Annotated in this window: 812 protein-coding genes, 1 tRNA gene, 9 pseudogenes and 3 riboswitches (1 of these 825 only partly in view); of the genes and pseudogenes, 486 read left to right on the top strand and 336 right to left on the bottom strand. The window is 64.2% G+C overall.

All coding sequences use genetic code 11. The features are described from left to right. Window positions 1-32 precede the first annotated feature (32 nt). The 17 genes from hpaR to ACNJYD_RS26530 all read left to right on the top strand — a co-directional run bounded on the left by hpaR (window position 33) and on the right by ACNJYD_RS26530 (window position 23,236). On the top strand, window positions 33-551 hold the full coding sequence (gene hpaR / locus ACNJYD_RS26610) for a homoprotocatechuate degradation operon regulator HpaR (protein ID WP_172784100.1): 519 nt from the start codon (window positions 33-35) through the stop codon (window positions 549-551). A 115-nt stretch (window positions 552-666) separates the two neighbouring features. Further along, complete coding sequence (locus ACNJYD_RS26605) at window positions 667-1,443, top strand: HpcH/HpaI aldolase family protein (RefSeq protein ID WP_212259742.1); 777 nt, start codon at window positions 667-669, stop codon at window positions 1,441-1,443. A gap of 174 nt (window positions 1,444-1,617) precedes the next feature. Continuing rightward, window positions 1,618-3,141 (top strand): UxaA family hydrolase, encoded by a 1,524-nt coding sequence (locus tag ACNJYD_RS26600; RefSeq protein ID WP_439363787.1) that lies wholly within the window; start codon window positions 1,618-1,620, stop codon window positions 3,139-3,141. 170 nt (window positions 3,142-3,311) lie between these two features. Next, complete coding sequence (locus ACNJYD_RS26595; protein WP_212259738.1) at window positions 3,312-3,833, top strand: PAS domain-containing protein; 522 nt, start codon at window positions 3,312-3,314, stop codon at window positions 3,831-3,833. Then, the gene (locus ACNJYD_RS26590; protein WP_439363786.1) at window positions 3,811-5,115 is read left to right on the top strand and encodes a methyl-accepting chemotaxis protein; all 1,305 of its coding nucleotides are present in this window, start codon (window positions 3,811-3,813) and stop codon (window positions 5,113-5,115) included. Before ACNJYD_RS26595 ends, ACNJYD_RS26590 begins: the two co-directional genes overlap by 23 nt. Window positions 5,116-5,393: 278 nt before the next feature. Then, window positions 5,394-8,663, top strand: a complete 3,270-nt coding sequence (locus tag ACNJYD_RS26585; RefSeq protein WP_439363785.1) for a DUF2126 domain-containing protein — start codon at window positions 5,394-5,396, stop codon at window positions 8,661-8,663. A gap of 27 nt (window positions 8,664-8,690) precedes the next feature. Then, window positions 8,691-11,216: a circularly permuted type 2 ATP-grasp protein gene (locus tag ACNJYD_RS26580; RefSeq protein ID WP_439363784.1), complete on the top strand. Its 2,526-nt coding sequence runs from the start codon at window positions 8,691-8,693 to the stop codon at window positions 11,214-11,216. After that, window positions 11,213-12,091, top strand: a complete 879-nt coding sequence (locus ACNJYD_RS26575) for a transglutaminase family protein (RefSeq protein ID WP_439363783.1) — start codon at window positions 11,213-11,215, stop codon at window positions 12,089-12,091. Before ACNJYD_RS26580 ends, ACNJYD_RS26575 begins: the two co-directional genes overlap by 4 nt. Before the next feature lie 252 nt (window positions 12,092-12,343). Further along, complete coding sequence (locus ACNJYD_RS26570; protein ID WP_172784107.1) at window positions 12,344-13,171, top strand: HD domain-containing protein; 828 nt, start codon at window positions 12,344-12,346, stop codon at window positions 13,169-13,171. 106 nt (window positions 13,172-13,277) lie between these two features. Beyond that, entirely contained in the window at window positions 13,278-14,171 is an 894-nt protein-coding gene (locus ACNJYD_RS26565) for an alpha/beta fold hydrolase (protein WP_439363782.1), read from the top strand. A 169-nt stretch (window positions 14,172-14,340) separates the two neighbouring features. Beyond that, window positions 14,341-14,967 (top strand): GTP cyclohydrolase I FolE, encoded by a 627-nt coding sequence (gene folE / locus ACNJYD_RS26560; RefSeq protein WP_439363781.1) that lies wholly within the window; start codon window positions 14,341-14,343, stop codon window positions 14,965-14,967. Between the two features lie 27 nt (window positions 14,968-14,994). Next, window positions 14,995-16,518 carry an FAD-dependent oxidoreductase gene (locus tag ACNJYD_RS26555; RefSeq protein WP_439363780.1) on the top strand — a complete coding sequence of 508 codons (1,524 nt, stop codon included), beginning with the start codon at window positions 14,995-14,997 and terminating at the stop codon, window positions 16,516-16,518. 127 nt (window positions 16,519-16,645) lie between these two features. After that, entirely contained in the window at window positions 16,646-17,221 is a 576-nt protein-coding gene (locus ACNJYD_RS26550) for an HdeD family acid-resistance protein (protein ID WP_172784111.1), read from the top strand. Window positions 17,222-17,344: 123 nt separating this feature from the next. Beyond that, window positions 17,345-18,556: an ABC transporter substrate-binding protein gene (locus ACNJYD_RS26545; RefSeq protein ID WP_439363779.1), complete on the top strand. Its 1,212-nt coding sequence runs from the start codon at window positions 17,345-17,347 to the stop codon at window positions 18,554-18,556. Between the two features lie 465 nt (window positions 18,557-19,021). Further along, window positions 19,022-20,239 (top strand): acyl-CoA dehydrogenase family protein, encoded by a 1,218-nt coding sequence (locus ACNJYD_RS26540; protein WP_439363778.1) that lies wholly within the window; start codon window positions 19,022-19,024, stop codon window positions 20,237-20,239. A 214-nt stretch (window positions 20,240-20,453) separates the two neighbouring features. Then, window positions 20,454-21,425, top strand: a complete 972-nt coding sequence (locus ACNJYD_RS26535) for an ABC transporter substrate-binding protein (RefSeq protein ID WP_439363777.1) — start codon at window positions 20,454-20,456, stop codon at window positions 21,423-21,425. 353 nt (window positions 21,426-21,778) lie between these two features. Beyond that, complete coding sequence (locus tag ACNJYD_RS26530) at window positions 21,779-23,236, top strand: hypothetical protein (protein WP_439363776.1); 1,458 nt, start codon at window positions 21,779-21,781, stop codon at window positions 23,234-23,236. A 218-nt stretch (window positions 23,237-23,454) separates the two neighbouring features. Here the strand turns inward: ACNJYD_RS26530 and ACNJYD_RS26525 are convergent, their stop codons facing one another. Next, window positions 23,455-25,194, bottom strand: coding sequence for a methyl-accepting chemotaxis protein (locus ACNJYD_RS26525; RefSeq protein WP_212259717.1), 1,740 nt, complete (start codon window positions 25,192-25,194; stop codon window positions 23,455-23,457). Between the two features lie 237 nt (window positions 25,195-25,431). Between ACNJYD_RS26525 and ACNJYD_RS26520 the strand changes: the two genes are divergently transcribed. The 4 genes from ACNJYD_RS26520 to ACNJYD_RS26505 all read left to right on the top strand — a co-directional run bounded on the left by ACNJYD_RS26520 (window position 25,432) and on the right by ACNJYD_RS26505 (window position 31,922). Continuing rightward, a complete protein-coding gene (locus ACNJYD_RS26520; protein WP_212259715.1) occupies window positions 25,432-26,814 on the top strand; it encodes an ethanolamine ammonia-lyase subunit EutB in 1,383 nt (460 codons plus the stop codon). A gap of 154 nt (window positions 26,815-26,968) precedes the next feature. Next, on the top strand, window positions 26,969-28,555 hold the full coding sequence (locus tag ACNJYD_RS26515) for a B12-binding domain-containing radical SAM protein (RefSeq protein WP_212259713.1): 1,587 nt from the start codon (window positions 26,969-26,971) through the stop codon (window positions 28,553-28,555). Between the two features lie 6 nt (window positions 28,556-28,561). After that, window positions 28,562-29,347 carry an ethanolamine ammonia-lyase subunit EutC gene (gene eutC / locus ACNJYD_RS26510; RefSeq protein WP_172784120.1) on the top strand — a complete coding sequence of 262 codons (786 nt, stop codon included), beginning with the start codon at window positions 28,562-28,564 and terminating at the stop codon, window positions 29,345-29,347. Window positions 29,348-29,555: 208 nt separating this feature from the next. Beyond that, window positions 29,556-31,922, top strand: a complete 2,367-nt coding sequence (locus ACNJYD_RS26505; RefSeq protein ID WP_439363775.1) for an efflux RND transporter permease subunit — start codon at window positions 29,556-29,558, stop codon at window positions 31,920-31,922. A 28-nt stretch (window positions 31,923-31,950) separates the two neighbouring features. On the opposite strand, the gene ACNJYD_RS26500 is transcribed toward ACNJYD_RS26505, so the two are convergent. Continuing rightward, window positions 31,951-32,784, bottom strand: coding sequence for a hypothetical protein (locus tag ACNJYD_RS26500; protein WP_439363774.1), 834 nt, complete (start codon window positions 32,782-32,784; stop codon window positions 31,951-31,953). Window positions 32,785-32,874: 90 nt separating this feature from the next. Next, window positions 32,875-33,372: a hypothetical protein gene (locus ACNJYD_RS26495; RefSeq protein WP_172784123.1), complete on the bottom strand. Its 498-nt coding sequence runs from the start codon at window positions 33,370-33,372 to the stop codon at window positions 32,875-32,877. Between the two features lie 455 nt (window positions 33,373-33,827). On the opposite strand from ACNJYD_RS26495, the gene ACNJYD_RS26490 reads away from it, so the two are divergent. From ACNJYD_RS26490 to ACNJYD_RS26465, 6 genes are all read left to right on the top strand, one after another. Continuing rightward, window positions 33,828-34,061 (top strand): hypothetical protein, encoded by a 234-nt coding sequence (locus ACNJYD_RS26490; RefSeq protein ID WP_025035011.1) that lies wholly within the window; start codon window positions 33,828-33,830, stop codon window positions 34,059-34,061. Between the two features lie 193 nt (window positions 34,062-34,254). Then, the gene (gene hpnC, locus ACNJYD_RS26485; protein WP_439363773.1) at window positions 34,255-35,139 is read left to right on the top strand and encodes a squalene synthase HpnC; all 885 of its coding nucleotides are present in this window, start codon (window positions 34,255-34,257) and stop codon (window positions 35,137-35,139) included. Further along, window positions 35,129-35,968 (top strand): presqualene diphosphate synthase HpnD, encoded by an 840-nt coding sequence (gene hpnD / locus ACNJYD_RS26480; RefSeq protein ID WP_439363772.1) that lies wholly within the window; start codon window positions 35,129-35,131, stop codon window positions 35,966-35,968. Before hpnC ends, hpnD begins: the two co-directional genes overlap by 11 nt. Further along, window positions 35,968-37,224 carry a hydroxysqualene dehydroxylase HpnE gene (hpnE, locus tag ACNJYD_RS26475; RefSeq protein WP_172784126.1) on the top strand — a complete coding sequence of 419 codons (1,257 nt, stop codon included), beginning with the start codon at window positions 35,968-35,970 and terminating at the stop codon, window positions 37,222-37,224. Before hpnD ends, hpnE begins: the two co-directional genes overlap by 1 nt. A gap of 64 nt (window positions 37,225-37,288) precedes the next feature. After that, window positions 37,289-39,241 carry a squalene--hopene cyclase gene (shc, locus tag ACNJYD_RS26470; RefSeq protein ID WP_439363771.1) on the top strand — a complete coding sequence of 651 codons (1,953 nt, stop codon included), beginning with the start codon at window positions 37,289-37,291 and terminating at the stop codon, window positions 39,239-39,241. Continuing rightward, window positions 39,238-39,987 carry a phosphorylase gene (locus ACNJYD_RS26465; protein WP_212259700.1) on the top strand — a complete coding sequence of 250 codons (750 nt, stop codon included), beginning with the start codon at window positions 39,238-39,240 and terminating at the stop codon, window positions 39,985-39,987. The genes shc and ACNJYD_RS26465 overlap by 4 nt, the downstream gene beginning before the upstream one ends. Window positions 39,988-41,021: 1,034 nt before the next feature. On the opposite strand, the gene hpnH is transcribed toward ACNJYD_RS26465, so the two are convergent. Together hpnH and ispH are read right to left on the bottom strand one after the other, a co-directional pair. Next, window positions 41,022-42,182, bottom strand: coding sequence for an adenosyl-hopene transferase HpnH (gene hpnH / locus ACNJYD_RS26460; RefSeq protein WP_036006086.1), 1,161 nt, complete (start codon window positions 42,180-42,182; stop codon window positions 41,022-41,024). 36 nt (window positions 42,183-42,218) lie between these two features. Beyond that, on the bottom strand, window positions 42,219-43,145 hold the full coding sequence (gene ispH, locus ACNJYD_RS26455) for a 4-hydroxy-3-methylbut-2-enyl diphosphate reductase (RefSeq protein ID WP_172784129.1): 927 nt from the start codon (window positions 43,143-43,145) through the stop codon (window positions 42,219-42,221). Window positions 43,146-43,598: 453 nt separating this feature from the next. Here ispH and ACNJYD_RS26450 point away from each other — a divergent pair, with 453 nt between their 5' ends. Next, complete coding sequence (locus ACNJYD_RS26450) at window positions 43,599-46,187, top strand: MMPL family transporter (RefSeq protein WP_439363770.1); 2,589 nt, start codon at window positions 43,599-43,601, stop codon at window positions 46,185-46,187. Here the strand turns inward: ACNJYD_RS26450 and ACNJYD_RS26445 are convergent. Continuing rightward, window positions 46,155-46,805 carry a DUF2147 domain-containing protein gene (locus ACNJYD_RS26445; RefSeq protein WP_439363769.1) on the bottom strand — a complete coding sequence of 217 codons (651 nt, stop codon included), beginning with the start codon at window positions 46,803-46,805 and terminating at the stop codon, window positions 46,155-46,157. The genes ACNJYD_RS26450 and ACNJYD_RS26445 overlap by 33 nt on opposite strands. 141 nt (window positions 46,806-46,946) lie before the next feature. Here ACNJYD_RS26445 and hpnO point away from each other — a divergent pair, with 141 nt between their 5' ends. Continuing rightward, window positions 46,947-48,338, top strand: coding sequence for an aminobacteriohopanetriol synthase HpnO (gene hpnO, locus ACNJYD_RS26440; RefSeq protein ID WP_439363768.1), 1,392 nt, complete (start codon window positions 46,947-46,949; stop codon window positions 48,336-48,338). Window positions 48,339-48,461: 123 nt separating this feature from the next. Here hpnO and ACNJYD_RS26435 read toward each other — a convergent pair whose 3' ends face one another. The 5 genes from ACNJYD_RS26435 to ACNJYD_RS26415 form a co-directional block, all read right to left on the bottom strand. Beyond that, window positions 48,462-49,229, bottom strand: coding sequence for an anti-sigma factor family protein (locus ACNJYD_RS26435; protein WP_439363767.1), 768 nt, complete (start codon window positions 49,227-49,229; stop codon window positions 48,462-48,464). Further along, entirely contained in the window at window positions 49,226-49,771 is a 546-nt protein-coding gene (locus ACNJYD_RS26430; RefSeq protein WP_439363766.1) for a sigma-70 family RNA polymerase sigma factor, read from the bottom strand. Before ACNJYD_RS26430 ends, ACNJYD_RS26435 begins: the two co-directional genes overlap by 4 nt. A 109-nt stretch (window positions 49,772-49,880) precedes the next feature. Then, entirely contained in the window at window positions 49,881-50,216 is a 336-nt protein-coding gene (locus tag ACNJYD_RS26425; RefSeq protein ID WP_439363765.1) for a cupredoxin domain-containing protein, read from the bottom strand. A gap of 19 nt (window positions 50,217-50,235) precedes the next feature. Next, entirely contained in the window at window positions 50,236-51,180 is a 945-nt protein-coding gene (locus ACNJYD_RS26420; protein ID WP_439363764.1) for a metallophosphoesterase family protein, read from the bottom strand. A gap of 220 nt (window positions 51,181-51,400) precedes the next feature. After that, window positions 51,401-53,020, bottom strand: a complete 1,620-nt coding sequence (locus tag ACNJYD_RS26415) for a GMC family oxidoreductase (RefSeq protein WP_439363763.1) — start codon at window positions 53,018-53,020, stop codon at window positions 51,401-51,403. Window positions 53,021-53,193: 173 nt separating this feature from the next. Here ACNJYD_RS26415 and ACNJYD_RS26410 point away from each other — a divergent pair, with 173 nt between their 5' ends. Continuing rightward, window positions 53,194-54,366, top strand: coding sequence for a M20 aminoacylase family protein (locus tag ACNJYD_RS26410; protein WP_439363762.1), 1,173 nt, complete (start codon window positions 53,194-53,196; stop codon window positions 54,364-54,366). Between the two features lie 144 nt (window positions 54,367-54,510). On the opposite strand, the gene ACNJYD_RS26405 is transcribed toward ACNJYD_RS26410, so the two are convergent. The 3 genes from ACNJYD_RS26405 to ACNJYD_RS26395 form a co-directional block, all read right to left on the bottom strand. Next, complete coding sequence (locus ACNJYD_RS26405) at window positions 54,511-56,139, bottom strand: inorganic phosphate transporter (protein ID WP_439363761.1); 1,629 nt, start codon at window positions 56,137-56,139, stop codon at window positions 54,511-54,513. Window positions 56,140-56,256: 117 nt separating this feature from the next. Continuing rightward, the gene (locus ACNJYD_RS26400) at window positions 56,257-57,699 is read right to left on the bottom strand and encodes a UdgX family uracil-DNA binding protein (RefSeq protein WP_439363760.1); all 1,443 of its coding nucleotides are present in this window, start codon (window positions 57,697-57,699) and stop codon (window positions 56,257-56,259) included. Beyond that, a complete protein-coding gene (locus ACNJYD_RS26395) occupies window positions 57,699-58,934 on the bottom strand; it encodes a putative DNA modification/repair radical SAM protein (protein WP_439363759.1) in 1,236 nt (411 codons plus the stop codon). Before ACNJYD_RS26395 ends, ACNJYD_RS26400 begins: the two co-directional genes overlap by 1 nt. A gap of 162 nt (window positions 58,935-59,096) precedes the next feature. Between ACNJYD_RS26395 and ACNJYD_RS26390 the strand changes: the two genes are divergently transcribed. The 3 genes from ACNJYD_RS26390 to ACNJYD_RS26380 are packed head-to-tail and all read left to right on the top strand — an operon-like array spanning window position 59,097 to window position 64,853. Then, window positions 59,097-59,885 carry an ImuA family protein gene (locus ACNJYD_RS26390; RefSeq protein ID WP_439363758.1) on the top strand — a complete coding sequence of 263 codons (789 nt, stop codon included), beginning with the start codon at window positions 59,097-59,099 and terminating at the stop codon, window positions 59,883-59,885. Next, window positions 59,782-61,377: a Y-family DNA polymerase gene (locus ACNJYD_RS26385; RefSeq protein ID WP_439363757.1), complete on the top strand. Its 1,596-nt coding sequence runs from the start codon at window positions 59,782-59,784 to the stop codon at window positions 61,375-61,377. Before ACNJYD_RS26390 ends, ACNJYD_RS26385 begins: the two co-directional genes overlap by 104 nt. After that, window positions 61,374-64,853 carry an error-prone DNA polymerase gene (locus ACNJYD_RS26380; protein ID WP_439363756.1) on the top strand — a complete coding sequence of 1,160 codons (3,480 nt, stop codon included), beginning with the start codon at window positions 61,374-61,376 and terminating at the stop codon, window positions 64,851-64,853. The genes ACNJYD_RS26385 and ACNJYD_RS26380 overlap by 4 nt, the downstream gene beginning before the upstream one ends. 263 nt (window positions 64,854-65,116) lie before the next feature. Here ACNJYD_RS26380 and ACNJYD_RS26375 read toward each other — a convergent pair whose 3' ends face one another. After that, window positions 65,117-65,887: an SDR family NAD(P)-dependent oxidoreductase gene (locus tag ACNJYD_RS26375; RefSeq protein ID WP_439363755.1), complete on the bottom strand. Its 771-nt coding sequence runs from the start codon at window positions 65,885-65,887 to the stop codon at window positions 65,117-65,119. A 173-nt stretch (window positions 65,888-66,060) separates the two neighbouring features. Next, on the bottom strand, window positions 66,061-66,348 hold the full coding sequence (locus ACNJYD_RS26370) for a hypothetical protein (protein ID WP_057027154.1): 288 nt from the start codon (window positions 66,346-66,348) through the stop codon (window positions 66,061-66,063). Between the two features lie 137 nt (window positions 66,349-66,485). Between ACNJYD_RS26370 and ACNJYD_RS26365 the strand changes: the two genes are divergently transcribed. The 3 genes from ACNJYD_RS26365 (at window position 66,486) to ACNJYD_RS26355 (ending at window position 72,428) form a co-directional block, all read left to right on the top strand. Beyond that, a complete protein-coding gene (locus ACNJYD_RS26365) occupies window positions 66,486-67,886 on the top strand; it encodes a CoA transferase (protein ID WP_439363754.1) in 1,401 nt (466 codons plus the stop codon). A 145-nt stretch (window positions 67,887-68,031) separates the two neighbouring features. Continuing rightward, entirely contained in the window at window positions 68,032-69,282 is a 1,251-nt protein-coding gene (locus ACNJYD_RS26360) for an efflux RND transporter periplasmic adaptor subunit (RefSeq protein ID WP_212259666.1), read from the top strand. Between the two features lie 29 nt (window positions 69,283-69,311). Beyond that, a complete protein-coding gene (locus ACNJYD_RS26355) occupies window positions 69,312-72,428 on the top strand; it encodes an efflux RND transporter permease subunit (RefSeq protein ID WP_212259664.1) in 3,117 nt (1,038 codons plus the stop codon). 3 nt (window positions 72,429-72,431) lie between these two features. On the opposite strand, the gene ACNJYD_RS26350 is transcribed toward ACNJYD_RS26355, so the two are convergent. The 5 genes from ACNJYD_RS26350 to ACNJYD_RS26330 all read right to left on the bottom strand — a co-directional run bounded on the left by ACNJYD_RS26350 (window position 72,432) and on the right by ACNJYD_RS26330 (window position 77,191). Next, window positions 72,432-73,394: an amidohydrolase family protein gene (locus tag ACNJYD_RS26350; protein ID WP_172784151.1), complete on the bottom strand. Its 963-nt coding sequence runs from the start codon at window positions 73,392-73,394 to the stop codon at window positions 72,432-72,434. A 51-nt stretch (window positions 73,395-73,445) separates the two neighbouring features. After that, entirely contained in the window at window positions 73,446-74,003 is a 558-nt protein-coding gene (locus ACNJYD_RS26345; protein WP_439363753.1) for a hypothetical protein, read from the bottom strand. 26 nt (window positions 74,004-74,029) lie between these two features. Beyond that, window positions 74,030-75,460 (bottom strand): TolC family outer membrane protein, encoded by a 1,431-nt coding sequence (locus tag ACNJYD_RS26340; protein ID WP_439363752.1) that lies wholly within the window; start codon window positions 75,458-75,460, stop codon window positions 74,030-74,032. Between the two features lie 187 nt (window positions 75,461-75,647). After that, entirely contained in the window at window positions 75,648-76,427 is a 780-nt protein-coding gene (locus ACNJYD_RS26335) for an enoyl-CoA hydratase (protein WP_439363751.1), read from the bottom strand. A gap of 107 nt (window positions 76,428-76,534) precedes the next feature. Then, entirely contained in the window at window positions 76,535-77,191 is a 657-nt protein-coding gene (locus tag ACNJYD_RS26330) for a hypothetical protein (RefSeq protein ID WP_439363750.1), read from the bottom strand. A 291-nt stretch (window positions 77,192-77,482) separates the two neighbouring features. Here ACNJYD_RS26330 and ACNJYD_RS26325 point away from each other — a divergent pair, with 291 nt between their 5' ends. Beyond that, the gene (locus tag ACNJYD_RS26325; RefSeq protein ID WP_172784156.1) at window positions 77,483-78,028 is read left to right on the top strand and encodes a sigma-70 family RNA polymerase sigma factor; all 546 of its coding nucleotides are present in this window, start codon (window positions 77,483-77,485) and stop codon (window positions 78,026-78,028) included. A 2-nt stretch (window positions 78,029-78,030) separates the two neighbouring features. Further along, entirely contained in the window at window positions 78,031-78,669 is a 639-nt protein-coding gene (locus tag ACNJYD_RS26320; protein ID WP_172784157.1) for an NrsF family protein, read from the top strand. A gap of 11 nt (window positions 78,670-78,680) precedes the next feature. Here ACNJYD_RS26320 and ACNJYD_RS26315 read toward each other — a convergent pair whose 3' ends face one another. Then, window positions 78,681-79,781, bottom strand: coding sequence for a DUF2336 domain-containing protein (locus tag ACNJYD_RS26315; protein WP_172784158.1), 1,101 nt, complete (start codon window positions 79,779-79,781; stop codon window positions 78,681-78,683). Between the two features lie 63 nt (window positions 79,782-79,844). Beyond that, complete coding sequence (locus ACNJYD_RS26310) at window positions 79,845-81,002, bottom strand: GGDEF domain-containing protein (RefSeq protein ID WP_172784159.1); 1,158 nt, start codon at window positions 81,000-81,002, stop codon at window positions 79,845-79,847. A 437-nt stretch (window positions 81,003-81,439) separates the two neighbouring features. Here ACNJYD_RS26310 and ACNJYD_RS26305 point away from each other — a divergent pair, with 437 nt between their 5' ends. The 4 genes from ACNJYD_RS26305 to ACNJYD_RS26290 all read left to right on the top strand — a co-directional run bounded on the left by ACNJYD_RS26305 (window position 81,440) and on the right by ACNJYD_RS26290 (window position 85,753). Continuing rightward, window positions 81,440-82,009 carry a sigma-70 family RNA polymerase sigma factor gene (locus tag ACNJYD_RS26305; RefSeq protein WP_036006024.1) on the top strand — a complete coding sequence of 190 codons (570 nt, stop codon included), beginning with the start codon at window positions 81,440-81,442 and terminating at the stop codon, window positions 82,007-82,009. After that, a complete protein-coding gene (locus tag ACNJYD_RS26300; RefSeq protein ID WP_172784160.1) occupies window positions 82,006-82,701 on the top strand; it encodes a hypothetical protein in 696 nt (231 codons plus the stop codon). Before ACNJYD_RS26305 ends, ACNJYD_RS26300 begins: the two co-directional genes overlap by 4 nt. Before the next feature lie 16 nt (window positions 82,702-82,717). After that, on the top strand, window positions 82,718-84,433 hold the full coding sequence (locus tag ACNJYD_RS26295; RefSeq protein WP_439363749.1) for a S8 family serine peptidase: 1,716 nt from the start codon (window positions 82,718-82,720) through the stop codon (window positions 84,431-84,433). 546 nt (window positions 84,434-84,979) lie between these two features. Beyond that, window positions 84,980-85,753 (top strand): TIGR03809 family protein, encoded by a 774-nt coding sequence (locus ACNJYD_RS26290; protein ID WP_439363748.1) that lies wholly within the window; start codon window positions 84,980-84,982, stop codon window positions 85,751-85,753. A gap of 129 nt (window positions 85,754-85,882) precedes the next feature. On the opposite strand, the gene ACNJYD_RS26285 is transcribed toward ACNJYD_RS26290, so the two are convergent. The 8 genes from ACNJYD_RS26285 to ACNJYD_RS26250 all read right to left on the bottom strand — a co-directional run bounded on the left by ACNJYD_RS26285 (window position 85,883) and on the right by ACNJYD_RS26250 (window position 93,029). Beyond that, on the bottom strand, window positions 85,883-87,253 hold the full coding sequence (locus tag ACNJYD_RS26285) for a TIGR03808 family TAT-translocated repetitive protein (protein ID WP_439363747.1): 1,371 nt from the start codon (window positions 87,251-87,253) through the stop codon (window positions 85,883-85,885). Window positions 87,254-87,449: 196 nt separating this feature from the next. Continuing rightward, a complete protein-coding gene (locus tag ACNJYD_RS26280) occupies window positions 87,450-88,106 on the bottom strand; it encodes a pyroglutamyl-peptidase I family protein (RefSeq protein WP_439363746.1) in 657 nt (218 codons plus the stop codon). Then, on the bottom strand, window positions 88,103-89,089 hold the full coding sequence (meaB, locus tag ACNJYD_RS26275) for a methylmalonyl Co-A mutase-associated GTPase MeaB (protein WP_439363745.1): 987 nt from the start codon (window positions 89,087-89,089) through the stop codon (window positions 88,103-88,105). Before meaB ends, ACNJYD_RS26280 begins: the two co-directional genes overlap by 4 nt. A 21-nt stretch (window positions 89,090-89,110) precedes the next feature. Continuing rightward, complete coding sequence (locus tag ACNJYD_RS26270; protein WP_172784166.1) at window positions 89,111-89,455, bottom strand: HepT-like ribonuclease domain-containing protein; 345 nt, start codon at window positions 89,453-89,455, stop codon at window positions 89,111-89,113. Next, the gene (locus tag ACNJYD_RS26265) at window positions 89,456-89,770 is read right to left on the bottom strand and encodes a nucleotidyltransferase family protein (protein ID WP_172784167.1); all 315 of its coding nucleotides are present in this window, start codon (window positions 89,768-89,770) and stop codon (window positions 89,456-89,458) included. 97 nt (window positions 89,771-89,867) lie between these two features. Then, window positions 89,868-91,379, bottom strand: coding sequence for a tripartite tricarboxylate transporter permease (locus tag ACNJYD_RS26260; RefSeq protein ID WP_172784168.1), 1,512 nt, complete (start codon window positions 91,377-91,379; stop codon window positions 89,868-89,870). 4 nt (window positions 91,380-91,383) lie between these two features. Next, window positions 91,384-91,875 carry a tripartite tricarboxylate transporter TctB family protein gene (locus ACNJYD_RS26255; protein WP_172784169.1) on the bottom strand — a complete coding sequence of 164 codons (492 nt, stop codon included), beginning with the start codon at window positions 91,873-91,875 and terminating at the stop codon, window positions 91,384-91,386. A 161-nt stretch (window positions 91,876-92,036) separates the two neighbouring features. Then, a complete protein-coding gene (locus ACNJYD_RS26250) occupies window positions 92,037-93,029 on the bottom strand; it encodes a tripartite tricarboxylate transporter substrate binding protein (protein ID WP_439363744.1) in 993 nt (330 codons plus the stop codon). 218 nt (window positions 93,030-93,247) lie between these two features. Between ACNJYD_RS26250 and ACNJYD_RS26245 the strand changes: the two genes are divergently transcribed. Further along, window positions 93,248-93,727, top strand: a complete 480-nt coding sequence (locus ACNJYD_RS26245; protein WP_439363743.1) for an SRPBCC family protein — start codon at window positions 93,248-93,250, stop codon at window positions 93,725-93,727. Window positions 93,728-93,840: 113 nt separating this feature from the next. On the opposite strand, the gene scpA is transcribed toward ACNJYD_RS26245, so the two are convergent. The 8 genes from scpA to ACNJYD_RS26205 form a co-directional block, all read right to left on the bottom strand. After that, window positions 93,841-95,997: a methylmalonyl-CoA mutase gene (gene scpA, locus ACNJYD_RS26240; protein WP_172784620.1), complete on the bottom strand. Its 2,157-nt coding sequence runs from the start codon at window positions 95,995-95,997 to the stop codon at window positions 93,841-93,843. A gap of 21 nt (window positions 95,998-96,018) precedes the next feature. Then, complete coding sequence (locus ACNJYD_RS26235) at window positions 96,019-96,483, bottom strand: GFA family protein (protein ID WP_439363742.1); 465 nt, start codon at window positions 96,481-96,483, stop codon at window positions 96,019-96,021. Next, window positions 96,480-98,351 carry a methylmalonyl-CoA mutase family protein gene (locus ACNJYD_RS26230; RefSeq protein ID WP_439363741.1) on the bottom strand — a complete coding sequence of 624 codons (1,872 nt, stop codon included), beginning with the start codon at window positions 98,349-98,351 and terminating at the stop codon, window positions 96,480-96,482. Before ACNJYD_RS26230 ends, ACNJYD_RS26235 begins: the two co-directional genes overlap by 4 nt. An 81-nt stretch (window positions 98,352-98,432) precedes the next feature. Further along, entirely contained in the window at window positions 98,433-98,924 is a 492-nt protein-coding gene (folK, locus tag ACNJYD_RS26225) for a 2-amino-4-hydroxy-6-hydroxymethyldihydropteridine diphosphokinase (protein WP_439363740.1), read from the bottom strand. A 1-nt stretch (window position 98,925) separates the two neighbouring features. Beyond that, entirely contained in the window at window positions 98,926-99,294 is a 369-nt protein-coding gene (gene folB / locus ACNJYD_RS26220) for a dihydroneopterin aldolase (RefSeq protein WP_025035064.1), read from the bottom strand. Beyond that, the gene (gene folP / locus ACNJYD_RS26215; RefSeq protein WP_439363739.1) at window positions 99,291-100,151 is read right to left on the bottom strand and encodes a dihydropteroate synthase; all 861 of its coding nucleotides are present in this window, start codon (window positions 100,149-100,151) and stop codon (window positions 99,291-99,293) included. The genes folB and folP overlap by 4 nt, the downstream gene beginning before the upstream one ends. A 237-nt stretch (window positions 100,152-100,388) precedes the next feature. After that, a complete protein-coding gene (locus tag ACNJYD_RS26210) occupies window positions 100,389-100,796 on the bottom strand; it encodes a DUF4332 domain-containing protein (protein WP_025035066.1) in 408 nt (135 codons plus the stop codon). 24 nt (window positions 100,797-100,820) lie between these two features. After that, window positions 100,821-101,186 carry a DUF2267 domain-containing protein gene (locus ACNJYD_RS26205; RefSeq protein WP_212259623.1) on the bottom strand — a complete coding sequence of 122 codons (366 nt, stop codon included), beginning with the start codon at window positions 101,184-101,186 and terminating at the stop codon, window positions 100,821-100,823. A 338-nt stretch (window positions 101,187-101,524) separates the two neighbouring features. Here ACNJYD_RS26205 and ACNJYD_RS26200 point away from each other — a divergent pair, with 338 nt between their 5' ends. The 3 genes from ACNJYD_RS26200 (at window position 101,525) to ACNJYD_RS26190 (ending at window position 106,035) form a co-directional block, all read left to right on the top strand. Further along, window positions 101,525-103,147, top strand: coding sequence for a helicase HerA-like domain-containing protein (locus tag ACNJYD_RS26200; RefSeq protein WP_439363738.1), 1,623 nt, complete (start codon window positions 101,525-101,527; stop codon window positions 103,145-103,147). A 140-nt stretch (window positions 103,148-103,287) separates the two neighbouring features. Then, entirely contained in the window at window positions 103,288-104,616 is a 1,329-nt protein-coding gene (locus ACNJYD_RS26195; protein WP_212259619.1) for a glycosyltransferase family 87 protein, read from the top strand. Between the two features lie 24 nt (window positions 104,617-104,640). Then, the gene (locus ACNJYD_RS26190; RefSeq protein WP_212259617.1) at window positions 104,641-106,035 is read left to right on the top strand and encodes a M20/M25/M40 family metallo-hydrolase; all 1,395 of its coding nucleotides are present in this window, start codon (window positions 104,641-104,643) and stop codon (window positions 106,033-106,035) included. A 291-nt stretch (window positions 106,036-106,326) separates the two neighbouring features. Here ACNJYD_RS26190 and ACNJYD_RS26185 read toward each other — a convergent pair whose 3' ends face one another. Beyond that, a complete protein-coding gene (locus tag ACNJYD_RS26185; RefSeq protein WP_212256968.1) occupies window positions 106,327-107,106 on the bottom strand; it encodes a class II aldolase/adducin family protein in 780 nt (259 codons plus the stop codon). Window positions 107,107-107,299: 193 nt separating this feature from the next. After that, window positions 107,300-108,949, bottom strand: coding sequence for a glycosyltransferase family 39 protein (locus ACNJYD_RS26180; protein ID WP_212256967.1), 1,650 nt, complete (start codon window positions 108,947-108,949; stop codon window positions 107,300-107,302). 329 nt (window positions 108,950-109,278) lie between these two features. Between ACNJYD_RS26180 and ACNJYD_RS26175 the strand changes: the two genes are divergently transcribed. Both ACNJYD_RS26175 and ACNJYD_RS26170 read left to right on the top strand, forming a co-directional pair. Next, the gene (locus tag ACNJYD_RS26175; RefSeq protein WP_212256966.1) at window positions 109,279-110,151 is read left to right on the top strand and encodes a DUF308 domain-containing protein; all 873 of its coding nucleotides are present in this window, start codon (window positions 109,279-109,281) and stop codon (window positions 110,149-110,151) included. 145 nt (window positions 110,152-110,296) lie between these two features. Next, window positions 110,297-110,713, top strand: coding sequence for a MucR family transcriptional regulator (locus ACNJYD_RS26170; protein WP_172784182.1), 417 nt, complete (start codon window positions 110,297-110,299; stop codon window positions 110,711-110,713). Between the two features lie 131 nt (window positions 110,714-110,844). On the opposite strand, the gene ACNJYD_RS26165 is transcribed toward ACNJYD_RS26170, so the two are convergent. Next, window positions 110,845-111,273, bottom strand: coding sequence for a SufE family protein (locus tag ACNJYD_RS26165; RefSeq protein ID WP_212256964.1), 429 nt, complete (start codon window positions 111,271-111,273; stop codon window positions 110,845-110,847). A 68-nt stretch (window positions 111,274-111,341) separates the two neighbouring features. Then, complete coding sequence (locus tag ACNJYD_RS26160; protein WP_212256963.1) at window positions 111,342-111,785, bottom strand: DUF5330 domain-containing protein; 444 nt, start codon at window positions 111,783-111,785, stop codon at window positions 111,342-111,344. A 412-nt stretch (window positions 111,786-112,197) separates the two neighbouring features. On the opposite strand from ACNJYD_RS26160, the gene ACNJYD_RS26155 reads away from it, so the two are divergent. From ACNJYD_RS26155 to ACNJYD_RS26145, 3 genes are read left to right on the top strand one after another with little or no spacing between them, the layout of a single operon-like run. Then, complete coding sequence (locus ACNJYD_RS26155; RefSeq protein ID WP_212256962.1) at window positions 112,198-114,060, top strand: PAS domain-containing sensor histidine kinase; 1,863 nt, start codon at window positions 112,198-112,200, stop codon at window positions 114,058-114,060. Beyond that, window positions 114,053-114,784 carry a peptidoglycan-binding domain-containing protein gene (locus ACNJYD_RS26150; RefSeq protein WP_439363737.1) on the top strand — a complete coding sequence of 244 codons (732 nt, stop codon included), beginning with the start codon at window positions 114,053-114,055 and terminating at the stop codon, window positions 114,782-114,784. Before ACNJYD_RS26155 ends, ACNJYD_RS26150 begins: the two co-directional genes overlap by 8 nt. A 58-nt stretch (window positions 114,785-114,842) precedes the next feature. Then, window positions 114,843-115,187 (top strand): DUF1491 family protein, encoded by a 345-nt coding sequence (locus tag ACNJYD_RS26145; protein ID WP_172784189.1) that lies wholly within the window; start codon window positions 114,843-114,845, stop codon window positions 115,185-115,187. Window positions 115,188-115,338: 151 nt separating this feature from the next. Here ACNJYD_RS26145 and ACNJYD_RS26140 read toward each other — a convergent pair whose 3' ends face one another. After that, window positions 115,339-116,316: a DUF2336 domain-containing protein gene (locus tag ACNJYD_RS26140; RefSeq protein WP_439363736.1), complete on the bottom strand. Its 978-nt coding sequence runs from the start codon at window positions 116,314-116,316 to the stop codon at window positions 115,339-115,341. Window positions 116,317-116,567: 251 nt separating this feature from the next. Between ACNJYD_RS26140 and ACNJYD_RS26135 the strand changes: the two genes are divergently transcribed. The 6 genes from ACNJYD_RS26135 to ACNJYD_RS26110 all read left to right on the top strand — a co-directional run bounded on the left by ACNJYD_RS26135 (window position 116,568) and on the right by ACNJYD_RS26110 (window position 122,575). Continuing rightward, window positions 116,568-116,756, top strand: a complete 189-nt coding sequence (locus ACNJYD_RS26135) for a hypothetical protein (protein ID WP_172784191.1) — start codon at window positions 116,568-116,570, stop codon at window positions 116,754-116,756. A 16-nt stretch (window positions 116,757-116,772) separates the two neighbouring features. Further along, window positions 116,773-117,534 (top strand): hypothetical protein, encoded by a 762-nt coding sequence (locus ACNJYD_RS26130; RefSeq protein WP_212256960.1) that lies wholly within the window; start codon window positions 116,773-116,775, stop codon window positions 117,532-117,534. Window positions 117,535-117,710: 176 nt separating this feature from the next. After that, complete coding sequence (locus tag ACNJYD_RS26125) at window positions 117,711-121,130, top strand: CHAT domain-containing tetratricopeptide repeat protein (protein WP_349628402.1); 3,420 nt, start codon at window positions 117,711-117,713, stop codon at window positions 121,128-121,130. A gap of 25 nt (window positions 121,131-121,155) precedes the next feature. Beyond that, window positions 121,156-121,599 (top strand): hypothetical protein, encoded by a 444-nt coding sequence (locus tag ACNJYD_RS26120; RefSeq protein WP_212256959.1) that lies wholly within the window; start codon window positions 121,156-121,158, stop codon window positions 121,597-121,599. Then, window positions 121,596-121,808, top strand: a complete 213-nt coding sequence (locus ACNJYD_RS26115; RefSeq protein WP_246571179.1) for a hypothetical protein — start codon at window positions 121,596-121,598, stop codon at window positions 121,806-121,808. Before ACNJYD_RS26120 ends, ACNJYD_RS26115 begins: the two co-directional genes overlap by 4 nt. 2 nt (window positions 121,809-121,810) lie before the next feature. Beyond that, window positions 121,811-122,575: a hypothetical protein gene (locus ACNJYD_RS26110; protein ID WP_212256958.1), complete on the top strand. Its 765-nt coding sequence runs from the start codon at window positions 121,811-121,813 to the stop codon at window positions 122,573-122,575. Between the two features lie 27 nt (window positions 122,576-122,602). On the opposite strand, the gene arsC is transcribed toward ACNJYD_RS26110, so the two are convergent. From arsC to ACNJYD_RS26090, 4 genes are read right to left on the bottom strand one after another with little or no spacing between them, the layout of a single operon-like run. Continuing rightward, window positions 122,603-123,004, bottom strand: a complete 402-nt coding sequence (gene arsC, locus ACNJYD_RS26105; RefSeq protein WP_212256957.1) for an arsenate reductase (glutaredoxin) — start codon at window positions 123,002-123,004, stop codon at window positions 122,603-122,605. Further along, window positions 123,001-123,702, bottom strand: a complete 702-nt coding sequence (locus ACNJYD_RS26100) for an aquaporin (protein ID WP_212256956.1) — start codon at window positions 123,700-123,702, stop codon at window positions 123,001-123,003. Before ACNJYD_RS26100 ends, arsC begins: the two co-directional genes overlap by 4 nt. After that, window positions 123,702-124,229: an arsenate reductase ArsC gene (locus ACNJYD_RS26095; RefSeq protein WP_212256955.1), complete on the bottom strand. Its 528-nt coding sequence runs from the start codon at window positions 124,227-124,229 to the stop codon at window positions 123,702-123,704. The genes ACNJYD_RS26100 and ACNJYD_RS26095 overlap by 1 nt, the downstream gene beginning before the upstream one ends. Then, a complete protein-coding gene (locus tag ACNJYD_RS26090) occupies window positions 124,222-124,584 on the bottom strand; it encodes an ArsR/SmtB family transcription factor (RefSeq protein ID WP_212256954.1) in 363 nt (120 codons plus the stop codon). The genes ACNJYD_RS26095 and ACNJYD_RS26090 overlap by 8 nt, the downstream gene beginning before the upstream one ends. Window positions 124,585-124,703: 119 nt before the next feature. Between ACNJYD_RS26090 and ACNJYD_RS26085 the strand changes: the two genes are divergently transcribed. The 9 genes from ACNJYD_RS26085 to ACNJYD_RS26045 all read left to right on the top strand — a co-directional run bounded on the left by ACNJYD_RS26085 (window position 124,704) and on the right by ACNJYD_RS26045 (window position 135,084). Further along, window positions 124,704-125,021, top strand: a complete 318-nt coding sequence (locus ACNJYD_RS26085) for an ArsR/SmtB family transcription factor (RefSeq protein WP_212256953.1) — start codon at window positions 124,704-124,706, stop codon at window positions 125,019-125,021. A gap of 48 nt (window positions 125,022-125,069) precedes the next feature. Continuing rightward, window positions 125,070-126,431 carry an NAD(P)-binding protein gene (locus ACNJYD_RS26080; RefSeq protein ID WP_212256952.1) on the top strand — a complete coding sequence of 454 codons (1,362 nt, stop codon included), beginning with the start codon at window positions 125,070-125,072 and terminating at the stop codon, window positions 126,429-126,431. Beyond that, window positions 126,428-127,603: an MFS transporter gene (locus ACNJYD_RS26075; protein WP_433996067.1), complete on the top strand. Its 1,176-nt coding sequence runs from the start codon at window positions 126,428-126,430 to the stop codon at window positions 127,601-127,603. The genes ACNJYD_RS26080 and ACNJYD_RS26075 overlap by 4 nt, the downstream gene beginning before the upstream one ends. Window positions 127,604-127,663: 60 nt before the next feature. Further along, window positions 127,664-128,851 carry an MFS transporter gene (locus tag ACNJYD_RS26070; protein ID WP_212257001.1) on the top strand — a complete coding sequence of 396 codons (1,188 nt, stop codon included), beginning with the start codon at window positions 127,664-127,666 and terminating at the stop codon, window positions 128,849-128,851. 150 nt (window positions 128,852-129,001) lie between these two features. Next, entirely contained in the window at window positions 129,002-129,364 is a 363-nt protein-coding gene (locus ACNJYD_RS26065) for a hypothetical protein (protein WP_212256950.1), read from the top strand. 96 nt (window positions 129,365-129,460) lie between these two features. Further along, a complete protein-coding gene (locus ACNJYD_RS26060) occupies window positions 129,461-129,853 on the top strand; it encodes a FixH family protein (protein ID WP_212256949.1) in 393 nt (130 codons plus the stop codon). 79 nt (window positions 129,854-129,932) lie between these two features. After that, window positions 129,933-131,354 (top strand): efflux RND transporter periplasmic adaptor subunit, encoded by a 1,422-nt coding sequence (locus ACNJYD_RS26055; RefSeq protein WP_212256948.1) that lies wholly within the window; start codon window positions 129,933-129,935, stop codon window positions 131,352-131,354. Continuing rightward, complete coding sequence (locus tag ACNJYD_RS26050; RefSeq protein ID WP_439363735.1) at window positions 131,351-134,542, top strand: efflux RND transporter permease subunit; 3,192 nt, start codon at window positions 131,351-131,353, stop codon at window positions 134,540-134,542. Before ACNJYD_RS26055 ends, ACNJYD_RS26050 begins: the two co-directional genes overlap by 4 nt. A 62-nt stretch (window positions 134,543-134,604) precedes the next feature. Further along, the gene (locus tag ACNJYD_RS26045) at window positions 134,605-135,084 is read left to right on the top strand and encodes a DUF411 domain-containing protein (RefSeq protein WP_439363734.1); all 480 of its coding nucleotides are present in this window, start codon (window positions 134,605-134,607) and stop codon (window positions 135,082-135,084) included. A gap of 306 nt (window positions 135,085-135,390) precedes the next feature. On the opposite strand, the gene ACNJYD_RS26040 is transcribed toward ACNJYD_RS26045, so the two are convergent. Together ACNJYD_RS26040 and ACNJYD_RS26035 are read right to left on the bottom strand one after the other, a co-directional pair. After that, on the bottom strand, window positions 135,391-135,798 hold the full coding sequence (locus ACNJYD_RS26040; protein ID WP_439363733.1) for a GFA family protein: 408 nt from the start codon (window positions 135,796-135,798) through the stop codon (window positions 135,391-135,393). A 132-nt stretch (window positions 135,799-135,930) separates the two neighbouring features. Continuing rightward, on the bottom strand, window positions 135,931-137,013 hold the full coding sequence (locus tag ACNJYD_RS26035; protein ID WP_439363732.1) for a Cj0069 family protein: 1,083 nt from the start codon (window positions 137,011-137,013) through the stop codon (window positions 135,931-135,933). A 456-nt stretch (window positions 137,014-137,469) separates the two neighbouring features. Here ACNJYD_RS26035 and ACNJYD_RS26030 point away from each other — a divergent pair, with 456 nt between their 5' ends. From ACNJYD_RS26030 to ACNJYD_RS25985, 10 genes are all read left to right on the top strand, one after another. Further along, window positions 137,470-138,354 carry a DUF1259 domain-containing protein gene (locus tag ACNJYD_RS26030; protein WP_439363731.1) on the top strand — a complete coding sequence of 295 codons (885 nt, stop codon included), beginning with the start codon at window positions 137,470-137,472 and terminating at the stop codon, window positions 138,352-138,354. Between the two features lie 68 nt (window positions 138,355-138,422). Continuing rightward, on the top strand, window positions 138,423-138,824 hold the full coding sequence (locus tag ACNJYD_RS26025) for a hypothetical protein (RefSeq protein ID WP_439363730.1): 402 nt from the start codon (window positions 138,423-138,425) through the stop codon (window positions 138,822-138,824). An 11-nt stretch (window positions 138,825-138,835) separates the two neighbouring features. After that, the gene (locus ACNJYD_RS26020; RefSeq protein ID WP_439363729.1) at window positions 138,836-139,105 is read left to right on the top strand and encodes a hypothetical protein; all 270 of its coding nucleotides are present in this window, start codon (window positions 138,836-138,838) and stop codon (window positions 139,103-139,105) included. 28 nt (window positions 139,106-139,133) lie between these two features. Next, window positions 139,134-139,634 carry a GlcG/HbpS family heme-binding protein gene (locus tag ACNJYD_RS26015; protein ID WP_439363728.1) on the top strand — a complete coding sequence of 167 codons (501 nt, stop codon included), beginning with the start codon at window positions 139,134-139,136 and terminating at the stop codon, window positions 139,632-139,634. A gap of 210 nt (window positions 139,635-139,844) precedes the next feature. Next, window positions 139,845-140,315, top strand: coding sequence for a DUF2147 domain-containing protein (locus ACNJYD_RS26010; protein WP_439363727.1), 471 nt, complete (start codon window positions 139,845-139,847; stop codon window positions 140,313-140,315). Between the two features lie 187 nt (window positions 140,316-140,502). Further along, a complete protein-coding gene (locus ACNJYD_RS26005; protein WP_439363726.1) occupies window positions 140,503-141,333 on the top strand; it encodes an oxidoreductase in 831 nt (276 codons plus the stop codon). Between the two features lie 9 nt (window positions 141,334-141,342). After that, the gene (locus tag ACNJYD_RS26000) at window positions 141,343-142,359 is read left to right on the top strand and encodes an AraC family transcriptional regulator ligand-binding domain-containing protein (RefSeq protein ID WP_439363725.1); all 1,017 of its coding nucleotides are present in this window, start codon (window positions 141,343-141,345) and stop codon (window positions 142,357-142,359) included. Window positions 142,360-142,452: 93 nt separating this feature from the next. Beyond that, a complete protein-coding gene (locus ACNJYD_RS25995) occupies window positions 142,453-143,607 on the top strand; it encodes an L-dopachrome tautomerase-related protein (protein ID WP_172784213.1) in 1,155 nt (384 codons plus the stop codon). A 129-nt stretch (window positions 143,608-143,736) separates the two neighbouring features. After that, window positions 143,737-144,585 carry an SDR family NAD(P)-dependent oxidoreductase gene (locus ACNJYD_RS25990; protein ID WP_172784214.1) on the top strand — a complete coding sequence of 283 codons (849 nt, stop codon included), beginning with the start codon at window positions 143,737-143,739 and terminating at the stop codon, window positions 144,583-144,585. 62 nt (window positions 144,586-144,647) lie between these two features. Continuing rightward, a complete protein-coding gene (locus tag ACNJYD_RS25985; protein WP_439363724.1) occupies window positions 144,648-145,256 on the top strand; it encodes a class I SAM-dependent methyltransferase in 609 nt (202 codons plus the stop codon). 7 nt (window positions 145,257-145,263) lie between these two features. On the opposite strand, the gene ACNJYD_RS25980 is transcribed toward ACNJYD_RS25985, so the two are convergent. The 5 genes from ACNJYD_RS25980 to ACNJYD_RS25960 all read right to left on the bottom strand — a co-directional run bounded on the left by ACNJYD_RS25980 (window position 145,264) and on the right by ACNJYD_RS25960 (window position 150,668). Beyond that, window positions 145,264-146,046 carry a sulfite exporter TauE/SafE family protein gene (locus tag ACNJYD_RS25980; protein ID WP_212256936.1) on the bottom strand — a complete coding sequence of 261 codons (783 nt, stop codon included), beginning with the start codon at window positions 146,044-146,046 and terminating at the stop codon, window positions 145,264-145,266. 193 nt (window positions 146,047-146,239) lie between these two features. Then, on the bottom strand, window positions 146,240-146,878 hold the full coding sequence (locus ACNJYD_RS25975; protein ID WP_439363723.1) for a cation transporter: 639 nt from the start codon (window positions 146,876-146,878) through the stop codon (window positions 146,240-146,242). Between the two features lie 344 nt (window positions 146,879-147,222). After that, window positions 147,223-147,807 carry a DUF1254 domain-containing protein gene (locus ACNJYD_RS25970; protein WP_172784216.1) on the bottom strand — a complete coding sequence of 195 codons (585 nt, stop codon included), beginning with the start codon at window positions 147,805-147,807 and terminating at the stop codon, window positions 147,223-147,225. Further along, a complete protein-coding gene (locus tag ACNJYD_RS25965; RefSeq protein WP_172784217.1) occupies window positions 147,804-148,382 on the bottom strand; it encodes a DUF1214 domain-containing protein in 579 nt (192 codons plus the stop codon). The genes ACNJYD_RS25970 and ACNJYD_RS25965 overlap by 4 nt, the downstream gene beginning before the upstream one ends. Window positions 148,383-148,391: 9 nt before the next feature. Further along, window positions 148,392-150,668 carry a transglycosylase domain-containing protein gene (locus ACNJYD_RS25960; RefSeq protein ID WP_439363722.1) on the bottom strand — a complete coding sequence of 759 codons (2,277 nt, stop codon included), beginning with the start codon at window positions 150,666-150,668 and terminating at the stop codon, window positions 148,392-148,394. Between the two features lie 292 nt (window positions 150,669-150,960). Between ACNJYD_RS25960 and ACNJYD_RS25955 the strand changes: the two genes are divergently transcribed. From ACNJYD_RS25955 to ACNJYD_RS25935, 5 genes are all read left to right on the top strand, one after another. Further along, on the top strand, window positions 150,961-151,470 hold the full coding sequence (locus tag ACNJYD_RS25955; protein WP_172784219.1) for a YcgN family cysteine cluster protein: 510 nt from the start codon (window positions 150,961-150,963) through the stop codon (window positions 151,468-151,470). A 135-nt stretch (window positions 151,471-151,605) separates the two neighbouring features. Then, entirely contained in the window at window positions 151,606-152,739 is a 1,134-nt protein-coding gene (locus tag ACNJYD_RS25950; RefSeq protein ID WP_439363721.1) for a patatin-like phospholipase family protein, read from the top strand. Between the two features lie 11 nt (window positions 152,740-152,750). Further along, a complete protein-coding gene (locus tag ACNJYD_RS25945; RefSeq protein ID WP_439363720.1) occupies window positions 152,751-154,772 on the top strand; it encodes a S8 family peptidase in 2,022 nt (673 codons plus the stop codon). An 11-nt stretch (window positions 154,773-154,783) separates the two neighbouring features. Next, a complete protein-coding gene (locus tag ACNJYD_RS25940; RefSeq protein ID WP_439363719.1) occupies window positions 154,784-156,106 on the top strand; it encodes a hypothetical protein in 1,323 nt (440 codons plus the stop codon). Window positions 156,107-156,300: 194 nt separating this feature from the next. Next, window positions 156,301-157,884, top strand: coding sequence for an MDR family MFS transporter (locus ACNJYD_RS25935; RefSeq protein ID WP_260382931.1), 1,584 nt, complete (start codon window positions 156,301-156,303; stop codon window positions 157,882-157,884). 3 nt (window positions 157,885-157,887) lie between these two features. Here the strand turns inward: ACNJYD_RS25935 and ACNJYD_RS25930 are convergent, their stop codons facing one another. The 7 genes from ACNJYD_RS25930 to ACNJYD_RS25900 all read right to left on the bottom strand — a co-directional run bounded on the left by ACNJYD_RS25930 (window position 157,888) and on the right by ACNJYD_RS25900 (window position 168,541). Then, window positions 157,888-160,383, bottom strand: coding sequence for a GAF domain-containing protein (locus ACNJYD_RS25930; RefSeq protein WP_439363718.1), 2,496 nt, complete (start codon window positions 160,381-160,383; stop codon window positions 157,888-157,890). Between the two features lie 104 nt (window positions 160,384-160,487). Continuing rightward, the gene (locus tag ACNJYD_RS25925; protein ID WP_260382933.1) at window positions 160,488-162,122 is read right to left on the bottom strand and encodes a thiamine pyrophosphate-requiring protein; all 1,635 of its coding nucleotides are present in this window, start codon (window positions 162,120-162,122) and stop codon (window positions 160,488-160,490) included. 106 nt (window positions 162,123-162,228) lie between these two features. Beyond that, complete coding sequence (locus tag ACNJYD_RS25920; protein ID WP_439363717.1) at window positions 162,229-165,000, bottom strand: winged helix-turn-helix domain-containing protein; 2,772 nt, start codon at window positions 164,998-165,000, stop codon at window positions 162,229-162,231. A gap of 292 nt (window positions 165,001-165,292) precedes the next feature. Beyond that, window positions 165,293-165,715 (bottom strand): putative quinol monooxygenase, encoded by a 423-nt coding sequence (locus tag ACNJYD_RS25915; protein WP_172784227.1) that lies wholly within the window; start codon window positions 165,713-165,715, stop codon window positions 165,293-165,295. Between the two features lie 73 nt (window positions 165,716-165,788). Beyond that, window positions 165,789-166,622: a VOC family protein gene (locus ACNJYD_RS25910; protein ID WP_439363716.1), complete on the bottom strand. Its 834-nt coding sequence runs from the start codon at window positions 166,620-166,622 to the stop codon at window positions 165,789-165,791. Between the two features lie 94 nt (window positions 166,623-166,716). Then, window positions 166,717-167,730, bottom strand: coding sequence for an aldo/keto reductase (locus ACNJYD_RS25905; protein WP_439363715.1), 1,014 nt, complete (start codon window positions 167,728-167,730; stop codon window positions 166,717-166,719). Window positions 167,731-167,785: 55 nt separating this feature from the next. Then, window positions 167,786-168,541, bottom strand: coding sequence for an alpha/beta fold hydrolase (locus tag ACNJYD_RS25900; RefSeq protein WP_439363714.1), 756 nt, complete (start codon window positions 168,539-168,541; stop codon window positions 167,786-167,788). A 335-nt stretch (window positions 168,542-168,876) separates the two neighbouring features. Here ACNJYD_RS25900 and ACNJYD_RS25895 point away from each other — a divergent pair. From ACNJYD_RS25895 to ACNJYD_RS25865, 7 genes and pseudogenes are all read left to right on the top strand, one after another. Then, window positions 168,877-169,682, top strand: a pseudogene (locus ACNJYD_RS25895) (helix-turn-helix domain-containing protein); the annotation flags it as partial. Continuing rightward, window positions 169,659-169,811 carry a helix-turn-helix domain-containing protein gene (locus tag ACNJYD_RS25890; RefSeq protein WP_439367516.1) on the top strand — a complete coding sequence of 51 codons (153 nt, stop codon included), beginning with the start codon at window positions 169,659-169,661 and terminating at the stop codon, window positions 169,809-169,811. The pseudogene ACNJYD_RS25895 and the gene ACNJYD_RS25890, both read left to right, overlap by 24 nt. A gap of 81 nt (window positions 169,812-169,892) precedes the next feature. Continuing rightward, window positions 169,893-170,357, top strand: coding sequence for a (2Fe-2S)-binding protein (locus ACNJYD_RS25885; RefSeq protein WP_439363713.1), 465 nt, complete (start codon window positions 169,893-169,895; stop codon window positions 170,355-170,357). 1 nt (window position 170,358) lies between these two features. Beyond that, entirely contained in the window at window positions 170,359-172,614 is a 2,256-nt protein-coding gene (locus tag ACNJYD_RS25880) for a xanthine dehydrogenase family protein molybdopterin-binding subunit (RefSeq protein ID WP_439363712.1), read from the top strand. Between the two features lie 8 nt (window positions 172,615-172,622). Beyond that, entirely contained in the window at window positions 172,623-173,255 is a 633-nt protein-coding gene (locus ACNJYD_RS25875; RefSeq protein WP_439363711.1) for a hypothetical protein, read from the top strand. A 60-nt stretch (window positions 173,256-173,315) separates the two neighbouring features. Further along, window positions 173,316-174,005 carry a type 1 glutamine amidotransferase domain-containing protein gene (locus ACNJYD_RS25870; protein ID WP_439363710.1) on the top strand — a complete coding sequence of 230 codons (690 nt, stop codon included), beginning with the start codon at window positions 173,316-173,318 and terminating at the stop codon, window positions 174,003-174,005. A 78-nt stretch (window positions 174,006-174,083) separates the two neighbouring features. Continuing rightward, entirely contained in the window at window positions 174,084-174,389 is a 306-nt protein-coding gene (locus tag ACNJYD_RS25865; RefSeq protein WP_172784235.1) for a putative quinol monooxygenase, read from the top strand. 255 nt (window positions 174,390-174,644) lie between these two features. Here the strand turns inward: ACNJYD_RS25865 and ACNJYD_RS25860 are convergent, their stop codons facing one another. The 4 genes from ACNJYD_RS25860 to ACNJYD_RS25845 form a co-directional block, all read right to left on the bottom strand. Continuing rightward, window positions 174,645-175,061: a hypothetical protein gene (locus tag ACNJYD_RS25860; protein WP_439363709.1), complete on the bottom strand. Its 417-nt coding sequence runs from the start codon at window positions 175,059-175,061 to the stop codon at window positions 174,645-174,647. Between the two features lie 228 nt (window positions 175,062-175,289). After that, window positions 175,290-175,454, bottom strand: a complete 165-nt coding sequence (locus tag ACNJYD_RS25855; protein WP_172784237.1) for a Flp family type IVb pilin — start codon at window positions 175,452-175,454, stop codon at window positions 175,290-175,292. Window positions 175,455-175,725: 271 nt separating this feature from the next. After that, window positions 175,726-175,962 carry a hypothetical protein gene (locus ACNJYD_RS25850; protein WP_172784238.1) on the bottom strand — a complete coding sequence of 79 codons (237 nt, stop codon included), beginning with the start codon at window positions 175,960-175,962 and terminating at the stop codon, window positions 175,726-175,728. Between the two features lie 59 nt (window positions 175,963-176,021). After that, complete coding sequence (locus ACNJYD_RS25845; protein ID WP_439363708.1) at window positions 176,022-177,014, bottom strand: Ku protein; 993 nt, start codon at window positions 177,012-177,014, stop codon at window positions 176,022-176,024. 230 nt (window positions 177,015-177,244) lie between these two features. Between ACNJYD_RS25845 and ACNJYD_RS25840 the strand changes: the two genes are divergently transcribed. From ACNJYD_RS25840 to ACNJYD_RS25775, 14 genes are all read left to right on the top strand, one after another. Further along, a complete protein-coding gene (locus tag ACNJYD_RS25840) occupies window positions 177,245-177,400 on the top strand; it encodes a hypothetical protein (protein WP_162832009.1) in 156 nt (51 codons plus the stop codon). A 241-nt stretch (window positions 177,401-177,641) separates the two neighbouring features. Beyond that, window positions 177,642-178,316 (top strand): response regulator transcription factor, encoded by a 675-nt coding sequence (locus tag ACNJYD_RS25835; protein ID WP_036035233.1) that lies wholly within the window; start codon window positions 177,642-177,644, stop codon window positions 178,314-178,316. A 108-nt stretch (window positions 178,317-178,424) separates the two neighbouring features. Beyond that, window positions 178,425-179,801, top strand: coding sequence for a sensor histidine kinase (locus ACNJYD_RS25830; RefSeq protein ID WP_212256918.1), 1,377 nt, complete (start codon window positions 178,425-178,427; stop codon window positions 179,799-179,801). Window positions 179,802-179,961: 160 nt separating this feature from the next. Further along, window positions 179,962-181,362: a hypothetical protein gene (locus tag ACNJYD_RS25825; RefSeq protein WP_212256917.1), complete on the top strand. Its 1,401-nt coding sequence runs from the start codon at window positions 179,962-179,964 to the stop codon at window positions 181,360-181,362. Between the two features lie 100 nt (window positions 181,363-181,462). Beyond that, entirely contained in the window at window positions 181,463-181,732 is a 270-nt protein-coding gene (locus ACNJYD_RS25820) for a hypothetical protein (RefSeq protein WP_172784242.1), read from the top strand. A gap of 132 nt (window positions 181,733-181,864) precedes the next feature. Further along, a complete protein-coding gene (ccmI, locus tag ACNJYD_RS25815) occupies window positions 181,865-182,971 on the top strand; it encodes a c-type cytochrome biogenesis protein CcmI (RefSeq protein ID WP_439363707.1) in 1,107 nt (368 codons plus the stop codon). Window positions 182,972-183,008: 37 nt separating this feature from the next. Further along, window positions 183,009-183,542: a cytochrome c maturation protein CcmE gene (gene ccmE / locus ACNJYD_RS25810; protein WP_172784244.1), complete on the top strand. Its 534-nt coding sequence runs from the start codon at window positions 183,009-183,011 to the stop codon at window positions 183,540-183,542. After that, on the top strand, window positions 183,539-185,521 hold the full coding sequence (locus tag ACNJYD_RS25805; RefSeq protein WP_212256915.1) for a heme lyase CcmF/NrfE family subunit: 1,983 nt from the start codon (window positions 183,539-183,541) through the stop codon (window positions 185,519-185,521). The genes ccmE and ACNJYD_RS25805 overlap by 4 nt, the downstream gene beginning before the upstream one ends. Before the next feature lie 4 nt (window positions 185,522-185,525). Continuing rightward, entirely contained in the window at window positions 185,526-186,020 is a 495-nt protein-coding gene (locus tag ACNJYD_RS25800; RefSeq protein WP_212256914.1) for a cytochrome c-type biogenesis protein, read from the top strand. Between the two features lie 116 nt (window positions 186,021-186,136). After that, a complete protein-coding gene (locus ACNJYD_RS25795; protein ID WP_212256913.1) occupies window positions 186,137-187,480 on the top strand; it encodes a methyl-accepting chemotaxis protein in 1,344 nt (447 codons plus the stop codon). A gap of 221 nt (window positions 187,481-187,701) precedes the next feature. Next, window positions 187,702-189,282, top strand: coding sequence for a Do family serine endopeptidase (locus tag ACNJYD_RS25790; protein WP_212256912.1), 1,581 nt, complete (start codon window positions 187,702-187,704; stop codon window positions 189,280-189,282). A 275-nt stretch (window positions 189,283-189,557) separates the two neighbouring features. Then, a complete protein-coding gene (locus tag ACNJYD_RS25785) occupies window positions 189,558-190,238 on the top strand; it encodes a response regulator transcription factor (RefSeq protein ID WP_036035209.1) in 681 nt (226 codons plus the stop codon). Beyond that, window positions 190,222-191,682 (top strand): sensor histidine kinase, encoded by a 1,461-nt coding sequence (locus ACNJYD_RS25780; RefSeq protein WP_212256911.1) that lies wholly within the window; start codon window positions 190,222-190,224, stop codon window positions 191,680-191,682. Before ACNJYD_RS25785 ends, ACNJYD_RS25780 begins: the two co-directional genes overlap by 17 nt. Then, complete coding sequence (locus ACNJYD_RS25775; RefSeq protein ID WP_439363706.1) at window positions 191,679-194,648, top strand: bifunctional [glutamine synthetase] adenylyltransferase/[glutamine synthetase]-adenylyl-L-tyrosine phosphorylase; 2,970 nt, start codon at window positions 191,679-191,681, stop codon at window positions 194,646-194,648. The genes ACNJYD_RS25780 and ACNJYD_RS25775 overlap by 4 nt, the downstream gene beginning before the upstream one ends. Here ACNJYD_RS25775 and ACNJYD_RS25770 read toward each other — a convergent pair. From ACNJYD_RS25770 to ACNJYD_RS25750, 5 genes are read right to left on the bottom strand one after another with little or no spacing between them, the layout of a single operon-like run. Next, window positions 194,623-194,856, bottom strand: coding sequence for a formate dehydrogenase subunit delta (locus tag ACNJYD_RS25770; RefSeq protein ID WP_172784251.1), 234 nt, complete (start codon window positions 194,854-194,856; stop codon window positions 194,623-194,625). The two genes, ACNJYD_RS25775 and ACNJYD_RS25770, sit on opposite strands and share 26 nt — an antisense overlap. Beyond that, window positions 194,846-195,673, bottom strand: coding sequence for a formate dehydrogenase accessory sulfurtransferase FdhD (fdhD, locus tag ACNJYD_RS25765; RefSeq protein ID WP_212256909.1), 828 nt, complete (start codon window positions 195,671-195,673; stop codon window positions 194,846-194,848). Before fdhD ends, ACNJYD_RS25770 begins: the two co-directional genes overlap by 11 nt. A gap of 5 nt (window positions 195,674-195,678) precedes the next feature. Further along, window positions 195,679-198,564: a formate dehydrogenase subunit alpha gene (gene fdhF, locus ACNJYD_RS25760; RefSeq protein ID WP_212256908.1), complete on the bottom strand. Its 2,886-nt coding sequence runs from the start codon at window positions 198,562-198,564 to the stop codon at window positions 195,679-195,681. A gap of 10 nt (window positions 198,565-198,574) precedes the next feature. Beyond that, window positions 198,575-200,131 (bottom strand): formate dehydrogenase beta subunit, encoded by a 1,557-nt coding sequence (locus ACNJYD_RS25755; protein WP_439363705.1) that lies wholly within the window; start codon window positions 200,129-200,131, stop codon window positions 198,575-198,577. Then, a complete protein-coding gene (locus ACNJYD_RS25750; protein WP_212256906.1) occupies window positions 200,128-200,604 on the bottom strand; it encodes a formate dehydrogenase subunit gamma in 477 nt (158 codons plus the stop codon). Before ACNJYD_RS25750 ends, ACNJYD_RS25755 begins: the two co-directional genes overlap by 4 nt. 225 nt (window positions 200,605-200,829) lie before the next feature. Here ACNJYD_RS25750 and ACNJYD_RS25745 point away from each other — a divergent pair, with 225 nt between their 5' ends. Next, the gene (locus ACNJYD_RS25745; protein ID WP_172784256.1) at window positions 200,830-201,723 is read left to right on the top strand and encodes a LysR family transcriptional regulator; all 894 of its coding nucleotides are present in this window, start codon (window positions 200,830-200,832) and stop codon (window positions 201,721-201,723) included. A gap of 3 nt (window positions 201,724-201,726) precedes the next feature. On the opposite strand, the gene ACNJYD_RS25740 is transcribed toward ACNJYD_RS25745, so the two are convergent. The 16 genes from ACNJYD_RS25740 to ACNJYD_RS25665 form a co-directional block, all read right to left on the bottom strand. Beyond that, on the bottom strand, window positions 201,727-204,057 hold the full coding sequence (locus ACNJYD_RS25740) for a PAS domain-containing sensor histidine kinase (RefSeq protein WP_212256905.1): 2,331 nt from the start codon (window positions 204,055-204,057) through the stop codon (window positions 201,727-201,729). 226 nt (window positions 204,058-204,283) lie between these two features. Further along, window positions 204,284-205,657, bottom strand: a complete 1,374-nt coding sequence (locus ACNJYD_RS25735; RefSeq protein WP_439363704.1) for a cation-efflux pump — start codon at window positions 205,655-205,657, stop codon at window positions 204,284-204,286. Window positions 205,658-205,866: 209 nt separating this feature from the next. Then, complete coding sequence (locus tag ACNJYD_RS25730) at window positions 205,867-206,835, bottom strand: zinc-binding dehydrogenase (protein ID WP_212256903.1); 969 nt, start codon at window positions 206,833-206,835, stop codon at window positions 205,867-205,869. Window positions 206,836-206,860: 25 nt separating this feature from the next. Further along, a complete protein-coding gene (locus ACNJYD_RS25725; protein WP_212256902.1) occupies window positions 206,861-207,856 on the bottom strand; it encodes an NAD(P)H-dependent flavin oxidoreductase in 996 nt (331 codons plus the stop codon). A 313-nt stretch (window positions 207,857-208,169) separates the two neighbouring features. Next, a complete protein-coding gene (locus ACNJYD_RS25720) occupies window positions 208,170-208,820 on the bottom strand; it encodes a hypothetical protein (protein WP_439363703.1) in 651 nt (216 codons plus the stop codon). A 54-nt stretch (window positions 208,821-208,874) separates the two neighbouring features. Further along, entirely contained in the window at window positions 208,875-209,072 is a 198-nt protein-coding gene (locus ACNJYD_RS25715; protein ID WP_025035161.1) for a hypothetical protein, read from the bottom strand. Between the two features lie 191 nt (window positions 209,073-209,263). Continuing rightward, window positions 209,264-210,670 (bottom strand): hypothetical protein, encoded by a 1,407-nt coding sequence (locus tag ACNJYD_RS25710; RefSeq protein ID WP_212256900.1) that lies wholly within the window; start codon window positions 210,668-210,670, stop codon window positions 209,264-209,266. A gap of 539 nt (window positions 210,671-211,209) precedes the next feature. After that, on the bottom strand, window positions 211,210-211,992 hold the full coding sequence (locus ACNJYD_RS25705; protein ID WP_439363702.1) for a fumarylacetoacetate hydrolase family protein: 783 nt from the start codon (window positions 211,990-211,992) through the stop codon (window positions 211,210-211,212). Continuing rightward, the gene (locus tag ACNJYD_RS25700; protein WP_439363701.1) at window positions 211,992-213,011 is read right to left on the bottom strand and encodes a 2-dehydropantoate 2-reductase; all 1,020 of its coding nucleotides are present in this window, start codon (window positions 213,009-213,011) and stop codon (window positions 211,992-211,994) included. The genes ACNJYD_RS25705 and ACNJYD_RS25700 overlap by 1 nt, the downstream gene beginning before the upstream one ends. A 223-nt stretch (window positions 213,012-213,234) precedes the next feature. Continuing rightward, window positions 213,235-213,663, bottom strand: coding sequence for a CBS domain-containing protein (locus ACNJYD_RS25695; protein ID WP_172784265.1), 429 nt, complete (start codon window positions 213,661-213,663; stop codon window positions 213,235-213,237). Between the two features lie 174 nt (window positions 213,664-213,837). Continuing rightward, window positions 213,838-215,160 carry an oxalate/formate MFS antiporter gene (oxlT, locus tag ACNJYD_RS25690; RefSeq protein WP_439363700.1) on the bottom strand — a complete coding sequence of 441 codons (1,323 nt, stop codon included), beginning with the start codon at window positions 215,158-215,160 and terminating at the stop codon, window positions 213,838-213,840. 264 nt (window positions 215,161-215,424) lie between these two features. Further along, entirely contained in the window at window positions 215,425-216,714 is a 1,290-nt protein-coding gene (oxlT, locus tag ACNJYD_RS25685) for an oxalate/formate MFS antiporter (protein WP_172784267.1), read from the bottom strand. A gap of 411 nt (window positions 216,715-217,125) precedes the next feature. Next, window positions 217,126-218,625, bottom strand: a complete 1,500-nt coding sequence (locus ACNJYD_RS25680; RefSeq protein ID WP_172784268.1) for a tripartite tricarboxylate transporter permease — start codon at window positions 218,623-218,625, stop codon at window positions 217,126-217,128. Between the two features lie 41 nt (window positions 218,626-218,666). Further along, window positions 218,667-219,164 (bottom strand): tripartite tricarboxylate transporter TctB family protein, encoded by a 498-nt coding sequence (locus ACNJYD_RS25675; protein ID WP_212256896.1) that lies wholly within the window; start codon window positions 219,162-219,164, stop codon window positions 218,667-218,669. 95 nt (window positions 219,165-219,259) lie between these two features. Then, the gene (locus ACNJYD_RS25670; protein WP_172784270.1) at window positions 219,260-220,267 is read right to left on the bottom strand and encodes a Bug family tripartite tricarboxylate transporter substrate binding protein; all 1,008 of its coding nucleotides are present in this window, start codon (window positions 220,265-220,267) and stop codon (window positions 219,260-219,262) included. 459 nt (window positions 220,268-220,726) lie between these two features. Then, on the bottom strand, window positions 220,727-220,867 hold the full coding sequence (locus ACNJYD_RS25665; RefSeq protein ID WP_172784271.1) for a hypothetical protein: 141 nt from the start codon (window positions 220,865-220,867) through the stop codon (window positions 220,727-220,729). Between the two features lie 356 nt (window positions 220,868-221,223). Here ACNJYD_RS25665 and ACNJYD_RS25660 point away from each other — a divergent pair, with 356 nt between their 5' ends. After that, complete coding sequence (locus tag ACNJYD_RS25660) at window positions 221,224-222,555, top strand: Hsp70 family protein (protein ID WP_439363699.1); 1,332 nt, start codon at window positions 221,224-221,226, stop codon at window positions 222,553-222,555. A 235-nt stretch (window positions 222,556-222,790) separates the two neighbouring features. On the opposite strand, the gene ACNJYD_RS25655 is transcribed toward ACNJYD_RS25660, so the two are convergent. Further along, window positions 222,791-223,234 (bottom strand): SRPBCC family protein, encoded by a 444-nt coding sequence (locus ACNJYD_RS25655; RefSeq protein WP_172784273.1) that lies wholly within the window; start codon window positions 223,232-223,234, stop codon window positions 222,791-222,793. Window positions 223,235-223,355: 121 nt separating this feature from the next. Further along, a complete protein-coding gene (locus ACNJYD_RS25650; RefSeq protein WP_212256894.1) occupies window positions 223,356-224,045 on the bottom strand; it encodes a hypothetical protein in 690 nt (229 codons plus the stop codon). On the opposite strand from ACNJYD_RS25650, the gene ACNJYD_RS25645 reads away from it, so the two are divergent. Then, a complete protein-coding gene (locus ACNJYD_RS25645; RefSeq protein WP_212256893.1) occupies window positions 224,044-224,445 on the top strand; it encodes a hypothetical protein in 402 nt (133 codons plus the stop codon). The genes ACNJYD_RS25650 and ACNJYD_RS25645 overlap by 2 nt on opposite strands. Before the next feature lie 167 nt (window positions 224,446-224,612). On the opposite strand, the gene ACNJYD_RS25640 is transcribed toward ACNJYD_RS25645, so the two are convergent. Both ACNJYD_RS25640 and ACNJYD_RS25635 read right to left on the bottom strand, forming a co-directional pair. Further along, the gene (locus ACNJYD_RS25640) at window positions 224,613-225,866 is read right to left on the bottom strand and encodes an acyl-CoA dehydrogenase family protein (protein ID WP_212256892.1); all 1,254 of its coding nucleotides are present in this window, start codon (window positions 225,864-225,866) and stop codon (window positions 224,613-224,615) included. A 133-nt stretch (window positions 225,867-225,999) separates the two neighbouring features. Further along, window positions 226,000-226,956 carry a helix-turn-helix domain-containing protein gene (locus ACNJYD_RS25635; protein ID WP_212256891.1) on the bottom strand — a complete coding sequence of 319 codons (957 nt, stop codon included), beginning with the start codon at window positions 226,954-226,956 and terminating at the stop codon, window positions 226,000-226,002. Between the two features lie 1,326 nt (window positions 226,957-228,282). Here ACNJYD_RS25635 and ACNJYD_RS25630 point away from each other — a divergent pair. From ACNJYD_RS25630 to ACNJYD_RS25620, 3 genes are all read left to right on the top strand, one after another. Then, a complete protein-coding gene (locus tag ACNJYD_RS25630) occupies window positions 228,283-228,492 on the top strand; it encodes a cold-shock protein (RefSeq protein WP_172784278.1) in 210 nt (69 codons plus the stop codon). Window positions 228,493-228,605: 113 nt separating this feature from the next. After that, window positions 228,606-228,866 (top strand): transcriptional regulator, encoded by a 261-nt coding sequence (locus tag ACNJYD_RS25625; protein WP_212256890.1) that lies wholly within the window; start codon window positions 228,606-228,608, stop codon window positions 228,864-228,866. 46 nt (window positions 228,867-228,912) lie between these two features. Then, window positions 228,913-229,137, top strand: a complete 225-nt coding sequence (locus ACNJYD_RS25620) for a hypothetical protein (protein WP_172784280.1) — start codon at window positions 228,913-228,915, stop codon at window positions 229,135-229,137. Between the two features lie 80 nt (window positions 229,138-229,217). On the opposite strand, the gene ACNJYD_RS25615 is transcribed toward ACNJYD_RS25620, so the two are convergent. From ACNJYD_RS25615 to ACNJYD_RS25600, 4 genes are all read right to left on the bottom strand, one after another. Next, window positions 229,218-229,400 carry a hypothetical protein gene (locus ACNJYD_RS25615; protein WP_025035185.1) on the bottom strand — a complete coding sequence of 61 codons (183 nt, stop codon included), beginning with the start codon at window positions 229,398-229,400 and terminating at the stop codon, window positions 229,218-229,220. A gap of 422 nt (window positions 229,401-229,822) precedes the next feature. Next, window positions 229,823-231,100 carry a formyl-CoA transferase gene (gene frc, locus ACNJYD_RS25610; RefSeq protein ID WP_172784281.1) on the bottom strand — a complete coding sequence of 426 codons (1,278 nt, stop codon included), beginning with the start codon at window positions 231,098-231,100 and terminating at the stop codon, window positions 229,823-229,825. Between the two features lie 62 nt (window positions 231,101-231,162). After that, window positions 231,163-232,896 (bottom strand): oxalyl-CoA decarboxylase, encoded by a 1,734-nt coding sequence (oxc, locus tag ACNJYD_RS25605; RefSeq protein ID WP_212256889.1) that lies wholly within the window; start codon window positions 232,894-232,896, stop codon window positions 231,163-231,165. Between the two features lie 75 nt (window positions 232,897-232,971). Further along, window positions 232,972-233,667: a GntR family transcriptional regulator gene (locus tag ACNJYD_RS25600; RefSeq protein ID WP_157282741.1), complete on the bottom strand. Its 696-nt coding sequence runs from the start codon at window positions 233,665-233,667 to the stop codon at window positions 232,972-232,974. Between the two features lie 349 nt (window positions 233,668-234,016). On the opposite strand from ACNJYD_RS25600, the gene ACNJYD_RS25595 reads away from it, so the two are divergent. The 5 genes from ACNJYD_RS25595 (at window position 234,017) to ACNJYD_RS25575 (ending at window position 240,242) form a co-directional block, all read left to right on the top strand. Further along, window positions 234,017-236,146 carry an acetate--CoA ligase family protein gene (locus ACNJYD_RS25595; RefSeq protein WP_212256888.1) on the top strand — a complete coding sequence of 710 codons (2,130 nt, stop codon included), beginning with the start codon at window positions 234,017-234,019 and terminating at the stop codon, window positions 236,144-236,146. Window positions 236,147-236,343: 197 nt separating this feature from the next. Then, window positions 236,344-237,186, top strand: a complete 843-nt coding sequence (locus tag ACNJYD_RS25590) for an IclR family transcriptional regulator (RefSeq protein WP_439363698.1) — start codon at window positions 236,344-236,346, stop codon at window positions 237,184-237,186. Window positions 237,187-237,292: 106 nt separating this feature from the next. Further along, window positions 237,293-238,261 carry a Bug family tripartite tricarboxylate transporter substrate binding protein gene (locus ACNJYD_RS25585; protein WP_439363697.1) on the top strand — a complete coding sequence of 323 codons (969 nt, stop codon included), beginning with the start codon at window positions 237,293-237,295 and terminating at the stop codon, window positions 238,259-238,261. Continuing rightward, window positions 238,258-238,743 carry a tripartite tricarboxylate transporter TctB family protein gene (locus ACNJYD_RS25580; RefSeq protein ID WP_212256886.1) on the top strand — a complete coding sequence of 162 codons (486 nt, stop codon included), beginning with the start codon at window positions 238,258-238,260 and terminating at the stop codon, window positions 238,741-238,743. Before ACNJYD_RS25585 ends, ACNJYD_RS25580 begins: the two co-directional genes overlap by 4 nt. Next, window positions 238,743-240,242, top strand: a complete 1,500-nt coding sequence (locus ACNJYD_RS25575) for a tripartite tricarboxylate transporter permease (RefSeq protein ID WP_036023341.1) — start codon at window positions 238,743-238,745, stop codon at window positions 240,240-240,242. Before ACNJYD_RS25580 ends, ACNJYD_RS25575 begins: the two co-directional genes overlap by 1 nt. 147 nt (window positions 240,243-240,389) lie before the next feature. On the opposite strand, the gene ACNJYD_RS25570 is transcribed toward ACNJYD_RS25575, so the two are convergent. Then, window positions 240,390-241,898, bottom strand: a complete 1,509-nt coding sequence (locus ACNJYD_RS25570) for an amidohydrolase family protein (protein WP_439363696.1) — start codon at window positions 241,896-241,898, stop codon at window positions 240,390-240,392. 712 nt (window positions 241,899-242,610) lie between these two features. Continuing rightward, complete coding sequence (locus tag ACNJYD_RS25565; RefSeq protein ID WP_210268167.1) at window positions 242,611-243,351, bottom strand: Crp/Fnr family transcriptional regulator; 741 nt, start codon at window positions 243,349-243,351, stop codon at window positions 242,611-242,613. 775 nt (window positions 243,352-244,126) lie between these two features. On the opposite strand from ACNJYD_RS25565, the gene ACNJYD_RS25560 reads away from it, so the two are divergent. From ACNJYD_RS25560 to ACNJYD_RS25540, 5 genes are all read left to right on the top strand, one after another. Then, window positions 244,127-245,929, top strand: a complete 1,803-nt coding sequence (locus ACNJYD_RS25560) for an adenine deaminase (RefSeq protein ID WP_439363695.1) — start codon at window positions 244,127-244,129, stop codon at window positions 245,927-245,929. 153 nt (window positions 245,930-246,082) lie between these two features. Then, window positions 246,083-247,867, top strand: a complete 1,785-nt coding sequence (gene gcl, locus ACNJYD_RS25555) for a glyoxylate carboligase (RefSeq protein WP_439363694.1) — start codon at window positions 246,083-246,085, stop codon at window positions 247,865-247,867. A gap of 13 nt (window positions 247,868-247,880) precedes the next feature. Continuing rightward, entirely contained in the window at window positions 247,881-248,666 is a 786-nt protein-coding gene (gene hyi, locus ACNJYD_RS25550) for a hydroxypyruvate isomerase (RefSeq protein ID WP_439363693.1), read from the top strand. Between the two features lie 12 nt (window positions 248,667-248,678). Then, a complete protein-coding gene (locus ACNJYD_RS25545; RefSeq protein ID WP_172784291.1) occupies window positions 248,679-249,566 on the top strand; it encodes a 2-hydroxy-3-oxopropionate reductase in 888 nt (295 codons plus the stop codon). A 114-nt stretch (window positions 249,567-249,680) separates the two neighbouring features. Beyond that, window positions 249,681-250,064: a DUF1236 domain-containing protein gene (locus tag ACNJYD_RS25540; protein WP_172784292.1), complete on the top strand. Its 384-nt coding sequence runs from the start codon at window positions 249,681-249,683 to the stop codon at window positions 250,062-250,064. A gap of 40 nt (window positions 250,065-250,104) precedes the next feature. Here ACNJYD_RS25540 and ACNJYD_RS25535 read toward each other — a convergent pair whose 3' ends face one another. The 3 genes from ACNJYD_RS25535 to ACNJYD_RS25525 all read right to left on the bottom strand — a co-directional run bounded on the left by ACNJYD_RS25535 (window position 250,105) and on the right by ACNJYD_RS25525 (window position 251,715). After that, window positions 250,105-250,482, bottom strand: coding sequence for a VanZ family protein (locus ACNJYD_RS25535; protein ID WP_439363692.1), 378 nt, complete (start codon window positions 250,480-250,482; stop codon window positions 250,105-250,107). A gap of 76 nt (window positions 250,483-250,558) precedes the next feature. Further along, on the bottom strand, window positions 250,559-251,155 hold the full coding sequence (locus ACNJYD_RS25530) for a thiamine pyrophosphate-dependent enzyme (protein ID WP_212256880.1): 597 nt from the start codon (window positions 251,153-251,155) through the stop codon (window positions 250,559-250,561). An 8-nt stretch (window positions 251,156-251,163) separates the two neighbouring features. After that, window positions 251,164-251,715, bottom strand: coding sequence for a thiamine pyrophosphate-binding protein (locus tag ACNJYD_RS25525; RefSeq protein ID WP_212256879.1), 552 nt, complete (start codon window positions 251,713-251,715; stop codon window positions 251,164-251,166). Window positions 251,716-251,958: 243 nt separating this feature from the next. Here ACNJYD_RS25525 and ACNJYD_RS25520 point away from each other — a divergent pair, with 243 nt between their 5' ends. After that, complete coding sequence (locus ACNJYD_RS25520; RefSeq protein ID WP_172784296.1) at window positions 251,959-253,008, top strand: hydroxyacid dehydrogenase; 1,050 nt, start codon at window positions 251,959-251,961, stop codon at window positions 253,006-253,008. Window positions 253,009-253,132: 124 nt separating this feature from the next. Then, window positions 253,133-253,345: a hypothetical protein gene (locus ACNJYD_RS25515; RefSeq protein ID WP_212256877.1), complete on the top strand. Its 213-nt coding sequence runs from the start codon at window positions 253,133-253,135 to the stop codon at window positions 253,343-253,345. 3 nt (window positions 253,346-253,348) lie between these two features. On the opposite strand, the gene ACNJYD_RS25510 is transcribed toward ACNJYD_RS25515, so the two are convergent. The 6 genes from ACNJYD_RS25510 to ACNJYD_RS25485 form a co-directional block, all read right to left on the bottom strand. Next, window positions 253,349-253,924, bottom strand: a complete 576-nt coding sequence (locus ACNJYD_RS25510; RefSeq protein WP_439363691.1) for a GNAT family N-acetyltransferase — start codon at window positions 253,922-253,924, stop codon at window positions 253,349-253,351. A gap of 6 nt (window positions 253,925-253,930) precedes the next feature. Beyond that, window positions 253,931-256,288 carry an Orn/Lys/Arg decarboxylase N-terminal domain-containing protein gene (locus ACNJYD_RS25505; protein ID WP_439363690.1) on the bottom strand — a complete coding sequence of 786 codons (2,358 nt, stop codon included), beginning with the start codon at window positions 256,286-256,288 and terminating at the stop codon, window positions 253,931-253,933. 96 nt (window positions 256,289-256,384) lie between these two features. Then, window positions 256,385-258,589 carry a xanthine dehydrogenase family protein molybdopterin-binding subunit gene (locus tag ACNJYD_RS25500; RefSeq protein WP_439363689.1) on the bottom strand — a complete coding sequence of 735 codons (2,205 nt, stop codon included), beginning with the start codon at window positions 258,587-258,589 and terminating at the stop codon, window positions 256,385-256,387. Window positions 258,590-258,596: 7 nt separating this feature from the next. Then, the gene (locus ACNJYD_RS25495) at window positions 258,597-259,613 is read right to left on the bottom strand and encodes an FAD binding domain-containing protein (RefSeq protein WP_212256874.1); all 1,017 of its coding nucleotides are present in this window, start codon (window positions 259,611-259,613) and stop codon (window positions 258,597-258,599) included. Then, a complete protein-coding gene (locus tag ACNJYD_RS25490) occupies window positions 259,610-260,095 on the bottom strand; it encodes a (2Fe-2S)-binding protein (protein WP_212256994.1) in 486 nt (161 codons plus the stop codon). Before ACNJYD_RS25490 ends, ACNJYD_RS25495 begins: the two co-directional genes overlap by 4 nt. A gap of 141 nt (window positions 260,096-260,236) precedes the next feature. After that, window positions 260,237-260,716, bottom strand: coding sequence for an Lrp/AsnC family transcriptional regulator (locus tag ACNJYD_RS25485; protein ID WP_036035057.1), 480 nt, complete (start codon window positions 260,714-260,716; stop codon window positions 260,237-260,239). Between the two features lie 143 nt (window positions 260,717-260,859). Between ACNJYD_RS25485 and ald the strand changes: the two genes are divergently transcribed. From ald to ACNJYD_RS25470, 3 genes are all read left to right on the top strand, one after another. Then, window positions 260,860-261,975 carry an alanine dehydrogenase gene (gene ald / locus ACNJYD_RS25480; protein WP_172784302.1) on the top strand — a complete coding sequence of 372 codons (1,116 nt, stop codon included), beginning with the start codon at window positions 260,860-260,862 and terminating at the stop codon, window positions 261,973-261,975. Between the two features lie 263 nt (window positions 261,976-262,238). Next, on the top strand, window positions 262,239-262,457 hold the full coding sequence (locus tag ACNJYD_RS25475) for a hypothetical protein (RefSeq protein WP_027546306.1): 219 nt from the start codon (window positions 262,239-262,241) through the stop codon (window positions 262,455-262,457). 111 nt (window positions 262,458-262,568) lie between these two features. Continuing rightward, a complete protein-coding gene (locus ACNJYD_RS25470) occupies window positions 262,569-263,627 on the top strand; it encodes a YeiH family protein (RefSeq protein WP_172784303.1) in 1,059 nt (352 codons plus the stop codon). Between the two features lie 123 nt (window positions 263,628-263,750). On the opposite strand, the gene ACNJYD_RS25465 is transcribed toward ACNJYD_RS25470, so the two are convergent. The 5 genes from ACNJYD_RS25465 to ACNJYD_RS25445 all read right to left on the bottom strand — a co-directional run bounded on the left by ACNJYD_RS25465 (window position 263,751) and on the right by ACNJYD_RS25445 (window position 268,326). Continuing rightward, complete coding sequence (locus ACNJYD_RS25465) at window positions 263,751-264,623, bottom strand: ABC transporter ATP-binding protein (RefSeq protein WP_172784304.1); 873 nt, start codon at window positions 264,621-264,623, stop codon at window positions 263,751-263,753. Beyond that, window positions 264,620-265,531, bottom strand: coding sequence for an ABC transporter permease (locus ACNJYD_RS25460; protein WP_439363688.1), 912 nt, complete (start codon window positions 265,529-265,531; stop codon window positions 264,620-264,622). The genes ACNJYD_RS25465 and ACNJYD_RS25460 overlap by 4 nt, the downstream gene beginning before the upstream one ends. Continuing rightward, window positions 265,528-266,946 (bottom strand): ABC transporter substrate-binding protein, encoded by a 1,419-nt coding sequence (locus ACNJYD_RS25455; RefSeq protein WP_172784305.1) that lies wholly within the window; start codon window positions 266,944-266,946, stop codon window positions 265,528-265,530. Before ACNJYD_RS25455 ends, ACNJYD_RS25460 begins: the two co-directional genes overlap by 4 nt. Before the next feature lie 181 nt (window positions 266,947-267,127). Then, window positions 267,128-267,901: a Crp/Fnr family transcriptional regulator gene (locus ACNJYD_RS25450; RefSeq protein WP_212256872.1), complete on the bottom strand. Its 774-nt coding sequence runs from the start codon at window positions 267,899-267,901 to the stop codon at window positions 267,128-267,130. A 128-nt stretch (window positions 267,902-268,029) separates the two neighbouring features. Then, entirely contained in the window at window positions 268,030-268,326 is a 297-nt protein-coding gene (locus tag ACNJYD_RS25445) for a gamma-butyrobetaine hydroxylase-like domain-containing protein (RefSeq protein WP_172784631.1), read from the bottom strand. Window positions 268,327-268,525: 199 nt separating this feature from the next. Here ACNJYD_RS25445 and ACNJYD_RS25440 point away from each other — a divergent pair, with 199 nt between their 5' ends. From ACNJYD_RS25440 to mmsB, 16 genes are all read left to right on the top strand, one after another. Continuing rightward, the gene (locus ACNJYD_RS25440; RefSeq protein WP_212256871.1) at window positions 268,526-269,299 is read left to right on the top strand and encodes a ferredoxin--NADP reductase; all 774 of its coding nucleotides are present in this window, start codon (window positions 268,526-268,528) and stop codon (window positions 269,297-269,299) included. A gap of 101 nt (window positions 269,300-269,400) precedes the next feature. After that, complete coding sequence (locus ACNJYD_RS25435) at window positions 269,401-271,143, top strand: fumarate reductase/succinate dehydrogenase flavoprotein subunit (RefSeq protein WP_212256870.1); 1,743 nt, start codon at window positions 269,401-269,403, stop codon at window positions 271,141-271,143. Window positions 271,144-271,173: 30 nt separating this feature from the next. Then, window positions 271,174-271,407: a 4Fe-4S dicluster domain-containing protein gene (locus ACNJYD_RS25430; RefSeq protein WP_024339914.1), complete on the top strand. Its 234-nt coding sequence runs from the start codon at window positions 271,174-271,176 to the stop codon at window positions 271,405-271,407. Window positions 271,408-271,409: 2 nt separating this feature from the next. Further along, window positions 271,410-272,387: a HEAT repeat domain-containing protein gene (locus ACNJYD_RS25425; RefSeq protein ID WP_212256869.1), complete on the top strand. Its 978-nt coding sequence runs from the start codon at window positions 271,410-271,412 to the stop codon at window positions 272,385-272,387. A gap of 113 nt (window positions 272,388-272,500) precedes the next feature. Then, complete coding sequence (locus ACNJYD_RS25420) at window positions 272,501-273,673, top strand: fumarylacetoacetate hydrolase family protein (protein WP_260382988.1); 1,173 nt, start codon at window positions 272,501-272,503, stop codon at window positions 273,671-273,673. A 303-nt stretch (window positions 273,674-273,976) separates the two neighbouring features. After that, window positions 273,977-274,942, top strand: coding sequence for a galactofuranose ABC transporter, galactofuranose-binding protein YtfQ (ytfQ, locus tag ACNJYD_RS25415; protein WP_172784311.1), 966 nt, complete (start codon window positions 273,977-273,979; stop codon window positions 274,940-274,942). Between the two features lie 115 nt (window positions 274,943-275,057). Then, on the top strand, window positions 275,058-276,599 hold the full coding sequence (locus ACNJYD_RS25410) for a sugar ABC transporter ATP-binding protein (protein WP_439363687.1): 1,542 nt from the start codon (window positions 275,058-275,060) through the stop codon (window positions 276,597-276,599). Continuing rightward, the gene (locus ACNJYD_RS25405; RefSeq protein ID WP_172784313.1) at window positions 276,596-277,588 is read left to right on the top strand and encodes an ABC transporter permease; all 993 of its coding nucleotides are present in this window, start codon (window positions 276,596-276,598) and stop codon (window positions 277,586-277,588) included. The genes ACNJYD_RS25410 and ACNJYD_RS25405 overlap by 4 nt, the downstream gene beginning before the upstream one ends. After that, a complete protein-coding gene (gene yjfF / locus ACNJYD_RS25400; protein ID WP_439363686.1) occupies window positions 277,585-278,565 on the top strand; it encodes a galactofuranose ABC transporter, permease protein YjfF in 981 nt (326 codons plus the stop codon). The genes ACNJYD_RS25405 and yjfF overlap by 4 nt, the downstream gene beginning before the upstream one ends. After that, complete coding sequence (locus ACNJYD_RS25395; protein WP_260382991.1) at window positions 278,562-279,338, top strand: FadR/GntR family transcriptional regulator; 777 nt, start codon at window positions 278,562-278,564, stop codon at window positions 279,336-279,338. Before yjfF ends, ACNJYD_RS25395 begins: the two co-directional genes overlap by 4 nt. Beyond that, entirely contained in the window at window positions 279,335-280,261 is a 927-nt protein-coding gene (locus tag ACNJYD_RS25390; protein WP_439363685.1) for a Gfo/Idh/MocA family protein, read from the top strand. Before ACNJYD_RS25395 ends, ACNJYD_RS25390 begins: the two co-directional genes overlap by 4 nt. 2 nt (window positions 280,262-280,263) lie before the next feature. Continuing rightward, window positions 280,264-281,340, top strand: coding sequence for an aldose epimerase family protein (locus ACNJYD_RS25385; RefSeq protein ID WP_439363684.1), 1,077 nt, complete (start codon window positions 280,264-280,266; stop codon window positions 281,338-281,340). Further along, window positions 281,340-282,218 carry an SMP-30/gluconolactonase/LRE family protein gene (locus ACNJYD_RS25380; protein WP_439367515.1) on the top strand — a complete coding sequence of 293 codons (879 nt, stop codon included), beginning with the start codon at window positions 281,340-281,342 and terminating at the stop codon, window positions 282,216-282,218. Before ACNJYD_RS25385 ends, ACNJYD_RS25380 begins: the two co-directional genes overlap by 1 nt. Window positions 282,219-282,289: 71 nt before the next feature. Next, window positions 282,290-283,360, top strand: coding sequence for a multiple monosaccharide ABC transporter substrate-binding protein (chvE, locus tag ACNJYD_RS25375; protein ID WP_439363683.1), 1,071 nt, complete (start codon window positions 282,290-282,292; stop codon window positions 283,358-283,360). Between the two features lie 241 nt (window positions 283,361-283,601). After that, window positions 283,602-285,179 carry a multiple monosaccharide ABC transporter ATP-binding protein gene (gene mmsA / locus ACNJYD_RS25370; protein WP_212256864.1) on the top strand — a complete coding sequence of 526 codons (1,578 nt, stop codon included), beginning with the start codon at window positions 283,602-283,604 and terminating at the stop codon, window positions 285,177-285,179. Beyond that, the gene (gene mmsB, locus ACNJYD_RS25365; protein ID WP_172784320.1) at window positions 285,176-286,366 is read left to right on the top strand and encodes a multiple monosaccharide ABC transporter permease; all 1,191 of its coding nucleotides are present in this window, start codon (window positions 285,176-285,178) and stop codon (window positions 286,364-286,366) included. Before mmsA ends, mmsB begins: the two co-directional genes overlap by 4 nt. A 97-nt stretch (window positions 286,367-286,463) precedes the next feature. Here the strand turns inward: mmsB and ACNJYD_RS25360 are convergent, their stop codons facing one another. Both ACNJYD_RS25360 and ACNJYD_RS25355 read right to left on the bottom strand, forming a co-directional pair. Then, entirely contained in the window at window positions 286,464-286,889 is a 426-nt protein-coding gene (locus ACNJYD_RS25360; RefSeq protein ID WP_212256863.1) for a cupin domain-containing protein, read from the bottom strand. Window positions 286,890-287,041: 152 nt separating this feature from the next. Continuing rightward, window positions 287,042-287,197 carry a hypothetical protein gene (locus tag ACNJYD_RS25355; RefSeq protein ID WP_085965373.1) on the bottom strand — a complete coding sequence of 52 codons (156 nt, stop codon included), beginning with the start codon at window positions 287,195-287,197 and terminating at the stop codon, window positions 287,042-287,044. A 170-nt stretch (window positions 287,198-287,367) separates the two neighbouring features. On the opposite strand from ACNJYD_RS25355, the gene ACNJYD_RS25350 reads away from it, so the two are divergent. The 15 genes from ACNJYD_RS25350 to ACNJYD_RS25280 all read left to right on the top strand — a co-directional run bounded on the left by ACNJYD_RS25350 (window position 287,368) and on the right by ACNJYD_RS25280 (window position 302,512). Further along, on the top strand, window positions 287,368-287,943 hold the full coding sequence (locus ACNJYD_RS25350) for a cytochrome c oxidase subunit 3 family protein (RefSeq protein WP_439363682.1): 576 nt from the start codon (window positions 287,368-287,370) through the stop codon (window positions 287,941-287,943). A 2-nt stretch (window positions 287,944-287,945) separates the two neighbouring features. Beyond that, window positions 287,946-288,206 (top strand): cytochrome C oxidase subunit IV family protein, encoded by a 261-nt coding sequence (locus tag ACNJYD_RS25345; RefSeq protein ID WP_439363681.1) that lies wholly within the window; start codon window positions 287,946-287,948, stop codon window positions 288,204-288,206. A 95-nt stretch (window positions 288,207-288,301) separates the two neighbouring features. Continuing rightward, window positions 288,302-288,754, top strand: coding sequence for a c-type cytochrome (locus ACNJYD_RS25340; protein WP_439363680.1), 453 nt, complete (start codon window positions 288,302-288,304; stop codon window positions 288,752-288,754). Window positions 288,755-288,788: 34 nt separating this feature from the next. Then, on the top strand, window positions 288,789-290,135 hold the full coding sequence (locus tag ACNJYD_RS25335) for a cbb3-type cytochrome c oxidase subunit I (protein WP_439363679.1): 1,347 nt from the start codon (window positions 288,789-288,791) through the stop codon (window positions 290,133-290,135). Between the two features lie 71 nt (window positions 290,136-290,206). Beyond that, on the top strand, window positions 290,207-291,013 hold the full coding sequence (locus ACNJYD_RS25330; protein ID WP_439363678.1) for a CbbQ/NirQ/NorQ/GpvN family protein: 807 nt from the start codon (window positions 290,207-290,209) through the stop codon (window positions 291,011-291,013). Between the two features lie 9 nt (window positions 291,014-291,022). Further along, entirely contained in the window at window positions 291,023-292,936 is a 1,914-nt protein-coding gene (locus ACNJYD_RS25325) for a nitric oxide reductase activation protein NorD (protein WP_439363677.1), read from the top strand. Window positions 292,937-293,009: 73 nt separating this feature from the next. Further along, a complete protein-coding gene (locus tag ACNJYD_RS25320) occupies window positions 293,010-293,672 on the top strand; it encodes an HAD family hydrolase (protein WP_439363676.1) in 663 nt (220 codons plus the stop codon). A 6-nt stretch (window positions 293,673-293,678) separates the two neighbouring features. Next, a complete protein-coding gene (locus ACNJYD_RS25315) occupies window positions 293,679-294,629 on the top strand; it encodes a sugar-binding transcriptional regulator (RefSeq protein WP_260382998.1) in 951 nt (316 codons plus the stop codon). A 343-nt stretch (window positions 294,630-294,972) separates the two neighbouring features. Then, entirely contained in the window at window positions 294,973-296,283 is a 1,311-nt protein-coding gene (locus ACNJYD_RS25310; RefSeq protein ID WP_172784330.1) for an ABC transporter substrate-binding protein, read from the top strand. Window positions 296,284-296,367: 84 nt separating this feature from the next. Then, on the top strand, window positions 296,368-297,240 hold the full coding sequence (locus tag ACNJYD_RS25305; protein ID WP_172784331.1) for a carbohydrate ABC transporter permease: 873 nt from the start codon (window positions 296,368-296,370) through the stop codon (window positions 297,238-297,240). Between the two features lie 3 nt (window positions 297,241-297,243). Beyond that, window positions 297,244-298,074: a carbohydrate ABC transporter permease gene (locus tag ACNJYD_RS25300; RefSeq protein WP_439363675.1), complete on the top strand. Its 831-nt coding sequence runs from the start codon at window positions 297,244-297,246 to the stop codon at window positions 298,072-298,074. 9 nt (window positions 298,075-298,083) lie between these two features. Further along, window positions 298,084-299,091: an ABC transporter ATP-binding protein gene (locus ACNJYD_RS25295; protein WP_172784333.1), complete on the top strand. Its 1,008-nt coding sequence runs from the start codon at window positions 298,084-298,086 to the stop codon at window positions 299,089-299,091. A 20-nt stretch (window positions 299,092-299,111) separates the two neighbouring features. After that, window positions 299,112-299,885 carry an SDR family NAD(P)-dependent oxidoreductase gene (locus tag ACNJYD_RS25290; RefSeq protein ID WP_439363674.1) on the top strand — a complete coding sequence of 258 codons (774 nt, stop codon included), beginning with the start codon at window positions 299,112-299,114 and terminating at the stop codon, window positions 299,883-299,885. A gap of 39 nt (window positions 299,886-299,924) precedes the next feature. Beyond that, entirely contained in the window at window positions 299,925-301,571 is a 1,647-nt protein-coding gene (locus tag ACNJYD_RS25285) for an FGGY-family carbohydrate kinase (protein WP_439363673.1), read from the top strand. Window positions 301,572-301,576: 5 nt separating this feature from the next. Then, on the top strand, window positions 301,577-302,512 hold the full coding sequence (locus ACNJYD_RS25280) for a carbohydrate kinase family protein (protein ID WP_439363672.1): 936 nt from the start codon (window positions 301,577-301,579) through the stop codon (window positions 302,510-302,512). A gap of 6 nt (window positions 302,513-302,518) precedes the next feature. Here the strand turns inward: ACNJYD_RS25280 and ACNJYD_RS25275 are convergent, their stop codons facing one another. Beyond that, window positions 302,519-303,406 (bottom strand): LysR family transcriptional regulator, encoded by an 888-nt coding sequence (locus ACNJYD_RS25275; protein WP_260383001.1) that lies wholly within the window; start codon window positions 303,404-303,406, stop codon window positions 302,519-302,521. Window positions 303,407-303,530: 124 nt separating this feature from the next. Here ACNJYD_RS25275 and ACNJYD_RS25270 point away from each other — a divergent pair, with 124 nt between their 5' ends. From ACNJYD_RS25270 to ACNJYD_RS25230, 9 genes are all read left to right on the top strand, one after another. Then, window positions 303,531-304,952 (top strand): amidase, encoded by a 1,422-nt coding sequence (locus ACNJYD_RS25270; RefSeq protein ID WP_439363671.1) that lies wholly within the window; start codon window positions 303,531-303,533, stop codon window positions 304,950-304,952. Window positions 304,953-305,036: 84 nt separating this feature from the next. Beyond that, on the top strand, window positions 305,037-305,987 hold the full coding sequence (locus tag ACNJYD_RS25265; protein ID WP_172784338.1) for an ABC transporter permease: 951 nt from the start codon (window positions 305,037-305,039) through the stop codon (window positions 305,985-305,987). Then, window positions 305,984-306,871, top strand: a complete 888-nt coding sequence (locus ACNJYD_RS25260; protein ID WP_439363670.1) for an ABC transporter permease — start codon at window positions 305,984-305,986, stop codon at window positions 306,869-306,871. The genes ACNJYD_RS25265 and ACNJYD_RS25260 overlap by 4 nt, the downstream gene beginning before the upstream one ends. A 2-nt stretch (window positions 306,872-306,873) precedes the next feature. Then, window positions 306,874-307,887: an ABC transporter ATP-binding protein gene (locus ACNJYD_RS25255; protein WP_212256851.1), complete on the top strand. Its 1,014-nt coding sequence runs from the start codon at window positions 306,874-306,876 to the stop codon at window positions 307,885-307,887. Next, a complete protein-coding gene (locus ACNJYD_RS25250; RefSeq protein WP_172784341.1) occupies window positions 307,884-308,888 on the top strand; it encodes an ABC transporter ATP-binding protein in 1,005 nt (334 codons plus the stop codon). Before ACNJYD_RS25255 ends, ACNJYD_RS25250 begins: the two co-directional genes overlap by 4 nt. A 56-nt stretch (window positions 308,889-308,944) precedes the next feature. Continuing rightward, window positions 308,945-310,441: an ABC transporter substrate-binding protein gene (locus tag ACNJYD_RS25245; protein WP_439363669.1), complete on the top strand. Its 1,497-nt coding sequence runs from the start codon at window positions 308,945-308,947 to the stop codon at window positions 310,439-310,441. A gap of 230 nt (window positions 310,442-310,671) precedes the next feature. Beyond that, complete coding sequence (locus ACNJYD_RS25240; protein WP_212256849.1) at window positions 310,672-312,330, top strand: amidase family protein; 1,659 nt, start codon at window positions 310,672-310,674, stop codon at window positions 312,328-312,330. Between the two features lie 189 nt (window positions 312,331-312,519). After that, on the top strand, window positions 312,520-312,894 hold the full coding sequence (locus ACNJYD_RS25235; protein WP_439367514.1) for an NAD(P)H-dependent flavin oxidoreductase: 375 nt from the start codon (window positions 312,520-312,522) through the stop codon (window positions 312,892-312,894). After that, window positions 312,798-313,520, top strand: a complete 723-nt coding sequence (locus tag ACNJYD_RS25230) for an NAD(P)H-dependent flavin oxidoreductase (protein ID WP_439367513.1) — start codon at window positions 312,798-312,800, stop codon at window positions 313,518-313,520. Before ACNJYD_RS25235 ends, ACNJYD_RS25230 begins: the two co-directional genes overlap by 97 nt. Before the next feature lie 708 nt (window positions 313,521-314,228). On the opposite strand, the gene ACNJYD_RS25225 is transcribed toward ACNJYD_RS25230, so the two are convergent. Beyond that, complete coding sequence (locus ACNJYD_RS25225; protein WP_172784347.1) at window positions 314,229-314,417, bottom strand: hypothetical protein; 189 nt, start codon at window positions 314,415-314,417, stop codon at window positions 314,229-314,231. Window positions 314,418-314,705: 288 nt separating this feature from the next. On the opposite strand from ACNJYD_RS25225, the gene ACNJYD_RS25220 reads away from it, so the two are divergent. The 3 genes from ACNJYD_RS25220 (at window position 314,706) to ACNJYD_RS25210 (ending at window position 317,733) form a co-directional block, all read left to right on the top strand. Continuing rightward, window positions 314,706-315,236, top strand: a complete 531-nt coding sequence (locus tag ACNJYD_RS25220) for a hypothetical protein (protein WP_433996066.1) — start codon at window positions 314,706-314,708, stop codon at window positions 315,234-315,236. Between the two features lie 289 nt (window positions 315,237-315,525). Next, window positions 315,526-316,458, top strand: a complete 933-nt coding sequence (locus ACNJYD_RS25215) for an ABC transporter substrate-binding protein (protein WP_212256847.1) — start codon at window positions 315,526-315,528, stop codon at window positions 316,456-316,458. 300 nt (window positions 316,459-316,758) lie between these two features. Continuing rightward, the gene (locus tag ACNJYD_RS25210) at window positions 316,759-317,733 is read left to right on the top strand and encodes a magnesium transporter CorA family protein (RefSeq protein ID WP_172784355.1); all 975 of its coding nucleotides are present in this window, start codon (window positions 316,759-316,761) and stop codon (window positions 317,731-317,733) included. Between the two features lie 40 nt (window positions 317,734-317,773). On the opposite strand, the gene ACNJYD_RS25205 is transcribed toward ACNJYD_RS25210, so the two are convergent. Both ACNJYD_RS25205 and ACNJYD_RS25200 read right to left on the bottom strand, forming a co-directional pair. Continuing rightward, window positions 317,774-318,400, bottom strand: a complete 627-nt coding sequence (locus ACNJYD_RS25205; RefSeq protein ID WP_439363668.1) for an alpha/beta hydrolase — start codon at window positions 318,398-318,400, stop codon at window positions 317,774-317,776. Then, the gene (locus tag ACNJYD_RS25200) at window positions 318,397-319,335 is read right to left on the bottom strand and encodes a ring-cleaving dioxygenase (RefSeq protein WP_439363667.1); all 939 of its coding nucleotides are present in this window, start codon (window positions 319,333-319,335) and stop codon (window positions 318,397-318,399) included. Before ACNJYD_RS25200 ends, ACNJYD_RS25205 begins: the two co-directional genes overlap by 4 nt. A gap of 128 nt (window positions 319,336-319,463) precedes the next feature. On the opposite strand from ACNJYD_RS25200, the gene ACNJYD_RS25195 reads away from it, so the two are divergent. Continuing rightward, entirely contained in the window at window positions 319,464-320,387 is a 924-nt protein-coding gene (locus ACNJYD_RS25195; protein WP_212256833.1) for a LysR family transcriptional regulator, read from the top strand. Between the two features lie 355 nt (window positions 320,388-320,742). Then, entirely contained in the window at window positions 320,743-321,219 is a 477-nt protein-coding gene (locus tag ACNJYD_RS25190) for a hypothetical protein (RefSeq protein ID WP_172784359.1), read from the top strand. Window positions 321,220-321,411: 192 nt separating this feature from the next. On the opposite strand, the gene ACNJYD_RS25185 is transcribed toward ACNJYD_RS25190, so the two are convergent. The 3 genes from ACNJYD_RS25185 to ACNJYD_RS25175 all read right to left on the bottom strand — a co-directional run bounded on the left by ACNJYD_RS25185 (window position 321,412) and on the right by ACNJYD_RS25175 (window position 325,624). After that, window positions 321,412-321,582 (bottom strand): hypothetical protein, encoded by a 171-nt coding sequence (locus ACNJYD_RS25185; RefSeq protein WP_212256831.1) that lies wholly within the window; start codon window positions 321,580-321,582, stop codon window positions 321,412-321,414. A gap of 308 nt (window positions 321,583-321,890) precedes the next feature. Continuing rightward, window positions 321,891-324,584, bottom strand: coding sequence for an ATP-binding protein (locus ACNJYD_RS25180; RefSeq protein WP_439363666.1), 2,694 nt, complete (start codon window positions 324,582-324,584; stop codon window positions 321,891-321,893). Beyond that, on the bottom strand, window positions 324,581-325,624 hold the full coding sequence (locus ACNJYD_RS25175; RefSeq protein ID WP_439363665.1) for an ABC transporter substrate-binding protein: 1,044 nt from the start codon (window positions 325,622-325,624) through the stop codon (window positions 324,581-324,583). Before ACNJYD_RS25175 ends, ACNJYD_RS25180 begins: the two co-directional genes overlap by 4 nt. Before the next feature lie 288 nt (window positions 325,625-325,912). Here ACNJYD_RS25175 and ACNJYD_RS25170 point away from each other — a divergent pair, with 288 nt between their 5' ends. The 3 genes from ACNJYD_RS25170 (at window position 325,913) to ACNJYD_RS25160 (ending at window position 345,123) form a co-directional block, all read left to right on the top strand. Beyond that, a complete protein-coding gene (locus ACNJYD_RS25170) occupies window positions 325,913-326,650 on the top strand; it encodes a hypothetical protein (protein WP_172784363.1) in 738 nt (245 codons plus the stop codon). Between the two features lie 69 nt (window positions 326,651-326,719). Then, entirely contained in the window at window positions 326,720-343,423 is a 16,704-nt protein-coding gene (locus ACNJYD_RS25165; protein ID WP_439363664.1) for a leukotoxin LktA family filamentous adhesin, read from the top strand. Between the two features lie 11 nt (window positions 343,424-343,434). Further along, window positions 343,435-345,123 (top strand): ShlB/FhaC/HecB family hemolysin secretion/activation protein, encoded by a 1,689-nt coding sequence (locus tag ACNJYD_RS25160; RefSeq protein WP_439363663.1) that lies wholly within the window; start codon window positions 343,435-343,437, stop codon window positions 345,121-345,123. 181 nt (window positions 345,124-345,304) lie between these two features. On the opposite strand, the gene bluB is transcribed toward ACNJYD_RS25160, so the two are convergent. From bluB to cobU, 3 genes are read right to left on the bottom strand one after another with little or no spacing between them, the layout of a single operon-like run. Further along, on the bottom strand, window positions 345,305-345,937 hold the full coding sequence (gene bluB, locus ACNJYD_RS25155; RefSeq protein ID WP_212256820.1) for a 5,6-dimethylbenzimidazole synthase: 633 nt from the start codon (window positions 345,935-345,937) through the stop codon (window positions 345,305-345,307). 4 nt (window positions 345,938-345,941) lie between these two features. Further along, the gene (gene cobS, locus ACNJYD_RS25150; protein WP_439363662.1) at window positions 345,942-346,724 is read right to left on the bottom strand and encodes an adenosylcobinamide-GDP ribazoletransferase; all 783 of its coding nucleotides are present in this window, start codon (window positions 346,722-346,724) and stop codon (window positions 345,942-345,944) included. After that, window positions 346,721-347,224, bottom strand: a complete 504-nt coding sequence (gene cobU, locus ACNJYD_RS25145; RefSeq protein WP_439363661.1) for a bifunctional adenosylcobinamide kinase/adenosylcobinamide-phosphate guanylyltransferase — start codon at window positions 347,222-347,224, stop codon at window positions 346,721-346,723. The genes cobS and cobU overlap by 4 nt, the downstream gene beginning before the upstream one ends. Window positions 347,225-347,345: 121 nt before the next feature. Here cobU and cbiB point away from each other — a divergent pair, with 121 nt between their 5' ends. Both cbiB and cobD read left to right on the top strand, forming a co-directional pair. Then, window positions 347,346-348,287, top strand: a complete 942-nt coding sequence (cbiB, locus tag ACNJYD_RS25140) for an adenosylcobinamide-phosphate synthase CbiB (protein WP_349628400.1) — start codon at window positions 347,346-347,348, stop codon at window positions 348,285-348,287. Between the two features lie 11 nt (window positions 348,288-348,298). Continuing rightward, window positions 348,299-349,264 carry a threonine-phosphate decarboxylase CobD gene (cobD, locus tag ACNJYD_RS25135; RefSeq protein WP_439363660.1) on the top strand — a complete coding sequence of 322 codons (966 nt, stop codon included), beginning with the start codon at window positions 348,299-348,301 and terminating at the stop codon, window positions 349,262-349,264. Here the strand turns inward: cobD and ACNJYD_RS25130 are convergent. Then, the gene (locus tag ACNJYD_RS25130) at window positions 349,253-350,701 is read right to left on the bottom strand and encodes a cobyric acid synthase (protein ID WP_439363659.1); all 1,449 of its coding nucleotides are present in this window, start codon (window positions 350,699-350,701) and stop codon (window positions 349,253-349,255) included. The genes cobD and ACNJYD_RS25130 overlap by 12 nt on opposite strands. A 7-nt stretch (window positions 350,702-350,708) precedes the next feature. Continuing rightward, complete coding sequence (gene cobO, locus ACNJYD_RS25125) at window positions 350,709-351,344, bottom strand: cob(I)yrinic acid a,c-diamide adenosyltransferase (protein WP_439363658.1); 636 nt, start codon at window positions 351,342-351,344, stop codon at window positions 350,709-350,711. Window positions 351,345-351,384: 40 nt separating this feature from the next. Further along, window positions 351,385-351,605, top strand: a riboswitch (cobalamin riboswitch). A 94-nt stretch (window positions 351,606-351,699) separates the two neighbouring features. On the opposite strand from cobO, the gene ACNJYD_RS25120 reads away from it, so the two are divergent. From ACNJYD_RS25120 to cobJ, 7 genes are read left to right on the top strand one after another with little or no spacing between them, the layout of a single operon-like run. After that, window positions 351,700-352,074, top strand: a complete 375-nt coding sequence (locus ACNJYD_RS25120; RefSeq protein ID WP_025035271.1) for a DUF1636 family protein — start codon at window positions 351,700-351,702, stop codon at window positions 352,072-352,074. Continuing rightward, complete coding sequence (cobW, locus tag ACNJYD_RS25115) at window positions 352,071-353,120, top strand: cobalamin biosynthesis protein CobW (RefSeq protein ID WP_439363657.1); 1,050 nt, start codon at window positions 352,071-352,073, stop codon at window positions 353,118-353,120. Before ACNJYD_RS25120 ends, cobW begins: the two co-directional genes overlap by 4 nt. Continuing rightward, the gene (gene cobN, locus ACNJYD_RS25110) at window positions 353,120-356,368 is read left to right on the top strand and encodes a cobaltochelatase subunit CobN (protein ID WP_439363656.1); all 3,249 of its coding nucleotides are present in this window, start codon (window positions 353,120-353,122) and stop codon (window positions 356,366-356,368) included. The genes cobW and cobN overlap by 1 nt, the downstream gene beginning before the upstream one ends. Beyond that, window positions 356,365-357,528: a precorrin-3B synthase gene (gene cobG / locus ACNJYD_RS25105; RefSeq protein WP_439363655.1), complete on the top strand. Its 1,164-nt coding sequence runs from the start codon at window positions 356,365-356,367 to the stop codon at window positions 357,526-357,528. The genes cobN and cobG overlap by 4 nt, the downstream gene beginning before the upstream one ends. Next, window positions 357,528-358,157 carry a precorrin-8X methylmutase gene (locus tag ACNJYD_RS25100; RefSeq protein WP_439363654.1) on the top strand — a complete coding sequence of 210 codons (630 nt, stop codon included), beginning with the start codon at window positions 357,528-357,530 and terminating at the stop codon, window positions 358,155-358,157. The genes cobG and ACNJYD_RS25100 overlap by 1 nt, the downstream gene beginning before the upstream one ends. Window positions 358,158-358,159: 2 nt before the next feature. Beyond that, on the top strand, window positions 358,160-358,891 hold the full coding sequence (locus ACNJYD_RS25095) for a precorrin-2 C(20)-methyltransferase (RefSeq protein ID WP_439363653.1): 732 nt from the start codon (window positions 358,160-358,162) through the stop codon (window positions 358,889-358,891). Next, window positions 358,888-359,622, top strand: coding sequence for a precorrin-3B C(17)-methyltransferase (cobJ, locus tag ACNJYD_RS25090; RefSeq protein WP_260383030.1), 735 nt, complete (start codon window positions 358,888-358,890; stop codon window positions 359,620-359,622). The genes ACNJYD_RS25095 and cobJ overlap by 4 nt, the downstream gene beginning before the upstream one ends. Here the strand turns inward: cobJ and ACNJYD_RS25085 are convergent. After that, window positions 359,598-360,344 (bottom strand): cobalt-precorrin-6A reductase, encoded by a 747-nt coding sequence (locus ACNJYD_RS25085; protein WP_260383031.1) that lies wholly within the window; start codon window positions 360,342-360,344, stop codon window positions 359,598-359,600. The two genes, cobJ and ACNJYD_RS25085, sit on opposite strands and share 25 nt — an antisense overlap. On the opposite strand from ACNJYD_RS25085, the gene cbiE reads away from it, so the two are divergent. The 8 genes from cbiE to cobT all read left to right on the top strand — a co-directional run bounded on the left by cbiE (window position 360,343) and on the right by cobT (window position 367,537). Then, on the top strand, window positions 360,343-361,524 hold the full coding sequence (cbiE, locus tag ACNJYD_RS25080) for a precorrin-6y C5,15-methyltransferase (decarboxylating) subunit CbiE (RefSeq protein WP_439363652.1): 1,182 nt from the start codon (window positions 360,343-360,345) through the stop codon (window positions 361,522-361,524). The genes ACNJYD_RS25085 and cbiE overlap by 2 nt on opposite strands. Next, window positions 361,521-361,889, top strand: coding sequence for a cobalamin biosynthesis protein (locus tag ACNJYD_RS25075; protein WP_439363651.1), 369 nt, complete (start codon window positions 361,521-361,523; stop codon window positions 361,887-361,889). Before cbiE ends, ACNJYD_RS25075 begins: the two co-directional genes overlap by 4 nt. Continuing rightward, complete coding sequence (cobM, locus tag ACNJYD_RS25070; protein WP_439363650.1) at window positions 361,886-362,668, top strand: precorrin-4 C(11)-methyltransferase; 783 nt, start codon at window positions 361,886-361,888, stop codon at window positions 362,666-362,668. Before ACNJYD_RS25075 ends, cobM begins: the two co-directional genes overlap by 4 nt. Beyond that, window positions 362,668-363,978 carry a cobyrinate a,c-diamide synthase gene (locus ACNJYD_RS25065; RefSeq protein ID WP_439363649.1) on the top strand — a complete coding sequence of 437 codons (1,311 nt, stop codon included), beginning with the start codon at window positions 362,668-362,670 and terminating at the stop codon, window positions 363,976-363,978. The genes cobM and ACNJYD_RS25065 overlap by 1 nt, the downstream gene beginning before the upstream one ends. Next, window positions 363,975-364,706 carry a uroporphyrinogen-III C-methyltransferase gene (cobA, locus tag ACNJYD_RS25060; RefSeq protein WP_172784384.1) on the top strand — a complete coding sequence of 244 codons (732 nt, stop codon included), beginning with the start codon at window positions 363,975-363,977 and terminating at the stop codon, window positions 364,704-364,706. Before ACNJYD_RS25065 ends, cobA begins: the two co-directional genes overlap by 4 nt. A gap of 45 nt (window positions 364,707-364,751) precedes the next feature. Then, window positions 364,752-364,970, top strand: a riboswitch (cobalamin riboswitch). A 37-nt stretch (window positions 364,971-365,007) separates the two neighbouring features. Then, entirely contained in the window at window positions 365,008-365,685 is a 678-nt protein-coding gene (locus tag ACNJYD_RS25055; RefSeq protein WP_439363648.1) for an energy-coupling factor ABC transporter permease, read from the top strand. Between the two features lie 39 nt (window positions 365,686-365,724). Beyond that, a complete protein-coding gene (gene cobF / locus ACNJYD_RS25050) occupies window positions 365,725-366,474 on the top strand; it encodes a precorrin-6A synthase (deacetylating) (RefSeq protein WP_439363647.1) in 750 nt (249 codons plus the stop codon). 10 nt (window positions 366,475-366,484) lie between these two features. After that, window positions 366,485-367,537, top strand: coding sequence for a nicotinate-nucleotide--dimethylbenzimidazole phosphoribosyltransferase (gene cobT / locus ACNJYD_RS25045; RefSeq protein ID WP_439363646.1), 1,053 nt, complete (start codon window positions 366,485-366,487; stop codon window positions 367,535-367,537). On the opposite strand, the gene ACNJYD_RS25040 is transcribed toward cobT, so the two are convergent. Next, a complete protein-coding gene (locus tag ACNJYD_RS25040; RefSeq protein ID WP_439363645.1) occupies window positions 367,530-368,102 on the bottom strand; it encodes a histidine phosphatase family protein in 573 nt (190 codons plus the stop codon). The two genes, cobT and ACNJYD_RS25040, sit on opposite strands and share 8 nt — an antisense overlap. A gap of 71 nt (window positions 368,103-368,173) precedes the next feature. After that, window positions 368,174-368,376: riboswitch (cobalamin riboswitch) on the top strand. A gap of 115 nt (window positions 368,377-368,491) precedes the next feature. Between ACNJYD_RS25040 and ACNJYD_RS25035 the strand changes: the two genes are divergently transcribed. The 8 genes from ACNJYD_RS25035 to ACNJYD_RS25000 all read left to right on the top strand — a co-directional run bounded on the left by ACNJYD_RS25035 (window position 368,492) and on the right by ACNJYD_RS25000 (window position 381,027). After that, on the top strand, window positions 368,492-370,849 hold the full coding sequence (locus ACNJYD_RS25035) for a TonB-dependent receptor (RefSeq protein ID WP_439363644.1): 2,358 nt from the start codon (window positions 368,492-368,494) through the stop codon (window positions 370,847-370,849). A gap of 12 nt (window positions 370,850-370,861) precedes the next feature. Further along, on the top strand, window positions 370,862-372,295 hold the full coding sequence (locus ACNJYD_RS25030; RefSeq protein ID WP_439363643.1) for a PepSY domain-containing protein: 1,434 nt from the start codon (window positions 370,862-370,864) through the stop codon (window positions 372,293-372,295). A gap of 465 nt (window positions 372,296-372,760) precedes the next feature. Next, window positions 372,761-374,770 carry a hydantoinase/oxoprolinase family protein gene (locus tag ACNJYD_RS25025; RefSeq protein WP_439363642.1) on the top strand — a complete coding sequence of 670 codons (2,010 nt, stop codon included), beginning with the start codon at window positions 372,761-372,763 and terminating at the stop codon, window positions 374,768-374,770. Beyond that, entirely contained in the window at window positions 374,767-376,347 is a 1,581-nt protein-coding gene (locus ACNJYD_RS25020; RefSeq protein WP_212256777.1) for a hydantoinase B/oxoprolinase family protein, read from the top strand. The genes ACNJYD_RS25025 and ACNJYD_RS25020 overlap by 4 nt, the downstream gene beginning before the upstream one ends. Window positions 376,348-376,357: 10 nt before the next feature. After that, window positions 376,358-377,653 carry an aminotransferase class III-fold pyridoxal phosphate-dependent enzyme gene (locus ACNJYD_RS25015; RefSeq protein ID WP_212256776.1) on the top strand — a complete coding sequence of 432 codons (1,296 nt, stop codon included), beginning with the start codon at window positions 376,358-376,360 and terminating at the stop codon, window positions 377,651-377,653. Continuing rightward, the gene (locus ACNJYD_RS25010; RefSeq protein WP_439363641.1) at window positions 377,650-379,326 is read left to right on the top strand and encodes a long-chain-fatty-acid--CoA ligase; all 1,677 of its coding nucleotides are present in this window, start codon (window positions 377,650-377,652) and stop codon (window positions 379,324-379,326) included. Before ACNJYD_RS25015 ends, ACNJYD_RS25010 begins: the two co-directional genes overlap by 4 nt. A 103-nt stretch (window positions 379,327-379,429) precedes the next feature. Beyond that, window positions 379,430-380,362 (top strand): N-carbamoyl-D-amino-acid hydrolase, encoded by a 933-nt coding sequence (locus ACNJYD_RS25005; protein WP_439363640.1) that lies wholly within the window; start codon window positions 379,430-379,432, stop codon window positions 380,360-380,362. A 5-nt stretch (window positions 380,363-380,367) separates the two neighbouring features. After that, a complete protein-coding gene (locus tag ACNJYD_RS25000; protein WP_439363639.1) occupies window positions 380,368-381,027 on the top strand; it encodes a flavin reductase family protein in 660 nt (219 codons plus the stop codon). Here ACNJYD_RS25000 and ACNJYD_RS24995 read toward each other — a convergent pair. After that, on the bottom strand, window positions 381,024-381,686 hold the full coding sequence (locus ACNJYD_RS24995; protein WP_439363638.1) for an aspartate/glutamate racemase family protein: 663 nt from the start codon (window positions 381,684-381,686) through the stop codon (window positions 381,024-381,026). The genes ACNJYD_RS25000 and ACNJYD_RS24995 overlap by 4 nt on opposite strands. Window positions 381,687-381,742: 56 nt before the next feature. Between ACNJYD_RS24995 and hydA (ACNJYD_RS24990) the strand changes: the two genes are divergently transcribed. The 13 genes from hydA (ACNJYD_RS24990) (at window position 381,743) to ACNJYD_RS24930 (ending at window position 397,321) form a co-directional block, all read left to right on the top strand. Further along, window positions 381,743-383,212: a dihydropyrimidinase gene (hydA, locus tag ACNJYD_RS24990; RefSeq protein ID WP_439363637.1), complete on the top strand. Its 1,470-nt coding sequence runs from the start codon at window positions 381,743-381,745 to the stop codon at window positions 383,210-383,212. Window positions 383,213-383,228: 16 nt separating this feature from the next. Then, on the top strand, window positions 383,229-384,203 hold the full coding sequence (locus ACNJYD_RS24985; RefSeq protein WP_439363636.1) for an NAD-dependent epimerase/dehydratase family protein: 975 nt from the start codon (window positions 383,229-383,231) through the stop codon (window positions 384,201-384,203). Window position 384,204: 1 nt separating this feature from the next. Next, window positions 384,205-384,954, top strand: coding sequence for an SDR family oxidoreductase (locus ACNJYD_RS24980; RefSeq protein ID WP_439363635.1), 750 nt, complete (start codon window positions 384,205-384,207; stop codon window positions 384,952-384,954). Continuing rightward, the gene (locus tag ACNJYD_RS24975; RefSeq protein WP_439363634.1) at window positions 384,951-386,387 is read left to right on the top strand and encodes an NAD(P)-binding domain-containing protein; all 1,437 of its coding nucleotides are present in this window, start codon (window positions 384,951-384,953) and stop codon (window positions 386,385-386,387) included. Before ACNJYD_RS24980 ends, ACNJYD_RS24975 begins: the two co-directional genes overlap by 4 nt. Before the next feature lie 119 nt (window positions 386,388-386,506). Continuing rightward, window positions 386,507-388,126: an ABC transporter substrate-binding protein gene (locus ACNJYD_RS24970; RefSeq protein ID WP_260383053.1), complete on the top strand. Its 1,620-nt coding sequence runs from the start codon at window positions 386,507-386,509 to the stop codon at window positions 388,124-388,126. 28 nt (window positions 388,127-388,154) lie between these two features. Continuing rightward, entirely contained in the window at window positions 388,155-389,189 is a 1,035-nt protein-coding gene (locus ACNJYD_RS24965) for an ABC transporter permease (RefSeq protein WP_212256988.1), read from the top strand. After that, on the top strand, window positions 389,186-390,034 hold the full coding sequence (locus ACNJYD_RS24960) for an ABC transporter permease (protein WP_172784403.1): 849 nt from the start codon (window positions 389,186-389,188) through the stop codon (window positions 390,032-390,034). Before ACNJYD_RS24965 ends, ACNJYD_RS24960 begins: the two co-directional genes overlap by 4 nt. After that, window positions 390,031-391,701: a nickel ABC transporter ATP-binding protein NikE gene (gene nikE, locus ACNJYD_RS24955; RefSeq protein WP_439363633.1), complete on the top strand. Its 1,671-nt coding sequence runs from the start codon at window positions 390,031-390,033 to the stop codon at window positions 391,699-391,701. The genes ACNJYD_RS24960 and nikE overlap by 4 nt, the downstream gene beginning before the upstream one ends. A 141-nt stretch (window positions 391,702-391,842) precedes the next feature. Then, entirely contained in the window at window positions 391,843-393,447 is a 1,605-nt protein-coding gene (locus ACNJYD_RS24950) for an ABC transporter substrate-binding protein (protein WP_172784405.1), read from the top strand. A 17-nt stretch (window positions 393,448-393,464) separates the two neighbouring features. Next, the gene (locus ACNJYD_RS24945) at window positions 393,465-394,406 is read left to right on the top strand and encodes an ABC transporter permease (protein ID WP_172784406.1); all 942 of its coding nucleotides are present in this window, start codon (window positions 393,465-393,467) and stop codon (window positions 394,404-394,406) included. Continuing rightward, window positions 394,403-395,326 carry an ABC transporter permease gene (locus tag ACNJYD_RS24940; protein WP_172784407.1) on the top strand — a complete coding sequence of 308 codons (924 nt, stop codon included), beginning with the start codon at window positions 394,403-394,405 and terminating at the stop codon, window positions 395,324-395,326. The genes ACNJYD_RS24945 and ACNJYD_RS24940 overlap by 4 nt, the downstream gene beginning before the upstream one ends. Before the next feature lie 31 nt (window positions 395,327-395,357). Next, on the top strand, window positions 395,358-396,347 hold the full coding sequence (locus ACNJYD_RS24935) for an ABC transporter ATP-binding protein (protein WP_439363632.1): 990 nt from the start codon (window positions 395,358-395,360) through the stop codon (window positions 396,345-396,347). Further along, window positions 396,344-397,321, top strand: coding sequence for an ABC transporter ATP-binding protein (locus ACNJYD_RS24930; RefSeq protein ID WP_439363631.1), 978 nt, complete (start codon window positions 396,344-396,346; stop codon window positions 397,319-397,321). The genes ACNJYD_RS24935 and ACNJYD_RS24930 overlap by 4 nt, the downstream gene beginning before the upstream one ends. Before the next feature lie 4 nt (window positions 397,322-397,325). Here the strand turns inward: ACNJYD_RS24930 and ACNJYD_RS24925 are convergent, their stop codons facing one another. The 11 genes from ACNJYD_RS24925 to ACNJYD_RS24875 all read right to left on the bottom strand — a co-directional run bounded on the left by ACNJYD_RS24925 (window position 397,326) and on the right by ACNJYD_RS24875 (window position 408,175). Further along, on the bottom strand, window positions 397,326-397,613 hold the full coding sequence (locus tag ACNJYD_RS24925) for a YciI family protein (RefSeq protein ID WP_172784410.1): 288 nt from the start codon (window positions 397,611-397,613) through the stop codon (window positions 397,326-397,328). Between the two features lie 68 nt (window positions 397,614-397,681). Beyond that, window positions 397,682-398,656, bottom strand: coding sequence for a sugar ABC transporter substrate-binding protein (locus ACNJYD_RS24920; RefSeq protein WP_172784411.1), 975 nt, complete (start codon window positions 398,654-398,656; stop codon window positions 397,682-397,684). 41 nt (window positions 398,657-398,697) lie between these two features. Further along, window positions 398,698-399,675: an ABC transporter permease gene (locus ACNJYD_RS24915; RefSeq protein ID WP_439363630.1), complete on the bottom strand. Its 978-nt coding sequence runs from the start codon at window positions 399,673-399,675 to the stop codon at window positions 398,698-398,700. Further along, entirely contained in the window at window positions 399,672-400,622 is a 951-nt protein-coding gene (locus ACNJYD_RS24910) for an ABC transporter permease (RefSeq protein WP_439363629.1), read from the bottom strand. Before ACNJYD_RS24910 ends, ACNJYD_RS24915 begins: the two co-directional genes overlap by 4 nt. Then, a complete protein-coding gene (locus ACNJYD_RS24905; protein WP_439363628.1) occupies window positions 400,615-402,138 on the bottom strand; it encodes a sugar ABC transporter ATP-binding protein in 1,524 nt (507 codons plus the stop codon). The genes ACNJYD_RS24910 and ACNJYD_RS24905 overlap by 8 nt, the downstream gene beginning before the upstream one ends. Then, window positions 402,135-403,529, bottom strand: a complete 1,395-nt coding sequence (locus tag ACNJYD_RS24900; protein WP_172784415.1) for an FAD-linked oxidase C-terminal domain-containing protein — start codon at window positions 403,527-403,529, stop codon at window positions 402,135-402,137. Before ACNJYD_RS24900 ends, ACNJYD_RS24905 begins: the two co-directional genes overlap by 4 nt. A gap of 50 nt (window positions 403,530-403,579) precedes the next feature. Beyond that, complete coding sequence (locus ACNJYD_RS24895; protein ID WP_439363627.1) at window positions 403,580-404,464, bottom strand: intradiol ring-cleavage dioxygenase; 885 nt, start codon at window positions 404,462-404,464, stop codon at window positions 403,580-403,582. Between the two features lie 15 nt (window positions 404,465-404,479). After that, on the bottom strand, window positions 404,480-405,385 hold the full coding sequence (locus ACNJYD_RS24890) for an NAD(P)-dependent oxidoreductase (RefSeq protein ID WP_439363626.1): 906 nt from the start codon (window positions 405,383-405,385) through the stop codon (window positions 404,480-404,482). Window positions 405,386-405,406: 21 nt separating this feature from the next. Continuing rightward, complete coding sequence (locus ACNJYD_RS24885) at window positions 405,407-406,771, bottom strand: amidohydrolase family protein (protein WP_439363625.1); 1,365 nt, start codon at window positions 406,769-406,771, stop codon at window positions 405,407-405,409. A gap of 4 nt (window positions 406,772-406,775) precedes the next feature. Continuing rightward, complete coding sequence (locus ACNJYD_RS24880; RefSeq protein WP_439363624.1) at window positions 406,776-407,855, bottom strand: maleylacetate reductase; 1,080 nt, start codon at window positions 407,853-407,855, stop codon at window positions 406,776-406,778. Further along, window positions 407,852-408,175: a Dabb family protein gene (locus ACNJYD_RS24875; protein ID WP_036005173.1), complete on the bottom strand. Its 324-nt coding sequence runs from the start codon at window positions 408,173-408,175 to the stop codon at window positions 407,852-407,854. Before ACNJYD_RS24875 ends, ACNJYD_RS24880 begins: the two co-directional genes overlap by 4 nt. A 107-nt stretch (window positions 408,176-408,282) precedes the next feature. On the opposite strand from ACNJYD_RS24875, the gene ACNJYD_RS24870 reads away from it, so the two are divergent. The 7 genes from ACNJYD_RS24870 (at window position 408,283) to ACNJYD_RS24840 (ending at window position 416,799) form a co-directional block, all read left to right on the top strand. Further along, window positions 408,283-409,206, top strand: coding sequence for a LysR family transcriptional regulator (locus ACNJYD_RS24870; protein WP_439363623.1), 924 nt, complete (start codon window positions 408,283-408,285; stop codon window positions 409,204-409,206). 13 nt (window positions 409,207-409,219) lie between these two features. Continuing rightward, window positions 409,220-410,665 carry a xylulokinase gene (gene xylB / locus ACNJYD_RS24865; protein WP_439363622.1) on the top strand — a complete coding sequence of 482 codons (1,446 nt, stop codon included), beginning with the start codon at window positions 409,220-409,222 and terminating at the stop codon, window positions 410,663-410,665. Between the two features lie 137 nt (window positions 410,666-410,802). Further along, complete coding sequence (locus tag ACNJYD_RS24860; protein WP_439363621.1) at window positions 410,803-412,326, top strand: sugar ABC transporter ATP-binding protein; 1,524 nt, start codon at window positions 410,803-410,805, stop codon at window positions 412,324-412,326. Next, the gene (locus ACNJYD_RS24855) at window positions 412,319-413,359 is read left to right on the top strand and encodes an ABC transporter permease subunit (RefSeq protein ID WP_212256747.1); all 1,041 of its coding nucleotides are present in this window, start codon (window positions 412,319-412,321) and stop codon (window positions 413,357-413,359) included. Before ACNJYD_RS24860 ends, ACNJYD_RS24855 begins: the two co-directional genes overlap by 8 nt. A 101-nt stretch (window positions 413,360-413,460) precedes the next feature. Then, complete coding sequence (locus ACNJYD_RS24850; RefSeq protein ID WP_212256746.1) at window positions 413,461-414,408, top strand: ABC transporter substrate-binding protein; 948 nt, start codon at window positions 413,461-413,463, stop codon at window positions 414,406-414,408. Window positions 414,409-414,569: 161 nt separating this feature from the next. Beyond that, complete coding sequence (locus ACNJYD_RS24845) at window positions 414,570-415,037, top strand: MarR family winged helix-turn-helix transcriptional regulator (protein WP_212256745.1); 468 nt, start codon at window positions 414,570-414,572, stop codon at window positions 415,035-415,037. 46 nt (window positions 415,038-415,083) lie between these two features. Next, complete coding sequence (locus ACNJYD_RS24840; protein WP_439363620.1) at window positions 415,084-416,799, top strand: FAD-dependent oxidoreductase; 1,716 nt, start codon at window positions 415,084-415,086, stop codon at window positions 416,797-416,799. On the opposite strand, the gene ACNJYD_RS24835 is transcribed toward ACNJYD_RS24840, so the two are convergent. The 3 genes from ACNJYD_RS24835 to ACNJYD_RS24825 form a co-directional block, all read right to left on the bottom strand. Then, on the bottom strand, window positions 416,796-418,331 hold the full coding sequence (locus tag ACNJYD_RS24835; protein WP_439363619.1) for a glucosamine inositolphosphorylceramide transferase family protein: 1,536 nt from the start codon (window positions 418,329-418,331) through the stop codon (window positions 416,796-416,798). The genes ACNJYD_RS24840 and ACNJYD_RS24835 overlap by 4 nt on opposite strands. A gap of 29 nt (window positions 418,332-418,360) precedes the next feature. Beyond that, complete coding sequence (locus tag ACNJYD_RS24830) at window positions 418,361-419,536, bottom strand: glycosyltransferase family 4 protein (protein WP_439363618.1); 1,176 nt, start codon at window positions 419,534-419,536, stop codon at window positions 418,361-418,363. Between the two features lie 215 nt (window positions 419,537-419,751). After that, complete coding sequence (locus ACNJYD_RS24825; RefSeq protein WP_439363617.1) at window positions 419,752-421,098, bottom strand: lipopolysaccharide biosynthesis protein; 1,347 nt, start codon at window positions 421,096-421,098, stop codon at window positions 419,752-419,754. 419 nt (window positions 421,099-421,517) lie between these two features. On the opposite strand from ACNJYD_RS24825, the gene ACNJYD_RS24820 reads away from it, so the two are divergent. Then, window positions 421,518-422,735: an FAD-dependent oxidoreductase gene (locus tag ACNJYD_RS24820; RefSeq protein WP_439363616.1), complete on the top strand. Its 1,218-nt coding sequence runs from the start codon at window positions 421,518-421,520 to the stop codon at window positions 422,733-422,735. Between the two features lie 19 nt (window positions 422,736-422,754). Here the strand turns inward: ACNJYD_RS24820 and ACNJYD_RS24815 are convergent, their stop codons facing one another. Together ACNJYD_RS24815 and ACNJYD_RS24810 are read right to left on the bottom strand one after the other, a co-directional pair. Then, the gene (locus ACNJYD_RS24815; RefSeq protein WP_439363615.1) at window positions 422,755-423,891 is read right to left on the bottom strand and encodes a GNAT family N-acetyltransferase; all 1,137 of its coding nucleotides are present in this window, start codon (window positions 423,889-423,891) and stop codon (window positions 422,755-422,757) included. Between the two features lie 293 nt (window positions 423,892-424,184). Then, complete coding sequence (locus tag ACNJYD_RS24810; RefSeq protein WP_283813617.1) at window positions 424,185-424,307, bottom strand: hypothetical protein; 123 nt, start codon at window positions 424,305-424,307, stop codon at window positions 424,185-424,187. A 182-nt stretch (window positions 424,308-424,489) separates the two neighbouring features. Here ACNJYD_RS24810 and ACNJYD_RS24805 point away from each other — a divergent pair, with 182 nt between their 5' ends. Further along, the gene (locus ACNJYD_RS24805) at window positions 424,490-424,750 is read left to right on the top strand and encodes a hypothetical protein (RefSeq protein ID WP_212256734.1); all 261 of its coding nucleotides are present in this window, start codon (window positions 424,490-424,492) and stop codon (window positions 424,748-424,750) included. A gap of 74 nt (window positions 424,751-424,824) precedes the next feature. Next, complete coding sequence (locus ACNJYD_RS24800) at window positions 424,825-426,114, top strand: c-type cytochrome (protein WP_212256986.1); 1,290 nt, start codon at window positions 424,825-424,827, stop codon at window positions 426,112-426,114. 7 nt (window positions 426,115-426,121) lie between these two features. Here the strand turns inward: ACNJYD_RS24800 and ACNJYD_RS24795 are convergent, their stop codons facing one another. Continuing rightward, on the bottom strand, window positions 426,122-426,421 hold the full coding sequence (locus ACNJYD_RS24795) for a hypothetical protein (RefSeq protein ID WP_246571057.1): 300 nt from the start codon (window positions 426,419-426,421) through the stop codon (window positions 426,122-426,124). A 49-nt stretch (window positions 426,422-426,470) separates the two neighbouring features. Further along, a complete protein-coding gene (locus ACNJYD_RS24790; protein WP_439363614.1) occupies window positions 426,471-428,441 on the bottom strand; it encodes a 4Fe-4S binding protein in 1,971 nt (656 codons plus the stop codon). A gap of 165 nt (window positions 428,442-428,606) precedes the next feature. Between ACNJYD_RS24790 and ACNJYD_RS24785 the strand changes: the two genes are divergently transcribed. The 10 genes from ACNJYD_RS24785 (at window position 428,607) to ACNJYD_RS24740 (ending at window position 437,765) form a co-directional block, all read left to right on the top strand. After that, complete coding sequence (locus ACNJYD_RS24785) at window positions 428,607-429,347, top strand: biotin/lipoate--protein ligase family protein (RefSeq protein ID WP_439363613.1); 741 nt, start codon at window positions 428,607-428,609, stop codon at window positions 429,345-429,347. Next, a complete protein-coding gene (locus ACNJYD_RS24780) occupies window positions 429,344-429,883 on the top strand; it encodes a DUF6505 family protein (RefSeq protein ID WP_172784433.1) in 540 nt (179 codons plus the stop codon). Before ACNJYD_RS24785 ends, ACNJYD_RS24780 begins: the two co-directional genes overlap by 4 nt. Further along, complete coding sequence (locus ACNJYD_RS24775) at window positions 429,880-430,887, top strand: DUF6352 family protein (protein WP_172784434.1); 1,008 nt, start codon at window positions 429,880-429,882, stop codon at window positions 430,885-430,887. Before ACNJYD_RS24780 ends, ACNJYD_RS24775 begins: the two co-directional genes overlap by 4 nt. After that, window positions 430,884-431,399 (top strand): DUF3305 domain-containing protein, encoded by a 516-nt coding sequence (locus tag ACNJYD_RS24770; protein WP_260383076.1) that lies wholly within the window; start codon window positions 430,884-430,886, stop codon window positions 431,397-431,399. The genes ACNJYD_RS24775 and ACNJYD_RS24770 overlap by 4 nt, the downstream gene beginning before the upstream one ends. Continuing rightward, complete coding sequence (locus tag ACNJYD_RS24765; protein WP_439363612.1) at window positions 431,396-432,007, top strand: DUF3306 domain-containing protein; 612 nt, start codon at window positions 431,396-431,398, stop codon at window positions 432,005-432,007. The genes ACNJYD_RS24770 and ACNJYD_RS24765 overlap by 4 nt, the downstream gene beginning before the upstream one ends. A gap of 129 nt (window positions 432,008-432,136) precedes the next feature. Beyond that, entirely contained in the window at window positions 432,137-432,916 is a 780-nt protein-coding gene (locus ACNJYD_RS24760) for a molecular chaperone TorD family protein (RefSeq protein ID WP_439363611.1), read from the top strand. Window positions 432,917-432,945: 29 nt separating this feature from the next. After that, window positions 432,946-433,155, top strand: a complete 210-nt coding sequence (locus ACNJYD_RS24755; RefSeq protein ID WP_439363610.1) for a twin-arginine translocation signal domain-containing protein — start codon at window positions 432,946-432,948, stop codon at window positions 433,153-433,155. 15 nt (window positions 433,156-433,170) lie between these two features. After that, window positions 433,171-436,113 (top strand): formate dehydrogenase subunit alpha, encoded by a 2,943-nt coding sequence (locus ACNJYD_RS24750; RefSeq protein WP_439363609.1) that lies wholly within the window; start codon window positions 433,171-433,173, stop codon window positions 436,111-436,113. 13 nt (window positions 436,114-436,126) lie between these two features. Next, window positions 436,127-436,723, top strand: coding sequence for a formate dehydrogenase FDH3 subunit beta (fdh3B, locus tag ACNJYD_RS24745; protein ID WP_027571966.1), 597 nt, complete (start codon window positions 436,127-436,129; stop codon window positions 436,721-436,723). Between the two features lie 40 nt (window positions 436,724-436,763). Then, entirely contained in the window at window positions 436,764-437,765 is a 1,002-nt protein-coding gene (locus ACNJYD_RS24740; protein WP_212256719.1) for a formate dehydrogenase subunit gamma, read from the top strand. 27 nt (window positions 437,766-437,792) lie between these two features. Here ACNJYD_RS24740 and ACNJYD_RS24735 read toward each other — a convergent pair whose 3' ends face one another. After that, window positions 437,793-437,996, bottom strand: a complete 204-nt coding sequence (locus ACNJYD_RS24735) for a hypothetical protein (protein ID WP_439363608.1) — start codon at window positions 437,994-437,996, stop codon at window positions 437,793-437,795. Window positions 437,997-438,266: 270 nt separating this feature from the next. Here ACNJYD_RS24735 and ACNJYD_RS24730 point away from each other — a divergent pair, with 270 nt between their 5' ends. Beyond that, window positions 438,267-439,331 (top strand): HoxN/HupN/NixA family nickel/cobalt transporter, encoded by a 1,065-nt coding sequence (locus ACNJYD_RS24730; RefSeq protein WP_439363607.1) that lies wholly within the window; start codon window positions 438,267-438,269, stop codon window positions 439,329-439,331. Between the two features lie 34 nt (window positions 439,332-439,365). Here the strand turns inward: ACNJYD_RS24730 and ACNJYD_RS24725 are convergent, their stop codons facing one another. From ACNJYD_RS24725 to ACNJYD_RS24655, 15 genes and pseudogenes are all read right to left on the bottom strand, one after another. Then, complete coding sequence (locus ACNJYD_RS24725; RefSeq protein ID WP_439363606.1) at window positions 439,366-440,430, bottom strand: UDP-glucuronic acid decarboxylase family protein; 1,065 nt, start codon at window positions 440,428-440,430, stop codon at window positions 439,366-439,368. Between the two features lie 11 nt (window positions 440,431-440,441). Further along, window positions 440,442-441,566, bottom strand: coding sequence for a CgeB family protein (locus tag ACNJYD_RS24720; protein WP_439363605.1), 1,125 nt, complete (start codon window positions 441,564-441,566; stop codon window positions 440,442-440,444). Further along, window positions 441,563-442,651, bottom strand: a complete 1,089-nt coding sequence (locus ACNJYD_RS24715) for a CgeB family protein (protein ID WP_439363604.1) — start codon at window positions 442,649-442,651, stop codon at window positions 441,563-441,565. Before ACNJYD_RS24715 ends, ACNJYD_RS24720 begins: the two co-directional genes overlap by 4 nt. Next, window positions 442,648-443,778, bottom strand: coding sequence for a CgeB family protein (locus tag ACNJYD_RS24710; protein WP_439363603.1), 1,131 nt, complete (start codon window positions 443,776-443,778; stop codon window positions 442,648-442,650). The genes ACNJYD_RS24715 and ACNJYD_RS24710 overlap by 4 nt, the downstream gene beginning before the upstream one ends. Next, window positions 443,775-444,887 carry a glycosyltransferase family 4 protein gene (locus ACNJYD_RS24705; protein WP_439363602.1) on the bottom strand — a complete coding sequence of 371 codons (1,113 nt, stop codon included), beginning with the start codon at window positions 444,885-444,887 and terminating at the stop codon, window positions 443,775-443,777. The genes ACNJYD_RS24710 and ACNJYD_RS24705 overlap by 4 nt, the downstream gene beginning before the upstream one ends. After that, window positions 444,884-446,170 carry a TIGR04295 family B12-binding domain-containing radical SAM protein gene (locus ACNJYD_RS24700; protein ID WP_439363601.1) on the bottom strand — a complete coding sequence of 429 codons (1,287 nt, stop codon included), beginning with the start codon at window positions 446,168-446,170 and terminating at the stop codon, window positions 444,884-444,886. Before ACNJYD_RS24700 ends, ACNJYD_RS24705 begins: the two co-directional genes overlap by 4 nt. Beyond that, window positions 446,167-447,228, bottom strand: coding sequence for an NAD-dependent epimerase/dehydratase family protein (locus ACNJYD_RS24695; protein WP_439363600.1), 1,062 nt, complete (start codon window positions 447,226-447,228; stop codon window positions 446,167-446,169). The genes ACNJYD_RS24700 and ACNJYD_RS24695 overlap by 4 nt, the downstream gene beginning before the upstream one ends. Beyond that, window positions 447,228-448,340, bottom strand: a complete 1,113-nt coding sequence (locus tag ACNJYD_RS24690) for an NAD-dependent epimerase/dehydratase family protein (protein WP_439363599.1) — start codon at window positions 448,338-448,340, stop codon at window positions 447,228-447,230. The genes ACNJYD_RS24695 and ACNJYD_RS24690 overlap by 1 nt, the downstream gene beginning before the upstream one ends. Window positions 448,341-448,535: 195 nt before the next feature. Next, window positions 448,536-449,741, bottom strand: a complete 1,206-nt coding sequence (locus ACNJYD_RS24685; protein WP_439363598.1) for a phosphopentomutase — start codon at window positions 449,739-449,741, stop codon at window positions 448,536-448,538. Continuing rightward, window positions 449,729-450,678 (bottom strand): annotated as a pseudogene (locus ACNJYD_RS24680) (beta-xylosidase). Before ACNJYD_RS24680 ends, ACNJYD_RS24685 begins: the two are co-directional and overlap by 13 nt. Next, on the bottom strand, window positions 450,675-451,442 hold the full coding sequence (locus ACNJYD_RS24675) for a TIGR04290 family methyltransferase (protein ID WP_439363597.1): 768 nt from the start codon (window positions 451,440-451,442) through the stop codon (window positions 450,675-450,677). The pseudogene ACNJYD_RS24680 and the gene ACNJYD_RS24675 overlap by 4 nt, the downstream one beginning before the upstream one ends. Continuing rightward, window positions 451,439-452,239: a nucleotidyltransferase family protein gene (locus ACNJYD_RS24670; protein WP_439363596.1), complete on the bottom strand. Its 801-nt coding sequence runs from the start codon at window positions 452,237-452,239 to the stop codon at window positions 451,439-451,441. The genes ACNJYD_RS24675 and ACNJYD_RS24670 overlap by 4 nt, the downstream gene beginning before the upstream one ends. 2 nt (window positions 452,240-452,241) lie before the next feature. Next, on the bottom strand, window positions 452,242-453,345 hold the full coding sequence (locus ACNJYD_RS24665) for a CgeB family protein (protein WP_439363595.1): 1,104 nt from the start codon (window positions 453,343-453,345) through the stop codon (window positions 452,242-452,244). Then, the gene (locus ACNJYD_RS24660) at window positions 453,342-453,938 is read right to left on the bottom strand and encodes a histidine phosphatase family protein (RefSeq protein WP_439363594.1); all 597 of its coding nucleotides are present in this window, start codon (window positions 453,936-453,938) and stop codon (window positions 453,342-453,344) included. Before ACNJYD_RS24660 ends, ACNJYD_RS24665 begins: the two co-directional genes overlap by 4 nt. Further along, window positions 453,938-455,038, bottom strand: coding sequence for an inositol-3-phosphate synthase (locus ACNJYD_RS24655; protein WP_439363593.1), 1,101 nt, complete (start codon window positions 455,036-455,038; stop codon window positions 453,938-453,940). Before ACNJYD_RS24655 ends, ACNJYD_RS24660 begins: the two co-directional genes overlap by 1 nt. Before the next feature lie 206 nt (window positions 455,039-455,244). Between ACNJYD_RS24655 and ACNJYD_RS24650 the strand changes: the two genes are divergently transcribed. From ACNJYD_RS24650 to ACNJYD_RS24630, 5 genes are all read left to right on the top strand, one after another. Further along, complete coding sequence (locus ACNJYD_RS24650) at window positions 455,245-455,391, top strand: hypothetical protein (protein ID WP_172784459.1); 147 nt, start codon at window positions 455,245-455,247, stop codon at window positions 455,389-455,391. Between the two features lie 1,016 nt (window positions 455,392-456,407). Continuing rightward, window positions 456,408-458,177, top strand: coding sequence for an SDR family oxidoreductase (locus ACNJYD_RS24645; RefSeq protein WP_439367512.1), 1,770 nt, complete (start codon window positions 456,408-456,410; stop codon window positions 458,175-458,177). Between the two features lie 190 nt (window positions 458,178-458,367). Further along, a complete protein-coding gene (locus tag ACNJYD_RS24640; protein ID WP_172784462.1) occupies window positions 458,368-458,586 on the top strand; it encodes a DUF6894 family protein in 219 nt (72 codons plus the stop codon). A gap of 14 nt (window positions 458,587-458,600) precedes the next feature. Continuing rightward, entirely contained in the window at window positions 458,601-459,071 is a 471-nt protein-coding gene (locus tag ACNJYD_RS24635; RefSeq protein WP_439363592.1) for a metallophosphoesterase family protein, read from the top strand. 382 nt (window positions 459,072-459,453) lie between these two features. Further along, a complete protein-coding gene (locus tag ACNJYD_RS24630) occupies window positions 459,454-459,891 on the top strand; it encodes an NUDIX hydrolase (protein WP_439363591.1) in 438 nt (145 codons plus the stop codon). Window positions 459,892-460,308: 417 nt separating this feature from the next. On the opposite strand, the gene ACNJYD_RS24625 is transcribed toward ACNJYD_RS24630, so the two are convergent. The 3 genes from ACNJYD_RS24625 to ACNJYD_RS24615 all read right to left on the bottom strand — a co-directional run bounded on the left by ACNJYD_RS24625 (window position 460,309) and on the right by ACNJYD_RS24615 (window position 464,116). Beyond that, a complete protein-coding gene (locus ACNJYD_RS24625) occupies window positions 460,309-461,319 on the bottom strand; it encodes a patatin-like phospholipase family protein (protein WP_439363590.1) in 1,011 nt (336 codons plus the stop codon). Between the two features lie 290 nt (window positions 461,320-461,609). Next, window positions 461,610-463,847 carry a glycogen debranching protein GlgX gene (gene glgX, locus ACNJYD_RS24620; RefSeq protein ID WP_439363589.1) on the bottom strand — a complete coding sequence of 746 codons (2,238 nt, stop codon included), beginning with the start codon at window positions 463,845-463,847 and terminating at the stop codon, window positions 461,610-461,612. Window positions 463,848-463,882: 35 nt separating this feature from the next. Then, entirely contained in the window at window positions 463,883-464,116 is a 234-nt protein-coding gene (locus tag ACNJYD_RS24615; RefSeq protein WP_439363588.1) for a hypothetical protein, read from the bottom strand. Between the two features lie 178 nt (window positions 464,117-464,294). Between ACNJYD_RS24615 and treZ the strand changes: the two genes are divergently transcribed. After that, entirely contained in the window at window positions 464,295-466,124 is a 1,830-nt protein-coding gene (treZ, locus tag ACNJYD_RS24610) for a malto-oligosyltrehalose trehalohydrolase (RefSeq protein WP_439363587.1), read from the top strand. Between the two features lie 20 nt (window positions 466,125-466,144). Here treZ and ACNJYD_RS24605 read toward each other — a convergent pair whose 3' ends face one another. Beyond that, entirely contained in the window at window positions 466,145-467,563 is a 1,419-nt protein-coding gene (locus ACNJYD_RS24605) for a cytosine permease (RefSeq protein ID WP_439363586.1), read from the bottom strand. Between the two features lie 267 nt (window positions 467,564-467,830). Next, window positions 467,831-468,274 (bottom strand): MarR family winged helix-turn-helix transcriptional regulator, encoded by a 444-nt coding sequence (locus tag ACNJYD_RS24600; protein ID WP_439367511.1) that lies wholly within the window; start codon window positions 468,272-468,274, stop codon window positions 467,831-467,833. A 209-nt stretch (window positions 468,275-468,483) separates the two neighbouring features. Here ACNJYD_RS24600 and ACNJYD_RS24595 point away from each other — a divergent pair, with 209 nt between their 5' ends. From ACNJYD_RS24595 to ACNJYD_RS24550, 10 genes are all read left to right on the top strand, one after another. Next, window positions 468,484-469,761 carry an amidohydrolase/deacetylase family metallohydrolase gene (locus tag ACNJYD_RS24595; RefSeq protein WP_439363585.1) on the top strand — a complete coding sequence of 426 codons (1,278 nt, stop codon included), beginning with the start codon at window positions 468,484-468,486 and terminating at the stop codon, window positions 469,759-469,761. 9 nt (window positions 469,762-469,770) lie between these two features. Beyond that, entirely contained in the window at window positions 469,771-472,164 is a 2,394-nt protein-coding gene (locus ACNJYD_RS24590; protein ID WP_439363584.1) for a xanthine dehydrogenase family protein molybdopterin-binding subunit, read from the top strand. After that, complete coding sequence (locus ACNJYD_RS24585; RefSeq protein ID WP_439363583.1) at window positions 472,161-472,997, top strand: FAD binding domain-containing protein; 837 nt, start codon at window positions 472,161-472,163, stop codon at window positions 472,995-472,997. The genes ACNJYD_RS24590 and ACNJYD_RS24585 overlap by 4 nt, the downstream gene beginning before the upstream one ends. Then, entirely contained in the window at window positions 472,994-474,193 is a 1,200-nt protein-coding gene (locus ACNJYD_RS24580) for a xanthine dehydrogenase family Fe-S subunit (protein ID WP_439363582.1), read from the top strand. Before ACNJYD_RS24585 ends, ACNJYD_RS24580 begins: the two co-directional genes overlap by 4 nt. A 72-nt stretch (window positions 474,194-474,265) precedes the next feature. After that, the gene (locus ACNJYD_RS24575; RefSeq protein ID WP_260383108.1) at window positions 474,266-475,420 is read left to right on the top strand and encodes an ABC transporter substrate-binding protein; all 1,155 of its coding nucleotides are present in this window, start codon (window positions 474,266-474,268) and stop codon (window positions 475,418-475,420) included. Window positions 475,421-475,536: 116 nt separating this feature from the next. Then, window positions 475,537-476,409: a branched-chain amino acid ABC transporter permease gene (locus tag ACNJYD_RS24570; RefSeq protein WP_439363581.1), complete on the top strand. Its 873-nt coding sequence runs from the start codon at window positions 475,537-475,539 to the stop codon at window positions 476,407-476,409. Beyond that, complete coding sequence (locus ACNJYD_RS24565; RefSeq protein WP_439363580.1) at window positions 476,406-477,452, top strand: branched-chain amino acid ABC transporter permease; 1,047 nt, start codon at window positions 476,406-476,408, stop codon at window positions 477,450-477,452. The genes ACNJYD_RS24570 and ACNJYD_RS24565 overlap by 4 nt, the downstream gene beginning before the upstream one ends. Then, window positions 477,452-478,234: an ABC transporter ATP-binding protein gene (locus ACNJYD_RS24560; RefSeq protein ID WP_439363579.1), complete on the top strand. Its 783-nt coding sequence runs from the start codon at window positions 477,452-477,454 to the stop codon at window positions 478,232-478,234. Before ACNJYD_RS24565 ends, ACNJYD_RS24560 begins: the two co-directional genes overlap by 1 nt. Then, window positions 478,227-478,931 carry an ABC transporter ATP-binding protein gene (locus tag ACNJYD_RS24555; protein WP_439363578.1) on the top strand — a complete coding sequence of 235 codons (705 nt, stop codon included), beginning with the start codon at window positions 478,227-478,229 and terminating at the stop codon, window positions 478,929-478,931. Before ACNJYD_RS24560 ends, ACNJYD_RS24555 begins: the two co-directional genes overlap by 8 nt. Next, window positions 478,924-479,256, top strand: coding sequence for a Rieske (2Fe-2S) protein (locus ACNJYD_RS24550; protein WP_439363577.1), 333 nt, complete (start codon window positions 478,924-478,926; stop codon window positions 479,254-479,256). Before ACNJYD_RS24555 ends, ACNJYD_RS24550 begins: the two co-directional genes overlap by 8 nt. 124 nt (window positions 479,257-479,380) lie before the next feature. Here the strand turns inward: ACNJYD_RS24550 and ACNJYD_RS24545 are convergent, their stop codons facing one another. The 3 genes from ACNJYD_RS24545 to ACNJYD_RS24535 are packed head-to-tail and all read right to left on the bottom strand — an operon-like array spanning window position 479,381 to window position 482,822. Beyond that, complete coding sequence (locus tag ACNJYD_RS24545) at window positions 479,381-480,241, bottom strand: alpha/beta fold hydrolase (protein ID WP_439363576.1); 861 nt, start codon at window positions 480,239-480,241, stop codon at window positions 479,381-479,383. A 24-nt stretch (window positions 480,242-480,265) separates the two neighbouring features. Then, a complete protein-coding gene (locus ACNJYD_RS24540; RefSeq protein ID WP_439363575.1) occupies window positions 480,266-481,633 on the bottom strand; it encodes an amidase in 1,368 nt (455 codons plus the stop codon). Next, window positions 481,614-482,822 (bottom strand): MFS transporter, encoded by a 1,209-nt coding sequence (locus ACNJYD_RS24535; RefSeq protein WP_439363574.1) that lies wholly within the window; start codon window positions 482,820-482,822, stop codon window positions 481,614-481,616. Before ACNJYD_RS24535 ends, ACNJYD_RS24540 begins: the two co-directional genes overlap by 20 nt. A 26-nt stretch (window positions 482,823-482,848) precedes the next feature. On the opposite strand from ACNJYD_RS24535, the gene ACNJYD_RS24530 reads away from it, so the two are divergent. Further along, the gene (locus tag ACNJYD_RS24530; protein ID WP_439363573.1) at window positions 482,849-483,184 is read left to right on the top strand and encodes a hydroxyisourate hydrolase; all 336 of its coding nucleotides are present in this window, start codon (window positions 482,849-482,851) and stop codon (window positions 483,182-483,184) included. On the opposite strand, the gene ACNJYD_RS24525 is transcribed toward ACNJYD_RS24530, so the two are convergent. Genes ACNJYD_RS24525 through ACNJYD_RS24510 form a run of 4 tightly spaced genes read right to left on the bottom strand, consistent with a single transcriptional unit; the run spans window position 483,185 to window position 487,053 of the window. After that, the gene (locus ACNJYD_RS24525; RefSeq protein WP_212256647.1) at window positions 483,185-484,000 is read right to left on the bottom strand and encodes an ABC transporter permease; all 816 of its coding nucleotides are present in this window, start codon (window positions 483,998-484,000) and stop codon (window positions 483,185-483,187) included. Next, window positions 484,000-484,863, bottom strand: coding sequence for an ABC transporter permease (locus tag ACNJYD_RS24520; RefSeq protein ID WP_439363572.1), 864 nt, complete (start codon window positions 484,861-484,863; stop codon window positions 484,000-484,002). Before ACNJYD_RS24520 ends, ACNJYD_RS24525 begins: the two co-directional genes overlap by 1 nt. Before the next feature lie 3 nt (window positions 484,864-484,866). Next, window positions 484,867-485,913 carry an ABC transporter substrate-binding protein gene (locus ACNJYD_RS24515; RefSeq protein WP_439363571.1) on the bottom strand — a complete coding sequence of 349 codons (1,047 nt, stop codon included), beginning with the start codon at window positions 485,911-485,913 and terminating at the stop codon, window positions 484,867-484,869. 45 nt (window positions 485,914-485,958) lie between these two features. Next, the gene (locus ACNJYD_RS24510; protein WP_172784487.1) at window positions 485,959-487,053 is read right to left on the bottom strand and encodes an ABC transporter ATP-binding protein; all 1,095 of its coding nucleotides are present in this window, start codon (window positions 487,051-487,053) and stop codon (window positions 485,959-485,961) included. A gap of 88 nt (window positions 487,054-487,141) precedes the next feature. On the opposite strand from ACNJYD_RS24510, the gene ACNJYD_RS24505 reads away from it, so the two are divergent. Further along, a complete protein-coding gene (locus ACNJYD_RS24505; RefSeq protein ID WP_439363570.1) occupies window positions 487,142-488,530 on the top strand; it encodes an amidase in 1,389 nt (462 codons plus the stop codon). Here the strand turns inward: ACNJYD_RS24505 and ACNJYD_RS24500 are convergent, their stop codons facing one another. After that, entirely contained in the window at window positions 488,531-489,280 is a 750-nt protein-coding gene (locus tag ACNJYD_RS24500) for an aspartate/glutamate racemase family protein (RefSeq protein WP_439367510.1), read from the bottom strand. Continuing rightward, window positions 489,277-489,993 carry a GntR family transcriptional regulator gene (locus ACNJYD_RS24495; RefSeq protein ID WP_439363569.1) on the bottom strand — a complete coding sequence of 239 codons (717 nt, stop codon included), beginning with the start codon at window positions 489,991-489,993 and terminating at the stop codon, window positions 489,277-489,279. Before ACNJYD_RS24495 ends, ACNJYD_RS24500 begins: the two co-directional genes overlap by 4 nt. A gap of 231 nt (window positions 489,994-490,224) precedes the next feature. Here ACNJYD_RS24495 and ACNJYD_RS24490 point away from each other — a divergent pair, with 231 nt between their 5' ends. Beyond that, complete coding sequence (locus ACNJYD_RS24490) at window positions 490,225-490,938, top strand: maleate cis-trans isomerase family protein (RefSeq protein WP_439367509.1); 714 nt, start codon at window positions 490,225-490,227, stop codon at window positions 490,936-490,938. Beyond that, complete coding sequence (gene hydA / locus ACNJYD_RS24485) at window positions 490,899-492,359, top strand: dihydropyrimidinase (RefSeq protein WP_439363568.1); 1,461 nt, start codon at window positions 490,899-490,901, stop codon at window positions 492,357-492,359. The genes ACNJYD_RS24490 and hydA (ACNJYD_RS24485) overlap by 40 nt, the downstream gene beginning before the upstream one ends. A 228-nt stretch (window positions 492,360-492,587) precedes the next feature. On the opposite strand, the gene ACNJYD_RS24480 is transcribed toward hydA (ACNJYD_RS24485), so the two are convergent. The 22 genes from ACNJYD_RS24480 to ACNJYD_RS24375 all read right to left on the bottom strand — a co-directional run bounded on the left by ACNJYD_RS24480 (window position 492,588) and on the right by ACNJYD_RS24375 (window position 517,047). After that, the gene (locus ACNJYD_RS24480) at window positions 492,588-493,214 is read right to left on the bottom strand and encodes an FMN-dependent NADH-azoreductase (RefSeq protein WP_439363567.1); all 627 of its coding nucleotides are present in this window, start codon (window positions 493,212-493,214) and stop codon (window positions 492,588-492,590) included. A 3-nt stretch (window positions 493,215-493,217) separates the two neighbouring features. Beyond that, window positions 493,218-494,792: an isochorismatase family protein gene (locus ACNJYD_RS24475; protein WP_439363566.1), complete on the bottom strand. Its 1,575-nt coding sequence runs from the start codon at window positions 494,790-494,792 to the stop codon at window positions 493,218-493,220. 18 nt (window positions 494,793-494,810) lie between these two features. Next, window positions 494,811-495,659 carry an MBL fold metallo-hydrolase gene (locus ACNJYD_RS24470; protein WP_212256637.1) on the bottom strand — a complete coding sequence of 283 codons (849 nt, stop codon included), beginning with the start codon at window positions 495,657-495,659 and terminating at the stop codon, window positions 494,811-494,813. A gap of 30 nt (window positions 495,660-495,689) precedes the next feature. Beyond that, on the bottom strand, window positions 495,690-496,574 hold the full coding sequence (locus ACNJYD_RS24465) for an amidohydrolase family protein (protein WP_439363565.1): 885 nt from the start codon (window positions 496,572-496,574) through the stop codon (window positions 495,690-495,692). Further along, a complete protein-coding gene (locus ACNJYD_RS24460) occupies window positions 496,571-497,689 on the bottom strand; it encodes a vWA domain-containing protein (protein WP_439363564.1) in 1,119 nt (372 codons plus the stop codon). The genes ACNJYD_RS24465 and ACNJYD_RS24460 overlap by 4 nt, the downstream gene beginning before the upstream one ends. After that, complete coding sequence (locus ACNJYD_RS24455) at window positions 497,686-498,567, bottom strand: AAA family ATPase (protein ID WP_439363563.1); 882 nt, start codon at window positions 498,565-498,567, stop codon at window positions 497,686-497,688. The genes ACNJYD_RS24460 and ACNJYD_RS24455 overlap by 4 nt, the downstream gene beginning before the upstream one ends. 10 nt (window positions 498,568-498,577) lie before the next feature. Next, a complete protein-coding gene (locus ACNJYD_RS24450) occupies window positions 498,578-499,600 on the bottom strand; it encodes a xanthine dehydrogenase family protein molybdopterin-binding subunit (RefSeq protein WP_439363562.1) in 1,023 nt (340 codons plus the stop codon). Between the two features lies 1 nt (window position 499,601). Further along, window positions 499,602-501,182 (bottom strand): xanthine dehydrogenase family protein molybdopterin-binding subunit, encoded by a 1,581-nt coding sequence (locus ACNJYD_RS24445; protein WP_439363561.1) that lies wholly within the window; start codon window positions 501,180-501,182, stop codon window positions 499,602-499,604. Window positions 501,183-501,194: 12 nt separating this feature from the next. Continuing rightward, window positions 501,195-501,671 carry a (2Fe-2S)-binding protein gene (locus tag ACNJYD_RS24440; protein WP_439363560.1) on the bottom strand — a complete coding sequence of 159 codons (477 nt, stop codon included), beginning with the start codon at window positions 501,669-501,671 and terminating at the stop codon, window positions 501,195-501,197. 6 nt (window positions 501,672-501,677) lie between these two features. After that, complete coding sequence (locus ACNJYD_RS24435) at window positions 501,678-502,496, bottom strand: FAD binding domain-containing protein (RefSeq protein ID WP_439363559.1); 819 nt, start codon at window positions 502,494-502,496, stop codon at window positions 501,678-501,680. 3 nt (window positions 502,497-502,499) lie between these two features. Further along, complete coding sequence (locus ACNJYD_RS24430; protein ID WP_275501179.1) at window positions 502,500-502,943, bottom strand: SRPBCC family protein; 444 nt, start codon at window positions 502,941-502,943, stop codon at window positions 502,500-502,502. A 2-nt stretch (window positions 502,944-502,945) separates the two neighbouring features. Then, window positions 502,946-503,383, bottom strand: a complete 438-nt coding sequence (locus ACNJYD_RS24425; RefSeq protein WP_128939213.1) for an SRPBCC family protein — start codon at window positions 503,381-503,383, stop codon at window positions 502,946-502,948. A gap of 11 nt (window positions 503,384-503,394) precedes the next feature. Then, complete coding sequence (locus tag ACNJYD_RS24420; protein WP_439363558.1) at window positions 503,395-506,313, bottom strand: flotillin domain-containing protein; 2,919 nt, start codon at window positions 506,311-506,313, stop codon at window positions 503,395-503,397. A gap of 27 nt (window positions 506,314-506,340) precedes the next feature. Continuing rightward, window positions 506,341-507,174 (bottom strand): phosphoenolpyruvate hydrolase family protein, encoded by an 834-nt coding sequence (locus tag ACNJYD_RS24415; RefSeq protein ID WP_212256624.1) that lies wholly within the window; start codon window positions 507,172-507,174, stop codon window positions 506,341-506,343. A 3-nt stretch (window positions 507,175-507,177) separates the two neighbouring features. Further along, the gene (locus tag ACNJYD_RS24410; protein WP_439363557.1) at window positions 507,178-509,388 is read right to left on the bottom strand and encodes an ABC transporter permease; all 2,211 of its coding nucleotides are present in this window, start codon (window positions 509,386-509,388) and stop codon (window positions 507,178-507,180) included. After that, the gene (locus ACNJYD_RS24405) at window positions 509,381-510,163 is read right to left on the bottom strand and encodes an ABC transporter ATP-binding protein (protein ID WP_172784505.1); all 783 of its coding nucleotides are present in this window, start codon (window positions 510,161-510,163) and stop codon (window positions 509,381-509,383) included. Before ACNJYD_RS24405 ends, ACNJYD_RS24410 begins: the two co-directional genes overlap by 8 nt. Then, on the bottom strand, window positions 510,156-511,238 hold the full coding sequence (locus tag ACNJYD_RS24400) for a branched-chain amino acid ABC transporter permease (protein WP_439363556.1): 1,083 nt from the start codon (window positions 511,236-511,238) through the stop codon (window positions 510,156-510,158). The genes ACNJYD_RS24405 and ACNJYD_RS24400 overlap by 8 nt, the downstream gene beginning before the upstream one ends. 1 nt (window position 511,239) lies before the next feature. Continuing rightward, the gene (locus ACNJYD_RS24395; protein WP_172784507.1) at window positions 511,240-512,250 is read right to left on the bottom strand and encodes a branched-chain amino acid ABC transporter permease; all 1,011 of its coding nucleotides are present in this window, start codon (window positions 512,248-512,250) and stop codon (window positions 511,240-511,242) included. 455 nt (window positions 512,251-512,705) lie between these two features. Next, a complete protein-coding gene (locus ACNJYD_RS24390; RefSeq protein ID WP_172784508.1) occupies window positions 512,706-513,530 on the bottom strand; it encodes a helix-turn-helix domain-containing protein in 825 nt (274 codons plus the stop codon). Window positions 513,531-513,654: 124 nt separating this feature from the next. After that, window positions 513,655-514,905 (bottom strand): ABC transporter substrate-binding protein, encoded by a 1,251-nt coding sequence (locus ACNJYD_RS24385; RefSeq protein ID WP_212256612.1) that lies wholly within the window; start codon window positions 514,903-514,905, stop codon window positions 513,655-513,657. 197 nt (window positions 514,906-515,102) lie between these two features. Beyond that, window positions 515,103-516,098, bottom strand: coding sequence for an alpha/beta hydrolase (locus ACNJYD_RS24380; protein ID WP_439363555.1), 996 nt, complete (start codon window positions 516,096-516,098; stop codon window positions 515,103-515,105). A gap of 13 nt (window positions 516,099-516,111) precedes the next feature. Then, the gene (locus ACNJYD_RS24375) at window positions 516,112-517,047 is read right to left on the bottom strand and encodes an MBL fold metallo-hydrolase (RefSeq protein ID WP_212256983.1); all 936 of its coding nucleotides are present in this window, start codon (window positions 517,045-517,047) and stop codon (window positions 516,112-516,114) included. A gap of 231 nt (window positions 517,048-517,278) precedes the next feature. Between ACNJYD_RS24375 and ACNJYD_RS24370 the strand changes: the two genes are divergently transcribed. From ACNJYD_RS24370 to ACNJYD_RS24330, 9 genes are all read left to right on the top strand, one after another. After that, the gene (locus ACNJYD_RS24370) at window positions 517,279-518,223 is read left to right on the top strand and encodes a LysR family transcriptional regulator (RefSeq protein WP_212256608.1); all 945 of its coding nucleotides are present in this window, start codon (window positions 517,279-517,281) and stop codon (window positions 518,221-518,223) included. 956 nt (window positions 518,224-519,179) lie between these two features. Continuing rightward, entirely contained in the window at window positions 519,180-520,529 is a 1,350-nt protein-coding gene (locus tag ACNJYD_RS24365) for an ABC transporter substrate-binding protein (protein ID WP_212256606.1), read from the top strand. A 77-nt stretch (window positions 520,530-520,606) separates the two neighbouring features. Beyond that, entirely contained in the window at window positions 520,607-521,488 is an 882-nt protein-coding gene (locus ACNJYD_RS24360; RefSeq protein ID WP_212256600.1) for an ABC transporter permease, read from the top strand. Then, on the top strand, window positions 521,488-522,384 hold the full coding sequence (locus ACNJYD_RS24355; protein ID WP_439363554.1) for an ABC transporter permease: 897 nt from the start codon (window positions 521,488-521,490) through the stop codon (window positions 522,382-522,384). The genes ACNJYD_RS24360 and ACNJYD_RS24355 overlap by 1 nt, the downstream gene beginning before the upstream one ends. Next, on the top strand, window positions 522,381-523,487 hold the full coding sequence (locus ACNJYD_RS24350; RefSeq protein WP_212256598.1) for an ABC transporter ATP-binding protein: 1,107 nt from the start codon (window positions 522,381-522,383) through the stop codon (window positions 523,485-523,487). The genes ACNJYD_RS24355 and ACNJYD_RS24350 overlap by 4 nt, the downstream gene beginning before the upstream one ends. 21 nt (window positions 523,488-523,508) lie before the next feature. After that, window positions 523,509-524,000, top strand: coding sequence for a (2Fe-2S)-binding protein (locus ACNJYD_RS24345; RefSeq protein ID WP_212256597.1), 492 nt, complete (start codon window positions 523,509-523,511; stop codon window positions 523,998-524,000). Window positions 524,001-524,002: 2 nt separating this feature from the next. After that, window positions 524,003-526,390: a xanthine dehydrogenase family protein molybdopterin-binding subunit gene (locus tag ACNJYD_RS24340; RefSeq protein ID WP_212256596.1), complete on the top strand. Its 2,388-nt coding sequence runs from the start codon at window positions 524,003-524,005 to the stop codon at window positions 526,388-526,390. An 11-nt stretch (window positions 526,391-526,401) separates the two neighbouring features. Further along, window positions 526,402-527,199 (top strand): FAD binding domain-containing protein, encoded by a 798-nt coding sequence (locus ACNJYD_RS24335; protein ID WP_212256595.1) that lies wholly within the window; start codon window positions 526,402-526,404, stop codon window positions 527,197-527,199. Between the two features lie 17 nt (window positions 527,200-527,216). Further along, the gene (locus tag ACNJYD_RS24330) at window positions 527,217-528,683 is read left to right on the top strand and encodes an amidase (protein WP_212256593.1); all 1,467 of its coding nucleotides are present in this window, start codon (window positions 527,217-527,219) and stop codon (window positions 528,681-528,683) included. On the opposite strand, the gene ACNJYD_RS24325 is transcribed toward ACNJYD_RS24330, so the two are convergent. From ACNJYD_RS24325 to ACNJYD_RS24295, 7 genes are all read right to left on the bottom strand, one after another. Beyond that, window positions 528,680-529,579: a LysR substrate-binding domain-containing protein gene (locus ACNJYD_RS24325; RefSeq protein WP_025035437.1), complete on the bottom strand. Its 900-nt coding sequence runs from the start codon at window positions 529,577-529,579 to the stop codon at window positions 528,680-528,682. The genes ACNJYD_RS24330 and ACNJYD_RS24325 overlap by 4 nt on opposite strands. A 233-nt stretch (window positions 529,580-529,812) precedes the next feature. Then, window positions 529,813-530,649, bottom strand: a complete 837-nt coding sequence (locus tag ACNJYD_RS24320; protein WP_439363553.1) for an ABC transporter substrate-binding protein — start codon at window positions 530,647-530,649, stop codon at window positions 529,813-529,815. 71 nt (window positions 530,650-530,720) lie between these two features. Next, on the bottom strand, window positions 530,721-531,203 hold the full coding sequence (locus ACNJYD_RS24315; protein WP_271511798.1) for a MaoC family dehydratase: 483 nt from the start codon (window positions 531,201-531,203) through the stop codon (window positions 530,721-530,723). Between the two features lie 9 nt (window positions 531,204-531,212). Continuing rightward, a complete protein-coding gene (locus tag ACNJYD_RS24310) occupies window positions 531,213-532,796 on the bottom strand; it encodes an acyl CoA:acetate/3-ketoacid CoA transferase (protein ID WP_439363552.1) in 1,584 nt (527 codons plus the stop codon). A gap of 4 nt (window positions 532,797-532,800) precedes the next feature. Then, complete coding sequence (locus ACNJYD_RS24305; RefSeq protein WP_439363551.1) at window positions 532,801-533,943, bottom strand: acyl-CoA dehydrogenase family protein; 1,143 nt, start codon at window positions 533,941-533,943, stop codon at window positions 532,801-532,803. A 13-nt stretch (window positions 533,944-533,956) separates the two neighbouring features. After that, on the bottom strand, window positions 533,957-534,325 hold the full coding sequence (locus tag ACNJYD_RS24300) for a tautomerase family protein (protein ID WP_172784524.1): 369 nt from the start codon (window positions 534,323-534,325) through the stop codon (window positions 533,957-533,959). Window positions 534,326-534,328: 3 nt separating this feature from the next. Next, window positions 534,329-535,426: a LacI family DNA-binding transcriptional regulator gene (locus ACNJYD_RS24295; RefSeq protein ID WP_439363550.1), complete on the bottom strand. Its 1,098-nt coding sequence runs from the start codon at window positions 535,424-535,426 to the stop codon at window positions 534,329-534,331. Between the two features lie 187 nt (window positions 535,427-535,613). Here ACNJYD_RS24295 and dapA point away from each other — a divergent pair, with 187 nt between their 5' ends. From dapA to dhaK, 23 genes and pseudogenes are all read left to right on the top strand, one after another. Further along, entirely contained in the window at window positions 535,614-536,519 is a 906-nt protein-coding gene (dapA, locus tag ACNJYD_RS24290) for a 4-hydroxy-tetrahydrodipicolinate synthase (protein WP_439363549.1), read from the top strand. Window positions 536,520-536,530: 11 nt separating this feature from the next. Beyond that, a complete protein-coding gene (locus ACNJYD_RS24285; RefSeq protein ID WP_439363548.1) occupies window positions 536,531-537,721 on the top strand; it encodes a CaiB/BaiF CoA transferase family protein in 1,191 nt (396 codons plus the stop codon). Continuing rightward, window positions 537,718-538,881 (top strand): acyl-CoA dehydrogenase family protein, encoded by a 1,164-nt coding sequence (locus tag ACNJYD_RS24280; protein WP_212256578.1) that lies wholly within the window; start codon window positions 537,718-537,720, stop codon window positions 538,879-538,881. The genes ACNJYD_RS24285 and ACNJYD_RS24280 overlap by 4 nt, the downstream gene beginning before the upstream one ends. A gap of 11 nt (window positions 538,882-538,892) precedes the next feature. Continuing rightward, window positions 538,893-539,300 (top strand): MaoC/PaaZ C-terminal domain-containing protein, encoded by a 408-nt coding sequence (locus ACNJYD_RS24275; protein WP_212256571.1) that lies wholly within the window; start codon window positions 538,893-538,895, stop codon window positions 539,298-539,300. A 3-nt stretch (window positions 539,301-539,303) separates the two neighbouring features. Next, complete coding sequence (locus tag ACNJYD_RS24270) at window positions 539,304-539,735, top strand: MaoC family dehydratase (protein WP_172784530.1); 432 nt, start codon at window positions 539,304-539,306, stop codon at window positions 539,733-539,735. After that, window positions 539,732-540,682, top strand: coding sequence for a dihydrodipicolinate synthase family protein (locus ACNJYD_RS24265; protein ID WP_439363547.1), 951 nt, complete (start codon window positions 539,732-539,734; stop codon window positions 540,680-540,682). Before ACNJYD_RS24270 ends, ACNJYD_RS24265 begins: the two co-directional genes overlap by 4 nt. 16 nt (window positions 540,683-540,698) lie before the next feature. Continuing rightward, window positions 540,699-541,001: a DUF4286 family protein gene (locus ACNJYD_RS24260; RefSeq protein WP_172784532.1), complete on the top strand. Its 303-nt coding sequence runs from the start codon at window positions 540,699-540,701 to the stop codon at window positions 540,999-541,001. Window positions 541,002-541,122: 121 nt separating this feature from the next. After that, entirely contained in the window at window positions 541,123-541,959 is an 837-nt protein-coding gene (locus ACNJYD_RS24255) for an ABC transporter substrate-binding protein (protein WP_439363546.1), read from the top strand. A 19-nt stretch (window positions 541,960-541,978) separates the two neighbouring features. Beyond that, window positions 541,979-542,710, top strand: coding sequence for an amino acid ABC transporter permease (locus ACNJYD_RS24250; RefSeq protein ID WP_172784534.1), 732 nt, complete (start codon window positions 541,979-541,981; stop codon window positions 542,708-542,710). Then, on the top strand, window positions 542,707-543,498 hold the full coding sequence (locus ACNJYD_RS24245) for an amino acid ABC transporter ATP-binding protein (protein WP_373569489.1): 792 nt from the start codon (window positions 542,707-542,709) through the stop codon (window positions 543,496-543,498). Before ACNJYD_RS24250 ends, ACNJYD_RS24245 begins: the two co-directional genes overlap by 4 nt. 9 nt (window positions 543,499-543,507) lie before the next feature. Then, the gene (locus tag ACNJYD_RS24240) at window positions 543,508-544,437 is read left to right on the top strand and encodes a dihydrodipicolinate synthase family protein (RefSeq protein ID WP_439363545.1); all 930 of its coding nucleotides are present in this window, start codon (window positions 543,508-543,510) and stop codon (window positions 544,435-544,437) included. 498 nt (window positions 544,438-544,935) lie between these two features. After that, window positions 544,936-546,294 carry an ABC transporter substrate-binding protein gene (locus ACNJYD_RS24235; RefSeq protein ID WP_212256561.1) on the top strand — a complete coding sequence of 453 codons (1,359 nt, stop codon included), beginning with the start codon at window positions 544,936-544,938 and terminating at the stop codon, window positions 546,292-546,294. Between the two features lie 123 nt (window positions 546,295-546,417). After that, the gene (locus ACNJYD_RS24230) at window positions 546,418-547,341 is read left to right on the top strand and encodes a carbohydrate ABC transporter permease (protein ID WP_246571106.1); all 924 of its coding nucleotides are present in this window, start codon (window positions 546,418-546,420) and stop codon (window positions 547,339-547,341) included. Then, complete coding sequence (locus ACNJYD_RS24225; protein ID WP_212256559.1) at window positions 547,338-548,300, top strand: carbohydrate ABC transporter permease; 963 nt, start codon at window positions 547,338-547,340, stop codon at window positions 548,298-548,300. Before ACNJYD_RS24230 ends, ACNJYD_RS24225 begins: the two co-directional genes overlap by 4 nt. After that, window positions 548,297-548,500, top strand: coding sequence for a hypothetical protein (locus tag ACNJYD_RS24220; protein ID WP_439363544.1), 204 nt, complete (start codon window positions 548,297-548,299; stop codon window positions 548,498-548,500). Before ACNJYD_RS24225 ends, ACNJYD_RS24220 begins: the two co-directional genes overlap by 4 nt. A gap of 10 nt (window positions 548,501-548,510) precedes the next feature. Continuing rightward, a complete protein-coding gene (locus ACNJYD_RS24215; protein WP_439363543.1) occupies window positions 548,511-549,608 on the top strand; it encodes an ABC transporter ATP-binding protein in 1,098 nt (365 codons plus the stop codon). Further along, window positions 549,601-550,623 (top strand): ABC transporter ATP-binding protein, encoded by a 1,023-nt coding sequence (locus ACNJYD_RS24210; protein WP_172784541.1) that lies wholly within the window; start codon window positions 549,601-549,603, stop codon window positions 550,621-550,623. Before ACNJYD_RS24215 ends, ACNJYD_RS24210 begins: the two co-directional genes overlap by 8 nt. Next, window positions 550,541-551,176 (top strand): annotated as a pseudogene (gene dhaL, locus ACNJYD_RS24205) (dihydroxyacetone kinase subunit DhaL); the annotation flags it as partial. The gene ACNJYD_RS24210 and the pseudogene dhaL, both read left to right, overlap by 83 nt. 80 nt (window positions 551,177-551,256) lie before the next feature. Beyond that, entirely contained in the window at window positions 551,257-551,649 is a 393-nt protein-coding gene (gene dhaM, locus ACNJYD_RS24200) for a dihydroxyacetone kinase phosphoryl donor subunit DhaM (RefSeq protein ID WP_036041954.1), read from the top strand. 31 nt (window positions 551,650-551,680) lie between these two features. After that, window positions 551,681-551,983 (top strand): HPr family phosphocarrier protein, encoded by a 303-nt coding sequence (locus ACNJYD_RS24195; protein ID WP_172784543.1) that lies wholly within the window; start codon window positions 551,681-551,683, stop codon window positions 551,981-551,983. 1 nt (window position 551,984) lies between these two features. Further along, a complete protein-coding gene (ptsP, locus tag ACNJYD_RS24190) occupies window positions 551,985-553,604 on the top strand; it encodes a phosphoenolpyruvate--protein phosphotransferase (protein WP_212256553.1) in 1,620 nt (539 codons plus the stop codon). A 1-nt stretch (window position 553,605) separates the two neighbouring features. Further along, window positions 553,606-554,019 carry a hypothetical protein gene (locus ACNJYD_RS24185; RefSeq protein WP_172784643.1) on the top strand — a complete coding sequence of 138 codons (414 nt, stop codon included), beginning with the start codon at window positions 553,606-553,608 and terminating at the stop codon, window positions 554,017-554,019. A 36-nt stretch (window positions 554,020-554,055) separates the two neighbouring features. Then, window positions 554,056-555,039, top strand: coding sequence for a dihydroxyacetone kinase subunit DhaK (gene dhaK, locus ACNJYD_RS24180; protein ID WP_212256552.1), 984 nt, complete (start codon window positions 554,056-554,058; stop codon window positions 555,037-555,039). Between the two features lie 289 nt (window positions 555,040-555,328). Here dhaK and ACNJYD_RS24175 read toward each other — a convergent pair whose 3' ends face one another. Then, complete coding sequence (locus ACNJYD_RS24175) at window positions 555,329-555,739, bottom strand: hypothetical protein (RefSeq protein ID WP_212256550.1); 411 nt, start codon at window positions 555,737-555,739, stop codon at window positions 555,329-555,331. Between the two features lie 227 nt (window positions 555,740-555,966). Next, window positions 555,967-556,518 carry a TetR family transcriptional regulator gene (locus ACNJYD_RS24170; protein WP_246571041.1) on the bottom strand — a complete coding sequence of 184 codons (552 nt, stop codon included), beginning with the start codon at window positions 556,516-556,518 and terminating at the stop codon, window positions 555,967-555,969. 306 nt (window positions 556,519-556,824) lie between these two features. Here ACNJYD_RS24170 and ACNJYD_RS24165 point away from each other — a divergent pair, with 306 nt between their 5' ends. After that, complete coding sequence (locus ACNJYD_RS24165; RefSeq protein ID WP_212256546.1) at window positions 556,825-557,562, top strand: molybdopterin-dependent oxidoreductase; 738 nt, start codon at window positions 556,825-556,827, stop codon at window positions 557,560-557,562. A gap of 52 nt (window positions 557,563-557,614) precedes the next feature. Beyond that, complete coding sequence (locus ACNJYD_RS24160; protein ID WP_439363542.1) at window positions 557,615-558,859, top strand: glycosyltransferase; 1,245 nt, start codon at window positions 557,615-557,617, stop codon at window positions 558,857-558,859. A gap of 137 nt (window positions 558,860-558,996) precedes the next feature. Here the strand turns inward: ACNJYD_RS24160 and ACNJYD_RS24155 are convergent, their stop codons facing one another. Continuing rightward, window positions 558,997-559,512: a DinB family protein gene (locus ACNJYD_RS24155; protein ID WP_439363541.1), complete on the bottom strand. Its 516-nt coding sequence runs from the start codon at window positions 559,510-559,512 to the stop codon at window positions 558,997-558,999. Window positions 559,513-559,597: 85 nt separating this feature from the next. Between ACNJYD_RS24155 and ACNJYD_RS24150 the strand changes: the two genes are divergently transcribed. From ACNJYD_RS24150 to ACNJYD_RS24140, 3 genes are all read left to right on the top strand, one after another. Beyond that, window positions 559,598-560,506 carry a LysR family transcriptional regulator gene (locus tag ACNJYD_RS24150; protein WP_439363540.1) on the top strand — a complete coding sequence of 303 codons (909 nt, stop codon included), beginning with the start codon at window positions 559,598-559,600 and terminating at the stop codon, window positions 560,504-560,506. Window positions 560,507-560,627: 121 nt separating this feature from the next. Continuing rightward, entirely contained in the window at window positions 560,628-561,752 is a 1,125-nt protein-coding gene (locus ACNJYD_RS24145) for an AI-2E family transporter (protein WP_439363539.1), read from the top strand. A gap of 23 nt (window positions 561,753-561,775) precedes the next feature. Further along, window positions 561,776-562,228, top strand: a complete 453-nt coding sequence (locus ACNJYD_RS24140) for a potassium channel family protein (RefSeq protein WP_439363538.1) — start codon at window positions 561,776-561,778, stop codon at window positions 562,226-562,228. A gap of 55 nt (window positions 562,229-562,283) precedes the next feature. Here the strand turns inward: ACNJYD_RS24140 and ACNJYD_RS24135 are convergent, their stop codons facing one another. Further along, on the bottom strand, window positions 562,284-562,967 hold the full coding sequence (locus ACNJYD_RS24135) for a helix-turn-helix domain-containing protein (protein WP_439363537.1): 684 nt from the start codon (window positions 562,965-562,967) through the stop codon (window positions 562,284-562,286). Here ACNJYD_RS24135 and ACNJYD_RS24130 point away from each other — a divergent pair. The 3 genes from ACNJYD_RS24130 to ACNJYD_RS24120 all read left to right on the top strand — a co-directional run bounded on the left by ACNJYD_RS24130 (window position 562,954) and on the right by ACNJYD_RS24120 (window position 564,433). Next, window positions 562,954-563,226 carry a hypothetical protein gene (locus tag ACNJYD_RS24130; RefSeq protein WP_439363536.1) on the top strand — a complete coding sequence of 91 codons (273 nt, stop codon included), beginning with the start codon at window positions 562,954-562,956 and terminating at the stop codon, window positions 563,224-563,226. The two genes, ACNJYD_RS24135 and ACNJYD_RS24130, sit on opposite strands and share 14 nt — an antisense overlap. A 44-nt stretch (window positions 563,227-563,270) precedes the next feature. After that, window positions 563,271-563,894, top strand: coding sequence for a response regulator transcription factor (locus ACNJYD_RS24125; RefSeq protein ID WP_212256538.1), 624 nt, complete (start codon window positions 563,271-563,273; stop codon window positions 563,892-563,894). Between the two features lie 227 nt (window positions 563,895-564,121). Continuing rightward, entirely contained in the window at window positions 564,122-564,433 is a 312-nt protein-coding gene (locus tag ACNJYD_RS24120; RefSeq protein ID WP_439363535.1) for a response regulator, read from the top strand. A 14-nt stretch (window positions 564,434-564,447) separates the two neighbouring features. On the opposite strand, the gene ACNJYD_RS24115 is transcribed toward ACNJYD_RS24120, so the two are convergent. From ACNJYD_RS24115 to ACNJYD_RS24105, 3 genes are all read right to left on the bottom strand, one after another. Continuing rightward, a complete protein-coding gene (locus ACNJYD_RS24115) occupies window positions 564,448-565,032 on the bottom strand; it encodes an invasion associated locus B family protein (RefSeq protein ID WP_439363534.1) in 585 nt (194 codons plus the stop codon). A gap of 23 nt (window positions 565,033-565,055) precedes the next feature. Continuing rightward, entirely contained in the window at window positions 565,056-565,883 is an 828-nt protein-coding gene (locus tag ACNJYD_RS24110; protein ID WP_439367508.1) for an alpha/beta hydrolase family protein, read from the bottom strand. 68 nt (window positions 565,884-565,951) lie between these two features. Further along, on the bottom strand, window positions 565,952-567,640 hold the full coding sequence (locus ACNJYD_RS24105; protein WP_439363533.1) for an aspartate:alanine exchanger family transporter: 1,689 nt from the start codon (window positions 567,638-567,640) through the stop codon (window positions 565,952-565,954). A 131-nt stretch (window positions 567,641-567,771) separates the two neighbouring features. On the opposite strand from ACNJYD_RS24105, the gene ACNJYD_RS24100 reads away from it, so the two are divergent. From ACNJYD_RS24100 to ACNJYD_RS24075, 6 genes and pseudogenes are all read left to right on the top strand, one after another. Next, entirely contained in the window at window positions 567,772-568,452 is a 681-nt protein-coding gene (locus ACNJYD_RS24100) for a YoaK family protein (RefSeq protein ID WP_439367507.1), read from the top strand. A gap of 93 nt (window positions 568,453-568,545) precedes the next feature. After that, on the top strand, window positions 568,546-568,740 hold the full coding sequence (locus ACNJYD_RS24095) for a hypothetical protein (RefSeq protein WP_439363532.1): 195 nt from the start codon (window positions 568,546-568,548) through the stop codon (window positions 568,738-568,740). A gap of 93 nt (window positions 568,741-568,833) precedes the next feature. Then, the gene (locus ACNJYD_RS24090; RefSeq protein WP_439363531.1) at window positions 568,834-571,587 is read left to right on the top strand and encodes a decarboxylase; all 2,754 of its coding nucleotides are present in this window, start codon (window positions 568,834-568,836) and stop codon (window positions 571,585-571,587) included. 17 nt (window positions 571,588-571,604) lie between these two features. Further along, the gene (locus tag ACNJYD_RS24085) at window positions 571,605-573,305 is read left to right on the top strand and encodes an aspartate:alanine exchanger family transporter (RefSeq protein WP_439363530.1); all 1,701 of its coding nucleotides are present in this window, start codon (window positions 571,605-571,607) and stop codon (window positions 573,303-573,305) included. 14 nt (window positions 573,306-573,319) lie between these two features. Beyond that, window positions 573,320-573,759: pseudogene (locus ACNJYD_RS24080) on the top strand (hypothetical protein). Between the two features lie 188 nt (window positions 573,760-573,947). After that, window positions 573,948-574,400, top strand: a complete 453-nt coding sequence (locus tag ACNJYD_RS24075) for a hypothetical protein (protein WP_271511850.1) — start codon at window positions 573,948-573,950, stop codon at window positions 574,398-574,400. A 67-nt stretch (window positions 574,401-574,467) separates the two neighbouring features. On the opposite strand, the gene ppk2 is transcribed toward ACNJYD_RS24075, so the two are convergent. Together ppk2 and ACNJYD_RS24065 are read right to left on the bottom strand one after the other, a co-directional pair. Continuing rightward, the gene (gene ppk2, locus ACNJYD_RS24070; RefSeq protein ID WP_439363529.1) at window positions 574,468-575,268 is read right to left on the bottom strand and encodes a polyphosphate kinase 2; all 801 of its coding nucleotides are present in this window, start codon (window positions 575,266-575,268) and stop codon (window positions 574,468-574,470) included. 11 nt (window positions 575,269-575,279) lie between these two features. Further along, window positions 575,280-575,732: a hypothetical protein gene (locus tag ACNJYD_RS24065; RefSeq protein ID WP_439363528.1), complete on the bottom strand. Its 453-nt coding sequence runs from the start codon at window positions 575,730-575,732 to the stop codon at window positions 575,280-575,282. A 164-nt stretch (window positions 575,733-575,896) separates the two neighbouring features. Between ACNJYD_RS24065 and ACNJYD_RS24060 the strand changes: the two genes are divergently transcribed. The 6 genes from ACNJYD_RS24060 to ACNJYD_RS24035 all read left to right on the top strand — a co-directional run bounded on the left by ACNJYD_RS24060 (window position 575,897) and on the right by ACNJYD_RS24035 (window position 582,872). Further along, window positions 575,897-576,322: a hypothetical protein gene (locus ACNJYD_RS24060; protein ID WP_439367506.1), complete on the top strand. Its 426-nt coding sequence runs from the start codon at window positions 575,897-575,899 to the stop codon at window positions 576,320-576,322. Beyond that, window positions 576,315-577,550: an HlyD family secretion protein gene (locus ACNJYD_RS24055; protein ID WP_260383165.1), complete on the top strand. Its 1,236-nt coding sequence runs from the start codon at window positions 576,315-576,317 to the stop codon at window positions 577,548-577,550. Before ACNJYD_RS24060 ends, ACNJYD_RS24055 begins: the two co-directional genes overlap by 8 nt. Window positions 577,551-577,697: 147 nt before the next feature. Continuing rightward, window positions 577,698-579,578: a sensor histidine kinase gene (locus ACNJYD_RS24050; RefSeq protein WP_439363527.1), complete on the top strand. Its 1,881-nt coding sequence runs from the start codon at window positions 577,698-577,700 to the stop codon at window positions 579,576-579,578. A gap of 171 nt (window positions 579,579-579,749) precedes the next feature. After that, window positions 579,750-581,510, top strand: coding sequence for a DUF3300 domain-containing protein (locus tag ACNJYD_RS24045; RefSeq protein ID WP_439363526.1), 1,761 nt, complete (start codon window positions 579,750-579,752; stop codon window positions 581,508-581,510). After that, complete coding sequence (locus ACNJYD_RS24040; RefSeq protein WP_439363525.1) at window positions 581,507-582,424, top strand: DUF2950 domain-containing protein; 918 nt, start codon at window positions 581,507-581,509, stop codon at window positions 582,422-582,424. Before ACNJYD_RS24045 ends, ACNJYD_RS24040 begins: the two co-directional genes overlap by 4 nt. Continuing rightward, window positions 582,408-582,872: a hypothetical protein gene (locus tag ACNJYD_RS24035; protein WP_260383169.1), complete on the top strand. Its 465-nt coding sequence runs from the start codon at window positions 582,408-582,410 to the stop codon at window positions 582,870-582,872. The genes ACNJYD_RS24040 and ACNJYD_RS24035 overlap by 17 nt, the downstream gene beginning before the upstream one ends. A 4-nt stretch (window positions 582,873-582,876) precedes the next feature. Here ACNJYD_RS24035 and ACNJYD_RS24030 read toward each other — a convergent pair whose 3' ends face one another. Then, complete coding sequence (locus ACNJYD_RS24030; protein ID WP_439363524.1) at window positions 582,877-583,428, bottom strand: GNAT family N-acetyltransferase; 552 nt, start codon at window positions 583,426-583,428, stop codon at window positions 582,877-582,879. Between the two features lie 143 nt (window positions 583,429-583,571). Between ACNJYD_RS24030 and ACNJYD_RS24025 the strand changes: the two genes are divergently transcribed. The 4 genes from ACNJYD_RS24025 to fabI are packed head-to-tail and all read left to right on the top strand — an operon-like array spanning window position 583,572 to window position 588,788. Further along, window positions 583,572-585,794 (top strand): DUF3141 domain-containing protein, encoded by a 2,223-nt coding sequence (locus tag ACNJYD_RS24025; protein WP_439363523.1) that lies wholly within the window; start codon window positions 583,572-583,574, stop codon window positions 585,792-585,794. Window positions 585,795-585,823: 29 nt separating this feature from the next. After that, window positions 585,824-586,786 carry a phosphate acetyltransferase gene (locus ACNJYD_RS24020; RefSeq protein WP_212256502.1) on the top strand — a complete coding sequence of 321 codons (963 nt, stop codon included), beginning with the start codon at window positions 585,824-585,826 and terminating at the stop codon, window positions 586,784-586,786. A gap of 5 nt (window positions 586,787-586,791) precedes the next feature. After that, window positions 586,792-588,003, top strand: coding sequence for an acetate/propionate family kinase (locus ACNJYD_RS24015; protein ID WP_439363522.1), 1,212 nt, complete (start codon window positions 586,792-586,794; stop codon window positions 588,001-588,003). Beyond that, entirely contained in the window at window positions 588,000-588,788 is a 789-nt protein-coding gene (gene fabI / locus ACNJYD_RS24010; RefSeq protein WP_439363521.1) for an enoyl-ACP reductase FabI, read from the top strand. The genes ACNJYD_RS24015 and fabI overlap by 4 nt, the downstream gene beginning before the upstream one ends. Window positions 588,789-588,964: 176 nt before the next feature. On the opposite strand, the gene ACNJYD_RS24005 is transcribed toward fabI, so the two are convergent. Genes ACNJYD_RS24005 through ACNJYD_RS23995 form a run of 3 tightly spaced genes read right to left on the bottom strand, consistent with a single transcriptional unit; the run spans window position 588,965 to window position 590,738 of the window. Continuing rightward, on the bottom strand, window positions 588,965-589,423 hold the full coding sequence (locus ACNJYD_RS24005) for a MaoC family dehydratase (RefSeq protein ID WP_172784577.1): 459 nt from the start codon (window positions 589,421-589,423) through the stop codon (window positions 588,965-588,967). Between the two features lie 12 nt (window positions 589,424-589,435). After that, window positions 589,436-590,086, bottom strand: a complete 651-nt coding sequence (locus ACNJYD_RS24000; RefSeq protein ID WP_439363520.1) for a 3-oxoacid CoA-transferase subunit B — start codon at window positions 590,084-590,086, stop codon at window positions 589,436-589,438. Window positions 590,087-590,090: 4 nt separating this feature from the next. Continuing rightward, entirely contained in the window at window positions 590,091-590,738 is a 648-nt protein-coding gene (locus tag ACNJYD_RS23995; RefSeq protein WP_439363519.1) for a CoA transferase subunit A, read from the bottom strand. 300 nt (window positions 590,739-591,038) lie between these two features. On the opposite strand from ACNJYD_RS23995, the pseudogene ACNJYD_RS23990 reads away from it, so the two are divergent. Beyond that, a pseudogene (locus tag ACNJYD_RS23990) lies at window positions 591,039-591,499 on the top strand (SDR family NAD(P)-dependent oxidoreductase); the annotation flags it as partial. A 609-nt stretch (window positions 591,500-592,108) separates the two neighbouring features. Here ACNJYD_RS23990 and ACNJYD_RS23985 read toward each other — a convergent pair. After that, window positions 592,109-592,324 carry a hypothetical protein gene (locus ACNJYD_RS23985; RefSeq protein ID WP_172784579.1) on the bottom strand — a complete coding sequence of 72 codons (216 nt, stop codon included), beginning with the start codon at window positions 592,322-592,324 and terminating at the stop codon, window positions 592,109-592,111. Window positions 592,325-593,014: 690 nt separating this feature from the next. On the opposite strand from ACNJYD_RS23985, the gene ACNJYD_RS23980 reads away from it, so the two are divergent. From ACNJYD_RS23980 to ACNJYD_RS23970, 3 genes are all read left to right on the top strand, one after another. Then, on the top strand, window positions 593,015-593,260 hold the full coding sequence (locus ACNJYD_RS23980; protein WP_212256494.1) for a hypothetical protein: 246 nt from the start codon (window positions 593,015-593,017) through the stop codon (window positions 593,258-593,260). A gap of 290 nt (window positions 593,261-593,550) precedes the next feature. Next, window positions 593,551-594,591 (top strand): serine/threonine protein kinase, encoded by a 1,041-nt coding sequence (locus ACNJYD_RS23975; RefSeq protein WP_246571038.1) that lies wholly within the window; start codon window positions 593,551-593,553, stop codon window positions 594,589-594,591. Beyond that, window positions 594,578-595,654 (top strand): nucleotidyltransferase family protein, encoded by a 1,077-nt coding sequence (locus ACNJYD_RS23970; protein ID WP_439363518.1) that lies wholly within the window; start codon window positions 594,578-594,580, stop codon window positions 595,652-595,654. The genes ACNJYD_RS23975 and ACNJYD_RS23970 overlap by 14 nt, the downstream gene beginning before the upstream one ends. 33 nt (window positions 595,655-595,687) lie before the next feature. Here ACNJYD_RS23970 and ACNJYD_RS23965 read toward each other — a convergent pair whose 3' ends face one another. Continuing rightward, entirely contained in the window at window positions 595,688-596,071 is a 384-nt protein-coding gene (locus ACNJYD_RS23965) for an H-NS histone family protein (RefSeq protein WP_172784582.1), read from the bottom strand. Between the two features lie 612 nt (window positions 596,072-596,683). Between ACNJYD_RS23965 and ACNJYD_RS23960 the strand changes: the two genes are divergently transcribed. Then, entirely contained in the window at window positions 596,684-597,052 is a 369-nt protein-coding gene (locus ACNJYD_RS23960) for an H-NS histone family protein (protein WP_172784583.1), read from the top strand. 54 nt (window positions 597,053-597,106) lie between these two features. Here the strand turns inward: ACNJYD_RS23960 and ACNJYD_RS23955 are convergent, their stop codons facing one another. The 3 genes from ACNJYD_RS23955 to ACNJYD_RS23945 form a co-directional block, all read right to left on the bottom strand. After that, a complete protein-coding gene (locus ACNJYD_RS23955) occupies window positions 597,107-598,576 on the bottom strand; it encodes an exopolysaccharide biosynthesis polyprenyl glycosylphosphotransferase (RefSeq protein ID WP_172784584.1) in 1,470 nt (489 codons plus the stop codon). A 146-nt stretch (window positions 598,577-598,722) separates the two neighbouring features. Beyond that, complete coding sequence (locus tag ACNJYD_RS23950; RefSeq protein ID WP_439363517.1) at window positions 598,723-600,762, bottom strand: hypothetical protein; 2,040 nt, start codon at window positions 600,760-600,762, stop codon at window positions 598,723-598,725. A 49-nt stretch (window positions 600,763-600,811) separates the two neighbouring features. Beyond that, a complete protein-coding gene (locus ACNJYD_RS23945; protein WP_439363516.1) occupies window positions 600,812-603,148 on the bottom strand; it encodes an AAA family ATPase in 2,337 nt (778 codons plus the stop codon). 351 nt (window positions 603,149-603,499) lie between these two features. Between ACNJYD_RS23945 and rfbC the strand changes: the two genes are divergently transcribed. The 9 genes from rfbC (at window position 603,500) to ACNJYD_RS23900 (ending at window position 619,074) form a co-directional block, all read left to right on the top strand. Continuing rightward, complete coding sequence (gene rfbC / locus ACNJYD_RS23940; protein WP_172784586.1) at window positions 603,500-604,057, top strand: dTDP-4-dehydrorhamnose 3,5-epimerase; 558 nt, start codon at window positions 603,500-603,502, stop codon at window positions 604,055-604,057. Between the two features lie 13 nt (window positions 604,058-604,070). After that, entirely contained in the window at window positions 604,071-605,129 is a 1,059-nt protein-coding gene (gene rfbB, locus ACNJYD_RS23935) for a dTDP-glucose 4,6-dehydratase (RefSeq protein WP_172784587.1), read from the top strand. A gap of 7 nt (window positions 605,130-605,136) precedes the next feature. Next, window positions 605,137-606,126 carry a dTDP-4-dehydrorhamnose reductase gene (gene rfbD, locus ACNJYD_RS23930; RefSeq protein ID WP_172784588.1) on the top strand — a complete coding sequence of 330 codons (990 nt, stop codon included), beginning with the start codon at window positions 605,137-605,139 and terminating at the stop codon, window positions 606,124-606,126. Next, window positions 606,035-606,922, top strand: a complete 888-nt coding sequence (gene rfbA / locus ACNJYD_RS23925) for a glucose-1-phosphate thymidylyltransferase RfbA (RefSeq protein ID WP_212256479.1) — start codon at window positions 606,035-606,037, stop codon at window positions 606,920-606,922. The genes rfbD and rfbA overlap by 92 nt, the downstream gene beginning before the upstream one ends. Window positions 606,923-607,795: 873 nt before the next feature. Then, on the top strand, window positions 607,796-613,927 hold the full coding sequence (locus ACNJYD_RS23920) for a DUF4082 domain-containing protein (RefSeq protein WP_439367505.1): 6,132 nt from the start codon (window positions 607,796-607,798) through the stop codon (window positions 613,925-613,927). A gap of 11 nt (window positions 613,928-613,938) precedes the next feature. Next, on the top strand, window positions 613,939-614,259 hold the full coding sequence (locus ACNJYD_RS23915; protein WP_172784590.1) for a hypothetical protein: 321 nt from the start codon (window positions 613,939-613,941) through the stop codon (window positions 614,257-614,259). Beyond that, window positions 614,237-616,456, top strand: a complete 2,220-nt coding sequence (locus ACNJYD_RS23910) for a peptidase domain-containing ABC transporter (RefSeq protein WP_439363515.1) — start codon at window positions 614,237-614,239, stop codon at window positions 616,454-616,456. The genes ACNJYD_RS23915 and ACNJYD_RS23910 overlap by 23 nt, the downstream gene beginning before the upstream one ends. 23 nt (window positions 616,457-616,479) lie before the next feature. Further along, complete coding sequence (locus ACNJYD_RS23905; RefSeq protein ID WP_439363514.1) at window positions 616,480-617,877, top strand: HlyD family type I secretion periplasmic adaptor subunit; 1,398 nt, start codon at window positions 616,480-616,482, stop codon at window positions 617,875-617,877. A gap of 24 nt (window positions 617,878-617,901) precedes the next feature. Then, window positions 617,902-619,074, top strand: a complete 1,173-nt coding sequence (locus ACNJYD_RS23900; protein ID WP_439363513.1) for a hypothetical protein — start codon at window positions 617,902-617,904, stop codon at window positions 619,072-619,074. A gap of 16 nt (window positions 619,075-619,090) precedes the next feature. On the opposite strand, the gene ACNJYD_RS23895 is transcribed toward ACNJYD_RS23900, so the two are convergent. Continuing rightward, window positions 619,091-619,978 carry a glycosyltransferase gene (locus ACNJYD_RS23895; RefSeq protein WP_172784591.1) on the bottom strand — a complete coding sequence of 296 codons (888 nt, stop codon included), beginning with the start codon at window positions 619,976-619,978 and terminating at the stop codon, window positions 619,091-619,093. 191 nt (window positions 619,979-620,169) lie between these two features. On the opposite strand from ACNJYD_RS23895, the gene ACNJYD_RS23890 reads away from it, so the two are divergent. The 11 genes from ACNJYD_RS23890 (at window position 620,170) to ACNJYD_RS23840 (ending at window position 632,179) form a co-directional block, all read left to right on the top strand. Then, window positions 620,170-620,964: a WecB/TagA/CpsF family glycosyltransferase gene (locus ACNJYD_RS23890; RefSeq protein WP_172784592.1), complete on the top strand. Its 795-nt coding sequence runs from the start codon at window positions 620,170-620,172 to the stop codon at window positions 620,962-620,964. 3 nt (window positions 620,965-620,967) lie between these two features. After that, window positions 620,968-622,092: a non-hydrolyzing UDP-N-acetylglucosamine 2-epimerase gene (wecB, locus tag ACNJYD_RS23885; protein ID WP_172784593.1), complete on the top strand. Its 1,125-nt coding sequence runs from the start codon at window positions 620,968-620,970 to the stop codon at window positions 622,090-622,092. Further along, the gene (gene wecC / locus ACNJYD_RS23880; protein ID WP_212256476.1) at window positions 622,085-623,347 is read left to right on the top strand and encodes a UDP-N-acetyl-D-mannosamine dehydrogenase; all 1,263 of its coding nucleotides are present in this window, start codon (window positions 622,085-622,087) and stop codon (window positions 623,345-623,347) included. Before wecB ends, wecC begins: the two co-directional genes overlap by 8 nt. A 39-nt stretch (window positions 623,348-623,386) precedes the next feature. After that, window positions 623,387-624,451 carry a Gfo/Idh/MocA family protein gene (locus tag ACNJYD_RS23875; protein ID WP_172784595.1) on the top strand — a complete coding sequence of 355 codons (1,065 nt, stop codon included), beginning with the start codon at window positions 623,387-623,389 and terminating at the stop codon, window positions 624,449-624,451. Window positions 624,452-624,503: 52 nt separating this feature from the next. Next, the gene (locus ACNJYD_RS23870) at window positions 624,504-625,979 is read left to right on the top strand and encodes an oligosaccharide flippase family protein (protein WP_439363512.1); all 1,476 of its coding nucleotides are present in this window, start codon (window positions 624,504-624,506) and stop codon (window positions 625,977-625,979) included. Window positions 625,980-626,014: 35 nt separating this feature from the next. Then, on the top strand, window positions 626,015-626,536 hold the full coding sequence (locus tag ACNJYD_RS23865) for an acyltransferase (RefSeq protein WP_439363511.1): 522 nt from the start codon (window positions 626,015-626,017) through the stop codon (window positions 626,534-626,536). Between the two features lie 91 nt (window positions 626,537-626,627). Next, window positions 626,628-627,806 (top strand): DegT/DnrJ/EryC1/StrS family aminotransferase, encoded by a 1,179-nt coding sequence (locus ACNJYD_RS23860; protein WP_439363510.1) that lies wholly within the window; start codon window positions 626,628-626,630, stop codon window positions 627,804-627,806. After that, window positions 627,803-628,804: an NAD-dependent epimerase/dehydratase family protein gene (locus tag ACNJYD_RS23855; protein WP_439363509.1), complete on the top strand. Its 1,002-nt coding sequence runs from the start codon at window positions 627,803-627,805 to the stop codon at window positions 628,802-628,804. Before ACNJYD_RS23860 ends, ACNJYD_RS23855 begins: the two co-directional genes overlap by 4 nt. Next, a complete protein-coding gene (locus ACNJYD_RS23850; RefSeq protein WP_210268173.1) occupies window positions 628,744-629,940 on the top strand; it encodes a DegT/DnrJ/EryC1/StrS family aminotransferase in 1,197 nt (398 codons plus the stop codon). The genes ACNJYD_RS23855 and ACNJYD_RS23850 overlap by 61 nt, the downstream gene beginning before the upstream one ends. Next, window positions 629,937-631,427, top strand: a complete 1,491-nt coding sequence (locus tag ACNJYD_RS23845; protein ID WP_439363508.1) for a class I SAM-dependent methyltransferase — start codon at window positions 629,937-629,939, stop codon at window positions 631,425-631,427. The genes ACNJYD_RS23850 and ACNJYD_RS23845 overlap by 4 nt, the downstream gene beginning before the upstream one ends. Continuing rightward, window positions 631,424-632,179 (top strand): class I SAM-dependent methyltransferase, encoded by a 756-nt coding sequence (locus ACNJYD_RS23840; protein WP_246708754.1) that lies wholly within the window; start codon window positions 631,424-631,426, stop codon window positions 632,177-632,179. Before ACNJYD_RS23845 ends, ACNJYD_RS23840 begins: the two co-directional genes overlap by 4 nt. Window positions 632,180-632,246: 67 nt before the next feature. Here the strand turns inward: ACNJYD_RS23840 and ACNJYD_RS23835 are convergent, their stop codons facing one another. Then, window positions 632,247-633,626: a glycosyltransferase family 4 protein gene (locus ACNJYD_RS23835; RefSeq protein ID WP_257187339.1), complete on the bottom strand. Its 1,380-nt coding sequence runs from the start codon at window positions 633,624-633,626 to the stop codon at window positions 632,247-632,249. 326 nt (window positions 633,627-633,952) lie between these two features. On the opposite strand from ACNJYD_RS23835, the gene ACNJYD_RS23830 reads away from it, so the two are divergent. After that, window positions 633,953-634,930 (top strand): glycosyltransferase family 2 protein, encoded by a 978-nt coding sequence (locus tag ACNJYD_RS23830; RefSeq protein ID WP_212256465.1) that lies wholly within the window; start codon window positions 633,953-633,955, stop codon window positions 634,928-634,930. A gap of 102 nt (window positions 634,931-635,032) precedes the next feature. Here the strand turns inward: ACNJYD_RS23830 and ACNJYD_RS23825 are convergent, their stop codons facing one another. Together ACNJYD_RS23825 and ACNJYD_RS23820 are read right to left on the bottom strand one after the other, a co-directional pair. Continuing rightward, window positions 635,033-636,304: a hypothetical protein gene (locus ACNJYD_RS23825; protein WP_260383187.1), complete on the bottom strand. Its 1,272-nt coding sequence runs from the start codon at window positions 636,302-636,304 to the stop codon at window positions 635,033-635,035. Continuing rightward, window positions 636,301-637,092: an FkbM family methyltransferase gene (locus ACNJYD_RS23820; RefSeq protein ID WP_260383188.1), complete on the bottom strand. Its 792-nt coding sequence runs from the start codon at window positions 637,090-637,092 to the stop codon at window positions 636,301-636,303. Before ACNJYD_RS23820 ends, ACNJYD_RS23825 begins: the two co-directional genes overlap by 4 nt. A 131-nt stretch (window positions 637,093-637,223) precedes the next feature. On the opposite strand from ACNJYD_RS23820, the gene ACNJYD_RS23815 reads away from it, so the two are divergent. Beyond that, on the top strand, window positions 637,224-638,309 hold the full coding sequence (locus ACNJYD_RS23815) for a glycosyltransferase family 2 protein (RefSeq protein WP_439363507.1): 1,086 nt from the start codon (window positions 637,224-637,226) through the stop codon (window positions 638,307-638,309). A 21-nt stretch (window positions 638,310-638,330) separates the two neighbouring features. Next, window positions 638,331-639,167: a right-handed parallel beta-helix repeat-containing protein gene (locus ACNJYD_RS23810; protein ID WP_172784607.1), complete on the top strand. Its 837-nt coding sequence runs from the start codon at window positions 638,331-638,333 to the stop codon at window positions 639,165-639,167. 22 nt (window positions 639,168-639,189) lie between these two features. On the opposite strand, the gene ACNJYD_RS23805 is transcribed toward ACNJYD_RS23810, so the two are convergent. After that, window positions 639,190-640,155 carry a class I SAM-dependent methyltransferase gene (locus ACNJYD_RS23805; RefSeq protein ID WP_439363506.1) on the bottom strand — a complete coding sequence of 322 codons (966 nt, stop codon included), beginning with the start codon at window positions 640,153-640,155 and terminating at the stop codon, window positions 639,190-639,192. 737 nt (window positions 640,156-640,892) lie between these two features. Here ACNJYD_RS23805 and ACNJYD_RS23800 point away from each other — a divergent pair. From ACNJYD_RS23800 to ACNJYD_RS23785, 4 genes are all read left to right on the top strand, one after another. Continuing rightward, window positions 640,893-643,520, top strand: coding sequence for an Ig-like domain-containing protein (locus ACNJYD_RS23800; RefSeq protein ID WP_439363505.1), 2,628 nt, complete (start codon window positions 640,893-640,895; stop codon window positions 643,518-643,520). A gap of 92 nt (window positions 643,521-643,612) precedes the next feature. Then, window positions 643,613-645,547 (top strand): type I secretion system permease/ATPase, encoded by a 1,935-nt coding sequence (locus tag ACNJYD_RS23795; RefSeq protein WP_271500833.1) that lies wholly within the window; start codon window positions 643,613-643,615, stop codon window positions 645,545-645,547. Further along, a complete protein-coding gene (locus tag ACNJYD_RS23790; protein ID WP_172784609.1) occupies window positions 645,544-646,857 on the top strand; it encodes an HlyD family type I secretion periplasmic adaptor subunit in 1,314 nt (437 codons plus the stop codon). The genes ACNJYD_RS23795 and ACNJYD_RS23790 overlap by 4 nt, the downstream gene beginning before the upstream one ends. 824 nt (window positions 646,858-647,681) lie before the next feature. Further along, window positions 647,682-648,296 (top strand): transglutaminase-like cysteine peptidase, encoded by a 615-nt coding sequence (locus tag ACNJYD_RS23785; protein WP_439363504.1) that lies wholly within the window; start codon window positions 647,682-647,684, stop codon window positions 648,294-648,296. A gap of 153 nt (window positions 648,297-648,449) precedes the next feature. Here the strand turns inward: ACNJYD_RS23785 and ACNJYD_RS23780 are convergent, their stop codons facing one another. The 3 genes from ACNJYD_RS23780 to ACNJYD_RS23770 form a co-directional block, all read right to left on the bottom strand. Next, window positions 648,450-653,087, bottom strand: coding sequence for a DUF4082 domain-containing protein (locus ACNJYD_RS23780; protein WP_439363503.1), 4,638 nt, complete (start codon window positions 653,085-653,087; stop codon window positions 648,450-648,452). 338 nt (window positions 653,088-653,425) lie between these two features. After that, window positions 653,426-653,668, bottom strand: coding sequence for an acyl carrier protein (locus tag ACNJYD_RS23775; protein ID WP_172789646.1), 243 nt, complete (start codon window positions 653,666-653,668; stop codon window positions 653,426-653,428). After that, window positions 653,655-655,529, bottom strand: a complete 1,875-nt coding sequence (locus ACNJYD_RS23770) for an HAD-IIIC family phosphatase (RefSeq protein ID WP_439363502.1) — start codon at window positions 655,527-655,529, stop codon at window positions 653,655-653,657. The genes ACNJYD_RS23775 and ACNJYD_RS23770 overlap by 14 nt, the downstream gene beginning before the upstream one ends. 132 nt (window positions 655,530-655,661) lie before the next feature. Between ACNJYD_RS23770 and ACNJYD_RS23765 the strand changes: the two genes are divergently transcribed. Beyond that, on the top strand, window positions 655,662-656,285 hold the full coding sequence (locus ACNJYD_RS23765) for a GNAT family N-acetyltransferase (RefSeq protein WP_439363501.1): 624 nt from the start codon (window positions 655,662-655,664) through the stop codon (window positions 656,283-656,285). Between the two features lie 75 nt (window positions 656,286-656,360). Further along, complete coding sequence (locus tag ACNJYD_RS23760; protein WP_172789649.1) at window positions 656,361-656,759, top strand: VOC family protein; 399 nt, start codon at window positions 656,361-656,363, stop codon at window positions 656,757-656,759. Here the strand turns inward: ACNJYD_RS23760 and ACNJYD_RS23755 are convergent. Next, the gene (locus ACNJYD_RS23755; RefSeq protein WP_439363500.1) at window positions 656,756-657,838 is read right to left on the bottom strand and encodes a hypothetical protein; all 1,083 of its coding nucleotides are present in this window, start codon (window positions 657,836-657,838) and stop codon (window positions 656,756-656,758) included. The two genes, ACNJYD_RS23760 and ACNJYD_RS23755, sit on opposite strands and share 4 nt — an antisense overlap. A gap of 362 nt (window positions 657,839-658,200) precedes the next feature. On the opposite strand from ACNJYD_RS23755, the gene ACNJYD_RS23750 reads away from it, so the two are divergent. Beyond that, complete coding sequence (locus tag ACNJYD_RS23750) at window positions 658,201-658,422, top strand: hypothetical protein (RefSeq protein WP_172789650.1); 222 nt, start codon at window positions 658,201-658,203, stop codon at window positions 658,420-658,422. A 55-nt stretch (window positions 658,423-658,477) separates the two neighbouring features. Here ACNJYD_RS23750 and ACNJYD_RS23745 read toward each other — a convergent pair whose 3' ends face one another. Beyond that, window positions 658,478-658,822 (bottom strand): H-NS histone family protein, encoded by a 345-nt coding sequence (locus ACNJYD_RS23745; RefSeq protein WP_172789651.1) that lies wholly within the window; start codon window positions 658,820-658,822, stop codon window positions 658,478-658,480. A gap of 923 nt (window positions 658,823-659,745) precedes the next feature. On the opposite strand from ACNJYD_RS23745, the gene ACNJYD_RS23740 reads away from it, so the two are divergent. Then, window positions 659,746-660,435 (top strand): LuxR C-terminal-related transcriptional regulator, encoded by a 690-nt coding sequence (locus ACNJYD_RS23740; protein ID WP_439363499.1) that lies wholly within the window; start codon window positions 659,746-659,748, stop codon window positions 660,433-660,435. Here ACNJYD_RS23740 and ACNJYD_RS23735 read toward each other — a convergent pair. Beyond that, entirely contained in the window at window positions 660,411-660,848 is a 438-nt protein-coding gene (locus ACNJYD_RS23735; RefSeq protein WP_439363498.1) for a hypothetical protein, read from the bottom strand. The genes ACNJYD_RS23740 and ACNJYD_RS23735 overlap by 25 nt on opposite strands. A 1,313-nt stretch (window positions 660,849-662,161) precedes the next feature. Beyond that, window positions 662,162-662,953, bottom strand: coding sequence for a Crp/Fnr family transcriptional regulator (locus ACNJYD_RS23730; RefSeq protein WP_439363497.1), 792 nt, complete (start codon window positions 662,951-662,953; stop codon window positions 662,162-662,164). Between the two features lie 635 nt (window positions 662,954-663,588). Here ACNJYD_RS23730 and ACNJYD_RS23725 point away from each other — a divergent pair. Continuing rightward, window positions 663,589-667,818, top strand: coding sequence for a LuxR C-terminal-related transcriptional regulator (locus tag ACNJYD_RS23725; RefSeq protein WP_439363496.1), 4,230 nt, complete (start codon window positions 663,589-663,591; stop codon window positions 667,816-667,818). 153 nt (window positions 667,819-667,971) lie between these two features. Here the strand turns inward: ACNJYD_RS23725 and ACNJYD_RS23720 are convergent, their stop codons facing one another. Genes ACNJYD_RS23720 through ACNJYD_RS23710 form a run of 3 tightly spaced genes read right to left on the bottom strand, consistent with a single transcriptional unit; the run spans window position 667,972 to window position 669,648 of the window. Beyond that, window positions 667,972-668,112 (bottom strand): hypothetical protein, encoded by a 141-nt coding sequence (locus ACNJYD_RS23720; RefSeq protein WP_439363495.1) that lies wholly within the window; start codon window positions 668,110-668,112, stop codon window positions 667,972-667,974. A 10-nt stretch (window positions 668,113-668,122) separates the two neighbouring features. Further along, on the bottom strand, window positions 668,123-668,725 hold the full coding sequence (locus ACNJYD_RS23715; protein ID WP_439363494.1) for a hypothetical protein: 603 nt from the start codon (window positions 668,723-668,725) through the stop codon (window positions 668,123-668,125). Next, window positions 668,722-669,648 (bottom strand): alpha/beta fold hydrolase, encoded by a 927-nt coding sequence (locus ACNJYD_RS23710; protein ID WP_439363493.1) that lies wholly within the window; start codon window positions 669,646-669,648, stop codon window positions 668,722-668,724. Before ACNJYD_RS23710 ends, ACNJYD_RS23715 begins: the two co-directional genes overlap by 4 nt. A gap of 132 nt (window positions 669,649-669,780) precedes the next feature. Here ACNJYD_RS23710 and ACNJYD_RS23705 point away from each other — a divergent pair, with 132 nt between their 5' ends. Both ACNJYD_RS23705 and ACNJYD_RS23700 read left to right on the top strand, forming a co-directional pair. Beyond that, window positions 669,781-672,288, top strand: a complete 2,508-nt coding sequence (locus ACNJYD_RS23705) for an alpha/beta hydrolase (protein WP_439363491.1) — start codon at window positions 669,781-669,783, stop codon at window positions 672,286-672,288. Between the two features lie 9 nt (window positions 672,289-672,297). Next, a complete protein-coding gene (locus ACNJYD_RS23700; protein ID WP_212256436.1) occupies window positions 672,298-673,161 on the top strand; it encodes an alpha/beta fold hydrolase in 864 nt (287 codons plus the stop codon). Window positions 673,162-674,632: 1,471 nt separating this feature from the next. Here ACNJYD_RS23700 and ACNJYD_RS23695 read toward each other — a convergent pair. The 9 genes from ACNJYD_RS23695 to ACNJYD_RS23655 all read right to left on the bottom strand — a co-directional run bounded on the left by ACNJYD_RS23695 (window position 674,633) and on the right by ACNJYD_RS23655 (window position 683,355). Then, a complete protein-coding gene (locus ACNJYD_RS23695) occupies window positions 674,633-675,148 on the bottom strand; it encodes an MgtC/SapB family protein (protein WP_439367504.1) in 516 nt (171 codons plus the stop codon). Between the two features lie 920 nt (window positions 675,149-676,068). Next, window positions 676,069-676,518, bottom strand: a complete 450-nt coding sequence (locus ACNJYD_RS23690) for a GNAT family N-acetyltransferase (RefSeq protein WP_212256434.1) — start codon at window positions 676,516-676,518, stop codon at window positions 676,069-676,071. Window positions 676,519-676,563: 45 nt separating this feature from the next. Next, on the bottom strand, window positions 676,564-677,364 hold the full coding sequence (hisN, locus tag ACNJYD_RS23685; protein ID WP_172789452.1) for a histidinol-phosphatase: 801 nt from the start codon (window positions 677,362-677,364) through the stop codon (window positions 676,564-676,566). A gap of 198 nt (window positions 677,365-677,562) precedes the next feature. Then, window positions 677,563-678,669 carry a HupE/UreJ family protein gene (locus tag ACNJYD_RS23680; protein WP_439363488.1) on the bottom strand — a complete coding sequence of 369 codons (1,107 nt, stop codon included), beginning with the start codon at window positions 678,667-678,669 and terminating at the stop codon, window positions 677,563-677,565. Further along, the gene (locus ACNJYD_RS23675) at window positions 678,666-679,208 is read right to left on the bottom strand and encodes a hypothetical protein (protein ID WP_172789454.1); all 543 of its coding nucleotides are present in this window, start codon (window positions 679,206-679,208) and stop codon (window positions 678,666-678,668) included. Before ACNJYD_RS23675 ends, ACNJYD_RS23680 begins: the two co-directional genes overlap by 4 nt. Further along, window positions 679,205-680,740 carry a GldG family protein gene (locus tag ACNJYD_RS23670; protein WP_439363486.1) on the bottom strand — a complete coding sequence of 512 codons (1,536 nt, stop codon included), beginning with the start codon at window positions 680,738-680,740 and terminating at the stop codon, window positions 679,205-679,207. The genes ACNJYD_RS23675 and ACNJYD_RS23670 overlap by 4 nt, the downstream gene beginning before the upstream one ends. A gap of 4 nt (window positions 680,741-680,744) precedes the next feature. Beyond that, a complete protein-coding gene (locus ACNJYD_RS23665; RefSeq protein ID WP_439363484.1) occupies window positions 680,745-681,446 on the bottom strand; it encodes an ABC transporter permease in 702 nt (233 codons plus the stop codon). Then, entirely contained in the window at window positions 681,443-682,480 is a 1,038-nt protein-coding gene (locus ACNJYD_RS23660) for an ABC transporter ATP-binding protein (RefSeq protein ID WP_439363481.1), read from the bottom strand. Before ACNJYD_RS23660 ends, ACNJYD_RS23665 begins: the two co-directional genes overlap by 4 nt. Then, on the bottom strand, window positions 682,477-683,355 hold the full coding sequence (locus ACNJYD_RS23655; protein ID WP_172789458.1) for an N-acyl homoserine lactonase family protein: 879 nt from the start codon (window positions 683,353-683,355) through the stop codon (window positions 682,477-682,479). Before ACNJYD_RS23655 ends, ACNJYD_RS23660 begins: the two co-directional genes overlap by 4 nt. 756 nt (window positions 683,356-684,111) lie before the next feature. Between ACNJYD_RS23655 and ACNJYD_RS23650 the strand changes: the two genes are divergently transcribed. The 20 genes from ACNJYD_RS23650 to ACNJYD_RS23555 all read left to right on the top strand — a co-directional run bounded on the left by ACNJYD_RS23650 (window position 684,112) and on the right by ACNJYD_RS23555 (window position 705,083). After that, entirely contained in the window at window positions 684,112-685,416 is a 1,305-nt protein-coding gene (locus ACNJYD_RS23650) for an ABC transporter substrate-binding protein (RefSeq protein WP_212256427.1), read from the top strand. Window positions 685,417-685,486: 70 nt separating this feature from the next. Beyond that, window positions 685,487-686,386, top strand: coding sequence for a branched-chain amino acid ABC transporter permease (locus ACNJYD_RS23645; RefSeq protein WP_172789460.1), 900 nt, complete (start codon window positions 685,487-685,489; stop codon window positions 686,384-686,386). Next, window positions 686,386-687,342, top strand: a complete 957-nt coding sequence (locus tag ACNJYD_RS23640) for a branched-chain amino acid ABC transporter permease (protein WP_246571009.1) — start codon at window positions 686,386-686,388, stop codon at window positions 687,340-687,342. The genes ACNJYD_RS23645 and ACNJYD_RS23640 overlap by 1 nt, the downstream gene beginning before the upstream one ends. After that, window positions 687,342-688,085, top strand: a complete 744-nt coding sequence (locus tag ACNJYD_RS23635) for an ABC transporter ATP-binding protein (RefSeq protein WP_212256425.1) — start codon at window positions 687,342-687,344, stop codon at window positions 688,083-688,085. The genes ACNJYD_RS23640 and ACNJYD_RS23635 overlap by 1 nt, the downstream gene beginning before the upstream one ends. After that, the gene (locus tag ACNJYD_RS23630; protein ID WP_210268574.1) at window positions 688,082-688,753 is read left to right on the top strand and encodes an ABC transporter ATP-binding protein; all 672 of its coding nucleotides are present in this window, start codon (window positions 688,082-688,084) and stop codon (window positions 688,751-688,753) included. The genes ACNJYD_RS23635 and ACNJYD_RS23630 overlap by 4 nt, the downstream gene beginning before the upstream one ends. A gap of 778 nt (window positions 688,754-689,531) precedes the next feature. After that, complete coding sequence (locus ACNJYD_RS23625; RefSeq protein WP_172789463.1) at window positions 689,532-690,416, top strand: helix-turn-helix domain-containing protein; 885 nt, start codon at window positions 689,532-689,534, stop codon at window positions 690,414-690,416. 214 nt (window positions 690,417-690,630) lie between these two features. Beyond that, window positions 690,631-691,701 carry an ABC transporter substrate-binding protein gene (locus tag ACNJYD_RS23620; protein WP_212256424.1) on the top strand — a complete coding sequence of 357 codons (1,071 nt, stop codon included), beginning with the start codon at window positions 690,631-690,633 and terminating at the stop codon, window positions 691,699-691,701. Window positions 691,702-691,761: 60 nt separating this feature from the next. Beyond that, the gene (locus tag ACNJYD_RS23615; RefSeq protein ID WP_172789465.1) at window positions 691,762-692,586 is read left to right on the top strand and encodes an ATP-binding cassette domain-containing protein; all 825 of its coding nucleotides are present in this window, start codon (window positions 691,762-691,764) and stop codon (window positions 692,584-692,586) included. Continuing rightward, complete coding sequence (locus tag ACNJYD_RS23610; protein WP_212256423.1) at window positions 692,583-693,839, top strand: sugar ABC transporter permease; 1,257 nt, start codon at window positions 692,583-692,585, stop codon at window positions 693,837-693,839. Before ACNJYD_RS23615 ends, ACNJYD_RS23610 begins: the two co-directional genes overlap by 4 nt. Window positions 693,840-693,864: 25 nt before the next feature. After that, window positions 693,865-694,593, top strand: coding sequence for an SDR family oxidoreductase (locus ACNJYD_RS23605; protein WP_212256421.1), 729 nt, complete (start codon window positions 693,865-693,867; stop codon window positions 694,591-694,593). 21 nt (window positions 694,594-694,614) lie between these two features. Continuing rightward, the gene (locus ACNJYD_RS23600; protein ID WP_212256418.1) at window positions 694,615-696,240 is read left to right on the top strand and encodes an FGGY-family carbohydrate kinase; all 1,626 of its coding nucleotides are present in this window, start codon (window positions 694,615-694,617) and stop codon (window positions 696,238-696,240) included. Between the two features lie 203 nt (window positions 696,241-696,443). Next, a complete protein-coding gene (locus tag ACNJYD_RS23595) occupies window positions 696,444-697,775 on the top strand; it encodes an extracellular solute-binding protein (RefSeq protein ID WP_439363475.1) in 1,332 nt (443 codons plus the stop codon). 110 nt (window positions 697,776-697,885) lie between these two features. Further along, window positions 697,886-698,809: an ABC transporter permease subunit gene (locus tag ACNJYD_RS23590; protein ID WP_257187345.1), complete on the top strand. Its 924-nt coding sequence runs from the start codon at window positions 697,886-697,888 to the stop codon at window positions 698,807-698,809. A 4-nt stretch (window positions 698,810-698,813) separates the two neighbouring features. After that, entirely contained in the window at window positions 698,814-699,734 is a 921-nt protein-coding gene (locus tag ACNJYD_RS23585; RefSeq protein WP_439363473.1) for an ABC transporter permease subunit, read from the top strand. Between the two features lie 9 nt (window positions 699,735-699,743). Then, entirely contained in the window at window positions 699,744-700,505 is a 762-nt protein-coding gene (locus tag ACNJYD_RS23580) for a glycerophosphodiester phosphodiesterase family protein (protein ID WP_439363471.1), read from the top strand. Beyond that, window positions 700,502-702,031 carry an alkaline phosphatase D family protein gene (locus ACNJYD_RS23575; RefSeq protein WP_439363469.1) on the top strand — a complete coding sequence of 510 codons (1,530 nt, stop codon included), beginning with the start codon at window positions 700,502-700,504 and terminating at the stop codon, window positions 702,029-702,031. The genes ACNJYD_RS23580 and ACNJYD_RS23575 overlap by 4 nt, the downstream gene beginning before the upstream one ends. 97 nt (window positions 702,032-702,128) lie before the next feature. Continuing rightward, window positions 702,129-703,076, top strand: coding sequence for a sugar-binding transcriptional regulator (locus tag ACNJYD_RS23570; protein WP_439363467.1), 948 nt, complete (start codon window positions 702,129-702,131; stop codon window positions 703,074-703,076). A gap of 152 nt (window positions 703,077-703,228) precedes the next feature. Continuing rightward, complete coding sequence (locus ACNJYD_RS23565) at window positions 703,229-704,248, top strand: zinc-dependent alcohol dehydrogenase (protein WP_172788019.1); 1,020 nt, start codon at window positions 703,229-703,231, stop codon at window positions 704,246-704,248. Between the two features lie 65 nt (window positions 704,249-704,313). Beyond that, window positions 704,314-704,703, top strand: a complete 390-nt coding sequence (locus ACNJYD_RS23560) for an NUDIX hydrolase (protein WP_172788020.1) — start codon at window positions 704,314-704,316, stop codon at window positions 704,701-704,703. A 68-nt stretch (window positions 704,704-704,771) separates the two neighbouring features. Continuing rightward, window positions 704,772-705,083 (top strand): hypothetical protein, encoded by a 312-nt coding sequence (locus tag ACNJYD_RS23555; RefSeq protein ID WP_246571007.1) that lies wholly within the window; start codon window positions 704,772-704,774, stop codon window positions 705,081-705,083. A gap of 108 nt (window positions 705,084-705,191) precedes the next feature. Here the strand turns inward: ACNJYD_RS23555 and ACNJYD_RS23550 are convergent, their stop codons facing one another. From ACNJYD_RS23550 to ACNJYD_RS23505, 10 genes are all read right to left on the bottom strand, one after another. Beyond that, window positions 705,192-705,938 (bottom strand): poly-gamma-glutamate hydrolase family protein, encoded by a 747-nt coding sequence (locus tag ACNJYD_RS23550; RefSeq protein ID WP_212256408.1) that lies wholly within the window; start codon window positions 705,936-705,938, stop codon window positions 705,192-705,194. Between the two features lie 151 nt (window positions 705,939-706,089). After that, window positions 706,090-710,886 carry a peptidoglycan-binding protein gene (locus tag ACNJYD_RS23545; protein ID WP_439363464.1) on the bottom strand — a complete coding sequence of 1,599 codons (4,797 nt, stop codon included), beginning with the start codon at window positions 710,884-710,886 and terminating at the stop codon, window positions 706,090-706,092. 21 nt (window positions 710,887-710,907) lie between these two features. Beyond that, window positions 710,908-712,074, bottom strand: a complete 1,167-nt coding sequence (locus ACNJYD_RS23540) for a hypothetical protein (protein ID WP_212256404.1) — start codon at window positions 712,072-712,074, stop codon at window positions 710,908-710,910. 2 nt (window positions 712,075-712,076) lie between these two features. Then, complete coding sequence (locus ACNJYD_RS23535) at window positions 712,077-712,517, bottom strand: hypothetical protein (protein ID WP_439363462.1); 441 nt, start codon at window positions 712,515-712,517, stop codon at window positions 712,077-712,079. 19 nt (window positions 712,518-712,536) lie between these two features. After that, window positions 712,537-713,796 carry a hypothetical protein gene (locus tag ACNJYD_RS23530; protein ID WP_212256401.1) on the bottom strand — a complete coding sequence of 420 codons (1,260 nt, stop codon included), beginning with the start codon at window positions 713,794-713,796 and terminating at the stop codon, window positions 712,537-712,539. Continuing rightward, the gene (locus ACNJYD_RS23525; RefSeq protein WP_212256399.1) at window positions 713,793-716,183 is read right to left on the bottom strand and encodes a hypothetical protein; all 2,391 of its coding nucleotides are present in this window, start codon (window positions 716,181-716,183) and stop codon (window positions 713,793-713,795) included. Before ACNJYD_RS23525 ends, ACNJYD_RS23530 begins: the two co-directional genes overlap by 4 nt. A 230-nt stretch (window positions 716,184-716,413) precedes the next feature. Next, complete coding sequence (locus tag ACNJYD_RS23520; protein ID WP_210268450.1) at window positions 716,414-717,121, bottom strand: AfsR/SARP family transcriptional regulator; 708 nt, start codon at window positions 717,119-717,121, stop codon at window positions 716,414-716,416. A gap of 1,185 nt (window positions 717,122-718,306) precedes the next feature. Then, complete coding sequence (locus tag ACNJYD_RS23515) at window positions 718,307-719,176, bottom strand: ABC transporter permease (protein ID WP_212256397.1); 870 nt, start codon at window positions 719,174-719,176, stop codon at window positions 718,307-718,309. Then, window positions 719,173-720,114, bottom strand: coding sequence for an ABC transporter permease (locus tag ACNJYD_RS23510; protein ID WP_212256395.1), 942 nt, complete (start codon window positions 720,112-720,114; stop codon window positions 719,173-719,175). The genes ACNJYD_RS23515 and ACNJYD_RS23510 overlap by 4 nt, the downstream gene beginning before the upstream one ends. Before the next feature lie 48 nt (window positions 720,115-720,162). Next, entirely contained in the window at window positions 720,163-721,674 is a 1,512-nt protein-coding gene (locus ACNJYD_RS23505) for an ABC transporter substrate-binding protein (protein ID WP_212256393.1), read from the bottom strand. A gap of 210 nt (window positions 721,675-721,884) precedes the next feature. Between ACNJYD_RS23505 and ACNJYD_RS23500 the strand changes: the two genes are divergently transcribed. The 5 genes from ACNJYD_RS23500 to ACNJYD_RS23480 are packed head-to-tail and all read left to right on the top strand — an operon-like array spanning window position 721,885 to window position 728,386. Then, a complete protein-coding gene (locus ACNJYD_RS23500) occupies window positions 721,885-723,093 on the top strand; it encodes an ROK family transcriptional regulator (protein WP_210268451.1) in 1,209 nt (402 codons plus the stop codon). Beyond that, window positions 723,090-723,872, top strand: a complete 783-nt coding sequence (nagB, locus tag ACNJYD_RS23495; RefSeq protein ID WP_212256391.1) for a glucosamine-6-phosphate deaminase — start codon at window positions 723,090-723,092, stop codon at window positions 723,870-723,872. The genes ACNJYD_RS23500 and nagB overlap by 4 nt, the downstream gene beginning before the upstream one ends. A gap of 20 nt (window positions 723,873-723,892) precedes the next feature. Beyond that, window positions 723,893-725,464, top strand: a complete 1,572-nt coding sequence (gene ggt / locus ACNJYD_RS23490) for a gamma-glutamyltransferase (RefSeq protein WP_212256970.1) — start codon at window positions 723,893-723,895, stop codon at window positions 725,462-725,464. A 44-nt stretch (window positions 725,465-725,508) separates the two neighbouring features. Next, window positions 725,509-727,119, top strand: coding sequence for an ABC transporter ATP-binding protein (locus tag ACNJYD_RS23485; RefSeq protein WP_212256969.1), 1,611 nt, complete (start codon window positions 725,509-725,511; stop codon window positions 727,117-727,119). A gap of 37 nt (window positions 727,120-727,156) precedes the next feature. Continuing rightward, window positions 727,157-728,386, top strand: coding sequence for a Gfo/Idh/MocA family protein (locus ACNJYD_RS23480; protein WP_212256389.1), 1,230 nt, complete (start codon window positions 727,157-727,159; stop codon window positions 728,384-728,386). Between the two features lie 543 nt (window positions 728,387-728,929). Here ACNJYD_RS23480 and ACNJYD_RS23475 read toward each other — a convergent pair. Continuing rightward, window positions 728,930-729,064, bottom strand: a complete 135-nt coding sequence (locus tag ACNJYD_RS23475; RefSeq protein ID WP_246571084.1) for an ANTAR domain-containing protein — start codon at window positions 729,062-729,064, stop codon at window positions 728,930-728,932. Continuing rightward, on the bottom strand, window positions 729,064-729,243 hold the full coding sequence (locus tag ACNJYD_RS23470; protein WP_337993356.1) for a hypothetical protein: 180 nt from the start codon (window positions 729,241-729,243) through the stop codon (window positions 729,064-729,066). The genes ACNJYD_RS23475 and ACNJYD_RS23470 overlap by 1 nt, the downstream gene beginning before the upstream one ends. Before the next feature lie 604 nt (window positions 729,244-729,847). Here ACNJYD_RS23470 and clpB point away from each other — a divergent pair. The 7 genes from clpB (at window position 729,848) to ACNJYD_RS23435 (ending at window position 737,908) form a co-directional block, all read left to right on the top strand. Then, window positions 729,848-732,487, top strand: coding sequence for an ATP-dependent chaperone ClpB (clpB, locus tag ACNJYD_RS23465; protein WP_439363458.1), 2,640 nt, complete (start codon window positions 729,848-729,850; stop codon window positions 732,485-732,487). A gap of 133 nt (window positions 732,488-732,620) precedes the next feature. Then, window positions 732,621-732,929: a UBP-type zinc finger domain-containing protein gene (locus ACNJYD_RS23460; protein WP_439363456.1), complete on the top strand. Its 309-nt coding sequence runs from the start codon at window positions 732,621-732,623 to the stop codon at window positions 732,927-732,929. A gap of 165 nt (window positions 732,930-733,094) precedes the next feature. Beyond that, window positions 733,095-734,669: an aldehyde dehydrogenase family protein gene (locus tag ACNJYD_RS23455; RefSeq protein ID WP_212257304.1), complete on the top strand. Its 1,575-nt coding sequence runs from the start codon at window positions 733,095-733,097 to the stop codon at window positions 734,667-734,669. Between the two features lie 12 nt (window positions 734,670-734,681). Then, window positions 734,682-736,430 carry an FAD-dependent oxidoreductase gene (locus tag ACNJYD_RS23450; protein ID WP_246571299.1) on the top strand — a complete coding sequence of 583 codons (1,749 nt, stop codon included), beginning with the start codon at window positions 734,682-734,684 and terminating at the stop codon, window positions 736,428-736,430. 39 nt (window positions 736,431-736,469) lie between these two features. Then, window positions 736,470-737,003, top strand: coding sequence for a DUF1931 family protein (locus tag ACNJYD_RS23445; protein ID WP_246571300.1), 534 nt, complete (start codon window positions 736,470-736,472; stop codon window positions 737,001-737,003). A gap of 110 nt (window positions 737,004-737,113) precedes the next feature. Continuing rightward, window positions 737,114-737,575 (top strand): thioredoxin TrxC, encoded by a 462-nt coding sequence (gene trxC, locus ACNJYD_RS23440; RefSeq protein ID WP_212257305.1) that lies wholly within the window; start codon window positions 737,114-737,116, stop codon window positions 737,573-737,575. 114 nt (window positions 737,576-737,689) lie between these two features. Next, complete coding sequence (locus tag ACNJYD_RS23435) at window positions 737,690-737,908, top strand: hypothetical protein (protein WP_212257306.1); 219 nt, start codon at window positions 737,690-737,692, stop codon at window positions 737,906-737,908. Between the two features lies 1 nt (window position 737,909). On the opposite strand, the gene ACNJYD_RS23430 is transcribed toward ACNJYD_RS23435, so the two are convergent. After that, window positions 737,910-738,368 (bottom strand): hypothetical protein, encoded by a 459-nt coding sequence (locus tag ACNJYD_RS23430; protein ID WP_439363453.1) that lies wholly within the window; start codon window positions 738,366-738,368, stop codon window positions 737,910-737,912. 342 nt (window positions 738,369-738,710) lie between these two features. Further along, a complete protein-coding gene (locus tag ACNJYD_RS23425; RefSeq protein ID WP_439363451.1) occupies window positions 738,711-739,847 on the bottom strand; it encodes an MEDS domain-containing protein in 1,137 nt (378 codons plus the stop codon). Between the two features lie 586 nt (window positions 739,848-740,433). On the opposite strand from ACNJYD_RS23425, the gene ACNJYD_RS23420 reads away from it, so the two are divergent. Together ACNJYD_RS23420 and ACNJYD_RS23415 are read left to right on the top strand one after the other, a co-directional pair. Beyond that, a complete protein-coding gene (locus ACNJYD_RS23420; RefSeq protein ID WP_439363449.1) occupies window positions 740,434-741,891 on the top strand; it encodes an ATP-binding protein in 1,458 nt (485 codons plus the stop codon). A gap of 4 nt (window positions 741,892-741,895) precedes the next feature. Further along, window positions 741,896-742,528 (top strand): response regulator transcription factor, encoded by a 633-nt coding sequence (locus ACNJYD_RS23415; protein ID WP_439363448.1) that lies wholly within the window; start codon window positions 741,896-741,898, stop codon window positions 742,526-742,528. A gap of 65 nt (window positions 742,529-742,593) precedes the next feature. Here ACNJYD_RS23415 and ACNJYD_RS23410 read toward each other — a convergent pair whose 3' ends face one another. From ACNJYD_RS23410 to ACNJYD_RS23360, 11 genes are all read right to left on the bottom strand, one after another. Further along, complete coding sequence (locus ACNJYD_RS23410) at window positions 742,594-743,691, bottom strand: alkene reductase (RefSeq protein WP_246571302.1); 1,098 nt, start codon at window positions 743,689-743,691, stop codon at window positions 742,594-742,596. Between the two features lie 310 nt (window positions 743,692-744,001). Then, window positions 744,002-744,763: a TMEM175 family protein gene (locus ACNJYD_RS23405; protein ID WP_212257312.1), complete on the bottom strand. Its 762-nt coding sequence runs from the start codon at window positions 744,761-744,763 to the stop codon at window positions 744,002-744,004. 99 nt (window positions 744,764-744,862) lie between these two features. Next, window positions 744,863-745,354, bottom strand: a complete 492-nt coding sequence (locus ACNJYD_RS23400) for a DUF6894 family protein (protein WP_439363445.1) — start codon at window positions 745,352-745,354, stop codon at window positions 744,863-744,865. Window positions 745,355-745,665: 311 nt separating this feature from the next. Further along, window positions 745,666-745,944, bottom strand: coding sequence for a chaperone modulator CbpM (locus ACNJYD_RS23395; protein WP_439363443.1), 279 nt, complete (start codon window positions 745,942-745,944; stop codon window positions 745,666-745,668). A 2-nt stretch (window positions 745,945-745,946) separates the two neighbouring features. Next, entirely contained in the window at window positions 745,947-746,858 is a 912-nt protein-coding gene (locus ACNJYD_RS23390; RefSeq protein WP_439363441.1) for a DnaJ C-terminal domain-containing protein, read from the bottom strand. Window positions 746,859-746,903: 45 nt separating this feature from the next. Continuing rightward, window positions 746,904-747,446, bottom strand: a complete 543-nt coding sequence (locus ACNJYD_RS23385; RefSeq protein ID WP_439363439.1) for a nucleotide exchange factor GrpE — start codon at window positions 747,444-747,446, stop codon at window positions 746,904-746,906. A 40-nt stretch (window positions 747,447-747,486) separates the two neighbouring features. Further along, on the bottom strand, window positions 747,487-749,400 hold the full coding sequence (gene dnaK / locus ACNJYD_RS23380; RefSeq protein ID WP_212257317.1) for a molecular chaperone DnaK: 1,914 nt from the start codon (window positions 749,398-749,400) through the stop codon (window positions 747,487-747,489). Between the two features lie 131 nt (window positions 749,401-749,531). Continuing rightward, window positions 749,532-749,978, bottom strand: coding sequence for an Hsp20/alpha crystallin family protein (locus tag ACNJYD_RS23375; protein WP_212257318.1), 447 nt, complete (start codon window positions 749,976-749,978; stop codon window positions 749,532-749,534). Between the two features lie 75 nt (window positions 749,979-750,053). Continuing rightward, window positions 750,054-750,707, bottom strand: a complete 654-nt coding sequence (locus tag ACNJYD_RS23370) for a BON domain-containing protein (protein ID WP_212257319.1) — start codon at window positions 750,705-750,707, stop codon at window positions 750,054-750,056. Between the two features lie 232 nt (window positions 750,708-750,939). Continuing rightward, the gene (locus ACNJYD_RS23365; protein ID WP_212257320.1) at window positions 750,940-751,593 is read right to left on the bottom strand and encodes a hypothetical protein; all 654 of its coding nucleotides are present in this window, start codon (window positions 751,591-751,593) and stop codon (window positions 750,940-750,942) included. A gap of 18 nt (window positions 751,594-751,611) precedes the next feature. Further along, window positions 751,612-752,064 (bottom strand): PRC-barrel domain-containing protein, encoded by a 453-nt coding sequence (locus ACNJYD_RS23360; RefSeq protein ID WP_212257321.1) that lies wholly within the window; start codon window positions 752,062-752,064, stop codon window positions 751,612-751,614. Between the two features lie 435 nt (window positions 752,065-752,499). Here ACNJYD_RS23360 and ACNJYD_RS23355 point away from each other — a divergent pair, with 435 nt between their 5' ends. The 3 genes from ACNJYD_RS23355 to ACNJYD_RS23345 all read left to right on the top strand — a co-directional run bounded on the left by ACNJYD_RS23355 (window position 752,500) and on the right by ACNJYD_RS23345 (window position 756,042). Further along, the gene (locus ACNJYD_RS23355) at window positions 752,500-753,207 is read left to right on the top strand and encodes a helix-turn-helix domain-containing protein (protein WP_212257322.1); all 708 of its coding nucleotides are present in this window, start codon (window positions 752,500-752,502) and stop codon (window positions 753,205-753,207) included. 97 nt (window positions 753,208-753,304) lie between these two features. After that, the gene (locus ACNJYD_RS23350) at window positions 753,305-754,924 is read left to right on the top strand and encodes an alpha-amylase family protein (RefSeq protein ID WP_212257323.1); all 1,620 of its coding nucleotides are present in this window, start codon (window positions 753,305-753,307) and stop codon (window positions 754,922-754,924) included. 92 nt (window positions 754,925-755,016) lie between these two features. After that, on the top strand, window positions 755,017-756,042 hold the full coding sequence (locus ACNJYD_RS23345; RefSeq protein WP_212257324.1) for a glycosyltransferase family 4 protein: 1,026 nt from the start codon (window positions 755,017-755,019) through the stop codon (window positions 756,040-756,042). A gap of 491 nt (window positions 756,043-756,533) precedes the next feature. Here ACNJYD_RS23345 and ACNJYD_RS23340 read toward each other — a convergent pair whose 3' ends face one another. Then, window positions 756,534-757,598: a YihY/virulence factor BrkB family protein gene (locus tag ACNJYD_RS23340; protein ID WP_439363435.1), complete on the bottom strand. Its 1,065-nt coding sequence runs from the start codon at window positions 757,596-757,598 to the stop codon at window positions 756,534-756,536. A gap of 303 nt (window positions 757,599-757,901) precedes the next feature. On the opposite strand from ACNJYD_RS23340, the gene ACNJYD_RS23335 reads away from it, so the two are divergent. After that, window positions 757,902-758,093, top strand: a complete 192-nt coding sequence (locus ACNJYD_RS23335) for a hypothetical protein (protein WP_212257326.1) — start codon at window positions 757,902-757,904, stop codon at window positions 758,091-758,093. A 245-nt stretch (window positions 758,094-758,338) separates the two neighbouring features. On the opposite strand, the gene ACNJYD_RS23330 is transcribed toward ACNJYD_RS23335, so the two are convergent. Further along, window positions 758,339-758,656 carry a putative quinol monooxygenase gene (locus ACNJYD_RS23330; RefSeq protein ID WP_212257327.1) on the bottom strand — a complete coding sequence of 106 codons (318 nt, stop codon included), beginning with the start codon at window positions 758,654-758,656 and terminating at the stop codon, window positions 758,339-758,341. A 136-nt stretch (window positions 758,657-758,792) separates the two neighbouring features. Next, the gene (locus ACNJYD_RS23325; RefSeq protein ID WP_212257328.1) at window positions 758,793-759,404 is read right to left on the bottom strand and encodes an HdeD family acid-resistance protein; all 612 of its coding nucleotides are present in this window, start codon (window positions 759,402-759,404) and stop codon (window positions 758,793-758,795) included. A 232-nt stretch (window positions 759,405-759,636) separates the two neighbouring features. Here ACNJYD_RS23325 and ACNJYD_RS23320 point away from each other — a divergent pair, with 232 nt between their 5' ends. The 4 genes from ACNJYD_RS23320 (at window position 759,637) to ACNJYD_RS23305 (ending at window position 762,650) form a co-directional block, all read left to right on the top strand. Then, window positions 759,637-759,792, top strand: coding sequence for a hypothetical protein (locus ACNJYD_RS23320; RefSeq protein ID WP_439363433.1), 156 nt, complete (start codon window positions 759,637-759,639; stop codon window positions 759,790-759,792). Window positions 759,793-760,187: 395 nt separating this feature from the next. Next, window positions 760,188-760,661 carry a phosphate-starvation-inducible PsiE family protein gene (locus tag ACNJYD_RS23315; protein WP_212257329.1) on the top strand — a complete coding sequence of 158 codons (474 nt, stop codon included), beginning with the start codon at window positions 760,188-760,190 and terminating at the stop codon, window positions 760,659-760,661. A 146-nt stretch (window positions 760,662-760,807) separates the two neighbouring features. After that, a complete protein-coding gene (locus tag ACNJYD_RS23310) occupies window positions 760,808-762,064 on the top strand; it encodes a glutathione-independent formaldehyde dehydrogenase (RefSeq protein ID WP_439363431.1) in 1,257 nt (418 codons plus the stop codon). 25 nt (window positions 762,065-762,089) lie between these two features. Further along, window positions 762,090-762,650: a type 1 glutamine amidotransferase domain-containing protein gene (locus ACNJYD_RS23305; RefSeq protein ID WP_212257330.1), complete on the top strand. Its 561-nt coding sequence runs from the start codon at window positions 762,090-762,092 to the stop codon at window positions 762,648-762,650. A 421-nt stretch (window positions 762,651-763,071) separates the two neighbouring features. On the opposite strand, the pseudogene ACNJYD_RS23300 reads toward ACNJYD_RS23305, so the two are convergent. Continuing rightward, a pseudogene (locus ACNJYD_RS23300) lies at window positions 763,072-763,399 on the bottom strand (ABC transporter substrate-binding protein); the annotation flags it as partial. A 262-nt stretch (window positions 763,400-763,661) separates the two neighbouring features. On the opposite strand from ACNJYD_RS23300, the gene dusA reads away from it, so the two are divergent. After that, entirely contained in the window at window positions 763,662-764,618 is a 957-nt protein-coding gene (dusA, locus tag ACNJYD_RS23295) for a tRNA dihydrouridine(20/20a) synthase DusA (protein WP_246708948.1), read from the top strand. Window positions 764,619-764,623: 5 nt separating this feature from the next. Here dusA and ACNJYD_RS23290 read toward each other — a convergent pair whose 3' ends face one another. The 5 genes from ACNJYD_RS23290 to ACNJYD_RS23270 form a co-directional block, all read right to left on the bottom strand. Continuing rightward, window positions 764,624-765,178: a TIGR02281 family clan AA aspartic protease gene (locus ACNJYD_RS23290; RefSeq protein ID WP_439363429.1), complete on the bottom strand. Its 555-nt coding sequence runs from the start codon at window positions 765,176-765,178 to the stop codon at window positions 764,624-764,626. Window positions 765,179-765,206: 28 nt separating this feature from the next. Continuing rightward, window positions 765,207-765,410, bottom strand: a complete 204-nt coding sequence (locus ACNJYD_RS23285; protein WP_172788048.1) for a DUF1289 domain-containing protein — start codon at window positions 765,408-765,410, stop codon at window positions 765,207-765,209. 44 nt (window positions 765,411-765,454) lie between these two features. Then, window positions 765,455-767,050, bottom strand: a complete 1,596-nt coding sequence (locus ACNJYD_RS23280; RefSeq protein ID WP_260383241.1) for a sensor histidine kinase — start codon at window positions 767,048-767,050, stop codon at window positions 765,455-765,457. Window positions 767,051-767,188: 138 nt separating this feature from the next. Further along, the gene (gene nhaD / locus ACNJYD_RS23275; protein ID WP_439363426.1) at window positions 767,189-768,466 is read right to left on the bottom strand and encodes a sodium:proton antiporter NhaD; all 1,278 of its coding nucleotides are present in this window, start codon (window positions 768,464-768,466) and stop codon (window positions 767,189-767,191) included. A 22-nt stretch (window positions 768,467-768,488) separates the two neighbouring features. Next, entirely contained in the window at window positions 768,489-769,361 is an 873-nt protein-coding gene (locus ACNJYD_RS23270; protein WP_172788051.1) for an NAD(P)-dependent oxidoreductase, read from the bottom strand. 182 nt (window positions 769,362-769,543) lie between these two features. Between ACNJYD_RS23270 and ACNJYD_RS23265 the strand changes: the two genes are divergently transcribed. The 4 genes from ACNJYD_RS23265 to ACNJYD_RS23250 all read left to right on the top strand — a co-directional run bounded on the left by ACNJYD_RS23265 (window position 769,544) and on the right by ACNJYD_RS23250 (window position 773,719). Further along, window positions 769,544-769,981, top strand: a complete 438-nt coding sequence (locus tag ACNJYD_RS23265) for a VOC family protein (RefSeq protein ID WP_439363424.1) — start codon at window positions 769,544-769,546, stop codon at window positions 769,979-769,981. A 53-nt stretch (window positions 769,982-770,034) separates the two neighbouring features. Next, entirely contained in the window at window positions 770,035-771,171 is a 1,137-nt protein-coding gene (locus ACNJYD_RS23260; protein ID WP_172788053.1) for an Mrp/NBP35 family ATP-binding protein, read from the top strand. 204 nt (window positions 771,172-771,375) lie between these two features. Beyond that, the gene (locus ACNJYD_RS23255; RefSeq protein WP_172788054.1) at window positions 771,376-772,464 is read left to right on the top strand and encodes a TRAP transporter substrate-binding protein; all 1,089 of its coding nucleotides are present in this window, start codon (window positions 771,376-771,378) and stop codon (window positions 772,462-772,464) included. A gap of 166 nt (window positions 772,465-772,630) precedes the next feature. Beyond that, window positions 772,631-773,719 (top strand): TRAP transporter substrate-binding protein, encoded by a 1,089-nt coding sequence (locus ACNJYD_RS23250; RefSeq protein WP_172788055.1) that lies wholly within the window; start codon window positions 772,631-772,633, stop codon window positions 773,717-773,719. Window positions 773,720-774,155: 436 nt separating this feature from the next. Here the strand turns inward: ACNJYD_RS23250 and ACNJYD_RS23245 are convergent, their stop codons facing one another. Further along, window positions 774,156-774,392: a hypothetical protein gene (locus ACNJYD_RS23245; protein ID WP_439363421.1), complete on the bottom strand. Its 237-nt coding sequence runs from the start codon at window positions 774,390-774,392 to the stop codon at window positions 774,156-774,158. A gap of 438 nt (window positions 774,393-774,830) precedes the next feature. On the opposite strand from ACNJYD_RS23245, the gene ACNJYD_RS23240 reads away from it, so the two are divergent. The 3 genes from ACNJYD_RS23240 (at window position 774,831) to ACNJYD_RS23230 (ending at window position 777,604) form a co-directional block, all read left to right on the top strand. After that, window positions 774,831-775,394 (top strand): MarR family winged helix-turn-helix transcriptional regulator, encoded by a 564-nt coding sequence (locus ACNJYD_RS23240; RefSeq protein WP_212257339.1) that lies wholly within the window; start codon window positions 774,831-774,833, stop codon window positions 775,392-775,394. A 178-nt stretch (window positions 775,395-775,572) separates the two neighbouring features. Continuing rightward, window positions 775,573-776,247, top strand: a complete 675-nt coding sequence (locus ACNJYD_RS23235; protein ID WP_172788058.1) for a response regulator — start codon at window positions 775,573-775,575, stop codon at window positions 776,245-776,247. Window position 776,248: 1 nt separating this feature from the next. After that, a complete protein-coding gene (locus ACNJYD_RS23230) occupies window positions 776,249-777,604 on the top strand; it encodes an ATP-binding protein (protein WP_439363419.1) in 1,356 nt (451 codons plus the stop codon). A gap of 201 nt (window positions 777,605-777,805) precedes the next feature. On the opposite strand, the gene ACNJYD_RS23225 is transcribed toward ACNJYD_RS23230, so the two are convergent. The 6 genes and pseudogenes from ACNJYD_RS23225 to ACNJYD_RS23200 form a co-directional block, all read right to left on the bottom strand. Beyond that, the gene (locus ACNJYD_RS23225) at window positions 777,806-779,095 is read right to left on the bottom strand and encodes a M20/M25/M40 family metallo-hydrolase (RefSeq protein WP_439363417.1); all 1,290 of its coding nucleotides are present in this window, start codon (window positions 779,093-779,095) and stop codon (window positions 777,806-777,808) included. A gap of 118 nt (window positions 779,096-779,213) precedes the next feature. After that, the gene (locus ACNJYD_RS23220; RefSeq protein ID WP_172788061.1) at window positions 779,214-780,815 is read right to left on the bottom strand and encodes a TRAP transporter large permease; all 1,602 of its coding nucleotides are present in this window, start codon (window positions 780,813-780,815) and stop codon (window positions 779,214-779,216) included. After that, the gene (locus tag ACNJYD_RS23215; RefSeq protein ID WP_172788062.1) at window positions 780,812-781,351 is read right to left on the bottom strand and encodes a TRAP transporter small permease subunit; all 540 of its coding nucleotides are present in this window, start codon (window positions 781,349-781,351) and stop codon (window positions 780,812-780,814) included. The genes ACNJYD_RS23220 and ACNJYD_RS23215 overlap by 4 nt, the downstream gene beginning before the upstream one ends. Before the next feature lie 296 nt (window positions 781,352-781,647). Beyond that, window positions 781,648-782,682 carry a GTP 3',8-cyclase MoaA gene (gene moaA, locus ACNJYD_RS23210; RefSeq protein WP_439363415.1) on the bottom strand — a complete coding sequence of 345 codons (1,035 nt, stop codon included), beginning with the start codon at window positions 782,680-782,682 and terminating at the stop codon, window positions 781,648-781,650. A gap of 108 nt (window positions 782,683-782,790) precedes the next feature. Next, window positions 782,791-783,067: pseudogene (locus ACNJYD_RS23205) on the bottom strand (hypothetical protein); the annotation flags it as partial. A 42-nt stretch (window positions 783,068-783,109) separates the two neighbouring features. After that, window positions 783,110-783,799, bottom strand: coding sequence for an HAD family hydrolase (locus tag ACNJYD_RS23200; protein ID WP_439363413.1), 690 nt, complete (start codon window positions 783,797-783,799; stop codon window positions 783,110-783,112). Between the two features lie 171 nt (window positions 783,800-783,970). On the opposite strand from ACNJYD_RS23200, the gene rpiA reads away from it, so the two are divergent. Genes rpiA through gor form a run of 3 tightly spaced genes read left to right on the top strand, consistent with a single transcriptional unit; the run spans window position 783,971 to window position 786,664 of the window. Further along, window positions 783,971-784,690: a ribose-5-phosphate isomerase RpiA gene (gene rpiA, locus ACNJYD_RS23195; protein WP_260383248.1), complete on the top strand. Its 720-nt coding sequence runs from the start codon at window positions 783,971-783,973 to the stop codon at window positions 784,688-784,690. Continuing rightward, window positions 784,687-785,229: a DUF2059 domain-containing protein gene (locus tag ACNJYD_RS23190; protein ID WP_439363411.1), complete on the top strand. Its 543-nt coding sequence runs from the start codon at window positions 784,687-784,689 to the stop codon at window positions 785,227-785,229. Before rpiA ends, ACNJYD_RS23190 begins: the two co-directional genes overlap by 4 nt. A gap of 46 nt (window positions 785,230-785,275) precedes the next feature. Continuing rightward, window positions 785,276-786,664, top strand: a complete 1,389-nt coding sequence (gor, locus tag ACNJYD_RS23185; protein WP_439363409.1) for a glutathione-disulfide reductase — start codon at window positions 785,276-785,278, stop codon at window positions 786,662-786,664. A 2-nt stretch (window positions 786,665-786,666) separates the two neighbouring features. Here gor and ACNJYD_RS23180 read toward each other — a convergent pair whose 3' ends face one another. The 4 genes from ACNJYD_RS23180 to ACNJYD_RS23165 form a co-directional block, all read right to left on the bottom strand. Then, window positions 786,667-787,806 carry a hypothetical protein gene (locus ACNJYD_RS23180; RefSeq protein ID WP_439363407.1) on the bottom strand — a complete coding sequence of 380 codons (1,140 nt, stop codon included), beginning with the start codon at window positions 787,804-787,806 and terminating at the stop codon, window positions 786,667-786,669. Between the two features lie 336 nt (window positions 787,807-788,142). Further along, the gene (locus tag ACNJYD_RS23175; RefSeq protein WP_271503512.1) at window positions 788,143-788,328 is read right to left on the bottom strand and encodes a hypothetical protein; all 186 of its coding nucleotides are present in this window, start codon (window positions 788,326-788,328) and stop codon (window positions 788,143-788,145) included. A gap of 62 nt (window positions 788,329-788,390) precedes the next feature. Further along, window positions 788,391-789,620 carry a carboxylate-amine ligase gene (locus ACNJYD_RS23170; RefSeq protein WP_439363406.1) on the bottom strand — a complete coding sequence of 410 codons (1,230 nt, stop codon included), beginning with the start codon at window positions 789,618-789,620 and terminating at the stop codon, window positions 788,391-788,393. A 19-nt stretch (window positions 789,621-789,639) separates the two neighbouring features. After that, window positions 789,640-790,467 (bottom strand): class II glutamine amidotransferase, encoded by an 828-nt coding sequence (locus tag ACNJYD_RS23165; RefSeq protein WP_212257608.1) that lies wholly within the window; start codon window positions 790,465-790,467, stop codon window positions 789,640-789,642. Window positions 790,468-790,823: 356 nt separating this feature from the next. Between ACNJYD_RS23165 and ACNJYD_RS23160 the strand changes: the two genes are divergently transcribed. The 5 genes from ACNJYD_RS23160 (at window position 790,824) to ACNJYD_RS23140 (ending at window position 793,365) form a co-directional block, all read left to right on the top strand. Further along, the gene (locus tag ACNJYD_RS23160; RefSeq protein ID WP_439363404.1) at window positions 790,824-791,291 is read left to right on the top strand and encodes a TerB family tellurite resistance protein; all 468 of its coding nucleotides are present in this window, start codon (window positions 790,824-790,826) and stop codon (window positions 791,289-791,291) included. Between the two features lie 2 nt (window positions 791,292-791,293). Then, window positions 791,294-791,656: a hypothetical protein gene (locus tag ACNJYD_RS23155; RefSeq protein ID WP_172788074.1), complete on the top strand. Its 363-nt coding sequence runs from the start codon at window positions 791,294-791,296 to the stop codon at window positions 791,654-791,656. Further along, complete coding sequence (locus ACNJYD_RS23150) at window positions 791,653-792,291, top strand: TerC family protein (protein ID WP_260383252.1); 639 nt, start codon at window positions 791,653-791,655, stop codon at window positions 792,289-792,291. The genes ACNJYD_RS23155 and ACNJYD_RS23150 overlap by 4 nt, the downstream gene beginning before the upstream one ends. A 32-nt stretch (window positions 792,292-792,323) precedes the next feature. Next, complete coding sequence (locus ACNJYD_RS23145; RefSeq protein WP_439363402.1) at window positions 792,324-792,899, top strand: TIGR00645 family protein; 576 nt, start codon at window positions 792,324-792,326, stop codon at window positions 792,897-792,899. A 202-nt stretch (window positions 792,900-793,101) separates the two neighbouring features. Continuing rightward, the gene (locus ACNJYD_RS23140; RefSeq protein ID WP_172788077.1) at window positions 793,102-793,365 is read left to right on the top strand and encodes a hypothetical protein; all 264 of its coding nucleotides are present in this window, start codon (window positions 793,102-793,104) and stop codon (window positions 793,363-793,365) included. A 179-nt stretch (window positions 793,366-793,544) separates the two neighbouring features. Here ACNJYD_RS23140 and ACNJYD_RS23135 read toward each other — a convergent pair whose 3' ends face one another. Further along, window positions 793,545-794,441 carry an alpha/beta hydrolase family protein gene (locus tag ACNJYD_RS23135; protein WP_439363400.1) on the bottom strand — a complete coding sequence of 299 codons (897 nt, stop codon included), beginning with the start codon at window positions 794,439-794,441 and terminating at the stop codon, window positions 793,545-793,547. A gap of 180 nt (window positions 794,442-794,621) precedes the next feature. Here ACNJYD_RS23135 and ACNJYD_RS23130 point away from each other — a divergent pair, with 180 nt between their 5' ends. The 3 genes from ACNJYD_RS23130 to ACNJYD_RS23120 are packed head-to-tail and all read left to right on the top strand — an operon-like array spanning window position 794,622 to window position 798,148. Continuing rightward, window positions 794,622-796,010: a class II 3-deoxy-7-phosphoheptulonate synthase gene (locus ACNJYD_RS23130; RefSeq protein ID WP_439363398.1), complete on the top strand. Its 1,389-nt coding sequence runs from the start codon at window positions 794,622-794,624 to the stop codon at window positions 796,008-796,010. Window positions 796,011-796,014: 4 nt separating this feature from the next. Continuing rightward, complete coding sequence (locus ACNJYD_RS23125) at window positions 796,015-796,368, top strand: diacylglycerol kinase (RefSeq protein WP_260383255.1); 354 nt, start codon at window positions 796,015-796,017, stop codon at window positions 796,366-796,368. 22 nt (window positions 796,369-796,390) lie between these two features. Then, on the top strand, window positions 796,391-798,148 hold the full coding sequence (locus tag ACNJYD_RS23120) for an NAD+ synthase (protein ID WP_439363397.1): 1,758 nt from the start codon (window positions 796,391-796,393) through the stop codon (window positions 798,146-798,148). A 25-nt stretch (window positions 798,149-798,173) separates the two neighbouring features. Here ACNJYD_RS23120 and ACNJYD_RS23115 read toward each other — a convergent pair whose 3' ends face one another. From ACNJYD_RS23115 to ACNJYD_RS23095, 5 genes are all read right to left on the bottom strand, one after another. Further along, window positions 798,174-798,566 (bottom strand): cytochrome C oxidase subunit IV family protein, encoded by a 393-nt coding sequence (locus tag ACNJYD_RS23115; protein WP_172788081.1) that lies wholly within the window; start codon window positions 798,564-798,566, stop codon window positions 798,174-798,176. 9 nt (window positions 798,567-798,575) lie between these two features. Then, the gene (locus ACNJYD_RS23110) at window positions 798,576-799,298 is read right to left on the bottom strand and encodes a heme-copper oxidase subunit III family protein (protein ID WP_172788082.1); all 723 of its coding nucleotides are present in this window, start codon (window positions 799,296-799,298) and stop codon (window positions 798,576-798,578) included. 14 nt (window positions 799,299-799,312) lie between these two features. After that, on the bottom strand, window positions 799,313-800,017 hold the full coding sequence (locus tag ACNJYD_RS23105; RefSeq protein ID WP_439363395.1) for a cytochrome c oxidase subunit 3: 705 nt from the start codon (window positions 800,015-800,017) through the stop codon (window positions 799,313-799,315). Next, the gene (locus ACNJYD_RS23100; protein ID WP_172788084.1) at window positions 800,014-801,792 is read right to left on the bottom strand and encodes a cbb3-type cytochrome c oxidase subunit I; all 1,779 of its coding nucleotides are present in this window, start codon (window positions 801,790-801,792) and stop codon (window positions 800,014-800,016) included. Before ACNJYD_RS23100 ends, ACNJYD_RS23105 begins: the two co-directional genes overlap by 4 nt. A 76-nt stretch (window positions 801,793-801,868) precedes the next feature. Next, complete coding sequence (locus ACNJYD_RS23095) at window positions 801,869-802,702, bottom strand: cytochrome c oxidase subunit II (protein ID WP_439363392.1); 834 nt, start codon at window positions 802,700-802,702, stop codon at window positions 801,869-801,871. Between the two features lie 527 nt (window positions 802,703-803,229). On the opposite strand from ACNJYD_RS23095, the gene ACNJYD_RS23090 reads away from it, so the two are divergent. Continuing rightward, on the top strand, window positions 803,230-804,135 hold the full coding sequence (locus ACNJYD_RS23090) for a DUF2189 domain-containing protein (RefSeq protein WP_439363390.1): 906 nt from the start codon (window positions 803,230-803,232) through the stop codon (window positions 804,133-804,135). A gap of 52 nt (window positions 804,136-804,187) precedes the next feature. Here the strand turns inward: ACNJYD_RS23090 and ACNJYD_RS23085 are convergent, their stop codons facing one another. Further along, complete coding sequence (locus tag ACNJYD_RS23085) at window positions 804,188-805,360, bottom strand: DUF2865 domain-containing protein (protein WP_439363388.1); 1,173 nt, start codon at window positions 805,358-805,360, stop codon at window positions 804,188-804,190. Window positions 805,361-805,514: 154 nt separating this feature from the next. Then, the gene (locus tag ACNJYD_RS23080) at window positions 805,515-805,808 is read right to left on the bottom strand and encodes a hypothetical protein (RefSeq protein WP_172788088.1); all 294 of its coding nucleotides are present in this window, start codon (window positions 805,806-805,808) and stop codon (window positions 805,515-805,517) included. 290 nt (window positions 805,809-806,098) lie between these two features. On the opposite strand from ACNJYD_RS23080, the gene cysS reads away from it, so the two are divergent. From cysS to ACNJYD_RS23060, 4 genes are all read left to right on the top strand, one after another. Then, complete coding sequence (gene cysS, locus ACNJYD_RS23075; protein ID WP_439363386.1) at window positions 806,099-807,484, top strand: cysteine--tRNA ligase; 1,386 nt, start codon at window positions 806,099-806,101, stop codon at window positions 807,482-807,484. Between the two features lie 115 nt (window positions 807,485-807,599). Next, window positions 807,600-808,091, top strand: coding sequence for a GNAT family N-acetyltransferase (locus ACNJYD_RS23070; protein WP_212257360.1), 492 nt, complete (start codon window positions 807,600-807,602; stop codon window positions 808,089-808,091). After that, complete coding sequence (gene cimA, locus ACNJYD_RS23065) at window positions 808,088-809,686, top strand: citramalate synthase (RefSeq protein WP_439363384.1); 1,599 nt, start codon at window positions 808,088-808,090, stop codon at window positions 809,684-809,686. The genes ACNJYD_RS23070 and cimA overlap by 4 nt, the downstream gene beginning before the upstream one ends. Window positions 809,687-809,847: 161 nt before the next feature. Then, the gene (locus ACNJYD_RS23060) at window positions 809,848-810,225 is read left to right on the top strand and encodes a VOC family protein (RefSeq protein ID WP_439363382.1); all 378 of its coding nucleotides are present in this window, start codon (window positions 809,848-809,850) and stop codon (window positions 810,223-810,225) included. A 3-nt stretch (window positions 810,226-810,228) separates the two neighbouring features. On the opposite strand, the gene ACNJYD_RS23055 is transcribed toward ACNJYD_RS23060, so the two are convergent. Continuing rightward, entirely contained in the window at window positions 810,229-810,834 is a 606-nt protein-coding gene (locus ACNJYD_RS23055) for a TIGR00730 family Rossman fold protein (RefSeq protein WP_439363380.1), read from the bottom strand. Window positions 810,835-811,035: 201 nt separating this feature from the next. On the opposite strand from ACNJYD_RS23055, the gene ACNJYD_RS23050 reads away from it, so the two are divergent. From ACNJYD_RS23050 to ACNJYD_RS23035, 4 genes are all read left to right on the top strand, one after another. Continuing rightward, on the top strand, window positions 811,036-812,994 hold the full coding sequence (locus tag ACNJYD_RS23050; RefSeq protein WP_439363379.1) for an ABCB family ABC transporter ATP-binding protein/permease: 1,959 nt from the start codon (window positions 811,036-811,038) through the stop codon (window positions 812,992-812,994). A gap of 78 nt (window positions 812,995-813,072) precedes the next feature. Continuing rightward, on the top strand, window positions 813,073-813,771 hold the full coding sequence (locus tag ACNJYD_RS23045) for a phosphatidylserine decarboxylase (RefSeq protein WP_172788095.1): 699 nt from the start codon (window positions 813,073-813,075) through the stop codon (window positions 813,769-813,771). Between the two features lie 86 nt (window positions 813,772-813,857). Continuing rightward, window positions 813,858-814,736, top strand: a complete 879-nt coding sequence (locus ACNJYD_RS23040; RefSeq protein WP_172788096.1) for a CDP-alcohol phosphatidyltransferase family protein — start codon at window positions 813,858-813,860, stop codon at window positions 814,734-814,736. 213 nt (window positions 814,737-814,949) lie between these two features. Further along, complete coding sequence (locus ACNJYD_RS23035) at window positions 814,950-815,669, top strand: RraA family protein (RefSeq protein ID WP_212257363.1); 720 nt, start codon at window positions 814,950-814,952, stop codon at window positions 815,667-815,669. Window positions 815,670-815,685: 16 nt separating this feature from the next. Here the strand turns inward: ACNJYD_RS23035 and ACNJYD_RS23030 are convergent, their stop codons facing one another. Further along, the gene (locus ACNJYD_RS23030; RefSeq protein WP_246571313.1) at window positions 815,686-816,003 is read right to left on the bottom strand and encodes a hypothetical protein; all 318 of its coding nucleotides are present in this window, start codon (window positions 816,001-816,003) and stop codon (window positions 815,686-815,688) included. Between the two features lie 268 nt (window positions 816,004-816,271). Here ACNJYD_RS23030 and ACNJYD_RS23025 point away from each other — a divergent pair, with 268 nt between their 5' ends. From ACNJYD_RS23025 to ACNJYD_RS22985, 9 genes and pseudogenes are all read left to right on the top strand, one after another. Then, the gene (locus tag ACNJYD_RS23025) at window positions 816,272-817,045 is read left to right on the top strand and encodes a motility protein A (protein WP_172788099.1); all 774 of its coding nucleotides are present in this window, start codon (window positions 816,272-816,274) and stop codon (window positions 817,043-817,045) included. Window positions 817,046-817,067: 22 nt separating this feature from the next. Next, the gene (locus ACNJYD_RS23020) at window positions 817,068-817,898 is read left to right on the top strand and encodes an OmpA/MotB family protein (protein ID WP_212257364.1); all 831 of its coding nucleotides are present in this window, start codon (window positions 817,068-817,070) and stop codon (window positions 817,896-817,898) included. A gap of 172 nt (window positions 817,899-818,070) precedes the next feature. After that, complete coding sequence (locus tag ACNJYD_RS23015) at window positions 818,071-819,969, top strand: potassium transporter Kup (RefSeq protein WP_212257365.1); 1,899 nt, start codon at window positions 818,071-818,073, stop codon at window positions 819,967-819,969. A 140-nt stretch (window positions 819,970-820,109) separates the two neighbouring features. Further along, window positions 820,110-822,037: pseudogene (locus ACNJYD_RS23010) on the top strand (potassium transporter Kup). A gap of 287 nt (window positions 822,038-822,324) precedes the next feature. Further along, window positions 822,325-822,651 (top strand): rhodanese-like domain-containing protein, encoded by a 327-nt coding sequence (locus tag ACNJYD_RS23005; protein WP_197946948.1) that lies wholly within the window; start codon window positions 822,325-822,327, stop codon window positions 822,649-822,651. Window positions 822,652-822,658: 7 nt separating this feature from the next. Further along, window positions 822,659-823,840, top strand: coding sequence for an aminotransferase (locus ACNJYD_RS23000; RefSeq protein ID WP_439363378.1), 1,182 nt, complete (start codon window positions 822,659-822,661; stop codon window positions 823,838-823,840). Between the two features lie 6 nt (window positions 823,841-823,846). Beyond that, window positions 823,847-824,953, top strand: coding sequence for a polyamine ABC transporter substrate-binding protein (locus ACNJYD_RS22995; RefSeq protein ID WP_439363377.1), 1,107 nt, complete (start codon window positions 823,847-823,849; stop codon window positions 824,951-824,953). Window positions 824,954-825,033: 80 nt separating this feature from the next. Continuing rightward, window positions 825,034-825,264, top strand: coding sequence for a DUF433 domain-containing protein (locus ACNJYD_RS22990; protein ID WP_172788106.1), 231 nt, complete (start codon window positions 825,034-825,036; stop codon window positions 825,262-825,264). 63 nt (window positions 825,265-825,327) lie between these two features. Further along, window positions 825,328-825,621: pseudogene (locus ACNJYD_RS22985) on the top strand (DUF5615 family PIN-like protein); the annotation flags it as partial. A 9-nt stretch (window positions 825,622-825,630) separates the two neighbouring features. On the opposite strand, the gene ACNJYD_RS22980 reads toward ACNJYD_RS22985, so the two are convergent. The 6 genes from ACNJYD_RS22980 to ACNJYD_RS22955 form a co-directional block, all read right to left on the bottom strand. After that, the gene (locus ACNJYD_RS22980; protein WP_212257370.1) at window positions 825,631-826,563 is read right to left on the bottom strand and encodes a lipid A biosynthesis lauroyl acyltransferase; all 933 of its coding nucleotides are present in this window, start codon (window positions 826,561-826,563) and stop codon (window positions 825,631-825,633) included. Between the two features lie 8 nt (window positions 826,564-826,571). Continuing rightward, window positions 826,572-827,849 (bottom strand): beta-ketoacyl-ACP synthase, encoded by a 1,278-nt coding sequence (locus tag ACNJYD_RS22975; protein ID WP_439363376.1) that lies wholly within the window; start codon window positions 827,847-827,849, stop codon window positions 826,572-826,574. Window positions 827,850-827,870: 21 nt separating this feature from the next. Continuing rightward, window positions 827,871-829,073, bottom strand: coding sequence for a beta-ketoacyl-ACP synthase (locus tag ACNJYD_RS22970; protein ID WP_172788109.1), 1,203 nt, complete (start codon window positions 829,071-829,073; stop codon window positions 827,871-827,873). Next, window positions 829,070-829,540 (bottom strand): 3-hydroxyacyl-ACP dehydratase FabZ family protein, encoded by a 471-nt coding sequence (locus ACNJYD_RS22965; RefSeq protein ID WP_172788110.1) that lies wholly within the window; start codon window positions 829,538-829,540, stop codon window positions 829,070-829,072. The genes ACNJYD_RS22970 and ACNJYD_RS22965 overlap by 4 nt, the downstream gene beginning before the upstream one ends. Window positions 829,541-829,550: 10 nt before the next feature. Further along, window positions 829,551-829,838, bottom strand: a complete 288-nt coding sequence (locus tag ACNJYD_RS22960; protein WP_007592476.1) for an acyl carrier protein — start codon at window positions 829,836-829,838, stop codon at window positions 829,551-829,553. 234 nt (window positions 829,839-830,072) lie between these two features. Then, complete coding sequence (locus ACNJYD_RS22955; protein ID WP_172788111.1) at window positions 830,073-830,414, bottom strand: hypothetical protein; 342 nt, start codon at window positions 830,412-830,414, stop codon at window positions 830,073-830,075. A 312-nt stretch (window positions 830,415-830,726) separates the two neighbouring features. Between ACNJYD_RS22955 and ACNJYD_RS22950 the strand changes: the two genes are divergently transcribed. Further along, entirely contained in the window at window positions 830,727-831,356 is a 630-nt protein-coding gene (locus ACNJYD_RS22950) for a ParB-like protein (RefSeq protein WP_172788112.1), read from the top strand. A gap of 10 nt (window positions 831,357-831,366) precedes the next feature. Here the strand turns inward: ACNJYD_RS22950 and ACNJYD_RS22945 are convergent, their stop codons facing one another. After that, window positions 831,367-831,522, bottom strand: a complete 156-nt coding sequence (locus tag ACNJYD_RS22945) for a hypothetical protein (protein ID WP_439363375.1) — start codon at window positions 831,520-831,522, stop codon at window positions 831,367-831,369. A 263-nt stretch (window positions 831,523-831,785) separates the two neighbouring features. Here ACNJYD_RS22945 and ACNJYD_RS22940 point away from each other — a divergent pair, with 263 nt between their 5' ends. The 5 genes from ACNJYD_RS22940 to ACNJYD_RS22920 all read left to right on the top strand — a co-directional run bounded on the left by ACNJYD_RS22940 (window position 831,786) and on the right by ACNJYD_RS22920 (window position 838,526). After that, window positions 831,786-831,929 (top strand): hypothetical protein, encoded by a 144-nt coding sequence (locus tag ACNJYD_RS22940; RefSeq protein ID WP_439363374.1) that lies wholly within the window; start codon window positions 831,786-831,788, stop codon window positions 831,927-831,929. Between the two features lie 213 nt (window positions 831,930-832,142). Then, complete coding sequence (locus ACNJYD_RS22935; protein WP_167361653.1) at window positions 832,143-832,310, top strand: hypothetical protein; 168 nt, start codon at window positions 832,143-832,145, stop codon at window positions 832,308-832,310. Next, window positions 832,307-834,859, top strand: coding sequence for an HAD-IC family P-type ATPase (locus tag ACNJYD_RS22930; protein WP_439363373.1), 2,553 nt, complete (start codon window positions 832,307-832,309; stop codon window positions 834,857-834,859). The genes ACNJYD_RS22935 and ACNJYD_RS22930 overlap by 4 nt, the downstream gene beginning before the upstream one ends. Before the next feature lie 548 nt (window positions 834,860-835,407). After that, entirely contained in the window at window positions 835,408-837,375 is a 1,968-nt protein-coding gene (locus tag ACNJYD_RS22925; RefSeq protein ID WP_439363372.1) for a TonB-dependent siderophore receptor, read from the top strand. 8 nt (window positions 837,376-837,383) lie between these two features. After that, window positions 837,384-838,526 (top strand): PepSY-associated TM helix domain-containing protein, encoded by a 1,143-nt coding sequence (locus tag ACNJYD_RS22920; protein WP_439363371.1) that lies wholly within the window; start codon window positions 837,384-837,386, stop codon window positions 838,524-838,526. 252 nt (window positions 838,527-838,778) lie between these two features. Here the strand turns inward: ACNJYD_RS22920 and ACNJYD_RS22915 are convergent, their stop codons facing one another. The 3 genes from ACNJYD_RS22915 to ACNJYD_RS22905 all read right to left on the bottom strand — a co-directional run bounded on the left by ACNJYD_RS22915 (window position 838,779) and on the right by ACNJYD_RS22905 (window position 841,671). Beyond that, window positions 838,779-839,273 (bottom strand): MgtC/SapB family protein, encoded by a 495-nt coding sequence (locus ACNJYD_RS22915; RefSeq protein WP_260383274.1) that lies wholly within the window; start codon window positions 839,271-839,273, stop codon window positions 838,779-838,781. Between the two features lie 10 nt (window positions 839,274-839,283). Then, window positions 839,284-839,865: a peroxidase-related enzyme gene (locus ACNJYD_RS22910; protein ID WP_439363370.1), complete on the bottom strand. Its 582-nt coding sequence runs from the start codon at window positions 839,863-839,865 to the stop codon at window positions 839,284-839,286. A 213-nt stretch (window positions 839,866-840,078) separates the two neighbouring features. Next, window positions 840,079-841,671 (bottom strand): ATP-binding protein, encoded by a 1,593-nt coding sequence (locus ACNJYD_RS22905; RefSeq protein WP_246708867.1) that lies wholly within the window; start codon window positions 841,669-841,671, stop codon window positions 840,079-840,081. On the opposite strand from ACNJYD_RS22905, the gene ACNJYD_RS22900 reads away from it, so the two are divergent. Both ACNJYD_RS22900 and ACNJYD_RS22895 read left to right on the top strand, forming a co-directional pair. Then, the gene (locus tag ACNJYD_RS22900) at window positions 841,664-841,888 is read left to right on the top strand and encodes a hypothetical protein (protein ID WP_246708868.1); all 225 of its coding nucleotides are present in this window, start codon (window positions 841,664-841,666) and stop codon (window positions 841,886-841,888) included. The genes ACNJYD_RS22905 and ACNJYD_RS22900 overlap by 8 nt on opposite strands. A 375-nt stretch (window positions 841,889-842,263) precedes the next feature. Next, complete coding sequence (locus tag ACNJYD_RS22895) at window positions 842,264-843,232, top strand: catechol 2,3-dioxygenase (RefSeq protein WP_439363369.1); 969 nt, start codon at window positions 842,264-842,266, stop codon at window positions 843,230-843,232. Here ACNJYD_RS22895 and ACNJYD_RS22890 read toward each other — a convergent pair. Together ACNJYD_RS22890 and ACNJYD_RS22885 are read right to left on the bottom strand one after the other, a co-directional pair. After that, a complete protein-coding gene (locus ACNJYD_RS22890) occupies window positions 843,229-846,756 on the bottom strand; it encodes a molybdopterin cofactor-binding domain-containing protein (RefSeq protein ID WP_439363368.1) in 3,528 nt (1,175 codons plus the stop codon). The genes ACNJYD_RS22895 and ACNJYD_RS22890 overlap by 4 nt on opposite strands. Beyond that, entirely contained in the window at window positions 846,756-847,238 is a 483-nt protein-coding gene (locus tag ACNJYD_RS22885; RefSeq protein WP_439363367.1) for a (2Fe-2S)-binding protein, read from the bottom strand. Before ACNJYD_RS22885 ends, ACNJYD_RS22890 begins: the two co-directional genes overlap by 1 nt. Window positions 847,239-847,515: 277 nt before the next feature. Here ACNJYD_RS22885 and ACNJYD_RS22880 point away from each other — a divergent pair, with 277 nt between their 5' ends. The 9 genes from ACNJYD_RS22880 (at window position 847,516) to ACNJYD_RS22840 (ending at window position 856,288) form a co-directional block, all read left to right on the top strand. After that, on the top strand, window positions 847,516-848,973 hold the full coding sequence (locus ACNJYD_RS22880; protein ID WP_439367503.1) for a 6-hydroxynicotinate reductase: 1,458 nt from the start codon (window positions 847,516-847,518) through the stop codon (window positions 848,971-848,973). Continuing rightward, window positions 848,970-849,866, top strand: coding sequence for a UPF0280 family protein (locus tag ACNJYD_RS22875; RefSeq protein WP_439363366.1), 897 nt, complete (start codon window positions 848,970-848,972; stop codon window positions 849,864-849,866). Before ACNJYD_RS22880 ends, ACNJYD_RS22875 begins: the two co-directional genes overlap by 4 nt. Window positions 849,867-849,893: 27 nt before the next feature. Further along, window positions 849,894-850,478 carry an amino acid synthesis family protein gene (locus tag ACNJYD_RS22870; RefSeq protein ID WP_439363365.1) on the top strand — a complete coding sequence of 195 codons (585 nt, stop codon included), beginning with the start codon at window positions 849,894-849,896 and terminating at the stop codon, window positions 850,476-850,478. 32 nt (window positions 850,479-850,510) lie between these two features. Next, on the top strand, window positions 850,511-851,713 hold the full coding sequence (locus tag ACNJYD_RS22865; protein WP_439363364.1) for an ABC transporter substrate-binding protein: 1,203 nt from the start codon (window positions 850,511-850,513) through the stop codon (window positions 851,711-851,713). A 175-nt stretch (window positions 851,714-851,888) separates the two neighbouring features. Then, window positions 851,889-853,778, top strand: coding sequence for an ABC transporter permease (locus tag ACNJYD_RS22860; protein WP_439363363.1), 1,890 nt, complete (start codon window positions 851,889-851,891; stop codon window positions 853,776-853,778). Beyond that, window positions 853,775-854,566: an ABC transporter ATP-binding protein gene (locus ACNJYD_RS22855; RefSeq protein WP_172786251.1), complete on the top strand. Its 792-nt coding sequence runs from the start codon at window positions 853,775-853,777 to the stop codon at window positions 854,564-854,566. The genes ACNJYD_RS22860 and ACNJYD_RS22855 overlap by 4 nt, the downstream gene beginning before the upstream one ends. Beyond that, window positions 854,563-855,267, top strand: a complete 705-nt coding sequence (locus ACNJYD_RS22850; protein WP_439363362.1) for an ABC transporter ATP-binding protein — start codon at window positions 854,563-854,565, stop codon at window positions 855,265-855,267. Before ACNJYD_RS22855 ends, ACNJYD_RS22850 begins: the two co-directional genes overlap by 4 nt. A gap of 14 nt (window positions 855,268-855,281) precedes the next feature. After that, a complete protein-coding gene (locus ACNJYD_RS22845) occupies window positions 855,282-855,737 on the top strand; it encodes a MarR family winged helix-turn-helix transcriptional regulator (protein WP_172786253.1) in 456 nt (151 codons plus the stop codon). Window positions 855,738-855,898: 161 nt separating this feature from the next. Next, on the top strand, window positions 855,899-856,288 hold the full coding sequence (locus ACNJYD_RS22840; RefSeq protein ID WP_439363361.1) for a hypothetical protein: 390 nt from the start codon (window positions 855,899-855,901) through the stop codon (window positions 856,286-856,288). A 4-nt stretch (window positions 856,289-856,292) separates the two neighbouring features. On the opposite strand, the gene ACNJYD_RS22835 is transcribed toward ACNJYD_RS22840, so the two are convergent. Together ACNJYD_RS22835 and ACNJYD_RS22830 are read right to left on the bottom strand one after the other, a co-directional pair. Continuing rightward, on the bottom strand, window positions 856,293-856,994 hold the full coding sequence (locus ACNJYD_RS22835; RefSeq protein ID WP_439363360.1) for a hypothetical protein: 702 nt from the start codon (window positions 856,992-856,994) through the stop codon (window positions 856,293-856,295). 125 nt (window positions 856,995-857,119) lie between these two features. Continuing rightward, window positions 857,120-858,316 (bottom strand): amidohydrolase family protein, encoded by a 1,197-nt coding sequence (locus tag ACNJYD_RS22830; RefSeq protein ID WP_172786255.1) that lies wholly within the window; start codon window positions 858,314-858,316, stop codon window positions 857,120-857,122. 157 nt (window positions 858,317-858,473) lie between these two features. Between ACNJYD_RS22830 and ACNJYD_RS22825 the strand changes: the two genes are divergently transcribed. The 7 genes from ACNJYD_RS22825 to ACNJYD_RS22795 all read left to right on the top strand — a co-directional run bounded on the left by ACNJYD_RS22825 (window position 858,474) and on the right by ACNJYD_RS22795 (window position 862,241). Continuing rightward, on the top strand, window positions 858,474-859,247 hold the full coding sequence (locus ACNJYD_RS22825; RefSeq protein WP_172786256.1) for a ferredoxin--NADP reductase: 774 nt from the start codon (window positions 858,474-858,476) through the stop codon (window positions 859,245-859,247). Between the two features lie 190 nt (window positions 859,248-859,437). Then, window positions 859,438-859,761: a hypothetical protein gene (locus ACNJYD_RS22820; protein ID WP_172786257.1), complete on the top strand. Its 324-nt coding sequence runs from the start codon at window positions 859,438-859,440 to the stop codon at window positions 859,759-859,761. Window positions 859,762-859,858: 97 nt separating this feature from the next. Next, complete coding sequence (locus ACNJYD_RS22815; RefSeq protein ID WP_439363359.1) at window positions 859,859-861,130, top strand: cytochrome P450; 1,272 nt, start codon at window positions 859,859-859,861, stop codon at window positions 861,128-861,130. 147 nt (window positions 861,131-861,277) lie between these two features. Beyond that, window positions 861,278-861,463 carry a hypothetical protein gene (locus ACNJYD_RS22810; protein ID WP_212257611.1) on the top strand — a complete coding sequence of 62 codons (186 nt, stop codon included), beginning with the start codon at window positions 861,278-861,280 and terminating at the stop codon, window positions 861,461-861,463. 10 nt (window positions 861,464-861,473) lie between these two features. Beyond that, the gene (locus tag ACNJYD_RS22805) at window positions 861,474-861,674 is read left to right on the top strand and encodes a hypothetical protein (protein ID WP_124158690.1); all 201 of its coding nucleotides are present in this window, start codon (window positions 861,474-861,476) and stop codon (window positions 861,672-861,674) included. Between the two features lie 15 nt (window positions 861,675-861,689). Further along, window positions 861,690-861,953, top strand: coding sequence for a hypothetical protein (locus tag ACNJYD_RS22800; protein WP_439363358.1), 264 nt, complete (start codon window positions 861,690-861,692; stop codon window positions 861,951-861,953). A gap of 45 nt (window positions 861,954-861,998) precedes the next feature. Next, window positions 861,999-862,241 carry a hypothetical protein gene (locus ACNJYD_RS22795; protein ID WP_172786261.1) on the top strand — a complete coding sequence of 81 codons (243 nt, stop codon included), beginning with the start codon at window positions 861,999-862,001 and terminating at the stop codon, window positions 862,239-862,241. A 36-nt stretch (window positions 862,242-862,277) separates the two neighbouring features. Here ACNJYD_RS22795 and ACNJYD_RS22790 read toward each other — a convergent pair whose 3' ends face one another. Beyond that, window positions 862,278-863,528 (bottom strand): DUF763 domain-containing protein, encoded by a 1,251-nt coding sequence (locus ACNJYD_RS22790; RefSeq protein ID WP_439363357.1) that lies wholly within the window; start codon window positions 863,526-863,528, stop codon window positions 862,278-862,280. Window positions 863,529-863,654: 126 nt separating this feature from the next. Between ACNJYD_RS22790 and ACNJYD_RS22785 the strand changes: the two genes are divergently transcribed. Next, window positions 863,655-864,791, top strand: coding sequence for a mechanosensitive ion channel family protein (locus tag ACNJYD_RS22785; RefSeq protein WP_439363356.1), 1,137 nt, complete (start codon window positions 863,655-863,657; stop codon window positions 864,789-864,791). Between the two features lie 33 nt (window positions 864,792-864,824). Here the strand turns inward: ACNJYD_RS22785 and ACNJYD_RS22780 are convergent, their stop codons facing one another. Next, entirely contained in the window at window positions 864,825-865,802 is a 978-nt protein-coding gene (locus ACNJYD_RS22780) for a tripartite tricarboxylate transporter substrate binding protein (RefSeq protein ID WP_439363355.1), read from the bottom strand. A gap of 113 nt (window positions 865,803-865,915) precedes the next feature. Between ACNJYD_RS22780 and ACNJYD_RS22775 the strand changes: the two genes are divergently transcribed. The 6 genes from ACNJYD_RS22775 (at window position 865,916) to ACNJYD_RS22750 (ending at window position 870,826) form a co-directional block, all read left to right on the top strand. Continuing rightward, window positions 865,916-866,626, top strand: coding sequence for a TetR/AcrR family transcriptional regulator (locus ACNJYD_RS22775; RefSeq protein ID WP_439363354.1), 711 nt, complete (start codon window positions 865,916-865,918; stop codon window positions 866,624-866,626). Between the two features lie 31 nt (window positions 866,627-866,657). Continuing rightward, window positions 866,658-867,542: an amidohydrolase family protein gene (locus ACNJYD_RS22770; RefSeq protein ID WP_439363353.1), complete on the top strand. Its 885-nt coding sequence runs from the start codon at window positions 866,658-866,660 to the stop codon at window positions 867,540-867,542. A gap of 73 nt (window positions 867,543-867,615) precedes the next feature. Then, window positions 867,616-868,329 (top strand): PIG-L deacetylase family protein, encoded by a 714-nt coding sequence (locus tag ACNJYD_RS22765; RefSeq protein ID WP_439363352.1) that lies wholly within the window; start codon window positions 867,616-867,618, stop codon window positions 868,327-868,329. Further along, a complete protein-coding gene (locus tag ACNJYD_RS22760; RefSeq protein WP_439363351.1) occupies window positions 868,326-869,009 on the top strand; it encodes a 4-carboxy-4-hydroxy-2-oxoadipate aldolase/oxaloacetate decarboxylase in 684 nt (227 codons plus the stop codon). The genes ACNJYD_RS22765 and ACNJYD_RS22760 overlap by 4 nt, the downstream gene beginning before the upstream one ends. A 24-nt stretch (window positions 869,010-869,033) precedes the next feature. After that, a complete protein-coding gene (locus ACNJYD_RS22755; RefSeq protein WP_439363350.1) occupies window positions 869,034-869,903 on the top strand; it encodes a hypothetical protein in 870 nt (289 codons plus the stop codon). After that, window positions 869,903-870,826, top strand: coding sequence for a DUF1932 domain-containing protein (locus ACNJYD_RS22750; RefSeq protein ID WP_439363349.1), 924 nt, complete (start codon window positions 869,903-869,905; stop codon window positions 870,824-870,826). The genes ACNJYD_RS22755 and ACNJYD_RS22750 overlap by 1 nt, the downstream gene beginning before the upstream one ends. Here the strand turns inward: ACNJYD_RS22750 and ACNJYD_RS22745 are convergent, their stop codons facing one another. Both ACNJYD_RS22745 and ACNJYD_RS22740 read right to left on the bottom strand, forming a co-directional pair. Then, window positions 870,827-871,081: a hypothetical protein gene (locus tag ACNJYD_RS22745; protein WP_439363348.1), complete on the bottom strand. Its 255-nt coding sequence runs from the start codon at window positions 871,079-871,081 to the stop codon at window positions 870,827-870,829. A 449-nt stretch (window positions 871,082-871,530) separates the two neighbouring features. Next, entirely contained in the window at window positions 871,531-872,772 is a 1,242-nt protein-coding gene (locus tag ACNJYD_RS22740; RefSeq protein ID WP_439363347.1) for an amidohydrolase family protein, read from the bottom strand. A 148-nt stretch (window positions 872,773-872,920) separates the two neighbouring features. On the opposite strand from ACNJYD_RS22740, the gene ACNJYD_RS22735 reads away from it, so the two are divergent. Further along, window positions 872,921-873,337, top strand: coding sequence for a nuclear transport factor 2 family protein (locus ACNJYD_RS22735; RefSeq protein WP_439363346.1), 417 nt, complete (start codon window positions 872,921-872,923; stop codon window positions 873,335-873,337). Here the strand turns inward: ACNJYD_RS22735 and ACNJYD_RS22730 are convergent. After that, a complete protein-coding gene (locus ACNJYD_RS22730) occupies window positions 873,334-874,092 on the bottom strand; it encodes a GntR family transcriptional regulator (protein ID WP_172786273.1) in 759 nt (252 codons plus the stop codon). The genes ACNJYD_RS22735 and ACNJYD_RS22730 overlap by 4 nt on opposite strands. A 193-nt stretch (window positions 874,093-874,285) precedes the next feature. On the opposite strand from ACNJYD_RS22730, the gene ACNJYD_RS22725 reads away from it, so the two are divergent. The 5 genes from ACNJYD_RS22725 (at window position 874,286) to ACNJYD_RS22705 (ending at window position 879,477) form a co-directional block, all read left to right on the top strand. After that, complete coding sequence (locus ACNJYD_RS22725; protein ID WP_439363345.1) at window positions 874,286-875,143, top strand: ABC transporter ATP-binding protein; 858 nt, start codon at window positions 874,286-874,288, stop codon at window positions 875,141-875,143. After that, window positions 875,143-875,919 carry an ABC transporter permease gene (locus tag ACNJYD_RS22720; RefSeq protein ID WP_225171320.1) on the top strand — a complete coding sequence of 259 codons (777 nt, stop codon included), beginning with the start codon at window positions 875,143-875,145 and terminating at the stop codon, window positions 875,917-875,919. The genes ACNJYD_RS22725 and ACNJYD_RS22720 overlap by 1 nt, the downstream gene beginning before the upstream one ends. Window positions 875,920-875,958: 39 nt before the next feature. Then, window positions 875,959-876,984, top strand: a complete 1,026-nt coding sequence (locus ACNJYD_RS22715; protein WP_212257400.1) for an ABC transporter substrate-binding protein — start codon at window positions 875,959-875,961, stop codon at window positions 876,982-876,984. Window positions 876,985-877,000: 16 nt separating this feature from the next. Beyond that, window positions 877,001-878,434 carry an amidohydrolase family protein gene (locus ACNJYD_RS22710; RefSeq protein WP_439363344.1) on the top strand — a complete coding sequence of 478 codons (1,434 nt, stop codon included), beginning with the start codon at window positions 877,001-877,003 and terminating at the stop codon, window positions 878,432-878,434. Between the two features lie 134 nt (window positions 878,435-878,568). Further along, entirely contained in the window at window positions 878,569-879,477 is a 909-nt protein-coding gene (locus tag ACNJYD_RS22705; protein WP_439363343.1) for an amino acid ABC transporter substrate-binding protein, read from the top strand. Between the two features lie 23 nt (window positions 879,478-879,500). Here ACNJYD_RS22705 and ACNJYD_RS22700 read toward each other — a convergent pair whose 3' ends face one another. Then, a complete protein-coding gene (locus ACNJYD_RS22700) occupies window positions 879,501-881,126 on the bottom strand; it encodes a long-chain fatty acid--CoA ligase (RefSeq protein ID WP_439363342.1) in 1,626 nt (541 codons plus the stop codon). 176 nt (window positions 881,127-881,302) lie between these two features. Between ACNJYD_RS22700 and ACNJYD_RS22695 the strand changes: the two genes are divergently transcribed. The 7 genes from ACNJYD_RS22695 (at window position 881,303) to ACNJYD_RS22665 (ending at window position 887,096) form a co-directional block, all read left to right on the top strand. Continuing rightward, window positions 881,303-883,147, top strand: coding sequence for a flavin-containing monooxygenase (locus tag ACNJYD_RS22695; RefSeq protein WP_439363341.1), 1,845 nt, complete (start codon window positions 881,303-881,305; stop codon window positions 883,145-883,147). Window positions 883,148-883,152: 5 nt separating this feature from the next. Further along, window positions 883,153-883,956, top strand: a complete 804-nt coding sequence (locus ACNJYD_RS22690; protein ID WP_212257405.1) for a shikimate dehydrogenase family protein — start codon at window positions 883,153-883,155, stop codon at window positions 883,954-883,956. 119 nt (window positions 883,957-884,075) lie between these two features. After that, on the top strand, window positions 884,076-884,891 hold the full coding sequence (locus ACNJYD_RS22685) for a lytic murein transglycosylase (RefSeq protein ID WP_172786282.1): 816 nt from the start codon (window positions 884,076-884,078) through the stop codon (window positions 884,889-884,891). Between the two features lie 113 nt (window positions 884,892-885,004). Beyond that, on the top strand, window positions 885,005-885,226 hold the full coding sequence (locus tag ACNJYD_RS22680; RefSeq protein WP_439363340.1) for a hypothetical protein: 222 nt from the start codon (window positions 885,005-885,007) through the stop codon (window positions 885,224-885,226). Between the two features lie 12 nt (window positions 885,227-885,238). Further along, window positions 885,239-885,661 (top strand): hypothetical protein, encoded by a 423-nt coding sequence (locus ACNJYD_RS22675; protein WP_172786283.1) that lies wholly within the window; start codon window positions 885,239-885,241, stop codon window positions 885,659-885,661. Between the two features lie 389 nt (window positions 885,662-886,050). Further along, a complete protein-coding gene (locus ACNJYD_RS22670) occupies window positions 886,051-886,497 on the top strand; it encodes a MaoC family dehydratase (protein ID WP_172786284.1) in 447 nt (148 codons plus the stop codon). 86 nt (window positions 886,498-886,583) lie between these two features. Next, complete coding sequence (locus ACNJYD_RS22665) at window positions 886,584-887,096, top strand: hypothetical protein (RefSeq protein ID WP_439363339.1); 513 nt, start codon at window positions 886,584-886,586, stop codon at window positions 887,094-887,096. 50 nt (window positions 887,097-887,146) lie between these two features. On the opposite strand, the gene ACNJYD_RS22660 is transcribed toward ACNJYD_RS22665, so the two are convergent. Both ACNJYD_RS22660 and ACNJYD_RS22655 read right to left on the bottom strand, forming a co-directional pair. After that, entirely contained in the window at window positions 887,147-890,335 is a 3,189-nt protein-coding gene (locus ACNJYD_RS22660; RefSeq protein WP_212257409.1) for an efflux RND transporter permease subunit, read from the bottom strand. A 120-nt stretch (window positions 890,336-890,455) separates the two neighbouring features. Further along, on the bottom strand, window positions 890,456-891,700 hold the full coding sequence (locus tag ACNJYD_RS22655; RefSeq protein WP_212257410.1) for an efflux RND transporter periplasmic adaptor subunit: 1,245 nt from the start codon (window positions 891,698-891,700) through the stop codon (window positions 890,456-890,458). A 198-nt stretch (window positions 891,701-891,898) separates the two neighbouring features. On the opposite strand from ACNJYD_RS22655, the gene ACNJYD_RS22650 reads away from it, so the two are divergent. The 7 genes from ACNJYD_RS22650 (at window position 891,899) to ACNJYD_RS22620 (ending at window position 898,247) form a co-directional block, all read left to right on the top strand. After that, window positions 891,899-892,504 (top strand): TetR/AcrR family transcriptional regulator, encoded by a 606-nt coding sequence (locus ACNJYD_RS22650; RefSeq protein WP_439363338.1) that lies wholly within the window; start codon window positions 891,899-891,901, stop codon window positions 892,502-892,504. Window positions 892,505-892,925: 421 nt separating this feature from the next. After that, window positions 892,926-894,143 (top strand): multidrug effflux MFS transporter, encoded by a 1,218-nt coding sequence (locus ACNJYD_RS22645; RefSeq protein ID WP_439363337.1) that lies wholly within the window; start codon window positions 892,926-892,928, stop codon window positions 894,141-894,143. A gap of 15 nt (window positions 894,144-894,158) precedes the next feature. Beyond that, entirely contained in the window at window positions 894,159-895,556 is a 1,398-nt protein-coding gene (gene guaD, locus ACNJYD_RS22640; RefSeq protein WP_439363336.1) for a guanine deaminase, read from the top strand. A gap of 11 nt (window positions 895,557-895,567) precedes the next feature. After that, window positions 895,568-896,551 carry an antibiotic biosynthesis monooxygenase gene (locus tag ACNJYD_RS22635; RefSeq protein ID WP_439363335.1) on the top strand — a complete coding sequence of 328 codons (984 nt, stop codon included), beginning with the start codon at window positions 895,568-895,570 and terminating at the stop codon, window positions 896,549-896,551. A 52-nt stretch (window positions 896,552-896,603) separates the two neighbouring features. Next, window positions 896,604-897,506, top strand: a complete 903-nt coding sequence (gene rnz / locus ACNJYD_RS22630) for a ribonuclease Z (protein WP_212257415.1) — start codon at window positions 896,604-896,606, stop codon at window positions 897,504-897,506. A 155-nt stretch (window positions 897,507-897,661) separates the two neighbouring features. Further along, window positions 897,662-897,735 (top strand) — tRNA-Gln (locus tag ACNJYD_RS22625). Between the two features lie 149 nt (window positions 897,736-897,884). Next, entirely contained in the window at window positions 897,885-898,247 is a 363-nt protein-coding gene (locus ACNJYD_RS22620) for a DUF1428 domain-containing protein (protein ID WP_172786307.1), read from the top strand. A 10-nt stretch (window positions 898,248-898,257) separates the two neighbouring features. On the opposite strand, the gene ACNJYD_RS22615 is transcribed toward ACNJYD_RS22620, so the two are convergent. The 4 genes from ACNJYD_RS22615 to ACNJYD_RS22600 form a co-directional block, all read right to left on the bottom strand. Next, complete coding sequence (locus ACNJYD_RS22615; RefSeq protein WP_172786308.1) at window positions 898,258-898,824, bottom strand: invasion associated locus B family protein; 567 nt, start codon at window positions 898,822-898,824, stop codon at window positions 898,258-898,260. A gap of 60 nt (window positions 898,825-898,884) precedes the next feature. Beyond that, window positions 898,885-902,028: a multidrug efflux RND transporter permease subunit gene (locus ACNJYD_RS22610; protein WP_212257434.1), complete on the bottom strand. Its 3,144-nt coding sequence runs from the start codon at window positions 902,026-902,028 to the stop codon at window positions 898,885-898,887. Continuing rightward, a complete protein-coding gene (locus ACNJYD_RS22605; RefSeq protein ID WP_212257435.1) occupies window positions 902,025-903,206 on the bottom strand; it encodes an efflux RND transporter periplasmic adaptor subunit in 1,182 nt (393 codons plus the stop codon). Before ACNJYD_RS22605 ends, ACNJYD_RS22610 begins: the two co-directional genes overlap by 4 nt. Before the next feature lie 117 nt (window positions 903,207-903,323). Beyond that, complete coding sequence (locus tag ACNJYD_RS22600; protein WP_212257436.1) at window positions 903,324-903,545, bottom strand: hypothetical protein; 222 nt, start codon at window positions 903,543-903,545, stop codon at window positions 903,324-903,326. Window positions 903,546-903,579: 34 nt separating this feature from the next. On the opposite strand from ACNJYD_RS22600, the gene ACNJYD_RS22595 reads away from it, so the two are divergent. The 6 genes from ACNJYD_RS22595 (at window position 903,580) to ACNJYD_RS22570 (ending at window position 909,343) form a co-directional block, all read left to right on the top strand. Beyond that, on the top strand, window positions 903,580-903,819 hold the full coding sequence (locus ACNJYD_RS22595; RefSeq protein ID WP_128916226.1) for a hypothetical protein: 240 nt from the start codon (window positions 903,580-903,582) through the stop codon (window positions 903,817-903,819). A 204-nt stretch (window positions 903,820-904,023) separates the two neighbouring features. Next, window positions 904,024-906,420 carry a TonB-dependent receptor gene (locus tag ACNJYD_RS22590; protein WP_212257613.1) on the top strand — a complete coding sequence of 799 codons (2,397 nt, stop codon included), beginning with the start codon at window positions 904,024-904,026 and terminating at the stop codon, window positions 906,418-906,420. A gap of 2 nt (window positions 906,421-906,422) precedes the next feature. After that, a complete protein-coding gene (locus ACNJYD_RS22585; RefSeq protein WP_172786312.1) occupies window positions 906,423-907,112 on the top strand; it encodes a Fe2+-dependent dioxygenase in 690 nt (229 codons plus the stop codon). Next, on the top strand, window positions 907,109-908,062 hold the full coding sequence (exbB, locus tag ACNJYD_RS22580; RefSeq protein WP_212257437.1) for a tonB-system energizer ExbB: 954 nt from the start codon (window positions 907,109-907,111) through the stop codon (window positions 908,060-908,062). The genes ACNJYD_RS22585 and exbB overlap by 4 nt, the downstream gene beginning before the upstream one ends. Before the next feature lie 3 nt (window positions 908,063-908,065). Continuing rightward, window positions 908,066-908,521 carry a TonB system transport protein ExbD gene (exbD, locus tag ACNJYD_RS22575; RefSeq protein ID WP_212257438.1) on the top strand — a complete coding sequence of 152 codons (456 nt, stop codon included), beginning with the start codon at window positions 908,066-908,068 and terminating at the stop codon, window positions 908,519-908,521. Window positions 908,522-908,530: 9 nt separating this feature from the next. Beyond that, on the top strand, window positions 908,531-909,343 hold the full coding sequence (locus ACNJYD_RS22570; protein ID WP_172786314.1) for an energy transducer TonB family protein: 813 nt from the start codon (window positions 908,531-908,533) through the stop codon (window positions 909,341-909,343). Here ACNJYD_RS22570 and ACNJYD_RS22565 read toward each other — a convergent pair. The 8 genes from ACNJYD_RS22565 to ACNJYD_RS22530 all read right to left on the bottom strand — a co-directional run bounded on the left by ACNJYD_RS22565 (window position 909,331) and on the right by ACNJYD_RS22530 (window position 917,946). Continuing rightward, window positions 909,331-909,753 (bottom strand): hypothetical protein, encoded by a 423-nt coding sequence (locus ACNJYD_RS22565; protein ID WP_172786508.1) that lies wholly within the window; start codon window positions 909,751-909,753, stop codon window positions 909,331-909,333. The two genes, ACNJYD_RS22570 and ACNJYD_RS22565, sit on opposite strands and share 13 nt — an antisense overlap. A 62-nt stretch (window positions 909,754-909,815) precedes the next feature. After that, a complete protein-coding gene (locus tag ACNJYD_RS22560) occupies window positions 909,816-910,490 on the bottom strand; it encodes a site-2 protease family protein (protein ID WP_212257439.1) in 675 nt (224 codons plus the stop codon). Between the two features lie 133 nt (window positions 910,491-910,623). Then, on the bottom strand, window positions 910,624-912,651 hold the full coding sequence (locus ACNJYD_RS22555; RefSeq protein WP_439363334.1) for a hypothetical protein: 2,028 nt from the start codon (window positions 912,649-912,651) through the stop codon (window positions 910,624-910,626). Between the two features lie 213 nt (window positions 912,652-912,864). Next, entirely contained in the window at window positions 912,865-913,257 is a 393-nt protein-coding gene (locus tag ACNJYD_RS22550; protein WP_439363333.1) for a GFA family protein, read from the bottom strand. Window positions 913,258-913,264: 7 nt separating this feature from the next. Next, complete coding sequence (locus ACNJYD_RS22545) at window positions 913,265-914,011, bottom strand: SDR family NAD(P)-dependent oxidoreductase (protein WP_439363332.1); 747 nt, start codon at window positions 914,009-914,011, stop codon at window positions 913,265-913,267. An 18-nt stretch (window positions 914,012-914,029) separates the two neighbouring features. Then, a complete protein-coding gene (locus ACNJYD_RS22540) occupies window positions 914,030-914,761 on the bottom strand; it encodes an SDR family oxidoreductase (protein WP_260383318.1) in 732 nt (243 codons plus the stop codon). 131 nt (window positions 914,762-914,892) lie between these two features. Then, window positions 914,893-916,722: an IlvD/Edd family dehydratase gene (locus ACNJYD_RS22535; RefSeq protein WP_172786320.1), complete on the bottom strand. Its 1,830-nt coding sequence runs from the start codon at window positions 916,720-916,722 to the stop codon at window positions 914,893-914,895. A gap of 123 nt (window positions 916,723-916,845) precedes the next feature. Beyond that, on the bottom strand, window positions 916,846-917,946 hold the full coding sequence (locus tag ACNJYD_RS22530; protein ID WP_439363331.1) for a LacI family DNA-binding transcriptional regulator: 1,101 nt from the start codon (window positions 917,944-917,946) through the stop codon (window positions 916,846-916,848). 201 nt (window positions 917,947-918,147) lie between these two features. Here ACNJYD_RS22530 and ACNJYD_RS22525 point away from each other — a divergent pair, with 201 nt between their 5' ends. The 5 genes from ACNJYD_RS22525 to denD all read left to right on the top strand — a co-directional run. Further along, a complete protein-coding gene (locus ACNJYD_RS22525) occupies window positions 918,148-919,215 on the top strand; it encodes an ABC transporter ATP-binding protein (RefSeq protein ID WP_145658713.1) in 1,068 nt (355 codons plus the stop codon). Between the two features lie 52 nt (window positions 919,216-919,267). Then, window positions 919,268-920,587 (top strand): ABC transporter substrate-binding protein, encoded by a 1,320-nt coding sequence (locus ACNJYD_RS22520; protein WP_439363330.1) that lies wholly within the window; start codon window positions 919,268-919,270, stop codon window positions 920,585-920,587. A gap of 65 nt (window positions 920,588-920,652) precedes the next feature. After that, complete coding sequence (locus ACNJYD_RS22515; RefSeq protein WP_439363329.1) at window positions 920,653-921,606, top strand: carbohydrate ABC transporter permease; 954 nt, start codon at window positions 920,653-920,655, stop codon at window positions 921,604-921,606. After that, the gene (locus ACNJYD_RS22510; RefSeq protein ID WP_172786324.1) at window positions 921,599-922,525 is read left to right on the top strand and encodes a carbohydrate ABC transporter permease; all 927 of its coding nucleotides are present in this window, start codon (window positions 921,599-921,601) and stop codon (window positions 922,523-922,525) included. The genes ACNJYD_RS22515 and ACNJYD_RS22510 overlap by 8 nt, the downstream gene beginning before the upstream one ends. Window positions 922,526-922,599: 74 nt before the next feature. Beyond that, window positions 922,600-922,746 carry the 5' portion of a D-erythronate dehydrogenase gene (gene denD / locus ACNJYD_RS22505; protein ID WP_439363328.1) on the top strand. Its footprint extends 840 nt past the window's final position, so the window shows 147 of its 987 coding nt (coding positions 1-147); its start codon is at window positions 922,600-922,602; its stop codon lies off the right edge, out of view.

Below are 922,746 nucleotides of genomic sequence, written 5' to 3'. Positions count from 1 at the left end.
CACTGCAAACGTTTTGCGGCTTAAAGGGCGTCATGACCAAGAAATCCGCCGATCCCGCCAACGGTCACCCGCCGGCCGCGCGCCAGGTGCCGATGCGCGATTTTTCGCGCTCGCTGCCGATGTCGTTGCTGCGGGCCCGGGAAGCGGTGATGCGGCAGTTTCGTCCCTCGCTGCGCGAGCACGGCCTGACCGAGCAGCAATGGCGCATCCTGCGGGCGCTGGCGGCGATCGAGGCGGTCGAGGTCACGGAACTCGCGCGCACCGCGTTCCTGCTCGGGCCGAGCCTGTCGCGCATCCTGCGCGATCTCGAGGCCCGCAACCTGATCGAGCGCAAGACCGCGAAAGCCGATCAGCGCCGCAGCATGGTCTCGATCTCGAAGGAAGGGCTGAAGCTGATGGCTTCGGTCGCGCCGACGTCGGAGGCGATCTATGCCGAGATCACGCGGCGCTTTGGCGCCCGCAAGCTCGCCGAATTGCAGGAGATGCTCGGCGAGCTCGAACGGAGCCTTGCGGGGCTCGGAGGCGCGGACGAGACAATAGCCGAGGAGTGAAACCAGATATGCGTGCGTGCGCGGCGAGAGCCATGGACATTCACGCTTTTTTTCGCTCAAAGTGCGGCCCAACCCGATCCGCGGCGAGTGAGAGCAACAGGGAAGGAAAGGCAACGTGGCGAATAAAGTCAAAGAGATCTGGAAGTCGGGCAAGGCCGTCGTCAACGCGTGGCTTGCCATACCCTCCGGCTTCTCGGCCGAGATGATCGCGCAATGCGGCTTCGACAGCGTCACGGTCGACATGCAGCACGGCGTGCAGGACTATCTCTCGATGGTGCAGTGCTTCCAGGCCATGGACAAGCATCCGATCACCCCGATGGTCCGCGTGCCCTGGAACGAGCCCGGCATCATCGGCAAGGTGCTCGACGGCGGCGCCTATGGCGTGATCTGCCCGATGGTCAACACGCCGCAGGAAGCCCGGAACCTGGTCTCCTATTCGAAATATCCGCCCAAGGGCGTGCGCTCCAACGGTCCGATCCGCGCCGGCATGTACGGCACCGCGGGTTCGTACCAGAAGACGGCCAACGACGAGATCGTGCTGCTGCCGATGATGGAGACGCGGACTGCCGTCGAGAACATGGAAGCGATCCTCGACGTCGAAGGCATCGACGGCGTCTATATCGGCCCGTCCGATCTCGGCTTCTCCTACGGCCTCGAGCCCAAGCTCGACCGCAGCGAGCCCGAGATCCTCGCGATCTACGAGAAGATTATCAAGGAATGCAGCAAGCGCGGCCTCAACCCGGGCATTCATTGCAGCGGCGCCGAAGGCGCGGCGCGCGCCATCAACATGGGCTTCAAGCTGGTGACGCTGTCCAATGAAGTCGGCCTGATGACGACCTACGCCAAGATGCAGGTGAACGCGACCCGCAAGGATTCAGGCGGTAAGGCTTGAGCTCTTTCCCTCTCCCCGTTCTTACGGGGAGAGGGTCAGGGTGAGGGGCCTCTCTCAACACGACTAATCTAACGATCGAACGCGCGGCTTGTCCCTCACCCGGATCGCTGCGCGATCCGACCTCTCCCCGTAAGAACGGGGAGAGGTGAAGTAAGAGACCCAAGGAGACTTCCCATGACCATCAGCCCCGTCATCCGCCTGCATCCCGATGATGGCGTGGTGATCGCGCGCGCGAGCCTGCCGCCGGGAACATTGGTCGCCGACGGCGTGAGCACGGTCGATCGCATCCCCTCCGGCCACAAGGTCGCGATCAAGCCGATCGCGGTAGGAGAGCCGATCAGGCGCTACGGTCAGATCATCGGCTTTGCCACGCAAGCGATCGCGCCGGGCCAGCACGTGCACGTGCAGAACTGCGGCATGGGTGATTTCTCGAAGGACTATGCCTATTGCGTCGACGTCAAGCCGACGCCGAACTTCGACCTGCCGGCGACCTTCGAAGGCATCCGCCGTCCGGACGGCCGCGTCGCCACGCGCAACTATATCGGCATCCTCACCTCGGTGAATTGCAGCGCGCATGTCGCAAGCCTCGTTGCCGACGTCTTCAAGAAGAATCCGTTCACCGGCGACAATCCGCTGGCCGATTTCCCCAACGTCGACGGCGTGGTCGCGCTGACCCACAAAACGGGCTGCGGCATGACGCAGAACGAGCCGCTGGCATTGCTCCGCCGCACGCTCGGCGGCTATGCGCGGCACGTCAATTTCTCCCACGTCATCGTGCTCGGCCTCGGCTGCGAGGTGAACCAGATCGGCGGTCTGATGGAAGAGCAGAAGCTCGCCGGACGCCTGCGCGCGATGGACATCCAGGAGGTCGGCGGCACCCGCAAGACGGTCGAAGCCGGCATCGCTTTCGTGCGCGAGGCGCTGACTGACGCCAACAAGGTCAAGCGCGAGACGGTGCCGGCGAGCGAGCTCACCGTGGCGCTGCAATGCGGCGGCTCGGACGGCTATTCCGGCGTGTCGGCCAATCCCGCGCTCGGCGCGGCCAGCGACCTCATCGTGCGCCACGGCGGCACCGTGATCCTGTCGGAGACGCCGGAGACCTACGGCGCCGAGCATCTCTTGACGCGCCGCGCCGTCAGCCGCGAGGTCGGCGAGAAGCTGGTCGACCTCATGCGCTGGTGGGACGAGTACACGACGCGCGAAGGCGCCGAGATGAACGCCAATCCCAGCCCCGGCAACAAGGCCGGCGGCCTCACCACCATCCTGGAGAAGTCGCTCGGCGCGATGGCGAAGGCCGGCACCACCAACCTCGTCGAGGTGCTGCGCTATGCCGAGCCCGTCACCAAGAAGGGCTTCGTGTTCATGGACACGCCCGGCTACGATCCGGTCGCCGCGACCGGACAGGTCGCCGGCGGCGCCAATCTCGTCTGCTTCACCACGGGCCGCGGCAGCGTGTTCGGCTGCAAGCCGGCGCCCTCGATCAAGCTCGCCACCAACACGCCCATGTACAAGCGCATGGAAGAGGACATGGACGTCAATTGCGGCACCATCCTCGAAGGCGAGGAGAGCGTCGAACAATGCGGCCAGCGCATCTTCGAGCTCATCCTCAAGACTGCCTCGGGCCAGCCGACCAAGAGCGAGAGCTTTGATTTCGGCGGCGCCGAGTTCGCGCCCTGGGTGCTGGGCGCGACGATGTGATGGTGCTGATGCACCTCGCTGCAGGATGCCGACACCTACGTACTCATACGTAGGTGTCATATGACCGCAGGAGTTTCCGCGGTCACTCGGGATTAACATTTCGCACCGTATTCGTGAGGTGATGCGGGCTACCCTTCGAGGGCGCTGCCCTTCGACAGGATTCGTCAACGATGACGCATGCGATACGGCCGACTGGCGTGGAAAATCTCCTCGGCGAGGAGGAGCTGATCGTGTCCAAGACCGATCTCAAGGGCCGCATCACCTACGCCAACGACGTCTTCATCCGGATGGCGAAATATTCTTACGCCGAGCTGATGGGCGCGCCCCACAGCCTGATCCGCCATCCCGACATGCCGCGCGCCGTCTTCAAGCTGCTCTGGGACACGCTGCAGTCCAGGCAGGAGATCTTCGCCTACGTCGTCAACCTGGCGAAGGACGGCAGTCATTACTGGGTGTTCGCCCACGTCACGCCGACGTTCGACGAGCGCGGCAACATCGTCGGCTATCACTCCAACCGTCGCAAGCCGGATCCCGCGCAGATCGAGCGCATCAAGCCGATCTACAAGACGCTGTGCGCCGAAGAGGCGCGGCATGCCAATGCCAAGGAGGGCATGCAGGCAAGCTTCGAGGCGATGATCGGGCTGCTCAAGCAACAGGGTGTCGGTTACGATGAATTTGTGCTCTCTCTCTAAGGCGCAGGGAGCGACCGCGCTCGCGTGTGGTCTTGCCGTCGTCGCGTTCGTTCTCTCTCTTCTCGGCATGACCGGGATCACGAGTGCCGCTCTGCTTGGCGCGACGATCGCGCTCTCCGGCTATGCCGTCTGGTGTCAGCACCGCACCGCGGTTGCCGTCGACGAGGTCGCTGATGTGTGCCGGAAGGCGGCGGGCGGCGATCTCGAGGCGCGCATCCTCAGCGAGCGGCAGGCCGGGCGGATCGGGGCGATCCAGAAATCCGTCAACGACATGCTCGACATAACCGATGCGTTCCAGCGCGAAGCCTCGGCCTCGATGGAGTATGCCAGCCACGGCAAGCATTTCCGCAAGATCCTGGCGCGCGGATTGCCTGGCTCGTTCCGCCGCTCGGCAACCGTCATCAATGCCGGCACCGACAGCCTCGGCCGCAGGGTCGTCGAGATCGCGGATCTCGCCAGGCAGTTCGGCACGCATCTCGACCAGGTTGCGGGCACGCTGATGGGCGCCGCGACCGATCTCGAATCCGACGCCGGCCAGATGGCGGCGGCGGCGGAGAAGACCAGCCTGCAGACCTCCGGCGTGCTCTCTGCCTCCGACCAGGCCTCGCGCAACGTTGCCACCGTCGCCAGCGCCGCCGAGCAGCTCGCATCGTCGATCGCCGAAATCAACCGCCAGGTGGCCGGCTCGACCGCGAGCACGGGGCGGGCGGTGAACGAAGCCAATCGCGCCGGCAGCGAGATCCGGAGCCTTGCGGACGCCGCGATGCAGATCGGCGACGTCGTCAAGCTGATCAGCGAGATCGCCTCGCAGACCAACCTGCTCGCGCTCAACGCCACCATCGAGGCGGCCCGCGCAGGGGAGGCCGGCCGCGGCTTCGCAGTGGTGGCCTCCGAGGTCAAGAGCCTCGCCAACCAGACCGCCAAGGCGACCGAGGAGATCAGCGCCAAGGTCGGCGAGATGCAACAATCGACCACCAATTCGGTCGCGGCCGTCGAGGCGATCGCGCAGACCATCACCGAGATCAACGGCATCACCGCCTCGATCGCGGCCTCGATCGAGCAGCAGGGGGCGGCGACGCGCGAGATCGCCCGCAACGTTCACGAAGCCTCCGCCGGCACCTCGCAGGTGTCCTCCAACGTCACAGGCATCAGCGAAGCCGCCGCCGACACCGGCCGCGTCGCTACCCGCGTCAACCACGCCTCCGAACGCGTCCACGGCGAAGTCGAGATACTCCGCCGCGAGGTGACCCAGTTCTTGCAGCGGTTAACGTCCGCGGCGTAACGCGCTCTCTCTTTCCCTCTCCCCTTGCGGGAGAGGGTGGCTCGCCGCGAAGCGGCGAGACGGGTGAGGGGTCTCTTTCCTCACGACCGATCTTGCGACTGGAGAGATACCCCTCATCCGGCGCTTCGCGCCACCTTCTCCCGCAAGGGGAGAAGGAAGAAAGGCGCCCACAATCACCCGCCCCGCATCTTACCTAGGCACACTCTGCCCGTTGTTAGTGCTTGATCGCGTTGACCTCAGGTGTTCTGCTCAAAAAAGCTGCTGGAGCACCGCACCCCGTGTCGATCTACGTCGCGCTACACCACGTCACGCACTACAAATATGACCGCCCGATCGACCTTGGACCGCAGACTATCCGGCTGCGGCCGGCGCCGCATACCCGCACGCCGATCCTGAGCTATTCGCTCAAGGTCACGCCTTCAAATCATTTCGTGAACTGGCAGCAGGACCCGCAGGGCAACTGGCTGGCGCGCTACGTCTTTCCGGAGAAGACCACCGAGCTGAAATTCGAGGTCGACTTCACGGCGCAGATGACCGTGGTCAACCCGTTCGACTTCTTCGTCGAGCCCTATGCCGACAGCTTTCCGTTCGACTATCCCAAGGATTTGAAGACGGAGCTCGCGCCGTACCTCGAGACCATCAAGCCCGATCGCCTGTTCGCCAAGTTCCTCGATACGATCCCGCACGAGGCCCCGAACACCGTCAATTTCCTGGTCGACCTCAACCGCGAGATCCAGAAGAAGGTCCGCTACATAATCCGCATGGAGCCGGGCGTGCAGACGCCGGAGGAGACGCTTGTCTCCGGCGCAGGCTCATGCCGCGATTCCGCGTGGCTGCTGATCCAGACCGTGCGCCATCTCGGGCTCGCCGCCCGCTTCGTCTCCGGCTATCTGGTCCAGATCCGTCCCGACATCGATCCGATCGAGGGACCGCCGGAAGTCGAGAACGATTTTACCGATCTGCACGCCTGGGCCGAGGTCTATCTGCCGGGTGCAGGCTGGATCGGATTCGACGCGACCTCGGGCATGCTCGCAGGCGAAGGGCACATCCCGGTCGCAGCCACGCCGCACTACCGTTCGGCGGCGCCGATCTCGGGAGGGGCCGGCTTTGCCGAGGTCGAGTTCTCCTTCGACATGAGCGTGAAGCGCATCCGCGAGGCGCCGCGCATCACAAAACCGTTCTCCGACGAATCCTGGGCGCGGCTGAACGATCTCGGCGAGCAGGTCGATGGCGATCTCGCCGCCCAGGACGTGCGCCTGACTATGGGCGGCGAGCCGACCTTCGCCTCGGTCGACGATCTCGAGGCGGGCGAGTGGAATACCGAGGCCGTCGGCCCGACCAAACGCGCGCTCGGCGACGATCTGATCCGCCGTCTGCGCACGCGCTTCGCGCCGGGCGGACTGCTGCATTACGGCCAGGGCAAATGGTATCCGGGCGAGAGCCTGCCGCGCTGGGCGTTTGGCCTGTATTGGCGTAAGGACGGCGTGCCGATCTGGAAGAATTCCGACCTCATCGCCAAGATCGAGAATCCGCGCCGTGCCGAGGTGAAGGACGCCGAGGCCTTCATGGAAGGCACGGCGGCCCGGCTCGGCCTCGATGCCGGCTACATCATGCCGGCTTATGAGGACACCGCGTACTGGCTCCAGAAGGAGGCCGAGCTTCCCGTCAACGTCGATCCCTCCGATTCCAAATTATCCGATCCGGAAGCCCGCGCGCGGATGGCACGCGTGTTCAACGAGGGTCTCAACGCACCGCGTGGCTTCGTGCTGCCGGTGCAGCGCTGGAACGCGCCGCCGCGCTGGCGCAGCGAGCGTTGGCAACTCCGGCGCAACCATCTGTTCCTGATGCCCGGCGATTCGCCTCTCGGTTTGCGCCTGCCGATTGGGTCGCTCGGTTACGTCCCGCCCAACCAATATCCCTACATCGTCGAGCAGGACCCGATGGAGGCGCGGGACAAGCTGCCGGTGTTCACGCTCGCCGCGCGTCCGGAATCCCCGCCGCGGGCCGCGCCTGAGCATCTCAACACCTCCGTCCCGGTGCGCACCGCGATGTCGGTCGAAGTCCGCGACGGCGTGCTCTGCGCCTTCATGCCGCCGGTCGAGCGCATCGAGGACTATCTCGAACTCGTTGCCGCGCTCGAAGCCACCGCCGAGGAGATGCAGGTACAGGTCCATGTCGAGGGCTACCCGCCGCCGTTCGATCCGCGCATCGAGGTGATCAAGGTGACGCCCGACCCTGGTGTCATCGAGATCAACATCCAGCCGGCGAAGAGCTGGCGCGATGCGGTCGAGATCACCACCGGCCTCTACGAGGATGCGGCCAAGGTGCGGCTCGGCGCCAACCGCTTCCTGGTCGACGGCCGCCACACCGGCACCGGTGGCGGCAATCACGTCGTGGTCGGCGGCTCCTCTCCGCAGGACTCGCCGTTCCTGCGCCGGCCCGACCTCCTGAAGAGCCTGGTGCTGTATTGGCAGCGCCATCCCGCGCTGTCCTATTTCTTCTCCGGTCTGTTCATCGGCCCGACCAGCCAGGCGCCGCGCATCGACGAGGCGCGCCACGACAGCATCTACGAGCTCGAGATCGCGCTCTCGCACGTGCCGCCGCCGGGCTATCAGACGCCGCTGTGGTTGGTGGACCGGCTGTTCCGGCATCTGCTCGTCGACATCACCGGTAACACCCACCGCGCCGAGATCTGCATCGACAAGCTCTATTCGCCGGAAGGGACGACGGGGCGGCTCGGCCTCGTCGAATTCCGCGCGCTCGAAATGCCGCCGGATCCGCGCATGTCGCTGGCGCAGCAGCTCCTGATCCGCGCGCTGATCGCAAAGTTCTGGCGCGAGCCGCTGAGCGGCAAGTTCGTGCGCTGGGGCACTGCGCTGCACGACCGCTTCATGCTGCCGCATTTCATCTGGGAAGATTTTCTCGACGTGCTCGGCGAGCTCAAGCAATCGGGTTATCCGTTCGAGCCGGAATGGTATCTGGCCCAGCTCGAATTCCGCTTCCCCGCTTTCGGCCGCATCCATCATGGCGGCGTGACGCTGGAACTGCGCCAGGCGCTGGAGCCCTGGCACGTGCTCGGCGAGGAGGGCTCGGCCGGCGGCACCGTGCGCTATGTCGACAGCTCGGTCGAGCGGCTCCAGGTCAAGGCCGAAGGCTTCGTCGAGGGCCGCCACGTCGTCACCTGCAACGGCCGCCGCCTGCCGATGACCCCGACCGGCCGCTCCGGCGAGGCCGTGGCCGCCGTCCGCTTCAAGGCCTGGCAGCCGGCATCCGGCCTGCACCCGACCATCCCCGTCCACGCGCCGCTGACCTTCGACCTGATCGACACCTGGAACGGCCGCTCGCTCGGCGGCTGCGTTTATCACGTCGCCCATCCCGGTGGGCGCAATTACGACACCAAGCCGGTCAACACCTACGAGGCCGAGGCCCGGCGGCTGGCGCGCTTCCAGGACCACGGCCACACCCCGGGGCCGATGCAGCCGCCGCCCGAGGAACGCACAAATGAGTTTCCGCTGACCCTCGACTTGCGGACCCCGCTCCTGCAATGAGTATGATGGTGGGGCAGGGAGAGGCGCATGGCCGAGGGCGCAGCCGAGCAGGACGACAAGGCGGGAAAGGCGCAAGGCCAGCGTGACGGCCAGCGCCGCCTCGCGCAATGGGTCCGCGACTATAGCCGGCTGCCGGGTATCCCCGACGAGTTCTTGAGCCCGGACGGCAGCCCGCGCGCGGTCTGGAGCCGCTTCTTCGACGCCTTCGGCGCGCTGGCGCCCGACGAGATCGAGCGGCGCTTCGGCATGGCCGACCGTCACTTGCGCGAGGCCGGCGTCACCTACCGCGCGCCCGGCGACAGCGCCGACCGGCCCTGGTCGCTCAGCCACCTGCCGCTTCTGATCGATGAAGCCGACTGGCAGCAGCTCTGCGCCGGCATCACCCAGCGCGCCGAGCTGCTCGAGCGCGTGCTGCGCGACATCTATGGCGAGGGGCGCCTCGTGGCGGAAGGCGCGCTCCCGGCTGCGGCGATCGCCGGCAGTCCCGAATATCTCCGTCCCGTCTGCGGCGTGCCGCCGCCGGGCGGACGCTATCTGTCGATCTATGCCGCCGATGTCGGCCGCGGGCCCGACGGGCGCTGGTGGGTGCTCGGCGACCGCACCCAGGCGCCATCAGGCGCGGGCTACGCGCTGGAAAATCGCCTGGTGCTGTCGCGCGCCTTCTCCGATCTCTACAAGTCGATGAACGTGCCGCGTGTCGCGCCGTTCTTCGAGGCGTTCCGCGACAGTCTTCGCGCGCGCGCCGATCGCGACGAGCCGCGCATCGGCGTGCTCACTCCCGGCAGCTTCAGCGAGACCTATTTCGAGCATGCGACGCTGGCGCGCTATCTCGGCTTCCTGCTGGTCGAGGGCGACGATCTCGCGGTCAGCGACAACCGCGTCCACATCCGTACCGTCGCCGGTCTGAAGCGGCTGGATGTGCTCTTGCGCCGGGTCGATTCCAACTCGCTCGACCCGCTCGAGCTCGATGCCTCCTCGCATCTCGGGGTGCCCGGCCTGATCGACGTGTTGCGCAAGGACGGCGTCGTCGTCGCCAACATGCCGGGCTCGGGCGTCTTGGAGGCGCGGGCGCTGCTCGGCTTCCTGCCGGCGCTGAGCCGCCGCCTGCTCGGCGAAGACCTCAAGATGCCGCACATCGCGACCTGGTGGTGCGGCCAGCGCAACGCGCGCGACGAGGTGCTGGCCCGGCTCGACGAAGTTGCGATCGAAGGCGCCTATCGCCGCGGCGTTCCCGGCTTCGGCTCCAGCGGTCCGGTGCTCGCGAGCGAGCTCGACGCCGGCGACCGGCAGCGCCTGATCGATGCGATCAGCGCGCGCGGCATGGACTATGTCGGCCAGGAGGTGGTGCGGCTCTCCACCATGCCGGTGTGGGAGCAGGGCCAGATCACCCCGCGCCCCTTCGTGCTGCGCGTGTTTGCCGCCGCCACACCGGACGGCTGGGCCATCATGCCCGGCGGCTTCTGCCGGATCGCCGAGCAGCCGGACGCGCGCGCGGTGTCGATGGGCGACGGCGCGCGCGCCGCCGACGTCTGGGTCGTCTCCAACAAGCAGGTCGCGACCGCGACGCTTCTGCCCGCGACGGACAAGGTGCGCATCCGCCGCATCGCCGGCGTGCTGCCGAGCCGCGCCGCCGACAATCTGTTCTGGCTCGGCCGCTACCTCGAGCGCGCCGAGGCGACGCTGCGCCTGGTGCGTGCGCTTGGTTCGCCGAGCGGGCCCAACAAGGGCACGGCGGCCTCGGCGCAATCGGCCGAACGCATCCAGCGCCTGCTGGTGGCCTGGGGCGCGGTCTCGCAATCCTCGCGCACGGCCGCGGGGCGCATCGTCGCCGAAGCGCTGCAGAGCGCGGAGCGTTTCGGCTCGGCCCTGTCGCTGGTGCGCGCGGCGCAGCGCACCGCGACCTCCTTGCGCGAGCGGCTGTCGCCCGATGCCTGGCAGGTGATCACGGAAATGGCCGAGCGTCTCGCCTACGAGGTCGAGGACGACGACAGCGTGCTGAGCGCCGCCGAGCTGACCTTGCAGGAGCTGGCGAGCTTCGCAGGCCTTGCGCAGGAGAACATGAACCGCGCCGCCGGCTGGCGGTTCCTCGACATCGGCCGCCGCGTCGAGCGCGCCATCAACACCACGCGCTTCACGCGCCAGTTCGCCTATGACGAGGCTGGCGATGAGGATCTCGACATCCTGCTGACGCTGGTGGACTGCCAGATCACCTACCGCTCGCGTTATCTGCTGGCGCCGATCCTGGCCCCGGTGCGCGACCTCGCGGTGCTCGACGGCTACAATCCGCGTTCGGTGGCGTTTCAGGTGACGACGCTGAACGAGCACATTGCCGCGCTGCCGAGCCTGAAGGAGCACGGCCTGATCGAGAAGCCGCAGCGTCTCGCCGTGGCGATGCAGGCGATGCTCGCGACCGCGGAGGCCGAGAAGCTCGAGGTCAAGACGCTGTTCGCGCTGGAGCAGGATCTGCTCAGCCTCGCCGAAGCGATCGGGCAGCACTACTTCCCGCACGGCCCCAATGCCGCCCGGCCGGAAAAGCTGACGGGGCTGGCGTGATCTACGACATCCGTCACGTCACCACCTACGAGTACGAGAATCCCGTCAGCTTCGCCCGCTGCACGCTGCGGCTGGAGCCCAGAAGCGGCGGCGGCCAGGAGCTGATCTCGCACGAGGTCGAGATCCATCCCCGCCCGTCCGAGCGCAACGTGCGGCGCGACTTCTTCGGCACGCTGACCGAGAGCGTGACGATCGAAGCCGCGCATCGCAATCTGCGCATCGACTCGCGTTCGCGGGTTTCGATCTCGCGCCGGCCGCTGGCGCGCGATGCGGTCAGCCCGCCCTGGGAGAGCATTCGCGACATCGCGTTCGAAGCAACCAGCCTCGGGCCGTCCTCGCCGGTCGGCTATGTCTTTGCCAGCCCCCTGGTGCCGGTGCTGCGCCCGGTCAGCGCCTATGCCGGGATGAGCTTTCCGCCCGGCGCGGGCATCCTCACCGGCGCCGTCGACCTGATGCGGCGCATCCGCAGCGAATTCCGTTACGATCCCAAGGCGACCGTGATCTCGACGCCGCTCGACGAGGTCTTCGACAAGCGTCACGGCGTCTGCCAGGACTTTGCCCATGTCATGATTGCCGGGCTGCGCGGGCTCGGCCTGCCCGCGGCCTATGTCAGCGGCTATTTGCGCACCATTCCGCCGCCGGGCCAGCCGCGGCTGCAAGGTGCCGACGCCACCCACGCCTGGGTGTCGCTGTGGTGCGGGGCCGAGCTCGGCTGGATCGATCTCGATCCGACCAACGATCTCCTCATCGGCAACGATCACATCGTGCTCGCAATGGGGCGCGATTTTTCCGACGTCTCGCCGGTCGACGGCATCATCGTCGGCTCGCCCAAGCAGAAGCTCGCCGTCGCCGTCGACGTGCTGCAGGTGGAGTAGCCGGCCCGCGCGTCCAATTCCCTGCGGTGCCGCGCCCCGAGCGGCGGCAGCGGCTTTCCGGCTGCTTTGGGTTGTGTTAAACTTTGGCCGCAACCGTGATGTTGCGCAGCGAAACGGCGCGGTATTTTCGTATTTTCGTCCCCGACGTTTGGTTACCCGGCCCAAGATGGGCTATGCTCCCCGCTGCGTCGAGGACAAGAATGAGACGTCGGGAGACGGCATGGGACACCAGCGGCGGACGGGGCTGCATCCATGATAACCTTACCGAGACTGGCGGCCGAATCCCTGGAGGAATTCCTCGGCAAGTTCCTGCGTCGCCGGTTCGATGAAACTGCCGCGAGCATCGTGGAGAGTGCGACCCGCACCGCGATGGAGTGTATCGGCAACAGCGATGCGCTCTATCACAATATCGAGCATACGATGCTGGTGACGCTGGCAGCCCAGGCGATCCTCCGCGGCCGAAGTCTTCATACCCATCTGTCGGCCGAGGATTACGTCCACGTCCTGATCGCCTGCCTCGCTCACGACATCGGCTATGTGCGAGGCCTGTTCGAGGAGGACGATGAGGACGGCTTTCTGGTCGACGCGGCCGGCACCAAGGTTTCCCTGCCGCGGGGTGCATCCGATGCCAGCCTGATGATGTATCACGTCGATCGATCGAAATTGTACGTGACGCGGCGACTGCGGCATATTCCGGGACTCGATCCGGAACGCGTCGCCCGTGCCATCGAAGGCACAAGGTTCCCCGCTCAGCAGGGCCAGGACTATGACGACGAAGCTTCGATCCTGCGTGCGGCCGACTTCATCGGCCAGCTCGGCGATCCCAATTATCTGCGCAAGGCCAATGCGCTCTATTACGAGTTCGAGGAGGTCGGCATCAACCGCCAGCTCGGCTACGACTCGCCCGCCGACATCGTGAACCGCTACCCGCAATTCTATTGGAACAGCGTCGCACCGCACATCCAGACCGAGATCGGCTATCTCAACAAGACCGAGATTGGCCGGCAATGGATCGCCAATCTCTACAGCAACGTGTTCCGCGCCGAACGCGACATCTCGCTGTCCGGTCCGCAGAAGTAGATCGGGCTCTCGTAGCCCGGATAAAGCGAAATCCGGGATTCGCGGATGCTCGCGGCGCGGCTTGCGCTGCGCTCCATCCACGTGGCCCCAACGCCGTGAGCAAATCATGCAACAAAAAACCGTCACCACGGATATCCTCGAGATCGCCTATCGCGAATACGGTGCGCCGGACGGCTGGTCCTGCATCATGGGGCACGGCTTTCCCTATGACGTGAACGCCTATGCCGAGACCGCGCCGATCCTCGCCGCAGCTGGCGCACGCGTGCTGGTGCCCTGGCTGCGCGGTTACGGCCCGACGCGGTTTCGCTTCGCCGGGACGCTGCGCTCCGGCGAGCAGGCGGCGCTCGGCGCCGATCTCTTGGCCTTCATGGATGCGCTTCGTATCGAGCGCGCAATCGTCGGTGGTTATGATTGGGGAGGGCGCGCCGCCTGCGTGGTCTCGGCGCTCTATCCGGAGCGCGTGATCGGTCTCGTCTCCGGCAATTCCTACAACATCCAGAACATCGCCCGATCCATGGAGCCGGCTTCGCCGCCGGAGGAGGCGGCGCTCTGGTATCAATATCTCTTCCACAACGAGCGCGGCCGCCGCGCGCTGGAGCGCAACCGCCGCGGCTTTGCGCGTCAGCTCTGGACGATGTGGTCGCCGAAATGGACATTCGACGACGCGACGTTCGAGACGAGCGCTGCATCGTTCGACAATCCTGACTTCGTCGACGTCGTGATCCACTCCTACCGCCACCGCTATGCGCTGGTGGCGGGCGATCCCGCCTATGCGGGAATGGAGGCAAAGCTCTCCGCGCAGCCGCCGATCCGTGTGCCGACGATTGCGATCGACGGCGACAGCGACGGCGTCAATCCCGGCACCGCCCACCACGCGGGCAAGTTCGAGGGATTTTTCGAGCGCCGCGTCTTCACCGATGCCGGTCACAACCTGCCGCAGGAGCGGCCCGCCGAATGGGCGCAGGCCGTGATCGACGTCCGGAAAGCGGCTGCGTCATAGGCAGCGCCGACGCGCCTTCGGCGCTCCTCACCTGAGGCCATGGCGCGCTGGCGCCGGGCCAACGACCCCGTTCGCCAAATTTCCCTGATCTGCGGGAACCTTTTCCGATTGCAGCCGTCCAAGCTGTGGGCCGGCTTCCATAGGCGGGCTCGTTGCAGGGAGGATCTTGATGAAGTCATCAGTGCGCAAGCTGGAACGTGTCGCGGTGGCGCAGGCGCCGTCCGATCGGCCGGACAAAGCGGAGGTCGAGCAGGCGATCCGGACCATGATCCGCTGGGCCGGCGATGATCCCGAGCGCGACGGTTTGCGGGAGACACCTGATCGCGTCGCACGCGCTTTCGAGGAGTATTTTTCCGGATACGCGCAGGACCCGACGGAGATCCTGCAGAAGACCTTCGAGGAGATCGAAGGCTATGACGAGATGATCGTGCTGCGCGGCGTTCGCTTCGAGAGCCATTGCGAGCACCACATGGCGCCGATCGTCGGTCGCGCCTGGGTCGCCTATATTCCGCAGGGGCGCGTCGTCGGCATCAGCAAGCTTGCGCGCGTGGTGGACGTCTACGCGAAACGGCTTCAGATCCAGGAGAAGATGACCGCGCAGATCGCCAACACCATCAACGACGTGCTCAAGCCCGAAGGCGTCGGCGTCATCATCAAGGCGACGCATCATTGCATGACCACGCGCGGTGCGCACAAGCCCGGGACCGATCTCGTCACCAGCCGCATGCTGGGTGTGTTCCGCGACAATGCGCTGACGCGCCAGGAACTGCTGGGGCTCGCCAATTCGGACGATTGACCCCGCGCGCGCAAGGAGGCGTTTGCCATGGCCGAAGACAACAAGCCGAGCGGACCCGACCTGAGCAAAGGCGTGTCGCTGACCGCGTTCAAGGATGGCAAATTGCTCGGTCACGTCGGCGAGGACGACGTTCTGCTGGTGCAAGCCGGCGGCGAGATCTTTGCGATCGAGCCGGCCTGCAGCCATTATCATGGCCCGCTTGCCGACGGCTTGGTGGTGGGCGACAGCATCCGCTGTCCCTGGCATCATGCCTGCTTCTCCTTGCGCACGGGCGAAGCCAGTCGTCCGCCGGCATTGAATGCGCTGGCGGTGTGGGAGGTCGAGCGCGATCGGGACAACATCATCGTTCGGCGCAAGCGCGAGGCACCGAAGCCGCCGGCTGCACATCGCAGCGCGGCAACGCCCGACAAATTCGTCATTGTCGGCGGCGGTGCTGCCGGCTTCGCTGCCGCCGAGACGCTCCGGCGTGAGGGTTTTGCCGGCGCCGTCACCATGCTCAGCAATGACGGCGCGATGCCGGTCGACCGGCCGAACCTCTCGAAGGATTACCTCGCTGGCAATGCGCCGGAGGACTGGTTGCCGTTGCGCGGCGAGGATTATTACCGGGACGCCGGTATCGATCTCAGGCTCAACACCGACGTCGCTGCCATCGGTCTCAAGACGCGCAGTGTGACGCTGGGCAATGGCGACAAGCTCCCATTCGACCGGCTGCTGCTCGCGACCGGCGCCGAGCCGGTCAAGCTGCAGATTCCGGGCGCGGACCAGCCGCATGTTCACACCCTGCGGACCGTCGCCGACAGCCGCGCCATCATCAAGGCCGCAGGGAGTGCGAGGCGCGCGCTGGTGATCGGCGCCAGCTTCATCGGCCTCGAAGTCGCCGCCTCCTTGCGGGCGCGCAAGATCGAGGTGCACGTGGTCGCGCCGGAGGAACGGCCGATGCAGAAGGTGCTCGGCGCCGAGATGGGCGACTTCGTCCGGTCGCTGCACGAAGAAAACGGCGTGATCTTCCACCTGAAGGACACCGTCGACCATCTCGATGGCCTGCGCGCGACGCTGAAAAGCGGCGCCGTCATCGAGGCCGACCTCGTCGTCGTCGGCATCGGCGTCAAGCCGCGCCTTGCGCTCGCCGAGCAGGCGGGACTGGCGGCTGATCGTGGCGTCAGCGTGAGTGAATATCTGGAGACCAGTGTATCCGGCATCTTCGCGGCCGGCGACATTGCCCGCTGGCCTGACTCGCACTCGCGGCAGACCATCCGCGTCGAGCATTGGGTGGTGGCGGAGCGGCAGGGGCAGACCGCGGCGCGCAACATGCTCGGCAGGCGCGAGCGCTTCGATGCGGTGCCGTTCTTCTGGAGCCAGCACTACGACGTGCCGATCAACTATGTCGGCCACGCCGAAAACTTCGACGACATCGCGATCGACGGCAGTATTTCGGGAAGGGACTGCCTGCTGAAGTACCGCAAGGGCGGTCGCGTGCTTGCCGTCGCTTCAATTTATCGCGATCTCGACAATCTCAAGGCCGAGCTCGAAATGGAGCGGCCACGCGGCTGACGCGCCGAATTCGATCTTGATTTGTGTCAACGTTGCCGCAGGTGGGGGCTGCTCTACTGACTGTCGTCCCGGCATGGGGCGTGCTATCCTGGCGCGTGCCCGCGGGCTTCGCATGCAGGAGTGGCCCATGACAAGTGCTTCGGATGCGTCCCGTCATCCCGGTCTCGGCTCGGGTATCTCTGCGCTACACGGCAAATGGGGCTGGATCGTTGCGCTCGGCGTCGTCTATCTCATCGCCGGCTTCGTTGCGCTCGGCAGCATGGTCATGGCGACGGTGGCGAGCGTGATCGTGGTCGGCGCCATGATGATCGTCGCCGGCGTGACGGAGATCATCGGCGCATTCCAGATGAAGAGCTGGGGCAAGTTTCTGATCTGGGCCTTGCTCGGCGTGCTCTATGTCGTCGCCGGCTTCCTGACCTTCGCGAACCCGCTATTCGCGGCAGTCCTGCTGACGTTGTTCCTGGGCGCGTCGCTGATCGCCTCGGGCGTGGTCCGGCTGTTTCTCGCCTTCAGCATGAAGCGCGAGAGCCCGTGGGTCTGGGTCGCGCTCTCGGGCGCCATCACGCTGCTGCTCGGCCTCCTGATCGTGGCGCGCTGGCCGGTGAACAGCGTCTATATCCTCGGCCTGTTTCTCGGTATCGATCTGATGATGGCCGGCGCCGGCTGGATCAGCCTGGGCTTTGCCTTGAAGCGGCGCGGCTAGCGCAACGCCATCAGCAACTCGACGCAAGACCCTCTTGCGGAACTCCGCTGAGCTGAACGTGCTGACAACAAGCAGCACGCCGCGCGACCGTCTCGCGCGGCGATGTTCACCCGGGGAGAAACCATGAAAGCCGCTTTGGCCCTGGCCGCAGCGCTGGCTGCCGCCTGCTTGTCCGACCCTGTCTCGGCGCAGAAATCCTACGGCCCCGGGGTCAGCGACACCGAGATCAAGATCGGCAACACCATGCCCTATAGCGGCCCGGCCTCGCCGCTCAGCATCACGGGACGGGTGATCTCCGCCTATTTCGACGAGATCAACGAGAAGGGCGGCGTTGGCGGCCGCAAGCTCAACCTGATCTCGCTCGACGATGCGTTCTCGCCGCCCAAGACCATGGAAGCCGCGCGGCGCCTCGTGGAAGGCGACGGCGTCGCCTTCATCTTCGCCACCATGGGCACCGCGCCGAGCTCGGCGATCGCAAAATATCTCAACAGCAACAAGGTGCCGCAGATCTTCCTGATCAGCTCGGCCTCGAAATGGAATGATCCCGCCAACATGCCGTGGTCGATCGCGCTGCCCTGGGCGCCGAACTACACCAGCGAGGCCGCGATCGACGTCGCCTATGCCCGCGCCAAGAACCCGAATGCGCGCTTTGCGGTGCTCTACCAGAACGACGACGCCGGCAAGGAATATCTTCGCGGCGTCAAGGAGGCGCTCGGTGCCGACGCCGACAAGGCGATCGCGATGGCGTCGAGCTTCGAGGTCGCCGACCCCACCGTCGATTCCCAGGTGCTGACGCTCGCCAACACCAAGGCCGACGTCTTCATGATCTATTCGGTGACGCCGCGCGCCTGCGCGCAGGCGATCCGCAAGGCGCACGAGGTCGGCTGGCAGCCGACGCGCTTCCTGGCCAGCGGGTGCGCCAACAAGGCCACCGTGATGGTGCCGGCCGGGCTCGAGGCCGGCAAGGGGGTGCTGTCGCTCGGCGCGCTGAAGCCGTTCGTCGAGACGCCGAAGGACGATCCGGCGATGGCGGCCTATATCGACTTCATGAAGAAGCGCCTGCCCAATGCCGACATCAACAACGTCGCCGGCCTCTATGGCTACACCGTCGCGGAGGCACTGGTGGTGCTGCTGAAGCAGTGCAAGGACAATCTGACGCGCGAGAACATCATGGCGCAGGCGGCGAACCTGAAGAATGTGCCGCTGTCGCTCCTGATGCCCGGCATCACCCTCAACACCACGCCGCAGGATTTCCGCCCGATCAAGGACGGCTACATGCTCCAGTTCGACGGCAATGACTGGGTGGTGGCGAGCGAGCTGTTGCGGGGGACGTGAGGCGGAGGCCACAACGACGGTCCACCCTCTCCCCTTGTGGGAGAGGGTGGATGCGCGAAGCGCAGCCGGGTGAGGGGTCTCTCTCCGCGAGTCGTCTCCATCTTGGACTCGCGGAGAGAACCCCTCATCCGGCGCTTCGCGCCACCTTCTCCCACAAGGGGAGAAGGGAAGGGAATCGTAGGGTGGGCAAAGGCGCCCTTGCGCCGTGCCCACCATCTATCAATGATGATCGAAAGAATGCGTGGGCACGCTTCGCTTTGCCCACCCTACAGGACTGAAGGGGACGTGAGGGGCGGCCGAGGAGGCGGTGCACCCTCTCCCCTTGCGGGAGAGGGTGGATGCGCGAAGCGCAGCCGGGTGAGGGGTCTCTCTCCTCACGAACGTTGTCGCCGACGGAGAGAACCCCTCATCCGGCGCTTCGCGCCACCTTCTCCCGCAAGGGGAGAAGGAAGAAGGAGACCCATCATGGACTTTCAACACTCCGCCCGTTCTTTGGAGCTGCAGGAGCGCGTTCGCCAGTTCATGCGCACCCATGTCGAGCCGGTCGAAGAGCTTTATTACGAGCAGGTGAAGCCCGAGGCCGCGCGTTACAAAACACCTGCCGTCTTGCAGGACTTGAAACGGCTGGCGCGGGAGCAGGGGCTGTGGAATCTGTTCCTGTCCGGCGAGCACGGCCCGGGTCTGACCAACCTCGAATACGCGCCGGTGAAGGAGATCATGGGCCGCATCCTCTGGGCGCCCGAAATCTTCAACTGCTCGGCGCCCGATGTCGGCAACATGGAGGTGCTCGCAAACTACGGCACCAAGACGCAGCAGGAGCGTTGGCTGAAGCCGCTTCTGGAGGGGCGGATCCGCTCCGGCTTCTCGATGACGGAGCCGCAGGTCGCCTCCAGCGACGCCACCAACATCCAGTGCGAGATCAAGCGCGACGGCGACGACTACGTCATCAACGGCCGCAAATGGTTCACCTCGGGCGCGATGAACGAGGATTGCGAGATCCTGATCGTGATGGGCAAGACTGCGCCGGACCATCCCGACCGCCATCGCCAGCAATCCATGATCCTGGTGCCGAAGAATACGCGTGGGGTGCGCATCGTACGCGACATGCTCACCTACGGCTATGACGATGCCCCTAGCGGCCATCCCGAGATCGTCTATGACGACGTCCGCGTGCCCGCCGAGAACATTTTGCTCGGCGAGGGCCGTGGCTTCGAGATCGCGCAAGGTCGGCTCGGCCCCGGCCGCATTCATCACTGCATGCGCCTGATCGGCTGCGCCCAGCGTGCGCTGGAATTGATGTGCCAGCGCGCGGTCTCGCGCGTCGCCTTCGGCAAGCCGCTCGCAGAGCAGGGCTCGGTGCGCGAGGACATCGCGCATTCCTTCTGCGAGATCGCACAGGCGCGGCTGCTCACCTTGCAGGCCGCCGACAGGATGGACCGCGAGGGCAACAAGGCCGCGCGCGATCTGATCGCCGCGGCCAAGATCGTGGTCCCCAGCATGGCCGCCCGCGTCATCGATCGTGCCATCCAGATCCATGGCGCCGCCGGCGTGTCGCAGGACACGTTCCTCGCGCGCGCTTACGTCTACGCCCGCTTCATCCGCATCGGCGACGGCCCGGACCAGGTGCACCTCGCCGCGGTGGGCAAGGAGCTGATCAGGCGCGGCGGGGTGATGGCGGGGTAGAGGTGACGTCCTGCGCCAGGATCTGCGCATAGAGGAATGCATTGGACCCGGGCAAGGATTGCGCTTTTCGCTTGTGGCCCATCTCGGACATAGGGACGCGGCTTCGGACATCGGATTGGTTGTCCATTCTCACTAGCTGTGTCGCCGCAAAGTGCTAGGCTTCGGACATGGATGGGCCTTTCCTCCGCGGTGCTCAATGAGACGACGCGAGTTCATGGGGCTGATCGGCGGCGCGGCGGCGACGTGGCCGCTTGGAGCGCGTGCGCAGCAACCGGCAAGGTGGCGCTACAGGGTAGGCTATCTCGCGAGCGCGTCGCGGGAGCAAACACTTCGTAATGTTGGAGCCTTCGAAGCGGGCCTGCGGAGCCTTGGCTACCGCGCTGGCGAGAATGTCGTCATCGAGTACCGCTTTGCCGACGGAGACATGGGGCGGCTGGCGGCGCTTGCCACAGAGGTGGTCGGGCTCGGCGTGGACGTCATCGTGTCCGGGACCAATGCGACCACGGTCGCAGCCATGAAGGCGACCCGGACGATCCCGATCGTGATGGCCAACAGTGCTGAGCCTGTCAGTGCCGGACTTGTCGCCAGTCTGGCGCGCCCGGGTGGCAATGTCACTGGGTTCAGCTCGGAGCCCGGCGATGAGATCAACGGCAAGCGGCTCGAATTTCTGAAGGACACTCTGCCGAACCTCTCGCGTGTGGGCGTTCTGTGGAATCCGGACTTTGCGCCCAATCAGGAGCGGCTGGCATCGCTGCGGGAAGCTGCCCAAGCGCTGGGGTTGACGCTTGTCCCGGCCGAGGCGCGCGGCCCGGATATGCTTGAACAAGCGTTCGCGACAATGGTGAGGGAACGCGCTCAGGTGCTCGTCGTGTTCAGCGATGGAGTACTGTTCAACCACCGCGGTCTGGTTGGCGTCATGGCCGTCAGAAATCGGCTGCCTGCAATCTCTGCCGTGAGAGAATACGCGGAAGCGGGCTTCCTCTTGAGCTACGGGACTGATTTGCCAGATCAGTTTCGCCGGTCTGCAATCCTTGTCGACAAGATTCTCAAGGGTACGAAACCTGGCGATCTGCCGGTTGAACGGCCGATCAAGTACGAACTTGTTATAAACCTCCAGACCGCCAAGGCACTCGACATCAACATGCCACCGACCCTGCTGACGCGGGCCGATGTAGTGATCGAGTAGGCACTCTGATGTCGCTTATTGGCCCTTTGCGTCAGTTGGTGCGGAGCTGCAACATGCCCGTAGCCGTGGGCGAGCCGGAATTGTCGGGATCAGGTACACCCGGCGCGATCAACTCCTGGCGAACGTCCCCGCAGCGGTGCCCATATGCAAGAGGAAGCCCCCGCTTTAGCCTTAATGCAGCGCTTCAAATCGCCGTAGTACAATAGTAACTACTGCTGGCCGAGAGTGACCCTGCACGCCATGGCAGGTTCACCCAGGTGAAAGAGCATAGATCGCTTGCGCGCGAGATAACGTCTGCGGCCGACGTCACGGGAAGCGCTCGCGCCCCCGATATGCCGGCAAGCCGTTTCCGCATGAGCCTGCGTTGGCTGATCGTCGCGGCGCTCCTCCTGGCCGCCTTGCTCGTCCAGATCCCCGTCGTTCTGAACCCCGATCTGGCCTGTCTGCTGACGGAAGGCGAGCAGGTTCTGGATGGGCGCAAGCCCGGCGTCGACCTCCTGGAGCTGAATCCGCCGCTGTCGGTCTATCTTTACATGCCGGCATCGATGCTGGCGCGAACGACCGGCATTGCGCCTGAGCTCATCGTGATCATCCTGATCCTGGTCGAAATCGTCGTCGCGCTTCTGATGATCGATCGTGCCGCTGCGGCAGCAAGGCTGGGGACTGAAGAGCGGGTCGTCGCAACCTGCCTGTTCGCGTTCTTGTTCGCGATTCTTCCGAGCGGCGTCTTCGGACAGCGTGAGCACATCGCCGTGATTGCGCTGACCCCTTTCGTCGCCGTCACGGCGATCCGCTGGCGCGGCCTCAGCCCCGGACCGGTGGCGATCCTGGCAGGACTTGGCGCCGGGCTGGCCTTGAGCATCAAGCCCCACCTCGCCCTGGTAATAGGACTTCCGGTCATCCTTGCGGTCTTCCGCCAGCGCTCTCTCAGGCCGTTGTTCTCTCCGGAAGCGATGACGGCGGCTGCTGTCGTCATCGGCTACGGAGCGATGCTCGTCATCGTCTTCCCCGCTTATCTGTTCGACTATGCGCCGATGGTCTCTGCCGCTTATCTGCCGCTGCGGATGAATCTGGGCGATCTGCTGTCCTTCCCGGCCACGGTGATGGCCGGATCCATCGTGTTTCTCGGCCTGCTGGCCCCGCACGAGTTCAAGATCGGGGGCAACGCGACCCCGTGGCTGGCCGCAGCCGTCGGCGGAGCTGCGAGTTTCGTTCTCCAGGGCAAGCATTGGACCTACACGGCGTTTGCGCTCTGCGTCTTTGCGATTGCCGCGCCGCTGCTCCATGCGCGCGTGAGGACGATGCGGATGCCGGTCATGATCGCGGGCCTTGCGGCCGTCGCGCTCATCGCCTACTGCCTGTCCTTGCAGGTCCGGCCGTTTCCGCCGCTCAAGGAGCGCATCCAGGCTCTCGCAACGCATCCGCGGCTGATCACGATCGGCGATCACATCGCGCTGGGGCATCCGCTCGTCCGTGAGGTCAACGGGACCTGGGTGGGCAGCTCCTGCGTGCAGCTATTGGCGGCCGGCGCGATGATGCTCCAGAAGACGACGCAGCCAACCCAAGGCGAGCGCGCAAGACTGGACAGCATCATCGATTTCGAGCGACGGCACTTGCTCGCGGACCTGCGCGCCGGTCGACCGGATGTGATCCTCGTGGATACCCAGCTGCTGAGCGCGGTCCCGTTCGACTGGCTGGCCTGGGCGAGGTCCGATCCCGAGATCGAGGCGGAGCTAAGTCGCTACCGCGAGGTCGAAGATGCCGGCGGCCGCGTCCGGATCCTGGTCGCTCGATCGGGTTCGGAGCGGTAACAACCCGTTCGGTCGTGCGCCGGCCGCGGCACCGGCGCCACGCTCGCCATGCTGACATCATGCCAGTGTTTTGCCCGACGAGTCAAAATCGATTCGTAAAAACAGCAGGCTTTCACGTCGGCCGCCAAGCCATTGAAAAGCTTGGCCCCGTCTACTGTGCATGGGGTTGTTTTTCAGTTTTTGTTGGGGCGACCGCTTTCGCCGCGGTGGTCCAGCCGCTACCCCGCCCTGGCGATGCGGCCGTCCGCCGACCCCGCGCGCAGGTTCTGGAAGAACGTCTCCACCTCCCGCGACAGCGTCTGCGCCGTCTCGGTCAGGCTGCTCGCCGCGGTCAGCACCGAAGCCGCCGCCGTATCGGTCTCGCCGATGGCATCGCGCAGCGAGGTGATGTTCGCCACCAGCGTCTCGTTGCCTTGGGCGGCGCTTTGTGCGTTGGAGGAGATCTCGCGTGTGGCCTGGTCCTGCTGACTGACGGCGCCGGCAATCGCCGACGTGACCTCGTTGATCTCGCGCACCGCGCCGCCGATCTCGCGCACGGCGTCGACCGCGTTGCGGGTCGAGGCCTGGATCATCGCGACGTTCTCGCTGATCTCGGCGGTGGCCTTGGCGGTCTGACCCGCGAGCGCCTTCACCTCGTGGGCGACGACGGCAAAGCCGCGGCCGGCATCGCCGGCGCGCGCCGCCTCGATGGTGGCGTTCAGCGCGAGCAAATTGGTCTGCTCGGCGATCGCCTGGATCAAATTGAGCACGCCGTCGATGCGTTGGGTGGCCGCAGCGAGGCTCTCGATCTCGGAGATCGACTTCTCGGTGCGCTGGCCGGTCTGCTCGACCGCGCCGGCGCTCTGCCGCACCTGGCGGCCGATTTCCACCACCGAGGCCGAAAGCTCCTCGGCCGCGCCCGCGACCGCCGTGACGTTGTGCGAGGCCTGCTCGGTGGCGTTCGCCGCGCTGCCGGCGCGGCTGCTCGCATCCGCAGTGACCCGCGTGATGGTCTGCGCGGTCTCGCGCATGACCGAGGCGTTGTCGCTGAGGCCGCGCATGATCGCGCCGATCGCCTCGCGAAATTGCTCGACGGACCGCTCGACGTGGCGGGCGCGCTCCTCGCGCGCGGCGGCGTCTTGCGATACTTGCGAGGCGAGGTTGCGGTTGCGCCCCATCGCGTCCTGGAACACCTGGATGGCGCGGGCCAGCGCGCCGATCTCGTCGGCGCGGTTGGAGTGCGGCACCACGACATTTTCGGCGCCGTCGGCGACCTGCTTGATGGTGGCCGTGATCGCGGCGAGCGGCCGGGCGATCGAGCGGGCGATGATGACGATGCCGACGACGACGAGGGCGAGCGCGACGCCGCCGAGGCAGGTGAGGATGAACGAAAATGTGCGGTTGGTCTCGGTCTGCTGCGCGATCTGCCTGGCGCGCTCGGCATAGACCTTCGACAGCGCCTCGAGGTCCTTGTTCAGCGCCGAGCGCACGCTGCGATTGGCGTCGTTGTCGCCCCATTCGCGGCCCGCGGCCGCGTTGATCTCGACGCCGCGGCGCACCAGCTCCTTGCGGAACTCGACGAACTGCTCGATGCGCTTCTTGAACGTCGCGAACTGCTCGGCATCGTCGGCCTTGACGATGGTCTCCCAGCGCTTCACGACGTCGAGGATCTGGGCGTTGAACTTGAGCAGGCCGTCACCGTATTTCTTCACCACGGCCGGCTCGGTCGACATGTAGACGCCGCGCGATTCCATCACCACCGCATAGACCAACGAGTTGACCCGCTCGACGTTCAGCGCGGCGGCATTGGCGGTCTCGATCGCGCCTGCGAGGTCGGCGCTGCGGCGGCTGTTGTAGTCCGACAATATCGCGATCGCCGCCGTGAGCAGCGCGAACAGCGCGAAGATCGCATAGAGCTTGCCGGCAAGCGTGAAGCGGCCTGCCGGCTTGGCGGCATTCCCAGATCGGTCGGATGTCATGATGTTCAGGGGCCCGGATTGGCCTGGAGCGGCCGGTGAGCGGGGTTGGGTAAAATTGATGCAAAACTATGCGGAACGAAGATGGATACGGCGTTAACGCAGCTCCTGGCCGCCTCCGTCCTTGGTCGAAGGAAAGGCAAGCCATTTCAGCGTCTTGATCCCTGGGTTTAGTTTCAGGATAGTCTTTCGGGATAAGTCCTGGAGTCGGCCGTTGGCCGAGCAACCCCGGAGAGACCCTTGGTCTACCGCCACAGCATCGACGCCACGACCTACAGCTTCCCTGATCTGCGCGACCTGCTCGCCAAGGCGACACCCCCGCGCTCCGGCGATCGGCTGGCCGGAATTGCCGCTGCCAGCTCCGAGCAGATGATCGCGGCGCGGATGGCGCTCGCCGATGTGCCGCTCGGCCAGTTCCTGCAGGAAGCCGTCATTCCCTACGAGGACGACGAGGTCACCCGCCTCGTCATCGACAGCCATGACGCCAAGGCGTTTGCGCCGGTGGCATCGCTGACGGTCGGCGCCTTCCGCGACTGGCTGCTGTCGGACGCCGCAACGCCTGACATGTTGAAGCGGCTGGCGCCCGGCATCACCCCCGAGATGGCGGCCGCGGCGTCGAAGCTGATGCGCAACCAGGATCTGATCCTGGTGGCGCGGAAATGCGAGGTCACCACCGCCTTTCGCAACACCATCGGCCTGAAGGGGCGGATGAGCACACGCCTGCAGCCGAACCATCCGTTCGACGACGCCAGGGGCATCACCGCCTCGATCCTCGACGGCATCCTGCTGGGGGCGGGCGATGCCTGCATCGGCATCAATCCGGCGAGCGACGATCCCGCAATCATCGGGCAATTGCTGCGGCTGCTCGATGAGATCATCGCGCGGCTGCAAATCCCGACGCAGGGCTGCGTCCTGACCCATGTCACGACGACGCTGTCACTGATCGGGCAGGGCGTGCCGGTCGACCTCGTCTTCCAGTCGGTCGCAGGCACCGAGGCTGCCAACCGCAGCTTCGGCATCGACCTTGCGCTTCTGAAGGAGGCGCACGAGGCGGGGCGATCGCTGCGGCGCGGCACCGAAGGGCAGAACGTGATGTATTTCGAGACCGGCCAGGGCTCGGCGCTGTCGGCGGGCGCCCATCACGGCGTCGACCAGCAGACCTGCGAGGCGCGCGCCTATGCGGTCGCCCGCGCCTTCGCCCCGCTGCTGGTCAACAGCGTGGTCGGCTTCATCGGCCCGGAATATCTCTATGACGGCAAGGAAATCATCCGCGCCGGGCTGGAGGATCATTTCTGCGGCAAGCTGCTCGGCCTGCCGCTCGGGGTGGACATCTGCTACACCAACCACGCCGAGGCAGATCAGGACGACATGGACAATCTGCTGACGCTGCTCGCCGCCGCCGGCGTCACCTTCATCATGGGCGTTCCGGGTGCCGACGACGTCATGCTGAACTACCAGTCGACGTCTTTTCACGACGCGCTCTATGTCCGGGACGTCTTTGGTTTGCGCCGCGCGCCGGAATTCGACGACTGGCTGGCGCGGTCGGGCATCACGGGCGGCGATTTCCGGATTGCGGCCGATGCAGGCCTGCTGCCCGATTTTGCCTCGCGTCTGATCGCGTAAGGCGGCACTAAGCGTCAAACTTTCTCCTTTGGGGAAACCGTCGGCGCTGCCCGGAATTGTGCTTGTGCCACAATGTTGAGAAATTCCGGCGGCAGCATTACGCTATGTGTCTGGCTGGCAATTTCCGCAACCAGGTCGTGGCGGGGGAGCTTTGATGCGAGCTGAAAGTAACGGAACGTCCCGGCGGATTCTCTGCGTGTTTCCGCGCTACACCTCGTCCTTCGGCACGTTCGAGCATTCCTATCCCCTGACCGATGGCGTCCGCGCCTTCATGCCGCCGCAGGGGCTGTTGCTGATCTCCGCCTATCTGCCGCATGACTGGCAGGTCAAATTCGTCGACGAGAACCTCCGCCGCACCACGAGGGAGGAGTTCGAATGGGCGGAAGCCGTCTTCGTCAGCGGCATGCACATCCAGCGCCAGCAGATGAACGACATCTGCCGCCGCGCCCATGAGTTCGATCTGCCGGTCGCGCTCGGCGGGCCCTCCGTCAGCGCCTGCCCCGACTATTATCCGTCCTTCGATTATCTGCATGTCGGCGAGCTCGGCGACGCCACCAACCAGCTGATCGAGATCCTGTCGCGCGACACCTCGCGGCCCGAACAGCAGGTCGTGCTCACGACCAAGGACCGCGTGCCGATGACGGAGTTTCCGATCCCGGCCTATGAGCTCGCCGAGGTCAAGAAATACTTCCTCGGCAGCATCCAGTATTCCAGCGGCTGTCCCTATCAGTGCGAGTTCTGCGACATCCCCGGCCTTTACGGCCGCAATCCACGCATCAAGACGCCGCAGCAGATCATCGCCGAGCTCGACCGCCTGCGCGAATGCGGCATGACCGACACGGTCTATTTCGTCGACGACAATTTCATCGGCAACCGCAAGGCGGCCCTGGACCTGCTGCCGCACCTGATCGAGTGGCAGAAGCGGACCGGCTATGTCGTCCGGCTCGCTTGCGAAGCCACGCTCAACATCGCCAAGCGCCCCGAGATCCTCGAGAAGATGCGCGAGGCCTATTTCATCACCATCTTCTGCGGCATCGAGACGCCCGATCCCGACGCGCTGAAGGCGATGCAGAAGGACCACAACATGATGGTCCCGATCCTGGAGGGCGTGCGCACCATCAACTCCTACGGCATGGAGGTGGTCTCGGGCATCATCATGGGGCTCGACACCGACAAGCCGAACACCTCGGAGGCTTTGCTCGCCTTCGTCGAGGAGTCCCGGATTCCGCTGCTCACCATCAACCTGCTGCAGGCGCTGCCGAAGACGCCGCTATGGGACCGGCTGGAGCGCGAGGGGCGCCTGGTCGATGACGACAGCCGCGATTCAAACGTCGACTTCCTGTTGCCCTATGACGAGGTCGTCGCGTCCTGGAAGCACGCCATGGCGGTCGCTTACGCGCCCGAGAAGGTTTACGCGCGCTTTCAGCATCAATGCGACAACGTCTATGTGCACCGCCTGAAGATGCCGGTGCCGGACGAGATGAAAACCTGGCGTAACATCCGGCGCGGCCTCGTCATGCTGCGTAACATCTTCTGGAAGGTCGGCGTGCTCGGCGACTACAAGCGCGTATTCTGGAAGTTCGCGCTGGGGCGCATCAAGCGAGGCGATCTCGAAGGCCTGATCGGCTGCACGCTGATCGCGCACCACCTCATCACCTTTGCGCGCGCGGCCTCCAGCGGCAAGCAGAACGCTTCGAACTATTCGATCCGGCTGCGCGAGGCCGCCGTTCCCGCCGAATGATGCCGCATGTCTGATCCGGCCCCGCCGCGCCGCCCCGTCCTCGATCTGCGGGCGTTCACGCCCGCGCGCGTCGCGCTCGGGCGCAGCGGCGCGAGCCTGCCGACGAAGGCGCTGCTCGATTTCACGCTGGACCATGCCCGTGCGCGCGATGCCGTGCATGCGGCCTTCGATACGCCGCGTCTGATCGCCGATCTCGACGCGCTCGGTCTTGCGGTGACCGAGGTGAGGAGCCGGGCGGTCGATCGCAGCGACTATCTGCGGCGGCCGGATCTGGGACGACAGCTCGAGCCCGACTCGGCGCAGCGTCTGGCACGAAGCGTCTCGGCGCCGTGCCAGCTCGCTGTCGTGATCGGAGACGGCCTGTCCGCGGCGGCGGTCCACAGCCATGCGGCGATCGTGGTAGGGCGCCTGTTGCAATTGCTTGCCGAGGGCGATGCTGTCGCGGTCGGCCATGTCGTCGTCGCCTCGGGCGCGCGCGTTGCGCTCGGCGACGAGATCGGCGCCATTCTCGGCGCGCGCATGGTTCTGATGCTGATCGGCGAGCGGCCCGGCCTGTCCGCGCCCGACAGCCTCGGCGCTTATCTGACCTTCGCGCCGCAGCCCGGCCGCACCGATGCCGAGCGCAATTGCGTCTCGAACATCCACCACGCCGGGTTGAGCCATGACGAGGCGGCGTTCAAGATCGCCTGGCTGGTTCGCGAGGGGCTGGCCCGGGAGGTCACCGGCGTCGCGTTGAAGGACGAGAGCGCAGATCGCGCGCCGCGCCAAATTGGCACATTCTCGCCGGGATAACCGGGGACCGGGCCCGAAATCGCCGCATCTTGATCGATTTGCCCACACTTCGCCTGCTTGCGAGAGGGGTGACTGACCTGCTAAACCCCCTCGCGGCGATTTTCCGCGCATTTTCAAGGGGCAAGCCTCCCATTGGTATGGCGTTTTCAAGCCGTTCGCGGGGCGCAATAAGCTCACAGGCCGAGCCGATTTAGGAACTGGACAAGGCATGCTCGAAAAGCACAGCGAGAGTGAGGTTCATGTCGACAAGGTCGAGCAGGGACCTGCGTCCTCCATCGCCTTCGGGCTGGAGCGTCTCGGGCTGATCGCCGTCCGGGCCCCGATCGTCTCCTGCATCGTCCTGCTCGCGCTGATTGTCGGCGCGGTGTTCGGCATCTACCGGATCAAGATCGACGATTCGCTGTCGCAGCTGTTCCGCTCCGACAGCCGGGAATTCCGCCAGTATGAAGAGGTGACCAAGAAGTTCCCGGCGGAGGAGTTCGACGTCCTCGTCGTGGTCGAGGGCAAAGCCCTGCTGGAGCGGAACAACCTGGAGAAGCTGCGCGACTTCGTCACCGACTTGCAGCTGGTCGAAGGCACGCGCGGCCTCGTTTCGCTGTTCTCGGCGCGCCAGGCGCCGGCCCCGGGCAAGCTGCCCGCGGCGCTGTTCCCGGCCGAGCTGCCCGAGGGCGCGGCCTATGACAAGTTCATCGAGACCGTCAAGAACAACGAGATCATCCGCGGCAAGCTGCTGTCGGAGGACGGCACGCTGGCGCTGATCGTGCTGTCGCTCGATCCCGAAGTGGTCGGCTCCAACAAGCTGACCAAGACCGTCGGCGACATCCGCGCGCTGATGAAGGAAGATCTCGGCGACACCGGGCTCAACGTCCAGCTCTCCGGCGTGCCGGTGATGCAACTCGAGATCCGCAATGCGGTCGAGCGTGACGGGTTGACCTACAACATCCTCGGCATTCTCGCCGGCTGCATCATCGCCATCATCTTCTTCCGCAAGATCTCGTTCATGATCGCGGCGGCATTCCCGCCGATGATCGCGATTCTGCTGGCGCTCGGGGCGCTCGGCTGGGCCAATTTCAACCTCAACATGTTCCTGAACGTGATGACGCCGCTCATCATGGTCATCAGCTTCTCGGACTCGATGCAGCTGACCTTCGCCGCGCGCGACCGGCTGATCGCTGGCCAGGACAAGTTCACCGCGTTCAAGAACGCTGTGCTGGTGGTGGGGCCGGCCTGCGTGCTGACGCACGGCACCGCCGGCATCTCCTTCATCGCGCTGCAATTCTCCGACTCCGATTTGATCCGCAAGTTCGGCGAGGCTGGGCTTGCCGCCACCATCATCGCGCTGGTCGCGGTGCTGTCGCTGGTGCCCGTTTTCGGCGTGCTGTTCGTGCGCAACGAGAAGGTCTTCGCGGTCAAGTTCCAGGGGGCCGATGCCGGCGTCCAGGCGCTGCGCAATTTCTGCTACTGGATCGCGGTCCGCATGGTCGGCCGGCCCGGCCTGTTCAGCCTGATCGCGGTGCTGTTCGTCGGCGGCCTCGGCGTCATCTATGCCAATCTGGAGCCGCGCTACCGGCTCGCCGACCAGGTGCCGGACAAGCGCCAGGCGGTTGCCGCCAGCGACCGGCTCGATGCCAAGCTCACCGGCGCCAATCCGGTCAACGTGCTGATCGTGTTCCCCAAGGGTGAATCGCTCTATTCACCGCAGACGCTCCAGACCATCGCCGAGGTGCATGCGACGGTCGAGAAGGCCGCGGGCGTCGGCAACGTCTGGTCGCTGGAGACGCTGCGCCGCTGGCTGGCGGAAAAGGCCGGCAGTGCCGACGTCGCGACGCTGAAGGAATATGTCAGCGTCATTCCCGAGCATCTGGTGCGTCGCTTCATCGACGCCGAGCAGGACGCCGTCGTCGTCGCCGGCCGCGTGCCGGACAAGGATTCCAGCCAGCTCCTGCCGATCGTCGACAAGCTCGATACCGAGCTCGATGCTGTCCGCAAGAAGCATCCGGGATACGAGGTCGCGGTGACGGGTCTCGCTGCGATTGCGGCGCGCAACTCGGCCAACATGATCGAGAAGCTGAACCGCGGCCTCACGGTCGAATTCGCGCTGGTCGCGATCTTCATCGGCCTCGCCTTCCGCTCCTGGGTCGTGATGTTCGCCTGCATCCTGCCGGGCATCTTCCCGGTGGTGATGTCGGGCACGGTGCTGTGGGCGATGGGCGAGGGACTGCAATTCGCCAGCGTCGTCGCGCTCACCGTCTCGTTCGGCCTTGGCCTCTCCGCCACCATCCACTTCCTCAACCGTCTCCGCCTGGAGAGCAAGCCGGGCGTCGGCTCCGCGCTCGCGGTGGAGCGGGCGACCGTGCTGGTGGGACCTGCGCTGATCCTGACCACGGTGGTCTTGGCCTGCGGCCTCGTCGTCACCGTGTTCTCCGACCTGCCGTCGCTGCGGCTGTTCGGCTGGCTCAGCGCCTTCTCGATGGTGATGGCGCTGGTCGCCGACCTCTTCATCCTCCGGCCGACGGCGATGTGGCTGATCAACCTGCACGACAAGCTGCAGGGCACGGATAAGCCGGCGATCTGAGTCTGGGGCGGCAGACGCCGCCTCGCGCTCACGCCTCGACGCGGACGATCCCGTAGGGATTGAACTTGAAGTCGTCCTCGGCGTAGTCCTGCTCCCGCGAGAGCGTGAGCTTGCGGTCGCGCAGCGTTGCATCGATGCCGTGCTCGGCCATTGCGTTGGCGATCTCTTCCATCAGCATCACCGCGGACCATTCGTTGCCGCGCGATTTCGCGACATAGACCTCCGGCAGGCCGACGAGGTGATAGCCGACGGTCTCGTAATAGCGGTCGCCGGCGAGCGGGCGCTTGGCGAACGCCAGCCGGCACGCCTTGGTGACGGCGGGGGTCATGCGCAGGCCCTGGCTGGTGATGGAGCCCTTGCGCGCCTGGTCCATGAGACTTCGCCACCGCGCGAGGCCGTGGGCGACGCCGGCGCTTTCGCCTTTTGCGGCAACGGCGCCCGCGTCGAACATCTCGTCCACGATCTGCAGCGCGGCGGCCGAGTAGGCGGCCGTCTTCTGCTGAGCCATCGGCGGGCTCCGCAGGTAGAGGACCGATTTGTGGTTGGCCACGGCCGCTTCGTCGGACGCGGACCATGCCTTCGGGAAGACGCGGTCCCAGCACACGCCGAACGACCGCTCCATGCGCGGATCGGGCTTTCCTTGCGAATAGGTGCGGTCGATCTCGAAGCCGAAATCGGCAATCGTTTTGGCCACCGCCTTCGGCGGATGCAGCAGGCTTTCATTCTTGCCGAGGAAGCAGAGCACGTGACGCGGCTTCACGGACGAAGACTGCATGTTCGCTTCCTGCTGATCACCGGCGAAGGCGCGGCTGGCCACGAACAGGCCGGCGGCTTTCAGCAGATGTCTGCGGATCGGGTCCATCTCAGCAAATCCAGCCGCGCAAGTTCATGTCAGCAAAAAGCCCCCGGCTCGCAGAACCGGGGGCATGTTCCTCGTTGCGGGCAAGAGCCTTCAGCCCTTCGTCATGGTGATGTTGACGCCGCGGATCTCGCCCTTGGACGAGATCTGCACGGTCTGCTTGGTGCCGTTGGTGCGCAGCGACAGATTGGCGGCAAAGCCGTTGGCCTCGACGAAGACCTCGATCTGGCCGCCACCGGCGGTGCCCTGGAGGTTGCCGAAGATGTTGCGGCTGGACTCGCTCCAATTGCCGGAGATGCGGTCGCCCTGGCTCGTCACGTCGCTGGTGAGGTCGAACTTGTAGCTGTCGGAGGCGCAGTGCAGCGCCTGCTTCAGACTGAGGCCGCTGCCGGCGACCTTGTAATCCGCCTTGCAGCGGATACGCTCGGTGGAGCCGTCGGACAACGACACCGTGCCGGTGCCGCTCCACGCGCCGTCGAAACCGGCGAACGGTCCGGACGACTGAGCATGGCTTGCCGTAACCGAAAAGAGCAGCGCCGCCCCGATGCCGGCCGCCGTGATTGCCAGTCCAGATCGCCCAAAGAATTTCATCGCAAATATCCCGTTTTGGAACGACGTTCGCTCATCATTGAGAACGTCTCGCCACATCGAAAGTTTAGTGCTCCGAGCAAGTCGCAGGTTCAACGCCCGGCGGCCAGAGACGGCGGTTCACGCAGCCCCGCCGTGCTCCAGGGCCGCGATTTGCCGTGTTTCGGCATGTTTGCGGCGACCAAGGGCGGGCGAAGAGATGCAGCGCGGCAACAGGTCTGCATTAAAACGCAACGCTTCCGAATTATGATGTAGTATCAAGCCCTTACATCTGCGATTGAAAATGCGGGGAAGACCTGTTCGGCGGGTGCGGCGCCAATTTGGCCGCATTTGCCAGTGCTTGTGCCTTCTCTGAGGCCGCTACAAGCGGCGACTTGCCATCAGAACAATCCGTTCCGGTCATCCGCCCTGTGCAGTCCGGGATCGGTGCGATTCTGCCGTCAGAATGAAGGAATACAATGCGTAATCTTCTCGTCGCTCTCACCCTGCTGTCGGCCTCCCTTTCGACAGCGGCGTTCGCCCAGCAAGGGCGAGGCACGGACGCCGAGCAGAAGGCCTGCACCCGCGATGTGCAGAAGTTCTGCCGTCCGGTCATCGACCAGGGCGATTTCACGATCCTGGCTTGCCTCAAGGAGAACCGGGCCAAGATCTCGCAGGCCTGCGACCAGGTCCTGAAGAACCACAATCAATAAACTCGGCCATTGGCCCCCAAGGCGGCCCTCGGCCGCTTTTTCCGGGCGCGATCCGCGAAGGGGCGGCCGTCGACGGACAGGATTGGTTTTGCGGCCGTATTCCCCTATATGGGGGCCGCGGCGGCATCGCCGGCATGAGCCCGCGCGAGCGAAGAAGCCCTTCCTGTCCAACCGATTGTAAACCAGCCCCTCGATGACCTCTGCGAGCGAATTGCGATCCGGCAAGGGTGACCGCGACGAGAATTTTCCCGTCGCGTCCTGGATCATTCATCCGCGTCATCGCGCCCTGATCCTGGCCTATTACAATTTCGTCCGCACCGCCGACGACATCGCCGACCACGCCACGCTGCCCGCCGACCAGAAGCTCGCTTTTCTCGACCTGCTCGAGGCGGAACTGCTCGGCAAGGGCGACACCCAGCCTGAGGCCGTCAGCCTGCGCCGCGCGCTGGCCGAGCGCGGCATGCCGCCGCGCCACGCGCTCGACGTGCTGATCGCGTTCCGCATGGACGTGACCAAGCTGCGCTACGAGACCTGGGACGAGGTCATCCATTATTGCCGCTATTCGGCGATGCCGGTCGGCCGCTTCATGCTCGACGTCCATGGCGAGAGCACCTCGACCTGGGCCGCCTCGGACGCGCTCTGCGCAGGCTTGCAGATCAACAATCATTTGCAGGATTGCGGCAAGGATTTCCGCGAGCTCAACCGCGTCTATCTGCCGCGCGATGCGCTGGCAGCACACGGCGCCTCGGCCGAGCAGCTCGGCCTTGCGCAATCGCCGCCGGCGATGCTGGCCTGCCTGCAATCGCTCGCCGCGCGCAACGAGGCGCTGCTCGAGGAGGGCAGGTCGCTCGCTGCGGAAATCCGCGATTTCCGTCTCGGCGTCGACGTCTCCGTCATCCAGGCCTATGCCGACCGCATCGTGCGCCTGCTCAAGGTCCGCGACCCCCTGCGCGAGCGCGTGCATCTGAACAAGTTCGAGCTGCTCGCCTTCAGCCTCGCCGGGATGATCGGCGAAGTCGGCCGCCGTGCGGTCGGCCGCAAGGCCATTTCCAGACCGGGGACTGCCCATGACGCTTGAGGCGACCACGCCCGGCGCCAATTACGGCTCGACCGCATCCGGCAGCTCGTTCTATGCCGCGATGCGCATCCTGCCGCGTGACCAGCGCGACGCGATGTTCCAGATCTACAGCTTCTGCCGCCAGGTCGACGACATCGCCGATTCCGACGGCCCGCGCGAGGAGCGACTCGCAGCACTTCAGGAATGGCGCAACGACATCGACGCGCTCTATCAGGGCCATCCGCCGCCGCGGCTGAAGGACTACGTCGCCTCGGTGAAGACGTTCGGGCTCAAGCGAGAGGATTTCCTCGCCATCGTCGACGGCATGGAGATGGACGTGCCGCAGGATATCCGCGCGCCCGACATGGCGACGCTGGATCTGTATTGCGACCGCGTCGCCAGCGCAGTGGGGCGGCTGTCGGTGCGGGTGTTCGGCATGCCCGAGGAAGACGGCATTCTGCTCGCGCACCATCTCGGCCGCGCGCTTCAGCTCACCAACATCCTGCGCGACATCGACGAGGACGCCGGCCTCGGCCGGCTCTATCTGCCGCGCGAGGCGCTGCTGCATGCCGGCATCACCTCCAACGATCCGAACCGCGTGATCGCCGAGCGCGCGCTGCCGAAAGTCTGCCTGCCGCTGGCGCAGCGCGCCAAGGTGCATTTCGAGAAGTCGGACGAGATCATGAACCGCAACAGGCGCCGCGCCGTGCGCGCGCCGCGGATCATGTCGAAATACTATCATTCCATTCTGGACCTCCTGATCGAGCGTGGCTTCTCCGCGCCACGCGCGCCGGTACGTGTGTCGAAGATCACACGGATCCTGATCCTGCTCCGTTACGCTTTCATCTGATGCAAAACACAGCTCACATCATCGGTGCTGGAATTTCCGGCCTCTCCGCCGCCGTGCGGCTCGCCAATGCCGGCTTCAAGGTCGCCGTGCACGAGGCGACGCACCAGGCCGGCGGCCGCTGCCGGTCCTATTTCGACGGTGCGACCAATCTCACCATCGACAACGGCAATCATCTGCTGCTGTCGGGCAACAGCCATGCGCGTGCCTATGCGCGCGCGATCGGCACCGAGGCGGGCCTCGTCGGCCCGGAGCGCGCGCAATTTCCCTTCGTCGACATCAAGACCGGGCAGCGCTGGCAGATCGATCTCGGCGACGGCCGCTGGCCGACCTGGGTGCTCGACGAAGGCCGCCGCGTGCCTGACACCGGCCTTTCCGATTATCTCAAGCTGGCGCCGCTGATCTGGGCGTCGGAGGAGACGCTGGTCGGCAAGTCGATTCCGACCGAGGGCATCCTTTATCAGCGCCTGGTGCAGCCGCTGCTGCTCGCCGCGCTCAACGTCGATCCGCCTGAAGGCTCGGCCGGGCTTGCCGGCGCGATCGTGCGCGAGACGCTGCTGGCGGGCGGTCAGGCCTGTCGTCCCCTGATCGCGCGCGATGGCCTCAGCGCCGTGCTGATCGAGCCCGCCGTGACGTTTCTGCAGGAACGTGGCCACACCGTTCAGCTCGGCCATGAGCTGCGCTCGTTCGTCAGCACTGACGGCAAGGTGACCGCGCTGAATTTCGGCGGCGAGGATTTGATCCAGCTCGGCGCGGGCGATGTCGTCGTGATGGCGGTGCCGCCGCGCGCGGCCGCCGGCCTGTTGCCGGGGCTGAAGACGCCGACCGAATTCCGCGCCATCGTCAACGCGCATTTCCGCTTTGAGCCGCCGCCCGGCTCGGCGCCGATCCTCGGTGTGATCGGCGGCATTGTGGAATGGCTGTTCGCGTTCCCGAATCGGCTCTCGGTGACCATCAGCAACGGCGACCGGCTCGTCGACATGCCGCGCGAGGAACTCGCGCAGGCGATCTGGAACGACGTCTGCGAGGCGGGCGGTGTCTCCGGCGAGCTGCCTCCTTGGCAGATCGTGCGCGAGCGCCGCGCCACATTTGCGGCGACGCCGGCCCAGAATGCCCTGCGTCCGGGGCCGGTCACTGCGCTGAAAAACCTGTTCCTCGCCGGCGACTGGACTGCTACGGGATTGCCAGCAACCATCGAGGGATCGGTCCGGTCGGGTGACCGCGCCGCCGATCTGGTTCTGGCCGCCAAAGGATCCTGAAAGGCGGCCTGACGGGCAAATGTCCCGGTCAACTTTCAATCGACTATCGGAGCAATCGAGCGACATGGATTCCGTGACCGCGACCAGCCGCGAAGCTTTGGAATCGAGCATTGCGTCGGCGACCCAGGGCGTCCTCGGCTTCCAGCAATCCGACGGCCATTGGGTGTTCGAGCTCGAGGCCGACTGCACGATTCCGGCCGAGTACATCCTGCTGCGCCACTATCTCGCCGAGCCGGTCGACACCGTGCTCGAGGCCAAGATCGGCAACTACCTACGCCGCGTTCAAGGCGCTCATGGCGGCTGGCCGCTCGTGCATGACGGCGAGTTCGACATGAGCGCCAGCGTGAAGGCGTACTTCGCCCTGAAGATGATCGGCGACTCCATCGACGCGCCGCACATGATGCGCGCGCGCGAGGCGATCCACGCCCGCGGCGGCGCGATCAACAGCAACGTCTTCACCCGCTTCCTGCTCGCAACCTTCGGCGTCGTGACCTGGCGCGCGGTGCCGGTGCTGCCGATCGAGATCGTGCTGCTGCCGTTCTGGTCGCCGTTCCACCTCAACAAGATCTCCTACTGGGCGCGCACCACCATGGTGCCGCTGATGGTGATCGCCGCGCTGAAGCCGCGCGCGAGGAATCCGAAGGGCGTCGGCATCGACGAATTGTTCCTGCAGGACCCGCGCTCGATCGGCATGACCGCCAAGGCGCCGCATCAGAGCATGGCCTGGTTCCTGCTGTTCCGCTCGCTGGATGCGATCCTGCGCGTGATCGAGCCGCTGTTTCCCAAGAGCCTGCGCAAGCGCGCGATCGACGCCGCGCTCGCCTTCACCGAGGAGCGGCTCAACGGCGAGGACGGCATGGGCGCGATCTATCCGCCCATGGCCAACATCGTCATGATGTACGACGCGCTCGGCAAGGACGAGAACTTCCCGCCGCGCGCGATCACGCGCCGGGGCATCGACAAGCTGCTCGTGATCAAGGGCGACGAGGCCTATTGCCAGCCCTGCGTCTCGCCGGTGTGGGACACGACGCTGACCGCGCATGCGCTGCTGGAAGCCGGCGGCGACAAGGCGGTGCCCGCCGCCAAGCAGGGCCTCGACTGGCTGATCCCGAGGCAGGAGCTCGCGGTAAAGGGCGACTGGGCGGTGAAGCGGCCCGACGTCCGCCCGGGCGGCTGGGCCTTCCAGTACAACAATGCCCACTACCCCGATCTCGACGACACGGCCGTGGTCGTGATGTCGATGGACCGCATGCGCCGGGAGCACGGTGCGGCCGGCTATGACGAGGCGATCGCCCGCGGCCGGGAGTGGATCGAGGGCATGCAGAGCGACGACGGCGGCTGGGCCGCCTTCGACGTCAACAACCTCGAATATTACCTGAACAACATCCCGTTCTCGGATCACGGCGCGCTGCTCGATCCGCCGACCGAGGACGTCACCGCGCGCTGCATCTCGATGCTGGCCCAACTCGGCGAGACCGAGAAGACCAGCAAACACGTCGCCGATGGCGTCGCCTACCTGCGCAAGACCCAGCACCCCGAGGGGTCCTGGTACGGCCGCTGGGGCATGAACTTCATCTATGGAACCTGGTCGGTGCTGTGCGCCCTCAACATGGCCGGCGTCGACCACAAGGACCCCATGATCCGCAAGGCCGCCGACTGGCTGGCCTCGATCCAGAACGACGACGGCGGCTGGGGCGAGGACGCCGTCAGCTACCGGCTCGACTACAAGGGCTGGGAGGCCGCCCCCTCGACCGCCTCGCAAACGGCATGGGCCTTGCTTGCCCTGATGGCGGCTGGCGAGGTTGATCACCCGGCCGTCGCCCGCGGGGTGGAGTACCTGATTGCAACACAGAACGAAAAAGGGCTGTGGGACGAGCAGCGGTACACCGCCACAGGCTTCCCCCGCGTGTTCTATCTACGTTATCATGGTTACCCAAAGTTCTTTCCGCTGTGGGCATTGGCGCGGTATCGGAACTTGCGGAACACCAACAGCAGGGTGGTAGGGGTCGGAATGTGACTTTGGGGACGGGGGACTTTGTTACCGCGGGTAATGCCATCGACCCGCGGCCGATACTGATCGTGACTGGACTGGTGCAGGAGGCCCGCATTGCGGCCGGGCCTGGCATGGCGGTCATTTGTTCATCCAGCAGCCCGACCCAGTTGCGGGCGCTTCTGACGGTGGTGGACCCAGAGACGATTCGCGGCGTGATCTCGTTCGGCGTGGCCGGCGGGCTCGATCCGAGCTTGCGCTCCGGCGACGTCGTGCTGGCGACAGAAGTGCTCTCCGGCGACGCCCGCTGGGCTGCCGGCCTGTCGCTCGGTGACGACCTGATCGAGCGCCTGACCTCCGGCCGCCGCCGCGTCGTGCGCGGCAGCCTCGCCGGGGCCGAGGAAGTGGTCACGAAGCGGTCCTGCAAGGCAGCGCTGCACTCCGAGACCGGGGCCGCCGCCGTCGACATGGAAAGCCACATCGCCGCCGCCTACGCCGCCGAGGCCGGGCTGCCTTTCGCCGCGGTCCGCGTCATCAGCGACCCCGCCCACCGCGCGCTGCCGGCGCTCGCCCGCGCCGCGATCAAGCCGAACGGCCAGATCGACCTCGCCGCCGTGCTGCGCGGCATCGTGCGCAATCCGGCGACGCTGCATGCCCTGGTCTCGACCGGCATCGACTTCAACCGCGCGCTACGGTCTTTGCGTGGCTGCCGCGATTATCTGATCGGGACGGAGCTGATCGAGAGCGAGGAGTTGGTGTCGAAGGCGGCGTGAGCGGGTTCTTCGAGTTGGCAAGACAAAACAGCCCGGTCGTCTGACCGGGCCTTTTGTTTTGAGCTGCCCGATCCCCGTCACGGGCGAGTGGCGTCCTTCCACTCAGCACGCAACGACAGCGATAGGCTCGCAGGAGCTCAACGCGGCTGGTCAAAATGCCCGTCGGGCAAAACAGCGCGGACCTCGTCAATCCCTTCCTGCAAAAATATTCCACTTTTCCGAATTTCGGATTTGTGGCATAGGACGCTCATCCCGGTCCTGCCAGAGGGGCGCTTCGCGATCGTCACGAGATGCGGGTCGGGGTGCGGTGGACGCGGCAGCGCCGGCGCGAAAGGCGATGACAGGGCGGGCATCCGTGAGTCATGCGCGACGCGTACGACACGGCGCCGTCAAAGCGGCCAGGCTGGATCTCTGGGGCGAGCACACGCGAGCCCCCGATGCTTCTGGCAGGGCCGTCCGCGGACGGAGAAGTCGTGTGGTCCCGACGCCCGGGGTTCTGGCGTCAAGTCTTGCGGTGATGCGGCGGCCCGACCGGGTGTGCACATCGATCAGCCGCGACGACGACGGGGGCAATAGTGCAACGCTCCCCGAGGAGAGCACGAAGGACACCGTTAAAACCAACCGCGCAGGGAAGGCCGGGCGATCGGCAACACCTGTGATCCACCCCGTGTGCATTTTTGTTGCGCACGGATTGCGGGTGCCGCCGGCGCCCGGTCTTCCCTGCGCCCTCTGGTCTTCAAAGGGACGCGAACGAGACGCATAGCCCGGGCGAACGCACCGCGGGAATGCGAAGGTGTGTCTGCGATGGACAGCGCGAATGGCAAGAGCAAGCTGCTGCCGCGCACTCCGTCATTGCGAGCGCAGCAAAGCAATCCAGACTGTCTCCGCGGAAAGATTCTGGATTGCTTCGCTTCGCTCGCAATGACGCTGGGACTGATGGCGTGCTCCCACGCTGCACGGATCCTGCGCAAAAGAAAAAAGCCCGGTCGCGGTCGCGACCGGGCTTCGTTCGTTCGTGCCAGCTCGTGTGCGTTTTACGCCGCCGTCGAAGCCTTCTGCGCGGCCTTCGCCTGCGCGGCGGCGGCTTCGTCCTTGCGGATCTCGGAGAGCTTCTTCTGGACCTGCTCGGAGAAGATGTACTGCGCCGGGCGCTGCTTGGAGAGGTCGATCTCCGGCGCCATCGGGCCACTGGTCCGCACGCCGCGCAGCGCCACCCACATCGCCTTCAGCGGGTTGTTGAGCGCTGCGGTCGCCGCGGTCGGCTCGTAGCCGCAATGGGCCATGCAGTCGGCACACTTCTCGTACTTGCCGGTGCCGTAGGAATCCCAGTCGGTGGTCTCCATCAGCTCCTTGAAGGTCTTCGCGTAGCCTTCACCGAGCAAATAGCAGGGCTTCTGCCAGCCGAAGATGTTGCGCGCGGGCATGCCCCACGGCGTGCACTCGTATTCCTGGTTGCCGGCGAGGAAGTCCAGGAACAGGCCGGAATGCATGAAATTCCACTTCTTGCCCTTGCCCATCGCAAAGACGTCGCGGAACAGCTTCTTGGTCTTGGTGCGGTTGAGGAAGTGCTCCTGGTCCGGCGCGCGCTCATAGGCGTAGCCCGGGGACATCGAGACGCCGACACCGAGCTCGGTGGTGAGGTCGAGGAATTTGGCGATCTCCTCGGCCGGGTGGCCGTCGAAGATGGTGGCGTTGACGTTGACGGTGAAGCCGCGCGCCTTGGCCGCCTTGATCGCCGAGACGGCGCGGTCGAACACGCCCTTCTGCGAGACCGCCTTGTCGTGGTGGTCACGCAGGCCGTCGAGATGTACCGAGAAGAACAGATAGGGCGAGGGCTCGAACAGATCGAGCTTCTTCTCCAGCAGCAGCGCGTTGGTGCAGAGCGAGACGAACTTCTTGCGCGCCACGAGGCCGCGCACGATCTCGCCGATCTCCTTGTGGATCAGCGGCTCGCCGCCGGGAATGGCGACCATCGGCGCGCCGCATTCATCGGCCGCGTCCCAGCACTCCTGCGCGGTCATGCGGCGGTTGAGGATCGCATCGGGATAATCGATCTTGCCGCAGCCGACGCAGGCGAGGTTGCAGCGGAACAGCGGCTCCAGCATCAGCACGAGCGGATAGCGCTTGCGGCCAAGCAGTTTCTGCTTGAGCAAATAGCCGCCGATACGCATTTCCTTGAAGAACGGGATAGCCATTACAGGTTTCTTTCTGGGCTTTTCAATTCGGGTGGGTCAGCTCGCGGCCAGTTGGGCCGGAAGCCGGAATTCGATGTTTTCCTCGCGGCCCGGCAACACCGAGACCTTCACCGGTCCGATCCGCCGCATCGCTTCAATCACGTCATCCACGAGTACCTCGGGCGCCGAAGCGCCGGCCGTGACGCCGACGGTCCTGGCATCCTTCAACCACTCCGGATTGAGCTCGCTGCCGTCGGCAATCAAATAACTCGCGACGCCGGCCTCAGTGCCGATTTCGCGGAGCCGGTTCGAGTTCGAGCTGTTGGCAGCGCCCACCACCAAGATCACGTCGACCAGCTTGCTCAAGTCCCTTACCGCAGATTGGCGGTTCTGTGTCGCATAGCAGATATCCCGGATATCCGGACCTTGAATGTCTGTAAAGCGGGCTTGAAGGGCCGCGATGATGTCCTTGGTGTCGTCGACCGACAGGGTGGTCTGGGTGATGTAGGCCACTGGCGTATCTGCCGGCAGGGTCAGTGCCTTAACCTCTTCAACGCTTTGAACAAGCTGCACCGGCCCCGGGACCTGGCCCATCGTGCCCTCGACCTCGGGGTGGCCGGCATGGCCGATCAGGATCAGGGTGCGGCCCTTGCCGATGTAGCGCTTCCCCTGATTGTGAACTTTCGTGACCAGCGGGCAGGTGGCATTGAGCACCGGAAGGTCGCGTGCGGCGGCCTCTTCCTCGACGCTGCGGGCGACGCCATGGGCGCTGAACACGGTCACCGCCTTCGGCGGCACCTCGGAGAGTTCCTCGACGAAGATGGCGCCTTTGTTCTTCAGGCTCTCGACGACGTATTTGTTGTGCACGATCTCATGGCGCACGTAGACGGGCGGGCCGTACTTCTCCAGCGCCCGTTCCACGATCTCGATTGCACGCACCACGCCCGCGCAGAAGCCGCGCGGTTGCGCCAGATAAAGTTCCATGGGACGCCCATCACGCAAGTTGCACCCATCCGCTCTCGTAAGTCCCCAAGCGGCACTCCGATACTGACCAATGAGTTGCAATATCCGCACCATTGGTTCGCGCCTGCGGTAACTACCCACCCCTGTGGGGGCTCCGCCGCATGGAGGCGCAGTACTTTGTGTCAAAAAATCGGCAGAATGGAAAGCTGGAACCGCGGGCGGAGGCTTCTGAGGTATTTTGGTAGGGTATGCGATGTGCCCGCTTGCGCGACATTCCTGCGTAGTCCTTCGTCACTTTCCCGCCTCAACTCCCCGGCTATACCGGCGGCCCGCATGATTTTGCCACGGTCTCCCGCCGTTTACCCTCGAACCTTCTGGCGGCGAGAACCACCCAAAACAGCAATAGGTTTCGCCCGGGAACTCCGATAAACAGCGGGCGTTTCCGGCAAGCTGTTAACCGCAGAAAGAAAAGAAGTGCTGCAAAGCGTCGTCGTTGCCATCGTCAGGGCCTGCACCCGGTTTGCCTCCCTCGTCGTCGTTCTCGGGCTCCTGCTGTCGGTGGGGGCGGGCTATTACGCTGCGCGCCACTTCGCCATCAACACCGACATCAACTCGCTGATTGCCCAGAATCTGGACTGGCGCCAGCGTGATCAGCAATTCGATCGCGCCTTCGACCGCGACGCGACGATCACGGCGGTGGTCGAGGCCAAGACCCCGGAAATGGCGAGCGCCGCGGCCGATGCGCTCTACGCCAAGCTGAAGGACGACAAGACCAACTTCCAGTCCATGCAGCAGCTCGGCAGCGGCGAATTCTTCGAGAAGAACGGCCTGTTGTTCCTGCCGACCGAGGAGGTCGGCAAGATCACCGGCCAGTTCGAATCCGCAGCGCCCCTGATCGAGATCATGGCCGGCGACCCCTCGATCCGCGGCCTCACCGGGGCGCTGGAGACGGGCCTTGCCGGCGTCAAGCGCGGCCAGGTCAAGCTCGACAACACCGAGCGGCCCTTCAATCTGATCGCGCAGACGGTCGAGACCGTGCTCAACAAGGGCAATGCCAGCTTCTCCTGGCGCGAGCTCGTCAGCGACGAGCCGCTCAAGGATTCGGACAAGCGTACCTTCATCGAGTTCAAGCCGATTCTCGACTACAACGCGCTGGAGCCGGGCAAGGATGCCACCGACGCGATCCGCAAGGCCGCTGCGGATCTGGATTTCACTGGCAAATACCAGGCGCGGGTGCGGCTGACCGGCCCCGTGCCGATCGCCAACGAGGAATACGCCACCGTTCAGGAGGGCGCGGTCGTCAACGGCGTCGGCACGATTCTCGTCGTGCTGGTCATCCTGTGGCTGGCGCTGCATTCGTCGAAGATCATCTTCGCGGTGTTCGTCAATCTGTTCGTCGGCCTTGCGATCACGACCGCGGCCGGCCTGATGATGGTCGGATCGTTCAATCTGCTGTCGATCGCCTTCGCGGTGCTGTTCGTCGGCTTGGGGGTCGATTTCGGCATCCAGTACAGCGTCCGCTACCGCTCGGAGCGCTACAAGCACGACGATCTCGCCGGTGCGCTGGTGCTGGCGGCCAAGCGCTCGGCGGTGCCGCTGTCGCTGGCGGCGATGGCGACGGCTGCCGGTTTCCTCTGCTTCATGCCGACCGACTACAAGGGCATCGCCGAGCTCGGCCAGATCGCCGGCGTCGGCATGCTGGTGGCGTTCATCTCGTCGATTACCGTTCTGCCAGCCATGCTGAAGCTGCTGAACCCGCCGGGCGAGCCGGAGCCAGTCGGCTACGCCTTCCTCGCGCCGCTCGACCATTTCCTGGAGAAGCATCGGGTGCTGATCGTCGGCGGCACGCTGCTGCTCGCGCTCGGCGGCCTGCCGCTGCTCTACTTCATGAAGTTCGACTTCAACCCGATGAACCTGCGCAATCCGCACGCCGAGTCGATCGCCACCTTCCTCGATTTGCGCAAGGATCCGAACACCGGCGCCAATGCCGTCAACGTGATGACGACGTCGGAAGAGCAGGCGAGGCAGGTCGAGGCGAAGCTGGAGAAGGTGCCCGAGGTGCTCAGGGTGATGTCGCTCGACAGCTTCGTGCCGCAGGACCAGCCGCCGAAGCTCAAGCTGCTCGCGCAGGGCGCCAAGGTGCTGAATCCCGCGCTCAACCCCGATCAGATCGACGCAGCGCCGACGGATCAAGAGAATGTCGAAGCGCTGAAATCCTCGGTCGACAATCTGCGCCGGACGGCGGGCGAGGCGAAGGGCCCGGGCGCTGTCGCCTCGCGCCGTCTTGCCAACGCGCTCGAAAAACTCGCCAATGGCGACGAGGCCACGCGCAACAAGGCGCAGGACGTGTTCGTCGCGCCATTGAAGATCGTGTTCGACCAGCTCAGGAACGCGATGCAGGCAGGTCCCGTCACCCTGAGCTCGCTGCCGCCCGATCTCGTCAGCGCCTGGAAGAGCAAGGACGGTGTCATCCGCGTCGAGGCGCTGCCCAAGGGTGATCCCAACGACAACGATACGCTGCGCAAATTCGCAGCGGCGGTGCTCCAGGCCGAGCCGACTGCGATCGGCGGGCCGGTCTCGATCCTGAAATCCGGCGACACCGTGGTGAAGGCGTTCATCCACGCCGGCATCTATGCACTGCTGGTGATCGGGCTCCTGCTGTGGATCACGCTCCGCCGCTTCGTCGACGTGCTGATGACGCTGGTGCCGCTTCTGGTTGCCGGTGCGGTGACGCTCGAGATCTGCGTGTTGATCGGCCTGCCGCTGAACTTCGCCAACATCGTCGCGTTTCCGCTGCTGCTCGGCGTCGGCGTCGCCTTCAAGATCTATTATGTCGTGGCCTGGCGCTCGGGCAGGACGAACCTGCTCCAGACCAGCCTGACGCGCGCGATCTTTTTCAGTGCGCTGACGACGGCGACCGCGTTCGGCAGCCTGTGGCTGTCGAGCCATCCCGGCACGTCCAGCATGGGCAAGCTGCTGGCCCTCTCGCTGGTGACGACGCTCGCCGCCGTGCTGCTGTTCCAGCCGGCCCTAATGGGCAAACCCCGCAATCTCAGGGAGTAGGCAGATGTCGCCGACGGGGTCGGCGGTGCCCTTCTGACCGGGCTTGGCTGCGCCGGCGGCCTTGGGAGCTGCGGGCGCAGGCGTGGTGGTGCCCGTGGCTTGGGCTGCCTGGGCCCCTTGCCCCGCTTGCGGCTTCGGCGCAGTGCCGCTGGATTTCGCCGCGCCCTTGGCCATGGCGTTGGCAGGGCTGGAAGGGATCGGCGGGCCGACCCGGGTCCAGGTTTCGCCGCCGCAGAGGAAGCCCATGACGCAGCCCTTGATCTCGAGCTGGTCGGGGCCGGCCGGCGTGATCGTCGCGCTGTAGAGCTGGCCGTCCTTGGCGTTGTAGACCTGCCCTTCCCACTGATCGACGCCGGGCTTCTTCTTCATGTCGATCAGGGTTGCCATGCCGAGCGTCGGCCTGTTCTTTTTCGAGGCATCCGGATTGTTCTCGTCGCGCCCGCCGGGCTGCTTTTCCCAGGAAACCGCGCCCCACATGCTGCCATAGCATTGGGCGACGCGAATGTTGGCAACGCCGTCGGCGACCCGCCAGTCGCCGGTCGGATCCGCGCCGAGCGCGGGCGTCAGGCCGGCGTAACCGCCAGCCAGTATTAGTCCGGTGTAAAGGGCCAAACGCATGTGTGTTCCTTGGCAGTGCAACATGGTCTAAAGCTGTGCTTGCGAAGATGGTCCGAAAAAGGGCAAAAGGCCGCACAGACCGTTTTCAGTAACGGTCCGTTTTCAGTTGACGAGACGGCCCTCAACCGAAGTATGTAGCGGATGCACAGCCCAAATCCAGACATGTCTCAGCTATTCGCGGACCGTCAGGCCCAGCGCAGCACCCTGCATAACCGGTATCTGAACGAGCAGTTCGTTCGGGTGCTCAAGACCATCGGCTACGATGTCGGCTTCCAGAAGGGGCAGGGGCAGTACCTCTACGACCGCGAAGGCGCGCGCTATCTCGACCTGTTGTCCGGCTTTGGCGTGTTTGCGATCGGGCGCAATCATCCCGTCATGCGCGAGGCGCTCAAGAGCGTGCTCGATGCCGACCTGCCCAACCTCGTCCAATTCGACGTTTCGACGCTCGCCGGTGTGCTGGCCGAGCGCCTCCTGAAATACGTTCCCTATCTCGACAAGGCGTTCTTCGCCAATTCCGGCGCGGAATGCGTCGAGGCTGCGATCAAGTTCGCGCGCGGCGCGACGGGGCGTCCCGGCATCGTCTATTGCGCGCACGGCTATCACGGGTTGACCTACGGCGCGCTGTCGCTGACCGGCGACGCCAACTTCCGCACCGGCTTCGAGCCGCTGCTGCCGGGCTGCACCCCGATCCCGTTCAACGACCTGGCCGCGCTGGAAAAGGCGCTGGCCTCGCGCGAGGTCGCCGCCTTCGTCGTCGAGCCGATCCAGGGCAAGGGCGTCAACATGCCCACCGACGAGTTCCTGCCGGGGGCGGCCGCACTCTGCAAGAAATACGGCACGCTGTTCGTCGCCGACGAGATCCAGACCGGCATGGGCCGCACCGGCCGCTTCCTCGCGGTCGAGCACTGGAACGTCGAGCCCGACATGGTGCTGCTGTCGAAGTCGCTGTCGGGCGGCCACGTGCCGGTCGGCGCCGTGCTGACGCGCAAGAGCATCTTCGACAAGATCTTCAACCAGATGGACCGCGCGGTGGTGCACGGCTCCACCTTCTCCAAGAACGACCTCGCGATGGCCGCGGGCATCGCCACGCTCGACGTCATGGAATCGGAGAAGCTGATCGATGCGGCCGCCAAGCGCGGCGCCGAGCTGCGCCTCGCGCTGACGCGCATGGTGCCCGGCTACGAGCTGCTCAAGGAAGTCCGCGGCAAGGGCCTGATGATCGGCATCGAGTTCGGCCCGCCGAAATCGCTGCGCCTGCGGGCCTCCTGGAACGTGCTCGAGACCGCCAACAAGGGCCTGTTCTGCCAGCTCATCACCGTGCCGCTGTTCAAGGATCACAAGATCCTGACGCAAGTCGCCGGCCACGGCAGCCACACCATCAAGCTGCTGCCGCCGCTCACCATCACCGAGGAAGACTGCACCTGGATCGAGCGCGCCTTCGACGACGTCATCGCCGGCAGCCACAAGGTCCCCGGCGCGATCTGGTCGCTCGGCAAGACGCTGGTGGACAACGCGGTGCGAAGGTCGGCCTGATCTCTTTGCCGAGCCATCTCGGCATTCGTCTTTGCGAGCGAAGCGAAGCAATCCAGGCTGTCTTCCGCGGAGGCAGCCTGTATTGCTTCGTCGCTTCGCTCCTCGCAATGATGCTGGCCCAATCTACCCCTCCACGTTCGCCTTCATTGCCGCCTCGAACTTGTCGACGAATTCGGCAAGTTCGTCGGCGCCGAGATCGCTGACGGCCCAGAAGTTCAGGCCGCGGCCGCCCCAGCGGCGGCAGTTGAAGCCCTGCATGGTCTGGGTCTTCGGCGGCCGATGCTCGGTGCTTGAAGTTTGCGACACGAACAGATTGATCACGTGTTGCCGGCGCCGGTAGACCACGGCGCCGATGGCGCGGGCGTCGATATAGTCGAGCCGGCCGCCGACGAGCGTAAAACCTTGCGCGGTGAGGTCGATCACCGGTGGTGCGACGTCGAGCTTGCCGTTGAACCAGGGCTTGACGGTGTGCTGGTCGGTCGAGACCACGTCGGTGAGATGGCCGGCCTGGAGCGAGCGCAGATGCGCGGAGACGACCTCAGACAGAATGCGCTGCTGGTCATCCTGGCGCAGCACCACCGCGACGATTCCGGTGGCGGCGAGCGCGGAGACGGCCGAGCCCATCGCAAATCCGCGCAGCACGGCGCGGCGGCTCGGCTGCTGGCGCTGCGGCTCAGGCAACGAGGCTTCGATGCGAGCGCGCAGGCTTGCCGGCGCGGTGTAGCGCAAATTGGTACCTGCGAGCACGCGCTGCATCTCGCGCTGCGCCGCGAACTCCGCGGCGCAGGCCGGGCAGCTCGCGATATGGGCTTCGACCTCGCGCGCGTGGCCGGCATCGAGCTCGCCATCGAGCAGCGCGTGAAGCAGGATCCTTGCTTCGTCGCAGGTCATTTCGCTTGCTCCTCTTCCGTCCAGGCCGCGCGCAGCATGGCGCGGGCGCGGGCGAGGCGGGACATCACGGTGCCGACGGGGACGCCGACGGCCTCGGCGATTTCACGATAGGACAGGTTGTTGATCTCACGCAGGACGAAGGTTTCCTTGAACGGCTCGGCGAGCGCGTCGATCAGCTTGCGGATTGCGCCGGCATCGCGGCTGCGCAGCACTTCAGTCTCGGGGCTCGCCTCGGTCTCCCGCCAGAGCGGCGTCTGCTCGGCGGCACCTAGCGTATCCTCGATCGCGCTGGGCCGGTTCGCGCGACGCACATATTCGGCGTTGCAGACGTTGCGCAGGATCGCGAACAGCCAGGGCTTCATCGCAGGCCCCCGGTAGCTGTCGAAATGCTTCAGCGCGCGCAGATAGCACTCCTGCACCGCGTCCTCGGCGTCAGAGGCATCGCGCAGCAGGTAGCGTGCGAGCGTGTAGACGTCGTCGAGATAGGGCAGCGCTGCCTCGCGGAAGCGCTGTGCCTTCTGCACATCGTCGGTGGCGGGCATCGCTCCTCGCTTTGCCTCTGGTTCTTCTTTTGCCTTGACCGCGGGCGCATGCGCCCGGCCGGCGTGGGACCACCGGCCGGGCAGGACGTTGATGCCTTGGTTGAAGACGTTACTCAACCTTGATCATCCCCGTCATGTGCGGGTGCAGCGAACAAAAATACTTGTAGTCGCCCGCATTGGTGAAGGTGAAGGAGAACTTGTCGTCGGTATCAAGGGTCTTGGACCTGAACTTGCCGGCAGAGACGATGGTGTGCGGGATATCGTCCCGGTTGGTCCAGGTCACGGTGGTGCCGACCTTGATCTTGAGCTCGGCCGGCTGGAACACGAAATTGTCGATATGCACGTCCGTGTCGTCGGCGTGCGCCTTTGCCGCGGGCAACAGGATAGCCGCGGCCAGAGCGAGACCGAGGTCGAAACCGAAGTCGCGGCGATTGAAAGTCTTCATTGTCAGCTTCCGTTCAACCTTAGCCCTGGAGCGGCGTGTCGATGATCGCGAGCCGCTGCTCGTTCTGCTTGAAGTTGATGCTGGCGACCCCAAGCATGGAGCGCAGCCTTGCGTCCTCGACCTTCATCGGACCGGGCGAGGGCGCGGCCCCCGGCGCCGGCTGCGGGAAGGCGGTCGAGCGCGCGGTGTGGAAGGTGACGTTGCCCTCGACCTTCTGCATCACCTGATGGATGTGCCCGTTCAGCACGGTGACCGAGCCAAAGCCCTTGACGTATTCCAGCGCGCGCCCGCCGTCCTCGGTGCCCCAACCCCATTGCGGATAGACGGTCCAGAGCGGGATGTGCGCGAACAGCACGATCGGCGTCGATTTTGACTTGCCGCGCAGATCGTCCTCGAGCCAGGCGAGCTGCTCGGCGCCGAGATTGCCCAGGCCCCCGGCCTTGAGGTCGACCACGTTGACGAGGCCAATGAAGTGCACGCCCCCGGCGTCGAACGAGTACCAGCCGTGACCTTTGGTGCCGCGGCCGTAGCGTTCGCGATAGAGCTTCACCTCCTCGTCGATGAAATCATGCTCGCCGGGCACGTAATGCACGTCGAGCTTGGTCTGCGAGATGATGCGCTCGGCATTGTCGAACTCGGCGGCTTTCGACAGATGCGTGATGTCGCCGGTGTGGATCATGAACGACGGCTTTGCCGGCATCGCGTTGATCTTGTTCACGGCCTCTTCCAGCGTGCCGAGCGCGTTGGGATTGGCCGGCTTGTCGAAGCCGACATGGCTGTCGCTGATCTGGAGGAAGGTCATGCCGGGCGCGGCCGCCGTTGCGGCCTCGGCCGAATCGATGATGCCGATCGAGCGTGGCACGCCGCCCGTGACGGTCCAGAGCACCCCGGTGCCGGCCCAGGTCATGCACTCCAGCACCTTGCGGCGGCTGACGCCGTCGTCCCCGTGATTGTGTCCGCTCATCGCGCCTCTCCACGTCGCCCGGAATTGGGCTTCGGGGAGATGATCGGGGGAGGGCGCGGCTTATTCCCCGACGGAATGACGATTTCGTGAGTGCAGTCTCGTGTCCCGGACAGGGCGCAGCGCCGCTTGGCGGTGCGCCGCAGAGCCGGGACTTGCCGCAAGGGTCCCGGCTCAGCGTCGCACCGCTTCGCGCTGCGCCGCGTCCGGGACACGATAGCGTCTACTTCGCATCCTCCAGGATCATCGTCGCACCCTTCTCGGCGATCATTGCGGTCGGCGTGTTGGTGTTGCCCGAGGTGATCGTCGGCATGATCGAGGCATCGACGATGCGCAAATTGCCGAGGCCATAGAAGCGCAGGCGCTCATCCACCACCGCCATCGGATCGTTCGGCGTGCCCATCTTCGCGGTGCCGACGGGATGGAAAATGGTGGTGCCGATGTCGCCGGCGGCCTTCGCCAGCGAGGCGTCGTCGTCGCCGACCGTCGGCCCCGGCAGATATTCGCTGGGGCGATATTTTGCCAGCGCCTTCTGCTGCATCAGGCGCCGCGTGGTGCGAATGGCGTCGGCGACGACCTGTCGGTCGTCGTCGGTCGACAGATAGTTCGGCGCGATGATCGGCTTCTCGTCAGGCGTTGTCGCGCGCAACCGCACCGTGCCGCGCGAGGTCGGCTGCAGATTGCAGGCGCTGACGGTAATTGCGGGAAAGCGATGCAAGGGATCGCCAAACCTGTCGAGCGACAGCGGCTGCACGTGAAACTGGATATTGGCGCGGGCGCGCGTCGCATCGGAGCGCGTGAAGATGCCGAGCTGCGACGGTGCCATGGTCAGCGGACCGCGGCGGCGGAAGGCGTAGTCGAGCCCCATCAGGCCGCGGCGGAACAGATTGTAATAGGTCTCGTTCAGCGTGCGCACGCCCTCCACCTTGTAGATCGCGCGCTGTTGCAGGTGATCCTGGAGATTGCGCCCGATGCCGGGCTTGTCCATGACGATGTCGATGCCGAGCGGCGACAGCCAGTCGGCAGGGCCGATGCCGGAGCGATGCAGCACCTGCACCGAGCCGATGGAGCCTGCCGAGAGCACCACCTCGCGCTTCGCACGCGCCTCGACGATCTCGCCGTTCCGGATGAAGCGCACGCCGACGGCGCGGCCCTGCTCGATGATGAGGCGGTCGACCAGCACGTGCTTCTCGAGTCGCAGATTGGGGCGCCTCAAGGCCGGCTTGAGGAAGCCGCGCGCCGACGACCAGCGCCGGCCGCGCTTCTGGTTGACGTGGAAATAGCTGGTGCCTTCGTTGTCGCCGGTGTTGAAATCCGGGATGCGCTTGATGCCCATCTCCTCGGCGGCATCACCGACCGCATCGAGAATGGCCCATGACAGCCGCGGCGCCTCGATGCGCCAACCGCCCCCGGCGCCGTGATGCTCGCTGGCGCCGAGGAAGTGGTCCTCGAGGCGCATGAACAGCGGTAGCACGTCGTCATAACCCCAGCCGGTCAGGCCAAGCTGGCGCCAGTGATCGTAGTCGGCAGCCTGTCCGCGCATCGAGATCATGGCGTTGATGGCCGAGCAGCCGCCGATCACCTTGCCGCGCGGATAGGCCAGCGAACGGCCGTTCAGGCCGGGCTCGGCCTCGGTCTTGAACATCCAGTCCGAACGTGGATTGCCGATGGCGAAGAGATAGCCGACCGGAATGTGGAACCAGATCCAATTGTCGTCGCCGCCGGCTTCAAGGATGAGAACGCGGTTGCCTGGGGCAGCCGACAGCCGGTTGGCGATGATGCAGCCCGCGGTGCCGGCTCCGACGACAATGTAGTCAAACTCACCTTCAAGGCGCCTCGGCATTCTGCTTCCACCCGGATAGTCTCTTTGCGTTCCGTCTAATAGGCCGACGCGGCCGATCGGGACAAGCCCGGCCATGCCGGGTGAACAGGGCTAGACCCCGATTGCCGGCGGTTGGGTGGACCGACGCTTGCATGGTAGATAGTCCTGTACTTCCAACCAGCTCGAGACCTTACATGCCCATCGTGAACCGCGTCGCCGATCTTCAGCCCGATATCCAGACTTGGCGGCGGGACATCCACCAGCACCCTGAGTTGCTGTACGACGTCCACCGCACCGCAGCATTCGTCGCGGACCGTCTGCGGGAGTTCGGCTGCGATGAGGTCGTGACCGGCCTCGGCCAGACCGGCGTCGTCGGCGTGATCAAGGGCAACAAGCCTGCCGGCGAGGGGCTCAAGGCGATCGGCATGCGTGCCGACATGGACGCGCTGCCGGTCGAGGAGCAGACCAATCTGCCTTACGCCTCCAAGACCCCCGGCAAGATGCACGCCTGCGGCCATGACGGCCACACCGCGATGCTGCTCGGGGCGGCCCGCTATCTCGCCGAGACGCGCAATTTTGCCGGCGATGCCGTGGTGATCTTCCAGCCGGCCGAGGAGGGCGGCGCCGGCGGCGCGGCCATGGTCAAGGACGGCTTGATGGAGCGCTTCGGCATCGAGCAGGTCTACGGCATGCACAACGGCCCGGGCATTCCGGTCGGCTCGTTCGCGATCCGCCCAGGCCCCATCATGGCGGCGACCGACGAGGTCGACATCATGATCGAAGGCGTCGGCGGCCACGCCGCGCGTCCGCACAAATGCGTCGATTCCGTTCTGGTCGGCGCGCAGGTGATCACGGCGCTGCAGTCGATCGTCTCGCGCAGCGTCGATCCCCTGGAATCGGCGGTGATCTCGATCTGCGAATTCCACGCCGGCAATGCCCGCAACGTCATTCCGCAGACCGCGACCCTGAGAGGCACCATCCGCACGCTGACGCCGGAGGTGCGCAAGCTGGTCGAGAAGCGCGTGCATGAAGTCGTGGCAGGCGTGGCGCAGATCACCGGCGCCAAGATCGACCTGCACTACAAGCGCAATTATCCGGTCGTGAACAACCACGCGGCTGAGACCGAGGTGGCACGGCGCATCGCCACGCAGGTCGCGGGCGAGGCCCATGTGCACGAGATGGCGCCGCTGATGGGCGGCGAGGATTTCGCCTACATGCTCGAAGCGCGGCCCGGCGCCTTCATCTTCTGCGGCAACGGCGACAGCGCCGGCCTGCATCACCCCGCCTACAATTTCAACGACGAGGCTATCGTCTACGGCACGTCCTATTGGGTGAAGCTGGTCGAGGAGCAGCTCGCGGCGTCTTAGTTCACCTCGCCCCGCTTGCGGGGAGAGGTCGGCGCGAAGCGCCGGGTGAGGGGGACTCTCCGCGAGTCCATCTGTCACCATTTTCTCGGATGGAGCCCGTCACCCCAGCCCTCTCCCCGTAACAACGGGGAGAGGGAGAGGCTCTCAGAACATCCGCGAGAAGATCACGTAGAGCGTGGCCGACAGCATGATCGCGCAAGGCAGCGTCAGCACCCAGGCCATCAGCAGGTTGCGGATCGTCGACCATTGCAGGCCCGAACCGTTCGCCGCCATGGTGCCGGCGACGCCCGACGACAGCACATGGGTGGTGGAGACCGGCAGGCCGAACACGTCGGCCGCGCCGATCGTGGCGGCGGCCACGAGCTCGGCGGACGCTCCTTGCGCATAGGTGAGATGGCTCTTGCCGATCTTCTCGCCGACCGTGATGACGATGCGTTTCCAACCGATCATGGTGCCGAGGCCGAGCGCGATCGCGACCGCGATCTTCACCCAGTTCGGGATGAACTTCGTGGCGGCGTCGAGCGATCCCTTGTAGGCGTTCAGGGTCGCAATCTCCTCCTTGTTGAGATCGTTCTCCTTGTCCTTCATCAGGAAGCGGATCGCTTCGGAGGTCATGTACATGTCGTTGCGGGTGTTGCCGACGGCTTCCGCGGGCACCTTGTTCAGCGTGCCGTATTTGGCGACCTGGTCGCCGACGTCCTTCACCAGAACCGCGAGCGAGGGATAGGTCCCCTCGTTGATGTGGCGCTGCGTGATATACTGCGTCACGGCGGGACGGGGATCGCCGATGATGCTGTGGCCGGCGCCCTTCGCCGAGATCACCCTGGCGGCGGCATCCGAGGTCTTCTGGAACTGGACGACCTGCGATTCCGGCAGCGCGCGGTTGAGCGCGTAGGCCGTCGGCACGGTGCCGATCAGGATCAGCATGATCAGGCCCATGCCCTTCTGGCCGTCGTTCGAGCCGTGCGCGAAGCTGACGCCGGTGCAGGTCGCGATCAAGAGGCCGCGGATCCACAGCGGCGGCGCCTTGTTGCCTTCAGGCGCGGAATAGAGCGCCGGGTTGCGCACGATGAACTTGAGCACGAGCAACAGCGTGGCGGCGCAGATGAAGCCGAACAGGGGCGACAGCAGCAGCGCGTAGCCGATCTCGGTCGCCTTGGTCCAGTCCACGCCCGAGGTGCCGTCGCGGCCGCGCATGACGGCGTTGGCGATACCGACGCCGATGATCGAGCCGATCAGCGTGTGCGAGGAGGAGGCGGGCAGGCCGAAGAACCAGGTGCCGAGATTCCACAGGATCGCGGCGATCAGCAGCGCGAATACCATGGCGAAGCCGGCGCTGGAGCCGACCTGGAGGATCAGCTCGACCGGCAGCAGCGAGACGATGCCGAAGGCGACCGCGCCGGAGGACAGGAGCACGCCGAGGAAGTTGAAGAAGCCCGACCACATCACCGCGACCTCGGCCGGCAGCGAATGGGTGTAGATCACGGTCGCCACCGCATTGGCGGTGTCGTGGAAGCCGTTGACGAATTCGAAGCCGAGCGCGATCAGGAGCGCGATGAACAGAAGGATGTAGGGCAGATAGGTCGTCACCCGCGTGCCGGTGGCGTTGACGTCGACATAGATGCTGTAGGCGACGAACAGCAGGCCCGCGGCGAGGATGCCGAAGAACAGGATCATCGTCAGCGGATTGAAGCCCTTGTCGAGATTTGGCCGTGAGGCCGGCTGGATCGGCGCGGGATCGGCTACCGCGCGGTCAAATGCTACATCGGTCATATCTGGACGCCCCTTAACTTTCAGGTCCAGGTATTGTCCGCGATGGATTTGAAGGCTGGATGACAACCGACGCGCGAAAGCCGTTTTCCTGCAAGTATGCCGTCGTCCTGCCAGTGCCTAGGCCGCCCGCGCGGCCTTCTTCTGCAAGCCGGCGGCGATCTTCAAGTCCTCGACAAAGCGTCGATACTCCAGCACCTTGGCTTCGGGATCGGGCAGCCGCAGCAGATAGGACGGATGCACCGTCACGAGCGCTTTGCGTCCGTCGGGAAGATCGATCAACCGGCCGCGGTTCTTGCCGATCGGAGTGATCTTGCCGAACACGCTTTGCGCGGCGGTGGCGCCCATCGCGACGATGAGATCCGGCTGGATTGCTGAAACTTCCCGCTCATACCATTGCCGGCACGCCCGGATCTCCGGGGTGTTCGGCTTCTGGTGCAGGCGGATCTTTCCGCGCGGCACGAATTTGAAGTGCTTCACCGCGTTGGTGACATAGACCTTCTTGCGGTCGACGCCGGCTTCCTCAAGCGCACGGTCGAGCATCTGGCCGGCCGGACCGACGAAGGGGTGACCGGCGAGGTCTTCCTTGTCGCCGGGCTGCTCGCCGACCAGCATGATGTTGGCATTCTCGGGGCCTTCGCCGAACACGGTCTGCGTCGCGTCCTTGTAGAGATGGCAGGCGCGGCAATGGGCGGCTTCCTCGCGGAGCCCATCGAGATCGTCGGCAGCTGGCTTGCGTTTCATCGGAGCCTCCGGCCGCTTCTGAGGCTTATGCGGATCGGTTGCGGCATTGGCGATCATGGCACCGGTCATGCGTTCGGCGTCCTCGATCAAGGGCTTAATGATCGAAGCCTCGGGCAGGTTCCTCCAATATTTCTTCGGCATCTCGGCCTGCATCGCCTTCACCTTGAGCCGGGCCGGATTGAAGATGCTGGCATAGTAGCGCCGCCAGGTTTCCTCGAGCCGGTCTTCGCCCGGCGCCTCGCTCTTGCTGACGCCCGGCGTGAACGAGAGCGCGTGGCCGTCCCAATGCGCGCAGAGGTCCGGGGTCAGGATCGACCAGGGCATGTCGGCAAAACGCTTGGCGAAGAACGGCGCGGCGAGCTCGACGATGTGATGCTCCGGCTCGAACCATGCGACGTAATGCGCCTGGCGTTCCCGGCCGATCTCGCGGAAGCGCACGAAGGCATGCATCTTGTGCTCGTCGCGATAGACCGCTTTCGCCATGGCCGTGACCTGCGCGACATCGGGGTCTGTCGCGACCTCGATGAGATCGTGGTTGTCCTTCAGCCGGAACAGCAGGCGATAGAGGATCGCAAAGCGCTCGCCGTCGCGGTGCAGGATCGCCGCCTTCGCGAGCTCGACGAATTTTGCCGAGACATTGAAGGTGCTGTCGTTCACCTCGAGGATCGGAGACGGCGCGGGCGGCGCGAACAACTCCGCTTCGCCGCCTTGCACGGTCCAGGTGACATCGCTGGGTGGCACGTGGTGAAGCACGAGGCTCCGCGCGGCTTTGCGCCAGCCGTCGAAATCGGTTTCGGTGTCGAGGGTGATGTACTGCATCAGAAGCCAAATCCCAGTTGAGTTGCTTTGGGCTTGAATCGTTCGATCAGCCCGGCAGCGTCGAGCCGGTGTGGGGCGGGGCGGTGATCGCTGAGGACGATGAACGGCAGCACCTTGCTGCGGGGCACATGCAGCCGCGCGAGATCGGCGAGGCGGATCGTGGTGGTTCGCCGCGTCGCGATGATGCGTTCGACCGTCCTGGTGCCGAACCCCGGAACGCGCAGCAGCTCCTCGCGGCTGGCGCGGTTGACGTCGAGCGGGAAGCGGTCGCGGTGGCGCAGTGCCCAGGCGAGCTTGGGATCGATGTCGAGCGGCAGCATGGCGCTGTCGTCGACGATCTCGCCGACATCGAAGCCGTAGAACCGCATCAGCCAGTCGGCCTGGTAGAGCCGGTGCTCGCGCAGCAGCGGCGGCGCCCGCAGGGGGAGCGCGCGGCTGGCATCGGGGATCGGGCTGAAGGCGGAGTAATAGACGCGCCGTAGCCGGTAGGCGCCGTAGAGATTGGCGCTGGTGTGGAGAATGGTGTGATCGGAGGCGCTATCTGCGCCGACGATCATCTGCGTACTTTGTCCGGCGGGCGCGAAGCGCTGCGGCTTGGCCTTTGTTTTCGTTGTGCGGTTCTCCTCGGCCTCGTCCAGCTTCAGCCGCAGCCGACCCATGGTGCGGCGGATCGCGCGCACGTCCTTCTCCGGCGCGAATTGCTGCAGGCTGGTCTCCTCAGGCATCTCGATGTTGATCGAGAGACGATCGGCATATTTGCCGGCCTCCGCGATCAGCGCGTCGTCGGCCTCGGGAATGGTCTTCAGATGGATGTAGCCGCGGAAGTGATGCTCCTCGCGCAGTTTTCGTGCGACGCTCACCACTTGCTCCATCGTGTAGTCAGGGCTGCGGATGATGCCGGAGGAGAGAAATAGGCCCTCGATGTAATTGCGCCGGTAGAAGTCGAGCGTGAGCTTGACCAATTCGTCGATGGTGAAGCGGGCGCGTGCTACGTTCGAGGAGGCGCGGTTGACGCAATAGAGGCAATTGTAATTGCAGGCGTTGGTCAGCAGCACCTTGAGCAGGGAAATGCAGCGTCCGTCCGGCGCGTAGGAATGGCAGATGCCCATGCCTGGCGCGGTCGAGCCCATGCCCTTGCCATCACTGGAATCCCGCTTCTCGGTGCCGCTGGAGGCGCAGGATGCGTCGTATTTGGCGGCATCCGCCAGAATCTCCAGTTTGCGTTGCACGTCCATTTAGGAATCCCTTTGATTCAGCTCATGAATCCGACAGCGCGCCAATTCGATTGACTCTTCTGGCGCCGTTAGCTTTATATTAGAACATATCATGAACAAATGAGCCAGCCGTTGGTTCTTCTTTTGAAGGCCACGGCATCAATCTCTGAAGGAGCGGCGAGCATGAGCGGCGCACGCATCAGCGCGCTTGCGATCCTGCGCGGCCAGATCGAGCGCATCGAGACGGCGGAGGTCCTGCATCAACACGATCGCGTCGGCCTCGGCCACAGCGAGGCCGACAGCGCGCTGAAGGGCGGGCTCGCGCGCGCGGCGATCCACGAGGTGTTTTGCGAGGGCCGCCAGGGCGCGGCCGCGACGGGCTTTGTCATGGGCCTTGCCGGGCGCGTGAGCGCGCGCCGGCCGCTGCTATGGGTGCGGCAGGATTTTTCGGAGCTCGAGGCCGGCGCGCTGTCGATGAGCGGGCTCGCCGAGCTCGGCCTCGATCCGCGCCGCCTGGTGATGGTGCGTGCCGCCGATGTCGAGAGCGCGCTACGCACCTCGGCCGATGCGCTTGCCTGCGATGCGCTCGGCGCCGTCGTGCTCGAGCTCTGGGGCGAGATCAGGCAGTTCGATCTCGTGGCGAGCCGCAAGTTGACGCTCGCCGCGCAAGGTTCGGGCGTTACCGGGCTCTTGCTGCGGATGGCCGCGCAGCCGCTGCCCTCGACCGCGGAGACGCGATGGATGCTGCGTGCGGCGCATTCGCCGCCGGGCTCGGTGTGGAGTGCCTGGGGCGCGCCGGTGTTCGATGCCGAGCTCTTGCGCAATCGTCATGGCCCGTGCGGCCGGTGGATCATGGAATGGAATTGTGATGAGTGCCAGTTCAGTGAACCGTCGACGTATCCTCAGCCTGTGGCTGCCGCGCCTGCCCATCGACAGGATCCAGCGCTTCTTCAACAGCGCCGGGCTGGGTAAGGCCAATCATGAGCCTGATATCGTCGTCATCAAGGATAACAATGCGCTGGTGATCCATGCGCTGGACGAGGCCGCCGAGCGCCTCGGCCTGTATATCGGCCAGCCGCTCGCCAATGCGCGGGCGATGTGTCCGGACTTGCGTGTGTTCGACGCCGACCCTGTCGCTGATTCCAAGACGCTCAACGATATCGCCGACTGGTGCGACCGTTTCACGCCGCTGGTGGCGCTCGATGTGCCGCACGGGCTGTTTCTTGACATCACCGGCTGCGCCCATCTGTTCGGCGGCGAGGCGGCGCTGTTGCGGACATTAGTCCGCGCGCTCTGCCGGCAAGGCTTTGCCGTCAGCGCGGCGATCGCCGGCACCTCGATCTGCGCCCGCACGCTGACGCGGCAGGCATCCGGCACCATCGTTGCCGATGGCGGCGAGGCGGAGGCGATCAGGTCGTTTCCAGTCTCCGCGCTCGGTGCAGGTGAAGCCATCACCACCGGCCTGCGCCGGGCCGGGCTGAAGACCATCGGCGATGTCGCATCGCGCAGCGCCTCCGAGATCACGGCGCGGTTCGGGGCGCGCTTCTCCACGCTGCTCGCCCATGCGCTGGGGCAAGGCGATGCGCCGATCAGCCCGCGAAAACCGCTGCCCGATTACATCGTGGAAAAACGCTTTGCCGAGCCGATCGCGACCGACACCATGATCGCGATGACGCTGTCGCGGCTCGCCGACACGTTGATCGCGTCCATGGAGAAGCAGGGCAAAGGCGCGCGGCGACTCGAGGCCACGTTCTTCCGCACCGACGGCGTGGTGCGCGCGATCACGGTCGAAACCGGACGCCCCGTAACGCGAAGCGCCGTGGTCGACCGCCTGTTCCGCGAGCGGCTCGATGCACTCGCCGATCCCCTCGATCCCGGCTTCGGCTTCGACATGGTGCGGTTGTCGGCGAGCCGCACCGAGATCGTGGTGCAGGAGCAGCGCGATCTCGATGCTCATGTCCACGACAATGACGAACTCGCCGCTTTGATCGACCGCATCGCCGCGCGCATCGGGGGAAAACGCGTCGTCGTGCACCTGCCGCAGGATACCCATATCCCCGAAAGCGCGGTGCTGGCCGCATCGGCGCAGCATCATCTCGCGGCTGCCATGCAGGCCGAATGGCCTGTTCGTACCGAGAGCGAGCCGCCGCTGCGTCCCTTGCGGCTGTTCGACAAGCCGGAGCCGATCAAGGTGCCGTTCGCGACCGTGCCCGATGGCCCGCCGCATCAATTCACCTGGCGCCGCGCGCTGCACGCGGTGGTGCGGGTGGAGGGGCCCGAGCGCATCGCCATGGAATGGTGGCGGCAGGACGGCAAGCAACTGACGCGGGACTATTTCCGCATCGAGGATGCCGAGGGCCTGCGCTTCTGGATCTTTCGCGACGGTCTCTATGAAGGCGAGGTGTTCGATGGTGACGGCAAGCCGGCGTCTCCCGGCTGGTATGTGCACGGTCTGTTCGCATGACTACGCTTAGCTATGCCGAGATCGGCATCACCACAAACTTCTCCTTCCTGCGCGGCGGCTCGGATCCGCGCGCCTATGTGCATCAGGCCAGCAAGCTCGGAATTCCCGCGATCGGCATTGCCGACCACAACACGCTCGCCGGCGTGGTGCGTGCCTGGAACGAGCTCGACAATGACGAGGTGCTGCACAAGCCGAAACTGTTGATCGGCGCCCGTATCGTCTTCATGGATGGCACGCCCGACATCCTGGTCTATCCACGCGATCGCGCCGCCTATGGCCGGCTGTGCCAGCTCCTCACGAGGGGCAAGCGCGGCGACGACATCACGCGGATCGAGAAAGGCGAGTGCCGTCTCACCTTCGCCGATCTCCTGGAATTCTCGCAAGGCCAGCTCCTGATCCTGACGCTGCCGCATCGTTTCGAGCCGGCGCAGGCGCTGGATGTTCTCGCAAAGCTTAGGGATAGCCGTGCCGAGGGCGTGTGGTTGGCGGCGAGCCTGCTCTATCGCGGCGACGACAGGCGGCGCCTCTCGCAGCTCGATGATCTCGCCGCAAAGGCCAAGGTGCCGTTGCTCGCGACCAACGAGGTGCTGTATCACGATCCTCGCCGCCGTCCGCTTCAGGACGTGCTGACCTGCATCCGGGAAAAGACCACGATCGAGGCGATTGGACGGAAGCTCGAAGCCAATGCCGAGCGCTTCCTGAAGACGCCGCGCGAAATGGCGCGGCTGTTCCGCGATTTTCCCGAGGCGATCGCAGAGACCATGCGCTTTGCGGACGCAATCGAGTTCTCGCTCGATCAGCTCAAGTACCAATATCCCGACGAGCCGGTACCGCCGGGCAAGACCGCGCAGGGGCATCTGGAGGACCTGACCTGGGCGGGCGTCGACAAATATTTCGGCGGCAAGATCGACGACAAGCTGCGCGCGACCTTGAACAAGGAGCTCGCGCTGATCGCCGAGCTGAAATACGCGCATTACTTCCTCACCGTGCACGACATCGTCCACTACGCGCGCAGCCAGAACATTTTGTGCCAGGGCCGCGGTTCGGCAGCGAACTCGGCCGTGTGTTACGTGCTCGGCGTCACCTCGGTCGACCCGACCAAGGTCGATCTGTTGTTCGAACGCTTCATCTCCAAGGAGCGGCTGGAGCCGCCCGACATCGACGTCGATTTCGAGCATTCGCGCCGCGAGGAGGTGATGCAATATGTCTATCGGCGCTACGGCCGCCACCGCGCCGCGATCATCGCCACCGTCATTCATTATCGCCCGCGCAGCGCCATCCGCGACGTCGGCAAGGCGCTGGGCCTGAGCGAGGACGTCACCGCCGCGCTCGCCGACACCGTCTGGGGCAGCTGGGGCAAGGGCCTCAACGACATGCAGGTCCGCCAGGCCGGGCTCGATCCGCAAAATCCCATGATCAACCTCGCGGTCGAGCTTGCGACCGAGCTGATCGAATTCCCGCGTCACCTGTCCCAGCATGTCGGCGGCTATGTACTGACCCAGGACCGGCTCGACACCTATGTGCCGATCGGCAACGCCGCGATGGACGACCGCACCTTCATCGAATGGGACAAGGACGACGTCGACGCGCTTCATATGATGAAGGTCGACGTGCTCGCTCTGGGCATGTTGACCTGCATCAGGAAATGTTTCGATCTCATCGACCAGCACAAGGGCGAGCGTTTTGTGCTTGCGAGCGTTCCCCAAGACGATCCCAACGTCTACGACATGCTGTGCCGCGGGGAATCGCTTGGCGTGTTCCAGGTCGAGAGCCGCGCGCAGATGAACATGCTGCCGCGGCTGAAGCCGCGCACCTTCTACGATCTCGTCATCGAGGTCGCGATCGTGCGCCCCGGGCCGATCCAGGGCGACATGGTGCATCCCTACTTAAGGCGGCGGAACGGGCTGGAAAAGGTGAGCTATCCGTCTCCGTCGCCGGACCATGGTGACAAGGACGAGCTTTACAAGGTGCTGCACAAAACGCTCGGTGTCCCGCTGTTCCAGGAGCAGGCGATGCGCATTGCGATCGAGGCCGCACATTTCACCTCCGAGGAAGCCAACGGCCTGCGCCGCTCGATGGCGACCTTCCGCAATGTCGGCACCATCGGCCAGTACGAGGAGAAGCTGATCGGCAACATGGTCGCCCGCGGCTACGATCCCAATTTCGCCAAAAGCTGTTTTGACCAGATCAAGGGATTTGGCTCCTACGGCTTTCCGGAGAGCCATGCCGCGAGCTTTGCACAGCTGGTCTACATTTCGTCGTGGCTGAAGCACTATCATCCCGACGCCTTCTGCTGCGGTCTGTTGAATTCGCAGCCGATGGGCTTTTATGCGCCGGCGCAGATCGTCGGCGATGCCCGCAAGAACGGCGTCGAGGTGCGCGACATCGACGTGTCCTACAGCTTTGCGCAGAACACGCTGGAGGACACTGACGGAAAATACTGCGCCGTGCGCCTGGGCTTCCGCCAGATTGATGGATTCCACTGGCTGGACGAGGACGAGGAGAGGCTGAAGCGCTCCCAGCGGTCATTCCGGGGCGACGCGTCAGCGTCGAGCCCGGAATCCATAACCACGATCGGGAGTATGGATTCTAAGGTGCGCAATTGCGCACCAGAGCTCGCGCCAAGAGGCGCGCCCCGGAATGACGACGTGGAGAGAGTGCCCGATTGGGCCGATCGCATCGTCGCCGCGCGCAACCGCCGTCCCTTCACCTCGCTGGAAGACTTTGCCCGCGACACCGGGCTGCCCAAGCGCGCGCTGATCCTCTTGGCGGATGCCGATGCGTTCCGCTCGCTCGGGCTCGATCGCCGCGAAGCGCTGTGGCAGGTGCGGCGGCTGCCCGACGACGTGCCGCTGCCGCTGTTCGAGGCGGCGACCGCGCGCGAGCAGCCGGACGAAGGCGCAAAACCGCTGCCGGTGATGCCGCGCGCCGAGCAGGTGGTCGCGGACTACCAGACCATCCGCCTGTCGCTGAAGGGCCATCCGATGGAATTCTTGCGCGAGATGTTGACGCGCGAGCGTATCGTCGCCTGCAAGGAGATCAGCCATGAGAACGAGCGGCGCCGCGTCCGCTGCGCCGGTGTGGTCCTGGTGCGCCAGCGGCCGGGCAGCGCCAGCGGCGTCGTGTTCATGACGCTGGAGGACGAAACCGGCATCGCCAATGTCGTGGTGTGGCCCAAGATCATGGAGCAGTACCGGAAAGAGGTGATGGGCGCGCGCCTCATCCTGGTCGAGGGCTACATCCAGAGCAGCCCGGAGAAGGTGACGCATCTCATCGCCCAGCGCATGGTCGACCGCTCGCAGGATCTGGTCGGATTGGCCAACGATGCGCTAAGCCGCAAACATCCGGTGCCCGCAGGCGCCACCGTCGTGGAGCCACTCAACGAAGACCCCCGCGCCCTCGCGGACATGCCCGCGCAAAAAGTCCGACACCCCCGCAACGTCCGCATCCTGCCGCCGTCGCGGGATTTTCATTGAGCGTCGTAAGGCGAGCTGCCCACCACGCCGTCATTGCGAGCGCAGCGAAGCAATCCAGACTGTCCCCGCGGAAAGATGCTGGAATGCTTCGCTACGCTCGCAATGACGAGTTTGCTGACGCGATCGCGCGCCACACTCTCAGCTGCCGTAGGGTGGGCAAAGGCGCGTAAGCGCCGTGCCCACCTTCTGGGATCTCGTCGCGAAAGCGGTGGGCACGCTTCGCTTTGCCCACCCTCCAAGTTCGTCGATGATGATGCCGCCCCTCAAAAATTCACCCGGTTCGAGATCGCGCCATCCACGACCAGATTCGACCCCGTGGTGAATCCCGACACCGGGCTTGCCAGAAACACCGCCGCGTTCGCGATCTCCTGCGGCGTCGCCATGCGGCCGGTCGGGTTGCGCTTCATCGCGTCCTGGTACCGCTCCGGCATGTTCTTCTCGATCATCTCCCAGACGCCGCCCTTGAAATAGACAGTGCCGGGCGACACGACATTCACGCGAATCTTCTTCTTCGCGTATTGCCGCGCCAGTCCCTTGGCCATGTGGATCAGCGCGGCCTTGATCGGGCCGTAGGAGCCGGCCGCGTCCGCCTGCGCTGCGGCGATCGACGAGACGATCACGAAGGCCGCATCGCCGCCGTCGGCGCCGCTTGCCTCGAGGAACGGCCGGGCGGCCTCGAAGGCGTGCACGGCGCCGAGCACGTCGAGCCGGAAATTCTGCTCCCAGGATGCGGGATCGTGCCCTTGCGCCATTGCGCCGGCATTGGAAAACAGCAAGTCGATGCCGCCGAGCGCTTTCCCAGCCGTCTCGATCCAGCTTTTCAGCGCCGCGCCGTCGGTGACGTCGACCGTGCCGCCGGTGGCGTTGATGCCGCTCGCCTTCAACTCCGCGACGGTTGCCGCAACCTGATCGGCGTTGCGCGCGCACACCGCGACATTGGCACCTTCACCGGCCAGCGTCGCCGCAATCGCCCGTCCGATGCCGCGCGTGCCGCCGAGCACGACGGCGTTCTTGCCCTTGAGACCGAGATCCATTGTTGGCTCCTTTTTGTTGGTCGCAGGGACTGTAGCTGTTTCGAGAGACGCCCAGAAGCCCCCACGTCGTCATTGCGAGCGCAGCGAAGCAATCCAGATTGCATCCGCAGAAACAGTCTGGATTGCTTCGTCGCAAGGGCTCCTCGCAATGACGCGGAGAGAGGCGGGCTCCCTCACTCCGGCGCAGCCCCCACCGGCGGGCCGCCGGGCGGGCGGTGCAGGAAGGTCAGCGAGGCATAGGCGCCGGCCCAGGAGCCGATCGCGGCGAAGGCGACATAGAAGGCGTTTTCGGTGTAGCTGATCACGGCGTAAGAGGAGAGCAGGTACCAGACCGCGCTCCAGTTCGCGGCGGGGATGCGCTTGCGCGCGATCACGGCCGAGGTGAACATGACATAGACGGCATCGGTGGCCGCTGTCGCGATGAACACGGCACCTGCGATGAGGGGATCGATGGCGGCCATTGCATTCCCTTATGTGCTGATGGATGGTCGCAAAACTACAGCATGATCCGGAAGAATGTGCAGTGGTTTTCCGACGCGACAAACGCGGAACGCGCTTGCGCAGAGATCATGCTCAACTGCAAGGGAGAGAAGTGGCCATGCAAAGCCCCGCCGATATTCTCAAGGATATCTGGACCTCCGCCGGTGGCGATCAGGCCGCGCTCGGCCGCGTGCGGCTGACCGGCGAGGAGCCGCAAATCCCGTCCTCGTTTCGCGTTGCCGTCGCCGGCCAGACCACGATCGCGGCGGCCGGCCTTGCCGCCGCCGAGATATGGAAGCTGCGCAGCGGCGAGGCGCAGGACGTCTCCGTCGACATGCGCCATGCCGTCGCCGAATGCCGTTCCGAGCGTTATCTGCGCCGCGACGACAAGCCACCGCCACCGGCCTGGGACGCCATCGCCGGCGTCTACAGAACCGGCGATGGCCGTTTCGTTCGCTGCCACACCAACTTTCCGCATCACCGCGACGCCGTCTGCAAGGTGCTCGACCGCGAGCCCGAGCGCGAGAAAGTACAGGCCGCATTGATGCAGTGGAAGGGCGAGGATTTCGAAAGCGCGGCCTATGCCGCGGGCGGCGTCGTCGCCTTGATGCGGTCCTACGACGAATGGTCCGCGCACCCGCAGGCGCGCGCGCTCGCCGAGTTGCCGCTGCTCTCGATCGAGAAGATCGGCGAGGCGCCGCCAAAGCCGTGGCCAAAAGGCGATCGTCCGCTCTCAGGTCTTCGCGTGCTCGATCTCTCCCGCGTCATCGCAGGTCCCGTCGCCGGCCGCACGCTCGCTGCGCACGGTGCGGACGTGCTGCTGGTATCAGGACCTGAGCTGCCCGCGATCGACTGGCTCACCATCGACACCGGCCGCGGCAAGCTCACCACCTTCATCGAACTGAAGAGCGAAGCCGGGCGGGTGCAGTTGCGCGAGCTGCTCAAGGACGCCGACATCTTCTCGCAAGGTTATCGTCCGCGCGCGCTCGCCGCGCTCGGCTTTGCGCCGGAGCACGCAGCGCAGATCAATCCCGGCATCGTCTATGTCACGCTGTCGGCCTATGGCCACGCCGGCCCCTGGGCCGAGCGGCGCGGCTTCGACTCCCTGGTGCAGACTACAACGGGCTTCAACCATGCCGAGGGCCAGGCCGCCGGCATCGATGGCCCCAAGGAATTGCCGGCACAGATGCTCGACCACGCCACCGGCTATCTGATGGCGTTCGGCGCGATGATGGCCAAGGCACGCCAGGTGCGCGAAGGCGGCAGCTGGCACGTGCGCGTATCGCTGGCGCAGACGGGGCGCTGGCTGTGGAATCTCGGCCGGCTCGAGGGCGGATTGAATACCCCGGATACTACGGGAGAAGCCGTACATGCTGCGTTCATAGAACGCATGCAATCTGGCTTCGGCACCTTGAAGGCGGTGCAGCATTCCGCACTGCTGTCGAAGACGCCGGCGCGATGGAGCCGTCCGGCGATGCCGCTCGGCAGTCATCCGGCGCACTGGCCGGCGCGAAGCTGACATGAAGCTGACGTGTCGCAAAATTTTAACGCAAACGGATAGGGGCGAGGCGTTTTTTAGGTTGTTTGAACTCCCAATTCGGCACTATTAGCGCGACCGATCAGGCCGTCATTTGCCGAGATCGTCGCAGACACGACCGGGCCCCATGGTAGTTGAGAATACCAAGCGATTGCAGGTGCTTACAAAACAACGGGTGATCGCATCCGTAGTTTTACTAGCTCTCGCCGGCGCCGGTGCCGGAGCGTACGGCTTCTTCTCTTCGGGGGCGAAGGAAAAGAAGCACTCCGAAATCTCCAGCCAGTCGCGCAGGAATGCGCAGACCTTCACGCCGACGCCGTCCGAATGGGCGACGCTGACGATCGAGCCGGTCGCCGCCAGGAGCTTCCGCGCCGAGTATGTCACCGAGGGCAAGGTCGCAGTCGACGAGGACCGCTCGACCCCGGTGTTCTCGCCCTATGCAGGCCGTGTCACCAAGCTGCTCGCAAAGCCGGGCGAGACGCTGAAGCAAGGTCAACCGCTGTTTACGATCGAGGCCGCCGACACCGTGCAGGCCCAGAACGATTTCATCGCGGCGATGACTTCGCAGAACAAGGCGAAGTCGGCGCTCGAGCTTTCCGACATCCAGTTCAAGCGCGCCAAGGACCTCTACGAGGGCCATGCCATTCCGCTGAAGGATTACCAGCAGGCGGAAGCGGCCCAGGTGCAGGCGCGCAACGACATGCGCTCCTCGGTGACGGCGCTGGAAGCCGCGCGCAACAAGCTGCGCATCCTCGGCTTCACCGACGAGGCGATCAGGACGTTCCAGGAAAAAGGCGTCATCGACCGGGAGATCACGATCTATTCGCCGATCTCCGGCACGGTCGTGCAGCGCAAGATCGGCCCGGGCCAATACGTCAATTCCGGCGCGAGCGATCCGGTCTTCGTGGTCGGCGACCTCTCCACGGTCTGGCTCACCGCCTTCGTGCGCGAGAGCGATGCAGCCGCGGTGTGCATCGGGCAGGACATCACCGTCAACGTGATGGCGCTGCCGGGCCGTCCGTTCAGCGCCAAGATCAATTACGTTGCCGCCGCGATCGACCCCGCCACCCGCCGCCTGTTGGTCCGCGCCACGATCGACAACAAGGACGGGCTGCTCAAGCCGGAAATGTTCGCGAACGTCACGATCTATTCGGCCGGCGACCGCGCCGCGCCGGCGGTGCCGAAGCAGGCGCTGATCTACGAGGCCGACAAGGTCCGCCTCTGGGTCGCGCGTGAGGACAAGTCGGTCGAGCTGCGCCAGATCAAGACCGGTCTCATCAACGGCAATCTCGTCGAGGTCACCAGTAATCTGAAGCCCGGCGAGCAGATCGTCACCAAAGGCAGTCTGTTCATCGACCGCGCGGCGTCCGGCAGCTGATCGACGACCCAAGAAAATTGAAGACCTGAATGGATCGTCTCGTTGCCCTTGCCGTCAACCGGCGTTTCCTGATGGTCGGCATGTTCGCCGCCGTGCTGATCGGCGGTCTGATCGCGTTCAACCGGCTCAACATCGAGGCCTATCCCGATCCGACCCCGCCGATGGTCGACATCGTGACGCAGAGCCCGGGGCTGTCGGCGGAGGAGATCGAGCGCTACATCACGATCCCGATCGAGACCCAGGTAGCGGGCCTGAAGAACATCACGACCATCCGCACCATCTCGCTCTACGGTCTGTCTGACGTCAAAATCCAGTTTTCCTTCGCCTATACCTATGACGAGGCGCTGCAGCAGGTGCTGAATCGCCTGGCGCAGCTCGCCCCGCTGCCCGGCAACGTCCAGCCGCAGATCTCGCCGCTCAGCCCGATCGGCGAGATCTTCCGCTATCGTCTCGTCGGCCCGCCGAACTACAGCGTGCTCGACCTCAAGACCATCCAGGACTGGATGCTGCAGCGCCGCTTCCGCGCGGTGCCCGGCGTGATCGACGTCACCGGCTGGGGCGGCAGGAGCAAGACCTACGAGATTCAGGTCGACTTCAACAAGCTGGTCGCCAACGGCCTGACGCTGCCGCAACTGCTCCAGGCGGTCGGCAATTCCAACGTCAATGTCGGCGGCAACACCGTCAATATCGGCCAGCAATCCGCCGTCGTGCGCGGCGTCGGCCTGATCCGCTCGATCGACGATCTCGCCAACACCATGGTGGCGCAGACAGGCGGCAATCCGGTGCTGGTCAAGGACGTCGCCACCGTCACGGTCGGCCAGAAGCCACGTCTCGGCATTGCCGGCCTCGACGATTCCGACGACATCGTGCAGGGCATCGTGCTGATGCGGCGCGGCGAGCAGAGCTCGCCGACCATCAAGCGCGTCCACGAACTCGTCCAGCAGATCAACAACTCCAGCATCCTGCCGCCCGGCGTGCGCATCGAGCGCATCTACGACCGCGGCGACCTGATCGAGCTCACCACCCACACCGTGCTGCACAACATGGTGATCGGCATCCTGCTGATCGTGCTGTTGCAGTGGATCTTCCTCGGCGATCTCCGCAGCGCGCTGATCGTCGGCGCCACCATCCCGTTCGCGCTGTTCTTCGCCGTCATCATCCTGGTGCTGCGCGGGGAATCGGCCAACCTCCTGTCGGTCGGCGCGATCGATTTCGGCCTCATCGTCGATGCCACCGTCATCATGGTTGAGGCGATCTTCCGCCGCCTGACGCAAACGACGCCGATGTCGGAATCCGAGCATATGTCGCCCGAGACGCTGTTCGGCATGAAGAGCCATGCCATCCTCAGCGCGGCCGCCGATGTCTCGCGATCGATCTTCTTCGCCGCCGCGATCATCATCGCGGCCTTCCTGCCGCTGTTCACGCTGTCAGGCGTCGAGGGCAATATCTTCGGGCCGATGGCGCGCACCTATGCCTATGCGCTGGCCGGCGGCCTCCTTGCCACCTTCACCGTCACGCCCGCGCTGTCCGCAATCATCCTGCCCGCGCATGTCGAGGAGACCGAGACGAAGGTGATGCTGATCCTGCACCGGCTGTACTCGCCGTTGCTGAATTGGGCGGTCGCCAATCGCAGCATCGTCCTCGGCGGTGCGGTCGGCCTCGTGCTGATGACGGTCGCACTCGCCCGGCTGCTCGGCCTCGAATTCCTGCCGAAGCTGGAGGAGGGCAATCTCTGGATCCGTGCCACGCTGCCGCCGACCATCTCGCTCCAGGAAGGCAACAGCTACGTCAACGAGATGCGCAAGGTGATCCGGGCCCGGCCCGAGGTCGAATCCGTCGTGTCGCAACACGGCCGTCCCGACGACGGCACCGACGCCGCCGGCTTCTTCAACGCCGAGTTCTTCGCGCCGCTCAAGCCCGTGAGCCAGTGGCCAGGTACCCGCGACAAGGAGGAGCTGACCGCGCAATTGCTCAAGCAGCTCGACGATCGCTTCCCCGGCGTCGAGTTCAATTTCTCGCAATATCTCCAGGACAACGTCTCCGAAGCCGTCTCCGGCGTGAAGGGCGAGAACTCGATCAAGCTCTTCGGCAGCGACCTCCAGGCGCTGACAGACACCGCCAACAAGATCAAGTCGGTGCTGGCCACCGTGCAGGGCGTCACCGACCTCGCGGTGTTCACCTCGCTCGGGCAGCCGACCGTTCAGATCGACATCGACCGCGCCAAGGCCGCGCGTTACGGCCTTGCGCCGGGCGACATCAACGCCACCATCAAGGTCGCGATCGGCGGCGACACCGCCGGCGACCTCTATGAGCCCGGAAGCGACCGCCACTTCCCGATCATCGTTCGCCTCGCGCCGGAATATCGCCGCAGCGCCGAGGCGATCCAGAACTTGCGGATCGGCGCGCCCGGGCCGAACGGCACCGTCACGCAGATCCCCTTGAGCGAGGTCGCGACCATCAGCCTCGTCTCCGGCGCTGCCTACATCTATCGCGAGCAGCAGGAGCGTTATCTGCCGATCAAGTTCTCGGTGCGCGAACGCGATCTCGGCAGCGCGATCCGCGAGGCGCAGGACAAGATCGCCGCGCAGGTGCAGCTGCCGCCGGGCTCGCACATGGAATGGGTCGGCGAGTTCGGCAATCTCCAGGACGCGATCCGGCGGCTCTCGATCGTGGTGCCGATCTCGCTGGCACTGATCGGCGTGCTGCTCTGGTTCAACTTCGGTTCGATGACGGACACGCTGCTCGCGATGAGCGTGATCCCGATGGCGATCTTCGGCGGCGTGCTGGGCCTTTTGATCTCGGGCACCGCATTCAGCGTCTCCGCGGCGATCGGCTTCATCGCGCTGTTCGGCATCGCCGTGATGGACGGCATCATCATCTTGTCGCAGTTCAACCAGCTGATCGAAGAGGGCATGGACCGCATGAGCGCGGTGGTGCGCACCGGCGAGCTGCAGCTCCGGCCCGTGCTGATGACCTGCGTCGTCGCAGGCGTCGGCCTTCTTCCGGCGGCGCTGTCGGAAGGCATCGGCTCGCAGGTGCAGAAGCCGCTCGCGGTCGTCGTCGTCACCGGCATGATGCTGGCGCCCGTCGTGATCCTGGTGACCTTGCCGGTCCTGATCTCCTTCTTCTCCCGCCGCGCGCGCTGATCGTCAGAACCCGTAGAGCCGCGCCGGATTGTCGACCAGGATCTTCTTGCGCACCTCGGCATCCGGCGCCCACACCGGAAGCTGGTTGAGCAGGCGGCCGTCGTCGATCTGATAGAGCGGCGCGATGTCGGTGGGCTTGCGTCCCTCGACCCGGCTCGAATCCGGATGCGGCCAGTCGGTGCCCCAGACGATGCGGTCGGCATTGGCTGCGATCAGCGCGCGGGCATAGGGCACCATGTCCTGATAGTCGGGCGCGAGCTTCGACGAGCGATAGGCACCGGAGATCTTCACATGGGCCTTGCCGGACTTCACCAGCGCGACGAGATCGGAGAAGCCCGGCTGCTCCAGCCCGAGCGAAGCCTCGAGGCCGCCGAAATGGTCGAATACGACCGGCACCGGCGCCGTCTCGACGAGGTCCTTGATCGCCGAGATCATGGCCAGCGTGGTGTAGAGCTGCACGTGCCAGCCGCGCGCCTTCATGCGCTCGACGGCGGCGGTGAAGCGCGGCCGGCCGACATTGGGATCGTTGACGCCGCCGGTCGCCAGATTGAGGCGGATGCCGCGGAAGCCGTCCTGGTGCATCGTATCGAGCGCGCTCTCCGGCGTCTTGTCGTCGATCACGGCGACGCCGCGCGCGGTCGCGCCGCGCGCCTTCATGCCGAACAGCGTGGAGGAATTGTCGGTGCCGTAGACGCTCGGCGTCACGATCACCACGCGCTCGATATGCAGCGCCTTGTGCAGTGCGGCCATTTCTTCCGGCGAAGCCGGCTCCGGCGTATAGACGCGTCCGGCGAAGAACGGAAACTTTTCGACATCGCCATGAATGTGGGTATGGCAGTCGCAGGCATGCGCCGGGACGTCGAAATTGATCGGCGTCGCGGGCTGCGCCGCGCGGGCATGGGCTTTGCTGGTCATGGCTACTCCGGCCGCAAGGGAGGCAAGCAGGACGCTGCGTCGGCTGAGCATGGTTTCTCTCCCGGTTATTTTTTTGTAGGCGGGTGGAAGAAGAATATCACATCAGCCGGGCAACCGCTCCGCTTCGCTGCATAGCTGCTCGACGAGACCAGCAAGCGGACGTGAGCCGTTCACGCGCACGACCGGGCAGGGCAGGCCCGAGAGCCACGCTTCATGCTTGGCGAGACTGCGGCCTTCGCGATCGCCGGCTTCGTAGTGGGAGGCCCATTCGACGAAGTCTTCGGTTTCGCCATGGCGCCAGCCGCCTGGCGCGACGGCATCAGCGCCGAAATGGGCGGCCTCGCGGGCGCGCAACCGCTTCATCCGGATCTCGCGCGGCGCGGTCACGAAGACGACCAGGTCGAAGTACGAAACGAGCTCCTCACCCCAGCCGGTGACGGATCCGCTCAGCACCCAGTCGAGGCGCGGCAAGAACATCTCGCGCATCAGGCGCAGGCGGTCGGCGGCGGGGCGGGTCGTCTGATAGGGCGGCACGGTCGGCAGCCAGAAATAATCGTCGCTGTCGTGATGTGGCAGCGCCAGCTGGTCCGCGAGCGCGCGACCGATCGTGGTCACGCCGGAGCCCGAGGCTCCCATCAGATGGATGCGGCGGCTTTTCATCGGCATCCACCGGAGAGATTTGAAGGCTACTGCCCCGACGGCGTGCGCAGGCCGTGCCAGGCGTCGCGGACCTGGTGGTAGTGTACCTCGGGCAGGTAATCCGGCGTGTTCAGGTTCAGCGTCTTGACGTCGAGATGGCCGATGGCGCTGAGCAGCGTGTAGGAGGCGATCACGCGGTCGCGTTGCGCGCCGATCAGGCGGGCCTTGGCCTGGATCAGATCGGCCTGCGAGTTCAGAACGTCCACCGTCGTGCGCTGGCCGCCCGCAGCCTCGCGCTGTACGCCCTGCAGCGCGACGGTGGCCGCCTTCACCTCGGATTCGGAGGCCGAGACCGTGATCTTGGCGCCTTCATTGGCGACCCAGGCGCTGACCGCCGCCGTGCGCGCCTGGTTGCGCACCTGGTCGAGCACGAGGCGGCTCTGCGCCGTGATCTCCTTGGCCTGCCGGGTCTGCGCCGCGGCCTGGCCGCCGTCGTAGATCGGCGCGGTGACGTTGGCGACGATCGAGGCCTGGTCCTCGGCGAAGGTGCCGAGCGTCGGGTCGTTGTTGCGGCTCTTGCTGGCGCTGCCCTGGATGGTCGCGCTCGGCAGCAGCGTGCCTTCGGCGATGCGGATGTTGGTGGAGGCGACATCGACGTCGAAACTGGCGGCCATCACCGCCGGATGCTGGCGGATCGCCATCGTCATGGCGTCCTCGCGCCTCTTCGGCAGATAACGGTCGACGGCCTCGGCAGGCCTGAGCTGCGAGGGCGCATTGCCGATCACTTGCGCATAGGTGGCCTGACTGACCGCAAGCGCGACCTCGGCCGCGTTGAGATCGGCAAGGCCACGATTGAGGCGGGCTTCGGCCTGCGCGGTGTCGGTCGGAGTGACGTCGCCGGCATTGAGGCGGCGCTGGGTGACGGCGAGCGTCTCGCGCAGGAAGGCGACGTTGGAGCGCTGCGCCTCGACCAGCGACTGGTTGGCGAGAACGTTGGTGTAGGCCGTGACCGCATCGAGTAGCACGCCCTGGCCGACATTGCGCAGCGCTTCGCGGCCCGACTGCACCTGGAGCTCGGCGGCCCGCACGCCGTTGGCGGTGCGGAAGCCGTTGAACAGGCTCTGCGTCACGGTGACGCCGATGATCCAGGGCTTCAGATTGCCGGTCTGGATGGTGTTGTCGGGCAACAGATTGCGGACCGATTGCAGCCCGGCGCTGAGGCTCGCCACGATCTGCGGCCGGTAGCCGGCGAGCGCCTGCGGCACGTTCTCGTCGGTGGCGCGCTGGCGCGCGCGCTCGGCATTGAGCTGCGGATTGGTCTGGTAGGCTTTTGCCAATGCTTCCGGGAGGGCTTCGGCCGATGCCGTCGCGGGCAGGGCGCAAGAGAGCGCCAGCGTGGTCCATGTCGCAAGCACAGGACCCGCGCCCGATCGACGTCGCGTCCCTCCGCGACCAGCTCTGGCGGTACGCCCAATCATGTATTCCCGCTTAACCCCGGCTGTCCGCCCCCGCCGACGATGGCCTCTTAACTGTTTAGCCAGCCGAGGTCCCGCAGGCAAACTGCCGCGGGGGAAACCCCCATGTATTCCGTGCTTGTTGCAGGCGCGTCACAGGATGCATGCGGCAAAGCGCCAGTGCCTTACACCAGCCTGACCGGTTTGTGCGCTACCGGTTCTTGTTCATCGGCTTGCGCTTCTCGATGAATGCCGCCATGCCCTCCGAGCGGTCCTCGAGCGCGAAGGTCGAATGGAACAGGTTGCGCTCGACGCTCATGCCTTCGGCAAGCGTGGTCTCGAAGGCGCGGTTCACCGCTTCCTTGGCCATCGCGGCCGCGGGGCGCGACATCGCGGCGATCTTCTCGGCGGCCGCCATGACCTCGTCCATCAGCTTGTCGGCGGGTACGATGCGGCTGACGAGGCCGGAGCGCTCGGCTTCTGCCGCGTCCATCATCCGGCCGGTGAGGCAGAGGTCCATGGCCTTGGACTTGCCGATCGCGCGTGTCAACCGCTGGGTACCGCCGATACCTGGAATGGTGCCGAGCGTGATCTCGGGCTGGCCGAACTTCGCGGTGTCGGCGGCGATGATGAAATCGCACATCATGGCGAGCTCGCAGCCGCCGCCGAGCGCGTAGCCCGCGACCGCGGCGATGGTCGGCTTGCGGCAGCGCGCGATGCGGTCGCCGCCGATCGCGGCGAAATCCTCTGAGAACATGTCGATGAAGCCCTTGGGCTGCATCTCCTTGATGTCGGCGCCGGCGGCAAAGGCCTTCTCGTTGCCGGTCACGACGATGCAGCCGATGGCGTCATCGGCCTCGAGATCGTCGACCGCCGCGGCGATCTCGCGGAAGACGCCGAACGAGAGCGCGTTGAGCATCTTTGGCCGGTTCAGCTTGACGATGCCGACCGCACCGATGCTCTCGACGATGATGTGTTCGAACGTGCTCATGCTCCACCCACGCTTTTGATTGAGTGGGCAATGTGCCCGCTGGCGCGGATGCCTTCAAGGGGGCCGGACGCGGGACGCGCGCGGCGTGCGTCCCGCGGAACAGCCAATCAGGCCATGAACATGCGCGCGGCGGAGGCCAGGGTCAGCAATGTGCCGACGCCGATGAAGATCTTGCCGATCAGGGAGCTCTGGTCCCAGGCCGAGCTCTGCTGGGCGCTGGCCATCACCGGCGCCGGCCGTGGCTGCGCCTCGGTCGCCGCGATCACCGTCTTCTGCGGCGGCGGGTTCTCCTGCAGGGCGCGATCGATGTCGTTGAGCTGATCGGGCGCGACGACCTGGTTTTCCGGGTTCTCAGCGTTGGTATTATCGGCGGCTGCCTGGACGTTGTCGTTGGCGCGGTTCGTCATCGCGGAAACGGCTGCGGCAGCCGGCGTCTCAGCGGCGAGCTGCGCATTGGCGTTGGCGACCCCCGGGGGCATCTGGCTCGCGGCCGGCACCTGACTGTCGGTCTTGTCGTTCCTGGCCTCGTCGGCCTTGGCCGCCGCGTCCTTCTTGTCGGCCTTGTCCTCGGATTTCTGCACCGTCTTCTTGCTGTCGGTGCGGCGCGAGTCATGGCGCCGGGGCTTGGGCGTATCGGCCCCTTTGTCCACGCTCTCCGATTTGTTGACGGCGGCCGAGTTCGGCGCCGCCTGTGCGACGCCTCCGGACAGCAAGACAAGCCCGGCCAAACCGATCAGGGCCGCGCGCGCGCTGGTTTTCATCATGTCGACGATCTCCCCAATTCCGCCCGTCCCGGCAGCGAACAGAGACCCCGGGGCGTGACGACAGCGCGGCAAAAAATGGGAATCTTCGGGCTACACCCGCCAAAAACGCGGCAAACCCCCTCCCGCAGCCATCCGCCCGATGCGGGACGCAGCGATCGGTGTTATGAGCCGTCGCAGATGTTTGCGGCCGCATCGGTCGCGCGGCCCGGATCTCGATCACGAATTCGTGATATGTTCGGTGCCCGCGTAACAAATTGAAAGAGCGGCCGAATTGCATGGTGAGGGGCGCGGGTGCGCGGACGTGAGGACGAATGGACCGGCCTGATGCGGTCGGCCATGGCCGGCGATGATGCCGCGTATCATCGCCTGTTGAAGGCAGTCACGCCGGTGCTGCGGGCCGCCGCGAGGCGTGGCCTGGCGCGGGCAGGTCAGCCCCCCGACCAGGCCGAGGATATCGTGCAGGAGATTCTGTTGGCGGTGCATCTGAAGCGGCATACCTGGGACAGCGAAGCGCCTTTCGCGCCCTGGCTGTTTGCGATCGGCCGCAACAAGCTGATCGATGCGCTCCGCCGGCGCGGCAGGCGCGTGTTCGTCAACATCGACGATTTCGCCGAGACGCTGCCGGGCGAAGCCCCGCAGGAGACCGCTTCGGCCGGCGAGGTCGCCGCCCAGCTCGGAACCCTGCCGCAGCGTCAGCGCGACGTGCTGCAGTCGATCGCGGTCGAGGCCGCCTCGATCAAGGATACGGCGACAAAGTTGTCGATGAGCGAGGGCGCCGTCCGGGTCGCGCTGCATCGCGGACTTGCGGCGCTGACGGCCAAACTGCGGGACCATTGATCATGGACACCGATCAACTCATTCGCTCGCTTGCGGTCGACAACGCGCACCGCGCCCCACGGGTCGGCGCCGTGCTGACCATGGCGCTGCTGGTGGCCGCGCCCTTGTCGATCCTGATCTTCGCGACGTTCCTCGGTATGCGCGCCGACGTGATGAGCGCCATGCGCAATCCGTTCTTCGACATGAAGTTCGCGGTGACCCTGTCGCTCGCAATCCCCGCCATCATCGTCAGCCTGCATTTGTCGCGTCCCGAAGCCCTGCTGCGCGGCTGGGGCTGGCTGCTGCTGCTTCCCGTCGGGCTGCTTGCGGTGGCGATCGGCAGTGAGGCGATGATGGCGCCAGCCATGCCGATGACGATGCGCCTGATGGGCAAGAACTCCAGGGTGTGCCTGGTCGCGATCCCCGCGATGTCGCTGCCGCTGCTTGCGGGAGCGCTGTTCGGCCTGCGCCACGGCGCGCCGTCCCGCCCCGCGCTCGCCGGAGCGCTCGCCGGGCTGGTGTCGGCCGGACTTGCGGCGACCCTCTATGCCTCGCACTGCACCGACGATTCCCCGCTGTTCGTCGCGACCTGGTACACGCTCGCGACCGCGCTGGTGACGGCGATCGGCGCGGCGGTGGGATCGAGGGTGTTGCGGTACTAGCCGCGCCTGCTTCAGGCCACCGTCGTCGCATTCTGCATGCGGTGGAAGCGCAGGACCTGTTGTGCGGTCGATGCGCGCAGGCTCTCGTAGGTGTCGCGCAGCTTCAGCATGTCGGTCTGCGACCCGCCGGAGAGCTTCTCGCGCATGGCGATGATCGCGCGCACGCTCGGCCATTGCATGCCCGCGACCTTGGCGAGGATCATCACGCCCTCGGTACGGCTTTCGATCATCATGGTCTCGGCGGTCTCGACCGCAACGCCCGCGAGCGCCGCGAGCCCGGCATTGGTCTCGTCGAACTTGCCTTGTTCGGCGAAAGTCGTGATCTGGAGCTCGGTGAGACGGCCGTCCTCGTGCAGCGACTTCACCAGCGCGCGAGCCATGTCTGTCTGCTTCGTCCTGGCAACGGCGCGAACCCGTTGGGCCGCTTCCTCGACGGCTCTCGACACCTCGTCCGCGAGCTCAGGATGTGCGGCCGCGAGCTTCCTGTGCACACTCGAGGATGCCTTGGCGACCAGCCTCAGATAGTGATGGCGCGGCAGGTCAGGCCGCAGGCCGATGCAGCCGGCGAGGTCGTCGTCGCGCTCGGCGCGGACGACGAGGTCGGCGAGACTCTCCTCGGATAATTGCGCGCCCGGATTGCCGACGGTCGACTGCACCACGTCCTCGTCGCCCCGCGCCACCAGCACGTCGGTCAGGGCCTCCGACAGCGTCCGCCGCAGCGAGATCGCCTTGAGATGCGCCTGGCCCCTGGTGCGCGCGATCTCGATCAGTGTCGCCTCGTCCAGTCGTTCCGACTTCGACAGCACGGGGCCGGAGACCTCGATGATCTCGTCGAGCGCGAGCGTGCGGATGATCTGCGGGGGCGCAGCCGCGATCGGTGCGAGCCGTTCGGCGAGCAGAGCCCTGGCCGATGTCTCGATCTGCTCGACCAGGCACTGGAACACGTCGTCGAACACGCGGATGTGGTCGTCGGAATAGTCGACCGCGTTGCCCACGAAGAGGTCGGTGACGCGGCGCAGCGTCTCCACCCGGCGCGCGACGGTGCCGTGCGAGAGGGCAGCCTGCAATTCCTCGATCAGGTTTTCGGATGGTCTTGCGGAATTGGATCTCATTGCCCTGTCCTGGAGCGTTCGGGCCGGCGGCGGCTTCTGTCGCACCGGAGGAAAATGGGTCGGTCAGCTCGTTGCAATGCAGTTGCGCCCTTGCGCCTTGGCGGAATAGAGCGCGCTGTCGGCGCGCGCGAGAAACGTGTCGGCAGTATCGGCGTCGCGCAGCGTCACGACGCCCGCGGAAATGGTCACCCGCATGCCCGGAGAGAATGCGCTCCAGTCCAGATCGGCGACGATGCCGCGCAGGCGCTCGAGCACGCGGCGCGCGACGTCGCCCGACGTGTCCGGCAGCAGCAGCAGAAATTCCTCGCCGCCGTAGCGGCCGAAACTGTCGGTCGGCCGGGTGTTGGCGAAAATGGTGATCGCGAAGGTGCGCAGCACCTCGTCGCCAATGGGGTGGCCGTAAGCGTCGTTGATGCGCTTGAACCAGTCGAGATCGATCAGGGCGATCGCGCAAGGCGTGGATGCCTGCCGCGAGTTTTCGATCTCGGCGTCGAGCAGCCGCATGATGCAGCGGCGGTTGTACGAGCCGGTGAGCTCGTCGAGCTCGGCCAGTTCCTCGATGCGGCGATAGGCGGCCTTCAATTCGATGCTGCGCCGGTACAGGATCTTGCGCAGCGTGGCGCCGAACAGGCCGAGGAAGGCGCACTGGCCGATCACCAGCACGAAGCAGAGCATCGAGGCGGTTCGCTGCAGCCGGGTCGCGACCGGCAGTCCGATCGGCAGATCCGATCCGAGGAAAACCAAGGTGAGCCCGCAGGTGGCAAGGCCCCAGGTGACCATTGCCTGGCTCGACGTCATGCGCAGCGTGCCGAACGCGAAGATCAGAAACAACACGGCGAGGAACGCGACCCCGACCGTCGGCACCGCGAGCAGGAACACCAGTTGCAGCGCCATATGCGCCGAGATCTGATAGACGGTGAGGTAATGATCCTCGAAGCGGTTGCCGAAACCGGCTTCCGACAGCACCGTGAACGTCCCGATGATCAGGAGGCCGCCGAGCCAGAACAGCGACGGAACGCCGATGGAGATCGTCCCGTCATAGGCGTAGAGCAGCAGGACCGAGGCGCCCAGCGAGTAGCTTGCGACCTGGCCGATATACATCTGGCGGCGCTGCCGGGCCCGGCGTGCCCTGACCTCGGGAGCTGTCGTCTCGGACGCGAGGACGAGATCCGCGACCTCTGCGGCATTCCTCTCCGGAAAGGACGTCGCGGCCGTGCTCATGGTCCCGCCAATGGTGGATGTCAGCGTAAAAACCTACGTGGCAAGCCTTTAGGTTTGGTATCCTTTGAAATCGAATCCGACCGTGCAGCGCGGAACAAGGCGATAAGCCAGTGTGAGATTTTTACCGGCGATCAGGTATCGTGTGCGCTGCGGTCGAGCCGAAGCAGGGCTTGGCGCGACAAAGGTGGTGCAGGGCTGCTATGGAACCGGTGAGGCCGGGCCGCCTGTACCCCGGACAGGGCATTCCGCAGGGAAATTCGCAGTATTATGGTACCGATTCGGACTTGCGACGCTGACCACCGCGGGTGGGACGAGAAAAAAGCCTGTATGTGGGGTAGCTCACACAGGCCCCCGTATGAGTGCGGTAGGTTGAACAATTTTGCCCCCCACGTCGAACCGTCCGCCGCATCGACTCGACCAACTTTGCGAGACGGCCATTGAGCGCGACACAGGCGGCTTCGGACGAGATCCTGATCGCCAGGATCGCTCAAGGTGACCGGCTTGCCATGCAGGTGCTGTACGGGCGGCACCATGTCAGGGTTTACAGGTTCGGACTGAGGCTCGTGCGGGACGAGCAGGCGGCGGAAGACCTCATCAGCGAGGTGTTTCTCGACGTCTGGCGTCAAGCCGGCAAGTTCGAGGGCCGATCCGCCGTTTCCACCTGGCTGCTGGCAATCACCCGATTCAAGGCCCTGTCTGCGCTCCGGCGCAGGAAGGATTTCGAGCTGGACGAAGACGCCGCCAACGCGATCGAGGATACGTCCGACGATCCGGAAACGGTGGTGCAGAAGAAGGATACCAGTGAGGCGTTGCGGGAGTGTCTGACGGGCCTTTCGCCGGATCACCGGGAAATCGTCGATCTCGTCTACTACCACGAGAAGTCCGTGGAAGAGGTGGCCGAAATCGTCGGGATACCGGAGAACACTGTGAAGACGCGCTTGTTCTATGCGCGCAAGAAACTGGCCGAACTGCTGAAGGCAGCCGGCGTTGAGCGAGGCTGGCCATGATGGCTTTGAGCAAGAAGATGCTGGAGCAAGAGCCCAGTGAAATTGAACTGCTGCTGCCCTGGCACGCTGCCGGCACGCTGAACGCGCGCGATGCGCGCCGTGTCGAGGAAGCGCTGGGGCGCGATCCCGAGCTTGCCAGGCAATATGCCGCGATCCGCGCCGAGTACGAAGAGACCATCCACCTGAACGAGAGCTTGGGGGCGCCGTCGGCGCGCGCGATGCAGAAGCTGTTCGCTGCGATCGACGCCGAGCCGGCCCGGGCGAGCGGCTCGCTGCCGCTTTCGGCGCGCATCTCGACCTTCTTCGCGAGCCTGTCGCCGCGCACGCTGGCCTGGTCGGCGAGCCTCGGCGCCGTCGCGCTCGTGCTGCAGGCCGGCATCATCGGCGCCGTGCTGATGAAGAAGCAGCCGGCGACCTTCCAGACCGCCTCGCTCTCGACCAGTGCGCCGATCACACGCGAGCTTGGCAGCGCAGCCGCACCGGCGCGTGCGCTGGTGCGCTTCACGCCCGAGGCGCGCGTCGCCGACATCACCGCGCTGCTCGACAGCTACCAGGCTTCGATCATCGGCGATGCCAAGGGCGGCATGTTCCGCCTCCAGTTCGACAAGGCGATGAGCCAGGACGAGCTCGCTTCGCTGCTCGGCAGGATGCAGCGCGAGAAGTTCGTCAACCTCGCCGTCGCGGCGCCGTAGGCGCGCCGCTGAACCGATGACGGGCAAATCCGAGAGCTGGGTGCGCACCGGGATCCGCGCTTCATCCGTCGGCGTTGCCTTTTTGGTCGCCTCCTGTCTCGGCGTCGAGGTTGCGCAGGCGCAGGCGATCATGCGCACCCCCACGATCAGTGTGCCCTCGCGCACCCCGACCATCTCTCCCAACATCACCCCGCGGGTCAGCCCGAACATCGCTGCGCGCGCGGTAAGCGTCGACCGCGGCCCGCGGACGATGGCGACCATTCCGCGTACCACGACGTCGCGCATCCGCCCGACGACGCCGGTGCTGCCCTACGCGCGTTACTCGCCGAACCTCTACCCGGCCTGCACCGCGCCCTACCGTGCTGCCGACGGCGAATGTCTGGCGCAGCCGAACGCGGGCGGCGAGGGCACTGGAAAATCTGGCAAGAAGAGCGCCGGCAAGGGGCGCGGCAACGATACGCCGGTCGCGCTGACCTCGCGCAGCTTCGCAGGCGAATTCGTCGCCGAGATCGACGGCGTGCTGTCGACCGCCGAGGCCGACGAGCTGGCGCGTCGCCACGGCCTGACCCGCCTCGCTTCCGAGAATTTCCCGCTGATCGGAGCCACGTTCGGCCTGTTCCGCATTGCCGATGGCCGGCCCTACGAAACCGTGCGGCGCGAGTTCGCGGCCGACGGCAGCGTGCGCTCGCTGCAGCCGAACTTCCGCTACGTGCTCCAGGACCAGAAATCGGCTGCCACGACCGAGGGCGATCCTGCGCAATATGCGCTGGCAAAGCTCCGCCTGCCGCAGGCGCATACGCTGGCGCACGGGGCCAACGTCACGATCGCCGTGATCGATTCCGGCGTCGACGCCCGGCATCCCGAGCTCGCCAATTCCATCGCCGACAATTTCGACGCGCTCGGCAGTGCCGAAGGACCGCACGTCCATGGTACCGGCATCGCCGGGGCGATCGCGGCCCATGCCCGTCTGATGGGCAGCGCGCCCCAGTCCCGCATCATCGCCATCCGGGCCTTCGGCGGTGCCAATGGCGGCGCCGAGAGCTCGTCCTACATCATCCTGCGTTCCCTGAATTACGCCGCCGAGCACGGCGCGCAGATCGTCAATATGAGCTTTGCCGGTCCAAAGGACGCGGTCATCGAGCGCGCGATCGCGGCGACGGCCGCGCGAGGTCTCGTGCTGATCGCGGCCGCCGGCAATGCCGGCGCGAAATCGCCGCCGCTCTATCCGGCCGCCAACCCCAACGTGATTGCAGTCAGCGCGACGGATCAGCAGGACAGGCTGTTCGCCGCCTCCAACCGCGGCAACTACATCGCCGTCGCGGCCCCCGGCGTCGACATCTTCCTGCCGGCACCCGACGGCAAGTACCAGATGACGTCGGGAACCTCGTTCTCCGCCGCCTATGTCTCCGGCGTCGCGGCGCTGCTGCTCGAGCGCAATTACGCACTCAAGCCGGAAGCGCTGCGCATGACACTGGTGAAGACCGCGCGCGACCTCGGCTCACCCGGGCGTGACGACCTCTTCGGCGACGGTCAGGCCGACGCGTTTGCCGCCGTCATGGCTATTCCCGTCGACAGCGCGACGCCGGTCGCTGCTGCCTCGGGTACAACAAAACGTGAAGATGCCGACAAGCGTCGCGACGAGCCCGGCATTCGCGCGATCGAACAGCCCTCGCTGTCGAGCACAGCCGATAAAGCCGCGATTTCTCAGGCAGATAGGCCGGCGACGCGATAGTCGCTGCGACAACTTTGCGCGCGCGCCGAAGGTCAAAAAATCAGACCCCGCATTGAACGTTGAGCCCGCTGCCACGACCAACTGATGTGGGAGCGGTCATCCCTCCCCATCAGTCATATCAGGCGCGAGCGCCCATCCACCCCAAGCGCCCATATGGCTCGACCCGTCCGGTTGTCCCCCCGGACGGGTCTTTTCTTTTCAGAGCGTTTTTGACCGAAGTGGATGCCGGTTCGCGTGAGGAAAAACGCGTCAAAACAGGAATCTGGCGTTCGATCTTTTGAAGCTTCGCTTCCGTTCAGCTTGCGGTTGAAGGTCGCCGCGGCGTCGGTCGCCGCCGCGCGCGGAGCGCGCCGCAACTCCGTTATGCTTGTGCGAAGCTTGACTCGAAAACACGGAAAATCACCGCACGACTACGGTGTTTGACGACCAATGCCGCGTCGTTGCTGGACAAGTCAAAACTTTTCCACAAAATATTCATGTCGCGTCTAAATTGATTCGTGTGCGTTGCGTCCCCCGCGTCCGTGTTTTCTCCTGACGGGCTGGTTCATGACACATCGCCAAGAGTTCGTTCGCGACGCGGCTGGCAGCCGCCAAATCGCGGCGCGTTGGTGCGCTCTCGCCGAACAGCGCCTGCAACATCTCTCCGAGATGTTCGAGACCGGCCGCTGGCGCCGCTATCATTCCGAGATCGCGTTTCTCGAAAACATCCAGGAGGCCAAGCGCGCCGTCCAGACCTGGCGCGCGCTTGCGACCGGCGGGGACGTCGCCGAGGCGGCCGCGAGCGTGACGCCGGCATTCGGTTGGTCGCCGGCGACGATGCCCCGCATGGCGCCGCGCGAGCAGGCGCAGACCGTGCAGCCCAAGACCTTGCAGCCCAAGACCTTGCAGCCCAAGGCCGTTCATATCGCTCCCGAGACCGCCACGCCGGTCAGGCTCGATCCGAAGCCCGACGTGCTCGCGGAGATCGCCGAAGCCCCGATCGCGCCGCTTGCCATGCCGGTGGCTTGGCCGTCGTTCACCGCGCCTGCCGAGATGCCGCCGCTCAAGGCTCCCGCTGCGAAGGCACCGTTCACCGCACCTGCCGTGAGATCGCCGCGCGCGGAGCCGGCCGCAACCGCGCCATTCACCGCGCCGGAAGTGAGGCCGCCGGTGCCTGCCGCGCAGCCGCCGAGGACGGCGCCTGCAGCGATGGCGGCGCTCCTGCCGCAGTTCGCTCCGCCCGCCGAGGAAATCGTCGCCGCCCCCGAGCGCGTCGTCGAATTCACCTTCAGCCTCGACGGCCTGGAAGCGAAATACCCGCTGCTGCGGAACGCGTTCTAACGCTCCGTCGCGAGGGCAAAACGGCAGGCAGCCGCACCTGTCGCTCCGTCATCCTGAGGTGCGAGGCATGGGACGCAGTGCGTCCCATGAGGAGCCTCGAAGGATGCAGGGCCCGGCCGTCAACCACGCCTACCTTCGCACCGCATTGCCGCCGACCAGCAGCTGCGCGAAGCGTTGTGCGCCGTCGGCCGACAGGTCCGACGTCACCGCACGGGCGTGATCGAGGCCGACCACGGCACCGCGCGGCGTCTCGGAGATCATGTTGTTGTTGACGAGCGCGGTGCCGGCGCCCGGCACCACGGAGACGCCGACGCCGGCCAGCGCCTTGCGGATCACGTTGCCCGTGATCGCGACATCGCGCAGATATCTGCCCCAGCCGGCGACGATGCCGTAGGACGGCGCGTTCTCGATGACGTTGCCGGTCACCGAGGAGTCCGCCTCGATGTAGATGCCGACGCCGGCATCGTCGTCAGGCGCGGTGCCGATCGGCCGCTTCGGGACCAGGTTGCGGATGATGTTGCCCTGGACCACCGCGATGCGGCCGCCCTCGTTGAAATTGCAGACGGAGACGCCGACGGCCGCGCTGTCGACAATGTTGTTGGCGATCACGGCGGCTTCGAACGCGAATTCGGAATAGAGCGCGACCTCGCGCACGTCGCTGACGCTGTTGCCCGTGATATGGATGTTCGAGGCCGAGTTGCCGCGCACAGCCGAATAGTCGCAATTCCTGATGCGGTTGCCGCGCACGATCACATTGCCGGCGCGAAAGGCGTTGATGGCATTGCCGTATTGGCCCGAGCCGCCGGGGCCGGCCTTGATGTTCTCGATGCGGTTGTCGGCGACCAGCGTGCCGTCATCGCCGATCGCATTGCGCAAGATCTCGATTCCGTTGTCGTTGGTGCCGAGAATCGTGTTGCGGGAGACACAGAGGCCCCTGGCGTCGAACGACACAACCGCTGTCACCGCGATGCCGGTGAAGATATTGCCGGAGATGTCGCCCGCGACCTGCTCGAGCCAGATGCCGCTGCCGCCCGAGCTCGTGATCTCGCAATCGGTGATGCGCACATCGCGCCCGCCGAGGACGTGGATCAGGCCGCGCCGTGTCGGCAGCGCAATGCCGCCGCCGTCGAAGGTGATGCCGGTGATGCCGATCGCATCGGAGCCGTCGCTCTGGATCGCCGCGGCCCCGCCGGTGAAGACGAGCTTGGTCGCGCCGCGCACGCCGATCAGCTGCGCGCCGTTCGGCAGCCGCAACAGGCCGGTCCGGTACACGCCGGGTGGCAAGGCGAGCGGCATTTGCGCGCGCGCGGCCTCGTCGATGGCGCGCTGCAGTGCGCGCGTCTGGTCCTCGCTGCTGCCGGGCCGCACGCCGTATTGCGTGGCATCGCGGCCGAGCATCGACGTCAGCGGCGCGGCGCGCGCGGCGTCAACAGGCATGGCGAGGGCACCGGCAATGCCGGCGGTCGAAGCCCCGATGAGATGACGGCGATTGAGGTCCATGACGCGTCCTCCGGCGGACGCGGGGGTCCGCAGCGGTTTCGTAGCTCAGCAGGGCGAGGACCGTGAGGATTGTTGGCGGTAGGGTTAAATGTTTACGCAAGAGACGGTGCCGTAGGGTGGGCAAAGCGTAGCGTGCCCACCATTGTCCGCGCCCAAGCGATGCATGGTAGGCACGGCGCTGAGCGCCTTGCCCACCCTACGAGACCGGTATGTTCCGCGCCTTCCGTGCCAACTGCACCATCTCCATCAGCATCGCTTCCCCCGCATCCACCAGCTCCTCCAGCGTGATGCGGGCTGCGCCCTTGCGGCGAACGGCGCCGCTGCGCGCAAGCAGGGGAATGTGGATGAACGCCGCGAGCTGCGGCCCGCCCGCCTTCACGTGCTCGATCGCGCGCCAGCTCAGGTAGTTGCAGAGATAGGCGCCGGCATCGCGCGAGGGGCGCGCGTCGATGCCGGTGAGGCGCGCGGCGCGCAGCAGCCTTGCCGTGTGCGGGCCAAACATCATCGCGTCCGCATGGCCGGCGATGCCGCGCTTTGCCGAGCGGGTGTTGGCGGCATCGGGCCAGAGCATGGTGACCGCGTTGCGCGCCCGCGTCTCGATGCGCAGGTAAGGCGTGCGTGCGGCGAGGCCGAACATCAGCAGCGCGTCGGGCTTTTGCGCAGCGAGCATTTCAGACAATTGGCGGTCGACCGCGGCATAGGTGACCGGGAAGATGTGGCTCGATAGCGCGACATCGTCGAGCGCGGGCCGGCGCAATTGCGCCAGCCGCGCCACCAGCCGCTGGGTCGGATTATAGGGCGCGCCGGGAAACGGACCGAAGCCGGTGAGGAGAATGCGGAGCTTGTCGCTCATTGCAGCAACTCCAGGATCTGCTCGGCGGCGAGTGCCGGCGTGAGATGGCCATCGGCGACCTCGGCCTCGATCTTGCGGACTTTCGTTCGCACCGACGCCTCGCTCCGCAGCCGCGCCAGCATGCGCTGCTCCAGCATCGACCACATCCACTTCACCTGCTGCTCGCGCCGCCGCGCGGCGAAATCGCCGGACGCGTTCATCGCCTTGCGGTGATCCAGAACCTTCTGCCAGATCCTTGCGATGCCGTCGCCGGTCAGCGCCGAATAGGTCTCGACCGGCGGATGCCAATGCTCCGATCGCGGCGCCAAGATATGCAGCGCGCCGCGATAGTCGGCAGCGGTGATCTTGGCGCGCTTGAGATTGTCGCCATCCGCCTTGTTGATCGCGATCATGTCGGCGAGCTCGACCAGGCCCTTCTTGATGCCCTGCAGCTCGTCGCCGCCGCCCGGCAGCATGAGGGCAAGGAAGAAGTCGGTCATGTCGCAGACGGCGGTCTCGGACTGGCCGATGCCGACGGTCTCGACCAGCACGACGCCGAAGCCGGCGGCCTCGCACAGCAGCATCGCCTCGCGCGTCTTCGCCGCAACGCCGCCGAGCGTGCCGGAGGAGGGCGAGGGGCGGATGAAGGCGTCGTTCGCGGCCGACAGCCGCGCCATCCGGGTCTTGTCGCCGAGGATCGAGCCGCCGCTGCGCGCCGAGGACGGATCGACCGCGAGCACCGCGACCTTGTGGCCCTGCTCGATCAGATACGTTCCGAGCGCATCGATGGTGGTGGATTTGCCGACGCCCGGCGATCCCGTGATGCCGAGGCGGAACGCCTTGCCGGTGTCGGGCAGCAGCATCTGCACCAGCTCGCGCGCCAGCGCTTGGTGGTCGCCGCGCCGGCTCTCCACCAGCGTGATCGCCCGCGCAAGCGCCGCGCGGCTGCCGGTGCGGAGGTCGCGGGCGAGGGATTTGATGTCGATGGATTTGGGAGTGGTCATCGTTGCTTTCGCGTCCAGCCGCTAGCGGCCTGACATGCGAACGTGTCTCTCAGCGCAGGATTTCAACGGTGGAAGGTGTGTTTGAATGATATCCCAAACGATCTCGGCCTTCGTCATATGATAGGCATGACGCAGAAGATTTCCAAAGTCGATCATCTTGCGCCAGTCGATTCCAGGCTCCGTTCGCTTGACCTCATCCGGGATGAATCTCGATGCCTCGCAGATGATCTCGAGAAGCCGTTCGATTGCGAGACGGGAGGTCTTTTCGGAGACAAATTGATCGAATGTGAGGCCCTTCGTGACGCTTTCGATGTCCGATATGGCTTCCAGAATGTCGAGTAGCCGGTCTTCGACGGTCGGCGGCATTCAGAAGACCTCGATCAGATCGTCCGCGATCCGCTCGGCCATGCGCGGCTTCAGCAAGTCGCGCATCGATACCTGCACTCGAACGCCGACATGATCCTCGATCAGGTGTAGGACCTCAAAATAGTCGAACCGCGGCGCTTCCTCGCGCGAGGTCGTTTCGACCAACACGTCGAGGTCACTGTCCGGCCGCGCGTCACCGCGGGCACGCGATCCGAAGATGTGTAGCCGTTTCACGCCCGCAGCCCTCAAGGCGGGAGCAAGCTCTCGGAGCTTCCCGATGAGAGTTTGGAGTGGAATGTCTGCGACATCGGTCATGGCCGGATATTAGCACAGGGCAGCCGCCCGGCCCAGCGATACGGAGACAGTTCTGCTGACCCGGCCGGGGGCAGGCGAGGCCCGCGCCCGGGCGATATCACCGGGTCGTTGCGGCGACCGTCTGCGCTGGTTTCACCTTGCGCCAGACCCACACCATCACCGGCCACAGCAGTGCGCCGATCGCCATGGCAGCGAGGATGGCCGCGACCGGACGCTCGAAGAACGGCAAAATGCTGCCGTCCGACTTGATCAGCGAGGTGACGAAGGCCTGCTCGACCATGGTGCCCATGACGATGCCGAGCACCATGGCGGCGACGGGATAGCCGTTCGCCTCCATGACATAGCCGATCACGCCGAAGGCGGCGACGGTGACGACGCCGAACATGTTGTTGCCGATCGCGAACGAGCCGACCGCGCAGCACAGCATGATGATCGGCATGATGGCCGAGCGCGGCGCCAGCAGGATATAGGCGGCGACGCGGATCATGGCGATGCCGAGTGGGATCATCAGGATGTTCGCGATGATGAACATCAGATAGATCGCGTACATGCTCGACGCCTTCTCGGTGAACAGCGTCGGCCCGGGATTGAGGCCCTTCATGTAGAGCACGCCGATCGCGATCGCAGCGATGGTGTCGCCGGGAATGCCGAACAGCAGCGAAGGCACCCAGCCCGAGGCGATGCTGGCATTGTTGCTGGCGCCGGCCTCGACCAGCCCCTCGACGTGGCCGGTGCCGAACTTTTCCGGCTCCTTGGAGAAGCGCTTCGACATCGCATAGGAGACCCAGGCGGCCATGTCGGCGCCGGCGCCGGGCAGTACGCCGATGATGATGCCGACGATGTTCCCGCGCGTCATCTGCCAGTGATAGAGCTTGGTCAGCCGCCACTGGCCGGCCATGATGCTCCCGAATTTTCGTCGCGGCAGGGGTGGTGGTTCCGGCGTCAGCATCGCGCGCATTACCTGCGCCACCGCGAACACGCCGACGAGGGCCGGGATCGGCTCGATGCCGCCGAACAGATCGGTGAGGCCGAAGGTGAAGCGCGGGATGCCGCCGGGATTCTCGATGCCGATGCAGGAGACGAGCAGGCCGATGAACATGCCGGCGATCGCCTTCACCGGCGAGGAACGCGCCACCAAGGTGGCGCACATCAGGCCGAGCAGCGCCAGCCAGAAATATTCGAAGGTCGAGAACGACAGCGCGATCTCTGCCAGCGGCGGCGCCAGGATCATCAGCGACAGCACGCCGGCGATGCCGCCGACGGCGGAGAACCAGACGCCGGCCCCTAGCGCCAGCTCGGCCTGGCCTTTGCGCGTCATGGCGTAGGCTTCGTCCGCATAGGCGGCGGAGGCGGGCGTGCCCGGGATGCGCAGCAGCGCGCCGGGAATGTCGCCGGAGAAGATCGCCATCGAGGAGGCCGCGACGATGGTCGCGATCGCCGCGATCGGCGACAGATAGAAGGTGACGGGGACGAGTAGGGCGGTCGCCATCGTCGCCGACAGGCCCGGCAGCGAGCCGATCACGAGGCCGTACACGGAGGCCGCGATCATCGCGATGATGACCTCCCAGGTGGAGATCAGCGCGAAGGCATCAATCAGGGTCTTCAGCATGGGATTACCAGGGCGTCGGCAATAGGCCGGCGGGAAGCGGCACGCGCAGCAGCTTGCCGAAGATGAGGTGAATGGCGAACGGCGACAGCATCGCGAGCGGCAGCGCCAGCTTCCACTTGGCTCCGAGCGCGGTCGAGGTCACGTAGACCATGATCGCCGCGGTGATGATGAAGCCGAGCCTGTCGGCGGCAAAGACATAGAACAGCAGCAGCGCCGGTGGCAGCAGCGCGCGCAGGCCGTAGAGCTTGCTCTGCGGCGGCGGGGCTGCCGCCTGGCCGTCCTCGAACGGCACCAGCTCTTCCTCCTCCTCGAAGGAATGGCCGATGCCGAACACGATCGCGAGCCCGCACAGCGCAAGGCCGCAGCCGATCACCAGCGGAAATACGTTGGGGCCGACCGGCTGCCCAGGCACCGGCGGCAGAATGTAGCCGCCATAGGCGGCAGCCGCGCCGAGCACGACGAGAAACGATCCCGTGACGGAGTCGGGAAGACGCATGGGAGGGCCCTGTGAGAGATGTTCTGCCTCGCGCGCGGCGGGGCTATCGAATATGCACTCCGTCATTGCGAGCGTAGCGAAGCAATCCAGAGTCGTTCTGCGGAGGGATTCTGGATTGCTTCGCTGCGCTCGCAATGACGATGTGGCAAGAGCTCAGTCCTTCACGCCTTGCTCAGGCCCGCGGCCTTCATCGCCTCGCCCATCTGGGCATCGCCCTTGTCCATGAAGCCCGCGAAGTAGGCCGCATCGCCCCACACGGTGCCGAAGCCGCGATTGCTCATGAAATCCTTGAACTCGGCCGAGTCGTAGACCTTCTTCAGCGCCGCCGTGAGCTTCGTTGCGATCTCCGGCGGCAGATTTTTCGGCCCGGCAATGCCGCGCCAGGCGCCGGTTGCGTAGTCGATGCCCATGGCCTCCTTCAGCGTCGGCACGTCCTTGAACACCGGGTTGCGCGCGGGCGCCATGATGGCGAGGCTCCTGGCCTTGCCGGCCTCGATGATCGCGCGCGCCTCCGGCACCGAGCAGGTGGTGAGGTCGAGACCGCCGGCGGCGAGATCCTGCATCGCGGGTGCTGCGCCATTCGACGGCACCCAGGCGACCTGGTTGGCAGGCAGGCCCATCGCCTGCATCCAGCCGACCAGCGCCAGATGCCAGATGCCGCCCTGGCCGGTGCCGGACGCCTTGAACTTGCCGGGAGGCGCCGCCTTGATCGCATCGGCGAGCTCCTTGACCGTCTTGTAGGGCGAGGAGGAGGAGACCTGGATGCCGGGCGGATCCTCGTTCATCAGCGCCAGCGGCGTGTAGCTCTTCGGCGTCAAGTCGGTGAGGCCCTGCCAGTGCATCATCGAGATTTCGACCGTGAGCATGCCGATGGTGTAGCCGTCGGGCTGCGCGGTCGCGATCGCGCTATGGCCGACCACGCCGGAGCCGCCGGTGCGGTTGACCACGTTGAAGGGCTGGCCGAGGTCCTTCTCCAGCAGCGCTGCGACGATGCGCGCAGTGGCATCGGTGCCGCCGCCGGCGCCCCAGGGCACGATCACGGTGACCGGCCGGGCCGGATAGGCTTGCGCAAGTGCGGACTTGAAGCCGAAAGCGGCGGAGGCCGCGACTGCAGCGGTGGAAGCCGCAAAGGTGCGGCGCGAAATCTTGGACATTGAATGCCTCCCAGCGGCGCCCGTGATGTCGGGCGCTCTTGTCAACGCCGGCATTCTAGTCGGCTTTGCGTCGCCGCCGCAAGGTAGCGCTACCAACTGGACGCGCCATGTTGTGAAGAGCAGACGGCCGATCGAATGGGTGGTCGGAAATCGGGTGGGTTTTGTCTGCGCGCGAAGCCAACTTCAGCGCGTAACGAAGAACCAAAGGCAAGCCATCGATGAACCAAGCCTATTACAGCGCCGTGCTGGACCATCCGCTGAACGACGTCTGGTCGCTGATCCGCGATTTCAACAACTACCCCGCTTACATCGACGGGGTGAGCGAGAGCGAGATCGAAGATGACAAGCGCGGCGATGAAGTCGGCGCCATCAGGCGCTTCTGCTATCTCGGAAACTGGATCCGCCAGCGCCTGGTCGATCACTCGGACCGGCAGCACACTCTCACTTATGCCGGTCTCGAGGCGATACCCTATCCGCAAGACGACGGCGGACCGAGTCCGGCGCCGGCGCGCTACCAAGGCACCATGCATCTGCGTCCGATCGTCGAAGGCGACCGCACCCTCATCGAATGGTCGGTCGCGCTCGAAACCGAAGCTTCGGACGCCGAGCGCTGGAAAGCCCTGTTTGCCGCCTGGATTCCCGATTGGACGGATTCACTGGCACGGACCCTGGCCCGGACCCGTCCGCGATCTGGTTAGAGCATGATCCGGAAAAGTGTGACGCGGTTTTCCGAACGGATCATCAAAGGATCGAAGGCGCGATGACGATTCGTCCAAATCTCATCGCGCTTTAGAAGATCTCGAGGGAGAGGCTACTCCGCCGCCTCGCTATGCCCCAGCCGGGCGTTCAGCTTGCGGATCAGCTCCTCGGCCGCGTCCGCGATCACCGTGCCGGGCGGGAAGATCGCCTCCGCACCGGCGGCGTAGAGCGCATCGTAATCCTGCGGCGGCACCACCCCGCCGACGATGATCATGATGTCGTCGCGGCCCTGCTTCTTCAGCGCGGCCTTCAGCTCCGGCACGGCGGTGAGGTGGGCGGCGGCCAGCGAGGAGACGCCGAGGATGTGCACGTCGTTCTCGACCGCCTGCCGCGCGGCTTCGTCGGCAGTGGCAAACAGCGGCCCGATGTCGACGTCGAAGCCGATATCGGCGAAGGCCGACGCAATCACCTTCTGGCCGCGGTCATGGCCGTCCTGGCCGATCTTGGCGACCAGGATGCGCGGGCGGCGGCCTTCCGCCTCCTCGAAGGCGTCGATCAGCGCCTGAACCTTCTCGACCTGGGTGCCCATGCTGGACGCCTCCCGCTTGTAGACGCCGGTGATGGACTTGATCTCGGCGCGGTGCCGGCCGAACACCTTCTCCATCGCGTCAGAGATCTCGCCGACGGTCGCCTTGGCGCGTGCCGCGTCGATGGCGAGCGCCAGCAGATTGCCGTTGCCTTCGCCGGCAGAGCGCGTCAGCGCGGCGAGGGCGGCATCGACCTCCTGCTGGTTGCGTTCGGCCTTCAGCCGCTTGAGCTTGTCGATCTGCAGCCGGCGGACATTGGTGTTGTCGACCTTCAGGATCTCGATTTTGTCCTCGTCGGTCGGCTTGTACTTGTTGACGCCGATCACCGCCTGCTTGCCGGCGTCGATCCGCGCCTGCGTCTTGGCCGAGGCCTCCTCGATACGCAGCTTCGGCACGCCGGCTTCGATCGCCTTCGCCATGCCGCCGAGTTCCTCGATCTCCTGGATATGGCCCCACGCCTTGGCGGCGAGGTCGCGCGTGAGCCGCTCGACATAATACGAGCCGCCCCAGGGATCGATGATGCGGGTGGTGCCGCTTTCCTGCTGCAGGAACAGCTGGGTGTTGCGGGCGATGCGCGCCGAGAAGTCGGTCGGCAGCGCCAGCGCTTCGTCGAGCGCGTTGGTGTGCAGCGATTGGGTATGGCCTTGCGTCGCCGCCATCGCTTCCACTGTGGTACGCATCACGTTGTTGAAGACGTCCTGCGCGGTCAGCGACCATCCCGAGGTCTGGCTATGCGTGCGCAGCGACAGCGAGCGCGGGTCCTTCGGGTTGAAGGGCTTCAGCAGCTTCGCCCAGAGCAGGCGCGCCGCGCGCAGCTTGGCGACCTCCATGAAGAAGTTCATGCCGATCGCCCAGAAGAACGACAGGCGCGGCGCGAAGCGGTCGACGTCGAGCCCCGCGGCAAGTCCGGCGCGCAGATATTCGACGCCGTCCGCGAGCGTATAAGCGAGCTCGAGATCCTGCGTCGCGCCGGCCTCCTGCATGTGATAGCCGGAGATCGAGATGGAATTGTACTTCGGCATCCTCGTGGAGGTGTAGGCGAAGATATCCGAGATGATCCGCATCGAGGGCGCCGGCGGATAGATGTAGGTGTTGCGCACCATGAACTCTTTCAGAATGTCGTTCTGAATGGTGCCCGACAGCTTCTCCGGCGGCACGCCCTGTTCCTCGGCGGCGGCGACGTAGAGCGCGAGGATCGGCAGCACCGCGCCGTTCATGGTCATGGACACGCTCATCTGATCGAGCGGAATCCCGGCAAACAGCGTGCGCATGTCGTAGATGGAATCGATGGCCACGCCGGCCATCCCGACATCGCCGCCGACGCGCGGATGGTCAGAGTCGTAGCCGCGATGGGTGGCAAGATCGAAGGCGACCGAGAGACCCTTTTGCCCGGCCGCGAGGTTGCGGCGGTAGAACGCGTTGGAATCCTCCGCCGTGGAGAAGCCGGCATATTGCCGGACGGTCCAGGGCTGGTTGACATACATCGTCGGGTAGGGACCGCGCAGATAGGGCGCGATGCCCGGATAGGTTTCGAGGAAATCGAGCCCGGCGACATCAGCCTCGCCATAAGCGGGCTTCACCAGAATGCCCTCCGGCGTCAGCCACGGCTCGGCGCTGCCCGCAGGCGCAGCGACGGTTGGCCGCTCAAAGGCAATGTCGGCGAAATTCGGAATGCGGCTCATGGCTTCAACCATATCGTAAGCTCAATCATGATCCGGATGCTGATGGCTGACGATGGTGGCCATCTTCTCCGGTCCGTAATTCTGCTGCGTGGTCTGGCTCGGCAGATTGGCGATGCCGACCACCCAGCCGAGGCGGGATTCGGTGCCATATTGCCGGGTCGGCACCACGTGGTCCGGCCGGTCGAAGGCGCCGGTCATGATCTCGATGCGCGGGCCATCGATGCGGCGGAAGCTCAGGGGCGTGCCGCAGGCGGCGCAGAAATCGCGCATCGCGATCGACGAAGATTGGAACGCCGACGGCGTGCCCTTGGTCCAGGCAAAGTCCGTCTTCTCGACATCGGCGAAGGAGGCAAACGGCGCGCCGCTGGCCTTCTGGCACATCCGGCAGTGGCAGATCGAAATCTTGTTCGGCGACGCCGTCAGCGCAAAGCGCACGGCGCCGCATTGGCAGCCACCGGTGAGAACGGGTTTGCTGGTCTCGGTCATGCCATTTCCATCCGTCGATAGGCGTCTTGCAACGTGACAACCGCATCACCCCCGGCGAAGACAAAACCCGTGACGCCGGCGGCCCGCAGCGCCGCCTCGGCCTCAGCCGGGCGGCCTGCCAGATAGATATGTCGCCCGCCGCTCGATTGCAGGGCCCTTGCCGCAGCTTCGGCGTGTTCCGCATAGACCTTGTCGCTGGAACACAGACAGGCCAGCTCGGCGCCGGAGGCCTTGAAGGCCGCGGCCAGCTTGGCCGGATCGGCAAAGCCCTCGCTGTCGACCGCCTGGATGCCGCCGGCCTCGAAGAAGCTCTTGGCGAACGTCGCGCGCGCGGTGAAATCGGCGGGCGTGCCGAGATTGGCCAGGAACACCTTTGGCCGTGCGCCCCGCGCCTTCAACATCGCGTCGGATTTGTCGCGCAGCGCCTCGAACGGTTCCGCGAGACGGATCGGCGCCAGCGCCTCGAACTTGTATGTCTGTTCGCCATAGGGCGGAAGCGCGATCGGCGTTGCCTTCAGGACAGTGGCTTCGCTCTCCTGCAGGTTCGGAAACTCGCTGGCGCCGGTCAGCACGTCGCGGCGCTTCGCGATATTGGCCTCGCGCGCCTTGCGCGTTGCCGCGACCTTGCTCTGGAACACACCCTGCTGAAGCGCGGCGAAGGCGCCACCGGATTTCTCGCTCTCCTGGAATAGCGCCCAGGCCGCGTCGCACAGCTGCGCCGTCAGCGTCTCGATGCCGCCGGCGCCGGCCGCGGGATCGCTGACCTTGGCGAGGTTGCTTTCTTCGAGCAGCAGAAGCTGGGTGTTGCGCGCCACGCGCCGCGCGAACGGATCGGGCAGGCCGAGCGCCAGCGTATGCGGCAGCACGGTGATGGCATTGGCGCCGGCGAGCCCCGCGGCGAAAGTCGCCATGGTCGCGCGCAGCATGTTCACGTAGGGATCGCGCTGCGTCAGCATGCGCCAGGCGGTGTCGGCGGCGATGAACAGCGGTTTCGGCGCGAGCCCGCAAGCGGTCTCGATGCGCGCCCACAACAGCCGCAGCGCGCGGAATTTGGCCATGGTCAGGAATTGGTCGGCATCAGCGGCGAGCCGCGCATAGACCATGCCCTGCGCGGCTTCCAGCGGAATGCCCGTGCCTTCGATCGCGCGCAGATAAGCGACGCCGCAGGCCAGCACGAAAGCGAGCTCCTGCACTTCCGAGCCGCCGGCATCATGGATCACGCGGCCGTCGGCGGAGGCGAACGGCCCCTTGAAGCCGAGCCCGGCGAGGCCCTTGATGGCGCGCGTGATCGCGGGGCTGATTTCGTCCCAAGTATAGGGGCTGTGGCCCCACACCGCGCCAGCCGCGAGCGGATCGAGCCCGAAGCGGATGTTGCAGGCGGCGGGATCGAGGCCGTTGCTCTTCACATATTCCGCGACATGGATCGCGGCCATCCGCGATTGCGGTCCAATCTCGAGCTCGATGCCGATCCCGGCGTCGAGATGAATGTCCTTCAGGACCTTTGCCACCGCGTCGGCCGAAGGTTCCAGGCCGAAACCGCGCGCGCCATTGGCGCCGGCGAACACCAGCGCAAGCCCGGTTGCACCGTTCTCCAGATCCTGCAGCGCCTGCGCATTCGCGAGCGCCGCATCGGGATGGTCGATCCGCTGGATGATCTGCCACGGCGCGGCCGGCAGCCGGCCCACCACCGGCGTAACGCCCTTCGCACGCGGATAGAGCGGTTCGATCTTGACGCCGTCATAGGTCTTGCCGACCAGCTTCTCGAACGGCGCGCCCTTCAGCACGCCGTCGACCAGCTTGCGCCAGTCCTCAGGCGTAGCCTTGGGAAAATCCGCCGCCAGCGGCAGGTCGTCAGTCACGGAGGTCATGCGGCGCGGGGCTCCCCAACGTCTTGTTATTCGCAGGCGAAATTGCCACGGCGGACCGTTCCTGCAAACGGTTGTTTTTGGTTAACCGGTATCCGGAAGCCGCTCAATGCCTTGCGTCGAGACGCTGGCGAGCCCGTCACGCACACGAATGCCCGAGATCACGCGGTCCGGTGCGATTTCGGCCAGCGGCACCAGCACGAAGGCGCGCTCGAACAGGCGCGGATGCGGCAGCGTCAGGTCGGGCTTCTGCAAGGAGACATCGTCATAGGCGATCATGTCGAGATCGAGCGTGCGCGGGCCCCAGCGCCGCGCCTTGGAGCGTGTGCGGCCGAATTTCTGCTCGACTTTCTGCAGCACGAACAATAGCGCGCGCGGATCGAGACTGGTCTCGATCTCGATACAGGCATTGATGAAGGGATCCTGGTTCTCGTCGCCCCAGGGCGGGGTCGTATAGTCGGACGAGCGCGCGATCAGCGCCGCCTGTGCCATGCCGCAGGTGTGCGCGATCGCCTTTTTGAACGTCGCGCGGACATCGCCGACATTGCCGCCGAGTGCGATCAGCACGCTCGCCATATTAGGGGTGCCGCGAGCGTGTCAGCACGATACCGACATCGTCGAAGATCGCGGCGATCGGCGCATGCGGCTTGTGCACCGTGACCTTCACGGCGCGGATGCGCGGGAAGTGCGACAGGATCGCATCAGCCACTGCGCCCGCCGCGCGCTCCAGGAGCTTGTAATTGGTATTCTTGAACGCCGCCGTCGTAGTCGCCACGACTTCAGCGTACGACACCGTGTCGGCGAGCCGGTCGCTGCGCGCAGGCTCCGACAGGTCGGTATAGAGCTCGAGATCGATGACGAAACGCTGACCGACCTCGGTTTCGTGATCCATGACGCCGTGACGGGCGTGGATCGACAGGCCGGTGACGAAGATCGTATCGGTCATTGCTCGCTCTCGATGGCATGCGCCACCCGCAGGGCCTGCAGGGTTTCGGCGACGTCATGGGTCCGGATGATCTTGGCACCGCGCTGCGCGGCGATCAGATGCGCCGCGATCGAGCCGGCGAGCCGCTCCGAGGGCTCCGACGGCGACACCGTGGCGATGAAGCGTTTTCGCGAGGCGCCGACCAGGATCGGCAGGCCGAACATGTCGAGCTCGCGCAAGCGCGCCAGCGCGGCCATGCTCTGCTCGGCGGTCTTGCCGAAGCCGATCCCGGGATCGAGCACGATCTTGTCGCGCGCGATGCCGGCTTTTGCGGCGAGATCCAGCGAGCGCAGGAAGAACGTCTTGATGTCCGCGACGATGTCGATGGCGGGATCGACGCTGTCGCGGTTGTGCATGACGATGACGGGCACGCCCCTGGCGGCGATCAGCGGCGCCATCTCGGCGTCGCGTTGCAGGCCCCAGACGTCGTTGGCGATCGCCGCGCCCTGGTCGAGCGCGAAGGCCACCACCTCCGCCTTCATGCTGTCGATCGAGACGGGCACACCGAGCGCCACGACGTCCGACAGCACCGGCTTCAGCCGCGCGAGCTCCTCCGCCGCCGTGACCGGCCGGGCGCCCTGGTAGGGCCGGGTGGATTCGGCGCCGATGTCGATGATGTCGACGCCGGCGGCGATCATCGCCCGCGCCCGCTCCAGCGCCCGCGCGGGCGCGATGAACTCGCCGCCGTCGGAGAAGGAATCCGGGGTGATGTTGAGCACGCCCATCACCGCAGGAAGCGGCCGGCCCACGAGCGTCCGCAGCGCGTCGATCCCGGCCGAGCCGGCCGGCGGGACGGAAGGGGAGGGCGAGGCATTCATGCGGCCCGCTTTGCGCGGTCGCGAAGAGGGTGTCAAGCCGGGATTGAGGGCGATTCGCGGCCATTCCGATGCGCACAGACGGCCGAGAGGACGCGATGTTCTTGCCCACACTCCGTCATTGCGAGCGCAGCGAAGCAATCCAGACTGTCACCGCGGAAAGATTCTGGATTGCTTCGCTGCGCTCGCAATGACGATCTGGGAGCAGTGATGCCCCACCTCTCCAGCTTGGCCCGCAGCCTAATACGTAATCTTCGGCGGCAGCTTCTTGGCCTTGGCGATGATGTCGCCGACCGACTTCTCGGAAGGCAGGAGGCGGACGAGCTTCTTCTTCTCGTTGGCCTCGCGCATGCTCTGCGCCAGTCTCGCCGGATTTCGATAGGCGAGCTCGCGCACGGTGGTGACGCCGGCGGCGCGGACGAGCCCGACCTTGGCCCTGCCCATGCCGGGGATGCGCATGTAGTCGGAGACGTTGGCCCATTCCAGCAATTGCTGCTCGCTGATGCCGGTCTTGGCCGAAAGCGCCTTGCGGCCCTTCACGGTGGAGGCCGCCTCGAGCAGCGCGTCCGTGGTGCGGATTCCTTGCGCCTTCAGCTTGTTGGCGGCAAAGGCCGGCAGGCCCTCAATCTCGGAGATCGGATATGTCATGATGCTCGATATGAAAAGCGTCGCTCAGGCGAACTGGCTGAGGCCCGGCGTCCCCGCAATGATCTTGCCCATCTGATCCGCTCCGATTTTGTCTCGCCCGTAGCGGAAAAGTTCACGGGAGACGTTTTGAATCTCGGACATGCCGAGCCCGAGGCTCATCAGGCGCGTGCCGACGGCCATCAAGCCGCCGCCCATCAGCCGCGACAGGGCGCCACCGCTCTTGGACGCTTCGATCGCGGCTTCCGCTCCGGGGATCTGATCGATCAGGGCCTGCACGCTGTCGGAAGGACCCTCGTTGCGAAGGAAGGCCAGGATGATGCCGACGGTCTTTTCAGCGACAGCACCATCTATGCTGGCGTTTGTCGCCAGCCGTCCGATCAGCTCGTCCATAAGACCCGCCCCTCAGCCGGTTTACATTCCGGAATATTGCTTTCGAAAACGATCTTGAGCCGGTGTGACGTGAAATACAAGCGATGAACGCATGCGCCGTCGCGAACGCGCGAAAAGTGTTGCCGCCGTGCAAGAGCCTAGAACGAATCGGCAAAAAATTGCCGCGTTGCGAACGCCGCGTTCCGACTTTCGGCTGATCTCGCCCATCGGTGTCCGACAATGTCGCATGCGCAGGAGCCGCTGAACCGATTTAATCGGCGCGCGAGATGCGTTAAACTACGGAACTGGTGCATTTGAGTTTCAATACGCGAAACTCAGCAGAGAGATCAGAGAGAATAATGACCGCACAGGACAGCAAGCTCGGCGATACCGACGCCAAGATCTTCGTCGGCAAGGGAGACGAGCAGGCCTGGCTGACGCTTGCGCTCGCCAATCGCCACGGCCTCGTCACGGGTGCAACCGGAACCGGCAAGACCGTGTCGCTGCAAGTGATGGCGGAAGGATTTGCACGCGCCGGTGTTCCGGTCTTCGCGGCCGACATCAAGGGCGACCTCGCCGGCATCTGCCAGATCGGCGAACCCAAGGACTTCATCGTCAAGCGCGCCACCGAAATGGGGCTGAGATTCCAGCCCGATCAGTTCTCGACGGTGTTCTGGGACGTATTCGGCGAGCAGGGCCACCCCGTGCGCGCGACCGTCACGGAAATGGGGCCGCTTCTGCTCGCGCGCATGCTCGATCTGAACGACGTGCAGGAAGGCGTGCTCAACGTCGCCTTCCGCGTCGCCGACGACAACGGCCTGACCTTGATGGACATGAAGGATCTGCGGGCGCTGCTCGACGCCATCGTGCCCGACAGCGGAAAGAAGGCTGCGGACGCGGAGCAGGACCCGCTCGCCGCCATCCGCAAGGCCGCTCAGGGGTTCGGCAACGTCACCAAGGCGACCGTCGGCACCATCCAGCGCCAGCTCCTGGTGCTGGAGAACCAGGGCGGCACCAAATTCTTCGGCGAGCCGGCGCTGACGCTCAAGGACTTCATGAAGACCGACAGCGACGGCCGCGGCATGGTCAACATCCTGGTCGCCGACAAGCTGCTCCAGAACCCGAGGCTATACGCGACCTTCCTGCTCTGGATGTTGTCGGAGCTGTTCGAGGAGCTGCCCGAAGCCGGCGATCTGCCTAAGCCGAAGCTGGTGTTCTTCTTCGACGAAGCGCATCTGTTGTTCAATGACGCGCCCAAGGCGCTGATGGACAAGATCGAGCAGGTGGTCCGCCTGATCCGCTCCAAGGGCGTCGGCGTCTACTTCGTGACGCAAAACCCGATCGACGTGCCCGACCGCGTGCTCGGACAATTGGGCAACCGGGTGCAGCACGCTTTGCGTGCCTTCACTCCGCGCGACCAGAAGGCGGTCGCCGCTGCGGCGCAGACCTTCCGGCCCAACCCGAGGCTCGACACCGCAAAGGTGATCACGGAGCTCGGCAAGGGCGAGGCGCTGGTGTCCTTCCTCGAGGGCAACGGCACGCCTTCGATGGTGGAGCGGGTGATGATCCGGCCGCCGTCCGCCCGCATCGGACCGATTACGCCGGACGAGCGCAAGTCGATCATGGCGGCAAGTCCGGTGAAGGGCAAATATGACACGGCCGTCGATGCCGAGTCCGCCTACGAGATGATCCAGAAGCGCATCGCCGGCACGGCTGCGACCGCCGATGGCCCCGCGGGCGGAGGCGGCGGCGGCGTTCTCGGCCAGATCGGCTCGATCGTCGGCACCATCTTCGGCACCAACGTCAAGCGAGGCCGTCTGTCGACCGGCCAGGTCATCGCCCGCGACGTGACGCGATCGGTCACCAACCAGGTGATCGGCGGGATGGCCGCCAATCTCGGCAAGTCGATCGGCGGTCAGCTCGGCGGCTCGATCGGCCGCACGCTGGTCCGCGGTGCGCTCGGCGGATTGCTGCGGCGGTAGGCAGAACGCCCCACGGCAAGGCAATCGATCGACCTCTCCCGCGATCTGGGAGGGCCGAACGTCACACATTCAGGTGAGGGGACTCTCCAAGTCCTTGCCGGTCTGCTACGTCCTGCGTCATCGCCGCTCGGGACCGCACCGTGACCACGTCCTCCCCGTTAGCCAAGCCTGACCTGCCAAGACGCCCGTCGTTGCGGGCGCCGCTGGATCTGCTTTTTCTGTTCTGCTGCATCCTCCTGGCCGCCGACGTGCTCGTTCCCGAGATTTTCGGACGCGGCAAGACCAAGGACTATTCGCTCTGGTACTGGGCTGGACAGCAGGTCTTGCAGGGTGAGCCGCTCTATCCTGCCGCGCCCGAGGACTATTTCGATTTCATCTATCCGCCGCTGCCGGCGATCCTGCTGGCGATCCCGAGCTGGTTCGGCAAGATCCCGCTCTATGTCGTCCTGTCGATCCTGAACGCCGTGGCGTGGTGGTGCACCGGGGCGCTCTCCCAGGTCATGACCGGCTCGGGCCGCGCGCCGGGTCGGTGGCTGGAGGCGCTGCCGGTCGTCGTCACCGTGTCCTTCGTGTTCGACATGTTCGACCTCGGCCAGCCGAACCTCGTGCTGCTGGCGATGATGCTCTACGGCTTCTGGAGCCTGCGGCATCAACGGTCGTGGCTCGCCGGCTTCATGTTCGCACTCGCCATCGCCATCAAGGTGTTTCCAGTCGCAGTGCTGCCTTATCTAGCGTGGCGGCGCAAATGGGCCGCCCTTGTCAGCACGATCGTCTTCACCGGCATACTTCTCTACCTCGTGCCGGCGCCGATCCGCGGCTTCGAGCGCAACGCCGCCGAGCTTGCGAAATGGTACCAGGGCATGGTCGGGACGAGCTCGGAAAAAGGCTTTGGCCAGCGTGGCGAGCAGAACTGGTCGTGGGTCAACCAATCCCTGATTGCCGTCACGCATCGCCTGGTGCGGCCGATCAACTACAATCAGGACGATCCCAAGAAGCCGCCGCGCACCATGAACGTGATCGACGTCGACTACAGGACGGCGAACTGGATCGTGCTCGCGCTGTCGGCGCTGCTCGGGCTCGGCTTCGTCGCAATCATGCCGCGGCAAGCGGCGCGAACGGCGCGCTCGGATGCCGAGGAGCTCGGCATCCTGTTCTGCCTCATGACGGTGGCCTCGCCTCTGGCCCGGCAATACTACTTCATGTGGCTGTTCTTCCCGATGACGGTGTTGATGCATCGCGCCGCCTTCGACGAGCGAGCGCATGTGCGCCTGGGAACCTGGCTCGCGCTGGGTGCCGCCGGCATCCTCATGCTGCTGTCGTTGCCGTGGTTTCCCAATGTCATCCAGGCCTGGGGCAACAACCTCGCTGCGACCGCAGTCCTCGCAGGGTGCCTCGCCTGGCACATCCGGCATCCGCCGCTTGCGGCTAGCCCCGCGGCCGCGCCGGCGTTAAAACCCGGGACCTCGTGAGACCCAACAACCAGGATAGCAATCATGGCCAACGCGCAGCTCCAATCCGTGCTCGACCACATCGACAAGGATTTCGACAACAGCCTGGAGCGCCTGTTCTCGTTGTTGCGGATCAAGTCGATCTCGGCCGATCCCGCCTTCGCCGATGATTGCAAGGCTGCCGCCGAGCATCTCGCCAAGGACATCGCCAGCCTCGGTGTGGCCACCGAGGTGAGGCCGACCGCGGGCCATCCCGCCGTCGTCGGCAGGACCGGCGCGGGCGGACGGCCGCACGTGCTGTTCTACGGCCATTACGACGTGCAGCCGGTCGACCCGCTCGATCTCTGGCACCGTCCGCCGTTCGAGCCCGTCGTCACCGATCATGCCGATGGCCGCAAGATCATCGTCGCGCGCGGCGCCGAGGACGACAAGGGCCAGGTGATGACGTTCGTCGAGGCCTGCCGTGCCTGGAAGAAGGTGACGGGCTCGCTGCCGGTCGACGTCACCTTCCTGATCGAGGGCGAGGAGGAGGTCGGCTCGAAGAACTTCGTGCCCTTCATCGAGGCCAACAAGGACGAGTTCAAGGCCGACTACGTGCTGGTGTGCGACACCGGCATGTGGGATCCGAGCACGCCGGCGATCACGACCTCGCTGCGCGGCCTGCTCTATGAAGAGCTGAAGATCACCGCCGCCAATCGCGATCTGCATTCCGGCGTGTTCGGCGGCACCGCGATGAACCCGATCCGCCTGCTCACGAAGATCCTGGGCGGCCTGTTCGACGACGACAACCGCATCACCATTCCCGGCTTCTATGACGGCGTGAAGGACACGCCGCCCGACATCCTGGCGCAGTGGAAGAAGCTCGATTTCACGCCCGAGAGCTTTCTCAAGCCGATCGGGCTGTCGCTCCCGGCTGGCGAGAAGGGCAGGCTGCTGGTCGAGCAGGCCTCGACGCGTCCGACCTGCGACGTCAACGGCATCTGGGGCGGCTATATCGGCGAGGGCTCCAAGACCGTGATTCCCTCACATGCCTCGGCCAAAGTCTCGTTCCGTCTGGTCCAGGGCCAGGACCCGCAAAAGATCCGCAAGGCCTTCCGTGATTACGTGACGGCGCGCATTCCCGGCGACTGCAAGGTCGAGTTCGGCGACCATTCCGCCGCGCCCGCGGTCGCGCTCGACTGGACCATGAAGCCGCTTGCCGCCGCCAGCAAGGCGCTGACGGAGGAATGGGGCAAGGAGACCGTGCTGATGGGCTCCGGCGCCTCGATCCCGATCGTCGCCGACTTCAAGCGCACGCTCGGCCTCGACTCGCTGCTGGTGGGGTTTGGCCTCGACGACGACAACATCCACTCGCCCAACGAAAAATACGACCTGCAGAGCTTCCAGAAAGGGATCCGCTCCTGGGCTCGCATCCTCGCCGCGCTGGCGGAGGTGAAATAGGCACGGTGCCGTAGGGTGGGCAAAGGCGCAACGCGCCGTGCCCACCATTCGTCCCGGATCGCGAGAGAAGGCGTGGGCACGCTCCGCTTTGCCCACCCTACAAGACCTCTTCCCGTCATTGCGAGCGCAGCGAAGCAATCCAGAATCTTCCGCGGCGACAGTCTGAGTGCTTCGCTGCGCTCGCAATGACGACCGGCCTCAAATAAAAACGCCGCCCGGGATTGGGCGGCGTTTCATTCCAAAAGGCGTAGAGGTTCGTTGAGTGTTACTCTACGCCAAATCCCGAAAATCTCAAGACCTGTAGCCGGGATTGACGCGGTCGAGCTTGCGCAGCAAGGGCGGCCACACGAGGTTGTTCGCGCGCAGCTCGGCGCGGTCGCGGTTGGATAACAGCTCGGTGTTCTTCTCGATCGCGATCTCCTCGACCGGATAGACCGGCGTGCCCAGTGCGCGCGTGCGCACCTGCATCGAGCAGGCGCGTTCGAGGTGGTACATGCGCTCGAAAGCGGAAGCGACCGAGCGGCCGACCGTCAGCGTGCCGTGATTGCGCAGGAGCATGTGGTTGTGGTCGCCGAGATCCTTCTGCAGCCGCGGCCGCTCCTCGTGGTCGAGCGCGATGCCTTCATAGTCGTGATAGGCGAGGTCGTGGGTGACGAGCTGGGCGGTCTGGTTCAGCGGCAGCAGCCCTTCCGCGCTGCTCGACACCGCGGTGCCGTCGAGGGTGTGGAGATGCAGCACGCAGATGGCGTCTTCGCGCACCTCGTGGATTGCCGAATGGATGGTGAAGCCGGCGGGGTTGATGCTGTACTCGCTCTCGGAGAGCTGGTTGCCGTGCAGGTCGACCTTGACGAGGCTGGAGGCCGTGATTTCCTCGAACATCAGCCCGTAGGGATTGATGAGGAAGTGATGGTCGGGGCCGGGCACGCGCGCGGAGATGTGGGTGTCGACCAGATCGTCCCAGCCGTACAGCGCGACCAGGCGATAGCAGGCGGCGAGATTGATCCGTTGCTGCCACTCCGCCTCCGTCATGTTGGAGGGCACTTCCCTCACGCGGGCTTCTGCTGGCGACATGGCTGATCTCTCCGAACGTCGTTGTTGCGGGAAGCGAGCGTAGTCGCGGGTGAGGCTGGCGGCAAGGCGCAAGGAGCGTGGCTGTCGCGCGTAGCCCGCATGGAGCGAAGCGGAATGCGGGGCAGCTCGCACGACGCCACAGGTCCCCGGATTACGCTTCGGTCCATCCCATCTACGGAAACGGAGAATAATCCTACGGCGCCGGGATCGAAAGCAGGCTGGAAATGCCGCGGCCGCGGATGTCGTAGACGCGGGCGAACACCACGTCGTCGCGCTTGATCTCGACCATGACCGGCGCCGTGAGGCCCTTGCAGTAGAACTCGCCGAGCGTCATGGCGAAATCGGCGGCATTGGAATCCCAGCCGATGGTGAAGTCCGGCCCGAGCGCGACCTGGGCCGGGCGCTGCGGTCCGCACACCGCGACCTTCCATTTGCGGTTGATCGGTGGCACTTCCTGGCGCTCGACGAGCTGCTCGCGCAATCCGTCCGAGGCCTGCTTCAAGGCGAGACCCCAATAGTCCAGCATGAAGCGGTCGTCGGCGCCGCGCACCGTGCCCGCGATGTGGTTGAAGTGCGTGTACTGGTAGGGGTGCAGCCGGATCATCTCGGCGAGCGACAGCGCGAGGCCGAAGCAGAAGGTGGCGAGCACGACCGGCTGCCAGGTGCGGTGGTTGGCGCGCAGGCGCTCCATGGTCCAGGCGAAGGCGACGCCGCCGAGCACCGCCATCGGCGGGATCACGAAGACGAAATGGCGGATGCCGTTGTAGAGCGCCGGGCGCTTCACCATCGCGATCGCGAGCGGCAGCGTCGCAGCCAGCGTCAGCATCAGGAGGATGGTCTTGCGGCGCGCCGGAACCTCGCGCCGCGGCAGCATGGCGAAGGTGCTGACGATGGCACCGCCCATCAGCACCAGCATCACCTCGGGCAGCTGCAGCGCGAACAGCGTCGGCAGATACGACCAGGGCATGTCGGGCACCGACACGATCGCGCCGTCGAACATCTCCTTCCATGGCTTCTCGAAGAAATGCGAGAAGTAGGTCAGCGCCTCGAAGGGATTGCCGGGCTCCATGATCGACCACGGCCAGATCAGGCCCATCACGAGGTAGCCGAGCACGAGGCCGGGCAGCAGCACATAGACGACATGGGCGAAGCGGCGAACCGACTCGCGCAGACCTTCGCTGCGCAATTCCTCCAGCAGCAGCGGCATGAACCCGACCGTGGCGTAGACCAAAGCGAGCCCGCCGAGAACGCGGCAGCCGAGCGAGAGGCCGGCCCCCAGGCCGACGATCAGGATCGTGCGCGGCGACGGCTGCGGATATTCCTCGGCGAGCCGCACGAGGCCGAGCATGAGGATGATCATGGCGACCGCGAAGGGCGCATCCTTCGGGTTCATGAACATGTGGCCGTAGAAGATCGGGCAGAGCGCGAGCAGGAGCAGCGCGGCGAGGCCTGCGAGCGGTCCGCCGATGCGGCGGCCGAGCCGCCACGTCACGGCAAGCCCGATCACGCCGACGATGGCACCGACCAGACGGCGCGTCTCGAACAGCTCGAGCGGAATGACCTTGTGCAGCAGGGCCGCGACCATGTCGAAGCCGCCGCCATACATGTAGAGATTGGCGAAGGAGAGCGCCGCGGTATCCTTGAAGCCGGAACCGAACATGCGCAGCAGCAGGTCGGCGTATTCGGCGTGGGTGTAGTCGTCCCAGCCGAGCCCGTAATCGCGGAAGGTCAAGCCTGCAATGACGGCGACCGCGGCCAGCACCAGCATGGCGAGATCGTCGCAAGTCCGCTCGACCGAGCGCCGTGAAGGCGTGTCGATCGCCGAAGTCGTGATGGATGTCATGGCTATCGGTGCCCCGGAATCCCCTCTTGGCCCTGCTGGTGCGCGCGGGCCTCAACCCCGGACTCCCTATAGCGCAGTTCCATTACCAAGTAATTGGGCATTATGGCTAAATTCCTGATGCGACGCAGCAATTCCGGTTGGCACCAATTCCGATGACTTGAGAGCAGCTCTAGCAGTAGCGAGCCGCAGCTGAAGGGAATGTGAATAAGTCCCTGATTTCCTTCCCTTTAGGAACACCGCCCAGAATTGGCCGTTGGCGTGGAACAGCGTATGACGGTATCGTGGCGTAGCGGTTCTCGCGTGCAGATGCGCGGCCGGGGGTGAGTTCGATGAATTTGGCATTGCTGATCGTGGGGATTTGCGCCGTCCTGGCGGGTCTCCTCGCGATCATTTTCGGCATGACGATCAGGGAATTCAGTCTCGGTGGGACTCTCATAATCTCCGGCACCATTGGCGTCTGCTCCGGAATGTTACTGGTCGGCCTGCGTCTGGTGCTGCTCGAGCTCAAGGGCCTCGCCCGCCGGCTGGCCGGTGCGGTCGTGCCATCCGAGGTTCGGGTCAGGCCCGTGCTGCCGGGTCTCGCCGCGCCTGGCGCAGTCGCCCCCGAGCCGGTGCCCGCTGCGGCGGTGAGAGCCGAGCCGGCGCCGCCGCCACCGCCCGCAAGTCCGCCGCCGTGGCAGAGCGAAGCTGCTGCGCGCGAGCGTCCGCGTGCCGAGGCACCGCAGCAGGAACCGGAAGCACCGACGCCACCTGCCGCTCCGGAAGCGCCGCGCCGGCGCAACCTGCTGTTCGCCTCGACCTCGCGCAAGGAACGCGAGCGCGCCGAGGCGAAATCCGGTGAGGCGGCGCCGCCGCCTGTGGAGCCCAGTGAGGCCCCGAACCTTCCGCCAGCGAGCTTTGACGTGGCCTGGCCGAAGCCGGACCGTACGCGCCCGCCAGAACCGCCGGCCGCCCCGCGCCGTCCGCCGCCGCCGCCGCCGCGCTCGCCGTCGACCTTCGCGGAGACCGCTCCGGCGCCGGCGCCCGAGCCGCCGCCGCCCGTGGAGTCCGCACCACCCGTGACGGTGCTCAAGTCCGGCATCGTCGATGGCATGGCCTATTCGCTCTATTCCGATGGTTCCATCGAGGCGCAGATGCCGGAGGGCATGATGCGCTTTGCCTCGATCGACGAGCTCCGCGCCCATCTCGACCAGCGCGGTTGAGGCGGCCGGCATTCAAGTAGAGCGGCGCCCTTCACCAGTAATCAGCGCATCGCCCTCAGTCGTCGTGTTTCAGCCGAATGTATTCTTGACAGGGAATACTTCGGTGTCGTCAATCCCGTGACCACAAGCGGGAGAAGGGGGGCGCATGTCGGATGCGGGGGCGAAGAATTTCATCGAGCTGACCGCGAGTATCGTGTCGGCCTATCTCAGCAACAATCCGACGCCGGCGGCCGAGATTCCGAACCTGATCAATCAGGTGCACGGCGCCTTGGTGCGGGTCTCGTCAGGCCGCACCGAAACCGCGCCGCTGGAGCCGGCCAAGCCGGCCGTGTCGCTGAAGAAGTCGATCGCGCCCGATTATCTCGTGTGCCTCGAAGACGGCAAGCGCTTCAAGTCGCTGAAGCGCCATCTGCGCACGCAGTACAACATGACGCCGGAGCAATACCGCGAGAAGTGGGGCTTGCCGGCCGACTATCCGATGGTGGCCCCGAACTATGCGGTGGCGCGCTCGCAGCTCGCCAAGCAGATGGGTCTCGGGCAGCAGCAGCGGAAGCGGAAGTAGTCGGGGGATCTTGTAGGGTGGGCAAAGCAAAGCGTGCCCACCAGCTCCAGCGCAATCGAAGAAAAATGGTGGGCACGGCGCAAGGGCGCGTTTGCCCGCCCTACGGCGCTCCTCACGCGAGGGGGCGTTCTTTACGAAACTTCGGCGAGCGCTTCTTTCGCATCGGTCTTGATGCGCTCGACCATCGAGCGCAGGCCGTTGGAGCGCTGCGGCGTCAGATGGTCGCGAAAGCCGAACTCGTTGAACACGGCGATCGCGTCGGTATCGAGGATCTCCCGCGGCGTGCGGCCCGAATACAGCGCGAGCACGATCGCGACCAGCCCGCGCACGATGTGGGCGTCGCTGTCGCCGCGATATCTCAGGACCGGCTCGCCATTGCCGCGGTCGACCAACTTCTGCAGCCAGACCTGGCTGACGCAGCCCTGCACCTTGTTCTCGGCCGAGTGTTCCGCCTCCGGCATCGGTTCCAGAGTGCGGCCGAGCTCGATGACGTACCGGTAGCGGTCGTCCCACTCGTCCAGAAGCTCGAAATTGTCCCTGATGTCGTCGATCGTCGTCATATCGGCCCACAGTTCCTGTTAAGGCCAATATAGAGATGCGAAGCCCTGAAATCGATAGGGTTTGGGCGCTAATTCGCCGGCCCTGGTCCGCGCCATTCGAGCGCAAGATCATCCTGGGTCAGGGTATCGCGCGGCGCCTCGCTCGCGGCAAGATCGCCTTCGCCGGCCAGCGCGATCGAGCCGGTATGGTCGGGCGCCTTCTTGTTGTCGTTCTTGCTGCCGTCGTTCTTGTCGTTGGTGATCTGCTCTTTCTTGTCGTTGATGATCTGATAGAGCTTCTTCGCGCCGTCCTGGGCGCGCTGGCCGATGATGGTCGCGGCCTGGCCGCCGACCTCGCAGGCCGCCGGCTGGCGCTTGCAGAACTGGGTCATGTCGGAAACGGCCGCGGTCGCGGCCTGCACCGCATCGGCGGCGCCGATCTGCGGCAGCTTGTCCGATTCGGGCGTCTTGTCCCGCGGCAGGAGCACCAGCACCAGCCCGAGCCAGAATGTGATGCGGAGCAGAAAGCGCATCTTATCGACCTGTACGTTAGATCCCGCCGCGGCGATCCCCGCAGAGCGCGTCGGACCTAGCAACCCTCGATAAATCGCAAGTGATTGCCTTGAGCTTAATTCGCGGAAAATAGACGCAAAAAACTTTGCAGAGCCCGGTCTCGTAAATTTTCCATTGATGCCGCGGCCCGTGACCTTCCGGAGAAGGTCTATCCACCATTTCGAAACCATGCGGAGGACCGTGAAACCCTGTGTTCACCATCCGCAGCGAAGACGTCGCCAAATCGTCTAAAAAGCTCCGCGATAACGCGGTGTCCGGCCGCGCGCTGTGCCGCCTTAGCACTCGTTTAAGGTCGCTCTGACACGGTGGCGCAACGACAAGGAGGCGTTCCGGCGCGTCTTCTCAAGACGATTGAGCCGAAGCGCGAGACCCGTGACAGTTTTGAGTATCATCCGCGATTGTCTCGATGCACTGCTGCATCCCTCCGCGCGCTACGATGCGCTGACGCGCGCGCGCCATCGCGCCTTCATGGCACCGCGGCTGCTCGGCAGCCTCGCCGCCTTTGCCGCATTCCCGGTCTATCTCGCCATGCGCGGCGCGCCGAGCGCGATCGAGGTCGCGGCCTTCGCCTGGCTGATCGCGCCGATCATGTTGTCCTGGTTCCTGTCACGCACTGGCCGCTACGAGGGTGCGCATGTGCTGTCGTCGCTGGCGCTCGCCGGCCTGATCATGGCCGTCGCGGTCACGACGGGCGGCATCGAATCCTTCGCCGCGGTCTGGCTGGTCGTGGTTCCGCTCGAAGCTGCGCTGTCGGCTTCGCGCCGCGTCGCGGCTTTCGCCTCGCTGCTCGCGCTGTCCTGCGCCGGAATGCTGATCCTGGTCAGCCAACTCGGCTGGCTGCCGGTGGCGGAGCCGAGCGCGGCCGAGCGCGGCGTGCTGATGGCGTTCGGCGTTGCCTCGGCTACTCTCTATGCCGCGGGCCTCGCCTTCGGCGCGGAATCGCTTGCGCGCACCAGCGTCGCGCTGCTGTCGCGCGAGGAGGAGCGCTATCGCCTGCTCGCGCGCAACATGAGCGACGTTATCTCACGGCATCAGCGCAACGGCGCGGTGCAGTTCATCTCGCCGGCCGCCGAGACCATGCTCGGCATGCAGGTGGCGCAACTGCTCGGCCACGGCCTGTTCGACCGCGTCCATGTCGCCGATCGGCCGGCTTATCTCACCGCGTTGTCGGATGCGGCGCGCGGCGAGGTGCGCAGCGTCGAGTTCCGGTTGCGGCGCGAGCCCGTCTCCGAGAGGGGTCAGGTCGATTTCATCTGGGTCGAGATGCGCTGCCGTCCGCTCGACCAGGACAGGGCGCGTGACGTCACGTGCGAAGCCGAAGTCGTCGCCGTGATGCGCGACGTCACCGACCGCAAGCTTTTCGAGCAGGCACTGGACCAGGCGCGCAGCGCCGCCGAGGCGGCCGATGCCGCCAAGACGCGCTTCCTCGCCACCATGAGCCACGAGCTGCGCACGCCGCTCAACGCCATCATCGGCTTCTCCGAGATGATCGCGCAGGAGCAGAGCCTGATGCTGGGTGCGGCCCAGCGCAAGGAATACGCCCAGCTGATCAACGATTCCGGCCAGCACCTGCTGTCGGTCGTCAACGGCATCCTGGACATGTCGAAGATGGAATCGGGCACATTCGAGATCGCGTCCGAGCCGTTCGCGCCGCGCGCCTCGCTGCTCCATTGCTGCAATCTGCTGGCGCTGAAGGCGCGGGAGAACGGCATCGACCTGATCACCGACGCGCCGCAGGACCTGCCCGTCATGACTGGCGATCCCAGGGCTTTCAAGCAGATCGTGCTCAACCTCGTCGCCAACGCCATCAAGTTCACCGAGCGCGGCGGTCAGGTCTGCGTCTCTGCCGCGGTGTCCGGCTCGCAGCTGACGCTGCGCATCAGCGACACCGGCGTCGGCATCGCGCCCGACGATCTCAAGCGCATCGGCGCGCCGTTCTTCCAGACCGGCACGACCTATCAGCGCCGTCACGAGGGCACCGGCCTTGGACTTTCGATCGTGAAGAGCCTCGTGGCGTTGCATCTCGGCGAATTGACGGTACAAAGCCGGTTGGGCGAGGGCACGGCGGTCACCGTCAAGCTGCCGCTCGTCTACACGCCGCCGCAAGTCAAGCCGGCCGAGCGCAAGATCGCGACGCTGACGCCGGCGCTGCGCCAGGATATTCAAGACCAAGCTCACGACCAGTCCCAGGACCAACCTCAGGATCAACCCGCTCTGGTGAAGAAAAGTGCCTAAGAAGTCTGCCAAGGACGAAGCCGCTCCGCGCCGCCGTGGCGCCAAGGCCGCGGTCATCGATGTCGAGACCGAGCGCAACCTCGTGATGCGCGTGCTGCTGCACAGCCCCAAGGATACGCTGGCCGGTCTCGTCGCCGTCGCCGCGATCGCCGCGATCGTCGCCAATGCGCTGTTCCTCCAGACCGGCCGGCACCCCGCGCCGATGTTCGGCACGGTGATCAATCTTCCCGCGCCGTCCTCCGTGCCGCTGTCGAACCCGTTGCCGCGTCCGCGCCCCGTCGGCGCCGATACCTCGCCGCTCGAGCCGCGCGCGACCGAGTTCCGCGTCGAGCCCAAGCCTGCTGAGCCCAAGCCTGCCGAGTCCAAGGCTGCCGAGCGTGCCGCCGAGAAGGCGACCGAAAGGCCGGTCGAGGCGACCGCCTCGACGCGCTCCAACGATCCGATGACCAATCTGGTCAAGGCGACGACCTCGACGCCGCCGGCGGCCGTGCGTCCGCCGGCGCCGATCCCGGCGCAAAGCCCGGCCGCGCGGCGCATTGCCGGCGTGCAGCGTGCGCTGTCCGAATATGGCTACGGCAATTTGAAGATCACGGGCAGCATGAGCAGCGAGACCCAGTCCGCGATCCAGAAATTCGAGCGCGAGCACAAGATGCAGGTCACCGGTCAGGTCTCCGACCGCCTGCTGCGCGAGCTCGCCGCTGCGATCGGCCACCCGGTCGAATGATTGTCACGCTTCGGAGCGAGGCTGGTGCTGATGGCGGCACTGGCCTATCGTGCGTTTCATGCGATTGAAATCCAACATTTGGGTCGCGGCCTATTTGCGCCGCTGCCAGACCGAGGGCGTGTTCGGCGCCGTGCGGCGACGTGGTGCCGAGGAGGCGGGCGCGGTGTTCGTCAAGGTGTCGCTGCTCGACGGCAATGCGATGCTGTACGCGCCGGCGCCGCAGACCGTCTATGACGACGGCCGGCCCATCGATCGCTTCTTCGTGCCGGTCGCGCCGCAGCCGCTGCCGGAGCACACGATCGAGGAGCGGCTGACCAAGGAAATCCGGTTCGATCCGGATGCCTGGATCGTCGAGACCGAGGATCGCGCCGGGCGGCATTTTCTGGAATTGGCGAAGGCTTAGCGCCAACCGTCATTGCGAGGAGCGAAGCGACGAAGCAATCCAGAAGCTCTCTGCGGAGGGACTCTGGATTGCTTCGCTACGCTCGCAATGACGCGCTTGGGGCAGGCGTCGCGCACTCTCCATCCAATGTCGCTGCGTCTGAAGGCCGGCCTTATCGCTCCGACGACCCGCCGGTACCGGTCTTCACCCCGGGCGCCGAGCCCGGCTGCACGCCGGGGCGCGTCTGGCTTGCGCCGGCACGGGCGCGCTGGCGTTCGCCGTCGTGTAGCGCGGATTGATACTTCGCGCGGGTGACGGCGAGCGTCGAGCCGCGCCAGGCCGCCAGCATCACCAGCGCCGATCGCTCGGGGAGGCGGTCGTAGAGCCGCGACAACCGGTACACCGTGTTCACGGACGTTCCGATCTCCGGCTTGAAGAACAACAGGATGCGCTGGAACACCGGGCTCGGCATGTCGAGCGCGCGCGCGGCGATCGCAAGCGCCTCGCCGCCGGCATCGTCGACGATCTGGGCTGCGACGCGCGAGGGCAGGATCAGGCTGTCGCCGAGCTCGAAGGTGAAGTTTTCGATATCGCCCGCGATCGCCGCCATCTCCAGGATCTGGATCGCGCGCTTGGCGCGCACGGTCGGAATCCGGGGGGCGGCCTTCAGCGGGGTCTGCGCCAGATTGTGCAGGATCAGCGCGCGCTCGGAGGCGCCGGCGCGGAAGAACATGTCGTGGATCTCGGCCGCCTCTTTTGGCTGCATCGCCATGTTGGCGGCCATGCGCTGCTCGGCCTCGGTCGGCACGCGTGCCGATGCGGGCGTGCGCGGCGGAGCGGGGATCTCCCGGGCCAATGGAACCCTGCGGCCTTCCTGGGTCGCGACCAGGCCGAGCTTCTGCAGGATCGGGACGGGCGTCTGCGGATAGACCGCGAGCCGCGCCTTGACGGCCGCGCGCGTCGCATCGTCGACCTGGTCGATCAGCCGCGTGGCGAGCTCGACGAACTGCCGCTGCTCGTCGTCGCTGTGGGTGCTCGTCTGGACGTAAAGGTCGGTCAGCACGCGCAGCAGCGTCGGACGGACGTCGACACCTTCGCGACGGGACAGGGTCATCAGCCCGTCGAATCCGGGAAACAGCGACTTGGTCATGGAGGCGTACGCAACTCGGGAAAGAGACTTGGGGGCGAGCCTAGCGCAGGTTCTTTTAAAGCCTCGTTAAGGAAAACGATGCGTGAAGCCGGCCCTGCAAATTCAGCAATTGTCGTGCCGCAACGGGACGGCGCGGTCCGTGCGGTTACGGTCGAAGGGGCGCGTTTACACCCCGTTAACCATGAACTGATCTTAATGAAATGCATGTTGCAGGGGCGCGTTCGGTCGCGCGGCAATTGAAGAGAGCTGACATGGGGACCATCATCGAATTTCCGGCCGGTCGCCGGGTGGGCTCGTCGGGGGATGTCGCTCCGCGCGCGGACATGGGAACGGTCGTGATCCTTCCCGTGATCCGTATCGAGCGTGAGGCGGACGAAACCAGTGGCGATCGCGGGCCGGAGCAGGGCACAGCGCCGGGGCGCCGTCGTCGCCGCCGCTGACATCCGGCTTCATGCAATGCCGGGCTCCATCCGCCAGATCCGGCCTGTCCTATCGGCCGTCCTGCTCACGCTGCTGGGCGCCTTGCTCGCGGCGTGCAGCGGCGGCGACTTCGGCCGCACCCGCGAGAGCATGCGCAGCGACGACATGCATCGCTGGCTCGGTGCGGAGGTCACCTCCAGCGTCGGCCTGAAGCCCTCGCAATTCCAGCTCACCGACGAAGAGCGCCAGCTTCGCGATCTCGCCTATCCCATGATCGAGCCGCCGCTGTCGCGCCCGGCATGGAAGAGCGTGTTCGGCGACTACAAGGCGCTGCCCTCGCCGTGGCGGCAGAAGATCGTGTTCGACCGCACCATGTACGGACGCACGCTGATCGACGAGCCGCACCGCTCGCATTCCTCGCGCTATGCGCAGCTGATCGAGGACGTGCGCAACGACATCACCCGCTTCGAGCCGTTCTTCGCCAGCGCGATCCGCGTCATCGACCTCGACAGGAAGCGCGATGCCAGCATGGCGCGCGTCTCCGCGCTCTCGCCGAGGGAGAGGGACGATGCGGTCGCGCGCATGCAGGAGAATTCGCTGATCGTGCAATGGGTGCAGCAGTGCCTGGAGCAGCGCGTCTCGTCCTACCGCTGGGCGCTGGAGCGCCTGGTGATCCAGGCCCCCGACGGCATGGCCGCCGATGCCGACCGCCTGATCGGCGAGCTCGCCGCCCAGACCGCCAACCCGCCGGTCGCAGGCCAGCCGCCTTACGGCCGCGCGGTGATCTCGAAGGGCTGAGCGCCGGTCCTCACGCCTGCCAGTTCCGCCGGGACGGTGCTGCCGCACGCGCGCCCGCCGCGGGCCTCGCGGTTCAGCATAATGGGCGAATCGCCCCGATTGGCGCTTGTTCTCCCCGGCCGTAGCGATAGGATTGCGCTGTTACACCAAGTCATTTTGCACGAAGGTCTTTTGCGATGAGCAGCAATTCCGGGATGCGGCTTGAGGTCCGTCGAAATTCCACACTTGCGCGAAAACTGCCAATTCTTGCCATTCTCTTCGGATCAGCCGGCCCGGCCGCCGCGCTGACCCAGGAGGCCGCGCTCGAGAACTGCCGGATGACGGTCGGCAAGCCGATCGTGCAAGCCTGCATGCAGGCACAAGGCGGCCGCAAGGCCGGTGCCGATATCGAGGGTTGCCGCGCCAAGGCCAAGCCGCAGGTCAAGGCCTGCGTGATGGCGGCTCTCAACGCCGCCAATGGCCGGGCCAATGTCGCCGTCGAGCTGCCGAAGGAAGCGGCGCCGAAGCTGGAGCCCGGCACCGCACTGCCGAAGGGCTTCATCGCGCCGCCCCGCACCATCGCCGACATCACGGCGATCCTCGATAGCGAGAAGCCGAACGAGAAGCTGATCGTGGAGCTGAAAGCGGACGCCGATTCCACGCCAAAGGGCAAGGAATCGCGCGAAGATCTCGCGCAGTTCTATTTCGATCGAGCCAATGCGCGTGCGCAGCTTGGTCGGCTTGCTGAATCCATTGCGGATGCCAGCAAGGCCGTCGAGGTCGGCCGCGGCGCCGTCGAGCCTCGGCTGATGGGCCGCATGCAGCAGCTCCTCTCGCTGCAATACGCCGCAGCCGGCGACCCAAAGCGGTCGATGGATGTGATTCAGAAGTTGTTGCGTGAGACCGCCACCCAGCCTGGCGCAAAAGGATACCAATTGAGCGCCAACCGGTCCGTTGTCGGCAACCTCATCCAGATGGGCGATGTCGCCCAGGCGGAAGCCTATCTGCGTCGCACACAGGCCGCAATCCAGGAGGCGCGCACCAGCGGTCTTCCGGGGTGGCGCACCTCCTATGCGCGCTTCGGGCAGAACTGGGAAGGGGAGCTCGAAGCGACCAGGGCGATGATCTTCGAAGCGCGCGGGCAGTTCGCGGAGGCCGAGGCTGCCTATCGCGTGGCCGAGCAGCGCAAGCGGGCCGGCATGAAGGGCGTGATGGAGTCGGACAATCCCCCGGCGGAAACCGTCTTCCTGCAGTCGATCGACAACCTGGTGCTCAGCCAGGCCCGCATGAAGGCGCGACAAGGCCGGCTCGCCGAAGCCGAGGTCGACGCCCGTCGCGCTCTGCTGGCGCGACTGAAGGACACCGGCAAGTACAATCCGGTGACGCCGCGCTACGTCATGGGCCTCGCGGGCATTCTGGTCGAAGAGGGCCGCTACGAAGAAGCCGAGCAGCTCGGCCGCGTGGCCCTGGAGATCAACAAGACCGTCGGTGTTCCCGACGATTCTCAATCCACCGTGCAATGGCTGTCGCAACTGGCCGGCATCCTGGCGCTCCAGCGCAAGACGCCGGAAGCCAACGCGATGTACGCGGCGATCGACAAGGCGATTGCGAGTTGGGAGCCGCAGCGCCGCCAGGTGTTCGAGCTCAATCCGTCGCGCATTCTCTCGCTCTACGCGTCCGGCCAGCTCGAGGCCGGCATCGCTGCAGCCGAGCAATTGGTGAAGAAGCAGGTCGGCCGCGTCGGCGAAAATCATTTCGATGCCGCCTCGGCGCGCGGCACGCTGGCGGTCGGTCTGATGCGGGCGCGGCGCGATGCCGAAGCGATCCGCGAGTTCAAGGCCGCCATCCCGATCATGATGGCGAGCGCGCGGGAAAATGCCGACGACGAGAACACTACCGTGGTCGCCGCGCGCAGCCAGCGCCTGCAGAGCATCGTTGAAAGCTATTTCGTACTGCTTGCACGTACCGAAGCCGCAAGCGGCGGGGTCGGCGAGGAGACCTTCAGTCTCGCGGACGCCATCCGCGGCCGCTCGGTTCAGCAGGCTCTGGCGGCATCGAGCGCGCGGGCGGCCGCCAAGGATCCGGCGCTGGCCGATCTCGTCCGCAAGGAGCAGGACCTCACCAAGCAGGTCAACGCGCAACTTGGAACGCTCAACAACGTGCTGGCGCTTCCGTCCACCGAGCGGGACGAGAAAGGCGTGCAGCAGATCCAGGCCTCGATCGCCGCCTTGCGCACCGAGCGCGACAAGGCGCGCCAGGAGATCAAGCAGAAGTTTCCGGTCTACGCCGATCTCGTCTCTCCCAAGCCGCCCAGCGTCGCCGAAATCCGCGCGACGCTCGCCGACGGGGAGGCGATGCTGTCGTTCTATTTCGGCCAGAGCGGCAGTTTCGTCTGGGCCGTGCCGAAATCGGGCCCGGTGGCGTTCGCGGCGGTCAACGCCAGGATCGGCGACATCGAGACCAAGATACGCAAGCTGCGCGAAGCGCTGGAGCCGCAGGCGGCGATGATCTCGGACATTCCGCCGTTCGATCTCAAGCTGGGCCACGAGCTCTACGAGCTGCTGCTGAAGCCGGTCGAGAGCGGATGGAAGCCGGCCAAGAACCTGATCGTCGTGACCAACGGCGCTCTCGGGCTTCTGCCGCTGTCCCTGTTGCCGACGGCACCGGCGGAGGTGGCCGCGGACGAGGACCCGCTCTTCGTCGGTTATCGCAACGTACCGTGGCTGGCGCGAAGCCATGCCGTGTCGACGGTGCCCTCGGCCGCGGCGCTGCGCACGCTGCGGCAATTGCCGCCGGGCAAGCCCGGTCGCGGCGACCTCGTGGCCTTTGGCGATCCTTATTTCAACCGCGAGCAGCAGGCCGAGGCGGAAGGCGGCGGAGAGAAGATTCAGGTCGCCGACGGCGGCGGCAACATCACGCGCGGCGGTCCGCTGAAGCGGCGCAACAGTCCCAAGCTCGAAGGCGTCGACAGCGCCGAGCTCGGTCTGTTGCCCCGTTTGCCCGACACCGCCGACGAGTTGAAATCGATCGCGCTGGCACTGCAGGCGGATCCTTCGAAGGTGTTGTTCCTCGGCAAGAACGCGACCGAGAGCGCGGTGAAGACCATGAACCTGTCCGGCTTCAGGATCCTGGCCTTTGCCACCCATGGGCTCGTCCCGGGCGAGCTGAACGGGCTGACGCAGCCGGCACTCGCTCTGTCGTCGCCGACGGTGACGGGCGAGGGCGGTGACGGCCTCCTGACCATGGAGGAGATCCTCGGCCTCAAGCTGGATGCGGACTGGGTCGTCCTGTCGGCCTGCAATACCGGGGCCGGCGCCGGCGCCGGGGCAGAGGCCGCATCCGGGCTGGGGCGCGCCTTCTTCTACGCCGGAACGCGCGCACTGCTGGTGACGAACTGGTCGGTGCATTCGCAGTCGGCGCGGCAATTGGTGACTGACCTGTTCAAGCGGCAGGCCGACGATCCCAAGCTGTCGCGCAGCGAGGCGCTGCGCCAGGCGGCAATGGCCCTCGTCGATGGTCCGGGTTATCTCAACAGCGAAGGCAAGACCGAGTTCGCCTATGCGCATCCGCTGTTTTGGGCGCCGTACACGATCATCGGCGATGGCGGCTTGCGGTGACGAGACGGGAAGGGGTGCAGAGGAAATGAAGCGGAATGTCTTGCTCGGAATTGCGGCTGCAGCCTTGCTGGTCTCGGCGCCGTCGCGTGCGACGCAGTTGATCACGGAGGAGGAAGCCAAGCTGCCGCCTCCCAAGGGAGCGGTTGAAGTCCAGCAGCGCGGCATCCTGCGTGGCCCGAAGGTCGAGTTCGTCTCGCCGGGTGACGCGGCGAGCTCGCCGCTGCGGCTGGTGTTGAAATTTCAGTCCTATGGCGGGGCAAAGGTCGACCCGAACTCGGTCAAGGTGATCTTCCTCCGCACGCCTAACGTCGACCTGACTCCCAGGGTGAAGCCCTTCGTGCAGGCTGATGGCATCAACATGCAGGATGCGGAGCTGCCGCCCGGCGAATACACGGTGCGCGTCGATATCAAGGACAGCGATGGCCGGCCAGGCACGGCCGTCTTCACTCTGAAGGTCGCGCCCAAGTGACCTTTGCCCAAGTGACCTGCCCTTACTGCCGGTCCGAAAGTGCCGAGGGCGCGCTGGTTTGCGCCTCGTGCGGGCGCGACATCGCCGTTCCCGCCACGCTGCTTGCCGAGCGCGACGATCTCTTGCGCAAGCGCGAGGATCTGCGCGATGAACTGAAACGGGCCAGAGACGAGATCGAAGCGATCATGAGACGAAGGAAGTCGCGCTAGCGATGGAGTGCCCGTTCTGCGCCGAGACGATCAAGGACGAAGCCATCGCGTGCAAGCATTGTTCGCGGGACTTGCGCGTCGTGCGGCCGACGCTTCTCGAGATCGACGAGATCGTTGCGGAGCTGGACAAGCTCAGGCGCGATCTCGATCGCGTCAACGTCCGTCTCGAGCGCTACAACAATCCGTTGCGCTATTACGGAACGCATGCGGTGCTCTATGTTGCGATTCCATCCCTGCTGCTGGTGATCGCGCATGTGCTGGTGACCATCACCTTCAACCTGTCGCCGATCCCGCTTCGGATCGCGTCGATCGCCGTACCGCTCTTGTTCGGATTCGTTGCCTATCCGCTGCACAGGGTCTACGTTCTGGCGGCATTCGTGCTCGCGTTTCTCACCGCGAGTGTCAGCATCCTGGCGATGCTGACGATCACCGGGATCCACGATCATGTCCCGATCCTTCCAACGGTATGGATCGAATGGCGGGAGGTGTTCGAATATGGCGCCAGTATCCTGCTCGCCTTCGTCTCGGGTAACATTCTCAGCGTCGTGATCTTCCAGATATTGCCGCGCGTGCTGACCCAGGGCGGCAAGCCGAACGCGTTCGCCTTCCGCATGGCGCGTCTATTGGGGCAGCATGTCGGTGACGAGCAACTGCGCCGCCGCGCCCGCCTGATCCAGGACCTGATGCAGACCGTCGGGCCACTGGTCGGCGTTGCCGCGACCGCTGTCGGCTCGATCTATGCGGGCTTGAAGGGCTTGCTGGGATAGCTGACCTTCCGACGCGCGCTTGCAGGCCTATCGCGCTTCCACCACTTCGCCGTCTTCCTTCACGAAGCGGCCGAGCGGATTGTCCAGGAGATCGATCACGGCTTCCGACGGCCGGCACAAGCGCGTGCCCTTTGGCGTCACCACGATCGGACGGTTGATGAGGATGGGATGGGCGAGCATGAGATCGAGCAGCTCGTCGTCGCTCCATTTGGGATCGTCTAGCCCGAGCTCCTTGTAGGGCGTTCCCTTCTCGCGCAGCAGCGCGCGGACCGTAATGCCCATGGTCGCGATCAGCTCCTTGAGCTCGTCGCGCGAGGGCGGCGTCTTGAGATATTCGACCACGACGGGCTCGGTGCCGCTCTGCCGGATCATCGCCAGCGTGTTGCGCGAGGTGCCGCAGGCCGGGTTGTGATAGATCGTGACGGTCATCGACTTGTCTCCGTGATTGCAACCGAGGCGGACGCGCGTGAGCGTCCGAGCAGCCAGTTCATCAGCAGCATGCCGGCGAACGCTCCGCACAGCTCGGCAATGACGAAGCCGGGCAGGTCGGCGGGACGAATGCCTGAGAACGTGTTGGTCAGGGACCTCGCAATGGCCACGGCCGGATTGGCAAACGAGGTGGAAGCCGTGAACCAATAGGCCGCGGTGATGTAGAGGCCCACCAGCCAAGGCACGGCCGTGCGCTGAAACCGGATGCCGGCCAGGATCGTCGCAATCAGCCCGAACGCGGCCACCGCTTCGGCGAACCATTGCGGCCCTCCGGTTCGGACCTTCGTCGAGAGTTCGAGCAGCGGCAGCCCGAACATCAGATGCGCCGCCACCGTTCCCGCGATCCCGCCAGCGATTTGCGCGACAATATAGAACGCAGCCTCGTGTCCCGGCAGCTCGCGCTGGCCGGTGAAGACGAGCGTCACCGCGGGATTTAAGTGTGCGCCGGAGATCGGACCGAGCACCGTGATCAGGACGACCAGGATGGCGCCGGTCGGCAAGGTGTTGCAGAGCAGCGCCAGCGCGATGTCCTTGGTCAACGTTTCCGCCATGATGCCGGAGCCGACCACGGTGGCGACGAGAATGCCCGTGCCGAGCGCTTCGGCCGCAAGGCGCCGTGAAAGATCGAAACTGTCCATCAGCCGGCCTTCGGTGCCAAATCGGTTGCACCTTCGGAGCGGCCGATTTCGCGCAGCTTGGTGCCGAGCGAAAGCTTGTCGATGCTCCTCAGCGGGAGGTTCACGAATGTAGCGATGCGGTTTCTCAGATAACGAAACGCGGTGACGAATGCCGCCTGTTTCTCCAGTTCTGAACCCTCTGCTGCGGCAGGATCCTCGATGTCCCAATGCGCCGTCATCGGCTGGCCCGGCCAGATCGGACAGGCCTCACCCGCTGCATTGTCGCAGACGGTGAAGACGAAATCCATCACCGGCGCATCCGGAGCGGCAAACTCCAGCCAGCTTTTCGAGCGCATTCCGTCGGCGGGATAGCCCATGTGTTCCAGCGTGCGCAATGCCAGCGGATGGACTGCGCCTTTCGGGGTGCTGCCGGCGGAGAAGGACTGAAAGCGGCCGCCGCCGTCCTTGCGCAGGATCGACTCAGCCAAGATCGATCGTGCCGAATTGCCGGTGCATAGGAACAAGACGTTAAACCTGTGATCAGACACGGCTTCGCTCCTTTCGTTTTGGCGAACAGCACGATTGCAAAGTCTCGACGACGGGGTCGCAAACTTCCGGCCGTCCGTCGCAGCAATCGCGCAGCAGGAAGACTGCGACGTCGCGAAACTCGCCGAGATTGGCGCGATAGACGATCGAGCGGCTGTGCCGCTCGGAAGATACGAGGCGGGCGCGGCTCAGAATCGACAGATGCGCCGACAGCGTGTTTTGCGGGACTTCCAAGAGGCGCGCGAGGTCGCCGGCCGCAAGACCTTCAGGTTCGTGCCTGACCAGCGTCCGGAACGCCTCCAGGCGGGTCGGTTGAGACAGCGCGGCGAGCGCCAGGACGGCTTGCTCTGTTTCCATACATCCAGATTTATGGAATTATCGAGGCCGCGTCAATCTGGAAACCTCCGGGTTCCAAATTTCGAATATTCTAGAAATATCGTTTGACAATCGATGTGCACGGGCGCACCGTGTCGCTCATGAAGATCGACGACGCAGCAGCACGCCTGGAAGCCCTCGGAAATCGGACCCGCCTGCAGATTTACCGGGCGCTGGTTCGGGCCGGGCATGCGGGCATGCCGGTCGGCCGCCTGCAGGACAAGCTGAAGATTCCGGCCTCGACGCTGTCGCACCACATCAAAACCTTGGTCTCGGTCGGACTGGTCAGTCAGAGCAGGGAATCGACGACCCTGATCTGCCGCGCCCATTTCGATGCCATGCGGGGGCTGGTCGACTTCCTGGCCGCGGAGTGCTGTGCAGACGAAGCGGGATGTAAGGATGCCCGGACGGCAGCCTGATTCATTTCGCTAATTATTCGATAATTCTAGAAGGATGGAGTATTGGGAATGGACAAGACCGTAGCCATCATCGGAGCGGGGCCGGTCGGCCTCGCAGCCGCCGCTCATGTGCTCGAACGCGGCATGTCCCCTGTCGTGCTCGAGGCCGCACCCGAAGCCGGGCATGCCGTGCGGCAATGGCAGCACGTCCAGCTCTTCTCGCCCTGGGAATACAACGTCGACAAGGCCGCGGCGCGCCTGCTTGCGCCGACTGGATGGAATTCGCCGGACCCGAGCTCATATCCGACCGGCGGCGAACTGATCGATCGCTATCTCGCGCCTCTGGCCACGCGAACGCCGCTGCGCGAGACGATCCGGACCTCGAGCCGCGTCACGGCGATCAGCCGCGCCGGCTTCGACAAGGCGAAGACGAAGGGGCGGGGCCAGGCGCCGTTCGAAATTCGCTACCGGAATGGCAAAGGCGACGAGGTGCTGCGCGCCGACGCCGTCATCGACGTCTCCGGCACGTGGTTCTCGCCCAATCCCGCCGGCAGCAACGGTCTGCCGGCGTTCGGCGAACGCGAATGCGCCGGCCGCATCGCCTATGGCATGCCCGCTGTGCGCGGCACCGCTCGCGCCAGATACGCCGGCAAGACCGTGGCCGTGCTCGGTGCCGGCCATTCCGCCCTCGGCACGCTGATCGATCTCGTTCGGCTCGCCGAGGAGGCGCCCGGCACCAGGCCCGTTTGGCTGCTGCGCGGCGACGATCCGGCAAAGGCCTTCGGCGGCGGCCGCAACGACAAGCTTGCCGCGCGCGGCGAGCTGGGCTCAGCCTTCGCCGCGCTCGTGACCACCGGAAAAATTGCGGTCGAGACCGGCTTCGCTGTCACCCATATTTCGGAGCGCGAAGGCCGCCTCAGGATTTCGGCAGGCGCCGGCTCTGCTGCGCGGAATGTGGTTGCCGATGAGCTGGTGGTGTCGACCGGCTTCCGGCCCGATCTCTCGTTCCTGTCCGAGCTGCGGCTGCGGCTCGATCCGGCGATCGAGGCGCCCCTCGCGCTCGCGCCGCTCATCGACCCCAACGAGCATAGCTGCGGAACGGTGCGGCCTCACGGCGCGCGCGAGCTGGCGCATGATGAGCCGGGCTTCTATCTTGCCGGCATGAAATCCTACGGCCGCGCGCCGACCTTCCTGATGATGACCGGCTACGAGCAGGTCCGCTCGATCGTCGCCGACATCGCCGGCGACAAGGAGGCGGCGGCAAGGGTCGAGCTCGTGCTGCCGGAGACCGGCGTCTGCACACGCGCCGGCGTGGAGTCCGCCAGCGCAGCGGGATGCTGCGGTGGTCCGCCCAAGGCCGAACCCTCGGCCTGCTGCGCCGCCGATGAATCCGCCAAGAAGGCGGGCGGTGTGGGATGCGGTTGCTCATGAGCCGTGGCACTGCGAGCCCGCTCACTGTCGTCGTCGCGCTCGGCACCGCGCAGACCATCGCTTGGGCGTCGAGCTACTATCTTCCTGCGATCCTAGCTGCGCCGATCGCGGGCGATCTCGGTCTTGCGCCGACTTACGTGTTCGCCGCGCTGTCGGGAGCGCTCATCATCTCCGGCCTGCTTGGTCCGAGAGTTGGGCATGCCATCGATACGTTCGGTGGGCGCAGCCTGCTTGCTGTCTCGAACCTCGTTTTGGCGGTAGGCTTGCTGCTGCTGTCCGCGGCCTATGGCGTAGCGGCGCTGATTACAGCCTGGATCCTGCTCGGGATCGGCATGGGCATGGGCCTCTATGAAGCCGCGTTCGCGACGCTTGCGCGCATTTACGGCGCCGATGCGCGACGAACGATCACCGGCATCACCCTGATCGCCGGTTTCGCCAGCACGCTCGGCTGGCCGCTCACGACCTGGCTCGCCACGGAGTACGGCTGGCGCGCGGCCTGTCAGCTGTGGGCGGTGATCCACATCGGCCTTGCCTTGCCGCTCAACCTTTCGCTGCCCCGTGCCGCTCCTTTGCATCAGGAGTCCGGACCGAGCACGGGCGCAAGCCGGCAATCCGGTCGGCAGAGCGAAACCTTCGTCATGATACTGCTGGCGTACATGTTTGCGGCCGCAAGTTTTGTCAGCTCCGGAGTCTCGGCCATTCTGCCCACCATGCTGGTCGCGTTCGGCGCCACGCCAGCACAGGCGTTGTTGGCAGGAGCATTGGTCGGACCCGCGCAAGTCGGTGCCCGCCTTCTGGAAGCAGGATGGCTTGGCCGGTTTCATCCGCTGCTGTCGGCGAGACTCGCCATGCTCATGAATCCCATCGGCGTGCTTGCGCTGATCGCAGGCGGCCCTTGGCTCGCACCGGCCTTCGCGGTGCTGTATGGCGCCGGCAACGGCATCATCACCATTGCCCGTGGTACGCTGCCGTTGGCACTGTTTGGGCCGGTCGGGTTCGGCAGGCGTGTCGGGATGATTTCGCTGCCTTCCAGGGCAACGGGCGCTTTCGCGCCCCTTGCGCTGGGACTGATGGTGGAGCATCTCGGCAGCAGCGCGCTCTGGATCAGCGCCCTGGCCTCGGTCTCTGCGTTCTTCGCCCTTCTGCTGCTTCGTGGGGATCAGACGGCATGAGTCCCTGTCCGACGGGAGGAGAACATTCGTAGCTTGCGCGGCTGGCCGCTGATTGCGGTGATGTGTATCGGCCAGCTCGGCAATCTGCTGCCGCACGTGACGTTGTCCGCAAATCTCGCCCAGCATCTGATGCCGGCGTGGGGGTTGTCGGCCGCCGAGGGCGGGATGATGGCGAGCGGCTATGCGTTTGGCTACATGCTGGCGGTGCCCGTGCTCACGACGCTGACCGATCGCATCGACGCACGGCTCGTGCTCCTCTGCGGCTCTGTCGTCAGCGGAGTAGCGACCGTTGCGTTCGGCATCTTCGCGCAAGGGTTCTGGTCGGGGACCATCATCTGGTCGCTCGCCGGCCTTGGTTTTGCCGGTGCCTACATGCCCGGGCTCAAGGCACTGACGGACCGGTTGCCCGCCGGCGACAGCTCGCGGGCGGTCACGCTCTACACGTCGAGCTTCTCGGTGGGCGTCGGCCTGTCGTTCCTGATCGCGCAAGTCCTCGCCGACGGCTGGGGATGGCGGACCGCGTTTTACGTGACCGGCATCGGTCCCATCGCGATGGTGGTCGCGTGTCTTTTGATCGAGAGCCGCAGTCCCGCTCCAAGAACAGGACGCCTTTTGAACTTTGCGCCCGTTTTCGCCAACCGCGAGGCGCTCGGCTACATCTTCGGCTATGGCGCGCATTGCTTCGAGCTCTACGGCATTCGCACCTGGCTGGTCGGCTTCTGGACCTACGTCGTGGCGCATCAGGGCGCACCCTCATGGCTGAGCCCGGTCCTGATGAGCTTCTGCTTTGCAGTGATCTCCATGCCGGCCAGCATCCTCGGCAACGAGGCCGCATTGAAGTTCGGGCGACATCGGGCGATCACGGTGGTGATGATCGCTTCGGCCAGCGTTGCGCTCGTCATCGGTCTGAATGCGACGGCTCCGGCATGGGTGCTGGCGCTGCTGCTGGTGATCTATGGCCTGACGGTGCCGGCGGATTCTGGTGCGTTGACCGCCGGCATGTCGGCTGCAGCTGTCTCGGAGCATCGCGGCGCGACTCTGGCCCTGCATTCGACCGTCGGGTTCGGCCTGTCGGCGATCGGAGCTTGGGGAACCGGGGTTGCTCTCGATGCCGCTGGCGGTCCGCAGAGTGCAGAGGGCTGGTTGCTGGCCTTCACCGTGCTCGCGGCCGGGATCGCACTCGGCCCGCTCGCGTTGCTATGGTCGCGGACGGCTCGGTCCGACGAACTGGTATCGAGGTCGCAATAGGCGATGAGGATGCGGGCGATCGGGCTGACAGGGATCCAAGCCTTGCTCACGAATGCTTGACCCGGATCAAAGAATGCTTTCGGCCGCAGACTATGTTACTCAGGCTGCATTGCGGTTCCAAAGGGTATCCAAAAGGTTAAAGCACGTCTGATGCGGATCGTTCGGACCATCCTGGCACTCGCCATCGCCATATCCCTGGCGATGCTGCCGGCTGGTGCGTCCGCTTCCAGCCTTACGATGTCGTCGGGTGATATGCAGGCGGCCATGCAGGTCGGCGGCGACGGCGATATGTCGATGGACGATTGTTGTCCCGACATGAAGGGAACGGGCTCCGACAGCAGCTACAAGTGCGGGATGGGCTTCTGCTGTGTCGGCGGTACCGTTGCACTTGCGGACATTCGTCCCCTGGCTTTCGAATTCCTTGCCGTCGCGGCAGCGGAAGCGGCTATTCCCGCCGATCAGGTCGTCGCCTCCCGCGGCGGCAGTCCTCCCTTCCGGCCTCCTCGAATCTGATCTCCGTAAAAGACGCGCGCGGGCACGCCCCGCGCGACGACGACTGATGTGCGCGTTCCTGCGTCGCGGTCGAGATCAATTCATGAGGACAGGACAATGCTTTCCAAGTTCAGCACTGCGGCTGTTGCCGCCACCCTTTCGCTTGCCGCCTCGGCCGCGTTGGCGGGCGCCGGCGACTATGCTTTCGAGCCGATCAATCCCGAGATGAAGAAGGGCGACGACGTCACGCTCGCCGTTCGTTTGACCAACAAGCAGACCGGCAAGCCGGTGCCGGACGCCGTCATCTTCAAGACGCGCGTGGACATGGCGCCGGACGGCATGGCCGAGATGGAATCGGCGGTCGCACCGCTGCCGTCCAAGGAGCCGGGCGTCTACGCCTTTAGGACGGACCTGCCGATGGCCGGCCGCTATCAGGTCACGCTCTCGGCGAAGGTGCAGGGTGAGGCCGAGACGGTCACGGGCAAGGTCATCGTCAAGGCGATCAAGTGAGCTTTCGGGCGCCGCCGGATGGCGCCCGGACTTCTCTGTCCCATTCGCATGGACGCGCTCTGAGCGCGCGAATTCAACCATGAAGACGTTGCGTCTCTTGACTGCTCTCGCTCTCGGCGGCGGCCTCGCCCTTGGCGCGTACTGGTCCTCGAACGAGGGGCGCTGGTCGGTCCATGCCGAAGTGACCCCGGCTGCGGCGCCAGCGGACCGGACTCCGCTCTACTATCGCGATCCCAGTGGCGCGCCGCTCTGGTCCGCCGGGCCCAAGAAGGATGACCGCGGGCGGGACTATCTGCCGGTCTACGATGACGACAAGGCCGCCCAGGCAGAGCCGAGACCAGCGCAGGCGGCTTCATCGCGCAAGATTCTCTACTACCGCAATCCCATGGGCTTGCCCGACACCTCGCCGGTGCCGAAGAAGGACCCGATGGGGATGAACTATATCCCCGTCTACGAAGGCGACGACGTCGATGATGGCACGGTGAAGCTGTCGCCCGGCAAGATCCAGCGCAGCGGCGTGAAGTCCGAGCCGGTCGCGCGGCGATCGGTCCGTGCCTTGGTCAAGGCACCCGGTACGATCCAATTGGACGAGCGCCGCGTCTCGGTGATCGCGATGCGCGCCGAGAGCTTCGTGCAGAAGATCGCGGACGTCACCACCGGCACCCGCGTCAAGGCGGGCCAGCCGCTGATGGAGATCTACAGCTCGGCGGTCGCCTCCGCGGCGGCCGAGTACCTCGCGACCATCACCTCCAAGACCGTCGGCGGTGTCGAGATGTACGGCCGCGGCTCGCGGCAACGGCTGGTCAATCTCGACGTCCCCGAGCGGGTGATCGCCGAGATGGAGAAAACGCATGTCGCGCCCGTCACCATCCATTGGTCGGCGCCGCGCGACGGGATCGTGCTCGAGCGCAACGCGATCGAAGGCATGCGCGCCAATCCCGGCGACGTGCTGTTCCGCATCGCCGACACCTCGCTGGTCTGGGCGCTGGTCGACGTCGCCGAGCGCGATCTCGGCAACATCGCGGTCGGGCAGTCCGTTGCGGTGCGCGCGCGCAGCTTCCCCGGCCGCAGCTTCACCGGCAAGATCGCGGTGATCTATCCGCAGGTGAACCGCGAAACCCGGACGGTACGCGTCCGCATCGAGCTCGCCAATCCCGAGGCGGTGCTGCTGCCGGACATGTATGTCGATGCCGACGTCGATACGGCAGATAGCGCGCCCGTCCTGGCGATCCAGGACAGCGCGGTGCTCGACACCGGCACGCGGCAGGCCGTCCTCGTCGACAAGGGGGACGGGCGCTTCGAGCCGCGGGAGGTGAAGCTCGGCCGTCGCGGCGGCGGTTATATCGAGGTCCGGGATGGCCTTGCCGAAGGCGAGGCGGTGGTCACATCCGCCAACTTCCTGATCGATGCCGAAAGCAATCTGAAGGCCGCGCTGAAAGGCTTTGCCGAGGCTGCGCCTCAAGCCTCCGATGCCGGCCATGCGACGGGAGAGCATAAATGATCGCCCGCATCATCGCCTGGTCTGCGCGCAACCTGCTGCTGGTGTTGTTCGGCACCGGCTTTGCGGCCGCCGCCGGCCTCTACGCGCTGCTTCATCTGCCGCTGGATGCGATCCCCGACCTCTCGGATACCCAGGTCATCGTCTACACCGAATATCCCGGCCAGGCGCCGCAGGTGATCGAGGACCAGGTCACCTATCCCCTGACGACGGCGATGCTGACCGTGCCGAAATCGAAGGTGGTGCGCGGCTTCTCCTTCTTCGGCGTGTCGTTCGTCTACGTGATCTTCGAGGACGGCACCGACATCTATTGGGCGCGCTCGCGCGTGATGGAGTTTTTGAACAGCGCCACGTCGCGGCTTCCCGCCGGCATCACACCGACCATCGGGCCCGATGCGACCGGCGTCGGCTGGGTCTACCAATACGCCGTGATGTCGAAAGAATTGAACCTCGCCGACACGCGCACGATCCAGGACTGGAATCTGAAATTCGCGCTGGCCAAGGCCGAGGGCGTTGCCGAAGTCGCCAGCATCGGCGGCTTCGTCAAGCAGTACAACGTGGTGCTCGACCCGCAGCGCATGCGCGACCGCGGCATCAGCATGCAGAAAATCCGGGAGGCGATCCGCGCCAGCAACGCCGATGTCGGCGGCCGCACGGTCGAGCTGTCGGAGTTCGAATACGTCATTCGCGGCAAGGGCTACATCAAGGGCATCAACGATCTCGGCAACATCGTCCTGAAGACCAGCAACGGCACGCCGGTGCTGCTGCGGGACGTCGCCAATGTCGAGCTCGGACCCGACGAGCGGCGCGGCATCGCCGAGCTGAACGGCGAGGGCGAGGTCGCAAGCGGCATCGTGCTGCAGCGCTTCGGCGTCAATGCGCTCGACGTCATCGAGAACGTCAGGAAGCGCTTCAAGGAGATCGCGAGCAGCCTGCCGAAGTCGGTCGAGATCGTCCCGGTCTACGACCGCTCGGGCCTGATCTATTCGGCGATCGACACGCTCAAGCACACGTTGTTCGAGGAGAGCATCGTGGTCGCGCTCGTCTGCATCGTGTTCCTGCTCCATGTCCGCAGCGCGCTGGTCGCGATCCTGATGCTGCCGGTCGGCGTGCTGATGGCGTTCGGTGCCATGAAGCTGCTGGGCCTCGGATCCAACATCATGAGCCTCGGGGGCATCGCGATCGCGATCGGCGCCATGGTGGATGCCGCGATCGTCATGATCGAGAACGCGCACAAGCACCTCGAGCGCGCCGAGCCCGGTCAGTCGCGCGTCCAGATCCTGATCGATGCGGCGTCCGAGGTCGGCCCGGCGTTGTTCTTCAGCCTGCTCATCATCACCGTCTCGTTCATGCCGATCTTCACGCTGGAATCGCAGGAGGGGCGGCTGTTCAGCCCGCTGGCGTTCACGAAGACCTTTGCGATGGCGGCCGCGGCCCTCTTGTCCGTCACTCTGGTGCCGGCACTGATGGTGATCTTCGTCCGCGGCAGGATCGTTCCCGAGAGCAAGAACGTCATCAACCGCTTCCTGATCTTTATCTACCGGCCGGTCATCAAGGGCGTGCTGCGCGCCAAGACGCTGGTGATCCTGGCCTCGCTCGTCGTGCTCGCCGTCACGATCTGGCCGGCGCGGCAGCTCGGCACCGAGTTCATGCCGACGCTGAACGAGGGCACGCTGCTCTACATGCCGACCACGCTGCCCGGCATCTCCGTGACCAAGGCGGCCGAGCTGATGCAAACGCAGGACCGCATCATCAAGTCGTTCCCGGAGGTCGAATCGGTCTACGGCAAGGCGGGACGGGCGGCGACCGCGACCGATCCGGCGCCGACCGAGATGTTCGAGACGGTGGTCAGCCTGAAGCCGAAGGAGCAATGGCGGGCAGGCGTTACCGTCGACAGCCTGATCGCGGAGATGGACAAGGCGCTGCAGTTTCCGGGCGTCTCAAACGCCTGGACCATGCCGATCAAGGCGCGCATCGACATGCTGTCCACCGGCATCCGCACTCCCGTCGGCGTCAAGGTGATGGGCACCGACCTCGTCGAGATCGATCGGCTGGCGAAGCAGGTCGAACGCGTGATCAAGGCGGTCCCGGGCACCGCATCGGCCTACGCCGAGCGCGGCATCGGCGGCTATTATCTCGAGATCGTCCCGGATCGCGAGGCGCTCGCCCGTTACGGCATCCTGATCCAGGACGTTCAGGACACCATCGCGGCCGCGCTCGGCGGTCAGACCGTCACGACGACGGTGGAAGGGCGGCAGCGCTTCACGGTGAACATGCGCTATCCGCGCGACCTGCGCGACAATCCCAAGGCGATCGCCAGCGATATCCTGGTGCCGATGCCCGCAGGCGGCGCGGTGCCGCTCGGCGAGGTCGCGAAGGTCGAGCCGGCGCGGGGCCCGACCTCGATCCGGACCGAGAACGGCCAGCTCGCGACCTACGTCTATGTCGACATTCGCGATCGCGACATCGGCAGCTACGTCGCCGATGCGCAACGCGCCGTGACTGACAGCATCCAGTTCCCGCCCGGATATTACGTGGTCTGGAGCGGCCAGTACGAATATCTGCAGCGCGCCGCGGCGCGCCTGAAGATCGTGGTGCCGGTGACGCTGACGATCATCTTCCTGCTGCTGTACCTGAATTTCAGGGCCATGACCGAAACCCTCATCGTCATGCTGTCGCTGCCCTTCGCGCTGGTCGGCGGCATCTGGATGATGTGGTGGCTCGGCTTCAACCTGTCGGTCGCCGTCGCCGTCGGCTTCATCGCGCTCGCCGGCGTCGCCGCCGAGACCGGCGTCGTGATGCTGATCTACCTCGAGCATGCCCTGGCCGAGATGAAGGCGACGTGCAGCGCCGAGGGCAGGGGCTTCACCCGGCAGGATCTCCACGAGGCCATCATGGTGGGCGCGGTCGAGCGCGTGCGTCCCAAGATGATGACGGTCGTCGCCATCATGGCGGGCCTGCTGCCGATCATGTGGAGCACCGGAACCGGGTCGGAGATCATGCAGCGCATCGCGGTGCCTATGATTGGCGGCATGATATCGTCGACGCTGCTGACGCTGATCGTGATCCCCGCGATCTTCGGATTGGTGAAGGGCGTCCGCTTGCCGCCCAAGCGCGAGGACAAGGCGCCATCGACCGAGACGCCAAAGCCGATCGGCGCCAGATTGCGCGTCGTGGAGCCGGCCGGATGACACGAGCCATGATGCACGATCATGTGTTGAAGCTCTGGAGTGACAGCGAAAGGAATCCGAAGATGAAGCAACGCGCCTGTTTGATGACCCGCCGGTCGCTTGTCGGGCTGATCGCCGCGGCCGCTCTTGCAAGGCCGGCCGCGGCGGCGCCCGACGCAGCCACACTCACGGTGCACCGTGATCCGAGCTGCGGCTGCTGCGCCGGCTGGGTGCAGCATCTGCGGGATGCCGGATTTACCGTCCAGGTGGAGGAGACGCCCGACCTCGACCCGATCCGGGCTCGTCTCGGCATCCCATCGAACCTGGTCGCCTGTCATACGGCAGAGGTCGCCGGTTATGTCGTCGAGGGGCACGTGCCGGCTGCGGCCGTGCGGCGCCTTCTCTCCGAGCGTCCCAACGCGAAGGGACTCGCCGTGCCGGGCATGCCGGTGGGCTCGCCCGGGATGGAAGGCGGCACGCCGCAGCGTTACGAGGTCGTGCTGTTCGGTGCCGATGGCCAAAAGCCGTTCATGCGCTTCATCGGCGCGCAGGCGATTGATTGACCAAGGCGCGCTACCATACCGGCATGATGCACCGGGCTGTGCGGGGGCTATCCATTGAGAGCTCTTCCCTGCGGCCATCCTTCGAGACGCCCGCTTTCAGCGGGCTCCTCAGGATGAGGGCGGAGTGCGCGGCAGCGGTTTCAACGAACACTGATGCCGATGAGCCTCATCCTGAGGAGGCGCGTAAGCGCCGTCTCGAAGGACGAGGCGTGCGCACCGGCCGTGCTACAAGTCGTATGCGATAGCCTTGGGGGCTGCCTTGGTGCTGTGCGGGGGACACATTAGACGGTGCAGCGCGATGCTAGCCTATGGCTGTGGCGGATAGCGCTCGAACGCCGGCAGTTCGTGCGCATGCGCCATCCAGCGCAGGCGCTCGGCGACCTGGATCTGCATCGTGGCAGGCACGGCCTCGGGATCGTCGTAGGTCGCGCTCTGGATGTCGATGATCCCCGGCATCATGTTGGCATTGACGTAGAACAGTCCGGTTCCGCAGTCGCCGCAAAAGTGCCGCCGCCCGTGTTCCGAGGAGCGGTAAACCTTCGGCTCGCCCTTGGCCACCTTGACGGCGCTGTCCGGGTACATCGTCCAGCCGACGACCGGAGCCCCGGCATGAAGCCGGCAATCGCGGCAGTGACAAAGCGCGTGCACGATCACCTCGCCCTCGACCTCGTAACGGATTGCTCCGCAGTGACAGCCGCCCGTGATGGTGCTCATGCGTTCCTCCGATCGAAGTCGAGTTTTCAGATCGATAGCTCTCGCGCCTGGCGGCTTCAACAACGCAGTCAATTTGCGATTGCGTCGTACTGTCGCCTGACAGCTGCTGCCATTGCGGCTCTGCCCGCGAGGCTATCCTTGCGCCCGTGTGCTCTCAGGTAGCCGCAGGCGTTGCCTCACCGTCCGCGCGATCGCCGCCGGCGCTTCCTCGGGGATCGCAAAGCACGAGCTCGCGTTGATCTCGCAGAGCACATAGGTGTCCGCGCCGGCCGCATCTGTCGGCCCGTACAGGAAGTCCGCGTCCCAGATCACCGGCAATGACGAGGGCTCATCGATGCCGAGCGTTGCCATCATCTGCGGCGTCCATTCGTCCTCCATCGACCGCCGCAGCGCCTGGAATTGCGGAGCATCAGGCCCGTGCATGATCCGCGGCCCGGGCTGCGCCTCGGGCGTATCAGGTCCCTCCGGCGGCGGCGGGATCAGCGCCTTGATCTTTTGGTGTCCGAAGCCGGCGACTTTGGCGCCGCTCATGTAGCAGCGGACCATGCCGTCGGGCAGGCGTGGCTGAAACGCCTGGTCGATGATGCAGCCGCCCCAGCCGAAATAGGGCTCGCACCGGGCGAACAGGGCGTCCATCGGCATGTCCTCCGGCATGCTGCCGCGCTGCGCATGCAGCACGCGAACCATGCCGTCCGTGCCGGGCAGCGCCTCCACCTTCCAGACGCCCTGGCCGCCATTGCCGCGGTTCTGCTTCAGCACGCGTGGGCCGCTGGCACGAAGGTTCGCCGGAAACTGGCCGCGGAAGCCTGCGGCGGTGTCGTAGCGATGCGTGTCGGCGCCCCAGCCCAGATGCCGTGTCCGGTAGAGCACTTCCTTGACGCCCATCTTCAGGATGACGTCCGGATGCGCGCTCACCCATGGTCCTTGCGCTGCGACGTCGCGCAGCAGGGCGTCGAGATCGGCGCGGGTCTTGCCTTGATGGATCGGATCGACCCAGACCAGCACGCCGTCGGCTGCGAGCAATTGGTCGCGGACCGCGCCCGCAAAGCTCTCGTCGTAGATCGCCGGGAAGGCGTCGATGCCCGCGGCGGCGAGCGCCTCGAAGACGCGGACGAAGCGGCTGTTCTGCGCCGTCGTCTCGCGCCGCGCGGCAGCGTCGCCGCGCGAGAGGATGGCTAGGGTTCGGAGGGGAGGGGAGTGACGTTCGGTGTCCATGCGCAAGCTCCACGTATTTGCGTGCTGCGCAGAGCTTGGACCTGGGTCTCACGGGGAGTCTGCATCGTCCCCACCCGGAGAATGTATGTGAAACCGCCTCGTCGTTTCAAGATGGGCTGGCGAGTTCCTTTCGCAGGGGCAACTCTTCGTGACGTGGCGCGGCCGTGCGCCGGTTGACAGCCCGGTCTTGCGGGTTTTTAGTCGGCGCGACGGGGATGTGCGATCTCCCCGCGAGGCGACATGCCCAAGCATCGCGTCCTGATCACCAAGGGCGCCGCATGTCATCACACACCGCAGCTCCATTCCACAATCCGCCCGACTTGCCGGGATCGGCCGCCGCATCGCCATGGCATGCGCCTCGGCGGCGAGTCTGCTGCGTCTGGCGCGGCGGTCGGAGCCCGCCTCACCATCCGACATCACCTGGGGCAGGGACCCAGAGCTCAAGGGAGCTGATCCATGCATAAGACTGTTTCGGCACTGATCGGCGTCGCTGCCTGCTTCATCACGAGCGCTCACGCGCAGGGCATCGACTGGCAAAAGGTCGATGAGACACTGGGGCGAAAGCCGATGGTTGCGGACGATGTCCATCGCTACGGCTTTCCGCGCACCGATCTCACCGTGACTTTGGATGGTGTCACGATCAAGCCGGCGCTGGCGCTTGGCGGCTGGCTCGCGTTCAAGCCCGCGCATGGCGGAACCATGGTCATGGGTGACCTCGTGCTGCTCGAGAGCGAGGTCAACCCTGTGATGGCGAAGATGATTGCGAGCGGTCTCGAGATCACCGCCGTGCACAACCATCTGCTGCGCGCAAGCCCGGCGACCTTCTACATGCACGTCGCCGGACATGGCGACCCGGTCAAGCTGGCGTCGGCAATCCATGATGCCCTCGCCGAAAGCAAGACGCCCCTGAGCGTCGCCGCGGCAGCGAACTCGCCCTCTATCGATCTCGACACGGCGAAGCTCGATCAGATCATTGGCGTCAAGGGGCAGGCCAATGGCGGCGTCTACCAGTTCAACGTCAAACGGCGAGACCCTGTCTCCGAAGACGGCATGCTGCTGATGCCGGTCGGCGCGATGGGCGTCGCGACCGCAATCAATTTCCAGCCGACCGGCGGCGGAAAGGCGGCCATCACGGGCGACTTCGTCCTGACCAGCGACGAGGTGAATCCGGTCATCGTGGCGCTGCGGACACATGGCATCGAGGTGACGGCGCTGCACAGCCACATGCTGAACGAACAGCCGCGACTCTTTTTCATGCACTTCTGGGCCAACGACGACGCGGTCAAGCTTGCCGAAGGCTTGCGTGCGGCGATCGAGAAGACCGCCAGCAGCAAGAGCTGAGCCAAGGCATAGAAAATGCAGCGTGAGGCGTTTCAATGATCGAATGTCAGAGGTTGGGACAGCCGACGATGCGCGCCGCTTTGGCCTTTCGGTCGCGGCCGTCTGCATGGGCCAGTCTCGTCCTGGCGCTTATGCTGGCTTTGCTGATGGGAGGGAACGCCATGGCCGAAACCCTGAATTTCGACAACGCTCCTGCTGGATCGGCGCCGGCAGGCTGGACTCTCACGATGACCGGCAAGGGTGAATCGAAATGGACCGTCGAGGCGGAGCCCACGGCGCCGAGCAAGCCCAACGTCCTCAAGCAATCCGGACGGGCGACTTTTCCCGTCGCCATCAAGAGCGATACCAACATCCGCAACGGCTTCGTAGAAGTGAAGTTCAAGGCGGTGTCCGGGTCCGAGGATCGCGCCGCGGGAATCATCTGGCGTGCCAAGGACGCCGACAATTATTACGTCGTCCGGGCAAGCTAGAGGACAACGTGGTGCTCTACAAGACGATCAAGGGCATACGAAGTTCGCTGGAGATCGTCGGACGCAAGGGGGGCTACGGCGTCAACACGCCGGTGCCATCCGGGCAATGGCACGCGCTGCGTTGCGACTTCGCGGGAAATCGGTTCAAGGTGACGTTTGACGGAAAGCCATTGTTCGAGGTTGAGGACGCCACCATCACGGACGCCGGCATGATCGGCCTGTGGACCAAGGCAGATAGCGTGACCTTGTTCGATGATCTGACATATGGTGAGACCAAATAGAAATTGTCCACCTCTGTCGGAGATGACCATGAGCTTTCGCCGTCTGTCGGTCGCGACGATGCTGCTGGCTGCGTTTGTCGGCCCAATGCGGGCGGAAGAGACCCTCGTCACCTACAAATCGCTCAGTCCGGAGCTGGCGCTCGATCTCGCGCGTGCCGCGTTGGATAGCTGCCGCAGCCGTGGATATCAGGTTGCCGTCGCCGTCGTCGATCGCTTCGGTATCACGCAAGTGATGCTGCGCGATCGCTTCGCTGGCTCTCACACGCCCTCGACCGCATCCGGCAAGGCGTGGACGGCGGCGTCGTTCAAAACCAGCACGACCGAACTGAACGCGATCAGCCAGCCCGGCATGATGCAGTCAGGCATTCGTAGTCTTCCCGGAGCGGTCATCATAGGGGGAGGGCTGATCGTCGAAGCAGGCGGCTCTGTGGTCGGAGCGGTCGGCGTTTCCGGCGCTCCGGGCGGTGACGCGGACGAAGCGTGCGCGAAAGCCGGGATCGAGGCCATTCGCGACAAGCTGGAGTTTTGAGGGGCGGAGGATTTCAGATCATCCGCTAAGTATACGTGTCCGTCTGCAACGCGATCGAGAACCCGTCGCCGATCGCGGCATTGATTGGCACGTCTCGCAATCCCGCTGGCGCCTTCTGCCGCTGCCAACGCTGTTCCTGAAATCTAAGACACCTGCGAGACCAGCGAGCGGCCTGATCGCTCCTGCCAACCGCAGACCAAGGAACAGACCATGCAAGCATCCCCACTATCCCGTCGATCCGCCATCTTCCTGCTGATGGCAACCCTGAACATCGGACTGATGCCGATGGCGCATGGCGAGGCGCCGGTCCCCGACGCGATCGTCGGGACCTGGGAGGCAGACGACGGCACCGTGAAGCTCGACATGTTCAAGGCCGGCGCAGAATTCCAGGCGCGCATGCTCTACGGCAACGAGATCGTGGAGGCGGACAAAGTCACCTTCAAGAAGGACGCCAAGAACCCTGACCCCGCGCTGCGTTCGCGGTCGCTAAAGAACATCGTCTTCATCACGGGCTTGCACTGGGAAAATGGCGAGTGGAGCGGCGGCTCGATCTATGACGCCTCATCGGGACGCACCTACAACTGCAAGGCAGCCGTCAAGGACGGCAAGATGCATCTGCGAGGCTATCTCGGCCTGCCGGCGATGGGACAGACCCGCACATTCCACCGCGTTCGCGGATAGCGGCATTCCGTCAATCCCTAGCCGTTCTGCCGAAGCGCGGTCACCCGGACCGCGCTTTTTTCCTGCGAGACCAGCAGCTTGAGCGGTCGCCAGGATTGGCGCTTTGTGCAACTCCATTGGCGCGCTTGGTCAGTCAATCCGTACCGAGGAGGCGGCAGGATAAGGATCGGAACGAAGAGAGGTTGACATGTTCGAAAGATCGAAAAGAACCGCGCTCGTCACCGGAGCCTCCTCCGGCATGGGCAAGGAAATCGCAAGGCGTCTGATCAAGGACGGCTTTCAGGTCTTCGTCGCCGCGCGGCACGTCGACAAGATGGATGACCTCGTCAAGCTCGGGGCGCGGTCTCTGCGAATGGACATCTCGAATGAGAGCGAGATCCAGGCGTCGGTCGATGCCATCCTGCGCGAGGTGGACGGGATCGATGTGCTCGTCAACAACGCCGGCTTCGGCCTCTACGGTCCCGTCGAGGAGGTCGGCATCGACGAGGCGCGTTACCAGTTCGAGGTGAACCTGTTCGGCGCCGCCCGCCTGACGCAGCTCCTGCTGCCGAAGATGCGCGAGAAGCGCGCAGGCACGATCGTCAACATCACCTCGATGGGCGGCAAGATCTACACGCTCCTGGGCGCCTGGTACCACGCAACCAAGCATGCGCTGGAAGGCTGGTCCGACTGCCTGCGGCTTGAACTGGCGCCATTCGGCATCAAGGTCGTCGTCGTCGAGCCCGGCCTGATCGAGACGGGATTCGGCGATGTGGTCGCCAATGGCCTGCTCAAACGATCGGGTGAAGGCCCTTACGCCAAACTGACCCAGGCGGTCGCGAAATCGACCCGTGAAGCCTATGGACAGGGACGCGGCACCAATCCGAGCGTCATCGCCGACATCGTGTCGAGGGCGGTGACGGAGCCGAAGCCGCGCACGCGCTACGTTGCAGGCAAATATGCGCTTCCCATGATCAAGATTCGCGAATGGTTCGGCGATCGCATGTTCGATCGCGTCATCATGAGCCAGATGCGCTAAGGTTCAGTCATGAGCGGAACGGCGGCGGACAGGTGCAAGATTCCCCGGGCCTTTTGGCAGGCCGTTGAACATATCGGCGTGCCGCCGGCCGTGCTGTTGCGGCAGGCGAAGCTGCCGGCAACCTTGCACCTGAACGATCAGGGGCAGGTCACCACGGTGCAATATTTTGCGCTCTGGCGAGCGCTGGAGGAGCTGAAGCCGGAGCCGGGGCTCGGCTTGATGCTGGTGCAGAGCGTCGAGACGGCGGTGCATCCGCCGTCGAGCCTCGCTGCTTTCTATGCAAGGGACTATCGCGATGGACTGAACCGCCTCGCGCGCTTCAAGCGGTTGTGCTCGCCCGAACAGCTGCACGTCGAGGATGGCAAGGACGAGTGCGTCGTCACGACGGAGTGGCCGTACGCAACGGATCCGGAGCCCGCGATTACGACCGACGTGACCTTCGCCTCGCTGGTCGAGCTCGGGCGCCGTGGTACGGGACAGCATCTGACGCCGAAGCGGGTCGAGCTGGTTCGTCCTCGCTCCAAGAGCGACGTCCACCAGAAATATTTCGAATGCCAGATCCGCTATGGCGCGGCGCGGAACCTGCTGGTCCTGAAATCCGCTGACCTCGATCGTCCGTTTCCCGGGCACAACAAGGAGTTGCTCGAAATCCTGACGCCGGCATTGGCGTCGGCCTTGGGCGAGCTGGAGGCGCGCAGCTCCGTCAGGGAGCAGGTGAAGGTCGTCCTCAAGCGGAGCCTTGCGAGCGGACGGCCCGAATTGTCCGACGTCGCGCGCGATCTCGGCTTAAGCGAGCGGACTCTTCAGCGCCGCATCACCGAGGAAGGAACGAGCTTCCGCGAACTCCTCGTCGAGGCGCGTCAGGAGCTCGGGCGGCAGCTTCTGTCGGATCCGACGGCTGACATCGACGAGGTCGCGTGCCTTCTGGGTTATCAGGACGCAAGCTCGTTCTATCGCGCTTTCAGGTACTGGGAAGGCGTGACGCCGAGCCGCTGGCGCGAGCTGCACGGCAACAAGATTCACTAATCATCCAAAATCCGAACGCAGCTGACATTGAAGTGACGGCGAGAGCGTCTCCTCAATGAACGCTGGATTGTTGCGATCAAGATGGAGCGATCGATGGGAAGGCAATCAAGCAAAAGTATGAGGCGCATTGCGTTGCGCGCTGGTTTCGTTCTGACGCTTGCAGTGGCGGGCGCGCTGGCGTTCGTCAAATTCGAGTATGGAGGCGGTACGCTCTATCCCGACATCGGCTCTGACAACCCGCAGGGGCTGACCAAGCTTGAGAAGCTGATTCAGCTCGACTACCCGCCTGGCAACGTGGCCGTCGCTCCCAACGGACATGTCTACTTCAACTACCATCCCATCGCTCGCGCCGGGCGATTTTCAGCCGCGACGATGTTCGAATGGGCTGACGGAAAGATCACGCCGTTTCCATCGATGGAGAGTCAACGGGATTTCCAGGGAAGCTTCGGCATGACCATCGACCACCAGAACCGTATCTGGCTGATCGAACCCGCCAGCCTCGATTTCCAGCACACGCGTCTGTGGGCCTTCGACCTGACGACGCGCGAACGCGTCGCATATTTTGAGTTTCCCGGTAAAGAGGCTCAGTTCGCGCAGGATCTGCGAGTGACCGCCGATGGCAAATACATCCTTCTGGCTCACACCGGCATCCTGCGGTTCACCGCCCCGAAGCTTATCGTCTATTCCGTGGAGGACCACAGCTTCCGGACTGCGCTGGCGGAACATCCCTGCACTTTGCCAGAGAATTGGCTGATGCAGACGCCGTTTGGCGTCTACCGCATGGGCTACGGTCTCGTGAATGTCGCCGCCGGGCTCGATGGAATCGAGATCAGCCCCGATCAGAAATGGGTCTATCTCGCCGGCATGACCAATTCGCATCTGTGCCGGGCCCCACTTTCCGCCGTCGTGGACAAGACTCTCGCACCTTCGGACGTTGCTAGGAAGGTGGAAGTTCTAGGGCCTAAGCCCATGAGTGACGGCATCACGGTGGACACGGCGGGCCATGTCATCCTGACCGATGTCGAGCACGGCGGCTTGATGGCATTCGATCCCGAGACCAAAGACATCAAGACATTGGTGCGCTCGCGCGATGTGATATGGGCCGATGGTGTGGCGGCTGGACCGAGCGGCTCTCTGTACTTCACGGACAGCGCGCTGTCGGCCTACATGGGCCAATTTGCCGGACCACCGCCTCGGGACCGATTGCTCGCCCGTCAGCCGTACTTCATCTACCGGCTCAAGCCGTAGGCCGCGGCCGCTCCTGCATCCTCTTTGGCGCTTGCTGCAGCTTCGGTGGCGCCGTCTGTCACTGCCGTGTGTCCACGCCGACGATACGAAAAGCTGGAAAGTCGGCGTTCAACCAATCGAGGATATCGCATGTCTGGCAAAGTCTGGTTCATCACCGGGGCATCCCGCGGCTTTGGCCGCGTCTGGGCGGAGGCCGCCCTCAAGCGTGGCGACAACGTGGCTGCCACCGCCCGCGTTCTGGCTGACGTGGCCGATCTTTCGGAAGTCTACGGCGATGCCGTGCTGCCGATCGCCCTGGACGTGACCGATGCCCATGCGGTGCAGAATGCCGTGACCCGGGCTCACGCGCATTTCGGACGGCTGGACGTCGTGCTCAACAACGCCGGCTACGCGCTGGTCGGGGCGATCGAAGAGGCACACGAGGCCGATGTCCGTGCTGAGTTCGACACCAATTTCTTCGGTACCCTTCGCGTCATCCAGGCCGCGCTCCCCTTGCTGCGACGGCAGGGCAGCGGCCACATCATCGGCGTGTCCAGCGTTGCGGGCATCGTCGCCGGGCCCATCACCGGGTTCTACAACGCCTCGAAATTCGCGATCGAAGCTCTCCATGAAAGCCTGGCCCAGGAGGTCAAGGGTTTCGGGTTGAAAGTCACGCTGCTCGAGCCTGGCGCCTATGCGACGGGGTTCGCCAGCACGGCCTCGCTCAGGATCGCGCCCGTCATCAACGCCTACAGCAACACGCGGGCGGAGGTGTTTGCCGCCGGCGCCAAGCTGGATTTTGGTGAGCCGGAGGCGACGGCCGATGCGATCCTGAAGATCGTCGACGCCGAGAATCCGCCATTGCGGTTCTTTGTCGGAACCGAAGGTCTGCCGCGCGCCCGGGCCGCCTATGCCGATCGCCTCGCGATGTGGGAAGCGTGGGAACCCCTTTCCAGCGCGGCTCAGGGCGAGGCCCGGCAACACAACATCGCATCGTAGTCGCACCAGCCCTTTCCGGACAGGATCGCTCCCTTCGCCAGCGGGAAACAGAGAGGATCGCAATGAACGCGACCGCAGTTGCAGACTTCTTCCAGTTCTTCCGCTCGTACCTGTCCAATCCCTGGCAGGTCTCCGCCATCGCGCCATCGGGCCAGTCACTGGCGCGCCTGATGACGCAGGAGATCACGCCGGGGACTGGGCCGGTGATCGAGCTCGGGCCGGGCACCGGGATCTTCACCAAGGCGTTGCTCCGGCACGGCGTCGCGGAGCGTGACCTGTTGCTGATCGAATACGGTTCGGATTTCGTCCGCCTGTTGCAGGAGCGCTTCCCGAGAGCGCGCGTGCTCTGGATGGATGCGCGCCAGCTAAGTCAGTACGAGCCGTTCATGGCGCCAGCCGCGGCCGTCGTCAGCGGCCTTCCGCTCCTGTCGATGTCGCCGCGCAAGGTGATCGCGATCCTGAGGGGCGCCTTCCGCCACATGCAGGAGGGCGGCACGCTCTATCAGTTCACCTACGGACCGCGCTGCCCGGTGCCCCGGCCCATCCTCGACCGTCTCGGGCTGAAGGCGAGCCTGGTCGGGCGAACCGCGCTCAATATTCCGCCGGCATCGGTTTATCGCATCCGTCGGCGACGGCAGTTGCAATCGCAGGCCGGAACGCCTTATGCCTGAGGCCGTCTCACTCGTGCCGCCAGATTTTCACTGCCGAAACGACCAGGATCACAGCCAATCCCGGCAGAAGAATCGAATTCGGGACGACGCCAAGAAGCAGACCGCCGATGAATGTGCCGATGATGGATCCAATCGCCATTGCGAGCATGAACCGCCAATTCGCGCGCAGCACCGAAAAGCTCTGATCGCGACTATAGCGCGCAAATCCCACCAGCATTGTCGGCAGGCTCACCGCCAGTGAGAGGCTTCCTGCCAGCTTCACGTCCGCGCCGAACAACAGGATCAGGGTGGGGATCAGGAATTCACCTCCGGCAACGCCGAGTAACGATGCCACGATCCCGATCATAAAGCCCGCTGCGATGCCCGCGACGATCAGGCTCGCGCCGGTCAGCGCCGGAATGGTCGCGGCCTCGTTGCCGTGTGCGAACAGAAGCATGCCCGCGATCACGAGCAGCAGGACGGCAATGATCCTGTACAGCGTCCCGGACTCGAGACGCGTCGCCCAGGACGCCCCGGCGTAGGCGCCGACAAGGCTGCCCGCCAGCAGGTTCAGGATGATCGGCCAATGGGCATGTATCTCCGCGAACGGAACGACGCCTGCGCGAAACGGCAGCGCACTCGCCACCACGATCAGGCTCGTCGCCTTGTTGAGAACCACGGCTTCAAGGCCGCGAAACCTGAATAGACTGATGAGCAGCGGCAGCCGAAATTCCGCGCCACCAAGACCAATGAGGCCGCCCAGAGTGCCGATGATTGCGCCCGAGCCGAACGCGGCGGAATTGTTTCGCATGGACACGACAGAAAAATGCGCTGGTGCGCAAATGAACGAGCCCGTAATCCGTCGTGGCGGGGAGCTTCACACCTGCTTACGGCAGGGCGTGGGGCGAGCAGGACCTTAGTCGGTTATGCCGCCCCCTGTAAATATGGCCCCTGTTCGCCCAAGTTGAGATCGACACAGCGGAAAGAAGCGGGAAAGAACGGTATCACCCTGCGGACAGGCTTACGGGTTCACGCAACTCCGGCAATGACTGTCGAAGAATCTGGAATGCAGACCAGAGGAACAATCCAGCCATGATGGCGGCCACGATGAGGTCGGGCCATTTGGACGTTGTGAGCCACACGGCTGCTGCCGCGATCATCACCGCGACGTTGCCGATGGCATCGTTGCGCGAGCATAGCCAGACTGAACGCACGTTGGCGTCTCCGTCCTTGTATCTTATCAGGAGGAGCAGGCTGGTCACGTTCGCGGCGAGGGCCAGGAAGCCGATTGCACCCATCAGCTCGGCGCGAGGAATGCCAAGCACGAGAACATGGTAGGCAGTCGAGCCAAATACCCACACGCCCATCAGAAACAGCGTGAAGCCCTTGAAGAGAGCGGCCTTCGCCCTGGTGGCCGCAGCCGCTCCGATTGCTGCGAGCGTGATCCCATAGGTCAGTGCATCGCCCAGGAAATCCAAAGCGTCGGCCTGTAGTGCATTCGATCCGGCGAGGTGTCCGCCCCCTGTCTCGACGAGGAACATGCCGGCATTGATCCCAATCACAGCCCAGAGCCGCCGCTTGTAATCGGGCGAGAGCCCCTCAAATTTGACGTCGCTGCCGCAGCAGCTACCGCAACTCGCCATGGCGATCTCCGTATGGACCATGGTCCATTAACACATTCGGGAGCGACAGGCTCCCTTTCCACCCGCCGTATGGACCGGCAGGGATCATGGCACTCTGTTCTCCGGCATGAAAAAACCCGCGGCGGATTTCTCCGCGCGGGTGTGTGACGCGCTTTTCGATGCTGGCATTCTGCCAGTGTTTTGCCCGACGAGTCAAAGCCGAGCAATGCGACGGGGAGGGACCGTCTCGGTCCGGCAAACGCCCGCCTGATGCCAACTCAAAATAGCGAATGATTTCAACACCCCCGCTACTGTGCATGGGGTTGTTTTCGCACTTTTGTTCTAGCTCGCCGAAACGGCCGCGCTCACCGCCGTCCGCGCGGCGCCTCGGCCTTGGCTGGCGGCTCGGTCTGCGGAGCGCAGGTCGCAGCTTGAAGCGAGCCTTGCGCCTGCTGCATCAGGCCGGGCTCGGGGGCGAGCGCCTTCATCAGGATCAGGCCGGTCGTGGTCGGGGAATCGATGATCAGGCGGTCGGCCGCGGTGACCTCTTCGTCCTCCGGCAGCTCGTTGTGCTGCGCCTCCGTCATCAGGTCGAGCTCGATCACCTTGCGGCCCGCGGAGCGGTCGTTGATGGCGTAATAGGCGATCTCGTTGCGGGTGTAGAACGACACCGAGGTGTAGGCCTGGCTCACCGGCACCGTCAGCTTGATCGGCCCGCCCGACAGGTCGTAGCGGCAGATCGCCAGCGCGAAGGCCGGATCCATGAACGGCATCGGCGAATTGTTGGGATCGGCGAGGGGAAGCTGGGTGACGGCGTTCACCCTGGTCATCGGCGTCAGCCGCGAATAGGCATCCTGGGTGGCGATCCGCGGCAGCGCCAGCACGCTGACGAGATGGACCACGAGGCCCAGCACCACGCCGGCAACGATGGTGAAGACGAGCCGGATCATGAGCAGCCCACCGTTGTGATGCTCGGCATCGGCGCATCGCGCTGGGTGCGCGTCGCAACGCCGACCGGCGTGTCGTAGAGACGCAGCATCAATGCGTAACGCTCGATGCCGCCGGTCGGCAGCCAGTTGCCGGCGCGCGAGCGCGAGGCGATCCGGATCTCGAACGAGCCGTCGGACGAGCGCACGATCTCCTGGCTGGTGAAGCCGTAGCGCTGCAGCGAGTTGGCGACGAGGTGGCCCTTGCGGTCGTACAGCGTCAGCGTCCAGAACCGCGCCGGCGGCGTCACGCCGGACACGATCACGTCGCAGCGGCCGTCGAGCGCCTTCTTCTTGTCGTCAGTGGTGGCGGTGAAGGCGACGCCGTCGCCGGTGCCGATCGGCAGCTCGCCGTTGCGGACGATGGTGGCGCGCGAATAGGGGTCGACGTCGGCGGTGCCGGTGCGCGGCCGCGCGGTCCAGGCGCCGATGGTCAGCGCGCCGATCTCGGTGCCGCGCGTCGTGGTCATCCACGTCGCGCCGACGCCGACGACTGTCGCAAGAAGAAGCGCCGTCAATGTGATCAGGATCAGCCGCACGGGTTTCGATCAGTTCTTGCGCGGGGCGGAGGTGTTGGCGTTCTCTTCCGCATAGTTCTGCGGGAAGGCGAGCGCGCTCGTCGACGAGGACGGCTTGCCGTCATTTGCCGTCGACTTGTTCGCAGCCTTGGCCGCATCATCCAGCAGCTTCTCGACGCGCACCAGGATGTCGGCGCCGCGCTTGGTCAGCACCGGCGGCGGACCGGGCTTGGTCTCCAGAACCTTCGGCGCCGCACTGGGGTGCGCGGCCATCGGCTGCGGCGGCAGCTTCTGGCCCATGCCGATGCCGGGGATCTCCCGGACCTCGACGCCTTGATGCGCGGCGAGCATGATGTCGTGCCAGGTCTGCGCCGGCAGCGAGCCGCCGGTCATGCGGTTGGTCGGCGAGTAATCGTCGTTGCCGTACCACACTGCGCAGGTGAAATTGCCGGTGTAGCCGACGAACCAGGCATCGCGATACGCATTGGTCGTGCCGGTCTTTCCCGCCGTCGGAATGCCGTCCAGCGCGGCGCGCCGCGCGGTGCCTTCGCTCACGACGTGGCTCATCATGCCGGCCATGTCGGCGGCGACGGAGGCGGGGATCGCCTGCCGCGGCTTCGGTCCGTCGCGGTCCCAGCGCCAGACCAGGTCGCCGGCGCCGGTGCGCACTTCGAGCACCGAATGCGGCGTCACCGCCTTGCCGCGGTTGGGGAAGGTCGCGTAGGCCACCGCATGCTCGAGCACGGTGACTTCGTCCGAGCCGATCGGCAGCGAGGGCGTGTCGGGCAGCGGCGCCTTGAGGCCGAAGCGGCGCGCGACCTCGACGATCTTGGCGCGGCCGACCTTGGCCGGGTTCGGCGCCTTCGGCTCGCTCTTCCGGCCAATCTCGATCGACAGCTTCACCGGCACGACGTTGATCGAGCGGGTGATCGCCTGCGTCAGCGTCACTGAGCCGGAATAAGAATGGCCATAGTTCTGCGGGCACCAATTGCCGATGCAGACCGGACCGTCGACCACGACCGAGTTCGGCGTGTAGCCGTTCAGCAGCGCCGTGGTGTAGACGTAAGGCTTGAACGAGGAGCCCGGCTGGCGATAGGCATCGGTGGCGCGGTTGAACTGGCTGGCGCCGTAGTCGCGGCCGCCGACCATGGCGCGGATGCCGCCGTCGAGATCGGCGACGACGGTCGCCGCCTGCGTCGCGTGATAGTCGCGGCCGAACTGGCGCAGCTGGTTCTCGACCGCGTCTTCCGCCGCCTTCTGCACGTTGGTGTCGATGGCGGTGCGGACGACGAAGACGCGCTCGGTGTAGGACTTCGGGAAGGTGTCGACCAGCTTGCGCATCTCGTCGAAGGCGTAGTCGAGATAATAGTTCGGCGAGGCCTCGTCGCGGCGGTCGACTGCGAAGGCCGGGTTGCGGCGGGCGCCGAACACCTGGCCCTCGGTCATGAAGCCGGCATCGACGAGGTTGTCGAGCACGACGTTGGCGCGGGCGCGGGCGGCGGGCAGGTTGATGTGCGGGGCATACTTCGTCGGCGCCTTGAACAGGCCGGCGAGCATCGCCGCTTCCGCCAGCGTCACGTCGCGTGCGGACTTGTTGAAGTAGAAATGCGCCGCGCCGTCGACGCCGAAAGTGCCGCCGCCCATATAGGCGCGGTCGAGATAGAGCTTGAGGATCTCGTTCTTGGTCAGGCGCCATTCCAGCCAGATCGCGAGGAAGGCCTCGTTGACCTTGCGCTCGATGGTGCGCTCGTTGCTCAGGAACAGGTTCTTGGCGAGCTGCTGGGTGATCGAGGAGCCGCCCTGGCGCACGCCGCCGGCTTGCGCGTTGGTGACGAGCGCGCGCGCGGTGCCGGCGATGTCGATGCCGAAATGCTCGTAGAAGCGGCGGTCCTCGGTCGCCAGCGTCGCCTTGATCAGGACGTCCGGAAAGTCTTCCAGCGGAATGGAGTCGTTGTGCTTGATGCCGCGGCTGCCGATCGGATTGCCGTAGCGGTCGAGGAACGTCACCGCGAGGTCGGACTTCTTCAGCCAGTCCTCGTCTGCGGTCTCGCGGAAGGCGGGAATGGCGAGGGTGAGCATCACGACGAGGCCGCCGAGCCCGAGGGTTGCGGCCTCCGACAGCGGCTCGATGAATACCCAGCGCTTCCACCGCCCGACATAGAAGCGGTCCATGAAGGTCGAGTAGCGCTCGTAGAGCTCGCGGATGCCCTTGGCCGAGGAGAACAGCGAGGAGTCGATGCGCGCATCGAGATCCAGGAAGAAATTCCGGACCCTCTGCTTCCAATGCGGTGGTATGATCTGGCGCACCTAGAACCCTTGAGGCTTGCTTCGAAAGCGTTCAAGCACCCGGCCGGGGCGGCCTCGAGACGTCTTGCGGGAATGTTGCGGCAAACCCAAGGCGCCCGGCCAGCATCCGAGGGACTTGCTGTTCCTTCTAGCCGAGCGGGCCCCATAAACCAATGGTCACGCTCGCGATTTTGAACAACAGGCCTAATTGACCCCGGTTCATTACGGGCCTCAAAGGGGCCTCGCTTGCACCCCTGCCGCCGCGCGCCCTAGATGGCGTTGCCGTAGCTCTTTCGAACCGTTGTTGAGGCGCATGACCGCAGCTCCCAAACGACCTTCCGGACAGGAAGGATTCTTCTGGAAAACCAAGACGTTGGAACAGATGTCGGGGGCCGAATGGGAAAGCCTGTGCGACGGCTGCGGCCGCTGCTGCCTGAACAAGCTCGAGGACGAGGACACCGGGCAGATCTACTTCACCCATATCGGCTGCAAGCTGCTCGATGGGATGAGCTGCGCCTGCAAGGACTATCCGAATCGCTCCGACAAGGTTCCGGACTGCGTCCGCCTGACCCCGGCCAATGTCCGCACCCTGAACTGGCTGCCGCCGAGCTGCGGCTACAAGCTCGTCGCCGAAGGGCGCGACCTCTATTGGTGGCATCCGCTGGTTTCGGGTGACCCCAACACCGTGCACGAAGCCGGCGTCTCCGTGCGCGGCCGCGTCGAGGGCAGCGAGGAGGAGGTCCCGGACGAGGAGCTCGAGGACCACATCGTGCACTGGCCGGCGACCTTGCCGAAACGGGCGCGTCTGAAGAAGCGACCTTGAACAGCTGTGCGTAGAGGTCGCACGGAGACACGCTTCACATTCAAGGGTTGAGGTGATATTCTGGTTGTAGATTTTGATCTGGATATACTTAGGTTGTTTGAATGATTGAGGTACCCTAGAATTTTTGGGGGTCCGATGAATACTGATCCGGTTGATCCGATACCGACGGACGACGAGAACAAGCCATTAGAACCAACCACTGCGCTTTGCCTTTCCGGCGGAGGATATCGCGCGATGGTGTTTCATATCGGCGTCCTGTGGCGGCTGTACGAAACGGGACTGCTGCAGAATATCAAGCGCATATCGAGCGTTTCCGGTGGGTCGATCACTGCTGGCATGTTGGCGCTGGCGTGGCCCGAGCTCAGCTTCAAACCTGGCAGCATCAACAGCGATTTCATTCCGAAATTTGTCGCGCCGTTACGCACCTTCGCAGGCGTCACGATCGATGCCGAGTCGGTGATCCTGGGGGCGCTGTTGCCAGGCAGCATCGGCGACCGTATCGCCGACGCGTACGACGATCACCTGTTTCACGGCAAGACACTGCAGGACATGCCTGACGAGCCGCGCTTCGTAATCAATGCAACGAACGTGCAATCAGGCGCGCTCTGGCGTTTCATGAAGCCTTATATGCGCGACTACCGCGTCGGCGAGGTGAAGAATCCCAAAATTCCGCTGGCGCAAGCCGTAGCGGCTTCCTCCGCTTTTCCCCCGGTCCTCTCTCCATTCGAATTGCGTCTCAAGGACAGCGATTTCGTGCCCGGTACGGGACTCGACCTGCAGCGGCCTCCATTTACCACGCGCGTCGTTCTCAGCGATGGCGGCGTCTACGACAATCTCGGCCTTGAGACGGCATGGAAGCGCCACCAGACGGTTCTGGTCAGCGATGCCGGCGGCAAGATAGAGGCTGAAGAGCAACCGGAGACGGATTGGCCCCGGCATTCCTACCGCGTCCTCAATCTGATCGACAATCAGGTGCGTTCGCTGCGCAAGCGGCAGGTCATCGACTCCTTCAAGTCGGGAACGCGCAAGGGCGCCTATTGGGGCATCCGCACCGACATCGCGGACTACGGGCTGGCCGATGCTCTGCCGTGTCCTTTCGAGCGTACGTTGCAACTTGCGGAGGTGCCGACACGTCTGAAACGGCTGGACGCGACGACGCAGGAAAGATTGATCAATTGGGGCTACGCCGTGTGTGATGCGGCCCTGCGCAAGCATGTTGTGGCGGTCAGGCCAGCGCCTGCCTTTCCCTATCCGCAGTCTGGTGTCTGAGGAAGACGACAATGGCGGACGACAAGGGGCGTAAGCGGCGCGCAAAACCGCAAAGCGGCACACCCAAAAGCCGCGGGCCGACTTGGCCGGTCTCGGCCGACGGAAGACCCAAGCAGTTCTCTATTCCGCCCGAAGTGGTCGAACATATCCTCCTGGGTCCCCGCGACGACAGGCGCGTGCTGCAGGACTCGCCGCTGCTCGGCGATGTCTGGGCGGCTTACGCGCTCGATCCGGGCATCGCCCAGGACGTTCTGATTACGCCGCACAAAAATGCGACCGCGGTGAGCGTGGCCCGTACCATCGCAGGCGCGCTGAAACTGCCGGTCGAATCTGCCCCGCCTGGCCGGCCTCCAACAAAGGCCAAGGTCGCCTATTTGCAGGGGCTCGTCGGTGCGCGGCTCTATTTCGACCAGGTGCTTCGCATCCTGGTACCGCGGACACAATGGTGGCGCGAGCCGAAGGTGGCCGAAAGGATCGAAGGCGTAGATGCCGGCGACAATCAGGGGACGATCAAAAAGCTGCTCCAGCAAGGGCCGAGGAGGTCCAACGCGCCGCGCGAACGCACATTGGACAATGCCACGTCGCTCCAAAGGTATATCGCGCTCGCCGGATTGATCTACTGGATTTGCAAGCTGGAACGTCCCGTCGGTTGGGACGAACCGCTTGAGCCACTGACCTTTGAGCAGGCATTGGAACGATACCGGGACTATGCCGACGAGATTCTCTCCGACATGTTCGCACTTTATGAGGTAGTCAAGGCGGACGAGAACGTTCGGCAGCAGAACGACATCGTCGATGCCAGGAGCGAGCCGGCGGAAGAAAGACCAGCTTGTATTTTCCAGGTATCGCTCAACCGATCGGCCGTTCCCGCGCTCGATCGGTCGGTGCCGGCGGTCAAGGCCGACGCTGCGAGGTCGCTGTTCAACGTCCAGTGCAAGAATATCGTTTGGGCAGTTCTTGATTCCGGTATTCAGAACAATCACGACGCGTTCATGACGTCCGGCGAGAAGCCGGCGTCGCGTGTCAGGAAAATCTTCGATTTCACGAATATTCGCGAGATCGTCAGCAGTGAGACGGGTGACGTCGATGCTCAAACCCGCGAGAAGCTGATCCGAGCGTCCGGGCTCCCTGAAGCCGAGGTGGACGTCAGCCTGGAGAAGATTGCCGAAGACTTCGAGAAGGAGCGCCCCATCAACTGGGCGACCGTCGAAAGGCTGATCACGGTCAAGAGGCCGGATCCAAACGACAAGTCTGAAAAGCTGCCCAGTTCGCACGGGACCCACGTTGCGGGAATCATCGGAGCGGACCAGAGGGACGGCAAATACGCTGGCGGCATGTGCCCGGACATCGGACTCTACGATTTCCGCGTGCTGGGTGCGAGCCTGGAGGAGACCGAGTTCGCCGTCATCGCTGCCATGCAATACATCCGTTACGTCAACGAGCGGCATAACTACATCACGATTCACGGCGCGAATCTCAGCCTCTCAATTCCGCACAACGTGCGCAATTTTGCATGTGGGCGGACGCCGATTTGCAACGAATGCGAACGTTTGGTCGAAAGCGGAGTGGTGGTCGTGGCCGCAGCAGGCAATCGCGGCTTTCAGAAATTCGAAACGAAGGATGGTCCGTTCGAAAATTATGCCGCCTTCAGTATCACCGATCCCGGAAATGCCGACGGCGTCATCACCGTTGGATCGACCCACGGGAATTGGCCGCATACATACGGAGTCAGCTTCTTCTCGAGCCGCGGTCCGACCGGCGATGGCCGCGCGAAGCCGGATCTCGTCGCGCCCGGTGAGCGGATTCTATCGACCGTTCCGAATGATGATTGGGCTCCGGAATCGGGCACCAGCATGGCGGCTCCCATGGTTAGCGGAGCCGCGGCGATGCTGCTCGCCCGATACGAAGAGCTGATCGGGCAACCGCGCCGAGTCAAACGCATCCTGTGCGACAGCGCGACGGATCTTGGCCGCGAGCGCAGCTTTCAGGGGCACGGCATGCTCGACGTGTTGCGGGCACTTCAATCGATCTGAGGAGGAATGCGATGCATTTTAGCCTTGACGTCTTGCGCGCCCGCAAGGGCGATTGCCTGATCCTTCATTTCGGAACAGCTGACGATCCGCACCTGATGCTGATCGATGGAGGACCTGCCAAGGTCTATAAGCCACATCTGGCGCCGAGAATCGCGCAGATTCACCGTTCGCGCGAATTGGAGCCGAATGATCCCTTGCCGATAGACGTTGTGATGGTCAGTCACATCGACGACGATCACATTAGGGGCATTCTCGAACTAACGGCGGATCAGCTGGGGAACAGTCCCGATCTCCGTCTCAAGGTCGCCAGCTTGTGGCACAACAGCTTTGACGATCTGCTCACGACTGCGCCTGAAGAACTGTTGTCCGGGTTTGGGCCGGCGTCATTCGAGGCAGGCACTGCGCGAAGGCCGGATTTTGACTCAATCGAGCCCGACGAAGAATCCGACGAGGAAGAGGTGCATCAGACAGTGGATGTTCTCGCCGGCATATCGCAGGGCCGTCAATTGCGTGATGATCGGGAAGTGTTGCAGCGACGCTCGCCGGCGCGTCGGCAGTGGAAACTGAACCACAAATTCGACGGCGAGCTGATCCTCGCGACCGAGGATACGGACGCGGTCATGTTGGATGGTGGCCTCAAGATGACCGTGGCCGGACCGATGCAGCCCGAATTGCTGGCCCTCCAGGAAGCCCATGACAAATGGCTGCGGGAGCAAAAGCAGGGGAAGAAAAGCCCGGAAGCAATGCTGGCGGCATTCGTCGACAAGTCGGTGCCCAATCTCTCCAGCATCGTCGTTTTGGCCGAAATGGGCGGCAAGTGCATGCTGCTGACCGGCGACGCGCGTGGTGACAAGGTCTTGGAGGGACTTGAGCTGGCCAGGTTGCTTGCCCCCGGAAAGACGCGCCACGTCAATCTTCTCAAGGTGCCGCATCACGGCAGCTCCAACAATCTGGAGCAGGTCTTTTTCGAGCGCCTGCCTGCCGACCACTACGTCTTCTCGGGTGATGGCGAACACGGCAATCCCGAACGTGAGACGCTGGAAATGCTGCTGGAAGCGCGGGGCGTCGACGCCGAATACACAATCCACCTGACCTATCCGATTGACGAGATAGATATCGAGCGCCAAGCCGACTGGGAAAAGGAGCAGGCCAAGGAGAAGGCGCGCAAGAAGAAGAATCCGGCGACCAAGAAGCCGGTTCGAGAAAACTGGTCGCCGGAAAAGCACAGCCTCGGCGCTCTGTTCCAGAGCAATCCCAAGTTCGGCAAGAAGGTGGTCATCGTTGATCCCGGCAAACCACATCTGATCAACTTGCTGGACCCCATCAGGCTTTAGTGGGCTCGGGGGCGCTCAGGCTCCAAGCAGTACCTCAATACGGCCCGGCTCTGTCGATCCCGGAACCGCGAGGATGCATCGGCGGGATGCACCCATGCGCCGCGGTGCCTGCCTGGGAAGAACTTTCCTCTCTACATTGCCTGCATAGAACGAATCCTTCGCGGCGTTGCGCCGCGTCACGACGTCCGATCGAGATGAACAAGTTCGACCGGCAGAGCAATTCTGCCGACATCCAGGCCTTGCCCGACGATATTGCCGAAGAGCTGTCCCGCCTGCCGAGCGAGGTCATCAGCGTCGACGACGCGCCGTCGATCGCCCCACCGGTGCCGCTGAGCTCCGACGAGGTCCGCACCATCGTCATCAGCCTGATGCTGACGATGTTCCTGGCAGCCCTCGACCAGACCATCGTGGCGACCGCGCTGCCGACCATCGGACGCCAGTTCCAGGACGTCTCCAATCTCTCCTGGGTGATCACCGCCTATCTGCTCGCCTCGACCGCGGTCGCGCCGGTGTTCGGGACGCTCAGCGACATCTACGGCCGCCGCGTCATGATCATCATCTCGCTCAGCCTGTTCGTCGCGGGCTCGGTGCTGTGCGCGATCGCGCCGAACATGCCGATGCTGATCCTGGCACGCGGGCTTCAGGGCCTCGGTGGCGGCGGCATCATGCCGGTGGTGCAGACCGTGATCTCCGACGTCGTGAGCCCGCGCGAGCGCGGGCAGTATCAGGCCTATTTCTCCAGCGTCTGGATGGTCGGCGGCATCCTCGGCCCGGTCATCGGCGGCGTGTTCGCCGAGCATCTGCACTGGTCGATGATCTTCTGGATCAACCTGCCGCTTGCGGCCGCAGCGCTCGCATTGCTGCTGCCCAAGATGAGCAAGATCCCGGTGTTCCATCGCAAGCGCAAGGTCGACTGGCTCGGCGGCGTCTTGCTGATGGCCGCCGCCGTGGTCTTCATGCTGGTGCTGACCTGGGGCGGCACGCGCTATCCCTGGCTGTCGCCGACGGTGCTGGCGATGGTGGGCGGCGCCGTCGCGCTCGCGGTGAGCTTCGTGTGGCACGCCCGGCGGGCCGACGAGCCGTTCCTGCCGCTGCCCTTGCTGACGGGATCGGTGGCGCCGTTCGCGCTGACCGCCGGCGGCTGCGGGCTCGGTGCGATCACCGGCCTCACCGTGCAGCTGCCGCTTTATTACGAGCAGGTCTACCATTTGAGCGCCAGCGAGGCGGGGCTTGCGCTGATCCCGCTCGCGGCAGTCTCGACCGTTGGCGCCGCCGTCGCCGGCCGCACCATGGCGCGGGCCAAGCACTATAAGCGCGTCGCCATCATCGGCACGTCCTGGGCCGCGCTGTGCGGCCTCGGCCTCACGGTCACCACCTTGCCGCTGTGGGGGCTGCTGCTGCTGATGGCCGCGTTCGCGCTGGGTCTCGGCACGACTTTCCCGGTCTGCGTGGTCTCGCTGCAGAACTCGGTCGCGCGTCCGCAAGTCGGCACCATCACCGGCGCGATGAACTTCTTCCGCTCGCTGATGTCCTCGTTCACGGTGGCGGCCTTCGCCGCGATCCTGCTCATCGCGCTCGGCACCGACATCCCGCTCGCCGGCGAGCACCATGCCGCAGGCAGCGTAGCGATTCCCGCCGACGACATGCGTCATGCGTTCCGCTACGTCTTCGGCGCCGCCACCGCACTGATGACGATAGCCGCGCTGTGCCTGATCGCGATGGAGGAGCGCCCGCTGGCCGGACCCTCGGCCAAGCAACCCGTCGAGATGGCCGAGTAAGGCTCAGCGGCCTGCGTCCGGGAAGCCGCTCTTCCGCGGCAGCCGGATCGTGAACTCCGTGAACGCACCGAGCTCCGTTGCGACGTCGATCGTGCCGCCGTGCTGCTTCACGACGATGTCGTGGGTCATCGACAGCCCGAGGCCGGTGCCTTCGCCGGCCGGCTTGGTCGTGAAGAACGGATTGAACATCTTCTCCTTCACGTCGTCGGCAATGCCGGTGCCGTTGTCACGAATGGAGATCTCGATCTGGTCGCCGCGGTCGCGCGTCGCGGCGGTCACCATCGGCTCGTAGCCGGCGGCGCCGTCGGCCTTGCGCCGGGTGACCGCGTGGAAGCCGTTCGAGATCAGGTTCAGGAGCACGCGGGTGATCTCCTGCGGAAACATTTCGGCGTGTCCGGCCGCGGGATCGAGCTCGCGCTTCAGCGTCACGTGGAAATTCGGCTTCTCGGCGCGTGCGCCGTGATAGGCGAGGTTGAGGCTTTCCTCGACCAGGGCGTTGATGTCGCTCAGCCCATGCTCGCCGACGCCTTCGCGCGAATGCAGCAGCATGTTCTTGACGATGGAATCGGCGCGGCGGCCGTGCTGCACGATCTTGCCGAGGTTGTCCTGCAGAAGCCCCGTCAGCTCGTCGACCTCGCTGCGGACGTTCTCGGGGAGGGGGACCGGCGCGAGCGCCTCGTTCAGCTCCTCGGTCAGCTCGGCAGACAGCGAGGCAAAATTGTTGACGAAGTTGAGCGGGTTCTTGATCTCGTGCGCGATGCCGGCCGTGAGCTGGCCCAGTGATGCCAGCTTCTCGGTCTGGATCAGCCGGTCCTGCGCGGCGCGCAGATCATCGAGCGATTGGGCGAGCTCGCTGGTGCGGGTCGCAACTTCGTTGAACAGTCGGGTATTCTCGACCGCGATCACGGCCTGATCGGCAAAGGTCTTGAGCAGGTTGATCGCCTTGTCCGGGAAATGACCGGGCTCCCGCCGTGTCACGGCGATGGTGCCGATCGCAACGCCGTCGCGCAGCATCGGCACCACCAGGATGCTGCGATAACCGCGCGTTCGCGCCAGCTCCTTCATGGCCTCGGTCAGACCAGGCTCGTTCTGCATGTCGCTGCGGAAGGCAAACTCGCCGCTCGTCGCCACGCGGCTGTGAATGCCCGACGATGACAAGGGTGTCGGAAATGAGCTCAGCAGATCCGCATTGCCGGCATCATTGTCGGTCGTGAAGGCGGCCAGATGCAGCATGCCGTCGACGACGCGGGTGACGGTGGAGGAATGCGCTCCGATCAGCGCCTTGGCGCTGTCGGAAATGGCCTGGAACACCGGCGTGACATCGGACGGTGAAGCCGCGATCACCTTGAGAATGTCGGCAGTCGCAGTCTGACGTTCAAGTGCTTCCCTGGTGGCGTTGAACAGGCTGACATTCTTGATCGCGATCACGGCCTGGTCGGCGAAAGTCTGCAGCAGGCGCACATGATGCTCGGCGAAGTTGCCGGTCGCGCGTCGCGTCGCGATGATGATGCCGATGGCCTCGCCTTCGCTCATCAGGGGCGTAAACAGCATGCTGCGATAGCCGCGGGCGCGCGCGATGTCGCGCGCGGCGGGCTCGAGCTCGGTGTCGGGCAATTGTGCCGCGGCACCATTGGCCACGAGCTGATAGGGCGGGAATTGCGCGAACCGCACCGGAAACGAGGCCTGGAGCACGCGATCGCCGGTCGGATCGGTCGGGGTGAATGCCGCGAGGTGCGCGGCGCCGTCGATATAGCGCAGCACCGCGGTGGAGAAGCCGCCGATCAGCCGGTTGGCATTGGTCGCGATCGCCTCGAACACCGGCTGCACGTCGGACGGGGAGGCCGCCATCACCTTCAGGATGTCGGCCGTCGCGGTCTGGCGTTCGAGCGCCTCTCTCGTCTCGTTGAACAGGCGTGCATTCTCGATCGCGATCACGGCCTGGTCGGCGAAGGTCTGCAGCAGCTGGACCAGGTCGGGCGCGAATGCGCCCGTTACGGCGCGCGTGACGCTGATCATGCCGACCGGCGCGCCCCGGTTCATCAGCGGCATGAACAGCACACTGCGGAAGCCGCGCAGCCGCGCCAGCTCCCGGTTCAGTTCCGGAACGTCGGCAGCCTCGCTGTCGGGAAACTGGATCGTCTCGCCCTCGCGCACGAGGGCAAAAGTCGGGAAGTCCGTGATCTTGCGCGGGAACGACGCCTTCAGCCCTGCGTCCGCCTCCGGGCTGGTCGGCGTGAACGCCACGAGGTGCAGTTCGTCGCCGATGAACTGAAGCACGGTGGCGGAGAAGCCGCCGAGCAGGCGCTTCGCGCTGGAGGCGACCGCCGCAAAGACCGGCCGCGCATCGGACGGCGATGCCGCGATGGTGCGCAGGATCTCGGCGCTGGCGCTCTGGCGATCCCGCGCAGTCGCAAGCTCAGCGCGTAGCTGCGCATTCTCGGCCGCGGCCAACTGCAATTGGCGTTCGAGTTCCTCGATGTCGTGCGAAAGCGTGGTCATTCCTCACCCAGCTTGATGCCGCGACGTGCGCGGCACCGGGCCGGATTATCACATCTTTCGCGGCCGGAGCCAGCGCTCGCAGCCATGCCCCGCACCGGCCCGCCTCACGTCCCCGGCCGCGACACCTCGGTCTCCTTGGCTGTGATGAACTCCAGCAGCACCGGGACGCCCTCCCTCGTCTTCTGGATGCCGCGCTTGATCGCGGGCACGATGTCCTCCGGCCGCGTCACCCGCTCGCCATGGCCGCCGAAGGCGCGTGCCATCGCGGCGTAGTCGCCGGAGATGTCGGTCGAGCGATATTTTTCGGTCGAGATCGGCATCACCTTCAGCTCGATCGCCATCGAGAAATTGTTGAGCAGGATCGACATGATCGGGATGCGCTCGCGCACCGCGGTCTCGAAATCCATGCCGGTGAAGCCGATCGCAGCATCGCCCCAGACGTTGATGCAGAGCTTGTCGGGCCTTGCCAGCTTGGCGCCCATCGCAAGACCGAGGCCATAGCCGAGCTGCGTCGTCTTGCCCCAGCCGAGATAGGTGAGGGGCTTTACTGCTTTCCAGAACGGCGAGAGCTGGTCGCGCGGACTGCCGGCATCGTGGGTGATGATCGTATTCTCGATATCCACGGTGTGCTGCAAGTCCCACAGCACGCGATAGGGGCTGAGCGGCGCGTCATTGCTGGTCAGCTTCGGCATCCATTTCGCCAACCATTCCTTGTGCGAGGCCGCGATCTCGGCCGCGATTGCCGATGCATCGCGATCCGCAGTGACGGTCTTGCCGATCTCCTCCAGCAGCGCGTCGAGCACGAGGCCGGCATCGCCGACCAGACCGATCTTCGCTTCCACATCCTTGTTGAGATGATTGGGATCGAGCGTCGAATGAATGATGGTCTTGCCCTTCGGCATCGCGATGCCGAAATTGGTCTCGGTGAAGGAGCAGCCGATGCCGAAGATGACGTCGGCCTCGGCCAGAAACTTCGGCACCGCGCGCGGCACTGCGAGGCCGCCGGAGCCGAGCGACAGCGGATGCGTCTCCGGAAACGATGATTTGCCCCCTAAGCTCGTGGTGACGGGGATCGCCAGCCGCTCGGCGAGCCGTTTCAGCTGCGGCCAGGCCTGCGCATAATGCACGCCCTGGCCGGCATAGATCACCGGCCGTTTTGCATTCACCAGCAGGCCGGCGGCGTCCTTGACGTGAACGGGGTCGGCGCCGTAGCGGGTGCGCAGCACCGGCGTGTAGTTCAGCGGCTCCGGCACCTCCTCGTTCCACATGTCCGAGGGGATCTCGACGATCACGGGTCCGCCGCGGCCGTTCTTCAGCTTGGTGAAGGCGCGGCGGAAGATGTTGGCGACTTCGGTCGCGAGGACGATCGGCTCGGACGATTTCGCGAACGGCTTCATCGCCTCGCTGGAATTGAAGTTCGGCTCGATATGCGCCAGCCTGCGCTGATAGCCCATCGGCAGCACCAGCACGGGGACCGATTCGCCGAAGCATTGCGCGACGCCGCCCATCGCATTCTCCGCGCCCGGCCCGTGCTGCATGCAGAAGGCGCCGATGCTGCGCCCCGACGTCACCCGCGAGATCGCGTCCGCCATGTGGATGCCGACGCGCTCCTGCCGCACCATCACGGGCCGGATCTCGGCCTTGGCCGCGTGCTCGATCAGATGGTTGACCGGATAGCCGCAGAGGATCTCGATGCCCTCGCGCCTCATGATTTCCGCAATGGCGGTGCCGAGCTTCATGGCGTCTCTCTCCCTGGCAAGGCCGGTTGATCCGGCTTGTTGCGAAGAGAGGATCAGGAATTTCCGGAAGCGTAAAGCGCGCGCGGCGAGCGTGGCGGTAGGCCAGCTATGCGTCGCGAGCGTGCACCGGCTCCATCCTGTGATGGTCGCCGTAGCCGCGCGCGGTGGGCCGCACGCGCTGCAGCAGATGCGTGGCCGCAAGCAGATCCGGCGTCTCGAAGCCCTCGGTGAACTCGCCATAGATCGGCGTGAGCAACCGGACAGCCTTGGATCTGCGGCCGGTCGCGATCCAGTGTGCCGCGAGATCGGTCGCGATCCGCAACTGGAATGTCATCGCGCCGATTGCGCGCGCTTCGGCCAGTGCTTGCTGCAGCCGCTTTTCGGCGCGCAGCGGCTCGCCCGCCTGGAGAAGGATCGCGGCGTCAACCCGCTGGAGCTCCGCGCGGCACCAGCGCTCGCCCTGGCGTTCCTGATGCTCGATCGCCCGGGTGATGGCCTGGCGCGCTTCGGCTATCTGTCCCTGCTTCAGATAGACGCGGGCGAGGACCGCAAGATAGCTGCCGATCCGCATCAAGAACCGGCATTCGATCAGCTCGTCGATCGCACCGCGAATTTCCTCCACCGCGCGTGGATCGCCCCTGAGGTCGCGAAGGCAGGCGGAGAAATAGCGCTCGACCGGAACCCAGCGTGAGATGCGCTCGCGTTCAAGGTTGCGGCGCAGTCGCTCAGTGTAGCCTGCGAGCGCGTCCAGATTGCCGGTTTCGAGCGCGACGGGAAGTGCGGCGAGCCCGAGTGCGTTCGACTGCGACACCCAATGGCCACTGCGATCAGCGGCGTCGACGGCGTCCTTGGCCAGCCTCGCCGCGTAGTCGGCTTGTCCTTGCATCCACGCCACGAAAGGCAGGTTGAAGCGGACGGTGATGAACCGGTAGACTTCGTTCGCATCCTTGCGCGAACGGCTCTCTGCCAGCGAATAAGTCGCTGCGAGGCGATCAAGAACCGGGCGGCTCTTGCTCAACTCGCCGGCAAAAGCGCGGGCCCAGGCGAGTGCCCGATCGGCTTCGGACGTTGCCGTGAGGTCGCGGTCGCGGTCGGCAAGCTCCGTTGCTTCCTCGAGATAAGTCGTGGCGCGCGGCACCTCGCCAATCTGCAACAGGTAGAAGCCGAAGCCGACCAGCGCCCGCTGCTGATATTCGATGTTGCCGGCCCGCCTTGCAAAGAGGATGGCATCGAGCCAGGCAATCTCGTTCTCGTTCGACATTTTGCGGGCGTAGAATAGGCTCCATCCAAGGGCGCAGGCGAGTTTTGTCTTCGACAGATCGTCGCACGGGACGGTCTTGGCCAATGCGAGCGCATCCGCCAACCGCGCCTGCGCTTCCGACAGGATCGACGTTTCCGACCACAAGGTGATCGCCGCAACCGTGAGCCTGATCCCGAGCACGGGATCGCCGTGCTCGCCGAATGCCCATGAAAGAGCTGCGCGCAAATCGGCGATGCGGCCAAGGTAACGCTGTGTCCAATCGGCCGGCTCGCGCCATTTCCACTCCTCCTCGGACTGCTCGAACAGCGTGAGGACACGTTGCGCATGACGGCGCAGCGCCTGGTCGCAGGCCGGATCGGCCCGGCGCCGCTCGCCCGCGTAGCGGCACGTGCTGTCGAGCAGGCGATAGCGAAGGCTCGCGCCATGTGCCTGCGCGCTCAAGAGCGACTTGGCAACGAGACTGCCAAGGCCGGTGACGACGTCGACCGGCGTGAGTCCTGCCGCCTCGGCGACGAAGACCGCGTCCTCAACCTCGAACGCATCACTGAACACCGAGAGCAGGCCGAACAGTCTGGCTTCCCGCTGCGACAACAGCCTGAAGCTCCAGTCGATCGTCGCCATCAGCGTTTCATGGCGCGGCGGCGCGCCATCGGCGGCGGGGGCACGGAAACCCAGATTCTGGTCGAGTAACTCCACCAATTGGCGAGGATTGAACCTGCCGATTTGGGCTGCCGCCAATTCGATGGCCAGCGGGAGGCCGTCGAGCGAGTGGCAGATTGCGGCGACGGCCTCGCAATCATCGTCGACGAATTGGTAGTCCGCCCATTCGGCGGCGCGGCTGACGAACAGCTGCACTGCCGGAAACCTGACGGCTTGATCGGCGGTCAGGGCGTGGCCGGGTCTTGGTGAGACCAGCGAGCCGAGCCGGACGACATGCTCGGTGGCGGTGCCGAGCGGTTCTCGGCTCGTCGCAAGCAGCCTGGACGGCGATGTGTCCGCCATGAACCTGCCGGCGAAGATCGTCGTGGCCGGCAGGACGTGCTCGCAATTGTCCAGAATGACCAGCATCTGCCGCGGTCTCAGATAGTCGATGGCCGCAGCCAGGCTGTTGTCCGGATTGCCCCTGATGCCGAGGGCCGTCACCAGAGCGGCGCCGAACAGCGTCGGGTCGGAGATCGTTGCGAGATCGACGAAGCACACGCCGTCGCGGCACTGTGGCGAAAATGCCTGGGCTACAGCCAGGGCAACCGTCGTCTTGCCGATTCCTCCTGCGCCAACCAGAGTCACATGCCTGTTGCCGGTCAACAGACCCGTGATTTCGTCGATTTCCGCTTCACGACCGACGATGCCGCGCAGCATTGGCGGACTGGACGAGGGGAGCGGTTCGGCGAGCGCAAGATCGTCCTCGACCTCGCCGATGCTGATCTGCACCTCCGCGATGAACTTGTATCCGCGGCGTGCCACGGTCGCGATGTAGACGGGCTCGATCTGGGTATCTCCCAGCGAACGCCGCAAGCTCCACATGTTGACCTTGAGATTGCTGTCGTGGAGGAAGGTGCCCGGCCAGGCGGCCGCCATCAGCTCATTCTTGCTGACCAGCTCGCCGCAGCGTTGCACCAGCAGCTGCAAAAGCTCGAATGCGCGTCCACCCAGCTTGACGGGGCGCCCTTTGAGAAGAAGCAACTGGCGGCGGGGAACGAGTCGAAAAGGGCCGAAGCAGTAGGTGAGCTCCCGCCGGTCTGTGCCCCGTTGTCGTATCTCCGTGGCAGCCCGCATTGCTCATTGCCAATCGATCGAACCGATCGACCGTAATTATCATGCACTGCAATAATTTTGAAGAGAGCGGTTCCGAATTCGTACGATTTGCCGCAGGGCAATTGCGGCAAAGCGCTCGCGCGGGACAGTTCGGCTATTTCTTGGGCTTGCCAAGCATGGCCATGCGCATGATTTCGACACCGCCGTCGGCAAGTTCCGGAAGCTTGGCGAACCAATCCTTCACATAAGGCATCGCGTTGTGCGCGTCGAAATCGGCCTGGCTGGCGAACACTTCGTAAAAGATGAAGTGGCCGGGCTTGGCGCGGTCTTCCTGAAGGAAATAGACCAGGTTCTTGGGATCGCTGCGGACCAGGTCGATCAGCGGCAAGGTGGCGGCGCGCAGCATGTCTTCTTTTCCAGGCTTGGCGCGCACCTGCGCCACCACGGAATATGCACCCTCCGGGATCTCCTGATAGTGCACGCGCGGCGTTTCCTGAGCCACGGCCGGAAGCGTCGCCGGCGCCGTAGCGGCGGCGATCAGCAGGGCGGCAAGCGAGTTGCGGACGAGAGTTTGCATGGTGAAGTCCTCGAGATGTGACTGTATCGCCGGGTGACCTGCTAAGGCACTGACCGCCGCCCCGCACGAGAGTCTAGCGCACGATGGTCTGTTGCCGTTTTGCCAAGGCCTCGCTGAAGCGCTTCTTGACGGGACCGAGCGCCTTGACGAACTCGAGCTGCTCGCCCTCCGGTCCCTTGCAGTAGATCAGCTCCCAACCGTTCGAGGGTTCGGCGGTCACCCGGTTCGTGTTGCTGCTGCGGGGAGCGGCCTTGCGATCCGCTTCCGTTATGACGCGGACCGTGCGGTTCGCTCTCACCTGCGTCATGCCGCGGCGTGCCGATTCCGCTTCGAGATCGGCAATGAACTTGTTGAAGTCGACATCGTCGCGAACATAGAAGCAGATATGCATCATGCGCGGGAAAGCAGGGCTCATGTGCTCCACCGGTTCGGCGAAGCTCTTCGCGCTGCCCATGGGCTGATCAGCCTCGCGATATTGCAGCAGCTCCAGCACCATGTTGTCGAACTGGATGAAGCGGACATCGAGCCGCTGTGCTCCGCTTCGCAAGTCGGGCACGCCGATGGTTCGCGGATTGACCCCGCGTGCGTTCGCCTCGATCTCCTGGTCGGCCAGCAGCGTGTTCTGCACCCCGTCGCCCTGGAAGTCGCCGTGCCGGAACACCTCGGTGCCGCCAAGCACCTCCGTGTAGAACTGGTAGGCCCGTTCCATGTTCTGGACCGTCAGCCCGAAATGCTGGACGCCCTGGAGCCGCGCGCCGAGCGGCGCCTCGTCGCGCTCGGCGTCCTGTGTCGCGGCCCGTGCGTCGATTGCCGTGCCGGCGACGAGGCCCGTGACGACGGCTGCGCCGGCGGTCTGGAGCAGGGCGCGGCGATCCATGGCGGTGGCGTTGTCGGCTTCATCTGTCATGTCGCTCTCCTTGGTCGTTCGGTGGATTGGTCTGCGTTGTCCTGCCGGCCGGAGCGGTGCTCGGCCGGGGTAAACCTGCCGCGCCCTCGGGCTTTCAATCGGCGACGGGAAGCGGGGCTGCGGGGCTGACCAGCCCCTCGGCGCGGAGCTCGCGCCAGAAGTCCGCCGGGATGGCCTCCTCGAGCGCAGCGCGATCCTCGGCGATGCGGCCCGGGCGGCTCGCACCGGGAATGACGGCCGCGACCACCGGATGGGCGAGCGCGAACTGCAGGCCGGCCGCCTTCATGCTGATGCCATAGCGGTCTGCGATCGCTTTGATCCGCGCCACCTTCTGGAGGATTTCGGGAGGCGCCGGCGCATATTCGAAGTTCGGGCCGCCAACGAGTGCGCCGGAACTGTAGGGTCCGCCGACGACGATCGCGAGCTCGTGCTCCGCGACCACCGGCATCACCCGCTGCAGCGCCCTTGCGTGGTCGAGCAGCGTGTATCGGCCCGCCAGCAGAAAGCCGTCGGGGCGCGGCTCGTCGAGCGCGAGCAGCAGCTCGATCGGCTCGACCCGGTTGACACCGAGTCCCCACGCCTTGATCACGCCCTCGTCGCGCAGCCGGTCGAGCGCTCTAAAGGCGCCCTTGCGGGCGCTTTCGAACACCGAGAGCCACTCGTCACCGTAGAAATCCTGCGCAACGTCGTGCACGAAGGCGACGTCGATGTGGGAGATCGCGAGCCGCTTCAGGCTGTCCTCGATGGAGCGCAACGTTCCGTCCCGGGAATAGTCGTTCACGATCCGGTTCGGGCGTCCGTGTCTGAAGACGCCACCCTTCTCGCCGAGATCGCGGGCATCGACATCCTCGATCTCGTCCAGGATCAGGCGGCCGACCTTGGTGCTGACGACATAGTCGCTGCGCGGCCGGCCGGCGAGCGCGGCGCCGATGCGGATCTCGGCAAGACCCGCGCCGTAGAACGGCGCGGTGTCGAAATAGCGGATGCCGTCGTCCCAGGCCGCATTCACCGTCGCGAGTGCTTCCTGCTCCGGGATGTCGCGGAACATGTTGCCGAGCGGCGCTGCGCCGAACCCCAGTTTTCCCGGCAGAATATCCTTCAGGGCCATGTTGCGAGTCCTTGTCTGCGGCAGGAAAGTCCGTCGGTGTGCGGCGCAGCCGATCTCAGTCGGTCGCGGACGTATCTGCGCTTCTGATGAAGGCCGCGACCTCGCGCGGATGCGACAGCATCACTGCGTGGCTGCTTTTGATCTCCGTCACCTTCGCGCCCGATCGCTTGGCCATGGTGCGCAGCAAGCTCGGAGGGATAATGTGATCCTCCATCGTCACCATGTAATAGGTCGGCTTCGTCTTCCAGGCCACGCGCTCGACCTTGGTCTGCACCGCCTGCAATCCAAACGGCAATTGCGCCGCAGCCATGAAGCGGGTCGTGGCCGGGTCGACACCGGCGGCGAAGGAGGTCGGGAATTTATCGCGCTCGACGAAGAGATAATTGCCCTCGGTGACCAAGGGACCCTTGTGCTCGCCGGGCGGCACGGGTGCTTCCGACAGCGTGGCGACCGACTCCCCGACATCGGGAGCATATGCCGCGAGATAGACCAGGCTGCGAACCTTCGGATTGTCGCCGGCTTCCGTGATGACCATTCCACCATAGGAATGCCCGACGAGAATGACCGGATGCCGCGCCCTGGCAATCACGCGCTCGGTCTCCGCGACATCGTCACGAAGCGAGATCGTCGGCTGCTGGACGACGAGCACCTCATAGCCCGCTTTCGAGAGAATGTCGTAGGTGTCCTTCCAGCCCGATCCGTCGACGAAGGCGCCGTGGACGAGGACGATGGAGACGGTCCTCTCGGCCGCGACCGCGGTGGAGGCCGTTGCAATCGGCATTGCAGCAAGCGCAAAGATAAGCGTCTTCATAACAGGCTCCGATCTCGATACGGCGACATTGCCGTTGATGCGCCTTTCACTAGCGCACGCCCGCATTGCGGTATTTCCGATTCCTGCGCGATGACGTACGCATCTTGCTGAGGTGCGCCGAGATCAGCTTTCGAAGCCGAACACGCCCGGCTCCAAGCCTTTGCCTTGCCTGGCTTTTACCTCTTTTAACCGCGCCGCCTCTGGACTTCGCTGGCGCGGCTTGTGAGTAATTCGCGATCGGCGTGGCAGTGACCGGGGCTGCAACTCACCACCGGATGGAATGATCGCTCGCGCGATACGGGGCCGGGATTCGCCGCAATGAAGCGGAGGTCGTGATGGCGCTCGTGACGCATGGAGATGAGAAATACAAGAACAGCGAGAAGCTCGCGGAGGCCAATGATTGGCCGGGGCTGAGCATCGAGCATCGCAAGTTCGAGGCGGGCCGTCAGGCAACGCCCGTTCCCATCTGCACCGAGCTCATCATGCTGCTGTCGGGCGGCGGGATGGTGTGCCGCGCCGGCAACGGCGAAGTCCAGAAAAGCCTCGCACGTCCGGGGATGAGTTATCTCGTGCCTGTAGGGACGCAGGAGAGCCATCTCGAGCTTTCCGACCGCATGGAATGTCTTCATCTCTATCTGCCGCCGGCGTTGCTCGACCACAGCGCACTTGCGGATTTCGACATCGATCCGGCGAAGGTCGAGATCGCCTACGCCCACGGCCTGCCGGACCAGGTGCTCTTCCACATCTGCTCGCCGCTTCGCGATCTGCTCCATCGACCGCGCCAGCCGACCGACGCGCTGTTCGTCGAGGGGATCCAGGTCGCCCTCGCGGCGCATCTTCTGGGCAATTACACGATCGACCGTTGGCGCGCGCCCGACAAGTCGCCGGCGCTCGACCCGCGGCGCCTCCAGCGCGTGCTGGACTATATCGAGGCTTCTCTCGGCAACGATGTCAGGCTCGAGGATCTGGCGGCTCAGGCCTGCCTCAGCCCCTATCATTTCTCCCGGCTGTTTCGCGAAGCGACCGGACTGTCACCGCACCGTTACGTCACCGATCGCCGCGTCCACGCCGCGCGACAGGAGCTCGCCCGTGACCGCCTGTCCCTGTCGAGATTGCCCTGGAGTTCGGTTTCGGCTCGCAGGCCAATTTCACGCGAGTATTCCGCAAGGCCGCAAATATCACGCCGGGGCAGTATCGCGAATTGTGCTGCGGCCAGGCCGAGGTGAAACCCGATTACGTCGAAAAGCCATTTCGCAGGGATTGCGCATGATCCAGCAGGATTCGGGAATACGGCTCAACGTGCATCGGGCAGTGCTGTTGCGGCGACCAGGCAGGCGAAGGACACATCGATATGATCGAGCTCACGGTGAACGGGATCAAGCGCCAGGTCGACGTCGTTCCCGAGATGCCCCTGTTGTGGGTGCTGCGTGACGAGCTCGGCATCACCAGTGCCAAATACGGCTGCGGGGTCGCGCAATGCGGTGCCTGCACCGTTCACATCGACGGCAGGGCGGTGCGGTCCTGCCAGTCCCATATCGGCGAGATCGCGGGCAAATCGGTCGTCACGCTCGAAGGACTGCACAACAAGGAGCAGAACCCCGTCTTGCAGGCCTGGATCGCGCACCAGGTGCCGCAATGCGGCTACTGCCAGACCGGCCAGATCATGCAGGCCATCTCGCTTCTTGCATCGATCCCCAAACCGACGGACGAGCAGATCAATCAGGTGATGTCCGGCAATCTCTGCCGCTGCGGCACCTATCCGCGGATTCGTGCGGCGATCCATGCGGCTGCGGCCAACAAGATGGCGGAGAAGTGAGATGGGCCAGATGCAGGCCTTTTCGCGTCGGGCTTTCGTTTTCGGCTCCGCTGCCGTCGCCGGCGGCATCGCGTTCGGTACCTATGGTCGGGCCGAAGCGGCCGCGCCGAGCACTGAGGGCAATCCGCTGGCCGCCGGCCTCGGCCCGAATTCGGTGACCTTCAATCCATGGGTCGAGATCAGCCCCGACAAGATCACGCTGATCGCGCAACACGCCGACATCGGCCAGGGTGTCGGCTCGGTGCAGCCGATCATGATCGCCGAAGAGATGGATCTCGACCCCGGCCAGTTCGAAATCCGGTTCGCTGAGCCAAGCCCCGCCTATTTCAACACGGGCTTCGCCGACGAGTTCGCGCCGTTCGTGGCCGCGGACCAAAGCCCTGCTGCGGAGGAGGCGCGCGCGGCCACGCTCGAATGGCTGCGCAAGTCCGGCCTGCAAATGACGGGTGGATCGAGCTCGATTCCGGACACGTATCAAAAGCTGCGCGTCGCCGGTGCGGTCGCGCGCGAGACGCTCAAGGCCGCCGCGGCCAGACGTTCGGGCGTCGCGGTGGCCGACCTTCGCACGCAATCAGGCCATGTGATCCTGCCCAACGGGACCAAGATCGCCTATGTCGCACTCGCGGCGGAGGCATCGAAAATTCCGCCGGTGCTCGATGCGCAGCCGCGCGATCCGTCCAGCTGGCGCATGCTCGGCAAGCCGATGATGCGGCTCGACGTCCGCGCGAAGGTGATGGGCGAGCTGAAGTTCGGCATCGACCTGAAAACGGACGGCATGCTGTACGCGTCCGTCAAGCTGAATCCCAATAAGGGGCAGCCGCTGAAATCGTACGACGCCAGCAAGGCGCAGTCGGTGCCGGGGGTCAGGAAGATCCTCGAAATCAAGAACGGCGTCGCGGTGATCGCCACGAACAGCTGGTACGCGATGAGGGCGGTCGACGCCATCGCTTGCGAGTGGGCGCCTTCGGCCTATCCCGCCGAGCAGGCCGACCATTGGAAGGTTCTGGAATCCTCCTTCAAGCCCGAGTTTCTCGGCAAGGAGTGGCGGAAGATCGGCGATATTGACACCGGCCTGAAGACCGGCAGGCTCGTCGAAGCCGAATATCGCGCGCCCTATGTGGCGCATCAGCCGCTCGAGCCGCTCAACGGGATCGGCCTCGTCACCGACAAGGGCATGGAGATCTGGGTCGGCCATCAGAGCCCACGCTTCGTGCAATGGGTCGCGGCGACTGCGATCGGCCTCAAGCCGGAACAGATCACCTTCCACAATCAGTGGACCGGCGGAAGCTTTGGCCACCGTCTCGAGTACGAGAACGTCCGCGTTCTCGCCGAGATCGCCAATCAGATGAAGGGCACGCCGATCAAGCTCGTGTTCTCGCGCGAAGAGGATTTCCTCCAGGACATTCCGCGGCAGATCGCGATCGCCCGGCACCGCGGCAGCATCGACAAGGGCAAGATTCTCGCTGCCGACCTGCAGCTGGCCTCGACGGCGCCGCTCAAGGGACTGCTCGAGCGTTCGGGCACGCCCTCGAAGGATCCGGATGGGCAATTGGCCGCCGGCCTGTGGAACGTCTACTACGACATTCCCAATTTCCGGGCCACCAGCTACGAGGCGCAGGGCTTGTCGCCAAGCACCACATGGCGCTCGGTCGGCGCGTCGACATCCGGTTTCTTCACCGAGAGCTTCATCGACGAATTGATCCATGTGGCGGGTCTAGATCCGATGAAGGCGCGCATCGCGATGTGCACCGTGCCGCATTATCGCAAGGTGCTGGAGACCGTCGCGCAGATGTCGGACTGGAAGGGACCGCTCGGGAACGGTCGTGGCCGCGGCGTCGCTTTCGTCGAGTCGTTCGGGACACCGGTCGCCGAGGTCGTCGAGGTGACGGCGACGGACCGCGGCATCAGGATCGACAAGGTCTGGGTCGCGGTCGACGTCGGCAAGGTCGTCGATCCCGTGAATTTCGAGAACCAGGTGCAGGGTGGCGTCGTCTGGGGACTGGGCCACGCCATCAATTGCGAGCTCACTTATTCAAAAGGCGCGGCGCAGCAGACCAACTATAACCACCATGAGGCGATGCGGATCTACCAATGCCCGGTCATCGAAGTTCGCGGGCTCGAGAACGACCCTAAGGTGAGGGGCGTCGGAGAGCCGCCGGTGCCACCCGCCGCGCCAGCGCTCGCCAACGCGATCTTCGCGGCGACCGGAAAGCGCATCCGCGAAATGCCGTTCAACAAGTTCATCGATTTCGTGTGAGACGCGCCATGCAGAGATCTCTGATCGCGTTCGTCCTGGCAGCTTCGGCCGTCGCGGCCCTGACCGGGATCGTCGCAGCCAAGGACGAGGCCGCCAGGGACGTGCTGCCGCCCGGCAGCGTCAGCCGCGCCGAGGGGCTGGAGGCGTGGAAGCGGATTGAGGCCGTCGTGACACATCCACGGTGTGCCAATTGCCATGTCGACGCCAAGGCCATCCCGATCTGGACGCCGGCCGGCGAAACCAAGCCCCGCCCGCATGGCATGAACATCCACGGCGGCGAGAGCCGCATCGGCACGGAAGCCATTCCGTGCTCGACCTGTCACATGACCTCCACCCAGGCGAACGAGCCGGCGCCGTCGCCGCCGCGCGCCGGCATCGACTGGCAGCTGGCCCCGGTGGCTTTCATCTGGTTCGGCAAGAGCGGTGCCGAGATCTGCGCGCAGTTGAAGGATCCCAAGCGCAATGGCGGTCGCGACGCCGCCGGTCTCGTCGGGCACTTGCGGCACGATGCGTCGCTGAGTGGCTTCATCCCGCGCGGCTGGGCGCCTGGGGCCGGCCGCTCGACGCCGCCGGGCACCTTCGAGGACCATGTCAAGGACATGGCCTTGTGGGGGGCGGCCGGGCAGCCCTGTCCGAACTGATGCGTTCTCCGCGTCGCGGAAGCGCGATCACACACACAGCGTCATCGAAAGGAGAAAACCGTGACCCAGCATGTCCTCTTCATTGTCACCAACGCAGCCGTGATCGGTCCGCATAGTCGCAAGACCGGCTTCTTTTTCGCCGAGGTCGCCCATCCTTTCGAGGTGCTCGACAAGGCTGGGGTCGCAGTGGAGTTCGCGTCCCCGGCCGGGGGGTGGACGCCTTACGATGCGTACGACGAGAAAGATGCCGCTCAGAAGGAGTTTCTCGCGAGCAAAGCCTTTCGCCGCTTGAATCACAGTCGCAAATTGTCCGAGGTGGACGCCGCGGACTACGACGCCATCCTGGTGCCCGGCGGTCTTGGGCCCATGGTGGACATCCAGCGCAATGCTGCGGTCCAGAGTGCCATCGTGCGTGCCTGGAGCACTGGCAAGCTCGTCGCCGCTGTCTGTCACGGACCGTGCGCGCTGCTTGGCGTTGACCTTGGCGATGGCGTCCCTTTCGTGCGCGGCAAGAAGCTCACGTCGTTCTCGAAGAAGGAAGAGTACGACTACGCCCGCGATGACGTACCTTACGAGCTTGAGGATGCGTTGAGGGCGGAGGGTGCCGAGTACTCGTCCGTAGCCAACTGGCAACCTCACGTCGTCGTCGATGGCCGGCTCATCACGGGGCAGAACCCCGCGTCGGCCGGAGCGCTGGGAAAAGAGTTGCTGGCCGCCCTCAAGGATAGGAGCAGCGCCGCGAAGATTTGAAGATTCGCAAGTGTGGAATTCGAGAGGGATGGGCTCGGCATCTGAAGCCGCGCTTACCCTCTCATGGGGAGCCATCGAATGACGCAATCGCCATCCAAGATCACCGCTATCCTGGTTGCTCGCCCGGGCAAGTCCGCTGAACTCAGCGCATTGCTTGTCGGCATGGCACCGCCTTCCAGGGCTGAGCCCGGCAACCTGCGTTGGGATGTCTGGCGCGACATATCGAACGAAGATCGCTACGTTCTCGACGAGCTGTACCGCGACGTTGCGGCCGTCGAAGCTCACCGAGCCTCGCCGCATTACCAGGCCTACCTGGCCAAAATTCCCGAGCTGGCTGATCGGACGGCCGTGGTCTTGGAAGCGCTCGAGGTTGGAGACAGGTGAACGGCGTCGGCGAACCTTCGAAGTAGCCGCATCCCTATTTGCAGTAGGGCTATCGCTTTTGGGAATTTTTCCCCGCTGCCATCCTTCGAGACGCCCGCTTTAGGCGGGCTCCTCAGGACGAGGGCGGAGTGCGCGGCAGCAGGTTCAACGAGCACTCATGCTGATTCGCCCCATCCTGAGGAGGCGCGCAAGCGCCGTCTCGAAGGACGAGGCGTGCGCGCAGACCGCCGCCACAAGTCATATGCGATTGCCCTGCTATTTGCAGTTCTGGCAGATCATCAGCTTTCGCTTCAACGCCTCATCTTCCTGATCGAGGCCATTTGCATCTGGATTGGACCCGGCGTCCCTTGCTGCGCGTGAACGCGTAGGTGGCGCCACGCGGCTCGCCGTGTTAACGTCATCGACGGTGCCGACGCTGAAGCCATCGTAGTCGGCGGCCGGATTCGGCATCGGTTGAGGCCCGCCAATCACGGAAGGCTCTCTGCTGGACGCCGCCGGCGGAGCTCTGTTCGTCGTCACCCGCGCAGGCTTGGCGGCACCCGGGCGTGGCGGCGATGCATCGGGCGGAGCAAGCGAAACCGGCGGCGCGGCCGAAGTCTGGCCTCGCGCGCTGTCCTGCGACCACGCGACGACAAACATGAGGCCGAGAGCCAGGAGCGTCACGTTTCTCATCCGCATCCTCTCGGCAGCGCTGGTTGATCGATTGACGGCACGGCTCGTCGAGCCCGCTCCGCCGAAGAATATCAGCACTCAGAGGGCCGTCAAAGCGCCGTAGTCTGGATGGAGCGAAGCGCAATCCGGGGTGTTGTCGTGAACCAGGAACAGATGCTGTTGGCCCAGATCATGGCCCGCAAGTCCGGCGGGCACGGGCCAGCCGCTGCGCAGGCCGTTGGCCGGCGGTTACTTCATCGCCGTGCTGACCGAGTTGAACTTGTTGTTGAGCAGCGCAGCGCCCGTGCTGTTGACGATGGTCACGATTGCCAGAGCGATCCCTGCGGCGATCAGACCGTACTCGATTGCGGTCGCGGCATTCTCATCGGCAAGAAAGGACCTAACCAGACGCATAGCCAACTCCTGTTCATCCGATCCGATGGAAGGTCGCGTCGTTATCGGACTTGCAAATCGATCGAATAAGTCTTCGTGCGCGCCAAATGAATCGAGCGAGGGCGATCGCACCTTATCTCCTACGACGGCATTCATTAAATTAAGGTTCCGTAGTTCCGTCCAAATGAAGTCAAATCGGCCGCCCCGCGCGGGCATTGCCCTCCGTGCTGTGGCCCTTAACCGATTGTTGAGCCTGTTCGTCAACGAACAGGCAAGGACATCTCGATCGCGCTCATCCGCGCCGGCCGTCCGCATTCAGCGCCCGCAACATCGCGATGCGCGCGAACATCACCCAGCCGCCGCCGGTCTCGGCCGCATTGATCAAGGTCTCGATCGCGGTCTGCCAATGCGCCTCGTGCTGGGCGTCCTCGGGCAGCTGCATGATGTAGTCGGCGGCCTCTTGAAGCGTGAGCAGCTTGCGCTTGTTGCTCACGCGAACGGGATCGTCGAACGCCGTCGACCAGGGCATGTCAGACCGGCCGATCGGCGAGGAGAGACATCACGGCGCGATCGCGGGGTGTGATGCTGTTAGCCGGCCTTCTTTGCCCGCGCGGGGGCGCGCACCGGCTTGTCGGCGGCCTTCTTCGGGTTGGTCGCAGCCTTGGCCGCGGCGTCCTTGCCGCCCTTGCCAGCGATCGGCAGAAGCATCTCGCGCTGGCCCTCGACGCGCTTCTTCGGCTTCTTGGCCTTGGCGCTTTCCTTGGCCGTGTCCCTGGCGACCTTCGCCGCGGGAGCAGCCTCCTTCTCGCTCGCGATGCTCTTCTTCAGCGCGTCCATCAGGCTGATGACGTTGCCGCCGGTCTTCGGTGCGGCCTTGGCGGTGATCGGCATGCCGCTGCGCTTCTTGTTGATGAGATCGATCAGAGCGGTCTCGTAATGATCCTCGAACAGCTCGGGCTCGAACGCGCCGGACTTCTTCTCGACGATGTGCTTGGCAAGGTCGAGCATGTCCCGCGTCAGCTTCACGTCCTGGATGTCGTCGAAATATTCCTTCTCGCTGCGGACCTCGTAGGGGTAGCGCAGCAGCGTGCCCATCAGCCCGTTCTCGAGCGGCTCCAGCGCGATGATGTGCTCGCGGTTGGTCAGCACCACGCGGCCGATCGCGACCTTGTCCATGCTGCGGATGGTCTCACGGATCACGGCATAGGCGTCGTGGCCGACCTTGCCGTCCGGCACGAGGTAGTAGGGGCGGATCAGATAGCGGTTGTCGATGTCGGCCTTGGGCACGAACTCGTCGATCTCGATCGTGTGGGTGGAGTCGAGCGCGATGTCGTCCAGCTCGTCCTTGCTGACCTCGATGTACGTGTCGGTGTCGACCTTGTAGCCCTTGACGATGTCCTCGGAAGTCACCTCGTCGCCGGTCTCGGCGTCGACCTTGAGGTACTTGATGCGGTGGCCGGTCTTGCGGTTGATCTGGTTGAACGAGACCTTCTCGGTATCCGAAGTGGCCGGATAGAGCGCGACCGGGCAGGTCACGAGCGACAGACGCAGAAAACCCTTCCAATTGGCGCGGGGGGCCATGGGCTACTCCAGACGCAACAGAGGACAAGCCCTGAAGATACCATCGCCCAGTTGCGAATCATAGCAAGCGCCGACGCGGAATCTTGCAACGGCGTTAATCGTCGCCTGCACCGCGTCGTCTGGCGGGCCCATGGCCCGGAACATCGCCCGAGATGACGCGTTGCCCCGGCAGTTCATCGCCGCGAGGAGGTCGCGGCCATCCGACGCGACAGCCACAGATTGAGGTCACCATGGCAACCACGCGAGAGCAGAACCGGATCGTCGAAACTCCGACCGAGGCGCGCCAGGGCGAGCCTGGGCCTTCGGTGGCGGCGCTGCTCGCCATCTCGACCGGGCTTGCGATCCTGATCCTCGCCGTCGTCTGGTTCGTGTTCTTCCGGACCTGACGGCCGGCAAGGCACGCCGGCACCTTCCGGTTCGCCGCGCGATGCGGCACCTTGCGCCCACCATGCCGCCGGCTCCTCCGGCGGCATGGTGGGCGCAGTCGCATTTACGCGCGGCAGGTCGTATATGACCAAAAAGTAACGTCGGCCGGTTCCCCGCGTTCATATTCGGTTCACGCCGGAATTGCTCATCTCTGGCGGTGTTCAACTCGCCTGTTCTGGCAGCCCATTTTTGGAGAGAAGCGTGCGCCTGCTCGTTGTTGAGGACGACCCCGATCTCAATCGCCAGCTCACCAAGGCGCTGACCGACGCCGGCTATGTCGTCGATCGGGCCTTCGACGGGGAGGAGGGGCACTATCTGGGCGACAACGAGCCGTATGACGCCGTGGTGCTCGATATCGGCCTGCCCAAGAAGGACGGCATCTCGGTGCTGGAGGCCTGGCGCCGCAACGGCCGCACCATGCCGGTCCTGATCCTCACCGCACGCGACCGCTGGAGCGACAAGGTGCAGGGCTTCGATGCCGGCGCCGACGATTACGTGGCAAAACCGTTCCATCTGGAGGAGGTGCTGGCGCGCATCCGCGCCCTGCTGCGCCGCTCCACCGGCCATGCCCAGAGCGAATTGACCTGCGGCCCGGTTACGCTCGACACCCGGACCGGCCGGGTCAGCGTGTCGGGCAATCCCGTCAAGATGACCTCGCACGAATATCGGCTTCTGGCCTACCTGATGCATCATTCCGGGCGGGTGGTCTCGCGCACCGAGCTCGTCGAGCATCTCTACGACCAGGATTTCGACCGCGACTCCAACACCATCGAAGTCTTCGTCGGCCGCATCCGCAAGAAGCTCGACGTCGACATCATCCAGACCGTCCGCGGCCTCGGTTATCTCCTGACCCCGCCGCCGGCGCCGGGCGCTTGAGGCGTTCCGGCCTTTAAGTATCTTGGCTTGACGGGAGGCCGAACAGGGCCCTTGGTCCGGTCATGACGTCCAACCACCTGCCATCCTGCGCCGACCGGGATCATTCCGATGGCCGCTAGCTCGCTTGCGAACCGACTGTTCCTGTCGGCGACCGCCTGGCTCGTGGTGATCCTGGCCATCACAGGAATCGTGCTGTCGTCGGTCTACAAGAACGCCACCGAGCGCGCCTTCGACCGCCGGCTCAATCTCTATCTGCGCACCCTCATCGCCGAGGTCGCCACCCCCGACGAGCCGCCGGACCGCCAGTTCCAGTCGCTCGGCGAGCCGCTGTTCGAGCTGCCGCTGTCCGGCTGGTACTGGCAGATCACCCGCACCGACACCGAAAAGCCGGAAGTGCGCTCCTCGCGCTCGCTCTGGGACAAGAAGCTGCCGAAGCTGGAAGAGCAGGGCGCCGAGCTCACCGCTGCCGGCATCCGCCTCGCTTACGTCGACGGGCCGGAAGGGCAAAATCTGCGCATGGTGGAACGGCCGGTCGATCTCGGCGCCGACGGCAAATTTCTGGTCAGCGTCGCCGGGGACGACACCGAGATCTTCGACGAGACGCGCAGCTTCGACTACTACCTCGGCGGCACCTTCACCGCGCTCGGCATCGTGCTGCTGCTGACGACCGTGTTCCAGGTCCGCTTCGGCCTCGCGCCGCTCAAGCGCATCTCGGAATCGATCGCCGACATCCGCTCCGGGCGGGCGGAACGGCTCGAGGGTGAATTCCCGGTCGAGATCGCGCCGCTCGCGCGCGAGACCAACGCGCTGATCGACGCCAATCGCGAGATCGTCGAGCGCGCGCGCACCCATGTCGGCAATCTCGCTCATGCGATCAAGACGCCGCTCTCGGTGATCGTCAACGAAGCCAGCGCGCATGCGGCCGATCCATTCGCGGAGAAGGTGATGGAGCAGGCGGATGTGATGCGCGACCAGGTCGCCCATCATCTGGAGCGCGCCCGCATCGCGGCACGGGTCTCGGTGGTTGCGACCGTGACGGAGGTGGCGCCCGCCATCGAGGCGCTGCGGCGGACCATGGAGAAGATCCATCGCGACCGCGGGATCGTGGTCGAAGCCAAGGCCGATCCGTCCGCCAGGTTTCGGGGGGAGCGGCAGGATCTGGAGGAGATGGTCGGCAATCTCGTCGACAACGCCTGCAAATGGGCGGCCTCGCGCGTCTTCATCGAGGTCCTCGTCGAGCCGCCCCCCAAGGCCGGCGCCGGCCCGCGTTTGCGGGTCATCGTCGATGACGACGGCCGCGGCCTGTCGGAAGCGGAGCGCGCCCAGGTCGCCCGGCGCGGGCAGCGCCTCGACGAATCCAAGCCGGGGTCGGGGCTGGGACTGTCAATCGTGACCGACCTCGCCGCCCTCTATGGCGGCAGCCTTTCGCTCGGCAGCGCGCCGACTGGGGGCCTGCGCGCCGAGCTGGTTCTTCCCGGCCTATAATCCCTTGTTTCGACGACAGTTTCCGGCATGGCCGACGCTCCTCCAGGGAAAAGCGGGGGCATTCGAGGCGGCTTCCTAAACGGCTTCTTAAGTGGGGACCTCCTATGATCGTGCCGGACCCATCCCATGTCCGCCATTTTACCGTGCATTACCCGGGCGCATGAGCCAGACATCGATCGAGCGGCTGAGGGAATATCTCGCGCAGCTCCCGCCGCAGTCGCAGGCGCTGCTGATGCGGGAGTTCGAGCGTGCGCTGGAGCGCGGCCAGGACACGGCGGTGGCCACCCTCGTGCTCGAGCAGCTGCGCAAGATCGTCCGCAAGAGCGAGGCCGAGGAGGCTTTGCCGCCGCGTACGGACGATCTGTCGCGGCTGTTGTTCCAGGTGTTGGAGCCGTTCCTGGTCGAGGCGGGCACTCCCGTCAGGGCCGGGCAGATTCGCCGCTCCTCGCTGCAGCCGATCTGGCAGTGGCTTGGCCGAGACGGCGCATCGGCCAAGGTGAACGAGTTCGAGGCGGCGCTGGCGCGCATGCCGGCGGACAGTGCAGGGCAGGTCGAGGCCCTGGCGCAGAAGCTTCAGGCCGTGGCGGCGGATGCCATCTTCGAGCTGACGGGGCCGGGCGGCGGCGACAAGTCGCGGGCGCTTGCCCGGGTCGGCCCGCCCAACGTGATCGAGGATCTCTATTCGATCGGTGCGGTGCTCCAGGTCCGGGACGCCATCGCAACGTTGAACGAGAAATTGCCGCGCACCTTGCGGGCCTTCGGGGATCCTCAGATCGCCTCGGTGACGTCGGCGCTCAACATTCCAGCGCTTCAGACGCCGCAGATGCTGCCTTTCGCCTTGTCGATCGTCGTGCAGCGCATGACCGCGCCCTGGCAGATCATCCGCCTTGCGGTCAAGATAGCGGCATCCGACGACGAGATCCGCGTCGCGGCGACGCCCTACGGTATCGCCGTCACGATGGCCTTGCATGATCTGTCCTGCGTTGCCGCGATCCTGCGCATGGACATCAAGCGCGGCCATTTCGACAATGTCGCCGGCAATCTCAAGACGCTGCACGACGGCGTGCGCGGCCTCCGCACCGAGCTCGACCTGCGCAACGATTCCGCCTGGGGCAAGCAATTGACCTCGATCCGGGCCGACATCTCCAATGCGCTGCAATCCGAGATCGACAGCGTGCCCGGCCGCGTCCGCCGCATCCTGCGCCAGCGTCCCGAAAAGGACATTCCGCCGGGCGCGCGGATCGACAGCACCGAAGTCGAGGAGACGGTGGCGCTGATCGATTTCGTCGCGACTTGCCGCAACTATGCGAGCGAGCTTGCGATCAACGAGGTGACGCTGCGCACCTATTCCGATCTCCAGCAATATGTGGAACGCTCGACCGAGCAGTTGGTGCAGTCGCTGCGCGCCGCCGATCACAAGGTCCGCACCTATCGGCAGCAGCAGGTGCAGGCCGCGATCCGCTTCTGCCAGGTGCTGTTCGGCGACGACTATGCCTCGTTGATGAGCCGGGCCGCGGAAAACGCACTCACGGGCGAGCGCAAATCGTCGCGCGCGGGTTGATCAGCGCGCATCTTTTTTTGATCACAATTTGAGGTTGACGACACATGTGGCGCGCCCTACGCTCCCGCCGCAAGTCCGGGGAATTTCTATCTGTGGGCGCATGAAACCCGTTATCAGCTCGATCGAAATTGAGAACCGCGTCATCGTGGCCAAGTATCAAAGGCTGATGGTTGGGGCCAAGGTGGTGCTGGTCGAGAAGGCCAGCGATCGGCAGCTGCCTGAGACCATCACGAGGGTTGCATCAAGGGTTCCGGTCGGAGCGCTGCGCATCAGATTGCCCGATGCGATCAAGCCGGGAACATACTTCCTGAAGGCCTTCGACGGGCACGGCGAGCACGCCGCCCAAAGTGTCGACTTCGAGATCGGCTAAGCCGTTGGATTTTCACCCTTTCGGGACGACATGCCGGTCGCGCCGAATTGACAATTGTCAATTGCCGCATCCTCCGGCCGTGGTGTAAAGGCACCTACAGGCGCGGTTCAGGCGCCGCCGGAAGCTTGCCAGATGACGCTATGGTTCGTGTTCGCGCTGATGACGGTCGCGGCGATTTTCGCCGTGCTCTGGCCGCTTGGTCGCACCAGCCGCGCGCAAGATCAGGGCAGCGAGGTCGCGGTCTACAAGGACCAGCTGGCCGAGATCGAGCGTGATCTGGCCGCAGGGTTGATCTTGGCGCCCGAAGCCGAGGCTGCGCGCGTCGAGATCAGCCGCAGGCTGCTTGCGGCGGCGGCCAGCGAGCCGGCAACGGCGCCGATGTCGAACCTCAAATGGCGCCGCGCGGCGGCCGTGCTGGCGCTTGCCGGCCTGCCGCTCGTTGCGATCGGCGTCTACATGCCGCTCGGCTCCCCCCGGCTGCAGGACTTCCCCCTCGCGCAGCGGGAGCGAGGGTCCGGCATGGCGCAGTCGCTCGAGAACCTCGTCGTGCAGGTCGAGCAGCATCTGGAAAAGAATCCGACGGACGGTCGCGGCTGGAACGTGCTCGCGCCGGTTCTGGAGCGGCTCGGCCGCTTCGACGACGCGGTGCGCGCCTATCGCAACTCGCTCACCTACAATGGCGAGAGCGCGGAGCGCCGGTCCGATCTCGGCGAAGCGATATCGGCCGCCGCCGGCGGCGTGGTGACCGCGGAGGCCAAGGCCGAATTCGAGCGCGCACGCGGCTTGAACGCCGACGACCCCAAGGCGAATTATTTCCTGGGTCTTGCCGCCGAGCAGGATGGGCGCAAGGAGGATGCGGCCAATATCTGGCGCGCGCTGCTTACGAAAGCGCCTGCGGACGCACCGTGGCGTGCCCTGGTGCAGTCCTCGCTGGCGCGAGTCGGTGGGGGCGGCACGATGCCCGCGCTGTCCGACGAGACGGTTGCTGCCTCCAAGGACATGGCCGAAGTCGATCGCAATGCCATGGTGCGCGGCATGGTCGATCGTCTGGCGACGCGGCTGAAGCAGAACGGCGACGATGTCGAAGGCTGGCTGCGTCTGGTGCGCGCCTATCTGGTGATGGGCGAGCGGGACAAGGCAATGGGGGCGTCAGTCGATGCCCGGCAGGCGGTTGCCAGCAACGCCGAGCGGCTGCGCCAGCTCAACGAAGGCCTGAGGACTCTCGGGATCGGCGGATGACGATTTCGGGACGAGAGATGCGGAGAACGGATACGCCATGACGCGCAAGCAGCGACGTATGACCATCATCGGCGGATCGCTCGCCGTGCTCGCGCTCGCGGCCGCGCTGGTGCTCAACGCCCTGCGCGACTCCATCGTGTTCTTCTCGACCCCGACCATGGTCGCCGAGAAGCATGTCGAGGCCGGCAAGCGGTTTCGCCTTGGCGGCCTGGTGCAGCCCGGCTCGCTCCGGCGCGGCGACAATCTCGCAGTGACGTTCGAGGTCGCCGACGGCAACGCCAAGCTGCCGGTCGCCTACAAGGGCATTCTGCCCGACCTGTTCCGCGAAGGGCAGGGCGTCGTCGCCGAAGGCGCGCTCGACGCCAACGGCGTGTTCAAGGCCGATACCGTGCTTGCCAAGCACGATGAGACCTACATGCCCAAGGACGTCGCCGATGCCCTGAAGAAGCAGGGGCACTGGAAGGACGATTACGGCGCCCAAGGCTCTGGTACCCAAGCCTCTGGTACCCAAGCCTCCGGTGCCAGGCCCGCGGCGACCGCGCAGGGCAATCCGCAGGGAGCGGTGCGGTGATCGCAGAGTCCGGACATTACGCGCTGGTGCTGGCACTCGCTCTGGCCCTGATCCAGTCCATCGTGCCGCTGATCGGCGCGCGCCTCGGCGACGCCGCCCTGATGAACGTGGCGCGCTCGACCGCGCTGGCGCAGCTGCTGTTCGTCGGCGCCTCGTTCACGGCGCTGGTGATGCTGCACGTGTATTCGGATTTCTCGGTCGCCAACGTTTACGAGAATTCCCACTCCATGAAGCCGCTGCTCTACAAGATCACCGGCGTGTGGGGAAACCATGAAGGCTCGATGCTGCTGTGGGTGTCGATCCTCGCGCTGTTCGGCGGATTGGTCGCAGGCTTCGGCAACAATCTGCCGCTGTCGCTGCGTGCGCACGTGCTGGCCGTACAGGCCTGGGTCGCCAGCGCCTTCTATCTGTTCATCCTGATGACGTCGAACCCGTTCCTGCGCATCGCCAGCCCGCCGATCGAGGGACGCGACCTCAATCCGGTGCTTCAGGACATCGGCCTCGCCGTGCATCCGCCGATGCTCTATCTCGGCTATGTCGGCTTCTCGATCTCGTTCTCATTCGCCATTGCGGCGCTGATGGAGGGCCGGATCGATGCGGCCTGGGCGCGCTGGGTGCGGCCCTGGACGCTGGTCGCCTGGATCTTCCTGACCCTCGGCATCGCCATGGGCTCGTACTGGGCCTATTACGAGCTCGGCTGGGGCGGCTGGTGGTTCTGGGATCCGGTCGAGAACGCTTCGCTAATGCCCTGGCTCGCCGGCACCGCGCTCTTGCATTCGGCGCTGGTGATGGAGAAGCGCAACGCGCTGAAGGTCTGGACCATCCTGCTTTCGATCCTGACCTTCTCGCTGTCGCTGCTCGGCACCTTCCTGGTGCGCTCGGGCGTCATCACCTCGGTGCACGCCTTCGCGACCGATCCGACCCGCGGCGTGTTCATCCTGCTGATCCTCTGCCTGTTCATCGGCGGCAGCCTGTCGCTGTTCGCGGGCCGCGCCACCTCGCTGAAGCAGGGCGGCCTGTTCGCGCCAATCTCGCGCGAGGGCGCGCTGGTGCTGAACAATCTGCTGCTCACCGTCGCCTGCGCCGTCGTGCTGTTCGGCACGCTCTATCCGCTGGCGATGGAGATGCTCGCCGATTTCAAGATGTCGGTCGGCGCGCCCTTCTACAATCTCACCTTCGCGCCGCTGTTCGCGCTGCTGCTGCTCGCGGTGCCATTCGGGCCGATGCTGGCGTGGAAACGCGGCGACCTGCTCGGCGTGATGCAGCGCCTGCTCGCGGCCGGCGTTGCCGGGCTGGTCGTGGTCGCCATCGTCTGGGCCTGGGTGCGGGGCGGCAGCGCGTTGGCGCCGCTCGCGATCGGGCTCGGCGTCTTCGTCATTGCCGGCGCCGTCACCGACCTCGTCGAACGGACCGGCCTGGTGCGCCTGCCGTTCGCAACGGTGCTGCACCGGGCGCGCGGCCTGCCGCGCTCGGCCTGGGGCACCGCATTCGCGCATGCCGGCCTCGGCGTCGCGCTGATCGGGATCGTCTGCGAGACCACCTGGAACAGCGAATACATCGCGACCATGAAGCCGAACGACGTCGCCCACGTCGCCGGCTACGACCTGAAGCTCGACGGGCTGTTTCAACGCCAGGGCCCGAATTACCGCGAGATGATCGCCGAGTTCAAGATCAGCCGCGATGGCGAGGTGGTCACGGTGATGACGCCGTCCAAGCGCAGCTTCACCACGCGCGGCTCCTCGACCACCGAGGCGGCGCTGCTGACGCGCGGCGCGAGCCAGCTCTACGTCTCGCTCGGCGATGCCACCGCCGAAGGCGCCATCGCCGTGCGCATCTATCACAAGCCGCTGGTCCTCTTGATCTGGTGGGGGCCGGTGCTGATGGCGTTCGGCGGCGTGCTCTCGCTCTCCGACCGCCGCCTGCGGGTCGGCGCGCCGAAGCCGGCACGGGCCAAGCAGCGCCTGCAGCCCGCGGAATGATCCGATGCGCTGGATGATGGCCGCGTTCATCGCGCTGCTGCTGGCTTTGCCGGCGGCCCACGCGGTGCAGCCCGACGAGATCATGTCGGACCCGGTGAAGGAATCGCGCGCGCGCGAATTGTCGCGCGAGCTTCGCTGCATGGTCTGCCAGAACCAGTCGATCGACGATTCCGATGCGCCGCTGGCACGCGACCTGCGCCTGCTGGTGCGCGAGCGCATCGCGGCCGGCGACAGCAATTCGCAGGTGCTCGACTTCCTGGTGGCGCGCTACGGCGAGTTCGTGCTGCTCAAGCCGCGCTTCGAGCGGCAGACCCTGCTGCTGTGGCTGCTCGGGCCGGTGCTGCTGCTTGGCGGCGGCCTGGCGTTGTGGCTGCAAATCCGCCGTCGCGCGCGAAGCGGTGTGGACGTACCGGCCCCGCCGCTCACGCCCGACGAACAGGCGCGGCTCGCGGCCTTGATGTCGGACGAACCAAGTCGTCCTGAAACCAAGTCGTCCTGAAGCCGTCGAGCTACGTGGTGCCACGTAGGCCGCGGCAGCGGCTGCGTGGTTCATGCTAAATTGACCTTTGTCTGGAAGCTTGTCGCGAGATCTGATCCCAGCTCCTGAGTCCCCCGATGTTCGCGAACAGCAATCTGACGATCCGCTTCCTGGTCGGCGCCGTCGTCGCTGCTTTATTGTTCCTGCTTGGCATCGGCGGCGGCACCGGCTTCATCGCGGTGCTCTATCTCAACAACGAGATCACCAGCCTGTCCTCGGACTTCGCCGCACTGAGCGGCCCGGCGCGCGACCATGCCATGCAGATCTACCAGCAGGCGCAGACCGCGTTCTCCTATTTCCTGGTCGCCTGCGGCGTGATCGCCGTCGTCGCTTTCGCGATCTGCTTCACCACCTGGTTCGCCGTGCGCAACGGCATCCTCAATCCCCTGGCGGCCATCGTCCATGCCATGCGCGAGGTTGCCGATCAGAAATTCGACACCTCCGTTCCGGGGCTCGGCCGCAGCAACGAGATCGGCCTGCTTGCCGGTGCGCTGGAGGTGTTCAAGACCAACGGCATCGAGCGGCGCCGCCTCTCCGAGCAGCAACTGCATGAAGCGCAGCATCAGGCCGAGCGGTCGAAATTCCTCGATAACAGGATCAAGCGCTTCAACGATCTCGTCGCCAGCGTGGTCGCCAGCGTGGCGTCATCGGCCGTGCATCTGAAGACCAACGCGGAGACGCTGTCGCGGACCGCCAACGACACCAGCACCAAGGCCAATGCGGTGGCGAGCGCTGCGGGTCAGGCCAGCGCCAGCGTGCAGACGGTCGCAGGCTCTGCCGAGGAGATGACGAATTCGATCGGCACGATCAGCCGCCGCGTCACGGACGCGACCCAGCGCGCCGAAGGCGCCGCAAGCCAGGCCGAGAAGAGCCGCGATACCATTCACACGCTGTCGGATGCCGCCGAAAAGATCGGCGAGGTCGTCCAGCTCGTGCAGGCGATCGCATCGCAGACCAATCTCCTGGCGCTCAACGCCACCATCGAGGCGGCACGGGCCGGCGAAGCGGGCAAGGGATTTGCGGTGGTCGCCTCGGAAGTGAAGAACCTGGCGCATCAGACCAGCAAGGCGACGGAGGAGATCACCTCCCATGTCGCCAGCATTCAGGGCATCACCGCGGAGACCCGCGGCGCGATCGACGGCATTTCCAAGACGCTGTCGGAGATCTCGTCCATCATGTCGGGCATCGAGATCGACACCGCCCAGCAGCGCAACGCCACGCAGGAGATCACGCGCAGCGCCCAGGACGCCGCGCGCGGAACCCTCGACGTCTCCAACCATATCGTCCAGATCACCTCCACCTCCGCCGAAACCGGCCGCATGGCGGCCGAGGCCAGGGATTCGGCGGTCGATCTGTCGCAGCAGGCCGAGACCTTGAAGCGCGAAGTCGACGAGTTCATCGTCAGTGTCAGGGCGAGCTGAGGGGGAGAAATCGCGCCCGCCGCCTAGTCAGCGGAACTCGATTAAGTTCCTGGAAGACCACGATTTTCGGCCTGTGCTAAACTGCCGCATCCGCACCATCGCTTCATTACAAAAGTTTAACCCCGCCGCCAGCGCGCGGTAAGGCGGGAGTCCCCATCTTCAGGTCCGCAAGGTGCCGACATCCGGCACCAAAAGGAATTCAGGGCCCTGGAGATTTCTGCATGAACGATCGTATCGACCTCTCGAACCTCCCGTCCTACCGGCAGCCGCGCCGGTCGGTGTTTTCCGCGCGCAAGTTCGCGCTGATGGCCTCGGTCGTCGCCGGTCTCGGCGCGGCCGTCTATGGCTTCAGCCCGTCGACGTCGCCGGCCGACCTGTTTTCCAGCCCGGCGCATGCGCAGGTCAACAACGAGGTCCGCAAGGTCGAGCGTCCCATCGGCTTTGCCGACATCGTCGAGCGCGTGAAGCCCTCGGTGATCTCGGTCAAGGTCAACATCAAGGAGAAGACCGCCAGCAACGATGACGGGGACGATTCGTCCTCGCCGTTCCAGCCGGGCTCGCCGATGGAGCGTTTCTTCCGCCGCTTCGGCGGTCCGGATGGCATCCCAGGCCTGAAGGGCGGCGGTCGTGGCCGCGTCGTGCAGGGCCAGGGTTCCGGCTTCTTCATCTCGGCTGACGGCTACGCCGTGACCAACAACCACGTGGTCGACGGCGCCGACAAGGTCGAGGTCACCACCGACGATGGCAAGACCTACACCGCCAAGGTGATCGGCACCGACCAGCGCACCGACCTCGCGCTGATCAAGGTCGAGGGCAGCACCAACTTTCCGTTCGCCAAGCTTGCGGATAGCAAGCCGCGGATCGGCGACTGGGTGCTCGCGGTCGGCAATCCCTTCGGTCTCGGCGGCACCGTGACCGCGGGCATCGTCTCCGCCAGCGGCCGCGACATCGGCAACGGTCCGTATGACGATTTCATCCAGATCGACGCGCCCGTGAACAAGGGCAATTCCGGCGGTCCTGCGTTCGACACCAACGGCGAGGTGATGGGCGTCAACACCGCGATCTACTCGCCCTCCGGCGGCAGCGTCGGCATCGCGTTCTCGATTCCGGCCAACACGGTCAAGAGCGTGGTCGCGCAGCTCAAGGACAAGGGCTCGGTCAGCCGCGGCTGGATCGGCGTGCAGATCCAGCCCGTCACGTCCGACATCGCCGACAGCCTCGGCATGAAGAAGGCCGAAGGCGCGCTGGTGGCGGAGCCGCAGGCGAACGGTCCGGCGGCCAAGGCCGGCATCGAGTCCGGCGACGTGATCACGGCGGTCAACGGCGAACCCGTCAAGGATGCCCGCGAGCTCGCCCGTACCATCGGCGGCATGGCGCCCGGCGCGTCCGTGAAGCTCAACGTGCTGCACAAGGGCCAGGACAAGGTCATCAACCTCACCCTCGGCCAGCTGCCGAACACGGTCGAGGCCAAGGCCGACACCGACAATGACAGCGGCAAGGGCGCCAGCAAGGGCACCGACGTGCCGAAGCTCGGCATGACCGTTGCGCCCGCCAATTCCGTGGCCGGCGCCGGCAAGGAAGGCGTCGTGGTCACCGAGGTCGATCCGAAGAGCGCCGCGGCCGAACGCGGCTTCAAGGAAGGCGACGTGATCCTCGAGGTCGGCGGCAAGAGCGTGGCGACCGCCGGCGAAGTCCGCGACGCCATCAACGCGGCGCGGACCGACAACAAGAACAGCGTCCTGATGCGCGTGAAGAGCGGCGGCCAGTCGCGCTTCGTCGCGGTGCCCCTCGCCAAGGGCTGAGGCCTTCAGGAGGCCCACGAGATGAAGGGTGTCGCCGGCATCAGTCGCCCCCGCCGTCGGCGCCCTTCGGGGAAGCAGCGCAAAGCTGGCTTCCCTCGTCTACCTTCCGGTGGAATTACGCCCCCCTCCGTCGGAAGGCCTAGGGCGGTGAGGTCCCCCCAGCTTCACCGCCCGCCTTTTTCCCGCTTCGAGCTTCTCCCGCTCGGCTTGCATGCGATTGCCGCCCGCGCCATGTTTAGAGAAGGTTGACCTCCTTGATCGCCGCCGAACGCACGATGCGCCTCCTCATCATCGAAGACGACCGCGAATCCGCCGACTACCTGGCCAAGGCGTTTCGCGAGGTCGGACACATCGCCGACCACGCCGCCGACGGCGAGGAAGGCCTCGCCATGGCCGAGAACGGCGAGTACGACGTGCTGGTGGTCGACCGCATGCTGCCCAAGCGCGACGGCCTGTCCCTGATCGGCGCCTTGCGCGACAAGGGCAACACCACGCCGGTGCTGATTCTCTCCGCGCTCGGGCAGGTCGATGACCGCATCAAGGGCCTGCGCGCCGGCGGCGACGATTATCTGCCAAAACCCTATTCCTTCGCCGAGCTCTTGGCCCGCGTCGAAGTGCTGTCGCGCCGCCGCGGCGGTCCCGCCGAAGAGACGCTCTATCGTGTCGGTGATCTCGAACTCGATCGGCTCTCGCATCGCGTCGCCCGGGGCAAGGACGAGCTGACGCTGCAACCGCGCGAATTCCGTCTGCTCGAATATTTGATGAAGCACGCCGGCCAGGTGGTGACGCGCACCATGCTGCTGGAGAACGTCTGGGACTATCATTTCGATCCGCAGACCAACGTCATCGACGTGCACATCTCGCGGCTGCGCTCCAAGATCGACAAGGGCTTCGAGCGGCCGCTGCTGCACACGATCCGCGGCGCGGGATATATGATCCGTGACGGCATTCGGTAAACTCTTCCGCACCACGGCGTTCCGGCTGACGCTGGTCTATCTGCTGCTGTTCGCGATGTTCGCGGCTTCGCTGCTGGCCTATTTCGCCTGGAACACGCGGCGGCTGATCACCGAGGAGATCACGCAGACGGTCAATGCCGAGACCTCGGAGATCAACGAGATCTACGGCCGCGGCGGCATGGTTCGCTTGGTGCGCACGATCGAGTACCGCGCACTGCGGCCGGGCGCCAACCTCTACCTCGTGACCACGCCGACGGGCCAGGCGATTGCCGGCAATGTCGGCTCGCTGGCGCCGGGGGTATTGGCGACGCGCGGCTGGTCGGAGACAGCCTACCGGCGGATCGAGGACAGTGATGACCGCGATCATCGCGCACTGGTTCGCGTCACCGAATTGGAGAACGGCTTCCGGCTTCTGATCGGCCGCGACCTTGCCGAGCGGCGGCGCCTGTTCGGCATCGTCGCCAAGGCGGCGCAGTTTTCGGTGCTGATCGTCGTCGTGCTCGGCCTCGGCGGCGGCATTTTCGTTGCCCGGCGGGTGCTGAGGCGCATCGATGCGATGACCGGAACGGCGCAGCGCATCATGACGGGCGATCTCAGCGAGCGCCTGCCCGTGGGGCGCAGCGGCGACGAGATCGACCGCCTCGCCGAGAACCTCAACGCCATGCTGGAGCGGATCGAGGCGCTGATGGCGGGGCTGAAGGAGGTTTCCGACAACATCGCCCACGACCTCAAGACGCCGCTGACGCGGCTGCGCAACCGCGCCGAGGAGGCGCTGGCGAAATCGGGCTGCGAGGCGGATTATCGCGCCGCGCTGGAGCGGACCATCGAGGAGTCCGACGGGCTGATCCGGACCTTCAACGCGCTTCTGATGATCGCGCGGGCGGAATCCGGACAAGCGCGGGGCAACATGGACGACTTCGACGCCGCGGAGGTCGCGGAGGGCATCCACGAGCTCTACGAGCCGCTCGCCGAGGACGACGGCATGACCTTGAAGGTCAGGTGCGAGCCGACACCGGTTCATGCCAATCGCGAGCTGATCAGCCAGGCGCTCGCCAATCTCGTCGAGAACGCGATCAAATACGGCAAGCCCGCGGCACAGGCCGCGGGAACCGTGGTCAGCATGGACGCAAGGCAAATCACGATCGAGGCGAGGCGCGATGGCGACCACGTGCTGCTCAGCGTCACCGATCGTGGTCCGGGGATCCCCGAAGCGGATCGCAAGCACGTCATCGAGCGATTCGTGCGGCTGGAGGCCAGCCGCACGCTGCCGGGCTCGGGCCTCGGCCTCAGCCTCGCCTCGGCGGTTGCGACGTTGCACGGCGGCGAATTGCGCTTGGGCGATGCCCATCCCGGCCTCGTCGCCACGCTCGTGCTGCCGGCGCGCGCGGGTGCCGGCGACAGGGTTGCTCCGCCAATACCGGATGTGCCACAGAAGGTGGCATGAACCACTCCGCGCCGGGAAACGCGGACAAGCATGGTGAGAGGCTGGCCGCACGCTTCGCGGAGGCTCCCCATATTGCCGCTTCCGCAATCGACGAACGCCGTTTCGAAAGCTGGCTGGCTGAGCTCGAGCCGGCACAATCGGCCCGTCTCGAAACGCACCTGGGCCATCCCTTCGCCCGCGACATCCTCGCCGGGATCGCGGAATTTTCACCCTATCTGTTCGATCTCGTGCGCGCCGATGCCTTGCGCCTGATCCGGCTGCTCGACTGCGATCCGGATGTGCATCTGGCGGCGCTGGTCGCGGTGGCGCGCAGCGCGGTGCTCGCGGCCTCGGATGAGGCCGAGGTGATGCGGCTGCTCCGCCGCATGAAGGCGGAAGCTGCGCTCCTGATCGCGCTGTGCGACATCGGCGGTGTCTGGCCGGTGATGCGGGTGACGGCGGCACTGACCGATGTCGCGGTGTCCTCGGTGCAGGCGGCGCTGCAATATCTGCTGCGGCAGGAAGCCGCACGCGGCAAGCTCTTACCGCCCAATCCCGAAGCACCCGAAGAGGGCTGCGGCCTGATCGTGCTCGCGATGGGCAAGATGGGCGCGGGCGAGCTGAACTATTCCAGCGACATCGATCTGATCGTGTTCTTCGATCCCGATGCGACGACCCTCGCGCCCGACATCGAGCCGCAGCCGTTCTTCGTCCGCGTGACGCAAGGCATGGCGCGCATCCTGCAGCAGCGCACCTATGACGGTTACGTCTTCCGCGTCGATCTGCGGCTGCGGCCCGACCCGTCCTCGACGCAGGTGGCGATCTCGCGGGATGCCGCGCTGAACTATTACGAGCGGGAAGGGCGCACCTGGGAGCGCGCCGCGATGATCAAGGCGCGGGCCTGTGCCGGCGATCCCAGGGCGGGCGAGGCATTGCTCGCCGAGATCGCCCCGTTCGTCTGGCGCAAGCATCTCGATTTCGCAGCACTTGCCGACGTGCACGACATGAAGCGGCAGATGCAGACCTATCGCGGCCAGAGCGAGGTCGCGGTGGAGGGCCACAACGTCAAGGTCGGGCGCGGCGGCATTCGTGAGATCGAGTTCTTCGCGCAGACCCAGCAATTGATCGCCGGCGGCCGCCATCCGGACTTGCGGGTGCGGCCGACGCTGAAGGCGCTCGACGTGCTCGCCTCCAGCAACTGGATCACTGCGGCGGCGCGCGACGAGCTGACGATCGCCTACGAATTCCTGCGCCGGGTCGAGCATCGCCTGCAGATGATCGCCGACGAGCAGACCCACACGCTGCCCGAGGACAAGCAGGCGGTCGAGCGCTTCGCATGGTTCTTCGGCTATCAGAATCGCGAGGCCTTTGCGCGCGACCTCTTGCACCAGCTCCAGATCGTCCAGGGCCACTACGAAAAACTGTTCGAGGGCGACGACCCCACCGGCACGGCCAAGCTGCCGGCGCTCGACTACGGTGCGGGCCCCGACGATCCGCGCCTGCTGCAGCACCTGGCGACGCTCGGCTTCAAGAAGCCGGCCGCGGTCGCGCAGACGGTGCGCGACTGGATCACCGGCGACTATCGCGTCTTCCGCGTTGAGGCGACGCGAAGCGCCTTCGTCGAGTTCGTGCCCGCCCTGATCGACGGCCTTGCCCATGCCGAAGAGCCGGATCGCGCCGTCGTTTCGTTCGATCATTTCCTCGGAGCACTGCAGCGGGGTGGCCGGCTGATCACGCTGCTCGGCCAGAACCGCGATCTCGTCGCGCTGGTGGCGCTGGTGCTGGGAGCAGCGCCCCGGCTCGGCGACATGCTGGCGCGTCAGCCTCAGCTCATGGACGGCCTGATCGATCCGCGCTTCTTCGGGGCCATGCCCGACAGGCAGGAATTGTCCGGGCGGCTCGCGACCACGGTGCAGGACGCCGGTTCATACGAGGAGTTCCTCGATCGTCTGCGCCTGTTCGGGCAGGAGAGCCTGTTCCTGATCGGCACGCGCATCCTCTCCGGCACCGTCTCGGCGCAGCAGGCGAGCACGGCCTTCGCCGACGTCGCGGAGGGAATCGTCCACACCGTGCACGGCCTCGTTGCCGACCGCTTTGCCGCCCAGCACGGCCGCATCAAGGGCCAGGAGACCGCGATCATCGCGATGGGCCGGCTCGGCAGCCGCGAGATGACGGCCTCGTCCGATCTCGACCTGATCCTGCTCTATGATTTCGACAGCGACAATCCTGACTCCGATGGGACGAAATCGCTGCAGGGTGCGCATTATTTTGCGCGGCTGACCCAGCGCCTGATCAGCGCTTTCACGACACGCACCAATTACGGCGTGCTCTACGAGATCGACATGCGGCTGCGGCCCTCGGGACGCGCGGGCCCGGTGGCCTCGAGCCTCACCTCGTTCGCGGACTACCAGGCCAACGAGGCCTGGACCTGGGAGCACATGGCGCTGACGCGTGCGCGGGTGGTGTCGGCGTCGCCCGAATTCCGGGAACGGATCGAGCGCGTCATCCGCGATGTCCTGACTCGCCGCCGCGACCCCGCCATCACCGCCAACGACGTCGCCGACATGCGGCGCGCGATCGCGCAGGAGAAGGGCGAGGCCGATTGCTGGGATCTCAAGCACGCCGCCGGCGGCATGGTCGATATCGATTTCATCGCGCAATACCTCCAGCTCGTGCATGCGCACGACAAGCCCGAGATCCTCGACGTCAGCACCGTGCAGGTGCTGGAGAATGCCTGCAGGATCGGCGTGCTCGCGCAATCGGAGACGGAGATCCTGCGGGCCGCGGCGCGGCTCTATCACGACCTCACCCAGATCCTGCGGCTCTGCGTCAGCGAGCGCTTCAAGCCGGAAACCGCCGGCACCGACCTGCAGCGCGTCATGGCGCGCGCCGGCGACGCGCCGGATTTCTCCTCGCTCGAGGCGCGGGTGAAGGAGACGCAGAGCGAGGTGCGGCGCGTGTTCAGGGCGCTGCTGGAAGGGTCATAGCCTGTTTCAGCGCCGTAATGGCCTCGCGCACGTTGGGCTCCAGGCCGGCACCGCCGGCATCGAGATGGGCGAAGATCGCGCGCTTCATGCGGGGATCCCAGAACTTCCTGATGTGCTCGGCAATACCAGGCACGTCCTTGTCATGGCCCTGGCTGCCGAAGAACTTGCCGATCTGGTTGGCCATGTAGATCAGGCGGTCAGGCGACATCGGCAACCTCCGTGGCATGGCGCGCGACGATCCGGTTGCCATGCGAAAACACTTCGAACCCGTCCTGGCGGGCGATGGCGATCAGCGTGATGCCGGCGGCCTCCGCCGTGCGCACAGCGAGCGCGGTCGGCGCGGATACGGCGACCATCACCGGCGCGCCGATCGCGGCGGTCTTCTGCACCATTTCCACCGAGACGCGGCTCGTCAGCAGAACCATGCCGCCGCGCGGCTCCGTGCGGCTGCGGGCGAGGGCGCCGGCGAGCTTGTCGAGCGCGTTGTGGCGGCCGACATCCTCGCGCAGCGCGACGATGCTGCCTGTGGGGGACCAGAACGCAGCGGCGTGAACGGCGCGCGTCTGCAGATTGATCGATTGCAGCGGCGCGATGGCCTGCATCGCCGCCATGACCTGCTCGGGCGTGAAGGTCTGCCCGTTCGGGACGATCGCCGCGGGCCGCACCGCTTCGGCGATGGACTCGACGCCGCAAATGCCGCAGCCGGTGGGACCTGCGATGTGGCGGCGGCGCTGGTTGATGTGCGCGGCATCTTCCGACGCGAGCCACATGCGCAGCTCGATGCCGTCGTCGAGGCGGACCATTTCGAGTGACTTGATGTCGTCGACCGACTTGACGATGCCTTCGCTCACGCTGAAGCCGATCGCAAAATCCTCCAGGTTCTGCGGCGTCCCCATCATGACGGCATAGGTGCCGCCATTATAGGTGAGCGCCAGCGGCGTCTCCTCGGGAACGAAACGCGTTCCTTCGGAGGCTGCGCCGTTGCGCCAGATGTCGCGATCGATGGCCTGGACTGCTACGTGCATGCGCCTTACTCCGCGGCTTCGGCCGGCACGATGCGGCGGGATTGGCGCGCCTGTGCATCATAGGCCTTCTGCCAGTCGGACGGGCCGTTCGAGGGCGAGACTTGCACCGCCGTGACCTTGTACTCGGGGCAGTTGGTCGCCCAGTCCGAATAATCGGTTGTGATGACGTTGGCCTGCGTGTCCGGATGGTGAAAGGTGGTGTAGACGACGCCCGGCGCGACGCGGTCGGTAATTTCCGCGCGCAGCGTGGTCTCGCCGGCGCGGCTCTTCAGCCGCACCCAGTCGCCGTCGCGCACGCCGCGCTGCTCGGCATCGTGCGGGTGGATTTCGAGGCGGTCCTCGGCGTGCCAGACCACGTTCTCGGTGCGCCTTGTCTGCGCGCCGACATTGTACTGGCTGAGGATGCGGCCCGTGGTGAGCAACAGGGGATAACGCGGGCCGGTGCGCTCGTCGGTCGCGACATATTCGGTGACGACGAACTTGCCCTTGCCGCGGACGAAGCCGTCGATATGCATCACCGGCGTGCCCTCGGGCGCCTTGTCGTTGCAGGGCCATTGCACCGAGCCGAGCTCGTCGAGCCTGGCATAGGAGACGCCGGCGAAGGTCGGCGTCAACGCCGCGATCTCGTCCATGATCTCGGAAGGGTGGCTGTAGTTCATCTCGAAGCCCATCGCCTTGGCAAGGCCGATGGTGACCTCCCAATCGGCCAGGCCGTTCTTCGGCGTCATCACCTTGCGGACGCGCTGGATGCGGCGCTCGGCGTTGGTGAAGGTGCCGTCCTTCTCGAGGAAGCTCGAGCCGGGCAGGAAGACGTGGGCGTAGTTCGCGGTCTCGTTCAGGAAGAGGTCGTGGACGATGACGCATTCCATCGCCGACAGCGCCGCGACCACGTGGCTGGTGTTGGGATCGGACTGCAGGATGTCCTCGCCCTGAACGTAGATCCCCATGAAGGTGCCTTCGACCGCGGCATCGAACATGTTGGGGATGCGCAGGCCCGGCTCGGGGTTGAGCTTGACGTTCCACAGCGCCTCGAACTGGTCGCGCACGGCATCGCCCGAGACGTGGCGATAGCCGGGCAACTCGTGCGGGAACGAGCCCATATCGCAGGAGCCCTGCACGTTGTTCTGGCCGCGCAGCGGGTTCACGCCGACGCCAGGACGGCCGATATTGCCTGTCGCCATCGCAAGGTTCGCGATCGCGATCACCGTGGTCGAGCCCTGGCTGTGCTCGGTGACGCCGAGGCCGTAATAGATCGCACCGTTGCCGCCGGTGGCGTAGATGCGGGCAGCTTCGCGCAGGTCTTTCGGATTGACGCCGGTGAGGATGGCGGTGGCTTCGGGGCTGTTGTTCGGCTGGGCGACGAAGGTGGCCCATTCCTCGAACTCGCTCCAGTCGCAGCGCTCGCGCACGAAGGCTTCGTTGACGAGCCCTTCGGTGACGATGACATGCGCCAGCGCGGTCATGACTGCGACGTTGGTGCCGGGCATCAGGGGCAGGTGCAGCGCCTTCACATGCGGCGATTCCACCATCTCGGTGCGGCGCGGATCGATCACGATCAGCTTGGCGCCCTGGCGCAGCCGCTTCTTCAGGCGCGAGGCGAACACCGGATGGGCCGAGGCCGGGTTGGCGCCGATGACGACAACGACATCGGTGTCCTCGACCGAGTCGAAATCCTGCGTGCCGGCGGAGGTGCCGAAGGTGGTGGCGAGCCCATAGCCGGTCGGCGAGTGGCAGACGCGGGCGCAGGTATCGACATTGTTGTTGCCGAAGCCGGCGCGGATCAGCTTCTGCACCAGATAGGTCTCTTCGTTGGTGCAGCGCGAGGAGGTGATGCCGCCGATGGCGTCGCGGCCGTATGTCTTCTGGATGCCGCGCATCCTGGCGGCGGCAAACGAGAACGCCGCGTCCCAGGACACTTCGCGCCAGGGATCCTCGATCCGCTCGCGGATCATGGGCTTGAGGATGCGCTCCTTGTGGTTGGTGTAACCCCAGGCGAAACGGCCCTTGACGCAGGAATGCCCGCGATTGGCCTTGCCGTCCTTGTAGGGCACCATGCGCACCACTTCCTCGCCGCGCATCTCCGCCTTGAAGGCACAGCCGACGCCGCAATAGGCGCAGGTGGTGACGACGGAGTGCTCGGGCTGGCCGATCTCGATCACCGACTTCTCGGTCAGCGTCGCAGTCGGGCAGGCCTGCACGCAGGCGCCGCAGGAGACACATTCGGAGCCCAGAAAACTTTCGCTCATGCCGGGCGAGACGCGGCTGTCGAAGCCGCGGCCGGAGATGGTCAGCGCGAAGGTGCCTTGCACCTCCTCGCAGGCGCGGACGCAGCGCGAGCAGACGATGCACTTGGAGGGATCATAGGTGAAGTACGGGTTGGACTCGTCCTTCGGCATCCAGTGGTCGTTGTCGCAGCCGTGGGACTTGCCAGCTGTCTTGGCGAAGACGTGGTTCTCGCCCTCATAGCCGTAGCGCACGTCGCGCAGGCCGACGGCGCCGGCCATGTCCTGCAATTCGCAATCGCCGTTGGCGCCGCAGGTGAGGCAGTCGAGTGGATGGTCGGAGATGTAGAGCTCCATCACGCCCTTGCGCAGCTTCTTGAGCCGCTCGGTCTGGGTGTGCACGATGAGGCCGTTCATCACAGGCGTGGTGCAGGAGGCCGGCGTGCCGGCGCGGCCCTCGATCTCGACGAGGCAGAGCCGGCAGGAGCCGAACGCGTCGACCATGTCGGTTGCGCAGAGCTTCGGGATCTGGTGGCCGGCGTCCATCGCGGCGCGCATGATCGAGGTGCCCTCAGCCACCGTGACCTCTCTGCCGTCGATGGTCAGCGTCACCATCGTCGTGGATTTGGAGCGCGGCGTGCCGTAGTCGATTTCTTCGATCAGAGACATCGTCGTTCTCCTATTCCGCGGCCTGCAGCGTGGTCGGGATGGGTGCGAAATCCTCCCGGAAGTGCTTCAATGCGCTGAGCACGGGGTAGGGCGTGAAGCCGCCGAGCGCACAGAGCGAGCCGAATTTCATGGTGTTGCAGAGGTCCTCGACCAGCGCGATGTTTTCCTGGGCGCGCTCGCCTCTCATGATCTTCTCGATGGTCTCGACGCCGCGGGTCGAGCCGATCCGGCACGGCGTGCACTTGCCGCAGGATTCGACGGCGCAGAACTCCATGGCGAAGCGCGCCTGCCTGCGCATGTCGACGCTGTCGTCGAACACGACGATGCCGCCATGGCCGATCAGGCCGTCGCGTGCGGCGAAGGCCTCGTAGTCGAAGGGGGTGTCGAACAAAGCGCGCGGGAAATAGGCGCCCAGCGGACCGCCGACCTGCACCGCGCGGACCGGGCGGCCGGTGAAGGTGCCGCCGCCGATGTCATCGACGAGCTCGCCGAGCGTCACACCGAATGCCGTCTCGAACAGGCCGCCGTAGCGGATGTTGCCGGCGAGCTGGATCGGCATCGTCCCGCGCGAGCGACCCATGCCGAAATCGGCATAGGCCCTGGCGCCCTCGGAGAGGATGAAGGGGATCGCGGCAAACGACAGCACGTTGTTGATGACGGTCGGCTTGCCGAACAGGCCGTGATGCGCCGGCAGCGGCGGTTTTGCACGCACGATGCCGCGACGGCCTTCGAGGCTCTCCAGCAGCGATGTCTCCTCGCCGCAGACGTAAGCGCCGGCGCCGACGCGGACTTCGAGATCGAAGGTTTGCTTCGAGCCGCCGATCTTGTCGCCGAGATAGCCGCCGCGCCTGGCAGCCACGATCGCGGCATTCATCGCCTCGACGGCGTGCGGATATTCGCTGCGGATGTAGATATAGCCCTTGGTCGCGCCGACAGTGAGGCCGGCGATGGTCATGCCCTCGATCACCAGGAAGGGATCGCCTTCCATGATCATGCGGTCGGCGAAAGTGCCGCTGTCGCCTTCGTCGGCGTTGCAGACGATGAACTTGCGGTCGGCCTTGGCCTGCGCGACGGTCTTCCACTTGATGCCGGTCGGAAAGCCCGCGCCGCCGCGACCGCGCAGGCCCGATGCGGTGACTTCGGTGAGGACCGCATCCGAGCCAAGCGACAGAGCCCGCGCGAGGCCCTTGTAGCCGCCATGGGCGCTGTAATCGTCGAGCGAGCGCGGATCGATCACGCCGCAACGGGCGAAGGTGAGGCGGGTCTGGCGCTTCAGCCAGGGGATCTCGTCGGTGGCCCCTAGCCGCAACAGATGCGGCGTGTTGCGGGCGAGCGCGTCGAGCAGCGAGGGCACGTCGGGCGCGGTGACGGGGCCGAAGGCGATGCGTCCCTGCGGCGTTGCGACCTCGACCAGCGGCTCCAGCCAGTACATTCCGCGCGAGCCGGTCCTGACGATCTCGACGGCAACGCCATGCTTGGCGGCGGCCTGCTCCAGCGCCAGGGCGACCTCGTCGGCACCGACGGCGACGGCGCCGGCGTCACGTGAGACGTAGACACGCATGCTCATCGCTGCGCCTCCGCAACCAGTGCATCGAGGCGCTTCTGGTCGAGCCGGCCGATCAGGCGGCCGTCGAGCATCGCGGACGGCGCGGTCGCGCAGAGGCCAAGGCAGTAGATCGGTTCCAGCGTGACGCGATCGTCGGCCGTGGTGTTGCCGAGCGACACGCCAAGCTTCGCCTCGGCCCGCGCAGCCAGCGCATCGCCGCCGGCAGCCTGGCAGGCCTCGGCGCGGCACAGCTTCAGAACGTGACGGCCGGCCGGTTTGTGTCGGAAGTCATGATAGAAGGTGAACACGCCATGCACCTCGGCGCGCGACAGGTTGAGCGCTTGCGCCACCATGGGAATCGCCGCCTCCGGCACATAGCCGAACGCCTCCTGAAGCGCGTGCAGGATGACGAGCGTCGCGCCCTCCTGGCCGGCATGTTCGGCGATGATCTCGGCGCCGCGCGTCTCGTTCCAAGGCTCAAAAACCGCTGTCATTCTTCGTTCTCAACCAGAGCGTTTCCTTCGCCGCAAACTAGTTGGAATCATTCGCAGATCAATAAAGCTGTCCCGTGCTGCGATTGCGGATTCCGATCGATTTGCAACCGCGATTGATTGATACGGATTGGTAATGAAAGTTGGATCGGCTGCCGGTTTTTACGTGTTGGTGCAGGCCCGGCGTGCTAACTTGCATGCCACGATGGAATTCGAGGGGACGACCGGTTGATTGACAAGCTTGAGCTATTGCTGGCGTTGGCCAAGGAGCGACATTTCGGACGCGCGGCCGAAGCCTGCGGCGTAACGCAACCGACGATGTCGACCGGGCTCAAGCAGCTCGAGGAAATTCTCGGCGTGATGCTGGTCCAGCGCGGCTCGCGCTTTCAGGGATTTACCCCTGAAGGCGAGCGGGCGCTCGACTGGGCGCGGCGGATCGTCGGCGATGCCCGCGCGATGCGCGACGAGATCAACGGGCTGAAGCATCAGCTCTCCGGCGAGATCCGCATCGCGGCGATCCCGACCGTGCTCGGCATGGTCGCCGCGCTGACGACGCCGTTCCGCGCCAAGCATCCCGAGGTGCGCTTCCGCATCCAGTCCACCACCTCGTCCGAGGTGCTCGGGCTGCTCGAAAATCTCGAGGTCGATGCGGGACTGACCTATATCGAGAACGAGCCGATCGGCAAGGTGCGCACCATTCCGCTCTACAACGAGAGCTACCGCCTGCTCACCGCGCCGGACGCGATGTTCGGCGACCGCGAGACGGTGACCTGGACCGAGGTCGGGCAGGTGCCGCTGTGCCTCTTGACGCCCGACATGCAGAACCGCCGCATCATCGACCGCGCGCTGCGATCGGTCGGTGCGGAGGCGACACCGACGCTGACGTCGAACTCGCTGCTGGTGCTGTTCACGCACGTCAAGACGGGACGCTGGGCGAGCGTGATGCCGGCGAAGCTCGCCGAGACGCTCGGTCTGTCCGACACCGTGCGGTCGATTCCGATCGTCGATCCCGAGGTCAATTACAGCATCGGCATGGTGGTCCCGCAGCGCGATCCCATGACGCCGCTGATCGCAGCGCTGGTCAACGTCGCGCGGGAAGTGGCGCCGACGCTGCAATTGTAGGATTCAAGCCGCAGCCGATATCCCCGACGCCGCCTTGATCGCATCGCGCGGCAGGGTCACGCGCACGACGGTGCCGACGTCGATCTTCGAGCGCAGGCGCATCGAGCCGCCATGGAGCTGCGCCAGCGAGCGGGCGATGGCAAGGCCGAGGCCCGAGCCGTGATAGGTCTTGGTGAGCTGGCTCTCGACCTGCTCGAAGGGACGCCCGAGCCGCGCCAGCGAATGCGGCGCGATGCCGATGCCGGTGTCGGCGATCATCAGCACGATCCTGTCGTCGAGCTGCCGGCTGCGCACCACGACGCGTCCGCCGTCGGGCGTGAACTTCACGGCGTTGGAGAGCAGGTTGACGATGATCTGCTTGGTGGCACGGCGGTCGGCGACGACCGAGATGGATTTTGCGATGTCGGCATCCAACTTCAGGTGCTTGTCCTGTGCGCGGCCGGTGACGACCCGCAAGGATTCGGCCAGCGTCTGCGCGAGGTCGAGCTCTTCCATGTCGAGCTTCATGCGGCCGGCCTCGATCTTGGACATGTCGAGGATGTCGTTGATGACCTCGAGCAGATAATGGCCGCTGGTCAGGATGTCCTGGCAATATTCCTGGTACTTCTCGCTACCGAGCTCGCCGAACATGCCCGAGCCCATGATCTCGGAGAAGCCGATGATGGCATTGAGCGGCGTGCGCAGCTCGTGGCTCATATTGGCGAGGAATTTCGACTTGGTCTGGTTGGCTTCCTCGGCGCGGGTCTTCTCGCGCTGATACTTCTCGGCGAGGTCGGCGAGCTCGACCGCCTGGCGCTCCAGCGCGGCCTGCGAGCGCTTGAGGTCGATGACGGTGGCGCGCAGGCGCAGATCGTTGTCGACCAGCTTCTGCTCGTGCTCCTTGATGCGAGTGATGTCGGTGCCGACCGAGACGTAGCCGCCGTCCTTGGTGCGGCGCTCGCTGATGTGCAGCCAGCTGCCGTCGTCGAGCTGCGCCTCGAAGGTACGCGCGCCCGGGCCTTGGGCCGCGGTCTCGTTGTGGCGGGTGCGTACCTCGGGCATGCGGCCGACCTCGAGCACGGTCTCGTAGGAGGTGCCGGGGATGACGGCGGTGTCCGGCAGCTTGTGCAGGCGCTGGAAGTGCGAGTTGCAGAGCACCAGGCGGTCGCTCGCATCCCACAGCACAAAGGCCTCCGGAATGGTCTCGATCGCGTCGCGCAGGCGAAGGTCGGCTTCCACGGTCTTTTCGGCGAGGCTCTTCTGCTCGGTGATGTCGACCGCGATCCCGATCAGGTGCACGCTGGAATCCGTGGCGCCGCGCGTCTTCTCGCAGCGGACGCGGAGCCAGATCCAGTGGCCGTCGACATGCTGCATGCGGAAGGTCTGGTCGATGTGGTCGATCTTCTCGGAGATGAGCTGGTCGGCAATCTCGAACAGGTCGATGTCGTCGGACTTCACCAGCGCGTTGACCTCGCCGAAGGTGAGGAGCTCGTGACGGCCGTCGAGGCCGAGCATCGAGAACATCGACTGCGACCAGAAGATCCGGCCGCGCGACAGATCCCAGTCCCACAATCCGCAGCGGCCGCGGTTGAGCGCGGTGTCGATCCGGCCGCGCACGGCGTCGTTGATGAGATCGCCTTCGCGAGCGCGGGTCGACTGCCAGTGGAAGGCGAAGCCGAGGATCAGGACGACGAAGCCCGTGGTCGCCGACAGCGTCACCGAGAGCGCGGCGTCCGAGCCCCAGATCGGCTCGTTGCGCTCCTGGATCACGGTGACGAAGCCGGGCAGCGACTTGATCTGCCGCGAGGTCGCCATCGCCGCGTTGCCGCTCGGCAGCGTCATGTCGGCGATGTTGCCGTCGCGCGGCGGCGCCGCGATCAGCTGCGCGGTCGTGATCGCATCGAGCAGGCGGTCGTTGCCTGAGGGATCGCTCTCGGCCGGGATGCGGGCGAGGATGCGGCGGTCGATGCCGGCGGAGGTGACGATGACGTGGCGGCCGGAGGCCGTGGCCCAGGACGGAATGAGATCGGGCAGCAGCGTCGGCAGGCTCTCGATGTTCCTGAGCCGCTCCTGACGAACCGAGGTGAGGCGGTCGATGCGCTCGGCGAGCAGGTCGGCGAGCGCCGAAATGTCGTGGCGGACCACCAGTCGCTTCTGGCGCGTCTGATCGACCACCTGCACGAACGCGCCGAGGCAGATCGTGATCAGGAAGGCGATGATGAGCGTCGGCACGGCGCGGCGCAGCGCCGGCTCCGCGATCAGGAGCCGGTGATAGGCAGGTTTCGCGATCGATTGCGCCAATCCCTTGATCGAATCGGATTGGACGCACGCGCTCGCGGCGTCTGCGCGCGACATGCCTTCGGCCCCCTGAAAACCAGCTTGCAACTGAAGTCCGGAAGCAGCCCCACATCGCTTCCGAATCACACCGATTTGAATCCAGTTTTCGCGGGCTGTCGAGAGTCAACGAATCGTTAACGCGAAATTATTCTTATCCAACGCGCAGTTTGTGCATCGCGCGTCCGCAAACTCACGGACGCGAGGAGTCCGAAACGGGAACGTGTGACTCGCCGCGCGTTCTTCATCACGCGCGCGGCGGCTCGGCGTGGCTGATGACGCGCTTCACGCTCGGGAACGCGCGCCGCAACGCGCGCTCGATCGCGTCGACTTGCTCGTGCACCTTGATCACGCTCATCGACGGTGCCGCGCGGCAGTGGAAGTTGACGATCTCGCCGGCGTCGGTGTTGCGGACCCGCACATTGTGGATGTCGTGGATGTCGCCTTCGCCGGCGAACTCGGCCAGCGCGGCGGCGATGGTCTGCACCCTCTCGGGCGCGGCATCGACGCCGAACGGCAGTTCCGGTTCCAACGGCTCGATGTGAACGTCGACCTCGACGTCCTCGCCGAACTCCTCCTTGATATTGCGCTCCAGCGTGTTGGCGACATCGTGGGCGGCCTCGAGTGCCATGTCGGCATCGACCTCGAGGTCGATGCTGACGATCAGCTTGGCGCCAAGATCGTGCACCGTGACGTGGTGGACGGCGAGGGCGGAATTGCGCGCGATCACCATGATGCGGTCGCGTACGGTTTCGTTGTCGCGCGCGACGGGCACTGCGGCGAAGGTGAGGTCGGCATCGCCGAAAGCCCTGGCGACGGCGGCCTGCGCGTTGCGCTTGATGTCCTCGACGCGGTCGATCGGATAGGTTCGCGGCACCTTCGCGATGGTGTCGATGAACGTGGTCGCTCCGACCATGCGCACGCGCAAGCGTTCGACGTCGATCACACCAGGCACGCCGCGGATCGCGGCTGTGGCCTTCTCCTGCGCGCCTTCGGGGGCGCGATCGACCAGCGTTTGCACGGTCGAGCCGGCCATGCGCAGGCCGAGCGCTGCGATCATCACGGCAACCGCGGCGGCGGCGGCGGCGTCGCCCCACCAGAAGCCGAGTCCGGCCAGGATCAGGCCCACGATCACGGCGCAGGAGCCCATCACGTCGGAGGCGAAATGCAGCGCGTCCGCCGCCAGCGCCTGGCTCCTCGTCTCGCGCGCAGCGCGGTGCAGGGCGCGGGCGCGCCAGAGATTGACGGCGATATCGATCACCAGCACCACGAACGGCACGGCCGAGATGGTCGGCGGCGGGGTTCCCTCGCGCAGCCGGCTATAGGCCTCGACCAGGATGCCGCCGGCGAGCACGTAGAGCAGGGCGGTGACCCCGAGCGCCGAGACGCTTTCCAGCTTGCCATGACCGTAATGGTGCTCCTCATCCGCGGGCTTGTCGGAGACCCGCACCACCGCCCAGGTGATGATGGTCGCGACCAGGTCGATCGAGGAATGCAGGGCCTCGGAGATCAGCGCCAGCGAGCCGATCGCGATCCCGACCACGAATTTGGCCGCCGCCATGCCGCCGCTGGCGAAGATCGAGATGGCCGCGACCGAGGTCTTGTTGTGCTGGGAGGTCATGGCGGGGATTTAGCAGCCCATGGCTGAACATCAAGCGCCGATCCACAGCTGTAGTCGCGAGTGAGTTGCAGGAGCGTTCTACGCCTTGCTCCGGCCAAGTAGGGTGGGCAAAGGCGCGTTAGCGCCGTGCCCACCATTCGTCCGCGATGGATACAGAGATCGTGGGCACGCTTCGCTTTGCCCACCCTACGGGACCGCTGTCCGCGCCCTCACACCGTCACCACGATCTTCCCCAGATGCTTGTTCGCCTCCATGTGCGCGAACGCCTGGTCGATGTCGCCGAACGCGAACACCTTGTCGATCGGCAGTTGCAGCTTGCGCGATTCCACCGCGCCCCAGATGTCCTTGCGGACCTCGGCAAAGATCTCGCGGACCTCCTCGATCGTGCGGGTGCGGAAGGTGACGCCGACATAGTCGATGCGGCGGGCCGCGTGCAGGTCGAAATTGAAGTCGGCGTGGGTGCCGCCGAGCCGGCCGACATTGACGATGCGACCCTTCACCTTGGTTGCGGCGAGGTTCTGATTGGCGACCTTGCCCGAGACCTGGTCGACGATGAGGTCGACGCCTTCGCCATTCGTCGCCTTCAGCACCTCGTCGACCCATTTCGGATCGGAGCTGTCGACGGCGAGGTCGGCGCCATATTCCCTCAGCCGGCCGCGGCGATAGGCGTCGGTGGACGAGCCGATCACGAGTTTTGCGCCTTTGAGCCTGGCAATCTGCATCGCCATCAGGCCGACGCCGGAGCTCGCACCTTGGATCAGCACGCTCTGTCCTGCCTGCACGCCGCCAACGGTGACGACGGCGTTGTGCATGGTCGCGAGCGCGACGGGGAGGGTGGCGGCCTCCTCGAAATTCATGTTCGACGGCGCGTGGAACAGCCGGCCGTGATCGGCCAGCGTATATTCGGCGAAGGCCGCGCCGCCCGAGCCCATGATGCGGTCGCCGATCTTCACGCCCTTCGCATCCGGCCCGAGCTCGGCAACCTCGCCGGCCCATTCCATGCCGAGCACGGTGCCGACGCCGCCGGCCGCGCCATGGGCGTGGCCCTTGCGCATGCCGGTGTCGGCGCGGTTGAGGCCACAGGCGCGGACGCGGACGAGCACCTGCGTGCCCTTCGGCTTCGGTTGAGCGACGTCGGAAATCCTCGCGCCTTCAGGGCCGTAGACGTAGGCTTTCATGCAATACTCTCACGTGTTGCAGTGATTATTCCGCTGCTTCGCGTTGTTGCTGAACGATCATCCCCTCGAGCCGGCTGCGAATGATCGCCTCCGCCTCGCGCACGATGCGGGAGACGAGTTCGGCACAGCTCGGGATGTCCTGGATCAGGCCCTGCACCTGGCCGGCTGACCAGATGCCTTCGTCGGAATTGCCGGTGGCATAGACCATCTTGCCGCGGGCGCCGGCAACCAGCTCGCGGATATCCTCGAACTTGGCGCCTTCCTTCTCCATCGCGACGACCTTGGTCGAGACGGCGTTCTTGGCCACGCGCGAGGTGTTGCGCATGGTGCGGAAGATCAGCTCGGTCTCGCGCTCGTCATTGGCGACGATCTTCTCCTTGATGGACTGGTGGATCGGGCTCTCCCTGGTGGCCATGAAGCGGGTGCCCATGTTGATGCCCTCGGCTCCCAGCGCCAGCGCCGCGACGAGGCCGCGGGCATCTGCGAAGCCGCCCGAGGCGATCATCGGGATCTTGATCTTGTTGGCAGCGGCCGGGATCAGGATCAGGCCGGGCGTGTCGTCCTCGCCGGGATGGCCGGCGCATTCGAAGCCGTCGATCGAGATGGCGTCGACGCCCATCCGCTCGGCCGAGAGGGCGTGACGGACGCTGGTGCATTTGTGCACGACCTTGACGCCGTGCTTCCTGAACTCGTCGACGTGCTCCTGCGGCTTGTTGCCGGCGGTCTCGACCACCGTGATGCCGCTCTCGATGATCGCGGCGCGGTACTCGGCATAGGGCGGCGGCTTGATCGCCGGCAGGATGGTGAGGTTGACGCCGAACGGCTTGTCGGTCAGGTCGCGGCAGCGCGCGATCTCCTTGGTCAGGTCCTCCGGCGTCGGCTGGGTCAGCGCCGTGATGAAGCCGAGCGCGCCGGCATTGGCGACCGCCGCCACCAGCTCGGCCCGTCCGACCCATTGCATGCCGCCCTGAACGATCGGGTGCTGGACGCCGACGAGCCTGGTGAACCGTGTCTGCAACATGATCTGTTTCCCCCGCGCCCGGCGTGGCGCTCTGTTATCCATTGACTGGCGGGGAGGATGCCGCCGGGGGTGGGAAAAGTCTATTGCGCCGCCGGGCGGGGCGACCATGCAGGAGATGTTGGTGATTCCGCGAGGCGGATAATTGGGTGCGCCGTTGCCCGATGAGGGCAAGCTCTTTCCTCAAACTCCGCCGTCATACCCCGCGAAGGCGGGGTATCCAGTACGCCGCGGCTTCTCGATTCTAGCCTCGCGGTCTCTGGAATACTGGATTGCCCGCCTTCGCGGGCAATGACACCGAGTATGGGGCGAGGAGCTACTTCGCCGACAACCGCACCATCTGGCGCCCGCCGTTGATTTCCTTGAGGCTGTTGACGAAGTTTTCCGGGCGCTGCCAGCGATGGGGCACCTTCAATCCCATGAACTCGGCGATGTCGCCGATGAAGCCGGTGCAGTTCACGGTCTCGGCGTTCCAGACCGGAGAGCTGGCCTGCAACTCCTTGATGTAGGCGAACACACGCTTGGCGTCGGCTTCGTTCAGGTAGACCCGATAGCTCGCGGTCAGATATTCCGGATCGAGATCGCCGTAGCTGGCACCGGTCTCGGATGGCACAAAGGTGATGTGACCGAGCACGTAGGCGAGCGTGTCGCCGGCCGGCGTCAAGCCCGCAACCTCGACGGCCTTCTCGCTGGTCTTGCCGTACCAGACGAAGGCATGGCCCCAGCTCGCGGCCGTGCGGGCGCGGAAGTCGACATAGTAGGGGCCTCTCTCCGCACGCGCGACGGAGCGCCGCGTCGATGGCGGCTGAGGCCGCGCGGCGGCGTCGGTCGTAGCAAGCGCGTTCGCATCGGCAACGCGCCTGTCGGCTTCGTGAGCCGAGGCCGAGGGCGTCGTGCACGAGAGCATAGCCGCAAGAGCGAAGCCCGCGAGGATGCAGGATCCCGATCGACCAGCATTGTTCGTCACGCTATTCCCCCTCGACCATCGGCCGCAAATGTCTCGCGCGGACGTCGCTGCGCGTCAGTAGCGCGCCGCGACCGGGCCCGGCGCCTTGCCGATCGGGGCCTTTCCAACCGGGCTCTTGCCAATCGGCATCTTGCCGATCGGCGCCTGCTCGGCCGGGTAGGCCGGCACGGGCTGGCGGCGCGGCAGATCCGCAGCGTTCGCGGCCGTCGCAAGAGCAAGCGTGGCACCCAGAGCAAATACTATCTTCTTCACAGCGATACCCCTAGAAGGTTTGGTCCAAACACGGTCATGCCGTGCCCCCAGACACGCCTCCCAAAAGGGCGACCGAATGCGTCCAAGTTGCGGCGCGCACGGGACATGTTGGCGGCATTGATCGGGCGCGCGGAGATGTGATGTGTCTGGATGTTTCCGGGGGGCGGGTCGACGCTGCGGCCTACCAAAATTCACCCGATCCGATTCAAACTATTCCGGATCGTCGCGAAGATGCCACCGATGTCCTTGCGAAGTGCATCGAGCGCGTTGAAATTCTCGAAGACGCGGGCGAGGCGGTCTTCGACTTCGCGCTTGCTTCTGGTCAGCATGTCGACGCGCGAGGCCAGCGTCATGCCGGCGCTCGCCTCGATCTCGCCGACGGTTTTTACCAGGAGATCGCGGGTGGCGCCGACCTCGGCGATCATGGCCTCGATGCCGAACACCGGCGCCTTGAGCGGGATGAGGTCGGCCTGCGACTTCGACAGCTCGGCCTTGAAGGCGTTCAGCGTCGCCAGCGTCTCCTGCAGCGCGCCGAGGCGCTGGCGCGACTGGAGCACGAAATCGTTCAGCGCGTTCTGGCGGTCGGTCAGGGTCTTGCCGTCCGCATCTGTCTCGACATCGGCGATCGCGCGTTCGAGCTCGACCCGGCGCTGGCTGAGCTCCTCGAAATCGAGCCGGATCCCTTTCAAGACGTTGAAATTGTCGTCGATGCGGGCGAGGCGCTGCTCGATCACGATCTTGTTCTGCGACAGCGTCTCCACGCGGGTGGGAAGCGGCGCCTCGCCGCCGGTCTCGAGCTCGTCGATGCTTTTTTCGAGGCGGTCATGGCTGAGGCTAAGCTCGCCGATCAAGGCATTGATGCCGGTATCGGTCGAGCGCAGTGGCGCCAGCTCCGCGTGAGATTTCGCCAGATCCTCCTTGTACCGGTTCAGGGTCGCAAACGTCTCCTGGACCGCGCTCACCCGTGTCAGCAGTCCTGAGACGTCGCGTGCGATGTCCTTGAGCCGGTCGGCGAGGTTGTTCTTGCGGTCGTCGGTCTCGAGGTCGTGCAGGGCGCGTTCGAGCTGGTTCTGGCGGTCGCGGATCTCGGTGAAGACGGGCTCGACCGCACGGCGCTGCTCGGCGACCTTGCCGACCATCTCGCGCAGCGCCTGCTGGCGGCGGCGGATTTCGGCGAGCTGGTCGTGCATGTCGGTGGATTCGTTGCGGCCTTGCTGGAGCAGGGCGCGCCGCTCGGTCTCGCCCAGCTTGTCGTGGAGGGCGGAAACCGCTTCCCGGGGATCGCTCTCGATCAAATGCTGGACGGTGGCATCGAGGTGGTTTTGCAGGGCGTGGGCGACCACGACGTCCTCGCGGGTCCTCCTGAGGCGATCGCGGAGCGTCTTCAGGCTGCGGTCCTGCCGCGAGAGCCGCCAGGCGGAGCCGGCGATCAGGGCCAGGGCAAGGACAGGGATGGCGCCGGTGGCAATGCGCTGCGGCACGGACAGGCCCGCGAACCAGGCGGGCAGGTGGGCAATGTCGTAACCGAACGCCTGCTGGGCAAAGACTGCGATGACGGCGAGCAGGGCGATCCAGGCAACCAGGAAAAACAGCCACATCGTGAATTCCTCACGCCGGCGCACTCCTGTGTTGCTATTGAAGAGCGGAACCGAGATCAAGGGGCCGGGGCGACGCGGGACGTTTGTGGCCAAACGATCCACAGCCGGCTCGGGCTCGGCGGCGCAAGGGGAGAAGCCGGATTATCCGAAATTCGGCTTGGTGCTGAACGGGGGCCGCTGGCTCGCCCGGGGGCGCGCAGCACCGGGATCCCGTCAACGCCAGGCGCTGCGGAAAGATGCGAGGTGGCGCGCACGTCGCTCTGCCGGCCCGCTTGCACCCAGGCCAGCCGCGAGACGAACCAACGTGCCCTGGGCTATTGCTTCCCGAGCAGGTTCGACCGGATCTTGTCGGCGAACCAGACCACGAAGATCGCGGCGAACGAGAGAGCGAAGTACAGGGCCGTCCACAAAAGCGCGTTGCCGGCATTCGTCATTGCGTCCTCCCTTGCATCAGAAATCAATTTTGCCGGGGAGGATAGCGTTGGCCGCGACGGCCGATTTGCGCCGGATCAATTTTGCTGCGCTGCGGCGGCGAAAGATTACAGTCGAAACTCGTTGGTGAGCTCGCCGATGCCGTCGATCGCGACGGTCACACTGTTCACGGGCTCCTTCATCACGCCGACGCCGACAGAGGTACCCACCGCGATGAGGTCGCCGGGCAGCAAGGTCATGTCGTGGGAGATCCTGCTCACCAGCTCCTGCGCGCTGAAGATCATGTCCGAGATCGGGTAGTTCTGTCGCTCCGCGCCGTTGAGGATGGTGCGCACCGTGAGTTTTGCGGGATCGAGACCGGTCGCGATCACAGGGCCGAACGGGCCGTAATCGTCGATGCCCTTGGCACGGGCCCATTGCGGGAAGGTGGGGTCGCGCGTCAGGATGTCGTTGGCGGTGATGTCGTTGACGCAGGTGTAGCCGAAGATGAAGCCATCGGCCTCATCAGGCGAGACGTGCGCGCAGGTCCTGCCGATGACGATGCCGAGCTCGCCCTCGTAGGTCGTCTTGCCGTCGTAGTAGGAGGGGCGGCGGATCACGGCGCCGGGTGCGGCGATGCTGGTGGTGGCCTTGAGCAGGTAGAGCGGCTCCGGCGGTTCGGGCTGGTTCAGCTTGGCCGCGAGCGCATGGAAATTATTCCAGAGCGCGACGATCTTGCTGGGCACGCAGGGCGCAAGCAGCTCGACCTCCGACAGCGCGAGTGTCTTGCCGGTGCTGGCATTGCGGCCGAACATCTCGCCCTCGTGCAGGCTGATGCCCGATGACGTCAGCGTGCCGAAGCCCGTGGTGCCGGCATGGCGGAAGCGCAGCCATTTGGTCGCGGTTGCCATCACGCCACCGCCAGTGCGCGCGGATCAGCCGGCGTCGAGACGCCGTCATAGAGGCCGGCGATGCGGGCGCGCTGGGTCACCATCGCCAGCACCGAGTCGAGCGCAGGCGTCGGGATGCCGGTGAGCCTGCCCATCTCCTGCACGACGGTGACGAGCGGATCGATCTCCATCGGGCGGCCGCGCTCGAGATCCTGCAGCATCGAGGTCTTGTGGGCACCGACCTTGCGGGCACCCTCGATGCGGCGCTCGACGTCGACGCGGAACTTGACGCCGAAGGTCTCGGCGATGGCTTGCGTCTCCACCATGATCGCGCGCGACAGCGCGCGCGTGGCGGGATCGGTGCAGATCACGTCGAGCGTGGCATGGGTCAGCGCGCTGATCGGGTTGAAGCAGACATTGCCCCAGAGCTTCAGCCAGATCTCGTCGCGGATGCGGTCGAGCACGGGGGCTTTCAGGCCGGCCGCGACGAAGAGATCGGCGAGCCGCTGCACGTCGGAGGTGATCTCGCCCGAGGGCTCGCCGAGCGGAAAGTTGTTGCCGTAGACGTGGCGGATCATGCCGGGCGCCTCGATCTCGGTGGCGGGATAGACAATGCAGCCGATGGCGCGCTCGGCCCCCAGCTCGCGCCACTGCCGTCCGCCGGGGTCGATGCTCTCCAGCGTCGAGTTCTCGTATTGGCCGCCGTGCTTGTAGAAGTACCAGTAGGGGATGCCATTGACGGCGGTGACGATGCGGGTGTGGGGCCCGAGCAGCGGCTGCATCTTCTCGATCACGCCGGTGATCGAATGCGCCTTCAGCGTGATGATGATGAAGTCCTGCACGCCGAGCTCGGTGGGATCGTCGGTGCAGCGCGGATGAACGGTGTGCTTCTCCTCGCCCGCGAGCAGCGTCAGGCCGCGCTCGCGCATGGCGGCAAGGTGCGCGCCGCGTGCGATCAGGCCGACGTCGCCGCCCGCGCGCGCGAGCTGAACTCCGAGATATCCGCCGATCGCGCCGGCGCCGTAGATGCAGATCTTCATGAAATCCTCGCGGGACCAATTTGGTAGTTGGGTGGATCGATCGGGCCATAGGCTCCCTGCACCTCTCCCGCTTGCGGGAGAGGTCGACGTGCTCGAAGAGCGCGGCGGGTGAGGGCTCTATCCTCTTGGGGAGTCTCGCTGGCGGAGACAGCCCTCTCCCAACCCTCTCCCGCAAGCGGGAGAGGGGGCAGCTCTTCCGTGACTGAAAGTAGGGCGAGCTCTTTTAGGCTGCCGCTTGCGGCGCACCGTTCAGCGCCTCATCCATCGCAGCGGCGATGTCGCGCATGCTGATGACGGAGACGAGGCTGTAATCGTCGATGACCGGCAAATGGCGGATGTGATGACGGTTCATCAGATGCCGGACCTGCTCGATCGTATCCGAGGAGCTGCAGGATACCAGCTGCTGCACCGAGACCAGCTGGGAAACCTTGACGTTGACGGCGCCCGCGCCGTGCTCGGCGACGGCGCGCACCACGTCACGCTCGGTGAACATGCCGACCGCGGTGTTGCCCTCGGAGCGGACCACGTCCTTGACCACCAGCGCGCTGATATTGTTGGCGCGCATCAGCTTGGCCGCGATCCCCACCGTTTCGTTCATACGCACCGTGACAACGCGCGGCGTCTTCTTGCGCAGAATGTCTCCGACCAGCATTGCAACCTCCCTGGGGTGAACGTTGGGAGAAGTGTGGTATACATAATGCCAATCGTCAAGCGCTGGTTTTGGCTGATCCGAAAAATCTTGCGACAGGAATGCTGACGTTTACGGCCAGCAAAAAGAAAGGGGCGCATTGCTGCGCCCCTTAGCAAGCCTTGCAAAATGCGCGGCTTACGCCGTCTCGGTCTTGGCCGTGCCGGTCGCGGCCTCAGTGTGCTCGGCTTCGTTGCCGAGGATGAAGGCGCGGCGCAGCGGCTTGATCACGAACAGCGCCGTCAGCGCCGCCGTGGCGTTCAACGCCACCGCGACCACGAACACGGCCTTCCAGCCATAGGCGGTCGAGATCACGCTCGCGAGCGGGACGAGCAGGGAGGCCGTGCCCTTGGCGGTGTAGAGCATGCCGTTGTTGGTGGTTGCGAACTTCGCACCGAAGGTGTCGCCGCAGGTTGCGGGGAATAGCGAGTAGATCTCGCCGAACACGCCGAAATAGACCGCGGTCGCCAGCACGAAGACGACAGGCACGTGGCCATAGGCCGAGAGCGTCAGCAGCATCAAGGCGGCGGTGCCGAAGGCGATGAACATCGTGGGCTCGCGGCCGATCGTGTCGGAGACCCAGCCGAAGAAGGGGCGCCCGAATCCGTCGAGGATGCGGTCGAGCGAGATCGCGAAGGTCAGCGCCGCCATCTGGAAGCCGGCGAGCGTCACCGGCGTGTCGGCGATCCCAAAGTCGTGCGCGATCGGGGCGATCTGCGCCGCAGTCATCAGTCCGCCGGAAGCCACCATGACGAAGACGAGATACATCACCCAGAAAACAGGGCTACGCAGCACTTGCGGCGGGGTGAAGTCGATCTTGGTCTGCGGCAGGTTGAGCTGCTTCTTCTTCGGCGGGATGGAGAGGCGCGGCGGCTGGACGAAGAAGGCGAGCGCGAACACGACGAGGCCCTGGCCGATGCCGAAGGTGAGGAAGGCGTGCTGATAGCCGCTCGAGACGATCATGCTCGCGATCGGCACGATCGTGATCGCGGCACCCGCGCCGAAGCCGGCGGCGGTCGCACCCGCCGCGAGGCCGCGGCGGTCGGGAAACCATTTCAGCGCGTTGCCGACGCAGGTGCCGTACACTGCGCCCGCGCCCATGCCGCCGATGATCGCAGCAGTGTAGAGCAGGGTGAGGCTGTCGGCGTAGGCGTTGAGGATCCAGGACAGCGCGATCATCACGCCGCCGAACATGATGACGATGCGCGGGCCGTATCTGTCGACGAACCAAGCCTCGACCGGCACCAGCCAGGTCTCGGTGACGACGAAGACGGTGAAGGCGAGCTGGATCGCGGCGCGCCCCCAATGATGGGCGGCGTCGATCGGATCGACGAACAGCGTCCAGCCATATTGCAGATTGGCGATCATCGCCATGCAGACGATGCCCATGCCGAGCTGGAGCCAGCGGAAACCGGTGCGAAGAGGCGCGGCGGTGACGACGCCGTCCGGGCTGGAAATCATCGAGAACCTCCCAACGCGCCCGTTTGGTCGCGCATCAGTTTGCCAAGATGACCTGATGTCGCAAATATTGTGGCTTATCGTCGCAGGCGCGGGGCGGAGATTGGTATACCATATTCCAGTTTGCAAGCCCTATCTTGGTTTCCTTTCCACAAAATGCGCGGGTCTGCCTGACTCCTACGGGAGCGCGGGATCTTGGCGTCCAAACGAAAACGCCCGGCCGTTGAGGCCGGGCGGTGGTGTTTGGAAGCCGCTGTTTGGGGCGGGTCAGATCGTCGATTTGGCGACCACGACCTTGCGCCAGGGCTTGAGCACGGCGATCGCCAGCAGCGAAGCCAGGATGTTGGCGCCGGCCGCGATGATGAACACGCTGTCCCAGGTGCCCGACGACTGCTGCATGTAGTTGGCGATCGGCACCAACAGCGCGGCGGTGCCCTTCGCGGTGTAGAGCAGGCCGGCATTGGTGGTCGCGAACTTGGCGCCGAACGTGTCGGTGCAGGTCGAGGGGAACAGCGAGTAGATCTCACCCCAGGCGAAGAACACGAAGCCCGAGAGCAGCACGAACCAGACCGGATCGTGACCCCAGAGATAGAGCATCCAGATGCCGAAACCTTCCATGCCGAAGGCGATGAACATCGTGTTCTCGCGGCCGATCATGTCGGAGATCCAGCCGAAGAACGGACGCGTCAGGCCGTTGAGCACGCGGTCGATCGTGGCCGCGAAGGTCACCGCCGTCATCGTCACCGCCATCAGCGTCACCGGCACGCTGTCGACCTTCCAGTCAACCGCGATCGGCTTCAGGTTCGCGGTGACCATCAGTCCACCCGCGCCGACGATCACGAACATGAAGTACATCAACCAGAAGATCGGCTGGCGCAGCACTTCGGTCGGCTGATAGTTGCGCCGGGTCTGGATGATATTGGCATTCGCCACCACGTTCGGCACCTGACCCGCTTTTGGCGCGAGCAGGAAGAAGGCGAGGATGCAGATGATGATGCCTTGCCCAAGGCCGAAATACAGAAAGGTGGTCTGGAATCCGCTGTCCTTGATCATCGCCTGGATCGGCGCGACGGTCAGCGCAGAGCCTGCACCGAAGCCGGCCGCCGTGATGCCGGCCGCAAGACCGCGCTTGTCCGGAAACCATTTCAGCGCGTTGCCGACGCAGGTGCCGTAGACGCCGCCGGCGCCGATGCCTGCGATGATCATGCCGAGATAGTAGCCGTTGAGCGAGGTCGCCTGCGCGTTGATCGCCCAGCCGATGGCGCAGAGCACGCCGCCGACCAGCACGACGATGCGCGGGCCGTATTTGTCGACGAACCATCCTTCGATCGGCACCAGCCAGGTCTCGAACAGGACGAAGAGCGTGAAGGCCCATTGGATCGAGGCGCGATCCCAGCCGAACTTCTTCTGGATGTCGGGGACGAAGAACGTCCAGCCATATTGATAATTGGCGATCATCACCATCGCCGCCACACCGATCGCCAATTGCGCCCAGCGATAGGCATCGCTTACGCGTGCGGCACTAGGGGCCGCTGCCGACTGCACCATGTCCGTCATCAAAAACCCTCCCGAACGCGCCGATCATTTTTATGCATGCGCTGGCGGGCATCCTGGTATGCAATATGCCAAGATTCAAGCTGGGATGGGAGGGTGCGGCGAAATAACGCGGGCTTGTTCACATGCGCCAGGCGGACATGATTGTAAAGCCCCGATCGCGCTCGGCGGACGGCGGCGATTGCAGCTTGTCCAAGATAAATCGTTGGTTTTGCGTTGCTTTTTCTTGGTTCAGCGATACCGCAGGACGCTATTGAAAGCTTATGCGTTCGGAGATTTTTCCACGCCTGCATTGGTCGCGTCCGCCGACACGCAGTCCGTGGCGGCGGCGCAATTCCTGGAATTCTATATTCCAGAATTCTGGAGTGCGGCAATTTGGCGTTCGCGCCGATGCAGTTTACGCAGATCCCGGCCTTACGCCATCGACGTACGGAGCCGGCTGTAGCCTTCCTGGATCGCGGACCAGAACAGGGCGACCAGGCCGAGCGCCATGATGGTGCTGACGAGGCCGTTGGAGAAGAACACCCCGAGCGAGCCTTGCGAGCCCAGCAGCGATTGGCGGAATGCTTCCTCCGCCTTGTCGCCGAGCACGATGGCGAGCACCAGCGGCGCGAGCGGATAATTGCACTTCTTCAGGAGATAGCCGAGCACCCCGAACACCAGCATCAGCATCACGTCGAAGGTGCTGTTGTGCACCGAGTAGGCGCCGATCGCGCAGAGCACCAGGATCAGCGGCGCGATGATGCCGAAGGGCACGCGCAGGATCGCGGCGAAGATCGGCACGCAGGTCAGCACGACGATGAGGCCGGCGAGATTGCCGAGATACATCGAGGCGATCAGGCCCCAGACGAATTCCTTCTGCTCCACGAACAACATGGGGCCGGGCTGCAGGCCCCAGATCAACAATCCGCCGAGCAGCACGGCGGCGGTCGGCGAGCCGGGCACGCCGAGCGACAGCATCGGCAGCAGCGCCGAGGTGCCGGCGGCATGTGCGGCCGTCTCCGGCGCGATCACGCCCTCGATCTCGCCCTTGCCGAAATTGTTGCCGCGTCGCGCCAGGCGCTTGGCGATGCCGTAGCTCATGAAGGAGGCGGGCGTGGCGCCGGCGGGCGTGACGCCCATCCAGCAGCCGATCAGGCAGGACCGCAGCGAGGTCATCCAATAGGCGGGCAGCTCGCGCCAGGTCTGGAGCACGACGCGAAGGTTGATGCTGGCATTGCCGCCGCGGAATGCCAGTCCTTCCTCCATGGTCAGCAGGATCTCGCCGATGCCGAACAGGCCGATCACGGCGATCAGGAAGTCGAAACCGTTGAGCAGCTCAGTGACGCCGAAGGTCAGCCGCAACTGCCCCGTGATCGAATCGAGGCCGACCGCCGCGAGCGCAAAGCCCATCATCATCGCCGCGATGGTCTTGAACGGCGGCTCCTTGCTGAGGCCGACGAAGGAGCAGAAGGCGAGGAAGTACACCGCGAACTTCTCCGCCGGACCAAATCGGAGCGCAAAGCCTGCAACCAGGGGCGCCACCAGCGTGATCATGATGACGGCAAACAGCGCGCCGACGAAGGACGAGGTGAAGGCAGCCGTCAGGGCTTCGCCGGGCTTGCCCTGCTGGGCCATCGGATAGCCGTCGAAGGTGGTCGCCACCGACCATGGCTCGCCCGGTATGTTGAACAGGATCGAAGTGATGGCGCCGCCGAACAATGCGCCCCAGTAGATGCAGGACAGCATGATGATCGCCGATGTCGGCGGCATGCTGAAGGTGAGGGGAAGCAGGATCGCGACGCCGTTGGCGCCCCCTAGTCCCGGCAGCACGCCGATGATGACCCCGAGCGTGATGCCGATCACCATCAGCATGATGTTGTAGGGCTGCAGGGCGACCGCGAAGCCGTGAAACAGGTTGGCCAACTCTTCCATGTCAAAACGTCCTGCAGCAGCAATTAAATGAATGCGTAGTCTTACAGACCGAGCCATTCCTCGAGCGGCCCCTTGGGCAGCGGGACCAGGAACCAGCGCTCGAAAACGAGATAGGTCACGACGGGCATGCCGACCGCCACTGCGACGACTGTCAGCCAGCGATAGCCGCCGAGCCAGCGCATGAACCAGGCGATGAACACCATCGAGGCGACGTAGAGGCCGATGAACGGCATTGAGCCGACATAGATCGCCGTCGGCACGACGACGCTCATGACCTGGCGCAGCTGCCCCCATTCCGCGAACAGCCGGCCATCGTCGTCGCGCCGCGCATGCCAGAGGTTGATGGCGCTTGCAACGACGATGGCGCTGCCGACATAGAAGGGGAAGAACCCGGCGCGCGGCCCCTCCGCGCCCCAGTTGATGCCGGCCTTCAGGCTGCCGACGATTACGATCAGGCCGAACACGCCGATCAGCAGCGCCGTGCCGATTTCCAGCGTCTTGTGTGCGGGGCCGGACTCGGATCCGGATCGTTCAGTCATGAGCCCTCCAGGCGGAATCGCAGTGCTGCGCAGTCGAGGAGACGGCCGCAAGCAGCGTCCTCAGCCGTCATCGATGTCGCGGGTCAATTCGCGGATCAATTTCCCGGCGCGAGGAAGCCGGCTTCCTTCATCAGGCCTTCGTGGCGCTTCTCCTCCGCCTCGACCCACTTGGCGTAGTCGGCGCCGGTCAGGAAGGTCGTGTTGAAGGCGCCGCTCTTCATGAACTCCTGCCATTCCGGCGTCGCGCGGACCTTCTTGAACAGCTCGACATAATATTCGATCTGGTCCTTCGTGGCCTTGGGCGACATGAAGATGCCGCGCAGCATGAGATATTCCATCGCAAGCCCCTGCGACTTGCAGGTCGGAATGTCCTTCCAGGCCTTGCCGTCGGCGATCGGCTCGTCATAGGCCATCGGCTGGGCGTCGAAGACGCAAAGCGGACGGAGCTTGCCGCCGCGCCATTGCGCCACCGCCTCGATCGGGTTGTTGACGGTCGAATCGACGTGGTTGCCGACGAGCTGGACCGCGACCTCGCCGCCGCCCTTGTAGGGGATGTAGGTGAACTTGGCGTCGATCGCCTTCTCGATGCCGACCGTGATGATCTGGTCTTCCTGCTTCGAGCCGGTGCCGCCCATCTTGAACGAGCCGCTTGGCGCCTTCTTCGCGGCTTCGACATAGTCCTTGACGCTGTTGTAGGGCTTCTCGGCATTGACCCAGAGCACGAACTCGTCGAGCGCCAGCATCGCGACCGGGGTCAAATCCTTCCAGTTGAACGGGATGCCCGTCGCCAGCGGCGTCGTGAACAGGTTCGAGAGCGTGATGATGATCTTGTGCGGATTGCCCGACGAGGTCTTCACGTCGAGGAAACCTTCGCCACCCGCACCGCCGGCCTTGTTGATGACGACAAGCGGCTGTTTCATCAGATTGTGCTTGGTGACGATGCCCTGGATGGTGCGCGCCATCTGATCGGCACCGCCGCCGGTGCCCGCGGGCACGATGAACTCGACCGGACGGACCGGCTCCCAGGCAGCCCGGCTTGCGGTGCTGCTCGCGCATGACATCGCGATTGCCGCCAAAGCGACATTCAGAACGAATGGCTTCATCTGTTTCTCTCCCTGTCGAACCCTCAACGCAGCCGCTCTTTGTCGGCTTGCGTCAGCCCATCTCGATTCAAATGCCTGGTGTCGCCCATGGTGCCGATTCTCCCATGGCAGTCCCGGTAGAAACTCTATGAGCAGGGACAACGCGCGGCATCCGCTCCTTTCGGCTAAGCCTCGGCCAGGGTCCGTGCAAATGTGCCCCTCGGCTGCTTCCGCTGCGCTACGTCGTCCCCCGCCTTACACCTTTGATTGTTCAATTGGGCTTGCTGGTCGAATGGTATGCGAGATGCCAAGGGGCAAACAATCGGATCGGCGGGCACGTCGGTGGACGAATCGTCGCAGCTGTGGTCGCGCGGAGGCAGGCGTAAAACGAAAATGGCCCCGACATGGGGGGCCATTTAATCCAACAAAGGGGTCGCGGTGGTCTGCGGTCCCGCCGTTGGGCGGGGCCGCCAAGCTGTCTTACAGGCCGAAACGCGGCAGGTCGCCATTGTGGTTCGAGATCTCGGCGCTTGCCAGCAGGAACCGATCGACCGCGGCCATGAACCGGGCGAACAGCGAGGAGGAGGAGGGGGCGAAAGCGACGGAGGCGGTCTTCGACATCGGAATTCCCTTTCTTGAGACGGTCAGCCTTGCTGTCTCATTTCTGGGAGCAATCTATGTATACCAGATGCCAGTGTCCATGCCCGTGGTTGCATAGCAGCATGCAGTCTATCGCATTGCAGCATAATAGTGGGTTAAAGGGTCCGGTTCGGACATAAAGTTGCCAATGCGGACACACGGCGGCGCCTTTGTTGAACAAACGGGCACTAAAGCCGGCTGAAAAAGCGGTCCGAGAGGGGCGACCTGGCCCTAGGCGGTCCGGGTTCCGGCCGTGCTGCAATGCCAGGGCCCTTGGCATGGTCATGCAAAGCCGCTAGTGGTCCGCCCCCTTATCCAATCAACTGTCAGAGTGGTTCATGTCGAGCGCCTCGCCCGCCGTCTCGATCGGCATCGATTTTGGCACGAGCAACACGGTCGTTGCGCTGGCGGCGGACGACCGCCGGGTCGAGGCCATTCGCTTCGACCATGGCGGGCAGCGCCACAGCGTCTACGTGTCGGCCCTGTGCTTCTGGGAGGATCGGCCGGGCGCCGGCGCCCAGGCCGAGGGCGGGCCGTGGGCGATCGAGCAGTTTCTCGAAGGGCGCCACGTCTATCGCTTCCTGCAATCGTTCAAGACCTTCGCGGCGAGCTCCAGCTTCAATACCACGCAGGTGTTCCGGCAGCGCTACAAGTTCGAGGACATCCTGGCGGCTTTCCTGCGCACGCTGGCGCGCCACGGCGGGGACAAGTTCGGCTTCGAGGCGGCCAACATCACGGTCGGTCGTCCGGTGCGCTTTGCCGGCGGCAATCCCGACGAGGCGCTGGCGATGCAGCGCTACCGCGCCGCGTTCGAGCGCTTGGGCGCCGGTCACGCGCGCTATGTCTACGAGCCCGTGGGCGCGGCATTCTCCTTCGCCCGCAGGCTGGAGCGCGATGCCACCGTGCTGGTCGCCGATTTCGGCGGCGGCACCAGCGATTTCTCCGTGATGCGTTTCTCGCGTGCGGGCGGCGTGCTTCGCGCCGAGCCGCTCGGCCACGCCGGCATCGGCGTTGCCGGCGACACCTTCGACTATCGCATCGTCGATCACATCGTCTCGCCGCGGCTCGGCAAGGGCTCCAGCTTCCGCTCCTTCGACAAGGTGCTGCCGGTTCCGACCGGCCATTACACCAACCTCGCGCGCTGGCATCAGCTGGCGATGATGAAGAGCAACGGCGATCTGCGCGAGCTCCGCGAGCTCCAGCGCACCGCGCTGCAGCCGCAGCTGCTCGAGGATTTCATCACCATCGTCGATCTCGACCTCGGCTTTGCGCTGTACCGCGCGGTGTCCGACGCCAAGGTCGCGCTGTCGGCGCAGGACGAGGTCGACTTCCGCTTCAAGGGCGGCGGCGTCGACATCGGCGCGGCCATCACGCGCAAGAAATTCGAAGCCTGGATTGCAGACGACATCGCCCGGCTCGGCGCCACCGTCGACAAGGTGCTGGCCGAGGCCCGCATCGCCGCGCGCGAGGTGGAGAAGGTGTTTCTGACCGGCGGCACCTCGTTCGTTCCCGCGGTCCGGAAATTGTTCGCCGACCGCTTCGGCAACGAGCGGCTGATGTCGGGCGACCAGTTCGAGTCGATCGCCTACGGCCTGGCGCTGATCGGGCACAGTTCGGATCCGGACAGGTGGACCGCGGACGGCGAGCTCAAGCGGAAGGCGGGCGCGTAACGATCATTCGTCATTGCGAGCGAAGCGAAGCAATCCAGACTCGTTCTGCAGAGGGACTCTGGATTGCTTCGCTTCGCTCGCAATGACGACGTGGGTAGAGCGGCGCATCTGACCGAACAGCCGTAGGGTGGGCAAAGGCGCGCTCTTCGCGCGCCGTGCCCACCATCTTTGAGAGGTTTAGAGAGCGTTGGTGGGCACGCTGCGCTTTGCCCACCCTACGATGCTGATGTCGTTGCTACTGGTTGATCTCCGGCTCGACCAGCCGCGCCAGATTCCGCAGCGACTCCTGCCAGCCGAGATAGCAGGCCTCGACGGGAATGACGTCGGGCAGGCCCGACTGCGTGATCTCGACCTCGGTGCCGACCGAGACCTTCTTCAGGCTCACGGTCACCTCGATCAGGCCCGGCAGGTTGGGGTCGTCGAACTTGTCGGTGTAGCGGAGGCGCTCGCCGGGCACGAGCTCGACGAATTCGCCGCCGAACGAATGGCCGTTGCCGGTCGTGAAATTCCGGAACGACATCTTGAACGTGCCCCCGACCTTGGGCTCGAAATGATGCACCGTGCAGGTAAAGCCGTTCGGCGGAAGCCATTTCGCCATCGCGTCGGCTTCCAGGAAGGCGCGATAGACCTTCTGCGGGCTGGTGGCGAGAACGCGGTGCAGGCGGACGGTATTGGGCATGGTTGTTATCCCTGGTGATTGATGGGCCCGAGTTGGCCTCTATGGCCCATTCATGTCACGAGGACGACGGGCAAGCCGCCGATCCGACAGGTGGTTTGGATTTTTTTTGGTGCCCTGTCCGCTAGACGGCTGCGACATCCTGCGGTGTCATCGTGAATGCCAGCCTGTAGCGGCCAGTGATGAAATTCTCGCGAGCCCCGGCTGCCTGAAGCGATGACGCCGAAAACTGGCCGGCGATCACGTCCTCGACCACATCGGCATCGTAACCCGATAGCAGCACGATCCAGTCGGCGGTGCTGTCCTTGCCGCGGATCTGCTGTTCGGTGGTGGGCGCACTCGTCCGGGGTGTGTCGGTGAGGAGGAGGTGGGCACCGGTCAGCCCCGGCTTCTGCGCCAACGCGCCGAGCATGTCCGAAAGGCGCGCCTGCAGCGCCGCCTCCCGTCCGGCCTCCGGCGATAGCCTGATGGTGGCCAGCGAAGTCGCCACACCCCCGCCAAAGCTGGCGACGATCCGGCACTGGCTGCGGATCATGCCGAGATGATGCGGCATCATCTTCGTCGACCATGGCGTCGGCGCGTTGAGCCGGTCGAGATAGCCTTTCGATGTGAGGACGTCGTAATGCTCGAGTTCATAGAGCACGAAAAAGCCTTCGGCGTCGGTCGTGCTGGTCCATCGCGACCCGCGCCGAAAGCCTGGAATGCTCATCCGCTCGGGAAAGTGCTCATGCGAATGCCAGTCGCCGAACTCGGTGCGCTGCTCGGGGTGAACGCTCCACCACATCGCAACGGCGGCCTTGCCGAGCAGTGACATGCTGATCTCCCTCTCGTTGTCCGGCAGATTGCTTCAGGATGCGCTCCCGATCAATCAGCCACAATTCCGCTATCCTGCGCCGGCTACCCTGACGCGGGAGAACCTCGCTCTCGTCAAAGCGCCTTTCCAGTTCTGGCGATCGCAGTTCGGCGGACCCGGCGTCGGCGACGGTTTGGGCAACGCACGCGTCGCTGAAAGCTTGCCGGGTAAGCCTGACATTCACGTCGTGCCGGCCGGCCACTATGCGTTCCTCGCACCGTGCTCGGCCGATCTCGCTGCGGCCGTTCCGCGCATCTGCACCGATGTGCCGGCAGGCTTCGACAGGGCCGGATTTCATCGCGAGTTCAACGCGGCGGTGGTGGGGTACTTTCATCGACAGCTCGCCGGCGGAGATCAGTGAGCATCGGGCATTCGCGAGGAGCGAGGATGAGGCGACTTGGCTCGGTAATCGGCTGACGCGCTGTCGATGGCATTTCGCCGTGCTTCCCCCGCTGGCCGGCGGCGCTCGGCAGTCAGCCAAACGCGCCTCTCCATCCCGCGCGGCTCACAAGCGACCTCAGAGGCCACCTATGCGCCGAACATGCCGTATGGCGCGGTGAGCGAACTGTAGGACGGACTCTTGATGATATTGTGCAGGTTCCTGCGGCGAGCCCCCATATTGCCGCCATCGTAGAGCGGGAAGCACATCGCATCATTCATCAATTCCGCCAGCGGGTGCATGTCGGTGTAGCTGTCGACACCGACCAGCCGCATGGCGTCATAGACGACATCGACGCAGGTTTCCGAGCAGAACACTTTCGTCATCACGGCAAGTTCGTGCTCCCTGCCTTTGGACAGGTCGAATTGCTGGCAGGCCTTCCAGGTCAGGTACCGGCAGGCCTCGATCTTCATCTTCATGTCGGCCAGCATGTAGCCCACCGTGGAATATTCGATGATCGGATGCGGCCCGGAGCGGGCATCCTTCCGCGCGAACGCGACCGCATGGTCGAACGCGGCGCGCATGACCCCGACGCAGGCGGCCCCGATCAGCGCCGCAGTCCACGCAAAATTGGTCGAGACGATCTCGATCCCGTCTCCCGGCTTGCCGATGATATTGCCGGCGGGAACGCGGACATTCTCGAACTTCATTCGCGGCGAGATCGTAGCCCGATGCCCGGCCGTATCCAGAATCCCCGTCACCTTGACGCCCGGCGTGCTGCCCGGAACCATGATCACGGCCAGGGAGTCCTGTGCGCCCTTGCTCGGATCGGTCCGGCAGACCACTGCGAAGAGATGGCAATTCTTGCCATCCCAGCCGGTGCCGTTGGTGGTGTAGTGCTTTTCACCGTTGATCACCCACTCATCGCCTTCGCGGATGGCGAAGGTCTTCACGCCGAAGCGCGGATCCGGGGCATCGAAATTCGCGCCACCCGTCACCTCGGTGAAGGCGAGTGCGCCGAGCAGGGATCCGTCCTGGATGAAATCGGGAAGCAGGCGCTGCTTCTGCTCCTCGGTCCCGAACATGATGACGGGCTTGACGCAAAGGCCGGTTCCGAGCATCGCACTGGGAACGTTGACGTCGACGACGCACAACTCTTCCGCCGCAAGCGCGAAATCGAGCGTCGAAACGTCGGTGCCGCCGACCTCCTTGGGAAACAATCCCTTCACGAAACCGGCGTCGACGCCCATCTTGTGGAACGGCCTGATCGCATAGAAGCGGTCATCCGGCTTGGCGTAGTTGCGAATGGTCGCTCGGACGTCCTTGAGAGCTGTTTGCGCGAAGGCACGCGCGCCGTCACGAAGCGCGATCTGATCTTCGCTGAGCCTGAAGTCGATTGCCATGGCGATCTCTCCCCGCGAGAAATGAATGCGCGCCGAAGCTAACGCCACGGCGGCGTTCGATCTTGGCTGGGAGTGACGAAAGAGTTGACCTGGAGTGCACTTCTCGCGGGATCGCGCGGGACGTCGCCGGAATCTATTCCTGCCGTTGCCTCAGTCGATATGCGCGCGGCGAAGCTCCGAAGCGCTGGCGGAAACTTCGGTTGAAATGGGAGATGTCGTTGAAACCCCAGCGGAATGCGACATCGGAGATCCGCGATTGCGCTGAAATATCGAGATCGCCTGCGCAACGGAGCAGTCGGCGCTCCAGCACGACTTGGCCGAACGATCTGCCCTTTTCCTCGAAGATCCGATGAAGATAACGAACGGAAATCCCGAAATGCGCGGCAACGGACGATGCCGATAGCCCGGCATCGGCCAAATTCGTTTCGACGAACTTCACGATGGCCGCGTTGAGGGCGCGTTGCGCGGATTGGCGCTGCCCAATCCGCGTCGCCTCGGTGGCACCGAGGGACAGTGCAGCCAGGTTGACCACATCGGCCGCGAGCGGCTCGATGGCCTCCGATGGCAGCTCGGCCACGCGCATTGCGATCGATTTCAGGAATCCGATCGTGATCTCGCCCAGTGCCTGATCACCTGACACGCATATGCCGGTCGAACAGTCGGGCGTCTGCAGCAACGGCCGCAACATGTGGCGCGGGATACGAAATGAGAATACGTTCCAGTCGTCCATGAAGTCGAGGAAGTAGGGCCGCGTCGAATCCACGATCGCAAACTGGTTCGGGCCGACGATCGTTTCCCGGCCTTCGGTCTCGTAACGGCATCGGCCGCTCAATTGAAGATTGAGGAAATAGACCTCTTGCGGCGACCTGCGGATTTCCGCCTCGTCACGGATGACGCGGTGCGCTTTGGACTGGACCGTCGTCACGTTGATGGTTGACAGCGGATGCGCGGTGACGCGACTGGGAAAGCGGCCTCTGTTATGGTCTCGAGGCCGCTCCGGTCTCAGCGTCACGAAGGCTTCGCAGAGGACCTCGCGCCAATAGACGAACTGTTCGTGGTCGGGCAACTCTTCGGTGTTCCAGACTTTCATCGACCACCTCTCTCGGCGCGATGGTTCATCGACAAGCAAAGCCAGTGCCATTCCAGTGGGGTTGCGGCCGCTTCGTTTCTTCTGATCGCCAACGGCTCATCCGAGCCATGACGCGGTCGAAGCTGGCGGGTCGCTCAAGTGTAGTCCGAGCGCGTTATGCCGGAGCCGGCAGCCCCGGACGCTTCACCAGCGTAAAGGCCGCAGCGGCCAACGGGCAGAGGACCCCGACGAGAAGAAACGCGGGCACGAGGCTAGGCCCGGGCCAATCCCCGCTCAAGAGCAAATCGACGGCAGAACAGCGGGAGCGCTCCCCGTTCAACGCTACCGCTTCAACTTCCCGGAGAATCGGCGAAGAGTTCGCGCCCCGTTGCCCGCCTCCACTGGATCAACTCCAGTGGGTTTGACTTACGCTGTCGGCCGATAGCAGCGGCCGCACGTCCACGTCAGCGAACTTCAGGAGGCTGCGCGGAAGCAATCGACCCGTCCGCGGAACAGACGATCAGCTGGATCAGGCTTCCGATGCTCGGCCGATCTCGCCGCGGCCGTTCCGCGCATCTGCACCGATGTGCCGGCAGGCTTCGACAGGGCAGCCCTTCACCGCGACTTCAATGCGGCCGTGGTGCAGTTCTTTCGCGGGCAGCTCGTCAGCGGAGATCGCTGAGCACCCGGTCCAGGTGTTCCGTCATGTCGGAGCTCTCAGGCCAGGAGAGTTCAGCCATGCCTCGATCTCGATGGCCGTCTCGTCCTGCCGTACCCTTCGTAGCAGCCTTTCGCGATGCTGACCGGGAGGAAGCAAGTGGGCTTCATCTCGCGAGCGTCTGGCGTCGTCTGTCAGACGTTGCTTGAGACTTTCGGTTCGCTTGATGTCGTTTTGACGCCGTCCCATGGCGCTGCTCCATGCTGGAGGAGGCGGGAGCGCTATGCGTTCTCATCACCGATGGATGCCACGAGCCGGGCGGTGATGACGAAGTCTACCACAGATCGCGAGAGGATCGATCATTTAGACTTGTCATCTGCCTGGAACTCCGGAGGAGATCATCGCCGTGTCGAAGTGACGCGCGCGCATTGTGACGATCTCGTCTGGCACTTGCGCCAGAGATCAGGAGGCGAATCCTCAAACGCGAAAACGTTCCACCGCAGGCGGGCGCAATTATATACGGCTCGAGCCTTGTAAGTGCTTGCGATGAGGTATACCTTCAATCTATTCGTTCAGCCGCTGTGCTTGTTGAATGCGCCTGCGGGCTCCTTTTCCAGAGACATCGACGAATTGAATCGATCTGCGTGAACGTCACGCGGAATGCGCGCCTATGCGCTTTGGAGAAGAGAATGACGACAGGTACTGTGAAGTGGTTCAACGGCCAGAAGGGCTTTGGATTCATTCAACCCGACGACGGCGGCAATGACGTGTTCGTTCACATCAGCGCGGTCGAACGGGCTGGTCTTGCGGGTCTCGCCGAGGGCCAGAAGGTCAACTTCGAGACCAAGACCGATAAAATGCGGGGCAAGGTCAGCGCAGAGAATCTCTCGCTGGCTTGAGCTCTGTACGGCCGTTTCACGGATGTACTGAAACGGCTATGTGACCCGCTCGATCGTAAGGGATTGAGCGGGTTCTATCCGTTGCCGAGTAGGCGAAAGACGAGCGCGACGCGATGAGCGCCAGGAAATCGGCCGAACCGTCTCCCGAATCCATCGCGCGATCCGAGCGTCAACGCTTGGCCGCCGAAGAGGGCGCGCGGGCGATCGCCGATGTCGAAAGGCGCGCTGTCGATATCCGCAGCAACATGGCGCGGCTGCGCGAGCAGCGTGAGGCCAAGGAAGCAGCCGAGCAAGCAGCCAAGCAAGCAGCCGATGTCAGTTTTCGCGCATCGGCGCCTCCACCGAAGAAGCGCACGAGGAAATTGCCGAGATAGCCGAATTCGACAGTGCAGACAAAAGGGGCCGTTCACATGCGAATGAGTGCAAGTCGTGCCTAGGATCAAACCGGACGGCGGCGGCACAATCACCTTCTTTCTTGCGCTCGGCGCGGGCCGACAGCTGTGCCGTCTTGCGACGACCTTCCAGACGCAGAAGCAGGCCTTCAGCTACCTTCAGAAATATCGGACGGAGTTCGAGCGCATCGCGCGGGCGCGGCTGGCTTCCGGGGAGCTCGAGGACGGGGTCATCGTGCTCTCGATGCTCTGAAGCTTACCAAGGTCGGTCTCTCTTCGTCCACAGAGATTGCCTGGCCGTGTCGAAGTAATAACGCGGGCACCGGCAATCCCTTATCTGCGACGATTTCCCTGCTCGGCCTCTCGCGCCAGCCGTTCCGCTTTCAGGCGTTCGCGATTTTCGTGATGGGATTGTTGCGCCTTTGCATAGTCGGTCATCGGCTTCTTGGTCTCGACCGGCTTGAATGCCTTGTTGGCCTCCCGCAGAGCCCGGGACGCGGGATGATCTCTCGTCATGTCGACCTCGATGTCGGCGTAGGGGAACGCGGCTCGAAACACGCCCGAGCCGGCGTGTCCGGCTCGCGAGCCGGTAGCGTTAGACTTGTCGTCGGATGGCCGGCTGCGCTCCGAGCGTGCTCCGGTGCAGGAGACAACGAGGCGCAACCCGGTCGGTTCCAATTAGGCGGCTTCAATTCGGCATTGATGCTTGCTCGGCTCGCGCTGACTCGCCTGGCGACCATGGCATAATACCCCTGTTTTGCCCGACGGGTCAGGATTTTTTTCGTCGAATCAGAAATCTCGTTGCGTGCCAATGGGATGGCTACTGTGCATGGGGTTGTTTTCCGAGTTTTGATTTCGAGCCTGCGGCTGCACGCCTTCCCAAGCAAAAAGGGCCGCCCCTTCGGGCGGCCCTTTCGTCTCGTGCAATGTGGGGCCGCTTACTCCGCGGCCTGCTTCTGCGGCGGGTCGAGCGCGCCGGATTTGTGGATCTCGGCGACCTGGTGATCCGAGAAGCCGAGCACCGAGCGCAGGATCTCGTCGGTGTGCTCGCCGAGCAGTGGCGAACGCGTCACGTCCGCCGGCGAGTCCGACAGCTTGATCGGGTTGCCGACCGAGACGTACTTGCCGCGGGTGGGGTGGTCGACCTCGACCACGGTGCCGGTGGCGCGCAGCGACTGGTCTTCGGCGATCTCCTTCATCGACAGGATCGGGCCGCAGGGGATGTCGTCCTTGTTGAGGATCTCCATCGCCTCGAATTTTGTCTTCGTCATCGTCCATTGTTCGATGCGGGCGAAGATCTCGTTGAGGCGCGGCAGGCGGGCGGCCGGCTTGGCGTAATTCGGATCGGTCTTCCAGGTGGGCTCGCCGATCACGTCGCAGATCTTCTCCCAGACCGGGGCCTGGGTGATGAAATAGATGTAGGCGTTGGGATCGGTCTCCCAGCCCTTGCACTTCAGGATGCGGCCGGGCTGGCCGCCACCGGAATCGTTGCCGGCGCGCGGCACGGCATCGCCGAACGGCACGCCTTCGCCGAACTGGCTGTATTCCTTCAGCGGGCCGTGGGCGAGGCGCTGCTGGTCGCGCAGCTTGACGCGGCAGAGGTTGAGCACGCCGTCCTGCATCGCGGCGGTGACGCGCTGGCCCTTGCCGCTGTGGGTGCGCTGATAGAGCGCGGTGACGATGCCGAGTGCCAGGTGCAGGCCGGTGCCGGAATCGCCGATCTGCGCGCCGGTGACGAGCGGCAGGCCGTCGCGGAAGCCGGTGGTGGAGGCGGCGCCGCCGGTGCACTGGGCGACGTTCTCATAGACCTTGCAGTCCTCGTACGGTCCGGGGCCAAACCCCTTGATCGAGGCGACGATCATCTTCGGGTTGATCGCCTGGATCTTCTCCCAGGGGAAGCCCATGCGGTCGAGCACGCCGGGGCCGAAGTTTTCGACCAGCACGTCGCACTTCTTGATCAGCTCGGTCAGGACTTCCTTGCCCTTGGGGTTCTTGGTGTCGAGCGTGATCGAGCGCTTGTTGTGGTTGAGCATGGTGAAATACAGGCTGTCCACGTTCGGGATGTCCTGCAGCTGGCCGCGGGTGATGTCACCCACGCCGGGGCGTTCAACCTTGATCACGTCGGCGCCAAACCAGGCCAGCAACTGCGTGCAGGTCGGTCCGGACTGGACGTGGGTGAAGTCGAGAATGCGAACGCCCTCGAGCGCTTTGGTCATCATATTGCTCCGTACTCTGTCTGCCCCTGCTACCACAGGGAATAAGGGTTGAAGGGGTGGACTTACTTTTTCTTCTGCAGGACGCTCTGCGGATTGAGGTTGCCGATGCGGCCGCTCTCCGAGCCTGCGGCCGGATCGATCACCGCGTTGATGAGCGTCGGCTTGCCGGACTTCATGGCGTCGTTGACGGCACGCTTCAGCTCGTCCGGCGAAGTCGCGTTCACGCCGACGCCGCCGAAGGCTTCCATCATCTTGTCGTAGCGCGCGCCCTTGACGAACACGGTGGTCGCCGGATCGTCGTTGGCGCCGTTGACGTCGGTGCCGCGATAGATGCCGTCATTGTTGAAGATGACGACGCAGATCGGAAGGTTGTAGCGGCAGATGGTCTCGACCTCCATGCCGGAGAAGCCGAACGCCGAATCGCCCTCCACAGCGAGCACGGGATGGCCGGTCTCGAGCGCAGCCGCGATCGCCTGGCCCATGCCGATGCCCATCACGCCCCAGGTGCCGACGTCGAGACGCTTGCGGGGCTTGTACATGTCGATGACGCCGCGGGCGAGGTCGAGCGTGTTGGCGCCTTCGTTGACGAGGATCGCCTCGGGATACTCCTTGATGACGTTCTTCAAGACGCCGAGCGCGCCGTGATAGTCCATCGGCGATTTGTTGTTCATGAGCTTCGGCGCCATCTTGGCGACGTTCTCTTCGCGCTTGGTTGAGACGGCCTTGGTCCATTCGGTGGGCGGCGCGGTCCAGCCGGAGCCCATCGCCTGGTTGAAGGCGGAGACCACCGAGCCGATGTCGCCGACGACGGGCGCGACGATCTCGACGTTGGAGTCCATCTCCTTCGGCTCGATGTCGACCTGGATGAACTTCTTCGGCGTTTCGCCCCAGCTCTTGCCCTTGCCGTGCGACAGCAGCCAGTTCAGCCGCGCGCCGATCAGCATGACGACGTCGGACTCCTTCAGCACGGTCGAGCGGGCGGCGCCGGCGCATTGCGGATGGGTGTCGGGGAGCAGGCCCTTGGCCATGCTCATGGGCAGGAACGGCACGCCGCTCTTCTCGACGAAGCTCTTGATCTCCTCGTCGGCCTGCGCGTAGGCCGCGCCCTTGCCGAGGATGATGAGCGGACGCTTGGCGCCCTTGAGCACGTCGAGCGCGCGCTTGACCGAAGCGGGCGAGGGGATCTGCGCCGGCGCCGCGTCGATCACCTTGACCAGCGACTTCTGGCCGGCCTCGGCGTTCATCACCTGGCCGAACAGCTTTGCCGGCAGGTCGAGATAGACGCCGCCCGGACGGCCCGAGACCGCCGCGCGGATGGCGCGGGCGAAGCCGATGCCGATGTCCTGGGCGTGCAGCACGCGATAGGCCGCCTTGCACAGCGGCTTGGCGATCGCGAGCTGGTCCATCTCCTCGTAATCGCCCTGTTGGAGGTCGACGATCTCGCGCTCGGAAGAGCCCGAGACCAGGATCATCGGATAGCAATTGGTGGTGGCGTGGGCGAGGGCGGTGAGACCGTTGAGGAAGCCGGGCGCCGACACCGTGAGGCAGACGCCGGGCTTCTTGGTGAGATAGCCGGCGATGCCTGCGGCGTAGCCGGCGTTCTGCTCGTGACGGAAGGAGATCACGCGAATACCGGCGGCCTGCGCCATGCGACCCAGATCCGTGATCGGGATGCCCGGCACATTATAGATGGTGTTGATGCCGTTCAGCTTGAGCGCGTCGATGACGAGATGGAAGCCATCCGTCAGTTCCTGCTCGGTGCCCGGTGCTTCGGACTTGGTCGCGGTATTCAGCATGGGCCTTGTCTCCCTGGTCTCAAGGTCGTTGGGGCGAATTGTTCGCCCTTCTGGTGAACGTTGCTAAGCGAAGAGTTACGTAAACAGTTCTTGGCCGTGCGCTTCGACGTAAGCGGCAAGGCCGAGGGTGTGATCGCGGGCGCGCTTCTCGGCGAGCTCGGTGTCGCGCGCCTCCAGCGCTTCGATGATGCCGAGATGCTCGGGCAGTGACGTCGCGGTGCGGTCCTTGCGTCCGATGGTCAGCTGGCGATAGCCGCGCACGTGCAAGAGAAGGTCGTTGGTGAGATCGACCAGCACCGGCGATTCCGACAGCGAGATCAGCGCCTGGTGGAAGGCGATGTTGGCGCGCGAATATTCCTCGACGTGATCCTCGGGCAGGCGGTCCTTGCCGAAATCCTTGAAATAGTCGCGCAGCGCCGTGATGTCCTTCTTCCGCGCGGTGGTGGTGATGAGCCGCGCCGCCATGCTCTCCAGCGCCGCCCAGGCGCGGATCATGTCGACGATCTCACTCTTGGTCCGGCGCACCACCATGATGCCGCGGCGCGGAACCGTCTTCACGAAACCGTCCTGCTCGAGCATCGCGATGGCTTCGCGGATCGGGGTGCGGCTGACGCCGAGGCGTTCGGACAGCGCGCGCTCGTCGAGCATCACCGGCTCGGGCGTCGAATAGATGTCCATCTTGAGGATGGCTTCCTTCAAGGCGTCATACGCCTTGTTCTTGAAGCTGCTCTCCGGGGCAATACGAACGATTGCGATGTCTGCCTCGGCCATGTTCGGCAACGCCTTGGTTGGTTTCCGTAGTGACACGACGAATCTCCTCCAGTGGGAGTCGTCTTTTACAGGAATATTAACGGGAAAGTTTTTGGCATACCACATGCCAGAATGTCAAGCTGCCTATTTTTTGCGGCGTTCTGGGGCGTGCACCAGCTTGACAAGTTGGCTTCTGGCATACCAAATGCCATCGCCAGCCATTTTTGATCCAAGCCGGCGGAGTAGTCTTGGCTTTATGCCACTCCGTTCCGCCGCATGGAACAGAGCGCGGCGAATGGCAAGCATCACGGGCAGCCGCAAACTCGCGCGCGCTTTGAAAAGAACGAACTCAGGTCAAGGGAGAAGCCACATGTCCAATTCCAAAGATGCCGTCCGCAAGGTGCTTGACCAGGTCAAGGCGGACAACCGCACCAGCCTGACGGCGCCGGAAGGCAAGCTGGTCTGCGACGCCTACGGCATTCCGGTGCCGAAGGAGGGCGTGGCCAAGTCGGCGGGCGAGGCCGGCAAGATGGCTTCGTCCATGGGCTTCCCGGTGGTGATGAAGATCGTCTCGCCGGACATTCTCCATAAGACCGAAGCCGGCGGTGTCATCGTCGGCCTCAAGACGGCTGAAGAGGCCGAGAAGGCCTACGAGACCATTCTCGGCAACGCCAAGAAGTACAAGGCCGATGCCAAGATCGAAGGCGTCCAGGTCCAGCAGATGCTGGCCGGCGGCACCGAGGTCATCGTCGGCTCGATCACCGACGGCTCGTTCGGCAAGCTGGTTGCCTTCGGCCTCGGCGGCGTGCTCGTCGAGGTGCTCAAGGACATCACGTTCCGCCTTGCGCCTGCCACAAAGGAGGATGCGCTCTCGATGCTCGACGGCATCCAGGCGCATGAGATCCTCAAGGGTGTGCGCGGCGGCGAGCCGGTGAACCGCAACGCGCTCGCCGATGTCATCGTCAAGGTCTCGCAGCTCGTCACCGATTTTCCCGAGATTGTCGAGCTCGACCTCAACCCAGTGTTCGCAACCGCGAAGGGGGCCACGGCCGCCGACGTCCGTATTGTCGTCGACTTCGCTTATGTGCCGAAGCCGAAGCCGCGTCCGACCGAAGAGATCGTCGCGGCGATGAACCGCATCATGCAGCCGAAGGCTGTCGCCGTGGTCGGCGCCTCCGCGGAGGACGGCAAGATCGGCAATTCCGTAATGAAGAACCTCATCAACGGCGGCTACAAGGGCGAGATCTATCCGATCCATCCCAAGGCCGCCGAGATCCTCGGCTACAAGGCCTACAAGAGCGTCAAGGACGTGCCAGGCGTGATCGACGTCGCGGTGTTCGCGATCCCGGCGAAATTCGTCGCCGCCGCGCTGGCCGAATGCGGCGAGAAGAAGATCCCGGGCGCTGTGCTCATCCCGTCGGGCTTCGCTGAAGCCGGCGCGCCTGAGCTGCAGGCCGAGATCGTCGAGGTCGGCAAGAAGTACGACATCCGCCTGATGGGGCCGAACATCTACGGCTTCTATTATACGCCCGCCAATCTCTGCGCGACCTTCTGCACCGCCTATGACGTCAAGGGCCATGCGGCGCTGTCGTCGCAGTCGGGCGGCATCGGCATGGCCATCATCGGCTTCTCGCGCTCGGCCAAGATGGGCGTCTCCGCGATCGTCGGCCTCGGCAACAAGTCCGACATCGATGAGGACGATCTGCTCGCCTTCTTCGAGCAGGACCCGAACACCAATCTGATCGCGCAGCATTGCGAAGACCTCAAGGACGGCCGCGCCTTCGCGGAAGCCGCCAAGCGCGTCTCCAAGAAGAAGCCTGTCGTGGTGCTCAAGGCCGGCCGCACCTCGGCTGGCGCGAAGGCGGCATCGTCCCACACCGGCGCGCTCGCCGGCAACGACCGCATCTATGAGGACGTGTTCAAGCAATCCGGTGTGATCCGTGCCCGCTCACTTCGCCAGCTGCTCGAATTCGCCCGCGGCGTGCCGGTGCTGCCGACGCCGAAGGGCGAGAACGTGCTCATCATCACCGGTGCCGGCGGTTCGGGCGTGCTGCTGTCGGACTCCTGCGTCGACAACGGCCTGTCGCTGATGTCGATGCCGCCGGATCTCGATGCGGCCTTCCGCAAGTTCATCCCGCCGTTTGGAGCTGCCGGTAATCCCGTGGATATCACCGGCGGCGAGCCGCCGATCACCTATGTCAACACCGTGAAGCTCGGGCTGTCGGATGAGCGCATCCACGCGCTGATCCTCGGCTATTGGCACACCATCGTCACCCCGCCGATGGTGTTCGCCCGCAACATGGTCGAGGTGAAGAAGGAGATGGAGGCCAAGGGTTTTGTGAAGCCGATGGTCGCCTCTCTCGCCGGCGACGTCGAGGTCGAGGAAGCCGCCGAATATCTCTACCAGAACGGCATCCCGGCCTACGCCTATTCGACCGAGCTGCCGGTCGAGGTCCTCGGCGCCAAGTACAAGTGGGCGCGCGGGGCAGGGCTGCTCTGAGCTTGCGTTCGCCTCTCCCCGCTTGCGGGGAGAGGTCGGAATTTGCGCAGCAAATTCCGGGTGAGGGGGACTCTCCACGAGTCTGTCTCTCACCGTCTTTGTGGAGATAGCCCCTCACCCCCGCCCTCTCCCCGTAAGAACGGGGAGAGGGAGAAGAGGCGGCTCGCGTCTTGTCTGATTGGCAAATGCAGGTCGCGATGAGCAAGAACGTGATCCGGCGCAAATCGTTCGAGCCCAAATCGGCCGCGGAGGCTGATCACGAGGGCCGCGACGGTGGCGTGCAGTCGGTCGACCGCGCGCTGTCGATCATCGAGACGCTGGCCGAGGACGACGAAGGTTATCGTCTCAGCGATCTCGCGATCCGCACCGGCCTGTCGGCGTCCACCGTGCACCGGCTTCTCGCAACGCTCGAAAGTCGCCGTTTCGTGCAGTTCGACCGTGGCGAGTCCAAATGGCACGTCGGCGTGCGCAGCTTCACGGTTGGCGCCAGCTTTGCGCGGCGACGCAATTTCTCCGCACAGGCCATTCCATATTTGCGCAAGCTGCGCGATCTCACCCGCGAGACGGCCAATCTCGCCGTGGTCGACGATGAGTTCATCATCGTGCTGACCCGCATGGAAAGCCGCGAGATCATGCGCTCGCTCACCAAGGTCGGCGGCCGCGTCCCCATGGTGACCTCCGGCGTCGGCAAAGCGGTGCTCGCAACCTATTCAGACGAGGACGTCGGCGCCGTCATCCGCCATCACGGCATGCCCCGCCTGACCGAGAAGTCGATCGTGCGCCCGAGCGACCTGTTCAGGGAGCTCGAGAAAATCCGCAAGCAGGGCTTTGCCGTCGACGATGAGGAGGCACAGATCGGCCTGCGCTGCGTCGCGGCGGTGGTATACAATGCGTTGGCCGAACCGCTTGCCGCGATCTCCGTATCCGGCATGACCAGTCGGGTCACCGACGAGCGGTTGACGGAGATCGGACAAATCGTCCGGGAAGTGGCGGCCGAACTGACGGCTGCGCTCGGTGGGGTCATCCCGGCGCCCCGCTGACCAAAAACACTGAGGCATGTCACTGGACAGCATCGGCCGTTTTGGTTGATATGCGACCAAACGACACAATGCGGCGAACGTCCGCATGAGCCCTGGAGATGCCCCCATGTTCCGATTTCCCGCGCGCCTTGTCGGCGCAGCCGTCGCGTTCACCCTGGCGGCAGCCAATCCGGGCTTTGCCCAGCAGCTCGAGCTCAAGCTGATGGCGCCGGCGGCTCCGGGCGGAGGCTGGGACCAGACCGCGCGCTCGATGCAACAGGCGCTGGTGGCTGCGGGCATCGCCCGCAGCGTGGTGGTCACCAACGTTCCCGGTGCAGGCGGCAGTGTCGGCATCGCGCAGTTCGTCAATGGCGCCAAGGGTGACGGCAACCAGATGATGGTCAACGGCTTCGTCATGGTCGGCGCGCTCGCCATGAACAAGTCGCCGGTGACGCTGGAGCAGGTGACGCCGATCGCGCGCCTCACCGAGGAAATCCAGGTGATCGTGGTTCCCGCGAATTCGCCGATCAAAAATGCGCAGGATCTGGCCGCGGCGGTGAAGGCCGATATCGCCAAGGTCACTTTCGCCGGCGGCTCGGCCGGCGGCGTCGACCATGTGATGGCGGCCTTGTTCGCCGGCGCGGTCGGCGCCGACGCCAAGAAGATCAACTACATCCCGTTCTCCGGCGGCGGCGAGTCGCTCGCGGCGATTCTCGGCGGCAAGGTCACCGCAGGCATTTCGGGCCTCAGCGAATATGAAGGGCAGATCAAGTCCGGCAAGCTGCGTGCGATCGGCGTGACCTCGGAGAAGCGAATCGCAGGCAGCGATCTCCCGACCTTCAAGGAGCAGGGCATCGACCTCGTAATCGCCAATTGGCGTTCGGTGGTCGCGCCTCCCGGCATCACGCCGGAGCAGCGCAAGACCTTGAGCGATGCGGTCGAGAAGATGGTGAAGTCTGACGCCTGGAAGGAGATCCTCAAGCAGAAGGGCTGGGAGGACGCCTATCTCGGCGGCGACGCCTTCGCCGACTTCCTGAAGAAGGAAACGGCCCGCGTCACCGACGTGTTGAAATCGGTCGGCTTGGTCAAGTCATGACCTCAGGCGATCCCGTCCAGCCGCCGCGGCGCGTCGACCGTGCCGGTCTCGTCATCGCGGTATTGCTTGCGGTGCTCGCCGTCGTGCTGGTCTGGGACGCGCGCGGCCTGCAATCTGCGGCGATGTACGGGATGGGACCGGAGGCGATGCCGGTCGTGGTCGCCAGCGGCCTTGGGCTGCTTGCGATCGGCAACTTCATCGACGCGCTGCGCGGCAATTTGCCGGCACGCGAGAGCGCCGATCCCGTGCCTGTGGTTCTGATCCTCGTAGGGCTTGCGCTGCTGATCGCCATCATCGGCATTGGCGGCGGCTTCATCCTGGCGACCTCGGCGCTGTTCGTGACGACCTCGGCGGCCTTCGGACGCCGTGCCATCCTCATCGACGCCATCATCGCCCTCGTGATGTCGACCCTCATTTACCTGGCGTTCGACCGGTTGTTGACGCTGAGCCTGCCTGCCGGCCCACTGGAGCGACTGCTGTGATGGATACCTTTGCCGCGCTGGCTCACGGCATGGCGGTCGCCGTCCAGCCGATGAACCTGCTTTACGCGCTGATCGGCGTGTTCCTCGGCACGGCCGTGGGCGTGCTGCCCGGCATCGGCCCGGCACTGACGGTCGCGCTGCTGCTGCCGGTGACCTACAAGCTCGACCCCGGCGGCTCGCTGATCATGTTCGCCGGCATTTATTATGGCGGCATGTATGGCGGCTCGACCACCGCGATCCTGATCAACACGCCCGGCGAGAGTGCCTCGATGGCCACCGCGCTTGAAGGCAACAAGATGGCCAAGGCGGGCCGCGGCGGGCCGGCGCTCGCGACCTCCGCAATCGGCTCCTTCGTCGCCGGCACCATCGCCACCATTGGCCTGGCTTTCCTCGCACCATGGCTGGTCGATGTCGCCGTACGCTTCGGCCCCGAGGATTACTTCGCGCTGATGTGCGTCGCCTTCGTCACGGTGTCGGCGACCTTCGGCGATTCCCCGATCCGCGGCCTGACCAGCCTGTTCATCGGTCTGACGCTCGGCCTCGTCGGCATCGACAAGCTGACGGGTCAGGCGCGGCTTGCATTCGGCGTCCCCGAACTGCTCGATGGCGTTGAAGTCACAACGCTTGCCGTCGGCCTGTTCGCGGTGGGCGAGGCGCTTTATGTCGCATCGCGCCGCCACCACACCGAAGAGAAGCTGGAGCCGGTGCGCGGCTCGCTGTGGATGACCAAGGAGGACTGGAAGCGGTCCTGGAAGCCGTGGCTGCGCGGGACCATGTTCGGCTTCCCGATCGGTGCGCTGCCGGCAGGCGGCGCGGAGATCCCGACCTTCCTGTCCTATTCGACCGAGAAGCGGCTGACAAAGCACCCCGAAGAGTTCGGCAAGGGCGCGATCGAAGGCGTCGCCGGCCCCGAGGCCGCCAACAACGCTTCCGCAGCCGGCACGCTGGTGCCGCTCTTGACGCTGGGCCTGCCGACTTCGGCCACCGCCGCGATGATGCTGGCGGGCTTCCAGCAATATGGCCTCAACCCGGGCCCGCTGCTGTTCGCCGAGCGGCCTGACCTCGTATGGGGCCTGATCGCCAGCCTCTTCATCGCCAACATGATGCTGCTGGTGCTCAACCTGCCGCTGGTCGGCCTGTGGGTGCGGCTGCTCGCGATCCCGCAGCCCTGGCTCTATGCCGGCATCCTCGTGTTCGCGACCATGGGCACCATCGCGGCAAAGCCGTCGGTAGTGGAATTGTCGATGCTCGCCGGTTTCGGCGTGCTCGGCTTCCTGATGCGCCGGTTCGATTTCCCGATCGCGCCCGTCGTCGTCGGCCTGATCCTCGGCCCGATTGCCGAGAGCCAGCTGCGCCGCGCGCTCGCGATCAGCCTCGGCGATCCCATGACGCTGCTGCAGAGCCCGATTTCGGCAACGCTTCTCGGCGTCGCGCTGATCGCGCTGGTGGCGCCCTTTGTGCTGAAGGGGTTGGGACGGTTCAAGGCAAACGAGGACTAGGGCGTGTACTCATAAGTCATGTCGGCTCCTGAGGCCGAGCGGAAATCTCTGATCGGCGAGAGCATTGGTGACCCTGAGCCGAAGTCGGATTTGCGGCAGCCGCGCATCCATTGCCGGCGGAGCTTGCCCAAGCCGTTGGCATCGTTCCTAGTCGGCGCGAACGTAGCCGTAGCGCAGGTTCGACGGTTGCTTCGAAGCTTGCGTGTACTCGTTCTTGAGCGCCGCGAGGCGGTCCTCGGAAAAGGCCGGCATCCTGGTATTCTCAGCCGCCTTCAGCTTGATCTTGTAGAATCTGGTTGCGTTGCCCGCGAAGATCAGCTGCTTGGTAGCGCTGTTGGCGTCGCCAAGCGCCGCAAAGCCGTACTTCCTCTGCATGTCCTCGGGGATTTCGAGCCGGCGCAGCGCCTCGATCTGCCACTGTGGTGAGCCGTACCAGACCGAGTCGGTGCCCCACATGACGTGGTCAACACCCATCCCCTTTATCAGCGTGCCGATCAGCGCGGCGCAGAACTTCGGATGCGCGACCGCCGAGTTGGCAAAGGACGTGCCGAGCTCGGCATAGACGTTGGCGACGCCGAACTTCTGCGGGACTTCCGCGAGATCGGTGGCCCACTGGATACGGCCGGTCTGTTCGAAATCCGCCCACGCGTGATCAGGTAGTTCGAGGAACGGCCGCAGCGCCGAGTGATAGATCACGAAGTTCATCTGCGGCCAATCCTTCGCGGCTTTTCCGATGTCCCACGCCGTTGCGTATTCCCAGACGCCGGCGAACGACCTCTCATAATCGGGCGGCAGCAACCCCTTGTGGATACACAGCGTGTTGATGCCGGCCTTCACTGCTTTCTCGTAGAACGGATACATCACCTGCTCGTCGTCGAGCCGCCATGGGAACTTCGAGGGCGCCAGCGGATCGCCAATCGTGTAGGACTTCCAGGAATCCGGTTTGTAGACTTCGATTGCCTTGTCCACCTCCTCCATCCAGCCGGGTTGCTTGGGAGTGATGACGCTGTGCGCCAGCAGGCGGCGCGAACCGGCGAAGTCGTTGATCAGTTCTCGCGCCTTGACGATCTGCTCATTGGACAGCAGCCACCAACTCGGGTCGTCGAAGGGCGCGCCGCTCAGGAGCGCCATGTTGGTGTCGCTGTCGTAGTAGATCTCTTTCACATAGTTTTGGAACTTGTAGCGGGCGAGCGAAGAGACCCCTTCCTCCTTCATCTTCGGATTCCAGTGCTGGCTCGCAAAGTCTGCCAGCCCCAACAGCTCCTTATGATCGAAGTCGTCCCGCACGAAATGAGTCTGGACGTCGAAGATGAATTGGCCTGCAAGGCTCTGCGCGCGGGCCAGCATCAGCTCGGGTTCGCGGGCTTCAGCGGGCGCGACCCGGAAAACATTGCCGTAGATGTCGTTCATGGCGAGGAAAGCTGCTGCCATGCCGCAGCTCGTGTGTAAGAACTGCCTGCGGCTCAAGCCGAGGTGTCTGCCGTTAACATCAGCGAGCTCGTTGATCCGTGCCTCGACTTTCTTTTGCGTATCGCTCTGCGGGGGCGGGAGATACTCGCCATTGGAAACAATCTGGGTCGGGATAGGCGTTGCCGCCGATGCCGCCTCCGCGCCCGCGACGAGACGCTGTTCTCGCTCACTAAGCCAGGTGCTCATTGTTCTCCTCCCCGTTTGTTGGCCGACCGTGGCAGGCGGGCATGAGACGCGTATGGCTACTCCCAATCAGTTGGCAGGACCGACTAGGCGTACCTCTCCGGTTCAGCTACGCATGAAGCCATCACGCGCCCGAAGCCTAGGCGAATCTCTGCATCGCCTTGCTCCTGCGAGAGCGGCCGGCATACCCGAGAAACCACTTGCAGTTGTGGGTATCCCCGCTGATTCAATGCTCAAACTTCTATTCGCGCAACCGATGTGAATCGACAGTCACGCTGTCCCAACGCCGCATCACTCTTTCATCTGATCAATCTTTCATCTGATCGATTTCAGCCGAAGTGAAAGGCTCGTTTCTCAAATGGACTGCTTCGGCTCATGTCCCCGAGCCGAACACCGCAGCAGCGGCTGCCATCTCGACTCTCTGCCGGAGATCCTCATAGGTGGCTGCGTTAACTGCTGCTTTTGGACCCATAGCCGACCTCAACGCGCAGTGTTCGAATAGCGCATCCGAGATGGACCAATTCAGCGCTTGAGTCGCTGCGCCGGCGGGTCATTGACCAGCGCTTTTGACCCGTTACGGACGTTGGCTGGGAGATCCTCACCGCATTGGGCCGCAGCCCGGTCAGAAGGATGCGCATCCGGCGATGCTATTCGAGCATCGTGCCCGCCGGCTTTACCCGGACGCGCCGAAACGGCTAGCATCGCCTCGTTTCATCTACCGGATCGGCAGATCGAAAACGCGAGATGGCGCTGTACCCGTAGAGAAGATCTTCTCGAGTTCGAGCCGCATGGTGTCGTGGCATTCGCACGCCACCGCAGCGAGCCGCGATGAGTCGATCTCGATTTCGCCTCGCCGCTCAGATCTGATCGCTCCGGAAGCGCGCAGATTGCGCATCAGGAGCGTCACCGTCGTTCGTCGCACACCCAACATCTGCGAAAGCGCGTCCTGCGTGAGGGGCAGGACGTCGTGGTTGATGCGGTCGTGAAGTTGAAGCAGCCAGCGTGCCATACGCGCTTGGACCGGATGCAGTGCATTGCAAGCCCCGCCCAATTGAAACTGTATCAGCACCGCCTTGAAGTGAAGCTGGACTACGTGGCGGATCGCGGGACTCCGGCTGAAAGCGGCATGGAATCGCGCCGCGGGGATCCGCGAGGCCGTCCCCGCGGCACGAACGATAGTCGTAACGGCCGCAGGGGACGGTCCCAGCACGGAAAGAGTGCCCACTGCCCCCTCGCGCCCTATTGCGGCGCTGGCGACCGTCTGCCCATTCGCCATGTCGACCATCACCGAAACGGCGCCACTGTGAGGGAAGAGGACGTGCTCGGTATGATCCCCCACCCGCGAGACGACCTCTTCCCGATCGAGAGTTACCATCTGTAGGTCGGGTGCCAAAAGATCGAGATCAGCGATCGGCAGTGCTGACAGAAGCCGGTTGCCAACTTCGCTTACAAGCATCACTGCAGCCCGATGCGAACGGTCCGCCCCATCGCATTTCGAGCGACAAACGGCAACAACCTCAAACTTTGTTTGAATTCGCCTGTGCGTGTGGCCTCGAAATCCAATTCAGATGCGAAAGCTCTTAGTCGCAAAAATGAAACTCCAAGCAGGCGAATTCTGCTGGTGCAGGATCATTCAACTAGATCCGGGCGCCACGCGCAGACAATTGCAAAATGGGTATGGGTAACATCATAAGGGTTCCAATTTCGGCGCGTGGCAAACGCCACAATCAGTGATGCGTAAATTGGGGCGATTGCGCCGCAAGCTGGTTCCCGTTGAGCCCTCGAGCTCAAGCTTGGCACCGCTTGCAAAGGGGCGACCAAGCCGCCGCATCTGCGACTTACCTCAGTGGGTAGTTTGGGGCCCGATGCCTCAAGTACGTCGGGGGCCCTTTCGGCCCTCAGCTCTGCGAGAGAACAAGGCCTCAGGTTTGGCGGCTTTAAAATCCATAAGCGCAGCATGCAGGCGAACGCAATTGGCGCATTGGCGGCGTCTAGGCAAAGTCCGGTTATGGCCCATGGGCGCCTTCAACGTTGTGCACTGTTGAGAGACGAGCCGACATCTGGCGCGCCCAAACTCAGCGTATGATTTTTAAGCACATGCCCTAGCGGAAATTAAGAAGGCGGGGCGCGTCTGCCCAATGCGTAAGCACCGGTGACGTATTATTTGAGTTGCTCTCGCCGCCAGCGGCGGCAACCATCGCGGCGCTGTCCATTCCCACGCGAGAGCCCCGATGACCAAGCTCACCCGCTTCTCCGTCGCGCCGCTGCACAGCATGACGCGGCGTCTGGCTGACGTCGCCTCGGCGCGTGTGACGCCGGATCTCGTCATCACGGGCGCGCGCGTGCTCTCGACCTATTCCGAGCGTATCCATCCGGGGCGGGAGGTCTGGATCTCAGGCGGCCGCATCGCGGCGGTGAAGCCGGCCGGTACAGCGAAGAAGGCCTGGGGCGATGTTCCGCTTTATGACGCGGCCGGTGGCATCATCGCGCCGGGCCTCGTCGATCCGCACATTCACATCGAATCCTCGATGGTGACGGCCTGTGCCTACGCCGAGGCCGCGCTGCTCAACGGCACCACGACGATCTTCTGCGACAGCCACGAGATCGGCAACGTCATGGACGTCGCCGGTGTGGAGGCGATGCTGGAAGATGCGCGCGAGGCGCCGCTCTCGATCTTCCTGACCGTGCCGAGCACCGTTCCTGCGACCTCGGCTGAGCTGGAGACGGCGGGCGGCGACCTCACGCCGGACAAGATCGCTGGCCTTTTCGACCGCTGGCCCGAAGCGGTGGCGCTTGGCGAGAAGATGGATTTCGTGCCTGTCACGATGGGTGACGAACGCAGCCACGCGATCCTCGCCGCCGCGTTGAAGCGGGGACGCCCGGTGTCCGGCCATGTCTACGGCCGCGAATTCGTCGCGGCTTATGCGGCATCCGGCGTCACCGACACCCACGAGGCGATCGACCGCGACATTGCCGATGACTTGCTCGATGCCGGCGTCTGGGTGTTTTTGCGCGGGGGACCGCCGACCACGCCCTGGCATTCGCTGCCGCAAGCGATCCGGACGATCACCGAGCTCGGGGCTTCGCACAAGCGCACCGCCGTGTGCACGGACGATCGTGACGCCGACGATCTCCTGCTGTTCGGCCTCGACTGGGTGGTGCGCGAAGCCGTTAAGGCGGGGATGTCGCCGGAGCAGGCCTGGTCGATGGGCTCGCTGCATGGCGCGACCCGCTTCGGCATGGAGGGCGATATCGGCGGCCTCGGCGGCGGCCGCCGCGCCGATCTCGTGCTCATGGACGATCAGCTCAAGCCGCAATGCACTTGGTATGGTGGCGAGCTCGTGGTCGAGCGCGGCAAGATCACGCCGCGTCTCGATCAGGCCCTGTCGCAGCGCTACCAATATCCAAGGGCGGCCTATGCGACCGTCAAGCTGCCGCAGACGATGAATCTGACGCCGGAATTGCCGACCAAGGCCTGCACCGTCAACGCGATCAAGACCGCGTTGCCCGGCATCACGCTGATCCATGAGAAGGTCACGATCGAGCCGGCCAAGGACTGGCCGTCGCTGTTCGCGCGCTATGGCCTCTGCTTCGTCGCGGTGGTCGAGCGCCACGGCAAGTCCGCCGGCAATGTCGCCCACGGCCTTCTCAAGGATTTCGGCCTGAAGCGCGGCGCGGTCGCTTCCAGCGTCGGGCACGACAGCCACAACCTCATCGTCGCCGGCACCAACGAGGCCGACATGCAGGTCGCGATTGCAGCGATTAGGGAGCAGCAGGGGGGCGTTTGCGTCGTCGCCGATAGCGAGGTGAGGGCGCTGGTTCCGCTGCCGATCGCAGGACTCCTGTCCGACAAGCGCGTCACCGAAGTGGCTGAAGAGGTCAAGGCGTTGAAGAAGGAATGGGCCGAGGCCGGCTGCACCATCCCTTACATGGGCTTCAATTTGATTCCGCTATCGGTCATTCCGGAAATTCGCATCACCGACAAGGGCCTCGTGCTGGTGCCGCAGATGGAGCTGGCGCCGCTGTTCGAGTGAGGCGGCTTTCACGCGTCTCACGGTCTAACTGGTTGAGAGCACCGCGATTTTTCCGCGGCTGCCGCATCGTGGAAAATAAAATCGATCTCGTTGAGATCGCATCCTGCGCATCTGATGATCCCCTCGCTGACTTGAACCCGAGCGAGGTCCGATATGGCGAAGATGCGAGCTGTCGATGCGGCCGTGCGTATCCTGGAGAAGGAAGGTATCTCGACGGCCTTCGGAGTTCCCGGCGCTGCGATCAATCCGCTTTACTCGGCGCTGAAGAAGCGCGGATCGATCCGTCACATCCTGGCGCGCCATGTCGAGGGCGCTTCGCACATGGCCGAGGGCTATACGCGCGCCAAGGCCGGCAACATCGGGGTCTGCATCGGCACCTCCGGGCCGGCCGGCACCGACATGATCACCGGACTCTATTCGGCGATCGCCGATTCCATCCCGATCCTCTGCATTACCGGGCAGGCGCCGCGCGCGCGGCTCTACAAGGAGGATTTTCAGGCGGTTGACATCGAGTCGATCGCAAAGCCTGTCACGAAGTGGGCGGTGACCGTGCGCGAGCCGGCGCTGGTGCCGCGCGTATTCAGCCAGGCCTTCCATGTGATGCGATCAGGGAGGCCGGGGCCGGTGCTGATCGACATGCCGCTCGACGTGCAGCTCGCCGAGATCGAGTTCGACGACGAGACCTATGAGCCGCTGCCGGTCTACAAGCCCGCCGCGACGCGCAAGCAGGTCGAGAAGGCGCTCGAGATGCTCAACACCGCCGAGCGGCCGCTGATCGTGGCAGGCGGCGGCATCATCAACGCCGACGCCTCTGACCTGCTGGTCGAGTTCGCCGAGATCGCCAACGTGCCGGTGGTGCCGACGCTGATGGGATGGGGCGCGATCCCTGACGATCACGTGCTGATGGCCGGCATGGTCGGGCTTCAGACCAGCCACCGCTATGGCAACGCCACCCTGCTGGAATCCGACTTCGTGCTCGGCATCGGCAACCGCTGGGCCAACCGCCACACCGGCTCGGTCGAGACCTACACCAAGGGTCGCAAATTCGTTCACGTGGACATCGAGCCGACGCAGATCGGGCGTGTGTTCAATCCCGATCTCGGCATCGTCTCGGACGCCAAGGCCGCGCTCGAGCTGTTCGTCGCCGTCGCCAGGGAGTGGCGGCGGTCGGGCAGGCTCCGCGAGCGCCAGGCGTGGCCCGCTTCCTGCCGCGACCGCAAGAAGACGATGCTGCGCAAGAGCCATTTCGACAACGTTCCGATCAAGCCGCAGCGCGTCTATGAGGAAATGAACAAGGCATTCGGCCGCGACACCACCTATGTTACGGTGATCGGCCTGTCGCAGATCGCCGGCGCGCAATTCCTCGGCGTCTACAAGCCCCGCAACTGGATCAATGCAGGGCAGGCGGGGCCGCTCGGGTGGACGCTGCCGGCCGCGCTCGGCGTGCGCGCGGCGTGTCCGGAGCGCGAGATCGTCGCGCTGTCGGGAGACTACGACTTCCAGTTCCTGATCGAGGAGCTCGCGGTCGGCGCGCAGTTCAATCTGCCCTACATCCACGTCGTCGTGAACAATTCCTATCTCGGCCTGATCCGCCAGGCCCAGCGCGGCTTCGATATGGACTATCACGTCCAGCTCTCCTTCGAGAACATCAACGCGCCCGAGATCGGCGTCTACGGCGTCGACCATGTCGCGGTCGCTGAAGGTCTCGGCTGCAAGGCCATCCGCGTCACCGACCCGAAGGACACGCAAGCGGCGTTTGTGACCGCCCGCGAATTGATGGCGAAGCACCGCGTGCCAGTCGTGGTCGAGTTCATCCTCGAACGGGTCACCAACATCGCCATGGGCACGGAGATCGACAACATCGTGGAGTTCGAGGAGGTGCAGGACCTTCCGCTCGACGAAGTCGAGACCACGCGCGTGCTGCAGCCGGCGGAATAGGGGAAGAAGCACCATGCCGAAGTTTGCCGCCAACCTTACCATGCTCTTCAACGAGATGCCGTTCCTCGACCGCTTCGCGGCGGCGAAGGCGGCGGGCTTTGCCGGGGTCGAATATCTCTTCCCCTATGAGTTCGACAAGGCGCAGCTGCGCGAGCAGCTCGAGGCCCACGGGCTGACGCAGGTGCTGCACAATCTCCCCGCTGGCAACTGGGCCGGCGGCGAGCGCGGCATTGCGATCCTGCCCGACCGCACCGCCGAATTCCGCGATGGCGTGTTCCGCGCCATTGATTATGCCAAGGCGCTCGATTGCGAGCAGCTCAACTGTCTCGTCGGCATCGCGCCTGTTGATGCCGATCCGCGCGAGCTTCAGGAGACGCTGGTCGGGAATCTGCGTTTTGCGGCTTCGACGCTGGCGCGGGAGAACATCAAGCTGCTGGTCGAGCCCATCAACACGCTCGACATTCCCGGCTTCTTCCTCAACGGCACCGAGCAGGCGGTGCAGCTGATCTCCGAGGTGAGGTCGAACAACCTCTTCATCCAGTACGACATCTACCACATGCAGATCATGGAGGGCGATCTCGCCCGCACCATGCAGGAATACCTGCCTCAGATCGCCCACGTCCAGCTGGCCGACAATCCCGGCCGCCATGAGCCTGGCACCGGCGAGATCAACTATCCCTTCCTGTTCCGCCACCTCGACGCGATCGGCTATCGCGGCTGGATCGGCTGCGAATACAAGCCGCGCACTACCACGCTGGAAGGCCTGTCCTGGCACGCGGCACAGACGTTTGAGACCTGAGGAAACGCAAACATGACCAATATCGGCTTCATCGGACTCGGCACCATGGGGCGGCCGATGGCCGGCCATCTCCTGGCCGCGGGTCATCGCGTTTTCCTGCATGACATTGCGCCGATCGCGCCGGATCTGATGTCCGCGGGCGGCATCGCCTGCACGTCGTCCAGGGAGGTCGCAGAGCAGGCGGACGCGGTCATCATCATGGTGCCGGATACGCCGCATGTGGAGGCCGCGCTGTTCGGCAAGGACGGTGTCGCCAGCGGCATCTCCAAGGGCAAGATCGTCGTCGACATGAGCTCGATCTCGCCGCTGGCGACGAAGGAGTTCGCGAAGAAGATCGAGGCGCTCGGCGCCGACTATCTCGACGCGCCGGTGTCGGGAGGGGAAGTCGGCGCGAAAGCTGCGAGCCTCACCATCATGGTCGGCGGGCCGGAGCGGGCCTTTGGCACCATGAAGCCGATCTTCGACAAGTTGGGCAAGAACGTCACCCACGTCGGCGCCAACGGCGACGGACAGACGACGAAGGTCGCCAACCAGATCATCGTCGCGCTCACCATCGAAGCTGTGAGCGAGGCGCTGTTGTTCGCATCCAAGGCAGGTGCGAATCCCGCGCTGGTGCGCAAGGCGCTGATGGGCGGCTTTGCCTCCTCGCGCATTCTGGAGGTGCATGGCGAGCGCATGGTGAAGCGCAATTTCGATCCGGGCTTCCGCATCGAGCTGCACCAGAAGGATCTCAATCTCGCGCTCGAAGGCGCTCGCTCACTCGGCCTGTCGCTGCCGAGCACGGCCGTGGCGCAGCAATTGTTCTCGTCCTGTACCGCACATGGCGGCAAAGCATGGGATCATTCGGCGATGGTTCGGGCGCTGGAACTGATGGCCGGCCACGAGATCGCAGCTAGCTGAACTGTTACGCCGTAACAGTCTCCAGATGCGGGGTGACTTTCGCCGCAGGGGAACCGGAACAATGATCTGGCCCCGCGGTTGAAGGCGCAGGACAATCACTGGAGACAAAACACCATGAAAACCCGTCTTGCGATTACGTTGGCTGCAGCGTCGCTGCTGGCGTCGAGCGCAGCCTTTGCCCAGTCGACGACCGAACAAGGCGCCAGGGACGGCGCGCGTGCGGGTGGCGACATCGGCGGCCCGATCGGAGCGATGGTCGGCGGCACCGTGGGTGCAGCCGTCGGCGCCGGTCTTGAAATTCCGAATGCGGTCCTGGGCGGAATTCCGCGCAGCGACTCCGTCGTAGTCCACGAGCGCGTCGTGGTCGGCGAGCCCCTGCCACCCACCGTGGTGCTCCGCCCGGTGCCGAATTACACCGAGTATCGCTATGCGGTCGTGAACGATCGCCGCGTGATCGTCGAGCCGCGCACGCGCCGCGTGGTCAAGATCATCGACTGATCGACGCAATCCTCTGTGCTGAGCAGGGCCCTGCGGAGTGTCACTCCGCGGGGCCTTCGCTTGCCACGGCGGAGCTGGTGCAAAAGCGCGAGAGCAGCCGGTCGGCCGTGGCGGCAAGCGCAAAGCCGAGGCAGGCGGTGGCGGCGTCGACCAGATAATCCTCCAGCCGCGCATGGCGGCCGGGTGCCCAAAATTGCATCAGCTCGAGCACGCCGATCAGGATGACCGCAGCCGCCGCAATCAGCAGACGCCGGCGTGGATAGGCGAGGCCGAAGGCCAACCCCACCATGATGAAGGCAAGCGCATGTTCGCCGTCCTGACCGAGGGTGGAATGGGGGCGAAGGCCGGGAGGACCGAGAGTGGCGAACGTAACGGCAGCGGCGAGCAGCCAGGCAAAGGTACGAATGAAAAGCGACATCTGGGTCGCTTAGCACGAATTTGGTCGGGTTGTCGCGAGGCTCGTATCAGATCGCCGTGTAGTTAATGACAAAATGTTAAAGCGGATCGCGCACGCCAAGGCCATGCATGAAACGTTCCCGGATCTGCACGGGGTCACGGCGGGTGGTGCCCACGCCAGGCTTGTCGTCGATCCTGACCGCGATCAGGCTGGGCTCGGAGGCCGCCATCGCATCGTCGACCAGCCGCTCGAAATCCTCCTCGTCCGCGGCCCAGGCGCTGCTCGCAAGACCAGAGCCGATGGCGATGGCGACGATGTCGGCGACGCTGGCTGCCGGTGTCGGCTGCGCGCCGGTGATCTGGTAGATGCCGTTGTCCATCACGATCATCGTGAGGTTTTTTGGCTTCAGAGCCGCGATCGTCGAGAGCGCGCCGAGCTGCATCAATAGCGAGCCGTCGCCTTCGAGCGCGAAGACGCGGCGGTCGGGCTGTGCCAGCGCCACGCCGAGCGCGATCGGGAAGGCGAGGCCCATGCTGCCCAGCATGTAGAAATTCTGCGGCCGGTGGCCGGCGGCCCAGAGGTCGAAATTGGTGTTGCCGATGCCGCCGATCACGGCTTCCTCGTGCTCGAGCTTTGCGATCAGCCGCGAGGTCACGTCGAACCGGTTCATCACCTTGGTATTGCCAGTGTTCATCGCCGGCCTCACTTGTCGAAGACCTTGCCGCCCGTGAGCAGCGGGTTGAGGATCAATGCCACCGGCGCCTGCGTGGTGACGGCCTGCCTGATCGAGCGGTCGGTGATGAATTCGAGCTCGTCGAGCCGGGTGATGGTGTGGTGCTCCAGCGCCAGCGAATCCAGCACCGGTCGCATGGTGCGGCAGACCAGCGACTGGCCGTAGTTGAACTCGCCGAGCGTGCCGCGCTCGGAGACGAACATGATCAGCGGAATCTGGTAGGGCACCGCGAGCGAGGCCAGCACGTTGGCGAGCGTGGCAAAGCCGGAGGTCTGCATCAGCACCGCGCCGCGCCGTCCGCCCATCCAGGCGCCGGAGACGATGCCGACGGCCTCTTCCTCGCGGGCGGTCGCGAAGGTGGTGAAGAAGGGATCGGCGTGCAGGTTCTTGATCAGCGGCGTAAGCACGCGGTCAGGCACGTAAGGAATCAGGCTGATCTCGTTCCGCTTCAACGTTTGCAGGACGATGCCGTGCCAGCTTCCGTCGCGGCTCCCCTGCGTCTGCTGTTCCGCAATCGCCATTGCGCTCTCCCTGCGGCCGCACATGCTTCTTGGTTCTGACCGTCGCGGCAGTTCTGCCGAACTTGACGCGAACGGCGGGATTGTCAACATGTCCGAGCCGTCACCATGATCTGCGCCAGCAGGCCTGCCGTGGCCGGCACCGCCATGGCATAAGCGGCGACAACCAGAACACGGGAGGGGCACGGGCGGGCGCGCATCGCGCTGACCTTGCGGCTCTCCCTCGCAAGAGCCGGAAGGGTCCTGATGTCCGTCAACAACAAGCGTGTCGTCTACTCCAATTATTTGGCCAATCCGATCTATATCGACATCCTGAAGGCGCGGCCCGACGTGCGGCTCGATCGCATCGAGAACGCAAGCCCCGAGGACGTCTATGGGCCGCTCCTTGGCGCTGCCCACGTCTACCAGGTCGGTGCCGCCCGCGATGAGCTCGCCCCGCATTTCCATGTCGATGCCGCCTTCCTGAAGCGCACGCCGAACTTGCTGCTGGTCTCCAGCAACGGTGCCGGCTTCGACCCGGTCGACGTCGAGGCCTGCACGGCCGCCGGGGTCGTGGTCGTCAACCAGTCCGGCGGCAATGCCCATTCGGTCGCAGAGCACGCGCTGGCGATGATGCTGACGCTGTCCAAGCGCATCATCCAGTCGGATCGCCGGCTGCGCCGCGAGCGCGACGTCAACCGCAACGATCTCGTCGGCAACGAGGTCGAGCACAAGACCGTCGGCATCATCGGCCTCGGCAATGTCGGCCGGCGCATCGCCGCATTGTGCAAGGGCCTGCTCGGCATGACGGTGCTGGCCTACGATCCCTATTTGTCGGCCGAGGTGATGGCCGAGCGGGGCGGGGAGAAGGTCGAGCTCGACGAGCTCTTGCGCCGTGCCGATTTCGTCTCGATTTCCTGCCCTCTCAACAAAGGCAGCCGCAACATGATCAGCACGCGCGAATTCGCGCTGATGCAGCCGCATGCCTATTTCATCACCACTGCGCGCGGCTTCATCCACGACGAGGATGCGCTGCTGCAGGCACTGCGCGACAAGCGCATCGCCGGTGCCGGTCTCGACGTCTGGTCCAAGGAGCCGCCGCCGCCGGAGCATCCGCTGCTCCAGCTCGACAACGTGCTGGCGAGCCCACACACCGCTGGCGTCACCATCGAGGCGCGCCAGAATATGGGCCGGATCGCCGCCGAGCAGGTGCTGGATGTGCTCGACGGCAAGCGCCCGCCGCGCATCATCAACCCCGAAGCCTGGCCGCGCTATGCGGAACGCTTCAAGCAGGCCTTCGGGGTGACGCCGGGGTAGGGGCGCACCAAGCGCTCTGGATGATGGCCGGGAACTGAGCCCCGGCCTTGATCCGCGTCAAAATCTCCTTTCCCCGTCCGGCCTAAATGGGACTAGAGTGCCGGCGGGCAGGCAGGGAGGTCCCATGTCAACTTATGTCGTCAGGTTCATGAAGGACGTGCTCGGCGAATACGGCCGGCAGTGCGAGGTCTGCCAGGGCACGCTCGAGATCGACGCCGCCGACGAGGACGAGGCCAGGGAACGTGCGAAAGCGAGGTTCTGCAAGGACCAGGCGTTGCATCACTGGTCGCTGCATGCCGACCGCATCCATGTCAAAGCGGCCGACTTCCCGTCGTAGGGCCTAACGCCCGGGTGCCGTGACAGGCGGGGGCGTCGTCGTCCCCGCGCCGAGCGAGCGTTGCACCATGACGGTGTCGGACCAGCGGCCGTGGCGATAGGCAACGCCGCTGAGCAGGCCGGCGCGCGCGAAGCCAAACCGCTCGTGCAGCGCCAGCGAGGGCGCGTTGTCGGCATCGATATAGCCGATCATCTGGCGAAAGCCGGCCGCCGCGCAGGTGTCGATCAATTCTTGCAGCAACAGCCGTCCGACCCCGCGGCCGAGATGGGCGTGGTGGACATAGATCGAGTGCTTGGCGGCGTAGCGATAGGCCGGCCGCTTGCGGAATAGCACGGCATAGGCATAGCCGACGACCTCGCCGCGCCAGGTCGCGACCAGATGCGGCAGGCGGGTCTGCTTCAGGTTCTTGCGCCGGTCGCGCAGATCGTCCGGCTCCGGCGCACCGGTTCCCTCGACATCGCGCGGCACGCCGTTGCGGACGTGATGGCGATAGATGGCCAGCATCGCCTCGACGTCGCTCTCGCGTGAGGTGCGGACCAGGACCGCTTCGTCGCTCGCGCGCGCAGCTGTCTCGTTCATCGGCACCTACTCGGTCACGACATAAGTGTAGAGCCCGATGCGCCCGTTCGCGTCGACCTCCTTGTAGACGCCCTGGATCTCGACGTCGAAGCCCGGGAATGTGTTGAAGCAGGTCTCGAACATCTTGAGATAATCGATCATGGGCTTGGCCCGTTCCGTCAGTCGCTCGCCGGGCACGATGGTGGCAATGCCGGGCGGGTAGACCACGAAGGGCGTGGTCGCGATGCGGCCGGCGATCGCCTCGATCGGGAGGTAGTCGACGTCGTTCTTGAACAGATAGCGAGCGGCATCGCGGGGCGACATCGCGATCTCGGGCATATGCTCGGGCATGAACTGCCGGGCCTGGAGCGCGCTGACATCGGCGGCGCGGAAGAAACGGTGCATCTCGCCGCAGAGGTCGCGCAGCCGCGCGCCGGCGTAGCGCGCCTGCCGCCGCTGATAGAATTCGGGGATGACATCGGCCAGCAGCGCATTGTCGTCATGCAGCCTCTTGAAAGCGACGAGGCCGGAGATCAGCGTGCCCGCTTTGCTCGCCTCGACGCCGGGCGTCAGCAGGAAAAGCAGGGAGTTGAGGTCGTTCTTTTCGGGGACGATGCGGTTCTCGCGCAGATATTGCGCGACGACCGGCGCGGGAATGCCGTGCTCGGCATAGGCCCCAGTCGCACGATCGAATCCGGGGGTGAGCAGCGTCAGCTTGTTCGGATCGGTCATGGCAAAGCCTTCCGCGAGATCGGGAAAGCCGTGCCAGTTGGTATCCGGAGAGAGCTGCCATAGGGCGGGATTGGTGGCGAGCTCGTCGGTCGAGAGGGTCTCCCAGGCGACGTTATGCGCCGCGCCGGGGCGGCTGACATCGGCAATGGCGACGCGATCGGGAACGAACGGCTCGAAGAACCAGCGGCGATCCGGATTCTGCTCCTTCTCCTCGAACTCCCGGCGCATCGCCCGGATCTTCTTGCGCAGCTCGATGCCGAGCCGGATCGTGTCGTCCCACAGCACTTCGCCGGAGCGGCCCTTCATCATCTGCGCGCCGACGTCGAGCGAGGCGAACAGCGGGTAGAACGGCGAAGTCGAGGCGTGCTGCATGAAGCTCTCGTTGAAACGGCGATGCTCGACGCGACGCTTCTGGCCGCGGATGTGGCGGTCCTTGATGTGGATCTGCGAGGCCTGCGAGAAGCTGGCGAGCTGCTTATGGGTCGATTGCGTCGCGATGATGCCCGGCGCTTCAGGGGCCAGGTTCGCAAGCCCCATGGCGAAGCGGCCGGAATAGAGCGGGTGGAATTTCATGAAGCCGGCCCAGGCCTCGTCGAACAGGATGTAGTCGCAGAGATGGCCGATGCGCTTGATGATCATCTCGGCGCTGTGGATCGAGCCGTCATAGGTGCACTGCTCGACCACGGCGACGCGGAACGGCCGCTCCTTGCGCCAGGCATCGCGATCCTTCACGAGGGGATGGTTGCGGATCGCCTCGCGCAGGGCCTTCTCGTCGAGCCTGTCCCAGCGCATCGGGCCGATCAGCCCCCAGGCGTTGCGGACGGTCGGCACATAGACCGGGATGCCGCCATTGATCATCAGCGCGCCGTGATGGGCGGCCTTGTGGTTGTTGCGGTCGAACAGCACGAGGTCGCCGTCGGTGACGAGGGCGCCCAGCGCGACCTTGTTCGAAGTCGAGGTGCCGTTGAGCACGAAATAGGTCTTTTCCGCGCCGAAGATCGCCGCCGCTTCCTTCTGCGCCTTCAGCGCCGGGCCCTCATGGGTGAGGAGGTCGCCGAGGTCGAGCACGGAATTGTCGAGGTCGTCGCGGAACACGGATTCGCCGAGATGCTCGACGAACACGCGCCCGATCGGGCTGCGATTGTAGAACACGCCGCCATTGTGGCCCGGGCAGGTCCAGAGCTGGTTGCCTTCCTCGGCATAGTCGACCAGCGCGCCGAAGAAGGGCGTCTTCAGCGTCTCGGCATATTGCTTGAGCCGGCTGATCAGGTTCTTGGCGATGAAGGTCGGCGTCTCCTCGGAGAGGAAGACATAGCCGTCGATGAAGTCGAGCACTTCGACCGGCAGGTCCTCGAACCGCTTGCGACGGATCAGGAGAATGATTGGGAAGTCGAGGCCGCGGCGGCGCATCAGGTTGATCAGCGCCGAGGTTTTGCCCTCAAGCCCCTTCTTGCCCCAGTCCACCACCATGCAGCCGATCGCGGCATCGGTCTGCACCGCCATCTCGGCATCCTCCAGCTTGCGGGCGCGGACTACCTCGAAGCCGGAGCGTTGGATTTCCTCGATGATCTGGTTGAAGCGGACGCCTTCGAGATCGTCGGCGTCGAACACAGGTGCGGCGAACAGGAAGTTGAAGCGTTTGAAATAGTCCATGTCGGATCCCGAATGTGCAGGAAGATACAGCTCTCGACACATTCGATGACATTTGGATGACATGCCCGAGTGCTGCGACAGGGTTAGCCTGCCGCCTCACTCCAGCAGCTTGTCCAGCGTAATCGGGAAGCGCCGGATGCGCTTGCCGGTGGCATGATAGACGGCGTTCGCAATCGCGGCCGGCACGCCGACGGTGCCGATTTCGCCAAGCCCCTTGATGCCCAACCGGTTGATGCGGTCGTCGGGCTCGTCGACGAAAATGACGTCAATGTCGTGGACGTCGGCGTTCACGGGAATGTGGTATTCGGCGATGTTCGCGTTCATGATGCGGCCGAAGCGGTGATCCATCACCGTCTCCTCGTGCAGCGCCATTCCAATTCCCCAGACTACCCCGCCCATGATCTGGCTGCGGCCCGTCTTGGTGTTCAGGATGCGTCCAGCCGCGACCGCACTCACGACCCGGGTGACGCGAATGACGCCGAGCTCTTCATCGATCTTGACCTCGACGAACACGGCCGAATGGGTGTTGCGCGCGTGCGACTTGTCCTCGGGGAACTCGTTCAGCTTCTCCTTCTCGATCCGCTCGACCTGGCCATGGCGCATCGCATCAGCAATCGAAACTGAGCGGCTGCGGTCGGCGGCCTTAGCAACCGTGCCGTCGAGGAGAATGATGTCTGGCACATCGACCCCGGCAAGCGGCGAGGCAGGCATCGCCTTGGCGTATCGCGCGAGCTCGCGGCGAATCTCTTCGGCTGCTCCCAGCACGGCGTGCGCGCTCGAGGCGGCCATCCATGAGCCGCCTTCCACCGGTGCCTGCGGCAGGCTCGAGTCCGCGAGCTTGACGCTGATGTTCTCGATCGGCAGCCCGAGGGCATCGGCCGCGACCTGCGCCACGATGGTGTAGGTGCCGGTGCCGATATCGGACGCGGCGCAGGAGACCTCGGCATGGCCGTTGGCCGTCAGCACGATGCGGACGGCGACCGGCATCTGCAGCGCTTCCCATACACCTGTCGCCATGCCCCAGCCGACCAGTTCCTTGCCGTCGCGCATGGAGCGCGGTGCCGGATTGCGCCTGCTCCAGCCGAACGCCTCCGCGCCGCGCGCATAGCATTCGCGCAACTGCTTGCTGGTGTAAGGGAGGTCTTCGGTCTGGTCGCGATCCGAATAGCACTTCAGGCGCAATTCGAGCGGATCGAGCTTCAGCGCGACGGACAATTCGTCCATGGCGCATTCGAGCGCGCACACGCCCGTTGCCGCACCCGGTGCGCGCATGTCGCAGGGCGTCGAGACGTCGAGGTCGACCAGCTTGTGGGAATAGTGGCTGTTGGGGCTCTTGTAGAGCTGCTCGGCCCAGCCGGTGTCATTGCGAGAGAAATCCTCGTAGCGGGAGGTCACGGCAATCGCTTCGTGGCTGACCGCATCGAGGGTGCCGTCCGGCTTTGCGCCGAGCGCAAGGCGCTCGATTGTCATGGGGCGATAGCCCAGGCCATACATCTGCTGCCGCGTCAGCACCACGCGAACAGATCGCTTCAGTGCGAGCGCGGCAAGGGTTGCCAGCACGACCTGGTGTTGCGGCCGCAGGCCTGAGCCGAAGGCGCCGCCGACGTACGGCGAGATCACGCGGATGTCGTCGGGCTTCTTGCCGAAAACGCCGCAGAGAAACTTCTGGACGTTCTGGACGCCTTGCGTCTTGTCGTAGACCGTAAGCCCGCCACTGCCGTCCCAGACCGCCGTCGTCGCATAGAGCTCCATCGGATTGTGGTGCTCGCTCGGGATGACGTAGTCCGCCTCGTGGCGCACGGCCGCGCGCGTCAGGGCTGCTGCCGCATCACCACGCGGCTTGTGCGGCTGATCCACTTTGGAAGCCTTGCCGCGTTCGGATTCGAGATCGGTCGCAAACGCCTCCTGCTCATATTCGACGCGAACACGGGTTGCGGCGAACTTGGCGGTCTCCCAGTCCTCCGCGACGACCAGTGCGATCGGCTGGCCGTTGAACTTGATCCTGTCGTCATAGAGCGGACGGAAGGGCGAGCCCTTCTCCGGCGCCACCTCATCCTTCCAGGCTTCGTCCTTGTCGGCGAGGGGCGGCCGATGTGCATGGGTGAGCACGTCGACCACGCCCTTCACCTTCAGAGCCTCGCTGGTGTCAAGACGAGCGATGCGCCCGCGCGCGATGGCGGCCTCGACAACGAAGCCGTGAAGAAGACCTTCTGCTGCGAATTCGCCGGCATATTTGGCGGCCCCGGTGACCTTGGCCCGGCCGTCGACGCGCGACGTTGGTGTTCCGACATAGGCGTTCATCGGGACCTCATGCGATCTTCTTGTAAGCTTGTGACTGCGGCGTGGCGCTTGCGGCCTGCATCAGCGCCCGCAGGACGGCTCGGCGCGCCAGCTCGATTTTGAATCCATTATGGGAGCGGGCAGTCGCTCCCTGCAGCAGCAGATCGGCAGCGCGCCCGAAATGATCCGGTGTTGCCGCCTGGCCGCGCAATGCGGCTTCGGCCTCGAGGCTTCGCCAGGGCTTGTGAGCCACGCCGCCCAGCGCAAGGCGCGCTTCGCCGATTGCGTTGCCCTCCAGTTCGAGCGCGGCCGCGACGGAGACCAGAGCAAAGGCGTAGGAGAGCCGGTCGCGGATCTTCAGATAGCTGTAGTTCCGGGCAAAGCCGTGCGGCGGCAGCTCGATGGCGGTAATGATCTCGCCGCTGCCGAGATTGGTATCGAGATGAGGCTTGTCATCGGGAAGCCGATGGAAATCCGTCAGCGCGATGGTGCGCTGCCCCGAGGGGCCTGCGATGTGCACGAGCGCGCCGAGCGCGGCCAGCGCCACGCTCATGTCGGATGGATTGGTCGCGATGCAGGACGTGCTGGTGCCGAGGATGGCGTGGTTGCGGTTGAGGCCGTCGATGGCCGAGCAGCCCGTGCCGGGGGTTCGCTTGTTGCACGGCGTCGTGGTGTCATAGAAGTAGGGGCAGCGCGTTCGTTGCATCAGATTGCCGCCGACCGAGGCCATGTTGCGCAATTGCGCGGAGGCGCCGGCCAGGATGGCGCTGGCAAGCAGGGGATAGCGCTGCTCGATCAACGGATGGTAGGCGAGGTCCGAATTCGGCACCAAGGCGCCGATACGCAGGCCGCCGTCGGCGGTCTCCGCGAAGTCGCGGAGCGGCAAGCGGGAAATGTCGATCAGCCGGGAGGGCTGTTCGACATTCTCCTTCATCAGGTCGATCAGGTTGGTGCCGCCGGCAATCAGCTTCGCGCCGGGATCGGCGGCGAGCAGGCGGATGGCGTCGGCCACATCGCTTGCGCGGGAATATTGGAAGTTGTTCATGACCGGCTCATTGCCTGCTCGATCGCAGCCACGATGTTGGGGTAGGCACCGCAGCGACAGAGGTTTCCGCTCATCAGCTCCCGGATCTCGTCCGCATCGCGCGCACGGCCTTCGGCCAACAGGCCCGCGGCGGAGCAAATCTGTCCCGGCGTGCAATAGCCGCACTGAAAGGCATCGTGGTCGATGAAGGCCTGTTGCAGGGGATGCAGCGCGCCGTCCGCGGCCAAGCCTTCGATCGTCGTGATCTCAGCGCCATCCTTCATGACGGCGAGGGTGAGACAGGAATTGACCCGTCTTCCGTCGACCAGCACGGTACAGGCACCGCATTGGCCGTGATCGCAGCCTTTCTTGCTGCCGGTCAGCTCCAGGCGATCACGCAGCGCATCCAGAAGCGTGGTCCAAGGCACGACTTCGAGCGCGTACCTTTCGCCATTAACGACGAGGTTGATCGGAATGCGTTCGGGGATCGTAAGGTCGGCCATGGTCGGTTTCCCTGCGGAAAGGCCGAGTCGGGCAAATTGGGCAAGTGACGCGAGAATGCGTTGCCGCCGCTGGCCAATAGCGCCCAACGGATGAGGAGTTGCTTGGTTCCTGACCGGTTCTCCCGATCTGGATCGACGAGATCAGCGCTTCGTCTCGCCGAACACGACGGTCGGCACCGCGCGGTTAACGATCTCGCGCAGCGCGAAGCTCGATTGCACCCGCGCCACGCGTGGCAGGCGGGACAGCTCGGTGCGATGGATGCGCTCGAAATCCTGGATGTCGCGGGCGAGCACGATGAGGATGTAGTCGTCCGTCCCCGACATCAGGAAGCAGCGCACGACAGAGGGACATTTCGTCACCTCTGCCTCGAATGCCTTCAGCGCCTCGTCGCTCTGGCTTTCCAGCGCGATGCGAACCAGCACCGTGGTGGTGAGGCCGAACTGGCCGAGGTCGAGCGCGGCCTGGTAAGCCTGGATGTAGCCGTCATCCTCCAGCGCCTTCTGCCGCCGCGCCAGCGCCGTGCTCGACAAGCCGATCTTGTTGGCAAGCTCGGTGTGGCTGGCTCGCGCATTGGTCGTGAGTTCCGCGAGGATGGCGAGGTCTTTCCGGTCGAGGGCCAAGGTTTCGTTTCCAGCGCCAAAGGACGTTTTCGCGCCTGAAACCGGCGCGGGTGCCGCCAAGGTAGCGGATATTTGCACGAAACCAAACCGACGCTCTCGCTACGATCAACAATGGAATCAAAGCATTGGCGAAGGAGAGCAAGATGCGCGTCGGGGTGCCGAAGGAGATCAAGGTGCAGGAATATCGCGTCGGGCTCACCCCAGGGGCGGTCCGCGAATATGTCGCCGCCGGGCACCAGGTAATGGTCGAGAGCGGCGCCGGCAGCGGCATCGGTGCGTCCGACGAGGTGTACCGGCGGGCTGGGGCGTCCATTGCCGAGACGGCTCGCGAGATCTTTGCAAAGTCCGACATGATCGTGAAGGTGAAGGAGCCGCAGAAGAGCGAATGGGCTCAGCTTCGCGAAGGCCAGATCCTTTTTACCTATCTTCATCTTGCGCCGGATCCCGAGCAGGCCAAGGGCCTGCTTGCTTCCGGCTGCACCGCAATCGCCTATGAAACCGTCACGGACGCGAGTGGTCACCTCCCGCTGCTCGCCCCGATGAGCGAAGTCGCCGGCCGCCTCGCCATCGAGGCCGCCGGCGCCGCCCTCAAGCGCTCGGCCGGCGGCCGCGGTCTGCTGCTGGGCGGCGTGCCCGGCGTGCAGCCGGCTCGCGTCGTCGTCCTCGGCGGCGGCGTGGTCGGAATGCAGGCGGCGCGCATGGCGGCCGGCTTAGGTGCCGAAGTCACCGTGATCGACCGCTCGATTCCGCGCCTGCGCGAACTGGACGATCTCTTCGTCGGACGCGTGCGCACCCGCTTCTCCACCATCGAGGCGGTCGAGGACGAGGTGTTCGCCGCCGACGTCGTCATCGGTGCAGTGCTGGTGCCCGGCGCCAGCGCGCCGAAGCTCGTCACGCGCGCGATGCTGAAATCGATGCGGCCGGGAGCCGTGCTGGTCGACGTCGCGATCGACCAGGGCGGCTGCTTCGAGACCTCGCACCCGACCACGCACGCGGAGCCGACCTACGAGGTCGACGGCGTCGTGCACTATTGCGTCGCCAACATGCCGGGAGCGGTGCCGGTGACCTCGAGCCAGGCCCTGAACAACGCGACGCTGCCGTTCGGCCTGATGCTCGCGAACAAGGGCTTTGCGGCGGTCCTGGAGAATCCGCATCTGCGCAACGGGCTCAACGTGCATCGCGGCCGGGTGACGAACAAGGCGGTGGCGGAGAGTCTGGGGCTGGAGTTTGCGCCAGTAGAGAGCGGGCTGGCGGCTTAGCGAGATGGGCTACCGCCAATGCGGTGCCATCAACCGACTGGAAGATGGCGCTGCCGCCTTGCCCCGGGCCGGGAATCCCAGCGCGGGAAGGGCGTTGTGACTGGAGTGGCGGTATCCAAATCGGCGGGAAGAAGAAAACTATTGCCGCGGTCCTGTCACGAGGAAGGAGTTTCCCCTTACGAGGGCAAAAACGCCAATCGCTTCCATTGCTGTTTGGAGCCGAAACGACGACATTTGCGCCAGAAATTGGTGGATCGGCAGCCATGGAACGCACTGGATTTGAGCCCTTCGGCGAGCAACTGGTGTCCGCAACGGACACACAGCCGAAGTCGCGTGCGTCGAAGCTCCTGCTGCGGGCCGGCACCACCCTGTTCTGGTCGCTGGTCGCCGGCATCGTGCTGGCCCGTGCCGCCTTCTTCGAGCCGGGCATCTACGACGGCTTCAGCCGCGTCGCCTCGCTGGCCAAGAACCTGATCTTCTGAGGCCGCTTATTCCGGGCCGAGGACAGAACTTCTCTCGGTCCTGATATGTCGAAAACATATTTCCCAATTGGGTCGCACTGCGTATAAATCTTTCTCCTTCGGGAGAGATTTGTGTCGCAGAATCAAGCATCCAGCCCGGCCGATTCCAAGCCGGCCACCGCCGCGAGCCGTATTGCGGCGCTGATTCCGGGCATTCTCCTCTGTATCGCTGTAGCCGGTGTGTCGGCCCTGCTCGAGCGGGCCGAATTGGGCGTGTTCGAGCATCCCTATGTCGAGGCGCTGGTCATGGCGATCCTGCTCGGCATGGCGGTGCGCAGCTTCTGGAAGCCGGCCCCGCGCTGGCAGGCGGGCATCGCCTTCAGCGCCAAGCAGCTGCTCGAGGTCGCGGTCATGCTGCTCGGGGCCTCCATCAGCTTCGCTGCGATCGCGGCTTCCGGCATTGCGCTGCTCGCCTCCATTGCCGCGGTCGTCGTGGTCGCGCTCTGCGTCTCCTTCGGCCTCAGCCGGCTGCTCGGCCTGTCGACGCGGCTGTCGATCCTGATCGCCTGCGGCAACTCGATCTGCGGCAATTCCGCCATCGCCGCGGTGGCCCCCATCATCGGCGCAAGCAACGACGAGATTGCATCCTCGATCTCCTTCACGGCGATTCTTGGCGTGATGATGGTGCTGGGCCTGCCGCTGCTGATCCCGCTGCTGCAATTGTCCGCAACGCAGTACGGCATCCTCGCCGGGCTCACCGTCTACGCGGTGCCGCAGGTGCTTGCCGCCACGGTGCCGGCAGGCCTCGTCTCGACCCAGATCGGCACGCTGGTGAAGCTGATGCGCGTCCTGATGCTCGGGCCGGTCGTTGTCGGCCTGTCGCTGGTCGCCTCGCGCTGGCAGAGCGATGCCCGGAAGACCAGCGTCGGCTTCTTCCGCCTGGTCCCCTGGTTCATCCTCGGCTTCCTTGCGCTTGCGACCCTGCGCTCGCTGGAGATCGTGCCGGCCACGGTGGTCGGCCCCGTGACGAAGATCACCGGCTTTCTCACGGTGGTCTCGATGGCAGCCCTCGGCCTTGGCGTCGACGTGCGCGTGCTCGCCAATGTCGGCGGCCGGGTGACGGCCGCCGTGACGCTGTCGCTGATGCTGCTGCTGGGGATCAGCATCGCACTGGTGCACTGGTTCAAATGATCATGGCATAGGGTGGGCAGAGGCGCGTAAGCGCCGTGCCCACCAGTTCTATAACAGACGGAGAATGGTGGGCACGCTTTCGCTTTGCCCACCTACGAGACCGTCAATGCTGCGAGCGGGAAGCTAAATCACGTCCGCCAGCGAATGGCCCTGCAGCTCGATGTTCAGCCCCTGCATGCCCATGTCGTTGATCTCGCCGCCCATCGCCTTCAGGCTCTCTTCGCGGATCAGCGACATCAGCCCGCGGCGGAGCGCCAAAAACTCCGACGACATCATCATCGATTGCTGACGCGGCCGCTCCAGCGGAATCGGGATCTCCGCCTTGATCGAACCGGGCCGCGCGGTCATGCAGTACACGCGGTCGGAGAGGAAGATCGCCTCGTCGATGTCGTGGGTGACGAACAAGACCGAGATCTTCAACCGCTGCCACATGTTGGTAAGGATCTGCTGCATGATGACGCGCGTCTGCGCATCGAGGGCGCCGAACGGCTCATCCAGCAGCAGCACCTTCGGTCCCGTAGCCAGCGCGCGGACGATGCCGACGCGCTGCTTCATGCCGCCGGAGAGCTTTTCCGGATAGTGCTTTTCGAACGCCTCCAGACCCGCGAGCCCCAAGAGCGTGCGCGCCGCCCGCTCGCGCTGCGATCGCGGCATGCCGCGCATCTTCAGCCCGAACTCGACGTTCTCCCGCACCGTCTTCCAGGGAAACAGTGAATATTGCTGGAACACCATGCCGCGCTCGGCACTAGGGCCGTTCACGCGCTCGCCGTCGACCGTCACGATGCCGGTAGTCGGCTTGAGGAAGCCGGCGACGGCGTTGAGAAGCGTCGATTTTCCACAACCGGAAGGACCGACGATCGAGACGAACTCGCCCGGCTTCACATGGATCTGCGTGTCAGTCACGGCCTGGACCGCTCCCTCGATCGTCTCGTAGGCGAGGGAGAAGTTTTTGACCTCAATGTGGCCCTTCGGCGGACTCGCAACTAATTCGCTCATGTCGATCTCCACGGCATTACCAGCTTCCCTGCACCCCGGATCAGCAGGCTCGATCCGAGCCCGAGCACCCCGATCGCGATCATGCCGAGGGCGATGTCGGCGTACTGGACCAGCGAATAGGCCTCCCACGTGAAATAGCCGATGCCGTATTGGCCCGAGATCATCTCGGCGGCGATCAGCGAGACCCAGGCGACGCCGATGCCGACAGTAAGGCCGGTGAAGATGTGAGGCAGCGATGCCGGAAAATACACTTCGCTGAAGATCGAGCGCTCGCGCGCGCCGAGGCATTGCGCGGCGCGCACCAGCACGGGGTCGACCAGCGACATGCCGTGCAACGTGTTGACCAGGATCGGGAAGAACGAGCCGAGGAAGGTAATGAAGACGATGCTCTGCTCGTTGGTCGGCCACAGCATGATCGCCATCGGCACCCAGGCGATCGCCGGAATCGGCCGCAGCACCTCCGCGACCGGGAAGATTACCTCATGAACCAGCTTGAAGCGGCCCATGATGAGGCCGAGCGGCACGCCGATGATCGCCGCCAGCGAGAAGCCGATGAAGATGCGCCGGCAGCTGAGCAGGATGTGCATCAGGAATTTGGGATCGTGGATCGCCTTGGTGAAGCTCGCATAGACCGCGAGCGGCGAGGGCACGTTGGTGAAGCGCACGAAGAACACGACGCGATAGGTCGTGAGCAGGTGCCAGACCAGCAGGAACGCGAACAGCGAAATCACGCCTATCGCGGCCGCGCGCAGACCTGACCGATTGAGCCGGTACCAGCGCAAGGCGAGTGTGTCGAAGGACGGCGGCGTCGTAGGCGGGGTGATGGCAGCGGGCGAGGAGCCCGCCTCTGCAAGTGCTGTTGCCGGCATGCTGTCCTCGGGAGGTCTGACGAGGGCGGGACTGCTCACGTCTTGCCTCCGACTGCGGCCTTTAGGGCGTCGTCGAAGCCGAGCACCTTACCGCTGATCTTGGCGGCATAGGCTTCGGCATCCTTCTTCAGCAGGAACGGGGCGAGTTCGCCATTGCCGACCGCAAAGAAGGCCTGATCGGCGAACAGCTTGATGCCGCGCGTGGTGTCGAAGACGTAGGCGACGTTGATCTTTTTGCCCTTGGCCTTGTAGTCGGCATAGGCACCGAGTGTGCAACTCGCGGACGAGAACGGCAAGATACCGGCGTCATCGACCCAGACCTCGCCGGCCTTGCGGGGATCCGCGATCGGCTTCTTGCAGAAACCATCTTCACCCGAAATTTCATAGTTCTTGGTGCTCGCAAGCTGCGCATCATAGTCGAGCTTCATATCGGCATAGGCTTTGCGGATGTAGCTGTCGTCGACCCATTTCTTCGGATCGAACTCCTTCATGCGGCCGAGATTCTGCAGCACTTTGACGTCGGTCGTGGCCGCATCGATCAGCGCCGGCTTGATGGTGGGATCAGTGGTCATGTTGCCGCTGGGGCCGAGGAAGATGTAGACGACTTCCTTGCTGATGCCGGTCCATTCCTGGATCTTTTCCGCGGCGAGCTTGGGATCGTCGCGCAGCCACTGATTGGCAGCGATCAGCGCCTTGAAGTAGGCGACGACGACCTCCGGATATTTTTGGGCGAAGTCGGTGCGAACCACGATGCCGTGGAAGGTCGGCAAGTTCGTCTCGACACCGTCGAAGATCTTTCGCGCGAAGCCGCGGAACGGCAGCAATTCCGCAAAGGGGACGAAATCGGCATGCCCGTCAATCTTCTTCTCCTGCAGATTGGTTGAGCCCACTTCCGGGCTCTGGCTGACGAGCTGGAAGAAGTCAGATGCGTAGCCGCGATCCTGCATAGCCTTCAGCACCATGCCGTGCGCGGCGGAGCCGAAGGGAACGCTGACCAACTTGCCCTTGAGATCGGCGAGGTCGTAATAGGGCGAGTCCTTGTGGACGACGAGGCCGTTGCCCGAGCCGGACAGGCTGTAGGCGGCGATGCCGATCAGGCGGCTCTTGCTCTCGGGGTTACTCTCGAAAGTGAAGCCGTTCACGATCAGCGGATAGTCGCCCATCATGCCGATCTGCAGCTTGTTCGCCATCATCGCGTTGGTGACGGGCGGACCTGAGGTGAAGTTCTGCCACTCCAGCTCGAACTTGATGTTGGCGTATTTGCCGTCCTTCGGCAGGTATTTTTCCAGCAGATGCAACTGGCGGATGACGACCCCCGCGGTCACCGTGTTGGTTGTGGTGTCCTGGGTTCCGATGCCGAGCGTGACGGTTTCCGCGGCGGCCGGCTGCGCGGTGAGAAGCGCCAGCGACGTCACTGACATCGCGATCGAGAGCGTGGGAAGATGGCGGACCATTCTCATCCTCTTTCGGTTGGATGTGCTGTGGTTGCCATGATTGGTTGAGGGCACCGGCAGGGCAAATCCGGAATGACGACAGCGGTCGATTAGTTGCCCGGAAAAGGTGATTGCATACTCCTTGAGCAGTTCTGCACTATAAAGCCGCTTGCCTGTGCATCGGTCTTGGCTGCAAATTCTCCTAATCGGATGCGTGACCGCGCATCTCCTCCAGCACGTCGGTACGGCAGACGACGATCTGCGACCGCTTGGTCAACACGATTCCCTTCTCTTGCATGCGCTTCAGGCTGATCGTGACCCATTGCCTGGTGGCGCCGACCATGTGGGCGATGTCGGCGTGAGTGAAGGCGGCGGCAATGACGGTGCCGTCAGCATCCTCGACGCCGTAAAGCTCAACGAGGTGCAGCAACAGATGCGCAAGGCGCTGGGTGATCGAGCGCGTGCCCAGCATCTGCGCGAGCGCCGAATAGCACTTTCCCTTGAACGTGAGGCCCTCGATCAGGCCGATCGCGAGGTTCGGGATCTCTGCGGCAAGCGACCGCAACTCCTTTCCGGGCAAGTGCACGACGCTGCAATTGCTGGAGGCGACGCCGGACCATTGATGCACGGTGCCTTCGAACACTTCGGGGCCGCCCACGAAATTGCCGACGTGCCAATAGGCGAGTGTGATCTCGCGCCCGAGTGGAGAGGTATAGAATACGCGGATGCGGCCGCTCTCGATCAGCCAGATGCCATCATGCTTGCCACCCTGGCTAAACAGCGTCTGGCCGCGGTTGAGCACCTTGCGGCGGCCCTGCTTCAGCACCAACTCCCGCTCGCGCGGTGAGAGCTTGTCCATCAGCGGTGGTGGACCGCCGATCCATTGCTGGTTCTCGGTGAGCAGCAGGGAGGAACTGCCTGCAGGCCGGGCCGCCGGGGGGGCGGTCCCACGAACCACATTTGCCGCCTGCAACATCGTCTGCCTCCGGAACGTTCAAATCGTTCTAAAGAGGAGCAATGTCTGTGCCAGATGGAGCGAGATTGACGCTCTTCGTCATTCCGGGCTCGCCCTTCGGGCGCCCCGGAATGACGACCGTCGATGGGTCACCGCCCCGCCAGACTGAGCAAATACGGCTTCGGATATATCCCCCGGCTGTGCCCGTCCGAAAACGAGATGTTCAGCCCATAGCCGAGATCGCCGATCCCGGTGATCGCAATCCCGGGAAATGCTTCCGGGAAGCGGCCGTCGAAACGGGCGCGGGTGCAGTGGGCGCATTTGCATGAGAGGCGGAGTTTCTCGGCGGGCACGCTGAGCGCGTCGTCCTGCGTGGTGCGGACGAGAAGCGCGGCGAGATCGGCGCTGGCTTCATAGTTGGCAACGGTCGGTGCCACCAAGGTCATGGTCATGACGAACCTCCGACTTCTATCTATGCCGGCACCGGCGCGGCGAATAGCAACTAATTGCCGGCGCCGGCATGACCGCGTGCCTGGTCTTCGATCACAACGCGCGAAATGTGAAACTAATCGACCGGGAATTTCACTTCTGAATTGCCGGGCCCCCCTCTCTCCATGACCTTGGCGTCATCGACAAGGAGAGACCATGAGTTCATTTCAGAAGGAAACGGTTTTGTCAGTCAGGCATTGGACCGACTCCCTGTTCAGCTTCACTGCGACGCGCGATCCCGGCTTTCGTTTCCAGAACGGCCAGTTCGCGATGATCGGACTGGAGGTCGAGGGCAAGCCGTTGATGCGGGCCTACAGCATGGCCAGCGCCAATCACGAGGAGGCGCTCGAGTTTTTCTCGATCAAGGTGCAGGATGGCCCGTTGACCTCGCGCCTGCAGAAGATCAGGGAGGGCGACATCATCCTGGTCGGCCGCAAAGCGACGGGCACGCTGATCACCGGCAATCTCATTGCGGGAAAGCGCCTGCTGCTGCTCTCGACCGGAACCGGCCTTGCCCCCTTCGCCAGCCTGATCAAGGACCCGGATGTCTATGAGAACTACGAGACCATCGTGCTCGCTCATGGCTGCCGGCAGGTCTCCGAACTCGCTTACGGCGAGCATCTCGTCGAAGGTCTGCGCGATCACGAATTCTTCGGGCCACTGATCCGCGACAAGCTCGTCTACTATCCGACCGTCACCCGCGAGCCGTTCCGCAACCGCGGCCGCATCACCGACCTGATCGCCTCGAACCAGCTGTTCGACGATATCGGTCAGTCCGCCCTCGATATCGGGACCGACCGCATCATGCTGTGCGGCAGCCCGGCGATGCTCGAGGAACTCCACGCGATGTTCTCCGCGCGCGGCTTCGTCGAGGGCAACCACAGCCAGCCCGGCCATTTCGTGATTGAAAAGGCTTTTGTCGAGCGCTGAGGCCAAATCGCTGTCCGGCGACAACTAATTGCTATCGCCGGACATCCACCTGAACAAATCTGATGCACAGGCGCCGCGGGTCGGCGAACCAGGAGCAAGTGATGTCACTAGATCAGATCGTCGACGGACTTTCGGAGGTTTCCTGCGATGTGCTCGTGATCGGCGGCGGCACGGCCGGCCCGATGGCGGCGCTGAAGGCGAAGCTGAAAAACCCGAAGGCCAACGTCGTTCTGCTCGAAAAGGCCAATGTCAAGCGCTCCGGCGCGATCTCGATGGGGATGGACGGGCTGAACAATGCCGTCATTCCCGGTTACGCCACGCCGGAGCAGTACACCAAGGAAATCACTATTGCTAATGACGGCATCGTCGACCAGAAGGCGGTCTATAAATACGCGCAGAATTGCTACAAGATCATCGAAGAGCTGGACAGCTTCGGCATCCGCTTTCTGAAGAACGAGAACGGTGACTACGCGGTCAAGAAGGTGCACCACATCGGCACCTATGTGCTGCCGATGCCGAACGGCGAAACCGTGAAGAAGGCGCTGTACCGCCAGCTCCGCCGCGCGCGCATCCTCATTTCCAACCGCTACATGGCGACGCGGCTGCTCAAGTCGACCGACGGCCGGATTGCCGGTGCCATCAGCGTCAACACCCGCACTGCCGAGATCCTGGTGATCAAGGCCAAGGCCGTGATCCTCTGCATGGGCGCCGCCGGTCGGCTCGGCCTGCCGACCTCCGGCTACATGTTCGGCACCTACGAGAACGCCGCCAATTCCGGCGACGGCTACGCCATGGCCTATCACGCCGGCGCAGCGCTCGCGAACCTCGAATGCTTCCAGATCAACCCCCTGATCAAGGACTATAATGGGCCTGCCTGCGCCTATGTCGCTGGTCCCTTCGGCGCCTACACGGCGAACAATGAGGGATCGCGCTTCATCGAATGCGACTACTGGTCCGGCCAGATGATGCTGGAGTTCTACAACGAGCTGCTGTCAGGCAAGGGCCCGGTGTTCCTCCAGCTCAAGCATCTCCATCCCGACACCATTTCCGAGATCGAGTCCACGCTGCACAAGGTCGAGCGTCCGACGCGCGGCCTGTTCCAGCAGGGGCGCGGGGTCGACTACCGCAGCGAGTCCATCGAGATGCACATCTCCGAGATCGGCTTCTGCTCCGGGCATAGCGCCTCAGGCGTGTTCGTTGACGACAATGCCCGTACCACAGTGCCCGGCCTCTATGCCGCCGGCGACATGGCGAGCGTCCCGCACAATTATATGCTCGGCGCCTTCACCAACGGCTCGGTCGCCGGCATCGACGCGATGGAGTACGCCGACAGCCAAGACTTCGCGGAGTTTGACGCGGCCGACGTCGCGATGGAGCGCGACCGCGTGATGGCGCCGACCAAGCGTGAGGACGGCATTCCGCCGAACCAAATCGAGTACAAGACCCGCCGCTTGGTCAACGACTATCTCCAGCCGCCGAAAGTCACGCGCAAGTACGAGCTCGGCATGCGCCGGCTCGCTGAGGCGAGGGACGACATGCAAGAGCGCATGATCGCGCGCAATGCGCACGAATTGCTCCGCGCGCTCGAGGTGCGATCGATCATGGACTGCGCCGATATGGCCGCGCACGCTTCGCTCTACCGCGAGGAGAGCCGCTGGGGCCTCTATCACTGGCGCACGGATTTCCCGGAGAAGGACAACGAGAACTGGTTCTGTCACACGCTGCTCTCCAAGCGGGACGGCAAGATGACCAGCGAGAAGCGGGCGGTCGAGCCCTACGTCGTACCGATCGCGGACGACGAGAAGGACCTCTACGACAAGCAGCGCATTCGCGCCTCCGCCTGACCACCAGAACACAGCAATAGGAGACATCAAATGCCTCTCGCGTCCTATCAGACATCGGTTCCGGTGGTCGTCGACGATGCCAAATGCATCGCGGACAAGGGCTGCACGGTGTGCGTCGACGTCTGCCCGCTCGACGTGCTGCGCATCAGCGACATGACCAAAAAAGCTTACATGGCCTATGATGAGTGCTGGTACTGCATGCCCTGCGAAGCGGATTGTCCGACCGGCGCCGTCACCGTCAACATTCCCTATCTGTTGAGGTGAGCATGTCGAGCCCGTTCGAATCCTACGACGACCTTGAAGATGCAGACGAGCGGCTGCAGGCCGCCGATCCCGCCGAGCGCCGCGTCGCCATCATCGCGCTCGGCCATTCCGGAGACCCGGCCGCGGTCGCTCATCTCGCCGACATGGTCGCCGATCCCGATGCCGGCGTGCGCCAGCAGGTCGCGATGGCGCTCGGGGAGTTCGACGGGCCGGAGGCGGCAAGCGCGCTGGTCAAGCTGCTGGTCGATCCCGAGAGGATCGTCGCGGCGGCTGCGGCCGACAGCATGGCTGAATTCAAGGATCCCGCCTGCGCCGACGCGATCCTGCCGCTGATCAGGCATACCCACGCCTTCGTCCGCATGGGCGCTCTGCGCGCACTGAAGGAACTGCGCCGCAGGGATACACTCAAGCCCGCTCTGGAAGCACTCCAGGACACCGACGCTGCCGTGCGTGTGCAGGCGATCGGCGTGATCGGCTTCCTCAAGCTGGAGGAATCGATTCCGGCGCTGACCGCGCTGATCAACGATCCCGATGCCCATGTGCGCCGCGCCGCCGTGAGTGCGCTAGCCTTTTCTCAGATGAAGCCGGCGGCCGAGACCATCACCCGCGCGCTGAAGGATCCGGATTGGATGGTCCGTGAGATGGCCGCGGAGACGCTGGGTCTGAACGTGAATGGTGCAATCGCGGCTGATCAGCTCGTCGCTTGTCTCGCGGACGAGTTTTGGCAGGTGCGGCTCAAGGCGATCCGCAGCCTTGGAAAGATGAAGATCGAGCGCGCGGTGCGGCCGATTGGTAGTTGCATCAATCACGACCAGGCGAACCTACGCAAAGAGGCCGCCGCCGCGCTAGGCGAGATTGCCCATCCCGACGGCGAGGCATTCCTCGCCGTGATCGCCGATGATCCTGATCCCGATGTCCGTAAGAATGCGCGCTGGGCACTGCACCAGATTGCGGCACGAAAGGCGCGGGCAGGGGCATAATTGCACGGCGGGTCGCCGCTCTGGACTTCCCCCGCCAGACGTTTATTGGTCTTCGCCAACGGGAACGGCCGCTGCGAACGCGGCCGATCCCTAAAAACAGCGAGGACGCGGCCATGACGACATTGACGGTAAAAGACCTTCTCCCCGAGGACGGCACGCGGGGAACATTGGCTGGCCGCGTCTGGCTGCCGCAGGTGAATGGGCCGGCCGTGGTCGCCGTGCGCGACGACGGCGTGTTCGACGTCACTGCGAAGTTTCCGACCATCAGCGCGCTCTGCGAGGCGGACGATCCCGCCAAGGCGCTTGCCGCCACCAAGGGCGAGCGCATCGGTGATCTCGAGGCGATCGTGGCCAACACCCCGCCGGACCGGCGCGATCCCCAAAAGCCCTGGCTGCTCGCGCCGGTCGATCTCCAGACGTTGAAGGCCGCCGGCGTCACCTTCGCGATCTCGATGCTGGAACGTGTCATCGAAGAGCGCGCCAAGGGCAACCCTGCCTCGGCCGAAGCGATCCGGAAAGAAGTGACGCGCCTGATCGGCGACGATCTGTCGAAACTCAAGCCGGGATCGGACCAGGCGATGCACCTGAAGCAGGTGCTGATCGATCAGAACGCCTGGAGCCAATATCTCGAGGTCGGCATTGGTCCGGATGCCGAGGTCTTCACCAAGGCGCCCACCTTGTCGTCGGTCGGCACCGGCATGGACGCCGGCCTGCATCCGAAATCGACCTGGAACAACCCCGAGCCCGAGCTCGTGCTGTTCGTTTCGAGCCGCGGCAAGATCGTCGGCGGCGCGCTTGGCAACGACGTGAACCTGCGCGACTTCGAAGGCCGCTCGGCGCTGCTGTTGTCGAAGGCCAAGGACAACAACGCGTCCTGTTCGATCGGCCCGCTGCTGCGTCTGTTCGACGACACCTTCACGCTCGACGACGCGCGCAGGCTGGACATCAGCCTGAACGTCACGGGCACGGACGGTTTCGTTCTCGACGGCCATTCCTCGATCAGCAAGATCAGCCGCGATCCGACCGATCTCGTCGCGCAGACCATCGGCAAGGTGCATCAATATCCCGATGGCTTCGTGCTGTTCCTCGGCACCATGTTCGCGCCCGTGAAAGATCGCGATGCGCCGGGGCAGGGATTCACCCACAAGCGCGATGACATCGTCACGATCGCGGCGCCTCAGCTCGGCAAGCTCGTCAACCGCATGCGCACCAGCGACGAGTGCGAGCCCTGGACGTTCGGCATCGGCGCGCTGATGAAGAACCTGGCGCAGCGGAAGCTGATTTAGCGCTGCTGCCCTTCGCCTCCCGCAAGCGGGCGAAGGTCGCATCTTCGCCGCGCTGAAAGCTGAAGCTCAAACGAGCCCGCCTTATTTTTTCATCTCCTCGTTGCATGAGGGGAACGAAATCGCGCTGAGCGTGTCATAATCAGCTCGCCGCCACCTACGTGCGTTTTCCTCCAAATAGTCAAATAATATGACTAGTCGGAACTCCACTTCCGTGAAATAGTGCCCACCGCTGGCCCGAAGGCCGGCCTGTGGGTGCCATGATACCAATGGGCGCCCCGGATAACATCTTGGGAGACACGCCTGATGACCCCTAAAGCCCTCTTTGCGGCCAGCGCCATGGCCGCCTTGTTGCTCGCGACCCCGGCCAGCGCCGGCGAGCTCACCATCGGCTTCTCGCAGATCGGATCGGAATCCGGCTGGCGCGCGGCCGAGACGTCCGTGTCCAAGCAGGAAGCTGCCAAGCGGAAGGTCAACCTCAAGATCGCCGACGCCCAGCAGAAGCAGGAGAACCAGATCAAGGCGATCCGCTCCTTCATCGCGCAGAATGTCGATGCGATCTTCCTCGCGCCGGTCGTCTCGACGGGATGGGATTCGGTGCTGAAGGAAGCCAAGGAGGCCAAGATCCCGGTCGTGCTGCTCGACCGCGACATCGATCCCTCCGGCAAGGAGCTCTATCTCACCGCCGTCACCTCCGACAGCGTGCATGAAGGAGAGGTCGCCGGCGACTGGCTGGCGAAGACGGTCGGCAACAAGGCGTGCAACATCGTCGAATTGCAGGGCACGGTCGGCGCCAGCGTCGCGGCCAACCGCAAGAAGGGCTTCGACACTGCGATTGCCAAGCACGCGAACCTGAAGGTTGTGCGCAGCCAGACCGGCGACTTCACCCGCGCCAAGGGCAAGGAGGTGATGGAGAGCTTCATCAAGGCCGAAGGCGGCGGCAAGTCGATCTGCGCGGTCTATGCCCACAACGACGACATGATGGTGGGCGCGATCCAGGCGATGAAGGAAGCCGGCCTCAAGCCCGGCAAGGAGATCCTCACCGTCTCGATCGACGCGGTGCCCGACATCTTCAAGGCGATGGCCGCGGGCGAAGCCAACGCCACCGTCGAATTGACGCCGAACATGGCCGGCCCCGCGCTCGATGCCATCGCGGCGTTCAAGGACAAGGGTACGGTGCCACCGAAATGGATCCAGACCGAGTCGAAGCTCTATACCGCCGCCGATGATCCGCAGAAGATCTACGACAGCAAGAAGGGCCTCGGTTACTGAGGTGGGCTCCGCCGGACCGCGTCTCGCGGTCCGGCACCCCCTTTCAAAACCGCTGCGCGAACGAGTAGGCTTGGCGTCCGCGCTGTCCGCGGGCGCCGGTGGGAGTGACGTCGCGATGGAAAACAGCCTTGATCCTGCTCTGCCGCTGCTGGAGGTGCGCGGGATCAGCAAGAGCTTTGGTGCGGTGCGCGCGTTGCAGGAGGTCGACTTCACGCTGCGCGCCGGTGAGATCCATGCGCTGCTCGGTGAGAACGGTGCCGGCAAGTCCACGCTGATCAAGGTCGTCACCGGCGTGTTTCCGCGCGATGTCGGCATCGTCAGGCTCGGCGGTGAGGAGATCGCGCCGCGCTCGGCCAAGGCAGCACTCGCAGCGGGCATCGCGACCGTCTACCAGGAGGTCAACTTGCTGCCGAACCTTTCGGTGGCGCAGAACCTGTTCCTCGACCGCCAGCCGATGCGTTTCGGCATCGTGCGCGAAGGCGAGATGCGGCGCCGCGCCAAGGCTCTGCTCGCGGATTTCGACATCGACATCGACGTCGCCGCGCCGCTCGGCAATTATTCGGTGGCGATTCAGCACGTCACCGCGATTGCGCGCGCGGTGGATCTCTCCGCCAGGGTGCTGATCCTGGACGAGCCGACCGCGAGCCTCGACCGGCACGAGGTCGAGATTCTCTTCCGTATCATGCGCCAGCTCGCGGGGCGCGGCATCGGCATCGTCTTCGTTAGCCACTTCCTCGACCAGGTCTACGAGATCTCCGACCGCATCACCGTGCTGCGTAACGGCCGCCTCGTCGGCGAGCGCGAGACCGCCTCGCTGCCGCGGCTGGAATTGATCCGGATGATGCTCGGCCGCGAGCTGGCGGAAACCACCGCGCGGGCGGCAACGCGTGAGCGCCAGGCCGGCGAGGTGTGTGCGAGCTTCGAGAGTTACGGAAAGGCCGGCTATGTCGCGCCGTTCGATCTCGAGCTGCGTCACGGCGAGGTGGTCGGTCTGGCCGGGCTGCTCGGCTCAGGCCGCACCGAGACGGCGCGGCTGGTGTTCGGCGCCGAGCGCGCGGATCGTGGGCAGGCGAGGGTGGCGGGCGCAGCCGTTCGGCTGCAGTCGCCGCGCGACGGCGTTCGTCACGGCTTTGGCTATTGCCCGGAGGAGCGCAAGACCGACGGCATCGTCGCCGAGCTCAGCGTGCGCGAGAACATCGTGCTCGCGCTCCAGGCCAAGCGCGGGCTGCATCGGCCGCTGTCGCGCCGCGAGCAGGACGAGATCGCGCGCCGTTACGTCAAGATGCTCGACACCCGCCCGCCCGATCCGGAGCGCCCGGTCGGCCTGCTCTCCGGCGGCAACCAGCAAAAAGTGCTGCTGGCGCGCTGGCTCGCGACCTCGCCGCGGCTGCTCGTGCTGGACGAGCCGACCCGCGGCATCGATGTCGGCGCGCATGCCGAGATCATCCGCCTGATCCGCGAGCTCTGCGACGACGGGCTTTCGCTGCTCGTCATCTCCTCCGAACTGGATGAGATCGTTACGTATTCCGATCGCGTGGTCGTGCTGCGCGACCGCGCCCATGTCGAGGAGCTCACGGGCGAGGCGATCGACGTCGGCAACATTCTCGCCGCCATTGCCGCCGATAGCGTCGCTGTTGCGCTTGAGGCCCACACATGACAGCGCTGTTGCCGCGCCGCGGCCTTGCCCAGATCCTGGCGCTGATCGTCATCCTCGCGGTCGATCGCGTGGTCTCGCCGCAATTCTTCGACCTGCGCCTGCAGGATGGCCGTCTGTTCGGCAGTCTTATCGACGTGCTCAACCGCGGCACGCCGGTGGCGCTGCTCTCCCTTGGCATGGTGTTGGTGATCGCGACGCGCGGCATCGATCTGTCGGTCGGTGCCGTGATGGCGATCTGCGGTGCGATCGCCGCGAGCCTAGCCGACAGTCATAGTCTCCCGATCGTGCTGGCGGCTGCACTTGGGGCGGGCCTCGTCTGCGGCCTCTGGAACGGCTTTCTCGTCGCCGTGCTCGGCATGCAGCCGATCGTGGCGACCTTGATCCTGATGGTCGCGGGGCGCGGCATCGCCCAGCTCATCACCGAAGGACGCATCGTGACGTTCTCCTCGCCGGATCTGGTGTGGCTCGGCAATGGCTCGGTGCTCGGCCTGCCGGTGCCGGTCGTGATTGCGTTGGGCATGCTCATCCTCACCGGCGCGGTCGTGCGTGGCTCCGCGCTAGGTCTCCTGATCGAGGCAACCGGCGGCAACGCGCGGGCGAGCGAGCTCGCCGGCGTCGGCACACGCGCAATGATTTTGGCCGTCTACGTCTGGTGCGGCGTCTGCGCCGCGCTCGCCGGCGTGATCGCGGCGGCCGACATCATGGGTGCAGACGCCAACAATGCCGGCCTCTGGCTCGAGCTCGATGCGATCCTCGCCGTGGTGATCGGCGGCACCTCGCTGTTCGGCGGCCGATTCAGTCTCGTGCTGGCCGTGCTGGGTGCGCTGATCATCCAGACCATGAACACCGGCATCCTGTTGTCGGGCTACCCGCCGGAGTTCAATCTGCTGGTCAAGGCGGTGGTGGTGCTCGCGGTGCTGCTGCTGCAATCGCCGAAATTCTCCGGTCTCGCCGGAATCGCCACATGGCTGCGGAGGGCCAAAGCATGAAAGGCCTGCCGCCCGTCCTGATCACGGCGATCGTGCTCGTTGCGGCCTTTGCGCTCTGCGCCATGCAATTCCCCAACATCGCCTCCACCCGCGTGGTCGGCAATCTGCTCACCGACAATGCCTTCCTGGGGATCGTCGCGACCGGCATGACGTTCGTGATCATCTCCGGCGGCATCGACCTCTCGGTCGGCTCGGTGATCGGCTTCACCACCGTATTCGTGGCGCTGGCTATTGAGCGCTGGGGCGTCCCGCCGCTGGTCGCTTTCGTCGCCATCCTCGCGCTCTCGGCGGCGTTTGGCGCGGCGATGGGCGCCGTCATCCACGTCTTCGATCTGCCACCTTTCATCGTGACGCTGGCCGGCATGTTCCTGGCGCGCGGCGCGAGCTTCCTGCTGTCGACCGAATCGGTGCCGATCAACGCGCCGATCTATTCGACGGTGTCAGATTTTGCACTGCGGATGCCCGGCGGCGGCCGGCTGACGGCCATCGCGATCATCATGCTCCTGATCGTGATCGGCGGCGCCCTGCTGCTGCATCTCACCCGGTTCGGCGCCAACGTCTATGCGCTCGGCGGCAGCCGGGCCACCGCGAGCCTGATGGGCGTTGCCGTCGGCAAGATGACGATCAAGATCTACATGCTGTCGAGCCTGCTCGCGGGGCTCGCCGGGATCGTCTTCTCTTTCTACACCAGCGCCGGCTATTCGCTCTCCGCCGTCGGCGTCGAGCTCGACAGCATCGCCGCCGTTGTGATCGGCGGCACGCTGCTCACCGGCGGCCAGGGCTCGGTGGTCGGAACATTCCTCGGCGTGCTGATCCAGGGCCTGATCCAGACCTACATCAATTTCGATGGCACGCTGTCGAGCTGGTGGACCAAGATCGCGACCGGCGTGCTTCTGTTCGCCTTCATCGCCCTGCAACAGGGGCTGGTCACGATTGCGCGCCGGCCGGCGGTGAAACATATGGGAGCGGCGTCATGACCTCGCGGATCGTCGTTATCCCGACGCGGCGGGCCCACTCCAACCATGCGGAGGTGGCGCGTTCGATCGGCGTCGACATCATCGCCGGCCGCTATGCGGAAGGCACGCGCCTGCCTGGTGATGCCGAGATGATCGCGATGTTCGGTGTGTCGCGGCCGGTGCTGCGCGAGAGCGTGAAGACGCTGGTCGCCAAGGGCCTGCTCACCACCAAGGCGCGGGTCGGCACGGTCGTGCGCGAGCGCGGCGCCTGGAACATGTTCGACGCGGACGTGCTGGCCTGGCACCTCGACGCCGGCATCGACAAGCGCTTCCTCAACGACCTCGCCGAGATCCGTCTGGCGGTCGAACCGCGCGCGGCGATGCTGGCGGCCACGCAGCGGTCCGCGGAGGACATCAGCGAGCTTCGCCGCTGCATGGATCGCATGCGGCGTGAAGCCTCCGACTCGGTCGGCTTTGCCGATGCCGATCTCGCGCTTCACGTTGGTGTGGCGCGCGCCTCCGGCAATCTATTCATGCGCTCGGTCGGGCATGTCATCGAAGCAGCGCTGCGTGCATCGTTCCTGCTCAGCGCCCCGGTCGAAACCGAGGACCGCGAGACGGTGCTGCTGTGGCATCAGAGGATCGTCGATGCCATCGTCGCGGGCGATGCCGACGCCGCATCCGAGGCCATGGTCTATGTCATTCACAATGGCATGCGCCGCCACGACAGTACGGTGATCGAGACCGCCCCGGCCGATCCGCTGCCATCGACCGATACCGGAGAACAAGCGTGACAGACCTTCGCATCGCCATCGTCGGCTTCGGCAAGATCGCGCGGGACCAGCATGTGGCGGCGATCGCCGCCACACCGGGTGCAATGCTCGCCGCCGTGGCCAGCCGCAATGCCTCGCTACCGAGGGTGCCGCATTTTGCAACCATCGAGGAATTGCTTCAGAAGGGGCCGCCGATCGACGCCGTCTCGCTCTGCACGCCGCCGCAGGTGCGACGGGTCCAGGCCGCGGCGGCGCTCGCCGCCGGCAAGCATGTCATGCTGGAGAAGCCGCCGGGCACCGGGGTTGCCGAGCTTGATCCGTTGATTGCGATGGCGGCGGGTGCGAAGCGGACATTGCTTGCGACCTGGCATTCGCGCTATGCGCCGGCGGTCGAGCCGGCCCGGCAATGGCTCGCCGAGCGGCGCATCAACTCGGTGCACATCAGCTGGAAGGAGGATGTCCGCGTCTGGCATCCCGGGCAGGGCTGGATCTGGGAGCCGGGCGGCCTCGGCGTGTTCGATCCCGGCATCAATGCGCTGTCGATCCTGACCAGGATTCTGCCGAAGCCCGTGTTCGTCACCGCGGCCGAGCTGGCCTTTCCCGCCAACTGCCAGGCGCCGATCGCGGCGAACCTGAACCTGACGGATATCAGCGGCCTGCCCGTGACTGCCGAGTTCGACTTCCGCCAGACCGGGCCGCAGAGCTGGGATATCCTCGTCGAGACCGATCAGGGCCGGCTGACGCTATCAAGCGGTGGCGCGCGCATGGCCGTCGACGGCAAGGTGCTTGCCGAAGGACCTGATCAGGAATATCGCGGACTCTACCGGCGCTTCGTCGAGCTTGCAGCGGCCGGCGCAAGTGACGTCGATCTGACGCCGCTCCGTCTCGTCGCCGACGCCTTCCTGCTCGGCAAGCGCACGATCGTCGAACCGTTTGTGGATTGAGCATGGCCGCATCAACAATCACAAGAGACGTCTTCGGGACGCTGCCCGACGGCCGCAAGGTCGAGCGCGTCGCGCTGCGTGGGGAGGGCGGTTTCGAGGCGCGTATCATCAGCCACGGCGCGGTGCTGCAAGCGCTGATCGCGCCGGATGCCAACGGCGGATACGACGACATCGTGCTTGGCCATGATGCCTTCGCGGGCTATCTCGCCGAACGGAAGTTTCTGGGTGCTACCGTCGGCCGCTATGCCAACCGCATCGCCAAGGGACAATTTTCGTTTCAAGGCGAGACGGTGCAGCTTCCCGTCAATAACGGTCCGAATGCGCTGCACGGCGGGCTCGAGGGTTTTGATCGCAAGCTCTGGGAGATCGCGGACATCGACGAGGGCGACGAGCCCGCGGTGACGCTCACCTATGTCAGCCCGCATGGCGAGGAGAATTATCCGGGCAAGCTCGACGTCCGCCTCACCTATCGCGTCACCGGCCCGACCGAGCTGTCGCTGCTGATGGAAGCACGGACCGACCGGCCGACCATCGTCAATCTGACCAACCACAGCTTCTTCAATCTCGAGGGTGCGACGTCAGGTACGTCCATTCTCGATCACAGCCTGATGGTCGCCGCCGAGCAGTTCCTCGCAATCGATCCCACCGCCATTCCGCTGCCGGAGCCGCCGCGCAGCGTTGCCGGCACGCCGTTCGATTTCCGCAATCCGCGGCCGGTGGGCGAGCGCATCCGCGAGAGCGACCCGCAATTGCGAAACGGCAGGGGCTACGACCACACCTATTGCCTCGGCCGCGACGGCAAGCTTGCGCTCGCGGCGCGGCTGGAGGCGCCGCTCTCCGGGCGTATCATGGAGCTGCTCACCGATCAGCCCGGACTTCAGGTCTATTCCGGCAATTATCTCGACGGGACGATGGCGGGCAAGGGCGGCAAGCTGATCCGGCAATCGGACGCCATGTGCCTGGAGCCGCATATCTGGCCCGACGCTCCGAACCGGCCGGACTTTCCGAGCCCGCGCCTCGATCCGGGCGGGGTCTATCGCCATCACACGGTCTATCGCTTTTCGGTGAGGTCGCCATGATGGAGCAGGTGCCAACGACTGTCCTCTCGGACCATCCTTGCCATCTCGGCGAAGGTCCGACCTATGACGTGACCACCGACACGGCCTGGTGGTTCGACATTCGCGAAGGCAAGCTGTTCGAGGCGCAACTCGGCAGCGGTTCTGTCCGCATCCACGCGCTCGGCCGGATGGCGAGCGCGCTCGGGCGCATCGACGCCGAGCGGCAGCTGATCGTCGCCGAAGACGGCCTCTACATCCGCAAGCTCGCTGATGGTGCGATGACGCTGTTCTGTCCACTCGAAGCGGACAATCCGGCGACGCGCTCGAACGATTGCCGCGTGCATCAATCGGGTACGTTCTGGATCGGCACCATGGGCAAGAAAGCCGAGCCGAAGGCGGGCGCGATCTACGCGTTTCATCGCGGCAAGATCTCGACCCTGTTTCCCGGTATCAGCATTCCCAATTCGATCTGCTTCTCGCCTGACGGCGCCACTGGCTACTTCACCGACACCCCGCGCGCGGTGCTCTATGCCGTGCCGCTGAACCCCGCGACCGGCCTGCCGCGCGGCGAGCCGGAGGTGCTGCTGCGCCACAGCGGCATCGGCGGTCTCGACGGCTCGGTGTGCGACGCCGACGGGCAGATCTGGAATGCGTGCTGGGGCGCGAGCCGGATCGACGTCTATTCGCCGCAGGGCGAGCGCCTGCGGTCACTCAGCGTGCCGGCGAAGCAGGCGAGCTGCCCCGCCTTCGTCGGCCCCGACCTGTCGCGCCTGCTCGTCACGTCGGCCTGGCAGGACATGGACGCGGCGGCACGCGCCGCCGATCCGCAAGCCGGCTGCACCTTTCTGTTCGAAGCAAACGCGCGCGGGCGCGCGGAACCCGACGTCAAGCTCGCATAGGAGGCCCAAGCCGTACACCACCGTCGTTCTCGACACTACGAAGAAAGTCTGACACCCAAAGGGAGTGAAACATGCTGAAACTGAAGACGACATTTCTCGCGCTGGCGCTGGCCAGTGCCGCTACGATGGCCACGGGCGTCGCTGCCTCCGCCCAGAAGGCGACGGTCGGCATCGCCATGCCGACGAAATCTTCGGCGCGCTGGATCGACGACGGCAACAACATGGTGAAGGTGCTGAAGGAGCGCGGCTACAACACCGACCTGCAATATGCCGAGGACGATATCCCGAACCAGCTCTCCCAGGTCGAGAACATGGTGACCAAGGGCGCCAAGGCGCTGGTGATCGCCGCGATCGACGGCACCACCTTGTCCGACGTGCTCAAGCAGGCGAAAGCGAAAGGCATCACCGTCATCGCCTATGACCGCCTGATCCGCGGCACGCCCAACGTCGACTATTACGCGACCTTCGACAATTTCCAGGTCGGCGTGCTCCAGGCAGAGTCGATCGTGCAAGGTCTTGGCCTGAAGGACGGCAAGGGTCCCTTCAACATCGAGCTGTTCGGCGGCTCGCCCGACGACAACAATGCCTACTTCTTCTACAACGGCGCCATGAGCGTGCTGAAGCCGTATATCGACAGCGGCAAGCTCGTCGTCGTGTCCGGCCAGATGGGCATGGATAAGGTCGCGACCCTGCGCTGGGACGGCGCCACTGCGCAGGCCCGCATGGACAACCTGCTCAGCGCCTACTACGGCAACAAGAAGGTCAACGCCGTGCTGTCGCCCTATGACGGCCTCTCGATCGGCATCATCTCTTCGCTGAAGGGCGTTGGATACGGCAGTGCCGGCCAGCCGATGCCCATCATCTCGGGCCAGGACGCCGAAGTGCCTTCGATCAAGGCCATGCTGCGCGGCGATCAGTATTCGACCATCTTCAAGGACACCCGCGACCTCGCCAAGGTGACCGCTGACATGGTCGACGCCGCGCTCGCCGGCAAGGAGGTCACCGTCAACGACACCAAGACCTACGAGAACGGCGTCAAGACCGTGCCGTCCTACCTGCTCAAGCCGGTGGTGGTCTACAAGGACAATTGGGAGAAGGTGCTGGTCGACAGCGGCTACTACAAGAAGTCGCAGTTCCAGTAAGGCTCTCTCTTTCCCCTCTCCCCGCTTGCGGGGAGAGGGTTAGGATGAGGGGCCTCCTTCCATGCGGGCAGTGGTTGCTATGCACTCCGTCATCGCGAGCGCAGCGAAGCAATCCAGTCTGCCACCGCGGAAATAGTCTGGATTGCTTCGGCGCTCGCAATGACGATGTGGATGCAGCGATATCATTCAACCTCTCCCCGCACGCGGAGAGAGGCGAAGTAAAGCAAGGGACACCAAAGCCATGACCGCCATGCTGGAGATGCGCAACGTCAGCAAGAGCTTTGCCGGCGTGCAGGCGCTGCGCGACGTCAACTTCTCGGTTCGCGCCGGGCAGATCCATGCGCTCGTCGGCGAGAACGGCGCCGGCAAGTCGACGCTGATGAAGGTGCTGAGCGGGGTCTATCCGCACGGCAGCTACGAGGGTACCATCGTCTTCGACGGCGAGGAGCGGCGCTTTCGCGACATCAACGATTCCGAGGCGCTGGGCATCATCATCATCCATCAGGAGCTGGCGCTGATCCCGCTGATGTCGATTGCGGAGAACATCTTCCTGTCGCATCCGCCGTCGAAGCTAGGGGTGATCGATCGCGACGAGGTCTACCGGCGCACGCGCGAGCTGCTGGCGCAGGTCGGCCTGAAGGAATCCCCGGATACGCTGATCACCGATCTCGGCGTCGGCAAGCAGCAGCTGGTCGAGATCGCCAAGGCGCTGTCCAAGCGGGTACGGATGCTGATCCTGGACGAGCCGACCGCGAGCCTCAACGAGGCCGACAGCGCCGCGCTGCTCGATCGCCTGATGGCGTTCCGCGAGCAGGGCATCGGCTCGATCCTGATCTCGCACAAGCTGAACGAGGTCGCCAAGGTCGCCGACCACATCACCGTGCTGCGCGACGGCCGCACGGTGGACAGCATCGATTGCCATGCCGAGCCGATCCAGGAAGACCGCATCATCCGCAGCATGGTCAATCGCGATATGGCGCACCGTTTCCCGGAGCGCAATGTGAAGATCGGCGAGCCAGTGCTCGACGTCGAGAACTGGTCGGTCTATCACCCCATCCATCCCGAGCGGCAGGTGATCAAGAACGTCAGTTTCGGCGTCAGGCGCGGCGAGGTCGTGGGCATTGCCGGCCTGATGGGGGCAGGGCGTACCGAGTTTGCCATGAGCCTGTTCGGCCGCTCCTGGGGCACCAATGTCAGCGGCATTATCCGGCTCGAAGGCCGTGAGATCGCGCTGCCAAGCGTCGCCGCCGCGATCGACGCCGGTCTTGCCTACGTCACTGAGGACCGCAAGCAGCTCGGCCTGATCCTCGCCGACGACGTCCGCAAGAACATCACGCTGGCGAGCCTCGACCAGGTCGCACCTAGCAGGGTGATCGACGACATCGCCGAGCTCAAGGTCGCCAGCGACTACCGCAACCGGATGCGCATCCGCTGCTCCGACGTCTACCAGGAGACCGGCCAGCTCTCCGGCGGCAACCAGCAGAAGGTCGTACTATCGAAATGGCTGATGACCGACCCCAAGGTCCTGATCCTGGACGAGCCGACAAGAGGTATCGACGTCGGTGCCAAATATGAGATTTACTGTATCATCAATGAGCTTGCGGAAGCCGGCCGCGGCGTCGTGGTGATCTCCTCGGAGATGCCCGAGCTGCTCGGCATCTGCGACCGCATCTGCGTCATGAACGACGGCGCTTTCGTCGGCGAGTTCAAGGGCTCGGAGGCGACACAGGAAAAGATCATGCGCGCCATCATGCGCAACGAACGAAGCATTGGGAACGCCGCGCCCGCGGCCGCGGAGATGGGAGGATCGCAGCCATGACCGACAAGACGGTTTCGCTGCCCGAGGAGCGCCGGCACGGCAGCTTCATCAAGAACAATTTGCGCAATTACGGCATGTTGATGTCGCTGGTTGCGATCATGCTGTTCTTCCAGGTCGTGACCGGCGGCACGCTGCTGCAGCCGCTCAACCTCACCAACCTGGTGCTGCAGAACAGCTACATCGTCATCATGGCGCTGGGCATGCTGCTGGTCATCGTCACCGGCCATATCGACCTCTCGGTCGGTTCGGTCGCGGGCTTCATCGGTGCCGTGGCGGCCTTGCTGATGGTGACCTACAAGGTCGATTACACGCTCGCCTTCCTCGCTTGCCTCGCGCTCGGCGCCGCCATCGGTGCGGCGCAGGGCTATTGGGTGGCCTATTTCAAGATTCCGTCCTTCATCGTGACGTTGGCGGGCATGCTGGTCTTCAAGGGCCTGGCGCTCGCGGTGTTGCAGGGCCAGTCGCTCGGCCCGTTCCCGGCGACTTTCCAGAAACTGTCGTCCGGTTTCATTCCCGAATTGCTGCCCGAGGCCGGCACGCTGCATCCGACATCCATGCTGATCGGCGCCTTGCTCGCGCTCGGGCTGGTCTATGCCAGTGCCAAGGGAAGGTCGCGCGAACAGTCGCATGGCATCGAGGTCGAGCCCTATGCGTTCTTCCTCGGCAAGAGCGTTGTGCTGGCCTGCGCGGTGCTCTACTTCACCTATCTGATCGCGACCTATCGCGGCCTGCCCAACGTGCTGGTGATCATGAGTATCCTGATCGCGCTGTACGGCTTCGTCACCCGCCGCACCGTGATCGGCCGGCAGATCTACGCCGTCGGCGGCAACGCCAAGGCGGCGAGCCTGTCGGGCATCAAGACGGAGCGGCTGACCTTCCTCACCTTCGTCAACATGGGCGTGCTCGCCGCGCTTGCCGGCCTCGTCTTCGCCGCGCGCCTCAACACGGCAACTCCAAAGGCCGGCCTCGGCTTCGAGCTCGACGTCATCGCCGCCTGCTTCATCGGCGGCGCCTCGGCCTATGGCGGCGTCGGGCGGGTCGGCGGTGCCGTGGTCGGCGCCATGATCATGGGCGTGATGAACAACGGCATGTCCATCCTCGGCATCGGCATCGACTATCAGCAGGTCATCAAGGGCCTGGTGCTGCTGGGTGCCGTGTGCATCGACGTGTACAATCAGCGGCGATAGGCGGTCTCGTAGGGTGGGCAAAGGCGCAACGCGCCGTGCCCACCAATCGCGAACGCTTTGGCCATCTCACTCCACCCCGCTCGCGCCGCGCTCATCCTCAGGATTGCATCACAGGAACCAGCCCGTAGCGCAGCATCGTTTCCTTCATTTTGGCCGGATCAGGCGAGCCGGCCGATAGCAGGCCCGCCATGTCCCTGAAGTATTGCGGACCGAGTACGCCGGGGCTGAGGATGCACAGGCAGGTTGCCGGTCGGGGCGAACGGTTGATGAAGCCGTGCACCACGCCGCGCTTGATGTACAGACTTTCGCCCGGCGCGACGTCAATGTCCTTTGCTTCGATCCGCCAGGTCGAGATGCCGCTGAGTCCATAGATCGTTTCGTCCCAGCGATCGTGATAATGCGGAATCGGCATGCGCGCGTTCGGCTGCAATGTCATCTCGAACAGATCGAGGCCGCCGGCGGTCTCGTCCTTGCTCTGTAGGAATGTCAGCTGCAGCGCGCCAAGGTTGATGATCTCAGGCATGGCCAACTCATCCAATCGTGGAGCGCAATATTAGCGCACGACGTCAAGAAGCCAAAACCGAGGAATGGAACTGTCTGACACCACGAACAGCAGGTGCCTCCTGCTGTGCAGCATCGTAATGACGCCCTGCATTGCGCTCGGGGCGCGGGCCGCTACTGCGTCGTGAACAGCACCGTCGCGATCGCGACGGAGAGGCTCACGGCCGAGACCGTTGCCACGGTCGACAAGACCCCCATGCGCCTGAGCGCGATGGCAAAGGCGATGATGATGGGGGTCGCAGTCATCAGCCCGATTTGTGCATCACTCATGTGATCGTTCGCCAGTCCTGGGAACCCTGCGCCGGTTCGTACCGCGATCCGGCCGGCCGGACGTTGCGTCGGCGCAAACAAGTGCTCTGGCGATCCCCAGTTTGTCCGCCGACAAATTCGGAACCGGGAAGCCGGGCTAAGTCTGGCCGGTGTCCTGGTCCGGAAAGACGATGTCGACGACCGAGTGCGAACAACAGGAAACCGGCTGGGGAATTCTGCAAGATCTCCCCGGCGATCCCATGATCTGGGTGCTGATCTTCAGCGAGCTCGTCGCCTTCGGCCTGTTCCTCGGCGCCTTTTCGGTCACCCGTGCGATCCACCCGGCTGTGTTCGCGGCCGGGCAGGCCGCGCTCAATTCGAATCTCGCAGGCCTCAACACCGTCGTGCTGGTATCCAGCGGCTGGGCGGCGGCAAGAGCCACGAAGGCTGCGCGCGCCGGAGAACGGCAGGTGGCGCGATCCTGGATTGTCGGCGCCATCGTGCTCGGCGGTCTCTTCATCGCGATCAAGCTTGCCGAATATGCCGAAGAAATTGGAGGCGGGGTCGGGCTCGAAACCAGCCCGTTCTTCACGCTCTACTTCCTGCTGACCGGCTTTCATCTTCTGCATGTCGGCCTCGGCATCGTCATTCTCGCCGTGGTCTGCCGCCGCGCCGAAATATCAGGCATCGAGACGGGAACGGCCTTCTGGCACATGGTCGATCTGGTCTGGATCGTCATGTTTCCCATTCTCTACCTGGTGAGATGACGATGCCGGATCGCATCGACATCACCTGGATCGTGCTGATCGGCATCGCGCTCGCGACCATCCTGCTGCCGCCGCTGATGCCGCGGGCGCTGCTCGGCAATGCGCTGCTGCTCGCCTTCGCAGCGCTCAAGGGGCACCGCATCGCGCTCGATTTCATGGATCTTCGCGTCGTGCCCGGGCTCTGGCGCGGTTTCGTCGTGAGCTGGATCCTGATCGTGCTGCTGCTTGCCTGGCTCGCCTCGGCCGTCGCCGCCCTGATCTGACGCGCTCATTGCGCCCTGACAAAGAACGTGCCGGGCAAAGCGGCAATAAATCACACCATCGCATGTCTTCGGAATCAAACCGGAAAGGATTGGCAATGGCTGAACGCCTGACCAAGTCGGCCGCTCGGAACGTCTTCTACGGCGGCTCGGCCTTCTTCTTTGCGATCTTCATAGGGCTGACGGCGCACAGCCATTACTACATGGCCACGTCCTCCACGGACGCGACGATGCTGACGTCGTCGGTCGCCCGCGGCAAGCACGTCTGGGAAAGGAACTCCTGCATCAACTGCCACACGCTGCTGGGCGAGGGCGCCTATTTCGCCCCTGAGGTTGGCAATGTCTGGGATCGCTGGGGCGGCAACGAGGACCCGGCCGCCGCACGTGAGACGCTGAAGGCCTGGATGCAATCGCAGCCCTCCGGCGCGCCGGGCCGTCGGCAGATGCCGCAGTTCAACCTGACCGACCCGGAACTCGACGATCTCGCCGACTTCCTGCAGTGGACCAGCAAGATCAAGCGCCAGGAATGGCCGCCGAACAAGGCTGGCTGAGCGCCTTCCTCTTTCCAGACAGAGAGAACCCCAGATGAAATACCAAACCCAGAAAGTCGCGATGCTGTATTTCTACGGCGCGCTGACGCTGTTCCTGGCGCAGGTCCTGTTCGGTCTTGTCGCCGGAACCATCTACGTCCTGCCCAACACGCTGTCGGCCCTCCTGCCGTTCAACATCGTCAGGATGATCCACACCAACGCACTGATCGTGTGGTCGTTGATCGGCTTCATGGGCGCAACCTATTATTTGCTGCCTGAGGAAACCGAGACCGAGCTTTACAGCCCGCTGCTCGCCAAGATCCAGTTCTGGATGTTCTTCGTTGCTGCGGGCGTGGCCGTCGTCGGCTATCTCTTCCACTACCACGAGGGCCGCGAATTCCTCGAGCAACCCTTCATCATCAAGGTCGGCATCGTCGTGGTCTGCCTGATGTTCCTGTTCAACGTCACCATGACGGCGCTGAAGGGCCGCAAGACGACGATCACCAACATCCTGCTGTTCGGACTGTGGGGCGTTGCGATCTTCTTCCTGTTCGCCTTCTACAACCCGGCGAACCTCGCGGTCGACAAGATGTATTGGTGGTACGTCGTGCATCTTTGGGTCGAGGGCGTCTGGGAGCTGATCATGGCCTCCGTGCTCGCCTATCTCATGATCAAGCTCAACGGCATCGATCGCGAGGTGGTGGAGAAGTGGCTCTACGTCATCATTGGGCTGGCGCTGTTCTCGGGCATTCTCGGCACTGGCCATCATTTCTACTGGATCGGCGCGCCCGGCTACTGGCAGTGGATCGGCTCGCTGTTCTCCACGCTGGAGGTCGCGCCGTTCTTCACGATGGTGATCTTCACTGTGCAGATGACCTGGAAGGCCGGCCGCAGGCACCCGAACCGCGCTGCGCTGTTGTGGTCGGTCGGCTGCTCCGTGATGGCATTCCTCGGCGCCGGTGTGTGGGGCTTCCTGCACACGTTGTCCTCGGTGAACTATTACACCCATGGCACGCAGGTCACCGCCGCGCACGGCCATCTCGCCTTCTTCGGTGCCTATGTGATGCTGAACCTGTCCGTGATGGCTTATGCGATCCCGCAGCTCAAGGGACGTGCGCCCTACAACCAGTGGCTCTCCATGGCGAGCTTCTGGATCATGTGCACGGCCATGATGGTGATGACCTTCGCGCTGACCTTCGCTGGCGTGGTCCAGGTTCACCTCCAGCGCGTGCTCGGCCAAGGTTACATGGACGTGCAGGACCAGCTTTCGATGTTCTACTGGGTCCGGCTCGGGTCCGGCGTGTTCGTCGCCATCTCCGCACTGATGTTCGTGTGGGCCGTGCTGGTGCCCGGCCGCGCCAGGCAGCCCGTCATCCCCGGCGCGTTGCAGCCGGCCGAATGAGCGTAAAGGCGGCCGCGGTTCGCCGCGGCCGCCATCTCGATGCGAATTGCGGAGAATGATGGAGAATGATTATGAAAGCTGCCCTTCACGCCGTTACCGCGCCGGCGCTGCCGGCCTATGTCGCAAGCGGCAATGAATGCGCGCTGTTCGAGCACGCCTGGCGGCACCAGCTGCCGGTGCTGCTGAAGGGACCGACCGGCTGCGGCAAGACGCGCTTCGTTGCGCATATGGCGGCGCGGTTGGGATTGCCGCTGCACACCGTCGCCTGCCACGACGATCTCACCGCGGCCGATCTCACCGGCCGCTATCTGCTCAGGGGCGGCGATACGGTGTGGAGTGACGGCCCGTTGACGCGGGCGGTGCGCGAGGGCGGCATCTGCTATCTCGACGAGGTCGTGGAGGCGCGCAAGGATGTCACGGTCGTGCTGCATCCCCTGACTGACGATCGCCGCATCCTGCCTCTGGAGCGCATCGGCGAGGAGCTTGCCGCACCGAACAGCTTCATGCTCGTCGTGTCCTACAATCCCGGTTACCAGACGCTGCTGAAGGCGCTCAAGCCGTCGACGCGCCAGCGCTTCGTCGCCATCGAGTTCGGCTTCTTGGCCCCGGAGCAGGAGATCGCGGTGGTCGCGGCCGAGAGCGGATTGTCGCCGGAGCGCGTGCGGCCGCTGGTCGGGCTGGCTGGCCGGCTGCGCACGCTGAAGGGGCACGACCTGGAGGAGGGCGTCTCGACCCGGCTCGTGGTCTATTGCGCGACCCTGATCGCGGCCGGCATGCCGCTTGCGGATGCCGTGCTCGCGGGCATGATCGAGCCGCTGACCGACGATGCCGACGTCAAGGCGGCGCTTCTCGACGTCGCGCGCGCGATGATCGGCTGAGGTACGACCATGCTCGATTTCCTCGAACTGGAGGAGACGGTCGGCCGCGCCTGGCACCGCATGGTCGGCGCCACCGCCAGCTATCCGGTTCATGCCGATCACGTCGTCTCGCTTGCAGAAATGAGAAACAGGCTCGCGGTGATGTTCCGCGCGCTGGGCGGTGAGGCGAGTGTGCAGATCGCGAGCGCCTGCGCGCGCAAGTCCGGGCACCGGCTCGGCTGGTGGCAACGCATCGGTCTCGGTGACGAGCGCCTCGAGCAGCCGGGCCGCGACGCCGCGACCATCTTCCTGCCGGACAGCATTGGGATTTTCGCCGACCGCGAACTCAATGCATGCCTCTATCGTTGGCTCGCGGCATGGTTCGCGGTTGCGCCGGTCGAGGCGATCGCCGAGACCGATCCGCTCCGGCGCGATCTGCTCGTGCTGCGCCGCGCCGCTGAAACCGCGGTCTTCGTGCTGACCCAGTTTCCCGGGCTTGTCGCCGACTACGCGCAGCTTGCCGCCGCGACCGCAGCGGCGCGGCCCCGGCGTCCCCTGCCGCGCATCGAGCAGGAGATCGAGCAGATCATTCTCGCCCTGCTCGGCGCGGAACCTGCACCAGCAGGGAAACTGTGGTCGGCGATGATGGGGAATGGACCGCTGCCGGGCAAGTCTCCGCCGGGCTATCGTCCGATTCTGCCATGCCCAGTCTGGGGAGATTGCTGGACCCGCGAGCTGTCGCCTACGCATGCGGGAGAGGATGAGTGCGCTGGCAGTGCGGAGGCCGCGAGCGAGGACAATCGCAAGCGCTTTGCCGTCCGCGAGCGCGAGGACGGAGCCAATCGCCGCGATCCCTTCGTGCTCAATCGTTTCGAAAAGATCCTGGCGATGGCCGAGATGGTCAATGTCGATCGCCCCTCGGATGACAGCGAGGACGAGGACGCCCAGAAGGCGGCCGACGATCTCGAGGAGATCACGCTCAGCCGCCGCGGCAAGCCGGCGAGCCGGTTCAAGTTCGATCTCGACCTGCCGCCGGAAGCGCTCGGTGCATCGCGGCTGACTGCGGATTTGACCTATCCCGAATGGGACTATCGCAGCCGCTCCTATCTGCCCGATCATTGCCGCGTGCTCGCATCTGCCGCGTCTGAAACCGGTGAAAGCTGGACGCCTGACGAGACCATGCGCCGGCACGTGCGCCAGGTGCGCCGCCGCTTCGAGGTCCTGCGGCCGCGCCATGATTTGATGCGGGCCCAGGCCGACGGACATGACCTCGACCTCGACGCGCTGGTGCGCGCGCGATGCGACCTCCGCGCCGGCAGCAGCAGCGGTCTTGATCGTGTCCACGTTGCGATGCGCCCGCAAGGGCACGATCTCGCCGTCACCCTGCTGGTCGACGTCTCACTCTCCACGGACGCCTGGGTTGATGGTTACCGCGTGCTCGACGTCGAGAAGGAGGCGCTGCTCGTGCTTGCCCACGGCCTATCCGCCTGCGGCGATCACCACAACATCCTGACCTTCACCTCGCGTCGGCGGTCCTGGGTGCGGCTCGAGACGGTCAAGGCGTTCGGCGAGCCGATGAGCGGCGTGGTCGAGCGCCGCATCGGCGCGCTCAAGCCCGGCTACTACACGCGGATCGGCGCGGCGGTCCGCCATGCCGCCGCCGAGCTTGCACGCCAGCCGCAGCGTAAAAAGCTGCTGCTCGTCCTCACCGACGGCAAGCCGAACGACGTCGATCATTATGAGGGGCGCTTTGCGGTCGAAGACACCAGGAGGTCTGTGCAGGAAGCGCGCCGACTCGGGATGGTGGTGTTCGGCGTGACGATCGACGCGGCGGCGCAATCCTATTTTCCGACGCTGTTCGGGCGCAGCGGCTATGCGATCGTCGGCAACATCAAGCGATTGCCCGCGGCGCTGCCGGCGATCTACCGGCAGGTGGCGCACTGATGCGGGAACGCCACGGCGCCGTGTTCTCGGCTGAACTATTGCTCATAGCGTGGGTATATGATCGAATGGCCGGATGGACAAGGGCCGGCCAAACCCCGATCTGATCATCTTCGACTGCGACGGCGTGCTCGTCGACAGCGAGCTCTTGAGCTGCCGCTGCCTGTCCGAGGCCTTGGCTGAATTCGGTCTTTTGCTCAGCGAGGAGCAGGCGCTCGAACTGTTTCTCGGACGCAGCACCACGGCGATCGAGCAGCACTATCGCGATCTCAGTCAGGTCGTGCCAGATGGCTTCCTGCCGCGATTGAAGTCGCATGTGCTGGAGACGTTCGCCGCATCGCTCGCGCCGATCCCCGGGGTGGAGGCGGTGATCTCGGCGCTGACCGTGCCGTTCTGCGTGGCCTCGTCCAGCGACCTCGATCGCGTGTCGCTCTCGCTCGACGTCACCGGTCTTCGGGGATATTTCGGCGACCGGATCTACACTGCGCAGATGGTCAGGCACGGCAAGCCGGCGCCCGATCTCTTTCTTCATGCCGCCGAGAGCATGCGCACACCGCCCACACGCACGCTGGTGATCGAGGACAGCGTCAGCGGGGTGCAGGCGGGCAAGGCCGCCGGCATGACCGTCTGGGGATTTGTCGGCGGCGGCCATTATCGCAGCCGCGATGGCTGCGCTATATTGACCGCGGCCGGAGCCGATCGGGTCTTCGCGCGCATGAGCGATTTCTGGGAGATGTGAGCCCGCATGGCCGCCGAGAACGACAAGTCGAGACTCGACGACGCCGCGCGCGCCGGCTGGCTCTATTTCATTGCCGGCCATACCCAGGACGAGATCGCAAAGATGCTCCAGGTCTCGCGCGCCTCGGCGCAGCGGCTGGTCTCGCTGTGCCTCGCCGAGCGGCTCATCACCTTCCGGCTCGAACATCCCATCGCGGCCTGCATGGAGCTGGCGGCGCGTTTGAAGCAACGGTTCGACCTCGTCCATTGCGAGGTGGTGCCGGCAGATCCTGCCGCGCCACAGGCCACGGCGGGCATTGCCGAGCGCTGCGCCAATCTGCTCGATTCCACGCTGCGCTCGGAGACGCCTGTCATCGTCGCGCTCGGGACCGGCCGGGCGGTGCGCGCCGCGGTCGAGCGCGTCACGCCGATCGAGCGGCCCAATCACCAGATCGTCTCGCTGGTCGGCAACATTTCCGCCGACGGCTCGGCGAGCTTCTACGACACCGTCGGCCGGCTCGCCGACCGCACCGGCGCGCGGCACTATCCGATGCCGCTGCCGTTCCTGATGTCGTCGGAGGACGAGCGCAACAGGATGGTGCGCATCGAGCCGATCGCGAAGGTGAAAGCGGTCGCAGCTAAAGCGGATTTGCGCCTCGTCGGCATCGGCCAGATGGACCAGAAGGCGCAGGTGCACGTCGACGGCTTCGTCACCCGCGACGAATTGTTCGAGATGATGCGCCTGGGTGCGATCGGCGAGATCACCGGTTGGGCCTATGATGCCAAGGGCCGCCTGCTCAAGGCCGGCACCAACAAGCGCCTCACCAGCATCCCGCCGGAAGTGCCGGCGAAAACCACGACGATCGGCGCGGCGGTCGGCGCGGCCAAAGTGACGGCGATCGCGGCGGCACTGAATGGCGGCCTGATCAACGGCCTGATCACCGACGAAGCGACGGCCAGGGCGATTCTGGAGCGGTAGGACGGTTCGCGCGGCAATAGACACTGCGCTCCCTCTCCCGCTTGCGGGAGAGGGCTGGGGAGAGGGTGTCTCCTCGGTGGGACTCTTCAAGAGAAGTGAGCCCTCACCCGTATCGCATCTGCGATGCGATACGACCTCTCCCGCAAGCGGGAGAGGTGAGCAAGCCGCGGCGTTCGTTCCCAACAATGCCGTCGCTTCCGCCTGGGTCCTTCCACCCTCCCGCACTGCAGCACTCATAAGTTGCGCAAACACCCGCGCGCGTGCTTGACAACTGACGCGCCCCCGTTGAACATACGCCCAACGCGTGGGCATATGCTCAAAACGCGAATTGAGGGAGGTCACCGTGAAACATGTCCTGGGCGCCGTCTGCGGCGCGTCTGTCCTGCTGGCCGTCCCTGCGATGGCCGAAACGACCCTGACCATCGCCACCGTCAACAATGGCGACATGATCCGCATGCAGGGGTTGACGGGCGAGTTCACCAAGAAGAACCCCGACATCACCGTGAAGTGGGTGACGCTGGAGGAGAACGTGCTGCGCCAGCGCGTCACCACCGACATCGCCACCAAGGGCGGCCAGTTCGACGTGCTCACCATCGGCACCTACGAGGTGCCGATCTGGGCCAAGAAGGGCTGGCTGGTGCCGCTCGCCAATCTCGGTGCCGATTACGACGTCGCCGACCTTCTGCCCAAGATCAAGGACGCGGTCTCCGCCGACGGCAAGCTCTACGCCGCGCCATTCTACGGCGAGAGCTCGATGGTGATGTACCGCACCGATCTGTTCGAGAAGGCCGGCCTGAAGATGCCGGAAAAGCCGAGCTGGGACTTCGTGATCGACGCCGCCAAGAAGCTGACGGACAAGAGTGCCGGCACCTACGGCATCTGCCTGCGCGGCAAGGCGGGCTGGGGCGAGAACATGGCGTTCCTCTCGGCGATGGCCAATTCCTACGGCGCGCGCTGGTTCGACGAGAACTGGCAGCCCCAGTTCAATACGCCGGAATGGAAGACGACGCTCACGACCTATGTGAACCTGATGAAGGAAGCCGGCCCTCCCGGCGCGAGCTCCAACGGCTTCAACGAGAATCTGGCGCTGTTCAACGCCGGAAAATGCGCGATGTGGATCGACGCCACGGTCGCGGCGTCCTTCGTCACCAACCCCAAGGACTCCAAGGTTGCCGACAAGGTCGGCTTCGCGCTCGCGCCCAACACCGGGCTCGGCAAGAACGCCAACTGGTTGTGGGCCTGGAATCTCGCGATTCCCGCCGGCTCCAAGAAGACGGAAGCTGCCGAGAAGTTCATCGCCTGGGCGACCAGCAAGGACTACACCAAGCTGGTGGCGTCGAAGGAGGGCTGGGCCAACGTGCCGCCGGGTACGCGCACCTCGCTCTACCAGAACGATGAGTACCTGAAGGTCGCGCCGTTCGCGAAACTGACGCTGGCCTCGATCGACGCCGCCGATCCCAACAAGCCGACGGTGAAGCCCGTTCCTTACGTCGGCGTGCAATACGCCGCGATCCCTGAATTCCAGGGCATCGGCACGCAAGTGGGCCAGCAGTTCTCGGCGGCACTTGCAGGATCGATGACCGTCGATGCAGCGCTCACGGCTGCGCAGTCTGCTACCGAGCGCGAGATGAAGCGCGCCGGCTACATCAAGTGAACCCGAGCTCTCCCTGAGCTCAAACTTGCGGCCATCCATCCTTGCTGGATGGCCGTCTTCTTCCTCCGAGCGGAGCGCCAAGAAATGGCAACCCGGCAGACGCAGTTTCTTGCGCGGTCGCTCCTGACCCCCGCCGTCGGGCTGCTGTTCATCTGGATGATCGTCCCGCTGGCGCTGACGATCTATTTCTCGACGCTGCACTACAGCCTGCTCGATCCCGGTTCGGAATCGTTCGTCGGCCTCGAAAACTTCCGCTACTTCCTCACCGATCCCGCTTTTCTGGCCTCGCTCCAAAACACGCTGGTGCTGGTCGGCTCGGTACTGGCGTTGACCATCCTGCTCGGCATTCCGCTGGCGCTGCTGATGGACCAGCCCGTGATCGGCCGCAATTTCGTCCGGCTGATGGTGATTGCGCCGTTCTTCGTGATGCCGACCGTGAGCGCGCTGGTCTGGAAGAACCTGTTGATGCATCCGGTGTCCGGGCTGTTCGCCTGGCTCGCCTCGCTGTTCGGCCTGACGCCGATCGATTGGTTCAACGACGTGCCGCTGTTTGCGGTGATCCTGATCGTGACCTGGCAATGGCTGCCGTTCGCGACGCTGATCCTGCTGACGGCGCTGCAATCGCTCGACGAGGAGCAAAAGGAGGCCGCCGAGATGGACGGCGCGAGCGCCATCTCGACCTTCATCTACATCACGCTGCCGCACCTGGCGCGTCCCATCACCGTGGTGATCCTTATCGAGACCATCTTCCTGCTCACGGTGTTCGCCGAGATCTTCGTCACCACGGGCGGCGGGCCCGGCCTGCAGACCACCAACATCGCCTTCCTGATCTATTCGCAGGCGCTGATCCAGTTCGACGTCGGCAGCGCCTCCGCGGGCGGTCTCGTCGCGGTGGTGATCGCCAACGTCGTCGCCTTCTTTCTCGTCCGCATCGTCGGCCGCAATCTGGAGGCTTGAAGCATGGCGCGGATGGCGACGAGACAACGGGTGGTCATCTCGACGATCGGAGCCTGGCTGTTCGGCTTCCTGATCTTCTTTCCGATCCTGTGGATGGGGCTGGCGAGCTTCAAGACCGAGCTCGAGGCCTTCGCGATCCCGCCATCCTTCCTGTTCTTCCACTGGACCACGGAAAACTACGCGACCGTGCAGGAGCGCAGCGATTATCTGCACCACGCGATGAACTCGATCATCATCGCCGGCGGCTCGACGCTCATTGCGCTGTTGATCGCCATTCCCGCGGCCTGGTCGATGGCGTTCTCGCCGACCAAGCGCACCAAGGACGTCCTGCTCTGGATGCTCTCGACCAAGATGATGCCGCCGGTCGGCGTGCTGGTGCCGATCTACCTGATTTACAAGAGCTTCGGCCTGCTCGACTCCCGCCTCGGCCTCGTTTTCATCCTGTGTCTCGGCAACCTGCCGATCGTGATCTGGATGCTCTTCACCTATTTCAAGGAAATCCCGCGCGACATCCTCGAAGCCGCGCGCATGGACGGTGCCACGATCGGCCGCGAGCTCATCTATGTGCTGACGCCGATGGCGATCCCGGGGCTGGCGTCCACGCTTCTGCTCAATCTGATCCTGGCCTGGAACGAGGCGTTCTGGACGCTGAACCTGTCCACCTCGAGCGCTGCGCCGCTGACCACGTTCATCGCATCCTATTCCAGCCCCGAAGGGCTGTTCTGGGCAAAGCTGTCGGCGGCGTCCACGCTGGCGATCGCGCCCATTCTCGTCCTCGGTTGGTTCAGCCAGAAGCAACTCGTGCGCGGGCTCACCTTCGGTGCGGTGAAGTAGAGGGGGATCATGGGTCAGATCACACTTCAGGGCGTACAAAAGTCCTTCGGCCCCGTGCACATCATCAAGGGCGCCGACCTCGACATTGCCGACGGCTCCTTCGTCGTGTTCGTCGGTCCCTCCGGCTGCGGCAAGACCACGCTGCTGCGGCTGATCGCGGGGCTCGAGGACGTCAGCGGCGGCAAGATCCTGATCGACGGCAAGAACGTCGTCGATACGCCGCCCGCCAAGCGCGGACTGTCGATGGTGTTCCAGTCCTACGCGCTCTATCCGCATATGAGCGTGCGCGGCAATATCGGCTTCGGCCTGAAGATGGCGGGCTTGCGGAAGGACGAGATCAACCGCAAGGTCGAGGCGGCCGCCGCGACCCTGAACCTCACCCCCTACCTCGACCGCAAGCCACGCGAGCTCTCCGGCGGCCAGCGCCAGCGCGTCGCGATCGGCCGCGCCATCGTCCGAGAGCCAAAGGCATTCCTGTTCGATGAGCCGCTCTCCAACCTCGACGCCGCGTTGCGCGTGCAGATGCGCATCGAGGTGACGCGGCTGCAGAAGCAGCTCGGCACCACCGCGATCTACGTCACCCACGACCAGGTCGAGGCCATGACCATGGCCGACAAGATCGTCGTGCTCAACGGCGGCAAGATCGAGCAATATGGCTCGCCGCTGGAGCTCTATGAACGGCCCGCCAATCTCTTCGTCGCCGGCTTCATCGGCTCGCCCAAGATGAACTTCGTCACCGGCGAGCCCGCCTTGCAGAAGGGGGCAGCGACGATCGGCGTCCGGCCGGAGCATCTGAAGATCGAGCGCGACGGCGGCGGAGGCTGGCAGGGCACCATTGCGGTGGCCGAGCATCTCGGCAGTGACACCTTCCTCTACGTCGATGCCGGCGCGCTCGGCATGCTGACGGCGCGCTACGTCGGCGAATTGAGCCTGCATGCCGGCGACCGGGTGTCGCTGATGCCGGACCCAGCGCGCATCCACCGCTTCGACGAGAGCGGGAACGCTCTTCGGGGCTGACAAGAAACGGAAAGACGATCATGTATCTGGAAAAGTTCAGGCTGAGCGGCAAGACCGCGTTCATCACCGGCGGCGGGCAGGGCATTGGCCTCGCCTGCGCGGAGGCGCTGGCGGAGGCCGGCGCGAAGGTCATCATCGGCGACCGCGACGGCAAGGTCGCCGATAGCGCAAAAGCCAGCCTGAAGGCGAAGGGCTATGACACCGAGACCGCAATCATGGACGTCACCGACACCACACGCGTGGCCGAGGTGGCAAATGATCTCGTCGCCCGCCATGGCAAGGTCGACATCCTCGTCAACAATGCCGGCATCGCGCGCAGCGAGACGCCGGCCGAGACCGTCACCGACGAGCACTGGCTCAACGTCATCGACGTCAATCTCAACGGCACCTTCTGGTGCTGCCGCGAGTTCGGCAAGCACATGCTCAAGGCGAAGAGCGGCGCCATCGTCAATGTCGGCTCGATGAGCGGCTTCATCGTCAATAAGCCGCAGGAGCAGTGCTTCTACAACGCCTCCAAGGCCGCGGTGCACCATCTGACCAAGTCGCTGGCCGCCGAATGGGGCGCGCGCGGCATCCGCGTCAACGCGGTGGCCCCGACCTATATCGAGACGCCGCTCAACGCCTTCGTGAAGAGCAATCCGAAGATGTACGACGCCTGGATCGGTGGAACCCCGATGGCGCGGATGGGGCAGGTCGAGGAGATCGCCTCCGTCGTCCTGTTCCTCTCATCCGAGGCCGCGAGCCTGATGACCGGCAGCATCGTGCTGGTGGATGGCGGCTACACTTGCTGGTAGGCTTACGTCAAAACGGACGGAAAGCGACCGGGAGCGACAATGCCGCGAGCGTATATCGGCGTCGACGTGGGGACCACGAGCACGCGTGCAGGGGTGTTTGACGAGGCCGGCACACTGCTCGCGACGGCCCGGCATCCGATCAGGATCTGGCACGAGGCCGGCGATATCGTCGAGCAGTCGTCAGAGGACATCTGGAAGGCCTGTGTCAAATCGGTGCGGGCGGCGATGGCGGAAGCTGCCGTCGCTCCCGACAGCATTGGCGGCATCGGTTTCGACGCCACCTGTTCCCTCGTGGTGCTCGATCCGCAAGGCGAGCCGCTCACCGTCAGTGCGTCCGGCGAGGCGCAGCGCAACGTCATCGTCTGGATGGATCACCGCGCCACGGCCGAGGCGCGGCTGATCAACGAGACCGAGGACGCCGTGCTGCGCTATGTCGGCGGCTCGATCTCGCCGGAGATGGAGATGCCGAAGCTGCTCTGGCTGAAGCGGCATCTGCGCGCGAGTTTCAATGCCGCCGGTCACTTCTTCGATCTGGCAGACTATCTGACCTGGCGCGCGACCGGGGCGCTGCAGCGCTCGACCTGCACCGTCACCTGCAAATGGAACTATCTCGCCCATGACGGCGGCGGCTGGAGCGCGCCGTTCTTCAAGCGCGTTGGCCTGTCGGACTTCGTCACCGAACAATACGCGCGTATCGGCACCGAGATCGTTGCGCCCGGTACGCGCCTCGGCGCCGGGCTCACGCCGGCAGCAGCAGTCGAGCTCGGCCTCGCTCCGGGCATCCCGGTCGGCGCCTCCCTGATCGACGCCCATGCCGGCGGCATCGGCGCGATCGGCGGCCGCGACGGATCGGGGGGCGCGAGCGATGTCAGCGACCGTCTCGCCTACATCATGGGAACGTCGGCCTGCATCATGGCGACGACGAAGGAGCCGTGCTTCGTGCCGGGCGTGTGGGGCCCCTATTATTCCGGCATGGTGCCGGAGTTCTGGCTCAACGAAGGCGGGCAGTCCGCCGCGGGCGCTGCGATCGATCATCTCCTCAAGTCGCATCCTGGCCATGGCGAGGCGAGCGCGGCGGCGCGCAGCGAGGGTCTCGATCTCATCGATTTCCTCGAGCGCCGCATCATCGCGCGCGCCGGCGATGCCAGCCGCGCCGCGCTGCTGGCGCGCGACGTCCACGTGCTCCCGGAATTCATCGGCAATCGCTCGCCTTATGCCGACCCTGACACGCGCGCGGTGATCGCGGGCCTCGATCTCGACACCGACATCGCCTCGATGGAGCGGCTGTTCGTCGCCGGCCTCTGCGGTCTCGCCTATGGTCTCGCCGAGGTGATCGAGGCCTTTGCAGCGCATGGCGTGCGCTCCAGTCTCATGATCATGGGCGGCGGCGCCAGCCGCAGCCCGCTGGTTCGCCAAATCATGGCGGATACCACCGGCCTCACGGTTGCGTTGCCGCAAACGAAAGAGCCGGTCCTGCTGGGCGCCGCGATGCTCGGGGCGGTCGCCGGCGGCGCCTATGCCTCGATCGGCGAGACCATGGCAAAAATGTCGGCGCTGGGACGCAAGAGCGAGCCGACCGCGCCCGACATGGCCGCATTTCACACCCGCAAGCGCGAGGTCTACAAGCTGCTGCGCGAGGTCGATCGCGGCAGCCGCGCGGCGATGAGCAGTGTCGCAAGAGGTTGAAAGACATGCTGATTGCCTGCGGCGATGCGCTGATCGATTTCGTGCCGACGCGAAACGTCGACGGACGCGAGGCCGTGATGCCCGCGGTCGGCGGCTCCTGCCTGAATGTCGCGATCGGCATGGCGCGGCTGGGTGCGCCGACCGGCTTTGTCGGCGGCATCTCGACCGACCTGTTCGGGCGCATGATCGCCGACCATGCCACCGCATCGAACGTCGCGCTCGATCTCGCCACCCGCAGCGACCACCAGACTACGCTCGCCTTTGTCCGTATTGTCGAAGGCGAATCGCACTACGCCTTCTACGACGCCGAGACCGCGACCCGGAGCTGGACGTACCGCCGCGGCACAGTTCCTTTCGACACGATTGAAGCTCTCCATATCGGCTCGACCACGCTGGTCAACGACCTTGGTGCGGCCGAGACCAAGGCGCTGATTGCGGACGCGCGGGCGTCGACCACGATCTCCTTCGATCCGAACTGCCGACCGAACCTCGTCAAGGACAAGCCCGCGTATCTCGCTAGCATGGCCGAGTTCGCCGGAAGCGCCGATCTCATCAAGATGTCGGACGTCGATTTCGCCTATCTGTTCGGCGAGGAGCCTTGTCAGCAGCGCGCGAACACATTGCTGGCGCAGGGCACGAGCCTTGTCGTCATCACCCGCGGCAACAACGGCGCCATCGCCTGGCATGCGCGAGCAGGCCAGATTGAAGTCGCTGCGCCCAAGGTCGAGGTGGCCGACACGATTGGCGCTGGCGACAGCTTTCAGGCGGCGCTGCTGTTCGCCCTGTACAAGCAGGGCCGCATCGCCCGGCCGCGATTGAAGGACATCGGCGCGGACGAGCTCCGCCGTGCGCTGTCCTTTGCGGCCAATTGTGCCGGCCTGACCTGCACGCGTCCGGGTGCCGATCCGCCCTGGAGCCACGAGATCCATTGGAGCTGGTAGTCCGCGTCACATCCGCGCGACGGCCTTCTCGGCACATTTCAGGAAGGTTCCGATCAGCGGACTTTGCGAGTCCCGCCGCCAACAGACTGCAACGTCGAGGGAGTCGGCGACGTCACGCAGGGGTCTGAACACGACTCCGCGTGGCGCGCCGAGCTGTGCGCAGGCCGGCAGGATGGCGAGACCTTCACCGGCCAGGACCAGGCTCATCGCCGAATGCACCGTCTCCACCCGGCTGGCGATCGGCATCACCACTTGGTGCCGACGCAACAAGGGGACGACCGCCGAGGAGGCGGGTCCATGGTCCGGATGCGGCAGTGCGATCAGCGGACAGCCCTGCAGCCGGGCCATCGGCACGGAGCTCAAGCGGGCGAGGGGCGAGCGGATCGGCATGGCGAGCATGAAAGGCTGTGCCCCGATCTTTGCCACCTGGATCTCGGGATGATTGATTGCGGGCATGCACAGCGCGACCGTGACGCTGCGGTCGAGCACGCGGGCCTCGCGCGTCGAGGCGCTGAGTTCGGCGAAGCTGAGGTCGACGCCGGGAACCGCGCGGCGCAGTTCGGGGATGAGCCGCGGCAGCATCGCATTCGCCAGCACGAACATGTAGCCCACCGACAACCGGCCGCGCCGTCCCGAAGCAACCGCGCGCGCGGCTTCGGCGCCGTCGGCCGCCAGCGCCAGCGCTTCGCTGGCGCGCGCCAGCAACGCCTGGCCCGCCTCGGTCAGATCCATGCCTCGGGTGCCGCGGCGGAACAGCGGCGCGCCGATCTCGGCCTCGAGCTTGCGGATCTGGACCGAGAGCGGCGGCTGCGCCATCCGGAGCCGCTCGGCGGCCTTGCCGATGCTGCGCGCCTCGGCGACGGCGACGAAATAGCGGAGCCGGCGAAGATCCATTGGCATACCGAGAGCGTATGGGTTGGCCACAAAAATCGTATTGGACGGCGAGTTAACAAAACTGTCATTCTCGCTGTCAATGTCTTCGGGCCAATGGCGGCCCGCTTCGGAGCGTGATGTGACGATGAACGGCGATCCCTGTCTGTTGTCCGCAACCGAGCTGCGCGGTCTCATTGCGGCAAGGCGGATATCGCCGGTCGAGCTCACCCGCGCCGTACTTGCCCGCGCCGAGGCGCGCCAGCCCGAATTGAATTGCTTCATCGCTCTGTGCGGTGACGAGGCGATCGCAGCGGCGCGCGACGCCGAGCGCAAGGTGATGGCGGGCGAACCGCTCGGCCTGCTGCACGGCATCCCCGTCACCGTCAAGGACATCGTCAACACCAAGGGCGTCAAGACCACCTTTGGCGCTGTTCCCTACAAGAACAATGTGCCGACCGAGGATGCCGTCGCCGTCGCACGGTTGCGCAGCGCAGGCGCGATCCTGATCGGCAAGACCACGACGCCTGAGTTCGGCAGCAAGTGCCTCACCGATTCACCTTTGTTCGGTCGGACCCGCAATGCGTGGGACGCCTGCCGTTCCTCCGGCGGCTCCAGCGGTGGCGCGGCGGTCGCTGTCGCCAGCGGCATCGCTCCGCTGGCGATTGCGACCGACGGCGGCGGCTCGACGCGCATTCCGGCGGCCTGCAACGGCGTGGTGGGCCTGAAGCAGAGCAACGGCGTGATCCCGCACAGCCAGGCCCTCGACGTCTTCGGCAACCAGACCTATGTCACGCCGACCACCCGTACCGTCGCCGACACCGCGTTGATGATGCAGGCGATGGCGGGCGAAGATCCTATCGATCCCTGGTCGATCGGCGTGCCCGTGCCTGACTTCATCGGCATCGCCGCACCGCGCGGCGATTTGCGCGGGATAAGGATTCTGTACTGCCTGACGCCGCCGGGCCGTCCGGTCTCCGCCGAAGTCGCCGCCAGTTTCAAGGCGAGCCTCGACCGGCTGGCCGGATTGGGGGCCGAACTCGAGGAATTCTCCGGCGAGGGCTTCGACATCGAGCCGATCTGGCGCGCCATCAACCACACCGTCTGGCGCACGCGCTTTGCCAAGCTAGCGGCCGAGCATGGGGGCGAGCTGAGCGAGGCTTTTCTCAAGCAGCTCGCGCTCGCCAGCGAAGTCAGCGGCGTCGATTATCAGGAGGCGATGTTCGCGCGCACCGCGTTGTTCCGCCGCGTGCAATCGCTGCTTGCGCGCGGTCACCTCCTGGCGATGCCGACCCTGTCGCGCACCGCGTTGCCGATCAAGCAGGACCTGTTCGGCAGCATCGAGATCGATGGCAGGCACTACGACAGCGTCCGGCCGCATTGGTTCCCCTGGACCATGCCGTTCAACATGACCGGCCATCCCGCGATCAGCCTTCCCTCGGGTTTTGCCCGCGACGGGCTGCCGATCGGGCTTCAGCTGGTCGGCCGTTTCCGGGCCGATGCGGAATTGCTGCGCGTGAGCGCACTGTTCGAGGCGTCAAGCGATCTTCTGTCCCGCTGGCCGGCTTGAGGAGATGGGCGTGCAGCAAAGAGCTTGCTTAAGGCGTCCGGACATGTTGATCGTGGCGTTGGTGAGCACTGAAGCCGAGCGCGCATGAGCGTCTTTGTCCTCCGACGTCTGTTGACCCTGCTGGCGACGCTGGTCGGCGCGTCGCTGATCATCTTCCTGGTGCTCGACGCGCTGCCCGGCAACGCGGCGCAAATGCTGATGGGTGCCGACGCTTCGCCGGATGCGGTCCGCGCGCTCACCGTCAAGCTCGGGCTCGACCAGCCGCTGGCCGTTCGCTACGTGCAATGGATCAAGGGCCTCCTCGTCGGCGATCTCGGCAATTCCTATGTCTACGGCACCCCCGTCGCCAGCCTGATCGCGGAGCGGCTGGTGTTGACCATTCCGCTCGCGATCATGGCGATGACGATCACGGTGACGCTGGCGCTCTCCGCCGGCATCTACACCGCCGCCAATCACAACAAGCTCGGCGACGTCGGCGTGATGTCGCTGACGCAAGTTGGCATCGCGCTGCCGAACTTCTGGTTCGCGATTCTCCTGGTGCTGTTGTTCTCGGTGCGGCTGCAATGGCTCTCGGCAGGCGGCTTCGCCGGCTGGGAGGACGGCATCTGGCCGGGGATCAAGTCGCTGCTGCTGCCGGCGATCTCGCTCGCGGTGGTGCAGGCCGCGATCCTCGCGCGCGTCACGCGCTCGGCCGTGCTCGAAGTGCTGCGCGAAGACTTCGTCCGCACCGCGCGCGCAAAGGGCCTCGGCAAGCGCGAGGTGCTGTGGAGCCACGTGCTGCGCAATGCCATGATCCCCGTGATGACCGTGATGGGGCTGCAGTTCGCCAATCTGCTCGCCGGCACCATCGTGATCGAGAACGTGTTCTACCTGCCGGGCCTCGGCCGCCTGATCTTCCAGTCGATCGCCAACCGCGACCTGATCGTGGTGCGCAATTGCGTGATGCTGCTCGCCGCGATGGTCGTGATCGTCAACTTCGTGGTCGATGTGCTCTATGCCTTCATCGATCCCCGCATCAAGGTGCACGACCTGTGAGCGCGCCCATCACCATCGACGCGCCCGTCGCAACGCGTCCGCTGCCGGCGCGCACGTTCTGGCGCCGCGCGCTGCGCCACCGCAGCTTCGTCCTCGGTGGCGCGCTGAGCCTTCTGGTGCTGGCTTCGGCATTGGTGTCGCTGGTATGGACGCCGTGGTCGCCCTACGAGATCGACATCGCCGCAAAGCTCCGCCCGCCCTCGGCGGCGCATTGGCTCGGCACCGATTCCTTCGGCCGCGACATCATCTCGCTGCTGCTTGCGGGCGGCCGATCCACCATCATGGTCGGTGTCATCGCCGTCAGCATCGGTCTCACCTTCGGCGTCACGCTGGGCCTGATCGCCTCGGCCCGGCGCGGCTGGACGGAGGAGATCATCATGCGCTTCTCCGATTTCACCTTCGCCTTTCCGGCTGTGCTGTCCGCGATCATGCTTGCCGCGGTGGTGGGGCCGGGCATGGTGACCTCGATCGTCGCGATCGGCATCTTTCAGATCCCGACGTTGACTCGGCTGACGCGCGGCTCGGCCAATGCGATCTGGGCGCGCGAATTCGTGCTTGCGGCACGCGCGGCGGGCAAGGGGCGCTTCCGCATCACCATCGAGCATGTGCTGCCGAATATTCTGTCGATCCTGATCGTGCAGGTCACCATCCAGTTCGCGCTCGCCATTCTCGCCGAGGCCGCTTTGTCCTATCTCGGCCTCGGCACGCAGCCGCCGCAGCCGTCCTGGGGGCGGATGTTGAACGATGCACAGACGCTGCTGTTCCAGTCGCCGATGCTCGCGGTCTATCCGGGTGCTGCGATCGCAATCTCCGTGCTCGGCCTCAACCTGCTCGGCGACGGACTGCGCGACCTGCTCGATCCCCGGCTGGCGCGGGAGCGATGACGATGGCCGAGCGCGCCAACATGCCGCTGATCGAAGTCGACAATCTCGGCGTTCGCCTCAACACCAGCCGTGGGCCGGCGCAAGCCGTGCGCGGTGTCAGCTTTGCGCTGAAGCGCGGCGAGACGCTTGGGCTCGTCGGCGAGTCCGGCTGCGGCAAGTCGGTCACGGCGTTGTCGTTGATGGGGCTGCTGCCGGACAGTGCCGTCGTTACCGGCAGCATCAAGCTGGACGGAGACGAGCTCGTCGGACTTGCGGATGCCGATTACTGCCGCTTGCGCGGCAACCGCATCAGCATGATCTTCCAGGAGCCTATGACTGCGCTCAACCCGATGCACACGATCGGCAACCAGGTCGCCGAGCCGCTGCGGCGTCATAAAAGATATTCGGCGGCGCAGGCGCGCAAAGAGGCGATCGCCTTGCTCGACCGCGTCGGGCTGCCTGACCCCGCACGTCGTGTCGATGCCTATCCGCACCAGTTCTCCGGCGGCCAGCGTCAGCGCATCACCATCGCGATGGCGCTTGCCTGCGAGCCGGACCTGTTGATCGCGGACGAGCCGACCACCGCGCTCGACGTCACCATCCAGGGTCAGATCCTGGATCTCATCGACGACCTCGTCGAGGAGCGCGGCATGTCGATGATCCTGATCTCGCACGATCTCGGCGTCATCGCCGAGAACGTCCAGCGCATGATGGTGATGTATGGCGGCACCGTCGTCGAGAGCGGGCCGACCAACGAAGTCTTCCGTCGCATGGGCCATCCCTACACGCAGGGCCTGTTCCGTGCCCGGCCCAAGCTCGGCGCGCGCAAGGGGACGCGGCTGAAGACGATCTCGGGCACGGTGCCGGAACTCGCCGATCTGCCGTCCGGCTGCACCTTCTCCGACCGCTGTCCGCTCGTGATCGACCAGTGCCGCGCCGCGCTGCCGCCGATGGTGGGTGTCGGCCCCGGCCATTTTGCGCGCTGCATCCGAACTGACGTGTCGATGGCCGAACGCGTCGGAGCGCTGACCGCATGAGCACCGCGCCGCTTCTCGACGTCCGGGATCTCGAACAGCGCTACACGCTGCCGCGCGAGAGCCTGTTCCGACCGCCGGGGCAGGTGCGCGCGCTCAACGGTGTCAGCGTGCAGGTCCAGGCCGGCAAGAGCCTCGGCATCGTTGGCGAGTCCGGCTCCGGCAAATCCACCTTCGCGCGCGTCGTGATGGCGCTGGAGCGGCCCACGTCAGGGCAGGTCGCGCTGCTCGGGCGGGATCTCAATCGCCTGCCGGCCGACGAGCTGCGCCGCGCCCGGCGCGATTTCCAGATGGTGTTCCAGGACCCCTATGGCTCGCTCGATCCGCGCCAGACCATCGCGCGGATCGTCGCCGAGCCGCTGACCGTGCTGGAAGGTGCCGTCCGCACCACGTTCCGCGACCGCGTCGCAGCGGTGTTGCGCCAGGTCGGCTTGCGCGATGCGGACATGGAAAAATATCCGCACGAATTCTCCGGCGGCCAGCGCCAGCGCATCGCCATTGCGCGTGCGCTGATCACCCAGCCGAAGCTGATCGTCGCCGACGAGCCGGTCTCCGCGCTCGACGTCTCCGTGCAGGCCCAGGTGCTGAACCTGATGCAGGACCTCCAGGAGCAGTTCGGCCTGAGCTACATCCTGATCAGCCACGACCTCGCCGTGGTCGACTATCTCTGCGACGAGGTCGCGGTGATGTATCTCGGCCGCATCGTCGAGCAGGGCCGGCCAGAGGATCTGTTCGAGCGCGGTGCCCATCCCTATACGCGGGCGCTGCTGGATGCGGTGCCGCGGGCGCGTGCCGGGGGTGGCCGGCGCCGGCGCGGGGCCCAGGCGATCGCCTCGCAATCGGCCGCGACGGCCGGATGCCCCTATGCCGCGCGCTGCGCCCTTGCCGACCAGCATTGCCGCGAGGTTCCGCCTGCGTTACGCAAGGTGGGCGAGGGACACCTTGCCGCCTGCCACAAGGCCGAGGCCGTGATGGCGTTGCCGCAGGCGGCCATGGAAGGTTAGTGTCCGGGGCAGGATTGGCGTTAAGCTGGAAACAGGATTGGCCGGGGAGTTTGCGCATGTTCAGGAAACTATCGATCGTCGCCTTTGCCGCTGCGCTCGTCGCGGCGCCTTTGCCGGTGCTGGCGCAGGGCAAGAAGGACAGCGTCGTCATGGCGATGGCGCTGGAGCCGCCGGGGCTCGACCCCACCAACGCCGCCGCGGCCGCGATCGCCGAGGTCACGCTCTACAACATCTACGAGACCCTGACCAAGATCAACGAGGACGGCTCGGTCTCGCCGCTGCTGGCCGAGAGCTGGACCGCTTCGCCCGATCTGAAGACCTATACGTTCAAGCTGCGCAAGGGCGTCAAATTCCACAATGGCGAAGCGTTCGATTCCGCGGCGGTGAAGTTTTCGTTCGAGCGCAACGCGGCGCCGACCAGCACCAACAAGGACAAGAGCCTGTACCAGGCCTTCGAGAAGGTCGAGACGCCCGACGCCGACACCGTCGTGATCACCGTGAAATATTCCGAGCCGAACCTGCCGTTCCTGCTCGGCCAGGCGGGCGGCTCGATCGTCGAGCCGAAGAGCGCGGGTACCAATGTCACGCAGCCGGTCGGCACCGGACCGTACCAGCTTGGCGGCTGGGCCAAGGGCTCTTCGATCACGCTGAACAAATGGGCCGACTACCGCAACGCCTCCGCGATCAAGCTGTCCAAGGTGACGATCCGCTTCATCTCAGATCCGGCGGCGCAGGTGGCGGCGCTGCTGTCGGGCGACGTCGATGCATTCCCGCGCGTCGCCGCGGCGCGCGCCTTGGCACAGTTCAAGGCCGATCCGCGCTTCAACGTCCAGGTCGGCGGCTCCCGGGCCAAGACCATCGTTGCGATCAACCACCGCAAGAAGCCGCTCGACGACGTCCGCGTCCGCCGCGCCATCCTTGCCGCGATCGACCGCAAGGCCATGATCGACGGCGCCGTCGACGGCTTCGGCACGCCGATCGGCAGCTTCTACGTGCCGGGCGCGCTCGGCTATGTCGACACCACCGGTATCAACCCGTACGATCCGGAGAAAGCCAAGAAGCTGCTCGCTGAAGCCGGCGTCACCACGCCCCTCGAATTGTCGCTCAAGCTGCCGCCGCCGTCCTATGCGCGGCAGGGCGGGGAGATCGCCGCAGCCCAGCTCGCCAAGGTCGGCATCGTCGCCAAGATCGAGAACGTCGAGTGGGCGCAATGGCTGTCGCAGGTGTTCGCCGGCAATGGCCCGCACAATTTCGATCTGACCATCGTCAGCCATGTCGAGCCGTTCGACCTCGTCAAGATCACCGAGTCGGACTACTACCTCGGTTACAACAACGAGGCCTTCAACACGCTCTACAAGCAGATCGTCTCGACGCCGGACGAAGCCGCCCGCGCAAAGCTGCTCGGTGACGCCCAGCGCATGCTCGCCACCGACGCGGTCTCCGCCTACCTGTATCAGCCGCAGCTCATCACCATCACAGCCAAGAAGCTGAAGGGCGTCTGGAAGGACGTGCCGCAATTCGAGAACGACTTCTCCACGTGGTATTGGGAGTAGGCAGTGTCCGTTGCCGTGTCCTCTCCACGCGTTGGAGAGGACAGCGCCAAACCAAAACCTGAAAAACAACCCCATGCACAGTAGCCGGGGTCAGGCATTTCAATGGCTTGCGCGGTTGCGCCGCGCGTGATCGAGGTGATGCGCCGGTCGTTGACCCGTCGGGCAAAACACTGGCATGATGGCATCGTCGCGGTCTCGTGGTCAGGGACGCGCCGCAAGGCGAGACAGCCGTGAAGAAGCCATCCCGCCGCGATGCCGGCATTGCCGCGGCGGCCGTCCGCGCCGAGGCGCCGATCTCCCCAAAGCTTGATCATGCAAGGCTCGATCATGCGTCGATGAGCGATATCGCTCATGCCTTGGCTGATGGGCATGTCACTGCCACGGCGCTGCTCAAAGCTTATCTCGCGCGCATCCAAGCCTACGACCGCGGCGGGCCCAAGCTCAACGCGGTACGCGCGCTCAATCCCGACGCGCTCGCGATCGCAGGCAGACTTGACGGCGTCAAGCCGTCGGCCAAGCGGCCGCTGGCCGGCATCCCGATCCTGGTGAAGGACAACATCGCGACCGGCGACGCGCAGCCGACCACGGCGGGCTCGCTGGCGCTGGAAGGCGCGCGTGCGCGGGACGATGCGACGCTCGTCAAGCTGCTGCGCGAGGCCGGTGCGGTGATCCTCGGCAAGGCGAACCTGACCGAATTTTCCAACATGCTCGCGGTCGACATGCCCGCCGGCTATTCGTCGCTGGGCGGTCAGGTGAAGAACCCCTATGCGCCGGACCAGATGGACGAGCATGGCATCCCGATCCTCAGCCCAGGAGGCTCGAGCGCGGGTTCGGCGGTCGCGGTGGCGGCAGGTCTGTGCGCGGCCTCGATCGGCACGGAAACCTCGGGCTCGCTGCTGTTTCCCGCCGGCCAGAATGGCCTCTTCACCGTGAAGCCGACGGTCGGCCTGATCAGCCGTGCCGGCATCGTGCCGATCGCGCACAGCCAGGATACCGCCGGGCCGATGACGCGGACCGTGCGCGACGCGGCGCTGCTGCTGAACGTGCTGGCGGCCAAGGATCCGCTCGACCCGGCAACGCAAAAGCAGCGGCGGCCGGACGATTTCACCGACGGCCTTGCCGCCGACGCCATGAAAGGTGCGCGCATCGGCGTGCCGAGCGACCCTGCCGACCCGTTGAATGATTGCTTTTACGGCAAGCTGCTGCCCAACAGGGTCAAGCTGATGGCCGAAGCGACCCAGGTGCTGGAGGATCTCGGCGCCGTCATCGTGCGTGCCAGCATGCCGACGCCCGGCTGGATCGGCGGGCCGGGCACGACCATGGCCGTGCTCAACCGCAATCCGCTGAGCGCCCACAAAGGCACGATCGCCCGACCGCCGGTCGTCTTCCTCTACGAAATGAAGCACGACCTCAATCTGTATCTGAAGGAGTGGGCGACCAACACCGGCATCAAGACCATGACCGACATCGTCGCCTTCAACGAGGCGAACGCGCACAGGGCGCTGCGTTTCGGCCAGGACCACTTTCTCGCCGCGGAGATGACCAGGGGCGATCTCAGCGAGCGCGAGTACAAATCCGCACGCGCCATGGACCTGCTCTCGGCCAAGACGCGCGGCATGGATGCCTATATGGGCCGACACAAGCTCGACGCCGTCCTGTTCCCCGGCGCATACGGCGCCGCAATTGCCGCCAAGGCGGGTTATCCCAGCGTCATGGTGCCGGGCGGGTTCGTTTCGGGGACAGATGACGGCAAGGATACGCCCGACTATCCGTTCGGCGTCACCTTCGCAGGCCGCGCCTGGAGCGAGCACAAGCTGCTGCGCTTGGCCTACGCCTTTGAACAGGCCTCCGCCAAGCGCAAGCCGCCGCCCGGCCTGCCGGCGCTTTAGAGTGCACTGTGGGTGCGCCGCTCTGGCATGTGCTGACAAATCCGCTGTCTGTTCTCGCAGATGCAGCGGACGCGCCGTCCTGCCCTGAGGAGGGCGCTTTGTGACCTGAAGCGGAAGCCAGCCCTAGTCGGCGGGCGGCCCTTCATGCTTTGATTTGCTGTGCTCTGAAACTGGAGGACCACACTCGTGATGACGGCAGCGTGCACGCGTCTTGGGATCGAACTTCCCATCATTCAAGCCCCAATGGGCGGAGCGGTCGGTCCCGCTCTTGCTGCAGCAGTGAGCAATGCCGGTGGGCTGGGCACCTTGGCTTTATGGGGAGCGGACATACAAACGTTGCGTCGGCAAATTCGCGAAACTCAAGCCCTTACAAGCAAGCCATTCGCCGTCAATTTAAACCTAGAGTTCGCGCAAGAAGAGCGCCTTGACGCTTGCCTGCAGGAGCGCGTGCCGATTATCTCCTTCTTCTGGCGCGAACCCTCGGCGCTTGTGGCCCGTGCGAAGGCGGGCGGCGCTGTCGTACTTCATACGGTTGGCACCGCCGAGGACGCGCGCGAGCAGTAGAATGCGGGGTTGACATCGTCGTTGCACAAGGATGGGAGGCAGGTGGCCATGTGCGTGGGAAGGTCGCGACGATGGCACTTGTACCCGCAGTGGTCGATGCTGTTGGCCGTGTCCCAGTCATAGCGGCGGGAGGCATTGCGGATGGTCGTGGACTTGCCGCTGCCTTGGCGCTCGGCGCTTCGGGGGTCTGGATCGGGACCCGTTTCCTCGCGAGCACTGAAGTGGAAATTCATCCCCACTATCGCGAGCGAATATTTCGAGCAACAGAAGACGATACCGTTTATCTCGAAGAGCTATTTGACATCGGATGGCCAAAGGCTCCTCACCGTGTATTGCGCAACAGCACTGTTGCGGCTTGGGAAGCCGCCGGGCGTCCAGTTTCGGGAAAGCGGCCGGGTGAGGGCGAGGTCGTCGCCACCTCGAAATCTCGTGGCCCAATCGTCCGTTATCGATCCTATACACCAGCAGCCGATGCCGAGGGTGACATCGATGCACTGTCGCTCTGGGCCGGGCAGAGCGTTGCGCTCGTCCATAAGACACAGCCTGCAGCGGAGATCGTGCAGGAGATTTTTGACGAAGCTCAGGCTGTCTTAGGTCGGCTAGCAACGCCCGTAAAGCCTCAGTGAATTGCCATGTCCGCTCCTAGCCCTTAGCCGAACCGGGCTGAGGCATTTGCTATGTCGGCTAAGGGAGCCAGAGCGGACGCGGGCTAGAGCTTGCCCGACCGCCGCTTGTGACCCGAAGCTGACCCAGGCCGGCTCTCCGGCGTGATCCTTATCGCTTTTGCTCACTAGGCTGAGGAAGCGACCTAACCGTTCCCTGGGTAGGAGCGGAACACTTGGACTGAACGTACATTAATCAGCATGAACGACCAATTCAGGAAATTTGGCGTCATGGGTATCGAGCGTATGCACTCGCCTCACTACTGGGAGATGCGAGCGGAGGAGTTTCGGGCGAAGGCGGACAACTGCGAGCATCCTGAGACAAGGAAAAGCTTGCGTAACGTCGCTAAGACCTATGAGGAGCTCGCGCGCCGGGCGGAGCAGGTCCGCACCCTGCGAGACGTAGCAGAGCAGCCAGTTAGGAACTCCGGCAACTAGTGCGGCACTGCTTGTCTCGCCGCGCGTTGGTGGGCAGAGGGGCCGCTCGCCGGATTGGCTATCTTGATGGTGCGACCATGTAGTTGCCGCTGTTCAAACGTGTGGCAGGGAAGCTTGCGCGATCATGGCCGGATTGAAGGGAAGAACCTGATCATTGACTACCGATCGCCTGTCGCGATTAGACCTACTCTCTGAGCGCCAGGTGCGAGACGCAGGCAAGGCTCGCCGATGCACCTACCTGTTAGACCAGTCCTGACGCTCTTGGATGGCGCGTTCCAACTTGGTGGCGAGCCCCAATAGGTTCGAGGAGAGATCAGCAAACAACTCCTTCTTCGACTGGTCGGCTGCGTGGCGTCTGCTGATAAGCGCGCACTCCTCCGCTTCGGTGAGGAGTTTTTCTAGGTGGGTTTGCATGTCGTGCATGGCTGTAGCCTTGCGGCACTAACGTGCTTGCGCCAGCGTGTCGCGGCACTGACGTCCCTCAATCTTCAATGAGCCGCCGGGTTGGCCGTTCCTAAAGCGAATGTGGGTATTGGCCAATTCGGCTGCTTTTGAGTAGTTCCTGGATAGTTCCGTGTGCGGAACGAAATAAACCGTTTGCCTTGTCTTCTTCCTAGCTCCACTTTGTTCCATCACTGAGTGGTCCGAGACCACTATCGGTGTGTGTGAACGCCAGTTGCGCTCCGCTTAACTTACCAATGGAGCAGCGCCATGATAGAGCGCCGTCGCTTCAAGCAGAGCCATTCTCTCGAAGAACGGCTTCGTCAGGAAGCCAATCGGCTGCGTGACGAGGCGAAGTCTCTGCCGCGCGGCCCCGAGCGCGAGCAACTTCCGCGGAAGGCCCGCCAGGCCGAAACCGGTTCGCATATGAGCGAGTGGTTGACCTCGCCCGGCAAACTCCGTCAGAAGGCGCGTACTGGTTTGGAAAACGCCAAGCGCTTGCGGGACAAGGCCGCCGAAGCTTTACAGATGGCCGATCAAGTCGGCAATGAGTCTAGGCGCGAAACATTACAACATATCGCCAAGAGCTATAGCTCGGTCGCACAAGGTCTAGAAGATATCGCAAGTTCGGATGCCTATTCCAGCGGAATGAGACCTCCAATGTGCTCTGGGTGCGGGACTATCATGAAGTGGTCCCGCTCCCAATTGGTGAAAGATGGTCCGACAATGCGTCACGTCTTTCTTTGCGTCGCATGTGGAAGTAGTATCGAGACTGAAGCCGACATTGAGAGGTCGCGCTGACGGCGGGTCATTCCACCAGCACTTCCGCTGTTGGCCGCTAGCTGACTTCTATCTCAAGAATCGGAATGTCGGCTGTTCGGCCGAAACCCGACCAAGGTCGGGGAGCGCGGCGATACCCGCTTGTGAACAATGCGGACATTCGCTAGCAGGATCTAGAGCCGGTTGTTTGCCCATTCTTGCTCGCCGTCTTGCCACAAGGTGGTAGGCTGCAGGCGCCGATGATGTGGTTCCTAGCGGGGGCTCAATGAGGCGGCGGGAGTTCATCCTGGTGTTGGGAGCCGCGGTGGCCTTGCCGGCGACCGGCCTTGCGCAACAGAAGAAGGTCTTGCGCATCGGCTATCTAAGCGCCCCCACCCGGGAATCAGTCCAGCGTCCGCTCCAGGCGTTCTTGCGGAGGCTGCGCGAACTGGGTTGGGTTGAAGGCGAGAACTTCATCATTGAATATCGATGGGCTGAGGGAAACATCGACTGGTTGCCCGAGCTTGCAAGGGAGCTGGTGGCGCTCAACGTAGACCTGATCGTTGCACCGGCCACCTCAGCGGTCTTGGCGGCAAAAAACGCGACCAGCCGTATTCCGATCGTCATGACTTTCCCGACCGATCCCGTGAAGCTGGGACTCATTTCCAGCCTTAGCGAGCCCGGTGGAAACGTCACCGGGACGACCGCCTCGGTAGGCATGGAAATTATCGGCAAACTTCTGGAAATTCTGAAGCAGGCCGCCCCTCACATCACCGCAGTTGCGGTCCTTGGCAACCCGGCCGACGTGGGTCTTGCATTACAGATGGAGGAGCTTCAGATCGCCGCGCACTCGTTGAACATTCGCCTTCAATTGTTCGAAGCGCGAGGTCCTGAAGAGTTTGATCATGCGTTTGCCGAGATGGCGCGGGCCCGCATGGATGGCCTTGCAATTATGACATCTCCTTTCACGCCCCATCGCGCCAAACTCGCCGAACTTGCGATAGCGGCGCGATTGCCGGTCATAACCTTCCTCCGGGAGTTCACTGAGGCCGGCACCCTGATGAGCTATGGGGTGAACATGTCCGATTTCATCGGGCGTGCTGCGGTCTATGTGGACCGCATTCTCAAAGGCGCACGCCCCGCCGACCTCCCGGTGGAGCAGCCCACAAAGTTCGAACTGATGATCAACCTAAGGACCGCGAAAGCGATCGGCCTCTCCGTGCCGCCGGGGCTGCTTGCCCGCGCTGATGAGGTGATCGAATAGGGTCGCAATTGCTGCAGCGCATGAGTCCGCTGTTGGCCCATCGGCGAAGTGGTGGCACCTCGCCAGGAGGTCCGCTCACCGAGGCATGCACTACGCGTATCCATGAATCACCCGCGCGTTCGTTCAACGTGCATCGCTCGGCCGTGTTCCGGTCGGTATCTCCGATGTCCCCTGGAAGCATCGGTGAGCGGCGTGAATATTGCTGTCACGTAGAGGTCTTGAACGTTTGGAACTCTCATGCGTTAGCGGATGAGGGACATGCACCATCCGGCATGACGATGCGGCCACGGAGTTCGGTTCTTGCTCAGGCTTTACAGGTGGCCGTCCGACGACTGGCACGGCATCGGCGCGGAAATGCCCTCTGAGATCATCTGGGCCGATCTCCTGAACGGCACCGACGAGGAAAAGCAGTTCGTCGAGCGGCTGCTCGGCATCCGCATTCCCTCGGAAGACTCGCTCAGCGAGATCGAGGCGTCGAGCCGCCTGATCTTCGATCGCGGCACGCTCTATCTCAGCTCGCCGGCGGTGCGGGTCACGGAGGCCAACGAGGCCGAGATCACGCCGGTCGGCTTCGTCATCGGTCCGCACGTGCTGGTGACGGTGCGCTTTGCCGAGCTGCCGATCTTCGACGACATCGGCAAGCGCGTCGGCTCCGATGACAGCCTGGAGAACGGCATGTGCGTGTTCGTCAGCCTGCTCGAGGCCATGATCGATCGCGGTGCCGATGTCCTGGAGCATCTCGGCGCCAAGGTCGATCAGCTTTCGCGCGGGGTCTTCAAGGGCGGGCTGGTGCGCACCCAGCGCCCGGTGCGCTCCAGTCGCAGGATGCGCGAGGCCCTGGAGAATGTCGGCGAGCTGGCCGAGCGCCTCGCCAAGGCGCGCGATGTCCTGCTCGGGGTGGGCCGCATCGCCGCGTTTGCCGGCGACGTCGGCAGCGAGTGGATCACGGCGTCGTCGAAGAAACGCCTCGAGGCCGTGTCCAAGGACGTCGTCTCGCTCAGCGACTACGAGACGCGACTATCGGACAAGATCCAGCTGCTGCTCGACGCCGTGCTCGGCTTCATCAACATCCAGCAGAACGAGCTGTTCAAGATCCTGACGATCGTGTCGGTCGTCGGCGTGCCCCCGACGATCATGGTCGGCATCTGGGGCATGAACTTCAAGCACATGCCCGAGCTGGACTGGAGCTTCGGCTATCCGCTGGCCTGGCTCGCGGTCATCGCCAGTGGCGTGCTGCCGCTGATCTGGTTCAAGCGGCGCGGCTGGTTCGAGTGATGGCAGCGGCGCATCGTTCGAACGATGCGCCGCTGCTTGATCATGCGGCCTTCGCGTCGGCCTTGCTGATCCAGTCGCGGGCCAGCGTCACGTCGGCTTGCGACAATTGATGGCCCGCCGGCAGCACCTTGTGGGTGACGCTCGCACCTGCCTGCGACAGCAGCGCGGCGAGCCGTGCCGAATTGCTCGCCGGCACGATTGGATCAGCCTGCCCCGAGAGCAGCAGTATCGGCTTGTTGCCAATGTCAGCCTTGGGCGGATCGGACAACGGCACCATCGCGCGCAGCAGGATCGCGCCTGCAAGCGCGTCCGGCTGCAGCAGCAACAGCGCCGCCGCGATGTTAGCGCCGTTGGAGAACCCGACCGCGATCGGCGCGGCGATGCCGTAGCGTTGCCGTGCCTCCGCGACGAACTCGCCGAGCTCGTTCGCGCGACGGCGTACGTCCTCCTCGTCGAACACGCCTTCGGCGAGACGGCGGAAGAACCGCGGCATGCCGTGCTCGAGCACGCGGCCGCGTGGCGAGAGCAGGGCCGAGCCGGGCGAGATCATCTTGCCGAGGCCGAGCAGGTCGTTCTCGTCGCCGCCGGTGCCGTGCAACAGCAGCAGCGGAGGGGAGCCCGCGTCGCCTGCGGGCTCGAAACGATGGATGAATGCAGTCTCGGTCATGACACGGTCTCTTCCAGGCTAGGCAGCACGCCCTCGATCTGCTTGCGGTGCTGCTCGAGGAAGCTCGGCAGCTTCAGGTCACGTCCCAGCGTCGCGACCGGCTCGTCGACGGCGAAGCCGGGGATGTCGGTCGCGATCTCGAACAGCACGCCGCCGGGCTCGCGGAAATAGATCGAGCGGAAGTAGTTGCGGTCGCGCTGCTCGGTCGGGTGCAGGCCGTGATTGCTCACGAGCTTTTGCGCCATCTGGCCCTGCTCGGCGTCATCGGCCGCGCGGAAGGCGATGTGATGCACCGAGCCGCCGCCCTGGTGCCCGCGCAGGAAGCCCTTGGCTTCGTAGATGTCGACCACGCTGCCTTCGGCATCGCCCGGCGCCTTGAAGCGGATCACTGAGCCCTCGCGCCCGGTCTCCTTGAAGCCGAACACGTCGGTGAGGACGGCCGCCGTCTTCGCCGCGCTGTCGAGCAGCAGGGTCACGCCATGGAAGCCGCGGATTGCATGCTCGGCCGGCACGTCGCCATTGCTCCAGCCCGGCTCGTTCTCGGCACCGGGAATGCCGACCAGCGCGAGCGCCATGCCATCGGGATCGGTGAACGGCAGCACGGACTCGCCAAAACGCTTCTCCAGCGCCTCGTAGGCGATGCCCTTCTCGGTGAAGCGCTGCGTCCAATAGCCGAGCGAGCGCTGCGGCACGCGAAAGGCGGTCTGGTGGGTCTCTCCGACGCCGCGGCGTCCGGCCGAGACGCCGGCCCACGGAAAGAAGGTCAGGATGGTGCCGGGGCGGCCGGTCTCGTCGCCGTAATAGAAGTGGTAGGTGCCGGGATCGTCGAAATTGACCGTCTTCTTGACGAAGCGCAGGCCGAGATCGCGGGTGTAGAAGCCGAAATTGCGGATGGGATCGCCGGCAATCGCGGTGACATGGTGAAGTCCAGACATTGTCGTCCTCCAGATTCGGGGAGCGGTCTTGCTCTGGCCGGAAATATCGTTCCGCTTTGGATTGGAGACAATCCATGCAAATATGACGGCTATGTCTACGATTTGGAAACAATCAGCGGGGCGACCCCTTGGATAAGCTCGGCAGCCTCCGGGCCTTCGTAAAGGTGGTGGAAAGTGGCAGCTTTGCCGAGGCCGGCCGGCAGCTGCGGCTGTCGCGCTCGGCGATCAGCAAGTACATCGCCGACCTCGAGGAGAGCCTCGGCGTCCAGCTCTTGAACCGCACCACAAGGCACGCGAGCCCGACCGAGAACGGCCAGCGCTATTTCGAGCGGGCGGTCGTGATCCTCTCGGAGATCGAGGCGGCGGACCAGGCGGTGACGCAGGCGCAATCGGCGCCGCGGGGGCTGCTCCGCGTCAACGCGCCGATGTCGTTCGGCACGATGCGGCTCGGGCCGGTGCTCGCCGATTTCATGGCGCTTTACCCGGAGCTTCAGCTCCAGATCGTGCTCAGCGACGATCTGCTCGATCCCGTGCAGGACGGCTTTGACGTGACGTTGCGGATCGCGGAGCTGGAATCGTCCAGCCTGATCGCGCGCAAGATCATGCCGGTGGCGCGCATGATCTGCGCCTCGCCGGATTACCTGGCGCGCCACGGCACGCCAAAACATCCGCAGGATCTGCGCGAGCATGCTTCGCTGACCTACGGCTTCCTGCTCACAGGCAATCAGTGGAAGCTCACAGGCAGCGACGGCGACCACTGGATCCAGCCGGCCTGGTCGCTCTGCGTCAACAACGCCGAGGTGCTGCGCGACGTCGCAATCAAGGGAAGGGGCCTGGCACTGCTGCCGGAGTTCATCGCCGCCGATGCGTTGCGGAAGGGCGAGCTGCGGACGGTGCTGGACAGCTATTCCGCGCCGCCGCTAGCGCTCTATGCGGTCTATCCACCAACCCGGCACCTGTCAGTGAAGGTGCGGCTGCTCATCGATTTCCTGGTGGAACGGTTTGGGCGGGAGGAGGACGAAGCCGCCGGGCGTAGGGCGACGACCCGCTAGAGGGAAGAGGTCAGTGGTCTTGCCGCAAAGCGCGAGACAGGTCGAGCTTGGGCCAGATGCCGAAGAGCGCCTTCGAAGCAGGTTTTGATCAGCTCGATCAGATCGCCCGTGTCGACTCAACTGAGAGTCCCGCATAGTTGGCTGGACACTATTATACCGCAGCGGAAACCTGAACTTTCTTCCGCTCGCTCGGACTCATACTTGCGTCCCGGCTTCGCGCCTTAGGACCAGAGAGCTTCAGCCGCTGCCGGGGCGTCGCCGAGGGCTCTCTTCCATGCCGCAGCGAAAAGCGGCGGCACGATGTGTAGCTCGCCGGCACTTCTCGACTTGATTTCAACAAGCGCAGGAGGAGCCTATGCGGAAGTCTCTCACCTTTCTCCTTTCCGGACTGGCATTGGCGGTCGCGGCGTCACCCGCCTTAGCCGGCGAGCGGGTGCTTGAGTTCAAGCTGATCACGAAGCCGATCGACCTCAAGGTCATCGAGGCCGCAAACGTCGAAGGACAGACGGTTGTGTCTGGTAAGTTCTTTGGGGTTGCCGTCTTCAGCGATGGCCGCATCGGAGTGAAAGAGTTCGTGAATACTTCGGACCTGCTTAAAGGGTCGGGTCCCTTCTTCGGCTATAGCACTTACACGTTCGAGGAGGGCTCGATCACGGCGCGCTACACTGGTTCGGCCAAAGATGGAAAATCAACGGGCGAATACACGATCCTATCGGGCACAGGTGCTTATGCGAACGCCACGGGTACGGGAACAATCGAAAGCGCGCCGAACCCGTTCAAAGGCGTCAACCTGCTAAATATAAAGCTCGTCGTTAAAACGTCGGGCTCATGACAGCGCAATGGTCACAGGTTTCCGGCACGGAGGAAGTTGATCCCTCGTGTGGGTGTTGGCCCGGCCGGCGGCACGTTGCTGGCCGGGCGACCCGCTCAAGACCGATTGGAGTCGGAAGATTGATCCTGTTGACCAGCTGACTGGAGACAGTCCGCAGCCCGGCCTCAGCGCTGATCTGCTGCGGCGACGGTGTCACGGGCGGGCGCGGTCGCCCCACGGGTCTTGATCGTAGGCCTGCAGGATGCGGACAAAATCAGCCATGCTGGATTGATCTCGGTGTTCGGCTTCGGCCGCAACCTGAGCATCGGATGCAGGCTGGCTCCCTTGCCAAAACCGCGTGAGGAGATTGGCGATGTTTCTCATGGCGTACTCTCAGCAGCCAAATGTGACGGTCGACGCCAGGGTCTCGAAGCAGCATGCTGCCGCTCGATCAGGAGAAAGGCCGGTGGGCGCTACGCCACCGGACTTGTCCTGCAACTGCCGGCTCGCGGGGCCGGTTCCGTTGCGTCTCATTCTGCGTTGGTAGATAGCAAGAGCACCTGATCATCGCCATTGTGCGGGGGTATGACGTGACCATACTGACGTAGGTCAGACGCCATGGCGAATTTGGCTGCTGTCGAGGGATAGCGGGCTCAGGCAAGCCGTCCGCTCTGCAGATTTATGGACTCGCGCTAGCCGAGCAAGCGCTGCTTGGCGGGGCGGAGCAGATCGTCAAGCGCGCTCATCGACGCTTCCCGCAGCGCGGCGAGTTCGCGGGCGGCGCTCGCGCATTCCTGCAGCGGCATCGCGGGCGCGGCTTCCTCGACCTCGCGGCAGCGCTCGAACAGGCGGACGAGGCCGAGCGCGCTTGCCGCGCTGCCGAGCTGATGCGCGGATCGCGCGAGCTGCTTGTGATCGCCGGCCGCCGCGGCCGTGGCGATGTCGTCGATCAGTCGCTCGCCCGTCTGCTGGAGAAGCTGCTGGAGCTTGTCGATTTGCGTCGCGCCCAGCAGCTCCCGCTGGTCGTCGAGGAAAACCCGATCAATCAGTTCGTGGGCCGCGAGTTGCGCGGCTGCCGGCTCGACTGCCTGATCATCCTCGATCGCCTCGCGTAGCGCGTTGATCAGGATCGGCTTGCTCACGACCTTGGCGATGCCAGCGCCCGCGAGCCGATCGCGGGCACTGCGCGAGACGTCGGCGGTCACGGCGACGAGGCGCGGCATCTTGGCAAGACCGAGCTCGCCGATCCGCGAGGCGGCCTCGACGCCGTCCATGTCGGGCATGTGCAGGTCCATCAGGATGACGTCGAAGGCCTGATCGCGGGCGAGCTCGATGGCGGAGGCGCCGTTCCTCGCGATCGTGGCGTGGTGGCCGAGCCGGTGCAGGATGGCTGCGCCGACCTCGCAATTGACGGGGTCATCGTCGACCAGGAGCACGCGGAGCTGCCGCGACGGCGGCGCAAGCGCGCCTTGCGCCACGCTGTTTCCGGCAAGACCGAGCGGCACTTGGAGCGTGAACGTGCTGCCCGCGCCGGGCGCGCTCTCGACCTTGAGCTCGCCGCGCATCAGGCGGGTGAGGCGGCGCGCGATCGCAAGGCCAAGGCCGGTGCCGCCGAACCGCCGCGCGATGCTGTCGTCGGCCTGGACGAAATCCTCGAAGATCCGCTCGTGCAGCTCGGGCGCGATGCCGATGCCGGTGTCGCGAACATTGATGCGCAGCAGGAGGTGATCGTCGCGCCGCTCGGCCGCCGCGCTCACGCCGATGCCGCCGCTCGGGGTGAACTTGATCGCGTTGCCGATCAGGTTGAGCAGGATGCGATTGAGCCTGACGGGATCGCCATGCGCGGCGACGTCGACCGTCGCATCGCAGGCGAGGTCGAAGCGCAGGCCCTTGTCCAGGGCTTGCGGGCGCATCAGGTCGACAGCGGCTTCGATGAGCTGGTCGAGACGGAAGTCGCGCGTCTCCAGAATTTCCGTGCTCGCTTCGAGGCGCGCATATTCCAGCACTGCATCGACCAGCGCGATCAGCGTTTCGCCCGACGCCGCCGCGGTGGCGAGGTGGCGGCGCTGGGCCTCGCTGAGGCTGCCGTCGTCCAACAATTGCAGGACCCCCATGACGCCGTTGAGCGGCGTGCGCAGCTCGTGGCTGACGACGGCCAGGAAGCGCGACTTGGTCTCGTTGGCCGCCACCGCCGCGCTGCGCGCGCGCTCGGCGGCGTCGTGCTCGGCGAGTGCGTGGTCGCGCGCCTTTTCCAGCTCGGAGGTGCGCTCGATCACCTTGCGCTCGAGCGTGGCGTAGGATTCGCGCAAATGCGCCGCCATGCGGTTGAACTGCTCGCCGAGCGCCTCCAGCTCGTCGCCGGTCTTGATCGCGAGCCGCGAGTTGAGATCGCCGCTGCCGATCCGCTTGGCTCCTTGCGTCAGCAGCTGGATCGGCACGGTCATGCGCCGGCTGAGAACCAGCGAGACCAGCACCGCACCGGCCAGCAGGATGACGAGGAGGAAGGTCGAACGGCCGATCGAGGCGTAGATCGGCGCGTAGGCTTCGGTGAGCGGCAGCTCGACGAACACCAGCCAGCCGAGCGAAGGCACCGTCGCATAGGTCGACAGCACCCGTTGGCCGGACAGATCCTCCTTGACGAGGCCGCCCGAAGGCGGCCCGACGCCGTCGAGCGCGGCGCGGACGTCGGCATGGCCGGAGAGATCGCTGCGCTGGAGCGCCCGCCACAAATCGGGATGCGCGATCAAGACGCCCTTGCGGTCGACCACATGGGCCTTGCCGGTGTTGCCGACCCTGATCCCGGCGACCAGGTCCCAGATAAAGCGCAGATTGACCTCGGCGACGATCACATCGGGAGCGCGGCCGGTGCCGCGCGTGGCGAGCGTCATGAACGGTTCGGTGTCGCCGAAGAAGTAGACCGGTCCGTAATAGGCCCGGGTGTCATTGGCGCCACGGAAGGCGGGCGTCGTGGAGAGATCGATCTTGCTGCCGATCCTGTCGGCGACACGGCGCGACACACGCACCTGCTCGCGGCCCTGCGCGTCGAGCTGGGCGATCTCGGCGATCGCGGGCGAGAGGCGCAGGAGGCGGATGGCGTTCAGCCGCTCGTCCTCGTTGGTCGAGAGCTCCGGCGGCAGGCGCGCAAGCCACCTGATCTGGTTCTCGATCTGGCCGATGAACTGGCCGATCTGAATGGCTGCGGAGGCGGCCTGCTCGCGCTGGGTCGCCGCCAGCAGCTGCTTCTGCTCGCGATAGGAGAACCAGACGTCGAAGCCGGTGTTGATGGCGAGCGCGGCAAAGGCGAGGGCGACGATCGAGTAGAGATATTTCCTGAACAACCGGCCGGGAGGCGTCCGCGAAGGTCCCTGGTCGACCGGCTCGTTCACTCGCGGATCTCGTCGGCGCGCGCGAGCAGCGTGAATGGGATCGTCAAGCCGAGCGTGCGGGCGACCGTGCGGTTGATCAAGAGCTCGTATTTGCGCGGCGATTGCACCGGAAGATCGCCGGCCTTGGTGCCGCGCAGGATGAGATCGACATAATCGGCCGAGCGCACCTCGAGCGTCGGTCCGTAGCTCATCAGCCCGCCGGCATCCATGAAGTAATGGAACGGATAGATCATGGGCACGCGGTATTTGGCGGCTGCCGTGACGACCGCCTGCCGGTTGACCACGAGAAAGCTGTCGACCAGCGCAAGCATCGCCGCCTTTGGCGATTCGGAGAAGCGCCTGATGGCGTCATCGATCTCCGTCGGCGCGTTGACGGGGGCGGGCACCGCGGACACGCCGGACACTGCAGCCTCCTGCTCGATCGAGTCGAGAAAGAAGCGCCCGCCGCGCGGCGTGGTCGCCGGGTTGAACAGGACGCCGACGCGCGCGACGTCGGGCACGGCCTCGCGGATCAGCTGGAGCCATTTGCCGCCCATCTCGGCGGTGCTGTTGGTGAAGCCGGTGACGTTGCCGCCGGGATGCGCCAGGCTTTCGACGAAGCCGTTGCCGACCGGATCGTTGGCGGTCGCAAACACGACCGGGATGGTCTTGGTGGCGGCAAGCACGGCGGCGGTCTCGACCGTCGACCCGGTCAGGATCACGTCCGGCCTGAGGTCGAGCAATTCCTGGACGGCCGTCTTCAGCCTGTCCGGTGCGCCGAAGGTCGAACGAAGCTCGAGGCGGAAGTTGACGCCTTCAACCCAGCCGCGCTGGCGCAAGCCGGCGACGAGGTTGCCCAGGCGAGAGCTCGCGCTGTCGATCATGCCGCGTCTGGTCAGCTCGTCGTCGAGCGGCAATGCGGTGAGCGAGGCGACGATCCGCATGCGATCGGTCGTTGCGCCGAGCGCGATCCAGCCCGCGACCGATGCACCTGCAAGGCGAAGGACATCGCGGCGGGCAACCGCCGGCACAGTGTGGGCAGGAGCGCGCCGCTCGATCATGAAATGCTTCGCAAGATTTTCCCCAAGCGGTTGCATAACGCGAAAGGCTGGTGACCACAATTGATCAAAAAATGCGCTTGTGAATGTTCATTCGCAGCGTTTGGCAGCCCGATACCGTATGCCTTTGCTGCCAAGGAGTCGCTGTTTCGAATCTCGTCTTCTCCGTGACACTTGTAACGCCTTGCGGCGCTGCAACAATTTCCGTCCGGCTGCGACGACGGTTCGGGGAAGCCGGTTTCGCTGCTGCTGATTTTTGAAGCGTTGTTTCAGGTTTTTCGAAGGTTTTCGATGCGCAGAATCTATCTCATTCCGGCCCTCGTCGGCCTACTCACCTCCGTTGCAGTCGGGCCGGTCGCGGCCCAGGGCGCCGTGCCGAAGCAGAAGGCGGCGCCGGCGCCCAAGGCCAGTGCTGCCGGGACGCCGGTTGCTGCCGGTGCGACATCTGCGGTTGCAGCCGAGACGCCAGTCGCCGACGACAAGATCAAGGCGATCGATGGCTTCCGCTCGGCCAAGTTCGGCATGAACGAGGCCGACGTGCGCGCGGCGATGACCAAGGATTTCAACGCCAAACCCGACGCCATCAGGTCACAGGACAACGCGTCCGAGCTGACGCACAGCATTCTGCTGTCCGTTCCGGAGCTGCTGCCGAACGGCGGCACCGCCGAGCTCTCCTACGTGCTCGGCTACAAGTCGAAGTCGCTGATCCAGGTCGGCGCGGTCTGGTCGAAGGGGACCGACACCGCGATGACGCCGGAGAAGCTCTTCTCGAACGCCAATATCCTGCGCGCCCATTTCATGGGCGAGGGCTTCAAGCCCGACTCCATCGCGGTCAACATGCCCGTCGCCGGCGGCATCGTGATGTTCCGCGGCAGCGACGCCAAGGATCGCTCGGTGATCCTGCTGCTCCAGGGCACGTTCGAGACCAAGGAGAGCAACCGCGTGCTGACGCCGACCAGCCTGCTGCTGTTCTACGTCGCCGACGCCAAGAGCCCCGACATCTTCAAGCTTCCGCCCGGCCAGTTCTGATGCCAGACGATCGCGACATTCTCCCACCAGGTCGTGGATCGGCGCCAATGCCGATGAAGAGGATCTGAAATGCGCGGGCTATCTGCGAGGCGAGACACTGACGAACGGGGCCTGCGCGGACTTGCGCAGTTCCGCTCGATGTCGCTGCTCTGCGCGATGCAGATGGTCTTCCTGCCGGTGTACAGCGTCCGCGTGCAGGCGCAGACCGCGAACGTCATCGTTCCCGACGGACGGACTGGAACCAGCCTTCAGACCTCCGGCAGCGTCACCAATGTCACGACGTCGACGGTCTCGGGCAACAATGCCTTCAACTCGTTCTCGCAGTTCAGCGTCGGGCAGGGCAACACCGTCAATCTGCAACTGCCGACCGGCACGCAGAACCTCGTCAACATCGTTCGCGACGCGCCAGTCTACATCAACGGCACGCTGAATTCCTACATGAACGGCGCGATCGGCGGTAACGTCTACTTCGCCGATCCCAAGGGGTTCGTGGTCGGCCGCAGCGGCGTGGTCAATGTCGGCAGCCTCAACGTCTCGACGCCGACGCGCGAGTTCACCGACAGCCTGATCGGTCCCGGAGGCGCGATCAACGGCACGGCCGTCGGCAATCTCATGGCGGGCTCGTTCCCGGTCTCGCCGGACGGCAACATCCGCATCTACGGCCGGATCAACGCTCAGGACGGCGTGCGCCTGACCGGGCAGAACGTCTATGTTGGCGGCGCCAGCCAGCGCGACATCGCCAATCTCGACCATGCCGCCAAGTTCGCGGCCTCGGTCAACTCCAAGGGCCTGCGCAGCGCCAGCGCCATTACGGTGAGCAACGGCTCGATCCATATCGGTGCCGTCAACAACGCCAGGGTCAACGGCCGGCTGACCGCGCGCAGCAAGACCACGACGCCGAGCAACATCACGGTGCAGGCCGGCAACAACATCGATATCGGCAGGAACGCCAGGCTGAATATCGCGAGCAAGTCCGGCGATGCCGGCGAGATCCGCCTGAAGGCGGCGCAGAACCTGACCGTGGCGGGCGGGGCCAGGTTCAACGCCAGCGCGAAGACCGGCAATGCGGGCCTAGTCGATTTCAGCGCGAACGGCATCATCGATGTCGGCCGCGGCATTTCCGTCAACCTTACCGCGCCGAACGGCAAGGCCGGCACGCTGCTGTTCGATCCGATCGATCTGGTGGTCGGCGACGCCAGCCAGGGCGACACCGGCGTGACGCTCTCGAACAGCTCGATCGCGAATGCGCTCGCCGGGCTCAGTGCCGGCGCCGACTACCTCATCCAGGCGGACAATTCGATCACGCTTGCCGCGCATGCGGTGATCGACGCCCGCCGGCTCGATGGATCCGGCCATTCGACCGGGAACGCCAACAACGTCATCATCGACGCGCCGAATATCGATATCAGGAATGGCGCGCAGATCCTGGCCCAGTCGGTCAATTTCGGCGGGACCACCTATACCGACGGCAATGTGACGCTGAGAGCAACGGCGAGCGATATCAAGCTGTCCGGCCAGGCCACCGCGGCGACGGCGATCATTGTCGACGGCAAGATCACCGGGGGCACCGTCTCGATCACCGCGACCTCGACCGCCGTATCGAGTTTCCTCGACGGTTCGCCAGTCGGGGCCCTGGCGCTCGTCGGTTCGACGCTTGCCGGCTCGCTGCTGGGCCTCAATGGCGGCTATGTCGCCGCCAGCGCCACCGCGACCATCAACATCAACAGCCATGCCGACATCAACGGCCGTGGCGATGTCACCATTTCCGCGCATGCATCGGAAACCGCCTCGGACCCGGCGATCGCGTCCACCTTGCTCGGCAGCCTCACGCCGGTCGCGGCCGGTGTGGTTGTGGGCAAGATCGACGGGGTCGCCACGACCAACATTGCCTCGGGCGCGACGGTCAATGCCGGCGGCAACCTCGAGATCAAGGCGCTCAACGACGCCACCATTGCCATCTCTGCTCTCGCGGCATCGACGAGCGCGCAGATCGTCCCGACCGTGGCCTATTCCAAGGGATCGGTGACGACGGTCGCGAACGTCGAGAGCGGCGCGCATATCGCAGCCGGCACCGTGAACACGAGCGGCAGCACGCTGAAGGTGCGCGCGATCAACAACAATTCCTTCTCGACCAGCGCAACGTCGGTTGCGGCACCCGGATTAGGGGCGAGCGGCGCCGTCGGCGGTGCGTTCGCCATCAGCGACATCACGACGTCAGTGACCGCGACGCTCGGCGCATCGCTCGGAACCGATACCGCTCACCGGATGAACGGTTCCGTACTGGTCGAGGCGACGTCCGACACGACCAGCAATTCCACGATGGCGTCGTCCATCGCGGGCCTGCCGGCGCTGATCGCGGCGATCGAGAGAGGACTGCGCGCCGTCACCGCGCCGACGTCGATCATCCGGGACCACATGTCCTCGCTGGTGCCGCTGAACTTCAATTTCAAGGCCGCAGGTGCGCTCTCGCTGGCCAACAGCACCCAGAGCGCGACCGCTGCGATCGCGCAGAATCCGAGCGGCGGCGCGCCGAGCATCTATGCCAGCGGCAACGTCGCCGTCGCCAGCAACGTCATCGATCGCGGCGTTCGCAGCAATGCGACGGCCAGCGCGATCACCAAGGACGTGGTGTCGGGCGAGAGCACGGCCATCAGCGCGGCAGTCGCCTGGGGCAATTTCACCCACAATTCGAACGCCTATGTCGGCAGCGGTACGCTGATCAACGCGGCGAACATCGCCGTCGATGCCACCACCGAACAGCCCATCACCAACACCTGGCTGAAATGGGACGGGTTAGGTGCGACTCTGAGCCACCTCAACGGCAGTCTCGGCGTCGGCGGCAACATTCTGACCAGCTACGCCAATGCGACGGCGGACGCCGGCGACACGATCGGCATCGCCGGTTCGCTGAACCATTTCGTCGTGAACAACAACACGACGGCGTGGGTCGCGGGTGGTGCGAGCCTCACGGCGACATGCACGAGCGCGACCTGCGGCAGCAACTGGGCGGCCGGGATGGACAATGGTGACGTCCACACCTACAACGCCAGCATCCAGGTGGCGGCAACCACGACCATGGCGTCGATCGACGCTGCCGGCAATGTCGGCACGCTCGGCTTCCTGACCGGCAACACCTCGGGCGGCTCCTCTGTCGGTGGTGCGCTCAATCTCGTCCAGTTCAACACCAACACCATTGCCGGCGTTTCGGACCGCGCGACGCTCCGCGCGGCGGACGACATCGCCGTCAACGCGATCACGTCTGACAAGTTCGTCGCCGTCGCGCCGTCGTCCGGCAAGGCCGCGGGCGCGCTGGCGCTGAACGGCATTACCTCGCTCGGCTTCCTGAACAACACGACGCATGCGTCGATCTCGAGCCAGGCCACCGTCTATGCTCCGACCGTGGGCATCCTGGCGCAGCAGGATCTGTCGGTGGTGACACTGTCCGGGGCGATGAGCCGGAATGGAGGCGGCGGCTCCGCAGTCGGATTGTCGGTGGCTTATCTCGGAGCCAATACCGACACCTCCGCCTATATCGGCGACAACCATTCCGACATTCGCCCAGGCGTGTTCAACTTCAACGATCCGTTCGCCGGCACGAGCGGCGGGAGCGGCGCGGTCAATGTCGACAATCTCACGATCAGCGCGACCACCTCGGGGCGCATCACCGCGGCTGCCGTCGCGGCATCGATCTCCGAGCCGGCCGCATCCAGCTTCTCCGACAAGGCGGGCGCCGCCGGGGCCGGCGCGACCGGAGGGGCCGCCGGCGTCACGACAGCCGCGAGCAAGATCGGCTCGACGTCGGGATCGAGCACCGACGGCTTCAGCATCGATCTCGCCGGAAGCTCCTCGGTGAGCGACGTCTCGCTCGGCACCAGCGCCTATATCAGGAACACGACGGTCAACAAGTACACCACGGCCACCGCTGTCACGACCAATACGATCGTCCAGGCGCTCAACGACACCATTCTCAGCAACGGTTCGGGCTCTGCGGCGCTCAACCTGGCCGGAGCGTCCGCTCAGGGCGCTGCGATCGGCGGCGCCATCGCGGCGGCGATGTCCAACAATACGACGCTCGCCTATATCTACGGCACCACCGTGAACAACCAGAGTTCGGTGACGGTGCAGGCGCTCAACGGCGGCTCGGAAACCGTCGTCGCGATCGGCGTTGCGGGATCGAAATCCAACGCGGCCTCGCTGTCGGCTTCCGTCGGCATCATCACCGACAGTGCCAACGCCTATATCGAGAGCTCGACGATCACGGGGCAGTCGTCCGGCGTCAACCGCGCGCTCGAGGTCGATGCTTACCAGACCACGAACGTCGCGATCGGCGGCGGCTCGCTCTATATATCGGGTGGCCAGGCCGGCGTGGGCATCGGGCTGACCTATGCTTCGATCGGCGATCCCACCGGCGGAAACGCGACCGACGCGCATATCCGCAGCAGCTCGATCTCGAACTACGACACCCTGCTGGTGATGGCCGACAGCGCCAGCGTGATTGCGGCCGGTGCGGCGTCGGGCGGGGCGGGGTCCAACGGGCTTGCGGGCGCGGTCGTGGTCAGCGAGATCACGCCGACCACGACGGCCTATATCAGCAGCGGCGCGACGGTGAACATCAACGTCGGCCGCGTGACGGTGCTGGCGGACAGCGGCGCCGTGTCGGCGTTGGATACGGCGCTCGGCAACCTCGTCAAGAAGTCGAACAACAATCTTCTCGCCTCGGATACCTGCACGGTCGCCGGCGGCACGGGCGGGCAGAACTGCATCGACTTCAGCGCGGCTGCGCTCAACGGCGGCACAGGCAACGGTCCGGGCGCCAGCATCGTCTCCGTCGCTGGCCTGATTCAGGCCGGCAAGAACAATGTCGGCGCCTCGATCGTCTACAATACCATCGCGACCACGCATTCGGCCTATATCGCCAACGTCCTGATGTCGGCGGGCAGCAACGGCAATGTCAGTGTGAGCGCGGTCGATTCCTCGAAGATCCAGGCGGTCACGATCGGCTTTGGTCTTGCGACCGGTCAGTTCGCGGGCGTCGGCGGCACCACGATCAGCAGCATCTCCAACACTGTTTCGGCGGCCATCGGCAACAGCCAGTCGAGCACGACGCAATCGAGCGTCACGGCCAGGAACGTGTCCGTCACCGCGACGGATAACTCCAGCATCACCGGAACCGCCGCGGTCGCGGGCGCCTCGACGCAAGGCAGCGCCGCGGGCCTGGCGCTCGTCAACAGCAGCATCGCCAACACTGTCAGCGCCGGCGTCACCGGCTCCAAGCTGACCGCCTCGGGCAACGTCGCGATCGGTGCGAACTCGAACGCCAGCATCTCGACGGTTGCCGTCGGCGTCGCGATGTCCTCGCAGGTGGGGTTGGCAGGCTCGGTCGCCACCAATCTGATGGGCACCAACGTCACCGCCAGCATCACCGCGGCCGGCACCAACGGCATCAACGGCGCCGACGTCACCGCTACCAACAATGTCGGCGTGATCGCCGGCAACAACGACAAGGCGGCCGTGTTCGCCGGCGCCTTGTCGATCAGCAAGGGTGCGGCTGGCATTGCCGGCTCGCTGGTGACCAACCAGATCACCGGGACCACGGCGGCCTATATCAGCGGGGTGAACACCAAGGTCGATGCGCTCGGAACCAGCTCGACCGACACGCTGGCGGTCAACAACGGCACGCTGGTCCATGCTTTCGATCTCGGCGCCGCCCATGCCCCGACGGACACGACACCTGATCTCTCGGAGAACCAGGACACCGCGCGCGGCCTTGCCGTCGTCGCGAGCTCGCACCAAGCCGTGGTGACCAACGTCGCCTCGCTTGCCGCGAGCAGCGGCATCGCCATCATGATCAACCCGATCACAAACGTGATGAGCGGGGCGACGAGAGCGTATATCGACAGCGCCGCCATCGACACGCGCCTGACCTCGTCGACATTGGCGCCGAAGATCGTGGTCGCCGCGTCGAGCTTCTCCTACTCCGGCGCGTTCGGCGCCGGCATCGTGCCGCCCACCGGCAATGGCGGTGGCGGCGCCACCGTCATCAGCACGACGATGTCGCGCAGCACCTTCGCCACCATCACCAATGCCACGGTCGGAGGAGTGCAGTCGTCGAGCCCGACCGTCGGTGCGGTCACGGTGAAAGCCAATGCCGAGCAGGATGCGTCCTCGATCGCGGTCGGGTTCAACACCGGCTCGGTTGGGTTGAACGTGTTCCAGGCAACGACGGAAGCCTATGTCGACGGCGGCGCGCTGACGGCGGCATCGCTGACGGTGAACGCCAACAACAACACCGGCATCTTCTCCGCGAACGGCTCGGGCGCCTATGGCAGCCAGGCCGCGATCGGCGCGGCCTTCCTGGTGCAGGTCTCCTCGAACCGGACCGAGGCCTATGTCGGCGACGAATTCGCCTATCATGGCGGCACGACACCGCACACGACCGCGCTCAACCTGAGCGGCGCGCTCGACGTCCAGGCCAAGACCAAGAACCGCTTCGAGGCCTATGCGATCGGCGGCGCGCTCTCGACGGGAACGGCCGCGATCGCTGGCATGGCGAATATCGAGATCGCCAACAACACCACCATCGCCGGCGTCTACGACACCACGCTGCAATCGGTGACCGGCGGTGCGGCCGGTGCGGTCACCATCAACGCCAACGAGGACGTGGCGATCAAGGAGATCGCCGGCGCGCTCGCGGTCGGCGCCAGCGGGGCAGGGGTCGGCGTCGGAGCCGCGGCCAACGTCATCGTCTTCAAGAGCCAGACCATCGCGGAAAGCCGCAACAGCAATCTGAATTCGTCCGGCGCGATCAACGTCAATGCGCTCAGCACCAAGGAAGTGCTGTCCTACGCCGTGACGGCCGGCATCGGCGGCAGCGTCGGCATCGGTGCGACCGTCGGTGTCATCATCATCGGCACCAATACCGCCGACCCCGATACGCAGGGGCAGCAGACCGGCCAGCTCAACCAGAATGGCAACGGCACGATCGCCGCGGTGAACGCGAGGACGAACACCGCGCAGGGCAGCAACGCCGTCGCGAGCGGGACGGCCGGCAATCCCAACAGCGCCAACGTGACGTCGACCTACAACGTCAGCAGCGTGCTCACCGGCGGCAATGACGGCGTCACCGCGCAGATCGCCGGCGGCAACGTCACGGGCACGCAGATCAATGTGGGCGCCACCAGCGCCAATGCGGCCAAGATGTACCTGCTCGGCGCCGGCTTTGCGAAAAACGTCGGCATCGGTGCCGGCATCGGCTACACCAGCGTCAACAGCAGCGTGCTCGCCAATCTGAGCGCGATCGTGTCCGCGCCGTCCGTGACGGTTGCAGCGGTCGTCAGGGATGCCAACACCGGACCTTATGCCGGCAAGACCATCGACACCGAGGCGATCGCGGGCGGCGCGGCGCTTTACTTCGGCGCCCAGGCGGCGGTGGCGTTCGGCAACGTCGCCAACACCGTGACGGCCCAGCTCGGCGGCCAGGTCACCGGCACGGGCGGCACCGGCGTCGCCGTCATGGCGCAGGACTCCACGACCCAGGTCGTCTTCACGGGCGGCGTCACTGCCGGAGCCGCGGCGGTCGGCGCCTCGGTGGCGACGGCCGGACGGTCGAGCTCGGTCGCGGCGAAGGTCCTGGACAACGCCACGGTCAATGCCTCGACGCTGGCGGTGGGCGCGGCTGGAGCCGGCACGTTGTCGACGACCGCAACGGCGCTCGGCGCCGGCATCCTCGCCGGCGTCGGCGCGGACGCTGAGGCGCACGAAAATTCGAGCGTGACCGCCGAGATCGGCACTGGTTCCTCGATCACCACGTCCGCGACGGGTGTCGGCACCCTGGTGACGGCATCGATCACGCCCAATCTGTCGAGCGAGGCAATCGGCGTCTCGGTGGGTGGCGGTGCGGTCGGCGTCGCGATCGCCCAGTCGACGGTCGGAGCCACCGTAACGGCCGATGTCGGCGACAACACCGTCTTCTCGGGCGGCGCGCTGGGCGTGACCGCGATGGCGCTCGTCCCAATCATCGGTACGCAGACCAACACCGACGGAACCACGACGACGATCTATGGCACGACGACCTACGCCAAGGCGCTCGCCGGTGGCGGCGGCTCGCTGATTGGCGCGCAGGGCAGCTTGGCGAGGGCGTCGGAAAACGCGACGGTCAGCGCCTATGGCGGAGTCGGGATCCGGCTTCCCAATGCCGACGTGGTCATCGCCGCCGAGAACGACAGCGCCCAATATGCGGAAGCGACCGGCCTTTCGACCGGGTTCCTGGCGCTGGGTGCGACCGTCGCGCAGACGTCCTCGAACGCGCACACCTACGCCTATCTCGGCGCGCCCGCGGACATGGATACCCTGAACCATGCCAACTACACCGGCATCCTTCAGATCACCGCCACGGGCAAGGATACCAACGTCTCCAACGCGACGGTCGGTGCGGGCGGCACCTACGCCGGCGCCGCGGCGGTCGCCACGACCAGCTCGACCGCGGTCACCAATGCGCGGTTCGACGGCGGTACGACCGACGACACGCTCTATTTCGGCGGCCTCAGCGTCAAGGCCACGCACACCACCAACTATGCGGCCAACGGCGACGCCTACCAGGCGTCCACGGCCGGCGTCTCCGCCGGCAAGGCGCAGAATGACGTCACCTCGACCACCACCGCCGAGATCGGAACGCATCTGATCATCAACACGGATGGCGGCGATATCGTCGTCATCTCCAACGACATCGTGAACCAGGCCGGCGGCGGCGCGCGTTCGGGCTCCGGCGGCTCGTTCTCGGGGGCGGCTGCGCTGAGCGATTCCCATGTCACCCAGACCGTCACCACCAATATCGGCGCCGGGACGATCCTGAGCCTCAACGGTGACCCGCGCACGTCGACGGGCGTGATCGACATCGAGGCCTACAACACGCTGAACACCAGGGACACGGCGAGCCTCGCCACGGCCAGCTTCTTCGCCGGCGGCGGCGCCGTGTCCAACATGACGGCGAACGCCACGCTCGCCGTCAACATCCATGCCCGGGAGCTGTTCAGCGTCGGCAAGATCTTCATCGGCACGGCTGCGAAGATGGCCGCGTCCAACAACGCCAACGCCAGTCTCTACGGCGCGATCGCCGGCGTCGGTGCCAGCACCAACACCTGGGTCCACGCCGACCAGGACGTCACCGTCGACGGCGGTACGACGATCCAGGCCTGGCGCGACATCAACATCTTCGCCGGCATGTCGGGCGACACCATCACCTTCAGCAGCATCCAGGCGACGGCGACGACGGTCGTCTACAACAACACCGCCATTCCGATCTCGACCCTCTACCGCGGCACGGCCAATGCGGGCGGCGACAGCAGCCTGACGCTGGCCGACGGCTCGCGCGTGCTCGGCGTGCGCGACATCTATCTGGGCGCGACGCAGGGGCAGGTCACCGCGTCCGGCAACGGCAGCAACTACAATCCGTACCTCGACATCTTCAGCGCCAAGAACAGCGACAACCACAGCCACACCAGCGGAACCGGCGACGTCGCGCTCAACGGCCTTGTGGTGGCGGGCATCAACAGCGACGTGCTCATCACGATCGATCTCGGTGCAAGCGCGCCGACCCTGAGCACGACGAGCCCGTACTCGTCGCTGTCATCCACGCTTGAATACGTCGCCGACGTCGATCATTTCAGCCCGGTAAAGAGCTGGAACCACCAGACGGTCCAGTACACGATCGTCGGCGGCTTCAATCCCTACCAGAACATCGTCAACCAGCTCGGCACGCTGACCGGCCTGACCGATACGCAAATCCGGACCGCGCTGGCGGCGTCGACGTCCACACATCCCGCCACAATGACGCCGTCCGGGGCCGATCCGACCGGCGACATCCAGCGTCAGATCAACGCGTTGATCCAGCAGGCGCCATATACCTCCGATGCCGGCGGCAACGCCTTTGCCTTCGGCGACATGCTGGCGTCAGCAGGCAATGTCTCGATCCTGGCGCAGAAGCTGACCGGAAACAGCCTCGCCGGTCATTCGGCGCCAGCGGTCATCGCGCGAGGCTCGCCCATGATCAAGGTCGAGAACCGCGGCCTCGATTTCATGGACTTTGCGAACCTCACGGTTACCACTGTGACCGGCGGCAACATCACCTACCGACAGATCGACCATGTCGACCCGGATTCGCACTCCAACGTGACCTTCACCGCCACGCCGAGCGCAACGCCGATCATCGACATCTCAGCGACCTACAACCGGGTCGATCCCAGCACCGGGCTTGGCGTCGACGACAACGGCAACCAGTTGACCCGCAAGCCCGACATCTACTTCGATGGCATCGTCAGCAACGAGAACGGTCTGCTCAAGATTACCAGCCAACTCGGCAGCGTCGTGGCGTCGCAGTCGCTCAATGCCGCGACCATCCAGATGGTGGCGCCAAACGGCTCGTTCATCTTCCTCGGCGGCATCGGCAGCTTCTACAATTCCAACCACGACGTCACCGCGCAATGGGCCGGCGTCCAGTACAAGCCGGCGAGCAACGACACGCTGACGGCCGTGATGGCAGCGGCGACCTTCCTCGGGGCCTATGGCGATTACGCCTACAGCCCGCATATCGGCGCGGGCGGCAATCACCCGTATTTCTACTACTGCTGCGTCGACGGCAACACGGGCGTTCAGCAAACGGCCGCCAACAGCACGGTCTTCACCGCGCGCATGCTGATGACCTATTACGACGGCCTGTCGCTCTATTCGGCGATTTTCCTGCCGACGGGTAACGGCACGCCCAACGGAGGCGGCGGCAGCGTGGGCAGCACCGCCACGCTCGCGGCGATGGAAGGGCCGACGGTCCAACCGATCGTCACCGCGCCGTGGGAGCGCAACACCTATGCCGGCCAGGGCGTCTTCAGCAACACAACCCGCGACGTGACTATTACTAACCCCGACGGTTCGACCTCGACCCGCACCTACACGTATTACTCACCGTTCAATTGTGATGGTTGCGGAACCTATTTCCAGGTCGTCAATATCCAGAATGATGTGATCACGCCGAGGACCGCGAACACCAACGCCATCACGAACTGGGCCTCAACCACGCCCTCGGGATACCAGAATCCCGCGAACGCGCCCTTCATCCTCGGACAGGCGATCATCATCTCGGCGGGTGTCATCAACGTCAACGGCCTGATCCAGAGCGGCACGAGCAGCAATTACTCGATCGACATCGGCAGCGGCGCGTTGTCCGCCATCAACGACCTCAAGGGCAACAGCGCGGCCTTCGCCCAGGCGCAGGCCAACGCGCGGAACGGCAGCTATTACGACATCACGGCCGCCGCCGCGCCGCTGGTGAGCAGCGATATCAAAATCGGAGTGCGGTACAACGCGCTGACCGACCAGATCCTCGTCAATGGCGTGGTGCAGGGCTCGGGCGGCTACGTTTATCTGAACGGCAAGATCATCTCGACCTCGACCGACGGCACGCCTCAGGGCACGATCGCAGTCAAGGGCGGTGCCGGCTCGATCACGGTCAACAATACGACCGGGCTCCAGCTCGTCACCAACACCATCAACACGGGCGTCAGCGCGCCCAGCGTGATCCAGATCGTCGATCAGCTCCAGCAGCAGACGACCTGGTACGTCTACAATCCCTCCGCTGCGGGCAGTCAGCAGGTGTCGATGTACCGGACGGCCGGCGTCAACGCGAGCGCGTACACCGGCTCGATGCTGGCCGGCATGAGCGGCACAGCGGGCATCCAGTACACCGTGAAGCCCAACATGTACTACCAGTGGGTCGACACGGCGACGCTCGATCGTCCGGTGACCAGCACGCAGTTCGACTATGGCTGGCACTACACGCCGAATCCGGCGACCGGAGAGAATTGGACGCGCACCATCAACCTGGTCGAGAACGTGATGCAGGCCACGGGCGGGGGCGGCAACACCGGCCAATTGCAGACTGCGAACTTCCAGGAAGTGGTCACGGCGACCGGCAGCTATCATAACGCTGGCTACAACACCGGGGCTGGCAAGTGCTGTGGCGCGGACGCTCATTTCGACTGGTTTCAGCAGATCTACGATCACCTGACGTTGACGCTGACCAACACGGTCAAGGCGTCGAACCCGATCAACATCCAGTTCAGCGGCGGCGGTGCGAGCACGGTCAATGTCAGCTCGAACTCCGGCATCGTCATCAACGGGCCGATCAACAATCTTTCGGGGTCGACGACGGTGATCGCCACCGGCGCCAATTCGGCCATCACGTCCGGGGCGAATGCGAACAACCCGATGATCTCGGGCAAGAACGTGACGCTGCGGGCCGATGGCGGCATTGGTTCGATCGGCGCAAACGGTGTTCCCGTCCAGGTGCAGGTCTACGGCGGCAACCTGACCGCCACGTCGATCGATCGCGACATCGCGATCGCGGCGGTCGGCTCGCTCTCGATCAACCAGGTCGCCGTCAATTCGGGCGTCTCCGGCCGCGCGCCGCAGGGCAGCGTCTTCATCTCCGCGACCGGCGACATCAACTCGGCGGCCGCTTACAACGTCGCCACCCCGGTCGTGATCGGCAAGAATGTCGAGATCAACTCCAGTGCCGGCGCGATCGGCGCGACCAGCGCCGTCGTCAACGGCGCGTCCACGCTGACCAACATCAATCCCCTGGTGATCCAGGCGACGGGCACCACGCAGACCGACGGCACCGTCGATGGCGGTGTTCTCGACAGCGCTTCGGCCACCGGCACCTACATCGTCCAGTCCAAGGGCGATCTGCGCCTCGGCACGGTGCAGTCGACCGGCGGCCCGGTCTTCCTCGAAGCCGCCGGCTCCGACGGCAACCAGGCCAGCATCCTCAACGGCCGGGCGGCGGTCGGTCTCACCCCGGCGCAGAGCCAGCATCTGCAGGGCGTCTGGGCCAGCCTTGACCTGCTCAGCGGCAACGCCGCCACCAACGCCGTCAACAGCTACCAGTCCATGGTGACCTCGGCCTACAACGACTACTTCCAGCTCAAGAACATCGCATTCCCGAACGGCAGCACCTACGCTCCGACCTCGGTGGGGCAGACGGTGCTGCGGGCGCAGGTGGCGGCCAAGCTCGGCATCGATCCCGCCAGCGTCACGGCGACGCAGATGAAGACCGAGGCCACGACGCGGTTCCTGCGGGATCAGTTCCTGCTCGGCCAGATCACCACCGACCAGCTCAAGAGCTCGCTGACGACCTTGCTCGGCAGCGCGCCCACGGATCCACTGGGGACGCTGTTCGGCAGCTCGCTGTCGTCGACCCTGTGCACCAAGCTGTTCGAGGGCGTCTCGACGGCCAATCAGCGCCTTCCCAGCAACGCGGCGCTGCAGACCGCGCTCAATGCCTACAATGCGAGCTACAGTTACACGCTCGCGTCGACCGAACGGGTCTACGGCATCATCACCGCGGGCTCGCAGTGGACGCAGAGCCAACTCGCTTACACCGTGTCGTCGTCGGCCGTCGGCGCGGCTCCGCCGCCGATCGACGACAATGTCATCGCGAACGTCAGCGCCAACCAGATCATGCTCTATGCGCCGCGCGGTTCGGTCGGCAATTCGGCCGCGCCCCAGACCTTCACCTTCACCAGCGTGGATTCCTCGTCGCTGACGCCGGAGCAGAGGGGCTTGCTCGCGACGGCCGGTCCCGGCCAGCTCACCGTCGGCGCGGTCACGAATCCCACGACCCACGTCACGACCTATACGGTCAGCCTGTCGCAGCAGAACCTCGTCGTGGTCGACAACCCGATCGCGATCTCGGCCAAGGCGCTGACCAACATCTATCTCGGCAGCAAGAACAGCCTCGCGCTCGGCGGCGTCACCGCAAACTACGGCCCGATCACGGCCGCGCAGGCCAACGGCATCGAGGTGACCGGCCGCGGCGACGTCAAGCTCGACGCCGTGAACAGCATTTCCGCCAATGCGGGCGGGGCCGTGATCTCGGGCGATATCGCCAACCTGACCCTGATCGCCGAGCGCGGCAATGTCGGCGCGCCCGGGGCCGCCGGAAGCAATCCCGCGGCCAACGCCAACGCGCTCCAGATCGCGTTTGCCGACCCTGGCAACGACCAGCTCGACCAGGTCTCGTCGGCACAGGGCATCTATGTGAGACAGACCACCGGCGATCTCATCCTCGGCAACATCGCTGCCGGCAATGCGATCCAGCTCGCCGCGACCGGCAGCATCTACGCCGAGGCGGGCTTCACGGACCGCTCTGCGATCCACATCCTTGGCACCGACCTCGATCTGCGCGCCGGCGGCAGCATTGGCTTCAATGGGTCAACCTTCCAGCCGCTGCAGATGAACATCTCCGGCGCGGTGACCGGCTCGGCGATCGGCGATCTCAGCATCCTCGCCGTGACCGGCGATCTCGCGGTCGGCACGAGCGGCCCCTATGGGGCGCTGACGGCCGGCGGTGCGCTGACGCTGAACGTAGCGCGCGGTGCACTCATGCTCAACACCAGCATCACCAGCGGCGGCCTGATGCAGCTGCTCGCCAACCGCGGCATGACCTTTGCGGCCGGCACCAGCGCGGCGCCGGTGGTTGCGACCAGCAGCTCCGATGGTGTCACGCTCGTCGCGGCGACGCTGTCGATGGGCGCCTATTCGGCCATCCATGCGGCCGGACTGATCTCGGTGACCACCACGGGTGATGCGACGATCGGCCAGCTGAACTCGTCGCTGTCCTACGCGGCAGCATCGAACGCGCCCTCGATCATCGTCACCGCCGGCGGCGTCGCCTCGCTCGGCGCGATCGTCGACAATGGCGACGGCCGGACCAAGTTCGTCGCCTCCGGCGCGGGCGCCGAGGTGTCGCTGAGCGCATCGAACGGCATCGGCAACGCGACCAGCCGGTTCATTCTCAGTGCCGCGCGGCTGTCGGCGAGCACGAGCGCCGGCGACATCTACGTCAAGGTTCTCACCGACACCGAGGCGAGCCTGTTGTCGGCAGTGAAGGGCAGCGTGGACATCATCGGCACCGGTGGCCTGACGCTCGATCAGGTGCTGGCGGGCACGGCAACCGGTGCGAGCGGCAGGTTCAGCGCGGTCGCGAACAACGGCAGCATCGTCATCGGCACCGCCTATAGCAGCGGCTCGCAGACGATCCACGCGACCCAGAATGTGACGTTCAAATCGCTCGCGGCAACCGGCAATAGCGGCGATGCCGGCAACATCAACGTCGCTGCCGACAGCGGCTTCATCCTGGCGCAGACGGTGATCTCGGGCGGCTCGACCACGCTGGGCTCGGTTTCGGCCCATGGCTCGGCGACGCTGCTGGCCGCCACGACCATCACCGGCAACACGCTCGCCGCCTCGACCGGCTCGGGGCTGCTGACGGCCAACGGCGGCCCGATCGATTGGAACGCTCTCAGTGTCGGAACGACGCTGGCTGCGACGGCGAGCCAGGGCAGCATCATCTTCCAGACCGCGCAGAGCGGCGGCACGCAGACCACTCATGCCCGCGACAATGTCACCTTCAACGCACTGACGGCGACCGGCATCGCCGGCGACGTCGGCAACATCAACGTCACCGCCGACAACGGCTTCATCCTCGCGCAGACGGTGATCTCGGGCGGCGTGCCGACACAGGGTTCGGTTTCGGCCCATGGCTCGGCGCGGCTGATCGCGGCGGGCACCAATACCGGCCATAACCTCACGGCCTCGACCGGCAATGCAGTCCTCAGCGGCACGGTCGTTCACTGGGACAATCTCAATGTCGGCGGCACGCTCGACGTCACCGCGACGGCCGGAGCGATCACCGTCGGCACCGCTGTCAGCGGCGGCACGCAGACCCTGCACGCCGTGAACGACATCGTCTTCAACCAGCTCACCACGACCGGCATCCCGGGCGATTTCGGCGACATCGACCTGCGCTCCGATACGGGTGCGATCCGCGGCGGATCGATCTCCGCCAACGGCGACACGCATTTCGTCTCGGCGGGCCCGGTCTCGCTCGACAGGATCAGCGGCAGGACCATCAAGATGACCTCGCCGGGTGACCTGACCATCGGCTGGGTCAGCGTCGTGAAGGAGCTCGACCTCGCGGCGGATACGATCAACGTCAAGGGCGAGCAGATCCGCTCGACGCCGGCAATCCCGCTGGTCATGAACATCACCGGCTATAACGGCGGCGTCGCGAAGTCCGCCGACGTCTCGATCGACCCCGACCACATCATCATCAACCAGTTCAGGGTGGTGGATGCGACCTTCTGGACCGATGCGCCGGCTGTCTCGATCCTGAACGGCTATGTGCCGGGCCAGCTCATGCTCACCACGGCCACCCAGCAGATACTCCTGAACAACCGCACGCCGGCGCCGTCCAATTGGCCGACGCTCCAGCTCTACCAGCCGGGCGGCGTGTTCACGATGAGCCAGGTCGGCAATGCCAATGTCAGCAATGCCTATGTGGTGTTCTATACCGGCGACGTCTCGGCGACGGTGACCAATTACGGGCCGAGTCACGCCTGCTGCAACGTCTTCACCGGCGCCAGCATGGTGCGCAACATCTCGGTCGACGGCGAGGGCAACCAGAACATCGAGACCTGGCTCGCCAAGAAGGACGGGGGCACATTCTACCTGCTCGGCCTCTCCGGCCAGGCGCGGCTCGACGCGCTGCTGACGCCCCGGCCGGTCGAGGCGGTCGGGTCCGGCCCCGCCGTCAACATCGAAGGGCTCAGCGACATGCGCAAGCTGCGCCAGAAGGGACAGCGCGCGGGACGTCCGGGCTGGAAGGATGCGGCGATCGAAACAGCGAAGCCGGCAATCGGTCGCCTGGCGGAGGCATGGTGACGGGCTTGGGCATGCGGATTCTGCGGGCAGCATTGGCGGTCGGGCTGACAGCATCGTGCATCGCCTCCGCGCGTGCCCAGTCGATCAATCCCGGCGCGATCCAGCAGGACATTGACCGGCAGCGCCGCCAGCTCGAGCAGCAGAGCGCGCCGCCCAAGCTCACCGGGCCCGCAGTGATCGGCGGCGAGCGGGAGAAGTCCCAGCTCCTCAAGCCGGGTGGGCCGAAGTTCCGGCTGCGCAAGGTCACGTTCGACGAGTCCAAGTTCATCACGCCGGCGGAGCTCGACGAGATCGCGAAGAAATATGTCGGCAAGGATGTCGACATCGCCGCGCTGCTGCAGCTCGTCGCCGACATCAATGCCATCTATGTCGCGCGCGGCATCGTCACGGGCATCGCGACGCTGCCGGAGCAGGACGCCAAGGGCGGCATCGTCCGCGTCAAGCTGACCGAGGGCCGGCTCCAGAAGACGACCGTCGAGGGTAACAAGCAGACCCGCACCGATTACATCCTCGATCGCGTGAAGGAGCCCGAAGGCGAGGTGCTCGACGTTCCCAAGCTCAACCGCGACGTGATCTGGTTCAACCGGACCAACGACGTGCAGATCAAGGCGCTGCTGCAGCCCGGCTCGAGCTTCGGCTTGACCGACCTCCAGTTCGCGGTGATCGAGCCGCCGGTCGACACCTGGCAGCTCTTCGTCGACAATCAGGGCGTGGAGAACACCGGGCGCTGGGAAGGCGGCACTTTTTACAAGCGCCACGGCCTGTTCGGTGTCGACGACCGCCTGACCTTCTACGGCGTCCGCTCCGACGGCAATCTCAACGGCAATGTCGCCTACAGCATTCCCTTCAATCCCTGGGGCGGGCGTGTCGGCGTCAGCTACACCGAAGGAAAGATCAAGATCATCCAGGGGCCGTTCGTCGCGCTCGACGTCACCGGACGCTCGAGCCAGGCGTCGGTCAATCTCAGCCAGCCGGTCTGGGTGACCCAGGACTGGCTGGTGCTGCTCAACGCCGCCTTGACCGAGGGCAAGACCGTCAGCCGCTTTGCCACCGTCGCCGTCACCGACGATCACTACGACAAGACCACGGCGGGCGTCTCGGTGACCAAGTCCGGCAACACCTATTCGATCACGGTCTCGCCGGCGGTGAACTACATCGCGTGGCATGACTATGTGCTCGGCAACAACCGCGCGTTCAACACCTATACCGGCTCGCTGATCGCGACCAGCGCCGCGGGGCCCGCGAACTTCAGCGCCAACGTGCTGGCGAGCTGGCAGTACACGCAGGAGAAGCTGCTGCCGGGCGATCAGATTTTTTCGATCGGCGGTCCGACCACCGTGCGTGGCTATCCCTCCAGCGCGGCGTCCGGCGACAGCGGCTATTATTTCAACGCCGAGCTGCACTACAACTGGTCGCAATGGTTGAGGGGTTTCGACACCTACGTCTTCACCGACTGGGGGGCGGTGTATTCGACCTTCCCCGGCGTCACCGAAATGGCCTCGGTCGGCGTCGGCTTCTCCTGGACCTACGCGCCGTTCATGACCTTCGAGGCCAATTACGCGACGCCGCTGAAGATGGCGGTCTCGACCCAGAACCATTACGAGGCCTATGGCCGCGTCATCTTCCGGCCGCTGCTGATGTTCCAGAAGCCGGAAAGCCCCGCGCCGGTGGCGGCGGTGGCCGGCAGGAGCAAGTCGTAGCGGCGGCCTGACGCTTTTTCCCCGTCATTGCGAGCCCCACTCTCTCACCACCGTCATTGCGAGGAGCCCTTGCGACGAAGCAATCCAGCCCCTTTCTGCGGAGAGATTCTGGATTGCTTCGCTTCGCTCGCAATGACGGAGGATGGATCGACTGCTGGTCTCTGCCCGGGGCGCGATCCGCTTAGCGCAGCAGCGTAAACTCCTCCGCGCCGCGCCGGTGCTCCCATTTCGCCTGCTCCAGCTCGGGCTGGTCACATTCGGCTTCCGGATAGCCGACACAGAGATAGGCGATGAATTTCCAGGTTTCAGGCACATCGAGGATGGCGTGAATGCGATCCGGATTGAGGATCGAGACCCAGCCGATGCCGATGCTCTCGGCGCGGGCGGCGAGCCACATCGCGGTGATGGCGGCGACCACGGAATATTCGGTCGTCTCCGGCATGGTCGCGCGCCCGAGGCCGTGGCCGATGTCGCTGGCCTTGTCGGCAAACACGGCGAGGTGGCCGGGGGCCTGTTCGAGGCCCGACAGTTTCAGCGTGGCGTAGCGGGCCGCGCGTTCGCCGGAATAGCAATTCAGCGCGTCGGTGTTGCACGCCTTGAAATCGTCGGCGACCGCCCGGCGCCGCGTGGCATCGTTGACGACGACGAAGCGCCAGGGCTGGCTGAGGCCGACCGACGGTGAGAGGCAGGCTGTCTCGATCAGGCGATCGATCGCCCCCTCCGGCAATGGATCGCTGCGGAAGCGGCGCACGTCGCGGCGCCACACGAACAGCTCGCGCAAGTGCTGGCGGAAGGTATCGTCGAACTCGACCATGAGGTCATCGCCCCATCTGGAAGGACGCGGCCACCAGCAGGATCAGGATCTCGCCCGTCTGCTCGAACGCGCCGAGAATGTCGCCGGTCTGCCCGCCGATCTGGCGGATGGCAAGCCGCGCCAGCATCAGGCCGGCCAGCGACAGCAGGATCAGGCCGACCAGCGCCTTGCCCGGCCCCAACGCCAGGGCAAGCGCGAGCGTTCCAAGCGCGAAGGCGATCGCCACGCTGCGGCCGGGCGGTGCCCCGGCGCCGGCCGATAAACCGTCAGGCCGCGCCGGCGGCACCAGCGACATGAAGGCGGGCACGCCGGCGCGGGCAGCCACGTGCGCCGCGCACAATGCGAGCATGACGGCCCACGGATTTGCGATCGTGGCAAGCGCGCTCCAGCGCAGACCGAACGACAGGATCAGTGCGCAGACACCATAGGTCCCGATCCGGCTGTCGCGCATGATCTCGAGCTTGCGCTCGCGCGTGCGGCCGCCGCCAAGTCCGTCCGCGGTGTCGGCAAGTCCGTCCTCGTGCAGCGCGCCGGTGATGAGGGCGGTCGTGGCCAGCACGAGCAAAGCGGCAAGGCTCGGCGTCAGTCCGAGGCGAATGGCGATCTTGTAAGTGAGGGCGCCGGCGAGGCCGACCAGCAGTCCCGCGACCGGCAGCGCCCAGGTCGCGCGCGCGATCGCGCCGTCACCGGCGGGCTTCGAAGATGCCACCGGGAGGATCGTCACGAACGATGTCGCCATCCTGAGATCGGCAAAGATGTCTTTGAGCAGCTCGGCGCGCGGGATCATTTCAGCTTCATCGGCAGGCCGGCGACGACGAACTCGACCTCGTCCGCGACACCGGCAATGATCTGGTTCATGATCCCGGCGGCATCGCGGAAGCTGCGCGCCAGCGCATTGTCGGGCACGATGCCGAGGCCGACCTCGTTGGTGACGAGGACGACCGGGCTCTTGAGATTGAAGAGGGTCGCGGCAAGCGCGTTCACCTCGTGCTCCCAGTTGCGCCCGGCATGCATCAGGTTGGAAAGCCAGAGTGTCAGGCAATCCACCAGCCTTGCGCCGCCGCCATCGGTTGCGAGCAGCGCGGGCACGAGATCGAGCGGCACCTCGCGCTCGATCCAATCGGTTCCGCGGCGCGCGCGGTGTCTTGCAATGCGTTCCTGCATTTCGCCGTCGAGCGCCTCGGCCGTCGCGATGTAGACGGGCTGGCCGGCAAAGCTGCGCGCGCGCGCTTCCGCCCGGGTGCTCTTGCCCGATCGCGCCCCGCCGGTGATCAGAATGACGGCCATGAAGGTCTCCTGCGATGAGCACTAATCATCAAACGCGGCCAAAGACAAAGCCGAAATCAGGGGGCGAGGGGCTTGCGCTCGGCCGCCGTCTTGCGCAACAGGGGCGGGACAGGAGACCGATGTGGACTTTGCGGGCGCGATGGTGGTGGCGATGGCGGTGGATGCCCTTCTGGGCTGGCCGGCATGGCTGTTCGCGCGGATCGGCCATCCCGTCACCTGGCTCGGCCGGCTGATTGCTGCCATCGACACCGCCTGGAATCGCGCGTCCGATCCGCCGGCATTGCGTCGAGCCGCCGGCGTCGCCGGCGCGCTTGCGGTGATCGCGCTCTCCGCTGCGCTCGGTTGGGCGCTTCAATCGCTGTTGCCTTCGGGCTGGATCCAGATCGTGCTGATTGGCATCCTCGCCTGGCCATTGGTCGCGCTGCGCTCGCTGCATGATCATGTGGCTGCCGTCGCCACGCCTTTGCTGGCCGGCGATGTCGCCGCCGCGCGCGATGCCGTCTCACGCATCGTCGGCCGTGATCCCGCAGCGCTCGATGAAGCCGGCATCGCGCGCGCGGCGATCGAGAGCCTTGCCGAAAACGCCTCCGACGGCATCGTCGCGCCGGTTTTCTGGGGCGCGCTATTCGGCTTGCCCGGGATCCTCGGCTACAAGGCCATCAACACGCTGGACTCCATGATCGGTCACCGCAGTGAACGGCATGAAGCCTTCGGCTGGGCGGCGGCGTGCATCGACGATGTCGCCAATTTCATTCCAGCGCGGCTGACCGGATTCCTGTTCGTGCTGCTGGCGCCGCAGCGGTCGGAGGCGCTGGCGTGCATGACGCGCGATGCGCGCCGTCATCGCTCGCCGAATGCCGGCTGGCCGGAAGCGGCGATGGCGGGCGGACTCGGTGTGCGGCTCAGCGGTCCCCGCATCTATCACGGCAGTCCGACCGACGAGCCCTGGCTGAACGAAGGTGCGCGCGATCCGCGCGCCGCCGACATCGCGGAGGCGCTGACCGTCTACCGTCGTGCCATGTCGCTGGTCGCAGGCCTGCTTGCGATCCTGGCCTTCGCGTGAAAGAACGGGGCATGCGTGAGCACGGCGGAAATCTGGACCTGGCCCAGCAGCGTTTTGGCGGACGCGCGGAGGATTGGATCGACCTGTCGACGGGCATCAACCGCTTGCCGTATCCCGTCGGCGAGGTGAGCGCGCGCGCGTGGAGCGCGCTGCCCTCGCGTGCCGAGATCGAGGCTCTGCATCGCGCCGCGCAGCAGGCCTATCGCACGAGCGCCCCGGTCGTTGCGATGGGCGGTGCGCAGGCCGCCATCCAATTGCTGCCGCAGCTTGCGGTGCCAGGGCGCGCGCGCATCCTCGCACCGACCTACAACGAATATGCCGGGGTGCTATCGGCCGCGGGCTGGGATGTCCAGGAGGCTGCGGAGCTCGATGCGCTCGCGGGTGCGGACCTCGGCATCGTGGTCAATCCCAACAATCCCGACGGTCGACGTCATGCGCCGAAGGACTTGCTGGCATTGCTCCGGCGCGTCGGCCGTCTCGTCATCGACGAGAGCTTTGCCGATGCCGATCCGCAATTGTCGCTTGCGCCCGACGCGGATCGGCCGGGACTATTGGTGCTGCGGTCCTTTGGAAAGTTTTATGGGTTGGCCGGCCTGCGGCTCGGCTTCGCAATCGGTGATGCCGCCGATATCGACAGGCTTGCCGCGATGTCGGGCCCATGGCCTGTTTCAGGCGCGGCGATCGAAATCGGCTGCCGAGCCTTGCGCGATAAGGCCTGGGCCGAGGCGACGTCGGCGCGGCTCGCGCGCGACTGTCGTCGTCTCGACGCGATGGCGCATTCGCAAGGCTGGCGGCTGATCGGCGGCACACCGCTGTTCCGCTTGTACGAAACGCCTGACGCGCAGACCGCGCAAGAGAGGCTCGCGCGCGCCCACATTTGGTCCCGTGTCTTCGCGCAACAGCCCACATGGCTGCGCCTCGGGCTTCCCGGCAGGGAAGCCGAATGGACGCGCCTGGCCGAGGCCCTAGCGCGCTAGTGCGAGCAGGCCTTCGACGTCGAGATGGACTTCGATGTGATCGGCCAGTGCCTCGAGCGCGCTTTCGACCCGGTCGTGATAGGGCTCGTCGCCCGCGGGAATGTCGAGCTTAGCGAGGTATGCCTTGCGGAAATCATCCGACGTGAACAGGCCGTGCAGATAGCTGCCCTGCACGCGTCCGTCGTGCGAGATGGCGCCTTCGGGCTCGCCGCCCAGCTTCGCGAAGGGGCGGGCGCGATCCGGGCCGTCGGTGTGGCCGATGTGAATCTCGTAGGCCTGGATCGGCTGATCCGTCGCGGCGTGCACGGCCGCAACGCGCGTGAGGGTTTTTTGCGGGCTCATCACCGTCTCGACATCGAGAAGCCCGAGGCCCGGCGTGTCGCCCGCAGGTCCCTCGATGCCCTCGGGATCGGCGACGCTGCGGCCCAGCATCTGATAGCCACCGCAGAGGCCGAGCACATGGCCGCCCCTGCGGTGGTGCGCGAGGAGATCGATGTCCCAGCCTTGCGCGCGCAGGAAGGCGAGGTCGCCGCGGGTGGATTTGGAACCGGGGACGATAACGAGGCGCACGTCGCCCGGGATTGCTTCGCCTGGGCGCACCAATACGAGATCGACGCCCGGTTCGAGCTTGAGAGGATCGAGATCGTCAAAATTGGCGATCCGCGACAGTGCGAGACAGGCGATCTTGCATTGACCGGGCTTGCGTGCGTCGCGCAGGCCGAGCGCATCCTCGGCCGGCAGCTCGCCGGCACGCGCGAACCAGGGCAGCACGCCAAGGCCGCGCCATGCGGTCTTTTGCTCGATCAGCCTGTAACCGTCGTCGAACAGCGTGGGGTCGCCGCGGAACTTGTTGATGACGAAGCCGGAGATCATCGCGGCGTCGTCGGGATCGATCACCGACTTGATGCCCACCAGTTGGGCAATGACCCCGCCGCGATCGATGTCGCCCACCAGCACGACCTGCACATCCGCCTTGCGGGCAAAGCCCATATTGGCGATGTCGGACTTGCGCAAATTCACCTCGGCCGGACTGCCGGCGCCCTCGACCAGCACCAGATCGGCCCGCGCCTTCAAGCGTTCGAAACTCTCGAGCACCGCGCCCATCAGCGACGGCTTCATCGCCGCGTATTCGCGCGCGCGTGCGGTCGCGATGCGCTTGCCATGGACCACGACTTGCGCGCCGACATCGGTCTCGGGCTTGAGCAGCACCGGGTTCATGTCGGTGTGCGGCTCGACACCTGCGGCGAGCGCCTGCAATGCCTGGGCGCGGCCAATCTCGCCGCCATCGACGGTGACGGCGGCGTTGTTCGACATGTTCTGCGGCTTGAACGGCAGCACCCGCAGACCACGGCGCGTGAAGGCGCGCGCGAGGCCGGCGACGATGAGCGACTTGCCCACGTCCGAGCCGGCCCCCTGGATCATCAAAGCGCGTGCCATCGTGCCTTCAGAACTCGACGCCGGCCTGGGCCTTGATGCCGGAGCGGAACGGATGCTTGACCAGCGTCATCTCGGTGACGAGGTCGGCGATCTCGATCAGCTCGTCCTTGGCGTTGCGCCCGGTGAGCACGACATGCGTCATCGCAGGCTTCTGCGTCGTCAGGAACTCCACCACCTCGGCGATGTCGAGATAGTCGTAGCGGAGCGCGATGTTGATTTCGTCGAGCACGACCATGCGCAAGTTCGCGTCAAGGATCAGCTCCTTGGCTTTCTCCCAGCCGGCGCGTGCGGCGGCGATGTCGCGGGCACGGTCCTGCGTCTCCCAGGTGAAGCCTTCGCCCATCGCGTGGAACTGGCAGAGATCGCCGAAATGGCCGGTGAGCAGGCGCCGTTCGCCGGTATCCCAGGCGCCCTTGATGAATTGCACCACCGCGCAAGGGAAGCCATGCGCGACGCAGCGGACGATCATGCCGAAGGCCGAGGAGGATTTTCCTTTGCCCGCGCCGGTATGGACGATGATCAGGCCCTTTTCGCCGCTCTTGGTCGCCATGATCTTGTCGCGGGCGGCCTTCTTCTTCGCCATTTTCTGGGCGTGCCTGATGTCGGTATCCTCGGCTAATTGGGTATCCGGTTCAGATGTCATGGGACCCGGTCCTTCGGCTTGACAAGTGGCGGCCACCGGCAAATGGTGGCCCGGCGTTGGTTCCTGTCCTATGACAGGCGAAGAGGGAATGCGATAGGGTCCGAATCGGCAAGATTTGGATCCAAACTGCAGCCGCCCCCGCGACCGTGACCGGAGAGATGCCCGAAGCCACTGATTCCTTTTGGAATCGGGAAGGCGGGGATCGAAGGGCCAAAACCCTGCTCCGCAAGCCGGGAGACCTGCCAGCGCGGACGAGTTTTGGACCGGCGGACGGGGTGTTCCGCGACGGGGAAGCGGGCCTTCAGGAGAATGGTCCGTGCGCCTCATCGCCTCCCGCTGTTATCTGGAAGAGGCGATGACCGTCACACTTCATGTCTGCATCACCTGCCGCGCCGGCCAGACGCTGGGCGAGGGCGAGACGACGCCCGGCAAGCGCCTGCACGGCGCGATCCTCGAGGCCGGCGTGCCGGAGGGCGTCAGCGTGGTTCCCGTCGAATGCCTGTCGGCCTGCAGCCAGGGCTGCTCGGTCGCGCTCAGCGCGCCCGGCCGCTGGTCCTATGTCTATGGTCGCCTGTCCGATGCGAACGCACAGGACGTGGTCGCAGGCGCCGCTGCCTACGCTGCCGCGCCCGATGGCATCGTGCCCTGGCGCAGCCGTCCCGAAATCTTCCGCAAGCAGTCGCTTGCCCGCATTCCCCCCATTGCCGTCGTGCCGGAGGCCGCTGAATGAACTCGCTCGCAAAAGTCCCGGTTACGGTGGTCACCGGTTTCCTCGGCTCCGGCAAGACGACGCTGATCCAGCATCTGCTCAGCAATGCCGGCGGCAAGAAGCTCGCGGTGCTCGTCAACGAGTTCGGCAGCGAGGGCGTCGATGGCGAGATCCTGAAGTCTTGCGCCGATGCGAACTGCCCGGAGGAGAACATCGTCGAGCTCGCCAATGGCTGCATCTGCTGCACGGTGGCCGATGATTTCATTCCGACGATGGAGCAATTGCTGGCGCGGCCGGTGCGGCCCGATCACATCCTGATCGAGACCTCCGGCCTGGCATTGCCGAAGCCGCTCTTGAAGGCGTTCGACTGGCCGGAGATCCGCTCGCGCATCACGGTCGACGGCGTGATTGCGCTGGCCGACGCCGAGGCTGTCGCGGCCGGCCGCTTCGCGCCGGATCCGGCTGCGGTCGAAGCGCAGCGCGCGGCGGACGAAAATCTCGATCACGAGACGCCGCTGTCGGAGGTGTTCGAAGACCAGATCGCCTGCGCCGACATCGTGCTGCTGACCAAGGCCGACCTTGCGGGCGCGGCGGGAATCGAAGCCGCAAAGGCGGCGATCACCGCCGAGATGCCGCGCCGCGTGCCGATGCTGCCGGTGACCGACGGTGCGATCGATGCGCGCGTCATCCTCGGTCTCGGCGCTGCCGCCGAGAATGATCTCGCCGCGCGCCCCTCGCATCATGACGGCGAGGAAGAGCACGAGCATGATGATTTCGCCTCCGTCGTGATCGACCTTCCGGAGGTGGCGGATATCGAGGCGCTGGTCGCATCGGTGCAGAAGCTGGCGCGCGAGCAGAACGTGCTGCGGGCCAAGGGCTACATCGCGGTCGCTGGCAAGCCGATGCGGCTGTTGCTGCAGGCGGTCGGTGAGCGCGTGCGCCACCAGTTCGACAAGCCATGGGGCGCGGGTCACAGGCAGTCCAAGCTCGTCGTGATCGGCGAGCACGGCGATATCGACGAGGCCGCCATCAAGGCAGGACTTGGTCTTTCAGGATCTGGCATCTGATGCACGTCGTCTTCCGCGAGAGCCGCGGTCTCGAGGAGATCGCGACGCCAAGAGACATCGGCCAGGACCCGGCCGATCTCGTGGTGCTCTCGTATTCGGATTCCGACCTTGCCGCGTTTGCGGCGGGCTGGCGGCGTGGCCGGGGCAGCCTGCCGTCGCTGCGGCTCGCCAATCTCGCGGAGCTGCGTCATCCGCTGTCGGTTGACACCTATATCGAGCGCACGCTGTCCCAGGCGCGCGGCATATTGGTGCGCCTGATCGGCGGGGAGTCCTATTGGGCGTACGGGCTTGCGGCGCTCCAGCAACTCGCGAAGGAGCATAACATCGTGCTCGCCGTGCTGCCGGCGGACAGCCGCGACGACACGCGGTTGGATGCGTACTCGACCCTGCCGGTCTCGACGCTGCGTCGGCTCAAGGTGCTCTGCGACACTGGCGGCCCAGTCGCAGCGCAAGCCGCGATCGCGCAGCTCGCGCTCGCCTCCGGCCTTTATGCCGGCCCGGTCATCGGAGAGATGACCGTGCCCGAGATGGGATTCTATGATCCCGTACGCGGTGTCATCGCTGCGCCTGCGGGCGGCGAGGGGAAGCCGCGCGCATTCGTGACGTTCTATCGCTCCTATCTCACGGCCGCCGATACCGGGCCGGTTGACGCGTTGATTGCCGCGCTGCGCGAGAAGGGATTTGACGCCTACGGCGTGTTCGTCACCTCGCTGAAGGCGCCAGGCGTTGCCGACTGGCTGCGCGCGCATCTGGCGCAACATCCTGCGGCGGCGATCGTCAATGCGACGGCGTTTTCGGCCCTTGGCGATGACGGCACGACGCCATTCGATGCCGCGTCCTGTCCGGTATTCCAGGTCGCGCTCTCGACGGCGCGGCGCGAGGATTGGGCGGAATCGCTGCGCGGCCTGTCGCCCGGCGATCTGGCAATGCATGTGGTCCTGCCCGAAGTCGACGGCCGCCTGTTCGCGGGCGTGGTGAGCTTCAAATCGGCGGCAGAGCACGATCCCGATCTGCAGTTCGCGCACCTGGCGCACAGGCCCGACGAGGAGCGCGTCAACGCCGTTGCCGCGCGCGTCGCGGCCTGGCGGCGCCTCGCGGAGAAGCCGATCAGTGAGAAGCGGCTGGCGATCGTGCTCTCGAACTATCCGGGCCGTCCGCACCAGATCGCGCACGCCGTTGGTCTCGATGCGCTGGCGTCGGTCGAGGCGTTGATCTCCGATATCGCGGAGCTCGGCTTCGACGTTGCGTCGGTCGATGCGCTCGGCGAGAAACTGTTGAAGCAGAGTTTGACCTGGAGCGTCGCCGATTATCGCGCAGAACTCTCGCGTCTTCCGCAATCTCTTCAGGACGATCTCGGGCAAGCCTGGGGCGCGGTGGAGGATGATCCGAGCTGCTGCGACGGCGCGTTCCACTTCGCCGCGATTCAGTGTGGCAAGTCAATCATCGCGGTCCAGCCCGAGCGCGGCGATGCGGCCTCGCGCGATGCCGACTATCACGATCTCGCCCGCACGCCGCGCCACGCCTATGTCGCGTTCTATCTCTGGCTCAGGCAGCAGGGCTGCGATGCCGTCGTGCATGTGGGCGCACATGGCACGCTGGAATGGCTGCCCGGGAAATCCGTGGCGCTGTCGCGAGCGTGCTGGCCGGAAGCGCTGATCGGCGATCTCCCCGTCGTCTGTCCCTTCATCGTCAACGATCCCGGCGAGGCCGCGCAGGCCAAGCGGCGCATCGGCGCGGTCACGATCGGCCATCTGCCGCCGCCACTTGAGACATCCGCGGTGCCGGGAGCTTTGCGCCGGCTCGAACGGCTGCTCGATGAATATTCGACCGCTGACGGTCTCGATCCCGCCCGTCGTCAGCGCCTGATCGCGGCGATCCGCGACGAGGCGCGGGCAGCCGGCCTCGAAGAGGATCTCGGTCTCGAAGCATCGGCCGCGCCGGCCGAAGCGATCCCGCGGATCGATCGCTTCGTTTGCGACCTCAAGGAGAGCCAGTTCGGCGACGGCCTGCACGTGTTCGGCCGCGGCGCCTGCGGCGAAGCGGAGCGGGATGCGTTGCGTGCCGCGCTCGCCGGACAGCGCGTTGCACCGGGACCATCGGGCTCGCCCTATCGGGGTCGACAGGACGTGCTGCCGACGGGGCGCAATCTCTTCGCCGTCGACCCGCGCGCGGTGCCGACGCCGTCGGCGCATGCGCAAGGCATCAAGCTTGCTGAAGAGCTGCTGCGTCGTCACTTGCAGGATCACGGCGACTGGCCGAAAGGGCTCGTGGTCGACCTCTGGGGCTCGGCGACGATGCGTACCGCCGGTGAGGAGTTTGCGATGGCGCTGCATCTGGCCGGCCTTGCGCCGCGCTGGGATCATGCGTCCGGCCGCGTCACCGGCTACGACATCATCGCGCCGGCCGAGCTCGGCCGTCCGCGCATCGACGTCACGCTGCGCGTATCCGGCCTGTTCCGCGATGTCTTCGCGGGTCTGGCGCAATTGTTCGAAGCCGCCTCCGAAGCGCTTGCGTCGCGAGAAGAAGAGGGTGAGGAGAATCCGTATCGCCACCGCGCGTCCCGCGTGTTCGCGCCGCGGCCCGGACAATACGGCGTCGGGCTCTCGGCTATCCCGGATGCGTTCACGCCGGAGACGCGCGAGGCCGCCGGCGAAGCCTGGCTGTCGGCGTCGTCCTGGGCGTTCTCTGCCGATGGCGCGATGCAGCCGGATCGCGCAGGTATTGAACAGCGTCTCACGTCCGCCGACGCTTTTGTCCATGTCCAGGACGTGCCCGAAACCGATCTGCTGCTCGCCGCCGATTATGCCGCGCATGAGGCAGGTGTCGCTGCGGCAGCCGCGCATCTCGGCGCGGGCGCGCCGTCGCTCTATCACCTCGATGCGACACGGCCCGGCGAGCCGCATGCGCGCACGCTGACGGAGGAGATCTCACGGGTCGTCCGGGCACGCGCGGCCAATCCGGCCTGGATCGCCGGCATGGTGCGCCATGGCTTTCGTGGCGCCGCCGAGATCACCGCGACGCTGGAGCACATGGCGGCGTTCGCGCATCTCGCTGGCGCCGTGCCGCCGCATCTGTTCGACCTCTATTACTACGCGACACTCGGCAACGACGACGTCCGCGCCTTCATGGCGCACGAAAATCCGGCGGCGCTCGCCGCAATGGAAAACTGCTTCACGCACCTGCACGAAGCCTCGCTCTGGCGAACCCGCCGCAATTCGATTGCAGCGGCGCTAAAGGAGGCGTCATGAGCGCGGCCACAGTCAAGGGCTGGTGTCCCGGCGCGCTGCGCCCGATGCAATCGGGCGACGGGCTCGTGGTGCGCGTGCGTCCGTTCGGCGGGCGCCTTGAAGCGCCGCAAATCTCCGGGCTTGCGGAACTCGCCGAGCGCTTCGGCAATGGTCTGGTCGACGTCACGAGCCGGGCCAATCTGCAGATCAGGGGTGTCAAAGAGGACGGCCATCGGCCGTTGCTCGACGGTCTTGCGCGACTGGCACTGCTAGATCCCGACGCCGACATCGAAGCCAGGCGCAACATCCTGGTGACGCCGTTCTGGAGCAGCGGTGACGAAACACAGTCGCTTGCGGCGGAGCTCGAGGAGGCGCTTGTCCATTCCGGCCTTGCGCTTCCCACCAAGTTCGGCTTCGCCATCGATGACGGACGGTCGCGCGTTCTCGCCGCCGATTCCGCCGACATCCGCATCGAGCGCGACCGCTCGGGCGGTCTCCTCGTGCGGGCCGACGGCGCCAAGCTCGGCCGCTCCGTCGATCGCGGCCAGGCTGTGAGCGCGGCGCTGGCGCTCGCAAGCTGGTTCATCATCTCCGGCGGTGCGAAGGACGGGCGCGGGCGCATGGCAGCCCACGTCGCATCCGGTGCCGTGTTGCCTCAATCGTTGCGCGGCGAGACCGAGCCGGCCCCCGTGATGGCCGCGGTGCGGCCCGGGCCCTATCCGCAAGGCGCGATGGTCGGTGTCGCGTTCGGGCAGATGCTGCACGCGACACTTCATCAATTCTCTGCCTGCGGCCATGCGCTGCGCATGACCCCCTGGCGGATGGTGCTCAGTGAGGGCAAGCGCGAGATGCCGAGCGGGGCGGGGCTCATCACCGAGCCCTATGACCCGGCGCTGCGCGTCATTGCCTGCAGCGGCGCGCCGCGCTGCCGCGAAGCCCATGCCGATACGCGCGCGCTGGCAGCAGCGCTGGCGCCGCGCATCGCCGCCGATGCGCGGCTGCACGTCTCCGGCTGCGGCAAGGGCTGCGCCCATTCCGGCGCGGCTGCGGTCACGCTGATTGCGACGCGTGCCGGGTTCGATCTCGTCCGCGACGGCTCGGCCCGCGACGCGCCGATCCTGCGCGGGCTGAACGGCGCCGACATCGTCAGGGATCCCTCCATCCTGGTCGGAGGGAACTGATGCCGCACACCTACGAGACCGATGGCGCGGCGATCTACCGGCAATCTTTTGCGACCATCCGGGCCGAGGCCGATCTTGCGCGCTTCACGCCGGACGAGGAGCAGGTGGTGGTGCGGATGATCCATGCCGCCGGCATGGTCGGTCTGGAAGCGTATATCCGCTTCACGCCCGGTATGGCGACTGCCGCGCGCGCGGCCTTGCAGAAGGGTGCGCCGATCCTGTGCGACGCGCGCATGGTGTCCGAAGGCATTACGCGCGCGAGATTGCCCGCGGACAATGCCGTGATCTGCACGCTCGGCGATCCCGCCGTGCCCGGGCTCGCGCAGTCCATGCGCAACACGCGCTCGGCCGCGGCGCTGGAACTATGGCGACCGTATCTTAACGGCGCGATCGTCGCGATCGGCAATGCGCCGACCGCGCTGTTTCATCTGCTCAACATGCTGGAGGATCGCGACTGTCCGCGGCCGGCAGCGATCATCGGCTGTCCTGTCGGCTTCGTCGGCGCGGCCGAGTCCAAGGCCGCGCTGATGGCCGATCCGCCGGCGCCGGCGCTGACCGTCGACGGCCGCCTCGGCGGCTCCGCCATCACGGTTGCTGCCGTGAACGCGCTGGCGAGCCGGAGCGAATAGAGATGGGACGCATCATCTGCTGCGGTCTCGGCCCCGGTGATCCCGACTTGATGAGCGTGCGTGCCGATCGCACGGTGCGCGGCGCCAGCCACGTCGCCTATTTCCGCAAGAAGGGCAGGCCGGGACAGGCGCGCCGCATCGTCGAGGGCATGCTGGCAGGCGGCGTCACCGAATATCCCATGGAATATCCTGTGACGACGGAGATCGCTTTCGACAGCCCCGAATACGTGCAGCTGCTCGCAGGCTTCTACGACGAATGGGCGGAGCGCCTTGCGCGGCTGTCGCGCGCGGTCGACGTCGTCGTGCTCTGCGAGGGCGATCCCTATTTCTATGGATCGTTCATGCATCTGCACACGCGCCTGCAGGGCCGCGTCGAGATCGAGGTGATCGCCGGCATTCCCGGCATGGTCGGTTGCTGGAACGGGGTCGGCCAGCCGATCGCGCTCGGTGACGACGTCACGACGGTGCTGATGGGGACGCTACCCCAAGACGAGCTCGAACGGCGCATGCGCGATTCCGATGCGCTGGTCATCATGAAGACCGGCCGCAATCTCGCAAAGGTGCGCCGTGCGCTCGCAGCTGCCGGGCGGCTGGACGATGCCTGGCTGGTCGAGCGCGGCACCATGCCGGACGAGCGGGTGGAGCGGCTCGCCGAGATCGATGCGGCCGATTGTCCCTATTTCGCGATCGTGCTCGTGCACGGCAAGGGCCGGCATCTGGGCGCCGCCGAATGACAGGCACGCTCACCATCGCGGGCCTCGGGCCGGGCAGCGACGCGTTGGTGACGCCCGAGGTCACGGCCGCGCTCGCGACGGCGACCGATATTCTGGGTTATGCGCCCTATGTTTCGCGCGTGCCGCCGCGGCCTGGGCTCACCCTGCATCCCTCCGACAATCGCGAAGAGCTGCAACGTGCGAGCGAAGCCCTGCGGCTTGCCGCTGAAGGCGGGCAGGTCGTGGTCGTCTCCTCCGGCGATCCCGGCGTGTTCGCGATGGCCTCGGCCGTGTTCGAGGCGCTCGAACGGGCGCCGCAATGGCGGGATCTGCCGATCCGCGTGCTGCCGGGCGTCACCGCGATGCTGGCGGCGGCGGCACGCGCCGGCGCGCCGCTCGGCCATGATTTCTGCGCGATCAACCTTTCCGACAACCTCAAGCCCTGGGCGGTGATCGAGAAACGGCTGCGCCTTGCGGCGGAAGCCGATTTTGCCATCGCGATGTACAATCCGCGCTCGGCAAGCCGGCCGGAAGGATTCGGCCGGGCGCTGGCAGTGCTTCGCGAGGCGGGCTGCGGCGAGCGTCTCGTGATCTTCGCGCGCGCGATCAGTGCGGCTGACGAGAAGATCGTGACCGTTACGCTGAAAGAGGCGCGGCCCGAGATGGCCGACATGCGCACGCTGGTGATCGTCGGCAATTCGCAGACACGCCGTGTCGGCCGCTGGGTCTATGCGCCGAGGCGGGCAGAATGACCGAGCCATTGCATCACGTCACTGACGCGCTCGGCCCGTCGGCGCTCGGGCAGCTCTGGTCGCGAGATCATGATTACGGGAAGGCCGAGCCCGCGGGCCGCATCGATCTTGGCGCGCGCGCCGTCGCCGCCGGAATTGCGGGCGACGATCCAGCCGATGCCGCGTGTGCGCAGCATGTTCAGCTCGCCGTCGAAGGTGAACGGGCCGCGCGACACGATCACATCGGCCGCGAAGGGCAGGGGCGCGTCGGGCGGATCGACGAAGCGCAGCGTGTAGGCGTGCTGCGGCTTCGTCGCGAATGGCGCAATGTGCTGGCGGCCGATGGCGAGGAACACGTTTGCAGCGGCGTCAGGCAGCGCGGCGACGGCAGCGTTGACATCCGCCACCTCGATCCAGGTGTCGGCGGGTGCCTTGATCCAGGGCGCGCGCTCCAGCGCAAGCAACGGCGTGCCGGTTTCCGCGCACGCCTCGACGGCGTTGCGACTCATTTCTGCGGCGAAGGGATGCGTCGCATCGATCACATGGGTGATGCCTTCGCGGCGGATGTAGTCGGCCAGCCCGCTCACGCCACCAAAACCGCCGATGCGGGTCGGCAGCGGTTGATCGGCCGGCGCGCGGGTGCGGCCGCCATAGGAATAGACGGCGTCGATGCCGGCGCGCGCGATCTCCGCGGCGAGCAGGCTCGCATCGGCCGTTCCGCCCAGAACGAGGGCGCGAATCATGAGTGAACCCTGGCTGACCATCATCGGTATCGGCGAAGATGGCCTTGCCGGGCTGTCGGAGGCAAGCCGAAAGGCGCTTGCCAAGGCCGAAACCGTGTTCGGCGGCGAGCGCCATCTCGCGCTTGCCGAGGTTGGCAGCCGCGGCCGGCCGTGGCCGGTGCCGTTCGATGCGAATGTCGTGCTGAGCTGCCGCGGCCGACCGACGGTGGTGCTCGCCTCCGGCGATCCGTTCTGGCACGGCGCCGGCGCTACTCTCGCCGAGAAGCTCAATGCCAATGAGTGGATCGCGCACCCCGCGCCATCGACCTTCTCCCTCGCCGCGGCGCGGTTGGGCTGGCGGCTCGAATCCGCCGTTTGCCTCGGCCTTCATGCCGCGCCGTTCGAACGGCTTGTACCCCATCTGGCGGATGGCGCGCGGATCATCTGTCTCGTGCGAGACGGCAAGGCCGCCGTTGATCTCGCGAGGTGGCTGACGGAGCGCGGATGGGGTGTTTCGCTATTCTGGACCCTCGCCGCGCTTGGCGGACCCCATGAAAAGGTGCGCAAGTTTCACGCGGAGACCTATACGCGCGTTTCCGCCGGAAGCCTCGTTGCTGTCGCGCTGGAGGCAAGAGGGGCGAACGGTCTCTCTCGCAGTTCGGGACTACCGGATGTTCTCTTTGCTCACGACGGTCAGATCACCAAGCGGCCGATGCGCGCCTTGGCGCTCTCGGCACTCGGTCCATGCCCTGGCAGGAGGTTGTGGGACATCGGTGCGGGCTCGGGGTCGATCTCGGTAGAATGGGCATTGGGGGGCGGGTCAGCGATTGCCGTCGAAGCGCGCGAGGATCGCGCCGCCAACATCCGCAGCAATGCGGAGGCGTTCGGGGTGGAACACAAGATCACGGTTGTTGCGGGCACCGCGCCCGACGCGCTCGCTGCGCTGGACCGGCCGGATGCTGTGTTCGTCGGGGGCGGCTTCGATATCGCGATGTTCGAAGCTGTCTGGTCGCGGATTACGCCCGGCACGCGGTTCGTGGCCCATGCCGTGACGTTGGAGACGGAAGCGCTGCTCGGCCAGCTGCATCAACAGCATGGCGGCGAGTTGATGCGGGTCGAGATCGCGCATTCCGCTCCGCTCGGTCGTTACCGCGCGTGGGAGGCGACGCGGCCGGTGGTGCAATGGAGTACGGTCCGATGAAGGTCGCCGGGCTCGGATTCAAGAAAAATGTGACGCTGGCCTCGTTACGGGAGGCGCTTGTGGCGGCCGGCGGTCCCGACGGTCTTGCGGCCGTGGCAACCGTCGGCGACAAGGCCGATGCAGAGGCGCTGCAGCAGCTCGCGCGGGAGTGTGGCGTTCCGATCAAGGCTGTCCCGGCCGACGCGTTGGCCGGTATTGATACGCCGACGCAGTCGCAGCGGATCACCGAAGGGTTCGGCACGGGATCGGTCGCCGAGGCCGCAGCACTCGCTGCGGCTGGCCCTCGGGCGCGGCTCATTGTGACACGCGTTGTCTCGCAGGATCGCACCGCGACCGCCGCGATTGCCGAAGGAGACGGCCCATGACGGTGCATTTCATCGGCGCCGGCCCGGGCGCGCCTGACTTGCTGACCTTGCGCGGCCGCGATCTGATCGCGGCCTGTCCGGTCTGCCTCTATGCCGGCTCGCTGGTGCCGGAGGGCGTGCTGGCGCATTGCCCGCCGGGAGCGCGGATCGTCAACACCGCCCCAATGTCGCTCGACGAGATCATCGCCGAGATCGCAGCCGCACATGCGGCAGGCCAGGACGTCGCGCGGCTGCATTCCGGCGATCTCTCGATCTGGTCCGCGATGGGCGAGCAGCTCCGCCGTTTGCGCGCGCTTGGGATTCCCTACACGGTGACACCCGGCGTTCCCTCATTCTCGGCTGCCGCAGCGGCACTGGAAACCGAGCTGACGCTGCCCGGTCTTGCTCAGACGGTCGTGCTGACGCGCACGCCGGGCCGCGCCAGCGCGATGCCCGAGGGCGAGAAGATCGCCGCGTTCGCCGCGACCGGCGCGGTGCTCGCGATTCACCTGTCGATCCACCTGCTCGACCAGGTCGTCGCCGAGCTGACGCCGCATTACGCCGCGGATTGCCCGGTCGCGATCGTCTGGCGCGCGAGCTGGCCGGAGCAGCGCATTGTGCGCGCGACGCTGGCAACGCTCGATGCGGCCGTGGGTGCCGAAATGGAGCGCACGGCGTTGATCCTGGTCGGCAAGACGCTTGGCGCGGCCGATTTCGACGAGAGCCGCCTCTACGCCGCCGATTACGACCGCCGCTACCGGCCCGTCGGTGCCGAGCCGCGCTTTCCGGAGGCGTCGTGATGCCTGCGAGCCTCGTCATCTCCGCGCCGGCCTCCGGCGTCGGCAAGACCACGCTGACGCTGGCGCTCGCCCGCGCCTGGCGCCATCGCGGCTTGAACGTGCAGTGCTTCAAGAGCGGGCCCGACTACATCGATCCCGCCTTCCACGCCGCGGCCACGGGGCGTGCCTCGGTCAACGTCGACAGCTGGGCGATGGATCGCGGCACCATCGCGCATCTCGTCAGCCGTGCCGCCGATGCCGATGTCGTGCTCGCCGAGGGATCGATGGGCCTGTTCGACGGTGTCGCTGCGCGCGGTGTTTCCGGCACGGGAGCGACTGCTGATGTCGCGGAGATGCTGGGCTGGCCGGTGGTTCTGGTGATCGACCCTTCCGGCCAGGCGCAGACTGCGGCAGCGATCGCCGCGGGCCTTCGCGATTACCGCGCCGGTGTGCGCCTCGCCGGCGTCGTACTCAATCGCGTCGCCAGCCCGCGCCATGAGGATCTGGTGCGGCGCGCGCTGAACGAGGCCGGCATCAAAGTGTTCGGGGCGCTGCCGCGTCACGCCGAGATCAGCCTGCCGAAGCGGCATCTCGGCCTCGTGCAGGCCGAGGAGCAGGCCGAGATCGGCAAGCTGATCGACGAGGCTGCGCGCTTCGTAGCGGAGCACGTCGACCTCGATGCGGTGTTGCAATCGGCAGGCAAATGGTCGCCGCAAGCTGCGGCGAACGACATGAACGTAACGCCGCCCGGGCAGCGCATCGCGCTGGCCCGCGATGCGGCATTCTCCTTCGTCTATCCGCATATGCTGGAAGCCTGGCGCGCGGCGGGCGCGGAGATCGTGCCGTTCTCGCCGCTGGCCGACGAAGCGCCCGATGCGAGCGCCGACGTGTGCTGGCTGCCGGGCGGCTATCCCGAGCTGCATGCCGGAACGATCGCGGCCAATGCGCGCTTTCGCAGCTCCTTGCGCGCTTTCGCCGAGACACGGCCCGTGCATGGCGAATGCGGAGGCTATATGGTGCTGGGCGCAGGCCTCACCGACGCTGACGGTATCAGCCATGAGATGGCGGGACTGCTCGGCCTGGAGACCAGCTTTGCCAAGCGCCGCATGCATCTCGGCTATCGTCTTGCCGAACTCGCCGCGCCGATGCCGGGGCATCGGCCGGGCGCGCGCTTGCGCGGCCACGAATTCCACTATTCGACCATCCTCGCCCAACCCGATACGCCACTGGCCGTCGTGCACGACGCCACCGGCGCGGTCATCGCCGAGACCGGCTCGCGCCGTGGCCATGCCACGGGCACGTTCTTCCATCTGATCGCGGAGGACCGGTGAGCGGTTTTGTCTCTTTCGTCTCCGCCGGCCCCGGCGACCCCGAGCTCCTCACGGTGAAGGGCGCCGCGCGGCTGCGCGAGGCCGATGTCGTGCTCTATGACGACCTTGCCTCCGGCGCGATCCTCGATCTCGCCCGGCCCGGTGCCAATCTCGTCGCGGTGGGGAAGCGGGCCGGGCGTCCTTCGACCAAGCAGCACCACGTCAACCGTCTCCTGGTCGACTACGCCGCAACCGGCGCGCGCGTGGTGCGCCTCAAGTCCGGCGATGCCGGCATTTTCGGTCGGCTCGAGGAGGAGCTGGAAACACTGCGCGAAGCCGGCATCGGCTACGAGATCGTTCCCGGCGTCACATCCGCCTGTGTCGCCGCCGCCGAGGCCGGCATTCCCTTGACCCGGCGGCATACCTCCCGCCGGGTGCAGTTCATCACCGGTGCTGATGTCACCGGCGAGTTGCCGCCCAATTTGAATTGGGCCGCGCTGGCCGATCCCGAGGCCACGACCGTGGTCTATATGGGCCGGCGCACTTTTCCGGCGCTTGCCGCAAAATTGATCGCGCACGGTCTCGCCCCCAGCACCCCGGCGCTGTTCGCCGAATCTCTCGGGCGTCCCGACGAACGGCTGGTCCGTACCACGATTGCCGAGCTTGCCGAGCAGCTTGGCCGCGGCGGCGCCGCTTCCACCGCCGCCGTGATCCTGTTCGGCGCGCTGGCGGGAGAATATCCGGCATGACGGCTCCGGCAGCGGTTCGCCCCTTGACGCCCGCAATGCGAAAGGGGCACACAAGAGCGGCATGGTGCTCGACGCGGCGCAAAGCGCCGGAGCATAATCGGGAATGGGGATGGGCGGACCAAGTTGCGGCGCCCAAAACCCCAGCCGCCCCCGCGACTGTAAGCGGTGAGGGGCTCCGAACCGCCACTGGACTGCAAGGTCCGGGAAGGCCGGAGAACCCAGTGAACCGCGAGCCAGGAGACCGGCCGTGCACGTGTTGAGGCCAAGGCCGTCGGGTGTGACGGCAGGAAGGAATTGAGCCATGCATATCGAACCCGGCGTCGTGACGGGCGCCAAGCTCGTGTTGAGTTACGCAACCGGAATCGCCGCAGGCGGCGTTGCCTTGAAGCTTGCGGTCGAGACCGTGCGCGAGCAGGGCGTCGTGTCGTTCGCGGCGCGGACGCTCGCCACCACCGCTCTCGTCTTCACCTTCTTCGAGATCCTGCCGCACTTCCCGGTCGGCGTCTCCGAGGTGCACTTCATTCTCGGCTCGACACTGTTCCTGCTGTTCGGCGCGGCTCCCGCGGCCTTCGGCCTTGCGCTCGGCCTGCTGCTCCAGGGCGTTTTCTTCGAGCCCGCTGACATCCCGCAATATGGCATGAACGTCACCACGCTGCTGGTGCCGCTGTTCGCGATCCAGGCAATCGCTGCCCGGATCATTTCGCGCAACAGCGCCTATGTTGATTTGAAGTATCGGCAGGCGCTGGCGCTTTCGACGACCTACCAGGCCGGCGTGATCGCCTGGGTGGCGTTCTGGGCGCTCTATGGTTCCGGTTTCGCCATGAGCAACCTCGCCAGCATCGCGACGTTCGCGGCGTCCTACGCACTGGTCATCGTGATCGAGCCGCTGGCCGATCTTGCCGTGCTGGCGCTGGCGAAGTCTCTGCGTGGTGTCACCGCGCCTGGCCTCGTCACGCCTCGCCTGCACAACGCGGCTTAAGAGACAAGGGGCGGCCGTCATGGTCGCCCCGTACGCCCGATGCTCACGCTCTCTCTGATAGGCATCGGTTGCGGCGATCCCGAGCAGCTCACGCGCGCCGCGACCCGCGCCATCAACGCGGCCGATCTCGTCCTGATCCCGCGCAAGGGGAGCGCGAAGTCTGATCTCGCCGATCTCAGGCGGACGATCTGCACTGACGTGCTCACCAACAAGGCGACGCGCATCGCCGAATTCGATCTTCCCGTGCGCGACGCGACCGAGGCCGACTATCGCAAGGGCGTCGACGATTGGCACGATGCCGTTGCCGCCACGTGGTCGCGGACCATTGCAAGCCATCTCGGCGGTGACGGCAAGGTCGCGCTGCTGATCTGGGGCGACCCGTCGCTCTACGATTCCTCGCTGCGCATTGCGCGGCGATTGAATCCGTTGCCGACAATCGAAGTCGTGCCCGGCATCACCTCGATCCAGGCGCTGTGTGCGGCGCATGCGCTGCCGCTCAACGACATCGGCGAGCCCTTTCTGGTCACGACGGGGCGGCGCTTGCGCGAAGGCGGCTGGCCGCAGGGCGTCGACACAGTCGTGGTGATGCTCGACGGCGGCACGGCGTTCCAGTCGCTCGATCCGGCTGGGCTTCACATCTGGTGGGGGGCCTATCTCGGCATGGCCGATCAGATCCTCATGTCCGGTGCGCTCACCGAAGTGGGTTCGCGCATTGCCGCCGCGAGGCAGGACGCACGTGAGCGGCACGGCTGGATCATGGACAGCTACATTCTCAAACGCAGGCGTTGAGCGAGGCAGCATGCTTCCCGAATGGGTCACCCAGAACTGCCCCGAAATCTCCGCGGTCCATCGCGAGGCGGCCATTGCGCGGCAGGCGCAACTGACGAAGCCGACGGGCGCGCTCGGCCGGCTGGAGCAGCTCGCGATCGAGCTCGCAGGCCTGCAGGCCACCGAGCAGCCGCGCGCCGCGCGCGTCCCGATCATCATCTTCGCGGGCGACCACGGCATCGTCGCACAGGGGGTGTCGGCCTATCCGCAAGCCGTCACCATCGCGATGATGGCGAATTTTGCCTCTGGAGGCGCCGCGATCTCGGTGCTGGCGCGCGAGCTGGGTTCGAGCCTCGAGGTCGTCGACGCCGGCACGCTGTCCGAGGTGCAGATGGCCGGGATCGTCACCGACAAGCCGCGCAGCGGCACGCGCGATTTCAGCGTCGAGGCCGCGCTCACCCCGGCGGAATTGGTCTTCGCCTTTGAGGCCGGCCAGCGCGCGGTGGCGCGCGCTGAGGCCGGCCGGCCTGATCTCTTGATCTTTGGCGAGATGGGGATCGGCAACACCACGACGTCAGCTGCGATTGCTGCGAGCCTGCTCGGTGTGAGCGCCGAAGAGATCGCCGGCAGCGGCACCGGCGTCGATGCGGCCGGCCGCGTACACAAGGCGCGGGTGATCGATGCGGCGATCGCACGCCATCGCGTCGCCGGAGCCTCGGTCGAGACAATCCTGTGCGCGGTCGGCGGCCTCGAAATCGCGGCGATCTCGGGCGCCATCATCGCGGCCGCGCAACGCCGCATTCCCGTATTGATCGACGGCTTTATCGTCTCGGTGGCGGCGCTGGCGGCGGCGCGGCTCAATCCCTCCTGCCAGCCGTTCCTGTTGCCCTCGCATCAATCGGCGGAGCAAGGACATCGGCTGGTGTTGCGCGCGCTGAACGTGCAGCCGCTGATCAGCCTCGATCTCAGGCTCGGCGAGGGATCGGGCGCCGCCATTGCGCTGCCGCTGGTGCGCTCGGCCTGCGCACTTCACAACGGCATGGCGACCTTTGCGCAGGCCAACGTACCGGATCGGCCTAGCTGATCCGCTGATTGACCGAGACGACGCGCCAGCCGCTGGCGAGCCGGTCGATCCGGGTCAGCGACAACGGATCGATCACGAAGCGCAACGCCGCTTCCGGTGCGAGATCGAGCGCGATGCAGAGCGCGGCGCGGATGGTGCCGGAATGGACGACCAGCGCCGCGGAGCCTGCGCCGATCCGCGACAGGCCGAGGCGGACGCGGGCGACGTGATCCGCAAAGCTTTCGCCGTTCGGCGGCCGTCCGCGCGCCAGATCGCGCCAGAACTGCGCGTAGATCTCGCCGCCGGTCGCGGCGAGCTCGTCATGCCGATGGCCGGTCCAATCGCCGAAATCCTGCTCGCGGAATTCGCTGACCAGCTCCGGTTCCAGCCCCAGCGCGCGCGCCGTCTCCACCGTGCGCCGCGACGGGCTGGCATAGCCGGCGACATCCGCGGGCAAGCGCTGCTTGAGAGCCGCCAATGCCGCGCGATCGCCGAGATCGGCCGGCGCATCGGCTGCATGGATCGTCCCGGCTACGCCCGCGACAACCGCGTGCCGTATCAACCAGAGGAAGGTCTCGCCTTCCATGCTCATCTCCAAGGAAGCTTGTGCGGTCGCCACGACGCCGCAACTGGGACATTGACTCTGTCTTGGTGGTAATCCTAGATGCTCGCGACGGTTTTCCCGAGAGGGAATGAAAAGGGAATGCGGTGCGGGGAAAATTGTCCCCAATGCCGCGGCTGCCCCCGCAACTGTGAGCGGTGAATCCTTCGTCACGAGCCACTGGGTCCTCGGTCCCGGGAAGGCGACGAAGAGGTCACGACCCGCGAGCCAGGAGACCTGCCGTCAGCCGTGGTCACACGCGAAGATGTCGGTCGGGGAGTACAGACATTCGGCTTCATCGGACGGCTGCAAGGCCAAAAGGTGAGACCTCGTTCGCTGTGACGTGCCACTGACGTCATACCGAGGTTTGTACCGTGTCTTCCATCCGTATCGCACGACCGCGCCGCGTCCTGCTGGTTTCCGCCGCGTTCACGTCCTTCGCCGTTCTCGATCCGCCTGCCGCTCTGGCGCAGCAGGTCCGAGAGCCGCTGCCACCCGTCGAGGTCTCGCCCGCCCAGGCGCGCAAGCCGGCCAGACCGGCAGCACGAGAGGTGGCGAGCGCGCGCCGCGCGGCAGCGCGCAGGCCGGCGGCGGTATCGGCAGCGCCAAAACCCGTCATGCCGGATCTGACGGCGCAAACGCCGCTCAACACCAATGCCGTTGCCGAAAGCGCTTCGCGGCTCGGCCTGACGGTGCGGCAGACGCCCGCGACCGTCGAGGTGATCTCGGCCGAAACCATGCGCGAGCAGGGCTATCGCACCGTGTCCGAGGTGGCGCAGGGCGCCGTCGGCGTCACCTCCGGCGACAACCCGGCCGAACCTTCCGCCTTCTCGATGCGCGGCTTCACCAATAGCCAGATCAACACACTCTACAACGGCATCAAGATCGGTCCGCAGAACATGACCTCGCGGATCGTCGACACCGCCAATCTGGAGGCCGTGGAATTCCTCAAAGGACCGGCCTCGCTGATCTCGGGCGAGGGTGCCGCGGGAGGCGCCATCAACTTCGTCACCAAGCAACCGCACACGGGAGCGATCCGCAACGAGGCAAATTTCTCCTGGGATTCGCTGAATTCGTTCCGGGCCCATTACGGCTCAGGCGGCAGCACCAATGTGCAAGGGCTGGACTATCGCTTCGACATCAGCCGTTCCACGCTCAACGGCTTTGCCGACGACACCAACGTCAAGACGTTCGGCACGTCCGGCCAGCTCAATTACCGGGTCTCCGACAGCCTCAAGATCTGGGGTGCGGTCGAGTATCGCGAAGACCGCTCGAAGGCCTATTGGGGCGCGCCGCTGGTGCCGGTCGCCTTCAGCGGTTCGCATGCGACGACGGGGATCGTCTCCGGCAATTACGTCTCGAATTACAACGGTACCAATCTCGGTGCCGTCACCATCGACGACCGCACCTTCAACACCAATTACAACGTTCTCGATAACCGCAACGTGGCGCAGGAAGTGTGGCTGCGCGGCGGCTTCGAGCTGAAGCTCGCGCCTGACCTCACGCTGAAAAGTCAGGCCTATGGCTATGGCGCCGAACGGACCTGGTTCAACAACGAGATCGAGGCATTCAACTCCACCACGAACCTGGTCGATCGCGAACGCTTCTATGTCGCCCATAGCCAGCGGCTGGTCGGCAACATCACCGACCTGATCTGGGATACCAACATCGCAGGATTCGACAACCGGTTGGTCACGACGCTCTCGTCGAGCTATCTCGATTTCGTCAGGCCCGGCGCGGCAAACTTTCCCGGAGATTCCGTTTCGCTGGTCGATCCCAACCGCGGCTTCTACGGCCTGCTCACGACACAGCAGCAGACCGCGCGCATCGACAACGAGGCGTTGTCGTTCGAGGACCGGTTGAAGCTGACGCGCAGCTTCGCGTTGATCGGGGGCCTGCGTGTCGAGCACATCGGACTCGACCGTAACTCGACCGACAAGGCCGGGCTGGAGAAGGCAGGCTTTCCGTACACCAAAGACTGGGCGCCGGTGACGGGCCGCATTGGCTACACCTGGGAGGCCGTGCCCGGCCTGACCTTCTTCAGCCAGTACGCCACCGGGGCCGACGTCGCAGCCAACAACATCTTCCTGCTGTTGCCGACCCAGCCACTGGACCTGACGACGTCGCGAACCTACGAGACCGGCGTCAAGCATCTGTTCTGGGACAATAGGGCGGAGTGGTCGTTCTCGGCCTACGACATCCTGCGCAAGAACGTCTATGCGGCGGCCGGCGGGCAGGCGCTCAATATCGCCGGGCGGCAGGAGTCCAAGGGCGTCGAGCTTGCCGCCTCGGTGCGGCCGATCGAGCCGCTTCGGTTGTGGGGCAACATCGCCTATGTCGATGCGCGCTATGCCGACTACAATTTCGTCGGTGGCTCGTTCTCCGGCAATACGCCGCCGAACGTACCGCGTATCGTGGCCAATGCCGGCGCATCGTACCGGTTCTTCACGCCCTGGCCTGTGGAGCTCGGCATCACCGGCCGTCATGTCGGCGACCGCTACAACACCGACGCGAACGTCGTGACGATGAAGGCCTACACCGTGGCCGACGTCTACGCCTTCGTCGATATCCCCAAGGCCGTGTTCAATGCGGTCGACCAGGCCCGCATGACTTTCCGCGTCCGCAACATCACCGACAAGCGCTATGCGATCTGGGGCGATCCGTTCTATCCCGACCAGATCCTCCTGGGCGCGCCGCGCACCTACGAGGTCTCGGCCGCGTTCAAATGGTGAGGCCTTGAGCGCATGATGGGCGCGATCGTCCTCTCGCATCGCTGGCTCGGGATCGCGTTCTGCCTGCTGTTCGCGATGTGGTTCGCGAGCGGGATCGTGATGCACTTCGTCCCGTTTCCGTCGCTGACGGAAGCGGAGCGATTTGCCGGGCTCGCGCCGCTGGACCGTGGCGGGACAACGATCTCGGTCGCGGACGCCGTTGCTGCGAGCGGAATCACCGACGGGACGCGTGTTCGGCTGATCCAGCGCAGTGATGGACCGGTCTACGTCGTCTCGGGCCCCGCAGGTTCGCGAGCGGTCCGCGCCTCCGATAGAGGAGACGCATCGGTGACGTCCGCCGATGTCGCGCTCACCATCGTGCAGGGCTATTCCCGTCAGCGCGGGCTCGACGCGCCACGCGCCGCGATCGTCGCGCGGTCGGACCACGATCAATGGAGCGTGCCGAACGGTTTTGATCGCCATCGCCCCTTGTTTCGCGCCGCTCTCGGCGATGCCCCTGGAACGGAGGTCTACGTTTCGTCGCTGACCGGGGAGGTCGTCCTAGATACGACGCGCAGTGAGCGCGCGTGGAACTGGGCCGGCAGCGTGCTGCACTGGATCTATCCGACGGTTCTGCGCAGCAGCTGGGCGGTGTGGGATCGCGTGGTCTGGACGCTGTCGCTGCTGGCCCTGATTGCGGCATTGCTTGGCGCGGTGCTCGGAATCGTGCGGATCAGGTTTCGCAAGGGCCAAATCTCCTCGCCTTACCGTGGCTGGCATGCGCTGCATCACCTGATCGGCCTCGCGGCGACGCTGTTCTTACTGAGCTGGATCTTCAGCGGCTGGCTCTCGATGGATCACGGCCGCCTGTTCTCGCGCGGGCAATTGACGCCGGCAGAGGCGGGCGTGGTCGATGCCGCCCCGGATTGGCGAGACGCTTCACCGCTCGATCTGCCGCCAATATCGCCGTCGGCGCGCGAGGTCGAATGGTTCGCCTTCGGCGGCAGGGTCTATCGGCGCGATCGGCTCGCCCTTGGCCATCAGACGTTGATCAGGGCCGGGGACGCGCCGCGAGATGGGCAGGCGGCATACCTGGATACGCAGGAGATCGGGGATCTGACGGCGCGCCTTGGCGCCGGCTGTGCCGCACCGTTCCTGCTCGCCGGCAACGACGACTATCCGGCGCAGTCCGCTATTCCGGGAGCTCCGGTCTACCGCACGACCTGCGGCGATCTCTGGTTCGATGTCGATGCTGCCGATGGCAAGGTGCTGCAAAGACTGGACCCGTCGCGGCGCGTCTATCGCTGGCTCTACAGTGCGCTGCACACGCTTGATTTCCCGATTCTGCTGGCTCACGCGCGGCTGCGTGACGCTCTCATTGTCAGCCTCTGTACGCTCGGACTGATGTTCTCCATCACCGGCGTCGTCATCGGATGGCGACGCTTGCGGGCGTCGCTGGCATCCTGAGGCCGGTGACGTCCTCGCTTACTGACCGTACAATAAAGAGAGGCTGAGCCGACCTGCGTGCATAGCTCCTGGTCAGCCCTCTCTCCTGCACCGCAGATTGATCGCCTGCAAATTAGACAAACGGACTTGCGCGATTCCGATTGCAGTGCAACGGGCGCTCCCATTTGTGTCGAAGAATCCAAGGGTGCGCTGCACATTTCTGGCTTCGTATGCTTCTGCTCTCTGGGCGAGCAGCGCTGCACCAAAACGTGCAGCCGATGGTGCGCCGCGCAATGCCGGCGGCTCGCTGGCTCGGTGGTTTGCGACAACTCCGACCCTATCCCGCGGCCATCGCTCTGTCGCACGCTCGCCCGTGATGGCATGACAGGGAATGACGATGAGCGTGCTCGCTTTGGCATTGGATGCGGCAATGGCCGGAAAGGACCTGGCGTCCGGTCCGGACGTCACGCGTAGCTGACTGTGCAGATGAGCTACTCCGACAATCACTGGGAGGTCGGCACCGATATCGGTGGCACCTTCACCGACATCATCGCCATCCGGCGCGATTCCGCGGAAGCGCGGATTGCAAAGGTGCCGTCGCGCCCCGACGCACCGGTTCGGGCGATGCTGGAGGCGATCGAGGCGGTGGGTCTGCGCAAGAGCGAGGTCAGGCGCTTCGTCCACGGCACCACGCGCGTGACCAACGCGATCGTCGAGAATCGGCTGCCGAAGGTGGCGCTGGTCGCGACCGAAGGCTTCGCCGACGTGCTCGAGATCGCCCGCTATCGCCGGCGCGACCTCTACCGGCTCGACATTCCGCCGAAATCGCCGCCTTTGGTGCCGCCTGAAAGATGCTTCGGGCTCGCCGAGCGCCTCGATCATGAGGGGCGAGTGTTGAAGGCGCTCGAGGAAGCCGAGATCGAGCGCCTGGTGGCGTGGCTGAAAGGGACCGGCGTTCAGAGCGTCGCGGTCGCACTCCTTCACGCCTATGCCAATCCGGTGCATGAAAAGATGCTGGGCGAGCGGCTCAAGGGCCTCGTCGCCCATGTCTCGCTCTCGCACGAGGTCAATCCCGAGGCACGCGAATATGAGCGGACCTCGGCGACCGTGTTCAACGCGGCCGCGATGCCGATCGCGGTGGAATATCTCAGCGAGCTGGAGCAGCGGCTGCCGATCGGGGCCGGCCTGCAGGTGTTTCACTCCGCCGGCGCCATGGTCCCGATTTCGGCGGTGAAGCGGCGTCCGCTGGTGATGGCGATGTCGGGGCCGGCGGCGGGCGTCTCGGCGTCGGTCAGCATCGCGCGCCAGCTCGGCTGCTCGCGCATGTTGACCTTCGACATGGGCGGCACCACGACGGACGTGTGCCTGATCGTCGACGGCCAGGCCGAAATGACCGACGGCCGCATGCTCGGTGACAAGCCGCTGCGCCAGCCGATGCTGGCGGTGCACTCGATCGGTGCGGGCGGCGGATCGATCGTGCGCAACGGTCCCGGCGGGCTGACGGTCGGGCCCGAGAGCGCCGGCTCCGAGCCGGGCCCGGCCTGCTATGGCCGTGGCGGCACGGAGCCCACCATCACCGATGCCAATGCCGTGCTCGGCTATCTCAATCCCGAGACCAAGCTTGGCGATCGCATCGGCATCGACATCGAGAGCGCCAAGCGTGTCATCGCGCCAATTGCGCACGCACTCGGACTGAGCCTGACCGAAACGGCGCTCGGCATCATCAAGGTCGCGAACGCGACCATGGCCCGCGCGCTCCGCCGCGTCACGGTCGAGCGCGGCATCGACGGGCGCGACTGCACGCTGCTGGCCTTCGGCGGCGGCGGCCCGATGCATGCCGCGGGCCTCGCCGATCTCTACGGGATTGCGGAGGTCGTCGTGCCCAGTGCCTCGAGTGCGTTCTCGGCCCTGGGCTGCCTCACCGCCGATTTCAGCTTCCTGCAGCAGCAGACCCTTCGCGCTGCCCTCGACGGCATCGATCTCGCCGGCGTCTCGGAGCGGATCGAAACCCTGATTGCCGATGCCTCGGCGCCGCTTCTCGCCAACAATGTTGCAAGAGCGGAGATCCAGGTCGAGCTGGTGGCCTTGATGCGCTATGCGGCGCAGAATGACGCCATTCCGGTATCGTTCACGCTGCCGCTCGACGTTGTCAGGCTGAAGCAGGACTTTCTGACGCGGCATCACGAGCTGTTCGGCTATGCGACCGGTGAGCCCTGCGTCATCGAATCCGTGCGGGTGCAGGCCCGGCGCCCGTCGACAACCGTTGTCAGCCGGCCGGCGACAGCGGCGAGGGCGGTGTCTACGGGCACGCGCACCTGCTCGTTCGACGGCTTCCATGACATCGCAACCGCGATCGTCGACCGCGCCTCGCTCACCGAGACCATCAATGGTCCCGCCATCATCGAAGACGCCTGGTCGACCGTGGTGGTGCCGCCGGGCTGGCAGGCGAGGCCCGATCCATCAGGCAATCTGTTCCTGAGGCGGAGGGCGGCATGAAGCTCGATCCCTTCGTCGTCGAGGTCATCAGGCACGGGCTCTCGGCCGCGGCCGAGGAGATGAGCCTCGTCATGACGCGCTCGGCGCGCTCGCCGCTGTTGCGCGAAGCCGGCGACCTGTCGTCGGCGATCACCGACGGCTACGGCGGCCTGGTCGGACAGGGCCGCGACATTCCGATCCATCTCGGCGCGATGGCCTACACCATCCCCGAACTCCTGAAGGTGATGCCGCGCGATGGCCTGAACGACGGCGACGTCGTCATCTACAATATCGGCGCGCTCGGCGGCAATCATCTCAATGACGTCAAGGTCGTGCGGCCCGTCTTCTTCGACGGCGAGATCGTGGCTTTCGCGGTCAGCCTCGCCCATTGGCCTGATATCGGCGGCACCTGGCCCGGCAGTTATTTCGCCAAGGCGGTCGACACGTTCCAGGAGGCGATGCGGATTCCGCCGGTGCTGATCGCGACTGCTGCCGGCCTCAACACGCCGATCGTGCAGCTGCTCAAAGCCAACGTTCGCGATGCCGAATCCTGCGAGGGCGACTTGCTCGCCCAGATCGCGGCGACCAAGGCTGGCGAGAAGCGCATCGTCGAGCTCTGCCGCGAGCATGGCAAGGCGGTCTTCATGGCGGCGCAGTCGCGCCTGCACGATCTCTCCGAAATCGAGATGCGGGAAGCGCTGCGCGACTTGCCGGATGGCGTCTACGAGGGTGAGGATTATCTCGACGACGGCAGCGCAAACAATGCGCCGGCGCGGATCCATGTGAAGATCACCATTCGCGGGAATGAAGCGACCTTCGATCTCTCCGGAAGCTGCGATCGGGTCTCCAATTTCTGCAACACGACGCCGTTCATGGCGCGCTCGGCGGTGGCCTATGCCGCGCGCATCATGAGCGGACGCGACATGCAGCAGAACGCCGGCGCGCTGCGGCCGCTGACCATCATCACGCGCCCGGGCTCGATCCTCGAGCCCGGCTGGACCGCTTCGGTTGCCGCCGGCAATCACGAGACCTCCATGCGCATCGTCGATGCGATTTTCCGCGCCATGCAGGACACCATTCCCGAGCGCCTGTCGGCGGGCGGGGCGACCACCGCCGGCGTGCTATTCTTCGCCGAGCCGCGGCCGAACGGGTCGTGGAAGATGCTGTACGAGGTCCATGGCGGCGGCGAAGGCGCGCGGCACGATCGAGCCGGTACCTCCGCCACCCGGGTGCATCTGTCCAACACCTCGAACACGCCGGTGGAGGTGATCGAGGCGAATTACGCGATCCGGCTGGAGCAGCAGGCCATCCGCCGGAATTCCGGCGGCGCGGGCGCGCATCGCGGTGGGGACGGCTCCGTCCGCACCTACCGCATCCTGGCGCCATCGATGCACCTGACCACCTGCATCGAACGCATGGTGATGGCGCCTTGGGGCATGCAGGGCGGCTATCCCGGCAAGGCCTGCCGCATCTCGCTGGTCCGGCAGGGCCGAAACGTCACGATCGACGGCAAGTCGAACCTCGTATTGCAGCAAGGCGATCTCGTCACGATCGAGATGTGCGGTGGCGGCGGCTACGGCGCCGCGACAGCGAAGTGAGGCAGTGGCCATGAGCAGGTTGTTGCGAACCGGGCTGAACGCGGGCGAGGCCGCACCGATGGCCGTGGTCGGCGGCGAGGGCGTCTACTTTCACCTTGCGGACGGCCGCAAGCTGATCGACGGCAGCAACACCGGCGGCGGTCTCGGCCACCGCCATCCCGCAATGGTGGAGGCGATCCGCCGCGCGGCGGATACGCCTGTCGTCAATGAAGGCTGGACCTGGATCGGTCGCGAGCAGGCTGCCGACGATCTGATGGCGACCGCCTTCAAGGGCGAAGAGGATTGGGTCGGCGCGGTGCGCTTCTGCATCAGCGGCAGCGAGGCCAACGACATGGCGCTGTCGCTGTGCCAGGCGCTGACGCAGCGCTCCGCGCTGGCAACGCGCGAGCGCGCCTATCACGGCATCACCGGCCTGTCGCGCAGCATGACGGTGCAGCCGCAATGGCACGGCGGCCTAGCGGTGCACGCCGGCGGCTCAAAATTGCCGGCACCGATGGCACCGGTGCGGATTCTCCCGGCGCCGAATGGCGCGATCTATGGCGCGCCGGCCAACAACGCGCCGCCCAGCGAATATCTGGCAGACGCGCCGCGCCTCTTGTCGGACACCGCGGCGACGATCATCGACTACACCCAGGGCGGCATCTATTACGACGGCGCCTATCAGGACGAGGTCGCGCGCTGCGCGCGAGAGGCCGGTTCGTACTGGATCGCGGACGAGGTCGTCACTGGCGCAGGCCGCGCGGGCCGCTGGTTCGCATTCCAGGGCGCGCAGAGCCGCCCCGATATCGTGACGCTCGGCAAGTCGCTCGGCGGTGGCGCGGCGGCGGTGGCTGCGGTGGTGGTGTCGAAGGACATCGTCGAGCGGCTCAAGGGCACGAGCTGGCAGAATTACGGCACGTTGCGCGGCCATCCGATCAGCATGGCAGCGGTGAGCGCCTATTTGAAGGTCGTCAGCGACGACAAGATTTTGGAGCACGTCGCGGGCCTCGAAAGGCTGTTTGCGCGGCGCCTGCTGGCGATCGCGCAAAGGCATCCGAGCGTGCAGCGCGTGGCGGGGCAGGGGGTGCACTGGACGGTCGAGCTGCATGGCCCGGATTGGCGCACCTGGCATGCCGACACCACGGAGGTGCCGATCGCCTCGCGCGTCGCGGAGCGCGCGCTGGAGGCCGGCGCGGTGATCGGCACCAGCGGCGAGCAGACCTCGCTGTTCCTGGCACCGCCTCTGATCATCTCCGAGCGCGAGGCTAACCAGCTTCTGGACGCGCTCGACCACGGTCTCGATGTCGCTGACGAGGAGCACGGGTGAGCCACACAACGTCCCTGAGGTCACCGGCCTGGCCGGCGGACGAGCCCTGGCATCTCGCGATGCCGGAGGGGACGCTCTACGACGCGCTGGCGCGTGCTGCACGTGAACGTCCCTCGCATCCGGCGACGGTGTTCTACGGCGCTAGCCTGAGCTACGCCGAGCTGCGCGACCGGGTCGATGCCATGGCCGGCTTCCTGCAAGGCGTTTGCGGCATCAAGCGCGGCGACCGCGTCATGATCGCGCTGCAGAACTCGCCGCAATATATCGTCGCCTATTACGCGACGATGCGGGCGGACGCCGTGATCGTGCCGGTCAATCCCATGAACAAGACCGCCGAGATCGCGTATCTCGCTGCGGACAGCGGCGCCAGGGTCGCGATCATCGGCAGCGAGCTGAGCGATGTGTTTGCGCCGCTGATCGGCGAGGCCATCACGCATGCAATCGTCGCGCAATATCGCGACGAGGTTCCAGCCGCCACGCCCTACACGCTGCCGCGCTGCGTGACCGACGCGCCGTCGGAAGTGCCGTCGTCGCCGGGCTGGCATTCGTGGTCGCCCGCGATCGCGCAAGGCCTGCAGCCGGGTGCGATGGAGGCGGGGCCGGACGATCTCATGATCCTGCCCTACACGTCCGGGACGACGGGCAAGCCCAAGGCGTGCATGCATACAAATCGCAGCGCGCTGTTCACCGCCGTGTTGCAGGCGCGCTGGTATGGGCTCGATGGCGGTGACGTCATGACCGGCTTCATGCCGCTGTTCCATGTCGCGGGCATGCAGGGCTCGATGAATGCCGCCATCGTCGCCGGCGCCACGCTGCTGCTGATGGCGCGTTGGGACAAGGATCTGCTCCCCGACCTGTTCGAGACCTATGGCGTCACGTTCTGGAACGCCGCGCCGACCATGATCGTGGATGTGCTCGCCAGCGCCAGTTTCCGCGAAAAATGCTTTGCCAAGCTCAAGGTGCTGACTGGCGGCGGCGCGGCGATGCCGACCGCGGTCGCCGAACGGCTCAAGGGGCGGTTCGGCCTGGATTTCGTCGAGGGTTACGGCATGACCGAGACGATGTCCCCGACGCACCTCAATCCGATGGCCGCACCCAAGCGGCAATGCCTCGGCATCGCCGTGCACGAGACCGACGCCAGGGTGATCGATCCCGAAAGCCTGATCGAGCTCGACGACCACGTGGTCGGCGAGATCATCGTGCATGGGCCGCAGGTGCTGCAGGGTTACTGGAACAGGGCGCAGGCGGATACTGAGGCCTTCATCGAACGCGACGGCAAGCGGTTCCTGCGCACCGGCGATCTCGGCTACCGCGATGCCGACGGTTATTTCTTCGCCGTCGACCGCCTGAAGCGGATGATCAATGTCAGCGGTTTCAAGGTGTGGCCGGCCGAGGTCGAGGCGGCGATGTACCAGAACCGCGCCATCCGGGAATGCTGCATCATTTCAGCGCCGGACGGCTATCGCGGTGAGACCGTAAAGGCGCTGGTGGTGCTCGATGACGCCGCGCGCGCGACGACTTCGGCCGATGATATCGTCGGCTGGGCACGCGGCGCGATGGCAAGCTACAAGGCGCCGCGCGCCGTCGTTTTCGTCGAGTCCCTGCCGCGCACCGCCAGCAACAAAATCAACTGGCGGCTGTTGCAGGATGCCGAATGGGGGCGGACGGCATGAAAGCTGCTTGGCTGGAATATCGGCACGGAGCCGCGTTATGCTCGGCGCGGCGGAAGATCCCACGAGCCGACCCTTCCCCCCAGACATCACCAGGAACTCGCTGATGCGCATCGTCAATGTCGCCGCCGCCCAGATGGGCCCGATCCAGAAAGCCGACAGCCGCGAGGCCGTGGTCAAGCGCATGGTCGCGCTGATGGACGAGGCGAAAGCGAAGGGCGCCGACCTGATCGTCTATCCCGAGCTGGCGCTGACGACGTTTTTCCCGCGCTGGTACGTCGAGGACCGCGCCGAGTTCGACATCTGGTTCGAACGCGAGATGCCGAACGCGGCAACCAGGCCGCTGTTCGAGCGCGCGGCGCAGCACGGAATGGCGATGAATTTCGGCTATGCCGAGCTGACGCCGGACGGTCATCATTTCAACACCGCGATCCTCACGGATAAATCCGGCAAGATCGTCGGCAAATACCGCAAGGTGCATCTGCCGGGCCATGTGGAATACGACACCAAGCGCTCGCATCAGCACCTGGAGAAGCGCTATTTCGAGCCGGGCGATCTCGGCTTCAAGGTCTGGCGCGAGCTCGGCGGCATCATCGGCATGGCGATCTGCAACGACCGCCGCTGGCCCGAGACCTATCGCGTCATGGGCCTGCAGGGCGTCGAGATGGTTCTGATCGGCTACAACACGCCGTCGGTAAATGCGGAGAAGAGTGAGGAGGGCGTCGAGAAGCGCCTGTTCCACAATCGCCTCTCGGTGCAGGCCGGCGCCTATCAGAACGCGACCTGGGTGGTCGCGGTCGCCAAGGCCGGCAATGAGGACGGTCACCCGCTGTTCGGCGGCAGCCTGATCGTCGATCCCAATGGCGAGATCGTGGCCGAGGCGAAGACAGACGACGACGAGGTTCTGGTTCACGCCTGCGACCTCGACGCCACCACCTTCGGCAAGACCACGATCTTCGATTTCGCCCGGCATCGCCGCATCGAGCATTACGGCCTGATCACCAGCCAGACCGGCGCGGTGCCGCCGCCGGAGAACTGACCCCGATGGCTGACAAGGGCATCTCCTTGCGTGAGCTCGATCCGCGCGATCGCTACAAGCTGCTTTGCGGCGTGGTGGTGCCGCGGCCGATCGCGCTGGTGACCACGCTGGACGAGAACGGGGCGGTGAATGCCGCGCCGTTCAGCTTCTTCAACGTGTTCTCCGAAAGCCCGGCCTTGATCGTGCTCGGGCTCCAGCACAAGCCGGACCACTCGCCGAAGGACACCACCCGCAACATCCATCGCGACGGCGAATTCGTGGTGCATATGGTGGACGAGGCGCTGTCGGTCGCGATGAACGACTGCGCGGTCGATTTCCCCTCAGGCGACAGCGAGGTCGCCGCGACGGGGCTGGCGACGCTTCCCTCCGTGGACGTGAAGGTGCCGCGCCTCGCTGCGGCGCCGTTCGCGCTGGAATGCCGGCGCCATGTCGTGCTGACCTTCTCGCCCGATCGCGAGCTCCTGGTCGGCGAGGTCTTGCGGGTTCACGCCCGCGAGGGCCTCGTCGACACCGCCAACATGTATGTCGATCTCGACGCCTACCGGCCGATCGGCCGCATGTTCGGCAACCTCTACACCACCCAGCGGGACACGTTTGCCCTGGTCCGCGAGAGCCATGCGCAATGGCTCGCGCGCCAGGAAATCAAAGAGCTGAAGGACGCCTAGTGGGCCGAGAACCGCACCGTACCCAGCGCCATGGTGACGGCCGCCTGTGTCGGATCGATCACGGGAATGCGCAGCTCGTCTTCCAGCGCACGGCGGTGGCGGGCCATGCCGGCGCAGCCCATCACGATGGCGCGGGCACCGTCCTCGTCGCGCAGCGCGCGGCCGACCTCGATCATCTTGGCGAGCGTGCCTTCGCCGGAGGCGGTTTCGGCGACGCTCATGTTCAGCGGCCGCTCGCCGGAAAAGCGGTCGGTCAGGCCCATCTGCCTGAGATAGCGCATGTGCCGCGGGATCGAGCGCTGCGCGATGGCGATGACGCCGAAGGTCTCGGCGCGGGAAAGCGCCGTCAGCACGCCGCACTCGGCTATGCCGAACACCGGCCGGTCGGTGCCTTCACGGCAGACCTGGAGCCCGGGATCGCTGTAGCAGGCGATGACGAAGGCGGCCGAGCTGTTGTCGCTTTCGACCAGCTTCCGCAAAGGTATCGCAACGCTATCGGCGTCCGCCTGGCTTTCGATGCCGAACGGACCCTCGGCCAGCGTCTGGCAGACCACTTCGGGCCCGCCCTCGAAATCGAGCGGCCTCAACGCATCCTCCAACCCCTGCGTGACCTTGTGGTTGGAGTTCGGGTTGATGACGAGAATGCGCGGCCGGGACATGATGATCTTCCTGCGAAAATTAGCGAACGTGCCTTGAGCCTATCACGGAGTGCCTCATGACTGAACCCGCTTACGACCTGATCATCCGCGGCGGCCGCGTCGCCACCACGACCGACGTCTTCGAGGCCGACGTCGCCATCTCCGGCGAGACCATCGCGGCGATCGGCCGCGGGCTTCCGCCCGCAAAGCGCGAAATCGACGCCCGTGGCAAGCTGGTGCTGCCCGGCGGTGTCGACAGCCACGCCCATATCGAGCAGCTGTCGGCCGCCGGCATCATGAACGCCGATACGTTCGAGAGCGCGACCGTCTCCGCCGCCTTCGGCGGCACCACCACGGTGATCCCGTTCGCGGCTCAGCATGTCGGCATGAAGCTGCCGCAGGTCGTCGAGGACTATCACGCCCTGGCGAAGAAGGGTGCGGTGATCGACTACGCCTTTCACATGATCATTGCGGACGCGACCAAGGAGACGGTCGAGGAGCACATTCCCGCGCTGGTGAAGCAGGGCCATGCCTCGATCAAGATCTTCATGACCTACGACCGCCTCAAGGTCGACGACGAGCCGCTGCTCGACATCCTGCTCGCTGCGCGCCAGTCCGGCGCGATGCTGTGCGCGCATGCCGAAAACCACGGCATCATCGCCTGGATGGTGAAGCGGCTGCTGTCGCGCGGCTACACGATGCCGAAATACCACGCCGTCAGCCACGCCCGCGTCTCGGAGGCGGAAGCCTTCACCCGGCTGATCGGCATGGCGGCGCTGATCGACCAGCCGATCATGATCTTCCATGTCTCGACAGCCGAGGGTGCCAAGGTGATCCGCGACTCGCGCGGGCAGGGGCTCAAGGTCTTCGCCGAGACCTGCCCGCAATATCTGTTCCTGACCGCTGCGGATCTCGACAAGCCGGGTGCTGAGGGCGCGAAGTGGATGTGCAGCCCGCCGCCGCGGACGCATGCCGACCAGGAGGCGCTGTGGCAGGCGCTCTCGCTCGGCGATCTCCAGACCATCTCGTCGGATCACGCGCCGTATCGCTATGACGAGACCGGCAAGTTGCGCGCCGGTCCCAATCCCAACTTCAAGCAGGTCGCCAACGGCCTCCCGGGCCTGGAGCTGCGGCTGCCGCTGTTGTTCGACGCGATGGTGTCGAAGGGACGGCTCGGCCTGGAAAAATTCGTCGAGCTGACCGCGACGGCGCCGGCAAAGATCTACAATCTGCATCCGCGCAAGGGCTCGATCGCCGTCGGCGCCGATGCCGATATCGCGATCTGGGATCCCAACCGCGAGGTCACCATCGCCGACGAGATGATGCACGATCTCGCCGGCTACACGCCGTTCGCGGGCCGCCAGCTGAAGGGCTGGCCGGTCTCGGTGCTCTCGCGCGGCCGCGTGATCATCGAGGGCGACAAGTGTCTTGCGCGCGCCGGCAGCGGAAAATTCCTGGCGCGCAGCGGCGGCGAGGCGGCCAGGCCGACCGGCCGGCTCGTTGCCGACATGGATCCGGAGCGGAATTTTGGAGCCAAGCTGCTGTGATGGTGGATCGCGCGCGATGAAGATCATCATCTTCGGCGGCACCGGTTTTGTCGGCCTCAATCTGGCCGAGGTGCTGCTCGCGCGTGGGCACGAGGTGACGCTGTATGATCGTGCACCGTTGCCGCCATCCGCGCAGCGATCTCTTGCCGACTACGGCGCACGGCTCAAAGCGGTGCAGGGCGATGTCACCGACGCAGACACCATCGATGCCCTTATCGCAAAGGGCTGCGATGCGATCGTGCTGGGCGCCGCGGTGACCGCCGGGGATGACCTCGAAAGGGCATCGACCGCGCGCGTTCTCGAGATCAACGTCATGGCCCAGATCCCGATCCTGCAAGCCGCGATCCGCCATGGCGTTCGCCGCGTCGTCAATCTGTCGTCGGCCTCGGCCTATGGCGCGGCGGGTGCGCGGGTCGACATTCTGGACGAGGAAACGCCCTGCGATCCCGTCTCGTTCTACGCCATCAGCAAGTTCACCTCGGAACGATCGGTGGCACGGCACGCCGAACTTTTTGGCGGTGATTTCCTGAGTGTGCGGTTGACTGCGGTCTTCGGGCCGTGGGAGCGCCCCGGTTCCGTGCGCGATACGCCGAGCCTCCATTATCAGATATTGGCCGCATTCGCTCGCGGCGAGCCGGCCATCATGCCGGAGCCGGGTCTGCGAGACTGGACTTACGCGCCGGACGCTGCCGAAGCTGTCGCGATTCTGGTCGAAGCCGAGCGCCCTCGTCACCGGCTGTACAACATTTCGAACGGCGGGGCGTGGCCCGCATTGCAATGGGGCGAGGCGTTCGCAGCGTTGCATCCCGGCCTGGAGTGCCGGCTGGCGGCGCCCGGAGAGAAGACGGCCATCAAGCTGCACGGGCCCTATCGCGCGCCGCTGTCGGTGACGCGAATGGCCGACGAATTCGGTTGGCGCGCGCGGTTCGGCTGCGCCGAGTCCGCTGCCGCGATGAGCGCCTGGCTGGAGCAGCACAAGGAGTGGATCTGAGATGCGGCTGAATGGGCGCACCGCCATCATCACCGGCGCGGGCTCGGGCATCGGCCGCGCCAGCGCAAAACTGTTCGCGGAGGAGGGCGCGCGCCTTGCCCTGGTCGATCGTGATGCCGCTGGCCTCGAGGACACGCTGAGGCTGGTGAGCGAGGCAACGATGCATGTCGGCGACGTCGGCGATGCCGCATTCGCCGAGACGGTCGTCGGCGACGTCGTGGCCCGGCACGGCCGGCTCGACATCCTGATGACGGCAGCCGGCTTCTCCTGTGGCGGCACGGTGCTGACGACGAACCTGGATGACTGGGATGCGGTGTTCCGCGCCAATGTCGGCGGCACCTGGCTGTGGGCGCGGGCCGCGGTGCCGCAGATGCAGCGGCAGAACAGCGGCTCGATCATCACGCTGGCCTCGCAGCTCGCCATTGCCGGCGGCAAGGGCAACAGCGCCTATATCGCGGCCAAGGGCGCGATCATCAGCCTGACCCGGACCATGGCGGTGGACTTCGCCACCGACGGCATCCGTGTCAACGCGATCGCGCCTGGCGCGATCGACACGCCGATGCTTCGCCGCAGCTTTGCCCGCCACGCCAATCCGGACGAAGTGCGCGAAGCCTCGCGCAACCGGCACGCCATGAAGCGGTTCGGCCAGGCCGAGGAGATCGCGCAGACCGCGCTGCATCTCGCCAGCGACGCCTCTTCGTTCACGACCGGCACCGTGATGGTGGTCGACGGAGGCTGGCTCGCGGCATGAGTGAGGCGCTCACCCAGCTCGAAGCCGATATTCGCGCCGATCTCTCCAGGATCGCGCATCCCGGCGCTGCCTGGCTCGATCCCAAAACGGGACCCGATGGCAAGCCGGCGCTGGATGTCCTCATCATCGGCGCCGGCCAGTCCGGCATCGCCATCGGCTTTGGCCTGCTGCGCTCGCGCGTCAGCAACATTCTGCTGATCGACAAGGCCGAGGAGGGGAAGGAGGGCCCGTGGCTCACCTACGCCCGGATGCCGACATTGCGCAGCCCGAAGGACTATACCGGGCCCGATCTCGATATCCCCAGCCTGACGTACCAATCCTGGCACGAGGCCCGCTTCGGCAAGGCGAGCTGGCAGGAGTTCGGCCTGATCGCGCGGGAGCATTGGGCAGAGTACCTGCTCTGGCTGCGGCGCACGGTCGGCCTGCCGGTGCGCAATGCTTGTGAGCTGCTGGAGATCGCGCCGGCGGCTGGCGGCCTTCTTGCTGCGCGCGTGAAACGGGCAGGAGGGGACGAAACGCTCTATGCCCGCAAGATCGTGCTCGCGACGGGGCAGGAGGGCATGGGCGATTGGATGATCCCGGAGCAGCTAGCGCATCTGCCGGCGAGCTCCGTTGCAACCGTTGCCGACGACATCGATTTCGAAAGCCTGCGCGGCAAGCGCGTCGCCGTCATCGGTGCCGGCGCCTCCGCTTTCGATAATGCGGCGACTGCGCTGGAAGCCGGAGCCGCCGAGGTGCACCTGCTGTGCCGCCGTGCGCAGATCCAGGTCATCCAGCCCTATCGTTGGCTGACCTTTCGCGGCTTCCTGCGTCATCTTAGCGATCTCGACGATGCCTGGCGCTGGCGCTTCATGCGCAAGATCCTCGAAATGCGCGAGGGATTTCCGCAACCGACCTATGACCGCTGCGCGCGTCACGCCAATTTCATCTTGCACGAGGGCGCGCCGGTCGAAGCCGCGCGCAAGACCGGCAAAGGCGTTGAACTCCAGACGCCACGCGGAGCCATCACGGCCGATTTCGTCATCTGCGGTACCGGCATCGACATGGACTTTGCCGGTCGCGGCGAGCTCGCCAATTTCGCCGGCAACATCGCCATCTGGACCGACCGCTACCAGCCGCCGGAAGACGAACGCAACGAACGGCTCGGCCGCTTTCCCTATCTTGCCGACGACTATTCCTTCACCGAGCGCGTGCCGGGAACGACGCCGTGGATCTCCGACGTCCATCTCTTCGCCATCGCCTCCACCATGAGCTTCGGTCCGTCGGGATCGTCGATCAACGCGATGACGACCGCTGTTCCAAAGCTGGTCCACGGCCTGACGCGCGGCCTGTTCCGCGCCGATATCGCGCGTCACTGGGCCTCGCTCAGCGCCTATGACGTGCCGCAGGCCGTGGTTGCGCGGCCGGCGCGAAAAATGGGGGAATCGCTGTGATCATCCATGCGCCGCCGCGACGATGCGTCCTCAAAAACGCCCGATGAGACTGGCGCGCAACTTGCTTCTTTTTGAACCTGCCTTGCTGGCGTTCTCGTTCGAAATTCAGGGAAAAACCAATGCGTTTTGTGTCTTTCAGGTTGGCGTCGTCCGTCCTCGCCACCACCGCGCTGTTGCTCATCGCCGCCGCGCCTTCGCAGGCGCAAACCCGGGCCGAGACCTTGCGCTACGTCACCGGCGCCTCCGTCAACACGCTCGATCCCAACATTCCCGGTTCGACGCGCGAATCCTTCGCGCTGAGCATGAGCACCTATGACCGGCTGGTGGCATTCGGCCGCAAGCAGCTCAACGGCAAATGGGTGTTCGACCTCGACACGATCACCGGCGAGCTCGCCGAATCCTATGACGTCAGTCCCGACGGCCTGAAGATCACTTTCCGCCTGCGCAAGGATGCAAAATTCCAGGACGGCTCGCCCGTGACCGCCGAGGACGTGAAGTGGTCGCTCGACCGCTGCGTCACCGCGCCGATCCTCGGCAAGGCGCAGCTGCTGACGGGCTCGCTGACGTCAGCCGATCAGTTCAAGGTGATCGATCCCCTCACCATCGAGGTGACGCTGCCAAAACCGGACAAGCTTGCGCTGCCTAATCTTGCCACCGTCTATCCGATGATCATCAACTCGAAAGTGGCAAAAGAGCACGCGACGGCTGACGATCCCTGGGCCACGGCCTGGCTGAAGGAGCACACTGCCGGTAGCGGCGCCTATGCGGTCGAGAGTTTCAAGCCCGGCGAGCAGGTGATTCTCAAGCGCGACGAGAGCTGGAATCGCGGCTCGGCCAACAAGCCCGCGTTCTTCAAGCGCATCATCGTGCAGTCGGTGCCGGAGCCGGCGACCCGCGCCAACCTCGTCGAACGCGGCGATGCCGATCTCGTGCTCGACCTGCAGGCGAGCGACGTGCAGTCGCTGGAGGCCAAGGGCAAGCTCAAGGTGATCTCGACGCCGCAATACAACGCGGTCACCTTCGTCTCGATGAACAACCAGATCCCGCCCTTCGACAACGTCAATGTTCGCCGCGCCATCGCTTCCGCGCTGCCCTATGACGACATGTTCAAGGCCGCTCTGTTCGGCCGGGGGGCGCCGCTGTTTGGCGCGACCTGGGCGGACGGCAAGCCGGCGAACGGCATTTATCCGTTCCAGCAGCCGCTGAAGCTCGATCTCGACAAGGCCAGGGAGTACCTCAAAGCCGCTGGTCTTCCCGAGGGCTTCTCGACCACCTTCAGCTTCAACGTCGGCCAGGCTTCGACCGCCGAGCCGATGGCCGCCCTCGTCAAGGAGTCGCTTGGCAAGATCGGTATCAAGGTCGACATCCAGAAGCTGCCGGACGCGCAGATGTCGACGCAGATCAACGAGAAGAAGCTGCCGTTCTTCACCGAAGGGATCGTCGCCTGGCTGCCGTCGACCGACTATTTCTACCGCAACTTCTACACCGGCAGTCAGCGCTGGAATTACAGCTCGATCAACAACCCCGACCTTGCGGCGATTGCGCAGGAGGCGCGCTTTGAGCCGGATAAGGCAAAGTACGAGGAAGCCGGCCGCAAGCTCAACGCGATGCATTTCGACCTGATGCCGCAAATCATGCTGTGGCAACCCAATCAGGACGCGGTGATGGCGCCGTCGATCGAAGGCTACACTTACGAGTTCCATCGCCAGGTGGATTATCGCGATGTCAGCCGCAAGTGACATCAGCGGCCAGCAGGGACACTGAATGGTGACGACCGGTCTTGGTGCAACGATGGTGCGGGCGGGCAGGCGGCTCTTGTCGTCGCTGCCGGCGCTGTTCGGTGTGCTGGTCTTCACCTTCCTCTTGATGCGCGTCCTGCCCGGCGACCCCGCGGTGTTCTTCGCCTCGGGGCCCAATGCCGGCAAGGAGGAGATCGAGCAGATCCGCAAGCAGATGGGGCTCGACAAATCCGTGCCGGAGCAGCTCGTGTTCTATCTCTCCGACATCGGCCACGGCAATCTCGGCCGCTCGATGATGACCGGCCAGCCGGTGCTGAAGGACCTCCGCGAGCGGCTGCCGGCCTCCCTGGAGCTCACCTTCACCGCACTCCTGATCGCGCTGATCGCGGCGGTGCCGCTCGGCGTCATCGCGGCGCTGCGGCCGGGATCGATCATCGATCACGGCGTGCGGCTGTTCTGCGCGCTCGGTGTCTGCGTGCCGACCTTCGTCTCGGGCCTGCTGTTGATCTACGTCTTCTATTATCTGCTCGGGCTGGCGCCTGATCCGACCGGGCGGATCGACGTCTTCACCTCGCTGCCGCCGCAACGCACCGGCTTCCTCTCGATCGATTTCCTGCTCGCCGGTGACGTTGAGGGCTGGTGGGCGGCCTGCAGGCAATTGATCCTGCCGGCGGTGAGCATGGCGCTGTTCGTGATCGCGCCGCTGGCGCGGATCACGCGCGCCTCGATGCTGGTCTCGCTCGGCAGCGATTTCGTGCGCACCGCGCGCTCGGTCGGATTGTCCTGGCGCAAGGTCGTCGTCACCTACGCGCTCCGCAACGCGATCCTGCCCGTCATCACCATCGCCGGCATCGTGTTCTCGACCATGCTGGGCGCCAATGTGCTGGTGGAGAAAGTGTTCTCCTGGCCGGGCGTGGCCTCCTATGCGCTCGATGCGTTGCTGTCGTCCGACTATGCGCCGGTGCAGGGCTTCGTGCTGCTGATGGCCAGCCTGTTCGTGCTGGTCAATCTCGTCGTGGACATCTGCTACGGCATCGCCGATCCCAGGGTGTCGATCGAATGACCAGCGCCACACTTCGCCATTCGGTCTGGATTTTGCGCGGCAATCCGCTGACGGCGGTGGCCGCGGCCGGGGTGACGCTGTTCGTCCTGGTCGCGATCTTTGGTCCCTGGATCGTGCCTTATGATCCCGTGGTCTCTAATGTCTCGGAAGCCCTGCAGCCGCCGAGCGCCACGCATCTCGCCGGCACTGACCAGCTCGGCCGCGACGTGTTCAGCCGTCTCATCATCGCTGCACGGCTCGACCTTGCCATCGCAGTCTCCGCGGTCGGCATCTCGTTCGTGATCGGGGCCGTCGTCGGCGCGTTCTGCGGCTATGCCGGCGGACGGCTCGATCGCGCCGTCGGCCGCTTCGTCGACGTGATGATGGCGTTTCCGCTGTTCGTGCTGGCGATGGCGATGGTCGCCGCTCTCGGCAACCGGATCGAGAACATCGTGATCGCGACCGCGATCATCAATCTTCCCTTCTACATCCGCTTCGCGCGCGCCGAGGTCAACGTCCGGCGCAATGTCGGCTGGGTTGAGGCCGCGCGCGCCTGCGGCGAGAGCCATTTCTCGGTGGTGCTGCGCTTCCTGCTGCCGAACATTCTGCCGGCGATGGCGGTGCAGATCTCGCTCAATCTGGGCTGGGCCATTCTCAATGCCGCCGGCTTGTCCTTCATCGGCCTCGGCGTCAAGCCGCCGACGCCGGAATGGGGCATCATGGTCGCAGAGGGAGCACGCTTCATCTCGACGGGGCGATGGTGGCTGGTGGCCTTTCCGGGCCTTGCGCTGATGCTGGCGGTGCTGTGCTTCAACCTCCTCGGCGACGGGATGCGGGACATTCTCGATCCCCGGATGCGCACATGAGCGAGGACCTGCTCAGGATCGACGACCTCCACGTCGCGTTCTCGACGCGGCGGGGCATTGTGGAGGCCGTGCGCGGCGTGACGCTCACCGTCAAGGCCGGCGAGATGCTCGGCCTCGTCGGCGAGAGCGGCTCGGGCAAGTCGGTCACCGGCTTTGCGACGACGCGGCTGCTGGATGCCGCCGGCCGCGTCACCGGCGGCAAGATCCTGTTTCGCGGGCAGGACGTCACCAAGCTCCGCGGCGATGATCTGCGACAGTTGCAGGGCGCCGCGATGTCGATGATCTTCCAGAACCCGCGGGCGGCGCTCAATCCGATCCGTGCGATCGGCCTGCAGATCGCGGACGCGATCCTCACCCACAAGCGTATCTCGAAAGAGGCCGCGCGCGCCGAGGCGCTGGAGTTGTTGCGCGCGGTCCAGATCCGCGATCCCGAGGCGCGGATGACCGCTTATCCGCACGAGCTTTCCGGCGGCATGTGCCAGCGCGTCATGATCGCGATCGCGATCTCCTGCAATCCTGCGCTGTTGATCGCGGACGAGCCGACCACCGGCCTCGATGTCACCACGCAGAAGGTGGTGATGGATCTCCTGGCAGACATTGCCGCCGCGCGTGGCATGGCGACGATCCTGATCACGCATGACCTCGGCCTCGCGGCGCGCTATTGCCGCCGCATCGCCGTGATGGAGCGCGGCCGTATCGTCGAGGAGGCGAGCCCCAGCACGCTCTTCGGCGCGCCGCAGCACGCCTATACGAGGCGCCTGGTTGCGGCATCGCCGACGGCGACGTCACGGATCGAAGATCTCGTGACGGAGGAGGAGCGCGAGCGTTATACGGCCGTTCTCGGCAAGCCACGGCCTGCGCTGGCTCACGGCACGCCGCCGCTCTTGGAAGTACGGAAGCTCGCCAAGCGCTTCGATCAGGGCTCTGCCGCGGTGGCCGACTTCTCGATGACGATGGCCGGCGGCGAGAGCGTCGGTCTGGTCGGCGAATCCGGCTCCGGCAAGAGCACGACCTCGCGGATGATCTGCCGCCTGATCGATCCGAGCGAAGGCGACATCGTGTTCGGCGGGCAGTCGATCGGGCACGTGGCGGCGCGCGATTTCCACCGCTCGCCCCTGCGCAAAGACATCCAGATGGTCTTTCAGGACCCGAACGAGAGCCTCAACCCACGCTTCACGGCGTTCGATTGCATTGCCCATCCCTTGATGCGTCTGGACGGCATGCGCGCCGGCGAGGAGCTGCGCAAACGGGTGGAAGAATGCGCCGAGCGGGTGGGCTTGCCGCTCGATCTATTGCCGCGGTTTCCGCATCAGCTCTCGGGCGGCCAGAAAGCCCGCGTCGGCATTGCCCGCGCCATCGCCTGCCGGCCGCGGCTTCTGGTGCTGGACGAGCCGACCGCCGCGCTCGACGTCTCGGTGCAGGCGGTTGTGCTGCAGCTGCTCGATCGCCTCAGGCGTGAAAACGACATTGCCCTGCTGTTCGTCAGCCACGATCTCAACGTCGTGCGCATGCTGTGTGACCGCACCATCGTGCTGCGCAACGGCGGCATCGTGGAGCAGGGCGAGAGCCGGGCCCTGTTCGATAATCCGAAGACCGACTACACGCGCAAGCTGGTCGAGGCGATTCCGCATTTCGAAGCCGGGCCGGCCCTGGCGGCCGCTCTTTGAGGCCGGGATCAGCCCAAATGGCGGTGAGATCCCACTGGCGATGGCGCATTTAGTGGCATACCATTTGCTTGCAAATGGGCTCGGTTTCACTTGCCCTTTGCCAATGAACAGCTGGCATCACGGCATTACTGGGAGGACTTCATGGATCGCAGGACGGTATTGAAGGGGTTGGCGGGCGCGGGCGGTCTGGCATTGACGGGCGGCCTGTCGGCCCCGGCGATCGCTCAGGGCGCCGCGGCCCGCACCCTGCGTTTCGTGCCGCAGGCCAATCTCGCCAATTTCGACCCGATCTGGGGCACGCAATATGTCGTGCGCAATGCCGCCGCGATGGTCTGGGACACGCTCTACGGCATCGATTCCTCGCTGAAGCCGCAACGCCAGATGGTCGAGTCCGAGGAGGTGACCGACGACGGCACGACCTGGACGTTCAAGCTGCGCTCCGGGCTCAAGTTCCACGATGGCGAGCCGGTGCTCAGCAAGGACGTCGTGGCAAGCTTGACGCGCTGGTCGGCGCGCGACCCGATGGGTCTGATGATCAAGGCGCTGCAGCAGGAGCTGACCGCGGTCGACGATCGCACATTCAAATGGGTGCTCAAGCAGCCCTTCCCGAAGATGCTCTACGCGCTGGCCAAGAACAACTCGCCTTGCGGCTTCATCATGCCCGAGCGCATCGCGCAGACCGATCCGTTCAAGCAGATCACCGACTATGTCGGCTCCGGGCCGATGAAGTTCGTCAAGGGCGAATGGGTGCCGGGCGCGAAGGCGGTGTTCGAGAAATTTGCGGACTACGTGCCGCGGCAGGAGAAGGCGTCCTGGCTCGCGGGCGGCAAGCAGATGCAGCTTGATCGCATCGAATGGATCGTGATGCCGGATCCGGCCACGGCCGCCGCTGCCTTGCAGAACGGCGAGGTCGATTGGTGGGAAAACCCGATTGCCGACCTCGTGCCTGTTCTGAAGAAGAACAAGAACATCAGCGTCGACATCGGCGATCCGCTGGGCAATATCGGCTCGTTCCGGATGAATCATCTGTTCGCGCCGTTCAACGACGTTCGGGCGCGGCGTGCCGTGCTGATGGCGCTCAGCCAGGAAGACTATATGCGCGCGATCGTCGGCGACGACACCGCGCTCTGGAAGCCGCTGCCCGGCTTCTTCACGCCGGAGACGCCGCTCTACAGCGAAGTCGGCGGCGAGATCCTGAAGGGCAAGCGTGATTTCGATGCGGCCAAGAAGCTGCTCGCCGAGAGCGGCTATTCCGGCCAGCCGGTGACCTGCATCGTGGCGCAGGATCAGCCGATCACCAAGGCAATGGGTGACGTCACCGCGGACCTGCTCAAGAAGCTCGGCATGAATGTCGATTTCGTCGCCACCGATTGGGGCACGGTCGGCTCCCGTCGCGCGCAGAAGACGCCGCCGGGACAGGGCGGCTGGAACATGTTCCACACCTGGCATGCCGGCGCGGACTGCATCAATCCGGCTCCCTACACCGCCATCCGCGCCAACGGCGACAAGGCCTGGTTCGGCTGGCCGAACAGCCCCGGCACCGAGAAGGAGGTCGCGTCCTGGTTCGAGGCCAAGAGCCTCGACGAGGAGAAGGCTGCCATCGGTCGCCTCAACAAGGCGGCGCTCGACGACGTGGTCTACGCGCCCACGGGCTTCTTCCTGAGCTACACCGCCTGGCGCAAGAACGTCTCCGGCGTCACCAAGGGGCCGCTGCCGTTCTTCTGGGGCGTGTCGAAATCTGCATGATCGTGCGCTGAAGCAAGATGCTCTCCTACATCCTCCGTCGCATCGTCGCGACCTTGCCGGTCATGGCAATCGTCGCGCTGTTCGTGTTCAGCCTGCTTTACATCGCGCCCGGCGATCCGGCCGTGGTGATCGCGGGCGATCAAGCAAGCCCGGAGGATGTGGAGCGCATCCGCCAGAGCCTCGGGCTGGACCGGCCCTTCCTGGTCCAGTTCGGAAGCTGGGTCTGGCGCATCCTGCACGGCGATCTCGGCACCTCGATCTTCACCAACCTGCCGGTCTCGGCGATGATCGGGCAGCGTCTCGGCCCGACGCTGTCGCTGATGATCGTCACGCTGCTGCTGACGGTCGTGGTGGCGGTGCCGCTCGGGGTGGTGGCGGCATGGAAGGCCGGCAGCTTGATCGATCGCGTCATCATGGGCTTTGCCGTGTTCGGATTCTCGCTGCCCGTCTTCGTGGTCGGCTACATGCTCGCCTACATCTTCGCGCTGGAGCTGGAATGGCTGCCGGTGCAGGGCTACACGCCGCTCAGCTCCGGCTTCTGGCCGTGGCTCGAGAACCTGATCCTGCCGGCGGTCGCGCTCGGCTGCGTCTATATCGCGCTGGTCGCCCGCATCACGCGGGCAGCCATGCTCGAAGTGCTGCAGCAGGACTATATCCGCACCGCCAAGGCCAAGGGCCTCGGGCAGGGCGGCATCCTGTTCATCCACGCCCTGAAGAACGCGGCGGTGCCGATCGTCACCGTGATCGGGATCGGCATCGCGCTCCTGATCGGCGGCGCGGTCGTCACCGAGAGCGTGTTCGCGATCCCCGGCCTCGGCCGCCTCACCATCGATGCCATCCTGCGCCGCGACTATCCGGTGATCCAGGGCATCGTGCTGCTGTTCAGCTTCGTCTACGTCCTCGTCAATCTGATGATCGACGTCGTCTACACGCTCGTTGACCCGAGGATCCGCTATTGACCGACACCACCGTCAATCCGCAATCGCTTCCGGCCGGCCTCGTCCTTGCGCCGCAACTGCCCGAGATCCTGCGGCCGGTCAGGATACGGCGCGGCTTCGTCGGCCTGCTGCGCGGCCATCCGACGGTCGCGATCGGCGGCGCATTGCTGCTGACCCTGGTGCTGATCGCGGTCTTTGCGCCTTACCTCGGCACGGTCGACCCGACCGCGCTTGCGCCCGCCAAGCGCACCCGCGCGCCGTCGGCCGATTTCTGGTTCGGCACCGACGTGCTCGGCCGCGACATCTATTCGCGCGTGCTGTTCGGCGCACGCGTCTCGCTCACGGTCGGCCTGTCGGTCGCGATCTTCGCGTCGGCGATCGGCCTTGCCATCGGCATGGTCTCCGGCTTCATCCGCTGGGCCGATGGCATCCTGATGCGGTTCATGGACGGGCTGATGTCGATCCCGCCGATCCTGCTGGCGATCGCGCTGATGGCGCTGACGCGCGGCAGCGTCGGCAACGTCATCCTGGCAATCACCGTGGCCGAGATCCCGCGCGTCTCGCGCCTCGTCCGCAGCGTCGTGCTGTCCTTGCGCGAACAGCCCTATGTGGACGCGGCGGTGGCCTGCGGCACCCGCACGCCGATGATCATCCTGCGCCATATCCTGCCCAACACCGTTGCGCCGATGCTGGTTCAGGCGACCTATATCTGCGCCAGCGCCATGATCACGGAGGCGATCCTGTCCTTCATCGGCGCCGGCACGCCGCCGACCATCCCGTCCTGGGGCAACATCATGGCCGAGGGCCGCGCGCTCTGGCAGGTGAAGCCCTACATCGTGTTCTTCCCGGCGGCGTTCCTGTCCGTCACCGTGCTCGCCGTGAATCTGCTCGGCGACGGCCTTCGCGATGCGCTCGACCCGCGCATGGCCAAGAGTCTGTGATGTTGCCTCTGATGGATCGAGGCTGATTGCGATGGCATTGCTCGAAGTCGAGAATCTCCAGACCCATTTCCGCACGCCCAGCGGCATCAACCGCGCGGTCGACGGGGTGTCCTTCCATGTCAACGAGGGCGAGACGCTCGCCATCGTCGGCGAGTCCGGCTGCGGCAAGTCGGTGACGTCGATGTCCCTGATGCGGCTGATTCCGGAGCCGCCGGGCCGGATCGCAGGCAGCATCCGCTTCGCGGGCAGGGATCTCCTGAAGCTGTCCGACCGCGAGATGCGCGCGATCCGCGGCAACGACATCTCGATGATCTTTCAGGAACCGATGACGAGCCTCAACCCGGTGCTCACCGTGGGTCGCCAGATCCGCGAGACCTTGATGATCCATCAGGGCCTCGACAAGCAGGCGGCGGAGGCGCACGCGGTCGAGATGCTGACCCTGGTCGGCATTCCCGAGCCGAAACGGCGCGTCGGCGAATATCCGCACCAGCTGTCCGGCGGCATGCGCCAGCGCGTGATGATCGCGGTGGCGCTGGCCTGCAATCCGAAGCTTCTGATTGCGGACGAGCCGACCACCGCGCTCGACGTGACGATTCAGGCGCAGATCCTCAAGCTGATGCTGGATCTGAAGCGTCGGGTCGGTGCCGCCATCATCCTGATCACGCACGATCTCGGCGTCGTCGCCGAGATCGCCGAGCGCGTCATGGTGATGTATGCCGGCCGCAAGGTCGAGGAGGCGCCGGTGGCGGAGCTGTTCCGTTCCCCGCGCCATCCTTATACGCAAGGCCTGCTTGGCGCGGTACCGAAGCTCGGCTCCTCGCTCGCGGGCACCGCGACCCGCCTCGCCGAGATTCCCGGGCAGGTGCCTGACCTCCGCAAGCCGATCACCGGCTGCGTCTTCGCCGGCCGCTGCGCGCTCGCGACCGACCTCTGCCGGCAATATGCGCCGGGACTGGAAGAGAAGGGCCCGCGCCACGTCGCCGCCTGTCACTACGCTGCCAAGGGAGCTGTTGCGGCATGAGTCCTCCGCTGCTCCAGGTCAACGACCTCAAGAAGCATTTTCCGATCAACAAGGGCCTCTTCGGGCGGCAAACCGAATTCGTCTATGCGGTCGACGGCGTGTCGTTCGAGATCGCGCGCGGCGAGACCTTGTCGCTGGTCGGCGAGTCCGGCTGCGGCAAGTCGACGGTCGGCCGCGCCATCCTGCGGCTGTTCGAGATCACCTCGGGGCAGGTCATCCTCGACGGCCAGAGGATCGACGACGCCGCACCGAGCACGATGCGACAGATGCGCCGCCGCGTGCAGGTCGTGTTCCAGGATCCGTTCTCGAGCCTCAATCCGCGCATGCGCGTGCGCGACATTCTCGCCGAGCCGATCCGCAATTTCGGCCTCGCCAAATCCGCGGAGGACCTCGAGGTCCGCGTCACGTCGCTGATGGACACGGTGCGCCTGCCGCGCGAGGCGCTGAACCGCAGGCCGCACGAATTCTCCGGCGGCCAGCGTCAGCGCATCGGCATTGCGCGGGCGCTCGCGGCCGAGCCGGAGCTGATCGTGTGCGACGAGGCGGTCTCCGCGCTCGACGTTTCAGTCAAGGCGCAGATCGTTAATCTGCTGCAGGATCTCCAGCGCGAGTTCGGCCTCGCGCTGCTGTTCATCAGCCACGATCTCGCCATCGTCGAGCACATGACCCACCGCGTGGCGGTGATGTATCTCGGCAAGATCGTCGAGGTGGCACCGCGCCGCGAGATCTTTGCCGCGCCGAGGCACCCCTATACCAAGGCGCTGCTCTCAGCCGTGCCGCTGCCGGAGCCCGGAGCCCAGCGCAATCCCATCATCCTCAAGGGCGACGTGCCGAGCCCGATCAACCCGCCGAAGGGGTGTCGCTTTCATACCCGGTGTCCCTTCGTCTTCGATCGTTGCCGGACCGAGGAGCCGGTACTTCGCGCCACAGGACCGGAGCAGTGGGTGGCCTGTCACCTCGAAGAGCCGCCGTAGGGGCTCATCCCTGCCGGCGCAGGAAGCCCGTGATCGTGACCTTCTCCCAGATGCCGGCTGCGGCAAAAGGATCTGCACGGTTGAAGGCTTCGACCTCGGCGCGGCCGGGAGCCTCGATCAGGAACAGGCTGCCGATCATGGTCTGGCCATCGTCGGAGACCAGCGGTCCCGACATCACGATCTTGACGCCCAAGCGCGAGGTGTCGCTGAGGAAGGCCTTGTGGGCATCGTAATTGGCGAGCCGGGTCGGCAACGCGTCGGCGCGATCGACGGCGTGAATGGCGAACAGCATCGTGTCTCCGTTTCTTGCGTCAGTTCTTGGGACGGCCGCGGGCTGCGGCCGTCCGGGCTTGGGGTGGTCTACTTCGCGCTGAGCTTGCCGGCGTCCTCGAAGGTCGGACAGGTCCGCTGCTCCAGCGGCACGTCGAACGGCCCAAAATTGTCCTTGGTGATCACGGTCGGCTTCAGCACGATCTCGCTGATCACGGGCTGGTTCCGCAGCGACCGGATCGCCATCATGGTGCCGAGGCAGCCTTGCGCAAATCCGTTGTAGTCACCGCTCGCCAGCAGCTTGCCGGACTTGATCGCGTCGATCGCCTCCTTGGTGCCGTTGATGCCGATCACCTGCGCCTTGCGGTTGGCGCCGTCGAGCGCCTCGATCGCGCCGACTGCCATGGCGTCGTTGGCGGCGAGCACGCCGTCGATCTGCGAATTCGACTGCATCAAATTCTCCATGACCTGGAGCGCCTGGAGCCGCTGATAGTTGCCTGGCTGCGAGGCCAAAAGCTTGGCGCCGGGAGCCTCCTTCAACGCGTCGTTGAAGCCGCGCACGCGGTCGACATTGGTCAGCGAGCCCTTGACGCCCTCGATGATGACGATGTTGCCCTTGCCGCCGAGCGTCTTGAGCAGGAAGCGCGCGGTCTCCAGTCCAAGGCTGTAATCGTCGGCGCCGACGAAGGACAGGAACTTGCCGCCGGCAGAGCGATCGGTGATGTTGACGACCGGGATCTTCGCTTCGTTGATCTTCTCGACCCCCGGCACCATCGCCTTGTAGTCGACCGGCGTGAACACGATCGCGCTCGGCTTCTTCACGACGACGTCCTCGATCTGGCTGAGCTGCTCGGGAATCGAGTCCGGCTTGGTCGGGATGTATTGCAGCGTCTTCGCGTTCAGCGTCTTCGCCATGTTGTCGGCGCCGACCCGCACCGTCTGGAAGAACGGATTGGTCTGGTTCTTGGTGAAGACGGCGATGGTCTCGCCGTCGGCACGTGCCCCAGTCGTGAACGCGGCCGCCATCAGCAGCGGCAGTGCCAGATAGCCCAGTCCTTGTTTCATGTTGCCTCCATCCCTCATTTTGCTTGTTGGATTGCTAGAACTCATTGCGCGCGGCGGCGGGTCTTCATGTCGAGCCAGACGGCGAGAATGACGATGACGCCGGTGACGAGCGGCTGCCAATTGGCGCTGACCGAGAGCAGGTTCATGCCGTTCAGCACCAGGGTCAGGATCAGCGCGCCGATGAACGTGCCGAAGACGGTGCCGACGCCGCCGAACAGCGAGGTGCCGCCGATCAGCACGGCCGCGATCGCCGGCAGCGTCAGGCTCTCGCCGATGTCGGCCTCGGCCGAATTGAGCCGCGACAGGAAGATGATCGAGGCAAGTCCCGCCATGGTGCCCGATACCGCGTAGACCAGCAGCAGGCGCCGCGCGACCGGAATGCCGGAGAGCCTTGCTGCGACCGGATTGGCGCCGATCGCATAGATCTCCTGACCCCAGATCGTGCGCTGTGCGAAGAACGTCCCGATCCCGAGGAACACCAGCAGCAGGTAGACCGGGATCGGCAGGCCGAACAGATAGCCACTGCCGATCTGGCGGAAGCCGGCCGGGAAGCCGTGAAGGGTCTCGCCCGCCATGTACCAATAGGTGAGACCGTTCAGCACCCAGAGCATGCCATAGGTGGCGATGAAGGAGGGGATGCGCAGCGCTGTGACCATGACGCCGTTGAGCAGGCCAACGATGCCGCCGCAGGCAAGGCCGGTGAGGATGCCGAGCGCCGGCGAGCCGGTCTTGTGGATCACGGTGCCGGCGAGGCAGGCGGACAGCGCGACATTGGCGCCGACGGAGAGATCGAGGCCGGCGGTCAGCACCACCAGTGTCAGGCCGGAGGCGATGAAGAAGGTCAGGCTGGCCTGCCTCAGCACATTGAGGATGTTGCCGAGGCTGAGGAAGGAATCGCTGAGCACGGCGAGCACGGCGCAGATCAGGAAAGCCGCGAGCAGGCGATAGAACAGCTGGACCGCGTCCTGCGACAGGAAGGAGCGGGGCGGCGCGATAGCGGCCTTGGTGATATCGGTCATGTGCGGCTCCTGAGGCCGTCGAGGAACAGGGCAACGATGACGAGCACGCCGACGCTGGCGACCTGCACCGAGGACGGCAGCGAGATCAGGTTCAGCCCGTTGCGCAACACGCCGACGGAGAGGACCCCGAGCAGGGTACCAAGCAGCCAGCCATTGCCGCGCTCGAACGAGGTGCCGCCGACAGCGACGGCCGCGATGGCATCGAACTCCAGCCCGAGACCGGCGGTGGGGTGGCCGGAATTCATGCGTGCGGTCATCAAGAGGCCGGCGATGCCGGCCATGGCGCCGCCGATCGCGTAGACCGCGATCAGCAGCTTGTTGGGCGAGAGGCCGGCATAGCGCAGCGCCTCGCGGTTGCCGCCGAGGGCGAAGATATAGGTGCCGAAGCGGGTGTGATAGAGCAGGCCGTGAAAGGCAGCGTAGGTCACCAGCGCCATCACGATCGGCACGGGAATGCCGAGCGGCGTCGCCGAATAGATGTCGCGCACGCTGTGGGGAATGCCGACCACGCTCTGGCCGTCGCTGACGATCAGCGACAGGCCTTGCGCCATGCCGAGCGTGCCGAGCGTCGCGACGAAGGGCGGAATGCCGAGGATAGCGACCAGCCACCCGTTGGCAACGCCAAAGGCCGCGCCGACCAGAAGGCCGGCGCCAAGGCCCAGCAGCATCGATTTGGTCGCCAGCGACACGATCGCGACGCAGAGCGAGGTCAGCGTCAGCACCGCGCCCATCGACAGGTCCAGCCCCTCCGTCATGATGATCAGCGTCATCGGCAGCGCGAGCATGGTCAGGATGGTCGACTGCACCAGCACGTTGGAGAGGTTGGCGACCGACAGGAAGCCGGGCGCGATCGCGCTGAACAGCGCGATCAGCAGCACCAGCACGATGGCAACGCCGGGAATGCGCTGCAGCGGATTGGGTTGGGCGACGACCGCGGCTTCACGCATGATGCATCCCCAGTCGCACGATATTCTCCTCGGTCAATTCGTTGCGTGTCAGGTGCCCGGCGATGCGCCCCTCGCGCATCACATAGGCGCGGTCGCAGACATGGCAGATCTCGACCTGCTCGGACGAGATCATCAACGCCGCCGCGCCTTCCGCGACGAGGCGGTCGATCAGCGCGAAGATTTCCGACTTGGCGCCGATGTCGATGCCGCGCGTCGGCTCATCGAAGATGAAGAGTTTCGAGCCGGCCGCGAGCCATTTTCCGATCACGACCTTCTGCTGGTTGCCGCCCGAGAGCAGGCCGACGGTCTGGCGTGCGTTCGGTGTCGCGACGCGGAGCTGCCGGATCAGGCCCTCGGCGGTACGCTGGGCCGAGCGTTGGTCGAACAGCCCGCTCGGGAACAGCTTCCTCAGCGCCGACACCACCAGATTGTCGCTGACGGATCGCAGCAGCGCGAGGCCCTCGCTCTTGCGGCTCTCCGGGATCAGCGCGATGCCGCGGCGGGCGGCGAGATCCGGCTCGCCGGAAATGCTCTTGCCGTCGAAGATGATCTCGCCCGATGTCACGGGATCGGCGCCGAAGATCGCGCGGGCGACCTCGCTGCGGCCGGAGCCGACCAGCCCGCATAGGCCGACGATCTCGCCGCGGCGTACCTCGATGTTGATGTCGGAGATGCCGGTCGGCGCGCTCAGGCCCTTGACCTCGAGCAGCACCTCGCCGGGTTTATCGGCAAAATGGCGCGGGTAGGTCATGTCGACGTTGCGGCCGACCATCATGCGCACGAGCTGGTCCGGCGTGACGTCGGCGGGCCGGACACCATCGATGCGGCGGCCGTCGCGCAGCACGGTGATGCGATCGCCGAGCGCGAACACCTCGGCCATGCGGTGCGAGATGTAGACGATCGAGACGCCGTCCGCCTTCAGCCGCGCGATCAGTGCGAACAAGAGCTCGGTCTCGCGGTCGGACAGCGCTGCGGTCGGCTCGTCCATGACCAGGATGCGGGCGTTCTGGCTGATCGCTTTGGCAATCTCGACCATCTGCTGCTGCGCAACACCAAGCTTGTCGACGATGGTGGAGGGATCGATGTCGAAGCCGATGGTGTCGAGCACGCGCCTTGCGTCGGCCAATAACCTGCGGCGGTCGATGGTGCCGGGAATGCGGCCCTTCGGCTCGCGTCCCAAGAAGATGTTCTGGGCGATGTCGAGATGGGGAACCAGCGAGAATTCCTGGAAGATGACGGCAATGCCGAGCTTCTGCGCATCCGCGGTCGAGGAGATCGCGACCTTCTCGCCCTTGTGGTAGAATTCGCCGGCGTCGGCGCGATAGGCGCCGCACAGCACCTTCATCAGGCTGGACTTGCCGGCGCCGTTCTCGCCCAGCAGCATGTGGACCTCGCCGGGGTAGACGGCAAAGGACACGTCGTCCAGCGCCTTGACGCCGGGAAATTCCTTGCTGATGCCGCGCAGCTCCAGCAGCGGCGTGGGCGAGGTGACCTCGATCGGGAGCGCGTCGCTCATGCTTTGGCTCCGCCAGCAAAGATCTTTCCGGGGTTCATCAATCCGGCGGGATCGAGCGCCGTCTTGATCGATCGCATCACGTCCACGGCCTCGCCGAGCTCATCGGAGAGATAATCGATCTTGCCGAGCCCGATGCCGTGCTCGCCCGTGCAGGTGCCGTCCATGGCAATGGCGCGCGCGACCATGCGGGCCTGCAGCGCCTTGGCGCCTTCGGCCTCCTCCGGCTTTGTCGGGTCGATCAGGATCAGCATGTGGAAATTGCCGTCACCGACATGGCCAACGATGGGTGCGGTGAAACCGTGCGCGTCCGCATCGCGCCGCGTCTCGGTCAGGCATTCCGCCAGCCGTGAGATCGGCACGCAGACGTCGGTGATCACCGCGCGTGCGCCGGGCCGCAGGCCGAGGCCGGCATAGAGCGTGTTGTCGCGGGCGTGCCAGAGCCGGCTGCGGTCTTCCTGTGCCTTGGCCCAGGCAAAGCCATGGCCGCCGTGGTCGGCCGCGATCGCCTGCGCGGCCTCGGCCTGTTCGGCGACCGATGTCTCCGAGCCATGGAATTCGAAGAACAGGGTGGGCGCCTCGCGATAGCCGAGCTTGGCGTAGGCGTTGATGCCGCGCATCATGACGTCGTCGAGCAGCTCGATGCGCGCCACGGGGATCGCGGACTGGATCACGGAGATCGCGGTGTCGACGGCGTCGTGCAGGGTGTCGAAGCTGCAGACTGCCGCCGAGATCGCCTGCGGCACCGGATGGACCTTCAGCGTGATCTCCGTGATGATTCCGAGCGTGCCTTCCGCGCCGACGAACATGCGCGTCAAATCATAGCCCGCGGCCGACTTCCGCGCGCGCTTTGCAGTGCGGATGATGCGCCCGTCGGCCAGCACGACCTCGAGCGCCATGACGTTGTCCTTCATGGTGCCATAGCGCACCGCCATCGTGCCCGAGGCGCGGGTCGAGGTCATGCCGCCGATCGAAGCGTCGGCGCCCGGATCGATCGGGAAGAACAGGCCGGTGTTGCGCAGCTCCGCATTGAGCTGCTTGCGCGTGATGCCGGGCTGCACCACGACGTCCATGTCGCTGTCGTGCAGGCTGAGCACCTTGTTCATGCGCGCGAAGTCGAAGCAGACGCCGCCGGCGACCGCGGCCGCATTGCCTTCGAGCGAGGTCCCGGCGCCGAACGGGACGATCGGCATGCCCGCGCTCGCGCAGAGCTTGACGATTTCGGCGACCTCCTGCGTGGTCTCGGGGAAGACCACGATGTCGGGCGGCAGGTTCTGATAATGCGACTCGCTCTGCCCGTGCTGATCGAGCACGCCGCGCGCGACGCTCACGCGCGGGCCGATCATGCCGGTGAGGCGATCGGCCAATGTGCCCGTGCTGACCCGCGGTCCCATCCTCAGCTCCCGTCCCTGTTTTACGGACTCTTTTTGGTCCGTCGTTGAGCTTAAGCGGCTCTTGCGTTGCTTGCGACCTGCTTCAGGCCGAAATCATAGTTGAGATGAAAATAGTCGCGCTCCACCATGCGACCATCCGGCGCACGGCCCGCGGAATGCCGGACGAATTCGCGGATCAGGCTGTCCTTGACGCCGAACACCACGTCGCTGTCGAGATATTGGTCGCCGGCAACGAAGACGTGCGTCACCAGTTGCTCGAAACCGGGCGCTGAGATCATGAAGTGCACGTGCGCCGGGCGCCAGGGATGGCGTCCCTGCACCTCCAGCATCTCGCCGACCGGTCCGTCATGCGGAATGGGGTAGGCGGCCGGCTTGATCGACCAAAAATGGAAGCGGCCGTTGGCGTCGGTGTGGAAGCGGGCTCGCATCGCGAGATCGCCGATCTTGTCGAGCTGCTGCACGTCGTAATAGCCGTCGTCGTCGGAATGCCAGACGTCCACGATGGCGCCGGCCAGCGGCTGTCCGTCCACGGTCGAGACCGAGCCGGTGACCAGCATCGGATCGCCTTCCATCGACCCGGAGATGTCAGCGCCGCTGTCCTTCTCCGGCGCGGCCTGGACGAAAAACGGGCCGAGCACCGTGGTCTCGGTCGCGCCTTCCGGCACCGGATGGTTGATAGCGTCGACCAGCATGGAGACGCCGAGCGTGTCCGACAGCAGGATGAATTCCTGACGCTTGTCGGTGCACATGTGCCCGGTGCGGGTCAGGAAGTCGATGCCGTATTCCCATTCCTTCTGGGTCGGCCGCACCTCGCGGACGAACGCGTGAAGGTGACGCACCAGCGCCTCGCTGACCTGCTTGATGCGTGGATCGGTCGCGCCCGCGATCCGCTCCAGCACCGCGTCCGTGATCGTGTTCTCGTTGAAGTTACGCATGTCGGTCTCCGTTGATCACAGCTTCGGCTCGCCGAGGCCGGACAGCCGCTCGAGATGCTTGACGGTCGCAATGAAGTCGGTGTCGCCGTCGCCTTGGGCGACCAGCGAGCCATAGGTCTCGCGCACTTGCGCGGCGAGCTGCAGCGGCACGCCGACGGCGTGGCCGGCGCCCAGGATCAGATCGAGATCCTTGGCCATCTGCTTGCAGGAGAAGGTGGACTCGAAGTCGCGGGTCCGCAGCGGCGCGGTCTTGTACTTCACCATGGGGGAGGCCACCGCGCTGTCGTCGAGCACCTTCAAAATGTCCTGCCAGGCGATGCCGCCCTTGCGCGCCAGCGCCAGGCTCTCCGCCATCATCGCCGCCGACACGGCGATCATCAGATTGACCGAGAGTTTTGCGTAGCGCGCTTCCTCGGCGGGGCCGAGATAGGTCTGGGCGCGGGTGAAGGCTGCGAACAGCGGCTTTGCGCGCTCGAACGCGTCCGTCGGTCCCGACACGAAACAGGTCAGCGCGCCGGTGTGAACGATGCTGGCATTGCCGGACACCGGCGAGCGCAGATAGGCAATGTCGCCGCGCGCCTGCGCGGCGGCCGCAACCTCAGCCGAGGCTGCGACGCTGACGGTGCTGGTTTCGATCAAGACGGCACCGGGGGCCATCGCGGCGATCAGGCCGGCGGGGCCGAGCAACGCGCCGCGCAAAGCGGCGTCGTCGGGCAGGGAGGTGATCACGGCGGCCTTGCCGCTCACGGCCTCGGCCGGCGAGGCGGCGATCGCAATGCCCTGCGCGCGTGCCTCGCTGATCCGCGCCGCGCTCTGGTCGAACCCGGTGACGGTGTAGCCGGCCTTGGCGACGAGCACCGACATCGGCAGGCCCATCTTGCCGATCCCGATGAAAGCAACTGTTTTAAGAGCGTCAGTCATTGTTCTTGTCCATTGGCGCTTTCAGGCGGCGCGTCCCTGTCGTTCGATGTCTTGCACCAGCCGCCGGCCGGATTGCGCCAGCAGCTCCTTCTTCGTCTCGAGTCCCCCGACCAGCAGCCGGCCGTTGCGTTTCTTCCAGGCGCCGGCGATCATGACGGACTCGATGTTGGCGAGGCTCGTCTGCATCACGACGGTCGCGACGGGATCGTGCACCGGATGGAGATTGAGATCGGAGGAGTTGATGATCACGAGGTCGGCGCGCTTGCCCGGCGTCAGCGATCCGATCTGGTGCTCGCGGCCGAGCATGCGGGCGCCTTCCGTCGTGATCCAGCGCAGCGCTTCCCGGATCGGAATCGTGGTCGTTGCCGGGATGGTGCCGCTGGTCTTGCGCGACTCGGCATTGTCGAGCGCCCGCTGCATCGACAGCGCAACGCGCGCGGCGGAGAGCAGATCGCCCGCCAGCACGGATTCCAGATCAATGCCGATGGTCGGCCGCACGCCGCGCTTCAGAAGGCGTCCGGTGATCGGAAAGCCATGGCCCTGGATCATCTCGTTCTCGGGCGTGACCGAGAAGGACACACCGAGATCGACGAGACGATCGAGCAGATCATCCGGCAGATCGTTGCCATGGACGATATTGACGCCGGGGCCGACGAGGCCGGCCTCGAGCAGCTTCTCCCAGCCGCCAGGCGTCTTGGCTGGACCGCCGCCCTGATGCATCGAGGCGATCAGGTTCAGCTCCCGCGCCAGGCGGAAATCGTGCATGGCGACGTCGAGCGTCGAATAGTGGGGACCGAGAATGGCGAGCCCGAGCGTGACGAGGCCGTCGCGGTCGGCGAGGGGGCCCGCCAGCAGCCGCTCGACCTCGCGGCGCGGATGCGGCACTTCCGAGAAATGCGGCTCGCCCGGCTTCGGCTCCGGTTTCGGCGAGCCATGGAAGAACGCGGCGCGGATGCCGCTTTCGATCAGGCCGCGCACGGCGGCGTCAGTGTGATCGGGCGTCGGGTTGTTGTGGCACCAGTCGACCAGCGTGGTGACGCCGTGGTTGATCTGGTTCAGCGCGCCGACGAGGGTTGCGATGTAGATGTCGTCGGGCCGGAACACGGTCGCGAGGCCCGCATGCATGCGGCGGAAATATTCCAGCAGCGTCCAGTTGGCGGCAAAGCCGCGCAAGCCCGTCTGCCAGGTGTGCATATGCGCGTTGATCAGGCCTGGAATGACGATGCGGCCCGCGCCGTCGACGACCTCGGTGTCGGCTCCAACGTCGATCGACGGGCGCACATCGGCAATCCGATTGCCCTCGACCAGCACATCGCCGGTCAGGAGATCGCCGATCGCGTCATCCATGCTGATGACAATGGCCGATCTGATCAGCGTGCGCCGCATTGCCTTACGCCGCCGCTTTGACGGCGCTTGGCGGCTCGCCGGCGAAGGCGCGCGCAATCAAGTCGCGAATGGCGCCACGCTCGAGCGGGCGCGGGTTCCAATAGGCGTTGGTGACGGCGAGATCGGCGGCCCTGTCGATTCCGCTCTCGGGCATGCCGACATCGCGTAGCGCCAGCTTCGCACCAAGCCCCTTGGCGAGATCGTAAAGTCCCTGCGATGCATCGGCCGCACCGATCGCCCGCGAGATGCGCGCCATCGCATCGGGCACGGCCGGGGCGTTGTAGGCCAGCGCGTGCGGGAGCACGATGGTATGCGTTTCGGCGTGCGGCAGGTCGAACGTGCCGCCGAGCGTGTGGCAGAGCTTGTGATGCAGTGCCATGCCGACCGTGCCGAGACAGACACCGCACAGCCAGGCGCCATAAAGGGCTTCGGTGCGGGCCTCGCGGTCGTCGCTTTTGGCGGCAATGGCGGGCAGGGCATGCGCCAACGCGCGGATGCCTTCTTCCGCCATCAGCGACGTCACGGGATTGGCATCGCGCGCGTAGAGCGCCTCGACCGCATGCGCGATCGCATTGATGCCGGATGTTGCGGCGAGACCCGCCGGCAGCGTCAGCGTCAAGTCGACGTCGTAGATCACGGTCTCCGGCAGCACGGCCGCATCGCGCACCGTGGTCTTCAGCCCGTTCTCGGTCTGGCCGACGATCGGCGTCATCTCCGAGCCGGCATAGGTGGTGGGGATGCAGAGCTGGTTCACACCGGTGCGCAAGGCCAGCGCCTTGCCTAGTCCGGTGGTCGAGCCGCCGCCGAGCGAGACGACGCAATCGGCCTCGCATGCCTTCATCGCCGCGAGCGCGCGTTCCGTGACCTCGACCGGCGTGTGCATGGTGGCGCCGGGAAAGATGCCGGCATAGAGCGGACCGAGCGCGGCCCCCAAGCTCTTGCCCTGCGCCTCCTGCTGCGGCGTCGTCAGCACCAGCGCACGCTCGCCGCCGAGCCGCTCGACCTCGGCCTTGGCGTTAGCCAACGTTCCGCTGCCGAACACAACGCGGCAAGGCAGGTTTTCGAAGGTGAACGAACCGATCATGCGCCGGTCTCTTTGATGGGATAATCGACCTGGAAGCGCCCGATCCGCAAGTCGCCCAGCGCCTCGCGCACCCGCAGATGTTCCGGGTGGTTGGCGTAGGCGGCCAGCGCCGCCTGGTCGGTGAATTCGGAGAACAGCACGACGTCGCAGGCGTAATCGACCGCGCTGACGTCCATGCCGACTTCGATATGGGTGAGGCCGTCGATCCGGCCCTTGAGGCCCTCGAACAGGGTCTTGACCTTGAGCCGGGCGGCGGAGCGCTCCTCGGGGCTCTCCCCGCGCAGCCGCCACATCACGATGTGCCTGATCGGGCCCGACATTTCCTGATTTCCTCGCCTGCAATGGTACTTTGTTGGTGCCATTTTGCCTTGCAGAAAACGGAAATAAAGGTCAAAATTTGTAAGTCTCTTTTCCTGTTTTCGCAAAAATGGACCGGCTGCTCCAACTCGAGGTCTTCTCCAAAACCGCTGAGCTCGGCAGCCTTTCCAAGGCCGCCGAAATCCTGCGGATGTCGAACGCGGCCGCGAGCCGCCATCTCAGTGCGCTGGAGGAGCGGCTGGCGGTCCGGCTGATCGAGCGCAACACGCGCCGGCAATGGTTGACCGAAGCCGGGCAGGAGCTCTTGCAACGTTGCAGCACGCTCCTGAACGAGCTCGCCGAAGCCGAGGACGCCGTCTCCGACCGCGCGTTGTCGCCGAAGGGCATACTGCGCGTGACGTCTTCGCTGTCCTTCGCGATGATCTATCTCGCGCCGATGCTGCCCGCCTTCCGCGCGCTCTATCCTGATCTCAGCGTGCAGATCATCAGCGCAAACCGCTATCTGGACTTCATCGAGGCCGGCATCGACGTCGCGATCCGGACCCGGGAGCACGAGCCGGATTCCAACATCATCGTCCGCCGCATCGGCCAGATGCACCGCGTGCTTGCGGCGGCTCCGTCCTATCTGGAGAAGCACGGCCGGCCCGAGCATCCCGCCGATCTCGCCCGTCACAACATGCTGATCTACAACCTCGCCAATGATCCCTACTCGCTGCGGTTGAGCCAGGGCAGCACGACGCAGACGATCCGGATCGCGCCGACGCTCGACAGCAATGACGGCCAGATCATCTGCGGTGCAGCGCGCGCCGGGCTCGGCATCCTGATCCAGCCGCTCTATATCGTGCAGGGCGATATTGCGGCCGGCCGGCTGGTGCCTGTCCTGAGGGATTGGCAGCTGCCGTTGCTCACCATGAACATCGCCTATCAAAATCGGGTCAGGCTGCCCGCCAAGATCAGGGTGTTCTCCGATTTCCTCGTGAGCTACATCCGGGAGCATTCGGAGCCGGGGATCTGGATCGACGCGGCGAAGTGAGCGGGAAGCATTCATGTATCTCGGCATCGATCTCGGCACGTCGGCGGTCAAGACGGTTCTCGTCGACGATGCCCAGCGCGTGATTGCAAGCGAGAGCCGGGCGCTCGTGACCGTCTCGCCGCGATCGGGCTATTCCGAGCAGGATCCGGCGCAGTGGATCGATGCGACCTTTGCCACGCTGGATGCCCTCAAGGCGTCGCACGCCGATGCGTTGGCGGTGGTCGCAGGCATTGGACTGTCCGGCCAGATGCATGGCGCCACGCTGCTCGATAAGAGCTTGAGGCCGCTGCGGCCCTGCATCCTCTGGAACGACGGACGATCGGCCAGTGAGTGCCGTATCCTGGAGCAACGCTGGCCCGCCTTGCGCGCGGTGACGGGCAACAAGGCGATGCCGGGCTTCACCGCGCCAAAACTGCTCTGGATCGCCGCGCACGAGCCCGAGATCTTCGCGGCGACGAAACTCGTTCTGCTGCCAAAGGCCTATCTGCGCCTGGTGCTGTCGGGCGAGGCCGTCGAGGATGTCTCGGATGCTTCGGGATCGCTGTGGCTCGACGCGGCGCGCCGCGATTGGTCGGACGCAGCACTGGAAGCGACCGGCTTGTCACGCGCGCACATGCCGCGCCTGGTCGAGGGATGCGAGCCCGCAACCACGCTGCGCAGCGAGCTCGCGCGGCGCTGGGGCATGGTCAGGCAGCCGGTGATCGCGGGCGGGGCCGGCGACAATCCGGCGGGCGCCGTGGGCATCGGCGCAGTCCGGCCGGGAGCCGCATTCGTGTCGCTGGGAACCTCGGGGGCCCTCATGGCCCCGACCGACAGGATCGCCGCCAATCCCGATCGCGTCGTGCACACGTTCTGCCACGCCATTCCCGGCATGTGGATTCAGGCCGGCGCGATCCTCTCGGCCGCCTCCTGCCTCGCCTGGCTCGCGCGCCTGTTCGGCGCCACCGAGGCGGAACTGCTGGCGCCGCTTGGAGCGCGACCGCGGGCACCGTCGCCCGTGAGCTTCCTGCCTTATCTCGCCGGCGAGCGGACGCCGCACGACGATCCCGTCGTGCGCGGCATGCTGGATGGACTCAGTCATGGCACCGATCGCGCGGCGATCGTGCAGGCGGTGCTCGAAGGCGTTGCCTTCGCGCTTGCCGATTGCCGCGATGCGCTCGCCGGTGCCGGTATTGAGATTGCGGAAGCAGATGTGATCGGCGGTGGTTCGCGCTCGGCCTTCTGGCTCTCGGTGCTGGCGAATGTGCTCAATGTTCCAGTCCATCGCTTTGCCGGAGGTGAGACCGGCGCCGCGTTCGGTGCGGCGAGATTGGGGCGGCTTGCTGTCACGGGTGAGGCAATCGGTGACGTATGCATGCGGCCGCAGCGCATCGAAACATTCGAGCCCGACGCTGCACTGGTCGATGCCTACGCCGAACGGCTTCCCGCCTGGCGCGAACTGTATCGGCCGCGCCACTAGCTGGCCCAATCTGGTTTGCATACTTCGGTATACTCGCCTTCGGTATTGCCCTGCGTCACCGCTTTTGTTTAATGACCAAACCGCGTTGCCGAGAAACGAGACGCGGGTGGGAAACGCATTGTGCGCCGGGAGGCACGATGAACGATCCGATCCTCGAGATGCGCGGGGTCTCAAAGACCTTCTTCGGCATCAAGGCGCTGCGGGCCGTCGATCTCACCGTCTATCCCGGCGAAATTCACGCCCTGATGGGTGAGAACGGCGCCGGCAAGTCGACGCTGATGAAGATCCTGTCCGGCGCCTACCGGCCCGATCCGGGCGGCGAGATCCGCATCGAGGGCAGGGTGGTGCGGATCGAAGGCCCGCTCGGCGGCCGCGCGGCGGGCATCTCCATCATCTACCAGGAGCTGTCGCTCGCTCCCAATCTCAGCGTTGCCGAGAACATCTATCTGGGCCGGGAGATGTCGCGCTCGGGCTTGCTGGCGCGCGGCGCCATGCGCGAGGGCGTCGGCCCGATCCTGAAACGACTGGGCGCCGACTTCCTGCCCTCGACGCTGGTGGCGCATCTGTCCATGGGCCAGCGGCAGCTGGTCGAGATCGCGCGTGCGCTGCATGTCAGATCAAAGATTCTCATCATGGACGAGCCGACCACCTCCTTGTCGGCCGCCGAAAGCGAGCGGCTGTTCGCGCTGATCCGCCAGCTTCGCGCCGAGGGGCTTGCCATCATCTACATCTCGCATCGGATGGACGAGGTCTACGCGCTCGGCGATCGGGTCACCGTGCTGCGCGACGGCCGCTTGGTCGGCTCGCTCGACAAGCCCGAAATTCGCGCCGACACCATCGTGCGACTGATGGTCGGTCGCGACGTCTCCTCGTTCTACAAGAAGGACCATGATCCGGAGGCGGGGCGGGGGCATCCCGTGCTCGCGGCGATCGACATGGCCGATGGCCAGCGCGTCAAGGGCTGCTCGCTCACCGTGCATGCGGGTGAGGTGGTCGGCCTCGCCGGCCTGATCGGCGCCGGCCGCACCGAGCTTGCCCATCTCATCATCGGTGCGTCGCCGAAAACCTCGGGCCGGCTCGAGCTGGAGGGGCGTCCGGTCGATATCCGCACGCCGGGCGAGGCGCTCGAGGCCGGTATCGCCTATCTCACGGAAGACAGGAAGGCGCTCGGCCTGTTTCTCGACATGTCGTGTCTGGACAACATCAACCTCGCCGTGCTCGGCCGCGATGCGAAGCTCGGCTGGTTTCTTGATCGCGACAAGGCACGCGAGCGCGCCGACCGCGCCTTTGCGGGCCTCAGCATTCGCGCCACCAATGCCGGCGTTCCCGCCGGCGGCCTGTCAGGCGGCAACCAGCAGAAGGTGCTGCTGTCGCGGCTACTCGCCATCGCACCGAAGGTCCTGATTCTCGACGAGCCGACGCGCGGCGTCGATGTCGGTGCCAAGTCTGAAATCTATTCGATCATCGACAATCTCGCCAAGGCCGGCACCGCGATCCTCGTCATCTCATCCGATCTGCCCGAGATCATCGGCATCTGCGACCGCGTCGTCGTGATGCGTGCGGGGCACATCGCCGGCGAGGTCACCCGCGGCCCGAATTCGCCGCTGGCGCAGGAAGACATCATGGGGCTAGCCACGGGGATGGAGCATCTCGATGCCTGACAATGGTGGTGTGGGGGCGAAGCCGGCATCGACCACGACCAACGGAGCTGCCGCAGAGACAAGGCGCCAGCGGATGCGGATGCTGATCAGTGCGCTCGGCATGTTGCCGGTGCTGCTGATCCTCTGCATCGGCTTCAACGTGCTGTCCGAAGGCCGCTTCTTCACCGGACAAAATCTCGGCATCGTATTGCAGCAGGCCGCTGTGAACACCGTGCTCGCCGCCGGCATGACCTTTGTCATCCTCACCGGCGGCATCGACCTATCGGTCGGCTCGATCCTGGCAGCTTCCGCGATGGCGGGATTGACGCTCTCCAAGCTGCCGGAGCTCGGGATGCTGTGGCTGCCGGCCGCGCTGCTCACCGGCCTCGGCTTCGGAATCGTCAACGGCGCGCTGATTGCGCTGCTTCGCCTGCCGCCTTTCATCGTCACGCTCGGCTCGCTCACCGCGGTGCGCGGCCTGGCGCGGCTGCTCGGGGCCGACACCACCGTGTTCAATCCCTCCATTCCCTATGCCTTCATCGGCAACGGCTCGCTGACGCTCGTTCCCGGCGTCGCGTCGATCCCGTGGCTCTCGGTGATCGCCTTGCTCGTCATTCTCGTCTCCTGGCTGGTGCTGCGTCGGACCGTGCTCGGAGTGCATATCTATGCAGTGGGCGGAAACGAGAGCGCGGCGCGGCTGGCCGGCATCAAGGTCTGGGCCGTCCTGATCTTCGTCTACGGCATATCCGGACTTTTCGCCGGGCTCGGCGGCGCCATGCAGGCGGCGCGCCTCTATGCGGCCAACGGCCTCCAGCTCGGCCAGTCCTATGAGCTCGATGCGATCACCGCCGTGATCCTCGGCGGCACCTCGTTCGTCGGCGGCATCGGCTCGATCTGGGGCACGCTGGTCGGCGCGCTGATCATCGCCGTGCTGTCCAACGGCCTCATCCTCATCGGCGTCTCCGACATCTGGCAATATGTGATCAAGGGCCTGGTGATCATCGGCGCCGTGGCGCTCGACCGCTACCGGCTGCAAGGCTCCGCGAGAACGTGAGAGGCCGGGCGCGCAACGATGTGCGCATGGCGTGATACGAAATTCCGATGCGGCAACTGGTCTGCCGCGCCGGGGACGAAGACAGACCAGGGAGGAAGTCCATGTTGAAGACGATCATGCTCGCCGGCGCCGCCATCGCGCTTGCCCTGACCACCGCACCATCCTTCGCCAAGGAGCTCAAGTCGATCGGCGTCTCGCTGGGATCGATGGGCAACCCGTTCTTCGTCGCGCTGTCGAAGGGCGCCGAGTTCGAGGCCAAGAAGACCAATCCCAACGTGAAGATCACGGCGGTCGGCTTCGAATACGACCTCGGCAAGCAGGTCACCCAGATCGACAATTTCATCGCCGCCGGCGTCGACCTGATCCTGCTCAATCCCGGCGATCCCAAGGCGATCGGGCCGGCCATCAAGAAGGCGCAAGCCGCGGGCATCGTCGTTGTCGCGGTCGACACCGCGGCTGAGGGTGCCGATGCCACCGTGACCACGAACAACGTGCAGGCCGGCGAGATCTCCTGCCAGTACATCGTCGACAAATTGGGCGGCAAGGGTGACGTCATCATCGAGAACGGGCCACAGGTCTCCGCCGTCATCGACCGTGTCGTCGGCTGCAAGAATGTCTTCTCGAAAAATCCCGGCATCAAGGTGTTGTCCAGCGACCAGGACGGCAAGGGCTCGCGCGAGGGCGGTCTCACCGTCGCGCAGGGCTATCTGACCCGCTTCCCCAAGATCGACGCCATCTTCGCTATCAACGATCCGCAGGCGATCGGCACCGACCTTGCGGCGCGCCAGCAGAACCGCAGCGGCATGATCATCACGGCGGTCGACGGCGCGCCCGATATCGAGGCCGCGCTGAAAGATCCGCAGTCGCCGCAGATCCAGGCTTCTGCTTCGCAGGACCCGTTCTTCATGGCGCGGCGCGCGGTGCAGGTCGGCGTCGGCATTCTCAACGGCCAGAAGCCGGCCTCGACCGTCGAGCTGCTGCCGTCAAAGCTCGTGACCAGGGACAACGTCGCCGAGTACAAGGGCTGGACCTCGGATCGCTCCCAGTAAGGCATCGTCCGCTGCTGGAGACGTTCGAAGCATGAGAGATGACGGGCGGCGGTTCGATCGCGCCGCCCGCCGCCGATACCCTGCGTGCTCACCGGTAGTACGCAGCGATGCCTGTGCTAGCTTTCCACGATCTCGATCGGTCGATTCGGAAAGCAGATCCGGTGAAATCCAGGACGTCAGGCACGGCGTGGCGGCATGCCAATATCGGCCGCCTGCTCAATAACGCGGTGCGGCGCTTCGAAGGCCGTGTGCTCGAATTGATGAGCGAGCGGGGCCACGACGAGACGCGCATCGCCCATGTCAGCCTCACGCGCAATCTCGACGTGGAGGGGACGCGGCTCACCGAGCTCGCCCGCCGCGCCTCCATGAGCAAGCAGGCAATGGGCGAGCTGGTCGATCAATGCGCCGAGCTCGGCCTCGTCGATCGCATCGCCGATCCGACCGACCGGCGCGCGCGCATCGTCATGTTCACGCCCACGGGGCGCAAATGGCTCGATGCGTTCCGCGATGCCGTCGACGTCGCCGAGCGGGAGATGCGCGCCGAGCTCGGCAAGGGCACGATGGACGCGATCCTGAAGGGGCTCGCGGCGTATGGCACGGAGTTCGATACGCTCGACGATCCCGATTAGTCAGGCAGCTTGACGAAATCGTCAGGTAACCTTACCATGCAAGATGATGCTGGCAGGGAGAAGCGTCTTGGAAACTCGTCTGACGGCCACGGTGCTCATCGTGGGCGGGGGCCCTTGTGGGCTGATGCTGGCGAACGAGCTCGGCCGCCGCGGGGTGTCCGCGATCCTGGTCGATGAAAAGCCGGGCACGGCCTTCAATCCGCAAGCCAATGCGACGCAGGCGCGCTCGATGGAGCACTATCGACGGCTGGGCTTTGCCGACGAGATCAGACGCGAAGGTCTGCCCGCGGACTACCCGACCGACGTTGCCTATTTCACGCGCTATACCGGTTACGAGCTGGCGCGGTTCGCGCTGCCGCCGGCGTCGCGGGCGGGCGAGCTGATCAAGGGCATGTCGGGCTCCTGGAGCGCGGCGGAGCTGCCGCATCGGGTCTCGCAGAAATATGTCGAGGCGGTGCTGCGCCGTCACGCCGAACGGCTCCCCGGCATCGAGCTCAACTACGGTCACCGGCTGATCGGCTACACCGAAAGCGCGAACGGTATCGTCGGCGAGGTCGAATGTCTCGACGATGGCAGCCGCTTCCGGATCGGCGCCGACTTCCTGGTCGGGGCGGACGGGCCGCGCTCCATGGTTCGCCAATCGCTCGGGATCGTCTATGGCGGCGAGACCGGGACGCAGCGCGATTTCATGGGCGGCCGCATGCTGGCGGTCTATCTCCGCTCGCCCGACTTCTACGCACGCGTCCCCCACGCGAAAGCGTGGATGTACAATTGCTTCAACGGCGACCGCCGCGCCTTCATGGCCTCGGTGAACGGCCGCGACGAGTTTGCGTTCCACACCCAGTTGCGGCCGGGCGAGGACGAAAGTGCGATCACGATCAACGAGGCCCAAGCCGCGTTCCAGCGCGCCTGCGGTGCGCCGATCGATTGCGAAGTTCTGTCCTTCCTGACCTGGACCGCCGGTCACGCACTGGTCGCGAACGGGATGCAGCGGGGCAGGGTCTTCCTCGGCGGCGACGCGGCGCATCTGTTCACGCCGACCGGCGGGCTCGGCTACAACACCGCGATCGAGGATGCGGTCAATCTCGGCTGGAAGCTCGCAAGCGTCGTCCAGGGCGTGAGCCCGGCGGCACTGCTCGGCAGCTACGAGGTCGAGCGGCGTCCGGTAGCGCTCCGCAACACCGATTATGCGCGGCGCTTCGCCGATTCGCTCGGCTTCTTCGCGCCGGCGCCGGAGATCGAGGATGCGACGGACGCCGGCCACGAAGCGCGGCGGATCGCGGGCGCCTATCTCGATCAGCACGCCCGCGCCGAGTTCAACATCCCCGGCGTCACCTTTGGCGGGCGCTACGACGGCTCGCCGATCATCGTCCCCGACGGCAGCGAGCCGCCGCCGGATGCCGCCAACGTCTACATTCCCACCGCCTGTCCCGGCGGCCGCGCACCGCATGCGTGGCTGGACGACGGCATGTCGCTGTATGACCTGTTCGGATTCGAATGGACGCTGCTTCAGTTTGGGGACGTGATGTCGGCCCATGGGTCATTCGCTGAGACGATCCGCGCGATCGGGGCCGATGTAAAGCTCGTCACGCTGCCCAGATCGTTGCGCGATCTCTACGAGGCGGATCTCGCCCTGATACGTCCCGACCAGATCGTGGCTTGGCGCGGCAACGCATCGCAGGCCGGGACGATCGCACGCGTGCTCGGCCGCGCACTCGCGCGCGGTGCACGCGAAGACGCCGGGCTAGCAAGCGGCAGCTAGCGCGCGGTGGAGGGATTGGTTCGCGCAGGCGAGGCGGCCGACGGAATTGCGCTCGCGAAGAGACTGGTCTTGGGTTGGACGCGCGATCCGTCGATCAGCTCGAGGCGACCGCAGCGGTTCAGGGTATGCAGCTTCCTGCCGGGCCATGCCGGTCCGGGCTTCAGAGCATGGCGGACGATCTGCTTGAATGCCGTCGGCGACAGTTCGACCACTTCCGCCAGGGCAAGCGCTGCGCCGTATCCGTCGGTACAGTCCTGGACCGGTCGCCACAGCTTGTTATCGAGTGTGACGAAGTTTCCTGCCGGCCGCGTGCTTGCACGGTCGATCAGGACGGGATTGCTGGCGTGGGGCAACCAGGGCCCCAAGAGTCGATCGGCGTGGTAGATCGCCAGCGAATCCGAATAGCCAGCCGTTCCGTCGCGCCAGGCGCCAAACAGATAATACAGGCCGTTGTGGCGCGTGATCGTGACGTCGGCCAGCTCGAGGCCGGAAAGGAGCGTTGCGTATCGCTCCCATTTGTCCGGAAACCGAACACATTTGTAGAGGGCGACGTCCCCGCGGATCGAGCTCTCCGGGATCATCCAGAGCTCGCCATCGTCCTCGATCACGAACGGATAGGAGAGGTGACAGGGCTCCTCGAGCACCGGCATCACCTCGCCGACTGGCCCCGCGTCGGCGAACTCGATCGCCGAGATGATGCCTTTTCCGACGCGGTGATCGAGATCCTCGAAGAAGACGAAGGTCCGGCCCTGCCAGGTGACGGGAAAGGGATCGGCATAGAAGTGGTTTCCAGGATCTCTCAGAACGTTCCAGCCTGGACCCGACAGGTCTCCGGTCTGCCAGACGCCCGCGCCGTCGTTGAAGCGCCATCCGATATGCCAATGCGGGGCATAGCAGCAGAGCCGATAGATCTCCTTGGCGATCGATACGGCAAGGCCGCGCGCGACGTAGCCAACCGCGCCGCGTCGCGAGCCAATTCCAGCGGGGTGCGGCAGCTGCGGCACGATGCGCGGCCTTCCCGACAGGATCGCCGCCAGCATGGTCAGAGTCCGCGCCATGATCGTTTCGAGCGCGCCGCTGAGGCCCGCGGCAATCTCTCCGGACGGATGGCCGCGATCGAGGACTGAGCCGTCGATCTCGTTGACGATCTCGATCACCGGCAGGTCGCCGGCGAGGATGGCGGCGAGCGCGGCATTTTCACCGGCGACGCCGTTGAACAGCGGCCGGAGATACAGCCGGGCAGGGCTGGCCGGATCGCGTGGGGCACTCGTGAAATCGACGATCACGTCGGCCGTGCCGACGCTGGCGCGTGCTGGTTCGGAGCCGATCGTCAGCCCGTCGGCGCCGCTGTGCTTGCCCTTGTGCAACACCAGGCGCTCGAGCTCGAACAGGGCATCGAGACCTGCCGGCCGCGGCTCCGCCGTTGCCGTCCATGCAACTTGCACCGGCACGTCCCGGCCGTCGACCGACAGTGTCCTGCGGTCCATCCAGCGTCGCGCGTACTCACGTTCACAGCGAAACTCGATGATCATGTCGAGCCAATCTGTTCCAGCGCATCAGGTCAAACGACCTGGTCGAGAATTCGGACGTATTCCTCGACCATGGCATCTACCGAATAGCGCAGCCGCAGGCCTTTGGCGTTTTGTCGCAGGTCGTCGCGCAATTGCTTGTCGGTCAGCAGCCTCGAGACGGACGCGGAGAGCTGCGCATGATCGGAGGCATCGACGAAGAGTGCAGTCGGTCTGCCTTCGTAGGACAACACTTCGCGCAGGACGGGAAGATCAGTCACGACCGAGGGAACACCGGCGTTGGCGGCCTCGACGGCAGCCAGACCGAAGGTCTCGGCCTGGGTCGGAAAGACGAACACGTCGAGACAAGCGAGGAAATCCGCCATCCGGCCGGGAGGAATCTCCCCAAGCAAATGCAGGCGGTCCGAGACGTTCAAGTCGTTCGCCAGTTGCCTCAGCCGGGCCTCGTCGGCTCCCTGGCCGGCGAGCGCAAGATGCCAGGACCGTTGATCCGGCAGCAGACGTATCGCCAGATCGAGCCGCTTGTGCGGATGCAGCCGTGCGGCGCAGCCAAGCAGGACGCGATCCGGCGGCAGATTGAATCGCTGCCGCGCCGCCTCCTTCGACAGGGTGAGGGCCTTGTCGTCGAAGCCGTGCGGCACATGCACCATGCGCGACCGGTAGGCCGCGGGGTAGCGCGAATATTCGCGCTCCATGTCCCGCGAATTGAGCGTGATGCAATCGAAGAAGCCGAGGCTGCCCATGGCGATGTCGGCGGTGCGGACCGGCCGGCTCATCGCCAGCGCGGATGAAACCTGATTGGCGACGACCGGTGCACGGCTGACGAGGCGCGTGACGCCGGCGCCGATGACGTTGCCGAAATGCTGGAACGTCAGGACGGCGTCGGGCCTGGTGGATCTGATGTGGCGGCCGAGCGTCCACAGCATCCGCAGCAGCGCCAGCGGATTGCCCGGCCGGCTTGGCGCGCAGTAGAGCGTATCGGGCGGCTCGTCGAAGGAGTCCGATTTGCGGAAGAAGAACAGGTTGGTGACCCGGTAACCGCGCGCGGTCAGGCCGGCGCCGAGCAGCCGGGAGATCTCCTGTGCACCGGCGTTCTCGGCCTGGGTTTGTGCGAGAAGCACGTGAAGTTTTCGCCCATCGCCGTCCGGCCGCGCAGGTGCCGTCGCGCTCGTCTCGCCCAAGTCCTTGTTCGGCTGATAGTGGAGCACGGATCCCGACCCGCTAAAGAAAGGAAATCTTCACCTTCTTAACTCCGTACCTATCATGCGGGCGTCTCGCGGACACCGACTTGCAACAAACGGAGTTAATGCGAGGCTATGGCGACGACGTCGTTCGCGCAGCATTTCAGCTGGTTCCCGGCTGGCGCACAGCGGGCGCGTTAACCAATCGGTCCTGCGCGGATGATCCGAGCGGCACGTGACACCTAATCACGTGATTCCGCGCTGCGAACTGCGTAGTTGCCGCGCCTCGATGCAGGGAAGCACAACAGCACGAGAACGGAAGGATCGACCCCGCTTCGCCGGCGACAGAGGACGTTCAGCGCAATGGTCGCGAGCGCGAGCGACACGGTCGTCGAAATCGCCGCGCCAAGCACGCCGAGGAAGGGAATGAGAACGAGAAATCCGACGAGCCGCAGCGCGACGCTGGCGGCGACAACCGGCACATAGATTCGTTCATGGCCGGTCAGCTGCAGGATCGCAGCCGACGGGCCGCCCGCTGCCTGGATGGCGGTTCCGATTGCGAGCACGATCAGGACCGAATGCTGCTCGGCGAAATGAGGTCCGAACAGGTTGAGGAGATAGGGGCCGCCGATCCAGATCGTGGCGAGACCGGCGACGACGCAGAGCGCAGTCACTTCCGCCATCAAGCGCGAGGTCCGCTCGAACTCCCTGTGGTTCTTGCTGAAATACAGCGACGGGAGCCGGCGCGCACCGAACGTGTAAAGTGCCGCGGAAACCATGGCGAAAATGTTGGCGAGGCGCGAGGCGGCAAAGTAGATTCCTGCGGTCGTCGGATCCAGCATCCAGTAGACCAGAATGACGTCGAGATATTGGTTGGCGACTTCGAGGATCGATGCGATCCAGAAGTGCAGGGCACTCGATCGCCAGCGTGACGTCTCGGAGCGCGCCGGCGTACTGCGCAGATCCGGCAGCACGCGGGCGACGGATACGATCTGCGCAACAAGGCCGGCCGACATGGCGACCGTCATCGCCGCGAACATCTCGGCCGGATCGAGTTGGCGATGGGCGAGCAGCATGACGAGCAGGAACAGGACGACGATGGCCCGCCAAAGGAACTCGCGGTTTCCTTCACCCATGAGAATGCTGACCAGCGAGCGGGCGATCTGGCTGCCGAGCATCAATCCGGCATTGACGGCCGTGTAGGCCGACACCGCGAGGATCAGCACCCACCAGTCGCCTCTCACGCTCGCGGCGATCGCGATGCCGCCGATCACGATCAGCATTGCGAGTGAGGTGATCTTCAAGCTCGATTGGAGGACGCCTTTGGTAAGGTCCGGCCGTTCGCCGACCTGATATTCGTTCAGGAATCGCACCAGCAAGGATTCCTGGCCGACCAGTCCCACGACGGCCGCGATCTGCGCCACCGAAAGCCAGGTCGCAAAGATGCCGAAGCCGTCAGGCGACATCGTCCGCGCCGCCAGCGAGAACAATGCGAACGCGAGCACGCCGCTGCCGACCTTGAGCAGGATGGTCCCGACGACACCGCGCGTGACGTCGCGCCGCATGAACTGGAGGATGGATGCGATCATGGAAGGGTTAAGGGGCTGCGCTCCCCTGACGGGACATGTTCCGATACCGGCGGCAACCTAGCATGTCGAGAAATCGCGAGTGTTAATGGACGAGCTGCGGGATTTCGGCGGTCGCGGCGATATCGCGGTGATGCCATTGCTTCGTTCTGGAACATCGCCGTCTCCATTGTCCTGGTTCTGCAAGTTCAGGCCCGCGCGACTGCCGGCATTTGTAGCGCATCGACGACCGAGAAGACGAGATCTGGCGCTCGCGCGCGGAATGGATTCGACGCAGCAAGACGCGTGCCGCGGCGAGGCAGCGAACTCGGCGCGTCCGGTCGTTAACCTCAATCTCAGGAAATGTTCGCACTCGGCCCTGCGATGCGACATCAGGCGAGAGAATTGCACTGCAGACGTCGTTAATCGTGGGAGCCGGAGCCATGACGAGACCCGTGACCGAGCCAGTCGATGGAGGCGAGAGCGCAACCATCGATTCGGACGTCGCCATCGTCGGTGGCGGCCTTGCGGGATCGCTTGCGGCGGCCGTGCTGGCGCGGGCAGGGCATCGCGTCGCGCTCGTCGACAAGCGGGCGGTCTATCCGGACGAGTTCCGGGTCGAGAAGATCGGCGGCCATCAGCTGGAATTGCTCCGCAAGCTCGGCTTCCTCGACGCACTCGGAGATGTCGCGTGCCGATATGATCAAGTGCTCAACATCCGCGAGGGCAAGGTGGTCGATGTCAGCGTCGGCCAGGCCTACGGATTTCCCTATGCCGATCTCGTCGCCATGGCGCGTCGCCAGATTCCCGATCCCGCCAGTCTGATCGTCGACGAGGTCACGGCGATCGGTCCTAGCGACGACGTCCAGCATGTCGAGCTGGCCTCCGGACGGCGCATGAGGGCGCGCCTCGTCGTTCTGGCCACGGGCATGGCGGGAGTCCTGGGCTACAAGCTCGGCATCAGGCGGCGCGTGCTGGCCGAGCGCCATTCGGTGTCGTTCGGCTTCACGATCGCTCGCAAGGATGGCACCCCGTTCGATTTCGAGGCGCTGACCTGTTACGGCGAACGCACGGCGGATGGCATCGACTATCTCAGCCTATTTCCCGTCCGCGCCGGAATGCGAGCCAATCTCTTCATGTTCCGCGATCCGACCGATCCGATCATGCGCGAGTTGCGCCGCGAGCCGGAAGCGACAGTCTTGCGTCTGCTGCCGGGGTTGCGGAGCTACCTCGGCGATTTCCGTGTGACCGATCGGGTCCAGAACTGGGTGATGGACCTGACCGTCGTCGAGGGGCATCTCCAGCCCGGAATCGTGCTCATCGGCGATGCGTTCCAGACCAATTGTCCCGCGGCCGGAACGGGTGTCGCCCGCCTGCTGGTGGACGTCGATCGTCTTTGCACCGAATATGTGCCGCAATGGCTCATGACCGCAGGCATGGGCCTGGACAAGATCTCGCAATTCTATGCCGATCGCGACAAGATCGCGGCGGATCAGCAGTCGCTGAAGATGGCACGCTTCCGCCAGGCGCTGACCTCGCGCAACGATATCGGCTGGGACGTGCGGCGACGGTTGCACTTCCTCCGGCGCAGTCTTGCACACCGCGTCGATCAGATGCACCCGGGCTGGCTTGGGCGTGTCCGCGGCGCGTTGCGCGCCTGAGCTCTAGGGCCCCCGTCCGTCAGCGCGTCGGCCTCGGAGTGTGGGCAGGCTGAACCTTCAGATCCGAGAGCCGCTTGGCCGCCAGCTTGAGCCAGGGCGCCTGCTTCAGCCCGAAGAGCGCGATGGCGCCTACGGCGCTGCCAGCCTGCGTGACCTCCCACACCGGCGAAGGCTGTGCGCCGAACGATTTCTTGTATGGCTCGTCGCCGATGGTGAAGTCGAGCATCTGATCTCCGCGCTCGATACAATCCCGCGCCACCTGTTCGAACATCAGCGCGCCGATGGACTGGCTCTTGTAACCGGCAATGTCGAAGGCGCTCATGATGACGAGGAAGCTGCCGCGGTGGCACAATCCGAGCACGGCGGCGATCACTTCGCCGTCCATCTTCATGGCATAGAGGCGGACGAAGGAGCCGAGGCCGCGAAGGGCGACGTCGGAATAGAAGCCGTAATATTCGGGACGCTGCAGCAGGTCTCCGTCGCCTTGTGCGTGAAAGCGCGGGCCGCGAAACTTCCTCATCACGTCCATCGCCTCGAGCACGGCGGCGCTGTCGCCGCAGCATGCGAAGCTCAGCGCCCCCTTCTTCTGCAGCTGACGAGACTTCTTTGCGAGCTCCTTCTGGTAGGAGCGATCCATCGCGCTGGCCCGCCATTGCTCGTACGGCGCGACCAGAACCGTGGCGTAGGCATTGGTGTTCATCGAGACGCGGCGGGACGTGGCAAGGAGGTCTTCGATCGGAAGCCGTCCGTCGGGCAGCTTGGCCATTCGGAGCAGATCGAAGGGGCGGACAAGGCGGCGAATCTGCGCGCATGCAGCCGCATCCTGGAGCAATCGTGAGAACACGTCCGGGCTGCAAACCGGTGCCAGATAGTCGGAAACGCGGAGGTCGGCGAACTCGACGGTTCGTATCGGACCGCGTCGGATCCGAAGCAGGGGCAGCACCATGGCAAGGGCGCCGGTGTCGCGGTGGCGCACCACGACGACCAGAGCTGTTGCGCCCGCTTCCGGCGCGAGCCTGGCGTAGAGGCTATGCAACCAGACCGGATGCTGGAACGCTGTGGCAGCCGAGCGATCGAATAGCTCGGCGTAGTCCGGAGACAGAAAGTCGAACGACGGCTCGATGGCGATGTCGAAGGTGTTGCTGAGCTTGTTCATGAGCAATCAAGAAAACCGGGTCGTTCGCGAGCGTTGCTCGAACCGTAGCTGCGCTTATAGCAAGGGCGTTACAGGTCAGACACCGGTATCGTGCGATTTGCGCCAATGCGTTCAACCATGCTGGTATGGTTAACAAATGCTTAAGGCGCGTGGAGGCCGCCTCGCACGACGCTATCGTCCGCATAGCGTAGGGATCTCTGATCCTCAGCTGCAGGCTATGCTTCGCTAGGTCGAACTCGTGCCCTTCGCTCCCATCCTCAACTAGATCGGGTTCAAGCGCGAGTGAGGACCTATCAGAGGCGCACCCCGGTGGTCGCAAACGCCTGCGCGGCGGGCTCCTGCATGCGATCGAGGATCATCATCCCGGCAAGCGCGATCACGACGGCCGCGACGCAGCCAAGCAAAAAAGCCTTCATCCTCAGCCTCCCTCGGTTGGACCAGGCCATCTATACGACAGGGCTTGCGGCGAGCAAGCCGGTCGCGGCGATCGCCGTTCGAGCGGAGGATTCCGCGAGCTCGCTGTTGCGCTGCACGATTCGGAACGGATGCAGGTCTTGCAAGTTCTCTGCAAGCCTGGTGAGCGCATCGGAGGCCTTGCGTGAAGTTACCGAGAACGATCCTGTGCTTCGCAGCACTTTGCTTTGTCGAGGGTGCGCTGGCCCAGCCCGCCCAACCCAACTCGTCGGCGCCGCAAACGCCTCCCGAAGACAAGGGCCAGCTCCAGCCGCAAGGTTGGACAGGCCCGATCAATACCGGCTCGGGTGGTGCGCCGCCCGAAAGTCCCCAGGGCCAGAGTCCCCCTGGAATGCAGGCCGCGCCGGAGGGCTCGTCCAAGACCACGACGGCACCGGCCAAGTAGCCCGTTTCAGGATATTCATTTCCGGTGCCTCTTCTGGCAATCTCGAAAGGGTGAATGTCAGCAGGCGGCCAGGAATGAACAGATCAGCTCTGTGCACGAAGGTGGCCGCAGTGCTGTGGGCCCTCTTTGCCGCATCGTCGGTGCAGGCCGACATGGTCGGGCACGGCGGCCCGATACGGTCTCTCGCCATTTCACCCGATGGCGACAGCCTTCTGTCCGGCAGCTTCGACACGGCCGTGATCCGCTGGTCGCTCAAGACGGATACTGCCGAGCAAGTGCTGCGGTATCATGCCGACGGCGTCAATGCCGTCGCGTTTCTCAAAGACAGCCGCATGATCACGGCCGGTGCCGATGCGCGCATTGCGGTATGGACGGCGGGGCGGCCGGAGCCGGACCGGGTGCTGGAGGGACATGTCGCACCCCTCGCGGCGCTCGCGGTATCGCCCGATGGGACGCTTCTCGCATCGGCGTCATGGGACCGGACAGTGCGGCTCTGGTCGCTGTCGGACGGCACATCCCGCGTGCTCGAAGGGCATACGCAGAACGTCAACGGCGTCGCTTTCCTGCCCGACGGCAGGCCCGTCAGCGTCGGCTACGATCTTGCGCTGCGCATCTGGCGTTTGCCGGATGGCCAGCCTGACATCGTGACGTTGCCGGCGCCACTGAACGCGGTGGCTGTCGCGCCGGATGGTGAAATCGTCACAGGCGCCGTCGATGGCAAGCTGCGCATGCTGACTGCGGACGGCAAGGTCAGCGGCGAGGTCGTGGCCGGTCCGACACCGGTGGTGGCCTTGGCCATGTCGACGGACGGCGCGCTGATCGCTGCGGCCGGCATCGGCGGCACAGTGGCGATCATCGATCGCAAGTCGCGCAAGCTGCTGCGCACGCTGGTTGGGCCCGGGCTGCCGGTGTGGGCGGTCGCCTTCCTTCCCGATCGCGAGACACTGATGACGGGTGGTGCGGACGGCAGGATCAGGCGCTGGAATGCGCGCACCGGCGATCCCATCGGTTCAAGTCTGATCGGCACACCGGCCGACCCGCTCGCAGCCTACGCCGGCGATCATGGCGCCGATGTGTTTCGGGCGTGTGTTGCCTGCCACACGCTCTCGGACAAGGAGGTCCAGCGTGCGGGTCCCACGCTTGCGGGACTCTACGGCCGCAAGATTGCTTCGCTGCCGGGATATCGCTTCTCCGATGCGCTGAAGACGATGGACATCGTCTGGACGCCGGAAACCGTGGCGAAATTGTTCGAAATCGGGCCGAATGCCTACACCCCCGGCACGAAGATGCCGGAGCAGCGCATCGGCTCGGCCGAGGACCGACGCGCGCTGACCGAGTTTCTGGGCCGCGCGACCTCGCGCTAACATCCGCTCAGATCGAGTCCCAATTGTCCATCGGGAAATCCCTCATTTCCGGATGCGCCTTGAGGATCTGAATGACGTCGATCGTGGGGTGTTCCCTGAGCGCTTCCGCCACGCAATGGTTGACGTATTTGCGGCGCGACAGCCACGCGATCTTCTTGCCCTTGGCTTCGGCCTTGCATGCGACGATTGCCTGCTTCACGGCCACTTTCTGCGCCTTGGTCAGCGGAGGCGCGGCAGCTTCGGCCGCTCCGCCGGCGATGGCGATGAAGATCATGGACGTCGACAGAGCTGTGATCAAACGAGACATGGTGATGCTTCCTGGTTTCCGACCTTGCGAAGATGTCTGTTCGTCTTGTTTAGTCCTTGCCGTTGCGTTCGCGGAGATAATCATCCGTCGTTCGCGGCGGCGTTCGTTCCGGAACGCCCTTGAACGGATCGAATTGCTGTTCGCTCATGACCACGACGCGGCAATCTGCGCACATCCTGAGCGCCTCGATCCGCTTGTCGCCGGCCGGGTACATCCAGTGCCGGCCTTCGAGCTTGGCCGCGATGCGGTCGATCGTGCTCTTGACGCCGAAGGGCGTGCCGCAGCGGACACAGAGCGCGGGCTCCTCTTCCTTGATGACAGCGGCGGCCGCGCGCGCCGCGCGGAAATCGATCTGCGGCTTGAGGCTGATGACCTTTTCCGGACAGGTGCTCTGGCACAGGCCGCACTGCACGCAGGCGTCCTCGACGAATTTCAGCACCGGCCGCTCGGGATCGTCGCGCAGTGCGCCGGTCGGGCAGGCCGAGACGCAGGAGAGGCACAGCGTGCAGCCATCGGTGTCGACGGCAATTGCGCCAACCGGCGCACCTTGCGGCAGCGCGATGACGTCGACCGGCTGCGGCGCCAGCCGATGCAGCTCGCTCAGGGCGAACCGCAAGAGATCGCGCCGCTTGCCGACGGTCTTGAAGGTTGCCGGCGTCGCGACCGCAGTGAGCGCGCCGATATCGGTCAAATGCTGGCCGAGCGCGTCGGGATCATCGGTTTCGACGGTCGCGATGCGAACGCCCGCAAATCCAAGGCCGCCGAGGATCGCATCCGCCATCGCGATCGTCTGCGTTAATCCGGTCACGTCGTGGCGCGGCTTGCCACGGAGCAGGAAGCGCACGGCGCAGACGCCATAGGCGAAGGCGCCGACGATCGCCTCCAGCCCCACCTGCGTGAGCTCGTTGACGGCAAAGGGAAGCACGTTTGCCGGCAGGCCGTCGCCATGCCGCGCGAGTGCGTCGATCAGCGGCGTGCCGTGCGGGCTGTCATGAAAGAGCAGCACCGCATCCGCGCCACCGGCCTCGCGATAGGCGAGCAGCATCGCGCGAAGTCTCTGGAGCTGCGTATCGGCGGGCGGCAGCGCGTAGGAGACCGCGCTGGTGGGGCAGGCCGCCGCGCATTGGCCGCAGCCCGCGCAGATGTTCGGATCGATGGCGACATGATCGCCGACCGGCGTGATCGCCCCGGTCGGGCAAAGATCGAGACAGCGATGGCAGCCCGTGCGCTTCGAGCGCGAATGGGCGCAAAGCGCAGGCGCAACCTCGACATATCTGGGCTTGTCGAAGCTGCCGACGAGATCGCGCGCGGTCAGCACGGCGCGCAGCACCGCGGCGGGATCTTTCGCGTCGGCGCGGAGATAGCCGTCACGCAGGTCGTGGGCGGGAAACAGTGGCGGACCGCCGGAAAGATCGAGCACGATATCGCAGCGCGAGGTGACGCCGCTTCGCGGCGGTTCGAATACGAAGCGATCGCGCGAGGAGGGGCGGGGACGCGCATAGTCGTCGATTGCAAGCTCGAACGCGCCGAAATGTCCCTTCGCGGAGCGGATCGTGCCCTTCACGATCGGGAACACCGTTGCCGCCGGCGGAACTGTGTCATCGAGCTGCTTCAGCATCACCGTGACGTCGAGGTGATCGGCAAGCAGGCGGCCGGCCTCGATCGCGGCCTCATCGCGCCCGTAGATCAGGATGACGCCCTCGCTCGACAAGGTGACAAGCGGATAGTCCGGGGCGGGGATGGCGGCGGATGCGAGCAGGGCAGCCATTTTTGGCCCGGCGCGCGCGCCGCCGCGCGACCAGCCGGCGGTTTCGCGGATATTGACGAAGCTGATCGCGTCAGGCCGCTCGCCGGCCTCCTCCGAAAACTGCGCTGCCTGCTGCGTGCAGGCGACCGTCAACACGCCTTCTGTCGCGGCCATCTTGCGGAATGATTCGAGCTCCGCTCCGCAGAGGTGGCGAAAGCTCTTGACCTCACAATTCGGGCATCCGCGCCGGATCGCAGCCACGTCGAGGGGCATCGTGTCTTCGCACGAACAGATCAGGACGGTCTTCGACGGCTGCTCCAGGTTAAACCCTCCGCCCATTCGGACGCCGACGACGGACTCGCGCCGGCCCTTCGCCTCGTATAGACATTATCCATCGGGAAGAAAAGGAAAGCGGAGGACGGCCTGCCGTCGATCCCAGTGAGCCATGTTTCCGCGGCGGAACCGATCCACCTGCCGCCGCCTTTCACATTGGTGCGGTTGCGCGAGAGCGGCGACGCTTTTGCCCATGCATGCCGCATCGCACCGGAGAGGGGCGCCGGAACGCTCGTCTATGTCGGCCGCTTTGACCTCGCCGAGTTCGCCGTGGTGCTCGAGCCGGCCGAGCCGTTGCGCAGCGCGCGGCGCGCGTTCTACGCCGGCATGGTCGCGCTCACGGATGCGCTTCGCGCCTACGCGCCGCCGAGCAAGCCGATCACGATCGGCTGGCCGGATGCGGTCAGGATCGACGGGGGGCTGGTCGGCGGCGGACGGTTGGGCTGGCTTTCCGGAGCTGACGAGGACGCGCCGCCGCCCTGGCTGGTGTTCGGCGCCATGATACGAACGGTTGCCATGAACGATGATGATCCAGGCGTCCACCCGCTGGCCTCGGCGCTCGACCAGGAAGGCTTTGGCGAGGCGGGCGCAGCGCAGATCACGGAGAGCTTCGCCCGGCACCTGATGCTGGCGCTGGACGGCTGGCGGGTCGACGGCTTTGACAGTGTCGCGCGCGACTATCTCACGCGGATGCCGCGTGAAAGGCAGACTATGCAGCGCATCGATGATCGCGGCGACCTCCTGACGCGCCGCATCGGGACGGAGAGGATCGAACGGAGCGACCTCGTCCGGGCGCTCGCGGCCCCGTCCTGGCTCGATCCGGCCCTCGGAGGACCGCGCCTGTGAAGCTCCTGCGTACCATCGCGCTCGATCCCTCCGACACTTTCGTGTTCGACGTGGCGGCAGAGCCGGGCGAATGGGCCGTCTCCGGCGCTTTCCGCTTCTGGGATTGCGATGGCGCGAAGCTCGAGGGCAAGGCACGCGCGGCGTTTCGCGGCGGTTTCCTCGGGGTACAATCCTGGGGCTGGTCGACGCTGGCGCAGATCGTCCCGGCGACGGCAGACGATTACCACGGCCTCGTCGATCTCCTGGCGAGGCAACTCGTCGATCGTTTCGGCGCGCCGGACATGGCGGCGGCGAAAACGGCCGCGGAAGAGGAGGTCGCTTTCGCGCAGTCGCTCTGCAGCCATCCCATCAGCTCGCTTATTGCAGTGCACCGCACGTCAAGCGACGGTGAGGTCCGCGAGTCGTTCCGCCGGCTGCAGCTCCGGGAGGGGCAGGGGCATAGCAAGGCGTTCTCGTTCATGGAGATGGAGGACGACGTCCAGCCGGACGGCGATCTCAAGCTTGCGGATCTGGGCCGGGAGCCGACCGACAGATGAATGATTTCTGGATCGCCTGTGGTCATCACCTGCTCGATCGAGACGAGGGCGGCGGGCTGCGTGTCACGGACGAATTTCTCAAAGCCTATTTTGCCCGTCCCGAGCTGATGCCGCCGGACGAGGCGTGCCCGGTCGAACGCCGGCTGCATCGCGAATTGCTCGCCGACCCGCGCCAGGCGGTCAGCGCCGCCGAGATCGCCGCGATCCTCGATGCGGATGCCCGGGAGAATTGGCAGTTCGTGCTGGCGTTCCGCGATCTTCTGCTGCGGCATCCGACGCTCGAAGCCGCCTATCTTGCCTGGGTGCGCTCAGGGGCGAACGATCTGCCGCCGCTGTTCGTCAACCAGCTCGTCCACGTCATCCTGCGCAACGCGCTCGATGGCTGCGACGACCCGTTCGTGCTGCGCGCGGCCGAATTGTTCTTCCGGACCCAGCGCGTCCTGCCGCATGAGCACGCTTTGTTGCTGGGCGACGAGGAGGTCGTCGGCGGCCGGAGCCCGACCCCGGTGCTCTCGCTGATGTCGATGCTGGGCGCCACCACCGATGCGGTGGTGGAGGTGCTGGGCGAGGAGAATTCGGAGGAATACTGGCACCGTAGCGATCAGTTCGACATGGCTCTCGACCTGACCGCGGACGGCCGCGGACCTGTAGCGCTGGCGCAGGCGATGACGCGCTGGGTCGCCCATCTGCTCGGCATCGATGTCGTGATCGAGCCGCTACGGGCGCTGCACGAGGCAAAGCTGGCGTGGTATGTCGGGCTCGATGCCGATGCCACGAGGCTCGGCGACCGTCTGTGGCACGGCGAAGAGCTCGGCGAGCGCGAGGCCGATCGTGTGCTCGCGCTGTTCCGGCTGACGTTTGCGGATTCCGGCCGTGCCCTCGACGAGGTCGGGGATGAACCGGTCTACCTGATCCTGTCGATGACGGCGGATCAGAAGCTCCGGATGAAGCCACAGAATCTGCTGACCGGGCTGCCGGTGAAGCGCCGGGAGATGGCGACATGAGCCCTGCGGCATTGCCGTCCCTCTCGATTGCCGTCGGCGTCGTGGTCGAGCGGCGCAAGGCCGACTCGCCTTGGGTCGATTTCATCTGGCGCGGAATTGCCGTCCTGCCGGACGAGCCGTCGACGCAACCCTGGACCGTGCTTCGCGAGCAGGACGGCACGACCCTGTTCTATGCCGGAAGCGCGACGATCGATCTCTATCCGTCGGAAACGGCGCGCTATCGCGACAATCTCGCCTCCGGCCGTCCGAGCATTTGGATCGTGCTGTCACCCTCGGAGGGCGCCTGGCCCTATGCCGTCACCGCAGTGACCGCCGATCCCGCCGAGGGCGAAGGCTATACCGAAGCCGCCGACAATCTCGTCGAGGCCGCGCCGATGCCGGAGGTGCTGCGCGAAGCGATTGAAAGCTTCGTGGCCGAGCACCATGTCGAGCGGGAATTCGTCAAGCGCAAGCGGCGCCGCGCCGACCCGGAGGCGCTGGCGCGGCGCGAACATGAAGGCGGACAGGAATGAGTGAGGAGGACTTCCTTGCGCGTTGGTCCCGCCGCAAACAGCAATCGCGAGCGGAGCCGGCGAAGCCTGCCGCGGCGCAGCCCGCGTCGCCATCGGAAACCAAAGAGGACGAGACGGAACTCGATCTGTCGAGTCTGCCGTCGATCGACGAAATCAATGCCGCCACCGACATCACGGCCTTCCTCGCCAAGGGGATTCCTCGCGACTTGAGCCGTGCGGCTCTTCGCCGCGCTTGGGCGACCGATCCCGCGATTCGCGACTTCGTCGGGCTTGCGGAGAATGCATGGGACTTCAACGACCCAACGGCGATGCCGGGCTTTGGCCCGCTGGATTGCTCCTCGGAGGAGCTGGCAGCACTGGTCGATCGCATTGTCGGCGGCGTCCGGGAGGCGGCCCAGTCTCTCGCCGAGGGATCGATCGAAACGGGAAATTCTCCGGCGGAATCGCATCAGGCCGATGCGGGACTTCCTGCCAATGTCGTTGAGCCGCCGGATGAGACGGAGCAGCAGGCAATCGCTGCTGCAGTGCAACCGCCAGTGGGTGAAACATCTGCGATTTCTGCGGAACCCGTCAGGTCCCGCACGCATGGCGGTGCACTGCCGCGCTGAACCACGACCAAAGGCTATAGGTACAGGCTATGGCAGGCGATTGACCGTTGCTGGAACCGAGATTACGCTGCCTACTGCTTTGTAACAAAAGCGATAATCAAGCAGACGGGACTTGGATGGGAGGTCCACGTGCGTGATGACGGACTTGATCGCGCGATCGATGCTGCGGGCGGCATCGCTCAGCTTGCACGCAAAATAGGCATCAGTCAGCCGTCCGTGTCGAACTGGACCCGTGTGCCCGCACAACGGGTGGTTGCGGTCGAGATGGCGACCGGCGTTTCCCGAAACGATCTGCGGCCCGATCTTTACGGCGAGCAAGCCGGCTCCGCCGAGTTCGTCGATCCCATCGACGCGGCGCGCGCGCGCGAATACGCGCTGCTGGCGGTACTGCTGTCTGCGCCTCCGTCGAAGCGTCTGCTCGACCAACTCGCCGCGTTGAGCGGTGACGCGACGCCGCTCGGGCGCGCGCATGCGGCGCTCGCCGACGTCGCCTCGAGCGCCGTCCCGGCCAAAGTCGAGCGGGAATATTTCGACCTGTTCGTCGGGCTCGGCCGTGGCGAATTGCTGCCCTATGCCTCCTATTATCTCACGGGCTTTCTCAACGAACGGCCCTTGTCGCGCTTGCGCGGCGACCTGATGACGCTCGGCATCGAGCGTATCGCCAACAATTCCGAACCCGAAGATCACGCCGCCATCCTGTGCGAGATCATGTCGGGTCTTGCCGATGGCCGCTTCGATGCCGCGCCCGGGGCGCAGCGTGCCTTCTTCGAAAAGCATGTTTCGCCCTGGATGGGGCGGCTGTTCGCCGACATGGAGAACGCGGGAGATGCCCGTTTCTATCGCGCAGTCGGTGCGCTCGGCCGCACCTTCATCGAGATCGAGACGGAAGCATTCACATTCGCCAGCTGACCGAGGCGCTTCGGTCCGGGAGAGATGCGATGAGTGACGAGACGAAAGCAAAGGTCGGACGCCGCGATTTCCTTCGCAAGGTCGGCTTGGGCACGGCCGGTGTCAGCGCGACGCTTGCGACGCCCTTGGTCGGGCCTGCCCAGGCCGACAGCGAAACCAACGATGACAAGCGCAAGGCGCGCTACAAGGAATCCGATCACGTCAAGACGTTCTACCGCGTCAACCGTTATCCGGCTTGAGAGGGGAGGCTGCCCGTGCTTATCAAGCGAACACACCAGCGTTCCGATCGCCGAGGTTCCGTGGCCGAATCCCTTGCGGGCCAAGGCGGGGGACTTGATCGCCGCACATTCCTGCGCAAGTCGGGCCTGGCCGGCGGCGCGCTCGCCGCGCTCGGGGCCATGCCGGTCGGCAACGTGCGCAAGGCGGAGGCGGCCGCAGCCGGCCCGCTCGCGGCCGGCGCCACCGTCAAGAAGAGCATCTGTACCCATTGCGCCGTGGGCTGCACGGTGACGGCGGAAGTGCTCAACGGCGTCTGGATTGGGCAGGAGCCGAGCTGGGATTCGCCGATCAACCGCGGCTCGCATTGCGCCAAGGGCGCGTCAGTGCGCGAGCTCGTGCACAGCGATCGCCGCCTGCGCTATCCGATGAAGCTGGTGAACGGGCAGTGGACGCGCGTGTCGTGGGACACGGCGGTGAACGAGATCGGCGACAAGCTGCTGCAGGTTCGCGAGAAGTCGGGCAGCGATTCCGTCTATTGGCTGGGCTCGGCCAAGATGACCAACGAAGGGGCCTACCTGTTCCGCAAGTTCGGCGCGTTCTGGGGCACCAACAACACCGATCACCAGGCGCGGATTTGCCACTCCACCACCGTCACCGGCGTCGCCAATACCTGGGGCTATGGCGCGATGACGAACAGCATCAACGACATGCGCAACTCCAAGACGATGCTGTTCATCGGCAGCAACGCGGCGGAAGCGCATCCCGTCAGCATGCAGCACCTGCTCGAATCCAAGGAGATCAACAAGGCGAATTTCATCGTCTTCGATCCGCGTCTGACGCGCACCGCGGCACATGCCACCGAATATGTCCGCATCCGTCCCGGCACCGACATTCCCGTGCTCTACGGCATGATGTGGCACATCCTGAAGAACGGCTGGGAGGACAAGGAATTCATTGCCCAGCGCGTCTACGGTTTCGACGACCTGCGCAAGGAGGTCGAGAAATGGAATCCGCAGGAGGTCGAGCGCGTCACCGGCGTGCCCGCCGCGCAGCTCGAGCGCGTCGCCAAGACGTTCGCCACGGTCAAGCCCGCGACCATCATCTGGTGCATGGGCCAGACCCAGCACACGGTCGGCACCGCCAACGTGCGGGCGAGCTGCATCGCGCTGCTGATGACGGGCAACGTCGGCAAGTCCGGGGCCGGCGCCAACATTCTGCGCGGCCATGACAACGTGCAGGGCGCGACCGACGTCGGCCTCGATATCGTGACGTTGCCGTTCTACTACGGCCTCGCGGAGGGCGCCTGGAAGCACTGGTCCCGGGTCTGGGAGGTCGATTACGACTATCTCGTCTCCCGCTTCGACGAGAAGAAGCAGATGGAGACGCCAGGCATCCCGCTCACGCGGTGGTTCGATGCCGCGCTGTTGCCCAAGGCCGACGTCGCGCAGAAGGACAACGTCAAGGCCGTGTTCGTGCAAGGCCACGCCAGCAACAGCATCACGCGCATTCCCGAATCGCTGAAGGGCCTGAAGGCGCTGGAACTGCTGGTGATCGCGGATCCGCACCCGACCACCTGGGCGGCCCTGGCGGTCGAGGCCGGGCGCAAGGACGGCGTCTATATCCTGCCCGTGGCCACGCAGTTCGAGTGCACTGGATCGCGCGTCGCCTCCAACCGCTCGATGCAGTGGGGCGAGCAGATCGTCAAGCCGATCTTCGAATCCAAGGACGACCTCGAGATCATCTATTTGATGGCGAAGAAGTTCGGCTTCGCCGACAAGATGTTCAAGAACATCAAGGTCGAGAACAATCTCCCGGTCGCCGAGGACGTGCTGCGCGAGATCAACCGTGGAAGCTGGTCGACCGGTTATTGCGGCCAGTCGCCGGAGCGCATCAAGGCGCACATGAAGAACCAGCACAAGTTCGACCTGGTGACGATGCGCGCACCCAAGGACGATCCGGAAGTCGGCGGCGATTATTACGGCCTGCCTTGGCCGTGTTGGGGCGCGCCCGAGGTGAAGCATCCCGGCTCGCCGCTGCTCTACAACAACGATCTGCACGTCATGGACGGCGGCGGCGCATTCCGCCCGCGCTTCGGCATCGAACGCGAGGAGAAGTTGCCGGACGGCACGACGCGCAAGGTGAGCCTGCTCGCCGACAAGTCCTTCTCCAAGGGCTCGGAGATCGAGGACGGCTATCCCGAGTTCACGCTGGCAAGCCTGAAGAAGCTCGGTTGGGACAAGGATCTCACCGAGGCTGAAATGGCGACGATCCAGCGGGTCAACTCGGCCAATCCGGATGCGGTGTCCTGGGCGCTCGACCTCTCCGGCGGCATCCAGCGCGTCGCGCTGAAGCATGGCTGCGTGCCGTTCGGTAACGGCAAGGCGCGTATGAATGCGTTCGGTCTGCCGGACCCGATCCCGGTGCATCGCGAGCCGATCTACACGCCGCGCGTCGACCTCGTCGAGAAATATCCGACCTTGCCCGACGCCAAGCAGTTCCGCCTGCCCAACATCGGCTTCTCGGTGCAGAAGGCGGCGGTGGAGAAGGGGATCGCCAAGCAGTTCCCGCTGATCCTGTCCTCCGGGCGTCTCGTCGAATACGAAGGCGGCGGCGAGGAAACCCGCACCAATCCGTGGCTCGCCGAATTGCAGCAGGACATGTTCATCGAGATCAGCCCGGCCGATGCCGCCGATCGCGGCATCAAGGACGGCGGCTGGGTCTGGGTGAGCGGCGCCGAGAACAATTCCCGTGCCCGGATGAAGGCGCTGGTGACCGAACGCGTCGGCAAGGGCGTCGCCTGGATGCCGTTCCATTTCGGCGGCTGGCTCGGCGGCAACGACCTGCGCAAGAACTATCCCGCCGGCACCGATCCGATCGTGCTGGGCGAGAGCGCCAACACGATCACGAGCTACGGCTACGATCCTGCAACGGGCATGCAGGAGCCGAAGGTCACGCTTTGTCAGATCGTCGCAGCCTGAGAGGAGCACGCACATGGCTCGGATGAAATTTCTCTGCGACGCTGATCGCTGCATCGAGTGCAACGCCTGCGTCACCGCCTGCAAGAACGAGCACGAGGTGCCCTGGGGCATCAACCGGCGGCGCGTCGTCACCATCAACGACGGCAAGCCGGGCGAGCGCTCGATCTCGATGGCCTGCATGCACTGCACGGACGCGCCCTGCGCGGCGGTGTGTCCGGTGAACTGCTTCTACACCACGGCCGATGCGGTGGTGCTGCACTCCAAGGACCTCTGCATCGGTTGCGGCTATTGCTTCTACGCCTGTCCGTTCGGCGCGCCGCAATATCCGAAGGTCGGAAACTTCGGCTCGCGCGGCAAGATGGACAAATGCACCTATTGCGCCGGCGGCCCGGAGGCCGACGGCAGCAAGGAGGAATACGAGAAATACGGTGCGAACCGGCTGGCCGAAGGCAAGCTGCCGCTGTGTGCCGAGATGTGCTCGACCAAGTCCTTGCTTGCCGGCGACGGCGAGATCATCGCGCAGATTTACAAGGAGCGCGTCATGAAGCGCGGCTACGGCTCGGGTGCGTGGGGCTGGAAGACCGCATATCGCGAGACAATCGAGTCCTGACGTGGGCAGCTGACGGGCGCGCAAGACCGGGGAGGACGTGATGGCGTCGTTTGGAAGGTTCGTTCGTCTGGCGCTCGGCGCCTGGGCGCTGCTTTTGCTGGTGAACATGGCGCCCGCGAGCGCTCAGCAGGTCAACCCGACCGCGAGCTCGGTCAAGGAGCAGCAGCTCCTGCAGGAGCTCAACCGGATCCAGGGCCGCGTCAGCATTCCCGATCAGCGCTCCGGCGTGCTCGAGCAGCCGCAGGGACGGGAATGGCGGGAATTCCGCAATGTGACGCTGCGCTGGATCGGCGGCATCGCGATCCTCGGCGCGATCGCGGCCGTCGTGATCTTCTATCTCACCGTCGGGATGGTGCGTCTCGAAGCCGGACGGTCGGGCCGCACCATCGTGCGCTTCAACGCCTTCGAGCGGTTCGTGCACTGGCTGACGGCGACCTGCTTCATCGTGCTGGCCATTTCCGGGCTGAACATCACGTTCGGCCGGCCGCTCTTGCTGCCGCTGATCGGTTTCGAAGCGTTCTCGGAATGGTCGCAATGGGCCAAGTACGCGCACAATTATCTGAGCTTCCCGTTCACTCTCGGCGTCGTCCTGATCTTCCTGATGTGGATCGGCGGCAATATCCCGAACAAGGTGGATATCGAATGGGCCAAGCGCGGCGGCGGGCTGATCGGACATGACCATCCGCCGGCTTACCGCTTCAACGGCGGCCAGAAGATGATCTACTGGATCGTCGTGATCGGCGGCGCACTGGTCGCAGCGTCGGGCTACGCCCTGATGTTCCCGTTCTACGGCACGGGGATCGAGGGCATGCAAATGGCCCAGATCGTTCACTCCATCGTGGCGGTCCTGTTCGTCGCGGCGATGATCGGGCACATCTATATCGGCACGATCGGCATGGAAGGCGCGTTCGAGGCCATGGGCTCGGGCGAAGTCGACGTCAACTGGGCGCGCGAGCACCATAGCCTCTGGCTCGACGAGCAGAAGGCGCGAACGGGACCGAACGACGGGCAGCCGCAACCCGCGACCGCAGCGGCCGAATAGGGCGATCCTCGACGCAGACGCGCCGGCCTACCGCGCCGGCTCTTTCGCAAACAAGACGGAGCGATCCTGCAGCTCCTGCTCGGGAAGCTGGTCGGCCTTTCCTGTCTGCATGTCTTGAATGGACGCCATGCCGTGCTGACCGAAATGAGGCACGGCATGGGGCCTGAACACGCTGTTGGCCGCACCGGCGAGAAGCATGGCTGCAATAAGCGAGAGCATGAGGAGTTTCATGCGCGTCTCCGTCTGCCATCTCCACCCGGCACGATGAATACATCCGGATCGTCAAACCCGATGTGAGCCGCTTCACAACGATCGGTTCCACTTGTGTGGAGACAGAGCCTGTTCTGGAAGCCGAATTCTTCCATCAGGCCAGCCATTTGGCTCCCATTCCGTCGGTTCGTCAGGTCGTCAGCGCGCAACTGGTCCGGCTCTTGCTCTTGCCAGTATGAGAGATTTTGATAAACCTCATACCGTAAAGGCGGGCGAATGGAACGAGCAGCGATGCGGACTTTGCGGGCGGTCGAGCCCGGAACGGTGGCGCTGCTCGGCGGGCTCGTCACCGCCAATCTCGCCGCGTGGGCCTGGGCCTTCACGCTGTTCGGCGAGCGGCCGACGGTGATGGCGACCGCGTTGCTGGCCTGGGTGTTCGGCCTGCGCCACGCCGTCGATGCCGACCACATTGCCGCGATCGACAACGTCGTGCGCAAGCTGATGCATGCCGGTGAGACGCCGCGCAGCGTCGGCCTCTATTTCGCGCTCGGCCATTCCACCGTGGTCGTGGTGGCGACCATGCTGCTGGCACTGGGCGTCGTGAGCCTTGGCGGCGACAGCCTGCTCAAGGAGGTCGGCGGTCTCATCGGCACCTCGGTCTCGGCGCTGTTCCTGCTCGCGGTTGCCGCGATCAATCTCGTCATTTTCGCCGGCCTGTGGCGGACGTTTCGCGCGGCGCGGGAGCAGGGCGTTCACGACGCTGCGCAGCTCGATGCGCTGCTTGCCGGTCGCGGCATCCTGGCGCGGCTGCTCGGCCCGATGTTCCGCCTGGTGACGAAGCCGTGGCACATGTACCCGCTCGGCTTCCTGTTCGGCCTCGGCTTCGACACCGCGACCGAGATCAGCCTGCTCAGCATTTCCGCCAGCGAAGCCGCGCGCGGTGCCTCGCTCGCCGACGTGCTGGTTTTCCCCGCGCTGTTCGCTGCAGGCATGGCGCTGGTCGACACGGCCGATTCGGCACTGATGGTGAGCGCCTATCGCTGGGCCTTCGTCGATCCCCTGCGCAAGCTCTGGTACAATCTCACGATCACCGGCGCCTCCGTCGCGGTCGCGCTGTTCATCGGTGGGATCGAGGCGCTCGGCCTGATCAGCGATCGGCTCGGCCTCTCCGGCGGCGCATGGGCGCTGGTCGAGGACCTCAACGAGTCGCTTGCCAATGTCGGCTTTGTCGTGATCGCGCTGTTCGCGGCCGCATGGCTCGTCTCGGTCGTGCTCTATCGCCGCATGTTTGCGAACGGCCGGCGCCGCGCCGGCACGAAAGTCCTGGAATGCACTGATGCGACCGAGGCGGCCTAGGCTGCCCGACCTACGCGACCGTTCGAGCGACGTCTTACGACTGCTCGGACATCGTCAGCCGGCCGCGTGCGAGTTGGCGCGTCCTGCGCGCGGCAATGGCCGGCACGAGCGTGGGCGGTTCCCCGGCGAGGCGGAGCGCAAAATAGGCAATGGTCGCTTGAAGCCCGTCCTTCAGTGCCACCTTCGGACGCCATCCCAGGATCTTCTCGGCGGCATCGATCACGGGCTTGCGTCGCCTGGGATCGTCCTTCGGCAGGGGCTCGAAGCGCAGCGGGGAAGCCGATTCGGTGAACGCCAGCACTTCACGGGCGATCGCCTCGATCGTGACCTCGTGCGGATTGCCGAGATTGCACGGACCGCTGACCGAGGCGTGGCTCTCCATCAGGAGCTGTAGCCCCCGCACCAGATCGTCGACGAAGCAGAAGCTGCGGGTTTGCGTGCCCTGGCCGTAGATCGTGATCGGCTCTCCGCGCAGCGCCTGCACGATGAAGTTGGAGACGACGCGGCCGTCATTCTCGAGCATGCGCGGCCCGTAGGTGTTGAAGATGCGCGCGACCTTGATCTCCGTCCCGTGCATGCGCCGGTAGTCGAACATCAGCGTCTCCGCGGCGCGCTTGCCCTCGTCGTAGCAGGCCCGCGGCCCGATCGGATTGACGTTGCCGAGATAGGATTCCGGCTGCGGATGCACCTCCGGGTCGCCGTAGACCTCGCTGGTTGAGGCCTGAAGGATCCGGGAGCCCTTCTGCCGCGCCAGTTCGAGCAGGTTGATCGAGCCGAGCACACAGGTCTTCATCGTCGCGACCGGATCGACTTGATAGTGGCGGGGCGAGGCCGGACAGGCGAGGCTGTAGATCCGGTCGATCTCGCCCTCGATCTCGATGCGATCGCGCACGTCATGCTCGATGAAGCGGAAATTCGGGTGGTTGAGCAGGGGCCGGATGTTGTCGGTGGTTCCCGTGAACAGATTGTCCAGGCAGATCACCATGCTGCCGCGTTGCAGGAGCGCGTCGCAGAGATGCGATCCGATGAAGCCGGCGCCGCCGGCGACCAGAACCGTCGGCGAGCGGGGGGACGCGTGGATGCGGGTCTGGAGCGTCATGATGTGGCCTTTCAGAGTTGGGCGACCTGCATGGGGCGAACGACGGGGAGTGGCGCCGCCTTGCGGCGGCGCCGCGCGGCTGCCTCGGCGTAATAGGTCTCCAGCTGCCGCGCGCGATGGTCGGGGGTGTGATCGGCGAGGACCCGCTGCCGCGCGTTATGGGCGATCGTGCGTCGTTGCTCTTCCGGCATGTCGCGCAGGATCTCGACGACCTCGCGCGGGCTGGTTGCCAGCAAAATTTCCTTCGACGGCGCGAAGATCGTCTCGATCCCGGGCCAGCGGTCCGAGATCACGGGCGTGCCGCAGGCGGCGGCTTCGAACAGCCGGACGCTCGGGGAGAAGCCCAGCGACTTCATGTCGGCGCGGGTGGCGTTCAGCGTGAAACGCTGCGCCGCGTAGAACTCCGGGTGTTGCTTGGGCGAGAGGTGCTCGATCCGGGCGACATTGGCGGGCCAGGCGATATCGTCCGGATATTGTGCGCCGGCGACGACGAATTGATCCGACGGCAGCGTGTGCGCCGGTGCAAGCAGCAGCTCGCCGAGAACGGACTGCCGGTCCTCGCTGTAGGTCCCGAGATAGCCGAGCGCCCATTTCGGCTGCTCCTGGTCCGGACCGCAAATCTCCGCATCCGCGCTGCAATAAAGCACGCGCGCGAGCGGACTGCCGTAGCTCTGCTCGATCATGCCGGGCACCGGTCCGCCGGTGAAGGAGAGATAGAGATCGAAGCGTGGGATCATTGCCGCCGAGAGATAGTCGAGTCCCTGCTCCAGCCGCGCCAGTGTGACAGGCGTGTCGATGTCGTAGAACGCCGTGACGCCCCTCGCGTGGGTCGTGGTCCATTCGGCGATCGCGATGCCGTCAGGAACGTATGAGCCGATGATCACCAGATCGGCGTCGCGGATCAGCTTGCCGAACTGGCGCGGAACATCCTTTAAGGATTGGTACAACTCGACCGTCCAGGCAGAGGGCTTGGTCAGGTCGCGGTGATCCCGATACCAGGGCACGTCCCGCTCCAGGAACGTGACTCGGTGACCTCGTCGCGCCAGCGCTTCGATCAGGGCGCGGTAGGTCGTCGCATGACCGTTGCCCCAGGACGAAGTGACCGAAAGACCGATGACGACGATGGAGAGATTCATTCTGCTGCCTCGATTCGGGAGCTGTTGGCGACGAAGAGATCGTTGAACTGACGGGCGCGCTGCCGATAGGTGTGCTGGCTGAGGATGCGTGCGCGGGCACGGCGGGCGATCGACCGGGCTCGCTCCGGATTGAGCGTGGCGAGGTGCTCTGCCACCTCGGCCCCGTCAGCGGCGACCAGCACCTCGCGGCCGGGATCGAGGAAATGATCGATGCCGGCCCATTGGTCGGTGATCAGGCAGGCGCCGGCGCCGATCGCTTCGAACACACGCGTTGGCGGGGAGAAACCGTAGCGCGCCATGCTGTCGCGATTGACGTTGAGCGTGGCGAGCCCGGAGCCGAAAAACGCGTTGTGGTCGGCGGTGCCGACATGGCCGACCTTGCGCAGATTGGCGGAGGCGTCCTTGTCGTCCCAGCCGGAGCCGCCGAGCACGTAGGACTTTTCAGGCAGGCGGCGCGCGACGTCGAGGAAGAAATGCTCGACGCGCGTCTCGCGGTCGGGCAGGCGGTTCGCCAGCAGGCTGAGATCGCAGGCGAAGCGTGGATTGGACGGCGAGGGAAAATGCGTGGCCGGATCGAGCGCGTTGTAGATCGGCACGCAGTCCCGCGCGCCCACAGATCGATACGCGGATACGACGGGCTCGCCGCCGCCATAGGTCAGGACCATGTCGTAGCACGGGATCGCGCGGCGCAGATGATGCTGCGGATCGCTTTCCATCGCCTCGAGCGTGGCGGGAGCATCGACGTCCCAATAGATCCGCGTCAGCCGCGAGGGCAGCTCGGCGACGGCGTTCTCCAGCTCGAGATCAAAGACGCCGACGCCGCTGGCCTTGACCAGCATGTCGGCCGATTGTGCGGCGTCGTCGAGCGAGCGGCGCCAGCCGTCCGCGGTCGCGGGATAGACGATCACCCTGGCCCAATCCGGGTCCTCGATGTCGCGATGCGACTGGCGTTCGAAGGCGTCGGGTTCGTAGAAGGTGACCTCGTGGCCGAGCGCCGCGATCTCCTTCAGCATGCCGCGGTAGTACGTGGCGGCGCCATTCCAGTAGGACGAGACGAGGCTGGATCCGAAGAAGCAGATCTTCATGCAACGGCTCCGATGTCGTGCTGAGGCCGTGCCGAACGACCCGAATCCCTGATGTCGGTGACGATGTCGATGAGCTGCTCGGCGCGGTGGCGGCAGGTATGACGATCCCTGATGACCTTCAGCCCGGTCGCCACCATCGCGGCAGAGAATTCCGGATCGTCGATGACAGTACGAAGCGCCTGCTTCATCTGCGCGCCATCGGCAACGCTGAGATAAGCGCCCTCGGGGAACAGGCCTTCCGCATCCGACCAGGGTGCTGAAACCAGGGGAATGCCGCAGGCCAGCGCCTCGAACACGCGGATGGTCGGGATGCCCGGAAGCAGGGCGACGTAAGGCCCGCGCGGCACATGGATGGTCGCGCGCGCACCGGCGAAGGCGACGGGAGCCCAATGCGCCGGCAGCCAGCCGCCATAGCGGATGCCTGCGCTCCTGATGGTGTGAAGTGCGCCATCTGAGTAACGGACGCCATGGACGCTCGCGCGGAGCTTCAGCTCCGCCACGGGCGTGACCAGGAACTCATTCAGCTCGGCGCTGCGCTCGCCGTCGCCCCAATTGCCGATCCAGACCAGATCGTCGGTCCGTTCGACCTGCGGCAGCGGATGATACAACGCGACATCGGCGGCCTCGTGCCAGGTGAAGACCCGGTCGGCCCAGCCGAGCTTCAGATAGATCTGCCGAAGCACCTCGCCGAAAGCGAGCACGCCATCGAATCCGTCGAGATCGAATTGCGCAAGCTCCTCGGGTGCGCTGACCGCGCGGTGATGGGTGTCGTGAAACAGCAGGGTGAAGGACGCGCCTTGCGCCCGCCTGCGCCCGATCTGCGCGATGAGGTCGGGCGAATTCCATTCGTGCACGATGACGAGATCGGCGCCGTCAAGCGCCCGCGCGAGATCGAGGCCGGTATCGTAGCGGCGGATGTCGATGCCGGAAAAGAGCACGGGAATGTCGTCCATGGCATGACTGCCGCCTTCGCGGATCGCGTTCAGCCGGCTCCAGCCGTCGATGGGTTCGAACACGACGACCTCGTGTCCGAGCGCATGGAGCTCGCGCGCATAGCCACGGAGGAAATGCGCGTTGCCGTTGTTCCAGCAGGAGGTGAAGGCATGGTAGAACAGGACGCATTTCATGCGCGCACCTCGATCTGGCTAGCCGCCGCGCTCGTCCGGCTGGATGCGATCAGGTCCTGGTAGAGCCCGAGATAAGCGCTCGTCATGCGCGTCAAGGAATAGGTCAGGGATTGCTCGTAGGCAGCGCGCTGCAGCTTTGCTCGACCCCTATCGTCAGCGCAAAGCTCTGCCAGTGTCCGATGCAGCGCGACGCTGTCGGCGGGATCGACGAACAAGGCGGCGCCGCGCCACAATTCCCGGAACGTCGGGATGTCGGAGAGGACCAGCGCGCAGCCCGCGGCAGCGGCTTCCAGCACCGAAAGGCCGAACGGTTCATAGAGTGCGGGGCTGACGAAGATCGCTGCATGCTGCAAGCGCGCCTCCAGCGCACCGTGCGGCAGCTCTCCGAGCCAGGTGACGTCAGCTGGCAGACGTGCGTCGATAGGACCGGCCACCTCGACCGGCCAATCCAGCCCGGGCGCGGCGGTGGCGAGCGCTTCGATGTTCTTGGCACGATCCCACAGCCGTCCCGCCGCGAAAATCACGCCCTGCTTTCGTCCAGAAGGGGCGCGTGGCGCAATTCCGTTCCAGATCACCGCGCCGCGCGATCGCGGCTGGTAGATCGCGGTGATGTCGTCGTGGAAGGCCCGGCTCGGACAGACCCAGGCCTGCGTGATGTCGAGCGCCGCGGCGACCCGCTCGCTGTAGCGGCGCCATCTGGGTTCGCCGAGCCAGGCCGTATCGTGGCAGGCGAGCGCCCAGGAGTTCACGCAGGAATGCGCCACCAGTACGGTCGGGGCGTGCCAGGCAAAGGTCGCCTCGCGAAAGCTGTTCAGATGCACGACATCAGGCACCAATCTGGCTTCGAGGTTCGCAAGCACGCGCCTTGCGTCGGAGACGTTCCGCCCCTCCGGGTCCTGCCATTCGAGTGCGAGGTCCGTCTCGATCAGGTGCACACTGGTCTCACGCAGCATCTGACGCTGATCGACACGCGCCCGCGGGCCCAGCGTCACGAGCGTGACGTCGGCCCCGGACGCAGCGAGACTGGCGGCGAGGGCGCAGGAATAGGTCCAGACGCCGCCGACCGTGTCGGTCGTGATCATGACCCTGATGTCGGCGCCACGGCTCATGAGGCCACCTGGAGTTCGAGGGTGTCGAGCGGGACCGGGCGATCGTTCTGCACGTCGCTGAACTGGTCGAACATCGCGAGATAGTGCCGGTGCGCGCGCTCCCAGGCGACATCGTCGGGCTCGCCCCAGAGCTTCCGGTAGTCGGGCGAGCCGGGATAGGGATAGAGCGGCACCGGATCGTTGGCCCAGACGCCGGCATCCTGCATGGTGCGGCGCCAGCGCTGCACGACGGGATCGTCGTCCTCGGGCACCTCGATCAGATTGGCCTGCACGAAGGGGACGTGGCGGCGGGCTTCGACCAGCCGGCCCGCGAGCTGATCCGTCGTCATCTTGCAGTTCTTGGCCAGGGCCGCGCGCCCTTCCACGGTGAGGCTCTCGATGCCGGCTTCGATCGAGACGCAGCCGGCGCGCCCGAGTAGGGCGAGCATGTCGGGCTTCCACAAATCGATCCGCGTCTGCACGCCGAACTTCAGCCCGCGCGTCGTCAGGCCCTCCAGGAGCTCGCGATTGGGAAGAAAGATCTCGTCGATGAAGTAGACGTACTCGATGCCGTGACGGCGCAGACGATCGATCTCGTCGAGAATGATCGCGGGCGGCCGCTTCCGATAGGCGTTGCGGAAATTCTCCTTGGCGCAGAATGTGCAATTGTAGGGGCAGCCGCGCGAGGCCTCCACCTCGGCGCCCGGCGCCATCGGCTCGGCCTCGAAGCGGTGATGATGGTGATGGTGACGCCGGATCATCTCGCCCGGCCATTCGAGCACGGGCTGATCGTTGAACGCGACCACCTGTGGGCCGTCATTGACCCGGAGCGAAGCACCGTCGGCGAAGCACAGGCCGGGAAAGTCCCGTTCGCCATTGGCGAGCCGCAGCAGCGACGACTCGCACTCGCCCATCACCACGATGTCGACGCCGAGCTTCTTCAGGGCGGTCTTCGGCGTGGTCGAGCCATGCGGGCCGACCGCGATCAGGGTCGGCGCGAGGTCCCGCACCGCGATTGCGAGCTGCTGGGGCACGCGCAGCTCGGGTGGCGCGCAGCGCCAGAACAGATAGGTCGGTGCGGTGGTGAAGACGATCTGGTCGGGACCAAAGGCGCGCAGCTCGGCCTCGATCTCAGGGAGGGAGAGATCGAACATATGCGCATCGAGCAGCAGCGTGTTGTGGCCCGCCACCTTCAGATAATGCTCGGAGATGCCGAGCTCGAGTGGCAGGTGAGGCGAGCGGCAGCCAAAATAGATGCTGCCCGAAAAATCCCAGTTGGGATTGATGAGGGCGACCCGCGTCATGCCAGGGCCTCGCTTCTGTCCTGTGATCCGAAGCGGCTGTCGAGCCAGGTGTGGAGTGAGCGCAGGCCGTCGGCGAGGGGCATTTGCGGCGCCCAGCCGAGCGCGGCGGCGAGCGCGCGCGTGTCGGTCACGTACCAGGGCTGATCGCCCGGTCGCCAGTCCGCAAAGCGATAGCTGATCTTGCGGCCCGTCAGCTCGGTGATGTGGTCGATCAACTCCAGCAGGCTGACCGCATTCGCCGGACCGCCGCCGAGATTGAAGACGCGCCCGCGGGCCAGCGCGATGTGGTCGAGCGCCTTAAGCCAGGCGCTCACCGCGTCCGACACGTGCAGCGCGTCGCGGACCTGCTTGCCGTCGCCGTAGATCGTCAGCGGATTGCCGCTGATGGCGCTGAGCAGGAAGTGCGCGATCCAGCCCTGATCCTCGGTGCCGAATTGCCGCGGCCCGTAGATGCAGCTCATGCGCATCACCACGGTCTGCAGCCCGAACACCCGGGCATAGTCGTGCACGTATTGATCGGCGGTCCCCTTGGAGCAGCCATAGGGGCTGTAGAAATCCAGCGGCGCGTTCTCCGAAATGCCCCCCGCGAGCAGATCATTGACCGGCGTGTAGCGTCGGTCGGTGAGTGCGATCTCGCTGTCCTCGATCAGGCGCCCATAGACCTTGTTGGTCGAGGCAAAGATCACCGGGGCCGAAGCGTTGTGCAGGCGAACGGCTTCCAGCACGTTCAGCGTGCCGCGCGCATTGACCTCGAAGTCGGCCGAGGGATCGCTGACGCTGTCGGTCACCGCGACCTGGGCTGCGAGGTGCAGCACGGCCCGCGCTTCGCGCACGGCGTCGATCACCGGAATGGGGTCGCGGATATCGGCCAAAGTGATCGTGACGCGGTCGCCATGCCGGGATTTCAGCCATTGCGCGTTCTCGCGCACGCCGGCGCGGGCGAGATTGTCCAGCACCAGCACGCGATCGCCCCGCTCGGCGAGACGGTCGGCGAGATTGCAGCCGATGAAGCCGCAGCCGCCGGTGACCAGGACGGGCCTGTTGTCTTGCTCACTCATCACGCGACCAACCCTCGTTGCAGCAGCTCACGGGTCGCCCGTTCTGCCTGATCGTCGGCGATCTGGTCGGCGAGGTACCCGGCGAGCTCTTCAAGGCCGTCCTTGAACGCGACATGCGGCTCGAAGCCGAGCAGGTCGCGTGATTTGCCGATATCGGCGAAGCAGTGTCGGATGTCGCCGGCACGGTATTTTCGCGTGATCTCGGGATCGATCTCGCGCCGTCCCATCACCTGCGCCAGATCCTCGGCCACCGACAGAATGGTGCGGCTCTGACCCGAGCCGACGTTGAAGACGTCCTGGGCATGGTCGGATTCGAGCGCCATGCGGCAGGCGCGCGCGACGTCATGCACGTGGACGAAATCGCGCCGCTGCAGGCCGTCTTCGAAGACGAGCGGCGGCCGGCCGTTGAGCAGCCGCGCGGCGAAGATGGCCAGCACGCCGGTATACGGATTCGACAGCGCTTGCCGCGGACCGAACACGTTGAAGAAGCGCATGCCGACGGTCGGAATGCCGTAGGCCTTGCCTGTGATCAGGCACATGCGCTCCTGCGCATATTTGTTCAGGGCGTAGATCGAGCTCAGCGACGGCTGCTTGGTCTCAGGGGTGGGCACGGGATCGAGCGCATGGCCTGCATGATCCCGCAATTCCCACTCGCCCTTGCGAAGCTGCTCGATCGGTCGTTCGTCGCCGGCGACGACGCTTCCAACGGCATCACGATACAGGCCTTCGCCGTAGATGCTCATCGAGGATGCCACCACCAGCCGTGCGACCGGTCGCCTGGCGAGCGCCTGCAGCAGCACGGCGGTGCCAAGCTCGTTCGTCCTGACATAGGGCTCGATGTCGTACATGCTCTGGCCGACGCCGACGGCGGAGGCGAGATGCAGGACCATGTCGGCGCCGCGCAAGGCCTGTTCGACCGTGGCGGCATCGGTGACGTCGCCGACCACGAGCTCGGCGTCGTCGGCGAGATAGGCGGGACGCTGACGGTTGCCGCCATGCACCTGTGGAGAGAGATTGTCGAGAAGGCGGACCTCGTAGCCGGCCGCAAGCAGCACGTCCGCCGTATGCGAACCGATGAATCCCGCGCCCCCAGTGATCAATACTCGCGTCATTCACCGCTCCGTGCCGCATGGGACCGATCCGTTCGGACCGGCCGATGATGAGAGTTGAAGCGCGCTTTGCTCGGTCGGGCGACCTGCGCGCCAGTCACGTCTGGGAATTAGAAGCGGTGCTAGGAATGTTCGTTCCTGCGAAACCTACAAACGAAAAGTTCTCTAACCTGGATCAATAACCCAGGTGAATCCCGGCTAGAAATGCGCGCCATGAAGCGGCGCCGGCAGGTCGAGATGTCTTGCAACGGTCGCGCCGATGTCGGCAAAGCCGGCGCGCCGACCGATCGGAGACGTCGATTGTGCGGCCCACGTCAGGATCGGGACCTGCTCACGCGTGTGATCGGTGCCGTTCCAGGTCGGATCGCAGCCATGATCGGCGGTGATGATCAGGAGATCGTCGCTTCGCAGCCGGCTCAGCAGCTCGGGTAGGCGGGCGTCGAAGGCTTCAAGCGCCGCGGCGTAGCCCGCGACGTCGCGACGGTGGCCGTAGAGCGTGTCGAAATCGATGAAGTTCGCGAACAACAGCCCGCCTTCTGCAAGGCCTGCCAGCCCATCGAGCGTGGCATCGAAAAGCGCCGCATTGCCGTCGCCGCGCAGGTTTCGCCCGGTGCCGCGATGAGCGAAGATGTCGTCGATCTTGCCGATCGTCACGATATCGCGGCCGGCAGTTTCTGCAAGGTCGAGGATGGTCCGCTCGGGCGGCGGGACCGAGAAATCGCGCCGGTGCGAGCTGCGCTTGAAGTTGTCAGCGCTCGTTCCGACGAACGGACGCGCGATGACGCGGCCGATGTTGAGGGGATCGACCAGCCGCCTCGCGACCGCGCAGACGTCGTAGAGCCGCTCGAGCCCGAACGTCTCCTCGTGCGCCGCGATCTGGAACACGCTGTCGGCCGAGGTGTAGCAGATCGGCTCGCCACTGCGCATGTGGCGTTCGCCGAATTCGGCGATGATGTCGGTGCCGGAAGCATGGCAGTTGCCGAGGATGCCGGGCAGTCCGCCTTGTTCGCAAAGCTTCGATACGAGATCGCGCGGAAAGCAGGGTTGGATCTTAGGAAAATAGCCCCAATCGAACGCGACAGGCACGCCGGCGATCTCCCAATGGCCTGATGGCGTGTCCTTGCCCCTCGAGATCTCGCTGGCGCAGCCATAGCGCGCATGTTGTGTCCGGCCGTCGAGCCCGGGCGGGATCCGGCCCGTGGAGAGGCGGCAGGCCTCGCCGAGGCCCAGCGCCACGAGATTGGGCAGGCGCAGCGGGCCCTCCCGTTGCGGACCATTGGCACGGCCGGCCATGCACGCATCCGCGATGTGGCCGACGGTGTCGGCACCCTCGTCGCCGTAATTGACAGCGTCGGGGGCCGCGCCGATTCCGACGGAATCCATCACCAGGATCAGGGCACGCATGTCGGCTCCCTCATCGGTGGAGAGGCGCCAATGGAGGCGGCGAGACCGGTCTTGGTGCAATAGCGCTCGATCATCTGCGCGCAGAAGTCGGCGAACTCGTTGACGTCGAGCGGCGGGCTGGTGTGATGCGGTTCGAGACCGCGGTGTTCCGGCGTGAAGCAGAACGTCACGGTGACCTCGAACTCGGCCAGCGCATCCATCTGGCGGTCGAACCAGTCCAGCGCGTTGGGACGGAAGCTGTCGGCCCATGACAGCCCGGTCCGCAAGTGCCTCACGCCGAAGCGGCGCATCCAGCGCACGGCGTCATCGAGGCGATGGTCCTCGAAATGAAACCACTGGCACAGGCCCATGTCGGCGGCATATTGCCCGAACAGCTCCGCTGCGGCTTTCGGCGTTCCATCCTCGCGCAGCAGGCCCATGTGGAAATGCCGGTAGTAGGAGGACCCCTCCGCCTCCTTGTGCCGGGTGGTCGCCTCCCAGGCCGAAGGCAGGTCATAGAGGCTGTACCAATGGATGCGCGGCGCGCGGCCGATCAGAAGCTCGGCGGTGCGCGACAGGCCCCACGCCTGCACCTCCTCGGCGCCGAACGAGGAGACGCCGACCTCGGTCACCCAGACCGGGAGCGAGGTGACGGCCCTGATCTCCTCGATCTTGGCCGGCCATTCTCCGATCTGCCATAAATTCCAGTCGAGCGGAAAGCCGTGCACGGCGACGGCGTCGACGTGATCGAGCACGCCGCGCGCCTGCATGTTGCGCATGAAGGACGGGTCGATCGGCGAGATGCCACCGAGCACGCGCGGCAAGGTCGGATGTGCACTGCGGATGGCCTTTCCGGCCGCGAGCGCCAGGTTGGCGAACATCGCCCAGTCCGGTCGATCAGGATGTCCCAATGCGACTTGTTGTTGGGCTCGTTCCAGATCTTGGCCGCCTCGATCATCGGCCCGCCTCCCGTGACGGATAGACCGGCCCGTCAGCCTGCGGCCGCGCCGTGCGCTTGCACAGATAGACTTCCTCCTCGGGATGGGCCGCGATGGCAAAGCCGGCGCTGCGCAGCATGGCCTCGACGCAGGCGCGATTGGGCACCCACCAATTGGTGGGGTCGTCGGCATAGCTGTGCTCGATGAAGTGCAGCTTCGGGTAGCCGGAGGAACCGAACTGGTCGGTGGTCCAGAAGTCGTAGTTCTTCTCGATCGCATCGACGTGGCTGTCGCCGCGCTGCATCGACTGGAACAGCAGGAGATCGCCGGCGACGTGCTCATGGATCAGGTCCAGCGCCAGCAGCGGGTGTCGCAGATGATAGAGCACGCCCATGAAGATCACGAGGTCGAATTGTTCACGGAGCTGCCCGACATCATAGGCCGACATCTTGCGAAATTCGATCCTGAGCCCGTTGACCTCGGCCGCGAAGCGGGCCTGGGCCAGATATTCCTCGTCGGTGTCGAGGCCGAGCACGCGCTCGGCGCCGCGCCGTTTCATCTCCATGGCGTAGAAGCCGGCATTGCAGCCGATATCGAGCACGGTCTTGCCTTCGAGCCGGTCCGGGATGATGCCGGAGAAGCGCTGCCACTTCACGTTCGGATAGTCGCCGAGAAAGTGCGACGGCGCGGTCGGCACGCCCTTGAGGTCGAGATTGTGAAACCATGGCCCCAGCGCATCGACACGCTGGCGGATTTCCTCACGGGAGAGGGCGCCTATGGTCATGCAATCGCTCCGTTGTTGACTATGACAGGTCGGGCCCCGTCCGATGAGGCGTGGGCCCGCGACTTGGAGCGGCCCTCGGCGCTCTCGGCAAGCAGGGCCATCGCCGTGCGATAGCCGTCGATGGTGCCGACATCGACGTAGGATTCGCCGGCCTTGACGCCGATGCCGTTGCCGCCGGCCGCAAGATAGGCGTTGACCAGCGTCCCGAAATATTCGTCGCCGCGTTCGCGTGCGTGCCACAGCGACTGCAGCTGGCGGAAGCCGTGTGCCGACATCTTGAAAGCACCCCAGATCCAGCGCGAGGCTGCATTCGGCTGCTTGACCTGGATCTCCGTCACCTGCTCGCCGTCCAGCACGACCGCATCGAAGAATTCGGGATGCTCGACCGGGAACAGCAGGAACGAGAGGTCTGCGTCGGGCAGGGACTGCAGGGCCGCCTTGGGAAACCAGACCGTGTCGGGCAGGCCGACCATGACATCCTCGTGCCGCCCGACGACGGTGCTTGCCCTGAACACGGCGTCGCACAGGCCGGAGGCTTCGGGCTGCACCACATAGGCGAGCTCGGCGCTGCCGTAATGGTCGCCGAAATATTCCAGGATGTCGGACTTGCCGGGCGAGATCACGAAGCAGATCTTGTCGGCGCCGCCGAGGATGAGGCGCTCCAGCAGATATTCGGAGACCGCGCAGGGGCGGTCCGTACCCTCGTCGCGCCGGCTGCCGACCGGCAGCAATTCCTTCGAGAAGGCAAGCGGCTGAATACGGCTGCCGCGGCCCGCGGCCGGAACGATGCCCCACATGATCAGGCCTCCTCGATTTGTTGCCGGCTGACGCGGCCCGACGTTGTCTGCTCGAGCATCGCGATCAGTTCACGCGCGCGCTTGTCGGATGTGTGCTGGTCCATGGTGCGGTCATAGGCGCGCCGGGCCATCCGCCTGAGCTCGGCATCCGGCGTCGCGAGCGCGGCGAGCGCGTCGTGCTCGTCGCGTGCGATCAGGATCTCCTCCCCGGGCGCGAAGAAGTCCGCTATGCCGGGCCAGTCGTCGCTCAGCAGCGGGGCGCCGCAGGCCGCGGCCTCGAACAGCCGGCCGGACGGGCACCAGCCCATCTCCGCCATGGCCCGGCGGGTGACGTTGAGCGTCAGCCGCGACGAGGCAAAAAACGGTGCGTGCTCGGATGGCGGCAGGTGCCGCACGAAATAGATGTTGGGCGACCACGGGAAATCGTCCGGATATTGCGCGCCGCCGATCAGGAAGCGGAGGTCCTGGCGCGCCCGCGCGGGCGCGACGAAAAGCGCCTCGAGCGTGCGCTGGCGATCTTCGGAGTAGGTGCCGAGATAGGACAAATCGGCGCGATAATGCGGCTGCGGCATGACCGGATGGTGGATATCTGTGTCGACATGCCCATAAAGCGCCCGGGTATCCCGCGCCCCGAGCCGATTGCGGAATTCATCCGCAACGTGAGGTCCGCCGGTGAAGCTGAGCACCAGCTCAAAATCCTGCAGGCCGCGCGGACCGATATAGGGGACGGGCTCGCCGGCGTTGAGCTTTGCCAGCGTGACCGGCGTATCGAGGTCGTAGAACACGGGAACAGCACGACCTTCGGAGAGGATCAGCTCGGTCGCGGCAATCGCATCGGGACAATAGGAGGTCACGATCGCAACGTCGGCATCACGGATTTCGGCGCTTGCCGCCTGCCGCACATCGTCCCAGTTCGCGAACAGCCGGAGCGCGCCGCCCGGCAGTTCATGGAGATCCCGGGCACCGGCATAATAGGGAACGTCGCGCTCGAAGAAGACGATACTGTGCCCCGACCGCGCGAGATGCTTGCAGAGGCCGCGCCACAAGGTGGCGTGACCGTTGCCCCAGGACGAGGAGATTGTCAGGCCGAAGATGACGATCTTCACGCCGCCACCCGCTGGTTGATCCCGGTGATCTTCATGCCGCTTCTGTCGGCGCGGAGCGTGCTGATGCTGGCAGGATCGATCTCGATCGAAAGAAACTGGTCGAGCGGCGTGCGCGAATAGTGCAGGAGCGCGGCGCGGATCGGCTCGGCGTGGCTGACGAGGACGGCGGCACCGAGATTGCGATCGCCACGCAGCTGCTCCAGATGAGCGACGACGCGGTTCTGAAGCGACCGCATGGTCTCGCCGCCGGGTGGGCGGCTCGTGCCGCGTCGCCCGTTCCAGCGCGACCATCGACGATCCGGCGCCAGGTCGTCGAACGATCGTCCGGTCCATTCGCCATAATCGAGCTCGTCGAGGGCGGGGACGATCTCCACCGGCAGCCTGAAATGCGCGGCGAGGATGCAGGCCGATTGCACGCAGCGCCGTTGCGGGCTGGACTGAATGAGCGATGGCCGCGGCGCGATGGTGCCGGCGCAGCGTGCCATCTCCTCACAGCCGAGATCGCTGAGCTCGACGCCTTTCATCCGGCCGCACAGGATGCGGCCGAGCAAGGCATGATGACCGTGCCGGACGAGACGGATGATCCCAGCCATCACGCAAGCGCCTTGTCGTCGATGAAGGCGCGTGTCCGCCGTCCGGCCTCTTCGTCGGTGAACTGCTGCGGCGGCGATTTCATGAAATAGCTGGAAGGGCCGGTCAGCGCTCCGGCCTGGCCGCGGTCCATGGCGAGCTTGGCACAACGCACCGCGTCGATCACGACGCCGGCCGAGTTCGGGGAGTCCCAGACCTCGAGCTTGACCTCGGCGCTCAGGGGAACGCCGCCGAACGTCGTTCCCTCCAGGCGGATGAAGGCGAGCTTGCGGTCGGTGAGCCATGGCACGTGATCGCTCGGTCCGACATGGATGTTGTCGGGGTCCATGGGGACGTCGAACTGGCTGGTTACGGCCTGGGTCTTGGAGATCTTCTTCGAGGCCAGCCGCTCCCGCTCGAGCATGTTCTTGAAATCGGTGTTGCCGCCGACATTGAGCTGGTAGGTGCGGTCGAGCCGCACGCCGCGGTCACGGAATAGATTGGCGAGCACGCGATGCAGGATGGTGGCACCGACCTGGCTCTTGATGTCGTCGCCGACGATCGGCAGGCCGGCCTCCTCGAAGCGGCGCCGCCACTCCGAATTGGAGGCGATGAAAACCGGAATGCAATTGACGTAGCCGCAGCCGGCCTCGATGGCGCGCGCCGCATACCACTCGCTGGCGCGCTGCGAGCCGACCGGAAGATAGGATACCAGAACGTCGGTGCGGGACATCGCCAGCACTTCGGAGACGTCGGCCTCCGGCACGTCCGCAACCGGAACGTCGCCTGTAAGATAATGGCCGATGCCGTCCAGGACCGGACCGCGCTGCACGATCACGCCTGTCGGCGCGACGTCGGAGAAGCGGTGCGTGTTGTTGGGCGGGGCGAAGATCGCATCGGCGACGTCGCGGCCGACCTTGTTGGCGTTGACGTCGAAGGCCGACGCAATCTGGATGTCGCTGATATGGTAACCGCCGAGGTCCGCATTCATCAGTCCCGGGACCGGCTCGTTCGACTTGGCGTTCCGGTAGTAGGTGAGGCCCTGGACGAAGGAGCTCGCGCAATTGCCGACGCCGACCAGTCCGACGCGCACGCGGCGCCTGTCTTGAAGACGAGAATGCATGGAATGAAGCCCTCCGGAAACACGCGGCGTCGGTGCAAGAGTCGGTGCAAGAGTCGGTGTAAGTACGTCGGCGAACGTGCGGAAGGTATGTTCGTTCCTGGAAAGGAGATGCGAGCGGCAGGGCTTGGGCGATTCATCGCGAGAAAATGCGACGCGCTTAACATGGGATAGATTCCCGAACCGCCAAGCGGGAACGAACAGCTTTCATGATGAAGATGAAGAAGATGATGCTCGCCTCGCACGACCGCTTCGAATCTGCCGCGAAGAACCAATCATTCCGGCCCGCGTTTGTCGGCCAATGGTTCGGTGCGGTACGGGCTCATCGCCCGGTTCGTCAAAGAGAGGTGACATGACGTCGACGGCGCCCGGTTGCTGGGTGGAAGCGATCAGGGCGGGCGATTTCGCTCGGGCCTGGATGGTCAATGATCGTGATCTGCTGGAGATCGCACATCCGCCCAAGCACACCGGCCCGCGCCATCTGCAGCGCATCTGGCGTGGCGAGGACCTCAAGGGTAAGCACGTGCTGGTGCGCTGTTATCACGGGCTCGGCGACACCATCCAGTTCCTGCGCTTCATGAGTCCGCTTCGCGCGATTGCGCGCAGCGTGACCCTGTGGTGTCAACCCGAACTGCTGCCGCTGGTCGCGGGCGCCGCGGGCGTCGATCGTGTGATCCCGCTGCATGATGGTGCGCCCGAGATCGCTTTCGAGGTCGACATCGAGATCATGGAGGTGCCGCACGCGATCCGAGCCCGACGGGATCAGGTCGAAATGCGCGGGCCTTACCTGGCGCTGCCTCCACTTGCCGTTCGGCCGCCCCGGAGAGAACAAGGTCTGGCCGTCGGCCTGGTCTGGAAGGTCGGTGAGTGGGACAAGCGGCGGGAGGTGCCGGCCGTCTTGTTGCGCAACCTCGCAGGGTTCGGCGTCACGCTCCATTCGCTCCAGCGCGGCGCCAGCACCGAAGAGCTTGCGGCGGTCGGGGCGCGGGACGTCAGCACGCCCGACATCACAGCTCTCGGCCATCGCCTGCGGCAGCTCGATCTCGTCGTATGTGTCGATACCATGGTCGCACACCTTGCGGGCGCGCTTGGATGCGAGGCCTGGGTCTTGCTTCATGCCGATTGCGACTGGCGCTGGCCTCCATCCGGCGCGCGCTCGTTCTGGTATCCGAGCCTGCGCCTGTTTCACCAAAGACGGCCGGGCGATTGGGGCCATGTCGTCGCCGAAGTCCGCGACGCGCTGCGGGCGCGCCTCGAAGCAGTCGAGCCACTGCGGCGACGTGATTTCCAGACCATTATTTCCAAGACATTGCTGAGGAACGAGCGTCGCGCACGCGCTTTGGAGCAACGTCCTCGCGAGGGAAAGACGCTCATGCAAAGTTCCGACGCCGCTGTGTCGACCGCCAGCCTGTCGCGGGTGACGGACGATATCTGGATCCTGGACGACAAGCCAATCAGCGCCGCCGGCCTGAAACTGCCCGTGCGGATGACCGTCATCCGCTTGTCGAATGGCGACCTCGTGCTGCATTCGCCGGTGCGTTATTCGCCCGCTCTGCGCCAGGAGCTGGAGCGGCTGGGCTCGATCAGGTACCTGCTGGCGCCGAATATCGCGCATTGGATGTTTCTGCCTGAATGGCAAAGGCAGCTGCCGCAGGCCGCGATCTTTGCCGCGCGCGGCCTTGCGGCGCGCGGGCAGGTGCGGGTGGCCGGCATCCGTATCGATCGCGAAATTGGAGACACGACGCCGGAGGAGTGGGCCGCCGACCTCCAAACATCGTCGGTGAATGCTCCGATGTTCTCCGAGGTCGAGCTGTTCGACCGGCGGAGCCGGACGCTGGTTCTGACCGATATCGTGCAGAACCTCGATCCCCGCCACCTCAGCGCGTCGAATGCGGCGGCGGCGAACCTGCTCGGCATTGCCAAGCCGGACGGCAAGGCCCCGGTCTATCTGCGGCTGCTGCTGCGGCTCGGTGGCCGTTCGGCGCAGGCTGCGGCCCAGCGGCTCGTCAAGCTGGCTCCGGAGCGGGTGATCTTTGCGCATGGCGACTGGTTCGAAACCCAGGGAACGGCGCGCCTGCGGCGATCCCTGCGCTGGCTGCTTCCGGCGGAGGTCTCGGGACGCGTGCAGGGGCAGACGGCTGGCACGCGCGTCGTCATCACCGGCGCCTCCAGTGGAATCGGGCGTGCCGCGGCGCTGGCCTTTGCCCGCGAGGGCGCAAGCGTGGTCCTCGCGGCGCGCCGCGGCGAGGTCTTGATGCGCCTTGCTGCGGAATGTGAGGCGCTCGGAGGCCGTGCTCTGGCCGTGCCGACCGACGTCACTGACGCGCAGGCGATGCAGCGTCTAGCCGGTGCGGCGGACGAGGCCTTCGGCGGCATCGACGTCTGGATCAACAACGCCGGCACCGGCGTGTTCGGGGCCTATCAGGAGGCGGATATCGCGCTCCATCGCCGGACCATCGAGGTCAATCTGCTCGGCACCATGCATGGCGCGTTCGCGGTGCTTCCGATCTTCCTCCGCCAGAACCGTGGCGTCCTGATCAACAACATCTCGCTCGGCGGCTGGGCGCCGACGCCGTTTGCCGCAGCCTACACCGCCAGCAAGTTCGGCCTGCGCGGCTTCACCGCAAGCTTGCGTCAGGAGCTCCGGGCTCATCCCGACATTCATGTCTGCGGCGTCTTCCCATCCATCGTCGATACGCCGGGCTTCGTCCACGGCGCCAACGCCTCCGGACGACGGCTCGATCCTGGTCCGCTGCTCTATCAATCCGAGGACGTGGCCGAGACTTTCCTGCGCCTCGCCCACGCGCCTCGTGACGAGGTGGCGGTGGGGTGGCCGGCGCGCGCCGGACAATTGGCCTATGCGATGGCCCCTGAGATCACCGAGAATATCCTGGGAGCTGCATTCCGCTGGCTGCTGTCGCGCGCGCGTCCCGCCGCAAGGAACGAAGGCACCTTGCTCGAAGCGGGTCCGCAGGGCACGTCCGTCGACGGCGGCTGGCTGCTGCGGAAGCAAGTTCCGCCCGCCGCTGTGCTCAGCAAGGGGCTCGTGCTGCTCGGGATCGCTGCCGGCCTGGCGATCGCGGCATCGAGGGCTGGCCGTCCGTACCGCCCCCGCGCGCGGACGCGGCGGCGCCGCGCGTGAGGCCGCCGCTCGTCTGTTGCCGTCGCTCCGGCAAGGCATAGGCCCTGACGCAATCGCCGAGCCTGGTGCCGAACGAGCCGTGGCCTCCGTCCACCGTCACGACGTATTGTCTGCTGGACCGCAGATGGCTCCCACGCCGGAACGAAGCTTCGAGACCGGGCGTTCCTGCGGGAAAAGCTGAGGGCCAGACGTGCCGCGCTATCATTTTGATTTGGTGGATTCTAAAACCGTGGCAGACGAAGGAGGTGCCGAGTTGCCGGATGACATGCAGGCCCTGGACGTCGCCGAAGAAATTGCGCGGCGTCTGCTCGCGCAGCGTCCCGAGCTCAAGGGCCGTCACTTCGCGATCCTCGTCACCAACGAGGATGGTGAGGAAATCGGCCGGGTGCCGTTGGACGTAATGCACTGAAGCGATGATCTGACATGACGTTCAGGATTGGGGTGATCGCCGACACGCATGGGCTGCTGAGGCCCGAGGCGGAGCGCTGTCTCGCCAGCGTCTCGCACATCATCCACGCCGGCGACATCGGCGCCCAGGCTGTGATGGATGGGCTTGGCCGCATCGCGCCCGTCACCGCGATCAGAGGAAATGTGGACCGGGGCGCGTGGGCCGAACGCTTTCCTGAAACGCAAACGCTGCGCCTCGGCGGTCGCGCCTTCTACGTTCTGCACGACCTCAACGAGCTGGCGATCGATCCTGCCGAGCGCGGCATCGACGTCGTGGTCTCAGGGCATTCCCACCGCGTGCGGATCGAGACCAGTGAAGGCGTGCTTTATCTGAATCCGGGCAGTGCAGGGAAGCGACGCTTCAAGCTGCCGATTACACTGGCAACGCTCGACCTCGATTCCGCCGGGCCGCTGCGGCCCGTCATTCATGATCTCGACCGGATGTGACCACATCTCGACAGGATGTGACCGCCAGCCAGCGGCCGCTGCCTAGTGCGTCTTCGATTTCTGCCAACGCTCCAGATCCACCGGCGGCCGTTTCGGATCAATCTGGTCCTTCTCGGGATTGCCTTGCCACGGCTTGTTCGTTTGCCGGTGCGTCGGCATGTCCGTCTGCTGGCGCGGATCGTCAAGCGGTGTCTCTCGCGGATCGTTCTCAGTCGACTTTGGCATATGTTTCCCTGTCGAGCTCGCACGATGGCGTTGCGCCACCGCCCTTTAAATAACCCAGGCGGCAGCAGGGTGTTCCCTGCGTGGATGAGGCGCCGCTGCGCAAAACAGGAACCATGGCCGCGGCGCTCGCTTATCGAACGCGAGTTGGAGGCGCTTGATGGGAAAGAAGCAATTTGCCGCTCTGCCGTTTCGTCTGGACAAGTCCGAGCTGCGGGTGATGCTGATCACGACCAGGCGCAAGCGCCGGTGGAGCGTCCCAAAGGGATCGCCGATGCGCAATAAGGAGCCGCACCTGACGGCAGCGCTCGAGGCCTATGAGGAGGCGGGCCTGGTCGGTGTCGTGGCAACGCGAGCCTTGGGCAGCTTCAAGCATCGCAAGCGAATAGGCGATCGCAAGCGGACCATGAACGTTGCCGTCTTTCCGATGAAGGTGCACGGGCGCGAGCGCTGGTGGCCCGAGAAGGGAGAGCGGGAAGCCATCTGGGTCTCGCCCAAGACGGCGGCCCGCCTGGTGCACAAGGCGCAGCTCCGGCGCCTGATCGCCCGCTTCGCAGCGCAGACGGTGCGCGGGGCATCCTCGCCGACGAGCCGGTGAGGGGTAGTCAGCCTTAGGAACGCCTCGCGCGCCCGGTCATTCAAAGCTTGATGGACCAACAAACGACGGGGCTCATATCCGAGGAGCGTCGCCCCGCCCGACGGCATGGCTGCCGAATGACGGTCTCAGGCGGCTGCTGCGCGACATTCGCGAGCGGCTCGGCGGCAAGACAGCGGGCAGCTCGGGTCCCGCCACTGAGCGACATTGCTAAAAGCGTGATGAGATCAGGTTTGATTGCGACAAGGTAAGTGCGCTCCCTCTCCCGCTTGCGGGAGAGGGCTGGGGGAGGGGTTTCTGCAATGGGATAACCCCCTAGAGGAGAAAACCCTCACCCGCGCCTTCGGCGCGATCTCTCCCGCAAGCGGGAGAGGTTGCACCGAGCCCGTGGCAAACGATTCAACCTAAAGCCATTCCGCTTTAGGGTCGCCGCACGCTGCAGATCTCGTTCGGGACTGGCGTGAGGCTTGCGGCATATTGCATGTCCAGAAAGCCGGCGCGCCAGCGCTGCGCCATGGCTGTCTCAGACAGATCGAAGGATTTTTCCGGCCCGGCTTCCTCGCGGCCCGGGCGGTAGCTGAGAAGATAGACTTCGTCGTCGTAGTGGAGGTCCTGAAGCTCGGCGCGGAGCTGACGGGCTTCGAGAGCGTAGCCGAGGCGCTGGAAGGTCTGATTGCCGAAGGTCAGGTCACTCTTGCGTTCCGACGCGGCCTCGAGCCCGTCAGGGACCTTGCCGTCGCGCGGAAACAGATCGACCACATAGAGGCGGAGCGGGCCTGCAGTTTCGAGGATCGGGTCGAACGGCGCGTTCAGCGAGAACCCGCCGTCGACGAGCCAGCGGCCGGCGATCTGCACCGGAGCGAATTCAGGGAGAAACCCGCAGCTGGCCAGGATATGGTCCATTTCGATCTGCTCCGATGCGGTGTCGAACAACACGGCATCGCCGCTCTCGACGTCGGTGGCGCAGATCGTGACGCGCGGATCGCCGCCGTTCAGACGTCCGAAATCGATCAAGCGCTGCAGGCGTTCGCGGGTCGGGCCGAGATCGTAGAGGCCGCCGTAGTGAGAAGCCGGAATCGGGAGGCGGGGATGGAAGAATCCCGAATGGCCCAGCACGCGCGTACTGATCGAGCTCAGCCACGCGAACGTATGGCGGCTCGCGTTCGGCACGTCGGTTGGACTGCTTGGCGCATGCCAATAGCTGCGTAAATTCCGCAGCCGGTCGTCGCGCGCGCTCCCCGCGATCAGCGCGGCCGTGATGGCCCCTGCCGACGAACCGGTCACCCAGTCGATCGGCAGTCGAAGCGAAGTGAGTGCTTCAAACACACCGCCATGATAGGCGCCGAGGCCGAGACCGCCCGAGAACGCGACGGCGGTGAGAGGGCGCTCGGCTGCGCTCGCGCCGCCCGGTCCAGCTGCACGGTCGGTCAAGACGAGCGCCAGTTGCCGGTCGGTTGGTCGGGCCGGTCACCGGTAACTCCTGTAATGGCGTGCGCAGGCGTAGCGGGGATTGATCGCGAGAGCGGCGGCGAGCAATCGACATTCATCTCAAGTCTCCAATTTCGACATTGAACGCGGCTCTTGATGCGGTGTTCCAAAGGCTCAAGCGATGGATTTTCCGCTGTAAGGGGCATTGCTGGCGGACGTCCCGGCTATTCTTGGCTCGCTGGCTCATCGTTTTGGGCGAAGTCGATCGCTGATCGCGAGCGAACGGCACGCGGCTACTCGGGCAGGGGCGTGTCGGCGATGTCCATCAGCGCGCCGAGGCCTTGGCGGAGGCGCCGCGTCGCGATGCTGTCGTTCGCAAGGCCAAACACCACCAGCGAGCGCGCGGTCACCGCGTAAGCATGCCCGAACTCGAACTCCGCCATCGGCGCGTCGGGACGATTGGTGTCGATAAGGCCGAGCCAGCTGCGTCCATCGGTGACTTCCGGCAGGGTGAAATTCACGACGTCGTGGTGCGCGTTGTAGACCAGCAGCATGGTCGCATCCGAGCCGCGGCGCTTGATGCCGGTCTCCTGCGCGCGGCCGTCGAGCAGCATGCCGAAGCATTTGGCATTGCCGTCCTGCCATTGCTCCGTCGTCATCTCCTCGCCCGATGGCGACAGCCAGGTCACGTCCTTGACGTCGAGCTCCTCGTTGTGTGAGCCGACCAGGAAGCGGCTGCGGTAGAGGATCGGAAACGCCTTGCGGGTGGCGATCAGCTTGCGCACGAACTCGCGCAGGCTGCGGCCGTTCGCGGTGATGCCCATCCAGTTGAGCCAGGTGGTCTCGTTGTCCTGGGCGTAAGCGTTGTTGTTGCCGTTCTGGGTGTGCCCGAACTCGTCGCCCGCGAGCAGCATCGGCGTGCCGTGGGACAGCAGCATCGTTGCCAGCAGATTCCGCTTCTGGCGCTCGCGCAAGGCGGTGATCTCCGGGTCGGTGGTCGGCCCTTCGACGCCACAATTCCAGGAATGGTTGTTGCTGTGACCGTCGCGATTGTTCTCGCCATTCGCCTCGTTGTGCTTGTCGTTGTACGAGACGAGGTCGTTGAGGTTGAAGCCGTCGTGGGCGGTGACGAAGTTGACGCTGGCCCAAGGCCGGCGTCCGCGCTTGTTGAAGAGGTCGCCGGAGCCGGAGACGCGCTTGGCAAAGTCGGCCAGCGTGCCCGGATCGCCCTTCCAGAAGGCGCGCGCGGTATCCCTGAACTTGTCGTTCCACTCGGCCCAGCCCGGCGGAAACTGACCGACCTGGTAACCACCTGGCCCGACGTCCCAGGGCTCCGCGATCAGCTTGACGCTGGAGAGCACGGGATCCTGGCGGCAGGCGTCGAGGAAGCCGCCGCCTTCATCGAAGCCATAGGGTTCGCGCGCCAGAATGGTGGCGAGATCGAAACGGAAGCCGTCGACCCGCATCTCGGTCGCCCAGTAACGCAAGGAATCGGCGACGAGTTGCAGCACACGCTGATGCGAGAGATTGACCGTGTTTCCGGTGCCGGTGTCGTTGATGTAGTAGCGCTTCTTGTCCGGCAGCAGACGGTAATAGCTGGCGTTGTCGATGCCCTTGAACGACAGGGTCGGGCCGAGCTCGTTGCCTTCCGCGGTGTGATTGTACACGACGTCGAGAATGATCTCGATGCCGTGGGCATGAAACTGGTTGACCGTGGCCTTGAACTCGTTCGCAGACGTCGCCTTCAGGTAGCGCGGATCAGGAGCGAAGAAGGCGATGGAATTGTAGCCCCAGTAATTGCGCAGGCCTTTCTCGACCAGATAGCTGTCGTCGACGAAGGCATGGATCGGCAGCAGCTCGGCGCTGGTGATGCCGAGCGAGCGCAAGTAAGCCGGGATTTCCGAATGTGCGAGCCCCGAGAACGTGCCGCGGTCGGCTTCCGGCACCAGCGGATGCAGCTGGGTGAAGCCCTTGACGTGCATCTCGTAGAAGATCGTGCGTTCCCACGGCACTTCCGGCTTGCGCGCCATGCCCCAGGTAAAGGCGGGATCGATGACGCGGCATTTCTGCATCAAGGGCGCGCTGTCGCGTTCGTCGTAGGAGAGGTCCTTGTCGGCGTGATCCAGCCGATAGCCGAACAGCTCCGGTCCCCAGCGGAGCTGGCCGACCAGCTGCCTGGCGTAGGGATCGAGCACGAGCTTGTTGGGATTGAAGCGGTGGCCGGCGTCGGGCTCGTAAGGCCCGTGGACGCGATAGCCGTAGACGGTGCCGGGGCGGGCGGAGGGCAGATAGCCGTGCCAGACCTCGTCGGTATATTCGGGAAGCTCGATGCGCTCGAGCTCGGTTTCGCCGGCATCGTCGAACAGGCAGAGCTCGACCTTGGTGGCATGGGCTGAGAACAGCGCGAAATTGACGCCGAGGCCATCCCAGGTGGCGCCGAGCGGGAAGGGTCTGCCTTCGGTGATCCGGGTGCGGCGCAGGCGCGAGGCCGTCCGCGTCAGGGCCTCGTCTGAATGTGCTGGCTGGTCCATCTCTGCCCCCGAATTTCTGCCCCCGAATTGCCTCGTCAGGATATCGGCGCAGTCGCGGCAATGGGCTCCACGTCGGCCGGCTTGGACAACACGTTGGCCTTCTGCAGAGCCGCCTCCTTGCTGATGGCCGGAATGGAGTTGCCGATGCGTCCGACGATCGCGATCAGCTCGGCGTCCGACAGTCCGAGCCGTTTCTTGACGAGGCGTACCTGGGTGCGGTCGGTCAGGTCGAGCTTGTTACGGATCGGTTGCGGCTTCGGGCGGCGCATGGCGACAGCTCCTGTTGGAACGGTAACCGTCGCGCTGCTGATTCCGTTCCCGTCGCGTTGCAAATGTCCGGCGTCGACGCCGTGGAGGAACGAACGCGTGCGGCTCCGCTTTGTCGCCACGACGCGCGCAAGCGATCTTGGAGCGTGCCGAGGGGGCATGCGGCGAAAGGCGACGGGCTTGAATCAAAGACTGGGAAAGGCCGAGCAAAATCGGCGCCATGGTCCCCAGATCGTCGATCAAGGGGTCTCGTTCAACTTGTGGGCGCCGACGGCGCGATCCGTCGAGCTGCTCGAAATCGGCCAGCCGCCACGGAAGATGCCGCGCGATGCGGACGGCTGGTGTCAGCTGCTCAGCCGGACCGCGCGCGCCGGCACGCGCTATCAGTTCAGGATCGACGAAGATCTCCTCGTCCCTGATCCCGCCTCGTGCTTCCAGCCGGACGACGTCGGCGCGCCGAGCGAGGTGATTGATACGGCCGCGTTGAGGGACTCGGTGCTCTATCCGGGCCGTCCCTGGGCGGAAGCCGTGATCTACGAGCTGCATGTCGGCACGTTCAGCGACGAGGGGACCTATGCCGGCGTCGAGAAGAAGTTGCCCTATCTTCGCGATCTCGGCATCACCGCCATCGAGCTGATGCCGCTCAACGACGTCCCAGGACGGCACAATTGGGGCTATGACGGCGTGCTCCTGAACGCGCCGAATGCCCGCTACGGCCGGCCGGAGGATCTCAAGCGGCTGCTGCGGGCCGCGCATGCGCTCGACATCATGGTCTATCTCGACGTCGTCTATAACCATTTCGGGCCGCAGCTGAACTATCTGCATCTCTATGCGGAGAACTTTTTCAATCCGCGCCACACCACTGGATGGGGCCCCGCCGTCAACCTCGAAGGAGCCGACGGCGCGTTCGTGCGCGGATTTCTGATCGAGAATGCCCTGATGTGGCTGCGCGACTATGGGTTCGACGGATTGCGGTTCGATGCCGTTCATGCGCTGAAGGACGATTCGAAGCGTCATTTCCTGGTCGAGCTCGCCGAGACCCTGCGCAGTCAGCTGGCGGGCCGGCGCGTCCATCTGATGCTGGAGAACGAGGCCAATCAGGCGCACCTGCTCGCGCGGTCACAGGGACGCGCGACGTACTACGACGCGCAATGGGGTGACGATTTCCACAACGCGCTCCACGTCCTGCTCACCGGCGAGGACGAAGGCTATTACCGGGCGTTTGCAGACAAGCCGCTCCAACATCTCGCGCGATCCCTGGCCGAGGGCTTTGCCTATCAGGGCGAGGTCTTTCCGCTGCACCAGGCGCCGCGCGGCGAGCCGAGCGCGCACCTGCCGCCCGAAGCGACCATCTTCTTCGCCCAGAACCACGACCAGGTCGGCAACCGCGCCTTCGGCGAACGGCTGTCCCGGTTGGTCGGGCCGGACAGGCTGGAACTGGCCCTCGCACTGGTTCTGCTCAGCCCGCATATTCCAATGCTGTTCATGGGCGAGGAAGCGGCAGCCGAAACGCCCTTCCTGTTCTTCGCCGACTGGACGGGCGAAGCTGCCGAACTGACACGGGAGGGCCGCCGCAGGGAGTTTTCGCACTTCAAGGCGTTCGCGGCGCCCGAAATGCGCGCCGGGATCCCCGACCCGTGCGACGAAAAAACCTTCCTCGCCTCCAAGCTGGACTGGACCAGCATCGACCAGTCGCCGTCCGGCACAAGGTTCCGGGCGCTGACGGCGCAGCTATTGACGATGCGGCGCGAGAAGATCGTGCCGCTGATCAAACGCGGGTTCGTTTCGGCGCAGCGACAGCTGCTGGGCACCGATCCCCGCATGGGCGGCGTGGATGTACGCTGGCAGACCGAGCAGGGCGACGTGCTGCAGATCGTCGCCAATTTCGCCGACCACGAACTCCCGATGCCGTCGCTGGTCGATGGCGAGAGCCTGTGGCGATTGCGCTCTCATGTCGCCGGAGGAGTTGGGCCCGGCGACATGATGGTGAGGCTTGGACGGAAGCGCTGACGAGAGACGAGGTCAGCGGGCTATCCGCCGGCCCGGCTCGCGACGGCCGGTGTGGGCGAGGTCGCGAACTTGCCGAGCCCGAGGTAGACGAGGCCGGCCACACCGATCCCGAACAGCCAGCTGAGATCGGCGCCGCCGAGCAGATTGATCGAGATCGGTCCCTGCAGCGCGCCGACCAGGCCGTCCTGCACCAGCCATCCGGCAACGAGGCCGGCGAAGAACGCGATCATGCCGGCCCAGTTGATATCGCCATAGGCGCTGGTCTCCGGCGAGCGATAGAGCTCGGCCACCTCGATCTTGCCCTTGCGCTTGATGAAGAAGTCGGCGAGCACCACGCCGGCCCACGGGCTCATCCACAACAGCAGGCTGATCATCCAATTGTCGAACGCCTTCGCAAAGGACGGCGCGAAGATGAAGTAGAGGGTGCCCAGATAGCCGGCGATGCCGACGATGACGGTAAGCCAGAAGCGCGAGAGTTTCAGCCCCGCGCTCAGCGCCGCCAAGGTCGCCGAATAGACGTTGAGGATGTTGGTGGCGATCGGGCCATGCAGCACCATCAAGAGCACGAGGATGCTGACCGGCCCGCCGAACACCGCGCTCACCATCTTGGCGGGATCGGTGTCCAGCGTCGTCGAGGCGATGGTCGCGCCGAGTATGCCGAGCCAGACCGTCGGCACGAACATGCCGACATAGCTGTACCAGAACACGGCTTTCGACGGCGTCGAGCGCGGCACGAAGCGCGAATAGTCGGAGGCCCAGGTGACCCAGGAAATTCCCCAGCCGACGCCGATTGCGGTCATCAGCAGCGTCAGCATCGCAAGATGCGCGCCGGGCGGCAGCGAGGTGGTCAGGCTCCAGTTGACAACGCCGGGCCGCGTCCACGCCAGCACGCTCATCAGCACCATGATGGCAATGGTCGGCGGCACCGTGTATTTCTCGAAGGTGCGGATCGCGTAGAAGCCGTAGACGCCGATCAGCACCTGCACCGCCATCACCAGCGTGATGACGATCATCTCGACCAGCCAGGTGTCGGGCACGCCGAACTGGCCGAGGATGCCCATCGAGACCTTGACCGGGAAGTAGGTGTTGACGCCGATCCAGCCCAGCGTCATCAGGAACATCAGGATGCTCGGCAGGTAGGCGCCGCGGACGCCGAAGGCGGACCGGCTCAGCACCATCTGGTTGACGCCGGTCTTGTGTCCCATCACCGTGAAGGTGGCGAAGATCGCGCAGCCCACGATGTTGCCGACCACGATGACCGCGATCGTCTCCATCAGGCCGAGCTTGAGGATGATGCCGAGCGCACCGAGCGCCCAGTTCACCGGCGCGATGTTGGCGCCGGCCCAGATCCACATCTGCTGCGGCCCGGTCGAGTCCCGGTCCGCGTCGGGAATTGGCTCGATGCTGTGAATATCAGCGCGAAGTTCGGAATCCGTCATGACATCCCCCAATACGAAGCACGCTTCGCATCATCGCAGCATAAATCGTGCCATGGACCAGCGGAGCGGCCGGGCAGGGCGCGTCTGGATGCCGGATGCAATGAGGCTCGCCTCGGATGCGACTGCGTTTTCGAGCGCGGGCCATGCTCACGCACCGGCTTGCCGCGGCACACCGGACCTGCCGCCCGATGGTGGCGATCGATGCACGGCCGGGCAGCGGTACGATGATAAATTGAGCAGCCCAACTCAAAAGCGCAGCACGCCCCTCTAGTCGAATAGGGCAGCGGCGCTGTCGCGACTGGGGTTGCCGGCCACGATGCGCTGCATCATCTCGATGAAGAGCGCCTGTTCCCGCTGGCTCAAATCGCCGAGCGTTGCGCGATGCGCCCGCCGTGCCGCGCCCTCGATTCTGATCAGCAGCGCGGTGCCGGCGGGCGTCAGGCGGCACAATCGCGCGCGCCGATCGTCCTTGTTCACCGCGCGCTCGACCAGGTTCCGCGCGGCGAGCCGCTTCAATGCGCCTGTCGTCGTGGTGCGATCGAGCGCGATATCGGCCGCCAAAGTGGTCTGGTCGGCGGTTTCGCGCACCGCCAGCGCCGAGAGCAGGCTGTATTGCAGCGGGGTGACCTCGAATTCGCCGCAGGCCTCCTGAAACAGCGCAACGTGAATCTGATGCAAGCGCCGGATCAGATAGCCGGGCCGTTCCGACAATGGCCAGGGGCGGTGCTTGCCCCCGCTGCGACTTTTCCTGGCTTGCCGCAATGCACGCTCTCCCAACCCCAGACCTTCCGCGCTTAGCTCGATTCGAACGCGCTCGCCACAATGGATCATGGCACGAAGCTTGCTTTTATCCAAATGCGAAGCATGCTTCGTAATTCGAGAGCGGGGCAACCGCCTGCGCAAGAGCCAAGGAGAGCGCCATGTCCGTCACTGCCAGCTTCGATCTTCTGCTGCGAGGTGGCCGCGTGATCTGTCCGGCCTCCGGCATCGATGGTCTCAAGGACGTCGCCATCCGCAATGGCAAGGTCGCGGCGGTCGCATCCGACATTCTGCCGACCAGCGCGAAGGAGATCGTCGATGTCAGCGGCAAGCTCGTGCTGCCTGGGCTGATCGACACCCACGCCCACGTCTATCAATATGTCTCCGGCCGCTTCGGCATGAACCCCGACATGGTCGGCGTGCAGTCCGGCGTGACGACGCTGGTCGATCAGGGCGGTCCGTCCTGCATGACGCTGCCGGGCTTCCGCCATTTCATCGCGGAAGCCTCGGCCTCGCGGGTCTATGCGTTTATCTCCGCCTATCTCGTCGGCGGCCTCGAGGGACATTTCTATCCGCAGCTCTACAGCCCCGACGGCGTCGACATCGATGCCACCGTCAAGGCGGCGACCGCCAATCTCGATCTCGTGCGCGGCATCAAGGCCCATGCCGAGATCGGCGGCTTCGCGCGCTGGGGCATTCGCGTCATCGAGATGGCAGCCGAGATCGGCAAGCGCGCCGACCTGCCGGTCTATGTGCATTTCGGCCAGCTCTGGGGCCTGCCCGAGAGCGGCGCCAATGGCGAGGATGCCGACACCATCCTCACCCGCGTGATCCCGCTCTTGCGCGAGGGCGACATCCTTGCTCATCCCTTCACGCGCCATCCCGGCGGCTTCGTCAACCGGGAGGGCGAGGTGCACCCGGTGATCCAGGCCGCGCTGGACCGCGGCCTCAAGGTCGATGTCGGCCATGGCAGCCACTTCTCCTATCGGCTTGCGAAGAAGGCGATCGCCGCCGGCATCATTCCGACCACGCTCGGCGCCGACATCCACGGCTACAACACCCATGTGCCCGCGCCGGCGGGAACGCCGGACCAGCACGAGGACGACGAGAACCATCCCTTCGCCGGCCAGGCCAAGTTCAGCCTGGTCCAGGCGATGAGCTCGATGATGGCGCTCGGCCTGTCGCTGGAGCAGGTGGTGCCGATGGTCACCTCCAATCCGGCCAAAATGCTCGGCCGCAGCGGGGAGATCGGCGCGCTCAAGGTCGGCATGGACGCCGACGTCTCCGTGCTCACCGAGCAGAATGGCCGCTTCGTCCTCAAGGACAACGAGAAGAATGAGGTGATCGCCGAGCGCCTGCTGCAGCCGGCCTTCTGCCTGCGCGCCGGCACGCGCTTCGACGCGGTCGCGCCGATCCTGCCGCAGGCCGTCGCGGCATAAGGCCGGGCCGTGAAGGAGGGCGCGCGGGTGCGCAACGAGCGAGAGTTTCCGCACGGAAAGACCGGGCAGGGCGTGGGCGCGCGGCTGCCGCGCAAGGAAGACGACCGCCTGATGCGCGGTCGCGGCCAGTATGTCGGCGACGTCAGGCTCGCCGGCCTTCAGGACGTCGCCTTCGTGCGCAGCCCGCTGGCGCATGCGCGCATCCGCGGCATCCATGTGCCCGAACGCCATCGCGGCAGTGTGTTCACGGCAGCCGATCTCGTCGGCATCAAGCCGATCCGCGCGGTGTCGGGACTTCCGGGCTTCAAGATCTCCGAGCAGCCGGTGCTGGCGACCGGCAAGGTGCGCCAGGTCGGCGAGCTCGTCGCGATGTGCCTCGCGCCGACGCGCGCCGAGGCCGAGGACATCGCGGCTTCCGTGACGCTCGATCTGGAGGAGCTGCCGGCCATCCATGACATGCTGAAGGCGCGCGAGCCCGGCTCGGCGCTGGTGCACGAGCATTGGGGCGACAACGTCTTCCTGGAGACCAACTACGAAGTCGACATCTCCGCCGCGCTCGACGCGCCGATCAAGGTGACGCGCGAGATCTCGACCGCGCGGCAATGCATGTCGCCGCTGGAAGGCCGCGGCGTGGTCGCGACCTTCGACAAGAGGCTCGACCAGCTCACGCTGCACTCGGCGGCACAGATGCCGCACATTACGCGCAGCGGCCTTGCCGAATGCCTCGGCATGGAGGAGGGCCAGATCCGCGTGATCTCGCCCGATGTGGGCGGCGGTTTCGGTCACAAGGGCATTCTGCTGCCCGAAGAGGTCTGCCTGTCCTGGCTGACAATGCGCTGCGGCCATCCGGTGCGCTGGCTGGAAGACCGCCGCGAGCACCTCGTCGCCAGCTCCAATTGCCGCGAGCATCATTACAAGATCACGGTCTATGCTGACAGCGACGGCACGCTGCGCGGTATCGATTGCGAGGCGACCGTGGATTCCGGCGCCTATTCGTCCTATCCGTTCTCGGCCTGTCTCGAAGCCGCGCAGGTCGCGAGCATTTTGCCCGGTCCCTACAAGATGCCGGCTTATCGCTGCCGCACCTTCTCGGTCGCCACCAACAAATGCCCGATTTTGCCGTATCGCGGCGTCGCGCGCACCGGCGTCTGCTTTGCGCTGGAATTGATGCTGGACCTCGTAGCGGCGGAAGCCGGTCTCGAGCCCGGCGAGGTGCGGCTGCGCAATCTGGTGCGCCCCGAGCAGATGCCGTTCGACAATATCACCAGGAAGCATTTCGACAGCGGCGATTATCCGGAAGCGATGCGCCGCGCGCTCGCGGCCATCGAGATCGACGCCATCCGCGCCAGGCAAAAGCAGGGCGAGGCCGACGGCCGCCGCATCGGCGTCGGCGTCTCCATCTATTGCGAGCAGGCCGCGCACGGCACCTCGGTCTATTCCGGCTGGGGCATCCCGATGGTGCCGGGCCACGAGCAGGCCTCGGCCCGGATGACGCCGGACGGCGGCCTCGAACTGCGCGTCGGCGTGCACTCGCACGGGCAGGGCATGGAGACCACGCTCGCCCAGGTCGCGCATGAAATCCTCGGCGTGGATGTCGCGAACATCCGCATCATCCTCGGCGACACCGCGATGACGCCCTATTCGACCGGCACCTGGGGCTCGCGCTCGATGGTGATGGCGGGTGGTGCGGTCGCGACCGCCTGCCGCGAGCTCGGCGAACGTGCGCGCCGCATCGGCGCTAAACTATTGCAGCACGATCCGGCCGCCGTGGTGTTGCAGAACGGCGAGGTGCGCGGCGTCAACGGCAGCGTCAGCCTGAAGGCGATCGCCCACACCTGGTACCGCCGCCCACAGGATTTGCCGGCAGACGTCGATCCCGGCGGGCTGGAGGTGACGCAAGGCTACAAGCCCGTGCGCGACAGCGGCACCTTCAGCTATGCCGCGCATGCCGCCGTCGTCGCGGTTGATCCCGATCTCGGCGAGGTCGAGATCCTCGACTACGTGATCGTCGAGGACGGCGGCGTGCTGGTCAATCCGCTCGTCGTCGACGGCCAGATCTATGGCGGCCTGGCACAGGGCATCGGCACCGCGCTCTACGAGGAAATGCCGTTCGATGCCTCCGGCCAGCCCTTGGCGACGACGCTCGCCGACTACCTGCTGCCCGGCCCGACCGAGGTCCCGGCCGCGCGCCTCGACCACATGGAGACGCCGTCGCCTTACACGCAGTTCGGCGTCAAGGGCATCGGCGAGGGCGGTGCGATTGCGCCGCCGGCCGCGATCGCCAATGCCGTCAACGACGCGCTGCGCCCGCTCGGCGTCGAGCTGATGCAGTCGCCGATCACACCGCATCGGATCGTCGCGGCCGTGCTGGCTGCGCGTGCGGCTGAGAGGAGCGCGGCATGAAACCGGCGCCCTTCGCCTACGAGCGCCCGCGCGACCTTAATGCGGCACTGTCGATGCTCGCCGCAAATAGCGGATCGGCAAAGATTATCGCCGGCGGCCAGTCGCTCGGGCCGATGCTCAATCTGCGGCTGGTGCAGCCGGAGCTCATCATCGACATCTCCGGCCTGGCCGAGCTCAAGCGTGCAGAAGTCTCCGGCGGCGAGTTGGTGCTCGGCGCGCTCGTCACCCATGCCGATATCGAGGACGGCCGCACGGCCGATGTGACCCGCGGCGCGATGCGGGCAGTCGCCGCCAACATCGCCTATCGCGCGGTGCGCAACCGCGGCACGATCGGCGGCTCGCTCAGCCACGCCGATCCTGCCGCGGACTGGATTTCAGCGCTGGCGGCCTTAGGCGCGCGGGTGATGCTGCGCAGCCTTGCCGGTGCGCGATCGATGGCGGTCGAAGCGTTTGTGGTCGGTGCGCTGGAATCCGCGCTGCACGCCGGCGAGATCGTCGAGGCGGTCCATGTGCCGGCGCGCACGGCTTCGTCCCATTGGGGTTATGCCAAAAGCTGCCGCAAGACCGGCGAGTTCGCCCATGCGATCGGCGCGGTGCTGGTCGATCCCGCCGGCGCGACCGCTCGTGTCGTGATCGGTGCGATCGACACGGCGCCGATCGTCATGACCGATGTGGCCGCGCTGTTCGGCGGCCGGATCGCCGCCGACTACAAGCAACGTTTCGATGTCCGTGCCGCCGATGCTCTGCTCGCAAGCGCCGGCATCGACGATGCCGCGCAGCGCCACATCCACGTCAGTGTGCTGAAGCGTGCCGTCCAGGAGGCCGCGGCATGACCACGATCGCGCTTCAGGTCAACCGGCGTGCGGTAGAGGTCTCGGCCGAGCCGCGCACCAGCCTTGCCGATTTCGTCCGCGACAAGCTCGATCTCACCGGCACCCATCTCGGCTGCGAGCATGGGGTCTGCGGCGCCTGCACCGTGCTGCTCGACGGCGTGCCGGCGCGCTCCTGCATCACCTATGCGGCAGCCTGCGACGGCGCTGACGTCACCACCATCGAAGGCCTCGACGAGGACGAGATCACCACCGAACTGCGCGCCGCCTTCACCCGCGAGCATGCGCTGCAATGCGGCTATTGCACGCCGGGCATGCTGGTCTCGGCGCGCGACCTGGTGCTGCGCCTGCCCGATGCCGACGAGCGCCGCATTCGCGTCGGCCTCAGCGGCAATCTCTGCCGCTGCACCGGCTATGTCGGAATCGTGCGCGCGGTGCAGTCCGTGATCGAGGCGAGGCGCGCGCGCAACGTCGCGCCGGTGGAGGATGGCGGCCGAACCGTGCTTGGTCCTGCCGGCTCTGGTCGCGCGGCGACCGCCCGGAACGAGCTGCAGCCTGCGCGCCAGGCTCCGGTTGCGGCATCGGAGAGCGCCGCGACGGTCAGCATCCCCGACTTCACCCCGGCAACCGTGCTCGACCAGCGCTTCACACTGCCGCATCCGCCGGCAAAGGTGTTTGCGATGTTCGACGACATCGCAGCCATCGCCGCCTGCCTGCCCGGCGTGTCGCTGACATCGCCGCCGAGGCCGGAGCGCGTGGAGGGATCGATCCGCGTCAGGCTCGGGCCGATCGCAGCAAGCTTCGAGGGGGCCGCGCGCGTCGAGCGCGATCCCGCAATGCTGTCGGGGCGCATCGTCGGCATCGGCTCCGACCAGCGCAGCCATTCGGCGACGCAAGGTGAGATCCGCTATCGCCTGCTTGCGCGCGAAGACGGCGCGGCGACGGCCGTCGAGCTGTCGATCGGCTACACGCTCACGGGAATGCTGGCGCAGGTCGGCCGCCCCGGCTTGGTGCGCGATCTCGCCCGCCGCCTGGTCGCGGACTTCGCCGCCAATCTCGACCGCCACATGTCCGGCATGCCTTCCGGGCAGGCGGCCGCGGCAGAGCTTAGTGGCTGGTCGATTGTCTCGGATGTTTTGCGAGCCCGGCTCGCACGCATGTTTGGCCGCGCCTTCAACCGAAAAGGTGGCGCGGAATGATCGGCGCGCCGGCGCCGCGGACTGAGCCTGGACTGCCATAACAATCAACAGCGTGGGATTTGGAGAGACAGCATGACACGAACACTCGGACTGGTTCCGGCTATCGCGCTGGCGACGGCCTTGTTCGGCGGCGCCGCGGGGGCGCAGACCATCAAGATCGGCGTCAACGAGCCGCTCACCGGCGCTTTCGCCGCGTCCGGCACTTACGTCGTCAACGGTGCCAGGATCGCCGCCGACGAGATCAACGCCAAGGGCGGCATCCTCGGCAAGAAGATCGAGCTCGTCATCGAGGACAACAAGAGCAACCCGACGGAGGCCGCCGCCGTTGCCGAAAAACTCATCACCAGCGACAAGGTGCCGGTGCTGATGGGTGCCTGGGGCTCGAGCCTGACGCTCGCGGTGATGCCGAAGCTGATGGAATACGAGACGCCGATGGTGGTGGAGACCTCGTCCTCCGGCAAGATCACGACGACGGGCAATCCCTTCATCTTCCGCATCTCGCCGCCGTCGGCGGTGGAGGCGGCCGCGTTCAAGGGCATCGTCGACAAGCTCGCGCTCAAGAAGGTCGACTTCCTCGTCATCAACAACGATTGGGGGCGCGGCACCGCCGAGGACTTCAGCAAGATGATGAAGGACAAGGGCATCACCATTGGCCTTGTCGAGACCATGGATCAGGGCGCGCAGGACATGAGCGCGCAGCTCTCCAAGATCAAGAGCTCGGACTCAGAGACCGTGATCGTCACCACCGCCGTCGACCAGCTGACCCTGATCTTCAAGCAGGCCGCTGCGCTCGGCCTGAAGAAGCGTATCATCACCACCGGCGGCTCGCAGAACCCGGACCAGATCATCGCGCAAGCCGGCGCTGCCGCCAACGGCACCATGCATCTGACGACGTTCCTGCCCTGGTTCCCGGACAAGACGCCGAACCCGGAAGCCACCAACTATTTCATCGCGGAATGGAAGAAGCGCGGCTTCGAGTTCGCCGGCTGCACCGAGAGTTTTCGCGGCTATGACGGCATCCGCACCGTGGCGGCCGCGATCGAGAAGGCCGGCAAGGCCGAGCCCGCCGCGATCAAGGCCGCGCTCTGGAACATCAACATCAAGGGGCTGAACGGCGACATCGTGTTCCGCAAGTCGGGCCCCGAGGGCAAGGAAAGCGGTCAGAGCCAGCCGAACGTCTATCTCATCGAGATCAGCGACGGCAAAGTCGAGATGAAGACGCTCTAGAGCGCGATGAGATTAGGTTCGATGCAGCAACGAGGAGGTGCGCTCCCTCTCCCGCTTGCGGGAGAGGGTAGGGGAGAGGGTGTCTCCGCGGCGGGATTCCCCAAGAGGAAACAGCCTTGAGCGAATTCCTCCAGCATCTGATCAACATGCTCGTGCTCGGCGGCACCTATGCGCTGCTGGGCATCGGGCTGACCTTGATCTTCGGCATCATGAACGTCGTGAACTTCACGCACGGCGTGCTCTACACGTTCGGCGCCTACATCATGTTCATCGTGGTGCAGCAGCTCGGGCTCAACTTCTTTCTGGCGCTCCCCATCGCCGTGCTGGCCGGATGGCTACTGGGTGCGGCGATCGAATTGACCTTGCTGCGTCCGCTGCGCGGCTCCGACATCGACACCACCATGCTGGTGATGATCGGCGCCTGGATCGCGATGCAGTCGGGCACGCTGTGGATCTGGGGCGGGGTCGCCAAATCGGTGACGACACCATTCCCGGAGGCGCCGCTGGTGCTCGGGCCGGTCTCCGTCTCCTGGCTGCGCCTGTTCGTGCTCGCCGCCGCGGCCATGTTGATCCTGGTGACGTATCTGCTCATCAACAAGACCAGCCTCGGCCGCGCGATGCGGGCGACGTTCCAGGATCACGACACAGCCTCGCTGATGGGCGTCAACGTCGACATGATCTACACCTCGACCTTCGCGATCGGCTCGAGCCTCGCCGCCGCCGCGGGCGCACTGCTGGGGCCGGTCTACGTGATCTTTCCGCAGATGGGGGACCTTGCCGCAGTGAAGGCCTTCGCTATCGTCATCCTCGGCGGCCTCGGCAACATCACCGGTGCGGTGATCGGCGGCTTCATCCTGGCGCTGGCCGAAGAGCTCGGCGCCGGCTACGTCTCGTCAGGCTATCGCGATGCCATGGGCTTTCTGATCATCATCGCGGTGCTGATCTTCCGGCCGACCGGCCTGTTCGCACGCGCGGAGCGCGTCGGATGAGGGCGATCGTCACCATTCTCGCCGTCGCGGCGCTGGCCTCGGTGCCGCTCTGGCTGCGCGATCCCTATCTGCTCAACGCGCTGATCACGACCGGCATCTTCGTCATTGGCGCGATGAGCCTCAATCTGCTGCTCGGCTTCACCGGCCAGCTCAGCCTCGGCCACATCGCCTTTTTCGGTATCGGCGCCTATGTCAGCGCGCTGACCTCGCTCGGTTTCGACATCGGCTTGCCCGGAGGCTTTCGGCTGGTTCACACGCCCTGGCCGCCGATCATAGGCTTCGTGCTGGCGATCATCATTGCCGGATTGTGCGGCTATTTCGTCGGCCTGTTGTCGTTCCGCGTCCGCGGCGCCTATTTCGTCATTGTGACGATCTCCTTTGCCGAGGTGGTCCGGCTGGTTGCGCTGAACTGGGTCGAGCTGACGCAGGGCCCGCTGGCGCTGACCAACATTCCCTCCCTTGCATTGCCGCTGCCCGGCTTCGGCGAGCTGACGCTGCGCACGAAATTCCACAACTACTATCTCGTCTTGGTCGTCGCGCTCATCGCCTATCTGCTGATCGCGCGCCTGGTTCATTCCCATTTCGGCCGCTCCATGCGCGGATTGATGGAAAATGAAACGCTCGCCGTCTCCGTCGGCATCGACGTGACCAGGACGCTGACGATTGCGGCGGTGATCTCGGCCGCGATCGCCGGTGCGGCCGGCAGCCTCTATGCGCACTACATCCGGATCATCGATCCCGAAGTGTTTGCCTTCATCAACACCGTCACCATGGTGATCATGGTCATCAGCGGCGGCAAGGGCTCGCTGGCGGGGCCCGTCGTCGGCGGCCTGATCTTCGGTCTTTTGCCGGTTGCGCTGCGGCCTGTGATGGCGCCGGAAGCGCAATGGATCGCCTATGGCGGCGTGCTGATCGCGATCCTGTTCGTGCTGCCGCGCGGCATCGTGCCGTCGCTGGCGCAGCGGTTGACCCGGCGGCGGAGCGGGACGACGGCGCTGGCACCGGTCGCGCTCAGTGAAACCAGCGCCAAGGAGTCGGCCTGATGACGGCGCGCAGCATCGCCATGACCATCGATCAAGTCGCGGTGCGCTTCGGCGGACTGGTCGCGATCTCCGACATGAGCTTTGACGTCGGCGAGGGCGAGATCGTCAGCCTGATCGGGCCGAACGGCGCCGGCAAGACCACCGCCTTCAACGTCATGACCGGCTTCCTGACGCCGAGCGCGGGCCGCGTCACCTATCGCAACACTGCGCTCGCCGGATTGAAGCCGCATGAGATCGCCGATCTAGGCCTGATCCGCACCTTCCAGCGCACCAGCGTATTCCCGAACGACACCGTCTACGACAACCTCCTGATCGGCCTGCACCGGCAGGGTCGGGTTCGGCTGCTCGACGCCATCCTCGGCCTGCCAGGCGCGCGCGCCTCGGAGCGTAAGCTGCGGCAGCGGGCAGGCGAGCTGCTCGAATGGGTCGGGCTCGAACGCCGCGCCCACGATGCAGCTGGCTCGCTGTCCTACGGCGAGCAGCGTCTCGTTGGCGTCGCGCTGGCGCTTGCAGCCGAGCCGTCGATGTTGCTGCTCGACGAACCCGTCTCCGGCATGAACGCCTCGGAAACCCATCGCTTCGTCGAATTGATCCGCAGCATTCGCGACCGCGGCATCACCATCCTGCTGGTCGAGCACGACATGCCGATGGTGATGACGGTCTCGGACCGCATCGTGGTGCTCAACTACGGCCGCATCATCGCCGAAGGGACACCGGAAGTGATCCGCAACGATCCCGCCGTGATCGAAGCCTATCTCGGACATGGAGCGGGGCGTGCTTGAGATCCGCGACATGGTCTCAACCTACGGCGGCGTCACCGCGCTGCGCGGCATCTCGCTCGACGTGAAGGCCGGCCAGCTGGTCGCCCTGATCGGCGCCAACGGCGCCGGCAAGAGCACGACGCTGCGCGCGATTTCCGGCCTGGTGCCGCCGCGCTCGGGCCAGATGAAATTCGAGGGCATCGACATCACCGGCGCGAGGCCGCCGCGCGTGCTGGCGAGCGGCATCGCGCATTGCCCGGAAGGGCGGCGGGTGTTTCCGCATATGAGCGTCGAGGAAAATCTCGACATGGGGGCCTACCTTCGTCGTGGTTCGGGTGAAATCGCGGCCGACCGCGACCGCATCTACACGGAATTCCCGCGGCTCGCCGAGCGGCGCCGGCAGGCGGCGGGCACGCTGTCGGGCGGCGAGCAGCAGATGCTCGCGATCGGGCGCGCGCTGATGTCGCGGCCGCGGCTGATCATGTTCGACGAGCCCTCGCTCGGGCTTGCGCCCAACATCGTCGAGCGAACCTTTGCGATCATCCGCGGCATTCGCGATGCCGGCACCACGGTGCTGCTGGTGGAGCAGAATGCCTTCGCCGCGCTCGAGATGTGCGACCATGCCTATCTGCTCGAGAACGGCCGCATCGTGCTGTCGGGCGCCGGCACCGAGCTGATCGCGAACGAGCATGTTCGCAAGGCCTATCTCGGTGGCTGACGACGCCGGGTGGATTGCCGTCTGCGATCTCGACCGGCTGAAGGCGGAGACGATCGTCCGCGTCCCCGGATGCGACCTGCTCGTGATCTGGAACGAGGGCAACGTCGTCGCCTGCGAACGTGCGTGCCCGCACGAACAGGCCGATCTGGCCTTGGGACAGGTGAGCACGGGGAGGCTGTATTGCCCGCGTCACGCGGCATCGTTCGATTTGCGCGATGGCGCGATCACCGCGGGATGGCCGAGTCCGCCGTTGCGGCTTTATCCGGCGCGGATCATGGGCGAGAAAATCTGGATTGAGCTGCAGGAGTGGCAGCCGGGGCGATGATGACATCATGCCCCTGTTTTGCCCGACGAGTCAAAGCGGTCACGACGGTGTCGATGGGCCTTCGAAAAATGTCCCTTTGCAAACAACGGCATCGCTACTGTGCATGGGGTTGTTTTCGCGAGTTTTAGTCCAGCAGCCGCCGCGCGGCCTCCACCAGGACACCGTCCGGCCGGCGCAGCGCCTCGAGAATGGTGAAATGGTCGGCGCCTTCGACCGCGATCAGCTTGCCCGGCGCTCCCTCCGCCACGCGCTTGTCGAAGAGATTGATTGAATCGCAAACGAGCGCCGGCAGCTCGCTGCTGCCATAGGCGATGTCGAGGCGCTTCCGGGTGACGGGCAGGCGCAGCGGCGACAGCGTGGCGATCTCCTCGTCGGTCAGCTTCAGCGCCTCGTTCAATCCGGTATCGCGGATCGGCGCGAGATCGTAGACGCCCGAGAGCGCCAGCCCCGCATGGACCCGCGGATGGTCCAGCGCCATCGCAGCAAGATGGGCGCCGGCGGACCAGCCCGACAGCACGACCGGTCCGGCAACGCCGTAGGACGCGCCGTGCGCCGCGAGCCAGTCGAGTGCGCGCGGGATCTCGGCGACGATGTCGGTGAGGGACACCTCGGGCGCCAGCGAATAGCCGGGGATCGCAACCGACCAGCCATGCGCGGCGACGCCTTCGACCAGCATGGCGAACAGCTCGCGCGAATTGCGCTGCCAGTAGCCGCCATGCAGGAACACCAGGCAGGGCGCATCAGGCTTGGCGGCCGGGTAGATGTCGATCTTGTTGTTGGCCCGCTCGCCATAGGGCAGGTCGAGATGGGATTTCAGCGTGCTCCGCATCCGGCTTGAGGCCTCGTTGCGCTCGGCGATCAGGGCCGGGCTGTTCTTGACGGCGGCGTTGTTGTCATAGGCCGCGCCGCGCTCCGCCCGGGACAGCTCGGACCAGTGGTCGCGAGGGTCGAGCGGCCGAATTGTCGAATGAGCGTTCTCAACCATGGGAGTCTCCGTTTGCGTCAGGCACTACGCTCGCAAGATCGCTTCGATCTCTTGCGCGGCTGCGAGCAGCGAGCGGTCTTGTCCGCGCGCCGCGATGATCTGAAGGCCGAAGGGAAGCCCGCGCTGATCCGTTCCGCACGGAATCGAGATCGCCGGCAGGCGGGCATGATTGACGAAGGGCGTGAACACCGCGTGGGCCCGCGGGCTTGCGGCTTTTCCACCGATCATGTCCGGGCCGAGCTGCGTCAGCGGCCAGGCGACGCACGGGACGGTCGGTGTCAGCAGCAGGTCGGCCTCAGCGAAGAACGCCGCAAAGGCATTGGCGATCGCGGAGCTCGCGAGCAGCGCTGCAGCGACCTCCGCACCCGACCAGGAGAGACCTCGCTCGATCTGCTTGGCGATGTCAGGGTCGAAGACAGTCGGATCCTTGCGGAAGGTGTCGCCATGGAGCGCCGCGAGGCCGGCATGCTGAAGCGGCATGATGGCGTCCTCCGCGGCGCCTGCCGGCCAGACGGGATCGCGTCGTGTGATGCGCAGACCTGCGGCGGAAAGCCGGTCGACGGCGGCGGCGAGGCCATTCGCGACGACGTCGTCGATCGCGACGTCGAGACCAAGGCGCGGCGAGAATGCGATGCGCTGACCGCCGATGTCTTTGGCCTGCTGCGCCACGACGGCAGAATCCGGATCGCGCGGATCGGTGCCGACCATGGCTTCAAAGGCCAGCGCGATGTCGGTCGCATCGGATGCGATCGGCGCGATGACGGAGAGGCCAAAGAACGGCTCGGCGAAACCTGGCCCATAGGGGATCGCGCCATAGGACGGCTTGAAGCCGGCGACCCCGACATGGGCCGGTGGCCTGCGGCTGGAGCCGCCCGCATCGGTGCCGATCGCGAGCGGCACCAGGCCGGCCGCAACGGCCGCGGCCGGGCCGCCCGACGAGCCGCCCGGCGTCAGTGCGGGATCGAGCGGATGTCGCGTCGGCCCGTATAGCTGTGAGGTGGTGACGCCCTTGCAGGCGAACTCGGATGTCGCGCCGATGCCGACGACGACGGCACCAGCCTTGCGCAGCCGCTCGACCGCGATGGCATCGCGCGGCGCGATGAAGTCGGCGAACAGGCGCGAGCCCTGCGTCACGCGCCAGCCGCCGACCCAGATGTTGTCCTTGACGATGATGGGCACGCCGGCGAGCGGCATGATCTCGCCGGCGCGCAGGCGAGCATCGACCGCTGCGGCATCGACGAGCGTGCGTTCGGGATCGATCGTGACGACCGCGTTCAAGGCCTTGGCCGCCTCGATCCGCGCCAGCGCGTCCTTTGCGGTCTCGACGGCGCTCGTCCGTCCGGCCGCAACATCAGGCGCGATCTCGCGGGCGCTATGTGCTGGCATTGTCATGGCCTCCCCAGATCAACGCCAATGTGCCGCCGAGCGCAAGGCACGCCAGGGCGAAGAACGCCATGCCGAGGCTGGCCACGCCATCCAGGATCGACACCAGGGCCGGCGCCGCAAGGAGGCCCACATAGGATGCGGTCAGCACCGCGCCGGTGGTCTCGCCGATCCGCTCCTGCGGCGCGAGGCGGGCGATCTCGCCGACGAAGACGCCGTTCCAGCCCGACGCCGTCAGGCCGAACAATGCGGCAACGACGAATTGCCCGTTGCGGCCGAGCGAAGCGCCATTGAGGCCCAGCAGCGCGGCGCAGAAGGCCATGCCGAGGCCGATGACGACGAGAACGGCGCGCGAGGCATCGAGGCGCATGGCGACATAGCCCCAGCCGAGCCGGCCGACGAGGCCGCCGGCCTGCGCGCAGGCGAGCGCCATGCCGGCCTCGATATGGCTGAGGCCGAGCTCGCGCGTGCCGAGCGTGACGAAGACCGTGTTGAGCGACACCTGCATCGCACTGAACGGCATCGAGGCCAACGCCAGCATCGCGATCCGCCGGTCCGCAATCACCAGCGCCAGCCGCGCGCGGAGATCGAGCTTCGGCGGCGGGGCGACCTTGCCGGCATAGGCCGGCCGGAACCATTCGAACAGCAAGATCGCCAGCAGCGCCACGGCAGCTACGGCCGCATAGCACCATGCCGGTCCGAACGCGATGGCGATCGCGGGCAGGGCCAGCGAGCCGCAGACCGCGCCGATCTGGTTGCCGGTCTGGCGCACCGAGAACACGAAGGCACGCCGCTCGGCCGTAACGAGCCGGGCCAGCAGCGCAGCGCTCGCCGGCGTCTCGGGTCCCATGGCGAGGCCGATGCAGAGGCCTGCCGCCAGCAGGGCGGCGCTCGTTCCGAGCGAAGCCAGTGCCATGCCGACGGCGATGGCCGCCGCGCACAGGCTCGCGATCCGCAGCGAGCCAAGGCGCGCGATGAAGCCGCCGCCCCAGAACGAGGCGGGGATGCCGACCGCGAACACCGCGCAGGAGAACATCGAGAGCTGCCAGACCTCGATCTGGGCGCGCGGAGCGACCACGCCGGGTGCGAACAAGGCCAGCGCCACGAGGGCCTGAAGCCCGGTCATCGCCCCCAAAGCAGGCAACAGAGCCGGCAGCAGCGCCGGCGCTGGCCGAGCGGCCGTGTTTCCGTCTACCATGGCGGCGTGCTCATGGGAGGAACATTGTGGCAGGCGGTATTTCCATTCACGCGGTCGATGTGGCGAGCGGACGGCCCGCGCAGGGCCTGCGCGTCGAGATCTGGCGGATCGATCCGGAGTCCCAGCGCATTGCCGACGGGCGGCTCGGCGCGAACGGCGTGCTCGATCATGCCGTCGCGCAAGGCGTAGGCGTCGCGGCTGGCGAGTACGAGGTGCTGTTTCATCTTGGCGAGTTCTTTGGCGGGCACGACGGCTTCCTCACCGTGACGCCGTTCCGCTTTCGCATCAAGAACGTTGACGAGCATTTTCATCTGCCGCTGAAATTCACGCGCTGGGGCTATTCGCTGTTCCGCGGCGCCTGATCAGTTGGTCAGGCGACGCGACAGGCCGGTGACGCGCTCCATGAGTGCGACCAGCGCGACGGTGGCGATGATCAGCACGCCCGACAGCGCGGCGATGGTGACATCCAGCTTGCCTTCGAGATCCTGCCACATCCGGATCGGCAGCATGTCGGTGGCGGCATCGCGCAGGAACAGCGACACCGGCACGTTGTCGAAGGACGACATGAAGGCGATGAAGGCGCCCGCGATGATGCCCGGCCGGATCAGCGGCAGCACGATGCGGCGGAACGTGTAGAGGCGGCTCGCGCCGAGCACGGCCGAGCTTTCGAGCAGGGTCGGCTCGAGCTGGGCGAGCGCCGCGACCGTGTTGCGCACGACATAGGGCACGCAGACCACGGTGTGGCCGATCACCAGCGTCAGCGGCGACACCGGCAGGCCGACCAGCGAGAACAGCATCAGGGCGGCGAGGCCGAAGGCGAGGGCGGGGAGCACCAGCGGCGACATGAACAGCGAATCGAGCAGCCGCGCCGACAGTGTCCGCGACCGTGAGATCGCGAGCGCCGCGGCGACGCCGAGGGTGACAGACAGGCCGGTCGCCCACAGCGCCACGATCAGGCTGTTCTTGGCCGCGAAATGCAGCTGCCAGGCATTCCACAGCTCGGCGTACCAGCGCAGCGAATAGCCGGGCGGCGGGAAGCGCAGCGAGAAGCCACTGGTGAAGGAGACGATCAGCACTACCAGCGACGGTGCGATGATGATGAGAAGCGCGATCACCGCGATCACGATCATGACGAGCTCGAAGCTGATCGCCTCGAGCGTGCGCTTGCGACCGCTCATCATGCGCCTCCATAGCCGCGCGACATGCGGCCGAGCGTGGTGAAGACCGAGACGACCGCGAGCACGGCGAGCAGGAAGATGATCGAGATCGCGGATGCGAACGGCCAGTTCTGCAACGTCGAGGCCTGCTGGTAGAGATACATCGGCATGAACAGCATCTGCCCGCCGCCGATCAGCGACTGGGTGATGAAGGCGGTGATCGCGGCGGCATAGGTCAGCGTGCAGCCGGCGATGACGCCCGGCAGCGATAGCGGCAGCACGATCCGGAAGAAGGTGCGCCAGCTTCCGGCGCCGAGCGAGCAGGAGGCATCGTCGAGATTGGGATCGATGCGGCCGAGCGCGGTGATCAGCGGCAGCGTCATCAAGGGCATCTGCACCTGCGCCAGCGCGATCACCACGCCGAACTGGGTGTAGAGCAGTTTCAGCGGGGTATCGATCAGGCCGAGCGATTGCAGCGTCGCATTGATGATGCCCTGCCGCCCCAGGATGACGATCCAGGCGAAGGTGCGGACCACGACGCTGGTCAGAAGCGGCAGCAGCACGATCAGGATGATGACGGTCTGAAGCTTTGGCCCGACCCGCTGATACAGCCAGGCGATGGGAAAGCCGAGGACGAGGCAGACGGCAGTCACCTCCGCGCCCAGCAGCAGCGTCGAGCCGAGCACGCCAAGGCTGAAGGGGTCGGTGAGGAAGTGCAGGTATTGGCCAAGCCCCCAATGGAGCCCGGCCGTGTCGTTGTGCAGCGAGAGCCAGAACAGTTGCAGCAGCGGCGCGACGAAGAAGACCAGGAAGAACAGCGCCAGCGGCGCTGCCAATCCCATTCCGTAGGACGTCACGTCCCGTGATGCCGGCGCTGCGCCCATAGCTCAGATCTTGATCTCGCGGTTGAAGCGTTCGATCCAGGCCGAGCGCTGCTCGTTGATCTTCTTCCAGTCCTGGAACACGAACTTCTTCTTCAGCTCGGCGGTGTCCTTGGCCAGCACACGCGCGATCTCGCCGCCCATCGTCACCTTGGAATTGGTCGGCACGATCAGATAGGGCGGGTTCATCAGCGTGGTCTGCACCTCCGGCGTCAGCGCCGCCTCGATCAGCTTGAAGGCGAGCTCGCGGTTCGGCGAATTCTTGACGATGTGGATCGTGGTCTTGAAGGCGATCGCGCCTTCCTTCGGCGCCACGAACTCGACCGGCACGCCGCGCGCCTTCAGGATCTGGATGGCGTTGAAATTGCCGGGCGAGATGTCGATCTGGCCCTGCTGGAACAAGGTGGCGAGCGCGCCGGGATTGGCGGCGACCGCGGCGAGGTTGGGCTTGAGCTCCTCCAGCGCCTTGAAGCCGGGATCGACATTGGCCTCCGAGCCGCCGCGCATCTTGGCGATCTCGACCAGCCAGCCGGTGCCGAGCGTCGAGTTGAGGTTGGTGATGCCGACGCGGCCCTTGAACTCCGGCTTCCAGAGATCGGCCCAGGAGGTTGGCGGCGTCTTGACCGCTTCCGGATTGTAGGTGAGGCCGACGACCTGGAAGAACGGTGCAGGGCCCATCGGCTCCTGCGCCTCGGCGATCAGATCTTTGTAGTACGCGCTCTTCTCGACCGGATAGGGCTCGACCAGATCCTGGCCGACGGCGACGAGGGCGGGGCCGGGATCGTGCAGCATGACGTCGATCGGCGGATTTGCTTTCGCCGCGTTGACCTTGGCGATCTGGTCGACCGAGAGCATGGGATCGAGCACCATCGCGGCATCCGCATTGGCTTTGCGGAACGCGGGCACCAGCACGGCCTTGTGCGCTTCCTCCCAGCTTCCGGTGAACGTCGCAAACACAAGCGGCCGCGCCTGGGCGAAGCTCAGGCCTGGAAACGCCTTCATGGCCCCGAGTGCGAGCGCCGTGGTCAGCAGGCTTCTGCGGTTCATGATCATGTCAAACTCCCCTCTGGACTGAATCTAATGCGTTCTGGACTGGATCTAAAGCGTTGCGGGAAAGGCATTGGCGAGCGATGGGGCAAGCGGTGCGAGGCGCACTGCCGCGCCGTTCTCCAATGCTCGCGTCTCGCCGATGCGTGCCTGAGAAACCTTGACGCCGGAGCCGTCGGCCGTGGTGACCTCGTGCACGACGGTGGCGCCGAGCGGCAGCGACATGCCGACGACGCCGGCAAAGCCGGTCTCGTCGCCGACGAATTGCAGATGCTCGGGGCGGATGCAGACGGTGACGCGGCCGCCCTCGCTGAGCGCACCGCCCGCGGGACGCGCGATGATCTCCGCGCCGGCATCGAGCCGGACTTTCGCCGCCGTGCGGTCTGCCGAGACCACGACGCCGGGCATGCGGTTGGTGGAGCCGACGAAGGTGTTGACGAACAGCGTCTGCGGACGGTCGTAGACGTCCGATGGCGAGCCGAACTGCTCGAGCTTGCCATGGCTCAGCACGGCGACACGATCGGCCATCGACAGCGCTTCCTCCTGGTCGTGGGTCACGATCAGCGTGGTGATGCCGGAGACGCGCTGCAGCCGCTTGACCTCGATCTGCATGTCCAGGCGCAAATTCTTGTCGAGCGCGGCGAAGGGTTCGTCGAGCAGCAGGATCGACGGCTTGATCGCGAGCGCGCGGGCGAGCGCCACGCGCTGCTGCTGGCCACCGGAGAGCTGCCGCGGCAGCCGCTCGGCCATAGCAGGCAGCTGCACCAGCTCCAGCAGGCGCTGTGCCTCGCGCTGGCGTGTCGCCTTGTCGATGCCGCGGGCGGCGAGGCCATAGGCGACGTTCTCGCTGATCGACAGATGGGGAAACAGCGCGTAGTTCTGGAACACGATGCCGACCGCGCGCTTGTTCGGCGGCAGCGCATCGACGATGTCATCGCCGATGATGATCCTCCCTTGCGTCTGCGCGATGAAGCCCGCGATGATGCGCAGGAGCGTTGTCTTGCCGCAGCCGGACGGGCCCAGCAGGGCGATGATCTCGCCGCCCTTGATGTCGAGATTGATGTTCTCGACCGCAAGCGCGCCACTCGGATACCGGTGGGTGACCGCATCGACGACGAGCGATCGGCCGCTTGGCGCATCAGCCATGGTGTTGCCTCCCGTTGCTCCCAAGGAGAAAGCAAGTCTTGTGCCCGCGTCTGTCGCTTTTCGGCGAGCGCTTTGGCATGGTGGTTCGATGACATCGGACCGATCGATATGCGACCTCACGGCCACCGAGCTTGCACGCACCATTGCGAGCGGCGAAGTGTCCTCGCATGAGGCCGTCGAAGCGCATCTGGCGCGGATTGCGAGCCTCGATCCGCAATTGGCGGCATTCGTGACGGTGGATGCAGACGGCGCCCGCCACGCTGCGCAGATGTGCGATGCGGCCTCTGCGCCGGTCGGCCCGCTGCATGGCGTGCCCATTGGGATCAAGGACCTCACCGACACTGCGGGACTTGCGACGACTTACGGATCGGTGCTGTTCCGCGATCACGTCCCGGCCGAGGATGATCTCGTCGTGGCGCGGCTGCGGCGCGCCGGCGCGATCATTCTGGGCAAGACCAACACGCCGGAGTTCGGCTTCGGCGCGGTCTGCACCAACAGATTGTGCGGACCGACACGCAATCCGTTCGATCCTGCGCTGACCTCCGGCGGATCGTCCGGCGGCTCTGCCGTCGCGGTCGCATCCGGCATGGTGCCGCTGGCGCATGGCACCGATTTCGGCGGCTCGGTGCGCACGCCCGCCAGTTTCTGCGGCGTCGCGTCGATCCGGCCGACGCCCGGCCGTATTGCATCGCCGCGCCGGCCGCTCGGCTGGGACATGCTGGCAACCCACGGCTTCCTTGCCCGCGGTGTCGACGATCTCGAACTCGCGTTGTCGGTCTGCGCCGGAGGCGATGCGGATGATCCGCTCTCGCTCGGCAGCGCCGGTGATGATCCACCCATCGCCGGCCGTCCCCGGATTGCCGTCACGCCCGATTTCGGTGTCGCGCCCGTTGCGCGCGAGGTTCGTGTGCGCTTCGCTGCGGCTTGCGAGTCGCTCGCGCGTGTTGCCGATGTCGTCCCGTCCTCGCCCGATTGCAGCGGCGCCATCGAAGCCTTCCGCACCTTGCGAGCCGCGCACATCGCGAACAGCTATGGCGAGTTGCTGAGGACGCGGCGTTCTGAGCTCACGCCGACGGTGATCTGGAACATCGAGGCCGGCGCAAACCTCTCCGCGCAGGACTACCTCACCGCCGAGCGGCGTCGCGCCGCGATCTATCGCAGCTTTCGCGAGCTGTTCACGGCGGCCGATTTCCTGGTCGCGCCGGCCGCGTCGGTCTTTCCCTGGCCGAATGAGATCAGCGACGTCACCGCCATCGACGGGGCTGCGCTGGAGACGCCAATCGACTATCTCGCCGTCACCTTCATCGTGTCGCTGGTCGGTTTTCCGGTCCTGACTTTGCCGGCGCCGCGCGGGGTGAATGAGCTGCCCTTCGGCATCCAGATCATCGCGCCGCCGCGATGCGAATCCCGCTTGTTTGCCTTCGGCCGCATGCTCGAGAACGAACTGGAGTTTTCGCATCGCCGGCCGCCTCTCTGATCAGCTGTCGCGATGCTCGAGCCGGGCGGCGAGCGCATCGGCAAGGCCCATGGTCGGCTTGGCGGCGGGCCGGCGGAACGTGCCGGCGCTCGCCTTGCGCAGACGCAGCGCATGCAGCGCCTCGGCTTGCTTCACTGACGCCATGACCTGATCGACCACGGGGACGGGGATCCGGTCGGCGACGCGCTCGGCAAGGCCCGAGAGGGGGGCGCCGGCAAAGATCAGCACATCGGCCTCGTCCTCGACGATGGCGCGCCGGGCGAGCTCGACCAGCACGTCCTCTTTCTCGGTGCCGACCTCGGAGATCGCCTGAAACGGCGTATCCAGCATGCGGATGCCGGCGCAGCGCTCCCACAGGCCGTGGGCGCGGACGCATTCCTCGTACCAGGGCCCTAGCGCCTGAGCGAAGGTGACGATGGCAAAGCGGCGTCCAGCCATGCACGCGGTCAGCATCGCCGCCTCCGCCATGCCGACCACGGGAATGTCGAAGGTCTCGCGCGCGGCGAACAGGCCGGGATCTCCGAACGCCGCGATGATCGCGGCGTCGACCTTCCTGTGCTGCTCGGCCAGCATTTCCAGCGCGATGGCGCCACCGATCTGCGCCTCGGTGCGGGTCGCGATATATGGCACGCCGCGGGTCGCGGTGCAGGGGATCAGCTCGGTGCCTTCTGAGGCCGCGCGCTGCCCGACCTCCAGCATCAGCTGCGTCACCTCGGTGCTGGTGTTGGGGTTGAGCAGCAGCAGCTTCATGAACATGCCACCGTCCGCTTGGCCTGAGAGGCGGCGAGGACTTCCAGCAGCGCCGTGCCGGTGCGCGCGACATGCGCGCCGAGCAGGCGGCCGGCCGCTTCGCCGTCGCGCGCTTCGAGGGCGGCGAGGATGTCGGCGTGCTCGTCGACCGAATTGCTCCAGCGCCTGTCGGCGCCGAGCGCGAGATAGCGCGCGCGCTCGGCGCGGGAGATCAGCGTCTCGTGCGCCTCGCGCAGCGGCGTGTTGCGCGCCATGCGGACGATGGTGTTGTGGATCTCGCCGTTGAGTGCGAAATAATCGTCGAGCTTGCCGTTGCGGTGATGACCTTCCATCCGGGTCTGCAGCGTGCGCAGGCGGGCGAGATCGCGCTCGGTGGCGCGCTCCGCGGCAAGCTCGGCGGCGAGCCGCTCGATGCCGGCGAGGGCCTCGAACAATTCCGAGATGCCGTCGACCGCGATATCGGCAATGCGCGGGCTGCGGTTGGGACGCAGCTCGATCAACCCTTCCGCCGCCAGCACCTTCATCGCCTCGCGCAAGGGGGTGCGCGATACGCCGAGCTCCTTCGACAGCTTCGTCTCCTGGGTCTGCGAGCCCGGCGGCAGCTCGCCGCGAATGATCATCGTCCGCATCCGCGCGGCGGCGCGCTCATGCAGTCCCATTCGCTTGAGCTTGGGCGACTTTCGCCCCGGGTTCGGTTCGGATTTCTGCTGCACGAGAGATTTCCTGCTTGCAACTCATCCTAGCCATTCCGAGCCGAAGGCGATGCCCAAATAGGCGACGTATGTGGCTTAAAACAAATGCATATCGAACAAATTGCATGCAGTATGCAAATTGCCGGTTGCGCGCACCACGGGGGATGCCGATGATCGTTTCGAGGGAGCGTTCATGCGCTCCACGGCAACGGAGCGATCGTGACCGATGTAGTCTTGCGCAAACGCCTTGGCATGATCACGCCGTCCTCCAACTCGGTGCTCGAGCCCGTCACCAGCGCCATGCTGGCCGGTGTCTCCGGCATCACCGCACATTTCTCGCGCTTCCGCGTCACCGAGATCGCGCTCGATGCCGCCGCGCTGAGCCAGTTCGATGCCTCGGTGATGTTGCCGGCGGCCGATCTGCTGGCGGATGCCAAGGTCGACGCGATCGCCTGGAATGGCACGTCCGCAAGCTGGCTCGGCATCGGCCGCGACCGTAGCCTGTGCGAGGCGATCATGGCGCGCACGAATGTTCCGGCAACGACATCGACGCTGGCCTGCATCGATGCGGCGCGCGCGCTCGGCGCCAGGCGCATCGGCCTGGTCTCGCCCTATACCGACGACGTGCAGCGGCGCATTGCCGACGTCTGGGCCGAGGAGGGGATCACCCCGCATGCCGAGCGGCATCTCGGCTTGCGCGACAACTTTTCCTTTGGCGAGGTCGCGCCGGCGTCGATCGCAGGCATGATCCGGGCGGTGGCGGCGGAGGGGGCTGACGCCATCGTCATTCTCTGCACCAATCTCGATGGTGCGGCGCTTGCGGCCACGCTGGAGCGGGAGCTGGACATCGCCCTGCTCGATTCGGTCGCGGTGACGCTGTGGCGGACCCTCGGCCTCGCGGGCGGAGATGTGACGGCCCTTGCGCAATGGGGGCGGATCTTCCACACAATGCAAAAGATCAAGTGACGGAGACATCAGTGACGCAGCTCGACCTCGCCATCCGCGGCGGCACCATCGTGACAGCCAGCGACGAGTTTCGCGCCGATATCGGCATTCGCGACGGCCGCATCGTCAGCATCGCCGATCGTATCGAGGGCGCGGCCCGCGAGATGGATGCGACGGGTCTATTGGCGCTGCCGGGCGGCATCGACAGCCACGTCCATATCTCGCAGCCTTCGGGCCCCGACGTGGTGATGGCCGACGACTTCGCCTCGGCGACGCGCGCGGCGGCGGCCGGCGGCAACACCATGGTGCTGCCCTTCGCGCTGCAGGAGAAGGGCACCTCGCTGCGCAGCTGTGTCGAGAACTATCGCAAGCTCGCCGAAGGTGAGTGCTACATCGATACCGCCTTCCATCTCATCATCTCCGATCCGACTGCCGTGGTGCTCGGGCAGGAGCTGCCGGCCCTGGTCAAGGACGGCTACACCTCGTTCAAGGTGTTCATGACCTATGACGACCTCGTGCTCAGCGACAAGCAGCTGCTCGAAGTCTTCGACGTCGCGCGCCGCGAGGAGGCGCTGGTCATGGTCCATTGCGAGGGCTACGACGCCATCCGCTTCCTCACCAGCAAGCTGGAGCGCGAAGGTCATCTCGCGCCGTACTATCACGGCACCTCGCGGCCGCAGGCGGTCGAGCGCGAGGCGACGCACCGTGCCATCAGTCATGCCGAGGTGATCGGCGTTCCCATCATGATCGTGCACGTCTCCGGACGCGAGGCGATGGAGCAGGTGCGCTGGGCCCAGCAGCGCGGCCTGCCCGTTCACGCCGAGACCTGCCCGCAATACATCACGTTGACGGCCGATGACATGAAGGGCCTCAACATGGACATCACGGGCGCGAAATATGTCTGCTCGCCGCCGCCGCGCGATGTCGAGAGCCAGGAGGCGATCTGGGAAGGCATCGCGTCGGGTGTGTTCCAGACCTTCTCGTCCGATCACTGCCCGTTTCGCTACGACGATCCCAAGGGCAAGCTGACGCCGAACGCCCGCACCTCGTTCCGCTGGGTGCCGAACGGCATTCCCGGCGTCGAGACGCGGCTGCCGATCCTGTTCTCTGAAGGCGTCTCGAAGGGCCGCATCACCCTGCAGAAGTTCGTCGAGCTGACGGCGACCAACCACGCTCGCATCTACGGCCTCTATCCGCGCAAGGGCTCGATCGGCGTCGGCTTCGATGCCGACATCGTTCTCTGGGATCCCAAGTTGAAGAAGCCGATCCGGCAGGCCGAGCTGCATCACGGCGCGGACTACACGCCCTGGGAAGGTTTCGAGGTCACGGGATGGCCGGTGACGACGATCGCTAGGGGAGAGGTGGTCTGCAGCCAGGGCCGCATCGTCGGCAGCAAAGGCGCAGGCCAGGTGCTGAGCCGGGGCAAATCGAGCCTGATCTGATCGAGCTCGACGCGGTGCCACCGCGTTCTGGAGCACGATGAAATTAGGATTGATTTGCTGCGACGACGGAGGTGCGCTCCCTCTCCCGCTTGCGGGAGAGGGTGCTTCCGCAATGGGACAATCTCCAAGAGGAGAAAGCCCTCACCCGGCGCTTCGCGCCGACCCTCTCCCGCAAGCGGGAGAGGTGACCGACCCGCGGCAATCGATTCAACCTAGATCGATCGCGCTTCAGAAGGTCGCGGCGATTGCAGCGAGGCGTTGATGGGCCCGTTCACGGGCGGCATCGATCGGCTGCTGCGGTCCCGTGGTTGGACCGATCAACACGAAACGGACATTGCTGATCCCGATGAAGCGCAGGATTTCCCGCAAGTAGGGCGTTGCCATATCGATGCGACCGCGGTTCATGCCGGTGGCGAAATCGCTGCCGCTGGCGATGATCACCAGCGTCGGCCGGTCCTGCAGCAGCGGAAGATATCCCTGCGATGGATCGAATCGAAAGGTGAGACCGGGCTGGACGATGATGTCGAACCATTGCTTGAGCTTGTAGGGAAGGCTGAAGTTCCACATCGGGGTCGAGATCAGCACGCGATCGGCGAGCGAGAAGCGCAGCGCCATTCGCTCGGCCTCGGCAAAGCTGTCGCGTTGCGCGTCGGTGAAGCCTTGAGCCTTCATGCGCGCATATTTGGCTTCGACGATAGGGCCCGTGAACTCCGGCATCCGCTCACGCCAGATGTCCACGACGTCAACGTCCCAATCCGGCCGAGTCTGGCGGAAGCCATCGAGAAAGACGCGCGCGCCGGCGGTCGAGACGGACTCGGCGCGCGGCGAGCAGGACAGGTGCAGGAGCTTTGCCACAGCTCATCCCAGCGCTCTGATGACGGTGTCGGCCCTGGTCACGATCGCGACGTTCTGCATGGCGAAATTGATCGAGGCGTTGTGCCAGTCGGCATTCATGGTCGAGCAGCAATCCTCGGGGACGATCATGAAATAGCCCTTGTCGGCGCCGGTCCGCGCGGTGTGCTCGATCGACATGTTGGTCCAGGCCCCAGTGTTGATGATCATGTCGCGGCCGGTCGCTTTCAGGATCGTCTCGAGGCGCGTGCCTTCCCATGCGCTCATCCGCATCTTCTCGACGACGAAATCGCCGGGCCACGGCTCGAGGCCTGAAACCGGGGCCGCGCCCCAGCTTCCGCGCACCATCGCCTTGCTGTCGACGAGGCCTTCGAACAGCGGCGCGTTCAGCGTGACGCCGGGCGCGCCGGGCTCGACGACGAACCAGACATGGATGATGGCGACGCCGCGGGCGCGTGCGGCTTCCGCCAGGCGCCGCACATTCTCCACGACATGCTGCTGCTTGGCGTGACCCGGCGCGCCGGACTCGGCGAAAGCGCCGCCGTCCATGATGACGTCGTTCTGGAGATCCTGGATGATCATGGCGCAGCGTTGCGGATCGAGCCGCATCTCGCCCTCGGTCAGAATAGGCGCGGCTGGCGATGAGCTCGGGCTTGTTCCGCCACCAGCGCGCCGGCCGCTCATATAGGGCTCATGCCGCGGGCCGACCTTGGTCGGGATCGCATACACCGAACGCGTGGAGGTGAGATAGAGCGTGCGGAAATCCGGCCCGCCCCAGGCAAGGTTGGCGACGAGTTCGGGCAGGCGGACCTTGCCGAGCAGTTCGCCGCGCGGCGAAAAGACCCAGACGCCGCCGGGCGCGGTAACCCAGACATTGCCGTGCTGATCGCACTTCATGCCGTCGGGCAGGCCGGGCTCGAGCTCGGACTTGATGCCGCTCGCAAACACGCGTGCATTTGACAGCGAGCCGTCGCTGTTGACGTCGAACACGCGGATCAGGGCTTGCACGGTGTCGTTGACATAAAGCAGCTTCTCGTCCGGCGAAAAGCACAGCCCGTTCGGCTGGTCGAACAAATTGCGCTCGACCACAAGCTTCGGCTCGCCGCCGGGCACGAGGCGGTAGACGCCCTGGAAGCCGAGCTGGCGCGGCCGCTCGACACCATAGACCGGCATGCGGCCATACCAGGGATCGGAGAAATAGATCGCGCCGGATGAATGCACGCAGACGTCGTTCGGGCTGTTGAGCTCCTGGCCGCCGAAATGCGAGGCCAGCACCTCGCGCCGTCCGTCCGGGCGTTCGCGAACCAGCGACGAGGTCGCGTGCTCGCAGACGATCAGATTGAGCTCGGCATCATAGGTCATGCCGTTGCATTTGTTCGACGGGCGTTTGACCTCGACGACGCCGCGCCGCGCATCCCAGCGCCGCCGCACGTCGCCCGGCATGTCCGAGAACAGCAGATAATGATCGACCGGGTGCCAGATCGGCCCTTCCGTGAAGTCGAAGCCGGTGCCGATCTGGGCGACCGGCGCATAGGGATCGATCAGGGTCTCGAACTCGCTTCGCAGGGTGACATGCGTCATCGGTCGATCCTCGACATTTCAAGCCGGGAACCAGTTGCGCTGGGGCAGCGATTGAACAATGGGGCCGGGGACCTGATCATGCAGCCGCCCCACGACATTGCCGCCTTCGATCTTGGCGGGCCGGTCGTGGACCGGGAGCAGGTAGCGCGAATTGCTGAGCAGCTTCTTGATCGCCGCCTTCTCCGCGCGCTTGGTGGTGCCATGGTTGCCGGTGGTGCGCGGCTCCCAATCGTGGATTTCATGGAAGGGCGTGACGATCTGGTCGTTGAAATCGTAGATCACGTCGCCGCATATGGTCGCGATGCCGTCGGCGGTGTGGACGATGATGTTCATCGAGCCCTCGGTGTGCGCGTTAGCGGCGTCGCAATAGACGCCGGGCATCAGCTCGATCGGTCCGGTGATTTCGAGATCCAGGAAGCGCAGCGCGCTCTTGGTGTGCAGGCGGTCGATCAGGTGCTTGATGTCGGGCGCCGGATATTGCGGATGCATCAGGCCCGAGACGGAATATTCGAGCTCCTTGCGGTTGAGCACGACGGTCGTGTTCATCGGGAACAGATCGTCCTTGCCGGCATGGTCGATGTGCAGATGGGTGTGACAGACGAAGCGGACGTCGCCCATGCGGACGCCGTGGCGGGCGAGCTGGTTCTCGATCATGTTCTCATGATACTGGAGTCCCCGCATGCCCAGCGTCTCCATGATCTGGTTGGAGCGATAGCCGGTGTCGACCACGACCGGATAGGGGCCGCCGAGGATCAGGAAGCCGAGGGTGAGGACGCGGCGGGTGCGGCCGCAGTCGCGACCGAGCACCAGGAAGCTCGATTCCAGCTCGATATCGCCGTAGTCCAGGATCTTGATCTCCAGCGCCATTCGTTTCCCTCCTGTCTCGTTTCTTGTCTGTCAAAGCCGATAGACGCGCGTTGCCGTCGTCCTGAAGATCGCATCCTGTTGCTCCGCACTGAACGGGGCGGCGGCGGCGCGAAAGGCTCCGACGAGCTCGCGATAACTGGTCCACAATTTCTCGATCGGAAAGTTGGAGCCGAACAGGCAGCGCTCGGCGCCGAAGATCGCGACGGTATCGGTGAGCACGGCGGCGATATGCGCGGGATCGTTGCGGTGGATGAAGGTGCCGAGCCCGGACAGTTTCGAGACCACGTTCGGACAAGTCGCGATCCGGGCCATCCCGGCGCGCCAGGCGGCCCGTCCAGCCGGCGAGAGATCCTCGAGCATGCCGGCATGCTGGAGGATGAAGGTCACGCCGGGACAGGATTCGGCGAGCTGCGCAGCATCCGGCATCTGCGGCGTGAAGACCTGGAGGTCAAAACTCCAGCCGTAATCGGCCAGACGCGCGACGTTACGACGGATCACGGGATCGGCGCAGAGATCCGGACGCGCCGCGAAGCGATAGAGCGGGTTCTCATGCCAATGCAGCTGCATACGTACCCCGCGCAGCAGTGGGTAGCGCTTGAGGCGGTCAAGCTGCGGGCGGACGTCGTCGGCCGCGAAATTGGCGTAGGCGACGATGGCGTGCGGCCAGCCGTGTTCGTCGGAGGTGCGCTGCACCCAGGCTGCCTCCTCCTCGAAATGCTCGGGCGCCCAGTTGGTCTGCACATAGACCGAACGGGTGACGCCGCTGCCCTCGAGATCGTCGAGATATTCCTGGATCGGATAATCGCGCCGGATCGGCTCGTACGGTCCGAAGATTCGAGGCTGCATCGGGCCGATCAGCCAGGGTAGGTCGGCCTGCCGCCAGATGTGATGATGGCCGTCGACAATACCGTTCACGCAGCTCTCCTTCCCAGTGCCAGGACGTGGGCGACGATGGATGCGCTCGATCCGCCGTCCACGAGATCGTCGACGAAGCGTTCGATCGCGACCAGCGCTTCGGTCTGCGGACGGAAGCCGGGGCCGGTCGCGAGCGGCGTCAGCCAGCTCAGGCGCCAGGCCCGCCGCGATAATTTCGCGACGGCGTCGCGAAGGGCGTCCGGCTCGCCGCGCTCGAGCCCGTCGGACACGATGATCACGGCGGCGCCGCGGGCGTAGCCGCCGAACCGTGGGACCGCCAGGAAGGCTTGCAGCGCGTCGCCGATCCGGGTGCCGCCGTCCCAGTCGCTGACCAGATGGGCCGCGGCGCTCAGCGCCTGCTCGCGGCGTTTCAGCCGCAGCACGCGGGTGACACGGGTCAGCCGCGTGCCGAAGGTGAAGACCTCGACGTTAGGCGCAGCCTGCACCAGCGCATGCGCAAGCTTCATGTTCTCCTCGGTGCGGCTTTTCATCGAGCCGGAGACGTCGATCAGCAGCAAGACTTTGCGCGGCCGTTGCCGCCGCCTCATGTGGCCGAGGCGCAGGATCTCGCCGTCGCTGCGGACGCTGTCGCGCAAGGTGCGGCGGAGGTCGGCGAAGGGGCCGCGGCGCGCGCGCATTCGGCGGTGCCCGCGCCGCCGCGGCAGACGCCGCGGGGCCTCGCGGGCCAGGCGCCGGAGGGCATCGGTCGTGGAGAGCTGCGCGAAGCGGCGCTCGACCAGCGCCTCGGCGCGCGTCGCGGTCAGACCGGACTCGTTGGCGTCGTCGGCGAGCAGGGGCTCTTCGTCGCCGCGACCTTCCTCCTGCAGGCGGACGGTCTCGTCGTCCTCGCCGTCTTCGGCATGCTCGATCGCCTCGCTGCCGCGGAAATGGAGGTCGAACAGCCGGTCGAAAGTGGCGCGGCGCTCGGGCGGCGGGGCGAGGGTGGCGAGCGCGGATTGCCTGATGTCGTCGAGCTTGCGCGGTCCGAGCAGCGCGATCGCGGCGAGGAAGGCGGTGGTCTGCTCCGGCGCGACGGCGAAGCCGTTGGCACGCAACAGCGCGGCGAAGGAAACAAAGGTGCGGGCCGCGCGCGGGAGCTGCGGTTCAAGGCTCATGCGGTCGCCTCCGCGAGCATGGCATCGAGCCGCGGCGCGATGAAGTGCAGGTCTTCTTCGTCCTTGAGCGCCACGCCTATCGAGCGTTTGAAGGCATCAGGCCAGCGCGCGCCGCCCTTGTTGAGCAGGGTCGCGGCCTCGGCCCAGTCGACGGCTTCGGCGATGCCGGGCGCCTTGCTCAGCGGTTCGCGCCGCAATCTCTCGACGGCCGCGACGACGGCACGGGCCGTGGCTTCCGCGACGCTGGATGCGCGCATCATGATGATCCGCGCCTCCCGCTCGGCGCTGGGATAGTCGATCCAGTGATAGACGCAGCGGCGGCGCAAGGCTTCGTGCAGATCGCGGGTCCGGTTCGAGGTCAGCACGACGACGGGACGCTCGGCCGCGCGGACCGTGCCGCGCTCGGGAATGGAGATCTGGAAGTCGGAGAGGAATTCGAGCAGGAAGGCCTCGAACTCCTGGTCGGCGCGGTCGATTTCGTCGATCAGAAGCACGGTGGAATCGGGCGCGCGCAGCGCGGCCAGCATCGGCCGCTCGATCAGGAAGGTCTCGCCATAGATGTCGATGCTCTCGTCGCCGGCCTGGCGGATCGCCAGCATCTGGCGCGGATAGTTCCACTCATAGAGCGCGGCAGAGGCGTCGATGCCCTCGTAGCATTGCAGGCGGATCAGGCGGCGGCCGAGCACGGCGGCAATGGCTTTTGCGGCTTCCGTCTTGCCGACGCCGGGCGCGCCTTCCAGCAGCAGCGGCTTTCCCAGCGCAAGACCGAGATAGGCGGCGGTCGCAAGTCCCTCGTCGGCGAGGTAAAAGGCTGCCCGCAGCGCCTTCTCCAGCGCCTCGGGGCTGTCGATGCCGACGATGTTGCTGCGAACCGCCACCGCCGGTCCTCTAGCGCCGCGCCTGCGGCTGCGCGCCGCCCTGGGACTTGATCGCGCGCAGCACCTTTTCCGGCGTGATCGGCAGGTCGTCGATGCGGACGCCGACGGCGTTGAAGATCGCATTCGCCACCGCCGGCAGCACCGGGTTGGCGCACATCTCGCCAGGGCCTTTTCCCCCGAATGGACCATCAGGGGCGGGACGCTCCAGCACGGCAATATCATGCGGACAGATATCACCGGGACCGGGCATCAGATATTCGACGAAGTCGCGAGGCCCGTGGACGGGATCGGGATAGTATGGCTCCGGCGTCTCGTAAAGTGCGTGGCTGACGCCCATCCAGGCGCCGCCGACGAGCTGCTGCTCGACCAGCCGCGGATTGAGCGCGCGGCCGAGCTCATAGGCGGAGTCCATTCGGACCATCGCGACCTCGCCGGTCTCGTCATCCACCTCGACCTCGGCGACGAGGCAGGCATGGGCATAGCAGGTCGCCGGTGACATCTCGCCGGTCTCAGGGTCGACGTCCGACAGCGGCACGAGGAAGATGCCGCGGCCGGAGATGGTCTTGCCCTGCTTGAACTGCGCGGCGATCGCGACGTCCTTGGTCGAGATCGAGCGGTGCGGCGCGCCCTTGACGTGGATGTTGCCGCGGCCGTCGGTTTCGAGATCGGCGGCGTTGACCTCGAGCTCCTCGGCTGCCGCCTCCATCATCACGCCGCGCGCCTCGCGGGCGGCGGCCATCACGGCGTTGCCGACGCGGTGGGTGCCGCGGGAGGCGAACGAGCCCATGCAGTGCGGGCCGGTGTCGGAATCCGCGGTGTCGACATAGACGTCCTCGACCGGAACGCCGAGCGTCTCGGCGCAGATCTGCCGGGTCACAGACTTCATGCCCTGCCCGAGGTCGATCGACGACAGCGCCACGGTGAACTTGCCGCTGGGATTGGAATGCACCAGCGCTTGGCTCGGATCGCCGCCGAGATTCATGCCGATGGGATAATTGATCGACGCCATGCCGCGTCCGCGATGCCTGGTCATCTCAGCGCCTCCTGGTGCCGAACACGGATGAGAACCGGGTCGCGCCGTGTGATGGCGCGGCCGGGCGCGGCGGGGGAGGAGGCGGCGCCGGCGGCGGTGGCTCCCGCGTCGCAGTCGTCGGCGCGCGGTCATAGCTCGTGCGCTGCTGCGCCGGCGCGGCTGGCCGCGCCCGCGAATCCGTCGGTGTCGGCGGGATCGCGGCGCGGCTGCCGCCGCCGTCCTTGCGCGAGGAGGCGCGCCTGAACTCGTCGCGGATCGGCCATTTGGCCTTCTCGGCGGCAACCTGCACGCACTCGATCAGTGCGGTGTTCTTGGCCTCGCGCCGGTGCGCCTTCATGTCGCCGTCGCGATAGGCGTTCAGAATCCGGAACTCCATCGGGTCCATGCCGACGAGATTGGCGAGCTTGTCCATCTGGCATTCGATCGCAAAGTCCATCGCGGTGACGCCGAAGCCGCGCATGGCAGTCGCCGGCGTGCGGTTGGTGAAGACGCAATAGACGTCGCCATAGACGTTCGGGATGGTGTAAGGCCCCGGCAGGTGCGCGGCGCATTTCACCGCGGCATAGCTCGACAGCCGCGTATAGGCGCCGCTGTCGAAATAGGCGCGGATCTTGCGCGCCACGATGCGGCCGTCGCGCATGACGCCGTCCTTGATGTAGATGCGCTCGGCGCCGCGCGGCGGGCCGTATTGCATCTCCTCCTCGCGGCCGAACACGTAACGCACGGGACGCCCGGTCAGCATGGCGCCGAGGATCGCGAGCGGTTCGGTCAGCGTATCGACCTTGCCGCCAAAGCCGCCGCCGACGGTGCCGCCGATGAAGTGGAAGGTGTTGGAGGGCACGTCCAAAATCTTGGCGCAGGTGTCGACCGAGAAGAACAGCGCCTGCGTCGAGGTATAGACGACGTAGCGGCCGTTAGTGTCGGGCGCGGCGATGGCGCCGTTGGTCTCGGTCGGTGCGTGCTCGATCGGCGACATCTGGTAGCGCTGCTCGAGCACGTGGTCGGCGGTTGCGAGCGCCGCATCGGCATCGCCAAAGCGCAGACGCTGGTGATCGTAGACGTCGTGATAGATGAAGGCGTTCTTCGGATAGGTCTCATTGACCACGGGTGCACCCGGCTTCAGCGCATCCTCGACGTCGAACACCGTCGGCAGCGGCTCATAGTCGATCTTGACCTTTGCGATCGCCTCGAACGCCTCGCGCTCGCTGTCGGCGACGATGGCGAGGATCGGCTCGCCCTTGTAGCGGACCTTGTCGACGGCCAGCGACGGCTCGTCGTCCTTGCCGAAGTTGATCAGGCTGAGTAGCGTGTTGAGGTTGCGTGGTACGTCGGCGCCGCGGATGATTCGGCGCACGCCGGCCGAGCGCTCGGCTTCGGTGGTATCGATCCGGCGCAGCCTTGCATGGGCCTGGGTCGAACGAACGACCTTCAGGTGCAGCATGCCCTGCAGCTGGTGGTCGTTGAAATAGCTGGACGTGCCCGTGATGTGGCCGAGCATGTCCTGCCGCTGCGTGCCCTTGCCGATTTCCTTCAGGTTATCGTCGCGCTCGTCGGCAAAAATGTCCTTGCGCAGTTCCAGCATGGTCGCGTTCCCTTACGCGCTGACCCGGCCGCCTGCGGCGGCCAGGATGGCATTGATGATCGGCTCGTAGCCGGTGCAACGGCAGATGTTGCCGGAGATCGCCTCGATCACGTCGGCCCGGCTCGGGGCGGGATTGCGTTCGAGCAGCGCCTTTGCGGCCATCAGCATGCCCGGCGTGCAATAGCCGCATTGGGCGGCGAAATGGTCGGCAAAGGCGCGTTGCAGCGGATGCAGGTTCGGGCCCTGCTTCATGCCGTCGAGTGTCTCGACCGAGCGGCCCGCGACGGTCTCGGCGAGCGTCAGGCAGGAGAGGTGAAGCTCACCGTCGACGAGGACGCTGCAGGTGCCGCAGCCACCCTGGCCGCAGCCGAATTTCGGGGTCATGTCGCCGATCAATTCGCGCAGCGCGACCAGCAGATTGGTGCCGCCGTCGACGAAGATCGCGACGTCGCGGCCGTTGTGGTGAAATTGCAGGGGGATTTTTGTCATGGCGATCTATTCCTGTCCCGACAGCAGGCGCCGCAAATGCACGCCGACGATCTCGCGGCGATACCAGGCGCTGCCGAGCGCGTTGTCGGATGGCGATGTTCCTTCCGTTGCCGCCGATGCGGCGGCTGCGATGGTCGCGGAATCCAACGAGCGGCCCTCCAGTGCGCGCTCGGCCGCGCGGGCGCGGATTTGCGTCGGCGCCATCGAGCCCAGCGCAATCCGCGCACCTGCGATCCGTCCGCCGCTGACCGGCAGATGCGCGGCGAGCGTGATCACCGAGCCGCCCTTCGGCTTGATGCGCGCGATCTTGCGATAACGGAACGCCTCGCTGCTGGCCGGCCGCGTGCAGGACACCGACAGCACCAACGTCCCGGCCTGGCGCTCGCGCCCCTGCAGAAACTCCTCAATCGGAATATCGCGCGAGCCGAAGCCGCCTTGCACGGCGACTGTGGCATCGAGCGCCAGCAGCGCGACGGTGAAATCGCCGTAAGGGTTCGGCGCGAACAGATTGCCGCCGACCGTGCCCATGTTGCGCACGGCGGGACCGCCGATCGAGCGGGCAGGGGCATGCAGGAAGGCGAGGTCGCGCTCGGCGAGCACGCGCGCGAAGGTGACGCCGGCGCCGAGCGTGACGCGCGGACCCGAGGCATCGATCCGCGTCAGTGCCTGGTCCTGCGCCCGGACGATCGTCGAGATCGACACGTCGCCTTCGTTCAGCGCGCGCATCACCAGCGTGCCGCCGCCGAGATAGCGCGCGCTACGGTCCGACGACAGCGCGCCGGCCGCCTCGCTCGCATTCGTAAAGGTCTTTACCGTCACGGCCATGGCTCAAGCGGCCTCCTTCAGATGGCGGCGGATCGCTTCGAATCCGGCCTGATAGATGTCTTCGGCGACCATGTGAGTGATGCGGTCCTTGTCCTCCGGCTTCGTCGTGAATCGCGACTCCCAGTGCCAGAAGGTGCGGTCGCCGTCGGTCACCGGCAGCAGACGGACGTGGGCGACGTAGTTGAACATCGGGACCGGCGTATCGAGCAGGCAATAGCTGAAGGTCTGCTCGAGATCGGACAGCGCCAGCAACTGCTCGCGGAGCTCCGAGCCGTCCTTGAGCTTGAACCGCCTGACGCAGCCGATCTTGTCGGCGGATTGCGCGCGTTCGATCGAGGAGGTCGCAACCGCCGGGTGCCAGCGGTCGTGCCCGTTGAAATCGCGCAGCACGTCCCACACCGCGTCGGTCGGTGCGTCCAGGATCGTGCTCTTGACGATATGCGGCACGGCTAGCCTCCGAACACGCGCTTCAGGGCGTCGAAGCCACCCTGGAATACGCCGCCGCCGATGTTGCTGACGAGCTCGGTCTCCCGTTCCGGCGCGCAGTCGAATTCCGCGGTCCATTCCACAAAGGTCTGGTCGCCGTCGGTGACGGGCGTCAGTCGCAGGGTGGCGACGTAGTTCTCGACGCCCATCGGCGATTCCAGGATCGAATAGGTGCAGAACATGTCGTAGTCGGAGAGGCCGAGCAGCTTTTCGCGGATGCGGTCACCGTTGCGCAGCCGGAAATCCCTGACACAGCCGATCTTGTCGGCGGGCTCGCCGCCCTCGATCCGGCTTTCGGCGATGGCCGGATGCCAGTTCGGCAGGCCGTTGAAATCGCGTACCCGCGCCCAGACGCGGTCATTGCGGGCGTTGACGACAGTGGAGACGTAGACGCGGGCCATCGCTCAAGACCTCAGCTCTTCTTCCGCGGCCCGCGCTCGGCCGGCGGCTCGCCGCCCTCGGCCGCGGGCGAGGAGGCCGCCGGCTTGTCGCCACCGCCACCACCTCCGCCGCTACCCTTGCGCGCGGCCTCCTTGATGCCCTGCATGTCGCGGGCCTCGCGGATCAGCCCCGGCATCTTTGCGAGACTGCCGCCCTCGACACCGATGTCGGACAGGATGGAGTCGATCAGCGGCGCCTGGACCCGGTAGCGCAGCGCCGAGTCGATCACCTCGTCGGTGGCGCTGCGGCCGCCATTGCCGTTGCCGTGGCCGTTGCCATTGAGGCCGTCGACCTGGAGGATGCGGATGCCCTCGATCTTCTCCATCGGCTTGACACTCTCGCGCACGATGCCCTCGATGCGGTCGAGCAGTTTTCTGCGGAACAGCGAGTAGCGCGCCTGATCGGTCAGCACGTTCTCGGCCTCGTTCAGCATGCGCTGCGCCTCCGCCTCGACCGCGGCGCGCACACGCTCGGCCTCGGCCGCGATGCGGGTCTCCTCCGCCTGTTTCTCCGCCAGCAGGACCTCGACGGTCTTGCGCCGCTTGGCGATCTCGCTCTCGCGGGCGGTGACGACGCGCTCGGCGGCTTCGGTCGCCCGGATCCGTGCCTCCTCGGCGGCGGCGCGCGCGGCGGACTCCTCCAGCGACTTCTGATGGATGGCGATGGCCTTCTCCATCAGCACCGTCTCGACGTCCTTCTCGCGATTGACCTCGAGCTTGCGCAGCTCGCGCTCGCGGCCGATGCGCGCCTCGTCGAGGCCGCGGTCGGAGGCGATGCGGGCACGCTCGACCTCCTCGCGCGCGGCGATCTCGGCTTCCTGCAGCGACTGCACGCGGGCGACCTCGAGTTGCTCGATCGCACGTCGCCGCTCGATGCGGGCGGCTTCCAGCGCCTGCTCGCGCGAGACGTCGGTGGTCTCGACCTCCTTGCGCGCGACGATCTCGGCTTGCCGGACCTGGCGGTCGGCGTCGATCCGCTCGGACTTCTTGGTCGACAGCGCGATGACGCGGTCCTCGTCCGCGATCTCGATCGCCTTCTTATGCTCGATGTTGAGCACTTCGCGCTTCTTGGAGGAATTGATGCGCTCGGCCTCGAGCGCCAGATCGACCGTGACGCGCTGCCGCTCGATGGCGTCGCGCCGCTTCAGCTCGGCCGCCTCGAGGAGGCCAGTCCGCTCGATCTCCAGCGCGCGTGTCTCGCGTTCGGCCTGGATCCGCTCGGCCGCAACGGCCTTCTCCTGGGCGATGCGGGCCGCCTCGATCGCCTCGCGCGAGGCGATGTCGGCTTCCTCGACGGCGCGGTTGCGGGCGATCTCCAGCGAGCGCACGCGCTCCTCCTGCGCGATACGCGAGGCTTCCGTGGTCTCGCGCGCGGCAATGCCGGCGACGTCCAGTGCCTGATTGCGCTCGATCTCCAGCTGCCGCGTGTTCTGCTCGGCGGCGATGCGCTCGGCCGCCAGCGTCCGCTCCCGGGCGATGCGGGCGGCCTCGACCGCGCGATGGGCCTCGATCTCGGCCTCCTGGATGGTCCGCACCTGCTGGATCTCCAGCGCGCGGGTGCGCTCGTCGGAGGAGATGCGCTCGACATTGACGATCATGGTCTGAGCGATGCGGGCTTTTTCGGTGGCTTCGCGGGCGGCAATCTCGGCCTCGTCGACCGCGCGCGTGCGCTCGATCTCACGGCGGCGCGTCTCTTCCTCGTTGGCGATGCGGGCGTCGGTGACGACGCGGTCCTGCTGGATGCGTGCCTTTTCGATGGCCTCGCGCGCGGCGATCTCGGCTTCCTCGACCGTGCGCATCCGCTCGATCTCGCGCTGGCGGACTTCGCGTTCGGAGGCGATGCGGGTGGTGTCGATCGAGCGCTGGTTGGCGATCCTTGTCTTCTCGATCTCCTCGCGCGCCAGCAGCTCCTTCTCCTCGATGGTCCGGGTCCGCTCGATCTCCTTCTGGCGGGTCTCGCGCTCCGAGGCGATGCGGGCCTCGGCGATCGCCTGCTCATTGGCGATGCGGGCGCGCTCGATGGCCTCGCGCGCGGAAATCTGCGCCTGTTCCGCCTCGGTCTCGCGCAGCGCCCGCTCGCGCGCGACTTCGGTGCGCTGAAGCGCACGCCGCATCTCGATGTCGCGTTCCTGCTCGAGGCGCGCAGTTTCGCTCTCGCGCTCGATCTCGAGCGCCTGCCGTTCGGCCTCCAGATTGCGTGAGCGGATCTTGATCATCGAATCCTGCTCGATGTCGTTACGCAGCTTGCGTCTGGCCTCGATGTCCTCCATCAACCGGGTCAGGCCTTCGGCGTCGAACCGGTTCGAAGGGTTGAAGAACTCGAGGTCAGTCTGGTCGAGATCGGTGATCGCGACCGATTCCAGCTCGAGGCCGTTCTGGGCGAGAGCTTCCGCCGCTTCGGTCTTGACCCGCGCGACGTAGTCGCCGCGGCGCTCGTGCATTTCCTCCATGGTCATTTCGGAGGCGACCGAGCGGATCGCGGAGATGAACTTGCCGGCCAGCAGTGCATGCAGCTGCCCGGGTTCCAGGGTGCGGCGGCCGAGCGTCGCCGCGGCGATCGAGACGGCCTCCCGGGTCGGCTGGACGCGGACGTAGAAGTCGGCCTCGATGTCGACGCGCATGCGGTCGCGGGTGATCACCGCATCCTGCTTCGACCGCACGATGCCCATCGGCAGCACGTTCATGTTGACGGGCGTGTAGTCGTGAATGAACGGCAGCACGAAGGCGCCGCCATTGATCACCACGCGTTCGCCGAGGAAGCCGGTGCGGACGAACGAGGTCTCCTTGGAGGAGCGGTGGTAGAGCCAGTTCACGATATAGACGCCAACCACGATCACGATGATCGCGACGATCAGCCAGAGGATCAATTCACCGACCAACATCCCTGACATCTTTCCCTCCCTCGAACCTATCAGGCGTCATCGCGCGCCGATCGCCTTAAATTGCCGCACCTGTTCCGTCAGCGCTCGTTCCACCGGCAGCCGCTCCATCGAGGACGCCCCGTAGAAGCCGTGGCAATGACGGGTGTTCTTCATGATGAAATCGGCGTCCGCGGGATCGGCGATCGGGCCGCCATGCGCCAGCACCAGGATGTCCGGATTGACGCTGAGCGCGGCGGTGGCCCAGGTGTCGATCCGCGCCGGGCAGTCCTTGAGCTTTGGCGCGGTCTGCGCACCGATCGTGCCGCCGGTCGTCAGGCCCATGTGGCAGACGATGATGTCGGCGCCGGCGATCGCCATCGCCGCGGCTTCCTTCTCGCTGAACACGTAGGGCGTTGTCAGCATGTCTTTGTCGTGCGCCTTGGCGATCATGTCGATCTCGAGCGCATATGACATGCCGGTCTCTTCGAGATTGGCGCGGAAGGTACCGTCGATCAGGCCGACGGTCGGAAAGTTCTGGACGCCGGCAAACCCGAGTGCCTTGAGCTGGTCGAGAAAGACGTCCATGTCGCGGAAGGGATCGGTGCCGTTGACGCCCGCCAACACCGGGGTCTGGTCGACCACGGGGAGCACTTCATTCGCCATTTCCAGCACGATGGCGTTGGCATCGCCATACGCCATCAGGCCCGCGAGCGAGCCACGCCCGGCCATGCGGTAGCGGCCGGAATTGTAGATGACGATGAGGTCGACGCCGCCGGCTTCCTCGCATTTGGCTGAGAGCCCGGTGCCGGCGCCGCCGCCGACGATCGGCTCGCCGCGCCTTGCCATGTCGCGAAACCTCTTCAGCAGCGCCGTGCGTTCAAACCTGGCCATCGGTCACCTCGCGAGTCTCCGCCGCCCACCGGTGCGTCCGAACAGGGTTCGAAACGTACTGACGATGGCGGCGGCGAAATCGGGATCGTTGATGTTCTTAGGCGTGCGAATGAGCTGGCGGTTGCCGGTCTGCCGCACGGTCCGCTCCAGCGTGCGGAACAGCGCGGCGTCGGCGTCCGGATCCCAGAACGGCTGTCCCCGCGCGTCGAGCGCGGAGACGCCGCCCTCGGGCAGGAAGAAGCGCACCGGGCCATCCATCTGGTTCAGCCGCTCGCCGATCCAGCGGCCCATGCGCTCGTTCTCTTCGGGAGTGGTCCGCATCAACGTCACCTGCGGATTGTGGACGTGGAATTTGCGGCCGCGATAGCGTTCGGGAATGGTGTCGGGCGCGCCGAAATTGACCATGTCGAGCGCGCCGACCGAGCCGACATAGGGCAGGCGGCTGCGAATGATCGCGCCAAAGCGGTCTTCGGTGGCGGGGAACACGCCGCCCATCAAGAGGTCGCAGACTTCGGTCGTGGTGAGGTCGATCACGCCGGCGAGCTGGCCGGACTCGACGAGCTTCTCCATCGAGCGTCCGCCGACGCCGGTGGCATGGAACACCAGGCACTCGAAATCCTCGCGCAGGTCGCTAGCGATCTTCTGCACGGCCGGCGTGGTGACGCCGAACATGGTGATGCCGATTGCGGGCAGCCCGCCGGCCTCGCGCGCCGTTGCGGCACGCGCGTCGAGCCGCGCCTTGACCATGCCGGCGAGCGCATTGGCACCGTTGGCCAGCACCGCGCGCGAGATCGAGTTCAGCCCCTGTACGTCGGTGACCGAGTACATCATGGTGATGTCGGCCGGGCCGACATAGGGCCCGACATCGCCTGATGCGACCGAGGAGATGATCAGCTTGGGCACGCCGACCGGCAGCGCGCGCATGCCCGGGGCGACCAGCGAGGCCGCGCCCGAGCCGCCGGCCGAGATCACGCCGGCGACATTGCCCTGGCGCCGCAGCCAATTCGCAAACGCATCTGCCATTGCGGTCACCGCGGCACCACGGTCGGTGCCGAACACGGCGGAGCCACCGCGGCCGTGGTTCAGGGCGATCTCCTGCGCGGAGACATCGCAGGAAGAATGCTTGCCACTGGTCGAGACGTCGACTAGCCGCGTGCGCAGGCCGCTTTCGGCGATGATGTCGCGGATGTAGCGCAGCTCCTGGCCCTTGGTATCGAGCGTGCCGACGACCAGCACCACCGGCGGGCCCGAGGCCTGCGCCGTCACCGGCTCGCGCTTGCGCCGCGCCGTCTCGTCGAGCCGCGCGACTTGCGTCGAGAGCGTCCGCGCCGCGGCCTCGATGCGCGCGATCGGTACCGGTTGCGACCATCGCGTCGGCAGCGTCGGGTTGGAGATGTAAATCCGCACCGGCCCGTCGCGGCGGGGCACCGGCGTCGGCTTCGTTTCGGCGGCGGATGCCGCGACGTCGATCTCCGGTTCGAGCTCCGCATGAAGCCCGACGCCGAGCAGGCGCTGCTGCAGTTCGCGGTCCGCCGCAAGGCGCGCGGAGTCGATGATGCGATTGATGCGGCCGTTGACCATGATCGCGACGTTGCGCGAAATCGCGGTGGCGACGCCGATGTTCTGCTCGATGACGAGCACGGACATGTCACCGTCTTCGCCCAGCCGCAGTAGCATCTCCTCGACCTGCGCGACGATGACGGGTGCGAGGCCTTCGGTCGGCTCGTCCATGATGAGCAAGTGCGGGTTGGTGAGCAGCGCGCGCGAGATCGCCAGCATCTGCTGTTCGCCGCCGGACAGCTGGCCGCCGCCGTGATCCCGACGCTCGGCGAGCCGGGGAAAGGTGTCGTAGATGCGCTCGACGGTCCAGGCGCCTGAGCGCAGGCCGCCCGCGAGCCGCAGGTGCTCGTCGACGCTGAGCGAGCGCCACAGACGGCGGCCCTGCGGCACATAGCCGACGCCGAGCCGCGCGATCTGGGCCGGCGGCCGCCGCGTGACATCCTCACCGCGCACGCGGATCGAGCCGCCGCTCACGCCGACCAGCCCCATGATCGCCTTGCACAGCGTGGTCTTGCCCATGCCGTTGCGGCCGACGACGGAGAACACGCCGCTCTCCAAGGTGAGATCGACGCCTTGCAGCGCATGCGAGTGGCCGTAGTAGACGTCGAGGCCGCGGACCTCGAGTGCGGCACCGCTGCGGCGGACCTCATTCATGGCCGCCTCCGAGATAAAGCTCCTGCACTTCAGGGTCGGATTGAATTTCTTCCGGCAGGCCCTCCTTGAAGATGCGGCCGTTGTGCATCATCGTGACGCTCTCGACGACGCGCAGAGCAACGTCCATGTCGTGCTCGATGATGATGTAGCCGATATGGGCGGGCAGGGAGGTCAGGATCTCGATCAGCTCGGCCCGCTCCGTCGGAGAGAGGCCGGCGGCCGGCTCGTCGAACAGCACGAAGCGCGGCGCGCCGGCGAGCGCGAGCGCGATTTCGAGTTGGCGTTGCTGGCCGTGCGCGAGCTCGGCCACGCGCTGGTCCTTCACGGCGGATAGATGCACAGCCTGCACCAAATTGTCCGCGGCGTGCATCAGCGCGTCGTTCTGTCCCGGGCGCAGGAACGAGAAACGTCCGCGCGAGACGCCGCGGCAGGCGAGATAGACGTTGTCCTGCACGGTGAGGCCAGGGAACAGCGCCGAAATCTGGTAGGTGCGACGCAGCCCGCGGCGGATGCGCTCATAGGGCGGGAAATGCGTGACGTCCTCGCCGAAGAAGCGGATGGTGCCGGAGGAGGGCGGGAAGTCGCCCGTGATGCAGTTGAACAGCGTGGTCTTGCCGGCACCGTTCGAGCCGAGCACGGCGCGCCGCTCGCCCGGTCGCACGGTGATGGTGACGTCGGTCAGCGCCGCGAGCGCGCCGAACAGCCGCGTCACGCCGCGCAGCTCCAGTGCAGCGCCGGCACCGACGACGGAGAGGCGTTGGGCGACGCTATCCATGGTGGCGCCCTCCGCCGGAGCGGCTCACCTCGCGCCGTTGATACTGACGCCAGCGCTGCCACAGGCCGATGACCCCGTCCGAGGACCAGAACACGATGGCGAGGAAGCCGAGCCCGATCAGCAGGCGGAAGCGGTTGCCGTCGAGCCCGAGCCGGACCAGGAAGTCGAGCGCGAAGGTGCGTAGCAGCACGAAGATCAGCGCGCCGATGTAAGGACCGATCGGGCGCGTGATGCCGCCGACGACGGCGATGATCAGCACGTCGATGCAGGCCCCGACGCTGACCGAGCCCGGCGAGATCTGGCGATAGTTCCAGACCTGGAGCACGCCGGCGAGCGCGGCGACGAAAGACGCAAATGCATAGGCGGCGACGCGGTGCGCATTGACGTTGAAGCCGAGCGCCGCCATGCGCCGCGGATTGTCGCGCACACCCTGGAGCGCGAGGCCGAACGGGGCGCGCGAGACATATTCCACCGCGAAGTAGCAGAGCGCGGCGACCGCGAGCACGACATAGTAAAAGGGAATGTCGGCGCGCCAATTCACGCCCCAGAAGCGCGGCGTCGCCACGTTGTTGATGCCGGTATGGCCGTTGAAGATCGCCCAGTTCTGGTTGGTGAAATAGTAGAAGGCGGCGCCAATGGCGAGCGTGATCATGATGGTGTAGATGCCTTCGGTGCGCACCGCGAGCGCGCCGCCGAGGGTGCCGAAGGCGGTCGCCAGCGCCAGCGCCATCGGCACTGCGAGCCACCACGGCCAACCCAGGCTGATATTGGCGTTGCCGCTGACGCCGAACACGGCGACCATGTACGCCGAGAAGCCTGCAATGGTGAGCTGCATCAGGCTGACCATGCCGCCATAGCCGGCGAGGAACATCAGGCTCAGCGCCATGGTGCCGAGGATCAGCGTCGTCGCGAAGATCTCGATCAGGAAAAAGCCGCTCGCGATCAGCGGCATGACCAGGAGGATGGCCGCGACGGCCCAGGCGGCGGGGTTGTTGATCTCCGGCCATGTCCGGGTCGGCCGCTGCGCCTTGGTGGCGCGGCCTACGGCGACGGGGGCTTCGTGGGCGAGCGACATCTCAGCGCCTCGCCAATAGGCCTTGCGGCCGGATCGCCAGCACCACCACCATGATCAGGAAGGTCACGACGATGGCGTAGGTCGGGATGTAGACCGAGCCGAGCTGCTCGGCGAGGCCGATGATCACCGCACCGAGCGCCGCGCCCGGGATCGAGCCCATGCCGCCCACGATCACGACGACGAGGGACGCCAGCAGGAAGCGGATGTCTTCGCCGGGCGATAAGGACTGGAATGTGCCGCCGACGACGCCGGCGATGCCCGCAAGCCCCGCGCCGAAGGCGAACACGGCGACGAAGACGAGCTGGATGCGCACGCCGGTCGCGGCGAGAATATCGCGATCGTCGACGCCGGCGCGGACGATCATGCCGATCCGGGTGCGGTTGAGCGCGAGCCACATCGCGACGCCAATGACCACGGAGGCCGCGAAGATCACGAGCCTGACGAGCGGATATCTGAGATAGACCGGCTCGCCCGAGGATTTAATCGCCGTGACGAGCGGCAGCTCGATCGGACCGATCAGCCAGTTCGGGGTCTGGATCTGGTAGAAGTCACCGCCGCAGGCCCACAGCATGAGATCGGCAAACACGATCGACAGTCCGATCGTCACCATGGTCTGCCTGAGATCCTGGCCCTCCATCCGGCGGAACACGATCACCTGCAGCAGCACGCCGACGAAGGCGGTCAGGATAAAGGCGACGATGAAGCCGAGGATCCACGAGCCGGTCGATGTGCTAATGGCGTAGCCGACATAGCCGCCGAACAGGTAGAGCGAGCCGTGCGCGAGGTTGACGTTGCGCATCAGGCCGAAGATCAGGGTGAAGCCGCTGGCGACGAGGAAGTAGAGGCCGCCAAGCGTGATGCCGTTGAACACCGCGTTGAGGAAGACGCGCTTGCGGCCGATCGCCTCTTCCAGCCCCGGCGGCCAGACCGCGAAGATCAGCCAGAGCACGACCGCAATCGCGATGATCGTGATCAGCGCCCAGGCCGGATGGCGTTCGACGAAGCGGCTCATGGCTTCACCTCGCCCCGCTTGCGGCGGGGCAATCGCAAATCGGAGGCGGAGGCTCCGCAGCCCATCCTTCGAGACGCCCGCTTTGGCGGGCTCCTCAGGATGAAGGCAGAGTATGCGGCAGCAGTTTCAGCGGGCCCAATGCTGATTAGCCTCATCCTGAGGAGACCGCGGAGCGGTCGTCTTGAAGGACGAGGCGCTTGCGCAGACCCTTCCAAGCGGTCGTGTGTGATAGCTTTTGCGCGTGCGTAGAGAGGTCGCGCCGAAGGCGCGGGTTCACCGCAACCCTCTCCCCGCAAGCGGGGCGAGGGGGCATGCAAGCCGTTGCCGGCTGCTGGCCCTGCCATGGACGAACGTCCTCCCTGGACTCGCGATCCTCTTTCGGGATCGCGTTGCCGGCATCCTAGCCAGGCGGCGAGGGCGACGTTTGATCGTGAGTATCTTTTCGTGGCCTGCGCTCAGGCGCGCAAAACCTTGGCGGCGCGACGATAATCGGTCGGGGCCATCCCGACATTGGCGGCAAAGAAACGCGTGAAACCGCTCTGCGAGGAGAAGCCGAGGTCGAAGCCGATGTCGGCGATCGGCGTCTCGCTCGCCACCAGCGCTTCGAGCGCCTGTTCCATGATCAGCGTGTTGAGATAGAGGTTCGGCGTGACGCCGGTCTGCACGCGGAACAGCCGGTAGAAATGCGGCCGCGACAGGCCGGATTCGCGCGCAATGGTGTCGAGCTCGATTTCGGCGCCTGGACTCTCCGACATCATCTTGATGCACTTGCGCACGCGAAAGTCGGTGACGCCGCCTGCGCGCGGATCGCGCGCGATCTCGGCCTGCTGCCAGCTTTCGTCGTAGCAGATGTCGATCAGCCGCCTCAACTCGGAATCCAGGCTGGAGAGCGATGGTGCGCCGCACACGAGCGCGGCGGTCCGCCTGATGTGCTTGTCGAGCGCGGGTGTACGCCTGAATTGGGTGCGGCCGAAGCGCAACCGGTCGGAGCCCGAGGCATCCGGCGCAAACCATTCGGCATTGACGTAGAGCACGAAGAAGATCGCGCCGCCGTCGAGATCGGTTGGCAGGAAGTTGTGCGGTTCCCAGGGATTGACGGCGACGACCGACGTCTCGGTGAGATCGTAATGCCCGTCGGAGACATCGATGCATGCCGGCATGCCGCCGACATGGAAGATCAGATGACCTTCGCGATGGGCGTGGATATTGAAAGGGCGGTTCAATTGATAAACCGTCGCCCGGCCGAAGCGGCCATGGAAGACGGCGAGCGCACGGCTCATGCCTTCCCCTCCCGAACGTTCTTGTCTTTTCGGCCAGCCTTCAACAACACCGCCAAGATTGCAAGAGCGGAGAGCGACCGCGTCAGCGAGTCGCTCCCCGGTTGCGTCTGCCTGATGTGATGCGTCAGTACTTCTTACATTCCGGCACAGTGCGGCTCGGCAGGCCAATCTTGGAGAACACCGCCGGGTCGTAGCCGAGCGTCTGGTTCACGTTCGGGATCACCTTCACGACCTTGCTGAACAGTGCGCCCTTGCCGTCGTCGACGACCTCGGTGACGAAGTTGGTACCGATCGCCTGGCGGTTGGAGTCGAGCTTGATCTTGCCGTTCGGCGCGTCGAGCTCGATCTTAGCCAGTGCTTCCTTGTACTTGGCCTGGTTGTTGGAGAGGTCGCCATTGACCTGACGCAGTGCGAGGATCAGCGCCATGGTTGAATTATAGTAGTTGGTGGCGAGCAGCGACGGGCTCGGGAAGCGCTTGTTGGGCGGGAAGGCGTCCTGATAGGCCTTCACGAACTTCTGCCAGCCCGGATCCTCCCAGGTGTCGGCCTGGCCGCTCGCCGCGATGGTGCCGATAAGGGCATTCTTGGCGTTGCCCTTCGACGACAGGATGGTCTGGTCGATCATGATGGAACCACCCATCAGATGCGCCTTGCCGCCGGCCTGCTGATACTGGTTGAGGAAGTTGACGGCATCGGCGCCGCCGAGCCCGAGATAGATGGCATCGACGTCGTCGGGCAGAGCGGCGATGACCGAGGCGAAGTCCTTCGTTCCCAGCGGCACCCATTGCCGGTTGGTGACCTGTCCGCCGGCGCCGCAGAACTCGAGCACCAGCCCGAACACCTGGGTGTAGATGAAGGAATAGTCCTCGCCGACGGTCGCGATCTTGCGATACTTCTTTTCCTCATAGGCGTATTTGCCGAGGCCGATCTGCCACTGCGCGCCGTCCATGTTGTAGCGGAAGAAGTTCGGGGCAGGGTCGACATAGGTCGTTTCCTGCGCACCGGATGCGGCATTGATGAACGTCAGCTCGGGGTGGGTCTTGGCAAAATTCTTCACCGCGATGCCTTCGTCGCCCGAGAGCGGCGACAGCAGGATCTGCACCTTGTCCTGCTCGATCAGCTTGCGGACCGCGCGCACGGCCGAGTCCGGCGTCGCGTCGGTAGAGGCGACGATGAATTCGAGTTCCTTGTCGCCGATCTTCTTGCCGAGCACGTTGAGCGCGGTCTGATGGCCGCGCATGCCGTCCTCGCCGAGCACCGTGTAGGTGCCTTCGAGCGTCGCGGTCACGCCCACCTTGATCTTTTCCTGGGCGATCGCCGCGCCCGAAAGAAACAGGCTGCTCAACGCGAGCAGTCCGATGCTGCATTTCGACATGTACTCCTCCCCTTCTGTCATCGCTTGTTGCCGCGACGAACGTACGATGCCCGTGGCTTTCGAAGCCCGTGGCTTTGGAGGAAAGCTAACCGAAGTCGGATGCGCTGCACCCGTCGCGGCCTCGTTGGGCTTGACTGGCAGTCTCATTTTTGAATGTTGCGGCGCGAGTGTTTTTCGCGGTGCAGCAGGGGCGCGCGCTAGTTGTAATCTTCGGCGAGAAACTGGTTGATCGCATCGAAGGCCTGCACGCGGTTCTTCTCCAGCAGCACCATGTGCGTGCCTTCGCCGATCTCGACCCATCGCCGGTATGGTGCGTTCTTCAGCGAAAGGAACAAGTCCTGCGCCGAGGCGATGGGCACGTCCTGATCCCATTCGGCGTGGACCAGCAGCACGGGGACGCGAATGTCGCCGGCATCATAGAGCCTCTTGCCGGCGGCCCAGTATTCGCGAATGTCCAGGATCGGGCCATTGACCGCACGCATGCTGGGAGGCGTTTGCGCGCTGGCTTGCGGGTCGGTCGCGAGCGAGATGTTGGCCCAGTGCTCGAAGCCGCCCGCCGGGATCAAGCGCGATCGTGCCGCTTCCGGCGCAGCCGAAAGCCAGCGCTCCCTGAAGTCCAGCACCGGAACCTTGCGATAGCCGCCGAGGCGCCCGCCTGCATCGATCGGAGCCGGACCCTGCAGCAGCCAGAGCGGCGCGACCAGCGCAAGCTTGACGATCTTGTCGTTATTGCCTGCGGTGTAAGCACCGGCCACCGAGCCGCCCCAGGACATGGCAACCAGATTGAGGCGCGCGATCTTGCGTTGCTTGAGGATATGCGCGACGGCGCTGGCGAGGTCACGCACACCGACCTCGGTGCGCACGAGCGGTTCGGACTGCTCCGGCGGCGCGTCCATCTCGGGCGGGCGGGTCGATTGGCCGTAGCCGCGCACGTCGAGCGCGAAGACGTCGTACCCTTGGGCGGCGAGATAATCCATGAAGGAGCGGCCGCCGAGTGGCGTATCGAAGAGGCTTTCCGATGAATAGGTCGCGCCGTGCATCATCAGGATGGTTCGCTCGGCGGAGAAGGTCTCGAGCGCCGCGGGTCGCTTGTTGCGCAAGTGAAGCGAGATTCCGGCCGTGTCGCTCGGGATCATGAGATCCTCGACCACGATCTCGGGCCTGTCGGCGCGCGCATTGGCGTGCTGGTTCATGATCGCTCTCCGTTCAGACGAATTGCCAGGTAAAGCGTCCTCCGGTCCGGCTGATGCGGCCGACCGATGACTGTGCGAAATGGGTGGTGAAGACGGTTGCCCCCCGCTCGGCAGCATCCTCCAGCACGAAGGCGCGCGAGCGCAACGCGGCCTCCGGGAATTCGCAGAAGCAGGAATTGAGCGAAGGCTCATACACCTGGAGCGGATGGTGCATCACGTCTCCGGCGAACAGCGCCTCCTCGCCACGCGAGACCAGGCGGATGGAGCCGTGATCGACGCTGTGGCCGGGCGTCGGAATGAACGAGATGCCCTCGATCATCTCGCTTCCGTCCACCGCGATGAGCTTGGCAAGTCCGGCCTCGATCACCGGCCGGACGCTGTCGTCATAGACGCGGTCGGCCGGCTTGCGCAGCGCGGGTCCGAGCGACGGGGCAGGGCGGGCTGGTCCGGTCGGCTCTGCGCCTGTCGCAAGACTTTCGCCATAGGCCTGCTCGATCGCGGAGAAGACGTAGGTCGCATTGGGGAAGGTCGGGACCCAGCGCCCGTCAATGAGGCGGGTGTTCCAGCCGACGTGGTCGGCATGCACATGCGTGAGCAGCACGTAATCGACCTGCTCCGGCGTGACACCCGCTGCGGCCAGCCGCGCCAGGAACGGCTCGTTGAGCCGGTGAAGCGGTGGAATCTCCAGACGGTTCTTGTCATTGCCGGTGGCCGTGTCGATCAGGATCGTATGGTGCGGCGTCCTGACCAGCCAGCTGTGAATGCTTTGGATGAAGGTGCCGGTCGCAGCATCGAACGAGCCCGCCTCCAGGCGGTCGCGATGGCGCCCCAGCGCTTCCGGCTCGCCTCCTGGATAGAGCGCGTCGAACTTGAATGCGGCAAGCCGCAACTCGTCGATCCGCGTGATGGATGCTTCGCCGACTTGATAGGTCTTGGCCGCGTGAATCATCAAGATGTCCTCCACTGGACCGCGGCTTGGGGCCCTGCTTGCCCGGGCCGCGGTGTCCGTGAGGTACGAGGCGCGCCGCGCCTTGGGGAGAGCCGCGGGTTCGATAGGTCCCATCGACATCGTCGATATCGGAAGGCACGATAGGCCAGCTTTTCACGCCGCCGTTTTGGCCTTAACCCTCGCATCGCGGCCCGTTCGAGCCGCGATGTGCCCTAGACGGAGGTGGCTCCGATGCAGGATGCGGAACGCGGCCGGGGTCGGCCGGCCGACGACAATGATCTCGCCGAGATCGACCTCGGTCTGTTGCTGGCTCTGGAGGCTCTCCTGCGCGAGCGGAACGTGACGCGCGCGGCCTCCCGGCTCAATATCGGGCAGCCTGCGCTGTCGGCGCGGCTGAACCGGCTGCGGCAGATCTTTGCCGATCCGCTGTTCGTGCCCGCGGCGAGCGGGCGCGGCGTGGTGCCGACGACGAGGGCTGTGGAGCTCCAGACCGAGCTTGCGGATGTGCTCGGCAAGCTCCGTCGCATGGTGGAGGGGCCTGCTGTGTTCGACCCCGCCCGGAGCCAGCGCACCTTCGTCGTTGCCATCCACGAGAACCCGGCCGTGACGCTGGCGCCTGGCTTGGTGGCAAGCTTGACCGCGATGGCGGAGCGGGCGCGGCTCGCCCTCGTTCACCCCGCCCGCGATGTCGTGGATCAACTCGAAAGGGGAGAGATCGATATCCTGGTGACGGGAGCCGACCGCGCACTTGGCGAGCTGATGCAGCGGCCGCTGTTCGAGGACGGCTTCCTGTCGGCACAGCGCAAAGGTCACCCCCGCGGCAACGGCCCGCTCGATCTCGACAGCTTTTGCGCGCTCGACCATCTCTTGATCTCTGCCGATGGCGGCGGCTTCTCGGGCCTCGTCGACGACGCGCTGGCCGCGCTCGGCCGCTCGCGGCGTGTCGCCGTCTCGATCCAGACCTATGCGCTGGCGCCGGTCATCCTTGCGCACAGTGACTGCATCTGCACTCTGCCGCGGCGCTTCCTGATCCGCTTCGCCCACGAGCTCGATCTCACGCCCCCGCCGCTCGAGTTGCCGCCCGCTCGCATCGTCGCGCTGTGGCATCCGCGCAATCAGGAGGACAAAGGCCACGCCTGGCTTCGCGAGTGCTTGTACCAGGCGGCTGCGGCTTGATCTCGATGTGTGTCCTCACATCGAGCTGATGGCGCCCTGCTGTTTCGTTCGCCTGTCAAGACCTCTCGGCAAAAACATTCTTCTTTACCGAAATTCGGAAATATCGTATGTGTCGCTCATCCCGGCTCATCCAAGAGGGGCGATCGTGATGTCGTCATGTTCGTGAGCCGGGGCTTGCGGTGGACGCGGCAGCGTAGGGCGCGAGAGGTGCGGGCAGGGAGGGTAGTCCCCGGTGAGCCCGCGGCCGCGCGCGGACGAACGGCGCTGCTAGGTTTCGTCTCGTCTGTAAGTTTCCGGCTCTGTCGACGGAGCTCGGGAAAACTGCGGCGAAATGGCGGGCCGTGCGTACGGCAAAACCGTGTGGTCCTGGCCGTCGTTGCTACGGTCAAGCCTTGGCGAACGTGACATTGGCGTCAACCGGCGTCGTGTCAGCGACTTTCGCGAAGGTGAGGGAGGCCAGAAGGAATTCGGCTCCCGGGAGAGCGCGGCATAAGCCGTCCGGCCATCGCGCAGGGAAGGCCGAGTGTTTGGCTACACCTGTATGCTGCTGTGCGGTTCTTCCTGCGTGTGCATCTTCGCGCAGCGGACCGCGGGTGCCAGTCGGCACCCGGTCTTCCCTGCGCCCTCTTGGATATGAGGGCGGCGAGATCAAGCAAAGCTCGGGCGAAATGCGCCGCGAGAACGCGAAGGCGTGTCGGACGACGAACAATTTTCCGAACCGATGAGATCACCAAGTTTGCATTCCTCGCGCCCGGTATACCCGCCTGCCGCCTTCCTGAGCTGCCGTGCCGAGATGAAATGCAGTGAGTCGAGTCATTAGTCGCGCTTATGTCGCGAATTTTTACTTCCAATTTTACTTCGCAAAATCCCGCCCATAGCCTCAAGCGCAACTGATCACATCCGCAGGGATCGCTGAAGGTCGTTGCGGCCGCTCATTGTAACCAACGAGGGTTGCCATGCTTGACAGGGATAAGGGGAATGCTGCTGCCGGCCATGCCGGAACGAAGCCGGGGGAAGCAAAAAAGCTGAGCCGCCGCATGCTGTTGAAGGGTGCTGCAGCGGTTGCAGGCGCGGCCGCGGGAGCGGATGCGATCCGCGGATTCCCGACCATCTGGGCGCAGGAGATCAAGGACATCGAGCTGCGCCATGTCGGCGTCTCCTATTCGGTGGTGAAGGCGATCGGCGACCAGGCCGCCAAGGACCTCGGCTTCAAGGTGACGATGCAGAATCTCGACACCTCCGCCTCCATCAACCGCTTCATAAGCCAGCCTAATACGGTCGACATCGCCGATCTCGAGGGCTGGCAAGCCAAGCTGGCGGCGAAGCGCGGCGTGATCCAGGGCATCGAGGTCAAGAAGATCAAGGAGTTCGACAACATCCTGCCGATCTTCACCAAGGGCGAGATCGACGGCCACAAGATCCCGCGCCAGGGCATCTCGCCCTATGAGGCCATGTACATCGCCAAGCCCGACGCGACCGACCTCAATGACGGCGTCACCGAATGGGCGACCTTCCTGCCGCAGGTCTACAACGCCGATTCCATCGGCTATCGCCCCGATCTCGTCGGCCACGAAGTGACCGAGTGGAAGGACCTGATCGATCCCAAGTTCAAGGGCAAGGCCGCGATCCTCGACGTGCCCGCCATCGGCATCATGGATGCCGCGCTCTGTTTCGAGAGCGCCGGGCTGATCAAGTACGGCAACAAGGGCAACATGACCAAGGAGGAGATCGACTTCACCTGCAACAAGCTGATCGAGCTGAAGAAGCAGGGCCAGTTCCGCGCGACCTGGACCACCTTCGACCAGTCGGTGCAGCTGATGGCGGCGGGCGAGGTCATCATCCAGTCGATGTGGTCGCCGGCGGTGGCCGCCGTCCGCGTCAAGGAAATTCCCTGCGTCTACGCGCCCGTCAACGTCAAGAACGGCAAGGAAGGCTACCGCGGCTGGTGCAACGGCATGGGCCTGATGAAGCACCTCTCCGGCAAGAAGCTCGATGCCGCCTATGAATATCTCAACTGGTATCTCTCGGGCTGGCAGGGCGGCTTCGTCGCACGCTACGGCTATTACAGCCCGGTGCCCTCGACTGCGAAGAAATTCCTCACCCCGGCGGAATGGGCGTTCTGGTACGAGGGCCAGCCCGCGCCGGAGGTCGTCAACGATCCCTATGGCGTTGCGATGGAGAAGGCCGGCACCAAGCGTGACGGCGGCTCGTTCCTCGACCGCGTCAAGAACATCTCCTGCTGGAACACGCTGATGGACGAGGCCGCCTATATGAACAAGCGCTGGAACGACTTCAAGGTGGCCTGAAACCTGCTTTCCCTGACGAAAGGCGCCGGCGCGGCGACGCGCCGGCGGATCAGATCGACGTCGAGGCATTCGCCGACATGCAGCCGAGTCCAACTCAAAGTCCATCGCGATCCAATCTGGCCGGTTGGCTCTACGTCTCGCCGCTGGTCCTGGTGCTCGTGCCGTTCTTCGCGGCGCCGATCCTGGTGGTGCTGGCGGCGAGCTTCTTCGCCACCGACGGCTTTGGCGGCCTGACCCCGGGCTTCACGCTGGCGAGCTATGTCGAGGTGCTGCACTCGGCGCTGACGCTGAAGCTGTATCTGGCGACGATCAAGTTCACGGTGCTGACCTGGATCTTCACCCTGATCATCGGCTTCTTCGTTGCCTATTTCCTGGTCTTCCACGTCCGCAACCAGTTGCTTGCGATCGGCCTGTTCCTGCTCTGCACGGTGCCGTTCTGGACCTCGAACATCATCCGGATGATTTCGTGGATCCCGCTGCTCGGCAAGGAAGGCCTGATCAACCAGGCGCTGTTGGCGATGGGCGTGATCCGCCAGCCGCTGGAAGTGCTGCTGTTCTCCGACCTCGCGGTGGTCATCGCCTATGTCCACCAGCTCACGATCTTCATGATCGTGCCGATCTTCAATTCGATGGCGCGGATCGACAAGAAGCTGATCGAGGCCGCAATCGACGCCGGCGCCAGCCGTTTCGATATCATGCGCCTGATCGTGGTGCCGATGTCCAAGAGCGGCATCGCGCTCGGCACCATCTTCGTGGTCTCGATCGTCATGGGCGATTTCTTCGTGGTCAAGGTGATGTCCGGCGGCGGTTCCGCCTCGGTGGTCAGCGCCTTCTACGAGGACGTCGGCGTGCTGCAATATCCGACCGCCGCGGCGAGCGCCGTGTTGCTGACGCTGGTGCTGGTCGCGATCGTCTCGCTGATCCTGCGCACCGTCGACGTCAGGCAGGAGATCACGTGATGAGCGCGGTTCTCGCCGACATGCCGGAGACGGTTGCGCCTGCAACCACCAAGGCGATCGCGCCGAGCAAGGGTGGGCGGCCCTGGACGTTCTATGTGCTGGCGGCGCTGTTCACGTTCTACGTGCTCGCGCTCTACGGCCCGATGTTCTGCATCTACATCCTGTCGTTCCAGGACATCCGCGGCGGCCTCGTCTTCCCGATGAAGGGCCAGTCGATGCACTGGTTCGTCGATCTCTTCACCCAGGTGCGCACCGGCGACGTCAAGGGCTCCTTCGACCGCTCCATCAAGCTCGCCGTGATCGTCACCGTCATCACGGTGGTGGTGTCGTTCCTCGCCGGGCTCGGCTTCCGCAAGCGCTTTCGCGGCGACACGTTCGTCTTCTACATGATGATCGGCAGCCTGGTCGCGCCCGGCCTCGTGCTCGGCCTCGGTACGGGCCTGTTGTTCCAGGCGCTCGGTCTGAATGCCAGTTGGTACACCTCGGCGCTCGGCGCGCAGCTATCCTGGACGCTGCCGTTCAGCGTGCTCGTGATGTTCGCGGTGATGTCGCGCTTCAATCATGCGTGGGAGGAGGCGGCTTACGATCTCGGCGCCAGCCGCTGGCAATCGATCTGGCTGGTGATGATCCCGGTGCTGGCGCCTGGCCTCGTCGCGGTCGCGCTGTTCGGATTCACGCTGTCCTATGACGAGTTCGCCCGCAGTCTTCAGACCGCGGGCTCACTGAACACCCTGCCGCTGGAAATCTGGAGCATGACGCTGAACGTCACATCGCCCTCGCTTTATGCGCTGGGCACCGTGACCACCGTCGTCTCCTTCATCGTCATCGGTGCCAGCCTCGGCACCATCGTGCTGATCCAGAAGAAGCGCGGCAGCCGGGCAAAGGGATGGGAATGAAGAACGATCGCGGCGATATCGAGCTGGCAGGCGTCTGCAAGAGCTTTGACGGCGTCACCAACGTCGTTAACGGCGTCAATCTGAAGATCGCAGACGGTGCCTATTGCTGCTTCATTGGCCCCTCCGGCTGCGGCAAGACCACCATCCTGCGCATGATCGCCGGCCATGAGGACCCGACGGCCGGCGAGATCGTGATCGGCGGGCAGAACGTCGTCGGCCTCGCGCCGGTGCAGCGCCGCACCGCGATGATGTTCCAGTCCTACGCGCTGTTTCCGCACCTGACGGTTCGAGAGAACATCGCCTTTGCGTTGCGCGTGCGCGGCCAGTCTAAGGCGGATCGTCTGCGCGCGGCGGATGCCCTGATCGAAAAGGTCCGGCTGACGAGCTTCGCCGACCGCCTGCCGGCCCAGCTGTCCGGCGGCCAGCAACAGCGCGTGGCGCTGGCGCGCGCCGCGATCACCGAGCCCCGCGTGCTCTTGCTCGACGAGCCGCTGTCGGCGCTCGACGAGCAGCTCCGCGTCCAGATGCGCCAGGAGCTCAGGCGGATGCAGCGGGAGCTCGGCATCACCTTCATTCACGTCACCCACACCCAGCTCGAGGCGATCGCCCTTGCGGATCTCGTCGTGGTGATGGAGCAGGGCAGGATCAAGCAGGCGGGGGCGGCGCGCGAGGTCTATGCCCATCCGCACGATCGCTATGTCGCCGAGTTCATGGGGGGCCAGAACGTGCTGTCGGGCAGGGTGGAGAAGGTGAACGGTGCGAGCTTCACGCTCGCGCAGGCCGCGCCTGATGGCATCGAGGTGCCGCTCCAGGCCCGCCCGACCGTCAGCGTCGGGGACAAGGTCGATATCGCCGTGCGACGCGACGACGTCGCGCTGGTGAGGCCCGGCAAGGCGCTGCCGCCGGGCTGTACCACGTCGCTGCCGAGCCGCGTGCTCGCGATCGAATACCAGGGCTATTTCGTCAAGGTCATGCTCGACACCGTGCCGGACGACGAGTTCGTCGCCTATGTGCCGGAAAAGACCTTCTTTGCAGATCCCTTCACCGTCGGCGATGTCGTGATGGCCACATGGGCCACCGGCAGCGCACTTCCACTCGCCTAAAGATCCGTCGCGCACAGGAGCATGACCGTGCAGATATCCTTCACCCTCAACGGACGGCCAACAAGCGTGGATGTCGAGCCGGCAACACTCGTCGCCGAGCTCCTGCGCGAGCAGCTCCATCTCACCGGCACCCATATCGGCTGCGACACCAGCCAGTGCGGCGCCTGCGTCGTGCATCTGAACGGCCTGCCGGTGAAGAGCTGCACGCTGCTCGCGCCCGCGCTCGACGGTGCGACATTGCTCACGATCGAGGGCCTGACGGGCGCCCCCGGCTCGAACCAGATGCATCCGATGCAGGAGGCCTTCCGCGAGCACCACGGGCTGCAGTGCGGCTTCTGCACACCGGGCATGCTGATGACAGCCGTCGCGCTTGCCACCGAAAAGCCGGACCTGACGGAGGCCGATGTCCGCCACGGCCTTGAAGGCAATATCTGCCGCTGCACCGGCTACCAGAACATCGTCATCTCGGTCATGGCCGGCGCTGCCGCCATGCAGGCCGTCAAGGGAGAGTGACCATGGGCAATGTGATCGGCATCGGCGCCGCACCGAAACGGAAAGAGGACCAACGCTTCCTCACCGGCCGTGGCAATTACGTCTCCGACATCAAGCGCCCCGGCATGACCGCCGGCGTGTTCGTGCGCTCGCCACACGGCCACGCGGTGCTGCGCGGCATCGACAAGAGCGCGGCGCTGGCTTCGGCTGGCGTCATTGCGGTCCTGACCGGGGATGATGTCGCCGATGATGGACTGGGCTCGCTGCCCTGCGGCTGGGGTATCACCGACGCCAAGGGCGTGCCGATGAAGGAGCCGCCGTTCCCGATGCTGGCGCAGGACAAGGTGCGGTTCGTCGGCGACATGGTGGCTTTCGTCGTCGCAGAAACCCCGGAGCAGGCCAACGCGGCGGCTGACCTGCTGAAGGTCGACTACGAGGTGCTGCCCTCCGTGGTCGGCGTGCTCGAAGCCGTCAGGCCCGACGCGCCGCAATTGTTCGACGACGTGCCGAACAACATCTGCTGCGACTGGGAGCTCGGCGACAAGGCCGTGGTCGAATCCACGTTCAAGAAGGCAGCGCATGTCGCAAGACTGAGCCTCGTCAACAACCGGCTGATCGGCAACCCCATGGAGCCGCGCGCGGCCATCGCCGAATACGAGCCGGGCACGGAACGCTACACGCTGTGGACCACCAGCCAGTTCCCGCATGTCGTGCGCTTCCTGATGGGCGCGCTGGTGCTGAACATTCCCCAGCACAAGCTGCGCGTGGTCGCGCCCGATGTCGGCGGTGGCTTCGGCGTCAAACAGTTCCATTACGGCGAGGAGGCCGTGATCACCTGGGCCGCCAAGCGCGTGAGGCGGCCGGTGAAATGGGTGGCAAGCCGCTCGGAAGGCTATGTCTCCGATCGCCATGGCCGCGATCATGTCACCGAGGCCGAGCTCGCGCTCGACGAGACCGGAAAATTCCTCGCCTTCCGCGTCAACACGCTCGCCAATATGGGCGGCTATCTCTCGACCTTCGGACCGAACATCCCGACCAATCTCTATGGGCCGCTGCTCAGCGGCGTCTACACCACGCCGGCGATCTATTGCAACGTGAAGGTGGTCTTCACCAACACCGTGCCGGTCGACGCCTATCGTGGCGCGGGTCGGCCCGAGGCGACCTTCGTGCTGGAGCGCATCGTCGATGTCGCCGCCAGCGAGATGGGAATCGACCGCGTCGAGATCCGCCGCCGCAACATGATCCCGAAGGAGGCCTATCCTTATCAGACGCCGGTGCTGGTGCAGTACGATTCCGGCGATCCCATGGGCTGTCTCGACGGCGCGCTGGTCGCGGCCGACGTCAAGAACTTTGGCGTGCGCAAGGCGGCGTCCGCCAGTAAGGGCAAGTTCCGCGGGCTCGGCTACTCCACCTATGTCGAGGCCTGCGGCCTCGCGCCGTCGCGCTTCGCAGGACGGTTAGGGGCGCGCGGCGGCCTTTATGAGAGCGCCACGGTGCGGGTGCATCCGACCGGCCAGGTGACGGTGATGATCGGCACCCACAATCACGGCCAGGGCCATGAGACGACCTTCGCGCAGATCGTCTCGGACAAGCTCGGCGTCGCTTTCGAGAATGTCGACATCGTGTTCGGCGATACCGACCGCGTGCAGTTCGGCATGGGCACCTACGGCTCGCGTTCGCTGGTCGTCGGCGGCGCCGCGCTGTCGAAGGCGACCGACAAGGTGATCGTCAAGGGCAAGAAGATCGCCGCACATCTGCTCGAAGTGTCCGAGGCCGATATCCAGTTCGAGGCCGGCAAGTTTTCCGTTGCCGGCACGGACCGCATCAAGACGTTCGAGGAGATCGCCGGCGCAGCTTACGTGCCGCACAATTATCCGCTCGAGGTGCTGGAGCCCGGGCTTGAAGAGCAGGCTTATTACGACCCCGTCAACTTCACCTATCCCGGCGGCTGCCACATCGCCGAGGTCGAGGTCGATCCCGAGACGGGCACGGTGACGCTGGTGAACTATACGGCGGTGGACGACGTCGGCACGGTCATTAACCCGATGATCGTCGAGGGCCAGCTGCACGGCGGCATCGTGCAGGGCGTCGGCCAGGCGCTGTTCGAGAACGCGGTCTATGACGAAGGCTCCGGCCAGCTGCTGTCGGGCTCGCTGATGGATTACTGCATGCCGCGCGCCGACCATCTGCCGATGATGAAGGTTGCGACGCATTCGACCCTGTGCACGCACACGCCGATGGGCGTGAAGGGGTGCGGCGAGGTCGGCACCATCGGCTCGCCCGCCGCGGTCATCAATGCGGTGGTGGACGCGCTGTCGCATCTCGGCGTCACCCATGTCGACATGCCGGCGACGCCGAACCGGATCTGGCGCCTGCTGCAGAACGCGTCGCTGCCGGTCGCCGCGGAATAGGGAGGATAACAATGAAGCCATTTGCCTATCACCAGCCGGACCAGATTCCGGATGCGGCCAAGCTCCTGACCTCGATCGAGGACAGCAAGCTCGTCGCCGGCGGCATGACGCTGATCCCGACACTGAAGCAGCGGCTGGCCAGTCCGGCCGCGCTGGTCGATCTGTCGAAGCTCGGAAGCCTCAAGGGCATCACCGACGACGGCGCCACCATCACCATCGGCGCCATGACGCCGCATGCGGTGGTGGCTGCCTCGAAGCTGGTGCAGACCAAGATTCCCGGGCTCGCCGCGCTGGCCTCGATGATCGGCGATCCCGCCGTGCGCAGTCGCGGCACCATCGGCGGTTCGGTCGCCAACAACGATCCGGCCGCGGATTATCCCGCGGGCGTGCTCGGCCTCGGCGCCACCATCGTCACGAGCAAGCGCGAAATCGCGGCAGACAAGTTCTTCCTCGGCCTGTTCGAGACCGCGCTCGAGCTTGGAGAGATCGTCACCGCGATCCGCTTTCCCGTGCCGGTCAAGGCGGGATACGCGAAGTTCAAGGCGCCTGCGTCGCGTTACGCGCTGGTCGGTGTGTTCGTCGCGAAATTTGCCGATGGCGTTCGTGTGGCGGTCACCGGCGCCGGGTCCGGCGTGTTCCGCGTGCCGCCGATGGAGGCGGCGCTGTCGAGCCATTTCGATCCGTCCGCGATCGCGGCGATCAAGATCGACACCGACGGTCTCACCTCCGACATCCATGCCGAAGCCGATTACCGTGCGCATCTCGTCACGGTGATGGCCAAACGCGCCGTCGAAGCGGCGCTCAGCTAGCTCTCTTAGGGTTCATGATGACTGATGGTTCCGGCCGAACGGCCTTCCCGCCGGCGCCGACTGGCCTTGGCGCGCTCTCTGCAACCGAGATCGTGGCCGGTTATCGGCGCAAGGCATTCACGCCGCGCGATGTCGTCGACGACACCATCGCCGCGCTGGAGGTGACGAACGAAGCCTGCAACGCAGTCGTGACCCCGATGTACGAGCAGGCGAGGGCGGAGGCCGATCGTCTCACCAAGGAGATGCGCGCGGGCGAGGTCATGGGGCCGCTGGCCGGCGTGCCCGTGACGATCAAGGATCTCGTCTTCGTCGCGGGCGTGCCGGCCTATGCCGGCTCGCCCATGAATACGGCGTTCGTGCCCGAGGTCGATGCCGCCGTGGTTTCCGCGTTGAAGGCGTCCGGCGCCATCATCACCTGCAAGACCACGACCTGCGAGTCCGGCTACAAGCTCACGGCGGACAGCCCGGTCACCGGCACCACGCGAAACCCCTGGAATCCCGGCCGCACCAGCGGCGGATCGAGCGGCGGCGCGGCGGCCGGCGTTGCCGCAGGCTGTGGTCCGATCGCGATCGGCACCGACGGCGTCGGCTCGATCCGCGTGCCGTCGTCGTTCTGCGGCGTGTTCGGCCTGAAGCCGACCTTCGGGCTCGTCCCGCGCTCGCCCGGCTTCTCGCCGCCGTCCTGGGCCTCGCTCGCGCATACCGGGCCGATCACACGTACGGTGGCAGACGCTGCGCTGACGCTGGAGATCATCGCTGCTTACGATATGCGCGATGCCGCAAGCCTTCCCGTGCCGTCCCGCCGGTTCGATACCGACGCCGCAGCGCTGACCGGCATTCGCATCGCCGCCAGCGTCGATTTCGGTTATGCCGCCGTCAGTCCTGACGTGACGGCTGCATTCGGCAAGGCGCTCGCCGTTCTCGATTCCTGCGGCGCGCAGGTCACCATGGATGGCCCCACGCTCGATCCCGGCATTCTGGAGCATACGCTCAGGCCGATCGCCTTCACCGAGCAGGCGGCGGCCGTTGCGAGCAAGACCACGGCCGATCTCGCCGGCTCCGAAGCCGCCTATCGCGATGTCGTCGGCGTCGGCCGGCGCTACAGCGGGACGGACTACGTCGAAGCGGGCTATCGCCGCGGGCAGGCGCGCAACGCCTTCGTCAAACTGTTCGAGCGCGTCGATGCGTTGGTGACGCCGACCGTCGCGGTGACCGCGTTCGAGGCCGGCCAGATCGGCGTCGGCAAGATCGACGGCCGCGAGGTCGACCCGCATCTCGGCTGGTCGCCCTTCACCTGGCCGATCAATCTCGCCGGGCTTCCGGCGGCGACGCTGCCGTGCGGCTTCGACCGCGACGGAATGCCGATCGGGCTTCAGATCGTCGCGCCCTGGCTCGACGAGCCCACCATCTTCCGCATCGCCGCCGCGTTCGAAGCGGCACAACCCTGGGCAAAGTTCTGGCCGCAGCTGGCGCTGCGGCGCTAGGACAGCTCGATTGGCGCGCCGCGGCCGCTCAGCTCTTCATCGAGCCGCAGATAGTGCGCGAGATAATCGTGCAGCGCGGTCGCTGCTTTCGAGGTCGCGCCGCTCGACTTGTAGAGCAAGAGCTCGATCTTCGGCAGCGGAGGCAGGCCTTCGTTCGGCCCGATCTCGCGCATCGCCGGCACCAGCGCGCTGCGGCCGAGCACGGTGACGGCCATGCCGGCGAAGGCTGCGGCCTGGAGGCCGCCGACGCTTTCGCTGACGCAGGCGATGCGCCAGCGCAAATTCGCCCGCTCCAGCGTGTCGATGGCGTAGTCGCGATAGATGTTGCCGGGCGGCAGGAGCGCCAGCGGAATCGGACGCTCCTGATGCGCGGCGGACTGCTCGCCGGTCATCCACACCAATTGCTCGCGCCGCACCACCTGGCCGCCGGTGAAATCATTCATGCGGGTGACGAGCGCGATGTCGACATCGCCGCGCTTGACGAGGCCGACCAGCGGCGTCGACAGCGCGCAGTTGAGCTCGACCTGCACGCGCGGAAAGGATTTTCGGAACACGCTGAGGATCGACGGCAGCATGAACGCCGCATAGAGGTCGGGCGTGCCGAGCACGACCTGGCCCTCGATCTCCTGCGACGCCAATTGGGAGATGAGCTCGTCATGCAACCGCAGGATGGACTTGGCGTAGGTGAGAACGGTGGTGCCGTCGTCGGTCAGCGTCAGCCTGCGGCCGCCATGCTCGAACAATTGCTTGCCGGTCAGCTCCTCCAGTCGCTGCAATTGCAGCGTGATCGCCGGCTGGGTGCGGCCCAGCCGGCGCGCGGTCTCGGTGATGCTGCCGGTCTCGACCACCGAGATCAGCGACCGGAGCATGCGGATGTCGAGGCTGATGAGGTTCATGCGGCGTCCATGTCGCCCAGAATTTATGCAAGTTCCGTGCTACTGGCCGCCGAGCGGCGGTGCCCGGCGCTGCGATCTGAACGCGCATCCCGGTTGGATGATAACTCCTTGTAGTATCAGCGCTATCACTTCTCCATGGCGCCCATCACGGAGCGCGAGTCCGCCTCATCAGTTGATCAGACGGTTACGTGTGCGCGGTGCGTGCGCGGGGACATCAAGGCGGCGCTTGCTTGTCAATTCGTCGGCCCATCCCCACGGATCGCAAACGTCGTCGCCTTCAGCTTGGTCATGCCGAACTTGTCGAACAGCTTGTCATAGGTGCCATCAGTGCGGATCGCCGTTAGTGCCTCGGCAACGGCCTGGGCCAGCAGCTTGTCGCGGAAGGCGAAGGTGATGTCGGTGCCCGCGATGTCGCGGACCCAGATCTTGGCGATGCCCTTCTGCTCGAGCGAGTTGGCGGTCTCGTTGATGTTGAGCGCGGCCTCGAGCTGTCCGGCGCGCAGCGCCGCGGAGGTGGCGGTGACGGTGGTGAAAGTGCGCAGCTCGATCGGCTTGAAGCCCTTGGCTTCCATCGCCGTGCTGAACTCACGCGCCTTGCGCTCGGTGTAGGTCGCCGATTCCACACCGACCACGCGGCCGGCGAGGTCCTCGAATTTCTCCAGCTTCAGGCTGGAGGAGGGGTCGGTGTAGATGCTGATCGCCTGCTGGGCATAAGGAACGAGGTAAAGCATCTTGGAGCGCTCCTCGGTCCAGAACAGGCCGGTGTTGATGGCATCGAAGCGGCCAGAGCGCAGCGCCGGGATCATCGGCGGGAAGTCCATACGCAGGAACACCGGTTCGACGCAGATGCGCTTGGCGATCTCGCGGGCGAGCTCGACGTTGAGGCCCTGCAGCTCGCCCTTGTCGTCGACGAATTGCTGCGGCGGCAGCGTCGGGTTGATCGACATCTGCCATTTCGGCGCCTCGATCAGGCTCGAGGCCGGCACTTTCGGCGTGCAGGTCTGGGCTCCGGCGGCCTGCGTCAAGCCGGCCAGCAGGACGAGGGCGGAGAAGGTTCTTACAAATCGCATCCGAATACTCCGATCAAATCGTGGGTGGAAGAGGAGCCGTTCTCCGGCCCAAAGTCTTCTTCATTGTCTCGTCATGTGGCCGCCGCAGCACCGGCTTGCCGGGTCAGGATCAGCGAGATGTGGCGCGCCGCGGTCACCACCTCGTCGCGCTGGTTGAGGAGGTCGAGCGTCTCGACGACGATGCCGCGCGCGGGGTTTTTGGTCGGCCGTTTCTCGACGAAGCGGAAGCGCACCCGCAAGCGATCGCCGGCGACGATGGGTCCCCTAAATTTGACCCCGTCCCAGCCGAGCGAGGCGACCGAAGTCTCCTCATAGAGCTTCAGCTCCGACTTCAACCCTTCCATCAGCGACAGGCCGTACAGGCCATGGCCGATCACCGCGGGAAAGCCGCGGGAGCGCGCATAGGCGCCATCGACATGGAGCGGATGATGATCGCGCGTGACGTCGGCGAAAACCGCGATATCGGCCTCCGTCACGGTGTGCACGGCGGTCTCGAACTCCGCGCCGAGCGCGATATCTTCGTAGCGGAGATTGGTCGGGGCGCTCGTGTCCATGCTGGTCCCTCAGGCGACCTTCCGTGGCCGCGCCGGGAGCGCCTTGAAGCTCTGCGCAATCCCCATCGGCCCGGAGCGGAAGATGCGCGGGTCCATGTCTTTCAGTTGCGGGCTGATGCGTGGGCGAAAGCCGATATGGGCCAAAATGTCCTCCTCCAGCCGCACGCCAGGCGCGATCTCGGCGAGGGTGACGTGTCCGTTCTCCAGCTCGAACACGGCGCGCTCAGTGACGTAGCTGACGTGCTGGCCGCGCTGCGCGGCGAGTGAGGCGCTGAAGCTGATCTGGCCGACTTGCGGCACGAATTTGCGGAAAGCGCCGTCGCGCCGGATCGCGAGGCGGCCGTTCTCGACGCCGATGTCGAACTTGCCGCCGGTCATGGTGCCGCTGAAGATCAGCCGCTTGGCGTTCTGCGTGATGTCGATGAAGCCACCGGAGCCGTCGCGGCGCTCGCCGAAGCGGGTGACGTTGACGTTGCCTGATACGTCCACCTCCGCGAAGGAGAGGAAGGCGCAGGAGAGGCCGCCGCCGTCGTAGAAGTCGAACTGATAGGCCTGGTCGAGAATGATTCGCGGGTTGATGGCGGTGCCGAATTCGCGCGCGTGACCGGGCACGCCGCCGACCACGCCGGATTCCACCGTCAGCGTGATCAGGTCGGAGATGCCTTCCTCGGCGGCGACATTGGGGATCATCGCGGAGATGCCGACGCCGAGATTGACGACGTCGCGCGGGCGCAATTCGAAAGCGGCGCGGCGGGCGATCACCCGCCGCTCGGTGAGCGGATCGGGCGTGATCATCGCCTCCGGAACCCGCGTCTCGCCGCAGCGCGCCGGGTCATAGGCGGTGCCGTAGGTCTGCATCTGCTCGGGCTCGAGCACGACATGGTCGATCAGGAAGCCCGGGATCTTCACCATCTGCGGATGGATCGAGCCGCGCTTCACGATGCGCTTGACCTGGCAGATCACGGTGCCGCCGGCGTTGTGCACGGCCTGCGCAATCGACAGATCCTCGCGCGTCGTGCCCTCGTGCTCCATGCTGATATAGCCGTCCTCATCGGCCGAGGTCCCGCGGATGATGGCGACGTCGGGGGGAGCGGGGACGCGGTAGAGCAGCCAGGACTGGCCGTGCAGCTCGAGCAGGTCGACCAGCGGCGCGGTGGTGCGTTTGTTCATGCGCCCGCCATCCTGGCGCGGGTCCATGTAGGTGTTGAGGCCGACATGGGTGAGCACGCCGGGATGCTTGGCGGCCATGGCGCGGCAGAGCTGGCTCATCACGCCTTGCGGGAAATTGTAGGCGTCGATCAGCTCGTCGCGGACGAGGCGCATGAACGGCACCTGGAGCCCGAAATTGCCGCCGATGACGCGCGCGATCAGGCCTTCATGGGCGAGATGACAGAGGCCCTTCTCGGTCACGGCGCCGACGCCGGTGATGTTGATGAGCGTCAGATTGTGCGGGCCCTGGCCGCCGAGGAAACGCCGTTCCAGCGCATCCAGAATGGCTTCGGCGGCGCCGGTGCCGCCATTGCCACCGACGATCAGCGTGTCGGCGTCGCGGATGAGGCCGGCGGCCTCCGCCGCTGTGATGATGCTCAGCATGCCCTCACGCGACCTCCTTCTCGACCTGGCGGGCGATGATCAGCCGCTGGATCTGGTTGGTGCCTTCGTAGATCTGGGCGAGGCGAACGTCGCGGAAGATCCGCTCGATGCGGTACTCGCGCGAATAGCCGTTGCCACCGTGGATCTGCAGCGCGTTGGAGACGTGCTTCATCGCCATGTCGGTGGTGAACAGCTTGGCCTGTGCCGCTTCCTTGGCGATTGGCTCGCCAGCATCATGCAGGCGCGCGGCGTGATGGATCAGCAGGCGCGCAGCCGCGATGTCGGTCGACATGTCCGCGAGCATGAACTGCACCGCCTGATAGCCGATGATGGCCTGGCCGAACTGCTTGCGGTCCTTGGCGTAAGTCGTGGCGTCCTCGAACGCGGCCTGCGCCATGCCCAGCGCCATCGAGGCCATCATCAGCCGGCTGAAGTTGAAATTGCTCATGGCCATCTTGAAGGCCTGGTTCTCCGGCCCCATCACGCTGTCCGACGGCAGGCGCACGTCGGAGAAGGTGATCTGGCAGTCGTCGAGGCCGTGCATGCCGAGCAGCTCCTCGTTCTTGCCGCGCGCGATGCCGGGCAGGGCGCCGTCGACGAGAAGACAGGAGATGGCGCGGTGGCCCGCGTCTGCGCCGGTGCGCGCGAACACCATGATGCGGTCGGCGACGCCGCCGAGCGTCACCCAGGCCTTGGTGCCGTTGAGCCGCCAGCCACTGCCCTCGCGTACCGCGTTGGTGCGGATACCAGCGACGTCGGAGCCGTGATCGGGCTCGGAGACGGCGGTCGCGGGAATGATGTCGCCGCTCAGAATTTTTGGGATCAGCGCCTTGTGTGCCTCGGTGCCGTGATGATCGAAGAACAGCACGGCCTCGACCGGAATCGCGAAGGCGTTGGCGACCGCGCCGGAGCAGCGCGCCAGCTCCTCCATCGCGATGCAGGCCGCCACCGCATCGAGACCGGCGCCGCCGGCGCCCTCGCGCAGGCAGATACCGAACAGGCCGAGATCGGCCATGCCCTTGTAGAGCACGCGGTCGAAGCGGTCTTCGCGATCGATCGCCGCAGCGCGCGGCAGGATCTCCGCTTCTGCGAAGCGACGGGCGGTCTCGCGCAGGGCTTTCTGGTCTTGGCTGTAGAAGCGGTCCATGGCGTGCTCCCCGTCAGTCGCTGGCGAGCTTGGAATCGTGGGAGACTTCGCTGCGGTCGCGATCGCAGAAGTAGACCGCGACGTCGTCGCCCGGCACGCCATAAGCGCTGCATACGGCGCGGGTCAGCGCGATGGCGGCAGCGCGCCGCTCGGCCTCGCTGCGGCGGAAGGCGTGGACCTTGAGCAGGATGCGCTGACCGGTGGCCTCCGCGCCGAACCTGCCGGCGTGGGCGTAGTCGTCGGGCGCAATGTTCAGGAAATAGAGCGTGACCGTATCAGCGGTGACGCCGAACGCCGACATCAGGCCGTCGGTCACCGACCGCGCCAGCGCGGCCTTGCGCTCGGATGGGACTGGCGGGGCGAGCACTTCGACATAGGGCATCGATCAGACCTTCGCGGACTTGGCTGCAGACGATTTGGATGAAGACGATTTGGACTTGCCGGATTTCGCAGGAGCTGGTGCGTCGATCTGGCGGCAGGAGTCGCGCTGGACCAGCCGCGCGCCGACGCGATATTCGCGCACGCCATCACTGCCATTGCCCTTGCTATTTCCCTTGGCGTCCATGCGATGCAGCAGCCGGTCGACGGCGAGATTGGCAAGATCGCGCGCGCCGTTGTCGACGATGCTGATCGCCGGGCGATGCCATTCGAACCACGGCATGTCCTCATAGCAGAGCAGCGAGAGATCATCGGGAACGGCGATGTTCCGTTCCGCGGTGACGCGAAGCACGCCGAGCGTTGCCTCGTGATTGGCAACGAAGATTGCGCTGGGCGGGCGGGCGAGGTCGAGCAGCGTGCGCGCGCAGGTCGCGCCGGTCTCGGGCACGTAGTGGCCGGCATGAATCAATGTGTCGTCCCTGGCGATGCCGGCCTCGCGCAGGGCGCGGACATAGCCGGACAAGCGTTCGCGGCCGGACGTGGTGTCCTGACGGCCGACGATCAGCCCGATGCGCTTGTGCCCGAGCTCGATCAAATGACGCGTGCCCAGATAAGCGCCTTGCGGATCGTCGGCGAGCACGGTCTCGAGATCGGTCGCATCGTCGCGCCGCACCAGGCAGACGATCGGCACGTCCTTGGAGAGCGTCTCGAGCTGCGCGCCGTTCTTGCCTGTAGGCACCACGATCAAGCCGTCGATGCGATGATCGACCAGCGTGGTGAGGGTGTCGCTCTCGGCTTGCGGATCGTCGCCGCCGATGCACAGAAGCATCTGATAGCCCAGCGCCTTCAGGCGCGCCTGCACCACTTCGGCCATCACCTGGAACGAGGCGTTGGTGAGATTGTGGACGAGAAGAGCAACGAGCCGCGACTGCCCGGTCTTCAATCCGCGCGCGATCGGGTTCGGCCGATAGCCGAGCTCGCGCGCGATGCGCAACAGGCGCTGCTGCGTACGTTCGCTGGTCAGGCCGGTTCCCGTCAGCGCCCGGGAAGCCGTGCTGACTGAAACGCGGGCCGCCTGTGCCACATCTTTGAGCGTGACGCTCATCCAACCTGCCGATAGACTGCAAACGATTGCAGAAACGCTATGAGCTTATTCTACACGGATCAAGCTCAAAAAATGGATGGTGTTGCCCAATGCAGAGCCATTTATGCAAACGTTTGCATAAGAACTGCGGATATTCCGCAGCCTGCCCGCGGCGTCTGAATTCACCCGAGCGCCCGGCAGTACCGCGATGAAGACGTTCCGCGGCACCTACACCGTCATGATCACCCCGTTCACGGCAGCTGGCGAGGTCGATGTCGCGGCATTGCGCGCCTTCGTCGACTGGCAGATCGCGCAGGGGATCCACGGGCTGATCCCGCTCGGCTCGACCGGCGAGTTCCTGTCCATGGACGACGAAGAGAAGGCGCTGGTTGCGGAAGTCGTCATTCGCCAGGCTGCGGGGCGCGTGCCGGTGCTGATCGGAACCGGCGCGGAGGACACGCGCGAGGTGGTGCGCCTCAGCCGCCGTGCCGAAAACCTGGGCGCCGACGGCGTGATGATCATCCCGCCGTTCTATTCGACGCCGACCGACGACGAGCTCGTCCATCACTACAAGACGGTTGCCGATGCGGTCTCGCTGCCGATCATGGTCTACAACAATCCGGCGACCGCGAATGTCGATCTCAAGCCACATCTCGTGGCGCGCATCGCCAAGATCGACAATTGTCTCTACATCAAGGAGTCGACGCTGGAGGTGACGCGGGTGCGCGACATCATCCGTCTCTGCGGCGACCGGATGACCGTGTTCGGCGGCATCCTCGGCTTCGAGTCCTTCGTCGAGGGCGCGCAGGGCTGGGTAGCCGTGGCCTCCAACGTCGTCCCGGCGGAGATGGCCCGCATCTTCAGCCTCGTGGCCGACCACGGCGCGATCAAGGAAGCGCGCGAGCTCTATCTGAAATACCTGCCGGTGATCGAATTCGTCGGCGGCCAGGCCTATGTCGCCGGCAGCAAGGCGCTGCTCAATCATATGGGTTTTGCGGCCGGCCTTCCGCGTCCGCCGCGCCTGCCGCTGCCGGCTGCGCAGGATGCGGCCGCGCGTGCCCTGGTCAAGACATTCGATCTGGTGTGGCGCGGCGCGCCGGTTGCGGCTGCTTGAGGTGTGAACGGATGAATCTGCTCGACGGCGTCAAGATCCTCAGCTTCAACCACTATCTCGCGGGGCCCCTGGCCGCACAGACGTTGGCCGATCTCGGCGCCGATGTCATCGCGGTCGAACCGATCGAGGGCGCGTTTCAGCGCAACTGGGCGGTCGCCAATCATTTCGTCGCAGGCGACAGCGTCAATCATCTGGCCACGGGGCGCAACAAGCGCAGTCTCACCGTTGATCTCAAGCATCCCGACGGCATTGCCGCGGTGAAGAAGCTGGTCGCGACGTCAGATGTCGTGATGGAGAATTTTCGTCCGGGCACCATGGCCAAGCTCGGTCTCGGCTACGACACGCTCAAGGAAATCAACCCCGGCCTGATCTATGCGGTCGCCACCGGCTTCGGTTCGGAAGGACCGTACAAGGATCGTCCCGGCCAGGATCTCCTGCTCCAGGCGATGTCGGGTCTTGCGATGCGGACGGGGCGCGCCGATGGCCAGCCGACGGCGGTCGGGGCCGTCATCGTCGATCAGCATGCCGCCTCGCTCTATGCCATGAGCATCCTCGCGGCGCTGTTCGCGCGAACGAAGACCGGCAAGGGCCAGCTCGTCGAGGTCAACCTCTATCAGGCCGCGCTCGATCTCCAGGTCGAGCCGCTGACGGCCTGGCTCAACGGCGCGCCATCGCCGACGTCGCGCGGTCCGGCCGGCATCGCGGCCTGGTTCAGCCCCGGTCCCTATGGCATTCACGCGACGGCAGATGGTCACATGGCGATCTCCATGGCCACGCCCAAGGCGCTCGGCGTCGCGCTCGACAGCGAGGAGCTGAAGCAGTTCGGCGAGGGCGATAGCTTTTCGAAGCGTGAGGAGATCACGCGGATCGTTGCGGCGCGCCTGAAACAGAAGTCGACGGCAGATTGGCTGCCCGCGCTGGAAGCCGCACGGATCTGGCACGCGCCGGTGCAGGATTATCGCGACCTCGAGTCCGATCCCCAGCTCAACCATCTCGGCGTGTTCAAGAGCGCGGAGAGTGCCGGCGGCGCGCCGATCCGGATGGTCGCGCATCCCGCGCGCTATGACGGGCAGACGCCCGAGGTGCGGCTGGTGCCGCAGCGGCTCGGTGCGCAGACGCGCGAGGTGCTAGGCGAGATCGGCTACGACGCCGCGGAGATCGACGCGATGGTTGCCGGCAAGGCCGTCGGAGTGGCGCGATGATCGATTTTTCAATCCCCGAAGAGACGCGCCTTCTGGTCGATACCGTCCGCCGCTTCGTCGAGACCGAGGTGCAGCCGCTCGAAGACGTCGTGGAGCAGACGGCCACGGTGCCGGCTGAAGCGCTTGCGGTCACCAAGGCCAAGGCACAGAAGCTCGGCCTCTATGCCATGAACATGCCGGCGGATGTCGGCGGCGGCGGGCTAACTTGCGTCGAGCATTGCCTGGTCGAGGAAGAATTCGGCAAGACGTCAGATGCGCTGATCCGCCGCGTGTTCGGCCAGGTCTATCCGATGCTGATGGCCTGCAAAGGCGATCAGGTCGAGCGCTATCTGCTGCCGACGGTGAAGGGCGACAAGATCTGCGCCATGGCGATCACCGAGCCGGGCGCGGGCTCCGACGCCGCGTCGATCAGCACCACGGCGCATCTCGATGGCGACGAATGGGTGCTCAACGGCACCAAGCATTTCATCAGCGACGGCGACATCGCCGACTACATCATCTTGATGGCGCTGACCGACAAGGACAAGCGCGCCCGCGGCGGCATCACCCTGTTCCTGGTCGACCGAGCTACGGCCGGCTTCAAGGTCGCACGCACCCAGCCGATGATGGGCCATCGCGGCTATGGCCATGCCGAGCTGAGCTTCGAGGATTGCCGCATCCCGAAGGCGGCCGTGCTCGGCGAGGTCGGCGGCGGCTTCAAGCTGATCATGCAGAGCGTGCTCCAGATCCGGCTTGCTCATATCGGCGCACGCGCGGTCGGCATGGCGCAGCGCGCGCTGGAGATGATGCGCAGGCACGCCGGCGAGCGGCGCCAGTTCGGCCAGTTGATCGGCGATTTCCAGATGGTGCAGAAGCTGATCGCCGATTCCGCCACCGAGATTTTCGGCGTGAAGATGATGGTGATGAACGCCGCCTGGGACATCGATCAGGGCAAGGATGCGCGCGACAAGGTCTCGATGATCAAGGTCGCAGCGTCGGAGATGCAGGGCCGCGTCGTCGACCGCGCCATCCAGGTGTTCGGCGGCATGGGCTTCAGCAAGGACCTGCCGCTGGAGCGGATGTATCGCGACGCCCGCGTCACCCGCATCTATGACGGCACCTCCGAAATCCATCGCATGCTGGTTGCGCGCAGCACCATCAAGAACGGCTTGCAGCTTTAGGGAAGCGATCGATGTCTCACGCACCTCTCAAGCCCGGCGCCGCCTTTGCCTTTCGCAAGACCATGACGGTGGCCGAGCAGGCGATGTTCACCGGCATCAGCGGCAATCTCGGCGGTCTCTATGTCGATGTCGTCCGCGCCAAGAAAGCCGGCGCGTCGAACATGGTCGCCTTCGAGCTCGCGGTCGGCGGTCTCGCCACCACCTGCCTCAGCCAGCTCGGTGGGCCCACGCGGCGGATCGGCAGCATCGCGCTGAACTTCGCTGCGCCCGTGATCGTCGGCGACTCAGTCGAGGCCAAAGCCGAGATCGTCTCGGTCGACGGCGATGACGCGGTCTGCCGCGTCACCTGCACGCTGTCGCCCTCCGGCGCGACCGTCGTGGACGGCACTGCAACGCTGGTTCCCTTCGCGAAGGGCTGAGCCATGTACGAGCCAAAATCCTTCGACGATCTCAAGGTCAACGAGAGGGTCAGCCTGAGCAAGACCATCACCGAGGCCGATGGCGCGCTCTACATCGCCGCGACCGGCGATTTCGGCCCCGTCCATGTCGACGAGGTCTATGCCGGCGCGACGCGCTTTGGCCGCAGGCTGGCGCCGGGGATCATGGTTGCTGGCCTCTGCACCAGCATCCTCACCTCTGAGCTGGTCGGCACCATCGGCGTGTCGGTGGAGGACCGGTTCTGGTTCACAGGTCCCGTGTTCTACGGCGACACGCTCACCTTCGATGTCTGGATCGCCGAGCAGCACGACGAGACCCGCACCATCATTTGGGAAGCGAGCGCCCGCAACGAGGGCGGCCTCGAAGTGCTGAAGGCGCGCGCGAGCCTGAAATTTCCGCGACGGAAACCGTCATGAGCAAGGCGAGGAAGAAACCGGATCTGCGCGGCGTCACGGTCGCGACCGTGCTGCCCTTCAGGGACGACAGCTCGATCGACTGGGACGGCTACGCCCGTGTGCTCGACTATTGCGCGTGCCCGGACGGAATCGCGGCGGTGTTTGTCAATGGCCATGCCGGCGAGGGCGGATCGCTGTCGGACGACGAACGCCAGGCTGTGATCGAGCGGACGCGCAAGCAGATCGGCGGCAAGCCTTTGTTGGCGGGCATCATCGCGCATTCCACAGCAGAAGCGATTCACCAGGCCCAACTCGCGGAAGCGGCTGGCGCCGATTGCGCCGTGCTGTTCCCGCCCGCGCCGCTCGGCGGCGGCGCCTCGGCGACCTCACGCGCGCCGCTGGCTTTCGTGCAGGCAGTCAGCTCCGCGATCGGAATTCCGGTCTCGATCTTCCAGTACCCACTGGCATCCGGCTTCGGCTACTCGCCGGAGACCTTGGCCAAGATCGCCGTGCTCGACAGCGTCATCGCCGTCAAGGAAGGCAGCGATACCATGCTGGCCTATGACGAGAACCGGCGGGCGGTGAAGCAGGCCGATCCCTCCGTCGCGATCCTGCCGTCGAACTTCAACTGGTTCCTGCCGCAGCTCGCCGTCGGCGGCGATGGCATTCTCTCCGGCCTCGTCAGCCTTGCGCCGGCTTTGTTCGTCGCGCTGTGGCAGGCCTCGCTCGCGGACGACCTCAAGGCCATGCGCGCCGTCAACGAGCGGCTTTATCCGATCGTCCGCGCCATCTACGGGCCTGCGCCGATCATGGACATGCACACCCGCATGAAGGTCGGGCTGAAGGCCCTTGGCCTGATCCGCAACGCCGATCCGCGGCCGCCGCTGCTGCCGGTTCTGCCGGCGCTCTGCGATGCCGTTGCAGCGGCGGTCGGCGCGGCGCGCGCGGCCGGCGACATCCGCACTTAGCGTGAGGAACGAGCTGATGCCGGACGAAGCCTTCATCCATATCGTGCGGGTCGACATCGATCCCGAGCACGAGGCTGCGTTCAACGCCTGGTACGAGCAGAAGCATTTTCCCGATCTGCTCGCTTGTCCCGGCTGGCTCTCGGCCAAGCGCTTCGTCTCGGTGGGCGACGGACCGAAATATGCCGCGATGTACGAGGTCGCGGGCAGGTGGGCGTTCGAGACGCCGGAATTCCTGAAGGTGAAGGGCTTTGGTCCGTTCGAAGCCCTGGTGAAGAACTTCATGCGCATCCAGCTCAGGCCGATGTCGGGACCGGCTTGAGCAGGTCGAAGCCGATGCTGCCTGCCGTGTCGCGAGATCCGGCCGGCCGCATCCAATAAGCGTCGAGGGGAATCCCGGGCGAGGAACTGTATCGGTCATTGGCGTCTTACTGGAGGTATCCATGGTCTCGACATTGCTTCGCTTGGGTGCGGCTGCCGCACTCGTTCTCGCATCCACGGCGCTGCATGCCGCCTGCACGCCCGCGATCACCGACGACAATCTGATCGCGCCGGGCAAATTGCAGCTCTCCATCAACCCGACCAACCCGCCGCAGCAATTCGTCGACAAGGACGGTCAGCTGCAAGGCCTCAACGTCGAGCTCGCCGCCGAGCTCGGCAAGCGGTTGTGTCTTCCCGTCGAACTCGTCCGGATGGATTTTCCGGCGATGATTCCCGCCTTGGGCGCAGCGCGCATCGACGGCGTCAATACCGGCATGTTCTGGACCGAGGAACGCTCGAAGCTGATGTACATGGTGCCGTATGCCATTCAGGCGATCTCGGTCGTGGTCGCCCCCGACAGCGGCACAAGAATTGCTACCGAAAACGATCTGATCGGAAAATCGTCCGCAGTCGAGGTCAGCAGCTACCAGATGAACTGGCTCAAGAAGCTCAGCGATGCCAGCGTGGCGAAGGGCGGGGCGGCCGTCGAGATGCGGACGTTCCCGACTGCGACCAACGTCATTAGCGCGCTGCTTGCGGGCCAGGTCGACAATGCGCTGCTGGTCGACAGCGTGGCACGCGATCTCGTCGGCCGTGGTCGCGTGAAGGAAGTCCTGAGTGGGCTCGGCACGGCCAGGACCACGCTTGGTTTCCGCAACAAGACGGTCGCCGATACCGTCGTCAAGGCGCTCAACACGATGCGCGCCGACGGCTTTTATCAGGCGCTGTTCGACAAGTTCGGTCTGACCGCCATGCCGGCTGACCAGCCGCTTGCGATCGCCGGCCCCGGTCCGGCCTGAAACCTACGGAGACGAGCCGATGAGCCTTTTCAGTCCGACGGCCGCCGTCAGCTACTTCTTCAACTACTTCCTGATGAAGGGAGTGCTCGTCACCATCGGCTTGACGGTGGCGGCGGTCGTCGGCGGATTGATCCTCGGCATGGGCATCGCGCTATTGCGCATGTCGTCCAATCCGGTGCTCGCGGGTGCCGCGCGCTTCTACATCTGGTTCTTCCGCGGCACGCCGCTGCTGATCCAGCTCGTGGTGATCTACAGCGGCTTGCCGCAGCTCGGCATCAAGTTCAGCGTGATCACCTGCGCGCTCGTTGGCCTGATCCTCAATGAGGCGGCCTATCTCGCCGAGATCGTGCGCAGCGGTTTCATGGCGGTGTCGGCGGGGCAGCGTGAGGCGGCCTGGGCGCTCAGCCTGTCGCCCTGGGTCACGTTCCGCCGCGTGACCCTGCCGCAGGCGTTCCGGCTGATGATCCCGCCGCTCGGCAACTCCATCAACTCGCTGTTGAAGGCGACCTCGCTTGCCTCCGTGATTTCGGTCGAGGAGCTGATGCGCCGCAGCGACATGCTGATGCAGGAGCATTTCCAGATCCTCGAAGTCTATGCCGCTGCAACCGCGTATTACCTAATCCTCACCTCGGTCTGGGACGCGGTTCAGCGCCGGCTCGAAAAGCATTTCGGTCGATCGAGTGCCGCAAAAACCAGGCGGGTCGCAGCGAGCGCGCCGGTTGCACAGGCGAGTGTGGAGGCCCGGGCATGAGCGAGACATCAATGGCGAGGGCCGAAAGTGCAACAATGCAGCCGCAGCTCCGTGAGGTGCCTGCGGTCCGCATGGAGGCGGTCTACAAGCACTATGGCGACTTCACCGCGTTGAACGAGGTCGATCTCAAGGTCGCCAAGGGCGAGAAGATCGTGGTCTGCGGTCCTTCAGGCTCGGGCAAATCGACGCTTATCCGCTGCATCAACCACATCGAGAAGCACGACGAGGGTCTGATCTACGTCAACGGCGTCGAGCTCGATCATCAGCGCAAGAACATCGATGCGGTCAGGCGGGACACCGGCATGGTGTTCCAGAGCTTCAATCTGTTCCCGCACATGACGGTGCTGGAGAACTGCACTCTGGCACCGATGACCGCGAACGGGATGAGTGCGGTCGAGGCCAAGGATCTCGCCATGCATTTCCTGACCAAGGTGCGGATTCCGGACCAGGCGGAGAAATATCCCGGGCAACTCTCCGGCGGTCAGCAGCAGCGCGTCGCCATCGCACGCGCATTGTGCATGCGTCCCAAGATCATGCTGTTCGATGAGCCGACCTCCGCGCTCGACCCCGAGATGGTCAAGGAGGTGCTGGAGACTATGAAGAAGCTTGCGGAGGAGGGCATGACCATGCTGTGCGTCACGCACGAGATGGGCTTTGCCCGCGAGGTCGCCGACCGCATCGTGTTCATGAACGAGGGCAAGGTGGTCGAGCAGGCTGCGCCGGAGCAGTTCTTCAAGCATCCGAAGTCGGAACGGGCACGGACGTTCCTCGATCAGATCATCCATTAATCGGCCAAGATGCGGACATTCAGCGACCGCCTGCGCGGCATTCACGCCGCTACCATCGTGCCGATGACGCCCGGTTTCGAGGTCGACGAGGCGCAGCTCGCAAGCCATCTCACCTCGGTGACATCTACGCCTGGAATCCATGGGCTCCTCGTCAACGGCCACGCCGGCGAGAACTTCGTGCTGTCGCTGTCCGAGAAGCGGCGCGTGGTGGAGCTGGCGCGTCAGCACGCGCCGAAGGACTGCCTGATCGTCTCCGGGGTCAACCATGAATCGAGCCTGGAGGCCGCGCGCGAGGCGGCTGCGCTGGAACAGGCCGGCGCGGATGGGCTGCTGGTGTTTCCTCCCAACAGCTGGGCGCTTGGTCATGCCGATGATTGCGTGATCGAGCATCACCGCCGCATCCGCGATGCCACGACAGGGCCCTTGATGCTCTACGCCGCGCCGGTCGGCGCGGGAGCCATGGCCTACGCACAGGCGCTGCTGACGAGGCTGGTCGCCGATGCCCGCTTCGTCGCGGTGAAGGAGGGCAGCTGGGAGGTTGCGGCCTACGAACAGAACCTCAGGCTGATACGCAAGCTGCGACCGGACTTCGTCGTGCTCGGCTCGGGCGACGAGCATTTGCTGACAAGCTACATCGTCGGCTCGGCCGGTAGCCAGGTCAGCCTCGCCTGCGTCGTGCCGGAACTCGTGGTGGGCCTTTGGAGTGCTGCGGAAGCCGGCGATTGGGAGCGGGCGCGCGCCGCGCACGATAAGCTGTATCCGCTTGCCGTTGCGATCTACCGCGACCCGCCCGGAGGACGCGCGACCGTGCGCCTCAAGGCCTGCCTGAAGCTGCTCGGACGATTGTCGTGCGACGCGGCGCGGCCGCCGCAGCCGGTGGCGACACGCGGTGAGTTGCAGGCGCTCGAGCAGGCACTGCGCGTCGCCGGCGTGCTCTAAGCCGCGAAGCGGCCATCGTCGGATTTCGGACGACGAGGGAGCTATTCGCGCCGCCGAAGTTGCTTCATTGAACATTCAGTAAAGTAGTTTGCTAAACACGCGGCGAGGGCCGACCTTCCGACTCTCCTGCTGTTCGGATGGGCTGGATTGCTCCTGGCAGGCGACAGCGGCGGTCGCATTCGGCAAATTTTCCGACGTTTTCGCTGCGACTGCGAACATCTCGCTTACACGCGAACGCCGTAAGCCTTTTCGCCAGACTCGCGACCAACGGGGCTTGACGATCTCCGAAATTTAGTAATACGTTTAGTGTTACAAAAAACTAAACATCACGCATCGGGCCGATGTGTGGGAGGAGCCCAAGCCATTCCGGAGCCGTCTCCGGAAGCGGTCCGTCTCGTCCTTTACTCATCGCTCCTCAAACTCGGTTTCAGGGTCTTGGCGTCGTTCCGGCAGGACGCGCCGAGCGGGTTAGATGCTTCAACGAGAGAGGAAACGGATATGCGGACATTCAATTGGTTGAGAGGCTCGGCGGCCACCACGGTTCTTGGGGTGGCGCTGCTGGGGGGATTTGGCGGAGGCGAAGCTGCGGCCCAGGGTAAGCAGCTCACGCTGTGCTGGGCGGCATGGGATCCGGCCAACGCGCTGGTCGAGCTCGGCAAGGACTTCACGAAGCAGTCCGGCATCGAGATGAAATACGAGTTCGTCCCGTGGACAAGCTATGCCGATCGCTTCCTCAATGAGCTCAACTCCCATGGCAAGCTCTGCGACCTGATTATCGGCGACAGTCAGTGGATCGGCGGCGCCGCCGAGAACAAGTGGTACGTGAAGCTCAACGATTTCTTCGACAAGGAGAAGATTTCGATGGACGACTTCGTCCCGGCGACCGTCGTCGGCTATTCGCAGTGGCCGAAGAACTCGCCGAACTATTGGGCGCTGCCGGCCATGGCGGATGCGGTCGGCTGGACTTATCGCAAGGACTGGTTCTCGCGGCCCGAAATTCAATCCGCGTTCAAGACCAAGTACGGCCGCGACCTGGCGCCGCCGAAGACCTACGACGAGCTGAAGCAGGTCGCCGAGTTCTTCCAGGGCCGCGAGATCGACGGCAAGAAGGTCTATGGCGCCTACATCTTCACCGAGCGCGGCTCCGAAGGCATCACCATGGGCGTGACCAACGTGCTCTACAATTTCGGCTTCGCTTACGACAATCCCAAGAAGCCGTACCAGATGCAGGGCATCGTCAATTCGCCCGAGGCGACCAAGGGGCTCGAGTTCTACAAGGAGCTCTACAAGTGCTGCACGGCGCCGGGCATGACCAACGCCTACATGCAGGAGGGGCTCGACGCCTTCAAGTCCGGTCAGGTGGCGATGCAGATGAACTGGTTCGCGTTCTTCCCTGGCCTCTACAAGGATCCTAATGTCGGCGGCGACAAGATCGGCTTCTTCGTCAATCCGGCCGGCCCGAACGGACACTTCACCCAACTCGGCGGACAGGGCATCTCGGTCGTAGCGACCTCCGATCGCAAGAACGACGCGCTGGCTTACATCAAGTGGTTCGCGCAGCCCGCCGTGCAGCAGAAGTGGTGGCAGCTCGGTGGCTACTCGGCGCTGAAGGCGGTGGTCGACGCGCCCGACTTCCCGAAGAGCGCGGCATTCGCGCCGCAATTCCTGGCATCGATGGGCATTGTCAAGGACTTCTGGGCCGAGCCGTCCTACGCGCAACTGCTGCTCGACATGCAGAAGCGGGTGCATGACTACGTCGTCGCCGACAAGGGCACGGCGCAGCAGGCGCTCGATCTCCTGGTCAAGGACTGGACCAAGGTCTTCAAGGAGCAGGGCAAGCAGGTCGCCTCGCAATAGGTCTTAGGCCTCGCCTCGACCGAAACGGTACCCGGGGCGTATGCGCCTCGGGGAACCCGAGCCAGCCAGCCGATGGACAAGATGACCACGATCCTTCAACCCGACGATGCTACATTTCCCGGCATGAGCGAGCCCGTCAAACCTCGCACTGCGCGACCTGTCCGCGGACTGTCGGACCGGACCATCGCCTGGCTGTTCGTCGCGCCGACCATCGCGCTGTTGCTGGCGATCAACATCTTTCCGCTGGTGTGGATGATCCGGCTGTCCTTCACCAGCCTCAATCTCAGCATGTCCTATCTTCCGCTGCGCTTCGTCGGTCTCGACAATTTCACCGACATCCTCACCGACGAGGACGTCTGGTTCCGGCTGCAGACCACGGCGCAGTTCGTGATCTGGTCCGTCGCGTTTCAGGTCGTCATTGGCTTCGGCCTGGCGCTCCTGATCAACCGCCAGTTTCGCGGCCACAGCTTCTGGACCACGATCATCCTGCTGCCGATGATGCTGTCGCCGGCCGTGGTCGGCAATTTCTGGACGCTGCTGCTGCAGCCGCAGATCGGGCCATTCAACTATCTGATCAGTCTGTTCACCGGCGTGCCGCCGAGCTCGTTCAGCATGACCGGGCAGGTTTCGCTCGCACCCTGGACCATCGTGCTGGTCGACACCTGGATGTGGGCGCCCTACGTCATGCTGATCTGCCTCGCCGGGCTTCGCTCCATTCCCGACTACATCTATGAGGCGGCCGAAGTCGATCGCGCCTCGGCCTGGCGGCAGTTCTGGTCGATCACGCTGCCGATGACGGTTCCATTCCTGATGCTCGCCGTGCTGTTCCGCGCGATCGAGAATTTCAAAATGTTCGACATGGTCAATTTGTTGACGTCCGGAGGCCCGGGCTCGACCACCGAGCTCGTGTCGATCACGCTGAAGCGCGCGGCGTTCGAGAAGTGGCGCACCGGCTATTCCAGTGCGCTCGCCATCATCTTGTTCGTCACCGTGTTCGGTGCGGCGAACATATACGTGAAAGCGCTCAACAAGGTGAAGCAACGATGACCGCCGCCCTCACCAAGTCCACCGCGCACTCCATTGTCGAAGCGTCGCCGCGCGCAAAGATGGTGGCAGGTAGCCTCGTCATCCTCTACGCCGTGATCACGATCCTGCCGCTGGTCTGGATCGTCGCCACCGCCTTCAAATCTCAGAGCGACGCGATCGCATATCCGCCCAAGGTTTTCTTCGAGCCGACCCTCGAAGGCTATGTGAACCTGTTCACCGTGCGCACCCGGCAAACGCCGGACTTCATCGCCAAGCTGCCGCCGCCGGAGACGTGGTACGACAAGCTCGTGCGCCAGCGCGACATGGTCATTGCCGGGCCGTCGAAGGTCGTGCCGCGCTTCGTCAATTCGCTGATCATTGGGTTCGGCTCGACCTTCCTGGCCGTCCTTCTCGGCACGCTCGCGGCCTACGCTTTCTCGCGCTTTCGCATTCCCCTGGCTGACGACCTTCTGTTCTTCATTCTCTCGACGCGCATGATGCCGCCCGTTGCTGTCGCAATCCCCATCTATCTGATGTACCGGCAGCTCAATCTGACCGACACCAGGCTCGGAATGATCCTGCTCTACACTGCCGTGAACGTCTCGCTCGCGGTCTGGCTGCTCAAGGGCTTCATCGACGAGATCCCGCGCGAATACGAGGAGGCCGCTCTTGTCGACGGCTACACGCGGCTGCAGGCGCTGCGCAAGGTGGTGTTGCCGCAAGCCGTCACGGGCATCGCAGCCACGGCGATCTTCTGCCTGATCTTCTCCTGGAACGAATATGCCTTCGCGGTTCTCCTGACCAGCGGCGAGGCGCAGACCATGCCGCCCTTCATCCCCTTCATCATCGGGGAGGGCGGGCAGGATTGGCCGGCCGTTGCCGCGGCCACCACCCTGTTCGTCGTGCCGATCGTCCTGTTCACCGTGTTGTTGCGCAAGCACCTGCTGCGCGGCATCACCTTCGGAGCTGTGCGCAAATGAGCGGTTCTGCTGCAGTCGCCAAAGGCGTGGTCTCTCGCTGGTTCCGGCGCGGCCCCTGGGAGACGGCTGCGATGACCCTGATCAGCGGAGGCATCGTCATGCTGGTGCAACCCTGGTCGATCGATCTCTACGGCTATTCCTTCGTGACGATCCTGACCGGCACGCTCGGCTACGTCGTCGTGAGCCATTTTCCGGAATAAGGCGGCAGACATGGCACAAATCCGCGTCGAAAACCTGCGCAAGTCGTTCGATCAGTTTACCGCCGTACAAGGCTCCAACTTTACGATCGAGGATGGCACCTTCTTTGCGATGCTCGGCCCCTCCGGTTGCGGCAAGACCACCACCTTGCGCATGATTGCGGGCCTGGAGCTGCCGACTGAAGGCAAGATCCTGCTCGACAATGAGGACGTCACCATCCAGCGCGCATCCGCGCGCGATATCGCCTTCGTATTTCAGCTTTTCGCACTGTATCCGCACATGAACGTGGCCGAGAATATCGGCTTTCCCCTCAAGTGCCAGGGCATGGCCCGGCGCGATATTTACCAGCGTGTGCAGGAGACAGCCAAACTGCTGCGGATCGAGCATCTGCTGTCGAGCAAGACGTCGAAGCTGTCTGGCGGCGATCGGCAGCGGGTTGCGCTGGGCCGTGCCATGGTGCGGCGGCCAAAGGCCTTTCTGATGGACGAGCCGCTGGGCGCGCTCGATGCCGAGTTCCGTCATCTGATGTGCAGCGAGCTCCGCGACCTGCACGATCGCATCGGGGCGACCACGGTCTACGTGACGCATGACCAGCTCGAGGCGATGTCGATGGCGGATCGGATCGCGGTCATGAACAAGGGACGCGTCGAGCAGATCGGCCTGCCGCAGGAGATCTATGATCGGCCCGCGAGCATGTTCGTGGCCGATTTCATCGGCTCACCGCCGATGAATTTTCTGCGCTTCGATGCAGGTCTGCGCTCTGGCGATCGAACGATCAGCTTCCATGACACGAGCATCGCGGTGCCGGAGATCCGGGAGGATCGTGCCAGCGCCCGTATGGCACTCGGCGTTCGTCCGGAGCATATCCGCTTTGCCGACGCGGCGCCCGTCCGCGGCGAGGTGTTTGGCGCCGAGTATCTTGGGACCACGCAGATCGTCACCGTCGACACCGCGCATGGGCGCATTGCGGCGCGGTTGCCTTCCAGCGCGCCCGTGCGCATCGGCGAGCGAGTCGGCCTTGAATTCCGTTCGGAACGACTCGCCTTGTTCGACGTCGCCAGCGGCCTTGCGATACGAACGGCCAACGAGGGGAGCGCAAACCATGGCTGACGTCGCCCTACGCAACATCAGCAAGCGGTTCGGCACGGTGGCGGCGGTGCGCGAGCTCTCGCTCTCGGTGAACGACGGAGAATTCATGGTGCTGCTCGGACCGAGCGGTGCCGGCAAGACCACGACCTTGCGGCTGATCACCGGGCTCGAGACTCCCGATTCCGGCTCGGTCATGATCGACGGACGCGACGTGACGCTGGCTCCTCCGGGAGCGCGCGATATTGCCTTCGTCTTCCAGCAATATTCGCTCTATCCGCATCTCACCGTCTATGACAACCTTGCGTTCCCGTTGCGCTCGCCCGCGCGACGGATATCGGAGCCGATCATCAAGAAGCGGGTCGAGCAGACGGCGGAGTTGCTGCATATCGCAAGCAAGCTGAACAATCGCGCAACCCGACTTTCAGGCGGCGAGATGCAGCGGGTGGCAATCGGTCGTGCGCTGGTCCGCGATCCCTCAATCTATCTGATGGACGAGCCGCTGTCGTCGCTGGACGCCAAGCTCCGTGCCGAGCTTCGGCTGGAGCTGAAGCGGATCCAGCTCGAGCTTGGTGCGACCATCCTCTACGTCACCCACGATCAGGTCGAGGCCATGACGATGGCGTCCCGGATCGGGGTGATCAAGGACGGCGAGCTGCTCCAGCTCGGCAAGCCCCGGGAGATCTACGAGAGTCCGTCGTCGAGCTATGTCGCCTCGCGCCTCGGCACGCCCCAGATCAATTTCCTCCCCGCGCGGCTGTTGTCGGACGTGCCGCTGCCGCCGGGAACGGAGACCGTCGGCATCCGCACCGAGCACCTCCGCCTCGCGGCGCGCAATGGCGGGCCGATGGTCGGCCGGGTGCACCGGGTCGAGCACCTCGGCGAGCAGAATCACGTTCACCTGGACTATAAGGGAGAGATGCTGGTCACGCTTGCGGATCCGCATCAACCGCTGCATGCCGGTCAGGAGGTCGAGCTGGATCTGGTGCAACCGCTCTGCTTCGACGGCGCCGGGCAGCGCCTCCCGGCGGTTCATTAGAGGATCAAACGCGATGTCCTTGCAACCCGAGACGTTCAAATCGCTGGTCAGGGTGGCCGCAGAGCGGGTCATTGCCAGCGCGCCCGAGCTCACGAGCCTTGACCAGGCGATCGGTGACGGCGACCACGGATACAATATGAAGCGCGGGTTCGAAGCCGTGCTCGGCAAACTCGATGCGATCTCCGAACAGCCGTTCGACGAGGCTTTGAAGACGATCGGAAAGACGCTCGTGATGACGGTCGGCGGTGCTTCCGGCCCGCTTTACGGCAGCTTCTTCCTGGCCGCAGGCGAGGCCCTCTCGCACGACAAGCACCTGCCTGAGGACATCGCCGATGTCTTCGGCAGCGGCGTGAACGCCGTCTGCGCCCGCGGCCGTTCGCACGCCGGCGAAAAGACCATGCTCGACGTGCTCGTTCCCGTGCTGGAGACGCTGAAGAATGCGGCCGGCCAATCGGACCTGATCGCGCGAGTCAGCACAACGGCCGCAGAGGCGGTCGAGCGGACCGCGCCGATGCAGGCCACCAAGGGGCGGGCGTCGTTTCTCGGGCCGCGCAGCGTCGGTCACATCGACCCCGGCGCGCGCTCGAGCTGTGTTCTCGTGCAGGCGGTATGCGCGAGGCTGGAGGGAAAGCAATGACTGATGCCGTGGGAATCGTGATCGTCTCGCATTCGAAGGACATCGCCAAAGGCACCGCCGACATGGTGCGGCAGATGGTCGGCAGCGAGGTCAAGGTGGCCTTCTGCGGCGGCAATCCCGATGGCGGGCTCGGCACCAGCGTGTCGCTGATCGTCGATGCCATCAACGATGCCTGGTCGGCGAAAGGCGTCGCGATCCTCGTCGATCTCGGCGGCGCCGAAACAAACAGCGAGATGGCGGTCGAAATGCTGGAGCCGGCACGCCGCGATCTCGTTGTCGTATGCAACGCGCCGATCGTCGAGGGCGCCGTGATGGCTGCGACCGAAGCGGCGGGCGGCAGCTCGCTGGCCCAGGTCAAGGCTGTGGCCGAGGAACTCTCTGCCGACTGACGCGTCGGCGAAACGATGATGGAATAAAACGATGCTGGATAAAGCGGACGGCCAGATTATCACCGAGAATGTGCGGCTGGTGCACGCGGTTGGCATGCATGCACGCCCGGCGGTCAAGCTGACCAAGCTGGCCAAGAAGTTCCAGGCCCAGATTTCCGTCCGGGTCGCGGGCGCGGCCGAGTGGATCAATGCCAAGAGCGTGGCCAAGATCATGGCCATGCGCGCGGCTTACGGCAGCACGATCGAGATCAAGGCGTCGGGCAGCGACGCGGAGACTGCCGTCGCCGCCCTGGTCAACCTGATCGCAACAGACTTTCCGGACGAGGCGTCGTAGCATGCAGGGAAGCGCTGCCGGACTGGCTTATCGCGGCAGGACCGCCTCGATCGGCTTTGCCCACGGCCCGCTCGTCCGTGTCGATGCGGGCATGAATGGCGAGCGGATCGCAGGCTCGCTGGTCGAGGAGGCGCTCGATCTTCGCAAGGCGATCGACGCGGCGAGTGGGCAGATCGCCGAGCTCGCCGCGATCGCGGGAGGTGAGGCCGCGCAGATTCTCGAGTTCCAGGTCGCGCTGCTGGAGGATGAGGATTTCATCGAAGCGATCTTCACGGCAATAAGCGAAGGGGATGCCGCCGACGTCGCGTGGCGTTCCGCGCTCGACGAGCAGATTGCGGACTATAATTCGGCCGAGGACGAGTATCTGAAGGCGCGTTGCTCCGATCTTGCGGATCTGCGCGACCGCATCATCAGCATCTTGCGCGGAGGCGGGGGCGAGGCCCCCAAGATCCCGAGCGGTGCCGTCGTTTGCGCCGACGATCTGCCGCCCTCGCGTTTCCTGGAGATCGACTGGTCGGCCGGCGGTGGTCTTGCGCTCCTGCGCGGTAGCCCCACGAGTCATGTCGCGATGCTGGCGCGCGCGCGGGGCATCCCCATGGTCGTGCAGCTCGGCGCCGTTCCGGAGATCGGCGCGACGGCGCTGCTCGATGGCGAGGGCGCTACTCTCGAGCTCGATCCCAGCGTCGAGCAGCTCCGGCTATTCGAGAAGCGGCGCGAAATTCATCGCAAGAGCCGGGCGTCCGCGCGGGCGATCCTGCGACGGCCGACCGCATCTTGGCGCGGGGAGCGGATCAAGCTGCTCATCAACATCCAGCGCGTCGAGGATCTCGATCATGCCGACGCACAATATGCTGACGGCATTGGGTTGATGCGCACCGAGTTTCTGCTCGCCGAGCGCGGCGGCCTGCCGGACGAGGAGACGCAGTATCGCGCCTACGATGCCGTTCTGCGCTGGGCCGATCGACGCCCGGTTACCATTCGCACGTTCGATGCCGGCGGCGACAAGCCGGTACCTGGATTCACCATCGACGGTGAGGCCAATCCCTTTCTGGGCGTGCGCGGCCTGCGGCTTTGCCTCGCCCGCCCCGAGATCTTCAGCGTGCAGCTCCGCGCGCTGGCGCGTGCGGCCGTGCATGGAAATCTCAGGGTCATGTTTCCGATGGTCACGGCGCCGGACGAGTTCGAGTCCGGACGGAAGCTGTTCGCCGAAATCGTGCAGCGCTTGCAGGCCGAGGGCATTGCCGCGCTGCTTCCGGAGCTGGGAATCATGGTCGAGGTCCCGGCGGCGGCCCTGGCGACCGCGACCTTCAAGGCTTCCTTCTTCTCGATCGGTTCGAACGATCTCGCGCAATATGTCTTTGCGTGCGACCGTTCCAATGGAGCTCTCGCCCCCTTGATAGACCCCTTGCATCCGGCCCTGCTCGAACTGATCGCGCGAACCGCGGAGCACGGGCGCCGCACTGGCACCAGCGTCAGCCTGTGCGGCGACATGGCGGGCGATCCGCGCTGCCTGCCCGCGCTCCTGAATTGCGGCCTGCGCGAGTTGTCGGTGAATGCGTCGGCGCTGGCGCAGATCAAGCAGACCATCGACCGCTTGAGCAGCGGAGGCGGGCTTGGCTGACATGGCGATCGATGAACCGGCGGAGGCCGGCGCCGTTGCGGTTTACAAGCGCATCTTCAAGGAGGTGCTCGAGAGCCGCCCGTCAGGCATGCGGCTGCGCCTGGCCCATGCCATGGGCAAGAACCGCAGCTTTGTCAGCCAGATCAGCAACCCGGCCTATCCGGTGCCGATTCCCGTGCAGCACCTGAACACGATCTTCGACGTCTGCCATTTCCCGCCGCAGGCGAAGGCGGCGTTCCTTCGTGCCTACACCCGTGCGCACCCGCGCCGGATCGGCCGCCTGACGGAGGGGGCGCATGAACGGACGCTGACGCTGCACCTGCCGGACCTCGGCAGCTCGAAGCGCAATGCGGAGCTCGATGCGCTGCTGCAGGAATTCGCGCGGCGCTTGAGTGCGATCATACGGGAAAAATGAGTGCCAAGCTCAGGGAGACGAAGCGGGGAGGAGACCATGAAAAAATTCATCAATTCGGTTGATGGCGTGCTCGCGGAGAGCCTCGACGGGTTGGCTGCGGCGCATGCCGATCTCGTGACGCTCGGGCCCGAGCGGAAGTTCGTGCGGCGCCGCGAGCTCAATTCGCGGAAGGTCGCGCTCGTATCGGGCGGCGGGAGCGGGCACGAGCCGCTGCATGCGGGCTTCGTCGGCTATGGCATGCTCGATGCGGCCTGTCCGGGACAGGTCTTTACCTCGCCGACACCGGACCAGATCGTCGAGGCGGCGCAGGCCGTTTCGGGCGAGGCCGGCGTGCTCTTCATCGTGAAGAACTATGCGGGCGATCGCATGAATTTCGAGATGGCGGCCGAGATTTCCGAGGGACGCACGGCCACCATCGTCACCGACGACGACGTCGCGGTCGAGAATTCCACCCACAGCATCGGCCGCCGGGGTGTGGCCGGGACTCTGATCGTCGAGAAGATCGTCGGCGCGGCGGCCGAGAAGGGGGCCGACCTCCAAGCTTGCGTTGCACTCGGCGAGCGCGTCAACGCCCGGACGCGCTCGATGGGGGTGGCACTAACGAGTTGCACGGTTCCGGCTGCAGGCACGCCGACCTTTGTGCTCGCCGACGATGAGATGGAGGTGGGTGTCGGCATCCATGGCGAACCGGGACGCCGCCGCGTCAAGCTGGAGCGTGCCGATGCGATCGCTCTTGAGATGACCACTGCCATTGCCGGGGATCTCGACGCCCGCGAGGGCAACGAAGCCCTGCTTCTCGTCAATGGATTTGGCGGAACGCCCGCGATCGAACTCTATCTGATGTACAATGCGGCGCGGCGGATGCTCGAAAAGCGCGGCTTGCGCATCGCCCGCTCGCTGGTCGGCAGCTATGTCACCTCGCTGGACATGGCGGGGTGCTCGCTCACCGTGAGTCTGCTCGATACCGAGACCCGTGCGCTTTGGGACCATCCCGTGCGCACGGCCGCGTTGAAATGGTGACGGCGGCTGCGAACGACTGCTGATGATTTCGATCGTGCTCCGGCGGATGATTGGCTGGGGGCCACGTCTCACGCATGCATCGGGAATTTTCCCGGTTCACCCTCCCTGAAACTTGCCGTGTCCTTCGGACACGGCTTCTTTTTGGGGCGGTAGACAGCTATTTCCCTGGCCGTCCCAGGCGCGGGGTGCATAGCGGCTGAAAGGAACTCCGTGTCGGCCGAGCATCCAAATCGATCCATCTCGGTCCGCGCCGATTGCTGCTCGTGCTTGGTTCCGAGGGTCTTCATGGTCAAGTGGGCCGCGCCTGCCGGGTAGCGACAAGGAACAAGATGCCGGCTATCACGCCCAAGATCCCCGGAGATGGGACCAGCAGCAACGTCAACAATGCGAACCAGATGGTCACCGTCCAGCCGAGCCACGCCCCAGGCGTGATGCCCCTTCCGGCAAACGTCCACTGGAGAACGCCCAGCAACATCGAGGGTATCGCAAAGCTGCCTATGCTTGCCCAGAAGACGACTGCGTTCTGCAACGATTCGATACTGGGCTGCGTGCCCTTGAGCGGCACCGCCGCCCAAAGGCCCTGGGCGACCCAATCAAGCATTTTTGGCCCTCGGAAGATGATCATGAGGATGAGGTGACCAACGCCCAGTGTGATGAGGAGTGCCGAGCCAATTCGTTGCAAAACCTTCGTTGCCATCATGGAATTCTCTGTGTGTGGGTCGCTCGCATTGTCCATCGGAATTTACGCGCGTGTTGGATAGTTTTGTGAGGCATGAATAAAAGCACTGGCTCGCCCACATCCAGTGGACACGAAGGCGCAGCGATTGGCCTGGAATGTTGCCTCCGCGAAATGGAAGCCGAGGCGACCATGCGCCCATGCGCATTCATAGGAGCACGCGCATTCAAAGGAGATTGACTGGGCATCGATCACGGGGCGGTGGGGCGACGTGCTCCGGTTAGTTCAGCGTAGGTTTCGCGCGTTGCGCGAATGCTCGCTATTGCTGCCGCGCGCACGAGATTGTCGATCTCGGGTGGCGGCGTTTCACCGCGCGAGATGTGTGGGCGCACCCCGGCATAGGGGATGTCAATGATCGCGAATCTAGTCGCGCGTCTCAACGTGGGCGAAACCTCGCCAAATAGCCGTCGGGTTATGTCGTCCAGGACAACGTCAAACTCCTTTCCCAGGCGCCGTGCTTCGCGCTCCATATCTGGCGGCCAGCCACCTCCTACAAACTCCTCCCTCCGATGCATGATCGCGATCCGAGCACCTGTTCGATCCGACCTGACCCACTGAGGAACGAACAGACTGGCGGCGATGGCGGCCTCGTTAGGATCGTCGTGTTGGAGCGCCGCTGAAAACCCCCGGTGAAATGCCGCAATCTTACCGAGCCACAGGCGGCCCAGCAGTTCATCGCGTGATTGAAACCGGTGATAGATCGATCCGGACGGCGCCCCAAGCGCATGGGCGATCGCGGACATCGTGGCGGCGGCTATGCCAGAGTTCGCTATGATACGCGCTGCGCTATCCAGAATCTGATGTTCGGTGAACTTCGATGGCCTGGGCATCCGAATTAGATACTAGATTCTATAATTAAAAACAAGTAGAGTCGCGAATGCCGTGCAAACCAGGAGGTTACCGATGACTGTCGCCGTCACGGGCTCATTGGCAGATCAGGTCAGACACGACAGAGTTCCCTGGTCGATCGGCCCTAACGCTAACTCGCGCAGTCAGCCGAATGCGTCAGAGCGCAGGGCGTCTCACGCAAGCCTTCGAGGTCACGGGCGATGACCTTGCCACCTGGCCAGCGCCCGATCGCTTCCTTTCCGCGTTTCGGTTTACCGCGCTTCGCGAAGCGCTTTCCCAGGAAACCAGACACGGTGCGATTTGAATTGAGCAGTGATGGTCGTGTCGTCGGCGAAGTAGGGCCGGATCGTTGGGGAGCGTTGCCGCGAACGATCCAGCTCAGCGACTTCCATTGCGTCACAACCTGGAGCAGTCTTGGCCACCGCTGGGAAGGCGTTGGCTTTCGGGACTTCTGCACCGCGTTCGCTTTAATTCAAGCGTGCGAAGACCAACTGGTTGTGTTCCGCGGAAGCGATGGTTACCACGCCGCTTTGCCGCTGGTCGACCTGTTGCAGCCGGAGGTGCTGCTGGCCGATCGTTTGGACGGCGCGCCGCTCCCGGTGGCCCATGGAGCGCCGCTGCGGTTGGTGGCACCGGCCCACTACGGGTACAAGAACGTCAAACATATCGAGCGAATAGAGTTCGGCGTCCATCCGCGTCGCTATCGCCCGGCAGGGCCTGGCTTCATATTCCATCCGCGGGCTCGTGTCGCGATGGAGGAGCGCGGTGTCGGGTTTCCGGGGTGGCTCCTGCGGCGTGCATATCGGCCTTTGATCGCCCCCACCATAATGCGTTGCGCGGAAGCGCTCGAAATGTATCAGGCGAAGAATCATTCGCCAACGACGTCGGAGCATACGCCGAGACAACCTGCGTCGAAGTTGAGGTCAGGCGGTCAATGACTGATAGCGGCCCGACATGAACGCGTATAAAACCTAATACCCGGAAGGCCACGTGAAGTTCGTCGCCGTCACCTATGGCACCGAGGGCGATACGCGCCCCATGGCGCTGCTTTGCCGGGCACTGATGGATGCCGGCCACCGTGTCCACCTGCTGGCCGACGTCGCCACGCTCGGCTACGCCGCGGCTCTCGGTGTACCGGCAACCGGCCTCGCCGGCGACATTCGCTCCGCGCTCCGGCAGGATGCGCTTGCTAAAAGCGGCGGCGGTTTCGCTGACACGGCGAGCGCATTTGCCCGCATCGCCACCGCCAAATCCGAAGCGTGGCTCCGCACCGCGGCCGCCGCCGCAGAAGATTGCGACGCCGTGGTTCTCGGCGGTCTGGCCGCCTTCGTGGGCCTTTCTGCCGCGGAGGCCTTCGGCATTCCGGCCATCGGCACCGGGCTCATCCCGATTACGCCGACGCGTGAATTCGCCTCACCATTCGTGCGCCCGGGTACTGTGCCGCGCTGGCTGAACCGGACGAGCCACAGGCTGGTCAATGCGTTGCTCTGGCGCATCTTCAAAACATCGGTCAACGCGGCCCGCGCTGCCGTTTGCGGGCTGCCGCCACGCCGCAGTGTCTGGACCGACCATCCGATGCTCTACGGCATATCCCCAAGCCTCGTGCCGCAGCCAGCCGACTGGCCACCAACCGCGGGGATCTGCGGCCAGTGGCTGGCGCCCGTGACGGACTGGTCGCCACCAGCAGCGTTGGGCGAGTTCCTCGCCGCAGGCGAGCCGCCAATTTATTTCGGTTTTGGGAGCATGGGGGGCCTGGGCGGCGCGCAGTTGATGCGCGAGGCGCTGGCGGCGCTACGCGGTCGGCGCGCGCTGTTCTACCCCGGCTGGGGCGGCGCAGTGGCCGCCGACTTGCCCGCTAACGTCCATCTGTTGGCGGACGTGCCACATGGCTGGCTATTTCCCCGCGTGGCGTTGGCGATCCATCATGGCGGTGCCGGCACTACCCACGCCGCGGCCCGTGCCGGCGTGCCCTCGGTGGTAGTCCCATTCGCGGGCGACCAGCCTTTCTGGGCCGATCGCCTGCACAAAGCTGGCGCTGCCCCATCGCCTCTGCCCGCCAAAAGCCTGAGTGCGGATCGGCTTGCGCGCGCCATCGACGAGGCGAACAGGGACGCTCCACGCGCCAGTGCCACGGCGCTCGCCGTGTCCATCGCGCGGGAGGATGGGTTGAAGGCGGCCGCCACGGCGATCGTAACTCTGGCGCGGCGCGACGTCTCGGGATGCGGCCTTCAGTGAAAATCGATTTGTATCGCTAGTGGGCAATGCCCCTCCGTGACGCATAGGTTTGTGCGCGCCAGGTTGTGTCCTGAGGTGAGGGGCGCCGGTCCGAGTTGAAAAGTCCGTTGGACCGCGGCAAACCAGACGCGATCCATTCAGCCCAGCAATGCTGATTGTCCCGCTGCCCCCGGGAAGTAGGTAAGGTCGAGCGCTGGCGGCGTCACGGCCGTCTGCGAAAGCAGGGCGTGGACCTGTCCGCGATGGTGGGCGTGATGCAGGAAGAGCTGCGACAACACGAGATGGATCGGCATCTGCCTTGGCGTGCCGTCCATGCTGTTGAATGACAGGTTCCCAGCGCAGCCGTCCTTATCCAAGATGAGGTCGGTAGTTTCGACGATCCGCACGTCTTCCACGAAGCGGGCATCGCGGAGGCTGGAGAAATCGACACAGATCTCATAATCGAGCGATGGAATGTTGTGCGGCTCGCCGGTCAATCGAGCGAGCCAAATTCTGTCTGTGGCCAACAGATGGTTCAGCGTGCGATGGATCGATCCAAATGCACAAGCGCGGGGGCGAAAATATTCGGTCGGATCTAATTCGGAGCACGCGGAGTAAATCCGCTGATTGGCCCAGCCTGTCCAGCGTGCTAACGTTCGGAAGCTGTCGAACACCACTTACCCCCAAGTTGCTGAAAGCTAGCCAGATCAGACGGTGTGTGTCGAATCGATTTCCCTAATCGAGAGAGAAGCCTCGCTAATGCCCGTGCGCCGCGACCTTTCGCCGACCCATTTGCTGCGCGCTTTCTCCGTATTGGCCCGCACTCGGAATTTTGGACGGACGGCCGCGGAACTCGGACTTACCCAGAGCGCCGTAAGCCAACGAATTGCGGCGCTGGAAGCTCGTCTCGACGTCCGTCTGTTCGACCGTCAGTCGAGCGCCCTTACCAAGGCGGGCGAGGCCTACCTTGAGGCGGTCGTGCCTCTGCTTGAGCAACTGGCAGCCGCGGAGGAACGCCTCGCGTCCGATTGGTCGCGAAGTCGGAAGAACGTCGTTCGGCTAAGCATCGCGCCATCCTACGCGCGCTGCTGGTTGATGCCTCGTTTGTCAGCCCTGACCATGGAGTTGCGCGAGATCTCCCTCTACGTCCATGCCACGGACGCCCGAGTCTCCCTTGATGACGGAGAATTCGATCTCGCGATCCGTGTGCAGCCTACCAATGCGGCTGTGGGCGACCGGATGACCCGAGAGGAAGACGTATTGGTTGCGGTCGCCCCGCCGACAATGGTCAAGTCTGCTCAAGCAGATCCTTTTCAAGACACCGTTTTGTTTGATGATGACTGCGGCCTTTTGGGCGTAGCGCCCGGTCATTCCTGGCAGGAATGGTACAGTGCGACAGGATACGAACGTCGACAGACTGGTCGCATGGTTCAGTGCAGCGACGCTGGATTGATCGTGGAGGCGGTACGCAACGGTGCGGGCGCAGCGCTGGTCCGTCGTTCACTTGTCCAGGGAGACCTTGAGTCCGGCCACCTCGTTCAGGTCGGTCCTTGCGTCGCCAGCGCGGGCCAAACTGTTTTGCTGCAAAGGCCAAAGCAAAAACGAAGCAGAGCTGCTACGTCGGTTGCGCGTTGGCTCTCCGAAGAGGCCCTCAGCACCTCAACATAGCGGGGCACCTGTCGCCGATCGCGCTAGCGACCGAACGCCTCGCTTGATCTGGATCAAGCCTCCGCGGTGGCCGCCCCGCTAGCTGCTCAGCAGCCGTCTGCCGGCCCGGAGGCAATGAGCCTTGAAGACGCTTCGCCAGCTTCTGTCCGCGGAGGACGTTGTCCAGCTCGTGATCCGGCTGGGCCTGCTCGGGCTGCTGATCTTCTGGACCTTCCTCGTGATCCGGCCGTTCGTGCCGATCCTGAGCTGGAGCGCCGTGCTGGCCGTGGCGTTTCATCCCGTCTTCGCCTGGCTCGCCCAACGCTTCGGTGGCCGGCCCCGGACAGCTTCAGCCGTTCTCACCCTGGTCACGCTGGGCACCGTCATCGGTCCCGCCGCCTGGCTCGGCCTCAGTGCAGTCGAAGGGATCCGGGACCTCGCGGGCCAGATCGGCAGTGGCGATCTCGCGCTCCAGGCCGCACCGGAGCAGATCAAGAGCTGGCCGTTGATCGGTCCTCAGCTCTACGCGATCTGGAACGAGGCCTACACGAACATCCGTGCGGCGTTGCGCGAGGTGACGCCGTACTTGAAACCGCTCGCCGGAATGATGCTGTCGTTTGCCGGTGACACCGGAATTGGAATGCTCCAATTCCTGCTGTCGGTGATCGTCGCGGGTTTTCTGCTTCCGCACGGCGCGCAGTTCGTCGCCGCGCTCCGCGGCTTCCTGTTGCGCATCGTGCCCGGCCAGAGCGAGCACTTCCTCGAGCTCGCCGGCGCCACCATACGCGCCGTCGCGCAGGGCATCATCGGCGTCGCCATCCTTCAGGCCCTGCTGGCGGGCATCGGCTTCAAGCTCGCAGAGATCCCGAGCGCGGGACTGCTCGCGCTCGTCGTGCTCCTGCTGTCGATCGTCCAGATCGGCGCCGCCCCCGTTCTTCTCCCCGTGCTGGTCTGGATCTGGATGGACAAGGACGTGACCGTCGCCGTGCTGTTGACGGTCTATCTCGTCGTGGTCGGCCTGCTCGACAACGTGCTGAAGCCGCTCCTCATGGGGCGGGGCCTGACGACGCCGACGCTCGTCATCCTGATCGGGGTCATTGGCGGTACGCTCGCGCATGGGATCATCGGCCTGTTCATTGGGCCGATCATCCTGTCGGTGGCCTGGGAGCTTTCGACCGCGTGGATGGGGATCGGCCGCGCTGCGTCAGCACGCGTCGATCAGGCGACCGTTGTCGCGAAGGATGCCGTCGAGGCGCGATTGACCTAGATTGAAAGGTTGGCTTCAACCCGATGATGCTCCAATTCCTTGTCGGCACGCTCGTCAGCGTGATCAATATCGGAATCCACGCGCTCGTGACGGTGGTCGCCGTCACCATCGCCCGCAGTGCCGTCCCGCGCCATACCAGGCGGCCGCGATTGCACCTGATGAGCGCCATGATCGCGGTCGCCGTCGTGTTGAAGGCCGCCCACATGCTCGAAATTCTGACATGGGCGGTGACCTATCATGTCGTCCAGGCCGCCGCCGACGCGGATATGCTCTACTTTGCGTTCGTCAACTACACCACGCTCGGCTATGGCGACATCACGCCGGTACGCGAATGGCGGCTGATCGGCCCGCTGACTGCCATGAACGGTGTTCTTCTGTTCGGCTGGTCCGCCGCCATTCTGTTCGAAGTCTTGCTCAAGACGCTCGACCGTCTCGGGCTCACGGAAAAACCCGGTGCGGACCTGCCGCGCACCTGATACTGTCGCCTCGGTCAATCGCGACCTTGCGGATCGCGAACGGCATTTCGCCGGCTCAGGACTGCAGATCGAGGCTTGCGAGCTGGTGCCGGTCGAGCAGAACGATCTGGCGTTGGGTGTTGCCGATGAAGCCGAGAACGCCGAGCTCATGCAGTCGCGACAAGGCTCGCGAGACGGTCTCCAGCGTCAGGCCGAGATAGTCGGCGATATCGCGTCGCGACATCGGAAGCGCCATGACGCCGGCAGCCGTCAGGCGCTTGTCCATTTCGAGCAGGAACGCGGCGACGCGCTCCAGGGAGGTCTTGCGGCCGAGAAGCAGCATGTGGTCTTCCGCATGCTGGAGGTTGCTCGTGGTCATGCTGAGCAGGTTTCTGGCCACCATGGCATCGCCCTCCGCCACGGTTTCCAGGCTTTGGCGTTTGATCAGCCGCACCGTGGTGTCGACGATGGCTTCCGTCGTGAACCGATGCTCGCTGCCGTTCTCGAGCCCGAAAATGTCGCCGGCGAGGTGAAATGCGCCGATCTGCCTGCGGCCGTCCGACAGCAGCTTGTAGCTTCGCACCGCGCCGGACTTGACCTGGTAGACATACTCGGCCGGCTCCTTCTCGCCGTAGATCTCGGAGCCTTTTCGGTAGGAAAATTCGCTTAAATTGACCAGTGCATTTGAATGACTTGCCATGCCGAGGTCGCGGAGAGTATTGGGACGCAGCGTGGAATCCGTCGTGATGCGAACGAACATAGGCCAACTCCTCAGCTTTTCCGCCGAATTGGTCTGGCAAACGAAATGCTTTGCCGAGAATGCGCCGCGCAATCCCACTCCCGCCGAAGTTGATTTTCGACCAAGGAAGTATTCTTATCCATTGTCCCGAGGTTCATTGTACCAAAGGACAGCACTGGCGATTGCTGCGCTGGCTGAGAAGCCCAGCCACAGGGCAGATGCGACATATTGCGAAGCAGATATTTCGACCTTCAAACGTGAAGATCGATTTGAAAAATGAGTAGGACGTCGAGCGTCCTAATTGATTTTTGGCGAGAGGTAGAGTTGCCAGGCCTTGTTCACGTTGTTGACGACGACGCGTCCTTTCGGACCGCGATCGAGCGCCGGCTGAAGCTCGCGGGATACGAGGTAGCGACCTATGCTTCCGCAGTGGAGCTGCTGGACTCGCTGTCGGATGAGGAGCAGGTCGGGTGTATCCTGCTCGACGTCCGGATCCCTGGCCTGAGCGGTCCGGACCTGCAGGCCCGGCTGGTCGCCTCCGGTTCGATGTTGCCCATCATCTTCCTGACCGGTCATGCTGACACGCCAACGACGGTACGTGCGATCAAGGCCGGTGCGGAAGACTTCCTGACCAAACCGGTGTCGTCCGCGCAACTGCTCGACGCCATCGAGCGGGCGCTGGCCAGTCAGCGGACGGCGCGCGCCCAGGCCAGCAGGCTTGATTTGCTTCGTCGTCATCTGGCCGCACTGACGCAGCGCGAGCGGCAGGTGTTTGATCTGATCGTGCGCGGCCGGATCAACAAGCAGATCGCGCATGAACTGGGGACCACCGAGCGCACGGTGAAGGCGCACCGCCATCAAGTGATGGAGAAGATGCAGGTTCGCTCGCTGGCGGAGCTCGTTTCGATCGCAGAGCGTCTCGGAATGCTCGATCCGGACGAACGCTGACGGCTTCGGGACGGCGCGAGTTCCCTTGATGTGCCTGTCCCAAAGGACAATGCCGCGGCGTGTTGACAGTGCGCGACGAGCTGTGTGCAATAATGCGCATATAACCGCGTCAAAGTGCGGAGCAATCGTATCCAATATCCCACCGTGGTCTTCCGGAAAGGCACATCGCCTTGCCCCTGCGCGAGTCCGTCTTTGTCGTTGATGATGATCTGTCCATGCGAACCAGCATGGACAGGCTTCTGCGAGGACACGGCTTCGCCACGACGCTTTTCGACACCGGGAGCGCCTTGCTCGATCACGGCAGGTTCCACACCGCGATCTGCATCATCCTCGACATCAATCTGGGTGCAAAGTCCGGCATCGAGGTGCGGCGAAGCCTGGCCGACAAGGGCATCGCGGCGCCGGTGATCTATGTCACCGGCAATGACAGCCCGGCAAACCGCGCCGCGGCGATGGCCTCAGGGTGCATTGCCTATCTGATCAAGCCCTTTGCAGCGCAGTCCTTGATCGAGTCCGTCGAGCGCGCCCGCGTCTTTTAGCTCCACGCCGGCCGTCATTCGTCGACATATTGCTCGAACGTCCTGGTCGGCGCCCCCGTGTGAGCGGAGGCAAATTGCGCCAAGGGAATCGAGGCCGTCAGGGCAAGAAGATTGGAATCGACAAGTTCGAGCAGAAGCGTCTGACCCTTTTCCATCTCCGCGATGATTGTTGGCGCCACGACGTCGGCCGCGATGCATAGATTGGTGAGACACCAGGTATAGGGAATGCGGAACGCGGCGCCGTGGTCGATGGCTAGTTTAGGCGATTGTTGCAGGTACATCCCGACCGGTACGAAAAGTTGCAGGCGGGCCGTGGGCGCGTCCTCCCGCTCGATCAGATCGATGCGCACGGCCGTCTGCCCGGTCGCGAACCGGCCGGTGATCGAGGTTCGGCAGAGGGTGGGCGCGCCGCCGGCCTTGAAGCACAATTTTTGCCAGCTGCCATAGCTGATGTCGTTTGCTTCGCGCTGGCCGCGCGTTGCGAACTCGGGGGGCTTTTCGGATTGCGCCGCCCTGGGCGAAGCGATACTCGAGATCGTGGCGGCCCCGATTGCTGCAACCATCAGGAGGCCAGAGAGGCAATCAAGATCACGGGCCATCGCTGCAACTCCGAAATCCGGACTCAGTTCTGCGCATCGAGAAACTTGGCGACCAACGGCGACCAGAGCGGAACCGCATCCGGCGAACCGATGAAGAAATGTCCCTCGTTGCCGAACGGCGGCATCAGGTGATATTCGGCCCGGCCGCCGGCGGCGATGAAGGCATCGTGCATGCGCTTTGACAGCTCGGGACCGAAAAACGTGTCGTTCCCGATGTAGATCCACAGCATCGGCACGCGCGATGCGCGGCCGAAATCGGCGGTGGCCTCGACCAGGCGGTCGGGAGCGCAATTGTTGTTCGGCTTGCCGTCGACGCGTCCACCGCGGCCCCCGGCAAAGACAATGATGGCCTTCACTTGCGGCGGGTTCATGCTCGACAGGGCGATCGCAGCCCAGCCGCCGGCGGACTGCCCGACCACGATCACGTCTGTGGGAATGATGCGCTTCTCGGCGGCCATATAGTCGATGATCCAGAGATCGACCTGGGCGATCGCAAGGCCGGCATCATGGAAGTTCGGATTGGTGCATTTGCCAACTTTCGAGAAGAACGGCCCATAGAGCGCCCGCTCGGGGATATCGATCGCTGCTGCGCCATACCCGCTGCCGACCGGCGCCACCACCAGATAGCCTCGCCTTGCGAACCATTTGGCGGCGTCGCGAAATTCCACTAGCGGAAAAAAGCTGCGATTGGTCGGGTTGAGCGAGACACCATGGTTCATGATCACCAGCGGAAACGGTCCGTCGCCGACCGGGCGCACCAGATAGGCGAACATCGGCAGCGGCAGGGGCAGCGCCCAGATTTCCTCCTGGATGCGGACCTCGTCCCCGGCGCGCGTGGGCGATACGGCCATGAAGAGGGCGAGGAAGGTGATCGCGAGACAATGGAGCAAGGCAGGTCCGCGTCGCATCCCCGCCTCCCTCAACCTGCGTAGGTTGCGGCCACGACGATCGGGCCGAGTACCGTGAGCACGACATTGCCGACCGCGTAGGGGACGGCGACGCCGAGCACCGGGGTCTGGCTCTCGGCAACGTCGCACGCGCCGGTGACGGCGGCATCGACCGTCATCGCGCCGGCGAGCGCACCGCAGGTCACGACGGGATTCATGCGCAGCAGATAATAGGCAACGAGCGTTCCGACCACCATCGGAACCAGCGTGACCACGATCCCCATGCCGACCAGCAACAGGCCGTGGGCCTGGATCGCCGACCAGGCGGCGAGGCCGTTGCCGAGTCCGATTGCCGCGATGAAGCCGCCGAGGCCGATGTCGCTCAGGGTCTGCTGCGCCGCCGGCGGCATTGCGCCGATGCCGGGCCGGCGCGTCCGCAGCCACCCGCAGACGAGCCCTGCGATCAGCGCGCCGCCACCGCCACCCAGCGTCAATGCGACAGTGCCGACCTTGAAGCTGGCAAGGCCGGCCAGAAGACCCACTGCAATGCCGGCGGCGAGATAGGCGATGTCGGTGCGATCGCTGGTATTCAGGGCGTGTCCCACGTGCGCCGTTGCGCGCGCGATATTGCCGGTGCTGCCGACCAGCGTCATGACGTCGCCGAGATAGACCCGCGTGTCGGGACCGAGTGGCACTTCGCGGCCCATGCGCCTCAGCGCACGCAGGAATACGCCGCGTGCATTGTCGCCGAGCCGGTCAACGATTTCGCGAAGCGAGCGGCCGTGCAGCTGGGGATCTTCGACGAGCACCTCGATCACATTGCCCGGCAGGTTGCGCAGCAGCTCCTCCGCGTCGATCTCGGCCCCGAGGATCGGTTTGGCCGCGACGATCGCGGCGGTCGGACCGGCTATGACGATGTCGTCGCCGGCCTCGAGCACGGTGTCCTGCTGCGGCTTGATGTCGGCCCCGCCGCGCACGATCCGCTCCACGACCGTGCGGCTGCCGATCTCCGCCTCGATGGTGCCGATGGTGCGACCAGCGGCGGCCGACACGCGATAGGCGCGGGCCTGGAATTTACGGTACGACAGGTTTTCCGTCTTCGGCGGCACACCGCCGGCGAGCTCCGCCTCGAGCTTTTTCGCCTCCGTCTTCAGATCGATCCGCATCAGCCGTGGCGCGACGAATGGCACGAACAGGAGCGTCAGGATGTAGCCGAGCACGTAGGTCACCGCATAGCCCGCCGCGATGTTGGCTTCCTGCCGCTTCAGCACGTCGCTCGGCAGGCCGAGCTGCGCCAGCGCGCCAGATGCGGTGCCGATCACCGAGGATTGCGTCAGCGCCCCGGCCGTCAGTCCCGCCGCTGTCCCCGTATCCAACGTGAAGACACGAGCGAAGATGAGCACCAGGACGAGCCCGGTGGCGCCGATCACCAGCGCCAGCACGACCTGTGCCAGGGTCCGCAGGCTCAGCGAAGCGAAAAATTCCGGTCCAGAACGGTAGCCGATGGTGAACACGAACAGGCTGAACAGGATCGCCCTGAGGATCGGCGGAAACGTGAAACTCCCGAGTTGTCCGATCAGCACGGCGACGATCAGGATGCAGGCGGTGGTTCCGATCGAGAAGCCGCGGATCCTGATGCGGCCGAGGATGGTGCCGATCGCGATCGCCAGCAGCAGGAATATTTCCGGTGCGGTGGCAATGATCCACCTGACGGTTTCCATGGCATTCCCCCGGCGCTTTGGCGTGATTTGATTGGAGACGGCGGGACGTTGCTTGATCCAGATCAAGCCTTCGCGGCGACGTGGCGGCGCCATGACGCGATGGAATGTTCGCGACAGCCCGTATTGCCGACATGAGTACCTTTGACGTCGCCGCCGGCGCGATCCGCCGCGATGAGACAGTCGAGATCGTCCTGCTGCTCGCGTTCGCGGGCGGCTATATCGATGCCTACACCTGGATCATCCATGGCGTGTTGGCGAACGCTCAGACCGCCAATGTGATCTTCCTGTGGGTTCATGCGATGGGAGGTGAGTGGGCGAAGGCACTGCACTTCGTGCCGCCGATCCTGGCGTTCGCGGTCGGCATCGTGATCGCCGCTTGGCTGCGCCGCGTTGCCGCGGAGCGGGCTAGCGCGCTCAGCGTCCTGCTCGAAATCCTGTTCTTGATCACGATCGGCATCCTGCACAACCGTCTGCCGGACCTCGCCGGAACGCTCGGTATTTCCATGGTCGCGGCCATCCAGGCGGCGATGTTCGTCAAGGTCGAAGGCACAGTGTGCAGCACGGTGATGATCACCGGTAACATGCGACAGTTCATCGAGAACCTCTTTGCGATCGTGTGCGGAGGTGCGCCGCTCGGGTCGCTGCGCAAGTCGGTCATCTTCTACGCGCTGTGTGCAGTGTTCGGTTGCGGCGCGGCCGCCGGTGCTTTTGCCACCAAGACCATTCCCGACCTCGCCCTCGGTATTCCCGTGGTCGCGCTGTTGATCGTGCTGCTGCGCTGCGAAGCGCCGCGTTCGCAGGAGGGGAAATGAGCGCGCCATCCGCCCCGGCCTGGACCGAATGTCGCGTTCCTCGGCCGCTTGCCCGGCCGCTATTCGGATAGCGCGAGACTTACGTCACGCAGGGTGACCTTCTGCATCGTCGGCGCTCATGCGCAGCTCCGCGACGTGCTGCGCGCCGAAGGGCTCGCCGACAAGACCGACAGCGGCCAGTGGCTGCGGTCGCTCGATAGCCTGCTCGCGATGATCAGGCGAGCGTCGCGCAACGAACGGCCTGATGTGTCGTGTTGCGCTGCGAACGCATGGCATCGGGTCGCATAATGCATGCGACCGTTGACTTGGATCAACGGAGCGACCCGCGCCGCACCCACAACATCCCGCATCACCTTCGGTAAAAAGGATCGGGAGAGAGAGATGTCCAAAGAGGCCAAGCCCGCACAGAAGCGCATCGACCAGTTCTTTTCCGGCCCTGGTGCACGGGCAGACGACTGGCGCGATCTTGTGGAAGCAGCAAAGACCTGGGCGCGCGTCGGCAATCGCACAGCCTATGACGCGGCGCTGGCCGATCTTTCGATCACCGAAGAATTTCACGGCTATCCCGGTCCGCACCTCATGGCGGCGCTGCGGGAAGCTGCGGCCGCCGGCGACGGTGCGTCATCGTTCGCCCTTGCGACGAGAATTGCCCAGGCGCTGGCAACGCGATCCTTCCGCCAGCATGCCGGCGACTGGAGCCCCAAGGACGACGGCAATGGCGATGCGCCCGAACTGGTGCCGCCGGCCTTTGGCGCGCACAGCGCGCGCAGGCCGTATTTCGAGACCCTGATCGTCACCGGCGTATCATCCAGCCAATGGCCGGCGCTGGCCGCCGAATGGCGCAAGCTGCGGCGCCCGGTCGACGCGTTCATCTATGAACCCGTCATCGTCGGCAGCCTGGAGGACGCCTTCTGCGCGACGATGCTCAATCCGAACATCGGAGCAGTTATCATCAACGAGGGCTTCGGCCTGCGTTCGCGCCACGATGCGCCGGTGTTGCGCTCGATCATGGTTTCGGCCGGTCTCAACGACGAAACGGACGCCTCGGCGCTGCGGCTCGCCCAGATCATCAAGCGCGTCAGGCCCGAGCTCGACCTTTACATGATCTCGAACCGGGACGTGGAGGAGCTCGCCGGCAATCCCGAGGCGGATGTGGTCCGCCGAATCTTCTATTCCGTCGAAGAGCTGCTGGAACTGCATCTGTCGATCCTGGAAGGCATCCAGGATCGCTACGACACGCCGTTCTTCGACAATCTCAAGAAATACGCGCAGCGTCCGATCGGCACCTTCCATGCGCTGCCGATCGCGCGCGGCAAGTCGATCTTCAAGTCCGACTGGATCCGCGACATGGGTGACTTCTACGGCCCGAACCTGTTCCTGGCCGAGAGCAGCGCCACCACCGGCGGTCTCGACAGCATGCTGGAGCCGACCGGCAACATCAAGAAGGCGCAGGAGAAGGCGGCGAGGGCGCTCGGTGCCGATCGCGTCTTCTTCGTCACCAACGGCACCTCGACATCGAACAAGATGGCGGTGCAGGCGCTGCTGGCGCCCGGCGACATCGCGATCGTCGACCGCAATTGCCACAAGTCGCATCATTACGGCATGGTGCTGGCCGGTGCGCAGCCGCTCTACGTCGAAGCCTTCCCGATGACGGAATATTCGATGTACGGCGCGGTGCCGCTGAAGACCATCAAGCAGGCGCTGCTGGGCGCCAAGGCCGACGGCCGGCTTGACCGCGTCAAGATGGTCGACCTGACCAACTGCACCTTCGACGGCCATATCTACAACACAAGGCGGGTGATGGAGGAATGCCTCGCCATCAAGCCCGATCTGATCTTCCTCTGGGATGAAGCCTGGTTCGGCTTCGCGCGGTTCTCGCCGTTCCTGCGCCGCCGCACCGGACTTGGCGCCGCCAACGAAATCGAGGCATGGATGCGCCATCCCAAGTCGGTCGAGGCCTATGAGAAGCAGCAGGCCGAGCTCGGCAAGAACCCGTCCGAGGAGGCGCTGCTCAAGACCCGCCTGATCCCGGATCCCAGACAGATCCGGCTACGCGTCTACCAGACCAACTCGACCCACAAGTCGATGTCGGCGATCCGCCAAGGCTCGATGCTCTCGGTCAAGGACGTCGAATTCCACACCGTCGAGCAGCAGTTCAAGGAGGCGGTGTTCACCCACGCCTCGACAAGTCCGAACCAGCAGCTGATCGCGAGCCTCGACATCTCGCGGCGGCAGATGGAGCTGGAGGGATATGGCCTCGTCGCCAATGCAATCGAGATTGCGTTCGCGATCCGCCAGGCAGTCAACAACAATCCGCTGATCTCGAAATATTTCCGCATCCTCGGTGCCGACGCCATGGTGCCGGCGCAGTATCGCCAAAGCGGCTTCACCGACTTCCTCGCCCCCGGCGTCAACTGGGCGAATACGCTGAAGAGCCTGAACGAGGACGAGTTCTGCCTCGACCCGACCCGCATGACGCTGGTGTGCGGCATGGCCGGCTATGACGGCACGCAGTTCAAGGGCATTCTCGCCAACGAGTACAACATCCAGGTCAACAAGACCTCGCGCAACTCGGTGCTGGTCCAGTCCAACATCAACAACACCCGCAGCGATGTCGCGCATCTGGTCCGTGTGCTCGCCGAGATCGCGGGCGAGATCGACCGCGGCCTTGCCCAGGGTGGTGCCAATGCGCGGAAGGTCTTCGAGGCACGGGTGACGAGCCTCATGAAGGACGTGCCCGACCTGCCGAACTTCTCGCATTTCCACCCGAGCTTCCGCAGCGATGCCGGCACCAAGACCAATGAAGGCGACATCCGCAGCGGCTTCTACGCGGCCTATGACGTTGCCGGCTGCGAGCACATTCCCCTCAACGATCCCGAGATCGACCGGCGGCTGAAGGCCGGTCCCGAACTCGTCTCGGCCAATTTCGTCATTCCCTATCCGCCGGGCTTCCCGATCATGGTGCCCGGCCAGGTCATCACCCAAGAGACCATCGACTTCATGCGCAAGCTCGATGTGAAGGAGATCCATGGTTACGACGCCAAGGAAGGGCTGAAACTCGTACGGACGGAAGCCTTGGCCAAGCTCGGCAGGCCAAAGCCGAGCGCGCAGCCGAAGCTCAAGGCCGCGTCATAGGCCGGGAGGGGACGAACATGCAGGCATTTTTCGAATTCTTGCAGCAATACCCCTATTTGCTGCTGTTCTTCGTGGTCGGTCTCGCCGTCTATATCGGCCGGGCCAGCATCAAGGGTTATGGCCTCGGCATGGTCGCCGGTGCCATCGTGGTCGGCGCGGGGCTCTCGGTCTGGGCATCCAGCTATGGCGTGAAGCTGGAGCTGAATAACTTTGCCAAGAGCCTGTTCTACTATCTCTTCATGTACGGCGTCGGCCTGCGCGTCGGTCCTTCCTTCGTCAACAGCCTGAGGGGCGACGGGATCAAGTTCCTGTTCCTCGCCGTGGTGTCGAGCGTGGTCGGCCTGGCGTTGGTCGTGATCGGTGCAAAGCTGTTCGCGCTTCCGCCCGGTGCGGCCGGCGGCATGCTGGCGGGTTCGCAGACCATGTCGGCGGCGATTGGTTCGGCCGAGCAGGCCGTCACGTCAGGCGTCGTGAAACTGCCTGCCGGGATGAAGCCAGAGGATGCCTCCGGCATGATCGCCTTGTCCTACGGTATCACCTACATTTGGGGCACCGTCGGCATCATCCTGATCTGCAAATATCTGCCGCGCTGGTGGGGCGTCGATGCCAAGGCCGCCGCGAAGCAATATGAGCAGGAGTTCGGCGTCAAGGATCTCGAAGGCGGCGCCCTGACCGGCTACCGTCAGTTCGGTCTGCGGGCCTACCGGCTGGAGAATCCAGCAACGGTCGGGATGAGCATCGCCAAATTCCGCGCGATCAATCCGGAATACCGGATCGTCAACGTGGGGCGTAATGGCGAGCCGCAGGGCGCTGATCCCGAGCTCGTGCTGCAGAAGGGCGATATCGTCGCGCTGGGCGGCTCGACCGAGCATTTGACCGGGAAGATGGGCCTGATCGGTCCGGAGGTCGCCGACGCCAAGACGCTCGGTATACCCATGGACCAGGCTGAAATCGTCGTCTTCAACAAGGATGTCGTCGGGCGTACTTTCGAATCCTTCCGCGACACGGCCATCGCCGGCCAGCTGCAGGTGACCAAGGTCGAACGGGGCGGCGTGCAGATCCCGGCCGGTCTCAAGACCAAGCTGGAACGCATGGACATCGTCTCGGTGGTCGGCCTGAAGTCGGCGGTCAACGAACTCGGCGAGATGTGGGGCCGCATCGCGCGCGCCAACACTTCGACGGACCTGCTGACCCTGTCGGTCGGCATGATCATAGGCTTCCTGATCGGCATGATCGAATTCCCGGCGTTTGGCGCCAAGGTCGGTCTCGGCAATGCCGGCGGGCTGCTGCTGTCTGGCGTGATCGTATCTTCGGTCGTGTCGCGTTTACGCTTCTTCGGCAATACGCCGAATGCGGCGCGAAACGTGCTCGAGGATCTCGGCCTAGTCGTGTTCGTCGCGATCGTCGGCGTCAATGCCGGCGCCGGCCTGTTGGCTCAGCTTACCGGCGCGCTCGCGCTCAAGATCTTCATCGTCGGCTTCATCGCGTGCACGATCCCGCCGTTCATCGTCTGGGCGATCGGATTCCACGTGTTCAAGATCAATCCGGCGGTGCTGATGGGCGGCGTTGCCGGCGCTCGCTCGCATTCCGGCCCGTGCCGCGAGGCCGCGGTCGAGATCCAGAGCTCCGTGCCCTGGATCGGATTCCCGGTCGGCTATGCCGTCTCGGGCATCCTTCTCACCATCTTCGGCTACTTCGCCATGATCCTGGCTCAATAAGGGGAAGACACGTCATGAGAAAACTGACCTTCGGCGCCGTCCTGGTCGCCTCGCTCGCAACCGTTGCCGGCTTCAGCACGCCGACGCATGCCGATACCGGCCAGGTTGCGGTCGTCTTCACCAAGGGTGGCTTCATCGTCGGCGCCGGTGGCGGAGAGGCGTTTTGGTCTACCGGGGCAAGAAGTATCCGTTCACGGTGTCTGGCATGAGCGTGGGCCTCACCATCGGGGCGTCGACGACGAAGTTCGTCGGTCGGGCGCTCAATCTGAAGGGGCCGGCATCCATCGAAGGCTCCTATGCCGTGGGAGGAGCGGGTGGGGCAATCGCCGCAGGTGCTGGCGCCGTTCAGTTGCAGAACAGCAATGGCGTGATCCTCCAGCTCAGCGGTCCCAAGGTCGGCGCGGAAGTATCGGCTGCCGTCGGCGGCGTCACAATCCGCCTGAAATCGAGTTGAACGAGCCGCGCAGCGCGCCCGTTCACGCGCGCGCTGCAGGAGCCCGCCTCACAAAGCCTTCGTCTTGTTGATTCAAATCAAGCTCGAATCGGATCGGTACCCGACCTTATCTTCGGGTGCCTATCGCGGTCGTGCGGCGGCATCATCCAACAGCGAGTGATGGCACCCCAATCATAGGAGAAGATGCCATGCTTCGTTATCTTCTGGCTGCTCTTGCGGCCTTCGTCCTGCTCACCGTCAGCCTCATTCCCGACGATGCTTTCGCTCGTCGCGGTGGTGGCGGCTTTCATGGCGGCGGAGCGCGTGCAGGTGGCTTTCATGGCGGAGGTGTCCGCGGTGGCGCTGTTCACGCGGGCCGCATCCATGGCGGGCACCGCGTCGCCGGAGGTCCGCGCCCTGCTCATCCGATAGCCGGTCGTCCCGGCCGCTATCCAGTCGCAGGTCGTCCGGGTCGTCCCGTCGCCGGCTATCCGGGATATCGTCCTGGCTACGGCTACGGCTGGGGCCGCGCGGCCGGCGCTGCCGCGGTTGGGGCTGCAGCAGCGGGCGCTTACGGCGCTTACGGCTACTACAACAACAGCTGTTATCAGGACACCTACGGCAATTGGGTCTGCCCGCAGCAAAACCGGTATGGCTATTGAGCGATTGACGGCAAAGCGCGATGACGATTCATCCTAATCGCATCGCGCTTTAGCGGCCTGATGCTGCTCAATAGCGCTGCGCGACGAAATTCATCCCCTTGAGGCTGGTCTGGTCGTTGTAGCGTCCCTTGTCGGAGCGCTTCGGCAGCTTGATCGTGTCCTTCTTGATGCGCTTGTAGGGAATGGCGCCGAGAAGGTGGGCGATGCAGTTCAGCCGCGCCCTTCGCTTGTCGTCGGAGCGGACGATGTGCCAGGGTGCCTCCTTCGTGCTGGTCTTCTTCAGCATCAGGTCGCGCGCCCGCGAATAGTCGTACCACCGCCTGAAGGATTCCAGGTCCATCGGACTGAGCTTCCACTGCCGGACCGGGTCTTCGATGCGGGCCCTGAAGCGGCGCTCCTGCTCGTCCATGCCGACCTCGAGCCAGATCTTGATCAGGATGATGCCGCCGTCGATGACGTATTTCTCCATCTGCGGGCACAAGTTGAGGAAGCGCTCGTGCTCGGCGGGGGTGCAGAAGCCCATGACGTATTCGACGCCGGCGCGGTTGTACCAGCTCCGGTCGAAGATCACGATCTCGCCGCCGGCCGGAAACCGCTCCATATAGCGCTGGAAGAACAATTGCGTCTTCTCGCGGTCGGATGGCGCGGGGAGGGCGACGACCCGGAATACGCGCGGGCTGACCTTCTCGGTGATCGCCTTGATCGTGCCGCCCTTGCCGGCGGCGTCCCGGCCCTCGAACAGGATGATGACCCGGAGCTTGTTCTCCCGCACATAGTCCTGGAGGTGGCACAGCTCGACCTGCAGCTTCTCGAGCTCTTTCTCGTAATCCTTCCGCTTCATCCGCTCTGCAGCTGCGTCCTTGGCCATGCCTACCCGTCCTAATCGTCCCAGGATATGGTCACGCCGATGTCGCCCGGCACGCCGCCGGGAAAATCGATGACCTGATAGGCGATGCGATAGCCGCGCGGTTTCAGGTAATCGGTCCAGAGCTGGAAGATCTCCTTGGGGATCCCGGTCAGAGTGTTCTCCCAGCCCTTCTCCATCTGATTGATGGCGCGGCCCTTGTCCGTGCACAGTGAGTTGGGGAAGCGATAGACCAGCACTTCCGTCAGGCCGTTTCGCACCGCGCGCTGGATGATGGTCGAGGCGAGCTTGATCTTCTCTTCCTCGGTCTTGCCCGACGGCTTGCTCAGGCGCTCGATCAGCGCACGCTTCTCGGCCTCGGCGGCGGCGGCGAGGCGGACATATTCTTCCGCCTTTTCAGCCTCCTTGAGAGCGGCTTCCTTTCGGATCTGGGCGGCGTTGGGGATGAGATCGTCTAGGCCGGTCATGGCGGGCGGCTCCTGATGGTTATCCAATCAGCACGCAGAAAACGCTAGGTCCGGCGCAAAAGCGTTCCCTTGATTCAAATCAAGCAAACGCGGACCTATCCGCACACAGTGCTGCACATGCATGTCTTGACCGGGAGAGACGCTTGAGCGACCAGCTTCATCCGATGGCACCGCATCATCTGCCGTTCTATCTGGCGCCCGGGAGCGGGACCGACACGCTGATGGTGGTGATGGGCGTATTCCTGATCGGGACCGTGCTCTGGGTCGGCACGCTTTATTGGAAACTGCACAGCCTGCCCGAGCGGATGGCGCACAAATCGCAGAAATTGCAGTTCGAGCTTGTTGCGGTGCTCGGCCTGATCTCTCTGTTCACGCACATGCACATCTTCTGGATCGCCGGCCTGCTCCTCGCGTTGATCGACATCCCGGATTTCGGCACGCCGCTGCGCAGCATTGCCGGATCCGTCGAAAAGATCGCTGACGCAACGCCGGTTGCCGATGGCGGGGATGTCTTGCCCGAGGCCGCTGCGACGCCGCTTCTGCAGGATAAGCCGGGACCCGCCAAGGAGAAGGAGCACAGCCATGTTTGAGCTGATGTTCTGTTCGCTGCTGACGATCCTGCCCGATTACCTCTACCGCCGTTATGTTCAGGGCAAGCGGTTCGGCAAGGAGATCACCTTCTTCTCGATCTGGTACGAGTTGCGCTGGGGCATCACCGCCTGCCTGATGCTGACGATCTCGTTGATTACGATGATCTTCTACTTCCATCCCGCAACCTCATCCGCGACGTTGTACTTCCGCACCGTGCCGATTCTGCCCGAAGGCTCGGGCCGTGTCGCCGAGGTGAAAGTCGGGTTCAGCGCGCCGGTCAAGAAGGGCGATGTTCTGTTCACGCTCGACAGCTCGAAGCAGCAGGCTGCATTCGAGACCGCCAAGCGGAAGGTTGCAGAGGTCGATGCCGCCATGCAGACCGCACAGGCGGATGTGGTCAAGGCCGAGGCGCAGATCGGGGAGGCGAAGGCCAACTACCAGCAGGCCAAGGACGAACTCGAGGTCAAGTCCGAGCTCCAGCGCCGCAATCCGGGCATCGTTCCGCAGCGGGATATCGAAAAGCTCCAGGTCCTGGTCGACCAGCGCCAGGCGGGCGTCGACGCCGCAACGGCCGTGAAACAATCCGCATCTCTGCAGGTCTCCGTCCTGCTGCCGGCCCAAAAGGCCAGCGCCGAAGCCGCGCTCGACCAGGCTCAGGTCGATCTCGACAAGACCCTCGTACGCGCCGGCGTCGACGGGCGCGTCGAGCAGTTCCTGGTTCGCCCCGGCGACGTCGTCAACCAGCTGATGCGTCCGGCCGGCGTTCTCGTTCCGGAGGGTGCGGGCCGCAAGGCGCTCCAGGCCGGTTTCGGCCAGATCGAGGCGCAGGTGATGAAGACCGGCATGGTCGCGGAAGCGGCCTGCATCTCGAGGCCATGGGTGATCATCCCCATGGTGATCACGACAGTGCAGGACTACATCGCGGCCGGACAGTTCCGCTCCGGCGAGCAGCTCATCGATCCGCAGAATGCCGTCCGCCCCGGCACGATCCTCGTGTTTCTGGAGCCGCTCTATAAGGGCGGCCTCGACGGTGTCACGCCGGGCTCGAGCTGCATCGTCAATGCCTACACCAGCAACCACGAGGAGATCTCGGCCAAGGACACCCCGACCAGCCGGAAGATCGCGCTGCACGTCGTGGATGGCGTCGGCCTCGTGCATGCGCTGCTGCTGCGCATTCAGGCGCTGTTGCTGCCGATCCAGACACTCGTGCTGAGCGGCGGCCATTGAACGAGAGAAGCGGACGAACGAGACTATGGGCGGGTCGTCACGCGCCGCTGAGGCCCGCCTCGGGGCTGTCCGTGCGCTGCAATCCGCGCTAAAATTGCCGGAGATCGCAGTCAGCGAAAGCTGCGGGGAGTGGAGCTGAGCGGGCGCATGTCCAGGGATGCGGTCAGGCCGGTTGCGGCTGCGTGGCTTTGTCTCGGCCTCTTGCTCGCCGGGTGCACGCTATGCAGTCCTGTGCGCGCGCAATCGGCCCCGGCACCGCGCAGCGAGCCCAAGCGTGTGCTGATGCTGCATTCCTTCGGGCGCGATTTCTTGCCCTGGAGCGAGTACGCACGCAGCATCAAGACCAATCTCGAGGAGCGCTCTCCCTGGCCGCTCGATATCCAGGAACATACGCTTCTTACGGCCCGGTTCATCGCGCCGGGTCCTGAGGGGCCCTTCGTCGAATATCTTGGTTCGCTGTACGAAGGGCGGCCACCTGACATCGTGATGAGCATTGGCGGGCCAGCGGCCGGATTCGTGCAAAGGCATCGCGAGAAGCTGTTTCCGAAGGCGCCAATGGTCCTCACGACAGTCGAGGAACGATTGATCGACCGCTCACGCCTGACCCGGAACGACGCGGTAGTGTCAGTCCGTAACGAATTTGTCACGGCCTTCCGCAACGTTCTGCAGGTGCTGCCGGACACGCAGACGATAGCCCTCGTCATTGGCGCGTCTGCGTTGGAGAAATTCTGGCTCGAAGAGGTCAAGAGGGACGTCAAGCCGCTCGAAGGCCGGGTTTCGTTCGTTTGGTACGGCGATCTGTCGTTCGAGGACATCCTGAAACGGGCATCGACGCTTCCCCCGCACACGGTTCTGTTCTGGGGGTTGATGTCGGTCGACGCGGCGGGTGTCGTTCATGATGGAAATCTGGCGCTGCATCGCCTTCAGGCCGTCGCGAACGCCCCAATTTTCTGCTTTGAGGAGTCGTTCTTCGGACGCGACATTGTCGGCGGTCCGATGCATTCAATTCCTGAACTCGGCCAAAAGACCGCCGATGCGGCACTGCGAATTCTGGGCGGGGAAGAGCCTGCAAACGTCAGAATTGAACCGATCGCATATGCCGCTCCTAAATACGATTGGCGGGAGTTGCAGCGCTGGGGCATCAGCGAGAGTAGCCTGCCCAAGGGAAGCACCATCCTGTTTCGCGAGCCGAGTATCTGGCAGCGCTATCGCTGGCAGATGCTGATGATCTCGGCCGTGTTCCTGGTCCAGGCCGGACTCATCAGCGGGCTCCTGCACGAGCGTCGTCGCCGGCGGGTTGCCGAAGTCGAATCGCGTCAGCGCCTGACGGAACTCGCCCACGTGAACCGCTACTCGGCGGTTGGCGAGCTGACGACCTCGATCGCGCATGAACTGAACCAGCCGCTCGGATCGATTCTGACCAATGCCGAAACGGCAGAGCTCATGCTGAAGGCTGCCCAGCCCGATCTGGTCGAGATCCAGCAGATCCTCGCCGACATCAGAAGGGACGACCAACGGGCGAGCGAGGTGATCCGCAGGCTCCGTAGCGTTTTGAAAAAGACCCCGTTCGAGGTCAAGGACATCGAGCTCAACGATACGGTGCGCGAAGCAATTGGTCTCGTGAAGGCGCTCGCCCAGGGGCGCCGGATCACGTTGAGCTATCTGCCGGTCATGGCCGGCCTTCACGTCAAGGGCGATCCGGTCCAGCTTCAGCAGGTCCTCCTCAACCTGATCATCAACGCGATGGATGCGATCTCCGACGCCGACACCGGAAAGCGGGAGGTCAGCGTCGCGACCCTGCGCACCGGCCATCAGGCCGAAATCAGGATCACCGATACCGGGCCTGGAATGGCCGCCTCCGACGTCGCAAACGTCTTCGATCCGTTCTTTACGACGAAGCCGCATGGCATGGGCATGGGACTTGCGATCGCCAGGACCATCGTCGAGGCTCATCACGGCACGATCGCTGCTGCGAACCAGCCTGCGGGCGGTGCGCTGTTCACCATCCGGCTTCCGATCGCTGGCTGAGAAATGATCCGCGTGGCTCAGGGGCGGGCTGTCTCGACCGAAAATCCTTGTCGAATGCTCGTGCGTCCTTGCGCTGCGGCAGCCGCGACGGCCTGGTTTCGTTGATCTCGATCAACAAATGCCTGCGGCCCGGCTTGATCCTCCCGCACTGGGAGTCAGACGGAGGATGTAATGTTTCGTTGCGGCACGACCCTGATGGCGCTGGCGCTCTTGATGGCGACTTCGGTCGCCGCAGCGGCGCAGACCCCAACAACACCTGCAGCGCCGGCGCCGCAGGCGCAGCCTGCCAGTCCACCTGCGCCGACGGCCGAGCTCTTGAAGCCCGAGCAGCTCGAGGCCCTCGTCGCGCCGATCGCGCTTTATCCCGACGAGTTGCTCGCCAATGTACTGGCTGCCTCGACCTATCCGCTGGAAGTGGTGCAGGCCGACCGCTGGCTGAAGGAGCGCAAGAGCCTGAAGGGCGATGCGCTGAAGACGGAAGTTGAGAAGCAGGGCTGGGACGACAGCGTCAAGGCGCTGGCCAGCACCGCCGACGTCCTCGCGATGATGAGCGACCAGCTCGACTGGACCAAGAAGCTGGGCGATGCCTTCCTCGCGCAGCAGCCCGACGTGATGGACGCGATCCAGCGTCTGCGCAACAAGGCCTATGACAACAAGAAGCTCGTCACCACCAAGCAGCAGAAGGTCAGCGTCCAGTCTCAGGAAGGCAAGCAGGTCGTCTTGATCCAGCAGGCCGATCCCGCGGCGATGTACGTGCCGTATTACGACCCGGCGACGGTCTACGGCAGCTGGCCCTATGCGGAATATCCGCCGTATTATTGGGGCTATCCGTCTTACATCGGCGCCGGCATGGTCGCCGCCGGTCTCGCCTTCGGCACGGCCTGGGCGATCGGACGCTGGGGCAATTACTGGGGCGGTGGCTTCAACTGGGGCAACCGCAACGTCTATGTCAACCATCGCACCACGAACATCGGCAATGGCTGGCAGCACAATCCGGCGCATCGCGGTGGTGTCCGCTACAACAACAGCAATGTTCAGCAGCGCTTCGGCAACAACAATCTGAAGGCCGGCGTGTCGGACCGGATGGATTTCCGCGGCCGCGACGGCAACCAGGTGCTGCGGCCCAACCAGGGTGCCGGGGACCGGGCGGGAGATCGTGCGGGCGATCGCGGCGGTCCAGGTGATCGTGCCGGCAATCGCGGCGACCGGCCCGGCGGCGGCGATCGTGCCGGTGCGGGCGATCGTGCCAAAGGTGCGAACAAGGGCGCGAGCAAGGGCGGCGGCGATCGCGCCAAGGCTGCGAACCGCGCCGGCGGCGGTGCGGCCAATCGTGGCGGCGGCGGCGATCGTGCCGGTGCGGGCGATCGTGCCAAAGGTGCGAACAAGGGCGCGAGCAAGGGCGGCGGCGATCGCGCCAAGGCTGCGAACCGCGCCGGCGGCGGTGCGGCCAATCGTGGCGGCGGCGGCAATCGCGGCGGTGCCATGAACGTTTCCTCCGGCCGCTCGGCTGCCGCCGCATCCGCGCGCGGCCGCAGCAGCATGGCGAGCATGCCGCGCGGTGGCGGCGGCGGACCAAGCTTCGCCGGCCGCGGTGGCGGTGGCGGCATGGCGATGCGTGGCGGCGGTGGAGGAGGCGGCTTCCGCGGCGGTGGTGGCGGTGGCCGGCGTTCCGACGTCGCGCTGAAGCACGATGTCGTCCTGCTCGGTCATCTCTCGAACGGTATTGGCTATTATCGGTTCAGCTATATCGGCAGCGGCAAGGCCTATGTCGGCGTGATGGCGCAGGAGGTCGAGCAGGTGATGCCCGATGCCGTGACCCGCGGCAGCGACGGCTATCTGCGCGTCCATTACGAGAAACTCGGGCTGACGTTCCGCACCTATCGCGACTGGCTCGCTGGCGGCGCGAGAATTCCTGCGGAGGTGATGCCATGAGTGCTCTGAAATCGTTTAACCGTGCGCTGCTTCCCGGCGTGCTCGCGCTCGTGCTGCTCGGATCGGCCTCTCTCGCGCAGGAATCCTACAAGACACCGGAAGAGGCCGCCTCTGCCCTTGCTGCCGCGGTCAAGAGCGGCCCGAAAGACATTTTGAAGGTGCTCGGCAGGAACGCGGAGGACATCGTCTCATCCGGTGACGAGGTCGCCGACAACGACATCCGTCAGCGCTTCACCTCCATGTATGACGCCAAGCACGGCATCAAGGCGGAGGGCAACAAGACTGCCACCTTGATCCTCGGGCCCGACGATTTCCCGTTCCCGATTCCGCTGGTCAACAGCAGGACGGGCTGGGCGTTCGACACCGACGAGGGACGCATCGAGGTGCTGCGCCGTCGCATCGGCCGCAACGAGCTCGACGCGATCCAGACCGCGCTCGCCTTCGTCGACGCGCAAAACGAATATGCCGAAAAGGACCGCGGCGAGGGCGTCGGCGTCTACGCGCAGCGCATCGTCTCCTCACCCGGCAAGAAGGATGGTCTGTTCTGGCGCGACGACAGTGATCCGAGCCCGCTCGGTGCGCTCGCGGCCGAAGCCTCGAAGGAGGGCTATCGCGGCGGGGACGTCGGACCTGAACCTTATCACGGCTATTACTTCCGGATTCTCAAAGGGCAGGGGCGGGACGCGCCTGGCGGCGCGCTCAACTACGTCGTCAAGGGCAAGATGATCGGCGGCTTCGCCCTGATCGCCTGGCCCGCGGAATACGGCAATTCGGGCGTCGTGACCTTCCTCGTCAATCATGACGGCGTCGTCTATCAGAAGGATCTCGGCCAGCGCACCGAGTTCATCGCGCAGCGCATCACGCTGTTCGATCCCGACCAGACCTGGAAGAAGGTCGATGCCGCAAAACCCTGAGCCGCGCCTGCGCGGGCGCGCATTTCGCCTGATCGTGTTGCTTCTGCTCGCGTTCGGGCTGACCCTGCCGGCGACGCCGTCCTTCGCGCAAGCGGCCGGTCAGGTCAGAGTGAAGATCGTCAAGGCAGGCCTCCTGGTCGGCGGTGGCGCCGGCAGCGGCGTGTTGACGTACCGGGGCAAGACCTATCCCTTCAAGGTCAGCGGCCTGAGCTTCGGCGTCACGGTCGGTGCAACTTTCAGCCGTCTCGACGGCTGGGCATCCGGCATCCGGGAGGTCGGTGATTTCGCCGGCACCTACAGTTCCGTCGGCGGCGGCTTTGCGCTGGTCGGCGGTGCCAACGGTGTGCACCTCCGCAACGAAAAGGGCGTCACGATGGTGTTGCAAGGCCCGAAGGCGGGACTCGAGCTGGCGGCCAATATCAGTCAGATCACGATCGCTTTGAGGTGAAGGCTCAGGCCGGGCGCGCGGATGCAAGTGAGAGCGACAGGCGCACCGTTCTCGGATCTTCACTCCGTCCAGGCCTGAATCCCGCCTTCGCGAACACGCTGCGCATGGGCGTGTTGTCGGACAGAACCTCGGCCGTGAGCTCTCTTATGCCTTGTTCGCGCGCGATGTCTGTCAGGTGTCTCAGCAGCAGCGAGCCTACGCCGCGACCTTGCCAGGCATCCACCACGACGAAGGCCATCTCGGCCTGACCGGGCTCGACGACAACGTACCGGCCCCCGCCGATAATGGCGTATCGACCCTGTTCTTCTGCGAGAGCGGCCAGCGCAACGTGATTGCTGAAATCCACGTCCATGAAGTAGGCGCGCTCCTTCTCCGAGAAGTGCCGTTTCAAAACGAAGAACCGGCTCTGCAGCGACTGCGGGCCGGTACGCGCGATGGCAGCAAGCATATCCGCCTCGTCGCTGGCGCGAAGCGCGCGGATCTGGATCGGAGTGCCGTCCTTCAGGACGGTTTGCACGCTGTAAGTTGCAGCTTGTGACATGACGATGTTGCTCATCCAAACCGTCCAGCCGGGTCTCATGCCTTGTGATGCAGGATAAAGGCCTCCCAAGCGTGCAGATCATCTTGACCTAGATCAACGTTCGTCCTCGCCCAGCGCCGTCAATGGGCGAGGGCGACGGAGAGGTCGAGAACATGGCCATGGACAACGTACAAATTCCGGGCGGCCCCATGTCGGGGCTGGTCGCCTCGGCAGTTGAATACCTGGTCGATGCGGGACAGCGCAGTGTCCTGTTCCTGGATATCATGCGCCGGCGCGGGGATCAGTACAGGCAGCATGTCGCGCAAACCGCGCCGCATGTTCTGCAATATGCGGCCGAATTGATCATGGACGGGCGCCAGCTCGCCGAACCCGTCAATTACGCGCTGGTACGCATCGTTCCGCCTGCCAACGTCGAGATCGACATGAACCGGCGGCCGTTCGTCGTGGTCGATCCACGTGCGGGCCACGGCCCCGGCATCGGCGGCTTCAAGGCCGACAGCGAGATCGGGGTGGCGATGAAGGCAGGCCATCCCTGCTACTTCATCGGATTCCTGCCGGACCCGATGCCCGGTCAGACCATCGGGCGCATCGCGCGTGCCGAAGCCATCTTCATCGAAAAGGTCATGAGCCTTCACCCGGATGCCGACGGCAAGCCCTGCGTGATCGGCAATTGCCAGGCCGGATGGGCCGTCATGATCCTGGCCTCGCTGCGTCCCGAGCTGTTCGGGCCGCTGATCATCGCCGGCGCGCCACTGGCCTATTGGGCCGGCGTGCACGGAAAGTATCCGATGCGCTACTCGGGCGGGCTACTTGGCGGAAGCTGGTTGACGGCCCTGACGTCTGATCTCGGCGCCGGCAAGTTCGATGGTGCATGGCTGGTGCAGAACTTCGAGAACCAGAACCCTTCGAATACGCTCTGGACCAAGCAGTACAACGTCTATTCCAAAGTCGACAGCGAGGCAGATCGCTACCTCGAATTCGAGCGTTGGTGGGGCGGCCACGTCAATTTGAACGCCGAGGAGATTCAGTTCATCGTCGATGAGCTGTTCGTCGGCAATAACCTCGCCGCCGGCAACATCGAAATGTCCGATGGCCGGAAGGTTGATCTTCGCAACATCAGATCCCCGATCGTGGTGTTCTGCTCGGAGGGCGACAACATCACACCGCCGCAGCAGGCGCTGCATTGGATCCTCGATTGCTATGCCGATGTCGATGAGATCAGGGCCTACGGTCAGACCATCGTCTACACCGTGCACCAGAGCATCGGCCATCTCGGCATCTTCGTCTCCGGCGGCGTTGCCAAGAAGGAGCACGCGGAATTTTCCAGCAACATCGACCTCATCGACGTTCTGCCGCCCGGGCTCTATGAAGCAACATTCGAGGCGAAGGACGAGGAAACCGCAAGTTCGGATCTGGTCGTCGGCCAGTGGGTGATGCGATGCGAGGCACGGACGCTCGACGACATCCGCGCCATGGGCGGCAATTCGCCCGAGGACGAGCGACGCTTTGCCACCGCCAAGCGGATTTCGGAAATCAACCTGGCGGCCTATCAGAAATTCGTCCAGCCATGGCTCAAGCGCATGGTGACGCCACAGATGGCGGAATGGGCTCACAACATGCATCCATTGCGGCTGCAATACGAGCTGTTCAGCAGCCAGAATCCCTATATGGCGGCGGTGAAATCATTGGCTGAGAAGGCCGCCGAGGAGCGCAAGCCGGTCGCTGCGGACAATCCGTTCCTGGCGTTCCAGGAGCAGATCTCGAAGCAGGTCGTTCACGCCCTCGACAGCTGGCGCGATTCACAGGAGGCACTCAGCGAAGCGATGTTCCTCAGCGTCTACGGGTCCCCGGCGCTCCAGGCGGCGGTCGGGATCGACCCGACATCCACGCCGTCGCGTCGGCGTGAGATGTCCGCCGAGCATCGCGCCATGCTCGAGAAGCGCATCGCCGATCTGAAGTCGCGGATCGGTGAAGGCGGCCTCCGTGAAGCGGCGCTGCGCGCTTTGCTCTATGTCGGCTCGGCACGGGGGATGGTGGACGAACGCAGCATCGAGGCTCTGCGCCAGGTTCGCAGGGATCATGGCGGCGCACGCATGTCTCTTGCCGAGTTCAAGATGCTGGTACGCGAGCAGTTCTTCATGCTGTTGCTCGATCGAGAATGGGCGCTCGCCGCAATACCGAAATTGCTGCCTGACGACGTCAACGCTCGTCGCGCAGCATTTGAAGCGATCGAGCGGGTACTGTCGGCCAGTGCGGACGTCACGGGCGAGCGCGCAAACCGGCTGCGGCAGATCGCTGGCCTGTTTGGCCTCGAGACCGCGGACGGTTCCGAAAGGGCGTCGAACGTTGCCCCTTTCGACCCTAAGGCGAAGGCTTCGTAACGTGGGTTGTGAGGATCGGGAGCGACATCATGTCAGCAGATGCGACGGCCACGCAGTCTCCCAGCAAGTATGACCGCCTGATCGCCGCGGCCAAGGCGATTCCGCCGACGCCGACCGTCGTCGTGCATCCCTGCGATGAGACATCCTTGCGGGGCGCCGTCGACAGCGCGTCTGCCGGCATCATCCGGCCGCTGCTGGTCGGGTCGGAGCGCAAGATCAGGGATACGGCTGCCAGGTTCGGCCTGGACATCGCGGGTTGTGAGATCGTGGATGCCGCACACAGCGACGATGCCGCCGCGAAGGGTGTCGAATTGATCCATGCCGCGCGCGGCGAATTGCTCATGAAGGGCAGCCTTCACACCGACGAGCTGATGCGGGCCGTCACGGCCAAGGTCGGGGGATTGCGGACCGATCGGCGCATCAGCCACGTTTTCGTCATGGATGTGCCGGCCTACGCCGAGACGATCTTCGTCACTGACGCCGCGATCAACATCTTCCCTGATCTCGACGCCAAGCGGGACATCATTCAGAACGCGATCGACCTCTACAATCAGGCGGGCTTCGGCAAGTCGCCGCGGGTGGCCATCCTTTCCGCGGTCGAAACCGTCACGTCGAAGATTCCCTCCACCATCGAGGCCGCGGCGCTCTGCAAGATGGCGGATCGCGGCCAGATCACGGGCGGCGTGCTCGACGGGCCGCTGGCCTTCGACAATGCGATCGACCTCGAATCGGCGCGGATCAAGGGCATCAAGTCCGAGGTGGCCGGCCGCGCTCAGATCCTGGTCGTGCCCGACCTCGAAGCGGGCAACATGCTGGCCAAGAACCTCGCCTATTTCGCCAAGGCCGACGGCGCCGGCATCGTGCTCGGCGCGCGTGTACCCGTGGTCCTGACCTCGCGTGCGGACAGCCCAAGAGCGCGGATGGCATCGTGCGCGGTTGCTGCACTTTATGCTCACGCGCGGCGCCAGAAGGCGCCGACTATCGCGGCGTGACCGCCATGGACAGCATCCTCGTCGTCAACGCCGGCTCCTCGAGCGTCAAGTTCCAGGTCTTTGCGATCGAGGGCGAGGGCATTCTGCGCCGCCTGATCAAGGGGCAGGTGGACGGCATCGGCAGCCGGCCGCGCTTGCGGGCAAGTAGGCCAGGCAACGATCCCATGGCGGATCGGGCCTATCCCATCGAGGCCATTCCGGACGTGCCGGCGGCGATGGACATCGCGGGGACATGGCTCCGGAACGAAGCACGTATCCATCCGTTGGCGGTCGGGCATCGCGTCGTCCATGGCGGGCCTGATTATGAGCGGCCGGTTCTGATCGACCACGGGGTGGTGGCGCGGCTGGAGCGTTTCGTCACGCTGGCGCCGCTGCATCAGCCGCACAATCTGGCGCCGATCCGCTCGATCCTGGCCAATTTCCCGGCGATCCCGCAGGTCGCTTGCTTCGACACCGCGTTTCACCGCACCCACGGTCCGCTGGCCGATCATTACGCCATCCCCCACCAGCTCCACGCTGAAGGTGTGCGGCGCTACGGCTTTCACGGGCTCTCCTATGAATACATCTCCAGGACCCTGCCGCAGATCGCGCCAGACATCGCAAAGCGCCGGGTGATTGTCGCCCATCTCGGCAGTGGCGCGTCGATGTGCGCGATGAAGAATGGTCTGAGCGTCGAGAGCACGATGGGATTCACCGCGCTCGACGGGCTGCCGATGGGCACGCGCCCGGGCCAGCTCGATCCGGGCGTCGTGCTGTATCTGCTGTCCGAGAAGGGGATGACGGCATCGAAGGCGCAGGATTTTCTCTATCGCGATTGCGGATTGAAGGGGCTTTCCGGGATCAGCAACGACATGCGCGAGCTGGAGGCGAGCCTTGACCCGCAAGCGAAGCTGGCGGTGGATTATTTCGTCTATCGCATCGGCCTCAACGCCGGCATGCTGGCGGCGGCGCTGCAGGGGATCGATGCCTTCGTCTTCACCGCCGGCATCGGCGAGAACTCGAGTGGTATCCGCGCACGTGTGGCGGAGCAGCTCGGCTGGCTTGGCGTGGCACTCGACCCTGCCGAGAACACACGCCATTCGCGGCTGATATCGGCGAAGACGAGTCTCGTTCCGATCTACGTCGTCCCGACGGACGAGGAGCTCATGATCGCGCAGCATACGCTGGCGCTGTTGATGAACGGCCAATCGCCCACCAGACAAGAGAGGGTGTCATGATTCCAGTATTTCCGGACAGCAAGATCGCTCTGAAGGGGAAGAAGGGCCTCGTCGTCGGCATCGCCAACGACCAGTCGATCGCCTGGGGCTGCGCCAGGGCGTTTCGCGCCCTCGGCGCCGATCTCGCCGTCACCTATCTGAACGATCGCGCCAAGAAGCACGTCGAGCCGCTGGCGCAGGCGCTCGAAGCGCCGATCTTCCTGCCGCTCGACGTCATGGTCGAAGGCCAGACCGAGGCGGTATTCGAGCGGATCAAGTCGGAGTGGGGGCAACTCGATTTCCTGCTTCATTCGATCGCCTTCTCGCCGAAGGAAGCACTGCACGGCCGCGTCGTCGATGTCGGCCGCGACGGCTTTCTGAAGACCATGGACGTCTCCTGCTGGTCGTTCCTGCGGATGGCACATCTTGCCGAACCCCTGATGAAGAACGGCGGCACGATGTTCACCATGACCTATTACGGCAGCCAGATGGTGGTGGAGAACTACAACATCATGGGCGTCGCCAAGGCGGCGCTCGAGGCCGCGGTTCGCTATGCCGCGGCCGAGCTCGGTCCGAAGGGCATCCGCGTGCACGCGATCTCGCCAGGACCGCTAGCGACCCGCGCGGCCTCGGGCATTCCGGAGTTCGACGAGCTGATGGACAAGGCGCAATCCAAGGCACCCTCTCGCAGCCTCGTCAGCATCGATGATGTCGGTAATGCCACCGCGTTTCTGGCGCTCGACGGCGCCAAGCTGATCACCGGTGGCGTGCTGTACATCGACGGCGGCTATCACATCATCGATTGAGCGCGGGTTGCCGCCGCGCTGAGCAGTCCGGCGACCCATGGGCTGATGGTGGCATATTGCAGGTGTTTTGCCCGACGACGCAACCCGGCTCTGGGTGAACAGCGGGGCGAACAGGAAACCTCAGTCAAATCAGCCACATGTCTACTGTGCATGGGGTTGTTTTTCGACTTTTTGATTCACCGATAGTGCAGTGCGATTAATTCGGCCACGCAGGCCGGCTTCTTGCCGCCCTCGATCTCGATCACGAGGTGGTAGTTGACGCGCAGCCCGTCCGGCGGCACGTCCTCTGCTTCCGCAATCGTGACCCGGCCGCGCAGCTTCGAGCCCGCCGGCACCGGCGCGAGATATCGGATGCGGTCAGCACCGTAGTTCAGCGTGTTGCGCAGGCCCTTCAGGCCGATGACCGAGCGGATGAATAGCGGGGCAAGGGCAAGCGAGAGCAGGCCATGGGCGATGGTCTTGCCGCCCGGCATCTCCTGCTTGGCGCGCTCCTGGTCGACATGGATCCATTGCTCGTCGCAGGTCGCCTCGGCGAACTGGTTGATGCGGTCCTGCGTGATCTCGATCCAGTCGCTGGCGCCGATCTCAGTGCCGACCGCGGATTTGATCTCGTCGAAGTCGCTGAATATTCGCATGAGTTGACCCGTTTAGATCCTCATCTCCGGAACATTGTCGGGAATGGCGAGGTCGGCTTCCGTCAGCGCCAGAACCTCGCCGACGCTCAGGCCGGGCGCTGTTTCCAGCAACGTCGCCTTGCCATCGGGAAAACCGATCACGGCCATGTCCGTCACGACGAGGTCGACCGGGCGTGCCGAGGTCAGCGGCAGCGAGCATTTCGCCACGATCTTCGACTTGCCCTTGGCGGCGTGCTGCATGGCGACGATCACGCGCTTGGCGCCGGTGACGAGGTCCATTGCGCCGCCCATGCCGGGAACCATCTTGCCCGGGATCATCCAGTTCGCGAGATGGCCATGCGCATCGACCTGGAGGCCGCCGAGCACGGTGATATCGACGTGGCCGCCGCGGATCAGTCCGAACGACATCGCGCTGTCGAACGTGGAGGCGCCCGGCAGCGCGCTGATCGGGCGCCCACCGGCATCGGTGAGTGTCGGATGCGCCATGCCCTGCTCGGGGATCGGCCCGGTGCCGATCAGTCCGTTCTCTGACTGGAAGAAGACCTTCAGGTCCGACGGCACGTAATTGGCGACCAGCGTCGGAATTCCGATGCCGAGATTGGCGAGATTGCCGTTCCTCAGCTCCTTGGCGACGCGCCGGGCGATGATGATCTGGGGATCCATGGTGTCACCCATTGGTGATGAGATAGTCGACGAGCGGCGCGGGGGTGACGACGTGATCGGGTGCAATCACGCCGACCGGGACGATGTGCTCCGCCGTCACGATGACGGTGTCGGCCGCCATCGCCATGACCGGGTTGAAATTTCGGGACGTGAGCGCGTAGGCGAGGTTGCCGAGGTAATCGGCGAGGAAGGCGTGCACCAATGCGAATTGCGCCCGCAGCGCCGTCTCCAGCAGGAACGGCTTGCCGTCGACTTCGATCTGACGCTTGCCTTCGGCCACGAGCGTTCCGACGCCGGTCGGCGTCAGCACGCCGCCGAGACCGCATCCGCCGGCACGAATGCGCTCGACGAACGTACCTTGCGGCACGAGATCGACGGCGATCTGGTTCGCCAGCATCTGCTGCTGCGCCTTGGGATTGAGGCCGATATGCGTTGCCGTCAGCTTCGACACGAGGGCCTGATCGAACAGCTTGCCGACGCCCTTGCCGGGCATGGCCGCGTCATTCGAGATCAAGGTCAGACCTGTCTTCCTCTGGCGCACGACCTCGTCGAGCAGCCGCTCCGGCGTTCCGACTCCCATGAAGCCGCCAACCATGACGCTGGCGCCCGCCGGGATCATCGCAACGGCTTCTTCGACGGATACGGCCTTCATGATCGAAACTCCCGGTCGGCCGACGATGGCAGAGGGGCGGCAACGTGCGGATGTTGGCGGGCGGGGGGCGGGCTCCCTTGATCTGGGTCAACGCTTCCGGATCATTCCGCTCCGGCTGCGTCGATGCCGAAGCTTTCTCGAGTGCCGCGCTTACCGCAGCTCGGCATGGAGCGAGATCGGGGCTACGCAGCCGCGCTGCACAGAGTTGCTGCATGGCGATACGAATTGCAGCAATCTGCGCTACAATAACGCGCTTCGCGGCGCTCGCGCGCAAGCGGCGCGCTGGCGATCGGATAGGGCGACGAAAGCTGGCAGAAGGAGTTCTCGACCGACATGATGGGCACGGTCCGGCTGGTGAACGCGGCCATGCCGCATCTGGAGAAAAGCGCGGCCGGCGCGATCGTCACGATATCGAGCGTCTCCGGGCGCGAGGTCGATTTCGCGGCCGGCCCCTACGGCACCTTCAAGGCGGCGATCATCCATTACACCCAAGGGCTCGCCAATCAGCTTGCGGGGAAGGGCATCCGCGCCAATTCAGTTTCGCCGGGCAATACCTATTTTGAGGGTGGAGTTTGGAACATGATCAGGACAACAATCCAGAGCTCTACAAGACCGCGCAGGCGCTTAATCCGGCAGGACGAATGGGAACACCGCAGGAAATGGCTAACGCCGTGGTGTTTCTCGCGAGCCGCGCGGCGAGCTTCATCACCGGAACGAACCTCGTCGTCGACGGTGCCTTGACGCGCGGCGTGCAGCTGTAGGCAGGCCGTATCGGCACTTGTTTCTCGCTAGAGCTTGCTGTTCCAAATTGGCCCGTGATGGATTGGCGCGAGACCGCGGCCTTGAGACGCCGGGAGCGCCGAACTCCCCTACATCGACGAAGATCCAGAAAGAACGCTTGCAATTCCATGCTGGTCTTCAATTCCAGAGAGCATGGTCGTCAGAAATGCCTTGAGCTGCGGATACCTTGCGTGTGATGTCTCATGCTCGGGCCCTTCGGGCGCGCGATGCCGACGCTGATCGTCGTCTTTGTCCGGAGCGCCGTGCTTCCGCCCTTCGTACTCTCTCGCGGAGCCGCCTCAATTGAGCCAGCAGGCTCACGAGCTTGATCTTTGTGTCACGCAGAACAGCCAGGCTGCAAACCCCACTACTCACTACAACACCCCCAAACAGGCCCTTGCCGAATTCCTGACGGAAGCTCGGATTTGTGGCGACATGCCAACAACGTCTAAGCGATGGCCGCCGGAGGCGTCGGTTCGTTTTGCGACAATGCGCGAAAATATTCTCAGGGGTTGCAATGCGTTGCAGCAGCAACGCGCTATCGGAAGGAGCATTTGGATACGCTCTCCGAAGCGCGCGCGTCATTTGCATCAGCACGTTGGCGCCGTACCAGCGGCCGCTACTGTTCTGACGATCGCCTCCTCGACCCAGGCCTCGCGGGCAAACCAGTTGTGATTGGCCCGACAGTCCGGACAAAGAGTATTGCCGAAAAACACGATGCTTCGCAGGAAAGTCTCACGATCGGATTTGATGCCGGTAGGAATCGCGCGGCCGGATTGCGGACACTTGACCATGATCATGCCCATACGAGCCTCCCTGAAACACGCATTTGTCGAGCAAAAGGGCCGGCCGGCTGGAGTGCGCTCTCGTCGGTGCGGGTGACTTGGGGGGCATCGCACCTGGGGTCGTTGTTCGAGCAAAGGGCAGCTTGCTCGTGACGACGCTTCTCCAACCGACCGGATTCCTGCTTGGCGAATTCTTGGGATACTGCCGGCTTTCGCCGCAATACCGAATGATGTCCGACCTCAACCGAAAGCTTCTGGGAGGCGCCAAATAATCGTCGTGTCGAAATACCCGCGACTTCGTGCGGAACGTTCCCCCTGCAACGAAACCATCAATTTCCCCTCGACGGACAGGTCAGCCAACCGGATCACTGGTGTCACTCCCCTCGGTGCAGTTCGTAAACTATTCTCTTTTTCATTTAATGTGCAAATTAAAATTGGCGTTGTCGGTCTGATTTGCGACTCTCGGCTGATTTATTTTATGCGCGGCGCGATGCATTGCCGAAGAACGTCAGTCCTTTTCTCCAGGCTTCAGCAGCCCTCATTCTCAAGTCAGTTCGGCGCGTGCTGCGCTTTACCGGTTGTGCTGAATGGTCGCACCAGGTTCAAATATGAAACAAATTTTGATTATAAGAAAAAACAGTAAATCTCGTTGTTAATTGCTGCCGATCACGTAAGCTAAAGTCGTCCAGGTTTCTTCGGCTGGAGGAGACGATGTGGGAATTAATTCTTAACGAGTACAACCTCACCTCGGAGACGCTGCAGTTGGCTCAGATGCGCGCAGAATTGGTCAACATTGGCGAGAAGGAGCGTATTCTGAGAGAACGAAGTGCCGATCGCGAAGCTTATCGGTACCTCTTGGATGCTCATCGGTTGACCGCCAGAGCGAGCCTCCCTGGAGAGCAGGGGTTGAACATTTCTCCTCAAGACGGGGGCAAGGACGGTCAGCTCGCGGCATGACCGGCCGGATTGACGTGTCGAAGCGAGCCGGACCGGGTGGCGTGTGTTCGGGTGAATGGAAATCGCAGCGTCGCAGGCCGGGCTAGATTGAATGTCGCAGGCGGCGGCCGTTCGCTTGTCGAGTGCCGCGACAACATCGCATCCCGGATGCTGTCGCCGCCTCGCCGGCACAGGCGCGGCAGAATGGGTTCACATTGGTGGAAGGCGTGCTGGAAAGATCGTCGGCAGAGATAGAGATAGTGTTGAGACCGGCTCCGGATGCAGTATTCGCGCTGTTGGATGGCCGAGCAATGATCTTCAGCGAAGCCGGGCAGAAGATCTTTGAACTCGACCGAGTAGGGGCATTCATCTGGTGTAAATTGGGGGAAGGCGCCTCGCTGGGAGACGTTTATCGGGCGCTTGCAGCGCAAGGCATTGACGAGCACGCGGCACGCCAGTTCACGCGACAGGCCGTAGATGTCTGGATCGATCGAGCGTTGCTCGAAGTCGATTGGCGAATGCCGACCGATTGCGTCTTCTCAGCTCATCTGGGTCGGCACAAAATAAGCGTCCGGGCTGCAAATCGGGACCTCTTGAGACGGCTGCTGTCGCCATTTTGTGTTTCGGACCAGAGTGCCGGCGGCGACGGCGACATCGCGATCGAGGCAATGATGCTGGATGAGCAAGTGTTCCTGCGCGCGGAGGATTCCACCATTTCCAGATGCGAAGTCGAAGCATTGGCCCCTATGATCAAAGCTCACGTCACCGAGCGGCTTATTCGAAGCGATCGTTGGGTATTCTCCCTACATGCCGCTTCTCTCGTGAAAGACGGCATGGGCCTGCTGTTATGCGGCCATCCGGGAGCTGGAAAATCTACCCTCACGCTGCAGCTGGTGGACGCCGGATTCCGGTACGCAGGCGATGACGTCGCGCTGGTTGGCGCCGACGGAACGATCTGCGGAGTCCCGTTTGCGATCACCCTCAAGGAGGGATCGTGGGACTTACTCTCGCGACTACATGGCGATCGCTATGACGCGACGCATTGCCGCTCCGACGGCGTTCGGGTGCGGTACGTACCCATTCCGGATGCACAGAACGAAAGCTTCTCCACAGGCTGGATCATCTTCTTGAACCGGGTCGCGAGCGGGCCGGCCGAACTGACCGCAATAGATCGTTTGGATTCGATGAAGCGGCTCATCGAGAACGCATTTTCCAGCGATGGTAAACTGTCGCAGACTGGCTTTTTTGCTCTAAAGCGGATGGTCGCGGGCGCGCAATCGCTTCAACTAACCTACTGCGAGGCTGGAGAGGCTCGGCATCTGCTTAGGGAATTGTGCAATGGCAAGGCATAGCGGCGCGCTCACGAGCCTCTGCAATTGCTTGCGGGGCATGCCGCCGGTCGAAGTAGAGTGGACGTCCGTCATCGGACTTGCAAATCAGACCCTGACGACGCCGGCGCTCATCGACTTTGTCGACAAATTCGCATCGATGCTGCCGGAGGACGTCTGCGCCTATATTCGCCATATCCACCGCCGAAATGGGTTGCGCAATGACCGCCTCGTCGTTCAACTCGAAGAGGCCGTCGTTGCTCTGAATGGTCACGGCATTACGCCGGTTCTACTCAAGGGGGCATCGACACTGGCGACCGCGCCCGAGGCGCGAAGAGGCGTTCGGATTATGTCCGATCTGGACATCATGGTCATGCCGGACGATGCCAGAACGGCAGTCGCCGCGCTAAGTGGAATTGGTTACGATATTCATGAGCAGACCCCTCCCGAAAGCCGGAGATGGCATGTCGATCTGAATCGCCCGCAGGACGTCGGGTCCATCGACCTGCAAGAGGCAGCTCCAGGGCCAGCGTACCTCTACCAGAACTTCGGGCATGTGCTGAACCATTGTGTTCCTGCGCCGCTCGGACGGGCAAGCGTATATATCCCCAAGCCTATCTTCCAAGCGGTCACGTTGATCGTCCACGATCAGTTTCAGGACTATGGTTATTGGCTCGGCGACCTCGACCTGCGGCACCTTGTTGAATTGCGCGATCTAAACGCTTCCGCCGAACCTCTCGATTGGGAGAAGCTGACCTCTCTCGCCTCGAGCGACTTGATGAGGAACGCGGTCGAAACTCAGCTGATCGCTCTTGCCGAGCTGCTTGGCGTCGACATTCCGCATGCGTTGCGCTCCCGACTGATTCCTCGCCTCCAGTTCATGCGACAGGTGATGCAGGCACGTTTTCCGGCTACACGCGTTCCCTTCCTCGCAATGATGGTACTGGATCTCGGAAATCATCGGAAAGCGGCACGCGGCGCCGGGCAAGCCGCTGTGTATCCGCGTGGACTGTGGTCCCTACCAAGGGTGGACACCGTGCAGTTCCTGTTGAAGGCGGCCTTCGCGGAGCGCGCAGGGAAGGTCTAGATCACAAATGCGTTCGGTCGGGCGGCAGGGCCATCAATGCTCGTGACCACCAGCATTCCGGCTCGGCGCTTCGCCGTTCTCGCGAATCCTGAACTCCTCCAGCGTGTGCCCTGATTGGAGCGCTGCGACCAACCAGCGCGGCTGTTTGCCACGCCCAGACCAAGTCTCTGTGGGCTTGAGGGGATTGAAGTATTTCGGAACGACCTTCGGGTATTTGCGACGAGGGGGCTGACTTGAGCCAGTCGTTGTCGCCCCGCCCTCCGCCCCGGCGAATTGATCCGGCTGATTGAGTTGCGCAAGGCGCTTTTCCAATTCCCGCTTTTCGGCTGTGATCTTTTCAGCAAGAATCTTCGTCAGCTCCTCGTGGAGGAGCCAAAGTTCTTCAAAATCCATGGCTTCGAGATCCTGCCTGCGCATAAGCATTCTCGTCACCGTTCGACCGGCACCTTGCGTACCTGTCTGTCACCTACGTCGAAGATCGCGGCGAACAATGGGCAGGGGAGCAAGGCTTGGTCTTCAAAATTGCCACGACAATAAATAAATAATATATTATTTAATATATATTGCGAGGATTATTTTCATGTATTTATTGCGGGCGAGAAAACCTTGCCGGAGCCTCGAAGAGAAGCATTGGAGATTCGCGACTGTCCACTGATCCGTCCTCAAGCGGCGATCAATCGGTTTATCGCGCCCTCGGCCGCAGCGGCCGATATCGAGGCGTCGAAGCTACAAATGCTGACGTTGCCGACGGGGCGGCGGAGCAGAGTGAGCTCGCGCTCCGCTTTCCGTTTAATGAGACGCCCCTCGCTTGAACCGCGTCTCGATACTCGCGCAGCGCGTGTTGTTACTGCAACCGCTATTAAATTCAGCGGATAATCACATTTTTAGTCTTGATTGGAACCGGCGACGCAGCTATGTGGAGCACCGAACTTGCCATTCGGTTCCACGTTTTTTTTACACCGACCCAACCTAGCTTCTTGATTACTAGGCCGGGATTGTATTAAATGGGCGCAACCACAGGATGCCAGTATGTCGACCAAGAAGCTCGAACTAGAAGCGATGTCCCTTGATGATCTCTGGTCGCTTCATGAGGAGATTAGCGGCATTTTGTCGGATCGGATAAAGGCGGAAAAGCAGGAACTTGAGAAGCGTCTGGCGGTTCTCGGCGGCGGAATGGCTGCGTTAGCCGAAACGAGCGGGTTGGGCGTCTCTCCCAACGGCAAGCAGAGACGAAAATATCCGCGTGTACTGCCGAAATATCGTAACCCGCAAACTTCCGAAACTTGGTCGGGACGCGGCAAGCGACCGCGTTGGCTGGTTGCTGCCATGAAATCGGGCCGGCGGATCGAGGAGTTTCGCATCGGAGAGGCGGCTCCGAAGCTTCGGCAGCGGGCGTGAGAACTTGCTGCGCCACGAACTGGTGCAGCTCGGCGCCTTACGTCGAGATCGAGCCTAGTAGGCATTGCGCCCTCGCAATACTTCCATGGGAGTTCGCAACAGGATTGCGAGATCCAGTCGAATACTCCAATTGTCGATGTACCAGAGGTCGTACTGGACACGTGTTTCGACCATGACTGCTGTAGGGGTGGGGCCCCGGCACCCATGGACTTGGGCCCAGCCGGTCAATCCTGGCCTGACCCGGTGGCGGAGCGCGTAGTTTCGCACGAGCTTGTCAAATTCACTGTCGTGAGCCACGGCATGAGGACGCGGGCCCACCAGCGACATGCTGCCGTCGAGAACATTTAGGAGCTGTGGCAGTTCATCGAAGCTCGTCCGGCGCAGCCATTTGCCGACGCGGGTAACGCGTCGATCGGCGCGGTTGGCCTGGAGGATTACAGGCCCGTCCTCGAGCACATGCATGGTCCGGAATTTGCGGATCAAGAATATTCGGCCGTTGAAGCCACAGCGTTGCTGCCGAAAGAATATAGGGCCGGGAGAATCCAGCTTGATCGCGACTGCAGCCAGCGCAAGCAGCGGGGCGAGCATCGCCAGGCAGAGGCCAGCCCCCATAATGTCAATCGTCCGCTTAATCGCGCGCTCCAGCGGCGTCAGGGGGCCACGCTGGAGTTCTACACAAACGGCACTTCCAAGACTTCGCTTTGGGTGTCGAAGCAATTCGGACGTTGTGCCGACGGGCACGAAAATGATCGGGAACGGCAAAACGCGCAAATCGGCAACAAAGGCTCGCAATTCGGGCCATCGCTCCGGGTCAGCTTCCACCACCACCTGATCGAGCCGGTAGGTGCGGATGTGGTCGATGACACGGGCCGTGAGCCGCCTTCGGCAGGCAGGACCGAATCCGAACGGAGGCAAGCTGAACCTTTCTTTGACGAGATACCCGTGCATCGACAAGGTTTCGGACAATCCCACGTTCTTCGACAAGGGTTGATCGCTGATCAGGACAATATTCGTATTGGCGAACTTCCTGCCGCTCAGGGCCCTCCCGAGAAGCACCTTAACTCCCCACCGCTCACCCAAAAGTAAGCCCAGGGCCAAGACGGCGAAGAGCAGGCCTCGGTGCAGAGAGCTCTCCGGGCGGATTGCGAAGCCGAACACCGCCAAAATGAAAAGCACCGAAGACATCCAAGCCAAACAGACCGCGCGGATCTGATTTCGGAGCGCGAGGAGCTCAACCGGCTGATAAAGCCCGTAGGCCTTCAGCAGGCAAACGAGACAAACCGCGCTAACCAGCGCCAAGCCAAGCGCGTTGCCCAAGTTGGCCGCGGCTTGGCCATTCTGCGCTTGGTACAGCAACGTGGAGACGATGCTCGCAAATAGGATGGTCGCAATATCAGCACCGAGCACTACGTGCTCGACCGCGTCATAACGGAGGGGCCATTTGGGCTCGGGGGATACTGTCGCTTCGGGACTGATACGATCCGTAACCTCCCGATCGGGGAAATGTCGGTTCACGAAATTCATGGCCGGGGCTCTGCGATTTAATATTAATTATTTATTAATTAAAGGGGTTTATCAAGTAAAATCCGCAGCTCCGCCTATTTAATAACGTGTGCCCCTTTGTCGCCGATCTGCGATCGTGGCTTGGGCTGAGCTCGCGGCTCTTGAGATTATCGAGAACCCATGCGGGAACTCCGCGCGTGCACCTGGTCGAGGAACGCCGGATCGAGTTCCGAAATCAGGCCCTCGAGATAGATCTTCCCATCAGCCGAGGCTGACCGGTAAGCGGTCACAAGGGCTGGCTTGAGGGCAGGCCGATGTCTAACGACGAGGCTGACGTCCCGTTTGATCAATTCACGCAGGTCAGTGTCCCGCACCATGGCATCTGCGGCGAGCGCGACCGATACGCGCAACGGAAGCAGGTCCAAATCATTCGGCGCGGTATAGTATGACATTCTGAGCATCGCTGCCGTGCTGGGCTGGGGCGAACTGTGCTTCGACGTCGCCGCGAGCAGGAGCCAAATGTCACCGCGGAGCGGCGAAGAGCGCAATGCACGAGCAAACTCGTCCGAAGTCATGGGAGGAGCCGTCCTTTGCTCGTCGGCAGCCAGAGCCGAATCCCGGGTAAAGCTTGGTCCCCCGCGGATCCATAAGTTTTCACGCGCTGCCGCAAGGGAAACCGTCTTCGACATCGCGTTCGGCCCTGCTGCTGCAGTCGAAAGAACTGACGGCAAAGACGATCTTGCACCGAAGTACCGGTCGGGGAGCGCCATCCATGCTGCCTGCACGATCAACACAATACCAAGCATCATCAGGCTAACGCGGGGCCAAATGGTGACTGACGCTGAGGTCAACCTTCGGCGAGGCGCAGGTGCTTGATTTGCAATTTGGTCGGACGTCGCTTTCGTCTCAGACGATATGGCGTCACGTTCTGCGCCGGAGAGGCTTTGACCGAAAGCCAGGCCAAAAAGCGCAGCGACCAGAAGCGATGCTCCTAAACCCAGAATTCCATGATCGGAAAACGCGAGTATCGTCACTGCAATCAAAGCGCCGGCGCCCAGCACTGGGAAGACGTAATCGTAAGCACGTGACAGAGCACGTCTGATCAGAATAGAAGCGCAGAGCAACGCAGCAACCACCAGCGCGCAGAGAAAAGCCCACCCCATGTCTATAGCGATCGTGGCGGCGGCGGTTGGCCTTTCTGGCGAGTCGCCAACTCCAGCGTCCTGGTAAATCGGCAAAAGTACCGTCGAAGCACCCGCACCGGATCCTGCCGGCGCGACGTCCTGCAGCATCCGTTCTGTTGCGGCCTGACTGCTCGTTGACAAGGCGATCGTCAGATCGGTGTTCGTTCTGAAGGGAATGACCGTAGCCGTGGCAATGAAGATAATCGTGGCAGTTGCAAGGACGCCAGCAGTACCCCACAATCCCGGGAACCACCTGCGAACCGCGAACACCGAGAGCAAGATTTCTGAGCCGAGGAGGGCCGCGACGACTGCAGTTGAGTTGGCTCGAATGATCAGCGCGGCCATGCAGATAATCATTGCGATGATCGCGGCGGACAGCGCAGGGAGCGGGCTTAGCGCAATTGTTCCTGGCCGACTGCGTCGGAGTACCTGATCGACCGCACGAATTGCCGTTGCGCAGGAGAGCAACACACCGAGCACCGCGATGGTTGAGCCGTCGGGCCCAGCCACACCGGCTGTTTCCCTGCCGAACCACATGGCGGTAACGATTGTGGCTATCGACAGCAGAATATGTAGCAGTTGCGCTGCGCGATATCGGTCAAGCGCAATGGCTGCAGCAATGAGAGCTGCAGCGAGCACAGCGCAATACTGCACGAGCGAGAACATGGTCGCCGTGGTGTCGACTGTGATTTTTTCAGCGAGGGGCTCGTTTAAGGTCGCCGATGCAGTTGCCCAAATGGGATTGCCGAGTTTGTCAATCGGCATCGGCACCGCCTGCAAGGCCATCCAGAGCGCCGGAGTCGCGAGTACAGCGACGAGACTAGGACGGAGCAGTCTGGCAAGCCCGAGGGAGGAGGGCGGTAGAAAGATCGCGACCATTAGCGCCGCCGTTGCGAGTACCAACGACATCAACAACCAGCCTTGCAGGCTTTCCGGCATTGCGAACGCCGCGGCAATCGCCACCAACTCGGCCAATATGACAAGCCGGACCATCATGTAAACACCGTGGTGTGGTGCGGCCACTCCGCTGGTCCCTCGGGCCAGCTAACGGGTAGGCCGCTATGAACCAGCCTCAAGAGCCAGAAAGACCATAACGGATGTAATGGCTATCATGGTAATAGTAGCTCCGATGTCCGTCGTATCGAGCCATCGCCTTGGTATCGGTCTTGCTGAGAACTGCCCCAATCAGAGATTCGTGAATGTTTGGTGCCGTGTGCAGTGCGTGTTGCACTACATCAATTTTGGTCCGGCCCCATTCGACAACGAGAATGTAGCAGTCAATCAGAGATGAAGTGGCTCGAACATCCACCAACGGTGTCAAGGGCGGAAGGTCGACGATGACGTAGTCATACTCGGACCGTAAACGGTCGAAGAGTTTGCTTATCGAGTCCGCGCAAAGAATTTCGCTGGTGTGGAGCAAAGGTCCCCGACGCACGGCGGGCAGAAATGCAAGATTGGTCGTCGGGTCCCTCCAAACAGCGTCGGCGAGCGACCGGCTACCGTTTGCAACTTCGATGATGCCGCAGGCCGCCTTGGGCGCAAAGATGCCGGTCAGCGAGGGATTCCTGAGGTCGCAATCGACGATAATGGCTCTCTTTCCGGTGTGTCCGATCAATTGCGCGAGCGAAGCTGCAATCGTGGTCTTTCCCTCATTCGGTAACGCAGAGGTAATGCCGATGACCTGGGAAGAGATTTTCGCCGGATTGTGGTCGATGGCTAGCTTGATGGAACGAATGGCCTCCGTATATCGAGATAGCGGCATCCCGACCACCGTCTGATGAATTGCGGCTGGAGACGAAGAGATCCGTCGCTGAACATCATCGTCGGTTTTCTGGAGGCGGATTGGTGGCTTGGGAGATTTGCGGGCCGGCAACAACGGGACCAAAGACAGACAAGGCAACTCCAGTACGGTTTCCACCTGTGAAGAGGTCCGAAAGACGCGGTCCATGAGGTCTCTGAGGAGCGCCAGGCCGATGCCCAGCGCGAGACCACCGAGAATGCCAAACGCCAGGATCAACCTTGTTTTCGGCTTGCTCTTGCTCGCCGGTGGCGAAGCCGGAAAAAGTACCCGCGTATCCGAGGTGGGAAACGTCTCCTGCTGTGTGGAGCCCATGTAGCGCTGAAGGAAAGTCTCGTACAAGCTATGCAGGCCCTTTGCCCTGCTTTCCAAGTCCTTGATGGTCAGCTCAGCAGAATTGACCGAACGGGACTGCGAAACGGCTTTGGATAATTGCTTTTCGATTTCTTCCTGGCGCTGTTTGGCCAGTTCGAATTCGCTTCGGCTGACCTCGGCAAGTCGCCTGACCTCGTCAAAAATGGAGACGCGGAACTCTCGCGCGCGGTTCCGGATATTGACGACTGCCAAGTGGTCACGACCGACCCTCGCGGCCAACTCGGCCTCACGTCTGGTGAGCTCCAGATATTGCTGGCGCAGCCCCGTGATGATCTGGCTGTTCAGCGCATCGGTCCCGATAGCATCCAGATTGTCTATCGAGGACGGCTTTTTCGGGTCGATGGCAAGGAGAGTTTCATAACGAGCCAACTTGGCCGTGGCTTCAGATGTCTGAGCACGTGCGGCGGCCAATCGATTGTTGATCTCCGTGATCTGCTGCTCGTCGATGGGTTTCCCACCCAGAGAAACAATGTTGTTTTGAGCCTTGTAGACGTCGACGGCACGTTGCGCGGCGAGGGCTTGGTCGCCCAGATCACGCAGCCTCTCCTGCAGCCAGCTGGTTGCCTTGCGATTGGCCTCGAATTTTGCATTGAGCTGGTCTGCAACATAAGTGTTGGCGATCGCATTCACGATCTCCGCGGCTCGAGCTGCGTTGCTCGAGCTGAAGCTGATCTCAATGACGTGGCTGTACCCGACGCGTCCAGCGGAAAGCCGACTGAGGAATGCGTCTACGAGAGTGTCCGATGGTTCGCCATTCGTCTCGAGTGGCGCATCCTTCTTCGATTTAGTCGAGGCCCATGGCCAAACTCGTTGCCAGAGCGCCTGCAAAGAGAGGCCAGATGCACTAAAGTCCGGATCGTCGGCCAGTTTCAACTGCTCGATTACCGCAACCGCATTGGCCTTTGATCTCAGGAGCTGAAGCTGGGTGTCGATTTGACTGAGATCGAAGGCCGGCTCGGCGACGAGTGACTGCTGCTGGACAAACTGAGGCCTGGGATTGGCCAACAGGATCTGAACCTGTGCCGTATAGGTTGGAGAAACCAAACGGAGATAGAGCAGGCTGGCCGCAGTGGCGAGTACGGCAGTAACAAGGATCACGAGATACTGGCGCCGTAGAAGCCCGATGCCGAAATTGATGACGTCGGTGATTCCTCCGCCGTCTGCCTGGGCGGGTTGAGCCGGTCCGTTCACCGGCAGCCGCATCCTATCCGCATGTTGAAGATTGTTCTGAAGCATCACGTACCTGTCCGACGATTGGTCACGTTGCGGCCGCCCGCCCGCAGGCGGCATTTAAAGCGATCTGCGAGATAGTACGAATTATATACCTTATAAAAACTCACTTGCCAAATTAAATAAACAATATATTAATCGAGGCGGAGATGGAAAATGCAGGTCCTGGCGGTTTTGCTTAGGCGTGCGTTCGCGAATTCCCAAATTATTCCGTGACTTACGTCCGGTCTAATGGCTTCCGCCGAAATCGTGCGACCGTTTTCGTGGTGGACTGTGAGGGTGGAAAATTAATCTCGACGGGGATTATGTCCACCTTATCGAAGCCCGATCTGAATTGAGAGGGCAGAAGGGTACCCAATGTTGGAACTGCGATCCTTGGCGATCCCTGATGTCAAAGTCATTCGCACAGATCGGTTTTCCGACGCCCGCGGCTACTTCTCTGAGACCTTCCAGCGATCAGCGTTTGCAGAGAAGGGAATTCTCCATGACTTTGTTCAAGACAATCAGTCCAGCTCGGATCGGATCGGCACGGTGCGCGGCTTGCACTTCCAGCGGCCGCCCTTCGCCCAGGCGAAGTTGATACGGGTGTTGAGCGGGGCGATTCTGGATATTGCAGTAGACCTTCGGCGTTCATCGCCCAGCTTCGGCAAGCACATCGCGATCCAGTTGGATAGCGAAAGCGGCGAGCAGGTGTTCATTCCGAAGGGATTCGCGCACGGCTTCTGTACGCTGCAGCCCAAGACCCTCGTCTTATACAAAGTCGACCAGGTCTATGCCCCAAGTCACGACGGTGGAGTCTATTGGGCCGATTCAACGTTAGCGATCGAGTGGCCCGTGAGACCCTCAGAAGCCCAGGTGTCGCCAAAGGACCAGGCCCTTCCTACGCTCAGCCAGCTCGGTTGCGTTTTCGACTAGTGGAGGCGGTAGTATGCGTATCTTGGTGACCGGCGGAGCGGGATTTATTGGTTCTGCGGTCTGTCGCCGTTTGGCGCTCCAGGTGGGTGCCGCAGTGATCAACATCGACAAGTTGACATACGCAGCCAACCTGACGTCGCTCGCGAGCATCGAGAGGCTGGAGACCTATGTGTTCCTGCAATCCGACATTTGCGATCGCGAGACTATGGATTGTGCGTTCGCCGACTACGAGCCGGATGCGATCATACATTTGGCCGCCGAAAGCCACGTCGACCGCTCGATTAACGGACCTCAAGCCTTCGTCAATACCAATGTGGTTGGCACCTACACGCTATTGGAGGCGGCCAGAGCCTACTACGAACGTCAACCAGCTTCGAGGCGGAAGCATTTCCGCTTCATCCACGTGTCGACGGACGAAGTCTACGGCTCATTGGGACCGGACGACTTGTTTCGAGAGGATACGCCCTACAGGCCGAGCTCGCCCTACTCGGCGAGCAAGGCCGCCTCGGACCACCTCGCGCTCGCGTGGTTTCGAACCTACGGCCTGCCCGTGATCGTGTCGAATTGCTCGAACAACTATGGGCCGTATCAGTTTCCGGAAAAGCTCATCCCGCTGACGATCCTCAATGCGATCGATCGGAAGCCTCTGCCGGTCTATGGCGACGGAAGGAATATCCGCGACTGGCTTCACGTCGATGATCATGCCGCGGGCTTGATACGACTTTTGCACCAAGGAAGGCCCGGCGAGAAGTACAATTTCGGCGGAGATGCCCAGCGATCCAACCTGGAGGTCGTCACCCGGATCTGTGACGTTGTGGATCGATTGTCTCCGGGCGCGGGGTGCAGACGTTCTCTGATTACGTTCGTGCCGGATCGTCCGGGCCATGATGCGCGCTATGCAATCGACGCATCGAAAGCACATCGCGAGCTCGGCTGGAAACCGACCAGAACCTTCGAACAGGGCCTGTTCGAAACCGTCGGATGGTATCTCAAGAACCGAGCGTGGTGGGAGCGTGCTCGCAGCGGTGTCTATGACGGCTCGCGTCTGGGTCTCCTGGCGGCCCAAGGCTGAGGTGAAGATGACAGATCGACCAATCCTCTTTGCTGGACGGAATGGTCAGCTGGCAATGTGCCTTCGTGATCTTGCCACAGTGCGCGGCTTGCCTGCGGTGGCTCTCGGGCGCCCAGAACTCGATCTAGAGAACCGGGAAGGGATCGACAAGCTCATTGCGTCGATCGGGCCGTCTGCAATCATCAACACGGCCGCCTATACGGCGGTAGATCAGGCCGAATCTGAAGCAGCGAGGGCCTTCAGCATCAATCGTGATGGCGCGGCCGCGCTGGCGGATGTCGCGTGGCAACTGAACATTCCGCTCATCCATCTGTCGACCGACTATGTCTTCGACGGTGCGAAACCGGATGCGTACGACGAGAGCGACATTCCAGCGCCGTTGAACGTCTACGGCGCTTCCAAGCTTGCCGGGGAGGCTGCTGTATTGGCAGCGCACCCGCTCGCGACCGTGATCAGATGCTCCTGGCTTTACAGTCCCTATGGCAGCAACTTCGTCCGAACGATGCTGCGGCTATGCGAGACGCAGCAGGTCGTAAGGGTTGTCAGTGACCAGCATGGTAACCCGACTTACGCGTTCGACCTTGCAGACGCCGTCCTCCGGATCGCTCAACGGTCAGTAACGGACGATCGCAGGGCCACGGCCGGCATCTTTCATCTCGGTGGCCAAGGCGAGGCAAGCTGGCACGATTTTGCGCAGGCAATCTTCCACGAGTGTTCCCGTCGCGGTGCCCGGATTCGGGCGCTCGAGGCGATCACGACCGAGCAATTTCCGACCGCTGCGCGTCGACCTCGGAACTCGCGCCTTGACTCATCCAAGGCCGAACGCGTGTTCGGGATTCGCTTGGCGCCTTGGCGCCATTCACTTCAAGCTTGTCTGGACCAGCTGGTCGGAGAAGGAGAAACCGATGCTGAAGGGAATCGTGCTGGCTGGCGGCAGCGGAACGCGCCTCTATCCGATCACGCGCGTGGTCAGCAAGCAGTTGCTCCCGATCTATGACAAGCCGATGATCTACTATCCGCTGTCGACTTTGATGTTGGCAGGGATCCGCGAAATTCTGATCATCACCACGCCTTCAGACCGGTGTCAGTTCGAGCGATTGCTGGGCGACGGCAGCCAATGGGGTATCCGGCTCAGCTACGCGGAACAAACCCGACCCGCCGGTCTCGCGGACGCGTTCATTGTCGGTGCCGACTTCATCGGAAACGATCGCGTAGCGATGGTGCTTGGAGACAATATTTTCTTCGGCGACGGCCTGAGCGAATTGCTTGCCAGGGCAGCAGGTCGCGAAGAAGGCGCAACGGTTTTTGCCTATCACGTGCGAGACCCAGAACGATACGGCGTGGTCGCGTTTGACGAAGCGGACCGCCCGGTGTCGATCGAGGAGAAGCCAAAACGGCCGGCTTCGAACTGGGCGATCACGGGGCTGTATTTTTTCGACAACCGCGTCGTTCGCTACGCTCGCCGCGTCGAGCCATCGGCGCGCGGCGAGCTCGAGATTACCGATCTTCAGATGCGTTACCTTTCGGCCAATGCGCTCCACGTTGAACGCATGGGGCGGGGATTTGCGTGGCTGGATACCGGCACGGTCGAATCTCTCATCGATGCAGGGACGTTCGTGCAGACCTTGGAAAAGCGGCAGGGAATGAAGATTGCCTGCCTCGAGGAGGTCGCGTTCAGGCTCGGCTTCATCAATCGCGATCAACTTCTTGCGCTGGCGCAACCGCTGGAGAAGAGCGGCTACGGCAAATATCTCAGCGAAATCATGCGACTGCCGCAATTCGTCTCGCGCTAGCGCCACTCAGTCGATATTCGAAACCGAGTTAAATTATGTGTATTGAATTGACCGCAGTTTAAAAGGCAATTAAAATATAGAGAGGCGATTATTTATTTAATCGGTATGGTCATGCTGGTTCAAAAGGCGAACGCCTTCGGCCGGGGAACTCGGTACGTTTGGGGGGAGGACATTCCAGCCCTTTGGCAGGAATCGCCGTTCGTGAGCGCTTTCGCGGGTTTCGACGCACTTGGCCTCTGGGCTCCGCGGCTCGTTGATCGGCCAGTAAGCGGATCATTCACTCCCGGGGGGGGCGCCTCGTTCTTCGAACAGACGTTTCGGACCGACTCGGGTGATCCGTCGGGCTTGCGCGGCGTTATGCCCGCTCTCTTCGCCGCACCTTCCCGGTCGCGGTTGTCTGCGCTTCTGTCTTCGACGTCTTTGACGAGCGGTCATAATGGCTTGACGCCAACGTTCTCATCTGTGGCGAACGAAGCGGCGCAGAAATCTCAATCGGTTTCCACCCCTGGCGCCACTCACTGGGTCCATCCGACTGACGGAGCCTGGAATGTCGCAACGAATTGGAGCGCCGGGCTTCCGGGGATCATCGATGCCGCGTTCCTCGATGCAGCAGGAACGTATGTCGTCACGAGCTCGGCCGATGTCGACATTGGGAGCCTGGTCCTCGATGCAGGTGCGACGCTTTCGTTGGGGGCCGGCTCGCCGTTTGTCGTCGAAGGCGATGTGCTGAACAATGGGACAGTCGAGGTTGGAGCGTTCCTTGGCAATCGCATTACGACCGGGGAGTTTAGGGGTGACGTCAGCGGTACTGGATCTTTCGAGATTGCAGACAAGGCGATCCTGGAGATCGGAGGGTCGGTTTCCGGCCAGTTCCTGAATGGATCGTTCTCCGGCATAACCGTGTCGTTCGAAACGGGAACTGGTACGCTTGTCCTCGATCAGTCGGCCAACTTCGCCGGGCTGATCACAGCTTCATCGCCGGGAGCAGCGCTTTCGCCGGGGAATCTAGTCGACCTGAGGGATCTGCCCTTCACATCGTCGATGTCGGCGACCGTCTCCTACGATAGTAGCTCGAATATCAGCACGGTGGATTTCAGCAACGGTGCGGCCAATGTCACCTTGCTGTTCTCAGGGATGGACTTGAACTGGAATTTCAAGAGCGATGGGCTGGGCGGCACCATCGTCTCCGATCCTCCGACGAATCCCACCGTATTGGAAAACCAGAAGCCAGGCACGCCGAGAAGTGTTTGGGAGATCCAGCCGGGCGACAATTCGACTCTGACCCAGGGGTTTGCGACAGCAATCAGCACCAATGTCGGGGGGACGGTCCAATTCAAGATCAACAACCTGACCGGAAATCCGAATTATCGCGTCGATGTTTACCGGCTGGGCTATTACGGTGGCAATGGTGCCAGACTGGTTACGAGCCTGCAGCATCAGGCTGCAGCCGCGGTCGTCCAACCCGCTCCCTTAAGGGACGCGTCGACCGGTCTCGTAGATGCAGGCAACTGGAGTGTAACCGATTCCTGGAGCGTGCCAACCGATGCCGCCTCGGGCGTCTACATCGCCAACGTCATCAACGGTACCGAGATTTTCCAGATTCCATTCATCATAAGGAACGATGCTTCGCACAGCGACATCGTCCTGCAGACAAGTGATCAGGATTGGCAAGCCTACAACGGCTGGGGAGGGGCCAACCTGTATTTCGGGAACGGCCCCGGCATCAATGGATCGGCCTACGCGGTCAGTTACAATCGCCCCCTCGTGACGCGCGACGGCACCGGAACCTTCTCCGAGGGGGGAGATTCCCCCTTCACGGCTGAGATCGCGGCCATCTATTGGCTCGAGCAGAACGGGTACGATGTCTCTTACATTTCTGGGATAGATGCTGCGACAAACGGCTCGTTATTGCTCAATCACAAAGTCTTCATGGACGCGGGGCATGACGAGTATTGGACCGAAGCTCAGCGCGCCAACGTAGAGGCCGCAGCGCACGCCGGCGTGAACCTTGCGTTTCTCACAGCCAACGAGATCTTTTGGAAAACGAGGTTAGCGCCCAGCATCGATGGCAGCGCGACACCCAATCGCACGCTCATTAGCTACAAGGATACGCACGCAAATGCGCTGATTGATCCGTCAGGACAGGCGACCGGAAACTTTTCCGACCCGCGGTTCGGGGCTCCTCTTCCCTCGAATCAGCTGACCGGCACATTGTTCGCGGTCAACGCGTTTCGGTACGATACGATCACGATACCGTACCCGATGACCCAATTGCGCTTCTGGCGCAATACGGCCGTCGCGCAAACCCCAGCCGGGCAGACTGCCTCGCTCGTACCTGGCTTATTGGGCGTTGAGTGGGACATCGCGCCGGACAATGGATTCCGCCCAGCCGGGTTGGTCAGTGTCTCGTCTTCCACAATCAATGTGGACGGGAAGTATCTGCTTGACTACGGCAACACCTTCGGAGCGGGCACGGCGACCCACAATCTCGTGCTGCATCGTGATCCTGTCAGTGGTGCACTGATCTTCTCGGCCGGTTCTATCAACTGGCCGTGGGCGCTTGCTAGCGACCACGACGGACCGGCGACGCCTGTTGATCCGAACGTTCAGCAGGCGATGGTTAATCTTTTCGCCGACATGGGGGTTCAGCCGGCGACGCTGCAGGCGAGCTTGACTGCCGCAATCCGGTCGACAGACGCTACGGCGCCGAACTCCAGCATCACCAATCTTTCTGCCGCCACTGTTGTCGAGGGGCAATCGATCACGGTAACGGGGACGGCCAGCGACGCGGGTGGAAAGATTGCCGGCGTCGAAATTTCCACGGATGGTGGAACAACCTGGCACCCAACCAACAGCAATGTTGGCGCGACGAACGTGACGTGGTCATATACGTTCGTCACAGGCGCGCAGGGGACATATGGTCTCAAGACCAGGGCGGTCGACGACAGCTTGAACCTGGAAACACCTGGTGCGGGCACGACCTACACGGTCACGCCATCTTCCAACCTGACACTCTTCAGTCCGACTGATACGCCTGCGGTGATCTCAAACAGCGATTCCGGAGCAGTCGAGGTCGGCGTCAAATTCATCCCCGCTGTGTCGGGCAAGATCACCGGCATACGTTTCTACAAGGCGTCTGATAATACCGGAACTCACATCGGTGACCTCTGGACCACCAACGGGACGCTGCTTGCGAGCGCCACGTTTAGCAACGAAACAGCGAGCGGCTGGCAGCAGGTTGATTTCGCGACTCCTGTCAATGTGCAGGCGGGCGTCACGTATGTCGCTTCCTATCACACGAACACTGGCCACTATTCGTCGACCGACTACTACTTCATCGACTACGACGGCCTGACGAAAGGTGCGCTCACCGTGCCTGGTAGCAGCCTCAACGGCGTCTACGCCTATGGGAGTAGCCCCGTCTTCCCCAGCAACGTTTCCTATGTCAAGGCCGCGAATTACTGGGTCGACGTCGTTTTCAGCGATTCAGGCCTGACGTCGCCGCAAGCTCACGAAGACAGCGGCTTTACTGTCAGCCAAAATGGCGTGCTGAACATTCCGGCATCGACGCTGCTTGCGAACGACACCAACCCGTCCGGGCTCGCTTTCTCGATTACCAGTGTCGGTAACCCGGCCAACGGAAGCGTAAGCTACAATTCACAGAACCAGACGGTGACTTTTACTCCCAGCGCCGGTTATGCCGGGGCGGCCAGCTTTACCTACACGATCACGGACACGAGTGGCCAAAGCGGGTCCGGCCAGGTCTCGCTCAAGGTCAACTATCCGGCCTCTGCACAGAGCCTGTTCGGCACCAATGATGCACCGAGCGCGCCTAATTCCGGCGACACCAGTCCTATCGAGGTTGGCGTCAAGTTCACCGCATCCGTGAGCGGAACGATAACCGGCCTTCGATTTTACAAGGGATCGTTGAATACTGGTCCCCATATTGCGAATCTATGGAGCTCGACCGGAGCCCTGCTTGCGACTGCCACGTTCACCAACGAGACAGCCAGCGGCTGGCAACAGGTCAGTTTTTCCAATCCCGTCGCCATCACGGCAGGGGCAACCTACGTCGCCTCCTATCACACCAACGGCAACTATTCCGGCACTCAGAACTATTTCGTGACATCGCTTGCCAATGGCCAGTTGACGGCTCCGGCTGGCGCCAACGGAGTCTACAGCTACGGATCCGGAAGCGCGTTCCCGACCAACACGTACAAATCCTCCAATTACTGGGTCGATGTCGTCTTCAACGGCTCCTCCTCGACCAGCGTGCCGCAAGCCAACGCCGACGGCGGCTTCACGGTTAGCCAAAATGGTGTGCTGAACATCCAGGCATCAGCGCTGCTGGCGAACGATACCAACCCGTCCGGGCTGGCTTTCTCGCTTACCAGTGTCGGCAATCCAGCCAATGGAAGCGTAAGCTACAATTCGCAGAACCAGACTGTGACCTTTACCCCCACCGCTGGCTATGCCGGGGCGGCGAGCTTCACCTACACGATCACGGACACGAGCGGCCAGAGCGGGTCCGGCCAGGTCTCGCTCAAGGTCAACTATCCGGTCTCCGCACAGAGCCTGTTCGGTACCACTGATGCGCCAAGCGTCCCCAACTCCGGCGATACCAGCCCGGTCGAAGTCGGAGTCAAGTTCACCGCATCGGTGAATGGGACAATAACCGGCCTGCGGTTCTACAAGGGATCGTTGAATACGGGTCCCCATATTGCCGATCTCTGGAGCTCGACCGGAACCCTGCTTGCAACTGCCACTTTCACGAACGAGACAGCCAGCGGCTGGCAGCAGGTCAACTTCTCCAATCCCGTCGCCACCACGGCAGGCGCCACCTATGTCGCGTCCTACCACACCAATGGCAATTATTCCGGTACCCAGAACTATTTTGCGACGTCGCTTACCAATGGTCAGTTGACGGCTCCGGCTGGCAGCAACGGAGTCTATGCCTACGGATCCGGAAGCACGTTCCCGACGAATACATTCAAATCCTCCAACTACTGGGTCGATGTCGTCTTCAACGGCTCCGCCGCCAGCAACAATACCCCGCCAACCGCGGTTGCTGACAGCGCGGACGCCATCGAAAAGGGTGGCATGAACAACAGCACTGGCGGTTCGCCCGCGACCGGCAACGTGCTGGCCAACGACACCGATCCCGATTCTGGGGACACCAAGACCGTCACTGCATTCAGCTTTGGCACGACCAGTGGGACGTTCCAGACGCCTCTCGCGGGCGCGCACGGCACGCTCTTGCTCACTGCCTCGGGTGCCTTCACCTACACGGTGAACGAGAACGATCAGGCCGTGCAGGCCTTGCGGCAGTCGACCAATACGCTGACCGATGTCTTCAGCTATACGATGCGGGACGCCGTGGGCGCCGCCTCATCGACCACGCTTACTGTCACCATTCATGGTGCCAACGACGCGCCGGTACTGGCGATCCAGACTAGCAACCAGGCCGTGACCGTTGGCTCGGCGTTTTCGCTAACGTTGCCCGCCGGCACCTTTACCGATGTCGATGCCGGGGACTCGCTCACCTACAGCGCAACCGCTGGCAGTTCAGGGCTTCCGGGCTGGCTCACGTTCACTCCATCGACCCGAACCTTTACCGGCACGCCGACGTCCGCGGACGTTGGCACGTTCAGCGTCACGGTGTCCGCTGCCGATCTCGGCAACCTCACGAGCAGCGAGACATTCAATATCGCAGTTTCGGCGGTTCCTTCGACCGTGAGTCTATTCTCGAGCACCGATACTCCGGCGATCCGATCGGGGTCGGACACTTCCCAAGTCAACCTCGGGATGCAATTCACGTCGTCCGTCGCAGGCACGATTACCGGCATCAAATACTACAAGAGCGCGAATGACCCCGGAACCCATACGGGTTCGTTGTGGAGCAGTACCGGCGCGCTACTGGCGACCGCGACTTTCACCAACGAGAGCAGCAGTGGTTGGCAGACAGTCACGTTCAGCAATCCGGTGTCCATCACAGCCGGCACCACCTACGTCGCAAGCTATCACAGCAACGGCCACTACGCCTCCACCACCAGCTACTTCACTGCCGCTCGCACCAATGGGCCGCTCACGGCTCCCGCGAACGTCAACGGCCTTTATACCTATGGAACGAGCAATCTGTTCCCAACCAGTACCTATAACGCGACCAATTACTGGGTTGACGTCGTGTTCAACAGCTCCAGCGGCGGCCCCAACCGGTCACCCGTCGCCGCGAACGACAGCGGCTTCGACGCCACGCAGAACGTGCCCTTCGGGATCCCGGCCTCGGCACTGCTCGCCAACGATACCGATCCGGACGGCAATACGCTTACGATCACGGGCGCGAGCGGCGGTGTGAACGGCGTCGCCAGCTACAACGCCCAAAGTAACAGTGTGGTCTTCACACCGACGACCGGCTACACGGGGCCGGCGTCGTTCAACTACAGCATCTCCGACGGCCAAGGTAGCTCCGCCAGCGCATCCGTCGCCCTCGATGTGAATGCTGCGTCTTCAACGGCTGTGCGCCTGTTTAGCGCAAGTCAGGAGCCTAGCATTGTGGCGGCCAATGATCCCAAGTCTGTGGAGCTGGGCGTCAAATTCCAGACGTCGACCCCGGGCGATATCATCGGCGTTCGCTTCTACAAGGGGCCAACCAACACGGGCACTCACGTTGCAGATCTCTGGAGCAGCACCGGGACTTTGCTGGCAACTGCGGTCTTTACCAACGAGACGGCCGACGGCTGGCAGCAGGTCAATTTCGCCACGCCCGTGACGATCATGCCGGGAACCACCTATGTCGCCTCCTATCACACCGCCGGGAACTACGCGGCCGATCCAGGCCTGCTCGCCAACGCAATTACCAACGGACCTCTGACGGCCCCATCCTCGGGCTCGATCGGCGGCAACGGTGTGTTTGCGTACGGGACAGATAGCCTATTCCCGACCAACACCTACAACTCAACGAGCTATGGCGTTGATGTTGTTTTCAGGCCTCAGCTAGCAGCATAGGAGACGTAAAGATGCACGCCGAACTTTATACCGATGGAATCGAAGAAATTACCGTCAGCGGAACCATCGTCCGCATCGATCTGGTCAGTCTTTCACCGACAGAGCGTGACGCCAACAACGCCCCGAAGCGCGTATTTTCTCAGCGGCTGATCTTTTCGGTCGAAGCTTTCGCCAATTCGGTCGACGTGATGCAGAAGGCGCTTCAGGGCCTGGTTGATGCGGGCGTGGTCCGGCGGAACCAGCCAGCTGGATCGCAAAACGGTGCGTCGGGAGTACGTGATGCGCTGGCGCCCAACACACGGTCTCTGAATGTCTCTTCGAATTTCCGCTGAAATCGATGCCGCTGGCGGCGCGAAGGACCGGGTTGCGGACGCGCCCGCACCCGGATTGTCAACCCAGACGGCATTGGAATGCCTGTCCAAGGTATCCAGTCACCATGGCATAGATCTGCCGGTCGAGCGCTTGAAGCACGCCTATGCGGTAGCCGGCCCGCTCTCGTTGAATCTCCTGTTGCGCATGGCGAAGGATGCAGGCCTGCGCGCGAGAAGCACGAAGCTCGATTGGAGCGCACTGATTCGTCTCGGAGAGGCCTATCCGGCGCTGGCGAGGCTCGCCAATGGCAACTGGATCGCCGTCCTTGGTGCGGGGCGGCGAACTGATGGCACCGAGGTCGTCAGCATCTTCGACCCGCTCGCCGACCGCAAGCACGAGGTCTTGGTTGTCGACCGCGATCGCTTCTGTGCGCAGTGGGCCGGTGACACGATCCTGATCAAGCGCGAGCAGTTGACACAGGATGGTCGAAGGAGTTTCGGCCTCCGGTGGTTCGTGCCGGAACTGCTTCTTCAATGGCGGCTGTTCAGGGACGTCGCCATTGCCGCCATCCTGCTCTATGCGTTGGGCCTCGTCGTCCCGATCTTTTTCCAGCTCGTCATCGACAAGGTTTTGGTTCACGAGAGCTTCACCACTCTGTACGTACTCGCGGCAGGCGCGGCCGTGGCGCTCGTCTTTGACGCGATATTCGGCTTTCTGCGGCGCTACTTGCTGCTATATGCGACCAACAGAGTCGACATTCGCGTTGCGACGAAGACGTTCGGTCATCTCCTCGCGCTGCCGGTCACGTTTTTCGAACATATGGCCGCGGGGGTTCTGGTCAAGCACATGCAACAAGCGGCGCGGATCCGTGAGTTTCTGACTGGCCGCCTGTTTTTGACGACCCTCGATGCGCTCTCGTTGTTCGTCTTCCTGCCGGTCCTTGCGCTGTACAGCGTCAAATTGACTTTGATGGTCCTGGCCTTCACCGCCGCGAGCGGCGCTGTTGTCGGACTGCTCATGGGTCCATTTCGGCGACGACTGTACGATCTATACCAAGCGGAAGGTGCGCGGCAGGCTCTCCTCGTCGAAACAGTTCACGGCATGCGCACCGTGAAATCGCTGGGGATGGAGCCAGCGCAGAGCAGGGTTTGGGATAGCCGCTGCGCGCAGTCCGTGACCATGCGATTTGGTGTCGAGAAGATTTCCGCAGGCGCCCAGGCGCTCACCGGATTTCTCGAAAAGATCATGACGCTTGGAATCATTTCTGTCGGAGCACTGGATGTCTTCGCTGGAGAAATGACCATCGGCGCTCTGGTTGCTTTCAACATGTTGGCCGGCAGGGTCTCCGGACCGCTGGTTCAGCTCGTGACCATGGTGCACGAGTACCAGGAAGTGGCTCTTGCCGTGAAAATGCTCGGCGAGGTGATGAATCAGAAGCCTGAGCGCGACGGTCGGAAAGATGGGCTGCGGCCCGACCTTGCCGGCAAAATCGAGTTCGAAAGTGTCTCTTTTCGCTACGGATCCGACGGATCGCCGGCGCTTGATGATGTCTCCTTCACCGTCGAGCCAGGATCGATCTTCGGGATCGTGGGACGGAGCGGCTCAGGCAAGACGACTCTCACCAGGCTGATTTCGGGCATGTATCCGGTGCAGCAGGGGCTCCTGCGCATCGACGGATATGACTCGAGGGAGCTCGACCTCGCGCATCTGCGCCGAAACCTTGGAATCGTCCTGCAAGATAATTTCCTGTTTCGCGGGACGGTTCGCGACAATATCGCCTGCGTGAAACGTGATGCCACCTTTGCCGAGGTCGTCGCTGCAGCGCAGCTCGCAGGCGCCGACGAGTTCATCGAACGGTTGCCGCGTGGCTTCGACACCATGCTTGAGGAAGATGCCTCGAACCTCTCCGGCGGGCAGAAGCAGCGGCTCGCGATTGCGAGAGCTCTGATCGTCGATCCAAGGATCTTGATTTTGGATGAAGCGACGAGTGCCCTCGATTCCGAAAGCGAAATGATCATCAGGCGCAATCTCCGCCGCTTGGCGGCAGGGCGTACTGTCATCATCGTCTCGCATCGGTTGTCGATGCTCACTGAAGCAAGCCAGATACTGGTGATGGACCGCGGCCGAATCGTCGATGTGGATCGCCACGACCACCTCCTGTCGAAATGCACAATTTACAGGCACTTGTGGAATCAACAGATGAAGCAGATTGCATGAGGGAGACAGGGACATCAGCGGATGTGAAGCCGACCGCTCTTGTTCCGGCCAGGCCGGTCGAGCGCCGCCGCAAGCTATTCAGGCCGGGGCCGAGGCGAGCGCCAGTCATCGCCGAATTCCAGTCCGATGCCACCGAACTCGAGCAGCAAGCGCCACCGCGGCTCGCGCGTTTCACCCTTTACGGCGTACTTGCACTGATTGCTTTCGCGGTCATCTGGGCTTCCGTTTCGCAGGTGGAGATGATCGTCACGGCGCAGGGAAAACTCACCACGACGCGTCCCAACCTGGTTGTGCAGCCGTTGGAAACGTCGGTAATACGCGAGATCCACGTCAAGGCCGGTGATCGCGTCAACCGCGGCGACGTTCTGGCGACCCTCGATCCGACGTTTTCGCAGGCGGATTTCGACCAACTGCGCGGCAGAGTGGCTGGATTCGATGCGTCGATCGATCGTCTGAGCGCTGAATTGAATGGAATCGAGTACGCCGTCAAGGAGCTGACGAATTCGGATCAGATCCTGCAAGGCAAGTTGTTCTTGCAGAGGAGAGCCGCCTACGAGGCGCAGATCCAGAACTACGACGCACAGATCGCTTCCGCGCAAGCCAATCTCAAGACAGCACAGAATGAAGAGGCGGTTCTCCTTCAGCGGCTCGACACGATGCGTTCGATTGAAGCGATGCGAACCACGCTGATGGACAAAGAGGTCGGTTCGAGGCTGAACTTCCTACTGTCTCGCGATGCACGGCTCGAGGTCGAAAGCAATCTGGCGCGTGTTCGCGGCAGTATCGCCGATAGTACCCATCGGCTGGAGAAGGCACGCGCTGATCGGAAAGTATTCGCCGAGGAGTTTCGTCGCACCACCTATCAGGAACTGGTGGAGACGCTGCCGAAGCGCAATAGCGCAGCAGAGGAATTGAAGAAGGCCGAGCTTCGTCGACAGTTGATCGTCCTGCAGGCGTCGGCAGATGCCGTGGTGCTGGATATCGCGAACCGGACCGTCGGCTCGGTGGTTCGCGAAGCCGAAACGCTGTTCGTCCTGGTTCCGCGCGACGTTCCGCTTCAGGCGGAGGTCAACGTCGAGGGCCGGGATATCGGTCAGGTGACGCTCGGACAGTCGGTTCGGATCAAGTTCGAAGCGTTTCCCTTCCAGAAGTATGGAACTGCAACGGGAGAAGTCCGCGTCATCAGTCAGGATACGTTCTCGCCGGATACGAAGGCCGAAGGTGCGCGCCGCGCGCCAGCTCCCTATTACCGCGTACTGGTCGATTTGTCGGACACGCACCTTCGGCTTCCGGCTGAGCGCATCCAACTGATTCCGGGTATGGCGGTGACGGCCGAACTGAAAGTCGGCAGGCGCACCGTGATTTCGTACTTCCTTTATCCGCTGCTGCGCGGATTGGATGAAAGCATTCGAGAATACTAACCCGGCTTGGAATGGCGATCGACCATGATGATTAGTCCGAATTTTGGAGTGAAGCTCGTGGTGCCTACCGTGGAGAGTAAGCTCTCGCGAAATGCACCATTGGTAGACTACGCGCTCAAGGGGCTGGAACGTTGTTGGTTGCCTGAATACCGCCGGTGGTCGCACATCTACCATCTCGATCGACGTTCTTCACCAAACGAATCGGTACCGAGCAGCGACGTATTTTATACTCTCAATGTGCTTCTTGGAATGTCGCGCGTTGCCGAAATCCCAAGTGGCATTGATATACCCGAGATATTTCATCGCAACGTTCTGCAACTCACGAAGCTTCCTGTACGCAAGTATGCCTTCGGTATGGCGCTATGGAGCGCGGCCGAGCTCGGGCTCGAAATTCCGGACCCGGTTAAATGCGAGTTGAGAGCCATTCTTTCCGATGAATCCCGGTGGAGGAGCTTCCGTGCGCAGGATCTTGGCATGTTGCTCACGGGAGTCGTGACTCAGGCGAGGGCAGGCGATAACGAGTGGTGGCGCTATGCCAAGCCGCTTTATCGACTCCTGAAGGAACGCTTTCACAGCGAATCGGGAATGTTCTTCGATGCACCGTTTGGGCTTCGTCGCCGTTTCTCGTCCTTTGCGACGCAGACCTACCTCTCGATCGCCTGCTATCAGTATGGCGAATTTTCCGGTGATGCGTCCGCACTTGTCATGGCCGATACTTGTGTGCGCAATCTGATCGCGCTTCAAGGCTCGCAAGGCGAATGGCCTTGGTTTTTCGACGCGCTGAGCGGCCGCGTCATTGACTATTACGAAGTCTATTCGGTCCATCAGTATGGAATGGCCCCGGCGCTGCTGGAATGGGCCGAGCGCTTTGGGCAGAGGCAATCGCGGGACGCCTTGGTCAAGGGATTCAACTGGGTCCTTGGGTGCAATCAACTGCGCCGGCCCATGCTCGTCCCTGAACTGAACCTGACTATCCGCTCGCAAGTTCGCAAGGGTGAATTGACAACAAGGACGCCGAGGGTGTTCCGCGCCCTCAAGAACGCCTGGCTCGGACACGGGGAGCGGCTGATCGACGCTGCGGATGTGGAAGTTCGGCTTGAGTGCCGCAGCTACGAGCTGGGCTGGATTCTGTGGTCATTCGGCCGGCGCACCGACTTGCCGGAACTGACTCACAATGTCGCTTTTGGCGGCCCCTGACAGAATTGCCGTTGCACTAACGATTCCAGGCTACTGCTCGCCTGCTCCGTAGGTGCGAGAGCATCGTCATGGCGCGGTGCGCCCGGACGGCACACAATACGGCAATGGCTTTGAGGCGGACGCCGCTGCCATGCAGACGGTCGCTGGTCAGCACGGTCACAGCGTTTGGCGCGAGAGATGCGAAGACGAGCAAGGCTTGCGCGAGCCAGCGCAATTGCCAAACAGGTTTGCCTTCCGCCATGTTGCGATAGTGTGCGATGTGTCGATCCCATTTGGCGTAGAGCTCCTGCAGAGAGCTCCGGGCCGGGTGGAAGACGATCATCTCGGGGGTGTATCGAAACCGAAGCCCCGCGCGCAACGCACGCTCTCCCCACTCCATATCTTCGGCGACCTCGATGCCAGCAAAAGGGCCGACGCGATCGAAATCGCGGCGAAACACCGCCATGTTGCCAGTGCCGGAATAACCGTGGCGCTCAATATAGAGTTTGAAGCGATAAGCGAAGACGCTCTCGTAAGCCGCAATGGCATCGAGCTCCGCATTTTCCGCGCGCCAAATGCGAACGTCGCCCCCGAGAACTGTGCCAGCCGGCGACAAGTTGGACCATTTCACCACGCTGCTCAGCCAATCCGGATGCGCCCTGCAGTCGGCATCGATGAAGGCGAGGATCTCGCCGTTGGCCGCAGCGACGCCTGCGTTTCGCGCCGGTCCCGGACCCGGCTGCGATTCGTGCTGCAGCCGTACACCAGGATGGCCGGCAACGATGTCCGTTGGGGGCGTTGACGAGCCGTTGTCCACCACGATGACCTCGAACGCCTGACGAGACAGGCTCTGCGCGTCCAGGGTGCGCAAACAGACTTCCAGCGCATCAGACTGGTTCAGATGCGGAATAATGACTGAAATCACTAGTTAAATCCTCTATTTAATTTGCGTTGGGTTGTGCCGTCCGTCCTCTAGCGCTGGAGCCCCGATATCCCGCTTCCAATGATGCAGTCAGTCCCATTTAAATCTTGCAATTAAATATCTCGCGCGTATTATCTAGATAATAATCTTAAATGCAAACTTAAACAGGTCGTATTTTCCGAGAGGTAACTCCAATGCGCGCCTCGTTCCTGGGATGTCCCGTCGACCTGCTGACAATGGCAGAAACCGTGGATCTTGCGCGCGGGGCGATGCACAGCCGGATAAGGCTGCAACATGTGGCGCTGAACGTCGCCAAATTCGTCAATATGAGGGCTGATCCGGTGCTCGCGGCCGACGTCGCCAACAGCGATATCGTCGGCCTGGACGGCATGGGAATCGTTTGGGGCGCTCGAGCGCTGGGGCTTCCGGCCACGTCGCGCGTCGCGGGCGTGGATCTCCTCGCCGAGTTGCTCGCAGTATGCGCGCGCGAAGGCTTCAAACCTTATTTCCTGGGAGCGACTCCCGACGTACTGCACCAGGCGATGCAGAACGCGCGCGAGAGCCATCCCTCACTTGTCTTTGCGGGCTGGCACGACGGCTATTTCAAGCGCGAGCAGGAGAATGACGTCGTGCGGGACATCCAGTCCAGCGGCGCCGATTGCCTTTTCATCGGCATGCCGACGCCCCGGAAGGAGCGCTTTCTGGCCGCTCACCGCGACAATCTCGGCGTACCTTTCATCATGGGCGTGGGTGGTGCATTCGACGTTCTGGCAGGCACCGTTCGGCGCGCGCCGGTCCAGGTTCAGAAGCTCGGCCTCGAATGGCTGTACCGGATCTATCAAGAGCCTGGGCGGATGTGGTGGCGATACGCCAAAACGAACACGCTGTTTGCGGGCGTCCTGGCGCACGCGCTCATCAGGCAGGGGCTTCGGCACCCGCTCGGTGCGCCCGGCGCCGTTCCCCCTGGTCCGAGCCGGATCGGGGGGTGAAGCGTGCGCAAGCATTTTTTCATCCTTCTGGGAACCCGTCCGGAAGCAATCAAGCTCTTTCCGGTCATCAACCGGCTCAAGGCCGAGAAGCGTAAGGACATCTCCGTAACGATATGTGCGACCGCACAGCATCGGCAGCTGCTTGATCAAGTCCTCAAGTTGGCCAATGTGGTTCCGGATTTTGATCTCAACGTCATGACGACAAATCAGACGCTGGATCATCTGACCGCCCGGCTGCTCGGACAAGTCGGCGAACTCCTCGAAAAAGTGAAGCCCACCAGGGTCATTGTCCAGGGCGACACCGCGACTGCTATGACGGGTGCACTGGCATCCTACTATCACCGTATACCGGTCTCGCATATCGAGGCCGGACTGCGCAGCGGCGACATCTTCGCTCCATGGCCGGAGGAGGTGAACCGCAAGATCGTCGGCTCGATCGCCGATCAACATTTTGCCCCGACAGAGCGCGCCGCCCGAGCGTTGCGTTCTGAGAACGTCGCCGACGATCGCATTCACGTCACCGGAAACACGGTGGTGGACGCTCTCATCCTCGCGAAAGCGATGGTCGAATCCGATCCGGGACTGGCGTGCCGCTGGGACGGCATCAAGCAGCGTCACGGCAATCGGCGCATCATCCTGGTGACCTGCCACCGCAGGGAAAATTTCGGTGGCGGCGTGACCAACATCGTGAACGCGTTGGAGACCATCCTGCAGCGGGAGGACGTCGCCGTGGTGCTGCCCGTGCACCCGAATCCGAATGTCCGAGACCTGTTTGCGTCTCGGTTGTCGGATCACCCGCGGGTTGTCCTCATTTCTCCTCAGGAATACACGGATTTCGTGAGCCTGCTCTCGATGTCATATCTGGTTCTGACAGATTCAGGCGGCGTCCAGGAGGAGGCCCCCACCTTCGGGAAGCCGGTCCTGGTGATGCGCGAAACAACCGAGCGTCCCGAGGGCGTGGAAGCGGGAACGGCGCGCCTGGTCGGCGCCAATTACGACAGGATCGTTGCAGAGACATTTCGCCTCCTTGACGATGACGAGACCTATGCTGCCATGGCGCGTTCGCACAATCCGTTTGGTGACGGGCACGCGAGCGAGCGGATCGTGAAGGTGCTTCTCGATGCCTGAATTCCAGAAGATAAATGTCGTTGGGCTTGGTTATATCGGGCTGCCGACCGCGGCTTTGATCGCGAGCCGTGGACTGCAGGTGGTTGGCATCGATACAAACGAACGCATCGTCGACACCGTTGCGTCTGGCAAAATTCACATCGCCGAGCCCGATCTGGACGGTCTCGTCTCCAAGGTCGTGTCAAGCGGTGCGCTCACGACGTCCAGAAAGCCGCAGCCGGCCGACGTGTTCATCATCGCGGTGCCGACCCCGATCGACCACGAGCACCGTCCAGACTTGGCGAGCGTCAACGCCGCAGTCGAAAACATCATAGATCTTCTCGAGCCAGGTAATCTTGTCATTCTTGAATCGACGTCGCCGATCGGGACAACCGAAGCCATCGCAAAGCGGATCGTTGAACGCAGGCCAGAGCTGCACATAGGCGTCAACGGCAGGGACGACGGGGCGATCTACGTCGCATACTGTCCAGAACGCGTGTTGCCGGGAAGGATCCTTACCGAGCTCATCAACAATGACAGGTGCATTGGCGGGATCACGCCAACCTGCACGCGGCGTGCTCAACGTTTCTACAAGATGTTCGTTCGCGGCGCTTGCGTCGGCACCACGGCGCGCGCGGCCGAGTTGGTCAAGCTGACCGAAAACGCCTTCCGCGACACCAACATAGCATTTGCCAACGAACTCTCGTTGATTTGCGACCGGTTCGACATCAACGTCTGGGAGGTGATTGATATCGCCAACCGTCATCCTCGCGTAAACGTACTGCGGCCGGGCCCTGGTGTGGGCGGGCACTGCATTGCGGTCGATCCCTGGTTCATCATTGACTCTGCGCCCGACCTCGCGCGTGTGATGCGGACAAGCCGCGATGTGAACAACGCCAAGACACGGAAGATCATCGAGCACGCAGAGGCGCTGATCGACGATCATCCCTACGCGAACGTTGCCTGTTGCGGATTGACGTTCAAGGCGAATGTCGACGACGTGCGTGAAAGCCCGGCTTTGGAGATTGCTATGCATCTCGCGGCCAAATACGGCGAACGGATCAAGGTTGTCGAACCGAATCTGCGCCGTCTGCCGTCTCAGTTGGCCGATTATCGCGTCGCATTCGTGACCATCGACGAAGCCCTGCGCAGCTGCGAAATTGCGGTCCTGCTCGTTGATCACGATGAATTCAAAATGGTGCCATTGGCCGAGCGCCGGCACCTCGACGTCATCGATACGCGAGGCATATGGCAGGATATGCCCGCGCGCACCTAACCAACAAAATCGAAGTTTCCCGAATGGATCGAGGTCAGTATGCGAGATAGTCAGCTGGGAATCGGGGTCGTCGGCTACGGCTATTGGGGCCCCAATCTCGTTCGCAATTTCTCGATCAATCCCGCCGCCCGCGTCGTCGGCGTCAGCGACCTTGATCCAGGTAGGCTGGCCGCCATCAGGCAGCTGTACCCAGGGGTAGCGACCACCGCTCGATATGACGATCTGCTGAAGGACTCCTTGATCGACGCAATCGCCATCGCTACGCCGGTGCACACGCATTACGAGCTGGCAATGGCGGCGTTGAGAGCTGGCAAGCACGTGTTGGTCGAGAAACCACTTGCGCCGAGCGCGGAGCTGGTGTCCCGCTTAATCGACGAGGCGGACCGACGCGGATTGACGCTGATGGTCGATCATACCTTTCTCTATACTCCGGCGGTCCAGAAGATTCGTGAGCTCCTGCTGAAGAGAGAGCTCGGGGACATCTACTACTACGATAGCATACGCTCGAGCCTCGGACTGTTTCAAAGAGATGTAAACGTGATCTGGGATCTGGCGGTACACGACATCTCGATCATCCATCATATCCTCGATCAAGAGCCGGTTGCGGTCTCGGCGACGGGCTCGTGCCATGTTGTCGGTTCGCCGGAGAACATGGCCCATATCACTTTGTTCTTTGCCAACGCATGCGTGGCTCACGTCAGCGTCAACTGGCTCTCGCCTGTCAAGGTGCGGCAGACGTTCATTGGAGGCAGCAAGAAGATGATCGTCTACGACGATCTCGAGCCGACCGAGAAGGTTAAGGTCTACGACAAGGGAATTACGCTCGATAGGCCTCCCGAGAGTGCACATCAGTTCCGGATCGGATATCGCGCTGGTGACATGTGGGCTCCGCATATCTCGCCCAAGGAGGCGCTGCAAACGGAGGTCGAGCATTTTGTCGACTGCGTCCGCACGGGGACGAAGCCGATTTCCAGTGGCATGTCGGGGCTGCGGGTGATCGAGGTGCTCGAAGCAGCTTCTCGTTCGATCGCCAAACAGGGCAGGCCAATCCCGATCAGGCAGTTGCCGCGTATACTACCGGAGGAGACCCGGGCCACGGCTTGATTGGCGCCTTGGCCGTGGCTGTTGGCCAGCCGAGCCCCGCAACGGAGTCTCGATGAATTCAGTGCATCGTTCGGTTCTATTTTCTGGGGTGGACCGCTATGCCGCCCTTGTGCTGTTCGTTGTCTCGACCGCGGTGCTCTCGCGTCTGCTGACGCCGAGCGAGTTCGGGGTCTTTGCGGTTGTCAACGCGCTTACCGCTATTGTCGCAGCCGCATTTCAGGAATTTGGAGGGGCGAACTACCTGATTCAGAAGCATGAGTTGTCGCGCGGAACCATTCGCACGGCGTTCACTGTGATCTTGGGGGTCTCGCTGGCAGTTGCCCTGATCCTGTTAGCCTCGGCCGACGTCGTATCGCAACTCTTTGGGCAGGACAGCCTGAGGCGAGGTATCCAGGTTTCTACGCTTAACCTTCTCCTTCTGCCGGTCTCCGGAACTTTGATCGCCTTGTTTCGCCGTGACATGCAGTTTGGGACGCTCGCGATCTGCAATCTTGCAAGCAACATGACGGTTGCGCTGGTTTCGATCGGACTGGCGGTATTGAACTTCAGCTATATGGCTCCGATCTGGGGTGGTGTGGCGGGGAGCATCGTTCTCACGGCTACGCTGCTGGGCTCCTATCAGGATTTCGGCGTGTTGCGCCCTTCGCTATCGGAATACCGCGACGTCCTCAGATTCGGTCTCTATTCCAGCGGCGTCAGTGCCATCAATATCTTCTACAACCTCGCCCCCCAGCTCTTTCTCGCAAAGATTCTCGATTTTTCGGCTGTAGGTCTCTATAGCCGGGCCACCAGTCTTACCCAGGTTTTTGACAGGCTCGTCACGCAGGTGCTGAACCCGGTCATCATGCCGGCGATCGTGACGAGGCGTGCAACCGGGGCAGATCTAAAGGGCGTATATCTGGACGCGGTCCAGCTGCTTTCCGCAGTGCAGTGGCCGTTCCTCACATTCGTAGCGATTATGGCAAAACCGATCGTTTTGATCTGGCTTGGTCAGGCTTGGCTGGAGGTCGTGCCGTTAGTGCGCATTCTCTGCCTCGCAAATCTGGCATTGTTCGCTGCGTGCCTGACTTATCCTGTGTTCCTGGCGGTTGGTGGCGTGCGTGACGCGCTTGTCTCGTCCTTCATCTCGCTGCCACCGTCGCTCCTAGCGCTCCTGGGCGCGTCCTTCTTTGGCGTGGAGGCAGTCGCGGCGTGCGCGTTGCTAACCTTGCCGTTCCAAGCGGCAGTAGCGATATACTATCTCAGTCGGCATCTTGCGCTGCGGCCGCGCGAGTTTGGCCGTGCCGTTCTGAAGAGCGGTGTCGTCACGATGGCGACCGCCTCGGGCGTAGCCGTCTGTGCGGTGTTGATCGAGACAGGAATTCTCAATTTCTTCGTCGGCCTTCTGTCAGCGTTCGTGGTCGCCGCCTTCTGCTGGGGGTGGGGACTGATCGTCACAAGGCACCCTCTGCTGCAGCACCTTCGTCAAGCGGCCGCGGGTCTCGTCGAGATGGCGCCCAGGCTGCGCCCGTCACGCTCAGTACTGTAAGGGTTTTGCCGGACTGTAGAGACAGGGAAACTGACATGCCAATAAAGGATACCCAGCTTGGTCGCGATGTCCGCATCCTGCATCCGGACCTGGTCAATCTGTATGGTTGCACCGTTGGTGACGAAAGCAGGATCGGAACTTTCGTCGAGATCCAGGCGGGGGCGGAGATCGGTGCGCGTTGCAAGATATCGTCGCACAGCTTCGTCTGCGAGGGCGTCACGATCGAGGACGAAGTGTTCATCGGTCATGGCGTGATGTTCACAAACGACAAATACCCGAAGGCAACAACCGCGGACGGTCGTCTTCAGCAGGCGTCGGACTGGACGCTTCAGCGCACTCACGTCGGCAAGGGGGCGTCCATCGGTTCGAACGCCACCATCCTCTGCGGTGTGACGATCGGAAAGAGAGCCTGCATAGGCGCGGGTGCAGTCGTGACGAAAGACGTTCCGGACGGCGCCATCGTCGCGGGAGTGCCCGCTCGGGTTCTGTCCGCAGCTGAAGAGACGGTCCTGGGTGCCCTCGGCTCATTCGAGGCGCAGCGAAAAGAGCGTCGTTAATATTCATCCCGTTCGAATTTAATGCTTGATTTAATATGATGATTATATTTAAATGCGGATATAATTTCAATCCAATCCAAGGTCTTGAATCTTGATACCCTTCCTGGATCTGAAAGCCCAATATAGCCAGATCAAGCCCGAAATCGACGCGGCTGTGGCGAGGGTCATCGGGAGCGGGCACTTTGTGCTCGGGCCTGAGGTGACGGCCTTCGAAGGACGCTTTGCGGAATATTGCCGGACTGCCCATTGCCGCGCGGTGAACAGCGGAACTTCGGCGCTTCACCTTGCCTTGCTGGCGGCGGGCGTAAGGCCCGGTGACGAAGTCATCACGGTCTCGATGACCTTCGTCGCGACTACCGCGGCCATTCTCTACAGCGGCGCCAGGCCGGTGTTCGTCGACGTCGACCCTGTGACGTGGACAATGGATCCCGGCTTGGTCGAAGCTGCGATAACGCCGCGAACCAAGGCTATCTTGCCGGTTCATCTCCACGGGTTGATGGCCGACATGGATCCCATCATGGAGATCGCGCGTCGTCACGGCCTGGTCGTCATCGAGGACGCCGCGCAGGCGCACGGCGCGGAGTATCGCGGACGTCGCGCAGGCTCGATCGGCGATCTGGGATGCTTCAGCTTTTATCCCGGCAAGAACCTTGGAGCGTTTGGCGAGGGTGGGGCGGTCGTCACCGACCGGCCTGAATTCGCACGCCGCGTGTCCCTGTTGCGGGATTGGGGGCAGGAGGCGAAGTACGACCACGTCATTGCCGGATACAACTATCGCATGGACGAAATCCAGAGCGCGGTACTGAATGTCAAGCTGGACTATATTGAGCATTGGACCGATGCACGTCGGTCGCTGGCTGAGCGATACAATGCACTGCTTTCTGGTCTTCCATTCGCGCGTCCCCAGCCGCCCCAGTACGCCCGCCACGTGTATCACGTCTATGCGGTCAGATTGGAGTGCCGCGACGACGCGCTGAAGCTATTGCGTGATGCCGGAATTGGCGCCGGGATTCACTATCCCGTCCCGGTGCATCTGCAGAGGGCGTATGCAGAACTCGGCTATCGCGCCGGTGATCTCCCCGTCACTGAGATGCTCGCGAACGACTTCCTTTCTCTTCCCATCTATCCCGAGTTGCTGCCGGAACAGGCGGCCGAGGTTGTCGGAATATTGAGGAGTGCGGCGGCGCTGCAGCCTAGCGTAGCCATCAGCACCCGGTCGGAGCATCCACAAAGCTTCATGACATGGTCCCACAACAGGAGAGCGTCTTGATTGATCTCAAGGGTAAACGCGTTCTGGTCACCGGCGGGGCCGGATTCATCGGCTCCCACGTCGTTGATCTGCTCTGCGACGAGGGCTGCATCGAGATTGTTGCCCTCGACAACATGATCAGAGGCCGGCCGGAAAATCTCCGGCGCGCGCTCGGGCGTGGGCCGGTGAGACTGGTTCATGGCGACATTCGCGATCGCAAGCTGATGGAAGCGTTGGTCAAGGCGGCCGATATCGTCTTCCACCAGGCCGCGCTCCGCATTACTCATTGTGCGGCCGAACCGCGTCTGGCCAAGGAGGTCATGGTGGATGCCACCTACGACCTGCTGGAACTGTGCATCAAGCACGATATTGAGAAGATCATCGCGGCCTCTTCGGCATCGGTATATGGCATGGCCGAGGAGTTTCCGACGACAGAGCGGCAGAATGCCTACAATAACCGAACTCTCTATGGGGCCGCCAAGGCGTTTAACGAAGGGCTACTGCGGGCTTTCAACGATGCATGCGGCCTCGACTATGTGGCATTCCGGTATTTCAACGTCTATGGCAGCCGGATGGATATCCACGGACGGTACACCGAGGTCTTGATCCGCTGGATGGAGCGGCTGGAAGCTGGATTGCCTCCCGTTATCTTTGGCGACGGCCGTCAGACCATGGATTTCGTTCACGTCCGCGACGTCGCGCGTGCCAACATTCTTGCCGCCAGGGCAAAGATTACCGATGAGGTCTTTAACGTCGGTAGCGGCACTGAAACAAGCCTGACCGAGCTGGCTACGGTGCTTGCGTCGGTGATGGGACACCGCGGCCTCACGCCCGAATTCGCGCCGGAGCGCTCGGTCAATCCAGTACCGCGACGTCTGGCCTCGACGGGCAAGGCAGAGCGCTTGCTGGGCTTCCGCACCACGGTTTCGCTGGAGCAGGGGCTCGCCGATCTCGTGAAATGGTGGCGATCCGAGCGCGAGCTCGCTTCGGATCATCATCGGCAGGCGGCGGCATCGTGATTCCGATCGCTGCGCCGCTACTTGCGGAGGAAGAGGCTGACGCTGCGCGCGCGGCCGTGCTGTCGGGCTGGGTGTCGCAAGGTCCGCAGGTGGCCGCGTTCGAGCGCGAGTTCGCTGCGCTTGTCGGCGCTCCGCACGCCTGTGCCGTCGCGAACTGCACGACGGCCCTGCAACTCGCCTTGGCGGCATTGGACATCGGCGCCGGCGACGAGGTGATCACGGTAAGCCACTCCTTCATCGCGACCGCAAACGTCATCCGACACCAGGGCGCCACCCCGGTTTTCGTCGATATTGATCCCGAAACGTACAATTTGGATTGCACTCGGCTGGTCGAAGCCATCACCGAGCACACGCGAGCGATCATTGCAGTTCATCAAATGGGCATGCCCTGTGACATGGCCGCGCTTCTGCCGATAGCGCGCCGCCACGGCATCGCCGTGATCGAAGACGCGGCCTGCGCCGCCGGATCGCAGATCCGGATGAACGGGGAATGGGAGCCGATCGGAAAGCCGCATGGAGACATTGCTTGTTTCTCCTTTCACCCGCGAAAAGTGATCACCACGGGTGAGGGGGGGATGCTCACCACCGCGAATGCCGAGCTTGACCGCAAGTTCAGGCTGCTGCGCCAGCACGGCATGAGCGTTCCGGACACGGTGCGGCACAATTCGTCGTCCGTGATCTTCGAGGAGTACGTCGTTCTGGGTTACAACTACCGAATGACGGATATGCAGGCCGCAATTGGCCGCAAACAGCTCGAGCGGCTTCCGGAGCTGGTAGCACGCCGGCGGGCCGTTGCCGCCAAATATGCCGAACAGCTCGGCAATCTGGAAGGACTGCGGTTGCCAACCGAGCCGACGTGGGCCAGATCCAACTGGCAGAGCTATTGCGTGCGTCTTCCAGATCGGCTCGACCAGCGCATCGTTATGCAACACCTCCTCGATGATGGCATCGCGACCCGGCGAGGCATCATGTGCGCCCACCGTGAGGCGCCATATTCGGATGTCACGCAGGGTCAGGATCTGCGCCAATCCGAGCTCGCCCAGGATCGGGCCATTTTGCTGCCCATCTACGCGCAGATGAACGCAGAAGATACCTCGAGGGTGAGTGCTGCGTTGCGGGCAGAGTTGGAGCGATGACTTCGGGGATCGCCGAGCGAAAGTCATTGCGACTTCTGGTCGTGATCGCGAGCTATGGGACTGCAAACAATGCCTACCTGGATCGGGTGATCCAGGAGTACCGGTCCATGTCGTTCGATGTGGACATCGTCATCATATCAAACATTGATAAAAGGCCCGCTGCAGACGTCGAATGCATCGTTGGCCTCCCCAACAAGAATCCGTGGTCGCTCCCCTTCGCGCACAAGGAGCAATTTGTAGCGCGAGCTGATCAATACGACATCTTCATATATTCCGAAGACGACATCTTGATAACTGAAAAGAACATCAGAGCGTTCCTTGACGTGACTTCAGTGCTGCATGAAGACGAGGTTGCCGGGTTGATGCTCGTCGAGCAAGCTTCAAGCGGCGAACTGAATTATCCGCAGGCCCATGGCTCCTTTCATTGGGATTGCACGTCGGTAAAGATCAGGGGGGATTACTGCCTCGCCCAATTTACCAACGAGCATGCCGCTAGCTATATACTCACCCAGCAGCAGCTTGCGAGAGCGATCGCGTCCGGCGGATTCCTGGTCGGACCGCACGAAGGCAAGTACGACCTGCCTTGCACCGCTGCAACTGATCCATACACCCAGTGTGGTTTCAAGAAGCTGATACCGATTTCCAACATCGATGATTTCTCGGCCCACCATTTGCCGAACAAATATATTAACCGGCTCGGAGTCGATCGCCAGCAATTGGACGCTCAACTCTCGGTCCTGATGCAGATTGCGCGTGAGGGCAGCAATGCGGTCCCGCTATTCAGCGCCGAGACCCGGCTTTGGCATGGCATGTATTCAAAGGACTATTACGAGCCGGCCAGGGACGAAGTGTTGTCCGGTGTTCCGGAAGGCGCGGTGGTATTATCGATCGGATCATGCTCGGCTGCAAACGAGCGTCGACTCCTGGAACGAGGACACCGTGTGGTAGCTGTACCCCTCGACCCCGTGGTGGGCAGTGGCTTGGCCCAGTTCGGGGCTGAGGTCGTGTTGGGCGACGTCACGACGGCACCCGCGAAAATCGCAGCGGAACATTTCGACCGGTTGCTCTACGTTGATGTTCTGCAATTCGTCCGTGATCCGGCCTATCTGCTCAGGCTATTTTCCGGTCTCTTGGCTCCGGACGGCAAAGTGATCATCTGCGCGCCCAATCGCCCCAGCCTTCGTTACGCCTGGGAATGCGCGAAATCCGGCAAAGTCCTTCGGCCGTGGGGGACGTTCGAGGCTGTAGGGATTCACGATACGACAATCGGTAGAATTCAAAGGTGGTGCGCGGAGGCCGGTCTGGTGATCGAAAAGATCGAAAGATGCGGTCCAAAAAGAACTGGTCCGATGTTGCAGCTCCTGTCGCCTATACTTGCGACAGACCTGATTGTAACCGCCAAGAGACACGAAGCGTGGAAGCCTTTCTTTCGTGGCGGGCACGAGATGGAAAGAATGGAGGTTTCCAGAAGGAGCGTCGCTCAATGAGTTTGGAGACCGCCAAAAGAATCGAAATGGGTGACATGCAGGGACACAGGGGTCCTGCGCAAGTCTCGGCTGCGAAGGACTACTATAGCCGCTCTCGCCGCGAGATACGGTCGTTGCTACCCAGCCGCGCCTCCCGCATACTCGAAGTGGGACCTGGCGCAGGCTTCACGCTTCTGTGGCTTAAGTCGATCTACCCTGATGCCACGACGTTCGGGGTCGAACTCAATCAAGCGCTCGAGGCCGACCTGCGAGAGCATGCCGATGTCGCGATCATCGGAGACATCGACGAGTTGATATCCCGAGTAGGCAGCAAGTTTGACCTAATTCTGTTGCTTGATGTGCTTGAGCATGTCCCGGACCCAACTCGCACGCTTCAGGCGATCACCAGAAAGCTCCTCATGGACGGTGGTCGCGTGATTGTTTCTGTTCCGAATATCGCGCATCTGAGCGTGACCGTTCCGCTGCTTTTCCAACGTCGATTTGCCTACACGGATTCTGGAATTCTTGACCGCACCCATCTGAGGTTCTTTGTCGAAGACACCGCCGTTAAGCTTTTCAACGACTCAAATCTGGTGGTCAAGGATGGTCTGATCACGGGCCTTGAAGGTCCAAAGTCCATGATGTTGGACCGATTGACCCTCGGACTCCTGACCCACCACTTGGCAAAGCAATACATCATGGCGGGTGAGCTGACTGGTGGGCCTGTCGCACAGCCAAGAATAGATTGGAAGAAGAGCCGGCTGATCAGCTAGAAACACGATAGGTAAGAGGTGGACTGCCTTGCTTCCCGAAGGTGCGCAGTACGCTCGGGACCATCGGCTATGGGCGACCATAATCGGCGAACTGACTTTCGGTCGCAGATCGTGAAATCGCCGAAAGAAGGACTTCCGCGTGGCGTCTGGAACATATGACGGGATCGAAGATGCTTTGTGAATCCGCGGATAGTTGTTCGCGTACTGCGGACCAATGATCTCGACGTGCGAGCACTGACTTCATGGCAGAGACGAGTTCTTCCTTATTCTTCTGTGGCCGAAATCGCATAAGACAGGAGCGATGCCAATTCGCCCTTTCGGGATCGCCGACGGGGTTCGCCACAACGAATCCGCGGCTGCCGTCCATACCGATTTGCTCACGCGCGCCTCCGACATCACTCACGATTGCGGGCAGCCCCGCGCTCAAGGCTTCCATAGAGGCCAGAGACCATCCCTCGAAAAATGAGTTTAGAACAAAGCAGTCGGCGGCGGCTAGCAGGATCGAAGGAGTCGGAAACGACTGCCGGAGGTGAATGCGGTCCTTGCAAGGCATCGTGTCGCGAAGAGTGCGCACTTGACGCGTGTACACTGCATCATCCAGGCGGCCGGCGATCAGCAGATGTGCCTTGCGATCATTCTCGGCGACCTCGGCAAAGGCCCGGACCAGGCCGTAGGCATTCTTCTGAACCGTATGACGACCGAGCGAGAGAAAGAGAAACTCGTCGTTAAGGCCTAGCCAAGCTCGGGCTTTCGAGCGGTTCACCGCCGGGCGGTGTGTCTGGTTGAACGCGTTCGGGATGGTGATGACCGCGGAATCGGGATAGGACGGATTGCCTGAAAGGTACTGGCGCCTCACGAGCTCGCTTACCGCAACAAAGCGGACAATGAACTTCGATCTCCGGCGTTCTTCCCTCCAATTCGTGCTTATGGGCGTTGGAATGCCATGGAGCGTTTCCACGACCGGAATGCGGGCAGCGCTGGCTGCCCGCAAGAGCCAACCGGGCGGATCGTGCGCGCTGATGACGTCAGGGCGGTTCGTCTCGAACCATAGACAGGCGTCGTTTGGCGAGGCGGCAACCGCTTCGGTTCCCTCTCTCTGCAAAGTTGTGAACAGTTCTCCGGCAGGCGCCGCCGATTGATGTGCGCACATAACCGTCACGCGAAATCCGAAGTGAGGGAGGCGTCTTGCAAGAAAAGCGACAAATTCATCAAGCCCGCCGGCGTCGAGCACGGGAGTGACGATCAGGCAGTGCACACTCCCTGGCGGTACAAGCAAGTCGTCCCGCTTCCACACGCCGCCGGTCGGAATCGAGGCGGGCGCAACCGGTGGATTCGGTGCGACGCTCGTATCGTGTGGCACGAGGGGTCTGGACCAGTCGTCAACAATACCGTCACTTGCGGAAGCCAGCTGGGTGCTGATCAAAAGCTTTTTTGCGATACGTCTCACGCCTCGCGGCACCCGCCAGGAGTTTCGTTGGGCCCAAAGTGTCACGCGTCCGCGCAAAGAGATGTCGTTTTGACTGAGGCCCATGGGTTCGAATGCCGTTGTCTTGTGCCGTCGGGGAATGGCAGTACGTCAATTAAAAAGAATAATATATTGCCTAAATACAAATATCCAATTAAATGAGGGTGTTTTTATTTTGGCTGCCACTTTGGGTGTGCGCGATCGTATGTCGGTTCGTCACCTGATGAACAGCCGACCTAACATCGTGCGCAACCGAGTTTCTCTTGCAGGGCTCTGAGACCAACCAAGCCGCTTCCCCGGAGACCTTCATGAGTTCCGTCGATGCGATCATTCCTTGTTATCAGTATGGGCATTTTCTCAGGGAGTGCGCTGAAAGCATATTGAAGCAGTGCGGACCCGAGTTGCGCTTGCTGATCATTGATGATGCGTCCACGGATAGTACAGCTCAAATAGCGCAAGAACTGGCCTGTTCAGATCCTCGGGTCGAGTTTCGCAGGCATGCCACTAATCGCGGCCATATTGCTACCTTCAATGAGGGGATCGACTGGGCCGCTGCCGACTATATGATTTTGCTCTCCGCGGACGATTACTTAATGCCCGGCGCGATTGAGCGGTCAGTGAGGCTGATGGATGACAATCCGTCGGTCGGCCTCACGTTTGGCGGGGCGGTCGCACTCCAAGAGGGGCGGGAGGAGATGCTGGCACCGCCGGCGGAACTTGGGCCCGGAACAAGGATACTGTCTGGCCACGATTTCATCAGAATTAGCGGCGCCAGGAATATAGTGTTGGCGCCGAGCGTGGTGGTGCGAACGAGCCTGCAGAAGAAAGTGGGGGGATACTTACCCGATTTGACGCACAGCGGTGATATGGAGATGTGGCTCCGGTTCGCAGCGCATGGTCCCGTCGGGTATATCGATGCCATCCAGGCTGTGTATCGGCGACATTCAACTAACATGTCGGGCGGATATTCCGCCGAGCAAGACTTCCATCAACGCAAATTGGCGTTTGAGCGGTTTCTGGATCGCTGTGCCGCCGTGCTTCCCGACGCCGATGAGCTCAGGTTCTGGCTGATGCGCCATTTAGCGCTCGACGCGATCAGTTGTGCGAGCCGTGCCTTCAATGAGGGAGACGTTGGGTTATCGGAACGGCTCTCGGCGCTTGCGTCGAAGCTGGACCCGGAGGTTACGCGATCGCGTCGTTGGTGGCTTCTCGCCTGCAAACGGCGATTGGGATCGCGGGGATGGCAGTTGCTGCGGCCGGCTATCGAGCGGTTAAGGACGCCGTGATCGGCTCCGAGCTTCTGGGATGCGTCAAGATCGGCATTCAACGCGCCGATCGCAAACGGCTCACGGTGCTGCCGCGAGAACATTCTGGCGCGTTTGCCGGGTTCAAGCCTGGTACATCGAGAACTCGCGCAGCGACGCCCTGATGCCGATGCAAACTCCCCAGAATATCCAGAGGTAGTTCCAGTAATGAACCGTTAGCCCGGTGAACATGAGCATCACCACCGCGATGGTGAAGGCGATGCGCAGAGTTGGCGCGCTGGGATCCTCCATGACGCCGTTGAAGCGGCGTTTTACCGGCAGGACGCTCGCCATATTTGTCAGGGCAAGAAGGAAAATCATCGGAAGTCCGAACCGGAGCGCGAATACCAGCCACACAGAATCGATGGTGGTATCGAGAATGTCGTGATTGAGTCGGTCGAACGCGTATCCGGTGAGAGGAGACTCCATGATCTTTTGGGTGGCCGCGTCCCAGATCAACATTCGAAAGTACCCCGACACTGGATCGAAGGTCAGGTGCGAGATGATCCAGCCAAGCGGGTGATTGGCGACGGCCATTATCACGACAACGATGGTAGCGAGACACATCTGGAGCGCGGACCAACGCCCGGAATATTCCTTCAGTGCCGCATTATAGAGGTAGAGCATCAGGACAATGAGACACGACAAAAGGGGCGCGGAGGACAACGACAAGAGGCAGCCGAAAACACAAAGTCCCGCCCAGAGCAGTTTTGACAACGGGCGTTGCTCCGAAAACAGAAAGATGCCGCAAGCAACGGTGCAGTAGGTGCCCAGCAGAATTGGGTGGTCAAACGTCGAGGCAGCTCTTACCCAGTACAGCCTGAAGTCGGGCGAGAGTGGCGCTTGGCCGCCGAAAGCGGCAGAAAACGCTTCTTGAACAATGAGCCGGCCCGAAAGGTTATCGAAGAGCGCCAGCAGGACGACGTAAGCAGTCACGATCCTGAATGGTTGGATGAAGCTATAGATCGCCGCCGGGCCAAAGAAGAAGCCGCGCGCCACAAGGTAGCCCCCAAGAAACTCGAGGCTCTCGGCGCCCGTCGACGAGAGCGCACTCGGGCCGCTCGTGTAGTAGGCTGCCGCGAACATCCATGTTGCCACGCCGAATGCAAGATAGTCCGAGGCGAGCATGTGACGACCGGCCCTGACTAGCCTTGCCACCGCAGGTACTATGAGGAGCAGGATTCCGATCCGCCCAATCGTCAATTTCGCATCGGCGAGGTATAGCTGGACTTGCGCCGCCGGCAGAACGAGTCCGATCAGCAGCAGCCAAGCCGGCAGCGTACTGCATCGCTCGGGAACTCTCGGAGAGGCTGTTCTCGTCAGCCCGAACTCGCCGCCTGTAACCGTGACGCTCATGAGAGGGTCGCCTTGCCCGGCGATGCGGTTTCGATCTGAGCGCGGCGTCTGTGATCGTCAGTCAAATACCACGTGAAGGTGACTGAACGCGGCGCCAGCCCCTTCACGAAGCGTCGATCCTGAAAGACGTAAGGCCGATAGCCGATGTCGGAAACGAAGTGAGAAATCTCGTCCGATGCAAATGCGCACATCAGTGCTGGTTTGTATCGGCCTAGCGTGTGTACTGATCCTCGCAGGATGTCCAGTTCGGCCCCCTGAGCGTGCACCTTGATCAGGGAGGGTGCCATCGCAAAGGAATCGAGGGTGCGACATTCGATTCTGTGTTCGCCCACGGTCAACTTGGACTGATCGAAGCGGTACATGCGGCCGGAATCGCTCAGCCATTCGGTCGCGGCCTCGCGGGAGGTGGCCGCCATACCATCGCACGCCCACCAACCGTATGATGGAACGAAGAATGTAATGGTGCCCGGCCTGGCCCCCAGCGCGTAAGGCAATACCGAGATGGACCGATCTTCGGAGAATCGAGTCTTGAGCCGCTTGGCCGAGAGGGGTTCCGGCTCGAAAGCGACGATGCTCGATTGTGGTCTAAACCTCTTGAAGGCCTGAATGCTTTGTCCGCGGTTCGCCCCGATATCGATAATCAGACCATCTGCTCTGGCGGTCCACGTGACACCCCTATACTCGGGTTTCGGGAGGTATGAGGCCGCCGCGTCCTTGAAGGCAAATCGCGCCGCCGCCACGCCGGGGATGTTTGCATATGCAAAACGGGCAAAAGGCTTCAGATTCATCAGGATAGGACCTCGGCCCCATTGCGCGGCAATCACTGCGTCAGATTAAACAAAATAAATCCAATTGCAATAAGTGGCATTTAAAGATATCGAATATATATAATAATTTAAATGTCAACGTGGAAGTTCCCATGGCGATCGGATTGAAAACAACCGAGATGGATGCCTCGTATGGGTTGGCGGAAAGTCTCGTTTCCGAGGTCGCGGTGCTTATCGTTGGCTATCGCAACCCGCATGACATCGTCGAATGTCTACTGGCATTGTCCCGTGCGACCACTTCGCCGGCCTTCGACGTCTTCATTTGCGAGAATGGTGGCGAGGATGCCTATTACCACTTGGTCTCAGCTCTGGTCGGCGAGGGAGGCCCTTGCCTGCGGGGCGAGGCTCGCGGAACCGGAATAGGTGATAACATCAGCCGATTTACCGGCGTGGAGCGCCTGGTTCTGCGAGCGAGATCGTCAAATGTCTGGGTTGCGTGCGCCTCCGACAATCTTGGCTATGCCGGTGGGATAAATGCGTGGTTGCGCCCACTCTCTGCAATTCCCACTTGGCGGGCGATCTGGATCTTGAATCCAGATACCCAGCCGACCGAGTCCGCCCTGGCCGCGCTACACAAACGGGCGGAGTCCGGTCGAAAGGCAATGGTGGGCAGCACTATTCTCGACAGCCTCGATGCGGATCACGTGAGATTCCGCGGTGGGCTCTCCTGGCAGAAGCTGGCCGCGAGAGACGTTGCCATCGGCCTGGGAGACCTTCTCAATGCATCCTGCAACACCGCGGCCGTCGAAGACGCGATGGATAGCCCTTCGGGGGCATCGATGTATGTGACCCGCTGGTGCATCGAACGGATTGGTCTCATGGATGAGAGCTATTTCCTGTTTTACGAGGATATGGATTGGGGACTGCGCGCAAGACATTTGGGACTCGGTTATGCCGCCGACTCGATCGTCGTTCACAAGCGCGGCACCACGACGGGATCCGCCAAAGGTTCATCGGCCATACCAGTGCTCTCCGTTTACCTCCAGCACCGCAACTGCGTTCGCTTTGTACGCCGACATTTCCCATGGTCGCTGCCTCTTAGAGTTGCGGTCTCCGTCCTTTATGCACTCAGGTTCTTACTGCAGGGAGCCCCAAGCAACAGCCGTGCAGCGATCGAAGGGCTCGTCGCTGGATTGAGAGGCGAGATGGGCCGGCCGAAGGAGCGGATGGCACAATAACGGACGCAAGGGCACCTGCGGATGCGACGGTCGATCTTCATTCAATCGCTCTTGTTGCTTTTAGTCGTGAGCGCCGGGGAAGACGACATTGTTGCGCGCGCGGCGGAGCGCGACCCGATACCCACGGCCGAATGGCCCAACCCTACGAATACGGGGGTGCGTCCGCATGTCAAGCTAACGCGTTCCGGCGACGTTGTAGCGGACCAGGCCGGCGTCACGATTTCGGGCCTCGATATTGAAGGCCGCGTCTATATCAAGGCACCGAACGTAACGCTGATCGATTCCAAGGTGACTTCCGCCTCCTTCTACATCGTGAGAATCGAGCCCGGTGTCACTGGCACAGTGATCAAGAACTGTGAGATCAACGGCGGTGGCTCCGGCAATGATGGCTCCTATGGCATAGTAGGTCAGGGTACGTTCATCGCAAACAACATCTACAATGTGGAGAACGGAATCGGTGTGTCTGGGTCTGATACGCTCATTCAGGACAACTACATTCATGATCTCCTTGCGTCCGGCTCTCCGCACTATGACGGCATTTCGATCGATGGCGGCAACGCCAACATCGTTGTCAGGCACAACACGGTCATCAACAGGCACACGCAGACATCCGCGGTCATGATCGACAATTATTTCGGACCGATCTCCAACATCGAAGTCGACGGCAACCTGCTGATGGGCGGTGGATACACGGTTTACAGCTCGGCGCAGTTCAATGGCGGATCGGTCGAGGGGGTTTCGTTCACCAAGAATCGCATGGGCAGAGGGAGGTGGGGCTATAGTTCGATTGTGAAAAACCTCCCGGTGTGGCGGGAAAACGTAGATAGCGCGACCGGGCGCACCATTGGTCCTCGGTAGATCATCTGCGGCCTCAGGTCGCCTATTTATCCACACGCCGGAACCAGAATGATCCTGGCTCCCGCCACGGTTCGCGCATCAGAACCGGACATGCGTTGTTCAGCCTAGCCTTGTGATTGCGTGCAAGCCAGTTAACTGCGCCAATGATCTCGAAATGTGCGTTGAAACTCAGGAAGGCCTCCAGGAGATATTGCTCATTCCATAGCCAGCGATCGCGAAGGAGCCATTGAGCAGGGTAATCGTGCGGCGTGAAGACGTCGTGGACATGCACGATCACGTTGGGACGGAGGAGGCCGAGTACGTGCAGGTATTCGTGCAGGACGTCGCCCTGCGGGCGAATGATGTGTGAGGAGTCGATGAAGAGAATGTCGTTCTCTCCCAGCGCCTCAAAAAGGCTGTCTGGGCAGCACTCGACCTTTCTTCTCAGGACCGTGACACCCGCTGATTCGAGCCAAGGTTGCTCAAACGGTTCAATACAGATCTGCTCGCATCGATAGCCCGGGCTGTCCCTCCCGTTCGCCTCTATCGCGAGGCGGGCCATGAGGGTCGAATTGCCACTCCCGACCTCGACGATCCGTTTGGGTTTGAAGTGACGTATCATGTTGTAGAGAAATTCGGCGTCTCCAGGCTCGAACGAGCCGTTGTGGTATCCGAATTCGTCGGGTTTCTTTTGAACGGTTGGAATTTTGAGCAGTTCGTCGCGGTACCTAAATTGCTCGACCAGCTCAAGCTGTGCTGCTTCGTTTAGATCCAGTCCGGCGATTTCTCGCGGAAGATCTAGGTCGCGCTTCAGGTCTTTCGCGAGAACGATCGGCTCATAGTAGTGATGCCGCACGATGGCGAACTGAAATCTGTCACAGATTGACCTCGACAAGGGAGCTCGATCACGGAGGCGACCAAGGAGGACTGCAAGTGGAGCAAAAAGTAGAACGACGGGCGTCAAAATCAGATCGAGTACTCGGTAAACGGACTCGCGGAAATAGTGCATGGATCATCACTTCCGATCTGTAGAAATGGGACAATCTTCGGCCTAGCAAGGCTCCACTTCGATGCACGAGAATATTGTGGCCCATTGCCATTCCGCCGTCCAGACCAGATCGCTCGCATGTGAGGTCGTCCAGGGCAGTGGAAAACCGGCGTCTTCACCGGGAGGGAATGGCTGTATTCTCATTTGTTGCCGTGTCGCGACTACGCGGCGAGCCTCGCCTCAGCGGCGATCGATTTCCGGGCATGAGGACTCGCGCGCTTCAAGGGCTACGGATACGCAACCGAAATTGATCTCCCTCCAAATAGCTCCTCGACAGCCTTCGACTGCCACACCTCAGAAGAGCGCCTGTGTTCCGCTGTCCCCGGCAGAACTCTGCTGACGAGTTCGCGCGAGATCCGTCGAACGGAGAGAATCGATTCCCACCCAATCGTGGTCTGGCGGTCTTTTTGAAGCGAGCCTTTGGTGAAGTTGTTAAAAATATATATCCGCAATTAAATTGCGAAAATGCCAGGAGGCGATGAGAAGCTGCGCGCTCGTTGCCGTCTGCGAAGATAAAGGTGAATAAGTCGGCAGTGTGCTCTTGCGGCAACGCGCGAACACTCGCAGTCTGTCGCGGCTTATATGGCGGTGTTACTTCGGGTTTTTTTAATCGCGTTGAATTTGGTCGCGCGTTGCACCCAAAAAATGACCCAAGTGGCGCCCCCATCTTGTCCCAAAAAAGCCCCCGCCGATGGAGCATGACACCGGCCGTGGCGCGCCTTTGGGGATGGCGCACCTGCGTGCGCTGCACGTTCGATTTAACTGCGAAGGAGAAAAATATCTTGGCAACGACGACTGCGTGGCCTGATGCTACGAACACTGGAGTGTCGGCGGGCGTGACCCTCACTCCTTACTACGGGGACCTCGTCATCAATACCGCGGGAGCCGTGATCAGCGGCCTCGACATCCATGGATCGGTCTACATCAACGCTCCGAATGTCACCTTGGAGAACTGCAAGGTCACGACGGATGCGTTCTACGCCGTGAGGGTTGCGACGGGGGTAACGGGTGCGGTGATCCAGCACAATGAGATCAATGGCGTCGGCTCGGGCAACGACGGCGACTATGGAATCATGGGTCAGGGAACGTTCATCGCCAACAACATCTACAACGTTGAGAATGGGATCGGCGTGGATGGAGGGAATACCCTCATTCAGGACAATTACATCCACGACATGATCGCATCGGGATCGCCTCACTACGACGGTATCTCGATTGACGGGAAAAACTACGACATCACGATCCGCCATAACACGGTCATTAACGACCACACTCAAACGGCAGCGATCATGATCGACAATTACTTCGGACCTGTCTCGAACGTCGTTGTCGACAACAATCTATTGTATGGTGGTGGCTACAACATCTACAGCTCGGCCCAGTTCAACGGCGGTTCGGTCACGGGAGTCTCGATCACGAACAACCACATGGGCGGAGGTTATTGGGGCCCGACCGCATTCACCGGCAACACCCCAGTTTACACCGGCAATGTGGATGACAGCGGGAGCCTTATCGCGACCCTCAACACATCGGCGAACAGCGGCTCGGGCTCGACGGCGCCAACTGTGCCGGATGCTCCCATCATCGCGTCGTTCTCGACCGACAGCGGCACCGCCGGCGACAAGATCACCAACGACAATACGATCGAGCTCAAGGGATCCGCTGCTGCCGGCAGCACCGTCAAGTTCTACGACGGTGCGACCCAGATCGGTTCGACCACTGCGGACTCGAGCGGCGCCTGGGACTACATCACAAAGGTCCTGACCGACGCCAAGCATACGCTGACCGCAACGGCAACCAGTTCGTCGGGTCAGACCAGCGTGGCGTCGTCTGCGTTGGCAATCACCGTCGATACCAAGGCTCCGACTGCACCGACCATTGCCGGCCATACGGTGAACACCGCCAATCAGGTGGTGATGTCGGGCAGTGCCGAAGCGAGCAGCGTCGTGAAGGTGTTCGACGGCACGACCCAGATCGGGACCGCGACGGCAAGCAGCACTGGCGGGTGGAGCTATACAAGCAGCGCCCTTGCGGCCGGTTCGCATAGCCTTACCGCGACGGCAACGGACGCAGCAGGCAATACCGGCGCGGCGTCCACCGCCTTCACGGCCAGCATCACCGGCACCTCCGCGCCAGCCACACCGACCTCGCCGACGTCACCCTCGTCGCCGACTGCCGGCACGGTCGTGGAGTCAGCTGGCGCCACAACTCTCGTTGAGAGCGGCGGCAAATATTACCTCAAGGGCAGCACCGGATCGGGCCCCACGCTGAAGGATAACGGTGTGGAGTTTGTGAACGGGTCGGATGGCACCTGGGCACCGATTGGTGCTGAGAAGACCGCGACGGGCTATGAGGTTGTCTGGAAGGAGGCGAGCACCGGTCAGTACACGGCGTGGAATACTGACAACAATGGCAACTACGTGTCCCATGTCGACAGCCTGACCGGCTCCACGTCGGGTGGTTCGGTGTCGGGTACGGACTCCGGCCTTAAGTCGCTCGAGACGAGCTTCCATCAGGATCTTAACGGTGATGGGCAGATCGGTACTTCTACTGCAACCACCCCGACATCGCCAACGCCGACGACTGGCAAGGTCATCGAATCGGCTGGTGTGACAAGTCTCGTTGAGAGTGGCGGCAAATACTATCTCAACGGCAGCACCGGATCGGGCCCCACGCTGAAGGACAACGGTGTGGAGTTTGTGAACGGGTCGGATGGCACCTGGACTCCCATTGGTGCGGAGAAGACGGCGACGGGCTATCAAGTTGCCTGGAAGGAGACGAGCACTGGTCAGTACACGGCGTGGAACACCGACAATAACGGCAACTACGTCTCCCATGTCAGCTCCCTGACCGGCTCCACGGAGGGGGGCTCGGTCTCGGGTACGGACTCTGGCCTCAAGACGCTGGAGACCAGCTTCCATCAGGATCTGAACAGTGACGGGCAGATCGGTACTTCCAGCGTAGCTACGTCGTCCACTGCAACCAATAGCACCGCTCCCATTGCGGGCAGTACGTTCATTGCTTCGCCGGGCAACACGACTCTGACGAGCACGTCCGGCGATGACACCTTCGTTGGCAGCAGCCAGGCCGACACTTTCGTGTTTGGCGCGAACTTCGGCAACGACGTGATCAAGGGCTTCGTTGCCCGCGGACCTGCTCACGACACGATCGAGTTCAGCAAGAGTGTGTTCGACAGTTTTGCCAGCGTTCTCTCCCACGCGACCCAGTCAGGTACCGATGTCGTGATCGCGACGGGGAGCGATACGCTTACGCTGAAGAACACCAAGGTCGGCGCGTTGACCAGCAACGACTTCCACTTCGCGTAAGGGACGGCATCCACACAGAGTAGTCTTCAACAACTGCCTTGGTGATCTCTTGGGGGATCTTCCAACAATGGCGTAGTTCAAGGGCAGCAGCCATGATTGACTTTGGACGGCGGGGGGTATTCCCCCCGCCCGCGAATCTCTATCGAATTCCACTTCTTCACATATCAGCACTCTGGACAGCCGGACGGCAGCGGGCAGAAAACGCTCAACTGCAGACGCCACAGCTGATCGGCTGGGCAAAGGACCTGCTCGAAGCGGTGCGGCAACGGATATTCGCTGGTCGACCCCGGCCAGAGGATCACTATGACGAGTCGCAGTCAGAGTTGTCCGCTTTCCTGCGGTCTTGCCGCCGGATTTTCTGGGCACTCGCGGCCTTCAGCGGCATGAGCAATCTACTCATGCTCACCGGCTCGTTCTTCATGCTGCAAGTCTATGATCGGGTGCTGCCCGGACGCAGCATACCGACTCTGGTCGCCTTGATGGCTCTGGCGACGGTGCTTTACCTGTTTCAAGGCGGGCTCGATCTCGTGCGGAGCAGGATTAGCTCCCGGGTCGGTCGGTATTTCGATGAAAGTCTCGGCATTCGCATCTTCGATGCGCTTGTTCGCTTGCCTTTGAAGACCAGAGCGGATGGCGACGGCCTGCAGCCGGTGCGGGACCTCGATCAGGTCCGCAGCTTCCTGTCGAGCGGAGGGCCGACGGCGCTCTTCGATCTGCCCTGGATGCCGATCTATCTCGGCGTCTGCTTCTTCTTTCACTTCTGGATTGGCGTCACCGCGCTGGTTGGCGCGCTGGTGCTGGTCGGCATTACGATGCTCACGGAAACGCGTACCCGAGGCCCAGCGAAGGCGAGCTCGCGTCTCGCCGTTTCGCGAACTGCCCTCGCGCTCGAGGGACGGCGCAATGCCGAAGTTCTGCAGGCCATGGGCATGCGGCAACAAGCGGCCTTGCGTTGGCGGGATGTCAACGCGAAGTACCTCGCAGCCCATGAACGGGCCAGCGATGTCGCAAACGGACTCGGTGGTGCCTCGAAGATTTTCCGGGCGATCTTGCAATCGCTGGTTCTTGCCGTTGGCGCCGTCCTCGTCATCAACCAGGAATCGACGGCCGGCATCATCATTGCCGGATCGATCCTCACCGCGCGGGCCCTTGCGCCTGTCGAAATGGCCATTGCGAACTGGAAGGGATTCGTCGCCGCGCGACAATCGGGGCAACGGCTCGATCACTTGCTGAAGCTTCTGCCTCACGAGGAGGAGCGGTTGGCATTGCCTGCGCCTGTTGCAACCCTTACCGCCGAGAACCTCTATATCGGTGCTCCGAACTCCGAGAGACCCACTCTCAGCGAAGTGTCATTCCAGCTGCGGAGTGGGCAGGCAGTCGGAATCATCGGTCCGAGCGGATCCGGCAAGTCGACGCTGGCGCGTGCGCTGGTTGGGGTGTGGCCGTGCATTCGCGGCAGGATCCGGCTCGACAACGCCGCCCTCGAGCACTGGTCTTCGGACGCCCTCGGCAAGCACATCGGTTATCTGCCCCAGGACGTAGAATTGTTCGACGGCAGCATTGCGATGAACATTGCGCGCTTCGACCCGAACGCAACCGCCGCCGCTGTTCTGGAAGCCTCTCATGCCGCGGGCGCACACGAGCTCGTCCTCTCCCTGCCGGACGGGTACAGCACGAAGATCGGCGAGGGAGGGCTGGCGCTGTCGGCGGGGCAGCGGCAGCGTATCGGGCTTGCGCGCGCATTTTACGGCAAACCCTTCCTGGTCGTGCTTGATGAGCCCTCTTCCAATCTCGATGCGGAGGGCGAGGAGGCCCTGACCGAGGCGATCCTGAACGTGCGGCGCCGCGGAGGGATCGTGGCCGTTGTCGCGCATCGGCCGAAGGCGCTGGAAGGTGTGGACCATGTCTTGTGCCTCGGCGAAGGCAGAGTTCAGTCCTTCGGCAAGCGAGAGGAGGTTCTCAAGAGAGTGTTGCGGAATCCGGTACCGCTCAAGGTCGTCGCGGAAGCTCAAGGAGGCGGCCGATGAACGGTCAGGTAGCGCCGGCGTTGCAGTCGATCCAACGTTACATGATCGTCGGAATGATCATGCTCGCTCTGGTGACCTTTGGGGTCGGCGGCTGGGCGACGACGACCCAGTTGTCTGGCGCGGTCATCGCTCAGGGCGTGGTCGTGGTGGATTCGAGCGTCAAGAAGGTCCAGCACGCCACTGGCGGAATTGTGGGAGAACTGCGTGTGCGCCAGGGCGATAGGGTGAATGCAGGCGACGTTTTGATCCGCCTCGACCAGACGCAGACGCTCGCGAATGCGACGATTGTCACCAACAGCATCGATGAGCTGCTGGCGCGGCAGGCTCGTCTCGAAACCGAGCGCGATGGTGCTGAGCAGGTCGTGTTTCCCAAGGTGCTGCTCGACCGGGCCAAGGAGAGCAACTCCGAGGCGAGCCGTGCGATCACTGCGGAGCGGAAGCTGTTCGACCTCCGCCGCCAGGCAAGGAGCGGCCAGAAAGCGCAGTTGCAGGAGAAGAGCGCGCAGCTGGAAAACGAGATTAAGGGCTATACGGGGCAGTCCGAGGCCAAGCAGAAGGAAGTGGAATTCATCCGCCAGGAGCTGGAGGGCGTACGCAGCCTCTGGCAAAAGAATCTGGTGCCGATCACGCGGCTCAATTCCCTCGAGCGCGACTCCGCCCGCATCGAGGGCGAGCGCAGCCAGCTTGCAGGGATGATCGCGCAGTCGAAGGGCAAGATCTCCGAAATTGGACTCCAGATCATTCAAATCGACCAGGACCTCCGGACGGAGGTCGGCAAGGACTTGATTGAAACGCGCTCGAAACTCTCCGAGCTGGGCGAGCGCAAGACTGCGGCGGTGGATCAGTTGAATCGCGTCGATATCAGAGCGCCACAATCCGGTCGCGTCCACGAGCTCAGCGTGCATACGGTTGGGGGGGTGATCTCTCCCGGCGAGCAAATCATGCTGATCGTCCCTGATGCGGACTCGCTTGCGGTCGAGGTCAAGATCGCGCCGAAGGATATCGACCAGGTCTATGTGGGGCAGACCGCGACAATGCGCTTTGCAGCATTCAACCAGAAAACCACGCCCGAAATCGATGGCGAGGTCAGCATGGTCTCGGCAGACATCACGCAGGATCAGCGTGCCGGCACCAGCTACTACACAGGCCGCGTCCTGCTGAAGCCGGAAGAGCTGGCGAAGCTCGGCTCGGCCAAGTTGCTGCCCGGCATGCCCGTCGAGGTCTTCATCAAGACGGCAGGGCGGACCGCGCTTTCATACTTGCTCAAGCCGCTGCAGGACCAGGCGGGGCGGGCGTTCAAGGAGCGCTGAGCTCGTGCAAGATGGCAGCAGCGCTCGACTGCATGTTTTCGGGACCGGCGCCCTTTCCCTGGGCGTCGGTGTTGCGACCAGTTCCTGAAAGCAAGGCCGGACGGTCGCAAGCACGAGGGGCGGGCGTGTCGGCCCGACGCGCGCGCGTCCCAAACCGGACCCGCGTCTGCACTCCGATTTGAAGGATCCGCCGTAGCATTTGGGCGATCGGCGCGCCGTGACAAATCCGGTGGAACGAACGTGACGAGATCGCCCACCTCGCGGTCAACCCCACTAAATTGCGTACCTTTCGATCGGGCGAGCGCGGTGGTTGCCCGTTCCCTCCATGCGGGACGATGGGGCGCTCGAACGATCGTCCGCTCAGAACGTCCATTCGCTTGGCATGCAGGGTCATGGCGACGACGAAGCCGAGTATGGAAGCTTCAGCTCCCAGAATGACGAGTAGCTCGACCGGCATGCGAATGAGGTCCTGTTCGAGAAGGCCCGTTTGGCGCGCATAATGATTTAAAGCAATGATTAAAAATATTTGGTGGCAAATAATTGTCCACCGGTGCACAGAGCGCGACTTGGGGCGCGCCGCACGTCAACGACTCTCGCCGAGAACAACTGGGCGTCGATTGAGGCCGTCTCGCTCCATCCCCTTCATTCATTCTGCTCGTCTTCCCCCAGTGTCACTGCTGTGTACTCGCGGTCGGTGGCTTATTTAATATTTATTGTCATTTAAATATATTTGAATTATAAACGATGCATTAAATCGTTTTGTGTGACTCGGCGCGCGCCGGGGTGGACCCGACACGGTTTGGCGTACGGAGGGGGATCCGCAGATGCAGCGAACCTCGGGCCCGGTCATCGCGGCAGCCATAGCAATTGTGATCGGTGGCGTTCAGTGGGCGCGTGCGGCATTGCTGGTCATGCCAAGGGCCTCCCAAGCGGACCTTGCGCATATCGAGCTGGGGCGCCCCGCTCTTCCGCCCCTCACTTACACGGTGTTTTGCCTGCGCTATCACGCCGAATGTCGCCCGCGCCGCTTCTTCCGCGGCGGGCCGGTCCGGTTGACGAGGGAACGATGGGCAGAGCTGAAAGCAGTCAATCGCGCCGTGAACCGCGCCATTGTTCCGCAGCCCAATCAACTCGGCCTTGCGGGTGAGGAGTGGATCGTCAACCCCGATCGCGGTGATTGCAACGACTATGCAGTAAGCAAGCGTCACGAACTGCTGCAACGCGGCTGGCCGGCGCGGGTCCTGTTATTGAGCGAGGTGGTCACCAATTCTGGAGATCATCACCTTGTGCTGGTGGTGCGCGCCAGGAGCGGCGATCTGGTCCTCGATAATCTGACGCCCGAGATCAAGTCCTGGTCGCAAGTGCCATACGGCTGGGTCCGCATGCAGATGCCGAGCGATAGCCGGATGTGGGCGACGATTGGCCGCCTGGGAGCTTGAGCATGCCTCCTGCCATACCGCCCGAATCACGCTGGGCTGCGCCGGCGGGACGCCTGAGCCAAGCGTGCAAGTGCGGTGTTGGCAACGGCTCTGTCGTGCCCCGTTGACCTACACAAGTCTTTCAAGCTGCACCTTCTCCAGGCGCGCCCGCCATCATGACGCCGCGAGGCCCAGCGCGTTGGGGGCGGCCGAGGGGTCCACCCAACGTCGGATCGTGCCGTCGTATATGTCGGCGCCGTAGAGCCAGCCGTCGGGCCCCTTCTGCAGATCTACAATGCCCGGCACGGTGTCCACCAACTGGACGGTTGCGACCTGGCGGCTCGCATTCAATGTCGCGGCGAAGATCGTTCCATTGTAGACGTCATCGAAGAACATCGTGTTCTGATTGTAGAAGTCTCCCGCGGTGATCACATGGGCATTGTCTGGTGCCCCGTGGCTGAGAGGCAGGATCGGGAACACGGCAGGCGGATCGGACAAATTGTTGCGGTTGCCATTGTTGTAGAAGGTGATCGCCTGAGCGAGATTCTGATAGCTGGCTGTTCTGTCCGGACCTTCAAAGTAGGGCCATCCGAAATTGGAGCCGGCGGGACCGGTATCGATCTCTTCCCAATTGTTCCAGCCGACGTCTCCAAGCACAGGCAGATTCGTGACGGGATCGAAGCTGAAGCGGTAGGCGTTGCGGACACCGTAGTAGAACACTTTCGATTGATTGCTGTTTGGATCGCTGGCCTGATAATACGGATTGCCCGGCGCTCCCTCACCCGTGACGGGATCGATCCGCAAGAGCTTGCCCGAGAGATTGTGGATGTCCTGGACCCGCACTGCGCGGGGATCGACGAAGTTGTACGACGTGCCATCCCCGACCGTGAGGTAGAGGTAACCGTCGGGCCCGAAATGAACGGCACCGATCGAATGCGAGTCGCTGTCGGTCGCAAGATAATCACGGATGTTCTGGTTCTGGATGCCGGACCTGTCGGGATCGTTGTCCTGCGCTCCTGTCTCGATCTGGCTCACGGGAGCCGTGATTGTGGTGCCGTTGACGATCCCGGAAGGAGCGATGCTGGGATCACCTCCGCTGTTTGCGTCGGGACGGCTGGTATAGGCCCATACGCTGTTCTTGCCGACCAGCACCACTTTACTGGCTGGATCGGCAATCATTGTGGTGGGGTCGACGGTGACTCTCACCAGACGACTGGGTCGGTTGCCGCCCCCATCGGCCGCCGCGAGACCGCTCTGGGTCGCCGTCTCGGGCGGATCATAGGTGTAGAGCAGGTAGACGTAGTGGTTACTTGCGAAATTCGGATTCACCGCGATTCCCAGCAGCCCGCGATCGCCGAAATCGTTCACCTCACTCGCGAGGTTGATGAGCGGAGTCGATCGCAATGTGCCGTTGTCCACCACGCGCACCACCCCGTCCTTCTGCGCGATCAGCATGTAGCGGCCGTCGGGCGTCCAGTCCATCGCCGCAGGCTGGTTCAGACCCGTCACCGCTGTCTCGCCCACCAGGTTGCCGAGAGCGGGGTTGTCATTATCCAGGATCTTCACTGTCGTCGTCGCCTGGGATCCGAGAGTGGCGCCCGTCGGGTTGCTCAAGGTGACGGTGAAGGTTTCGTCGTTCTCCGGAGTCGTATCATTGACGATCGGCACAGAGATGGTCTGGCTCGCCTGTCCGGCGGCAAAGGTCACCGTGCCTGATGTGGTCGTGTAATCGGATCCCGCGAGTGCGCTGCCGCTGCTCGTCGTGAAGCCGACCGTTGCTGCTTGATTGACGGGCCCGCTGCGCAGCAGCGTGATCGTCGCGGTCGGACTAGTCTCTGCAACACTCAGCACAACGTCAGCCATTGCGATTGTAGCGGGTGAGTCGTCGTCGATGATGGTCACGAGCACAGTGCGTGGAGCTCCGAGGGATCCGGAGCCGGGATTTTGAAGTCCGACAGCGAACGTTTCGTTGCCCTCGGTCAGTTGATCGTTGACGATGGGGATGGTGAAGCTCTTGGTGCTCTCTCCCGGTTGGAACACGATCTGGCCGGTGTTCGCCCGACCATTGAAGGTGGGCTGGATAAAGTCCGATCCAGCCGTCGCACTTCCGCCTGCACCGACTTCGTTCGTCGTGTACTCAACGGTGTTTTGAGACTGGAGGTCGCCGGAGCGGGTGACGGTGACAGTGACGGTGCCGGCCGCTTCACTGACGTAGATCGTGGAAGTGTTGAGCAGAGCGATGACGTTGGACGGGGCGAACACGACGTCGCGGAAATAGTTTGCATTCTGATAGACGTTGGTGGGGAAGACGCCCGCGCTGTAGTCGAAGACGCCGGCGCCGACGGGCGCGTTCAGGCCGCCGTTGCTGATGCCGGACGCGAAGCCCTGGGTGGTGGAGACGTAGTAGCTGTTGATGTTGACCGAGACCACGTAGGTCGTGCCGGCCGCGATGGTGAGCGGCGTGGCCAGCGCCTGCTGCTGCCAGCCCGATGTGCTTTCGTTGGTGAACGTGACGGTCGCCAGCTGCTGGCCCGTGGCCGACCAGATGTGGCCGACATGGGTGCCGGTCTCGTTCGAGGCCTTGTAGTACCGGATCGCCTGGATCACGCCGGACGTGTCGGCGGTGAAGCGCATCCCCAGCTCATAATCCGCCCCAATTCCGTCGGTGGCATTGGTGTTGGCCGGCGTCTGGGTGGTGAACAGGGTGGTGGTGGCACTGGCGGCTGCAACGATCGCCGTGGCCGCGCTGGTTGCGTTCTCGTTGGTGCTGAGCAGATCTGTATAGGTGGCATTCACCCGGATCCGCTTGCCGACCAGGCTGCTGTCGAGGGTGAGGCTCGCGGTCGTGGCGGACAGATTGGTCCAGGTGGTGCCGTCGGGGCTGCTCTGCCAGCGATAGGTGATGTTTGCCGGGACGCCGTCGGGATCCGTGACGCTGGCCGTCAGCGTCTGGTTCTGGGTCGCCGTGCCATTGATCGTGACGACACCGACGTCGTTGACATTGGCCACTTTGGTGGCGGTCGCAGCGCTCACCGGGGTCTCGCTGCTGCCCAGCTGGTCCGTGTAGATGGCGGCGACACGTACGAAGCTGCCGACCTGGGCCTGCCCGAGGGTCAGTGTGCTCGCCGTGGCGCCCGTGATGTTGCTCCACGTGGTGCCGTTCGTGCTTTGCTGCCATTGATAGGTGACGGTGGCCGGCACGCCATCGGCATCGCTCACGGTCGCAGTCAAAGTCTGGTTCTGCGTCGGGGTCCCGCCGACGCTCACCGTACCTGGGTGATTGTTGGGCGTCGAGGAGCTCGCAGCGAACACGACGTCGCGGAAGTAATTTGCATTCTGATAGACGTTGGTGGGGAAGACACCCGCGCTGTAGTCGAACACGCCAGCGCCGACGGGCGCGTTCAGGCCGCCGTTGCTGATGCCGGACGCGAAGCCCTGGGTGGTGGAGACGTAGTAGCTGTTGATGTTGACCGAGACCACGTAGGTCGTGCCGGCCGCGATGGTGAGCGGCGTGGCCAGCGCCTGCTGCTGCCAGCCTGATGTGCTTTCGTTGGTGAACGTGACGGTCGCCAGCTCCTGGCCCGTGGCCGACCAGATGTGGCCGATATGGGTACCGGTCTCGTTCGCAGCCTTGTAGTACCGGATCGCCTGGATCACGCCGGACGTGTCGGCGGTGAAGCGCATCCCCAGCTCATAATCCGCCCCAATTCCGTCGGTGGCATTGGTGTTGGCCGGCGTCTGGGTGGTGAACAGGGTGGTGGTGGCACTGGCGGCTGCAACGATCGCCGTGGCCGCGCTGGTTGCGTTCTCGTTGGTGCTGAGCAGATCTGTATAGGTGGCATTCACCCGGATCCGCTTGCCGACCAGGCTGCTGTCGAGGGTGAGGCTCGCGGTCGTGGCGGACAGATTGGTCCAGGTGGTGCCGTCGGGGCTGCTCTGCCAGCGATAGGTGATGTTTGCCGGGACGCCGTCGGGATCCGTGACGCTGGCCGTCAGCGTCTGGTTCTGGGTCGCCGTGCCGTTGATCGTGACGACACCGACGTCGTTGACATTGGCCACTTTGGTGGCGGTCGCAGCGCTCACCGGGGTCTCGCTGCTGCCCAGCTGGTCCGTGTAGATGGCGGTGACACGTACGAAGCTGCCGACCTGGGCTTGCCCGAGGGTCAGTGTGCTCGCCGTGGCGCCCGTGATGTTGCTCCACGTGGTGCCGTTCGTGCTTTGCTGCCATTGATAGGTGACGGAGGCCGGCACGCCATCGGCATCGCTCACGGTCGCGGTCAAAGTCTGGTTCTGCGTCGGGGTCCCGCTGACGCTCACCGTACCCGGGTGATTGTTCGGCTTCTTCGAACCGGCAGTGTACACGACGTCGCGGAAATAGTTTGCATTCTGATAGACGTTGGTGGGGAAGACACCCGCGCTGTAGTCGAACACGCCGGCGCCAACGGGCGAATTCAGGCCGCCATTGCTGATGCCCGACGCGAAGCCCTGGGTGGTGGAGACGTAGTAGCTGTTGATGTTGACCGAGACCACGTAGGTCGTGCCGGCCGCGATGGTGAGCGGCGTGGCCAGCGCCTGCTGCTGCCAGCCTGATGTGCTTTCGTTGGTGAACGTGACGGTCGCCAGCTGCTGGCCCGTGGCCGACCAGATGTGGCCGATATGGGTGCCGGTCTCGTTCGCAGCCTTGTAGTACCGGATCGCCTCGATCACGCCGGAGGCATCAGCTGTGAAGCGCATCCCCAGCTCATAATCGGCCCCAGTCCCGTCGGTGGCATTGGTGTTAGCCGGCGTCTGGGTGGTGAACAAACTCGCCATTTTGTTCTCCCGCGCAGTCGAATTCCCGAACTTGGTGATTTACAAACCAAACGGCAGACAGTGCATTTAAACCAAATTAAGATTAAATGTGTCTCATTCTTTATTGCACTTGGGAAGCAGCCAGCGTGAGCACGGATGTCAATTTCTCTTGAAGGATGTAGTCGCTGTCGGCCTCTACTCAAGAAAAGCTGGTTGGCGGGCGTCCGCTCGCTCTCAGACGAGCGGTCGCCGGGGCGGCTTTGCGAAGCGGTGCGGAGTACGCCGACAGATTGGGGTGCGAGACACCAAAAGCGGCGCTACGCCACGTATTCCCGCGTTTTACCCTCGAGGTCCACCTTTTATGGTTCCATCCGCTTCGCGATCAGGTCGGCGAGCTCACCCAGGTTCCGCGCCGCCTCGACCTCGCCAATGCGAAAGCGGACGCGAAACTTCTGCTCGACGGCGATCACGAGCGAGATCTGCATGAGCGAGTCCCATTCGTCGACATCCGCCGCCGAGAGCTCGGGCGTGGCCGCGACCTTCTCGAGGAAGATGCCGTCGAATACCTCCTGCAACTTCGCTAATACTTCAGCCTGCATCATAAGCTCTCCGGGCCACATCTATCTTTGTCGAACGCAACTGATACTTCCTCACCTCCAGCTCGAACACTTTTCGGGCTGTGGAGTCTTCCGTACGCGCGAAACCAAACTCCTCGTAAATTTCCGCGACGATACCGTTCTTGGTTGTCGGAAGATAAATGCCGCGTACTGTCGTGCAACCAGCCACCTCTGCGAGCCGAAAAATCTCGTTCATGATCTCGTCCTCGACCTGGCGCTTCAGCACGCGGCAGCTCATGAGCCAGGTATCGAGAACGAAGACGCCGTCCTCGATCTTTGCAATGACTACGGAGATGAGCCCGGAATCACCGAACCTATCCTCGAGCCGCATCGTGAAGCACCGGTAGTCCAGCCTTCCTAGGAGTGCCTGGATCTCAGTCTCGGACCGACGGATCGTCGTCAGGTTGAACTGGTTGCTGCGCGCGATCAGCTGGGCGATGCGGGGAACGTCGAGCGAGTCGAACTCTTTGATCGTGCCTCGCATCTCGAGCGAGGCGAGGTAGGCAGGCATGTCGGTTACGCTCGCTGCGAGCTCCGTACGTCGCCGTTCTTGCCTGTACTGCGCCGTCCGTTCGAGATCCTCCTCGGTGACGGTCCGTGGCTCGAAATGACGTCCGGCCTGGATGCGAACGATGAATTCGGCGGGGTCCGGCCCGAGGAGTACACCTGTAACCAAGGGCTGAAACTGGCGCACGATCTCGATTTCCGCCGGGTTGTCGTCGGCAAACACGAAGCTGTCCAGGCCAAGGCGGAGTTCCTCCGCGATCCTCTGCAGGTTGTCGGACTTCGGGTCCCAATTGGCTTTGAAGGCCGCGAAGTGCTCCAGCCGGAGAACCATCTCAGGATGCTTCTCGAATACCTGGATTGCGCGTGCATGGTCGTTCTTGCTGCATACGGCAAGCAGGACGCCGCGTTGGGAAAGTCCAAGCAGGTATCTCTGGAAAGCCTTGAAAGCTTCACCGCGGGGGGACGAGTCGCCAAGCTCGATTCCCTCGATACCGTCTTCCGCGATCACGCCGCCCCATAGCGTGTGATCGAGGTCGATTGCCAGGACCTTCTTGGGGCCCTGCTTCCGGGAGGCGATCAGATGGCTTAGCTCTTGCGCAATGTCGACGAGAAAGTCAGGTGAGCCGAGCTGCTTCGATTCATACCACGCGCGCGCATCCGCCGCGGCTGAGATCCCCCGGCGCGCCGAGAGGAACTCGACGTCGCAGATCTGCACTTCAGCTGGGGCCCGAAGCCCGAGCTCGAGATTGACCGCCTTTCGGAAACTCCAGTCGGTGCCAAGCGTGCGTGAACGAAACGAGCCGAGATCGAGGTCGCCGGGCAGCGCAAGGTTGGCGAGGATCGCCGCCGCACCGGAGCGCGCGGTGAAAGTCTGCGCGAGGTTGAGGAGGTGCTCGGCGGCGCGGACTGCGGCTTCGCGCTGATGTTCGACGGCATCGAGGAGCGAGCCGGAAAACCGGGAGTGGCTCGCGTTCGGCAGTATGAAGGCGAGATCCGGCCTGAAGGCGTACAGTGAGCTCGAGCCGTCAAGGATCTCCGAGACGAAATTATCGTACTCGCCGAGGAAACGTTCGCACTCGATCCCACGAATGGCCAGGAGATGTTCAACCAGTTCGTGCAACGGATAAAGGTTGTAGCCGCCTATCAGGGCGAGGCGGAGTCTTGGCTGGACGCTTTCGGGTGCATAAAGCTTCGCCTTTTTTCGAAGCGTCGACAGAAAGAACAGCTCGGAGAAGCTCGTCGCTTGCCGCGAGCGGGCGACAAGATGCCCCCAGAACGTGGCGTCGCCCGACAACGCCCGGGACTTGAGTTCGGCATCATTGATGGGCCGGTCCGGCACGGGTACTGCAGCGAGAATGGCGAGCCTCCGTCAGAACAGCGGCATCATTTGATTGTCCTTCACATTAAATGATGATAAGGTTCTGGTCAATTAAATGTATTTAAATTACACATTATTAGGTGTAATAAATAGATGGTGGCGAATATCAGACCGAAGCCGGTGAGCCCAAGCACGCTTTCCACCAAGGCTGAGCATCTCAAGCAGCTTCCCGGAGGAAATAACCTGCTTCTCCGAGAGGTCCGGCTGGAGGACTCCGCGCAAATCATCGCTTGGCGGAATGATCCCGTTCTCGGTAAGTTCCTGACCCGCGAGAAGCTGACCTTGGCTCAGCAGGAAGAGTTTTTCCGGAAATATCAGGCGAGAGTGGACGATTACTATTTCATTGCCGAATTCAAGCGCTCGAAGAAGCCGGCTGGCAGCATCGCGCTTGCGAACCTGGATTTCGCGGCGGGACAGGGCGAAGTTGCGCGGTTGATCGTCGATCCTGGCGCGCGCCTCTTTTTGGCAGAGATGTTCGACCTTTTACTCGAATTCGCGTTCGAGCAGCTGGGGCTTTCGGCCGTCGTGGCCAACGTTCAAAGCAGGAATAAGGCCGCGAAGAACTTTCATATCCGCCTCGGCTTCCAGATTGAAAAGGTTGCGCCGAAAGCTTGGTGGAACGGCGACGACGTGATTACGTTTCGGATGTCGCGCGCAGACTATCCACGGCTAAAACAGGTCTGGTCGGCGCTGCTCCTCGATGCACGAGAAAGTTAACTGTCGGAGCAACCGGCCAGATTCCGTTCGACGCCGCCCGTCTCCTTAGGCCGGCAGGGAAGGGAGGAGCAGCGCATGGATTTGCGCTTTCATCACGTGGGAATGGCGTGTCGAAAGATCGCGGCGGAGCTGCCCGAGCTCGCAGTCGTTGGTTACAGTGCTGAAGGCCCCATGTTCGAGGACCCGATCCAGCAGGTTCGGATTCAGTTTGTATCAGGCGGCGGTCCGCGCCTGGAGCTCATTGAGCCGGCCGGCGCACAATCGCCGGTGGCGGGCATCTTGAAGCGCGGCAGCAAATTCTATCATCTTGCTTACGAAGCGGCTCGCTTCGACGACGCGATCGCCAGCTTCAGGGCGCAGCAGTATCTTCCTGTATCGTCACCCGCGCCGGCGGTCGCGTTCGACATGCGCCGCATAGTGTTTCTTGCCTCCGCGACGCTCACGCTCGTTGAGCTCATCGAGGCGAGGACCTAGCGCGAATTAGCGATTGATCCGGATGCTGGGGTAACGATTTGCGCGAATCCGTCAGACGAGACAGATCCGCTGCGCCGAACCCATTCAGCAGCGCGCAGGCCGCCGGCCTGCAGTCTCACGACCGGCTCGGGGCCAAGCTCCGACAGTAGGATGCCCATGTGCCCCAATCCCGGAGGCGTTGTTGGCCAAACGCCCAACCCGTTTGCTGACAATAAGGTTCGATCCATGTCGCCCCAAAACTGCACGACAATGGCGCCAGCGGGCGCGCACGCAGCGAGGTGAGCTGCTTCCGGCGAACCGATGCGAGGCTCAGCCGTCGGTCTCAGCGCGACGATGATTGCGTCCCATTGGTCGCGATAGAGGGTCTGGACGTCCTCGAAGACGTCCACGCTCGCTCCGGAACTCGCCAGACCGGAGCGAAGCGAGCCAATGAAGTCGTTATCGCACAGCAGAGCAATGCGATTCTTGTAAACGGATAAACCGCTATCGTGCAGTTGCTTCACGCACAGCGGACCGAGAAACGAGAAGACATCGACTGACGGGTGACGTTCGTTCACGCCGACGATTGGAATTCCGCGCCGCAAGCATGCGTCCATGTCGAGGTCCTCGGAGCGAAATTCCCAGGCCTCGAACATCAAGGCGATGACGGCCTCCCTTGGCAGCTCATCAATAAGCGCGGCGGTAAGAGGCCGAAGATGGCCGCTGTTGGTTATGATGTCCGTTTGATGGAGGATACCCGGGGTGATCTGCTCCAGGATGTCGATGCGATTGGCCACACCCACCGAATCTGCGAGCTTGAGGGTCTGTTCCCTGGCCTCAGCTGAGGTGCCGTGCCGCGTAGTTTTCGTAAAGGCATAGACCTGCCTGGCTCCGGCCATCGCCGCAAGAACGGCCGTCACGGCATACGCGCCGGTCGCAGCCTCGGTGAGAACCGTTAGTTCCGAAAGGTCTAAGAGAGTTTCGGTGAGGGCGCGGCCCATCAGGGCGCCCAGACGTGGCAATGAGAAGCCTGGTCGGAAGGTGGTGTCGAAGCGAGACCGCAATTGCCCGAATGCTACACCGGCCTCGGCTCCGATCATGAACTGCCCCTCGTTCTCGCCAGTTGGGAAGTGGTCGTTTGGGCGCATGTGCCGGGACTGCTCTAGCCTCGTTTTGCGCCGAAGCGGCGGCTAAAGAGGTGCCGTATCATTTAATGTATTTAAAATTATAATAGCTCCAAGCGCGCCCTGTGCATATAAGGCGTTTGGTATAAGCTGCTTCCGGATCTCGCTTCGCGCAGGAGCTCACCTCAACGCTCTGCGCGCGAGGGGGGCGTCGGCACGCGATAGCTCTCAAGATGTCGTTTGCGGGCAGACAATTTAAAAGGCGATTAACATATTTAACTTGCGACGCATCCAAATCAGCTTATTTTCTATCCTCGACCATCGCAGGGATAGCGCCGATGAACCCGCTCGACTCCAACAGTGAAGACCGCCGTGAGTTCTTGAGAAGCTGCGGAAAATTTGCCGCCGTCACTCCTCCAGTGATGACGCTGCTGCTTTCGACGTCTCTGACCTCGACCGCCATCGCTAGTTCTGGCGGAAAACTTGTGCAGGGCAACAATGGCAAGGGTAACCTTGGTAGCGACGGCAGTCCTAACGGGAAAGAGGACGTTACTCGCTAAAGTGGCGCCTGCGGCCCCGGTCCCGCCACCGCCGTCCCGGTGACGGGTTGGAGGTTCAGCCGGCCCGGCGGCGCCTTTGTCCGGACGGGCGGTCGATCAGAAGGTCATTCAGCTTCTTGCCGGCTCGAAGCTGGGCTTTCAGCCATCGGGGTTGCTTACCGCGACCGGACCAAGTTTCGGACGGATTCTTGGGGTTCTGGTATTTCGGCAACACTGGAGGGTAGGGGCGCCGAGGACGTTCCCCGTTCTGGGCCGAAGCGGCCGTCCCCTCAATCTTGCGAAGCCGCTCTTCGAGCTTGGCTTTTTCCGCGGTCATCCTGCGACTAAGAACAGCAGTGACCTCATCGTAAAGTCGCCACAGCTCAGCTGTGGTCATGGATGCCCAGTCATCGTTCTCCATGGAAGCCGTCCCCACTACCTCCGAACCGAAACAGGAGGGGGGATTATCAGGTCAAACCGGGGTCCGGCAAGCACGATCCACCCGTGCCGCTGCGCCAGCGTGCAACGTGGTGGTCGGAGTTACCGGCTGGGCCCCTGCCTCCGAACCAGCGGCCGCTTTGCCCTCCGCCCCCGGACTCGTCGCCTTGGCGCAAGCAATCGCTGCTCGGCCTTCAACACGCGGCTACGTAAGTTCTGCAATTCAGTGAATTGAACGATGAGAGCCTGATGAGTTTGACGCAAAACTGCTGAAGAATACATGTGACCACCTTACTCATTGCCAACGATGCTCTCCATGACCGCTCGTTGAAGTTGCCGACGAATATGCAGCTCCAATTTGGGTGACCGGTTTTCATCGTTGCTACACACTTGGCTGCGCAACGCAGCCATTTTCCTGCTTCATTGCCCGGCTTCGCCTTGATGAATAGTATTACTTTTCCTCCTTTCAGAAGCGCGGCTTTTGAACGGTCTCGCGTTCGTCGAAATTTCGTCGAATGTTAGATTTGAATCGTGAATAGCCCAATATATCGTTGGTAATAACGGTGCCAACGAAGTTAATTGAATGTTGACCAACATAACACCTTAGCTGATCGGTGCGCCGACGACATTCTCTGGGGGAATTTGCTGATTTAATCTATCAGGCGTTGTCGAAAGTGCGTCGCTTTCGTCGAGGAGCTTGCAGCCTTGAATTTTAAGCACCGCATTCTTACGGTGCTGCGCGCAATTGCCAGTCAAGTTACCGTGGCGCAGTCGTCGAATGTTGGACTGTCCAGGATTTGAGGCGGTGTGACGCTTTGGCCGAGCGGACTGGTCATCTTCGCGTTTCGAAGAAATTGTTGGATTAAACGGCCGCACGGGGGGTTGTTAGCGATAGGCAGGGGAAGCATGCACCGCACCAGAATTGTCATCGCGGATCGACATCCGATCGTCTTGCAAGGGATCAGGAGCGTTCTTGCGACGCAGCGTGATTTTACGATCGTTGCGTCTTGCAGCGATGGTGCAAGCTGCAATGAGGCAATCCGATTCCTTGTGCCGGACGTCGCGCTTGTCGACGCTGCACTGCCCGATGTCAGCCGGCAGCTGATCCTCGCTCGTGCGAACGATTCAGGCCCAGGACCCGCGGTAGTCTTCTTCGCCGGTGTCGCGGCCGATTGTGAGTTGCAAAGGCTGGCCTTGGAGGGCGGCTGTATCGTCCTCTCGAAGGATTCGGATGCCGAAATGCTGGTCTCAACCCTGCGGAAGGCCGCCCAGGGCCAAGCAGCGGTCTCGCCGAGCGCCTGGCCAGCCAAAGATGAGGCCCGCCCCGATGAGAAGCTCCTGACACAACTGACGGACCGGGAGCGGCAAATCATGCGGCTCGTGTCGGAGGGTCTATCGAATAAGGAGATTGGACGTCGGTTGAACCTTGCCGACGGTACGATCAAGGTCCACCTTCATCATATCTTCCAAAAGCTGGACATCAGCAATCGCACGGTTCTCGCGGCATTGGCGATTTCGCGAAACGAGCTGCATGCCGCGTCACGTGAGATGGATCTCCCTGATCTGTTGCGTCAGGATCCGGCGAGCGTGAAATGATGAGGGTGTCTGGCTTCTTCCGGAGCGTGCGCGGGGGGGTGTCGTGGCGCCAGATGCCCAGCCATGTCGCTGCAGGCGTCTTCGGCCTCGGCTAACGTTCGAAAGGGCGAGCCGCCAATCTTGATTGCGGCCTGGTTTTTGTGGAGCGGACGCCAACTCGCCAAATAGCCGGCGCGTCCATGAAAGCCGGGGCCTCTCGGGCTTTCGAAGCTGATCACGAACGAGAAGCCCTCGCTGGTCGCGCTCCAGATCTCCATGTCCCGGACGGACCGATGGAATTGCAGTGGCATCGTCATGATCCGTTGCAATCGAGCCCCGCGCTCGACTTCCGTTAAAAACAAATTAATCGCATTAAATGGCGAGCGCAACTCCGAAACGGCGCCCGACAGGCAGGAGTGAGCCAGGAAATGCAAGAACGAGCACGGAAATTGCCGACGATCAGTTGATGGCGCACGTTAAATAACGTCAGCGGCATAAAGAAAATTATCGGTTGAAAGTGCATTTAATATATAATACCGTAAATAGAATTTTAAACCAAGGAGAGCGTGTTGTGACCCGGGACGGTAACGAAGATGACGACCGGCGGGCGTTTTTGAAAACCTGCGGAAGGTTTGCGGCCGTGACACCCCCAGTGATGACCCTGCTTCTGTCCACTTCCCTGACCTCAAGAGCCATTGCAAGCTCGGGGGGGCTGCATGGAGTGACGCGGAAGGACGGGAGGCAGTCGTCGTTCTTTGACAACGACCGGTCGTCCGTATCAGGGCCGGGGAGCTCCAGCGGCGGGTCATCAGGGGGCGGGGGAGCCCCTGCTGGATCATCTCGCGCCGGAGGGGTAGCCGGCGGTGGCGGATCCACCGGTAGCGGTGGGTCTGGCGGTAGCGGAGGCAGTGCGAAAGGGCCTTTCGCAACCGGCGGCTCTGGAATTCCAAACGCAACTGGAGGGCTCGATTGCGCAGACGAAGAAAACGAGGAAAAGCGCAAGGCCGATTGCCCGGGAGCTAACACGAGGATTTCGAGTGCGACCGAGTCCGGCCGATAGCAGTCTTCTCAGCCCATGCGTGGGCCTGCGGGCCACCGCAGCATGGTTGGCAGGGCTGGACCCTTTCTCCCTGCCTAAATGCCCGGCCGAGTGATCCCTTGTTGCGCCGCAGCAACGCGTTGGCGGATGCAGCATGCCAAATGTTTAGTGCTGTTAGTGCGATTGTGCCGCAATTGCATAGTTTTCCCGACTCGTCAGTGGGGGACTTCTCCTCAAGACGTCGATCAGGAGGCGTGTCATGAATAGCCGCGTTCGAGCGGAGGGGCCTGCCGCTATGCTGCGCGAGCGTCTCGAGGCGCTGGTCGCACAGCTCGCGGAACTTGAGAGGCTCAGAGAGCGGGTAGGTCGAGAGGAAAATCTTCAGCGCGAGCTGCGTAGGGCGGGCGGCGCCTATAACCGAGCTCGGACCGCGAATGGGCGTTCCAGCTTCGCATAGGCAAAGCTCATGCCTGTGCTGCTTAGTCGCGAGAAGTCGGGCTGTTGTGACGAGCAACCCAAGGCGAATGGGTGACGGACTTTTCCGTCCATTGTTCGCTTCGGCCGGGGAGCCCGGCCGCAAAGCCCGCAAAAATCTTGAACTCGCTTCTACGCAGGATTGGGTGTTTGCAGCGGCCGAGCCTCACGCGGTTTTGCCGATTGGCGAGGGCACATGCGGGTGGTTCGCGAAAACGAACCGGTTCACCGGTTCTAAGAGCCTGTCCCGGCTATTCGGCTGCCAGGCGAGCGGGAGGCGCTCCGCGCTGTAGGCCTATGAACGAGCCCGACCGTGCTCTGCGAGACTATTCGATCGATTCTGCGGCTCATGACCTTGTAGCATTCGCATGCCATGGCTTCGAGCCGCGGCCGATCGATTTCGAGTTGGCCACGTCGATTGGATCTTAGTGCTCTTGATGCCCGCATTGTGCTCACGACATGTGTGACGGTGGTGCGGCGGACGCCCAGCAATTCCGACAACGTTTCCTGGGTCAGCGGGAGGAGATCGCTGCCATTTGCCCGATCGTGAATGTGAAGCAGCCAGCGCGCCAGGCGGGATTCGACGGAATGTAATGCGTTGCAAGCCGCCACGTGCTGGAGTTGCGTCAGCAACGATCTCGTGAAGACCTGCACCATGGCTCCGACGGGGGCGCTGCAATGTTGCGCCGTGAGGAATTGCGCAGGCGATATTTGCAGCGCGGCCCCCGAGATGCGAACAACGGCCGTCACGGGCGAGTGGGATGCGCCAAGCGCTGTGGTCAGACCCACAGCCCCTTCATGGCCGACTATCGTCGTGGCGACCGTCTGCCCGTTCGGCAGCTCCATGATAGTGGCTATCGCGCCGCTCAGGGGGAAGAGAAGATGCTCGATCCGATCGCCTGATCGGACGAGCACGGAATCGCGCTCGATCACGATCTTCCGCAGATGAGGCGCAAGCAAAGCAAAATCCGCTGGCGGCAACGCTGCTAACAACCGATTACCAACCCTGGTCGCGTGGTCCATCATGGGATCAATCCCCCGACGGATGCCCGGCGCGAGAACTCATGCCGGCTTGTTGAGCTGCTCGCCTGCGTGCAGCTCAACAGCAGTTAACTGGCAACCACAGATATGGTTCCCTCGTTGAGGCGGATGCCAATCGCACGGACGGCCTGCGCCCGCGACTCCAGCTTGCGTCAATGCAGACCTGTCGCGGACGCGCAATCAATGCTGTCGACTCGCCGACGGCAGCCTGCGCGGCGGCTGAACAGCGTCCCAGCCAACGATCATTCTCCGAACAGCTGATAGGCCGCGAGTTGTGAAGCGCGCCAGGTGCGGATCGCGAGCGCGCTCTGGAAGTCTCGTCTCAGGTCGAACAATTTCTAAGGTGGTGTTCTGGCCCCGGGACTAACAGTGTTGGAATGACGGCCGTGACGCGTTCGAGGTGCCCATTCGAAACCAACCAACGGCGTGGCGTCGCTATACTGTTCGGCAAAATGAACACATTCGGCAAAATGTGCACATTTCCCGCTCGAAACTAACGATTTTAGGTATGGTTAAACCAATTAAATCTCTTTCTTTATTCGATTAGTTGTATTTTAATGCCCTCACTCGGCCTCGGCTATATGCCGAAGGACATAGACGGCCGGGTCGAGGCAGGGTCCATGTTAGACACGTCTGCGAAAGAGCGGATATTCAAGCGCATCCGGCTTGTGATCGTAGACCGACAGCCGATCGTTCTGCAGGGGCTTAAGTCGGTTCTCGGGGCACAGCCGGACTTCGACGTTGTCGCGTCGTGCAGCGACGGGACAAGTTGTATCCAAGCGATCCGGAATTTGACACCCGACGTTGCACTTCTTGCCGACACCCTGCCAGATCTGACGGCATCCGAGATCCTCGCCATTGCGAAAGCTGAGCGCCTGCCCACGCGCCTTGTGTTCTTTACGGATTCCGACACGGACCACGATCTAACCTCGGCCATCGCTGCTGGCGCGTGTCATGCAATCGCGAAGTATGTCGCACCGGACGCTATGCTGCGATCACTGCGACTGATGACGAAGCGTAGCTTTTTGGAGCAGTCCGACCTCTCGCCAACCGCAGAGGAAACTGACAGCGGCAAAAACGAGAACCTGCTGGAGCTATTGACGCCGCGCGAACGTCAAATTGTACGACTTGTGTCAGAAGGAATGTCGAACAAGGAGATCGCGCACCAGCTAAACGTTTCCGATGGAACCGTTAAAGTACACCTGCACAACATATTTCAGAAGCTTGAAATAACCAACAGGACGGTGCTCGCCACCCTCGCATTGCTACAACGCCCGTCTGGGTTCGGCATGCTCTCGCTGGCTCTCCTGGCGGTCGCCATTGCGGACGAACTTAAGGCGTCGGAGGCGAACGACCTGCTTCCGCACGACGACAGTACCGGCTCCGCAGCGGAGCATGCCGAATATGAGCTCTGGAAGCGAGCTATTCTCCGTCACGTCATCGTCGCGGACTCTGACGAAAAGCCGTCGCTCACTCAGAGAGGTGTCCTGGTCGGGGCGAGCCAAATCTCGACCGCGGCATCGGCAATAGAAGCGCTTCGCACCGCCGAGCAATCCGCAGGCGTGAAATCGTGGAAGGACTACAGTTCTGTTGGATCAAGCACGCCCGGTTCGGCCACACCTTCCCTGCGAGGAATGAACGACGCGCAGATTGGCGGTGAGTCCACCGCGGAACATCTATTCTCGCGGCTTACATCCAATCCGACGTTGGTTCACGGAGGGTATGGTACTTTCGCCACTCTCACCGGTGCGTTGATCTACGCACTCAGCGATCCCCATTTGGCATTGCTGTCGCATGACCCGGCCAAAGCGCCGCTCGACAGCTTCGTGGACGTTACCGGATACAAGGCGGCCACCAAACTGGCTGCGATCAGCAATGCCGACGATAATCATGTAGACGATTCAGTCCCGGGTTTCCGTGCGCACGATTCTCGCCTGTCTTCCGCGTTTGTGGCCGCTGAAAACGAAAGCGCCGCCGGAGAAGGGGAGACCCTCCAAAAACTTGCTGGTCTCGTGCACTTCGGTCACGATGCCGGGAGTGGCGGATATAGTGGCGATAAGCTGATGGGCGGCAACGTCGCTGAAAACGTCGTTCATCGCGACCCGACCGATTCCAATTCTACCTCTTCCGGCTTCCACTTCGCGTCTGGGCCGAGCAGGATCAATCTTGCGGCCTTCGGAGCCCTTGCCAGGCTTCATATGACAGCAGCAAGCAAGTCCATACCGCCACACACCATCGCTTGGATCTTCGACTCCGCAAGCAATGAAACGATCGTCTATGTGAATGCGACCGATCATGTTCTGAAGATCGGAGATCGCGACCTGTTGGAAATCCATCTGCAGGGGGGTGTATCCATCGCAGAATCGGATTTCGTCGGCCAGCCGACGGCCGCGGCCGCCGCTCTCACCTTGGAGCAGCTCGAAGAAGCGCTGACATCGGTGACTGCAACCGAAACTGTTCTGAGTACGGACAGTGTCCATACAGTTATCGGTACGAGGGAGAGCGCATTCGGGACCGCTGGAGTCTGGGACATTCTGGCTGATGTCGACTGGAGGACCGAATTCGCGCCGGCCCGCACAACGGAAGAGAGAGTCGATCGGGCCGACGGGTCGGCTCGAACATCACCGATCGTGCTTGCTCATGCTGCGGCGGTCACGGCAGTTGAAAGTCTTACATTTAAGAGCCAGCGGATCGATGCAGATACCGGTCCTAGCATAGCCGGTAGCGCCGGCGGCAGTAACTCACAGCATGTTCTGGAGCCATGGCCTGCAAAGGAAACGGGGGCGGAGCAGATAGAAGCTGGCTTCATACCTGGGAGTGATGTCGGTGATGAGAACGCGCATCAATCCCCGGCGTCGGACCCTTCGGGAAGGTCAGCGAAGACGGCAGAAACAGACCGCGTGGAACATGGCAATCCGGTGCATTCAACCTCTACAAACGCACCAGAAGCAGCCGAGTTTGGTGAATCGAGCCCCGCGACAGCGCACAGGGACGACCGCGAAGGGGCGCGGCACGCTCCCGAGCAAATGTCTGAAAGGGCGGGCGCCAGAGATGTGGCTGAACTGAAGTCCATGCCGGGCAATCGCGCCGGCAATGACAACGCGCATGATTCACCGGCTTCGGACGATTCGTCAGGGCCAGCGAAAACGGCCGAACCAGGCGGCCTGGGCCACAGCAACTCGCACGCGCCGGAGCGAGGGGAGGCAAAGGCAGTCACGGAGACGGCCAAAGTGAAGTCCATGCCGGGCAATCGCGCCGGCAATGACAACGCGCATGATTCAGTGGCTTCGGACGATTCGTCAGGGCCAGCGAAAACGGCCGAACCAGGCGGCCTGGACCACAGCAACCCGCACGCATCGGAGCGAGAGTCTGCAAAGGCAGCCCCGGAGACGGCCAAAGTGAAGTCCATGCCGGGCAATCGCGCCGGCAATGACAACGCGCATGATTCACCGGCTTCGGACGATTCGTCAGGGCCAGCGAAAACGGCCGAACCAGGCGGCCTGGGCCACAGCAACTCGCACGCGCCGGAGCGAGGGGCAGCAACGGCGGCTACGGAGACGGCCGAAGTGAAGTCCATGCCGGGCAATCGCGCCGGCAATGACAACGCGCACGATTCACTGGCTTCGGACGGTTCGTCAGGGCCAGCGAAAACGGCCGAACCAGGCGGCCTGGGCCACAGCAACCCGCACGCGCCGGAGCGAGGGGAGGCAAAGGCAGTCACGGAGACGGCCGAAGTGAAGTCCATGCCGGGCAATCGCGCCGGCAATGACAACGCGCATGATTCAGTGGCTTCGGACGATTCGTCAGGGCCAGCGAAAACGGCCGAACCAGGCGGCCTGGGCCACAGCAACCCGCACGCGCCGGAGCGAGGGGAGGCAAAGACAGTCACGGAGACGGCCGAAGTGAAGTCCATGCCGGGCAATCGCGCCGGCAATGACAACGCGCATGATTCACCGGCTTCGGACGATTCGTCAGGGCCAGCGAAAACGGCCGAACCGGGCGGCCTGGACCACAGCAACCCGCACGCATCGGAGCGAGAGTCTGCAAAGGCAGCCACGGAGACGGCCGAAGCCATGGCCATACCGGACAAGGGCGTTGGCAATGACAATGAGCATCATTCCTGGACTCCGGCGGATACGCCTGGGTCAGCGAAAATGGCAGAGCCCGGCGGCGTGGAGCACAGCAACGAATGGGGGCACTCGGCCTCTGCCCACGGGCCGAAAGATGACGAAAGTGCTGCAGCGGCCGGTAGCGCGGACCGAGTTGGCACGCAAAATGTCGCGGAGCCGGAGCCTGCAAAGGCGGCGGCAACCGCCGAGTTACCTGAGACTCTCTTCATATCCGAGAAGGGTGTCGGCGATGGCGACAATCATCGTGCATCGAACGCAAGCATGTCGGCAACAGCGGCCACGGCTGACCTGCAGCACAGCAATTCGGGATACAATTTACCCTCGACCTCTCCAAACGCATCAGCAGCAACCGAGATTGCCGAATCGAGCGCCACAAGAGGCGATGGCGCAGGGAACGGAAACTCGCAGCCCGCTACGCAACCTGCTGCAATCGCATTAGCGGCCGCACAGCCGGCTAACGCTGCGTTCGAGACCGGCGGCGCCGATCAAGAACGGGTGTTCCGATTCGATAGCGACGCAACTCCTTTCACTCTCATCGTCAGAGCTGAACCTAGCGAGGTCCACATTCCGCTCGATCCACACGTCCAGCCCGGTCAGGTGGCCACCCCCGATATCCTCGTCAAAATCCTCCCCAATGCACTGGACGAACATGTGGCCAACCACGGCAATAACGGTCCGCATCACGCCACTGTACCTGCGCATCATGACCTGCTGATTTGAAGTGTTGCATTGTCGTCGACTCAAACCGAGCAGGACGCAGGGCCGATGTTGAACAGCCTGTTCCGTATATTGGTCTGTTGATATGCGGCCTGGATCCTTATCCGAACTATTCGCACTGGGGCTTCGATGATGAGCAGAAGGAAGCCTCTCGCATCATGTTGCGACCGCATGGCGACCAAATTCGATGAGCCGCTCCACGGCTTCCTCGACGGAAACGGCCGTCATGATCGAAACTCCCGTCGGCCGAGATGGGCTGAAGCGCGGTAACGTGCGGATGTTGGCGATCTGGGTCAAGGCTTCCGGATCATTCCGCTCCGGCTGCGTCGATGCCGATGCTTTCGAGTGTCTCGCGCCAGAGCTTGCGAACACCGACGTGGCGCTGCTCGAGGGCCGCGCTCACCGCATCCCGGTATGGAGCAAGGTTAGGGCCTCTCAGGAACAGGATCTGCGCTTGCAGCAGCCGGCCGCTCTCGAACTCGATGCGGCGCAACGCCATGACGAAGGGATCCTGCGGATTGGCTTCGACCGGGACCAGCGCCGCCGGCCGGATAGCGGCGTGCACGGCATGGGCGAGCGTTGCGAGGTGAACCGCCTGGGCGAGGGGAGGGTCCGTGATCTCTGCGATCGGCGCAGGAAGCCAAGCGGTCTCCCAGGTCATCAGCATGTATCCCAGGGCAACGTCCGGGACCCAGGAGGTGGCGCGCATCAACAGGGAGACGATCTCGGTCTCGCGATAGAACTGCGCGTTCAATTCGGTCTGCCAAGCCGCTTCGAGCCTCGCCGGCAACGCGAGAGCAAATTGCCGCGCGAGGGCACCATGCGCCGAGATCAGGAACGCCGCGACCCGCGTCTGCTGGCGCGGCGGGATGCGGCCGTCAGGATCGAGCGGGCCGAGGAAGCCGCTCATGGCATCGCTCTTCTGACCGGGATGGCACGCAGATGGTCGTAACCCTTGGGAAACGGTGTAAGCTCGCCGCCGGGCTCGTCCGACGCCACCCAGACGGTCTTGTTGCCTTGCCATCGCCCAGCCAGCACGTCATCGGCGAAGCGCGCCAGCAGGTCCGCCGTCAGCGCGCCCTTCTCCAGCGTGAACGCGTGATAGGCCTTGGGAATGATCACCAAAGAGCTGTTGGGAATCTCGACACGCAAGGTTTCGTGGAGACCCCGCGGCGTGAGAAAGTCGAACTCGCCGTTGAGAATCATGGTCGGAACGGCGATCGCCGACAGCCGCGGCGTGAGCGGCTGGAAGTCGAGGAAGGATTCCATCAGGTTCTGCAGCGAGTAGACGTCGTTGACCAGCCAACCTTGCCGCTTCACGCTATCGAGCTTGTCCAGCAGCGGCTCCAGCCATTGGTCCGAGAGGTTCATGGGCAACAGGAGGTCCTGAAGGTAACTTGTGCCGCCGAGGATCAGCGCGGTCCGCAGCGCATTGCCGAGCAGCAAGAGTTGTGGCGACAGCTCCGCAAAGCAGCTCATCGGCACGAGCCCGGCCAGTCGCTTGCCCTGCTCGATCGCATATCGCAGTGCAATCAGGCCGCCAAAGCTGATCCCGCTCAGAAAAACCGGACCGTCCCCCAGCTCGTCGATCAGGAGGCGCAAGGCGGCGACCTGGTCGTCCTGGCTGATGAAGAGCCTCGGCTTGTCGGAGGCGCCCTGGCCCAGCAGATCGAAAGTCGCAACGCGAAAGCCTCGCGCCGCCAAGGCCTCGCGATAGGCGCCCCACAATTCGGAATATTGCGTCAGCCCGTTCACGAGGACATAGGCCGGCGCGCCCACCGGCCCGTCGAGCTCATAGCGGATCCGATATGAGCCGAGGCTGAGGAAGGGCATCGCGAGGGTACTGCCGGTGTTTTGATGCCCGCGATCCTCGATCCCTCCGAACGGATTCCATTGAGTTAGATCAAACCTCCCCCGGCCGCCCTGCCTAGCGTTTCAGAAAAATCTTCCAGGGAGGATTGCGTCATGGCCGGACAAGACGCGATGAAGCGCTGCTTCATGAGCCTGATCGTGCTGGTGCTTGGAACGGCGATTGCAACCGCACAGCCTTTCACGCGCCGCTCGTCGCAGGTGCAGCATGATGGGCTGAAGAAGACCTACGAAATCGCCAACTTCCGTCTCGGCGGCAAGTACGACCTGTCCGATCCCTCCAAATGGGAGAACGGCGGCGAGGGCGGCGTCACGCTGGAATCGCTCGGCGCCGGCAAGTTGCGCACCGCTTACATCGCCGTCGGCAACGCAAGACGTAACGCCGCCGGCGAGATCACCAATGCCATCGTGATCAACTCCTATTATTCCGGCGATTCCACCGACATGTATGAACAATGGGTCAAGGGTGCGGCGTTGTCGGGTGGCGTGCCCATCATCGGTCCGGGCCGGCCGATCGACACGGATCGTTATTATGTCATCATGGTCGATCCGCTCGGCACTTGGGGCGCGAGCAAGCCGTCCGACGGACTCGGCATCAAGTTTCCGCAATACAGCTACTACGACATGGTGCAGGCGAACTACCGCCTGCTGCGCGACGAGCTGAAGGTCGCGCGCGTCGCACTGGTGACCGGCGTCTCGATGGGCGGCACGCAGACTTACGTCTGGGGCGTGATGCATCCGGAATATGTCAGCGCCCTGATGCCGATCGGCGGCACGACGCAATCGGATGGCGACGATCCCGTCGGCAACTGGACCTTCCAGATGATGACAGCCGCGATCCAGGGCGATCCGGTCTGGCAGGCAACCAAAGGCGACTATTACAAGCTCCCAAAGGAAAAGCATCCGGTGCCTGGCGTGGCCTTCGGCTGGTCGATCCTCGGCATGACGGGTTATGACTTCGCCTTCCGTACGACCCAGAATTGGGCGGCGGTACAGCCTGAAATCTTCTATTGGGATCCGCCGAACGAGAAGGCCGGTCTCAACGTGACCAACCGTGCCAAGCTCTACGATGCCGTCGACCTCGTCTGGCGCAACAGGGTCGGCGAGACCCATAACGTCAATCCGTATCTCGGCCGCATTCAGGCCCGCACGCTGGTGATGCACATCACCAACGACCTCTGGCTGAACTTCAAACTGGCGCAGAAGGCTGTCGATCGCGTGCCCGGCGCTGATCTCATCGCGCAGGAGAGCCCGGTCGCGCATTATGGCGTGTTCCCGATCATCAACCAGCGCAAGAACGATCCGAAGTTCGTCGCTTTCATGGATGACGTGGCGGCCCTCGATCGCGCCCAGAAGTTTGTCGACAAGAACTACCGCGTGCCCGACGTCGCCCAGACCATCGATCCCAAGAAGTCGTTCTGGAAGGCCTATGTGACCTATCCCTATCCGGTCAAATTCGGCAGTGCCAAGGACAAGAGCGGCAATTCCTGGGAAATCGGCTACATGGACGAGTATGCCGGCACCGACAAGGATCCGAAGGTGCTCGTCGTCATCCACGGCAAGGGCGCGTTCGGCGGCCATTACGGCAACATCATGCAGTACGCGCTGCGCAGCGGCCTGCGCGTGATCGTGCCCGACCTGCCGCATTACGGCATGTCGGGCCCCGGCAATCTCGACAAGAACCCCGCTCGTACCATGCAGGACATGCGCGAGGTGATCTACGACCTCGTGGTCAACCAACTCGGCGTCAAGAAGGCGTACTATCTCGGCCACTCGCTCGGCGGCCAGTTCGTCGTGGGCTACGCCCTGACCTGGCCGGATGCGGTGCAGGGCCTTGCCTTGGAAGCGCCGTCCGGCCTCGAGGAATATCCGCGCGAGATCACCATCGCCAAGGACAAGAAGGCGCCTCTCTTCGCCGACGGCCTCGGCCGCGACTTCGACAAGTGGAAGCAGGTCTGGGACCAGACCGGTATTCTCGCCGCGGAAAAAGCGCGGAGCGAGCAGAACATCCGCGACTTCTTCTATTTCAAGAAGCGTGATCCCGACACCGGCGTGGTGTCGGCTGCGAAGAGCGGTTACTTCTTCAGCGACAGCGAATATGCCCGCTTCCATACCGAGCAGCGTGTCGGGCTGACCAAGGGCAACCCGAAGGAGCTCGATCAATGGTGCAACGTCTTCATCTTCGACATCTACACGATCGGTGCCGAGCTCCAGCAGGATGACCCGAAGAACCTCTATGAGCGGGTCACCCAGATCAAAGCGCCGATCTTCCTGGCGTTCGGCGACAAGGAGCCGTTCATTCCGACGCCCGCGTTCAACGGGCTGACGGACCTCGGCCGCGACGTCATCACGCCGTTCATGACTCGTATGACCAATTCCGGCAACCGGCCGATGCTCAAGGTCTATCCGGAGACCGGCCACTTCATTCACACCGACAATCCGGTGGAATACGCTGCCGATGTCGTGGATTTCGTGACCAAGGGGGCGATCGACACATCATCGCCGCTCGGTACCGATCGCATGATCAAGGGCGCCGTCGTCTCTGCCCTGCCAGTGGCGCCGACTCCGCCCGGAGCGGCGCCGACGGCTGGCCTCAACAAGTAGGGCCCGGCGATGCCGAGGGTGCAGGCGGGCGAAGTCCAGCTCGGCTGGCGGGAGTGGGGAGGAGGCGACGTCACCGTCGTCTTCATCCACGGAAATCTCGCCAGCAAGGACTGGATCGAGCTCGCCGCGCCGTTGTTCCCGACCGGTCTGCGTGTGGTTGCAATCGATTGGCGCGGCTGCGGCGATAGCGACCGGCCGAAGCCGGCGGCCGACTATTCCAACTACTCCATGGCGCAGCACGCCGAGGACATGCTGGCGGCGCTCGATGCGCTCGAGATCGGCTATTGCCATCTCGCGACACATTCCACCGGCGGCATCATCGCGGCCAGGATGCTGCTCAAGCAGCCGCAGCGCTTCGGCCGTGTGTTCGCGCTCGATCCGGTGACGCCGCTCGGCATGGCCTTCAATGCCGACCAGATCGGATTGTTCAGGGCCATGATGGCAAGCAAGGAGCTGACGCGGTCCGTAATGGCGACAGCCGCTTCTTCGCTGTTTGTCCCGGAGAGCATGGGGCCGAACATGACCCCCCGCTTTCGCGAGGGGCTAGGGGAGATCCAGGCGCTGTTCGACCGGATCATCGAACAGACCTTCGGCGTATCGGACGGGATCTGGATAGGCACGCCGGTGAACCTGACGCGGGAGAAGGAGAGCCGTGAGTTGGAGCGCCGTATGCCCGAGATCCGGCACCCGCATCTCGTGCTGTGGGGCGAGTGCGATGGCTGGATTGCACCTGCTGACCTCCGCACCATGGCCGAAGCGATGCCGGTTTGCCGGCTGGTGATCGTGCCCGGCATCGGGCATTCGATGAATCTCGAACGCCCGGCGCTTTATGCCGGCTATTTCGGGGCGTGGTTCGGCGGACTTGCCGCGTAGCAGCCGCGCCAGAGAGGCAGTGGGATCGAGCGATGCTTGAGGATGATGTTAGAAAGCGCTAGGAGGTGCAGGTAACATGCTCAAGTCGCACCTTCTTCGTTGCAGGTAAATCGTTGAGATTTCGATATAATCGCTTCTCCGTCGCCCCCATGATGGATTGGAGCGAGAGTTCAAGTTTTTCAATCAGTTAGAAGAACGCGTGTGCACGACGTGTGCACCGGGAGATCAAGAAAAATCTTGTGAGAGCCAATGTGAGCGGGGCTCCGAAGCTGGCGGGGCGCGTCTGATCAGCAGTGGGCATGGGCGCTCGAGCCACTGAGGGCGCCCGTTCCGTTAAATTAGATAGTTTAGGGGCGCAAAGCGGACGTTCGCGACGGCGCGAAATGGCGCCGTCTAGCTGAAGCTATTGGGACAGACCCGATCTGTAGCGGCAGTGTGTATTAGCCCGCCTCAGAGATCTGCCTCAATTTGAAGATCGTGCCGCGGCAATGCGTGGTGGCCAATCGACGGATCACCGCTCCTCCAAACGGGAATGACCAAGGCGTTGCGGACTCTAAATTTTCGGCGGGGTGAGGCGCGGCTGACGTTAGTAACTACGGTTACAAGCTACAGATTTGCTCGCCGCTACGAGCGGACCCGAAGGGCAGGGCACTACGTATTGCTCAAATCGCAGAATTCGGCCGAACGCTTTCGATAGCGTTTCGATATCAACCAAGCAGACGATGGCTGCTTGCAGCGCATTGCCGAAGTCATCGGGAGTGACTGCCCGTCTTCCGTCACCCCCGGCAAGACCCGCCGCAAACTCCTCTCCGCCATAGCGCGACGCCAGCCGTCCCGTGTTGGCAGTAGCATGGTCGCCGACGCAATACGTCTGCTGGCGCAGCTCCGCTAGCCCATTTCAATGACTGAGTTGCAGAGGGCGAGTGGATGAAGTCCGGAAAGATCGAGACAAGGCTCGTTACCTTCGAGCGGCCATAGGGCGACGCCAAACAGCTGTCAGATAAAACCCTCGATGTATGCTCTGACCGCCCAAGTGTCCCCAACCGCGGCGGCACAGATGCCGAATGCATGGATCTCACGAGGCATTGAGCAGCTCGGGCTTTTGAGGATATCCATCATCATCGAAGAAACAGCCTCGCGTATCCGGCCGGCGCTCAGAAGCGCGAGAGCGTTTTCCTTGCTCTGTTCAAGATATTCTTCTCGCGTTAACATCGAAGCCTAGACCCAAGGCGAATGACGTAAAACAGATTGTTCTTTAGTGGTTTGGCGGTCAATCCCTTTAGAATGCCAGCGGCCGAGCCCCCGACGGATGCTGCCGCGCGATGTCTGCTTTAGGGTTGAAGAATTCAGGTCGAGCAAATTTGGTCCGCTCTGCCGTCATGAGCGGACCTCCGTCAGGCGAGGCGCGACTTCGCAGATGGGCCCAATAGGAGACATCCGCACCGCAGAGGAAGTCAACGAACTTGCCTTCTTAGTCGCCCGTTGGGGTGATGCGAAACTCAACTACTTCTGGTCGGTCGCGCAAATGTTTTGCGAGTCGTTCGGCGTTGAGCCTGTCGCGGCTCTTGATCGTCATCCGGTACTCGAACTGCTGCCCGCCTTCGCTTAATCGCGATGACAAGTTGGCAATCGTAAAACCGTGATCGCCGATCATCTTATGAACCTCGTCTTCCCCCATCACCCGATCCCGCGCAAAACGCAGCATGTGGTGAGCATAGAACTCGCTCGGCAATCGCGCCTCGATGAGCCTGAATAGCGCGAGCACCATGAGAGTCGCCAAAGCGCCTACGAAGGCAGCAAACCAGAACCCAATTCCAACCAAAATGCCGATAGCGGCCGTGACCCAAATGGACGCGGCCGTCGTTAGTCCCCTGACAGTCAATCCCTCTTTGAAGATGACGCCCGCGCCCAAAAAGCCGATGCCAGTCATGATGCCTTGGGCCATGCGGGTGGGGTCGGTGCGGATCGCGTCATGCTCGAGGCGCATCAACTTTGAGGCCCCAAACCCTCACCACCTGCTTTGAACAGCCGGAAAGCTCCGCGATCTCTTTGTAACTCGCGAGGCCGTTCCTGAGCATGTAAAGCGCAGCGGACTTCGTAGCGTCCCAATCTGGCTTGTGCGTTTTCACCAACAGCCCATGGACAATATCCGATTTGGACAAGAAGCCCGCCTCGCGGCGGGAATTCAGCAGGCGGGAAGCACTCAGAGCCACAGAGGCACGGCTCCTGCCGCCCAAATTAACGCTAACACACTGATCGTGCACGCCAAAGCGTATTGGCGGCCGATACCATGAGCCAATCCACAGGGAAGGTCGCTTCGCACCACAAAACGAAGTGGTCATTTCGGCCCAGCGCCTGCTCCCGGTCAGAGGCTATCTTTGCCAGCCCTGCATGATCCTGTTCGGGCCACCTTAAGCAGACCTTATGGCGCTCTGATTTAGGGTTCATCGGGGCCAACAACAGGCATCCCCGCGGCACCTTGGGAGATTTAGCCACGTTCGCCAGAACGCGAAAGGTATCACCGGCGACCTCGGCCGCTTGGCCATAGAATGATGACGCCGATGACGATCGGAGCCAGCCCAAAAGCCAAGGCCACCCAGAACATGGGTTCTTGGACGATGTAGAAGATCTCGAGCATGCGTAAGCATAGCTGCGCCTGAACACGTGGTCACGACGTGTCGGTTGGCGCGATCTGCATGCGGAAAAACCCCGCCTCCAAGAGGAAGCGGGGTTTAAGTTAGAGGGAGGTACTTGCTTGGCCAGCGCGTACCCCCGCGGCAAAGCTACCACAAGACGGGTATGCATCAACAACCAGGTTGACTGCGAGAAACCTGTCGGCGCCCACCGCTCGGGCTGCGTATACAAGGGCCGCGCCCCTCATTCGTCGTGTCCAATTGCCAGGGCCCGTCAGGGGCGTCGCACTTCGAAGTATGTTTTGCCTCCGCGCTCGAAGCCCGCGCCTTCATAGAAGCGCAGGGTCGTTTCACGCTTCGAACCTGTCGCCAAATGAACCTTATAGCAATCAGCCCGCGCGGCGAGATCAAGAGCGTGCGCAAGAACCCGTCGACCCAGCCCAAGCTTTCGGTATTCTGCGTGGGTGACCACATTTTCAATCACCCCATACGATCTACCGCCGCGAGACAGATTCGGCACGATCGCGAGAGTGCACGAAGAGGCGAGCAGATCTGCTGTTTGCGCGACAATCACGGTCATGAAGCTGGAAGCAAGCAGGGTCGTCCAAACGCGCTCGGCTGCTGCCGTCTCCAGTTGAGCCTCATGCGGATGAAGGTGCTGATAAAGTTTCAACACCGCAGGTAGATCGCATTGCGTGGCGGCACGGATAATGATTTCGTTCATTCAATGACCACACAGGCAGGAGTTTGCCGCCGCAGAACGAGGCGCTCACTGAGTCCGCGCGTTAACCCCGCTATTGAGGAGGTGAAGGGCCTCTTCATGAAGACCGGCAGTTGCTGAAGCTAAGACTGGGCCACCCTCCTCGGCCCTTTCCCCGTCAATCCGCGTCACCACTCCGCCCGCCTTTTCGATGATCGGGATCAACGCGACGATATCGTAAGATTGGAGCGAAGGTTCGACTGCGAGGTCAATACGGCCAGCAGCGACCATCGCAAAGGCATAGCATTCGCCACCGTAGCGAGTCATCCGAACCGAGGCGGCAAGGCGCTCGAAGCCCTGCTTGAGCTCACCTTGATAACGCTCAGGCGAATTCGTATGCAGGATGGCCCGCGAAAGCGTGCCGACGTCTCGGGTGGACAGTCGCTGGCGCTTACCTGCATATTCGCACCAGGCGCCATCGGACGAGGCCCAGAAACGCTCACGCGTGAAGGGCTGGCTCATCATTCCCAGTTCGGCTCGGCCATGTACGGTGAGCCCGATCAGCGTGCCCCAGACAGGAAGGCCGCAGATGAAGGGACGCGTCCCATCCACGGGGTCCAAGACCCAGCGGCAAGAACCGCTTCCGGTTAGACCGAGTTCTTCGCCCAGAATAGCATGGTCAGGATATTCGGCTTCGATCGCTGCTCGAATCGCAATCTCGGCTTGTCGGTCAGCGTCGGTCACCGGGTCGAAGTAACCCGCCCCCGTTTTGGAATCGACGGCAAGGTCGGTTCGAAAGCGTGGCAAGGTTTCGCGATCGGCGATATCTGCTAACCGATGAAGAAAATCGGCGCCCGGCAGTTTCGGCATAAAGTATCTCCAATCGTGCACACTCGCTGCCGTTGTATACGGGCAACTGTCGAATTACATCCTAAACTTGCATAATGATCCCGCTGTGATCATGAAGGTCGCCGCCGACACGCCGCTAGAGCGAGACCAAAGAATGGACCGCGTCAGGGCTGGTTGCGAGGTCAACATAACGAGGCGGTCGCCCGACTTGGCGGAATCTCACCAGTTCGCGGCGACCAGGACGCGATCGAGGAGGAAGGCGAGCCCAGCGACCAGCACGAGCGCGGAGAGCGCCGTCACCGCCCGCCGCTCCCACGCGGCGCGCCGAAACCAGAGTAGGACCGGCAGGAAAGCGGCGATCACCGCTACTTGGCCGGCTTCAACGCCGAGGTTGAACGACACGAGCGCGCCGGCCAGGGCGCCCGGGGGCAGATCGAGATCGAGCAACGCGCCGGCAAAGCCGAAGCCATGCACGAGGCCAAACGCGAAGCCCACGGCCCAGCGCCACGACGCCGTGCGTGTGAGGAAAATGTTTTCGGCCGCGACGTAAACGATCGACAGCGCGATCACCGGCTCGACGATCCAACTAGGCGGCGACGCCGCGCCGAGTACCGCCACGGCCAAGGTGATGCTGTGCGCCGCCGTGAAGGCGGTGATGACGGCGAACAAGGATCCGATTCCTCCGCCGCCCAGGACGAGGGCCAGCACGAACAGGAGGTGATCAACTCCCGTCAGGATGTGCTCGATGCCGAGCCGAAAGAAGGCGAAGACGCCGCTCCCGGCAGTAACCTCGGGCGCCGGGCTCCCGCTCGATGCTGCGACAGCGAGGCGAGCCTCGCGCCGGTCGCGTTCGAGGGTGTATTGCTGCACGCTCCCCAAGGCTTCGACACGGACAAGCGTGTGGTAGTCGTTGCCGAGCGCGTCGGACAGGTCGTCGCGCAGCAAAAGTTCGTGCGGCGGACCGGGGCAGGCGTAATCGACGATTACCACGGCGTTGGCGCGGTCTGGCGTGGGCGGCGTGACCGTCCCGGGCACCGGCTCGCACTTCACCCCGTTTGCGGAAATCGAGACTTTGCGCGCGACCAAATCGGCCAGCGTGGCGTAGCTTTCACGGCGCTGCGGCCATACGCCGGTGGCCGTCTCGGCGACGGCCGCCGCGAGCGCGTCGGGACCGAGCGTGAGGCTGTATCGGACAGTTCCGCCGGACAGGCTCACCGTGGCATAGCCCATCGATCCGGCGACGTGTCCGTGCGCTGTTCCGAGCAACAGCAGCAGGGCAAGAGCGGCCCACGGCGTCGCCCGATGGGGAGAGGCGGGCGGCGTCATCGCGCTTCCGCTCCAGTCATGACCTCGGCCCATTCGCCGCCGACGAAGCGGGACATCAGGTAGAGCCGCGGATTGCCATCGATGCGCATGTACTGGAGGTACCCCTCGGGGTTGAACTCACCGAAGCTGGCGGCAAGCACCAGATCGCCGTCCCTTCCGTAGAGCTTCACGGAGAGCCGCGGCGGGTCGAGGCCGAATGGCGCCGGATCGCTCCCCACGAGCCCTGCCGCCTCGATCTCGCGGACCGGCCCGGAATTGTGCATGATTTGAACGGCCTTGCTGACCTGAAGCCCTGCGGCGCCGATGTTGACGCCATCAGGCGTCACCCACTCAGTCTCGCCCGCACGGAGCAGGGTAACGCGCCGTGTGCCGCGGCTCAACTCCACCCGCTTGACCTCTTCGGGCACGCGCTTGAGCAAGCCCTTAGCCTCGAACCGAACGAGCTGGCGCTGCACCGGCATAGCGCCGCTCACCACCATCGCCGCGAGGTAGAGCAGCGCGAGCGCCGCGAGGACGGGATGCAGGACGTGCCGCCTCATCGCCGCCGCCACCAAACAACGAAGCCGAGCGCGATCACCAGCAGCGGCATTGCAACCACGACCATGAAGAACACCGCGTTCGACTGCCGCCCGGTCAACACGATCAGCGGAGGCACGGGGACGCGCGCGGCGACGGCAGTCGTGCGCTCCTCACGTGCCAGCCACCGGGCTACCGAGAGCAGAAGGTCGCTATTCGCCATATAGGGAAAGAACGAGTTGCTGGCGAAATCGCTGTCGCCGACGACGATGGCGCGCATGGGTTCGGCGCCGCGGTCTAGGCGCCCTTCTACGGCGACGCCCAACACGCGCGCGCCGGAGACCGGAGGGGAGGCCGCGTCCTTCTCACCGGTCGCGTCAGGCTCCACTTTGTGCGACGCCACCGGCTTCACCGGGCGCGTGTAGCTGTCGCGGCTGCTGAGCAGCAGCGGGGTGACGCGGAGGTCGCTCGCCGGTGGCAACAGCGTGATCGAACGGACGCCGGGATAGAAGGTGAGCGAGACCGAGCGCGTAACCGGATGGGGGTCGTAGCCCGTGACCGCCACGATCTCGGGGTTGGTCGAGTAGTGGCTCAACGGATCGACGACGACATCCTGCTCCGGGCGGACGCCGAGCTCGGCCACAAGCCGGGCGAGCCCGGGTTCGAGCACGAAACCCAGGTCCAGCAGGAGAAGGGCCGACCCACCGCGCCGCAGATAGGCGCGCAAGGCCGCGCTCTCAGCCGGCAGGAACGTGGTCCGCGGATTGGCTGCGATGAGGAGCGTGCAGGCGGCGGGCACGTCGCCCTCGGTGGCGAGGATGAGCTTCCGCGCTTCATAACCCTGCGCTTCGAGCGCGCGGCGCAGGCGCCCCGCGCCGTGGCCCGGCATCTCCACCACCTGCGAGCTGGCGTCGTCGTGGCTGTGGCCAGCGCCACTTTCCAGGTGCGTGTGATACTCGAAATTGTCCATCGGCAGCTCGCCGTGGCCCTCGAGGAAGCAGGCCGTAATTGCGCGCCCGCGCAATGCGCGCTGGATACCGATGGCGATCTCCGTCTCGTCCGTGCCTTGCACCAGCACCCGACGTCCCTCCGCCTCCACGACCGCGGCATTGTAGATCTGGATTGCCTTCTCGCGCGCCAGTCTCGGGTCCCGGTCTGGATCGACCGCGACGACTTTGAGCAGCGGGTTGCGCCGGGCCATGATCGCAAGGAGGTCGCGCGCGCGCCGCCCGGCGGGATCCTGCGAGCGATAAAAGTAGGTGACGGTTACCTCGCGGGAGACCTCGTCAATGGCCCGCATGGCCGCCCCTGAGGGCGTATAGACCTTCTCGCGAGTCAGGTCGAAGTGCACGTCATGCAGATGCAGCGCGACATTGGCCAGCACCGCGGCGCCGAACGCGATGAGGATGACTCCGGCCGAATAGGTCCGCCCCCGCCAGCCCGCGAGCCCGGTCTGCAGCGGCAGCCTCAGCCCGGTCGCGAACAGCACCAGGACGGCGGCGAGCCAGCCACCAGCCCAGAGCAACGCGTTCCAGTCGAGCTCCGGGTGCTCCATGGCGTCAGCGCCGGGCCAGCCCGCGCACGGCGAGGAACAGCCCGAGCAGGGTCACCCCGAGGAAGAAGCCGAAATCCGAAGCGTACATGGCGCCGAGGGCAAAGGGCTGGAAGCGCGCCAGCAGCGACAGCCCGAGCACCCAATTGTCGATCGGCGACGGCAGCAACGCGGCCCAGGCGTCAATCGCCCACAGCATCCCGAACACGCCGAGCGAAACGACCGCGGCCACGACCTGGTTGGCGGTGAGCGCGGAAACGGCAAGACCGATCGAGACTAGGGCGCCGGCGAGCAAGGTGAGGCCGAGGTAGCCGCTGTAGATCGGGCCCCAATCGGGAGTGCTGAACCGCGCCAATATCAATGAATACACCAAAGTGAGCGCGACCATCGCGAGCAGCATGCCCATCGAGGCTGCGAACTTGGCCAGCACGATGTCGCCCTCGCGCACCGGCGACGTCAGCAGCAGCTCGAGGGTGCCGCCCCGGCGTTCCTCGGCGAACTGCCGCATGGTAACGAGCGGCACGAACAGGACGAGCTGCACGGCCGCCTGAAAGAAGACGTTCACCAGCGTCGCCTGCTTGGTGGCGATGAGCGTGACGGCGAAGCCGTAGCCGTTGAGCACAAGGAAGACGGCGATGACGGCGTAAGCGATCGGCGAGACGAACAGCGCGCGCAACTCCTTGGCAACCAGGGCGAGGAACGCCGTCACTGGAGCGCTCGGCTCGCCGTTAGCCGGAGGAACAGCTCCTCCAGGTCTGAAGCCGTCTCAACGGTCTCGACGCTGGCGATGCCGGCGAGGCAGAGGACGGCGGCGACATGGGGCGCTGCGCCGGCCTCCGACACCTCCACCCGCCAGCCGGCGAGGCCGCCCTCCGGCTCCTCCCGGGTCACGCCGCCGATCCCCGCCAGGCCGGACAACGCCGCCGCGACCTCGTCCGCCCGATCGGCTCGGGCGCGGACGCGAAGCGAAGTGCCGCGCCCCGCGCCGGCCATGGGGTGGACGGTGAGCAGCCGCCCGTCGAGCAGGATCGCGACCCGATCGGCGACGCGTTCCATCTCGGCAAGGACGTGCGAGGTGACAAGGACCGCGCTGTCGCGGGCCAGAGTCCGCAGCAACCCGCGCAGCTCGATGACTTGACGCGGGTCAAGGCCGTTGGTCGGCTCGTCGAGCACCAACAACTTGGGTTCGTTCAGCACGGCCTGAGCGATTGAGACGCGCTGCCGATAGCCGCGCGACAGCCGGCCAATCACGACGTCGCCGACCGGCTCGAGCGCGAGTCGCGCGCGGGCGGACTCGATGCCTCGGTGCAACGCATTTCCCCGCAAGCCCCGCAACCGTCCCATGAAGTGGAGAAATTCGTCCACCCTCATATGGCTGTAGAGCGGTGCGTTCTCCGGCACGTAGCCGATCCGCGCACGCGCCTGGTGTCCGTCGCGGACCACGTCGAAGCCGTCGACGCGGACAGTACCTTCGCTCGGCCGCAGATAGCCGGTTATGACGCGCAAGATGGTGGTCTTACCCGAGCCGTTGGGGCCAAGCAGGCCCACCACTTCCCGCTCGTTCACCTCGAACGAGACGCCGTCCACTGCCTGACGGCGGCCATAACGTTTGCCCAGCCGTTCGACGGAGGCGACGGCGACGCCGTGCCGCGAGCTTTCAGCCGGCGCAATGCCAAGCCCCGCCGGGGCTCGGCGCGGTCGATCGGTCAGGTGCAGGTCCAATGTCGGCGTCGATCCGGTCAATCGTAGAATTCCGGCGCCTTCTTCATCGCCTTGAACGCGTCCGGATCGTGGGCGGTGAAGAAATTTGCCTTTTGAGTCGCCATCTCCCGCCTGATCCACTCGAAGGCCGAGTAGAATCCCGCTGTCGAATAGACCAACGGGGTGCTCGGCGGTATGTTCTGCTCGACGTTCTCCCGGAAATAGACGTTGTCCCCGGTGAGGATGGTGAGGCCGGTGTTCTTCAGCCGCACCGTCATCATTTGGCTGCCGGGCGTGTGGGCAACCCACCGCTTCACGACGAGCGTGCCATCTCCAAACAGGTCCTGATCGCCTTCGAGCTGCAACATCTTCACCGCGTTTGCGCTAGGTGTCATGTTCCCGCGCAGCGGCAGGACGTCGCCGAGAACGTAATTGGAGCCGGTGCCGGGCTCCGGCCAAAAGAAGTTCTGAAGCTCGCTCTTTTGCACGACGAGCGTCGACTTCGGGAACTTGGCCACGTTGCCGCCGTGGTCGAGGTGGAGGTGGCTCACCACGACGTAGGTGATATCGTCGGGCGTAAGATCGATTTTCTTCAGCTGCGTATCGATCGCGACATCTGGCGTGTTGACCGGCTTCAACCCGGTGAACGCGGCACCCCAGTAGCCTGGGTCGGTGATAATCTTATCGTTGTTGCCCGTATCGAAGAGAACATTCCCTTTCGGATGTTTGATCACGTAAAAACCGACCGGAACCTGGATCGCCGGCTCCATGGGTGCGCCGTTCACCAAAAATCCTTTGCCGAGAGTCAACGCGCCGGAGCTGAACGCGTAGAGCTTAAGGTCTTGCGCGCTTAGTGCCGTACTCGACAATACGCTCCCGAGAAGAGCGACCATTGCCGTCAAATATTTGCGGGTCATTCTTTGCCTCCCTCGTCGCGAATTTTGTTATGTTTCGCTTCTGTGCAAAGCCGCAGAGGCGCCGGCAGGATGCACTTAAGTTCATCACGCCGCAGTAGACCTGTCAATAATTCTGGACGGAGGCTCGGTTCACCCGACGTACTTCGGGGCCGGTGGTCAGGACTGGCCGAGCTCGTTGCGTGAGTGGATGGCTGGGGGGTAGGGGCATTCCTGCTGAATCCAGTAACCGCAGCTCTATCCTCGCCTTCAACGAAGCGTCCCATCCCTAGGTCAATCCACAGGGAACGTCACTTCGCACGCGCAAAACCAGTGCTCATTTCGACCAGCGCCCAAGTTGCGGACCCAGCGCACCGCCCTCGCCGAAACCAAGGCCAGGAGGCGCGTCTTGCGCTCGCGGACGACCTCGGCGAGCGCGACCGCCAGCTTGCGGACCTGCAGCAGATGCTCGCCTCAACAATGCGAAGCTTGCCGAAGCGCAGAAGGGTCCAGGTGGAGATTATGCGCAGGGAACGCGAGCTGGAGGACTTAGTGGGGGCTGCTATACCTCCGGAAAAGATCGCTACGGGCGCGACCTCGCGAAATGCTCCATCGACAAGCAAAGCGTGAACGCTGGCCGGTACGCGAAGGACAGGCCATGGCCTTTCGAATGGCGGCCAAGAGGGCTGGCAACACGCGACAATTATAGTAGCGTTGTTGCAAGAAGAAGCGAACGGCGGCTGAAGCCGGCCGCAACGAATAGAACAGGGAGGACTTTCGATGCAATTTCTCAAGGCTGCGGTTGCGGCCGGACTTGTAGTTGTGACCTGTACGGGCACCTCGCTTGCGCAGAACAAGCCGTCGGGGCTCAAAATTGGCATCACGACGTTCCTGTCGGGCCCTGCGTCAGTCTTCGGTGTGCCGGCGAAAGCCGCGGCGGAGATGATCGCGGAGGATCTCAACAAGAAGGGTGGCATTGGCGGCGTGCCGGTCAAGCTCTCCTTCATCGACGAAGGCGCGGGAGGCGAAGCGCTCGTCTCGAACTACCGACGCGTGGTGCAGGACGAAAAGGTTGATGCCACGTTTGCTTCGATCTCGTCGGGCAGCTGCACCCAGTTGGTTCCGGTCGCCGAAGACCTCAAAGTCATGAATTTCATGTGGGACTGCGGTGCGGCCTCCATCCTCGAAACCAAGAAGTACCGCTACAATTTCCGGACTCAGGCGAACGGCACGCCGGAGATGCTGGCCGTGCTCCTTTACCTGCTGAAGACCAAACCCGACTTTAAGACGATCGCGGTGGTCAATCAGGATTATGCGTGGGGTCGGGAGAGCTGGGAGATCTTTTCGACAGCGCTCAAGTCGATGAAGCCGGACGTGCAAGTCGTGGCGGAGCTCTTCCCGAAGTTCGGCGCACCGGACTACTCCACTGAGGTTTCCCGTCTGTTGGCGCTGCGGCCGGATGTGGTTCTGACCACGTCTTGGGGCGGAGATCTCGACACGCTGGTCCGCCAGGCCGGTCAGCGCGGCCTGTTGCAGCAGTCGACCTTCGTGCTCGGGATCGGCGAATCATCGATCCAGCGGTTGGGCAAGGACTTGCCTGAAGGCCTGATCGTCGGCGCGCGCGGAGACCACTGGTTCCTGCATCCCGAGAAGAAGAACGACGCGGCCTTCAAGGCGTTCAATGAAGCCTTCAAGGCGAAGACCGGTGCATGGCCGATCTACCCGGTCTATCACATGGCGCAGGCGTTCAAGGCCCTGCAGACGGCCTACGACAAGGCGATCAAGTCCAACGGCGGCAACTGGCCCACGCGCGAACAGGTCGTCGACGCGACGGCGGGCACCGAGTTCGCCACCGGCTTCGGCCGTCCGATTACGCTGCGGCCCGAGGACAACCAGGGTCTCGAAGCTCAGCTGGTCGGCGTCACCAAGTCCGTTCCGGGGTACGACTTCAAGCTGCTCGACAACATTATGATCTTCGATCCGAAGACGATCACCAATCCGGCTGGCGTACGGTCGGTTGAGTGGCTCAAGACGCTCAAGCCGGACTTCGTCAAGATGGATGTGCCGACCTTCAAAGCTCAGTAACGGCACGCTCGACTTTTGATCCCGTCCTCCGAGCCTCGTCCCGGAGGACGGACCTTTTCCGAAGGCGATCATGAACTCGACACTCGCTATCTTGGCTATCCTCGATGGGATCAGCTACGCCGCACTGGTGTTCTTGGTCTCGGTCGGGCTCAGCCTGATTTTCGGCGTGCTGCGCGTGGTCAACGTCGCGCACGGTTCGCTGTACGCGTTCGGCGCCTACCTGGCAGCGACGTTCAGCCTTGCAATCGCGCCGATCTCGCCTTGGCTCACCTATCCCGCGCTGTTGGCCGCTTCCATCGTGATCGGCATCGTATGCGGCGGTTTCATCGAACGGTTTCTGCTGCGACCGCTCTCCGGACAGGAGGACGTCCTCCAGCTTCTGATCACTTTCGCCGCCTTCATGATCATGGACAACCTGCAGCGTCTGATCTGGGGCGTGCAGCCCATCTTCGCCGCGGAACCGTTGAGACTACTTCCCAACGTCGCCGTGTTCGGCGTCAGCTACACGTCGTACCAGGTTATTCTGCTGCCCGGCGTCGCATTGGCGACGCTGTTCGGGCTCCGCTACTTCCTGCGCAGGACGCTGTCGGGAGCGGTGATCCTTGCAGTCACGGAGGACCGCGAAGCCTCGACCGCCATCGGAATTGACGCAAAACGCGTATATTTCGTGACCTTCGTCATCGGCGCGAGCCTGGCCGCGTTAGGAGGAGCGCTGGCCTCGCCGACCACCTCGCTGGTCCCTGGTATGGGCGCCGATATGATCGTACTTTCCTTTGCCGTAGCTGCGACCGCGGGTCTCGGCCAGATCGAGGGCACCGCGCTCACGGCGCTGATGATCGGCCTGACCCGTGCCTTCGTGATCTATCTCCAGCCGGAATTCGAAGTTCTCGTTCCCTATCTGCTGATGGTGCTGGTGCTTCTCGTGCGTCCGTTCGGCCTGTTCGGCGCCGTGCAGGTAAGGAAAATATGATGAGCGGTCGCATCAAGCCGGTCACCACGGTCGCGATCATCTTCTTTCTGGTCAGCGCCGTCGCGCCCCTTTTGGTATCGAGCTGGGCGACCTTGTTCGCGTTGATCCTCGCGAAGGGCATCGTCGTTCTCGGTATCATTCTTCTGCTGCAGGCGGGGCAGGTGTCGTTCGGACATGCAATGTTCTTCGCTACCGGGGCGTATACCGCGGCATTCTGGGGCAAGTACGTCGGTGGCGGCGACATCGTTCTCTTCATCGCGCTGGGCGGCATAACCTCCGCCGTCTTCGGCCTCATCGTCGGCCTCTTCGTCGTGCGCTACCGGGAAATCTTTTTCGGAATGCTGAATCTGGCGTTTTCGATGGTGCTGTGGTCGCTGCTGGAGAAGATGTTTCATTACACCAACGGCGCCGACGGCATCCGGGTCCCTCGTCCGGCCCTGTTGGGGCTGTCCTTTACACCCGAAATCTTCCAGTACGTCATTCTTTACGTGAGCCTTTTGATCGCGGTCGTCGCCTTCTACGGCGTGCAACGCTATCTCGATAGCCCGCTCGGACACATGCTGCGTGCCATCAAAGCGAACGAGACCCGGCTCGAGTACCTCGGGACGTCCGCACGGCGCGTGCTTCTGATAGGCTACGTGATCTCGGCTTTTCTCGGCGGCATCGGCGGCACGCTGGTGGCGATCGTCCAGCAGATCGCTACGCCCGAGTTCGGGTTCTGGACGAAGTCGGGCGAGTTCGTCTTTATCGCGATCCTCGGCGGCAGCACCCACGCCTTCGGAGCGTTCGCCGGCGCGGCGATGTTCGAGTGCGTGCGCTTCTATGCGGCGGCCCACCTGGCCGACACCTGGCAGCTGATCCTCGGCGTGGTCTTGATCGTCATCATTCTCTATGCGCCTAACGGACTGATAGGTCTCAGGCAGCGCTACGGCCGGGCGAAGCAGGGAGGACATTGATGGCCAACGTCCTCCTTTCCGCGAAGGGCATCAAGATCCGGTTCGGCGGCGTCGTGGCCGCCGACGGTATCGATTTGGACGTGCTCCAAGGCGAGAACCTCGCGATCATCGGACCGAACGGCGCCGGAAAGACCACCTTCCTCAACATCTCGACGGGTTATCTGCGGCCGCAGGCCGGAAGCATCACCTTCCTAGGTCAGGAAATCACGGCGCAGCTCCCGCGCACGATCACCAAGCTCGGCATCGCGCGGGCCTTTCAGATACCGCAGCTTTTTCTCGATCAGACTGTGATGGAGAACATGCTGATCGCCGCGGCCTCGCGGCTGGGAAGCCCTTCCGGCTTCACGGCTCTTTCCGCCCTGCCTGAGCTGCCTGAAATGGAGCGCCTTCTGGATCTCGTCGGCGTCAAGTTGTACGCGTCTCGCAAGGCGAGGGAGCTACCCGAGGGACAACGCAAGCTGGTCGACATCGCTCTGGCGCTCGCGCTGAAGCCCAGACTGCTGCTGATGGACGAGCCGACCTCGGGCGTCGCCTCCGCCGAGAAGCTGGAGATCATGGACATCCTGACGTCCGCGCTCGCCAAGGAGAATGTGACTTCGGTCTTCGTCGAGCACGACATGGACATGGTAGAGCGCTATGCCCACCGAGTCGCGGTGTGGAACGTCGGGAAGATCCAAAAGGTCGGCACGCCGGCGGAGGTTCTGGCCGATCCCAAGGTCCGCGAACAGGTGATCGGCATATGACGGCGATGCTGGACTTCGAGGACGTCAACGTCGCGATCGCCGATGCGCCGGTGCTGCGCAGCGTCAGCTTCTCGCTGCCGCCGGGTGCGACCGCCGCGCTCATCGGACGAAATGGCGCCGGCAAGACCACGACGGTACGGACCATCATGGGCTTCACGAAGGCGAGCGGCACCGTGCGCCTGGCCGGTCAGGACCTGGGACATGTTCCTCCGCACCGCCGGCCCTTCTTAGGCATCGGCTACGCCCCCGAGGACCGTCGTCTCTTCTCGGCCTTTACGGTGGAAGAAAACATTCTTTTGCCTGGTCGCGTCGCGAAACTTCGCTCGGACGAGGCGCGCCGGCGGCTCGAGCGAGCCTACTCCGTCCTGCCGGAGCTCAAGGAACTGGCGAGTCGCCCGGCGGGCTCCGTGTCGGGTGGCCAAGGCAAGATGGTCGCCCTCGGGCGCGCCCTGATGCTAGGCACCCGCCTCATCATTCTGGACGAGCCGTTCCAGGGCCTCGCCCCTGTGCTGGCGCAGAGGTACGCCGAGGCGCTGCGTCGGCTTCGTTCGCAGGACCGGGACATTACCCTTCTGATCACGGAGTCGAACCCGAAGCTGCTCGAGACCTTCGCCGACGTGACGCTGACAATCGAGCGCGGCGAAATCGAAAGCCGGGTCCGGGTGTAGCGCTCGCCCGGTTCGGCGCGCAAAACAGACGGACAAGCCAAGCTCCATCGAGGCTTGCCGAACAGACGAATCTACTGGCGCTCAATGCAACACGAGACGGCCCGCGCCGGCGAAGCGGCAGGGGATTTGCGGTAGTCGCACAACGGCCGCCTGACGGCCCAGCGGCGAAGCATGCTCGGCGAGACCCGAGACCACCGCGGCACGTCCTTCGGTCATTCTCAAGGGCGCACCATGCTCTTAAAGCGCACTGTGGCGGAAAGAGCGGGACTGTAGGTCCGCATCATCGGCCCGGAGGGCGGCTCCAGCACTGACAGGCGGAGGCCAACTCCCCTCTCCGGTGGCGCAATGAAGGCATCGAACGGCAGGGCCGGCTGCAGCCGGCTGGCGGCCTCTATCCGGCCAGACATGTCCCTTTGGTATGGTAGGGCTGGGGTGTTTTCGGACCGCTCACACGGTTGGGAGCCTCGGGACGATTTTGGTAAGGGATGGTAGGCTGAGAGAGCGTATAGAAAGATGTGGCCTCTCGAGTCCAAGAAGATGGGTTCGATCTCCCTGCGGAGCGCCACGATGCTCGCGCGCCGTCAGTTCGTGGTGACACGACTCTGCGGCGTGCACGCGGGCGACGCGTCACGCACGTCAAAAAAGTATCAATTGCACACTGAAATCGTGGTGGCATGCCCCGACACTGCTCGCTACGATCCTGGAAGAGGAAACGCTGAGCAAATTTAGCCGGAACAGGGGCGGTCATTGCAAGCCGCGCCGGCCGGGAGGAGCGGACATGGAACCGGACCTGGAAGTTGTCCAGATACGGCGCGGCGAGTCGTTCAAGGCGTGGTCGCATGGCTACCCATTTCACACTGTTCGCTGGCATTTCCATCCTGAGTACGAACTCCACCAGGTTGTGGCGACCAGCGGTCGCTATTTCGTCGGCGACTTTATCGGCGAGTTCGAGCCCGGCAATCTAGTCCTCACCGGCCCTAACCTGCCGCACAATTGGGTGAGCGATCTTCCGGCAGGGGAAACTATCCCGCTCCGCGGCCGCATCCTTCAGTTCAGTGAAGAATTTATTGGCGACTTGACGAAGGTCGTGCCCGAGCTTTCGGGTCTTTCCTCGCTGCTGGAATTTTCCCGGCGCGGCGCGCTCTTCACCCGCAGTACAAGCGACCAAGTCGCGCCACTGATGGAGGAGATCGTGGGCGCGAATGGAGTGCGTCGGATCGAGCTGTTCCTGATGATTTTGGGGATGCTGTGCCGCGCCCGAAAAGCGCGCCCGCTCTCCAGCCCCAACTATCTCCCCGACCCGTCCGGTTACATGTCGGCGGGCATGAACAAGGCGCTCGCCTTCATCCGTACCAACCTAACGCAGTCATTCAGCGAAGCTGAGCTGGCAGCAATCGCGGGCCAGTCGCAAAGCGCGTTTTCGCGCTCCTTCCGCCAGCACACTGGCATGTCATTGGTCCAATACGTCAAACGTCTCCGCATCAATCTCGCCTGCCAGATTTTGATGAGCGACGAGCAAGCTTCGATCACCGACATCTGCTTCGAGGTCGGTTTCAACAACGTCTCGAATTTCAACCGTCAGTTCCTGGCCGAGAAGGGCATGCCGCCTTCGCGATTTAGACGATTGTTGGCGCAAAACATCAACGCGGCACGTGCTGCATAGTCGGTAAAGGAGAAAAAGGGGACGAGGTCACTACGGCAAGGAAAGGAAGGACGCGGGCCCGCTGATAGCGGCCTGCGACTGGAAATGTTTGTCCAGATTTTTGGTGGCTTCACTGCATCGGCGTCCATCGCTGGTCATGGAAGCAGCGAAGGCGTGTGTCTTTGATGAATGAACGAGAGCACTCTAACATTCAGTTCCGGAAAGGAAAGTCCGAATGAAAAAGTTGTCGCCTAAATATTGCACGATCGCCTTGGCCGTGTCGCTTCTGGGCACGACAGCCACCTTCTCTCAGGCCGCGGAGGTGAAGGACGCGACGGTGGCCTTCCTTATGCCCGATCAGGCCTCCACCCGCTACGAGCAGCACGATTATCCGGGCTTTGCGGCCGAGATGAAGAAACTCTGCGCCAGTTGCAAGGTGATCTACCAGAACGCCGGCGCGGATGCGGCGCGGCAGCAGCAGCAGTTCAACTCGGCAATCTCGCAGGGCGCCAAGGTGATCGTCCTGGATCCCGTTGACTCGACAGCCGCAGCCTCCCTGGTCAAGATGGCACAATCGCAAGGCATCAAGGTCATCGCGTATGACCGGCCGGTCCCCGATGCGAAAGTCGATTTCTACGTGTCCTTCGACAATGAAGCCATTGGCAAGGCTATCTCCGAATCCCTCGTCAAGCATCTCAAGGCTGCCAACGTCACAGCCAAGGAAGGCGAAGGCGTGCTTGAAATCAATGGGTCGCCGACGGATGCCGCTGCGGGACTTATCAAGAAGGGCATCCATGAGGGCCTCGATAAGAGCGGCTATCCCATTCTCGCGGAATACGACACGCCGGACTGGGCGCCGCCCAAGGCGCAGCAATGGGCGAGCGGCCAGATCACCCGCTTTGGCAAGAAGATCCTCGGCGTAGTGGCCGCCAATGACGGGACGGGCGGTGGTGCAATTGCCGCTTTCAAGGCCGCCGGCATCGATCCGGTGCCGCCGGTGACAGGCAACGACGCGACTATCGCCGCGCTTCAGCTCATCATCGCCGGCGATCAGTACAACACGATTTCTAAACCCAGCGAGATCGTGGCCGCTGCTGCGGCCCAATCGGCGGTGAAATTCCTCTCCGGCGAGACGCCCAACGCGGAAACCACGCTCTTTAATGCGCCGTCGAAGCTCTTCGTGCCGGCGGTCGTTACGCAGGAAAACCTGAAGGCGGAGATCATCGACAAGAAAATCCAGACGGCCGATCAGCTCTGCACGGGCCGATATGCCGCCGGCTGCAAGAAGCTAGGCATTACGCCGTAACTACGTTCATCCCGGCCGCTTGACGGCGGCCGGGACGAACGACGAGCAGGGACCTTGGAAATGACCGCGATCTCGGATGTGGATCACCCGCAGGGCGAACCGCGCAAGCCAGTTCTGAGCCTTCGCGGAATTTCCAAGCATTTCGGCGCCGTGTCCGCCCTCACCAATGTCGACCTCGACGTGCATGCCGGCGAGGTCGTCGCGCTCGTGGGCGATAACGGCGCCGGAAAGTCCACGCTCGTGAAGATCCTCGCCGGCGTGCACCAGCCTAGCGCCGGAACGATCGCCTTCGATGGCGAACCTGTCGTCCTGGCCGACCCGGCCGCGGCGCTCAGCCTCGGCATAGCTACCGTCTTCCAGGACTTGGCGCTCTGCGAGAACCTCGATGTGGTCGCAAACATCTTCCTCGGCCGCGAGCTAAATCCATTTCGACTCGACGAGGTCTCCATGGAGCTGCGCGCCTGGACCTTACTTAGCGAATTGTCGGCGCGGATCCCGAGCGTGCGCGAGCCCGTGGCTTCGCTTTCCGGCGGGCAGCGCCAGACCGTCGCTATCGCACGTTCGCTGCTGACCGAGCCGAAGCTCATCCTGCTCGACGAGCCAACCGCAGCACTTGGCGTCGCCCAGACCGCCGAGGTGCTCGACCTCGTCGAGCGCGTCCGCGCCCGCGGCCTCGGCGTCATCATGATCAGTCATAACATGGAGGACGTACGCGCGGTGGCCGACCGGATCGTGGTGTTGCGTCTCGGCCGCAACAACGGCGAATTCGGACCGGACGCCTCCAATCAGGATCTCGTCACTGCCATTACCGGTGCGGATGAGAACTCGGTCTCGCGGCGCGCCGGCCGGCGTCGCGCCCATCAGGCGGCGGAGCAGCAGCGATGACCAGCGACACGCAACGGGTTTCGGCGGCGCGCCCGCTCGACCGGAGCGACGAGCGGCTCAAGCACGCGGACACGCTCGGGAGCGTCGTTAGCGCTTTCGTGGACCGGGTGCGATCGGGCGACCTAGGTTCGCTACCCGTGGTCGTCGGGCTCATCGTCATCTGCACGGTCTTCGAGAGCCTCAACCCGGTTTTTCTGGCGCCGAACAATCTGGTCAATTTGCTGTTCGATTGCTCGACGGTGGGCGTCATCTCGCTCGGCATCGTCTGCATCCTGATGGTCGGCGAGATCGACCTTTCGGTCGGCTCGGTCAGCGGGTTCGCTTCGGCGCTGATTGGCGTGCTTTGGGTGGGTCAGGATTGGCCGGTCGCCCTCGCCATCGGCACGGCGCTGGTCCTGGGCGCAGCCATCGGTGTGCTCTACGCATTTCTGTTCAATCGCCTGGGGATGCCGAGCTTCGTCTCGACGCTGGCCGGCTTGCTGGCCTGGCTCGGGCTGCAGCTGTATCTGCTCGGTTCTTCGGGCTCGATCAATCTTCCTTACGGATCGCCGCTGGTCGACTTCGGGCAGATGCTCGTCATGCCGCCGATCGTGTCCTACGCGCTGGCGGCGGTCGCGAGTCTGATCATGTTCGTGACCGGCTATCGCACGGCCGTGCGCCGCCGCCGGGCGGGACTGTCAGCCACTTCGCCCGGCCGCATGATGCTGAAGGCGCTGCTGGTTACCGTCGTGCTCGAATTCGTCGTCTACTATCTCAATCTCGGGCGGGGCGTACCGTGGATGTTCGGTCTGTTCGTCGGCTTGTGCGTGGTCATGAACTATGCGTTGACGCGGACTAAATGGGGTCGATCGATGTCTGCGGTCGGCGGCAATCGCGAGGCAGCCCGACGGGCCGGCATCAACGTTCGCCGGGTCTATTTGAGCGCCTTCATGCTGTGCTCGACGTTGGCAGCCGCTGGCGGCATTCTTGCCGCGGCGCGACTGGCATCTTCCAGCCAACAGGCTGGCACCGGAGACGTCAACCTCAACGCGATCGCCGCCGCAGTCATCGGCGGTACGAGCCTTTTTGGCGGCCGGGGCAGTGCCTATTCTGCGCTCCTCGGCATCATCGTCATCCAGTCCATCGCGAGTGGCCTGACGCTGCTCGATCTCTCCTCGTCGCTCCGGTACATGATCACGGGCGGGGTCCTTGCCGTTGCGGTCATTGTCGATTCGCTGGCACGTCGCTCGCGCCTGTCCCATGGCCGGGCTTGAATAACTCTCACAAGAAGGACAAGCCGTGGCCCAGGAACTCGCAGGAAAAGTCGCCGCGATCACCGGTGCCGCATCGGGCATCGGTCTCGAATGCGCCAGAACATTCGTCGCGGCGGGTGCACGGGTGGTGCTGATCGATCGTGCGGAAGAGGCGCTGAGCAGCGCCTGCGCCGAGCTGGGCGGCCAGGCGATCCCGTTGCGTGTCGACCTGACCGATCCGCAGAGCATGAAGGCCATGATGCCGCAGGTGCTGGAGCAGGTGGGCCAGCTGGACATCTTCCATGCCAACGCAGGCGCCTATGTCGGCGGCGAGGTGCTGAACGGCGACCCCGACGCCTGGGACCGCATGCTCAATCTGAACGTCAATGCGCTGTTCCGGTCTGTCCATGCGGTACTGCCGCATATGGTCGAGTGCAAGAGCGGCGACATCATCGTCACCAGTTCGATCGCAGGTCTCGTCCCCGTGGTCTGGGAGCCGATCTATACCGCCTCTAAGCACGCCGTGCAGGCTTTCGTGCATACGCTGCGCCGCCAAGTCGCCAAACACGGCTTGCGCGTCGGCGCCGTTGCGCCCGGTCCGGTCGTGACCGCGCTGATTAAGGACTGGCCTAAGGCGAAGATCGAGGAGGAGATGGCGGCCGGCGGCTTGATGCAGCCGGTGGAAGTCGCGCAAGCGGTGCTTTTCATGTTGACCCGTCCGAGAAACGTCACCATCCGCGACCTCGTCATTCTCCCGCAGAGCAGCGATCTGTAGCCTTCTCTGATCGACGTCCAAATGAGCAAGCCATCTGCTAACCGCCATTTTCTCGGCATCGATGTCGGCACCGGCAGCGCACGGGCCGGCGTGTTCGATCGCTTCGGCGTGCTCCTCGCGAGTGACAGCGCCCCCATCGCACTTTGGCGGGAGGCCGGCGACGTCGTCGAGCACTCGAGCGAGGACGTCTGGCGTGCCGTGTGCCGCAGCGTGCGCAGCACGGTGGCGCAGTCCGGCATCGCGCCGAACAGCATTGCCGGCATCGGCTTCGATGCTACCTGCTCGCTGGTGGTGCTGGGCGAGGGAGGCGCGCCGCTGCCCGTCGGGCCGTCCGGCGATCCCTCCCGCAACGTCATCGTATGGATGGATCACCGCGCCGCCGATCAGGCGCGCCGGATCAACCAGACCGGCGAGAAGGTTCTCGACTATGTCGGCGGGACGATCTCACCCGAGATGGAGACGCCGAAACTGTTGTGGCTCGCCGAAAACATGCCTGACACGTTTTCCCGGGCGTGGCAGTTCATGGACTTGACCGACTTTCTCACCTGGCGTGCGACAGGCAGCCTGTCCCGCTCCATCTGTACCGTGACGTGCAAATGGACCTATCTGGGCCACGAGAACCGTTGGGACGATCAATTCTTCCGCAAGGTCGGCCTCGGCGTGCTCGCGGACGAGCAATTCCGCAGGATCGGCACCGAGATCGTGCCCGGCGGAACGAGGCTGGCGGCGGGTCTGACGGGGGAGGCCGCGGCCGATCTCGGCCTCACCCCGGGTACGGCGGTCGCTGCCGGCCTCATCGACGCGCATGCCGGCGGCGTCGGTACCGTGGGCGCGCGCGGCACCGCGGGCACGGTGCTGACGCGCATGGCCTATGTGTTCGGAACGTCTGCATGTACCATGACGACCACACCGAATCCATCCTTCGTCCCCGGCGTGTGGGGACCCTATTTCTCCGCTATGGTACCCGGCCTTTGGCTCAATGAAGGCGGGCAGTCGGCTGCCGGCGCTGCCGTCGAGCATCTGTTGCAGATGCATCCGCACTCCACGCAAGCGACAGAGGCTGCACGCCAGAAGCAGCAGACGCTCGCCGATTGGCTTGCCTCGGAAACCGAATCTCGCGGCGGTGCCGGAGTGATCCCGCAATTGGTCGGCGAGGTTCATGTCGTCCCCGAATTCCTCGGCAATCGCGCGCCCTTCGCCGATCCTGACGCGCGTGCGCTGATTGCCGGGCTCGATATGCGCTCGGATGTGGAGAGCCTGCTGGCGCTCTATCTTGCCGGGCTGTGTGGTCTCGGCTGCGGGGCGAGGCAGATCGTTCGCGCCCAGCAGGACAGGGGCATTGCTGTCGACACGATCGTGGTCAGCGGTGGTGCCGCTAAGAGTCCCCTCGTGCGGCAAGTCCTCGCCGATATGACGGGCCTGACGGTCGCTGCGTCGGCATCCCCCGAGGCCGTCCTGCTCGGATCCGCGATGCTTGGATCGGTCGCCTCCGGCGACCATGCTAATCTCGGCGAAGCGATGCAGGCAATGTCGGTCTTGGGAGACATCTCTCGGCCCCTAGCCCCTCTTGCAGGCTGGGCCGAGCGGCGCTTTGGAGCCTTCGAAGCCCTGCAGAAGGTGGGCCGGGCAATTCGAAGCGCTTCGTAGCCCCTTTGTCGACGGATCCGGGCGCCCCTAGGCGCGGCCTGCCTCCGACGCCGGCACGACCCGAGAGAGAGAGCGAGAGAGCGAGAGAGAGAGAGAGAGAGAGAGAGAGACGTTCGACCCTCTTTCATCATCTCGACACATATGTCATGATATAAATACAAATGTATAGGCCGAGCATTTTGTCCGGCTAGGGAGGGCTGCCTATGGGTAGAAAAGTCGCATTCATTGCGGCCTTGTTCGGCGCGTTGGCATTGGTTGGTCCGGCGCAGGCGCGGGTCGAGGTCCAGTGGTGGCACGCCATGAGCGGCGTCCTTGGCGACCGGCTCAATGAGCTGGTCGAGAAGTTCAACACGTCGCAAGACAAGTACACGGTTGTTGCGGTCGCAAAGGGGAATTATGACGAGGTGACCAACGGGGTGATTGCCGCCTATCGCGCCAAGCGGCCGCCGGAGATGGTGCAGATCGCAGAGCGCGGTTACATGACGATGTTGCTTTCAGGAGCCATTGTCCCCGTGCAAGACCTGGTGGAGCAGAAGGGTTACAAGATCGACTTCTCGGACTTCATCAAACCCGTGGCAAGCTTCTGGAGCTACAAGGGCCGGATGTCGGCGATGCCCTTCAACTCGTCGACGCCGATTTTCTGGTACAACAAGGATCACTTCCAGAAGGCCGGCTTCGACAATCCGGCCGACACCTGGCAGGAGTTGGAGAAGCAGCTCTACGCCATCAAATCCAAGGGGATCAGCGAGTGCGGCACGGTGCTGCCCGGCGATTTCTACTGGAGTCTCCTCGAGAACTACAGCGCCATCAACAATCAGCCCTACGGCACGCTCGCGAACGGCTTCGACGGGCTCGGCACCGAGTTCGTCTACAACAAGACGAAGGTGGTGTCGCAAGTCGCGCGGCTCAAGAAATGGCTCGACGACGGCGTGATGCAGATCGCAGGCCAGGGCTTCAGTCCCGAGCAATTGTTCACGTCGGGCCGGTGTTCGACCTTCGTCAACTCGACCGCATCGCACGGCAACATCGAGCGCAATGCAACCATCAACTGGAGCGCCACCTTCCTGCCGCACGAGAGCGACATCGATCCGCCTCTCAACAGCACCATCGGGGGTGGGGCGATCTGGGTCATGAAGGGACACACGCCGGAACGATACGACGCCGTCGCAGCCTTTCTGGACTTCGTCGCGCAGCCGGAAACCCAGATGTGGTGGCATGGCGCGACCGGCTATGTTCCCGCCACCAACCGTGCCTATGCGCTCGCGCGGGAGAGAGGTTACTACAAGAATCATCCGACGAGGGAAATCGCGGTGCTGCAGCTCTCTCGCGGCACGCCGAACGAGAACTCGCGTGGATTCCGCTTCGGCAACTTCGTGCAGACGATGCTGGCCCAGCGCCAGGAGGTAGAGGCCGTATTCGCCGGCCAGAAGCAGCCGCAGCAGGCCATGGATGATGCAGTCAAGCGGGGTAACGAGATCCTGCGGCAGTTCGAAAAGCTCAATGCCGGAAAGACTCCGGAAACCGAGCGTCCATGACGTTGCGCCTGTCGATCCCGTGGCGTGATGCGCGCACACCCGTGCTTTTGCGAAGGCACGGGGGCGGCGGGTCCAAGGCAGTGCCAGCGGCAGCCGCCGGTGGCTCGCGCGTGTCGGCAAAGACGCGGCGGCGTGAGGAGGCCGGACTGAAGCGAGCCAATTTCGGCGACGGTCCCGGCTTGCCGACGCTGCTGTTGCTGCCGCAATTGCTGATCCTGCTGTTCTTCTTCTTCATTCCGTCGCTGCGGGCGCTGATGCAATCCGTCCTGCTCAGCGATCCCTTCGGGACCAATGTCCAGTTCGTCTGGTTCGACAATTTCAAGACGCTGCTCGCGAGCAGCGACTACCGTCAGTCGATCGCGGTGACGTTCTGGTTCACGGCGGCGCAGAACGTGCTCACATTGGGCAGCGCGCTCGTGCTGGCATTTGCGACCGACAGGATCGTGCGCGGCCGTTCGGCCTATCGCACGATCATCCTGCTGCCTTATGCCATCGCGCCCGCGATCGCGGGCATCCTGTGGGCCTTCCTGTTCAATCCTGCGGTCGGCCCGCTGGCGCAGGTGCTGCACAGTTTCGGCATTGCATGGGACCCCAACCTCAATCCAACCGATGCGCTGCTCCTGGTGACGCTGGCCGCGTCATGGAAGCACATCTGCTACGACTATATCTTCCTGGTCGTGGGCTTGCTCGCAGTGCCGGTGTCGCTGATGGAGGCTGCCGCCGTGGATGGCGCGGGACCGATCCGTCGCTTCGTCTCGATCGCGCTGCCGATGCTCGGGCCCACCATCTTCTTCCTCACGGTGATGAACTTCATCTATGGCTTCTTCGAAACTTTTGCCATCATCGATGCCGTGACAAAAGGCGGCCCCGCCGGTGCGACCAACATTCTGGTCTACAAAGTCTTCGTCGACGGCTTCGTCAATCTCGACCTCGGCTCTTCCGCGGCGCAGTCGGTTCTCTTGATGAGCTTTGCCCTGATCTGCACGCTGCTACAGTTCCGCTACTTCGACCGCAAGGTCAATTACGGAGTCTAGCCGCATGGTGGAACGCTCACCGGTTCTCAACTTGATCTGCCATGCGATCCTGATCGCCGGCGCGCTGATAGTTTGCGTGCCGCTGTATTTCGCATTCGTGGCCGGCTCGCTCACGGTGGCCGAGGTGCAGAAGGTGCCGCTGCCATGGCTGCCGGGGGGGCGGTTCTTCGACAATCTGCAGCTGGCCTGGAACAAGGGCAATTTTAGCCGCACCTTCGCCAATTCGATTATCGTGGCGCTCGGCATCACGGCCGGCAAGATTGCAGTATCGCTGCTCTCCGCCTTTGCCATCACCTACTTCCGGTTTCGCTACAGGATGCTCGCATTCTGGCTCATCTTCATGTCGCTGATGCTGCCGATCGAGGTCCGGATCGTGCCGACCTTCGAAGCTGTGGCAAATGCTGCGCTGCCGCTGCAATGGATCTTGGACACGCTGCATGTCACCGATCTCTGGCTCTGGATCAGCGGGCACGAGGTCCTGATCGCGCTGGAGTGGAACATGGTCAACACCTATCCGGGGCTGATCCTGCCGCTGATCGCCTCGGCCACTGCCACGTTCCTTTTCCGCCAGTTCTTCCTGACGATCCCGGAGGAGCTGTGCGAGGCGGCGAGGCTGGACGGCGCCTCGCCGTTGCACTTTTTCTGGAGCATCCTGCTGCCGCTGTCCGTTCCGAACATGGTGGCGCTCGCCATTATCCTGTTCCTGTTCGGCTGGAATCAGTATCTTTGGCCATTGCTGTTCACGACCGACAAGGACATGGCAACGGCGGTCATTGCGTTGAAGGGTCTGATCCCCCGCTCCGACAGCGAGCCCGCCTGGAACGTCGCCATGAGCGGTGCGCTGCTCACGATGCTGCCGCCGGTGTTGGTCGTCCTGCTGTTGCAGCGCTGGTTCATCAAGGGTCTTGTCGACAGCAGCAAATAGGGGCTGATCATGGTTTTCATCGCCGGGCATCGGGGCGGACGCAATCTTTGGCGGGAGAACAGCCTGACGGGCTTCCGCAACCTGTGCAAGGAGAGCGTCGATGCGGTCGAGTTCGATGTCCATCAGAGCACGGACGGCGGTGTCGTTGTGATCCATGATCCGCTGCTCGACCGCACCACATTCGAGAGGGGGCCGGTGGGCGAGCGCAGTCTGCGACAACTGACGGCAATGCGTCTTCGCGATGCGGGCGATGAGTGCATTCCGACTCTGGATGAGGTGCTCGATGTATTCAGCGAAACCACACTCGAGCTCCACATCGAGATCAAAACGGATGCGCTTGGCAAGGCCTATTCGGGCCTCGAGGCGCGGCTGATCGAGCAGATCAAGCGGCGGGGCCTAGAGCAGCGTGCGGTCATCACCTGCTTCGTGCCCAGCTTGATCGAGACCGTGCGGCGGCTGTGGCCGGAGGCGCGGGTGCTCGTTTCGCTCGATCGTCGTTCGGCAGAGATGATGGGCGGAATCGAGCCCGCGTTGGCTCAGTTGGCCGTCATTCCGCGCTGCATCGTCGCGGTCGAAAAATCGCTTCTGGGGCTCGCGTTGCCGCTTGCCCTCAAACTGCTCGGCTCCGAGCGTCTTGGTGCATGGGTGACCAACGAGCCGGAGGATATCGCTTACTGGCTTGCCCAACCTGTGCGGCAGATCACGACCGATCGGCCGGACCTCGCCGTGAGCATTCGCCGCCAGCTCGAAACGATGCCGGAGCGCCCATGATTCCCCGCCGTCGGTTTCTCGTGGGATCGCTGGCGAGCGCTGCGCTCGCCGCGCCCTCCGGGTTCGTGCGAGGAGCGCCGGTGTCGTTCAGCGCAGATCCTTTCACGCTCGGCATTGCCTCAGGATGCCCGCGCGAGGATCGCGTCATCCTGTGGACCCGCCTTGCGCCGCAACCACTCGACGGCGGTGGCATGAAGGATGCACCGGTCGAGGTTGAATGGCAGGCTGCGGAGGATGAGGCCTTCTCACGAATCGCCTCCCACGGCGTCGTGCGGACGACCACGGAGCTTGCGCATTCCGTGCATGCCGAGGCGACTGGGTTGCTGCCGGACCGCGTCTATTGGTACCGCTTCCGCGCCGGTCCGGCGCTCAGCCCCGTCGGACGGACGCGCACCGCACCGGCCGGGTCGGCACGGCCTTTCCGTTTTGCTTTCGCATCCTGCCAGCAATACGAGCAGGGCTATTTCACCGCCTACCGCGACATGGCCGCGCGTGATCTCGACCTCGTCGTGCATCTCGGTGACTACATCTATGAGAAATCCTGGGGATCGCGCCACGTCCGCCAGCACGGCGTCGGAATTCCGACGACGCTCGAGGAATTCCGCAACCGCTACGCGCTCTACAAGACCGATCCCGATCTGCAGGCGGCGCACGCCGCTTTTCCCTGGCTTTCGGTCTGGGACGACCATGAGGTGATGGATGATTATGCCAATGATCGCTCCTACACCATTCGCGATTCCGCCCAGTTCTTGAAGATCCGCGCGGCAGCCTATCAGGCCTATTACGAGCACATGCCGCTGCCGCCCTCGGCGCGCCCACGCGGCGCGGATGCCACGATCTACGCGCACTACCGCTTCGGCGACATGCTCGACGTCCTGCTGCTCGACGACCGGCAATATCGCTCGGCATCGGCCTGCGTCGGAAGCGGGCGTCCGACCTGGGTCGCTGGATGTGCAGGCCGGTCGGACGAAGTCCGGACCATGCTTGGCGAACAACAGGAGCAATGGCTCGATGCGCGTCTGCGCGACTGTCGCGGGCTCTGGACGATCATCGCGCAGCAGACGTTGATGGCGCAAAACAAGCGGGAAGGGGATGACGGCGCGCATTTCTGGATGGACGGCTGGGACGGCTATCCCAACGCCCGCCGCCGGCTCCTTGATTCGCTTGTGGCACACCGCCGGCGCAATCCGATCGTGATCGGCGGCGACCGTCACGCCTTCTTTACCGCCGATCTGAAACATGACTTCGCCCGCCCGGATCGCCCGACCATTGCGACCGAGTTCGTCGGCACGTCGATCACCTCGGACGGACCGAGCGAAGCCAACGTGCGCAAGGCATTGGCGGAGAATCCGCATCTGCTCTATGCGCGCGGCGACAAGCGCGGCTATGCGACCATCGAACTCGACGTTCGGCATTGCACCGTGGGATTCGAGGCGCTCAACGACGTCAAGGATGCCGGAAGCGCGGTGCGCCGGCTGACGAGCTTCGTGGTCGAGGAAGGCGTGCCGGGCGCGAAAGCCGCATGACGAGATCCGCACGGCACAGATTTGACGACCAACGAAAGATCGCCTCAAATGCTCCGACGTCTGACTGTGCCTTGAGACCGCTGCGGGGGGCTGCGCCGTGACTGACCAGACCATTCTGCGGGTCGCCTGGCTCTACTACATGGAGAACCTGACTCAGGCCGAGATCGGCGAGCGGCTGGGGCTGACCCGCGCCCGCGTCAACCGCATGCTGTCGGATGCCCGCCAGACCGGCATCGTCAACATCCGCCTCAACTCCACCTTTGCGAGCTGCACAGAGCTGGAGCATCGATTGCGCCGGGAATGCGGGCTTGAGGACGCCGTCGTCATTCCGAGCCCGGAAAATCCCGAGCAGGTCGGCAGCCTGATCGGGATGGCGGCGGGAGCCTATTTGTCGAAATTCCTCGAACAGAAGCGGCCGCGCATCATCGGAATCGGCTGGGGCGCGACCTTGCGCGAGACCATCCGTTACGTCACACCGGCGGACTATCCGGAATTGTCCATCGTCTCCATGATGGGCGGCCTGTCGCGCGGCCTTGAGCTCAACACCTTCGAGATTGCCGGTGAGCTCGCGCACCGGCTGCACGCCCAGTGCAGCTATCTGGCCGCGCCGATCTTTGTCAGCAGCCGGCGCTCGCGCGACACGTTTCTGACTCAGGAGGTCTATCAGGAGGTGCTGGACAGCGTCGAGAAGATCGATCTAGCGCTGTTGAGCATGGGAGATCTGACCCCGCGCTCGCTGCTGATGCGGCATGGGTTGCCGCCGGACGTCCGCGCCGAGCACCTACGGGCGGCAGGCGCCGTTGGCGACGTCCTGGCGCAGTTTCTCGACAAAGCCGGCCGGCCCATCGATCATAGCATCAACAGCCGAGCCATTGCGCTGCCGCTCGAGAAGCTGGCGCGCGTACCGACGTCCATGCTGATCGCCGGGGGACTCAACAAGGCGCCGATCATCGCCGCGGTGCTGCGCGGCCGGATCGGCAAGGTGCTGATGACGGACGAGAACACCGCCGTCGCCGCCCTGAAACTGATCGACAAGCAGAAATAGCCCGATTTCCTCTGCAGAGAAGGGGATCCGCGCCTTCGAAACCGAGCGCGCGATAGCCGGCGTGTGCGCTGAAAGGCGTGCAAAAGCATTTGTCACCTCGTCATTACATATGTAACATACCGGAGACAATTGCTCAGAAGGATGGCGTCGACATGCGCGCTGCGGTGCTCCAGGACATTCGTGATATCCGCGTCCTCGATATCCCAGAGCCGAGGCCGCTTGCGGAGGACGAGCTCATCCTCCGCGTCAAGGCTGTCGGCGTCTGCGGCAGCGACTTGCATTCCTATCTTGAAGGCGGAACAACCGGCCCGACGCAAGTCAGGCCATTCGTGCTAGGCCATGAGTTCTCGGGTGTTCTCACGCCGGACTCGGCGCGCAAAGCGGGGCTTTCGGCTGACGCGCTGGTGGCGGTCGATCCGTCCATTCCCTGCGGCCATTGCGAATGGTGTCATCGCGGTCACACCAATCTCTGCCCCAATGTGAAATTCCTCGGCTATGCGCCTCACAACGGCGCGATGGCCGAATTCGTCTGCGTGCCCCGATCCGCCGTGCATCTGGTGCCTGACAGCATCGACCCGGCCGGCGCTGCGATCCTGGAAACGCTTGGCGTAGCGATCCATGCGATGGATCTGGCGCGCCCGCGGCTTCTGGAAAGCGTGGCGGTGCTGGGCTGCGGGCCGGTGGGATTGCTGCTCGTGCAGCTGGCGCGACTCGCGGGTACCGGGAAGGTCATCGCGATCGACCCCGTCGAGCAGCGCACGGCGCTGGCCTGCGACCTCGGGGCGGACGTGGCATGCCGCAGCTACGCCGAGGTCGGGGACGCCACCGAAGGCCGCGGCGTCGACCTGGTGATCGAGGCAACCGACTCCTCGCACGGCTTCGAGCATGCTGCGCGCTGCGCCCGTATCGGCGGCCGGATCGTTCTCGTTGGCATCCCGGAGAACAACCAGTACATCCTCAGCGGCGCGGAGTCGCGTCGTAAGGGCCTGTCCATCAAGTTTTCACGTCGTATGCCGGAAGTCTATCCGCGGGCCATCGCGCTTGTGCAAGGCGGCCAGGTCAAGCTGGCGCCGCTCGCCACGCATCGCTTCTCGCTCGACCAGACGCCCGCCGCGTTCGAGCAGCAGGTCGCGCGGCGCGATGGGATTATCAAGGCGATCATTTGCCCCTAATCGAGCGGCATCTCGCCAAAGAGCCTGGGGTAACGGAAGCAGGGATAGATGCGGGGCCGGTCGTGATGGCGAAATCCTCGAAGCTGGTCGTCGCCCGGAAGGGGCGCGTGCTGATGGTGAGACGCAGGCGCGACGGCCTTTGGATGTTTCCAGGCGGCCGGAGGCGGGCAGGCGAGAGCGACAGGAGCTGCCTGCGTCGCGAGATCAAGGAGGAGCTTCCCAAGCTCAAGCTCGGGTCGTTGAAACTGTGGACGGAAGTGAGAGCGAAGAAGAGCCGAACCGGCCGGCGGATGAGTGATGCCATTTTCCTGGCCAAGAAGGTAACGGGACGGCTGAAGGTCGGGGACAAGAAGGAGATCGATCGTGCGGTCTGGCGCAAGCCGCGTGGCGCCAGATTGACGCCGACTTCGCGCTACATCCGCGACAAGCTGTTTCCCAGGCGAGGCCGCCGCTAGGTCGCCGGCGGCAGGCGATTCCTTCGGATTAAGGCCTGCCGGTCATGCGCGGCTAAAAATGCTCGTCATTGCAGCGCCTGCAGGCATTCGGCCGGTCTTCAGTTCGTCCGCGTGAGAACCCGCTGGGCTTCGTTGTGCTCTCCTCCGACGTCAGTCATTTCTACGAGAACATGGCCAGCGAGCGCCCGTTCACGACCGCCTTTCATGTCGGCGACATGCTGGCGGGTTTCGACAAGCTCCGCGCTGTCGCACCCGACGCGGACCACATCGTGCCCGGTCACGATCCGCTCGTCATGAAGCTCTATCCGGCGCCGAGCCCGGACCTCAGCGGTGTCGCGGTCCGCCTCGACGTCGCGCCGTCTGTGGGTGCTCATTCCTGAGACGGCCGGCGGGCGCCGGCGTAACCTGGGCTTGGAAAATCGATTTTCTAAGCCGTCGTGCCCGGTTCGAACAAGCCTGCTGGCTATTCCGTCCGGGTAGGGAACGGCTCATACGCGGCTCATGGATTTACGCAAAGCGTCGACCAGTAGCCAAAATTGAGCGTTCGTCGTGTTTTTCCGCTGCCGCCTTGTGTTGATCCCGAACAAGCTTCTACGATAGCTCGTTCCCATCTCGAGTTGGGCGCAGCCGCCAATTCTTGTCTTGTTTGCGATGTTGTCTGGGAGACTGCCGTCAAGCATAGGGTTGCTGGTAACCTCGGCCGGGATTCCTGCAGCATCCAATTCTTCCAGAACGATATCGCGCAACTCGTCGTCCAGTCCGCCGAGCTGAATTCTTCCATTCGCCTGGGTGTCCGTACAGCCGTGCAAGCTGATACAACGTTGAGCGTTTTCGACCAACTTCGTGGCTATTGGCTCATCGTAGTGGGAAGCCGTCACATGCAGGTCGCCGTTGCTGGAGGGCAACAACCCTTCAAACAGCCAGAGGTCAAGCAATCCAAGACCATCAACTGCGGTCGCCAGCGTAGCCGGATGATAGCCGGCCGTAGCTAGAGCGATCTCGCTTGTGCCGGTCTCAATGCCACCTCCGTGGAGGGCCATGATGATCTTTTGTGTTTCCGTGTTGTCCGTAACCTGTTCTTCCACCAGTTGGCGCCACTCATGACGTAGCCATCTTTTTCCATATGCCATCCCTTCGACATTGTTCGGATCATCGTACAGAGCAGTCATGGAATCATACTTGTCGGGTCCTCGCGGCATATCACCGATCTCCGTGCAGTCGGCTTGAATGATCAAGAGCCAGTCGCGACGTGCGGCTCTTGCTGGCGAATGGTGGACCTCCGGACACGATAAGGCTGCGGCCCTGACTTCTTCGAGAACGCGTCGCCCGGACCCGACTGGCGATCCGGATCGGACCATTTAGGTTGCAGGTTTCAGTTCGACATTCTTACCCGCCACCCGCCTTCTCGATCATGCGCATGACGGCATGGAGCTCCCTCTCGTAAGTCGGTCCGGTGGCGTAGCCCGCGCGAGCGACTTCGGTTGCGAAGGCGTATGGGTCGTGGGTGACCGCGAACGCCTTGGCGTACCGCTTGTTGCGCGCCAGAAATGAGCCGTGCTCGCTGAACGCGGTGGCAGCGTCGGGATAGACGCGGAACCAGTCGCGCACGACATAGTCGTACTTGCCGTCGGGCCGCGGCGTCACCGAGATCACTTCGGGGAATTTGGCGTCGGGCCGCGACATGACCTCCTTGGTCTTCAGCAACTGCCGCATGTTTTCGGGCATGCTGGCTTTTGCCTTGATACCGAAAAAATTGAAGCCTGGCGCATGCGCACCCCAGCCGGATTCCAGCGCTGCCTGGCCGAGCGTTACCAGGGCGGGTACGCGGCTCGCCGCCTGCGAAGCCCTGGCTGACTTGCCGAACGTGGCGACGAACGCTTTCGGCGCGAGCTTCTTGCCCGGCGCGTAGGGCAAGGGCGTCGGCGCAGGAGGCGTAGGAGCGGGGGAGGGCGGCAGCGACCGGCCAGCCAGCGCGGCGCCAATCGCGGCCTTGGTCGCCGCGCCGACGACGCCGTCGGCCTCCAGCCCGCCGCGCGACTGAAACCCACGCACCGCGCGTTCGGTGTTCGAACCAAAATCACCGTCCACTGCCAAATCGTAGCCGAGCCCGACAAGGGCGCGCTGCAGGCTGCTCACGCCGTCGCCTTTGCTGCCCCGGCGCAGCGTCGGTCCGAGCATGAATTCGGCAACGCCTTTGAGGCGGTCCACCAGCCCCGGATCGCCTCCCGCTTCGCTCGCGAGCAGGGCTTCCAGGGTGAGGGTCTCGTCGGCTGGAGATTCGCCCTCGCAGGCGGCGCGCACGTCCTCACCGTCGCTGAAATTCTCCTGCCAGTTCTCTTGCCAAGTCTCTTGCCAAGTCTCCTGCCATCCCTCGTCCTCGGCTTCGCTTTGCGCGCCCGGCAGCGGCGCGAGGTCGAGGTGGAAGTGGATGATAAGGGGATGCGGTCCATGCCAGTTGAGCCCCGTCACGCGCTTGTTCTTGTCTTTGCGCGTCGTGCCGACGAAGATCACGTTGCGCTTGCCGGTCTCCCGGTTGATCTCGTCGGCGACCGCGAAATCGTTGTAGATGATCCGCCATTTGGCCGGCATCGCCTTCGCAGTCTCGTTCACCGCGCGCAGCAACCTCAAGGCATCGTCGCGGAGATAGAAGCCGCGAGCGTCGCGCCTGTTCAGGAACAGATCGAGCGAATAGCCGCGGTCGTTGAAGCTCCCGCCGCCATGTCCGCGATAGGTACCCGCTCCGAGGCCTGCGCCGTAGCGGCGGCGCAGCTCGGCAAAGAAGCGGACCATGATCGGCGCGACAGGCGCCTTGTCGCTTCCGTCAATCGACGCGTGACTGACCAGCTCCACCCGCTGCGCCGGCGGCCCGAAATCGCCGAGCGAGCCGGCCGATGGCTCGGTGCGGAAGCGCATCTCTTCCTCGCGGCTGATCATCCAGGCGCGGCGGAGAACGTCGTCGGCGTACTTCGTCCCGAAGCGCATGCGGGCGCCCTTCAGCGTATCCTCGTAGTCGCCGCGCAGCGCCGCGCTTCGTTCGTCGGCCGAAGGCTTTCCGCCCGTCCGCCGCGACCACTCCGCAGCCAATCTGGCAATGAAGGCATCGAGATCCTCGTCGACAGGAAGCGGCGCAGGCGGGGTCGGTGCCGGCGGGATGGGAGCAGGTGGAGTAGGTAGCGGCGCGATCTTGCCGCCGAGCGCTGCGGCGATAGCCGCCTTGGTGCGCGGGCCGACCACGCCGTCGGCGGAGAGGCCTGCGCGGGACTGAAAGGCGCGGACCGCTTTTTCGGTTGCATCGCCAAATCGTCCGTCGATTTCGCCCGGCGAATGGCCGAGTTGCGCCAGCGCGCGCTGCAGCGCTTCGACACCGGCGCCGCCGTTGCCGCGGCGAAGCGTCGGTCCGACCACAAGAGCCGAGGCGCCCTGCAAGAGGTCGGCGGCTCCACCGGCCTCGGTGTCGAATGCGCGCACGCCGACGCCTGCAGGCCATCCTGCGTCATCCGATTCCGGTTCGAACCACTCGGCCTCGAATTTTCGGGGCGCCGAGTGGGCGCCGCACCCGCATCCGCACCTTTCGTGCTCGATTTCGTCCTCGGACGATTCAGGCCAGCGCGTGTCGGAGAAGTCTTCGTCGAGCTTGTCGCCAGGAAGGCCTGCGTCCACGTCCAGCCAAGCTAACGATTCCCCGTCGGCTCTCTCGAAATGTGTTTCCGCGCTCGACATCGCATCGAAATTCTCAAAGGCCTCGCCATCCGAGGCTGTGCCGAGCTCGCTCAACAAGGTCGGGAGCAGTTTACCGGGCAGCGCGCAATGGGTGATCGAATTTGGCACGGGGCGCAGCGCCACCGCGCCCGCATTGGCGCGGCCGTCGAATTTGTCGGTCGGAGATTTGGCGCGGTAAACGATGTCCACGCCCAAACCCGGCCGGGCTGCGGAGAGCGCCTTGAACGCCGCGATGGGCGGGCTTCCGTAGGTGGCGTCAAGAACCCACACCTTGACGAGCTTCGCAAGCGCGCCGGTGCCGAGCGCCGTGGATTTGTTCGCGTTGGCGAGCGGATAGAGCACGCCGTAGGCGCGCGAGTGCCCGGAAATGACGAGCCGGCCGATTTGCGTGCCGCTCCGCTCGAGGCGGCGGTCCGCCTCGCCCAGCACTTCGGCAAACAGCGCATTGAGCTGCGCAGGCCGGTCGAGGCCGTGTGCACTCCAGCCTGCGTCGCTCCCAATCTGGAGCTGCGGCACGATCAGCAGCATCGGCCGGCCGCTGTCGGTCACGATCTTGCCGAGCCGGAAGGTCGCCTCCGTCACGATGCCCGCAGGCATGGCTCGCGGCACGCCGCAAGGACTGAGCAGCCCGTGGATGTAGAGCAACATGTCGACCGGCCCGCTGCCTCGAACGGCCGCAGCCGACGCGAATACGGCGATCTTTGTGCCGGTGACGCGGGAGCGGTAGATCCATAACGCGCCGTCAAGATACGGCTTCGTGGACGGAACGACGGCTTCGCTTTCGAACTCGCTCGTGATCGTCGGCTTGCGGCGAAACTCCCAGTGCCATTCCTCGGTCGGCAACTGCTCGAAACCGTAGGCCGCCGCGTTCTGCTTCAGCCATCCATAGAACCAGCTCCTGCGCCAGGCCGCTCGCGCTGCGTCACTGCTACTGTTGGCAACCTCGAATCCCGCTTTTCTGTTCTGATAGAAGTCGACGGCAATTCCGTTCTGGTGATTGCTGTAGCCTGGCGCCGCAATCCGGCCACCCAGGCCAAAGCCGCCGAAGGCCTTCGACTTCAGCATGTAGGCGGCTGCTGCCTTCGAATGTGGACCTTCGGCAAGAGCTTCGCGGTGCGCGCGTGTCCGGTTGTAGTAGCCCTTGAAATACCCGAGCCACAGCGAGCGCTGGTGCTCACTGCCGCGATAGCCGCTTGCTGCCGTCAATCGTTTCGTTCGCAGCGCATCTGCATCACCCGCAATCTGAGCCTTCTGCAGATCTGCATTTGCAGCGGCGAGCAGGCGGCCTGCGGCCCGCGCAGTCTCCGGCCGCGTCTTGACGCTGGTGCCCGGGATCGTCTCGACCTGAGTGCTGCTCAGGTCGGGCAGGGCAGCACCCCTGGCCTTGCGGCTGCGGGCGATATGCTCGGCGAGCACATTGTTGCGAAAGGCGATCTGCTCCGCTGTTGCGGTCCACGCCTCGGACTCGAGATATTCGTCCTCACCTTCGTGTTCGTCTTCGGCGCAGCGGCTGGCTCCGGACTCCAGCTCGCGAGCCTCCTCGAGCTCGCGCGCCCAAGGCTCCGAGCTTTCGTCTCGCGCGGCATCGTTGTCCGCGGAAAAGCCATCCGAATTCCACGGCTGGGCTTCAAGCCCTGTGAACGAGGTTTCATCGTAATCTTCCGACAGCGAGCCTTCCAGCTCCGGCTCGAAGCTCTCGCTCAGCAGGGTCATGCCCTCGACGGCGAAGAAGGCGTAGCTATCCGCGTTGTTCAGAGCCTGCTTCGGGGACAGGGTCGCGTATTTCGGTTCGTGCTCGTAGGCCTGGTCCTTGATGCCGACATAGCGATGCGCGACCTCGTGGATGAGGGTCACCTCCTGCGTGTCGGGCGCCAGCGCGCTGAAGTTGCAGTGCCTCGGCCGCGTGTCGAAGCAGATGTGGACTTTGCCGAAACCGCCGAACAACTGCGTCGTCAGGGCATAACCGCAGACGGCTCCCTTGCCGTCCGTGGCGCAGTCGGTCTCGCCGCGGAACTTGATTCCATCCTTCAGCGCCTTTTCGATCCGCATCAGCCGTGTGACGATGTGACGGAGATCGTCGTGCTTCGTGGTGTGAAAATGCCGCAGCAGCAGCTGCCGCGTGGCTGCGCCCATCCGATCCGGCCGTCCGTACGCGCTGCCGACGAACGAGGCCGCATGCTGCACTGCGCGCAGACACCGTTCGGTGACGTCAAGCAGCAGCTGCTTTTGCGTCGACGTACAGTTCGCGAAGGAGTGGGGTGAGCCCAGTTCTCCCTCCTCGAGGGACTGGGATTCGCCCGCACCAGTCCACTCCGCTTCGCCCGAAAAGGCCACGAACGGGTTGTCCTCGAGCGTGGCGAACGCTTCAATTCCGCTGTGGTTCTCCGGCTCGGACGTCTCCGCGAACGGAGCGTCGAGGCCGAGCGGGTCGAGCGATTGGAAATCCTGCGTGGACCCGTGCATCGTCTGCCTCCTGCGTTGACCTCAACGTGCGCCGACGAGCAGTGGCGGTCGGGTCGGCGGCCGCATCTCGATCGGCTTTGCGCGTGTCTTCAGATCCTTGCCAGTTGCGGATGCCCACTCAGTGATGACCCGCCTGCTCGAAGCTCCGATCGGCGAAGCTGCGCCCGGCGGCGAACCGACCGGCGGCTGCTCGAGGTAGAGAACCCACGCCAGTTCAGGTCCGGACACGACGCCGGACTCGACGATGCGCAGGAACCGGGAAAGATCGCCAGCCATCGAGAACAGAGCCGACGACCTGCTGTGCGGTGCGAGCCCAACGCGCTCGCCGATCATCCGCAGGCGCTCGTAGGGGCTCGTGGCGTTGGCAACCAGATCCTCGACCACCGGCGTGTTGGCGCTTAGCGTCAATTCGGCCCAGCCGAGGGCCGTTGCCGCGACCAGCTCCTCCCGACTGAGCAACTGATTTTGCCGCCGGGCGCGCAGTGCAAATCGCAGTGCTTCGGCGATCCTGAAAATCCGATCGTCGTCTGAGGCGTTCACGCCGGATGTGTTGCGAACGTTGGTGATCGCCTGCCACAATTCAAAAAGGAGTTCCTCGAACACCTGGATGAATGACGCGTTCGCGTGCGTGGCCTTGTCGTAGGCGGGCGGCCGGTTGTCGTCGGTGCCGAATGCCAGGTCGAGGCCGAAGAGCCGCCAGTATGCGTTGCGCCGTACCGCCTCGGGATCGGGACGGATGACACTGGTGGATAGCCACGGGGCAAGCGGATTGGCGGCACCAAACAGCAGCACCTCGGTGATCTCGAGCCAACGCTGGGTCGCGATTGACGGGATGCCCAATCCCTCGCCGGAGCGATACTCCCGGAGGACGCGGCGCAGGATCTGGATGGCGCGTGTGTTCTCCAGAACGTAGCTGTAGCCGAGGTGGTCCCATTGCGGGACACCGGCCAACGACGGATCCGGGATGAATGGCGCGAATGCGCCGATGTCGTAGCGGAGGAAGGCCAGCCGGGCCGGGCTGGCCGGCTGCGGATTCGGCGGCGGTCCCCATACGCGAAAGGCGTTCCAGACCTGTTCCATGTGGAGCAACAGATCGAACGGATCGCACATGAGCACTATTGCGGCCGCCGCGTCGCGCGACATGTTGGAGGGCGGCGCCATCATGCGGTCAATCAGCTGCTGGATCATGACTAGTACCTTTCGTTGTCGCGTGGGCGCGGAACGACCTCGCCGATGAATGGAACGGGACGCGTTGGTATCGGCACGGTCGATGCTCCCGACCAGCGCGGCCGCGCCGTGGCTTCGATCATGCTTGCAAGACGCGCGTTCACAGCGCCATCCGTGATCGGAACGCGATGAGGTCCGATCTCCGCCAGCGGTGCGAGCTTGGTCGACAGTTCCTCGAATCCGTTGGTCAGGATGCATTCGATCGCGCTCATCTGCGACAAGCGGCTCAGCGCCTGATTCAAGTGGCACAGCTCCTGCTCGCGCTTCGCATCGCGCTCGTGCAGTTCGTTGATGGTCTGCTTGAGGAGGTCGATCTCCTCGTTGCGCGGGTGCCCGTCCGATTGGCGTTTGGCAAGCTCCAGCACGGACTCGGATCCCGCCGAAGATGAAGGCTTCTTGGCCATGTCGTATTCCTTTCTCAATTCACGCCGCTTCGGCCTGGTTGACGAACCAGCTGCGTGCGCGTTCAATCCACATCGGTGCAGTCTCGGGACATTCGGCCTCGCGCAGGCCGGCGAGTGCGACGATCCGTATCCCCTCGCGCTGTCGCCACGCCGGCGACGTCCAGAGCGCTGCGCCAGCGGTGTGTTCGAGCTCGGCAAGCGCCTGGGGCGAGACGCGTTTTGGATCGAGCACGTCGGTCATCGGCCGGCCGCCGAGCCCCGGTACGGGCGCTGAGAGACACGCTTCTGCGATCCTTGGCATCGCGGCCTTCGAGCGGGCGAGCAGGGGCTGCAGCGTCTCTTCGGCGAGGGCGATCGGATAATGCGCTTCCATGGCCCGTTGCAGGGCATTCCATGGGCCCTTATCGCCGAAGCAGAGGCGTGACATTGCGCAACCGAGGACCGTGCGAAGCCACCCGATCGGGTGCGGGTCGCCCACGGGCCATTGCAGGATGGTGTCGGCATTGCCGACGACGTCGTAGAGCGCCGCCGTCGAGGCATAGCCGGTGTGAAGAAAGGCAAAGACGTCGGCACCGATCTCGGAGGCCCAGGGTGTCCACATCACCTGAAGCTTTTCATCGTCCTTCAGCGCGCGCGCTATGGCCGCTCGCACGGAGGGCGTCCAGCCGGTGAGGTGAGCGACCTGATGGCCAGTCTCGTGAAAGAGCGAGGTGGGGCGATAGAGATTGTGGCGCACGATCTTGATGGCGGCGACCGGCATGATGACCCCGGGCGCCCAGAGGCGGACGCCCGCGCGCAGGATCGATGCGCCGGTTCCCTTGTCCTGGTACACCAGCACTCTTGGCACCGGCTTCCTCGCCCGCTCGAGCACGCCCTGCATGCTCGTGACCGCAAGCCGGTCGAGCGTCGTGAGCGCCTCGCGCAGAGGCGCACTTGTTCGCGAGTTCACGGCATCTCCGAGGAAATCGAGCGTGGTGTCGACCTGGACGTAGCGGCGACGGAAGCGCTGGACACCGGTCGAGGCGGCTGGAATGCGGGCCGGATTCTTCCGCGCCTCGGCAACGACCCGCTGCGTCGCCTCACCGAGCTCGATGAGTTCCTCGACGACCGCGTTGATCTGCTGGCGCAGCGGCGCACCGGTGTCGCGTTCCACCGACTTCCAGGCCTCGATCGAAGCAAACTCCTCGGCATCGCGAAACGTGCGAGCGGCCGCCAGCCAGTGGGCGACCTGCCGCTGGAGGTCCGAGGTGACGAGATGCTGGTCGATGTCACGCGTCACTTGCCGCCTCGCCCAGGTGTGACGGAGATGGCGATGCTCGGTGTGCCGCGCAGCGCGGCGCCGGACGGCGCGGACGCACCGCCGCGCAGCATCCTGCGGATCGCGTCGAGCCCGGGGACCGCGGTGAGGCGGATGCGAACCGTTACACCGGGATCGGGATGTCCGGCTGCGCGCACGAACGCTTCCGCATTGGCTCGCGCCCATTTCGTCAACGCCGGCATCACCCAGGCGCGCAGGCGCTGGCGCAGCTGAGCGGTCAGGCCGGGCGGCAGCAGCTTGCCCCTGTGGGCAGCGAAGTCCTCGAAAGTCTCGCCGTCCTCGCCATCCTCGCGTAACATCCGGAGAGGAGCCTGGCCGCCGGCGGAGAGTCGCTCCATGTCCTGGTAGGTCCTGGTGAGCGCCTGCAGCAGCGGGAGGCTTCCCTGGCCCTTGCGGATCGCCGCGACGATCTTCTGCGTCTCCGCCTCCGACAAGTAGATTCCGACGGTGATGCGCGCCTGGCGCATATTCACCGAAGCCCAGGCACGGCTTGCGCGCAGACGCCTGGCCGCGGCCTGTCCCGCCGGGCCCGCGGGCAAAGTTGGCGGCGCGCCGGCGCCGACCGGCTCCAGAATGTAGAAGCGCTGGCCCGCGGCGATCCGCTGTCGCGAGCGAAGATATGCGGCGGGCACCGCGACACCGAGCTTCGGTTCACGCAGTAGAACGCCGGCCGCCGCCGGCGTCAGCGGATGGACGTTGGCGGTGTTGATGTAGCCGCGGCCTGCGCCTGCGCCCGACCGGTCGGTGCGCACCATGCGCTGGAGCGTGGTGCCGGGCGCAGACTGATAGATGTGCATGCGCGCGCGGATCGGAAACTGCGCGCCCGCCGCCCGCATCGCCGCGCCGACCGTCGATCCGCCGAAGGTGGGCAGCGTGTCCGCAATCTGCGACGTCACCTGGATATCGGGCGTGCGGTTGTACTTGCGATAGGGCCGGAGGCTACGCGGGCGGCGGCTCACGAAGGTTCCGCCGAGCGACGGGGCCTGCTGCAGCGACGCACGAACGAAGCGAGGCGGGAAATGCGTTGCAACGGCTTGGCTAAACGCTTCTGCGGTCGCGAGCTGGGTCAGCTCTTCGTCCTCGAACACGTAGTCCTCGTTCTCGGCGAACTGGCGGACCGTATCCTCGACGACGCTGGCGAGCGCGACCGGCGCCACCTCGTCGCTGCGCTCGAGCTGCGCCCGGTCCTCGGCCTCGAGCGAGATGAGCCTCAGACCGGTATCTACGATGGCGTTCGACAGAGGCCCTTTGAGCTGCGGTCCTACCCATTTGCCGATCAACTGGCCGAGATAATTGGCGAGGAAGCCCACCACCTTCGGTCGACCGACGAGGTTGATTCCGAGCCGCAGCGCGCCGAGCAGGGCGGGAACGAATTGCTCGATCGCCGGCGCGAGATCTTCGTCCTCGTCGGCGTCGCGCAGCCGTTCGATCAGTGCGCCGCGGGCTTCGGCGAGCACCTCGAGTTCCCGCGTCTCGATCTCGCTCTCGTCCGTCGCACCGAACGCCTCGCCTTCGAACTCGGCTGCCGCATCGCCCGCCAGTGCCTCCGCGATGGCCGCGTCGAAGGATTCGGCGAGCGACTCCATGTCGGTCAGGTTCGCCGGTGACACCTGAGCTTCGTCGATGCTCTCCTCCGCAGCCTCGGACGTGAATCGGGCGGCGAGCGCGCGTGCGTGCGGCTGCAGAGGTGCCGGCAGCCGGCCGATGGCGAAGGACAGGACGCGCCGGAGCAGGGGATTGATCAGGCCGCGCAGCTTGTTCAGAACCGGCCCGAGCAGCGACCCCGCGACCTTGCCGACGCTCTTTGCCACATTGGCGACGGTCTTGACGACGCCCTTGGCTTTCTTGATGAGCTTGCCGATGAACTCCTCGCCGGCCGGCGTCAGCTCTCCGATCGATGGGTCGAATCTCTCCAGCACCTCATCGAGCTGTTGCTCTGAAAGGGAGCCGACGTCCAGGCCGGCCATCCCTGCTTCCAGCGTCTGCAGATACTGTTGCGCCTCGAAGCGCACCGGGGCGAGGTGCGCGTCGGCATAGCGTTCGCGCTCCTGTGCGGACGCCGGCGTCTCGCCGACGAACCGCTCGTCGAGTGCCTGCTCGGTCTCCTCTGCCAGAAACGCAAGCGCTTCATCGAATGCTTCGTCGCGAAGCTCGGCATAGACTTCGGCCACCAGGCGGTCGGTCTCGGACTGGCTTGCGCCGCCATCGAGCGTCGCTGTGAATGGTGTGAGATTCTCGCTCCACGGAGCGAAGCCGATCGCCGCGCCGTTGCCGGTTTCGGCGAAGGCTTCAGCGAACGGGTTTTCCTGCGCGGCGAAGAGATGGGATGACTCTTGTTGATTCAGCATCGCGCGACTCCGGCCTCCTGAACATCTGCGGTGCAGTTGAGCATGACCGCCGTCCGCCGCTGTGTGTGCCGCCGTCGCCTTGCCGTCTTGTTCGCGCGCTCAGTGCGTATTGCTGCCGTGGCCGCGGCGCTTTCCGAGGCGTCCACGCAGCGTCGCAGGATCGTCCACGGGCAGACGACGGCCGTCCCTGCAGACTCCGGAAAAGGAAGAAACAAAAAGGGAAGGGGAAGCTAGTGCGCGGTGCGTGAGGCGGGACAAATGCCGGCCACGCGCTTCGCCAGCGCCTCATCCGGGGCCACGCCCAGCTCGCAGGCAAGGCGCTTTGCCAGCGAACGGTAGCACTGGACCGCCTGGTAGCGATTGCGCTGGGCGAGATATGCATCGATCAGCGCTTCGGCCGCCGATTCGCGCAGCGGCTCGGCGGCGAGCGCGGCGACCCCCGCCTGTGCTGCCAGCGCGAGATCGCCACACGTCGTCATGATCCGGCAGGCCGCCTCGAGCGCCTCCACCCGCAGCAGGCGAAACGCCTCCTGCCCGGCGATCAGCCACTCCTCATGCCAGCCGGGCAGAACGTCGTTCGATAGCAATACGATGTCCTCGAAGGTAAGCGCTTCGCCCTTGAGGGCACGGGCCGCGGTGGCCTGTGCGCGCGAGAAATCAACGTCCGCCGACAGCACCAGCTCGTCGCCCATGGTCTCGATCCAGCCGGGCGGAACGTGCCACAGCGCGCGGCGGAGGTTGGCTCGGCCCGCGTCTTCGGCGAGATCCAGCCAGAGATTGCTAGCGGCTGCGGTGCGCGAGACCGGCCGGCCTTGAAGCGCGAGAAAGGCGAGAAGCCGGCGCGCCGGGAGCGAGAGGCGAACCATCGGGTGGACGCCAAGCCGCCCGAGAATGGCGACCTTGCGCTCCACTATCCTCTCACTGATGCCCCCCGTCATGAAGAGCCTTCCTGGTCGCGAGATTATGAAAAGTTCGACCGAGCTCTGGCCGGCCGAGTAAAATCTTCTGTTGGGCCGTTCGTATTCCGGCCGGTCCTTAAATTCTCGACACTAGGCTGACAACCGGCGTGGAATGGTACGCCCGCCGCCCGTCGTGGGCAACAAATCGGGTTGGAGCCCGAGGCCGGGACTTAGCGATAGATTTAGTCGCGTTTTACTGTTCAATGGCGCGGGTGCGTGCGTATGCCGACAACCGTGTCCGAACACTATGGCTAACACGAGGCTTGGTGGCAGTTCGCCGCGCGCGCAGAATTTGCCGCAGATATTGCACATGGGCGTGCCCAGTCCTGTGCACATGTGAACCTCACCACAACTCCGACACGCGTTGACCGAAATCAGGCTCGACGGATTTGCCGCCAGAGCAACCTGTGCTCGCGTGGGATGCGCGAGGCGGAACCCAGAGAAAATTCCGACCCGGACCTCGCCCGATGCAGATCAGTTCGTAACGTAGCGGTGTTTTCTATCCCGATAGTATGAACTAGTTCATTCTTGAGCCGCAACCAGAAGCTTCACGTCGAGCATGGCCGGTTCGATGCAAGGATCGGTTGCAGAATGAAGCGGCGCACGCATCTGACAAGAGTACTGCCTTGACCGTTTGAGGAGGACGCGGCTGTTCACGCCAGCTAGCCGCAGTATCCAATTTAGTTAAGTAGTGCCGACGTTTGACGCGAAGGCGGCGGTCGACTACCGCTTCGCGGCAAAGAATGAGCCCGGTAAGACCCGAATGCGATCGTCGACGGGATCACGTAAGCGACACGCGCGCGATGGCGGACCAAGCTCTGCAGGCAGCCTATCGTTCGCAAGGCCTGGAGCCGGACAGTGACTCGAGTGCAGACAATTTAGCGTTTTGTTGAAGCGACGCCCGCGAGCCTGGGTCCGGTGATAAAGTCGATTGGGCTCAAGTCGGGGCAAGTGACTGGCTCGGTCATAGATTGGTGCGCGTTGCGTCCATGAGAGAGCAACCGCGGCACGTCTGAGAAGAATTTCCACGCAAACGCACTTCTTGCGTCAATTTTGTGTTGCTGCTTGAGAACTATGGATCCTGGTAGCAAGTCCCTTCCCCTTACCAGCAAAGCTTATGCTGCCGAGTTCTCGCATTGCAGCGGTGCACTTGGACGCCGCGCGCTAGTGTCTGGGATTTAGAGCACTGTTCAGGCCGTCGCCGATGAGGTTGAAGCCGATCACGAGCGTGATGATCGCAAGGCCGGGCCAAAGCGCCATCCATGGTGCCTCGCCGAGAAACTGGCGCGCGACATCGAGCATGGCGCCCCAAGAGGGCGCGGGCGGCAACTGACCTAGCCCGAGAAATGCAAGGCTTGCTTCTGCCAGAACTGCGATCGCCATGGTGAGCGTCGCCTGTACGATGGTGGGCGCCAGAACATTTGGCAGCACTTGCCCGGCCAAAATGGCGAAATGACCGAGCCCTTGGGAACGGGCAGCCAAGATATAGTCCTCTGTGCGCACAACCAGGGTCTCGGCGCGTGCAACGCGGACGAAGACCGGAACGGCAGAAATGCCGATTGCGATCATCGCATTCTCCAGGCTGGGGCCAAGAAATGCGGCCAGCGCAATCGCGAGCACGAGAAAGGGGCAGGCGAGCAGGGCGTCCGCAAGGCGCGAGATCACCATGTCGGCGAGGCCGCCGAAATAGCCGGCGATGAGCCCCAAGGGAAGTCCGACAAAGACCGCGACGGTTACCGAGATCATGCCGGCAGCCAGCGAGGCTTGCGTGCCGAAGACGACACGCGAGAGTACATCTCGACCGAGATCGTCCGTCCCAAACCAATGTGCCGCACTGGGCGCAGCACGCACGGCCATCCAATCGGGTGTGTTTGGATCGTAGGGCGCGAGCCACGATGCAAACACGGCCAGCACGATGAAGAACAGGATGATCGCGCCGCCGATCAATGCGGAAGGCTCGTGGAGCAGCCGGCGAGGTTCGGAGCCGCGCCCATGCGCCTGGGCTGCAATCGGCTGCGTCTCGATCGTGCTCATGATCGAAGCCTTGGATTGAGCGCGGCGTAGGCGAGATCGGCAATGAGGCTCATCAACAGAAAGATGGCTGCGGTACAGAGCACGACTGCTTGCACGACAGCGTAATCGCGGCTGAACACGCCATCGACGACCATCTTGCCAAAACCCGGGATTGAAAACACCTGCTCGGTCAGGACCGCTCCCGCCAGCAATTCGCCGAATTGAAGCGTGCCGAGGGTGACGACCGGGATCATGGCGTTCGGCAGGGCGTGGCGCAGCACGATCGTGCCTTCGCGGACGCCCTTGGCGCGGGCCGTGCGCACATAATCCTGCTTCATGGCCTGGATCATCGCGCTGCGGACATGGCGCATCATGATCGCAGCGGTGCCTGTGCCCAGCACGAGCGCCGGCATCAGCATCGTCAGCAGGTTTTGCCCGATGCTTTCGGAAGGCGGAACGAAGCCGCCTGCAGGCAGCCAGCCGAGATTCACGGAGAACAGCAGGATGAGCATGATGCCCAGCCAGAAGTGCGGAATGGAAAGTCCGGCCAGTCCAAACATGCTGGCGCCGTAGTCGAGTGGCGTCCCGCGCCACAACGCGGCAAAGATGCCGATCGGTAGGCCGATGGCCAGGGCAACCAGCATCGAGAGGGTCGCGAGTTCGATCGTCACGGGGAGCTTCTCGACCAGCATCTTGCCGATCGGCAAGCGGGTTCGCACCGACGTTCCGAAATCACCCTGGATCACGGCTTTGAGCCAGATGGCATACTGCACCGGAACCGGATCGTTGAAGCGATACTTCTGCCGCAGAAATTCCACGACTTCCGGATTGTGCTCTTCACCGGCCAGCGCCAGTGCCGGGTCGCCGGGCAGCAGCTTCTGCAGCCCGAAGACCATCATCGACACCAGCAACAGGGTCGGCAACGAGACGGCGAGCCGCCGAAGAAGCAGGGTCTTCATCGACGCAAACTGTTGCTCACGCGGCCGGGGTGCTGCATACGGTGCGCCTCAGTTCGTCGGCTTGACACCGACCAGGCGGAGAAGGCCGTCCGGAACCATCACGATGCCGCCGACCGACTTGCGGGCTGCGAAGAACCAGTTCGGGTGATAGAGCGGGATCGATGACAGGTTACCGAGATATACATCGGTGACCTTGGCGTAGAGTGCCTTGCGCTTGGTCTCGTCTGCCTCGGCCCGGGCCTGATACAGAATCACGTCGAGATCCTTGTTGCAGTACTTGTTGACGTTCTGTGAGCCCGCGCAGCTGAAGAAGGCAACCAAGGTCGGATCCGGATCCGCGCGGCCGCTCCAGTTGCCGATATAGGCTTCGAAATTGCCGTTCATGTAGCGCTCGATCGCCGTGGCCGTTTCCATCGGCAACAGCTTGACGTCGAAGCCGGCCTCACCCGCCATCGACTGGATGATCTGCGCGACGCGGGAATCTCCGGCCGTGTTCTCGAACTGCAGCTCTATCGGCACGCGGGTCATTCCGGCGGCGGCAATCATCGCCTTCGCCTTGGCGACGTCCCGCGCAGGCGCCTTGTGTGCGGCGTCGTAGTAGGGCGAGGAGGGCGGAATCATCTGGTTGTCGGCCAAGAACTCGCCGTTGAAGGCGACCTTGTTGATGACGTTGCGGTCGATCGAGAGCTCAAAGGCCTGGCGCAGCGCCGCGTTCTTGCCCAGCGGCGTGTCGGCCTTTGCGCCGGCTCCGACGTTGAACATCAGATGCGAAACGGCAAGCCCCTTGCCGGAATGCAGCGCAAGATTGGAATCGTCGCGGATGGTCTTGAGGTCGGTCGGCGCGACGCGCTCGGCGAGGTCGAGATCGCCGGCCCTCACCCGTGACAGCCGAACCGTCGAGTCGGGGACATAGAAGTAGACGACCTCGTCATAGCCGATCTGTCCGACGTTCCAGTAGCCCGGATATTTCTTGACGCGAATGAGGTCGCGCGACTTGCGCTCGACGAATTGATACGGACCGGCACAAACCGGCGCGGCGGCAAATTCACCGGCTTTTTCCATGGCGGCCTTCGGCGACACCATCATGCCAGCACGGTCGCTGAGGTTGGCAAGCAGCGGGACGAACGGCTCCGACAGATTGAACTTCACCTTGTCGGCGGCGAGCGCCTCGACGCTCTGGACCGGCGCAAGCTCTGACTTTCGCTTGGAGTCCGGCAGCGTCTTCATACGCTCGATGTTGAATTTGACCGCGGCCGCATCGAACGCGGTGCCGTCATGAAAGGTGACGTTCTTGCGCAGCGCGAACGTGATCGACTTGCCGTCTGCAGCCCATTCCCATGATTCCGCGAGCTGCGGCACGATTTTCAGGTCGGGCGAGATATCAACGAGCTTGTCGCAGAGCGCCGCGAAGACAAAACGTCCCGTGTAGGTGCCGCCAAGTGCCGGATCGAGCGCATCGGGATCGTCCTGAATGCCGACCCGCAGCGTCGCTGCATTGGCTGAGGCCAGGCTCGATGCAATCGTGAAAAATGCCGCCAGCGCGATTCCGATCCGTTTCATCCGGAGGTCCTTTCGTCCCTAGGCTCTGCTTCCGCGGTGGAAGACAAGCACGGCCGGGTCAATTTGTAAATATGACGAACAAATGGGCGTCCTGATACGTAATGAGGTGCCAACCCGCTGGGGTATATGACGGAAAATCGAAAAAAAACACCCTTGACGGAGGGCTGATCGAGCGATTTAGTTCTGAGAGTGGACTAATTGGACAGACTCATGCAGGACGCCCCGTCTTCGCCCGTTGCCCGACAGCAATCCGTGCGTCTTGTGGTCGAGCGTTTGCTGCGCGATCGATCAGTCTCGCGCGCCGAAATCGCGCGCAGCACCGGCCTGTCCAAGCAAACCATCTCCGAAGTGATGCGCGAGCTCGAGCGCGACGGCTGGGTGCGCGAGGACGGGCAGATCCAAGGCAACGTCGGAAGAAGTGCGGTGACGTACGCGCTTCGGCCGGACGCCGCCTTCGTCTTGGGCATCGACCTCGGCGGTACGAAACTGCATGTCGCGCTCGCTGATCTGCACGGCGAGATCGTTGCCGAGAGCATCGAACCCACCTCCAACGACGGTGGCCGTGCCGTCGTCGCCCAGATAGGGCGTATGAAGGATGCGTTGCTGGTGCGGGCCAATGTCCCTGCGCAGCGCCTGCGGGGTGGCGTCATGGGAAGTCCCGGCATGGTTGATCCGGGATCCGGCAGCATCGTCATTGCGCCCAACATTCCCGGACTTGATAGCCTGGATGTAAAGGCTGCCTTGCGCGAGCAACTCGGCATCGAGGTCCTCATCGAGAATGACGTCAATCTCGCTGCGATCGGGGAGCATTGGCGCGGCAGCAGCCGCGCAATCCGCAGTTTCGCCTTTATCGCGCTCGGCACCGGCATCGGCATGGGCATCTTTTCGGATGGCAGCCTTGTGCGCGGCGCACGGGGGAGCGCCGGCGAGATCGCCTATCTGCCACTTGGCGGCGATCCCTATGACGCACGTGGTCTGAAATACGGCACGCTGGAGACCGCCGTCGGCAGCGCCGGCATCGTCGAGCGCTATGTCGGTCTTGGCGGCGCGCCCGCCAGCACGGTGCGCGACGTCTTCGACCGGCTGCAAGGCGAGGAGGCAGCTCGGATCACCATCGATGAGATCGGCCGGATCCTCTCGACCGCCATTCTGGCCGTGCACAGCGTGCTGGATCCGGAAATCATCATTCTGGGCGGGAGCATCGGAGCGCGGCCCGAGTTGAAGCATCGTATCGACGACTATCTGGAGCGCTGCATGCTTCAACCGGTTCGCATTGAGCTCAGCACGCTCGGCAATCGCGCCACGCTGATCGGCGCGATCGGTAGCGCGATCGACCTCATGCATCGGTCGCTGTTCGGCATCGGCCGCGGGTCGGGCCCCCTCGCGCTGCCATTTGCGGCAGCAGAAGTCGCGGCATGAAAGAGTACGCACCGAGGATCGAGATCGTACGGAGCGCCGCTGCCGCAGCTGCCGCGGAACGGGGGGCTGAACGCATCGTTGCCTGCATGCGCAATCGGACGCAGCTGACCCTCGGCCTTGCGACGGGCGCGACGATGACGCCGCTGTATGCCCGTCTCGTCGCGGCAAGCCGTGCGGGCCTGATCTCGTTTCGCGAGGTGACGTGCTTCAACCTCGATGAATATGTCGGTCTTGCGCCGAGCTCGGCGGGAAGCTTTCATCGCTACATGCATGAACATTTGTTCGGGCACGTGGATATCGAGGCCGGGCGCGCAAGGCTCCCCAACGGCATGGCCGAAGATGTCGCGGCGGAGGCAGCCGCCTATGAAGCGCAGATCGCCGCAAGCGGAGGCATCGATCTGATGCTCCTCGGCATCGGCGCCAACGGCCATATCGGCTTCAATGAGCCGGGCTCCGATTTCGCCTCGCGGACCCGCGAGGTCGAGCTCGATGAAGCGACGCGTGTTGCGAACGCAGGCGGCTTTCCGGACCTCGCTCATGTTCCGCGGCGCGCGATCACGATGGGGATCGCGACAATACTGCAGGCCAGGAGCATTCTTCTGGTCGCAACAGGGTCGGAGAAGGCGGCCGCAGTCGCAGCCGCAATCGAAGGTCCGATTGGACCCGCGTGCCCGGCCTCGGCGCTTCGACTGCACCGCAACGTCGAGATCATCTGCGACGAGAAGGCTACCGCTGCACTGGCCAAACGGCCCCGGAACGAGACTCGGAGAACCGCTTGAATTGGCGACAGCGCGATTTCATGGTGCCGGGACGGTCGCTCGCGGTCGGTGATCGCGGCATGGCCGCGGCCTCGCATCCTGCCGTTGCGCTCGCGGCGGTGGCGATGTTGCGCAGCGGCGGCAATGCCGTCGATGCCGCGATCGCTGCGATTGCACTCCAGGGCGTCATCGATCCGCACATGACCGGCGTGGGCGGCGATTGTTTTGCAATCTATGCGCCCGCGTCCGGAAAGCCCGTTGCGGTCAACGGCTCCGGCAGGGCGCCGCAAAAGGCCGAGCTCGGTTGGTTTCAGCAGCAGGGACTGACATCGATTCCTGATGACTCACCCCATGCCGTCACGGTGCCGGGGGCCGTCGATGCGTGGTGCCGGCTCTCTGCCGACCATGGATCCAAAAGCTTGGATGAGGTCTTGGCGCCGGCGATCCGCGCGGCCGAGACCGGCTTCGTTGTCACCCCGCGCGCCGCGCTGGATTGGGCGCGCTACGCCAATCGTCTCGAACGACATCAGGCCGGCATTCCCGTCTACCTGCCCGGTGGCGCTGCGCCTGCCGTCGGCGCCAGGCTCAGCCATCCCGCACTCGGCGCGACGTTGCGGCGGATTGCGCGCGAAGGGCGCAGCGCGTTCTACGAAGGCGCGGTCGCAGAGGAAATCGTCGCAACGCTGAAGGCGATGGGCGGGTTGATGCAACTCGAAGACCTCGCGGGCGCGCGACCCGACTACGTCACGCCGATTTCCACCGACTATCGCGGCCACGAGATCTGGCAATGTCCGCCCAACGGGCAGGGCGTCGCCGCGCTATTCATCGCCCGCTTTCTTGCCGGCTTCGACATGGCCGACCCGTCGCTGAGCGAAGCGGATCGCATCCATCTCCTTGCCGAAGCGACCAAGGCGGCTTATCGGCAGCGCGACGCGCTGGTCGCCGACCCCGCATTCCATCCGCTCGACGTCGATGCGCTGCTCTCGGAGCGAACAGTCGCGGCCTTGCGCGGCCGCATCAGCAGGGAGCGCGCGAGCGAGCCGACGGTGTTCGACATGCCGGTCCATCGCGATACGGCCTACGTCGCCGTCGCCGATCGCGACGGCAATATGGTCTCCCTGATCAACTCCCTGTTCTTCGCCTTCGGGAGCGGTATCTACGCCCCGCGATCGGGCGTGCTCCTCCAGAATCGCGGCGCGGGATTTTCCCTTGTCGAGGGACATCCCAATGCGATCGCGCCGCGCAAGCGCCCCTTCCACACCATCATCCCGGGCCTGCTCTCGAAAGATGGCAAGCCGACCATGGTTTTTGGCGTCATGGGCGGACAATATCAGGCCACCGGACATATCCAGATCCTGAGCGGAGTGCTCGATCGCGGCCTTGATGTGCAGCAGTCCTCTGATGTGCCACGAAGCTTTGCCTTCGATGGTGTGTTGACGCTCGAGCCAACGATTCCCGCGGCTGTCGCCGACGATTTGACCGGGCGCGGTCATCGCGTGGTCTGGGCGGACGAGCCGCTCGGAGGTTGCCAGGTCGTGCACCTCGACAGATCCAGGGGCGTCATGTTCGGCGCGTCGGATCATCGCAAGGACGGCATCGCGCTGGCAGTTTGAGCGAAGGGGCGGGCGACGATGGTGGATCGGATGACATGAACGGGATGGTAGAGGCGATCCTATCCATCGAGCACCTGACCCTGGCGTTGCCGCCGGGCGCGGATCGCGCTTTTGCCGTCGAGGACATTTCGCTCGCCCTCCACCCGCGACAGATCCTTTGCGTCGTCGGTGAATCCGGCTCGGGCAAATCGGTCTGCGCTTCCGCGGTGATGGGGCTATTGTCGAAAGACATTCGCTGGACCGCGGGCAGTATCCGGTTCGAGGGACTGGACTTACGTGCTCTCTCTCCGGCAAAGTGGCGGAACCTGCGCGGCCGGAAGATCGCGATGATCTTCCAGGAGCCGATGACCGCGCTCAATCCGGTGATCCGGATCGGTGCCCAGATCATCGAGGCGTTCGAAGCGCATCACCAGCTCACGCCGGCCGAACGCGAGGTGCGCGTGCGCGCGCTGCTCGAGGAAGTCGGCCTCCGCGATCCCGAGCGCATCATCCGTAGCTATCCGCATCAACTGTCCGGCGGGCAGCGTCAGCGCGCCATGATTGCGATGGCTCTGGCGCTCGAACCCTCGATTCTGGTGGCGGACGAGCCGACCACGGCGCTCGACGTCACCACGCAGGCGCAGATCCTCAAGCTCATCCGAGACATCCAGCAGCGGCGTGGCATGGCGGTGTTGTTCATCACCCACGATTTCGGGGTTGTGGCCGACATCGCCGACCGTGTCGCTGTTATGGAGAAGGGGCGCGTCGTCGAAGAAGGTACGGTCGACGAGGTGCTTGAGCGCGCACAGCATCCCTATACGCAGAGATTGCTGGCAGCCGTGCCGCGCGGCATTCCGCGGGCAAAAGTCGAGGACGCAGACGCGCCCACCGCCTGCGCGGCATCAGGACTCGTGAAGACTTATAAGAGCAGCGACTGGTTCAGCCCGCCCGCGGAAGTTCCCGCCGTGAAGAGCGTCAGCTTCGAGATTCGTCGCGGCGAGACGCTCGGCCTGGTCGGGGAGTCCGGTTCGGGCAAGAGCACGATCGGCCGGCTTGTCATGCGGCTGACGGACGCGGATGCAGGGGTCGTCCACATCGGAGAATTGAATTTCTCGGACGCCCGCGGATCGGAGCTGCGCGCCGCGCGCAAACACATCCAAATGGTGTTCCAGGATCCTTTCGCCTCGCTCAATCCGCGTCGTCGAGTCGGGCAGATCATCGCCGATGGACCGATTGCGCATGGGGTGCCCGCCGCGCAAGCGTTTGCGCGCGCCAGGGAATTGCTGACGTTGGTCGGGCTCGATTCCGGCGCGGTGCAACGTTACCCGCATGAGTTCTCCGGCGGACAACGCCAGCGGATCGGCATTGCGCGCGCGCTTGCGCTGGATCCCGAGGTGCTCGTGGCCGACGAGCCCGTGTCGGCGCTCGATGTCTCGGTCCAGGCGCAGGTGCTCGCGCTGCTCGAGAGGTTGAAGAAGGAGTTGCGGCTCGCCGTTCTCTTTATCACGCACGATCTCAACGTTGCCGCCCAGGTCTGCGACCGGATCGCGGTGATGCGGTATGGCGAGATCGTCGAAGTCAAGCCGGCCGCGGACCTGTTGAGCCGGCCCGAACATCCCTATACCCAGACATTGCTGGCGGCTATTCCGGGTCGGCAGCGGAGAAAGTCGCATTGAAAAAAGACGGCGATTGTCGCTGAAGGAGGCGTCTTGAATGCAGAAGTTCGCGGAACTTCCGGTGCTGCGCGTCGGTCTCGTCGGAAGCGGCTTCATTGCCGCATTTCATCTGCAGTCCATGCTTGGCGTGCGCAATGTCAGCATCGGCGGTGTCTACAGTCGGTCCGCCGAGCGACGAAAGCGCATCGCGGAGAAGGCCCGGAATCTTGGCCTCGGACCGGCGCATGTGTTCGATAGCATCGAGGCCATGGCGACTTCCGGTGAGGTCGATGCGCTTTGGATCCTGACGCCGAACGATACGCGCCTCGATATCATGCGCGAGATCCATGGGGTGACGAAGTCGGGAGCTCCCTTGCGCGCCGTGGCCTGCGAAAAGCCGCTGGCGCGCACGCTCGCCGAGGCGCGCGAGATGCGCAGCCTCGTCGAGGATGCTGGCCTGCTCCACGGCTATTTGGAAAACCAGTTGTTCTCGACCGCGGTGACGCGTGGCAAGGACATCATCTGGCGGCGTGCCGTACCTGGAAGCGGGCGTCCCTATCTCGCCCGTGCCGCGGAGGAACATTCCGGACCGCATGAGCCCTGGTTCTGGCAGGGCGACAAGCAGGGCGGTGGCGTGCTCTCCGACATGATGTGCCATTCGGTCGAAGTCGCGCGCTTCATGCTGACGGCGCCCGGCGCGAGCCGCGACAGCCTGCGGCTGGTCAGTGCCAGCGCCACGACGGCCAATCTCAAATGGACGCGCCGGCGCTATGCGGCCGATCTGAAGACGCGGATGGGGATCGATTTTGCGAAACGCCCGGTCGAGGATTTCGCGCGTGGCATCCTGACGCTGGAAGACATGGATGGGCATCAGGTCCTGATCGAGGCAACGACCTCCTGGGCCTATGTCGGGGCCGGCCTGCGCATCCAGCTCGAATTGCTCGGGCCCGAATATTCGATGGAGTTCTCCTCACTCTCAACGGGCCTCAAGGTGTTCCTGGCCCGGACGCTCAGCGGTTCCGAAGGCGAGGACCTCATCGAGAAGCAGAATGCCGAGCAGGGTTTGATGCCGGTCGTCGAAGACGAAACAGGCATCTACGGCTATACTGATGAAAATCGGCACATGGTCGAAGCGTTTAGGCGCGGGCTCAGTCCTGCCGAAACGTTCGATGATGGCGTCGGCGTCATGGAAATGTTGATGGCGCTCTATCGGTCCGCCGAGCTCGGACGCACCGTGCATTTCCCGGACCAGGAGCTAGAGCACTACGTTCCCCAGGTCGCGCGCTAACAGCGCGCGCAGTGTGCGGGACTTGAAACATGATCGGTGATCCGGTCCAAGGAGGCCATCGCGGCTTGCCAAATGCGCTCGGGCGCCTCGGCGTTGTCTGAATGAGTCTCAGCGTGGAGTTCTACGGCTGCCGGTCTGCGACGACATAGAGTGGGAGTAGTGCTGCTAGCTCTTATTTCTTACCTTGCGTAGCTTTAGAAATGTCGCTCGCATTAAAATTCCCTGACCAAGTACCTTGAAATTGGCTTAGCTTGGTTGGACTCGGCTATCAACGCCGCCCTGAACAAAGAGCGCGGCAGCGCAGTGGCGCGTGCAGAAGCGAAGGGTGTCGCTACGGTGCTCAACACGTGTTTGGTGCGGCGGCAAACGATAGACCGGGATCGAGAAAGTGGAGTGCGCCGCGCAGTTGGTGTGTCCGACACCAACATATGCCCTCAGTGCCTTGGTTCTGCGCGACTGTCTGAAAATAGAGACTCGGATTCAAAACATAAAAAGGGGGCATAGGAAATTGCGGCCCGTTCCTCGTTCCCAACAGGAAGCAATCTAACCCGTCGCGCGTGGCAGCATACCCCTTGCCGTTATCTCCGCCGAGAGTTCTTCGATCGTCTGGCGCTGCTCCATCGCGGTTCTGCGGATCAACGCAAAGGCGGCAGGCTCGGCGAGCGTATGCGAATGCATTACCTGAAGAACGGCGGCAAACACGAGGCGACGTGCCCGCAGACGCTGCTCGAGTTGACAATTTGTTGTTTCAATTCGCTTGTGCGTTCGTTCCGCTCGAAAGCCATGACGAGCGCTGCGTAGATGCCGGCCGGTCGCAAGGGCTTGATGAGGAACGAAGCTGGATCGAGTTCGAACACCAGCTTGAGTCGGCTTGGTGTCTCGGTGCCGAGCAGGGCGATGACAGGCGATCGCGCCGGGAATGCGCGTTGCGCCGGACTAGCTCCAATCGGAGCTCGATTGCTGGAGCTAGCTCAAATTGGCCCGTGATGGGTTGGAGCGAGAGTTCAGAATTCTCAACGGGTTAGAGGGCAGCCTGTGCGCGGCGTGTGAACCGGGAGATCAAGAGCAATCTTGCGACATTCGGAGGTCGAGATCGACCAGTTGGGAAATGGGTTGTCCGTGCAGAAGGCGAAGTACCTCCGCTGAGGCGCGCGGCCCGAGTGGTTACTGGCGCGGACGACCGGGCCACCGCTCAAGCGCGGCGATATGAGCGCCCACTGTCGCAGTACACTTGGCGTCGGCAACGAAAACCGCCTTGCGAGTTGACGAATGTCAGTGCGGGCTTGCGGAAACCCAAAGAGCATGCCGGGTGCGTGCCTTGCGCATAATTCAGTAACGGCGGGCGGTTGGGCGACCAGATCGTGGAGCTTCAATGCCTTGATCGCGATCGAACGCAAAACCGGTACACCCTGTTGCTGATCGCACTCCGGGGCGGAGCGGCATCGCCGAGGGAAGACGATGATGAATGTTGAACGATACACCGAGCGCTCGCGCGGTTTCATCCAATCTGCGCAATCGCTCGCGATGCGCGAAGGTCATCAGCAGTTTTCCACCCTGCATCTGCTGAAGGTCCTGCTTGATGACAGCGAGGGCCTTGCTGGCGGTCTGATCGACCGCGCTGGCGGCAATTCCCGTGCAATCCTGAAGGCGACCGAGGACGCCCTCGACAAGCTCCCGAAAGTGTCTGGTGGCGGCGCCGGGCAGGTTTATCTCGCACCCGAACTCGCGCGAGCCTTCGACGCCGCTGAAAGGGCAGCAGATAAGGCCGGCGACAGTTTTGTCACGGTTGAGCGGCTCCTGCTCGGCCTCGCCATGGACAAGAACAGCGAGGCGGGCCAGCTCTTGGCGAAGGGCGGCGTTACCGCGCAGAACCTAAATGCGGCGATCGAATCCCTGCGCAAGGGCCGCACGGCCGACAGCGCCACAGCCGAGAATGCCTATGACGCGCTAAAAAAATATGCCCGCGACCTGACCCAGGCCGCGCGCGACGGCAAGCTCGATCCGGTCATCGGCCGCGACGAGGAGATCCGTCGTACGATCCAGGTGCTGTCGCGCCGGACCAAGAACAATCCCGTTCTGATCGGCGAGCCCGGCGTCGGCAAGACCGCCATCGCCGAAGGACTTGCGCTGCGCATTGTCAACGGTGACGTGCCGGAGAGCCTGCATGACAAGAAGCTGCTCGCGCTCGACCTCGGTGCGCTGATCGCCGGCGCGAAATATCGCGGTGAGTTCGAGGAGCGGCTGAAGTCCGTGCTCCAGGAGGTGACCGCGAGCGAAGGCACCTTCATCCTGTTTATCGACGAGATGCACACGCTGATCGGGGCCGGCAAGGCCGACGGCGCGATGGACGCGTCGAACCTTTTGAAGCCCGCGCTTGCCCGCGGCGAGCTGCACTGCATCGGCGCGACTACGCTCGACGAGTACCAGAAGCACGTTGAGAAGGACGCCGCGCTGGCGCGGCGGTTCCAGCCGATCTTCGTCAGCGAACCCTCAGTCGAGGACACGATTTCGATCTTGCGTGGTCTGAAAGACAAGTACGAGCAGCACCATGGCGTGCGGATCACTGATTCCGCGCTGGTTTCAGCTGCGACGCTGTCGCACCGCTATATCACAAACCGTTTCCTACCGGACAAGGCCATCGACCTTGTGGACGAGGCGGCGGCGCGGCTGAAGATGCAGGTCGATTCCAAGCCGGAGGAACTGGATTCACTGGATCGGGAAATTGTCCGGCTGAAGATCGAGCAGGAAGCCCTGAAGAGGGAAAGCGATCCAGGCTCCAAGTCCCGGCTCCAGACCCTGGAGAAGGACCTCGCCGAGCTCGAGGAGAAGTCGGCGGCGCTGACGGCGCGCTGGAGCGCCGAGAAGAGCAAGCTTGTGAACGCCCAGAAGCTGAAGGCGGAGCTCGATGGCTTGCGCGTTGAGCTCGCCAACGCCCAGCGGCGCGGCGAATTCCAGAAAGCTGGCGAGCTGGCGTATGGCCGGATCCCGCAACTTGAGAAGCAGCTCGCGGACATCGAGGCCAAGGAGAATTCTGGCGAGATGATGGAGGAGGCTGTCACCGCCAACCACATCGCGCAGGTGGTCTCGCGCTGGACCGGCGTGCCCGTCGACAAGATGCTGGAAGGCGAGAAGGAGAAGCTCCTGAAGATGGAGGAGCAGCTCGGCAAGCGCGTCGTCGGCCAGGCCGAAGCCGTGCGTGCGGTCGCAACCGCCGTGCGCCGCTCGCGCGCCGGCCTGCAGGACCCGAACCGCCCCACCGGCTCGTTCATGTTCTTGGGCCCGACCGGCGTCGGCAAGACCGAGCTGACCAAAGCCTTGGCGGAGTACCTGTTCAACGACGAGACCGCGATGGTCCGCCTCGACATGTCCGAATACATGGAGAAGCACTCGGTCTCGCGGCTGATCGGCGCGCCTCCCGGCTATGTCGGCTATGACGAGGGCGGTGCGCTCACCGAAGCGGTGCGGCGCCGGCCCTACCAGGTCGTGCTGTTCGACGAGATCGAGAAGGCGCATCCCGACGTCTTCAACGTCCTGTTGCAGGTGCTCGACGACGGCCGCCTGACCGACGGCCAGGGCCGCACCGTCGACTTCCGCAACACGCTGATCATCATGACCTCCAACCTCGGTTCGGAATATCTGGTGAACCAGCCGGAGGGCGAGGACACCGCGGCCGTGCGCGAGCAGGTGATGGGAATGGTGCGGGCGCACTTCCGCCCCGAATTCCTGAACCGCGTCGACGAGATCATCCTGTTCCACCGGCTGCAGCGCAGCGAGATGGGCCGGATCGTCGAGATCCAGTTCGCACGTCTGCAGAAGCTCCTGACCGATCGCAAGATCGTGCTCAGCCTCGATGCCGCCGCCCGCGACTGGTTAGCTGCCAAGGGCTGGGATCCCGCCTACGGCGCAAGGCCGCTGAAGCGGGTGATCCAGCGCTACCTCCAGGACCCGCTCGCCGAGATGATCCTCGCCGGCGACATCAGGGACGGCGACAACGTCGCGATTTCGTCCGAAGGCAACGTGCTGACCTTCAACGGCAAGGCGCCGCAGACCGCGGAGATTGCGCAGTTCGAGGCGCCGGCGCCGAAGCGGAAGTTGAACTGAATGGCGTGGACGCCGGCGCAGCGCGCTGCACCAGGGAATATCAGACATAACCGGCAGCACCAGGGCAACGCTCGGCAGCGGGCAGGAATTGAGATCAGGCAGAACGCATTAGGCAACAACTGAGCAGGATGACATGGCACAGGGTTGCAGGCACTTGGCAGGAATTCATGACGTCGTTCCCACTTCCCTTGGGTGTGAAGAATGCCTGCAACTCGGCGATCCATGGCTGCACCTGCGCGTGTGCCGAACTTGCGGTCATGTCGGTTGCTGTGATCAGTCGCCCAATCGGCACGCGACGAAGCATTTTCATGCAACAGGTCACCCAATCATCGAAGCCTATGATCCGCCCGAAGGCTGGGGCTGGTGTTATGTCGATGAATTGATGTTCGATTTGTCGGATCGGCCCACGCCGCAACTTGGTCCGATCCCAAGGTTTTATTGACGCGCAGCACCGCGCCGCTCGACCAGAGCCTCTGAACGCTTGTGTGGACTCCGCACAGGCAGTCGATGCGATGCTTTCCCGCGTTTGGGTTGACGGCTGTCAAGGTGGAGCGTTGCTCGACGCGTCATCGTCAGCTTCGAAACCCAACCTGCTAAGGAGATGGATATGGTCGCGCGCAGTGCCAGCCGTAGTTCCGACCGACACGAAGCCAGAGTACCGGATGGCACCAAAGTTCAAACGAGAGATCTGCAGCCTTATGATCAGTTGGAGCTATTGCCGATCGCCGGGAACTGGCGCCATGGGCAGGCAGAGCACAGGTTGATCGACAGGAATCCCTTTAACGGCGATGTCCTCCTCGAGATCAAACAGGCCGATCGTCGCGATCTTGATGCTGCGTTTGCAGGAGCTGCGAAGGCCCAAGTGGAGTGGGCTGTCTCAGCACCGGCGGCGCGGGCGCAGGTATTTCGCCGCGCAGCAGAGGTGATGGAAGCACGTCGTGGCGAAATCGTCGACTGGCTGATCAAGGAGTCCGGCAGCACGCGACTGAAAGCGAACCTCGAGTGGGAAGTGACGCACACCGTCATGCTGTGGGCGACCTCGGTGCCCCATGCGGTCGAAAGCCGCTCCATTCCGTCCGACATTCCGGGCAAGGAAAATCAGGTGCGGCGCAAACCGGTCGGCGTGGTCGGGGCGATCAGTCCTTGGAACTGGCCGCTCCATCTGAGCAATCGCACCATCGCGCCGGCACTCGCAGTCGGAAACGCCGTTGTGGTGAAACCGGCAAGTGATACGCCGGTCACGGGCGGATTGTTGTTGGCCAAAATCTTTGAGGAGGCCGGCCTGCCGGCAGGGCTCCTGAGCGTCGTTATCGGCGCCGGCAGCGAAATCGGCGACGCCTTCGTCAGTCATCCCGCGCCACGAGTCATTTCGTTCACCGGCTCGACGCCGGTCGGCCGCGGGATCGCAGAGCTTGCCGCGAAGGCGTCCATCATCAAGCGCGTTGATCTGGAACTCGGTGGCAATGCTCCCTTTGTTGTGCTCGCCGACGCTGATCTGGATCAGGCCGTAGAGGCCGCAGTGTTCGGCAAGTTTCTGCACCAGGGCCAGATCTGCATCGCCGTAAACCGCATCCTTGTCGAAGAGCCCGTCTATCAGACGTTCCTTGACCGCTTTACGGAGCGGGTGGCGAGGTTGAAAACAGGCGACCCCCGCGACGGCGATACGATGATCGGTCCGATCATCAACAACTCGCAGCTTCAGAAGCTGATGGCACGTGTTCGCCGCGCCAGCGACGACGGCTGCAAACAGGTGCTCGGAGGCGAGCCGGACGGGCTCGTGTTGCCGCCGCATGTGTTCGTAAACGTCACGAACCGGATGGAAATTGCGGCAGAAGAGATATTCGGACCTGTGGCGCCGGTCCTCCGGGTCGGCAACGCCGAAGAAGCCTTGGCGGTGGCCAATGAAACGAGTTTTGGACTAAGCGGCGCCGTATTCACGCGCGACGTGCACCGGGGCGTGCACTTTGCCCAGCGAATGCAGGTCGGTATGGCCCATGTCAATGATCAATCGGTCATCGACTTGCCGACCTGTCCGTTTGGTGGCGAGAAGAATTCCGGCATTGGCCGATTCAACGGCTCTTGGGCGATCGAGGCGTTCACGACGGACCAGTGGTTGACCGTGCAGCACGCGCCGCGAGGCTATCCCTGGAGTGCTTCCGCCGTGCAGGGGCCGTGGTCCTGAAAGGTGCACAGGATGGACGAGCTATCCAACACGGTTGTCGCGGGTCTCCAGACGAGCAGCAACGGCATGCTTGAGTCCCGCCACGAGCACATTTTTCCCAAGTTCGCACCGGACGAGATCGAGCGCATGCGCCGGTTCGGCGAGATCAAACACTATGCCATCGATCAGTATCTATTCCGGACGGGTGAGAGTCCGCCCGGCATGTTCGTCATCATTGCCGGTCGGGTATCCATCGAAGCTCGGGATCGACCTGGCCGGGCGGAGAAAATCGTGGAATTGGGTGCAGGCGAAATTATCGCCGAAGTCGCCCAACTCTCCGGTGGACCCGCCCTGGTCGACGCGCGCGCAACCGAGCCTGTTGAAGCGCTGCTTGTTCTGCCGGCGAGACTTCGCGCTTTGCTGATCGCCGATGTTCAACTCGGCGAGCGCATCATGCGCGCTCTTATTTTGCGACGGGTGTTCCTGATCGAGGCCGGCGCCGGCGGCCCTTGTCTCGTCGGGCACGACGGCCATCCCGGAATGGTGCGATTGCTGGAATTTTTGGCGCGCAACGCCTATCCGCACCGGGTGCTCGACCCCACAAAGGATCCGGATGCGCAGGTGCTTTTGAAGCACTATCCTTGCAAGTCGGACGAATTGCCGCTGGTCGTCTGTCCGAACGGGGCAATCCTGAAAAATCCGAGTGAAGCTGACCTGGGGCGCGCTCTGGGGATGGTGCCTCCGGATCTCCAGAGGCGCCGGTACGACGTAGCAATTGTCGGTGCCGGGCCAGGAGGACTTGCGGCTGCCGTGTATGCGGCATCCGAGGGTTTGTCAGTTGGCGTCTTCGATGCACGGGCGTTCGGGGGGCAGGCCGGTGCCAGCAGCTGCATCGAGAACTATCTGGGATTTCCGACCGGAATTTCAGGCCAGGCGTTGGCAGGGCGTGCCTATGTGCAGGCACAGAAATTCGGCGTGGAGATGATCATCCCCGAGAAGATCACCAACCTTCGTTGTGAACACCATCCATTCGCCATCGAACTCTCCGACGGTCGGAGCGTGACCGCGCAGACCGTCGTGATCGCGAGTGGCGCGCGATATCGCAGGCCGAACATACCGAACTTGGAGCATTTCGAGGGGCGGGGAGTCTGGTATTGGGCCTCCCCGATCGAGGCTCGTCTATGCCGCAACGAGGAGGTGGCGCTTGTCGGCGGCGGCAACTCCGCAGGTCAAGCGGCGGTATTTCTAAGCCGCTATGCCAAAAAGGTATGGATTCTTGTGCGGGGACCCAGCCTGGCTGCGAGCATGTCGCAATATTTGATCGACAGGATAGCGGCAACCGAGAACATCGAGTTGCTCACCTGCACGGAGATCGTAGGGTTGTCGGGTAACCAGCAGGGCCAACTCGAACGGGTCCGCTGGCGCAACAAGACCGGCGCGGAAGTGGAGAAAACGATCCGCAACGTCTTCATGTTCATCGGTGCAGACCCCGCAACGGAGTGGCTGAGCGGCTGCAACGTCAGCCGCGACAGCAAGGGGTTTGTGCGAACGGGCACGAACATACCTCCTGACGACCTTCTATCGGCCGACGGCGCGAGCGTGCCATCGCTCCAGTCGAACGTGGCGGGTGTGTTTGCAGTGGGTGATGTTCGTTTCGGATCCGTCAAGCGCGTTGGCGCGGCGATCGGCGAGGGAGCGACCGTTGTGCAGCAGATTCACGCGTTTCTCGAGACCGCTCGGACCAGCCGAAGCGAAGAGCCGGTGCAGGCCGCCGCGGCATGACAAAAGCTGCAAGCGGTTCGTGAAGAAGATCCCTCGCGGATGACGTCTGTCAATGCGACTGGCGGCGAAAAATGGCAAACTTATCCGATGATCGCGCAACGTCCTCCTGACAAGATGCCACCGCCGCACCCAGAGGGCGTGCGACAGCTCCAGCGACTATTTCGCGAGGCCGCGGGTCTCGACTTCGACAAGGCTGACCTCAAGCGCTACGAAGAATTCATCGATCACAGGATTTATCGGCTGTTGCTGCGCGCCGAGGCCGACGTCAAAGCTGGCGGCGACGTCCTGATCGAGCCCTGGAACCTCCCGATCACCGCCGGGCTCCAGGAATGCATCGAGCAATTCAGAAAGCTGGATGAAGCGGTAGAGCTGGAGCCGATTCTCGAGCGTCTGGCTCATCGGTCGCCGCTGCAAGTCAGCTATAGCGATGAGACCGAAGCCATGCTGCCGGACCTTGCAGGGGGACTTGGCGTCGCGGTCGCACGAGCATTGAAGATTATAGAGCCGGATCTGAAAAATCCGCAGACGAAGCATTGGGAACTTGCCGCGCGGATCTTCGAGCTGCTGCTGTAGCAATCGCACGTAAGCTTGCTGGATTGCGCATAGGCAAACTCGATGAAACCGTTTCGCCGCCGGATCGTAAGCAACTTCTGGCGCCGCACTGATTCGGGAGTTAATCAGCCATGAGCACAGAGGCCCGCCACATTGTGTGCCCGCATTGCACGAGCACCAATCGCATTCCGGTCGGGAAGGATGCGCGCCAAGCGAAATGCGGGCGCTGTCGACAGCACCTCTTTACGGGACATCCGACGCCGGCTTCCATCGGCAGCTTCGTCACCCACATCCAGCGCAACGATATTCCGGTCGTGGTCGATTTCTGGGCGGCATGGTGCGGGCCTTGCAAAGCGATGGCGCCGGTTTTCGAGCGCGCCGCAGGTGAGTTCGAACCCGAGCTTCGCTTCCTGAAGGTTGACACCGAGGCGGAAGCGGAGCTGGCGGCTCGCTACAACATTCAAAGCATTCCGACCGTGATGCTATTCCACAAAGGCAACGTCATCGCTCAACGCGCCGGCGCCGTCGGCCTCGAGCCTTTGCGCCAATGGTTGCGGCAGCATGCGCCTTCAGCCGCGCATGCAGCGTCATGAACTGCCGAACGTGGTGCTTTACACTATCTGACGGGCTCCCGGGGATTGAGCATGGTGCCGCCGAGCAGCAGGCATCCGATAAGGTGTAACCCAAGGACAACTGGTCTGGCCGCCATGCAGGCTAATGACACAATCACCCTGATTGAGGCTTACGATGCGATGCGGATCTTCGTGGAGACCGTCTGGCGTCGGATGGACAAACCTCAGGAGGAAATCGCGCTTCTGCTTGCCGGTTTGAAATGGGTCGATGGGTCACCGGTCGATCCTGCGATGTGGCAGGACTGGCTGGCGGCGGCGGAGGGCGCGAAGGAAGGAGTTGCCAGCCAACCTTAGCCTATCTGCCCGCGGTCTGCGGCGTGCTGATTGTGTGCTCCTTGCAGAATTGAAACGCACGCCTGAAACCGATCATCTGAGGCGTTCTCTGCTCCGGAAAGGCGATGTCGAACCTCGTGATCGCCACATGGATCGCAACCGCGACCTCCGCCGTTCTCATAACGATACTCTCCTCCCGCCTACTTTTGCCGGTAGTCGGATCGAGGGTCGTGCCATGCGTGAGCCAGTGACGAACGGTCTCGATGCGCGCCGAACTGGCTTCAGATGCCGGCAGGGCGGCATCGTCGATTGCCGGCAGCATTCCGCAGGCAGCAGTGGCCAGGGTCGCTGCGCACTCAAAATCGCCGCGATGGAAATGGTCCACGGCTGCGTGTATTTGGCGCATCGAGGCGTATCTGACAGAGGTTTGGATGAATGGCAGGCTGACTATTTTGATCTCCCCATCTCGGTCGATATCCAAGGGAGCTCACGTGGCGGCCGCAGTTCGCTGTTGAGGAGATTCGAAATGTCCCGTCGCTGCATCGGATCACTGCAAGCGGCGTCTATCCGGCTGGCGCTGGTCACTCGCGTGCGAAGCAGGCGCATCATTTTAGCGCATTCCGGACAAGGATATGACCCAAAGCTTCTGCCCATCAGCACTCGCGCCTGTTTGAACAGTCGTATTCTTCTACGATGCTGAGATCGCGACCATGATGCCCGTCAACGGATCGAGAAGTAAATTGCCGAGAAGCGAATGCCGGCGCCCAAGGCCTGATGGCGACGCGAGTGGAAGGAGAGCTTCGCCGCGGCGGAATGGAATGCGCTATCCTCGATACGGCTGCGATGCCGACGTGCGCTCGGTCACCTCCCGAAGGAAATCCTCGGGCGTGGTGAAGAACGAGTTTTCCACGAGAACGCCGCCGATCACGACGACGGGATGCGTGCGCAGAATGTCGATCGCCAGGGCCGTGTTCAGGAGATTGACGTCGAAGGTGCAAATGACTGCATCGTCGAAGTTCGAGAGAGCGCTATTGAGCCGCATCTCATATTCCGCCCAATCGTTCCTGCTCTTCCAATTGTCCAAGGCGGTTTCGGGGTGTGCGATCATGCGCGTAAGCGGGTATCCAAGTGCGGCCCCGTTCTGCAGCACTCGCTGGATGAGATCGAGCATGTCTTCCTTGTCGAAGCGGCCTGTTCGCAAGTACGTGTCTTGCGGCAGTGCGAGCTCGAGCTGACCCAATCGCTGCGCGGCCTCGACGTCTATCCCGGCGCTCCGAAGTCGTGTCACGTGATCGTCGATATGCCGTTCAGGCAACACGTGGAAAGCGCGCTGACCGCAATCCAGGCCATCGCAGATAAACGGCATAAGCGCATTGTATTCGTCATCCGCGGAGCAAAAGAAGGCGCATACATGCCGGTGTTCGCGAAGCATGGAGCCGGCGAACGGAATGGGTGCCGCGGAAAAGCGCGCAATCGGCCCCGTCTTCGTCGAAACGGGCGAGTGTGCGATCCTTCCAGCGTCGGGATCTACAAAAGTCTGCTCTGGGGTTCTATCCTTGAGACGCTCGGCAAAGCGGACGGCTACCCGCTCCATTGGCGTGGGATCGTACTCGGCATCTTCCCGGGGCTCGCGAAAATGTACCGTGAGCACGCCCCAAAGCCGGCCGTCATCAACGATGATGGGCGTCGAGTGCGCCGCTGCGACGCCTGCTTGTTGTAACGCTGCCAGTTCGCTCGTGCCAACAAAGAGGTAACTGGAGGCGATGTTTCCCGCGACGACACGCATACGCTGCGTAAATGCTGCCGCACAAGTGGAATGCGTATCGCGGCGAACGGTTTGAAACAAATTCAGAGCTTGATCGGGAAATCCGCAACTAGCGACGATCCTGAGGCAGTCCTCCGCGCTGTCGTACCGCTGCACGGTGCCGAAATCTGCTTGGGCGGCCCTGACGGCGTTCATCAGGACCTCGTGAATCGGCTCGCCGCGACGTCCTGCGTGGTCCGGTGCACTGATGCGATCTTGGAAGGTCTTGGCGGACCTTGCCTCTGAGCCGGGCTGGCGGTTTTGCATCGGACAATTCTCGCGGCAGGACGCTACAAGAGGCGGGGCCAGCATGAACTTTGTGGAAGGCTACCGCCACTACGTAGTTTTGCTTACTTGAATTCAGCGTCTCATAGGCGGCCGGTAGTTGCGTCGGAGTCTTGAGACGCTGTCCTCGGTGTCGTGAGGTGTCGGGAATCGAACGATCGGTCCCATCGCCCGTTGGGGATGAGAGATAGCAAGCTCGCAAACATGGACCGGGATCTGCGCGCTGATGCCTTGGGTAGAAGAGCTTTCAGATCCCGGCGAACTCCGGCGCTGCATCAGGGACTTAGTGGCACTGTCGACCTTGCCGGCCCTTTGGGAGAGGTATTCTGCCAAGGAAATAGCCGACAGTGTGGCTCTCGCTCTCCAGTCGATCCTGTCGGCCGACTTCGTACATGTCAGTCTTTCTGTCGGACAGGATGAGAGACCTATCACGGCGACCCATGGACCACGCGGACCAATGCCGCAGGAAGTCACCGAGGCAATCCGGCTCGAGATCACGCCTGAATGGTTTAAAGGTGCGGGTCGGCCTCGAGTGATACCCGATCCGCTGGGCCGCGGCAGTGCGAACATCGCAACGGCCGCGATCGGATTGGGGCGATCCATCCTTGTCGCCGGGTCGTCTGGTTCAGGGTTCCCGAGAGAGACCGATCGACTTATGCTCAGCGTCGCTGCAAGTGATGTTGCCATAGCGTTGCAGCGTCGGGAGGCGGAGGAGGACGCACGACGTTTTGTAGCACTGGTCGAGCGATCACCCGATTTCGTTGCCTTTTCGGACCTGAATGGCAGGGTCCAGTTCGTCAATTTGGCCGGCCGCCAGCTGGTGGGAATCGAGCCGACAGACGACATTTCGAATTTGCATGTCGTCGACTTCGTTAGCTCCAGCGAAGAGGAGCGTCTGTTGAATCAATGTTGGCCGGCCGCCTTGGCAGACAGACGCTGGATGGGAGAACTTAACTTATGTAATTTCAAGACCGGGGAAAACATTCCATTTTTAGTCGATGTTTTCAGGATCGACGATCCTCGAGGCCACGGGCCTATGAACGTTGCCACGGTCAGCCGTGATCTGAGAAGGCAGAAACAAGCCGAACGCGAATTGCGGAGTTTGAACGAGTCGCTCGAACGAAGCGTGGAGCTGCGTACCGCCGAACTGATGGCGGAGATCACAGAACGAAAGCGGGCGGATGAACGTTCGCGTGAATTGCAGTCGGCTCTCTCGCATGCGGGCCGGCTAAGCGTCGCGGGTGAAATGGCTGGCGCTCTGGCGCATGAGTTGAGCCAACCGCTCACGGCGGTTGCGAATTCCGCCAACGCCGCTCTACGTCTTCTTGCGCGATCCGGGTCGATGCGGACAGAGTCGGTGCGCGAGATAATGGATGATGTTGCCGGGCAGGCATTACGAGCCGGCCAAATACTTCGGCGTCTTCGCGACTTTGTCACTCGCGGAAAGAGCGAAAAGAAGATCGAGGACATCGAGACGCTGATCCGTGAAGCGAACGCATTTGCGCGCACCGGATTAGAAAGCCTGCAGGTTTCGGTAACTCTGGCTTTTGATCCCCGCGCATCGCATATTTACGCAAATCGGATTCAGATCCAGCAGGTCTTGGTAAATTTGATCCGTAATTCGCTCGAAGAAGTCGCGGGCGTACCGCAAGCAAAAATCGATGTCGTGACACGTAAAATCGACAGCAAGGAGATCGAGATCTCCGTGGCCGACAATGGCCGCGGCGTGGTGCCCCTTGTGGTCGACAAGCTGTTTCAACCTTTCGTCTCGACGCGACATGATGGTATGGGATTGGGTCTCGCTATCTGCCGTTCAATTGTGGAATCGCACAAAGGGAAGCTTTGGTACGAGCCAAATCCCAGTGGCGGAGCCTTGTTTCGATTTACTCTCTCCTCTGCAGAGCCGACGGAATAGGATCATGTCGAACGAGGTAGTGTACATCGTCGATGACGATGCAGCCGTTCGCCGATCGCTTGGACGCCTTCTTGATTCAGCTGGCTTTGTTACACGCTCGTTCGGTGCGCCGATAGAGTTTCTGGACGCCGCTCCCAATCTTGCGAGTGGCTGTGTCCTGCTGGATGTGCGGATGGCCGTCATGAGCGGTCTTGAAGTGCAGGCGGCACTCGACAAAATGGGCTGCACGATACCGGTTGTCGTCATGACGGCCCAAGGTGACGTACCGACGGCGGTTCGGGCGATGAAGGCCGGAGCGGTGGATTTCCTTGAGAAGCCGTTCGATGATGAAGTGCTGCTCGAAGCGATCGAACGCGCGCTGGCGCGATCCGGTCGTCCACACCAGGCGCGTGAGGCGTCAGAGGCGTGGAGCCGGATTGCTGCCCTCAGTCAACGGGAGCGTCAGGTTCTCGACGCAATTGCGGGCGGACAGCCAAATAAGATAATCGCCTTTAGACTGGGCATCAGTATCAGAACAGTTGAGGTCCATCGGGCGCGAATGTTGCATAGATTGGGAGTGCGCCAGATTGGAGAAGCTGTGCGGCTATTGGTATTGGCTGGTTTGACTCCGCAAGGCGTACTTCGACAATCCCCTTAGCAAATACCCCCCAGAAAGCCGTGAGGACGATCAATGTTCTCGCGCGGAGTGGCCCCTCTGCTGCATCATCGCCAACGCTGGTCAATACAGGCCTTCGCCTTCTCGCCACGGTCCTGTTCCAGTGAAGGATAATCCGTGTAACCTTTCTCGCCGCCACCATAGTATGTCGTCGGGTCGTCTACGTTCAGTGGTGCATCGGCGCGGAGCCGTTCGGGCAGGTCGGGATTGGCGATAAACTTGCGGCCGAAGGCGATCAAGTCGGCATGGCCATCGCGTAACCATTGTGTGGCGGTATCGACGTTGAACCCTCCAGCAACGATGAGCGTTCCCTGATATTTGTTCCGGATCAGTCTGGCCATGTTGAGGGCGTAGGGGTCCGGCTTCCTGCCATTCTGCATCTGCTCGAGCGCGGGATTAACGATGTGCAGATAGGCCAATCCATAGCCGGAGAGTTGTTCGGCGACGTAAGCGAAAGTCGATTCCGGAGCGTCGTCGCTGATGTCGTTCATCTTGCCAAGAGGTGAGAGCCGGACGCCGATCCTGTCCGCTCCGAGAATGGGGATCAGGGCTTCCGTGATTTCAAGCAGAACCCGCACCCGATTTTGAACTGTGCCGCCATAGGCGTCGCTGCGGCGGTTGGTGCCACTCTCGATGAACTGATCGATCAGGTAGCCGTTGGCCGCATGAATCTCGATGCCGTCGAATTCGGCGGACACCGCATTCCTCGCCGCGCGCTGATACTGTCCGATCAGGTATGGCATTTCCTCAAAGGCCAGCGCGCGTGGACGCACAAAGGGAACCAGTTCTCCCTCGCCGCGCTCGTTCTCGATGAAGGCCTTGCCCGCAGGCGTGATCGCCGAGGGCGCTACGGGCAGCATGTTGTCCGGTTGCAGGGCCGGATGCGAAATGCGACCTACGTGCCAAAGCTGGTTGAAGATCAGTCCATCAGCCTCGTGCACAGCCTTCGTGACCTGCCGCCAGGCTTCGACTTGTTCGCGGCTATGGATACCCGGCGTCCAGGCATAACCCTGACCTTGCATCGAGATCTGGGTGGCCTCGCTTATGATCAGGCCGGCAGAGGCGCGCTGCGCATAATAGCAGGCAGCAAGTGGAGACGGTACATTGCCCGGCTGTCGTGCTCTTGAACGGGTCAATGGCGCCATGACCACTCGATTGGGCAGGCTGAACGGCCCAAGCCGGCATGGTTGGAAGAGGGGGTTCGCATCCCCATTGTGGACCGCGTGGAGCACGCGGCTGGGCGTGGTAGCGGTGACCATATGGCCTCAAGTCGAAGGAGTTAACTGCTTCAAGCCCTCGGTAAGGAAGCTTCCGAAAACCGGTCGATCTCTACTCCGCAATATAAGGAGGATCGGTATATCGCCCTGACAATCGTCAATGCCCGTACTTATTGATGAGCGGACGGCCCGAACTGCTATAGACGCGAGAAGTGACCTTACAGCGCCGCCAGTTCGGTCAGCTGGGCGATTTGCTAGGTTCGATCGCCCGCCCCGCCGCCCGCTCCGCACGACGCGCTCGTCCAAGTTGAAGCCGGATCTGTGTCTCCATCAAACCTTCGCTGGTGATTCCATAAAACACCGGAAGCGCCAAGAAAATCAACAGAGCAAGCTTCGGCGTCATGAGCCAACCGGCCGCGCCCGCGATCGCATAGAGGGCGACGCCGAGCACGGCACGAAACCGTTCATTGGGGAAGAAGCGCGGGTCGACGCCGGGCTCGACAAGATAGCGGTGTACGCTCAGGACGTGAAACAAGAGGAGCCATGCCAAGCACATGGCGCCGGCCAATGCGGCATAGACGGTAACCGCAATCTGGGCGTCGCGTTCGCTTCCGCTCTGAATGGCGGCGGAGAGAATGGCTGTCGGAAAGGGGATCAGACCGGACGTCAGCAACAGAAAGAGATTGGCCAAATGCAGGCTTCGATCGCAATAGCGAACACGAGCAAAGACGGCGCGATGATTGAGCCAGATAACGCCAGCGTAGCCGAACGAGGCGAGAAAGGCGATATAGCTGGGCCATTGTGCCGCCAGCTTGTCCAGAAGCTGGCCGGGCGTATATTCCGGCCTGACGATCTCGGCGACGAGCAAAGTGATCGTGATGGAAAACACATTATCGCTGAAGTTCTCGAGGCGATCGGTGCCCGACAGGCGCACGTGAGGCCATGGGAAGTCGTCCTGGAGTTCGGTCGGAGACTGGGTATCCTGTCTTATGGAGCTCATTTCCAATACACGCCAGCCCCGTCAGATGCGCGACATGACGGCTGTCAGCTTTTCGTAAGTGTTTTCCGTTTTGCTTCGAATGCGCTGCTCGGCTTACGGTCAAGATACGATTGGTATGCGCGTGATCGTTCGTCCCCGTTCATCGGTGACAACGACAGAATAGCCAGACCAACCGCCATCCCGCGCCAGCTCACGAGCAATGGTCAGTCCACGTTCCGCCGCGTGTAGAGGCGAGAGGAAAACGCCACCGGATTGGTCGGGATAGTTCGTTCCGTTCTCAATATGAAAGAAGAAGCGGCCTCCTTCTGCGGGCTTCCTCGTTTGCAGATCGCTAAGTGGCTGTCCCGCGTTCAGGCGATCGAGATAGCAGCGCGCTGCATACCTCAGGGGTTCCGTGATCGTGGCGACCAGTGGTTCAACATCTTGAGAAAAAGGACGTCCTATCCGCTGGTGAACGCCCAGAATGATGGCATGACTCGCAGTGTCCGTGAGTCGCGTTCCCAGGATGGTCCTAACGCCGCAGCTCAGTACAAACTCGTTGTACCACTCGCTTCTCCGCAAAATTGCCTCTGGAAGAGACTTGGAGAGCATGCTCCAGCGTGCATCCAGCAATGGCGAATATGGATCGAGCGCGGCGTATTGGTCGACGTAGCGGGATTTGAACTCGGCACTGAGACCGCCTTTCGTCGACCGTACCCATCGTCTTGTTCGTGACAATCAGCGCCGCACCCGCCACGCCCGCCTCATCCATCAGCCTGTGAAGCGCTTTTGGCCAGGCATCCCGTGACATCGCTGCCTCGTGAAGTGTTGAGAGAAGTGATGACTGCATGATCCGTGACCTTCAAAGAGATTGGCGAAGTCCGCACGCGCAAGCTTATGGTAGCCGTTCAGTCGCAAACGCATCAATTCGTGCGTTCGGAATCTGTGATCCGCATGGCCTGGATGTCTCGCAGGAGGCAGCGCAGCCCGTATATCTGATCCAGCAGATACAAGACCAGCGCGATACCTTCGTCGTTGACACCGAGGTCACCCTTGAGATCCTGAATGAGGCGCACGCGTGCGAGATCCTGCTCCGAAAACGGATGCTCTGGTCGTTGCGCAACCAGCCATTCTGCATCCACCCAGGCTTCAATCGTGGAGGAATCGAGGTGAGATCGATCGGCGAATTCCTGGAGCTGCATTATCACACTCCCATCGACTGTCTTGGGCTATCGGAAGGCTGCCACTCACTCACAAACCGTTCGAGGTCCGGGTCTGGCTTCTTTGGCAGAACCAGTTTCAGCGTGACGTACTGGTCCCCTCTGCTGCCATCGGCGCGCGGCACGCCGCGTCCCTTGATCCGAAGAACCCGGCCCGAGCTCGACCATTTTGGCACAGAGACCGCGACAGCGCCGCTCACGGTTGGGACCTTGAGTTTCGCGCCCAGCACGCCTTCTTTCAGTGAGATCGGCAGCTCCAGGTGGATGTCGTCGCCTTTGCGGACGAAGTAGGGGTGCGGCAGGACACTGATCTCGATCAGGGCGTCGCCTGGCGGACTGTCTCCGGCTCCCCGACGACCCTTACCTTTCAGGCGGAGAATCTGGCCGTCGCTGGTGCCGGGAGGAATGTTGACCTCGAGCGTACTCCCGTCGGGCAGAACAATGGATTGCTTGCCGCCGTTGACCGCATCGAGAAAGTTGAGCTCAAGGTGATATCGGAGGTCAGCCCCGCGTCCGCGCCGGGTGGTGCGGCCGGCGCGTCCAAAGATCTCGGAGAGAATATCATCGCTGCCGGCGAAGTCACTGAAATCGGCAAAGCCGGCCCCATTGGTGTAGCCCGTCGAACCTTCCCGATCGGCGAAATCCCGGTAGTATCGCCGGGGCTGCTGCTCGGTACCTGATGCATCGATCTCACCGCGGTCGAACCGGGCGCGCTTGTCCGGATCGCTCAGAAGCGTGTAGGCGGCGGAAAGGTCCTTGAATTTGTCCTCCGCCGACTTGTTGCCGGGATTGAGATCAGGATGCAGCTTCTTCGCGAGCCGCCGGTAGGCCTTTTGAATGTCGGCCTCTGTCGCGTCCTTCTTGACGCCCAGCGTTGCATATGGATCTGCGGCCAACACCAGCTCCTGTTTACACGTCGGCCCGACCGGGCGGACCGCCGTTCATTGTTGCGGCGGTGACGGCGATTCTGTTCTAGGCGGTTTGGCGACAACGACCCTGGCCGGCCGCAACAGACGGTCGTGAAGCATGTAGCCATTCTCCAAAACGTCCGCGACGCTCCCGGGAGGTTGATCGGACCGATCGGTTTCCATCACTGCCTCGTGCTTCATCGGGTCGAATGGCCGATTCAGAGCCTCGATTTCTTCCACACCGAAGCGTTTCAGGATCTGTGACAGGATACGATCGGTGGCGACCACGCCGCCCAGCAGGCCGTCGTCGTCCTTGGCGCGCTGGTCCGGCGAGCCGGCGCCGATGGCTCGCCGCAGATTATCCGCCACCTGTAGCAGTTCGCGGGCAAAGTCGGCGATCGCATATTGCCGGGCGTCTTGGACCCGACGCTCGGCGATGCGCCTTGTGTTCTCAGCGTCCGCAAGTGCACGCATCAGGCGGTCACGCTCGGCGGTGGTCTCCTGCGGCTGGTCGCCATCCTTGTGCTCACCCGCGGGAAGCTCGCCGAGCTCATCATCCATGGTGTTGGTAGCCATGTCGTGCTCCATCTGTCGCGTTCGCCCTGATTGAAGGGCTTCAAGAAGCCTTCCGGTCGCCGGGGTCGACTTCTTCGAATTCCGCGTCGACGACGTCCTCGCCGCTACCAGACGATCCCGCCTGTCCGCTGCCGGGAGCGCTGCCTTGGGACGCTGCGCGGTTCAAGGCTTCGCCGATCTTGGATGCCGATTGCTGCAACCGTTGGGTTGCCTGCTGGATCGCTGTCACGTCCTCCGCGCTCATCCGTTGCTTTGCCTCGGCGATCGCCTGCTCGATCTCCCTCTTGATGTCGGCTGGAATCTTCCCCTCGGAGTCCTTCAGGGCCTTCTCGGTGCTGTAGATCACCGCGTCGGCCTGGTTGCGAGCCTCGATGAGTTCCTTGCGCCGCTTGTCCTCGTCGGCGTGGGCTTCTGCCTCCCTGACCATCCTCTGGATGTCTGCCTCCGTTAGGCCGCCGGACGCCTGGATCCGGATACTCTGCTCTTTGCCACTTGCCTTGTCCTTGGCCGAAACGTTGACGATGCCGTTGGCATCAATATCGAAGGTCACCTCGATCTGCGGCACGCCGCGCGGTGCCGGCGGGATCCCGACCAGATCGAACTGTCCAAGCAGCTTGTTATCCGCTGCCATCTCGCGCTCACCCTGGAAGACCCGGATCGTGACCGCGGTTTGGTTGTCCTCCGCTGTCGAGAACACCTGGCTCTTCTTGGTCGGGATCGTGGTATTGCGCTCGATCAGCTTCGTCATGACGCCGCCGAGGGTCTCGAGGCCCAATGACAAGGGTGTCACGTCGAGGAGCAGGACGTCCTTGACGTCACCTTGGAGAACGCCGGCCTGGATCGCGGCGCCGACTGCGACGACTTCATCGGGATTGACGCCCTTGTGAGGCTCGCGTCCGAACAGCTTCTGCACGGTCTCCTGAACCTTTGGCATGCGGGTCTGGCCGCCAACCAGCACGACTTCGTTGATGTCCGATGGCTGCAGGCCCGCATCCTTCAACGCCGCCTTGCAGGGATCGATGGTGCGCTGGATCAGATCGTCGACGAGCGCTTCGAGCTTGGCGCGCGACAGCTTGATATTGAGATGTTTCGGTCCGGCCTGATCTGCGGTGATGAAGGGCAGATTGACGTCGGTCTGGGTGGCGCTGGAGAGTTCAATCTTGGCCTTCTCGGCCGCATCCTTGAGCCGCTGCAAAGCGAGGCGATCTTTGCGGAGATCGATTCCGTTTTCCTTGCGAAACTCGTCTGCCAGATAGTCGATGATCCGCTTGTCGAAATCCTCGCCACCGAGAAAGGTGTCGCCATTGGTTGATTTGACCTCGAACACGCCGTCGCCGACCTCCAGGATCGAGACATCGAACGTACCGCCACCGAGGTCATAGACCACGATCTTGCCGCTGCCTTTCTTGTCGAGGCCGTAGGCCAGGGCGGCCGCAGTCGGCTCATTGATGATGCGCAGGACTTCCAGCCCGGCGATCCGGCCAGCGTCTTTTGTTGCCTGGCGTTGCGCGTCGTTGAAATAGGCGGGCACGGTGATGACGGCCTGGGTGACGGTGCCGCCAAGTGTGGCTTCCGCGGTTTCCTTCATCTTGGTGAGGATGAAAGCGCTAATCTGGCTCGGACTGTGCTTCTTACCCCGGACGTCGACCCAGGCGTCGCCATTGTCGCCCGGCACAATGTGGTAGGGCACCATGGCCTTGTCCTTCGCCGTGATCGGGTCGTCGTAACGGCGGCCGATCAGGCGCTTGATGGCGTAGATCGTGTTCTCGGGGTTGGTGATACTTTGCCGCTTGGCCGGCTGCCCGACCAGGACTTCGCCATCGTCCGTGAAGGCGACCATGGACGGCGTGGTGCGCCCACCTTCGGCGTTCTCAATGACCCTGGCTTTGCTGCCTTCCATTACGGCCACGCATGAGTTGGTGGTTCCGAGATCGATGCCGATTGCTTTTGCCATGATCAGATTCCTTCCAATTCGAATGCGGCGGACGGCTGCGCCGTCGTGGATGTTCGGGGATGGGAGGCGAGACGCTTCGAGCCTTCGCTGTGAGGAGAGAACCGGGCTCTGGCGTCTCGCCGCGCCAATGGTCAAGCAGCTTCCTTGACCTCGATCTTCTTCGGTTCGGGCTTTGCGGGCTTTGGAATCGTGATCTTCAGGACGCCGTTGGCCATCGTCGCCTGGACGGAGGACGGGTCGATGCCCGGCGGCAGCTGCAGTACCCGAAGGAACACGCCGTAGCTGCGTTCGCTATGCTGGACATTCTTGTCGCTCTTGTCCTTGCCGCCGTCCGTGCTCTGCTCCACCTTCTTCTCGCCACGAATGGTGAGCGTATCGTCCTCGATGGAAATGTCGACGTCCTTGCGCTCGAGCCCCGGCATTTCGGCGGTGACTTCGATCGCCTTGTCTGTTTCCGCGATTTCGATGTTCGGCACGAGCTGCTGTCCGTTGGGGCCCAAACCCTGCGAAAACTCGCTGAACAGGCGGTCGATTTCCCGATGCAGGCCGAACAGGCCGAAGTCGGGCCGCGTCAGCATTCCTGCATCACGAGATGGGACGAGTGAACGTAACCTCATTTGACTTCTCCTTCTGAGTTTGAGATGCGACCAAATCTAGGGACTTACGACGATGCGATCGTCGACCCTGCTCACACCAGGCGCCGACCAGGCGACGCGCTCGGCCTCCTCGCGTTCGATCCAGGAGCGGACCGTGCCCTTGAGAATCACTTCGCTTCCGTTCGCCTCGACCTCGATCCGATTGGCGTCGACTTCGGCATTTCGCTTGAACGCGTCCTGAATCTTCTGCTTGAGCTCGGAGGGCTCGACGCTCGGCTTGACCATGATTACGTTGAGGACGCCCTTGATGCCTTTGACCTTGCGAACCGCGTTCTCAGCCACGGTTTTTTGATCTTGCCGTTCGGCGGAGCCTTCGAGCGTGATCCAGCCGTCTCTGACGATCGCCGTGATCTTCTCGTGAGAGATCGGAAGCTCTGACTTGAGCGCAGCGACCGCGTCGCGTGCGATATCAGGATCAGGACGCTGATCGATTGATGGCAGCCGAACCTCGATGTCGTTAGCTATGGCGCGAACGCCCGCCACCCGCTTCGCCGCGGATTCGGCCTCAAGCCGATCGGGGTAGCTGTGGGTGAAGCCTGCGAGCTCCACAACACCGTCCTTGACCGAGACGGCAATGTCGTCGGCATCGAGGTCTGGATCCCATTTCAGCTCTTCGCGGACATCGCGTTCGATCTCAGTGTCTGACCTCAAGACTGGCTCCTGGCATATGCGAATGGCATTATCGGCGCGGCTCGGTCGTCGCTGGTCGGAGCAATTTACGCGTGAGGAGCAAGCGAGCCATGACGACCGTCAACTTCTGTCCCGAGTTTCTCGCTTGAGCTTGTGCAGTCGAACGGGGTGAAAATAGCGAAAAATGATCTTTGTGGACGGTATGAGGGCGGCTGGGAGAAATGACGCGGGCGCAGCATTTGTCGCGGCCTCGTTACGGTTGCCCGAGGCGTTCGTCACCCAGCCAGGGGTCCGGCCGAAGCGAGTGCAGCGGCAGATCTCCCGGCAGCTTTTCCAGATCGATTTCATGAACGTGCACGGCCTGCGCGCCATGCCGCATCAGAATCTCCTGGGCCTGAGCTTCCTTCTCAGGTGCGCGAACCCGAACCCATATCAAGAGGCCATCCCATTCTGCGACCGGCTCCAAGCCTCGGACTTGCTGGCGGCGCAGCAGTCGGTATATGGGCACGATGGTGACGGCGCCCGTGACGATCCCGATAAGAATTGACCACATCGCAACCGCCAGAGGGTCATACCCCTTGAGCATTAGGAACAGAGCGGATCCAGCCGCTGCGATGCAACCGAGAACGCTGCTGGCGACGGCTTCAGCACCAAGCAAGTCGTCGCCACCAAAGAAGGGCTGTCTCGGCGTGGCCGGCAGGTCGGCGAGATCGGCCGGAGGAATCACGGCGTAATTCAGCCGTCGTTGCACCTCGTCGGGAGATGCGCTGACGTCGATGTCGGAGCGATCGAATCCCGTCAGAAGAAGATCCTGGGCCGCATCATCGAGCGCACGTCGCGAGTGAAAGACACCGGTCACTTCGCGGGTACGCCCACGGTCCAGGATCGTGTCGGTTGGTCCTGACATCGACATAGGATGCGACCGTCAAGAGGATCGGTAGTGGAATTCTGATAGCTTCTTGAGCTCTTCCTTGGATGCGCCTGGAAGAGTGACCTTGCTGCCGGTGTCATCGATGACGAGGCTGTTAAACGGGACTGCGACCAGATGGCCGCCTACGCCGAGAAAGCCGCCGACCTGCAGAATCGCGAAGTCGAGTTGCTTCTTGTCTTTTGCGGCAATCACGTCGTCCAGGCTTCCGATCTTCTCATTCTTGTCGTTCATAACGGTGCTGCCGATCACCTTGCTCATGCGATAGCCCTGAGCGACGACGCTCAAGTCAACCTTGACGAGAGCTACACCAGCCTGCGGCAGAGCCGGATTGATGCTGAGGACAGCCAATATTCCGGCAGCTGCCGCCAAGCCAGAATATTTCCTCCACTTCGGCGGGTTCGGCGTGATGATGAAGTTCGAAAGGGTACGGGTGATGGTTGCTTCCATGTCTTGCTCCTGTGATTGGTAGTGGCTTAGCGAGTACCCCCTTTGGACCGGGGCGGCCCTGACCATTGTCAATTCGCAGATCGCTTAATCGACGCCGTGGCTGAATGCCTTGATTGCCCAACCGTCATGGCTACCCATTTGCGGCAGCCTGCGCCTGGATCAAAAGCTCCGTGCAGTGAGAAATCGAGGGCAATTATCCCTACAGAGACGTGTTGTGTGCCCCACGCCCGAGCGATGAAATGTCGTTGGCATTGGTGCAACCCGTCTCATGGTCGATCGCGCCTCACGTCTCCATGTGATGTGTTTCAAGCGCCGTTACGTGTTTTTACGTAAGAAAATTTCCCAAGTTTACGCGGTTGTATAGCTGGTAGTTGATTGCCCGCGAGCGGATCGTTGCTCCCCGCGAGAGTGCGCTGAAGAGGGAAGGACAGGGAAATGAAGCCAGTAATCCACCCAGCGGACTATTATCGAAGGATGCTTGCCGCTCAGTCGCACGCGCTGAAGCGGCTCGACGGGTCGGCGGCAATTGTCAAATTGAACCGCGACCAGCAGGTTCCGGAAGACGACGGCACCGCGGGACATTGGTACTACGTGATTGCCGGTTCAGTCCGATGGTCGACGGTCCGGTCCGATGGACGGCGGCAGATCCTGGACCTGATGCTGGTGGGCGACTTCTTTTTTGTCGGAAGCAGCCAGAGAGAAGACGCAATTGAAGCGGTTTCGGAAGAGACCGTGCTCGCGAGCTATTCCGGAGCGCGGCTTGAGAATCTCGGTGAGCGCGATCGCCAGTTCGCAAGGGAACTGAGAGAGATTACCTTTCAATCGTTGGAACGTACCCGACACCAGCTCGTAGTCCTCGGTGGAGTCACGACGGCAGACAAGGTGAGTGCGTTCCTGCTGCTGCTTGAGGAGCGCTACGGGGACCAGGAGGGAGACATACGGCTTCCTATCACGCGGTATGATCTCGCCGAGTACCTTGCCGTGTCCGTGGAGACCGTGTGTCGTGCGTTTTCAGATCTGCAGCAGCGCGGTGTCATTGCTCTGATTGGGATTCGAACAGTCCGCATTGTGGATCGCGATGCACTGCAGCACCAAAACGGTAGAAAGTATCCGAACGCTGGTTCTGACAATATCGCTGCCTAATTGCGCTCTAGCAGTCACGTAGCAGCCGTGCGACGGAATTCGCTTCGGCCGCGTCTGGTCGCCTGCGAAGTTCAAGGTAGACAAGGTAGCGCTGCGGATGCTCGATCTCTGGTACAAGAACGCCGCGATCTACAGCTTGAATGTGGCCACCTACAAAGATGGTGACGGAGATGGTGTCGGCGATTTCAAGGGATTGGTGTCGCAGCTCGATCATATAGCCCAGCTGGGAGTGGATTGCCTGTGGCTGCTTCCATTCTATCCAAGCCCAGGGCTGGATCATGGTTACGATGTGACGGACTACTACAATGTCGCGCCCGCACTCGGAACGCTCGGCGACTTCGTCGAATTCAGCCATCAAGCGCGCCTGCGCGGCATGAGATTGATCATCGATCTCCCAATCAACCATACCTCTGAGCAGCACCCGTGGTTCCAGCAGGCGCGCGCTGACCCTCATTCGCCATTTCGCGAGTACTATGTCTGGTCAGACACGGAACCGGAAGACAGCACGGAGGGCGTGGTATTTCCGGGGGTGCAACTGAGTGTATGGACTTACGACCTTTGCGCCCGAGCCTGGTATTATCATCGCTTCTACCAGCACCAGCCCGACCTGAACATTGCATCTTCCGCCGTTCGCGAGGAGATCTTCAAAATCGTTGGCTTTTGGCTTGAACTTGGCGTGTCGGGATTTCGTATCGACGCCGCCCCCTTCGTTGTGGAGGAGATACGCGCGGACCGTCCGCCAACGCGCCGATACGAGTTTTTTGGAGAACTTCGTGACTTCTTGTCATGGCGCAAAGGTGATGCTGTCTTGCTGGCAGAAGCAAATGTTGCTCCTTCGGAACTCGATCATTACTTCGGCAGTGGATCGCGCATACACCTTCTATTCGCGTTCCTTTTGAATCAGCACCTGTTTCTTGCGCTTGCGCGCGAAACTGCCGAACCGCTGCAGTGGTGTCTGGCCGCACTTCCTCGGTTGCCACCGTTCGCTCAGTGGGCCCAGTTCTTGCGCAATCACGACGAGCTTGACCTGGGGCGCTTGAAACCTGAAGAGCGTGAGGAAGTCTATGCGGCCTTTGCGCCATCCCGCAGAATGCAACTTTACGGACGCGGAATTCGTCGCCGTCTGGCGTGCATCCTTGGCAATGACCGCCGGCGGATCGAACTCGCCTACAGCCTGCTCTTCAGTCTCCCTGGCACACCGGTCATCTACTACGGAGATGAGCTGGGAATGGGCGACGATCTCGCGCTTCCGGAGCGATGGCCGGTACGGACTTGCATGCAATGGGCCGATGACGAAACGGGTGGTTTCTCTCAGCCTGCGGCTCGATTGCGTTACGACATGATCCAAGAGGCCGAGTACGCCCCGTCCAAGGTCAACGCTGCCGCTCAGCAGCGCGACCCGGATTCTCTCTTTAACTGGCTGCGGCGTCTGGTCGAACTACGAAAGGCTTGCTCGGAAATCGGGTGGGGCGATCTAAGTTTGCTGCAAGCAAATGTCCCCTCCATTCTGGTTCAGAGATTCGCGTGGGAAGGTCAATCGGTGCTGATATTGCACAATTTGTCGCAAGCTGAGTGCCGAGCGCAAGTCGATGGCTTCTCGGTCGGGCAGAAACTGACCGATCTTTTCGGCAATCGCGTGTACGCGTCGGAGCCCGGCGAGGACTCGATGATCGAGCTCGACGGCTACGGATATCGTTGGTTTCGGATCGTCCAATGAGCATACCCGGCTGATAGCAGCGACCTTCAGCCGGATTGTCACCGAAGCTCGCCGGCCTGCCGCGGGCCCGCAAGCGCCGTTGGGAGTTATTGATGAAGATAGCTCAGATTGCTCCGCTGGCCGAAAGCGTCCCGCCAAAGCTCTATGGTGGAACAGAAAGAGTGGTCGCATGGCTCGTCGATGCACTCGTCGAACACGGGCAGGACGTCACCCTCTTTGCGAGCGGAGATTCCAGGACCCGCGCCACACTTTTTCCGGTCTGGCCCAAAGCCCTTCGCCTTGGGCGACCACGCTCAGACCCGAATGCGGCTTTGGCTGCCCAACTGGAAGCAGTGTCCGATTGCGCTAACCAGTTCGACGTGATTCACGCTCACATTGACTGGCTACATCTCCCCATCCTCAAGCGAGCAGGAGTGCCATTCATCACGACGATGCACGGTCGGCTGGATCTCCCGGGATTGCCGGCCGTGACCAGCAAGTTTCCAGAAGCTTGGCTTGTATCCATCTCTGATAATCAGCGCATCCCGCTCGCCAGCGCAAACTGGTGTGGAACGGTTTATCACGGTCTGCCCATCGACCAGTTCCGCGCCTCATTTGCTACCGGATCGTACCTGGCGTTTCTCGGGCGCTTGACCGCCGAAAAAGGCCCTGAAGATGCTATCCGCATCGCGCTCGCCGCTAAGATGCCGCTTCGGGTCGCCGCCAAGATCCCACGCGCCGAAAGTGGGTACTTCAGAGAGAAGATAGAGCCTCGGATTGACGGCAAACAAATCCAGCTCGTCGGCGAGGTGGATGACGATTCGAAACAGCCGTTCCTTGCAGGAGCTGCTGCTTTGCTGTTCCCAATCAGGTGGCCCGAGCCGTTCGGATTGGTGATGATTGAGGCGATGGCCTGCGGAACGCCGGTCATTGCCTACCAATCCGGTTCGGTGCCCGAGATTATCGAGGACGGCGTGACAGGCTTCATCGTCCAAAACGAGGACGAAGCAATTGAGGCTGTGACGCGGCTTGGACAAATCGATCGAGGGCGCGTCCGCGCGCGCTTCGAAGAGCGCTTCACGGCGGAGCGGATGGCACGGGATTACTTGCGCCACTACCGCGCCCTCGTGGCCCGGTAACGCTGGACACCCTATGTATCGCTTTTGGGTCAACGTCTCTGTGATCTAGACCAAGATCGATCGAGTCGGCGCTCTCGAACACTGGCGCCAGAGATCTGATGAACCAAGATCTTTCTTCGTTGGGTGTCGGCCCTGCCTTGCATGTCCGATCAGCCGAAGAAAGTGGATTCAATGGAGGCACCAATGCCCCTCAGCGAAACGGCATGCGAGATCCTCGCATTTTTTCGTGACACACACCGGAAGCCCGGCGCCCGCATGACAATGGCAACTCTCGATGCACATTTCGGGACGGATCCCAGCGTTGCGGTGGCGGTTTCCGAGTTGAGGCAGCATGGATACGTCAGCGTTCCCGATGCTCGCACAGTGGAACTGACGGATGTAGGGTTCGACGCAATCCAACGTGGCGCTTCTTAAACTGATCGTCCGACCTTGCTTGGCAGCATCGTCGTGAATGCAGCTCCCGGCATGGCGCAGCCGAGCAACACCACCCTTCAATGACCTCGTGACGCGCCAACGGTGTCGGCGACCCGTGCCCCGCGCGCGCCGATCTTGGTTGGCGGCCCCGTGGTTGTGTCGCGGGCGGTCTGATGCTCCATCTCCGCATCGATCTCGGCGCCAAGGAGGATGACGATGGCCGAGATCCACAGCCAAGTCATAAAGCCGATGACGGCCCCAAGCGAACCGTACGTCTCGTTGAACTTACCGAAGCTCGCTGCATACCAGGAGAATAAGCCGGACACTGCGAGCCAAAGCAGTGCCGCGATAGCGCTGCCCCACGTCACCCAGCGCCATTGGTCCGCCTCTCGGCTGGGGCCATAGCGGTAGATCAGGGCGAGGGCGAGCGAGAGCAACAGGAACATCGTCGGCCAGCGCCCGATGCGCAGCAGAAGGTCGCCGGTGTTGGACAAACCGACGTATTTGAGCATCACTGGGACAGCGACGATGCAGCCTAAGGCCGCCATCATGAACACGATCCCGGCGACCGTAAAACCCAGGGAAACGGCATTCAGCTTGAAGAACCCGCGCTTCTCGTCTTCACCGTAAATGATGTTCAACGTGTCGAAAAGCGACTTCATGGCGGCATTGGCGCTCCAAAGAGATGTTGCCAGCCCGATCAGGAAGGTGATGCCGAGCGTGTTGGAGCCCTTCGACGCCACACGGGTCAGTTGCTCTTTCACGATATCCAGTGCCCCGCCAGGGAGGAAGCCGCCAAGCTGATCGAGGTGTTTGCCGATGCTCATGGGATCGGAGAAGAGTCCGTAGATTGCAACCAACGCGGCAATCGCCGGAAAAACGGCAAGTATGCTGTAGTAGGTCATACCTGCTGCGAGGGTGAGGACACGGTGTTTAGTGATGTTGGAAAGGACACGGAACAGGATGTCCTTCCATCCCTTCGCGGGGATTTTCGACGGCGAGGTCGCCTGCCGGCCACGATCTTCTTCTGATTCGACGTCCCCGTCTGCTCTCTGAGGCGCCTCGTGAGGCGTTCTTGAATTGGAAATCTGCTTTTGGCTTGGGGCTTCTTGCCCGCCCGGAATCGTGTCAACATTCGTCATGACGCTCTCCGAACGTCCAATCGTGTACGGCGGGAGGTGTTCCCTTTTTTTGTTCCCTGGGGTCGGCTCTCTGTAATCGGACAGTTCGCTGGATTTGTATGGCGAGCGCCCGGCACCGGCAGTCCTAGCGACGCGCGCGGCAGCTCTCGGCGCTTGGCCGACCACTTCACTGCGCCGAGCTCAGCGCCCGTCGAACAGCGATCTCGTGGGTTCGCTCTTCATCAGGAGCGTCATTGAGCCCTTTGAACGCTAGTTCAGAGGAACGGGCTTCGCCTTCCCGCATTTGAAGCTAAAGGAGCGAACATGACTGAGAACGACAATCGATCCAGAAACAAAGGCGAAAGCGCCAGCCCCAACACCAAGGGTAATGCACCGCAGAAACAGGGCGGTGATCAAAGCCGGAAGGCTCAAGAGTGGGGTGGTGGCAACAAGGCTAGCAAGGGCCCCGTCACGAAAAGTGACAAGCAAAACGAGAATTCCAGCGCCAAGAGCTGACAAATGGTCAAAGCACGCGCCACTGCGCAGCCCGGAAAGAAAACCGGGAAACATGGCGGCAACCGCGGAGGTCATCGGACGCATGGTGCCGAAAAGGTAAGCCGGGCCGGGCGTCAGGGCGCGGGCAAGAACCCCACGCGAACTCGCAAGAGTGGGCGTTCGCCGCCTCCGTGACATTGGCAGAATGCACCCATCGCGAAGAGCTGGAAAAATCAGCAACGTCGGCGTGGACCGTTGGACCGGTATCATCCACCTCCGTTACTGGGAAGCTTGGCGGCGAGTACGTCGATCCTTTCGAGCGTCGCTGGCCCCGTCAGCAGCGCGGCGGTCTCATCTGACATGAACGCAGCTGCCACATTGCCGGCAAGGTGGGCGTTGCGTCCGGCGTCGTTCGGAAAGGCATCGAAGATACCGAAGGTTGACGGTCCGAGCCGTAGCCCGAACCAAGAAATGGTTGCCGGCTCGCCTTCAACAATCGGCAGCGCGCTCTTCAGGAACTTCTCGACGGCGGCTTCACTGCCGGGCTGTGCCTCGATACGAACAAACAATGCTGCGGTGACCATAGCTTTTTTACTTTCAGTGCGATGCCGCCTTTTCAGTGCAATGCCGCCTTTGCGGCGGCACGCTATGCCTGGTTACGTCCACGCATGGCCCAATCTGCGGCGATACGATCCCGTATGACGGACGTCGGCCCGTCGCTCACGCCGGTACGGCGGAGGAGCGAGTCTGGTCGTTCTGTCGGGCGCGCAACTTGAAGGACAGAACGACCAGCGCGATACCAAAGACCATCGCATAAGCTCCCATCCACCACGTAAGCACCACCGCCCCAATCAGCGGCATGGCGACCAGCAGCGCGCCATAAACGAGCGACAACAGCCCGCCCAGAACCATCCACCAGCGGCCATGATCAAGCTTGAGGCGAAAGCCGGCAGCCATCATCAGCGCGCCTGAGATAATCGCCCAGGCGGCGACCATAAAGACAAAGGCAAGTACCGTCAGGCCAGGCCAGATAAAGGCAGCAACGCCGACCGCGATATTCAGGAGGCCTTCAAATATCAACAGTCCCCATTCATCCTTCCGTCGCATCGCACGAACGGCGGAAATGATTCCCGCTACGCCGTCGACCAACATGTAGGCCGAGAACAACAACACCAGCGATAGCATGGTGGGCCCTGGGAAGAGAAAAGCGAGCAGCCCGAAGATGATTCCGAAGATGCCCCGCAGGAGGAACAGCCACCAATTCTTGGCAAGCATCGTGGAGGCAGAGTCGATGTTAAAGTCAGCGTTGCTGTTGACGGTCGTGCTGGTCATGTCTAGCTCCAAGAATAGCCATCGGTTCCAGGGTCCGGACATAGTAGCGACCTGACGCCGCGACATGCCTTGACAGCTATCAAGCTTGCTCGCTGCGAAATAATCGAAAGGCGGAGGCCTTAGGTAGTCCCCCTAAATCGCAGAATCGGCGCTTCGCGAGCAGCATGATGAACCGGGAGCGCCGAGCACTTTGTGCCGAGGCAAGGAGAAGAGCGTGCCAAAAGAGCGTCCCATGAACGGGGTTGAACCCGAGAAGTCCGAAGATGACATGCAACGCGACCTGTTGGGGCCGCGCGGCGTTCCCGGAGCGCCAGATCCCGCCAAGATGACGCCGCAACGCGCCAAGAAGACGCCGCTCTACAATTTGGACCCGGGGCACCCTTCATAGAGGCGAGCGAGTTCTTGCAACACGTGCCGTGGACTATTGGAAGGGTTTCTATCTTTGACCACAAGCATTCGCGGGTCCTCGCCGGCGAAGCCTGATCTCTCATTCGCGTGGAAAAAGAAAGGACCGCGCAGTTGTGTGCTGACGGTCCAAGTCAAGGGAGGACGCCCGGGAAGGGCAGCGATGGTGGGACACATCGCTCTTTGGATCATCGCAAACGCCAAGGGGCGGTGCATTGATAGTTCTCAATTGGATCGCAGTAAAATTGAAGAGCGCGGCGCCGCGTGCGACGGACATTGCTGACAGCAGTCAAGGCAGAAGAATATCCTCGCCTATATGGTCCCGTGAGAATTCGGCTGACCGCTGACAACGCGCGTCAGGCCAAAGAAGAGGGCGTCATGTCGATTATGGATGAATTCCAGGAGACGAAGAGCGAGGTCAGGTTGGCTTCGCTTTATCAGTGGTTTGAGCGCGCTGTGGTGCTCTTCCTGACGTTCCTGATCGCGATCGTGGTGGTCGCGGCGGTCTGGACACTGAGCCTGAAGATATTGTTCGGGCTGGTGCTGGCAGGCAGTCTGGATCCGTCTGATTTCGAGGTGTTCCAGGCGGTTTTCGGCATGATCTTTACCGTGATCATTGCGTTGGAGTTCAAGAAGTCCCTGTTGGTGGTGGCCGAACGTCGAGAGGCAGTGGTGCAGATCCGCTCCGTGGTGTTGATCGCGCTGCTTGCCGTCTGCCGAAAGATCATCATTCTGGATCTGAACGAAACGGATGCCGTTCACACGCTGGCACTTGCGACCGTTATCCTCGCGCTGGGTGTGGTGTATTGGCTGATACGCGCAAGCGATTGCCGACAGGAAGAAGCAGCCTAGAGGAAAGAGCCACGTTGGCACTATGGGGCCAAACGAACAGCGCGCAGGATTGACGTTTGCCAAGGCGCCGTTCCTCTGGGGCGCTCATCTTCGTGAACGAAAGAGTAGCGCCACTGCTCTTAAGGGGATCATCTGAGGAGCGAGCCATGGCCGCAACCAACCGTGCAGTCACCTTTATGGGGCCTTACAAACTAGAGGTCCAGGACAGAGGATATCCGAAGCTCGCGGATCCCAAAGGGAAGAAGATCGAACATGCTGTCATTCTAAAACTGATCACAACGAATATCTGCGGCAGCGACTTGCACATCTATCATGGCCGCTTCGCTGCACCCTCAGGAATGCAATTAGGTCATGAGAATACGGGCGAAGTGGTCGAGGTAGGCTCGCATGTGGAGCGCATCAAGGTTGGCGATATCGTCTCTGTGCCTTTCAACGTTGCCTGTGGCACATGCCGGAACTGCAAGGAACGCCATACCGATGTTTGTCTCAACGCCAACGAGGAACTCGGATTTTGCGGAGCGTACGGCTTCAATCTGGGCGGATGGCAGGGCGGCCAAGCCGAATACATGATGGTGCCTTGGGCGGACTTCCAGCTCTTGAAATTTCCTGACAAGGAGCAGGCGATCGAGAAGATCAGGGATCTCACTCTGCTATCGGACATCCTGCCCACAGGATATCACGGCTGTGTCGAGGCACGCGTCGGGACCGGTTCAACCGTCTACATTGCCGGCGCCGGCCCGGTCGGGCGTTGCGCAGCGGCGAGCGCACACTTGCTCGGAGCCTCCTGTATTATCGTCGGCGACCACAACAAAGCGCGGCGCGATCTCGTCAAGAATGCCGGTTACGAGGTCGTTGATCCCTCAAGCGCCACGCCCATTCCGGATCAGATCGAGAAACTCCTCGGCAACGGCTCGCGCTGGGTGGACGCGGCCGTAGATTGTGTCGGACTGGAGTGCCACGGTTATGGGCCCGACGGCAGCGGAAAGAACGAGGAGGAGGCTGTCCTCAACACTTTGATGGAGGTGATCAAGCCCGCGGGCGCCATGGGCATTCCCGGCGTCTATACCAATCTCGATCCAGGTGCACCGAACGAACTCAACAAGAAGGGCTTCATGGCTTTGGGTTTTCCCGCGGCTTGGGTCAAATCGCCATCCTTCACCGCAGGTCAGTGCCCGGTCATGCATTACAATCGCGAGTTGATGATGGCCATTCTTTGGGATCGGCTGCCCTATCTCACGAGACTTCTGAACACCGAAGTCATACCGCTCGAGAGAGTGGTGGAAGCTTATCAGAGCTTCCATGACGGATCGGCCAAGAAGTATGTGATCGATCCACACAACACCACAAAGCTCGCGTCGTCGGTCGGGACTGGTGAACGCGTACATGCGCGAGCTTCCGCTTGACGTCGCTTAGACAAGGAGACGAACCATGGCCGGACCACTTCAAAGCCACAAGATCGCTATTCTTGCCACCGACGGGTTTGAGTATGTCGAACTGGTCAGGCCGCGGAAGGCGCTTGACGACGCTGGCGCCAAGACCAGCCTCGTTTCGCCGAAGACAGGTCGCGTTCGCGGCTGGAACTTCACCGATTGGGGCGATGAGCTGTCCGTCGACGTGCACCTCGACCATGCAAGTGCGGATTTCGACGCATTGCTACTGCCCGGCGGCGTCATCAATCCTGATTCCTTGCGGATGCAGCCCAAGGCGGTCGCGTTCGTGAAAAGCTTCTTCGATGCGGGCAAACCCGTGGCGTCGATCTGTCACGGTCCATGGACCATCATCAATGCCGATGCAGCGCGCGGCCGGCGCATGACGTCCTGGCCATCACTCGAGATCGACCTTCGAAACGCCGGCGCGCAGTGGGTGGATGAGGATGCGGTGACCGATCAAGGTCTGGTGACCAGCCGAAAGCCTGACGACATCCCGGCTTTCAACCGCGCAATGATTGATCTGTTCAGTCGAGCGCGGCAGCCTGCCGCGGCAGATTGAAGCGAGAGTCCAATCTCGCCAATCCGATCCACGAGCGGGTCGCTGCCGAATTCGAACCCGAGCCGCGATTCTTGAAGGTCGATACTGATGCTGAGGTGGATCATGCATGCAGAATCCGCGGCATTCCCACTGGGATGCTATTCCAGAACGGACATGTAGCGTGAACAAGCCGGCGCAACGAGCGCGGACGGCTCGCGCCAGTTTGTGGACGTCTCGCCCGTTTCGCGCCTAACGGCCGCGGCGTCTCGATCGTCACCTTGGCCCCGATAAAAAATACGGTTTGCTAGCCTTCGGAGACTTCGGTCGCAAGATAAGTGTTAGCACGTTTGCGAACGACTTTTTGCGGGGAACCGCGGTGCTCGGCAGATTTCGTGCGCGGGGGCGGCGTCTGCGGACCCAAAGGAACGGCCCGCGCCAGTTCGGTCGCGCCCGCCTTGAGGTGCAGTGTGAACTGGTAGGCGTCGCCGGTCTGCTCCCCGCGCTTGGCGATCAAGGGGCTGACCTTGCCGTGGGCGGCGACACAGACGAACTTGTCGGTCACATGGCTCCAGATGTGGCCCTGGAAGCTGGAAATCGAACTGTTGTTCGGAATCCATGAGCTGCCAAGCGAGTTGATGAGGAGCAATGTCGCCGCCATTCTGCGGAGCGTTGGCACTCCGTGCTGGAGACAGGCTGTCACTACGGAAGTCGCGGCCGACAGGCGACGCCGGGAGAGCAAGAGCGCGGTCATGGAGATGGCTTGGCCCGATCGGCGTTTCTTCGTAGGAGAAGCGAACCGACCGGACCTGGCCATTCCGAACCTGTGCGTACCTTGGTCCGTGACGTGTGCACTGAAAATCCGAATATGTGATTTCCGCTTCCAATTCAGGCATATATGACCCTAGAAGAGCCCGGTGGCAGAAGCCTCGTCAAATTGGATTTCTCAATCGGTCCAATTGCAGATAGGGCCGACTTGAGGCGAAATATATCAGTAAAATGAACCGCTTAGATCGCAGATTTTCTACGGCCCCCATGATGGATTGGACTGACCGGCACTGCCGGGTGTTCCACCGTCACCTGACGCGGCGGGGATTGCTCTATACGGAGATGCTGACGACCGGCGCGATCATTCATGGCGACCGGGAGCGGCTGCTTGGGTTCGACGCGGTCGAGCACCCCGTGGCGCTTCAGCTCGGCGGATCGGATCCGCGCGAGCTCGCGCTGGCGGCACGTATCGGCGAGGACTTCGGTTATGACGAGATCAATCTCAATGTCGGCTGCCCGTCGGATCGTGTGAAGGATGGCCGTTTCGGCGCCTGCCTCATGGCTGAGCCGGAGCTGGTGGCGAGGTGCGTTGACGCCATGAAGCGCGTGGTCGCCGTTCCCGTCACGGTGAAGTGTCGCATCGGCATCGACGATCAGGATCCGGAGGTCGCGCTCGATGCGCTGGCGCGTGCGGTGGTCGCCGCAGGCTGCGATGCGTTGATCGTGCACGCCCGCAAGGCCTGGCTCAACGGCCTGTCGCCGAAGGAGAACCGCGATATCCCGCCGCTCGACTATGATCGCGTCTACCGGCTCAAGCGCGCGATGCCCGATGTGCCCGTCATCATCAACGGCGGCGTCCGGAGCATCGACGAGGCAAAGGCGCATCTCGCCCATGTCGACGGCGTGATGCTCGGCCGCGCCGCCTATCAGGAGCCGTGGCGGCTGCTCGCGGTCGATGCGGAGATCTTCGGCAGGCCGGCGCCGCACGCGACCATGCAGGACGCGCTCGAGGCGATGATGCCCTACATCGAGGAGCAACTCGCGCACGGCACCCGGCTGCACGCCATCACGCGACATTTCGTCGGCGCCTTCCACGCGGTGCCCGGGGCGCGCGCCTTCCGCCGCCATCTGGCCGAGCAGGGTGTGAAGCCGGGTGCAGGTCTCGACGTGCTGCGCGAAGCGATCATGCGTGTTGGTGTCCGCGCGCCGGCGGAGGCGGCGTAACTCAGCTAGTCGACCGCCGCACGCGCGCGACGGTGGTTGCCCTGCAGCTCCGGATAGCCGGTCAGCATCAACGTGTCGGCGCGCACGCCCCAGCTTTCCAGGCGGTCGAGGAAGCTCATACCGAGCAGATTGGTCTTCATCTGGCCGCGCTGCACGACGAGGGCCGGCACCGACTTCTCGACCAGCTTGCCGACGGAGAGACGGTCGAGCGTGAGCCGGGCCGCCTTGGTGTGGCCGCCCGCTGTCTCGAGGTCGACGTCATATTCAAGCATCTCGAGCGGCAGCCCGATCGCCTTTGCGGTTTCCCACGTCAGCACCACCGAAGTCGCTCCGGTATCGATCACCATCGGTGCAGTGACGCCGTTGATCTTCGCACGCAGTGTGAATTCGCCGCCCTGGCCGCGCGGGATCTGCACGGCTGGGGCCGGGGAGGCGGCTTGTGCGCGAAAAATGTGCGAGACCTTGTGGCTGGCGCGCGCGATCTGGTCGGGATCACCATAGGCGACGACGGCACCCGCCGTGCCGGCGAGCATGATCAGGACGAGCAGGAAGCGGATCATCGCGCGCCTCCAAGGGCACGCAGGCGGATCAGATGTGTTTTGGAGATCCCGCGACCGGCACCAGTCCAGCTTCCGTCATGCGCTCCGGCAAGAGGGCCATGATCGCGAGCCGGTCTGCGCTTTCCATGGCGTGCCAGCGCGCGATCTCGGGCAAGGTGCGGCCGCAGCCGAAGCACAGCTTGGTCTTGGGATCCATCATGCAGACGGCGACGCACGGCGTTTCTTTGCTCATACGGACATAGTGAGGGATGGTCGGGCATGTCTGCAAGCATCTCGTTAAGAGCCTGTGCCAGCACTCATGATCGGCTTGTGGCGCGGCCGGCGCTTCTCGTCCGGCACAACGGAGCTCTCCGGCTGGAGCGGCGGAGAATCGTCCGAGAGCGGCGCCAGCGCACTCATCACGCGCTCCGGCGGGAACGTGACGATCACCTCGGTGCCGATGCGCAGCTTCGATTTCAGCGTGAACGTGCCGCCGTGCAGGTCAATCAGGTTCTTGGCGATCGGCAGGCCGAGGCCGGCGCCCTGTTCGGCCGACTTGATCGAATTGGAACCCTGGCCGAACGAGGCGAGCACGACCGGGATCTCGTCCTCAGGGATGCCGGAACCGGAATCCCTCACCGAGAGATATTGTCCGCCGGAGGCGGTCCAGCCGGCCTTGAGCCAGATCTCGCCGCCTTGCGGGGTGAACTTGATCGAGTTGGAGAGCAGGTTGAGCACGACCTGGCGGATCGCGCGCTCGTCGGCCCAGAGCCTCGGCATGGCCTGCTCGAACACTTCGTGGATGGTGATGCCGCGGCTCGAGGCGCGCAGCTTCATCAGATGATGGCAGTCGGCGACGATGCCGACCAGGGACACCGCTTCCTCGTTGAGCTCGTAGCGGCCGGCTTCGATCCGCGACAGATCGAGGATCTCGTTGATGAGGTTGAGCAGGTGCACCCCGGAATTATGGATGTCGGCGGAATATTCCTTGTAGACCGCCACGCCATGCGCGCCGAAAATCTCGCTCTTCATCACCTCGGAGAAGCCGAGAATGGCATTCAGGGGTGTACGCAGCTCGTGGCTCATCTGCGCAAGGAAGCGCGACTTGGCGACGTTGGCGGCTTCGGCGCGATGGCGCGCTTCGTCCGAGATTGCCTTGGCCTGCTCCAGCTCGCCGATCAGCGCGTCCTTTTCCGCGCGCGCTTCCAGCGTGGCGAAGGTGGAGGAGTGCAGGCGATGCGCCAGCAGGACGAAATAGCCTTCGGCGGCGAGGGCCAGCGCTGCCAGGATGTAATTGTCCAGCGAGCCGGTCGTGACGAAGCTCAGCGCCATCGCCACCGCGACCGGCGCCGTGGCGGCAAGGGCTGCGATCGGCAGATTGGCCGCGAGCATGCTCGATACTGCGATCACCAGCAGCATCAGGAACATCATCAGCGTTTCCGTGACCATGTCGAGCACGGGATGGATCAGGATCGCCATCCAGCACAGACCATAGAGCAGGTCGAGCACGACGAAGCGCGTCCGCCATGCGCGCGTCGCGGCCGGAGAGGCCGGCTCGGTCAGGAAGCGCCGGCAACTGCGGATCATGGCGCTATGGATGCAGAGCATGCCGGCGGTCCAGGCCGCGGCCGGGATCGGTTGCATCCACAGCCCGAACAGTACGCCGGTCGCCACCACCAGCAGCATCACGACATAGGAGGCAGACAGCCGGGTCTGGGCGTATTGCCGCAGCATCTCGGCGTCGAACGCCGGCCGGGTTCCACTGGTCGACGTTAACTTGTCGCGCGCCTCGCGCACCCGCTGCGCCGCAGCCCTTCGGCTGCTCGCCGATGGCACGCTCACCGGCTCGGCCGGAAGCTGCACGACCTCAGGCTTTTCAGCGGGGTTACTCATCAAGCAACACGGATTCCTGCCCGCGGCGGACGCGGGCTTTCTGCATTGTCTATCTCTGGCAAGAAATCCTTAAGAGCTGACTTAAGGAGCTAAAGAATTACGTTAACCCGGCGTTAATTTGGATCCCGCCGGTGCCGCTCAATGCAGCGCCGCGTACTGCGCGATGTAGACCATCGCTCCCGTCAGATAGCCCACGAGTGCGGGGCCTGCGATGCGGCGGGCGTACCAGAAGAACTCGATCTTCTCGAGTCCCATGGCGGCAACGCCTGCGGCGGAGCCGATGATCAGGATCGAGCCGCCGGTGCCGGCGCAATAGGCGATGAACTCCCAGATGAAGCTGTCGGGGGGATAATGCGCGAGGTCGTACATGCCCATGGTCGCGGCGACCAGCGGCACGTTGTCGATGACGGCGCTGAGCAGGCCGAGCAAGACGACGATCACGTCCTCGCGGCCGATCGCGGTGTCCAGCCAGCGCGCAAGCATCGACAGCAGGCCGGCATGCTCGAGGCAGGCGACCGCGAGCAGGATGCCGACGAAGAACACGACCGAGCTCATATCGATCCGAGTCAGCGCGTGCACCAGCGTAAGAGGCGTGCGCACGTGTTCCTCCTTGTGGCGATGCACGATTTCGCCGACCAGCCAGAGCACGCCGAGTCCAAACAGGATGCCCATGAAGGGCGCCAGATGCGTGACCGCCTTGAACGCCGGCACCGCGATCAGTGTGCCGAGGCCGAGATAGAACATCAGGTTGCGCTCGAACCGGCCGACGGCGAGCAGTCCGTTATCTTTCGGCGGCGATGCGATGCTCTTGCCCCTGAGCGAGAAGCTGATGAAGACGAGCGGCACCAGCAGATTGAGCAGCGAGGGCAGGAACACCGCGCTCATGATCTTGACCGGCGAGATCTGCCCGCCGATCCACAACATGGTCGTGGTGACGTCGCCGATCACGGTCCAGGCGCCGCCGGCATTGGCGGCAATGACGATGAGGGAGGCGAACAGCAGACGGTCGTCGCGGCGGGCGATCAGCTTCTGGATCAGCGAGATCATGACGATCGTGGTCGTCAGATTATCCAGAATCGCGCTGAGGAAGAACGTCACGAAGCCGATCAGCCAGATCAGCGTGACCTGGCTCGTGGTGCGGATCAGAGAGGTGATGACCTCGAAGCCGTCATGAGCGTCGATCACCTCGACGATAGTCATGGCGCAGATCAAGAAGAAGACGATCTGCGCGGTGGAGCCGACGGACTCGTCGAGCTGGCGGCCGACCAGCGCGTGGTCGCCGGTTGCGACCGCGTAGATGGTCCACAGCAGCCCCGCGCCGAGCAGCGCCGTAGCGCTCTTGTTGACGCGAAGCGGGTGCTCGAGCGCGATCGCCGCATAGGCGAGGACGAAGATGGCGGCGATCGCGATCAGCAAGGTCGTTTCAGGTCGTCAGCTATCAGCGATTAAGGCGTGCGAGCAGGCTCGACGTATCCCAGCGCTTGCCGCCCATCTTCTCGACCTCGGCATAGAACTGATCGACCAGCGCCGTGACGGGCAGGCTGGCGCCATTGCGGCGGGCTTCTGCCAGCGAGATCGAGAGGTCCTTGCGCATCCATTCGACAGCGAAGCCGAAATCGTACTTGTCCTCGTTCATCGTCTTGTAGCGATTTTCCATCTGCCAGGACTGGGCAGCCCCTTTCGAGATGGTCTCGATCACGGCGGCGACGTCGAGGCCGCTCTTCTTGGCGAAATGGATGCCCTCGGAGAGACCCTGCACCAGACCGGCGATGCAGATCTGGTTGACCATCTTGGTCAGCTGACCGCTTCCGGCGGGGCCGAGCAGCTTGCACATCCGGGCATAGGCGCCCGTGATGATCGGCTCGGCGCCGGAATAGGCATCTTCCGCGCCGCCGCACATCACCGTCAGAACACCGTTCTCGGCGCCGGCCTGGCCGCCGGAGACGGGGGCGTCGACGAATTTGAAGCCGGCCTTGGTGGCAGCCGCATCCAGCTCACGTGCGACCTCGGCAGAGGCCGTGGTGTGGTCGACGAAGGTCGCACCCTTCCTCATGCCGGCGAACGCGCCGTCGGGGCCGATCGTGACCGCGCGCAGATCGTTGTCGTTGCCGACGCAGCACATCACGAAATCTTGCCCCTCGGCGGCGGCCTTCGGCGTCGGTGCGGTCTTGCCGCCGAACTTGTCCGCCCATTCCTTCGCCTTGGCCGCGGTCCGGTTATAGACGGTGACCTCATGGCCCCCTTTTTTCACGAGGTGTCCGGCCATGGGGAAGCCCATCACGCCAAGACCGAGGAAAGCGACTTTAGCCATTGTGGTACCTTGTCCGTAGTTTGGGTTTACGGTTCTTGCCAGGCGAGGGATGCCTGGGTTCCGCGGCGGGGCGGATCGGAGGCGCACCATAAACCCTTGAGGCCAGAGGGCAACGGCTTCGTTTGGCGGCCTGCTGTGCTAGGCTGGCGGCCCCAAGGACTTCAAAACAAGGGAGCGAGAGCATGGGCGGCGTGAGCGTGGGCGTCCTCGATCATTTCAACATCCGGACCCGGAATCTGGCCGAGACCGTCCGCTTCTTCGAAGACGTGCTGGGCCTCGAAAAAGGCGCACGGCCGAATTTCGCCTTCCCGGGCGCCTGGATGTACAGCGAGGGCAGGCCGGTGGTGCACCTCGTCGACATTTCTCCGACCGCCGAGCCACAAAAGCCGGATTCCGGCGTTGTCCACCATGTCGCCTTCGCCAGCCGCGGCTTTGACGGCATGAAACAGCGGCTGGCGTCAAAGGGGATGAAGTTCGAGTCCCGCCAGGTGCCCGGCGGCGATCTCTGGCAGATCTTCGTCCACGACCCCAACGGGGTCATGATCGAGCTGAACTACGAGGCCGCCCGGGAGCAGGGGGCGGCGCCTGCCGAAAGGGCTGACGATATCGGCAGGCAGTAGCCTTTTGAGCGTTTCCGCTCTAATGGGGCATCCTCAACTCCAGGAGATGCGCTTTGAGCGTGACGCAGCAACAGGTTCTCGACAGCCTCGCCAGGGTCCAGTCGCCCCGCGGGGTCGCGCTTCCCCATGCCAATGTGCTGAGCGCGATCAGCGCCTCCGACGGCAAGGTGTTCTTCTCGATCAATGTCGACGCCGCCGAGGCAAGGGCCTGGGAATCCGTCCGGGCCGAAGCGGAAGCTGCCGTGCGCAGCATTCCCGGCGTCACCACCGTCATGGTGGCACTGACCGCGGAGCGCAAGCCGGGCTCCGCGCCGCCGCCACCCCCGCAGCCGAGCCGCGGCACGCCCGGCGTGCAGCCGGCCCATGCCCACAAGCCGCCGCAGGGCGGTGGGTCGCCGATGGCGCGGCAATCGGAAATTCCCGGCGTTGCCGCCGTGATCGCGGTCGCCTCCGGCAAGGGCGGGGTGGGCAAGTCGACCACCGCGCTCAATCTGGCGCTCGGCCTGCGCGACCTCGGCCTCAAGGTCGGGCTGCTCGATGCCGACATCTACGGCCCCTCGGTGCCGCGCCTGACGGGCCTGCGCGACAAGCCGGAGCTGAACGAGGCGCGCAAGATGATTCCGCTTCGGCGTTTCGGCCTTGCCATCATGTCGATCGGCTTCCTGGTCGAGGAGGAAACCGCGATGATCTGGCGCGGCCCGATGGTGATGTCGGCGGTGACGCAGATGCTGCGCGACGTCGAATGGGGCAAGCTCGACGTGCTGGTCGTCGACATGCCGCCGGGCACCGGCGATGCCCAGCTCACGCTGGCGCAGAACGTGCCGCTCAAGGGCGCCGTGATCGTCTCGACCCCGCAGGATCTGTCCCTGATCGACGCGCGGCGGGGACTGGCCATGTTCAAGAAGGTCAACGTGCCCGTGCTCGGGATTGTGGAGAACATGAGCTACTTCCAATGTCCGCATTGCGGCACGCGATCAGACATTTTCGGTCATGGCGGCGCCCGACATGAGGCCGAGAAGCTCGCCGTGCCATTCCTGGGCGAGATCCCCCTGCACATGGCGATTCGCGCCACTTCGGACGCCGGCAATCCCGTCGTCGACAGCGAGCCGGACGGCCCTCATGCGGCGATCTACCGCGCCATCGCGGGCCAAGTCCGGGACCAGCTCAAGGGCGTCATTGCCGCGGCCTGACCGGTCGCCGCGGCACGCTCCGGGGGCATGCGACTTTTGTAGAGGCCCGTCATGCCATTGTCGCGTTCCGAAACCGGGCTGGCCGTGTTAAAGGCCCACGGCAGTCAAGCCCCTTCGGTTCGACGCGACCTCAACGCGTCGCCAGAATGCGCGGCGGCATAAGAGAAGCCAAGGGGAAACGCCCCAGCAAGGAGAGACCTGAAGATGAAGCGTCGTGATTTTCTCAAAGTATCGGCAGCAGGCGCGGCGGCGACCGCGGTGGCCTCGCCGGCGATCGCACAGTCCTCACCCGAGGTGAAGTGGCGCCTGACGTCGAGCTTCCCGAAGTCGCTCGACACCATCTATGGCGGCGCCGAGCAGGTGGCGAAGTACGTCGCCGAGATGACCGACAACAAATTCCAGATCCAGGTGTTCGCGGCCGGCGAAATCGTCCCGGGCCTCCAGGCGCTCGATGCGACCTCGAACGGCACGGTCGAGATGTGCCACACCGTCTCGTACTATTACGTCGGCAAGGACCCGACCTTCGCGATCTTCGCCTCGGTGCCGTTCGGCCTCAATGCGCGCCAGCAGAATTCGTGGCTCTACCAGGGCGGTGGCAACGAGCTCGCCAACGAGTTCTTCAAGAAGTCGAACGTGATCGGCTTCCCCTGCGGCAACACCGGCACCCAGATGGGCGGTTGGTTCCGCAAGGAGATCAAGACCGTTGCCGACCTCTCCGGCCTCAAGATGCGCATCGGCGGCATCGCCGGCCAGGTGCTGCAGAAGGTCGGCGTCGTGCCGCAGCAGCTCGCGGGCGGCGACATTTATCCCGCGCTGGAAAAGGGCACCATCGACGCGGCCGAGTGGGTCGGCCCCTACGATGACGAGAAGCTCGGCTTCGCCAAGGTCGCCAAGTACTATTACTATCCGGGCTTCTGGGAAGGCGGTCCGACCGTCCACGCCTTCGCCAACCTGGAAAAGTTCAATGCGCTGCCGAAGAACTACCAGGCGATCCTCACCAACGCGACGGCCAACGCAAACAGCTGGATGGCCGCGCGCTACGACATGCAGAACCCGGCGGCGCTGAAGCGCCTCGTCGCCGGCGGCACCCAACTCCGTCCGTTCACCAACGAGGTGCTGGAAGCCTGCCTCAAGGCGACCAACGAATTGTGGGCCGAGGTCTCCGGCAAGAACGCCGACTTCAAGAAGTCGATCGACGCCATGCAGGCCTACCGCTCCGACGAATATCTGTGGTGGCAGGTTGCCGAATACACCTACGACAGCTTCATGATCCGCTCGCGCACCCGCGGCTGATCTACCGGCTTAGGTCCCAAGACCGGATGGCCCGGCCTCGCTCGCGAGGCCGGGCTTTTTCTTTGCCGCAGTGCGATCGGGATGGCATTCGGTCCCGTGATGTTCCATTCTGTCGGCAAGCCTCGGAAAGAAGGCTCCACAATCAGATCCATCAGGGCAGGAAATCATGAAGAGAAGAGACTTCATCAAGGTCACAGGACTTGGTGCGGCCGGCGCCGCCACGCTCGCGGCTCCCGCGATCGCGCAGTCGATGCCGGAAATCAAATGGCGCATGCCGACGAGCTGGCCGAAATCGCTCGATACCTTGTTTGGCGGCGCCGACATGATGTGCAAGATGGTCGCGGAGGCGACCGACAACAAATTCCAGATCCAGATCTTCGCGGCCGGCGAAATCGTGCCCGGCCTCCAGGTGCTCGATGCCGTGCAGAACGGCACATGCGAGATCGGCCACACCGCGTCGTACTATTACTTCGGCAAGGACCCGACCTTCACCTTCGGCTCGGCCGTGCCGTTCGGTCCCAACATGCGCATCAACCAGGCCTGGTACATGCAGGGCGGCGGCCGCGATGTGCTCAACGAGTTCTACAAGAGCTACAACGTCATCTCGCTGCTCGCGGGCAATACCGGCTGCCAGATGGGCGGGTGGTTCAGGAAGGAGGTCAACACGCCCGAGGATCTCAAGGGCATGAAATTCCGCATCGGCGGCTTCACCGGCCGCGTGCTCCAGAAGCTCGGCGTGGTGCCGCAGCAGCTCGCCGGCGGCGATATCTATCCGGCGCTGGAGAAGGGCACGATCGACGCCGCCGAATGGGTCGGCCCCTATGACGACGAGAAGCTCGGCTTCTACAAGATCGCGCCGCACTATTATTATCCCGGCTGGTGGGAAGGCGGACCGATGCTGATGGCCTTCGTCAACCTCGAAAAATGGAACGCGCTGCCGAAATATTATCAGAGCGTGCTGGAGCAGGCCGGCCACTACGCCAACAACTACATGATGGCGCGCTACGACAACGCCAATCCGCTGGCGCTGAGAAAGCTGCTGGCGGGCGGCACCAAGCTGCACGCCTTCTCGCCGGCGATCATGGATGCCTGCTACAAGGCCGCCAAGGAGCTGCACGCCGAAGTCGGCGCGACCAACGCCAACTTCAAGAAGGTGCACGACTCGCTCGCCAAGTTCACGAGCGACGGCTACGCCTGGTTCCAGGTCGCCGAGGTCGGCTACGACATCTTCATGGCGCGGCGGTCGCAGAGCTGATCACGCTGTCCGTCGCATGCAGCGCCTCGGAGCGATGGCTCCGGGGCGCCGCCGTTACAAGCCTCCGAAGGGCGTCCAAACAAAAACCTGCAAAACAACCCCATGCACAGTAGACGGGGACAGGTTTATCAATGGCTTGGCGGCTCAGCGCGAGATTTTGCTGAATTACCGAATGGCTTGATGCGTCGGGCAAAACAGTGGTAGAAACTTATGATCGAAAAATCCGAATTGCGGCGGTGCGAGCCCACGGGATCAAATGAGATTCGATCCCGATGAGCTGCCGACCAGTAACATCTTAGGCCGCTCCAGGAGTCCTTTCATGTTCGGCGCAATCCTCGTCATCCTCTCCATCGGGTGCGTTCGCAGCCGGTCCGACGATGGTGCTTGAACGCACGTTGTGAAGCCGACACGCGCATGCGCGAAGCGTGACGGGGATCTAACCTTTGACGTCGTATTGCTTGCTGAGGTGATCGCCGATCTGAACCAGCATGGCCACACATTCCGGATAACCCGGCCGATCCGCCGTGGCCTGATCTGCGCTGGCTCGAAACTCCCAGGAGCTGCCGTCGCGAATGATGGAAATCGTCATTGCGTCGGGACAGTCGGCGTGAACTTTCAACTCGGCTTTGGCCATTGCAATCAGCTCGCTCTCCGTTTTCGACGGTTTGCTCATGAAGCTCATCCTTTCGCCCTGAGGCTGAATTCTGCTGGTGTCGCCCAAATCACCAGAACACATCTGATCGACTTACACGAAGCTGACAAGAGGCGGGCGCGTCACAATTGCCCACGAAATCGTCGCGGAAAGCCTCTGCAGCCTCGGGTCTTCAGCCCCGACATGGCTACTCATGTTCTCGAACGCTGGAGACTTTGCGCCCAGCATCTCTAGGTAAGCGTGGTAGGTAGTTTTTCGGTGTTCCTTTTACGGAACGATCAGGCTATCGGAATCTGGCAATCGGGCTGAAGTCGCTTGCGGTGTGTTTCGAACCTCCGGCTTCACGGTACGGTATACCGGATTCAACCAGTCCCGACGGGAATGCATCTTTCACCGAACACGGCGGCGTTCGATCGTTGATCGAGGTGCCAGGGCGGCCGTTTCCCGTGGGATCTCTCAATGAGACTGGCAATTGAAATCGTACAACTGCTGATACAATCGGCCGACACCTGGCTCTTTGAAGAGACTTTATCGGGTCTGAGCGATCGGGAATGGATGGCGTTGCGGTTTCTCGCCCGCGCAAACAGGTTTTCGCGGACGCCGACTGCTCTTGCGAGCTTCCTTGGCACGACCCGCAGCGTCGCATCGCAGATCGCCGCCGTGCTGCAGAGCAAGGGATTGATGGTCCGCAAACCATCAGCAGAGGACAAGCGCTCGATTGCGCTGTGCATCACAGGTGAAGGGGAGAGGTTCCTGGAGCGTGACCCCATCAACGCCCTGCGGGATCAACTCGTGTCCCTCGAACTCCCCGATCGATCGCGGTTGCGCGATACGCTTCGCCACGTTCTGGATGGGCTCGATGCTGGCAAGCGCCGTCACCGTGCCGACGTTTGCAGCCAATGCGTGTTCCTGATCGAGAGCGGAGCGGGGAAGGAGCGTAGCTTCAAGTGCCGGCTCTTTCGAAAACCAATCAGGGAGAAGGAGACGACCTTGCTATGCACCTATTTCGAGGGGCGGAGCTAGAAAGCTCAGGTGCTCACGGTGCCTGTCAGGCAGGATGGATTGCCCCGGCGTTGATTGTCTTACACGAACCTGACAGGCGGCCAGCCTGGTCGGGCACTTTTCGCTGGCCGAGGTGGCCGGAATGGTGGAAGAGAGCGAAGATGCTGTGCGGTGACCTTGGGTATTCGTCGGGACTAGGATGCGCCTTCTGATCGTCGAGGACAATGCCGAGCTGTCGCGGCTCGTTGCCGGCGGGCTGGCGACGGCCGGCTATGAGAGCGACATCGTGGGCAGCGCAGCCGAGGCGCGCGAGGCGGTGAGCAGCGTGAGCTATGCTGCGATGATCCTCGACCTCGGCCTGCCCGACGGTGACGGCCTGTCGGTGCTGCGCGAGCTGCGCCTCAAGATGGAGCCGCTGCCGGTGCTGGTGCTGACCGCGCGCGGCGGGGTGCAGGACCGCGTCAGCGGCCTGCGTAGCGGTGCCGACGACTATCTCGTAAAGCCGTTCGCGATGGAGGAGCTGGTGGCGCGACTGGAGGCCATCCTGCGCCGTCCCGGCCAGTTGCTCGGCCGTTCGCTCAGTCTCGCCAACCTCGTCTACGACACCGAGAGCCGTCAGATCTTCGTCGACGACCAGCCGCGGATCATCTCCGCGCGCGAGACCTCGGTGCTCGAGATCCTGCTGCGCCGGCAGGGGCGGGTGGTACCGAAGAAGAACGTCGAGGACCACATCTTCGGTCTCGAAGGCGAAGTCGCCTCCAACGCGATCGAGGTCTATGTGTCGCGGCTGCGCAAGCAGCTGGCCGAGCACGGCGCCAAGGTCGTGATCCACACCATCCGTGGCGTCGGCTATCTCATGACCGAGGAGAAATAGCGTGGCCGTCGCGGGCCGTGCCGGATCGCTGACGTTCAAATCGCTGATCTCGCGCATCGTGTTCCTGCACATTGTCGCGGTCGCGGTGGTCGCGATCTTCCTGCCGCTGGTGTTGTTCTGGCTGCTCAACTCCGAGATCGACCAGCTGCATCGCGATGCCATGCGCGCGCAAGCCGAGGTGCTGGCGGAGCGCATCGTCGCGCAGCCGGATGGCACGTTGACCTTCAACCTGCCCGACAGCCTCAAGGGGCTCTATTCGGACGCTTACGGCCGCTATCAGTTCGACATTCGCGATTCCGACGGCCGGTTGCTGTTCTCCTCGCACCGGCGCACCGCCGCGGCGGCGGCGCCACGTTTTTCCGAGACCATCTCGGGCGCGGGCGTCAGCCGGGATATTGCCGGCAAGACGGTGCGCATCCAGGTTGCCGAGGACCTCGCGCACCGCGACGTCATCATCGACGACATCGTCTCGAACTTCTTCCGGCGGGTCGGGTGGATCACCATTCCCATCCTCCTGGTCCTGCTTGCCACCGACATCATCATCTTCCGCCGCGCCATCGCGCCGCTGTGGAAGGCATCGCAGGAGGCCAGCAATATCGGCCCGGCGCGCACCGACATCCGGCTGCCGACCGCGCGGATTCCGCGCGAGATCGTGCCGCTCGTCACCGCCGTGAACCAGGCGCTCGACCGCCTCGAGGGCGGCTTTCGCGTGCAGCGGCAGTTCACGGCGGATGCCGCGCATCAATTGCGCACGCCGCTCGCGATCCTGCGCACGCGGATCGAGACGCTCGGCGACGGTGCCGAACGGCAGGCGCTGCATGCCGACATCGAGGCCATGAGCCGGATCGTCGCCCAGCTGCTGGAGATCGCCGAGCTCGACACCCTTGTGCTCGATCCCGGGGAGACCGCGGATTTGCGCGCCGTCTGTGCCGAGGTGGTCGGCTCGATCGCCCCGTTCGCGATCGCGCAACGCAAGGACATCGCGCTGAAGGGCACTCATGCACCGGTGCTGATCCACGGCAATTCGGAGATGCTGCAGCGCGCGGTTTTCAACCTCGCCGAAAACGCCATCAAGTTCACCGCAACGGACACCGCGGTCGACGTCGAGGTGGGCGAGGACGGCTCGGTGCGCGTGCGCGATTGCGGTCCCGGGGTCGCGGAGGCTGAGCGCGATCTGATCTTCCAGCGCTTCTGGCGCGCCGATCGCCGGCGCAGCGACGGCGCGGGACTGGGCCTCTCGATCGTGCGCGCCGTGGCCGATGATCACGCCGCCACGGTCGCGGTGGAGAACCTCCCCGGCGGCGGTGCAGAGTTCACGCTGCGGTTTCGGCTGGCGGATGCGCCAAAAGCCTGTTGAGAAGAACTGGCGCGGCAGTGACGCTGCACCCTCTCCCCTTGTGGGAGAGGGTGGCGCGCCGCGTTAGCGGCGAGACGGGTGAGGGGTTCTCTCCGCGAGTCTCACTCTCGATTGAATGCGCGGAGAGAGACCCCTCAACCGGCGCGAACTGCGTTCGCGCCACCTTCTCCCACAAGGGGGAGAAGGAAAGAAGCGCAGCCGCTATTTCAGCTTGCCCGTGGACAGGTCCATGATCATCCGCGTCGCCAGATAGAGCCGCGGCACGATGCTGTTGACCTGCACATATTCGGCATCGTTGGAGTGCGCGCCGAAGCCCGACAGGCCCATGCCTTCCACCACGGCTCCTTTGGACTGCAGCGCGGCAAAAGCCGCGTCGGTGCCGCCGCCGGTCGCCTTCTCGTCGACCTTGAGGGTTAGTCCGATCTCCCCATAGATCGTCTTGCCATGGGCCGCCACGCGGCGCGCCGCCTCGCTGGCTTCGAGCGGCGGGCGGCGCACCTCGAATTTCAGGTCGACCCTGGAATCGGGCAGCAGGCGATTCTTGATCTTGTCCTGCAGCGCCTTTTGCAGCTCGTCGAAGTCGGACACCTTGAGCGCGCGTGCGTCGGCCTGGGCGGTGGCCTCGGCAGGGATCACGTTGCGGTTGGTGCCGGACTTGGACACCGTCCAGTTCAGCTTCAGGCCCTGCTCGGGCTTGGACAAGTCCTTCATCTGCAGCACCTGGTGCGAGAGCTCGTACAGCGCATTCACGCCGCCCTCGGGCCGTGCGCCGGCATGTGACGACTTGCCCTGCACGCTGAGATAGGCCGAGCCGATGCCGCTGGTGGCGAGGCGCAGCGTGCCGTCGGTGCCGCCGCCTTCGAACGAGAACACCACGTCCTGATCCGATGCGAGCTTGGTGATGGTGCTGCGCCAGCCGGGCGAGGAGATCTCCTCGTCGCCGTTCGTGAGCACCGTGAGCGTGCCGTAATCCCTGAAGTTCAGCTTCTGCAGCAACGCCACGGTATGGAGAATGAGCGCGACGCCCTGCTTGTCGTCGGCGATGCCGAGGCCGTAAGCCTTGTCGCCGTCGAGGCGGAACGGCTGGTCCTTCAGCATGCCCTTCAGGTACACCGTGTCCATGTGGGCAATCAGCATGATCTTCCTGGTCCCCGTGCCCTTGAACACGGCGTGGACGGCCGGTCCGATCTTCTCAGGGGTGTCGTCGAGGCGATAGATGTCGGTGGGTTGCAGGATCTCCACCGTGCCGCCGAGCTGCTTGAGCTGACCGGCAATGCGGTCGGCGATCTGGTTCAGGCCTTCGAGGTCCTTGCTGCCGGATTCGATATTGACGAGATCGCGCAGCGTGTCGAGCAGCGGCTGCTGCTCCTTTTGCGCCAGCATCTGGACTTCGGCGACCGGCTCGGCATGCACCATCGTTGCGGCACCTGCCAGCCAGAGTGAAGCAAGCAACGGAGCGACGAGCGAGGGAACAGGGTGCGATCGGGGCATGCGCGGCCATCCATGGAGGTTGGGGACGGCCCGGTATGCCTCCGATTCCGGTGCTTGTCACGCGCCGAGGCGTGTCATGCGCCGCTTCAGCGGAGCATGACGGCGAGCCTCGTTCCCGCTACTTCTGCGGCGGGCCGAGATCCAGCGGCGGCAGCTCGATCTGCGGCACCTCGATCTTGACCTTGTCGAGATCGACGTTGAGCGGCTTGTCGAGCAGGCCCGTCACCACGGACGGGAAGATGATCACCAGCAGCACCATGATCATCTGCAAGCCGATCCAGGGCACGGCGCCCCAGTAGATGTCGGAGCTCTTCACTTCCTTCGGCGCGACCCCGCGCAGGTAGAAAAGCGCGAAGCCGAACGGCGGATGCAGGAACGAGGTCTGCATGTTGACGCAGATCATCACGCCGAACCAGATCAGGGCGGCGTCCGGTCCGACCACCGGCGCGAGGATCTTCTGGGCGATCGGCGCGATCATCGGCAGGATGATGAAGGCGATCTCGAAGAAGTCGAGGAAGAACGCCAGGAAGAAGATGAAGAGATTGATGAAGATCAGGAAGCCCCAGACGCCGCCGGGCAGCGAGGTCAGGAGATGCTCGAGCCAGACGCCGCCGGAGACGCCGAGAAATACCACCGAGAAGCAGGTCGACCCGATCAGGATGAAGGTGACCATGCAGGTGAGGCGCATGGTGGACTGGTAGCCCTGCGTGATCAGGTCGCGCAGGTCGGGGATGCGCGCGGCCCGAATGCAGATCCACACGATTGCCAGATAGGTCAGCGCGAAGGCGATCTTGAAGATCAGATTCTCGCTGAACAGGATCGCGACGATGGTGCCGATGCCGGCTGCGATCACGCCGATGATCAAGATCTTGTTGTCGGTCGAGGAGAAGTCCTTGTGGTGGATCGCGGCGAGCACGATGGCGCCGACGGCGCCCATCGCGCCGGCTTCCGTCGGCGTCGCCAAACCCATCATCATGGTGCCGAGCACGACGAAGATCAGCACGGCCGAGGGGATGATGCCCATCAGGCACTTCTTCCACAGCGCCCAGCCGGTCAGCGTGCGCGCCTCCAGCGGCACCGCCGGCACATGGCTCGGCTTGATCAGGCCGAGGACGAAGGTGTAGCCGGCGAACAGAACGATCTGAAACACCGAGGGGCCCCAGGCGCCGAGATACATGTCGCCGACCGACTTGCCGAGCTGGTCGGCGAGCACGATCAGCACCAGAGAGGGCGGCACCAGCTGCGTGATAGTGCCGGACGCCGCCAGCACGCCGGTGATGTAGCGCATGTTATAGCCGTAGCGGATCATCACCGGCATCGAGATCAGCGCCATGGCGATCACCTGCGCCGCCACCGTGCCGGTGATGGCGCCGAGGATGAAGCCGACGATGATCACGGAATAGCCGAGGCCGCCGCGGACCGGGCCGAACAACTGGCCCATCGAATCCAGCATATCCTCCGCGAGGCCGCACCTCTCCAATATGGCGCCCATGAACGTGAAGAACGGGATCGCGAGCAGGAGCTCGTTGGAGAGCACGCTGCCGAACACGCGGCCGGGAATGGCCTGGAGGAAGTTGAGGTCGAAGAAGCCCAGATGGATGGCGAGGAAGCCGAAGGAGAGACCGACCGCGGCGAGCGTGAATGCCACGGGGAAGCCGATCAGCATCGCCAGAACCAGGCCGCCGAACATCAGCGGCGGCATCATCTCCAGCGTAATCATTGGGTCGGCCTCTCGTACTTGGCGTCGATCGTCACATAGCCCTGGAGAGCCGCGATACGCTTGATGACCTCGGAAACACCCTGGATCGCCAGCATCACGAAACCGGCGGGGATCACGAACTTGATCGGCCAGCGGATGAGGCCGCCGGCATTGGCCGACATCTCGCCGACGCTATAGGCCTGCATGAAGAACGGCCAGGACAGATAGGCAAGCAGGAGACAGGAGGGAATGAGAAAGAACAGGGTGCCGATCATGTCGAGCCAGAGCTGGCCGCGCTCGGACAGGGTCAGATAGAAGATCTCGACCCGCACATGCTCATTGCGCTTGAAGGTGTAGGCCGAGCCGAACATCACGAGAATGGCGAACATGTACCATTGCAGCTCCAGCCAGCCGTTCGAGGAGTCGTTGAAGGCGTAGCGGATCATGGCGTTGGCCGCGCTGACCAGGCATGCCAGGAGCACGAGCAGGTTACAGACGTACCCAATTTTCTCGTTGAGGGTGTCGATGGCGTTACTCAGCGCCAGCAATGGACGCATCTTACTCTCTCTCCGTCGCGGCCTAATACTTCACGGCAGGCTTCAACATGCATCGCTCGGCTCGCATGCAGAAAAAGCACGCGACCGCACGGATCATATTCCGAAGCGATTGCAGCGTCAGTCCTCCCCTCGCGCCTTGCCGTCTTGACCGCGACCGCCGACGGGCGGGCCGGCTTATGTTGCCGGGCAAGCAAAGGCGGTCGCACCAAACCAGCGGCTTGGCGTGCCGTCAATCGGAAAATGGACAAATTGACGCGCCGTCAAAAGCTTAGGTTAGCGAGGCGCGGGGCACGCTTTCAGCCGCCCGTCACGCTCATGTGCCTGGAGACGCTGGGGCGGTCGTGGCGGCGGTCGATGATGAAATCATGACCCTTGGGCTTCAGCCCGATGGCGCGGTCGATCGCATCCGCAAGCAACAGGTCGTCGCTCGATGCACGCAGAGGTTTGCGCAAGTCCGAGGCATCCTCGTGGCCGAGGCAGGTGTGCAGCGTTCCGGTGCAGGTGATGCGCACCCGGTTGCAGGATTCGCAGAAATTATGGGTCATCGGCGTGATGAAGCCGAGCTTGCCGCCGGTCTCGGCGACGCTGACATAGCGCGCCGGTCCGCCGGTGCTCTCGGCCAGATCCGTCAGCGTGAATTGCTGGGCGAGGCGGGCGCGTACCAGCGACAGCGGCAGGTATTGGTCGATCCGGCCCGAGCCGATCTCGCCCATGGGCATCACCTCGATCAGCGTCAGGCCCATGCCCTTGCCGTGGGCCCAGCGCATCAGTTCGGGCAGTTCGTCCTCGTTGAGGTTCTTCAGCGCGACGGCGTTGATCTTGACGGCAAGCCCCGCGGCGCGCGCGGCCTCGATGCCTTCCAGCACCTTGTCGATCTCGCCCCAGCGGGTGATTTCGCGAAACTTCTGCGGATCGAGCGTGTCGAGCGAGACGTTGATGCGGCGGACGCCGCAATCGGCGAGTTCCTGCGCGTGCTTCGCAAGCTGGGTGCCGTTGGTGGTCAGCGTCAGCTCGTTCAACGCGCCGCTCGACAGGTGCCGCGACAGGGAGCGGACCAGCGTCATGACGTTGCGGCGGACCAAGGGCTCGCCGCCGGTGAGGCGCAGCTTCTTCACGCCCTTGGCGATGAAGGCCGTGCAAAGCCGATCGAGTTCCTCGAGCGTCAGGAGATCGGCCTTGGGCAGGAACGTCATGTCTTCCGACATGCAGTAAAAGCAGCGCAGGTCGCAGCGGTCGGTGACAGAGACGCGCAAGTAGGTGATGGTCCGCCCGAACGGATCGGTCATCGCGCTCGACAGCGCGGCGCGGGGGCTCGCGGGAAGTCCGTTCATAGCAAATGCCTTGTCCCTAACGGCGACGGGCGCACCTTTGCTTCAAAGGTGCGGTCGAAGCAATCTAAGCATCGGACGCGGCTAGGACAATCGGTTGGTATACGTAACTCAGCGCTTGCCTCCATTCAGATCGGGGAAGGGGAGCTCGGTGCGGGTGCAGCATTGGCCGGCGCCGCGGCGGGCGCGGCCGGCTGCGGTTTCGGCTTCGGATTCTTGGGCCGGTGCGGCTTGCGGACCGGCTTCGGCGGCACGGCCGGCTGGAGTTCCGCAAAACCGGGTTCGGATCGGTGGTGATCGAGGCGGGCGTGGTGAAACCGCCGGGATTCTTGATCACGTTCACCGGCACGCTGGTCGGCTGGTACTTGGGAAGCGCGAAAGCGACGGTGATCCTGTGAATATATCAAATAAATCAGCGGCTTGCGGTGGGTTAAGCGCTCATCAGGCTGATTGCGGCCGCCGGCAGGTCGCGCATGTGATGGATCAGCCGGTCGGGCTTCAGCTCGGCGATCGGCACGTCGGTGTAGCCGAAGCTGACCCCGATCACGGGCACGCCGGCGCGCCGGGCGACGCCGACATCGGTTCCGGCATCGCCGACCATGATGCTGGCCTTCACGTCCCCTCCGGCCCGGGCCACCGTCTCGCGGAAGATGGTCGGATCGGGCTTCTGGACGCCAAACGTGTCCGCGCCGCAGATCGCCGCGAAGCGGCGGCTGAGGTCGAGCTGGTCCAGCAGGCGCTTCGACAGCCATTCCAGCTTGTTGGTGCAGACCGCGAGGCGATGGCCTTCTGCCGAAAACTGGTCGAGCGCGGCCTCGAGCCCCTCGAAGGGGCGGGATTCCACCGCGATATGGTCGGCGTAATAGGCGATGAAATCGGCGGTCATCCGGTCCATGTCCGCGGGCGTGACGGTGCGGCCCTCCGCTTCCAGCCCTCGCTCGATCAGCTTGCGGGCGCCGGCGCCGATCATGTTGCGGGCCGAGGCCATCGGCACCGGCGGCAGGCCTTCGCGGTCGAGCACGTAGTTCAGGGCGGTGATCAGGTCGGGCGCCGTATCCACCAGCGTGCCGTCGAGATCGAAGACGATGGTGTGCGGGGCAGTCGTCTTGAAGGAGGTCATGATTCCCAAGCGCTACCGGCCCGGTCATATCCGCGCAAGGGGCGGGCCCATAAGATCACCTTATAGTCCTGTTCCCAGACCCTGTTCTCCGGGAAAAAACGAGGCTACATAGGCCGCCGAAAGCGGCCGGAATCGGCCGCACCTTCGAGACTTCACAAGGCAGGCGCACACGTGAACATGGACCAGTTGAAGCGGCAGGCTGCGGCGCGTGCGCTGGAGGAGGTGCGCGACGGCATGCAGCTCGGGCTCGGCACCGGCTCGACCGCCAAGCATTTCGTCGAGCTGCTCGGCGAGCGCGTCGCCGCCGGGCTCGAGGTGATCGGCGTGCCGACCTCCGAGGCGACGCGCGCCGATGCGGAACGCTGCGGCGTGAAGCTGACGACGCTGGATGAGATCGACCATCTCGACCTCACGATCGACGGCGCCGACGAGATCGATGCCGAGCTCAATCTGATCAAGGGCGGCGGCGGTGCGCTCTTGCGCGAGAAGATCGTGGCGGCCGCCTCGGATCGCATGATCGTGATCGCCGACGACACCAAATGGGTGCCGACGCTCGGCAAGTTTCCGCTGCCGGTCGAGGTCATCCCGTTCGGGCTCGGTGCGACGCGCCGCGCGATCGAAAAGGCATTTGCCGAATGCGGCGTTTCCGGGCAAATGGCGGTCCGCAAGGCCAAGGACGGCCACGTTTTCGTCACCGATGGCGGCCACTGGATCGTCGATGCCCAGCTCGGACGTATTACGGATCCCCCCGGTCTCGCCAAGGCGTTGAGCGCCATTCCTGGCGTGGTCGAGCACGGGCTGTTCATCGGCTTGGCCAGCTCGGCGGTCCTGGCGGGCGGCGACGGAATTCGCGTGATTGAACGGCGCAAGCCGAAAGGAGACCAGGAATGAAGAGCGTGTTGAAATTCTTGCCGGCTGCGGCTCTCGCTGCGGGATTGGCCGTTTCGGCCGCCCCGGCCGTGGCCCAGCAGGGGGGCCAGAAGGCTCCCGCGGCGCCGGCCCAGCCAAAGGCCTCGCCCGCGGCGATTGCGGCGGCCAAGGAGATCTTGCAGATCAAGAACGCCGCCGGAATGTATGCGGGCGCCGTGCCGGGCATGGTCGAGAAGACCAAGGGCGCGCTGATCCAGCAGAACCTGAATTACCAGAAGGACCTCAACGAGGTGGCCCCGATCGTGGCCCAGCAGCTCAACGGCCGCCAGAACGAGATCGGCGAAGGCATGGCGCAGATCTATGCCAGCGAGTTCACCGAGCAGGAGCTGAAGGACCTCGTCACTTTCTACAAGTCGCCGTTGGGCAAGAAGCTGATCGATGCCGAGCCGCGCGCGATCGGGCAGAGCATGGCGTTCATGAACAGCTGGGCCCAGAGCTTCTCGGAAACCGTGATGGGTGCCTTCCGTGCCGAGATGCGCAAGCGTGGCAAGGAGATCTGAGCGCACCTATCTGAAAGGCGTTTCTTGAAAGGGGTCGGAGTGGACAATGGCTGAATTCGACGTCGACCTCTTCGTCATCGGTGGCGGCTCGGGCGGCGTCCGTGCCGCCCGCATCGCGGCCGGCTACGGCGCCCGCGTCACGATCGCGGAAGAGTACCGCATGGGCGGCACCTGCGTGATCCGCGGCTGCGTGCCCAAGAAGCTGTTCGTGATCGGCTCGCATGTCCGTCAGGAGCTCGAGGACGCCGCCGGTTTCGGCTGGACCGTTCCGCCCGCGAGCTTCGACTGGCCGACGCTGATCGCCAACAAGGACAAGGAGATCGCGCGACTGGAGGCGGCCTACACCGCCAATGTCGAGAAATCAGGCGCGCAGATCGTCAAGAGCCGCGCGGTGATCGAGGACAGGCACACCGTCCGCCTGCTCGAAAACGACAAGAAGGTCACGGCGAAGTACATCCTGATCGCGACCGGCGGCGCGCCCAACCATGGCGCGGCGATCCCGGGCATCGAGCACGTGATCTCCTCCAACGAGGCGTTTCATCTGAAGAAGCTGCCGAAGCGGATCGTGATCCAGGGCGGCGGCTATATCGCGCTGGAATTCGCCGGCATCTTCGCCGGCTTCGGCTCCGACGTCACGGTGATCTATCGCGGCGACAACATTCTGCGCGGCTTCGACGAGGATGTCCGGACCCATGTCCGCGCCGAGATGGAGAAGCAGGGCATCACCATCCTCACCGGCTGCACCGTGACCAAGGTCGACCGTCACGGCGAGGACTTCACCACGCACCTGTCGAACGGCTCGAGCCTCGCCTCCGATCAGGTGATGTTCGCGATCGGCCGCCATCCGAACCTCGCCAATCTCGGCCTGGAGAACGCCGGCGTCGCCATCAATCCGGCGAACGGCGGCATCGCGGTCGACCATTTCTCCAAGAGCTCGGTCGACAGCATCTATGCCATCGGCGACGTCACCCACCGCTTCAACCTGACGCCGGTCGCGATCCGCGAGGGCCATGCCTTCGCCGACACCGTGTTCGGCAAGCGCGAGGTACAGGTCGATCACGCCAACATTCCGACGGCCGTGTTCTCGCAGCCGGAGGTCGGCACGGTCGGCCTGACGGAAACCGAGGCGCGCGCGCAATTCAGCCACGTCGACATCTACAAGACGACGTTCCGGCCCATCAAGGCGACGATGTCGGGCCGCGACACCCGCGTGCTGATGAAGCTCGTGGTCGACGGCGCGACCGACCGCGTGCTCGGCTGTCACATCGTCGGCGATGCCGCCGCCGAGATCACGCAAGCCGTCGCGATCGCGGTGAAGATGAAGGCGACCAAGGCCGATTTCGATGCGACCATCGCGCTGCATCCGACCGCCGCCGAAGAGCTCGTCACCATGCGCACCCCGACCGCACGCCATGTGCGGCAGGCGGCGGAGTAGCCTCAGCTATACAAATACCCGACCGGCTTGCCTTCGGTGCGCAGGGGACGCACGTCCTTTTGCGTGATGATCTGGCCGGCAAGGCCGTCGATCTCGTCGCGCTGCGTCGCCGTCCAGCTGCGAAGCTCGTTCATGCCCTTGAGCAGGCCGAGGCGGAGGACCTGGGTGTTTTCGCCGACGCCGATGAGGCTGATGGAATCCTTGCCCGCCGTCACCACGTCGCCGGCGGAGAGTTCAAAGCTCTCGCCGGACTTTTTCTTGAACTCGGCCGTGCCGCGAATGACGCGATAGATCACGACCTCGCCCTTCGCAAAACAGGTCGCGTTCGCGGCGGCCGACGTGCTCTTCGGCAACAGTGCGTGGCCACGCGGGTCGGTCGCGATGATGTGGCCCGTGACGAGATGCCCGCTCGGACTCTCGATGCCGATATCGCGCACGTAGACCGGCATCGCCGATCCGACAGAACCATCGGTGAGCGGCTTGAACAGCGCGTCGAGCGCCAGGGGATCCTGAAGCCAGAAGCCGGCATCGGCCGGGCGGTCATGCAGCGGATGGCTCCAGGCCACGCGCGGCGTTTCGTCCTCGTTGATCTGATCCGGACCGACAATGGTCGGATTCGGAAAGGTGGTGGGATCGGTGATGAAGGCTTCGAGGAATTTGCCGGAATAGCCCATCGAGATCGGATCGGGCACCACGGTCTGCGGCGTCTTCAAATTCTCTTCGGTCGACAGGCCCGACCAGGTGTAGAACAGCTGGCGATGCACGATCGCGCTTTGCAGCATCACCGCGCCCGGGCCGACATTGTACCAGCGGCCGTCATAGTCGAAGGTGAACGCGCCCGAGGTGACCAGCACGAGCTGAAAGCCGCCCGGCGGCAGATGCAGATGGAAATCGGTGGGGCCGGTGTCGGGCCGATAGATCGGCAGATTGGTCGCGACCTCGTGCAGGAGGAAGGTTTCGTTGTTGGCGTGGAAGCCTTCGTTGGCGCGGTTATAGAGGGCCTGCGGCCGGTAGGTCGCCTCGAATTTTGCATTCTTGTCGCGATCGATCGCCACGAAGTCCTGATCGTTGAGGCGCAGCCGGGCGCCGTTCGGATGGGTGAGACCGGCGAATTTGATATCTCCGGCAGCATGCACGTTCATGGCATTCTCCGATCTGAGGCCAGTCATCCCGGAGCCGAGCGCACGTAACTTGCCGCTCCTCATCGTGGCGGGGCAGGGACTTGGCTTGATGTCATCTTGCGAATTTCAGGCCAGTCGGAGCGCGATGCAGCGCGTCGGCCCGCCGGCTGCACGCGGCGCGCAAATAATCGAGATTGCACCTGGGGTTAGACGATAGGTGCCGCTAACGAGGCTGATCCGTCCGCGCGTGCCGCAAGGCGGGTAGGGCGGCTTGCCTTGTCTAATTTGTCGGCATGTCCCGCAAAAGTGCATGCAGCCGCGACGGGCAAACGCCGGCGGCTCAGCGTCTGGTGCGGTTCACTCGAATGATCGACGGAGCGTCGGCGCGGGCTTGCCGGATGGGCTGTCAGCCCATTTCGCCATGTCCAAGGCGCGCGCGTCGAAGCCTTCGCACCAGAGGCAGCTCGGCTCGGCGCGGCCTTTGGCCGTCAGCATCGGGACAAGCGCATGGCCGCAGCCGGTGCAGGATATGATGCGATTCATGTGCTTCTCCACGATCGGCGAATTCAGGAATGGCAACTTCGTCGCCGAAGCTTGCGCGGGCGCTATGACGACGCAGGAGCGCTGCGTTGAACAGGCGCGCTCGTTCCGGACAGCGTCGAGGTAGCAATCCATTGTGACACGGCTGCGATGTCGTCGCCGCTTTCGCGATAGGCGCGAAGCTGGAATTCCGCCGAGCTGCCGCGCTCCACGATGGTTCGGCAATGCTCGATCTCGGCGGGGCAGTTCAGTGCGGCTGCATCCTCCGCAATATCGTCGATCAGGCGAGTGAGCAGCTCCGAGATCGTCACCGGTCCGTCCTTGGAGGCGAAGATGCAGTCGGTGCCATAGCGCTGGGCGCGCCATTTGTTCTCGACCGCAATCGCGCGTTCGACCGCGGTGACCTCCCGGGACAGCTGAGGGCGCAGATAGAGATGCCGCGTCAGGCAGCGGTAGAGCGAGGCAATCGCAATCGCGTCGTCGACGAAGGTGCAGGTGTCGGGCGCGCGAAGCTCCAGGGTCGGATGCTTCATGGAAGGACGCATCGCCCACCAGATGTGGCTTTCGTCCGGGATCACGCCGGAGCGCTGCAACGCGCCGACATAGGCGTCGAAATCCTGCTTGCCCTCGAACAATTCGGGCAGGCCGGTGCGCGGCAGCTCGGAATAGGCCGCGAGGCGGTAGCCCTTCAATCCGGTCTTGTGCGAATTCCAGAACGGTGAGGACGCCGACAACGCGATGAACAACGGCAGGTGCGGCAGCATCGCCCGCATCACCGCCATGCGCTTCTCGGGATCCGGCAACTGCACGTGCACATGCATGCCGCACATCATGTTGCGGTGACCGATGCTGCGCAGATCCTCGATCATCTCCTCGTAGCGCGGTTTCGGGCTGGGCTGGGACATGCGCCAGACCGCGCTCGGGTGCGTGCCGGAGGCCATGATCACGAAGCCGTATTGCGCAGCGACGTTCGCGACCTCGCGCCGCAGGAAGCGCAGCTCCTCGCGCGCATCGTTCACATCGACATGAACATTGGTTGCGACCTCGAGCTGCGATTGCAGCATCTCGCGCATGGCCTGGCCGCCGGTCGACCAGTTTGCCGATTCGAACAGCTCGTTGGGCGTGTGGATCGCGACCTCGAAGCTGCGGCGATCGGCGAGGAAGTATTCCTCCTCGATGCCGAAGGAATATTCCGCCGGATTGCCGCCGCCGCCGGCAGAACGGATGACGACGTGCTGCCTGTCCTCGGAGGGGGTGAGGCGCAGCAGCTTTGAAACGTCTGAAGCAAATGTCATTGGCCACCGGCGCAGTCACTTACCTGCGGGCGATAATCCGTCTGACTGTGGCCGGTTCCGCACCCGATGTACTGGAAATTGCAGGATCGAACGGAACAATTTTGACGGCTTCGGACGCTCGCGCGATCAGGGCGTGATTCGGCGGGACTTCCGCCCAGCTCGATTCCTTGTCGAACGGCTCGGAGACGACGATGACCTGCCCGCCGTCTTCGCGGAAGTAGAGCGTGTTGGCGGCATCGTTGACCGAGACGCGAAAGGCGTAGAGGTCGCGGCCGTTGGCGATCGCGCTGGTAAAGCGCAGCCGTTCGCGAAGCCCACCTTCGTTGACCAAGCCGACGAGGGATTGCAGCACGGATTGCGTCGCGCCGAGTGGATCATGCTCGAGACCGGCCCCCATCATCGCCAGGAACACGGCTTCGGAGTCGGTCGTGCCCAGCCGCGACGGGTAATGGGCATCGGGAATCAGCGCCTCGACCTTGCGTCGCAGCCGATTCCAGCTGCCGACGAATCCGTTGTGCATGAACATCCAGTGTCCGCAGGCAAAGGGATGACAATTCTGCCGCGTCACGGCTGTGCCGGTGGCGGCACGCACATGGGCGAAGAACAGATGAGAGCGCAGATGCCGGCAGAGATAGCGCAGGTTTTCATCCGACCACGCCGGGCGCGTCTCGCGATAAAGGCCCGGCTCAGGGTGCTCGCCATACCAGCCGAGACCAAAGCCGTCGCCATTCGAGCCCGCCGTGGACTGAAGCGAGCGGATGCTCTGCGCAATCAGCGAATGCTCGGGTTCGGTGACATAAGGCTCGAACGAGGTGGTTTCGCCCCGGTATGCGATCCAGCGGCACATGCGGGTTCCTGCCAGTCGATTGACGTGTCGCGAGGTGCACCAACACTCGGTGCGGCTGCATGGTTCCCGATGCAAGGGACTGCTTAACCAAAACCAGTAACGCCAATCCGATGCGGCCGCTGGTCGCAGCGGGATCGCCTTGATTCCGACAGGTCCACCTTTATCTCTGAGGCGAACAAGAATCCGGGCCCCTCTGGCGAGGACGCCGACAGACGTCGGCAAACCTCGTGATGTCGGATGACCTGTCCCGCGCGAATGCGATGGATCGGCCGATTGTCGGGCCCCTGTTCCTTCTCTCCGACCATTCGTCTCCATCGCAGCTCCGTGCGGCCATTTCGCAAGCAAAGGGAGCTATGATGTCTGACACCAAAACCTCAAATCCGATCGAGAGCACGGAGCCGTCCAGCCTGAACGAGCAGGCCGCGGCCGCGTTGGTGATCGTTGGCGCCCTGGTTGCGGTTGCCGACCGGCGCGTCTCGCCGGTCGAACGAGACGAGGTGATCCGTTTCATCAGGGATCGCAAGCTGGCGCCGCACATCGCCGACGAACGGCTCTGTGCGATGTTCGACGAGCTGGCCGAGCGGCTCGATGAGCCGGATTTTGCCAATGTCGTGATCGACACGCTGCGGCCGGTTTCGAACCTGCCGCTCTCGTCGCATCTGGTGGAGCTGTCGGAGCGCGTTGCCGCCGCAGACGAGGACGTGCATCCGCACGAAGTCCAGGCGATCAAATTGCTGCGCTTGCTGACGCTGGTGCTGCCGCGCGCCAAGCCTGTCTTGGAAAGTGCAGCGGGTCCCAAGCTGCAGGCCGCCGCCAAGGAGTAAGCATGAGCACGGTTTCGAACGAGCGCGCCAGGCAAACCGAGGGCACCACCGGCCAGATCGCCGGTGGGGACCCGCGCCTGGCCAAGCTCGTCGACCGCCTGCCGCCGCGCATGGCCGACACGGTGACATATCTGCTCAAGCCGTCGAGCCGCTGGGTCAGGATTCCCTCGGGCGCGCTGCTGGTCGTCGGCGGTGTGCTCGCCTTCCTGCCGGTACTCGGCGTCTGGATGCTGCCGCTCGGCCTCGCGCTGCTCGCCGAGGATGTGCCTGCGCTGCGCTCCTCCCGTTCAAGGGTCTTCGACTGGATCGAGCGCCGCAAGCCGCATTGGCTCGATCCGTCGGCATCGAAGAATGATCAAACATGACAGAATTAATCACCCCCGAAGCGCTGACCGCGCTGTTCCAAGTCATCCTGATCGACCTCGTGCTCGCCGGCGACAACGCTGTCGTCATCGGTCTCGCCGCGGCGGGCCTGCCGGCCGGGCAGCGCCGCCGGGCCATCATCGTCGGTATTGCCGCCGCCACTGCGCTGCGCATCGTCTTCGCCGGCGTCGCAACCCAGCTCCTGCAGGTCATCGGCCTGCTGCTCGCCGGCGGCGTGCTGCTGCTCTGGGTATGCTGGAAGATGTGGCGCGAGCTGCGCGAGCAATCCGCGCATTCGCGGCAACTCGCGTTCAGCCATGGCGGCGGCCCGGATGCTGCACCCGTGCAGCGAAAGACCTTCGGCCAGGCAGCGGTGCAGATCGTCGCTGCCGACGTCTCGATGTCGCTCGACAACGTGCTCGCAGTCGCGGGTGCCGCGCGCGAGCATCCCTACATTCTGGTGTTCGGCCTGTTGCTGTCGGTCGCGATGATGGGCGTCGCCGCCGATCTGCTCGGCCGCGTGCTCCAGAAGCATCGCTGGGTTGGCTATGTCGGCCTTGCCATCATCATTTACGTCGCCTTCGAGATGATCTATCGGGGCTCCCTCGAGCTCGCGCCCGTTATCGCGAGTCTCTGAGACGCATGCCTGTCTGCCATCCGGAGTGATCAATGACGTCTGAACCCAAAGCACCTTCGGCGCCGCTGCCGCCGGTCGGCCTGCTTCCAAAGCTGATCTTTGGCTCGCGCTGGCTGCAATTGCCGCTCTATGTCGGCCTCATCGTGGCTCAGGCCGTCTATGTCCTGTTGTTCCTCAAGGAGCTCTGGCACCTCGTCCTGCACTCGTTCGACGCCAGCGAGCAGCAGATCATGCTGGTCGTGCTCGGGCTGATCGACGTGGTCATGATCTCGAACCTCCTGATCATGGTGATCGTGGGCGGATACGAGACTTTCGTTTCCCGGCTGAACCTGAGCGGCCATCCCGACGAGCCGGAATGGCTCGGTCATGTCAATGCCAGCGTGCTCAAGATCAAGCTCGCGATGGCGATCATCGGCATCTCCTCGATCTCGCTGCTCAGGACCTTCATCGAGGCCGGCAACCTCGGCACGACGCGAAGCAATTTCACTGAGACCGGGGTGATGTGGCAGGTGCTGATCCACATGACCTTCATCATCTCGGCGATCGGCATCGCCTGGGTCGACCGCCTCAGCGAGAGCGGCCATCGCAGGGAGGCCGAGCACGGCTGATCTGGCCGCCCAAAGACCTCCCGAGCGGCCAATCCTGGAGCCCGCCTGATCCGTCCCGTCGGGCGGGTTCTTCTTTCGAGATCGATAAAATCGTCTGCAATCGGTTCAGCGCCGGCAAACGCTGCGGACAAGAAGCGTGGCGCCTTAAACCAGGCCTTTGGAACCGATCTGCATCCTGCCCGCAAAAGGGCAGGGCTATCGGATGACAATTCTCAGGGAGATCGTCGCAGCGGTCGCGGGAGTCTACGCGCTCCTGCTGGTCTGTGACGCATTGTTCGGCGTCGGGGAGGCACGCTTCGACGACGCTTATTACCGCGCCAGCTTCTACGCACCGCGGCCGAAGGAGTTTCGGTTCGCGAGCGATACGCCGCCGGCGGTCCGCGTCAGCGACGCCTTCGCACAGTTCGCACCTAGCGAGGCCAAGCCGAACCGGCGCTACTCGTCGCTGACGACGATCATCCGCTAGTGGTTGATAATATCGGGCTGGGTCGGCTTGCTCCGCTACACCTCTCCCCAGCGAGGAGAGGTCGGATTGCGCAGCAATCCGGGTGAGGGGCCGCGGTAATTCGGTGAGACCGTAACCCCTCACCCGGATCGCATCTTTGATGCGATCCGACCTCTCCCTTCGGGAGAGGTGAACAAATCTCATTCCCCCTGAATCCATTCCGCGACGCCGCGCCAGAGCGTGTCGCGGTGCTCGGGGCGGAAGAAGCCGAAATGGCCTATTCCCTTGGCGCCGACGTCGGACGGTCTGACCGTCAGCACCTCCGGCTTGATCGCAGTGAAGCCGCCCGTGAGCAGCTCGACCGCGGGGCGCGTCGCCCAGGGATCGTCGGAGAAGCACAGCGCCCGCAGCTCGCCCTTGAAATTCGCGAAATTCGCCAGCGCCGACAGCTTTGAATCGAAGAGATAGCGGGGGCTCGAGACCCATTCGGTCCATTGCAGGAAGACGCCCTTGGGCAGGTCCTCGCCGACACCGGCCCAGCCCGGTGCGTAACCGAGTGCATGGGCCAGCGGCACGCCGACAAAATTCATGAAGGCGTAGACGCGGTATTTTTCCGGCGAGGTCATCAGCCGCCACGTCGCGGCCTGCGAGGCCACCAAGGCGGCGCGCGAGATCTCGGTGTTGTTGGCGATCAGCCCGAGCGCCTGGCCGCCGAAGGAATGGCCAATATAAGCGAGCGGCAGGGCACGATAGCGCTCGCGCATCCAGCTGACCGCGGCGGTGACGTCGAGCGCGGCCCAGTCGGACATCGAGGCCTTGAAGCCGACCAGCGATTTCGGCTGGTTGTAGCCGACCATCGCCGGCAGGCGGGAATCGCCGATGCCGCGATAATCGTAGGTCAGCACCGCGCAGCCGCGATGGGCGAGGTAGGAGGCAAAGCCTCGATAGATCTTTCGCGGCACGGCGGTCGCCGAATTGATCAGGACGGCATGGCACTTGGCGCCGCGCGGCAGGAACAGGGTGCCGCCCAGGGCATAGCCGTCGGTTGCCGGGAAGCTGATCTCGTCGATGAAAACGTCGTCCAGTGCCGCGTCCATGGCGGTCGGTGTCCCGTCGGATTCCTTAGCCGGCCCAAGCAAATGCGAATTCGGCTTTGGCCGCAAGGGTTTGCGCTGCGAAATGGATTTACAACTGGCGGGGCGTGGCCGGCCTGTGTATAAGGCGGCCCTCGCAACCCCTAGATCAGGTTGTGGTTTTTGCTTCACGGAGAGATTGCGATGTCCGAGCTGTGGACGCCCGAGTCCTGGCGCAGCAAGCCGGTGCTACAGGTGCCCGACTATCCCGACGCCAGGGCTTTGGCCGACGTCGAGGCGCAGCTGGCGACCTTTCCGCCGCTGGTGTTCGCAGGCGAGGCGCGCAATCTGAAAAAGGCCTTGGGCCGCGTTGCGGCCGGCGAGGCCTTCCTGCTCCAGGGCGGCGACTGCGCCGAGAGCTTCGCCGAGCACGGCGCCAACAACATCCGCGACTTCTTCCGCGTGCTGCTGCAGATGGCGGTGGTGCTGACCTATGCCGGCGCCGTGCCGGTGGTGAAGGTCGGCCGCATCGCCGGCCAATTCGCAAAACCGCGGTCGTCGCCGACCGAGAAGGTGAACGGCGTCGAGCTGCCGAGCTATCGCGGCGACATCGTCAACGACATCGCCTTCACCAAGGAAGCGCGCATTCCCGATCCGCAGCGCCAGCTGATGGCCTATCGCCAGTCGGCGGCGACGCTGAACCTGCTTCGTGCCTTCGCCACCGGCGGCTTCGCCAATCTCGGCAGCGTGCATCAATGGATGCTCGGTTTCCTCAAGGATTCACCGCAGTCCCGCCGCTACAAGGAGCTGGCCGACCGCATTTCGGACGCGCTCAACTTCATGCGTGCCTGCGGCCTCGATCTCGAGAGCCATCCGGAGCTGCGCGCCACCGATTTCTACACCAGCCACGAGGCGCTGCTGCTCGGCTACGAGCAGGCCATGACCCGCGTCGATTCCACCACCGGCGACTGGTACGCCACCTCGGGCCACATGATCTGGATCGGCGACCGCACCCGCCAGCTCGATCACGGCCATGTCGAATATTTCCGCGGCATCAAGAACCCGATCGGGCTGAAGTGCGGCCCCTCGCTCAAGACGGACGAGCTGTTGAAGCTGATCGACGTGCTCAATCCCGACAACGAGCCGGGCCGGCTGACGCTGATCGGCCGCTTCGGCTCCGACAAGATCGGCGAGCATCTGCCGAACATGATCCGCGCCGTGAAGCGCGAGGGCCGGGTGGTGGTCTGGTCGTGCGATCCCATGCACGGCAACACCATCAGCTCGACGTCCGGCTACAAGACGCGGCCGTTCGACCGCATCCTGTCCGAAGTGAAGTCGTTCTTCGCGATCCATGCCGCCGAGGGCACCCATGCCGGCGGCGTGCATCTGGAGATGACCGGCCAGGACGTGACCGAATGTCTCGGCGGCGCCCGCGCGATCACGGACGAGGATCTCAACGACCGCTACCACACGGTCTGCGATCCCCGCCTCAACGCCGAGCAATCCATCGACATGGCTTTCCTGGTGGCGGAGCTGCTCAAGCAGGAGCGCGCCGGCAAGACCCAGCCGATTCCGGCCGCAGCGGGGCTGTAAGACCTTGCTGCGGATCTGGAAGGCCACGATCAATTCCCGCAACGGTCTGGCCTTTGCGTTCCAGTCGGAGCAGGCCGTCCGCGAGGAGATCTTTGCGTTGCTGTTGTCGGTGCCGCTGGCCTGGTTCATCGGCGCGACCGCGATGCGCGCGGTCGAATTGGTGTGCTCTGTCGCGTTCGTGCTGACGGTCGAGCTGCTCAATACCGCGATCGAGAAGCTCGCCGACCGGCTGACCATGGATCACGACAAGCAGATCGGCCGCGTCAAGGACATGGGCTCGGCCGCGGTCGGCATTGCGCTCTTGATGACCGGTGCGTTCTGGATCATTGCCGTCATCGAGCGATTGGGGTTCCTGTAACTCGGGATCGGATGGGGCGGCCATGACCGAACGTTTCGACACATTCGCGGTCACGCTCGCCCAGCTCAATCCGACCATGGGCGACGTGGACGGCAATGCGGCCAAGACGCGCGCGGCGCGGGCGCAGGCCAAGTCCGACGGCGCCGATCTCGTGCTGTTTCCGGAACTGTTCATCGCCGGCTATCCGCCGGAAGACCTGGTGCAGAAGCCCGCCTTCCAGGCCGCCTGCCGCGCCGCGATCGAAAGCCTCGCGCGCGAGACCGCCGATGGCGGGCCTGCGATGCTGGTCGGCACGCCCTGGGTCGAGGAGGGCAGGCTGTACAATGCCTGCGCGCTGCTCGATGGCGGGCGCATCGCGAGCCTGCGCTTCAAGTGCAACCTGCCGAATTATGGTGTGTTCGACGAGAAGCGGCTGTTTTCGCGCGGCCCTGCCGCCGGCCCCGTCACCGTGCGCGGCGTCCGCATCGGCGTGCCGATCTGCGAGGACATCTGGCTGGAGGAGTCCGAGGACTACGAGAACGTGGTCGAGACGCTGGCCGAGACCGGCGCCGAGATCATCCTGGTGCCGAACGGCTCGCCTTATGCCCGCGACAAGAACGACGTGCGCCTGTCGGTCGCGGTGGCGCGCGTGACCGAGAGCGGGCTGCCGCTGGTCTATCTCAACCAGGTCGGCGGCCAGGACGAGCTCGTCTTCGACGGCGCTTCCTTCGCGCTCAATGGCGATCTCTCGCTCGCGGCGCAGCTGCCGGCCTTCGAAGAGAGCATCGTCACGCTGCGCTTCAGCAGAAACGGCGACGACTGGCGCTGCACCGGGCCGATCGCCGAACAGCCCGAGGGCGACAAGGCCGACTACGCGGCCTGCGTACTGGGCCTGCGCGATTACGTCGCCAAGAACGGCTTTCCCGGCGTGCTGCTCGGCATTTCCGGCGGCATCGATTCCGCGCTTTGCGCGGCGATCGCGGTCGACGCGCTCGGCGCCGACCAGGTGCATGGCGTGATGCTGCCTTACCGCTACACGGCCGCACACTCCATCGCGGATGCCGGCGAGCTCGCCGGCCATCTCGGCGTCCGCTACGAGGTGCTGCCGATCGCGGAGGCCGTGACCGGGTTCGAGACGATCTTGTCCGGCATCTTCAAGAACCTGCCGCCCGATATCACCGAAGAGAATCTCCAGGCCCGCACCCGCGGCACGCTTCTGATGGCGATCTCCAACAAGACCGGGCTGATGGTGGTGACGACCGGCAACAAGTCGGAGATGTCGGTCGGCTACGCCACGCTCTATGGCGACATGAACGGCGGCTTCAACCCGCTCAAGGACATCTACAAGACGCAGGTGTTTCGGCTGGCGAACTTGCGTAACAGCTGGAAGCCCGATGGCGCGCTCGGCCCCGCGGGCGAAGTGATCCCGCCCGACATCATCACGCGCCCGCCGACGGCGGAGTTGCGCGAGAACCAGACCGATCAGGACTCGCTGCCGCCCTATGACGTGCTCGATGCCATCCTGGAGCGCCTGGTCGAGCGCGACGAGCCGCTGGATCAGATCATCGCCGCCGGCTTCGACCGCGAGATCGTCACCCGCATCGACCACCTGCTCAACGTCGCCGAATACAAGCGCCGCCAGGCCGCGCCCGGCGTGAAGGTGACGCGACGGAATTTCGGCCGCGACCGCCGCTATCCCATCACCAACCGCTTTCGTGACAAAGGCGAGCCGTTGCCCGCCGCGGATGAGGCGCTGGTGTCACGTGGCAGCACGGCGTCAATCGACGCGTTCGAGGGCTGAACTCCAGCTTGAGCACCGGCAGGCGCTACGACGGGGTTGCGAAAAACAGCACCCTCAGGAAGTGCGTGTATTCGGATTCGAGCACCATGATCGACACAAAAACCAATACCGCGACCGGGGGCAGCAGGATGGCATAGGTCAAGGCCAGCCGCTCCCAGGCCATGTGCATGAAGACGGCGACGATCAGGCCGGCCTTCAACATCATGAACAGCAGGATCAGCGACCACCTGAGATAGCCATGCAGGCCAAAGTAGTCGACGAGGTAGGAGCACGTGCTGAGGACGAACAACCAGCCCCAGACCACGAGGTAGAGCTTGATCGGGTGCTGTTGCCCCTTGGCGTGAACGGCTCCCGTTGCGACTGCGCCATGCGCCGGAGCGTGGAGCTGTCCTTCCATGTGTACCGCCGCGTTTGTCATGCGCCGACCTCACCAAAGATAGAAGAATGCGAAGATGAACACCCACACGAGATCGACGAAGTGCCAGTACAGGCCCGTGATCTCGACGATCTCGTAATACCCCTTGCGGCTCGTGAAGAAGCCGCGCCTCTCGACGTCGAAGTCGCCGCGAAAAACCTTTCGCGCAATGGCGATCAGGAAGATCACACCGATCGTCACGTGGGTGCCGTGGAAGCCGGTGATCATGAAGAAGCTCGCACCAAACTGCGGCGCACCCCATGGATTACCCCAGGGCCGGACGCCCTCCATGATCAGCTTGGTCCATTCGAAGGCCTGCATTCCGACGAAGGTTGCACCGAAGGCTGCAGTGATCAGCATCAGGATTGCGGTTCTCACGCGATCGCGGCGGTAGCCGAAATTGACGGCCATCGCCATCGTGCCGCTGCTGCTGATCAGGACAAACGTCATGATGGCGATCAGGATCAGCGGAATGTGCTGTCCGGCGATGTTGAGGGCGAAGACCTCGCTGGGATTGGGCCAGGGTACGGTCGTCGACATCCGCGCCGTCATGTAGGAGAGCAGGAAGCAACTGAAGATGAAGGTGTCGCTGAGGAGGAAGATCCACATCATGGCCTTGCCCCAGGACACGTTCTTGAAGGCGCGCTGATCGGACGCCCAGTCAGCGGCGATGCCGCGCCAGCCTTCAAGCCGCGCAGGCGATTGCCCCGGATTTGTCAGCACGGTCTCAGCCATCTGGTCTCGCCTCCCTAGCTCAGCAATTGGCGGCAAATGTTGACGAAATCGTCGGTCCAGCCGGTGAGAAGACCGAGCAGGACAAGCCAGACCAACAGCAGGAAGTGCCAGTAGATGGCGCACAGCTCGACGCTCAAGCGCATGTCGGCGATCTCGGCGCCGCGCCACATCTTGGCTGAGGTTCGGCCCAGGGCCACCAGACCGCCCGTCAGATGCAGCCCATGCACTGCGGTCAACACGTAGAAGAAGGAATTCGCCGGGTTGGACGCCACGAAATATCCCGCAGCCCCGAGCCGTTGCCAGGCCAGGAGCTGCCCGGCGAGGAAGATCACGGCAGATGCTCCGCCGGCGAGCAGACCGATCATAACGGTCTCAGTATCGTGGCGGCGCGCGGCCGCGTACGACCATTGCAGCGCGACACTGCTCAGGACAAGGACGCCCGTGTTGACCCACAGCAGCCGCGGTATCGGCAGCGGCCGCCAGTCCACCACGCTCATGCGCATCGAGTAGGCGCTGATGAAGAGGACGAACAAAGCGCTCGCGACCGCGAGAAACACGCCAAGACCGACCTTCGCTGCCGGCCAGGTCATGGCATCGCCGCCGGGGAAGTCGCCGGCCGCGCCTTCCTCCAGCCAGGGCTTGGCCGTCAGGCGCTGCTGCGACAGCCACCATCCGGCGATCACCGCAAGCACAGCCAGGAACAGGATGACGGCGCTCACGAAGCAGCTCCTTGAGCGAGCTGCGTCGCGCGCGGCGGCTGGTTCTGCGGAATGAAATCCTCCGCGGCGCCGGGCACACTGTAGTCATAGGCCCAGCGGTACACGACCGGGAGCTCCTTGCCCCAGTTGCCGTGCCCCGGGGGCGTCTCCGGCGTCTGCCACTCCAGCGTCGTCGCCCGCCACGGGTTGCCGCCTGAGGCCTCACCTTTGAACAAGCTCCAGACGAGGTTGAACAGGAACACCATCTGGCTGAAGCCGACGGTCAAGGCCACCACCGAGATGAAGGCGTTGAGTGAATGGGCCGAGGACGGGATGAACGTCGTATCTCCGAGTTCGAAATACCGGCGCGGGACCCCGAGCAGTCCTAGATAGTGCATGGGGAAGAAGATCAGGTAGGCGCCGAGGAAGGTGACCCAGAAGTGAAACTTGCCCATGGCCTCGTTCAGCATCCGCCCCGTGACCTTTGGGTACCAATGATAGATCGCGCCGAGCACGACCATGATCGGCGCCACGCCCATCACCATGTGGAAATGGGCGACCACGAACATGGTATCCGAGAGGGGCACGTCCACGACGACGTTGCCGAGGAAGAGGCCGGTGAGCCCGCCGTTCACGAAGGTGATGATGAAGCCGAGGGCGAACAGCATCGGCACCGTGAGATGAATGTCGCCGCGCCACAGGGTCAGCACCCAGTTGTAGACCTTGATCGCGGTGGGGATTGCGATGATGAGCGTCGTGGTGGCGAAGAAGTACCCGAATTGCGGGAACATGCCGCTCACATACATGTGGTGCGCCCAGACGATGAAGCTGAGCGCGCCGATGGCTACGATCGCCCAGACCATCATGCGATAACCAAAGATGTTCTTGCGCGCATGCGTGCTGATCAGATCCGAGACGATGCCGAAGGCGGGCAGGGCGACGATATAGACTTCGGGATGGCCGAAGAACCAGAACAGGTGCTGGAAGAGCAGCGGGCTGCCGCCGCCATATTTCGAAAGCGTACCCATCTCGACGAGGGAGGGCATGAAGAAGCTGGTTCCCAGGAGACGGTCGAGCAGCAGCATGACCGAGGCAACGAACAGTGCAGGGAATGCCAAGAGCGCCATGACGGTCGCGGTGAAAATGCCCCACACCGTCAGGGGCAGGCGCATCAAAGTCATGCCGCGCGTGCGCGCCTGCAACACCGTGACCACATAATTCAGCCCGCCCATGGTGAAGCCGATGATGAACAGGATCAGGGACGCCATCATGAGAATGATGCCCCAATCCTGCCCGGGCGTTCCGGAGAGGATTGCTTGCGGCGGGTACAGCGTCCAACCGGCGCCGGTGGGGCCGCCGGGCACGAAGAATGTCGAGGCAAGCACCAGGACCGCGAGCAGGTAGACCCAGTAGCTCAGCATGTTCACATAAGGGAAGACCATGTCCCGGGCGCCGACCATCAGCGGGATCAGGTAGTTGCCGAAGCCGCCCAGGAACAATGCGGTGAGCAGGTAAATCACCATGATCATGCCGTGCATGGTGATGAATTGCAGGTACTGATTGGCATCGATGAAAGAGAAGGTGCCGGGGAATCCCAGTTGCAGCCGCATCAGCCACGACAGCACCAGGGCCACCAGCCCGATGGCCGTGGCCGTCAGCGAATACTGAATGGCGATCACCTTGGCGTCCTGCGAGAAGACGTATCGTGTCCACCAGCTCCGCGGATGATAGAGCTCGACCTCAGGTACTTCGGCAGGCGGGATGCCGCGGATTCCTTCATATGGAATATCGACCATAGAAACCTCCTCGGTCGTTTCCATCGGGGGTGAGGCGTTGGCCTCTTGCGCCCGATCTATCTGCGGCGGCAGCTTGCTACTTGCCGCCGGATTGGTACGTCGCCTTCACGACGGCTTTCGCCGGCGATAACTCAGCGAACGTTTTTTGTTGCTCCAGCCAAGCGTGATATTCACCCTCTTCGTCGACGATGACCTTGGCCCGCATCTGATAATGAGCAGCGCCACAAAGCTCCGCACAGAGAACATCGAACGTTCCGGTTCGGATCGGCGTTATCCAGAAATAGGTCACCATGCCTGGAACCATGTCCATCTTGGCCCGGAATTCGGGCACGTAGAAATCGTGCAGGACATCAACCGAGCGGAGGAGAACCTTGACCGGCTTTCCGACTTGAAGGTGCAGGTCGCCGTTCTCGATCACGACATCGTCCTGCGCGTGCCGGTCGTCACGATTGAGGCCCATCGGATTGTCGGAAGCGATGTTGCGGACATCCGATGTGCCCAACTTCCCATCCTTGCCCGGAAGGCGGAAGCTCCACTGCCATTGCTGGCCCATGACCTCGATCTCGGTGGCATCCGCAGGCACCGTCACGAACTGGTGCCAGACCACGAGGCCAGGCGCCAGCATGGCCGCGACGCCGACGCCAGTCCCGACGCTCAGCCACCATTCGAGCCTTTTGTTTTCCGGATTGTAGTCAGCCCGTCTTCCCTCTCTGTGGTGAAAGCGGAAGACGCAGTAAGCCATGAAGGCGATCACGGCGACGAAAACAAAGCCCGTGATCCAGAATGTGATGTTGATGGTGTGGTCGATATAGGCCCAGTTCGTGGCGATCGGCGTCCACCACCACGGGCTGTAGATGTGAAACAGCACCGAGCCGATCGCGACCAGAAGCAGTATCAGTGCGACAGCCATCCTGATCCATCCTTGCCATCGAAGGCTACGGATACGAATCCAGGGCGGAGCTCATGTCTGTCGCGATGGCTGGCCTTTCTTGGCATATGCCATCGCCGGCCTCTTGCCTCGCCCATTCCACTGATCGCGAAATCAAGAGAACGCTCGCGACCATCAACTCTAAGGGCGTCTGCGTCTAAAATGATACCAGCCCAATCCGGCGTCAATAGAGCAATGTGGGTGTCCGAATTGGTGTGATCGCCGTGCTGGCAAACCACCCAAGAGCATGGGTGCGCATGTCTGGGTTTGGGTGATGCAGCGCACAAATCCGTGCTGGTGCGCAATTCACCCAACCGTGAGTGCAGCCGTGCTCCGCGCGCGCTAAGCTTGCCAGGCAGGTCGCGACGGGTTCCGTCCGGCCAGGCTCGGTTGCTGAACCTGGGTTGCCGTACCCGACCCATCGCGTTTCCTGCTCGTCAGGCGGACACGCGTGGCTGAAGAGCGCGTGTTGTCGAAAACCGCGATTTTCAGCACGGGAGGCTCCGTACATGGCCACTCTGTACTCCCACGACATCAGGCGGCACGCATTCGGCGAAGCGGCCTCCTATCCCATTCGCAAGATCAGCTTGTCCGACTTGACCGAGGCCCTGCGCCTGGGCTGGGACGATTTCCAGGCGATGCCGAGTCACGCGATCGTCGTGTGCCTGATTTATCCCGTTCTCGGTCTCGTCCTGTTCAGGATGGTGCTCGGCTATTCGGTGCTGCCGCTGCTGTTTCCGCTGGCCGCCGGCTTTGCCTTGATCGGTCCTTTTGCCGCGATCGGTCTCTACGAACTCAGCCGTCGTCGCGAGCGCGGCGAGGAGGTCGAAGCATGGGATGCGATCAAGGTGCTGCGCGCACCGTCGTTCGGCGCCATGATAGAACTCGGCGTGCTTCTGCTGGTGCTGTTCGGGGCCTGGATCGGTGTCGCGAACGCAATCTATGTCGCGATCTTCGGCCACGCTGCGGCCGCAAGCATTCCCGACTTCGCAACGCGCGTGCTGACGACACCGGAAGGCTGGTCGCTCATCATCGTCGGTTGCGGTGTCGGCTTCCTGTTTGCGGTTGTGGCATTGTGCGTCAGCGTCGTGTCATTTCCGTTGATGCTCGACCGCCATGCGACTGCGATCGACGCGATCCGCACGTCGCTCCGAGCGGTCGCGGCGAATCCGGTTGCGATGGCCGGATGGGGTCTCATCGTGGCGGCGCTGCTCGTGATCGGCTCGCTGCCGCTCTTCGTCGGTCTCGCCGTCGTTCTGCCGGTGCTCGGTCATGCCACCTGGCACCTCTATCGGCGGGTGGTCGAGCCCAATCCGAACCCACCGGACGCACCGCTGCCGCCGCCGAAGGGCAGGCGCTACGCAGCAGACTTTCCGGCCAATCTCTTCCCGTGGAGCCGCGAGGGTGAGCCTTAACAGCGGAACGGCTGCGCTGGGACGCCTGCGCGGAGCATGACAGAGTGACGGCCTACTTCTGCTGCTGCGGCAGGAAGGTCGGGCCGACCGAGCGGATCGGCTTGTTCTCTGAACCCGCCGCGGGCGTCCCGGCGTCCGCCGGCGGTGCCGCCGTGGCCGTCGTCGGAGGGGGCGCCGTGCCCTTCTTGGCATTGGCAGGCTGGGGCGCGCCCTTGTTGAGCCGCTGCTGCTGCATCTTCCTGGCACTTTCCTCGGTGACGATGATGTCGCCCTGCTGCTCGACGCTGGTCTTGTCGTCGGCGGATTTCAGCGCATCCGCCCAGGTCTGGCCTGCCGCCTTGCAGGAGCAGGACGGGTTGAACTCGCTGCGGAATTTGAATGCGGTCGGCAGCGCCGTGTAGGGCTGGCCGCCGATCGAGACCGCCGCGTTCATGTCCTCGCCGGGATTGCGATGGGTGTAGAGCACGGCTTCCGCGGCCGGACACAGCGCCTTGCAGGTCTTCTCGTCGTCGCCGAAGCGCGCCGGCACGGTGGCAAAGGAGATCGGGAAATAGGCGCCGTCGCAGGTGCGCACGCAGACGGTGCGGAAGGTGCCGGATTGCGGGCCGAGATCGGAGGGCGGCATGGCTTGCGGATTGTTCGGGTTGTTGCCGCCGAACAGATTGCTCAGGAAATTGCCGCCGCCTTGCGATTGCGCGGCGTTGGCATATTGCGGCCCGCAATTGTTCTGGGCCAGCGCCATCAGCACCGAGCGGCGCTGGTTATCGCGCTCCGGGCTGGCGCCGCTGCCGCCGCGCAGCCGCTCGAGATTGCCGGTGATCTGGTCCAGATTGGCGCGCATCTGCTGGATCTGGGTGTTGACCGGACCGCATTGCGCCTGCTGGCCACCGAACAGCGAGAAGAAGCCGGAGGAATCGCAGCCCATGCGCTTGGCTTGCATGGTGACGCGGTCGAGCTCGGCCTGCTGCTTGGCCTGGGAATCCTGATAGCGGCGGATCTGCTCCTCGCGCGCGGCATCACCCCCGCCGCCGCGATCGAGCGCGGCGAGCTGGGCCTCCAGGCGCACGCACATCGGATTGGGTCCGAGCCCGTTCTGGCCCGGCTGGGGCGGCGGGCCGGCCTGCGCGAATGCGCCATTGGCGAGCACGACGGTGCCGAGGAGCACGGTGCAGGCAAGGAGGGAACGGGCACGGAAGAGAGAGAGGAATTCAGGCATATCCGCCATTCTAGCGAGGTCACGGCCCAGCGTGATCGTCCAAGTGACTTCCCAAGTGAGTTGGGGGCCGAAGCGCGCCCTCCCAATAGCCGCTTCCTGCGGCATCGTCACGTCGTTTCAGGGGCCGAAGACTGGTCCTAAGGTCCGCCAGCTCCGAGCGAATTCAGCGCTGGCAGGTGATTGCGACATATTCGTCGCAATGGCCATGGGAGCAGTTTGTGCCGGTTTTGGGGACGGAGCCGGTAATTTCGTCGGGGTCGACCCGGCGATAGCTTGATGCCTTTGCAAAATCTCGTGACTGGCAATAGGTCCGCGCGGCGGAGGCGCCGCATGTGTCGCCCTTGGTGTCGCTCTTGGCCAGGCACTGGTCGGCGATGATGAAGACGCGGCTCTCGGCCCACGCCTGAGGTGCTGCAAGGAGCGAGGCGCCAAAAATGAGCGCGAGCAGGGATCGCATGAAAATACCGGGGGCAAAAAATCAGGGAACCGCAGGTTCCAGAATGGGCTCAAATGGTTAGGGGATCATGAACCCTGAAGGCCGGCCGCGCCCTTTGCGGAGGCAAAAACGGCATTTTCGCGGCCCTTGACGCCGGGGCCCGTGGTGGCCCATATGTGGCCGCATGAACGGTCTCCTCGCCATTTGCGCCATTTGCCGCGAGATTACGAGCTAGCGATTCGCTGGCTGGAGCCGTCTTTTCTCAAACACATTGAGAGCCTTGGACGCCCGGCCGAGAGGGATGGGTTGTCATGGAATTGCGTCTTTACGATACGTTGAGCCGGGAAAAGCGCACCTTCGTGCCGCTCGATCCGAACAACGTCCGCATGTATGTCTGCGGACCGACGGTCTACGACTTCGCCCACATCGGCAATGCCCGGCCGGTGATCGTGTTCGACGTGCTGTTTCGCCTACTGCGCCACCTCTATGGCGAGGCGCATGTCAAATATGTCCGCAACATCACCGACGTCGACGACAAGATCAACGACCGCGCCGCGCGCGATTTTCCCGGCCTGCCGCTGAACGAGGCGATCCGCAAGGTCACCGAGCAGACCGGCAAGCAGTTTCACGCCGACGTCGACGCGCTGGGCGCGCTGCGGCCGAGCGTCGAGCCGCGCGCGACCGAGCATATCGGCGAGATGTGCGAGATCATCGAGCGGCTGGTCGCCGGAGGCTTTGCCTATGTCGCCGAGGACCACGTGCTGTTCTCGCCGCAGGCGATGAATGCGGCCAATTCCGCGCTGCCGCGCTATGGCGCGTTGTCGAAGCGCTCGCTCGACGAGATGATCGCGGGCGCGCGGGTCGATGTTGCGCCCTACAAGCGGGATGCGACCGACTTCGTGCTGTGGAAGCCGTCCAAGCCGGGCGAGCCGTCCTGGCCGTCGCCATCCGGCATCAGGGTGGAGGGGCGTCCGGGCTGGCACATCGAGTGCTCGGCGATGGCCTGGAAGCATCTCGGCGAGCACTTCGACATCCACGGCGGCGGCATTGATCTCGTGTTTCCCCATCACGAGAACGAGGTCGCGCAGACCTGCTGCGCGTTCCACCGCGAGCGCATGGCGAACTATTGGATGCACAACGGCTTCCTGCAGGTCGAGAGTGAGAAGATGTCGAAGAGCCTCGGCAACTTCATCACCATCCACGAGCTGCTTGGGGATTGGCCGGGCGAGGTGCTGCGCCTCAACATGCTCAAGACGCACTATCACTCGCCGATCGACTGGACCATGAAGTCGCTGGAGGAGAGCGCCAGGACGCTCGACGACTGGTATCGTGTCGCGGCGGCCGACGTCGCGCCCGGCGAGCCGGCTGCATCGGTGGTCGAACCACTGCTCGACGACCTCAACACGCCGCAGGCGATCGCGGCGCTGCACGGCCTGCGCGGCAACGACATCGCCGGTCTTGCGGGCTCGTTGCGGCTGCTCGGATTCCTGTCCGAGAGTGCGGCGCAGTGGGAAGGACGCAAGCAGCAGGCGAGCGGGGTCGATGCCAAGGAGGTCGAGCGCCTGCTCGCGGAGCGGACAGCCGCCCGTAGCCGGAAAGATTTCAAGGAGTCCGACCGCATCCGCGATCTGCTCGCCGCGATGGGCGTTGCGATCAAGGATTCCAGGGATGGCACGACTTGGGAGATCGCGCGATGAAGCGGCCCGACACGCCGTTTCCGCGGCACTGGCTCTATTACATCGCGCTGAAGATCGCGCTGCTCGCCGGCGCGGTGGCGATCGCGCTCAAGCTCTATGGGATGTGGTGAGGACGATGGGACAGACTTTGCCAAAGCCCGCATTGAGGCCTTTCCTCCCGGCGGATGTGCCGATCCTCGCCGCGATCTTCGCCGCCAGCATCGAGGAATTGACCGGCGACGACTATAGCGAGGCGCAGCAGGAAGCCTGGATGGCGGCGGCCGAGGACGAGGAGTTTGGCAAGCGGCTCGCGTCCGACCTGACGCTGATCGCAACGCTGGAAGGCTCGCCCGTCGGCTTCGCCTCACTGCGCGGCAACGATCATATCCGCATGCTCTATGTGCATCCGGCCGTGGCCGGGCAGGGCATCGCGACCATGCTGGTCGACGCGCTGGAGAAGCTCGCCGGCGGCCGCGGCGCCAAGAGTCTCTCGGTCGACGCCAGCGACACCGCGGAGGGCTTCTTCGCCAAGCGCGGCTACACCGCCCAGCAGCGCAACAGCGTCACTGTGAATGACGAGTGGCTCGCCAACACCACCATGAAAAAGACGCTCGGAGCGGGGCAATGAGCAAGGAGCGTCTCTATCTGTTCGACACCACGCTGCGCGATGGGGCGCAGACCAACGGCGTCGACTTCACGCTGGCCGACAAGCAGGTCATCGCGGCGATGCTCGACGATCTCGGCATCGATTATGTCGAGGGCGGCTATCCCGGCGCCAATCCGCTCGACAGCGAATTCTTCGCGACCAAACCCAAGCTCAATCATGCGCGCTTCACCGCGTTCGGCATGACGCGCCGGGCAGGGCGGTCGGTGTCCAACGATCCGGGCGTCGCAGGCCTTTTGGAAGCGAAGGCGGATGCAATCTGCTTCGTGGCGAAGTCGTCGGCCTATCAGGTGCGCGTCGCGTTGGAGACCACGAAGGAAGAGAACCTCGCCTCGATCCGCGACAGCGTCGCGGCGGCAAAGGCGGCCGGCCGCGAGGTGATGCTCGATTGCGAGCATTTCTTCGACGGCTACAAGGAAGACGCGGCCTTCGCGCTTGCCTGCGCCAAGGCCGCCTATGAGGCCGGCGCGCGCTGGGTGGTGCTGTGCGACACCAATGGCGGCACCATGCCCGATGAGGTCGAAGCCATCGTCAGAGACGTGACCAGGCACATCCCCGGCGATCACGTCGGCATCCACGCCCATAACGACACCGAGCAGGCGGTGGCCAATTCGCTCGCGGCGGTGCGTGCCGGCGCGCGGCAGATCCAGGGCACGCTGAACGGCCTCGGCGAGCGCTGCGGCAACGCCAATCTCTGCTCGCTGATCCCGACGCTGAAGCTGAAAGCGGGGTTTGCCGAGGCTTTCGAGATCGGCGTCACCACGGGGAAGCTAGCGACGCTCGTCAAGGTGTCGCGCACGCTCGACGACATGCTCAACCGCGTGCCGAACCGGCATGCGGCTTATGTCGGCGAGAGCGCCTTCGTCACCAAGACCGGCATCCATGCCTCCGCCGTGCTGAAGGATCCGCAGACCTACGAGCATGTCTTGCCGGAGCTGGTCGGCAATCACCGCAAGGTGCTGGTGTCCGATCAGGCCGGGCGCTCCAATGTCATCGCCGAGCTCGACCGCGCCGGTATCTCTTATGAAAAGAGCGATCCGAAGCTGACGCGTCTCGTCGAAGAACTGAAAGAGCGCGAGGCGGCCGGCTATGCCTACGAATCCGCCAACGCCTCGTTCGAGCTCCTGGCGCGCCGCACGCTCGGCAAGGTGCCGCATTATTTCGAGGTCGAGCAGTTCGACGTCAACGTCGAGCAGCGCTACAACGCGCTCGGCGAGCGCGTCACGGTGGCGCTCGCGGTGGTCAAGGTCGACGTCGCCGGCGAGCATCTGATCTCGGCCGCCGAAGGCAACGGTCCCGTCAACGCGCTCGACGTCGCGCTGCGCAAGGACCTCGGCAAGTACCAGAAATTCATCGAGGGCCTGACGCTGATCGACTATCGCGTCCGTATCCTCAATGGCGGCACCGGCGCGGTCACGCGCGTGCTGATCGAGAGCGAGGACGAGAACGGCGATCGCTGGACCACGGTCGGCGTGTCCCCGAACATCATCGACGCCTCGTTCCAGGCGTTGATGGATTCGGTGATCTACAAGCTGGTGAAGTCGGGGGCGCCGGCTTAGACGGGCGCGACCACAAACACCGTCATTGCGAGGAGCGAAGCGACGAAGCAATCCAGACTGCCTCCGCGGAAAGATTCTGGATTGCTTCGCTTCCGCCGTCGCTCTTCGAGCTATGGCGGACAAGTCGCTCGCAATGACGAGGAGAGAGGGGAGCGCGACCAATGATCGATCACATCTCCGTCGGCGTCAGCGATCTCGATCGCGCCGCGAAATTCTACGAGGCGACGCTCGCCGCACTCGGCCTCACGCGCCTCGTCACGCGGCCGCGGACGGTCGGGTTCGGCAAGACCTATCCGGAGTTCTGGATCAATCTGCGCGAGGGCATGCCGCCTGTCGCGCCGGAGAGCGGCGTGCATATCTGCCTGCGGGCGAAAACCACGGCCGAGGTCGATGCGTTTCACGCAGCGGCGCTGTCCGCTGGCGGCGCCTCCGACGGCGCACCGGGCATCCGCCCGCACGATCGTGTGCGCTATTACGCCGCCTTCGTCACCGATCCCGACGGCAACCGGATCGAGGCGGTGACGTTCCCGGCAGAGTAGGCGTTACAACTTACGCGCCACTTCCGGCGCGAGATCGCGCTGGCTGTCGGGAATCTGCGCAGCTGCAGAGCGCAGCCGCGGGATGATCTCCTCGACCTTGTCCGCCTTGAGGATGTCGACCGAAAGGCCGGCGCGGATGAACTCGGTCTGGCGCATGTGGTACACCAGCGAGAACAGCGGCTCCCAGAAATTATCGATGTTGGCGAGCAGCACGGGCTTGGCGTGACGGCCGAGTTGCTGCCAGGTCAGCTGCTCCACCAGCTCCTCGAGCGTGCCGAGCCCGCCGGGCAGGGCCACGAAGGCGTCGGAGCGCTCGAACATCAGCCGCTTGCGCTCGTGCATGTCGGGCGTGACGACCATCTCCTGCACGCGCGTCAGGGCGTTCTCGCGCATCCGCAGGAAGTCGGGGATGATGCCGGTGACCATGCCGCCGTGATCGAGCACGGAGGTTGCGACCGCCCCCATCAGGCCGAGCGAGCCGCCGCCATAAACGAGGCGGATCTTGCTTTCCGCCAGCGCTCTGCCTAGCGCCTTCGCCGCTGCGATGAAGTTGGGATTTGTTCCAGGGCCGGAGCCGCAATAGACACAGACGGTTTTGATCGTGCTCATTGGTGCCATGATGCATTGCAGCGAAGTGGCGTCAAGCCCAAACGGTGATTCGGTGCTTCCGGGAATTTACCGGTAAATCGCGACAAACGATCCAGGATTCGCCATCTGGCGGGGTGCGCGGGCATCGGGAAGGCTCTATATGACGGGCGAAAATCGTTAATCGCAGTTGCGCCCGCATCCGGCGGGCTTTCAGGTTTCTTGATGGACCAACCTCAATCGTTCGACGGCGCCGACGTTCCTGATCCTGCCGCGGCAGGACCGCAGGCTGGGGCCACGCTGATGGGCACGCTCGCGCATCTGTGGCCCTATATCTGGCCGGGCGACCGCTTCGACCTGAAGATGCGGGTGGTCTGGTCGCTGGTGCTGCTGCTCGCCGCCAAGCTGATCACGCTCGCGGTGCCGTTCAGCTTCAAATGGGCGACGGATGCGCTGACGGGCGCCAACACCGCGCCGGTCGCGCCCGACAATTGGCATCTCTGGGTGATCGCCTCGCCTTTCCTGCTGACCGCGAGCTACGGGGTGATGCGCATCCTGATGGCGGTGCTGACGCAATGGCGCGACGGCATCTTCGCCCGCGTCGCCATGCATGCGGTGCGCAAGCTCGCGACCCTCACCTTCATCCACATGCACGAGCTGTCGCTGCGCTTCCACCTCGAGCGCAAGACCGGCGGTTTGACGCGCGTGCTCGAGCGCGGCCGCGAGGGCATCGAGGTCATCGTGCGCATGGTGATCCTGCAGCTGATCCCGACCATCGTCGAGGTCTCGCTGCTGCTGGCGGTGCTGCTCTGGCAATTCGACTGGCGTTACGTGGTCGCGACCCTGATCACGGTCACGCTCTACATGTACTACACCTATATCGCGACCGAGTGGCGGATCGGCATCCGCCGCAAGATGAACGATTCCGACACCGAGGCGAATACCAAGGCGATCGACTCGCTGCTCAACTACGAGACGGTGAAGTATTTCGGCGCCGAAGCGCGCGAGGCGCAGCGCTACGACAAATCGGTCGAACGCTACGAGGAGGCGAGCGTCCGCACCTATACGTCTCTCGCCGTGCTCAATACCGGACAAGCCGTGATCTTCACGCTTGGCCTGACCGCAACCATGCTGATGTGCGCGATCGGCGTGCGCAACGGCACCAACACGGTCGGCGATTTCGTGCTGGTCAATGCCATGATGATCCAGCTCTACCAGCCGCTGAACTTCATGGGCATGGTCTATCGCGAGATCAAGCAGGCGATCATCGACATCGAGAAGATGTTCGGCGTGCTGGGCCGCGAGGCCGAGATCAAGGATGCGCCTGGCGCGAAGCCGCTGGTCATCTCCGCCGGCACGGTGCGCTTCGAGGACGTGCGCTTTGCCTATGAGCCGACGCGCCCGATCCTGAGGGGCATCAGCTTCGAGGTGCCGGCCGGCAAGACCGTTGCCATCGTCGGCCCCTCCGGCGCCGGCAAGTCGACCATCTCGCGGCTGCTGTTTCGCCTCTATGACATTTCCGGCGGGAGGATCCTAATCGACGGCCAGGACATCCGCGAGGTCACGCAGGCCAGCTTGCGCGCATCGATCGGCATGGTGCCGCAGGACACGGTGCTGTTCAACGATACCATCCGCTACAACATCCGCTATGGCCGCTGGGACGCCGGCGATGCCGAAGTCGAGGAGGCCGCCCGGCTGGCGCAGATCGACCACTTCATCCGCATGGCGCCGAAGGGCTACGAGACCCAGGTCGGCGAGCGCGGCCTGAAATTGTCGGGCGGCGAGAAGCAGCGCGTGGCGATCGCACGCACGGTGCTCAAGGCGCCGCCGATCCTGGTGCTGGACGAGGCGACCTCGGCGCTCGACACCCACACCGAGCACGAGATCCAGGGGGCGCTCGACCGCGTGGCCAAGAACCGCACCTCGCTGGTGATCGCGCATCGGCTTTCCACCATCGTCGGCGCCGACGAAATCATCGTGCTGGACCAGGGACGCATCGCCGAGCGCGGCACTCACGCGAGCCTGCTCGCGCAGGGCGGGCTCTATGCCAGCATGTGGAACAGGCAGCGCGAGGCCGAGGCGGCCCGCGAGAAACTGGCCAAGATGGCCGACACCAATGCCGCGCCCAACCGGGAGCCGCCGCCGGTCGACGACATCCTGACGACGCCCGCTGCGGCGGAGTGACCTTGTCTCCGGTCCCAAGTCTGGCCTAAACAAGCCCGCGCAACGACCCGTGCCATCAACCCCGAACGGCAGATAGCGATGTCCATTCTCGATTCGATCCAGCGTCAGATCCCGCCGATCCACAAGGAGGGCTATCCCTTCATCGGCGGCTTTGCGGTGGCGAGCCTGATCCTGTTCTGGCTGTGGTCGCCGCTGGGGTGGATCGGCACGGTCCTGACCGTGTGGTGCGCGCTGTTCTTCCGCGATCCCGTCCGTGTGACGCCGGTGCGCGAGGGTCTCGTGGTGTCGCCGGCCGACGGGCGCGTCTCGATGATCACCATGGCACTGCCCCCGGCCGAGCTCGGGCTCGGCGACCGGCCGCTGCCGCGCGTCTCGATCTTCATGAGCGTGTTCAATTGCCATGTGAACCGGGCGCCAGTGGCGGGCAGGGTGGACCGCATCGCCTATCGGCCCGGCCTCTTCATCAACGCCGAGCTCGACAAGGCGAGCGAGGACAACGAGCGCAACTCGCTGGTGATCACGACGCCGACGTCCCGGATCGGGGTGGTCCAGATCGCCGGCCTCGTCGCCAAGCGCATCGTCTGCTTCGTCAGGGAGGGGCAGGCGATCGGCGCCGGCGAGCGCTTCGGCCTGATCCGCTTCGGCTCCCGCCTCGATGTCTACCTGCCCGTGGGCACCAAGGCGCTGGTCTCGGAAGGGCAGACCGCGATCGCCGGAGAGACGATCCTGGCCGACCTTGCCGGCGACGACCCGGGCCGCGCGTTCCGCGCCAATTAACCAATAGTCGGTGCTTGCAGGCCTTCCGCCGCAATGGCGGAGGGCGGCTTGGCTTGCTATATCTCGCCTCGAGATAAGGACGAGCCATGACGCCTTACGACTCTAGGGATCCCGACGTCCGCCGCCGGCGGTTCCGCCCCATTCCGGTGCGGATGCTGGTGCCCAACGTCATCACGCTGCTGGCGATCTGCGCCGGCCTGACCTCGATCCGCCTGTCGATCGAAGGGCGGATGTCGCTCGCCGTCTACGCCATCGTGTTCGCGGCCGCGCTCGACGGCATCGACGGCCGCATCGCGCGCATGATCAAGGGGCAGTCCAAGTTCGGCGCCGAGCTCGACAGCCTCGCCGACTTCGTCAATTTCGGCGTGGCGCCCGGCCTGATGCTGTATTTCTGGCAGCTGCACGAGCTCGGCAATGCCGGCTGGATCGCCGCCATGGTGTTCGCGATCTCCGGCGGCCTGCGGCTCGCCCGCTTCAACGCCACCATGGACGATCCGAACAAGCCGGCCTTCGCCGCCAATTTCTTCACCGGCGTGCCGGCGCCCGCCGGCGCGATCACCGTGCTGCTGCCGATCTATGTCGCATTCCTCGATCTCGGCCGCACGCCTGCGGCGGTGACCGCGGCCTACACGCTTCTGATCGCGTTCCTGATGGTGTCGCGCCTGCCGGTGTTCTCCGGCAAGACCAAGCGCATGCGCGTGCCGCCGGAGCTGGTGCTGCCGGCCTTCGTCGCCGTAATCGTCTTCATCGCGCTCCTGATCGCCTATCCCTGGCACGTGCTGTCGATCGGCACGGTGCTGTACCTTCTCGCGCTGCCGCTCGGCTACAAATCCTATCGCGACCAGGCGCGCGCGGTGGAAGCCACCGCGCCGGCGGGAGGCGAGGTCCCGTCACCGCCGTCGGCACCGACGCTGGCGAATTTGTCGGAGCCGCCCCAGGACGACAGGCCCGGGCGGCTGCACTAAAGCGCGATGGGATTCCTCGCGCTTTAGGTTGTTGTTTGAGCATGATCTTTTCGGAAAACCGCTACACACTTTTCCGGATCATGCTCTAACGGCCGCACGCGGATATCTGCCATGAGGCCTGCCTGAGTTGGGTCGAGGCCCGATCTCGGCTATATCGCCCCTTGTGCCGGCGGCATCGCGCTATCAACCGCCGCCAATCTGGGAGAGAACGCCGTGACCAATTCCGCGACCGGGCCGCTGCCCGCTTCCGTCCTCGAAGCGCTGGGCCGCTACGACACGCCGACGATCTGCAATGCCATGGAGATCGTGGCGCCCGAGCGGCGGCTGATCGGCTACACCACCAAGCAACTGGTCTGCCCGTTCCCCGACCTGCCGCCGATCGTCGGCTATGCCCGCACGGTGGCGATCCGCTCGGTGCTGAAATCATCGCTTCCGGCCGAGGAGCAGTCCAGGCGCCGCATCGAATATTACGAATATGTCGGCACCGGCCATGGCCCGCGCATCTCGGTGATCCAGGACATCGACGGACCCGACGTCGGCTATGGCGCGTTCTGGGGCGAGGTGCAGAGCAACGTCCACAAGGCGCTCGGCTGCCTCGGCGTGATCACCGACGGCTCGATCCGCGACATCCCGCAATGGGCGCCCGGCTTCCAGGCGCTGGCTGGCTCGATCGGCCCGTCGCACGCCTGGGTGCACGCGGAAAGCTTCGGCGGCGAGGTGCGCGTCGCCGGCATGACCGTGAAGTCGGACGATCTCATCCACGCCGACCGCCATGGCGCCATCGTGATCCCGCTCGACGTTGCCGCAAAGCTGCCGGAGGCCGCCGAGCTCTGCGGCCGCCGCGAGACGCCGATCCTGGAGATCGCCCGCAGTCCGGATTTCTCGCTCGAGAAGCTGAAGGCGGCGCTGAAGCGCTCGGCGGAGATCCATTGACGGCCAATGGGGCGATCTACGGCCGCGAATCCGGCCGTAGATCGCCTTGCTCGGTCAGAAACAAGGCGGCCTGATCGGGCTCGCCGAGCACGGCGGCGGCGCATCCGATCAGGGTGAAGCCGCCGGCAAAATCCCACATTGTTAGGTCGTCTGCGCTGTCGGGGCTGTGCATCAACCGTGCTGCGATCACGGCGAAGGCGGCCTCGACGAAGAGCAGCACGCTGAACGCCGGAAGCACGAGCTCCGGCTCGAGCAGGTGGAACGCCAGCGCCGCGGGCAGCGCCGTGAGAAGACTGAACAGCGTCAACATTGCGATGGCTCCACGATCGGCCATGTCGCAACGCCAGCAAACACCAGCTGATCCCCGACCACGATGTGGCGGAGGGCCGCAGCCGATGTGACGTCGTGGCGCGGCTCCTTATGGTTAGCGAAATGTTGAAATTCCTATCGCTGGACGGCAATTGCGGCGGCGGGCGGCACGCGGTCCAGACTTAACCTTTACGCGGCTTTAAGGGCGGCGCTCTAGGGTTTCCGATGCGGTTCGGGGTTGGGCCGCGCCAGCGGCCAGGACGGCCGTTGTTGCGTACGCGTCGGAGTTTCCCATGGATATCATGACGAGCGTCGGGCTCATTGCGGGCACCATCGTCATCGTGGCGATGATCTTCATGGGCGGCGATCTTCACATGTTCATCTCCGAACATGCGATGATCATCATCTTCGGCGGCTCGATCTCCGCCACCATGATCCGGTTTCCGCTTTCGGCGCTCCTGCACGGCCTTCCGCTCGGCGCCAAGTTCGCCTTCACCATGAGCCGGCTGTCGGCGCACGACCTCGTCGACGAGCTCGCCCGCATCGCCGAGATCGCCCGCAAGCAGGGCCCGGTCGGACTGGAAAAGGTCGAGACCGACGAGCCCTTCCTCGCCAAGGGCATCCGCTACGTCGCCGACGGCTACGACCTCGACTTCATCCGCGACAATCTCGAGCGCGACCGCGACAACTTCCTCATGCATCTCGACGAGGGCAGCAAGATCTACCGCGCCATCGGCGATTGCGCTCCGGCGTTCGGCATGATCGGCACCTTGATCGGCATGGTGCAGATGTTCGCCAACATGACCGATCCTTCCAAGCTCGGCCCGTTCATGGCGACCGCGCTGCTCGCCACCCTTTACGGCGCGCTGGTCGCGAACCTGTTCTGCCTGCCGATCGCCGACAAGCTGCACGGCAAGCTGCTGGACGAGGAGACCAACCGCACTCTGATCATCGACGGCATCCTGATGATCCGCGACTCCAAGAGCCCGACGCTCGTGCGCGAAATGCTGCTGGCCTATCTGCCGGAGAAGCATCGTCACGCCGATGGCGAGCCGGTGCCGGCGTAAGCCGCCCGCCGGGATTTGAGACATGGCCAAGAAGAAACGCGGCGATGCGCATGGAGGCGGTCACGGCTGGTTCGTGACCTTCGCCGATCTGATGGGCCTGATGATGAGCTTCTTCGTGATGCTCGTCGCGTTCTCGACGCAGGACGCCAACAAGCTGAAGATCGTCGCCGGCTCGATGCGCGACGCCTTCGGCGTGCAGAGCGAGGCGCGCTACGCCGGTATCGTCGAGTCCGACGGCCTGCCGACCCGTCCGCGGCTGAAGAACGTCGATCACATCCAGCCCGAGGACGCCTCCAATACGCCGACGCCGGACCAGGAAGACCGCGACAAGACGTCCGGCGCGAAGATCAAGGTTGATCGCAATTTCGCGCTCGCGGCAGCCTCGCTGCGCCAGGCGCTGCAGGACATGCCGGAGCTGACCGAGATGTCCAAGCACATCATGTTCGAGGAGACCAAGCAGGGCCTCAACCTGGAGATCGTCGACCAGGACGGCCGCTCGATGTTCGCCGACGGCTCCAAGGTGCCCTACGACCGCACCCGCCGCCTGATCGAGAAGCTCGCGGTCCCGCTCAAGGCGACGCCGCTGCGCGTTTCCATCGCCGGCCACACCGCGGCGGGGTTCGTGCCGACCCGCAGCGACTACGGCGCCTTCGATCTGTCGGCCGACCGTGCCAATGCGGTGCGTCAGATCCTCGAACGCCAGGGCCTGCCGCCGTCGCACATCTTCGCCGTCTCCGGCAAGGCCGATACCCAGCCGCTGTTTCCGGACGATCCCTCGCTCGCCGCGAACCGGCGGGTGACCATCACCCTGATGCGCGAAGATCCGCCGCTGCCGCCGAATCTGAAGCCGTAACCCTCTTGCGCTACCATCTTACCTGAGGCATGTCGTCGCGCTGGCGATGAACGTTGCAGCCGCGTCACAGCTTCTGTCCCTGCGCCTGCTAAGGTGATGGGCGATTGACAGGCGCGGCGGAAGCGTCAAAAGGCGCCGGATCAAAATCAGGGACGAAGCGTTTTCCATCCTCATGACGGCGAGCATCACATCGACTGAGACCCACGAAGGGCCGGTCAAGTCGGGCTTTTGGTCCCTTACGCTCGGGAGCATCGGCGTCGTCTTCGGCGATATCGGCACTTCGCCGCTCTACGCATTCCACGAGGCGGTCAAGGCCGCGGCCCATGGCGAGCCGGTCTCGCGCGTCATCGTACTGGGCGTCCTATCGTTGATTCTGTGGGCGCTTCTGATCGTCGTCACCGCCAAATACGTCCTCTTGCTGCTGCGCGCCGACAATAACGGGGAGGGCGGCACGCTGTCGCTGATGGCACTCGGCCAGCGCGCGCTCGGGCGGCGAAGCTGGGTTCTGCTTGCGCTCGGCGTGATCGGCGCCTCGATGTTCATCGGCGATTCCATGATCACGCCGGCGATCTCGGTGCTCTCGGCGGTGGAAGGTCTGAAGCTCGCAACCCCCGCGCTCGAGCACTATGTCGTGCCGGTCACCGTCCTCATTCTGGTGCTGCTGTTTGCGGTCCAGAGCAAGGGGACCGCGCTGGTCGCCTCGGCCTTCGGGCCGGTGATGGTGATCTGGTTCACCGTCATCGCGGTCATGGGGGCGGTCCATATCGCCGACGACCCCTCGGTGCTGGCGGCCATCAATCCCTATTACGCGGTGCAGTTCGTGCTGTCGCACGGCACGATCGGCCTCGTGACCCTCGGTGCCGTGTTCCTGGCGGTGACGGGGGGCGAGGCGCTCTACGCCGATCTCGGCCATTTCGGCCGCAAGCCGATCCAGTCGGCCTGGATGTTCTTCGTGCTGCCCGCGCTCCTGATCAACTATTTCGGGCAGGGTGCGCTGGTGCTGTCCGATCCCAGCGCGATCCAGCATTCCTTCTATCGCATGGTGCCCGACAAGCTGGTGCTGCCGCTGGTCGGGCTCGCGACGGCCGCCACCGTGATCGCGAGCCAGGCGGTAATCACGGGCGCCTATTCGCTGGTCTATCAGGCCGTGCAGCTCGGCCTCCTGCCGCGTTTCGAGGTGCGCTACACCTCCGAATCCCATGCCGGCCAGATCTATCTGCCGCGCGTGAACCGGCTGCTGCTGATCGGCGTGATGCTGCTGGTGCTGCTGTTCCACACCCCCAGCAATCTGGCCTCGGCCTACGGCATTGCGGTTTCAACCACCATGGTGGCCGACGGCATCATGGGCTTCGTCGTGATCTGGAAGCTGTGGAACTGGCGTGCGGCGGCGGCTGCGGCGGTGATCATCCCCTTCGTCGTCGTCGATTTGAGCTTCTTCAGCGCCAATCTGCTCAAGCTGCTCGAAGGCGCCTGGGTGCCGCTGCTGTTCGGCATCGTCATGGCGGGGACGATCTGGACCTGGCGCAAGGGCTCCGGAATCCTGGTCCAGAAGACGCGGCGGATCGAGGTGCCGCTGGACGATCTGATCCGCAGCCTGGAGAAGCGGCCGCCACACATCGTCAAGGGCACCGCGGTGTTCCTGACCAGCGATCCCTCGTTCGTGCCGACCGCGCTCCTGCACAATCTCAAGCACAACAAGGTGCTGCACGAACACAACGTGATCCTGACCATCGAGACCGCGCAGACGCCCCGGGTCGATCTGTCGGAGCGGTTCAGGATGGAGAAGATCAGCGACAAGTTCTCCAAGGTCCGCCTGCGCTTCGGCTTCATGGAGCAGCCGAACGTGCCCAAGGCGCTCGCGATCGCGCGCAAGCAGGGCTGGCAGTTCGACATCATGTCGACGTCGTTCTTCGTGTCGCGACGATCGCTGAAGGCCTCGGCGCAGTCGGGCATGCCGCTCTGGCAGGATCATCTGTTCATCGCGCTGAGTCGGTCGGCCAACGATGCCACCGACTACTTCCAGATCCCCACCGGCCGGGTGGTGGAAGTCGGAACTCAGGTCACCATCTAGAATGCAACGGGTGCAGCCATGCATATCTGCATGGCCATGGCCCAGAATCGGGCTAGGCTATGCCGGTGGCGCAGGACTATAAGCCGCGCGCTCTTCCGCCATTGTGCAGTGAAGCATTCTAGAGGCCACTGGGCTCTCCCATGACAAGCGACATAGCAGTTCCCGCCCCGGAAACGGTGGCGGCTAATGGGCATGGCGATGCCCACACCACCGCCCGTTTCGGCGCGCTGACGCTCGGCAGTATCGGCGTTGTCTACGGCGATATCGGCACCAGCCCGCTCTACGCGTTCCGCGAGGCCGTGATGGCCGCCTCGGGCGCGGAGGGGTTGCCGACGCCGGCAGCCGTGCTCGGCGTGGTGTCCCTGATCCTGTGGGCCCTCATCGTGGTGGTGACGCTCAAATACGTCGTGATCCTGCTGCGCGCCGACAATAATGGCGAGGGCGGCACGCTGGCGCTGATGGCGCTGGCCCAGCGGGCGGTTGGCACCGGTGGGGCGACCATCGTGCTGCTCGGCGTCATTTCCGGAGCTTTGTTCTACGGCGATGCCGTGATCACGCCGGCGCTCTCGGTGCTGTCGGCGATCGAGGGCATGAAGGACGTCACGCTGAGGTTCGAGCCCTACATCGTTCCGCTGACGGTGGTGATTCTGGTCTGCCTATTCGCCGTGCAGTCCCGCGGCACGGCGCGCGTTGCCGCCTTTTTCGGCCCGATCATGTGCGTCTGGTTCGCAGTCCTCGCGGCCGCAGCGATCCATCCGATCATCCAGCAGCCGCAGGTGCTGTACGCGCTGAACCCGCTCTACGCCGTGAACTTCATGCTGCACCATGGCATCATCGGCTTCGTGACGCTGGGCGCGGTGTTCCTGGCCGTGACCGGCGCCGAGGCGCTCTATGCCGATCTCGGCCATTTCGGCAAGCGGCCGATCCAGACCGCCTGGCTGTTCATCGTGCTGCCCTCGCTGGCGCTGAATTATCTGGGGCAGGGTGCGCTGGTGCTCGGGGATCCCGGCGCGATCGTGAGCCCGTTCTTCCAGCTGTTCCCGCAAGGCTTCTTCCGCGGCTGCATGGTCGTGCTGGCGACCATGGCGACCGTCATCGCGAGCCAGGCCGTCATCACCGGGGCCTATTCGCTGACGCGCCAGGCGATCCAGCTCGGGCTGCTGCCGCGATTCGAAATCGCCATACGTCGGAAGCCCATTCCGGCCAGATCTTCATTCCGCGCATCAACCAGCTGCTGCTGGTCGCGGTGGTGCTGCTGGTGCTGCTGTTCCGCTCGTCCAGTGCGCTGGCGTCCGCCTACGGCATCTCCGTCACCGGGACCATGGTGGTCACGGCCATGATGGGCTTCGTCGTGGTCTGGAAGGGCTGGCGCTGGTCTGGGCTCGCCGCCGGCGCGCTGATTGCGCCGTTCCTGTTTCTCGACCTGACCTTCCTGACCGCGAACCTGTTGAAGGTGTTCGAGGGCGGCTGGGTGCCGCTGGCCCTCGGTGCGGTCATGATCATCCTGATGTACACATGGCGGCGCGGCAGCCGGCTTTTGTTCGAGAAATCGCGCAAGCTCGAGTTCCCGCTCGCCGATCTCGTGGCGATGCTGGAGAAGCGGCCGCCGCAGCGCGTGCCTGGCACCGCGGTGTTCCTGACCTCGGATCCGCTCAGCGCGCCGACCGCGCTGATGCATAGTCTGAAACACTACAAGGTGCTGCACGAGAAGAACGTCATTCTCACCATCGAGACCGCGCAGACCCCGCGGATCGATCCGGCGGAGCGGGTGAAGCTGGAGCAGATCTCACCGACCTTCTCCAAGGTGACGCTGAAGTTCGGCTTCATGGAATCCCCGAACGTGCCGAAGGCGCTGGCGATCGCCCGCAAGCTCGGCTGGCAGTTCGACATCATGTCGACCTCGTTCTTCCTGTCGCGCAGGGCGCTCAAGCCGGCCGCCCATTCCGGCATGCCGCGCTGGCAGGACCGGCTGTTCATCTCGCTCAGCCGCTCCGCCAACGACGCCACCGACTATTTCCAGATCCCTTCCGGCCGCGTGGTCGAAGTCGGAACACAGGTGACGATCTAGCTCAACACTGTCGTCGCCCGGCTTGACCGGGCGATCCAGTATTCCAGAGGCCGGCGTTGAAGAGTTCGCTCTCGCCGCATCCGCCGCGGCGTACTGGATCCCCCGCCTTCGCGGGGGATGACATCGAGTGTGAGCCCCGAAAGCCGGACTTCAAGTCGCTGCGATTTAGCTTTAACTTGCGCCGCGCGGCCCAAGCCTTTGTGGCGCTTGATTTTCGTCTCCCGAGAGGCGAGGTTGCCGCCGGCCGGGATCGCCCCGGCATGCGGCCCGCGACGTTGGAGGATGATGTGGCAAATCAAGTGCAGGATCTGACCCCGGACGAGGTCGCCAAGGGTGTCGCGGAAGGGCGCTATCTCCTGGTCGACGTCCGTGAGCCGAACGAGGTCGAGGCCGAGGCCTATCCTTACGGCGTCGTGGTTCCGCTCTCGACCTTCGATCCCAAGGCGATCCCCGATCCCCAAGGCAAGGAGGTCGTGTTCGCCTGCCGCTCAGGCAAGCGTTCGGTGACGGCCTCGCTGGCGGCACAGGCGGCGGGCCTGCCTTACGACAAGCATCTGGCCGGCGGCATGCTGGGCTGGAAGGCGGCGGGGCTTCCCAGCAAGGTCGGTGGCTAACCGCGCAATGACGACCAAGAGCTCTTCGCTGAACAAGGTCTTCGCCGACCTTCCCGTCACCATCTTCGAGGCGATGTCGCAGGCCGCGCGCGACAACAATGCCATCAATCTCGGCCAGGGATTTCCTGACGATCCCGGCCCCGAGGATATCCGCCGCGCCGCGGCCGAGGCCTCGCTGAACGGCTACAACCAGTACCCGTCGATGATGGGCCTGCCGGAGCTGCGCCAGGCGATCGCGACCCATTACGGCCACTGGCACGGCCTCAAGCTCGACCCGATGAGCGAGGTGATGGTCACATCAGGCGGCACCGAGGCGCTGACCTCGGCGATCCTCGCGGTGGTCAGGCCCGGCGACGAGGTGGTCTGCTTCCAGCCGGTCTATGATTCCTATCTGCCGATCATCCGCCAGGCCGGCGGCATTCCGCGCCTGGTTCGGCTGGAGCCGCCGCACTGGCGGCTGAATGAGGACATGCTGAAAAGCGTGTTCAATTCAAAGACCAAGGCGGTGCTGTTCAACAATCCCTTGAATCCTTCGGCGGTGGTCTATCCGCGCGAGGACCTCGAGCTGCTGGCACGCTACTGCCAGGAGTTCGACGTCATCGCGATCTGCGACGAGGTCTGGGAGCACGTCACCTTCGACGAGCACAAGCACATCCCGCTGATCACCATCCCCGGCATGCGCGAGCGCACCATCAAGGTCGGCTCGGCCGGCAAGATTTTCTCGCTGACGGGCTGGAAGATCGGCTTCGTCTGCGCCGCGCCACAGCTCTTGCGCGTTGCCGCCAAGGTGCACCAGTTCCTGACCTTCACCACCGCGCCGAACCTGCAGGCCGCGGTGGCCTACGGCCTCGGCAAGTCCGACGACTACTTCCTGTCGATGCGCAAGGATTTGACGCGGAGCAGGGACCGCCTGACCAAGGGCCTGGAGAGCCTCGGCTTCCCCGTGCTGAAGTCGCAAGGTACCTACTTCCTCACCGTCGACCTGTCGCCGCTCGGGCTCAACGAAAGCGACACCGAGTTCTGCTGGCGCATCGTGAAGGACTACAAGGTGGCCGCCATTCCGGTCTCGGCGTTCTACGAGCAGGACCCGGTGACCTCGGTGGTACGCTTCTGCTTTGCCAAGAAGGACGAGACGCTGGACACCGCGCTGGAGCGGCTGTCGGACGCGGTGCGTGGACGCAAGAGGTAGATCGAGATGACGAACGTCGGCCGCTCCGGGATTGGTTTCGCGATCGCCGCGGCACTGACGTTGCTCTCCGCTCCCGCGGGGGCCGAGGAGCGGGTCGTCAACTTCTACAACTGGTCCAACTACATGGCGCCTGACGTCCTGGAGGCCTTCACCAAGGAGACCGGCATCAAGGTGGTCTACGACACCTTCGACGCCAACGAGACGCTGGAGACGCGCCTGATGGCCGGCAAGTCCGGCTATGACGTCGTGGTGCCCACCGCCTATTTCCTGCAGCGCCAGATCAAGGCCAACATCTTCCAGAAGTTCGACAAGTCGAAGCTGCCGAACCTTAGCCATGCTTGGCCGGTGGTGACGCAGCGCCTCGCCACCTACGATCCCGGCAACGTCTACGCCGCCAACTACATGTGGGGCACGACGGGCATCGGCTACAACGTCGCCAAGGTGAAGCAGATCCTCGGGGCGGACGCGAAGATCGACAGCTGGGACATCGTCTTCAAGCCGGAGAACCTGGCAAAATTCAAAGACTGCGGCGTGCACATGCTGGACTCCGCCGACGACATCTTCCCGGCGGCGCTGAGCTGGCTCGGGCTCGATCCGAACTCGACCAAGCAGGCCGACCTCGAGAAAGCTGCCGACGCCGTGGCAAAAGTCCGACCGTCGGTGCGGAAGTTTCACTCGTCCGAATATTTGAGCGCGCTCGCCACCGGCGAGATCTGTTTCGTGGTCGGCTGGTCCGGCGACATCATGCAGGCCCGTGCCCGCGCGGCGGAGGCCAAGAGCGGCGTCGAGATCGGCTACACCATTCCGAAGGAGGGCGCGCAGATGTTCTTCGACAATCTCGCGATCCCTGCGGATGCGAAGAACGTCAAAGAGGCCTACGAGCTGATCAACTATCTCTACCGCCCCGACGTCGCCGCCAAGAACTCGGACTTTTTGTCCTACGCCAACGGCAACCTCGCCAGCCAGAAGCTGGTCGACCCGAAGATCCTGAACGACAAGAACATCTATCCGGACGAGGCGACGCTCGCAAAACTGTTCGTCATCACGGCGCGCGAGCCGGCGACCCAGCGGATCATCAACCGTCTTTGGACGAAGGTGAAGACGGGGCGGTAGGGCAGATGGGTTCCAAATTCGCTGTGCGGCGGGAATTGGTGTACTATCTGCTTCAGATTGAACGAACTAGGCCTTGAGCAATGACCGATCATTCTCGCATCTCGCTCGCACCTGATGTCCTTGCTGGCAAGCCCGTGATTAGTGGGACCCGCATTGCGGTCGAGTTCATCATCGGATTGATGGCAGACGGTTGGAGCGAAGCCGACATTTTGGCCAACTATCCAGGCCTTTCGCGCGAGGACATTCTCGCGTGTCTGGCTTACGCACGCGATTCCCTTAGCGGCGAACGGGTTCACCCGACCGCAGCTTGAGATCGTTTTCTCGCGGACGAGAATTTTCCTGGCTCCGCCGTCGATGCACTTCGTGCATCAGGTCACGACGTCATCTGGATCAGAGCTTCGGCGCCTGGTAGCAGCGATCGCGAAGTATTGGCGCAGGCGTCGCACGAACAACGGATCCAAATCACCTTTGATAAGGACTTTGGGGAGTTGGCTAAAGCGTCGTCGCTCCCGACCGCATGCGGTATCGTATTGTTGCGCATCCCACCGTCGGCACCCGGGCGGATTGGCAAGGTGCTCGCCGACCTGATCTTGGCCCGTGACGATTGGGCGGGCCATTTTTCTGTGATCGAGCCTGGCCGAGTCCGAATGCGGCCGCTGAGCAAATAGCGCCAGCGTCTACCGCCACCTTCTATGCAGCCACAGCCACTGCTCGGGATGCTCGCGCACCCAGCTTTCCACCACGCTGGTGATCGCCTGCGTCGTGCCCTGGATGTCGATCCTGCCGTCGGCATCGCGCACCGGCTGGATCTCTTCGGTGAGCTCGCCGCGGAAGCGGCCGTCGGGCAGGCGGATGATGCGCACGCCGTGGATCGGGCATTCGACCTGGCGCAAGAGGCGCGCCAGCATCGGATTGGCGCGGGTCTTGCGGCCGAAGAACGTGACCTCGACGCCAGCGGTGAGATACTGGTCGATCAGCATGGCGACGTGCTTGCCGTCCTTCAGCGCCTGCGCGAGCCGCAGCGGCGCCTCGCGGCCGGCCGGAATCAGCGTGCCCATGTTGACCTGGCGCATCTCCTGGATGATGCGATCGGCCGAGGCGATGTTCGGGCGGCGATAGAGGATTGCGGTGTCCAGTCCATGCGCGACCGCGGCGAGCGCCGGCAATTCCCAGTTCGCAAGATGCGCGGCGAAGATCAGCGCCGGCTTGCCGTCGTCGCGGATCTGGTCGAACAGCTCGATGCTGCGCGGGGAAATCTCGATTCGACTCTTCTCCGGGGCATCGCGCTCGTAATTCCAGACCTGGTCGATATGGGCGAACTCGGCGCCGACGCGGCCGAGATTGTCCCAGACGCCCATCAGGATCCGTTCGATCTCCTCCGGTGACTTCTCGGGGAAGGCGGCGGCGAGGTTGGCGCGGCCGATGCGGTGCTCGCGCAGGCGCGGTCCGATCAGCTTCACGGCACGCGCGAAAAAGTCCGAGGTCTTGGCCGGATCGAAATAGCGCGTGGTGCGCAGCATCGCGACGGTCGCGGCGCCGATCAGGCTGCCGCCGAGCGATTTGGCAGCCTCCCGCGCGCGGGCCTTCGTGCTCGCAGGAAGCAGCCTCATGCGTCCGGTCAGGCCGGTTCGCGGGTCAGGATCAGCGAAGCGTTCTGGCCGCCGAAGCCGAACGAGTTCGACATCACCGCAGTGACGCGGGCATCGCGCGCCTTGTTGCCGACGACGTTGAACAGGATCGTGGGATCCGGATTGTCGTAGTTGATCGTCGGCGGAATGCGCTGATGCTCGAGCGTGAGCAGCGAGAAGATCGCCTCGACCGCGCCGGCGGCCGAGATGGTGTGGCCGACCATCGACTTGTTGGAGGTGACCGGAATCTTCTGCGCGAGCTCGCCGAACACCGCCGACGTCGTGTTGAACTCCATCTTGTCGTTCTCGGGCGTCGCGGTGCCGTGCGCGTTGATGTGGTCGATCTGGTCCGGCGCCATGCCGGCGTCGGCCAGCGTCTTGTTCATGCAGCCGATGATCGGCTTGCCGTCGGGCGAGGAGCGGGTGCGATGGAAGGAATCCGTGAGCTCGCCGCAGCCGGCAATCACGCCGAGAATCTTTGCGCCGCGCGCGGTGGCGGCTTCATAGCTTTCAAGCACGAGCGCGCCGGCGCCTTCGGCCATGACAAAACCGTCGCGGTTCTTGGAGAAGGGACGGGAGGCCGCCTGCGGCGGGTCGTTCTGGGTCGACAGCGCCGACAGCAGCGAGAAGCGCACCAGCGCTTCCGGGTTGACGGTGCCGTCGGTCGCGACGCACAGCGCCGCATCGGTCTCGCCGCGGCGGATCGCCTCGACGCCGAGCTGGATCGAGGTGGCTCCGGACGCGCAGGCCGTCGACAGCGAGATCGGCGAGCCCTTGGTGCCGAAGGTCTCGGCGAGAGAGGCGGCAACCGAGCCGAACATGAAGCGATGATGATAGGCGCTGAACTTGCCGCCGCCGGAGATGCGGAGCAGATCGTCGTAGCTGATGTCTTGCTGGCCGACGGCGCGACCGAGCTCGCGACGCTGCGGCCATTCGACCTCGACCGGTGCAACCGCGAGGAAAAGCGGACCCGGGAAATCGGCCTTGGCGCCGATGCCGGCCTGCTCCAGCGCTTCCTGCGTCACCAGCTCGGCCATCCGCTCGGACAGGGCGGTGGAGGAGAACGGATCGGCGCTGACGAAATCGACGGTGCCGGCCATCGTGGTCTTGAGGCCGTCGACCGGAAAACGCGTGATGGTGCGGATGCCGGATTCGCCGGCGACGAGCTTCGCCCAATTGTCGGATTTGCCGGCACCGAGCGAGGTCATGATGCCCATGCCGGTGACGACGACGACGGGACGCCCGAGTTTGTCGCGTGGTGCAGTCATGTCGATCCCCGCTTGAGCTGGTTAAACCGCCTCGACCAGCGCCATGCCTTCGCCGCGCCAGTGTCCGGCTCCCACCACCACGATCTGGGTGGGCGCGCCTTGCATTTCAATCTCGGTCCCCGTGGAATCATTCGGTGGGAACAGCGCGCCGCGCGAGATCGACAGTGCGGCGAGGGCGATGCCGAGCGGAAATTGCGTTTCCATGGCATGGCCGAACACCGTGCCGGTCGAGCGCACCGGAAAGTCGGCATGGCTCTTCAGGAAGTCGCGCTCGTCCGAGGTCGCGGGCTCCGCGCCGGTCGCCCCGGTGATGATCGCGCCCTTGCCCTCGCGCCTGGGCAGCTTGGCCCACAGCTTCTCGAGTGTCGCGGTCATGTCGCCGGGCTGTTTGCGTTTGGCGAGGTCTGCGACGACGCTCGACAGCTTTGCGAACGGCTTGGCGCCGCGCGCTTCCGCATGGGCCTTCGATTCCAGCACCAGGAAGGCGCCGGCCGAGCCCAGCGCGAAGCCGGGATGGTCCTTGCGCGCCCACACGGGCGCGAACTTGTCCTTCAGGTTGAAGTCGCCGAATTCGTAGAGGACGAGCAAGTCCTTGCGTTCGCCATTGTGCGAGCCGCCGACCAGCGCGATGTCGCTTTCGCCCGAGGCGATGCGCGCGAGCGCGATGCGGGCGGCATCCGCGCCGGCGACCTCTTCGCCCATGAAGGTGCGCGAGGTGCCTCCTAAGCCGTGCACGATGGCGATGTTGCCGGCGAGCAGGTTGGAGAGCTGGGCCAGGAACAGCGTCGGCCTGAGATCGCTCATCAGCCGCTCGTTGAGGAAGCCCGGCGCGTTGGCGCCCTTGGCCTCGGCGGTGAGAATGCCGCTGTCCACGTTGATGTCGCGCTCGCCGCCGCCGGCGGCGACGACCATGTCGATCTTCGACAGGATGTCCTTGTTGCCTTTGATGCCGGCGGAATCCAGCGCAAGACCGGCGGCGTAGGTGCCGATGCGCTGCCAGGCTTCCATCTGGCGCTGGTCGCCCTTCTTCGGAATCTGGCTGTCGAAGGATACGGGCATCAAGGGATGCACGATGTAGGGCGCAAAGACCTTCTCGTCGACATTGATGCGCTTCTCAGAAAGCGCGGCCCAGTTGGCGTCGAGGCCCTCGCCGAGCGAGGTGGCGAGCCCAATGCCGGTGATCCAGACCTCGGTCTGGCCGGGCCTCGAAGCGGTGTTAGTCATTGCGATAGGACCTGTTGCGGAAACCCGACGCGCTCGGCGACCTTCGCCATGTATCCGCGCATATCCGCATTGGGGAAGGGGATCAACGTGAAGGTGAGCGCGGAATTGGCGCGCAGCTTGCCGCCGACCCGGATCTTGGCCTCGGTCATGGCATAGCCGGAGCCTTCATGGGTGAGGCTCGCCTCGATGCTCATAAGGTCGCCCGGGAAGACCGAGCCGCGGACCTTGGCCTCCTTCACGGCGGCCAGGATCGGCATGCGTTCGAACCTGAAAACGCCGAGTTGAAGCCAGCCCGAGGCCTGCGCCATCGATTCGATCAGGAGCACGCCGGGCATCAAGGGATAACCGGGGAAGTGCCCCTCGAAAATGGTGCTTTCCTGCGGGACCTGCGCTTCGACGACGATCGTCTTCTCGTCGACCTTGAGGTCGACGATGCGATCGATCATGTGGAAGTATTCGAGTTGCATGACTGCGCCCTTAGGCGCTCGCGCCCTTGGCCGCAACCAGTTCGTCGATGCGGGCGCACAGGTTCTTCAGCACGAAATATTGCTCGGTGGTCGCCTTGCCGTCGTTGACCTCCTGAGTCCACTTCTCCAGCGGCAGCTTGATGCCGAACTGCTTGTCGATCGCAAAAGCGATATCGAGGAAATCGAGGCTGTCGATGCCGAGGTCATCGATGGCATGACTATCCGGCGTGATCGTGTCGCGCGGGATGTCGCAGGTTTCAGCGATGATCGTGGCGACCTGATCGAATGTGGAGGACATCACTAAGCCTTTGATATATTGCAGGTATTTGTCAGATTGTCCAGAGTGGCACGGTGGCTGGGCATCGCGCCCCTGATGACGCCCTCAAATCCCCCTCTGGCCGGGTCGAAAGCCCGTATATCGGAGCGCCGCCCTGAGTTCAATGGAGCCGGGCAGGCCCCGGGGGACAGCAACGGACGGGGCTGGGGATGCCGGCTGGGACCCTTCCGCCGCGAGGTCCGCGCCGGGCCGGTCCTAAATGTGCGGTGTCGTGATCTTGACGCAGTCGCGGCGGCCCATCAGCACGCAATCCTGAGTCCGGCGCAGGTCGGCGATGCTGACCGCGAGCCAGATCCCGATCGCGGTCAGCGCGATGGTGAAGGCGAGCGCCGCGATATTGGCAAGCATGCGCTGGCGGAAATTATCGGGCTCGGCGCGCGGCTGCTCGTAGCGCGACAGGTCCAGCCGTTCGGGCGTGGCGCGCAGCGGCTGCACGCTGGCATCGCCGCGCTGGACCCTTGGGGAAGGCGGGGTGCGCGGCCTGAACTGGAGCACCCGGTGCTCCTCATCAGAGCTTATGGGCCGCTGGTTGTTCATGGGGCGGGGATCACTCCGAAGCAGCAATTTAGATAGCATAGGTGAGGCACGCGTTGCAGAAAAACTTCTCAATGCCCGCGTGTATTCGTGCGTTCGTACCATTTGTGCACGGGCCGGTGTGCAGCGATCTGGAAACCGGCCGCCGCGCCCGTGGCGTTGCGCTGCAATGCGGGCACAGCGACACCGTCCTTCGTCCGATCGGTATCGACTTGTGATCTGCGCGTGCTTCGAACGGATTTTGCCGCCCTGGGGCCCATGGCATAGTCGCGGGAACCCGAACCGCTAGTTGCATCCATCCGAGGGGCTTCGATCATGACCACGACCAATGCGCGCGAGCCGAGAGTGCATCCGGTTCCGATCCTGTCGCTCCGGCCGACGCAGATGACGGTCGGCATGCGCGAGGTCAAGGAGAAGCGGAAGCGCTGGCGCGAGCATGACAAGAAGAAGCAGGCGGATCTGCTCGGCAAGCACATGATCCCCGTCGTTTACGGCCCCGATGCACGTTACTACGTGATCGACCATCATCACCTCGGCCGCGCGCTGCACGATGAAGGCGTCAAGGAGGTGCTGGTGACCATCGTGGGCGACCTCAGGATGGTGGAGCGCGAGGCCTTCTGGGGCGTCATGGACAACAAGCGCTGGGTCTATCCTTACGATGCCAAGGGTGAGCGGCGGTCGTTCCGCGACCTGCCGAAATCGGTCGCCGACTTGAAGGACGATCCATTCCGCAGCCTTGCCGGCGAATTGCGCCGGATGGGCGGCTTCGCCAAGGACACGACGCCATTCTCCGAATTCCTGTGGGCCGATTTCCTGCGCCGGCAGGTCTCGCGCAAGGCGGTGGAGGCCGATTTCGACAAGGCGCTCGAGAAGGCGATGGCCGCCGCCAGAAGCAAGAATGCGATCTATCTGCCCGGCTGGTGCGGCCCGCTGGACGACGATTAACGGTATCTCGTTAGTCGCGCTGGAAGATCCTGGCGCCGGGGTAGGCGCGGCGGGCGTAAGTGACCACCAGCGCGCGGTCCTGGGTGTCCAGGAACGGCGTTCGGATCTGGGACGATCCGACGATGAGGTGCCACAGGCCATTGAGCTTCTTGATCACGATCTTCATTTGCGTAGTCCTCGATGACTCCCATTCCAGCGAATGTTGCTTGTCGCCGCAGTGCCTGGAATTGCGGTCGCGGATACGAAATTCCCAACACGGCCGGCGCTCCGCAACACGTCGACCCTTGTTAGTTGGTTACGGAATGCCCCCAGATAAGCCGGATCTCATCACAGCCGCTTGAGCGAAATCAATTTCCGCGCCCACGACACCGTCCTGAAACAGAGCCGTCCCATTTCTATGGGGTAGTCGAGCTCACACAGGAGGCGAACATGCGCCGTCTGGCTTTCATAGTTGCCGTGCTCGCGGTCGCTTCGGCGGGAATCTCTGCATCCTTTGCCGCAGTCCACCACGCCAAGACGTTGACGTTCGCGGAGCGCTTTGCTCCGGCGCTCGAGTTGATGGCGAAGCGCTAGCGGCATAGCGCCGCGCAGCCGTGAGCGCGGCTGCGCGCTGCCAGGTGGACATCACGTCGCACCTGCCGGCAGATGATGGCCGGGCCAGGCTTGACCTGTCGCAAAGGTGCCTCGCCCTGACCGGCTAAGGTCTGCCTGCATGGTTGCAGAGATAGCGTTGTGCCCCGATGCCGGGCCCGGGCTCCAAGTCATGCAGATTTTGGAGGCACGGCCATGAGCGTCATCTTTCGCATCCTCTTTGTCCTCGCCGGCGCGATCACGGCGCTGTTCGTCGCGCGTGATGCGCTGAATTTCACCATCATCCAGACCTTCGTCGCCGTCCTGCTCGCGACCGCAATCGTCGGTGCCGGCAGCTTCTGGAGCCTGCGGCGGAAACCGTGAGCGAGACGGAACGCCGCAGTTCGGCCGGCCTGAGCGAAACCGAGGCCCGGGCGAAGCTCGCGGCAGACGGCCCCAACGAATTGCCTCGGCCGGAACGACGCAGTCCCCTGCGCATCGTGGTGGAAGTGCTGCGCGAGCCGATGCTCCTGCTGCTGCTTTGCGGCGGGCTGATCTATCTCGTGCTCGGCGATCTCAAGGAGGCGCTGATCCTGCTGGCTTTCGGGGCGATGTCCATCGTGATCACGGTGGTGCAGGAGACCCGGACCGAGCGCGTGCTGGAAGCCTTGCGTGACCTGACCAGCCCGCGGGCGCTGGTGGTGCGCGACGGGGTGCGCCGGCGCATTGCCGGCCGCGAGGTCGTGCAGGGCGACCTTCTCGTCCTCGGTGAAGGCGATCGCGTCCCCGCCGACGCCGCGCTCGTCGAGGCGCGGGACCTGCAGATCGACGAGTCCCTGCTGACCGGCGAGTCGATGCCCGTCCGCAAGAAGACGGCCGACAAGGTCACCGAGGCCGGTCACCGGCCCGGCGGCGAGGATCAGCCATTCGTGTATTCCGGTTCGCTCGTCGTGCGCGGCGAGGGGCTGGCGCTGGTCGAGGCCACTGGGCCGCGCAGCGAGATCGGGAAGATCGGGCTGTCGCTTCGCGGCCTGCAGGCCGAGCCGCCGCGGCTTCAGCAACAGACCGCAAGGCTGGTGCGGCTCTGCTTTCTCGGCGGCGCCATCATCAGCCTGGCCGCGATTGTGCTCTACGGCGTCTCGCGCGGCGACTGGCTGCAGGCGCTGCTCGCAGGCGTCGCCATCGGCATGTCGATGCTTCCGGAAGAATTTGGCGTCGTGCTCACGGTGTTCATGGCCATGGGCGCGTGGCGGATTTCGCAGGCTCGTGTCCTGACGCGGCGAGCCGCCGCCATCGAGGTCCTCGGCTCGGCGACAGTCCTGTGCACCGACAAGACTGGGACGCTGACGCAGAACCAGATGTCGGTCGCCGAGCTGCGGCTGCGCGACGGCGCGCGCCTGCGTGCGGAGGCGTCCGGACCGGATCAGGTCGGGCCCGAATTCGCCGAGCTGGCGCGCTGCGGGGCGCTGGCAAGCTCTCCGGAGCCGTTCGATCCGATGGAGAAGGCGCTGCACGCGTTCGCGCGTAACGTCCTGCGGGACGGAGACGCGATGGATGGCGAGCGGACGCTGGTGCGTACCTATGGTCTGCGCCCCGAGCTGCTCGCCATGACCCAGGTTTGGCGGACATCCGCAGCGGCGGATCTCATCGCATGCGCCAAGGGCGCGCCGGAAGCGATTGCGCGGCTGTGCAGGCTGAACGAGGCCGATCGGGAGGCCGTGCAAGCTGCCGTCGGGGCCATGGCGAAGGACGGGCTTCGCGTGCTGGGGATGGCGGTTGCCGCGTGTGATGACACTTCCCTGCCGGCATCCCAGGAGGCTTTCGTATTTCGCCTCGTTGGCCTGGTCGGACTCGCGGATCCGTTGCGGCCTCACGTTCCGGAGGCGGTTCGCGAATGCCGTTCGGCCGGCATCCGCGTCGTCATGATCACGGGCGACTATCCGGCGACCGCTCTGGCGATTGCCGGGCAAGCCGGGCTCGACGTCAATGAGGTCGTGACCGGGGAGCAGATCATGCTCGCTGACGACACCGAGCTCGAGGCACTCGTCAGGAAGGTGAACGTCTTCGCGCGGGTTCTGCCGGAGCAGAAGCTGCGGATCGTGCAGGCGCTGAAGCGCGGCGGCGAGATCGTTGCGATGACGGGCGACGGCGTCAACGACGCGCCGTCGCTGAAGGCCGCCCATATCGGGATCGCGATGGGGGGCCGCGGCACCGACGTCGCCCGCGAGGCATCCTCGATCGTCCTGCTCGACGACGATTTCAGCTCCATCGTCGCATCCATCCGCCTCGGACGCCGGATCTACGACAATCTGCGCAAGGCCATGGCCTTCATCTTCGCGGTTCACGTGCCGATCGCGGGTCTTGCGCTGCTTCCCCTGGTGTTTGGGCTGCCGCTGGTGCTCGGCCCGGTTCACATCGCCTTTCTGGAGCTGATCATCGATCCCGTCTGCTCGCTGGTGTTCGAAGCCGAGCGCGAGGAGCGCGACGTCATGAAGCGTCCGCCGCGGCGTGCCGATGCGGAGCTGTTCTCGTGGCCCCTGATCGCCTGGAGCGTCCTGCAGGGCGCGGTGGCCTTCGCCTTGATCGCGGTGATCTTCGTCGCAGCGCTTCGTTCCGGGCTTCCGCCCGATGAGGCTCGCACCCTCGCATTCATTGCGCTCGTCGTCTGCGTCCTCGCGCTGGTGCTGGTCAATCGATCCTTCAGCGCATCCTTCTTGTCTGCCTTCTTCCGTCCAAACGCGGTATTGCTCTGGATATTCCTCGCGATTGCGCTTGTCCTCGCCGCAGCCCTGTTCTGGCCGCCGGCCTCCGGTCTCTTTCGCTTCGGTCCGCTGCATCTTGACGATTTGATGATCACGCTCGGCGCTGGACTATTGGTGCTCACGGCGCTCGAACTGCTGAAGCCGTTTTGGGGCCGGCGGTTACGATTCTAGATCGTGACGCGGCAGCCGGGCCATGCGCCGAGCGCGACGAGTCGACGTCCGGAAATCATGCAGGTCGCGGAAGACGCATGCGAGATGCCGACGTCATTTCATTAGAACGGATCCAGTCTACATAGATTCTACGACGCGAACGTCCGAAACACTTTGATTGTGCGCTCGGAGTCTCTGCATGGTCGTTCCCGAAAGTTCGGGGACTGGGAATGCTGGAATTGGTGTTTGACGCACGCGCAACGAAGCGCGGGCGCGTGTCGATGTTGTGCGGTCTTGTCGCGCTTCCTTCCGCCATCGCCTTCGGCCAAGACGCGCAGGCTCAGAGCGCGAGCGGGGCATCGGTTCTTCCTCCCGTCGTGGTCGAGCAAAGCCGCCCGAGCAAGCGCCAGGTCACCACACCGCGCAACTCGCGATCTGCGGGCGCCCGCCAGACGCGATCGCGTGCGGCAGGACAGGCAGTCCAAGCAGCTTCCCAGCCGGCTGCCGCTGCGGCGGAACGCGGTACCGATCCGGTGAGGGGGTTTGTACCCGTCGTCAGCTCGGCTGCGATGAAGTCCGACGTACCGATCCTGGAGACACCGCAATCCGTTTCCGTCGTCAGCCGCGACCAGCTCGATGCGCGCTCGGTCACGACACTGGTCGAAGGATTGCAGTATGTCGCAGGTCTCGCCATCCAGCCCGGCGGCAAGGATCCGCGCTTCGACAACGTTTACATCCGCGGCTTCGACAACAACGGCTACGGCGCCTATCGCGACGGGCTTCGCGAGGTCGGCGATCCCGCCTTCTTGTCGCTGTTCCGCAACGAGCCCTACGGCTTCGAGCGCATCGACGTCATCAAGGGTCCGAGCTCCGTCATGTACGGGCAGGGGGCGCCGGGCGGTCTTGTCGACGTCATCAGCAAGCGCCCGCCCGACAAGGCCTTCGGCGAGATCGTCGGTCAGTTCGGCAATTACGATCGGTTTCAGGGGGCCTTCGATTTCGGCGGGCCCGCGACCAACGATGGGACGCTGCTCTATCGGTTGACCGGTGTGTTCCGGGATTCCGATGCGCAGATCGCCAATTTCTCGAATTTCGTGAAGGACAACCGGACCTATATCGCGCCCGCCGTGACCTGGAAGCCGACCAACGATACCACGCTGACCATCCTCGCCGACTACACGCACGATGTGACCGGCAACGCCTTTCCGCTGTCGATGGCGCATCTGAGCGGCGGTAAGGTCACCGGCATCACCGCACTGCCGCTGTTCCTCGGTGACCCCAGCTACAATAGGTTCGACCAGGAGCAGGAGCGCATCGGCTATCAGTTCGAGCACCGCTTCAACAACGATCTGATCTTCGAATCGAAGGCTCGCTACGGCCACACCGAGCTCGATTATCGCTATCTGACGTTCATCGGAACCCCGCTCGATACGGCCACGGTCTTTCCGCGTCGCGCGATGCGCATCCAGGAGCAAGTCGATACCCTGTCGACCGACAACCACCTGATCAGCAAGTTCGGCACGGGGCCGCTTCAGCACACGGTGGTCTCCGGCGTCGACTATCTGACGTTCAACATGACGGACCGGACCTATTCCGGAAATGCGCCGCCGCTCAGCAAGATCAATCCGGTCTACGACCAAGCCATCGCGGCTCCGACTGCGCTCGTCACCCCCTCGGCGAACCAGACAATCGATCAGGTCGGCGTCTATGTGCAGGACCAGATGAAGATCCAGAACTGGATCTTTACATTGGGCGGCCGCTACGATGTCTCCGAACAGAACACCTACGCCTTGGCGACCAACAAGACGACCGACACCAAGGACACGGCCTTCACCAAGCGCGGAGCGGTCTCGTACGTGTTCGATTCCGGAGTGGCGCCGTATTACAGCTATTCGGAATCGTTCCTGCCGACGCCGGGCACGGATTTTGCGGGGAATCCGTTCAAGCCGACGACGGCGCAGCAGCACGAGCTCGGCGTGAAGTACCAGCCGTCGCGGACCCTGCTGATGACGTTGGCGCTCTATGATTTGACGCGGCAAAACTCGCTCACGAGCGATCCATCGCATCTCGGCTTCTCGGTCCAGCTCGGCGAGGTGAATTCGCGCGGCATCGAGTTCGAGACGCTGGCGCAGATCATGCCCGGACTGAACCTCGTGGCCACCTACACCAACCAGGATGTGAAGGTGACGCAAACCACCACCGCCGCCGATCTCGGCAAGGTGCCGACGCTGGTGGCCCGCCAGATGGCATCGGCCTATCTCGACTACACGGTCCAGGGCGGGACATGGGACGGCTGGGGGTTGGGCGGCGGCGTCCGCTACAACGGGCCGACCTTCGCCGACACCACCAACACCATCGTCAACGAGGGCTACGTCGTGTTCGATGCGGGCCTGCATTATCGCCAGCCCAAGGGTGTCAACCTCGCGCTGAACGTAAAGAACATCGCCGATCGCGTCACCGTTGCGTGCACCACGAATGGCGGTTGCCAATACACCAGCCCGCGCACCATCACGGGCACGGTCAGCTATCGCTGGTAAGGATCGCCATGGTTCAGGCCCGCACGATCCGGCTCTGGTCCCGCATTCACACCTGGACCTCGCTCGTGTGCATGCTGTTCCTGCTGATGCTGTGCGTGACGGGACTTCCGTTGGTCTTTCACGACGAGATCGACGATCTGCTCGAGGACGAGATCTCGGCGCCCGCGATGCCGGAAGGAACGCCGCGTCTGTCGCTCGACCGGATGATCGCGGCGGCGCAAGCGCGTTTTCCCGGTCAGTATGTCCTGCTGCTCAATCTCAAGCAGACCGAGCCACTCGTGACTGTGGCCGTTTCTCCGACCGCTGTCCCGGCGCCGGGCAACTTCCATCGCCTGACGTTCGATGCGCGAACGGCCGAAATGCTCGGCGAAGAAGCCCCGCATCAGGACGTCATGGATATCGTGCTGCGGATACACAAGGACATGTTCGCAGGGCTCCCCGGCGAGCTGTTTCTCGGGGCGATGGGACTCGTGTTCGCCGTGTCGATCATCTCCGGCATCGTTGTCTATTGGCCGTTCATGCGGCGGCTGGATTTCGGGACGATCCGTCGGCGGTCGTCGCCCCGGCTCAAATGGCTCGACACCCATAATCTCCTCGGCATCGTCACGTTGACGTGGACGTTGGTGGTCGGTCTCACCGGCATGATCAACACGCTGGCGACGCCGTTGTTCGACCTGTGGCGGGCGCAGCTCATCCCCGTCTTGCTGGCGCCTCATCTGGGCAAGCCCGTGGCTCCGATCCCTTCGGTTCAAGCCGCCGTCGAGCTTGTCCGCACCAGATTTCCGGATCGCCTCGTCACCTCGGTGACGATGCCGACCGCGGCGCGTTTCGGCAGCCCGCAGCACCTCGTGGTCTGGACCAAGGGAGCGACGCCCTTCACGGCGCGCATGCTTCAGCCGATGCTGGTCGATGCCAATGACGGCAAGACGATCGTGGCGCCCGAGGTGCCGTGGTATCTGAAGACGCTTCAGGTCTCGCGTCCGCTGCATTTCGGCGATTACGGCGGGCTTCCGTTGAAGATCGTTTGGGCGGTTCTCGACATCATGACGATCATCGTTCTCGTCAGCGGAATCTATCTCTGGGCGGCAAGGCGAAAGCCGTCGGTCCGCAAGCCGCTGCGCCCAGAGCGGACCGCGGCAGTCGGTGTCTGATCCCATGCGTCGTTCCGTGTCCAAGGCGGACGCTCAGAATCTGGCCCGGCACCACAGAAGCGTGTGGGACGTGTTCCGGGCGCCGCTCCTGGTCGGCTTGGTCTGCGCCGTGGGGCTGGGTCTGGCGCTCGTCGGAGATGGGATCTGGGACGGCCTGTCGTGGTTGGCTCTTTCGCTGCCGGTTGGGCTTGCGGCGTTCTACTGGCACCGCGCAGGCCGCCGGCGCTGACAGCGAATCCGCCGAACCGACGGTTATCGGTGCTGCTCTTCCGGGGCGCCTTCGACCTCATGCGCCTCGTCCTTGCCGCCAAGCATGCGATGCAGCCGGCGCTCGAGGCGGCGGCCGATCGTCAGCAGGACGAAGGCCAGCGCAAGGGCGACGATGACGATCCTCCACTGTCCGGCGCCGCAGACGATGCCGAGGCAGGCGGCAAGGAAAGTGCAGGCGGCGCTGGTGAGGCCCCGAACGCGAAACCCCGTGCTTTGGTGCACGATGACGCCAGCACCGAGAAAGCCGATGCCCGTGAGGATGCCCTGGATGACACGGCTGGCGGCGTCGACGACCCTGGCAGGTTCGGCGAGCTGCAGCGCGAGCAGAACCACGCTCGCGGTGGAGAGACCGACGATGCCGAGCGTCTTCAGCCCGATCGGCTTGCCGTGCAGGTCGCGGTTGAGGCCGATCGCGCCGCCGGCGAGCGTCGCTGTGCCGAGGCGCAGCAGGGTTTCGGGCCAATCGAGCTCGGTCATGGCGCCTCGATCATGTCTTCGGCAGGCGGCCCATCACATAGAACTCCTCGTTCGGCCGCATGCCCGTGAAATTCGCCAGCCGGTTCGACAGCGCGAAGAAGGCGGAGATCGCGGCGATGTCCCAGATGTCGTCGTCGCTGAAGCCGTGCGGCGCGAGCGCGGCGAAATCGTCCTCCGAAATCCGCTGCGCGTCAGCCGAGACCTTCATGGCAAAATCGAGCATCGCCTTCTGCCGCGGCGTGATGTCGGCCTTGCGGTAGTTGATCGCGACCTGGTCGGCGATCAGCGGGTTCTTGGCGCGGATGCGCAGGATCGCGCCATGGGCGATCACGCAATATTGGCACTGGTTCGCCGCCGACGTCGCCACCACGATCATCTCGCGCTCGGCCTTGGTGAGGCCGCCGTCCTTCTCCATCAGCGCATCGTGATAGGCGAAGAAGGCGCGGAACTCGTCGGGGCGGTAGGCCAGCGTCAGGAACACGTTCGGCACGAAGCCGCTCTTCTCCTGCACGGCGAGGAGGCGCGTGCGGATGTCGTCGGGCAGCGTGTCGAGGGCGGGGGCGGGAAAGCGTTGCGCGGCTGTCTTTGTCATGGGCATGGTTCCGGCTTTTAGGCGGGAACCATAGTCGATGCGGAAGGCGGGCTCAACGTGCCAGCCGTTCTGGCCGCGACGAACGTGCGAGTTATGAGCGACGCTCCATCCGCCGTCATTGCGAGCGCAGCGAAGCCGTCCAGAAATCCCTCCGCGGAAAGACTCTGGCTTGCTTCGCTGCGCTCGCAGTGACGGGGTGGAGAGAGCTTTGCCTTACCGCAGCGGCTTCTTCAGCAGCGAGAAGCGGTCCGGGTCGAGGCCCATCGACGGCTGCAGCATCGGCGCTTCGACGCTGGACATGGTCTTCGCCGGCGGCGCCGAGAACACGGGGTCGTTCGGTACGTCGCGCTGCGATGTGGCGCCGCGCCAGCGTTCGAGCACGGCGCTGACGAAATGCATGTCGTGACCGGAGGTGACCGACGGCACGCTGGAGATGGTGGCCTCGCCGCGCGGCAATTGGTGCGGCGGCACTTCCTTGAAGCGCAGGCGGGTCGGCAGCGCCACGCCTTCGCCGAACGCCAGCACCTCGCGGGTGCCGAGCGACGGAACGAAGGAGAGCAGATTCGCGGCGGCATCCGACACCGCGGCGCGCAGCAGCGCCTGGTCGCGGTCGTTGGCGAGGCGCATCGTGAACAGCGTGTTGCACTGGGAGATGATGGTGGCGTCGAGCTCGGCGGGGCGCTGGGTGATGAGGCCGAGATAGACGCCGTATTTGCGGCCTTCCTTGGCGATGCGCGACACCGCCTTGCGGGTCGGGCCGAAGCCGATGTTGCGGTCGGCGGAGGCATAGCGGTGAGCCTCCTCGCAGACGAACAGCAGCGGCGAGACGCCGTCGCTCCACAGGCCGAAGTCGAAGGCCATGCGGCAGAGCACGGACACGACCGAATCGATCACCTCGGCCGGGAAGCCGGCGAGCTGCATCACGGTCATCGGCTTGCCGTTGGCGGGCAGGCGGAACAGATGGCTGATCACCTCGGCCATGGTGTCGCCGCCGACATTGGCGTTGTCGAACATGAAGGCGTAGCGCGGGTCGTTGCGTACCGCCTCGATGCGCGAGATCAGCTTGTGATAGATGATGCGCGAGGAGCGGTTCTCGAGCTTGCCCATGCGCTCGTCGATCAGCGACAGCAGGTCGACCAGGCGATAGGGCACCGGCGTATCGACGGTGTAGCCGATCTGCTTGGGATCGATGCGCTTGAGGCCGATGCGGTCGGCGTTCTGGTACTGGGTGTAGACGCCCTTGGCGAGCGGAATCACCTCGGCCAGGATGTCGAGCTCCTCGGGCACGCCGGCGCGGCCGCCGAACAGCACGTCGACGATTTCCTCGAAATTGAACAGCCAGAACGGCAGCTTCAGGTTCCGCGGGTTGAGCACCAGCGCGCGGTCGCCGAAGCAGCGGCCATATTCGTTGTGCACGTCGAGCAGGAAGATGCGCAGGTTCGGCCGCGCCTTCAGGATCTCGTTGAGCAGCAGCGAGACGCCGGTCGATTTACCGACGCCGGTCGATCCGAGCACGGCAAAATGCTTGGACAGCATTTCCTCGACGTCGACATAGGCGATGACCGAGCGGTCCTGCTGGAGGAAGCCGACATTGATCTGGTCCGAGCCGGTCGGCGCGTAGATCGTGCGCAGCTCCTGGCTGGTGATCAGGTCGACGGCATCGCCGATGGTCGGATAATTGGTGACGCCGCGCTGGAATTTGGCCTTGTCCGCGGCATTGAGGATCTCGCCGAGCAGGTCGACCGAGGCGATCGCGATGTAATTGTCCGAGCCTGACAGGTTCTCGCAGGAGACCTCCGTGATCATCGCAACGATGACCGAACTGCTGCAACGGATGCTGACGAAGCGTCCGACGGTGGCCCGCACCTCCGAGATCGGCATCCGGCTTTCCGCCAGAAGCCCGACCCGGGCGAGCGATCCGCGAACCGAAATCACGCGTCCAAAGGATGTCACGATGAATGAACCTGGCAAGAGCAAGGGATTTGCCCGGACTATGCCCGGCCGTCGCTGCACAAACGGTTAAACGGCGGGCGCGCCCGCTCCGTTAAATCCGTGGTAATTCGGTCCGGAGACTTGTCGCCGATGGCTGCTCATGGCTGGAATCGCCGGGAAAATACTGCATTTCCGGGCCTTTAGGGCGAGATGGTCCTTAAGGAAAAGTTTACCATTCGAGCAGGCCCTTTCGTCCGGCGGCGGACCGACATTGGTCGGACAGGCGCCGTTCGCAGCAGCGACGCTGGCTGCTTTGTTGACGGGACCTAATGATTTGTACATTAGTACAAATGAGGTCCGTCACTGTCGGCACACCCGCACGAGGGCCCGCCCGCGCGTTGTGCCGTGCGCGTTCCAATTGCGCCGCCCGGACAGGCGGATCGCAGCCATGCTCCAGGAGGAAACCATGCAGCCCGAACCGATCCTCGATCTCGCCCATCTCGGCCACATGGAGCTGCTGACGCCGAAGCCGGACGAGAGCCTGAAATTCTTCGTCGATGTCATGGGTATGACGGTCAGCGGACAGAAGGGTGAGTCGGTCTATTTGCGCGGCTGGGACGATTACGAGCGTTATTCGCTCAAGCTCACGGCGGCAAAGACCTCGGGCATGGGCCACATGGCGCTGCGTGCGCGCAGCCAGCAGGCGCTGGAGCGGCGCGTCGCAGCGCTGAAGGGGTCCGGCTTCGACATCGGCTGGATCGACGGCGACATGGGGCAGGGGCCGACGTTCCGCTGCCGCGACCCCGATGGCCACATCGTCGAGCTCTATTACGAGACCGAATGGTATCAGGCGCCGCCCGAACTCAAGCCTGCGCTGAAGAACCAGGCACAGCGCTTTCCCGCCCGCGGCGTCAATGTCCGCCGCCTCGACCATCTCAACTGCCTTGCCGTCGACATCAAGGCCAACCGCCAGTTCTTCGAGACCTATCTCGGCTGCCGTCTCACCGAGCAGATCGTGCTCAACGACGGCCGTGAGGCCGCGATGTGGCTGACGATGTCGAACAAGAGCTACGATTTCGCCTATTCGCTCGATCATTCGGGCGTGCGGGGCCGCTTCCACCACGTCACCTACGCCCTCGACAGTCGCGAGGAGATTCTGCGCGCCGCCGACATCTTTCTCGAGAACGGCATTCACATCGAGACTGGGCCGCACAAGCACGCGATCCAGCAGACCTTCTTCCTCTACGTCTACGAGCCCGGCGGCAACCGCGTCGAAGTCGCCAATGCCGGCGCACGCCTTATCCTGGCGCCCGACTGGAAGCCGATCGTGTGGACCGAGGAGGAGCGCAAGAAGGGCCAGGCCTGGGGATTGAAGACGATCGAGTCCTTCCACACCCACGGCACGCCGCCGGTGGAGGTGACGAAGCACGCCTAATTGGCGGAGGCGCGCACCTTTGCGATCGTCTCGCGCACGCCGGTCCAGGCCGGCTTGTCCGGCGCGAACTGCCGGCGCAGGAAGCCGACGAGCTCCTCGATCTGGGTGTCGCTCATGCTGTTCCTGAACGCGGGCATGTAGCCGAGATCGCTCGAGACGGGCTCCGCGATGCCGTGCAGGATGACCTGTACGAGATTGTCCGACGTGGCGCTGTGCAGGTTGCTGTTGAGCGCGAGCGAAGGCCTTGTGCCGAACAGCGGCAGGCCGCCGACCTCGTGGCAGACGGCGCAGGCGCCCTGATAGAGGCGCGCGCCGGCGGAGGAGGCGACGGTCACTTGCGTTGCATTTTCGAGCTTGGCGGCCAGCGCATCCTGCGCCTGGTGGTCGACCGCAGTGTCATTGAACGAGTTGAGATAGACCGCCATCGCACGGATGTCCTGGTCGGGCAGCGCCTTGAGGTCCCGGACGATCGGTGCCATCGGGCCGGCGGCGACGCCGTGGTAACGCGAATGGCCGGTGCGCAAATAGGCGTACAGCTCATTCTCGCTCCACGGGATCGGCGCGTGCGAGAGCGAGGTCAGCGACGGCGCTTCCCAGCCCTCGGCGAAGCCGCCGGCGAGATAGGCGTTGCGTTGCTCGGCGCCGAGCGCGTTGCGCGGCGAATGGCAGGCGCTGCAATGGCCGAGGCCCTCGACCAGATAAGCACCGCGATTCCAAGCCTCGGACTTTGTGGGGTCGGGCTTGAAGTCGGGCGTTCGGTGGAACAGCGCATTCCAGCCCGCCAGCAGCGGGCGGAGATTGAACGGGAAGGCCAGCGTGTTGGCCGGCGTCGTCGCGCGCACCGCAGGTTGCGCCATCAGGTAAGCGTAGAGCGCCTGCAGATCGGAATCGCTGGTCTTTGCAAAATGCGTGTAGGGGAAGGCGGGATAGAGCTGGCGTCCGTCGCGATGCAGGCCATCGCGCATGGCGCGCTCGAATGCGGGGTAGGACCAGGCACCGATCCCGGTCTCGACGTCGGGCGTGATGTTGGTCGCGTAGATCGTGCCGAACGGTGTTTCCAAGGCGCGACCGCCGGCATTTGGTGCGCCGCTGACGATGGTGTGGCACTCGGCGCAATTGCCGAGCGCGGCGAGCTGCTCTCCGCGCGCGATCGTTGCAGCTGAATAGACCGACGGATCGGGGCGCGCGATGGGTGCAATCGCGCGGCCGGGAAGAAGCGCCGCGCCGATGCCGATCGCGGCGGTGCAGACGGCTGCAATCGTTGCGAAGATGCCGGCGCGCCTGGCGAACGGATTTTCCCAGATACGAGACGGAGGCGAGGCTGCGGGCGGGGGCAGGGACTGCGGCGTCGCCGGTGCTTCGCCGTGCAATCCCTTGAGGATTCGCTCAGGCGTGAACGGCGGCTCGCGAAAGCGCACGCCGGTGGCATCGAAGATGGCGTTCGCGATCGCGGCTGCGCTCGGCACCGAGGCGGACTCGCCGACGCCGAGCGGCGGCTGATCCTGCCGCGGCAGCATCAGCACGTCGATCTTGGGAACGTCGGGGAAGGGGATGATCGGATAAGCGCCCCATTCACGCGCGGCCACCGCGCCGCGCTCGAACGACACCTCTTCCATCAACGCGCGGCTGGTGGACTGGATGACGTTGCCCTGGATCTGGTGGCGCACGCCGTCCGGGTTGATCATCAGGCCGGAGTCCTGCCCCGCGACGACGCGCGTCACGCTGACGTCGCCGGTCGTCTTGTTCACCGCGACGTCGGCGACCCACGCCGACCACGCCGCGCCATAGCCCGGAAACTTGCTGTGGACGTAGAGCGCATAGGCAAAGCCGCGGCCATGCACGACCTCACCGTCCTTCTCCTCGCGAACGGGGCGGGACGTCCAGCCCGCGCGCTCGGCGACCGCATTGACCAGATCGACCGCGCGCGGGTCCTTCAGATGGCGCAGGCGATATTCGATGGGATCGACGCCGGCTTCGGTTGCGGCCTCGTCGATATAGGATTCATGCGCAAAAGTGTTCGGCAGGGCCGAGACGCCGCGAAACCAGGAGGCACGCACGATCGGCGGCGTGTCGTGGGCGACGACGCGCATGTGCTCGTAATCGTAGGGCGGGATCGCGGTGCGGTCGCCCATCTGGAGCACCGCAGGTTCGGGCGAAAGGCGGCCGGTCAGCAGCAGCGCCAGCGTCGGCGCGGCATTCGAGGGATAGCGCGTGGCAAGGTCGTAAGCAGCGATGCCGCCGTCAGCATCGAGGCCGCCATTGACGTCGATGAGTTGTGCGGTGCCTTTGGGCTCCCAGGCGTGCTCCTGCTCGCGCGTCAGCTGCACGCGGACAGGACGGCCGACGGCGCGCGACAGCAGCAGCGCATCGGCGGTGACATCGTCAGCGCAGTTGCGGCCGTAGCAGCCGGCGGCCTCCAGCCGGATCACCTCGATCTCGCTCTCGGGGCGCTCGATCAGCAGCGCCAGATCGCTGCGCAGCACGTGCGGGTTCTGCGTGCCCGACCAGACGCGGATATTGCCGTCCTGGAAGTCGGCAACCGCGCAGGACGGGCCGATCGAGGCGTGCATCTGATACGGCCAGACGTAAGTGCGCTGCATCGGCTTGGCCGCGCCTGATATCGCCTTGTCGACGTCGCCCTTGTCGATCAGCGTGCGCGGTGTCGATGGATTGGCGCGCAGCGCGGTCTCGACATCGGCGAGGTCGGTCAGCGTCGGCATCGGCTTCCAGCTCAGCTTGAGCTGCTCTGCTGCACGGATTGCATTCTCCTCGCGCCCGGCGACCACGCCGACGAAATCGCCGATCCGCACCACGGCCAGAAGGCCAGGAATGTCGCGCACGGAGGATTCGTCCACGGCGATCAGGCTGGTGCCGACGAACGGCCCGGCATCGACGCCGGCATAGGGCGGCCGCACCACGCGTCCGTGCACCATGCCTGATATGCGGATGTCGTGCACGAAGGTCAGCTCGCCGGTGGCTTTGGCAGGTAAATCGACGCGCGGCACCGACTGGCCGACGATGGCGTAATCGCCGACCGGCTTGACCTGCACGTCATCGGCCAGCTCGAGGCGGATCGCCTCCTCGCCGATCAGCTCGCCATAGCTGACGCTGCGATTGTCGTGGCCGCGAACGAGTCCATCCTCGATCTTGAGCTCGGCTTCGGGCAAGTCCAGGTGTTCCGCCGCGCGCGCGATCAGAAAGTGCCGGGCCTGCGCCGCGGCCTTGCGCAGCGGCACGGCCGTGATCTGGATGGTTTCGCTCGCGATCGTCGCGCCCTGGTTCGGTACCACGGCCGTGTCGCCGAGCACGACGACGACGCGCGCAAAGGACACGTCGAGCTCTTCGGCGACGATCTGGCCCAGCGCAGTGCGGATGCCGGTGCCGAGATCGACATGGCCGTTATAGGCCGTGACCGAACCGTCCGCAGTGATGCGGACGAAGGTCTCGGATGTGACCTCGTCCACGCTGCGGGCGACGATGAGCGAACCCGCGCGTTCAGCTCGGTTCGAAACAAGGGAGGCCATCAATCTGCGGCCTCGGTGAGCTGGCTAGAGGCGCGCATCACCGCGCGGAGGATCTCGACATGCGTGCCGCAGCGGCAAAGATTGTAGCGCAGCGCCGCCAGCGCCTCCTGCTCGGTTGGCCGCGGATTGATCGCGAGCAGCGCCTTGGTGGTCATGATCATGCCGTTGAGACAATAGCCGCATTGTGCGGCCTGCTCGTCGATGAAGGCCTGCTGCACGACGTCGGGCTTGTCGCGTGTGCCGAGGCCTTCGAGCGTCACGATGTCGCGGCCGGCGCAGCCGCTCACCGGAATCACGCAGGAGCGTGCCGCCAGTCCGTCGATCAGGACAGTACAGGTGCCGCATTCCCCCAAGCCGCAGCCGTATTTCGGGCCGTTCAGCGCGAGGTCATTGCGAAGCACATAGAGCAGCGGCGTGTCCCGCGCTGCCGTGACCTCGTGGATCCTGCCGTTCACGGTGAGGCGGATCGGTGTCTGCGTCATCCTCGTTCCCAAGCCCAAGACAAAGCCAAGAGACAAACCCAAAATCATGCGATCGCGAAAATTCGACGCCGCGACGATACCGTTTGTACACAAACGTGCAAGCCGTGCATGCCGCACTGCAGCGCGACTGCCTTCTTTGTGGACAGAGCGGATAGGCAAATGAGGTTTTATGCGGCAGCGGCATCTTTTGCGCTGCACCGCCGCTTGACAGCCCCGGGGCACCGCGCGCAACATCGTTCGTATACGAATGATAACTGCGATGTCCGCCGGCTCCGACATGGTGACAGAAACGACGAGCGCCGTCATCGACAAGATCCGCTGCGATGCTTGTCCGGTGATGTGCTACATCAAGCCCGGCGCGGCGGGGGCCTGCGACCGCTATGCCAATCACGACGGCAAGCTCGTCCGCGTCGATCCGCACGTCATCCTGGAGCGCACCGTCTCGCACGGCGGCAAGCTGGTCCCGTTCAGCCGCACCGAGGACTGGGACGGCAAGATCGTCCATGAGCCCTCGACTTTCGTGACGGCGATCGGCGCAGGCACGACCTATCCCGACTACAAGCCGGCGCCGTTCATCGTTTCGGCAGAGGTCGACGGCGTCGACATGGTGACCGTCGTCACCGAGGGCATCTTCTCCTATTGCGGCATCAAGGTGAAGATCGACACCGACCGCTATCTCGGCCCGGAGACTGCGACCGTGCGCGCGCAGGGCGAGGCGGTCGGCCATGTCACGACCAGCGAATACGGCTCGCAGATGCTGTCGCTCGGCGGCGTGCATCATCTCACCGGCGGCTCCAAGAAGGAGGGCCGGGTCACCTGCGACACGCTGATGGACCTCGCCAATTGCAAGGCGGTGGAGCTGACCATCGACGGCGGCGCCACCGTGGTGGTGCAGGCCGGCCAGCCGCCGATCGTCAACGGCGTGAAGGAAGAGCGCATGCGCGTCGGCTGCGGCTCGGCGACGATCGGCATGTTCGCCAAGCAATGGCACGGCAAGGTGGACGAGGTCGTCGTGGTCGACGACCACATCACCGGCGTGCTCTCGGAGCACCAGGCCGGCAAGCTGCTCGACATCGCCGACACCGGCATCAAGATGAAGGGCCGCCGCTCGACGCCCGGCCGCTATTTCCAGGTGGCCGATCCCGGCACGGGCTGGGGCGGCACCAACATCTCCGATCCCTTGTCGATCCTGGGCCCGTTCGATGCCAAGGAAGCAAAGCCCGGTTTGACCATGCTGATGGTCTCCACCACCGGCGAGCATTCGTCCTATTACGTGCTCGACAAGGCCCTGAAGCCGGTCGAGACCGAGATGCCGGCCGACCTGAAGTTCTCGGTCGAGCGGATCCAGGAAAACTGCGAGCCCGCGCTGTGCACGGTGCTGTTCATGGCGGGCGCGGGCGGCTCGCTGCGCGCCGGCGTCACCGACAACCCGGTGCGGCTGACGCGCTCGGTCAAGGACGCGCTGACGCGTGTCACCAGCGGCGGTGCGCCGGTCTATGTCTGGCCGGGCGGCGGCATCACCTACATGGTCGATGTGACGCAGATGCCGTCAGGCGCGTTCGGCTATGTGCCGACACCGGCCCTGGTCGCGCCGATCGAGTTCACGATGAAGCTGTCCGACTATGCCGCACTCGGCGGACACATGGATTATGTGAAGCCGCTCTCCGAGGTGCAGAACGGCGACGATGTCCGCCAGTTGCCCTGGCAGAACCCGATTCCAGGGCCCCGCACATGACCAGGCGCCCGCAAATCGCATTGCTGTCTGATGGCCGGCGGCTGCATTTGCAGGATGGACCGATCGATCTGATCGTCGAGGCGAGGGGACGTGCGGATGCGGTGCGGGCCGCCTATGAGGCTGCGGCGCTGCGGTTCACCGGATTGCTCGACGAGCTTTGCGCAGAGCTGCCCGAATTGCGGTCCGGCGCCGGGACGCGGACGTCGCTAAAGGGCGTCGTCGCGCGCCGCATGCATGCCGCGGTGGCGCCCTATGCCGCCGATTGCTTCATCACGCCGATGGCGGCCGTTGCCGGTAGCGTCGCGGAGGAAATTCTGGCTGCGATGCTGCGCGCTGCGACGCTCGATCGGGCTTACGTCAACAATGGCGGCGACATCGCGCTGCATCTCGGCAAGGGCGAGCAATTTTCGGTCGGGCTGATGGATCGCCCCGACCGCGACGGTGTGATGCGGACGATGCGGATCGATGCGGACGATCCGGTGCGGGGCGTTGCGACCAGCGGCCGGCACGGCCGCAGCTTTTCGCTCGGGATCGCCGATGCCGTGACCGTGCTGGCGGCGACCGCTTCGCAAGCCGATGCGGCCGCGACCGTGATCGCCAATGCCGTCGATCTTCCCGGACATCCCGCCATCATCCGCAAGCCTGCGAACGAGCTTCAACCCGACAGCGATCTGGGCGGGCGCCTCGTGACGCGCGATGTCGGCGAGGTGTCTCACCATGAGATCGCCGCCGCGCTCGAATCTGGCGCAGAATGTGCACGGCATTTATTCGATCGTCGGCTGATCGAGGGTGCCGTGCTGCAGCTTTGTGGTGATATGCTTGTCATCGGACCGAAAGATATTGAGCGGCTGGAATCGCGCCCGCGTCAGCTGGAGAACGCGGTTCATGCCTGAGCAGGGAAGTGTCCAGAGGAAGCAGCCATGAGCGCGATCATCCGCAAGATCGTCACTGTCGTCGAAGAGACGCAGATGGAGATGGGCCGACAGGTATCGCCGCCGACCCGGCGTGCTGCGGCGATTGCCGTCATCGAGAATCCGTTTGCCGGAAAATACGTCGAGGATCTTTCGCCGCTGATCGCGATCGGCGAGGAGCTGGGCGAGCTCTTGTCAAAACGCGCGGTGGCGGCGCTCGGCATCGATGGCGCCAAGGCGCACAGCTACGGCAAGGCCGCGGCGGTCGGCGAGAACGGCGAGCTGGAGCATGCCGCCGCGATCCTCCACCCCAAGATGGGCGCGCCGGTGCGCAAGGTTCTGGGCAAGGGCGCGGCGCTGATCCCCTCGTCGAAGAAGCGCAGCGGTCCGGGCACGACGCTGGACATCCCGCTCGGGCACAAGGACGCTTCCTTCGTGCGCAGTCATTTCGACGGTATGGAAGTGCAGATCAACGACGCGCCGCGTGCCAACGAGATCATGGTCGCGGTCGCCGTCACCGACAGCGGCCGTCCGCTGCCGCGGGTCGGCGGGCTGACGGTTGCGGAGATCAAAGGCGAAGACGGTCTGAGATAGAAGTCATAAGCGAGTTCAAACTGGAGGTTGGGATGCGAGCAAGAAATTACTTCGTCGGCGCGGCCTTCGCGCTTCTGGCGAGCGGCATGGCTCATTCGGCCCTGGCGCAGGACATCAAGATCGGCGAGATCAACAGCTATTCGCTGCTGCCGGCATTCACCGAGCCCTATCGCAAGGGCTGGCAGCTTGCGGTCGAGGAAGTCAACGCGGCCGGCGGCATCAACGGCAAGAAGCTCGTCGTCATCTCCAAGGACGACGGCGGCAAGCCGGCGGACGCGCAGACCGCGGCCAACGAGCTCGTCTCGAGCGAGAGCGTCGCGATGCTCGCCGGCACGTTTCTGTCGAACATCGGTCTTGCGGTCTCTGACTTCGCCAACCAGAAGAAGGTGTTCTTCCTCGCGGCCGAGCCGCTCACGGACGCCATCACCTGGTCCAAGGGCAACAGGTACACCTTCCGCCTGCGCCCCTCCAACTACATGCAGGCGGCGATGCTGGTGGAGGCCGCCAGCAAGCTGCCCGCAAAACGCTGGGCGACGATTGCGCCGAACTATGAGTACGGCCAGTCGGCGGTCGCGGTGTTCAAGAAGCTGATGTCGGAGAAGCGCCCCGACATCCAGTGGGTCGACGAGCAATGGCCGCCGCAGGGCAAGATCGACGCCGGCCCGGTGGTGCAGGCGGTTGCCGCGGCAAATCCGGAAGCGATCCTCAACGTCACGTTCGGCGCGGACCTCGTCAAGCTCGTGCGTGAAGGCAACACGCGTGGCCTGTTCAAGGGGCGCGAGGTGGTCTCCTTCCTGACCGGCGAGCCCGAATATCTCGACCCGCTCAAGGACGAGACGCCGGAGGGCTGGATCGTCACCGGCTATCCCTGGTACTCGATCAAGACGCCCGAGCATGATGCGTTCCTGAAGGCGTATCAGGCCAAGTACAACGACTATCCGCGCCTCGGCTCGATCGTCGGTTACCAGACCATCAAGTCGGCGGCCGCGATTCTGGCGAAGGCCGGCTCGACCGATCCGGAGAAGCTGATTGCCGCGGCGGAGGGGCTGACCACGCCGTCGCCGTTCGGCGAGATCACCTTCCGCAAGATCGACCACCAGTCGACGCTCGGCGCTTACGTCGGCAAGACCGCGCTGAAGGACGGCAAGGGCGTGATGGTGGAGTCGTCCTACAAGAAGGGCGCGGACTATCTGCCTGGCGATGCCGAAGTCGAGAAGCTGCGTCCGAAGGATTGAGTTCTGCTGCCGTAGGGTGGGTTAGCCCTGCGGACTGCGCGTAGCGCAGATCGCTCGGCGTAACCCACCACTTTCGGTGCCACACGAGAAAAGGCGGTGGGTTACGCCGAGCAGATGCGCTCTGCGCATCTGCAGGGCTAACCCACCCTACGATTTCAACGAACCCGGACCGCCGATGGCCTTTTACGTCGTACAGTTTCTGACCGGTCTCGCCAGCGCGGCGTCGCTGTTCCTGGTGGCGTCGGGCCTGTCGATCATCTTCGGCGTGACGCGAATCGTGAATTTCGCGCATGGCGCCTTCTACATGATCGGCGCCTACATCGCCTTCACGCTGACCGAACGCCTGTCCGGCGCGTTCGGCTTCTGGGGCGGCATCGTGCTGGCCGCGTTCGCGGTGGCGCTGATCGGCGTCATCGTCGAGATGGTGCTGCTCCGGCGCATCTATCATGCGCCCGAGCTGTTCCAGCTGCTCGCGACCTTCGGCCTGACCTTGATGGTCGAGGATCTGGTCGTGCTGATCTGGGGGCCGGACGACCTCGTCGGGCGCCGCGCGCCAGGCTTCAAGGGCGCGATCGATTTCTTCGGCCAGAACATTCCGAGCTACGATCTGTTCCTGATCGTGCTCGGCCCCGTCGTGCTCGGCATTCTCTGGCTGCTGTTCCAACGCACGCGCTGGGGCGTGCTGGTGCGCGCGGCGACGCAGGACCGCGACATGGTGGCAGCCCTCGGCGTCAATCAGAAATGGCTGTTCACGAGCGTGTTCGCCGTCGGCGTCTTCCTCGCAGCGCTCGGCGGCGCGCTCCAGATCCCGCGCGATGCCGTGCATCACGCCATGGATCTGCGCATCATCGTCGAGGTGTTCGTCGTGGTCGTGATCGGCGGCCTCGGCAGCATCGTCGGCGCTTTCGTCGCGGCGGTGCTGGTCTCCGAGCTGAATGCCTTCGGCATTCTGATCTTCCCGAAGATCTCCATCATCCTGGTCTTCCTGGTGATGGCGGTGGTGCTGATCGTGCGTCCCTGGGGCCTGTTCGGCAAGCCGGAAGCGGCCGCGCGCAAGACGCCGGGCCTCACCGTCAATCCCTGGCGGCCGCTGACCTCGAGCGAGCGGCTGATGGCGCTTGCGGCGCTCGTGATCGCAGCGATGCTGCCGCTGTTCGCCGGCAATTATCTGCTGACCGTGGGCTCGGAGATCGCGATCTTCGTGATCTTCGCCGTCAGCCTGCACTTCCTGATGTCGGTCGGCGGCCTCGCCTCGTTCGGTCACGCCGCCTATTTCGGCCTGGGCGCCTATGGCATTGCCTTCCTCGCCAAGATGGCGGGGCTGCCGATGATCGTCTGCCTGCTGCTCGGCCCGCTGCTCGGCTGCATGGGCGCGGCGGTGTTCGGCTTCTTCGCGGTGCAGCTCTCCGGCGTCTATTTCGCGATGCTGACGCTCGCCTTTGCGCAGATCGTGTGGTCGATCGCGTTCCAGTGGGTGAACGTGACCGGCGGTGACAACGGCATTCTCGGCCTCTGGCCCTCGAGCTGGGCGGCAAGTCCGTCGCGCTTCTACTGGCTTGCGCTCGGCGTCGCGGCGCTGGTGACCGTCGCGCTGCGAGCCATGGTGTTCTCGCCGTTCGGCTACGCGCTTCGCGCCACGCGCGACTCAGGCCTGCGCAGCGAAGCCATCGGCATCGATGCCAAGCGCATCCAGTGGACCGCCTTCGTGATCGCAGGCACGACCGCCGGCATCGGCGGCGCATTGTTCGCCTATCTCAAGGGCAGCGTGTTCCCCGACAATCTCGGCATCTCGCTGTCGGTCGACGCGCTGGTCATGGTGCTGCTCGGCGGCGTCGAGACGGTGTCGGGCGCGGTGATCGGCGCCATTGTCTACAAGGCGTTGAACATCTGGCTGGTGAGCCAGACCGATCTGTCGAAGCTCGTGCTCGGCGGCTTCATCATGTTGATCGTCGTCGTCTTCCCCAAGGGCATCGTCGGCATGCTGGAGATGCTGGCGCAGCGCCGGAAGAAGTCATCGCCGCCGGGATCCACCTTGCTCGCCAAGCCGATCGAGTCTGCCGAATGAGCGTTGCACCCCCACTTCTCGCGGTCGAAGGCCTGACCAAATCCTATGGCGGCATCCATGCCGTGCGCGGCGTGTCGTTCTCGCTGCGGGCCGGCGAGATCCTGGCCCTGATCGGGCCGAACGGGGCGGGAAAAAGTACCTGCTTCGACATGCTCAACGGCCAGAACAAGCCTGATAGCGGGCACGTCCGCCTGCTCGGCGAAGAGATCACGGGCCGGAAGCCGCGTGAGGTCTGGCGGCTCGGCGTCGGCCGCACGTTCCAGATCACCGCGACCTTCGCCACCATGACCGTGCGCGAGAACGTGCAGGTCGCGCTGATCTCGCATGGGAAGCAACTGTTCAATCTGTTCGGCTCGGCGCCGAAGTTCGACCGCGCCGAGGCCGGCCGCCTGCTCGAGCTGGTCGGCATGGGCGGTTATGCGGACCGGCCCTGCGGCGAGCTTGCCTATGGCGATCTCAAGCGGCTCGAGCTTGCGGTCGCGCTCGCCAACCAGCCCAAACTGCTGCTGATGGACGAGCCGACGGCGGGCATGGCACCGCGCGAGCGCGTCGAGTTGATGCGGCTGACCGCGGGCATTGCTCGGGAAAAATCCATCGGGGTGCTCTTCACCGAGCACGACATGGACGTGGTGTTCGAGCATGCCGACCGCATCATCGTGCTCAACCGCGGGACGTTGATCGCGGAGGGCTCGCCGGCGGACGTGCGCGGCAATCCCCAGGTGCAGGCGGTCTATCTCGGCGAGGGCCTGGTCTACGATGCCCGCCATCGCGAGGGGGCATCGACATGAAGCTCACGGTGCAAGACCTCAACAGCCATTACGGTCCGGCGCATATCCTGTTCGACATCGGCTTCGAGGTCGGCGAGGGCGAGGTGGTGGCGCTGCTGGGGCGCAACGGCGCCGGCAAGTCGACGACGTTCCGCTCGATCGTCGGCCTCGTCGCGCAGCGCTCCGGCCGCATCACGTTCGAGGGCAAGGACGTCTCGTCGAAGCCGACCCACGAGATTGTGCGCGAGGGCCTCGGCTACGTGCCGGAGGAGCGGCGAATCTTCACGGACCTGACCGTCGAGGAAAACCTCGAAGTCGGCCGCCAGCCGAAGCGTCCGAACGCGCCGCACTGGACGCGCGAAAAGCTGTTCACGCTGTTTCCGAACCTGGGCGAGATGAAGAACCGCCCGGGCGGACGCATGAGCGGCGGCGAGCAGCAGATGCTCACCATCGCGCGTACGCTGATGGGCAATCCCTCGCTGGTGCTGCTGGACGAGCCGTCGGAGGGCCTGTCGCCGAAGATCGTGGAGCAGATGGTCGATGCCATCCTGACCATGAAGAAGGAAGGCGTCAGCATCGTCGTCTCCGAGCAGAATCTGCATTTCGCGCGGCTGATTTCGGATCGCGCCTACATTATCGAGCGCGGCCGGATCTGCTTCGGCGGCACCATGGCCGAGCTCGACGCGCGCCCGGATATCCGCGACGCGCATCTGTCGTTGTGAGGGACGCGCAGCGGATGGCGAGAAGTGTTACGGCAAAGAAGAGCGTCAAACCAGCGAAACCGCCTTACGTGCTCGACGAACAGGTCGGCTTCATCCTGCGTCAGGTCTGGCAGCGCCACAGCTCGATCTTCACCCGCGATATCGGCACCAACCTGACGCCGACGCAATGGGCGGCGCTGTCGAAACTGGCCGAGACCGGGCCGTGCTCGCAGAATCAGCTCGGGCGCCTCACGGCGATGGACGTCGCGACCATCAAGGGCGTGATCGATCGTCTCACCGCGCGCGGCCTGACCGAAACGAGCCAGGATCCCGAGGACGGCCGGCGCCTGCTGGTAAGCCTGACCCGCGCCGGTCAGCAGCTTGCCGAAAAGCTCGCGCCGAATGCGCTGGCGATCACCCGCGAGACGCTGGCGCCGCTCGATGCGAAAGAGCGCGACACGCTGATGGCGCTGCTGAACAAGCTCAGATGAAAGTGCCGTAGGCTGGGCAAAGCGAAGCGTGCCCACCATCCTTTCTCGAATCGCAAAAATCGTGGGCGCGGCGCTTCGCGCCTTTGCCCACCCTACGGCAGTTGAACAAGGTGCCGGAACTGGCGACTAACCTCGATGAAGGATTTATCGAGGTTTTGGTCATGAGAGTTGCGAGGCGCTTTGCGGTTGTCTTGAGTCTTGGTGCCGCGCTCGCCGGCCAATGCGCTCCTGCCCTTGCCGCGGAGCCTTACGAAGGCTTCTGGGCCTCGACCAAAAAGGACTGTCGCAACGAGGATAGCCCCAACCGCATGAGCATCGAGGGCGGCAATCGCCTCTACTGGTACGAGACGCGGTGCCGCGCCAGCGAGATCACGGCCGACGGAAGCCTCGGTTGGAAAATGAAGCTCGCCTGCGAAGGCGAGGGCGAAAAATTTCGCTCCAACCCTCGCGTCTCCATCGCTGCGGACGGCAGGCTGGTGATGGACAATGGTCCAGTTGGGCAGGCCAAGCGCCAGACCTATGTGCGCTGTGAGATCGCAAAGAAGCGCTGATCTCTTACGTCTTTCCCGGCCATTTGGCGCGGTAGCGGATCTCGCTGCCGTCACCAAGCCGCCGCCACGTTCCGAATTCCGGCGTATGCGGCGCCCGGGCCGTCAAATCGATCGGATAGATCCGGCTCGGCTGGCCCTGGATGTTGACGGCGAGCTGCCGGTACGAGGTCCGAAACGCCAGCTCGACTTCGCCGGCGATAACGGCCTGATCGCCGTCGCGATAGAACGCGGCCGGGCTGACTTCGCCCGGCATGGTGTTGAGGTCGGTCTGCAGTTCGATGGTGATGCCCTGCGCTGATGTCGGCACCGTGACCCCCGCCGGAAAGCGGACCTCGAACACGAGCAGGGGATTGGCGCCGTTGCGGTTGAGCCAGGGCGTGGCGGTCGCGTAAGCGTAGGCGATGTAGGCGCCGATGCCGGCGGTGCAGAGCAGGGCGACGATGCCGAGCGACTTCAAGCTGTTCCGCGCGACGCCACCGATGCCTGCGTCCTGCCCTGTATCTTTGCCCGAACGCGTCACGAGCCAATTGGCGAGGACCGCGCCGGCGATTGCACCCATGGGTGAGTAGACGAACAGTCCCAGCAGACCCGATGCGATCGGGTCCGCCCGGTTGCCGACACCGAGCAGGGAGAACAGCACGAAGATCGCGATATAGCCCGCCACCGCGCCAGCAGCGCCGGCGGCTATCCGTGATGAGTTCTTCATGTCTCCCTCGATGGTCAAACAATGAACTGCCGCCGCCGAGGGCTGCCTGCGTTAGACGCAACAGGCTTGCGACTTGTTCAATGCCTTCGAGGGACGATGCGGAGCGGCGGGCCGCTCCGGCTGCGTCACTTCGCTACCACCTCCGGCACCTTGCCGGCCGGCGGCGTGTTGCGGCTGCGCTGGGTGCGCACGATGCCGTCGATGATGGTCATGCCGATGCCGGGGAGGTCGCCGAGCTGCACGCTCTCCAGGATGTTCTTGCCCGGCGAGTGCTGCGCCTTGTCCATGATGACGAAGTCGGCGGAGCGGCCGACCTCGATCAGGCCGCAGTCGAGCTGCCGCATCCGGGCGGTGTTGCCGGTGGCAAGGCAGAACGCGATCTCGGCCGGGAGGTCGCCGAGCGAGGACAGCATCGAGACCATGCGCAGGATGCCGAGCGGCTGCACGCCGGAGCCGGCGGGCGCGTCGGTGCCGAGGATGACGCGGTGCAGGTCGCCCATCTCGCGCGCGGTGCGCAGCGTGAACAGGGCCGAGCGCTCGTTGCCGTTGTGCACGAGCTCGAGGCCGCGCTTGCAGCCCTCGCAGATGCAGCGGATCTGGTCGTCGGGCAGGGCGGTGTGGCCGCCGTTGATGTGGCCGACCACGTCGGTATCGGCCTCCAGCACCACGTCCTTGTCGATCAGGCCGGAGCCGGGGATCGACGGGCCGCCGGTGTGGATGGTGCTCTGGATGCCGTATTTGCGCGCCCAGCCGACCATCTTGCGCGCGGTCGGGCCGTCCTTGACGCCGCCGAGGCCGACCTCGCCGAGCAGCTTGACGCCGTTGGCGGCCATCTCCTTGAAGTCTTCTTCCACCATCTCGCATTCGATCACCGGCGCGCCGGCGTGAACCTTCACGCCGCCGGGCCGCAGGGTCCAGAACGCGCGCTGGGCGAACACGGCCATCGCCTTGAGTCCGACGACGTCGCGGGGCCGGCCGGGCATGTGGACTTCGCCGGCGGAGATCATGGTGGTGACGCCGCCGTGGAGGTAGCTGTCGATCCAGTTGATCTGGTTCTGGCGCGGCGTCCAGTCACCGGCGACAGGGTGGACGTGGCTGTCGATCAGACCCGGCGCCACCGTGGTGCCGTTGGCGTCGACGATGGTGGTGGCGCCTTCGATGTCGACGTCCTTGAAGCGGCCGATCGCGGTGATCTTGCCGTTCTCGGCGACGATGGTGTCGCCGTCCAGGATCGGCTTTTCCAAAGCGCCGGACAGGATCAGGCCGATATTCCGGATCACCAGCTTCGAGGGTCCGGTGGCCTGGGGTGCGTCATGCGCCATGGAAGGGGCTCCTTATTCGTAACTGCAACGCTTCCGATCTTGGGCAGCCTTGACCGCGGGATCAAGCCGGATTATTCATTAGTATACGAATGATCGTGTACAAACGACGCATAGCTGCCGGCCTCGGAACCGCAATTGACGCGACAGGGAAGGTGAGATGAGCAATTTCAATCAGGAAAGCGTTTTGAGCGTCCACCACTGGACCGACACGCTGTTCTCCTTCAAGACCACCCGCAGCCCGACCTTCCGCTTCCGTAACGGCGAATTCACCATGATTGGGCTCAAGGTCGGCGAGAAGCCGCTGCTGCGGGCCTACAGCGTTGCCAGCGCTAATTACGAGGACACGCTGGAGTTCTTCTCGATCAAGGTGCCTGATGGACCGCTGACCTCGCGGCTCCAGCATTTGAAGGAAGGCGACGAGATCATCGTCAGCCGCAAGGCCACCGGCACGCTGGTGATCGACAATCTGGAAGAGGGCCGCAACCTCTACCTGATCGGCACCGGCACCGGCCTTGCGCCGTTCCTGAGCGTGATCAAGGACCCCGAGACCTACGAGCGGTTCGAGAAGGTGGTGCTGCTGCACGGCTGCCGGCACGTCAAGGAGCTCGCCTATGGCGAGATGATCACCGAGCACCTGCCGAAGGACGAGCTGCTCGGCGAGTACATCCAGAACCAGCTGATCTACTACCCGACCGTGACCCGCGATCCCTTCCGCAACCGCGGCCGCATCACCGACCTCATCACCTCGGGCAAGCTCTTCGCCGACATCGGCCTGCCGGCACTGGAAGCCGCCCATGATCGCGTCATGATCTGCGGCAGCCCGGCGCTGGTGGCGGACACCCGCGTCCTCTTGGGCGAGCGCGGCTTCGTCGAGGGCAATCACGGCGAGCCGGCCCAATTCGTGGTCGAGAAGGCGTTCGCCGAGCGTTAAAGCGTTTTCGAGCGAAGTGGATACCGGTTCGCGTCAAGAAAACGCGTCCAAATAAGAACCTAGAGCCCCGTTCCGGGGCTCTAGGCCCGGAATTTCTGCGCGAGAAGATCGCATTTTCGCCACCGCCGGGGCGTTGCGGCGCCGATTCGGCGCACGATACTATGTGGGACCGAATCAGCGGAGTTCCCACATGGTTGCGGACAGCGACAGCAATATCGCCTGGCACCGGGTTCAGTTGAAGAAGAACCGCGCCGAGTTGAAGGCGCTGGAGACCGCGCGCTTCACGATGGGCGAGATCGCCACCTCGAAGCGCAATGGCCAGACGCAGAAGACGATCACGGAACTCAAGCGCAAGATCGCGCAGTCGGAGCGGGTGATCGCCGATCACGACAAGCGCACGCGCCGTCCCCTCGCAACGGACCTGCAGAGCCTCAGCAATGGCAGCTGGAGCCATTGGGACGCCTACACCCAACAGCAGCGCAAGAGCGGCCAGCGCTCCTCTGGGCGCGGATAGAGCTCTCCACGCCTGCGGCCGACGCGCAGACGCGCCCTTGCGCCGGCCGCGCCGTGCACCATCTCGGTGATACGCCACCAATCGCTCCGGTGATCCCATGACAGCGCGCCTCGATTTCACCAGCGAGGCCTTCTTTCGCGATCCGCCCAAGGCGATCGCGAACTTGCGCATGTCAGGCCCTGTGGTCGCGACGCGGTTTCCTCTCGTCGGCAATGTCTGGATCACCACGACCCATGACGCCACCGCGCAGGTGCTGAAGGACGGCGCAACCTTCACGTTGCGCAAGGACGATGGCGACGTCGCGGGCTTGCGCTGGTGGATGCCGAGGTTCGTCAGGACTATCGCCAACAGCATGCTGACGATGGACGAGCCGGATCACACGCGGCTGCGCAGCATAGTGGACGAGGCGTTTCGCCGCCGCGCGATCGTCGCGATGGAGCCGCGCATCCGGGCCATCGCCGACGGTCTGGCCGACGAGCTGTTCGCGGAGGAATGCCCGGCCGATCTGGTCCAGCGCTATGCGCGCATCCTGCCGCTCGCGGTGATCTCGGAGCTGCTCGGCCTGCCGCTGGCAGATCGTCCAAAGTTCATCGCCTGGGCCAATGCGATGTCCTCGCTGACGAACGCCGTCAGCTTCTTGTCCCTGCTGTTCGCGTTCCGCAAGATGCGCGCCTACCTCGAGCAGCAGTTGCAGACCGCGCGCGTGCAGGGCGGCGAGGGCCTGATTGCCGAGCTGATTCAGGTCGAGCGCGAAGGCGGTCAGATCACGCCGGATGAAATGGTTTCGATGGTGTTTCTGCTGCTCGCCGCGGGATCGGAAACCACCACCCATCTCATCAGCGGTTCCGTCTACGAGCTGCTCAGGAATCCCGAGCTGCGCGACTGGCTGGAACAGGACTGGAGCCGTGTCGGGCTCGCGGTCGAGGAGTTCCTGCGCTTCGTCTCGCCGGTGCAATTCTCCAAGCCGCGCTATGTGCGGCGCGATGTCGAGATCGAAGGCGTGCGCCTGAAGAAGGGCGATCGCGTCATGGTGATGCTTGCCGCTGCGAACATGGATCCCACGGTTCATGATCGTCCCGAGACCCTCGATCTCGAACGCAAGCCGAACCGCCATATCTCCTTCGGCACGGGAATCCACTTCTGCCTCGGCCATCAGCTTGCGCGCATCGAGGCGGCCTGCGCGCTGCAGGCGCTGTTCGTGCGCTGGCCGAAATTGAGTCTGGCCGTCGATTCCGCCGAGGTCCGCTGGCGCAAGCGGCCGGGCCTGCGCGCGATCGCGAAGCTTCCTGTCACGCCAGAGGGCCGCGGAACAGAGACGACGTCACGCACGGGAACGAGAGACGATCGTTCCCTCACCGCGGCGAACTGACGTCGGCAACGCCCTTTCGGAAAATCTTTGCCGGATGTGAACGATCAGGAACGGTGTGCCGATCGTGCTGTTGTTATCCCGACATGACGCGGAGGAGAGTTCCTTGAGCGCATGTCGCAGATCGACGTCTTAACGGGAGACAAGATCATGGCCAGCAAGATGCCACCTGTTCCACCGGACAATCAGAGCCACAAGGGAACTGGAGATCGCAAGCAAACGCCCGCCGATCAGGTCCCGCACGGTCAGCAACGTGCGCAGAATCCGGATCAGCAGGGACAGCAGGGCAACATCAAGCAGAACACGACCAATCAAGGCTATCAGCAAGATCGCTGAGGAGGCGACATTGTCGACATCCACGAAGACACCGAACAGCATTCGTCAGGGCGGACCCGGCGCCTCGCACGAGAACGCGAAGGCACCGCTTGAGGTGAAGAAACCGCCGGCGGATGATCCGCAGCGCAGCCACAGCCGGGTTTCCGGCGGCGGTGGCGAGCACGATTCCCATCACAGGCACGACGAGGCCGGAAAGGGCGGAGGTAGGTGACGATTGGAGATCAATATGCAGGGCAAGAAGACACACGAACAGCAGGTGCGCATCCTCGAGCGGAAGCCCGATGTTCCGGATGCGCGAGAGCTCGAGCAGGCCGCCGGCCATAACCCGCAAGACACGCGCGTCCATCGTGCCAACCCGGAGGTGCGTCACAGCGAGTTTCCGGTGAGCCGCGGCGGCCTCAACCAGGAAAGCGATCACAACAAGCACAACGATCCCGGCCAGAGCGGCCACAAGCCGCCCAAGCCGACGACGGCACAACAGAAGCACTAATCTTCGCAAGACGACTGCAAGAGATCACTGCAAGAGGAGAGACTGATGCCAGGTGGCCACGGCAGCAAGACGCATTTCAGATCGGGCATGCATGGCAAGGGCGACGGCACCGGCGCGTTGACCGACGTGCCGAAGGAGATGATCGGCGACAACATGGTCCTGTCCAACCGAGACAAGAAACAGCATTCGGACATCCGCGGCATGGACAGCAAGGCCATTCAGACCGAGCAGTATCAGGATCACGCGGCCAACCGGCTCGAACGGGAGCCAGACGCCGACGAGACCTGAGAGGGGCGTTCCCCCCGCCAACTTGCGGACCGGCGTTCAGCCGGTCCGCTTTTTTGTAGACGCAAGATCGCGCTCCCAGCCGAACACCGAGCGGCCATCGAGATCCGGTGAGGCCGCACGCTCACCGGCGATCAAAGCCGCGACCGAGGGGCCGCGCGCGGTCCGCTCCAGCCGCCGCGCCTGGTCGTCGAGGCGCTTGATCGCCTGCATCTCCTCCTCGCGTCCGAGCTTCGCGTTCTGGATCGCGCCTTTCAGCACCCGGATGGTCTCGTCATAGACCTTGATCGGAACGGGGTAGGGATGCCGGTCCTTGCCGCCATGGGCGAGCGAGAAACGCGCGGGGTCGGTGAAACGATAGGGCGCGCCGTGCACGACCTCTGCGACCATCGCCAGCGAGCGCACGGTGCGCGCGCCGACGCCCGGCGTCAGCAGCAGTTCCGGAAAATCCGCCGGGCCGCGCTCGGCCGCCGCGGCCAGCGTACCGTGCAGGCGGCGCGCGAACACGTCCTTCGGCTGCACATCATGATGTGCCGGCATGATCAGATGCGGCAGCATGCCTTGCGCCGGTGTGGACGCGGTCCCCGCGAGCCGTTCGAATTCGGAGACGATGCGATCCGGACCGAGATCGGAGAGCAGCTCGAGCTGCGCCGTCCGAGACATATCGGCGCGATGATCGGTGAGATTGACGATCTCTCCCTGCTGCGGCCCGTCGATTGCGCTATGCGGCGTATCGACAAAGCTCTTCAGTGCCTCGGAATGCCAGTGATAGCGCCGCGCCTGCCGCTTGTCGCCGTTCATGCCCTGCTGCACCACCGTCCATTTGCCCTCAGTGGTGACGAAGAAGCCGTGCAGGTAAAGGTCAAAGCCGTCCTGGACCGCGGCACTGTCGACCTTGGCCACCAGACGGCTGGCACGCGTCAGCTCGATGCCGTCGAATCCGACGCGCTCGCCGAGTTGCAACAGCTCGTCCGGCGTCTTGCGCGAATGCTGACCGCGGCCGCCGCAGACGTAAATCCCGAGCTCGTCCTGGAGCGGTCCGAGCCCGCGCTTCAGCGCGCCGATCACCGAGGTGGTGATGCCGGAGGAGTGCCAGTCCATCCCCATCACGGCGCCAAACGACTGGAACCAGAATGGATGCGACAGCCGCTGCAGAAACGCGTCGCGGCCGTAATGATGCACGATCGCCTGGGTGACGATCGCCCCCAGGGAGGACATGCGGCTTGCCAGCCAGGGCGGAACCCGCCCGGTGTGAAGAGGAAGATCGGCGCTGCCGGTACGTCGAGTCATGCCGACAAGCCTAGCGCAGCTCAGCGACCGTTGCACCTGCGGGATGCTGCATTGCACGGAGCGGGGGAGCGAAGCCGGCCAGGAGGCGTTGTGCGGGTTGCGTGAATGCAATGATGGGGACAATCCATGGATTGGCAGGCCCTTACGGCCGAGATCGACGCGATGTTCGGCTGGATACCGTCATGGTTCATCGGGCTCAGCCTGGTTGGCGGTGCGATCATTCTGGCCTTGGTGGCCTACCGGATCGCCACGTGGGTGCTCACGCGCGCTTTCGGAACGCGCCTTCCGCTGCTGAGCGTGTTCATCGAGCGGACCGCTGGCCCGGCGCAAATGGCGCTCTGTCTCGTCGCGGTCGCAATGGTGCTGCCGCTGGCGCCGCTGGACGACACGATTCGCAACCCCCTGACGCGGCTGTTCGTGGTGGCCTTCATCGCGTTGATCGGATGGATTTCGATCCGGATCGTCGACATGAGCGCGGCGCGCTACTTGCAGAACTTTCGCGATGTCACCGAGAATTTCGTCGCGCGCAAGCATGTGACGCAGGTGCGCGTGTTCAAGCGCGTCACCGACACCATTATCGTCATCATCACGGTCTCCGCCGCGCTGATGACGTTCGACTCCGTGAAGCAATACGGCGTCAGCCTGTTCGCCTCCGCAGGAGCGGCCGGTATCATCGTCGGTCTTGCCGCGCGCCCGCTGCTGAGCAATCTGATCGCGGGCCTGCAGATCGCGATCACCCAGCCGATCCGCATCGAGGATGCCGTGATCATCGAGAACGAATGGGGCTGGATCGAGGACATCGCCTCGACCTATGTCGTGATCCGGTTGTGGGACTGGCGCCGCATGGTGGTTCCGCTGTCCTATTTCATCGAAAAGCCGTTCCAGAACTGGACGCGCGACACCGCATCCCTCATCGGCGTCGTCGCGCTGCATGTCGACTATCGCGCCGACGTCCCGCGCATCCGGCGCTGGCTGGAGGAGGCGGTGAAGGCGTCAAAGCTGTGGGACGGGGAGGTGGTGAATCTGCAGGTGATCGATGCCGATTCGCGCACCATCGAGCTTCGGGCGCTGGTCAGCGCCAGGAATGCACCGCAATCGTGGGACCTGCGCTGCGAGATCAGGGAAAAGCTCATCGCCTTCATCCGCGACGAGATGCCGGAGGCGCTGCCGCGCGACCGCGCCATCCTGATCCCGTCGGGAAACGAAGACGGCGATTTTCGCGCGCGGCCTCCGGAGAAGATGCGGGCGAGCGCCGCCAGTTGAACAGCGCCGATCTCTTGCCAGGCGCGCCTTGCCTCATTGCGCGCGGATGTTGGCGGCCTTCAGCACGGGCTCCCATTTGGCCGCCTCCGCACGCATATAGGCATCAAACTCCTTGGACGAGGAGCCGACCGGGGTGGCGCCGATCTTGACGAGCGTCGACAGCACGCTCGGATCTTGCAGCGCCGCCTTGAGATCGGTCTCGAGCTTCGCAACGATCTCCGGCGGCATCTTTGCAGGACCAAGCACGCCCCACCAGACCGAGACGTCGTAGCCGGGCACGCCGGCCTCGGCGATCGTCGGCACGTTTGGCAGCGCCTTGGAGCGTTCGGCCGAGGTCACGGCGAGAGCGCGGACCGGGCCGCCTTCGAGCTGGCCGATTGCTTCCGCGAGCGGATTGATGCTGAGCGGGATCTCGCCGGCGATGACGGCCGTCAGCGCCGGTGCGCCGCCCTTGTAGGGGATCGCGACGATCTTGGTGCCGGACATGTGCTTCAATAGCTCGCCGGCGAGATGCGCCGAGGTGCCGTTGCCGGACATGCCATAGGAGAGCTTGTCCGGCTCCTTCTTGGCCGCGGCAAGGAGATCGCCAAGTGTCTTGTAAGGGCTGTCCTTCGCCACCACGATCGCCAGTGGCGAGGAGGCGACCTCGGTGATGGCGGTGAAATCCTTGAACGTGTCGTAGGGCACGCTCGGATAGATGAACTGGTTGAGCGGATGACCGCTGGCGACCAGGATCAGCGTGTAACCGTCAGGCGCGGCTTGCGTCACGGCTTGCGAGGCGACGATGCCGCCCGCGCCGGGACGGTTGTCGATCACCGGCTGCTGCCCCCAGGTCTTGGCCAGCGCCTGGCCCAGCGTGCGCGCGAGCACGTCGACCGCGCCGCCGGCGGCGTAGGGGACCAGAATGTGGACCGGCTTGCTCGGATAATTTTCGGCCTGCGCGGCGCTACCGGCCAGCAGCAAGCCGGCACCCAGCATCAAGCCGCCGATCTTCTCGTTCAAACCCAGCATATGTTCCAGCACTCCTCGAGGGCATTCGCGTCCATCGATGGTCTCCACGCGGTCCTGCCATCACCACGTTCTTGTTGACGAGACCTGATCTTTTGTACGATAGTACAAATCACATGGTACGCAAGCCCACCAGCAAAGAAGCGGCCCGCAAGCCGAACATGCGCGAGGCGATCCTCGCCGCCGCGGAGGAGCTGTTCGCCACCAACGGCTTCAATGCCGTGTCGGTGCGCGACATCGCGCAAGCCGCCGGAGCGAATCCGGGCAGCGTGACCTATCATTTCAAGACCAAGGACGGTTTGCTGCTGGAGATCTACCGGCGCCATTGCGGGCCGATGAACCTGCGCCGCTCCGAGCTGCTCGCGGCCGCAAAGCGCGTGCGCGATCTCCAGGACCGGCTGGAGGCGATCGTGCGCGCCTATGTGGTGCCGGCCTTCACCTCGGGCAGCGATCTCGCCGGCGGCGGGGCGCGCTTCACGCGGCTGCGCGCGGTGATGTCGGCGGAAGGCAACGAGGTCGCGCGAAAGATCATCGCGCAGACCTTCGACGACACCAGCCACGCCTTCATCGACGCGGTCCACGAGAGCCTGCCGCACATTCCGCGCACGGACATCGTCTGGCGCAGCCATTTCCTGCTTGGCGCTCTCTATTATTCGCTGGTGACGCCGGAGCGCGTGTCGCGCCTTTCGCGCGGCGAGGCGGACGGCAGCGATGCCGCGGCCGCCATCGAGCAATTGGTGCAGGCCACCGTCGCCGCGTTCCAGGCGCCGGCGCTGGACCAGGCCGCGCCGGTACGGCGGCGGCCGGTCGTCGGCAGCAAGACGTGAAGCAAGCGGTCTCGCTTCGGCGGTTTACCTGATGACGATGATGTACACGCCGACCATTCCACCGCCCGATCCGAACACGCGCACGCCGAAGTTCAGGCTGCCGAAGCTGTCGTGTGATGCGCATTGCCACATCTTCGGGCCCGGGGCGAAATATCCTTACGCGCCGGAGCGTTCCTACACGCCGCCGGATGCGCCGCTGGAGGATTTTCGCGCGCTGCATGCCAAGCTCGGCGTGGAGCGCGCCGTCATCGTCAATGCCAGCGTGCACGGCACCGACAACAGGGTGGCGCTCGATGCCATCGCTGAGAGCAATGGCGCCTACCGTGCGGTCGCCAACATCGACGATACCATCACCGAGCGCGACCTGCGCGTGCTGCACGAGGGCGGTTTTCGCGGCTGCCGCTTCAATTTCGTCCGCCATCTCGGCGGCGTCCCCGACAAGCGCGTATTCGACCGCATCGTCGCGATGGTCACGCCGTTCGGCTGGCACATCGATCTGCATTTCGATGCGATCGATCTGCCCGAATATGCCGACATGCTGACGAGGCTGCCGCTGAACTACACCATCGACCATATGGGCCGGGTCAAGGCGGCGGACGGGCTCGACCAGCTGCCGTTCAGGATCCTAATCGAGCTGATGCAGCGCGACGAGAAGTGCTGGGTGAAGATCTGCGGTTCGGAGCGGGTCTCCTCGGCCGGTCCGCCGTTCACCGATGCGGTGCCGTTCGCGCGAAAGATCGTCGAGACCGCGCCGGATCGCGTCATCTGGGGCACGGACTGGCCGCATCCCAACGTCAAGGTGATGCCGAATGACGGCGATCTCGTCGATTTGATCCCGCTGTTTGCGCCGGAGCCGGAGCTCCAGACCAAGATTCTGGTCGACAATCCCGCGCGCCTGTTCGAGTTCGAGGCGTGACGCGCCTTCGCGACCGGCACGCTGCGCGGACATGCGCTGTGGCCGCATGCATACGAACGAAAAGGAGTAGCCCATGAAAACAGGCCTCGTCGTCACAGCCCATCCCGGCGATTTCGTCTGGCGCGCCGGCGGCGCCATCGCGCTGCATGCGAAGAAGAGCTATCGGATGAAGATCGTGTGCCTGTCCTTCGGCGAGCGCGGCGAGAGCCAGTTCGCCTGGAAGGAGAAGGGCGCGACGCTGGAATCGGTGAAGGCCGGCCGCAAGGACGAGGCGGAGCGGGCGGCCAGGCTGCTTGGCGCCGAGATCGAGTTCTTCGACTGCGGCGACTATCCGCTGAAGCTGACGGAAGCGCATTTCGACCGGATGGTCGACATCTACCGCGAGCTCAATCCGAGCTTCGTGCTGACGCATGCGCTGGAAGACCCCTACAATTTCGACCATCCGAACGCGGCGCATTTTGCGCAGGAGACCCGCGTGGTCGCGCAGGCCATGGGCCACAAGCCCGGCGCGCAGTACAAATATTCGGCCCCGCCGGTTTTCCTGTTCGAGCCGCATCAGCCCGAGCAGTGCAACTACAAGCCGGACACCATTCTCAAGATCGACGAGGTCTGGAAAGAGAAGTACGAGGCGTTCCAGATCCTCGCCGCGCAAAAACATCTCTGGGGCTATTACGAGCGTGTCGCGCTCAACCGCGGCATCCAGGGTAGCCGTAACACCGGCGTTCCCATGACCTATGGTGAGGCCTATCAGCGCCTGTTTCCGACCGTGGCGGAGGAACTCGCGTGAAGCCGGTCGTCGTTCGCAACATCAAGCGGGCCGATCCCGCCGGTATGGCGGAGTACGGCGTCTCCACCGTGCACGAGGCTTACGGCCGCATCGGCCTGATGAAGCCTTACTTGCGTCCGGTCTGGGCGGGCGCGTCGATCGCCGGTCCCGCAGTCACGGTGCTGGCGCAGCCCGGCGACAACTGGATGATCCATGTCGCCGTCGAGCAGTGCCGGAAGGGCGATATCCTCGTCGTCGGCTGCACCACTGACAATACTGACGGCATGTTCGGCGAATTGCTCGCGACCTCGCTTCAGGCGCGCGGCGTGCAGGGGCTGATCATCGATGTCGGCTGCCGCGACGTCAAAGCGCTGCACGAGATGAAATTCCCGGTGTGGTCGCGCGCGGTTTCGGCCAAGGGCACGGTCAAGGCGACGCTCGGCTCGGTCAATGTCCCCGTGGTCTGCGCCGGCGTCAATGTCGATCCCGGCGACATCGTTGTGGCCGATGATGACGGCGTTGTGGTGGTGCCGAAGCGCTATGCGGCCGAAGTCGCGGAGAAGGCGAAGAAGCGCAACGCGGATGAGGGCGGCAAGCGCAAGCGCCTCGCCGCGGGCGAGCTGGGCCTCGACATGTACAACATGCGCGAGGCCCTGGCGAAAGCGGGCCTCGTCTATGTCGACAATCCCGAGGAAGCCTAAAGGTACAAGAAGCGGAGCGGGCGGATGGATCGTCTCAAGCTGAAAGCCGTGCTCGGCAGCCACCCTCACGTCAAGGCGGTGAAGAGCGGCGAGCTCCGCTCCGACCTGTTCGACCTCGACTTCATCGCGTACACGCCGACCAACACGGCATTCAAGCCGATGGTGCGCGAGCAGGCCTTCGACGTCTGCGAGATGGCGATCGTCACCTATCTGATGGCGAAAGCGCACGGCAAGCCGCTGGTGCTGTTGCCAGCAACCATGCTCGGCCGCTTCCAGCATTCATATGCTCTCTATAATCCGGCGCATGGGACGCTCGGGCCGTCCGATCTCGAAGGCAAGCTCGTCGGTATCCGCTCCTTCACGACCACGACCGGCGCCTGGATCAGGGGCATCCTCGCCAACGACTACGGCGTCAATCTCGACGGGATTCGCTGGGTCACCTTCGAGGATCCGCACGTCGCCGAATATGTCGACACCACTGAGCGCGCACCGAAGGACAAGAAGATCCTGCAGATGCTGCTCGACGGCGAGCTCGATGCCGTCCTCGGCGAGACCTCCGATGACCCCAAGCTGAAGCCGCTGTTTCCCGATCCGGCCGCAGAGGCCGCCAGATGGTATGCGCGGCGCGGTGTGGTCCCGGTCAACCATCTCGTGGTCGTGACCGAGAGCCTCACGAAATCGCGCCCCGACGTGGTCGCGGGCGTTTATGATCTGCTGAAGCGGAGCAAGGCGCAGGCAGGGCCCGCGGCAACGCCCGACCTCGTTCCGTTCGGGATCGAGGCCAACAGGAAACCGCTCGAACTGATCGTCGACTATGCATTCCAGCAGGCGCTGATCCCGCGCCGCTATGCAGTCGATGAGCTCTTCGATGAGACCGCACGAGGACTAAACTGATGGCAGGTGATCCCAGGCGCTGGCAGATCGGGCTGATCGGCTATGGCGAGGTCGGCCGGATTCTGGCCGAGGATTTGCGCCAGCAGGAGATCAAGGTCTCGGCCTACGACATCAAGCTCGGAGGCGAGCAGGGTGTGCCGCTGAAGGAGCATGCGGCGAAATTCGGTGTCGTTCTCGCAACCTCTCACGCGGAGCTGACCGCAAAATCCGATTTCATCATCTCGGCGGTCACGGCGAGCCAGGCCGTTCCGGTGGCAAAGGCCTGCGCCGCGGCGATCAACCAGGGCACCTGGTTTCTCGATTTCAACTCGGCCTCTCCCGGCGCCAAGCGGCGCGCGGCGGCGCTGATCGATGGTGCAGCTGGGCGTTATGTCGAGGGCGCGGTGATGACCTCGGTGCCGCCTTATCGCATCAAGGTGCCGCTCTTGCTCGGCGGGCCCGGCGCCAGAGAGCTCGAGCCGCTTCTGAACGTGATCGGCTTCGCGGCCAAGGTGGCCAGCGACAAGCTCGGCGTGTCCTCGGCCGTCAAAATGTGTCGCAGCATCATGATCAAGGGCCTCGAGGTCATGGTCATCGAGAGTTTTACGACCGCGCGCGCCTATGGTGTCGAGGATGCGGTGCTGGCTTCGCTTGCGGAAACGTTTCCCAGCATCGACTGGGAGAAGCAGGGTGCCTACTGCTTCCAGCGGGTGATCGAGCACGGCCGCCGCCGGGCCGAGGAGGTGCGGGAGGTTGCCGAGACCGTGCGCGAGGCGGGGCTGACGCCGTGGTCGGCGCAAGGCACGGCCGAGCGGCAGGCCTGGATGGCCGATCTCGCCGATGAGGGGCTGTTCGGGTTGAGGGGCAGCAGCGAGTTCGCCCGCAGTGCGGATTGGCGTACCGAGGCGGACCGGATCCTCGCCAGGATCAGTCGGACGAAATAGTCAGCTCAGGACCGGATCGCGGGCTTCGAAGCTCCCGACCTGGTCGCGCGCGCGCTCGATCAGGTCGATCAGATTGCGGGATTTACGGACGAGCTGCTCGGTGGCCGGCTGGGTGCGGAACTCCGCCAGCACGGCGCGAACGCACTTGCTGGCGGCATCGAGCGTCCAGAGCGTACGGTTCACGTCGGCCTGGGTCTGGATAGCCGAGATATCGAGACCCGAGAGAACGTGGCCGATGCCGTCGAGCCGCTTCACCGCCGTATCGGTTGGCGTTCGGGCCTGGACGGAATCATCAATGCTGGTGAATGCGTTGAACAGACTCATACTTCCCCACTGAACGCAGATGGTCAGTGCACGTCCTAGTTATGGCGGGCGTGGCCTGCCTCGCAATGCGTTGGGCTACGGTCCGGGATTCTACCGAACTCGGGTGGGCGCCAACCGGCGGTAAAATAGAACTGTGGGAACGCTCCAACGGCATCGTGATCACCGATTCGGAATGTTCCGCGCGCACACGTGTCCCGGACAAGGTGCGGCACGAAGTGACGCGCCGCCGAGCCGGGACCCAGCTCTTCGTGAATTGCGTTTCGAAACATGGGCCCCGGCTCTGCAGCGCATCACTGAAGGAGTGCTGCGCTGCGTCCGGGGCACGCGACCTATGTCTGAAAAAGGAAAAGGCAGGGCCGGGAGATCGAGCGGGGTCGCTCTCAGCTCTTCGGACTGAACAGGGTCGGCCGCGCCCGCGCAAATGTCTGCCGGCCGCCCTTGAAGCCCATCAGGACGTCAGGCAACTCGGCGATGGCGAATCGGCTGTCCTTCGTATCGAGCACGATCAGATCGGCGGGATTGCCGACCTTGATGCCGTAATCACCGAGGTTCATCAGCCGGGCCGGCAGCTCGGTCACGAGGTCCAGGCACGTGTCGAAGTCGCTGACCGAGGCGTGCGCGACATTGGCGTAGAAGTTCGCCATCCGCAGCAGCGAGGCATCGCCGAACGGCGTGAAGGGGTTGAGCACGTTGTTGGTGGCGACCGAGCAGAGCACGCCATCGCCGGCAAGCTTGTGGGCGAGGGTCAGCCCGCGCGGCGCGTTGTGCGTGGCCTCGCGCCCCATCAGATAGAGATCGGTCGCGGGCAGCACCGTGACCGCAACGCCCGATCTTGCCAGTTGCGCAGTGGCCGCCTTCATCCGCTCCGGCGGCAATGCCGACAGTTTTGTCGCATGGCCGATCGCGACGCGTCCGCCGTAGCTGCGCTGCTCGGTCTGGCGGCAGACCTCGTCGAGATGCCACCAGGAGGGATCGAGGTCGAAGTCGAGATGGAGGTCGACGTCGACGTCGAATTCCTGGGCGAGATCGAAGATGCGCGCGAGATGGGCGTTCGGGTCGGTGTCCATGTAGGGACAGCCGCCGATGACCTCGCCGCCGTCGCGCAGCGCCTGGGCCAGCAGCTCCTCGGCTCCGGGATCGTTGGTCAGGCCTTCCTGCGGGAAGACGCAGAGCTCGAGATCAATCGCCCAGGCGTAATCGCGCTTCAGCGCCTTGACCGCCTCAAAGCCGCGGAGGCCGATGCGCGGGTCGATCTCGACATGCGTGCGCATGCGCGTCGTGCCGTTGACGATGGCGCGTTCGAGCACTCTGGCGCCGCGTGCGTAGACGTCCTCGATTGTGAAGTCCTTCTTCATCCCGGCAACGGCGCGGATCGCCTCCGAGACGCTGCCGTGATCGTGGCCGCAGCGGCCGAGCAGGCAGGCCTTGTCGAGATGGATGTGGGTGTCGACGAAGCCGGGCAGGGCGAGGAGGCCGCCGAGATCGACCTCGGCGGCCTCGCAGGCCAGCTTTGGCGCGACCGCGGCGAAACAGCCGTCCTTCACGCCGATATCGACGGGTGCGGCGGAAGAGCGCAACAGCGCGTTGCGGAAGATCAGGTCGAAGGCGGTTTGGGTGGTCATGGCGTTGGATTCAGCCGGGGCAGCCTAGCGCAAGCCGTTGGAGCGGGCAGCTCCAGATTGTGTGCAAGGCTCGGGTCAGATTGTCCAAAAAATGTGCATGCACTTTGAGGCCCTGATTGTAGAATGGCGGCATCCGGAGAACCCCGCGATGTCCACTCCCGCAAAAGCCGAAAGCCCGATGACTGACGCAGAGATTGTCGAAGCCTATCTCACCGCTTCGATGATACCGGATCCCGACGCCGCTGCGGCCTATATGAAGCCGGGCACGGTGATCACGTTCACCGGCGGTCGAACGTTCGACCATCCGCGCGGGCCGACCGGCTTCAATGCGAAACGCTATCGCTGGGTCAAGAAGAAGATGGACCGGTTCGACGTCTGTCCGGGCCCGGACGAGACCGTCGTCTACAGCGTCGGCACGCTCTATGGCGAGTGGATGGACGGCACGCCGTTCGAGGGCAACCGCTATGTCGATCGCTTCGTGGTGAGGGGTGGGCAGATCGTGAAGATGGACGTCTGGAATGACAGCGCCGAGCGCATCCTCGTCCAGCGCGGGATCGAGGCCTAACTTCTTCGAGCCACCTTCGGCAGCTTGATCACCCGATTGCTCGTCACCTCGTCCGCGTAGGGTGCGAGGATGTCGAGCAGATCGCGGCCGCGCTGCGGAGTGGGGGCGACCAGTGCGCGATTGGCCACGGAATCCAGGTGATGATGCATCAATTCCATCACCTTGGCCGCGTCGCCCTTCGCCAGCGCTGCGATGATGGCGCGGTGCTCGTTGATGGCGCATTCGGTGGAATGCGGCCGGCTGTAGAGTGACAGCGTCAGGCAGCAGCGATAGGCGACCTCGCTGACATAGCGCACCAGGATCGGGCTGTTCGTCATGTGGGCGAGCAGAATGTGGAATTCGGTCGCGAGCCGGATCGACACCGCATCCGTCCCGCCGCGGGCGCGATCCTCGGCATCGACATGGGCGTTCAGCTCGGCGATCTGCGCCTTGGTCAGCTTGCCCGCGAGCTGGCGCACGACGAGGCGTTCGAGCTCGATACGGATGTCGAAGGCATCGCGCGCCTCCTGCCAGCTCGGCGTCGCCACCACCGCGATCCGGTTGCGGCGGAGTTCGACCAGGCCTTCGGCGGCGAGTTGGCCCAGCGCGTGGCGGGCAATGGTGCGGCTGACGCCGAAACGTTCGCCGAGCGCATCTTCCGGCAGCTTGGCGCCGGGCTCCAGCGCCTGCTCGATGATGGCGCGCCGGAGCGCGCGGCAGATCACGCTGACCTTGTCCGACGATTCAGAAGTCTTGCTGCTGGCGCGCGCCGCCATCGGCGAATCCCATAGGAGTGAGATCTCTCTTTAGCACAGGCTCGCGTCTATACAGCGCACTAATTGCATGCAGTTTGGCTCCCGAATTGCCTAAACCGAATCCGGCGGTTTGGCGCGGGTCTCGGCTAGGTCGTTGATTTCGCGGGCCGCGGCCGCTGGCATCCGGTTTGCATGCACTTTGCCTGTGATGCGCATGCAACCCAACGCCCAGTTCGACGGCCAGCCCGTTCCCGAAGGCTCTGCGACGACCGCCATCGAGCTGTCCGAGGCCTCGGTGACCTTCGGGCGCGGCGACCGCGCCGTGCCTGCTTTGTCGAAGACCACGCTCAAGATTGCCGACGGCGAGTTTGTCGCACTGGTCGGCCCGTCCGGATGCGGCAAATCGACCATTTTGCGTCTGGTCAGCGGCCTGGTGCAGCCGACCAGCGGCGTCGTCATCGTCGGCGGCCGCGAGGTCGCGGCGCGGGCGATGCGGGTTGGCATGGCCTTTCAGAACCCGACCATGCTGCCCTGGATGACAATCGAGCGGAACATCATGCTGCCGCTGAAGATCGTCGAGCCGTTCCGCTCGAATTTCCGGAAGCTCCGCAAGACCGAGTTTCGCGACAAGGCCAACGCCCTGCTGGAGCAGGTCGGCCTCAAGGGCTTTGGCAATCGATATCCCTGGCAGCTCTCCGGCGGCATGCTCCAGCGCGCCAATCTCTGCCGCGCGCTGATCCACGAGCCGCGCATGCTGCTGCTCGACGAGCCCTTCGGCGCGCTCGACCAGTTCACCCGCGAGGAGCTGTGGGCGATCCTCCAGAATCTCTGGATGACGCACAAGCCGACGGTGCTGCTGGTCACGCACGATTTGCGCGAGGCCGGCTTCCTTGCCAGCCGCATCTGCGTAATGAGCGCGCGTCCCGGCCGCATCCTCGACGACAGCCGCGTGGAGTTCGCGCGGCCGCGCACCGTGGCGATGACGTTCGAGCCGGATTTCGTCGCGCTGAACCAGAAGCTGCGCGCCTTCATCGAGGATGCGCGCAGCGCGGCCCAGCAGGGAATAGGCTGATGTTCGGGATCGATGTCAGGCAGAAGGCGTGGTCGGCGGGGCTGATCGTGCTGTTCTTCGTCGCCTGGGAGCTGTTCTGCCTGATGACCGGCATGTCCGACCTGGTGCTGCCGCGGCCCTCGCAGGTGTTCGTGACGCTGGTCCAGCGCTTCCCGGTGCTGTGGCCGCACATCGTGCAAACGCTTGCCACCACCATGTTCGGCTTCGTCCTTGGCGTCGCGCTTGGCGTCGCTCTCGGCGCGATCATCGGCGTGTCGAAGACGGCCTACGACACCTGCTATCCGCTGCTGATCGGCTTCTCCTCGATCCCGAAGGTCGCGGTGGTGCCGATCTTCGTGCTGTGGTTCGGCTCCGGCACGGTGCCGGCGGTGCTGACGGCACTGTCGATCTGCTTCTTCCCGATCGTCGTCAATATCGCGACGGGCCTTGCCACCACCGAGCCCGAGCTCGAGGACGTGTTGAAGGCGCTCGGCGCCAGCAAGCTCGACATCCTCTGGAACGTCGGCTTGCCGCGCACCATGCCGTTCTTCTTTGCTTCGCTGAAGGTCGCGATCTCCTATGCCTTCGTCGGCGCGGTGCTGTCGGAGACCGTCGCCTCCAACCGCGGCATCGGCAACGTCATGATGACCGCGTCCTCCAATTTCAACGTGCCGCTGGTGTTTGCCGGCCTGTTCGTGCTCGCCGGCCTCGGCGTCGCGCTCTACGTCGTGTTCTCGCTGATCGAAGGGCAGGTCACCGGCTGGGCCACCCGCAAGAACGACGTGATCGCCACCTGATTTCCTAAACCGTCACGCAACGAAGCTGAGGAGGTCTCGATGTTGAGGAAAGTCACCGCCGCGCTGCTGGGATTGGCGCTGTCCGCAGGGGCCGCCACGGCGCAGGACACCACGATCAAGTTCACGCTGGGCTGGAAAACCCAGGGTAGCGATGCCGCCTTCTTCTATGCCAAGGACAACGGCTTCTTCAAAGAGGAAGGCCTCAACGTCGTCATCGATCAGGGCGAGGGCTCCGGCGCCACCGTCACGCGCGTGATGTCCGGTGCCTACGACGCCGGCTTCGGCGACGTCAACGCCATCATCCAGAACGCCTCGACCAAGCCGCAGGAGGCGCCGGTCATGGTCTACATGATGTGGAATCAGCCGCCGTTCGCGATCGTCGCCAAGAAGACCAGCGGCATCAACACCATCAAGGATTTCGAAGGCCACACGCTCGGCGGTGCGCAGGGCACGCCGACGACGCGCCTGTTGCCGGTGTTCACCCGCAAGAACGGGCTCGACGGCGAGAAGATCAAGATCTCCAACATGGCGCCGAACCTGCAGGAGCCGATGCTGATCAAGGGCGACATCGATGCGGCCCTGGTCTTCAACATCACCAGCTATTTCAACCTGGTGCTCAACCGCCAGGATCCGGACAAGGACTTCAAATGGTTCTCGTTCGGCGAGTATGGTCTCGATCTCTATTCGAACGGCGTGATGGTCTCCCGCAAGCTGATCGCCTCGAATCCGAAGGCCGTCGCGGGCCTGGTGCGCGCCATCAACAAGGGTGCGATTGCGGTTGCCAAGGACCAGAATGCCGGCATGAAGGCGGCGCTGAACTACGACAACCTCATCAACGCCGAGGTGGAGAAGCGCCGGCTGCAATATTCCTTCGAGAAGCTGATCGTCTCGGCGGAGATGAAGGAGATCGGCATCGGCGACATCAAGGACGACCGCATGACCCGCGCCATCGGCATCGTGGTCGAGGGCTATCAGCTCGCCCGCGCCCCGACGCCGGCGGAGGTGTTCTCGCGCGAATTCCTGCCGCCGCGCGCGGAGCGGGAGCTGGTGTATACTGCCAACTGAACTTGGAGGGACAGCGATGGCCACGGAGATCTCGGCAACCAGCCTGTTCCGTGGCCCTGACCGTGGCGTCAGCGACAACGTCGTGCTGCGGCACGACGGCGGCGTTATCACCGATATCTCGGAAGGTGCGGGGACGGGGCCGCGCTCCTTCGTCATCCCCGCCTTCGTCAACGCCCATGATCATGCCCGCGCCACCGCCTCGTCCTTCGGCGCGGTCGGCATGCCCCTGGAAAGCTGGATTCTGCGCACCGCGCTGGGCGCGCCCGTTGATCCCTATCTGACCGCCGTCTCTGCGCTGGCCCGCTCCGCCAAGGCAGGCTGCGCGGCGATGATGGTCCACTACACGCGCCCGAGCGGGACGATGCCGCTGGTGGACGAAGCCAAGGCCGTTGCGAAAGCCGCGTCCGACGTCGGCATCCGCATCGCGTTTGCATTGGCGGTGCGCGACCAGAACCCCATCGTCTACGGTGATGCCGAGCCGGTGCTCTCAGGGCTTCCCGGGAACGATCGCAAGACCATCGAGGATCTCTTCGTTCGCGCGCCGCTCTCGCCGAGGGCCTATATCGAGCTGACCGATGCGATTGCCGCAGCCATCGCCGGGCCGATGGTCGACGTGCAGCTTGGACCCGCCGGCGTACAATGGTGCTCGAAGCCGCTGCTGGAGGCGGTGGCGGAGAACTCCGCGCGGACCGGCCGCCGCATTCACATGCATCTGCTGGAAACAATGTACCAGCGCGCCTGGGCCGACCGGCACTTTCCCGACATGGTACGCTGGCTGCGCGATGTCGGCTTTCTCTCGGAGCGGCTGACGCTGGCGCATTGCATCCACGCCCGTCCCGAAGAGCTCGAGATGATCGCGGCCTCCGGCGCGCGCATCGTCACCAATTTCAGCTCGAACATGCATCTGCGCTCGGGCCTTGCTCCGATTGCCGCCGCGCACAGATGCGGCTGCGCCATCACCGTCGGCGTCGACGGCCTGGCGCTGGACGAGGATGACGACATTTTGCGCGAGATGCGGCTGGTGCAGATGGTCCATGGCGGCGTCGGCTTCAAGGCGACGTGGACGCCGACCGAGATGTTTTCGCTCGCCGTCCGCAACGGCCGCCGCGCAACCGGCGCGCCTGGAAGTGGGGAGCTCGCCGCCGGCAATCCGGCCGACTACGTCGTGATTGATCTCGATCGGCTCGATCGAGACCAGGTCATGCCGGTCGATCCCATGGCGCTGCTGTTTGCGCGTGGCAACGCGTCGCTGGTGAGGGAGGTCGTCGTCGCCGGCAAGACGATCGTGCGGGACGGGATCTGCGCCGGCATCGACCTGCCAGCCGTCGAGCAGGAATTGCGGGCGATGTACCGTGCCAATGTCGGCAAGCTCGACAGCTTCCGGCGGATGTGGCCGTCCCTGTCGGATCGGCTGAGCGGCTGGTTCGAGCAGCAGCTGACCTGCGAGTGACGCGCCGATGGGCCGCGACGGAATGTATATCAAACAGCGATAGCTGGTAGACGCAGCCGCGTCTGGCGCTCGACTGATCTGTAGGCTATCAGCTCCTCGATAGCTCGACGCCAATTCCCTTCGAGGAGCCCCTGATGCGCCTACCGACCGTTCTCCTGGCCCTGACATGTCTTGCGGGCGCAGCTTCAGCCGAAGACCTCACGGGCACGCTTCAGAAGGTGAAGGAGACCAAGAAGATCACGCTGGGCTATCAGGAGGCCTCGGTCCCGTTCAGCTATCTCGACGGCAACCAGAAGCCGGTCGGCTTTGCCATGGACATCTGCCTTGGGATCGTTGATGCCGTGAAGAAGCAACTCGGCATGCCCGACATTTCGGTCGAGACTGTCGCGGTGACGTCGTCGAACCGCATCCCGCTGATGGTCAACGGCACGCTTGACCTGCATTGCTCGGCGACCACCAACAACGCCGACCGCCAGAAGCAGGTCGCCTTCACCAACACGCATTTCCTCAGCGCGACGCGGTTCGCGGCCAGGAAGGCGGCGAACGTCAAGACCATCGACGATCTCAAGGGCAAGGCGGTCACGGCGGTGGCGGGATCTGTGAACCTGACGCAGCTCGCCAAGGTCAACACCGAGCGCAATCTCGGCATCAACATCATGCCCGCCAAGGACCAGGCCGAGGCCTTCCTGCTGCTGGAGACCGACCGCGCCCAGGCCTATGCGCTCGACGACGTCCAGCTCGCGGTCGCGATCGCGCGGTCGAAGGAGCCGCAGGCTTACATGATCAGCGAGGAAGCGTTCTCCAAGCCCGAGCCTTACGGCATCATGCTGCGGCGGGAGGATGCGCCGTTCAAGGCACTTGCCGATCGCGCCACCGCGGAGCTTTATGCCAGCCCCGAGATCGAGGTTCTCTACAAGAAGTGGCTGCAATCGCCGACGCCGCCGAACGGCCTCAACTACAACGTCCCGATGTCATCAGCCTTGCGCAACGCCTTCAAGAAGCCGAGCTCGAGCGCCGACCCTGATGTCTACGTTGTGAACTGAGGCGGGCTGGGCGCTGACGGGCGTTAGGCGACGCGGTACTCCCTGAAGCGCTCGCGCAGCGCCGATTTCAGCACCTTGCCAGTGCCGGTCATCGGGAATTCGTCTAGGAATTCGACGGCGTCCGGCAGCCACCAGCTCGCGAGCTTCGGACGCATGTGCTCGAGCAGCGTCTTGCCGTCGACCGTCGCTCCCTTCTTGCGGACGACGAGGAGCAGGGGGCGCTCCTGCCATTTCTCGTGGCTGATCGCGACGACGGCCGCTTGCAGCACGTCGGGATGGGACAGGGCGATGTCCTCGAGCTGGATCGAGGAGATCCACTCGCCGCCGGACTTGATCACGTCTTTGGAGCGGTCGGTCAGCGTGACGTGGCCTTGCGGGTCGATCACGGCCATGTCGCCGGTGATCAGCCAGCCGTCGCGGTCGAGGCCTTCGTCCAGCTTCATGTAGCCGGATGCGACCCAGGGCCCGCGGGCGCGCAGATGCCCGACGGTCTTGCCATCGCGCGGTAGCTCGACGCCGGAATCATCGACGATGCGCAAATGCGTGCCGAAGCAGGCGCGGCCGGAGACCTGACGGCGGTCGAATTTCTCCGTCTCGCTGAGATGCTCCGAGCCTGGCCGCAGCCCCGGCATCGAGCAGCCCAGCGCCTCGGTCATGCCCCAGGCCTGGATGTAATCGACATTGTACTCGCGCTTGAGCTTCTCGACCATCGCGCGCGGCGGGGCCGAGCCCGACGACAACGTCGCCCGTAAGGTTGAGAATCTGTTGCCTGTCCGCGCGAGCCAGTCGAGCAGGATCAGCCAGAAGCTCGGCACGCCCGCCGACAGCGTCACCTTCTCGCCTTCCAGCAATTCGTAGAGCTTGTCCGGCTCATAGTTGCGGCCGGGCAGCACGAGCTTGGAGCCGGTGTAGGGCGCGCTGAACGGCATGTTCCAGCCATTGCCGTGAAACAGCGGCGCCATCGGCATCATCACCTCGCGCACGCCTTCGACATGTCCCGACAGGAAGTCGAAATTGCAGCAGGTCATGGTCTGCAGGATCGCGGCGCGGTGCGAATAGATCACGCCCTTTGGATTGCCCGTCGTGCCCGAAGTGTAGCAGATCGTCGAGGCGGATTTCTCGTCGAACTCCGGCCAGGCGAAGCCGGCATCGGTCTCCTTCTCAAGAAGCTCTTCGTAGCAATGCACATTCGTAAGCTTCGTCTCGGGCATTCGCTCGCGCGAGGACATCACGACATAGGCCTCGACCGTCTTCAGCTGCGGCGCGATCGCCTCCACGAACGGCAGCGTGGCGCGGTCGATGAAGAGCAGGCGGTCCTCGGCGTGGTTGATGATGTAGACGAGCTGCTCGGGAAACAGCCTGGGATTAACGGTGTGCAGCACGTAGCCCATGCCTGGCGCCGCATAGAACATCTCGAAATGCCGGTGCGTGTTCCAGGCCAGCGTTCCGACGCGGTCGCCTTGCCTCATGCCGAGCCGCTTCAGCGCCAGCGCCATGCGCCTGATGCGCGGATGGGCCTCGGCATAGGTGTAGCGATGAATGTCGCCCTCGATTTCGCGTGCGACGATCTCGGCTTCGCCATGATAGTCGGCCGCATATTGGATCAGGCCGCTGATCAGCAGCGGCATGTCCATCATCAATCCCTGCATGTTTCCCTCCGGATTGCCACGTCGTTGCATGGCGTAGGCTTGTGATTTGCGCTTGAGGTTAGCGGAACGTCACGCGGCGTTCACGTAAAAAACAATCAGCGTGATTGCATGCCGCGCTTTTTCGGCGCTAACGTGCGGTGAGCTGCCGGCGAAGCAGCATGCGCGGGAGGAATCGAATGTCAGCGGAAAGACACAAGACCGATGCAGCCGGCGCATCTACGGTTGATATTTCCGCCCTCCGTGCCCGTTATCGCGACGAGCGCGACCGCCGTCTGCGCGCCGAGGGCAAGGCGCAATATGTCGAGGCGACAGGCGAGTTCGGCCGTTATCTCGACGATCCCTGGGCCGATCCCGGCTTTGCGCGCGCAGCGATCAGTGAAGCGACCGAAGTGCTCATCGTCGGCGGTGGGTTCGGCGGCCTGCTGTGTGGCGCGCGATTGCGCGAGGCCGGCATCGCGGATTTTCGTATCGTGGAAAAGGCCGCCGACTTCGGCGGCACCTGGTACTGGAATCGTTATCCCGGCGCCGCCTGCGATACCGAGAGCTATATCTATCTGCCGCTGCTGGAAGAGACCGGCTACATGCCGGTGCGCAAATATGCCCGGGCGCCGGAGATCTACGAGCATTCGCGCCGCATCGGCCGTCATTTCGGGCTGTACGAGCGCGCGCTGTTTCAGACCGTGATCTCGCGGATGTCCTGGCAGGAGCAGGAAGCGCGTTGGCTGGTCGAGACCGATCGCGGCGACCGGATCGCCGCGCGCTTCGTCATCCTCGCCGGCGGACCGCTCAGCCGTCCGAAGCTGCCGGGCATTCCCGGCATCGAAACGTTCAGAGGTCACAGCTTTCATACCAGTCGCTGGGATTACGGCTACACCGGCGGCAATGCGGACGGTGGCCTGACCGGCCTTGCCGACAAGCGCGTCGGCATCATCGGCACCGGCGCCACCGCCGTGCAATGCGTGCCGCATCTCGGCCGTTCGGCCAAGGAGCTCTATGTATTCCAGCGCACGCCGTCCGCGATCGGCATTCGCGACGATCGTCCGACGGAGCCGGACTGGGCGCAGAGCCTCAAGCCAGGCTGGCAGCGCGAGCGCATGGACAATTTCACGGCCGTGATTTCAGGCGAGCCGTTCGAGCAGGATCTGGTGCAGGACGGCTGGACTGGCCTGCTCGGCGAGATCCTGCTGGCGCCGCGCCGGCAACCCCAGCCGGTGACCTCGCTGGAGGAGGCGCTGAAGGTGATCGAGCAGGCCGACTACCGCAAGATGGAGGAGATCCGCGCGCGCGTCGACACGGTGGTCAAGCATGGGGCGACCGCGGCAGCGCTCAAGCCCTGGTACAAGGCGTTCTGCAAGCGCCCCTGCTTCCACGACGAATATCTCGATACGTTCAACCGTCCCAACGTGCATCTGGTCGATACCGGGGGGAAGGGCGTCGAACGCATCACCGAGAACGCCGTCGTCGCCAATGGCAAGGCCTACGAGCTCGACTGCCTGATCTATGCCAGCGGCTTCGAGGTCGGCACCGATTACGCGCGCCGCATGGGCTTCGAGGTCTACGGCCGCGACGGCATGAGCCTGTCCGAGCGCTGGCAGGACGGCGTCAAGACGCTGCACGGCTTCTACAGCCGCGGCTTTCCGAACTGCTTCCTGATCGTCACCGTTCAGGCGGGACAGAGCGCCAACTTTCCGCACATCATCGACGAGCAGTCGCAGCACATCGCCTATGTCGTCAAGGAGGCGCGCGAGCGCAAGGCACGCGCCCTGGAGCCGACGCATGCCGCCGAGAACGCCTGGGTCGAGGAGGTCGTGAAGGCCGCGCTCGGCCGCCAGACCTATCTCGCCGAATGTACGCCGGGCTACTACAACAACGAAGGCGTGTTCGATCCGATCGCGGCGAGAAACAGCCAATATTGGCGCGGGCCGGTGGCATTCCTGCGGCTGCTCGAGAAATGGCGCAAGGAGGGCAATCTGGAAGGTCTGGAATTGAGCTATGGGACCGCCGCGCCGGCCCAGGCTTGAGCGGCATGATCCCGGCCCCCACAGGTGCCACGCGACTCTACGTCATCGTCGGCGATCCCATCGCGCAGGTGCGCTCGCCGGCGGGCGTATCGGCCGCCTTTGCCGCGCGCGGGCACGACGGTCTGCTCGTGCCTGTCCAGGTGACGCCAGGGGATCTGCCTGACTTTCTCTCGGTGGCCGGGCGGCTGAAGAACCTCGACGGCATCGTCGTGACCATCCCGCACAAATTTGCCTGCTACCAGGCCTGTGCGAGCGCGACGGCACGCGCGCATTTCCTGCGGACCGTGAATCTGATGCGGCGGCGTCCCGACGGGGGTTGGCACGGCGACATGGTGGACGGCCTCGGCTTCGTCGGTGCGGCGCGGGCGACGGGCATCGATCCAAAGGGCATGCGGGCGCTGCTTGTCGGTGCGGGCGGGGCGGGCTCGGCGATCGCACTCGAACTGCTCGAGGCCGGCGTTCGCGAGCTTGCGATCCATGACAGTCTGCCCGAGCGGCGCGACGTACTGGTCGGCCAGCTCAACAGACTAGGCAAGGCACCGGTCCGGGTCGGCTCGGAGGATCCGGCCGGCTTCGACTTCGTCGCCAATGCCACGCCCGCCGGTATGAAGGATGGCGACCCGCTGCCGGTCGATGTGGCGCGGCTCGTACCGTCGACCTATTGCGGCTGCGTCATCACCAAGCCCGAAGTATCGCCCTTTATCGCAGCGGCCCGCAGGATCGGCTGCGTCACCGGGACCGGCACCGATATGTACCAGCAGCACCAGAGCATCATGGTGGATTTTTTGCTGGGCGCGGAGGGGACGTAAGGCGCCGGTGTCAAGGGCTTTGCTTGTATTGATTGTAGCATCCGGGACTTGAGCGAGTGCAACTGACGTAGGATCATGCGATCTCGCGCGAGCCGGTCGCGCCATCCGGAGAGGTCGTAATGATGAAGGGCAGGACAGTCGCAACCGCGGTGATTGGCGCGACCGCGCTGCTTCTCTCGCTGCCTGTGGCCGAGGCCGCGCAATGCGGCAGCTCGCCGGCCGGCTTCGAGGCCTGGAAGCGCGAGTTCAGCGCGGAGGCGCAGGGCAAGGGCATCGGTCCCACCGCGCTGTCGGCGCTGATGCAGACGAACTATGCCAGCGCCACCATCGCGGCTGACCGCGGCCAGCGCAGCTTCTCGCTGACGCTCGACCAGTTCCTGGCCAAGCGGGGTGCCACCACCATCGTCGCCAAGGGCCGGCAGCTCAAGCAGTCACAGGCCGCCTTGTTCGCCTCGATCCAGCAGCGCTATGGCGTGCCGCCCGGGCCGCTGATCGCGATCTGGGGCATGGAGACCGGCTTCGGCAGCCAGCGCGGCAACCAGAACATGCTGTCGTCGATCGCGACCCTCGCATATGATTGCCGCCGTCCCGAATTCTTCACCGACCAGCTCTATGCCGCCCTGAAGCTGATCGACCGTGGTACGCTGTCGGGATCGACCCGCGGCTCCATGCATGGCGAGGTCGGCCAGACCCAGTTCATGCCCAAGAACATTCTGGCCTACGGCACGGGCAATCTCGAAGTTGCGGCCAATGCGCTGAACTCGACGGCGAATTTCCTCAAAGGCCATGGTTGGCGCGCGGGAGCCGGATACCAGCCGGGCGAGCCCAATTTCGCCGCGATCGAGGCCTGGAATGCTGCGGGCGTCTATCAGAAGGCGATCGCGCTGATGGGCCGGCAGATCGACGAGGGCGGGGGTGCTGCGGCCTCGCGCTGAGCTCTGGCTCAGCGACGTGTGATGCGACGGTGCGAGAAAGTTGTTGCCTTCTGGAACCGACGGCACGAGGTTTGCTTTGATCAAGTTCAGGGCTGGGCATGAGGAGACTCAACATGGCTACCCAGATCGTGATGGACCAGACTGGCGATACGCGCCACGAGTTTGATCCTGGCAATGCCGAAGTGCTGGCGCGAGCCGAACGGCGCTTTCGGGAGCTCACCGGAGCCGGCTTCACCGCCGCGCTTCGAACCGGACCCGGCGAAGTGACCCGGATCCGATCATTCGATCCGACCGCGCAGGAAACGCTGTTCTATCCCCGCCTGGTCGGCGGTTGATCTGAGCTGCTCATGATCGCGGCAGTTTGGCTCCGCGCGCCAGCGCGTGCGCGTCTGCATGCGCTGCGTGAACTCTATCGCCGCTTCTTCGGCGAGAATACGCCGGATGCCCGCGGCCGCCGGCTTCTGGCCGAATGGCTGTCGCCGGCGCAGCGCGCGCAATTCGAGCAATACCGGTATTTCGACGTCGTCGGTTGCGACACCGGCAGGATCTATCGCATTCACTACGGCACAGCCGCGAACGTCCACGAGGTCGACAGTGACGGGCGTGCGACGATGGGGTGGTGCTTCGTCCCGTCAGGCTTCCTGGTGCCGGGCGACGTGATGCTGGCGCAGAAGATCGCGCTCGAGACGGACGAGAAGGGGGCGCTTGCGCTCGCCAACCGGTTTCCGCCGGCGACGCATTCCGAGCACTTCTACCGGCGGCCTTTCTAGCGTCGGGAAGGGGGCAACTTTCAGGAATGCGTGGTGCGGTAGGCGTCGAGCGCATGCGCCGCGAAGACGCCGATGCTGCACAGTGCGAGCAGGGCCGAGATCAGCTCGATCATCGCTCGTCCTCCCGTAGCGGCTGGGCAACGAGGTTCTGGCAGCACGAATATTCGTAGATCAGGTCGAGGATGAACTGCATGGTGGCCGTCCCTGTATTTATTTTGACAACCACTTAAGCCGCGATCTGTTTCAGGCGTGTTTCGTCGCATCGGGAAAGGGGTTTCACGAGGAACCTTGCGCTGGTTTGTGCGCTGCGGGCCCGCTATATCCCTCATGGCTCAGGCGATTTTGAGCCGTCTCTTCGGGAGCGGCACATCATATTGCGAGGCAAAATCATGGCGCAGGTCGAGTGGTTCGACGATCTCACCATCGGAATGCGGTTCAAATCCCCCGAAGTCGTGGTTACCGAGGCCGACATCAAGCGCTTCGCTGCCGAGTTCGATCCGCAGCCGATGCATCTCGACCACGAGGCGGCGAAGCAGACCCTGTTCAAGGGGCTTGCCGCCTCGGGATGGCACACCGCCGCGATCGCCATGAACCTTGCGATCCAGACCCGTCCGTTCGGCCCGCATCCGCTGATCGGCGCCGGTGTGGACGGGCTGCGCTGGACCATGCCGGTGCGGCCCAACGACCGCCTGCATTTGGTCGGCGAGGTCATGAGCCTGACGCCGTCGAAATCGAAGCCGCAGGGGATCGCGCTGGTGAAATGGACCATGTTCAACCAGAACGGCGAGGAGGTTTACACCTTCACTCCGATCGCGATCGTGCCGCGGTCGGGATAGGACGGCCGCCGGCCATTCGCCTCGCCCTCTTGCGAGCCGCCGGCGGAGGTGGTCATCTCGGCGCGGGGAACGCGCTGGAGGCCGACATGAAACGATCTCTTCTCGCCGCCGGAATTCTCGCTTGCGCCTTGAGCGCAACCGTGTTGGGCCCAAGCGCTGCGCTTGCGCAACAATCCAAGGTCGGCGACTGGACCATCGAGAAGCGCACGCAGGACACCCACTGCAATGCCAGCCGCGGCTACAAGGACAAGGATGACGAGAATCGCGACTACGTCATCGTGATCACCTATTCCGAGCAGGCGATCGTGATCGTGATGATCTACGACGGTTGGGAATGGGACAAGGTCGGCGAGATCCTCCGGGCCGATGTCGCCACTGACGATGCCGACATCATGAAGAAGGCCAAGTGGGAGGTCATGGACAAGACCACGGTGCGCGGCATCTTCGCATACGATCAGTCGATCATGGATCGCCTCGCGAAGGCCAAGCGCCTCACGCTGGATTTCGAGGACGACGACGATGACAGCATCGAGATGCAGATCCCGCGAGCCGGCGAGGCGCTGGCGGCGCTGAAATTCTGCGAGGAGAACCGGAAATAATCGATCGACCTTGTTGGTCCCGCCGGGGGCGTGCCGCGGCGGGACACTGTTCACTCGGCAGGCCCGTGGACCGGCGCCGCGCCGATGTCGCTGCCGTGATGGATCAGCGGCTTCATGCCCGTGACGGTTCGGAGCAGCACATAGAACACCGGCGTCAGGAACAGGCCGAACACGGTGACGCCGATCATCCCGGAGAACACGGCAACGCCCATCGCGCGCCGCATCTCCGAACCGGCACCAGTCGAGAGCACCAGCGGCAGCACGCCCATGATGAACGCCATCGAGGTCATCAGGATCGGACGCAGCCGCAAGCGACTGGCTTCGATCGCGGCCCGGATCGGCGTGCGCCCGGCGAATTCGAGTTCGCGCGCGAATTCGACGATCAGGATCGCGTTCTTGGCGGAGAGGCCGACCAGCACGATGAGGCCGATCTGGGTGAAGACGTTGTTGTCGCCCTTTGAGATCCAGACGCCGAACATCGCGGCGAGCAAGCCCATCGGCACGATCATGATGATCGACAGCGGCAGGGTCAGGCTCTCATAGAGCGCGGCCAGCACCAGGAACACCAGCAGGATCGCCAGCGGAAACACCCAGATGCCCGAATTGCCGGCGATGAACTCCTGATAGGTCAGGTCGGTCCATTCGAAGGCAAAGCCCGGCGGCAGCACTTCCGCGGCGATCCGCGTCGCCGCCTCCTGTGCCTGTCCCGACGAGAAGCCGGGCGCGGCCGCCGCGTTGATGTCGGACGACAGGAAGCCGTTGTAGCGGATCGCGCGCTCCGGTCCCGCGCTCTGGCGGATCTTGAGCAGCGCCGACAATGGCACCATGTCGCCGGACGACGAGCGCACCTTCAATTGCCGGATGTCGTCGGCGCGGGCGCGGAACGGCGCGTCGGCCTGCACGCGGACGGAATAGGTGCGGCCGAACTTGTTGAAGTCGTTGACGTAGTAGGAGCCGAGGTAGATCTGCAGCGTGTTGAACACCTCCGTCACGGGCACGCCGAGCTGAAGCGCCTTGGTGCGGTCGATGTCGGCGAACAGCTGGGGCACGTTGACCTGGAAGCTTGAGAACACGCCGGCGATCTCCGGCGCCTTCTGCATCGCAGCCATGAAGGCGTTGGTCGCCTCGTTCAGGGCGTCATAGCCGAGACCGGCGCGGTCCTCGATCTGCAGCTTGAAGCCGCCGATGGTGCCGAGGCCGTTGACGGGCGGCGGCGGGAACATGGCGATGAAGGCTTCCTGGATCCCGGCATATTTCTTGTTCAGCTCGGCCGCAATCGCATTCCCGCTCAGGGCCGCATCCTTGCGCTCGTCGAACGGCTTCAGCGTCGAGAACACGATGCCGGCGTTGGAGGAGTTGGTGAAGCCGGAGATCGACAGGCCCGGGAAGGCTACCGAGCTCTCGACACCGGGCTGGGTCAGCGCGATGTCGCTCATCTTGCGGATCACCTCCTCGCTGCGGTCGAGCGTGGCGCCATCGGGCAGGCGGGCGAAGCCGACGAGGTACTGCTTGTCCTGGCCCGGCACGAAGCCGCTCGGCACCTGCTGGAACAGAAACGCCGTCAGCCCGACCAGCACCACATAGAGGCCCATCACCGCGGCCTTGCCCGAGATCACCTTGCCGACGGTGCCGCTGTAATTGTCCGAGGAACGCGTGAAGGCCTTGTTGAAGCCGCGGAAGAACCAGCCGAGGCTCTTTTCCATGATCAGCGTCAGCCGGTCCTTCGGTTCGTTGTGGCCCTTGAGCAGCAGCGCCGACAATGCCGGTGACAGCGTCAGCGAGTTGATGGCGGAGATCACGGTCGAGATCGCGATCGTCAGCGCGAACTGCTTGTAGAATTGCCCGGTGAGACCGGAGATGAAGGCGAGCGGCACGAACACCGCGATCAGCACCAGCGCGATCGCGATGATCGGGCCTGAGACCTCGCGCATCGCTTGATAGGTGGCATCCCGCGGTGACAGCCCCGCTTCGATGTTGCGCTCGACATTCTCGACCACGACGATGGCGTCGTCGACGACGATGCCGATGGCGAGCACGAGCCCGAACAGGCTGAGCGCGTTGATGGAGAAGCCGAACACGTGCATCACCGCGAACGTGCCCACGATCGACACCGGCACGGCCAGCAGCGGAATGATCGAGGCCCGCCAGGTCTGCAGGAACAGGATCACCACCAGCACCACCAGCGCGATCGCCTCCAAGAGCGTGTGGATCACGGCCTCGATCGAGGACCGCACGAACTGGGTGGGGTCGTAGACGATCTGGTAGGACACGCCCTCCGGCATGTTCTTCTTGATCTCCGCCATGGTGGCGCGGACATTGTCGGAGATCTGCAGCGCGTTGGAGCCGGGCGCCTGGAAGATCGGGATCGCCACCGCCTGCTTGTTGTCGAGCAGCGAGCGCAGTCCGTATTCGGAAGCGCCAAGCTCGATGCGCGCGACGTCGCGCAACCGCACGACCTCGCCGCGCGTACCGGTCTTGACCACGATGTCGCCGAACTGCTCCTCGTTGGCAAGCCGGCCTTCCGCATTGACCGAGAGCTGGAGATCGATGCCCTTGACGTTCGGGGAGGAGCCGACCACGCCGGCGGCGGCCTCGACGTTCTGCGCCTGGATCGCCCGCACGATGTCGCTCGCGGTCAGCCCATGCTCGGCGGCCTTCTGCGGATCGACCCAGACCCGCATCGAATAGTCGCCTGCGCCATAGAGCTGGACGTCGCCGACGCCGTCGATCCGCGCTAGCCGGTCCTTGACGTTGAGCACCGCGTAATTGCGCAAGTACGTCATGTCGTAGCGGCCGTTCGGCGACAACAGATGCACGACCATGGTGAGGTCGGGCGACGACTTCTTGGTGATGATGCCGAGCTGGCGCACCACGTTGGGCAGGCGCGGCTCGGCCTGCTGCACCCGGTTCTGCACCAGCTGCGTCGCTTTGTCGGGATCGGTGCCGAGCCGGAACGTCACCGTCAGCGTCATCGCGCCGTCGGTGGTCGCCTGGCTCGACATGTAGAGCATGTTTTCGACGCCGTTGATCTGCTCCTCGATCGGGGTCGCCACCGTCTCCGCGATCACCTTGGGGTTGGCGCCGGGATAGGTCGCGCGCACCACGACGGAGGGCGGCACCACGTCCGGATATTCCGAGATCGGCATCGCGAACAGCGAGATCAGCCCGGCGAGGAAGATCAGGACCGACAGCACGCCGGCGAAAATCGGACGGTCGATGAAGAACTTTGAGAGATTCATGGCCTTGCCCCCTCCGTCATTCCGGGGCGCGCGCGAACCCGGAATCCAGAAGTGAAGTAATCGGAGTTTCGTAACTGCGAGATCCCGGGTTCGGGCTTCGCCCGCCCCGGGATGAACTAACTAGCGCTGCACCACGTCCTGGTTGCTGTGGTTTGACGCCTGCTGGGGCCCCCGCGCGCCCATCGCTGCCACCTCCGTCTTGAGGAGGGCGCCCGGACGCACGCGTTGCAAACCGTTGACGACGATGCGGTCGCCGGACTTCAGGCCCGAGGTGACGATGCGAAGTCCATCGACGGCACCGCCGAGGGTGACCGGCCGGTAGACGGCGCGGCTGTCGTCGCCGACCGCCATCACGAACTTCTTGTCCTGGTCGGTGCCGATGGCGCGCTCGTCGATCATCACCAGTGCCTGTTGCTTGGGCTGGCCCATGCGCACGCGCGCGAACTGGCCGGGAATGAGGCGTCCGTCGTCGTTGCGGAATAGGGCGCGGACACGGATGGTGCCGCTCTGGCCGTTGACCTGGTTATCGATGAGCTGGATGTGGCCCTTTGCGGACAAGCCGCCCGACGTCGTCATCTCGACCGGGATCTGGTCGAGCTTGCCGCGGCTGCCGGTGCTATCTGCGATCGAGTTCAGTGCGCGCAGCACCAGCTCTTCGTCCGCATCGAACGAGGCGTAGATCGGATTGACCGAGACCAGCGAGGTCAGCACCGGCGAGGCGGTGCCGGCGGCGACGAGATTGCCGACGGTGACCTCGATCTTGCCGACGCGGCCATCCACGGGGGCGCGCACTTCGGTGTAATCGAGATTGAGCTTTGCGGTCTGCAGCGTCGCCTCGGCCGCCTTGACGTTGGCGATCGCTTCGCGATTGGCGTTGTCGCGCTGGTCGTAGTCGCGCCGGGTGACCACGGCGTTGCCGACGAGCTGCGCGCCGCGCTCGAGCTCGCTCTGGGTGAAGACGACGCGCGCTTTGGTGGCCTCGAGCTGGGCGGCCGCCTTGTCGACCTCGGCCGCATAGGGGGCTGGATCAATCTTGAACAGCACGTCACCGGCCTTCACCAGCGCGCCTTCGGTGAAGTTCGCCGACAGGATCGCGCCCGCGACGCGCGGGCGGAGCTCGACGCGGTTGATCGCCTCGAGCCGGCCGGAGAAATCGTCCCACAGCACGGTCTGCCGCGGCTCGATCATCGCCACCGTGACGGAAACAGCCTGTTCAGCTGCGGCCGCCGGTGCGGTGGCTTGCGCCGCATGAAAATAGCGGCCGGTCACGACCGAGCCGGCGGCGGCGAGGGCGCCCACGATGGCGACGCCACCCAGAAGGCGGCGGAAACGGCCGGTGCGGGAGGTATTTTGGGAGGGGGGCATTTGCGCGCTCCAGATATGTAGTGTTCACTACAGATGTGGAGCTGGATACCGCAGTGCAAGATACTTATGTACCATTCACTAAGAAAATTGTACGCCGATACCGCGACGATTGGAAGACACAAGAAAAAGAAAGCTAGAACAAATAGATAGGATCCTGCGTTAGGCTGAGGACAAACGCCGATCCGAGGAGACAGGCACATGGGCATGGGACGCCCCCGGGAATTCGACGCCGAAATGGCGTTGGACCAGGCGATGGAAGTGTTTTGGCGCCATGGCTATGAGGGCGCGACCATTGCCCAGCTCACCGAGGCCATGGGCATCAATCCGCCCAGTCTCTACGCCTGCTTCGGCAACAAGGAAGGGCTGCTGAAGGCCGCGCTCGACCGCTACACCAGGCTGCGCAACATCTGGATGGACGAGGTGGTGGCAGCCCCCAACGCCCGAGCCGTGGCCGAGCGCATGTTGATGGGCATCGCCGACAGGCAGACCGATCCCGCCAATCCGCCCGGCTGCCTGCTGGTGCAAGGCGGCATTGCCTGCGGCACAGGCTCCGAGAACGTCCCGTTCGAGCTCGCCGCGCGCCGCGCCCAGAACGAAGACCAGCTCCGCGACCGTTTCGTCCGCGCCAGGGCCGAGGGCGATCTCAAGGAGAGCGCCGATCCGGCTGCGCTCGCGCGCTATGTCTCGGCGGTGTCGGTCGGCATGGGCGTGATGGCGTCCTCGGGCGCGGATCGTGAAGCGCTGCGGCAGGTCGCGAGCGTGGCCGTGCAGGCGGTCGAGGCGCAGTCGGTCGATCGAACTTAGACCAGGGTGCGATCTGGACTGGTTTCAGCGAGGTACGGCTGTTGCCGCTTAGCCTCATTCCCGAGGAGGCTCGCGCAGAAGGAACCATGCCTTCCGATCGGTTAACGGCCTTTGGTGTGAGCCACACGCGATGGCGATCATGCAATCGTGCCGCTGTTTTGCCCGACGCATCAAGCGCCCCCACTAGGCTCGACTCACGAGGCGAAATTCTTCAACGATTTCTACTTTGCATGGGGTTGTTTTCGCATTTTTGTTTTGAGTGACGGCCATCATCGCCGAAACGGATCGACACGAAAGCTCCTAAGAGTTTCTACACACAGTTGTGTCAGCTTCCCGCGCGTCAATATCCGCAACCTGCATCGTCGCCTCTCATTGCGCGCACGAAAAGATGGGACCCGCGGGAATCGAGGGGGCGTAAGCCATGACTGCACTTGCTTCGGACGCCGGTCGCGCCAGGAGCGGGATCGTGCCGATCCTGTTGTGTGTCGTGCCGTTCAGCCAGATTCCGCTCGATGCCTATACGCCCGGCCTGCCGCAGATGGTGGTGGATCTCGCCGCCGATCCCGCCTCGATGCAGAACACCGTTACCGCTTACATGCTCGGTATGTCTCTGGCGCTGGTGCCGGTCGGTATTGCCTCGGACACAATCGGCCGCCGCAACGTGCTGCTCGCGGGCCTGTCGGTGCTGATTGCGATGAGCATCGCCTGTGCGCTCGCCACCAGCGCCTCGCTGCTGCTGGGCTTGCGCTTCCTGCAAGGCATCGGCGGCTGCACTTGTCTCGTTGTCGCCTATGCGGTCGCCGCTGATTGTTTCCGCGGCCGCGAGCTCACCGCGATCTCCGGCCTGCTTGGCGCAGCCTGGGGGCTTGCGCCGGTGCTGGCGCCGGCGGCCGGTGGCTTCATCGTCGAGCTGACCTCGTGGCGCGGTGTCTTCGTCGTCATTGCCCTCGCCGCGGCGATCGTTGCCACGATCGTCGTATTCCTTCTGCCTGAAACATTGCCGGCCGAGCGGCGTGCGCCGTTCGATCCGCGCCGCACCGCCGGCATCTTGCGCGATGCGCTGGTGCGGCCGGGCTTCCTCGCTTTCGTGCTGGTCTTTGCTGCCGCAGCCAGCGCGCAGCTGGCGTTCGGCGTGGTAGCGCCGTTCTTCTACCAGACTGGTCTTGGCTATTCGGCGGCAATCTACGGCCTCGTCGCACTCGGCCTAGGCGGGGTCAATCTCGCCGGCGAACTCGGCTGCGCGCATTTCGCGCGCTTCATGCCGGCGCGCATGCTGGGCTTCGGCGCCTTCGCGCTGTTCCTCGCCGGCGCCGCGGTTCTGACTGTAACAGGCATGACCCTCGGTCTCGATTTCACGTCGATCACGATCGGCGGCGCGCTGGTGCTCGGCGGCTGCGGCGTGCTGTGCCCGATGATGTACGGCATGGCGCTCGGCCTGTTCGAGCGCGACCACGGCTTGATCGGCGGCCTGATCAGCGCGCTCTGCTATCTCGCCGTCAGCGGCGCCATGGCGATCACGGCGGTGTTGCCCGAAGCGACGCAGGCGCCGATCGGATGGCTCTATCTCGGCCTCTGCGCCGTCGCCGGTACGCTGCTAGCGATCTCGCTGCCGTCGGCGCGGCAGGCCACACAGCCTTAAGGAAGGAACTCGATCATGACCACTGTCGGTATTCGCGGCACGTTCTTCGACTTCGTCGACGATCCCTGGAAGCATGTCGGCAACGAGCAGGCCTCCGCACGCTTTCACCAGGACGGCCTCATGGTCGTCGCGGACGGCGTGATCAAGGCCTTCGGCCCCTATGACAAGATCGCCGCCGCGCATCCCGGCGTTGAGGTCACTCATATCAAGGACCGCGTCATCGTCCCCGGCTTCATCGACGGCCACATCCATCTGCCGCAGACCCGGGTGCTGGGCGCCTATGGCGAGCAGCTGCTGCCGTGGCTGCAGAAGTGGGTCTATCCGGAAGAGCTCAAATACCGGGATCGCAACTACGCGCGCGAGGGCGTAAAGCGTTTCCTCGATGCGCTGCTCGCCTCCGGCACCACCACCTGCCAGGCCTTCACGAGCTCCTCGCCGGTCTCGACCGAAGAGCTGTTCGAGGAAGCGAGCCGGCGCAACATGCGCGTCATCGCGGGCCTCACCGGCATCGATCGCAACGCGCCGGCCGATTTCATCGATACCCCCGAGAATTTCTACCGCGACAGCAAGCGGCTGATCGCGCAGTATCACAACAAGGGCCGCAACCTCTACGCCATCACGCCGCGCTTCGCCTTCGGCGCCTCGCCGGAGTTGCTCAAGGCGTGCCAGCGCCTCAAGCACGAGCATCCGGATTGCTGGGTTAACACCCACATCTCCGAAAACCCGGCCGAATGCAGCGGCGTGCTGGTCGAGCATCCCGATTGCCAGGACTATCTCGGCGTCTACGAGAAGTTCGACCTGGTCGGGCCGAAATTCTCCGGCGGCCACGGCGTCTATCTCTCCAATAACGAGTTCCGCCGCATGTCGAAGAAGGGCGCGGCGGTGGTGTTCTGCCCGTGCTCGAACCTGTTCCTCGGCAGCGGCTTGTTCCGTCTCGGACGCGCCACCGATCCCGAGCATCGCGTCAAGATGTCGTTCGGCACCGACGTCGGCGGCGGCAACCGCTTCTCGATGATCTCCGTGCTAGATGACGCCTACAAGGTCGGCATGTGCAACAACACCCTGCTTGACGGCAGCATCGATCCCGCACGCAAGGACCTCGCGGAAGCCGAGCGCAACAAGCTCTCGCCCTATCGCGGCTTCTGGTCGATCACGCTCGGCGGCGCCGAAGGCCTCTACATCGACGACAAGCTCGGCAATTTCGAGCCCGGCAAGGAGGCCGATTTCGTCGCGCTCGATCCGAACGGTGGGCAGGTCGCGCAAGCGTGGCATCAATCGCTGATCGCCGACGGCGCCGGCCCGCGCTCGATGGATGAGGCCGCGAGCATGCTGTTCGCCGTCATGATGGTCGGCGACGATCGCTGCGTCGACGAGACCTGGGTGATGGGCAAGCGTCTCTACAAGAAGAGCTGAGACGGCCGCCGATGAGCGCATCTCCTGAAACAGCCGGCCAGCCGGTCGCCCTCGTCATCCAGCGCCGCATCGCCGACGACGGCTTTGCCGCGTTCGCACGGTGGAACGGTGAGGTCGGCGAAGTGCTCAAGGCCTGGCCCGGCTTTCTCAGCCAGGAGGTGGTGCCGCCGCAACCCCCCGCGCATGTGGACTGGGTGACGATCCTGCGTTTCGCCAGCCCGGCTGCAGCACGTGCCTGGCTCCAGAGCGATGTACGGGCGCGCCGCATCGCAGAGGTGCAGCGCTTCTTCGTCGGTTCGGAGGACGTCCATATCCTGCCCGACACCGGCGTCCAGCGCGACAGCGCGGTCTCGGCGGTGATCTCCTTCAAGGTCCCCGATGGGCTCGAGGATGCGTTCCTGAAATGGCAGCAGCGCATCCAGGCGGCGGAGGCCGAGTTCAAGGGATTTCTGCGCCACAAGATCGAGCGGCCAATTCCGGGCCTGCACGACGAATGGATCATCATCCTGTCGTTCGACAGCGATGCCAATCTCAATGCATGGCTCGACTCGCCCTTGCGGCAGACCCTCCTTAAGGAGGGCGAGCGCTTCAATGCCGGAATGCACGTGAAGCGGGCGAGCTACGGCTTCAATTTCTGGTTCCCGGCCGGCAAGACGTCGGCCCCCGAGCAACGGCCCGGTTTCATTTGGAAGAGCAACCTGATCGTTCTCCTGGTTCTCTATCCCGTGGTGTACCTCTGGGGCTTTTTCATCAGCAGGCCGCTGATCGATAGTCACGGCGTGCCGGTCTGGCTGTCGCTGTTCGTCGGCAATCTCGTCAGCACCCAGCTGCTCGGCTGGTGGCTGGTGCCCGCGGCTTTCAGGGCGCTCGACTGGTGGGTTACGTCGAAGGCTGCGATCAGTCGCCAGATCGGCGGCTACGTGCTGCTCGCCGTGCTCTATGCCGCCTCGATGGGCCTGTACGCGCTGCTGCTCGCGTGGCATTGGGGACGGTGAGACCGTCGACCGCGTTGTCGCGGAGAGGGGCGGTCGCTGGATATCGACGACCATGTTCGCCCTGACATTTCTCGGGACATCGGCCAGCGTTCCCTCAGCGGAGCGCAACCATCCAGCGCTGCTCGTGGAAGCCGCAGGCAAGCGCGTCCTGGTCGATTGCGGCGAGGGCACGCAGCGCCAGTTGCTGCGCAGCGGCGCCGGCTTCCGGCGGCTCGACCGCATCCTGCTCACCCACGCCCATCTCGACCACGTGCTCGGCATCCCCGGACTGTTCTCGACGCTCGGCTTGCGGCAGACGTCCGAGGCAATGACCATTCACGGCGGCGAAGGCACGCTCGACCTCGTCACCCGAATGCTCGCCGGCCTGTGGGGCGCGGGCAGGGCGCCGATCGCCGTTGAGTTCGCGGCGCTGACCGAGGGACAAGTCATCGACGCCGGTGAATTCACCATCGGCTGTTTTCCGGTCCGCCACCGCGACACTGACAGCTTTGGCTTCGTTTTCCAAAGCCCCGCCCGCCGTCATCTTCGGCCCGATCGCCTCATCGCGCTCGGTGTCCCCGACGGTCCCTTGCGCGGCGAGTTGGCCGCGGGCCGACCGATCGTGCTTGCCAACCGAACCATCGATCCGGAAGACGTCCTCGGTCCGCCGAGCGGCGGCAGCAAGCTCGTCGTGATCGGCGACACCGAGACCACCGAGGGGCTGTCGCAATACGTGGCCGGTGCCGACACGCTGGTGATCGAGGCCACGTTCCTCGATCGCGACGCGCCGACCGCGCGGAGTTACGGCCATCTCACCGCGGCAGAAGCGGCCTCCTTTGCGGCCACGAACAAGGTCGGACAACTCGTGCTGACGCATATGTCAGGACGCTACGAAGACGCAGAGATTCTCGCCGAGGCGGCAGGAATCTTCCCGAACACCCGGATCGCCGCAGATTTCGATCGCATCGTCGTCTGATCAAGCTGGCCTTGGCTCGATCATTCATGGAGCGCTTGCCAGCCCAGATGCGAGCGGGTAGAACGCTGCCACGCCTGAGCCGTGATTTGCGCGCTGCGCTTCCGGCCACAGTCGAGCAATTCAGGCAAGCCTTTGAATTTGTTCGGCTATTCCGTTGGGGAATGGTGTAACGGTAGCACAACAGACTCTGACTCTGTTTGTCTTGGTTCGAATCCAGGTTCCCCAGCCAGCTCCGGGCGGTTTTCGAGGACATGATTCCGAAGCGCTCCGGCGTAGACATTCACGCGGCGGTTTGCCTCACCTGACATTCGCATATCCAAGTCGGATCGCGGCACGCTCCATCGTCCTTGGGCTGGACAACCCAAGGAGATCCGCAAAATGCCCTATGTCGATGGTTTCATTCTCGCCGTGCCGAAGGACAACATCGAGGCCTACAAGGCGCTGGCGACGACCGCCTGCGCGATCTGGATGGAGCACGGCGCGCTCGACTATGTCGAATGTATCGGTGACGACGTTCCCTATGGCGAGCTCACCTCGTTTCCGCGCGCGGTGATGGCGAAGGAGGACGAGATCGTGGTGTTCGCCTGGATCGTTTATCGGGACCGGGAGAGCCGCGATGCCGTCAACAAGAAGGTGATGGCGGATCCGCGGCTGAAAATGGAAGGCATGCCCTTTGACGGCAAGCGCATGATCTATGGCGGCTTCACGACGCTGCTGCGGGCGGGCGACATCGCGACGTGAGGTGCGCCCGCTACTTGATCTTGTCGTAGGCGGCCGCGAAATCGCCGAGCGGCATCGGGATCGCGATCGTCTCCTTGGCCATGTTCTGGAACGAGACCTTCAGCTGCTTGCCCGAGCGAAAGGCGGCGAGCAGGTCCGGTGCCATCGGCGTCGAGGCGTAGCAGCCGCGGTTCTCGCAGGTCTGGATCTGGAGGTCGAACATCTTGCCTTCGTCGACCTGGAGCTTGGCCCCGACGGGAAGGTTGAGGCCGAGCGGCAATTGCAATAGCGCGATCGGCGTGCGGGTGTCGGGCGCAATGCGGATGTTGATCAGGACGACGGTCTGGCCGGTCTTGGTCAGCACCGCGTTCTGCTCCATCGCACATTCGAGCGCCGCGTCACGACTTGCGCTGGTGCAGCGGACGATCCAACCGGGCTGTCCGGAAGACCCGTCAGCCTGCGCCTGCGTCGGGGCGGGCGCGGGCTGCGCGGCCGGGGCGGGCGCGGCGTTCTTCTTGGCGCCCTGCTGGGCATGTGCGACGCCGGCGGACAACAGGACCACAGCGGCAAGGGCGACAAGTCTGGATTGCATAGGCATGGGAAACCGCATTTGCGAACAGGGGTCTCGCTGTAGCGTCGCGGCAGGCGCGGCGCAAGCTTACTCGGCGGCTTCCTTGACGCTGCCGTGCTCGGGCGCCTCCTGGCCCTCGTCGCCCGAGCGGCCCCAGGTCGAGAACCAGTTGTTGAGCTTGTCGAGATAGAGATAGACGACCGGCGTGGTGAACAGCGTCAGTGCCTGGCTGACGATCAGGCCGCCGACCATGGCGTAGCCGAGCGGCTGGCGGATTTCGGCGCCGGTGCCGTGGCCGAGCATGAGGGGCACGCCGCCGAGCAGGGCCGCCATCGTCGTCATCATGATCGGGCGGAAGCGCAGCAGCGCGGCCTGGCGGATCGATTCCTCCGGCGTCTTGTGCTCGTCGCGCTCGGCGGCAATCGCGAAGTCGACCATCATGATGCCGTTCTTCTTCACGATGCCGATCAGGAGGATGATGCCGATCAGCGCGATCAGGCTGAAGTCGAAGCCGGCCGCCATCAGGATCGCGAGCGCGCCGACGCCGGCCGAAGGCAGCGTCGACAGGATCGTGATCGGATGGATGTAGCTCTCGTAGAGAATGCCGAGGATCAGATAGACCACGACAAGGGCTGCGAGGATCAGAAGCGGCACTGTGCCGAGCGACTGCTGGAAGGCCTGCGCGGTGCCCTGGAAGCTCGAATTCAGCGTCGCCGGCGCGCCGAGCTCGGCCATCGCCCGCTGCACCGCCTCGGTGGCCTGGCCGAGCGCAATGCCTTGCCCGAGATTGAAGCTGATCGTAATCGACGGGAACTGGCCCTGATGGCTGATCGAGAGCGGGCGGACCGGATCAGTGGTCCAGCTCGCGAAGGTCGACAGCGGCACCTGGTCGCCGGTCAGCGGCGATCTCAGATACAATTTGTTCAGCGTCTCGAGATCGCCCTGCATTTCCGGCAGGACTTCCAGGATTACCTTGTAGGTATTGAGCTGCGTGAAATATTGCGTGACCTGCCGCTGTCCGAACGCATCATACAGCGTGTCGTCGATCAGCTGGGGTTGGATGCCGTAGCGGGCAGCGGTGTCGCGGTTGATCTTGAGCTGGACCGTCGTGCCCTGCGTCTGCTGGTCGGTCGCGACGTCGCGCAGCTCCGGCAGCGTCTGCATCTTGGCGAGGATCTTCGGCGCCCATTCGTTGAGCTCGGCGAGATCGGCGTCCTGCAGGGTGAACTCGAACTGCGTGCGCGTCGGCCGGCCGCCGAGCCGGACGTCCTGGGCCGCCTGCATATAGAGGCGCGCGCCCGGCACTTTCTCGAGCTTAGGTCGCAGCCGCGCGATGATCTGCTGAGCGGACGCCTCCCGCTCGTTGCGCGGCTTGAGCGTGATGAACATGTTGCCGTTGTTGCCGGCACGGCCGCTGCCGCCGATGTTCATGGCGATCGTGGCGACGTCGGGGTCGTCCATCACGATCTTGCCGAGCTCGACCTGGCGGCGCTGCATCTCCTTGAACGAAATGTCCTGCGAGGCTTCAGACGTGGCCGTGATCAGGCCGACGTCCTGCTGCGGGAAGAAGCCCTTGGGGATCAGCACGAACAGGTAGACCGACAGGCCGAGCGTGACGAAGAAAATCGCGAGCGTGGTGCGCCGCCAGGCCAGGGCGTGGTCGAGCACGTATTCGTAGCCGCGCAGCATGCCGTCGAAGGCGCGCTCGCTCCACTGATAGAGCTTGCCGTGGGTGACCTCGCCATGGGCGCGCAGGAAGCGCGAGGCCATCATCGGCGTCAGCGTCAGCGACACGAACATCGAGACGAAGATCGTCATCGCCAGCACGACGGCGAATTCGCGGAACAGGCGCCCGATGATGCCGCCCATCAACAGCAGGGGGATCAGCACCGCGACCAGCGAGATGCTGATGGAGACGATGGTGAAGCCGATTTCCTTGGAGCCTTTGAAGGCGGCCTCCATCGGCGAGTCGCCTTCCTCGATGTAGCGCGTGATGTTCTCGAGCATCACGATCGCGTCGTCGACGACGAAGCCGACCGCGATGGTGAGCGCCATCAGCGACAGATTGTCGAGCGAATAGCCGGCCACCCACATCAAGGCGCAGGCACCCAGCAGCGCCAATGGCACCGTGACCGTCGGTATGACCGTCGCCCAGAAGCTTCGCAGGAACATGAAGATGACCATGACCACGAGGGCGATGGTCAGCAGCAGCGTGAACTGGACGTCCTCGACCGCGGCGCGGATGGTGGTGGTTCGGTCGCTGATGAGCTCGATCTTGATCGCGGGCGGGATCGCCGCCACGAGGCGGGGCAGGGTTGCCTTGATCCGGTCCACGGTCTCGATGACGTTGGCGCCCGGCTGCTTGAAGATCACCAGGAACACGCCGCGCTTGCCGTTCGCCCAGGCCGCCTGCTTGGCGTCTTCGGCGGCGCTGACCGCCTGGCCGATGTCGCGAATCCGCAGCGGAGCGCCGTTGCGATAGGCGATGATGACGTCGTTCCAGTCCTTCGCGTGCGTGAGCTGGTCGTTGGCGTAGATCGTATAGGCGCGCTTCTCGCCGTCGATATTGCCCTTGGGGCTGTCGACCGTGGTGATCGCGATCTGGCTGCGGATGTCCTCCATCGACAGGCCCTTGGCGACCAGCTTTGCGGGATCGACCTGGATGCGGATGGAAGGTTTCTGCTGCCCGCCGATGAAGACCTGGGCGACCCCTGAGAGCTGGCTGATCTGCTGGGCGAGCTGGGCGTCGACCGAGTCGCTGACGGTCGTCAGCGGTAGCGTCTCCGATGTCGCCGACAGCAGCAGGATCGGCGCGTCGGCGGGGTTTACCTTGCGGTAGGTCGGGGGCGACGGCAGGTTTTTCGGCAACTGGCCGCTGGCCGCGTTGATGGCGCCCTGTACGTCGTTGGCGGCGCCGTCAATGTTGCGGTTGAGATCGAACTGGATGGTGATCGACGCCGTGCCCAGATAGCTCGTCGAGGTCATCTGCGCGATGCCCGGGATCTGGGCGAATTGCCGCTCGAGCGGCTGTGCCACGGACGAAGCCATCGTCTCAGGGCTGCCGCCGGGCAGGTTGGCGGTGATCTGGATGGTCGGAAAGTCCACCTGCGGCAGCGGCGCGACCGGAAGCAGGGGATAGGCGACCAGGCCGACGAAGAGAATGCCGGCCATCAGCAGCGAGGTGCCGATGGGATATCGGATGAACGGTGCCGAAATCCCGCCCTCGGTCATTGCTGTCGTACCTTGTTCTGGGCCGGATCCGAGCTTGCCACCGCAGTCGACACCAGGCTTCCGGGCTGGACCTTGAACTGACCGCCGACGATCACCTGTTGGCCGGGGCTCAAGCCTTCCTCGATGACCGAACGCCCGTCGATGCCATAGCTGACCTTGACCTTGTGCACCTCGGCCTTGTTGTCCTGATTGACCGTGTAGGCGTAGAGCCCGTTGGTGGAGTGCTGGACCGCGTCATCCGGAACGACGGTCGCATCCTTCAGCGTTCGCACCAGGAGCCGCGTCGAGACCGATTGGCCCGGCCACAGCGTGTTTTCCTTGTTGTCGAACACCGCCTTGAGCCGGATCGTGCCGCTGCTCGTGTCGACCTGGTTGTTGATCACAGCGAGCTTGCCCTCGGCCAGCGTCTTCTTGCCGTCGGTGGTGAGGGCGATCACCTTGAGCGCGCCGGCCTTCTGGCCCTCGCTGATATAGGGGAGCTGGTCTTCCGGCGCGGTGAAGATCACCGCGATCGGCTCGACCTGCGAGATCGTGACGATGGCGGTCTGCGAGGAGGCGTTGACGATGTTGCCGATGTCGACCTGACGCAGGCCGGCAACGCCGGTGATCGGTGCCTTGATCTGGGTGTAATCGAGCTGGGTCTGGGCGTTGGAGATCGCGGCATCATCGGCGGCGATCTGCGCGGTGAGCTGAGCCACGGTGGTGCGCTGGGTGTCGACGCGCTGGGCGGTGGCAAATTCGCCGAGCTTCGTGGCGCGCTGGAGCTCGAGATTGGCGTTGGCGAGACTGGCCTCGTCCTGCGCCTTCTTGGCCTTGGCCTGGTCAAGCGTGGCTTGATAGGGGCGGGGATCGATCGAGACCAGGAGATCGCCCTGCTTGACGATCTGGCCTTCCCTGAATTCGAGCTTGTCGATCTGGCCATCCACGCGGGTTCGGACCTGGACCGTGTTGAAGCCCTGAACCGTGCCGAGACCGGTCAAATAGACCGGAAAGTCGGTCTTCTGGACCGGTGCAACGCTGACGGGGACGGCGGAGGGGCGAGGCGGGCCTTTTTGAGCGGTTTGTGCGGTCTGGACTTTTCCAGCCTCGGACGAGCCGAATTTCTGCCAACTATAATAGCCCGCGGAGGCCACGGCCGCGATGATCAGAAGCCAAAGGATCGGCCGGGACTTTTTCATGTCGTCTCGTATCGGCTCGCATGCCCTCGGCTACGAATATCGGGGCAATCGTACGGTTCCATATGATGTATAATACACGCCAACTTCCAGTGTAAACAGCACTATCAGTTGAGAATCCTAAACAATTGGAAAGCTTTGCACCGTGTAGGCAGCTCGCTGGCGCGCCGGTGTGCAGGGCTGCATTTTCGCGCCGCGAGCGTTCGGCGTGCCATTCTTGCGCAGCACGCGCAGCGGTGTGCTCAGGGCCGATCGGCTTCGCGCCGGGCCGTGGTTCGGATCAACCGCAAGAACGGTTCTAAGTTGCGTCGTGGCCGTTTCGGTTGTCAGGGATTTCGGCATCGTCCATATCGGCGCCGCATCAACGGAGCGAAGCATGGACGAGCTGAACGGCAAGCTGATCGCGTGCCAGATTCTGATCACGGGATTGATCGCGCGTGTCGCCAACGAGCAGCGCGATCCCTTGCGCTTCCTCACCGACTTTCGCGACGAGATCAAAGCCGTCGTCAGCGGCGTCAACATCGCCGGCATGGACAGCACCGATCGCGTGCGCGCCGTTGCGCAGAAGACTGTCGACGAATTGTTCTCGCTGATGAAGCCGCCGAGCAGCGACTGAGAGCGATGCGCGATCGCCGCTGTTTAGAACGAGTCCAGTCTCGTCTTAGAACGATTTCAAACTGCAGTTTAGAATCGTTTTGATCTGGACCAATTCAAAGGTTCTCGCGAACGGCTCGCATTGACCCGCTATTTTGCGGCCGATACCAACAGCCCATCGCTCGTTCGAAGTGAATGAGCGAACAGGAAGATGGGGCGTTTGGTAATGGGGCAGGTGGTCGCACCGAAGTCGTTGCGTTCGGTCGTAGCGTTCGATCCGATGGATGAGAGGTCCGCGGGCGTTTCCGGCAAAAAAGTTTCAGCGGTCGCGAGCTTGATCGCGGTGGCGTCGGTGTCGAGCGGCGCGCAGGCGCAGCAGTCGAATCTGCCGCCGGTGACGGTCGATGCTCCGGTCGAGCGTCCGCGTCCGACGGCCTCGAAGCCTTCGCCCGAGCAGGTCCGTGCCCGCAACGCGCTTCGCCGTGCCGCGCAGCGCCAGCCGGTGCAGCAGGCGGCGCCCGCCACGCCGTCCGGCGCTCCCGACAGCAATCCGTACGCGGATCCGGCTGCGCCGTACAAGGTCGATCACGTCCAGGCTTCGGGCAAGTTTCCCGAGAAGATGCTGAACACGCCGAAGACCATTACCGTGCTCAGCAAGGAGGTGCTCGAGGACAAGAACGCCACGACGCTGAAGGAGATCGGGCGCTCGACCGCAGGCGTGACGCTCGGCACGGGCGAGGGCGGCAACGCGTTCGGCGACCGTTTCTTCATCCGCGGCTTCGACGCGCGCAACGACGTCTTCATCGACGGCATCCGCGATCCCGCCGTTTCCATCCGCGAGAACTTCTTCACCGAGCAGATCGAGATTCTGCGCGGACCGGCATCCTCCTATGCCGGCCGCGGCACTGCCGGCGGCGCCATCAACATCGTCACCAAGCAGGCCGGCGACGTCAACTTCAAGCGCATCGACAGCGAGTTTGGCACCGACATGACCAAGCGCGTCACGCTCGACGTCAACCAGGTCATTGATCCCACCTTCTCGGTGCGCGCCGGCGGCCTGTTCCAGGACGCCAACGTCGCCGGGCGCAACTACGTGACCGACAATCGCTGGGGCAGCTTCATCTCGACCAAGTACACCCCGACCAACGACATCAAGATCACGACGAACTACGTCCATACCGACCTCAGCGGCTATCCCGATTTCGGCGTGCCCTATTACAAGCAGGGCAACGTGCCGGTGACGTCGGCGGGCATTCCGCGTGGCAATTGGTACGGCTTCCTCAACCGCGACTTCCAGACCGCGCGGCAGGATTTCGGCACCGGTACCATCGAGTACAAGGTCAACGAGGCGATCACGCTGACCAGCAAGGTGCGCGGCGAGCACTCGCTGCTCAACTACATCGGCACGCTGCCGCAGAACCCGAATACGACAAGCCCCAACCCGCTGCTCTGGACCACGACGGCGAGCGCGCAGAGCCGTTACCAGAACGTCGACGTATGGGCCAACCAGAACGAGGCCACGTTCAAGCTCGACACCGGCGGGGTCAAGCACACGGCGGTGTTCGGCGTCGAATATTCGAACGAGAACATCTCGATCGATCGTTATGCCGGTCTCGCGTCCGAACTGGCCGGTTCGCCCTTCACCAGCACGGGCGCGGTGACGGGTGTCAATCTCTACTCCCCGCAATACACCAACATTCCCTTCGGCATTCCGTCACTCGTCGGCAATCCGACCCGCTACGGCGTCAACACCAGCAGCGTGTATGTTATGGACACCGCGAACTGGCAGGACACGATCATCGTCAACGGCGGTGTGCGCTACGACGGCTACAGCCAGAGCGCATCCAACAATTCGAGCTATGTGAAGCAGAACGCCGATCTGGTGAACTACAATGTCGGTGTGGTCTACAAGCCGATGTCGATCGGCAGCGTCTATGCAGCCTATGCGACTTCGGCCAATCCGTTCGGGTCGGAGCTGGACGCGACCGGCACCGACTACGGCGGTGTTCCTCCCAACTCGACCTTGTTGCTCGGGCCCGAGCGCAACAAGGCGATCGAGGTCGGCACCAAATGGGAGCTTGCGGATCGCCACCTGCTGGTGACCGGCGCGCTGTTCCAGACCACCAAGGACAACGCGCGCGAGACTGTCAACAACCTGCTCACATCGGGTGCAGCCTACAGGATCCAAGGCATCGACATCGAAGCGGAGGGCAGGATCACCGACCGCTGGAGCATCTTCGGCGGCCTGGTGCTGATGCAGTCGAAGGTCACGCAGAGCGGCGTTGCTTCGAATCTCGGGCTGCAACTCGCCAACATCGCGCACCAGTCGTTCAGCATGCTCACCAAGTACAAGTTCGACGGCGGTTGGGAGCTTGGCGGCCAGGCAGTGTATCGCTCCAAGGTCTATGGCGGCACGTTCGCGGCCAACACCAACGAGCTGCCGAGCTATTGGCGTTTCGACGCGTTCGTCGAGAAGAAGATCGACCAGAACTGGAGCATGAAGTTCTACGCGCAGAACCTGACCAACAAGCTCTATTACGACTCGTTCTATCGCAGCAACGTGCCGTTCGTTGCGGTCGCGCCGGGACGGGCGTTCTACGTCGTGACCACAGCGAAGTTCTGATCATGTTGACGTGCTTGCCTGGCGTTCTCAGCAAGGATGATGTGGCGGATTTCCGCCGCATCATGGACGCCAGCGAATGGGAGGACGGCCGCTCCACCGCCGGCGCGCAATCGGCGATGGTCAAGCGCAACGAACAGCTGCCACCGGACGGCGAGGTCGCGCGAAAACTCGGCAACCGCATCATCTCGGCGCTGACGTCCAATCCGCGCTTCATTGCGGCGGCGATCCCGCTGCAGATCTTCCCGCCGCTGTTCAACCGCTATGCGGCCGACAGCGGCCACCATTTCGGCCTGCACGTCGACAATGCGATCCGCGGCGACCGCCTGACCGGCCTTCGCATCCGCACGGACCTGTCGGTCACGCTGTTCCTCGCCGAGCCGGAGGATTACGACGGTGGCGAACTTGTGATCGAGGACACCTACGGCTCCCATGAAGTCAAGTTGCCAGCCGGGGACTGCGTGCTCTATCCCTCGACCAGCCTCCACCTCGTCACGCCGGTGACCAGGGGAACGCGGGTTGCGTCTTTCTTCTGGCTTCAGAGCATGATACGGGACGATCAAGCCCGGAGCATGATCTTTGACCTCGACACCGCGATACAGGCGCTGGTGGAACGGCTCGGGCGTGACGATCCCGAAACGGTCAAATTGACGGGTATCTATCACAACCTCATTCGCTACTGGGCCGAAGTATGAAGACCATGTCCTTCCAAGCAAGCCTTGCCGCAGCCTTGATGCTGGCGGCCGCCTGGTTCGCGTCCCCCGTTTCTGCCCAGACACAAAGCCCGCCGGCAACGGCCCAATCGGCGGCTCAGCCGTCCACGGCCGGAACCGTTCCGCCGGCAGCCGCGCCGGCTGCGCCTGCGGCCTCGACGGCTCCCGCCGTTGCCGGCGCCGCCCCCGTGGCCGGCAATCCCGCGAGTGCGAAGCCCGAGGCGGCGGCCATCGCGCCGGCCATGAAGGAATTGTCGCCCTGGGTGATGTTCATGTCGGCGGACGTCATCGTGAAGGCGGTGATGATCGGGCTCGCCTTCGCCTCGCTGATGACCTGGACCGTCTTCATCGCCAAGTCGATCGAGCTGTCGGTCGCCTCCGGCAAGCTGCGTTCGGCGTTGAAGAAGATCGCGGAGGCGCGCTCGCTCGCTGAAGCGCAGATGGCGCTCGGCACCAAGGAGGGCATCCTGCCGTCGTTCCTGGCGGCGGCGCTGCGCGAGGCGCGGATGTCGGCCGGCCTGTCCAGCGATACCGGCATCAAGGAGCGCGCCGCCTCCAGCTTTGCCGAGATCGTGCGGGCGGAGCAGCGGCGCATCCGGATCGGCATGGGCGTGCTCGCCACGATCGGCTCGACCTCGCCCTTCGTCGGCCTGTTCGGCACGGTCTGGGGCATCATGAACAGCTTCATCGGCATTTCGAAGTCGCAGACCACGAACCTTGCCGTGGTCGCGCCCGGTATCGCCGAGGCGCTGCTCGCCACCGCGATCGGCCTCGTGGCCGCCATTCCCGCCGTCATCATCTACAACCACTTCTCGCGCGTGACGAAGGGCTATCTCGAGCTCGTCAGCCGCGCCTCGGGCGCGGCAGGGCGGCTGCTCTCGCGCGATCTCGACCGCAGCCACGGCAGCGTGCATTCGCGCGCGGCGGAGTAGACCATGGCCGTTTCGCTCGCAGACAACGACGACGACGACGATTTCTCGGAAACGCATGACATCAACGTCACGCCGTTCATCGACGTCATCCTGGTGCTGCTGATCATCTTCATGGTCGCCGCGCCGCTGTCCACCGTCGACCTGCCGATCGATCTGCCGACGTCGAGTGCGACGCCGCAGAAGAAGCCGGACAAGCCGACCTATCTCAGCATCAAGCCCGACCTGACGCTCGCGATCGGAGAGAACGCTGTTCACCGGGCCGAGTTGATCGGGACCCTCGACGGCCTTTCCGACATGAGCAAGGACAAGTATGTTTTCCTGCGCGCCGATCGCTCGGTGCCATATGGCGAGTTGATGGGTGTGATGGAGCTGTTGCGCTCGGGCGGCTATACGCGGGTGAAGCTGGTCGCGCTGGAAGGCGCGCCGGGGGCGCCTGCGGCAGGCGTCGCTCAGCCTTAAGGGCCAGCCATGTCGGACGAACCGAGACCATCCCGAAAGCTCTGGATCGTGGCGGCGGTCGCCGCGCTCGCGCTCCATCTCGGTGGTGCTGCGCTCGCGCTGGCGCATTTGCGCGCCGACGACGACGGCGATGGCCTTGGTGCGGCCGGTGCGGAGTTCGCGGTCGAGATGGCTTCGCCCAAGGTGCCCGATACCGATCTGCCGCCTGGGCCTGACAGCGAAGCGATGCAGGAGCAGCAGGCGCTTCCCGAGCAGAAGGCCGAGACCAAGGAGACGGAGCTTCCGAAGGACCAGTCGCAGGAGGTCGAGGATCCTGATCGCGTCGTGACCGAGAACAACACGAAGAAGCCAACGGAAGACGATCCCAAGATTCAGGCGGTCGAAACGCCCGCGGCCGAGGCATCGCCGAAGTCGGTAGCAAGTGCGCGGCAGACGCTCGACGAGGACGCGCGCGAAGCCGAGAAGGCCCTGGCGCCGGTCCTGGGGCTTGGCAAGGACATCCTGAAGATCACGGCCGACTGGAACCGCAAGATCAGCGCGCATCTCGCGGCTCACAAGGTTAATCCGGAGGGCAAGCAGCCCAATAACCAGAAGGTCAAGGTGAGCTTTGCGATCAACCGAAAAGGCAACGTGCTGTCGGTCGAAGTCGCGGAATCGTCGGGAGATGCAGCCTACGATGCTGCGGCGCTGTCAATTGTCCGCAAGTCCGATCCGATCCCGCAGCCGCCTGCCGGACTGACCGACGACCGGTTCGAACGGACCGTGGACATCATCTTCACGCCGCCGGATGCGAAGAAGAAAAAGACGGCTCAGCGCCAGTAGAGCCGGATCCCGACATAGACCACGACCAGGCATGCGAAGATCAGCGCCACGGGGAGGGGCCGTTTCTGGGCCCCGCTGGCCGCGCCTGCCGCGAAGAAGCCAGCGCTCTTCGGCTTCGGCGCCGGGCGCCGGAAGGCGGTAACATTGTCCGCTGCCGGCTTGGCCTGGCGGGGACGGACGTCGGGCGGGGTTCCAGCACCGCCCATCTCGACGTAATAGGCCTTGTAGATCGCACCGATGGTGGCCTCGGTCGCTTCGCCCTCGCTCATCTGCGCCAGCAGGTTTTGATAGCTCGCCAGGAACTCCTGGGCCTCCGGAGGCAGCGCGGACGCCCCGTTGAGCTTGGCCATCATCTTCCAGGTGGCGAAATCGGCGCGGGCGCGGGTGTCGGCGCGTCGCGCGATCAGCATATCGGCAGCTTTGACCAAGTCGGCCTCTGGCCCTTCGGCATGGGTTCGGATCTCAGGTTCAACTACGCGTTGCCGGTCAGGAAGAGAACAGCCTTAATCACATAACCGGTCAACGTTCCCAGTATTGCTGAAATAACATCAAGATTTAGACCGAACTGCGAGCCCGCGAGCGGCAGCAGGATCAAGAGCCCGATCAGGATCAGCATACCGAACGGCTCGAGCCGGGCCAACGGCAAGGCGAGGGCCCGCGGCAGCAGGCCGACTGCAACGCGGCCGCCGTCGAGCGGCGGGATCGGCATCATGTTGAAGACCGCCAGGATCGCGTTGATGATGAGCGCATTCTTGAGATTGTCGGCAACCCACTTTGCCGAGCTTGCGGGCACCAGGGGCAGGGCATGGAAGGCGACGGCCGCGGCGAGCGCCAGCAGGATGTTTGTGACGGGCCCGGCCAGCGCCACCCAGACCATGTCGAGCCTGGGGTTGTTCAGCTTGCGGAAGTTCACCGGTACCGGCTTGGCATAGCCGAACAGGAACGGCGAATGCGCGAACAGCAGCATCGCCGGCAGGATCAGGGTGCCGAACGGGTCGATATGCCTCAGCGGGTTGAAGCTGACGCGGCCGAGCTGCGAGGCCGTGTTGTCCCCGAGCCGGTCCGCGACGAAGGCGTGCGCAGCCTCGTGGAAGGTGATGGCGAACACCAGGGGCAGCACCCAGACGGAGAGGTCATAAATGTTCAAAGCGCGTCCGCTCCGTCAGTCTTGTTCTTAGCCGAAATAGTGCGCCGGCGATGATCTGCCAAGAGCGCCGGACGCGAGTTGCGGAGCAGAAGAAAGGCGCAAACGGTGGTCGGGCAATGCCTCGACGCCGCGTTCACGTCTTCCTGCGGTAGAGAATGAAGCTGGCTGATTCTTCGGTGCGTTCAAACTCTGACGATAGGATTTGCTCCGTTATCGTCTTGAGCCAGTCATACTCGTATGTTGCGCCGCGCTCCAAAATGAAGTGATCGGACCCGGCAAAGCTGCGAGTGACATGTTCGGGGCTGAACGTATCCCGGAACGGAAGAAAGTAGCTCTTGGGCGCTCTGCCGGCGGTTGCGAGAACGAGCCAATCACGGTCTGACAGCAACAACAGGCGACCGTGGGGCGGCACGGCCTTGTTGATCAAGTCGATGTCGCTGCGATCGAGGTGCAAGTTGACCTTTCCCGCTCCGCGTCCCAACTTCAGGCTGGCGATGCTCGGATACTGCAGATAGGACGGCAGCCCGATCGTCACGTTCTGTTGACGATCCCTCGCATTGAAGAGCACGGCGAACGAGAGCAGGGCCGTTGCCGCCAGCGAAACGGCAGGGATGGTTTGCGACGTCTGGCGGCCGAGGACTGCGCGGAATGCCGCCCGGCACCACCACGCGCCAATGGCAAGAAAGGCAAAGGCGTTTTGCTGCCACACCGCGTCAAGCGACCGATTCATCCATTTGGCCATGAAGACCAGCGCAACGATCGAGAGGACGAGAAGATAGGCCCGTTCGATCGAGCGAGATCCTGCCCACGTTGCGGCAACGCTGATAGCCGTGCCGATAGCCATCGCCGGAAAGATCAACTGATAGAATGTCCCGAAGCCGGGCTCCCAGTTCATCGGCACGCCGACCCAGTTCGAGACGCTGTGCAGGGCGATCGGCGCAAGCAGGACGCGCAGGAAGTCCATCGTGAGAACGGCGGGACCGTAGGCCGCGCCGAACAACGCGAGCAACATTGCGGCAGACAGCCCGGTGAATGCCGCGACCTCCCAGGGCCAGCGTCTTTCGAGGATCCGCGCCGACAACACCGCGCACCCCACGACCCAGGTATAGATCCCGGTCTCGGTGTTCCAGAATATCGAGATCGCGCAGACGGCGGATAGCGCCGCCACCGACCAACCCGAAGGCTGGACCATGATGTGCGCGAGGATGCCCGTGGCGATGAACACGAACATGTACCTGATGGCCAGAGCGGATGGTCCGGAGAATCCTTCGGCCTCGCCGAACTGGCAGAGTGCAAGAAATACGGCCGTCAGCACGAAGGGCAGCGCCCTGCTCTGGAAGAAGTCGCGCAGCACCCAATAGGCCGACAGGTGATAGATTGCGATGCAGGCGGCAACGAAACCGACGTAACGCAAATATAGAACGTTTGGGTCGGGGGGCAGGAGCATTCCGAACAAATGGGACGGTCCGTATCCATAGAAGGACAGGAAGTCCCGGCCCGGCACCAGGCCATCGCTAAATTGATAGAGGGCCGGGCCGACGAGGAACGATACGGCATGAGGATTGGTTGCAGCCTGGCCGGCCAACCGTTGTACGCTCAAGGGCAGTGTCAGGGCCAGCAGTGCCGCGATCAGCGCAGCGTCGATCCGCTCAAATTCAAAAAAGGTGATCGGCCTGAGTTCTGGCGCACCCTCGATGCTTCCGTGGGGCCGGATTTGCTTCACGAAGGGTACGAAGATCGCGAGGACCGCGACGGCCAACGCCACAATGTGAAGTTCTTGCTGGAACGCGTCCCGGAGGAATGTCTCCAGGGACAGGACCATCGTCAGCATCGAAACGTAAAACAGAACGAGCGACCGCCCTTCGAACGGTCTCCGGAGCCTGAGTGCAGCGAAGGCCAAGACAGCGCCGAACACGTAGAACAGCAGATAGAAGATCTTCTCGGCACGCTTGATTGCCGCATCGCCCGTGACATGTGCCTCGATGACGGGAAAGTCCTGCGCGAGATTTACGCCCAGGCGCAACTTGGTGGCGTTCAAGATGAGATAGGCAACGATACCGGCCGCAACAGCGCCGATGCATGCCCCCCACATCGCCAAACTCTGAAACCGCCAAAGTCCAAGTTCTGATTCTGTTATCGGCTTAATGAGACGCAACAGCATTCCCCGCAGGCTATCCGGAAGGAACGTAAGGCAAACGAAATCTGCTGGCTAGCCGCGGAAGACGGAAAACCGGTCATCCCTAGATCGAGGCTTCACGCGACGACGCAACAGATCTGTCCTAGCAGCCGGCGCTTCTCGGAGTAGCTGGGGCATTGGCAGGATAGAGATTGCGATGACGAGGGGGTCTGCAGGTTCGGCCCCGAGCGCCTGACCTCACGCCGGAATCGTCGTCTCGTATTGAGTCAAGCCGTCGTCGAGCTTCACCCAGGCGAGCTTCTCGCTGACCCAGATGTGCTCGGTCGGGGCGAAGGCATTGCGATCGTCGAAAGTGGCCAGCGCCACGCCCGCCAGCGTGCCGTTGCGGCGCCAGGCAAACAGCCGCGTGCCGCACTGCTTGCAGAACACGCGGTCGATGCTTGCGGACGAGGCGTAGCGTGCGGTCTCGCCCTCGACGCTGAGCGCACGCTGGTCGAACTGCGCGCGCGCGAAGTAGGGCGAGCCCATCGCCTTCTGGCAGATGCGGCAATGGCAGATGCGGACGTTGAGCGGCTCGCCCTCCGCCTTGAACCGCACCGCGCCGCACAGGCATCCACCTTCCCGGATCATGATGTCCTCAATAGGTTGCGCGCCCGCCCGAGATGTCGAACACAGCGCCGGTCGAGAAGGCGCAATCCTCGGATGCGAGCCAGGCCACCATCGCGGCGAGTTCTTCCACGAGGACGAAGCGTGCCTTCGGGATCTTTGACAGCATGAAGTCGATATGCTGCTGCGTCATCTGGTCGAAGATCGCGGTCTTCGCCGCGGCCGGTGTCACCGCGTTGACGAGGATGTCGTGGGCGGCGAGCTCCTTGCCGAGCGACTTCGTCAGCGCGATCAGGCCGGCCTTGGAGGCCGAATAATGCGCGGCGTTCGGATTGCCTTCCTTGCCGGCGATCGAGGCGATGTTCACGATCCGCCCGTATTTCTGCTTGAGCATTTCGGGCACGATCGCCTTGCTGACGATGAAGGGGCCGTCGAGGTTGATGCGCAGCACCTTGCGCCATTCATCGAGGTCGGTCTCCCAGACCGGCTTATTGACCCCGGCGATGCCGGCATTGTTGACGAGGATGTCGATCTTGCCAAAGGCCTTGAGCGTCGCATCGCGTGCCTGCTCGACGGCGGCCGTGTCGGTGACGTCGACCTTGAAGACTTTTGTCTCGCCGCCGATCCCCTTTGCGGTCTTCTCCGCCAGCGCGGCGTCGAAGTCCCAGATCGCGACTTTGGCGCCGGAGGCGACGAAGCGCTCGGCAATGGCGCGGCCAAAGCCCTGCGCTCCGCCGGTGACGATGGCGATGCGGCCGTTGAGATCGATCTTGTTCATGCCGGCGGCCTTCTCGCGTCAGAGCATGTAGCCGCCGTCGACGACGAGGTCGACGCCGGTGGTGAAGGCGCTCTCGTCGCTGCCGAGATAGATCGCCATCGCCGCGATCTCCTCGGCGGTGCCGAGCCGGCCCATCTTCTGGCGGGAGATGAACATCTCCTTGCCCTGCGGTCCTTGCGCGGCGGCGCGGTCGAGCATCGAGGGCGTCTCGACGGTGCCGGGGCAGATCGAGTTGCAACGGATGCCCTTGGTGATGAAGTCGAGCGCGACCGCGCGGGACAGCAGCGACACTGCCGCCTTCGACGAGCTGTAGACGTAGCGGTTCGCCGGCGGCCGCAAGGCCGCGCAGGACGAGATGTTGACGATGCTGCCGCCGCCGCCCGCGATCATGTCGGGCAGGAAGGCCTTGATGGTCCGGTGCATCGACTTGACGTTTAGGTCGAACGAGAAATCGAAATCCTCCTCCGAGCAGTCCAGGATGGTGCCGTGATGCACGAAGCCGGCGGCGTTGAGCAGGATGTCGATCTTGCCGATGCGCTTGGCAAAGGCGTTGACGTCGGCGGTGTTGCGGACGTCGAGTTTTGCGACTTCGGCGATGCCTTCCTTGGTTAGGCTAGCGATGCCGGCCTCGTTGATGTCGGTGGCGATGACGGTTGCGCCTTCACGCGCGAATGCGATGGCGCAGGCGCGCCCGATGCCAGCGGCTGCAGCCGTGACGACGGCGCGCTTTCCTTTGAGGCGGTCTGCCATGTTGTTGTTCTCCTCACCAAGATCTGTTTGTTAGTTCGTCATTGCGAGGAGCTCTTGCGACGAAGCAATCCAGGGGCTCTCCGCGGAGGCAGACTGGATGCTTCGCTTCGCTCGCAATGACGGTGTGGCTGTCAGTGATTGTCCCGCGCCACACCGAACGTGCCGGCGACGTTCTGATAACGCGTCGCGAGCTCCATGCAGGCGCCGGTCGATTGCTGGCCGACGGTGTTGCGGTAGATCTCCTGCCACGGCGTCTGGTTCGGCGGATGCTTGAAGCCGCCGCTGGCCTTGAGCTCGGCGTGGCGCTTCTTCAGCTCCTCATCCGAGATCAGGATGTTGGCGCTGCCCTTGTTGAGGTCGATGCGCACCTTGTCGCCGGTCTTGAGGACGGCAAGCCCGCCATTGGCGGCGGCTTCCGGCGAGGCGTTGAGTATCGAGGGCGAGCCCGAGGTGCCGGACTGGCGGCCATCGCCGATGCAGGGCAGGGACAGGATGCCGCGTTTGATCAGCGCCGCCGGCGGCTGCATGTTCACGACCTCGGCGCCACCGGGGTAGCCGATCGGGCCGGTGCCGCGGATGAACAGCACGCAGCGCTCGTCGATGTCGAGCGAGGGATCGTCGATCCGCTCGTGGTAATCTTCCGGGCCTTCGAACACGATGGCGCGGCCCTCGAAAGCATTGAGGTCCTTCGGATTGCTGAGGTAGCGGTCGCGGAATTCCTTGGAGATCACGCTGGTCTTCATGATCGCGGAGTCGAACAGATTGCCCTTCAGCACCAGGAAGCCGGCGTCCTTCACCAGCGGCTTGTCGTAAGCCCAGATCACGTCGTTGTCGGGTGCGGGCGCGTTCTTGCAGTTCTCGCCGATGCCGCGGCCGTTGACAGTGATCGCGTCCTCATGGATGCGCTTGTGCTTCATCAGTTCGCGCACCACGGCAGGCACGCCGCCGGCGCGGTGGAATTCCTCGCCGAGATAGAAGCCGGCCGGCTGCATGTTGACCAGGAGCGGCACGTCGTGGCCGAACTTCTGCCAGTCGTCGATCGACAGCTCGACGCCGATATGGCGGGCGAGGGCGTTGATGTGGATCGGCGCGTTGGTCGAGCCGCCGATCGCCGAATTGATCACGATGCAATTCTCGAACGCCTTGCGGGTCAGGATGTCCGAGGGCTTCAGGTCCTCCCAGACCATCTCGACGATGCGTTTTCCGGTCTCGTAGGCGATCTGGCCGCGCTCGCGATAGGGGGCCGGGATCGCCGCGCAGCCCGGCAGCGAGAAGCCGAGCGCTTCGGCAAGCCCATTCATGGTCGAGGCCGTGCCCATGGTGTTGCAATGGCCGACCGAGGGCGCCGAGGAGGCCACGATCTCCATGAATTCTTCATAGTCGATCTCGCCGGCGGCGAGCCGCTCGCGCGATTTCCAGACGATGGTGCCGGAGCCGGTGCGCTCGCCATTGTGCCAGCCGTTCAGCATCGGGCCGCCCGACAGCACGATCGCGGGCAGGTTGACCGTCGCCGCCGCCATCATGCAGGCCGGCGTGGTCTTGTCGCAGCCGGTGGTCAGCACCACGCCGTCGAGTGGATAGCCGTAGAGGATCTCGACCAGGCCGAGATAAGCGAGGTTGCGGTCGAGCGCCGCAGTCGGGCGCTTGCCGGTCTCCTGGATCGGATGGGTGGGGAATTCCATCGCAATGCCGCCGGCCTCGCGGATGCCTTCGCGAACGCGGTGCGCGAGCTCGAGATGATGGCGGTTGCAGGGAGACAGGTCGTTGCCGGTCTGGGCGATGCCGATGATCGGCTTGCCGGATTGCAGCTCGGCGCGGGTGAGGCCGAAGTTCAAATAGCGCTCCATATAGAGCGCGGTCATGCCCGGATTGTGCGGGTTGTTGAACCATTCCTGCGAGCGAAGATGGCGGCGGGTACCGTTACTGCCGGCGGCGTGCCCGTTGGTTGGCTTCTTTGTCATTGGTTTCTCCTGCACTGCAAACGCACTGGCGTCCGTCTCATGGTGGCCGCATGTGCGGTGCCCAACGGCGCGCGCGATGGATCTGCCTTCCCGCTGGCGGGTCGTTTCCTCACGATTCCGATACTAGTCGTGGCTGCTTGGTAACGCTACCATTATGTTCGCCGCAGCCCCGCCTGATACGGGTGGCCTGCTGTCCGAACGCCGGGCCGACGAGCTTTGCCGCTCGATCACCTTGAAGCCGAGATCGAGCACCGGCTGCTCCGGGCGCCGGCCCTCGATCGCGTTGATCAGCATGGTGGCGGCCGTCTTCCCCATCTCGTAGCGATTGGTGCGGACGCTGGTGAGGGTGGGGACGGCGGAGGCCATGAACTCGAGGTCGTTGAAGCCGACGATGGCGATCTGCCCGGGCACTGCGATCTCCCGGCGCCGGCATTCGAACAGCACGCCGAGCGCGAGGTCGTCATTGGCGCAGAACACCGCGTCGATGTCGGGCTCGCGCGCCAGCAGATCGGTGAACAGGGCGCCGCCGAGCGTCACCGAGGTCGGTGTCGCCGTCGTGACCACCAGGCGCTGGTCGAACAATCCGGCGTCCTTCATGGCCGAGACATATCCGTCCAGCCGCCGCTGCACCCTGGGATCCATCCGCGCGCCGACGAAGCCGACCTTGCGGTGACCTTGCTCGAACAGGTGGGCGATCGCCGCGCGGGCCGCATCATAGTGTGAAAAGCCGATCATCATGTCGACGGGGTTCGGGCCGATCTCCATGATCTGCACGATCGGGCAGTCCGCGGCTTGAAGCATCGCGCGGGACTCCGTCGTCTGATCGATGCCGGTGACGATCAGCCCGGCCGGCTTCTGCGCCAGGAACAGACGCAGCAACTTCTCTTCCTGGAGAATGCTGTAGCGCGTGTTGGACAATTGGATCGAGTAGCGGCTGCCTTCGGAGGAGTCGTAGATGCCGCGCAGCACGTCCGAGAACACGTTATTGGTGAGCGATGGGATCAAGACACCGATGACCTCGGTGCGTTGCGAGGCGAGGGCGCGTGCGGCAAGATTGGGCACATAGCCGAGCTCCTTGGCGGCGCTCTCGACCCGTGTCCGCTTGGCGACCGACAGGGCCTCCGGATTGCGGAAAAAGCGCGACGCGGTAATCGGGCTGACGCCGGCGAGCTCGGCCACTTCGGCCAGCCGGATTTTGCCTGACTTGGTGCGTTTTCGACCCATTTGCTGCTCTTAACACAGTCAGTCCCGCAAACAAAGGAACGTTGACAGCGCTACCAGCAACGACTAACCAAAGACAAATTGCCAAAACCGCACAAACTACCGACAATGTCGCCCGCTAAGCTCGGGCTTCGTTCGGTGAAGTCCGAAAAACAAGACGGTCGCGGCGCGAGAGGCGCCGTGGACTTTCGAGGAGGGAGCTAGATGTCGTCTGTGCAAATCCGCGACGTGCGGAAATCGTTCGGCAATTTTGAAGTCCTGCACGGCGTCACGATCCCGATCGAGGACGGTCAGTTCGTCGTCCTGGTCGGCCCCTCCGGCTGCGGCAAGTCGACGCTTCTGCGCATGCTCGCAGGCCTCGAGAACATCACCTCCGGCACGATCTCGATCGGCGACCGCGTCGTCAACAATGTCCAGCCCAAGGAGCGGGACATTGCGATGGTCTTCCAGAACTACGCGCTCTATCCGCACATGACGGTCGCCGACAACATGGGCTTCTCGCTCAAGCTGCGGAATGCCGGCTCGGACGAGATCAACAAGCGCGTCAAGCGCGCCGCCGAGATCCTCGCACTGTCGCCGCTGCTCGACCGCTACCCGCGCCAGCTCTCCGGCGGCCAGCGCCAGCGCGTCGCCATGGGCCGCGCCATCGTGCGCGATCCGCAGGTCTTCCTGTTCGACGAGCCGTTGTCGAACCTGGACGCCAAGCTGCGCGTCGCCATGCGCACCGAAATCAAGGAGCTGCATCAGCGCCTGAAGACGACGACCGTCTATGTCACCCACGACCAGATCGAGGCCATGACCATGGCCGACAAGATCGTCGTCATGCATGACGGCATCGTCGAGCAGATGGGCACGCCGCTCGAGCTCTACGACAAGCCCGACAACCAGTTCGTCGCCGGCTTCATCGGCTCGCCCGCGATGAACTTCCTGAAAGGCCATGTGCGCGTCAACGGCGTTGCGACCTTCGAAGGGCCGAACGGCGTCAAGCTCCCGCTCAAGAGCGCGCCGGCCGGCTCCGACGGTCGTCCTGCGGTCTACGGCGTGCGGCCGGAGCACTTCACCATCGCCGATGACGGTGCCGAAGCCGAGATCATCGTCGTCGAGCCGACCGGCTCGGAAACGCAGGTGTTCGCCAAGGTCGGCGGCGAGCAGGTCGTCGCGGTCTTCCGCGAGCGTCACCAGTTCAATCCGGGCGACAAGGTGCGGCTGAAGCCCGATCCGTCGCTGGTCCATCTGTTCGACGATGCGACGGGCAAGCGCATGAACGCCTAGCGCATCAGACCACAAGGCATAAGACAACAAAAAGCATCACAGGGAGGACAACATGCAAGACTTTACCCGCCGGTCTCTGCTCCAAGGCGGCACCGCTCTGGCCGTAACCGGCATGCTGACGGGGCCGGCACTGTTCGACTTCGCCAGGGCCTGGGCGCAGAGCGCGCCCTGGAAGGCCGAGCCCGGCGCTAAGCTGACCGTGATGCGCTGGAAGCGCTTCGTGCCGGCGGAGGACGACGCGTTCAACGCGATGGTGGCGGCATTCAAGGCCGCGACCGGCACCGAGATGAACGTATTCAGCGAGTCCTTCGAGGACGTGCAGCCGAAGGCATCCGTTGCAGCCAACACGGGCTCCGGCCTCGACGTCGCCTGGGGTCTGCACACATTGCCGCAGCTGTTCCCGACCAAAGTCCTGAAAATGAACGATGTCGCCGACTATCTCGGCAAGAAATATGGCGGCTGGACGGACGCTGCAGCAAAGACCTGCAAGCTTGGCGAAGACTGGCTGGGCATCCCTGTCGCGACCAACGGCGGCTATATGACCTACCGGAAGTCGGCGACGGACAAAGCGGGCTTCAAGGAGTTCCCGAAAGATTTCCCAAGCTTCCTGGAGATGTGCAAAGCGCTCAAGGCGAACAACACTCCGGCCGGCTTTGCCCTCGGACATGCGAGCGGCGATGCCAACGGCTGGCTGCACTGGATCCTCTGGGGCCACAATGCGTGGACTGTCAATGAGAAGGATCAGGTCAGCATCAATTCGCCCGAGACCGCAAAGGCGCTAGAGTATTGCAAAGCGCTTTACGAGACTTTCATCCCAGGCACGCCTTCCTGGAACGACTCATCCAATAATAAGGCGTACCTGGCCGGTGAACTCTATTGCACCCTCAACGGCATTTCGATCTATGTTGCCGCCAAGACCGATCCTACCAAGAAGGAACTGGCGGAAGATACCTATCACGCGCTGCACCCGGTCGGACCGATCGGCAAGCCGACCGAGCTGCAGCTTACGCTGCCGATCCTCGCCTTCAACTTCACCAAATATCCGAACGCGGCGAAGGCCTTCGTCGCCTTCATGCTGGAGAAGGAGAACTACGAGAAGTGGCTGGATGGCGCGCAAGGCTATCTGCAGCAGACCTTGAACGCCTATGAATCGGCGTCGGTCTGGACGGCCGATCCCAAGAACGCCGTGTACTCGCAGGCCTCCAAGCGCACGCTGCCGGCGTCCGGCATCGGCACCGTCGGCGAGAAGGCGGCGACCGCGATCGCCGATTTCATCGTCGTCGACATGTTCGCCAATTACTGCACCGGCGCCAAGGATGCGAAGGGCGCGATGGCCGAAGCCGAGCGCCAGCTGAAGCGCATCTATCGCTGAACGGTCACGGGGCGGGCGGCTCTTGGGCCGCCCGCTCGTCAACATTTCGATCAGGGATATCGGGCATGGCTGATGTCGCAATTCCCCGGGCCAAGCCTCAGTTGAGCGAGGACAGCGCCTGGGTCCAGCTCAAACACAATCGCAACTGGCTCGGCTTCTGGTTCATGGTGCCGGCCATGGCCTTCCTGATCTTCTTCCTGGCCTATCCGCTCGGGCTCGGCATCTGGCTGTCCTTCACGGACACGCGTATCGGCAGGGTCGGGCACTTCGTGGCCACCGAGAACTATGAGTGGTTGTGGGACGATTCCATCTTCTGGCTGTCGGTGTTCAACACGCTGCTCTACACCTTCGTCGCCAGCGCCCTCAAATTCGCGATCGGCCTCTACCTCGCGCTGCTGCTGAACGAGAACATGCCGTTCAAGGCGATGCTGCGCGCGATGGTGCTGATTCCGTTCATCGTGCCGACGGTGCTCTCGGCGCTGGCGTTCTGGTGGATCTTCGACTCGCAATTCTCCATCATCTCCTGGTCGCTGAAGCATCTCGGCTTAATCAACCAGAACATCAACTTCCTCGGCGACACGACCTGGGCACGCATTTGCGTGATCTTCGCCAATATCTGGCGCGGCGTGCCCTTCGTGGCGATCACGCTGCTCGCGGGACTGCAGACCGTCTCGCCCTCGCTCTATGAAGCGGCGACGCTCGACGGCGCCACGCGCTGGCAGAATTTCCGCTTCATCACCTATCCGCTGCTGACGCCGATCATCGCTGTGGTGATGACCTTCTCCGTGCTCTTCACCTTCACCGATTTCCAGCTGATCTGGGCGATGACGCGTGGCGGCCCGGTCAACGCCACTCACCTGATGGCGACCCTGTCCTATCAGCGCGCGATCATCGCCGGGCAGCTCGGCGAGGGCGCCGCGATCTCCAGCGCGATGATTCCGTTCCTGCTCGCCGCCATCATGGTCTCGTGGTTCGGATTGCAGCGCCGGAAGTGGCAGCAGGGAGAGAGCAATGACTGACCTGCCCACCAGATCCATCGATCTCAAGAATGTGCTGTCGGGCTCGGCGCCTACGGCCGATCACAGCGAGGGCATGAGCTATCTGCAGTCGGTGCCGCGCAGGCTCGTGACGCTGTATCTGCCGCTCACGATCATCGTCGTCGTTCTGCTGTTCCCGTTCTACTGGATGGCGCTGACCTCGGTGAAGCCCGACGAGCAGCTGCTCGATCTCGACAAGTACAACCCGTTCTGGACCTGGAGCCCGACGTTCAAGCATTTCTACAAGCTGCTGTTCGAGAGCTATTATCCGCACTGGCTCTGGAACACGATGTACGTCGCGGTTTGCGCCACGATCCTGTCGATCATCGCATCGGTGCTCGCGGCCTACGCCATCGTGCGCTTGCGTTACAAGGGCGCCAATCTCGTCGGCGGGCTGATCTTCCTCGCCTATCTGGTGCCGCCGTCGATCCTGTTCATTCCGCTCGCCACCGTCGTTTTCCAGTACGGTCTGTTCGATTCGCCGCTGGCGCTGATCCTGACCTATCCGACCATCCTGATCCCGTTCTCGACCTGGCTGCTGATGGGCTATTTCAAGACCATCCCGTTCGAGCTCGAGGAATGCGCGCTGATCGACGGGGCGAGCCGCTGGCAGATCCTGATCAAGATCGTGCTGCCGCTCGCAATTCCCGGCCTGATCTCGGCCTTCATCTTCTGCTTCACGCTGTGCTGGAACGAGTTCATCTACGCCCTGACGTTCCTGCAATCGACCAGCAACAAGACCGTGCCGGTCGCGATCGTGAACGAGTTCGTGGACGGTGACATCTACCGCTGGGGCTCGCTGATGGCGGGCGCGCTGGCCGGCTCGCTGCCGCTCGTGATCCTTTACGCCTTCTTCGTGGAGCATTATGTGTCGGCGATGACCGGCGCCGTGAAGGAATGATCGCGGGGCCTGCCGGGGGCGCGCCAATGGTTTCAAGAGCGGCGCGCTCCGGCCAATAAGAAGGAGTTGAGCTCTTGCACATTCTGGTTCTCGGCGCCGCCGGCATGGTCGGCCGCAAACTCTGTGATCGGCTGCTGCGCGACGGCCGGCTCGGCAAGAGCGACATCACGAAATTGACCATGCACGACGTGGTCGAGCCGAAGAAGCCGGAGAAGGCCGGT

This window comes from Bradyrhizobium sp. SPXBL-02 (assembly GCF_051853065.1).
Lineage (GTDB): Bacteria > Pseudomonadota > Alphaproteobacteria > Rhizobiales > Xanthobacteraceae > Bradyrhizobium.
The sequence above is the reverse complement of the archived record's forward strand: the minus strand, read 5'-3'. Positions and strand labels throughout refer to the sequence as shown.

Coding starts and splice junctions, on each gene's coding strand:
- ACNJYD_RS26410 (WP_439363762.1), top strand. CDS start 53,194: ATGCCCATCGTGAACCGCGTCGCCGATCTTCAGCCCGATATCCAGACT.
- ACNJYD_RS25725 (WP_212256902.1), bottom strand. CDS start 207,856: ATGTTGCAGACACGGTTCACCAGGCTCGTCGGCGTCCAGCACCCGATC.
- ACNJYD_RS23500 (WP_210268451.1), top strand. CDS start 721,885: ATGCAGGACGCCCCGTCTTCGCCCGTTGCCCGACAGCAATCCGTGCGT.
- fdhD (WP_212256909.1), bottom strand. CDS start 195,673: ATGCACGTAGCAGTCCAGGCCATCGATCGCGACATCTGGCGCAACGGC.
- ACNJYD_RS22710 (WP_439363344.1), top strand. CDS start 877,001: ATGGCCACGGAGATCTCGGCAACCAGCCTGTTCCGTGGCCCTGACCGT.
- ACNJYD_RS26505 (WP_439363775.1), top strand. CDS start 29,556: ATGCTCGAAAAGCACAGCGAGAGTGAGGTTCATGTCGACAAGGTCGAG.
- ACNJYD_RS26435 (WP_439363767.1), bottom strand. CDS start 49,229: ATGACCTGCGACGAAGCAAGGATCCTGCTTCACGCGCTGCTCGATGGC.
- ACNJYD_RS25985 (WP_439363724.1), top strand. CDS start 144,648: ATGAACGCGACCGCAGTTGCAGACTTCTTCCAGTTCTTCCGCTCGTAC.
- ACNJYD_RS25930 (WP_439363718.1), bottom strand. CDS start 160,383: ATGACCACGCTTTCGCACGACATCGAGGAACTCGAACGCCAATTGCAG.
- ACNJYD_RS24890 (WP_439363626.1), bottom strand. CDS start 405,385: ATGACTGACGCTCTTAAAACAGTTGCTTTCATCGGGATCGGCAAGATG.
- ACNJYD_RS25560 (WP_439363695.1), top strand. CDS start 244,127: ATGACCAAGCTCACCCGCTTCTCCGTCGCGCCGCTGCACAGCATGACG.
- ACNJYD_RS22925 (WP_439363372.1), top strand. CDS start 835,408: ATGAAGTCCGACGTACCGATCCTGGAGACACCGCAATCCGTTTCCGTC.
- arsC (WP_212256957.1), bottom strand. CDS start 123,004: ATGACCGTCACGATCTATCACAACCCGGCCTGCGGCACCTCGCGCAAC.
- ACNJYD_RS23435 (WP_212257306.1), top strand. CDS start 737,690: ATGCAGGCTAATGACACAATCACCCTGATTGAGGCTTACGATGCGATG.
- ACNJYD_RS24740 (WP_212256719.1), top strand. CDS start 436,764: ATGGCGTCGTTTGGAAGGTTCGTTCGTCTGGCGCTCGGCGCCTGGGCG.
- cimA (WP_439363384.1), top strand. CDS start 808,088: ATGAGCAAGGAGCGTCTCTATCTGTTCGACACCACGCTGCGCGATGGG.
- ACNJYD_RS24950 (WP_172784405.1), top strand. CDS start 391,843: ATGGATCGCAGGACGGTATTGAAGGGGTTGGCGGGCGCGGGCGGTCTG.
- ACNJYD_RS22565 (WP_172786508.1), bottom strand. CDS start 909,753: ATGCTGATCGCGCGACGCGCCGACACCCGCGCCCGCGCCGATTTCGCC.
- ACNJYD_RS26005 (WP_439363726.1), top strand. CDS start 140,503: ATGTTCGAAAGATCGAAAAGAACCGCGCTCGTCACCGGAGCCTCCTCC.
- wecC (WP_212256476.1), top strand. CDS start 622,085: ATGCCTGAATTCCAGAAGATAAATGTCGTTGGGCTTGGTTATATCGGG.
- ACNJYD_RS25655 (WP_172784273.1), bottom strand. CDS start 223,234: ATGCCCAATACCGTCCGCCTGCACCGCGTTCTCGCCACCAGCCCGCAG.
- ACNJYD_RS25700 (WP_439363701.1), bottom strand. CDS start 213,011: ATGAAGATCTGCATCTACGGCGCCGGCGCGATCGGCGGATATCTCGGA.
- ACNJYD_RS24175 (WP_212256550.1), bottom strand. CDS start 555,739: ATGATGGCAACGAAGGTTTTGCAACGAATTGGCTCGGCACTCCTCATC.
- ACNJYD_RS25635 (WP_212256891.1), bottom strand. CDS start 226,956: ATGAAAGTCTGGAACACCGAAGAGTTGCCCGACCACGAACAGTTCGTC.
- ACNJYD_RS25650 (WP_212256894.1), bottom strand. CDS start 224,045: ATGTCACTGCTCGGCAAGGCCGCCGTTGCGATGTGGTGGAGCGTTCAC.
- ACNJYD_RS23175 (WP_271503512.1), bottom strand. CDS start 788,328: ATGAATCGCATCATATCCTGCACCGGCTGCGGCCATGCGCTTGTCCCG.
- ACNJYD_RS25975 (WP_439363723.1), bottom strand. CDS start 146,878: ATGGCGAGTTGCGGTAGCTGCTGCGGCAGCGACGTCAAATTTGAGGGG.
- ACNJYD_RS23325 (WP_212257328.1), bottom strand. CDS start 759,404: ATGACCAGCACGACCGTCAACAGCAACGCTGACTTTAACATCGACTCT.
- ACNJYD_RS25535 (WP_439363692.1), bottom strand. CDS start 250,482: ATGTCGCTTTTCATTCGTACCTTTGCCTGGCTGCTCGCCGCTGCCGTT.
- ACNJYD_RS24935 (WP_439363632.1), top strand. CDS start 395,358: ATGGCATTGCTCGAAGTCGAGAATCTCCAGACCCATTTCCGCACGCCC.
- ACNJYD_RS23235 (WP_172788058.1), top strand. CDS start 775,573: ATGCGCCTTCTGATCGTCGAGGACAATGCCGAGCTGTCGCGGCTCGTT.
- ACNJYD_RS23985 (WP_172784579.1), bottom strand. CDS start 592,324: ATGGGCATGATCATGGTCAAGTGTCCGCAATCCGGCCGCGCGATTCCT.
- ACNJYD_RS22955 (WP_172788111.1), bottom strand. CDS start 830,414: ATGAACAACCAGCGGCCCATAAGCTCTGATGAGGAGCACCGGGTGCTC.
- meaB (WP_439363745.1), bottom strand. CDS start 89,089: ATGACCACTCCCAAATCCATCGACATCAAATCCCTCGCCCGCGACCTC.
- ACNJYD_RS23045 (WP_172788095.1), top strand. CDS start 813,073: ATGTCCATTCTCGATTCGATCCAGCGTCAGATCCCGCCGATCCACAAG.
- folP (WP_439363739.1), bottom strand. CDS start 100,151: ATGAATGCCTCGCCCTCCCCTTCCGTCCCGCCGGCCGGCTCGGCCGGG.
- ACNJYD_RS26270 (WP_172784166.1), bottom strand. CDS start 89,455: ATGCCGCCGACCGTCGAAGACCGGCTACTCGACATTCTGGAAGCCATA.
- ACNJYD_RS23800 (WP_439363505.1), top strand. CDS start 640,893: ATGACACCGGCCGTGGCGCGCCTTTGGGGATGGCGCACCTGCGTGCGC.
- ACNJYD_RS26395 (WP_439363759.1), bottom strand. CDS start 58,934: ATGGACGTGCAACGCAAACTGGAGATTCTGGCGGATGCCGCCAAATAC.
- ACNJYD_RS25705 (WP_439363702.1), bottom strand. CDS start 211,992: ATGGCAACCGCGACCAAATGGCTGCGCTTCCGCCATGCCGGCACCACG.
- ACNJYD_RS25435 (WP_212256870.1), top strand. CDS start 269,401: ATGTCACTAGATCAGATCGTCGACGGACTTTCGGAGGTTTCCTGCGAT.
- fabI (WP_439363521.1), top strand. CDS start 588,000: ATGATTCCAGTATTTCCGGACAGCAAGATCGCTCTGAAGGGGAAGAAG.
- ACNJYD_RS22975 (WP_439363376.1), bottom strand. CDS start 827,849: ATGACTGCACCACGCGACAAACTCGGGCGTCCCGTCGTCGTCGTCACC.
- ACNJYD_RS24840 (WP_439363620.1), top strand. CDS start 415,084: ATGCTGGCAGGGAGAAGCGTCTTGGAAACTCGTCTGACGGCCACGGTG.
- ACNJYD_RS26000 (WP_439363725.1), top strand. CDS start 141,343: ATGAGCGGAACGGCGGCGGACAGGTGCAAGATTCCCCGGGCCTTTTGG.
- ACNJYD_RS23330 (WP_212257327.1), bottom strand. CDS start 758,656: ATGGTCACCGCAGCATTGTTTGTTCGTATCGAGGCACAGCCCGGCAGT.
- ACNJYD_RS26250 (WP_439363744.1), bottom strand. CDS start 93,029: ATGTCCAAGATTTCGCGCCGCACCTTTGCGGCTTCCACCGCTGCAGTC.
- ACNJYD_RS26245 (WP_439363743.1), top strand. CDS start 93,248: ATGAACCAAGCCTATTACAGCGCCGTGCTGGACCATCCGCTGAACGAC.
- ACNJYD_RS24885 (WP_439363625.1), bottom strand. CDS start 406,771: ATGCGGCGCACGCTGATCAGATCGGCCATTGTCATCAGCATGGATGAC.
- ACNJYD_RS23890 (WP_172784592.1), top strand. CDS start 620,170: ATGCGCGCCTCGTTCCTGGGATGTCCCGTCGACCTGCTGACAATGGCA.
- ACNJYD_RS26055 (WP_212256948.1), top strand. CDS start 129,933: ATGAAGACGTTGCGTCTCTTGACTGCTCTCGCTCTCGGCGGCGGCCTC.
- ACNJYD_RS24165 (WP_212256546.1), top strand. CDS start 556,825: ATGACCTTGCCACCTGGCCAGCGCCCGATCGCTTCCTTTCCGCGTTTC.
- ACNJYD_RS24930 (WP_439363631.1), top strand. CDS start 396,344: ATGAGTCCTCCGCTGCTCCAGGTCAACGACCTCAAGAAGCATTTTCCG.
- ACNJYD_RS25615 (WP_025035185.1), bottom strand. CDS start 229,400: ATGACGAGAGATCATCCCGCGTCCCGGGCTCTGCGGGAGGCCAACAAG.
- ACNJYD_RS23715 (WP_439363494.1), bottom strand. CDS start 668,725: ATGAGCGGCTTCCTCGGCCCGCTCGATCCTGACGGCCGCATCCCGCCG.
- ACNJYD_RS24855 (WP_212256747.1), top strand. CDS start 412,319: ATGCCTGACAATGGTGGTGTGGGGGCGAAGCCGGCATCGACCACGACC.
- ACNJYD_RS22615 (WP_172786308.1), bottom strand. CDS start 898,824: ATGCCTATGCAATCCAGACTTGTCGCCCTTGCCGCTGTGGTCCTGTTG.
- ACNJYD_RS24065 (WP_439363528.1), bottom strand. CDS start 575,732: ATGACCGGCCTAGACGATCTCATCCCCAACGCCGCCCAGATCCGAAAG.
- ACNJYD_RS25385 (WP_439363684.1), top strand. CDS start 280,264: ATGGCCGCATCAACAATCACAAGAGACGTCTTCGGGACGCTGCCCGAC.
- ACNJYD_RS24170 (WP_246571041.1), bottom strand. CDS start 556,518: ATGTCCGCGATCGCCCATGCGCTTGGGGCGCCGTCCGGATCGATCTAT.
- ACNJYD_RS23620 (WP_212256424.1), top strand. CDS start 690,631: ATGAAAAAGTTGTCGCCTAAATATTGCACGATCGCCTTGGCCGTGTCG.
- ACNJYD_RS24715 (WP_439363604.1), bottom strand. CDS start 442,651: ATGAAGATCTGCTTCTTCGGATCCAGCCTCGTCTCGTCCTACTGGAAT.
- ACNJYD_RS22670 (WP_172786284.1), top strand. CDS start 886,051: ATGGCGCAGGTCGAGTGGTTCGACGATCTCACCATCGGAATGCGGTTC.
- ACNJYD_RS25850 (WP_172784238.1), bottom strand. CDS start 175,962: ATGCCCTGGTCGACGGCGTTCGACGATCCCGTTCGCGTGAGCAACAAG.
- ACNJYD_RS24565 (WP_439363580.1), top strand. CDS start 476,406: ATGAGGGCGATCGTCACCATTCTCGCCGTCGCGGCGCTGGCCTCGGTG.
- ACNJYD_RS26025 (WP_439363730.1), top strand. CDS start 138,423: ATGCGCGCCGCTTTGGCCTTTCGGTCGCGGCCGTCTGCATGGGCCAGT.
- ACNJYD_RS25250 (WP_172784341.1), top strand. CDS start 307,884: ATGAGCACCGCGCCGCTTCTCGACGTCCGGGATCTCGAACAGCGCTAC.
- ACNJYD_RS23455 (WP_212257304.1), top strand. CDS start 733,095: ATGGTCGCGCGCAGTGCCAGCCGTAGTTCCGACCGACACGAAGCCAGA.
- ACNJYD_RS24920 (WP_172784411.1), bottom strand. CDS start 398,656: ATGAAACAAGGACTGGGCTATCTGGCACTGCCGCTGCTGATGGCGGCC.
- ACNJYD_RS22585 (WP_172786312.1), top strand. CDS start 906,423: ATGTTGACGTGCTTGCCTGGCGTTCTCAGCAAGGATGATGTGGCGGAT.
- ACNJYD_RS26130 (WP_212256960.1), top strand. CDS start 116,773: ATGCCGGGCTCCATCCGCCAGATCCGGCCTGTCCTATCGGCCGTCCTG.
- ACNJYD_RS25170 (WP_172784363.1), top strand. CDS start 325,913: ATGCGCAGAATCTATCTCATTCCGGCCCTCGTCGGCCTACTCACCTCC.
- ACNJYD_RS24405 (WP_172784505.1), bottom strand. CDS start 510,163: ATGGATAGCGTCGCCCAACGCCTCTCCGTCGTCGGTGCCGGCGCTGCA.
- ACNJYD_RS25445 (WP_172784631.1), bottom strand. CDS start 268,326: ATGACCTTGGTGGCACCGACCGTTGCCAACTATGAAGCCAGCGCCGAT.
- ACNJYD_RS25235 (WP_439367514.1), top strand. CDS start 312,520: ATGACGGCAGCGTGCACGCGTCTTGGGATCGAACTTCCCATCATTCAA.
- ACNJYD_RS23140 (WP_172788077.1), top strand. CDS start 793,102: ATGACAATTCTCAGGGAGATCGTCGCAGCGGTCGCGGGAGTCTACGCG.
- ACNJYD_RS22920 (WP_439363371.1), top strand. CDS start 837,384: ATGGTTCAGGCCCGCACGATCCGGCTCTGGTCCCGCATTCACACCTGG.
- ACNJYD_RS25530 (WP_212256880.1), bottom strand. CDS start 251,155: ATGAACACTGGCAATACCAAGGTGATGAACCGGTTCGACGTGACCTCG.
- ACNJYD_RS25935 (WP_260382931.1), top strand. CDS start 156,301: ATGAACAAGTTCGACCGGCAGAGCAATTCTGCCGACATCCAGGCCTTG.
- ACNJYD_RS24055 (WP_260383165.1), top strand. CDS start 576,315: ATGTTTGAGCTGATGTTCTGTTCGCTGCTGACGATCCTGCCCGATTAC.
- ACNJYD_RS26330 (WP_439363750.1), bottom strand. CDS start 77,191: ATGATGAAAACCAGCGCGCGCGCGGCCCTGATCGGTTTGGCCGGGCTT.
- ACNJYD_RS22520 (WP_439363330.1), top strand. CDS start 919,268: ATGCAAGACTTTACCCGCCGGTCTCTGCTCCAAGGCGGCACCGCTCTG.
- ACNJYD_RS25695 (WP_172784265.1), bottom strand. CDS start 213,663: ATGCTGGTCGGAGACATTCTGCGCAAGAAGACGCCGCGCGTTGTCACG.
- ACNJYD_RS26200 (WP_439363738.1), top strand. CDS start 101,525: ATGACCGCACAGGACAGCAAGCTCGGCGATACCGACGCCAAGATCTTC.
- folB (WP_025035064.1), bottom strand. CDS start 99,294: ATGACCGATACGATCTTCGTCACCGGCCTGTCGATCCACGCCCGTCAC.
- ACNJYD_RS26365 (WP_439363754.1), top strand. CDS start 66,486: ATGCAAAGCCCCGCCGATATTCTCAAGGATATCTGGACCTCCGCCGGT.
- ACNJYD_RS26050 (WP_439363735.1), top strand. CDS start 131,351: ATGATCGCCCGCATCATCGCCTGGTCTGCGCGCAACCTGCTGCTGGTG.
- ACNJYD_RS24835 (WP_439363619.1), bottom strand. CDS start 418,331: ATGATCATCGAGTTTCGCTGTGAACGTGAGTACGCGCGACGCTGGATG.
- ACNJYD_RS23315 (WP_212257329.1), top strand. CDS start 760,188: ATGTCGATTATGGATGAATTCCAGGAGACGAAGAGCGAGGTCAGGTTG.
- ACNJYD_RS25245 (WP_439363669.1), top strand. CDS start 308,945: ATGTTCAGGAAACTATCGATCGTCGCCTTTGCCGCTGCGCTCGTCGCG.
- ACNJYD_RS23340 (WP_439363435.1), bottom strand. CDS start 757,598: ATGACGAATGTTGACACGATTCCGGGCGGGCAAGAAGCCCCAAGCCAA.
- ACNJYD_RS23220 (WP_172788061.1), bottom strand. CDS start 780,815: ATGATTACGCTGGAGATGATGCCGCCGCTGATGTTCGGCGGCCTGGTT.
- eutC (WP_172784120.1), top strand. CDS start 28,562: ATGTCTGATCCGGCCCCGCCGCGCCGCCCCGTCCTCGATCTGCGGGCG.
- trxC (WP_212257305.1), top strand. CDS start 737,114: ATGAGCACAGAGGCCCGCCACATTGTGTGCCCGCATTGCACGAGCACC.
- ACNJYD_RS24515 (WP_439363571.1), bottom strand. CDS start 485,913: ATGATCATGAACCGCAGAAGCCTGCTGACCACGGCGCTCGCACTCGGG.
- ACNJYD_RS24255 (WP_439363546.1), top strand. CDS start 541,123: ATGGTCTCGACATTGCTTCGCTTGGGTGCGGCTGCCGCACTCGTTCTC.
- ACNJYD_RS24355 (WP_439363554.1), top strand. CDS start 521,488: ATGAGCGCGGTTCTCGCCGACATGCCGGAGACGGTTGCGCCTGCAACC.
- ACNJYD_RS26340 (WP_439363752.1), bottom strand. CDS start 75,460: ATGATTGGGCGTACCGCCAGAGCTGGTCGCGGAGGGACGCGACGTCGA.
- ACNJYD_RS22620 (WP_172786307.1), top strand. CDS start 897,885: ATGCCCTATGTCGATGGTTTCATTCTCGCCGTGCCGAAGGACAACATC.
- ACNJYD_RS23525 (WP_212256399.1), bottom strand. CDS start 716,183: ATGCTGAATCAACAAGAGTCATCCCATCTCTTCGCCGCGCAGGAAAAC.
- ACNJYD_RS22550 (WP_439363333.1), bottom strand. CDS start 913,257: ATGATCCGGGAAGGTGGATGCCTGTGCGGCGCGGTGCGGTTCAAGGCG.
- ACNJYD_RS22790 (WP_439363357.1), bottom strand. CDS start 863,528: ATGACTCGACGTACCGGCAGCGCCGATCTTCCTCTTCACACCGGGCGG.
- ACNJYD_RS26320 (WP_172784157.1), top strand. CDS start 78,031: ATGGACACCGATCAACTCATTCGCTCGCTTGCGGTCGACAACGCGCAC.
- ACNJYD_RS26165 (WP_212256964.1), bottom strand. CDS start 111,273: ATGACGACGATCGACGACATCAGGGACAATTTCGAGCTTCTGGACGAG.
- ACNJYD_RS24390 (WP_172784508.1), bottom strand. CDS start 513,530: ATGAGCCGTGCGCTCGCCGTCTTCCATGGCCGCTTCGGCCGGGCGACG.
- hpnC (WP_439363773.1), top strand. CDS start 34,255: ATGACCTCTGCGAGCGAATTGCGATCCGGCAAGGGTGACCGCGACGAG.
- ACNJYD_RS23055 (WP_439363380.1), bottom strand. CDS start 810,834: ATGAGCACGATCAAAACCGTCTGTGTCTATTGCGGCTCCGGCCCTGGA.
- ACNJYD_RS25820 (WP_172784242.1), top strand. CDS start 181,463: ATGAAACCCGTTATCAGCTCGATCGAAATTGAGAACCGCGTCATCGTG.
- ACNJYD_RS24645 (WP_439367512.1), top strand. CDS start 456,408: ATGCAAAGTTCCGACGCCGCTGTGTCGACCGCCAGCCTGTCGCGGGTG.
- ACNJYD_RS26300 (WP_172784160.1), top strand. CDS start 82,006: ATGATGGCTTTGAGCAAGAAGATGCTGGAGCAAGAGCCCAGTGAAATT.
- ACNJYD_RS25225 (WP_172784347.1), bottom strand. CDS start 314,417: ATGCACGACATGCAAACCCACCTAGAAAAACTCCTCACCGAAGCGGAG.
- ACNJYD_RS23670 (WP_439363486.1), bottom strand. CDS start 680,740: ATGGAGCACCCGGAGCTCGACTGGAACGCGTTGCTCTGGGCTGGTGGC.
- ACNJYD_RS26280 (WP_439363746.1), bottom strand. CDS start 88,106: ATGAGCGACAAGCTCCGCATTCTCCTCACCGGCTTCGGTCCGTTTCCC.
- ACNJYD_RS24265 (WP_439363547.1), top strand. CDS start 539,732: ATGAGCAAGGCGAGGAAGAAACCGGATCTGCGCGGCGTCACGGTCGCG.
- mmsA (WP_212256864.1), top strand. CDS start 283,602: ATGACCGCCATGCTGGAGATGCGCAACGTCAGCAAGAGCTTTGCCGGC.
- nagB (WP_212256391.1), top strand. CDS start 723,090: ATGAAAGAGTACGCACCGAGGATCGAGATCGTACGGAGCGCCGCTGCC.
- ACNJYD_RS23420 (WP_439363449.1), top strand. CDS start 740,434: ATGCCGCAGGAAGTCACCGAGGCAATCCGGCTCGAGATCACGCCTGAA.
- ACNJYD_RS24270 (WP_172784530.1), top strand. CDS start 539,304: ATGTACGAGCCAAAATCCTTCGACGATCTCAAGGTCAACGAGAGGGTC.
- ACNJYD_RS24315 (WP_271511798.1), bottom strand. CDS start 531,203: ATGGACACGAGCGCCCCGACCAATCTCCGCTACGAAGATATCGCGCTC.
- rnz (WP_212257415.1), top strand. CDS start 896,604: ATGTTCGCCCTGACATTTCTCGGGACATCGGCCAGCGTTCCCTCAGCG.
- ACNJYD_RS24915 (WP_439363630.1), bottom strand. CDS start 399,675: ATGACCGATATCACCAAGGCCGCTATCGCGCCGCCCCGCTCCTTCCTG.
- ACNJYD_RS22850 (WP_439363362.1), top strand. CDS start 854,563: ATGAAGCTCACGGTGCAAGACCTCAACAGCCATTACGGTCCGGCGCAT.
- ACNJYD_RS22510 (WP_172786324.1), top strand. CDS start 921,599: ATGACTGACCTGCCCACCAGATCCATCGATCTCAAGAATGTGCTGTCG.
- ACNJYD_RS22935 (WP_167361653.1), top strand. CDS start 832,143: ATGAGCGTCATCTTTCGCATCCTCTTTGTCCTCGCCGGCGCGATCACG.
- ACNJYD_RS25905 (WP_439363715.1), bottom strand. CDS start 167,730: ATGGCCCTGAAGGATATTCTGCCGGGAAAACTGGGGTTCGGCGCAGCG.
- ACNJYD_RS23705 (WP_439363491.1), top strand. CDS start 669,781: ATGGCCGGACAAGACGCGATGAAGCGCTGCTTCATGAGCCTGATCGTG.
- ACNJYD_RS24770 (WP_260383076.1), top strand. CDS start 430,884: ATGAGCCCTGCGGCATTGCCGTCCCTCTCGATTGCCGTCGGCGTCGTG.
- ACNJYD_RS25220 (WP_433996066.1), top strand. CDS start 314,706: ATGATAGAGCGCCGTCGCTTCAAGCAGAGCCATTCTCTCGAAGAACGG.
- cobG (WP_439363655.1), top strand. CDS start 356,365: ATGAGCGCGGCCACAGTCAAGGGCTGGTGTCCCGGCGCGCTGCGCCCG.
- ACNJYD_RS22840 (WP_439363361.1), top strand. CDS start 855,899: ATGAGAGTTGCGAGGCGCTTTGCGGTTGTCTTGAGTCTTGGTGCCGCG.
- ACNJYD_RS25320 (WP_439363676.1), top strand. CDS start 293,010: ATGGACAAGGGCCGGCCAAACCCCGATCTGATCATCTTCGACTGCGAC.
- ACNJYD_RS24410 (WP_439363557.1), bottom strand. CDS start 509,388: ATGAATGAGGTCCGCCGCAGCGGTGCCGCACTCGAGGTCCGCGGCCTC.
- ACNJYD_RS22770 (WP_439363353.1), top strand. CDS start 866,658: ATGACGATGATGTACACGCCGACCATTCCACCGCCCGATCCGAACACG.
- ACNJYD_RS24545 (WP_439363576.1), bottom strand. CDS start 480,241: ATGGTTGAGAACGCTCATTCGACAATTCGGCCGCTCGACCCTCGCGAC.
- ACNJYD_RS25785 (WP_036035209.1), top strand. CDS start 189,558: ATGCGCCTCCTCATCATCGAAGACGACCGCGAATCCGCCGACTACCTG.
- ACNJYD_RS23085 (WP_439363388.1), bottom strand. CDS start 805,360: ATGGCGGATATGCCTGAATTCCTCTCTCTCTTCCGTGCCCGTTCCCTC.
- ACNJYD_RS25005 (WP_439363640.1), top strand. CDS start 379,430: ATGCGCATCGTCAATGTCGCCGCCGCCCAGATGGGCCCGATCCAGAAA.
- ACNJYD_RS26535 (WP_439363777.1), top strand. CDS start 20,454: ATGGGGCTGATCGGCGGCGCGGCGGCGACGTGGCCGCTTGGAGCGCGT.
- ACNJYD_RS23240 (WP_212257339.1), top strand. CDS start 774,831: ATGAGACTGGCAATTGAAATCGTACAACTGCTGATACAATCGGCCGAC.
- ACNJYD_RS23225 (WP_439363417.1), bottom strand. CDS start 779,095: ATGCCCCGATCGCACCCTGTTCCCTCGCTCGTCGCTCCGTTGCTTGCT.
- ACNJYD_RS24505 (WP_439363570.1), top strand. CDS start 487,142: ATGACATCGGACCGATCGATATGCGACCTCACGGCCACCGAGCTTGCA.
- ACNJYD_RS23170 (WP_439363406.1), bottom strand. CDS start 789,620: ATGACATTTGCTTCAGACGTTTCAAAGCTGCTGCGCCTCACCCCCTCC.
- ACNJYD_RS25515 (WP_212256877.1), top strand. CDS start 253,133: ATGTCAACTTATGTCGTCAGGTTCATGAAGGACGTGCTCGGCGAATAC.
- ACNJYD_RS25285 (WP_439363673.1), top strand. CDS start 299,925: ATGCCGCGAGCGTATATCGGCGTCGACGTGGGGACCACGAGCACGCGT.
- ACNJYD_RS25845 (WP_439363708.1), bottom strand. CDS start 177,014: ATGGCCCCCCGCGCCAATTGGAAGGGTTTTCTGCGTCTGTCGCTCGTG.
- hpnD (WP_439363772.1), top strand. CDS start 35,129: ATGACGCTTGAGGCGACCACGCCCGGCGCCAATTACGGCTCGACCGCA.
- ACNJYD_RS22860 (WP_439363363.1), top strand. CDS start 851,889: ATGGCCTTTTACGTCGTACAGTTTCTGACCGGTCTCGCCAGCGCGGCG.
- ptsP (WP_212256553.1), top strand. CDS start 551,985: ATGCAGGGAAGCGCTGCCGGACTGGCTTATCGCGGCAGGACCGCCTCG.
- ACNJYD_RS26075 (WP_433996067.1), top strand. CDS start 126,428: ATGAGCCGTGGCACTGCGAGCCCGCTCACTGTCGTCGTCGCGCTCGGC.
- ACNJYD_RS25565 (WP_210268167.1), bottom strand. CDS start 243,351: ATGCTTGTAAGCGAAGTTGGCAACCGGCTTCTGTCAGCACTGCCGATC.
- ACNJYD_RS22785 (WP_439363356.1), top strand. CDS start 863,655: ATGGATTGGCAGGCCCTTACGGCCGAGATCGACGCGATGTTCGGCTGG.
- ACNJYD_RS22945 (WP_439363375.1), bottom strand. CDS start 831,522: ATGAAGATCGTGATCAAGAAGCTCAATGGCCTGTGGCACCTCATCGTC.
- ACNJYD_RS24330 (WP_212256593.1), top strand. CDS start 527,217: ATGACTGATGGTTCCGGCCGAACGGCCTTCCCGCCGGCGCCGACTGGC.
- ACNJYD_RS22845 (WP_172786253.1), top strand. CDS start 855,282: ATGGCGAGAAGTGTTACGGCAAAGAAGAGCGTCAAACCAGCGAAACCG.
- ACNJYD_RS25270 (WP_439363671.1), top strand. CDS start 303,531: ATGAACGGCGATCCCTGTCTGTTGTCCGCAACCGAGCTGCGCGGTCTC.
- ACNJYD_RS25355 (WP_085965373.1), bottom strand. CDS start 287,197: ATGAGTGATGCACAAATCGGGCTGATGACTGCGACCCCCATCATCATC.
- ACNJYD_RS22990 (WP_172788106.1), top strand. CDS start 825,034: ATGACCGATCATTCTCGCATCTCGCTCGCACCTGATGTCCTTGCTGGC.
- ACNJYD_RS23025 (WP_172788099.1), top strand. CDS start 816,272: ATGGATATCATGACGAGCGTCGGGCTCATTGCGGGCACCATCGTCATC.
- ACNJYD_RS22555 (WP_439363334.1), bottom strand. CDS start 912,651: ATGCTGTTGCGTCTCATTAAGCCGATAACAGAATCAGAACTTGGACTT.
- ACNJYD_RS24260 (WP_172784532.1), top strand. CDS start 540,699: ATGCCGGACGAAGCCTTCATCCATATCGTGCGGGTCGACATCGATCCC.
- ACNJYD_RS25130 (WP_439363659.1), bottom strand. CDS start 350,701: ATGGCACGCGCTTTGATGATCCAGGGGGCCGGCTCGGACGTGGGCAAG.
- ACNJYD_RS26160 (WP_212256963.1), bottom strand. CDS start 111,785: ATGCGCTTTCTGCTCCGCATCACATTCTGGCTCGGGCTGGTGCTGGTG.
- ACNJYD_RS24460 (WP_439363564.1), bottom strand. CDS start 497,689: ATGAGCCTTGAACCGCAGCTCCCGCGCGCGGCCCGCACCTTTGTTTCC.
- ACNJYD_RS25730 (WP_212256903.1), bottom strand. CDS start 206,835: ATGAAAGCCTACGTCTACGGCCCTGAAGGCGCGAGGATTTCCGACGTC.
- ACNJYD_RS22825 (WP_172786256.1), top strand. CDS start 858,474: ATGAGCAATTTCAATCAGGAAAGCGTTTTGAGCGTCCACCACTGGACC.
- ACNJYD_RS24005 (WP_172784577.1), bottom strand. CDS start 589,423: ATGCGAATATTCAGCGACTTCGACGAGATCAAATCCGCGGTCGGCACT.
- shc (WP_439363771.1), top strand. CDS start 37,289: ATGGATTCCGTGACCGCGACCAGCCGCGAAGCTTTGGAATCGAGCATT.
- ACNJYD_RS26125 (WP_349628402.1), top strand. CDS start 117,711: ATGAGCAGCAATTCCGGGATGCGGCTTGAGGTCCGTCGAAATTCCACA.
- ACNJYD_RS23780 (WP_439363503.1), bottom strand. CDS start 653,087: ATGGCGAGTTTGTTCACCACCCAGACGCCGGCTAACACCAATGCCACC.
- ACNJYD_RS22525 (WP_145658713.1), top strand. CDS start 918,148: ATGTCGTCTGTGCAAATCCGCGACGTGCGGAAATCGTTCGGCAATTTT.
- ACNJYD_RS26230 (WP_439363741.1), bottom strand. CDS start 98,351: ATGACCTCCGTGACTGACGACCTGCCGCTGGCGGCGGATTTTCCCAAG.
- ACNJYD_RS26060 (WP_212256949.1), top strand. CDS start 129,461: ATGCTTTCCAAGTTCAGCACTGCGGCTGTTGCCGCCACCCTTTCGCTT.
- ACNJYD_RS24325 (WP_025035437.1), bottom strand. CDS start 529,579: ATGAACCTCATCAGCCTCGACATCCGCATGCTCCGGTCGCTGATCTCG.
- ACNJYD_RS25165 (WP_439363664.1), top strand. CDS start 326,720: ATGCGCGGGCTATCTGCGAGGCGAGACACTGACGAACGGGGCCTGCGC.
- ACNJYD_RS25740 (WP_212256905.1), bottom strand. CDS start 204,057: ATGTCGCGCGCAGACGCCGCGAGCGCGTGCGTCCAATCCGATTCGATC.
- ACNJYD_RS22940 (WP_439363374.1), top strand. CDS start 831,786: ATGCGCCGTCTGGCTTTCATAGTTGCCGTGCTCGCGGTCGCTTCGGCG.
- ACNJYD_RS25520 (WP_172784296.1), top strand. CDS start 251,959: ATGTCCGTCAACAACAAGCGTGTCGTCTACTCCAATTATTTGGCCAAT.
- ACNJYD_RS24440 (WP_439363560.1), bottom strand. CDS start 501,671: ATGACAAAAATCCCCCTGCAATTTCACCACAACGGCCGCGACGTCGCG.
- ACNJYD_RS23795 (WP_271500833.1), top strand. CDS start 643,613: ATGATTGACTTTGGACGGCGGGGGGTATTCCCCCCGCCCGCGAATCTC.
- ACNJYD_RS25020 (WP_212256777.1), top strand. CDS start 374,767: ATGAAGCTCGATCCCTTCGTCGTCGAGGTCATCAGGCACGGGCTCTCG.
- ACNJYD_RS25030 (WP_439363643.1), top strand. CDS start 370,862: ATGATGGGCGCGATCGTCCTCTCGCATCGCTGGCTCGGGATCGCGTTC.
- ACNJYD_RS24285 (WP_439363548.1), top strand. CDS start 536,531: ATGAATCTGCTCGACGGCGTCAAGATCCTCAGCTTCAACCACTATCTC.
- ACNJYD_RS25000 (WP_439363639.1), top strand. CDS start 380,368: ATGGCTGACAAGGGCATCTCCTTGCGTGAGCTCGATCCGCGCGATCGC.
- ACNJYD_RS24510 (WP_172784487.1), bottom strand. CDS start 487,053: ATGGCTGATGCGCCAAGCGGCCGATCGCTCGTCGTCGATGCGGTCACC.
- ACNJYD_RS22830 (WP_172786255.1), bottom strand. CDS start 858,316: ATGGCGCATGACGCACCCCAGGCCACCGGACCCTCGAAGCTGGTGATC.
- ACNJYD_RS25770 (WP_172784251.1), bottom strand. CDS start 194,856: ATGTCGCCTGACCGCCTGATCTACATGGCCAACCAGATCGGCAAGTTC.
- ACNJYD_RS25600 (WP_157282741.1), bottom strand. CDS start 233,667: ATGGCCGAGGCAGACATCGCAATCGTTCGTATTGCCCCGGAGAGCAGC.
- ACNJYD_RS23110 (WP_172788082.1), bottom strand. CDS start 799,298: ATGGCTGAGACCGTGCTGACAAATCCGGGGCAATCGCCTGCGCGGCTT.
- ACNJYD_RS23180 (WP_439363407.1), bottom strand. CDS start 787,806: ATGAACGTGCATGCTGCCGGAGATATCAAATTCGCCGGTCTCACCCAT.
- ACNJYD_RS23630 (WP_210268574.1), top strand. CDS start 688,082: ATGACGGCGATGCTGGACTTCGAGGACGTCAACGTCGCGATCGCCGAT.
- ACNJYD_RS23565 (WP_172788019.1), top strand. CDS start 703,229: ATGCGCGCTGCGGTGCTCCAGGACATTCGTGATATCCGCGTCCTCGAT.
- ACNJYD_RS23190 (WP_439363411.1), top strand. CDS start 784,687: ATGAAGAGCGTGTTGAAATTCTTGCCGGCTGCGGCTCTCGCTGCGGGA.
- ACNJYD_RS24575 (WP_260383108.1), top strand. CDS start 474,266: ATGACACGAACACTCGGACTGGTTCCGGCTATCGCGCTGGCGACGGCC.
- ACNJYD_RS24960 (WP_172784403.1), top strand. CDS start 389,186: ATGACCAGCGCCACACTTCGCCATTCGGTCTGGATTTTGCGCGGCAAT.
- ACNJYD_RS23165 (WP_212257608.1), bottom strand. CDS start 790,467: ATGTGCCGCTGGATCGCATACCGGGGCGAAACCACCTCGTTCGAGCCT.
- ACNJYD_RS23535 (WP_439363462.1), bottom strand. CDS start 712,517: ATGGCCAAGAAGCCTTCATCTTCGGCGGGATCCGAGTCCGTGCTGGAG.
- exbB (WP_212257437.1), top strand. CDS start 907,109: ATGAAGACCATGTCCTTCCAAGCAAGCCTTGCCGCAGCCTTGATGCTG.
- ACNJYD_RS26355 (WP_212259664.1), top strand. CDS start 69,312: ATGGATCGTCTCGTTGCCCTTGCCGTCAACCGGCGTTTCCTGATGGTC.
- ACNJYD_RS24000 (WP_439363520.1), bottom strand. CDS start 590,086: ATGGATCCCCAGATCATCATCGCCCGGCGCGTCGCCAAGGAGCTGAGG.
- ACNJYD_RS25395 (WP_260382991.1), top strand. CDS start 278,562: ATGACCTCGCGGATCGTCGTTATCCCGACGCGGCGGGCCCACTCCAAC.
- ACNJYD_RS23030 (WP_246571313.1), bottom strand. CDS start 816,003: ATGGCCGATCGTGGAGCCATCGCAATGTTGACGCTGTTCAGTCTTCTC.
- ACNJYD_RS23580 (WP_439363471.1), top strand. CDS start 699,744: ATGGTTTTCATCGCCGGGCATCGGGGCGGACGCAATCTTTGGCGGGAG.
- ACNJYD_RS24305 (WP_439363551.1), bottom strand. CDS start 533,943: ATGGACCGCTTCTACAGCCAAGACCAGAAAGCCCTGCGCGAGACCGCC.
- ACNJYD_RS25405 (WP_172784313.1), top strand. CDS start 276,596: ATGACAGCGCTGTTGCCGCGCCGCGGCCTTGCCCAGATCCTGGCGCTG.
- ACNJYD_RS25190 (WP_172784359.1), top strand. CDS start 320,743: ATGCGGAAGTCTCTCACCTTTCTCCTTTCCGGACTGGCATTGGCGGTC.
- ACNJYD_RS23585 (WP_439363473.1), top strand. CDS start 698,814: ATGGTGGAACGCTCACCGGTTCTCAACTTGATCTGCCATGCGATCCTG.
- ACNJYD_RS23160 (WP_439363404.1), top strand. CDS start 790,824: ATGTCTGACACCAAAACCTCAAATCCGATCGAGAGCACGGAGCCGTCC.
- ACNJYD_RS22970 (WP_172788109.1), bottom strand. CDS start 829,073: ATGACTAACACCGCTTCGAGGCCCGGCCAGACCGAGGTCTGGATCACC.
- ACNJYD_RS24130 (WP_439363536.1), top strand. CDS start 562,954: ATGCGAACGAACATAGGCCAACTCCTCAGCTTTTCCGCCGAATTGGTC.
- ACNJYD_RS25910 (WP_439363716.1), bottom strand. CDS start 166,622: ATGACAGATGAAGCCGACAACGCCACCGCCATGGATCGCCGCGCCCTG.
- ACNJYD_RS25595 (WP_212256888.1), top strand. CDS start 234,017: ATGTCCAATTCCAAAGATGCCGTCCGCAAGGTGCTTGACCAGGTCAAG.
- cobF (WP_439363647.1), top strand. CDS start 365,725: ATGCTCACGCTCTCTCTGATAGGCATCGGTTGCGGCGATCCCGAGCAG.
- ACNJYD_RS25900 (WP_439363714.1), bottom strand. CDS start 168,541: ATGAAGACGCTTATCTTTGCGCTTGCTGCAATGCCGATTGCAACGGCC.
- ACNJYD_RS22795 (WP_172786261.1), top strand. CDS start 861,999: ATGCCAGGTGGCCACGGCAGCAAGACGCATTTCAGATCGGGCATGCAT.
- cbiE (WP_439363652.1), top strand. CDS start 360,343: ATGAGTGAACCCTGGCTGACCATCATCGGTATCGGCGAAGATGGCCTT.
- ACNJYD_RS23545 (WP_439363464.1), bottom strand. CDS start 710,886: ATGCACGGGTCCACGCAGGATTTCCAATCGCTCGACCCGCTCGGCCTC.
- cobM (WP_439363650.1), top strand. CDS start 361,886: ATGACGGTGCATTTCATCGGCGCCGGCCCGGGCGCGCCTGACTTGCTG.
- cobU (WP_439363661.1), bottom strand. CDS start 347,224: ATGGCCGTCATTCTGATCACCGGCGGGGCGCGATCGGGCAAGAGCACC.
- xylB (WP_439363622.1), top strand. CDS start 409,220: ATGTATCTCGGCATCGATCTCGGCACGTCGGCGGTCAAGACGGTTCTC.
- ACNJYD_RS25865 (WP_172784235.1), top strand. CDS start 174,084: ATGACGCAATCGCCATCCAAGATCACCGCTATCCTGGTTGCTCGCCCG.
- ACNJYD_RS25575 (WP_036023341.1), top strand. CDS start 238,743: ATGGATACCTTTGCCGCGCTGGCTCACGGCATGGCGGTCGCCGTCCAG.
- ACNJYD_RS25925 (WP_260382933.1), bottom strand. CDS start 162,122: ATGAAGCTCGGCACCGCCATTGCGGAAATCATGAGGCGCGAGGGCATC.
- ACNJYD_RS23215 (WP_172788062.1), bottom strand. CDS start 781,351: ATGCGTCCATTGCTGGCGCTGAGTAACGCCATCGACACCCTCAACGAG.
- ACNJYD_RS24720 (WP_439363605.1), bottom strand. CDS start 441,566: ATGAATCTCTCCATCGTCGTCATCGGTCTTTCGGTCACTTCGTCCTGG.
- ACNJYD_RS26290 (WP_439363748.1), top strand. CDS start 84,980: ATGACACATCGCCAAGAGTTCGTTCGCGACGCGGCTGGCAGCCGCCAA.
- ACNJYD_RS23365 (WP_212257320.1), bottom strand. CDS start 751,593: ATGTCAGGACCAACCGACACGATCCTGGACCGTGGGCGTACCCGCGAA.
- ACNJYD_RS24810 (WP_283813617.1), bottom strand. CDS start 424,307: ATGAAGGCTTTTTTGCTTGGCTGCGTCGCGGCCGTCGTGATCGCGCTT.
- ACNJYD_RS23755 (WP_439363500.1), bottom strand. CDS start 657,838: ATGATCGGAGCCGAGGCCGGTGTAGCATTCGGGCAATTGCGGTCTCGC.
- rfbC (WP_172784586.1), top strand. CDS start 603,500: ATGTTGGAACTGCGATCCTTGGCGATCCCTGATGTCAAAGTCATTCGC.
- oxc (WP_212256889.1), bottom strand. CDS start 232,896: ATGCTGAATACCGCGACCAAGTCCGAAGCACCGGGCACCGAGCAGGAA.
- ACNJYD_RS25750 (WP_212256906.1), bottom strand. CDS start 200,604: ATGACAGCGGTTTTTGAGCCTTGGAACGAGACGCGCGGCGCCGAGATC.
- ACNJYD_RS22720 (WP_225171320.1), top strand. CDS start 875,143: ATGTTCGGGATCGATGTCAGGCAGAAGGCGTGGTCGGCGGGGCTGATC.
- ACNJYD_RS23560 (WP_172788020.1), top strand. CDS start 704,314: ATGGCGAAATCCTCGAAGCTGGTCGTCGCCCGGAAGGGGCGCGTGCTG.
- ACNJYD_RS26015 (WP_439363728.1), top strand. CDS start 139,134: ATGAGCTTTCGCCGTCTGTCGGTCGCGACGATGCTGCTGGCTGCGTTT.
- hpnE (WP_172784126.1), top strand. CDS start 35,968: ATGCAAAACACAGCTCACATCATCGGTGCTGGAATTTCCGGCCTCTCC.
- ACNJYD_RS25860 (WP_439363709.1), bottom strand. CDS start 175,061: ATGAGAAACGTGACGCTCCTGGCTCTCGGCCTCATGTTTGTCGTCGCG.
- ACNJYD_RS22835 (WP_439363360.1), bottom strand. CDS start 856,994: ATGAAGAACTCATCACGGATAGCCGCCGGCGCTGCTGGCGCGGTGGCG.
- rfbB (WP_172784587.1), top strand. CDS start 604,071: ATGCGTATCTTGGTGACCGGCGGAGCGGGATTTATTGGTTCTGCGGTC.
- ACNJYD_RS23740 (WP_439363499.1), top strand. CDS start 659,746: ATGCACCGCACCAGAATTGTCATCGCGGATCGACATCCGATCGTCTTG.
- ACNJYD_RS23090 (WP_439363390.1), top strand. CDS start 803,230: ATGGCCACTCTGTACTCCCACGACATCAGGCGGCACGCATTCGGCGAA.
- ACNJYD_RS24900 (WP_172784415.1), bottom strand. CDS start 403,529: ATGGGACCGCGGGTCAGCACGGGCACATTGGCCGATCGCCTCACCGGC.
- moaA (WP_439363415.1), bottom strand. CDS start 782,682: ATGAACGGACTTCCCGCGAGCCCCCGCGCCGCGCTGTCGAGCGCGATG.
- ACNJYD_RS26080 (WP_212256952.1), top strand. CDS start 125,070: ATGGACAAGACCGTAGCCATCATCGGAGCGGGGCCGGTCGGCCTCGCA.
- ACNJYD_RS24365 (WP_212256606.1), top strand. CDS start 519,180: ATGCTTGACAGGGATAAGGGGAATGCTGCTGCCGGCCATGCCGGAACG.
- ACNJYD_RS26335 (WP_439363751.1), bottom strand. CDS start 76,427: ATGAGCACGTTCGAACACATCATCGTCGAGAGCATCGGTGCGGTCGGC.
- ACNJYD_RS25160 (WP_439363663.1), top strand. CDS start 343,435: ATGCGGATTCTGCGGGCAGCATTGGCGGTCGGGCTGACAGCATCGTGC.
- ACNJYD_RS24375 (WP_212256983.1), bottom strand. CDS start 517,047: ATGATTCACGCGGCCAAGACCTATCAAGTCGGCGAAGCATCCATCACG.
- ACNJYD_RS23520 (WP_210268450.1), bottom strand. CDS start 717,121: ATGACGGGGGGCATCAGTGAGAGGATAGTGGAGCGCAAGGTCGCCATT.
- ACNJYD_RS24910 (WP_439363629.1), bottom strand. CDS start 400,622: ATGCGTGAAGCCGCGGTCGTCGCCCAACCCAATCCGCTGCAGCGCATT.
- hpnH (WP_036006086.1), bottom strand. CDS start 42,182: ATGGCTATCCCGTTCTTCAAGGAAATGCGTATCGGCGGCTATTTGCTC.
- ACNJYD_RS24975 (WP_439363634.1), top strand. CDS start 384,951: ATGAGTGAGGCGCTCACCCAGCTCGAAGCCGATATTCGCGCCGATCTC.
- ACNJYD_RS26515 (WP_212259713.1), top strand. CDS start 26,969: ATGCGAGCTGAAAGTAACGGAACGTCCCGGCGGATTCTCTGCGTGTTT.
- ACNJYD_RS23690 (WP_212256434.1), bottom strand. CDS start 676,518: ATGAACGAAATCATTATCCGTGCCGCCACGCAATGCGATCTACCTGCG.
- ACNJYD_RS24100 (WP_439367507.1), top strand. CDS start 567,772: ATGAGTACCTTTGACGTCGCCGCCGGCGCGATCCGCCGCGATGAGACA.
- ACNJYD_RS26065 (WP_212256950.1), top strand. CDS start 129,002: ATGCGGATCGTTCGGACCATCCTGGCACTCGCCATCGCCATATCCCTG.
- ACNJYD_RS26170 (WP_172784182.1), top strand. CDS start 110,297: ATGTCGGATGCGGGGGCGAAGAATTTCATCGAGCTGACCGCGAGTATC.
- ACNJYD_RS25305 (WP_172784331.1), top strand. CDS start 296,368: ATGGCAACCCGGCAGACGCAGTTTCTTGCGCGGTCGCTCCTGACCCCC.
- ACNJYD_RS26545 (WP_439363779.1), top strand. CDS start 17,345: ATGAAAGCCGCTTTGGCCCTGGCCGCAGCGCTGGCTGCCGCCTGCTTG.
- ACNJYD_RS23070 (WP_212257360.1), top strand. CDS start 807,600: ATGGGACAGACTTTGCCAAAGCCCGCATTGAGGCCTTTCCTCCCGGCG.
- ACNJYD_RS25980 (WP_212256936.1), bottom strand. CDS start 146,046: ATGCGAAACAATTCCGCCGCGTTCGGCTCGGGCGCAATCATCGGCACT.
- ACNJYD_RS24655 (WP_439363593.1), bottom strand. CDS start 455,038: ATGCATTCTCGTCTTCAAGACAGGCGCCGCGTGCGCGTCGGACTGGTC.
- ACNJYD_RS24215 (WP_439363543.1), top strand. CDS start 548,511: ATGGCACAAATCCGCGTCGAAAACCTGCGCAAGTCGTTCGATCAGTTT.
- ACNJYD_RS23040 (WP_172788096.1), top strand. CDS start 813,858: ATGACGCCTTACGACTCTAGGGATCCCGACGTCCGCCGCCGGCGGTTC.
- ACNJYD_RS26145 (WP_172784189.1), top strand. CDS start 114,843: ATGCGATTGAAATCCAACATTTGGGTCGCGGCCTATTTGCGCCGCTGC.
- ACNJYD_RS26445 (WP_439363769.1), bottom strand. CDS start 46,805: ATGCGTTTGGCCCTTTACACCGGACTAATACTGGCTGGCGGTTACGCC.
- ACNJYD_RS24925 (WP_172784410.1), bottom strand. CDS start 397,613: ATGCTGTTCGCCATTCACGCCGTCGATCGCGCCGACGCGTTGCCGACC.
- ytfQ (WP_172784311.1), top strand. CDS start 273,977: ATGACCCCTAAAGCCCTCTTTGCGGCCAGCGCCATGGCCGCCTTGTTG.
- hpnO (WP_439363768.1), top strand. CDS start 46,947: ATGCACAGCCCAAATCCAGACATGTCTCAGCTATTCGCGGACCGTCAG.
- ACNJYD_RS24035 (WP_260383169.1), top strand. CDS start 582,408: ATGCCGCAAAACCCTGAGCCGCGCCTGCGCGGGCGCGCATTTCGCCTG.
- ACNJYD_RS26415 (WP_439363763.1), bottom strand. CDS start 53,020: ATGCCGAGGCGCCTTGAAGGTGAGTTTGACTACATTGTCGTCGGAGCC.
- ACNJYD_RS23610 (WP_212256423.1), top strand. CDS start 692,583: ATGACCAGCGACACGCAACGGGTTTCGGCGGCGCGCCCGCTCGACCGG.
- ACNJYD_RS22755 (WP_439363350.1), top strand. CDS start 869,034: ATGGATCGTCTCAAGCTGAAAGCCGTGCTCGGCAGCCACCCTCACGTC.
- ACNJYD_RS22870 (WP_439363365.1), top strand. CDS start 849,894: ATGAGCGCGATCATCCGCAAGATCGTCACTGTCGTCGAAGAGACGCAG.
- ACNJYD_RS25410 (WP_439363687.1), top strand. CDS start 275,058: ATGGAAAACAGCCTTGATCCTGCTCTGCCGCTGCTGGAGGTGCGCGGG.
- ACNJYD_RS23725 (WP_439363496.1), top strand. CDS start 663,589: ATGTTAGACACGTCTGCGAAAGAGCGGATATTCAAGCGCATCCGGCTT.
- ACNJYD_RS25055 (WP_439363648.1), top strand. CDS start 365,008: ATGCATATCGAACCCGGCGTCGTGACGGGCGCCAAGCTCGTGTTGAGT.
- ACNJYD_RS24235 (WP_212256561.1), top strand. CDS start 544,936: ATGCGGACATTCAATTGGTTGAGAGGCTCGGCGGCCACCACGGTTCTT.
- ACNJYD_RS22905 (WP_246708867.1), bottom strand. CDS start 841,671: ATGATCACGGAGGTCTCCTGCGAGAACCTGTCAGGCTCGGACAATTAC.
- ACNJYD_RS24580 (WP_439363582.1), top strand. CDS start 472,994: ATGACCACGATCGCGCTTCAGGTCAACCGGCGTGCGGTAGAGGTCTCG.
- ACNJYD_RS24635 (WP_439363592.1), top strand. CDS start 458,601: ATGACGTTCAGGATTGGGGTGATCGCCGACACGCATGGGCTGCTGAGG.
- ACNJYD_RS25675 (WP_212256896.1), bottom strand. CDS start 219,164: ATGACTGAACGATCCGGATCCGAGTCCGGCCCCGCACACAAGACGCTG.
- dapA (WP_439363549.1), top strand. CDS start 535,614: ATGAAGACGTTCCGCGGCACCTACACCGTCATGATCACCCCGTTCACG.
- ACNJYD_RS24735 (WP_439363608.1), bottom strand. CDS start 437,996: ATGAAACTCCTCATGCTCTCGCTTATTGCAGCCATGCTTCTCGCCGGT.
- ACNJYD_RS22590 (WP_212257613.1), top strand. CDS start 904,024: ATGGGGCAGGTGGTCGCACCGAAGTCGTTGCGTTCGGTCGTAGCGTTC.
- ACNJYD_RS26390 (WP_439363758.1), top strand. CDS start 59,097: ATGAGCGGCGCACGCATCAGCGCGCTTGCGATCCTGCGCGGCCAGATC.
- ACNJYD_RS24815 (WP_439363615.1), bottom strand. CDS start 423,891: ATGAACAAGCTCAGCAACACCTTCGACATCGCCATCGAGCCGTCGTTC.
- ACNJYD_RS24945 (WP_172784406.1), top strand. CDS start 393,465: ATGCTCTCCTACATCCTCCGTCGCATCGTCGCGACCTTGCCGGTCATG.
- ACNJYD_RS23680 (WP_439363488.1), bottom strand. CDS start 678,669: ATGACGCCGCCCGCCTCTCCCCATCGGGCGACGCCGTGGGCCGCTCTT.
- ACNJYD_RS25590 (WP_439363698.1), top strand. CDS start 236,344: ATGAGCAAGAACGTGATCCGGCGCAAATCGTTCGAGCCCAAATCGGCC.
- ACNJYD_RS25475 (WP_027546306.1), top strand. CDS start 262,239: ATGGAACGCACTGGATTTGAGCCCTTCGGCGAGCAACTGGTGTCCGCA.
- ACNJYD_RS22960 (WP_007592476.1), bottom strand. CDS start 829,838: ATGTCCTCCACATTCGATCAGGTCGCCACGATCATCGCTGAAACCTGC.
- ACNJYD_RS23095 (WP_439363392.1), bottom strand. CDS start 802,702: ATGGCTGTCGCACTGATACTGCTTCTGGTCGCGATCGGCTCGGTGCTG.
- ACNJYD_RS24380 (WP_439363555.1), bottom strand. CDS start 516,098: ATGAACCAGCACGCCAATGCGCGCGCCGACAGGCCCGAGATCGTGGTC.
- ACNJYD_RS25800 (WP_212256914.1), top strand. CDS start 185,526: ATGCGCTGGATGATGGCCGCGTTCATCGCGCTGCTGCTGGCTTTGCCG.
- ACNJYD_RS23020 (WP_212257364.1), top strand. CDS start 817,068: ATGGCCAAGAAGAAACGCGGCGATGCGCATGGAGGCGGTCACGGCTGG.
- ACNJYD_RS26310 (WP_172784159.1), bottom strand. CDS start 81,002: ATGAGCACGGCCGCGACGTCCTTTCCGGAGAGGAATGCCGCAGAGGTC.
- nikE (WP_439363633.1), top strand. CDS start 390,031: ATGAGCGAGGACCTGCTCAGGATCGACGACCTCCACGTCGCGTTCTCG.
- ACNJYD_RS24980 (WP_439363635.1), top strand. CDS start 384,205: ATGCGGCTGAATGGGCGCACCGCCATCATCACCGGCGCGGGCTCGGGC.
- ACNJYD_RS25300 (WP_439363675.1), top strand. CDS start 297,244: ATGGCGCGGATGGCGACGAGACAACGGGTGGTCATCTCGACGATCGGA.
- ACNJYD_RS26205 (WP_212259623.1), bottom strand. CDS start 101,186: ATGGACGAGCTGATCGGACGGCTGGCGACAAACGCCAGCATAGATGGT.
- ACNJYD_RS26045 (WP_439363734.1), top strand. CDS start 134,605: ATGAAGCAACGCGCCTGTTTGATGACCCGCCGGTCGCTTGTCGGGCTG.
- ACNJYD_RS24535 (WP_439363574.1), bottom strand. CDS start 482,822: ATGGTAGACGGAAACACGGCCGCTCGGCCAGCGCCGGCGCTGCTGCCG.
- ACNJYD_RS23805 (WP_439363506.1), bottom strand. CDS start 640,155: ATGCACTATTTCCGCGAGTCCGTTTACCGAGTACTCGATCTGATTTTG.
- ACNJYD_RS24115 (WP_439363534.1), bottom strand. CDS start 565,032: ATGGCCCGTGATCTTGATTGCCTCTCTGGCCTCCTGATGGTTGCAGCA.
- ACNJYD_RS25735 (WP_439363704.1), bottom strand. CDS start 205,657: ATGACCTCCCAGCACAACAAGACCTCGGTCGCGGCCATCTCGATCTTC.
- ACNJYD_RS25875 (WP_439363711.1), top strand. CDS start 172,623: ATGCAGAGATCTCTGATCGCGTTCGTCCTGGCAGCTTCGGCCGTCGCG.
- ACNJYD_RS24110 (WP_439367508.1), bottom strand. CDS start 565,883: ATGGCCGTATCGCCCACGCGCGCCGGGGACGAGGTCCGCATCCAGGAG.
- ACNJYD_RS23980 (WP_212256494.1), top strand. CDS start 593,015: ATGTGGGAATTAATTCTTAACGAGTACAACCTCACCTCGGAGACGCTG.
- ACNJYD_RS25490 (WP_212256994.1), bottom strand. CDS start 260,095: ATGGCCGACCTTACGATCCCCGAACGCATTCCGATCAACCTCGTCGTT.
- ACNJYD_RS24395 (WP_172784507.1), bottom strand. CDS start 512,250: ATGAGCCGCTTCGTCGAACGCCATCCGGCCTGGGCGCTGATCACGATC.
- ACNJYD_RS24690 (WP_439363599.1), bottom strand. CDS start 448,340: ATGACGCGAGTATTGATCACTGGGGGCGCGGGATTCATCGGTTCGCAT.
- fdh3B (WP_027571966.1), top strand. CDS start 436,127: ATGGCTCGGATGAAATTTCTCTGCGACGCTGATCGCTGCATCGAGTGC.
- ACNJYD_RS26525 (WP_212259717.1), bottom strand. CDS start 25,194: ATGACATCCGACCGATCTGGGAATGCCGCCAAGCCGGCAGGCCGCTTC.
- ACNJYD_RS24880 (WP_439363624.1), bottom strand. CDS start 407,855: ATGATCGGTTCGTTCACCTTCGAAAACCTGCCTTGCCGCGTTGTGTTC.
- ACNJYD_RS25175 (WP_439363665.1), bottom strand. CDS start 325,624: ATGATCGAGCGGCGCGCTCCTGCCCACACTGTGCCGGCGGTTGCCCGC.
- ACNJYD_RS25120 (WP_025035271.1), top strand. CDS start 351,700: ATGACCGTCACACTTCATGTCTGCATCACCTGCCGCGCCGGCCAGACG.
- ACNJYD_RS25995 (WP_172784213.1), top strand. CDS start 142,453: ATGGGAAGGCAATCAAGCAAAAGTATGAGGCGCATTGCGTTGCGCGCT.
- ACNJYD_RS26590 (WP_439363786.1), top strand. CDS start 3,811: ATGAATTTGTGCTCTCTCTCTAAGGCGCAGGGAGCGACCGCGCTCGCG.
- ACNJYD_RS22680 (WP_439363340.1), top strand. CDS start 885,005: ATGGCTACCCAGATCGTGATGGACCAGACTGGCGATACGCGCCACGAG.
- ACNJYD_RS25585 (WP_439363697.1), top strand. CDS start 237,293: ATGTTCCGATTTCCCGCGCGCCTTGTCGGCGCAGCCGTCGCGTTCACC.
- ACNJYD_RS25640 (WP_212256892.1), bottom strand. CDS start 225,866: ATGGCAATCGACTTCAGGCTCAGCGAAGATCAGATCGCGCTTCGTGAC.
- fdhF (WP_212256908.1), bottom strand. CDS start 198,564: ATGTCTCTGATCGAAGAAATCGACTACGGCACGCCGCGCTCCAAATCC.
- ACNJYD_RS26255 (WP_172784169.1), bottom strand. CDS start 91,875: ATGCGTCTTCCCGACTCCGTCACGGGATCGTTTCTCGTCGTGCTCGGC.
- ACNJYD_RS26380 (WP_439363756.1), top strand. CDS start 61,374: ATGACTACGCTTAGCTATGCCGAGATCGGCATCACCACAAACTTCTCC.
- ACNJYD_RS23200 (WP_439363413.1), bottom strand. CDS start 783,799: ATGACCTCCTTCAAGACGACTGCCCCGCACACCATCGTCTTCGATCTC.
- ACNJYD_RS25425 (WP_212256869.1), top strand. CDS start 271,410: ATGTCGAGCCCGTTCGAATCCTACGACGACCTTGAAGATGCAGACGAG.
- ACNJYD_RS25495 (WP_212256874.1), bottom strand. CDS start 259,613: ATGAACAACTTCCAATATTCCCGCGCAAGCGATGTGGCCGACGCCATC.
- ACNJYD_RS24595 (WP_439363585.1), top strand. CDS start 468,484: ATGTCCGTCACTGCCAGCTTCGATCTTCTGCTGCGAGGTGGCCGCGTG.
- ACNJYD_RS26370 (WP_057027154.1), bottom strand. CDS start 66,348: ATGGCCGCCATCGATCCCCTCATCGCAGGTGCCGTGTTCATCGCGACA.
- ACNJYD_RS24695 (WP_439363600.1), bottom strand. CDS start 447,228: ATGAGTGAGCAAGACAACAGGCCCGTCCTGGTCACCGGCGGCTGCGGC.
- ACNJYD_RS24870 (WP_439363623.1), top strand. CDS start 408,283: ATGGACCGGCTGCTCCAACTCGAGGTCTTCTCCAAAACCGCTGAGCTC.
- ACNJYD_RS23945 (WP_439363516.1), bottom strand. CDS start 603,148: ATGCTTCAGAACAATCTTCAACATGCGGATAGGATGCGGCTGCCGGTG.
- ACNJYD_RS22690 (WP_212257405.1), top strand. CDS start 883,153: ATGATCCCGGCCCCCACAGGTGCCACGCGACTCTACGTCATCGTCGGC.
- ACNJYD_RS23120 (WP_439363397.1), top strand. CDS start 796,391: ATGACCGAACGTTTCGACACATTCGCGGTCACGCTCGCCCAGCTCAAT.
- ACNJYD_RS23270 (WP_172788051.1), bottom strand. CDS start 769,361: ATGGCTAAAGTCGCTTTCCTCGGTCTTGGCGTGATGGGCTTCCCCATG.
- ACNJYD_RS23385 (WP_439363439.1), bottom strand. CDS start 747,446: ATGGCTACCAACACCATGGATGATGAGCTCGGCGAGCTTCCCGCGGGT.
- ACNJYD_RS25430 (WP_024339914.1), top strand. CDS start 271,174: ATGCCTCTCGCGTCCTATCAGACATCGGTTCCGGTGGTCGTCGACGAT.
- hydA (WP_439363568.1), top strand. CDS start 490,899: ATGGGGGCGGATCTTCCACACAATGCAAAAGATCAAGTGACGGAGACA.
- ACNJYD_RS24525 (WP_212256647.1), bottom strand. CDS start 484,000: ATGAGCGGTCGCAAGCGCACGCTCGAGGCGATCAGCTTCGAGCTCGTC.
- ACNJYD_RS26595 (WP_212259738.1), top strand. CDS start 3,312: ATGACGCATGCGATACGGCCGACTGGCGTGGAAAATCTCCTCGGCGAG.
- ACNJYD_RS22885 (WP_439363367.1), bottom strand. CDS start 847,238: ATGACGCAGACACCGATCCGCCTCACCGTGAACGGCAGGATCCACGAG.
- ACNJYD_RS24825 (WP_439363617.1), bottom strand. CDS start 421,098: ATGATCGCATCCATCCTCCAGTTCATGCGGCGCGACGTCACGCGCGGT.
- ACNJYD_RS25025 (WP_439363642.1), top strand. CDS start 372,761: ATGAGCTACTCCGACAATCACTGGGAGGTCGGCACCGATATCGGTGGC.
- ACNJYD_RS24045 (WP_439363526.1), top strand. CDS start 579,750: ATGTTTCGTTGCGGCACGACCCTGATGGCGCTGGCGCTCTTGATGGCG.
- ACNJYD_RS23255 (WP_172788054.1), top strand. CDS start 771,376: ATGAAGCGTCGTGATTTTCTCAAAGTATCGGCAGCAGGCGCGGCGGCG.
- hydA (WP_439363637.1), top strand. CDS start 381,743: ATGACTGAACCCGCTTACGACCTGATCATCCGCGGCGGCCGCGTCGCC.
- ACNJYD_RS26490 (WP_025035011.1), top strand. CDS start 33,828: ATGCGTAATCTTCTCGTCGCTCTCACCCTGCTGTCGGCCTCCCTTTCG.
- ACNJYD_RS23445 (WP_246571300.1), top strand. CDS start 736,470: ATGACGTCTGTCAATGCGACTGGCGGCGAAAAATGGCAAACTTATCCG.
- ACNJYD_RS23375 (WP_212257318.1), bottom strand. CDS start 749,978: ATGCTGACGCGGCCCGACTTCGGCCTGTTCGGCCTGCATCGGGAAATC.
- ACNJYD_RS23850 (WP_210268173.1), top strand. CDS start 628,744: ATGGTGGCGATCCGAGCGCGAGCTCGCTTCGGATCATCATCGGCAGGC.
- ACNJYD_RS23345 (WP_212257324.1), top strand. CDS start 755,017: ATGAAGATAGCTCAGATTGCTCCGCTGGCCGAAAGCGTCCCGCCAAAG.
- ACNJYD_RS23810 (WP_172784607.1), top strand. CDS start 638,331: ATGCGACGGTCGATCTTCATTCAATCGCTCTTGTTGCTTTTAGTCGTG.
- ACNJYD_RS23645 (WP_172789460.1), top strand. CDS start 685,487: ATGAACTCGACACTCGCTATCTTGGCTATCCTCGATGGGATCAGCTAC.
- ACNJYD_RS25915 (WP_172784227.1), bottom strand. CDS start 165,715: ATGCAAACTCTCGTCCGCAACTCGCTTGCCGCCCTGCTGATCGCCGCC.
- ACNJYD_RS24090 (WP_439363531.1), top strand. CDS start 568,834: ATGTCCAAAGAGGCCAAGCCCGCACAGAAGCGCATCGACCAGTTCTTT.
- ACNJYD_RS22820 (WP_172786257.1), top strand. CDS start 859,438: ATGGTTGCGGACAGCGACAGCAATATCGCCTGGCACCGGGTTCAGTTG.
- ACNJYD_RS24670 (WP_439363596.1), bottom strand. CDS start 452,239: ATGTGGGGCATCGTTCCGGCCGCGGGCCGCGGCAGCCGTATTCAGCCG.
- ACNJYD_RS22880 (WP_439367503.1), top strand. CDS start 847,516: ATGGTGACAGAAACGACGAGCGCCGTCATCGACAAGATCCGCTGCGAT.
- ACNJYD_RS23290 (WP_439363429.1), bottom strand. CDS start 765,178: ATGATCCGCTTCCTGCTCGTCCTGATCATGCTCGCCGGCACGGCGGGT.
- ACNJYD_RS26285 (WP_439363747.1), bottom strand. CDS start 87,253: ATGGACCTCAATCGCCGTCATCTCATCGGGGCTTCGACCGCCGGCATT.
- ACNJYD_RS23840 (WP_246708754.1), top strand. CDS start 631,424: ATGAGTTTGGAGACCGCCAAAAGAATCGAAATGGGTGACATGCAGGGA.
- ACNJYD_RS23650 (WP_212256427.1), top strand. CDS start 684,112: ATGCAATTTCTCAAGGCTGCGGTTGCGGCCGGACTTGTAGTTGTGACC.
- ACNJYD_RS22635 (WP_439363335.1), top strand. CDS start 895,568: ATGAGCGCATCTCCTGAAACAGCCGGCCAGCCGGTCGCCCTCGTCATC.
- ACNJYD_RS22810 (WP_212257611.1), top strand. CDS start 861,278: ATGGCCAGCAAGATGCCACCTGTTCCACCGGACAATCAGAGCCACAAG.
- ACNJYD_RS25100 (WP_439363654.1), top strand. CDS start 357,528: ATGCCGCACACCTACGAGACCGATGGCGCGGCGATCTACCGGCAATCT.
- ACNJYD_RS24250 (WP_172784534.1), top strand. CDS start 541,979: ATGAGCCTTTTCAGTCCGACGGCCGCCGTCAGCTACTTCTTCAACTAC.
- ACNJYD_RS24040 (WP_439363525.1), top strand. CDS start 581,507: ATGAGTGCTCTGAAATCGTTTAACCGTGCGCTGCTTCCCGGCGTGCTC.
- ACNJYD_RS24345 (WP_212256597.1), top strand. CDS start 523,509: ATGACCGTGCAGATATCCTTCACCCTCAACGGACGGCCAACAAGCGTG.
- ACNJYD_RS24150 (WP_439363540.1), top strand. CDS start 559,598: ATGCCCGTGCGCCGCGACCTTTCGCCGACCCATTTGCTGCGCGCTTTC.
- ACNJYD_RS26400 (WP_439363760.1), bottom strand. CDS start 57,699: ATGCAGTACATCACCCTCGACACCGAAACCGATTTCGACGGCTGGCGC.
- ACNJYD_RS25420 (WP_260382988.1), top strand. CDS start 272,501: ATGACGACATTGACGGTAAAAGACCTTCTCCCCGAGGACGGCACGCGG.
- ACNJYD_RS25440 (WP_212256871.1), top strand. CDS start 268,526: ATGAGTTCATTTCAGAAGGAAACGGTTTTGTCAGTCAGGCATTGGACC.
- clpB (WP_439363458.1), top strand. CDS start 729,848: ATGAATGTTGAACGATACACCGAGCGCTCGCGCGGTTTCATCCAATCT.
- ACNJYD_RS23285 (WP_172788048.1), bottom strand. CDS start 765,410: ATGAGCAAAGAAACGCCGTGCGTCGCCGTCTGCATGATGGATCCCAAG.
- mmsB (WP_172784320.1), top strand. CDS start 285,176: ATGACCGACAAGACGGTTTCGCTGCCCGAGGAGCGCCGGCACGGCAGC.
- ACNJYD_RS26500 (WP_439363774.1), bottom strand. CDS start 32,784: ATGGACCCGATCCGCAGACATCTGCTGAAAGCCGCCGGCCTGTTCGTG.
- ACNJYD_RS23900 (WP_439363513.1), top strand. CDS start 617,902: ATGATGATTAGTCCGAATTTTGGAGTGAAGCTCGTGGTGCCTACCGTG.
- ACNJYD_RS24775 (WP_172784434.1), top strand. CDS start 429,880: ATGAATGATTTCTGGATCGCCTGTGGTCATCACCTGCTCGATCGAGAC.
- ACNJYD_RS25095 (WP_439363653.1), top strand. CDS start 358,160: ATGGGACGCATCATCTGCTGCGGTCTCGGCCCCGGTGATCCCGACTTG.
- ACNJYD_RS24340 (WP_212256596.1), top strand. CDS start 524,003: ATGGGCAATGTGATCGGCATCGGCGCCGCACCGAAACGGAAAGAGGAC.
- ACNJYD_RS26100 (WP_212256956.1), bottom strand. CDS start 123,702: ATGGACAGTTTCGATCTTTCACGGCGCCTTGCGGCCGAAGCGCTCGGC.
- ACNJYD_RS22695 (WP_439363341.1), top strand. CDS start 881,303: ATGTCAGCGGAAAGACACAAGACCGATGCAGCCGGCGCATCTACGGTT.
- rfbD (WP_172784588.1), top strand. CDS start 605,137: ATGACAGATCGACCAATCCTCTTTGCTGGACGGAATGGTCAGCTGGCA.
- ACNJYD_RS26175 (WP_212256966.1), top strand. CDS start 109,279: ATGAATTTGGCATTGCTGATCGTGGGGATTTGCGCCGTCCTGGCGGGT.
- folE (WP_439363781.1), top strand. CDS start 14,341: ATGAAGTCATCAGTGCGCAAGCTGGAACGTGTCGCGGTGGCGCAGGCG.
- ACNJYD_RS24415 (WP_212256624.1), bottom strand. CDS start 507,174: ATGGCCAGGTTTGAACGCACGGCGCTGCTGAAGAGGTTTCGCGACATG.
- ACNJYD_RS25880 (WP_439363712.1), top strand. CDS start 170,359: ATGGGCCAGATGCAGGCCTTTTCGCGTCGGGCTTTCGTTTTCGGCTCC.
- ACNJYD_RS24520 (WP_439363572.1), bottom strand. CDS start 484,863: ATGGGCGCAGCGCCGGCATCACGGGACGTGACGTCCTACGGAATGGGA.
- dusA (WP_246708948.1), top strand. CDS start 763,662: ATGATGGATTGGACTGACCGGCACTGCCGGGTGTTCCACCGTCACCTG.
- ACNJYD_RS24765 (WP_439363612.1), top strand. CDS start 431,396: ATGAGTGAGGAGGACTTCCTTGCGCGTTGGTCCCGCCGCAAACAGCAA.
- ACNJYD_RS23640 (WP_246571009.1), top strand. CDS start 686,386: ATGAGCGGTCGCATCAAGCCGGTCACCACGGTCGCGATCATCTTCTTT.
- ACNJYD_RS22740 (WP_439363347.1), bottom strand. CDS start 872,772: ATGACCACCCAAACCGCCTTCGACCTGATCTTCCGCAACGCGCTGTTG.
- ACNJYD_RS24470 (WP_212256637.1), bottom strand. CDS start 495,659: ATGGCGCTGGAGATCAAGATCCTGGACTACGGCGATATCGAGCTGGAA.
- folK (WP_439363740.1), bottom strand. CDS start 98,924: ATGGCGAGCGTGCTGATCGCACTCGGCGGCAATGTCGGCGATGTCCGC.
- ACNJYD_RS26185 (WP_212256968.1), bottom strand. CDS start 107,106: ATGTCGCCAGCAGAAGCCCGCGTGAGGGAAGTGCCCTCCAACATGACG.
- ACNJYD_RS25280 (WP_439363672.1), top strand. CDS start 301,577: ATGCTGATTGCCTGCGGCGATGCGCTGATCGATTTCGTGCCGACGCGA.
- ACNJYD_RS23760 (WP_172789649.1), top strand. CDS start 656,361: ATGGATTTGCGCTTTCATCACGTGGGAATGGCGTGTCGAAAGATCGCG.
- ACNJYD_RS26085 (WP_212256953.1), top strand. CDS start 124,704: ATGAAGATCGACGACGCAGCAGCACGCCTGGAAGCCCTCGGAAATCGG.
- ACNJYD_RS22595 (WP_128916226.1), top strand. CDS start 903,580: ATGGACGAGCTGAACGGCAAGCTGATCGCGTGCCAGATTCTGATCACG.
- ACNJYD_RS22645 (WP_439363337.1), top strand. CDS start 892,926: ATGACTGCACTTGCTTCGGACGCCGGTCGCGCCAGGAGCGGGATCGTG.
- ACNJYD_RS26580 (WP_439363784.1), top strand. CDS start 8,691: ATGGCCGAGGGCGCAGCCGAGCAGGACGACAAGGCGGGAAAGGCGCAA.
- ACNJYD_RS25540 (WP_172784292.1), top strand. CDS start 249,681: ATGAAAACCCGTCTTGCGATTACGTTGGCTGCAGCGTCGCTGCTGGCG.
- ACNJYD_RS25345 (WP_439363681.1), top strand. CDS start 287,946: ATGCCGGATCGCATCGACATCACCTGGATCGTGCTGATCGGCATCGCG.
- ACNJYD_RS23745 (WP_172789651.1), bottom strand. CDS start 658,822: ATGGAGAACGATGACTGGGCATCCATGACCACAGCTGAGCTGTGGCGA.
- ACNJYD_RS24030 (WP_439363524.1), bottom strand. CDS start 583,428: ATGAGCAACATCGTCATGTCACAAGCTGCAACTTACAGCGTGCAAACC.
- yjfF (WP_439363686.1), top strand. CDS start 277,585: ATGAAAGGCCTGCCGCCCGTCCTGATCACGGCGATCGTGCTCGTTGCG.
- ACNJYD_RS24120 (WP_439363535.1), top strand. CDS start 564,122: ATGGACAGGCTTCTGCGAGGACACGGCTTCGCCACGACGCTTTTCGAC.
- ACNJYD_RS23595 (WP_439363475.1), top strand. CDS start 696,444: ATGGGTAGAAAAGTCGCATTCATTGCGGCCTTGTTCGGCGCGTTGGCA.
- ACNJYD_RS23265 (WP_439363424.1), top strand. CDS start 769,544: ATGGGCGGCGTGAGCGTGGGCGTCCTCGATCATTTCAACATCCGGACC.
- ACNJYD_RS25670 (WP_172784270.1), bottom strand. CDS start 220,267: ATGAAGCCATTCGTTCTGAATGTCGCTTTGGCGGCAATCGCGATGTCA.
- ACNJYD_RS22815 (WP_439363359.1), top strand. CDS start 859,859: ATGACAGCGCGCCTCGATTTCACCAGCGAGGCCTTCTTTCGCGATCCG.
- ACNJYD_RS22715 (WP_212257400.1), top strand. CDS start 875,959: ATGTTGAGGAAAGTCACCGCCGCGCTGCTGGGATTGGCGCTGTCCGCA.
- ACNJYD_RS23975 (WP_246571038.1), top strand. CDS start 593,551: ATGATCTTCAGCGAAGCCGGGCAGAAGATCTTTGAACTCGACCGAGTA.
- ACNJYD_RS24020 (WP_212256502.1), top strand. CDS start 585,824: ATGTCAGCAGATGCGACGGCCACGCAGTCTCCCAGCAAGTATGACCGC.
- ACNJYD_RS24225 (WP_212256559.1), top strand. CDS start 547,338: ATGACCGCCGCCCTCACCAAGTCCACCGCGCACTCCATTGTCGAAGCG.
- cobN (WP_439363656.1), top strand. CDS start 353,120: ATGCACGTCGTCTTCCGCGAGAGCCGCGGTCTCGAGGAGATCGCGACG.
- ACNJYD_RS24075 (WP_271511850.1), top strand. CDS start 573,948: ATGCTTCGTTATCTTCTGGCTGCTCTTGCGGCCTTCGTCCTGCTCACC.
- ACNJYD_RS26345 (WP_439363753.1), bottom strand. CDS start 74,003: ATGAAAAGCCGCCGCATCCATCTGATGGGAGCCTCGGGCTCCGGCGTG.
- ACNJYD_RS24370 (WP_212256608.1), top strand. CDS start 517,279: ATGCAGGATGCGGAACGCGGCCGGGGTCGGCCGGCCGACGACAATGAT.
- ACNJYD_RS26260 (WP_172784168.1), bottom strand. CDS start 91,379: ATGCTGAAGACCCTGATTGATGCCTTCGCGCTGATCTCCACCTGGGAG.
- ACNJYD_RS22705 (WP_439363343.1), top strand. CDS start 878,569: ATGCGCCTACCGACCGTTCTCCTGGCCCTGACATGTCTTGCGGGCGCA.
- ACNJYD_RS25455 (WP_172784305.1), bottom strand. CDS start 266,946: ATGGTCCGCCATCTTCCCACGCTCTCGATCGCGATGTCAGTGACGTCG.
- ACNJYD_RS25830 (WP_212256918.1), top strand. CDS start 178,425: ATGGCCGCTAGCTCGCTTGCGAACCGACTGTTCCTGTCGGCGACCGCC.
- ACNJYD_RS25275 (WP_260383001.1), bottom strand. CDS start 303,406: ATGGATCTTCGCCGGCTCCGCTATTTCGTCGCCGTCGCCGAGGCGCGC.
- ACNJYD_RS22855 (WP_172786251.1), top strand. CDS start 853,775: ATGAGCGTTGCACCCCCACTTCTCGCGGTCGAAGGCCTGACCAAATCC.
- ispH (WP_172784129.1), bottom strand. CDS start 43,145: ATGGAACTTTATCTGGCGCAACCGCGCGGCTTCTGCGCGGGCGTGGTG.
- ACNJYD_RS24280 (WP_212256578.1), top strand. CDS start 537,718: ATGATCGATTTTTCAATCCCCGAAGAGACGCGCCTTCTGGTCGATACC.
- ACNJYD_RS24220 (WP_439363544.1), top strand. CDS start 548,297: ATGAGCGGTTCTGCTGCAGTCGCCAAAGGCGTGGTCTCTCGCTGGTTC.
- ACNJYD_RS25940 (WP_439363719.1), top strand. CDS start 154,784: ATGCATTTTAGCCTTGACGTCTTGCGCGCCCGCAAGGGCGATTGCCTG.
- ACNJYD_RS22750 (WP_439363349.1), top strand. CDS start 869,903: ATGGCAGGTGATCCCAGGCGCTGGCAGATCGGGCTGATCGGCTATGGC.
- ACNJYD_RS26035 (WP_439363732.1), bottom strand. CDS start 137,013: ATGGACACCGAACGTCACTCCCCTCCCCTCCGAACCCTAGCCATCCTC.
- ACNJYD_RS25945 (WP_439363720.1), top strand. CDS start 152,751: ATGGCGGACGACAAGGGGCGTAAGCGGCGCGCAAAACCGCAAAGCGGC.
- ACNJYD_RS23865 (WP_439363511.1), top strand. CDS start 626,015: ATGCCAATAAAGGATACCCAGCTTGGTCGCGATGTCCGCATCCTGCAT.
- ACNJYD_RS26425 (WP_439363765.1), bottom strand. CDS start 50,216: ATGAAGACTTTCAATCGCCGCGACTTCGGTTTCGACCTCGGTCTCGCT.
- ACNJYD_RS24820 (WP_439363616.1), top strand. CDS start 421,518: ATGACGAGACCCGTGACCGAGCCAGTCGATGGAGGCGAGAGCGCAACC.
- ACNJYD_RS26550 (WP_172784111.1), top strand. CDS start 16,646: ATGACAAGTGCTTCGGATGCGTCCCGTCATCCCGGTCTCGGCTCGGGT.
- ACNJYD_RS24475 (WP_439363566.1), bottom strand. CDS start 494,792: ATGACGCATGTCACCCTGCGAAGCGAGTTCGAGACCCTGATCGATCCC.
- ACNJYD_RS22980 (WP_212257370.1), bottom strand. CDS start 826,563: ATGAGGCTGCTTCCTGCGAGCACGAAGGCCCGCGCGCGGGAGGCTGCC.
- ACNJYD_RS22910 (WP_439363370.1), bottom strand. CDS start 839,865: ATGACAAAGACAGCCGCGCAACGCTTTCCCGCCCCCGCCCTCGACACG.
- hisN (WP_172789452.1), bottom strand. CDS start 677,364: ATGCCGAAACTGCCGGGCGCCGATTTTCTTCATCGGTTAGCAGATATC.
- cobJ (WP_260383030.1), top strand. CDS start 358,888: ATGACAGGCACGCTCACCATCGCGGGCCTCGGGCCGGGCAGCGACGCG.
- ACNJYD_RS26070 (WP_212257001.1), top strand. CDS start 127,664: ATGTGTATCGGCCAGCTCGGCAATCTGCTGCCGCACGTGACGTTGTCC.
- ACNJYD_RS25680 (WP_172784268.1), bottom strand. CDS start 218,625: ATGGAAGAGTTGGCCAACCTGTTTCACGGCTTCGCGGTCGCCCTGCAG.
- ACNJYD_RS25500 (WP_439363689.1), bottom strand. CDS start 258,589: ATGAACGCCTATGTCGGAACACCAACGTCGCGCGTCGACGGCCGGGCC.
- ACNJYD_RS25340 (WP_439363680.1), top strand. CDS start 288,302: ATGGCTGAACGCCTGACCAAGTCGGCCGCTCGGAACGTCTTCTACGGC.
- ACNJYD_RS24230 (WP_246571106.1), top strand. CDS start 546,418: ATGAGCGAGCCCGTCAAACCTCGCACTGCGCGACCTGTCCGCGGACTG.
- ACNJYD_RS23505 (WP_212256393.1), bottom strand. CDS start 721,674: ATGAAACGGATCGGAATCGCGCTGGCGGCATTTTTCACGATTGCATCG.
- guaD (WP_439363336.1), top strand. CDS start 894,159: ATGACCACTGTCGGTATTCGCGGCACGTTCTTCGACTTCGTCGACGAT.
- ACNJYD_RS23910 (WP_439363515.1), top strand. CDS start 614,237: ATGTCTCTTCGAATTTCCGCTGAAATCGATGCCGCTGGCGGCGCGAAG.
- ACNJYD_RS24710 (WP_439363603.1), bottom strand. CDS start 443,778: ATGAAATGCGTCCTGTTCTACCATGCCTTCACCTCCTGCTGGAACAAC.
- ACNJYD_RS25075 (WP_439363651.1), top strand. CDS start 361,521: ATGAAGGTCGCCGGGCTCGGATTCAAGAAAAATGTGACGCTGGCCTCG.
- ACNJYD_RS23350 (WP_212257323.1), top strand. CDS start 753,305: ATGCTCGATCTCTGGTACAAGAACGCCGCGATCTACAGCTTGAATGTG.
- ACNJYD_RS26405 (WP_439363761.1), bottom strand. CDS start 56,139: ATGACCGATGTAGCATTTGACCGCGCGGTAGCCGATCCCGCGCCGATC.
- ACNJYD_RS24240 (WP_439363545.1), top strand. CDS start 543,508: ATGCGGACATTCAGCGACCGCCTGCGCGGCATTCACGCCGCTACCATC.
- ACNJYD_RS23765 (WP_439363501.1), top strand. CDS start 655,662: ATGGTGGCGAATATCAGACCGAAGCCGGTGAGCCCAAGCACGCTTTCC.
- ACNJYD_RS23360 (WP_212257321.1), bottom strand. CDS start 752,064: ATGGAAGCAACCATCACCCGTACCCTTTCGAACTTCATCATCACGCCG.
- ACNJYD_RS24725 (WP_439363606.1), bottom strand. CDS start 440,430: ATGACGCTCCAGACCCGCATCCACGCGTCCCCCCGCTCGCCGACGGTT.
- ACNJYD_RS24140 (WP_439363538.1), top strand. CDS start 561,776: ATGATGCTCCAATTCCTTGTCGGCACGCTCGTCAGCGTGATCAATATC.
- ACNJYD_RS24060 (WP_439367506.1), top strand. CDS start 575,897: ATGGCACCGCATCATCTGCCGTTCTATCTGGCGCCCGGGAGCGGGACC.
- ACNJYD_RS23310 (WP_439363431.1), top strand. CDS start 760,808: ATGGCCGCAACCAACCGTGCAGTCACCTTTATGGGGCCTTACAAACTA.
- ACNJYD_RS24350 (WP_212256598.1), top strand. CDS start 522,381: ATGAAGAACGATCGCGGCGATATCGAGCTGGCAGGCGTCTGCAAGAGC.
- exbD (WP_212257438.1), top strand. CDS start 908,066: ATGGCCGTTTCGCTCGCAGACAACGACGACGACGACGATTTCTCGGAA.
- ACNJYD_RS26540 (WP_439363778.1), top strand. CDS start 19,022: ATGGACTTTCAACACTCCGCCCGTTCTTTGGAGCTGCAGGAGCGCGTT.
- ACNJYD_RS23615 (WP_172789465.1), top strand. CDS start 691,762: ATGACCGCGATCTCGGATGTGGATCACCCGCAGGGCGAACCGCGCAAG.
- ACNJYD_RS24500 (WP_439367510.1), bottom strand. CDS start 489,280: ATGAAGCTGCTGCTGCTCAACCCCAACACCAGCACCGAGGTGACGCAG.
- ACNJYD_RS25085 (WP_260383031.1), bottom strand. CDS start 360,344: ATGATTCGCGCCCTCGTTCTGGGCGGAACGGCCGATGCGAGCCTGCTC.
- oxlT (WP_439363700.1), bottom strand. CDS start 215,160: ATGATTTCCAGCCCGGACGGCGTCGTCACCGCCGCGCCTCTTCGCACC.
- ACNJYD_RS26600 (WP_439363787.1), top strand. CDS start 1,618: ATGACCATCAGCCCCGTCATCCGCCTGCATCCCGATGATGGCGTGGTG.
- ACNJYD_RS26530 (WP_439363776.1), top strand. CDS start 21,779: ATGAGCCTGCGTTGGCTGATCGTCGCGGCGCTCCTCCTGGCCGCCTTG.
- ACNJYD_RS24275 (WP_212256571.1), top strand. CDS start 538,893: ATGTCTCACGCACCTCTCAAGCCCGGCGCCGCCTTTGCCTTTCGCAAG.
- ACNJYD_RS23460 (WP_439363456.1), top strand. CDS start 732,621: ATGGCACAGGGTTGCAGGCACTTGGCAGGAATTCATGACGTCGTTCCC.
- ACNJYD_RS24450 (WP_439363562.1), bottom strand. CDS start 499,600: ATGACCAGGCATCGCGGACGCGGCATGGCGTCGATCAATTATCCCATC.
- ACNJYD_RS25265 (WP_172784338.1), top strand. CDS start 305,037: ATGAGCGTCTTTGTCCTCCGACGTCTGTTGACCCTGCTGGCGACGCTG.
- ACNJYD_RS25330 (WP_439363678.1), top strand. CDS start 290,207: ATGAAAGCTGCCCTTCACGCCGTTACCGCGCCGGCGCTGCCGGCCTAT.
- gcl (WP_439363694.1), top strand. CDS start 246,083: ATGGCGAAGATGCGAGCTGTCGATGCGGCCGTGCGTATCCTGGAGAAG.
- ACNJYD_RS24685 (WP_439363598.1), bottom strand. CDS start 449,741: ATGCGTGCCCTGATCCTGGTGATGGATTCCGTCGGAATCGGCGCGGCC.
- ACNJYD_RS24705 (WP_439363602.1), bottom strand. CDS start 444,887: ATGAGCCGTGGCGCCGACATCAGGGTCATGATCACGACCGACACGGTC.
- ACNJYD_RS24025 (WP_439363523.1), top strand. CDS start 583,572: ATGGACAACGTACAAATTCCGGGCGGCCCCATGTCGGGGCTGGTCGCC.
- ACNJYD_RS24585 (WP_439363583.1), top strand. CDS start 472,161: ATGAAACCGGCGCCCTTCGCCTACGAGCGCCCGCGCGACCTTAATGCG.
- chvE (WP_439363683.1), top strand. CDS start 282,290: ATGCTGAAACTGAAGACGACATTTCTCGCGCTGGCGCTGGCCAGTGCC.
- ACNJYD_RS23150 (WP_260383252.1), top strand. CDS start 791,653: ATGACAGAATTAATCACCCCCGAAGCGCTGACCGCGCTGTTCCAAGTC.
- ACNJYD_RS24540 (WP_439363575.1), bottom strand. CDS start 481,633: ATGACAATGCCAGCACATAGCGCCCGCGAGATCGCGCCTGATGTTGCG.
- ACNJYD_RS24210 (WP_172784541.1), top strand. CDS start 549,601: ATGGCTGACGTCGCCCTACGCAACATCAGCAAGCGGTTCGGCACGGTG.
- ACNJYD_RS22895 (WP_439363369.1), top strand. CDS start 842,264: ATGCAGCCCGAACCGATCCTCGATCTCGCCCATCTCGGCCACATGGAG.
- ACNJYD_RS23510 (WP_212256395.1), bottom strand. CDS start 720,114: ATGAAGACCCTGCTTCTTCGGCGGCTCGCCGTCTCGTTGCCGACCCTG.
- ACNJYD_RS23485 (WP_212256969.1), top strand. CDS start 725,509: ATGGTAGAGGCGATCCTATCCATCGAGCACCTGACCCTGGCGTTGCCG.
- ACNJYD_RS22890 (WP_439363368.1), bottom strand. CDS start 846,756: ATGGCCTCCCTTGTTTCGAACCGAGCTGAACGCGCGGGTTCGCTCATC.
- ACNJYD_RS25380 (WP_439367515.1), top strand. CDS start 281,340: ATGGAGCAGGTGCCAACGACTGTCCTCTCGGACCATCCTTGCCATCTC.
- ACNJYD_RS24560 (WP_439363579.1), top strand. CDS start 477,452: ATGACGGCGCGCAGCATCGCCATGACCATCGATCAAGTCGCGGTGCGC.
- ACNJYD_RS23415 (WP_439363448.1), top strand. CDS start 741,896: ATGTCGAACGAGGTAGTGTACATCGTCGATGACGATGCAGCCGTTCGC.
- ACNJYD_RS22570 (WP_172786314.1), top strand. CDS start 908,531: ATGTCGGACGAACCGAGACCATCCCGAAAGCTCTGGATCGTGGCGGCG.
- ACNJYD_RS24795 (WP_246571057.1), bottom strand. CDS start 426,421: ATGTCTCGTTTGATCACAGCTCTGTCGACGTCCATGATCTTCATCGCC.
- ACNJYD_RS24245 (WP_373569489.1), top strand. CDS start 542,707: ATGAGCGAGACATCAATGGCGAGGGCCGAAAGTGCAACAATGCAGCCG.
- ACNJYD_RS24700 (WP_439363601.1), bottom strand. CDS start 446,170: ATGACGCGGGTCGCCCTCATCAATCCCAACTGGGATTTTTCGGGCAGC.
- ACNJYD_RS23955 (WP_172784584.1), bottom strand. CDS start 598,576: ATGAATTTCGTGAACCGACATTTCCCCGATCGGGAGGTTACGGATCGT.
- ACNJYD_RS23305 (WP_212257330.1), top strand. CDS start 762,090: ATGGCCGGACCACTTCAAAGCCACAAGATCGCTATTCTTGCCACCGAC.
- ACNJYD_RS22515 (WP_439363329.1), top strand. CDS start 920,653: ATGGCTGATGTCGCAATTCCCCGGGCCAAGCCTCAGTTGAGCGAGGAC.
- ACNJYD_RS23425 (WP_439363451.1), bottom strand. CDS start 739,847: ATGAACGCCGTCAGGGCCGCCCAAGCAGATTTCGGCACCGTGCAGCGG.
- ACNJYD_RS23115 (WP_172788081.1), bottom strand. CDS start 798,566: ATGACAAACGCGGCGGTACACATGGAAGGACAGCTCCACGCTCCGGCG.
- ACNJYD_RS24310 (WP_439363552.1), bottom strand. CDS start 532,796: ATGCTGAGCATCATCACAGCGGCGGAGGCCGCCGGCCTCATCCGCGAC.
- ACNJYD_RS23730 (WP_439363497.1), bottom strand. CDS start 662,953: ATGATGGACCACGCGACCAGGGTTGGTAATCGGTTGTTAGCAGCGTTG.
- ACNJYD_RS23845 (WP_439363508.1), top strand. CDS start 629,937: ATGACTTCGGGGATCGCCGAGCGAAAGTCATTGCGACTTCTGGTCGTG.
- ACNJYD_RS25710 (WP_212256900.1), bottom strand. CDS start 210,670: ATGTGGCTGTTTTTCCTGGTTGCCTGGATCGCCCTGCTCGCCGTCATC.
- ACNJYD_RS25335 (WP_439363679.1), top strand. CDS start 288,789: ATGAAATACCAAACCCAGAAAGTCGCGATGCTGTATTTCTACGGCGCG.
- ACNJYD_RS25185 (WP_212256831.1), bottom strand. CDS start 321,582: ATGAGAAACATCGCCAATCTCCTCACGCGGTTTTGGCAAGGGAGCCAG.
- ACNJYD_RS22730 (WP_172786273.1), bottom strand. CDS start 874,092: ATGGCGGCGCGCGCCAGCAGCAAGACTTCTGAATCGTCGGACAAGGTC.
- ACNJYD_RS22800 (WP_439363358.1), top strand. CDS start 861,690: ATGCAGGGCAAGAAGACACACGAACAGCAGGTGCGCATCCTCGAGCGG.
- bluB (WP_212256820.1), bottom strand. CDS start 345,937: ATGGTCGAGTTCGACGATACCTTCCGCCAGCACTTGCGCGAGCTGTTC.
- ACNJYD_RS23700 (WP_212256436.1), top strand. CDS start 672,298: ATGCCGAGGGTGCAGGCGGGCGAAGTCCAGCTCGGCTGGCGGGAGTGG.
- ACNJYD_RS23785 (WP_439363504.1), top strand. CDS start 647,682: ATGCAGCGAACCTCGGGCCCGGTCATCGCGGCAGCCATAGCAATTGTG.
- ACNJYD_RS23830 (WP_212256465.1), top strand. CDS start 633,953: ATGAGTTCCGTCGATGCGATCATTCCTTGTTATCAGTATGGGCATTTT.
- ACNJYD_RS23395 (WP_439363443.1), bottom strand. CDS start 745,944: ATGCAGCTCCAGGAATTCGCCGATCGATCTCACCTCGATTCCTCCACG.
- ACNJYD_RS23355 (WP_212257322.1), top strand. CDS start 752,500: ATGAAGCCAGTAATCCACCCAGCGGACTATTATCGAAGGATGCTTGCC.
- ACNJYD_RS25205 (WP_439363668.1), bottom strand. CDS start 318,400: ATGACCGAGACTGCATTCATCCATCGTTTCGAGCCCGCAGGCGACGCG.
- ACNJYD_RS23575 (WP_439363469.1), top strand. CDS start 700,502: ATGATTCCCCGCCGTCGGTTTCTCGTGGGATCGCTGGCGAGCGCTGCG.
- ACNJYD_RS26555 (WP_439363780.1), top strand. CDS start 14,995: ATGGCCGAAGACAACAAGCCGAGCGGACCCGACCTGAGCAAAGGCGTG.
- ACNJYD_RS24490 (WP_439367509.1), top strand. CDS start 490,225: ATGATCACGCCGTCCTCCAACTCGGTGCTCGAGCCCGTCACCAGCGCC.
- ACNJYD_RS22725 (WP_439363345.1), top strand. CDS start 874,286: ATGCAACCCAACGCCCAGTTCGACGGCCAGCCCGTTCCCGAAGGCTCT.
- ACNJYD_RS22540 (WP_260383318.1), bottom strand. CDS start 914,761: ATGGCAGACCGCCTCAAAGGAAAGCGCGCCGTCGTCACGGCTGCAGCC.
- ACNJYD_RS22875 (WP_439363366.1), top strand. CDS start 848,970: ATGACCAGGCGCCCGCAAATCGCATTGCTGTCTGATGGCCGGCGGCTG.
- ppk2 (WP_439363529.1), bottom strand. CDS start 575,268: ATGGCCAAGGACGCAGCTGCAGAGCGGATGAAGCGGAAGGATTACGAG.
- ACNJYD_RS24335 (WP_212256595.1), top strand. CDS start 526,402: ATGAAGCCATTTGCCTATCACCAGCCGGACCAGATTCCGGATGCGGCC.
- ACNJYD_RS24300 (WP_172784524.1), bottom strand. CDS start 534,325: ATGCCCTATGTCGAAGTGCTCGCCCCGCCAGTCCCATCCGAGCGCAAG.
- ACNJYD_RS25855 (WP_172784237.1), bottom strand. CDS start 175,454: ATGCGTCTGGTTAGGTCCTTTCTTGCCGATGAGAATGCCGCGACCGCA.
- ACNJYD_RS23965 (WP_172784582.1), bottom strand. CDS start 596,071: ATGCGCAGGCAGGATCTCGAAGCCATGGATTTTGAAGAACTTTGGCTC.
- cobS (WP_439363662.1), bottom strand. CDS start 346,724: ATGATCCCGCGCGCCGAGCTGCTCAAAGACATCTTTGCCGATCTCAGG.
- ACNJYD_RS25825 (WP_212256917.1), top strand. CDS start 179,962: ATGAGCCAGACATCGATCGAGCGGCTGAGGGAATATCTCGCGCAGCTC.
- ACNJYD_RS22545 (WP_439363332.1), bottom strand. CDS start 914,011: ATGAACAAGATCGATCTCAACGGCCGCATCGCCATCGTCACCGGCGGA.
- hyi (WP_439363693.1), top strand. CDS start 247,881: ATGCCGAAGTTTGCCGCCAACCTTACCATGCTCTTCAACGAGATGCCG.
- ACNJYD_RS22660 (WP_212257409.1), bottom strand. CDS start 890,335: ATGAATCTCTCAAAGTTCTTCATCGACCGTCCGATTTTCGCCGGCGTG.
- ACNJYD_RS23475 (WP_246571084.1), bottom strand. CDS start 729,064: ATGCATTCGCATACGCTCGCCGAGCCTGCCGCCTTTGCGTTGATCCGC.
- ACNJYD_RS23015 (WP_212257365.1), top strand. CDS start 818,071: ATGACGGCGAGCATCACATCGACTGAGACCCACGAAGGGCCGGTCAAG.
- cobT (WP_439363646.1), top strand. CDS start 366,485: ATGCTTCCCGAATGGGTCACCCAGAACTGCCCCGAAATCTCCGCGGTC.
- ACNJYD_RS24420 (WP_439363558.1), bottom strand. CDS start 506,313: ATGTCAGGGATGTTGGTCGGTGAATTGATCCTCTGGCTGATCGTCGCG.
- ACNJYD_RS25465 (WP_172784304.1), bottom strand. CDS start 264,623: ATGAGCGAATTAGTTGCGAGTCCGCCGAAGGGCCACATTGAGGTCAAA.
- ACNJYD_RS26360 (WP_212259666.1), top strand. CDS start 68,032: ATGGTAGTTGAGAATACCAAGCGATTGCAGGTGCTTACAAAACAACGG.
- ACNJYD_RS24015 (WP_439363522.1), top strand. CDS start 586,792: ATGGACAGCATCCTCGTCGTCAACGCCGGCTCCTCGAGCGTCAAGTTC.
- ACNJYD_RS26190 (WP_212259617.1), top strand. CDS start 104,641: ATGGCCAACGCGCAGCTCCAATCCGTGCTCGACCACATCGACAAGGAT.
- ACNJYD_RS24995 (WP_439363638.1), bottom strand. CDS start 381,686: ATGTCCCGGCCGCGCATTCTCGTCATCAACCCGAACTCCAACCACAAG.
- ACNJYD_RS26565 (WP_439363782.1), top strand. CDS start 13,278: ATGCAACAAAAAACCGTCACCACGGATATCCTCGAGATCGCCTATCGC.
- ACNJYD_RS26315 (WP_172784158.1), bottom strand. CDS start 79,781: ATGAGATCCAATTCCGCAAGACCATCCGAAAACCTGATCGAGGAATTG.
- ACNJYD_RS24755 (WP_439363610.1), top strand. CDS start 432,946: ATGAGTGACGAGACGAAAGCAAAGGTCGGACGCCGCGATTTCCTTCGC.
- ACNJYD_RS24385 (WP_212256612.1), bottom strand. CDS start 514,905: ATGTCGAAATGCAGCATCGGACTGCTCGCGTTGAGCAGCCTGTTTCTT.
- ACNJYD_RS26210 (WP_025035066.1), bottom strand. CDS start 100,796: ATGACATATCCGATCTCCGAGATTGAGGGCCTGCCGGCCTTTGCCGCC.
- ACNJYD_RS26140 (WP_439363736.1), bottom strand. CDS start 116,316: ATGACCAAGTCGCTGTTTCCCGGATTCGACGGGCTGATGACCCTGTCC.
- ACNJYD_RS23750 (WP_172789650.1), top strand. CDS start 658,201: ATGAACCCGCTCGACTCCAACAGTGAAGACCGCCGTGAGTTCTTGAGA.
- ACNJYD_RS24790 (WP_439363614.1), bottom strand. CDS start 428,441: ATGCCCCTCGACGTGGCTGCGATCCGGCGCGGATGCCCGAATTGTGAG.
- ACNJYD_RS23825 (WP_260383187.1), bottom strand. CDS start 636,304: ATGAGCGTCACGGTTACAGGCGGCGAGTTCGGGCTGACGAGAACAGCC.
- ACNJYD_RS26120 (WP_212256959.1), top strand. CDS start 121,156: ATGAAGCGGAATGTCTTGCTCGGAATTGCGGCTGCAGCCTTGCTGGTC.
- ACNJYD_RS22735 (WP_439363346.1), top strand. CDS start 872,921: ATGTCCACTCCCGCAAAAGCCGAAAGCCCGATGACTGACGCAGAGATT.
- ACNJYD_RS26010 (WP_439363727.1), top strand. CDS start 139,845: ATGCAAGCATCCCCACTATCCCGTCGATCCGCCATCTTCCTGCTGATG.
- ACNJYD_RS25665 (WP_172784271.1), bottom strand. CDS start 220,867: ATGTCGAAGACCGCCTCCGTCGCTTTCGCCCCCTCCTCCTCCTCGCTG.
- ACNJYD_RS22605 (WP_212257435.1), bottom strand. CDS start 903,206: ATGAAAAAGTCCCGGCCGATCCTTTGGCTTCTGATCATCGCGGCCGTG.
- ACNJYD_RS24050 (WP_439363527.1), top strand. CDS start 577,698: ATGTCCAGGGATGCGGTCAGGCCGGTTGCGGCTGCGTGGCTTTGTCTC.
- ACNJYD_RS24195 (WP_172784543.1), top strand. CDS start 551,681: ATGCTGGATAAAGCGGACGGCCAGATTATCACCGAGAATGTGCGGCTG.
- ACNJYD_RS23050 (WP_439363379.1), top strand. CDS start 811,036: ATGGACCAACCTCAATCGTTCGACGGCGCCGACGTTCCTGATCCTGCC.
- ACNJYD_RS24800 (WP_212256986.1), top strand. CDS start 424,825: ATGAACAGATCAGCTCTGTGCACGAAGGTGGCCGCAGTGCTGTGGGCC.
- ACNJYD_RS23060 (WP_439363382.1), top strand. CDS start 809,848: ATGATCGATCACATCTCCGTCGGCGTCAGCGATCTCGATCGCGCCGCG.
- ACNJYD_RS25315 (WP_260382998.1), top strand. CDS start 293,679: ATGGCCGCCGAGAACGACAAGTCGAGACTCGACGACGCCGCGCGCGCC.
- ACNJYD_RS23245 (WP_439363421.1), bottom strand. CDS start 774,392: ATGAGCAAACCGTCGAAAACGGAGAGCGAGCTGATTGCAATGGCCAAA.
- ACNJYD_RS23635 (WP_212256425.1), top strand. CDS start 687,342: ATGGCCAACGTCCTCCTTTCCGCGAAGGGCATCAAGATCCGGTTCGGC.
- ACNJYD_RS25200 (WP_439363667.1), bottom strand. CDS start 319,335: ATGTCTGGACTTCACCATGTCACCGCGATTGCCGGCGATCCCATCCGC.
- ACNJYD_RS22685 (WP_172786282.1), top strand. CDS start 884,076: ATGATGAAGGGCAGGACAGTCGCAACCGCGGTGATTGGCGCGACCGCG.
- ACNJYD_RS23405 (WP_212257312.1), bottom strand. CDS start 744,763: ATGAGCTCCATAAGACAGGATACCCAGTCTCCGACCGAACTCCAGGAC.
- ACNJYD_RS23675 (WP_172789454.1), bottom strand. CDS start 679,208: ATGAGGCGGCACGTCCTGCATCCCGTCCTCGCGGCGCTCGCGCTGCTC.
- ACNJYD_RS23000 (WP_439363378.1), top strand. CDS start 822,659: ATGACGACCAAGAGCTCTTCGCTGAACAAGGTCTTCGCCGACCTTCCC.
- ACNJYD_RS24435 (WP_439363559.1), bottom strand. CDS start 502,496: ATGGCCGTGACGGTAAAGACCTTTACGAATGCGAGCGAGGCGGCCGGC.
- dhaK (WP_212256552.1), top strand. CDS start 554,056: ATGAAAAAATTCATCAATTCGGTTGATGGCGTGCTCGCGGAGAGCCTC.
- ACNJYD_RS23250 (WP_172788055.1), top strand. CDS start 772,631: ATGAAGAGAAGAGACTTCATCAAGGTCACAGGACTTGGTGCGGCCGGC.
- ACNJYD_RS25970 (WP_172784216.1), bottom strand. CDS start 147,807: ATGATCCGGCTCGTCTTCACCATCGTTGCCGGCGTGGTGCTGGGCCTC.
- ACNJYD_RS25955 (WP_172784219.1), top strand. CDS start 150,961: ATGACCGCAGCTCCCAAACGACCTTCCGGACAGGAAGGATTCTTCTGG.
- ACNJYD_RS24105 (WP_439363533.1), bottom strand. CDS start 567,640: ATGGAAACCGTCAGGTGGATCATTGCCACCGCACCGGAAATATTCCTG.
- ACNJYD_RS25360 (WP_212256863.1), bottom strand. CDS start 286,889: ATGCCTGAGATCATCAACCTTGGCGCGCTGCAGCTGACATTCCTACAG.
- ACNJYD_RS25325 (WP_439363677.1), top strand. CDS start 291,023: ATGCTCGATTTCCTCGAACTGGAGGAGACGGTCGGCCGCGCCTGGCAC.
- ACNJYD_RS24630 (WP_439363591.1), top strand. CDS start 459,454: ATGGGAAAGAAGCAATTTGCCGCTCTGCCGTTTCGTCTGGACAAGTCC.
- ald (WP_172784302.1), top strand. CDS start 260,860: ATGCGCGTCGGGGTGCCGAAGGAGATCAAGGTGCAGGAATATCGCGTC.
- ACNJYD_RS26135 (WP_172784191.1), top strand. CDS start 116,568: ATGGGGACCATCATCGAATTTCCGGCCGGTCGCCGGGTGGGCTCGTCG.
- ACNJYD_RS24985 (WP_439363636.1), top strand. CDS start 383,229: ATGAAGATCATCATCTTCGGCGGCACCGGTTTTGTCGGCCTCAATCTG.
- ACNJYD_RS24085 (WP_439363530.1), top strand. CDS start 571,605: ATGCAGGCATTTTTCGAATTCTTGCAGCAATACCCCTATTTGCTGCTG.
- ACNJYD_RS23870 (WP_439363512.1), top strand. CDS start 624,504: ATGAATTCAGTGCATCGTTCGGTTCTATTTTCTGGGGTGGACCGCTAT.
- ACNJYD_RS23155 (WP_172788074.1), top strand. CDS start 791,294: ATGAGCACGGTTTCGAACGAGCGCGCCAGGCAAACCGAGGGCACCACC.
- ACNJYD_RS23280 (WP_260383241.1), bottom strand. CDS start 767,050: ATGAGTAACCCCGCTGAAAAGCCTGAGGTCGTGCAGCTTCCGGCCGAG.
- ACNJYD_RS26265 (WP_172784167.1), bottom strand. CDS start 89,770: ATGACCGATGTCGCAGACATTCCACTCCAAACTCTCATCGGGAAGCTC.
- ACNJYD_RS24905 (WP_439363628.1), bottom strand. CDS start 402,138: ATGAGCGACGCGCTCCCGATCGAGGTCACCTCGCCCACGCCGCTGCTG.
- ACNJYD_RS25350 (WP_439363682.1), top strand. CDS start 287,368: ATGTCGACGACCGAGTGCGAACAACAGGAAACCGGCTGGGGAATTCTG.
- ACNJYD_RS23410 (WP_246571302.1), bottom strand. CDS start 743,691: ATGGCGCCATTGACCCGTTCAAGAGCACGACAGCCGGGCAATGTACCG.
- ACNJYD_RS23145 (WP_439363402.1), top strand. CDS start 792,324: ATGACGTCTGAACCCAAAGCACCTTCGGCGCCGCTGCCGCCGGTCGGC.
- ACNJYD_RS25625 (WP_212256890.1), top strand. CDS start 228,606: ATGAGCGCCAGGAAATCGGCCGAACCGTCTCCCGAATCCATCGCGCGA.
- ACNJYD_RS23540 (WP_212256404.1), bottom strand. CDS start 712,074: ATGATCCAGCAGCTGATTGACCGCATGATGGCGCCGCCCTCCAACATG.
- ACNJYD_RS26040 (WP_439363733.1), bottom strand. CDS start 135,798: ATGAGCACCATCACGGGCGGCTGTCACTGCGGAGCAATCCGTTACGAG.
- ACNJYD_RS22665 (WP_439363339.1), top strand. CDS start 886,584: ATGAAACGATCTCTTCTCGCCGCCGGAATTCTCGCTTGCGCCTTGAGC.
- ACNJYD_RS25795 (WP_212256913.1), top strand. CDS start 186,137: ATGTTCGCGAACAGCAATCTGACGATCCGCTTCCTGGTCGGCGCCGTC.
- cobO (WP_439363658.1), bottom strand. CDS start 351,344: ATGACATCTGAACCGGATACCCAATTAGCCGAGGATACCGACATCAGG.
- ACNJYD_RS23400 (WP_439363445.1), bottom strand. CDS start 745,354: ATGCTCTCCAAGTCTCTTCCAGAGGCAATTTTGCGGAGAAGCGAGTGG.
- ACNJYD_RS22600 (WP_212257436.1), bottom strand. CDS start 903,545: ATGCCGAAATCCCTGACAACCGAAACGGCCACGACGCAACTTAGAACC.
- ACNJYD_RS26235 (WP_439363742.1), bottom strand. CDS start 96,483: ATGACCGAGACCAGCAAACCCGTTCTCACCGGTGGCTGCCAATGCGGC.
- ACNJYD_RS25065 (WP_439363649.1), top strand. CDS start 362,668: ATGCCTGCGAGCCTCGTCATCTCCGCGCCGGCCTCCGGCGTCGGCAAG.
- ACNJYD_RS25015 (WP_212256776.1), top strand. CDS start 376,358: ATGAGCAGGTTGTTGCGAACCGGGCTGAACGCGGGCGAGGCCGCACCG.
- ACNJYD_RS23875 (WP_172784595.1), top strand. CDS start 623,387: ATGCGAGATAGTCAGCTGGGAATCGGGGTCGTCGGCTACGGCTATTGG.
- ACNJYD_RS22530 (WP_439363331.1), bottom strand. CDS start 917,946: ATGGGTCGAAAACGCACCAAGTCAGGCAAAATCCGGCTGGCCGAAGTG.
- cobW (WP_439363657.1), top strand. CDS start 352,071: ATGAACTCGCTCGCAAAAGTCCCGGTTACGGTGGTCACCGGTTTCCTC.
- ACNJYD_RS22655 (WP_212257410.1), bottom strand. CDS start 891,700: ATGCCCCCCTCCCAAAATACCTCCCGCACCGGCCGTTTCCGCCGCCTT.
- ACNJYD_RS26110 (WP_212256958.1), top strand. CDS start 121,811: ATGGAGTGCCCGTTCTGCGCCGAGACGATCAAGGACGAAGCCATCGCG.
- ACNJYD_RS23695 (WP_439367504.1), bottom strand. CDS start 675,148: ATGCGCCTCGAGCATGACGCGATCCGCACCGACCCCACCCGCATGGCC.
- ACNJYD_RS24970 (WP_260383053.1), top strand. CDS start 386,507: ATGCGTTTTGTGTCTTTCAGGTTGGCGTCGTCCGTCCTCGCCACCACC.
- ACNJYD_RS23320 (WP_439363433.1), top strand. CDS start 759,637: ATGAACGGGGTTGAACCCGAGAAGTCCGAAGATGACATGCAACGCGAC.
- ACNJYD_RS22995 (WP_439363377.1), top strand. CDS start 823,847: ATGACGAACGTCGGCCGCTCCGGGATTGGTTTCGCGATCGCCGCGGCA.
- ACNJYD_RS25505 (WP_439363690.1), bottom strand. CDS start 256,288: ATGGACTATTTCAAACGCTTCAACTTCCTGTTCGCCGCACCTGTGTTC.
- ACNJYD_RS25885 (WP_439363713.1), top strand. CDS start 169,893: ATGATCGAGCTCACGGTGAACGGGATCAAGCGCCAGGTCGACGTCGTT.
- ACNJYD_RS24650 (WP_172784459.1), top strand. CDS start 455,245: ATGATGAAGATGAAGAAGATGATGCTCGCCTCGCACGACCGCTTCGAA.
- ACNJYD_RS25570 (WP_439363696.1), bottom strand. CDS start 241,898: ATGAGCACCTGGCTTAGTGAGCGAGAACAGCGTCTCGTCGCGGGCGCG.
- ACNJYD_RS25580 (WP_212256886.1), top strand. CDS start 238,258: ATGACCTCAGGCGATCCCGTCCAGCCGCCGCGGCGCGTCGACCGTGCC.
- ACNJYD_RS22965 (WP_172788110.1), bottom strand. CDS start 829,540: ATGCAACTCGAATACTTCCACATGATCGATCGCATCGTCGACCTCAAG.
- ACNJYD_RS23915 (WP_172784590.1), top strand. CDS start 613,939: ATGCACGCCGAACTTTATACCGATGGAATCGAAGAAATTACCGTCAGC.
- hpaR (WP_172784100.1), top strand. CDS start 33: ATGACCAAGAAATCCGCCGATCCCGCCAACGGTCACCCGCCGGCCGCG.
- ACNJYD_RS26295 (WP_439363749.1), top strand. CDS start 82,718: ATGACGGGCAAATCCGAGAGCTGGGTGCGCACCGGGATCCGCGCTTCA.
- ggt (WP_212256970.1), top strand. CDS start 723,893: ATGGTGCCGGGACGGTCGCTCGCGGTCGGTGATCGCGGCATGGCCGCG.
- ACNJYD_RS23080 (WP_172788088.1), bottom strand. CDS start 805,808: ATGCGATCCCTGCTCGCGCTCATTTTTGGCGCCTCGCTCCTTGCAGCA.
- cysS (WP_439363386.1), top strand. CDS start 806,099: ATGGAATTGCGTCTTTACGATACGTTGAGCCGGGAAAAGCGCACCTTC.
- ACNJYD_RS22765 (WP_439363352.1), top strand. CDS start 867,616: ATGAAAACAGGCCTCGTCGTCACAGCCCATCCCGGCGATTTCGTCTGG.
- ACNJYD_RS23100 (WP_172788084.1), bottom strand. CDS start 801,792: ATGGTCGATATTCCATATGAAGGAATCCGCGGCATCCCGCCTGCCGAA.
- ACNJYD_RS26375 (WP_439363755.1), bottom strand. CDS start 65,887: ATGGATCTCGGTCTCAAGGGCAAGAACGCCGTCGTGCTCGGCGGCACG.
- ACNJYD_RS25790 (WP_212256912.1), top strand. CDS start 187,702: ATGAACGATCGTATCGACCTCTCGAACCTCCCGTCCTACCGGCAGCCG.
- ACNJYD_RS23480 (WP_212256389.1), top strand. CDS start 727,157: ATGCAGAAGTTCGCGGAACTTCCGGTGCTGCGCGTCGGTCTCGTCGGA.
- frc (WP_172784281.1), bottom strand. CDS start 231,100: ATGACCAAAGCGCTCGAGGGCGTTCGCATTCTCGACTTCACCCACGTC.
- ACNJYD_RS25255 (WP_212256851.1), top strand. CDS start 306,874: ATGGCCGAGCGCGCCAACATGCCGCTGATCGAAGTCGACAATCTCGGC.
- dhaM (WP_036041954.1), top strand. CDS start 551,257: ATGACTGATGCCGTGGGAATCGTGATCGTCTCGCATTCGAAGGACATC.
- ACNJYD_RS24860 (WP_439363621.1), top strand. CDS start 410,803: ATGAACGATCCGATCCTCGAGATGCGCGGGGTCTCAAAGACCTTCTTC.
- cobD (WP_439363660.1), top strand. CDS start 348,299: ATGCGTGAGCACGGCGGAAATCTGGACCTGGCCCAGCAGCGTTTTGGC.
- ACNJYD_RS23960 (WP_172784583.1), top strand. CDS start 596,684: ATGTCGACCAAGAAGCTCGAACTAGAAGCGATGTCCCTTGATGATCTC.
- ACNJYD_RS24135 (WP_439363537.1), bottom strand. CDS start 562,967: ATGTTCGTTCGCATCACGACGGATTCCACGCTGCGTCCCAATACTCTC.
- ACNJYD_RS22650 (WP_439363338.1), top strand. CDS start 891,899: ATGGGCATGGGACGCCCCCGGGAATTCGACGCCGAAATGGCGTTGGAC.
- ACNJYD_RS24730 (WP_439363607.1), top strand. CDS start 438,267: ATGCGGACTTTGCGGGCGGTCGAGCCCGGAACGGTGGCGCTGCTCGGC.
- ACNJYD_RS24425 (WP_128939213.1), bottom strand. CDS start 503,383: ATGGCCCGCGTCTACGTCTCCACTGTCGTCAACGCCCGCAATGACCGC.
- ACNJYD_RS23135 (WP_439363400.1), bottom strand. CDS start 794,441: ATGGACGCGGCACTGGACGACGTTTTCATCGACGAGATCAGCTTCCCG.
- ACNJYD_RS22535 (WP_172786320.1), bottom strand. CDS start 916,722: ATGACAAAGAAGCCAACCAACGGGCACGCCGCCGGCAGTAACGGTACC.
- scpA (WP_172784620.1), bottom strand. CDS start 95,997: ATGAGCCGCATTCCGAATTTCGCCGACATTGCCTTTGAGCGGCCAACC.
- ACNJYD_RS25645 (WP_212256893.1), top strand. CDS start 224,044: ATGCTGATCTCCCTCTCGTTGTCCGGCAGATTGCTTCAGGATGCGCTC.
- ACNJYD_RS23775 (WP_172789646.1), bottom strand. CDS start 653,668: ATGATGCAGGCTGAAGTATTAGCGAAGTTGCAGGAGGTATTCGACGGC.
- ACNJYD_RS25545 (WP_172784291.1), top strand. CDS start 248,679: ATGACCAATATCGGCTTCATCGGACTCGGCACCATGGGGCGGCCGATG.
- ACNJYD_RS23970 (WP_439363518.1), top strand. CDS start 594,578: ATGGCAAGGCATAGCGGCGCGCTCACGAGCCTCTGCAATTGCTTGCGG.
- ACNJYD_RS22950 (WP_172788112.1), top strand. CDS start 830,727: ATGACCACGACCAATGCGCGCGAGCCGAGAGTGCATCCGGTTCCGATC.
- ACNJYD_RS25775 (WP_439363706.1), top strand. CDS start 191,679: ATGAACCACTCCGCGCCGGGAAACGCGGACAAGCATGGTGAGAGGCTG.
- ACNJYD_RS25840 (WP_162832009.1), top strand. CDS start 177,245: ATGGCAACCACGCGAGAGCAGAACCGGATCGTCGAAACTCCGACCGAG.
- ACNJYD_RS22775 (WP_439363354.1), top strand. CDS start 865,916: ATGGTACGCAAGCCCACCAGCAAAGAAGCGGCCCGCAAGCCGAACATG.
- ACNJYD_RS26430 (WP_439363766.1), bottom strand. CDS start 49,771: ATGCCCGCCACCGACGATGTGCAGAAGGCACAGCGCTTCCGCGAGGCA.
- ACNJYD_RS23790 (WP_172784609.1), top strand. CDS start 645,544: ATGAACGGTCAGGTAGCGCCGGCGTTGCAGTCGATCCAACGTTACATG.
- ACNJYD_RS22780 (WP_439363355.1), bottom strand. CDS start 865,802: ATGCTGGGTTTGAACGAGAAGATCGGCGGCTTGATGCTGGGTGCCGGC.
- ACNJYD_RS24360 (WP_212256600.1), top strand. CDS start 520,607: ATGCAGCCGAGTCCAACTCAAAGTCCATCGCGATCCAATCTGGCCGGT.
- ACNJYD_RS23625 (WP_172789463.1), top strand. CDS start 689,532: ATGGAACCGGACCTGGAAGTTGTCCAGATACGGCGCGGCGAGTCGTTC.
- ACNJYD_RS25290 (WP_439363674.1), top strand. CDS start 299,112: ATGTATCTGGAAAAGTTCAGGCTGAGCGGCAAGACCGCGTTCATCACC.
- ACNJYD_RS25990 (WP_172784214.1), top strand. CDS start 143,737: ATGTCTGGCAAAGTCTGGTTCATCACCGGGGCATCCCGCGGCTTTGGC.
- ccmE (WP_172784244.1), top strand. CDS start 183,009: ATGACGCGCAAGCAGCGACGTATGACCATCATCGGCGGATCGCTCGCC.
- ACNJYD_RS26180 (WP_212256967.1), bottom strand. CDS start 108,949: ATGACATCCATCACGACTTCGGCGATCGACACGCCTTCACGGCGCTCG.
- ACNJYD_RS24675 (WP_439363597.1), bottom strand. CDS start 451,442: ATGACCATAGGCGCCCTCTCCCGTGAGGAAATCCGCCAGCGTGTCGAT.
- ACNJYD_RS22915 (WP_260383274.1), bottom strand. CDS start 839,273: ATGACCGAGCTCGATTGGCCCGAAACCCTGCTGCGCCTCGGCACAGCG.
- ACNJYD_RS23335 (WP_212257326.1), top strand. CDS start 757,902: ATGACTGAGAACGACAATCGATCCAGAAACAAAGGCGAAAGCGCCAGC.
- ACNJYD_RS24615 (WP_439363588.1), bottom strand. CDS start 464,116: ATGCGCCGCCCGAAGCCGCAACCGATCCGTAACAAGCTCGACCTGACC.
- ACNJYD_RS24605 (WP_439363586.1), bottom strand. CDS start 467,563: ATGACGGATTCCGAACTTCGCGCTGATATTCACAGCATCGAGCCAATT.
- ACNJYD_RS24895 (WP_439363627.1), bottom strand. CDS start 404,464: ATGCGTAACTTCAACGAGAACACGATCACGGACGCGGTGCTGGAGCGG.
- ACNJYD_RS23655 (WP_172789458.1), bottom strand. CDS start 683,355: ATGACCCGCAAATATTTGACGGCAATGGTCGCTCTTCTCGGGAGCGTA.
- ACNJYD_RS22675 (WP_172786283.1), top strand. CDS start 885,239: ATGATCGCGGCAGTTTGGCTCCGCGCGCCAGCGCGTGCGCGTCTGCAT.
- ACNJYD_RS24850 (WP_212256746.1), top strand. CDS start 413,461: ATGTTGAAGACGATCATGCTCGCCGGCGCCGCCATCGCGCTTGCCCTG.
- ACNJYD_RS24660 (WP_439363594.1), bottom strand. CDS start 453,938: ATGGCTGGGATCATCCGTCTCGTCCGGCACGGTCATCATGCCTTGCTC.
- ACNJYD_RS26420 (WP_439363764.1), bottom strand. CDS start 51,180: ATGAGCGGACACAATCACGGGGACGACGGCGTCAGCCGCCGCAAGGTG.
- ACNJYD_RS26495 (WP_172784123.1), bottom strand. CDS start 33,372: ATGAAATTCTTTGGGCGATCTGGACTGGCAATCACGGCGGCCGGCATC.
- ACNJYD_RS26030 (WP_439363731.1), top strand. CDS start 137,470: ATGCATAAGACTGTTTCGGCACTGATCGGCGTCGCTGCCTGCTTCATC.
- ACNJYD_RS24875 (WP_036005173.1), bottom strand. CDS start 408,175: ATGTCGGGCCCGATCAGGCACATCGTGATGTGGCGGCTGCGCGGGGAG.
- ACNJYD_RS26090 (WP_212256954.1), bottom strand. CDS start 124,584: ATGGAAACAGAGCAAGCCGTCCTGGCGCTCGCCGCGCTGTCTCAACCG.
- oxlT (WP_172784267.1), bottom strand. CDS start 216,714: ATGACGGACATGGTGCAGTCGGCAGCGGCCCCTAGTGCCGCACGCGTA.
- ACNJYD_RS25755 (WP_439363705.1), bottom strand. CDS start 200,131: ATGAGCATGCGTGTCTACGTCTCACGTGACGCCGGCGCCGTCGCCGTC.
- glgX (WP_439363589.1), bottom strand. CDS start 463,847: ATGGACCAGCCAGCACATTCAGACGAGGCCCTGACGCGGACGGCCTCG.
- ACNJYD_RS23820 (WP_260383188.1), bottom strand. CDS start 637,092: ATGAATCTGAAGCCTTTTGCCCGTTTTGCATATGCAAACATCCCCGGC.
- ccmI (WP_439363707.1), top strand. CDS start 181,865: ATGACGCTATGGTTCGTGTTCGCGCTGATGACGGTCGCGGCGATTTTC.
- rfbA (WP_212256479.1), top strand. CDS start 606,035: ATGCTGAAGGGAATCGTGCTGGCTGGCGGCAGCGGAACGCGCCTCTAT.
- ACNJYD_RS24400 (WP_439363556.1), bottom strand. CDS start 511,238: ATGTCGCTCGCCCACGAAGCCCCCGTCGCCGTAGGCCGCGCCACCAAG.
- ACNJYD_RS26570 (WP_172784107.1), top strand. CDS start 12,344: ATGATAACCTTACCGAGACTGGCGGCCGAATCCCTGGAGGAATTCCTC.
- ACNJYD_RS23995 (WP_439363519.1), bottom strand. CDS start 590,738: ATGAAGGCCGTATCCGTCGAAGAAGCCGTTGCGATGATCCCGGCGGGC.
- ACNJYD_RS25950 (WP_439363721.1), top strand. CDS start 151,606: ATGAATACTGATCCGGTTGATCCGATACCGACGGACGACGAGAACAAG.
- gor (WP_439363409.1), top strand. CDS start 785,276: ATGGCTGAATTCGACGTCGACCTCTTCGTCATCGGTGGCGGCTCGGGC.
- ACNJYD_RS23450 (WP_246571299.1), top strand. CDS start 734,682: ATGGACGAGCTATCCAACACGGTTGTCGCGGGTCTCCAGACGAGCAGC.
- ACNJYD_RS23600 (WP_212256418.1), top strand. CDS start 694,615: ATGAGCAAGCCATCTGCTAACCGCCATTTTCTCGGCATCGATGTCGGC.
- ACNJYD_RS22700 (WP_439363342.1), bottom strand. CDS start 881,126: ATGCAGGGATTGATGATGGACATGCCGCTGCTGATCAGCGGCCTGATC.
- ACNJYD_RS25630 (WP_172784278.1), top strand. CDS start 228,283: ATGACGACAGGTACTGTGAAGTGGTTCAACGGCCAGAAGGGCTTTGGA.
- ACNJYD_RS26350 (WP_172784151.1), bottom strand. CDS start 73,394: ATGCTCAGCCGACGCAGCGTCCTGCTTGCCTCCCTTGCGGCCGGAGTA.
- ACNJYD_RS23710 (WP_439363493.1), bottom strand. CDS start 669,648: ATGCCCTTCCTCAGCCTCGGCTCATATCGGATCCGCTATGAGCTCGAC.
- ACNJYD_RS23515 (WP_212256397.1), bottom strand. CDS start 719,176: ATGAGCACGATCGAGACGCAGCCGATTGCAGCCCAGGCGCATGGGCGC.
- ACNJYD_RS26385 (WP_439363757.1), top strand. CDS start 59,782: ATGAGTGCCAGTTCAGTGAACCGTCGACGTATCCTCAGCCTGTGGCTG.
- ACNJYD_RS25450 (WP_212256872.1), bottom strand. CDS start 267,901: ATGTTGCAGGCGGCAAATGTGGTTCGTGGGACCGCCCCCCCGGCGGCC.
- ACNJYD_RS22610 (WP_212257434.1), bottom strand. CDS start 902,028: ATGACCGAGGGCGGGATTTCGGCACCGTTCATCCGATATCCCATCGGC.
- ACNJYD_RS25510 (WP_439363691.1), bottom strand. CDS start 253,924: ATGAACGAGACAGCTGCGCGCGCGAGCGACGAAGCGGTCCTGGTCCGC.
- ACNJYD_RS25525 (WP_212256879.1), bottom strand. CDS start 251,715: ATGGCGATTGCGGAACAGCAGACGCAGGGGAGCCGCGACGGAAGCTGG.
- ACNJYD_RS25660 (WP_439363699.1), top strand. CDS start 221,224: ATGTCGAGCGCCTCGCCCGCCGTCTCGATCGGCATCGATTTTGGCACG.
- ACNJYD_RS24445 (WP_439363561.1), bottom strand. CDS start 501,182: ATGCTGGAACTGCGCAAGGACATTTTTGCCGACGAGCGCGACGATAAC.
- ACNJYD_RS25295 (WP_172784333.1), top strand. CDS start 298,084: ATGGGTCAGATCACACTTCAGGGCGTACAAAAGTCCTTCGGCCCCGTG.
- ACNJYD_RS23815 (WP_439363507.1), top strand. CDS start 637,224: ATGGCGATCGGATTGAAAACAACCGAGATGGATGCCTCGTATGGGTTG.
- ACNJYD_RS25040 (WP_439363645.1), bottom strand. CDS start 368,102: ATGGAAGGCGAGACCTTCCTCTGGTTGATACGGCACGCGGTTGTCGCG.
- ACNJYD_RS22865 (WP_439363364.1), top strand. CDS start 850,511: ATGCGAGCAAGAAATTACTTCGTCGGCGCGGCCTTCGCGCTTCTGGCG.
- ACNJYD_RS24185 (WP_172784643.1), top strand. CDS start 553,606: ATGGCGATCGATGAACCGGCGGAGGCCGGCGCCGTTGCGGTTTACAAG.
- ACNJYD_RS23130 (WP_439363398.1), top strand. CDS start 794,622: ATGTCCGAGCTGTGGACGCCCGAGTCCTGGCGCAGCAAGCCGGTGCTA.
- dnaK (WP_212257317.1), bottom strand. CDS start 749,400: ATGGCAAAAGCAATCGGCATCGATCTCGGAACCACCAACTCATGCGTG.
- ACNJYD_RS24295 (WP_439363550.1), bottom strand. CDS start 535,426: ATGAGCGTCACGCTCAAAGATGTGGCACAGGCGGCCCGCGTTTCAGTC.
- ACNJYD_RS24320 (WP_439363553.1), bottom strand. CDS start 530,649: ATGCGATTTGTAAGAACCTTCTCCGCCCTCGTCCTGCTGGCCGGCTTG.